The sequence below is a fragment of the Kosakonia sp. R1.Fl genome (genome assembly GCF_023516815.1).
Classification (GTDB): domain Bacteria; phylum Pseudomonadota; class Gammaproteobacteria; order Enterobacterales; family Enterobacteriaceae; genus Kosakonia.
In genome coordinates this window covers 1,714,492-2,637,237 of record NZ_JAMGSQ010000001.1, presented here as the reverse complement: position 1 = coordinate 2,637,237, position 922,746 = coordinate 1,714,492, and the positions used below count along the sequence as shown (strand labels likewise).

The 922,746-nt window shown below is 54.4% G+C and carries 865 protein-coding genes, 18 tRNA genes, 6 rRNA genes, 1 other RNA gene, 4 pseudogenes, 1 riboswitch and 2 other annotated features (1 of these 897 only partly in view); of the genes and pseudogenes, 386 read left to right on the top strand and 508 right to left on the bottom strand.

Going from position 1 to position 922,746, the window contains the following annotated elements; translation table 11 throughout:
- Both pssA and M8Q36_RS12410 read left to right on the top strand, forming a co-directional pair.
- A protein-coding gene (gene pssA, locus M8Q36_RS12415; RefSeq protein ID WP_249882769.1) for a CDP-diacylglycerol--serine O-phosphatidyltransferase crosses the window boundary here: on the top strand, positions 1-43 show its 3' portion. It extends 1,313 nt beyond the left edge of the window; only the last 43 of its 1,356 coding nucleotides appear in the window; the start codon falls outside the window, past its left edge; its stop codon occupies positions 41-43.
- 45 nt (positions 44-88) lie between these two features.
- Complete coding sequence (locus tag M8Q36_RS12410; protein WP_097407588.1) at positions 89-409, top strand: YfiM family lipoprotein; 321 nt, start codon at positions 89-91, stop codon at positions 407-409.
- Between the two features lie 3 nt (positions 410-412).
- Here M8Q36_RS12410 and M8Q36_RS12405 read toward each other — a convergent pair whose 3' ends face one another.
- The 8 genes from M8Q36_RS12405 to rluD form a co-directional block, all read right to left on the bottom strand.
- A complete protein-coding gene (locus M8Q36_RS12405; protein WP_249881093.1) occupies positions 413-1,711 on the bottom strand; it encodes an MFS transporter in 1,299 nt (432 codons plus the stop codon).
- Between the two features lie 430 nt (positions 1,712-2,141).
- Positions 2,142-2,257, bottom strand: a 5S ribosomal RNA gene (rrf, locus tag M8Q36_RS12400).
- A 95-nt stretch (positions 2,258-2,352) separates the two neighbouring features.
- Positions 2,353-5,258, bottom strand: a 23S ribosomal RNA gene (locus M8Q36_RS12395).
- Between the two features lie 192 nt (positions 5,259-5,450).
- Positions 5,451-5,526: transfer RNA gene (locus tag M8Q36_RS12390), tRNA-Glu, on the bottom strand.
- Between the two features lie 83 nt (positions 5,527-5,609).
- Positions 5,610-7,149 (bottom strand): 16S ribosomal RNA (locus M8Q36_RS12385).
- Together the 16S, 23S and 5S rRNA genes with 1 tRNA gene alongside form the textbook arrangement of a ribosomal RNA operon.
- A gap of 433 nt (positions 7,150-7,582) precedes the next feature.
- Entirely contained in the window at positions 7,583-10,156 is a 2,574-nt protein-coding gene (gene clpB / locus M8Q36_RS12380; protein WP_249881092.1) for an ATP-dependent chaperone ClpB, read from the bottom strand.
- A 129-nt stretch (positions 10,157-10,285) separates the two neighbouring features.
- Positions 10,286-11,017: a purine nucleoside phosphorylase YfiH gene (gene yfiH / locus M8Q36_RS12375; RefSeq protein WP_249881091.1), complete on the bottom strand. Its 732-nt coding sequence runs from the start codon at positions 11,015-11,017 to the stop codon at positions 10,286-10,288.
- A complete protein-coding gene (gene rluD, locus M8Q36_RS12370) occupies positions 11,014-11,994 on the bottom strand; it encodes a 23S rRNA pseudouridine(1911/1915/1917) synthase RluD (RefSeq protein WP_249881090.1) in 981 nt (326 codons plus the stop codon). The genes yfiH and rluD overlap by 4 nt, the downstream gene beginning before the upstream one ends.
- Before the next feature lie 130 nt (positions 11,995-12,124).
- Between rluD and bamD the strand changes: the two genes are divergently transcribed.
- From bamD to pheA, 4 genes are all read left to right on the top strand, one after another.
- Complete coding sequence (bamD, locus tag M8Q36_RS12365) at positions 12,125-12,862, top strand: outer membrane protein assembly factor BamD (RefSeq protein WP_020454767.1); 738 nt, start codon at positions 12,125-12,127, stop codon at positions 12,860-12,862.
- A gap of 266 nt (positions 12,863-13,128) precedes the next feature.
- Positions 13,129-13,467 carry a ribosome-associated translation inhibitor RaiA gene (gene raiA, locus M8Q36_RS12360; RefSeq protein ID WP_249881089.1) on the top strand — a complete coding sequence of 113 codons (339 nt, stop codon included), beginning with the start codon at positions 13,129-13,131 and terminating at the stop codon, positions 13,465-13,467.
- Positions 13,468-13,568: 101 nt separating this feature from the next.
- Positions 13,569-13,694 (top strand) — a sequence feature (Phe leader region).
- A complete protein-coding gene (gene pheL, locus M8Q36_RS12355; RefSeq protein WP_189660115.1) occupies positions 13,570-13,620 on the top strand; it encodes a pheA operon leader peptide PheL in 51 nt (16 codons plus the stop codon). Its footprint overlaps the feature before it by 51 nt.
- A gap of 30 nt (positions 13,695-13,724) precedes the next feature.
- Complete coding sequence (gene pheA / locus M8Q36_RS12350) at positions 13,725-14,885, top strand: bifunctional chorismate mutase/prephenate dehydratase (RefSeq protein WP_249881088.1); 1,161 nt, start codon at positions 13,725-13,727, stop codon at positions 14,883-14,885.
- Here pheA and M8Q36_RS12345 read toward each other — a convergent pair.
- From M8Q36_RS12345 to M8Q36_RS12320, 6 genes are all read right to left on the bottom strand, one after another.
- Positions 14,882-15,754 (bottom strand): SMP-30/gluconolactonase/LRE family protein, encoded by an 873-nt coding sequence (locus M8Q36_RS12345; protein WP_097408033.1) that lies wholly within the window; start codon positions 15,752-15,754, stop codon positions 14,882-14,884. The two genes, pheA and M8Q36_RS12345, sit on opposite strands and share 4 nt — an antisense overlap.
- Before the next feature lie 68 nt (positions 15,755-15,822).
- Complete coding sequence (gene tyrA / locus M8Q36_RS12340) at positions 15,823-16,944, bottom strand: bifunctional chorismate mutase/prephenate dehydrogenase (protein ID WP_249881087.1); 1,122 nt, start codon at positions 16,942-16,944, stop codon at positions 15,823-15,825.
- 9 nt (positions 16,945-16,953) lie between these two features.
- Complete coding sequence (aroF, locus tag M8Q36_RS12335; protein ID WP_249881086.1) at positions 16,954-18,024, bottom strand: 3-deoxy-7-phosphoheptulonate synthase AroF; 1,071 nt, start codon at positions 18,022-18,024, stop codon at positions 16,954-16,956.
- 183 nt (positions 18,025-18,207) lie between these two features.
- On the bottom strand, positions 18,208-19,569 hold the full coding sequence (locus tag M8Q36_RS12330; protein ID WP_249881085.1) for a PepSY-associated TM helix domain-containing protein: 1,362 nt from the start codon (positions 19,567-19,569) through the stop codon (positions 18,208-18,210).
- Positions 19,570-19,632: 63 nt separating this feature from the next.
- Positions 19,633-20,214: a DUF2946 family protein gene (locus M8Q36_RS12325; protein WP_502825471.1), complete on the bottom strand. Its 582-nt coding sequence runs from the start codon at positions 20,212-20,214 to the stop codon at positions 19,633-19,635.
- Between the two features lie 90 nt (positions 20,215-20,304).
- Positions 20,305-21,156 carry a phage repressor protein CI gene (locus M8Q36_RS12320; RefSeq protein WP_249881083.1) on the bottom strand — a complete coding sequence of 284 codons (852 nt, stop codon included), beginning with the start codon at positions 21,154-21,156 and terminating at the stop codon, positions 20,305-20,307.
- Positions 21,157-21,517: 361 nt separating this feature from the next.
- On the opposite strand from M8Q36_RS12320, the gene M8Q36_RS25470 reads away from it, so the two are divergent.
- The 30 genes from M8Q36_RS25470 (at position 21,518) to M8Q36_RS12175 (ending at position 40,991) form a co-directional block, all read left to right on the top strand.
- Positions 21,518-21,649 (top strand): hypothetical protein, encoded by a 132-nt coding sequence (locus tag M8Q36_RS25470; protein ID WP_017459952.1) that lies wholly within the window; start codon positions 21,518-21,520, stop codon positions 21,647-21,649.
- Positions 21,650-21,687: 38 nt separating this feature from the next.
- Positions 21,688-22,026, top strand: a complete 339-nt coding sequence (locus tag M8Q36_RS12315) for a DUF5347 family protein (protein ID WP_017459951.1) — start codon at positions 21,688-21,690, stop codon at positions 22,024-22,026.
- 67 nt (positions 22,027-22,093) lie between these two features.
- Positions 22,094-22,321, top strand: a complete 228-nt coding sequence (locus M8Q36_RS12310; protein WP_249881082.1) for a DUF2732 family protein — start codon at positions 22,094-22,096, stop codon at positions 22,319-22,321.
- Complete coding sequence (locus M8Q36_RS12305) at positions 22,321-22,542, top strand: TraR/DksA family transcriptional regulator (protein WP_020454778.1); 222 nt, start codon at positions 22,321-22,323, stop codon at positions 22,540-22,542. The genes M8Q36_RS12310 and M8Q36_RS12305 overlap by 1 nt, the downstream gene beginning before the upstream one ends.
- Positions 22,543-24,597 (top strand): replication endonuclease, encoded by a 2,055-nt coding sequence (locus tag M8Q36_RS12300; protein ID WP_249881081.1) that lies wholly within the window; start codon positions 22,543-22,545, stop codon positions 24,595-24,597.
- 74 nt (positions 24,598-24,671) lie between these two features.
- Positions 24,672-24,857 (top strand): hypothetical protein, encoded by a 186-nt coding sequence (locus tag M8Q36_RS12295; RefSeq protein ID WP_017459947.1) that lies wholly within the window; start codon positions 24,672-24,674, stop codon positions 24,855-24,857.
- Positions 24,858-25,067: 210 nt separating this feature from the next.
- The gene (locus M8Q36_RS12290) at positions 25,068-25,271 is read left to right on the top strand and encodes a tail protein X (protein ID WP_249881080.1); all 204 of its coding nucleotides are present in this window, start codon (positions 25,068-25,070) and stop codon (positions 25,269-25,271) included.
- Positions 25,262-25,492 carry an HP1 family phage holin gene (locus tag M8Q36_RS12285; protein ID WP_017459945.1) on the top strand — a complete coding sequence of 77 codons (231 nt, stop codon included), beginning with the start codon at positions 25,262-25,264 and terminating at the stop codon, positions 25,490-25,492. The genes M8Q36_RS12290 and M8Q36_RS12285 overlap by 10 nt, the downstream gene beginning before the upstream one ends.
- The gene (locus M8Q36_RS12280) at positions 25,467-25,976 is read left to right on the top strand and encodes a lysozyme (protein WP_249881079.1); all 510 of its coding nucleotides are present in this window, start codon (positions 25,467-25,469) and stop codon (positions 25,974-25,976) included. Before M8Q36_RS12285 ends, M8Q36_RS12280 begins: the two co-directional genes overlap by 26 nt.
- Positions 25,973-26,386, top strand: a complete 414-nt coding sequence (gene lysB, locus M8Q36_RS12275) for an Rz-like lysis system protein LysB (RefSeq protein ID WP_249881078.1) — start codon at positions 25,973-25,975, stop codon at positions 26,384-26,386. The genes M8Q36_RS12280 and lysB overlap by 4 nt, the downstream gene beginning before the upstream one ends.
- On the top strand, positions 26,286-26,531 hold the full coding sequence (gene lysC, locus M8Q36_RS12270) for an Rz1-like lysis system protein LysC (protein WP_249881077.1): 246 nt from the start codon (positions 26,286-26,288) through the stop codon (positions 26,529-26,531). Before lysB ends, lysC begins: the two co-directional genes overlap by 101 nt.
- Positions 26,494-26,961: a phage tail protein gene (locus M8Q36_RS12265; protein ID WP_249881076.1), complete on the top strand. Its 468-nt coding sequence runs from the start codon at positions 26,494-26,496 to the stop codon at positions 26,959-26,961. The genes lysC and M8Q36_RS12265 overlap by 38 nt, the downstream gene beginning before the upstream one ends.
- A gap of 77 nt (positions 26,962-27,038) precedes the next feature.
- The gene (locus tag M8Q36_RS12260) at positions 27,039-27,674 is read left to right on the top strand and encodes a phage baseplate assembly protein V (RefSeq protein WP_249881075.1); all 636 of its coding nucleotides are present in this window, start codon (positions 27,039-27,041) and stop codon (positions 27,672-27,674) included.
- On the top strand, positions 27,671-28,018 hold the full coding sequence (locus M8Q36_RS12255) for a GPW/gp25 family protein (RefSeq protein WP_249881074.1): 348 nt from the start codon (positions 27,671-27,673) through the stop codon (positions 28,016-28,018). Before M8Q36_RS12260 ends, M8Q36_RS12255 begins: the two co-directional genes overlap by 4 nt.
- A gap of 4 nt (positions 28,019-28,022) precedes the next feature.
- Positions 28,023-28,931, top strand: coding sequence for a baseplate assembly protein (locus M8Q36_RS12250; RefSeq protein ID WP_249881073.1), 909 nt, complete (start codon positions 28,023-28,025; stop codon positions 28,929-28,931).
- On the top strand, positions 28,924-29,532 hold the full coding sequence (locus M8Q36_RS12245) for a phage tail protein I (protein WP_020454787.1): 609 nt from the start codon (positions 28,924-28,926) through the stop codon (positions 29,530-29,532). Before M8Q36_RS12250 ends, M8Q36_RS12245 begins: the two co-directional genes overlap by 8 nt.
- A gap of 155 nt (positions 29,533-29,687) precedes the next feature.
- Positions 29,688-30,776 (top strand): phage tail protein, encoded by a 1,089-nt coding sequence (locus tag M8Q36_RS12240; protein ID WP_249881072.1) that lies wholly within the window; start codon positions 29,688-29,690, stop codon positions 30,774-30,776.
- A complete protein-coding gene (locus tag M8Q36_RS12235) occupies positions 30,776-31,372 on the top strand; it encodes a tail fiber assembly protein (protein WP_249881071.1) in 597 nt (198 codons plus the stop codon). Before M8Q36_RS12240 ends, M8Q36_RS12235 begins: the two co-directional genes overlap by 1 nt.
- Positions 31,373-31,503: 131 nt before the next feature.
- Complete coding sequence (locus M8Q36_RS12230) at positions 31,504-32,514, top strand: phage tail protein (protein ID WP_249881070.1); 1,011 nt, start codon at positions 31,504-31,506, stop codon at positions 32,512-32,514.
- Positions 32,514-33,110: a tail fiber assembly protein gene (locus tag M8Q36_RS12225; RefSeq protein ID WP_249881069.1), complete on the top strand. Its 597-nt coding sequence runs from the start codon at positions 32,514-32,516 to the stop codon at positions 33,108-33,110. The genes M8Q36_RS12230 and M8Q36_RS12225 overlap by 1 nt, the downstream gene beginning before the upstream one ends.
- 128 nt (positions 33,111-33,238) lie before the next feature.
- Positions 33,239-34,267, top strand: a complete 1,029-nt coding sequence (locus M8Q36_RS12220; RefSeq protein WP_249882768.1) for a phage tail protein — start codon at positions 33,239-33,241, stop codon at positions 34,265-34,267.
- A 2-nt stretch (positions 34,268-34,269) separates the two neighbouring features.
- Entirely contained in the window at positions 34,270-34,710 is a 441-nt protein-coding gene (locus M8Q36_RS12215; RefSeq protein ID WP_249881068.1) for a tail fiber assembly protein, read from the top strand.
- A gap of 322 nt (positions 34,711-35,032) precedes the next feature.
- The gene (locus M8Q36_RS12210; protein ID WP_249881067.1) at positions 35,033-36,214 is read left to right on the top strand and encodes a phage tail sheath protein; all 1,182 of its coding nucleotides are present in this window, start codon (positions 35,033-35,035) and stop codon (positions 36,212-36,214) included.
- A gap of 12 nt (positions 36,215-36,226) precedes the next feature.
- A complete protein-coding gene (locus tag M8Q36_RS12205; protein ID WP_020454793.1) occupies positions 36,227-36,745 on the top strand; it encodes a phage major tail tube protein in 519 nt (172 codons plus the stop codon).
- Between the two features lie 60 nt (positions 36,746-36,805).
- Entirely contained in the window at positions 36,806-37,087 is a 282-nt protein-coding gene (locus M8Q36_RS12200) for a phage tail assembly protein (RefSeq protein ID WP_249881066.1), read from the top strand.
- Between the two features lie 32 nt (positions 37,088-37,119).
- The gene (locus M8Q36_RS12195) at positions 37,120-37,239 is read left to right on the top strand and encodes a GpE family phage tail protein (protein WP_017459930.1); all 120 of its coding nucleotides are present in this window, start codon (positions 37,120-37,122) and stop codon (positions 37,237-37,239) included.
- Positions 37,232-39,109 carry a phage tail tape measure protein gene (locus M8Q36_RS12190; protein WP_249881065.1) on the top strand — a complete coding sequence of 626 codons (1,878 nt, stop codon included), beginning with the start codon at positions 37,232-37,234 and terminating at the stop codon, positions 39,107-39,109. The genes M8Q36_RS12195 and M8Q36_RS12190 overlap by 8 nt, the downstream gene beginning before the upstream one ends.
- Positions 39,110-39,123: 14 nt before the next feature.
- Positions 39,124-39,582 carry a phage tail protein gene (locus M8Q36_RS12185; protein WP_249881064.1) on the top strand — a complete coding sequence of 153 codons (459 nt, stop codon included), beginning with the start codon at positions 39,124-39,126 and terminating at the stop codon, positions 39,580-39,582.
- A complete protein-coding gene (locus tag M8Q36_RS12180; RefSeq protein WP_249881063.1) occupies positions 39,582-40,718 on the top strand; it encodes a phage late control D family protein in 1,137 nt (378 codons plus the stop codon). The genes M8Q36_RS12185 and M8Q36_RS12180 overlap by 1 nt, the downstream gene beginning before the upstream one ends.
- 78 nt (positions 40,719-40,796) lie before the next feature.
- Positions 40,797-40,991 carry an ogr/Delta-like zinc finger family protein gene (locus tag M8Q36_RS12175; RefSeq protein ID WP_020454798.1) on the top strand — a complete coding sequence of 65 codons (195 nt, stop codon included), beginning with the start codon at positions 40,797-40,799 and terminating at the stop codon, positions 40,989-40,991.
- A gap of 308 nt (positions 40,992-41,299) precedes the next feature.
- Here M8Q36_RS12175 and rplS read toward each other — a convergent pair whose 3' ends face one another.
- The 5 genes from rplS to ffh form a co-directional block, all read right to left on the bottom strand.
- The gene (rplS, locus tag M8Q36_RS12170; protein ID WP_004104634.1) at positions 41,300-41,647 is read right to left on the bottom strand and encodes a 50S ribosomal protein L19; all 348 of its coding nucleotides are present in this window, start codon (positions 41,645-41,647) and stop codon (positions 41,300-41,302) included.
- 41 nt (positions 41,648-41,688) lie between these two features.
- Positions 41,689-42,456: a tRNA (guanosine(37)-N1)-methyltransferase TrmD gene (gene trmD, locus M8Q36_RS12165; RefSeq protein WP_020454799.1), complete on the bottom strand. Its 768-nt coding sequence runs from the start codon at positions 42,454-42,456 to the stop codon at positions 41,689-41,691.
- Between the two features lie 30 nt (positions 42,457-42,486).
- On the bottom strand, positions 42,487-43,035 hold the full coding sequence (gene rimM / locus M8Q36_RS12160; RefSeq protein ID WP_017459924.1) for a ribosome maturation factor RimM: 549 nt from the start codon (positions 43,033-43,035) through the stop codon (positions 42,487-42,489).
- An 18-nt stretch (positions 43,036-43,053) separates the two neighbouring features.
- Positions 43,054-43,302: a 30S ribosomal protein S16 gene (rpsP, locus tag M8Q36_RS12155; RefSeq protein ID WP_017459923.1), complete on the bottom strand. Its 249-nt coding sequence runs from the start codon at positions 43,300-43,302 to the stop codon at positions 43,054-43,056.
- Positions 43,303-43,559: 257 nt separating this feature from the next.
- Positions 43,560-44,921, bottom strand: a complete 1,362-nt coding sequence (gene ffh / locus M8Q36_RS12150) for a signal recognition particle protein (protein ID WP_017459922.1) — start codon at positions 44,919-44,921, stop codon at positions 43,560-43,562.
- A gap of 166 nt (positions 44,922-45,087) precedes the next feature.
- Here ffh and M8Q36_RS12145 point away from each other — a divergent pair, with 166 nt between their 5' ends.
- Together M8Q36_RS12145 and M8Q36_RS12140 are read left to right on the top strand one after the other, a co-directional pair.
- A complete protein-coding gene (locus M8Q36_RS12145) occupies positions 45,088-45,876 on the top strand; it encodes a cytochrome C assembly family protein (RefSeq protein WP_249881062.1) in 789 nt (262 codons plus the stop codon).
- 17 nt (positions 45,877-45,893) lie between these two features.
- Positions 45,894-47,180, top strand: coding sequence for an HlyC/CorC family transporter (locus M8Q36_RS12140; protein ID WP_025263874.1), 1,287 nt, complete (start codon positions 45,894-45,896; stop codon positions 47,178-47,180).
- A 46-nt stretch (positions 47,181-47,226) separates the two neighbouring features.
- Here M8Q36_RS12140 and grpE read toward each other — a convergent pair whose 3' ends face one another.
- Entirely contained in the window at positions 47,227-47,823 is a 597-nt protein-coding gene (grpE, locus tag M8Q36_RS12135; protein ID WP_147271691.1) for a nucleotide exchange factor GrpE, read from the bottom strand.
- Between the two features lie 123 nt (positions 47,824-47,946).
- Between grpE and nadK the strand changes: the two genes are divergently transcribed.
- The 3 genes from nadK to bamE all read left to right on the top strand — a co-directional run bounded on the left by nadK (position 47,947) and on the right by bamE (position 51,063).
- Positions 47,947-48,825: an NAD(+) kinase gene (gene nadK / locus M8Q36_RS12130; protein ID WP_017459917.1), complete on the top strand. Its 879-nt coding sequence runs from the start codon at positions 47,947-47,949 to the stop codon at positions 48,823-48,825.
- 87 nt (positions 48,826-48,912) lie between these two features.
- Positions 48,913-50,574: a DNA repair protein RecN gene (recN, locus tag M8Q36_RS12125; RefSeq protein ID WP_249881061.1), complete on the top strand. Its 1,662-nt coding sequence runs from the start codon at positions 48,913-48,915 to the stop codon at positions 50,572-50,574.
- A 147-nt stretch (positions 50,575-50,721) separates the two neighbouring features.
- Positions 50,722-51,063, top strand: a complete 342-nt coding sequence (gene bamE, locus M8Q36_RS12120) for an outer membrane protein assembly factor BamE (protein ID WP_249881060.1) — start codon at positions 50,722-50,724, stop codon at positions 51,061-51,063.
- 136 nt (positions 51,064-51,199) lie between these two features.
- Here bamE and M8Q36_RS12115 read toward each other — a convergent pair whose 3' ends face one another.
- Together M8Q36_RS12115 and M8Q36_RS12110 are read right to left on the bottom strand one after the other, a co-directional pair.
- Positions 51,200-51,493 (bottom strand): RnfH family protein, encoded by a 294-nt coding sequence (locus M8Q36_RS12115; RefSeq protein WP_249881059.1) that lies wholly within the window; start codon positions 51,491-51,493, stop codon positions 51,200-51,202.
- Positions 51,483-51,920, bottom strand: coding sequence for a type II toxin-antitoxin system RatA family toxin (locus M8Q36_RS12110; protein ID WP_249881058.1), 438 nt, complete (start codon positions 51,918-51,920; stop codon positions 51,483-51,485). Before M8Q36_RS12110 ends, M8Q36_RS12115 begins: the two co-directional genes overlap by 11 nt.
- A gap of 158 nt (positions 51,921-52,078) precedes the next feature.
- Between M8Q36_RS12110 and smpB the strand changes: the two genes are divergently transcribed.
- The 4 genes from smpB to M8Q36_RS12090 all read left to right on the top strand — a co-directional run bounded on the left by smpB (position 52,079) and on the right by M8Q36_RS12090 (position 55,893).
- Positions 52,079-52,561 carry an SsrA-binding protein SmpB gene (smpB, locus tag M8Q36_RS12105; RefSeq protein ID WP_017459912.1) on the top strand — a complete coding sequence of 161 codons (483 nt, stop codon included), beginning with the start codon at positions 52,079-52,081 and terminating at the stop codon, positions 52,559-52,561.
- A gap of 407 nt (positions 52,562-52,968) precedes the next feature.
- Positions 52,969-53,333: a transfer-messenger RNA gene (gene ssrA / locus M8Q36_RS12100) on the top strand.
- An 847-nt stretch (positions 53,334-54,180) separates the two neighbouring features.
- The gene (locus tag M8Q36_RS12095; protein WP_249881057.1) at positions 54,181-55,233 is read left to right on the top strand and encodes a DUF262 domain-containing protein; all 1,053 of its coding nucleotides are present in this window, start codon (positions 54,181-54,183) and stop codon (positions 55,231-55,233) included.
- A 9-nt stretch (positions 55,234-55,242) separates the two neighbouring features.
- Positions 55,243-55,893: a hypothetical protein gene (locus tag M8Q36_RS12090; RefSeq protein ID WP_249881056.1), complete on the top strand. Its 651-nt coding sequence runs from the start codon at positions 55,243-55,245 to the stop codon at positions 55,891-55,893.
- A 162-nt stretch (positions 55,894-56,055) separates the two neighbouring features.
- Here the strand turns inward: M8Q36_RS12090 and M8Q36_RS12085 are convergent, their stop codons facing one another.
- The 42 genes and pseudogenes from M8Q36_RS12085 to M8Q36_RS11880 all read right to left on the bottom strand — a co-directional run bounded on the left by M8Q36_RS12085 (position 56,056) and on the right by M8Q36_RS11880 (position 89,039).
- Positions 56,056-57,321: a Y-family DNA polymerase gene (locus M8Q36_RS12085; RefSeq protein WP_249881055.1), complete on the bottom strand. Its 1,266-nt coding sequence runs from the start codon at positions 57,319-57,321 to the stop codon at positions 56,056-56,058.
- 2 nt (positions 57,322-57,323) lie between these two features.
- Positions 57,324-57,746, bottom strand: a complete 423-nt coding sequence (locus M8Q36_RS12080) for a translesion error-prone DNA polymerase V autoproteolytic subunit (protein WP_249881054.1) — start codon at positions 57,744-57,746, stop codon at positions 57,324-57,326.
- Between the two features lie 56 nt (positions 57,747-57,802).
- Positions 57,803-59,038, bottom strand: a complete 1,236-nt coding sequence (locus M8Q36_RS12075) for a tail fiber domain-containing protein (protein WP_249881053.1) — start codon at positions 59,036-59,038, stop codon at positions 57,803-57,805.
- A gap of 45 nt (positions 59,039-59,083) precedes the next feature.
- Positions 59,084-60,037 (bottom strand): DUF6453 family protein, encoded by a 954-nt coding sequence (locus tag M8Q36_RS12070; RefSeq protein WP_249881052.1) that lies wholly within the window; start codon positions 60,035-60,037, stop codon positions 59,084-59,086.
- On the bottom strand, positions 60,037-62,748 hold the full coding sequence (locus tag M8Q36_RS12065) for a phage tail tip fiber protein (RefSeq protein WP_249881051.1): 2,712 nt from the start codon (positions 62,746-62,748) through the stop codon (positions 60,037-60,039). Before M8Q36_RS12065 ends, M8Q36_RS12070 begins: the two co-directional genes overlap by 1 nt.
- A complete protein-coding gene (locus M8Q36_RS12060; RefSeq protein ID WP_249881050.1) occupies positions 62,748-63,146 on the bottom strand; it encodes a DUF6950 family protein in 399 nt (132 codons plus the stop codon). Before M8Q36_RS12060 ends, M8Q36_RS12065 begins: the two co-directional genes overlap by 1 nt.
- 6 nt (positions 63,147-63,152) lie before the next feature.
- On the bottom strand, positions 63,153-63,737 hold the full coding sequence (locus M8Q36_RS12055; RefSeq protein ID WP_249881049.1) for a hypothetical protein: 585 nt from the start codon (positions 63,735-63,737) through the stop codon (positions 63,153-63,155).
- Positions 63,737-64,327 carry a hypothetical protein gene (locus M8Q36_RS12050; protein ID WP_249881048.1) on the bottom strand — a complete coding sequence of 197 codons (591 nt, stop codon included), beginning with the start codon at positions 64,325-64,327 and terminating at the stop codon, positions 63,737-63,739. Before M8Q36_RS12050 ends, M8Q36_RS12055 begins: the two co-directional genes overlap by 1 nt.
- Positions 64,328-64,339: 12 nt before the next feature.
- Entirely contained in the window at positions 64,340-67,678 is a 3,339-nt protein-coding gene (locus tag M8Q36_RS12045; RefSeq protein ID WP_249881047.1) for a phage tail tape measure protein, read from the bottom strand.
- A gap of 59 nt (positions 67,679-67,737) precedes the next feature.
- Positions 67,738-68,151 (bottom strand): hypothetical protein, encoded by a 414-nt coding sequence (locus M8Q36_RS12040; protein WP_249881046.1) that lies wholly within the window; start codon positions 68,149-68,151, stop codon positions 67,738-67,740.
- 54 nt (positions 68,152-68,205) lie between these two features.
- Positions 68,206-68,484, bottom strand: coding sequence for a phage tail assembly protein T (locus tag M8Q36_RS12035; protein ID WP_249881045.1), 279 nt, complete (start codon positions 68,482-68,484; stop codon positions 68,206-68,208).
- Positions 68,485-68,492: 8 nt separating this feature from the next.
- On the bottom strand, positions 68,493-68,876 hold the full coding sequence (locus M8Q36_RS12030) for a phage tail assembly chaperone (protein ID WP_283945954.1): 384 nt from the start codon (positions 68,874-68,876) through the stop codon (positions 68,493-68,495).
- 32 nt (positions 68,877-68,908) lie between these two features.
- Positions 68,909-69,328, bottom strand: a pseudogene (locus M8Q36_RS12025) (phage tail protein); the annotation flags it as partial.
- Positions 69,329-69,389: 61 nt separating this feature from the next.
- Positions 69,390-69,737 (bottom strand): tail completion protein gp17, encoded by a 348-nt coding sequence (gene gp17 / locus M8Q36_RS12020; protein ID WP_249881044.1) that lies wholly within the window; start codon positions 69,735-69,737, stop codon positions 69,390-69,392.
- A complete protein-coding gene (locus M8Q36_RS12015; protein WP_249881043.1) occupies positions 69,734-70,180 on the bottom strand; it encodes an HK97-gp10 family putative phage morphogenesis protein in 447 nt (148 codons plus the stop codon). The genes gp17 and M8Q36_RS12015 overlap by 4 nt, the downstream gene beginning before the upstream one ends.
- Entirely contained in the window at positions 70,177-70,515 is a 339-nt protein-coding gene (locus tag M8Q36_RS12010) for a phage head closure protein (RefSeq protein WP_249881042.1), read from the bottom strand. The genes M8Q36_RS12015 and M8Q36_RS12010 overlap by 4 nt, the downstream gene beginning before the upstream one ends.
- Before the next feature lie 8 nt (positions 70,516-70,523).
- Complete coding sequence (locus M8Q36_RS12005) at positions 70,524-70,856, bottom strand: head-tail connector protein (protein WP_249881041.1); 333 nt, start codon at positions 70,854-70,856, stop codon at positions 70,524-70,526.
- Between the two features lie 46 nt (positions 70,857-70,902).
- Positions 70,903-72,114, bottom strand: a complete 1,212-nt coding sequence (locus M8Q36_RS12000; protein ID WP_249881040.1) for a phage major capsid protein — start codon at positions 72,112-72,114, stop codon at positions 70,903-70,905.
- A gap of 9 nt (positions 72,115-72,123) precedes the next feature.
- Positions 72,124-72,972, bottom strand: a complete 849-nt coding sequence (locus tag M8Q36_RS11995; protein WP_249881039.1) for a head maturation protease, ClpP-related — start codon at positions 72,970-72,972, stop codon at positions 72,124-72,126.
- A gap of 8 nt (positions 72,973-72,980) precedes the next feature.
- Positions 72,981-74,285: a phage portal protein gene (locus M8Q36_RS11990; protein WP_249881038.1), complete on the bottom strand. Its 1,305-nt coding sequence runs from the start codon at positions 74,283-74,285 to the stop codon at positions 72,981-72,983.
- Positions 74,285-76,015, bottom strand: coding sequence for a terminase large subunit (locus tag M8Q36_RS11985; RefSeq protein WP_249881037.1), 1,731 nt, complete (start codon positions 76,013-76,015; stop codon positions 74,285-74,287). Before M8Q36_RS11985 ends, M8Q36_RS11990 begins: the two co-directional genes overlap by 1 nt.
- The gene (locus M8Q36_RS11980; protein WP_249881036.1) at positions 76,012-76,482 is read right to left on the bottom strand and encodes a phage terminase small subunit P27 family; all 471 of its coding nucleotides are present in this window, start codon (positions 76,480-76,482) and stop codon (positions 76,012-76,014) included. Before M8Q36_RS11980 ends, M8Q36_RS11985 begins: the two co-directional genes overlap by 4 nt.
- A gap of 167 nt (positions 76,483-76,649) precedes the next feature.
- Positions 76,650-77,000 carry an HNH endonuclease gene (locus tag M8Q36_RS11975; protein WP_249881035.1) on the bottom strand — a complete coding sequence of 117 codons (351 nt, stop codon included), beginning with the start codon at positions 76,998-77,000 and terminating at the stop codon, positions 76,650-76,652.
- Positions 77,000-77,590, bottom strand: a complete 591-nt coding sequence (locus M8Q36_RS11970) for a hypothetical protein (protein ID WP_249882766.1) — start codon at positions 77,588-77,590, stop codon at positions 77,000-77,002. The genes M8Q36_RS11975 and M8Q36_RS11970 overlap by 1 nt, the downstream gene beginning before the upstream one ends.
- The gene (locus M8Q36_RS11965; protein WP_249881034.1) at positions 77,572-79,032 is read right to left on the bottom strand and encodes a glycosyltransferase family 2 protein; all 1,461 of its coding nucleotides are present in this window, start codon (positions 79,030-79,032) and stop codon (positions 77,572-77,574) included. The genes M8Q36_RS11970 and M8Q36_RS11965 overlap by 19 nt, the downstream gene beginning before the upstream one ends.
- Positions 79,033-79,259: 227 nt before the next feature.
- Positions 79,260-79,580, bottom strand: coding sequence for a GrlR family regulatory protein (locus tag M8Q36_RS11960; protein ID WP_249881033.1), 321 nt, complete (start codon positions 79,578-79,580; stop codon positions 79,260-79,262).
- A 126-nt stretch (positions 79,581-79,706) separates the two neighbouring features.
- Positions 79,707-80,051, bottom strand: coding sequence for a hypothetical protein (locus M8Q36_RS11955; protein WP_249881032.1), 345 nt, complete (start codon positions 80,049-80,051; stop codon positions 79,707-79,709).
- 382 nt (positions 80,052-80,433) lie between these two features.
- Entirely contained in the window at positions 80,434-80,961 is a 528-nt protein-coding gene (locus M8Q36_RS11950; RefSeq protein WP_249881031.1) for a hypothetical protein, read from the bottom strand.
- Positions 80,961-81,404 (bottom strand): lysozyme, encoded by a 444-nt coding sequence (locus M8Q36_RS11945; protein WP_249882765.1) that lies wholly within the window; start codon positions 81,402-81,404, stop codon positions 80,961-80,963. The genes M8Q36_RS11950 and M8Q36_RS11945 overlap by 1 nt, the downstream gene beginning before the upstream one ends.
- Entirely contained in the window at positions 81,401-81,685 is a 285-nt protein-coding gene (locus M8Q36_RS11940) for a phage holin family protein (RefSeq protein ID WP_061493547.1), read from the bottom strand. Before M8Q36_RS11940 ends, M8Q36_RS11945 begins: the two co-directional genes overlap by 4 nt.
- Complete coding sequence (locus M8Q36_RS11935; protein WP_045514774.1) at positions 81,672-82,052, bottom strand: phage holin family protein; 381 nt, start codon at positions 82,050-82,052, stop codon at positions 81,672-81,674. Before M8Q36_RS11935 ends, M8Q36_RS11940 begins: the two co-directional genes overlap by 14 nt.
- Before the next feature lie 127 nt (positions 82,053-82,179).
- Positions 82,180-82,728 (bottom strand): hypothetical protein, encoded by a 549-nt coding sequence (locus M8Q36_RS11930; protein ID WP_249881030.1) that lies wholly within the window; start codon positions 82,726-82,728, stop codon positions 82,180-82,182.
- A 205-nt stretch (positions 82,729-82,933) separates the two neighbouring features.
- Positions 82,934-83,692 (bottom strand): antitermination protein, encoded by a 759-nt coding sequence (locus tag M8Q36_RS11925; protein WP_249881029.1) that lies wholly within the window; start codon positions 83,690-83,692, stop codon positions 82,934-82,936.
- 12 nt (positions 83,693-83,704) lie between these two features.
- The gene (locus M8Q36_RS11920) at positions 83,705-84,697 is read right to left on the bottom strand and encodes a DUF968 domain-containing protein (RefSeq protein ID WP_249881028.1); all 993 of its coding nucleotides are present in this window, start codon (positions 84,695-84,697) and stop codon (positions 83,705-83,707) included.
- Positions 84,694-85,413 carry a phage antirepressor KilAC domain-containing protein gene (locus M8Q36_RS11915; RefSeq protein WP_249881027.1) on the bottom strand — a complete coding sequence of 240 codons (720 nt, stop codon included), beginning with the start codon at positions 85,411-85,413 and terminating at the stop codon, positions 84,694-84,696. Before M8Q36_RS11915 ends, M8Q36_RS11920 begins: the two co-directional genes overlap by 4 nt.
- An 11-nt stretch (positions 85,414-85,424) precedes the next feature.
- Positions 85,425-85,814, bottom strand: coding sequence for a RusA family crossover junction endodeoxyribonuclease (locus M8Q36_RS11910; RefSeq protein WP_249881026.1), 390 nt, complete (start codon positions 85,812-85,814; stop codon positions 85,425-85,427).
- Entirely contained in the window at positions 85,811-86,149 is a 339-nt protein-coding gene (locus tag M8Q36_RS11905) for a LexA family protein (RefSeq protein ID WP_349654602.1), read from the bottom strand. Before M8Q36_RS11905 ends, M8Q36_RS11910 begins: the two co-directional genes overlap by 4 nt.
- Before the next feature lie 9 nt (positions 86,150-86,158).
- Complete coding sequence (locus tag M8Q36_RS11900) at positions 86,159-86,977, bottom strand: DNA adenine methylase (RefSeq protein WP_249881025.1); 819 nt, start codon at positions 86,975-86,977, stop codon at positions 86,159-86,161.
- The gene (locus M8Q36_RS11895) at positions 86,974-87,921 is read right to left on the bottom strand and encodes a conserved phage C-terminal domain-containing protein (protein WP_249881024.1); all 948 of its coding nucleotides are present in this window, start codon (positions 87,919-87,921) and stop codon (positions 86,974-86,976) included. Before M8Q36_RS11895 ends, M8Q36_RS11900 begins: the two co-directional genes overlap by 4 nt.
- Positions 87,905-88,096: a DUF4222 domain-containing protein gene (locus M8Q36_RS11890; protein WP_249881023.1), complete on the bottom strand. Its 192-nt coding sequence runs from the start codon at positions 88,094-88,096 to the stop codon at positions 87,905-87,907. Before M8Q36_RS11890 ends, M8Q36_RS11895 begins: the two co-directional genes overlap by 17 nt.
- A 239-nt stretch (positions 88,097-88,335) precedes the next feature.
- Positions 88,336-88,797, bottom strand: coding sequence for a YmfL family putative regulatory protein (locus tag M8Q36_RS11885; protein WP_249881022.1), 462 nt, complete (start codon positions 88,795-88,797; stop codon positions 88,336-88,338).
- Positions 88,798-88,838: 41 nt separating this feature from the next.
- Positions 88,839-89,039 (bottom strand): transcriptional regulator, encoded by a 201-nt coding sequence (locus tag M8Q36_RS11880; protein ID WP_249881018.1) that lies wholly within the window; start codon positions 89,037-89,039, stop codon positions 88,839-88,841.
- 88 nt (positions 89,040-89,127) lie between these two features.
- Here M8Q36_RS11880 and M8Q36_RS11875 point away from each other — a divergent pair, with 88 nt between their 5' ends.
- Positions 89,128-89,802 (top strand): LexA family protein, encoded by a 675-nt coding sequence (locus tag M8Q36_RS11875; protein WP_249882763.1) that lies wholly within the window; start codon positions 89,128-89,130, stop codon positions 89,800-89,802.
- Positions 89,803-90,052: 250 nt separating this feature from the next.
- Here the strand turns inward: M8Q36_RS11875 and M8Q36_RS11870 are convergent, their stop codons facing one another.
- Entirely contained in the window at positions 90,053-90,337 is a 285-nt protein-coding gene (locus M8Q36_RS11870) for a hypothetical protein (protein WP_249881016.1), read from the bottom strand.
- Between the two features lie 408 nt (positions 90,338-90,745).
- On the opposite strand from M8Q36_RS11870, the gene M8Q36_RS11865 reads away from it, so the two are divergent.
- The 8 genes from M8Q36_RS11865 to M8Q36_RS11830 all read left to right on the top strand — a co-directional run bounded on the left by M8Q36_RS11865 (position 90,746) and on the right by M8Q36_RS11830 (position 94,635).
- Complete coding sequence (locus M8Q36_RS11865; protein ID WP_249881015.1) at positions 90,746-91,108, top strand: YfdP family phage-associated protein; 363 nt, start codon at positions 90,746-90,748, stop codon at positions 91,106-91,108.
- A gap of 38 nt (positions 91,109-91,146) precedes the next feature.
- Positions 91,147-91,971: a YfdQ family protein gene (locus M8Q36_RS11860; RefSeq protein ID WP_249881013.1), complete on the top strand. Its 825-nt coding sequence runs from the start codon at positions 91,147-91,149 to the stop codon at positions 91,969-91,971.
- 127 nt (positions 91,972-92,098) lie between these two features.
- Positions 92,099-92,494 carry a hypothetical protein gene (locus M8Q36_RS11855; protein ID WP_249881012.1) on the top strand — a complete coding sequence of 132 codons (396 nt, stop codon included), beginning with the start codon at positions 92,099-92,101 and terminating at the stop codon, positions 92,492-92,494.
- A complete protein-coding gene (locus M8Q36_RS11850; RefSeq protein ID WP_249882762.1) occupies positions 92,484-92,702 on the top strand; it encodes a TraR/DksA C4-type zinc finger protein in 219 nt (72 codons plus the stop codon). Before M8Q36_RS11855 ends, M8Q36_RS11850 begins: the two co-directional genes overlap by 11 nt.
- Positions 92,692-93,003 carry a hypothetical protein gene (locus M8Q36_RS11845; RefSeq protein ID WP_249881011.1) on the top strand — a complete coding sequence of 104 codons (312 nt, stop codon included), beginning with the start codon at positions 92,692-92,694 and terminating at the stop codon, positions 93,001-93,003. Before M8Q36_RS11850 ends, M8Q36_RS11845 begins: the two co-directional genes overlap by 11 nt.
- Complete coding sequence (locus tag M8Q36_RS11840; protein ID WP_249881010.1) at positions 93,003-93,272, top strand: hypothetical protein; 270 nt, start codon at positions 93,003-93,005, stop codon at positions 93,270-93,272. The genes M8Q36_RS11845 and M8Q36_RS11840 overlap by 1 nt, the downstream gene beginning before the upstream one ends.
- A 26-nt stretch (positions 93,273-93,298) precedes the next feature.
- Positions 93,299-93,505 carry an excisionase gene (locus M8Q36_RS11835; RefSeq protein ID WP_131409031.1) on the top strand — a complete coding sequence of 69 codons (207 nt, stop codon included), beginning with the start codon at positions 93,299-93,301 and terminating at the stop codon, positions 93,503-93,505.
- Entirely contained in the window at positions 93,466-94,635 is a 1,170-nt protein-coding gene (locus M8Q36_RS11830) for a site-specific integrase (protein WP_249881009.1), read from the top strand. The genes M8Q36_RS11835 and M8Q36_RS11830 overlap by 40 nt, the downstream gene beginning before the upstream one ends.
- A 46-nt stretch (positions 94,636-94,681) precedes the next feature.
- Here the strand turns inward: M8Q36_RS11830 and M8Q36_RS11825 are convergent, their stop codons facing one another.
- Together M8Q36_RS11825 and M8Q36_RS11820 are read right to left on the bottom strand one after the other, a co-directional pair.
- The gene (locus tag M8Q36_RS11825) at positions 94,682-95,449 is read right to left on the bottom strand and encodes a hypothetical protein (RefSeq protein WP_249881008.1); all 768 of its coding nucleotides are present in this window, start codon (positions 95,447-95,449) and stop codon (positions 94,682-94,684) included.
- A gap of 11 nt (positions 95,450-95,460) precedes the next feature.
- On the bottom strand, positions 95,461-95,799 hold the full coding sequence (locus M8Q36_RS11820; RefSeq protein WP_249881007.1) for a hypothetical protein: 339 nt from the start codon (positions 95,797-95,799) through the stop codon (positions 95,461-95,463).
- A 757-nt stretch (positions 95,800-96,556) separates the two neighbouring features.
- On the opposite strand from M8Q36_RS11820, the gene M8Q36_RS11815 reads away from it, so the two are divergent.
- The 3 genes from M8Q36_RS11815 to flhC (M8Q36_RS11805) all read left to right on the top strand — a co-directional run bounded on the left by M8Q36_RS11815 (position 96,557) and on the right by flhC (M8Q36_RS11805) (position 100,397).
- On the top strand, positions 96,557-98,791 hold the full coding sequence (locus M8Q36_RS11815; RefSeq protein ID WP_249881006.1) for a KAP family P-loop NTPase fold protein: 2,235 nt from the start codon (positions 96,557-96,559) through the stop codon (positions 98,789-98,791).
- A gap of 686 nt (positions 98,792-99,477) precedes the next feature.
- Positions 99,478-99,825 carry a flagellar transcriptional regulator FlhD gene (flhD, locus tag M8Q36_RS11810; RefSeq protein WP_131409015.1) on the top strand — a complete coding sequence of 116 codons (348 nt, stop codon included), beginning with the start codon at positions 99,478-99,480 and terminating at the stop codon, positions 99,823-99,825.
- Positions 99,826-99,839: 14 nt separating this feature from the next.
- Positions 99,840-100,397 carry a flagellar transcriptional regulator FlhC gene (flhC, locus tag M8Q36_RS11805; protein WP_052332815.1) on the top strand — a complete coding sequence of 186 codons (558 nt, stop codon included), beginning with the start codon at positions 99,840-99,842 and terminating at the stop codon, positions 100,395-100,397.
- A 116-nt stretch (positions 100,398-100,513) separates the two neighbouring features.
- On the opposite strand, the gene M8Q36_RS11800 is transcribed toward flhC (M8Q36_RS11805), so the two are convergent.
- From M8Q36_RS11800 to fliF, 14 genes are all read right to left on the bottom strand, one after another.
- Positions 100,514-101,113 carry a helix-turn-helix domain-containing protein gene (locus M8Q36_RS11800; protein WP_249881005.1) on the bottom strand — a complete coding sequence of 200 codons (600 nt, stop codon included), beginning with the start codon at positions 101,111-101,113 and terminating at the stop codon, positions 100,514-100,516.
- 67 nt (positions 101,114-101,180) lie between these two features.
- Positions 101,181-101,960, bottom strand: a complete 780-nt coding sequence (gene fliR, locus M8Q36_RS11795; protein WP_249881004.1) for a flagellar biosynthetic protein FliR — start codon at positions 101,958-101,960, stop codon at positions 101,181-101,183.
- 2 nt (positions 101,961-101,962) lie between these two features.
- Positions 101,963-102,232 (bottom strand): flagellar biosynthesis protein FliQ, encoded by a 270-nt coding sequence (gene fliQ, locus M8Q36_RS11790; RefSeq protein ID WP_249881003.1) that lies wholly within the window; start codon positions 102,230-102,232, stop codon positions 101,963-101,965.
- A gap of 10 nt (positions 102,233-102,242) precedes the next feature.
- A complete protein-coding gene (gene fliP / locus M8Q36_RS11785) occupies positions 102,243-103,004 on the bottom strand; it encodes a flagellar type III secretion system pore protein FliP (RefSeq protein ID WP_416211225.1) in 762 nt (253 codons plus the stop codon).
- The gene (gene fliO / locus M8Q36_RS11780; protein ID WP_249881002.1) at positions 103,001-103,405 is read right to left on the bottom strand and encodes a flagellar biosynthetic protein FliO; all 405 of its coding nucleotides are present in this window, start codon (positions 103,403-103,405) and stop codon (positions 103,001-103,003) included. Before fliO ends, fliP begins: the two co-directional genes overlap by 4 nt.
- Positions 103,405-103,806 (bottom strand): flagellar motor switch protein FliN, encoded by a 402-nt coding sequence (gene fliN / locus M8Q36_RS11775; protein WP_249881001.1) that lies wholly within the window; start codon positions 103,804-103,806, stop codon positions 103,405-103,407. The genes fliO and fliN overlap by 1 nt, the downstream gene beginning before the upstream one ends.
- A 7-nt stretch (positions 103,807-103,813) precedes the next feature.
- Positions 103,814-104,818: a flagellar motor switch protein FliM gene (gene fliM, locus M8Q36_RS11770; protein ID WP_249881000.1), complete on the bottom strand. Its 1,005-nt coding sequence runs from the start codon at positions 104,816-104,818 to the stop codon at positions 103,814-103,816.
- 5 nt (positions 104,819-104,823) lie between these two features.
- Positions 104,824-105,327, bottom strand: a complete 504-nt coding sequence (gene fliL / locus M8Q36_RS11765) for a flagellar basal body-associated protein FliL (RefSeq protein ID WP_249880999.1) — start codon at positions 105,325-105,327, stop codon at positions 104,824-104,826.
- A gap of 153 nt (positions 105,328-105,480) precedes the next feature.
- Positions 105,481-106,734, bottom strand: a complete 1,254-nt coding sequence (locus tag M8Q36_RS11760) for a flagellar hook-length control protein FliK (protein WP_249880998.1) — start codon at positions 106,732-106,734, stop codon at positions 105,481-105,483.
- A 1-nt stretch (position 106,735) separates the two neighbouring features.
- A complete protein-coding gene (fliJ, locus tag M8Q36_RS11755; RefSeq protein ID WP_020454831.1) occupies positions 106,736-107,179 on the bottom strand; it encodes a flagellar export protein FliJ in 444 nt (147 codons plus the stop codon).
- A gap of 15 nt (positions 107,180-107,194) precedes the next feature.
- A complete protein-coding gene (gene fliI / locus M8Q36_RS11750) occupies positions 107,195-108,562 on the bottom strand; it encodes a flagellar protein export ATPase FliI (protein WP_283945951.1) in 1,368 nt (455 codons plus the stop codon).
- Positions 108,559-109,272 (bottom strand): flagellar assembly protein FliH, encoded by a 714-nt coding sequence (locus M8Q36_RS11745; RefSeq protein WP_249880997.1) that lies wholly within the window; start codon positions 109,270-109,272, stop codon positions 108,559-108,561. Before M8Q36_RS11745 ends, fliI begins: the two co-directional genes overlap by 4 nt.
- Positions 109,259-110,245, bottom strand: a complete 987-nt coding sequence (gene fliG, locus M8Q36_RS11740) for a flagellar motor switch protein FliG (RefSeq protein WP_249880996.1) — start codon at positions 110,243-110,245, stop codon at positions 109,259-109,261. Before fliG ends, M8Q36_RS11745 begins: the two co-directional genes overlap by 14 nt.
- Complete coding sequence (gene fliF / locus M8Q36_RS11735) at positions 110,242-111,933, bottom strand: flagellar basal-body MS-ring/collar protein FliF (protein ID WP_249880994.1); 1,692 nt, start codon at positions 111,931-111,933, stop codon at positions 110,242-110,244. The genes fliG and fliF overlap by 4 nt, the downstream gene beginning before the upstream one ends.
- Positions 111,934-112,175: 242 nt before the next feature.
- Between fliF and fliE the strand changes: the two genes are divergently transcribed.
- The 8 genes from fliE to M8Q36_RS11695 all read left to right on the top strand — a co-directional run bounded on the left by fliE (position 112,176) and on the right by M8Q36_RS11695 (position 119,465).
- Positions 112,176-112,511 (top strand): flagellar hook-basal body complex protein FliE, encoded by a 336-nt coding sequence (fliE, locus tag M8Q36_RS11730; protein WP_249880993.1) that lies wholly within the window; start codon positions 112,176-112,178, stop codon positions 112,509-112,511.
- Between the two features lie 202 nt (positions 112,512-112,713).
- Positions 112,714-113,556 carry a CheR family methyltransferase gene (locus M8Q36_RS11725; RefSeq protein WP_249880992.1) on the top strand — a complete coding sequence of 281 codons (843 nt, stop codon included), beginning with the start codon at positions 112,714-112,716 and terminating at the stop codon, positions 113,554-113,556.
- Positions 113,556-114,602: a protein-glutamate methylesterase/protein-glutamine glutaminase gene (locus M8Q36_RS11720; protein ID WP_249880990.1), complete on the top strand. Its 1,047-nt coding sequence runs from the start codon at positions 113,556-113,558 to the stop codon at positions 114,600-114,602. Before M8Q36_RS11725 ends, M8Q36_RS11720 begins: the two co-directional genes overlap by 1 nt.
- A 36-nt stretch (positions 114,603-114,638) precedes the next feature.
- A complete protein-coding gene (gene cheY, locus M8Q36_RS11715; protein WP_020454839.1) occupies positions 114,639-115,028 on the top strand; it encodes a chemotaxis response regulator CheY in 390 nt (129 codons plus the stop codon).
- A gap of 3 nt (positions 115,029-115,031) precedes the next feature.
- Complete coding sequence (cheZ, locus tag M8Q36_RS11710) at positions 115,032-115,691, top strand: protein phosphatase CheZ (protein WP_249880989.1); 660 nt, start codon at positions 115,032-115,034, stop codon at positions 115,689-115,691.
- Between the two features lie 33 nt (positions 115,692-115,724).
- Positions 115,725-116,870 (top strand): flagellar biosynthesis protein FlhB, encoded by a 1,146-nt coding sequence (gene flhB / locus M8Q36_RS11705; RefSeq protein WP_249880988.1) that lies wholly within the window; start codon positions 115,725-115,727, stop codon positions 116,868-116,870.
- Positions 116,870-118,972: a flagellar biosynthesis protein FlhA gene (flhA, locus tag M8Q36_RS11700; RefSeq protein WP_249880987.1), complete on the top strand. Its 2,103-nt coding sequence runs from the start codon at positions 116,870-116,872 to the stop codon at positions 118,970-118,972. Before flhB ends, flhA (M8Q36_RS11700) begins: the two co-directional genes overlap by 1 nt.
- 85 nt (positions 118,973-119,057) lie before the next feature.
- Positions 119,058-119,465, top strand: coding sequence for a flagellar protein FlhE (locus tag M8Q36_RS11695; RefSeq protein ID WP_249880986.1), 408 nt, complete (start codon positions 119,058-119,060; stop codon positions 119,463-119,465).
- A gap of 58 nt (positions 119,466-119,523) precedes the next feature.
- Here M8Q36_RS11695 and fliT read toward each other — a convergent pair whose 3' ends face one another.
- The 3 genes from fliT to fliD are packed head-to-tail and all read right to left on the bottom strand — an operon-like array spanning position 119,524 to position 121,788.
- Positions 119,524-119,862 (bottom strand): flagellar protein FliT, encoded by a 339-nt coding sequence (gene fliT, locus M8Q36_RS11690; protein WP_249880985.1) that lies wholly within the window; start codon positions 119,860-119,862, stop codon positions 119,524-119,526.
- Entirely contained in the window at positions 119,855-120,262 is a 408-nt protein-coding gene (gene fliS / locus M8Q36_RS11685) for a flagellar export chaperone FliS (RefSeq protein WP_249880984.1), read from the bottom strand. Before fliS ends, fliT begins: the two co-directional genes overlap by 8 nt.
- A 47-nt stretch (positions 120,263-120,309) precedes the next feature.
- Entirely contained in the window at positions 120,310-121,788 is a 1,479-nt protein-coding gene (gene fliD / locus M8Q36_RS11680) for a flagellar filament capping protein FliD (RefSeq protein ID WP_249880983.1), read from the bottom strand.
- 538 nt (positions 121,789-122,326) lie between these two features.
- Between fliD and M8Q36_RS11675 the strand changes: the two genes are divergently transcribed.
- A complete protein-coding gene (locus M8Q36_RS11675) occupies positions 122,327-123,574 on the top strand; it encodes a FliC/FljB family flagellin (protein WP_249880982.1) in 1,248 nt (415 codons plus the stop codon).
- A 211-nt stretch (positions 123,575-123,785) separates the two neighbouring features.
- Positions 123,786-124,523, top strand: coding sequence for a Thoeris anti-defense Tad2 family protein (locus M8Q36_RS11670; RefSeq protein WP_249880981.1), 738 nt, complete (start codon positions 123,786-123,788; stop codon positions 124,521-124,523).
- Positions 124,524-124,605: 82 nt separating this feature from the next.
- Here the strand turns inward: M8Q36_RS11670 and cheW are convergent, their stop codons facing one another.
- The 19 genes from cheW to flgB form a co-directional block, all read right to left on the bottom strand.
- The gene (cheW, locus tag M8Q36_RS11665; protein WP_249880980.1) at positions 124,606-125,115 is read right to left on the bottom strand and encodes a chemotaxis protein CheW; all 510 of its coding nucleotides are present in this window, start codon (positions 125,113-125,115) and stop codon (positions 124,606-124,608) included.
- A gap of 37 nt (positions 125,116-125,152) precedes the next feature.
- Positions 125,153-127,156 (bottom strand): chemotaxis protein CheA, encoded by a 2,004-nt coding sequence (gene cheA / locus M8Q36_RS11660; protein ID WP_249880979.1) that lies wholly within the window; start codon positions 127,154-127,156, stop codon positions 125,153-125,155.
- Entirely contained in the window at positions 127,157-128,116 is a 960-nt protein-coding gene (gene motB, locus M8Q36_RS11655; protein ID WP_249880978.1) for a flagellar motor protein MotB, read from the bottom strand.
- Positions 128,113-129,003, bottom strand: coding sequence for a flagellar motor stator protein MotA (motA, locus tag M8Q36_RS11650; RefSeq protein WP_249880977.1), 891 nt, complete (start codon positions 129,001-129,003; stop codon positions 128,113-128,115). The genes motB and motA overlap by 4 nt, the downstream gene beginning before the upstream one ends.
- A gap of 76 nt (positions 129,004-129,079) precedes the next feature.
- Entirely contained in the window at positions 129,080-129,628 is a 549-nt protein-coding gene (gene flhC / locus M8Q36_RS11645; RefSeq protein ID WP_249880976.1) for a flagellar transcriptional regulator FlhC, read from the bottom strand.
- Between the two features lie 14 nt (positions 129,629-129,642).
- Positions 129,643-129,990, bottom strand: coding sequence for a flagellar transcriptional regulator FlhD (flhD, locus tag M8Q36_RS11640; protein ID WP_131408953.1), 348 nt, complete (start codon positions 129,988-129,990; stop codon positions 129,643-129,645).
- 185 nt (positions 129,991-130,175) lie between these two features.
- Complete coding sequence (locus M8Q36_RS11635; RefSeq protein ID WP_249880975.1) at positions 130,176-130,904, bottom strand: RNA polymerase sigma factor FliA; 729 nt, start codon at positions 130,902-130,904, stop codon at positions 130,176-130,178.
- Between the two features lie 129 nt (positions 130,905-131,033).
- On the bottom strand, positions 131,034-132,695 hold the full coding sequence (locus M8Q36_RS11630) for a methyl-accepting chemotaxis protein (protein WP_249880974.1): 1,662 nt from the start codon (positions 132,693-132,695) through the stop codon (positions 131,034-131,036).
- Positions 132,696-132,802: 107 nt separating this feature from the next.
- Positions 132,803-133,726, bottom strand: a complete 924-nt coding sequence (gene flgL / locus M8Q36_RS11625) for a flagellar hook-associated protein FlgL (RefSeq protein WP_249880973.1) — start codon at positions 133,724-133,726, stop codon at positions 132,803-132,805.
- 47 nt (positions 133,727-133,773) lie between these two features.
- Positions 133,774-135,414: a flagellar hook-associated protein FlgK gene (gene flgK, locus M8Q36_RS11620; protein WP_249880972.1), complete on the bottom strand. Its 1,641-nt coding sequence runs from the start codon at positions 135,412-135,414 to the stop codon at positions 133,774-133,776.
- A 101-nt stretch (positions 135,415-135,515) separates the two neighbouring features.
- Positions 135,516-136,478, bottom strand: coding sequence for a flagellar assembly peptidoglycan hydrolase FlgJ (gene flgJ / locus M8Q36_RS11615; protein WP_249880971.1), 963 nt, complete (start codon positions 136,476-136,478; stop codon positions 135,516-135,518).
- On the bottom strand, positions 136,478-137,596 hold the full coding sequence (locus tag M8Q36_RS11610; RefSeq protein WP_249880970.1) for a flagellar basal body P-ring protein FlgI: 1,119 nt from the start codon (positions 137,594-137,596) through the stop codon (positions 136,478-136,480). The genes flgJ and M8Q36_RS11610 overlap by 1 nt, the downstream gene beginning before the upstream one ends.
- A 3-nt stretch (positions 137,597-137,599) precedes the next feature.
- Positions 137,600-138,259, bottom strand: a complete 660-nt coding sequence (locus M8Q36_RS11605) for a flagellar basal body L-ring protein FlgH (RefSeq protein ID WP_249882760.1) — start codon at positions 138,257-138,259, stop codon at positions 137,600-137,602.
- A gap of 103 nt (positions 138,260-138,362) precedes the next feature.
- Positions 138,363-139,145, bottom strand: a complete 783-nt coding sequence (gene flgG / locus M8Q36_RS11600) for a flagellar basal-body rod protein FlgG (protein WP_017459383.1) — start codon at positions 139,143-139,145, stop codon at positions 138,363-138,365.
- 23 nt (positions 139,146-139,168) lie between these two features.
- The gene (locus tag M8Q36_RS11595) at positions 139,169-139,915 is read right to left on the bottom strand and encodes a flagellar basal body rod protein FlgF (RefSeq protein WP_249880969.1); all 747 of its coding nucleotides are present in this window, start codon (positions 139,913-139,915) and stop codon (positions 139,169-139,171) included.
- 12 nt (positions 139,916-139,927) lie between these two features.
- Positions 139,928-141,127 carry a flagellar hook protein FlgE gene (gene flgE, locus M8Q36_RS11590; RefSeq protein WP_249880968.1) on the bottom strand — a complete coding sequence of 400 codons (1,200 nt, stop codon included), beginning with the start codon at positions 141,125-141,127 and terminating at the stop codon, positions 139,928-139,930.
- A gap of 45 nt (positions 141,128-141,172) precedes the next feature.
- A complete protein-coding gene (locus M8Q36_RS11585; protein WP_249880967.1) occupies positions 141,173-141,895 on the bottom strand; it encodes a flagellar hook assembly protein FlgD in 723 nt (240 codons plus the stop codon).
- A 10-nt stretch (positions 141,896-141,905) separates the two neighbouring features.
- Positions 141,906-142,310 (bottom strand): flagellar basal body rod protein FlgC, encoded by a 405-nt coding sequence (flgC, locus tag M8Q36_RS11580; protein WP_017459379.1) that lies wholly within the window; start codon positions 142,308-142,310, stop codon positions 141,906-141,908.
- A 5-nt stretch (positions 142,311-142,315) separates the two neighbouring features.
- Positions 142,316-142,726 (bottom strand): flagellar basal body rod protein FlgB, encoded by a 411-nt coding sequence (gene flgB / locus M8Q36_RS11575; RefSeq protein ID WP_017459378.1) that lies wholly within the window; start codon positions 142,724-142,726, stop codon positions 142,316-142,318.
- 282 nt (positions 142,727-143,008) lie between these two features.
- Here flgB and flgA point away from each other — a divergent pair, with 282 nt between their 5' ends.
- The 3 genes from flgA (at position 143,009) to M8Q36_RS11560 (ending at position 144,542) form a co-directional block, all read left to right on the top strand.
- On the top strand, positions 143,009-143,710 hold the full coding sequence (gene flgA, locus M8Q36_RS11570; RefSeq protein ID WP_249880966.1) for a flagellar basal body P-ring formation chaperone FlgA: 702 nt from the start codon (positions 143,009-143,011) through the stop codon (positions 143,708-143,710).
- Between the two features lie 68 nt (positions 143,711-143,778).
- Positions 143,779-144,078, top strand: coding sequence for a flagellar biosynthesis anti-sigma factor FlgM (flgM, locus tag M8Q36_RS11565; RefSeq protein WP_175273702.1), 300 nt, complete (start codon positions 143,779-143,781; stop codon positions 144,076-144,078).
- 17 nt (positions 144,079-144,095) lie between these two features.
- Complete coding sequence (locus M8Q36_RS11560) at positions 144,096-144,542, top strand: flagella synthesis protein FlgN (RefSeq protein WP_249880965.1); 447 nt, start codon at positions 144,096-144,098, stop codon at positions 144,540-144,542.
- Positions 144,543-146,222: 1,680 nt separating this feature from the next.
- Here the strand turns inward: M8Q36_RS11560 and M8Q36_RS11555 are convergent.
- Entirely contained in the window at positions 146,223-147,869 is a 1,647-nt protein-coding gene (locus tag M8Q36_RS11555) for an SgrR family transcriptional regulator (protein ID WP_249880964.1), read from the bottom strand.
- A 393-nt stretch (positions 147,870-148,262) separates the two neighbouring features.
- On the opposite strand from M8Q36_RS11555, the gene M8Q36_RS11550 reads away from it, so the two are divergent.
- The 4 genes from M8Q36_RS11550 to M8Q36_RS11535 are packed head-to-tail and all read left to right on the top strand — an operon-like array spanning position 148,263 to position 151,261.
- Complete coding sequence (locus M8Q36_RS11550) at positions 148,263-148,814, top strand: peroxiredoxin (RefSeq protein ID WP_249880963.1); 552 nt, start codon at positions 148,263-148,265, stop codon at positions 148,812-148,814.
- A 40-nt stretch (positions 148,815-148,854) separates the two neighbouring features.
- Positions 148,855-150,078: a protein-disulfide reductase DsbD family protein gene (locus tag M8Q36_RS11545; protein ID WP_249880962.1), complete on the top strand. Its 1,224-nt coding sequence runs from the start codon at positions 148,855-148,857 to the stop codon at positions 150,076-150,078.
- 9 nt (positions 150,079-150,087) lie between these two features.
- Positions 150,088-150,639, top strand: a complete 552-nt coding sequence (locus M8Q36_RS11540; protein WP_249880961.1) for a sigma-70 family RNA polymerase sigma factor — start codon at positions 150,088-150,090, stop codon at positions 150,637-150,639.
- Positions 150,626-151,261 (top strand): DUF1109 domain-containing protein, encoded by a 636-nt coding sequence (locus M8Q36_RS11535; RefSeq protein WP_249880960.1) that lies wholly within the window; start codon positions 150,626-150,628, stop codon positions 151,259-151,261. The genes M8Q36_RS11540 and M8Q36_RS11535 overlap by 14 nt, the downstream gene beginning before the upstream one ends.
- Positions 151,262-151,301: 40 nt before the next feature.
- On the opposite strand, the gene M8Q36_RS11530 is transcribed toward M8Q36_RS11535, so the two are convergent.
- The 4 genes from M8Q36_RS11530 to M8Q36_RS11515 form a co-directional block, all read right to left on the bottom strand.
- Complete coding sequence (locus tag M8Q36_RS11530; protein ID WP_249880959.1) at positions 151,302-152,375, bottom strand: ABC transporter ATP-binding protein; 1,074 nt, start codon at positions 152,373-152,375, stop codon at positions 151,302-151,304.
- The gene (locus M8Q36_RS11525) at positions 152,368-154,137 is read right to left on the bottom strand and encodes an ABC transporter permease (protein ID WP_249880958.1); all 1,770 of its coding nucleotides are present in this window, start codon (positions 154,135-154,137) and stop codon (positions 152,368-152,370) included. The genes M8Q36_RS11530 and M8Q36_RS11525 overlap by 8 nt, the downstream gene beginning before the upstream one ends.
- An 88-nt stretch (positions 154,138-154,225) precedes the next feature.
- A complete protein-coding gene (locus M8Q36_RS11520; RefSeq protein WP_249880957.1) occupies positions 154,226-155,314 on the bottom strand; it encodes an ABC transporter substrate-binding protein in 1,089 nt (362 codons plus the stop codon).
- Positions 155,315-155,557: 243 nt separating this feature from the next.
- The gene (locus M8Q36_RS11515; RefSeq protein ID WP_249880956.1) at positions 155,558-155,917 is read right to left on the bottom strand and encodes a DUF3592 domain-containing protein; all 360 of its coding nucleotides are present in this window, start codon (positions 155,915-155,917) and stop codon (positions 155,558-155,560) included.
- A 213-nt stretch (positions 155,918-156,130) separates the two neighbouring features.
- Between M8Q36_RS11515 and phnC the strand changes: the two genes are divergently transcribed.
- The 4 genes from phnC (at position 156,131) to phnE (M8Q36_RS11495) (ending at position 159,783) form a co-directional block, all read left to right on the top strand.
- On the top strand, positions 156,131-156,973 hold the full coding sequence (gene phnC, locus M8Q36_RS11510; protein ID WP_249880955.1) for a phosphonate ABC transporter ATP-binding protein: 843 nt from the start codon (positions 156,131-156,133) through the stop codon (positions 156,971-156,973).
- A gap of 35 nt (positions 156,974-157,008) precedes the next feature.
- On the top strand, positions 157,009-157,950 hold the full coding sequence (phnD, locus tag M8Q36_RS11505) for a phosphonate ABC transporter substrate-binding protein (protein WP_249880954.1): 942 nt from the start codon (positions 157,009-157,011) through the stop codon (positions 157,948-157,950).
- 82 nt (positions 157,951-158,032) lie between these two features.
- Positions 158,033-158,905 (top strand): phosphonate ABC transporter, permease protein PhnE, encoded by an 873-nt coding sequence (gene phnE / locus M8Q36_RS11500; RefSeq protein ID WP_249880953.1) that lies wholly within the window; start codon positions 158,033-158,035, stop codon positions 158,903-158,905.
- Complete coding sequence (phnE, locus tag M8Q36_RS11495; protein WP_249880952.1) at positions 158,902-159,783, top strand: phosphonate ABC transporter, permease protein PhnE; 882 nt, start codon at positions 158,902-158,904, stop codon at positions 159,781-159,783. The genes phnE (M8Q36_RS11500) and phnE (M8Q36_RS11495) overlap by 4 nt, the downstream gene beginning before the upstream one ends.
- A gap of 51 nt (positions 159,784-159,834) precedes the next feature.
- Here the strand turns inward: phnE (M8Q36_RS11495) and hdeA are convergent, their stop codons facing one another.
- Genes hdeA through gad form a run of 3 tightly spaced genes read right to left on the bottom strand, consistent with a single transcriptional unit; the run spans position 159,835 to position 163,138 of the window.
- Complete coding sequence (gene hdeA, locus M8Q36_RS11490; protein ID WP_020454885.1) at positions 159,835-160,149, bottom strand: acid-activated periplasmic chaperone HdeA; 315 nt, start codon at positions 160,147-160,149, stop codon at positions 159,835-159,837.
- 41 nt (positions 160,150-160,190) lie between these two features.
- Complete coding sequence (gadC, locus tag M8Q36_RS11485; RefSeq protein ID WP_249880951.1) at positions 160,191-161,717, bottom strand: glutamate/gamma-aminobutyrate antiporter; 1,527 nt, start codon at positions 161,715-161,717, stop codon at positions 160,191-160,193.
- A 35-nt stretch (positions 161,718-161,752) separates the two neighbouring features.
- A complete protein-coding gene (gene gad / locus M8Q36_RS11480) occupies positions 161,753-163,138 on the bottom strand; it encodes a glutamate decarboxylase (RefSeq protein ID WP_249880950.1) in 1,386 nt (461 codons plus the stop codon).
- 443 nt (positions 163,139-163,581) lie between these two features.
- Between gad and cscK the strand changes: the two genes are divergently transcribed.
- From cscK to M8Q36_RS11450, 6 genes are all read left to right on the top strand, one after another.
- Positions 163,582-164,508, top strand: coding sequence for a fructokinase (gene cscK, locus M8Q36_RS11475; RefSeq protein ID WP_249880949.1), 927 nt, complete (start codon positions 163,582-163,584; stop codon positions 164,506-164,508).
- 163 nt (positions 164,509-164,671) lie between these two features.
- Positions 164,672-166,189 carry a carbohydrate porin gene (locus M8Q36_RS11470; RefSeq protein ID WP_249880948.1) on the top strand — a complete coding sequence of 506 codons (1,518 nt, stop codon included), beginning with the start codon at positions 164,672-164,674 and terminating at the stop codon, positions 166,187-166,189.
- Positions 166,190-166,256: 67 nt separating this feature from the next.
- On the top strand, positions 166,257-167,627 hold the full coding sequence (locus tag M8Q36_RS11465) for a sucrose-specific PTS transporter subunit IIBC (RefSeq protein WP_017459352.1): 1,371 nt from the start codon (positions 166,257-166,259) through the stop codon (positions 167,625-167,627).
- Positions 167,627-169,036 carry a sucrose-6-phosphate hydrolase gene (locus tag M8Q36_RS11460; RefSeq protein ID WP_249880947.1) on the top strand — a complete coding sequence of 470 codons (1,410 nt, stop codon included), beginning with the start codon at positions 167,627-167,629 and terminating at the stop codon, positions 169,034-169,036. Before M8Q36_RS11465 ends, M8Q36_RS11460 begins: the two co-directional genes overlap by 1 nt.
- Positions 169,037-169,065: 29 nt before the next feature.
- Positions 169,066-170,079 (top strand): substrate-binding domain-containing protein, encoded by a 1,014-nt coding sequence (locus M8Q36_RS11455; protein ID WP_175273717.1) that lies wholly within the window; start codon positions 169,066-169,068, stop codon positions 170,077-170,079.
- A gap of 76 nt (positions 170,080-170,155) precedes the next feature.
- Positions 170,156-172,978: an RHS repeat domain-containing protein gene (locus M8Q36_RS11450; protein WP_249880946.1), complete on the top strand. Its 2,823-nt coding sequence runs from the start codon at positions 170,156-170,158 to the stop codon at positions 172,976-172,978.
- 161 nt (positions 172,979-173,139) lie between these two features.
- On the opposite strand, the gene M8Q36_RS11445 is transcribed toward M8Q36_RS11450, so the two are convergent.
- Entirely contained in the window at positions 173,140-174,411 is a 1,272-nt protein-coding gene (locus tag M8Q36_RS11445) for a lipase family protein (RefSeq protein ID WP_249880945.1), read from the bottom strand.
- A 153-nt stretch (positions 174,412-174,564) separates the two neighbouring features.
- Here M8Q36_RS11445 and M8Q36_RS11440 point away from each other — a divergent pair, with 153 nt between their 5' ends.
- The 5 genes from M8Q36_RS11440 (at position 174,565) to tcp (ending at position 179,322) form a co-directional block, all read left to right on the top strand.
- Positions 174,565-174,876: an ArsR/SmtB family transcription factor gene (locus M8Q36_RS11440; protein ID WP_249880944.1), complete on the top strand. Its 312-nt coding sequence runs from the start codon at positions 174,565-174,567 to the stop codon at positions 174,874-174,876.
- Positions 174,877-174,878: 2 nt separating this feature from the next.
- Positions 174,879-175,403, top strand: a complete 525-nt coding sequence (locus M8Q36_RS11435) for a rhodanese-like domain-containing protein (protein ID WP_249880943.1) — start codon at positions 174,879-174,881, stop codon at positions 175,401-175,403.
- Between the two features lie 82 nt (positions 175,404-175,485).
- The gene (locus M8Q36_RS11430; protein WP_249880942.1) at positions 175,486-176,028 is read left to right on the top strand and encodes an RNA 2'-phosphotransferase; all 543 of its coding nucleotides are present in this window, start codon (positions 175,486-175,488) and stop codon (positions 176,026-176,028) included.
- A gap of 75 nt (positions 176,029-176,103) precedes the next feature.
- Positions 176,104-177,525, top strand: coding sequence for a DNA cytosine methyltransferase (locus tag M8Q36_RS11425; RefSeq protein ID WP_249880941.1), 1,422 nt, complete (start codon positions 176,104-176,106; stop codon positions 177,523-177,525).
- 132 nt (positions 177,526-177,657) lie between these two features.
- On the top strand, positions 177,658-179,322 hold the full coding sequence (gene tcp / locus M8Q36_RS11420; RefSeq protein WP_249880940.1) for a methyl-accepting chemotaxis citrate transducer: 1,665 nt from the start codon (positions 177,658-177,660) through the stop codon (positions 179,320-179,322).
- 80 nt (positions 179,323-179,402) lie between these two features.
- Here tcp and M8Q36_RS11415 read toward each other — a convergent pair whose 3' ends face one another.
- Both M8Q36_RS11415 and M8Q36_RS11410 read right to left on the bottom strand, forming a co-directional pair.
- Complete coding sequence (locus tag M8Q36_RS11415; RefSeq protein WP_249880939.1) at positions 179,403-180,284, bottom strand: hypothetical protein; 882 nt, start codon at positions 180,282-180,284, stop codon at positions 179,403-179,405.
- Positions 180,285-180,434: 150 nt separating this feature from the next.
- Positions 180,435-180,593, bottom strand: coding sequence for a YqaE/Pmp3 family membrane protein (locus tag M8Q36_RS11410; protein WP_017459341.1), 159 nt, complete (start codon positions 180,591-180,593; stop codon positions 180,435-180,437).
- Positions 180,594-180,772: 179 nt separating this feature from the next.
- On the opposite strand from M8Q36_RS11410, the gene M8Q36_RS11405 reads away from it, so the two are divergent.
- Complete coding sequence (locus tag M8Q36_RS11405) at positions 180,773-180,952, top strand: GDFGVC terminal motif YodC-like protein (RefSeq protein WP_020454900.1); 180 nt, start codon at positions 180,773-180,775, stop codon at positions 180,950-180,952.
- Between the two features lie 450 nt (positions 180,953-181,402).
- Positions 181,403-181,852: an L-alanine exporter AlaE gene (gene alaE / locus M8Q36_RS11400; RefSeq protein WP_249880938.1), complete on the top strand. Its 450-nt coding sequence runs from the start codon at positions 181,403-181,405 to the stop codon at positions 181,850-181,852.
- 31 nt (positions 181,853-181,883) lie between these two features.
- Here alaE (M8Q36_RS11400) and M8Q36_RS11395 read toward each other — a convergent pair whose 3' ends face one another.
- Positions 181,884-182,228 (bottom strand): DUF2002 family protein, encoded by a 345-nt coding sequence (locus M8Q36_RS11395; RefSeq protein ID WP_017459338.1) that lies wholly within the window; start codon positions 182,226-182,228, stop codon positions 181,884-181,886.
- A 162-nt stretch (positions 182,229-182,390) separates the two neighbouring features.
- On the opposite strand from M8Q36_RS11395, the gene M8Q36_RS11390 reads away from it, so the two are divergent.
- The 14 genes from M8Q36_RS11390 to emrB all read left to right on the top strand — a co-directional run bounded on the left by M8Q36_RS11390 (position 182,391) and on the right by emrB (position 196,531).
- The gene (locus M8Q36_RS11390; protein WP_200552563.1) at positions 182,391-182,717 is read left to right on the top strand and encodes an ElaB/YgaM/YqjD family protein; all 327 of its coding nucleotides are present in this window, start codon (positions 182,391-182,393) and stop codon (positions 182,715-182,717) included.
- 261 nt (positions 182,718-182,978) lie between these two features.
- Entirely contained in the window at positions 182,979-183,224 is a 246-nt protein-coding gene (gene nrdH / locus M8Q36_RS11385; protein WP_020454901.1) for a glutaredoxin-like protein NrdH, read from the top strand.
- A complete protein-coding gene (gene nrdI / locus M8Q36_RS11380) occupies positions 183,221-183,631 on the top strand; it encodes a class Ib ribonucleoside-diphosphate reductase assembly flavoprotein NrdI (RefSeq protein ID WP_065370252.1) in 411 nt (136 codons plus the stop codon). Before nrdH ends, nrdI begins: the two co-directional genes overlap by 4 nt.
- The gene (nrdE, locus tag M8Q36_RS11375; protein WP_249880937.1) at positions 183,604-185,748 is read left to right on the top strand and encodes a class 1b ribonucleoside-diphosphate reductase subunit alpha; all 2,145 of its coding nucleotides are present in this window, start codon (positions 183,604-183,606) and stop codon (positions 185,746-185,748) included. Before nrdI ends, nrdE begins: the two co-directional genes overlap by 28 nt.
- A gap of 10 nt (positions 185,749-185,758) precedes the next feature.
- Positions 185,759-186,721, top strand: coding sequence for a class 1b ribonucleoside-diphosphate reductase subunit beta (gene nrdF / locus M8Q36_RS11370; protein WP_249880936.1), 963 nt, complete (start codon positions 185,759-185,761; stop codon positions 186,719-186,721).
- A 388-nt stretch (positions 186,722-187,109) separates the two neighbouring features.
- Positions 187,110-188,312, top strand: a complete 1,203-nt coding sequence (proV, locus tag M8Q36_RS11365) for a glycine betaine/L-proline ABC transporter ATP-binding protein ProV (protein WP_249880935.1) — start codon at positions 187,110-187,112, stop codon at positions 188,310-188,312.
- Positions 188,305-189,369, top strand: coding sequence for a glycine betaine/L-proline ABC transporter permease ProW (gene proW, locus M8Q36_RS11360; protein ID WP_249880934.1), 1,065 nt, complete (start codon positions 188,305-188,307; stop codon positions 189,367-189,369). The genes proV and proW overlap by 8 nt, the downstream gene beginning before the upstream one ends.
- A 59-nt stretch (positions 189,370-189,428) precedes the next feature.
- Complete coding sequence (proX, locus tag M8Q36_RS11355) at positions 189,429-190,430, top strand: glycine betaine/L-proline ABC transporter substrate-binding protein ProX (protein ID WP_249880933.1); 1,002 nt, start codon at positions 189,429-189,431, stop codon at positions 190,428-190,430.
- Between the two features lie 248 nt (positions 190,431-190,678).
- Positions 190,679-191,863 carry an MFS transporter gene (locus tag M8Q36_RS11350; protein WP_249880932.1) on the top strand — a complete coding sequence of 395 codons (1,185 nt, stop codon included), beginning with the start codon at positions 190,679-190,681 and terminating at the stop codon, positions 191,861-191,863.
- A gap of 129 nt (positions 191,864-191,992) precedes the next feature.
- Positions 191,993-192,739 carry an AzlC family ABC transporter permease gene (locus M8Q36_RS11345; protein ID WP_249880931.1) on the top strand — a complete coding sequence of 249 codons (747 nt, stop codon included), beginning with the start codon at positions 191,993-191,995 and terminating at the stop codon, positions 192,737-192,739.
- On the top strand, positions 192,729-193,064 hold the full coding sequence (gene ygaH / locus M8Q36_RS11340) for an L-valine transporter subunit YgaH (RefSeq protein ID WP_020454910.1): 336 nt from the start codon (positions 192,729-192,731) through the stop codon (positions 193,062-193,064). The genes M8Q36_RS11345 and ygaH overlap by 11 nt, the downstream gene beginning before the upstream one ends.
- Positions 193,065-193,154: 90 nt before the next feature.
- Positions 193,155-193,685, top strand: a complete 531-nt coding sequence (gene mprA / locus M8Q36_RS11335) for a transcriptional repressor MprA (RefSeq protein ID WP_020454911.1) — start codon at positions 193,155-193,157, stop codon at positions 193,683-193,685.
- Positions 193,686-193,807: 122 nt separating this feature from the next.
- Entirely contained in the window at positions 193,808-194,980 is a 1,173-nt protein-coding gene (gene emrA / locus M8Q36_RS11330) for a multidrug efflux MFS transporter periplasmic adaptor subunit EmrA (RefSeq protein WP_045510926.1), read from the top strand.
- Between the two features lie 15 nt (positions 194,981-194,995).
- A complete protein-coding gene (gene emrB, locus M8Q36_RS11325) occupies positions 194,996-196,531 on the top strand; it encodes a multidrug efflux MFS transporter permease subunit EmrB (protein ID WP_020454913.1) in 1,536 nt (511 codons plus the stop codon).
- 51 nt (positions 196,532-196,582) lie between these two features.
- Here emrB and M8Q36_RS11320 read toward each other — a convergent pair whose 3' ends face one another.
- From M8Q36_RS11320 to mltB, 20 genes are all read right to left on the bottom strand, one after another.
- Positions 196,583-198,388, bottom strand: a complete 1,806-nt coding sequence (locus M8Q36_RS11320) for an FKBP-type peptidyl-prolyl cis-trans isomerase N-terminal domain-containing protein (protein ID WP_249880930.1) — start codon at positions 198,386-198,388, stop codon at positions 196,583-196,585.
- Positions 198,385-198,669 (bottom strand): YuaE family lipoprotein, encoded by a 285-nt coding sequence (locus M8Q36_RS11315; protein ID WP_249880929.1) that lies wholly within the window; start codon positions 198,667-198,669, stop codon positions 198,385-198,387. Before M8Q36_RS11315 ends, M8Q36_RS11320 begins: the two co-directional genes overlap by 4 nt.
- Positions 198,670-199,031: 362 nt before the next feature.
- Complete coding sequence (gene luxS, locus M8Q36_RS11310; protein WP_249880928.1) at positions 199,032-199,547, bottom strand: S-ribosylhomocysteine lyase; 516 nt, start codon at positions 199,545-199,547, stop codon at positions 199,032-199,034.
- A 152-nt stretch (positions 199,548-199,699) separates the two neighbouring features.
- On the bottom strand, positions 199,700-201,244 hold the full coding sequence (gshA, locus tag M8Q36_RS11305) for a glutamate--cysteine ligase (protein ID WP_249880927.1): 1,545 nt from the start codon (positions 201,242-201,244) through the stop codon (positions 199,700-199,702).
- Between the two features lie 80 nt (positions 201,245-201,324).
- Entirely contained in the window at positions 201,325-201,753 is a 429-nt protein-coding gene (locus tag M8Q36_RS11300) for a YqaA family protein (RefSeq protein WP_249880926.1), read from the bottom strand.
- The gene (yqaB, locus tag M8Q36_RS11295) at positions 201,750-202,316 is read right to left on the bottom strand and encodes a fructose-1-phosphate/6-phosphogluconate phosphatase (protein WP_249882759.1); all 567 of its coding nucleotides are present in this window, start codon (positions 202,314-202,316) and stop codon (positions 201,750-201,752) included. The genes M8Q36_RS11300 and yqaB overlap by 4 nt, the downstream gene beginning before the upstream one ends.
- A gap of 266 nt (positions 202,317-202,582) precedes the next feature.
- Positions 202,583-202,659: transfer RNA gene (locus tag M8Q36_RS11290), tRNA-Arg, on the bottom strand.
- 174 nt (positions 202,660-202,833) lie between these two features.
- Positions 202,834-202,910 (bottom strand) — tRNA-Arg (locus M8Q36_RS11285).
- Positions 202,911-202,973: 63 nt separating this feature from the next.
- Positions 202,974-203,050 (bottom strand) — tRNA-Arg (locus M8Q36_RS11280).
- 62 nt (positions 203,051-203,112) lie between these two features.
- Positions 203,113-203,189: transfer RNA gene (locus M8Q36_RS11275), tRNA-Arg, on the bottom strand.
- Positions 203,190-203,193: 4 nt separating this feature from the next.
- A tRNA-Ser gene (locus M8Q36_RS11270) sits at positions 203,194-203,286 on the bottom strand.
- 339 nt (positions 203,287-203,625) lie between these two features.
- The gene (gene csrA, locus M8Q36_RS11265; protein ID WP_007370562.1) at positions 203,626-203,811 is read right to left on the bottom strand and encodes a carbon storage regulator CsrA; all 186 of its coding nucleotides are present in this window, start codon (positions 203,809-203,811) and stop codon (positions 203,626-203,628) included.
- 238 nt (positions 203,812-204,049) lie between these two features.
- On the bottom strand, positions 204,050-206,680 hold the full coding sequence (gene alaS, locus M8Q36_RS11260; RefSeq protein WP_249880925.1) for an alanine--tRNA ligase: 2,631 nt from the start codon (positions 206,678-206,680) through the stop codon (positions 204,050-204,052).
- A gap of 129 nt (positions 206,681-206,809) precedes the next feature.
- On the bottom strand, positions 206,810-207,310 hold the full coding sequence (recX, locus tag M8Q36_RS11255; RefSeq protein WP_249880924.1) for a recombination regulator RecX: 501 nt from the start codon (positions 207,308-207,310) through the stop codon (positions 206,810-206,812).
- Positions 207,311-207,378: 68 nt separating this feature from the next.
- Positions 207,379-208,443, bottom strand: a complete 1,065-nt coding sequence (gene recA / locus M8Q36_RS11250) for a recombinase RecA (protein ID WP_017459314.1) — start codon at positions 208,441-208,443, stop codon at positions 207,379-207,381.
- A gap of 89 nt (positions 208,444-208,532) precedes the next feature.
- Positions 208,533-209,030, bottom strand: coding sequence for a nicotinamide-nucleotide amidase (gene pncC / locus M8Q36_RS11245; protein ID WP_200552544.1), 498 nt, complete (start codon positions 209,028-209,030; stop codon positions 208,533-208,535).
- 136 nt (positions 209,031-209,166) lie between these two features.
- The gene (locus M8Q36_RS11240; RefSeq protein ID WP_249882758.1) at positions 209,167-210,045 is read right to left on the bottom strand and encodes a metal ABC transporter substrate-binding protein; all 879 of its coding nucleotides are present in this window, start codon (positions 210,043-210,045) and stop codon (positions 209,167-209,169) included.
- Positions 210,046-210,057: 12 nt separating this feature from the next.
- The gene (locus tag M8Q36_RS11235; RefSeq protein WP_249880923.1) at positions 210,058-210,921 is read right to left on the bottom strand and encodes a metal ABC transporter permease; all 864 of its coding nucleotides are present in this window, start codon (positions 210,919-210,921) and stop codon (positions 210,058-210,060) included.
- Positions 210,918-211,592 (bottom strand): metal ABC transporter ATP-binding protein, encoded by a 675-nt coding sequence (locus M8Q36_RS11230; protein WP_249880922.1) that lies wholly within the window; start codon positions 211,590-211,592, stop codon positions 210,918-210,920. The genes M8Q36_RS11235 and M8Q36_RS11230 overlap by 4 nt, the downstream gene beginning before the upstream one ends.
- Positions 211,593-211,819: 227 nt before the next feature.
- Positions 211,820-212,902, bottom strand: a complete 1,083-nt coding sequence (gene mltB / locus M8Q36_RS11225) for a lytic murein transglycosylase B (protein WP_020454928.1) — start codon at positions 212,900-212,902, stop codon at positions 211,820-211,822.
- A 272-nt stretch (positions 212,903-213,174) separates the two neighbouring features.
- Between mltB and srlA the strand changes: the two genes are divergently transcribed.
- The 7 genes from srlA to gutQ all read left to right on the top strand — a co-directional run bounded on the left by srlA (position 213,175) and on the right by gutQ (position 218,073).
- Positions 213,175-213,735 carry a PTS glucitol/sorbitol transporter subunit IIC gene (gene srlA, locus M8Q36_RS11220; RefSeq protein ID WP_045510963.1) on the top strand — a complete coding sequence of 187 codons (561 nt, stop codon included), beginning with the start codon at positions 213,175-213,177 and terminating at the stop codon, positions 213,733-213,735.
- Positions 213,732-214,697: a PTS glucitol/sorbitol transporter subunit IIB gene (gene srlE / locus M8Q36_RS11215; RefSeq protein WP_020454930.1), complete on the top strand. Its 966-nt coding sequence runs from the start codon at positions 213,732-213,734 to the stop codon at positions 214,695-214,697. Before srlA ends, srlE begins: the two co-directional genes overlap by 4 nt.
- A 10-nt stretch (positions 214,698-214,707) precedes the next feature.
- The gene (srlB, locus tag M8Q36_RS11210; protein WP_160268937.1) at positions 214,708-215,070 is read left to right on the top strand and encodes a PTS glucitol/sorbitol transporter subunit IIA; all 363 of its coding nucleotides are present in this window, start codon (positions 214,708-214,710) and stop codon (positions 215,068-215,070) included.
- Positions 215,071-215,087: 17 nt separating this feature from the next.
- Positions 215,088-215,867 (top strand): sorbitol-6-phosphate dehydrogenase, encoded by a 780-nt coding sequence (gene srlD / locus M8Q36_RS11205; protein ID WP_017459304.1) that lies wholly within the window; start codon positions 215,088-215,090, stop codon positions 215,865-215,867.
- Between the two features lie 47 nt (positions 215,868-215,914).
- Entirely contained in the window at positions 215,915-216,271 is a 357-nt protein-coding gene (gene gutM, locus M8Q36_RS11200) for a transcriptional regulator GutM (protein WP_249880921.1), read from the top strand.
- Between the two features lie 70 nt (positions 216,272-216,341).
- Positions 216,342-217,115: a glucitol operon DNA-binding transcriptional repressor SrlR gene (gene srlR, locus M8Q36_RS11195; protein ID WP_065370234.1), complete on the top strand. Its 774-nt coding sequence runs from the start codon at positions 216,342-216,344 to the stop codon at positions 217,113-217,115.
- Complete coding sequence (gene gutQ / locus M8Q36_RS11190) at positions 217,108-218,073, top strand: arabinose-5-phosphate isomerase GutQ (RefSeq protein ID WP_097407345.1); 966 nt, start codon at positions 217,108-217,110, stop codon at positions 218,071-218,073. Before srlR ends, gutQ begins: the two co-directional genes overlap by 8 nt.
- A gap of 79 nt (positions 218,074-218,152) precedes the next feature.
- Here the strand turns inward: gutQ and norR are convergent, their stop codons facing one another.
- The gene (norR, locus tag M8Q36_RS11185; RefSeq protein ID WP_249880920.1) at positions 218,153-219,667 is read right to left on the bottom strand and encodes a nitric oxide reductase transcriptional regulator NorR; all 1,515 of its coding nucleotides are present in this window, start codon (positions 219,665-219,667) and stop codon (positions 218,153-218,155) included.
- 183 nt (positions 219,668-219,850) lie between these two features.
- Between norR and norV the strand changes: the two genes are divergently transcribed.
- The gene (norV, locus tag M8Q36_RS11180) at positions 219,851-221,302 is read left to right on the top strand and encodes an anaerobic nitric oxide reductase flavorubredoxin (RefSeq protein ID WP_249880919.1); all 1,452 of its coding nucleotides are present in this window, start codon (positions 219,851-219,853) and stop codon (positions 221,300-221,302) included.
- Positions 221,299-222,432: an NADH:flavorubredoxin reductase NorW gene (norW, locus tag M8Q36_RS11175; protein ID WP_249880918.1), complete on the top strand. Its 1,134-nt coding sequence runs from the start codon at positions 221,299-221,301 to the stop codon at positions 222,430-222,432. The genes norV and norW overlap by 4 nt, the downstream gene beginning before the upstream one ends.
- Here norW and hypF read toward each other — a convergent pair.
- The 4 genes from hypF to M8Q36_RS11155 form a co-directional block, all read right to left on the bottom strand.
- Entirely contained in the window at positions 222,413-224,671 is a 2,259-nt protein-coding gene (gene hypF / locus M8Q36_RS11170) for a carbamoyltransferase HypF (protein WP_249880917.1), read from the bottom strand. The two genes, norW and hypF, sit on opposite strands and share 20 nt — an antisense overlap.
- On the bottom strand, positions 224,655-226,805 hold the full coding sequence (fdhF, locus tag M8Q36_RS11165) for a formate dehydrogenase subunit alpha (protein WP_249880916.1): 2,151 nt from the start codon (positions 226,803-226,805) through the stop codon (positions 224,655-224,657). The genes hypF and fdhF overlap by 17 nt, the downstream gene beginning before the upstream one ends.
- Before the next feature lie 36 nt (positions 226,806-226,841).
- Positions 226,842-227,387: an electron transport protein HydN gene (gene hydN / locus M8Q36_RS11160; RefSeq protein ID WP_020454941.1), complete on the bottom strand. Its 546-nt coding sequence runs from the start codon at positions 227,385-227,387 to the stop codon at positions 226,842-226,844.
- A 136-nt stretch (positions 227,388-227,523) separates the two neighbouring features.
- Entirely contained in the window at positions 227,524-228,537 is a 1,014-nt protein-coding gene (locus M8Q36_RS11155) for a LacI family DNA-binding transcriptional regulator (protein ID WP_249880915.1), read from the bottom strand.
- Between the two features lie 265 nt (positions 228,538-228,802).
- On the opposite strand from M8Q36_RS11155, the gene ascF reads away from it, so the two are divergent.
- From ascF to M8Q36_RS11135, 4 genes are all read left to right on the top strand, one after another.
- Entirely contained in the window at positions 228,803-230,245 is a 1,443-nt protein-coding gene (gene ascF / locus M8Q36_RS11150; RefSeq protein WP_249880914.1) for a PTS cellobiose/arbutin/salicin transporter subunit IIBC, read from the top strand.
- A gap of 21 nt (positions 230,246-230,266) precedes the next feature.
- Positions 230,267-231,691, top strand: coding sequence for a 6-phospho-beta-glucosidase (locus tag M8Q36_RS11145; protein WP_249880913.1), 1,425 nt, complete (start codon positions 230,267-230,269; stop codon positions 231,689-231,691).
- A 167-nt stretch (positions 231,692-231,858) separates the two neighbouring features.
- Positions 231,859-232,752, top strand: a complete 894-nt coding sequence (locus tag M8Q36_RS11140; protein ID WP_020454945.1) for an SDR family oxidoreductase — start codon at positions 231,859-231,861, stop codon at positions 232,750-232,752.
- A 70-nt stretch (positions 232,753-232,822) separates the two neighbouring features.
- Positions 232,823-234,652, top strand: a complete 1,830-nt coding sequence (locus M8Q36_RS11135; protein WP_249880912.1) for a glycoside hydrolase family 15 protein — start codon at positions 232,823-232,825, stop codon at positions 234,650-234,652.
- Positions 234,653-234,718: 66 nt separating this feature from the next.
- Here the strand turns inward: M8Q36_RS11135 and M8Q36_RS11130 are convergent, their stop codons facing one another.
- The 7 genes from M8Q36_RS11130 to M8Q36_RS11100 all read right to left on the bottom strand — a co-directional run bounded on the left by M8Q36_RS11130 (position 234,719) and on the right by M8Q36_RS11100 (position 238,958).
- Positions 234,719-235,780, bottom strand: a complete 1,062-nt coding sequence (locus M8Q36_RS11130) for a bifunctional transcriptional activator/DNA repair enzyme AdaA (protein ID WP_249880911.1) — start codon at positions 235,778-235,780, stop codon at positions 234,719-234,721.
- Positions 235,764-236,531: an isocitrate lyase/PEP mutase family protein gene (locus M8Q36_RS11125; protein WP_249880910.1), complete on the bottom strand. Its 768-nt coding sequence runs from the start codon at positions 236,529-236,531 to the stop codon at positions 235,764-235,766. The genes M8Q36_RS11130 and M8Q36_RS11125 overlap by 17 nt, the downstream gene beginning before the upstream one ends.
- Before the next feature lie 258 nt (positions 236,532-236,789).
- Positions 236,790-237,089 (bottom strand): helix-turn-helix domain-containing protein, encoded by a 300-nt coding sequence (locus tag M8Q36_RS11120; protein WP_017459287.1) that lies wholly within the window; start codon positions 237,087-237,089, stop codon positions 236,790-236,792.
- Positions 237,077-237,439: a type II toxin-antitoxin system RelE/ParE family toxin gene (locus M8Q36_RS11115; protein ID WP_249880909.1), complete on the bottom strand. Its 363-nt coding sequence runs from the start codon at positions 237,437-237,439 to the stop codon at positions 237,077-237,079. Before M8Q36_RS11115 ends, M8Q36_RS11120 begins: the two co-directional genes overlap by 13 nt.
- 106 nt (positions 237,440-237,545) lie before the next feature.
- Positions 237,546-238,253 (bottom strand): ArsR/SmtB family transcription factor, encoded by a 708-nt coding sequence (locus M8Q36_RS11110; protein ID WP_249882757.1) that lies wholly within the window; start codon positions 238,251-238,253, stop codon positions 237,546-237,548.
- On the bottom strand, positions 238,250-238,642 hold the full coding sequence (locus M8Q36_RS11105; RefSeq protein ID WP_249880908.1) for an amino acid-binding protein: 393 nt from the start codon (positions 238,640-238,642) through the stop codon (positions 238,250-238,252). Before M8Q36_RS11105 ends, M8Q36_RS11110 begins: the two co-directional genes overlap by 4 nt.
- 1 nt (position 238,643) lies before the next feature.
- Positions 238,644-238,958 (bottom strand): antibiotic biosynthesis monooxygenase family protein, encoded by a 315-nt coding sequence (locus M8Q36_RS11100; RefSeq protein WP_249880907.1) that lies wholly within the window; start codon positions 238,956-238,958, stop codon positions 238,644-238,646.
- A gap of 231 nt (positions 238,959-239,189) precedes the next feature.
- Between M8Q36_RS11100 and M8Q36_RS11095 the strand changes: the two genes are divergently transcribed.
- Both M8Q36_RS11095 and M8Q36_RS11090 read left to right on the top strand, forming a co-directional pair.
- Positions 239,190-241,049, top strand: a complete 1,860-nt coding sequence (locus tag M8Q36_RS11095) for a beta-glucoside-specific PTS transporter subunit IIABC (RefSeq protein ID WP_249880906.1) — start codon at positions 239,190-239,192, stop codon at positions 241,047-241,049.
- 39 nt (positions 241,050-241,088) lie between these two features.
- A complete protein-coding gene (locus tag M8Q36_RS11090) occupies positions 241,089-242,093 on the top strand; it encodes a LacI family DNA-binding transcriptional regulator (protein ID WP_249880905.1) in 1,005 nt (334 codons plus the stop codon).
- 16 nt (positions 242,094-242,109) lie between these two features.
- Here the strand turns inward: M8Q36_RS11090 and M8Q36_RS11085 are convergent, their stop codons facing one another.
- Positions 242,110-242,973: an aldo/keto reductase family oxidoreductase gene (locus tag M8Q36_RS11085; RefSeq protein WP_249880904.1), complete on the bottom strand. Its 864-nt coding sequence runs from the start codon at positions 242,971-242,973 to the stop codon at positions 242,110-242,112.
- Positions 242,974-243,070: 97 nt separating this feature from the next.
- On the opposite strand from M8Q36_RS11085, the gene M8Q36_RS11080 reads away from it, so the two are divergent.
- Together M8Q36_RS11080 and M8Q36_RS11075 are read left to right on the top strand one after the other, a co-directional pair.
- Positions 243,071-243,991, top strand: coding sequence for a LysR family transcriptional regulator (locus M8Q36_RS11080; protein ID WP_249880903.1), 921 nt, complete (start codon positions 243,071-243,073; stop codon positions 243,989-243,991).
- 50 nt (positions 243,992-244,041) lie between these two features.
- On the top strand, positions 244,042-244,998 hold the full coding sequence (locus tag M8Q36_RS11075) for a sensor domain-containing diguanylate cyclase (protein WP_020454959.1): 957 nt from the start codon (positions 244,042-244,044) through the stop codon (positions 244,996-244,998).
- Positions 244,999-245,034: 36 nt separating this feature from the next.
- On the opposite strand, the gene hycI is transcribed toward M8Q36_RS11075, so the two are convergent.
- The 9 genes from hycI to hycA form a co-directional block, all read right to left on the bottom strand.
- The gene (gene hycI, locus M8Q36_RS11070; protein ID WP_249880902.1) at positions 245,035-245,490 is read right to left on the bottom strand and encodes a hydrogenase maturation peptidase HycI; all 456 of its coding nucleotides are present in this window, start codon (positions 245,488-245,490) and stop codon (positions 245,035-245,037) included.
- The gene (locus tag M8Q36_RS11065) at positions 245,483-245,893 is read right to left on the bottom strand and encodes a formate hydrogenlyase maturation HycH family protein (RefSeq protein ID WP_249880901.1); all 411 of its coding nucleotides are present in this window, start codon (positions 245,891-245,893) and stop codon (positions 245,483-245,485) included. The genes hycI and M8Q36_RS11065 overlap by 8 nt, the downstream gene beginning before the upstream one ends.
- Positions 245,893-246,657, bottom strand: a complete 765-nt coding sequence (locus tag M8Q36_RS11060) for an NADH-quinone oxidoreductase subunit B family protein (RefSeq protein ID WP_249880900.1) — start codon at positions 246,655-246,657, stop codon at positions 245,893-245,895. Before M8Q36_RS11060 ends, M8Q36_RS11065 begins: the two co-directional genes overlap by 1 nt.
- A complete protein-coding gene (locus tag M8Q36_RS11055; RefSeq protein WP_249880899.1) occupies positions 246,657-247,199 on the bottom strand; it encodes a formate hydrogenlyase complex iron-sulfur subunit in 543 nt (180 codons plus the stop codon). Before M8Q36_RS11055 ends, M8Q36_RS11060 begins: the two co-directional genes overlap by 1 nt.
- Before the next feature lie 16 nt (positions 247,200-247,215).
- Positions 247,216-248,928: a formate hydrogenlyase subunit HycE gene (gene hycE, locus M8Q36_RS11050; protein ID WP_020454964.1), complete on the bottom strand. Its 1,713-nt coding sequence runs from the start codon at positions 248,926-248,928 to the stop codon at positions 247,216-247,218.
- 12 nt (positions 248,929-248,940) lie between these two features.
- Entirely contained in the window at positions 248,941-249,867 is a 927-nt protein-coding gene (locus M8Q36_RS11045) for a respiratory chain complex I subunit 1 family protein (protein ID WP_249882756.1), read from the bottom strand.
- Positions 249,868-249,869: 2 nt separating this feature from the next.
- A complete protein-coding gene (hycC, locus tag M8Q36_RS11040) occupies positions 249,870-251,684 on the bottom strand; it encodes a formate hydrogenlyase subunit 3 (RefSeq protein ID WP_249880898.1) in 1,815 nt (604 codons plus the stop codon).
- Complete coding sequence (locus M8Q36_RS11035) at positions 251,681-252,289, bottom strand: 4Fe-4S dicluster domain-containing protein (protein ID WP_086873867.1); 609 nt, start codon at positions 252,287-252,289, stop codon at positions 251,681-251,683. Before M8Q36_RS11035 ends, hycC begins: the two co-directional genes overlap by 4 nt.
- Positions 252,290-252,386: 97 nt before the next feature.
- Positions 252,387-252,854, bottom strand: coding sequence for a formate hydrogenlyase regulator HycA (gene hycA / locus M8Q36_RS11030; protein ID WP_249880897.1), 468 nt, complete (start codon positions 252,852-252,854; stop codon positions 252,387-252,389).
- Between the two features lie 200 nt (positions 252,855-253,054).
- Between hycA and hypA the strand changes: the two genes are divergently transcribed.
- Genes hypA through flhA (M8Q36_RS11000) form a run of 6 tightly spaced genes read left to right on the top strand, consistent with a single transcriptional unit; the run spans position 253,055 to position 258,798 of the window.
- Positions 253,055-253,402 carry a hydrogenase maturation nickel metallochaperone HypA gene (gene hypA, locus M8Q36_RS11025; protein WP_045511032.1) on the top strand — a complete coding sequence of 116 codons (348 nt, stop codon included), beginning with the start codon at positions 253,055-253,057 and terminating at the stop codon, positions 253,400-253,402.
- A 3-nt stretch (positions 253,403-253,405) separates the two neighbouring features.
- Positions 253,406-254,278, top strand: coding sequence for a hydrogenase nickel incorporation protein HypB (gene hypB, locus M8Q36_RS11020; protein ID WP_020454970.1), 873 nt, complete (start codon positions 253,406-253,408; stop codon positions 254,276-254,278).
- The gene (locus M8Q36_RS11015) at positions 254,269-254,541 is read left to right on the top strand and encodes a HypC/HybG/HupF family hydrogenase formation chaperone (protein ID WP_249880896.1); all 273 of its coding nucleotides are present in this window, start codon (positions 254,269-254,271) and stop codon (positions 254,539-254,541) included. The genes hypB and M8Q36_RS11015 overlap by 10 nt, the downstream gene beginning before the upstream one ends.
- Entirely contained in the window at positions 254,541-255,662 is a 1,122-nt protein-coding gene (hypD, locus tag M8Q36_RS11010) for a hydrogenase formation protein HypD (RefSeq protein WP_249880895.1), read from the top strand. Before M8Q36_RS11015 ends, hypD begins: the two co-directional genes overlap by 1 nt.
- Entirely contained in the window at positions 255,659-256,669 is a 1,011-nt protein-coding gene (hypE, locus tag M8Q36_RS11005; protein WP_249880894.1) for a hydrogenase expression/formation protein HypE, read from the top strand. The genes hypD and hypE overlap by 4 nt, the downstream gene beginning before the upstream one ends.
- Before the next feature lie 56 nt (positions 256,670-256,725).
- Positions 256,726-258,798 carry a formate hydrogenlyase transcriptional activator FlhA gene (flhA, locus tag M8Q36_RS11000; protein ID WP_249880893.1) on the top strand — a complete coding sequence of 691 codons (2,073 nt, stop codon included), beginning with the start codon at positions 256,726-256,728 and terminating at the stop codon, positions 258,796-258,798.
- 131 nt (positions 258,799-258,929) lie between these two features.
- On the opposite strand, the gene M8Q36_RS10995 is transcribed toward flhA (M8Q36_RS11000), so the two are convergent.
- Positions 258,930-259,271 carry a nitrous oxide-stimulated promoter family protein gene (locus M8Q36_RS10995; protein ID WP_017459262.1) on the bottom strand — a complete coding sequence of 114 codons (342 nt, stop codon included), beginning with the start codon at positions 259,269-259,271 and terminating at the stop codon, positions 258,930-258,932.
- Positions 259,272-259,451: 180 nt separating this feature from the next.
- On the opposite strand from M8Q36_RS10995, the gene M8Q36_RS10990 reads away from it, so the two are divergent.
- The 3 genes from M8Q36_RS10990 (at position 259,452) to M8Q36_RS10980 (ending at position 261,709) form a co-directional block, all read left to right on the top strand.
- Positions 259,452-260,060 (top strand): hypothetical protein, encoded by a 609-nt coding sequence (locus M8Q36_RS10990; protein ID WP_249880892.1) that lies wholly within the window; start codon positions 259,452-259,454, stop codon positions 260,058-260,060.
- Positions 260,057-260,578: a surface-adhesin E family protein gene (locus M8Q36_RS10985; RefSeq protein WP_249880891.1), complete on the top strand. Its 522-nt coding sequence runs from the start codon at positions 260,057-260,059 to the stop codon at positions 260,576-260,578. Before M8Q36_RS10990 ends, M8Q36_RS10985 begins: the two co-directional genes overlap by 4 nt.
- A gap of 87 nt (positions 260,579-260,665) precedes the next feature.
- Positions 260,666-261,709, top strand: coding sequence for an alpha/beta fold hydrolase (locus tag M8Q36_RS10980; protein WP_249880890.1), 1,044 nt, complete (start codon positions 260,666-260,668; stop codon positions 261,707-261,709).
- A 42-nt stretch (positions 261,710-261,751) separates the two neighbouring features.
- Here the strand turns inward: M8Q36_RS10980 and M8Q36_RS10975 are convergent, their stop codons facing one another.
- The 10 genes from M8Q36_RS10975 to M8Q36_RS10930 all read right to left on the bottom strand — a co-directional run bounded on the left by M8Q36_RS10975 (position 261,752) and on the right by M8Q36_RS10930 (position 277,057).
- Complete coding sequence (locus M8Q36_RS10975; RefSeq protein WP_249880889.1) at positions 261,752-262,939, bottom strand: cytochrome c biogenesis protein DipZ; 1,188 nt, start codon at positions 262,937-262,939, stop codon at positions 261,752-261,754.
- 129 nt (positions 262,940-263,068) lie between these two features.
- On the bottom strand, positions 263,069-264,370 hold the full coding sequence (locus M8Q36_RS10970; protein ID WP_249880888.1) for an ATP-binding protein: 1,302 nt from the start codon (positions 264,368-264,370) through the stop codon (positions 263,069-263,071).
- On the bottom strand, positions 264,367-265,107 hold the full coding sequence (locus tag M8Q36_RS10965) for a response regulator (RefSeq protein ID WP_020454982.1): 741 nt from the start codon (positions 265,105-265,107) through the stop codon (positions 264,367-264,369). Before M8Q36_RS10965 ends, M8Q36_RS10970 begins: the two co-directional genes overlap by 4 nt.
- Before the next feature lie 91 nt (positions 265,108-265,198).
- On the bottom strand, positions 265,199-268,942 hold the full coding sequence (locus M8Q36_RS10960) for a bifunctional nitrate reductase/sulfite reductase flavoprotein subunit alpha (RefSeq protein ID WP_249880887.1): 3,744 nt from the start codon (positions 268,940-268,942) through the stop codon (positions 265,199-265,201).
- Positions 268,943-268,959: 17 nt separating this feature from the next.
- The gene (gene nirB, locus M8Q36_RS10955) at positions 268,960-271,872 is read right to left on the bottom strand and encodes a nitrite reductase large subunit NirB (protein ID WP_249880886.1); all 2,913 of its coding nucleotides are present in this window, start codon (positions 271,870-271,872) and stop codon (positions 268,960-268,962) included.
- Between the two features lie 34 nt (positions 271,873-271,906).
- Complete coding sequence (locus tag M8Q36_RS10950) at positions 271,907-272,701, bottom strand: ABC transporter ATP-binding protein (protein ID WP_020454985.1); 795 nt, start codon at positions 272,699-272,701, stop codon at positions 271,907-271,909.
- A 9-nt stretch (positions 272,702-272,710) separates the two neighbouring features.
- A complete protein-coding gene (gene ntrB, locus M8Q36_RS10945) occupies positions 272,711-273,598 on the bottom strand; it encodes a nitrate ABC transporter permease (protein WP_249880885.1) in 888 nt (295 codons plus the stop codon).
- A 10-nt stretch (positions 273,599-273,608) separates the two neighbouring features.
- Complete coding sequence (locus M8Q36_RS10940; RefSeq protein WP_249880884.1) at positions 273,609-274,868, bottom strand: CmpA/NrtA family ABC transporter substrate-binding protein; 1,260 nt, start codon at positions 274,866-274,868, stop codon at positions 273,609-273,611.
- 275 nt (positions 274,869-275,143) lie between these two features.
- Positions 275,144-276,400, bottom strand: coding sequence for a nitrate regulatory protein (locus M8Q36_RS10935; RefSeq protein WP_249880883.1), 1,257 nt, complete (start codon positions 276,398-276,400; stop codon positions 275,144-275,146).
- A gap of 60 nt (positions 276,401-276,460) precedes the next feature.
- The gene (locus tag M8Q36_RS10930) at positions 276,461-277,057 is read right to left on the bottom strand and encodes a TetR/AcrR family transcriptional regulator (RefSeq protein WP_249880882.1); all 597 of its coding nucleotides are present in this window, start codon (positions 277,055-277,057) and stop codon (positions 276,461-276,463) included.
- A 112-nt stretch (positions 277,058-277,169) separates the two neighbouring features.
- On the opposite strand from M8Q36_RS10930, the gene M8Q36_RS10925 reads away from it, so the two are divergent.
- Positions 277,170-277,766: an NAD(P)H-dependent oxidoreductase gene (locus M8Q36_RS10925; RefSeq protein ID WP_249880881.1), complete on the top strand. Its 597-nt coding sequence runs from the start codon at positions 277,170-277,172 to the stop codon at positions 277,764-277,766.
- A gap of 246 nt (positions 277,767-278,012) precedes the next feature.
- Here the strand turns inward: M8Q36_RS10925 and M8Q36_RS10920 are convergent, their stop codons facing one another.
- Positions 278,013-279,677, bottom strand: coding sequence for a phospholipase D-like domain-containing protein (locus M8Q36_RS10920; RefSeq protein ID WP_249880880.1), 1,665 nt, complete (start codon positions 279,675-279,677; stop codon positions 278,013-278,015).
- A gap of 186 nt (positions 279,678-279,863) precedes the next feature.
- Here M8Q36_RS10920 and M8Q36_RS10915 point away from each other — a divergent pair, with 186 nt between their 5' ends.
- The 3 genes from M8Q36_RS10915 to M8Q36_RS10905 are packed head-to-tail and all read left to right on the top strand — an operon-like array spanning position 279,864 to position 281,708.
- Entirely contained in the window at positions 279,864-280,385 is a 522-nt protein-coding gene (locus M8Q36_RS10915; RefSeq protein WP_249880879.1) for a tetratricopeptide repeat protein, read from the top strand.
- Entirely contained in the window at positions 280,366-280,923 is a 558-nt protein-coding gene (locus M8Q36_RS10910) for a sigma-70 family RNA polymerase sigma factor (protein ID WP_249880878.1), read from the top strand. Before M8Q36_RS10915 ends, M8Q36_RS10910 begins: the two co-directional genes overlap by 20 nt.
- Positions 280,920-281,708 carry an anti-sigma factor family protein gene (locus M8Q36_RS10905; protein ID WP_249880877.1) on the top strand — a complete coding sequence of 263 codons (789 nt, stop codon included), beginning with the start codon at positions 280,920-280,922 and terminating at the stop codon, positions 281,706-281,708. Before M8Q36_RS10910 ends, M8Q36_RS10905 begins: the two co-directional genes overlap by 4 nt.
- Before the next feature lie 17 nt (positions 281,709-281,725).
- Here M8Q36_RS10905 and M8Q36_RS10900 read toward each other — a convergent pair whose 3' ends face one another.
- Positions 281,726-282,349, bottom strand: a complete 624-nt coding sequence (locus M8Q36_RS10900; RefSeq protein WP_249880876.1) for a YceI family protein — start codon at positions 282,347-282,349, stop codon at positions 281,726-281,728.
- Between the two features lie 166 nt (positions 282,350-282,515).
- On the opposite strand from M8Q36_RS10900, the gene M8Q36_RS10895 reads away from it, so the two are divergent.
- The 3 genes from M8Q36_RS10895 to M8Q36_RS10885 all read left to right on the top strand — a co-directional run bounded on the left by M8Q36_RS10895 (position 282,516) and on the right by M8Q36_RS10885 (position 285,087).
- On the top strand, positions 282,516-283,223 hold the full coding sequence (locus M8Q36_RS10895) for a heavy metal response regulator transcription factor (protein WP_020454996.1): 708 nt from the start codon (positions 282,516-282,518) through the stop codon (positions 283,221-283,223).
- Positions 283,216-284,592 (top strand): heavy metal sensor histidine kinase, encoded by a 1,377-nt coding sequence (locus M8Q36_RS10890; protein WP_249880875.1) that lies wholly within the window; start codon positions 283,216-283,218, stop codon positions 284,590-284,592. The genes M8Q36_RS10895 and M8Q36_RS10890 overlap by 8 nt, the downstream gene beginning before the upstream one ends.
- A 111-nt stretch (positions 284,593-284,703) precedes the next feature.
- On the top strand, positions 284,704-285,087 hold the full coding sequence (locus M8Q36_RS10885) for a DoxX family membrane protein (RefSeq protein ID WP_249880874.1): 384 nt from the start codon (positions 284,704-284,706) through the stop codon (positions 285,085-285,087).
- A 94-nt stretch (positions 285,088-285,181) separates the two neighbouring features.
- Here M8Q36_RS10885 and M8Q36_RS10880 read toward each other — a convergent pair whose 3' ends face one another.
- Positions 285,182-285,439 (bottom strand): YdgH/BhsA/McbA-like domain containing protein, encoded by a 258-nt coding sequence (locus M8Q36_RS10880; protein WP_020454999.1) that lies wholly within the window; start codon positions 285,437-285,439, stop codon positions 285,182-285,184.
- 377 nt (positions 285,440-285,816) lie between these two features.
- On the opposite strand from M8Q36_RS10880, the gene M8Q36_RS10875 reads away from it, so the two are divergent.
- The 7 genes from M8Q36_RS10875 to chbG all read left to right on the top strand — a co-directional run bounded on the left by M8Q36_RS10875 (position 285,817) and on the right by chbG (position 292,010).
- A complete protein-coding gene (locus M8Q36_RS10875) occupies positions 285,817-286,494 on the top strand; it encodes a type 1 glutamine amidotransferase domain-containing protein (RefSeq protein ID WP_249880873.1) in 678 nt (225 codons plus the stop codon).
- Positions 286,495-286,823: 329 nt separating this feature from the next.
- Positions 286,824-287,144 (top strand): PTS sugar transporter subunit IIB, encoded by a 321-nt coding sequence (locus tag M8Q36_RS10870; RefSeq protein WP_017459242.1) that lies wholly within the window; start codon positions 286,824-286,826, stop codon positions 287,142-287,144.
- An 80-nt stretch (positions 287,145-287,224) separates the two neighbouring features.
- Positions 287,225-288,583 (top strand): PTS N,N'-diacetylchitobiose transporter subunit IIC, encoded by a 1,359-nt coding sequence (gene chbC, locus M8Q36_RS10865; RefSeq protein ID WP_249880872.1) that lies wholly within the window; start codon positions 287,225-287,227, stop codon positions 288,581-288,583.
- A gap of 45 nt (positions 288,584-288,628) precedes the next feature.
- The gene (gene chbA / locus M8Q36_RS10860) at positions 288,629-288,976 is read left to right on the top strand and encodes a PTS N,N'-diacetylchitobiose transporter subunit IIA (protein WP_249880871.1); all 348 of its coding nucleotides are present in this window, start codon (positions 288,629-288,631) and stop codon (positions 288,974-288,976) included.
- Between the two features lie 13 nt (positions 288,977-288,989).
- Complete coding sequence (gene chbR, locus M8Q36_RS10855; RefSeq protein ID WP_017459239.1) at positions 288,990-289,829, top strand: transcriptional regulator ChbR; 840 nt, start codon at positions 288,990-288,992, stop codon at positions 289,827-289,829.
- A 54-nt stretch (positions 289,830-289,883) separates the two neighbouring features.
- Entirely contained in the window at positions 289,884-291,239 is a 1,356-nt protein-coding gene (locus tag M8Q36_RS10850; RefSeq protein WP_200552485.1) for a 6-phospho-beta-glucosidase, read from the top strand.
- Positions 291,240-291,251: 12 nt separating this feature from the next.
- On the top strand, positions 291,252-292,010 hold the full coding sequence (gene chbG, locus M8Q36_RS10845) for a chitin disaccharide deacetylase (RefSeq protein WP_249880870.1): 759 nt from the start codon (positions 291,252-291,254) through the stop codon (positions 292,008-292,010).
- A 42-nt stretch (positions 292,011-292,052) separates the two neighbouring features.
- On the opposite strand, the gene M8Q36_RS10840 is transcribed toward chbG, so the two are convergent.
- Positions 292,053-293,591: a carbohydrate porin gene (locus M8Q36_RS10840; RefSeq protein ID WP_249880869.1), complete on the bottom strand. Its 1,539-nt coding sequence runs from the start codon at positions 293,589-293,591 to the stop codon at positions 292,053-292,055.
- A gap of 518 nt (positions 293,592-294,109) precedes the next feature.
- Positions 294,110-294,433, bottom strand: coding sequence for a hypothetical protein (locus tag M8Q36_RS10835; RefSeq protein ID WP_017459235.1), 324 nt, complete (start codon positions 294,431-294,433; stop codon positions 294,110-294,112).
- Positions 294,434-294,648: 215 nt separating this feature from the next.
- Here M8Q36_RS10835 and M8Q36_RS10830 point away from each other — a divergent pair, with 215 nt between their 5' ends.
- The 5 genes from M8Q36_RS10830 (at position 294,649) to M8Q36_RS10810 (ending at position 298,847) form a co-directional block, all read left to right on the top strand.
- Positions 294,649-295,464: an SDR family NAD(P)-dependent oxidoreductase gene (locus tag M8Q36_RS10830; RefSeq protein ID WP_249880868.1), complete on the top strand. Its 816-nt coding sequence runs from the start codon at positions 294,649-294,651 to the stop codon at positions 295,462-295,464.
- A 29-nt stretch (positions 295,465-295,493) separates the two neighbouring features.
- Entirely contained in the window at positions 295,494-296,255 is a 762-nt protein-coding gene (locus M8Q36_RS10825; RefSeq protein ID WP_249880867.1) for an SDR family oxidoreductase, read from the top strand.
- A gap of 39 nt (positions 296,256-296,294) precedes the next feature.
- Positions 296,295-297,494, top strand: a complete 1,200-nt coding sequence (locus tag M8Q36_RS10820) for an MFS transporter (protein WP_249882755.1) — start codon at positions 296,295-296,297, stop codon at positions 297,492-297,494.
- An 11-nt stretch (positions 297,495-297,505) separates the two neighbouring features.
- Positions 297,506-298,441 carry a GlxA family transcriptional regulator gene (locus tag M8Q36_RS10815; protein WP_020455009.1) on the top strand — a complete coding sequence of 312 codons (936 nt, stop codon included), beginning with the start codon at positions 297,506-297,508 and terminating at the stop codon, positions 298,439-298,441.
- A 115-nt stretch (positions 298,442-298,556) separates the two neighbouring features.
- Positions 298,557-298,847: a putative quinol monooxygenase gene (locus M8Q36_RS10810; protein ID WP_017459230.1), complete on the top strand. Its 291-nt coding sequence runs from the start codon at positions 298,557-298,559 to the stop codon at positions 298,845-298,847.
- Between the two features lie 77 nt (positions 298,848-298,924).
- On the opposite strand, the gene M8Q36_RS10805 is transcribed toward M8Q36_RS10810, so the two are convergent.
- Positions 298,925-299,857 (bottom strand): AraC family transcriptional regulator, encoded by a 933-nt coding sequence (locus M8Q36_RS10805; protein ID WP_249880866.1) that lies wholly within the window; start codon positions 299,855-299,857, stop codon positions 298,925-298,927.
- A gap of 122 nt (positions 299,858-299,979) precedes the next feature.
- Here M8Q36_RS10805 and M8Q36_RS10800 point away from each other — a divergent pair, with 122 nt between their 5' ends.
- Positions 299,980-300,519, top strand: a complete 540-nt coding sequence (locus M8Q36_RS10800; protein WP_249880865.1) for a carboxymuconolactone decarboxylase family protein — start codon at positions 299,980-299,982, stop codon at positions 300,517-300,519.
- 256 nt (positions 300,520-300,775) lie between these two features.
- On the opposite strand, the gene M8Q36_RS10795 is transcribed toward M8Q36_RS10800, so the two are convergent.
- Entirely contained in the window at positions 300,776-301,687 is a 912-nt protein-coding gene (locus M8Q36_RS10795; protein ID WP_249880864.1) for a LysR family transcriptional regulator, read from the bottom strand.
- A gap of 100 nt (positions 301,688-301,787) precedes the next feature.
- Here M8Q36_RS10795 and M8Q36_RS10790 point away from each other — a divergent pair, with 100 nt between their 5' ends.
- From M8Q36_RS10790 to M8Q36_RS10780, 3 genes are all read left to right on the top strand, one after another.
- Positions 301,788-302,897, top strand: coding sequence for an alkene reductase (locus M8Q36_RS10790; protein ID WP_249880863.1), 1,110 nt, complete (start codon positions 301,788-301,790; stop codon positions 302,895-302,897).
- A 4-nt stretch (positions 302,898-302,901) separates the two neighbouring features.
- Complete coding sequence (locus M8Q36_RS10785; RefSeq protein ID WP_020455015.1) at positions 302,902-303,621, top strand: SDR family oxidoreductase; 720 nt, start codon at positions 302,902-302,904, stop codon at positions 303,619-303,621.
- A 76-nt stretch (positions 303,622-303,697) separates the two neighbouring features.
- Positions 303,698-304,237 (top strand): ester cyclase, encoded by a 540-nt coding sequence (locus tag M8Q36_RS10780; protein ID WP_249880862.1) that lies wholly within the window; start codon positions 303,698-303,700, stop codon positions 304,235-304,237.
- Positions 304,238-304,457: 220 nt separating this feature from the next.
- Here M8Q36_RS10780 and M8Q36_RS10775 read toward each other — a convergent pair whose 3' ends face one another.
- Complete coding sequence (locus M8Q36_RS10775; protein WP_249882754.1) at positions 304,458-305,318, bottom strand: AraC family transcriptional regulator; 861 nt, start codon at positions 305,316-305,318, stop codon at positions 304,458-304,460.
- Positions 305,319-305,566: 248 nt separating this feature from the next.
- Here M8Q36_RS10775 and M8Q36_RS10770 point away from each other — a divergent pair, with 248 nt between their 5' ends.
- Positions 305,567-306,322 carry an SDR family NAD(P)-dependent oxidoreductase gene (locus M8Q36_RS10770; RefSeq protein WP_249880861.1) on the top strand — a complete coding sequence of 252 codons (756 nt, stop codon included), beginning with the start codon at positions 305,567-305,569 and terminating at the stop codon, positions 306,320-306,322.
- A gap of 1,163 nt (positions 306,323-307,485) precedes the next feature.
- Here M8Q36_RS10770 and M8Q36_RS10765 read toward each other — a convergent pair.
- Entirely contained in the window at positions 307,486-308,466 is a 981-nt protein-coding gene (locus tag M8Q36_RS10765) for a quinone oxidoreductase family protein (protein ID WP_047370561.1), read from the bottom strand.
- 107 nt (positions 308,467-308,573) lie between these two features.
- Here M8Q36_RS10765 and M8Q36_RS10760 point away from each other — a divergent pair, with 107 nt between their 5' ends.
- The 5 genes from M8Q36_RS10760 (at position 308,574) to M8Q36_RS10740 (ending at position 315,311) form a co-directional block, all read left to right on the top strand.
- Positions 308,574-309,440 carry a LysR family transcriptional regulator gene (locus M8Q36_RS10760; RefSeq protein WP_047370562.1) on the top strand — a complete coding sequence of 289 codons (867 nt, stop codon included), beginning with the start codon at positions 308,574-308,576 and terminating at the stop codon, positions 309,438-309,440.
- Positions 309,441-309,725: 285 nt separating this feature from the next.
- Entirely contained in the window at positions 309,726-310,979 is a 1,254-nt protein-coding gene (locus M8Q36_RS10755; RefSeq protein WP_249880860.1) for a hypothetical protein, read from the top strand.
- Positions 310,980-311,361: 382 nt separating this feature from the next.
- Positions 311,362-312,879, top strand: coding sequence for an AAA family ATPase (locus tag M8Q36_RS10750; RefSeq protein WP_249880859.1), 1,518 nt, complete (start codon positions 311,362-311,364; stop codon positions 312,877-312,879).
- Complete coding sequence (locus M8Q36_RS10745) at positions 312,879-313,736, top strand: HNH endonuclease (RefSeq protein ID WP_249882753.1); 858 nt, start codon at positions 312,879-312,881, stop codon at positions 313,734-313,736. The genes M8Q36_RS10750 and M8Q36_RS10745 overlap by 1 nt, the downstream gene beginning before the upstream one ends.
- 534 nt (positions 313,737-314,270) lie before the next feature.
- A complete protein-coding gene (locus M8Q36_RS10740) occupies positions 314,271-315,311 on the top strand; it encodes an Ntn hydrolase family protein (RefSeq protein WP_249880858.1) in 1,041 nt (346 codons plus the stop codon).
- 130 nt (positions 315,312-315,441) lie between these two features.
- On the opposite strand, the gene M8Q36_RS10735 is transcribed toward M8Q36_RS10740, so the two are convergent.
- The 5 genes from M8Q36_RS10735 to M8Q36_RS10715 form a co-directional block, all read right to left on the bottom strand.
- Positions 315,442-316,251: a chaperonin gene (locus M8Q36_RS10735; RefSeq protein WP_249880857.1), complete on the bottom strand. Its 810-nt coding sequence runs from the start codon at positions 316,249-316,251 to the stop codon at positions 315,442-315,444.
- 616 nt (positions 316,252-316,867) lie between these two features.
- On the bottom strand, positions 316,868-317,572 hold the full coding sequence (locus M8Q36_RS10730) for a hypothetical protein (protein ID WP_107223330.1): 705 nt from the start codon (positions 317,570-317,572) through the stop codon (positions 316,868-316,870).
- Positions 317,573-317,918: 346 nt separating this feature from the next.
- Positions 317,919-318,308, bottom strand: a complete 390-nt coding sequence (locus M8Q36_RS10725) for a hypothetical protein (RefSeq protein ID WP_249880856.1) — start codon at positions 318,306-318,308, stop codon at positions 317,919-317,921.
- Positions 318,309-318,814: 506 nt separating this feature from the next.
- Entirely contained in the window at positions 318,815-319,273 is a 459-nt protein-coding gene (locus tag M8Q36_RS10720) for a DUF1311 domain-containing protein (RefSeq protein ID WP_249880855.1), read from the bottom strand.
- Positions 319,270-320,193: a DUF8812 domain-containing protein gene (locus tag M8Q36_RS10715; protein ID WP_249880854.1), complete on the bottom strand. Its 924-nt coding sequence runs from the start codon at positions 320,191-320,193 to the stop codon at positions 319,270-319,272. The genes M8Q36_RS10720 and M8Q36_RS10715 overlap by 4 nt, the downstream gene beginning before the upstream one ends.
- Before the next feature lie 314 nt (positions 320,194-320,507).
- Here M8Q36_RS10715 and M8Q36_RS10710 point away from each other — a divergent pair, with 314 nt between their 5' ends.
- From M8Q36_RS10710 to M8Q36_RS10695, 4 genes are all read left to right on the top strand, one after another.
- On the top strand, positions 320,508-321,110 hold the full coding sequence (locus tag M8Q36_RS10710; RefSeq protein ID WP_249880853.1) for a tyrosine-type recombinase/integrase: 603 nt from the start codon (positions 320,508-320,510) through the stop codon (positions 321,108-321,110).
- 364 nt (positions 321,111-321,474) lie between these two features.
- Positions 321,475-321,705: a hypothetical protein gene (locus M8Q36_RS10705; protein WP_017459901.1), complete on the top strand. Its 231-nt coding sequence runs from the start codon at positions 321,475-321,477 to the stop codon at positions 321,703-321,705.
- 490 nt (positions 321,706-322,195) lie between these two features.
- Positions 322,196-322,369 (top strand): GnsA/GnsB family addiction module toxin, encoded by a 174-nt coding sequence (locus M8Q36_RS10700; RefSeq protein ID WP_041852351.1) that lies wholly within the window; start codon positions 322,196-322,198, stop codon positions 322,367-322,369.
- Positions 322,370-322,619: 250 nt separating this feature from the next.
- Positions 322,620-324,062, top strand: a complete 1,443-nt coding sequence (locus tag M8Q36_RS10695; protein ID WP_249879731.1) for an IS1182 family transposase — start codon at positions 322,620-322,622, stop codon at positions 324,060-324,062.
- A 386-nt stretch (positions 324,063-324,448) separates the two neighbouring features.
- Here M8Q36_RS10695 and M8Q36_RS10690 read toward each other — a convergent pair whose 3' ends face one another.
- Positions 324,449-325,318 (bottom strand): LysR family transcriptional regulator, encoded by an 870-nt coding sequence (locus tag M8Q36_RS10690; protein WP_249880852.1) that lies wholly within the window; start codon positions 325,316-325,318, stop codon positions 324,449-324,451.
- Between the two features lie 153 nt (positions 325,319-325,471).
- Between M8Q36_RS10690 and M8Q36_RS10685 the strand changes: the two genes are divergently transcribed.
- Entirely contained in the window at positions 325,472-326,161 is a 690-nt protein-coding gene (locus M8Q36_RS10685) for an aspartate/glutamate racemase family protein (protein ID WP_249880851.1), read from the top strand.
- 249 nt (positions 326,162-326,410) lie between these two features.
- Complete coding sequence (locus tag M8Q36_RS10680) at positions 326,411-327,853, top strand: IS1182 family transposase (RefSeq protein WP_249879731.1); 1,443 nt, start codon at positions 326,411-326,413, stop codon at positions 327,851-327,853.
- Between the two features lie 386 nt (positions 327,854-328,239).
- Here the strand turns inward: M8Q36_RS10680 and M8Q36_RS10675 are convergent, their stop codons facing one another.
- On the bottom strand, positions 328,240-329,109 hold the full coding sequence (locus M8Q36_RS10675; protein WP_249880852.1) for a LysR family transcriptional regulator: 870 nt from the start codon (positions 329,107-329,109) through the stop codon (positions 328,240-328,242).
- 153 nt (positions 329,110-329,262) lie between these two features.
- Here M8Q36_RS10675 and M8Q36_RS10670 point away from each other — a divergent pair, with 153 nt between their 5' ends.
- Both M8Q36_RS10670 and M8Q36_RS10665 read left to right on the top strand, forming a co-directional pair.
- On the top strand, positions 329,263-329,952 hold the full coding sequence (locus M8Q36_RS10670) for an aspartate/glutamate racemase family protein (protein WP_249880851.1): 690 nt from the start codon (positions 329,263-329,265) through the stop codon (positions 329,950-329,952).
- A gap of 249 nt (positions 329,953-330,201) precedes the next feature.
- Positions 330,202-331,644 (top strand): IS1182 family transposase, encoded by a 1,443-nt coding sequence (locus M8Q36_RS10665; protein ID WP_249879731.1) that lies wholly within the window; start codon positions 330,202-330,204, stop codon positions 331,642-331,644.
- Between the two features lie 408 nt (positions 331,645-332,052).
- Here the strand turns inward: M8Q36_RS10665 and M8Q36_RS10660 are convergent, their stop codons facing one another.
- From M8Q36_RS10660 to proB, 4 genes are all read right to left on the bottom strand, one after another.
- Entirely contained in the window at positions 332,053-333,258 is a 1,206-nt protein-coding gene (locus M8Q36_RS10660; RefSeq protein ID WP_249880850.1) for a tyrosine-type recombinase/integrase, read from the bottom strand.
- Positions 333,259-333,421: 163 nt separating this feature from the next.
- Positions 333,422-333,497 (bottom strand) — tRNA-Thr (locus M8Q36_RS10655).
- A gap of 111 nt (positions 333,498-333,608) precedes the next feature.
- Positions 333,609-334,862 carry a glutamate-5-semialdehyde dehydrogenase gene (gene proA / locus M8Q36_RS10650; protein WP_249880849.1) on the bottom strand — a complete coding sequence of 418 codons (1,254 nt, stop codon included), beginning with the start codon at positions 334,860-334,862 and terminating at the stop codon, positions 333,609-333,611.
- Positions 334,863-334,873: 11 nt separating this feature from the next.
- A complete protein-coding gene (gene proB / locus M8Q36_RS10645; protein ID WP_249880848.1) occupies positions 334,874-335,977 on the bottom strand; it encodes a glutamate 5-kinase in 1,104 nt (367 codons plus the stop codon).
- Positions 335,978-336,273: 296 nt separating this feature from the next.
- On the opposite strand from proB, the gene phoE reads away from it, so the two are divergent.
- Positions 336,274-337,374: a phosphoporin PhoE gene (phoE, locus tag M8Q36_RS10640; RefSeq protein ID WP_249880847.1), complete on the top strand. Its 1,101-nt coding sequence runs from the start codon at positions 336,274-336,276 to the stop codon at positions 337,372-337,374.
- Between the two features lie 140 nt (positions 337,375-337,514).
- On the opposite strand, the gene crl is transcribed toward phoE, so the two are convergent.
- From crl to gpt, 3 genes are all read right to left on the bottom strand, one after another.
- A complete protein-coding gene (gene crl / locus M8Q36_RS10635; RefSeq protein WP_017458780.1) occupies positions 337,515-337,913 on the bottom strand; it encodes a sigma factor-binding protein Crl in 399 nt (132 codons plus the stop codon).
- Between the two features lie 57 nt (positions 337,914-337,970).
- A complete protein-coding gene (gene frsA / locus M8Q36_RS10630) occupies positions 337,971-339,215 on the bottom strand; it encodes an esterase FrsA (protein ID WP_249880846.1) in 1,245 nt (414 codons plus the stop codon).
- Positions 339,216-339,323: 108 nt separating this feature from the next.
- Positions 339,324-339,782: a xanthine phosphoribosyltransferase gene (gene gpt / locus M8Q36_RS10625; RefSeq protein ID WP_010427903.1), complete on the bottom strand. Its 459-nt coding sequence runs from the start codon at positions 339,780-339,782 to the stop codon at positions 339,324-339,326.
- A 262-nt stretch (positions 339,783-340,044) separates the two neighbouring features.
- Here gpt and pepD point away from each other — a divergent pair, with 262 nt between their 5' ends.
- The gene (pepD, locus tag M8Q36_RS10620; protein ID WP_097406350.1) at positions 340,045-341,502 is read left to right on the top strand and encodes a cytosol nonspecific dipeptidase; all 1,458 of its coding nucleotides are present in this window, start codon (positions 340,045-340,047) and stop codon (positions 341,500-341,502) included.
- Positions 341,503-341,905: 403 nt separating this feature from the next.
- Here the strand turns inward: pepD and dinB are convergent, their stop codons facing one another.
- Positions 341,906-342,961: a DNA polymerase IV gene (dinB, locus tag M8Q36_RS10615; protein WP_249880845.1), complete on the bottom strand. Its 1,056-nt coding sequence runs from the start codon at positions 342,959-342,961 to the stop codon at positions 341,906-341,908.
- Between the two features lie 349 nt (positions 342,962-343,310).
- On the opposite strand from dinB, the gene dpaA reads away from it, so the two are divergent.
- Positions 343,311-344,048, top strand: coding sequence for a peptidoglycan meso-diaminopimelic acid protein amidase (gene dpaA, locus M8Q36_RS10610; protein WP_020456686.1), 738 nt, complete (start codon positions 343,311-343,313; stop codon positions 344,046-344,048).
- Here dpaA and M8Q36_RS10605 read toward each other — a convergent pair.
- Together M8Q36_RS10605 and lpcA are read right to left on the bottom strand one after the other, a co-directional pair.
- Positions 344,019-344,786 (bottom strand): class II glutamine amidotransferase, encoded by a 768-nt coding sequence (locus M8Q36_RS10605; protein ID WP_045513248.1) that lies wholly within the window; start codon positions 344,784-344,786, stop codon positions 344,019-344,021. The genes dpaA and M8Q36_RS10605 overlap by 30 nt on opposite strands.
- Positions 344,787-344,921: 135 nt before the next feature.
- A complete protein-coding gene (lpcA, locus tag M8Q36_RS10600) occupies positions 344,922-345,503 on the bottom strand; it encodes a D-sedoheptulose 7-phosphate isomerase (RefSeq protein WP_017458774.1) in 582 nt (193 codons plus the stop codon).
- Positions 345,504-345,739: 236 nt separating this feature from the next.
- On the opposite strand from lpcA, the gene fadE reads away from it, so the two are divergent.
- Both fadE and M8Q36_RS10590 read left to right on the top strand, forming a co-directional pair.
- Entirely contained in the window at positions 345,740-348,187 is a 2,448-nt protein-coding gene (gene fadE, locus M8Q36_RS10595) for an acyl-CoA dehydrogenase FadE (protein ID WP_249880844.1), read from the top strand.
- 112 nt (positions 348,188-348,299) lie between these two features.
- Positions 348,300-349,070: an amidohydrolase gene (locus M8Q36_RS10590; protein WP_249880843.1), complete on the top strand. Its 771-nt coding sequence runs from the start codon at positions 348,300-348,302 to the stop codon at positions 349,068-349,070.
- Positions 349,071-349,105: 35 nt separating this feature from the next.
- Here the strand turns inward: M8Q36_RS10590 and M8Q36_RS10585 are convergent, their stop codons facing one another.
- The 10 genes from M8Q36_RS10585 to M8Q36_RS10540 form a co-directional block, all read right to left on the bottom strand.
- A complete protein-coding gene (locus M8Q36_RS10585; RefSeq protein WP_249880842.1) occupies positions 349,106-350,707 on the bottom strand; it encodes a gamma-glutamyltransferase family protein in 1,602 nt (533 codons plus the stop codon).
- A 9-nt stretch (positions 350,708-350,716) separates the two neighbouring features.
- Entirely contained in the window at positions 350,717-351,592 is an 876-nt protein-coding gene (locus tag M8Q36_RS10580) for an ABC transporter permease (protein WP_020456681.1), read from the bottom strand.
- Entirely contained in the window at positions 351,592-352,536 is a 945-nt protein-coding gene (locus M8Q36_RS10575; RefSeq protein ID WP_249880841.1) for an ABC transporter permease, read from the bottom strand. Before M8Q36_RS10575 ends, M8Q36_RS10580 begins: the two co-directional genes overlap by 1 nt.
- A gap of 21 nt (positions 352,537-352,557) precedes the next feature.
- Positions 352,558-354,072 carry an ABC transporter substrate-binding protein gene (locus tag M8Q36_RS10570; protein WP_249880840.1) on the bottom strand — a complete coding sequence of 505 codons (1,515 nt, stop codon included), beginning with the start codon at positions 354,070-354,072 and terminating at the stop codon, positions 352,558-352,560.
- A gap of 11 nt (positions 354,073-354,083) precedes the next feature.
- Positions 354,084-355,151: an ABC transporter ATP-binding protein gene (locus M8Q36_RS10565; RefSeq protein ID WP_249880839.1), complete on the bottom strand. Its 1,068-nt coding sequence runs from the start codon at positions 355,149-355,151 to the stop codon at positions 354,084-354,086.
- Positions 355,148-356,161: an ABC transporter ATP-binding protein gene (locus M8Q36_RS10560; RefSeq protein WP_249880838.1), complete on the bottom strand. Its 1,014-nt coding sequence runs from the start codon at positions 356,159-356,161 to the stop codon at positions 355,148-355,150. The genes M8Q36_RS10565 and M8Q36_RS10560 overlap by 4 nt, the downstream gene beginning before the upstream one ends.
- Positions 356,158-356,874 carry a FadR/GntR family transcriptional regulator gene (locus M8Q36_RS10555; protein ID WP_017458765.1) on the bottom strand — a complete coding sequence of 239 codons (717 nt, stop codon included), beginning with the start codon at positions 356,872-356,874 and terminating at the stop codon, positions 356,158-356,160. Before M8Q36_RS10555 ends, M8Q36_RS10560 begins: the two co-directional genes overlap by 4 nt.
- A gap of 503 nt (positions 356,875-357,377) precedes the next feature.
- A complete protein-coding gene (gene hpxK, locus M8Q36_RS10550; protein ID WP_249880837.1) occupies positions 357,378-358,628 on the bottom strand; it encodes an allantoate amidohydrolase in 1,251 nt (416 codons plus the stop codon).
- Positions 358,628-359,866, bottom strand: coding sequence for a pyridoxal-phosphate-dependent aminotransferase family protein (locus M8Q36_RS10545; RefSeq protein WP_249880836.1), 1,239 nt, complete (start codon positions 359,864-359,866; stop codon positions 358,628-358,630). The genes hpxK and M8Q36_RS10545 overlap by 1 nt, the downstream gene beginning before the upstream one ends.
- Positions 359,867-360,068: 202 nt before the next feature.
- Entirely contained in the window at positions 360,069-360,908 is an 840-nt protein-coding gene (locus M8Q36_RS10540) for a MurR/RpiR family transcriptional regulator (protein WP_020456674.1), read from the bottom strand.
- Positions 360,909-361,025: 117 nt separating this feature from the next.
- Between M8Q36_RS10540 and ggt the strand changes: the two genes are divergently transcribed.
- Genes ggt through hpxZ form a run of 4 tightly spaced genes read left to right on the top strand, consistent with a single transcriptional unit; the run spans position 361,026 to position 364,557 of the window.
- Positions 361,026-362,609: a gamma-glutamyltransferase gene (ggt, locus tag M8Q36_RS10535; protein WP_249880835.1), complete on the top strand. Its 1,584-nt coding sequence runs from the start codon at positions 361,026-361,028 to the stop codon at positions 362,607-362,609.
- Between the two features lie 9 nt (positions 362,610-362,618).
- Complete coding sequence (hpxX, locus tag M8Q36_RS10530; RefSeq protein WP_020456672.1) at positions 362,619-362,804, top strand: oxalurate catabolism protein HpxX; 186 nt, start codon at positions 362,619-362,621, stop codon at positions 362,802-362,804.
- Complete coding sequence (locus tag M8Q36_RS10525) at positions 362,801-364,177, top strand: AtzE family amidohydrolase (protein WP_249880834.1); 1,377 nt, start codon at positions 362,801-362,803, stop codon at positions 364,175-364,177. The genes hpxX and M8Q36_RS10525 overlap by 4 nt, the downstream gene beginning before the upstream one ends.
- Positions 364,174-364,557, top strand: coding sequence for an oxalurate catabolism protein HpxZ (hpxZ, locus tag M8Q36_RS10520; protein ID WP_249880833.1), 384 nt, complete (start codon positions 364,174-364,176; stop codon positions 364,555-364,557). Before M8Q36_RS10525 ends, hpxZ begins: the two co-directional genes overlap by 4 nt.
- A 34-nt stretch (positions 364,558-364,591) precedes the next feature.
- Here hpxZ and cysH read toward each other — a convergent pair whose 3' ends face one another.
- The 3 genes from cysH to cysJ are packed head-to-tail and all read right to left on the bottom strand — an operon-like array spanning position 364,592 to position 368,898.
- Positions 364,592-365,326 carry a phosphoadenosine phosphosulfate reductase gene (gene cysH / locus M8Q36_RS10515; RefSeq protein WP_249880832.1) on the bottom strand — a complete coding sequence of 245 codons (735 nt, stop codon included), beginning with the start codon at positions 365,324-365,326 and terminating at the stop codon, positions 364,592-364,594.
- A 54-nt stretch (positions 365,327-365,380) separates the two neighbouring features.
- Positions 365,381-367,093: an assimilatory sulfite reductase (NADPH) hemoprotein subunit gene (cysI, locus tag M8Q36_RS10510; RefSeq protein WP_249880831.1), complete on the bottom strand. Its 1,713-nt coding sequence runs from the start codon at positions 367,091-367,093 to the stop codon at positions 365,381-365,383.
- Positions 367,093-368,898: an NADPH-dependent assimilatory sulfite reductase flavoprotein subunit gene (gene cysJ, locus M8Q36_RS10505; protein WP_249880830.1), complete on the bottom strand. Its 1,806-nt coding sequence runs from the start codon at positions 368,896-368,898 to the stop codon at positions 367,093-367,095. Before cysJ ends, cysI begins: the two co-directional genes overlap by 1 nt.
- Before the next feature lie 356 nt (positions 368,899-369,254).
- Between cysJ and queD the strand changes: the two genes are divergently transcribed.
- On the top strand, positions 369,255-369,617 hold the full coding sequence (queD, locus tag M8Q36_RS10500; RefSeq protein ID WP_017458754.1) for a 6-carboxytetrahydropterin synthase QueD: 363 nt from the start codon (positions 369,255-369,257) through the stop codon (positions 369,615-369,617).
- Positions 369,618-369,717: 100 nt separating this feature from the next.
- On the opposite strand, the gene M8Q36_RS10495 is transcribed toward queD, so the two are convergent.
- Both M8Q36_RS10495 and queE read right to left on the bottom strand, forming a co-directional pair.
- On the bottom strand, positions 369,718-370,503 hold the full coding sequence (locus tag M8Q36_RS10495) for an SDR family oxidoreductase (RefSeq protein ID WP_249880829.1): 786 nt from the start codon (positions 370,501-370,503) through the stop codon (positions 369,718-369,720).
- 220 nt (positions 370,504-370,723) lie between these two features.
- On the bottom strand, positions 370,724-371,395 hold the full coding sequence (queE, locus tag M8Q36_RS10490) for a 7-carboxy-7-deazaguanine synthase QueE (RefSeq protein WP_249880828.1): 672 nt from the start codon (positions 371,393-371,395) through the stop codon (positions 370,724-370,726).
- Between the two features lie 188 nt (positions 371,396-371,583).
- Here queE and M8Q36_RS25590 point away from each other — a divergent pair.
- Both M8Q36_RS25590 and M8Q36_RS10475 read left to right on the top strand, forming a co-directional pair.
- Positions 371,584-372,530, top strand: a pseudogene (locus M8Q36_RS25590) (TPM domain-containing protein).
- Between the two features lie 299 nt (positions 372,531-372,829).
- On the top strand, positions 372,830-373,939 hold the full coding sequence (locus M8Q36_RS10475) for an SDR family oxidoreductase (RefSeq protein WP_249880825.1): 1,110 nt from the start codon (positions 372,830-372,832) through the stop codon (positions 373,937-373,939).
- Between the two features lie 63 nt (positions 373,940-374,002).
- On the opposite strand, the gene eno is transcribed toward M8Q36_RS10475, so the two are convergent.
- The 5 genes from eno to rlmD form a co-directional block, all read right to left on the bottom strand.
- Positions 374,003-375,301 (bottom strand): phosphopyruvate hydratase, encoded by a 1,299-nt coding sequence (gene eno, locus M8Q36_RS10470; protein ID WP_065369248.1) that lies wholly within the window; start codon positions 375,299-375,301, stop codon positions 374,003-374,005.
- A gap of 81 nt (positions 375,302-375,382) precedes the next feature.
- The gene (gene pyrG, locus M8Q36_RS10465) at positions 375,383-377,020 is read right to left on the bottom strand and encodes a glutamine hydrolyzing CTP synthase (protein ID WP_017458748.1); all 1,638 of its coding nucleotides are present in this window, start codon (positions 377,018-377,020) and stop codon (positions 375,383-375,385) included.
- A gap of 352 nt (positions 377,021-377,372) precedes the next feature.
- The gene (gene mazG, locus M8Q36_RS10460) at positions 377,373-378,164 is read right to left on the bottom strand and encodes a nucleoside triphosphate pyrophosphohydrolase (protein ID WP_249880824.1); all 792 of its coding nucleotides are present in this window, start codon (positions 378,162-378,164) and stop codon (positions 377,373-377,375) included.
- Positions 378,165-378,228: 64 nt separating this feature from the next.
- On the bottom strand, positions 378,229-380,466 hold the full coding sequence (relA, locus tag M8Q36_RS10455) for a GTP diphosphokinase (RefSeq protein ID WP_017458746.1): 2,238 nt from the start codon (positions 380,464-380,466) through the stop codon (positions 378,229-378,231).
- Positions 380,467-380,518: 52 nt separating this feature from the next.
- A complete protein-coding gene (gene rlmD, locus M8Q36_RS10450) occupies positions 380,519-381,820 on the bottom strand; it encodes a 23S rRNA (uracil(1939)-C(5))-methyltransferase RlmD (RefSeq protein ID WP_249880823.1) in 1,302 nt (433 codons plus the stop codon).
- Positions 381,821-381,877: 57 nt separating this feature from the next.
- Here rlmD and barA point away from each other — a divergent pair, with 57 nt between their 5' ends.
- Positions 381,878-384,646, top strand: a complete 2,769-nt coding sequence (gene barA, locus M8Q36_RS10445) for a two-component sensor histidine kinase BarA (RefSeq protein WP_249880822.1) — start codon at positions 381,878-381,880, stop codon at positions 384,644-384,646.
- A 159-nt stretch (positions 384,647-384,805) separates the two neighbouring features.
- Here the strand turns inward: barA and M8Q36_RS10440 are convergent, their stop codons facing one another.
- From M8Q36_RS10440 to syd, 8 genes are all read right to left on the bottom strand, one after another.
- Positions 384,806-385,945, bottom strand: a complete 1,140-nt coding sequence (locus M8Q36_RS10440; protein ID WP_045513310.1) for a glycerate kinase — start codon at positions 385,943-385,945, stop codon at positions 384,806-384,808.
- A gap of 87 nt (positions 385,946-386,032) precedes the next feature.
- Positions 386,033-387,373 (bottom strand): glucarate dehydratase, encoded by a 1,341-nt coding sequence (gene gudD, locus M8Q36_RS10435; RefSeq protein ID WP_249880821.1) that lies wholly within the window; start codon positions 387,371-387,373, stop codon positions 386,033-386,035.
- 20 nt (positions 387,374-387,393) lie between these two features.
- A complete protein-coding gene (locus M8Q36_RS10430) occupies positions 387,394-388,734 on the bottom strand; it encodes an enolase C-terminal domain-like protein (protein ID WP_249882752.1) in 1,341 nt (446 codons plus the stop codon).
- Positions 388,734-390,089: an MFS transporter gene (locus tag M8Q36_RS10425; RefSeq protein ID WP_249880820.1), complete on the bottom strand. Its 1,356-nt coding sequence runs from the start codon at positions 390,087-390,089 to the stop codon at positions 388,734-388,736. Before M8Q36_RS10425 ends, M8Q36_RS10430 begins: the two co-directional genes overlap by 1 nt.
- Positions 390,090-390,468: 379 nt before the next feature.
- Positions 390,469-390,918 (bottom strand): flavodoxin, encoded by a 450-nt coding sequence (locus M8Q36_RS10420; RefSeq protein WP_249880819.1) that lies wholly within the window; start codon positions 390,916-390,918, stop codon positions 390,469-390,471.
- 5 nt (positions 390,919-390,923) lie between these two features.
- A complete protein-coding gene (gene truC, locus M8Q36_RS10415; RefSeq protein ID WP_249880818.1) occupies positions 390,924-391,718 on the bottom strand; it encodes a tRNA pseudouridine(65) synthase TruC in 795 nt (264 codons plus the stop codon).
- Positions 391,718-392,047, bottom strand: coding sequence for a YqcC family protein (locus M8Q36_RS10410; protein ID WP_025263719.1), 330 nt, complete (start codon positions 392,045-392,047; stop codon positions 391,718-391,720). Before M8Q36_RS10410 ends, truC begins: the two co-directional genes overlap by 1 nt.
- Positions 392,048-392,678: 631 nt before the next feature.
- On the bottom strand, positions 392,679-393,224 hold the full coding sequence (gene syd, locus M8Q36_RS10405; protein ID WP_249880817.1) for a SecY-interacting protein: 546 nt from the start codon (positions 393,222-393,224) through the stop codon (positions 392,679-392,681).
- A 69-nt stretch (positions 393,225-393,293) separates the two neighbouring features.
- On the opposite strand from syd, the gene queF reads away from it, so the two are divergent.
- From queF to xni, 5 genes are all read left to right on the top strand, one after another.
- Complete coding sequence (gene queF, locus M8Q36_RS10400) at positions 393,294-394,139, top strand: NADPH-dependent 7-cyano-7-deazaguanine reductase QueF (RefSeq protein WP_249880816.1); 846 nt, start codon at positions 393,294-393,296, stop codon at positions 394,137-394,139.
- 117 nt (positions 394,140-394,256) lie between these two features.
- Positions 394,257-395,621: a nucleotide 5'-monophosphate nucleosidase PpnN gene (gene ppnN, locus M8Q36_RS10395; protein WP_249880815.1), complete on the top strand. Its 1,365-nt coding sequence runs from the start codon at positions 394,257-394,259 to the stop codon at positions 395,619-395,621.
- A 451-nt stretch (positions 395,622-396,072) separates the two neighbouring features.
- On the top strand, positions 396,073-397,362 hold the full coding sequence (locus M8Q36_RS10390) for an HAAAP family serine/threonine permease (protein ID WP_020456649.1): 1,290 nt from the start codon (positions 396,073-396,075) through the stop codon (positions 397,360-397,362).
- A 58-nt stretch (positions 397,363-397,420) separates the two neighbouring features.
- Positions 397,421-398,788 carry an L-serine ammonia-lyase gene (locus M8Q36_RS10385; RefSeq protein WP_249880814.1) on the top strand — a complete coding sequence of 456 codons (1,368 nt, stop codon included), beginning with the start codon at positions 397,421-397,423 and terminating at the stop codon, positions 398,786-398,788.
- 109 nt (positions 398,789-398,897) lie between these two features.
- Positions 398,898-399,650 (top strand): flap endonuclease Xni, encoded by a 753-nt coding sequence (gene xni, locus M8Q36_RS10380; RefSeq protein ID WP_249880813.1) that lies wholly within the window; start codon positions 398,898-398,900, stop codon positions 399,648-399,650.
- Between the two features lie 35 nt (positions 399,651-399,685).
- On the opposite strand, the gene puuE is transcribed toward xni, so the two are convergent.
- From puuE to M8Q36_RS10365, 3 genes are read right to left on the bottom strand one after another with little or no spacing between them, the layout of a single operon-like run.
- Positions 399,686-400,627 (bottom strand): allantoinase PuuE, encoded by a 942-nt coding sequence (gene puuE / locus M8Q36_RS10375; protein ID WP_249880812.1) that lies wholly within the window; start codon positions 400,625-400,627, stop codon positions 399,686-399,688.
- Between the two features lie 29 nt (positions 400,628-400,656).
- Positions 400,657-401,394 (bottom strand): aspartate/glutamate racemase family protein, encoded by a 738-nt coding sequence (locus M8Q36_RS10370; RefSeq protein WP_249880811.1) that lies wholly within the window; start codon positions 401,392-401,394, stop codon positions 400,657-400,659.
- Positions 401,394-402,110, bottom strand: a complete 717-nt coding sequence (locus M8Q36_RS10365; protein ID WP_249880810.1) for a GntR family transcriptional regulator — start codon at positions 402,108-402,110, stop codon at positions 401,394-401,396. The genes M8Q36_RS10370 and M8Q36_RS10365 overlap by 1 nt, the downstream gene beginning before the upstream one ends.
- A 146-nt stretch (positions 402,111-402,256) precedes the next feature.
- On the opposite strand from M8Q36_RS10365, the gene M8Q36_RS10360 reads away from it, so the two are divergent.
- A complete protein-coding gene (locus M8Q36_RS10360) occupies positions 402,257-403,729 on the top strand; it encodes an NCS1 family nucleobase:cation symporter-1 (protein ID WP_249880809.1) in 1,473 nt (490 codons plus the stop codon).
- A gap of 46 nt (positions 403,730-403,775) precedes the next feature.
- On the opposite strand, the gene M8Q36_RS10355 is transcribed toward M8Q36_RS10360, so the two are convergent.
- Together M8Q36_RS10355 and dnaQ are read right to left on the bottom strand one after the other, a co-directional pair.
- Positions 403,776-403,852: transfer RNA gene (locus tag M8Q36_RS10355), tRNA-Asp, on the bottom strand.
- Positions 403,853-403,987: 135 nt separating this feature from the next.
- The gene (dnaQ, locus tag M8Q36_RS10350) at positions 403,988-404,719 is read right to left on the bottom strand and encodes a DNA polymerase III subunit epsilon (protein ID WP_249880808.1); all 732 of its coding nucleotides are present in this window, start codon (positions 404,717-404,719) and stop codon (positions 403,988-403,990) included.
- Positions 404,720-404,771: 52 nt separating this feature from the next.
- On the opposite strand from dnaQ, the gene rnhA reads away from it, so the two are divergent.
- Positions 404,772-405,239: a ribonuclease HI gene (gene rnhA, locus M8Q36_RS10345; RefSeq protein ID WP_017458724.1), complete on the top strand. Its 468-nt coding sequence runs from the start codon at positions 404,772-404,774 to the stop codon at positions 405,237-405,239.
- Here rnhA and M8Q36_RS10340 read toward each other — a convergent pair.
- Positions 405,236-405,943 (bottom strand): class I SAM-dependent methyltransferase, encoded by a 708-nt coding sequence (locus M8Q36_RS10340; RefSeq protein WP_249880806.1) that lies wholly within the window; start codon positions 405,941-405,943, stop codon positions 405,236-405,238. The genes rnhA and M8Q36_RS10340 overlap by 4 nt on opposite strands.
- Positions 405,944-405,976: 33 nt before the next feature.
- Here M8Q36_RS10340 and gloB point away from each other — a divergent pair, with 33 nt between their 5' ends.
- Both gloB and mltD read left to right on the top strand, forming a co-directional pair.
- Positions 405,977-406,732, top strand: coding sequence for a hydroxyacylglutathione hydrolase (gene gloB, locus M8Q36_RS10335; RefSeq protein WP_249880805.1), 756 nt, complete (start codon positions 405,977-405,979; stop codon positions 406,730-406,732).
- Positions 406,733-406,806: 74 nt separating this feature from the next.
- Positions 406,807-408,177 (top strand): murein transglycosylase D, encoded by a 1,371-nt coding sequence (gene mltD, locus M8Q36_RS10330; RefSeq protein WP_193821830.1) that lies wholly within the window; start codon positions 406,807-406,809, stop codon positions 408,175-408,177.
- A gap of 62 nt (positions 408,178-408,239) precedes the next feature.
- Here the strand turns inward: mltD and M8Q36_RS10325 are convergent, their stop codons facing one another.
- A complete protein-coding gene (locus M8Q36_RS10325; RefSeq protein ID WP_045513363.1) occupies positions 408,240-409,037 on the bottom strand; it encodes an endonuclease/exonuclease/phosphatase family protein in 798 nt (265 codons plus the stop codon).
- A gap of 230 nt (positions 409,038-409,267) precedes the next feature.
- Between M8Q36_RS10325 and yafC the strand changes: the two genes are divergently transcribed.
- On the top strand, positions 409,268-410,155 hold the full coding sequence (gene yafC, locus M8Q36_RS10320; protein WP_249880804.1) for a DNA-binding transcriptional regulator YafC: 888 nt from the start codon (positions 409,268-409,270) through the stop codon (positions 410,153-410,155).
- Positions 410,156-410,192: 37 nt separating this feature from the next.
- On the opposite strand, the gene dkgB is transcribed toward yafC, so the two are convergent.
- A complete protein-coding gene (gene dkgB, locus M8Q36_RS10315) occupies positions 410,193-410,996 on the bottom strand; it encodes a 2,5-didehydrogluconate reductase DkgB (protein WP_097401331.1) in 804 nt (267 codons plus the stop codon).
- Between the two features lie 202 nt (positions 410,997-411,198).
- Here dkgB and M8Q36_RS10310 point away from each other — a divergent pair, with 202 nt between their 5' ends.
- From M8Q36_RS10310 to fabF, 4 genes are read left to right on the top strand one after another with little or no spacing between them, the layout of a single operon-like run.
- A complete protein-coding gene (locus M8Q36_RS10310; protein ID WP_249880803.1) occupies positions 411,199-411,753 on the top strand; it encodes a winged helix-turn-helix transcriptional regulator in 555 nt (184 codons plus the stop codon).
- Positions 411,740-412,783: an HlyD family secretion protein gene (locus tag M8Q36_RS10305; protein WP_249882751.1), complete on the top strand. Its 1,044-nt coding sequence runs from the start codon at positions 411,740-411,742 to the stop codon at positions 412,781-412,783. The genes M8Q36_RS10310 and M8Q36_RS10305 overlap by 14 nt, the downstream gene beginning before the upstream one ends.
- Positions 412,780-414,342 carry a DHA2 family efflux MFS transporter permease subunit gene (locus tag M8Q36_RS10300; protein WP_249880802.1) on the top strand — a complete coding sequence of 521 codons (1,563 nt, stop codon included), beginning with the start codon at positions 412,780-412,782 and terminating at the stop codon, positions 414,340-414,342. Before M8Q36_RS10305 ends, M8Q36_RS10300 begins: the two co-directional genes overlap by 4 nt.
- Positions 414,343-414,361: 19 nt before the next feature.
- The gene (gene fabF, locus M8Q36_RS10295) at positions 414,362-415,636 is read left to right on the top strand and encodes a beta-ketoacyl-ACP synthase II (RefSeq protein WP_249882750.1); all 1,275 of its coding nucleotides are present in this window, start codon (positions 414,362-414,364) and stop codon (positions 415,634-415,636) included.
- A 91-nt stretch (positions 415,637-415,727) separates the two neighbouring features.
- Here the strand turns inward: fabF and M8Q36_RS10290 are convergent.
- From M8Q36_RS10290 to gmhB, 6 genes are all read right to left on the bottom strand, one after another.
- Positions 415,728-415,804: transfer RNA gene (locus tag M8Q36_RS10290), tRNA-Asp, on the bottom strand.
- 55 nt (positions 415,805-415,859) lie between these two features.
- A 5S ribosomal RNA gene (gene rrf / locus M8Q36_RS10285) occupies positions 415,860-415,975 on the bottom strand.
- Positions 415,976-416,066: 91 nt separating this feature from the next.
- Positions 416,067-418,972 (bottom strand): 23S ribosomal RNA (locus M8Q36_RS10280).
- Positions 418,973-419,164: 192 nt separating this feature from the next.
- Positions 419,165-419,240 (bottom strand) — tRNA-Glu (locus M8Q36_RS10275).
- An 83-nt stretch (positions 419,241-419,323) separates the two neighbouring features.
- Positions 419,324-420,863, bottom strand: a 16S ribosomal RNA gene (locus M8Q36_RS10270).
- Between the two features lie 373 nt (positions 420,864-421,236).
- Positions 421,237-421,803, bottom strand: coding sequence for a D-glycero-beta-D-manno-heptose 1,7-bisphosphate 7-phosphatase (gene gmhB / locus M8Q36_RS10265; RefSeq protein ID WP_249880801.1), 567 nt, complete (start codon positions 421,801-421,803; stop codon positions 421,237-421,239).
- Between the two features lie 189 nt (positions 421,804-421,992).
- Here gmhB and metN point away from each other — a divergent pair, with 189 nt between their 5' ends.
- The 6 genes from metN (at position 421,993) to proS (ending at position 427,576) form a co-directional block, all read left to right on the top strand.
- Positions 421,993-423,024: a methionine ABC transporter ATP-binding protein MetN gene (gene metN / locus M8Q36_RS10260; RefSeq protein WP_020456628.1), complete on the top strand. Its 1,032-nt coding sequence runs from the start codon at positions 421,993-421,995 to the stop codon at positions 423,022-423,024.
- Complete coding sequence (locus M8Q36_RS10255; RefSeq protein WP_017458024.1) at positions 423,017-423,670, top strand: methionine ABC transporter permease MetI; 654 nt, start codon at positions 423,017-423,019, stop codon at positions 423,668-423,670. Before metN ends, M8Q36_RS10255 begins: the two co-directional genes overlap by 8 nt.
- A gap of 42 nt (positions 423,671-423,712) precedes the next feature.
- A complete protein-coding gene (gene metQ, locus M8Q36_RS10250) occupies positions 423,713-424,528 on the top strand; it encodes a methionine ABC transporter substrate-binding lipoprotein MetQ (RefSeq protein WP_017458023.1) in 816 nt (271 codons plus the stop codon).
- A gap of 108 nt (positions 424,529-424,636) precedes the next feature.
- Positions 424,637-425,041: an envelope stress sensor lipoprotein RcsF gene (gene rcsF / locus M8Q36_RS10245; protein ID WP_249880800.1), complete on the top strand. Its 405-nt coding sequence runs from the start codon at positions 424,637-424,639 to the stop codon at positions 425,039-425,041.
- Complete coding sequence (gene tsaA / locus M8Q36_RS10240) at positions 425,038-425,745, top strand: tRNA (N6-threonylcarbamoyladenosine(37)-N6)-methyltransferase TrmO (RefSeq protein ID WP_249880799.1); 708 nt, start codon at positions 425,038-425,040, stop codon at positions 425,743-425,745. Before rcsF ends, tsaA begins: the two co-directional genes overlap by 4 nt.
- Before the next feature lie 112 nt (positions 425,746-425,857).
- Positions 425,858-427,576: a proline--tRNA ligase gene (gene proS / locus M8Q36_RS10235; protein ID WP_249880798.1), complete on the top strand. Its 1,719-nt coding sequence runs from the start codon at positions 425,858-425,860 to the stop codon at positions 427,574-427,576.
- Positions 427,577-427,784: 208 nt separating this feature from the next.
- Here proS and nlpE read toward each other — a convergent pair whose 3' ends face one another.
- Genes nlpE through M8Q36_RS10220 form a run of 3 tightly spaced genes read right to left on the bottom strand, consistent with a single transcriptional unit; the run spans position 427,785 to position 429,483 of the window.
- Positions 427,785-428,480: an envelope stress response activation lipoprotein NlpE gene (gene nlpE / locus M8Q36_RS10230; RefSeq protein WP_249880797.1), complete on the bottom strand. Its 696-nt coding sequence runs from the start codon at positions 428,478-428,480 to the stop codon at positions 427,785-427,787.
- A 35-nt stretch (positions 428,481-428,515) separates the two neighbouring features.
- Complete coding sequence (gene arfB / locus M8Q36_RS10225; RefSeq protein WP_249880796.1) at positions 428,516-428,938, bottom strand: alternative ribosome rescue aminoacyl-tRNA hydrolase ArfB; 423 nt, start codon at positions 428,936-428,938, stop codon at positions 428,516-428,518.
- Positions 428,935-429,483: a YaeQ family protein gene (locus M8Q36_RS10220; RefSeq protein WP_249880795.1), complete on the bottom strand. Its 549-nt coding sequence runs from the start codon at positions 429,481-429,483 to the stop codon at positions 428,935-428,937. Before M8Q36_RS10220 ends, arfB begins: the two co-directional genes overlap by 4 nt.
- Positions 429,484-429,678: 195 nt before the next feature.
- On the opposite strand from M8Q36_RS10220, the gene M8Q36_RS10215 reads away from it, so the two are divergent.
- On the top strand, positions 429,679-429,879 hold the full coding sequence (locus M8Q36_RS10215) for a YaeP family protein (protein WP_017458016.1): 201 nt from the start codon (positions 429,679-429,681) through the stop codon (positions 429,877-429,879).
- Positions 429,866-430,126: a Rho-binding antiterminator gene (gene rof / locus M8Q36_RS10210; protein WP_017458015.1), complete on the top strand. Its 261-nt coding sequence runs from the start codon at positions 429,866-429,868 to the stop codon at positions 430,124-430,126. The genes M8Q36_RS10215 and rof overlap by 14 nt, the downstream gene beginning before the upstream one ends.
- Positions 430,127-430,153: 27 nt before the next feature.
- Here rof and tilS read toward each other — a convergent pair whose 3' ends face one another.
- The 20 genes from tilS to rpsB all read right to left on the bottom strand — a co-directional run bounded on the left by tilS (position 430,154) and on the right by rpsB (position 453,700).
- Positions 430,154-431,449 carry a tRNA lysidine(34) synthetase TilS gene (gene tilS, locus M8Q36_RS10205; protein WP_249880794.1) on the bottom strand — a complete coding sequence of 432 codons (1,296 nt, stop codon included), beginning with the start codon at positions 431,447-431,449 and terminating at the stop codon, positions 430,154-430,156.
- Between the two features lie 62 nt (positions 431,450-431,511).
- The gene (locus M8Q36_RS10200; protein ID WP_020456619.1) at positions 431,512-431,901 is read right to left on the bottom strand and encodes a VOC family protein; all 390 of its coding nucleotides are present in this window, start codon (positions 431,899-431,901) and stop codon (positions 431,512-431,514) included.
- 58 nt (positions 431,902-431,959) lie between these two features.
- Complete coding sequence (locus M8Q36_RS10195) at positions 431,960-434,098, bottom strand: lysine decarboxylase LdcC (protein ID WP_249880793.1); 2,139 nt, start codon at positions 434,096-434,098, stop codon at positions 431,960-431,962.
- 99 nt (positions 434,099-434,197) lie between these two features.
- Positions 434,198-435,157, bottom strand: a complete 960-nt coding sequence (gene accA, locus M8Q36_RS10190) for an acetyl-CoA carboxylase carboxyl transferase subunit alpha (RefSeq protein ID WP_249880792.1) — start codon at positions 435,155-435,157, stop codon at positions 434,198-434,200.
- A 12-nt stretch (positions 435,158-435,169) separates the two neighbouring features.
- On the bottom strand, positions 435,170-438,652 hold the full coding sequence (dnaE, locus tag M8Q36_RS10185; RefSeq protein ID WP_249880791.1) for a DNA polymerase III subunit alpha: 3,483 nt from the start codon (positions 438,650-438,652) through the stop codon (positions 435,170-435,172).
- A gap of 39 nt (positions 438,653-438,691) precedes the next feature.
- Positions 438,692-439,288, bottom strand: a complete 597-nt coding sequence (rnhB, locus tag M8Q36_RS10180; protein ID WP_249880790.1) for a ribonuclease HII — start codon at positions 439,286-439,288, stop codon at positions 438,692-438,694.
- Complete coding sequence (lpxB, locus tag M8Q36_RS10175; RefSeq protein WP_249880789.1) at positions 439,285-440,433, bottom strand: lipid-A-disaccharide synthase; 1,149 nt, start codon at positions 440,431-440,433, stop codon at positions 439,285-439,287. Before lpxB ends, rnhB begins: the two co-directional genes overlap by 4 nt.
- Entirely contained in the window at positions 440,433-441,221 is a 789-nt protein-coding gene (gene lpxA / locus M8Q36_RS10170; RefSeq protein ID WP_065369271.1) for an acyl-ACP--UDP-N-acetylglucosamine O-acyltransferase, read from the bottom strand. The genes lpxB and lpxA overlap by 1 nt, the downstream gene beginning before the upstream one ends.
- Before the next feature lie 3 nt (positions 441,222-441,224).
- The gene (gene fabZ / locus M8Q36_RS10165; RefSeq protein WP_017458006.1) at positions 441,225-441,680 is read right to left on the bottom strand and encodes a 3-hydroxyacyl-ACP dehydratase FabZ; all 456 of its coding nucleotides are present in this window, start codon (positions 441,678-441,680) and stop codon (positions 441,225-441,227) included.
- Between the two features lie 161 nt (positions 441,681-441,841).
- Complete coding sequence (gene lpxD / locus M8Q36_RS10160; RefSeq protein ID WP_020456612.1) at positions 441,842-442,870, bottom strand: UDP-3-O-(3-hydroxymyristoyl)glucosamine N-acyltransferase; 1,029 nt, start codon at positions 442,868-442,870, stop codon at positions 441,842-441,844.
- Between the two features lie 3 nt (positions 442,871-442,873).
- Entirely contained in the window at positions 442,874-443,368 is a 495-nt protein-coding gene (skp, locus tag M8Q36_RS10155; RefSeq protein ID WP_020456611.1) for a molecular chaperone Skp, read from the bottom strand.
- A gap of 117 nt (positions 443,369-443,485) precedes the next feature.
- Complete coding sequence (gene bamA / locus M8Q36_RS10150) at positions 443,486-445,903, bottom strand: outer membrane protein assembly factor BamA (RefSeq protein ID WP_249880788.1); 2,418 nt, start codon at positions 445,901-445,903, stop codon at positions 443,486-443,488.
- Positions 445,904-445,934: 31 nt separating this feature from the next.
- Positions 445,935-447,284 carry a sigma E protease regulator RseP gene (rseP, locus tag M8Q36_RS10145; protein ID WP_249880787.1) on the bottom strand — a complete coding sequence of 450 codons (1,350 nt, stop codon included), beginning with the start codon at positions 447,282-447,284 and terminating at the stop codon, positions 445,935-445,937.
- Positions 447,285-447,295: 11 nt separating this feature from the next.
- Positions 447,296-448,153 carry a phosphatidate cytidylyltransferase gene (gene cdsA, locus M8Q36_RS10140; protein ID WP_249880786.1) on the bottom strand — a complete coding sequence of 286 codons (858 nt, stop codon included), beginning with the start codon at positions 448,151-448,153 and terminating at the stop codon, positions 447,296-447,298.
- 12 nt (positions 448,154-448,165) lie between these two features.
- Entirely contained in the window at positions 448,166-448,924 is a 759-nt protein-coding gene (gene ispU / locus M8Q36_RS10135; RefSeq protein ID WP_249880785.1) for a (2E,6E)-farnesyl-diphosphate-specific ditrans,polycis-undecaprenyl-diphosphate synthase, read from the bottom strand.
- A 183-nt stretch (positions 448,925-449,107) separates the two neighbouring features.
- On the bottom strand, positions 449,108-450,307 hold the full coding sequence (gene ispC, locus M8Q36_RS10130) for a 1-deoxy-D-xylulose-5-phosphate reductoisomerase (protein WP_249880784.1): 1,200 nt from the start codon (positions 450,305-450,307) through the stop codon (positions 449,108-449,110).
- A gap of 97 nt (positions 450,308-450,404) precedes the next feature.
- Entirely contained in the window at positions 450,405-450,962 is a 558-nt protein-coding gene (gene frr, locus M8Q36_RS10125; RefSeq protein ID WP_017457998.1) for a ribosome recycling factor, read from the bottom strand.
- A gap of 149 nt (positions 450,963-451,111) precedes the next feature.
- Complete coding sequence (gene pyrH, locus M8Q36_RS10120; protein ID WP_017457997.1) at positions 451,112-451,837, bottom strand: UMP kinase; 726 nt, start codon at positions 451,835-451,837, stop codon at positions 451,112-451,114.
- A 147-nt stretch (positions 451,838-451,984) separates the two neighbouring features.
- A complete protein-coding gene (gene tsf, locus M8Q36_RS10115; protein ID WP_017457996.1) occupies positions 451,985-452,836 on the bottom strand; it encodes a translation elongation factor Ts in 852 nt (283 codons plus the stop codon).
- Between the two features lie 138 nt (positions 452,837-452,974).
- Positions 452,975-453,700, bottom strand: a complete 726-nt coding sequence (rpsB, locus tag M8Q36_RS10110; RefSeq protein ID WP_017457995.1) for a 30S ribosomal protein S2 — start codon at positions 453,698-453,700, stop codon at positions 452,975-452,977.
- A 309-nt stretch (positions 453,701-454,009) separates the two neighbouring features.
- Between rpsB and map the strand changes: the two genes are divergently transcribed.
- The 4 genes from map to M8Q36_RS10090 all read left to right on the top strand — a co-directional run bounded on the left by map (position 454,010) and on the right by M8Q36_RS10090 (position 459,001).
- Positions 454,010-454,801: a type I methionyl aminopeptidase gene (gene map, locus M8Q36_RS10105; RefSeq protein ID WP_017457994.1), complete on the top strand. Its 792-nt coding sequence runs from the start codon at positions 454,010-454,012 to the stop codon at positions 454,799-454,801.
- A 156-nt stretch (positions 454,802-454,957) separates the two neighbouring features.
- Complete coding sequence (gene glnD / locus M8Q36_RS10100) at positions 454,958-457,633, top strand: bifunctional uridylyltransferase/uridylyl-removing protein GlnD (protein WP_249880783.1); 2,676 nt, start codon at positions 454,958-454,960, stop codon at positions 457,631-457,633.
- 32 nt (positions 457,634-457,665) lie between these two features.
- Positions 457,666-458,490 carry a 2,3,4,5-tetrahydropyridine-2,6-dicarboxylate N-succinyltransferase gene (gene dapD / locus M8Q36_RS10095; protein ID WP_017457992.1) on the top strand — a complete coding sequence of 275 codons (825 nt, stop codon included), beginning with the start codon at positions 457,666-457,668 and terminating at the stop codon, positions 458,488-458,490.
- 121 nt (positions 458,491-458,611) lie between these two features.
- Entirely contained in the window at positions 458,612-459,001 is a 390-nt protein-coding gene (locus M8Q36_RS10090) for a DUF3461 family protein (protein ID WP_017457991.1), read from the top strand.
- A 55-nt stretch (positions 459,002-459,056) separates the two neighbouring features.
- Here the strand turns inward: M8Q36_RS10090 and cdaR are convergent, their stop codons facing one another.
- The 3 genes from cdaR to dgt all read right to left on the bottom strand — a co-directional run bounded on the left by cdaR (position 459,057) and on the right by dgt (position 463,459).
- Positions 459,057-460,214, bottom strand: a complete 1,158-nt coding sequence (gene cdaR / locus M8Q36_RS10085) for a DNA-binding transcriptional regulator CdaR (RefSeq protein WP_020456602.1) — start codon at positions 460,212-460,214, stop codon at positions 459,057-459,059.
- Between the two features lie 160 nt (positions 460,215-460,374).
- Entirely contained in the window at positions 460,375-461,811 is a 1,437-nt protein-coding gene (gene degP, locus M8Q36_RS10080) for a serine endoprotease DegP (RefSeq protein ID WP_249880782.1), read from the bottom strand.
- A gap of 133 nt (positions 461,812-461,944) precedes the next feature.
- Positions 461,945-463,459 carry a dGTPase gene (dgt, locus tag M8Q36_RS10075; RefSeq protein ID WP_045512012.1) on the bottom strand — a complete coding sequence of 505 codons (1,515 nt, stop codon included), beginning with the start codon at positions 463,457-463,459 and terminating at the stop codon, positions 461,945-461,947.
- Positions 463,460-463,565: 106 nt separating this feature from the next.
- Between dgt and mtnN the strand changes: the two genes are divergently transcribed.
- Genes mtnN through M8Q36_RS10060 form a run of 3 tightly spaced genes read left to right on the top strand, consistent with a single transcriptional unit; the run spans position 463,566 to position 465,695 of the window.
- On the top strand, positions 463,566-464,264 hold the full coding sequence (gene mtnN / locus M8Q36_RS10070; protein WP_249880781.1) for a 5'-methylthioadenosine/S-adenosylhomocysteine nucleosidase: 699 nt from the start codon (positions 463,566-463,568) through the stop codon (positions 464,262-464,264).
- Positions 464,257-465,057 carry a vitamin B12 ABC transporter substrate-binding protein BtuF gene (gene btuF / locus M8Q36_RS10065; RefSeq protein ID WP_249880780.1) on the top strand — a complete coding sequence of 267 codons (801 nt, stop codon included), beginning with the start codon at positions 464,257-464,259 and terminating at the stop codon, positions 465,055-465,057. Before mtnN ends, btuF begins: the two co-directional genes overlap by 8 nt.
- Before the next feature lie 14 nt (positions 465,058-465,071).
- Positions 465,072-465,695: a TRIC cation channel family protein gene (locus M8Q36_RS10060; RefSeq protein ID WP_017457985.1), complete on the top strand. Its 624-nt coding sequence runs from the start codon at positions 465,072-465,074 to the stop codon at positions 465,693-465,695.
- 47 nt (positions 465,696-465,742) lie between these two features.
- Here M8Q36_RS10060 and erpA read toward each other — a convergent pair whose 3' ends face one another.
- A complete protein-coding gene (gene erpA, locus M8Q36_RS10055; RefSeq protein WP_017457984.1) occupies positions 465,743-466,087 on the bottom strand; it encodes an iron-sulfur cluster insertion protein ErpA in 345 nt (114 codons plus the stop codon).
- Between the two features lie 81 nt (positions 466,088-466,168).
- Complete coding sequence (clcA, locus tag M8Q36_RS10050) at positions 466,169-467,575, bottom strand: H(+)/Cl(-) exchange transporter ClcA (protein WP_249880779.1); 1,407 nt, start codon at positions 467,573-467,575, stop codon at positions 466,169-466,171.
- A gap of 170 nt (positions 467,576-467,745) precedes the next feature.
- Between clcA and hemL the strand changes: the two genes are divergently transcribed.
- Positions 467,746-469,026, top strand: coding sequence for a glutamate-1-semialdehyde 2,1-aminomutase (hemL, locus tag M8Q36_RS10045; RefSeq protein WP_249880778.1), 1,281 nt, complete (start codon positions 467,746-467,748; stop codon positions 469,024-469,026).
- 36 nt (positions 469,027-469,062) lie between these two features.
- On the opposite strand, the gene fhuB is transcribed toward hemL, so the two are convergent.
- The 6 genes from fhuB to hrpB all read right to left on the bottom strand — a co-directional run bounded on the left by fhuB (position 469,063) and on the right by hrpB (position 480,357).
- Complete coding sequence (gene fhuB, locus M8Q36_RS10040; RefSeq protein ID WP_249880777.1) at positions 469,063-471,045, bottom strand: Fe(3+)-hydroxamate ABC transporter permease FhuB; 1,983 nt, start codon at positions 471,043-471,045, stop codon at positions 469,063-469,065.
- Positions 471,042-471,932, bottom strand: a complete 891-nt coding sequence (gene fhuD / locus M8Q36_RS10035) for a Fe(3+)-hydroxamate ABC transporter substrate-binding protein FhuD (protein ID WP_249880776.1) — start codon at positions 471,930-471,932, stop codon at positions 471,042-471,044. The genes fhuB and fhuD overlap by 4 nt, the downstream gene beginning before the upstream one ends.
- Positions 471,932-472,729 carry a Fe3+-hydroxamate ABC transporter ATP-binding protein FhuC gene (gene fhuC, locus M8Q36_RS10030; protein ID WP_249880775.1) on the bottom strand — a complete coding sequence of 266 codons (798 nt, stop codon included), beginning with the start codon at positions 472,727-472,729 and terminating at the stop codon, positions 471,932-471,934. Before fhuC ends, fhuD begins: the two co-directional genes overlap by 1 nt.
- Before the next feature lie 47 nt (positions 472,730-472,776).
- Positions 472,777-475,029: a ferrichrome porin FhuA gene (gene fhuA / locus M8Q36_RS10025; RefSeq protein WP_249880774.1), complete on the bottom strand. Its 2,253-nt coding sequence runs from the start codon at positions 475,027-475,029 to the stop codon at positions 472,777-472,779.
- Positions 475,030-475,281: 252 nt separating this feature from the next.
- On the bottom strand, positions 475,282-477,810 hold the full coding sequence (gene mrcB, locus M8Q36_RS10020; protein ID WP_017457976.1) for a bifunctional glycosyl transferase/transpeptidase: 2,529 nt from the start codon (positions 477,808-477,810) through the stop codon (positions 475,282-475,284).
- A 117-nt stretch (positions 477,811-477,927) separates the two neighbouring features.
- Positions 477,928-480,357 (bottom strand): ATP-dependent helicase HrpB, encoded by a 2,430-nt coding sequence (gene hrpB, locus M8Q36_RS10015; protein ID WP_249880773.1) that lies wholly within the window; start codon positions 480,355-480,357, stop codon positions 477,928-477,930.
- 73 nt (positions 480,358-480,430) lie between these two features.
- Here hrpB and thpR point away from each other — a divergent pair, with 73 nt between their 5' ends.
- From thpR to panD, 9 genes are all read left to right on the top strand, one after another.
- The gene (gene thpR, locus M8Q36_RS10010; protein ID WP_017457974.1) at positions 480,431-480,961 is read left to right on the top strand and encodes an RNA 2',3'-cyclic phosphodiesterase; all 531 of its coding nucleotides are present in this window, start codon (positions 480,431-480,433) and stop codon (positions 480,959-480,961) included.
- Positions 480,962-480,970: 9 nt separating this feature from the next.
- The gene (sfsA, locus tag M8Q36_RS10005; protein WP_020456588.1) at positions 480,971-481,675 is read left to right on the top strand and encodes a DNA/RNA nuclease SfsA; all 705 of its coding nucleotides are present in this window, start codon (positions 480,971-480,973) and stop codon (positions 481,673-481,675) included.
- Positions 481,676-481,848: 173 nt separating this feature from the next.
- The gene (gene dksA / locus M8Q36_RS10000) at positions 481,849-482,304 is read left to right on the top strand and encodes an RNA polymerase-binding protein DksA (RefSeq protein ID WP_007373199.1); all 456 of its coding nucleotides are present in this window, start codon (positions 481,849-481,851) and stop codon (positions 482,302-482,304) included.
- Positions 482,305-482,390: 86 nt separating this feature from the next.
- A complete protein-coding gene (gluQRS, locus tag M8Q36_RS09995) occupies positions 482,391-483,287 on the top strand; it encodes a tRNA glutamyl-Q(34) synthetase GluQRS (RefSeq protein WP_249880772.1) in 897 nt (298 codons plus the stop codon).
- A 55-nt stretch (positions 483,288-483,342) separates the two neighbouring features.
- Positions 483,343-484,740 carry a polynucleotide adenylyltransferase PcnB gene (gene pcnB / locus M8Q36_RS09990; protein ID WP_206052453.1) on the top strand — a complete coding sequence of 466 codons (1,398 nt, stop codon included), beginning with the start codon at positions 483,343-483,345 and terminating at the stop codon, positions 484,738-484,740.
- Complete coding sequence (gene folK / locus M8Q36_RS09985) at positions 484,737-485,216, top strand: 2-amino-4-hydroxy-6-hydroxymethyldihydropteridine diphosphokinase (protein ID WP_249880771.1); 480 nt, start codon at positions 484,737-484,739, stop codon at positions 485,214-485,216. Before pcnB ends, folK begins: the two co-directional genes overlap by 4 nt.
- Positions 485,217-485,324: 108 nt before the next feature.
- Positions 485,325-486,116, top strand: a complete 792-nt coding sequence (gene panB, locus M8Q36_RS09980) for a 3-methyl-2-oxobutanoate hydroxymethyltransferase (protein ID WP_249880770.1) — start codon at positions 485,325-485,327, stop codon at positions 486,114-486,116.
- An 11-nt stretch (positions 486,117-486,127) separates the two neighbouring features.
- The gene (panC, locus tag M8Q36_RS09975) at positions 486,128-486,982 is read left to right on the top strand and encodes a pantoate--beta-alanine ligase (RefSeq protein WP_045511968.1); all 855 of its coding nucleotides are present in this window, start codon (positions 486,128-486,130) and stop codon (positions 486,980-486,982) included.
- Between the two features lie 137 nt (positions 486,983-487,119).
- Positions 487,120-487,500: an aspartate 1-decarboxylase gene (panD, locus tag M8Q36_RS09970; RefSeq protein WP_020456583.1), complete on the top strand. Its 381-nt coding sequence runs from the start codon at positions 487,120-487,122 to the stop codon at positions 487,498-487,500.
- A 4-nt stretch (positions 487,501-487,504) separates the two neighbouring features.
- On the opposite strand, the gene M8Q36_RS09965 is transcribed toward panD, so the two are convergent.
- The 3 genes from M8Q36_RS09965 to M8Q36_RS09955 form a co-directional block, all read right to left on the bottom strand.
- Positions 487,505-488,749 (bottom strand): polysaccharide deacetylase family protein, encoded by a 1,245-nt coding sequence (locus M8Q36_RS09965; protein ID WP_249880769.1) that lies wholly within the window; start codon positions 488,747-488,749, stop codon positions 487,505-487,507.
- Positions 488,750-488,884: 135 nt separating this feature from the next.
- A complete protein-coding gene (locus tag M8Q36_RS09960; protein WP_017457966.1) occupies positions 488,885-489,655 on the bottom strand; it encodes an ABC transporter permease in 771 nt (256 codons plus the stop codon).
- The gene (locus M8Q36_RS09955) at positions 489,652-490,578 is read right to left on the bottom strand and encodes an ABC transporter ATP-binding protein (protein WP_020456581.1); all 927 of its coding nucleotides are present in this window, start codon (positions 490,576-490,578) and stop codon (positions 489,652-489,654) included. The genes M8Q36_RS09960 and M8Q36_RS09955 overlap by 4 nt, the downstream gene beginning before the upstream one ends.
- Positions 490,579-490,685: 107 nt before the next feature.
- On the opposite strand from M8Q36_RS09955, the gene can reads away from it, so the two are divergent.
- Positions 490,686-491,348: a carbonate dehydratase gene (gene can / locus M8Q36_RS09950; protein ID WP_044489565.1), complete on the top strand. Its 663-nt coding sequence runs from the start codon at positions 490,686-490,688 to the stop codon at positions 491,346-491,348.
- A 29-nt stretch (positions 491,349-491,377) separates the two neighbouring features.
- Here the strand turns inward: can and hpt are convergent, their stop codons facing one another.
- Positions 491,378-491,914, bottom strand: a complete 537-nt coding sequence (gene hpt / locus M8Q36_RS09945) for a hypoxanthine phosphoribosyltransferase (RefSeq protein WP_017457963.1) — start codon at positions 491,912-491,914, stop codon at positions 491,378-491,380.
- Positions 491,915-492,116: 202 nt separating this feature from the next.
- Between hpt and M8Q36_RS09940 the strand changes: the two genes are divergently transcribed.
- Positions 492,117-494,507 carry a glucose/quinate/shikimate family membrane-bound PQQ-dependent dehydrogenase gene (locus tag M8Q36_RS09940; protein ID WP_249880768.1) on the top strand — a complete coding sequence of 797 codons (2,391 nt, stop codon included), beginning with the start codon at positions 492,117-492,119 and terminating at the stop codon, positions 494,505-494,507.
- 112 nt (positions 494,508-494,619) lie between these two features.
- On the opposite strand, the gene cueO is transcribed toward M8Q36_RS09940, so the two are convergent.
- On the bottom strand, positions 494,620-496,260 hold the full coding sequence (cueO, locus tag M8Q36_RS09935) for a multicopper oxidase CueO (protein ID WP_249880767.1): 1,641 nt from the start codon (positions 496,258-496,260) through the stop codon (positions 494,620-494,622).
- Positions 496,261-496,404: 144 nt separating this feature from the next.
- Between cueO and M8Q36_RS09930 the strand changes: the two genes are divergently transcribed.
- From M8Q36_RS09930 to speD, 3 genes are all read left to right on the top strand, one after another.
- A complete protein-coding gene (locus M8Q36_RS09930; RefSeq protein WP_020456577.1) occupies positions 496,405-496,752 on the top strand; it encodes a YacC family pilotin-like protein in 348 nt (115 codons plus the stop codon).
- Positions 496,753-496,838: 86 nt separating this feature from the next.
- A complete protein-coding gene (gene speE / locus M8Q36_RS09925) occupies positions 496,839-497,699 on the top strand; it encodes a polyamine aminopropyltransferase (protein ID WP_249880766.1) in 861 nt (286 codons plus the stop codon).
- A 20-nt stretch (positions 497,700-497,719) separates the two neighbouring features.
- Positions 497,720-498,514, top strand: coding sequence for an adenosylmethionine decarboxylase (gene speD / locus M8Q36_RS09920; RefSeq protein ID WP_020456575.1), 795 nt, complete (start codon positions 497,720-497,722; stop codon positions 498,512-498,514).
- A 29-nt stretch (positions 498,515-498,543) separates the two neighbouring features.
- Here the strand turns inward: speD and yacL are convergent, their stop codons facing one another.
- The 8 genes and pseudogenes from yacL to pdhR form a co-directional block, all read right to left on the bottom strand.
- Positions 498,544-498,906, bottom strand: coding sequence for a protein YacL (yacL, locus tag M8Q36_RS09915; protein WP_020456574.1), 363 nt, complete (start codon positions 498,904-498,906; stop codon positions 498,544-498,546).
- Between the two features lie 197 nt (positions 498,907-499,103).
- On the bottom strand, positions 499,104-501,701 hold the full coding sequence (gene acnB, locus M8Q36_RS09910; protein ID WP_020456573.1) for a bifunctional aconitate hydratase 2/2-methylisocitrate dehydratase: 2,598 nt from the start codon (positions 501,699-501,701) through the stop codon (positions 499,104-499,106).
- A 272-nt stretch (positions 501,702-501,973) separates the two neighbouring features.
- Positions 501,974-503,407, bottom strand: a complete 1,434-nt coding sequence (locus M8Q36_RS09905; protein ID WP_249880765.1) for a hypothetical protein — start codon at positions 503,405-503,407, stop codon at positions 501,974-501,976.
- Between the two features lie 188 nt (positions 503,408-503,595).
- Positions 503,596-503,853, bottom strand: a pseudogene (gene traT / locus M8Q36_RS09900) (complement resistance protein TraT); the annotation flags it as partial.
- A gap of 63 nt (positions 503,854-503,916) precedes the next feature.
- The gene (lpdA, locus tag M8Q36_RS09895) at positions 503,917-505,341 is read right to left on the bottom strand and encodes a dihydrolipoyl dehydrogenase (RefSeq protein WP_025263731.1); all 1,425 of its coding nucleotides are present in this window, start codon (positions 505,339-505,341) and stop codon (positions 503,917-503,919) included.
- Positions 505,342-505,545: 204 nt separating this feature from the next.
- Positions 505,546-507,459 (bottom strand): pyruvate dehydrogenase complex dihydrolipoyllysine-residue acetyltransferase, encoded by a 1,914-nt coding sequence (aceF, locus tag M8Q36_RS09890; RefSeq protein ID WP_249880764.1) that lies wholly within the window; start codon positions 507,457-507,459, stop codon positions 505,546-505,548.
- 14 nt (positions 507,460-507,473) lie between these two features.
- A complete protein-coding gene (gene aceE, locus M8Q36_RS09885; RefSeq protein ID WP_020456568.1) occupies positions 507,474-510,137 on the bottom strand; it encodes a pyruvate dehydrogenase (acetyl-transferring), homodimeric type in 2,664 nt (887 codons plus the stop codon).
- Positions 510,138-510,316: 179 nt separating this feature from the next.
- A complete protein-coding gene (pdhR, locus tag M8Q36_RS09880; RefSeq protein ID WP_017457950.1) occupies positions 510,317-511,081 on the bottom strand; it encodes a pyruvate dehydrogenase complex transcriptional repressor PdhR in 765 nt (254 codons plus the stop codon).
- A gap of 534 nt (positions 511,082-511,615) precedes the next feature.
- Here pdhR and aroP point away from each other — a divergent pair.
- From aroP to M8Q36_RS09865, 3 genes are all read left to right on the top strand, one after another.
- Positions 511,616-512,989, top strand: a complete 1,374-nt coding sequence (gene aroP / locus M8Q36_RS09875; protein ID WP_249882749.1) for an aromatic amino acid transporter AroP — start codon at positions 511,616-511,618, stop codon at positions 512,987-512,989.
- A 172-nt stretch (positions 512,990-513,161) separates the two neighbouring features.
- Entirely contained in the window at positions 513,162-514,568 is a 1,407-nt protein-coding gene (locus M8Q36_RS09870) for a glycoside-pentoside-hexuronide (GPH):cation symporter (protein ID WP_249880763.1), read from the top strand.
- Positions 514,568-515,518, top strand: a complete 951-nt coding sequence (locus tag M8Q36_RS09865) for a glycoside hydrolase family 43 protein (RefSeq protein WP_249880762.1) — start codon at positions 514,568-514,570, stop codon at positions 515,516-515,518. The genes M8Q36_RS09870 and M8Q36_RS09865 overlap by 1 nt, the downstream gene beginning before the upstream one ends.
- A 15-nt stretch (positions 515,519-515,533) precedes the next feature.
- Here M8Q36_RS09865 and ampE read toward each other — a convergent pair whose 3' ends face one another.
- Positions 515,534-516,388, bottom strand: a complete 855-nt coding sequence (gene ampE / locus M8Q36_RS09860) for a beta-lactamase regulator AmpE (protein ID WP_020456563.1) — start codon at positions 516,386-516,388, stop codon at positions 515,534-515,536.
- Positions 516,385-516,948 carry a 1,6-anhydro-N-acetylmuramyl-L-alanine amidase AmpD gene (ampD, locus tag M8Q36_RS09855; protein ID WP_020456562.1) on the bottom strand — a complete coding sequence of 188 codons (564 nt, stop codon included), beginning with the start codon at positions 516,946-516,948 and terminating at the stop codon, positions 516,385-516,387. Before ampD ends, ampE begins: the two co-directional genes overlap by 4 nt.
- A 129-nt stretch (positions 516,949-517,077) precedes the next feature.
- Here ampD and nadC point away from each other — a divergent pair, with 129 nt between their 5' ends.
- The 4 genes from nadC to hofC all read left to right on the top strand — a co-directional run bounded on the left by nadC (position 517,078) and on the right by hofC (position 521,178).
- On the top strand, positions 517,078-517,971 hold the full coding sequence (gene nadC, locus M8Q36_RS09850; protein ID WP_249880761.1) for a carboxylating nicotinate-nucleotide diphosphorylase: 894 nt from the start codon (positions 517,078-517,080) through the stop codon (positions 517,969-517,971).
- 176 nt (positions 517,972-518,147) lie between these two features.
- The gene (gene ppdD / locus M8Q36_RS09845; protein WP_020456560.1) at positions 518,148-518,582 is read left to right on the top strand and encodes a prepilin peptidase-dependent pilin; all 435 of its coding nucleotides are present in this window, start codon (positions 518,148-518,150) and stop codon (positions 518,580-518,582) included.
- 9 nt (positions 518,583-518,591) lie between these two features.
- Positions 518,592-519,986 (top strand): type II secretion system protein GspE, encoded by a 1,395-nt coding sequence (gene gspE, locus M8Q36_RS09840; protein WP_249880760.1) that lies wholly within the window; start codon positions 518,592-518,594, stop codon positions 519,984-519,986.
- Complete coding sequence (gene hofC / locus M8Q36_RS09835; protein WP_249880759.1) at positions 519,976-521,178, top strand: protein transport protein HofC; 1,203 nt, start codon at positions 519,976-519,978, stop codon at positions 521,176-521,178. Before gspE ends, hofC begins: the two co-directional genes overlap by 11 nt.
- A 39-nt stretch (positions 521,179-521,217) precedes the next feature.
- Here the strand turns inward: hofC and M8Q36_RS09830 are convergent, their stop codons facing one another.
- Positions 521,218-522,261, bottom strand: coding sequence for a GMP reductase (locus M8Q36_RS09830; RefSeq protein WP_249880758.1), 1,044 nt, complete (start codon positions 522,259-522,261; stop codon positions 521,218-521,220).
- Between the two features lie 319 nt (positions 522,262-522,580).
- Between M8Q36_RS09830 and coaE the strand changes: the two genes are divergently transcribed.
- Genes coaE through yacG form a run of 3 tightly spaced genes read left to right on the top strand, consistent with a single transcriptional unit; the run spans position 522,581 to position 524,150 of the window.
- The gene (gene coaE / locus M8Q36_RS09825) at positions 522,581-523,201 is read left to right on the top strand and encodes a dephospho-CoA kinase (RefSeq protein WP_249880757.1); all 621 of its coding nucleotides are present in this window, start codon (positions 522,581-522,583) and stop codon (positions 523,199-523,201) included.
- Positions 523,201-523,944 carry a cell division protein ZapD gene (gene zapD / locus M8Q36_RS09820; protein ID WP_249880756.1) on the top strand — a complete coding sequence of 248 codons (744 nt, stop codon included), beginning with the start codon at positions 523,201-523,203 and terminating at the stop codon, positions 523,942-523,944. The genes coaE and zapD overlap by 1 nt, the downstream gene beginning before the upstream one ends.
- 11 nt (positions 523,945-523,955) lie before the next feature.
- Positions 523,956-524,150, top strand: a complete 195-nt coding sequence (gene yacG / locus M8Q36_RS09815; protein ID WP_017457937.1) for a DNA gyrase inhibitor YacG — start codon at positions 523,956-523,958, stop codon at positions 524,148-524,150.
- Between the two features lie 27 nt (positions 524,151-524,177).
- Here yacG and mutT read toward each other — a convergent pair whose 3' ends face one another.
- From mutT to leuO, 23 genes are all read right to left on the bottom strand, one after another.
- The gene (gene mutT, locus M8Q36_RS09810) at positions 524,178-524,567 is read right to left on the bottom strand and encodes an 8-oxo-dGTP diphosphatase MutT (RefSeq protein WP_249880755.1); all 390 of its coding nucleotides are present in this window, start codon (positions 524,565-524,567) and stop codon (positions 524,178-524,180) included.
- A gap of 59 nt (positions 524,568-524,626) precedes the next feature.
- A complete protein-coding gene (gene secA, locus M8Q36_RS09805) occupies positions 524,627-527,332 on the bottom strand; it encodes a preprotein translocase subunit SecA (protein WP_249880754.1) in 2,706 nt (901 codons plus the stop codon).
- Between the two features lie 60 nt (positions 527,333-527,392).
- The gene (gene secM / locus M8Q36_RS09800; RefSeq protein WP_249880753.1) at positions 527,393-527,899 is read right to left on the bottom strand and encodes a secA translation cis-regulator SecM; all 507 of its coding nucleotides are present in this window, start codon (positions 527,897-527,899) and stop codon (positions 527,393-527,395) included.
- A gap of 280 nt (positions 527,900-528,179) precedes the next feature.
- Positions 528,180-529,097 (bottom strand): UDP-3-O-acyl-N-acetylglucosamine deacetylase, encoded by a 918-nt coding sequence (lpxC, locus tag M8Q36_RS09795; RefSeq protein ID WP_020456551.1) that lies wholly within the window; start codon positions 529,095-529,097, stop codon positions 528,180-528,182.
- A gap of 100 nt (positions 529,098-529,197) precedes the next feature.
- On the bottom strand, positions 529,198-530,346 hold the full coding sequence (gene ftsZ / locus M8Q36_RS09790; RefSeq protein WP_007373153.1) for a cell division protein FtsZ: 1,149 nt from the start codon (positions 530,344-530,346) through the stop codon (positions 529,198-529,200).
- 61 nt (positions 530,347-530,407) lie between these two features.
- The gene (gene ftsA, locus M8Q36_RS09785) at positions 530,408-531,664 is read right to left on the bottom strand and encodes a cell division protein FtsA (protein WP_017457932.1); all 1,257 of its coding nucleotides are present in this window, start codon (positions 531,662-531,664) and stop codon (positions 530,408-530,410) included.
- Positions 531,661-532,509: a cell division protein FtsQ gene (gene ftsQ, locus M8Q36_RS09780; RefSeq protein WP_065369301.1), complete on the bottom strand. Its 849-nt coding sequence runs from the start codon at positions 532,507-532,509 to the stop codon at positions 531,661-531,663. Before ftsQ ends, ftsA begins: the two co-directional genes overlap by 4 nt.
- Before the next feature lies 1 nt (position 532,510).
- Positions 532,511-533,431, bottom strand: coding sequence for a D-alanine--D-alanine ligase (locus M8Q36_RS09775; RefSeq protein WP_249880752.1), 921 nt, complete (start codon positions 533,429-533,431; stop codon positions 532,511-532,513).
- On the bottom strand, positions 533,424-534,899 hold the full coding sequence (gene murC / locus M8Q36_RS09770) for a UDP-N-acetylmuramate--L-alanine ligase (protein ID WP_249880751.1): 1,476 nt from the start codon (positions 534,897-534,899) through the stop codon (positions 533,424-533,426). The genes M8Q36_RS09775 and murC overlap by 8 nt, the downstream gene beginning before the upstream one ends.
- A gap of 56 nt (positions 534,900-534,955) precedes the next feature.
- Positions 534,956-536,023 carry an undecaprenyldiphospho-muramoylpentapeptide beta-N-acetylglucosaminyltransferase gene (murG, locus tag M8Q36_RS09765; protein WP_017457928.1) on the bottom strand — a complete coding sequence of 356 codons (1,068 nt, stop codon included), beginning with the start codon at positions 536,021-536,023 and terminating at the stop codon, positions 534,956-534,958.
- Complete coding sequence (ftsW, locus tag M8Q36_RS09760; protein WP_020456546.1) at positions 536,023-537,264, bottom strand: cell division protein FtsW; 1,242 nt, start codon at positions 537,262-537,264, stop codon at positions 536,023-536,025. The genes murG and ftsW overlap by 1 nt, the downstream gene beginning before the upstream one ends.
- Positions 537,264-538,580, bottom strand: a complete 1,317-nt coding sequence (gene murD, locus M8Q36_RS09755; protein ID WP_249880750.1) for a UDP-N-acetylmuramoyl-L-alanine--D-glutamate ligase — start codon at positions 538,578-538,580, stop codon at positions 537,264-537,266. The genes ftsW and murD overlap by 1 nt, the downstream gene beginning before the upstream one ends.
- 2 nt (positions 538,581-538,582) lie before the next feature.
- Entirely contained in the window at positions 538,583-539,665 is a 1,083-nt protein-coding gene (gene mraY, locus M8Q36_RS09750; RefSeq protein ID WP_020456544.1) for a phospho-N-acetylmuramoyl-pentapeptide-transferase, read from the bottom strand.
- Positions 539,659-541,017, bottom strand: a complete 1,359-nt coding sequence (gene murF / locus M8Q36_RS09745; protein WP_249880749.1) for a UDP-N-acetylmuramoyl-tripeptide--D-alanyl-D-alanine ligase — start codon at positions 541,015-541,017, stop codon at positions 539,659-539,661. The genes mraY and murF overlap by 7 nt, the downstream gene beginning before the upstream one ends.
- Entirely contained in the window at positions 541,014-542,501 is a 1,488-nt protein-coding gene (murE, locus tag M8Q36_RS09740) for a UDP-N-acetylmuramoyl-L-alanyl-D-glutamate--2,6-diaminopimelate ligase (protein ID WP_249880748.1), read from the bottom strand. The genes murF and murE overlap by 4 nt, the downstream gene beginning before the upstream one ends.
- The gene (gene ftsI / locus M8Q36_RS09735) at positions 542,488-544,254 is read right to left on the bottom strand and encodes a peptidoglycan DD-transpeptidase PBP3 (protein ID WP_200552665.1); all 1,767 of its coding nucleotides are present in this window, start codon (positions 544,252-544,254) and stop codon (positions 542,488-542,490) included. The genes murE and ftsI overlap by 14 nt, the downstream gene beginning before the upstream one ends.
- Positions 544,255-544,279: 25 nt before the next feature.
- A complete protein-coding gene (gene ftsL, locus M8Q36_RS09730) occupies positions 544,280-544,645 on the bottom strand; it encodes a cell division protein FtsL (protein ID WP_017457921.1) in 366 nt (121 codons plus the stop codon).
- Positions 544,642-545,583, bottom strand: coding sequence for a 16S rRNA (cytosine(1402)-N(4))-methyltransferase RsmH (rsmH, locus tag M8Q36_RS09725; protein WP_249882748.1), 942 nt, complete (start codon positions 545,581-545,583; stop codon positions 544,642-544,644). The genes ftsL and rsmH overlap by 4 nt, the downstream gene beginning before the upstream one ends.
- Positions 545,584-545,585: 2 nt before the next feature.
- The gene (gene mraZ, locus M8Q36_RS09720; protein WP_249880747.1) at positions 545,586-546,044 is read right to left on the bottom strand and encodes a division/cell wall cluster transcriptional repressor MraZ; all 459 of its coding nucleotides are present in this window, start codon (positions 546,042-546,044) and stop codon (positions 545,586-545,588) included.
- A 620-nt stretch (positions 546,045-546,664) separates the two neighbouring features.
- Positions 546,665-547,669 carry a catabolite repressor/activator gene (cra, locus tag M8Q36_RS09715; RefSeq protein WP_017457918.1) on the bottom strand — a complete coding sequence of 335 codons (1,005 nt, stop codon included), beginning with the start codon at positions 547,667-547,669 and terminating at the stop codon, positions 546,665-546,667.
- Positions 547,670-547,846: 177 nt separating this feature from the next.
- A complete protein-coding gene (gene ilvN, locus M8Q36_RS09710; protein WP_007373137.1) occupies positions 547,847-548,338 on the bottom strand; it encodes an acetolactate synthase small subunit in 492 nt (163 codons plus the stop codon).
- 2 nt (positions 548,339-548,340) lie between these two features.
- Positions 548,341-550,065 (bottom strand): acetolactate synthase 3 large subunit, encoded by a 1,725-nt coding sequence (gene ilvI / locus M8Q36_RS09705; RefSeq protein ID WP_065369306.1) that lies wholly within the window; start codon positions 550,063-550,065, stop codon positions 548,341-548,343.
- Between the two features lie 387 nt (positions 550,066-550,452).
- Positions 550,453-551,415: a transcriptional regulator LeuO gene (gene leuO, locus M8Q36_RS09700; protein ID WP_249882747.1), complete on the bottom strand. Its 963-nt coding sequence runs from the start codon at positions 551,413-551,415 to the stop codon at positions 550,453-550,455.
- A 473-nt stretch (positions 551,416-551,888) separates the two neighbouring features.
- Here leuO and leuL point away from each other — a divergent pair, with 473 nt between their 5' ends.
- The 5 genes from leuL to leuD all read left to right on the top strand — a co-directional run bounded on the left by leuL (position 551,889) and on the right by leuD (position 556,747).
- Complete coding sequence (gene leuL, locus M8Q36_RS25585) at positions 551,889-551,975, top strand: leu operon leader peptide (protein ID WP_110093646.1); 87 nt, start codon at positions 551,889-551,891, stop codon at positions 551,973-551,975.
- 92 nt (positions 551,976-552,067) lie between these two features.
- Positions 552,068-553,639 (top strand): 2-isopropylmalate synthase, encoded by a 1,572-nt coding sequence (gene leuA / locus M8Q36_RS09695; RefSeq protein WP_249880746.1) that lies wholly within the window; start codon positions 552,068-552,070, stop codon positions 553,637-553,639.
- Entirely contained in the window at positions 553,639-554,730 is a 1,092-nt protein-coding gene (gene leuB, locus M8Q36_RS09690) for a 3-isopropylmalate dehydrogenase (protein ID WP_249880745.1), read from the top strand. The genes leuA and leuB overlap by 1 nt, the downstream gene beginning before the upstream one ends.
- A gap of 2 nt (positions 554,731-554,732) precedes the next feature.
- Positions 554,733-556,130 (top strand): 3-isopropylmalate dehydratase large subunit, encoded by a 1,398-nt coding sequence (gene leuC, locus M8Q36_RS09685; protein WP_020456533.1) that lies wholly within the window; start codon positions 554,733-554,735, stop codon positions 556,128-556,130.
- Positions 556,131-556,141: 11 nt separating this feature from the next.
- Positions 556,142-556,747: a 3-isopropylmalate dehydratase small subunit gene (gene leuD / locus M8Q36_RS09680; protein WP_249880744.1), complete on the top strand. Its 606-nt coding sequence runs from the start codon at positions 556,142-556,144 to the stop codon at positions 556,745-556,747.
- A gap of 35 nt (positions 556,748-556,782) precedes the next feature.
- Here the strand turns inward: leuD and M8Q36_RS09675 are convergent, their stop codons facing one another.
- Together M8Q36_RS09675 and sgrT are read right to left on the bottom strand one after the other, a co-directional pair.
- Positions 556,783-557,961: a sugar efflux transporter gene (locus M8Q36_RS09675; RefSeq protein ID WP_249880743.1), complete on the bottom strand. Its 1,179-nt coding sequence runs from the start codon at positions 557,959-557,961 to the stop codon at positions 556,783-556,785.
- Between the two features lie 144 nt (positions 557,962-558,105).
- Positions 558,106-558,258 carry a glucose uptake inhibitor SgrT gene (gene sgrT / locus M8Q36_RS09670; RefSeq protein WP_200552670.1) on the bottom strand — a complete coding sequence of 51 codons (153 nt, stop codon included), beginning with the start codon at positions 558,256-558,258 and terminating at the stop codon, positions 558,106-558,108.
- 87 nt (positions 558,259-558,345) lie between these two features.
- On the opposite strand from sgrT, the gene sgrR reads away from it, so the two are divergent.
- The 4 genes from sgrR to thiQ all read left to right on the top strand — a co-directional run bounded on the left by sgrR (position 558,346) and on the right by thiQ (position 563,423).
- A complete protein-coding gene (gene sgrR / locus M8Q36_RS09665) occupies positions 558,346-560,001 on the top strand; it encodes an HTH-type transcriptional regulator SgrR (protein ID WP_249880742.1) in 1,656 nt (551 codons plus the stop codon).
- Between the two features lie 36 nt (positions 560,002-560,037).
- A riboswitch (TPP riboswitch) is annotated at positions 560,038-560,138 on the top strand.
- A 30-nt stretch (positions 560,139-560,168) separates the two neighbouring features.
- Complete coding sequence (gene thiB / locus M8Q36_RS09660; RefSeq protein WP_249880741.1) at positions 560,169-561,152, top strand: thiamine ABC transporter substrate binding subunit; 984 nt, start codon at positions 560,169-560,171, stop codon at positions 561,150-561,152.
- Complete coding sequence (gene thiP / locus M8Q36_RS09655; protein WP_249880740.1) at positions 561,128-562,738, top strand: thiamine/thiamine pyrophosphate ABC transporter permease ThiP; 1,611 nt, start codon at positions 561,128-561,130, stop codon at positions 562,736-562,738. The genes thiB and thiP overlap by 25 nt, the downstream gene beginning before the upstream one ends.
- Positions 562,722-563,423, top strand: coding sequence for a thiamine ABC transporter ATP-binding protein ThiQ (gene thiQ, locus M8Q36_RS09650; RefSeq protein WP_249880739.1), 702 nt, complete (start codon positions 562,722-562,724; stop codon positions 563,421-563,423). The genes thiP and thiQ overlap by 17 nt, the downstream gene beginning before the upstream one ends.
- Here the strand turns inward: thiQ and M8Q36_RS09645 are convergent.
- Together M8Q36_RS09645 and araC are read right to left on the bottom strand one after the other, a co-directional pair.
- Complete coding sequence (locus tag M8Q36_RS09645) at positions 563,417-564,187, bottom strand: DedA family protein (RefSeq protein WP_249880738.1); 771 nt, start codon at positions 564,185-564,187, stop codon at positions 563,417-563,419. The two genes, thiQ and M8Q36_RS09645, sit on opposite strands and share 7 nt — an antisense overlap.
- A gap of 127 nt (positions 564,188-564,314) precedes the next feature.
- Positions 564,315-565,160, bottom strand: coding sequence for an arabinose operon transcriptional regulator AraC (gene araC, locus M8Q36_RS09640; protein ID WP_017457904.1), 846 nt, complete (start codon positions 565,158-565,160; stop codon positions 564,315-564,317).
- Between the two features lie 337 nt (positions 565,161-565,497).
- Here araC and araB point away from each other — a divergent pair, with 337 nt between their 5' ends.
- The 6 genes from araB (at position 565,498) to rluA (ending at position 575,679) form a co-directional block, all read left to right on the top strand.
- Entirely contained in the window at positions 565,498-567,189 is a 1,692-nt protein-coding gene (gene araB / locus M8Q36_RS09635; RefSeq protein ID WP_249880737.1) for a ribulokinase, read from the top strand.
- A gap of 10 nt (positions 567,190-567,199) precedes the next feature.
- On the top strand, positions 567,200-568,702 hold the full coding sequence (gene araA, locus M8Q36_RS09630; RefSeq protein ID WP_020456522.1) for an L-arabinose isomerase: 1,503 nt from the start codon (positions 567,200-567,202) through the stop codon (positions 568,700-568,702).
- Between the two features lie 49 nt (positions 568,703-568,751).
- Positions 568,752-569,447: an L-ribulose-5-phosphate 4-epimerase gene (gene araD, locus M8Q36_RS09625; protein ID WP_249880736.1), complete on the top strand. Its 696-nt coding sequence runs from the start codon at positions 568,752-568,754 to the stop codon at positions 569,445-569,447.
- A 73-nt stretch (positions 569,448-569,520) separates the two neighbouring features.
- Positions 569,521-571,878 (top strand): DNA polymerase II, encoded by a 2,358-nt coding sequence (gene polB / locus M8Q36_RS09620; RefSeq protein ID WP_249880735.1) that lies wholly within the window; start codon positions 569,521-569,523, stop codon positions 571,876-571,878.
- Positions 571,879-572,103: 225 nt separating this feature from the next.
- Positions 572,104-575,010, top strand: a complete 2,907-nt coding sequence (gene rapA, locus M8Q36_RS09615; protein WP_249880734.1) for an RNA polymerase-associated protein RapA — start codon at positions 572,104-572,106, stop codon at positions 575,008-575,010.
- Positions 575,011-575,019: 9 nt separating this feature from the next.
- Entirely contained in the window at positions 575,020-575,679 is a 660-nt protein-coding gene (gene rluA, locus M8Q36_RS09610) for a bifunctional tRNA pseudouridine(32) synthase/23S rRNA pseudouridine(746) synthase RluA (RefSeq protein WP_200552680.1), read from the top strand.
- A 40-nt stretch (positions 575,680-575,719) separates the two neighbouring features.
- Here the strand turns inward: rluA and djlA are convergent, their stop codons facing one another.
- The gene (gene djlA, locus M8Q36_RS09605; protein ID WP_020456517.1) at positions 575,720-576,541 is read right to left on the bottom strand and encodes a co-chaperone DjlA; all 822 of its coding nucleotides are present in this window, start codon (positions 576,539-576,541) and stop codon (positions 575,720-575,722) included.
- A 196-nt stretch (positions 576,542-576,737) separates the two neighbouring features.
- Between djlA and lptD the strand changes: the two genes are divergently transcribed.
- Genes lptD through apaH form a run of 6 tightly spaced genes read left to right on the top strand, consistent with a single transcriptional unit; the run spans position 576,738 to position 583,440 of the window.
- Positions 576,738-579,062 (top strand): LPS assembly protein LptD, encoded by a 2,325-nt coding sequence (gene lptD / locus M8Q36_RS09600; protein WP_249880733.1) that lies wholly within the window; start codon positions 576,738-576,740, stop codon positions 579,060-579,062.
- Positions 579,063-579,115: 53 nt separating this feature from the next.
- The gene (gene surA, locus M8Q36_RS09595; RefSeq protein ID WP_065369319.1) at positions 579,116-580,402 is read left to right on the top strand and encodes a peptidylprolyl isomerase SurA; all 1,287 of its coding nucleotides are present in this window, start codon (positions 579,116-579,118) and stop codon (positions 580,400-580,402) included.
- Complete coding sequence (gene pdxA / locus M8Q36_RS09590) at positions 580,402-581,388, top strand: 4-hydroxythreonine-4-phosphate dehydrogenase PdxA (protein WP_249880732.1); 987 nt, start codon at positions 580,402-580,404, stop codon at positions 581,386-581,388. Before surA ends, pdxA begins: the two co-directional genes overlap by 1 nt.
- Positions 581,385-582,206 carry a 16S rRNA (adenine(1518)-N(6)/adenine(1519)-N(6))-dimethyltransferase RsmA gene (rsmA, locus tag M8Q36_RS09585; protein WP_017457893.1) on the top strand — a complete coding sequence of 274 codons (822 nt, stop codon included), beginning with the start codon at positions 581,385-581,387 and terminating at the stop codon, positions 582,204-582,206. Before pdxA ends, rsmA begins: the two co-directional genes overlap by 4 nt.
- A gap of 3 nt (positions 582,207-582,209) precedes the next feature.
- Positions 582,210-582,587 (top strand): Co2+/Mg2+ efflux facilitator ApaG/CorD, encoded by a 378-nt coding sequence (gene apaG / locus M8Q36_RS09580; protein WP_017457892.1) that lies wholly within the window; start codon positions 582,210-582,212, stop codon positions 582,585-582,587.
- Between the two features lie 4 nt (positions 582,588-582,591).
- The gene (gene apaH / locus M8Q36_RS09575; RefSeq protein ID WP_020456511.1) at positions 582,592-583,440 is read left to right on the top strand and encodes a bis(5'-nucleosyl)-tetraphosphatase (symmetrical) ApaH; all 849 of its coding nucleotides are present in this window, start codon (positions 582,592-582,594) and stop codon (positions 583,438-583,440) included.
- 77 nt (positions 583,441-583,517) lie between these two features.
- Here apaH and folA read toward each other — a convergent pair whose 3' ends face one another.
- From folA to ribF, 13 genes are all read right to left on the bottom strand, one after another.
- The gene (folA, locus tag M8Q36_RS09570) at positions 583,518-583,997 is read right to left on the bottom strand and encodes a type 3 dihydrofolate reductase (RefSeq protein WP_020456510.1); all 480 of its coding nucleotides are present in this window, start codon (positions 583,995-583,997) and stop codon (positions 583,518-583,520) included.
- Between the two features lie 179 nt (positions 583,998-584,176).
- Positions 584,177-586,039 carry a glutathione-regulated potassium-efflux system protein KefC gene (gene kefC, locus M8Q36_RS09565; protein WP_249880731.1) on the bottom strand — a complete coding sequence of 621 codons (1,863 nt, stop codon included), beginning with the start codon at positions 586,037-586,039 and terminating at the stop codon, positions 584,177-584,179.
- Positions 586,032-586,562, bottom strand: coding sequence for a glutathione-regulated potassium-efflux system oxidoreductase KefF (gene kefF, locus M8Q36_RS09560; RefSeq protein WP_249880730.1), 531 nt, complete (start codon positions 586,560-586,562; stop codon positions 586,032-586,034). The genes kefC and kefF overlap by 8 nt, the downstream gene beginning before the upstream one ends.
- A 132-nt stretch (positions 586,563-586,694) precedes the next feature.
- The gene (locus M8Q36_RS09555) at positions 586,695-586,928 is read right to left on the bottom strand and encodes a YgdI/YgdR family lipoprotein (RefSeq protein WP_020456507.1); all 234 of its coding nucleotides are present in this window, start codon (positions 586,926-586,928) and stop codon (positions 586,695-586,697) included.
- A 140-nt stretch (positions 586,929-587,068) separates the two neighbouring features.
- Complete coding sequence (gene carB / locus M8Q36_RS09550; RefSeq protein ID WP_020456506.1) at positions 587,069-590,293, bottom strand: carbamoyl-phosphate synthase large subunit; 3,225 nt, start codon at positions 590,291-590,293, stop codon at positions 587,069-587,071.
- 16 nt (positions 590,294-590,309) lie between these two features.
- Complete coding sequence (gene carA / locus M8Q36_RS09545) at positions 590,310-591,458, bottom strand: glutamine-hydrolyzing carbamoyl-phosphate synthase small subunit (RefSeq protein WP_044489559.1); 1,149 nt, start codon at positions 591,456-591,458, stop codon at positions 590,310-590,312.
- A gap of 454 nt (positions 591,459-591,912) precedes the next feature.
- Entirely contained in the window at positions 591,913-592,734 is an 822-nt protein-coding gene (gene dapB, locus M8Q36_RS09540) for a 4-hydroxy-tetrahydrodipicolinate reductase (protein ID WP_249880729.1), read from the bottom strand.
- A gap of 136 nt (positions 592,735-592,870) precedes the next feature.
- Positions 592,871-593,785 (bottom strand): ribonucleoside hydrolase RihC, encoded by a 915-nt coding sequence (gene rihC / locus M8Q36_RS09535; protein WP_249882746.1) that lies wholly within the window; start codon positions 593,783-593,785, stop codon positions 592,871-592,873.
- A 73-nt stretch (positions 593,786-593,858) separates the two neighbouring features.
- Positions 593,859-594,809 (bottom strand): 4-hydroxy-3-methylbut-2-enyl diphosphate reductase, encoded by a 951-nt coding sequence (gene ispH, locus M8Q36_RS09530; RefSeq protein WP_045509993.1) that lies wholly within the window; start codon positions 594,807-594,809, stop codon positions 593,859-593,861.
- Entirely contained in the window at positions 594,790-595,260 is a 471-nt protein-coding gene (fkpB, locus tag M8Q36_RS09525) for an FKBP-type peptidyl-prolyl cis-trans isomerase (protein WP_020456500.1), read from the bottom strand. Before fkpB ends, ispH begins: the two co-directional genes overlap by 20 nt.
- Positions 595,261-595,333: 73 nt before the next feature.
- Positions 595,334-595,834: a signal peptidase II gene (gene lspA, locus M8Q36_RS09520; protein ID WP_086870449.1), complete on the bottom strand. Its 501-nt coding sequence runs from the start codon at positions 595,832-595,834 to the stop codon at positions 595,334-595,336.
- Positions 595,834-598,650 (bottom strand): isoleucine--tRNA ligase, encoded by a 2,817-nt coding sequence (ileS, locus tag M8Q36_RS09515; RefSeq protein ID WP_249880728.1) that lies wholly within the window; start codon positions 598,648-598,650, stop codon positions 595,834-595,836. Before ileS ends, lspA begins: the two co-directional genes overlap by 1 nt.
- A 45-nt stretch (positions 598,651-598,695) precedes the next feature.
- A complete protein-coding gene (gene ribF, locus M8Q36_RS09510; protein ID WP_249880727.1) occupies positions 598,696-599,637 on the bottom strand; it encodes a bifunctional riboflavin kinase/FAD synthetase in 942 nt (313 codons plus the stop codon).
- A gap of 326 nt (positions 599,638-599,963) precedes the next feature.
- Here ribF and rpsT point away from each other — a divergent pair, with 326 nt between their 5' ends.
- A complete protein-coding gene (rpsT, locus tag M8Q36_RS09505) occupies positions 599,964-600,227 on the top strand; it encodes a 30S ribosomal protein S20 (RefSeq protein ID WP_003856458.1) in 264 nt (87 codons plus the stop codon).
- 47 nt (positions 600,228-600,274) lie between these two features.
- Here rpsT and nhaR read toward each other — a convergent pair whose 3' ends face one another.
- From nhaR to dnaK, 4 genes are all read right to left on the bottom strand, one after another.
- Positions 600,275-601,174: a transcriptional activator NhaR gene (gene nhaR / locus M8Q36_RS09500; RefSeq protein WP_249880726.1), complete on the bottom strand. Its 900-nt coding sequence runs from the start codon at positions 601,172-601,174 to the stop codon at positions 600,275-600,277.
- Between the two features lie 21 nt (positions 601,175-601,195).
- Positions 601,196-602,359, bottom strand: a complete 1,164-nt coding sequence (nhaA, locus tag M8Q36_RS09495) for a Na+/H+ antiporter NhaA (protein ID WP_249880725.1) — start codon at positions 602,357-602,359, stop codon at positions 601,196-601,198.
- Positions 602,360-602,524: 165 nt separating this feature from the next.
- A complete protein-coding gene (gene dnaJ, locus M8Q36_RS09490; RefSeq protein WP_017457872.1) occupies positions 602,525-603,670 on the bottom strand; it encodes a molecular chaperone DnaJ in 1,146 nt (381 codons plus the stop codon).
- An 85-nt stretch (positions 603,671-603,755) separates the two neighbouring features.
- On the bottom strand, positions 603,756-605,669 hold the full coding sequence (dnaK, locus tag M8Q36_RS09485; RefSeq protein WP_097406957.1) for a molecular chaperone DnaK: 1,914 nt from the start codon (positions 605,667-605,669) through the stop codon (positions 603,756-603,758).
- Between the two features lie 295 nt (positions 605,670-605,964).
- Here dnaK and satP point away from each other — a divergent pair, with 295 nt between their 5' ends.
- Positions 605,965-606,531: an acetate uptake transporter gene (gene satP, locus M8Q36_RS09480; RefSeq protein WP_249880724.1), complete on the top strand. Its 567-nt coding sequence runs from the start codon at positions 605,965-605,967 to the stop codon at positions 606,529-606,531.
- Positions 606,532-606,580: 49 nt separating this feature from the next.
- On the opposite strand, the gene M8Q36_RS09475 is transcribed toward satP, so the two are convergent.
- The 3 genes from M8Q36_RS09475 to tal form a co-directional block, all read right to left on the bottom strand.
- Complete coding sequence (locus M8Q36_RS09475; RefSeq protein ID WP_249880723.1) at positions 606,581-607,888, bottom strand: MFS transporter; 1,308 nt, start codon at positions 607,886-607,888, stop codon at positions 606,581-606,583.
- A gap of 126 nt (positions 607,889-608,014) precedes the next feature.
- Positions 608,015-608,602, bottom strand: a complete 588-nt coding sequence (mog, locus tag M8Q36_RS09470) for a molybdopterin adenylyltransferase (RefSeq protein ID WP_097406956.1) — start codon at positions 608,600-608,602, stop codon at positions 608,015-608,017.
- A 108-nt stretch (positions 608,603-608,710) separates the two neighbouring features.
- On the bottom strand, positions 608,711-609,664 hold the full coding sequence (tal, locus tag M8Q36_RS09465) for a transaldolase (protein WP_249880722.1): 954 nt from the start codon (positions 609,662-609,664) through the stop codon (positions 608,711-608,713).
- 297 nt (positions 609,665-609,961) lie between these two features.
- On the opposite strand from tal, the gene M8Q36_RS09460 reads away from it, so the two are divergent.
- Positions 609,962-611,392, top strand: a complete 1,431-nt coding sequence (locus tag M8Q36_RS09460) for an alanine/glycine:cation symporter family protein (RefSeq protein ID WP_249880721.1) — start codon at positions 609,962-609,964, stop codon at positions 611,390-611,392.
- A gap of 80 nt (positions 611,393-611,472) precedes the next feature.
- Entirely contained in the window at positions 611,473-612,246 is a 774-nt protein-coding gene (gene yaaA / locus M8Q36_RS09455; RefSeq protein ID WP_249880720.1) for a peroxide stress protein YaaA, read from the top strand.
- 42 nt (positions 612,247-612,288) lie between these two features.
- Here yaaA and thrC read toward each other — a convergent pair whose 3' ends face one another.
- The 6 genes from thrC to yjjY form a co-directional block, all read right to left on the bottom strand.
- Positions 612,289-613,575, bottom strand: coding sequence for a threonine synthase (gene thrC / locus M8Q36_RS09450; protein WP_249880719.1), 1,287 nt, complete (start codon positions 613,573-613,575; stop codon positions 612,289-612,291).
- 3 nt (positions 613,576-613,578) lie between these two features.
- Positions 613,579-614,508: a homoserine kinase gene (gene thrB / locus M8Q36_RS09445; RefSeq protein WP_249880718.1), complete on the bottom strand. Its 930-nt coding sequence runs from the start codon at positions 614,506-614,508 to the stop codon at positions 613,579-613,581.
- 1 nt (position 614,509) lies between these two features.
- Positions 614,510-616,972 (bottom strand): bifunctional aspartate kinase/homoserine dehydrogenase I, encoded by a 2,463-nt coding sequence (thrA, locus tag M8Q36_RS09440; RefSeq protein ID WP_249880717.1) that lies wholly within the window; start codon positions 616,970-616,972, stop codon positions 614,510-614,512.
- 23 nt (positions 616,973-616,995) lie between these two features.
- Positions 616,996-617,113, bottom strand: a sequence feature (Thr leader region).
- Complete coding sequence (thrL, locus tag M8Q36_RS09435) at positions 617,052-617,120, bottom strand: thr operon leader peptide (protein ID WP_110093700.1); 69 nt, start codon at positions 617,118-617,120, stop codon at positions 617,052-617,054. Its footprint overlaps the feature before it by 62 nt.
- Before the next feature lie 211 nt (positions 617,121-617,331).
- Positions 617,332-618,018 carry a tRNA/rRNA methyltransferase gene (locus M8Q36_RS09430; protein ID WP_249880716.1) on the bottom strand — a complete coding sequence of 229 codons (687 nt, stop codon included), beginning with the start codon at positions 618,016-618,018 and terminating at the stop codon, positions 617,332-617,334.
- A 398-nt stretch (positions 618,019-618,416) separates the two neighbouring features.
- Positions 618,417-618,557, bottom strand: coding sequence for a YjjY family protein (gene yjjY, locus M8Q36_RS09425; RefSeq protein WP_086870418.1), 141 nt, complete (start codon positions 618,555-618,557; stop codon positions 618,417-618,419).
- 94 nt (positions 618,558-618,651) lie between these two features.
- Here yjjY and arcA (M8Q36_RS09420) point away from each other — a divergent pair, with 94 nt between their 5' ends.
- Entirely contained in the window at positions 618,652-619,368 is a 717-nt protein-coding gene (arcA, locus tag M8Q36_RS09420; protein WP_003856501.1) for a two-component system response regulator ArcA, read from the top strand.
- Positions 619,369-619,410: 42 nt separating this feature from the next.
- Here arcA (M8Q36_RS09420) and creD read toward each other — a convergent pair whose 3' ends face one another.
- Genes creD through creA form a run of 4 tightly spaced genes read right to left on the bottom strand, consistent with a single transcriptional unit; the run spans position 619,411 to position 623,440 of the window.
- On the bottom strand, positions 619,411-620,784 hold the full coding sequence (creD, locus tag M8Q36_RS09415) for a cell envelope integrity protein CreD (RefSeq protein WP_249880715.1): 1,374 nt from the start codon (positions 620,782-620,784) through the stop codon (positions 619,411-619,413).
- A 57-nt stretch (positions 620,785-620,841) separates the two neighbouring features.
- On the bottom strand, positions 620,842-622,266 hold the full coding sequence (creC, locus tag M8Q36_RS09410) for a two-component system sensor histidine kinase CreC (protein WP_249880714.1): 1,425 nt from the start codon (positions 622,264-622,266) through the stop codon (positions 620,842-620,844).
- On the bottom strand, positions 622,266-622,961 hold the full coding sequence (gene creB / locus M8Q36_RS09405) for a two-component system response regulator CreB (RefSeq protein WP_249880713.1): 696 nt from the start codon (positions 622,959-622,961) through the stop codon (positions 622,266-622,268). Before creB ends, creC begins: the two co-directional genes overlap by 1 nt.
- Positions 622,962-622,966: 5 nt before the next feature.
- Positions 622,967-623,440: a protein CreA gene (creA, locus tag M8Q36_RS09400; RefSeq protein ID WP_249880712.1), complete on the bottom strand. Its 474-nt coding sequence runs from the start codon at positions 623,438-623,440 to the stop codon at positions 622,967-622,969.
- A gap of 214 nt (positions 623,441-623,654) precedes the next feature.
- Here creA and robA point away from each other — a divergent pair, with 214 nt between their 5' ends.
- Positions 623,655-624,530 (top strand): MDR efflux pump AcrAB transcriptional activator RobA, encoded by an 876-nt coding sequence (robA, locus tag M8Q36_RS09395; protein WP_249880711.1) that lies wholly within the window; start codon positions 623,655-623,657, stop codon positions 624,528-624,530.
- Here robA and gpmB read toward each other — a convergent pair.
- Positions 624,527-625,174 carry a 2,3-diphosphoglycerate-dependent phosphoglycerate mutase GpmB gene (gpmB, locus tag M8Q36_RS09390; RefSeq protein WP_020456479.1) on the bottom strand — a complete coding sequence of 216 codons (648 nt, stop codon included), beginning with the start codon at positions 625,172-625,174 and terminating at the stop codon, positions 624,527-624,529. The genes robA and gpmB overlap by 4 nt on opposite strands.
- Positions 625,175-625,273: 99 nt before the next feature.
- On the opposite strand from gpmB, the gene yjjX reads away from it, so the two are divergent.
- Positions 625,274-625,789, top strand: coding sequence for an inosine/xanthosine triphosphatase (gene yjjX / locus M8Q36_RS09385; RefSeq protein ID WP_017457854.1), 516 nt, complete (start codon positions 625,274-625,276; stop codon positions 625,787-625,789).
- On the opposite strand, the gene trpR is transcribed toward yjjX, so the two are convergent.
- Both trpR and sltY read right to left on the bottom strand, forming a co-directional pair.
- Positions 625,780-626,109, bottom strand: a complete 330-nt coding sequence (gene trpR / locus M8Q36_RS09380; protein ID WP_249880710.1) for a trp operon repressor — start codon at positions 626,107-626,109, stop codon at positions 625,780-625,782. The genes yjjX and trpR overlap by 10 nt on opposite strands.
- 74 nt (positions 626,110-626,183) lie before the next feature.
- A complete protein-coding gene (gene sltY, locus M8Q36_RS09375; protein WP_249880709.1) occupies positions 626,184-628,124 on the bottom strand; it encodes a murein transglycosylase in 1,941 nt (646 codons plus the stop codon).
- 214 nt (positions 628,125-628,338) lie between these two features.
- Here sltY and ettA point away from each other — a divergent pair, with 214 nt between their 5' ends.
- Together ettA and M8Q36_RS09365 are read left to right on the top strand one after the other, a co-directional pair.
- Positions 628,339-630,006: an energy-dependent translational throttle protein EttA gene (gene ettA, locus M8Q36_RS09370; RefSeq protein WP_249880708.1), complete on the top strand. Its 1,668-nt coding sequence runs from the start codon at positions 628,339-628,341 to the stop codon at positions 630,004-630,006.
- Between the two features lie 325 nt (positions 630,007-630,331).
- On the top strand, positions 630,332-630,826 hold the full coding sequence (locus M8Q36_RS09365; RefSeq protein ID WP_249880707.1) for a response regulator transcription factor: 495 nt from the start codon (positions 630,332-630,334) through the stop codon (positions 630,824-630,826).
- Positions 630,827-630,873: 47 nt separating this feature from the next.
- On the opposite strand, the gene nadR is transcribed toward M8Q36_RS09365, so the two are convergent.
- From nadR to serB, 3 genes are read right to left on the bottom strand one after another with little or no spacing between them, the layout of a single operon-like run.
- Positions 630,874-632,100: a multifunctional transcriptional regulator/nicotinamide-nucleotide adenylyltransferase/ribosylnicotinamide kinase NadR gene (gene nadR, locus M8Q36_RS09360; RefSeq protein ID WP_020456474.1), complete on the bottom strand. Its 1,227-nt coding sequence runs from the start codon at positions 632,098-632,100 to the stop codon at positions 630,874-630,876.
- A 29-nt stretch (positions 632,101-632,129) separates the two neighbouring features.
- A complete protein-coding gene (gene radA, locus M8Q36_RS09355; protein WP_249880706.1) occupies positions 632,130-633,512 on the bottom strand; it encodes a DNA repair protein RadA in 1,383 nt (460 codons plus the stop codon).
- An 8-nt stretch (positions 633,513-633,520) separates the two neighbouring features.
- Complete coding sequence (serB, locus tag M8Q36_RS09350) at positions 633,521-634,492, bottom strand: phosphoserine phosphatase (protein ID WP_249880705.1); 972 nt, start codon at positions 634,490-634,492, stop codon at positions 633,521-633,523.
- A gap of 118 nt (positions 634,493-634,610) precedes the next feature.
- Here serB and M8Q36_RS09345 point away from each other — a divergent pair, with 118 nt between their 5' ends.
- Positions 634,611-635,255: a YtjB family periplasmic protein gene (locus M8Q36_RS09345; protein ID WP_017457846.1), complete on the top strand. Its 645-nt coding sequence runs from the start codon at positions 634,611-634,613 to the stop codon at positions 635,253-635,255.
- Positions 635,256-635,304: 49 nt separating this feature from the next.
- Entirely contained in the window at positions 635,305-636,321 is a 1,017-nt protein-coding gene (gene lplA, locus M8Q36_RS09340; RefSeq protein WP_249880704.1) for a lipoate--protein ligase, read from the top strand.
- A gap of 90 nt (positions 636,322-636,411) precedes the next feature.
- Here lplA and deoD read toward each other — a convergent pair whose 3' ends face one another.
- The 4 genes from deoD to deoC form a co-directional block, all read right to left on the bottom strand.
- Complete coding sequence (gene deoD, locus M8Q36_RS09335; RefSeq protein ID WP_017457844.1) at positions 636,412-637,131, bottom strand: purine-nucleoside phosphorylase; 720 nt, start codon at positions 637,129-637,131, stop codon at positions 636,412-636,414.
- 63 nt (positions 637,132-637,194) lie between these two features.
- Positions 637,195-638,418: a phosphopentomutase gene (deoB, locus tag M8Q36_RS09330; protein WP_020456469.1), complete on the bottom strand. Its 1,224-nt coding sequence runs from the start codon at positions 638,416-638,418 to the stop codon at positions 637,195-637,197.
- A 51-nt stretch (positions 638,419-638,469) separates the two neighbouring features.
- Positions 638,470-639,792 (bottom strand): thymidine phosphorylase, encoded by a 1,323-nt coding sequence (deoA, locus tag M8Q36_RS09325; protein WP_249880703.1) that lies wholly within the window; start codon positions 639,790-639,792, stop codon positions 638,470-638,472.
- 73 nt (positions 639,793-639,865) lie between these two features.
- The gene (gene deoC / locus M8Q36_RS09320) at positions 639,866-640,645 is read right to left on the bottom strand and encodes a deoxyribose-phosphate aldolase (protein WP_020456467.1); all 780 of its coding nucleotides are present in this window, start codon (positions 640,643-640,645) and stop codon (positions 639,866-639,868) included.
- Positions 640,646-640,900: 255 nt separating this feature from the next.
- Here deoC and M8Q36_RS09315 point away from each other — a divergent pair, with 255 nt between their 5' ends.
- Positions 640,901-642,451 carry a YjjI family glycine radical enzyme gene (locus tag M8Q36_RS09315; RefSeq protein ID WP_249882745.1) on the top strand — a complete coding sequence of 517 codons (1,551 nt, stop codon included), beginning with the start codon at positions 640,901-640,903 and terminating at the stop codon, positions 642,449-642,451.
- Positions 642,423-643,286, top strand: a complete 864-nt coding sequence (locus M8Q36_RS09310) for a YjjW family glycine radical enzyme activase (protein WP_249880702.1) — start codon at positions 642,423-642,425, stop codon at positions 643,284-643,286. Before M8Q36_RS09315 ends, M8Q36_RS09310 begins: the two co-directional genes overlap by 29 nt.
- Here the strand turns inward: M8Q36_RS09310 and M8Q36_RS09305 are convergent.
- The 8 genes from M8Q36_RS09305 to M8Q36_RS09270 form a co-directional block, all read right to left on the bottom strand.
- Positions 643,275-644,057 carry a TatD family hydrolase gene (locus M8Q36_RS09305; RefSeq protein ID WP_249880701.1) on the bottom strand — a complete coding sequence of 261 codons (783 nt, stop codon included), beginning with the start codon at positions 644,055-644,057 and terminating at the stop codon, positions 643,275-643,277. The two genes, M8Q36_RS09310 and M8Q36_RS09305, sit on opposite strands and share 12 nt — an antisense overlap.
- Complete coding sequence (locus tag M8Q36_RS09300) at positions 644,054-645,124, bottom strand: patatin-like phospholipase family protein (protein WP_249880700.1); 1,071 nt, start codon at positions 645,122-645,124, stop codon at positions 644,054-644,056. Before M8Q36_RS09300 ends, M8Q36_RS09305 begins: the two co-directional genes overlap by 4 nt.
- A gap of 120 nt (positions 645,125-645,244) precedes the next feature.
- On the bottom strand, positions 645,245-645,406 hold the full coding sequence (locus M8Q36_RS09295) for a DUF1328 domain-containing protein (protein ID WP_007373037.1): 162 nt from the start codon (positions 645,404-645,406) through the stop codon (positions 645,245-645,247).
- Positions 645,407-645,536: 130 nt separating this feature from the next.
- A complete protein-coding gene (gene osmY, locus M8Q36_RS09290; protein WP_020456462.1) occupies positions 645,537-646,154 on the bottom strand; it encodes a molecular chaperone OsmY in 618 nt (205 codons plus the stop codon).
- A gap of 384 nt (positions 646,155-646,538) precedes the next feature.
- Positions 646,539-648,128: a peptide chain release factor 3 gene (prfC, locus tag M8Q36_RS09285; RefSeq protein WP_020456461.1), complete on the bottom strand. Its 1,590-nt coding sequence runs from the start codon at positions 648,126-648,128 to the stop codon at positions 646,539-646,541.
- A gap of 91 nt (positions 648,129-648,219) precedes the next feature.
- Entirely contained in the window at positions 648,220-648,897 is a 678-nt protein-coding gene (yjjG, locus tag M8Q36_RS09280; RefSeq protein WP_249880699.1) for a pyrimidine 5'-nucleotidase, read from the bottom strand.
- A gap of 12 nt (positions 648,898-648,909) precedes the next feature.
- Positions 648,910-649,350, bottom strand: coding sequence for a ribosomal protein S18-alanine N-acetyltransferase (gene rimI, locus M8Q36_RS09275; protein ID WP_020456459.1), 441 nt, complete (start codon positions 649,348-649,350; stop codon positions 648,910-648,912).
- Positions 649,319-649,732 (bottom strand): DNA polymerase III subunit psi, encoded by a 414-nt coding sequence (locus M8Q36_RS09270; RefSeq protein ID WP_249880698.1) that lies wholly within the window; start codon positions 649,730-649,732, stop codon positions 649,319-649,321. The genes rimI and M8Q36_RS09270 overlap by 32 nt, the downstream gene beginning before the upstream one ends.
- 245 nt (positions 649,733-649,977) lie before the next feature.
- Between M8Q36_RS09270 and rsmC the strand changes: the two genes are divergently transcribed.
- From rsmC to M8Q36_RS09250, 4 genes are all read left to right on the top strand, one after another.
- A complete protein-coding gene (gene rsmC / locus M8Q36_RS09265) occupies positions 649,978-651,006 on the top strand; it encodes a 16S rRNA (guanine(1207)-N(2))-methyltransferase RsmC (protein WP_097406935.1) in 1,029 nt (342 codons plus the stop codon).
- 168 nt (positions 651,007-651,174) lie between these two features.
- Positions 651,175-651,261: transfer RNA gene (locus tag M8Q36_RS09260), tRNA-Leu, on the top strand.
- A gap of 28 nt (positions 651,262-651,289) precedes the next feature.
- Positions 651,290-651,376: transfer RNA gene (locus M8Q36_RS09255), tRNA-Leu, on the top strand.
- A 31-nt stretch (positions 651,377-651,407) separates the two neighbouring features.
- A tRNA-Leu gene (locus tag M8Q36_RS09250) sits at positions 651,408-651,494 on the top strand.
- 32 nt (positions 651,495-651,526) lie between these two features.
- Here the strand turns inward: M8Q36_RS09250 and M8Q36_RS09245 are convergent.
- Positions 651,527-651,805, bottom strand: a complete 279-nt coding sequence (locus tag M8Q36_RS09245) for a DUF1435 domain-containing protein (RefSeq protein ID WP_249880697.1) — start codon at positions 651,803-651,805, stop codon at positions 651,527-651,529.
- A gap of 217 nt (positions 651,806-652,022) precedes the next feature.
- Between M8Q36_RS09245 and M8Q36_RS09240 the strand changes: the two genes are divergently transcribed.
- Positions 652,023-653,087 (top strand): GGDEF domain-containing protein, encoded by a 1,065-nt coding sequence (locus M8Q36_RS09240; RefSeq protein WP_249880696.1) that lies wholly within the window; start codon positions 652,023-652,025, stop codon positions 653,085-653,087.
- Between the two features lie 102 nt (positions 653,088-653,189).
- Entirely contained in the window at positions 653,190-653,978 is a 789-nt protein-coding gene (gene fhuF / locus M8Q36_RS09235) for a siderophore-iron reductase FhuF (protein ID WP_249880695.1), read from the top strand.
- 43 nt (positions 653,979-654,021) lie between these two features.
- On the opposite strand, the gene M8Q36_RS09230 is transcribed toward fhuF, so the two are convergent.
- A complete protein-coding gene (locus M8Q36_RS09230) occupies positions 654,022-655,362 on the bottom strand; it encodes a PTS sugar transporter subunit IIC (RefSeq protein ID WP_249880694.1) in 1,341 nt (446 codons plus the stop codon).
- Positions 655,363-655,701: 339 nt separating this feature from the next.
- Here M8Q36_RS09230 and M8Q36_RS09225 point away from each other — a divergent pair, with 339 nt between their 5' ends.
- Entirely contained in the window at positions 655,702-656,160 is a 459-nt protein-coding gene (locus M8Q36_RS09225) for a YbaK/EbsC family protein (protein ID WP_017457826.1), read from the top strand.
- Positions 656,161-656,211: 51 nt separating this feature from the next.
- Here M8Q36_RS09225 and bglJ read toward each other — a convergent pair whose 3' ends face one another.
- Positions 656,212-656,832 carry a DNA-binding transcriptional activator BglJ gene (bglJ, locus tag M8Q36_RS09220; protein WP_017457825.1) on the bottom strand — a complete coding sequence of 207 codons (621 nt, stop codon included), beginning with the start codon at positions 656,830-656,832 and terminating at the stop codon, positions 656,212-656,214.
- Positions 656,833-656,843: 11 nt separating this feature from the next.
- Positions 656,844-657,566, bottom strand: a complete 723-nt coding sequence (locus tag M8Q36_RS09215) for a response regulator transcription factor (protein WP_017457824.1) — start codon at positions 657,564-657,566, stop codon at positions 656,844-656,846.
- A gap of 533 nt (positions 657,567-658,099) precedes the next feature.
- Between M8Q36_RS09215 and M8Q36_RS09210 the strand changes: the two genes are divergently transcribed.
- The 8 genes from M8Q36_RS09210 to opgB all read left to right on the top strand — a co-directional run bounded on the left by M8Q36_RS09210 (position 658,100) and on the right by opgB (position 665,169).
- Positions 658,100-658,876, top strand: coding sequence for a threonine/serine exporter family protein (locus M8Q36_RS09210; protein ID WP_249880693.1), 777 nt, complete (start codon positions 658,100-658,102; stop codon positions 658,874-658,876).
- Positions 658,867-659,340 (top strand): threonine/serine exporter, encoded by a 474-nt coding sequence (locus tag M8Q36_RS09205; RefSeq protein WP_017457822.1) that lies wholly within the window; start codon positions 658,867-658,869, stop codon positions 659,338-659,340. Before M8Q36_RS09210 ends, M8Q36_RS09205 begins: the two co-directional genes overlap by 10 nt.
- A gap of 336 nt (positions 659,341-659,676) precedes the next feature.
- The gene (locus tag M8Q36_RS09200) at positions 659,677-660,132 is read left to right on the top strand and encodes a MarR family winged helix-turn-helix transcriptional regulator (RefSeq protein ID WP_249880692.1); all 456 of its coding nucleotides are present in this window, start codon (positions 659,677-659,679) and stop codon (positions 660,130-660,132) included.
- Between the two features lie 83 nt (positions 660,133-660,215).
- Positions 660,216-660,644, top strand: coding sequence for an organic hydroperoxide resistance protein (locus M8Q36_RS09195; protein ID WP_065369356.1), 429 nt, complete (start codon positions 660,216-660,218; stop codon positions 660,642-660,644).
- Positions 660,645-660,804: 160 nt separating this feature from the next.
- Positions 660,805-661,344, top strand: coding sequence for a primosomal protein DnaT (gene dnaT / locus M8Q36_RS09190; RefSeq protein WP_249880691.1), 540 nt, complete (start codon positions 660,805-660,807; stop codon positions 661,342-661,344).
- 2 nt (positions 661,345-661,346) lie between these two features.
- Positions 661,347-662,084, top strand: a complete 738-nt coding sequence (gene dnaC / locus M8Q36_RS09185) for a replicative helicase loader DnaC (RefSeq protein WP_020456444.1) — start codon at positions 661,347-661,349, stop codon at positions 662,082-662,084.
- Between the two features lie 75 nt (positions 662,085-662,159).
- Entirely contained in the window at positions 662,160-662,657 is a 498-nt protein-coding gene (locus tag M8Q36_RS09180; protein WP_249880690.1) for a YjjA family protein, read from the top strand.
- A 223-nt stretch (positions 662,658-662,880) separates the two neighbouring features.
- Positions 662,881-665,169, top strand: a complete 2,289-nt coding sequence (gene opgB, locus M8Q36_RS09175; RefSeq protein WP_249880689.1) for a phosphatidylglycerol--membrane-oligosaccharide glycerophosphotransferase — start codon at positions 662,881-662,883, stop codon at positions 665,167-665,169.
- Between the two features lie 3 nt (positions 665,170-665,172).
- On the opposite strand, the gene M8Q36_RS09170 is transcribed toward opgB, so the two are convergent.
- Both M8Q36_RS09170 and tsr read right to left on the bottom strand, forming a co-directional pair.
- Positions 665,173-665,985 carry a GNAT family N-acetyltransferase gene (locus M8Q36_RS09170; RefSeq protein ID WP_249880688.1) on the bottom strand — a complete coding sequence of 271 codons (813 nt, stop codon included), beginning with the start codon at positions 665,983-665,985 and terminating at the stop codon, positions 665,173-665,175.
- An 85-nt stretch (positions 665,986-666,070) separates the two neighbouring features.
- Positions 666,071-667,741 (bottom strand): methyl-accepting chemotaxis protein, encoded by a 1,671-nt coding sequence (gene tsr, locus M8Q36_RS09165; protein ID WP_249880687.1) that lies wholly within the window; start codon positions 667,739-667,741, stop codon positions 666,071-666,073.
- A 348-nt stretch (positions 667,742-668,089) separates the two neighbouring features.
- Here tsr and btsT point away from each other — a divergent pair, with 348 nt between their 5' ends.
- The 3 genes from btsT (at position 668,090) to yjiA (ending at position 671,594) form a co-directional block, all read left to right on the top strand.
- Positions 668,090-670,243 carry a pyruvate/proton symporter BtsT gene (gene btsT, locus M8Q36_RS09160; protein WP_249880686.1) on the top strand — a complete coding sequence of 718 codons (2,154 nt, stop codon included), beginning with the start codon at positions 668,090-668,092 and terminating at the stop codon, positions 670,241-670,243.
- A 180-nt stretch (positions 670,244-670,423) separates the two neighbouring features.
- Positions 670,424-670,627 carry a YbdD/YjiX family protein gene (locus M8Q36_RS09155; protein WP_007373011.1) on the top strand — a complete coding sequence of 68 codons (204 nt, stop codon included), beginning with the start codon at positions 670,424-670,426 and terminating at the stop codon, positions 670,625-670,627.
- A 10-nt stretch (positions 670,628-670,637) separates the two neighbouring features.
- Positions 670,638-671,594, top strand: a complete 957-nt coding sequence (gene yjiA / locus M8Q36_RS09150) for a GTPase (RefSeq protein ID WP_249880685.1) — start codon at positions 670,638-670,640, stop codon at positions 671,592-671,594.
- A gap of 28 nt (positions 671,595-671,622) precedes the next feature.
- On the opposite strand, the gene M8Q36_RS09145 is transcribed toward yjiA, so the two are convergent.
- The 3 genes from M8Q36_RS09145 to M8Q36_RS09135 all read right to left on the bottom strand — a co-directional run bounded on the left by M8Q36_RS09145 (position 671,623) and on the right by M8Q36_RS09135 (position 673,696).
- Complete coding sequence (locus tag M8Q36_RS09145; RefSeq protein ID WP_249880684.1) at positions 671,623-671,928, bottom strand: BrnA antitoxin family protein; 306 nt, start codon at positions 671,926-671,928, stop codon at positions 671,623-671,625.
- The gene (locus M8Q36_RS09140; protein ID WP_249880683.1) at positions 671,915-672,196 is read right to left on the bottom strand and encodes a BrnT family toxin; all 282 of its coding nucleotides are present in this window, start codon (positions 672,194-672,196) and stop codon (positions 671,915-671,917) included. The genes M8Q36_RS09145 and M8Q36_RS09140 overlap by 14 nt, the downstream gene beginning before the upstream one ends.
- Before the next feature lie 129 nt (positions 672,197-672,325).
- Positions 672,326-673,696, bottom strand: coding sequence for an NAD-dependent succinate-semialdehyde dehydrogenase (locus M8Q36_RS09135; protein WP_249880682.1), 1,371 nt, complete (start codon positions 673,694-673,696; stop codon positions 672,326-672,328).
- Positions 673,697-674,088: 392 nt separating this feature from the next.
- Between M8Q36_RS09135 and M8Q36_RS25580 the strand changes: the two genes are divergently transcribed.
- Together M8Q36_RS25580 and M8Q36_RS09130 are read left to right on the top strand one after the other, a co-directional pair.
- Complete coding sequence (locus tag M8Q36_RS25580) at positions 674,089-674,247, top strand: SymE family type I addiction module toxin (protein WP_502825470.1); 159 nt, start codon at positions 674,089-674,091, stop codon at positions 674,245-674,247.
- A 219-nt stretch (positions 674,248-674,466) separates the two neighbouring features.
- Complete coding sequence (locus M8Q36_RS09130; protein ID WP_249880681.1) at positions 674,467-674,982, top strand: VOC family protein; 516 nt, start codon at positions 674,467-674,469, stop codon at positions 674,980-674,982.
- A 1-nt stretch (position 674,983) separates the two neighbouring features.
- On the opposite strand, the gene M8Q36_RS09125 is transcribed toward M8Q36_RS09130, so the two are convergent.
- Genes M8Q36_RS09125 through M8Q36_RS09115 form a run of 3 tightly spaced genes read right to left on the bottom strand, consistent with a single transcriptional unit; the run spans position 674,984 to position 677,248 of the window.
- Positions 674,984-676,087 (bottom strand): M20 peptidase aminoacylase family protein, encoded by a 1,104-nt coding sequence (locus tag M8Q36_RS09125; protein ID WP_249880680.1) that lies wholly within the window; start codon positions 676,085-676,087, stop codon positions 674,984-674,986.
- Between the two features lie 17 nt (positions 676,088-676,104).
- Entirely contained in the window at positions 676,105-676,572 is a 468-nt protein-coding gene (locus tag M8Q36_RS09120; protein ID WP_020456432.1) for a YjiG family protein, read from the bottom strand.
- Entirely contained in the window at positions 676,565-677,248 is a 684-nt protein-coding gene (locus M8Q36_RS09115; RefSeq protein WP_249880679.1) for a nucleoside recognition domain-containing protein, read from the bottom strand. Before M8Q36_RS09115 ends, M8Q36_RS09120 begins: the two co-directional genes overlap by 8 nt.
- A gap of 377 nt (positions 677,249-677,625) precedes the next feature.
- On the opposite strand from M8Q36_RS09115, the gene M8Q36_RS09110 reads away from it, so the two are divergent.
- The 8 genes from M8Q36_RS09110 (at position 677,626) to M8Q36_RS09075 (ending at position 683,882) form a co-directional block, all read left to right on the top strand.
- On the top strand, positions 677,626-678,522 hold the full coding sequence (locus M8Q36_RS09110) for a LysR family transcriptional regulator (protein ID WP_249880678.1): 897 nt from the start codon (positions 677,626-677,628) through the stop codon (positions 678,520-678,522).
- Between the two features lie 42 nt (positions 678,523-678,564).
- Complete coding sequence (locus M8Q36_RS09105; protein ID WP_249880677.1) at positions 678,565-679,335, top strand: helix-turn-helix transcriptional regulator; 771 nt, start codon at positions 678,565-678,567, stop codon at positions 679,333-679,335.
- A 47-nt stretch (positions 679,336-679,382) separates the two neighbouring features.
- Positions 679,383-680,024: a LysE family translocator gene (locus tag M8Q36_RS09100; protein WP_249880676.1), complete on the top strand. Its 642-nt coding sequence runs from the start codon at positions 679,383-679,385 to the stop codon at positions 680,022-680,024.
- A gap of 40 nt (positions 680,025-680,064) precedes the next feature.
- A complete protein-coding gene (locus tag M8Q36_RS09095; protein WP_249880675.1) occupies positions 680,065-681,345 on the top strand; it encodes a DUF445 domain-containing protein in 1,281 nt (426 codons plus the stop codon).
- Positions 681,346-681,361: 16 nt separating this feature from the next.
- Positions 681,362-681,601, top strand: a complete 240-nt coding sequence (locus tag M8Q36_RS09090; protein WP_017457800.1) for a DUF2164 domain-containing protein — start codon at positions 681,362-681,364, stop codon at positions 681,599-681,601.
- A 119-nt stretch (positions 681,602-681,720) separates the two neighbouring features.
- Entirely contained in the window at positions 681,721-682,872 is a 1,152-nt protein-coding gene (locus M8Q36_RS09085) for a double-cubane-cluster-containing anaerobic reductase (protein WP_249880674.1), read from the top strand.
- 9 nt (positions 682,873-682,881) lie between these two features.
- Complete coding sequence (yjiL, locus tag M8Q36_RS09080; RefSeq protein WP_249880673.1) at positions 682,882-683,646, top strand: putative 2-hydroxyacyl-CoA dehydratase activator YjiL; 765 nt, start codon at positions 682,882-682,884, stop codon at positions 683,644-683,646.
- Positions 683,646-683,882 carry a putative Se/S carrier protein gene (locus M8Q36_RS09075; RefSeq protein WP_249880672.1) on the top strand — a complete coding sequence of 79 codons (237 nt, stop codon included), beginning with the start codon at positions 683,646-683,648 and terminating at the stop codon, positions 683,880-683,882. Before yjiL ends, M8Q36_RS09075 begins: the two co-directional genes overlap by 1 nt.
- A gap of 88 nt (positions 683,883-683,970) precedes the next feature.
- Here M8Q36_RS09075 and M8Q36_RS09070 read toward each other — a convergent pair whose 3' ends face one another.
- The 7 genes from M8Q36_RS09070 to M8Q36_RS09040 all read right to left on the bottom strand — a co-directional run bounded on the left by M8Q36_RS09070 (position 683,971) and on the right by M8Q36_RS09040 (position 689,189).
- Positions 683,971-685,038: a DUF2955 domain-containing protein gene (locus M8Q36_RS09070; RefSeq protein WP_249880671.1), complete on the bottom strand. Its 1,068-nt coding sequence runs from the start codon at positions 685,036-685,038 to the stop codon at positions 683,971-683,973.
- Complete coding sequence (locus M8Q36_RS09065) at positions 685,028-686,095, bottom strand: HlyD family secretion protein (protein ID WP_249882744.1); 1,068 nt, start codon at positions 686,093-686,095, stop codon at positions 685,028-685,030. The genes M8Q36_RS09070 and M8Q36_RS09065 overlap by 11 nt, the downstream gene beginning before the upstream one ends.
- Positions 686,096-686,099: 4 nt before the next feature.
- The gene (locus M8Q36_RS09060) at positions 686,100-686,567 is read right to left on the bottom strand and encodes a MarR family transcriptional regulator (RefSeq protein ID WP_249880670.1); all 468 of its coding nucleotides are present in this window, start codon (positions 686,565-686,567) and stop codon (positions 686,100-686,102) included.
- Positions 686,568-686,660: 93 nt separating this feature from the next.
- Positions 686,661-687,077, bottom strand: coding sequence for a FosA family fosfomycin resistance glutathione transferase (locus M8Q36_RS09055; protein ID WP_249880669.1), 417 nt, complete (start codon positions 687,075-687,077; stop codon positions 686,661-686,663).
- 77 nt (positions 687,078-687,154) lie between these two features.
- The gene (locus M8Q36_RS09050) at positions 687,155-688,204 is read right to left on the bottom strand and encodes a DUF1176 domain-containing protein (protein WP_249880668.1); all 1,050 of its coding nucleotides are present in this window, start codon (positions 688,202-688,204) and stop codon (positions 687,155-687,157) included.
- Positions 688,205-688,330: 126 nt separating this feature from the next.
- Entirely contained in the window at positions 688,331-688,924 is a 594-nt protein-coding gene (locus M8Q36_RS09045; RefSeq protein WP_502825490.1) for an ATP-dependent Clp protease proteolytic subunit, read from the bottom strand.
- Positions 688,925-689,027: 103 nt separating this feature from the next.
- Positions 689,028-689,189, bottom strand: coding sequence for a DUF1127 domain-containing protein (locus M8Q36_RS09040; RefSeq protein WP_249880666.1), 162 nt, complete (start codon positions 689,187-689,189; stop codon positions 689,028-689,030).
- 175 nt (positions 689,190-689,364) lie between these two features.
- Here M8Q36_RS09040 and M8Q36_RS09035 point away from each other — a divergent pair, with 175 nt between their 5' ends.
- Complete coding sequence (locus M8Q36_RS09035) at positions 689,365-690,780, top strand: aminotransferase-like domain-containing protein (RefSeq protein WP_017457789.1); 1,416 nt, start codon at positions 689,365-689,367, stop codon at positions 690,778-690,780.
- Positions 690,781-690,782: 2 nt separating this feature from the next.
- On the opposite strand, the gene M8Q36_RS09030 is transcribed toward M8Q36_RS09035, so the two are convergent.
- Positions 690,783-691,241 carry a C40 family peptidase gene (locus M8Q36_RS09030; RefSeq protein ID WP_249880665.1) on the bottom strand — a complete coding sequence of 153 codons (459 nt, stop codon included), beginning with the start codon at positions 691,239-691,241 and terminating at the stop codon, positions 690,783-690,785.
- Between the two features lie 223 nt (positions 691,242-691,464).
- Entirely contained in the window at positions 691,465-692,148 is a 684-nt protein-coding gene (locus M8Q36_RS09025; protein ID WP_249880664.1) for a FliA/WhiG family RNA polymerase sigma factor, read from the bottom strand.
- A 402-nt stretch (positions 692,149-692,550) separates the two neighbouring features.
- Between M8Q36_RS09025 and M8Q36_RS09020 the strand changes: the two genes are divergently transcribed.
- Together M8Q36_RS09020 and M8Q36_RS09015 are read left to right on the top strand one after the other, a co-directional pair.
- Positions 692,551-693,435, top strand: coding sequence for a winged helix-turn-helix domain-containing protein (locus tag M8Q36_RS09020; protein ID WP_249880663.1), 885 nt, complete (start codon positions 692,551-692,553; stop codon positions 693,433-693,435).
- Complete coding sequence (locus tag M8Q36_RS09015; RefSeq protein ID WP_249880662.1) at positions 693,407-693,877, top strand: hypothetical protein; 471 nt, start codon at positions 693,407-693,409, stop codon at positions 693,875-693,877. Before M8Q36_RS09020 ends, M8Q36_RS09015 begins: the two co-directional genes overlap by 29 nt.
- Here M8Q36_RS09015 and M8Q36_RS09010 read toward each other — a convergent pair.
- A complete protein-coding gene (locus tag M8Q36_RS09010) occupies positions 693,831-694,520 on the bottom strand; it encodes a hypothetical protein (protein WP_249880661.1) in 690 nt (229 codons plus the stop codon). The two genes, M8Q36_RS09015 and M8Q36_RS09010, sit on opposite strands and share 47 nt — an antisense overlap.
- Before the next feature lie 326 nt (positions 694,521-694,846).
- Here M8Q36_RS09010 and murQ point away from each other — a divergent pair, with 326 nt between their 5' ends.
- A complete protein-coding gene (murQ, locus tag M8Q36_RS09005) occupies positions 694,847-695,758 on the top strand; it encodes an N-acetylmuramic acid 6-phosphate etherase (RefSeq protein ID WP_249882743.1) in 912 nt (303 codons plus the stop codon).
- On the top strand, positions 695,758-697,197 hold the full coding sequence (gene murP, locus M8Q36_RS09000) for a PTS N-acetylmuramic acid transporter subunit IIBC (RefSeq protein WP_249880660.1): 1,440 nt from the start codon (positions 695,758-695,760) through the stop codon (positions 697,195-697,197). Before murQ ends, murP begins: the two co-directional genes overlap by 1 nt.
- 43 nt (positions 697,198-697,240) lie before the next feature.
- On the opposite strand, the gene foxA is transcribed toward murP, so the two are convergent.
- From foxA to M8Q36_RS08985, 3 genes are all read right to left on the bottom strand, one after another.
- Positions 697,241-699,334 (bottom strand): ferrioxamine B receptor FoxA, encoded by a 2,094-nt coding sequence (gene foxA, locus M8Q36_RS08995; RefSeq protein ID WP_249880659.1) that lies wholly within the window; start codon positions 699,332-699,334, stop codon positions 697,241-697,243.
- Positions 699,335-699,476: 142 nt separating this feature from the next.
- Positions 699,477-700,427, bottom strand: a complete 951-nt coding sequence (locus M8Q36_RS08990) for a helix-turn-helix domain-containing protein (protein ID WP_249880658.1) — start codon at positions 700,425-700,427, stop codon at positions 699,477-699,479.
- Positions 700,428-700,543: 116 nt separating this feature from the next.
- On the bottom strand, positions 700,544-701,464 hold the full coding sequence (locus M8Q36_RS08985) for a LysR family transcriptional regulator (protein WP_249880657.1): 921 nt from the start codon (positions 701,462-701,464) through the stop codon (positions 700,544-700,546).
- Positions 701,465-701,551: 87 nt separating this feature from the next.
- Here M8Q36_RS08985 and M8Q36_RS08980 point away from each other — a divergent pair, with 87 nt between their 5' ends.
- From M8Q36_RS08980 to M8Q36_RS08945, 8 genes are all read left to right on the top strand, one after another.
- Positions 701,552-702,337: an NAD(P)H-dependent oxidoreductase gene (locus tag M8Q36_RS08980; protein WP_249880656.1), complete on the top strand. Its 786-nt coding sequence runs from the start codon at positions 701,552-701,554 to the stop codon at positions 702,335-702,337.
- Between the two features lie 265 nt (positions 702,338-702,602).
- Positions 702,603-703,181: a TetR/AcrR family transcriptional regulator gene (locus tag M8Q36_RS08975; RefSeq protein ID WP_249880655.1), complete on the top strand. Its 579-nt coding sequence runs from the start codon at positions 702,603-702,605 to the stop codon at positions 703,179-703,181.
- 114 nt (positions 703,182-703,295) lie between these two features.
- A complete protein-coding gene (locus M8Q36_RS08970) occupies positions 703,296-704,417 on the top strand; it encodes an efflux RND transporter periplasmic adaptor subunit (protein WP_249880654.1) in 1,122 nt (373 codons plus the stop codon).
- Positions 704,417-707,524 carry an efflux RND transporter permease subunit gene (locus M8Q36_RS08965; RefSeq protein ID WP_249880653.1) on the top strand — a complete coding sequence of 1,036 codons (3,108 nt, stop codon included), beginning with the start codon at positions 704,417-704,419 and terminating at the stop codon, positions 707,522-707,524. Before M8Q36_RS08970 ends, M8Q36_RS08965 begins: the two co-directional genes overlap by 1 nt.
- Before the next feature lie 2 nt (positions 707,525-707,526).
- Positions 707,527-708,891, top strand: coding sequence for an efflux transporter outer membrane subunit (locus tag M8Q36_RS08960; protein WP_249880652.1), 1,365 nt, complete (start codon positions 707,527-707,529; stop codon positions 708,889-708,891).
- A 41-nt stretch (positions 708,892-708,932) separates the two neighbouring features.
- The gene (locus tag M8Q36_RS08955; RefSeq protein WP_249880651.1) at positions 708,933-710,093 is read left to right on the top strand and encodes a multidrug effflux MFS transporter; all 1,161 of its coding nucleotides are present in this window, start codon (positions 708,933-708,935) and stop codon (positions 710,091-710,093) included.
- Positions 710,094-710,172: 79 nt separating this feature from the next.
- A complete protein-coding gene (locus M8Q36_RS08950) occupies positions 710,173-710,490 on the top strand; it encodes a type II toxin-antitoxin system HigB family toxin (RefSeq protein WP_017457772.1) in 318 nt (105 codons plus the stop codon).
- Positions 710,487-710,903: a helix-turn-helix domain-containing protein gene (locus M8Q36_RS08945; RefSeq protein WP_249880650.1), complete on the top strand. Its 417-nt coding sequence runs from the start codon at positions 710,487-710,489 to the stop codon at positions 710,901-710,903. The genes M8Q36_RS08950 and M8Q36_RS08945 overlap by 4 nt, the downstream gene beginning before the upstream one ends.
- Here the strand turns inward: M8Q36_RS08945 and M8Q36_RS08940 are convergent.
- The 5 genes from M8Q36_RS08940 to M8Q36_RS08920 are packed head-to-tail and all read right to left on the bottom strand — an operon-like array spanning position 710,900 to position 715,665.
- Entirely contained in the window at positions 710,900-711,793 is an 894-nt protein-coding gene (locus M8Q36_RS08940; protein WP_249880649.1) for a MurR/RpiR family transcriptional regulator, read from the bottom strand. The two genes, M8Q36_RS08945 and M8Q36_RS08940, sit on opposite strands and share 4 nt — an antisense overlap.
- Before the next feature lie 9 nt (positions 711,794-711,802).
- The gene (locus tag M8Q36_RS08935; RefSeq protein ID WP_249880648.1) at positions 711,803-712,750 is read right to left on the bottom strand and encodes an iron-siderophore ABC transporter substrate-binding protein; all 948 of its coding nucleotides are present in this window, start codon (positions 712,748-712,750) and stop codon (positions 711,803-711,805) included.
- Positions 712,751-712,766: 16 nt separating this feature from the next.
- Entirely contained in the window at positions 712,767-713,819 is a 1,053-nt protein-coding gene (locus M8Q36_RS08930; RefSeq protein WP_249880647.1) for a FecCD family ABC transporter permease, read from the bottom strand.
- Positions 713,816-714,841, bottom strand: a complete 1,026-nt coding sequence (locus M8Q36_RS08925; protein WP_249880646.1) for a FecCD family ABC transporter permease — start codon at positions 714,839-714,841, stop codon at positions 713,816-713,818. Before M8Q36_RS08925 ends, M8Q36_RS08930 begins: the two co-directional genes overlap by 4 nt.
- Entirely contained in the window at positions 714,838-715,665 is an 828-nt protein-coding gene (locus M8Q36_RS08920; RefSeq protein WP_249880645.1) for an ABC transporter ATP-binding protein, read from the bottom strand. Before M8Q36_RS08920 ends, M8Q36_RS08925 begins: the two co-directional genes overlap by 4 nt.
- A gap of 433 nt (positions 715,666-716,098) precedes the next feature.
- Between M8Q36_RS08920 and M8Q36_RS08915 the strand changes: the two genes are divergently transcribed.
- From M8Q36_RS08915 to M8Q36_RS08885, 7 genes are all read left to right on the top strand, one after another.
- Positions 716,099-718,258 (top strand): TonB-dependent siderophore receptor, encoded by a 2,160-nt coding sequence (locus tag M8Q36_RS08915; RefSeq protein ID WP_249880644.1) that lies wholly within the window; start codon positions 716,099-716,101, stop codon positions 718,256-718,258.
- A 193-nt stretch (positions 718,259-718,451) separates the two neighbouring features.
- Positions 718,452-719,324, top strand: a complete 873-nt coding sequence (locus M8Q36_RS08910) for a carbohydrate ABC transporter permease (RefSeq protein WP_045510194.1) — start codon at positions 718,452-718,454, stop codon at positions 719,322-719,324.
- A complete protein-coding gene (locus M8Q36_RS08905; protein ID WP_020456390.1) occupies positions 719,314-720,201 on the top strand; it encodes a carbohydrate ABC transporter permease in 888 nt (295 codons plus the stop codon). Before M8Q36_RS08910 ends, M8Q36_RS08905 begins: the two co-directional genes overlap by 11 nt.
- Positions 720,202-720,212: 11 nt before the next feature.
- Entirely contained in the window at positions 720,213-721,037 is an 825-nt protein-coding gene (gpdQ, locus tag M8Q36_RS08900) for a glycerophosphodiester phosphodiesterase GpdQ (protein WP_249880643.1), read from the top strand.
- Between the two features lie 4 nt (positions 721,038-721,041).
- The gene (locus M8Q36_RS08895; RefSeq protein ID WP_249880642.1) at positions 721,042-722,115 is read left to right on the top strand and encodes an ABC transporter ATP-binding protein; all 1,074 of its coding nucleotides are present in this window, start codon (positions 721,042-721,044) and stop codon (positions 722,113-722,115) included.
- Complete coding sequence (locus tag M8Q36_RS08890) at positions 722,108-723,430, top strand: ABC transporter substrate-binding protein (protein WP_249880641.1); 1,323 nt, start codon at positions 722,108-722,110, stop codon at positions 723,428-723,430. Before M8Q36_RS08895 ends, M8Q36_RS08890 begins: the two co-directional genes overlap by 8 nt.
- Before the next feature lie 184 nt (positions 723,431-723,614).
- Positions 723,615-723,890 carry a hypothetical protein gene (locus tag M8Q36_RS08885; protein WP_249880640.1) on the top strand — a complete coding sequence of 92 codons (276 nt, stop codon included), beginning with the start codon at positions 723,615-723,617 and terminating at the stop codon, positions 723,888-723,890.
- Positions 723,891-723,968: 78 nt separating this feature from the next.
- Here M8Q36_RS08885 and M8Q36_RS08880 read toward each other — a convergent pair whose 3' ends face one another.
- The gene (locus M8Q36_RS08880) at positions 723,969-725,006 is read right to left on the bottom strand and encodes a hypothetical protein (RefSeq protein WP_249880639.1); all 1,038 of its coding nucleotides are present in this window, start codon (positions 725,004-725,006) and stop codon (positions 723,969-723,971) included.
- Positions 725,007-725,156: 150 nt separating this feature from the next.
- Here M8Q36_RS08880 and M8Q36_RS08875 point away from each other — a divergent pair, with 150 nt between their 5' ends.
- Entirely contained in the window at positions 725,157-725,402 is a 246-nt protein-coding gene (locus M8Q36_RS08875) for a zinc ribbon domain-containing protein (RefSeq protein WP_249880638.1), read from the top strand.
- A 10-nt stretch (positions 725,403-725,412) separates the two neighbouring features.
- Here M8Q36_RS08875 and M8Q36_RS08870 read toward each other — a convergent pair whose 3' ends face one another.
- The 3 genes from M8Q36_RS08870 to M8Q36_RS08860 are packed head-to-tail and all read right to left on the bottom strand — an operon-like array spanning position 725,413 to position 731,361.
- The gene (locus M8Q36_RS08870) at positions 725,413-728,124 is read right to left on the bottom strand and encodes a DEAD/DEAH box helicase (RefSeq protein ID WP_249880637.1); all 2,712 of its coding nucleotides are present in this window, start codon (positions 728,122-728,124) and stop codon (positions 725,413-725,415) included.
- Positions 728,114-730,003, bottom strand: a complete 1,890-nt coding sequence (locus M8Q36_RS08865; RefSeq protein WP_249880636.1) for a phospholipase D-like domain-containing protein — start codon at positions 730,001-730,003, stop codon at positions 728,114-728,116. The genes M8Q36_RS08870 and M8Q36_RS08865 overlap by 11 nt, the downstream gene beginning before the upstream one ends.
- Positions 730,000-731,361 carry a hypothetical protein gene (locus M8Q36_RS08860; RefSeq protein ID WP_249880635.1) on the bottom strand — a complete coding sequence of 454 codons (1,362 nt, stop codon included), beginning with the start codon at positions 731,359-731,361 and terminating at the stop codon, positions 730,000-730,002. Before M8Q36_RS08860 ends, M8Q36_RS08865 begins: the two co-directional genes overlap by 4 nt.
- A 292-nt stretch (positions 731,362-731,653) precedes the next feature.
- Here M8Q36_RS08860 and M8Q36_RS08855 point away from each other — a divergent pair, with 292 nt between their 5' ends.
- Positions 731,654-732,664: an alpha/beta hydrolase gene (locus M8Q36_RS08855; RefSeq protein ID WP_249880634.1), complete on the top strand. Its 1,011-nt coding sequence runs from the start codon at positions 731,654-731,656 to the stop codon at positions 732,662-732,664.
- A gap of 16 nt (positions 732,665-732,680) precedes the next feature.
- On the opposite strand, the gene M8Q36_RS08850 is transcribed toward M8Q36_RS08855, so the two are convergent.
- On the bottom strand, positions 732,681-733,079 hold the full coding sequence (locus M8Q36_RS08850; protein ID WP_249880633.1) for a winged helix-turn-helix transcriptional regulator: 399 nt from the start codon (positions 733,077-733,079) through the stop codon (positions 732,681-732,683).
- A gap of 167 nt (positions 733,080-733,246) precedes the next feature.
- On the opposite strand from M8Q36_RS08850, the gene M8Q36_RS08845 reads away from it, so the two are divergent.
- Entirely contained in the window at positions 733,247-733,678 is a 432-nt protein-coding gene (locus M8Q36_RS08845) for a DoxX family protein (protein WP_249880632.1), read from the top strand.
- 53 nt (positions 733,679-733,731) lie between these two features.
- The gene (locus tag M8Q36_RS08840) at positions 733,732-734,280 is read left to right on the top strand and encodes a flavodoxin family protein (RefSeq protein WP_283945944.1); all 549 of its coding nucleotides are present in this window, start codon (positions 733,732-733,734) and stop codon (positions 734,278-734,280) included.
- Between the two features lie 70 nt (positions 734,281-734,350).
- Here M8Q36_RS08840 and M8Q36_RS08835 read toward each other — a convergent pair whose 3' ends face one another.
- Positions 734,351-735,259 carry a LysR substrate-binding domain-containing protein gene (locus M8Q36_RS08835; RefSeq protein ID WP_249880631.1) on the bottom strand — a complete coding sequence of 303 codons (909 nt, stop codon included), beginning with the start codon at positions 735,257-735,259 and terminating at the stop codon, positions 734,351-734,353.
- A 129-nt stretch (positions 735,260-735,388) separates the two neighbouring features.
- Here M8Q36_RS08835 and M8Q36_RS08830 point away from each other — a divergent pair, with 129 nt between their 5' ends.
- Positions 735,389-736,741 (top strand): MFS transporter, encoded by a 1,353-nt coding sequence (locus M8Q36_RS08830; RefSeq protein WP_249880630.1) that lies wholly within the window; start codon positions 735,389-735,391, stop codon positions 736,739-736,741.
- Positions 736,742-736,746: 5 nt separating this feature from the next.
- On the opposite strand, the gene M8Q36_RS08825 is transcribed toward M8Q36_RS08830, so the two are convergent.
- From M8Q36_RS08825 to M8Q36_RS08815, 3 genes are all read right to left on the bottom strand, one after another.
- Entirely contained in the window at positions 736,747-737,367 is a 621-nt protein-coding gene (locus tag M8Q36_RS08825) for a DapH/DapD/GlmU-related protein (RefSeq protein WP_249880629.1), read from the bottom strand.
- A 122-nt stretch (positions 737,368-737,489) separates the two neighbouring features.
- Positions 737,490-737,711, bottom strand: a complete 222-nt coding sequence (locus M8Q36_RS08820; RefSeq protein ID WP_283946043.1) for a T6SS amidase immunity protein Tai4 family protein — start codon at positions 737,709-737,711, stop codon at positions 737,490-737,492.
- A gap of 70 nt (positions 737,712-737,781) precedes the next feature.
- Entirely contained in the window at positions 737,782-737,997 is a 216-nt protein-coding gene (locus M8Q36_RS08815) for a hypothetical protein (RefSeq protein ID WP_249880627.1), read from the bottom strand.
- A gap of 312 nt (positions 737,998-738,309) precedes the next feature.
- On the opposite strand from M8Q36_RS08815, the gene M8Q36_RS08810 reads away from it, so the two are divergent.
- Positions 738,310-738,996 carry a hypothetical protein gene (locus tag M8Q36_RS08810; RefSeq protein ID WP_249880626.1) on the top strand — a complete coding sequence of 229 codons (687 nt, stop codon included), beginning with the start codon at positions 738,310-738,312 and terminating at the stop codon, positions 738,994-738,996.
- Positions 738,997-739,202: 206 nt separating this feature from the next.
- On the opposite strand, the gene M8Q36_RS08805 is transcribed toward M8Q36_RS08810, so the two are convergent.
- From M8Q36_RS08805 to M8Q36_RS08780, 6 genes are all read right to left on the bottom strand, one after another.
- Positions 739,203-739,898, bottom strand: coding sequence for a hypothetical protein (locus M8Q36_RS08805; RefSeq protein ID WP_249880625.1), 696 nt, complete (start codon positions 739,896-739,898; stop codon positions 739,203-739,205).
- Positions 739,899-739,909: 11 nt separating this feature from the next.
- Positions 739,910-752,149 (bottom strand): hemagglutinin repeat-containing protein, encoded by a 12,240-nt coding sequence (locus M8Q36_RS08800; protein WP_249880624.1) that lies wholly within the window; start codon positions 752,147-752,149, stop codon positions 739,910-739,912.
- 12 nt (positions 752,150-752,161) lie between these two features.
- On the bottom strand, positions 752,162-753,817 hold the full coding sequence (locus M8Q36_RS08795) for a ShlB/FhaC/HecB family hemolysin secretion/activation protein (RefSeq protein WP_249880623.1): 1,656 nt from the start codon (positions 753,815-753,817) through the stop codon (positions 752,162-752,164).
- Positions 753,818-754,524: 707 nt separating this feature from the next.
- On the bottom strand, positions 754,525-754,986 hold the full coding sequence (alaE, locus tag M8Q36_RS08790) for an L-alanine exporter AlaE (RefSeq protein WP_249880622.1): 462 nt from the start codon (positions 754,984-754,986) through the stop codon (positions 754,525-754,527).
- A 510-nt stretch (positions 754,987-755,496) separates the two neighbouring features.
- The gene (locus M8Q36_RS08785) at positions 755,497-759,015 is read right to left on the bottom strand and encodes an AAA domain-containing protein (RefSeq protein ID WP_249880621.1); all 3,519 of its coding nucleotides are present in this window, start codon (positions 759,013-759,015) and stop codon (positions 755,497-755,499) included.
- Positions 759,016-759,313: 298 nt separating this feature from the next.
- A tRNA-Leu gene (locus tag M8Q36_RS08780) sits at positions 759,314-759,398 on the bottom strand.
- A gap of 609 nt (positions 759,399-760,007) precedes the next feature.
- Here M8Q36_RS08780 and M8Q36_RS08775 point away from each other — a divergent pair.
- Positions 760,008-760,607, top strand: coding sequence for a helix-turn-helix transcriptional regulator (locus M8Q36_RS08775; RefSeq protein ID WP_175273830.1), 600 nt, complete (start codon positions 760,008-760,010; stop codon positions 760,605-760,607).
- 96 nt (positions 760,608-760,703) lie between these two features.
- Here the strand turns inward: M8Q36_RS08775 and M8Q36_RS08770 are convergent, their stop codons facing one another.
- The 8 genes from M8Q36_RS08770 to M8Q36_RS08735 form a co-directional block, all read right to left on the bottom strand.
- Positions 760,704-761,231 (bottom strand): RNase A-like domain-containing protein, encoded by a 528-nt coding sequence (locus M8Q36_RS08770; protein ID WP_249880620.1) that lies wholly within the window; start codon positions 761,229-761,231, stop codon positions 760,704-760,706.
- Positions 761,232-761,390: 159 nt separating this feature from the next.
- Positions 761,391-761,807 carry a hypothetical protein gene (locus M8Q36_RS08765; RefSeq protein ID WP_249880619.1) on the bottom strand — a complete coding sequence of 139 codons (417 nt, stop codon included), beginning with the start codon at positions 761,805-761,807 and terminating at the stop codon, positions 761,391-761,393.
- On the bottom strand, positions 761,804-762,214 hold the full coding sequence (locus M8Q36_RS08760) for a hypothetical protein (protein ID WP_249882741.1): 411 nt from the start codon (positions 762,212-762,214) through the stop codon (positions 761,804-761,806). The genes M8Q36_RS08765 and M8Q36_RS08760 overlap by 4 nt, the downstream gene beginning before the upstream one ends.
- Before the next feature lie 56 nt (positions 762,215-762,270).
- Positions 762,271-762,744: a ribonuclease domain-containing protein gene (locus M8Q36_RS08755; protein WP_249880618.1), complete on the bottom strand. Its 474-nt coding sequence runs from the start codon at positions 762,742-762,744 to the stop codon at positions 762,271-762,273.
- A gap of 16 nt (positions 762,745-762,760) precedes the next feature.
- A complete protein-coding gene (locus M8Q36_RS08750) occupies positions 762,761-763,216 on the bottom strand; it encodes a lysozyme (RefSeq protein ID WP_020456325.1) in 456 nt (151 codons plus the stop codon).
- Positions 763,209-763,892, bottom strand: coding sequence for a DUF2589 domain-containing protein (locus M8Q36_RS08745; protein ID WP_249880617.1), 684 nt, complete (start codon positions 763,890-763,892; stop codon positions 763,209-763,211). The genes M8Q36_RS08750 and M8Q36_RS08745 overlap by 8 nt, the downstream gene beginning before the upstream one ends.
- 57 nt (positions 763,893-763,949) lie before the next feature.
- Positions 763,950-764,585, bottom strand: coding sequence for a DUF2589 domain-containing protein (locus M8Q36_RS08740; protein ID WP_017459065.1), 636 nt, complete (start codon positions 764,583-764,585; stop codon positions 763,950-763,952).
- Between the two features lie 135 nt (positions 764,586-764,720).
- Positions 764,721-765,173: a lysozyme gene (locus M8Q36_RS08735; RefSeq protein WP_249880616.1), complete on the bottom strand. Its 453-nt coding sequence runs from the start codon at positions 765,171-765,173 to the stop codon at positions 764,721-764,723.
- 238 nt (positions 765,174-765,411) lie between these two features.
- Here M8Q36_RS08735 and ahr point away from each other — a divergent pair, with 238 nt between their 5' ends.
- A complete protein-coding gene (ahr, locus tag M8Q36_RS08730; protein WP_017459067.1) occupies positions 765,412-766,431 on the top strand; it encodes an NADPH-dependent aldehyde reductase Ahr in 1,020 nt (339 codons plus the stop codon).
- A 34-nt stretch (positions 766,432-766,465) separates the two neighbouring features.
- On the opposite strand, the gene M8Q36_RS08725 is transcribed toward ahr, so the two are convergent.
- The 5 genes from M8Q36_RS08725 to M8Q36_RS08705 form a co-directional block, all read right to left on the bottom strand.
- Positions 766,466-768,103 (bottom strand): dihydroxyacetone kinase subunit DhaK, encoded by a 1,638-nt coding sequence (locus tag M8Q36_RS08725; RefSeq protein ID WP_249880615.1) that lies wholly within the window; start codon positions 768,101-768,103, stop codon positions 766,466-766,468.
- 85 nt (positions 768,104-768,188) lie between these two features.
- Positions 768,189-768,671 carry a hypothetical protein gene (locus M8Q36_RS08720; protein ID WP_249880614.1) on the bottom strand — a complete coding sequence of 161 codons (483 nt, stop codon included), beginning with the start codon at positions 768,669-768,671 and terminating at the stop codon, positions 768,189-768,191.
- 57 nt (positions 768,672-768,728) lie between these two features.
- Positions 768,729-769,811, bottom strand: coding sequence for an LPS export ABC transporter permease LptG (gene lptG / locus M8Q36_RS08715; RefSeq protein ID WP_200552181.1), 1,083 nt, complete (start codon positions 769,809-769,811; stop codon positions 768,729-768,731).
- Positions 769,811-770,911 (bottom strand): LPS export ABC transporter permease LptF, encoded by a 1,101-nt coding sequence (gene lptF / locus M8Q36_RS08710; protein WP_249880613.1) that lies wholly within the window; start codon positions 770,909-770,911, stop codon positions 769,811-769,813. Before lptF ends, lptG begins: the two co-directional genes overlap by 1 nt.
- Before the next feature lie 63 nt (positions 770,912-770,974).
- On the bottom strand, positions 770,975-771,025 hold the full coding sequence (locus M8Q36_RS08705) for a hypothetical protein (RefSeq protein ID WP_216848985.1): 51 nt from the start codon (positions 771,023-771,025) through the stop codon (positions 770,975-770,977).
- Between the two features lie 153 nt (positions 771,026-771,178).
- Between M8Q36_RS08705 and pepA the strand changes: the two genes are divergently transcribed.
- The 3 genes from pepA to M8Q36_RS08690 all read left to right on the top strand — a co-directional run bounded on the left by pepA (position 771,179) and on the right by M8Q36_RS08690 (position 776,155).
- Complete coding sequence (gene pepA / locus M8Q36_RS08700; protein WP_017459072.1) at positions 771,179-772,690, top strand: leucyl aminopeptidase; 1,512 nt, start codon at positions 771,179-771,181, stop codon at positions 772,688-772,690.
- A gap of 166 nt (positions 772,691-772,856) precedes the next feature.
- Positions 772,857-773,300 (top strand): DNA polymerase III subunit chi, encoded by a 444-nt coding sequence (gene holC, locus M8Q36_RS08695; protein WP_020456318.1) that lies wholly within the window; start codon positions 772,857-772,859, stop codon positions 773,298-773,300.
- Positions 773,300-776,155 (top strand): valine--tRNA ligase, encoded by a 2,856-nt coding sequence (locus M8Q36_RS08690; RefSeq protein WP_249880612.1) that lies wholly within the window; start codon positions 773,300-773,302, stop codon positions 776,153-776,155. The genes holC and M8Q36_RS08690 overlap by 1 nt, the downstream gene beginning before the upstream one ends.
- Before the next feature lie 95 nt (positions 776,156-776,250).
- Here the strand turns inward: M8Q36_RS08690 and M8Q36_RS08685 are convergent, their stop codons facing one another.
- Entirely contained in the window at positions 776,251-777,453 is a 1,203-nt protein-coding gene (locus M8Q36_RS08685) for a YjgN family protein (RefSeq protein WP_249880611.1), read from the bottom strand.
- 196 nt (positions 777,454-777,649) lie between these two features.
- Here M8Q36_RS08685 and M8Q36_RS08680 point away from each other — a divergent pair, with 196 nt between their 5' ends.
- The gene (locus tag M8Q36_RS08680; protein WP_249880610.1) at positions 777,650-778,153 is read left to right on the top strand and encodes a GNAT family N-acetyltransferase; all 504 of its coding nucleotides are present in this window, start codon (positions 777,650-777,652) and stop codon (positions 778,151-778,153) included.
- 20 nt (positions 778,154-778,173) lie between these two features.
- Here M8Q36_RS08680 and miaE read toward each other — a convergent pair whose 3' ends face one another.
- Positions 778,174-778,932 carry a tRNA isopentenyl-2-thiomethyl-A-37 hydroxylase MiaE gene (gene miaE / locus M8Q36_RS08675; RefSeq protein ID WP_249880609.1) on the bottom strand — a complete coding sequence of 253 codons (759 nt, stop codon included), beginning with the start codon at positions 778,930-778,932 and terminating at the stop codon, positions 778,174-778,176.
- A gap of 45 nt (positions 778,933-778,977) precedes the next feature.
- Positions 778,978-779,400, bottom strand: coding sequence for a ribonuclease E inhibitor RraB (rraB, locus tag M8Q36_RS08670; RefSeq protein ID WP_017459078.1), 423 nt, complete (start codon positions 779,398-779,400; stop codon positions 778,978-778,980).
- Between the two features lie 98 nt (positions 779,401-779,498).
- Here rraB and argL point away from each other — a divergent pair, with 98 nt between their 5' ends.
- Together argL and argF (M8Q36_RS08665) are read left to right on the top strand one after the other, a co-directional pair.
- Complete coding sequence (gene argL, locus M8Q36_RS25575) at positions 779,499-779,594, top strand: putative translational regulatory protein ArgL (RefSeq protein WP_502825469.1); 96 nt, start codon at positions 779,499-779,501, stop codon at positions 779,592-779,594.
- Complete coding sequence (argF, locus tag M8Q36_RS08665) at positions 779,564-780,568, top strand: ornithine carbamoyltransferase (protein ID WP_249880608.1); 1,005 nt, start codon at positions 779,564-779,566, stop codon at positions 780,566-780,568. Before argL ends, argF (M8Q36_RS08665) begins: the two co-directional genes overlap by 31 nt.
- A 40-nt stretch (positions 780,569-780,608) precedes the next feature.
- Here argF (M8Q36_RS08665) and M8Q36_RS08660 read toward each other — a convergent pair whose 3' ends face one another.
- Positions 780,609-781,061: a YhcH/YjgK/YiaL family protein gene (locus tag M8Q36_RS08660; protein ID WP_045513666.1), complete on the bottom strand. Its 453-nt coding sequence runs from the start codon at positions 781,059-781,061 to the stop codon at positions 780,609-780,611.
- 676 nt (positions 781,062-781,737) lie between these two features.
- On the opposite strand from M8Q36_RS08660, the gene arcA (M8Q36_RS08655) reads away from it, so the two are divergent.
- The 9 genes from arcA (M8Q36_RS08655) (at position 781,738) to ridA (ending at position 789,047) form a co-directional block, all read left to right on the top strand.
- Entirely contained in the window at positions 781,738-782,958 is a 1,221-nt protein-coding gene (gene arcA, locus M8Q36_RS08655) for an arginine deiminase (protein ID WP_020456312.1), read from the top strand.
- A 10-nt stretch (positions 782,959-782,968) separates the two neighbouring features.
- Complete coding sequence (gene arcC, locus M8Q36_RS08650) at positions 782,969-783,880, top strand: carbamate kinase (RefSeq protein ID WP_020456311.1); 912 nt, start codon at positions 782,969-782,971, stop codon at positions 783,878-783,880.
- An 18-nt stretch (positions 783,881-783,898) separates the two neighbouring features.
- Entirely contained in the window at positions 783,899-784,903 is a 1,005-nt protein-coding gene (gene argF, locus M8Q36_RS08645) for an ornithine carbamoyltransferase (RefSeq protein ID WP_249880607.1), read from the top strand.
- 47 nt (positions 784,904-784,950) lie between these two features.
- Positions 784,951-786,354 carry a YfcC family protein gene (locus M8Q36_RS08640; RefSeq protein WP_249880606.1) on the top strand — a complete coding sequence of 468 codons (1,404 nt, stop codon included), beginning with the start codon at positions 784,951-784,953 and terminating at the stop codon, positions 786,352-786,354.
- A 104-nt stretch (positions 786,355-786,458) separates the two neighbouring features.
- A complete protein-coding gene (locus tag M8Q36_RS08635; protein WP_020456308.1) occupies positions 786,459-786,938 on the top strand; it encodes an arginine repressor in 480 nt (159 codons plus the stop codon).
- 99 nt (positions 786,939-787,037) lie between these two features.
- The gene (locus M8Q36_RS08625) at positions 787,038-787,184 is read left to right on the top strand and encodes a pyrBI operon leader peptide (RefSeq protein WP_020456307.1); all 147 of its coding nucleotides are present in this window, start codon (positions 787,038-787,040) and stop codon (positions 787,182-787,184) included.
- A complete protein-coding gene (gene pyrB, locus M8Q36_RS08620) occupies positions 787,177-788,112 on the top strand; it encodes an aspartate carbamoyltransferase (RefSeq protein WP_249880605.1) in 936 nt (311 codons plus the stop codon). Before M8Q36_RS08625 ends, pyrB begins: the two co-directional genes overlap by 8 nt.
- Positions 788,113-788,124: 12 nt before the next feature.
- On the top strand, positions 788,125-788,586 hold the full coding sequence (gene pyrI, locus M8Q36_RS08615; protein WP_017459088.1) for an aspartate carbamoyltransferase regulatory subunit: 462 nt from the start codon (positions 788,125-788,127) through the stop codon (positions 788,584-788,586).
- Positions 788,587-788,660: 74 nt separating this feature from the next.
- Complete coding sequence (ridA, locus tag M8Q36_RS08610; protein ID WP_249880604.1) at positions 788,661-789,047, top strand: 2-iminobutanoate/2-iminopropanoate deaminase; 387 nt, start codon at positions 788,661-788,663, stop codon at positions 789,045-789,047.
- A 188-nt stretch (positions 789,048-789,235) separates the two neighbouring features.
- On the opposite strand, the gene M8Q36_RS08605 is transcribed toward ridA, so the two are convergent.
- The 3 genes from M8Q36_RS08605 to mgtL form a co-directional block, all read right to left on the bottom strand.
- A complete protein-coding gene (locus M8Q36_RS08605; RefSeq protein ID WP_249880603.1) occupies positions 789,236-791,620 on the bottom strand; it encodes a beta-N-acetylhexosaminidase in 2,385 nt (794 codons plus the stop codon).
- Between the two features lie 158 nt (positions 791,621-791,778).
- Positions 791,779-794,487 (bottom strand): magnesium-translocating P-type ATPase, encoded by a 2,709-nt coding sequence (gene mgtA / locus M8Q36_RS08600; RefSeq protein ID WP_249880602.1) that lies wholly within the window; start codon positions 794,485-794,487, stop codon positions 791,779-791,781.
- Positions 794,488-794,627: 140 nt separating this feature from the next.
- Positions 794,628-794,678 carry a mgtA regulatory leader peptide MgtL gene (gene mgtL / locus M8Q36_RS25570; RefSeq protein WP_228007843.1) on the bottom strand — a complete coding sequence of 17 codons (51 nt, stop codon included), beginning with the start codon at positions 794,676-794,678 and terminating at the stop codon, positions 794,628-794,630.
- A 195-nt stretch (positions 794,679-794,873) separates the two neighbouring features.
- Here mgtL and treR point away from each other — a divergent pair, with 195 nt between their 5' ends.
- The 5 genes from treR (at position 794,874) to nrdG (ending at position 802,314) form a co-directional block, all read left to right on the top strand.
- Positions 794,874-795,821, top strand: coding sequence for a trehalose operon repressor TreR (gene treR, locus M8Q36_RS08595; RefSeq protein WP_249880601.1), 948 nt, complete (start codon positions 794,874-794,876; stop codon positions 795,819-795,821).
- A 127-nt stretch (positions 795,822-795,948) separates the two neighbouring features.
- Positions 795,949-797,367, top strand: a complete 1,419-nt coding sequence (gene treB / locus M8Q36_RS08590; RefSeq protein ID WP_249880600.1) for a PTS trehalose transporter subunit IIBC — start codon at positions 795,949-795,951, stop codon at positions 797,365-797,367.
- Between the two features lie 45 nt (positions 797,368-797,412).
- Positions 797,413-799,068 carry an alpha,alpha-phosphotrehalase gene (gene treC, locus M8Q36_RS08585; protein WP_249882740.1) on the top strand — a complete coding sequence of 552 codons (1,656 nt, stop codon included), beginning with the start codon at positions 797,413-797,415 and terminating at the stop codon, positions 799,066-799,068.
- A gap of 384 nt (positions 799,069-799,452) precedes the next feature.
- On the top strand, positions 799,453-801,588 hold the full coding sequence (gene nrdD, locus M8Q36_RS08580) for an anaerobic ribonucleoside-triphosphate reductase (protein ID WP_249880599.1): 2,136 nt from the start codon (positions 799,453-799,455) through the stop codon (positions 801,586-801,588).
- Between the two features lie 261 nt (positions 801,589-801,849).
- Positions 801,850-802,314: an anaerobic ribonucleoside-triphosphate reductase-activating protein gene (gene nrdG, locus M8Q36_RS08575; protein ID WP_249880598.1), complete on the top strand. Its 465-nt coding sequence runs from the start codon at positions 801,850-801,852 to the stop codon at positions 802,312-802,314.
- 5 nt (positions 802,315-802,319) lie between these two features.
- On the opposite strand, the pseudogene M8Q36_RS08570 reads toward nrdG, so the two are convergent.
- The 3 genes and pseudogenes from M8Q36_RS08570 to M8Q36_RS08560 all read right to left on the bottom strand — a co-directional run bounded on the left by M8Q36_RS08570 (position 802,320) and on the right by M8Q36_RS08560 (position 803,884).
- Positions 802,320-802,639 (bottom strand): annotated as a pseudogene (locus tag M8Q36_RS08570) (type II toxin-antitoxin system RelE family toxin).
- A complete protein-coding gene (locus M8Q36_RS08565; RefSeq protein WP_017459099.1) occupies positions 802,629-802,871 on the bottom strand; it encodes a type II toxin-antitoxin system RelB/DinJ family antitoxin in 243 nt (80 codons plus the stop codon). Before M8Q36_RS08565 ends, M8Q36_RS08570 begins: the two are co-directional and overlap by 11 nt.
- Before the next feature lie 92 nt (positions 802,872-802,963).
- Entirely contained in the window at positions 802,964-803,884 is a 921-nt protein-coding gene (locus tag M8Q36_RS08560) for an AraC family transcriptional regulator (protein WP_249880597.1), read from the bottom strand.
- 104 nt (positions 803,885-803,988) lie between these two features.
- Between M8Q36_RS08560 and M8Q36_RS08555 the strand changes: the two genes are divergently transcribed.
- Positions 803,989-804,822: an oxidoreductase gene (locus M8Q36_RS08555; RefSeq protein ID WP_249880596.1), complete on the top strand. Its 834-nt coding sequence runs from the start codon at positions 803,989-803,991 to the stop codon at positions 804,820-804,822.
- A gap of 34 nt (positions 804,823-804,856) precedes the next feature.
- Here M8Q36_RS08555 and M8Q36_RS08550 read toward each other — a convergent pair whose 3' ends face one another.
- From M8Q36_RS08550 to M8Q36_RS08500, 11 genes are all read right to left on the bottom strand, one after another.
- Positions 804,857-806,767: a BglG family transcription antiterminator gene (locus M8Q36_RS08550; protein ID WP_249880595.1), complete on the bottom strand. Its 1,911-nt coding sequence runs from the start codon at positions 806,765-806,767 to the stop codon at positions 804,857-804,859.
- Between the two features lie 14 nt (positions 806,768-806,781).
- On the bottom strand, positions 806,782-807,930 hold the full coding sequence (locus tag M8Q36_RS08545; RefSeq protein ID WP_249880594.1) for a lactonase family protein: 1,149 nt from the start codon (positions 807,928-807,930) through the stop codon (positions 806,782-806,784).
- Positions 807,931-807,986: 56 nt separating this feature from the next.
- Complete coding sequence (dagF, locus tag M8Q36_RS08540; protein WP_249880593.1) at positions 807,987-808,727, bottom strand: 2-dehydro-3-deoxy-phosphogluconate aldolase; 741 nt, start codon at positions 808,725-808,727, stop codon at positions 807,987-807,989.
- Positions 808,724-809,842 (bottom strand): DgaE family pyridoxal phosphate-dependent ammonia lyase, encoded by a 1,119-nt coding sequence (locus M8Q36_RS08535; RefSeq protein WP_249880592.1) that lies wholly within the window; start codon positions 809,840-809,842, stop codon positions 808,724-808,726. Before M8Q36_RS08535 ends, dagF begins: the two co-directional genes overlap by 4 nt.
- On the bottom strand, positions 809,826-810,959 hold the full coding sequence (locus M8Q36_RS08530; protein ID WP_249880591.1) for an amidohydrolase/deacetylase family metallohydrolase: 1,134 nt from the start codon (positions 810,957-810,959) through the stop codon (positions 809,826-809,828). Before M8Q36_RS08530 ends, M8Q36_RS08535 begins: the two co-directional genes overlap by 17 nt.
- Positions 810,960-811,001: 42 nt before the next feature.
- Positions 811,002-811,643, bottom strand: a complete 642-nt coding sequence (locus M8Q36_RS08525) for a DUF4310 family protein (protein WP_249880590.1) — start codon at positions 811,641-811,643, stop codon at positions 811,002-811,004.
- A gap of 9 nt (positions 811,644-811,652) precedes the next feature.
- Positions 811,653-812,429 (bottom strand): DUF4311 domain-containing protein, encoded by a 777-nt coding sequence (locus M8Q36_RS08520; protein ID WP_017459108.1) that lies wholly within the window; start codon positions 812,427-812,429, stop codon positions 811,653-811,655.
- 51 nt (positions 812,430-812,480) lie between these two features.
- Positions 812,481-812,777, bottom strand: coding sequence for a DUF4312 family protein (locus M8Q36_RS08515; protein ID WP_020456289.1), 297 nt, complete (start codon positions 812,775-812,777; stop codon positions 812,481-812,483).
- A gap of 2 nt (positions 812,778-812,779) precedes the next feature.
- Positions 812,780-813,142, bottom strand: coding sequence for an SFCGS family glycine-rich protein (locus tag M8Q36_RS08510; protein ID WP_020456288.1), 363 nt, complete (start codon positions 813,140-813,142; stop codon positions 812,780-812,782).
- Between the two features lie 10 nt (positions 813,143-813,152).
- Positions 813,153-813,488 (bottom strand): glycine dehydrogenase, encoded by a 336-nt coding sequence (locus tag M8Q36_RS08505; RefSeq protein WP_020456287.1) that lies wholly within the window; start codon positions 813,486-813,488, stop codon positions 813,153-813,155.
- 250 nt (positions 813,489-813,738) lie between these two features.
- Positions 813,739-814,632, bottom strand: coding sequence for a LysR family transcriptional regulator (locus tag M8Q36_RS08500; protein WP_249880589.1), 894 nt, complete (start codon positions 814,630-814,632; stop codon positions 813,739-813,741).
- A gap of 109 nt (positions 814,633-814,741) precedes the next feature.
- On the opposite strand from M8Q36_RS08500, the gene M8Q36_RS08495 reads away from it, so the two are divergent.
- Positions 814,742-815,704, top strand: a complete 963-nt coding sequence (locus M8Q36_RS08495; RefSeq protein WP_249880588.1) for a quinone oxidoreductase family protein — start codon at positions 814,742-814,744, stop codon at positions 815,702-815,704.
- A gap of 129 nt (positions 815,705-815,833) precedes the next feature.
- Here M8Q36_RS08495 and cybC read toward each other — a convergent pair whose 3' ends face one another.
- The gene (cybC, locus tag M8Q36_RS08490; RefSeq protein ID WP_020456284.1) at positions 815,834-816,220 is read right to left on the bottom strand and encodes a cytochrome b562; all 387 of its coding nucleotides are present in this window, start codon (positions 816,218-816,220) and stop codon (positions 815,834-815,836) included.
- 56 nt (positions 816,221-816,276) lie between these two features.
- Positions 816,277-817,629 (bottom strand): metalloprotease PmbA, encoded by a 1,353-nt coding sequence (gene pmbA / locus M8Q36_RS08485; RefSeq protein WP_249880587.1) that lies wholly within the window; start codon positions 817,627-817,629, stop codon positions 816,277-816,279.
- A 95-nt stretch (positions 817,630-817,724) separates the two neighbouring features.
- Here pmbA and yjgA point away from each other — a divergent pair, with 95 nt between their 5' ends.
- Positions 817,725-818,279 (top strand): ribosome biogenesis factor YjgA, encoded by a 555-nt coding sequence (gene yjgA / locus M8Q36_RS08480; RefSeq protein ID WP_249880586.1) that lies wholly within the window; start codon positions 817,725-817,727, stop codon positions 818,277-818,279.
- A gap of 303 nt (positions 818,280-818,582) precedes the next feature.
- Complete coding sequence (locus tag M8Q36_RS08475) at positions 818,583-819,791, top strand: aldose 1-epimerase family protein (protein WP_249882739.1); 1,209 nt, start codon at positions 818,583-818,585, stop codon at positions 819,789-819,791.
- Between the two features lie 62 nt (positions 819,792-819,853).
- Here M8Q36_RS08475 and mpl read toward each other — a convergent pair whose 3' ends face one another.
- Positions 819,854-821,236: a UDP-N-acetylmuramate:L-alanyl-gamma-D-glutamyl-meso-diaminopimelate ligase gene (gene mpl / locus M8Q36_RS08470; protein ID WP_249880585.1), complete on the bottom strand. Its 1,383-nt coding sequence runs from the start codon at positions 821,234-821,236 to the stop codon at positions 819,854-819,856.
- 280 nt (positions 821,237-821,516) lie between these two features.
- Here mpl and fbp point away from each other — a divergent pair, with 280 nt between their 5' ends.
- Complete coding sequence (gene fbp / locus M8Q36_RS08465; RefSeq protein WP_249880584.1) at positions 821,517-822,515, top strand: class 1 fructose-bisphosphatase; 999 nt, start codon at positions 821,517-821,519, stop codon at positions 822,513-822,515.
- A 46-nt stretch (positions 822,516-822,561) separates the two neighbouring features.
- Here fbp and M8Q36_RS08460 read toward each other — a convergent pair whose 3' ends face one another.
- The 6 genes from M8Q36_RS08460 to ytfQ form a co-directional block, all read right to left on the bottom strand.
- A complete protein-coding gene (locus M8Q36_RS08460; protein WP_249880583.1) occupies positions 822,562-823,059 on the bottom strand; it encodes a DUF2569 domain-containing protein in 498 nt (165 codons plus the stop codon).
- 14 nt (positions 823,060-823,073) lie between these two features.
- On the bottom strand, positions 823,074-824,639 hold the full coding sequence (locus M8Q36_RS08455) for a methyl-accepting chemotaxis protein (RefSeq protein ID WP_249880582.1): 1,566 nt from the start codon (positions 824,637-824,639) through the stop codon (positions 823,074-823,076).
- Between the two features lie 110 nt (positions 824,640-824,749).
- Positions 824,750-825,748, bottom strand: a complete 999-nt coding sequence (gene yjfF, locus M8Q36_RS08450) for a galactofuranose ABC transporter, permease protein YjfF (RefSeq protein WP_017459122.1) — start codon at positions 825,746-825,748, stop codon at positions 824,750-824,752.
- Positions 825,735-826,760: a galactofuranose ABC transporter, ATP-binding protein YtfT gene (gene ytfT, locus M8Q36_RS08445; protein WP_249880581.1), complete on the bottom strand. Its 1,026-nt coding sequence runs from the start codon at positions 826,758-826,760 to the stop codon at positions 825,735-825,737. Before ytfT ends, yjfF begins: the two co-directional genes overlap by 14 nt.
- A gap of 10 nt (positions 826,761-826,770) precedes the next feature.
- A complete protein-coding gene (ytfR, locus tag M8Q36_RS08440) occupies positions 826,771-828,273 on the bottom strand; it encodes a galactofuranose ABC transporter, ATP-binding protein YtfR (protein WP_020456275.1) in 1,503 nt (500 codons plus the stop codon).
- A gap of 54 nt (positions 828,274-828,327) precedes the next feature.
- Positions 828,328-829,284: a galactofuranose ABC transporter substrate-binding protein YtfQ gene (ytfQ, locus tag M8Q36_RS08435; protein WP_017459125.1), complete on the bottom strand. Its 957-nt coding sequence runs from the start codon at positions 829,282-829,284 to the stop codon at positions 828,328-828,330.
- A 116-nt stretch (positions 829,285-829,400) separates the two neighbouring features.
- On the opposite strand from ytfQ, the gene M8Q36_RS08430 reads away from it, so the two are divergent.
- Both M8Q36_RS08430 and ppa read left to right on the top strand, forming a co-directional pair.
- Positions 829,401-829,598 (top strand): hypothetical protein, encoded by a 198-nt coding sequence (locus tag M8Q36_RS08430; RefSeq protein ID WP_249880580.1) that lies wholly within the window; start codon positions 829,401-829,403, stop codon positions 829,596-829,598.
- Between the two features lie 85 nt (positions 829,599-829,683).
- Complete coding sequence (ppa, locus tag M8Q36_RS08425) at positions 829,684-830,214, top strand: inorganic diphosphatase (RefSeq protein ID WP_023478348.1); 531 nt, start codon at positions 829,684-829,686, stop codon at positions 830,212-830,214.
- Positions 830,215-830,357: 143 nt separating this feature from the next.
- Here ppa and M8Q36_RS08420 read toward each other — a convergent pair whose 3' ends face one another.
- The 4 genes from M8Q36_RS08420 to tamA form a co-directional block, all read right to left on the bottom strand.
- The gene (locus M8Q36_RS08420; protein ID WP_249880579.1) at positions 830,358-830,810 is read right to left on the bottom strand and encodes a hypothetical protein; all 453 of its coding nucleotides are present in this window, start codon (positions 830,808-830,810) and stop codon (positions 830,358-830,360) included.
- A gap of 63 nt (positions 830,811-830,873) precedes the next feature.
- Entirely contained in the window at positions 830,874-831,224 is a 351-nt protein-coding gene (locus M8Q36_RS08415; RefSeq protein WP_020456270.1) for a gamma-glutamylcyclotransferase family protein, read from the bottom strand.
- Between the two features lie 2 nt (positions 831,225-831,226).
- Positions 831,227-835,003, bottom strand: coding sequence for an autotransporter assembly complex protein TamB (gene tamB / locus M8Q36_RS08410; protein WP_249880578.1), 3,777 nt, complete (start codon positions 835,001-835,003; stop codon positions 831,227-831,229).
- Complete coding sequence (gene tamA, locus M8Q36_RS08405) at positions 835,000-836,733, bottom strand: autotransporter assembly complex protein TamA (protein WP_200552143.1); 1,734 nt, start codon at positions 836,731-836,733, stop codon at positions 835,000-835,002. Before tamA ends, tamB begins: the two co-directional genes overlap by 4 nt.
- A gap of 245 nt (positions 836,734-836,978) precedes the next feature.
- Between tamA and msrA the strand changes: the two genes are divergently transcribed.
- Both msrA and paeA read left to right on the top strand, forming a co-directional pair.
- Positions 836,979-837,623: a peptide-methionine (S)-S-oxide reductase MsrA gene (msrA, locus tag M8Q36_RS08400; RefSeq protein ID WP_249880577.1), complete on the top strand. Its 645-nt coding sequence runs from the start codon at positions 836,979-836,981 to the stop codon at positions 837,621-837,623.
- A 182-nt stretch (positions 837,624-837,805) separates the two neighbouring features.
- Entirely contained in the window at positions 837,806-839,140 is a 1,335-nt protein-coding gene (gene paeA / locus M8Q36_RS08395) for a polyamine export protein PaeA (RefSeq protein WP_017459132.1), read from the top strand.
- 74 nt (positions 839,141-839,214) lie between these two features.
- Here the strand turns inward: paeA and M8Q36_RS08390 are convergent, their stop codons facing one another.
- Positions 839,215-839,421, bottom strand: a complete 207-nt coding sequence (locus M8Q36_RS08390; RefSeq protein ID WP_004857160.1) for a DUF1107 domain-containing protein — start codon at positions 839,419-839,421, stop codon at positions 839,215-839,217.
- A 335-nt stretch (positions 839,422-839,756) separates the two neighbouring features.
- Between M8Q36_RS08390 and M8Q36_RS08385 the strand changes: the two genes are divergently transcribed.
- Complete coding sequence (locus M8Q36_RS08385; protein WP_017459133.1) at positions 839,757-840,314, top strand: YtfJ family protein; 558 nt, start codon at positions 839,757-839,759, stop codon at positions 840,312-840,314.
- On the opposite strand, the gene cysQ is transcribed toward M8Q36_RS08385, so the two are convergent.
- Complete coding sequence (gene cysQ, locus M8Q36_RS08380; RefSeq protein WP_249880576.1) at positions 840,308-841,048, bottom strand: 3'(2'),5'-bisphosphate nucleotidase CysQ; 741 nt, start codon at positions 841,046-841,048, stop codon at positions 840,308-840,310. The genes M8Q36_RS08385 and cysQ overlap by 7 nt on opposite strands.
- Positions 841,049-841,237: 189 nt before the next feature.
- Here cysQ and M8Q36_RS08375 point away from each other — a divergent pair, with 189 nt between their 5' ends.
- Positions 841,238-843,181, top strand: a complete 1,944-nt coding sequence (locus M8Q36_RS08375; RefSeq protein ID WP_249880575.1) for a bifunctional 2',3'-cyclic-nucleotide 2'-phosphodiesterase/3'-nucleotidase — start codon at positions 841,238-841,240, stop codon at positions 843,179-843,181.
- On the opposite strand, the gene M8Q36_RS08370 is transcribed toward M8Q36_RS08375, so the two are convergent.
- Positions 843,182-843,592 carry a winged helix-turn-helix transcriptional regulator gene (locus M8Q36_RS08370; protein ID WP_249880574.1) on the bottom strand — a complete coding sequence of 137 codons (411 nt, stop codon included), beginning with the start codon at positions 843,590-843,592 and terminating at the stop codon, positions 843,182-843,184.
- An 85-nt stretch (positions 843,593-843,677) separates the two neighbouring features.
- Here M8Q36_RS08370 and M8Q36_RS08365 point away from each other — a divergent pair, with 85 nt between their 5' ends.
- The 3 genes from M8Q36_RS08365 (at position 843,678) to M8Q36_RS08355 (ending at position 846,473) form a co-directional block, all read left to right on the top strand.
- Complete coding sequence (locus M8Q36_RS08365) at positions 843,678-844,526, top strand: SDR family oxidoreductase (protein WP_249880573.1); 849 nt, start codon at positions 843,678-843,680, stop codon at positions 844,524-844,526.
- Positions 844,527-844,607: 81 nt separating this feature from the next.
- Positions 844,608-845,432, top strand: a complete 825-nt coding sequence (locus tag M8Q36_RS08360) for an AraC family transcriptional regulator (protein ID WP_249882738.1) — start codon at positions 844,608-844,610, stop codon at positions 845,430-845,432.
- Positions 845,433-845,507: 75 nt separating this feature from the next.
- The gene (locus tag M8Q36_RS08355) at positions 845,508-846,473 is read left to right on the top strand and encodes a DMT family transporter (protein WP_174240612.1); all 966 of its coding nucleotides are present in this window, start codon (positions 845,508-845,510) and stop codon (positions 846,471-846,473) included.
- Between the two features lie 182 nt (positions 846,474-846,655).
- Here the strand turns inward: M8Q36_RS08355 and M8Q36_RS08350 are convergent, their stop codons facing one another.
- Positions 846,656-848,311, bottom strand: a complete 1,656-nt coding sequence (locus M8Q36_RS08350) for a methyl-accepting chemotaxis protein (protein WP_249880572.1) — start codon at positions 848,309-848,311, stop codon at positions 846,656-846,658.
- Between the two features lie 274 nt (positions 848,312-848,585).
- Between M8Q36_RS08350 and ytfE the strand changes: the two genes are divergently transcribed.
- The gene (gene ytfE / locus M8Q36_RS08345; RefSeq protein WP_249880571.1) at positions 848,586-849,248 is read left to right on the top strand and encodes an iron-sulfur cluster repair protein YtfE; all 663 of its coding nucleotides are present in this window, start codon (positions 848,586-848,588) and stop codon (positions 849,246-849,248) included.
- Between the two features lie 61 nt (positions 849,249-849,309).
- Here ytfE and cycA read toward each other — a convergent pair whose 3' ends face one another.
- The gene (gene cycA / locus M8Q36_RS08340; RefSeq protein WP_020456256.1) at positions 849,310-850,722 is read right to left on the bottom strand and encodes a D-serine/D-alanine/glycine transporter; all 1,413 of its coding nucleotides are present in this window, start codon (positions 850,720-850,722) and stop codon (positions 849,310-849,312) included.
- A gap of 300 nt (positions 850,723-851,022) precedes the next feature.
- A complete protein-coding gene (gene bamJ, locus M8Q36_RS08335) occupies positions 851,023-851,643 on the bottom strand; it encodes a BamJ family beta-barrel-assembly machinery protein (RefSeq protein WP_020456255.1) in 621 nt (206 codons plus the stop codon).
- 263 nt (positions 851,644-851,906) lie between these two features.
- Between bamJ and M8Q36_RS08330 the strand changes: the two genes are divergently transcribed.
- The gene (locus M8Q36_RS08330; protein ID WP_249880570.1) at positions 851,907-852,557 is read left to right on the top strand and encodes a LysM-like peptidoglycan-binding domain-containing protein; all 651 of its coding nucleotides are present in this window, start codon (positions 851,907-851,909) and stop codon (positions 852,555-852,557) included.
- 20 nt (positions 852,558-852,577) lie between these two features.
- Here the strand turns inward: M8Q36_RS08330 and M8Q36_RS08325 are convergent, their stop codons facing one another.
- From M8Q36_RS08325 to rpsF, 5 genes are all read right to left on the bottom strand, one after another.
- A complete protein-coding gene (locus M8Q36_RS08325) occupies positions 852,578-853,507 on the bottom strand; it encodes a DMT family transporter (RefSeq protein WP_249880569.1) in 930 nt (309 codons plus the stop codon).
- A gap of 154 nt (positions 853,508-853,661) precedes the next feature.
- Positions 853,662-854,111: a 50S ribosomal protein L9 gene (gene rplI, locus M8Q36_RS08320; RefSeq protein WP_017459146.1), complete on the bottom strand. Its 450-nt coding sequence runs from the start codon at positions 854,109-854,111 to the stop codon at positions 853,662-853,664.
- Between the two features lie 41 nt (positions 854,112-854,152).
- The gene (gene rpsR / locus M8Q36_RS08315) at positions 854,153-854,380 is read right to left on the bottom strand and encodes a 30S ribosomal protein S18 (protein ID WP_000135199.1); all 228 of its coding nucleotides are present in this window, start codon (positions 854,378-854,380) and stop codon (positions 854,153-854,155) included.
- A 4-nt stretch (positions 854,381-854,384) separates the two neighbouring features.
- Positions 854,385-854,699 carry a primosomal replication protein N gene (priB, locus tag M8Q36_RS08310; protein ID WP_017459147.1) on the bottom strand — a complete coding sequence of 105 codons (315 nt, stop codon included), beginning with the start codon at positions 854,697-854,699 and terminating at the stop codon, positions 854,385-854,387.
- Positions 854,700-854,705: 6 nt separating this feature from the next.
- Entirely contained in the window at positions 854,706-855,101 is a 396-nt protein-coding gene (rpsF, locus tag M8Q36_RS08305; RefSeq protein ID WP_006686337.1) for a 30S ribosomal protein S6, read from the bottom strand.
- Positions 855,102-855,445: 344 nt separating this feature from the next.
- On the opposite strand from rpsF, the gene yjfY reads away from it, so the two are divergent.
- Positions 855,446-855,718, top strand: a complete 273-nt coding sequence (gene yjfY / locus M8Q36_RS08300) for a DUF1471 family protein YjfY (RefSeq protein ID WP_045513716.1) — start codon at positions 855,446-855,448, stop codon at positions 855,716-855,718.
- Positions 855,719-855,874: 156 nt separating this feature from the next.
- Positions 855,875-857,056, top strand: coding sequence for an MFS transporter (locus M8Q36_RS08295; RefSeq protein WP_249880568.1), 1,182 nt, complete (start codon positions 855,875-855,877; stop codon positions 857,054-857,056).
- Here M8Q36_RS08295 and yjfP read toward each other — a convergent pair.
- The gene (gene yjfP, locus M8Q36_RS08290) at positions 857,053-857,802 is read right to left on the bottom strand and encodes an esterase (protein ID WP_249880567.1); all 750 of its coding nucleotides are present in this window, start codon (positions 857,800-857,802) and stop codon (positions 857,053-857,055) included. The two genes, M8Q36_RS08295 and yjfP, sit on opposite strands and share 4 nt — an antisense overlap.
- A 187-nt stretch (positions 857,803-857,989) precedes the next feature.
- Between yjfP and bsmA the strand changes: the two genes are divergently transcribed.
- The 3 genes from bsmA to M8Q36_RS08275 all read left to right on the top strand — a co-directional run bounded on the left by bsmA (position 857,990) and on the right by M8Q36_RS08275 (position 860,834).
- Positions 857,990-858,319, top strand: a complete 330-nt coding sequence (gene bsmA / locus M8Q36_RS08285) for a biofilm peroxide resistance protein BsmA (RefSeq protein ID WP_044489546.1) — start codon at positions 857,990-857,992, stop codon at positions 858,317-858,319.
- Between the two features lie 123 nt (positions 858,320-858,442).
- Complete coding sequence (gene yjfN / locus M8Q36_RS08280; RefSeq protein WP_065369925.1) at positions 858,443-858,730, top strand: DUF1471 family protease activator YjfN; 288 nt, start codon at positions 858,443-858,445, stop codon at positions 858,728-858,730.
- Between the two features lie 169 nt (positions 858,731-858,899).
- Positions 858,900-860,834, top strand: a complete 1,935-nt coding sequence (locus M8Q36_RS08275; protein ID WP_249880566.1) for a methyl-accepting chemotaxis protein — start codon at positions 858,900-858,902, stop codon at positions 860,832-860,834.
- Here M8Q36_RS08275 and M8Q36_RS08270 read toward each other — a convergent pair.
- The gene (locus tag M8Q36_RS08270) at positions 860,831-862,450 is read right to left on the bottom strand and encodes an isovaleryl-CoA dehydrogenase (RefSeq protein WP_249880565.1); all 1,620 of its coding nucleotides are present in this window, start codon (positions 862,448-862,450) and stop codon (positions 860,831-860,833) included. The genes M8Q36_RS08275 and M8Q36_RS08270 overlap by 4 nt on opposite strands.
- A gap of 193 nt (positions 862,451-862,643) precedes the next feature.
- Here M8Q36_RS08270 and M8Q36_RS08265 point away from each other — a divergent pair, with 193 nt between their 5' ends.
- Positions 862,644-863,933 carry an MFS transporter gene (locus tag M8Q36_RS08265; protein ID WP_249880564.1) on the top strand — a complete coding sequence of 430 codons (1,290 nt, stop codon included), beginning with the start codon at positions 862,644-862,646 and terminating at the stop codon, positions 863,931-863,933.
- 40 nt (positions 863,934-863,973) lie between these two features.
- On the opposite strand, the gene M8Q36_RS08260 is transcribed toward M8Q36_RS08265, so the two are convergent.
- The 25 genes from M8Q36_RS08260 to nnr form a co-directional block, all read right to left on the bottom strand.
- Positions 863,974-865,137 carry a glutathionylspermidine synthase family protein gene (locus M8Q36_RS08260; RefSeq protein WP_249880563.1) on the bottom strand — a complete coding sequence of 388 codons (1,164 nt, stop codon included), beginning with the start codon at positions 865,135-865,137 and terminating at the stop codon, positions 863,974-863,976.
- 2 nt (positions 865,138-865,139) lie between these two features.
- Positions 865,140-865,766, bottom strand: a complete 627-nt coding sequence (locus M8Q36_RS08255; protein WP_249880562.1) for a DUF1190 domain-containing protein — start codon at positions 865,764-865,766, stop codon at positions 865,140-865,142.
- Between the two features lie 9 nt (positions 865,767-865,775).
- A complete protein-coding gene (locus tag M8Q36_RS08250; protein WP_020456240.1) occupies positions 865,776-866,174 on the bottom strand; it encodes a DUF350 domain-containing protein in 399 nt (132 codons plus the stop codon).
- A 14-nt stretch (positions 866,175-866,188) separates the two neighbouring features.
- Entirely contained in the window at positions 866,189-866,848 is a 660-nt protein-coding gene (locus tag M8Q36_RS08245; RefSeq protein ID WP_020456239.1) for a DUF2491 family protein, read from the bottom strand.
- A complete protein-coding gene (locus M8Q36_RS08240; protein ID WP_020456238.1) occupies positions 866,848-867,546 on the bottom strand; it encodes a PspA/IM30 family protein in 699 nt (232 codons plus the stop codon). The genes M8Q36_RS08245 and M8Q36_RS08240 overlap by 1 nt, the downstream gene beginning before the upstream one ends.
- Before the next feature lie 20 nt (positions 867,547-867,566).
- Positions 867,567-867,968, bottom strand: coding sequence for a YjfI family protein (locus M8Q36_RS08235; protein ID WP_249882737.1), 402 nt, complete (start codon positions 867,966-867,968; stop codon positions 867,567-867,569).
- 126 nt (positions 867,969-868,094) lie between these two features.
- Positions 868,095-868,829 carry a 23S rRNA (guanosine(2251)-2'-O)-methyltransferase RlmB gene (gene rlmB / locus M8Q36_RS08230; protein WP_045513728.1) on the bottom strand — a complete coding sequence of 245 codons (735 nt, stop codon included), beginning with the start codon at positions 868,827-868,829 and terminating at the stop codon, positions 868,095-868,097.
- Between the two features lie 100 nt (positions 868,830-868,929).
- Entirely contained in the window at positions 868,930-869,709 is a 780-nt protein-coding gene (locus M8Q36_RS08225) for an ABC transporter ATP-binding protein (RefSeq protein ID WP_200552120.1), read from the bottom strand.
- A complete protein-coding gene (locus M8Q36_RS08220; protein WP_249880561.1) occupies positions 869,709-870,479 on the bottom strand; it encodes an ABC transporter permease in 771 nt (256 codons plus the stop codon). Before M8Q36_RS08220 ends, M8Q36_RS08225 begins: the two co-directional genes overlap by 1 nt.
- Positions 870,476-871,483: a taurine ABC transporter substrate-binding protein gene (locus tag M8Q36_RS08215; protein WP_249880560.1), complete on the bottom strand. Its 1,008-nt coding sequence runs from the start codon at positions 871,481-871,483 to the stop codon at positions 870,476-870,478. Before M8Q36_RS08215 ends, M8Q36_RS08220 begins: the two co-directional genes overlap by 4 nt.
- Before the next feature lie 77 nt (positions 871,484-871,560).
- Positions 871,561-872,292, bottom strand: a complete 732-nt coding sequence (gene cuyB / locus M8Q36_RS08210) for a cysteate racemase (RefSeq protein WP_249880559.1) — start codon at positions 872,290-872,292, stop codon at positions 871,561-871,563.
- Positions 872,285-873,298 (bottom strand): D-cysteate sulfo-lyase, encoded by a 1,014-nt coding sequence (gene cuyA / locus M8Q36_RS08205; protein ID WP_249880558.1) that lies wholly within the window; start codon positions 873,296-873,298, stop codon positions 872,285-872,287. Before cuyA ends, cuyB begins: the two co-directional genes overlap by 8 nt.
- Positions 873,299-873,482: 184 nt before the next feature.
- Positions 873,483-875,918: a ribonuclease R gene (gene rnr / locus M8Q36_RS08200; RefSeq protein ID WP_249880557.1), complete on the bottom strand. Its 2,436-nt coding sequence runs from the start codon at positions 875,916-875,918 to the stop codon at positions 873,483-873,485.
- A gap of 38 nt (positions 875,919-875,956) precedes the next feature.
- Positions 875,957-876,382: a nitric oxide-sensing transcriptional repressor NsrR gene (gene nsrR / locus M8Q36_RS08195; protein WP_249880556.1), complete on the bottom strand. Its 426-nt coding sequence runs from the start codon at positions 876,380-876,382 to the stop codon at positions 875,957-875,959.
- A 151-nt stretch (positions 876,383-876,533) separates the two neighbouring features.
- Complete coding sequence (purA, locus tag M8Q36_RS08190) at positions 876,534-877,832, bottom strand: adenylosuccinate synthase (protein WP_017459166.1); 1,299 nt, start codon at positions 877,830-877,832, stop codon at positions 876,534-876,536.
- Positions 877,833-877,934: 102 nt separating this feature from the next.
- On the bottom strand, positions 877,935-878,132 hold the full coding sequence (locus tag M8Q36_RS08185) for a DUF2065 domain-containing protein (RefSeq protein WP_017459167.1): 198 nt from the start codon (positions 878,130-878,132) through the stop codon (positions 877,935-877,937).
- Positions 878,133-878,204: 72 nt separating this feature from the next.
- Positions 878,205-879,209 carry a protease modulator HflC gene (gene hflC, locus M8Q36_RS08180; RefSeq protein ID WP_017459168.1) on the bottom strand — a complete coding sequence of 335 codons (1,005 nt, stop codon included), beginning with the start codon at positions 879,207-879,209 and terminating at the stop codon, positions 878,205-878,207.
- A 2-nt stretch (positions 879,210-879,211) separates the two neighbouring features.
- Entirely contained in the window at positions 879,212-880,471 is a 1,260-nt protein-coding gene (hflK, locus tag M8Q36_RS08175) for an FtsH protease activity modulator HflK (protein WP_249880555.1), read from the bottom strand.
- A gap of 81 nt (positions 880,472-880,552) precedes the next feature.
- Complete coding sequence (gene hflX, locus M8Q36_RS08170) at positions 880,553-881,833, bottom strand: ribosome rescue GTPase HflX (RefSeq protein ID WP_249880554.1); 1,281 nt, start codon at positions 881,831-881,833, stop codon at positions 880,553-880,555.
- A 75-nt stretch (positions 881,834-881,908) separates the two neighbouring features.
- Positions 881,909-882,214 carry an RNA chaperone Hfq gene (hfq, locus tag M8Q36_RS08165; RefSeq protein ID WP_017459171.1) on the bottom strand — a complete coding sequence of 102 codons (306 nt, stop codon included), beginning with the start codon at positions 882,212-882,214 and terminating at the stop codon, positions 881,909-881,911.
- Between the two features lie 96 nt (positions 882,215-882,310).
- Entirely contained in the window at positions 882,311-883,261 is a 951-nt protein-coding gene (miaA, locus tag M8Q36_RS08160; protein WP_249880553.1) for a tRNA (adenosine(37)-N6)-dimethylallyltransferase MiaA, read from the bottom strand.
- Positions 883,254-885,110 (bottom strand): DNA mismatch repair endonuclease MutL, encoded by a 1,857-nt coding sequence (gene mutL / locus M8Q36_RS08155; protein ID WP_249880552.1) that lies wholly within the window; start codon positions 885,108-885,110, stop codon positions 883,254-883,256. Before mutL ends, miaA begins: the two co-directional genes overlap by 8 nt.
- 11 nt (positions 885,111-885,121) lie before the next feature.
- Complete coding sequence (gene amiB / locus M8Q36_RS08150; protein ID WP_249880551.1) at positions 885,122-886,447, bottom strand: N-acetylmuramoyl-L-alanine amidase AmiB; 1,326 nt, start codon at positions 886,445-886,447, stop codon at positions 885,122-885,124.
- A 16-nt stretch (positions 886,448-886,463) separates the two neighbouring features.
- A complete protein-coding gene (gene tsaE, locus M8Q36_RS08145; RefSeq protein ID WP_017459175.1) occupies positions 886,464-886,925 on the bottom strand; it encodes a tRNA (adenosine(37)-N6)-threonylcarbamoyltransferase complex ATPase subunit type 1 TsaE in 462 nt (153 codons plus the stop codon).
- On the bottom strand, positions 886,918-888,444 hold the full coding sequence (gene nnr, locus M8Q36_RS08140; RefSeq protein ID WP_249880550.1) for a bifunctional ADP-dependent NAD(P)H-hydrate dehydratase/NAD(P)H-hydrate epimerase: 1,527 nt from the start codon (positions 888,442-888,444) through the stop codon (positions 886,918-886,920). Before nnr ends, tsaE begins: the two co-directional genes overlap by 8 nt.
- On the opposite strand from nnr, the gene queG reads away from it, so the two are divergent.
- Positions 888,443-889,582: a tRNA epoxyqueuosine(34) reductase QueG gene (gene queG, locus M8Q36_RS08135; protein ID WP_249880549.1), complete on the top strand. Its 1,140-nt coding sequence runs from the start codon at positions 888,443-888,445 to the stop codon at positions 889,580-889,582. The two genes, nnr and queG, sit on opposite strands and share 2 nt — an antisense overlap.
- Positions 889,583-889,851: 269 nt before the next feature.
- On the opposite strand, the gene M8Q36_RS08130 is transcribed toward queG, so the two are convergent.
- The 4 genes from M8Q36_RS08130 to orn all read right to left on the bottom strand — a co-directional run bounded on the left by M8Q36_RS08130 (position 889,852) and on the right by orn (position 891,016).
- Positions 889,852-889,927, bottom strand: a tRNA-Gly gene (locus M8Q36_RS08130).
- Positions 889,928-890,000: 73 nt separating this feature from the next.
- A tRNA-Gly gene (locus M8Q36_RS08125) sits at positions 890,001-890,076 on the bottom strand.
- 63 nt (positions 890,077-890,139) lie between these two features.
- Positions 890,140-890,215, bottom strand: a tRNA-Gly gene (locus M8Q36_RS08120).
- 255 nt (positions 890,216-890,470) lie between these two features.
- Positions 890,471-891,016: an oligoribonuclease gene (orn, locus tag M8Q36_RS08115; protein ID WP_249880548.1), complete on the bottom strand. Its 546-nt coding sequence runs from the start codon at positions 891,014-891,016 to the stop codon at positions 890,471-890,473.
- Positions 891,017-891,110: 94 nt separating this feature from the next.
- Between orn and rsgA the strand changes: the two genes are divergently transcribed.
- The 3 genes from rsgA (at position 891,111) to mscM (ending at position 896,590) form a co-directional block, all read left to right on the top strand.
- Positions 891,111-892,166, top strand: a complete 1,056-nt coding sequence (gene rsgA, locus M8Q36_RS08110; protein ID WP_175273884.1) for a small ribosomal subunit biogenesis GTPase RsgA — start codon at positions 891,111-891,113, stop codon at positions 892,164-892,166.
- 98 nt (positions 892,167-892,264) lie between these two features.
- Complete coding sequence (gene asd / locus M8Q36_RS08105; RefSeq protein WP_020456222.1) at positions 892,265-893,233, top strand: archaetidylserine decarboxylase; 969 nt, start codon at positions 892,265-892,267, stop codon at positions 893,231-893,233.
- 24 nt (positions 893,234-893,257) lie between these two features.
- Positions 893,258-896,590, top strand: a complete 3,333-nt coding sequence (gene mscM / locus M8Q36_RS08100; protein ID WP_249880547.1) for a miniconductance mechanosensitive channel MscM — start codon at positions 893,258-893,260, stop codon at positions 896,588-896,590.
- A gap of 53 nt (positions 896,591-896,643) precedes the next feature.
- Here mscM and epmA read toward each other — a convergent pair whose 3' ends face one another.
- The gene (epmA, locus tag M8Q36_RS08095; RefSeq protein WP_017459182.1) at positions 896,644-897,621 is read right to left on the bottom strand and encodes an elongation factor P--(R)-beta-lysine ligase; all 978 of its coding nucleotides are present in this window, start codon (positions 897,619-897,621) and stop codon (positions 896,644-896,646) included.
- A gap of 307 nt (positions 897,622-897,928) precedes the next feature.
- On the opposite strand from epmA, the gene frdA reads away from it, so the two are divergent.
- The 5 genes from frdA (at position 897,929) to M8Q36_RS08070 (ending at position 901,838) form a co-directional block, all read left to right on the top strand.
- Entirely contained in the window at positions 897,929-899,719 is a 1,791-nt protein-coding gene (frdA, locus tag M8Q36_RS08090; protein ID WP_020456219.1) for a fumarate reductase (quinol) flavoprotein subunit, read from the top strand.
- Entirely contained in the window at positions 899,712-900,446 is a 735-nt protein-coding gene (locus M8Q36_RS08085; protein ID WP_249880546.1) for a succinate dehydrogenase/fumarate reductase iron-sulfur subunit, read from the top strand. Before frdA ends, M8Q36_RS08085 begins: the two co-directional genes overlap by 8 nt.
- A gap of 10 nt (positions 900,447-900,456) precedes the next feature.
- Complete coding sequence (frdC, locus tag M8Q36_RS08080) at positions 900,457-900,852, top strand: fumarate reductase subunit FrdC (protein WP_020456217.1); 396 nt, start codon at positions 900,457-900,459, stop codon at positions 900,850-900,852.
- A gap of 10 nt (positions 900,853-900,862) precedes the next feature.
- Positions 900,863-901,222, top strand: a complete 360-nt coding sequence (gene frdD, locus M8Q36_RS08075; RefSeq protein ID WP_017459187.1) for a fumarate reductase subunit FrdD — start codon at positions 900,863-900,865, stop codon at positions 901,220-901,222.
- A gap of 85 nt (positions 901,223-901,307) precedes the next feature.
- Positions 901,308-901,838, top strand: a complete 531-nt coding sequence (locus M8Q36_RS08070) for a lipocalin family protein (RefSeq protein ID WP_249880545.1) — start codon at positions 901,308-901,310, stop codon at positions 901,836-901,838.
- Here the strand turns inward: M8Q36_RS08070 and sugE are convergent.
- The gene (gene sugE / locus M8Q36_RS08065; RefSeq protein WP_249880544.1) at positions 901,835-902,152 is read right to left on the bottom strand and encodes a quaternary ammonium compound efflux SMR transporter SugE; all 318 of its coding nucleotides are present in this window, start codon (positions 902,150-902,152) and stop codon (positions 901,835-901,837) included. The genes M8Q36_RS08070 and sugE overlap by 4 nt on opposite strands.
- Before the next feature lie 265 nt (positions 902,153-902,417).
- Between sugE and M8Q36_RS08060 the strand changes: the two genes are divergently transcribed.
- Positions 902,418-903,020 carry a LuxR C-terminal-related transcriptional regulator gene (locus M8Q36_RS08060; protein WP_249880543.1) on the top strand — a complete coding sequence of 201 codons (603 nt, stop codon included), beginning with the start codon at positions 902,418-902,420 and terminating at the stop codon, positions 903,018-903,020.
- A gap of 29 nt (positions 903,021-903,049) precedes the next feature.
- Here the strand turns inward: M8Q36_RS08060 and ecnB are convergent, their stop codons facing one another.
- From ecnB to efp, 3 genes are all read right to left on the bottom strand, one after another.
- Positions 903,050-903,196 (bottom strand): lipoprotein toxin entericidin B, encoded by a 147-nt coding sequence (gene ecnB / locus M8Q36_RS08055; RefSeq protein ID WP_020456213.1) that lies wholly within the window; start codon positions 903,194-903,196, stop codon positions 903,050-903,052.
- A 106-nt stretch (positions 903,197-903,302) separates the two neighbouring features.
- Positions 903,303-903,434, bottom strand: coding sequence for an entericidin A/B family lipoprotein (locus tag M8Q36_RS08050; protein WP_071925253.1), 132 nt, complete (start codon positions 903,432-903,434; stop codon positions 903,303-903,305).
- Positions 903,435-903,493: 59 nt separating this feature from the next.
- The gene (gene efp / locus M8Q36_RS08045; protein ID WP_017459193.1) at positions 903,494-904,060 is read right to left on the bottom strand and encodes an elongation factor P; all 567 of its coding nucleotides are present in this window, start codon (positions 904,058-904,060) and stop codon (positions 903,494-903,496) included.
- A gap of 40 nt (positions 904,061-904,100) precedes the next feature.
- On the opposite strand from efp, the gene epmB reads away from it, so the two are divergent.
- Positions 904,101-905,129 (top strand): EF-P beta-lysylation protein EpmB, encoded by a 1,029-nt coding sequence (gene epmB, locus M8Q36_RS08040; RefSeq protein ID WP_249880542.1) that lies wholly within the window; start codon positions 904,101-904,103, stop codon positions 905,127-905,129.
- A 72-nt stretch (positions 905,130-905,201) separates the two neighbouring features.
- On the opposite strand, the gene M8Q36_RS08035 is transcribed toward epmB, so the two are convergent.
- From M8Q36_RS08035 to M8Q36_RS08020, 4 genes are all read right to left on the bottom strand, one after another.
- Positions 905,202-906,839 carry a methyl-accepting chemotaxis protein gene (locus tag M8Q36_RS08035; protein ID WP_249880541.1) on the bottom strand — a complete coding sequence of 546 codons (1,638 nt, stop codon included), beginning with the start codon at positions 906,837-906,839 and terminating at the stop codon, positions 905,202-905,204.
- A 334-nt stretch (positions 906,840-907,173) separates the two neighbouring features.
- On the bottom strand, positions 907,174-907,527 hold the full coding sequence (locus M8Q36_RS08030) for a DUF4156 domain-containing protein (protein WP_020456210.1): 354 nt from the start codon (positions 907,525-907,527) through the stop codon (positions 907,174-907,176).
- A gap of 378 nt (positions 907,528-907,905) precedes the next feature.
- The gene (groL, locus tag M8Q36_RS08025; protein ID WP_249880540.1) at positions 907,906-909,552 is read right to left on the bottom strand and encodes a chaperonin GroEL; all 1,647 of its coding nucleotides are present in this window, start codon (positions 909,550-909,552) and stop codon (positions 907,906-907,908) included.
- A 44-nt stretch (positions 909,553-909,596) separates the two neighbouring features.
- Positions 909,597-909,890 (bottom strand): co-chaperone GroES, encoded by a 294-nt coding sequence (locus M8Q36_RS08020; RefSeq protein WP_007372708.1) that lies wholly within the window; start codon positions 909,888-909,890, stop codon positions 909,597-909,599.
- A gap of 241 nt (positions 909,891-910,131) precedes the next feature.
- On the opposite strand from M8Q36_RS08020, the gene yjeH reads away from it, so the two are divergent.
- Complete coding sequence (gene yjeH / locus M8Q36_RS08015) at positions 910,132-911,388, top strand: L-methionine/branched-chain amino acid transporter (RefSeq protein WP_249880539.1); 1,257 nt, start codon at positions 910,132-910,134, stop codon at positions 911,386-911,388.
- A 31-nt stretch (positions 911,389-911,419) separates the two neighbouring features.
- Here yjeH and M8Q36_RS08010 read toward each other — a convergent pair whose 3' ends face one another.
- Positions 911,420-911,890, bottom strand: coding sequence for an FxsA family protein (locus M8Q36_RS08010; RefSeq protein ID WP_020456207.1), 471 nt, complete (start codon positions 911,888-911,890; stop codon positions 911,420-911,422).
- 337 nt (positions 911,891-912,227) lie between these two features.
- On the opposite strand from M8Q36_RS08010, the gene aspA reads away from it, so the two are divergent.
- The 5 genes from aspA (at position 912,228) to M8Q36_RS07985 (ending at position 917,785) form a co-directional block, all read left to right on the top strand.
- Entirely contained in the window at positions 912,228-913,664 is a 1,437-nt protein-coding gene (aspA, locus tag M8Q36_RS08005; RefSeq protein ID WP_020456206.1) for an aspartate ammonia-lyase, read from the top strand.
- 112 nt (positions 913,665-913,776) lie between these two features.
- Positions 913,777-915,078, top strand: a complete 1,302-nt coding sequence (locus tag M8Q36_RS08000) for an anaerobic C4-dicarboxylate transporter (RefSeq protein WP_249880538.1) — start codon at positions 913,777-913,779, stop codon at positions 915,076-915,078.
- A gap of 84 nt (positions 915,079-915,162) precedes the next feature.
- A complete protein-coding gene (gene cutA / locus M8Q36_RS07995) occupies positions 915,163-915,486 on the top strand; it encodes a divalent cation tolerance protein CutA (protein WP_017459202.1) in 324 nt (107 codons plus the stop codon).
- Positions 915,462-917,162, top strand: coding sequence for a protein-disulfide reductase DsbD (locus tag M8Q36_RS07990; RefSeq protein WP_249880537.1), 1,701 nt, complete (start codon positions 915,462-915,464; stop codon positions 917,160-917,162). Before cutA ends, M8Q36_RS07990 begins: the two co-directional genes overlap by 25 nt.
- Before the next feature lie 47 nt (positions 917,163-917,209).
- Positions 917,210-917,785 (top strand): transcriptional regulator, encoded by a 576-nt coding sequence (locus M8Q36_RS07985; protein WP_017459204.1) that lies wholly within the window; start codon positions 917,210-917,212, stop codon positions 917,783-917,785.
- On the opposite strand, the gene M8Q36_RS07980 is transcribed toward M8Q36_RS07985, so the two are convergent.
- Positions 917,782-918,387: a LysE family translocator gene (locus M8Q36_RS07980; protein ID WP_114413851.1), complete on the bottom strand. Its 606-nt coding sequence runs from the start codon at positions 918,385-918,387 to the stop codon at positions 917,782-917,784. The two genes, M8Q36_RS07985 and M8Q36_RS07980, sit on opposite strands and share 4 nt — an antisense overlap.
- A 37-nt stretch (positions 918,388-918,424) precedes the next feature.
- On the bottom strand, positions 918,425-919,270 hold the full coding sequence (locus M8Q36_RS07975; protein WP_249880536.1) for an AraC family transcriptional regulator: 846 nt from the start codon (positions 919,268-919,270) through the stop codon (positions 918,425-918,427).
- Between the two features lie 183 nt (positions 919,271-919,453).
- Between M8Q36_RS07975 and M8Q36_RS07970 the strand changes: the two genes are divergently transcribed.
- Together M8Q36_RS07970 and M8Q36_RS07965 are read left to right on the top strand one after the other, a co-directional pair.
- Positions 919,454-919,529, top strand: a tRNA-Phe gene (locus M8Q36_RS07970).
- Between the two features lie 492 nt (positions 919,530-920,021).
- Positions 920,022-922,733 carry an RHS repeat-associated core domain-containing protein gene (locus M8Q36_RS07965; RefSeq protein ID WP_249880535.1) on the top strand — a complete coding sequence of 904 codons (2,712 nt, stop codon included), beginning with the start codon at positions 920,022-920,024 and terminating at the stop codon, positions 922,731-922,733.
- Positions 922,734-922,746: the final 13 nt, after the last annotated feature.

The following is a 922,746-nucleotide window of genomic DNA, read 5'->3' as shown; positions in this document are numbered from 1 at the left end:
GCGCCGTATCCGCATTGATAAACTGATTAGCCGCATTCTTTAACCTTAAGCCCCGTCTCTGCGATGGGGCTTTTTTTCAGGTCTTCCAATGAAATACACCTTGCTGGCAACAACACTGCTGCTGACAGGCTGTAGCCATATGGCGAACGATAGCTGGAGCGGGCAGGATAAAGCACAACATTTTCTTGGTTCGGCCATGCTTTCCGCAGCCGGGAATGAATACGCACAACATCAGGGCATCAGCCGTGACCGAAGTGCGGTATACGGCCTGATGTTTTCTGTCAGCCTTGGCGCATCGAAAGAGTTATGGGATAGCCGCCCGGCAGGGAGCGGCTGGAGCTGGAAAGATTTCGCATGGGATGTTGCCGGTGCCACAACCGGTTTTGCCGTGTGGCAACTGGCAAGATAGACACTAAAGCCGGATGCCTTTCCCTTTACGATGCAGCATCAGGGAAACCAGAAATGCCAATGCGCCCATCACCGTAACGTACCAGAAAAAGCTGCTCTCAAAACCGGCTGATTTCAGCGACAGCGCAACATACTCTGCCGAACCACCAAACAGCGCATTCGCCACGGCATAAGATAACCCGACACCTAGCGCACGAACCTGCGCCGGGAACATCTCGGCTTTCAGGATCCCACTGATTGAGGTGTAGAAACTGACAATCACTAATGCCAGCATGACCAGCGCGAACGCGGCATAAGGCGAAGTGACGCTGTGCAGTGCGCTGAGAATCGGGACAGTACAAAGCGTGGCAAGACCGCCGAACAGCAACATTGAATTACGACGGCCTATCTTATCTGACAGCGCACCAATAACGGGTTGAATCAGCATAAAGACAAATAACGCAACTGTCATAATGACGCTGGCAACGTTGGCATGCATTCCGGCGGTATTAACCAGATATTTTTGCATATAGGTGGTAAAGGTGTAGAACGCCAGTGAGCCGCCAGCCGTAAAGCCAAGCACCATAATGAAAGCCTTGCGGTTACGCCACAGCCCTTTTAGTGATCCCGCCTCTTTCAGGGCCCGCACCTCTTGCCGCGAGGTTTCGTCAAGTTGTCGGCGTAGCCACAGCGCAACGATAGCCAGAGCAGCACCGAGCGCGAACGGAATACGCCAACCCCAGGCACGTAAATCTTCGTCGCTCAGAATCTGCTGCAATACAACCACCACCAACAGAGCCAGCAATTGCCCGCCGATCAACGTGACATACTGAAATGATGCGTAAAAGCCTTTACGCCCTTCCACTGCAACTTCGCTCATATAAGTCGCGCTTGTGCCATATTCACCGCCCACTGATAGCCCCTGGAACAGGCGCGCCAGCAGTAATAATGCTGGCGCCCAGGTGCCAATGGACTCATAACCGGGTAAGCAGGCGATGACCAGCGATCCCAGGCACATCATACACACCGAGATAAGCATTGATGCCTTACGTCCGCGCCTGTCAGCGATACGGCCAAATAACCAGCCGCCGATCGGTCGCATCAGGAAGCCTGCGGCAAAAACCCCCGCCGTTTGTAATAGCTGAGTCGTTGTGTTGCCGGCGGGGAAAAAGATGTGCGCGAAATAGAGGGAGCAAAAGGAGTAGACATAGAAGTCAAACCACTCCACCAGGTTACCTGATGAAGCGCCAATGATCGCCCATACCCTGCGTCGGGTATCGCTGCTGGTGAGCGAGTCTCGTGTCGTCACACTGCTTTCTGCCATTCTACTGATACTCCTGCTAGAGATTTGGGAGATATGAACCTCGTGAATATCCATATCCACTCAGCGCAAAATCAAAATGTTACACATTTGTTATATCACAGGAGTGATTTACATCACATTTCAACTTAGCAAGGTAAGTAATTCAGAATAGGGGCATATGTGAACTTGTACAAAAAAAAGCCCCGAGCTTTCGCATGAGGCTTTGTTCCGGGCAGGCAGTCATTCCTGTTGTGCGCTGGCTCAGGCAGGCGGGGTAGTTTTCCGGTACTTACTGTCTGTTCCACATGAGGCTTTCTGTCGGGCAGATGAAAGGTTAAAACCGCCATCACAGACATGTTTTGCCGCATCCGAAGGGGGAGCGCCTGTGCTGTTTCACAGCGTAAAAACGCAAAAAGGCCATCCGTCAGGATGGCCTCTTCACTTGTTTGATGCCTGGCAGTTCCCTACTCTCGCATGGGGAGACCCCACACTACCATCGGCGCTACGGCGTTTCACTTCTGAGTTCGGCATGGGGTCAGGTGGGACCACCGCGCTACTGCCGCCAGGCAAATTCTGTTGTCAGACCGTTCTCACGCCCTGACGTAATCTGTATCAAGCTGATTTGATGTCTTTCTCTCACGCCAAAACATCTTCGGCGTTGTAAGGTTAAGCCTCACGGTTCATTAGTACCGGTTAGCTCAACGCATCGCTGCGCTTACACACCCGGCCTATCAACGTCGTCGTCTTCAACGTTCCTTCAGGAGACCTAAAGTCTCAGGGAGAACTCATCTCGGGGCAAGTTTCGTGCTTAGATGCTTTCAGCACTTATCTCTTCCGCATTTAGCTACCGGGCAGTGCCATTGGCATGACAACCCGAACACCAGTGATGCGTCCACTCCGGTCCTCTCGTACTAGGAGCAGCCCCCCTCAATTCTCCAGCGCCCACGGCAGATAGGGACCGAACTGTCTCACGACGTTCTAAACCCAGCTCGCGTACCACTTTAAATGGCGAACAGCCATACCCTTGGGACCTACTTCAGCCCCAGGATGTGATGAGCCGACATCGAGGTGCCAAACACCGCCGTCGATATGAACTCTTGGGCGGTATCAGCCTGTTATCCCCGGAGTACCTTTTATCCGTTGAGCGATGGCCCTTCCATTCAGAACCACCGGATCACTATGACCTGCTTTCGCACCTGCTCGCGCCGTCACGCTCGCAGTCAAGCCAGCTTATGCCATTGCACTAACCTCCTGATGTCCGACCAGGATTAGCTGACCTTCGTGCTCCTCCGTTACGCTTTAGGAGGAGACCGCCCCAGTCAAACTACCCACCAGACACTGTCCGCAACCCGGATTACGGGTCCACGTTAGAACACCAGCCATTAAAGGGTGGTATTTCAAGGACGGCTCCACGCAGACTGGCGTCCACGCTTCAAAGCCTCCCACCTATCCTACACATCAAGGACCAGTGTTCAGTGTCAAGCTATAGTAAAGGTTCACGGGGTCTTTCCGTCTTGCCGCGGGTACACTGCATCTTCACAGCGAGTTCAATTTCACTGAGTCTCGGGTGGAGACAGCCTGGCCATCATTACGCCATTCGTGCAGGTCGGAACTTACCCGACAAGGAATTTCGCTACCTTAGGACCGTTATAGTTACGGCCGCCGTTTACCGGGGCTTCGATCAAGAGCTTCTCCTTACGGATGACCCCATCAATTAACCTTCCGGCACCGGGCAGGCGTCACACCGTATACGTCCACTTTCGTGTTTGCACAGTGCTGTGTTTTTAATAAACAGTTGCAGCCAGCTGGTATCTTCGACTGATTTCAGCTCCACGAGCAAGTCGCTTCACCTACATATCAGCGTGCCTTCTCCCGAAGTTACGGCACCATTTTGCCTAGTTCCTTCACCCGAGTTCTCTCAAGCGCCTTGGTATTCTCTACCTGACCACCTGTGTCGGTTTGGGGTACGATTTCGTGTTACCTGGAGCTTAGAGGCTTTTCCTGGAAGCAGGGCATTTGTTACTTCAGCACCGTAGTGCCTCGTCATCACGCCTCAGTGTTAAAGTGCTCCGGATTTGCCTGGAGCACACACCTTCACGCTTAAACCGGGACAACCGTCGCCCGGCTAACATAGCCTTCTCCGTCCCCCCTTCGCAGTAACACCAAGTACAGGAATATTAACCTGTTTCCCATCGACTACGCCTTTCGGCCTCGCCTTAGGGGTCGACTCACCCTGCCCCGATTAACGTTGGACAGGAACCCTTGGTCTTCCGGCGAGCGGGCTTTTCACCCGCTTTATCGTTACTTATGTCAGCATTCGCACTTCTGATACCTCCAGCATGCCTCACAGCACACCTTCGCAGGCTTACAGAACGCTCCCCTACCCAACAACACATAGTGTCGCTGCCGCAGCTTCGGTGCATGGTTTAGCCCCGTTACATCTTCCGCGCAGGCCGACTCGACCAGTGAGCTATTACGCTTTCTTTAAATGATGGCTGCTTCTAAGCCAACATCCTGGCTGTCTGGGCCTTCCCACATCGTTTCCCACTTAACCATGACTTTGGGACCTTAGCTGGCGGTCTGGGTTGTTTCCCTCTTCACGACGGACGTTAGCACCCGCCGTGTGTCTCCCGTGATAACATTCTCCGGTATTCGTAGTTTGCATCGGGTTGGTAAGCCGGGATGGCCCCCTAGCCGAAACAGTGCTCTACCCCCGGAGATGAATTCACGAGGCGCTACCTAAATAGCTTTCGGGGAGAACCAGCTATCTCCCGGTTTGATTGGCCTTTCACCCCCAGCCACAGGTCATCCGCTAATTTTTCAACATTAGTCGGTTCGGTCCTCCAGTTAGTGTTACCCAACCTTCAACCTGCCCATGGCTAGATCACCGGGTTTCGGGTCTATACCCTGCAACTTAACGCCCAGTTAAGACTCGGTTTCCCTTCGGCTCCCCTATGCGGTTAACCTTGCTACAGAATATAAGTCGCTGACCCATTATACAAAAGGTACGCAGTCACCCCATTAAGAGGCTCCCACTGCTTGTACGTACACGGTTTCAGGTTCTTTTTCACTCCCCTCGCCGGGGTTCTTTTCGCCTTTCCCTCACGGTACTGGTTCACTATCGGTCAGTCAGGAGTATTTAGCCTTGGAGGATGGTCCCCCCATATTCAGACAGGATACCACGTGTCCCGCCCTACTCATCGAGCTCACAGCCTGTGTGCTTTTGTGTACGGGGCTGTCACCCTGTATCGCGCGACTTTCCAGACGCTTCCACTAACACACAAGCTGATTCAGGCTCTGGGCTGCTCCCCGTTCGCTCGCCGCTACTGGGGGAATCTCGGTTGATTTCTTTTCCTCGGGGTACTTAGATGTTTCAGTTCCCCCGGTTCGCCTCATTAACCTATGGATTCAGTTAATGATAGTGTGACGAGTCACACTGGGTTTCCCCATTCGGACATCGCCGGCTATAACGGTTCATATCACCTTACCGGCGCTTTTCGCAGATTAGCACGTCCTTCATCGCCTCTGACTGCCAGGGCATCCACCGTGTACGCTTAGTCGCTTAACCTCACAACCCGAAGATGTTTCGTGAAACATCCGCGTGTCGCGAAAATTTGAGAGACTCACAGAACAGTTCGCACTGTTCAGTGTTTCAATTTTCAGCTTGATCCAGATTTTTAAAGAGCAAATATCTCAAACATGACTCGCAAGTCAGTTTTGAGATACGGTTGGCAACGCCTTTCACACATTACCGCGCAAGTGGCGTCCCCTAGGGGATTCGAACCCCTGTTACCGCCGTGAAAGGGCGGTGTCCTGGGCCTCTAGACGAAGGGGACGTAAAGTCTCGCTCGCAAGACGCCTTGCTTTTACTTTTCATCAGACAATCTGTGTGGACACTGCAGAGGCAGGTTCTTTAAGGTAAGGAGGTGATCCAACCGCAGGTTCCCCTACGGTTACCTTGTTACGACTTCACCCCAGTCATGAATCACAAAGTGGTAAGCGCCCTCCCGAAGGTTAAGCTACCTACTTCTTTTGCAACCCACTCCCATGGTGTGACGGGCGGTGTGTACAAGGCCCGGGAACGTATTCACCGTGGCATTCTGATCCACGATTACTAGCGATTCCGACTTCATGGAGTCGAGTTGCAGACTCCAATCCGGACTACGACGCACTTTATGAGGTCCGCTTACTCTCGCGAGGTCGCTTCTCTTTGTATGCGCCATTGTAGCACGTGTGTAGCCCTGGTCGTAAGGGCCATGATGACTTGACGTCATCCCCACCTTCCTCCAGTTTATCACTGGCAGTCTCCTTTGAGTTCCCGGCCTAACCGCTGGCAACAAAGGATAAGGGTTGCGCTCGTTGCGGGACTTAACCCAACATTTCACAACACGAGCTGACGACAGCCATGCAGCACCTGTCTCACAGTTCCCGAAGGCACCAAAGCATCTCTGCTAAGTTCTGTGGATGTCAAGACCAGGTAAGGTTCTTCGCGTTGCATCGAATTAAACCACATGCTCCACCGCTTGTGCGGGCCCCCGTCAATTCATTTGAGTTTTAACCTTGCGGCCGTACTCCCCAGGCGGTCTATTTAACGCGTTAGCTCCGGAAGCCACGCCTCAAGGGCACAACCTCCAAATAGACATCGTTTACGGCGTGGACTACCAGGGTATCTAATCCTGTTTGCTCCCCACGCTTTCGCACCTGAGCGTCAGTCTTCGTCCAGGAGGCCGCCTTCGCCACCGGTATTCCTCCAGATCTCTACGCATTTCACCGCTACACCTGGAATTCTACCTCCCTCTACGAGACTCAAGCCTGCCAGTTTCGGATGCAGTTCCCAGGTTGAGCCCGGGGATTTCACATCCGACTTGACAGACCGCCTGCGTGCGCTTTACGCCCAGTAATTCCGATTAACGCTTGCACCCTCCGTATTACCGCGGCTGCTGGCACGGAGTTAGCCGGTGCTTCTTCTGCGGGTAACGTCAATCAACACGGTTATTAACCGTATTGCCTTCCTCCCCGCTGAAAGTACTTTACAACCCGAAGGCCTTCTTCATACACGCGGCATGGCTGCATCAGGCTTGCGCCCATTGTGCAATATTCCCCACTGCTGCCTCCCGTAGGAGTCTGGACCGTGTCTCAGTTCCAGTGTGGCTGGTCATCCTCTCAGACCAGCTAGGGATCGTCGCCTAGGTGAGCCGTTACCCCACCTACTAGCTAATCCCATCTGGGCACATCTGATGGCAAGAGGCCCGAAGGTCCCCCTCTTTGGTCTTGCGACGTTATGCGGTATTAGCTACCGTTTCCAGTAGTTATCCCCCTCCATCAGGCAGTTTCCCAGACATTACTCACCCGTCCGCCACTCGTCACCCGAGAGCAAGCTCTCTGTGTTACCGTTCGACTTGCATGTGTTAGGCCTGCCGCCAGCGTTCAATCTGAGCCATGATCAAACTCTTCAATTTAAAAGTTTGATGCTCAATGAATTAAACTTCGTAATGAATTACGTGTTCACTCGTTGAGACTTGGTATTCATTTTTTCGTCTTGCGATGTCAAGAATCCAGTCACCCTGAGTGCCCACACAGATTGTCTGATAAATTGTTAAAGAGCAGTGCCGCTTCGCTTTTTTGCTGCGGCGCGGGTTGCGTATATTACGTTTTCCCGCCGTGAAGTCAACTGTTTATTTTCAGAATTCTTCACCTGACAGGCCGGTGTGTTTGCCGTTGTGCCGTGTCAGTGGAGGCGCATTATAGGGAGTTAATTCCCGCTGACAACCCTTAATTTGAAAAAAGTAACCGTTCGCTCATTTTTCAGGCGAAACACTCTGATAAGTTAAATTTTTGCTTGGTTTTCATACAAAAACGAGCCCGAAAGGGCTCGTTTTCTTCTTTTGTGACTTACTGCACTGCCACAATTCGCTCATCTTTCACCACGAGCTGCACCGGTTTGCCCGGAATCAGCTCGCCAGAAAGAATCTGCTGCGCTAGCGGGTTTTCAATCTGCTGTTGAATAGCGCGTTTCAATGGACGCGCACCATACACCGGATCGTACCCGTTTGCGCTGAGCAGTTTCAGCGCGTCGTCGGAAATGGTAACCGTATAGCCACGCTCTTCCAGACGATTATACAGACGCTGCAGTTGGATCTGCGCAATAGAAGCAATGTGTTTTTCACCCAACGGATGGAACACCACCACTTCATCAATACGGTTGATGAATTCCGGACGGAAATTCTGGCTAACCACACCTAACACCAGCTCTTTCATGTGGCCGTAATCCAGATCGCCAAAACGCTCCTGGATCAAATCAGAACCCAGGTTGGAAGTCATAATGACGACCGTATTGCGGAAATCTACCGTTCTGCCTTGTCCGTCGGTCAGACGACCATCGTCCAGCACCTGCAGCAAAATGTTGAACACATCCGGATGCGCTTTCTCTACTTCATCCAGCAGAATAACGGAATAAGGGCGACGGCGAACCGCTTCCGTCAGATAACCGCCCTCTTCATAACCAACATATCCCGGAGGCGCACCGACCAGACGCGAAACGGAATGTTTCTCCATAAATTCCGACATGTCGATACGCACCATTGCATCGTCGCTATCGAACATAAAGTTCGCAAGAGACTTACACAGTTCAGTTTTACCCACCCCGGTAGGACCGAGGAAGAGGAACGAACCGATCGGGCGATTCGGGTCCGATAATCCAGCACGGCTACGGCGAATAGCGTTAGAAACGGCTTCGACAGCTTCATCCTGGCCAATTACCCGATGATGGAGGTCATGCTCCATGCGCAGTAATTTTTCGCGCTCGCCTTCCATCATTCTCGCTACCGGGATGCCTGTCCAGCGCGCCAACACCTCTGCAATTTCCGCATCGGTCACGCGGTTACGTAGCAGACGCATGGTTTTGCCTTCGGCCTGAGTTGCGGCAGCCAGCTGTTTTTCAAGTTCCGGGATTTTCCCGTACTGAAGTTCCGACATGCGTCCCAAATCACCATTACGGCGCGCTTGCTCCATGGCGATTTTGGCCTGTTCCAGTTCCGACTTAATGGTTTGGGTTCCGGAAAGAGAGGCTTTTTCCGCTTTCCACTCTTCTTCTAATGATGAGTACTGGCGTTCTTTATCTTCCAGCTCTTCATTGAGCATTTCGAGCCGCTTGAGACTGGCCTCATCGGACTCTTTCATCAGCGCCCTCTGCTCCAGTTTGAGCTGAATAATACGGCGATCGAGCCGGTCGAGTTCTTCCGGTTTCGAGTCAATCTGCATACGAATGCTGGACGCAGCTTCATCAATTAAGTCGATAGCTTTATCCGGCAACTGACGATCGGCGATGTAGCGATGCGACAGTGTTGCTGCTGCAACAATTGCCGGGTCGGTAATTTGCACATGGTGATGCAGTTCGTACCGCTCTTTCAGCCCACGCAGAATCGCAATGGTATCTTCCACTGTCGGCTCGGCCACCAGCACTTTCTGGAAACGACGCTCCAGCGCCGCATCTTTTTCTATATACTGGCGATACTCATCCAGCGTGGTAGCGCCCACACAGTGCAATTCACCTCGCGCTAACGCCGGTTTAAGCATGTTGCCCGCATCCATTGCACCGTCGGCTTTACCGGCACCGACCATCGTATGCAGTTCGTCGATAAACAGAATGACGTTGCCTTCCTGTTTCGACAGATCGTTCAGCACACCTTTTAAACGCTCTTCAAACTCACCGCGATATTTTGCGCCGGCAACCAGCGCGCCCATATCCAGCGCCAGTACACGGCGGCCTTTCAGCCCTTCCGGCACTTCGCCGTTGACAATACGCTGCGCCAGCCCTTCAACAATCGCGGTTTTACCAACGCCCGGTTCACCAATCAGCACCGGGTTATTTTTGGTCCGCCGTTGCAGTACCTGGATTGTACGACGAATCTCTTCGTCACGACCGATCACCGGATCGAGCTTGCCTTGTTCGGCGCGCTCAGTCAGATCAACGGTAAATTTTTTCAAGGCCTGACGTTGGTCTTCGGCCCCCTGGTCGTTCACGTTCTCTCCCCCACGCATTTGTTCAATCGCCTGGGTCACATTGGCGGTTGTCGCGCCAGCAGATTTAAGCAAGTCCGTCAGCGTACCGCGTGATTCAAGCGCCGCCAGAACGAAAAGTTCCGACGAGATAAAGTTGTCACCTCGCTTTTGCGCCAGCTTGTCGCAAAGATTCAGTACACGCACCAGGTCCTGAGAAGGCTGTACGTCGCCACCGGTGCCTTCCACCTGCGGCAAGCGGCTTAGCGCTTGTTCAATCGCTGTGCGTAACTGACCGGCGTTCACGCCTGCAGAGGTTAATAAAGGATGAATCGAACCGCCTTCCTGATTGAGTAAGGCGCTCATTAAATGAAGAGGTTCGATAAATTGATTGTCGTGCCCGAGTGCGAGCGACTGGGCATCGGCGAGAGCAAGCTGGAATTTATTGGTAAGACGATCCAGACGCATAACTCCTCCCATAACAGGTCAAAATTGCTACTGGAGATTAAATGAGGTCATCCCTCAATTATTCAAGGTGAATGACCTGAATTATGCGAAAGAAAACCTACGCGTACTGGATCGTCTTGATTCTTTAGGTTATATCAGCCAAATGAAACTTGCCATACGCCCGGTCGTCTTGTCCCGGCGGTATGAGAAAAAATTATGCTTATCGCTGAAGGTACAGCGATCGCCGCCGAACACGTGCTGGATGCCTACGCTCGCCAGACGCTGGCGAGCGAGCTGATAGATATCAGCAAAATATTTTTCACCGTGGGGTCGAAAAGCGCTGTCGGCCTGCGGATCGTGCCCCATGAACGCTTCACGAACTTCTGCACCGACTTCAAACGCTTGCGGCCCAATTGCAGGCCCCAGCCACGCCAGCAGATTTTCCGGCTTATCGGCGAAACACGCAACTGTCTGTTCCAGCACGCCTGCACATACACCCCGCCAGCCGGCGTGAGCAGCAGCAACTTCAGTGCCAGCCTGGTTACAAAACAAGACCGGTAAACAGTCGGCGGTCATCACCGCACAGACCGTACCGGGTGTGTTGCTGTATGACGCATCCGCCCGTTTCGACGCATAAGGGCCACCGCTAAGTGTGAGCACGTCAGTGCCATGAACCTGTTCAAGCCATACCGGCTTCGAAGGCAAACCGCCCGCCGCGAATACGCGCGCGCGATTCTCTTCCACATGCTCAGCATTGTCTCCGCAGTGTGCGCCAAGATTCAGCGAATCGTAGGGCGGCAAGCTAACACCGCCGACACGCGTCGAGCTGCAGGCCGCTACACCTTTCGGCAGCGGCCAGTCCGGGAGGATCAGTTTGGTCATAACCAGGCAACATCGTCCTTATGGGTTTCAAAATCAGCGCGCATCGCATCAATCAAATCAACCATATCTTGCGGAATTGGCGCATGCCATTCCATTTCAATACCGCTGATAGGATGGTAAAGCCGCAGCATAGTGGCGTGCAGAGCCTGACGGTCAAACTTGCGCAGTGCATCAATAAACTCGTCCGATGCGCCTTTCGGCGGACGCGGGCGGCCGCCATAGAGCTGATCGCCCACCAGCGGGTGAGTGATATGCGCCATATGTACGCGAATCTGATGCGTACGGCCTGTTTCCAGGCGCAGACGCAGACGCGTATGCACACGGAAATGCTCCATAATGCGGTAGTGTGTCACCGCCGGCTTGCCCATCGGGTGCACCGACATATGGGTACGCTTCGTCGGATGGCGGCTGATCGGTTCTTCCACCGTGCCGCCAGAAGTCATATGCCCAATCGCTACCGCTTCGTATTCACGCGTGATTTCTCGCAATTGCAGCGACTCCACCAGCCGCGTCTGAGCGGGTACGGTTTTCGCCACTACCATCAAACCGGTAGTGTCTTTATCCAGGCGGTGAACGATACCTGCGCGCGGAACATCCACAATTGGCGGGTAATAATGCAGCAGAGCGTTAAGAACGGTGCCATCAGGGTTACCTGCGCCCGGGTGTACAACCAGGTCGCGCGGTTTGTTAATGACGATAATGTCATCGTCTTCATAGACGATGTTAAGTGGAATATCCTGCGGTTCAAAACGTGCTTCTTCTTCGATTTCCGCATTGATAGCAATGAGTTCGCCACCCAACACTTTCTCTTTCGGCTTGTCGCTAACAACGCCGTTGACCAGCACGCGCTGGTCGAGAATCCATTCTTTTATACGCGAACGTGAATAATCCGGGAACAATTCGGCCAAAGCTTGATCTAAGCGTTGACCGAGTTGGTTTTCGAATACCGTTGCGGTGAGTTGTACCAGTTGTGCCATATACAGCTTCTTCGTTAACGTTGGGTTTTACGGCTTCGCCGTTTAATATAGTGTGCTATTGTAGCTGGTCTTAGTCGGGAGCAGGAATAAAGAATCTCCCGCGTAACATTCTGAGGAAAGTCTAAACGTCATGACGCGCTTGAAATATCTGGTGGCAGCCGCCACGTTGAGTCTGGCTTTGACAGGTTGCTCCGGTTCAAAGGAAGAAGTACCTGATAATCCGCCAAACGAAATCTACGCGACAGCTCAGCAAAAGCTGCAAGACGGTAACTGGAAGGCGGCAATAACGCAACTGGAAGCACTGGATAATCGTTATCCGTTTGGTCCTTACTCACAACAAGTGCAGTTGGATCTGATTTACGCGTACTACAAAAATGCCGATCTGCCGCTGGCGCAAGCCGCGATTGACCGTTTTATTCGTCTGAACCCAACCCACCCGAACATTGATTATGTAATGTATATGCGTGGGCTAACCAACATGGCGCTGGATGACAGTGCTCTGCAAGGGTTCTTCGGCGTAGACCGTAGCGATCGCGATCCGGCGCATGCCCGCGACGCATTCAAAGACTTCTCCAAACTGGTGCGCGGTTACCCGAACAGCCAGTACGTCACCGACGCTACCAGGCGTCTGGTGTTCCTGAAAGATCGTCTGTCGAAATATGAACTGTCGGTTGCGGAATATTACACCGATCGCGGTGCGTGGGTTGCAGTAACCAACCGCGTAGAAGGGATGCTGCGTGACTTCCCGGATACAAAAGCGACCCATGACGCGCTGCCGCTGATGGAAAAAGCCTATCGCGAGCTGCAGCTCAACGCGCAGGCGGATAAGGTGGCGAAAATTATCGCGGCGAACAGTAATCGGACCTGATTGCCTGAAATGCAAAACGGCAGCCACCGGGCTGCCGTTTTTTTATTCATTTTATCTATCACTAAAGCGGTTTAGCCGCAATTCATCCTATCAACTATGACTGCTAATGATGGCGTAGACAAGGTAAATTTGCCCTCTTCCTGCCCTGCCTCACAAAACCCCTTTATTGACAAAAAGTGACAAAATAATGTGATTTAAATCACACATTTTGACATTGTGGACGGTATGCTGAAATCACCAAGACGGAAAGACAAGAGGTAAAATTTATGACAATGAACATTACCAGTAAACAAATGGAAATTACTCCGGCAATCCGCCAGCATGTCACAGACCGTCTCGCCAAACTGGATAAATGGCAAACTCAACTGATTAATCCGCATATCATCCTGTCGAAAGAACCACAGGGTTTTATCGCCGATGCAACCATCAACACACCGAACGGACAATTGGTTGCCAGCGCGAAACATGAAGATATGTATACCGCCATCAACGATTTGATTAACAAGCTGGAACGGCAGCTGAATAAAGTGCAACACAAAGGTGAAGCACGTCGCGCCACAACATCGGTGAAAGACACAAGCTTCGTTGAGGAAGAAGAAGAGTAGTCTCTACATTGAGCCCATCCCAACGCGCCCACGGGCGCGTTTTTTATTGACAGAGCGAAAACAGTACGGGTACTGTACTTCGGTCGCACAAAGGAAAACTCCATGAAACTTGTTCCGTTCTTCTTCGCATTCTTTTTTACCTTCCCCAATTAGGGAGGCGATTCGTTTTGTGATAAAGAATGCGAAGACGAACAATAAGGCCTCCCACACCGGGAGGCCTTTTTTATTGATAACAATTAAAGACGAAAGGCAACAACATGACGGCTGAAAACCCCTTACTGGATTTACGCGTAAAGATCAGCGCACTGGATGAACAGCTGCTGACGCTGCTGGCCGAACGCCGCCAGCTCTCTGTTGAAGTCGGCAAAGCCAAGCTGGATTCACACCGTCCGGTACGCGATATCGATCGCGAGCGTGATTTACTCGAACATCTAATAGAGCTCGGCAAAGCGCATCATCTGGATGCCCATTACATCACCCGCCTGTTTCAGTTGATCATCGAAGATTCCGTTCTCACCCAGCAAGCCCTGCTCCAGCAGCATCTGAATAAAATCAACCCGCACTCTGCCCGCATCGCCTTTTTGGGGCCAAAAGGATCCTATTCACACCTGGCCGCCCGTCAGTACGCGGCGCGCCATTTTGAACAGTTCATTGAAAGCGGTTGCCTGAAATTTCACGATATCTTCAGCCAGGTGGAAACGGGCCAGGCCGATTACGCGGTGGTGCCGCTGGAAAACACCAGCTCCGGCGCGATTAACGACGTTTATGACCTGCTCCAGCACACCAGTTTGTCTATCGTTGGTGAACTGACGGTGCCTATCGACCATTGCATTCTGGTTTCCGGCTCCACCGATTTAGAACACATCACCACGGTTTACAGCCATCCGCAGCCTTTCCAGCAGTGCAGCCAGTTCATTAACCGCTATCCACAGTGGAAAATTGAGTATTGCGAAAGCACTTCCGCCGCGATGGAAAAGGTCGCGCAGGCGAATTCGCCGCAGGTTGCGGCACTGGGTAGCGAAGCCGGTGGCGCGCTGTATGGTTTGCAGGTACTGCAACGTAATCTGGCGAACCAGACGCAGAACATCACACGCTTTGTGGTGCTGGCGCGTAAAGCCATTGATGTATCCGATCAGGTTCCGGCAAAAACTACGCTGCTGATGGCAACCGGCCAGCAAGCAGGCTCGCTGGTTGAAGCCCTGTTGGTGCTGCGTAACCACAATTTGATCATGACCAAACTGGAATCGCGGCCGATCCACGGCAACCCGTGGGAAGAGATGTTCTACATCGATGTGCAGGCCAATTTGCAATCCGGGCAGATGCAAAAAGCGCTGCGCGAACTCACCGACACCGCGCGTTCGCTGAAAGTCCTCGGTTGCTACCCCAGTGAAAATGTGGTGCCGGTCGACCCGGCTTAAACCTCTTTAAACAGCGGTTTCTTCATTCCTGCCACCGCCACGGGCAGGGTGAAGATCGCTCCCGACAGCGGATATTGCGCCACTTCGTCCGCCGTCATATTTTCCCGGGTGGTGGTGATAAACAGCGTTTTCATATCAGGCCCACCAAAACAGACCATCGTCGGGCAACGCACCGGCAAGCGATACTCTGCCAGTTGTTCACCCTGCGGCGAAAAACGCGCGATGCGCCAGCCATCAAACATTGCGCTCCAGTAGCAACCTTCCACATCCATCGCCGCCCCGTCCGGAATACCTTCCCCGGCGTTAAAGCGACGGAAAACCTCGCGTTTACCCGGCTCACCCTGCTCATCAAGCGGCGTGCGGTAAATCACCGCGTTCGGCGTGTCCGAGGTGAACATCCACTGCTTATCGTGGCTGAAGGCAAGACCATTGGCACCGTGAATGTCGCACTGCAACACTTTGGGCGTGAGGTCATGATTAATGCGCAACAGCAACGCGCCGTTATAATCGCCCGGCCCCCAGAAGGTGCCCGCATAAAAACGACCAAGATGATCGGTGCCGCCATCGTTAAAGCGCGCCAGTTGCGGGTTTGAAGGGTTATCGCACACTTTTTGTCGCAGCAAACCGCGCGCATCCGTCAGCCAGATGCCATTACGCATCGCCACGATAAAGCCGCCTTTCTCACGTAGCGCAAAGCAGCCCACTTCTTCGGCAAACGACAGCACCGTATGTTCGCCAGACGATAAGTGATAACGGTGGATCTCACCTTCAATAATATCTGCCCAGTAGAGCGCCTGCTCCGCGTCGCTCCAGGTGGGGCATTCCGGCAAATGCCCGGTGTAATCAAACAGCGTGTGCAGCTCAGCCATTGCGCATCCCTTAAATGAAAAAAGCCAGCGGGTAACCACTGGCTTTTCAGTATAAACGGCTTTTTTATTTACGGGCGGCTGTCGTTGGCCTGGCGTAACAACACGCGGCTTTCGCTCTGGAAACGTTGCGCATAGTCACCAAACCAGTGTTCAACTTTGCGGAAGCTGTCGATAAACGCCTGCTTATCGCCCTGCTCCAGCAGGCCAATCGCTTCGCCAAAACGCTGGTAGTAGCGTTTAATCAGCGCCAGGTTACTGGACGACGACATAATAATGTCGGCGTACAACTGTGGATCCTGGGCAAACAAGCGCCCGACCATCGCCAGTTCCAGGCGATAAATGGGTGATGAAAGCGCCAGCAACTGTTCGAGCTGAACATTCTCTTCCGCCAGATGCAAACCATACGCGAAGGTCGCGAAGTGTCGCAGCGCCTGGATAAAGGCCATGTTCTGATCGTGCTCAACGGCGCTAATGCGGTGCAAACGCGCGCCCCATACCTGAATCTGCTCCAGGAACCACTGGTACGCTTCCGGCTGTCGGCCATCACACCAGACCACCACCTGCTTAGCCAGACTGCCGCTGTCCGGGCCAAACATCGGGTGCAACCCGAGCACCGGTCCTTTGTGCGCGGTCAGCATCGCCTGTAACGGGCCGCTTTTCACCGACGCCAGATCGACCAGAATGCAGTCCTCCGGCAAGGTCGGCAGTTTGCCGATCACCTGTTCGGTAACGTGAATAGGCACGCTAACAATCACCATGCCCGCGTCAGCCAGCAGCGCATCGGCCTGCGCCCAGTCCTCTTTTTCAAGAATGCGCACCTGGTAGCCAGAAAGCGTCAGCATTTTGGCAAACAGTTGCCCCATCTGCCCGCCGCCGCCAACAATCACCACCGGACGCAGTTCCGGACACAGGGTTTTAAACCCTTTGTCATTTTCACTGGAGTAGGATTCTCGCATGACGCGGCGCAGCACATCTTCAATCAAATCCGGCGGCACCCCCAGAGATTCGGCCTCTTTGCGACGCGACGCCAGCATGGTCGCTTCGCGCTCCGGTACATAAATTGGCAAACCATATTTACTTTTGACTTCGCCAACTTCCGCCACCAGCTCCAGGCGGCGCGCCAGCAAATCCAGCAGCGCCTTGTCAACTTCATCAATTTGATCGCGCAGTGCGGTCAGTTCAGCAACCATAACACCCTCTTAAGCAAAACGCGCCGCCAGGCTGTTACGCAGATCATTATTGATTTCACGCAGCAGCGCTTCGGTCGCTTCCCAACTAATGCACGCATCGGTCACGGAAACGCCGTACTTCATCTCGCAGCGCGGCTGCTCAGAAGATTGATTGCCTTCATGAATATTGCTCTCAATCATCAGACCGGTAATCGAACGGTTGCCATCTTTGATCTGCGCCACCACCGATTCAGCAACGGCAGGCTGGCGACGGTAATCTTTATTGGAATTACCATGGCTGCAATCTACCATCAGCGACGGTCTCAGTCCCGCCTGTTCCATCTCTTTTTCACACTGCGCGACATCCGCCGGGCTGTAATTCGGCGCTTTACCGCCGCGCAGGATCACATGTCCATCCGGGTTGCCCTGGGTTTGCAGCAGGCAGACCTGGCCGGCCTGGTTGATCCCCACAAAGCGGTGCGGCATGGCTGCGGCGCGCATCGCGTTGATAGCGGTCGCCAGGCTGCCATCGGTGCCGTTTTTGAAGCCAACCGGCATTGACAAACCTGAAGCCATTTCGCGGTGCGTCTGCGATTCAGTGGTTCGCGCACCAATCGCCGACCAGCTAAACAGATCGCCAAGGAACTGCGGGCTGTTCGGATCCAGCGCTTCAGTTGCCAGCGGCAGCCCCATGCTGACCAGCTCAACCAGCAGACGACGCGCAATCTTCAGGCCAGCTTCCACATCAAACGAGCCATCCATGTGCGGATCGTTAATCAGCCCCTTCCAGCCAACGGTGGTCCGGGGTTTTTCAAAATAGACGCGCATCACCAGATAGAGGCTATCGCTGACCTCTGCGGCAAGGGCTTTAAATCGACGGGCATATTCAATCGCGGCTTCAGGATCGTGAATCGAGCAAGGGCCGCAGACCACCAGCAGACGCGGATCGCGCCCGGCAATGATGTTGGAAATGGTCTGGCGGGACTGGGCGATTTGCGCTTCCTGCTCGACAGTCAACGGGAAGGCCGCTTTCAACTGATCCGGGGTGATCAGCACCTGTTCATCGGTAATATGTACGTTGTTCAGCGCGTCTTTTTGCATGATCGAAAATCCTGTATGGCTCGTTTGCGATAGTTGTTCCTCAAGTGAGGATGACGTAACGATACCATAGCTGGTAAAGATTTCAATCCACATAACGTAACGATTATTTTACAATAGCAAATTAATTGCCATTTAATCGCCACCAAGTGTAATTATATTTTTACACTAAGTGGCATTTTACTACTACATCGTTACGACAGAACGTCTGGCATGTTGTTTCCAGCGCAGAGCATCAATGAGGATAAACAGCAGCAAGCTGGCACCCATGACGGGTAACGCCAGCCCCAGCAACAGCGCCAGTAATGCGCTTATTACCCTTCCTGACAGCGGTAAAGCCAGCCAACTGTGCAGCAGCGTACTTGCCGGGTTGGCGTTGGCACTGGCCGGGCGGCGGATCCACCACAGCCGGTAACCAACCACAATCATCACGCACAGCGCACTGCCAAAGGCGATCAACAGCAACTGGTTCGCCAGGCCAAACAGAATGCCCATATGGAAATCAACGCCCCAGCGCGTCAGCTTCGCCATTAGCGGAAAGTCCGCGAACCTTGTGCGATCCACCACCGTCATCGTGCTGCCATCAATCGCCACCGCATCCACACGCGTGGGCCAGCCGCGATCGATTTCGGTTACCGTCCAGGCTTTATCCGCACTGCGCGGCGGGCGGATCTCCAGCTTGCCGGCGGCGATCCCGGCCTGCCGCGCACTGTGTAACGCGTCGTCGAACTGCACCCGATCCAGTTGCATATCCGGCATGTTCATACCCTCGTGCATAATATGATGTTCCGCATGCGGATCGTGCATCTCCTGCACACCATGCAGTTGCGTATTGACCTGCGGCGTCATCCAGCCAAGCGCCGCACGCAGGCTATCAACATTGCCGCCCGCCCACTGCGACCAGGTCAGACCGGTGGCGGAAAACAGCAGCATCCCGATAAGCAGGAGCCAGCCTAAAGAGACATGCAGGCGACGATGATTTTGCACAGCGTTATTAATGCGCCGTTTCGGGCGAGTAAAAAACCACAGCGCAATACCGCCAAGCGCGGCAACCCACATCCAGGACGCCGCCAGTTCGCTGTACAGACGACCAACCTCGCCCAGCAGTAGCGAGCGGTGGAAATAGTCAATCCACTGGCGCAGCGGCAAAATTCCGCTGGTGCCGTAGACCGTCATATCCCCTTTCACTTGCAGCGTCACCGGGTCGATAAATATCGCGCGGTTCTCCGATGCGCCCAGTTGTGGGTCAGCAAACATCACGCGGCTGGTGTCACTCCCGGTAAGGCCAGGGCGCACCGCATGCAGACGTAAATGGCCGCCGGTTACCTGTTCAGCCACGGCAATCTGTTCGGCGAGCGGCTGCCGCGTTCCCCCTTCCACACCGTAAAGCGCATCGTGATAGAGCCAGTTTTCCAGCTGTGGCGTCGCCACGTATAACGTGCCGCTCAGGGCGGCGACAAAAATAAACGGGCCGACAAACAGGCCAATATAAAAATGCAGGCGTCGCAGCACGTTGAGCCACGCCGCACGCGGAGTGCAGGTTGTCATACTTTTCCTCAGAAATAGCAAAAGGTTGCCGTTTCGCACAGGCGAACGGACATTTTTTTAGGATCAGGAAAAGCAGACGCGCGGCGGGGCGCGGGTGTCAGGACAAAGCCAGGGAAAGAAGTGCCAGTGCTGAACAGGCTGACGGGCAGCGGCCAGACGGATGCGCAACACACGGCCGAGCAGCAGCAAAATAACAAGGAAGAGAAGACCAGGAACATGTGCCAGCAGCACGCAGTAGCCACAGGCTTCGGCGTGATCAAGCGGCATACTTTGCGGAGAAGGTTGATGATGCGACATCGACTGCGTTGCGACATCGAGATGCGCATGCATCGGCATGCTCATCTCGGTCGGCGGCGATGCGGCATCGTGATGCACATGCATCGGCATGCTCATCTCGTCCGGCGGCGATGCGACCTCGTGATGTGCGCGCATCGGCATGCTCATTTCATTCGGCGGCGATGCGGCATCGTGATGTGCATGCATCGGCATGTTCATCTCGTGGTGCATGCCGGGCATCGCGCTCATTGGATCTTGCTGCAGCGAGACCGAAATCAGCGGCGCGACGAGGATCAGCAAGATCGCAAACAGCGCCAGCCCTGCGGCTGTGCGTTGTGCTGCGTATTGATGAAAAACGTTCCTCACCACTTCCCCTCCCGGTCGAAGCGGCATTGTAAATTAAACATCACCAGAAAGTTAATTTACTTGTCGTTTTTCTGCTGACTCAGCACCAGCGGCTCAGACATGTTTCTCGAGCGTAAAGACCACCACGCCATACGGCACAATTTCCGCTACCGCACACTCAAAATCCACCGCACCGTTGGTAAGGCGCACTTTTCCGCCCGGCAGACGCACCACATCAAAAACATCCAGCGTATCGTCAATGCTGATAAACCAGCGGCCGTTGCCAATTTTTTGCACACGGGTATCCACCAGCCAGCCCGCATTCAGCCCTTCAATAAAATTCAAACCGTCGGTAGACGCTGGCGCGAGACTGCGATCCAGCGACCAGACGCCCGCCTCTTTCAGCTCGCCAGACTCATGGCGAAATTTCGGGATGCTCAGCGCCGCGTCATTTTGCGCGGCGCCCGCGGCCGCAGCGGGATACATTTCGCCTTTGCCCGTCGCCAGCCAGCCTAAAGAGACGCCGGTATCCAGCGCACAAGTCACCACTACATCGCCAGGGAAAAACTCACGTCGCACCCAGGTGCTGATGGTGCCGGAGGAGATATCCAGTAAATCCCCTAGCTCTTTTTGCATCTCGAACCCGTACGCATCAAGGATACGGCGCAGCACCGGACGCCCGCCGGTCGACAAAATTTCGTCGTACAGTGCTTTGCCCTTCGGCACCGGTTTATCCGTCAATTTCGCATTTGCAAATTCACCTGTCACCAGCCAGTGCAGGTCTGCGCCGGTGTCGAGTGCGCATTTGACCACCGCTTTATACGACACGCTATCGCGCTGGATCCAGCTGCTGATATTGTTCGCCGGCACATCCAGCGCCTCAGCGAGGGCTTTCTGGCTGGAGACGGAATAGGACGCGGCAATGCGCTCAATCACATCCTGAACACTCATCTTGTTTTCACTCATGGACACCAACATCGAAAAAGTGATTTACACAATCGCATTTGCGATTTATATTGCTATGCATTGACCAAAAAGCACAGCTTCGCAGTACATTTTAAACAACAGGAGATAATGCGATATGTCAGATGCAAAATCAACGCCGTCGCATCCGCAATCCGCTACTCAAATGCGATCCAAACGTGGCTGCCACAGCCGGGGGAGCACTGAGATAACAGCCCGTTTTCCGGCACGCTACGCCGCGATTCGCATAACGAAGTCCGCGCCAGCAAACCAGAAAACATCCTCGGCAATCCATAGCCAGCGCGAATGTCAGAGAGATCAGCAATACGCTGAGCTCATATCGCAGAACCGACTTAACCGCCACATGTCTGACCTTCACGACACCGCAACATGGCGCGACGCGCAGGTGAACGCCAGCGCCTGGCATTTTGCCTTTACGCAACAGGAAAAGTGCCGTCACAGCGTTAAACACTCGTTCGGCATGGCGTTACGCTGAATTTGCTTTTGCAAGCCAACACTATCGCAGGAGAGCTTATGGCTATCACATCCCCTGTCGTGCATGTTCCGCTTAGCACATCAGAGCGGCTAAGCGGGCTGAACCATATCGCCGAGCTTCGCGGTCGTTTATGGGGCGATAACTGGAGCGACGTAGCACGCTTTATCGACGATCTGCGTGATCCGCGAGACGAACACGCAGACGAGAACAACCGGGCGCTGGCGGCCATTTTCTTTCTCGCCAGAGTGCCCGCCGCGCGCCAGGCGCTCAACCCGCACGCATTAACGCTTGATGAGAAGCGGGCGGTGATCGCCGCCATGAACCATTTCCGCGCGGTAGTCAGCCAGTTTCCGAAACGGCTCACCATGCCGCTGTAAACCCTAAATCCACAACCATGACGTCAACCCGTCGGGCATCCCCTTGCCCAAATTCAGGAGCAACACAATGAGAAAACACCCCTTCAATTCACCGAACCACAGCCCGGACGCGCTCGCGCTCCAGCTTGCGCAAGCGCGCAACAATGAACGTCTGCGCTGCGCCGGCGTTATCTCCGCCCGTCTGGACGCACTGGCCGCATTCATCAGCTCGCAACGCCTTGAATGGCACGATGCCGCTGAATTGTTGCGCCAGGAAGCCAGCCACATCGACAACCAGGCGCAGGAGCTGCACTAATGGCCGACGAAATGGATCTCGCCCAGCAACGCGAGATGGAAGAGCGCGAGCGGCATATTCAGCATGCACGTAATCGCCTGCTGGCACCCTCAAGGCTGACCTGTGAAAGCTGCGATGCGCCTATCCCGCAAGCGCGGCGCATGGCGCTGCCCGGCGTAACCTGTTGCGTTTGTTGCCAGCAGATCGCCGAACTGAAAGACAAGCACTACAGGAGACGCTAATTGTCTGTCACCTGGGCTTATCCGTGGAATGCGCCGCGTTCAGCTATCTCCAGCCCTTTGCTCACTCACGCTGAGCTGCACCGCCGTAATCGCCATATTGCGGCGGTGTCGCAGGCGCGTCAGGCACTGGCGCTTCAGCCGGAGTGCGTGCGCGTTTCACTCACCCGAGCTGCGGATACGATAGAAAAAGAGCACGGTATGGCGCGGGCAGAGGCTTTTCTGCTGCATTTTTATCGCCGCACGCTGCCGAGGCTCAACGCGGTGGCGCAACGCTATCAACTGAATCATTTACAGCCGCGCCTCTCCAGAGCGGTGTTCAACGGCCATTTTGATACGGTTATCCAGCAGGGGCTGGCGCACCGCTTAGTCTCGCTGTTTACCCGCTACAACCAGTTACCGGATATGAACAAAGCCCCTGTCGACAGGCTGGCGGCGGACATCGCCAACTTTATTCGCGGTGAACTGGCAGAGCACGACGACACAAGCGCAACGGAGCTGAAAACGCTGCATCGCTGGTATCTGCACGCGGGCACCATCGCCTTGCAATTCAACGTCACTCCCCCGCACTGGCAGCGAGTGACGCAAAAAGTCGTCAGCGCGGAAGATCTCGCCCCGGCGATCATGCGCCTGTTCAGCGAGCAGTGGTGGCGCGGGCATCTGCGCAAAGCCGCCGGGCAGTGGCGCGAACATTTGCACATCGCCCTCGGCAATGTCAGCAAGAAAAAACAGCCCTACGCCAGCGCGCAGTGCGTAACCGCCTGGCGCGAGCAAAAACGGCGTAACCGCGAGTTTCTTAAAAGCATGGAGCTGGAAGACGAAGAGGGAAACCGCATCAGCCTTATTGATAAACACGACGGTTCGGTAGCCAACCCGGCAATCCGTCGCTGTGAGCTGATGACGCGCCTTCGCGGTTTCGAAACTATCTGCCAGAACCTTGGCTTCTCAGGCGAGTTTTACACCTTAACCGCTCCCTCGGCCTGGCACGCAACAACGCGCGCGGGCTACCGTAACCGGACATGGAACGGCGCCAGCCCGGCGCAAACCCAGGCGTATTTTACCGCGTTGTGGGCGCGTATCCGCGCGAAGCTGCACCGCAACGGCCTGCGCGTTTTCGGCATTCGCGTGGCAGAGCCGCATCACGACGGCACTCCGCACTGGCACCTGCTGCTGTTTATGCAGCCGCAGGAGGTTGCCCGTGTGCGCGAGATCCTCGGTGATTTCGCCTGCCAGCAAGACCGCCACGAGCTGTCCAGCGCGAAAGCGCAACGGGCACGCTTTCACGCCGAAACCATTGATGCACAAAAAGGCAGCGCGACCGGTTATCTGGCGAAATATATTGCCAAAAATATCGACGGCTATGCGCTGGACGGCGAAACCGACCTTGAGAGCGGCGCATTGCTGAAAGAGAGCGCCTGCGCGGTCTGCGCTTGGGCCGCACGCTGGCGCATCCGCCAGTTTCAGTTTATTGGCGGCGCGCCGGTCACCGTTTACCGCGAGCTACGCAAACTGGTCGATAACGATGCCGCGCGCGGGTTAAGCGTGGAATTTGCGCAGGTGCATGAAGCCGCCGATAGCGGCGACTGGGCAGGTTATGTCAACGCGCAAGGCGGGCCGTTCGTCAAACGCGATGCGGTGCAGGTGCGCACTCTTTATGAAGCAGACGGCGATATTAATCAGTATGGCGAAGAGACGCTGCGCGTACGCGGCGTGTACGACAGCGTAGTCGGGAGCGAGTCGCCGCTACTGACACGGCTGAAAAAGTGGAAGATCGTGCCAAAGCGCGCACAGGAAAACGTGCCGGAGACCGCCCTTTCTTGGAGTTCTGTCAATAACTGTACGCCCTTCGAGCCCGATCAGCGGTTAAACCGCCGCCAGCGTCGGCAACTTACCGCCTGGCTGCGCAGCGATATTCTGCAGGCGCGCAAACGGGCGCCAAAAAGCGCGCGCTGTACTGGCAGAAATAGCAGGGAAATAGTTGGAAACACCGGGTTTCCAGCGCGTCCAGAAAGCCATAATGGTTTTCTTTATCAGCAACATAGTGATGGGAACAAATAATTATCGCTTCCCATTAATAATCAGCCTATGATACTGTATAAACATACAGTACAAGAAATTCATGAGAGGGATTCATGGTCTCTGAGCGACTAAATCAGACTCAGCACAAGTGGGCATGCGTGCAATTCATTGCCGAGGTGTCTCTGCTGGCTAACTGCAAACCGTCCGATCTGAAACTGGCGCTGAGTCTGATTGCGGACCTGGCCAACAGCGAAAACGCCACCGATGAGGATGAAAACATTTTCTACAAGGCCGAATAGCGCCCCGCCACGTCCCTTCCCGGCAGTTAACGCTGCCCTTCCCTCGATGCGCCAGCGGCACTGCTGCCTGGTGCATTCGTGCTGTGCTTTTCTCCCTGCGCGCACCTGTTGTGCCAGCGCTTAACCAGCCCCGAAAGATAGCGTCCATCGCCTGCGGTCAGGAAACTTAACCATGGGGAAAAACCTTCCTGATGGAAAGAGACGCGAACGATGAATGTGAAAACACAACAAGGCGATACCCTCGACCTGCTTTGCCTGCGTTATTACGGACGCACCGCATCCGTGGTCGAAACGGTGCTCGCCGCCAACCCGGGGCTCGCCGATCTGGGCGTTATTTTGCCTTATGGCACCACGGTCAACCTGCCGGAAGTACAGACGCAATCCATTAAAGAGACGGTGAATCTATGGGGCTGACCATCGAAAAAGTCACCTCATCGCTGGCGTACTGGATAAGCGTGGCGCTGACCTTTTTTGGAGCCATGACCCCGCAAGACTTCGCCGCCTATTTTGGCGCGCTGGGTGTTGCCGTCACCGTGGCGGTGAACTGGTACTACCGCCGCAAAAGCTATCTGTTCCTCCAGTCCTGCGCGTCAACCCAGGAGGTGATGAATGGGATTACCCGTAAAACGCTGTAGCGCGGCAGCGGTGCTGGCGCTGGCAGTGCTGCTGCCGGATTTCCGCTTACTGAAAACCTCACCGCAGGGGCTGGCGTTGATTGCCGATCTTGAAGGTTGTCGCCTGCGTCCTTACCAGTGCAGCGCCGGGGTCTGGACATCCGGCATAGGTCACACCGCAGGCGTTATACCAACGCGCGATATCAGTGAAAAAGAGGCGGCGAGCAACCTTGTCGCCGACGTATTACAGGTTGAACGCAGACTGGCGCAGTGCGCACCGGTGGCGATGCCGCCGCAGGTGTATGACGCGGTGGTCAGCTTCGCCTTTAATGTTGGCAGCGGCGCGGCTTGCCGCTCGACACTGGTTTATTTCCTTAACCAAAAGCAGTGGCGCCTGGCCTGCAATCAGCTGCCGCGCTGGGTGTTTATCGACGGTGTACGTAACCAGGGCCTGGAAAACCGCCGCCAACGCGAACGCGGCTGGTGCCTGCAGGGGGCGCAATGAATGCTCGTCTGATCGCCCTGTTGATCGCCTCGCTCGGCCTGCTGTGGCTGGTGCAGCAAAACTACTCGCTGAACGCCTCGCTGGCGCAATCCCGCCAGCTTACGCGTGAGCAAAACAGCGCCATCACGCAATTGAAAGCGCAACTGAACGCCGCCGCCGCGTTGGCGGACAAAAACCAGCAGGCGCAGGTGGCACTGCGCCTGCAACTGGATGCCGCCAGCACGCAAGCGGTGCGGCGTGAACAATCGATAACGAGGTTACTCAATGAAAATGACGCGTTTCGCCGCTGGTACAGCGCTGAGTTGCCTGATGCTGTGCGCCGGGTGCACCAGCGCCCCGCCTGCCCTTCCGCCGGTCACTGTTTACAACAGTTGCCCGCTGGTCAGCCTGTGCCCGATGCCGGGAAGTAACCCGCAAACTAACGGCGATTTGAGCGCCGATATCCGCCGACTGGAACTTGCGCTGGCACAGTGTGCGCTCCAGGTCGAAACCCTTAAACATTGCCAGGATGAGATCAATGCTAAAACCCAATACGTTGCGCACCGCGCTGACTGACGCTGTTCCGGCGCTGCGCGATAACCCCTCAATGCTGCGCCTGTGGGTGGACAAAGGCAGTAACACCGCCACCCTCGCCAGCTCACTCTCATTTGAAAAACAGTTCAGCCTCAATGTCACCGTCAGCGGTTTTGCCGGTGATATCGATGCGCTGTTCGTACCGGTGATGGCGTGGCTGCGCGCTAACCAGCCCGACATCCTCACTACCGAAGCCGGTCGCAAAGGCAGCTTCAGTTGGTCGCTGGTGGCGAACACCGACAATACCCACGATCTGACGATGGTGCTGCAACTGACCGAGCGCACCAAAGTCACGGAAATCGACGGCGCGCTGCATGCCGAAACACTGCCGGAACCGCTGCCGCCCGCGTTCGTGACCCGTCCGACCGAGCTTTATATCAACGGTGAACTGGTGAGCCGCTGGCCGGCCTGAATCGCCCGGCGTTGTGCCAAAAACCGGACAGCCCTGTCCGTTTTTCAACGCCCGTCACGCATAGGATGATTTTCGTTATGAACAGACAACTCTCGCTTCAGGAACTGTCCCGCTTGCTGCGCAATATGATCCGCACCGGGGTCATCGTCGACATCGATCTGAACAGCGGGCGCTGCCGGGTGCAGACCGGCGGCCTCGTAACACAATGGTTGCAGTGGTTAAGCCACCGCGCCGGGCATTCACGGAGCTGGTGGGCACCTTCTATCGGCGAACAGGTGTTGCTGCTGGCGGTCGGCGGCGAGCTTGACACCGCGTTCGTGCTGCCGGGAATTTTTTCCGATGACAACCCTGCCCCTTCGGCATCCGCCGACGCCTTGCATGTCGCCTTTCCCGATGGCGCGGTCGTGGAATATGAACCGAAAACCAGCGCGTTAACGGTGAGCGGCATTAAAACCGCCACCATCAGCGCGTCGCAATCCCTAACCGCCACCGTGCCAGACGTGCGGGTGACCGCCACGACCCGCATCACGCTGAATACGCCGGAAGTGGTCTGCACCAACAAGCTCATCACCGGCACGCTGGAGGTACAAAAAGGCGGCACGATGAGCGGCAACATTGAGCACAGCGGCGGATCGCTCACTTCCAACGGCAAAGTGTTGCATACCCATAAACACCCCGGCGATAGCGGCGGCACAACAGGAGCGCCTTTATGACAGTTCGTTACAGCGGGTTAAACCGCACCACCGGCAAGCGTCTTACCGACACCGAGCATATTCGCCAGAGCATCAGCGACATTCTGCGCACGCCGTTGGGCTCCAGAGTGATGCGCCGCGATTACGGCTCATTGCTGTTTGAGATGATCGACCAGCCGCAAACCCCGGCGCTGACGCTGCAAATTCAGGCCGCCTGTTACATGGCGCTATTGAAATGGGAACCGCGCATTAGCGTAAGCGCGGTCACCACCGAGCGCCAGTTCGACGGCAAGTTGCTGGTCAACCTGACCGCGCAACTCGCCAGCACTGGCGAGTCCCTTTCGTTAACCCTTCCAGTGAGTTAAAACCATGCCGATTATCGATCTGAGCCAACTGCCGGCGCCGGATGTGGTCGAGGAGCTTGATTATGAGGCTATCCTCAACGACCGCAAAGCGACGCTGATTTCCCTGTTTCCCGCCGATGAACAAGAAGCGCTGGCGCGCACGCTGGCGCTGGAGTCCGAACCACTGACCAAATTTCTGCAAGAGAACGCCTACCGTGAAGTGATGTGGCGCAGCCGCGTTAACGAAGCGGCCCGCGCGGTGATGCTGGCCTACGCCGCCGGGAAGGATCTGGATGTGATGGCCGCCAACAGCAACACCGCGCGGCTGGTGGTTTCGCCCGCTGACGAGAGCACCATTCCGCCAACGCCGGCGGTGATGGAATCTGACAAAGATCTGCGTCTGCGCGCGCAGCAGGCGTTTGAAGGGCTAAGCGTCGCCGGGCCGGAAGGCGCTTACGAGTACCATGGTCGTAGCGCCGACGGACGGGTTGCCGATATTTCGGTCATCAGCCCGACCCCGGCGTATATCACCATTTCCGTGCTCTCCCGCGAGGGGGACGGCCGCGCCAGCGATGAGCTGATCGCCATCGTGGATAAAGCCCTGAACGCTGAAGATGTGCGCCCGGTGGGCGACCGTGTGACGGTGCAAAGCGCGGAGATCGTGCCCTACCAGATTAACGCCACGCTCTACTTCTACCCCGGGCCGGAATCGGAACCGATTCGCCAGGCCGCTGAACAGCAGTTAAAAGCCTATATCAACGCGCAACGGCGTTTAGGACGCGATATCCGCCAGTCGGCGATTTATGCCGCGCTGCATGTCGAGGGCGTGCAGCGGGTGGAACTGAGCGCACCGCAAAGCGATCTGGTGCTGGCGAAAAATCAGGCCTCTTACTGCACCGCCTGGAGCATTAATGCCGGAGGCACCGATGAGTGACGACCGTTTGTTGCCTGTTGGCTCATCCGTTCTTGAGGTGGCAGCGGCAAAAGCGGCGGCAGATATTGAGCGCGTGCCGGTGCCGCTGCGCACGTTGTGGGATCCGCAAACATGCCCGGCGGAGCTGCTGCCTTACCTGGCATGGGCGCTCTCCGTCGACCGCTGGGATTTTAACTGGCCGGAAGCGACCAAACGCAAAGTGATTGCTGCTTCATTCTTCGTTCATCAACACAAAGGCACGCGCAGCGCGCTACGCCGGGTGGTTGAGCCGCTCGGTTTTTTGATTGAGCTGCGCGAATGGTGGGAGGACAACGCCGAGCCGGGTACCTTTAAACTGGTGATTGGCGTGCAGGAGAATGGCATTACCGAGGAGATGTACCTTGAGCTGGAGCGGCTGATTAATGATGCCAAACCGGCGAGCCGCCACCTGACCGGGTTAAACATCAGCCTGAGCAGCAGCGGCGAGTTTTATGTCGGGGCCGGTTGCTATCTGGGTGAAGAGCTGACCGTTTACCCTTACATGCCGGAAGAGATTGTTGTTGGCGGTGAATATTATCCGGCTTCAGCGGTTCACCTGATTGATGATGTCATCATCACTTAACCACGTAACATCACACCTAACGGGCTGCGGCCCGTTTTTTTTACCCGCCTCGTTGTGCCAGCGGGCAGCCAACCCCGCCTGATAGCGTTCGCCTGTCGCTGAACGGAAAATGTCTTCTGTACTGATTCATCACCCAACAACCTGAGAGTTAACGCATGACTGCAAAATTCTTTGCCATTCTGACCAATCAGGGGGCCGCGAAGCTGGCGAACGCCGCGTCGCTTGGCACAAAGCTTAACCTTACGCAGATGGCGCTCGGCGATGCCAACGGCGTACTGCCCACGCCCGATGCGGCGCAAACTCAACTGATTAATCAGAAGCGAATTGCCCCGCTGAACCGCCTCTCCGTTGATCCGAATAACACCAATCAGATCATTGCCGAACAGGTGATCCCGGAGAACGAAGGCGGGTTCTGGATCCGCGAAATTGGCCTCTACGATGATGACGGCGTGCTGATTGCTATCGCCAACTGCCCGGAAACCTATAAACCGTTGTTGCAGGAAGGCAGCGGTCGCACGCAAACCATCCGCATGGCGCTGATTGTTTCATCGACCGCCGCCGTGACGCTGAAGATTGACCCGTCGGTGGTGCTGGCCACGCGCCAGTATGCGGATGACCTGATGAATAACCATGTCAAAGCCGCCAACCCGCATACGCAATATGCGCCACTTGCCAGCCCGGTATTTAGCGGTGTGCCTACCGCTCCGGATACGCACATCGGCAACTATGGACAGCAAATCGCCAACACAAAGTTTGTTCATGATGCGCTGATTGATGACAACTACATCCTGCCCGTAGGGGGTGTTGTTGCCTGGCCGCAGGCGACTCCGCCATTAGGGTGGTTTAAATGTAATGGCGCCACGTTTGATAAAGCCAAATATCCCAAACTGGCGCTGGCGTACCCAACCGGTGTTCTTCCCGATCTGCGCGGTGAGTTTATTCGTGGCTGGGATGATGGGCGAGGCGTGGATGCAGGGCGAGGTCTGCTGTTAGCTCAAGAGGACGCCATACAGAATATTGTTGGTACTTTTGGACGAACGCAGCTTTTTCAGGACTCCACATTGTCAGGCGCATTCAGGCAAACGGGTTCATCGTTATTATCTGTCGGCCTGGCACCAGCTCCTTCAAACGCAACAGGATATGGTGCATCAAATTGGTCGTTTGATGCATCTCGCGCGGTTCGTACCGCAACGGAAACTCGCCCGCATAACATCTCATTTAACTACATCGTGAGGGCTGCATAATGACGCAAGCGACACTGAACCAGAACCTGATTGCCACCGTTGCCGGAGAGCAAACCGTCTATAACTTCGCAGCCGGTACGCGCGAATATCGTTCGACCTCGGTGGAGTACCTGGCTGTCGGCGTTGGTATTCCGGCAAACGCAGCCATCGATGTGCCGCTCGCGGTGAAAAGTGGTTTTGCGATTTGCCGTAAGGCAGATTTAAGCGGCTGGGAATACATTGCCGATCACCGCGGCGAAACGGTTTATGAGATCGCCAGCGGCAAGCAGACGCAACTGGATAAGCTGGGTGATTACCCGGCAGACGTTACACCGCTTGCACCAGCGACCGCTTATGATCAATGGGACGGCAGCAAATGGGTAACCGATACAACCGCACAGCAGACAGCGCTTGTCACCGGGGCGGAACAGAAAAAAACGCAGTTACTGAGTGAGGCAAAAAACACCATCAGCCTGTGGCAAACCGAGTTGCAACTCGGCATCATCAGCGATGACGATAAAACCCGGCTGATTGCCTGGTTGCAGTACATCAAGCTGCTCCAGGCGGTGGATACCGCAGCGGCACCGGATATCAACTGGCCGCAACAGCCGCAATAATATCAGACGGGCTACGGCCCGTTTTTTTCATTCATAGTTGTCCTGCCCATAAACCAACCCCAACCGATAGCCCTGCCCGATGCGCTCACCGGAAAATAGTGCCCACGTTTCCGACAACTGAGAGTGAACGCATGACCGCGAAATATTATGCCATTCTGACCAATCAAGGTGCGGCGAAGCTGGCAGCAGCTACCGCGCTTGGCACGCAAATCCATATCACACAAATGGCCGTCGGCGACGGCAATGGTTCCCTGCCAACGCCCGACGCCACACAAACCCAACTGCTTAACCAGAAGCGCATCGGTGCGGTGAACACGCTCACTGTCGATGCGGCCAACACAAACCAGGTCATTGCCGAACAGGTGATCCCGGAAAATGAAGGGGGCTACTGGATCCGTGAAATGGGGCTTTTTGATGACGATGGCGTGTTGATTGCCATTGCCAACTGCCCGGAAACGTACAAGCCGTTGTTACAGGAAGGCAGCGGTCGCACACAAACCATTCGCATGGCGCTGATTGTCTCGTCAACGGCTGCGGTAACGCTGAAAATCGACCCGTCGGTGGTGCTGGCGACACGCAAATATGTCGACGATAACGTTATCGAGGTAAAAGCGTATGCCGATCACTTGCTGACCGCACATCTTGCCGCGGCCGATCCACACCCGCAATACCTGCAAATCGCCGATATTGCAAAGTTTACGCCTGTCGGCGTACCGCTACCTTTTCCTTCAGCGACGCCGCCGACGGGGTGGCTCAAATGTAATGGCGCCGAATTTGATAAGGCGAAATATCCGGGGCTCGCCGCGGTATTCCCGTCTGGATATTTGCCCGATTTGCGTGGCGAGTTTATTCGCGGCTGGGCGGACGATGGTTCCTTAGATGCCGGACGGTCACTATTAAGTATCCAGGGCGACGCGATTCGCAATATTACCGGCATGCTTCCTTGCACTGCACCTTATGGATATGAGCAAGATGGGAGAGGTGCATTATTTGGCGCCGCAAGTTTTGCTCACGGAGGAGGCTCGGTGGAATCTAAAGCGGGTGGGTACGGTATTGGATTTAACGCATCCATGGCAGTACCTACTGCTAATGAAAATCGCCCACATAACATCGCATTTAACTACATCGTGAGGGCTGCATAATGACGCAAGCGACACTGAATCAGAACCTGATTGCCACCGTTGCCGGAAAGCAAACCGTCTATAACTTCGCAGCCGACACGCGCGAATATCGTTCGACCTCGGTGGAGTACCTGGCTGTCGGCGTTGGTATTCCGGCAAACGCGGCCATCGATGCGCCGCCCGCGGTGAAAAGCGGCTTTGCGGTTTGCCGTAAGGCCGATTCGAGTGGCTGGGAATACGTTGCCGATCACCGCGGCGAAACGGTTTATGAGATCGCCAGCGGCAAGCAGACGCAACTGGACAAACTGGGTGATTACCCGGCAGACGTTACACCACTTGCACCAGCGACCGCTTATGATAAATGGGACGGCAGCAAATGGGTGACCGATACAACCGCACAGCAGACAGCGCTTATCACCGGGGCGGAACAGAAAAAAACGCAGTTACTGAGTGAGGCAAAAAACACCATCAGCCTGTGGCAGACCGAGTTACAGCTTGGCATCATCAGTGATGACGACAAAGCCCGGCTGATTGCCTGGTTGCAGTACATCAAGCTGCTCCAGGCGGTGGATACCGCAACGGCACCGAATATCAACTGGCCGCAACAACCGCAATAACATCAGACGGGCTACGGCTCGTTTTTTGGTGCCCGGTTGTACTGCCCGCAAGCCAACCACATACAATAGCTCTGCTTATGCGCTCACCGGAAAATAGTGCCTACCTTTCCGTAACTGAGAGTAAACGCATGACCGCGAGATATTACGCCATTCTGACCAACCAGGGCGCGGAGACACTGGCAGCAGCCACCGCCCGTGGCACGCAAATCCATATCACGCAAATGGCCGTCGGGGATGGCAATGGCGAGCTGCCAGTGCCGGACGCTACCCAGACCCAATTACTGAACCAGAAGCGTATCGGCGCAGTGAATACGCTCACTGTCGATGCCGACAACCCCAACCAGATTATTGCCCAGCAGGTGATCCCGGAAAATGAAGGGGGATTCTGGATCCGCGAGTTAGGGCTTTTTGATGACGAAGGCACGCTAATTGCCACCGCAAACTGCCCGGAAACCTATAAACCGCTTTTACAGGAGGGCAGCGGGCGTACGCAAACCATTCGCATGGCGCTGATTGTTTCTTCTGCCGCCGCCGTCACGCTGAAAATCGACCCCTCGGTGGTGCTGGCGACACGCAAATATGTCGATGATAAGGTTATCGAGGTAAAAGCCTATTCCGAAGGCCTGATGAAACAGCATCTTTCATCAGCGAACCCTCACGATCAATACCTGATGATTGGTAACGCCTTAAAAGAACTGCAATCGGCGGGGCTCGTTGCTGAGGCTCTCAAAAATCTTGGTTTGGGAGAGGCCGCAAAGCAGGGAGTAGCCACAAACGCCCAAATGGTGGCAGGAACGGCCACAAATCTTCTACCGAGTGTTGCAACAGTAATGAGCCTTTTCAGCAAGCGCTCATATTCAGCCAATGATTTTATCCGCATCCCTGATGTGCCAGGTGGATTAATTATTCAGTGGGGAACGGTTATATCTGGCAATTTTGGTGATACCCCATGGACATATCCAACACCTTTTCCTAATGCCCGTCTGGGAGTATGGGGAGCCTTCCACCGGATGGGAACGAGTGGTAGTGATTATCCGACGATATCTTTTAACAACATATCTGATCCAACACCAAAATCGCTGAGTAATTTTATGTTGCGCATTAGCGGTAATGGCGGCGCGGGTTACACGGCTTTCGTTTTCGCAATAGGATATTAATTATGACTAAAGCTTATTTTTCACCCTCATTAAAGTCATTTATTCCAATTACATGGAAAAATGACGGAACCTACAGCGATGAAGACTGGCCTGCTGATGCATTTATTGCAACCGATCAAGAAATCACTATGTACTGGAAACAAACTCCACCTCCCGGGAAATTAATGGGTGTGGCAAGTGGCAGACCTGCGTGGGTAGATGAACCAGCCCCGACTCGGGAACAAATTATTGAGCAGGCAAATTCCCACCAGGCATCACTCATACAGAAAGCGTCAAGCAAAATCAGCATACTCCAGGATGCCGTCGATCTCGGAATGGCTACCACAGAGGAAACCGATACATTGACCGCATTGAAAAAATATCGGGTGATATTGATGAGAATAGACACATCAAAAGCGCCCAATATTGAATGGCCTGTCCTGTCAGGCGCTCAGGCCAGTTGATATCAAACGCAGTGGAGGTTACAACGCCCTTCACCACTTTGATGCATTTTATCCAGGCAGTTACGGGGTGATTGTTATCGGGGTGTATACATGCAAGAAAATATTCGGTCGTGAATAGGATATGCAGGATATCCCCACCTTCTGCACCAATAACGAATGTCCCCTGGCCGGAAAAACCGCAATAACAAACAACATCCAACGGGCCCCGGCCCGTTTTTTTTGTCTACCGTGTTGTTTCATCCCCACGCCAACCCCGACAAATAGCGCGTTAGCGCTGCGGTCTGGAAAATAGCACTCACCCCAACACCACGGAGTTAATCGGATGAGTGACTACCATCATGGCGTTCAGGTCGTCGAAATCAACGACGGCACACGCGTCATTTCCACTGTCTCAACTGCTATCGTCGGCATGGTTTGTACGGCCAGCGACGCCGATGCGGCAACCTTTCCACTGAATGAACCGGTGCTTATCACCAACGTGCAAAGCGCCATCGCAAAAGCGGGCACCAAAGGTACGCTGGCATCGTCTTTACAGGCGATTGCCGATCAGGCGAAACCGGTGATTGTTGTGGTGCGCGTCGCGGAAGGCAGCGGCGATGATGCCCAGGCGCAGACGATTTCCAATATCATCGGCACCACCGATGCAAACGGGAAATACACCGGCCTGAAAGCACTGCTGACCGCCGAAGCGGTGACCGGCGTGAAACCGCGTATTCTTGGCGTGCCGGGTTACGACACCCTGGAAGTCGCAACCGCGCTGGCCCCCATCTGCCAGAAGCTGCGTGCCTTCGGTTACGTTAGCGCCTGGGGCTGCAAAACCATTTCGGAAGCTATTAAGTACCGCGAGAATTTCAGCCAGCGCGAGCTGATGGTGATTTGGCCGGACTTCCTCGCCTGGGATACCGTTGCTAACGCCAGCGCCACGGCGTACGCCACGGCGCGCGCACTCGGCCTGCGCGCTTATATCGACCAGTCTGTTGGCTGGCACAAAACCCTGTCTAACGTCGGCGTTAACGGCGTGACCGGCATCAGCACCCCGGTGTTCTGGGATCTGCAGGAATCCGGCACCGATGCGGATCTGCTGAACCAGGCTGGCGTCACCACGCTGATTCGTAAAGATGGCTTCCGTTTCTGGGGCAACCGCACCTGCTCGGATGATCCGCTGTTCCTGTTTGAAAACTATACCCGTACCGCGCAGGTAATTGCCGACACCATGGCCGACGCGCATATGTGGGCGGTGGACAAACCGATTACCGCGACGCTTATCCGCGACATCATCGATGGCATTAACGCGAAATTCCGCGAACTGAAAAGCAACGGTTACATCGTCGATGCGACCTGCTGGTTCGATGAATCCGCGAACGACGCCGAAACCCTGAAAGCCGGGAAACTGTATATCGATTATGACTATACGCCGGTCCCGCCACTGGAAAACCTGACCTTACGCCAGCGCATCACCGATAAGTACCTGGCGAACCTGGTCTCCTCGGTTAACAGCAATTAAGGAGCCTGATAAATGGCAATGCCGCGAAAACTGAAATACATGAACGTGTTCCTCAATGGCTACAGCTACCAGGGTGTCGCCAAATCCATCACGCTGCCAAAGCTGACCCGCAAACTGGAAAACTATCGAGGTGCAGGCATGAATGGCGTCGCGCCGATTGATATGGGTCTCGATGAAGAGGCGATGTCAATGGAGTGGTCGCTGGGCGGCTTCCCGGATGAAGCTATCTGGGAACTGTATGGCGCCACCAGCGCTGACGCGGTGCCAATCCGCTTCGCCGGTTCTTACCAGCGCGATGACACCGGGGAAACGGTGGCAGTGGAAGTGGTGATGCGTGGTCGCCAGAAAGAGATCGACACTGGCGAAAATAAGCCGGGTGAAGATACGGAATCCAAAATCTCCGTGGTTTGCACCTACTTCAAACTGACCATCGATGGCAAAGAGCTGGTGGAGATCGATACCGTCAACATGGTTGAAAAAGTGAACGGCGTCGATCGTCTCGAACAGCACCGCCGCAATATCGGCCTGTAATACCCCACCCGGTCAGCCTGGCTGGCCGGGTCTTCCCCCCGCAAAAGCAACGAGGATCGTATGAACCACGAAACAGATAACGTCATTACCCTGCAAAACCCGATTAAACGCGGCGAGCAGTCGATCAATTCCGTTACGCTGATGAAACCGAACGCCGGTACGCTGCGCGGCCTGAGCCTGGCGGCGGTGGCAAACGCCGAAGTAGACGCGCTGATTAAAGTGCTGCCGCGCATCACCTCCCCTTCACTTACCGAGCAGGAAGTGGGTGCGCTGGATCTGGCCGATATGGTGGCGCTGGCGGGCAAGGTGGTCGGTTTTTTGTCACCAGCTTCGGGACAGTAAATTTTCCGGCCAGGCTGTCGGTTGACGATCTGATGGCGGATATCGCGGTGATCTTCCACTGGCCGCCATCAGAGCTCTATCCCCTGAGTCTGAGCGAACTCATCACCTGGCGCGAAAAAGCGCTGCAGCGAAGCGGAAACACATATGAGTAACAGCGTAAATATCGAGGCCCTGCTCGCTGCTGTTGATCAGGCGAAGCGGCCCTTTCAAACCCTGCAGACGGCGAATGTGTCGCTGGCTGACGGTATCAAAGAGACGGAAAAAAACCTGCGTGGCCTGTATAGCCAGGCTGCGCAGATTGATGGATTTACCCGCACCCAGAGCGCGCTTAACGGCGTTAGCCAGCAGCTAAAGATCGCCAAAGCGAGCACGCAGGCGCTGGCCTTCGAACTGAAAAAAATCGATAACCCCAGTGCAGCGCAGTTAACCGCGCTGGATAAGGCGCGCGCCAACGTGAGCGCGCTCAAACAGCAGCACGACAGTTTGCAGTCGGTAAAAAACCAGCGGCAAACATTGCAACAAGCGGGGATCAGTACCCGTGCGCCTGCAACAGCGAAACAACGCCTGCAGCAGAACATCAGCAGCGCTACCGAGCAGCTGTCGAGCCAACAGCAAGCACTAAAGCAGGAGAACCGCCAGCAGCGACTGATGAAAATTAAAGAGAGCCAGCAGTCGATTCTGGGCGTGGCGGGGAAAGTATCCGCCGTTGGCAAGACCGGGATGTCGATAGCGACCACCGGATTTAACCTGGGCAAAAAATTGCTGCAGCCGGGATATGAAGCGTCACTGCAAACGCATCCAGCCGTGCCACCTGCAACACCGGGCAGCGATGCCGCTTCACTGCAAACTCGTACCGCCTTGCCGACGGCAACGCCGCGCAGCGCTGTTGCAACTCTGCAAACTCACACCGCAGCGCCGGGAACTGCCGCCGTAAGCCAGCAGCAGAGCGCGGGGAGCCTCGCACCGGCTGTCGCCGCCCGAAACAATAGTACCGGCGCTCCGGCGGCTGCGATGCAGAATAATGTCGGCAATCTTGGCACGGATTTAGCGGCGTTACAGGCGGCTTATCAATCCCTGAGTGTGGATATTTTCGCCACCCAGGAGTCGTCGCTACGCATGCTGGTACAGACTGCGACTGGTTATCTCGGGCAGCTTCAGCAGTGGGTGCAAAATAACCAGGGGCTGGTGCAAAGCTTTGGTCTGATAGCGACGGTGATCGTCGGCGTTGCAGGGGCAATCGGCACTGTCGCAAGCGTGATTGCGCCCGTCTTTACGGGGATCAGCACGCTTATCACCATTGCCACGACCTTCGGCAGCGTGTTTACCACGGTTTGTGGCGGGATCATGGCGGTTATCGGCGGACTCACCTGGCCAATTGTTGCCGTGGTGGCAGCCATCGCCGCTGGCGCTGCGCTGATTTATAAATACTGGGAGCCTATTAGCGCCTTTTTTAGCGGCGTGATTGAGGGGATCGTCGCGGCATTTGCCCCCATTGCAGAGATGTTTTCGCCATTACAGCCGGTTTTCGATGCCATCGGCGGTGCACTGCAAACGGTAAAAGAGACCTTTATCGCGCTGCTGACGCCAATCAAGGCCAGCGAGGAGACGCTCACTCAATTCGGCAACGTCGGGCAGATTATCGGTAAAGTTCTGGTTACTGCATTCACCTGGCCACTAACCCTTTTCCGTTCACTGAGCGAGAGCGCGACGGGGTTGCTGGAGACGCTGGGCATTATCGATAAGAAACCCGCACTGGCGCTCAAACCATCGATCGAGCAACCCGCCACAGGAGGGGTATCCAGCTATATCCAGCCCACAAGTTCGCAGCCGGGGTATAACGCTTACCAGGTGGCGCGCCCCTCAACCGGCAGCTCTTACCTCGACCAAAGCCGTACGGAATATAACGTCACGCTGCAGGGCGATGTCACGCCGGGCAGCAGCAACGAACGTTACCTGCAGGATCTGTTCCGCCAGGATGCCGATAACCGGCGCAACAACGCGTTATCCCAATTCAACCCGTAAGGAGAGTTCGCATTATGATGCTGGCATTGGGGCTTTTTGTTTTTATGCGGCAGACGCTGCCATTTCAGAATATGAGCCGGACCTCAGCGTTTAACTGGAAGAACAACGCGCGCGTGGGCAAGCGCGCGGCGTTTCAGTATATCGGTCCTGGGGAGGACACCATCGATATCACGGGTGCACTCTACCCGGAACTCACTGGCGGCGTGCTGTCACTTGCAGCGGTACGTCTGATGGCCGATCAGGGTCGCTCATGGCCGCTTATTGACGGAACCGGAATGATTTACGGCATGTATGTAATAAGCAGCGTCACCGAAAATGGTTCTGAGTATTACAGCGACGGTTCACCGCGCAAAATCACCTTCACGCTCAAACTTACGCGCGTTGATGAATCGCTGGAGGCTCTGGCGGGCGATCTTCAGGCCCAGGGGGAACAACTGTTCAGGGACCCGACGAAGATGCTGGGGAACATGTGATGATAGACGTACTCACCCAGGATTTGGGGCGAACAAGCGTCCCCCTGTTTACGCTTAAGCTAAAGCAGAAACAGCATGATCCGCAGAAAGCGCAAAAACAGCAAGTAAAAGACATAACCTACGATATTGCGCCTCGCCTGATAGCATTGACCGTCACCGATAATCGCGGGTTTGAAGCCGATACACTAACGCTAACGCTGGATGATGCCGACGGGAAAATCCAGATGCCGCAGCGCGGTAATGAGGTAAGTGTCGCTATTGGTCGACAAGGAGAACTGCTCACCAATATGGGCACGTTTACCATCGATCAGGTGACGCACCGGGGTACGCCGGATCAGGTGGTTGTTACCGGCCGCAGCGTCGATTTTCGCGGCAATATGAACAGCCCAAAAGAGTGGTCATGGCATGACACAACGCTTGGCGAAGTTGTCAAAGATATCGCCTGGCGTAATTCACTGAGCGCCAGTGTCGCGCCAGCGCTGGCAAATATAAAAATCGCCCATATCGACCAGTCTAATGAGTCCGACATTGGCTTTCTTACCCGGCTGGCAACTCGCAACGGTGCCGAAATCGCCGTGAAATCAGGTACGCTGATTTTCCTTGTTCCGGGCATGTGCGTTCGGGGCGGCAAGGTTGTTCCTTCGGTGACGATCACCCGCAGCGATGGCGACTCACACGAGTTTACCCTTGCCGATCGCGTAGCTTACAGCGGTGTGGTTGCCCACTGGCAAGATACCAGAACGCCAAAAGCGCAGACGAAGCAGGTAAAACTGACGCGCAAAACCGCGACAACCAGCAATGAAAAACAGGAAGCGACCGATTACGCCGCTGGATCAAAAGATAATATCTATACCCTACCGACGACGTACGCTTCTAAAGATGAAGCCATGCGGGCTGCAGAGGCGCAGTGGCAAGACATCCAGCGCAACGCGGCGAAATTTACGCTCACTCTTGCTCAGGGGCGCACCGATATCTCCGCAGAAAGCCCTGTGTATGTTTCAGGTTTTAAAGATGCGATCAACAACACGCCCTGGGTAATCAAAAAAGTGACACATGGTATTGATAGCAATGGTTTTATTAGCAAACTGGAGCTGGAGGTTCGGGTTGACGGCGTTGAATATGAAGTGCAGGAATAGCGTCAAATGCATTCTTTAACTTGCATTTGCAAGTTAAAGGGGTAATATAGCTGGCATATACACGAGGGAGAAACCACCATGATGCATTGCCCGGTATGCCAACAAGCGGCGCACGCGCGCTCCAGTCGCTATCTCAGTTCTGAAACCAAAGAGCGCTATCACCAGTGCCAGAATATTCACTGTGGTTGTACGTTCGTCACCCATGAGTCGCTGGCGCGTTACATTGTCCGCCCGCCAGCACTGCAAGTGAGCGCGTCCCCCGCCGGGAAGTAATCCGGCGAAGATACTCAAAAGCCTGCGCCAGCAGGTTTTTTATTTCTGTATCGATAGCGGGTAATGAGTAAATAGCTGCGTGGGCAATGTGTGGTCAAAAAGGGGATATGGGTTGCGCCCGGCAAGAGCGTGTCGGCATCTTCAAAAGAAGCGGCAGTTCTATGAAAGGTAAACCCAAAGGTAATAAAACAGAGCCAAAAGTGACGGGCGACTGCGCCAGACCGTGGTTTTCAGCGAACAAAAAAGGGGTTGGCATTACGCCAACCCCTTGTTTCATAACACGCTTTGGATGTAGCGTGTGCGCTATCTTAGTTAAGACGCTCTTTGATACGAGCAGACTTACCAGTACGCTCACGCAGGTAGTACAGTTTAGCTTTACGAACGGCACCACGACGTTTGACAGAGATGCTGTCAACTACCGGAGAGTGAGTCTGGAAGACACGCTCAACGCCTTCGCCGTTGGAAATTTTACGAACAGTGAATGCAGAGTGCAGACCGCGGTTACGAATAGCGATAACCACGCCCTCGAATGCCTGCAGACGTTTTTTGGAACCTTCAACAACCCATACTTTCACTTCCACGGTGTCACCCGGACGGAAGGAAGGTACGTCCTGCTTCATCTGCTCTTGTTCAAGTTGCTTAATAATGTTGCTCATAATTTAATCTCTTATCCTGGGTAAACTGATATTCGGGTGGCTTAAGCCATCCCATCATGTTTCTGTTGCTGTTGCGCGTGTTCCCGTTGGAACTCCGCCAGCAACCTTGCTTGCTCTTCAGTCAGAGCCAGGTTTTCCAGAAGTTCAGGTCTTCTAAGCCAGGTGCGGCCCAGCGACTGCTTCAAACGCCAGCGACGTATCTCGGCATGGTTCCCCGACAGTAATACCGCCGGTACTTCCATTCCTTCTAACACTTCAGGTCGGGTATAGTGTGGGCAGTCCAGCAACCCATCGGCAAAAGAATCTTCCGTTGCCGAAGCTTCATGCCCCAGTACCCCCGGAATAAACCGGGAAACCGAGTCAATCAGCGTCATCGCTGGTAACTCACCACCGCTGAGAACGTAATCGCCGATAGACCATTCTTCGTCAATCTCGGTTTGAATTACGCGCTCATCTATCCCTTCGTAGCGACCGCACACCAGAATCAGTTTCTGATTCGTTGCCAGTTCGCTGACGCCCGCTTGATCAAGCTTGCGCCCCTGAGGCGACAGATAAATCACTTTGGCGCCTTCGCCCGCCGCGGCTTTTGCTGCATGAATGGCGTCCCGTAACGGGTTCACCATCATTAACATCCCCGGTCCGCCGCCGTAAGGACGATCGTCCACGGTACGGTGCCGGTCGTGAGCGAAATCACGCGGACTCCAGCTCTGGATGCTCAGCAGGCCATTTTTTACTGCCCGGCCAGTTACCCCGTAGTCGGTAATCGCGCGGAACATTTCAGGAAACAGGCTAATTATGCCAATCCACATAGCGCCGTCTTTTACCGTATATCCGGAGGTTCAAAAACCAGGATCCCAATCTACTTCAATGGTTTGAGTAGTGAGATCGACTTTCTTGATAACCTGCCCATCGAGGAACGGAACCAACCGCTCCTTGATACCAAATGCATCTTTCAGGTTTGCCTTGATGACGAGAACGTCATTCGACCCGGTTTCCATCATATCGACGACTTTACCGAGGCTGTAACCTTCAGTAGTCACTACCTGGCAGCCCATCAGGTCTTTCCAGTAGTAGTCACCCTCTTCCAGTTCCGGCAACTGCGCGGAATCAACGACAATTTCACAATTGGTCAGCAGATTCGCGGCATCTCTGTCATCAACACCTTTCAGTTTGATGACGATGTCCTGATTGTGGTAGCGCCAGCTTTCCAGCTCAATGCTCTGCCACTGACCCGCCTTCTGGATAAACCAGGGCTGATAGTCAAAAATGCTTTCGGCGTCTTCGGTGGAGGAAAACACTCTGAGCCAACCACGAATTCCGTAAGAAGACCCCAGCTTGCCGACAATAATTGGCTCAACAGGGACCGGTGCGGCTTGTTGCTTGCTCATCATGACCACCGTGACAGATTAAGCTGCTTTCTGTGCTGCTTTGATCAGCGCGGAAACGCGATCGGAAACGGTAGCGCCCTGGCCAACCCAGTGCTGAATACGATCCAGATCCAGGCGGGTGCCTTCTTCTTTCTCGGAAGCGATCGGGTTGAAGAAACCAACGCGCTCAATGAAGCGACCGTTGCGTGCATTGCGGCTGTCAGTAACAACAACCTGGTAGAACGGACGCTTTTTAGCGCCGTGACGAGCTAAACGAATAGTTACCATAACATCCTCTTGTGTGAATAAAACACCAGGCCCCATCGAGGAACGGAGCCCGGTGTCATATTAAAAGCCCGAAAATTTTACTGATTTTGGGGGAAATTGCAATCAGGATAAAGTAAACAAGGGATATAAGGCGTATATCGGTGCAGCCAGTTTAGTTCCGGCGTGCGCACAGAAAGCGGAGCGTACACGTAGTACGTGAGCATTTCGAGCACACCCCGGGGCTAAAATGGCAAACAAGATAGCCTTATGCCCTTGTTTTAGCGACCCGGGAAACCAGGCGGCATCATCCCCTTCATCCCGCGCATCATCTTCGCCATCCCGCCCTTCTTCATTTTCTTCATCATGCGCTGCATGTCGTCGAATTGTTTGAGCAGACGGTTCACATCCTGCACCTGCATACCGCAGCCGGCGGCGATACGGCGTTTACGCGAACCTTTGATGATGTCCGGGTTGGCGCGCTCTTTCAGCGTCATGGAGTTAATGATCGCTTCCATACGCACCAGCACTTTGTCGTCCATTTGCGCTTTAACGTTGTCCGGGATTTGCCCCATGCCCGGCAGCTTGCCCATCAGGCTTGCCATACCGCCCATGTTTTTCATCTGGCGCAACTGCTCAAGGAAGTCGGTCAGATCGAAGCCGTCGCCCTTCTTCAGTTTATTCGCCAGTTTTTCAGCCTGCGCGCGGTCAACTTTGCTTTCGATATCTTCGATAAGCGACAACACGTCGCCCATGCCAAGGATGCGTGAGGCGATACGGTCCGGGTGGAACGGCTCCAGCGCTTCGGTTTTCTCGCCGACACCGAGGAATTTAATCGGCTTGCCGGTGATATGGCGAATGGAGAGCGCCGCGCCACCGCGCGCATCGCCGTCCACTTTGGTCAGCACCACGCCGGTCAGCGGCAGCGCTTCATTAAACGCTTTTGCGGTATTCGCGGCGTCCTGACCGGTCATGGCGTCGACGACAAACAGCGTTTCCACCGGCTTAATCGCCGCGTGAACCTGTTTGATCTCATCCATCATTGCTTCGTCGACATGCAGACGACCGGCGGTATCCACCAGCAGCACATCGTAGAATTTCAGCTTCGCTTCTTTCAGCGCGGCGTTAACAATGTCGACCGGTTTTTGCGCGACGTCAGAAGGGAAGAAATCGACGTCAACCTGCTGCGCCAGCGTCTCCAGCTGCTTGATCGCCGCCGGACGGTAAACGTCGGCAGAAACGACCATCACTTTTTTCTTGTGCTTTTCGCGCAGAAACTTACCGAGCTTACCGACGCTGGTGGTTTTACCCGCACCTTGCAGACCCGCCATCAGCACTACCGCAGGCGGCTGCGCGGCGAGGTTCAGGCTCTGGTTCTCTTCGCCCATCGCCGCAACCAGTTCATTGCGCACGATTTTGACGAATTCCTGGCCTGGCGTCAGGCTCTTGTTCACTTCATGACCAACCGCCTTCTCTTTTACGCGGTTGATAAAATCACGCACCACCGGCAGCGCAACGTCCGCTTCCAGCAGCGCCATACGCACTTCGCGCAGGGTGTCTTTGATGTTGTCTTCAGTGAGGCGTCCACGGCCACTGATATTGCGCAGGGTGCGCGACAAACGATCGGTTAAATTATCAAACATTGTCTCTCGCCTGAGGTGATACGATGGCCGCCAGCGCGACGCATAACAGAAATTTCCCGGAGTATAACATGAAGACATTGCTCCTGTATGTGATGCAACTGTTGGAGCCAACGTCACGTAACGTTATACTGCTTTCCTTTCTTCTTCAGTCAACTGCCGACATCCTATGCCCGTTTTTGCCCTGATCGCTCTTGTTGCCTACTCAATCAGCATTGCGCTGATCGTTCCCAGCCTGCTGCAAAAAAACAGCGGCTGGCGCAGAATGGCCATCCTTTCGGCGGTAATCGCACTTATTTGCCACGGTTTCGGCTTAAAAGAACGCCTGTTCCCGGGTGATGGCGGGCAGAACCTGAGCCTGCTGAATGTCGGTTCGCTGGTCAGCCTGATGATCTGTACGGTAATGACCATTGTGGCGTCGAAAAATCGCGGCTGGCTGCTGCTGCCGATTGTCTATACCTTCGCGTTAATCAACCTTGCTTTCGCCGTTTTTGTGCCCAATGAGTACATCACGCATCTGGAAGCCACGCCGGGCATGATGGTGCATATTGGCCTGTCGCTCTTTGCCTATGCCACACTGATCATTGCGGCAATGTACGCGCTGCAACTGGCCTGGATTGACTATCAACTGAAGAATAAACGGCTGGCGTTCAGCAACGAAATGCCGCCGCTGATGGTGATTGAGCGCAAAATGTTCCACATCACCCAGGTTGGCGTTGTGCTGCTGACGCTGACGCTATGCACCGGCCTGTTCTTTATGCAGAACCTGTTCAGCATGGAAAATATCGACAAAGCGGTGCTCTCAATCATCGCCTGGTTTGTCTACATTGTTCTGCTTTGGGGCCATTATCATGAGGGCTGGCGCGGCCGCAGGGTCGTCTGGTTCAACGTTGCAGGCGCGGGGATTTTAACGCTGGCCTATTTTGGCAGCCGCATTCTGCAACAGTTCACGAGCTAAACACAAAGGAGTTCCCCCTGGAACACATCTCCACCACGACGCTGATTATTACGCTAATCATCATGGTCGTGGTTTCGGCCTATTTTTCCGGTTCCGAAACCGGAATGATGACACTCAACCGCTACCGCTTGCGCCACTTAGCCAAGCAGGGTAACCGCGCGGCAAAACGCGTAGAAAAGCTGCTGCGTAAACCCGACCGCCTGATAAGCCTGGTGCTGATTGGTAACAACCTCGTCAATATTCTGGCGTCGGCAATTGGCACCATTGTTGGCATGCGCCTGTATGGCAATGCTGGCGTCGCTATCGCCACCGGCGTGCTGACCTTTGTGGTGCTGGTGTTCGCCGAAGTCCTGCCAAAAACTATCGCCGCGCTCTACCCGGAGAAAGTGGCCTTTCCCAGCAGTTTCCTGCTGGCGCCGCTGCAAGTCATCATGATGCCGCTGGTGTGGTTGCTGAACGGCGTGACGCGCGTGCTGATGCGCATGGTGGGTATTAAAGCGGATGTGGTGGTCAGCGGCGCGCTCAGCAAAGATGAGCTGCGCACCATTGTGAACGAGTCACGCTCGCAAATTTCCCGCCGCAACCAGGACATGTTGCTGTCGATTCTCGATCTGGAAAAAGTCAGCGTTAACGACATCATGGTGCCGCGCAACGAAATTGTCGGCATTGATATCAACGACGACTGGAAAGCCATTGTTCGCCAGCTCACGCACTCGCCGCACGGTCGCATTGTGCTCTACCGCGATTCGCTGGATGACGCCATCAGCATGCTGCGTGTGCGCGAAGCCTACCGGTTAATGACGGAGAAAAACGAGTTCACCAAAGAGGTGATGCTGCGCGCCGCCGATGAAATCTACTATGTCCCGGAAGGTACGCCGCTGAGCGTGCAACTGGTGAAATTCCAGCGCAATAAAAAGAAAGTCGGCCTGGTGGTCGATGAATATGGCGATATTCAGGGGCTGGTGACGGTCGAGGATATTCTGGAAGAGATTGTTGGCGACTTTACCACGTCCATGTCGCCTGCGCTGGCGGATGAAGCCACGCCGCAAAATGACGGCTCGGTGATCATCGACGGCAGCGCCAACGTGCGCGAACTGAATAAAGCCTTTAACTGGCGCTTACCGGAAGATGAAGCCCGCACCATTAACGGCATGCTGCTGGAAGCGCTGGAAGAGATCCCGGCGGTGGGTACGCGTGTCCGTATTGAGCAGTACGACATCGATATTCTCGACGTGCAGGACAATATGATTAAGCAGGTTCAGGTGATCCCGGTGAAAGCACTGCGGGAAAGCGTCGCCGAATAAGCGAAAAAAAACCCTCTCCGGACGGAGAGGGTTTATCTAAAAAAAGTTACGCCTTCGCTTTAGCAACGGTCACCATCGCTGCGCGAATAGTGCGGCCGTTTAAAGTGTAACCTTTTTGCATCACGCCCAGCACTTTACCCGCGGCAATCTCTTCAGATTCCACCATGGCAATCGCCTGATGCACGTTTGGATCCAGCGGAACGTCGGTTTCAGCAATCACTTCCACGCCGAATTTCTTCACCACATCCAGCATGTTTTTCAGCGTCAGTTCAATGCCTTCAACCATCGGTGCCATCTCGGCGTTGTTTTTGTCCGCCACTTCCAGTGCGCGATCCAGGCTATCGATAACCGGCAGCAGTTCATTGACGAACTTCTCCAGCGCGAATTTATGCGCTTTCTCGATATCCTGTTCGGTACGGCGACGCAGGTTTTCCATTTCCGCTTTAACGCGTAAAACAGTTTCGCGCTCGCGGCTTTCCGCTTCAGCTAACTGCGCTTCAAGGTTCGCAATTTTCTCATCGCGCGGATCCACCTGCCCAGCAGAATCGTCAGACTCAACAACTGCCTCAACTTCGTCGTGCTGTTCCATGATAATTTCTTCCGGGGCTTGCCCGTCAGGCGTTTTCTGTTCTTTACTACTCATGAATTTCTCCGCGTTTTTTTGCATTCATCTCGCTAACCTGCATTATTATGGGGATCAGTTTCCGGGATTCAAGGGAACGTGACAGATTGTCATCATTTCATTCGCCACAAGGACCTCCAGAAAATGACCCATCATTTCAAGTGTATTGGTATTGTCGGGCATCCACGGCACCCTACCGCACTGACCACACATGAAATGTTATATCGCTGGTTAAGCGCCAAAGGTTATGACGTCATTGTCGAACAACAGATTGCCCAGGAATTGCAGCTCAATCATGTGAAAACCGGTACGCTGGCAGAAATCGGTCAACAAGCCGATCTCGCGGTGGTTGTCGGCGGCGACGGTAATATGCTGGGCGCGGCGCGCACGCTGGCGCGCTATGATATCAAGGTTATTGGGATTAACCGCGGCAACCTCGGTTTTCTCACCGATCTCGATCCCGACAACGCGCAGCAACAGCTGGCAGACGTGCTGGAAGGTCATTATATCGCTGAAAAACGTTTTTTGCTGGAAGTGCAGGTCTGCCAGCAAGAGTGCCAGAAACGTATCAGCACCGCGATCAACGAAGTGGTACTCCACCCGGGCAAAGTTGCCCATATGATTGAATTTGAAGTCTATATCGACGAAGTTTTTGCCTTTTCCCAGCGTTCGGACGGGCTGATTATCTCAACCCCTACCGGTTCCACCGCCTATTCACTCTCCGCCGGCGGGCCGATTCTGACGCCATCGCTGGATGCTATCACGCTGGTACCGATGTTCCCGCACACGTTGTCTGCGCGCCCGCTGGTAATAAACAGCAGCAGCACTATTCGCCTGCGCTTTTCCCATCGTCGCAGCGATCTGGAAGTGAGCTGCGATAGTCAAATCGCGTTGCCGATTCAGGAAGGCGAAGATGTGTTAATCCGCCGCTGCGACTATCACCTCAACCTTATTCACCCTAAAGATTACAGCTATTTCAATACGTTAAGCTCTAAACTTGGCTGGTCGAAAAAATTGTTCTGAAAATCATCGCACAACGCTTTACTGTATATAAAACCAGTTTATACTGTACGAAAACACAGTTATGGTTTTTCATACAGGAAAGCAACCATGTTGGCACAACTGACCATCAGTAATTTTGCTATCGTTCGTGAGCTCGAGATTGATTTTCACAGCGGGATGACAGCTATTACCGGCGAAACCGGGGCGGGTAAATCGATTGCCATTGATGCGCTCGGGCTATGCCTTGGCGGCCGTGCGGAAGCCGACATGGTACGCGCTGGCGCGCCGCGCGCCGACCTGTGCGCCCGCTTCGCGCTGAAAGACACCCCAGCCGCCCAACGCTGGCTCGAAGAAAACCAGCTCGAAGATGGGCGTGAGTGTTTACTTCGCCGTGTGATCAGCAGCGACGGGCGCTCCCGTGGTTTTATCAACGGCACGGCGGTGCCGCTTTCCCAGTTGCGCGAGCTGGGTCAGTTACTCATTCAGATCCATGGTCAGCACGCGCATCAGCTTCTTATTAAGCCCGAGCAGCAGAAAAACCTGCTCGACGGCTACGCCGGTGAGTATGCGCTCACTCAGCAAATGACCGAACACTACCGTGCCTGGCATCAAAGCTGCCGCGAGCTGGCTCAGCATCAACAGCAAAGCCAGGAGCGCGCCGCCCGCGCAGAGCTTTTGCACTATCAATTGAAAGAGCTGAACGAATTTAACCCGCAGCCAGGTGAGTTCGAGCAGATTGATGAAGAGTACAAACGCCTCGCCAACAGCGGGCAGTTGCTGTCTACCAGCCAGCATGCCCTGAATGTGCTGGCAGACGGGGAAGAGGCCAATCTGCAAAGCCAGCTCTATACCGCACGTCAGTTGCTTGGCGAACTGGCAGGTATGGACACTCGTCTCTCTGGCGTGCTGGATATGCTCGAAGAAGCTGCTATTCAGATTAGCGAAGCCAGCGATGAGCTGCGCCACTACTGCGACCGCTTAGATCTTGATCCAAACCGTCTGTACGAACTGGAACAGCGTATCTCACGACAGATTTCGCTGGCGCGCAAACATCACATCAGTCCGGAAGAGTTGCCTCAATTCCACCAGTCGCTGCTTGATGAGCAGCAACTGCTCGACGATCAGGCTGATTCCCAGGAAACCCTGGCGCTGGCTGTCACGCATCACCACCAGCTCGCGCTGGCGACCGCCCAGCAGTTGCATGAGCAGCGAGTGAAATATGCGCAGGAACTCGGCGAATTGATTACCGAAAGCATGCATGCGCTCTCCATGCCGCATGGCGTGTTTACCATTGATGTGGCGTTTGATGCCCATTCGCTGACAGCTGAAGGTGCCGATCGCATCGAATTTCGTGTGACCACCAACCCCGGACAACCGTTGCAATCAATCGCTAAAGTCGCCTCCGGTGGTGAACTGTCGCGTATTGCGCTGGCTATCCAGGTGATCACCGCGCGGAAAATGGAAACGCCGGCGCTGATTTTCGATGAAGTCGACGTTGGCATCAGCGGCCCGACAGCCGTGGTTGTAGGCAAGCTGTTGCGCCAGTTGGGTGAATCCACGCAGGTAATGTGCGTAACGCACCTGCCGCAGGTTGCCGGTTGTGGCCATCATCACTTCTTTGTCAGCAAAGAAACGGATGGTGCAATGACCGAAACGCATATGCAGCCGCTGGATAAACGCGCCCGATTGCAGGAGCTGGCACGCCTGCTTGGCGGTAGTGAAGTGACCCGCAACGCGCTGGCGAACGCCAAAGAGCTGCTGGCAGCGTAAACTTTTTTGTAATATGACGGTCAGAGTTCTCGACAAAATCGACAACAGACCCGCCGGCAAAGGTTTTAAACTGGCGAAAGGTCTATTATCATCGGCATATTACATATGAGCCACGTATTGTTCGGGCCGAAAAGGAATCAAATCACTATGCGCTGTAAAATGCTGACTGCTGCCGCAGCGGTTCTTCTGATGTTGACCGCAGGTTGCTCTACCGTAGAACGCGTGGTTTACCGTCCTGATATCAATCAGGGGAACTACCTGACGCCAAACGATGTTTCTAAAATCCGCGTAGGTATGACGCAACAGCAGGTTGCTTATGCACTGGGTACGCCGATGATGACCGATCCGTTTGGCAGTAACACCTGGTTCTACGTGTTCCGCCAGCAGCCGGGTCATGAAGATGTTTCCCAGCAAACCCTGACGCTGACTTTCAGCAGCAATGGCGTATTGACCAATATGGATAACAAACCTGCGCTGACCAAAAGCTAAGGTTGCAGAAATGCAAAAAGGTGCTCAATGAGCACCTTTTTTGTTTGAGTTGGTTTGAGTCATTTATGTCGGCTCTTTTCCCGTCGTGTTCGGGCTGTTACTCACCGGCGCCGGGAACAAAACCCACGCTATCAGCTTACGCTTTCTTAGATGACTTCTCAGCGCGCTGGCGGCGCAACTCTTTCGGATCGGCAATCAACGGGCGGTAAATCTCTACGCGATCGCCGTCGTGCACAGCATCGTGCAATTTCACCGGGCGGCTGTAAATACCGACCTTATTCACCTTCAGATCAATATCATCACGCAGCTCGAGCAAACCGGAAGCAAGTATCGCCTGCTCAACGGTTGCGCCCTCTTCCAGCGTCACCCGCTGAAGATACTGTTTCTCCGGCAGTGCGTAAGCCACTTCTACAGCAATATTACCCGGCACGGTAAACCTCTTTCGCCCGGTGCGTAAACGCCTGCACCATGTTTGCCGCCAGCTCTTTAAAGATGCGGCCAAACGCCAGCTCAATCAGCTTATTGGTAAATTCAAAATCAAGCTGGAACTCAATCCGGCAAGCCTCGGCGCTCAGCGGGGTAAATTTCCACCCGCCAATCAGCGACTTGAAAGGACCATCGACCAGATGCATCAAAATGCTTTGATTAGTGTTCAGCGTATTACGCGTGGTAAACGTTTTACTGATCCCGGCTTTGGAAACATCCACCGCCGCAGTCATTTGCGTCGGCCCGGATTCCAGCACCCGGCTGCCAGTACAGCCAGGTAAAAACTGCGGGTAAGATTTTACATCATTCACTAACTTGTACATTTGTTCCGCGCTGTAAGGCACCAGCGCAGTACGGCTAATCTGAGGCATATCGTTTTCCGCGTTCACACAATCGTCAAATAATACCATTTCCCCAGGTTGAAAGGAAAACGCAATGCCCTAACTCATGCTAAGATAACCGGCTAAACCTCACAGGACGCAATGAGGTCAGTTTCAGATATCAGATTACCGGATGGCTTCACGACACTATGACGAAGAAAAAAGCATATAAACCAGGTTCAGCCACCATTGCGCTGAATAAGCGCGCCCGCCATGAATACTTTATCGAAGAGGAATTTGAGGCCGGGCTGGCACTGCAAGGCTGGGAAGTAAAATCCTTACGCGCCGGTAAAGCAAACATTGGCGACAGCTACGTTATTCTGAAAGACGGCGAAGCCTTTCTGTTTGGCGCAAACTTTACGCCGCTGACCGTAGCTTCCAGCCACTACGTTTGCGATCCGACTCGCACACGCAAGCTGCTGCTTAACCAGCGCGAACTCGATTCACTCTACGGTCGCATTAACCGCGAAGGTTATACCGTAGTGGCGCTGTCGCTGTACTGGAAAAACGCCTGGTGCAAAGTGAAAATCGGCGTGGCGAAAGGTAAGAAACAGCACGACAAGCGCACCGATCTGAAAGAGCGCGAATGGCAGTTGGATAAAGCTCGTATTATGAAAAACGCCGGGCGTTAGTCACGCCCGCTACGCCCTCTCATGCCGGGAGAGGGCCCCGAACGCCTCTCAATACCTCATTCAATGTTTTTATAGATAATCCAGCTCCGATTTTGATTTCCACATTGGCAAACATCCCCGCAGACCAGGAAAGATTTTCCAGTGCGGTTGGCCAGCTAAGTGCTCCTTGTGCGCGCGTAATCACCACCATAGAGCAATCAACCACAGACGATCGGATCAATTCCATACGGTCTAGTACGTTAGCCGTCTGGTGTGAACGCTTTGTTTGCATAGAGCAATAACAAATACGGTATGATCGTCTTCGATAGCTGCGGACAAATACTAACCAGATTTCCCTCCTCAAAAGTCATTGTGATATGGACTGGAATGGCACGTCATAAATCTGTTATACTCACCGTCACACTTTTGGGGCTGATTCTGGATTCGACGGGATTCGCGAAACCCAAGGTGCATGCCGAGGGGCGGTTGGCCTCGTAAAAAGCCGCAAAAAAAATAGTCGCAAACGACGAAAACTACGCTTTAGCAGCTTAATAACCTGCTTAGAGCCCTCTCTCCCTAGCCTCCGCTCTTAGGACGGGGATCAAGAGAGGTCAAACCCAAAAGAGATCGCGTGGATGCCCTGCCTGGGGTTGAAGCGTTAAAATTAATCAGGCTAGTTTGTTAGTGGCGTGTCCGTCCGCAGCCGGCAAGCGAAATTAAAGACTGGACTAAGCATGTAGTACCGAGGATGTAGGAATTTCGGACGCGGGTTCAACTCCCGCCAGCTCCACCAAATATACATGGACAGTGGCAGGACAGAGTTTAAAAAAACAGTAAGTTAGCCACTTATCCCGGACGGTGACCGGACACCAAAGGGACAAAAAAAGGATACGTAAAGGAGCCGCGGCTCCCGCGTAATAAAAAAGCCTGCTCGTGCAGGCTTTTTTGTACGTTGGAATTTATCTTCACCGAGCACTAATTTACTTTTATAGTGATAAAACATTAAGTATCCCTGCTATACAAACGATTGTAAATCAGACGCGTTATCTCACATAAGCAAAAAGTTAATTTAACTATTCAGAGTACTAATTTAAAAATCACTCATTTCCTTTCAATGGCTTATGGCTGACATAGTCGGTGGTTGGCTGCATTCAAGACAGCCTTTAATATAGCAAAGGAATTAATAAATACAGGAGCAGGACATTCTTAATAAGCAAAACATAACATCATTTCACAGTGTAATAGCGTTTTTTTAACATAATTATCCAGCAAGTACACCTTACAACCCATTCATTATCGATAAAACGCCACAGGTTTTAAGGTATATTTACCGTATATAGCCATTTTGATTTAAAATTACACCGTATTTTAATCAAAAATTATGTATATATAGTGGTATTTAATTAGTAAAGATCTTTACATTTACATTAAAGTTGTGACTATTAAATTATAATTAACTTACCCAGAATCCTAGGATGATCGCAACTGTCCTGATGCAAGGAATCTTTTATCAAAGTTTAATCTTTTACTTCTCGTTACTAAAGAACTCAGTAATTGCATAAAAATATTGCTTTTTGGAAAAAATGCGCGCATTATAGTAAACATTTATTATTTTTCTCTTTTAAATAAAAGGCTTTATAATGAACACCAATGTCGGCCAAATAACACTCATCGATTTAATATCTATGCTTGAAAGAAAAGAGCTTATAGTAAACAAAGATTATCAGCGAGGTAATGGTATTTGGCCTGATTTCGCGAAAAGCTATTTTATTGATACTATCCTTGAAAACTACCCGTTTCCGAAGATTTATTTATATCAAGCTTTTGATAAAACCAGCGATAGGCCAATAAAAGAAATTGTTGATGGCCAACAAAGGGTAACAACACTTATTGATTTCTATCGCAATAAATTCCCCCTAACATCGGCGTCCAAAAAATATAGCGGAATGAGATTTAGTGATTTACCAGAAGATGCCAAAAGAAATTTCATTAGTTTTCAGATTGAGACATCTACAATTTATTCTGCCAGCAGAGCTGAATTATTGGAAATGTTTCGCAGAATGAATGCTTATACGTCACCACTATCATCTGCAGAAAAGAGACATGCTACTTTTCAAGGTAAATTTAAATGGTTTATTGTCGAAAAGGCTGACGCTCATGCTGAACTATTAGAACTTTATGGGATTTTATCATCAAAAGTTTTAGCTCGTATGGGTGACGCAGAGTTTATTGCTGATCTTGCAGTCGTTTTGGATAGAGGCATTACCAGTAAAGGTGTAGCTGTAATTGAGAATATCTATAAAAAATATGATTCAGAATTCAACTCAGAAGCTGAATTCGATGAAAAAATAGACTACTTCTTTAATTTACTCCGGACTGATCTTAATGCTCTCCGTGAGTCCTTTATTATGAAATCATATGCAATACATTCATTGTTTTGTGCGCTTATGGCACTGAAGTTCGGTTTCCCTGGTAGTGAGGATTTTGAAGAAGAGCTTGGCTTTACTGCAGATGACAAGTTTAAGCCTGATTTTGACAGAGCCATTCCTATCTTAATGGCTATGGCCGATGCTCATGAAGTCCAAGACGAAGATGGAGAGTATGGTGAGTATGTTGGTGCATGTCTATCAACAACTACAAAACAACTTCAGCGAACAACTAGAACTAAAGAGCTGATTAAAGCTTTTTTATAAGGCTCTAACATGAACGAATTATATAAAAGCTTTATTAGTAGATGTAATGTTTACCAGCATAAAGTTGATTCGTTGCGTATTTCCAGACCTAGTATGGATGAATGGACGTTCAACCGCTTAACTGAAGGATTAATGTCAGATATTTGGCAGCATTGGTGTCATTTTTGCAGAAAACTGATTCATAATTCCTGCCGGGGATCTATATGCTTAGATCGTAAAATTGTATCTCCTAGACTTATATCTCTTGATAACTCATGGGAGCGGCTAGGTTACGAAGCGAAAAGAAGAAATCAGCATAAGACTATAAATGGGCATCACAGCTTTCTTGTTCGTAATGAGCCTACTTGGGGTGATATTGATAATATAGTCGATATCATTATCGCCCTAGATCCTACCAATAAAAATCAGCTTTTATCGGCCTTTGGCATGAGCCTAAAGGATATAAATCATTTACAGTTGGCTAGAAATGCTGCCGCTCATAAAAATGTTGAGACCATGAGTAACCTTTCTCATGATATGATATTATATTATAATTTCACTCAACTGAAAAACCCTAGTGATCTTGCTTGGTCAATTAGACAAGGAACAACAAGCCTAGCATTTTATGTTTGGATTTATCAAATGAAAACCATCGCATATCATGCTGTCAGGACATGTTAGATATATAAACCTAACCACCGATCATCAGCCCACTAATGGGCTGATAATTATAAAATTTTAAACTCATCATAACTTTGATAAGTAACTCATCGCTAATTTAATATATTTTTAAGAAAAATGATATTTGTGCATTACATAAGAAAATTTCGGATACGTTTATATTTATCTGACAAGTAATAAGTCTGAAAAACGCGTCGTATACCGGGGCGACAGCATATCGCGCTTCATCTGCCATTGCGGCTGTATGCCCTGCCCGGCAAAATACAGAGTTCCCCTGCCATCTTTCGCATTGAGCTGATCCAATACGGTCATCAGCTTTTCACTGTCCGCGCGCGGTGCGTTATCGTCAAATAGATTAAGCTGCGCGACGCCCTGGCTGAAAAAGTCGCCGAGAATGACACTTGCTTTCTGGTAGCGGTAGCCATCTTTCCATATTGCGTCCAGGCAGCGGGTTGCCGCTCCGATTATGTCCCTGCTGTCTTGTGTTGGCGTAAGTAGTTTTACCGACGCGCTGTTGCCGTAGTACGGCTCGTTTAATGCAAACGGGCTTGTCTTAACGAAAGCGGAGATAAACCGGCAATACTGATGCTCACCGCGTAGCTTCTCTGCCGCCCTGCTTGCGTAGCTGCATATCGCCTGGCGCATTTCATCGTAGTCGGTGATTCGTCCACCAAAAGAACGTGAGCAGACAATCTCCTGCTTTGCCGGCGCAAATTCCTCAAGATCGAGACACGGTTCACCGCGCAGCTCCCGCACCGTTCGCTCGAGCACGACATTAAAATGCTTGCGGATAATCCAGGTGCTTTGTTCCGATAGTTCAAGCGCGGTTTTAATGCCCAGAGCGTTCAGCTTCTTACTGATGCGCCTCCCGACGCCCCAGACATCCTCAACCGGAACAAGAGCCAGCAACCGGCGCTGGCGGTCGATGTTGGACAAATCAACCACGCCGCCGGTCTGCTGCTGCCACTTTTTCGCGGCGTGATTGGCCAGCTTCGCCAGGGTTTTGGTTTGCGCTATGCCGACGCCGACAGTCAGGTGAGTGCGCTTCAGCACGGTCGCGCGTATCTCGCGCCCAAAGTCAGTTAAATCACGACAATTACGGACGCCGGTCAGGTCGCAAAAGGCTTCATCGATTGAGTATATTTCCACGCGAGGGCTCATCTCTTCCAGGGTGGTCATCACCCTGTTTGACATGTCCGCGTACAACTCGTAATTGCTGCTGAATGCGACGATACCGTGGCGCCGGAACGCCTCTTTCTGTTTGAAGTAAGGCTCCCCCATCACCACGAAAGGTTTCGCTTCGGCACTGCGGGCGATCACGCAGCCATCGTTATTCGAAAGAACGACGACTGGACGCCCTTTCAAATCAGGACGAAAGACGGTTTCGCACGACGCGTAAAAGCTGTTCACATCGCACAGCGCAAACATGATCAGCTTGCCGGTTTGACGATAAAAGTCACGACACCGAAGATATCCAGGGTGTCTTCGCTTGTTACCCGGATCGGACTGTATGCCGAATTCATTGGGTTGAGCTGAATGGTTGGTCTGAGCTGGAGGCGCTTCACAGTGAATTCGCCATCGACCGCCGCGATCACAATATCGCCGTGCTGCGCGGTGCGCGAACTGTCAACCACCAGCAGATCTCCGTCGCCGATTCCGCCATCAATCATGGAATCCCCCGCAGCTTTGACGAAATACGTTGCGCTGGGGCGCTGCACAAGGAGTTCGTTAAGGTCAATTCGCTGCTCAACATAATCCGCTGCCGGGCTGGGAAACCCGCACTGAACAAGGTCGCTGAAGAGCGGGAGCGCGACAACTGCGCGCGGAAAATCTGCTGGTTTAATGAATTGCATAGTGTAGCCCTGCTTAATACTGTTTTTATATACAGTATATTTATTAATTGCAGGGATCAAGATCCTGACGGCAACTGTTTAACAACTCCCTCTAATTCTTCGATTTTTAATATCGCCACTTTCAGCGCCAGCAAGGCATCAAGCAGGAGGACATTGGTATCCAGTGCCAGCGTGCTGGTGTTGTCGAAGTAGTTCCGTACTTCTTTGACATACTCCTCATCGATTTCACGAACGTCCTGTGCAATGACGCCACGGCGGGCACGTTCTTCCTTATCATTGTTGTACACGAAAGAACACGGTTTGATTTTTTTTACGTTCTCATAGGACTGCAACCCGTCGTTATAGGTGATGTCGTGCTTCAGGGTGCGGTCAGATGTAGCCGCTTTTGTAAACGTATAAGAGCCGGGCTGGCTTCCTGAGCCGTTGCAAATAAGGTCACCGGAAGACATTGAAAAAATCCAGATACGAGCGCCGAAAGCGGAATCGTTAGCTGTCTGCATTAAAATCGATGCGGGCCAGGATGAATTTCCCGTACCAACAGCGCCAAAGCCTGTATTTAATTCATACCCAGAGCCGTTGTTATATTTGTATGAACTGCTGAATATTGCACTGGATCCAGATGAATCAATTATCAATGGTTGTTTGTACCCGGCACCGTTAAGTGCAACAAGATAACTACCGATAACACCAGCTGAACTGGCAAGACTTCCATTGATCGTCACAGTGCCAGATATAGTTCCACCTGATTTGCCGTTGACAGTTCCAAGCCGCGAATCATCACCGGCGGCGACCGTATTAGCCGTTGTGCCTACATTGAGAGCCGCCGCGTTCCCCAGTGAACTTTTATCAGCCTTGCCGTCCAGCGCTGTCTTATCGGCCTTGCTGGCTAAAGACGTTGCCAGGCTGTTCCATGTGGGGCCAGTAAAAGATGTGCCGTCGGGAATTTTTATCGTGGCAGTGCCACTGCCCGCAAAGATTTGCTGCCAGTTCTGTTTGTCGTAATTCAGGCCACGCAGCGCTTCAGCACTCTGCGCCACCAGCGCGGCGGTAACCAGGTTCATTGCGACGCGGGGCACGGCATACCAGGCGGCACCGGCCTGCGTTGGCCCGGTGTAATTGCTGACCAGCGTCAGGGCAGTTGTGCTGTCCACCGTTTTCACCGGCAGCGTGTAAGGGATACCACCTACCGTAACCACAATAAAATCGGCTGCAGCAAGCTCAGTGGTGAACGACGTGCCACTACCGGACACAGCGGCAGAATTATTCGTAAGGGTTAAGGTTCCTGCGGACATGTGAACTCCAGGCAATAAAAAACCCGGCGCGCTGGCCGGGTGCGGTTAATACATTGAGGGGATGCAGGGAATGCTGATAGTCGTCAGTCGCTGACCCACAACCGAATATCTGTCAGTCCATGTTGCGGTTGTGCGCCCGCGCCCGCACCTGACCGCGTTTCCTGAGCGTACAAGCCCCGCCCATTTCAGATAGTCCCAGCCTCCTGATGTTCTGCTGTCGTAACCGTACCGGCCAAGCATGATCATGCTGTCGCCGATATCCGTCCAGTTCCATGACGGCACAAACGAGGCGTTACGGTAAACAAACGGGCGCCGGGTGGTGGAAAAGACACAGGTACCGTTTTTGAAAATGTTGAAGCCTGTTCCCGGCGTGGGGATCATGCCACTGGCAAAAATTGCTATCTGAAGGGTTACCGTGGCTGCCACATCATCTCCGTTTCGCTCCTGGTATGCGGTGACGTTAGCCCCGTCGAATTCGACGGTAACGCCGTCAGCGCTCCACTTCGCGAACACAAGATACTGATCGCGGGAAACGCCTGTATCAGGAGTGGCCCAGCTTCCTGTAAACGTTACGGTTCCGCGCCATACACAGGAGCCCACCATCGTTGCATCCGTTATTGACAGAAAATCGGTGCTGTCCTGAATCAACAGCCCCTGCCCCTGCGATGCCGGAAGGATTTGCCACACAGCAGAATTGAACGATCTGGCCCGGTTCCAGTTGTCGCTCCACCAGGTGTTAAGGGTAATGACGTTGCCGGATACAGAATAACCGGACAGCATCCCTATGGTCGGGATCAGGTTTGTGCCACGGTACGTCATATAAACGGTGTTACGTGGCAACAGCACAACCTGACTACCGGCGACATAGTTGGGGAGCTGGTACTGATTAACGTCAAATTGTTCGGGGATAATCATGCTGAACGAAGGACAGCGCAGACCGGCTGTAATTTCCATGCGCGGCCCGCCATCATTCAGGTCGATAAGTAAACCTTCAGGCATCACCATTTCCCCACGCGAATCATGCCGCCACCGGTCAGGTTAACGGTAAGGCCATTGTCATCGAGCACAACGGTGTTATTCGTCCCGTTGAAGGAGAACTGACCGCTGGTCGCATAGACCCTGCCATGAAATTCTGCATCGCCGCCTTTACCGAGCCGCCAGCCGCTGACGCCTGCCACGTAGTTCGACGACTGGAGCGTATCCGTGATTTTGGCGAAATCAATGGATGCCTCCTGTATCAGCGCGCTCCTGATAAATACCTGGCCGTTGTAAACAAAGAACGCAGCCTGCCAGTTACCGGGATTATTCCCGTAATAAACACCGAACTGGTCAGCGGCGACAACGACCGTCGATTTGTAGGTGCTGCCGTCTGGCTCAATCGACATGCCAAACCCGGTGCTGTACTTCACGCCATTGCGGACAATGCCGAGGTTAGTGACGTAAGACGCTTTCGCTGTCCCGTCGATATTAACTTCAGCAGTCATTTTCTGATTAACGGCAGCAACAAGGCTTCCTGCCGGACCAATCTGCGCCTGAACATACGTTGACAGGTCTGCCAGTCCTTTTTCGTTATCGGCGACCGTCGTTTTCACAACCAGAATATCGGCTCGTACCTCACCATATTGCTGATACTGGTGCTCAACGGTGCCATGCACCGCCAGCGCATTCTGCATGGCGGCCTCAAGGTTGGTATCCACCCCGTTCTGGATAGTCTGGAACGCGCCAGAATTACGGATCCCATCATCGATGATTTCAATCAGGCTCCCGGTATCCATTGAGCATTCAGCAGCGACAGTCACAAACGCTGATGTGCCGAAGGCGTTTATGGTCCGGATGTACCAGTAATAGGTATGCCCGACTTTGAGATCGTGTTTCGTCCAGGTCGTGCCGATACCTTCCCGCGTGGCGCCATTTTCCACCGTTATATCGCTGGCGTTCGGCAGCGGTGTTTCTCCTGACGTCCAGAAATCAAACTGTGTGGAAACGTTTACCAGATCGGCCAGTCGCGGGATCAGTGTGATGGCAAAGAAGCCCTGTTCGATATCCACCCGCGACGGCGGCGGCGGCGCCTGAATATTAAATTCGAGGTATGCCTCCGGCGACTCCGCGCCCATCTGGTTAACGGCAATGACATGCGCGGTGTATGCATTTCTCGGCAGACCGGTCAGGCGGGTAAATGAACCGGGAACCTGCACAGACAGCACCGCCGTTCCGCCCTGGCGGATGATCACCTTGTTGTAGGCAAACTGCCCGACGTTCTGCCATGACAGCACACCCTGTACCACCTGCCCGATCTCCTCGACCGTATATTTCAGGTTTTGCGGCTGCGCCACGCCGCCGACGGGTAACTGAGTGAACGGCGGGCGCACGATGGGTTTACCAATGGCATCTCCCCACACGTCGGCGGTTTCCTGTTTGACCGTGAGTTGCACACCATTGCTGATGCCAAACTTCCAGTCTGTCACGCGCATTTCAACGCCGGTGATGCCAAGCGACGGGAGGCTGACTTTCACATACATGCCGGGACGATAGCGGTAGCCGCTCAGGTTTAGCGGGATATTCATCGTGCGGGAAATGCGTGTGCGCTTCAGCCGGATATCCGCCAGGCGCTGCGCCTGAAATTCGGAGGTCACAAAGCGAAGCGGCATATCCTGAGATATCTCAACCCCGTCCTCAGTCACCCATTCAGCAACCGATACCGACGGGAAATCAACTTCAGAATAGCCCTGCAGCGGATCAACGAAAGTACCTTTAACCGTGTTCACCCGGTCTGTCTGAGCCACCTCCGGCATGATTTCAATATCACCGGCGATCTGATCTTCCGTGATGGTTTCTGTCGCCGGGCCGTAATATGCCCCGACCAGAATGCCGTGTTTACCCGCCGTGTACGTGGGTTCTCCGGCGCAACATACCAGCATGGCTTCAAGGATACTGGCCTTGTTTTCGCTGAGGTCAAACTCACCATTGAGCATATAGCGGCGTTCTGAGGTACCGTCGCCGTTAGCGACAATCTCATCGCTGATGTTTGCCGCTTCCTGAAACTGATCCCAGTTGATATCGGTATCAGGCACTTTGAGATAGTTACGGTAATAGTCGAGAATGCACAGCGCGGCATTATTGCTGTAAGCCGTCTGCCCGGTGCGCGGGTCGTAAACCTTCCGCCCGAGTTTTTCGACCTTGATATTGGGGATACCTGCCGGGAACTTCTCGGCATTGAACTTCATGGAAATACGCAACCATGAAATGCCCTTACCGATCATGTCCGCTTTCCACGACGGGCAGTTAGCCAGCATAAACGGATCGGCGGTCTGCCGGTCGATATGTACCTCATGCGTGACGCTATCACCGAAGGTGCCAATATCATCATCGGAAAGATAGATCGCACCCGTTCCGGAAATGGGATGCCCGGCGAGCGTGATCGCCATGTGCAGCCACTCACCATCTGTCTGGGAGCCGGTCTGCTCTTCTGAAAAGAAAAGTGTACCGGCTGACATTGTGCGACCGTACACAACGGTTTTCGGGCTGGCGGCGGCACGCAGCACCTGCTTACGCTCTGAGGTATCGCGATACGCGTCAAGCGAGGGTTTCTTTGTCATCAGCTGGGTTGCCACCTGCGCGGCCACCGTAATGGCGATGCCAATGGCATAGTAGCCCTGAGCCGCTGCGGCACCTGCGGCAACGGTTGCGATGATAGGGATCGCAGCTGGCATTATCGTACCCTCCACACACTCAGGGGTTTCACCCGCAGGCTGACCAGCCCGGCACTGCCTGGTACCCACACTACACCGGAATAAACGACGCCGGCGCACCGTGTGCCGTTATTCTCCACGACGGCAATATCCCCGCGCTGCGCCAGTTTCACCGGCACTTCATCAAGGAATCTGGACAGCACCTTTTCCAGTGTTCCGCCGTTGCGCAGCAGCACTTTTTTCGCCCCTGTCGCCGTGTGGTAAGTGCCGCGCAGATCAGCTGCAAAATCCTCGCCGCACATCGCCCGGGCGCAGTCAGCCGAAAAAAGACAGCAGTCATTTTCTCCCCATGAAAAAGGCCGCTTTTCAGCGGCCTTCATCACGGCGATTAATCGGTTATGCCAGTCTGGATGCTTCATGCGTCCTCACGAATAAGTAAAGCCCGGAGCATCTTTCTTGCTGCCCCAGTAGATTGAACGCTCCGCCATCTGCGCCACGTAACGGAAAATACGGTCGCCCGGTTGTGTGGCCTGGTGGGATTCATCGGTGTAACGATCGGGAAACGGGCGCTGCCAGTCCTCAAAGATATTGCTGACGGTGTACTGCAGGGCGTTCGTTTCCCCGGCGGTGGCACCGGTACTTGATACCTTACCCTGAAAAATCATATCCGCCGCGCGCACCACGCCGCTGTCGTCCATGACGACGAGGTAGATATTCGCCTGCCTGCCAACACACCGCTCATTGAGCGTGGTGGCAAACAACGAAAGATCCAGTCCGGATAGCGTAAGCTTTAGCTGTGCGGGGCTGGTCGAATTGGTTTCACCCACATCATCAACCGCCCCCATTTTGCCCATGCCGTAATACACAAAACCGTTCAGGACAATCGTGCCGGTACCGGAATGTACATAGACGGTGCCCGATTCAAACTGGATATTCGCGGCGATCACCGCCGTCACCCGGTCGCGTGACAGCCAGTCCACCATCGCATCAGAAAACGGGGAATACAGCATTAAAACGCCTCCTCAAACTCAATGGTGTAACTGGTAAAGCCGCCGGGTATCCGGCTGCCTGCCCCCTGCTGATTGTCTTTCAGCTTGAAGATGCCGTAAGGGTTAGCCACTTCAATCACTGCGTTTGCCGGTGGCGAAATGCGGAGCATTGGCGCTATCGGGATAATTGCCGTCATATCCGCCGCGCTGGTCACATCTGCTGTAACCATTTTCAGTTCGTCATTAACAGTGATGTAATCCCCGGCCCGCAGCACAATCACGCCCGCCGTCCAGCCTTTGCTGTGTAACTCCGTGCCGGTCTGGTTTGCATCAGAAACGGTCGGGGTTCCCGCCGGCGTTCTTCCCGGCCTCCCCCAGTCACGGATTTTAACCCGGCCATACTCACCATCGAGGGACGCGATAAGCGCATCAATGCGCCGTGATTTCTCGTCGGTGAGATTGGTCAGCGTCAGGGAGCATACCCAGCGGGTACCGGGATAACGGACGGTCTGTGAAGCACCGTTGAAAGGGGATCGAAATGTTTTGGTGTTGCTCTCCGGGCGCCATGTCAGCGCTGCGGGACAGACATCAGCAGGCCATTCAACAGCCATAATCACTCCTTACTAAACGTTCAGCAAACGGCGCGCCTGCCCGCGGGTCTGGAAGTCCTGAAGGAGTTCCTGCCTTGCCTGTTTCGCGCCATCCTGTGCCCCCTGCCGTGCGGCTTCCTGCATGGCCTGTTTAAGCGCTGCGTCACCATTCCCGGAAATACTGAAATGCTGATGGATAATCGTGCTGCCACCGCCGGAGTTTGCCCCCTGAGCGCCAACCATTCTGACACCAAGGGAACCATCAGCAGATCGGGTGAGCGGCATGATGGCTTCCGGCCCGGCCTCGCCCATCAGTCCGGCGCCCTTTGCAAAGGCAAAATAGGTCGGGGTATTTACCACGCTGTTGCTGTACGCGCTCAGGCTTTCGGAAGCATAGACGCCGCCTTTCGCATTTGGCCGGAAAGATGGCACGGCAAAAGACTGGCCAGCACCGGCTGAAGAACCGGAACTGCCGCCACCAAATAAACTGCCGAACATTCCGCCAATCGACGAGAAGAGACCGCCGGAACTGGATGCGGATTTCAGGCTATCCACCAGCATGGCGTTAATCAGTATTTTTTGCATCGAGCGGAGCACAGAATTAGCCCAGTCATCCCAGCTGCTTTTGTTGCCAGATAGCGCATCGGAAATGCTGCCAACCAGCCCATCCATTGAGGAACTGACGAGGTTTGCCGTCTGAGATGCGTAATCAGAAGCCTCATCTGCCCAGTTCGAAAAACCTTCCCTCATCCCTGCGCCCCAGTCAGCGCGCTGTGCATCAGAGGCTTCATAGTAGGCCTGCTGATCACGAAGGCGCTGATCGAGATACTCTTTGTTCAGCGCGATCCCTTTTTCATAAAATTCCTGGCTGATTTCTTTCGCCTGATACTGCCGCAGCAGATCGGTGTTCTTATCCCCGAACTCTTGACGGATGCTGTACTCTTCCTGCATCCTCTCACGCAGGCGGGTTCCCTGCCCGTACCCTGCAAGTTGAGCCTGATTTGCGGCAAGCGCTGTTGCATTGGCATCGGCCAGTGAATTCTCGTATGCAATAAGCTGCTGTTTAATTTTGGTCTGATCAATCAGGGCGGCATTCTGCAGAAGCGTCTGTTTTTGCGCATCGCTCAGCGTGGACAGTTCCCCCTGGCTGACCTGATATTTCACCTTAGCCAGTTCGGTATTCTGCCCTTCTAATGCGATTTGCTCCTTCTGCTGCTTGATCAGCCTGTCATAGGTATCAACGGCCTTTTCTTCATCTGTTTTCGGCCCTTTAGGTTTCTTCTTGTTAGCCTCGTTATTACGCCACTCTTCCAGACCATTATTGATAAACTCTGCTCTGTTGGTCTGGAATTGAGGATCCGCAGTGAGCCCCAGATCATCAGCTGTGTATCCAAGCCGGGTTCGTTCTTTTTCCTCGCCTTTAAGGCGCGAGAGAGCAAGCTCACGGCGGCTTTTTTCAAGCGCATCTATCTGCTTTTGCGTGGCTGTAGCTTGAGGAACCCGCAGCGGTGTGACAGTCATTCCCTGTCTGGCCATCAGCAACTGGTTTCCCAGACCAAGAAGGCGATTAAATTCAGTATGCTGACCGTTCATTACAAGCATCGACTGATAAAGCGCATTTTGTCGCCCGGCCTGCTCACGAATTAAATCGTTATGCCGCCTTTCGTTCTCCTCCAGCGATTGTTGAATTAATTTTGCTCTTTCCTGAAGCTGATTTAACCTTTCTTGTTCAACAGCTAAATCCCCTGTGGCAATGGCAACAGCCCTAATAATGTCTTCCCTGTTTCTATTATTCAGTGATGGATCGGACTGTGATTTGTTGAGTTGATCTATTTGCCTTTTAAGTTCATCTATTTTTTTGCTCTGCTCGTCAATCAGTCTGTTCTGTTCAGCGAGTGCATCGACACTTTTTTTCCGATTATCTTCAGTATCCGTCAAAGACATCTTGGACGTCTTTTCTCTGATGATATCGATCTGACTGGCATATTCTTGTGCAGAACGACGAGCTTCCTCCTGATTCTGGTACATCGTGTACCAGGCACCAGCGCCAAGCATCAATGCACCGGGTATTCCACCAACCAGCGACAATAGCAGGCGAGCACCACCGCCTAATGTGCCTACGACACTCGTGGCACGGTTCAGCGCCTGATGAGACGCAGCTACTGCCATATTGGATTGCGTAGCTTTAGCATTTGCCGCAATCATCTCGCTACGCTTTTTAATCAGATTGTCGGTTGCCAGTGCTTCCGCATTCGAACCTTTCGCCACATTAGCCTCGGCGAGAGCGAGGTTATAGGCTGATTTTGCAGCTTCGGCATCTGCCACTGCTTTACGCTGAGCCTGAACAGCAGCGTAGTTCTGTGCGTCAGCCAGAGCGATGGCACCTCCTCTGGCCTCTATCAATTTAGCGGTCGCTGTAGTAGCTCCAGTGATCATGTTGCCGAACATGCGGCTACCACCAACAGCTGCCAGAACACCAGCCACAGCAGCTATCTCTCCGATATTATCCGCAAGACTGTCCAGACCACCAGCAAGGGCGGATGAGGCGCCAAGAGCATTATTAGCGCCGCCGACCCATGCCATAAAGGCATTTTCAACCTTCTGCGCGGAACCGCTTATGCTGGCAGGTAAGGTATCAAACTCCTTACGCAATTGATCGACATTGGTCAGTAATGGGATGATCTTGTCAGTAGTCAACTGACCATTGTTCGCCATGTTACGCAGACCACCGATTGTGGTCCCCAAGCCAGACGCCAGCAGTTTAGCCAGACGACCGCCATTTTCCATGATGGCGTTAAATTCTTCGCCGCGCAGTACTCCGGAGCCGAGCGCCTGGCTAAGTTGGGTGATCACCGAGCTGGCCTCTTCAGTGCTGGCACCGGACAGTTTCAGGGAAGTGGCGACCGTTTCGGTCACTTTTGCCACATCAGAAGATGCGTATCCGGCATCGCGCAGGGCCGAAGCGATACGGGAATACAGATTCGCGTTTGCCTCAAAGGATGTACCGGTGCGCTGGCTGATATCCATCAGAGCTCGCTGTGACTCTGTGAAGTCATCTGTGCCGGTAGATGCCAGACGCAGTCGCCCAGATAACTGATTCCAGGTGTCGGCATAATGAATAAGTTGACCAGTGGCAAAGGCACCTGCAAAAGCACCTGCAAGACCGGTTGCGGTCGCCTTTACAGATGCCAACTCACCATTTAGGGCGGCTATGGCTCTTTGTGATTCTCGCGTGGCCGCAGTTGCCTTTCTTCCACCACCTTCCATCGTTTTGTAATAGTCAGCCCCCATGCGCTGCGCGCGGGAAATTTCAGACTGAAACGAGCTGGAATTGGCTGAGATTTTAATGATGAGTTCGCGTAGTGTTGCCATATTTCACCCAATAAAAAACCCGCCAAAAAGTTTAGCGGGTTTATTGTGTTTAATTGAATTTAAAAAGCCGTTGGGGAAAATCGATAATCACCGTTGGCGCCATATCCAATTCTGTACATTAAAGTTTTACCAGCAACAACATCGGCTGCAACTTCCACCATACCACCAGCGCACCATCCGTGTGGAGTTGCGCTTAGCACGTGACGTCCTGTGTTGGCGTAAAGTGTGACCTTCTCTCTGGTGTTTAAATCCGCGACGGGATTTCCATCAAAATACACGCTGGTAAGACATGCGCTACCCATAAAACCGGAGTCACGCTTAACTATTATTATTCCAGCACCTTCAGTTTTATTAGTTATATTTTTATTCCAAACTCTTTCTGGAGGAATATTAGATGCCTGTTCTGTTCCAACGGGTTGAGTAGAACACCCGGATAATAAAAAGAAAGACGACAATAAAATTGTGTATTTCATATAACGATCCCTCTGTCAGAAACAGCAGAATCCTATTATTTTTTTATCGGGATGTCACTTAGTGGCTTCTGTTAATGCGTCCTCAAGTCCAGCAAAAGGATCGTTATCTTCCCCTTTAGCATCTCCCCCCCACTGCAAAATAGCATCGCTTAGCGGGACTTTCGCACCCTGCGATCCGTATATAGCAGAAACAATCTGTGCCGTCTGAATATCGCCGCGGATATCGCCGACAGGGCTTTTCCTGTCGTACTCAATCCACATCATTAACTCACTGGCTGTCATGCTCTGCCTGAGTTCTGAAAGCGTGCGCCCCATACGGAGCGCAAGCGACATCAGAAATTTTACGCCGGGGGTTGCGACTTTTCCTGCGCGTCTTCCGCTGACGTGATGAGATCAAGCGCCTGTTTAAGCAGACGGGAATGTACCGGTCCATAAATCTGGCGCACTTTCTCTTCATCATCTACAGAAAATACCGGCTGTTTATCTTCATCACAGAGAACATCAAGGAAAAGCGCGACGTCAGCTTTGAGATTACGATGAGCACGCTCTGAAACAGAAAGTTCCTCATCCTCATTGCCAGTCTTTGCGATCTCCTGCCAGCGCAACCATGCTTCGCCGGAAGGTTCTCGCAGTACCACTTTCGCGCCACTCCACTCCGGTACTTCGACAGTTTTATGGCGAAAACCTGACAGCTTAGCCAGAGCAAGCTCTTTAATAGATGACATGATAATCCTTACGAACCAGGTTCGATATTTTCAGGCTTGCCTTTCAGGCGAAGGGAGAATGTGGCCGCAACCACGCCGTTAGTACCGGATGACCACGTGTGCTGTCGAATTTCAGCCAGGAAAGTGAAACCTTTACCGGACGGGAAAATAACCTGAAAGGCATACGTCGTGTCATTGTCATATGCATCACGCAGTGCGTCCTGCGCCGGGTTTTTATAGAAGTTGCCGGAGAGAGAAATCTCCGACTGTGCGGGCAGGCCGTTGATATTTTCCTGCTCGGTTGAGCACAAGGTGGTCACGTCGATATCCTGCTTCTGACCACCGGTAAACTGAATTTCTTTGATCGTGCAGCTGAGGTCAAGAAAGACGGCGGTACCCATCGTTTCTTTCGTTGCCGGCAGCGAAGAAATCAGGATCTTCGTTAACTGCGATTTTTCGTAAAGTGAGGACATAGCTGTCTCCGGGCATAAAAAAACCGCCTTCCGGCGGTCATGGATTTAAGGGATTGGTGGGTTACTGAAGAACATGGACTTCAAGCGTTGCCCGGTGCAGGCCGGTATCTTGCTCGTAGCCGCCTGTTTTGCTCATCTGCGTGAATCCCAGCGGCATCAGCGCGGCAATAACCTGCTCACGCAGCGCTCTTGACTCATCAACGGTACGGGAATACACATCGACCTGAAGCGCGCTGTTCTCTTCAGCCGGGCCGCAAAAGGTATCGCCATAAACCTGATCCACCAGCGTGAAAGTGATCCACGGTGGTGAAATGGATGGCGCGCCCTGTGGGTTAAGTGGCGCAACGTAGGGGTAAACCTGCCCACCCGCCAGCGCACCAATGAGAGAATAAACATCAGCCTCGGTCATTTTGACAGCGCCTCATCAATCGCCTGATTCGCACGCGCAAAAGCGGCATTTGCCGCATCTTCCTGCCTGGCATCATAGGCCGGGCGAATAAACGGAACGGGCGCCATATACGACGTGCCAAGCTCCACAAACTTCCAGTAGAAGGCATTACGCGAATTGCTGGCTTTCATTGAATTATCACTGTTGCCGGTGCGCGGATTCGTACCGCGAACATGCACACCGGATGTGATGTTGCCATTGCGGTCACGCTGCGTGATCACCACGATGTTTTTCTTTAGCTTCCCGGTGCGCACCGGGGCACGCTTAACTGCTTCATCTTTAAAAATGGTGGCCGCTGCGCGCGTGGCATCGCGCATCACCTTGCGGTTTTCCGCTTTGCTGAGAGCGGCGAGATCGTCCGATAAATCAAGTAAGCCGGAAAAATCCAGTTTCGTATCGATCACGGTTTCACCCCCTGCTTACACAGAATTTCCAGTTGAGAGCCTTTTGAATCAGCAATAGGCGGCGCGGCAACATCGAGGATTTGACCTTTATAGGGGCCGGTCAGCACCTTCAGTTTTGAGGCAGCGGTGATATCGGTGCGGAACCGAACCCATACGCGGATCGTTGCTTCCGCCATTTCAGCACCCGCTGAGATTTGCTCTCGCCCCGTTACGCCTTTAATTTCTGCATAAATTTCGCTGCCATCATGCCAGACAATCTCTGGCTGGCCGGACGGGGTTTTGATGGTAGTGAAATTAAGAATACGCACACGCTGATTAAGTCTTCCCGCCTGCATGGCACCTCCTACAGACCATAAATCCGGTGCGGCTGTAACAAAGCCTCCACCGCCAGTGGAATTTCGGAAGTGATATTGCCGATATTTACCGCTTCACGGTTGGCGTACCAGTGTCCAATCAGGAGCAGCATCACTGTGCGGATATCGTCATCGAGCAGGAGACGATCGGCATCATCAGCGAAGCCCGGATCATCACTGGTTTTGTAGAGCTTGCGCCGTGTCCAGGTTTCAACGTAACGAGCCGCCGCGCCGGTGTAGATTTCAAGCAGGTTGTCATCACCAGTAAAATCATCATCGATTCGGCAATGCCCGCGCACCACGGACAATTCAAGGAATTCCATAGACTCATCGCCTTAAAGAAAGGCGGCCAGCAGGCCGCCGAATACCTTAGCTGCCGGAAGCGGCAGAAATAGAACCGTAGATGAACGATTCCGGGCGTTTCACCGCCAGTGCCAGACGTTCTTCACAACGAATCGAGATCATGTTTTTCTCGAAGTCGTCGGCGTTCTCGGTGGAAATCACCACGTTGGCATCTTCACGATCGAAGATCTGCGCGCCGGCATTAAATGCCCCTGTCAGGAATTTACCGATAAACTGCTGCGCTTCGGTCGCCACGACCGGAAGCCCCCACAGCGTCGGTCCGGTCAGTGCTGCCGGGTTAGCCAGGATATAGCGGCCCAGGCTGTCTTTGGTCAGTTCAATCTTCGCCCAGTCAATAAAGTGAAGGACATGGCCGGAAGCCGGGAAACGGGCAAGCTGCGCCTGCAGCATGGCAAGACGAAGAATATCAATCCCGTTCTGATGCTCAACCTGAAACGCCGGATCAAACGCTGATGCCTGCGGGACGATGCCATGCAGGTGAGCGCCGCTGCCGTCGCCGAAAAGGATTTCCTGCTCTTCGGCATATTTCAGGCCGTAACGCATTTCGGCATCAATGGTCGACTGCAACTGCGCGAAATCGTCCAGGATCTGTTTGGAGGCTTTGAACATATGCGCGATGGTAGTCACCGGCGTGATTTTGGTGGCGAATTCAATATCGCTGTACGGTTTGGCCGTATTCTCCGGAACAACCTTCGCCTTGTTGGTGAAACCCGTCTGTTGCACCCAGAAAATGGCCGGTGAGGTGGTACGCCCCGGTGCAATCAGATCGCGAATGAAAAGACGCTGTTTCGGCGCGGTATCAATCCCCGGCAGTCGCTGCGGCTCGACAACGCGATCCGGCAGGTCAGGGGAAGTGATCGCGGCCTTCACCGGAACGCTGACACGTTTGCCACCTTCCGCGCTGGCGGCAAAGGCTTTTAACGCCTCGGAAGAAATCACCTGTTTACCGACGGTTTCAATAACGGTTTTTGCATTTGCCAGCGGCATCTGCGCAACCTGCTGCTCCAGCTCACCCAGTGCGGCTTTCAGGGTTTTCTCAGCCTCTTTAAGGGCGTTAAATTCAGAAGCCATCTTATCGACGGTTTCTTTGGTTTCAGCAGACAACTGCCCGTTTTTCTTTGCTTCGGTCAGTGCTTCTTCTGCTTTGGCGTTGAATTTGCCGGTGGCCTCTTCAATGCTGGTAGTAACTTTTTTCAGAATTTCATTTACTTCAGACATAGCGGATCCTTATTTGACTAACGCAGACAGGGCGTTTTCAAGTGATGAGAGTGTTTCGGGTTTAATGTCGTCGGCAGCGCCCGGCGTACCGTCAGAAGTGGTGGCAGCGCCAGACATGCCACCGGCTAAGGCTTTAATGAGTTTCCGGCGCTCAGAGCGCGGGGTATTGGTTTTCGCCAGCAGGGCATCGAGCTTGCGCAGTGCCGCCGAGGGTGATTCATCATCGGCGGCTATTTCATCGGCAGAGAGAAGGCTGTCGGCAAACCCTTTATCAACGGCCTCGCTGCCGCCGATGTAGGTTTCGCCGTCCATCATGGCTTCGACTTCCGTCGTGTTCATGCCGCTGCGCGCCGAGTAGATGTCGGCCATTGCTTTATCGAACGGCTCCATTTCCGTCGCAATTTTTGCCAGGTCATGGCGATTACCCATCGCGACAACCCAGCAGTTGTGGATCATCAGGAAAGCGCCACGCCCGATTTGTACATCATCGCCAGCCATCGCAATGATGGACGCGGCGGACGCAGCCAGGCCCAGCACCTTCACGGTGACTTTGCCTTCGTATTCGCGCAGCAGGTTATAAATCGCCAGGCCTTCAAACATATCGCCGCCCGGTGAGTTGATGTTCACGGTTACCGCGGCACCATTCATTGACCGCAGCGCGCCAGCGATACGGCTGGCAGAAACACCGTCTCCCCAGTAATCCTTCCCAATCACGTCAAAAATCGAGATGCTGTTGTCATCACTGCCTGCAGCACGAATGCCGCCGTCCCAGCGCTCCAGTGCTGATGCCGGGAGATCCGGTTTTTCGCGCGCAAAAGGCCGCCCCTCCGGCGCCGCCGGAAGGCTTCTGATTGTCATGGGTTCTCCTAGGCCGCCTGTTTCAGCGGTGACTGTTCGAAAGGAATATCGGGAAAAATGTGGTTATGGAGACTGCGCAGTGCATAAGCCTGCGCCGCCGGGCCGTTCTGCCTGAGATCTTCCAGCGGCGTCAGGTTGAGCTGCACGGTGTAAATATCACCCCCCTCGATAGGCGGCATATTTTCCAGCCGGCGAACGTCGTTACGCGACATCCAGCCATTCTGCAGCGCACTGGTGTAGTACGCCGCGCGACCGGCACTGTCGGCACGCAACAGACCTTCCACACTGAACTCGGCAAAAAGGTCTTCTTCACCGCCCAGCAGACACCGTGAAATTTCCTGCTCAATATTCACGAGTAACGGGCGCAGCGTGTGGGTCAGGAACTGGAGGTTCATCCCCTCAAGGCTCGATGCCCAGCTGCTTTGTTTTGTGGTGTGCCCGACCATAAACGGCGGCACGCGAAACCAGCGGCATATCTCTTCGATGCTGAATGAGCGGGATTCAAGCATCTGCGCGGCTTCCGGGTTCATGGTGACATTCTGATATTTCAGGCCGCCCTCAAGCACCATGATTTTCCCGGCGTTTTTTGATCCGGTAAACGCCTGCATGTAACCCCGAAGGCGCTCACGCTGATCCTTGTCCAGTGCCTGTTCAGCGGAAAGAAAGCCGGAACTCTGGAGCCCGTTCTCGAAAATCTTGGCTGCGGACTCTTCCACCGCCATCGCGGCACCAATCACATCGCGACCGGCCATCATCGGCATCATGCCGCAGACGCCATCCAGGCCGAAGCCGCGGATATGCATCAGGTTCTTTTCCGGGATTACGCGCTGCTTGCCGTTTTCGGTGTAGGTGTATTCCAGTCGCCCGGTATCCAGACGTTTCACCACCATGTTCTGCGGAAGGAGCGGAACCAGTGAAACCAGCTTGTTGCCGATAAACAGCTTCTCAATGAAAGCGTTACCCCGCAGGCAAAGACTGGCCACCAGCATCAGCATAAAGCGCGACGGTGTCATTTCGAGATTGGGCTTCCGGCATAGAACCTGATAGACCTGATTGCCCTGCGCCAGCTTTCGCGATCCGTCTGCCTGCCGTTCGTATATCTTCAGCGGCAGGGTGGATATGGACTCGCTCAGCAGTCTGACACAGGCCCATACTGCTGACAGCTGGATGGCTTTGTCAGCTGTCACCACCTTGCCGCTGCTGCTTGTGCCGTACCATTCCTGCCAGAACGTCCCGGTGGTAAGGCTGATGGGGACGCCCAACCAGTTGAGCAGAGCGCTTTTCACCCTGCCCGGCTGCTTATTTTTATTCATCAGAAACCTACCATGATGGGATTTTCAAAGAAGCCGTTAAGATCCTGCCGGGTCTCCGGCAACATGGCGCGACCAATATCCATGATCAGCGCAGTGGCACCGTCAATTTTGTTTTCGTTGTGCTCCTTTATGGGGCGAACAACGTCATCGTTGCCCGGCAGGTGTTTACCCACCACGTTGGAAATACACCAGGTCAGAATGGGATGGCCATCATGGTGAAAACGCCCCGCCTCGATTGCCGCTTCCAGTTCCTTCATCGGATCTGACATGTTGGTGTAGTTCTGAATGATGGTGATCGGGCTTAAACCTTCATCAGCCAGGTGATGCGAAAGGTTGGTTGCTCCGTGGGGGTCAATAGCTGATTCCTCCACCGGGTTCTGTCGGTTAGCCGCCTTTGCCTCTTCCAGAATGACGCGGTAATCAATTTCAGCACCTTCGGTAATCTCAAGGTGCCCGCTGTTCACCCATTTCTGGAAACGTTCTGCGGTACGCTGCTGATCCGTATCCGTGCTGTAAACCGTGTCATACGGCACCCAGAAGCGTGGCGCCACGCAGTAGTAATGTCGTTTCCCGTCAATGTCGCGGGTAAAGATCCTCACCATGCTGTTCATATCCAGCTTGCGAGCAAGGTCAAAAGCCAGATAGCATGGCTGCCCCTCAAACTGCTCCAGCGTGAGAGTTTCATCCTCACAGTTGCGCCAGCTGACCAGGTTGAAATATGCCGCGCGGGCTGACACCCAGATATTCAGGTGTTTTGTTTTGAACACGTTGGCCTGGCGGGCGTTGTTCATCGCCCTTTTCTGCTGGCTGAGCAGGAAATCGCTGTAGACCGATACACCCATGTTTGGGTTTGCCTTGCGGAGCACCGCCGGATCCGTCCAGTCATCGCCCTCATCCACGGTGTAGATCACACCGAAAAGTTCATCGTTCGGCACCGTACCGTTAAGCATTTCTATCACTTCCCGGCGCTTGTCGTAACATGGTCCCTCGATGTTATAGCCCGCAGTAGTGATCGCCCACATCAGTGGCTGGCGCCGGGCACCCATGCCGGTCAGCATGGTGGTATAGAGCGCGTCGGTGTCATGCTCGTGGTATTCATCGACCACCGCGCAGCTGGGCGACGAGCCGTCGCCGGGGTTCCCGATCAGGGGTTCAAAGCGGGCGCCATCCTCCGGCCTGTTCATATTTGAAGCGTTCACCTCGACACCAAACGCATCGCACAGCGCCGGGGTGCGTTTGCACATCAGCCGGGCCGGGCGGAAAACCTCCCAGGCCTGTTTTTCTGTCGTGGCGCCGGAATACACCTCGGCGCCAAACTCGTCATCACAGGTAAAGCAATAAAGCGCCACCCCGGCAGATATCGCCGATTTGCCATTCTTGCGTGGGATCTCTGTATAAACCTCGCGGAAACGGCGCAGCTTAGTGCCTTTTATCACCCAGCCAAACGCCGAGCAGACGATAAAAAGTTGCCAGGGTTCGAGCGTTATTGGCATGCGTTTAAACGCCCATTCGCCCTTGGTATGCGGCAGAAGTTGAATAAACTTCGCCGCCTTTTCTGCCAGATCCTTATCAAAGCGATAACGGAATTTCCGGGTTTTCTCTTTTGCCAGATCATCAAGATGGCGCTGACAGGCGTCGATGACATACCGGCACGCCGTCACCCTGCCCCGCACGATGTCGCGGGCATACTGATTTGCGGCGTTCACGTTCGGGTAGGATTTACGGGTCATAAATTTTTGAATGGGTTATCAGACTGTTTTTTGTTTGCTCCGATAAGGCGCTGGCGGCTGCTCGGGTCGAGCCCCAGCATCCCGCCAAATGATGCCATCTGGCGCATCGCCTCATTGAGTACCGTCAGTGCCGGGTTTTTTATCGGGCCGCCCATTGAGCCAGCCATGACTATCCCATGCGCCTGAATATGCTCCTGAGCCTGACGGGAGTTCGAATAGGCGATACAGAACATTTCAAGGTTATGAAGATCGGTGGCGCAGAGAACCTGCTGAGCACAAAGCTCTTTTGAAACCATGCGCCACATCGTCGCGGCGTTATCGTCCAGCCACTCCGGCGGCTCAACGCCAGTGATCGGCGTGAATGAAGGTTCAGTTTTGTTGAGGGCGCGCTTCCCCGGATTGCCCGCCAGCAACTTCCTTGCAACAGGCTTTGCCCGGCGCCCGGATCGCCCCGTCGCTCCAGCCATAGACGCTCCGGTTAATTTTTATATTTCGCGGGTGGAAAAATCTGACTGAGGCGGCGGTCCTTAGCAGGCAGCCCTCTGAACTTTTTACCCGCCCTCCCCATTGATGAGAATCTATATCATTCACATCAATATAGTTGCAAATGCAATCAATTTGTTGATATCTGTTCTCATTTGAATCTTTCGTGCCCCGTCTTCGAACGGTGACATGACCAGCACAGGGCTTCGAGATTGGTCCGGTCGTCTGTGCCGCCGTTAGCTTTGGCAATGATATGGTCGACTGTCTTTGCCGGTGCTATCAGCCCGTTGCGTTTACAGTTCTGGCACAGATGTTTGTCGCGCTTCAGCACCTCAGCCCTGAGCACGTCCCACTTGCTTCCGTAGCCACGCTGGTGGCGGCTCTGCCCGCGCTGGTGCTGTTGCCAGCCTTCGTTGCGGTGCTGGTCACAGAAGCCTGAACGGTCTGTCGTTGTTCCTGAGCAGCCACGCTTGCGGCATGCTCGCGGTATCGCTGCTGGCATTATGCAACCCTCCATGCCCGGCGCCGTTCCGTCCGCGCCTCACCATCGGGATGGCGCTCGACGGGTTCTCCATCGGCATGATCAACCAGTGACCAGCAGGGATACACCACCGGCGCACCCCATGCATCACCCAGCGCAAAGTCAGCGGGCTTGCTGCTGTCCCAGCGTGCCAGCACCTTTGGTAGGTGCTGAGACGGCACGCTGTAACACACACCATGAATGAGCTGCGGCAGCGTGATGTAGTCGGCGCGCGTCCTGTCGGCGGCAATCAGCCGCTCGGCAATAAGCGCCTGATATTGAGGCGGGCGGCCAGTGCCGAGGTAAAAACTAATCAGGTCATCAGGCTTGTCATTGAGCCAGGGGATAACATTATTGGTAAACCAAGGCACCGGCTGTGCATCCTCCTCCAGCACCACCACACGGCAAGGTTGCTCAGCCGCCCATTCGAGAGCCCGGCGATGATTCCAGTTGGCGCCGTGATTCCCTTCATCAATAACCAGGTGCGCACCGATATGCGATGCCAGGCTATCAGCCTGCTGACGCCGGGAGTGGTGGCCGACAACAATAAACTTCACTTGTGTTTCCAATATGCACACTCACTTCCAACGCCATTGGACTTAAATACAGTATGGATTGCCGGACCTGTCACGATGCGATCGCCAAAGCGTTTCGCCACAATACCAAACGCCAGCATGTCACCAACGGCTGCCGGTGCTTTCTCTGTCTTCCAGAAGCGATGACACTCCAGCAGGTAATACAGCCGCACAATGCCATGAGCAAACGCCATCACGTCTTCACGCAGGCCGCCAAGCAGCCCGGCGTTAAGCATCACGTCGTTGCGGTGCTGGTCGATGAAGTCCTGATAGACGCGCTCCGGGTGATGCTGGCGCGCCCAGGCGTCAGCGTAGGTTTTCGGCTCGGACCCGACATAAACCATACCGGGCACCATATCTGCCCACGGTTCCCGCAGCATTTCGACGTCGGTACCATCGGTACACCACACGAAGTGATATTCAGGGTGATCGCGAAGGTGCTGCCAGATATGCAGCCAGCGCCGGAAATAAACGTTCATCGCGACTTCCGGCACCCTGACCAGACTGGCGCCGGGTGGCGCGCTGGTGAGCTGGTCTGCCAGCACCACCGCTTTGGCACCTTTAACTGATTCCGACCAGCGCGCGAGCATGCCGGGTTCTACCGTCATGCGCTCATTGCGTTGCGGGTCGGGCTGGCTGGTTAACAGGGTGGTGATCACCACATCATGCCGCGGTCGGTACTCTGCATAGCCTGTGTACCCGGTGTCGCGGCGCTCGTTGTGAATCCGCACGTTGCGCTTAACCTGCTCTTCGCGATCCGGGCGCGGTACCGAGCGTTCAACCTGTTCATGTTCGTCCAGCGAGTGAATGAGCTTTTCAGAGCCAACCACATCGGCGAACGCCCACGACGTCAGCCCGGCATTGTGGATGCGCAGAGCCAGATCGGAATGTTCATACATGCCGCGCCCGTAAATCGGGTCAAAGCCACCGACGCGCTCAATTACGCTGCGGTGGTAGTAAAGCATCACGCCGCGCTGGCCGGTATAAGCCACATGCTTATCGTCGCGGTACAGCACAGCGATATCGTTCAGCTTTCGCGCGCCAGCCAGATCGAGGAACTGATAAGCCAGATGAGGCTCGGGTGAGTCGATGTAAGGCAACCACCAGCCATCAGCAATAGGCCATGCGTCATCGTCCCACAGAAACAGATGCTCGCAGCCAGCAGCGGTCAGCACAGCCAGGCTGGCATTCTTCGTTGCCACAATGCCCAGCGATTTTTCGTGCCTGATCAGCTTAACGCCGTCGGGCACCGCTGCTGGTGGCTGTGAACCATCGTCAACGACAACCACCAGCGCGCCAGCGGGAAGATGCTGGAGGTGATGCTCCAGCGACTGGCTTAGAGCACCAGCGCGATTATGAGTGGAAATTACGATACCGATACGGCTAGTGGCCGTGTTGCAGACAGGCGCATACGGGACACCATTGATAGTGACCTGCATAAATCTTCCTTTTTGATGTGAGCGTGGTGCATGGGACAGCCACACGAGAAAACAGCTTTCCCCAGGCTAACGACTGAAAGACTCTCTCATCAATGATAATCAGTAGGCTTAAAATTCAGCCCCCTGAATTCTTTTGTGCGCGGGCGAGGCGCAATAAAAAAGCCACCCATGAAAACTAGGTGGCCTATGTTAAAAGCAAATGAATGATTTAAAAAATTCGGAGAGCTTTACACTAAATCACCGATAAATTTGGCGTGTACTTCCAAATTAGAATTTGGGATTCCAAGTATGCTTCCCTGGAGAAGGTAGCCGCTTGCTGATTGTGTTATCGCAAAAGTGGTTCTGTATTCATGCAAACCAGGTATTACGCACTGTGCCTGAGGATCATGCTGGAAAACTAGAAGGTCCAGACTATTAGCCTGGATTACTCCCTGATACGTAAATCCAAAATCGCCACCATTAACTGTATTATTTCTCACCACGACAGTCCCGGTACCAACATCATTTTGAGCGCTTTTGAATACAACAAAGTAAATGCCGTCTTTCATTTTGCTTCCTTGAGTGGTTAGCCTTATGGCTTTCAGATTATATACCTGCTGAGTTTGGCGGCAAAACATACATTCATTATCACAGGCACTCAGTGAATGCCTGCTGTAATGCCTTTGGCGTAATATTTATCTCAGGAAGAGGTTGGCTGCATGCTCGCCATCGACGAACACATCACACTCCCTTGAGTCACGCGAAAACTTACAGCGAGCCATAACTTTTTGCCCCTTATAGGTACCATTGTAAACGTTTGTATAGCTTTGGCTGAAAGCTGCAGCGAGACTTTTATCCTGGTTAAGGGATGTATCATCAACGACCAAAACCTCATTTACCCACAACTTAAACATACCATTGGGCATATTTGCACTAATGACCATACGCTCACCATTCTCGGAACGATAAGGTTGCTGCGCTGAGAAATTAGTACACCCTGCAAGAAAAAGCGCTACAAACAATACAATTATGTGCTTCATTGATGTCTTATCCATAAGTTAAATTATTGATTGAAGTGGTTTTACCCTCAACAATAATTAAACGATTAATGCATAAAAGTACACATAAAAGCTGTTGTTATTTACAGCCACTTCATGATCAAATGCATTGCACAATATCCGCTCGCAGCCCCGCAATCATTCTCCCGCTGCTATCGATTCGCTCCCGGTGGGCAAACCCAGGATTACTCTTATTGATTACCGCTTACGCTTGCGAATCTGGAGTTATGTGCAACGTTTAAAGAACCCTAACGTGGCTCCTACCCACACCAGGGAAGCGCTCAGGGATGAGCGTTAAGTCAATGCTTGAACCTATGAGATAAACGCAATATTTCTCCTATTAGCCCTCTTCGGAGGGCTGTTTTTATTGCTGCCGCTGGCTCTCAATATCTCTGATGCCGGCAAAGTTGTTATTACCCTGCTCGATGGTTGCGAGCAACGGCCTAATCCACAGCACGGCCTGACAATATGTCAGCCCGCTGGTGGCAGCGGCACCACCATCGGCTGTGTCAGGCTGGCCGGAATCGGCGTGCATTGCGCTGGCACGTAAACGGTACGTGTATTCGAGCAACCCGCGAGCAATATCAGCAGGAACAGGCAGATCACAGGTTTTCTCACGGTGAAGAATCTCCCGGTATTCAATAACGGTTTTTTCGGCATCACTGGCGACCACGGCATTAGCGCTGGCTGCCAGTTGCGCCACCTGGTTAAAACGGTTGACGTTGAATGCCTGAGTGGCGATCGCCTGCCCCTGTAATGCGTTGTCGCTCTTCAGGACGCGGTTATCGCTTTCTGCATTGGACAGGTCAGCTTTTGCAAACGCCAGCAGCGCTGCAAGAACGGCAATAACGACTACCGCCGCAATTGATGCAATAGCAGTTATGCGATTCATCACGACAGGAACAGAGCGCGCTCTGCCTCACGGCGGCGGGTAAGACCAGCCAGTACCTGCCCGCCCGCTTTATTCCAGCGAGGGAATTCATCGGCGGCGCCGCGGTAATCACCGGCATTAAGTTTTTTCAGCAGTGTCGATGTGGAAAGCGAGCGCACGCCGAGGTTGTAGGCGAAAGAAACCAGCGCATCGAACTGGCCCTGCGTCAGTTTCACTTTCACCAGCTTCGACACGTCGCTCTCGTAGCTCACCAGCCCGGTACGCAACAGGCGCTCTGCCGTTTCCTCTTTAATTGTCATCCCTGCGCGGATTGGTTTCCCGCCCACCGGCTGCGTCCAGCCAAAGCCGATGGTCCATACGCCCACGCTGTCCTGATACGCCGTCAGCCGCAGACCTTCAAACTGTTTGATGAGCGCAATACCCTTATCGCTGATCCGCATTATTCTGGCCTCAGTACGTGAAAAATCCGGGCTACGTTACCGCGCGCCGCGAATACAGCAGCGCAGATGATGAGATTCATCAGCACGGTCGCCCAGTGAACATGGAAATAGAAGTCGAACATGAAACGGAATGGCACCGAGGCATAAGCCAGGATGATCAGATAAGCCAGCCATGACGCCCACCAGTTGTGTCGCCCGCCTGGCTTACGAAACATCATCAGGCGCAAAACGATAGCGGTACTGGTCACCACGTTGGTAAGTACCAGCGGATCACTTGTTACCATTTGTCCCTCCCCGCCACCGTTGCAGCAGCGACAGGGGATCCTGCTCGCTGAAGAAGGTGAGCGTCTTAATCGCCAGCGCGGAAAGCAAAACCGCGCCAAGCGCATCAAGCGGTTTGTCGCTGTAATGGGTGATGCTTGCCAGCATTGAGCCCACCAGCCCGGAGCCGTACACACCAGCGAAGTAAGAAACGATGAAGTAGGCCGAACGGCGGAGAATCGTCAGGTCGGCAGCCGTGGCGACGTAGAACACTGCGCCAGCGAACGCACCGAACACGACACCGTAATCGGTGCCGGTTAACAAGCCATACAAACTGGCACCGGTTAAAGCGCTTGCCGCCGCAGCGGAACCGGAAACAGGTTCGGACATTTAGCCCCCTCGTATTTGCTGTGAGTCCTCTCAGGATGAGGGGAATAAAAAAGGCCGCCTATTGGTAGCCAGAAATAAAAATGGCCCGCAAGCGAGCCAAAAGAGCTATTTAACGCACTTAATAAAATTAATAGAATAAAAAACTATCCTCGTATTCACTTAACCTTATTACACGAATTTCACTCTGATCGAATTCAAGATCCACTTCTTTTGATGGGAAAAAACTATCTGAAGCAATATCCAGTTGTGGATTGCTACGTTGAACCATCTTAAATTTGTTTTCACCTACTCTTTTAAGTGAAACTTTGAAGCTAGGATCTTCTAAAAAAAGAATCTTTTCTTCGCCAGACACTCTTGGCGTAATATCTAAAATCTCACCTTCCGGGCTTTTGTATAAGCAATGAGCTTCGCCCTCAATCATGTTGGCGCTTTCCCAAAGAACCCACCCATAAATAGGTTCTCCGCCATGTAATTTAATCATCTTTGCAACGTTGTAATAACATTCCTGCTCAAATGGTGCGAAATCTGCTGGCTGTGTATAGCGATAATAATTCGCAGAAAATGCGCCTGCAGGGTTAATTTTTTTTGCGATCCTTGCAACGTTATTACTCATGACACTTGGTGTTGTTGCATCTGTCAAATGAAACAATCCATTCATCCCGTTAAGAAAATGCATTTTTATCCCCTATATAAGTGAAGGCTCATCAAGCCCACAGGGACAATTTACGCTTTCATTTAAGGAATAAACTTGATGAGAATAAAAAAACCCGCACAGTGGCGGGTTTTTAACGTTGAACATACAATGCCCATCGTTGGGAAAATCCTAACCAGTTTTTTTGAGTATTGCAAGCATCATGACGCTATAAGTCACGAAAGTGTGGCTAACGTGTCACTTTTCTCAAATACATCTCTGCGCTTGCCTCTTCAAGCCAGCATTTAGTCACCAGCGCGTTAATCACATCGGCATAACCGCTATACCATTCGTAATTGGTCAGGTCTGGCACAACCTTCTTTACCAGTGCGCGGGCAAGGGTTGTTGGTACGCGGCTGTAGCGATTGCCGTTACAGCGACCGCATACCTTATTGACCGGCACGCCGTGAAGCTTTGTGCGCTTTTCATCGAGCACTTCACCCTTTCCTTTGCAGCCACGGCACGCTGTTCTTACCTCTCCTTTACCGCCGCAGTGATGGCAGATCTCTTGCACCTCTTCATACCTGACCTTTGCCTCAACGCCTTTAACGCCGGGGTGCTTGACCACATCGCGCATGACATGCATTACACCAAGGCCATTACAGTGCGGGCACCGCGCCTTACTTGCCGCCGATCGGGAATAATCGGCATAGGCGAATTGCACCAGCACCGGCAGAATTTCGAGGCGGGCTTTCTCGCTGAGTTTCATCAGCACCGGATTTTTGAGCGCCAGCGCATAGTTCATCAGTCCTTCTAAAGCTGGTGCCGGATCCTGAATGCCCATCTTCGCCAGGAACAGGTTAAAGCCGAGCGGCGCTTTTGACTGCACCATGCCTTGTGCTGCCATTACATCGGTGATTGTCAGCGCTGCACCGCCAGTAGCAGGCGTCTCGTCGTTTAACTTTGGCGATTTAGGCGAATAGAATTTTGGTAATGATTCAAGGTTCATAGCGTCTCCACTTTACGCCAGCACGCCGATGGCAAGCGCGCGATCTAAAAAACGAAACAGCAGCACAAGCTGGCTGCCATATTTTTCTTCAAATGCCACGGTGTCAGCGTGCAACGCGTCGTGATGTGCTCTGCAAAGCGGGATCACAAACAGGTCGTGCGCCTTTGTACCCATTCCACCATTACCGTGGCCGATAAGGTGGTGGGGATCGTCTGCCGGGTTGTTGCAGCACATGCATTGCTGCGCTTTAACCCAGCGGGTGTACTTCTCATTTTCCCAGCGGCGGCGCTTAGGGCGCAGCATGAAGGATTCAGGCGTCTCCGGATCGATGCGCAGCGCCAGCACCTGCTTTGCAACCTTCTCAACAATTTCCCGCGCCTGCGGCATGCCGGGCACCAGATCAAGCTCGCGTGTTACCGATTTAATGACCGGCTTAGGCATAAGAAGAACCTGCCGGGCGGCTTCCTCCGGCAACACATCGGCAAGCCCGTTACGCGCCAGCCACATGAAGAACTCCGGCAGCGTCAGTGAATGGGAGTCGTCGAAGCCAAGCTCGCGGCGTGCGGTCGTGAGGATGTATGCGGCGCAATTTGCACGGGCAATACCCGCCAGTTGCCCGGTGCTGTGCTCGCGCAGAATGTTGTCGCAATGCCAGCACAGACGGATCGTGCCCGGCGCGTGGCGCATGGTAGTCATGTTCTCATCGTGCCAGTTTTCGTGTGGCCACTGGCATCCGGTACCGGATTCAAGCCAGCTTTCCAGGCCGTTAATGCCGCCAGCGCGGCGCAATACCGCTTCATTTTCGAATACGCGTGCCAGCGCAGGATCTTCCGCCAGCGGCTGATCTGCTGGTGGCAGTTCACCGTTCGGCATACCCGCCAGGCGCTCGGGTTCGTTCTCAATCAGCATGCGCCCGCGGCGAAAATGCGGCAGGAGGCTGGTGCCGGGACGGAACATGACGAGGCCAAGCTCAGTTACCACGACGGGATTTAACAGCGCCCTCACTCGGCTTCCCCCTGTGCTTTATAAGCCGTCCAGAGTCCACCAATCCACTGCACGCCCTTCGCGGTGAAGCGCGCCTGGCTGAAGGCGTAATTTGAGGTATTGGTGGTACCGGTTTTCACTTCAAATCGCTTTGCTTCGATGTGCTGATGGTGTGGCGTAAGCGCGCCGCCGAGGCGATACATTATCCCCCGCTCAATGAGGAACATGCGGAATTCAGGCTCTTTGGCGTTCAGCAGCTTGGCTACCTGCCGGAATGACATGGAGCCTTTCGCGGAGCAATAACGATCGACAAACTCAACCTTCGGCGCAGCGGCTGCCAGTTCCTGTTTAAGCTGTTGTTGCTGCTCAGCCAGATCAGCGGCGAGGCGCAGCGCTTCAGGTAATGACTTCGGCACCTGCATTGCCTGCTGGCTTTCCAGTTCCTGCCAGCGGTCGACAAGGCGCGCGGTAAATTCCGGAGAAAGCTGAGCTACGACGATATAGCTGTCGCGCTTACCAATCTGGTAAACCGCCACCGACTGTCCGAGGTGGTTTTTAACTTCCCCCAATGGAGGAAGTTGAATAACCCCGCGCTCTGCCAGTCTTTCGATGGAGCGCTTAACATGGTCGTGACGAGATTCAACCAGATCAGCAATATCCTGGCTGCTCATTGTCAATTCCTGCCCCGGCATAAATGGCACAGGGGTGAAAGCTGGTGTTGCGTTCATCTGCTGCATGCGTATCTCCTTTAAGCGGCTGCAACCGCTGTTGGTTCAAACCTGCTGATCGTGATCTCTACCATGCCGCCCTTTACTACCGGCCCCCACTCCACCAGAAGGCGTTTAACCTGGCTGTCGTCCTCCCACACTCCGGCATGCGTCAGCGCGTCAAACAGCGCCTTGTTGTAGTTGTCGATGTCGCGGCGGCGCACGTCCGGCGGGTAGAGAATGACCTCCACCGAGGCTGGTTCGCTGGATGGCTTCGGCAGACGGCGTAACTGCTCGATAATTGCCGCGCAGGCGTCGCTCTGGTACTTACGCCCGGCAGCGCTGATAAGGTGGCGGCCTTTAAGCGGCCCCTTATTCGGTGCGCGCCAGTAGGTATTTACGCTTGGCGGGAAAGGTAATTTCAGCTTCATGCCGCGGACCCTCTGCGTTTCAGCCATTCCTGAGCCAGAACAGACGAGCTTTCCTCACCCGCCAGGAGCGCACGGATAACTTGTTCGGCTTCATCGAGCGCCAGCGTGTCGTTTACGCCGTTCACTTTGATGCCGCGCGCGGTGCCGCTGGCGATCGTGATATAGCCTTTTTTCACCAGGGCGCGAAGGTGTTCAAAGGCAGCGTTGCCGGATGCGACGCCAATCAGCGCCGCAAGCTCGGTATAGGTCGGCGGGTAGCCGTGCATGTTGTGAAAATCCACCAGCGCATTAAGCACCTGCTGCTGCCGGTCAGTCAGTGGTTTACGTTCTTCCACGGTTCCCCCTCAGAGAATGGCCACGATGTCGGTGGCGGTTTCGCGCGTGCTGCCTTTGCTCGATATGGCGCGGCGGGCGCTGACGTGGTGCAGGTCGAAGCCATGCCCCTTGTAAAGCTCGATGATGCGGGGCGCAGTGGAATTGCTGATCACCACTCTGGCGCCACGCTGATGCGCAGCAACACAGCAGCGCGCTAACTCCTGCTGGTCGTCCCACGTAAAACCCCCGGCGGCATAGTTGGTAAAACCGGCGGTACCGGGCATCGGTTCATACGGAGGATCGCAGTACACAACATCTCCCTCACCTGCCAACGCCAGCGTGCGGCGGTACCCGGCGTTTATGAATACGCATTTTTTAGAGATAGCGGAAAAGGCAAGCAGCTCTTTCTCGGGGAAATACGGATTGGGTTTCTTCCCCCAGCCAACATTGAAATCGCCGTTGCTGTTGTAGCGGATCAGGCCATTAAAGCAGTGGCGGTTGATGTAGAGGAAAGCGGCGGCGCGCTCAGGTCCGAACATTTTCTGGTTGTTGAACTCTTCACGACAGGCGATATAGCTGTCTTCATCGTTCAGCTTTTCAAATAAGCCTTTAGCCCACTCGGTTACCAGATCGGGAACCACTGTCAGCATCTGGTACAGGTTGATCAGATCAGCGTTTACGTCCCCCAGCAGGAAGCTTTCATGCTTATCGGAGTTGAGAAACACCGAACCGCCGCCCACAAATGGCTCAATGAGTCGTTTGCCCACCGGGATAAGGCGATCCAGTTCCGGTAGTAGTGAATATTTCCCCCCAGCCCATTTGAGGAATGGTCTCTTCCATGTGCTCATGACCGGAACCCCGCGTTCTCCGGCAGCGAATAATCCACATTCTTGAAACTGGCGCGCGCTGCTGTGCTGCTTACCCATTCGCCGTTACGGCGCTCCGGTCGCCCTGCCTCAACCCACTTGTTCGCGGCCTGAAGGTAGCCAGGGAATTTTGACGGCAGGAAAAGCGTTGTCGGGCGCAGGTATTCAGCCATGCGCAGATCCTGACCCCATTTTGCGGTCGTGTAGTCCACAACAAGATCCAGCTCAGCAACGGTGAAACCGTCACCAAGGCGGGCACGGATGTTATCCAGCGAGGATTTACTGACCTGATACCGTGATCCGGTCTTCTGGTTCAGGTAAGTCAAAACCTGTTTAGCCTGATCGGTGATAACCACCGCAACGTCGGGTTGCGGCGCAACCTGACAAGAGGGTTTTGAGATCTGTTCGTGGTGATCTGTGTAATGATCTGTATAGAGAATAGGTTCCGCGACTTCGCGGTTAGGGTTCCGCGATTCTACGGTTTCGGTTCCGCGATTCTGCGTAATGGGTTCCGCAACTTCGCGTTTCCCGTTCCGCGATTTTGCGGAATCCACTGGAGTCGCAGGAAAGAGAGCATTTATCAGCGCGTCACCATCAATTCGGTAATGCGTTTTTTTGGTACCATTAACCTGACGCTGTGCTTTCTCTACCACGCCGGGCAGCCAGCGGGTACAAATCTTGTTTACGAGGCGTTGCACCTGGTCTTCGCTGACGCCACGGATTTCGGCAGCAAGCTCGCTGTGCTCTTTGTAAAACCAGCCATCATTCAGATCTGATTTACCTGACCAGAACACAAGCTGATTGAGTACCGCACCAAGTGCATGCGCCTGCTGATCGCCGGAAAAGAAGTCGAGGTAAGGAACAGGGATCGTGATGCTGTTCCTCTGCCCTGACAACGACTGGACGATTTCAAATATCTGGCTCATGGTCGTCCTTTATTTCTGTGAATTTTCGCTGGAACTGCTCAAACGGGCTGAAGCATTCATGCTCGTAGCCTTGCGCTTCACGAAGATAGATAACGCGCTGCTTTTCTGGCTCCCACCGGATGACGCGCACAGGGATCCCGTAGTGGTCTCTGAATTGCCGGTTAATTTCAGCCATTCTTTGCGCCCCTGCTCGTTCATAGCTGCAAACGCCTCTACCATTCCGGCGGCGCGCTGGTAGTTGTTGGCATCAGCGCTTCCGCGTACTATTTCCACATAGCCGAACGGTGCATTACTCCCCACCAGCGGTGGGCAGCGGAATTGCTTAGCTGGCCGAAATCGGTTTAAACTGTTCATGCGTAGGTATCTCCACCACGATCGACACGCCACGACGCCAGAGGCTGCAACCTGCTGGCGTCATTTCTTTTTGCGGCTGAATAATTCGATGATTGCCGCGACTTCTTCTTCACGCGCAGCCATATGACGGCGGTGATATTCGTGGATAAGTTCTGCTTCATGCTTTTCAATCACCCCGTCTTCCAGTGCATGCTGGATAATCTGATCAACCTGACCGCGTGCTGCGGCGGTGCGCATCGCCCGGCTAAACAGGTCAACCCGATCCAGTTCTTCAAATGTCGGAATATCCACCAGCAGACAACCGCGACGCTTCGCGTAGTAATCAGCCAGGAGTGAGGTATTTGATAAATCCTCCATCGCCTCCAGCTCTGTCACTTCGAAAAACCGGCAACCGTTTTTCTCGTAAAGGTTGTTATTGAACTGCGTGGCAGTCATGCCAAGTGCACCGGCCATCGCTTCACGTCCACCGGGATAGGCTTTACACATCGCCTTAACCACTTCTTTCAAGCTGTGCTCTACCATCTTGTTTTTCCTTTGGTAGTTACCGAACAGCGCAATCGCTGTTACTGTTTCGGATAAATATCCGGACGCAGATCCGACTTAGTAATAGAACCGCCCGTTTTCTCTTCCAGCTTTTTTGCCAATGAGAAACCAGCTTTTTTGTAGCCATTAAAAACAAGGCGCAGATAACCAGGAGTTGATCCGACACATTTGGCTAACTCGCCTTGCTGCCCTTTGGTTAGTGAATCCCAGTAGTCTTTCATGTTATGTACCTCCTGTGTACATATTACACGAAAATAATGAACCCTCAAGGTACTTGTACCCATAAGGTACACGATGTTTAATTTTGGGATGAAAACGATTAACGAAATTCGCCGGGATAACGCCCGGAAACTAAGAGATGGTGCGGGTGGCAATACTTCATTTGCCGCCATGATTGACCGCGACCCGACTCAAACAAGCCGTTTCATGGGGAATGGGGCAACAAAAAACATAGGCGATGATATGGCTCGCCACATCGAGAAATGTTTCAATCTGCCGACAGGCTGGCTGGATCAGGAACATCAAACCACTAATGTTTCCAAAGCGCTGGATGTGTCGAATACCAATAAGACATTCACATTAGTGCCGGTAATATCTTGGGTACAAGCAGGCGCATGGACAGAAGCAGGTTATACAGAGGTTGATTTAAGTGTGACGGAAAACTATCCATGCCCTGTAGCTTGTAGCCCTATGACCTACATTCTTCGAGTCATAGGGGATTCAATGATTACGGAATACAGTCCAGGCGATATGATTTTTGTAGACCCGGAAGTAGCCGCATCTCATGGTGATGATGTAATAGCTCTTATGCATGAAACCGGAGAAACAACTTTCAAAAGGCTTATTGAGGATGGCGGAAGTAAGTACCTAAAAGCGCTAAATCCAAACTGGCCTGAGCCTTACATAAAAATAAACGGGAACTGTTCAATCATAGGAACCGTCATTTTTTCAGGTAAGCCAAGAAGAAATAAGATAAAAAATTAAACCATTCATTAAACCTGCTTCGGCAGGTTTTTTTACGCTTGACAATGTATCCTTGCGGTACATAATGTACCTACAAGCAACAACGACGTATGGCACATGCGTCGCAGCGGTCCGGTGGGTTCCCTTGACAGTATCCCTAACCCAAGCGGGTAGCCGGAATGTGCAAGCCAGCCCCGTACTTCGGCCTGAGCGATTCACCATCGTGGCGATTCGGTGTGACCACCGGGAAGAGTCCGGTAAAACGCGGCGGCTAAAAGTGCGCTCTCGGATAGCTAAGGATTTCGATAACGGTGTGGCGGGCCTGCTCGACGCTCTCAGTGTAACCGGGAATTTCGACAGGAGCCTCCATGATGAAATCCACAGCATCATCGGTGCTGATGGTGCCGTCAGTGATAAGAGCCGAGAGAAGCGCAATGGTGAATTCAGAACGTGCGACGAGGTTTACAACGTTTTTCTCGGCTACTGCCTGAGCCTCTTTCAGGCGGGCAATTTCGAGAGTCAGTTGGTTGATTTGTTGCTGCAGCACCGTGTCCATATTCGAGCCCTTCTGGTTGGGTGAGAACACCAGGACACCACCGAACCTGATGTGGTTAAAAGCCAGGCACACAACATGAAAGCGCACTCCTTCTCTCATCAGTTATGGGTGGCAGGTGTGATTAAGCGGGAGTGCGCTTCCAGTTGTGGTGAATTGCAGCCGCTTCGACGGTAACCAGAAGATAAGCGTCTGGCACCACACAACAGTATAAATGCCAACTGGTAGTTTTTGGCGGCGTCGGATCTTTCCCGTGAGGGCGCCGCAATTTTTTACGCAACACAAGAGAGCATCACCGACGGGACGGCTCATTCCCCAATCCCGTCGGGCGGCTTCTCACCGCAGGTGCTCTCCTGTGTTGTGTGGAGATACTAACCGGCGGTGTCTGCCGCCATTCTGAGGGTAAGACCGATGGACAAAGAACGTTTGACCAATATCCCCGACTTCTTCGGGGAACTCGACGGCGGTGTGTTCGAAAACAAAGTGGCGGCAGCACTGAATGAAGTTGCCCTGGGCGTGCTGAACAACGGCAACAAAGGGAAAGTCACTCTGACCTTTGACTTGTCCCGCATCAGCAACTCTATGGAAGAAAAGCGCGTTGAAATCGTCCATAAGCTGGCGTTCGTTAAGCCTACACCGCGCGGCAAGACCTCCGAAGAGGACACCACCAAAACCCCGATGTATGTCAACCGCGGCGGTAAGCTCACCGTATTGCAGGAAGACCAGGGTCAACTGTTCACCCTTCAGGGCCAGCCGAACCAGGCACAGCGCTAACCGGCCCGGTTTCTTAATCATTCACGTAAGGAAAAACCATGTCTCAACAAGTCGACTCAACCGCCATCACTCAGATCCGTGATCTGGTTTTCAGTCAGTTGGTTGAAGAAAAGCTCGCTGGCGCTGACTGCCCGGCTGTCGCGCTGCCGAAAGATGTAAGCGTGGAAAGTCTGGAAAAGCTTTATACCACCCGTTTTCGGTTCCGCGGAAAGATGGAAACACAGAGTATCGAAGATTTCGTCCGCTACTCCAGCGACTATGCTGCTGACGGCACCCGCTGTTTTATCAATGCCGACAACATGGCAGCGGTATCGGTATTCAACCTGGGCACGCTGGAAAACCCCGGTCATGCAGATAACAAAGCTGTGCTGGCACTGAAACGCACCTCACCGTATACCGCACTGCTGAAAATCAACGGCGATCGCAACAGCCAGAAGCAACTGGCTGAGTGGCTGGAAGACTGGTCTGATTATGTCACCGGGTTCGATGCCGACGGGCAGGTTATCGAAGCCAAGCGCGCGGCGGCGGCAGTTCGCAAAATTACGATCGACGCTATCCGCAGCGCGGAATATGAAGATCAGGACTTCAGCGGCAAACGTTCTGTGATGGAAAGTGTTGAAGCCAAGAGCAAAGACATTATGCCGGCGGCGTTCGAATTTAAGTGCATCCCTTATGAAGGGCTCGGCGAGTACCGCATCAAGTTACGTATGAGCATTCTGGCCAGCGACAATCCGGTGCTGGTTCTGCGTATCACGCAACTGGAAAGCTACGAAGAAGAAATGGCCGCCGAATTCCGCGATCTGCTGGTCGAAAAATTCAAAGACAGCGCGGTGGAAACTTTTATCGGTACCTTCAACGCTTAATTTCTCTGCTGCAAATGCCCCTCCGGGGGCATTTATGGAAGCGAAATCAATTTAATTATCGCCACCTGGCGAGGGCTTCGTGCATCCAAAAATCGCGTGTTGCAGCGCGCAAAGGAGATACAACGCAATGAGACAACAACTGACATCAATGACCATTATCGAACTGGTGAGAACTGCCAACAGTTACGCCACCAGCATCAAGCAGACCAGTGTTTATTCGGATCTGATTAAAGAGCTGTCTTCTCGCCTCGAAGCTCTCAATCTTGCTTATATTGCCGCAGCGCGCCAGCCATCTCTTGCTGATGATGATGTTTTGATTAGAGCGCTAACTACAATTGCGAACGTTGAAGTGCTTAATGGCGACACGGTTGTTTGTGATTTCTCCACGCTGGTTTCTGTTGCTGCGGGCGCACTGTATCAATTTTATGGGACTCAGATCCGCAACCATCCAGAACCATCACCCGAAGCGGCAGCCATCGCCCGCCAGTTTGAGCGGGTGAAAGGGGTGCATGATGGCAACTGAAATCATTGACCAGGCCAACGAGCTGGTAGAGCTCAACATGGCGCACGCCTTACAACGCATTCGCATCGACCGTAATAGGGCGTCAGCCGAGCATTGCGAAGAGTGCGGCGAGGCTATACCGGAAGCGAGGCGCGCTGCTGTTGCTGGTTGCAAGACCTGTGTGGATTGCCAGCAGCTGATTGAATTGGGGGCAGGCCATGCTCGCTAAATTATTCGCACTACTGAAAGGTAACAGGGCTGAAAGCACCGAGTTCGACTACACCAAGCAAACTTGGGGCCACGCCCTGCGCTTCGTTCACGGCTTCAAGGAAAACGGAAAGATGGAGATCACCGGCCATTACTTTGGCGCCGGTCTGATTTACGAACCGATGCCTAAGAAAGGTGACACCTTCGCGATTTCATTTACCAACAACCGTATCGGCGTTCTCCGCGTTCACTCCATTAAGTTCTACCGCGATCCGAGTGACATGTTTAATGCCACTGTTTCATTCGAGGGGTTGAAGCGCTAATGGCCAGCAAACTGAAATTACGGCGACAACGGCGCTTGCGCAAAGACGTGATCTGGTGGCGCGCTGAAGCTATGGGTTGCAAGGCGCGGCTGCTGGAACTGGCAAAGCTAATGGAGGAAGCCAAGCGCCAGAGAGTTCCGATGCCGGTGCTCGTCCCTGCCCCGATCATGAAACTGGTGGAAAAACCCACCAGCGAACCTGCTATTTGTGTGAAATGTAACGACGGCGCCAGGGACGGGTGTTCGTCTTGCGCGTATAAAATCAGTTAGCCGGTTGCAGCCGGTGTGGAGAATCTATGCTGAACCTCGATTGTGTTCCCATCTCGACGTATTGCAAAGAAACCGGAGAAACAGCAGAGGCCATCAACAAACGATTACAGCGTGGCGTTTGGTTTGAGGGTGTTCAGGTTTTGAAAGTTGAAGGCGTAAAGGAAAGATGGATTGATCTTAGTGAGGTTGCTAAATGGGCAAGACAGAATCGCCAAAGCTCCCGCGCGGTGTGACCATAAGGAAACACAGCCAGGGCGAGACGATCAATATTACTTTCACCTATAAAGGGGTTAAATGCCGTGAGCCCCTTTCCAATCTGGAAGTGAATAATAAAAACCTGAAATACGCCGAGAGAACGCTCGGCGAAATTCATAATAAAATTGAACGTGGAACTTTTATTTATGCAGAATACTTCCCACGTTCAGCAAGACTGAAAATATTCGGTAATGCCGCCACTGGTAAAACAGTAAAAATGTACCTTGATGAGTACCTGTCAATATGTGAAACACGGAAGTTATCGCCATCAACTATTGGCGGTTATAAAAAATGCCGCAGTGCGTTGAGTGAGCTTCATTCATTTCCGGCAAGCGAGCTGACGCCGGCAGCAATGAAATCATGGATCCAGAACCGCACAACGACTTTGAAGACCATCAGAAACCAGCTTTCTTTTTTGCGATCTGCTCTTGATGAGGCAGTGACCGATGGAGTCTTGCAAATTAACCCGGTATCGCTGGTCACCGCTTCCCGGTACCAAAGCGATAAGGCCAGCTCTGACAGCGACTATATAGTCGATCCACTTTCACCTGCTGAAGTTGATGCCCTTCTCTTGTCTGCCGGTAACAAGCAGTGGGAAAACCTGTTTATGTTCGCCATTCAGACCGGTTTACGGAGTTCAGAGCTCTGCGCGCTGCGCTGGCGCGACATAGATTTTATCGGGAAAACCGCGCACGTTCAGAGCGCCAGTGTCGTAGGGGTGATCAAAGGGACAAAAACAAAGGCTGGGACACGTAAGGTTGAGCTTAATGATCAGGCTATGGCGGTGCTGGCATCACAGAAAGCTTTCACCTTCCTGAAGGACGCAACAGTATTTGAGGATCCGAAAACAAATAAACCATGGGCGAGCGCAGATGCTATCCGCAAAAAAGCCTGGGTACCGACGTTGCGGAAGGCCGGTATACGTTACCGAAATCCATACCAAACCCGGCATACATTCGCGACACGTCATATCAGCCAGGGCGCCAACCTTTTCTGGCTTGCTGGCCAGATGGGACATAAAGGACCGGAAATGTTATTTCGCCACTACGGTTCATACTTAGCTGAATACGACGGAAAAACCGCGATTGCAGTTGGTCTGAAGAAATAAGTCAGCAGAAACAATAAACCCGGGAAATACCGGGTTTGTTGGGTAGTTACTCTGTTGCCCCACCTATTGATACATACTCATGGAATTGGTCTTCTATGAGCCTGTCTTTACAAATCACATGCACAATATGACGGCAACAGTTTTTATCATCATACGCACGGCCCCAACGAACTATCTCGTCAACAGATAAATCGTTAGCGCTCCAGGGCAATGTACCTGACACGCCACGCGCACCCGGGCCTAGAATGTCCATAAACTTCTTCGTACGTGAATTATAGATCCTGACCTCTGCAATACGAATGATACTGCTTGCCCAAAGAGCACCACCTGCGATGCTTTGAATATTATCGCAAATTAGGAATTCATGTTTTTTGGCGAGCATTTTATAAACTTCTCGCGCAAGGCCCGCTGACTGGAAGTCAGGAGCGATAACGGCGCTTTTTATCTGTTTACCAGTCATCAGCTGGCCGTTTTCTTCTATGAAGTTAAAATCATTAAACTGGATACGACCAATTCTGATTGTTTTAGTGTCATCGACCATATCCAGTGCAAGTAGAGTGTTAACAATATCTTGCATCGGTATGTTCATATCAATCAGATCAAGCCCATGATCTAAAAAGAAATCATCGGTCGAACATCCCAACTGGTAAACGTCAAGATAATATTGATATTCACCAGAGGAAACTATGTATTCATCAGCCCTTAAAAGGCCTGCTTCGATTGTGAAAAAGTAGAAAGTTTCAATGAGAAGCTTTTCGCCAAAGGGCGTAATGCTCAAATCCTTGCTGTAAGACGGTATTAGCGCAGGAGCCATGCTGCAGCCTTCTAATGGTAGTGAATTTCCTTATGATTCTTCATGTACTGCGCAATCGCCGCTTCGATTCGCTCGAGCAGATTGCCATTGACGTACTGAGGGTATTGATCCACAGGCCTTACAACATATCGCAACTTTTGATGGTTCATGGCAATCTCTGCAAATGGGATCACATCGCCGTCACATACTTCATTATTAAGTGTCACGATAAACAACTGTCGCGCCGGTGATACACGATCGCTCAGCCTTCGCACGAAGAATTCTTTCTCTGTTTTTGAGTCAACAAAAGAACTGACGAGTTGAGTCCGACGCTCAATCGTCTGTATCGATCTTCTCGCTACTGTTCTCATGCTTACCTCCTCAACACTTCACTGGCAACGCAGTAAAGGTGCAAAAAGCCACTGATAACTGCGTCATCAGCGGCTCTTGATGTCGATAACTACAGTTATCGTCTTTGCAGTTTATTACCTTTAAGGTAATTGTTCAACAGATGAGCATATTACGAAAGAACCCAGCGTTGTGCTGAGTGTGAAAAGGCACCGTCATCGGCATTGTTAAAAGCTGAGAGGGATCTTACAAATACTGGACAAGGTGTGGACGTCAAGGATACGTCAGAGTGTACGTAAAATACACGCGTGGTATTTCATTGTAAATTTATACTTAATATTCAAACGCTTAATAAAACATGGGCGCGGGTTCAACTCCCGCCAGCTCCACCACTTCATGATCCGGATACGTCCGGTGAAATCCTGAAAGCCCGCACGGCACAAGCCCTGCGGGCTTTTTTGTATCTGTCATTGTCCGAGACGATCCGGCTGAATCCGGTGATTATTGGTATACGTTACGATGTATACCTAAAATCGTATACCAATTCACGCAGGAGCGACCACCGTGGCAAGGACAACACGCCCCCTTATTAACACCGAAGTCTCACATGCTAAAGCGACCGATAAGCCCCTCCTACATTTCATGGGTTGCGGCTTGTCTTTTTCCTCAAGACACTCACTTAATACACAATGCGATGGATAAATTGAAAACGCGCATGAGGCCCCCCCGGCACGCTTGTCTTCCTGTGCCGTTATCTGAATGAATGGAACAGGTATCAAAATGAAAACAGATGGAAGATATGGTCTGGTTGGTCCGGACGCACCGGTAAAAAATGCGGATGAAGATCGTTACGGGCTCACTGCGGTTGCCAAAGGGTTAGCGCAGGCAATCCAGGCAATGGACGATGAAGGCTCCGCCGTCATTGGTATCGAAGGTGTCTGGGGTTCAGGGAAGACGAGCCTCATCAACTTACTACTTCAGGAACTGGAGAAGACGAAGCCAGAAAAGACCCATGTGTTGCATATCTCTCCCTGGCTTAATGGCGACGGTATTAGTCCGGTCGCATCGCTTTTAATGCCCGTCGCGCTTATCCTGGATCGGGAACAAACTCGCACATTATCTGAACGAGAACAGAAGTTTAAGAGCACAAAAAAGACGCTAAATGAGACAAAAGATCGTGTGCTGCGTTATGTCCGCTCGACCGCCAGACTCGCCCAACCGCTGGCGGATATGGCGAGTATCATCCCGCTTCTGGGTGGTGCGGATAAGATTACCGAAGCGCTGACAAAGCTCGGCTCAGACAGTGAGAAAAGCGCCGCCGATCTGCGCTCGGAGATCGAAAGCAGCCTGGAAGAACTTCAACTGACATTTATTATTGTCCTCGACGATCTCGATCGGCTGGAACCGGCGCAGGCCGTCGAAATATTGCGAATGGTGCGTTCGGTCGCCGACTTTCCCCGCTTTCGTTACGTGATGTGTTACGACCGCGATGTGCTGGCCAAGGCCATCGAGCACGGCCTTGGCGTCACGGATGGGCGTTTATATCTGCAAAAAATCGTGCAGCTCTCATTCAGCTTACCGCGCCCGGAAGCGTTCGACCTGCACCGGGAATTCCTGGCCGGCGCACTTGAACTGTATAAAAAAATTCAGGGACGCGATTTAGATACAGAGGCGTTTGCAGTGTTGAACAAAGCAGTGGATGCCTATGGCAACGAGTTCTCCACGCCGCGCGAAGTCCGCCTGGCATTAAACGCATTACAGTTTCGCTACCCGGCCATGCGCGATTATGTCTATTTCCCCGATCTCTGTTTCCTGCAACTCATTCGCGTCGTTAACCCAGGCCTGCATGACTGGATCGAACACTATCTCACCGAGCGCTCTATTGTTGAGTCGGGTGACGGCGCCATTAACAGCGCCGACCAAAATGCGATGACCGACGATCTGGCGACCAAACTTGCTTTGTTCAAGTACTCCTCGGGGCGCAATGCCTGGACGCTCGGTAAGTGGGTTCCGGGTGTGCAGGGCGGTGGCGATAAAAACATAAGCGTGTTCAGTGAAATAGATGAAAACAAGCGAGACGAATTGACAACATTAAGGCGTCTCGGTAGCGCGGGTTACTGGCGCTATTATTTCTCCTTTTCCGCGCCGCAAAACGTATTATCGGAGTCTGCCATTCAGGAGATTTTGTCCATGGCGGGTAATGATGAAGAAAAACTCGCTCAGCGTCTGCTCGGCGAAATTCACAGCAAAGGCGTCTCATCGCAGACCTGGTTTGAGCATATTATTACCCGCCTTACCCCGCGCGTTATTGCTGAAGCAAAACCTAAGCAACTGTTTGGCTTGCTCAACTTCTTCTTTCAGCAAGGTGATGTCGTTGAAGCCAAATTCGAGGCGCGTGATCCTTTTTACCGCCCGCAGGAGTCCGGCACGCGTGCGCTGGCTTTACAACTTACGAAGCAGCTGTTAATCGAAGATCGAACTCCCTTATGCACTTTCCTTGAGGTAAAGATAAAAAAGGGTGAGGCTCTGCGATGGATTGCCCAGTTTGGCCAAAGCCTGCTCACTCCCCTTCAGCCAAAAAGTATGGAACCGCACGATGTACCCTCGTTTTCCGCCAGCGAGTTAAACACATTGCGTAGGCTCCTTGCCGAACGCATGGATAACGATGATGTGAAGAATCAACTTTTAAACATTCCGCATTTATTAAGTTACCTCTACGCGTGGCGAGATATTGCCAGTCTGGACGTAGTGAAAGCATGGGTTGCCAACGTCAGCAAAACCGATGCCGATTTTCTGCAACTGCTACTGGCAATACGTAACACCTTGATAACGGGTGATAGAGAAGCCTACCGAATTTTGGAAATAGAAAAAATCGCCGTGTTTTTTGACGAAGAAGCAGATCCTGCTCAGCGATTAGAGAAGCTCGCCGAAGCGAATATCCCATCACTATCCGGACCGCTCGCAGAAGTCAACGAAGCGATAAGGCTGGCGGCTCCATTTGGCGGCCCCTTTTAGATTTACTCACTAACCCTTTCATTTCCGGGTTCTTTCGGGTAAGCGGTGCCAACGTATTGCTTTTTACTCACCGCTTGCCCTTTTAATAAAAAGTGCATGAGAAAAGACTTATACAAAAAAATGTTATTTGCATCGACTTTGTTCAACTCTTTAAATAAGCGTTGTGATTTTTCCTATATGTGACATTTAGCGGCCTGCTTGTTAAAGCGATGTAATAAATTAACGTTAGAAAAAAACTATTATCATTCACGCAAATCGGCATTATTTATAGATAAAATTCAATAAGATAAATCCAGACTGCAAAAGATAATTTTTCTCAACAGGTTTTTCCTCATTTTGTAATTAAAGTTATCGATTTTCTTGAAAATTCTCTAACCACCTGTAATTCCTAAAGTTAAATTAGTAACAAAAACACAACTTTACAAACCGCCTATTTTTTCCGCATTATTTCCATTGTTCGTATGAATCCTTTTGTGTAAACTTATTTCCGTTGTCAGGAAAAGTCCTGGAAACAAAGATTTAAGCAGGAACATAATACAATCACCTGCACAACTATATTAAAGCTGTTAAAAGATTTACCTTTTAGTATTTTTAATTAATATCGAAATGAAGTGGTTGCTCGCATATTTAATTTTTAAATAACAGCGAAAGACAGCGCATCGTCTGTTTTTTGCGGGAGCAACTTTATGAACGAACAAAATTTTGACGAACAAATGCAATCTATCCAGGATCTGAACCTGTCCTATTTATTACTGGCACAGCGTCTGATCCGTGAAGATAAAATTGCAGCCGGTTTCCGCCTCGGTTTAAACGAAACCACGATGGAAACCTTACGCAGCTTGTCACTGCCGCAACTGATTAAACTGTCCACTTCAGGCCAGCTGATTAGCCGGTTGCGTATTGATGATGATGTGATGATCAACTGCCTGACCAAAGACTCGCGTATTGATGCGCTTCAGCGTTTGCATACCGGCATTATTTTGTCGAGCAATCTGCTTAATACGCTCAACCAAGATGGCAGCGAGGCGGCGTAATGGAAGACTCAATGTTGCACGAAAAAAGCATTATGTCGGAAATTAAAGATACGCATATTGCCATGCAGTTGATTAATTTCGGCGCCAGAATGCAGGTGCTGGAGAGTGAAACCAGCCTTAGCCGCAGAAAACTGTTAAAGCTCTATAAAGAGCTGAAAGGGGATTCACCGGCGAAAGGTATGCTGCCTTTCTCCGCCGACTGGTATATGGCGTGGGAGCAGAATATTCACTCCTCCATTTTTTATAATATTTATCTTTACCTGCAGAAGGTCGAGCCTGGCCGCTCTGTTGAAGTGATGCTGAAAGCCTACCGTCTCTATATGGAACACGGTTTGGCTGAAGAAAATGAAGAACCGGTGCTGGGGTTAACCCGTGCATGGACGCTGTTGCGCTTTATTGACGGCGGCATGCTTAAACAGACGCAGTGCGACTGTTGTGGCGGCAGTTTTATCACCACACCGGAGCACATGTTCAATGGCTTTACCTGCAGCCTCTGCGTGCCACCTTCACGCGCGCTGAAGCGTAGCCCGCTGCTCAACTTCGCGGCTGGCGCACCGACCACATTGCAGTGATGGCATGATTTGCCCCGACAGCGGGCAAAATCATCTTCACACCGCCAATAACAGCCTCGCCTGCTCAGCATAACGTTGAGCAGGCGAGGCTGTTGTCTTTCTGTTATTTGCGCCCGTTATGACAAGCGGCCGGTAAAGACACCACGATAATAACTCGGGCTAATGTTGAGCCGCATCAGGATATCGCGCCGGTGAACGTAAGCCGTTTTCAGGCTGATCCCAAGCTCAGTAGAAACATCCTGAGCGCTGGCACCGGAGGCCAGCAGACAAAGCACCTCGCGCTGGCGCTGTGTTAAAAGCGGTAGCGCAGAATATCGCGGCGATATCGTCCCTTTACGTGACAGCAAACGACTGATTGACTCATAAATGTGGCGAATAGGCGTATTCAGACACAGCGTCGGAATATCCGGCATCAGGGCGGGCAAAACAGGGTCAAGATCGTCGCTCAGCAACAGGCACGGCAAATCCGGCTTCGCTTCGCGCAAAAACTGCATGGTATTCATCAACGACATCAGATTGGTGGTCTGCGTGGCAACTGCAATCACAAAGCGCACTTTATTGCCGGACACGCCCTGCACGTCTTGTGGGCTTGCGATATGGCTGATGCGCAAGCTCGGACGATAGAACTTAATCAGCGTGGTTAATCCCAGTGTTGAAAACACATCTTCGCTGTAAATCAAAACGTTAGCGATACTGACTGCCTTTTTTTCACTCATAGTCCCTTACCTACTCAGTGTCACATCCCGTGACGAATTGCGATGATTAAAAACGTCCCTTCTGGCGTTATTTGAATCCCGTCAGGATCACAAAAAGATGGTCGAAAATGCCCGCCATCATGTTTTCAAAGAAGGGTGCAAGCGTGTACATCACCAGCGACATGGCCACCATGCCGACAGTTAAAGAAAGCGGAAAACCGACCACAAAAATGGACAACTGCGGCGTCAGGCGGTTGAGCAGCCCCATTGTCAGGTTGAGGCACAGCAATAAGGTGATAACCGGCAGGCCCAGCATTAAGCCGTAACGAAAGATCAGGCTGCCTGCTTTGACCATCGCCATAAACCCTTCATGACCGAGCGGCGCGGCGCTAATCGGGAAAGCCTCAAAGCTGTTCGCCACCACTTCCAGCATATAAAGATGACCATTGAAGGTCAGAAACAGCAGCGTGACAAAGAGGTTCAGCAGCCGCGAAACGACTGGCATACTCGGGCCGCCGCTGGGGTCATAAACCATGGCGAAAGAGAGACCCATCTGCATACCGATAATCTCGCCTGCGTGACGCACCGCCACGAAAATCAGCTGTACCGCAAGCCCGATAGCAATGCCGATAATCAGCTGCTGGCAGCATGCCCAGAAGCCGTCGAACGAGGCGATCGCGATGTTACTCTGCGGCAGTTGCGGGGCGATAAGAAAAGCAGTGATCAGAGCCAGCGCGACTTTTAACCGCGCACTCATCTGTTTTTCACTGAAGATCGGTGCCGCGCCGAACAGGGCGAGCATGCGCAGGCACGGCCAGAAATACTGGTTCACCTGGTCATAAAGCGTAACCAGCGAGAGCGTAAGCATCGTTAACGAATGATATAAGGCAGGCTACTGTACAGACCACGCATGTAGTCAACCAGCGTTGACAGCATCCACGGCCCGCAAGCGATCAGCACCACTACAATGGTGAGGATCTTCGGAATGAAAGAGAGGGTCATTTCATTGATCTGCGTCGATGCCTGCAAAATACTGATAATCAAACCCGCCGCCAGCGCGGCTAACAATAATGGTGTGGCAATAAACAGCCCGACTTTCGTCGCCTGGAAGCCAAGCGACATGACACTTTCAGGGGTCATCTTCTTCTCTCTAACTAAAAAAGCTCTGCGCCAGGGAACCGATAACCAGCTGCCAGCCATCCACCAGGACAAACAACATCAGCTTAAAAGGCAGGGAAATCGTTGCCGGAGGCACCATCATCATCCCCAGCGCCATCAGCACACTTGCCACTACCAGGTCGATAATCAAAAAAGGAATAAACATCGTAAAGCCGATCTGGAAACCGGTTTTCAGCTCGCTGGTCACAAACGCAGGAACCAGAATGCTCATCGGCACATCGTCGGCCGTATTAAACTGCTCCGCTTTGGCGATACGGGAAAAGAGCGCCAGATCCCCTTCGCGGGTCTGTTTAAGCATGAAGGCGCGCAAGGGTTGCGACCCTTTTTGCAACGCGACTTCCATCGAAATCTTGTCCTGCGAGAGCGGCACCCACGCTTCGTCGTAAACACGGTTTAACACCGGCGACATCACGAAAAACGTCAGAAACAGCGCCAGCCCCAGCAGCACCTGGTTAGGCGGCGTACTGGCGGTGCCAAGGGCGTTTCGCAGCAGCCCGAGCACAATCACAATGCGGGTAAAACCCGTCATCATCAGCAGTATCGCGGGCAAAAACGTCAGCGATGTCATCAAAACCAGCGTTTGTACCGGCAGTGACCAGCTCTCGCCATTCGCCGAATGGCTAAGCATGATGTCGGTGCTGGCCGCCCAGGTCAGCCCGGCGGGGAAGAAAATCCCGGCAAGCGTGATCCCAAAGCCAAACAGTCCCGGCAGCAGGCGAGTGTTGCGTCTCATTTTTTGCCCTCACCTTTATACCGGGTAATGCGATTCACTAACGCCGCCTGAAAACTGGCAGCAAACGGTGCAGTCTGAACCGGCTCAGCGTCCGCTTTTTTCTCCATCGTCATCAGGTTAGTAATACTTTCCTGCGTCACGCCCAGCAGCAGCCACTTGTCATCCACTTCGACAACCACCAAACGCTGTCTCGCGCCAAGGGACTGGGTGTGTTTTACCGACAGAATGCTATTTCCCTTTACCATTCGTGAAGCGACGCCAGTGCGACGGCAGATCCAGGCCATCGCCACAATCAGCAACAGCACCAGCGCCAGCGCGCCAACAACATTGCCAATAGAGACCGGGGCCACGGCAGGCCCGCCGGCAACGGGCTGAACAGTATTAATCGTTGGGGTATTCATTATCTGCTCAGGCGGTGCATACGCTCTGACGGCGTAATAATATCGGTAATACGAATACCGAATTTATCCGAAACGACGACCACTTCACCCTGGGCGATTAAGTAACCGTTAATCAAAATATCCAGCGGCTCACCGGCTAACCCTTCCAGGGAAACAATGGCACCTGGGCTGAGTCTTAATAACTCTTTGATCGTCATTTTTGTGCGCCCCAGTTCGACGGTCATTTTGACCGGAATATCGAGCACCAAATTTAAATCTTCAGAAAAATTAACCATCACATCGTCTTTCACCGCAGCTTGCAGCTCGGCACTATTTTCGTTCATTTGTTCGCTCATCGCGTCGCCCCAAAGGTCGTTAAGCGAGGATTTATTTGACCCCGATTCAAGTTCCATATCACTCATTCGTTGGTCACTCCTTCTTTAAGGCTAATAATGTTGAATTCATCAAATTTTCCACCTGGATAGCATACTGATTATTGGCGCTGCCATATTTACCGGACATCACCGGCACATCGTTAACAAACCCGCCAATGTCTTCAGGTTTTTCCAATGGAATAATATCGTCAGGTTTCAGGCTCATAATTCTGGACAACCGGGTAGAAATCTCAGCGAATTTCACCACCAGTTCCAGTTCGGTATCACGCATTTGCGAAGCGAGTGCGCTACGCCACTGGTTATTTTCGTGCTGCGAGTTTTCCAGCGGCGGGTTGGTCAACAACTCGCGAATCGGTTCGATAATGCTAAACGGAATACAAATTTGTAATTCGCCACTGTGCGAACCAATATCCACCTGAAACGGCGTGGTCACCACAATATCGTTCGGTGACGACGTAATATTGGTGAACTTCACCTGTAATTCAGAACGGACAAATTCTGTTTTGATCTTATAAATAGATGTCCAGGCGTAATCATATGCTTCGCGCGCCATGGCCAACATCCGCTGGATAATACGCTGTTCTGTGGGCGTAAATTCGCGACCATCGGCCTTTGTCGGGAAACGTCCGTCGCCACCAAAGAGGTTATCCACCGCGGTAAACACCAGGTTGGGCGAGAAGACGAACAGTGCCGTGCCGCGCAGCGGATGCATGTTAATCAGATTCAGACTCGTCATCACCGGCAGATTGCGGGCAAACTCATGGTACGGCTGAATTTTAATGTTTCCGGCGGTTACATCCGGGCTACGGCGCAGAATGTTAAACAAGCCGATACGAAACTGTCGCGCAAAACGTTCATTAATAATTTCCAGAGAATATAAACGTTCGCGAATAACCCGACGCTGCGTATTAGGATCATAAGGCTTGATATTATCTTCCGCTGACGACAGTGCCGTTTCCGCGCTCTTTTTCTCGTCGTCACCGGGGCCGCCATTCAAAAGATTATCGATCTCGTCCTGTGATAAAATGCTGTCCGACATAATAGTTACCGTAAAATGAATGCATTAAACAGGACGTTTGTCACCATCGGTTGAGGCTGGCCAGCAAGTGATGCGTTAACCGCGTCTTTTACTTTTAATGCCAACGTTTCTTTCGCCTTATCACCGACTAATTCAGCCGCTGTTTGTTGAGAAAAAAGCACTAACAAATTACTGCGAACTTCAGGGAGATGTTTTTCCAGCATCGCTTTCATTGCGGCATCTTTAACTTTCAATGTCAGCCCAATATACAGAATGCGATCATTTTCCTGGGCATCAGGTTTCAGGCTGACGGTAAAAGTATCCAGATCTAAATAAACCGGTTCTGCTTGCTCAACGACTGCGGCAGGGGTTTTACCGTTGTTCCCATTAGCAACTTGCGTTTTGAGTTTGTTAATTTCCATATAGGCATAAGCGCCACCAGCGCACATACCAATAAGAATTAACAAAATGAGTAAAACCAACAGCGGGCTTTTTTTCCCACTCTGGGCGGCTTGTTTCTTCTTCGGCATTTGATGAATAACTCTGTAATTAAAAATAAATCAGGAATCATACTTAAGACAGATAACCTGCTGGATGCCGTTATTTTAATACAGCACCCATGCAGGACAATTCCCTGATAAACTGAAATTACTGTCAGCACCTTGCCATTTAGCGCATTCGCATTAAGCGAACGTATTGATTCCGCGGGAATAATGCATGATGCGTGAGCGTGTTGGGCGCTCTTCTTCCAGTGAAATAGCCCCTTCACCTTGTTCTGGATCAGACTTTCCTTGCCCGGAGGTATTACCCGATGTTGTATCCCCCGCCGAAGAGGAAGTTTCAGCACCAACGCTGCTCTGTCCGAGCGAAATGCCGGACTCTTCCAGCATGGTGCGCAGGTTCGGTATCGCCGATTCCAGCGCCGAGCGCACCTGATGGCTCTCTGAAACGAAATGGACCTGGGCCTGATCGTTATTCACGCGCAGGCTGATTTGTAGCGCACCCAACTCCTCAGGATGCAGGCGCAGCTCCGCATGGTGAACGCCATTACGGGTGAACACCGCAATTTGCTGCCCCAGCGATTGCTGCCACGCAGGTGTGCCCACCTCCGCCTGTAAGGTGCCGGTGGCCATCGCCGGAGACGCTAACGCGGGCGTTGTTGACGGTGCCGTAACGGGTGCCGCGTGAGAAATCGCACTCAGTTGCGGTACTGGTTCGCCAGCTTTCACCGCATGCAACGCCGTCGCGAAACTCTCGCTCACGGGTGCGGCCTGGTGTTGTCCATTCCCCGCAAGCTGCGCGCTGTCTGTTACTGGCAAACGTGATTCGCTGCCCTCGACGGCTTTCTCCGCAAGTGGTGAAGGCGTGTGAAGCGCTGCCGTTATCCCCTGCCCTTTGCCGGTCGCGGGAGCGCGCTCCGTGGCGGCTGTTACCGGAGTTTGCACTTTCTCACCGAGAACGGCGGAAAAAGTCACTTGCGCTAACGGGTCAGCGGCTTGAACGTCGGTCGCCACTGCGGCTGGTGTAAGTGCGTTTGCCGGGGTTACAGCAACTGCAGGCTCAATCATGTTCTGCGGTAAAGCCGCCAGATCCGCCAGTGCCGGTTGCGCGGTCTGTTCGCCCTGGGCAAGCAGCGCATCTGCGGTGGTCACCTCCGCAGGCAACGCGATTGTCTTCGCCACTTGCGCCAGCGGATCGATAGCCAGCGTCGCAGGCTGTGCCGGACGGGCGTCGTCTGACGGCTCCTCTTTTTTGTCGGCAGGTTTTTTATTGCCTTCCTGCGCAGGGGCTGTTTTGTCGTTTTTTGCGGGTTGTTCTGCCGCCAGCTGTTTTTTCAGCGCGGAAGAAAACTCGCCCTCTTCCTGCGCGGCTGAGGTGGATGCCGTCTGGCGTCCGCTATCGCTTGCGGGAGTAGGGTTAGAAGGTCTGATAATCATCTTATATGTTCCTTTGGCTGGCGCGACGGGCAAACTCATCCATCAGCTTTTGTTCCAGCCGGTTCTCTTTTAACAATCGCTGGGCTTCAGCACGGTTTTTCAGCGCTTCAAACGCATTCAGCCGCTGCTTATCTTTTTTCCAGGCGTCCTGCACGTTATCCACGGCAAACTGGCTGGCGGAAACCCGCCTGACCTGTTGCTCAACCACCCCATCCAGAGAGGTTAAAAATCGTTGCTGTGTCTGTAGCGCCATAATTGAAACGCGGCTTTGCGTCAGCGTTGTTTGCATTTGCTGGCGGTATTCTTGCGAGTACGTGCGCAACTGCTCCAGTCGGGAGGTCTCCTGGACATGCGCCTGACGAGCGCTGCCGAGCCGTACCGTCGTGTCATTGAGCTTCTTTTCCGCCAGCTCACGCAGTACATCCATTGGGTTATGGCTGGCCATTACGCACTATCCGCATTAGTTCACCCCGGCATCCGGAAACAGCGCGGAAAGCTCCGCGCAGGAGGTCGGATAATCACAGGATTCATGAATTCCCTGGTGGAGATAACGCTCCATGTTGGGGTAAAGGCTAATGGCCTGATCCAGCAACGGATCGCTGCCTGCCGCATACGCGCCCACGCTCACCAGATCGCGGTTACGCTGATAAGACGAGAGCATCTGTTTGAAGCGCTGCACTTTTTTGTAATGCACCGGTTCGATAAGTTCGGTCATCGCACGGCTTATCGAGGCTTCGATATCAATCGCCGGGTAGTGGCCCGATTCCGCCAGCCTGCGCGAAAGCACTATATGGCCATCGAGGATCGCACGCGCCGAGTCGGCAATCGGATCCTGCTGGTCATCCCCTTCCGTCAATACGGTATAAAACGCGGTGATCGAGCCGCCGCCTTTGGTGCCGTTACCTGCACGTTCCACCAGCGCAGGCAGCTTGGCGAAAACCGAGGGCGGGTAGCCTTTGGTAGCGGGCGGTTCGCCAATGGCGAGCGCAATTTCGCGCTGCGCCATCGCGTAGCGGGTTAAGGAGTCCATAATCAGCAGCACGTCGAGGCCGCGATCGCGGAAATCCTCGGCGATACGCGTGCAATAAACCGCGCCCTGCATACGCAGAATCGGCGACACATCCGCTGGTGCGGCGATAACGACGGAACGTTTAAGCCCCTCTTTACCGAGAATGTTCTCGATAAAGTCCTTCACCTCACGACCACGCTCGCCAATCAACCCGACGACAATGACATCCGCTTTGGTGAAACGCGCCATCATGCCCAGCAGTACGCTTTTGCCGACGCCGGAACCGGCGAACAACCCCATACGCTGGCCGCGACCAACGGTCAGTAAGCCGTTGATCGCGCGAACACCCACGTCGAGCACGTTTTTAATCGGATCGCGCTGCAGCGGGTTAAACGGCGCGGTGAACAGCGGCCCGCGATCGGTCGACCCCGGCGGCGGCAGGCCATCGAGCGGACGCGCGCTGGCATCCAGCACGCGCCCCAGCAACTCCGGTCCCAGCGGCAGCAGTTTGCCTTTGACGTTGTTACCAAAGGCATACACTCTGGCGCCAGGCAGCACGCCTTCGACGTTTTCCAGCGGCATCAAATAGAGGGTTTCGGCATTGAATCCCACCACTTCACTCTCGACGCGCTGGATGCCCGTCTCGCTCTCGCGTTCGACAATGCACAGCGTGCCGATCGGCAATTTCAGACCAACCGCTTCCATCACCAGCCCGGTCGCGCGCGTCAGCCGACCATAGCGGCGAAACAGCGGCAGTTCCGCCATTTTGTGCTCGCGCAGGTCAATGCCATCAAGCCACTTTTTCAACCGGGCGGTCATAACGCGAAGTCCTCACGACTCAGGTTACACAGCTCGTTCCAGCGGGTTTCCGTGGTCGCGTCCAGCTCGCCGCCGTCGGTGGTTAACCGGCAACCGCCCGGCAACATTTGCGCATCGGTACGCAATTCCCAGCCACGGGTTTCCAGCACCGATCCCAACGTCTCCTGCACAGCGGCAGACTCCTCGGCGCTGACCCACAGCTGCACATTGCCTTGTTGCAACGTGTCTTCCTGCAGCAGTTGCTGAATGCGCGTCATCAGCCAGGCGTTGGTCGAGGTCGATACCACACTTTCGCCCAACAAGCTGCGCGCCGCCATCAGGGCGACCTGCACCAGACGCGCAGGCATCACGCTGTCGAGGCTGTCGAACGTTATTTTGACGTTATCAAGCAGTTGGGCGAAATCGTCCGTCTGCTTCTGCTGGTGCTGGCGGTACTCCGCCGCGCCCTGCGCTGCGCCCTCTTCCCGGCCTTGCGCAAAACCCTCTTCGTAGCCCTGTTTTTTTCCTGCTTCCAGCCCCTGCGCCTGCCCCTGGGCAAAGCCTTTTTGTTCGGCCTGTTTACGCAGACGCGACAACTCTACCTGCATCGCGGCTTCCGTCGCCGGATCGCTTGCCGGAATCGCCTCACGCAGTTCGCTCTCCTGGCCAAATGACTCCTGAAGTAAATTTTCCGGCTGCCACGACTGCCACTGTTTTTTAGACGTAGACATCGTCGCCTCCACCCAATACGATTTCGCCGGTTTCCGCCAGACGACGGACAATCAACAGGATCGCTTTCTGCTCGTTTTCGACTTGCGACATACGCACCGGGCCACGGGAGTTCAGATCGTCACGCATAATATCGGCCTGACGTTTGGACATATTGCGGAAGAACTTATCACGCAACGCGTCGTCCACGCCTTTGAGCGCCACCAGCAGCGATTCGTTATCCACTTCCTGCAAAATGCGCTGGATGCTGCGATCTTCCATTTCGACAAGGTTTTCGAACAGGAACATCTCGTCGATGATCTTCTGCGCCAGCTCCTGGTCGTATTCGCGCACCGCTTCGATAGCCGCGTCTTCCTGGTGGGATTTCATCATGTTGAGGATCTCCGCCGCAGGACGTACACCGCCCATCTTGTTGCGCTTGATGTTCTGACCGTGCAGCAAGTTGTTCAGCACTTCGGTCAGTTCCTGCAACGCCACCGGCTGCACGCCGCCGAAGGTGGCGATACGCAGCATGATGTCGTTACGTTCGCGCTCATCGAATTTCGCCAGCAGATCGGCTGCCTGGCTGCGTTTCAGATGCACAAGGATGGTGGCGATAATCTGCGGATGCTCATCGCGGATAAGGTCAAAGACCATCTGCGGTTCCATAAAGTTGAGCGTCTCAATACCGTTGCGCTCATCGTTGGCATCCAGCAAATCTTCAAGCAGCGCATTCGCCCGCTCTTCACCCAACGCTTTCACCAGCGCACTGCGCAGGTATTCGTTGGTATTCACATCCAGCACGGCAAACTCACCTGAATCACGGCGGAACTCTTTCATCACCGTGCCCAGTTGATCGTGGGTATAACTGCCGATGTGAACCATGGCGCTACTGATTAAGGTAACTTCATGGGTATTCAAATGTTTAAACACTTCGGCTGCACGCTCGTCACCGAGCGTCAGCATGACTATGGCGCTTTTCTGGGCGGCGTTCATGACGACTTCTGCTCCTTATTCAACCATTGACGAAGAACCAGCGCGATAACCTGCGGCTCCTGATCGGCCATTTCACGCAGCTGCTGTGCGCTTTGTTCCGCCTCAACGCGCTGCTGTGCTTTCGCCATTTCCGCGCTCTGACGCTTACGGATTTGCTCATCCAGCTCGGCCTGGCGCGCCTCTTTTTCCATCTCCATACGCTGCAACAGCATTTCCTGATGGCGCGTCCAGAACGGTTGCACCGCTTTACGCCACAGGATCCAGGCAATCAGCGCCACAAACAGATAACGGGCGCCAGACATCATCAGTTTGATGACTTCAGGCTGTTTCCACAGCGGAACCTGCGGTTCGTCATCTTCAACGTTGAACGGGGTGTTCACGACATTCAGCGTGTCGCCACGTTTGTCGGAGTAGCCCATCACTTCTTTCACCAGCGCGTTGATCTGGTCGAGCTTATCTTTGCTAAGCGCGGCAGTTTTACCGTCTGCGCCAGGCACATAGTTCACCACCACCGCAACAGAGAGACGTTCCACCGTACCGGTGCTGCGCTTGATGTGGGTGAGCGTTTTGTCCACTTCATAGTTGGTGGTTTCATCGCTCTGCTTGTTGTACGGCGTCGCCGGGGTGGCGGGCGTCGCTGTTGCGTTCGCATTGGCGTTGGTCGCACCTTGTCCATTGGCCTGCGGCGCTGGCGGCTGCTCAATCGGCGCGGAAACCGGTGCTGGCGGCTGGTTGCTTAACGCACCGGGTACGCCACCCGCCGCATTCTTACCGCCCTGCTCGGCATTGCTGCTCTGGCGGCTGCGGATCGCCATATCTTCCGGGCGGCTGTTAGGCTGATACTGCTCGGCAGTTTGTTCGTGCTGCGTGAAATCAACCTGCGCGGTGACCTGCGTTCTGACGTTTTGTGCACCGACAATCGGTGCCAGGATGGCCTGAATGCGATTCTGGTATTCCGCTTCTATTTTGCGCGTGTATTTCAGCTGCGTGGTCTGTGTCGCCTGCTCACCGCTCTGCGTCATCAGATGCCCGCTTTGATCGACAATCGTCACGCGGTCGGCACTCAGCCCCGGCACGGCGCTGGAGATCATGTAAGAAATCGCGCTCACCTGGCCGGCATCCAGCGTTCTGCCGCTGATTAACGTCAACGTCACCGACGCGGAAGGTTGCTTCTGATCGTGCAGAAACAGTGACGGCTTCGGCATTGCCAAATGAACTCGCGCGGCGCTGACCGGGCCAAGCGTTTCGATGGTGCGCGAAAGCTCACCCTCCAGCGCACGCTGGAAGTTCACCTGTTCGTTAAACTGGCTGATGCCAAATTTTTCCTGATCAAGCAGTTCAAAGCCCACGGCGCCACCTTTCGGCAGCCCCTGCTGGGCCAGCTTGAGACGCACTTCATACACCTGCTCAGCGGGTATCTGAATAGAACCGTCATGTTCCGCAAAGCGGTACGGTATCTGCATCTGTTTCAGTTGCGTGACAATCGCCCCGCCATCCTGCTCGCTAATATTGCTGTACAGGACACGGTAGTCTGGCTCTTTAGCCCAGAACAGCAGCGCAATGACAATTGAAATAGCAGCTGCGGCGGCAATGAAAAATATCATCCGGGGATTAAGCCGAATATTATCAAGCAGTGCCTTAATATCGACAATGCCTTTCTTGTTACTGCTTTGGGTTGTGGCAGTCATGCCAATATCCTGTAAAAGTGATCGCCGCAATAAAAATTAAAAAGCATTACGGCTCGCCTCATTTGGTATGAAATAAGTAAATGAAAAACTATTTCCCAAGGAAATTCCTGGTTGCGTATTATCTACAAAACAGGCCATTTTCTAAGTGGTAAAAAGGTGAAATTTGTGTCAGCTATTCAGGTTATGTCGTTTTTCGCGCCACATGATAAGCTTACGGCTAATTACTACTAAGGTTGTTTTCTATGTCTATGAATGCAATAGGCGGGGTACTGGATCAGATTCAGTCCCAGGCCAGAAAAGTCTCAGACGCGTCAGCGCTGAACCCCTTTACAACAAATCGTAATGTCGAGAATAAGTCACAATTCTCTGATATTTTATTTAACAGTATTAACAATATTAGCCAAATGCAGACCACCGCTAAAACCCAGTCGCAGGCTTATCTGGCCGGCGTGGAAGGCATTGGTTTAAACGATGTGATGGTTTCTATGCAGAAATCATCGCTGGCATTAAATCTTGGTATTCAGGTACGCAACAAATTAGTAAATGCTTATCAAGATATTATGAACATGCCGGTATAACCGCTAAGTATTATCTTAATGCCGATTACCCCGGAAATATGGTTGCTATTTTTCACACCCGAATCATCCTGGATATTTCTTATTAAGATTTAATAGCACACACGCTTTTGTCGGGTGATGAGTGGCTCATCATTTGCGAATGCGTGTGTGCGCAATAACCCAGTGAATTACCGTCAACATTATTATTGGTTGTCAGAAAAATATGCATTCCATTACTCCACACGCTCCACAAGCACCCATTGTGCTGACCGAGAGTGAATTAGAAAAAATCAGCAAATTGATATACCAGCGCGCCGGTATTGTCCTCACCGCGCAAAAACGCGACATGGTTTATAACCGCCTTTCCCGTCGTTTGCGGGAGCTGAATTTAAAAGGTTTTGAGGATTACACCGATCGGCTGGTGGCCAATCCAGGCAGTGACGAGTGGCAGGTATTTGTGAATGCCCTGACCACCAACCTGACCTCGTTCTTCCGCGAGGCGTATCACTTCCCGACGCTGGCCCGGCACGCCCAATCCAGAAACGGCATGTACAACGTCTGGTGCGCGGCGGCCTCAACCGGCGAAGAGCCGTGGTCAATCGCCATGACGCTGGAAGAGACGCTGGGGCGCAGCATTACCGGCCCGCGCGTGCTGGCCACCGATATTGATACCGATGTACTGGAGAAAGCCAGCCTCGGGGTTTACCGGTTAAGTGATATCGACAACCTGAGCGAACAGCAAAAACGCACCTGGTTTTTGCGCGGGACTGGCGAGCATCAAAGCAGAGTGAAAATCAAAAGCGAACTTCGCAGCACCGTACAGTTTCGCCAGCTCAATTTGATTGATGCGCAGTGGGATATTCCCGCGCCTTTCGATGCCATTTTTTGCCGTAACGTGATGATTTATTTCGATCAGAACACCCAGGAGAAGCTGCTGCAGCGCTTCGCGAAAATGCTGAAACCCGGCGGACTGCTGTTTGTTGGCCACTCGGAACATTTTCAAAATTTAACCAGCCCATTTCGTCTGCTCGGGCAGTCTGTCTACCGCCTTGGAGATCAAAAGTAATGAGAAAAATCAAGGTGTTGTGCATCGATGATTCGTCACTGATCCGCAAGATCATGACGCATATCGTTAACGAGCAGCCGGATATGGAAATGGTCGCCACGGCGCTGGACCCGATTGTCGCACGCGATCTGATTAAACAACACAACCCGGATGTACTAACGCTGGACGTAGAAATGCCGCGCATGGACGGGCTGGAGTTTCTGGAAAGGCTGATGCGCCTGCGCCCGATGCCGGTGGTGATGTTGTCATCGCTCACCAGCAAAGGCTCCGATATTACGCTCAGCGCGCTGGAGCTTGGGGCGGTGGATTTTATCACCAAACCGCAAATGGGCTTGCAGGAAGGCATGGATCAATACAGCGACATGATCGCCGACAAAATCCGCATGGCAGCCAAAGCGCGCATCCGTCGCAGCGAAACAAAAGTGGCACCGCCTCGTGTGATCAAAGCCCCATTGGTGGGCAGCGAAAAAATCATCGCCATTGGCTCCTCTACCGGGGGAACCGAAGCGCTGCGCCAGCTGCTGGAACCGATGCCGCCGACCAGCCCGGCCATTGTCATTGCGCAACATATGCCGCCTGGCTTTACCCGTTCGTTTGCCAACCGGCTGGATCATCTGTGCCAGATGTCGGTGAAAGAGGCGGAACACGGCGAACGCGTGCTTCCTGGTCACGTCTATATCGCGCCAGGTGCTTTTCATATGGAGCTGACGCGCAGCGGTGCGAACTATCACGTCGCGCTGAATGATGATTTGCCGATCAACCGGCACCGCCCTTCTGTCGATTCGCTGTTTCACTCTGTGGCGCGAAGCGCGGGGAAAAACGCCATCGGCGTGATTTTAACGGGGATGGGCAGTGACGGCGCCGCCGGGCTGCTGGCGATGCGCCAGGCGGGTGCGTGGACCATTGCGCAAAGCGAACGCAGCTGTGTGGTGTTCGGTATGCCGCGTGAAGCTATCGCGCTTAATGCCGCCTGCGAAACCGTCGATCTGGAGCAAATCAGCCAGCAAATTCTTCACCGTTCTGCCGGTCAGGCGCGCAGGATTTAATTTTTTATTTCATTCCCCTTTATTCAGGAAAAAACAATGGCAGACAAAAACTTACGTTTTCTCGTTGTCGATGACTTCGCCACAATGCGCCGCATTGTACGCAATCTGTTGAAAGACCTTGGTTTCAACCGTGTTGAAGAAGCCGAAGATGGCCTGGACGCGCTGAACAAGCTGCGCGCAGACGCTTTTGATTTCGTCATCAGCGACTGGAACATGCCAAACATGGATGGCTTACAGCTGCTGACGGAAATCCGCGCCGACGCGAATTTAAACAAAATGCCGGTGCTGATGGTTACCGCAGAGGCCAAGAAAGAGAACATCATCGCGGCTGCGCAAGCGGGTGCCAGCGGTTATGTCGTGAAACCTTTCACCGCCGCAACGCTGGAAGAAAAGCTGAACAAAATCTTTGAAAAAATCGGGTGGTAACCGATGAGCGGCTTAGAAAATACGCAGCCAGAAGACGATTTCAAAAGCATCTTCTCCCGGGTTGGGCAACTGACACGCTTGCTGCGCGACAGCCTGGTCGACTTAGGTCTGGACCGCACCATTGTTGAAGCGGCAGACGCGATCCCCGATACGCGTGAACGCCTGAACTATGTGGTCGCGAAAACCGCACAGGCGGCTGAACGCGTACTGACCTGCGTGGAAGAAGCCCGCCCGCAACAGGAGACGATCACGGCGCAGGCAGAAGCGTTAACCGCCCGCTGGGATGAGTGGTTCGCCGATCCGGTTGAATTACCGATCGCGAAAGCGCTGGTGACCGACACGCGTGAGTTTCTCCTGCAGGCACCGGTCATTGCTCGTCAGACCAACGATCAGCTGATGGAAATCATGATGGCGCAGGATTTTCAGGATCTTACCGGTCAGGTGATCCGCCGCATGATGTCGCTTATCGAACTGGTCGAGAAAGAGCTGATCCAGGTGCTGCTGGCTTACGTGCCGGAATCACTTCAGCAGGAGAAAGAGGCGGAAGCGGAAGCAAAAACAGCCGCCATGCTGGTCAACGGCCCGCAGATCGATAACAGCAAAGCCGGTGTGATGGCGTCGCAAGATCAGGTCGACGACCTGCTCGACAGCCTCGGTTTCTAACGGTGCGCGGTTCGCCGCGCCGCTGAGCAAATCATGTCAGAAGAGAGTGATGTAGAAAAAACAGAAGAACCCACACCCCAGCGAAAACAGAAAGCGCGTGAAGAGGGGCAGATCCCCCGCTCGAAAGAGCTGAGTTCGCTGCTGATGTTGCTGGCCGGGTGGGCGCTTCTGCTCTCTGGCGGTTCGCAGTTCGCCAGGCAGTTGCTGGAGCTGCTGCGAACCGGCCTGGTGCTCAACCGGCTGTCGGTGATGGATGAACAGTCGATGTTCCACCAGACCCGCTACTTGCTGGAGATGATGAGCAGCGCGCTGCTGCCCATTTTGCTGGGATTGTTTGTCACCGGGATCGTCTCGCCGATGTTGCTGGGCGGCGTCAATCTGAGCGGCAAATCGCTGAAGCTCGATCTGAAGCGGATCTCGCCGCTTTCGGGGTTCAAACGCCTGTTTTCCGCCCAGGTGTTATCAGAAATGCTCAAAGGGTGCCTGAAGGTTGTGCTGGTAGCGTGCGCCTTCGCGCTCTACATCTACAAAAATAAAGCGCATTTCATTCAGTTAGTTAACGAAGCACTGCCGATGGCTATCGCCCATGCCATGAGCATGACGCTGGATTGCCTGATGATGGTGATTTTTTTCCTGTTACCGGTGGTGGGTTATGACGTCTTTTATCAGATAACCAGCCACCTGAAAAAGCTGCGGATGAGCCGTCAGGAAATCCGCGACGAATTTAAACAGAGCGAAGGCGATCCGCATATTAAGAGCCGCATTAAACAGATGCAGCGTGCGGCGGCGCAAAACCGAATGATGAGCGATATCCCGCAAGCGGATGTCATCGTCAACAACCCGACGCACTACTCTGTCGCCCTCTCTTATAAAGAAGGCGGGATGAGCGCGCCGGTCGTGCTGGCCAAAGGCGCCGGCGATATTGCCTTAAAAATTCGCGAGCTGGGCGCGCAACACCGCATCCCAATGCTCGAAGCACCACCGCTTGCCCGTGCGCTCTATCGCCATTGCGAAATTGGCGAACAGATCCCAGGCGAGCTTTATAGCGCCGTCGCAGAAGTATTGGCCTGGGTTTATGGCCTGCGTCGGTGGCGCAACAACGGCGGCGTTCCGCCGAAGCAGCCCAGGGATCTCGCGGTTCCTGAGTCGATGGATTTTGTACATGAGAGTTCAAACTGATGGCTAATATCGCCAGCAAATTACGCTTACCCGCGTTTAAAGATACACAGTGGCAAATCATGGCAGGCCCGGTGCTGATCATGCTGATTCTGGCAATGATGGTACTGCCGCTGCCGGCATTTCTGCTGGATACCCTGTTCACCTTTAATATCGTGCTGTCGCTGATGATATTGATGGTGGCGATGTTTACGCAGAAAACCCTTGAGTTTTCCGCGTTCCCCACGGTGTTGCTGTTTTCGACCCTGCTGCGCCTCGCGCTGAACATTGCCTCCACGCGTATCATTCTGATGGAAGGCCACACCGGTGCCGCGGCAGCGGGCCGGGTGGTTGAAGCCTTCGGCCACTTCCTGGTCGGCGGCAACTTCGCTATCGGTATCGTGGTGTTCGCCATTCTTATCATCATCAACTTTATGGTTATCACCAAAGGTGCCGGACGTATCGCCGAAGTGGGCGCGCGTTTTGTACTGGACGGGATGCCAGGTAAGCAGATGGCGATTGATGCCGATCTTAACGCCGGGCTGATTGGTGAAGCGGAGGCAAAACGCCGCCGTAGCGAAGTGACCCAGGAGTCTGATTTCTACGGTTCGATGGACGGTGCCAGTAAATTCGTGCGCGGCGATGCCATCGCCGGTCTGCTGATCATGGCGATTAACGTCGTCGGCGGTTTGATCATCGGCGTTATGCAGCACGGCTTAAGCGTGGCGGAAGCGGGCGAAACCTACACTTTGCTGACCATCGGTGACGGTCTTGTCGCGCAGATCCCTGCACTGATCATCTCCACCGCTGCCGGTGTGATTGTGACCCGCGTTTCCAACGATGAAGACATCGGGGAACAGATGGTCGGCCAGCTGTTTAACAACCCGCGCGTGATGCTGCTTTCCGGCGGGGTTATTGGTCTGCTGGGGCTGATCCCGGGGATGCCGAACCTGGTGTTCCTGATGTTCACTGCCATCCTGCTGGGTCTTGCCTGGTGGCTGCGCGGTCGCGAAATGAAAAACCCTGGCCGTCGCAGCGCCGTGAGCGAAGATAAAGACAGCGCCAGCGCGCTGGCGGCTAACGATCAGGCTACTGCGGAAGCCTCGTGGGCTGATGTTGAAATGGAAGATGTGCTGGGTCTGGAAGTGGGCTATCGCCTGATCCCGCTGGTGGACAGCGACCAGGATGGACAACTGCTGGTGCGCGTACGCGGTATCCGTAAGAAATTCGCGCAGGAGATGGGCTTTTTGCCACCGGCGATCCATATTCGCGACAACCTCGATCTGGCGCCTGGCGATTACCGCATTCTGCTGAAAGGCGTGGAAATCGGCAGTGGCACCATGGAGCCGGAACGCTGGATGGCCATCAACCCGGGTTATGCTGAGGGTGAACTGCCCGGCACACCGTGTGTCGATCCGGCGTTTGGCCTGCCCGCCTGCTGGATTGATGAAGTATTACGTGAACAGGCGCAGATCCAGGGCTTTACCGTGGTTGACCCAAGTTCGGTTATCGCCACCCACCTGAACCATTTGATCACCCTGCATACGGATGAATTGTTCAGTCGTCAGGAGACGCAGCAGTTGCTCGACCGCATCACCAAAGAGATGCCGAAGCTGGTGGAAGATTTAATTCCTGGGGTGATTTCGGTGACGCTGTTCCACAAGGTGTTGCAGAACCTGCTCTCTGAACGCGTTTCTATCCGCGATATGCGAACCATCATCGATACGCTGGCGGAATATGCGCCGGTGCAAAACGATCCGGATGAGCTGACCTCGCAGGTGCGTATTCGCCTGGGCCGTGCGATCACCGCGCAGTGGTTCCGCAACGACGATGACATTAAAGTGATTGGCCTGGATACTTCGCTGGAAAAACTGCTGATCCAGTCCCTGCAAAGCGGTAGCGCGATTGAGCCGGGCATCGCCGAAAATCTGATGCGCCAGGCCGACCGCGCCATTACCGAACAGCAGTCGCTCGGCGTTTCGCCGGTGGTGCTGGTCAACCCGGCGCTGCGCACCATGGTGTCGCGTTTCCTGCGTCGTGCCTTCCCGCAGCTGGCGGTGTTGTCGACGCTGGAAATCAGCAACAACAAGACCGTGCAAATGACGGCGGTCATTGGCACCCATTAATGAAATCCCGGGTATCACTTCTTCTGACGCCGCAGGTAACCCCTGCGGCGTTCGCACACATAACGGCTGCAACTGGCACAAGCTCATGAAATCACTGGCATTACTTCTTCTGGCGCTGCAGGTTTCCCCTGCAGCGTCCGCACAAACTACTGGCGCCTGGAGCGCCTCGTCCGCTGGCGGCAGCGTTACCATCGGTAAGCAGTTACTGCGTGGACGCCCGCTTTTCTCTCCTGAATCCCTTTCCCCTTCGGCGCAAGCGGTGCGTATTTCATGGCGCATTACGCTGCTCTCCCCTCCCCCGCCAGGGCTGGTGATTAAGCTGTGCCGCATCGATAAATGCATTCCATTGCCCGCCCTTTCCGGCGAGCGTCGCATTGATGTTCCGCTGGCGGCGAACGGTGAGTTCCGCTTTATCTATTCCGTCAACAGCCTCGGCCAGCTACAGCCGGCGCTCAATGTCGTACGTAATCAGTTAACCGTAAATTATCGTTAAGCAGAAAAAACGAAAGGCTATGCGGACAAATGCTGTTCCGCTAGCCTTTAGGGGAAGATTAATGCAGTGAAGGGGCTTGATGTTGGGAGTAAAGCTGGCTGCACCGGGCACCACGATGTATAGAGGATAAATTCTGTTTGAGGGTGTTAAGACGCGCCTGCAAATTACGCGTTATTTCTGCTTCATTCGCCAGTAATGCTTTTAACAGCACCTTCAATTCTTCTTTGACCATCATCGAAAGCGCATCGGTACTATGGGTTAAAATATCCTGCTTTTTAATCACATAATCCGCTGCGACTTCAACGAAATCATCCCAGCGTTCCTGTTTCGTCATCTCCAGCATCGCTAAGTTCATATCAAATAATTCACGGTAATACTGCAAAATACTCTCAGCCATAACGCACTCGCTTTTGTACCGGCTCAATCTCTTTCCAGGTTGCGGCCAGTTTCATTAACAGGCTGTCGACATGTTTTAACGGCTCGGGTTCGTTACGTAAATTCGCTTCCAATAAGGTGCGCGACATATATTCGTACATCTGCTCAAGATCGGCGGCAATATCCTGGCCTTTCTCGTGATCGAGCGCGGCGCGCAATCCGTTATCGATAATATTAATCGCTTTGGAGATCATTTTGCCGCGCTGGGCGACATTGCCTTTTTCAAAATAGATTGAGGCCTGCAAAATAGCGCTGTGCGCGCCGTCAAACAGCATGGAAATTAATTGGTGCGGTGTCGCGCCAGATAATTTGCTTTGCAGCGATACCTGCGCATAGGCGTGAGTGCCCTGAGATGCATACATATGCGGCTCCTGAAAGCAGGCCCGCAAAGGCCTGCTGATAACAAAAATTAAAGGGTGGAAAGCAGAGACGTCAACTGGCTGCTCATGTTGTTCATGTTCGACATTACAGTATCCAGGTTCTGGAACTCGACACGGTAACGTTCAACCTGGGCATCAATCAGCTTCTGCGTTTTGTCGATCTGCGTTTGCGCGAGTTTAGATTGCGTTGTCAGGCTCTCGGTCGCGGTATCGATAATGCCGTCGGTCTTGGTTTTGCTGTCGCCGAGGTACTCTTTCAGAATCGAACCGAGCGACGTTGCCAGCCCTTCGCTGGTACCACGTCCGGCGAACATATTGGAAATTTGTTCCGGGCTATCGGCAATCGCTTCATCCAGCGTATCTTCATCCAGCGTCATCTGGCCGGTCTGGGCATCAATGGAGATACCGAGATCCGCCAGTGACGCGTAAGAGGCGTCCGCGTCGCCGTACACACCGTTCACGGTGGAACGGATTTCGCTCACCAGCCCGCGCAGGGTGGAATCGCCCATCAGCGCGCCGCTCTTCGTGCTCTGCGTGGCAACATCTTCATCGCCAAGACCGGAAGTATCGGCAGCAACATATTTACTGGCCGAGGTGGTTTTATCCAGCAATGCGTTGTATTGCTTAACAAAATCTTGCAGGCTGGTTTTGATTGCCGAGGTATCGTTGGTCAGCGTGAGCTGCTCAGCATCGCCGTTTTCCGACACTTTTTTCAGGTTCAGCGTCACGCCATCAATGATGTCATTGATGTTGTTGGTTGAACGCGTGTAGTCGGAACCGTCGACGCGCAGTTTCGCATCCTGCGCATCCGAAACGGAGATCATGTTGTCACTCATACCCGGATCGTTAACGACCTGACCCTGAGCATCAATATGCTGACCGCCATTTGAAGTATCCAGCACGCCGGCAAGCGAGGCGTCGCCATCAACCTTGACGCTCATCTGCCCGTCGGAGCCGGTGGTTTTCGAGCTCAGTACCAGTTGATAACCGTCATCGGTACGCTGAACGGATGCGCTGACATCGCCTTTCTCTTTATTGATCGCTTTTGCAATCTGGTTCAGCGAGGTTTCATCATCCTTCAGCTCAACTTCCATCGTTTTACCATCGTTCTGGGTGATGGTGATGGTGCGCGTACCGCCCGAGGTATCAGTACCGAGCGCGGCATTCGCATCGGCTTGTGGTTGCGTTTTCAGTTTATGCGCGGCGGCTAACTGCGAAATCGTCACCGAGTGGCTATCGGCCTGCGCGCCGCTACCCGCGACAGCGGAAAAGGCTTCGTTGGCGCTGACGGTCATTTTGCTAAACGCGTCGCCGCCCATGGTGGTAACGCTTTTTTGCAGGTTCGACAGCAGGCTGGAAATCTGGCCCCAGGCCGAAATTTGCGAGTCGTACTTGCTTTTCAGGCTGGTATACGGCGTCAGGCGCGTTTGTTCGCCCGCTTTCAGCTGATCCAGCATCGACGCCGTATCAATCCCGCCAGTACCAACCCCTAATGATGATATAGCCATTTCTTCTCCTGTCGGAAATGTATATTTGCGGTAATTCTCTATTAAGCTATCGGCGCGGGAAAATAAAAGATGAATTTTTTACCTTCACAACACTATAAAGGAAAGACGCACGTTTCATCGGCTATTTTCAACAATTCCCGTTGATTACAAAAGAGCAAACACCGCACATAAAGCAGCAAAAAGTCATTCCTGATAATTAGCAACAAAAGTGATAGCAATTTATCGCTTCGCGTTCAATAAAACCCCCTTCCTTATATAGCAAGAAAGCCGCATCAAAATTCAAAGGAAAAAGACAAAAAAGTAATTACGCAAAATACGCACGGTTTTGTTGGCAATTTAAAAGATAAACCACAAAGACGCATAAAATATCAACGATATAGCACCAAAAACCGGTTAAAAAACAAAAAACGACCAGCCAATAAAAAAGTTTTTCGCGCAAAAGATTTTAGTCATTTTTTATAAGGCCGATTTATTAAGTATGCGAACGAAATGACGCATAACCATACTCTGTATAGTAAATTGTGTATAAGGAAACCCCATGTCCCAGGTTATTAATACCAACGCCCTCAGCCTCGTCGCCCAAAACAACCTGAATAAATCTCAGGGCTCTCTGGGTACTGCAATTGAACGTCTGTCTTCTGGTCTGCGTATTAACAGCGCCAAAGACGATGCAGCAGGTCAGGCAATCTCTAACCGCTTCACCGCTAACATCAACGGCCTGAGCCAGGCTTCCCGTAACGCCAACGACGGTATCTCCATCGCGCAGACCACTGAAGGCGCGTTGAACGAAATCAACGACAACCTGCAGAACATCCGTCGTCTGTCTGTACAGGCGCAGAACGGCACCAACTCTGATTCTGACCGTCAGTCCATCCAGGACGAAATCGACGCGCGTCTGTCTGAAATCAACCGTATCTCTGAACAGACTGAGTTCAACGGCGTGAAAGTACTGAGCAAAGACCAGAGCCTGTCTATCCAGGTTGGTTCTAACGATGGCCAGACTATCGATATCCAGCTGAACAAAATGGATTCCAGCACTCTGGCGATGGACGGTTTCAACATTGCTGGTGGCGTTGATCCTAGCACTCTGACTGCGGCTACCGAGGTAAACGTAGATCTTAAAATTAAATCTGACGGCAGCAACGTCGTTGATACCACCGGTACTGCGACCGTTGACGCTGTTGTTAAAGGCGATGACGGCAAAGTATACGTTCAGTCTGGTTCTGACTACTACGAAGCAACCATGAACGCGACTGGTGATGGCCTGGAGTTCGACTCTACCGCTGGTGCTACAAACCCTGCCGGTGTGACCATGGGTAAAGACACTATGGGTTCCAGCGTTGAGATGGCAGTGACCGCTGACCTGACTACCAACGGTATTACTGATGCTCTGATGACCGACGGTGAAGGTAAATACTACCTGCAGAACGCCAACGGCAACCTGACTGAAGCAAAATTCGATAACCTGGGTGAAATCTCCCAGGGTAAATCAGTTTCCACTACTCCGGCAACTGACGATCCGCTGGGTAAAGTTGACGACGCGCTGGCTCAGGTTGATGAACTGCGTTCTGGTCTGGGTGCGGTACAGAACCGTTTCGCTTCTGTAATCAGCAACCTGAACAACACCGTTAACAACCTGTCTCAGTCTCGCTCTCGTATTCTGGATGCTGACTTCGCTTCTGAAGTTTCCGAAATGAGCCGCGCGAACATCCTGCAGTCTGCTGGTACTACCGTACTGGCTCAGGCTAACCAGGTTCCGCAGAACGTACTGTCTCTGCTGCGTTAATTTCTGGTGTTTCCGGCAGGCTCCGGCCTGCTTTTTACCCACCCGCCCATTCGCCTGGGCGGGTTTTTTATTGCCTGCGATTTAACACGCCTTTCTATCCGTAATTAACCGTTTTGCACCGCGATAACACAAACGCGTTATCAGAACCTTCATCTTTCTTTTATTTCCGCGCTGGCTCTCTTTTTTATATTCCGTTTAAAGGAGAGTAGTCATGGCAGATTTAACCGCACCAGAAGGTTCATTCGCATGGGCGATGCTACAGCTTCAGGCCGGTAACCAGGTCAGCAGAAGCCTGTGGCATGATGCAGGAATGTACCTCGTCAGAAACCCGGGCTTAACAGAGCAGGTGGTGGTTGAAAATGACTGGCGTGCGGTGGCAGGTATCGCCGTGGGTACGGCATTTAACGTCTTGCCTAATATCGAGTTATGCAATGCGCAACAGGATTTTGTTCCCTGGGTTGCGACGCAGGAAGATATGGAAGCGACGGACTGGGCTGGGGTTGGTGAGCCAGGCAACAACTGGAAATTGATATTTGATATGGTGGTTGGGGCCTTGCATCCTTCGGATGGTGAGGAATATGGAGCTACTGGTTATACATCTATTATTCAAGCACCTGAATTAATCAAAAATATTCTTACTTTTTATACATGGTATCTGCCAGGACTCACTCCCGCTCAATGCGATTTCAGCACATTCTTTACCACAGACAATCTGGAAAACGATGAACAATTAGCGGCTGAACTTAATGTTGCAGGAATACAGGTCTTACTTGCCGATATAGTTTATGACCTGTCTCATGACTTCAAGGCTTACACTTTTGCCGCGACGAGTGGAAACCAGGTTCGTTTTAACTTTGACGACGTTAAAACCAGCAAAGATGTCTACAAAATACACCAGTACCTGAAAAGCCAGTTGGGTAGAACGATTCGGGTTTATATCACCTGGTGATCACCTTGCTGAAAGCAAAAAAAAGCCTTTCCCGTAAAGGAAAGGCCTGTAAGGTACAGCGCGTATTAAAAGTAAAACAAAATTAGTTAAAAGAGGCCTCGGTCACGCGTTCAATCAGCTCCATCTCTTCGCTGTTCAGCAGCTTTTCAATATCCACCAGAATCAGCATGCGCTCATCGAGCGAGCCAAGACCCAGCAGATACTGCGTGGAGAGCGTAACGGTATATTCCGGCGCAGGTTTAATCTGCTCGGCATTGAGCGCCAGCACATCGGAAACACCATCAACCACAATCCCGACCACGCGACCGCTGTCGAGGCTCAGCACAATTACTACCGTGTTGTCGTCAAACTCGGCGGAAGCCAGTTCAAACTTCACGCGCAGATCGACAATCGGCACAATCACGCCGCGCAGGTTGGTCACACCGGCAATAAACGCAGGTGTGTTGGCAATGCGGGTGACGCGATCGTAACCCCGGATCTCCTGCACTTTGAGGATCTCAATGCCGTACTCTTCTTTGCCCAGGCGGAAGACCAGGAACTCATTCCCGGCGTTGTCACCGGTTAACTGCTTGTCTGTGTTCGATAAATTCATTTTTTAACCTTTCTAAAAACTGACGTCAGGCTGCGTTTCAGTGCGCCCTGGCGCTTTTTGCCAGCGTCGTTAACACCGCGACATCCAGAATCAACGCGACGCTGCCGTCGCCGAGGATGGTCGCCGCCGAAATACCCGGAATTTTGCGGTAGTTCTGCTCAAGATTTTTCACCACTACCTGGTGCTGACCGATCAGTTGATCCACCAGTAAGGCGTAGCGGCTACCGGCGCTCTGCACAATGACGGCAATCCCTTCGCTGATATCGTAATTTTCGTCGTGAATGCCAAACAGCGTGCCCAGCTCGACCAGCGGTAAATACTCTTCGCGCACCTGCAACATGCGCTCGCCGCCGGTCATCCGGTGCAGGATGTTTTCGGAAAGCATCAGCGATTCCATCATGCTACCGAGCGGCAGAACGTAGATTTCTGAACCCACTCGCACGGACATTCCATCAAGGATCGCCAGCGTCAACGGCAGAATAATGCGGATCTTCGAGCCGCGCCCCTGCTCGGAATGGATGGTCACATGCCCGCCCATTTCCTGAATGTTACGGCGCACCACGTCCATACCGACGCCGCGACCAGAGACATCGGTCACTTTTTCCGCTGTGGAGAAGCCCGGTGCGAAAATCAGCATCCAGACATCTTCATCACTCATGTTGTCGCTGATCGTCATGCCCTGCAGTTGCGCTCGCGCCAGGATCTTCTCGCGGTTCAGCCCGGCACCATCGTCGGTCACTTCGATAATGATATTGCCGCCGTGGTGTTCCGCCGAAAGCACCAGGTTCCCCTTGTCGGCTTTACCGTTGGCGCGGCGCACATCGACCGGTTCAATACCGTGATCGAGGCTGTTACGCACCAGGTGCGTCAGCGGATCGACGATCTGTTCGATAAGACGTTTATCCAGCTCAGCAGAACCGCCGACCAGCGTCAGTTCCACTTCTTTATTGAGTTTACCAGCCAGGTCATGCACCAGCCGCGGGAAGCGGCTAAAGACATATTCCATTGGCATCATGCGAATCGACATCACCGACTCCTGCAAGTCGCGCGCGTTACGTTCGAGCTGCGCAATGGTGCTAATCAGCGTGTCGTGGTTGGTTGAATCGAGCACACCGGAAAGCTGCGAAAGCATCGCCTGGGTGATGATCAACTCACCCACCTGGTTGATTATCTGATCGACCTTCTCGACCGCGACGCGAATACTGCTGGCTTCTGTCGCTTGCGGGCGCTGGCGATTACTTTCCGGACGTGTCGCACGTGCAACCGGTGCCGCCACGGCGTTAACCTGTGCAGGCGTGGATGCCGCAGGTTCGTCGGCGATGGCAACGGGTTCGTCTTCAGCCGGTGCGGGGGCAATGGAGATCTGCTCCGGTTCGAGCACAAAACACAATACCGCCAGAATATCGTCCGGGGATGCCGTGGTGTGCAGCGTCAGTTGCAGGCTCTCATTTTCGGCCTGCAAATGGCTCACGCGGCCTAAATTGCCCATTTCATCGATCAGCGGCTGGCGATCATCTTCTTTGATTTTGCTCAGCACAATGCGCAGTCGCTGACCGTCCACGGCAGGTTTCGCCACCGGTGCCGCAACTGCCTCTGCTATTACTGTTTCGGCAGCAACTGGCGCGGCAACGTCTGTGGAAACCGCAGCGGAAGCCGTGCCGTCGAGCGCTATCTGGCGCAGCGCTTCGCAGATATAGTGGAACGTCTCCTCGTCGGGCTCTGCGGAAGCTTTATAGGCATCCAGTTGATCCTGCATAATATCTTTGCTCTCCAAAAACAGATCGCGAATAGGGCCGGTAATCGTCAACGTACCGCTGCGTACATCATCCAGCAGGTTTTCCAGGATATGCATGGTTTGCTGTAACACAGTGAAACCAAAGGTGCCCGCGCCGCCTTTTATCGAGTGCGCAGCGCGAAAAATCGCATTCAGAACTTCTCTGTCCGGTGAGTCGAGATCCAGCTCCAGCAGATACTTTTCCATATCCGCCATCAGCTCATCCGCCTCGTCAAAAAAGGCCTGATAAAAATCGCTTATGTCCATTTACTTACTCTCCTCAGGACCGCTTTTTACCGTAGATTCAACTGCCACTGCGCTGCCGCTCGGTGTCGGTGCGTTGGTGTAAGACGTGCTCTGGCTCGCCGGTGTGGCAACCAGCGTGTCGCGCAAAAGCACATCTTCTTGCATGATCTGTTTCTCTTTTTGCTGGCTCAGCATCAGGATACTGATCCGGCGGTTAATGGGATCGGCCGCATCGGAACCGGCCTGCATCATGGTGTCCGCCGTACCGATAACGCGGATAAATTTATTGCTGGCAAGCCCGGCACCGGCCAGGATGCGCCGCGCCGCGTTGGCACGATCGGAAGAGAGCTCCCAGTTGCTGTAGCCCTGCTCACCGTTGGCGTAAGGCAGTGAATCCGTATGGCCGGTCACAATGATGCGGTTCGGCATGTCGTTTAACACCGGCACCAGCGCCTGCAGAATGTTCACCATGTAGCTTTCGGGCGTCGGTCGGCCGATTTTGAACATCGGACGATCCGCGCTATCGGTGATCTGAATCAGCAAACCGTCATCGGTCAGCGAAAGCCGCAGGTTGGAGGTGAAGTTGTTCAAACGCGGATCGATTTGGATCAGGCTTTCCAGCTTCTCCCTCGCCCGCTTCAGATTGGCTTCACTCTTCTTCGCATCCAGTTGCTGCAACGTCCGCTTAAAAACTTCGCCATCTTGTTTGATGACATCTTCGCCGCCGCCGGGGATCATGCTGTCGCTAAGGCTCGCTTTATCGCCCTGCGCCAGCGTGGTTTTAATCGGCATTTTGAAATATTCAGCGATCTGCTGGCGCTGCTCCGGGCTGGAAGAAGAGAGCAGCCACATCACCAGGAAAAACGCCATCATCGCGGTCATAAAGTCCGCATAGGCGATTTTCCAGGAACCGCCGTGTGAACCATGCTTTTTATTGATGGATCTGCGGACAACAATGGTAGTGGCAGACTTCTTACTCATGTCGACTCACCCGAAGAGGATGAAGAGCTTGAAGTACGCACTTCGCGAACGTGATCTTCCAGTTCCGCGAAGCTCGGACGTTCCGTGGAAAAGAGGGTTTTACGGCCAAATTCAACGGCGATCTGCGGCGCATAACCGTTCATGCTGGAAAGCAGCATGGTCTTGATGCACTCAAGCATTTTCAGATGTTCCGCGCTATGCTGACGCAGCAGCGTCGCCAGTGGCAACACCATGCCGTAAGCCAACAAAATACCGAGGAAAGTACCGACCATGGCGTGGGCAATCAGCGCGCCCAGTTCCGCTGCCGGGCGATCGGCGGCTGCCAGGGCGTTAACCACCCCCATTACCGCCGCCACGATACCGAATGCAGGCAACCCATCACCGACGGAATTAAGGCTATGCGCCGGCACTTCATGCTCGTGTTCGCAGGTCTCAATCTCTTCATCCATCAACGCTTCCATTTCAAACGCGTTGGTATTACCGCTCACCATCAGGCGCAGGTAATCGGTGATGAAATTCATGATTTCACTGTCGGCCATCAGCCGTGGATAGGCCGAGAAAATCGGGCTGTTTTGCGGATCTTCAATATCGTTTTCCAGCGATACCAGGCCATTCTGGCGGCCTTTCGCCAGCAACAGATACATCATCGCCAGCAGATCCATATATAACGCTTTGGTGAAATGGGAACCTTTAAACAGACCAGGAAATGCTTTTAAGGTGGCCCGGATCGCTTTACCGTTATTTCCGACAATAAAAGCCCCTACGCCTGCGCCGCCGATAATTAAAAATTCGGTAGGCTGAAACAGGGACGCAAGATTGCCACCACTGAGCGCAAAGCCGCCAAATACGGTCGCGAAAACGACGATATAGCCAATAATGACTAACACTTCAACTCCTTAATAATTCAGTAATCATTCCGCAACTCTGATATCAGACCGCGCGGTGAAAATGCCGCAGCATCTGTTACTGTCGCCGATGAGAATGCGCCAGATCAGGTGTCGCTTTTTTAATTGCCCGCGAAGGTGGAAAACACAAACAGCAAGTAAAATTGGTGTTGGTATTTTCCGGCGTGGTAATAAAACGCCCGCCACACGTGCTGCACTCAGTATGTTTAACCATGCCGCAATCAATAAACCGCAGCAGCGTCCAGGCGCGCGTTAAACCTAAAACAGGCTTTTTCTCTGTACCATTCAGACTATTTTCCAGATACAGGCGATAGCCTTTGAGCATAATCTCAACGGGACGACCCAATTCGGTCTTTTGCAGATAACAATAAATGTTATAAAACATTGACGAATGAATATTTTGTTCCCACGCCATATACCAGTCGGTGGAAAACGGTAACATGCCTTTCGGCGGCGAACAGCCTTTGAGTTCTTTATACAGTTTTAATAATCTTCTGCGGCTAAGATTGGTTTCACTTTCGAGAACCTGCATCCTTGCGCCAAAAGAAATCAATTCCATGGCAATTTGCGCATCCCTGATTTCTGACATTATGCTTTTTTCACACATTACAAACTCCGCTGTCAGGATCTCGAAGGCTCTTCCCCAGAAAGAGAATTAAGCAAATCAGTGGATAAAATGATTCCGGTATGGAGACTTTGCAAAGCATCAATACGGGAATCTTTGGTCAAACAGTCAATAACTGTTTCGTTATCTATGCGTAACCGGCAAATAAGCTGACCGGTTGACGAAAGTTTAATAAGCTGAGGAAACGTCAATCCTTTCACAATATCGATAGTGGACTCACTTAAGCCCAGGCGAAATTTTGCCGTAAAGCGGTCCTCGTGAATGAGACGTTGCGCCAATAACAAATAGGAAAGATTCAAGTCCCGAATACACTGTGTCGGCTCATTAAAGTTTGTTACGTTCATTACAATTCCCCCTGTACAAGGTAATTCAAACTGCAATTACCGTCCTTTATTGCGTAACCAAGATGTAACAAGTTTAATGCCAATTTTTTAGTATAAGAAATCAAGGTTAAACGGAAATAATGAACCTAATAAGGAAAGCCGGCCTGGTCGAAATTTAATCGGTGCAAGATTTTCCTGATGCCTTATTATTCCCAGCCTCTTCCTTCCAGACGTGCACGTAAACGTTTGATCGTTTGACTATGCAACTGGCTGACGCGCGTTTCGGTAATCCCCAACAGTGAACCGACCTCTTTCATATTCAACTCCTGTTGATAATATAAATTGAGTAGCATCTGCTCGCGCTCAGGAAGCTCTCTGATCTCCTTACTGATCTGCTTTGTCAAATCGCCCAGTAAAATATCGTTGAGCGGGTCAAGATGATCCTGTTCCATTTCTGACAGCTCAACACCATCTGCCAGTAATTCCTGTAGCTCGTCGAGTGAGCAGAGCATGCTGGTATTCGTATCGGATAATACTTGCTGATATTCCTGCAAGCTCATCCCTAATTCAGCAGCAATGTCCGACTCACTTGCCACGCCACCGGCACGTTGCTCAACGCGCATAATGGCAGAAGAAACTTCACGGGTTTTACGGCGAACGCGGCGAGGTACCCAATCGTGTTCGCGTAATTCATCCATAAACGCCCAACGTAAACGCTGTGCAATATATACTGTGAGTTTGACCCCTTTTTTGGGGTCAAACTGTTCGATTGCATCCAGAAGCGCAATGGCACCCGCCTGAATAAGATCGTCAATATCAACACTCGACGATAATTTAGACTGCATCTTTAACGCTTCGTAGCGAACTAAATAACCGTATTTGGTCCACAACTGGTCTTTCTGAATTGACCCATCAGGGCTATATAATCCATTCACTATTACAATTTCCGGGATGATAATAATTGACTAAAATTATTATCGATTATCGCCAATTCAAATAGCATGATAAGCAATCGGAAAGTGGAACATATCGTGACTTTATTTCCCCACGAGACCCACAGCTAATTAAAATGTTTCCCAGTCGCCTTCAGTTTTTTTGGCAGGAACATAATCTCGCTTGGCTGCGGTAATAACAGGACGCAATTTCTCGCTGTTATTTCGCTCACGGGTAACGGCAGACACATGGCTTTCATTCACGGTGAACTGGGCAACTATTTGTTCCAGATCGCTGGCGTGCTCTTCCACACTGGTTGCAGTTCGCGCGGCGTTCTCTACCATGCTGGCGTTCTGCTGCGTCACCAGGTCCATTTCATTAACGGCCTGCGCAATCTGGTTAATACCGGTGCTTTGTTCATCCGATGCGGAGGTAATTTCCGCCATAATGTCGGTTACCTGAATAACGGATTTCACAATTTCCTGCATCGAAGAACCAGCCAGTTCGACTTCCTGGGAACCGATATTCATATTGGCAACACAGGTGTTGATCAACTGGCGGATCTCTTTCGCCGCATCGGCACTGCGTTTCGCCAGGTTACGTACTTCACCGGCAACAACCGCAAAACCACGACCCTGCTCACCGGCACGCGCCGCTTCAACCGCCGCGTTAAGCGCCAGGATGTTGGTCTGGTTTGCAATGCTATCAATCACGCTGTTGATGTCGGCAATTTGACGGGAGTTCACCGTAATTTCCGTCATGATCTTATCAAGGTTGGTCATCACTTCGCCGCCTTTCTGCGCGCTGACGCTGGCGCTTTCTGCCAGTTGCTGCGCACTGTGGGCGTTGTCGGCGTTCTGACGAACGGTGATTTTCAGCTCTTCCATGCTGGCCGCGGTTTCCTGCAGTGCGGACGCCTGCTGCTCAGTACGCGAAGAGAGATCGTTGTTGCTGGTGGCGATTTCCTGGGCGTTGGAGTAAATCTGCTTCACGCCGCGACGAATGCCGTAAACCGTGTCGGTCAGCGACTGGCGCATGTGCTCAACTTCCTGCAACATTTTGCCGATTTCGTTCTGCGCACCCGCTTCAATTTTGCTGCTCAGGTTACCTTCAGCGATAGCCTGGAAGGAGACGATAGCTTGTTCCAGACGGCTAAAGATGGTGCGTTTCAGCCAGACACGGGAAGCCACCGCGCTAATCACCGCCAACGCCAGTGCAAAGAATGCGAAGAAGCTCATGCGCTGGGTATCACGGTGCGATGTGTCGCTAAAGCCCGTAATCAGTTGCTCAGCATGCGTCAAATATTCTTCAGCCGCTTCTTGTACGGCGACGCGGTTTTTCGCTTCGTCAATCACATCGCGGTCATACGTCGTTGGGTTTTTAATGAAGGTAGCTTTGCGCTGCCCACTCGCCAGAACCGTATCAAAACGCTTCTTAATATTGGCGGCGATGGTGCGTTCTTCTTCGGTCTGAAACGGCGTGGACATAAATTTGTCCATCTGCTTTTCGGCATTCGCGAGCATTTTTTTCGCTTTGTCGATATCGGCCTGCTCCACCGGCTGGTTAATCATGGTTGCTACCATTGCGCCGTTAACCTGAGCAATACCGCCGGTCAGGCCGACAATCGCGCTGTTCAACATATCGATATTGTTATTGGTCATTACCGCATCATCGAAGTTATCCGCCGTTGCGCGGCTGCTGACCAATGCATAGGTGGATACCATAACAATACAAGCAATTAACAACCCAAACAGGATATTAATCCCGGTGGATATTTTTAAGTCTTTAAACATAACGAAACCTAAATAATTGAGAACACGGTGAAATAACTTTTGCAGATATTTCAAGCACACATGCGAGATGAATAAAAACCCGTCAATAATGACGGGCCTGAATGGGGTTAACCCACGAAATTAAAAATCGACAGTTGCTGCATCGACTGAAATACAGTCATTGACGAATTGAGCGCGAACTCTGACATCTTTGATTGCGACAACAGCGTAATCATCGAATCCCAGTCCGAGCCTAATGTTTCCTGCAACCGGCTTTGCACATTGATATTTTGCGCTTCAGAGCTGAAGCCCAGGGCTTCAATCTGCTGCATATTGGTGCCGACGGTGGCGCGGACTTTACCGAGGTTATCAATGTTTTTCTTGATGCTGACGTTGGTGCTATCCAGCGTCGCCTGCAAAGCCTGACGATCGGCATCGTTAGTCACCGGCTGCTGCAGTTGCGTAATGGCCGCGTCCAGCGCTTTGAACAGATCGTCCGGCGAGCCGCTCAAAAAGACATCGTCGCCCGTATGACCGACCTGCATTTCGGTGCTGTCGGAAACCACCTGCGTCATCGCGGTGTCACCGCCGACATAAGTACCGTCTTTCTGGAAAGGCGCTGCCCCGGTTTTGTAACCGGCGAAAATGTAGCGCCCGTCGCTGTTTTTGGTGTTCGCCAGATCCAGCAAGTTATCGCGGATCCCTTGCAGCTCCTGCGCCAGCGCCGCGCGATCCTCATCGGAGTACGCGCCGTTACCACCGGCGACAATTTTCTGCGACAAATTTTCAGACAGCAGATTAGAGATTGAATCCAGCGTGTTATCTTCCTGGCCCAGCGCATCCTGCGCGTAGGTGCGCGCGGTGTCGTACTGGCTCATTCTGGATAACGCGTTCTGCAAAATAACCGCCTGTGACGCGCCCGACGGATCGTCGGAAGGCTTCAGCAGCGTTTGCCCGGCAGAAAGGCGCGTGGACAAATCGTTATAACCGGTCATCGCCTCTGACAGGCTATCAATACGGTTTTGAAACATATAACTGGTGCTAAGACGCATCGTTTATTCCTGACTTTTCATTGAGTGGCCCGGTAAACCGGGCGTACTTAGCGAATACTTAACAACGTGTCGAACAGGGTGTTCGCAGTCTGTAAAACCTGCGCGTTCGCCTGGTAATACTGAGAGAACATCTGCAAATTGACGTACTCTTCAGTGATATCAACACCCGAAACCGACTGCTGCTGAAGCGCCCACTGGTCATACACATTCGCCGAGGTGGTCATATCCGCTTTCAGCGCGCTCACCGAGGAACCGACGGAGCTGACAAGGCTGGCGTAAGCGCCAGACAGCGTCATGCCATCCACCACTTTTTCGTCCTTGATGCCAATCATCGCCAGGATGTTCTCGTTATCGCTCTGGTCGTCAGGATCGGGGGATTTCGCCGCCGCAATCTGATCGCCATCGGTGATCGCCACGGTGATGTTATCTGCCGCGCCGTCGGTCGGGTTCAGCGTGAAGCTGTCGCCCGGCTGCGGTGTGCCGCCAGGGGTAATGGAGATCCCTTCAAATTCCAGTTCGCCATTACTACCAATGGTCGGCGTGATAGCGCGGCCGTCAGCGGTGGTGATGGTCCAGTCGGTGCTGCCCGGGCCATTGAAGGTCAGTTCGTAGTCTTCCGATTTCACAGACGGAATATCGGTAAAGCTGACATCCAGTGAACCGGTGCCGGTGTTATTGATGTTGCCGACCGCTTGCGGTTTGCCGATGTTAAAAATATCGCCGCCCGCGTTGCCGTCGAGGTCGTAACCCTGGGCATTCGCTTCGTTGAACTTGTTGGCCATTTGCAGCGCCAGCTGGTTCAGTTGATCGCGCGCGGAGACCAGATCTTCATTGCGGAATTTGAACAGCCCGCCCAGCGCACCGGTGGTTTTCCCTTCGTCGAGCGGCAGGGCGTTGCCCGAAGCGTCAACATAGGCCACCACGGTTTTCGACGGGTCGCTTTCAGACGCGCTGGCCTGCAGTTCATAGGATTTGCCGCCGCTGACCAACGCCATGCCGTTTTGCATGGAGACGTTCACCGCGCCGGTATCGGTATTTTCTGTCACCTTAATACCGATCTTTTCGCTCAACTGGCTTAATAATTGGTCACGCTGATCGAGTAAATCCGCAGGCATACCGCCGGTCTGACCGTGGATCTTTTCAATTTGTTTATTCAGTGTCGCCAGCTGTTTGGTATAGGAGTTAATATCATCAACAGTCTGATTAATTTGCGTGTTGGTGCTCTGCTCCAGGCCATTTAATGTTTTGCTGTTGCTGCGATATTGGTTGGCAATGGCGTTAAATTCAGCCAGAACGCCCTGGCGAGCCGCCGGGTCAACCGGGTCTTTGCTTACCGATTCCATGGCTTCGAATAAATTATCCATGGTCACGGAAATATTATTGGTGCTATCGCCGAGCATGTTATCAATTTGGCTAACCTGCTCGTAACGGCTATTAAGGGAATAAAATTCCGTTGCCGCGCCGCGCACCTGGTTAGTCATAAAACCATTATAAGCACGCTGGACGTCGCCCACTTTTACGCCGTAGCCGAAGAAACCGTAATTGGTGGATTTACCACCCGCTTCGCCCAGAACAATATTCTGGCGGCTATATCCCGCCGTGGTGGCATTTGACAGGTTATTCCCCACCACATTCAATGCATTCTGCGCAGCGTTAAGCCCATTCTGGGCCAGATTGATTAAATTCATATGTTATCGATCCTAACCAGAGGAGGAGGTAAGACGCCCCTGATAAAAGTAGCGCTCTCTTATATTTATCGGCCTTGCAAAAATTCACTAAAGCCTGACGGTTAAAATAATGAAGAAAAATCTGAAGAATAGGCTTCAGCCGCCTGATTAACGTTATTCTTCACCTGCTGAATGATGCTGATCAATTTTTTCGCATATGCAGGATCGGTTGCATATCCGGCAGACTGCAACGCTTTTGCTGCTATTTCCGGCGATTCAGATTTCACAACATTTTTATAACGCGGACTACGACTAATTAACGACGTATAATCTTCCAGCGCCTCGGCATAGGAGGAATAGACTTTAAATTTGTCTTTTATTTTTTGCGCGACGCCACCTTCATATTCCGTGGTGGTAATTTCTGTGGTTTCACCATCCCAATCCGCCGTGGCTTTCACGCCAAATAAGTTATGGCTGGGTTTGCCATCGCTAGTCATAATTTCGCGTTTACCCCAACCGGATTCCAGCGCCGCCTGCGCAATAATTAATTGATGCGGAATACCGCTTAAACGCGCGACCGCCATCGCAGGTGCCATCATGCGGGAAATAAAGCTGCCGCCCGGAACCGACGGTATTTCCGGCTGCGCCGTGGCGGCTTTTTCCGCCTGCTGCTGTTCATCGGGGTCAACCGGCTGCAAACGCAGCGGCACGCTAATAAAGCGTGCCGGGCTGATATTAAGCGGCACTTCACGCGTCGCTGTGACATTCTCCGCCGTGGAAGCAGGTTTGCCGGTCAGTTGTTGCACCATCAGATCGGCAAAGCCCATTTTTCCTTTATCGGCGATGTTCTGCGACAGCTGCTGGTCATACATCGAGGTAAACATCTCGGACTGCTGCGTATTAAACAGGCCGTCTTTGAAGGAGGCCTGGCGCATGCTCTTGAGCATCATCTGCACGAACAGCCCTTCCATCTGTTTCGCCACCGCCTTTAACGCATCCGGAGAGTCGTTGCGGGCGGCCAGTTTCAGCTTGTCGAGGCTGTGCGCATCAAACGCCGCCCCCTGCGTCATTGCCGGGCCGATCATCAGTTAATCTCCAGACGAGCATGCAGGCAGCCTGCGGTTTTCATCGATTGCAGGATTGCCATCAAATCATTCGGCGTTGCGCCAAGGTTGTTTAACGCACGCACCACATTGTTCAGATCGGTGCTGGTGTTCACGCGTTGCAGGGAGCCGTTTTGCTCACGCACCGAAAGCTGCGTGTTCTGCGTGACCACCGTTTGCCCGCCCGCCAGCGGCGTATTCGGCTGATTCACCTGCGTGTTGTTGGCGACTTCTACCGTCAGATCGCCCTGCGCAACCGCACAGGAATCAAGGGAAACATGGCGGTTCATCACCACCGATCCGGTACGCGAGTTGATGATAATTCGGGCATCGCCCGCATCAACGCGCAGCGGAATATCCTGCACTGCCGCAAGGAAACGCACACGCGCGGCGCTGTCGGCAGGTGCGCGCAGGCTAATGCTGCGAGCATCTTCTGCAAACGCGGCACCCGCGAAACGGCGGTTGATGGCATCGCTTATCTGCTGTGCCACGGTGAAATCATCTTCATTAAGCTGGAGTTTGAGCGTGCTCTGCCCGGCAAAACTTGCTGGCACTTCACGTTCAACTGTTGCGCCGCCGCTAATGCGCGCGCCATTGAGCTGGTTGACCTGCACCCGGTTACCACCGGCCTGCGCGCCTGCGCCGGAAACCAACAAGTTCCCCTGCGCCAGCGCATAAATCTGGCTATCCGCGCCCTTCAGCGGGGTCATCAGCAGCGTACCGCCGCGCAGACTTTTCGCGTTACCCATAGAGGAAACCACCACGTCAATTTGCTGACCGGCGCGGGCAAACGGCGGCAGTTCCGCCGTCACCATTACCGCGGCGACGTTTTTGAGCTGCATATTCACGCCCGCCGGCACGGTGATACCGAGCTGCGAGAGCATATTGTTCAGGCTCTGGGTGGTGAACGGTGTCTGCATGGTCTGGTCACCGGTGCCATCAAGCCCGACCACCAGGCCATAGCCCATCAGGGAGTTACCGCGCACCCCTTGCAGAGTGGTTAAATCGCGGATCCGCTCCGCGCTGGCCTGCCCGGCCACCAGCGCAGACAGACAGCACACCAGCGCCAGGCAGCGGGTTAAGAAATTCGTTTTCATCATCAATCAAAAAGGAGAAAGGTTAAGGAACATGCGCTGCAGCCAGCCCATTTGCTGCGCTTCGTTGATATAGCCATTACCGACATACTCGATGCGCGCGTCCGCCACCTGGGTGGAGACAACAGTGTTGCTGGCGCTGATCGTGCGTGGGTTCACGATGCCGGAGAAGCGGATAAACTCAGTCCCTTGGTTAATCGCAATCTGTTTTTCACCGACAACCGCCAGGTTGCCGTTTTCCAGCACCTGTTTCACCGTCACGGTGATGGTGCCGCTAAAGGTATTTTTCGCCGCCGCGCCGCCTTTTCCGGCGAAGTCATTCGTTCCACTGATCGACGCATCGGCTTTGCCGTTGCCCACCAGACCAGCCATAAAACCAGGTACGCCAGCAACGCCGACATCGGTGGAGCCGTCACGCGAGGCACTCGCCGAGGAACTTTTGCTGGCGCTGACATTTTCCTGCAGCGCAATGGTCAGCGTATCGCCCACATTTCGTGGACGGCGGTCTTCAAACATCGGTTGATAACCATAATTCATCGCCTGCCCTGTCTGAAAAATCGAGCCATTCGCGGTAGCGGCAGCGACCGGTGCAGGCATGGCGGAGGTTTCGCCTCCAACCAACGGTTTTTGCGGAATATAGGCGCAGCCGGTAACCACGGAAATCAGCATTAAGGTCGTTGCAAAACGACAAAGCGTACGTACAGAGCAAGGGTGATTGGTCATCTCATTCACTACAGGTAAAGCAGCCGCGAGCAACGCCCGCGGCCAGGGATCAAAGTTGAGTCAGTCGTTGCAGCATCTGGTCGGACGTCGACACCGCTTTACTGTTAATTTCATAGGCGCGCTGCGTCTGGATCATGTTGACCAGCTCTTCTGCGACGTTAACGTTCGAGGTTTCGACGTAGCCCTGTTTCAGGGTGCCCGCGCCGTTTAAACCCGGTGTGGATTCATTCGGTGCACCAGACGATTGCGTTTCGCGATACAGGTTTTCACCAATGCTTTCGAGGCCAGAATCATTGATAAACGAGCTCAGCGTCAGCTGACCAACCTGCTGCGGCGCGGTCTGCCCCGGCACGGTCACGCTGACAATACCGTCGTTACCGATGGTCAGGCTTTGCGCGTCCTGCGGGATAGTGATCGCCGGTTGCACCTGGTAACCGCTGGAGGTCACCAGTTGTCCGTTCTGGTCAAACTGGAACGAACCGTCACGGGTATAGGCGGTGGTGCCATCCGGCAACTGTACCTGGAAGAAACCGCTGCCCTGAATAGCGACGTCTTTGCTGTTGTTGGTCTGCGTCAGGCTGCCCTGGCTGTGAATGCGCTCGGTCGCAACCGGGCGAACACCGGTACCCAGCTGTAAACCAGAAGGGATGGTGGTCTGCTCGGAAGACTGCGCGCCCGGCTGGCGTAAGGTCTGATAAATCAGATCTTCAAACACCGCACGCTGGCGTTTAAAGCCGTTGGTGCTGACGTTCGCCAGGTTGTTGGAAATCACATCCATATTGGTTTGCTGGGCTTCGAGGCCGGTTTTCGCAATCCATAAAGAACGGATCATGGTGTTTTTCTCCTTACCGGGACTTAACCGGCGCTCAGTAACTGGTTAGCTTTTTGTTCGTTATCATCAACGGTGGTGATGACTTTCATGTTCATGTCAAAACCGCGTGCGGTGGCGATCATGTCCACCATTGATTTCACCGGGCTGACGTTGCTGCCTTCCAGCATGCCGGGCATCAGGCGCAGATCCGCATCGGCGGGAAGTGCTTGTGCCGCAGCCGGATCGGCGACATGAAACAGACCATCGTCACCATGTTTCAGCGTGTTCGGTGTGGCGTTAACCATTTTCAGGCGCGCCACCTGCGCCAGCGCTGAAGGCTCATCGCCTGCGCCCAACGCGGTGATGGTGCCGTCCGCCGCGATAGTCAGTTCCGCCTGCGGCGGTACGGCTACCGAGCCGCCATCACCGAGCAGCGGCATACCGCGCACCCGCAACTGGCCTTCGGCATCCACTTCGATGTTGCCATCTTTGGTGTAGCCTTCACTGCCATCGGGCAGTTGCACTGCCAGCCAGCCGTTTTGCGGCATGGCCACATCCAGGCTGCGCCCGGTGGCCTGCATCGCGCCCATGGTGTTGTCGCTAAACGGCGTGGATTCCGCCACCATGGTGCGGGTTTCTATCGACGGCCCCTGCACAGGGATGGCGCGAAACGCCGCGATCTGCGCACGAAAACCGGTGGTAGAAGCATTCGCCAGGTTGTTAGAGGTCACCGCCTGGCGGTTAAGGGCCGCGTTCGCGGCCCCCATTGCGGTATAAATCGCGTGATCCATGAAGCGCTACTCTTAGCCCAGGTTAACCAGCGTTTGCAGAAGCTCAGACTGGGTCTTGATGGTCTGAGAGTTGGACTGGTAGTTACGCTGGTAAACAATCATGTTCACCATCTCTTTACTCAGATCCACGTTGGACGCTTCCAGCATGTTGCCGCGCAGCGAACCCAGGTTACCGGTGTCGGCAATACCAATGACCGGCTGACCTGATTCCGGGGTTTCCGTCCAGCAGTTGTTCCCCGCCGACTGGAGGCCGCCCGGGTTGGTGAAGTTGCTCAGTACTACCTGGCCCAGCAGCTGGTTTTCACCGTTGCTGTAGGAAGCGATGATCTGGCCGTTATCACCCACGGTGTAACCGTTCATCAGTCCCGGCGGGTAACCGGTGGTGCTCGGGCTGTCCATGGTGTTTTCCGACGCCTGCTGAGAAAGACCGGAAAGATCGAGGTTGAAATTCAGCGCCGCTCCGCCCTGGTAAGCCGCGCCCGCCACCGGCAAATCCGCCGGGTTGGTGGTGAGCTTGCCGGAGGTGTCAAACGTCAGGTTGACGGAGCTGGTGGTGCCCGGCGAGGTGGAGTCTACGGAGTATGCAGTCCACTGGTTGTCGGCCGTTTTCACGTAATAGACGTTAATCGCGTGCTCGTTGCCCAGGCTGTCATAAGCGTTGACCTGAGTGGAATAGGTGTAAGAGTCGCCATTAGCCGGATCGAAAGGTGTTACCGTGACAATCTCGTTGCCTGAATCCAGGTTACCGGAAATGGAACCGGCGTCAGACGCACGCGCAGGCATCTGCCCGGTCGGGATCTGAATCGGCCCTACCGGTGCGCCCTGCTGGATCGCCGGCGGTGTACCCGTTGCCATGTAACCGGTCAGGCGCATGCCCTGGTTATTGACGACGTAGCCATTTTCATCGGTCTGGAACTGGCCATTACGGCTATAAAATACGCGACCCGCTTCGGTCACCATGCGGAAGAAGCCATTGCCCTGGATACCCATATCCAGCGGGCTGCTGCCTGCGCCAAGTACGCCATCGATGAAGTTCTGGTTCACGCCAGCAACCTGTACGCCCATGCCGACCTGAGAACCGGCAAACACATCGGCGAAAGCAACAGAACCTGATTTAAAACCGACCGTTTGTGAGTTGGCGATGTTGTTACCTACAACATCCAGCGCCTGTGAAGAGGCGTTTAATCCACTAAGACCTTGAGAAAAACCCATGTGATAAATTCCTGTGCGCGGGGTGCGCAAAATCCAAACTAAAAATTACTCGATGAGGTAAACGTCACTCAGCGAGGCGGTACCATTAACACCCAGTTGCAGCACCGCGCCTGAGTTGGTGAAGGAGACGCTCTGCACTTTCGCCGGTTTCAACGCGGTAATGGTTGGCGTACTGCCGTCGGCGTTGGTGGCGGAGAACGACACTTTGAAGTTCGTGTCGGCCTGCAAGCGCGGATCGCTCGGCTGGAAATCTTCAAAATCATCCAGCGAGTACTGATGCACGCCCGCTTCGACATTTTTCAGCTTCGCGGTATAGGCGTTACCGGCCGGATCGGTCAGCGTGACGGTGACTTCATCCGCCGGACTGTTCAGGGAAAGCCCAACTTTCTGGTTTCCGTCCGTAGCCGTGGAAACTGAAGGTTCGCCTTCAACCATGATGTCGCGACCTACCCAGTCAGCGGAGTTCATCTGCTGCATACTGGCGACCAGCGTGCCCATGCTGTTCATGGTGCTGTTGAGCTGCTCGACGCCCGCCGCCGTGTTGAACTGCGCCAGCTGAGCAGTCAGCTGGTTGTTGTCCATTGGGCTGGTGGGATCCTGGTTTTGCATCTGTGCAACCAGCAGCGTCATAAAGTTATTCAGCAGATCGTCGGCGCTGGAGCCGGTACCGACGCTGGAAGAACTGGTGGTATTGGTGTTACTTGTGCCCGACGAGGAGGTAGTTTTCGTCGTCGTAGCGCTTTGCGTCATGACCGGTGAAATTGCCATTTTTTTATCCTTACTGGCCCAGAGTCAGCGTTTTCAGCATCAAGCTCTTCGCCGAGTTCATCACTTCGACGTTGGCCTGGTAGCTGCGGGATGCGGAAATGGTGTTGACCATTTCACCCACCACATCGACGTTCGGCATATGGACATAACCTTTGTCGTCCGCCAGTGGGTTTGCGGGTTCATAAACCAGTCTGTCCGGCGCGGTGGATTCCGTAACACCGCTCACTTTCACGCCGCCAATCTCCTGACCAGCGGAATTGTCGACATTGAACACCACCGAACGTGCGCGGTACGGTTTGCCATCCGGGCCGGCAATACTGTCGGCATTCGCCATATTGCTGGCACTGACGTTAAGTCTTTTTGATTGGGCAGCCATTGCCGACCCTGAAATATCGAAAACACTAAACAGCGACATGAAAATTATTGACCTTGGTTAAGGGCGCTCGTTAAACCTTTTATTTGAGCACCGAGAATCGTTAGACTCGTCTGATATTTGACATTGTTGTCAGCAAAATTAACGCGTTCACGATCCATATCGACAGTGTTTCCATCAGCTCTTGGCTGATCGGGAATACGATAAAGTAATTGTCGATTGTCCGTTTTCGGCGCTACGCCAGGAATATGTTTCCCGGCTGTTAAACTTAGTGTTAATGGATGACGCGTTTCCTGCTGCATTGCATTTTTCAATTCTTTTGAAAAATCAATATCTCGCGCCTTGTACCCCGGCGTATCGGCATTCGCGATATTGGACGCTAAAATATCCTGCCGCCGCGACATCAGGCTTAACGCCTGCTGCTGGAAACGCAATTCATTATCAAGTTTATCAAACATGAAATGACTCGCTTACTTCGAAAATTGATTACGGGGCATAGTCTAAGAGACAACCTAATAAATCTATACCTTAAAAATCCGACAGAAGTAGACGCATTTAGCCAATTCACTTCCGCTTAATTTGCCGAAAAGAAGCTTATATTTAAAAGTTGAAATAGCAATACAGTGAAATGCTGTCAAAACTGACGGCATTTAATAGATAAGAAAATAGCCATCCTGAATTACAATAAAAAAATATTAATCCTATTGTTCCTTTATATTATAAGGCAGGTTTATCTCATTATGCCGCAGTCCCTTATCAGGTTGCTTATCGTGATTTTCACGCTCTGCTGCCCGTTCTCACCGGCTTTTGCCAGCGCGTCGGAAAACAGCGATCTCGAAGCCCGGATCGCCACCCTGCTGGCTGCGGACAATAAAGAAGCAGAGAATCAGCCGCAGCTGCGCATTAACATTCTTACCCCTGCGGCCAAACTCGCCGCATTGTGCGCGCAGCCGGATTTGCGTCTTTCTGGCCGCTCCGTGCGCCTGACAGGCCGGCGCAGCATCATCGCCAAATGCGGTAAAAAGCAGCAGTTCATTCAGATTCAGATTAGTGCCACCGGCAGGTACTGGGTGGCAGCGCAGACGCTGAAACCGGGGCAGATTATTGGCGCAGAGGATATCCAGCCTGTAAGCGGCGAACTGGATCGTTTACCGGCCGGTTTATTGCTTGATCCGCAAAACATCATTGGCAGCACGCCCACGCGCATCATCCAGCCGGGGTCGCCGCTCGCGGAGAATCAGTTGCGCCACAGCTGGGCGGTGATTGCTAATCGCACCGTCGAGATCACCGCGCCGGGTGACGGTTTTCTGATCCACGCCAAAGGTAAAGCGCTGGATAACGCCGCACTCGATGAAAGCGTCAGAGTACAGACGCGCACCGGCCAGGTTGTGGTCGCCACCGCAACAGGACAAGGACAAGTGAGCATTAGCCTGTCGAACTGATTTCAGTTTTATTTTCCCCGTGCCGATATCTTTAATACAGAGCCACCGCATAGAAAACCAGGATCCGTATGAACATTGAACGCACCCGCCAGGCCACTCCCATTCAGGCAACCGGCACTCAACAACAGCCCGTTGAGACGAAAGTAATGAATGATGAATCCGCGCAATCGGGGAAAACAGACGCCCAGCAGGCCGGCACGCAGGTCAAACTCAGCCAGCTGACGCAGCAAATTAAAAATGACGGCAGCCGTGATGTTAATACGGAACGTCTTGCCGCCATTAAAGCGAAGATGGATGCAGGTGAACTCCACCTGGACAGCGATAAAATCGCCAGCGCGTTGGTACGCGACATCTTTCGATTCTCATAATCTCAACATGCACGTGAATGATGGAAAACTTACCCGTAATTCTGAACAAACTGTATAAGCTGCTGGGTGAACTTGAAGCGACCCTGGTAGAAGAAATTGGTCAGCTTAGCCGCGCCCAAATAAACCCTGTGTCGCTGCAAGTGATCTCCGACAACAAGAGCCGTTTGTTGTCGGCGATTAACTTTTATGATGAGCAGCGCAAGCAGGAAGAGAAACAGCACAAGCTGACGTTTCCCTACCCGCGCCACTCCGAACTGGCTACGCTTTGGGATCGTATTACCGTGGTGGTGCGAAAATCAGCTGAACTCAACCAGAAGAGCTATCAGTTGCTGAACATGCATATGAAGAAGATGAACGACTTCAAAAAGATTGTCAGCCAGACGACCACAACCGCGCAGCTTTATGGTGAAAGCGGAAACCGCAGCAATGATGCTTCGGGTAATGTTTACCGCATTTCCGTTTAATGCGGCCTCTTCTCTGTGCAGCATTCAGCATTAACACGATGTTATGGCGTTTTTCACGCCCGTGTTGTTCCCCGCGCCAGGTCCGGAAGCCATTCTCAGCTTCCGCGCCTGGTGTGTATATCCCGCCAGGGCTGCTCGCATTTCTTCTGACGCATATTCTCTGAACGCACTTTGCGTGTTTTTTCGCGCCTCCTTTACTGTATCCGTTCTGCATAGCGTACCGACGTCGTGACCGGCCTTTCTTGCAGGCTGATGTCTGCTGTTTAATTCCGGTGATTTGTTCTGCGTGGCGTTATGCGCATTGCCAATGGCTGAACCCGGATCTCTCCTTCTGTATTGTTAGCTGGCGTTTAGTTCCGGCGTTTTACTCCGCGTGGCATTCGGACGCTCAAACCCGCACTTTTCTTCTGTGCTGTTAGCTGGCGTTTAGTTTCGACGTTTTACTCCGCGTAGCGCTCAGACGCTTAAACCCGCACTTTTCTTCTGTGTTGTTAGCCGACATTTAGTTTCGGTGGTTTACTCTGTGTAGCGTCATGGCAACCATTTTTTGCCTTCAGCGATTGTCTGGACGACTAAGGGGTAACCGCCGCGCACTTCGGTTCTGTTTTATGGCCTTCACCCATAGCACAATCCTCTGTGCGATTTATTTGACCATCGGCGTTGCTTATCTTCGTACTAGTCTTAGCGATAAACCCGCGCAGAATGCCGTTCTCAGCGTTTCCCCTAACAAAAATGTTTCTAAATGTTTCTTATTTTTTGGCGGTAAGTGTGAGGTCAATCGCATTAAAAATCAAAAGCGCTGATTTTGATCCTTTTTTTCCGGTTAAAAATGCTGCCTGAGCGGAGAGCGGTCAGAGTAAATAATTGGCACATTTTTAACAGGGAATTTTTGATCTGTTTTTTCTCCCCCCGATAATTCAATCGGCAGAAAAAAGGCTATTTACGAACGCATCAAAAATAACGAAAATACATTCAAGCAATGCAACAGGACGTTTTACCGGTTCATTCTGATTGGTGCTTTGCTTAAATACCCTCTCGATGAAAGGCGTGTTCTTTAGTTGCCATATGTCGGGAAACCTGGTGACTAAACTATATTACTGTGGCAATTAAACAGTACATTAGTTGTCATATGTGATGTAAAACCACTATTTCGATTGCCACCCTGGGTGGCATTTTTTTTGCCTTTTTTTCATGAAGTTAAGAAAAAATGGCAAGCAAAAAAGCAAGAGATACAGGGAGGAATGAAAAGATTTGGATATTTTTTCAGTACTCAGGCTGAAAAATTAAAATACGTAAAGGAATTATAAAAAACGAGAAATATAAGGAATGGGAATCACTGTCATTCAATAATGCGCAATATAGCGCATCATAAAAATACCCATTTATTTTTTAACGGATATATTCTGACAGTTTTATCTGATTAGCGAAAAGAAATAGAAAACAGCTTGTTTTGCAATGGCTGTGAAGGCGTATTCTACCGTATCTTTTTTAATCGTCCAGTTTCTGCCGCTGGCGATGTCAAAACCTCAACCTACTGTTATTTTTAAGTTTTATGGCAAAAACCAGAAAAGACAGCGCAGCAAGGCAGCAGTAACTATCGCCAGCGTTAATTTTCCCCGCCAATTTCCGATTTTAAACACCACAAAAAACGAAAATAGCAACATTTTTAACCGGAAAAAGCTACTCCTGATGGGGTTGTGTGACCTGAGCAGGCTGCACTTCATCCGTCCACAGCCGTGTGAAATCGGGCCAGCTTTGTGGATAGCAAAACACCCCCTGTACGCTGGCGGGCGTCACCAGCCGGTAGCGCTGCGCAAACAACGGCACGATCCAGCGGCGGTCGCTGAGAAAGCGCATCAACCTTTTGACACGCTGGCTGTAGCGCTCCGCAGGCCCGGCGTTAATACGATCGAGAATACCAATCCCGCGCCGCCAGACCGCTTCTCCCCAAAACCAGGCCCACATCACGCTGTGGCGAAAGCGCTCTTCCATGCTGAATACATCATGCTGCTCAAAACGCAGAAACCCCATGCACAAATCATGCTCGGCCCAGTTTTTATCCTGCAACAGCCAGTGCGTTACGCTGATAGGCGTCAGTGTCACTTTACAGCCGCGATAGCGCAGGCTTTTCGCCAGCTCATCCACCAGCTTGCGCATTTCCGTTGAGCGGAAATAGACGAGATTCAGGCTATCCGGTAATAACGCCTGCACTTCCGGCTCGGCTGCGGGTCGCAGCCACTCCGGCAACGGTGCCAGCGTATCCTCCCGCTCAATCAATCCTGCGCTGAGCGAGAGCGCAATACGCCGGATAAACGACTGCTGCTGCGCGCTTAATCGCCCGCGCGCCTGGTTGAAAGTGACATAGTAGAACGCGTCGGCATTATCCCGCTCGGTCATAGCTTCCGGCGCAATCAATGAGTGCGGCGTATCCAGACGCACCAGCGCGGGCAACGGCGCGACACTGAGCGGCGTACTGTAAATAATCTCCGACGCCTGCGGCGTTTCACCATACCAGGAAGCTGAGCGGGTAAGCACCAGTTGGCTGCTTGAATGCTCGTTTACCTTAAATGGCCCCAGACCAATGGAGCCGTTGCGCGGATGCGGTAGCGCATAAACCGGGCTTGCCAGCCGGTAAAGCAGCATGTTGTCTCGTTGGCCCAGCTGCATCGTCAGGACATGATCCGTGCATTTCACCTCGATAACATGCGGCAGCCCCGGCCCACCGGCATAGCGTTCCAGCGTGGAGCGTAATTGTTCTGGCGCGACAGGCTCGCCGTTATGCCAGACCAGGCCGCGACGCAGAATAAAACGCCAGCGCAATCCATCTTCACTGCAAGTGATCGTATGGGCAAGGCCGGGGATCGGTGCAACTTGCTCAGGAATATGGCGCGCCAGACCGGCATGTACCATTTGCAAAATATGCCGCCCGGCGCGATCGGTGTGGATGGATGGAATAGGCGCCAACAGCGGACGGTAGAAAGAGATGAAATAGCGAAAACCATCGCTGGAATAGTGCGGTTGCGCCTGCACGGTCGCCATTTCGGTTTCCGACGCCGGGTACTCACCAGCGGCCAGCGTCTCCAGCGCCGCCGCATTCATGCGGCATTGCAGAACACCAAGTGCACCGCGCCCTGGACGGGAATTCCACACCAGCCAGCCCTCCTCCTGCATTTCGTGGAGCAAAGAGCGCGCATAGCGCGAGGTGCAGGCTAACGTATCGGCAATTTGCGCCAGCGACACTTCGTGGCGATGGGTGCTATAGCGAGAGAGCAACCGATTATAGCGGCGCAGCAAACTACCTTTTTTAACGGCAGAATTATAGAGCATTAAGATTTACCAGCGTAACGCAAGGCAGTTGAAATGTGGGCCACAGGGCCAGAGGCAAGCCTATTAAATGTAGCATATAGGATAATAAGCAGAATCGTTTCTACCCAATATCTCGCGCTTTCTACCCGCCAAAGAAAATAATAATACCATGATAAAAAAGGATAATTTACTCACTTTTGTTCGAAACCCACCCTTATTTCAGCATTTTTGCCAATTCAGATTAATCACTGATTTTAATTTCCCGGGTACGTTAAATCTGCCTGTGGTTAATAATTAATCTGCTTTACGGCTACAGAAAAAATGGCATTTTCTTTTTTTAATCAGGCGAAACTTTTGTCTGCCCGCGAACGAACTGTGTATGAGCATCAATAAACTTCCCTACAGGAGCGCAACATGATCCCAATGAAAAAATTCGTTCTCAGCCTCACCGCCGCTGCACTGTTGAACATCGCTACTGCCCACGCCGCCCTCCCCACCGGTTCGCAAGCACCGGACTTTAAATTACAAGGCGCGCTGGCCGGAAAACCGCTCACCTTCTCATTGCAGCAGGCACTGCAAAAAGGCCCGGTGGTGCTCTACTTCTTCCCGGCGGCATTCAGCAAGGGTTGTACCATTGAAGCGCACGCCTTCGCCGAAGCGACGGACGATTTCAAAAAACTGGGCGCGACAGTGGTTGGCGTTACCGCTGGCAACACTGACCAGGTCGATGAATTTTCAAAACTGGAGTGTCGCGATAAATTCACCGTCACCGCCGATCCTGGCGCAAAAGTGGCGGCGCAGTACGACACACTGATGAAGATGAACGGCAAAACCCTCTCGGATCGCACCTCGTATGTCATCGCCCCGGATGGCAAAATCCTGCTGAGCTACACTGACAGAAACCCGGAGACGCATATTCAGAAAACGATGGAAGCGGTGAAACAGTATGCGAACGCGCATTCGTAAACAGGCCCGTTAATCGTCTTTTATCTGTCAGAGAATCACTATGTTAACCGCCATGCTCGCCGCCTTCGCAGGCGGCATTATTCTCAACTTTATGCCCTGCGTTTTTCCGATTATTTCGCTGAAAGCGCTGGGGTTGTTGCGCCACACGCAAAGCCCGGCGCAAACCCGCAAAGAGGGGCTCGGCTTTTTGCTCGGCTGCGTGCTGACTATGCTGGCACTTGCGGCCGTGTTGCTGGCGTTACGCGCCGGGGGAACTGCCGTGGGCTGGGGCTTTCAGTTGCAATCGCCGCTGGTGATCGCCTTTCTGGCGCTGGTAATTCTTGGTGCGGCACTCAATTTGCTCGGCGTGTTTGAGGTCGGTCTGTCGGTACAACGCGCCGGCGAGTTGACCATCGAACGCGGGGCATTTCTGCGTGCGGCGCTGACCGGTGCGCTCTCAATCATTGTCGCCACCCCGTGTGCCGCTCCCTTTATGGCGGGCGCTATCGGCTACGCGCTGGTGCAACCGCCCGTCGTGGCGCTGGCGATATTCGTCGCACTGGCGCTCGGTTTTACCGCGCCGTTTACGTTGATTTCACTGTTTCCGGCGCTCGGCAAATGGCTGCCGCGCCCCGGCGCATGGATGAATACGCTAAAACGCGGGCTGGCCTTTCCGATGTTTGGCGCCTTCGGCTGGCTGGTGTGGGTACTGGCGCAGCAAGCAGGAACCACGGCGCTGGCGGCTATTCTGGCGGCTGCCGTGGTAGTGAGTTTCGCCGCCTGGCTTTACGGCATGGCGCAGCAGCGTCGGTTTGCCGGGCGCGGTCATAAAGTGCTGTTTGCACTGACCGCGGCGCTGTTACTTACTGCCATTGTTCCACTGCCGTCGATAGTGCAAAGCGGCGCGCCGCTTACGGCGAGCAATACGATTGAAGAGGTCAAATGGTCGCCGCAAACCGTGGCGGATAATCGCGGTCACGGCAAGGCTATCTTTGTCAATTTCACCGCCTCCTGGTGCATAACCTGCCAGGTAAATGAAAAGACATCGCTCTCGACACAAGCCGTGAAAGCGGCGCTGGCAAAAACCAACACGCTATATATGGTGGCAGATTCGACCAAATTTAATGCTGATATTGATGACGCGCTGAATGAACTCGGGCAAGGCAGCTTACCGCTGTATGTGGTCTACCCGGCGGACGGCAGCGCACCGCATATTTTACCGCAGGTGCTGACCCCCTCAATTGTCGTCAACGCGCTCACGCAGGCCAGCGGTAAAAAAAGCTGAAGGCGGGATATGGAAAAAAATGAGGCCGCTCGCGACGAATGGCCGCAACTGATGGCGCTGGCGCAGTCCGGCGACAGTCAGGCCTACACGCGGCTGCTTAAAGCGCTGGTGCCGGTTATCCGATCGCTTGCGCGCAAACACATCGCCGATGAGGTGCTGGTGGAAGATGTGATTCAGGATGTGCTGCTCACCGTGCACCGGGTGCGGCACACCTACGATCCGGGCGCACCTTTTCTGCCATGGCTGATGGCGATAGCCAACGCCCGCGCGGTGGATGCCCTGCGCAAACGCGGTCGCCACCAGCAGCGCGAAATCGCCAGCGAGACGGATATTCCCCTGCTTACCACCAGCATGGAAGCGCCATCACACGACGAGCTGGCAACGCTGCTGAATCAGCTTCCTGCGCGCCAGCGGGAGGTGGTTGAACATGTCCACCTGCGCGAAATGACGCTGGCAGAAACCGCGACGCAGCAAAATTTGACGGTCGCCGCCGTGAAATCGCTGTTGCATCGCGCCCTGAGCAACCTTCGTCGGTTAGGAGCACACCATGGCCGATCATGAACTGTTAATTGAACATTTGGGCCGCTCCATCGCCCCGGTAAAACGCCCCTTCCAGCCGGGCTGGCGGGCACTAAGCTGGGTGGCGCTCGCGCTGCCCTGCGGGGTTATAGCGGGTTTTATCCTCAATCGCACGCTCACCGACTGGTCGCAGTCTGGCGCGTGGTGGGTGCTGATGCAGTTGCTGCTGACGTTTATCGCCGGGACGCTGGCGGTGCGTAATGCGTTTCTGTTGAGTATCGCCGGGCGCAACGCGCTGGGCTGGAAATGGTTTACACCGCTGGCGGCACTGTGGCTTGCCGGTACGTTCAGTAATCTGCATCTGCACCGCGTGTTGCCGGTAAGTACGGCGGTCGAAGGGCCAAACTGTTATCTGTTTATGGTGACGGTCAGCACGCCGATGGTATTGATAGTGATTGCTTACCTGCGCCGCACACGCACGCTTTTCCCGGCGCGCAGCCTGGCGGCCGCAGGCGCGGGCGTCGCCTGCATGGCGCTGACGTTGCTTGCCCTTTGCCACCCGACGCACATCAGCCTGGCGGATTTGATGCTGCATATCGCCGCCTTCAGCACCATTGTGCTGGCGACGATAGCGCTGGGTTACAAATGGGTGTCACTGCCGTAATGCGCAGCACGTACTGAACAGTCAGTACGTGCTTACACACTTAGCTTTTTTGCGGGAAGATCCACAGCTGTTCAGCAGGCAGCACCACGCGGTAGTTTTGCTGGTTGCGCTGCTGGGTGCCGTAAACACGGATCGCGAAATCATCGCCGGAGGTGCGGAATAAGTACTCCCAGCGATCGCCCAGATACATGCTGGTCAACATCGGCAAATCGAGTGAGTTATCCTGCGGCGAGTCCGCCAGCCGCAGACTTTCGACGCGGATCACCGCCGTGCAATCCTGGCCTGCGCGTACGCCCGGCCCGGCAACGCCCCACAGCGCCCAGTTCGCCCCTTCGATCCTTGCTCTGCCGTTGCTGACTTCGCTCACCTTGCCGTGCAGCCGGTTGTTGCTGCCCATAAACTCGGCGGTAAACAGCGTCGACGGCGTGGCGTACATCTCCTGCGGCGTACCTTGCTGCTCAATCACCCCGTTGTTGAGCAACAAAATGCGGTCGGAAATCGCCATCGCTTCATTCTGATCGTGCGTCACCATCAGCGCCGACAGCCCCAGCTTAACAATCAGTTCGCGCAAAAAGACCCGCGCTTCTTCACGCAGCTTGGCATCGAGGTTCGAGAGCGGTTCATCGAGCAAAATCACCGGCGGGTTGTAGACCAGTGCCCGGCCAATCGCCACACGCTGCTGCTGGCCGCCGGAAAGCTGGTGCGGATGGCGCTTGCCAAGCGTACCCAGCCCAAGCTGATCCAGCACGGTTTGCACACGGGTGTTGATTTCCGCCGCGCCGACTTTGCGCAGCTTGAGCGGGTAAGCGACATTCTCGAACACCGTTTTATGCGGCCACAACGCGTAAGACTGGAACACCAGGCCAAGATTGCGTTCCTCTGCCGGAACTTCACTGCGCGGCGTACCGTCGTACACCACGTTATTACCAATGGTGATCCGCCCATGGGTTGGTTTTTCAAGGCCAGCGACAGCGCGCAACAGCGTGGTTTTGCCGCTGCCGGAAGGGCCAAGCAGCGACACCACTTCGCCGCGTTTCAGCTCCATCGAGACGCCTTTTAGCACCGCGTTGTCACCGTAGGTCAGATGCAGGTTTTCTACCGCCAGCTCAATCATGTAATTTCACTCCAAAGCGCAGGGCCACACCAAGACCAATGACCACCAGCAGAATATTGATAAACGACAGCGCGGCGACAATATCAATCGCCCCTGCCGCCCACAGCGATACCAGCATCGAGCCGATGGTTTCCGTCCCGGGTGAGAGCAGATAAACCCCGGTTGAGTATTCGCGCTCAAAAATCAGGAACATCAGCAGCCAGGAGCCAATCAGGCCATAACGCGACAGCGGCACCGTCACATGGCGCGTTACTTGCCCGCTGGTCGCTCCCGTGCTGCGCGCCGCCTCTTCCAGTTCCGGCCCGACCTGCAACAGCGTGGAGGAGATAAGCCGCAGGCCGTAAGCCATCCACACCACGGTGTAGGCCAGCCAGACGCTAAAGATGGTGTTACGCAGCGAGCGCAGCCAGACAATCAGGTTTTCGCGCAGCCACTCGGCCACAGGCAACCCGGAAAGCCAGCCGTTTTTCAGCGACTGATCGAGCCACATCGGTAAAAACAGGAACACCCACAAAAATGCCAGACCGGCCAGCAGCCCCGGCACGGCACGCGGAACCAGCACGCTGTAATCAAGAAACCGTGTCACGTTATCCTGCTTGCGGTGCATGGCAATGCCGACAAACAGATAACAGATCACCGCCAGCGCGCCGCCAAAAATGCCAATCGCCATCGAGTTGACAATGGCGCGCAGCAGGTTGGGTTGCTGCCAGATATTGCGGAAGGTATCGAGCGACACTTCATCCCACAGAGAAACGCCAACGCCCCAGTTGGAGATAAACGCCCGCAGCACGACGCCAATCAACGGCACGCCGATGGTGACCGTCAACCACGCCACCACCACCGTACCGGCGACCCAGCGCCATTTACCCAGCGGCAGCGCCCGCGCCTGCGAGGCTTTGCCTTTCATGGTGACAAAACGGTTGGCGGTGCGCATCAGGCGGCGTTGCAGCATCACCAGCGGAATAGTGATACAAATCAGCACTACCGCCACCGCTGCCATCAGGTGGTAAGAGGGCGTGCCCAGTTTGTTGGTTAATTTATACAGGTAGGTCGCCAGCACCATGTTGCCTTCCGGATCGCCCAGCACCAGCATCAGGCCGAACACCTCCAGCCCAAGGAAGAACAACAGAACGCAGGCGTACAAAATTGACGGGCGCACCATCGGCAGGCTGACGGCGGTCATCACCTGTAATGGCGACGCGCCAACGGTGCGCGCGGCCTCTTCCACATCGGAGCCGACGCTGCGAAGCGCCGAGGAGATATAGAGATAGGCGTGGGGAACATGCGTAAGCCCGGCAATCACCACAATGCTGAACATCGAATAGATGTTCCATGGCACAAAGCCGATTAACTCCTGCGCCCAGCGCGAGAAAAAGCCCACCGGCCCGGCGGCCACCACGTAGCCAAAGCCGAGCACCATCGGCGAGACAAAAATAGGCACGAGGATCAGCGGCTCAATAAAACGGCGGCCCGGTAAATCGGTGCGCACCATCAAAAACGCCAGAATGCCGCCCAGTGGAATAGCGATAAACACCAGGCCAAAAGCGAGGATAAAGCCGGACTTCAGCGCCAGATAAAAATCCGGATCGGTAAAGATAAACTCGAAGGCTTCGAGACTCGGTTCCTTAGAACGGACAAAAAAGGGCGCCGAGAGAAAACTCTGCACCACAATAAATAACAGCGGGATATAGATAACCAGCGCGGTAATTAACACAACGACGCCGCGCGGCAACCCCTGCCATTTTCTGCGCACACTATTCATACATCTTCCCTTTGATCAGGAACCTCACGCCAACCCGCTGGCTGAGAAAAGGGTTGTGCGCAAAACCGGCGCACAACCCGTCAGAGCGTTATTTAGCGGCAGCAGCGCGCCATTGTTTAATAAATTCCAGACGTTTCTTCGGCTCCAGATACTCCAGCAGCGACTCATCCACCGCAATCGGCTTCAGCGCGTCGCCCAGTTGTTTGGTCATGCCGTCGATGTCGTTTTTGCCTTCAATATCGTTACGCAGCGAGGGGATATCCGCCTGATTAGCGAGAATGCTCTGCCCTTTTTCCGACAGCACATAGTCAAACCACAGTTTCGCGGCGTTGCTGTGCTCTGCTTCAGCGCTGATAAACGACACGCGCGACAGCACCAGCACGTAATCTTTCGGGTAGGAGATGCCCAGCGAATTATCCCCCTTCGCGCGCGCTTCGGCGTAGGAGCCCAGAATGTTGTAGCCAATCAGATTTTCGCCCGAAGAGACGCGCTCCATCATCGTGCCGGTGGAGGATTGCACCGTTAAACCGCCCTTCGCCACATCCGCCAGATGGGTGAAATAGTCTTTGTCGTGCTTGCTGTCTTCAACCGCGAGCATAAAACCAAGCCCCGATTTTTCGATATCGTAGGTGGTGACTTTATTTTTGAATTTGTCGGTGTGGCTGGCGATAAGTTTGCCAAGCGCGGTGTGCGAATCCGGCACGTCGCCCGCCGGGATCAGGCGTTTGTTATAGATAAAGACCACTGGTTCGTAGGTGGTGCCGTAGGCTTTTTTCTCCCAGACCGCCCACTTGGGCAGTTTATCCAGCTCGGGCGACGCGTATTCAGCCGCATAGTCGGTGGCCAGCTTCAGCGCGGTGTCCATTGAGGAGCTCCAGACCACATCGCCACTGCCGCCGCCGGAAGCCTGTTCGCTAAGATAACGGTTGTACAGTTCGGTACTGTTCATATCGTTATATTCCACTTTTATGCCCGGATACTGCGCCTCAAATCCCTTGATCAGCGGGCCTGCGGCTTTGGTATCGGTGGTGGAATAAATAACAACTTTGCCTTCTTTGGTTCCGGCGTCTACGATTTTCTGGTAATCCGCCGGGTACCCCTGAGGCACGGCAGCCAGCGCAGCGCCGGAAAACAGCGCCGCCAGCGCCACGGCCAGAACAGTGAATTTCTTATCCATGAACAAACCCCTTTGGTATCATTTTTTTAAACACAAATTTAACATATAGCGTGCATTTCACCCGCTGCAACGCAGTGGCTTGTTTTTTCCAGGTTTTGTGACGCTGGCGGGATTAAAATTCATGCTGTTGCAGCGTGCGGGCATAACGCGGGTTAACGCGCTGGCTGGAAAGGGAAAATGGCGCGAATCTCAGGCGAAGAGTCGATGGAAGGACATGCCTTGCGGCGAAGGGAATGGCGGGGATTAATCCCCTAAAATTAACGGGCGGTCATATAAGATAATGTGCTGCGGATTTTGCGGATCGTACTTCACGGTCGTGCCGTTGCCCTCGGCGAACCGCACAATTTCACGGCTATCCAGGTGCTGAAACACGCTCGCCTGCACCAGTTGCCCCTCGCGCGTTCTGAAGCGCAACACCAGTTCACAATAGACAGAGCGCCTGTCCATCCAGTTGGTGCGTTTAAGGGCAATAATATCGGCATTCGCACCGATGCCGTGTTTCATCACATGGGCTTCGATAAAGAGCTGGCGAACCCAGCGCAGCGCGTAATAAAGCAGAAACGCCGCCAGGGCGACAATGAAGATAAAAACGAAATAAGACATTGTAAACGCCATTTATTTTCTCCGTCGCTATGTGTCCCACTGTCTAACGTAGCACCTGTGGTGCGGCGGGCAGGATAACGAAATCGACGCACGCTCGCACGCCCTTTCGAAAGCCAAACATCCACGTTCATTATTTGTTCGCTTTTTCGTCATAAAACGATCATCACCCGTGCTCTTAATGGTCGCCAGTTTAATGAAAAAACCGGAAGACTTATGAACAGCGCGTTGGCAGAAATCTCTGAAGACCACTTTTCGTCTCGGCATCAATTAAACACCGTGCCGAAGCAAAAGGTGCTGAGCGTGAAGAACTTACGCAAAGCCTATAACGCGCACCAGACCGTGCTGCATGACATCAGTTTTGATCTGCACAGCGGCGAGATGGTCGGCGTGATTGGACGCTCCGGCGCCGGGAAATCCACGTTGCTGCATGTACTAAACGGCACGCACAGCGCCACCTCTGGCGAAATTTTAAGTTTTCCGGAAGTGGGTACGCCGCGCAATGTCACGCATCTGAAAGGTCGTGCGCTTAATCAGTGGCGCAGCCAGTGCGGCATGATTTTCCAGGACTTCTGCCTGGTGCCGCGCCTCGACGTGCTGACCAATGTGCTGCTCGGCAGGCTGAGCCAGACGTCGACGCTGAAATCCCTGTTTAAAGTCTTTACCGATGAAGACCGCGCCAGAGCAATCGCTTTGCTGGAGTGGCTGAACATGCTGCCGCATGCCTTACAGCGGGCGGAAACGCTTTCCGGCGGCCAGATGCAGCGTGTCGCCATTTGCCGCGCGTTGATCCAAAACCCCTCTCTTTTACTGGCGGACGAACCTGTCGCTTCGCTGGATCCGAAAAATACCCAGCGCATCATGGGCGTATTACGCGAAGTGAGCGAACAAGGCATCAGCGTGATGGTGAACCTGCACTCCGTGGAGCTGGTGAAAGAGTATTGCACCCGCGTTATCGGCGTTTCCCAGGGACGGATAATTTTTGACGATCATCCCTCCCGGTTAACGCAGGACGTGCTGCAGGTGCTGTACGGTGATGAAATCAGTCAATTGCATTAATTATTCCTTCCAATGAGACGACACAGGCAATGACAATGAAAAAGCATATTTCTGGCGCATTACGTTTATCGGCATTGATGACAGGTTTTCTGCTGGCATGGCAGGCGGCTGCCGCCGAGCAGCCGAAGGAATTAAATCTGGGGATTTTGGGCGGCCAGAACGCAACCCAACAAATTGGTGATAACCAGTGCGTGAAAGAGTTTCTGGATAAAGAACTGAGCGTGGACACCAAACTGCGCAACTCGTCTGATTATTCGGGCGTGATTCAGGGCCTGTTGGGCGGAAAAGTCGATGTGGTGCTGAGCATGTCGCCCTCTTCTTACGCATCCGTGTATATCAATAATCCGAAAGCCGTGGATATCGTCGGGATCGCGGTGGATGATAAAGATCAATCGCGCGGTTATCACTCGGTGGTGATCGTCAAAGCCGACAGCCCGTACAAAAAACTGGAAGATCTGAAAGGCAAAGCGTTTGGCTTCGCCGATCCGGATTCCACTTCCGGTTACCTGATCCCGAACTACGCCTTCAAACAGAAGTTTGGCGGTAACGCGGACAATAAATACAACAACTACTTCTCCAGCGTCACCTTCTCCGGTGGTCACGAGCAGGACATCCTCGGCGTGCTGAACGGCCAGTTCGCGGGCGCTGTAACATGGACCTCGATGGTCGGCGATTACAACTCAGGCTACAGCGTCGGGGCGTTTAACCGTCTGATCCGCATGGATCACCCGAACCTGATGAAAGAGATCCGCATCATCTGGGAATCGCCGCTGATCCCGAACGGCCCGATTCTGGTGAGCAACAGCCTGCCAGCCGATTTCAAAGCCAAAGTGATTACTGCGGTTAAGAAACTGGATACCGACAATCACGCCTGCTTCGTGAAAGCGATGGGCGGCACGCAGCATATCGGCCCGGGCAGCGTGGATGACTTTAAACAGATTATCGAGATGAAACGCGAACTGGTTACCGCACGCTAATCCTTCGCCGCATCGATTCTCCGGCCCCTGCGTAAAAACCAGGGGCTTTTATTCGATGGTCATACAGGATCTCCCGCTACGCATGAAGATGTCGAATACGCAGTTTGAGCACTACTATCAGCAAGTCCGAATGCGCCAGAAGCGCGACACTGTCGCCTGGTCGCTGGTGCTACTGGCGCTCTATTTGGCCGCCGGTAACGCGGCAGAATTCAATCTCGCTACCATCTGGCACTCGCTGCCGAACTTTATGGATTACATACTGGAAACGGTGCCGACGCTGCACTGGCCAGTGCTGTTTGCCGACAGTCACACCAAAGGCTCGCTGGCGTACTGGGGCTACCGTTTGCCGATCCAGCTCCCGCTGATTTGGGAAACCCTGCAACTGGCGCTGGCCGCAACGCTGGTCTCATTCGCCATTGCCGCCGTGCTGGCTTTTCTGGCGGCGGGCAACACCTGGTCTCCGCCGCCGGTACGCTTTGCCGTGCGTACGCTGGTCGCATTTTTGCGTACCATGCCGGAACTGGCGTGGGCGGTGATCTTCGTAATGGCGTTTGGCATCGGGGCGATCCCTGGTTTTCTGGCGCTGGCGCTGCACACCGTTGGCAGCCTGACCAAGCTGTTTTATGAAGCGATCGAGAGCACGCATGACAGACCTGTGCGCGGGCTGGCCTCCTGCGGCGCGACACGTTTGCAACGCATTCGCTTCGCGCTGTGGCCGCAGGTGAAACCGATTTTTCTCTCTTATGGCTTTATGCGCCTCGAAATTAACTTTCGCTCCTCGACCATTCTTGGCCTGGTCGGCGCGGGCGGCATCGGCCAGGAGCTGATGACCAACATCAAACTCGACCGTTACGATCAGGTCAGCATCACACTGTTGCTGATTATTATCGTCGTTTTCGTGCTCGATACGCTCTCTGGCCACTTGCGCCAGTGGGTGCTGGAGGGGAAAAAATGACCAACTGGCAAGCCGTACCGAATGTGGAATTGAGCCGCAAATTAAACCGAAAACTGTTCCAGGCGCAGGGGCGTTATCTGCGCCGCCTCGGGCTTATCGCCCTTGCCGTGCTGCTCTATTACGTGTGGTTCTTTATGCAGTTCGGCATTCCTGTTGAACAGGCGCTGACCGGCATGCAGCAAATCGGCCGCTATATTTTGCGCATGTTCGTCTGGCATGATTTCCTCAACTGGCCGTTTGGTTACTACTTCACGCAGATTGGCATTACGCTGGCGATTGTCTTTGCCGGCACAACGACCGCCACACTATTCGCGCTATTGTTGTCGTTTTTTGCCGCGCGCAACATCATGAAAGGCGGCATTGCGGGCGTTATCGCTTTTTTCGTGCGCCGCCTGTTCGATATGTTGCGCGGCATTGATATGGCGATCTGGGGGCTGATTTTTGTGCGCGCCGTCGGGCTTGGTCCGCTTGCCGGGGTGCTGGCGATCATCATGCAGGACACCGGCTTGCTTGGCCGGCTGTACGCCGAAAGCCACGAAGCGGTGGATCGCTCGCCAGGGCGCGGCTTAACCGCCGTGGGCGCGGGCGGTTTGCAGAAACACCGCTTCAGCACTTTTACCCAATCCTTCCCGACATTTCTGGCGCTGAGCCTTTACCAGATTGAGTCCAACACCCGCTCGGCAGCAGTGCTCGGTTTTGTTGGCGCGGGCGGGATTGGTTTGATTTATGCCGAGAATATGCGGCTGTGGAACTGGGATGTGGTGATGTTTATCACCGTGATTCTGGTGATGGTAGTGATGCTAATGGATAGCGCGTCGGCCTGGCTGCGCCGACGCTATATTACCGGCAAGACAGTGCCGTTGTTTAAACCGGAGTAAGTTGCCGGGGCCTCAATGCCCCGGCAGGTTAGCCATAATAAATTTTCGCGTTCACATATCCTTTTTTAGTTTGTCCCACTCGCCCTCCACTTTGCTTTTGAACGTGGCTTGTTTGTCCTGTTTGCAGGCTTCAATCACGGCGGGTGTCACCGTTTCAATCCCCTGAACATCCACCACCGCTTCTTCAGGTTTGTCCTTGTTATTTAACGCTTCAGCAATGCCGATGGCAGTTGGCTGGAAAGAGGCTTTCAGCGCGAGGAAATCCTCACATGTCCAGCTATTCACGGGTTTACCTTTATCTGCTGCCTGTGTCGCAGCGGAAACCAGCAGCAAGCTGCCAACGATGATGCTAACGGTTGTTTTCATTCACTTCTCCTTATTAATGACTCATATCATTGAAAAAACAGTTATTCCTTAGGGGCTAAATGATGCGGTGAACGCGCGCGTGGATGGATAAAGAAATGTCCTTTCGGCGCATTATCAGCGGTGATGGCAACCAGGGTCACAGTGCCTTGTGTACCGCGCTTGTCATGCAGCGCGTAGACCAGAAAGGGGAGGATCAGCACAATCACAAAACAGATAACCAGCAGCGTGATGTACTTCTCGTCGGCGCTTTCGCCGCCAATTGAGGCCGGTGGATAAAAAGAGACGATAAAAGCCAGCAGCGACACCAAAAAGCCCAGCCCCGCCACCGCGAGCCGGAATCCCTTTGCGCCGGGAATACGAAAGGTGCGTTTAAGCTGTGGCTGTTTGCAAATTAACTGCATATAGCCGAGGAACAATAAAAAATAGCTACACAGATAAATCACCACCGTCAGCGTCAGGGCAATCAAAAAGGACATATTGCTCCCGCCACCTGAATTGGTGAGCACCACCAGCGCAACAGATGTCATCAACAGTTGGCTCACCACCAGCGTCACCGGCACACCGTTTTTATTAACCCGGGCGAATGGCGCAGGCAGTATGCCTCGCTGCGCAGTGACATACATGCCGCGAGACGGGCCAACAATCCATGAGGCGATCTCTGCCAGCACGCCCAGTACCAGCAGCGCCGCAATGACTTTTACGGCCCAGGCGAGTCCGGCACCGTAATGGGTGATTAACACGCTGAAAGTTTGAACGACCCCGGCAGAAAGGTTGATCTCGTTATGTGGGATCACGGCCGCGACAGACAAGCCGCCAATCGAACTGAGGAAAATCGCGGCGATCATCAGCAGTATCATTGCCAGTGGATAGTCACGGCCTGGGTTGTTCATTTCGTTAACATGCGTAGCCGACGCCTCAACTCCCATATAACTCAGAATGAACGCCACAAAGACCACCAGCGTGCCAAGCCGGGTGAAATCCGGGACAAATGTCGACATATCAAAAGTGATGGCCAGCGGCGCGCCGCTGAGAAGGTACGTGATGGCCAGCACTACGAGGATAGCGGCAGGCAGCAGGATGCCGCCGAAGAAGCCCAGTTTGGCGATTTGCGCGGTATATTTCGTGCCGCCAAATTGGGTAAACGCCAGCGCCCAAAGAATGATTAACGCGGCGATTGTTTTCGTCAGCGGGTCGCTGTTCAGCGCTGGCCAGTCAAGGATATAAGCCAGCGCGCCCAGCACGAAGTAGAGCATCGGGATAAAACCGATCGCGATTTGCAGGTAACCAAACGAAATTGCCGCAAACCCCCAGCGTTCTCCCAGCGTTTTTGATACCCAGGTAAAGATCCCGCCCTCTTCCCAGCCCTCAACCGTGGCCATTTCAGCCGCACACAGGCCAACCGGGATAAACCATAAAATACCGCCCAGTAATAAGAAAAAAACCAGGCTGAAACCCGATGTCGCAAACGTCGGGTATTCATACACCGCCATCACCATGGATGCGGTGATAGCAAAAAAACCAATCATGGATAATGACTTAGCCGGAACGCTTTTGTTCACCGCCTCCATGGCACTTCTCCTTTCATAACGAGACTTTCCGGGCCTCAGGCGTGATTAAAACCACTGGCTTCCTCAGCACTGAGCGGGCTACTGACCGGATGGCGGGAAAAGTAGTCAAGCGCGCGCTTAATATCGTCCACCAACAAGCTGGCGAGATCATGGCTTACGCCGTGGCGCACCAGCACCCTCTGGATGACCAAATCTTCGCGATGGGCTGGCATTGAATAGGCGGGCACTTGCCAGCCACGGCTGCGCAGGCGATCTGCAAGGTCATAAAGGGTGTATCCGCCAATGGCGCGCTCGGTGCGCAGCGTCCACGCCAGCGCGGGAATGCCTTGCTGGCTGTCGCCATCGAACAAGATTTTGAACGGCCCAAGTTTGTCGATTTCCCGCGCCAGATACTGCGCTGTCTGGTAACAGGCGTGATGTATTTTCGCGTAGCCTTCCCGCCCCAGACGCAGGAAATTGTAATACTGGGCAATAACCTGTCCGCCAGGTCGTGAAAAGTTGAGGGCGAACGTCGGCATGTTGCCGCCGAGGTAATTAACATTAAAAATCAGTTCTTCCGGCAAATCGGCGGCCTCGCGCCATACGACCCAACCGGCGCCCAGCGGCGCAAGACCGAATTTGTGGCCAGAGGCATTAATCGATTTCACCCGTGGCAGGCGAAAGTCCCACTGAATATCCGGCGCACAGAACGGCGCCAGAAACCCACCGCTGGCACCGTCAACATGGATGGGAATATCAAGACCGGTTTCCTGTTGCAGATTATCCAGCGCATCATGCACCGCTTTTACCGGCTCATACTGGCACGAGAAGGTGACGCCCATCGTCGGGACAACGCCAATGGTGTTTTCATCAACCCGCTTGATCACCTCTTCGGCGTTCATCACTAACCGCTGGCCTTGCAGAGGAATTTCGCGCAGCTCAACATCAAAATAGCGGGCAAATTTGTGCCAGCAGATTTGCACAGGCCCGCAGATCAGGTTCGGTTTGTCGGTAGGTTTGCCCGCAGCAGCTTGTTTTTTCCGCCAGCGCCATTTCAGCGCCAGGCCGCCGAGCATTGCCGCTTCAGAGGAACCAATCGTCGAGCAGCCGAGCGTGTTTTCCGCCTCCGGCGAGTGCCATAAATCGGCCAGCATATGTACGCAGCGAGACTCAATTTCAGCCGTTTGCGGGTATTCGTCTTTATCGATCATGTTCTTGTCGATGGACAAATCCATCAATATCCGAATTTCATCATCGACCCATGTCTGGCAAAACGTTGCCAGGTTTTGTCGTGAGTTACCGTCAAGCATTAATTCGTCGCGTACTGCGGCAAAAACATTGCGCGGGTCCCGTTCTTTCGCGGGGAATTGGTGTTTTTCCAGGGATGAAGATAATTCCAGTGAGGCATAAATATCATCTATGCCAGGGTATTGCTCATCCATGTGCTTTCTCCTTATGGGTGCAATCGGTAATTCGTTATGCCTGAGAAAGCTATAAACCCTGATTTTTATTTTTTCAAACGAATGGAATTTCCTTATCCAGTAATTAAATCAATGGAAATGGCGCGTCATTAGACTGAATTTTAAAGAAAAAAACCATTAAGAGGCGAAATGTATATTTATTAATAAGAGCAGCTAACCTGCTGATATAAATAACCACCCTCATTATCTTAATTTATATTTCATGAGAAGAATTCAGATCTTATATGGCCTGAAATCGTTATTTTCCGCCTGACTATATTCTTCTTTCTCTGATATATCTTTTACCTTGCGCATAAAATCCACCGCACAGCAGGGGTTAAAAAATCACAGGTCTTGCAAAACGTCATTGATTTGCTAAACCGTTTTAGTTAATTTTTAGCAATACTATTTGTCAGGAGAAAAGCATGTCAGCCAGAGTCTGGTGTCTGGGCGATGCCGTCGTGGATTTACTGCCGGAAGCACCGGGGCATTTAATGCAGTGTCCCGGCGGCGCACCGGCGAATGTTGCGGTCGGCGTTGCGCGATTACAGGGAAATAGTGGCTTTATTGGCCGCGTCGGTGACGATCCGTTTGGTCGTTTTATGCAACAAACACTGTCCGCAGAACAGGTCGACACGGCGTTCATGCGCGCCGATCCGGCGCAGCGCACCTCCACGGTAGTGGTGGCGCTGGACGATGACGGTGAACGTTCGTTCACCTTTATGGTACGCCCGAGCGCTGACCTGTTTCTTGCCGAAAGCGACCTGCCAGAATTCCAGCGTGGCGAATGGCTCCACTGCTGCTCGATTGCGCTGGCAGCAGAACCGTCGCGATCCACCACCTTCTCCGCCATGCAGCGGGTGCGCAGCGCGGGCGGCTTTGTCAGCTTCGATCCCAATATCCGCCAGGATCTCTGGTCGGACGCCACGCAGCTTCGCCAGTGCCTGAGCCAGGCGTTAACGCTGGCCGATGTGGTGAAACTGTCTGAAGAGGAGCTGGCGTTTTTTTCCGGTTCCACACAGCTTGAGGCCAGCATGCAAGCCATGGCAACGCGTTACGCCATCAGCCTACTGCTGGTGACACAAGGAAAAGCGGGCGTTACCGCCTGGCTCAGCGGTAAGATTTTCCACTACCCCACTTTACCGGTGGTGAGCATCGATACCACCGGTGCGGGCGACGCGTTTGTTGCCGGGCTGTTGTGGGGGCTGGCGGAACACGGCCTGCCGGACTGCGAAGCGCAGTTGTCCGCGAGACTTGCCAGCGCGCAGATCTGCGGCGCGCTGGCGACCACCGCCAAAGGTGCGATGACCGCCCTGCCGTATCACCACCAGCTTCTGGAACAATGCCGCTGATTTAGCGGGCCTGCGGCTTCGTTTTGCGAGCCGTCTCACAATCACTAAACCGGTTTAGCAAATTTCATTGCGTGGAGAAATTGGCCTTGATTATGATTCGAGGCCTAAACCGGTTTAGCAAAATAACTCTGTGATGATGGCTCTTCCTTAGGGATGCAAAAAGATGAAAAAAAGCACGCTCGCCGTAACCCTTGGTTTGATATTAAGCGCCGGGGCCGCTCACGCCGCCGACCCCAGCATGAGCAGCATTGAAGCGCGTCTCGCCGCACTGGAACAGCGCCTGCAAGCCGCAGAACAACGCGCTAATGCCGCCGAAAACCGTGCGCAGGCCGCCGAAAAACAGGCACAACAACTGGCTGCCGCCCAGCAAAAAAACCAGACTACCACCGCCCCGGTTGAGCAGCGCATCGCCAAACTGGAACAGAAAGCCGCTGACGAAGGCGGGTTTGAATTCCACGGCTACGCCCGCTCCGGCTTGCTGATGAACAACTCGGCCGCCAAAACGCAGGGTGGCCCAACGGTGACACCAGCCGGAGAAACCGGCGGTCACGTTGGTCGTCTGGGGAATGAGCCGGACACCTATGTTGAGATGAACCTCGAGCATAAACAGACGCTGGCGAACGGTGCGACCACGCGCTTTAAAGTGATGCTCGCCGACGGGCAGAAAACCTATAACGACTGGACGGCGTCCTCAAGCGATCTCAACCTGCGCCAGGCATTTACCGAAATCGGCCATCTGCCAAGTTTTAGCGGCGCGTTTAAAGATTCCACCGTCTGGGCCGGTAAACGCTTTGACCGCGACAACTTCGACATCCACTGGATCGACTCCGATGTGGTGTTCCTCGCCGGGACCGGCGCGGGCGTGTACGACATGAAATGGGGCGACAACGCGCGCAGCAACGTCTCGATTTACGGGCGCACTTTCGGTGATATCGAAAACAGCGAAAACACCGCGCAGAACTACATTCTCTCGCTGAATAACTTCTACGGTCCGGTGCAGTTGATGGTCAGCGGGATGCGCGCCAAAGACAACGATGACCGCCTCGATCTCGACGGCAACAAAGTGAAGAGCGATGCGGCGAACACCGGCGTACATGCTCTGCTCGGCCTGCATAACGACAGCTTCTACGGCCTGCGCGAAGGGTCAGCGAAAACCGCGCTGCTTTATGGTCATGGCCTGGGTGCGGAAGTGAAGTCGATCGGTTCAGACGGCGCGCTGCTGCCGGAAGCCAACACCTGGCGTCTTGCCAGCTACGGCATTACGCCGCTCGGCGGCGGCTGGCATATTGCCCCGGCACTGCTGGCGCAGACCAGTAAAGATCGCTATGTCAAAGGCGACAGCTATCAATGGGCAACCGCCAACGTGCGCCTGATTCAGGGCTTTACCGAAAACTTCGAAATGCAGTATGAAGGCAGCTACCAGTACATGGATTTGCGCCCGGAAGGTTACAACAGCCGCAACGCGGTTAGCGGTAACTTCTACAAACTCACCGTCGCCCCAACGCTGAAAGCCAGCGATGTGGGTGAATTCCTCAAACGCCCGGAAATCCGCCTGTTCGCCACCTGGATGGACTGGGATCATCGTCTGGATAAATATGCGAGCTCCGATGCCTTTGGCAGCGACGGCTTCAAGGCCGGCGGTGAATGGAACTTCGGCGTACAAATGGAAACCTGGTTCTGATGAAACGGCTCCTTCGGGAGCCCTTTTTGCCGGTTAGTCCCACAAAAACGATAAAACAGAGGTTTTTATGGATTTTGCACAAATTTCCCGGTCGCTACTGCCGCTGCTGGGAGGCAAGGACAATATTGCCAGCGCCGCGCACTGCGCGACACGCCTGCGCCTGGTGCTGGTGGAAGACGCTAAAGCAGACACTGCCGCGATTGGCAAAGTCGACGGCGTAAAAGGATGCTTTCGTAACGCTGGTCAGTTGCAGATTATCTTTGGCACAGGCGTAGTGAACAAAGTCTACGCCGCGTTTATTGCCGAAGCCGGGATCAGCGAAACCAGTAAATCGGAAGCGGCAGACATTGCCGCGCGTAAACTGAATCCGTTCCAGCGTATCGCCCGTTTGCTCTCCAACATTTTTGTGCCGATTATTCCGGCGATTGTCGCCTCCGGCCTGCTGATGGGCCTGCTGGGGATGGTGAAAACCTACGGCTGGGTCAACGCCGACAACGCGCTCTATATCATGCTCGACATGTTCAGCTCGGCGGCGTTCATCATTCTGCCGATCCTGATTGGCTTTACTGCTGCGCGCGAATTTGGCGGTAACCCGTACCTTGGCGCTACGCTTGGCGGCATTCTGACCCACCCGGCGCTGACCAACGCCTGGGGCGTGGCGGCAGGCTTCCACACCATGAATTTCTTCGGCATTGAAGTGGCGATGATCGGCTACCAGGGGACCGTCTTCCCGGTGCTGCTGGCGGTGTGGTTTATGAGCCTGCTGGAAAAACAGCTGCGCCGGGTGATCCCGGATGCGCTGGATCTGATCCTCACGCCGTTCCTGACGGTGATTATCTCCGGCTTTGTCGCGATGTTGATTATCGGCCCGGCGGGTCGCGCGCTCGGCGACGGCATCTCGTTTGTGCTCAGCACCCTTATCACCCATGCCGGATGGCTGGCCGGTTTGCTATTCGGCGGCTTGTATTCGGTGATAGTGATTACCGGTGTACACCACAGCTTCCATGCCATTGAAGCCGGGCTGTTGGGTAACCCGTCGATTGGCGTTAACTTCCTGCTGCCGATTTGGGCGATGGCAAACGTGGCGCAGGGCGGCGCGTGCCTGGCGGTATGGTTTAAAACCAAAGACGCGAAGATTAAAGCGATTACCCTGCCCTCGGCGTTCTCTGCCCTGCTCGGCATTACCGAGGCGGCAATTTTCGGTATCAACCTGCGCTTTGTAAAACCGTTTATCGCCGCACTGATTGGCGGCGCGGTTGGCGGCGCGTGGGTGGTGTCGGTGCATGTCTATATGACGGCGGTTGGCCTGACCGGCCTACCAGGGATGGCGATTGTGCAGGCCAGCTCGCTGCTGAATTATATTATCGGCATGGCTATCGCCTTTAGCGTCGCCTTTGTTATCTCTTACCTGCTGAAATACAAAACGGACTCTGAATAATGGCTTCACAACCGCTGCTACCCGCCATTTTACAGGCGGTGATGAAAGGTCAACCGAAGGCGCTGAAGGACAGCCACTACCCTGGCTGGCACCTGGCGCCGACCACCGGGCTACTCAACGATCCGAACGGGTTTATCCACTTTGCCGGGCGCTACCACCTGTTCTACCAGTGGAATGCGCTGGGCTGCCAGCATTTGCACAAGTGCTGGGCGCACTGGAGTTCAGAGGACTTAGTGCACTGGCAGCATGAACCTGTCGCCTTGATGCCTGATGAAGAGTACGACCGCAGCGGTTGTTATTCCGGCAGCGCCGTTGATAACAATGGCGTCCTGACGCTTTGTTATACCGGCAATGTCAAATTCGATGACGGCACGCGCACCGCGTGGCAGTGCCTGGCGGTGCAAAACAGCGCGGGCGGCTTCGACAAGCTCGGCCCGGCGATCCCCCAGCCGCACGGCTACACCGGTCACGTTCGCGACCCAAAAGTGTGGTGGCACGGCGATTATTGGTACATGGTGCTTGGCGCGCAGGATCTGCAATTGCAGGGCAAAGTTTTACTCCTGCGTTCCGAGAACCTGTGGAACTGGCAAAACCTTGGCGAAATCGCCGGTAGCGGGCTGGGTGGACTGGGTGACGCGGGCTATATGTGGGAGTGCCCGGACATGTTCACGCTTAACGGCAGTACGTTTTTAATCTGCTGCCCGCAAGGCGTGGCGCGTGAAGAAAAGCGTTATCTGAACACTTACCCAAGCGCTTATTTAAGCGGTCAGCTCGACTACGCCAGTGCAAGCTACCAGCACGGCGACTTTCACGAACTGGACGCCGGGTTTGAGTTTTATGCTCCGCAAACCACGCTCAGCGCCGACGGACGCCGCCTGCTGGTGGGCTGGATGGGCGTGCCGGACGGCGAAGAGATGCGCCAACCGACCGTTGCCAACGGTTGGATCCACCAGATGACCTGCCTGCGTGAGCTGTCCTCGCGCAACGGAAAACTCTATCAGCAACCGGTCAGGGAGTTGCAGGCACTGCGTGGTGATCAGCAACATTATTGCGGCACAGCGCACAAGATGCCCGTGCTGGATGCGCAGCGCCTGGAACTGGTACTGGAAAGTGCGGGTGGCGTAACGCTGAATTTCGCCGATACGCTGATCCTCGAATGGCATCACGATGAACTGCGCCTTTCACGCCGTAGCCTGGAGAACGGCGCATGGCTGTACCGGTACTGGAACGGATGCGCGCATAAGTTGCAGATCCTTTGCGACCACTCAAGCATAGAGATCTTTATCAATGATGGCGAAGGGGTGATGAGCAGCCGCTACTTCCCGGTTCATCCGGCGCAAATAACCCTGACGGGAGACGCAGAAGTGCAGGCCAGCTACTGGTCGTTACGTGCTTGCATGGTAGAATAAGTGCTTGTTTCCTTAACCGATGCACAACCGTGAGAAAAACAAAACGCGTTACCATCAGTGATATCGCCGCGCTGGCGGGGGTCTCAAAAGCCACCGCCAGCCTGGTGCTTAACGGCCGCGGTAAAGAGCTGCGTGTGGCGCAGGAGACGCGCGATCGCGTGCAGGCTATCGCCCAGCAGCATCATTACCAACCCAGCATTCACGCCCGTTTGCTGCGTGAAAACCGCAGCCACACGCTGGGGCTGGTGGTGCCGGAAATCACCAACTACGGTTTCGCTGTTTTTTCTCACGAGCTGGAAAATCTCTGCCGCGAAGCCGGTTTGCAGCTACTTATCTCCTGTACCGATGAAAACGCCAGCCAGGAAACGGTGGTGGTCAATAACCTGGTTGCGCGCCAGGTGGACGGGCTGATTGTCGCCTCCAGCATGCAAAACGACGCCGACTATGTGAAGCTCAGCGAGCAGTTGCCGGTGGTGCTGTTTGACCGTCATATCAATGACACGCAGTTGCCGTTGGTGATCACCGACTCGCTGACGCCGACCGCCGATCTGGTCGAACGGCTGGCGCGCGCCAACCCGGATGAAGTCTACTTTCTTGGCGGGCAACCGCGTCTGTCGCCCACCAAAGACCGCCTTGCCGGATTTATGCAAGGGCTGGAGCGCGCCGGTGTGACGCCGCGCCCGGAGTGGATTATTCACGGGAATTACCATCCGAGCAGCGGTTATGAGATGTTTGCCGCCCTGTGCGCGAAACTGGGTCGCCCGCCCAAAGCGCTGTTCACCGCCGCCTGCGGCCTGCTGGAAGGGGTTCTGCGTTATATGAGCCAGCACCATATGCTGGAGAGCGATATTCATATTGCCAGCTTCGACGATCACTATTTATATGATTCGCTGACGCTGCCGATTGATACGGTGGAGCAGAATGTTCCGCGCCTCGCGCAGGACTGCTTTGATATCATCACCCAGATGATAGAAGGCAATGAACCGGCTTCACCACAGCGCGTGCTGCCCGCAACGCTGCGCGTTCGCCACCCCGCTTCATAAGAATCATCCCTCTCCTGTTTGCTCTATTTTTAATCATGCAGCCTTACTGGCGGCATCACACAAACAGGAGAGAATAATGAGCACATCACTGTTCAGCAAAACCCCGTCGGTGTCGGTTATCGACAACCGGGGTCTGGCGGTGCGCGACATCGCGTATCACCGCCATCCCGACACGCCACAGAACACTGACGAACGCATCACCCGCCATCGATTTGATGCACGCGGCTTCCTGGCACGCAGCGCCGATCCGCGCCTGCACGATACCGGGCTGGCAAACTTTATCTGGCTAACGGATCTCAGCGGCGATGTACTACGTACTCAGAGCGTAGATGCAGGCATCACTATCAACCTGAACGATGCCAGCGGTCGCCTGTTTACCTCGGCCAGCAATATTCGCGCCGCTGACGATGGTGCTGAAGACCGACGCCTGCTGGTGATCCGCCGCTGGCAGTATGAAGACGTCTCGATGCCAGGACGCCCGCTGAGCGTGAGTGAGCAGATAGCTGGCGCAGCAGCACGTATTGCGGAGCGCTTTGTGTATGCGGGAAACACGGAAGCGGAGCAGGCGCTAAACCTCGCAGGGGTATGCATTAGCCATTACGACCCGGCAGGTTTGCTTTCGACAAACAGCGTTTCGCTGAGCGGCGTACCGCTTTCCGTCACCCGCCAGTTACTACCGGACGACGCGCAGGCAGACTGGCAGGGGGCGGACGTCTCGGCGTGGAATGACCTGCTGGCGGGCGAAACCTACACCACGCATAGCACGGTGGACGCCGCCGGAAATGTACTCACCACCACCGACGCGAAAGGCAATATTCAGCGCGTGGCCTATGACGTGGCGGGTCTGCTGAAGGGCAGCTGGCTGACGGTGAAGGGCGGTTCCGAGCAGATTATCGTGAAATCTCTCACATACTCCGCTGCCGGGCAGAAGCTGCGCGAGGAGCACGGCAACGGCGTGGTGACCACATATTCATATGAAGCGGAAACGCAGCGCCTTGTTGGCATTAAAACGGAACGAGTCTCCGCCACAAAAGTGCTGCAGGACCTGCGCTACGAGTACGACCCGGTGGGTAACGTGCTGGTGATTACTAACGATGCCGAGGAGACGCGTTTCTGGCGCAATCAGGAAGTCGTTCCCGAAAATACCTACACCTACGACAGCCTGTACCAGCTGGTCAGCGCCAGCGGGCGCGAAATGGCCAGTGCAGTACAGCAGAACAGCAATCTTCCTGCGTATTCCTCCTTTGATGACGCCACCTACACGAACTATTCCCGCACTTACACCTACGATAACGCCGGTAATCTGACGAAAATCCAGCACAGCGCGCCTGCATCCGGCAATAACTACACCGTGAACATGACAGTATCCGACCGCAGTAACCGCGCGGTACTCAGCACGTTTACGGAAAATCCGGCCGATGTTGAGGCGCTGTTCACTGCCGGTGGTCAGCAGCAACAGCTTTTACCGGGGCAGAACCTGCTGTGGACGGCGCGCCAGGAACTGCAGCAGGTCACGCCCGTCACCCGTGACGGAGAACCCGACGACAGCGAACGTTACCGTTACGACGCCAGCAGCCAGCGCGTGCTGAAAATCACATCACAACTGACCGGCAGCACCACACAGACAAAACGGGTGATTTATCTGCCGGGTCTGGAACTGCGCAGCAGCAGCGCGGAAACTCTGCAGGTGATAACCGTCGGTGTTGCCGGGCGCGCACAAGTGCGGGTGCTGCACTGGGAAAGCGGGCAACCTGCCGGTATCAGTAATGACCAGATTCGCTACAGCTACGACAGCCTCACCGGCAACAGCGGACTGGAAGTGGACAGCAGCGGCGAACTTATCAGTCAGGAAGAGTATTACCCGTATGGCGGCACGGCACTGTTTGCCGCGCGCAGCCAGCTGGAGGCGGATTACAAAACGATTCGTTATTCCGGCAAGGAGCAGGATGCAACCGGGCTCTATTACTACGGATATCGCTATTACCAGCCGTGGGCGGGACGGTGGCTGAGCGCGGATCCGGCGGACACGGTGGACGGACTTAATTTGTTCAGGATGGTGCAGAATAATCCTGTGACGCTGGAGGATGATAATGGCCTGGCTCCAGGGAATAGATATGTCTATTTTCCTTTTTTGGATGAAGCAAGAGTTTCACGTTTAGTAAAGGGAACTTACACCAGAACAGAAAAGAATAAATGGGGTTTAATAACAGTTCTCAAACCTGAGGACGAAGATAAATTTACCGATATTGTGGAAAAATTCTTCTCTCATTTGCCTAACAGCAGTGATGAGCTTAAAGAAAGCGTTTTATTCAACACAGTAAATGACCTGCAAGAAATGAGTGAAAACGATCAGTTAATTATTAATTCACACGGACTTCCTGCCAGCAGTTATTTTTATGGTGAGCGTATCGGAGAATCGCTTCCTCAAATTTCTGCCAGCCAGGTAGCGCAAACGCTAGTCACTGACTTTGAACTTCCCGCAACAGCAAAAATCAAGGTCAGTGCCTGTTACAGTGCACAAGGTAAAGGTGATCATATTGTTATTGACGACTCGATAAAATCGAGCCGAAAAACACTTAAATTCATTGCGAAAAATAGAGGTCCATTTTCTGCCTCTTTGGCTGGAAAACTAGAAGAGAGCTTACTTGAATTACAACCCAAAAGAGAGAGGGGTAACGTTTACGGATACTTAGGTTCATCAGTATTTTACCCATTCAAACAGAAAAAAATTATCATTTCAGAAAATGGAAAATTTGTAAAAAAAGAAGCTACAGCTAAACCCTCTTTTTTTGATAAGAAAACAGTAACTCCAGATGGCGATATTAAAATTAAACAGATACAGATAAAAAGGAGTCTGACGCGCACGAATGCATCAGGAACACATGCAGAGCAGATTTGAGTAATATTGATGTTGGCGGCTGGCAAAAAAAGGGAGTTACCGCTATCCGGCAATTTTTGCGGCTAAAGGGAGAAGTCTGTCACACAGACCTCTCCCTTTAATTTTTCTGCCGCTTTAGGCGGAGAGTGGGTTGTCGCTGCGTCTCCGGTTTGCCTGGCACACTACCGGTTAAACGGCACGCCCTTTAATGGCTGCTGCAATTTCCCCGGCGCTTGTAACGAACCACAACTGTCGGGCTGAGGGGTGTTTTCCATCACGCCGCGTACAAATTTCAGCTCATCGTCGAAAGCAACGTTAACCACACCGTTATGCGTAATGCCGGGGTAGGTCTTCCACTCCACTGCATTACCACCCGCGCAGAGTGCAGCGATAGCGGCGTACTGGTGATGTGGCGACAACGTGTGATCGGCAAGCCCGGTTGCGGTAAAGAGCGGTGCGGGAAAAATTTTCACCGGCATATCCGTTACCGCAAGCAATGTTGACTCCACCTGCTTTGTGCCACCGATAAACACCGTGTCACCCGTGAGTTTTTCCCGCCGCTCATAGCGCCCCAGTTCCGGCATACAGGATGTTCTGGCGAGCGCCAGCATCTTCGCGCCTTTCTCCGTCACCCATTTTTCCGCCGCCGGTGCGCCGTCCGGCAACGAACCGCCAATGATGCGCAGCAGCGTAAGGCGGGCAGGATCACGCGGCCCTGGCCGCGCAGGCCCCGGTTTTATCGGACCGTCCGGAAAAGTGGCAACCACACCGGTGGCTATTGTCGCGCGCAGCTTGAGTTCCGGCGCATAATCCGGCGCGAGCAGGCTGGCGCCGAGCGATGCGCCGGAGCCTTGCGACTGACCGCTGATCACCAGATTATTTGCCAGTTGCGGCGTGCTGCTGAGCACAGCGCGCGCGCTATCGAGCACCGAACGTCCTTCGGCTTCCCAGTTCATATATGGGTGCGGGCCTGGCCCGCCAAGCCCCTGGTAATCGGTGGCGACGACGGCAAAACCGTGCTTCAGCCACTGATTGATATAGTACGCATCCCGCGGGGTCGGGTTAGTCCAGGAAGGCGCACAGCTATCGGCAACGCCCAGCGTGCCGTGCGCCCAGGCAACAAGCGGCCAGCCGCCTTTTGGCGCGTGCCCTTTCGGCAACCACAGCGTACCGCTGACCGGCACGATGCCAGCATTCCAGCGTTTATCCTGCGAGGTATAAAGAATGCGCATGATCTGGCTGGCATCAGTAATGTCAGGCTGACCGGGAATCGGCTCTTCACGCAGCATCATGCCGGGTTTATCGGGTAACGCGCCATCCCAGATATAAAACAGCGAAAGCGTTTGATCACCTGCCGCAGGCCCAACCGGCAACGCGTTGCTCCAGGCGTTCGCGCCGTTGACCCACAGTGTAAGGGCGCAAATCGCACAGTTGAGATAGCGACAAACTTTCACGTTTTTCTCCATAGATAGCGGGATGTTAGCCGTCAGTAAACGGAGTTGGCGGCAAGAATTCAAACCGAAAGTGTGAGTAATTTATTCATACAGGTTGCTTTTTCCTCGCCACTTATTTTAGAGTTACCTAAATTTAGACAATACTAAAATACAATGACCAGTCCCGATATCACCTTACTGCAAGCGCAGGCAGAGAAAGCGTCTGCCCTGCTGAAAGCGATGAGTAACCCGCATCGTTTACTGATCCTCTGCATGCTGTGCGATGCGCCCGGTACATCCGCCGGGGAGTTAAGCGCGATTACAGGCCTGAGCCCTTCCGCCACGTCGCAGCATCTGGCACGGATGAAAGAGGAAGGGTTGATCGAAAGCCAGCGCCAGGCGCAGCGGGTGAACTACTTCATTAAAGCGCCTGCGATCCGAACGCTGGTTCATACGCTGAAAACCCTTTATTGCCCGGAGATATAACCATGCAGTACACCCTCGTCAGCCCACAAGAAGCCAGCGCGCAGCAGCAAAACGGCGCGCTGATTGTTGATATTCGCCAGGCGGATGAATTTCGTCGTGAACATTTGCCGGACGCGGTTTCCCTGCCGCTGGACGACGTGCTTGCCGGGCAAACTGTTACGCAAATTTCGCCGGACCAAACGGTTATTTTCCATTGTCAGTCTGGTATGCGCACGCAACAAAACGCCGACGCATTAATGCGCGCCGCAGGGTCAGCAAAGGTGATGATCCTCGACGGTGGGCTCAATAACTGGAAGCGCGAAAAGCTGCCGACGGTGCAGGATAAACGTCAGCCGCGCCCGCTGATGCAGCAGGTGCAGATTATGGCAGGCAGCCTGATCCTGCTCGGTGTGGTGCTTGGTTTTACGCTTCACCCTAATTTCTTTCTGCTGTCGGGTTTTGTTGGCGCGGGTTTGCTGTTCGCGGGTCTGAGCGGCTGGTGCGGCATGGCGCTTCTGCTGGCGAAAATGCCGTGGAACCGCAGTTAAGCAGGTTTGCGCTGCCAGAAGTGGGTAATTGCCCGCACAGAAAAGTCGCCAGATAATGGCGCTTTCAAACGGAGAGTCATTGATGGACAAAAAACAGAGTGAGATGAGCAAGTTTTTAAGCTACGTCTTACGCCATGAACCCCAGGCGATTGGGTTGACGCTGGATGCGGAAGGCTGGGCCAATATCGACGCGCTGATCGCGGGTGCAGCGCTGCAAGGTTATGCGTTTACCCACGAGCTGATCCGCCAGATTGTCGAGACCAGCGATAAAAAGCGCTTCACCTTATCTGCCGATGGTGTATCAATCCGCGCCGCGCAGGGGCATTCCACCGCGCAGGTCAATATTTCCTATCAACCTAAGGTGCCGCCAGAAACGCTTTATCACGGCACGGCTACCCGTTTCCTTGACGACATTCTGGCGCAGGGGCTTGAAGCAAAATCGCGCCAGTATGTGCACTTATCCGCCGATGAAGTCACAGCAACGGCAGTTGGCCAGCGCCATGGGAAACCGGTGGTATTGCGAGTTAACGCAGGCGAGATGCAGACGCAGGGCTTTGTTTTCTATCAAGCTGATAACGGCGTGTGGCTCACCGAATCAGTACCGCCTTCATTTATTACGCAGTAAAAAACCCCGCACCTGCCGATTATCCTCTGGGTCAAATGAGTGATATATTTCAGGGCCTAACCCCAAGGAGACGTCATGGCGGAATTTGATTCACTTGCGCAGGATCTGCTGGCGCAGGCAGATACTGACCAGCAGCGACAGCAGGAACGGGACCGGGTACTACTGGATCAGGTGCTGGAAATCTACGGCCAGAAATATGTGGCGGAGCAGTTAAAAAAAGCGGGTAAAGCCGAGTGGAGCCGCGAATCGCTCAACCGCTGGGTCAACGGCAAAGGCAATCCGAGAACATTCACCGCCGCCGAAGAAGCGCAGCTTCGCAGCTTGCTGCCCTCCCCGCCCGCCCATCACCCGAACTATCGTTTTCGCTTTATCGATCTCTTCGCCGGTATCGGCGGTATTCGCAGCGGGTTTGAAGCCATTGGCGGGCAGTGCGTGTTCACCAGTGAATGGAATAAAAACGCGGTGCGCACCTATAAAGCCAACTGGTACAACGATCACGCCACCCATACCTTCAATCAGGATATTCGCGAAGTGACGCTGAGCGGCAACCCGAACGTTTCCGAAGCCGACGCCTATGCGCATATCGCTGCAACGCTCCCCGACCATGATGTTCTGCTCGCCGGATTTCCCTGCCAGCCCTTTAGCCTCGCGGGCGTGAGTAAAAAGAACGCCATGGGTCGCGCGCACGGGTTTGAGTGCGAAGCGCAGGGCACGCTATTTTTCGATGTGGCGCGCATTATCAAAGCCCGTCGCCCGGCGATCTTCGTGCTGGAAAACGTTAAAAATTTAAAGAGCCACGACAAAGGCAAAACCTTCAGCGTGATCATGAATACGCTGGATGAACTAGGCTATGACGTTGCTGACGCCGCGCTGAACGGCAAAGATGACCCGAAAATCATCGATGGCAAACACTTCTTACCCCAGCACCGCGAGCGCATTGTGCTGGTGGGTTTTCGCCGCGATTTAGACCTCGCCGACGGCTTTACCTTGCGCGACATCGACCGTTTTTATCCGACAAAACGGCCCGCATTCGGTGAGTTACTGGAGCCAACCGTCGACAGCAAATATGTGTTGTCGCATAAGCTGTGGGATTACCTCTATCGCTACGCGAAAAAACACGCCGCGAAAGGCAATGGTTTTGGTTTCGGGCTGGTTGATCCAACCCGCGCGGATAGCGTGGCGCGCACGCTTTCGGCGCGTTATCACAAAGATGGTTCAGAAATTCTTATCGATCGCGGTTGGGATAAAGCGCTCGGCGAGGCCGATTTTGCCAACGCGGAAAACCAGGCGCGTCGCCCGCGACGTCTGACGCCGCATGAATGTGCGCGTTTGATGGGGTTTGAAAAAGTGGGCGAAAAACCGTTTCGCATTCCGGTTTCCGATACCCAAGCTTATCGCCAGTTTGGCAACTCGGTTGTCGTTCCCGTCTTCGCCGCCGTGGCAAAACTGCTGGAACCCCGTATTGCTCTCGCCGTAAAACGCCGCAAAAAAATCTAAAACATGTTCCCGGCGCGCAAGGCGCCGGCACTTATTTAAGTCTTATTTAAGTGTTTAAAAAGTGATCATAAAGTTAATGCTGGCCAGGTCGATATTAGTGGTGCAATCCCGACTCTCTCACGGACTATGGCCATGCTTAAAAATATACGGGTTATTACAGGCATCATTATTGCTCTTTCAGTATTTTGTCTTCTTCAACTGGTTACTGGGGGTCTTTTCTACTCTGCGGTCAATAACGACAGGGTCAACTTTCAGAACACTGGCGTTCTGAACGCGCAGCAAGAAAATCTTGGCGACAGCGTGAACACGCTTATCAAAACACGCGTTACCGTTACCCGCGTGGCAATCCGCTTTTTGAAAAACCAGCGCGATCCAGCGTCGCTGGCCAGCATTGAAAAACTACTCACTACAGCAGCAGATTCTCTGGGTAAGTCCGAAGGGTATTTCAATAACTACAAAAGCACACCGCGCGTTGCCGGTCAGGACGCTGCATTAGCCGACGAAGTAGCGCAGAACATCACCAAGATGCACGATGTGTTGCAGCAGTCGATCGCTTTCCTGCGCGCCAATAACTACGAGGCTTATGGCAACCTCGACGCGCAGCAAGCGCAGGATGATATGGATGCCAGCTACGCCAAATGGCGGGCGGAAAACAACACCTTCCTGCAAGCCGCCGCACAGCAAAACCAGAGCAGTTTTACCAGCATGCAGTGGACGCTGGGCGTGATTTTGTTGGTGGTCATTGCGGTGATGACCATCATCTGGCTCGGTCTGCAGCACTTGCTTCTGCGCCCGCTGCACAGCGTGATGGGGCATATTCGCGCTATCGCCGGGGGCGATTTGACGATGAGCATTTCGGCTGAAGGGCGTAACGAAATGAGCCAACTCGCCGCCGGTTTACATGAAATGCAAACGTCGCTGGTGAAAACCGTCAGCGCGGTGCGTAACAGCTCCGATTCGATTTACACCGGCGCCAGCGAAATCTCCACCGGCAACAACGATCTCTCGTCGCGTACCGAGCAACAAGCCGCCTCGCTGGAAGAGACCGCCGCCAGCATGGAACAGTTAACGGCAACGGTGAAACAGAACACCGATAACGCTCGTCAGGCATCGCATCTGGCGAAAAACGCCTCCGATACCGCCGCGCGCGGTGGCGAAGTGGTGAATAACGTGGTGCGCACGATGAGCGAAATTTCCGACAGTTCGCAGCAAATCGCCCATATCACCAGCGTGATCGACGGCATTGCCTTCCAGACCAATATTCTTGCGCTCAACGCTGCGGTAGAAGCGGCGCGCGCCGGTGAACAGGGCCGTGGTTTTGCGGTGGTGGCAGGTGAAGTCCGTACGCTGGCAAGCCGCAGCGCGCAGGCGGCTAAAGAGATCAAAACCCTGATTGATAACTCTGTGAACCGGGTGAACTCGGGTACCACGCAGGTTGCGGAAGCGGGCGATACGATGAAAGAGATCGTCAATGCCGTTACGCGTGTGACGGATATTATGGGCGAAATCGCCTCCGCCTCTGAAGAACAGAGCAAGGGAATTGAACAGGTGAGCCTTGCGGTATCGCAGATGGATAGCGTAACCCAGCAGAACGCCGCGCTGGTGCAGGAATCCGCCGCTGCTTCCGCTGCGCTGGAGCAGCAAGCCGAGCAGTTGCGCCAGGCAGTTGCCGTGTTCCGTGTTAACGGACACAACCCACTCCTGAGTGCAAAACCGGGCAAACCGCAAGCCACGCCGCTGCGCCCGGTCGCTACCGCAGCGCCATCAAGTAGTGACAACAACTGGGAAACGTTCTGACACCCGCAAAAAGCCAGCGCGGTATGCTTGTCGCGCTGGCTGTTCTTCCTTTCACGATGCCGTTTACATCGCTGTCGCGGTTACTGATTGCCACGCTCTTGTGCTGCATCACTCTGTTTTGCCGTCTGCAAAAAAACCGCGAACTGCTGCCATTGCTGCTGTAGCGCGCTGATGTGGTTTTTCTCGATATCACGCATAAACGGCAGCGTTCCGCTACTGTCCACTGACTGATTAAACTGCGTGAACCAGCTATCGCTGTCAGTACCGCTGGCGGTGATACTCAGCATTTGATTGCGTACCGTCTGGGAGGCATGAGTGCCCGCGCTCAGTTGATCAATCGCCTGCTGATGTTGCCTGGCTTGTGTCGTATTGCCCAGGCTTTGCGCCAGATTCGACGCCTGCGTCAGCACCACGCGGTTAATCTGATCGGCCTGATCGGCTTTATCAGCAATAAAACCGGCGACAAACGCGCTGGCCTGCTGCTGATAATCAGCAGAGATGTACTTTGACACCACCTCATTCAGCTTCGCCTGGGTCATCGACAGATCCATCGCGCTGGTCGTGTAATCACCGCTCGCTTGCGGTGAGACCAGCGCCTGATGCAGCGCGGCGGCCATGTCATCAGGGTTAACGGTTGAGTGCTGGAAAAAGTCGATAAATTTCACCGCGTCGCCCGCGCTTTGCGGATCGGAATAGAACTCGCTGGCGAGGCTTGGCCCACGGGCATAAGTGGACATGTTGGTATTGCGAACCACCGCCATTGCCTGAGCCCTCTTTTCAGCTTCTTCTTTGGTCGGCGCAGTGTGCCCTTCCATGCCCTTCGCCAGCGCTTCTGCTGAGATATTGACGGAAATTGAGCTTTCCGTGACGATCTCTTTTCCGGCAAACGTGATGGTTTTTGACTGACGTACTTCGGGCAACGTCTGTGACGCGGCAGCCGAACCGATATCCTGAATGCTCATATCTTCTCCGTAGAATTGACGTTCATCAGTCGGTTATCGTCGGCGCGGCAACGGTTCTTTACCTTTTTGCGCGAAATTCACGCAAAACCACCATAAATTGGGGTGTTATCAGGTGAGTTCTAATAATGGGCGGGGACCCGCCCGACGGAGTTAATTGCGGGTTTGCACCCAAAACGCGTGGATCAGGCCAGGGAAATATCCCAGCAGTGTAAGCAGGATGTTAATGATAAATGCCCAACCGAAGCCTTTGCCAAGCAGCACGCCCAGCGGCGGCAGAATAATGGTAAATACAACTCGCCAGAAACCCATATAAACCTCCTGTGCAACGTCATTCCAGTTGATTGAAAAGAAAGACAATCCCTTAAAGATTAGCCACTTTGCCTGCAGCTGCCACTTTCACGGGCCGTGTTTACCCTCTTTTACGCTGTACCCAGGCGGACGTTCAGGCTATGTTTATCTTCACAAACTCATTACAAAAGGAGCAAAGCATGTTTTCTGTCGGCGATATTGTGCAGCCACGTATTGGCGGGCCAAAACTGAAAGTACTGGAAGTCCATCAGGATCAAATTGTCGCGGTTCCGGCCCACGACGAGCAGGCAGCAAAAATCACGCTGAAAGCGGAAGATGTCTCTCTGTATAAAGAAGACGGTGATTTTGGCGTCTGCTGATCGGCGGCGGTGGGCGTTCACCCACCGCTTAAAACTTCATTTCCATTCAAAAAAACCGCATAAACAAGCAACCTCATTTTCAGCACTAAACACTGCCATTCACGCTTAGTTAGCATAAAAAATGCTGCCTAATGTTTTATTTTCTTCCGCAAAGCATAGCGCTCTAAAACCCGCCAATTTTGTCCCCAGCCAGTCAGTGCGCCACATCACATATAAAATATAACCACTTGATATTTAATACATTTAATAGCCAGCCCAACAAAAATAATGAAATGCGTAAAATTCACGCAAACGCAGAGCACTTTATCCAATAAAGAAAAGAAAATAAAAATTTATCGCTAGTTGTGAGTTTCAATGCAGACAGATAATCTACGAACATCAAACCAGTCGTTTCAAAACACTAACACGACCGTTCCTCAGCCTGTTTATTGATTATCAAGGAGCACCACCATGTTCTCTTCGCAGTCTCGCCTGCGTCACGCCGCTGCGGACACCTTTGCTATGGTTGTCTACTGTTCGGTAGTGAACATGTTGATTGAAATATTTCTCTCCGGAATGAGCTTTGAACAGTCACTTTCATCGCGGCTGGTGGCTATTCCGGTGAACATTATTATCGCCTGGCCTTATGGCATGTACCGCGATGTATTTATGCGTTACGCCCGCCGTATTAGCCCGTCTGGCTGGATGAAAAATCTCGCCGATGTGCTGGCTTATGTGACCTTCCAGTCACCGGTGTATGTCGCTATTTTGTGGGGAGTCGGTGCCGACTGGCACCAGATTGTCGCCGCAGTCAGCTCCAATATTGTGCTGTCGATGATGATGGGCGCAGTGTACGGTTACTTCCTCGATTATTGCCGCCGCCTGTTCCGGGTGAGCAACTACCATCAGGCCAAGGCCTGATGGCGGGCGGCAGGCTTTGGTCTGTCGCCTTTTAATGCGCTTCGCCAAATAACCCCGTAATAAACTTTTCCAGCGCCACGCGCGAACTAAAGCCGTGCGGAATGCCGTAGTGCTCCTGGGCATCGCCGCCGAAGTAGAGCGGGAAATTCTGGTAGTGATCGCATAATTTGATGTCCGAGGCGGGTTCCGCAAGCGACGAACTGCGTTCTTTCAACGTGGGGTGGATCACCAGCGCCGTGCGTCCCATACGCGCTTCGCGGTTAACATACACATAATTTTCGCCACGGCGATAACCATAGGTTTTCGGCGTGGCCACATCCATGGTAAATCCCACTTTTTCCAGCACGCGCGCCACTTCATCGGGTCTTAAATACATAGATTTTCCTCGTCATCTTTCCAAAGCCTCGCCACCTTACATGACTGAGCATGGACCGTGACTCAGAAAATTCCACAAACGAACCTGAAAGGCGTGATTGCCGTCTGGCCTTGAAAATTATGGTCTAAACTAAAATTCACATCGAAAACGAGGGAGGATCCTATGTTTAACAGACCGAATCGCCGTGACGTAGATGAAGGTGTTGAGGATATTAACCACGATGTTAACCAGCTCGCTGACAGCCTCGAAGCCGTGCTGAAATCCTGGGGCAGCGACGCGAAAGACGAAGCGGAAAGCGCGCGTCGTAAAGCACAGTCCCTATTGAAAGAGACCCGCGCACGCATGCATGGCCGCAGCCGTGTGCAACAAGCGGCGAGAGATGCCGTGGGTTGTGCCGATACGTTTGTGAAAGACAAACCCTGGTGCAGTGTTGGCGCTGCCGCCGCGGTCGGTATTTTTCTTGGCGCGCTGCTGAGCTTGCGCCGCTAACGAATTTCCGCACGACCCAACCCCTGCCGGTTTCCCCCGCAGGGGTTTTTATTTGTCTGCACATTGCCCTTTTCTGTACGAAACGCGTACACACCGCCCTTACCCATTGTTTCTATCCTCCGGGCAAAGCCTATGACAATTTCCTATATATTGTGTGGTTGCATCTTTAAATAACTACATCTAGTATTCAGATCAGTAACACAGACACTAACTGACGCGAACCTTCGCGCCGCCACTCCACTTTAGACGGAAATACGAATTATGCGCATTACCATTTACACTCGAAATGATTGTGTTCAGTGCCACGCCACCAAACGTGCGATGGAAAGCCGTGGCCTGGCGTTCGAAATGGTGAACGTTGACCATGTGCCGGAAGCGGCAGATGAGCTGCGTGCGATGGGCTTTCGTCAGTTACCGGTGGTTGTCGCCGGGGAAACAACATGGTCCGGTTTTCGCCCGGACATGATTAACCGCTTACATGCCGCGCCGAGCGTCGCCAGCGCATGAGCACTCTCGTCTACTTCTCCAGCAGCTCGGAAAACACGCAGCGTTTTATCGCGCGTCTCGGGCTGCCGGCCGTGCGCATTCCGCTTAATGAGCGTGAACGCATCCAGGTAGACGAACCCTATATCCTGGTGGTGCCCAGTTATGGCGGTGGCGGTACGGCAGGCGCGGTTCCGCGCCAGGTGATCCGCTTTTTAAACGATCCGCATAACCGCGCGTTGATTCGCGGCGTGATCGCCTCCGGGAACCGTAATTTCGGTGAAGCCTTTGGTCGCGCAGGCGATGTGATATCGCAAAAATGCGCCGTGCCGTATCTGTATCGTTTTGAGTTGATGGGCACCCAACAGGACATCGACAACGTGCGTAAAGGAGTGAGCGAATTTTGGCTACGACAACCGCAGAGCGCGTGATGCAATCCGCGCCCGATTTCCACGCGCTGAACGCGATGCTGAATCTTTATGATAAAGACGGCCGCATTCAGTTTGATAAAGACCGCGAGGCGGTGGACGCCTTTATGGCAACCCATGTGCGCCCGAATACCGTGACGTTTAACAGCCAGGATGAACGTCTGAACTGGCTGGTGGCGGAAGGTTATTATGACGACAGCGTGTTAGCCCGCTACGACCGCGCGTTCGTCGTCGACCTGATTGCCGATGCGCATGCCAGCGGTTTCCGCTTCCAGACCTTTCTCGGCGCATGGAAGTTTTACACCAGCTACACGCTGAAAACGTTTGATGGCAAACGCTATCTTGAACACTTCGAAGATCGCGCCTGCATGGTGGCGCTGACGCTGGCGCAGGGCGATAAAACGCTGGCGCGCCAGTTAACCACCGAGATCCTCTCAGGCCGTTTTCAGCCCGCGACGCCAACGTTCCTCAACTGCGGCAAACAGCAGCGCGGCGAGCTGGTCTCCTGTTTCCTGTTACGCATTGAAGACAATATGGAGTCGATTGGCCGCGCGGTGAATTCCGCGTTGCAGCTTTCCAAACGCGGCGGCGGCGTGGCATTTCTGCTCTCCAACCTGCGTGAAGCCGGCGCGCCGATCAAGCGCATTGAAAACCAGTCCTCCGGGGTGATCCCGGTGATGAAAATGCTGGAAGATGCCTTTTCCTATGCCAACCAGCTCGGTGCACGCCAGGGCGCGGGCGCGGTTTATCTGCACGCGCACCACCCGGATATTCTGCGTTTTCTCGATACCAAGCGCGAAAACGCCGACGAGAAAATCCGTATCAAAACCCTGTCGCTGGGCGTGGTGATCCCGGATATCACTTTCCGTCTGGCGAAAGAGAACGCTGAGATGGCGCTGTTCTCGCCCTATGATATCGAGCGTTTATACGGCAAACCGTTCGGCGACGTAGCTATCAGCGAGATGTACGAGCAGTTGCTGGCCGACGATCGCGTGCGTAAAAGCTACATTAATGCCCGCGATTTCTTCCAGACGCTGGCGGAAATCCAGTTTGAATCCGGCTACCCGTACATCATGTTTGAAGATACGGTCAACCGCGCCAATCCGATTGCCGGGCGCATTAACATGAGCAACCTGTGCTCGGAAATTTTGCAGGTCAACAGCGCCTCGACCTTCGATGAGAATCTTGATTACGCCAATACCGGGCGCGATATCTCCTGCAACCTTGGCTCGCTGAACATTGCGCACACCATGGATTCCCCGGACTTTGGCCGTACAGTGGAAACCGCCATTCGCGGTTTAACTGCGGTGTCTGACATGAGCCATATCCGCTCGGTGCCTTCGGTGGAAAACGGCAATGCCGCCTCGCACGCCATCGGGCTTGGGCAGATGAACCTGCACGGTTATCTGGCGCGCGAAGGCATCGCCTACGGCAGCCCGGAAGGGCTCGATTTTACCAATTTCTATTTCTACACCATCACCTGGCATGCGCTGCATACCTCAATGATGATCGCCCGCGAGCGCGGTCAGCATTTTGCCGGTTTCCCGGCCTCGCGCTACGCCAGCGGCGAGTATTTCAACCAGTACCTTGAGGGTGACTGGCAACCGAAAACGGAAAAAGTGCGGGCGCTGTTTGCACGTGCTGGCATCACCATCCCAACCCGTGAAATGTGGCAACAACTGCGTGACGATGTGATGCGCTACGGGATCTATAACCAGAACTTGCAGGCGGTACCGCCCACCGGATCGATCTCGTATATTAATCACGCGACATCAAGCATTCACCCGATTGTGTCGAAAATTGAGATCCGCAAAGAGGGCAAAACCGGGCGCGTTTACTACCCGGCGCCGTTTATGACCAACGACAACCTGGCGCTGTACGAAGACGCCTACGAAATCGGGCCGGAAAAGATCATTGATACCTACGCAGAAGCCACGCGCCATGTGGATCAGGGGCTCTCGCTAACGCTGTTCTTTAAAGACACCGCCACCACCCGCGATATCAACAAAGCGCAGATTTACGCCTGGAAAAAAGGCATTAAGTCGCTGTATTACATTCGCCTGCGCCAGCTTGCGCTGGAAGGCACCGAAATCCAGGGCTGCGTGTCCTGCGCGTTGTAAGGAGAAAAGGATGAGCCAACTATCACGCGTCAGCGCGGTGAACTGGAACAAAATCCAGGACGATAAAGACCTGGAAGTGTGGAATCGCCTGACCAGCAATTTCTGGCTGCCGGAAAAAGTGCCGCTGTCGAACGATATTCCCGCCTGGCAAACCCTAAGCCCGGCAGAACAGCAGCTTACTATCCGCGTGTTTACCGGTCTGACGTTACTCGACACCATTCAGAACACCGTCGGCGCACCCGTGTTGATGGCGGACGCGCTTACGCCGCACGAAGAGGCGGTGTTGTCGAATGTCAGCTTTATGGAAGCGGTGCACGCCCGCTCTTACAGCTCTATTTTCTCTACACTCTGCCAGACCAGAGATGTCGACGCCGCTTACAGCTGGAGCGAAGAGAACCCCGCATTGCAGCGCAAAGCGCAGCTGATCCTGCACTATTACCGCGCCGATGAACCGCTGAAAAAGAAGATCGCCAGCGTTTTTCTGGAATCGTTCCTCTTCTATTCCGGTTTCTGGCTGCCGATGTACTGGTCGAGCCGCGGTAAGCTCACTAATACCGCTGATTTGATTCGCCTGATCATTCGCGATGAAGCGGTGCACGGCTACTACATTGGTTATAAGTACCAGAAAGGCCTGGAAAAAGTGAGCGCAGAAAAACGCGAGGAGTTGAAAACGTTCGCGCTGGATCTGCTGATGGATCTCTACGAGAACGAACTCAGTTACACCGACGATCTGTACGCCGATAGCGGCTGGGCCGAGGATGTAAAAGCGTTTCTCTGTTACAACGCCAACAAAGCGCTGATGAACCTCGGTTATGAGCCGTTATTCCCGCCGGAAATGGCCGACGTGAACCCGGCAATTTTGTCCGCGCTCTCGCCAAATGCCGATGAAAACCACGACTTTTTCTCCGGCTCCGGCTCGTCCTATGTGATGGGTAAAGCCGTCGAAACCGAAGACGAAGACTGGAACTTCTGATCTTTCTTTCCTCTCCCCATCGGGAGAGGAATATTCCCGTAAATAGTGTATTTAAAATAACCCGCTGCGAAAAAAGGATATTATTATTTCAATAATGTCTTCACGATTTCCCGGCACAATATTCTTCTAGCTTCTACACTGTAATTGCCTCGTCATTTTCATCTGAATCAGCACTATTCAGGTGCGATTCCCCGATGAATTTCAAAAAAATTTCATCCGCCGCCAGCCCTTATTTCATGGGAAATGGCGTCAATTATCGCTTAAGCAAATTCTTAAATGCGGGAAATTCAGGGTTGTCTCAGATTCTGAGTATGCTAGGGTATATCCAGTCAATTATTCTCACCAGGTACGATATCAACACAATAAATAACAGGAACTCTATTATTGCATGGCAATTAAATTAGAAGTTAAAAACCTTTATAAGATATTTGGCGAGCATCCGCAGCGGGCTTTCAAATATATTGAAAAAGGACTTTCGAAAGAACAAATTCTGGAAAAAACGGGTCTGTCGCTTGGCGTGAAAGACGCCAGTCTGGCCATTGAAGAAGGCGAGATATTTGTCATCATGGGGTTATCCGGATCGGGTAAATCCACTATGGTACGCCTTCTCAATCGCCTGATTGAACCCACCCGCGGACAGGTGCTGATTGACGGCGTGGATATCGCCAAAATATCAGACGCCGAATTACGCGAGGTGCGCAGGAAAAAGATTGCGATGGTCTTCCAGTCATTTGCGCTAATGCCCCATATGACGGTGCTGGATAATGCTGCCTTTGGCATGGAATTAGCCGGTATTGCGGCGCACGAACGCCAGGAAAAAGCGCTGGATGCGCTGCGTCAGGTTGGGCTGGAGAATTATGCGCACAGTTATCCGGATGAACTTTCTGGCGGTATGCGCCAGCGTGTTGGTCTGGCGCGCGCATTAGCCATCAACCCCGATATCTTATTAATGGATGAAGCCTTCTCCGCGCTCGATCCATTAATTCGCACCGAAATGCAGGATGAACTGGTAAAACTGCAGGCCAAACACCAGCGCACCATTGTATTTATTTCCCACGATCTCGATGAAGCGATGCGTATTGGCGACAGGATTGCCATTATGCAAAACGGTGAAGTGGTACAGGTCGGCACACCGGATGAAATATTGAATAATCCGGCCAATGATTATGTGCGCACCTTCTTCCGTGGCGTGGATATTAGCCAGGTGTTCAGCGCCAAAGATATTGCGCGTCGAACGCCTGTCGGGCTAATTCGCAAAACGCCCGGCTTCGGCCCGCGTTCGGCGCTGAAACTGTTGCAGGATGAAGACCGTGAATTCGGTTATGTGATTGAACGCGGCAATAAATTTGTCGGCGTTGTTTCCATCGACTCCCTGAAAGAAGCGCTCGGTCAAAGCCAGGGGATCGAGGCGGCGTTAATCGACTCCCCGCTTGCGGTGGATGCCGAAACGCCGCTCAGCGAGTTGCTCTCCCACGTTGGGCAAGCGCCCTGTGCCGTACCGGTGGTCGGTGAAGAGCAACAGTATGTGGGCATCATCTCTAAACGGATGCTGCTGCAGGCTTTAGATCGCGAGGGGGCAAACAATGGCTGATCAAAATAACCCGTGGGATAGCGCACCGGCAAGCGACAACGCCGCGCAGTCTGCGGATGCCTGGGGCGGCGGCAGTAGCGCACCAGCCGATGGCGGCAGCGCTGACTGGCTGCACAGCGCGCCGGCACCCGCGCCGGAACACTTCAATATTATGGATCCGTTCCATAAAACGCTGATCCCGCTCGATAGCTGGGTGACGCAGGCGATCGACTGGGTGGTGATGCACTTTCGCCCGCTGTTTCAGGGCATTCGCGTGCCGGTGGATTACATCCTCAGCGCGTTCCAGCAGATGCTGCTGGGCATGCCCGCGCCGGTGGCGATTATTCTTTTCTCGCTGATCGCCTGGCAGATGAGCAGCGCCGGAATGGGCGTTGCCACGCTGGTATCACTGATTGCTATTGGTGCTATCGGTGCCTGGTCGCAGGCGATGGTGACATTAGCGCTGGTACTGACCGCCCTGCTGTTCTGCGTGGTGATCGGTTTGCCAATGGGCATCTGGCTGGCACGTAGCCAGCGCGCGGCGAAAATTGTTCGCCCGCTGCTGGATGCGATGCAGACCACCCCCGCGTTTGTCTACCTGGTGCCGATTGTGATGCTGTTTGGTATCGGCAACGTACCGGGCGTGGTGGTGACGATTATCTTCGCCCTGCCGCCGGTGGTGCGTCTGACTATTCTCGGCATCAACCAGGTGCCGGCCGATTTGATCGAAGCCTCGCGCTCATTTGGCGCAAGCCCGCGTCAGATGTTGTTTAAAGTACAGTTACCGCTGGCCATGCCCACCATTATGGCGGGAATTAACCAGACGTTGATGCTTGCCCTCTCCATGGTAGTGATCGCCTCGATGATCGCCGTTGGCGGGCTTGGCCAGATGGTACTGCGCGGTATTGGCCGCCTTGATATGGGGCTTGCCACCGTTGGCGGCGTAGGGATTGTTATCCTCGCCATCATTCTCGACCGCCTGACGCAGGCTGTCGGTCGCGACTCCCGCAGCCGCGGTAATCGTCGCTGGTATCAAACCGGCCCGCTGGGTCTGCTGACCCGCCCTTTCGCTAAATAATCTGTCGCCCGGCAATCTCGCCGGGCAGCAGTATCCCACCTGAACAATAAGGAACAACGATGCGACATAGCGTACTTTTTGCCACAGCGTTTGCCACCCTTGTCTCGACCAGTGCATTTGCTGCGGACGCAGAACTGCCAGGCAAAGGCATCACCGTCAAGCCATTTCAAAGCACTATCGCCGAAGAGAGCTTCCAGACATTGCTGGTGAGCCGCGCCCTTGAAAAACTCGGTTATACCGTGAATACCCCGGACGAAGTGGATTACAACGTGGGTTACACCTCAATGGCAGCGGGCGATGTGACTTTTACCGCCGTCAACTGGCAACCGCTGCATGGCGACATGTATGCCGCCGCCGGGGGCGACAAAAAATTCTACCGTGAAGGCACCTATGTGACCGGTGCGGCGCAAGGATATTTGATCGATAAGAAAACCGCCGAGAAATATCACATCACCAATATTGAGCAGCTAAAAGATCCGAAAATCGCCAGGCTGTTTGATGGTAACGGCGACGGCAAAGCCGATATGATGGGTTGCTCACCGGGCTGGGGCTGCGAAGCGGTGATTAACCACCAGCATCAGGCTTACGGTCTGGAAAACACCGTCACCGTTAGCCACGGGAACTACTCGGCGATGATGGCGGATACCATTACCCGCTTCAAAGAGGGCAAACCGGTGCTCTATTACACCTGGACGCCGTACTGGGTCAGCGACGTGCTGAAACCGGGTAAAGATGTGGTCTGGCTGCAGGTCCCGTTCTCTTCCCTGCCGGGTGAACAGAAAGATATCGACACCAAACTGCCAAACGGCATGAACTACGGGTTCCCGGTGAACACCATGCATATTGTTGCCAACAAAGCCTGGGCTGAGAAAAACCCGGCCGCAGCAAAACTTTTCGCCGTGATGAAACTGCCGCTGGCCGATATCAATGCCGAAAACGCCATGATGCATGCAGGCAAATCGTCTGAAGCGGATATTCAGGGTCACGTTGATGGCTGGATCAAAGCGCACCAGCAGCAGTTCGACGGCTGGATCAAAGAGGCGCTTGCCGCACAGAAATAACCTGTTGCGCTAAGCCTTCCCAAAGCGCCATCGGTTTTTTGCCGCATGGCGCTTTTGCTTATTCAGGCTCTGCCCGCCTGTTCGCCTGTTCGCCTGTTCGCCTGTTCGCCTGTTCGCCTGTTCGCCTGTTCGCCTGTTCGCCTGGCAGGGTACGTCACCGCACGTTCCGACACGCGATCTTCCTCACAAAATTCAATCTATTGGCTATGATGAGTGTCTGGAAAAAACATACCTGACTAACAACGCCAATGACCACACCGAACCAGGGCCTTAGCCCGGCGCTGATTGCGCTGATGTCCGTTGCCACCGGCCTCGCCGTTGCCAGCAACTACTACGCGCAACCGCTCCTCGATACCATCGCCCACGCCTTTTCGCTCACGCCCAATCAGGCCGGATTTATTGTTACCGCCGCCCAGCTTGGCTACGCCGCCGGGCTGTTATTTCTCGTGCCGCTTGGCGATATGTTCGAACGACGTTCGCTGATTGTGCTGATGACGCTGCTGTCGGCAGGCGGCATGTTGATCACCGCCAATAGTTCGTCGCTCGGGCTGATGATCCTCGGCACCGCGCTGACCGGGCTGTTTTCCGTGGTGGCGCAAATTCTCGTACCGCTGGCCGCCACGCTGGCAACCCCGGACAAACGCGGCAAAGTGGTGGGCACGATTATGAGCGGTCTGCTGCTCGGCATTTTGCTGGCGCGCACCGTTGCCGGATTGCTGGCAAGCCTGGGCGGCTGGCGCACGGTTTACTGGGTCGCCAGCGTATTAATGGTGCTAATGGCGCTGGCGCTGTGGCGCGGGCTGCCGAAAATCAAGCAAGATAATCACCTTAATTATCTGCAACTGCTTGGCTCGATATTTGGCCTGTTTGCCGGTGACAAACTGTTACGTACCCGGGCAATGCTTGGCTGCCTGAGCTTTGCGAACTTCAGCATTTTGTGGACGTCAATGGCGTTCCTGCTGGCCTCACCGCCGTTTCGGTTCTCCGAGGCGACGATCGGCCTGTTTGGCCTGGTAGGCGCCGCAGGTGCACTTGGCGCGCGGCAGGCCGGTGGGCTGGCGGATCGGGGTCACGCCCATCTCACCACCACTGGCGGCCTGATTCTGTTGCTGCTCTCCTGGGTGGCTATCTGGCTTGGACACAGCTCGGTTATCGCCTTGATTATTGGCATTATCGTGCTGGATCTCACCGTGCAGGGGGTGCATATCACCAACCAGACGGTTATCTATCGCGTGAAACCGGACGCACGAAACCGCCTGACCGCCGGGTATATGACCAGCTATTTTATTGGCGGCGCAGCGGGCTCGCTGATCTCCGCTTCCGCATGGCAACACGCCGGCTGGACAGGGGTTTGCCTCGCGGGTAGCGTTCTGGCACTGCTGAATCTGCTGGTTTGGTGGCGAGGATTTCACCACCAGGAGGCGGCAATGTAAACAACCACCCACGTTTGCACGTTTCGGAGGAACACCGGGGTGTTAACGAGTCCCTCAGTCTGTTAAGGTTATGGGACTTGTTTATCCCGGTTATATTAACGTGGGTGATATATAACAAACATTATGGATATGGATAGTTCAGTAACCGCAACACAGAGCACGTCTGACCAGAGCGCGACATTTCTGGAGGGTATCAAAGACAGCCTTCCCATCGTTTTGAGTTACGTCCCCGTCGCGTTTGCCTTTGGCATGAATGCCACCAAACTCGGTTTTACCCCACTCGAAAGCGTTTTCTTCTCCTGCATTATTTATGCAGGTGCCAGCCAGTTCGTCATCACCACCATGCTTGCCGCGGGTAGCGCATTATGGGTTGCCGCGCTGACTGTGATGGCCATGGATGTTCGCCACGTGCTGTATGGCCCGTCGCTACGCAGCCGTATCCTGCAACCGCTCAAAAACCGCAAAACGGCCGTCTGGGCTTTTGGCCTGACGGATGAGGTATTTGCCGCCGCCACCGCGAAGCTGGTGCGTGATAACCGCCGCTGGAGCGAAAACTGGATGATCGGCATCGCCTTATTTTCCTGGCTTTCCTGGGTGGCGGGCACGGTGCTGGGTGCGTTTTCCGGCGACGGACTGCTCGATGGTTACCCGGCGGTGGAATCGGCGTTAGGGTTTATGTTGCCCGCGCTGTTTATGAGTTTCCTGCTGGCCTCGTTCCAGCGTCGACAGATAAGTGCCGTGATGGCTGCACTGCTCGGCGCACTGGCGGGCGTCACGCTGTTTTCCATTCCTGCCGCGATTCTGGCGGGGATTTTCGCCGGTTGCCTGGCCGCGCTGGTACAGGCGTTTTATCAAGGAGCATCGGATGCGCAATGAGGTGCTGCTGCTCGGCCTGCTGGTGGGCTGCGTCAATTTTTTATTCCGTTATCTGCCGTTGCGTATCCGCGCCGGACAGTCGCGCCCGGCGAAACGCGGCGTGAGCGGTGTGTTTTTAGACACCATTGGTATTGCGTCTATCTGCGCGCTGCTGGTGGTTTCCTGCGTGCCGGAAATCGCCGCCGACAGCCGCCGCCTGCTGCCAACGCTTGCCGGTTTCGCGGTGCTCGGCGTGAGTTTCTGGAAAACACGCAGCATTATTCTCCCCACGCTACTGAGCGCTTTCGCGTACGGAATCGTCTGGAAACTCCTGGCAGATGCATAGATAAGGCAAATTTATTACTACAAATAATACATTTACTTTATTTGTCACTGTCGTTACTATATCGACTGCAATTAATGAGGTTATACCCAAATGGATAGTTCGTTTACGCCCATTGAACAAATGCTTAAGTTTCGCGCCAGCCGCTATGAAGATTTCCCGTTTCAGGAAATCCTGTTAACCCGCCTGTGTATGCATATGCAGGGCAAACTGCTGGAAAACCGCAATAAGATGCTGAAAGCGCAGGGCATTAACGAGACATTGTTTATGGCGCTGATTACCCTGGAATCCCAGGAAAATCACAGTATTCAGCCTTCTGAGCTGAGTAGCGCGCTGGGATCATCCCGTACCAATGCGACACGCATTGCCGATGAGCTGGAAAAGCGCGGCTGGATTGAGCGTCGCGAAAGCGATAACGATCGTCGCTGTCTGCACCTGCAACTGACCGAGAAAGGTCACGAGTTCCTGCGCCAGGTTCTGCCCCCGCAGCATAACTGCCTGCATCAACTCTGGTCTTCGCTGAGCGTTGGCGAGAAAGATCAGCTTGAGCATATCACCCGAAAACTCCTGACGCGTCTCGACCAGATGGAAGAGGACGACGTCATTCTCGAGGCGTTGCGCTAACGCGATAAGACGCTCGAATATCCAGGATATAAGAATACTGAAAAGCCAGTATCTACTGGCTTTTTTGGCAAAAACAGGCCGGCGTTTGCCGGGATGAAAATAAGAAGATCGTGGAGAAAAGCATGAGCGCAAATGCGGAGAGTCAAACCCCGCAGCAACCGGTCAAAAAGAAAGGCAAACGTAAAAACGCCCTTCTTCTGCTGACCTTGCTCTTTATTGTTATTGCCGTGGCATACGGGATTTATTGGTTTTTGGTACTGCGTCACTTCGAGGAGACCGATGACGCGTACGTGGCAGGGAACCAGGTACAAATCATGGCGCAGGTGTCCGGCAGCGTGACGAAAGTCTGGGCCGATAACACTGATTTCGTCAAACAGGGCGATGTGCTGGTAACGCTGGACGCAACTGACGCGCAGCAGGCGTTTGAAAAAGCGCAAACCGCGCTGGCGAGCAGCGTTCGCCAGACACGCCAGTCAATCATCAACAGCAAACAGTTGCAGGCGAGCATTGAGCTGAAAAAAACCGCCCTCGCCCAGGCGCAGAGCGATTTTAACCGCCGCGTGCCGCTCGGCAGTGCCAACCTGATTGGCCGCGAAGAGCTGCAACACGCCCGTGACGCCGTGGCCAGCGCGCAAGCAGAGCTGGATGTCGCCATTCAGCAGTACAACGCTAACCAGGCCATCGTGCTTGATACCCGTCTGGAAGATCAACCGGCGGTAAAACAAGCTGCGACCGAAGTTCGCAATAGCTGGCTGGCGCTGCAACGAACTAAAATCGTCAGCCCAATCACCGGCTACGTTTCCCGCCGCGCCGTGCAGCCTGGCGCACAGATCACAACGTCCACCGCGCTGATGGCTGTCGTTCCGGCCAGCAACCTGTGGGTGGATGCGAACTTTAAAGAGACGCAGCTTGCGCATATGCGTATTGGTCAGAGTGCGACCATCGTCAGTGACATTTACGGCGATGAAGTGAAGTACACCGGCAAAGTGGTTGGCCTGGATATGGGCACCGGCAGTGCGTTCTCGCTGCTGCCTGCGCAAAACGCCACCGGTAACTGGATCAAAGTGGTACAGCGTCTGCCGGTACGTATTGAGCTGGATGCAAAACAACTCGCCGACCATCCGCTGCGTATTGGTCTGTCCACGCTGGTGAAAGTGGATACCGCCGATCGTGAAGGTCAGGTGCTGGCAAGCCAGGTGCGCACCAGCCCGGCCTATGAAAGCAACGCCCGGGAAATCAGCCTTGAGCCGGTCAATACCTTGATCGAAAACATCGTGAAAGCCAACGCCGGTTAATCTGAGGTGAGTGCAATGCAACAGAAACCGCTGGAAGGCGCGCAGCTGGTCATTATGACCATTGCGTTGTCGCTTGCGACCTTCATGCAGGTGCTGGACTCGACCATCGCTAACGTTGCTATTCCGACTATTGCCGGTAACCTTGGCTCCTCGCTGAGCCAGGGTACCTGGGTGATCACCTCGTTCGGGGTGGCAAACGCCATCTCGATTCCGATCACCGGCTGGCTGGCGAAACGCGTTGGGGAAGTGAAGCTGTTTCTCTGGTCTACCGTCGCCTTCGCTATCGCCTCCTGGGCATGCGGCGTCTCCAGCAGTCTGGGGATGCTTATCTTCTTTCGCGTGATCCAGGGGATTGTCGCCGGGCCGCTGATCCCGCTGTCACAGAGTTTGTTGCTCAGCAACTATCCGCCTGCCAAGCGCTCTATCGCGCTGGCGCTGTGGTCAATGACGGTGATCGTCGCGCCGATTTGCGGGCCGATCCTCGGCGGCTATATCAGCGATAACTATCACTGGGGCTGGATCTTCTTTATCAACGTACCGATCGGTGCGCTGGTGGTATTACTGACGTTGCAAAGCCTGCGTGGGCGCGAAACGCGTACCGAGCAGCGGCGCATTGACGGTGTTGGGCTGGCGTTGCTGATCGTCGGTATCGGTAGCCTGCAGGTGATGCTCGACCAGGGTAAAGAGCTCGACTGGTTTAACTCGACGGAGATCATCGTGCTGACGATTGTCGCCGTGGTGTCGATAAGTTTCCTGGTGGTGTGGGAGTTGACCGACGATAACCCGATAGTCGATCTGTCGCTGTTTAAGTCGCGCAACTTTACCATCGGCTGTTTGTGTATCAGCCTTGCCTATATGCTCTACTTCGGCGCGATTGTCTTGTTACCGCAGCTGTTGCAGGAAGTGTATGGCTATACCGCGACCTGGGCGGGGCTGGCTTCCGCGCCGGTTGGCGTGATACCGGTGCTGCTGTCGCCAATTATTGGCCGCTTTGCGCATAAGCTGGATATGCGCCGTCTGGTGACATTCAGCTTTATTATGTATGCGGTGTGCTTCTACTGGCGCGCGTATACCTTCGAGCCGGGCATGGATTTCGGCGCTTCAGCGTGGCCTCAGTTCATTCAGGGTTTCGCGGTGGCGTGTTTCTTTATGCCGCTGACGACTATCACCCTTTCCGGTTTGCCACCAGAGCGACTGGCGGCGGCGTCGAGCCTGTCGAACTTCGCGCGTACGCTGGCGGGCTCGATCGGAACCTCGATCACCACGACGCTGTGGACGAACCGGGAATCGATGCACCATGCACAGCTTACAGAGTCGGTCAACCCGTACAATCCGAACTCGCAGGAAATCTATAACCAGCTGCAGGGGATGGGCATGTCGCAGCAACAGGCTTCCGGCTGGATAGCGCAGCAGATAACCAATCAGGGGCTAATTATCTCCGCCAACGAGATTTTCTGGTTCTCTGCGGGGGTATTCCTGATCTTGCTGGGGCTGGTGTGGTTTGCCAAACCGCCATTTGGTGCGGGCGGCGGCGGCGGCGGCGCGCATTAACCTGAAAAGCAAATCGCCTCCTGATGGAGGCGATTTTTTTAATGGCTTGTTTTACTTCTCAATGCCGAGAACTTCCAGCGTCATCACGGAAGTCACGCCGGGCGGTACAGCGCCAGGTATACCTTCCTCGCCGTAAGCCAGCTCGGTGGGAACATAAATCTTCACTCTGCCACCCACGACCAGTTTTTTTACGCCAGCACGCATCACCATCGGTAGTTCGCTCACGCGCGCGGTGTTGACTTCGTTCTGTGCGAGAACCTGCCCGGAGCTGACCTTTTCATCCACTTTGAAACGGATGACATCGGTATCGCCAATAGCGGCACCCGGCCCACGTTTTTCAACCAAATAGACCACGCCGTTATCCGCCCGTACTGCGCCCTTTAGCTTCGCCGCATCGGCCAGCAACTGCTGCCCTTGCTTCTTGTTGCGGGTTATTTCGCGTTGCCGCGCATCGTCTACCTGCTTGTTGAGCGTAGTGAGGACCTTTTCAAGATCGGCATTCGGCATTTGCAGACTGCCCGCAAATTTATCCTGCAAGCCTTGCAGAAAAGCCTGCGGCATAAATTGTTGACCAATATCTTTCAGCGTTTCGCTTTCAAGCTGAACTTTTGCCGCAAACCAGACGCCCCAGGCATAGTTAACGCGCGCAAGTTCAGACTTATCCGCCGCCAGCGAGAATGCCGGTGAATTCGCTTTACCCGCCCCATTTTCCGCCGCAGCTGGCGCACTCTTCACGGCAGCGAGTTGCTGTTCCATTTGCGCCTTCTCTTCGCTGCTCTGCTTTAATTTCGCTTCCAGCGCGGCGATGTGCGATGCCTGATCTGCCGTTTGTTTGGTGGCGGCAGTCAACTGGTCGGTTATCTCATCGCGTTTTTTATTCGCCCCGGCAAGCTGGCTTTGTTGATCTGCGGCTTGTTTGGTGGCGGCAGCGAGCTGGCTGGTTATCTCGTCGCGTTTTTTATTCGCCTCGGCAAGCTGCTTTTCTTGTTCTGCGGTTTTTGTGGCCGCCTGCTGCAGCTTCGCGCTGAGCTCTGCACCCTGATTTTTCGCTTCAGCCAGTTGCTGTTCCGCCTGCGATTTTTCTTCGCTGCGCTGTTTTAGCGTCGCTTCCAACGCGGCAAGTTGCGATGTCTGCCCGGCAGTTTGTTTCGTGGCAGCGGCGAGTTGACTGGTGACGTCGTCGCGCTTTTTATTCGCCTCGGCAAGCTGCTTTTCCTGTTCGGCGATTTTCGTGGCCGCCTGCTGCAGCTTCGCGCTGAGCTCTGCCCCCTGCTTTTTCGCTTCAGCCAGTTGCTGTTCCGCCTGTATTTTCTCTTCGCTGCCCTGCTGCAACGCATCTTTTAAGGTCGTAATACTTAGCGCCTGCTCACTCATCTTTTTCGCGGCGGCATCAAGGTTACTATTTGCCTCTTCACGTTTGTTATTCGCCGCGGCAAGTTGCTTCTCGCTGGCCTGCAACTGTTGTTGTAGCAGCTTGTTTTCACTGCTAATGATCGGCGACGGCTGTTTGTTATCGTCGCCTGCGTTATTTTTTGGCTGTATGGGCGTTGCTGCGGTCTGTTTTTTGCGCAGCGTTTCTGTTTCACGCCGCAGCTCCGCGAGTTTGCGTTTCAGTAACCTAATTTCTTGCTCACTCGATGCCTTTTTTGGCGCGGTCTGCTGTTTAACGGCAGACTGTGGCGAAGACGTAGCAACTGAGCCTGCACTGCTGTGGTCCGCCGTAAACGGAGACTGCGGCTCGGCTGATATTATGTGTTCCTCGTTTAGTCGGTCGAGTAATGAGGCAGGCTCAGCGCTGGTGGCTGATGATGATATAGCCGATAACAGCACAGCAGATGAATAAAATAGTTTTCTCATAACTGTTTCAGGGCATTTGCGCGACTGGACATATTAGTGAATACCGCGCTACGCACGCGCGAGCAAACCACTTCAATCTTACTATCAATTTCGGCTTTCATTATTTCCGCAGAATTCTTATCAATTATTGGTCGATTTCTCTTGTAGACTTCATAGCTTTTATTAATCGTATTAAATTGCTGTTTGTAAGTTTCAAATGCGGAATTATCCAGACCTTTTAAGGCAGTCAGAAGCTCGTAACATTGCTGTGTCTGCTGTTTCTGCGGCGCATCTTTCACCACGGAGGGCACCGTTGATTTAACACAACCCGCTAATGTAAAGGGTAAAACGAAGGAGAGACATAAAAGATAAGAGTGTGAACGCCGCATAATATCCTCATCATTCAGGCATATCATTTCACTGAATTACATTCAGTTAATAAATAAATTAAACGTGAAATATCCGTCAAATAACAACAGGGGTGAAAACTATCACGCCGGAATTTAAATAACAACAAGAAGCCACATAGCGGGAATGGATATTATTGACGCATCATAATTCCATTATAAATAACGAAATATAATATTTTCACTGAATGAAAAGAATATGAAAAGGTGCGAATAAAATAATGCCGCCTTCCAGGCAGAAAGGCGGCATGGGGAAACTAGATATGCAGTTCCTGCAATTTCTCTTTCGGCAGAGCGAGTTCTTCGTTGCTGTTAACGCGAACATCGCGATCGAGGATGTGACGCGCGATTTCTTGCGCTTCTTCCAGAGAGTGCATTTGGTATGTCCCGCACTGATAAATGTTCAGTTCCGGGATCTGATTCTGCTCTTTTACTTTCAGGACATCTGCCATCGCCGCTTTCCAGGCATCGGCGACACGCTGCTCGTCCGGCGTACCGATCAGGCTCATGTAGAAACCGGTGCGGCAACCCATCGGAGAGATGTCGATGATCTCAACGCCATTGCCGTTGAGGTGGTTACGCATAAAACCGGCGAACAGATGTTCCAGCGTATGGATACCTTTTTCCGGCATCACTTCTTTGTTCGGTACGCAGAAACGCAGGTCGAATACGGTAATGGTGTCGCCGTGCGGCGTGTCCATAGTCTTGGCAACACGGACTGCGGGCGCTTCCATACGGGTATGATCGACAGTGAAGCTATCCAATAATGGCATTTAGTCACCTCCGACAGTGATTTTTTAAAAATAAAATGAACTCTTTTTTCCCGTGCGAGTCTGAGTATATGAAAGACGCGCATTTGTTATCATCATCCCTGATCTTCAGAGATGAAATTTTGGCCACAGAGATGTGGCCTTTTTCTTTTGTATCAGGCGTGGCGCGCGAGTAACGCCTCGAATGACTCCGAATCTCCGGCTTCAACCTCTGCCTGACGCACCAGCGACGCTTTGCACTCGGCGATGAAATCTTCCTCAAGCAAAATTTCCAGTGGCTCTTCACGCAGCTGCGACCGGTACTGATCGCCCAGGGCTTTCCCCGTGCCGCCAATACCATTATCAATCATCGAGCGCAGAATGCGCGCAGAGAATGTCAATTCCGGATCGTCGAAGCTGGCAACCAACTGGTCGCACACTTTTTCGTACTCTTCGCCACCGTACACGCCATCCAGCGTTTGCGCTACTCGTTTCAGATCGCTAAACAGATCCTTACCGACCTGAGCGAGCGGGAACTGTGCGGTTTCACAGCCCATTCCGAGCGTCAAACCAGGTTTACGCCCTTCGAGAATCACGCGATTCCAGTTAGTACGGGTGCACAGCAATTCATCGCTGCTCATTTCCGGCGCATCAGCCAGCACGCACCAGACCATAAACAGATCGAGGAAACGCACCTGCTGCTCATCAACGCCAATGGCGGTGAACGGATTGATATCCAGAGAACGCACTTCGATGTATTCAATGCCGCCACGTAGCAACGCATCCGATGGTGTTTCGCCGCTACGGGTTACACGTTTCGGGCGAATGGGTGCATACAACTCGTTTTCAATCTGCAGAATATTGGTATTGATCTGTAAGTATTTGCCATCTTTTTTCAGACCAATTTTGGCGTATTCCTCAGAAGGCGTTTTGATTGCGCGCTTCAACGCCACCACATAGTCATGCAGGTTATTGAAGGTAATACCGAGATTGCTTTGCGATTTATTGGTGTACCCAAGATCGCTCAGGCGTAATGAGGTCGCATACGGCAAGTAGTACATACCGTTCGACGTTTTCTCAAACGGCAGCGTTGTCGGTTTCCCTTGCAGGAACGACGAGCAAATTGCTGGCGAAGCGCCAAACAGATACGGGATCACCCAGCCGAACCGGTAGTAATTGCGGATGAGGCGAAAATAACCTTCCGATACCGATTCTTTATCCGTACTGCCGCTTTTCGCTTCCCAGAAGGCCATCGGCAGCGAGAAATTGTAATGCACGCCGGAAATGGTTTGCATCAGTGCGCCATAGCGATTTTTCAGCCCTTCGCGATAGAGCGTTTTCAGGCGACCAATATTGGACGTGCCATACTGCGCCAGCTCAATATCCTGACCATCTTTGATATAACACGGCATGCTCAACGGCCACATGCGTTCATCGCCAATCTGGCGCGCAGTGTAGCGATGAATGTCGCGCATGATGGTCAGCATATGATCGATATCGCCATCTACCGGCGTGATAAATTCCAGCAGCGCTTCAGCAAAATCGGTGGTGATCCATTTATGGGTCAGTGCTGAGCCAAGCGCAGCCGCGTGACCCGTAGTTGCCAGAGAGCCATCCGCATTTACGCGCAGCGTTTCACGCTCAAGACCGCGTTGTATCCCCTTCAGAGCTTGAGGATGTTTTTCCAGCCAGGACAGCGCCTGTGATACGTCCGGGATCAAATTGACCTCCCGCCTGTCATAATCATTTTATTAAGCATAATTGTAATGGTTGACGATTAAAGGTCACTCACTCAGTCCAATTAGTGCCACCACGTCATACCCTGCAGCGTTACAAAGGCGATCGCCACATAGCGCAACGCTTTGCCAAGGCATAAAAATATTACTACTGGCCCCCACGACAAGCGCATCCATCCTGCCAGCAGGCACAGCAAGTCGCCTATAACAGGCACCCAGCTTAACAACAGCGCTGCCGCGCCGTATCGTTTAAGCCAGTCAGTCGCTTTTTCCTGCCAGCGCGATGTTTTACGCTGCGGAAAGAAACGCCCAAGAATAACGTTAGTCAGCCCTCCAAGGCTATTACCCATTGTTGCTATTACAACAAGCAGCCAGGGCTGGCTAACGTGAGAAATGAGCATGGCAACCAGCACAACCTCAGAATTGCCAGGCAACAGCGTGGCACTGAGAAAGCTGCTGGAAAACAGTGACAACAACGACAGCGTGTCACTCACAATAAGCGAACGTCTACGACGTCCATACCAGCTGCGCGCGCCGCCTGAAGCCCGAAATCTGCATCTTCGAAAACAATGCATTGCGTCGGTTCCACCCCCATGCTTTGTGCACAAAGCAGAAAAGTATCGGGCGCGGGTTTGTGATGCTTAACATGATCAGCTGCGATAACGGCGTCAAAGTATCCTCGCAATCCAAGATGTGCCAGTAGCGCCTCCGCAATCGCGCTTTCGCTACCCGTTCCCACAGACATCGGACGACGACCATGCCACGCTTTCACCACCTCAATAAGCGGTAATGGGCGAACAGAGTCCAGCAGCATCGCTTTTACCATCGCCGTTTTTTCCTGAGCCAACAGATGAGGATCGAGATCGCCCTGGTTGGCTTCAATAATGGATTGCGCGATATGCCAGGTTGGAGCGCCGTTAAGCCCAATCATCGCCTGTTCGTCAAAACGCATCCCATAACGCCCGAGCACTTCATGCCAGGCTTTACGGTGAGTTGGCTCTGTATCAAGAATAGTGCCATCCATATCGAAAATCAGACCAGCGTAACGTTCGTACATCATGTTCTCACAAAGCGGATAACAAACAGTTACTTTAACGTAAACAGTGATTTTTGTCGCTGCCAGCGAGTGAGAAGCATAGTGTTACGCATGATTTTGGCGGGGTACCGGTGAGACGAAGTTTTGTGTTTTACGCAGGCGATACGGTCTGAAGGATGTTTTTGTTTAGCTTGTAGGGTATTGCCTGAGCTGCGTTATTCTTGCTGGTATCAGCAGAAACATGCACTAAACCTGAGAGAATAAATCGACGGGGGTATTGCAGAAGATGGTGCATCCGGGAGGATTCGAACCTCCGACCGCTCGGTTCGTAGCCGAGTACTCTATCCAGCTGAGCTACGGATGCATCGGGAAATGTTTTTACGCTACAGATTCAGAACTTCATGCCCAAACAAATCCGGAAAGATGACCCGGCGTTGCCTCGCCTTCAGACCGCTGCTGAAACAGCGCTGTCCTTTCTGATTCCGGCAATAATGTTCGCCGAAAGTGAAAGAATAAATAGGCTGGTGTATCAATAAGATGGTGCATCCGGGAGGATTCGAACCTCCGACCGCTCGGTTCGTAGCCGAGTACTCTATCCAGCTGAGCTACGGATGCATCGGGAAATGCTATTTACAACACAGATTCATATCTGCATAACATCGGCGTACTGAGCAAGAATGGTGCATCCGGGAGGATTCGAACCTCCGACCGCTCGGTTCGTAGCCGAGTACTCTATCCAGCTGAGCTACGGATGCATCGGGAAACTTACTTTACAACGCTGATTCAGTGCTGCGTTACCTCGCCACACTGAGCAAGATGGTGCATCCGGGAGGATTCGAACCTCCGACCGCTCGGTTCGTAGCCGAGTACTCTATCCAGCTGAGCTACGGATGCAAAATGGCGGTGAGGCGGGGATTCGAACCCCGGATGCAGCTTTTGACCGCATACTCCCTTAGCAGGGGAGCGCCTTCAGCCTCTCGGCCACCTCACCACACGCGCCTCTTTCGAGTGCTTCGAAGAACTTGTTGAGGGCTCATCGTCGCTGCGTGGCGCACATATTACTTTCTGGGACTTATAAGTCAAACACTTTTTCCAGCCCCTGAATCGTTTGCACACTTCGCAGGCAATTAGCCTGTAAAAAGGCCAAAAAGGATGTTTTATCAGCAGAATTTCTGCCGTTCCGCTACAGAAAAGTAGCCAACGCATGTCGGACCAAAAAGCGCGTAACAGAGGAAAACAGCAAGTATGCAATAAAAAGGAAACGTAACGAGGGGAAAATCAGGAGGAGGTGTTGCGTCTCGCCGGGAAACAGCGAGACGCGATAATAGCATCAGTAGTTCGACTGCTGTGATTTTTCAGCCTGGATACGCTGGTAGATCTCTTCACGGTGAACGGAAACTTCTTTAGGGGCGTTAACGCCGATACGAACCTGGTTACCCTTAACCCCTAATACAGTCACAGTGACCTCATCCCCAATCATGAGGGTTTCACCAACTCGACGAGTCAGAATCAGCATTCTTTGCTCCTTGAAAGATTAAAAGAGTCGGGTCTCTCTGTATCCCGGCATTATCCATCATATAACGCCAAAAAGTAAGCGATGACAAACACCTAAGTGTAAGCAGTCACGGCATTACATTCTGTTAAACCTAAGTTTAGCCGATATACAAGACTTCAACCTGACTTTATCGTTATCAATAGCGTAGTGGCAACAACGCCATAACCGCAAGGTTATGGCGTCTGCTTTCGCTTTGTAATTATGACAGTTTAGCGCTTACCCAATCTTTTACACTGGCGAGAGCGGCAGGCAGTGCGGCTGCGTCAGTACCGCCGGCTTGCGCCATATCCGGACGTCCGCCACCTTTACCCCCAACCTGCTGGGCAACCATACCAATCAATTCCCCGGCCTTCACGCGGTCGGTCACATCCTTCGACACACCCGCAATCAGGGAAACTTTTCCTTCCGCCACGGTGGCAAGCACAATCACTGAAGCACCCAGTTGGTTTTTCAGATCGTCCACCATGGTACGCAGCATCTTCGGCTCGACGCCAGCCAGTTCGCTAACCAGCAGTTTTACGCCGTTAAGATCGATAGCTTTACCGGACAGGCTAGCGCTCTCCTGCGCTGCCGCCTGCTCTTTAAGCTGCTGCAACTCTTTTTCCAGCTGGCGAGTACGTTCGATAATAGTACGCACTTTATCGCCAAGGTTCTGGCTGTCGCCCTTCAGCAACTGCGCGACATCATGCAACTGGTCACTCTGCGCATGCAGGCTGGCAATCGCGCCTTCACCGGTTACCGCTTCAATACGGCGCACGCCCGCCGCTGTGCCAGACTCAGACACAATGCGGAACAGACCAATATCACCGGTGCGGGAAGCATGTGTACCGCCGCAGAGCTCAGTCGAGAAATCACCCATGCGCAGTACGCGCACGCGATCTTCGTATTTCTCGCCAAACAGCGCCATTGCGCCATTCGCTTTTGCCGCTTCCAGATCCATGATGTTGGTTTCGATTGGCAGGTTACGGCGAATTTGCGCATTCACCAGATCTTCTACCGCACGGATTTCCGATGGCTTCATGGCTTCAAAATGGGAGAAGTCAAAGCGCAGCGCTTTGTCGTTCACCAGCGAGCCTTTCTGCGCAACGTGCGTACCGAGCACATCGCGCAGCGCGGCATGCATCAGGTGTGTGGCAGAGTGGTTCAGACGAATACGCGCACGGCGCGCTTCATCGACTTCAGCTTTCACACCGTCGCCGACTTTCAGCGAACCGCTATTCAGCTTACCGAGATGACCAATCGCCTGACCGTATTTCTGCGTATCCTGTACGGCAAAGGCAAAGCCATTACCTTTCAGTTCGCCTTTGTCGCCCACCTGGCCGCCAGATTCGGCGTAGAACGGTGTCTCATCGAGAACCACCACCGCTTCCTGACCTGCGGCAATCGCATTCACCGACTTACCGTCGACAAACAGCGCAGTCACTTTGCCGTTCAGTTCCAGATGGTCATAGCCTTTAAATTCTGACGCGCCATCAACGCGGATCATCGCGTTGTAATCTGCGCCGAAACCGCTGGATTCGCGTGCGCGACGGCGTTGCTCTTCCATCGCGGCTTCAAAACCTGCTTCGTCAACTTTCAGGTTACGCTCACGGCAGACATCGGCGGTTAAATCCACCGGGAAGCCATACGTGTCGTACAGGCGGAAAGCGGTCTCGCCGTCCAGCGTATCGCCTTTCAGTTTTGCCAGCTCTTCGTCCAGCAGCGCCAGACCGCGCTCCAGCGTACGTGCAAACTGCTCTTCTTCGGTTTTCAGAACCTGCTCAACCTGAGCCTGCTGGCGTTGCAGATCTTCCCCGGCGGAACCCATCACCTCGATCAGCGGGCCAACCAGCTTATAGAAGAAGGTGTCCTTCGCGCCCAGCATGTTGCCATGACGAATCGCACGACGAATGATACGACGCAGCACATAGCCACGGTTTTCGTTCGACGGAATGACGCCATCGGCGATCAGGAAGGCACAGGAACGGATGTGGTCAGCGATTACGCGCAGGGATTTGTTACCCAAATCGGTCGCACCGGTCACGTTTGCCACCGCCTGAATCAGCTTCGCGAACAGGTCGATTTCATAGTTGGAATTCACATGTTGCAGCACTGCGGCAACGCGTTCCAGGCCCATACCGGTATCCACGGACGGCTTCGGCAGCGGTTCCATGGTGCCATCAGCCTGGCGGTTGAACTGCATAAAGACGATGTTCCAGATTTCGATATAGCGATCGCCGTCTTCTTCCGGGCTGCCCGGAGGGCCACCCCAGATATGGTCGCCGTGATCGTAGAAAATCTCGGTGCACGGGCCGCACGGACCAGTATCGCCCATCTGCCAGAAGTTGTCAGAAGCGTACGCGGCACCTTTGTTATCGCCGATGCGGATAATGCGCTCGCGCGGCACGCCCACTTCTTTTTCCCAGATTTCGTACGCTTCGTCGTCCGTCTCGTATACCGTCACCCACAGACGCTCTTTCGGCAGGTTGAACCAGTTCTCACCGGTCAACAGTTCCCATGCGTACTGAATAGCATCATGTTTGAAGTAGTCGCCGAAGCTAAAGTTGCCCAGCATTTCAAAGAATGTGTGATGGCGTGCGGTGTAACCGACGTTTTCCAGGTCGTTGTGTTTACCACCAGCACGAACGCAACGCTGTGCTGTGGTAGCGCGGGAATAATTACGCTTGTCGAGCCCAAGGAATACATCCTTGAACTGGTTCATCCCGGCGTTAGTAAACAGCAGAGTCGGGTCGTTATTCGGTACCAGGGAGCTGCTGGCAACTACCTGATGTCCCTTACTATGGAAAAAATCGAGAAACGCCTGACGGATCTCAGCGGTGCTCTTGCTCATAATTATCCTGAAATCAAGCTAACGAAATGTGGTAACCGGCCGTTGCCATACATGGAAAACGCGCCAGCTACTGGAAAAAGTGGGAATAAGATAAGTTTTCTTTACTGCGAAGTAAAATCCCGTATGCGCTCAGTCGGCAAAATTTCGCCATATTTCCTGAATATCTTCCTGCATAAAGCCGCGATAGAGCAAAAAACGCTGCACTTTTACTTTCGCCGCATATTCAGTCGGTAGCGGTTCGCCATATTTGCGCTGCGCCTGCGCACGGGCACTCTCCACCCAGTCGATATCGCATTCGCGTAGCGCGCTTTCGCTGTCTTCTCGCGAAATCCCTTTTTGATTTAACTCCTGCCGAATGCGTGCCGGACCATAACCTTTGCGCGCACGACTGGCGATAAACTGGCGCACAAAGCGCATGTCATCAAGAAAGTTATGCTCCAGACACCACGCAACGACCTCTTCGACCTCTTCCGGCGTGATATCCAGTTCTTCCGGGCCGTTTTTACTCATTACTGGCGCGGTTAATTTGCGACGAAACTCTTTTTCGCTGTGATCGCGCATCGCCAGAATCCGCATCGCCCGGTCACGCAGGCGGGCAACGGCGGAGCGTCGGGAAGGGTTCTCGGGCATGGCTTGATCCTGTGTGCGTAGAAAAGCAAAAGGGCTGCATCAGCAGCCCTTGATTACCATTCAAATTATCAGAAATCTTCGTTGGTTTCTTCAACGTCTTCGTCATTGCCATCGGCAGTGAATTCAGCGGAAGAATTCTGGTTGCTGAGCAGAATTTCGCGCAGCTTTTTCTCGATCTCTTTCGCCGCCGCCGGGTTTTCTTTCAGCCAGGTCGTTGCGTTCGCTTTACCCTGACCAATTTTGTCGCCGTTGTAGCTATACCAGGCGCCGGCTTTCTCAATCAGCTTCTCTTTCACACCAAGATCGACCAGCTCGCCGTAGAAGTTGATGCCTTCGCCGTAGAGGATCTGGAATTCAGCTTGTTTGAACGGCGCAGCGATTTTGTTTTTCACCACTTTTACGCGGGTTTCGCTGCCGACCACGTTATCACCCTCTTTCACCGCACCGATACGGCGAATATCCAGACGCACAGAGGCGTAGAATTTCAGCGCGTTACCGCCGGTGGTGGTTTCCGGGTTACCGAACATTACGCCAATTTTCATACGGATCTGGTTGATGAAGATCAGCAGTGTATTGGACTGTTTCAGGTTACCAGCCAGTTTACGCATCGCCTGGCTCATCATACGTGCCGCAAGGCCCATGTGAGAGTCGCCGATTTCGCCTTCGATTTCCGCTTTCGGCGTCAGCGCCGCAACGGAGTCGACCACCAGCACGTCAACCGCACCGGAGCGCGCCAGCGCGTCACAGATTTCCAGCGCCTGCTCACCGGTATCCGGCTGAGAGCAGAGCAGGTTGTCGATATCAACGCCCAGTTTGCGAGCGTAAACCGGATCCAGTGCGTGTTCCGCATCGATAAACGCACAGGTTTTACCTTCGCGCTGCGCAGCGGCAATCACTTGCAGGGTCAGCGTCGTTTTACCTGAAGATTCAGGCCCGTAAATTTCGACGATACGCCCCATCGGCAAACCGCCAGCGCCCAGCGCGATATCCAGCGAGAGCGAACCGGTAGAGATGGTTTCCACATCCATGGAACGGTCTTCACCCAGACGCATGATGGAGCCTTTACCGAATTGCTTTTCGATCTGACCCAGTGCGGCTGCAAGCGCCTTTTGTTTGTTTTCGTCGATAGCCATGATTACTCCTTCATGCAGAGTGAAGCGCGTTACGCTCCGCGGTGAATTACTGTTCTGTTGTCGCAATTATACTGTATGGTCATACAGTATCAAGCATTTTGTAGAAAATGTTGCCAAAGGGTTTGCAGGGCATAGGCGGTGGCCTGTCTGCGCACCGCTTCACGATCGCCGGAGAAGCATTCACGCCGCGTAATCCCTTCCCCGCTGACGCTGGCAATGCCAAACCAAACCGTGCCAACCGGCTTCTCATCGCTGCCGCCATCTGGCCCGGCGATGCCGCTAATGGAAATCGCATAATCGGCACGCGCCGCTTTCAGCGCACCAATCGCCATCTCGACCACCACCTGCTCGCTGACCGCGCCGTGCGCATCCAGCGTGGCGGGCTGCACGCCAATCATTTGGGCTTTCGCTTCATTACTGTAGGTAACAAACCCGCGTTCAAACCAGGCGGAACTGCCAGCGATATCGGTTACCACCTTCGCCACCCAGCCGCCGGTACAGGATTCTGCCGTCGTCAGCGTCGCGCCGCGCGCCTTCAGCGCCAGCCCGATGCGTTCGCTGAGCTGCATTAATTCATTGTCCGTCATGATGGCTCCCGTGCGTCTAAAAACTGTGGCGGAAAAGATACCACTTTCCGCGAAAAGATGGGGACGGGATAGCGAATTTACGAGGAGGCTTCCGAAAAAAGGCCAGCGAGCGCCGGCCTGCGTAGCTTATTGCCCGTTACTTCATGCTGTTATAGATAGTGTCGACGTTATGACGAAAGGCTTTCTGATAGGTATCTGCCACCCCGCCTTTGGCGCTTAACGCTTCCGGATAAAGCTCGCCACCCGGTTGCGCGCCGGTTGCGCTGGCGATCTGTTTCACCAGCCGTGGATCCAGTTGGTTTTCCATAAACCACACTTTCACGCCATCGGCTTTGATCTGTTTGATCAGCGAAGCAACCTGCGCAGCGCTGGCTTCACTTTCAGAAGAGATGCCTTGCGGCGCCATGAAATCAACGCCGTAAGCGCGAGCAAAGTAGCCAAACGCGTCGTGGCTGGTCAGCACTTTGCGTTTCGCCTGTGGCACCGCGCTGAAGCGCTCTTTCGCCCAGCTATCCAGTTTAGTTAACTGGTCGATATAACGCTGACCAGAGGCATTTAACGCGGCTTCGTCAGCCGGATCGGCTTTCACCAACGCGGCAAGAATATTTTTCGCATACAGCGCACCATTCGCCGCACTGTTCCAGGCGTGGGGATCGGTCACCGTTGCGCCATCTTCTTCCAGCGTATGCGTTGTAACGCCGGTTGATGCGACGACAAGCTGGCCTTTAAAGCCAGAGGCTTTCACCAGACGATCTAACCAGCCTTCCAGCCCCAGGCCGTTCACCACCACCACGTCAGCGCTGTTAAGCAGTGCGCTGTCTTTCGCCGACGGTTCAAAGGTGTGCGGATCGCCATCCGGTCCCACCAGCGTCGTCACCTTGACGTGATCGCCGCCGACTTGCCGGGTGATATCGCCCAGAATCGAGAAGCTGGCGACCACATTTACTGTTTTTGCCATTGCGCCCTGCGCCACCAGGCCGAGCGCCAGCGACAGAATAAGCCCTGTCCGTTTCATCATTTCCCCTTGCTACGTTAAAAGTGCGCGCAGGCTGTGAGCCAGCCCACTGCGCGTGCCGAATAAAATGGAAAAAAAGAAAATAATACTGGCGGTCAGCACAATCGCCGGTCCGGCGGGCAACCCCGCCATCCACGACAGGCTTAACCCAAGCCAGGCGCACAGCGCGCCAATGCTGGCCGCAAGCCATAATAATCCCGGTAATGTCCGCGCCCAGCAGCGCGCCGCCACGGCGGGGAGCATCATCACGCCTACGGCCATTAATGTGCCGAGCACCTGAAACCCGGCCACCAGGTTAAGCACCAGTAACGCCAGAAACACCCCGTGCAGCAAACCCGGCGCGCGCGGCGAGTTAACCTGCAAAAACGCGCTGTCGAACGCTTCACTGACCATGCCGCGATAGCAAAACGCCAGCACCAGCAGCGTCAGGCTGGCCACACCCGCGACAAACAGCGCCGAGTCGCGATCGACCGCAAGAATCGAGCCAAACAGCAGATGCAGCAGATCGACACTGGAGCCGCGCAGCGAAACCAGCGTGACGCCGAGCGCCAGCGACCCGAGGTAGAAACCGGCGAAGCTGGCGTCCTCTTTCAGCGGCGTGCGGCGGCTTACCCAGCCTGCCACCAGCGCGACGGTGATACCTGCGATAAAACCGCCGATACTCATCGCCAGCAGCGACATGCCGCTCAGCAAATAACCCACCGCCACGCCAGGCAGAATGGCGTGCGACAGCGCATCGCCCATCAGGCTCATGCGCCGCAGCAGCAAAAAAACGCCCAGCGCCGTGGTACTGATGGAGAGCGCCAGACACACCACCAGTGCGCGGCGCATAAAGCCAAACTCGATAAACGGCTGGAAAAAGAGATGCCAGATCATGCGCTGCACGCCTCATCTTTTGTCGCGAAATGCGCTGTCGTGCCCCACTGCGCCACGCGTTCGTCGAGGCGTAACGTTTGCGGGAAATAGCGAGACACGCGCTCGCTATCGTGCAGCACGGCAATAATGGTTTGCCCGCCACGATGCATGTCCACAATCTGCTCCATCAACAGTTGCGATGTGGCTTCATCAATACCGGTGAACGGCTCGTCGAGCATCACCAGCGGCGCGTTCTGCACCCAGACGCGGGCAAACAACATGCGCTGAAACTGCCCGCCGGAGAGCGTATCAATCGTCTCGCGCGCCATTGCTGTCAGCCCAACGCGCTCCAGCCCCTGAGCGATTCGGCTACGGGCATCGCGGTTCAACCCGCGAAACAACGAAACGCGCGGCCAGCAGCCCATACTCACCACGTCCTGCACGGTGAGCGGAAATTGAGATTCCAGCGCGTGGCGCTGCGCCAGCCAGCCGATGACGGGCCGCGCCGGTTGCCAGCGCAAAACGCCGCTCACCGGCGGTAAAAATCCGGCCAGCGTTTTTAACAGGGTCGATTTACCGCAGCCGTTCGCGCCAACAATCGCCGTCATACTGCCGCGCGCCAGCGTGCCGCACAGCGCCGGCGTGATCGCGAGGCGATCGTAGCCTGCGACCAGGTGGTCAAGTTCAATCATGGCAGCGCAACCGCCCAGCCAGTCAGGAGCCAAAGCACCGCTAATAGTGCGGCAGCCAGCACGAAACGGATCGTGCCGGAAAGGGAAAACAGCGTTACGGGAATCATTCACATACCTCATATGTTATAACGTAACAATAATCAGTATGAATGATTAAGTAAATCGCTATGCGTAACGGGAGTGCATCGAAATGTTTCAGATTCCCCTCCCGCAGGAGGGGAGAGGGATCAGCGAACGCGCGCCAGTGAAACCGCCTGGCCGAGCTGCCAGACCGCCATCGCGTAATGCGTGCTGTGGTTATAGCGGGTAATGGTGAAGAAGTTCGGTAGACCGTACCAGTACTCATAGCCGGTGCCCACATCAAGGCGCAGCAGGCTCGCCTGTTGGTGCGCGCCCAGCGGTTGTTGCGGTGTTAAACCCGCCGCCGCCAGTTGCCCGACGCTGTAATTGGTTTTAAAGCCATTTTCCAGCCCCGGTGCCTGGCCGTTGGCCGGAACCGCCACGATATCGCCCTTCACCCAGCCGTGCTGTTTGAAGTAGTTCGCCACGCTGCCAATGGCATCCACCGGATCCCACAGGTTGATATGCCCGTCGCCGTTGAAATCGACGGCGTACTGCTTGTACGAAGAGGGCATAAACTGACCATAACCCATTGCGCCAGCGAAAGAACCTTTCAGTTCGAGCGGATCATCACTTTCATCACGCGCCATCAGCAGGAAAGTTTCGAGTTCACTGGCGAAATACTCCGCGCGGCGCGGGTACGCGAAGGCCAGCGTCGCTAACCCGTCGAGAATACGCGTTTTGCCCATCACGCGGCCCCAGCGGGTTTCCACGCCGATGATGCCAACGATAATTTCCGGCGGCACACCGTAAACCATCCACGCGCGGTTAAGCGCGTCTTCATACTGATTCCAGAACGCCACGCCATTTTGCACGTTGTCCGGGGTGATGAACTGCTTGCGATAGCGCAGCCAGGCGCCGTTCGGCCCGGTGGGTCCCGCTGTCGTCGGCGCTTGCTTATCCATCAGGCGCAACACGTAGTCCAGGCGTTTGGCCTGCGAGAGAATTTCATGCAGTTGCTGGCGGTCAAAACCGTGCTTACTGACCATCATATTGATGAACTGCTCCGCCGCCGGGTTATTGGCAAAGTCACCGCCGGTCATCAGAACATTGTGCTGCGGCTCAAGCAGAAAACCGCCGGAAGGCGCGGGCGACGCGGTTTGCGGGGTTTCAGCGAGCGGGGGTTTACTGCTACAGGCACAGAGCACAACAAACGCAGGCAGCAATGCTGCGTAACAACGCTTCAACATGGGACTTCCATTTTAAACGAATCAGCCAGGAGCAAGTATGGTAAAGCATCTGGCTACCGACAAGGAAGCGCCGTAACGCCTGCGCACGCGATCTCACTTCACTTTTTCACCTTCCATTACGCGTTCATTTAATTCCGCTCACTCTCGCTAAAACTTTCACAATGATCATTTTTTCTTTCATAACGAGACCTAAATAACACATTTCAACCTTTCATAATGATTATGATAGTGCACGGTTAAACAACAAAACGACAACCCTACAGGAGAGAACAATGGAAACCATTACGCATGGTGCCGAATGGTTCATCGGGCTGTTTCAGAAAGGCGGCGAAGTGTTTACCGGCATGGTGACCGGTATTTTGCCTCTGCTGATAAGCCTGCTGGTTATCATGAACGCACTGATTAACTTTATTGGCCAACACCGGATCGAAAAATTTGCCCAGCGCTGCGCGGGCAATCCCCTTGCCCGCTATTTGCTGCTGCCCTGCATCGGCACGTTTGTCTTCTGCAACCCCATGACACTGAGTCTCGGTCGCTTTATGCCAGAAAAGTACAAACCCAGTTATTACGCTGCCGCGTCCTACAGTTGCCACTCAATGAATGGCCTGTTTCCGCATATCAACCCCGGCGAGCTGTTTGTCTATCTGGGGATCGCCAACGGTCTGACAACACTGGGCTTGCCGCTCGGCCCGCTGGCGGTGAGCTACCTGCTGGTCGGGCTGGTGACCAACTTCTTCCGCGGCTGGGTTACCGACCTGACTACTTCCATTTTCGAGAAGAAAATGGGCATTCAACTTGAACAAAAAGTCCAACTCGCTGGAGCAACATCATGACGCGCATAGTGATTGAAAAAGGCACCGGCGGCTGGGGCGGCCCGCTGGAAATCGACGCCAGCACTGAGAAGAAAATCGTCTATATCACCGCAGGCACCCGCCCGGCGATCGTCGATAAGCTGGCGCAACTCACCGGCTGGCAGGCGGTTGACGGCTTTAAAGAGGGCGAGCCGCCAGCAGAGGAGATTGGCGTTGCGGTGATCGACTGCGGCGGTACGCTGCGCTGTGGTATCTATCCGAAACGCCGCATCCCGACGGTGAATATCCACGCGACAGGGAAATCCGGCCCGCTGGCGCAGTACATCCTGGAAGATATCTACGTTTCCGGAGTGAAAGAGGACAATATCCATCTGCACGGTGACGCGCCAACCGCCGCACCCAAACGCCCGGTCGCGAAGGATTACGACACCAGCAAAAAAATCACCGAGCAGAGCGATGGCCTGCTGGCAAAAGTCGGCATGGGCATGGGTTCGGCGGTCGCGGTGCTGTTTCAGGCCGGGCGCGACACCATCGACACGGTGCTGAAAACTATTCTGCCGTTTATGGCCTTCGTCTCGGCGCTCATCGGCATCATCATGGCCTCCGGGCTTGGCGACTGGATTGCCCACGGCCTCGCGCCGCTTGCCAGCCATCCGCTCGGGCTGGTCACGCTGGCGCTTATCTGCTCCTTCCCGCTGCTGTCACCCTTCCTCGGCCCAGGGGCGGTGATTGCCCAGGTCATTGGCGTGCTGATTGGCGTACAGATCGGCCTCGGCAATATCCCGCCGCATCTCGCCCTGCCCGCGCTGTTCGCCATCAACGCCCAGGCGGCGTGCGACTTCATCCCGGTGGGCTTGTCGCTGGCGGAAGCGCGTCAGGATACCGTGCGCGTCGGTGTCCCCTCCGTACTGGTCAGCCGTTTTTTAACCGGTGCGCCAACGGTGCTGGTCGCCTGGTTTGTCTCCGGTTTCATTTATCAATAAGGGTTGTTTTATGAGTGTGATTTATCAAACCACCATTACCCACATCGGTGAAAGCGCCCCGGACGCGCTGAGCGACAACATGCTGATCACCTTCCGCGAAGGCGCGCCTGCGGATGTCGCCGAGTTCTGTTTTATCCATAACCACGGTGCGCTTTCGGGCGCGCTGTTACCCGGCGCGCAGTTTGAACTAGGCGATCGTCGCTACCCGGTCACCGCCGTCGGCGATGTCGCCGAGCAGAATCTGCGTGAACTGGGGCATATCACCCTGCGTTTCGATGGGCAAACGCAGGCGGAATACCCCGGAACGGTACACGTCGCAGGCCCGGTGCCGGACGATATCGCCCCCGGCTGCATTTTGAAATTTGTCGCTTAAGTCGTAAGGAGAAGAGTATGAAACAGGTTGCCGTTGTCATTGGTGGAGGACAAACCCTTGGGGCGTTCCTTAGCCGTGGGCTTGCCGCAGAAGGTTACCGCGTGGCGGTAGTGGATATTCAAAGTGATAAAGCGGCAAATGTCGCCCAGGAGATCAACAGCGAGTTTGGCGAAGGGATGGCCTACGGCTTTGGCGCGGACGCCACCAGCGAGCACAGCGTACTGGCGCTGGCGCGCGGCGTGGATGAGATTTTTGGTCGAGCGGATTTGCTGGTCTACAGCGCAGGCATTGCCAAAGCGGCGTTTATCAGCGACTTTGCGCTCGGTGATTTCGACCGTTCCTTGCAGGTGAACCTGGTGGGCTATTTCCTCTGCGCACGTGAGTTCGCGAAGTTGATGATTCGCGACGGCATTCAGGGGCGCATCATCCAGATCAACTCCAAATCCGGCAAAGTGGGCAGCAAGCACAACTCGGGCTATAGCGCAGCGAAGTTCGGCGGCGTGGGGCTGACCCAATCACTGGCGCTGGATCTAGCGGAGTACGGCATTACTGTGCATTCGCTGATGCTGGGTAACCTGCTGAAATCGCCGATGTTCCAGTCACTTATCCCGCAATATGCCAGCAAACTGGGCATTGCGGCGGATGAAGTTGAGCAATATTACATCGACAAAGTGCCGCTCAAGCGCGGCTGCGACTACCAGGATGTGCTGAACGTGCTGATGTTTTATGCCAGCCCTAAAGCCTCTTACTGCACCGGCCAGTCGATTAATGTCACCGGCGGCCAGGTGATGTTCTGATCTGCGTGGCCCTCCGCGCGGGGGGCCAGATTTAAAAGGAGATCGCTATGGTTTCAGCCTTGATCACCGTTGCCGCCATCGCCTGGCTTTGCCAGATGGCGCTTGGCGGCTGGCAAATCCGCCAGTTTAACAAAGCGTTTGATACGCTGTGCCAGCGCGGGCGCGTCGGCGTTGGGCGCTCCGGCGGGCGTTTCAAACCGCGCGTGGTGCTGGCCGTCGCGTTTGATCAACAAGACCGCGTGACCGACACCCTGTTAATGCGCGGCCTCACCGTTTTTGCCCGACCAACCAAAATCGACCACTTAATGGGGATAAAAAGAGAGGAATTAGAGCCCGATGTGATCTTTCCCCATGATCCTGGCTGTCAGAATGCTCTATCATTAGCGCTTAAAATGAAACATTGATAATTTCGTTGTGAACGCTAATAGCTTGCGAAATTATCATTTCGCAACGTAACGCAGGATATCAGCGCCTATGAAACCACGTCAGCGTCAGGCGGCTATTCTTGAGCATCTGCAAAAGCAGGGAAAGTGTTCTGTTGAAGAGCTGTCAGCTTACTTCGACACCACAGGGACAACCATACGTAAAGATCTCGTCGCGCTGGAACATTCCGGCGCGGTGATCCGCACTTATGGCGGCGTGGTGCTCAACAAAGATGAAGCCGATCCCCCGATTGATCACAAGACGCTTATCAACACCGTGCAAAAAGGGCTGATTGCCGAAACGGCAGTGACCTACATCCACGACGGCGATTCGATCATCCTTGATGCGGGCAGTACGGTGCTGCAAATGGTACCGCTGCTCAGCCACTTCAATAACATCACGGTGATGACCAACAGTTTGCATATCGTTAATGCCCTATCTGAGCTGGATAACGAGCAAACGATCCTGATGCCGGGCGGCACTTTCCGTAAGAAATCGGCCTCGTTCCACGGCCAACTGGCGGAAAACGCCTTTGAGCATTTCAGCTTCGATAAGCTGTTTATGGGCACCGACGGCATCGATCTGAATGCAGGCGTTACCACTTTTAACGAGGTATTCACCGTCAGCAAAGCGATGTGCAACGCCGCGCGGGAAGTGATCCTGATGGCAGACTCCTCCAAATTTGGCCGTAAAAGCCCGAACGTGGTTTGTAGCCTGGAGAGCGTGGATAAACTGATCACCGATTCGGGGATCGCCGCCGACGTGCGCGCCGCGCTGGAAGCCAAAGGTGTCGAAGTGATCATTGCCGGAGAAAAACATGAGTGAGTCATTAATTAACGCCGGACGGCAAACCCTGCTGCTGGAGCTTCAGGAAGCCAGCCGCCTGCCGGATCGTCTTGACGAGGCGTTTGTGCGCGCCGCTGAAACCGTGCTGAATTGCGAGGGAAAAATCATCGTCTCCGGCATCGGTAAATCCGGTCATATTGGCAAAAAGATTGCCGCGACGCTTGCCAGCACCGGCACACCGGCGTTTTTCGTCCATCCGGCGGAAGCGCTGCATGGCGATCTCGGCATGATTGAAAGCCGCGACGTGATGTTGTTTATCTCCTACTCCGGTTCGGCAAAAGAGCTGGATCTGATCCTGCCGCGCCTTGAAGAGAAATCCGTCGCGCTGCTGGCGATGACCGGCAAACCACGCTCCCCGCTAGCGCTCGCCGCGCGGGCGGTGCTGGATATCTCGGTTGAACGCGAAGCCTGCCCCATGCACCTGGCTCCTACTTCCAGCACCGTCAACACGCTGATGATGGGCGACGCGCTGGCGATGGCGGTGATGCAAGCGCGCGGGTTTGATGAAGAGGATTTTGCCCGCTCTCACCCGGCAGGCGCACTTGGCGCGCGGTTGCTCAATAAAGTGCACCATCTGATGCGCAAAGAGGAGCAGATCCCGCAGGTGCAGCTTACCACCAGCGTGATGGACGCGATGCTGGAACTGAGCCGCACCGGTTTGGGTCTGGTAGCGGTCTGCGACAACCAGCGCCATGTAAAAGGGGTATTTACCGATGGCGATCTTCGTCGCTGGCTGGTCTCAGGTGGGGCGCTAACCGCGCAGGTCGATAAAGCGATGACGCCCGGCGGCATCACGCTGGAGGCAGGCAGCCGCGCCGTGGACGCCAAAGAGCGCTTAATGCAGCGCAAAATTGCCGCCGCCCCGGTGGTGGATGACGCCGGTTTACTGGTCGGCGCCATCAACCTGCAAGATTTCTACCAGGCCGGCATTCTTTAACGCTTCAGCCTCAGACGTTTCGCCAGCCGGTGCAGGCTGGCGACGTCACGTTCCACCATCGCAGGCAGGCAGTCATCTTTTAACGCTTCAGCCCCAGGCGTTTCGCCAGCCGGTGCAGGTTGGCGACATCCATCTCCAGACAGCGCGCGCAGGCCGCCCAGTTACCGCCCTGCTCTTCCAGCGTGCGGGTAATAAATGCGCGCTGAAAATCCTCCGTCGCATCGCGCAGATTTTGCTCCACGGGCAGCGGCGTCACCGCAGCGGAGGGGGCCGCCGGTTCATCGCTAAGCGCAAAATGGCGCGCTTCCAGCACCACGTCATCACGGTTACGCGTACCGCGCGCCAGCACCACTGCGCGGTGAATGGCGTGCTCCAGCTCGCGCACATTGCCCGGCCAGCCATAACTCAGCAAATGCGCCCGCGCGCCGGGGCTTAGTGCCACTCTCCCCAGCCCCAGCCGCAAACGGCACTGCTCGCAGAAGTAGCCCGCCAGTAAAACAACATCTTCCCCGCGCTCACGCAGCGGCGGTACAGAAAGCGGAAACACGCTCAACCGATGGTAGAGATCGGCGCGAAAACGCCCGGCCAGCACCTCTTCGCGCAAGTCGCGGTTGGTGGCGGCCAACACGCGCACATTCACACGCAGGCTGCGGTCATCACCGACACGCTGAATATCGCCGTACTGCAGGACGCGCAGCAGCTTCGCCTGCAACGACAGCGACAACTCGCCAATCTCATCGAGAAACAGCGTGCCGTTATCCGCCATCTCGAACTTGCCACTGCGGTTGCTGATAGCGCCGGTAAACGCGCCTTTGACATGGCCGAACAGCTCGCTCTCCGCCACGCTTTCCGGCAGCGCGGCACAGTTGAGATAGACCAGCGGACTGATGGCGCGCGGTGAACCTTCATGAATCGCTTTCGCCACCAGCTCTTTGCCGGTGCCGGTTTCACCGCTGATCAACACGTTCAGATCGGAAGCGGCAACGATATCGATCTCTTTTTTTAGCTGCTCCATGCCCGCCGACAGACCAATCATTTCGCTGCGCGCCACCTGTTCGAACGCCGCCGGTGCGCCGGGCAGCATATTCTGGCTCTCCAGTTGCTCTATCAGCAGCGCGTTGTTCAGCGCGCCTGCCGCCAGCGCAGCAATCAACCGCAGCTCTTCATCGCTAAAGGTATCGAACTGATCCGGCGACATGCCATCAAGCGTCAGCGCGCCAATCAGGTTTTGCCCGGCGAACAGCGGCAGCCCAACGCAGGCGTGCACTTTCAGGCTCTCCTGACCGGGGATCAGCCCATCGTAGGGATCGGGCAAATCGCTGTCGGCGGGAAAACGCACGACATCGCCCGCGCGAGCGATCGCCTCCAGCCGTGGGTGGCCTTCCAGCGTAAAGCGCCTGCCCAGCACATCCTGCGCCAGCCCGTCGATGGCCAGTGGAATAAACTGCCGCGCGTCGTAGCGCAGCAGCGCCGAAGCATCACACTCCAGCACCTGGCGCAGGGTGGTGATCAGCCGCTGGAAACGGTCCGCATGACCGATACCGCTTTGCAGTTCTATGGCGATCCCCGCCAGGACATTCAGCGAAAAACTCATACCTACCTCACTGTCGTTTTGACAATGCATAGTGTCATATTGACTGTATTAGTCATAGTCATATTGACAATTTATTTTTTCGAAAGATCATTAAAATTCTTTTATATCAATCAAATAAAAACCTGGCACGCAACTTGATATTAGCCATATATCGAATTGAGAAAACTGCACAGGACAACTGATATGGCTATTCATGTAAAAAACAACATTCACTGGGTTGGACAGCGTGACTGGGAAGTTCGCGACTTTCACGGCACCGAATATAAAACCCTGCGCGGCAGCAGCTACAACAGCTATCTGATCCGCGAAGGCAAAAACGTGCTGATCGATACCGTCGATCATAAATTTAGCCGTGAGTTCGTGCAGAACCTGCGCAGCGAAATCGATCTGCAGATGATCGACTACATTGTTATCAACCATGCGGAGGAAGATCACGCCGGTGCGCTGACCGAGCTGATGTCGTATATCCCGAACACGCCGATTTACTGTACCAATAACGCCATCGACTCGATTAACGGCCATCATCACCACCCTGAATGGAATTTCAACGTGGTGAAAACCGGCGACACGCTGGATATCGGCAACGGCAAACAGCTTATTTTTGTCGAAACGCCGATGCTGCACTGGCCGGACAGCATGATGACCTACCTGACCGGCGATGCGGTGCTGTTCAGTAATGACGCTTTTGGTCAGCACTACTGCGATGAACGTCTGTTCAATGATGAAGTGGATCAAACGGAACTGTTTGAGCAGTGCCAGCGCTACTACGCCAACATCCTCACACCGTTCAGCCGCCTGGTGACGCCGAAAATTACCGAGATCCTCGGCTTCAACCTGCCAGTCGATATGATTGCCACTTCACACGGCGTGGTATGGCGCGATAACCCGACGCAAATTGTTGAGTTGTATCTGAAATGGGCGGCGGATTACCAGGAAGATCGCATCACCATTTTCTACGACACCATGTCCAACAACACCCGCATGATGGCTGACGCTATTGCGCAGGGCATTAACGAAGTCGACCCGCGCGTGGCGGTAAAAATCTTCAACGTCGCCCGCAGCGATAAAAACGACATTCTGACCAATGTGTTCCGCTCCAAAGGCGTGCTGGTCGGCACCTCGACGATGAACAACGTGATGATGCCGAAAATCGCCGGACTGGTCGAAGAGATAACCGGCCTGCGTTTTCGCAATAAACGCGCCAGCGCTTTTGGTTCCCACGGCTGGAGCGGCGGCGCGGTTGATCGTCTGTCGACCCGTTTACAGGATGCCGGATTTGAAATGTCGGTCAGCCTGAAAGCGAAGTGGCGACCGGATATCGACGCGCTGGAAGTCTGCCGCCAGCACGGGCGCGATATTGCCCGCCAGTGGGCGCTGTCGCCGTTGCCGGAGCCGGTAAACAGCCCAGCCGCCAGCGCACAAGAAACCTGCGCCTGCGCAGCGGCGGCAGCGGCCGATCTCGGCCCATCCATGCAGTGCAGTGTGTGCCAGTGGATTTATGATCCGGCAAAAGGTGAGCCGATGCAGGATGTCGAACCGGGTACGCCGTGGCGCGAAGTGCCGGACAATTTCCTCTGCCCGGAATGTTCCCTTGGCAAAGAGGTGTTTGACGAACTGGCAACGGAGGCAAAATGAGCGCAGGCATTGTGATTATCGGTTCGGGCTTCGCCGCCCGGACGCTGGTGAAAAACATCCGTAAACTGGACAGCGCCATACCGTTGACGCTGATTGCCGCCGACGGCATGGAAGAGTACAACAAGCCGGATCTCAGCCATGTGATTAGCCAGGCGCAGCGCGCCGAGGATCTGATTCGCCAGTCGGCGGGTGAGTTCGCCGAGCAATATAATCTGCGGCTGTTCCCGTACACGTTTGTCAGCGCCATCGATACGCAAGCGCGGGTGGTGAAAAGCGCCGACAAACAGTGGCAATACAACAAACTGGTGCTGGCGACCGGGGCAAAGGCCTTCGTCCCTCCGCTTCCTGGGCGCGAAAAAATGCTCACACTCAATAGTTTGCAGGAGTATCACGCCTGTGAAACCACCCTGCGCGATGCCAGCCGCGTGCTGATTGTGGGTGCCGGGCTGATTGGCTGCGAGCTGGCGATGGACTTTCGCCGCGCGGGCAAAACCGTGACCGTTCTTGATAACGCCGCCAGTATTCTGCCGTCGTTAATGCCGCCGGAAGTGAGTGGCCGCCTGCAACACTGCCTGACGGCGCTGGGCGTGCGCCTGCTGCTGCAATCGCGTTTAATGCAACTCGATGAGCATGAACAGGGGGTGCGTGCGCAACTGGATGACGATCGCTACATCGATGCGGATGTGGTCGTCGCCGCTACTGGTCTTGCGCCGCAGGTGTCGCTGGCGCAGAACGCCGGGCTGGAGGTTGGGCGCGGGATCGTGGTGAACGGCACGCTGCAAACCAGCAATCCGCACATCTTCGCACTCGGCGATTGCGCGCAGATCAACGGTCAGGTGCTGCCGTTCCTGCAACCGATCCAACTGAGCGCGATGACGCTGGCGAAAAACCTCACCGGCAACAGCACGCAACTGGTACTGCCCGCGATGCTGGTGAAGGTGAAAACGCTGCTGATGCCGCTGCATCTGGCCGGGGAAACGCACCGCACCGATCTGCGCTGGCACATTACCACCGGGGCCGACGGCATGGTGGCAAAAGGGCTGGACGCCGAGGATAAACTGCGCGCGTTCGTGGTCAGCGAAGACAGAATGAAAGAGGCGTTTGCCCTGCTTAAAGCGCTGGCGATATAGCCCGCGCTGCCGCTACCAGCCCCTGGCCGAAAGCAATGCCGCCATCACCGGCCGGGAGCTGGTGCGCAAACAGCAAAGTAAACTCCGCAAGATAGTGCTGTAAGCGTTTTTTCAGCAGGCGGTTATGCATTACGCCGCCGCTGAACGCCAGCACATGAATGCCACGCCGTGCCGCTTCCTGCCGCGCCAGTGCTGCCAGGCCCTGCGCCAGCGCATCATGGAATGCCCATGCGCGTTCGGCTGGTGTGGCCTGCCAGTTCAGCCAGCGTTGCCAGAACGCCGCCAAATCCAGCATGGTGCCACGCAGCGGCATCTGGACCGGATGTTCAACGGACGCAACGCTCGCCGCCAGTGCTTCCAGCTGGCAGGCCGCTTCACCTTCATAGCTCAGGTGCAGCGGCGCACAACCGAGTGCACAGGCAATGGCATCAAATAAGCGACCGCAGGATGAGGCTTTCGGCGCATTAACCCCGCGCTCAATTGCGCGCGCCAGCATCGGCCAGTTCTGCCGCTGGATATCGGCGGTTTCCGGGTAGCGCTGCCAGTCAGGAACAAACTCCAGCATCTGCGCCAGCAAGTTGCGCCACGGCTGCTGCGCGGCTAAATCCCCGCCGGCGAGCGCCACCGCCGGTAACCCGCCTACGTGCTCACACTCGCGGTAATTGACCCGCAGACATTCGCCGCCCCATAGCTCGCCGCCTTCGCCCATACCGATGCCATCAAGCGTTATTGCAATGACATCGCCGCCCTCCAGCGGCCAGCCGTGTTCACCAAGGCAGGCAGCGGCATGGGCGTGGTGATGGAGCACCGTCTGCACCGGCAGACCATAGCTGCTGGCCCACTGATGCGTGCGGTAACCCGGATGAGCGTCTACCACCACCTGCTCCGGGTGGAAGTCGTAAATATCCTGCATCAGGCGCAGCGCACTGCGCCACTGCGCTTCGACGCCTTCATCGGTGAGATCGCCAAAATGCTGACCCGGCACCGCGCTGTTACCGCGCAGCAGACAAAAGGTGTTTTTCAGATCCGCGCCCAGACAGAGCAGCGGCGGAAGATCGTTAAACCCTGGCGGCAGCGACATCGCATCCGGCACATAGCCGCGCGAACGGCGCAGCATCTCCCCGCTCGCGCGTACCACGGAATCATCCATGCGCTGGACAATATCGCGATTGTGCAGCAAAAAGCCGTCGGCGATCTCCGCCAGATCGCTTAACGCCTCGTCATTGCTGATTGCGGGCGGTTTGCCGCTGAAGTTGCCGGACGTCATCACCAGCGGGCGCTGTAATTCTTGCGCCAGCAGGTGTTGCAGCGGACTGGCAGGCAGCATGACGCCCACTTCATCAAGGCCGGGCGCAATGGCCTCGCACAGCCCGCTCAGGCACTCTTTTTCCACCAGCACAATCGGTGCGGCGGGTGTCGCAAGTAAACGCTGCGCCTGCGTCGTCACGCCGTCTGCGCCGGGTAACATCACCGCCAGCGGTTTTGCCGGGCGATGTTTTCGCGCGCGCAGGTGCATCACCGCCGCCAGGTTCGTTGCATCACAAGCGAGATGAAAACCACCAATGCCTTTTACCGCCACAACGCCGCCGCTTTTTAGCAGCGCGACAGCCGCCTGTAGCGCCGCTTCCCCATGTGCATGCTGTTCGCCGCTGCGCCATTCAAGCGCCGGGCCGCATTCATGGCATGCGACGGGCTGAGCGTGAAAACGCCGGTCCAGCGGATCGCGGTATTCGGCTTCGCAAACCGGGCACAACGGAAAACGTGCCATCGCGGTGTTAGGCCGGTCATAAGGCATAGCGTGAATAATGGTGAAGCGCGGCCCGCAGTGGGTGCAGTTAATAAATGGGTAGCGATAGCGGCGTTCAGAAGGGTCGTTCATCTCCGCCAGGCAAGCCGGACAGGTTGCCGCGTCGGGAACAATTTGGGTATTCATTGCGCCACCCGCGCTGTGGCGAATGGCGAAATCAAGCGGTAAAACGGACCAGCAAAACGGCGCGCTGGTTACCATATCAATGCGCGCCAGCGGCGGACACTGCTGCTGCAACAGGGCGAGAAATTCGCGCTCGTTACCGAGCAGGCGAATCTCCACACCCTGCGCATCATTACAGACATCGCCTTTCAGCCCGAGCTGTTGCGCCAGTTGCCAGACAAAGGGGCGGAAGCCCACCCCTTGTACTTTTCCGTACACGCGCAAACAGACACCGTTGCTGTTAGCCGTGTCATCATTGCATTGCTGCATTGAGCAATCGACTCTTCATCTGTTGATAAGTGCTCTGAGTGTACTCTTCGGCCCAGCGCTGATCGTTGATCGCACTCACCCGAACTGCGCAATATTTGGTCTCCGGCGTTTTTGAAATCGGATCCAGATTATCCTGCGTCAGTTCATTACACGCACCAATCCACCACTGATAAGTCATATACACGCTGCCGTGATTGACGCGCTCGCTGACATCCGCGCGGGTGATCACCTTGCCACGACGCGACTCAACCCACACCAGTTGACGATCCTGTACGCCCAGCGCCGCCGCATCGTCCGGGTTAATCTGCACAAATCCGGGTTCATCGGCGAGGGTTTGCAGCGCCGCACAGTTGCCGGTCATTGAACGACAAGAGTAGTGACCCACTTCGCGCACCGTGCAGAGCACCAGTGGGAACTCATCGTCCGGGCGTTCCGCTGGCGCACGCCACTGGGCAGCAAAAAGATGGCCTTTGCCGTCCGGCGTATCGAATTTGTTGTTCTGATACAGATATGGCGTGCCGGGGTGATCCAGCGTCGGGCAAGGCCACTGAACGTGCCCCATATCGCCCATTTTTTCGTAGGTCACACCGTAGAACAGCGGGCACAACTCGCGCAGCTCATCCCAGATTTGCTGGTTGTTGTCGTAGTGCATCGGGTAGCCCATTGCCGTGGCAATCAGGCTGATGATTTCCCAGTCGCGCTTGACGTTGTACTTCGGTTCGATGGCTTTTTCAAAACGCTGGAAACCGCGATCGGCGCAGGTAAACACGCCGCCATGCTCGCCCCAGGAGGTGGCGGGCAGCAGCACGTCGGCCTGCTCGGCGGTTTTGGTCATAAAGATGTCCTGCACCACTACGAAATCGAGCGCTTCAAAACCTTTACGCACCAGGCCTAAATCCGCTTCGGTCTGCAACGGATCTTCGCCCATGATGTAGTAGGCTTTCACTTTGCCTTCCAGCGCCAGGTGCGGCACTTCGGTAATGCGCACGCCCACTTTGTCGTCCATCACCTCGGGGTCGATGCCCCAGGCTTTGGCGAATTTAGCGCGTACTTCCGGGTTGACGACATCCTGATAACCAGGGAACTGGTTGGGGATCACGCCCATATCGCACGCGCCCTGCACGTTGTTTTGCCCGCGCACCGGGCCAACACCAACATGTTCACGACCAAGATTACCAGTGAGCAGCGCCAGGCTGGAGAGCCCTTTCACCACGTCCACCGCCTGGCCGAACTGCGTTACGCCCATGCCCCACATAATGGTGGCAGACGGCGCGGCGGCATAGGTGCGCATCGCCTGACGTACCTGTTTTGCCGGCACGCCGGTAATGTGTTCCACCGCTTCCGGCGCGTAATCTTTTACCGTTTCGCGGTACGCCTCAAGCCCGGTGGTAAAGCTGGCAACGTAATCTTTATCGTAGAGTTCTTCTTCGAGCAGCACATAACCAAAGGCGTTGACCAGCGCCATATTGCAGCCGTTATTCAGTTGCAGGTGCTGGTCGGCAATACGCGCGGTTTCGATGCGGCGCGGATCGCAAACAATGATTTTCGCCCCTTTCTGTTTAGCTTTGATCACCCGGCGCGCGACGATCGGGTGTGAATCAGCACAGTTATAACCAAATACCAGCAAACAACTGGAGTTTTCGATATCGCTGATGGAGTTACTCATCGCACCGTTGCCGAGCGTTTCCTGTAAACCCGCCACAGACGGGCCGTGGCAGACACGCGCGCAGCAGTCGACGTTGTTAGTGTTGAGCACGCCACGGGCAAATTTTTGCATAACATAGTTGGTTTCATTGCCGGTGCCGCGTGACGAGCCGGTAGTCATAATGGCGCGCGGGCCGTATTTCGCTTTGATGTCGCCAAGGCGTTTGGCGGTGTAGCGGATCGCTTCATCCCAGCTAACCGGCGTCAGTTTGCCGCCTTTTTCGTAGCGGATCATCGGCTGGGTCAGGCGCGGCGTCAGCAGTTTGGTGTCGTTGAGGAAATCCCAGCCGTAGTAACCTTTCAGGCACAGTTCGTTCTGGTTCGTGTGGCCGTTGGCCGCTTCCGCACGGATGATTTTTCCGTTATCGACGACCAGTTTCAGTTTGCAGCCAGCGCCGCAGTAAGGGCATACGCTCGTAATTTTTTTCATCAGTAACAGACCTGTTAAAAGTGAAATTCAGATTGTTTAGAACACCAGGGAAACGGCGCCATCCAGCGCGGCGCGACGACGTTTTTCCGCGCTCATCTGTTCCAGTAAGTTGCGATCGACACACACAAGCGCGTTGGTCGGGCAGGCCTGCATACAGGCGGGGCCGCTTTCGCGGTGGTGGCACAAATCACATTTGTTGGCTTCGGCTTTCTCGGCACGCACATTCAGGCCTGCGCCGCTGTGACGAATAACCGGGCGCACTACCACTTCCATCGCACCGTACGGGCATGCCACTACGCAGGTTTTGCAGCCAATGCAGCGCTCCTGCATCACATGCACAAACCCTTCGTCGCGGCTGATGGCGCCGTTCGGGCAAACATTCGCGCAGGGCGCATCTTCGCACTGACGGCATAATGTCGCCGTCGACACATTGACACCCTTGATGACATGAATACGCGGCAAAAACGTCTCCGGGGTGAGCGCCGCGCAATCCTGGTTTTCCTGATGAGATACCACGCAGGCGACCTCACAGGTGCGACAGCCGATGCATTTTGCAGCGTCAGCCATAATAAATCGGTTCATGAATTCCTCCGGTAAAAGGCGATATCCCGCCGGAGTATTCACAAAGTGTGCCAGAATTGTAATTAACTGTTATTAAAGGATATTTATAAAATCAGTGGGCTGTCATCGACAGAAGTGACGATGACAGCTGACGAGATCAGGCGTGCGGGCCATTAATAATGGAGTCGCGAGTGATGAGCTCGCCGGGAAAGGTTTGCTGGTAGTGAAAATCGCCGCCATCGAGCATAAAGATCAAGCGGTTAATTGTCTCTTTGATCATCTCCGTGACGGGAATTTTCACGCTGGAGAGCGCCGGCACGGTAAATGGCGCAATGGCGATATCATCAAACCCCACCACCGACACCTGCTGGGGTACCGCGAGCTGGCTTTGATGCAGCTGCTTTATCGCGCCGATAGCCATATCGTCATTGCTCGCCACCAGCGCGGTAAACGTCGCCTTGCGGGAAAGCAGCTCCGCCACGCCCTGCGCACCGCTGGCTGGCGTCCATTTCCCTTCGGCTATCAACTCATTACGCACATCGATCCCGTGCTGCACCAGCGCGTCTTTATAGCCCGATAAACGCTCAATACCGGTGGGCGAATCCAGCGAACCGGTAATAAACGCAATATCGCGGTGACCGCGGGAGATAAGCCGCGACACCACGCTCAGGCTGGAGGCTTTCTGATCAGAGTAAACGCAGTGGCTGGCGTGTTTACGCAACCGGCGGTTGAGCACCACGATGGGCTGCGAATGGTTGTCGATAATCTCATCGAGCTCATCCACGCTAAGAAAGCGCGGATAAATAATGATCGCGTCACAGCGCAAATCGAGCAGGTACTGGATCGCCTGGCGCTCCTCTTCGGCGCTGTGTTTGCCATCTGCCAGCAGTAATCGGCGGCCTTTATCTTCCGTCATGCGCGCGGCGTGGGAAAGCAGCTCGCTAAAGTAAACCCCGTGATAGAGGGTGTTGGTGACCACCAGCCCTAAGGTCTGGGTTTTGCTGGAAGCCAGGCTGCGCGCCAGCAAATTCGGACGATAACCGCTTTCGGTAATGGCCTGAAAGACGCGCGCTTTCGTCTCTTCGCCGACATACCCTTTGCCTGTCAGCACGCGGGAAACGGTGGCTTTCGACACGCCGGCCCGCTTTGCTACTTCCTGCATTGTCGCCATCGATCCTACCCCTGCAAAAATCGTGACCCGAAGTGTACTTCAGGCGTTGCGATGATGGGAACACCTAACCCCGACAGATGAACATTTCGCACCCACCCCATTAAGTGATCATCATCACGATTATAAAAATAACCCCTTTTTACGTATTGTTTCACACAATAAAACTCATCATGATTTTGTGGAACCGGTTACCTATTTCATGTTTCATGGCCGCAAAACTGCAGTGATGAAGCCGTACCTTATTGATAGAACAGGACAAATCTCCATGGCAAAGAATTATGCCGCGCTGGCCCACTCGGTGGTGAACGCGCTGGGCGGAGCCGATAATATCGCCGCCGTAACGCACTGCATGACGCGTCTGCGTTTTGTAGTGAAAGACGAAACCCGTATCGACGCGCCTACGCTTAAAAGCGTCAGCGGCGTTATGAGTGTGGTACGCAACGACAATCAGTGCCAGGTGATCATCGGCAACACGGTTTCCCAGGCGTTTCGCGAAGTGGTCAGCCTGCTGCCACAAGATATGCAGCCGGTTGAAGTACAGACGAAGCAAAAACTGACGTTGCGCCGCATCGGCGCGGGCATTCTGGATGCCTTAATCGGCACCATGTCGCCGCTAATCCCGGCGATCATCGGCGGGTCGATGGTTAAACTGTTGGCGATGGTGCTGGAGATGTCCGGCGCGCTGCCAAAAGGCTCCTCCACACTGACGATTTTGACGGTGATTGGCGATGGTGCTTTCTTCTTCCTGCCATTGATGGTGGCGGCCTCTGCGGCGGTGAAATTCAAAACCAATATGTCGCTGGCAATTGCCATCGCCGGGGTGCTGGTGCATCCGAGCTTTGTCGATCTGATGGCGAAAGCTGCACAGGGCGAGCACGTTGAGTTCGCGCTGATCCCGGTGACGGCAGTGAAATACACCTATACAGTGATCCCGGCGCTGGTGATGACCTGGTGCCTGTCGTATATCGAACGCTGGGTGGATCGTATTACACCGGCGGTGACGAAAAACTTCTTAAAACCAATGTTGATCGTGCTGATTGCCGCGCCGCTGGCGATTGTGCTGATTGGCCCGCTCGGTATCTGGATCGGTAGCGCGATTTCCGCGCTGGTCTACACCATTCACGGCTATCTCGGCTGGCTTTCCGTCGCCATTATGGGCGCTCTGTGGCCGCTGCTGGTAATGACCGGTATGCACCGTGTGTTCACCCCAACCATTATTCAAACCATCGCGGAAACCGGCAAAGAGGGCATGGTAATGCCGTCGGAAATCGGCGCGAACCTGTCGCTCGGCGGCTCTTCGCTGGCGGTAGCATGGAAAACCAAAAACCCGGAACTGCGTCAGACCGCCATGGCGGCAGCGGCTTCCGCGATCCTGGCCGGTATCTCTGAACCGGCGCTCTACGGTGTGGCGGTGCGCCTGAAACGCCCGCTGATTGCGAGTTTAATTAGTGGTTTTGTCTGCGGCGCGGTCGCCGGTATCGCCGGGCTTGCCAGCCACTCAATGGCGGCACCGGGGTTATTTACCAGCGTGCAGTTCTTCGATCCGGCTAACCCGATGTCCATTGTGTGGGTATTCGGCGTGATGGCGCTGGCGGTAGTGTTGTCATTTGTGTTGACGCTGCTGCTCGGGTTTGAAGATATTCCCGTAGAAACCAGTGACAAACCGCAAGCGGCCGAGCCGGCCACTGTAAAAGAAGTACGAGCCTGATTTAAGAAAGCGAGGTAACGCATGTCAGTATTTCCGCAAGGATTTTTATGGGGCGGCGCGCTTGCCGCAAACCAGTCGGAAGGGGGTTATCTGGAGGGCGGCAAAGGGCTGACCACCGTGGATATGATCCCGCACGGCGCAAACCGTCTGCCGGTGAAACTGGGACAGGAAAAACGCTTTACGCTGCGCGATGACGAATTCTACCCAAGCCACGAGGCGATCGATTTTTATCATCGCTATAAAGAAGATATCGCGCTGATGGCGGAGATGGGTTTTTCGGTGTTTCGTACCTCGATTGCCTGGAGCCGCCTGTATCCGAAAGGCGATGAGCTGACGCCGAACCCGGAAGGGATCGCCTTCTACCGCGCGGTGTTTGAAGAGTGCAAAAAGTACAATATCGAACCGCTGGTCACGCTGTGCCATTTCGATGTGCCGATGCATCTGGTCATCGAATATGGCTCATGGCGTAACCGCAAAATGGTGGAGTTTTTTACCCGTTACGCGCGCACCTGTTTTGAAGAATTTAACGGGCTGGTGAAATACTGGCTGACCTTCAACGAGATCAACATCATGTTGCACAGCCCGTTCTCCGGCGCGGGGCTGGTGTTCGAAGAGGGGGAAAATCAGGATCAGGTGAAATACCAGGCGGCGCACCATGAGCTGATTGCCAGCGCGCTGGCAACGAAAATCGCCCATGAAGTGAACCCGCAGAATCAGGTGGGCTGCATGCTGGCGGGCGGGAATTTCTACCCCTACTCCTGCAAACCGGCCGATGTGTGGACCGCACTGGAAAAAGATCGCGAAAACCTGTTCTTTATTGATGTGCAGGCGCGCGGCAGCTATCCGGCGTACTCCGCGCGCGTGTTCCGCGAAAAAGGCGTCACCATTGTCAAAGAAACCGGTGACGACGAAATCCTGAAGAACACCGTCGATTTTGTCTCCTTCAGTTATTACGCTTCGCGCTGTGCGTCGGCGGATATGAACGCCAACAACACCAGCGCCGCCAACATCGTGAAATCACTGCGCAACCCGCACATTGAGGTTAGCGAATGGGGCTGGGGTATCGATCCGCTGGGTCTGCGCATCACCATGAACATGATGTACGACCGCTACCAGAAACCACTGTTCCTGGTGGAAAACGGCCTGGGCGCGAAAGATGAACTGAAGGCCAATGGCGAAGTGGAAGATGATTACCGCATCAGCTACCTGCGCGAGCATATCCGCGCGATGGGCGACGCTATCGAAGATGGCATTCCGGTTATCGGTTACACCAGTTGGGGCTGTATCGATCTGGTGGCGGCATCAACCGGCGAAATGAGCAAACGCTACGGTTTTGTCTATGTTGACCGCGATGATGCCGGGAACGGCACGCTGGCACGCAGCCGTAAAAAATCGTTCTGGTGGTACAAGAAAGTGATCGCCAGTAACGGGGCCGATCTCGACTAAACCCTGCGCTACACAAGAGGGGCAACACCAACACATTTCGTCGTTGCCCCTCTTTTCCCCGCTGTTTACAGACTTTTCTCAATGCCGGTTTGCCGCATGATAGCGTGACAACGCTCACATCTATGCCAGGCTTAATGACGTGTACAACAACGTCTGAAGGAGAAAGCATGGCAGAGCAAAGCCCAAAAACCACGCTAGCACCGCACTATCCTACTCCTCCGTTTGTCGAACAACCGCAGCCCGCACCAGGTCTTGCCAGCAAAATGAAACCTGTGCCGGATCACGGTGAAACCAGTTACCGGGGTTCCGGGCGCTTAGCGGGCCGTAAGGCGCTGATTACCGGTGGCGACTCCGGCATTGGCCGGGCGGTCGCCATTGCTTATGCCCGCGAAGGCGCGGATGTGGCGATCAACTACTTGCCGGAAGAGGAATCCGACGCCGCCGAAGTGATCAAATTGATCGAAGCCGAAGGGCGAAAAGCCATCGCTATTCCGGGTGATATCCGTTCAGAGCAGTTTTGCCAGACGCTGGTTAAAGAGGCAGTCGCCAAACTTGGCGGGCTGGATATTCTGGTCAATAACGCCGGTCGTCAGCAGTTCAATGAGTCGATTCTGACCCTTTCGACCGAAGATTTTGACGCCACCTTTAAAACCAACGTCTATGCGATGTTCTGGATAACCAAAGCCGCAGTGGAGCATCTGCCGCGCGGTGCCAGCATTATCAACACCTCTTCGGTGCAGGCGTACCAGCCAAGCCCGATTTTGCTGGATTACGCGCAGACCAAAGCGGCGATTGTGGCATTCACCAAATCGCTGGCGCAGCAGCTTGGTGAAAAAGGCATCCGCGTCAATGCAGTGGCTCCAGGTCCATACTGGACACCGCTGCAGTCCAGCGGCGGTCAGCCACAAGAAAAAGTGCAGCAGTTCGGGGCCAGCGCGCCGCTGGGTCGCCCGGGTCAGCCCGTAGAAATTGCCCCGCTGTATGTCACCATGGCCTCGGCGGAAAGCAGCTACACCTCCGGGCAGGTTTGGTGTTCTGACGGGGGTACCGGCACGCTGTAATTCTCACTCCCGCTTCCACTCTTTATATGGCCGCCGTCTGGCGGCCATTTCTGGTAAGGATCGCAACACCGTGAAGAACACAATTTTTCACTCTCCTGTCCGGGAGGATGGCTTTGCCGAACCCGGCGATTACGCCGCGATTGGCGAAGGGCGCTCGGTCGCACTTATCGCCCCCGACGGGTCAATTGACTGGTGGTGCGCGCCGAACCTGGATTCCCCGCCGCTGTTTGATCGCCTGCTCGACCCGGAGATTGGCGGTTTTTTTCAGTTAGCGCCGCAGCACCCTTACACCGTAACGCGCTGCTACAGGCAGGACAGCAATGTGCTGGAAACCACCTTCACCACCGCCAGCGGCAAAGTATTACTCACCGAATCCATTAACAGTACGCTCGCCGGACGTTTGCCGTGGAGCGAGCTGGCGCGCCGGATTGAAGGTCTGGAAGGCGAAGTGGCTTTAACGCTGAAAGTGCGTTTCGGCACACGGGCAGAAACCTGTTCGCCGTGGATGAACAAAACAGCGCACGGCAACGTCTACCATATCGCCGATTTAATGGCGATGCTGCGCACCAGCGAAGAGGTCAACATCACCGATGCTGACGATGAGCAGGTTAATGGTCACATAACGGTTTCGGCGGGCCAGCGACGGTTAGTCGCCTTGCTGGTAACCGAGAAAGAGCCGCTGGCAGTACCGAGCCTCGAGGCAATCGACGCGCGTATTGAAACCAGCCATGCCGCCTGGTGCGACTGGAGTAAAAGCCTGAGCTATACAGGACGCTACGCAGAACATGTCGGGCGTTCCGCGCTGGCGCTGAAATTTCTCTGGTACTCGCCCACCGGCGCGCTTGCGGCGGCAGCGACCACCTCCATTCCTGAAGGTATTGGCGGTGAGAAAAACTACGACTATCGCTACGCGTGGATCCGCGATGCCTGCCTGATCATTAAAGCCTTTGCCTTTTTGGGCGCGCTGGAAGAGTGCAAAACCGCCTTCTCCTGGCTTTCAAAAACCATTATCCGCCACGGTGTCAGGCTGCAGGCCTGTTACACCCTCGAAGGGGATGAAGTGCCCTGTGAAACGTACCCGGCGCTGCGGGGCTACAAAAATTCACAGCCGGTGCGAGTGGGTAACAACGCGCGCGACCAGCTACAACTCAGCATGTACGGCGACATGCTGGCAACGGCTGAGCTGTTCGTAAAGGCGGGCCACGTGCTGGATCTCACCACCTCGCGGCTGCTGGGCGAGCTGGCAAACTGCTGCGCCGATCACTGGCGGCAAAAAGATTGCGGGATTTGGGAACTGCCCGAGCTGCAACATTATACTCACTCCAAGATGGCGTGCTGGCTGGCGCTGGATATGGCCGTGTTGATGGCGAAAGAGAAATACATTGAGCCAACGTGGGTCGGGCGCTGGCAGCGCGAGCGGGATCGCATCCGCGACTGGATCGAAACCCATTGCTGGTCAGAGCGCAAGCAGGCTTACCTCTTTTACCCCGATAGCGAAGAAAGGCTTGATGCCTCGCTGGCGCTGGTTTATCGCTATGGTCAACACGTTAACCCGCAGCGCATGCTTGCCACTTACCGGGCCATTGAAGAGGAGCTGGGTCACGGCGGCGCCCTGGTCTACCGCTACAGCGGCGTCGAAAAGGAAGAGAACACCTTTGTTGCCTGTTCGTTCTGGCTGGCGGCAGCCTGGGCGGCAATGGGCGAGATAACCAAAGCCGAAGCGGCAATGGAGGCGATCCTTAGCGCCCTTTGCGATAAAGGCAATGTCGAAACCTTTAATGAGATGTTCGATGTTCGCACCGGCAAGTGGAGCGGCAACCTGCCGCAGGGTTTAAGCCACCTGGCGCTGATTTGCGCCGCGCAGGCAATTACCGATCACGGCACATCATCCACACCATGAACCGGTATGAGCGCAAACGCGGCTGGCGATCTCTGCCCGCAACCCGATGAATTTCGGCCAAAGGGGTCAACAGCACGACCGCGTAAGGTGGTTTTTCTCATGGGCGATCAACCACGCTTTGCGCGCGATACCGCCACCGTAGCCGGTCATGGTGCCGTCTTTACCAATGATGCGGTGGCAAGGAATGACAATCGCCACCCGGTTCGCGCCATTGGCCGCCGCGACGGCACGTACCGCGGTGGGTTGTGCAAGGCATTCCGCCAGCGCCTGATAATGCGTGGTCTGGCCGTAAGGCACCGTTTGTAAGCCCTGCCAGACACGGCGTTGAAACGCGCTGCCGGGCAGATCCAGCGCCAGCGAAAACTGCTGGCGTTCGCCTGTGAAATATTCGCCAATCTCTTTTTCCGCCTGCCGGGTATGCGCGTTTTCCCCGGCGATAATGCGCGCTTTCAACAAGCGCTGTAAGTCGCTGAATTCGGTCTCCAGCATGCGTCTATCCACAAACTCCAGCAGGCAAACGCCCTGTTCCGTGGCGCAGACAAACATCGGGCCAATCGGTGTGGTGAAACGGTGGATCATGATCACCGGCTGCCCGACGCTCGGTGCCGCGCCAGTGAGTTTTTTACAGGTATAACCAAAGCCGCTGAGCGATTCATAACCGCTGTCAAAGGCAACATCGGTGGCGCTGCGCCCGCCTTTCAATTCCTGAAGTGCGACATTTACCCGCGACATGCGCTGAAAAGCCTGGAATGTGATGCCATGTTGCTGCAAAAACCAGCGTCGCACGCGCTCCGGGCTGATGCCCTGCTCACGCAGCAGCGTATCGCTGATGCGCATTTTCGGATTGGCGCGAACCAGCGCTAACGCCTGCTCAATAAAGGTCGGTGCCGAACAGGCATTTTCCGTTGGCCGACACACTTTACACGGGCGGAAACCGGCATCGAGCGCTGATTTTATTTCGCGGAAAAACACCACATTTTCCCGCTTTGGTTTACGCGCGCGACAGACGGAAATACAAAAAACCCCGGTGGTTTTGACGCCGACAAAAAAGAGGCCGGTGTATTCAGAAGCGCGATCGAGCAGCGCCTGATACCAGGTATCGCACTGCGCTTTATCCGTGATTTGCATGGTGGAAAACGCCCTCAAACGATTGCTGTGTCTGCACACTCAACAGTATGTTTTTCAGTGGCGTTTGTAACGCGGCATGAACAGCATTGCCCATCGAAATACGGCGCACGCCGAGCGTGGCCAGTTTGGCGAACCCCGCAAGCCCCGGTACACACATCACATTGAGCGGCAAAAGAATCTGTTGGGCGATGGCGGCAATATCCGCGTTTTGCATCACGCAGGGGACAAACAGACCGTCCGCGCCGTGTTGAGCATATAACTGCCCGCGATATAGCGTCTCTGCCAGCGCATTTTCCACGTTCAGTAAGAACGTATCGGTACGGATATTCAAAAACAACGGACACGGCAATTGCGCGCGGATTTCCCGTAACTGCCGGGCGAATTGCGTGGCGTCAACCAATTGCCGTTCGCCATTGACCACACGGCTATCTTTCAGATTGATGCCCACCACACCGAGCTTTATTAATTGTTGCAGGTTACCGGCAATGGCTTGCGCGGTTTGGCCATAACCGGCTTCCATATCCACGCTGAGCGGCAGGTCACAGGCGGCACGAATGCACTTCACCATAAACAGCAGTTCGGCAAACGGCATTTGTTCACCATCGTCATAACCGAGCATTGCAGCAATGGCGGCGCTGGAGGTACCCATCGCCTGATACCCGGCCTGCTTTGCCGCCCGCGCGCTGGCTGCGTCCCAGACATTGGCGAGCAGTAATGGTGTAGTTTGATGGTGAAAAGCGGTGAAATCCATGGTCGTCTCCAGGGCTGTTAAGTGGAGTCAGTGTGGCGTTTGCCGTCTACCCCTCACAACCGAAAATCGGACGACCATTTTTTATATATCGGGCAGGCGCTGTTTCACCGCTGGTAATCAATTTGCCCGATCCGGAGCGAAAATCATTGCCTCAGGCAGAGAGCGCATTTTTTCTCATAAAATCAGTGCGGTGTTGTGTGGGCCGGTTAAGGCACTAGCCGCCATCCGGCGGCGTATTCACGGTTTTTGGCATCAATATCAGATATGAAATGCAACGCGTTTGCCTGTCGGCAATGTAATGTCAATGCTTAGCTCACCGCCTAACGCAGAGACATAACGCTTGAGAGTAGAGAGACGGGGATCGTTGCCAGGCTGCTCTATCTTCGCCAGTGTCGGCTGTTTGACGCCCATGACTCCGGCAAGCTCGGTCTGGGAGATATTCAATTCTTCACGTAGCTGGCTCAATACAATGTTGCGGCGCAGCTCATCAACACGCTCTTCAATTCGCGCCTGGCTTTCAGGGCTGCGTTTCGCTAAAAGTTCATCTAAGGTTGCCACGTTAACTCCTTATTTCGCATATGATTTCTGAACTCTGCGTCGGCAATTTTTATCATCTCTTTATAAAACCGTTTCTCGTTAACGCCTGTCTTATCTCCGGCGCACAACACAATAGCCCGCCGCGTAGAATCGAACGCAAAAAAAGCGCGTACGGGAGAACCTGCATACTGGATCCTCAACTCTTTCATATTGCTATAGGTTAATCCTTTTATAGTATCGACATAAGGACGCCCAAGCTGCGGGCCAAACTCACTGAGGATCCTGAAAACCGCTAAAATCTCATCCTGCAATAGTTCTGGCTGGATGCTAAACCACACGTCAAAACGTTCCGTCGTAATCACTTGCCACATTGCCGTTCCCTCATAGCTTTTTTGCTATGAATGGAAATTATAGCCTGAAAGCTATGCAATCAACAAAAGTTTAACCATCCCTGAAGGCGTGTCGACAATTTTCTTTTCACCCTTTAATACCAAACACCCGAAAAAACGCAGTTTTTCCCTCTTCCGTTATCGTAACTTCGCGATAACCCGGGGTTCTGCGCAACCAGCCCTGTTGTTCAAAAGCAATCAGTAGCGCCGCGCCTGCATCGCCGCCGAGGTGAAAACGCCGTTCACTCCAGTCCAGACAGGCGCTACAGGGTTTGCGCCGGGTACGCGGATCGAGGGTAACGCCGATCTTCTCAAGGCTGCGTTTGCCTGAATCCGTAACCGCGCTGCCATCATCAGTGATCCAGCCTTCACGCTGCATAAACGCATACACATCAACGGCTATCTCACCGGCAAGATGGTCATAACAAGTGCGCGCCTGACGCAGCGCCAGCGGCGTGCGGGTGACAGGTGCCTGCACACCGCGCATGGATACGCTCATCATCGTTTCCAGCAGCGCGGCGACATCGCTGCCTGCCAGCCGGTAGTAGCGGTGCCGCCCCTGTGAAACGCAGACCAGCAGACCGCTGGCGAGCAGTTTTGCCAGATGTGCGCTGGCCGTTGACGCGGCAATATCCACCACCGCGCTCAACTCGGTCGCGGTCCACGCCCGCCCGTCCATCAGCGCGCAGAGCATTTTCGCCCGGGAAGGCTCCGCCATCGCGCTGGCAAGGCCAGAGAGCGTCTCCTCCAGCAGATGCGGTTGTTCCTGCGCTTTGCGTAGTTCATTGCCAGTCATAGCGGTTGTACGTCCCATCGTTGTGTTACCTCGCGCGCCAGCGGATCGTTATCGGTGAGCAGGATCAACCGGTTGTCATGATCGCTGTATTGCACAAGGATATTGATATTATGTTGCGCGATCGTGCGGGCAATTTCGCCCAACTCGCCAGGACGCTCCTGTTTAAGTTTGCGAATAACCGGCGGCGTCACGGCATGCACACATAAACCGGCAGCGGTTAACACTTCCCGGGCGCGCTCGCCGTCGGTCACCAGAAAGTGCGCATGACATTGATCGCCTGCGGTAAACCCACCGCCCCCTTCCAGCCCGACACCATGCTTACCGAGCGTTTCGCCAAGCCGTGCCAGTTCGCCCGGCGCATTATTCAGGATAACGTGAATATCGTACATATTATGGCTTCTCCGGGGTTGATGCGTAATCGCGAAAAACCGTGGCAACACGGATGCGGTAGGACGAAAAAATGGTTTCCCTCCCTTCGCGCTGCGCCGCCTGATGCAGAACGTTGCTTTTCCAGGCGTGCACTGATGCTTCATCGCGCCACCATGACAGTGACAATATCTTCCCCTCACGGCTCAGGCTCTGAAAACGTTCGATAGCGATAAACCCGTCGATGTCTGCCAGTATCGGCTTGAGTTCAGCGGCTAATTGCAGGTAACGCGCCTGCTTACCTGCGGCGATATCGGCTTCAAAAAGTACGGCGATCATAACGTGGCTCCTCATCAATAATGAGCCGCCAGTGTTGCGCAGATGCCGAGCCCACGCTTCGTCCCCTGACGAAATATGGCTGTTGATCTCCTCTCCCTAATACAAACCGAGAAGTGATTTGGCTCGCAGATCTCCATGAAACCGGTTGCGGGCGAAGTTGACCAGGTTAGCATGAAACCGGTTTCACGCAGTTACACAGACTCAGTTTCCGATAATAAAAGGTAAATAAAAATGGCCGTTATCAGGGATTACAATAAGTTAGCGAGTGATATCCTTCGCGAGGTCGGCGGTGAAGAGAACATCAGTAATTTCTCCCGCTGCGCCACGCGTCTGCGCCTGGTATTGAATCAAACGCCTGACACGGCTAAAGCCAACATCCAAAGCCTGCCGGGCGTAATAGCGGTAGTAGAAAGCGGCGGGCAATTTCAGGTGGTGATTGGCACCCATGTCGCCGATGTGTTTAATGCGTTGAGCGGCATGGTGAAAGAGAAAGACGGCAACGCAGCACAGCCGAAAACCCGCTGGCTGGATGCGGTGATCGCCACCATGTCGGCGGTGTTCGCGCCGATTGTCTATATTCTTGCCGCCGCCGGGATCTTACAGGGCATACTGATCCTGCTCGGCCTTGCCGATGCGCAGATCAAAACTTCCGGCACCTTTGCGGTGCTGAACTTTATGTCATGGACGCCGTTTGCTTTCCTGCCGGTGTTTATCGCCATCACGGCTGCTCGCCATTTTAAATGTAACCCTTTTATCGCCGTGCTCTGTTGCTGCGCGTTAATCAACCCGGAGTGGACGGCAATGGCCGGGAAAATCGCCAGCGGCAGTGAAGTGAAATTCCTCTTTTTCCCGCTGGCGGAAACGGTTTATACCTCGTCGGTGTTGCCGCCGTTGTTCCTCGTCTGGGCGCTGTCGTGGTTTGAACGTCGCGTTGAAAAATGGCTGCCTGAAGTGGTGAGCCCATTGTTTACCCCGCTGCTCTGCTTCGTAGTCATTGTGCCGCTGACGTTGATTGTGATTGGCCCGATCACCAGTTGGGCTGCGCTGGGCGTCGCGCACGGTTATAACACGCTGTTCCACGCCGCACCGGCACTGGCGGCAGCGATTATCGGCGGTGTCTGGCAGGTGATTGTAATTTTTGGCGTGCACTGGGGCATTACGCCGGTGATCATGGCCAACTTCGATACTCAGGGCTATGACTCTTTCCAGGCGTATCAAACCATTGCGGTAATTGGTCAGATGGCGGCGGTATTCGGCGTGTTTATTAAAAGCCGCAACAAACAGTTGAAGGCAACTTCGCTGTCGGCGGGCGTGACGGCGATTTTCGGCATTACCGAACCGGCGATTTATGGCGTGACGCTGCGCTTTAAAAAACCATTTATCTGCGGCTGTATTGGCGGCGCGATTGGCGCAGTCGTCGCCAGCATGTTTGGCAGCCTCTACTATGCTTATGCCGCACTGCCGGGTCTGTTCACGCTGGTCAACGCGATCAGCCCGGATGCGCCAATGTCGTTTATTGGCGAACTGGTGGGCGCGGGCACCGCGATTGTGCTAACCATTGTGATGGTGCAGTTTGTCGGGTTTGACGATCCGGTTGAAGCAGCGGTTTCTGATGAGAAAAACGCGGCGCTGACTGTCGGCTCCCTGCAAATGCTGAGCCCCATCAAAGGTGAAATTATTGCGCTGGAAAGCGTCGCGGATGAAGCCTTTGCCGGAAAAGTGCTGGGCGATGGCGTCGCCATCATCCCGCACGAAGGTAAAGTTGTCGCCCCTTGTGATGCACAGGTCGCAACATTGATCGACTCTCATCACGCCATTGGCCTGATATGTGATAATGGCGCGGAATTACTGATTCATGTTGGGCTTAACACCGTTAATCTTCAGGGACAATATTTTACGCCGCTGGTCAAAGAGGGCGACCGGGTTAGCGCCGGAACACCGCTGCTGGCCTTTGATAAAGAACACATTGAGCAGGCAGGTTATGATTTGACCACGCCGGTGCTGGTGGTCAACAGCGAGGAGTTTACGCTCACTCGCCATCAGTCGCGGGGCGCTGTCAGCGCGGGAGTTCCGCTGATGTCGCTGGCCTGAAACTAGCCGCCGCAATAATAACAACAGTGAGGTTGAACGATGGTAACGATACTGGATGTCGCCAGGCTGGCTGGCGTCTCCAAAGCGACAGTATCGCGCGCGCTAAACGGCAAAGTTTTTGTCCGTGAGGAAGTGAAAGCCCGCATTATGCAGGCGATTGCCGAAACGGGTTATCGCCCCAATCAGCTGGCGCGCAATCTTGCCAACAATAAAACCAACTCTGTCGGGCTGGTCATCACCAACGGGCTGTATAACGGCCCGTTTTTCTCCAGCATGATTTACCACGCGGCAACCAACAGCGAGCAGCACGGCCGCCAGTTGGTGCTGGCGGACGGAAAACACAGCGCGCAGGAAGAGCGCGACGCCATCGATCTGCTGCTGTCGCTGCGCTGTGAAGCGATCATGATCTACCCCAAATACCTGTCGGTCGCCGAACTCGATGAGATCATCGAACGCAACCCGACGCCAATCGTGGTGATCAACCGGGAACTTATCCGCCACCGCAACCAGTGCGTGTTTGTCGATCACCAGCAAAGCTGTGAAACAATGATGGAATACCTGTTAGCACAGGGGCATACGCGCATTGCATTTGTTGCCGGTTCTGACGCCTCCCCCACCGGCGAGAGCCGTTTAGCCGGTTATCGTCATGCACTACGCAACGCCGGGATCGAACCCGACCCGCAACTGCTGGTGCGCGGTAGCTGGAGCACCGACAGCGGTTATGAGGCGGGGCGCGAACTGCTGGCGCGCAATGTGCCGTTTACCTGCGTGCTGGCCGGGAACGACGATATGGCGATTGGCGTGGCGAAAGCCTGTTATGAAGCGGGTTTACGGCTGCCGCAGGATGTGTCGCTGGCCGGGTTTGACGATTCGGTTATCGGCAAATATTACAACCCGTCACTGACCACCATCCATGTTCCGATGGAGGAGATGATCCGTAACGCCATTGAGATGGTTCTGATGCCAGAGGCGACTGCCATTAGCGCTCATCGGGGCGAGCTGGTGTGCCGTGAGTCGGTGATTGCGCCTAAAGCTGCCCGGTAAACCGGGCAGTTTCTGATCACGCCTGCGCGATAGCGTCGAGTTTCGCCAGCGCATCCGGCGGCAAGGTGAGTTGCGCGCTGGCGAGATTTTCCTGTAAATGTTTCGGTGACGACGTGCCGGGGATCAGCAGGATATTCGGCGAGCGCTGCAACAGCCAGGCCAGCGCCACTTGCATCGGCGTGGCACCAAGCGTAGTCGCGACTTCATTCAACTCGCCTGACTGCAACGGCGTAAAGCCGCCGAGCGGGAAGAACGGCACATAAGCGATCCCCTGCGCATTCAACGCATCAATCAGCGCGTCGTCATGGCGGTTCGCCACGTTATAGAGGTTCTGCACGCAGACAATCGGCGTCATTTTCTGCGCATCCGCCACCTGTTTCGCCGTCACGTTGCTCAGGCCAATATGGCGAATCAGCCCACGCTCTTTCAGCTTAATCAGTGCCTCCAGCGGCGCTTCAAGCGGCCCCTCTTCCGGCCCATGCACGCCGAACATGGCGCGCAGGTTCACCACTTCCATCGCCTCAAGGCCGAGGTTTCGCAGGTTATCCTCAACGGCCTGCGTTAACTCTTCAGCGCTGAATGCGGGCAGCCAGTTGGCTTTATCATCACGGCGCGCGCCGACTTTGGTGACAATGCACAGATCATCCGGGTACGGATGCAGTGCCTGCTTAATCAATTTATTGGTGACATGCGGGCCGTAAAAATCGCTGGTGTCGATATGGTTCACGCCTGCGGCAATCACATCGCGTAGCACCTGCAACGCTTTCGCTTCATCAGCGGGCGGCCCAAAGACGCCGGGACCCGCCAGTTGCATGGCACCGTAACCCAGGCGACCAACCTGGCGGTCACCCAGGCGAAAGGTAAGTGAAGGTTGAGACATGGAGTACCTCCTGTGCATTAAGTAAACAGATTGTAGGAGTATCGTTGCTGTGCAACAATCCGCTGAAATTAATACACACTGTACGGTTAACCGAACAATGAAGCTGGACTTCGCCCTGCTGAACGCCATTGTGGCGGTCGCTAACGCCGGAGGCTTTCGCGAAGCCGCACGCGTGACCGGCACCAACCCTTCCCGCCTGAGTGATGCGGTGCGCCGCGCTGAACAGCAGCTCGGCGTGCGCCTGTTTAACCGCACCACCCGCACCGTGGCGCTAACCGATGCGGGTAAAGCGCTGATGGAGCGACTGCAACCGGCGATGAGCGAAGTGGACGCGGCGCTCGATGCCATTAACCGTTACCGCTCAACCCCCAGCGGTACGCTGCGCCTGAACGTGCCGGTCAGCGCTGCCCGGCTGGTGTTGCCCGCCATCGTACCCGCCTTTCTGACGCACTATCCGGATATCCAGCTGGAAATCGTTGCCGAAAGTAACGTGCAGGATGTCTTTCGCGATAGCTGTGACGCGGGCATCCGCTATGACGAATGTCTGGAGCAGGATATGGTCGCGCTGCCCATCGGCCCGCGTCGCCAGCGTTTTGTCGCCGCCGCCTCGCCCCATTACCTGCAACAACATGGCATACCGCAACATCCACGCGATCTGATTGCCCACAACTGCATTCGTGGCCGCTACGCCAGCGGCGTAATGCCGGAGTGGGAGTTTGAGCGCGACGGCGAAGCGTTGCGCGTTCAGGTCAACGGCGCTTTAGTGGTTAGCGTCGGCGCGGCAATGGATCTGGCCGTGCAAGCCGCTATTGCCGGAAGCGGCATTATTTATCTGTTTGAAGAGTGGCTGCGCTTGCCGATTGAACGCGGCGAGCTAATACCGGTGCTGGAACCCTGGTGGCTGTCGTTTAACGGCCCGTATCTCTATTACAACTCCCGGCGGCTAATTCCTGCGCCTTTACAGGCGTTTATCGATTTTGTGCGCGCACAGGCAACCTACGGATATATAACGCAATGATCAGAAGAACTGTCTACACTTGAGGAAACAGAACAGAGCGAGGATGAGCTATGATCTTTCCGGCCATGCCAGTCAATGAAATCGAGCGGCTGAAGTCGCTATATATGATGGATTTGCTTGATAAAAAGGATGATGAGCGCTTTGACCGGTTAACCCGTACAGCGAAGACCACCTTTGACGTACCCATCGCGGTCATCAGCCTGCTCGATCGCGATCGTCAGTGGTTACTGTCGCGCAGCGGTGTCGATACTCACGAAACGCCGCGCAATCTCTCCTTTTGCGCACACGCCATCCTCGAAGAGGGGACTTTCATTGTGAAAGATACCCTCGCCGATCCGCGTTTTGCCGATAACCCGTTTGTCATTGGTGAGCCCTGGGTGCGCTTTTACGCTGGCTGCCCGGTGCGCCTGCCGGACGGGGCAATTGCCGGGACGATTTGTATTATCGACACTTACCCGCGCCCGTTCTCCAGTGCAGAAATCAACACCCTGCTCGACTTCGCCGCCATCGTGGAAGATGAGTTTTTGATCCTCAGTATGGCGATGACCGACAGCCTGACCGGGATGCCAAACAGCCGTGGTTTTTACCGCACCGGCGAGAAGCGCTTTGCCTGGCTAAAAGAGCATAAAAAACCCTTCAGCCTGCTCTATTTCAGCATTGATAATCTGAAAGCCATCAATGAGTTGCTGGGCAGCAAAGAGGGCGATGAGGTGGTAAAAATCTTCGCCAGCAACCTGACAAAATGTATTAAAGAACAGGATATCGCCGCGCGTCTGGGCGGCGGGGAGTTTGCGGTGCTGCTGGGAAATCTCGCCGTGAATGACGTGGATGCGTTTTTGTTCGATCTGCAATCGCGGATGGACGCCATCGATCATCTGTCCGGTAAGAATTACCACATCAACTATTCGCACGGCATTATCGAAAACGGCGGCAGTCGATACGCCACGCTGCGCGATATGCTGGAAGACTGCGACAAAGTGATGTACGCGGAAAAGCGTCGTCGTTAGTCGTTAAATAACTGCGCCGGACAACCGGCGCACCGTTTACAAATTGTCGAACCCGCCGTTACCTTCCCAGCCCGCCAGCCGCTGGTAGATACATTCCACCGCCGCTTTTACCGGCGGCGTCATCGGGTAGTAAAACCCGACAATATCCGGCTGAATGCCAAGAAAAATCACCTCGCCGGTATCCTCTTTCAACTGATCAATCAGATAGTTGAGCGGCATATTGTGGGTGGTCATCAGGAACATTTCGGCAATGTCATCCGGGTCCACCACGCGGATATCGCCGGGGTTGAGCCCCATATCGGTCGCATCGACAATCAGCAGCCGCGAGGGTTTCAGTTCGCGAATCGCCACCACATCGTTTTCCGGCGCGCTGCCACCGTCAATCACCTGCCAGTTACCCTGCGGGTTTTCGGCGCACATTTGCGCCAGCAACGGGCCAGCGCCATCATCGCCCATCATACTGTTGCCGACACACAGCAATACGTCAGTCACGTAATCTCCTCACCATTAAATAGATGGCGCTTTCCTGATGGATATCATGCAGCATCGATAGCAGCGCTTTGCTCCAGGCAAGCTGCTGCGCATTTTGCCGTGCCTGCGCCCGATCAAAGGCGTTTGCCAGCAGCATCACGTGCGTGCTGCCGATAACAATTTCGCCGTAGCGCGGCACGCCTTCCATTTTGCGCCGCGCTTCGCTGCCTGCCTCCAGCGTGGCGATCCACGCCAGGTAATCCTCCCACGGGCAGGAGAGCGCCGTTTCCAGGCAGTCGATCACCCCCAAATGGTGGCCGATAGCCAGGCTGTAATAAACCACTTGCTGCGCCTGTGCGGGTGTAGCGTCGTTCTCGTCGATAAATTTACGCCGCAACTGGCTAAAGACCACCGATTCGCCCATCAGATTTTCGCCTCCTGCACCACCTGGTTCAGATGGCTGACAATCTCGGTCAGGCGCGGATCGTTTTCCTGTGCCAGCCAGTTCACCACTTCATGTTCACCGACACTGCGCAAACGCATATAGTCATCGGCAATCTGGCGGCCGTAGCGGTAACCCGCCAGCCGACGCGCGGTGCGATCCACTTTCACGCGCAGGGGTTGCACCATCGTCGGGTGCAAAATCTCGGCCGGCTGGTCGTCCTGTTCACCGGGCAGGCGAGCGTGGATTTTCTGCTCCAGCAAGCCCAGCGCCATGGCAAAACCATACAACGTGGCAGCGGGCGTTGGCGGACAGCCGGGAATATAGACATCCACCGGCACAATTTTGTCGGTGCCGCCCCACACGCAGTACAGGTCGTGGAAGATACCACCGCTGTTGCCGCACGCGCCGTAGGAGATACAGATTTTGGGATCCGGCGCAGATTGCCAGGCGCGCAGCGCAGGCGAGCGCATGGCGCGGGTTACCGCGCCGGTGAACAGCAGAATGTCGGCATGGCGCGGTGACGGAACCACTTTGATACCGAAGCGTTCTGCGTCAAACAGCGGTGAAAGTGTGGCAAAAATCTCGATTTCGCAGCCGTTGCAACCGCCACAATCCACGCGGTAGACATAGGCGGATCGTTTGATCTTATTCAGCAGCGAGGCTTTCATGCTGGCGATGGACTCCTCCACCGTCATCGGTACCGGAATACCGTCCGCATCGCGCGGACCTAACAGCTGGCTCATTAGCTGGCCTCTCTCATATGGCGGGTCAATTCAATCCGGTCGGACGGCACCAGACACTTCTGGCGCTTACACTCCGGGCAGGTTTCAAAACTTTCACGATGCAGTTCTGCCCGGCTATCGCCGTTATGCGCCAGCAGCGCAATGGCGTAGTCGATCTCTTTTTGCACCGCGAATGGTCGGGCACATTCGCGGCACTGGCACAGTTCAAAGCGCGACTGTTGCAGGAAATCGGCTTTGTTCCACACCGCCAGTTCATACTCCTGCGAAAGCGTGATGGCAGCCGTCGGGCACACTTCTTCGCAACGGGCGCAGAAGATGCAGCGCCCCAGGTTGAACTGCCATGCCAGCTCGCCGGTGGCCAGTTCGGTCTCCACCGATAGCGCATTCGACGGGCAGGCATTGACGCACGCCGCGCAGCCAATGCACTGCTGCGGGTTGTGCTGCGGTTTGCCGCGAAAGTTTTTGTCGACCGGCATTGGCGACAGCGGGTAATCGCTGGTTGCCGTGCCGGTTTTGATCACTTTTTTGATAAAGGTAAACATCGCTACCGTTCTCCCCTCACGATTTCAACGGCGAGTTCTTACGCTCAACCCCATAACGCTCCAGCTCTTTGTAAGCCACGACCTTGCTTTTCTTCTTGCGCACATCCACCACTGTCATGCGGTCGGTGCAGGAGTAGCAGGGGTCGAGGCTGCCGATGATCAGCGGGGCGTCGGAAACCGTGTTACCGCGCAGCATATAGCGCAGCGTCGGCCAGTTGGCGTACGTCGCCGCACGGCAGCGCCAGCGATAAAGTTTCTGGTTATCACCGGTCATGCTCCAGTGGATGTCATCCCCGCGCGGCGCTTCAGAGAAACCGAGCGCGAAGCGGTGCGGAATGTAGGTAAAGCCTTCCACCATCAGCGGACCGCCAGGCAGGTTGTCGAGACCGTAATCGATCATATTGAGCGCGGTCAGTACTTCATTGATGCGTACTTTCAGGCGTGAAATTACATCGCAGCCCTGTTCGGTGTGCACAGTCATCGGCAGCAGGCCGTAACCGACAAACGGGTGATCGGCGCGGGTATCGCGAGCGTGTCCGCTGGCGCGCACCATCGGGCCGACGTTACTGAAATCGCGGGCGATTTGCGGGTCAAGGCGACCAATGCCCACGGTGCGCTGTTCAATGTTCGGCGTGCTCATCAGCACATCGACCAGTTCAGTCACATCACGACGCATCTGCTGCGCTAACTGGCGAGTCTGGATCATGTCCTCTTTCAACATGTCGCGACGGATACCGCCAATCAGGTTCAGACCGTAGGTTTTACGCGCCCCGGTGAGGATTTCCGCCATCTTCATGGAGGCTTCGCGCACGCGGAAAAACTGCATAAACCCGGAATCAAAGCCGACAAAGTGACAGGCCAGCCCGAGGTTGAGCAAGTGCGAATGCAGGCGTTCCACTTCGAGCAAAATGGCACGGATCATCTGCGCGCGTTCCGGCACGACAATGCCCATCGCGTTTTCAACCGAAGTGGTATAGGCCGTGCTGTGGGCAAAGCCGCAGATGCCGCAGACGCGATCGGAAAGAAACGTGACTTCGTTGTAACCCATGCGGGTTTCCGCCAGTTTCTCCATGCCTCGATGGACGTAAAACATGCGGTAGTCGGCATCGACAATATTCTCGCCGTCAACAAACAGGCGGAAATGACCCGGTTCGTCGGAAGTCACATGCAGCGGGCCAATCGGCACCACATTGTTTTTCTTATCGCCCAGCTCATTAATAAACTCGTAGGTTTCCGCATCGGTAGTCGGTGCAGGACGCTGGCGATAGTCCATGCTGTCTTTACGCAGCGGGTAGAGTTCATCCGGCCAGTCATCCGGCAGCACCAGGCGGCGCTCATCTGGCAGACCCACCGGGATCAAGCCGTACATATCGCGCACTTCGCGCTCGCCCCACACCGCTGCCGGTACGCGCGGCGTTACGGACGGATATTCCGCTTTCAGCGCATCCACTTCCACGCGCACCGTGATCCAGCACTTCACGCCCTGCTCCATCGACAGCACGTAATAAACAGCAAAATGGCCGTTCAGCTTACGTTCATCGTTACCAAACAGGACAGAAAGCCAGCCGCCCTGCTGGTAGTAAAGGTACTCCACGACTTCCGGCAGGTAGTTCACTTTGACGGTAACCGTTATCTGGTCTTTGGTCTGCCACGCTTCATCCAGCACCACGCCAGGAAATTTCTCGTGCAGGGCGGCAAGATAGTGTTGACCGATTTTTTCTTCAGACATGCTCAAACTCTCTTAATACGTCGCCAGCAAGGAGACGAAGGCTAAAAAGGCGACGCCGAAACCGGCCCAGGTCACGCGCGATGTGGCGACAAAACGCAAACGCGCCATGCTGTTCTCAAACAGAGCGATAATCAGCACGCCAGCAACCAGTTTCACCACGGCGATCGCCAGCGCCAGCAGCAGACCAGCGGCGCTAAAAGTGGTCATTTGCCCCCAGGGCAGAAACACGCCAACAAACAGTTGCAGCACCACCAGTTGTTTCAGGCTGATGCCCCACTTCATCACGGCAAAACCGCTGCCGCTGTACTCAGACAGCGGCCCTTCCTGCAACTCCTGCTCCGCTTCCGCGAGATCAAACGGCAGTTTGCCCATTTCGATAAAGGTGGCGAACGCGCAGGCGCACAGCGCCAGGAACAGAGGAATGCTGCGCGAGAGCGGCCAGTGATAAACGGTATTGGTGATGTGGCTAATGTGTGTCGAGCCAGCAACCAGCGCCGCCACCCACAGACCAAGCAGCAAAATCGGCTCGACCAGCACGCCGAGCATCGCTTCGCGGCTCGCACCAAGGCCGGTAAACGGGCTGCCGGTATCAAGCCCGGCGATGGCAAAGAAAAAGCGGGCAATGGCGAACAGGTAAATCAGCGTGATCAGGTCGCCAAGTTCCGGCAGCGGCGAAGCAATCGTCACCACCGGTAACGCCATCGCAACGGTCAGCATGACGCCCACCATCACAAACGGCGTCAGGCGAAATACCCAGCCAGACGCCGCCGGAGCAATACTTTGCCGCCCCAGTAGTTTCAGCAGATCGCGGTATTCCTGCAGCACGCCCGGCCCGCGCCGGTTGTGCAACCGGGCACGCGCCACGCGGCTGATGCCGGAAAGCAGCGGCGCTGCGGCAAACAACACCAGCGCCTGTAGTAAAGCAAACAGAAAACTCATCATCAGGCTCCTCGTGAAATCACCACTACCACCAGCACCGCCAGCTCAATCAGCGCCAGCCGACGAAACAGCACCGGCGCGCTATCACCATGCCAGCCGGGAACAGGAAGCCGGGGCTCCAGCCATTTCCGCAGTTTCAGCACCGGGGCAAAAGCCGCTTTCACCGGCATGGCGAAACCATGCGCGGTAATCACCATTGAACCTTCGTGATCGTAACCGCACACCCAGGCGCTACCACGGCGGCGGGCAGGCAGGCGATCGCCTTTAAACAGCATCATCAGCAGTAACGGCAGCAGCGGCGTGGCAATCAGTAACAGCGCAATCATCGGCTGCGACACCACGGTGTTCGCCGTTTGCAGCGGCAACGGTACAGCGGCAAACAGGCGCGGCATCAGCCACGGCGCGGCAACACCGCCAATAACGCAACAAATGGCCAGCGCGGCGACCACGCCAGTCATTAACCAGGGAATAGAACGTGGATTTTCCGCCTGAGCGCTTCGCGGCGCGCCAAGAAAAGTGACGCCATAGACTTTCGCCATGCACATCACCGCCAGCGCGCCGGTAATCGCCAGGCCAACCGCCAGCAGCGGCCCCAGCAGTTGCAGCAGGAAATGACCACTGGCGCTTAAACCAAAGAAGGATTGATAAATCACCCACTCACCGGCAAAACCGTTGAGCGGCGGCAGCGCCGCCATCGCCATCAGCCCGACCAGCATTGCCAGCGAGATAACCGGCATCTTTTTACCGATGCCGCCGAGTTTTTCGATGTCGCGATAACCGGTGCCAAACCACAGCGTGCCCGCACCAAGGAACAGCGTGCTTTTAAACAGGCTATGGTTAAAAAGGTGATACAGGCCGCCGGTCAGCCCCAGCGCCAGCAGCACAGGTTGTTGCAGCGCAAGGCCGGTGATGCCAGCGCCCAGGCCGAGCAGAATAATGCCGATGTTCTCCAGCGTGTGGTATGCCAGCAGGCGCTGGATATTGTGTTCCATCAGTGCATACAGCCCGCCAATAAAGGCGGTAATCATGCCAAATACCAGCAGCGCAACGCCCCACCACAGCGGCGGTTGGCCGCCAAGCAGTGAAAGGCTCAGAATGCCGAACAAGCCGATTTTCATCACCACCGTGGAAAACAGCGCCGCCGCCGGTGCGGGTGCAGTGGCGTGCGCCTGCGGCACCCAGGCATGCAGCGGAATAATCCCGGCCAGCAGGCCAAAACCGATCACGCCGAGCAGCCAGATGTCGCTGCCGAGCGCATGTGTACCGAGCAGTGCAAAATCCAGCGTCTGGTAACGCTGCCACAGCAGCCAGCAGGCCACCGCCAGCAGGACCGTACCGCAGCGGCCCATGACAAACCAGAGCTTGCCGGATTTGCTACAGCCGGTCAGAAATACCGCGCTCAGCGCCATAATTTCCGCCATGATCACCAGCGCGCCGAAGTTTGCCGCGCTCACCGCGCACAGCGCGGCGACCAGCAGTAAGTTCATCAGCAGACCATTGGCTTTCACCGCTTCATGGCGATGCCAATAAATGGAGTACAGGCTAACAAAACCGCCGCAAACACCGAGCGTGATCAGCCATATAGCGCTCAGCGGAGTGACCAAAATGTGATACTGAATCAGCGGTATCATGCCGCTCACCGTCACGGCGTCTGTTAATGCCATCACGCCGCCGGCCGCCGCCATTGCACAGCCGATAGCGCCGCCAAGCCCGGAAAAGAGACCGCTTAACTCTTTGAACGGCATAAACAGATAGTCCAGCATGGCGGCGCAGGTAAGCACTGCGACAGCCGCGCTTAACAAAGAGAGGATAGTCATTTCGCGCTCCGGTTTAGCTGCGTATACAGCGATAAATCGCCGTAATCCGTGTTGAGGGTTTGCTCGCGTTTGCGACGGCTGGCTCTGGCGATATCCCGGTTATTGACCAGATGCAGCGCTTTGGTCGGGCACATCCGCACACAGGCCGGGCCTTCGGCATCGAAGTGGCAGAGATCGCACTTCACCGCAATTGCCCGCACACCGGGCACCCAATCCAGCAACGTGCTGACACGCGCCGGCGCAGGCGGCGCAGCGGGCGCTTTGGGCGAGTTAACATTGGCGGGAATATCCAGCGGGCGGCTACCGGAAAACTCAATCGCGCCGAAAGGACACGCAATCGCGCACAGCTTGCAGCTGACGCACAGGCTTTCATTTAACTGCACCGCTCCATCAACGCGGTTGATCGCGTTCACCGGACAAACGCCCGCACAGGGCGCGTCTTCACAGTGGTGGCACTGCTGCGGCGCGGACTCTTTTTCGCTGCGCATCACACGCAGCCGTGGCATCGCCTGCAGACCATGCGCACGGTGCGTTTCGGCGCAGGCAGCCTCGCAGGTATGGCATCCAATACATAACGCCGAATCGGCAATTACAAAACGGTTCACCAGCAAATCCTCAGGTGATTCACCCTGGTTACGGGCGGTCATTTATGACGAAACGTGTCGCGCTATGTGTCACTTCGACACATGTCGACACCCAAACTCAGGCCAGCGCAGGCGCGTGCGCGTGGCTGACAAGTGTGGTGAGATTGACCGGCGTATCCGCTTCCATTGCGGCATACAGGTTGTCGTAAACGGCGGCGATTTTGCCGAGATAATGCTCCAGCACTTTTTCACGATCGCGCACGCTGAACGCGCCATCGACCTTGCCATCGCTGGAGAGCTGCGCTTTGGCAATCACGCGTCGCTCGTCGCTCTCTTTATTGGCAATCGCATATTCAATGGTGTGACCGTTAAAGCCGCCGGTCAGGGTGATATAAACCGTGAAGTGTTCGAACAGCACAAAGCAGAGTTGCTGTTCCGGCGCACAGCCGATGGCGTGATGCAACCGCGCTTTGGAGAGCGTAACGCCCTGAACTAACGCGTTACAGTAGCTACGCCACTCTTCCTGCAGGCGGTGATGCCGCCCGGCAATGTAATCTGCCTTTTCGCTAATTTCCCATATCGTCATGTCTGCTTACCCGGTTAATGAAAAACAACGGCGGTAAAGCATCATCCATGCCAAAATTTAATTAATTGATTTTTATAACAATAAACAGAAAACCCTCACCCTTTCGACGTGTCATCTCGACATTGTCGACATCGTCACCGTGTCAAAAGGCGGAATGGCACTCTTATTGCATTAAGGGCGCAAAGTCATCAGGAGGCGTTATGCACGAAATCACCCTCTGCCAGCGTGCGCTGGAAATTATCGAACAACAGGCGTCAGCAAACGGCGCGCGTCGGGTCACCGGCGTGTGGCTGAAAGTCGGCGCATTTTCTTGTGTAGAAACGGAAGCTTTAACGTTTTGTTTTGATCTGGTTTGCCGTGGCAGCCTGGCGGAAGGTTGTACACTGCACATCGAACAACAACAGGCGGAATGCTGGTGCGAGTCCTGCCAACAGTATGTGACGTTACTTACCCAGCGAGTGCGCCGCTGCCCGCAGTGCCACAGCGACCAGTTGCAGATTGTCGCCGATGACGGCATGCAGATTCAGCGACTGGAAATTGAGGAGTAAACAATGTGTACAACATGTGGTTGTCAGGACGGTAACCTTTATATCGAGGGTGACGAACATAACCCGCACTCAGCGTTTCGCGGTGCACCGTTCTCTCCAGCCGCTCGCCCGGCGCTGAAAATCACCGGTATCAAAACCGACGATTTTCGCCCCACTCAACTGGAACACGGCGACCTGCATTATGGCCACGGTGAAGCCGGTACTCACGCTCCCGGCATGAGCCAGCGCCGGATGGTGGAAGTGGAAATTGACGTGCTGGAGAAAAACAACCAAATCGCCGCCCGTAACCGCGCCCGTTTCGCCGCTTCGCAACACCTGGTGCTCAACCTGGTCTCCAGCCCCGGCTCCGGCAAAACCACCCTGCTCACCGAAACCCTTAAACGTCTGAAAGCGCGCGTCCCTTGCGCGGTGATTGAGGGCGATCAGCAAACCGTTAACGATGCCGCACGCATTCGCGCGACCGGCACGCCGGCGATTCAGGTTAACACCGGCAAGGGCTGCCATCTTGATGCGCAGATGATTGCCGACGCCGCACCGCGACTGGCGCTGGAAAATCGCGGCATTTTGTTTATCGAAAACGTCGGCAACCTGGTGTGTCCGGCGGGTTTCGACCTTGGTGAGCGTCATAAAGTGGCGGTGCTGTCGGTGACAGAAGGCGAAGATAAGCCGCTGAAATACCCGCATATGTTCGCCGCCGCCTCGCTGATGCTGCTCAATAAAGTGGATTTGCTGCCCTACCTCGATTTTAACGTCGAGCAGTGCATCGCTTATGCCCGTGAAGTGAACCCGACCATTGAAATCATGCTGATTTCTGCCACCAAAGGCGACGGAATGGACGCCTGGCTTGACTGGCTGGAGACGCAACGATGTGTATAGGCGTACCGGGGCAAATTTGCGCTATTGATGGCCTGCAAGCCAAAGTGGATGTCAGCGGCATTCAGCGCGATGTCGATTTAACGCTGGTCGGCAGCACCGACAAAAACGGTCAGTCACGCCTCGGCCAGTGGGTGCTGGTGCATGTTGGTTTCGCCATGAGCGTGATTAACGAAGAAGAGGCGCTGGATACGCTGGCGGCGCTGCAAAACATGTTCGATGTCGAACCCGATGTCGGCGCGCTGCTTTACGGCGAGGAGAAATAATGCGTTTTGTCGATGAATATCGCGCCCCGGAACAGGTGATGCAACTGATTGATCACCTACGTGAACGGGCAGCGCACCTCTCTTACACCGCCGCGCGTCCGCTGCGCATTATGGAAGTGTGCGGCGGGCACACACACGCTATTTTCAAGTTTGGTCTCGACCAGCTACTGCCGGAAAACATTGAGTTTATTCACGGTCCCGGCTGCCCGGTCTGCGTGTTACCGATGGGGCGAATTGATACCTGCGTGGAGATCGCTCAACATCCGGAGGTGATTTTCTGCACCTTTGGCGACGCCATTCGCGTGCCGGGGAAAAACGGCTCGCTGCTGCAGGCAAAAGCGCGCGGCGCGGATGTGCGGATTGTCTATTCGCCAATGGATGCGCTGGTGCTGGCGGAAAAAAATCCGCAGCGCAAAGTGGTGTTTTTTGGCCTCGGGTTTGAAACCACCATGCCCGCCACCGCCATCACGTTGCAGCAGGCAAAAGCCCGTAACCTCGATAACTTCTGGTTTTTCTGCCAGCACATCACGCTGATTCCAACGTTGCGCAGCCTGCTGGAGCAGCCGGACAACGGCATCGACGCGTTTCTCGCGCCGGGCCATGTCAGCATGGTGATTGGCACCGACGCCTACACCTTTATCGCCGATACGTATCAGCGCCCGCTGGTGGTCGCCGGTTTTGAACCGCTCGATCTGTTACAAGGCGTGGTGATGCTGGTTGAGCAGAAAATTGCCGCCCACAGTAAGGTGGAAAACCAGTATCGCCGTGTGGTGCCGGACGAAGGCAACCGGCTGGCGCAGGCCGCCATCGCCGAGGTGTTTACCGTGCGCGGCAACAGCGAATGGCGCGGCCTGGGCATGATTGGCGAATCCGGCGTGCATCTGACGCCCGCATATCAGCGCTTTGACGCCGAAGCGCATTTTCGCCCGGCGGTACAGCAAGTGTATGACGATCCGCGCGCCCGCTGCGGTGATGTGCTGACCGGCCGCTGTAAACCGCACCAGTGCCCGTTGTTCGGTAACACCTGTAACCCACAAAGCGCGTTCGGCGCACTGATGGTTTCATCGGAAGGTGCCTGTGCGGCCTGGTATCAATATCGTGCTCAGGAGTGTGAAGCATGAATGAAGTGCAGATGGCGCACGGCAGCGGCGGCCAGGCTATGCAGCAACTCATCAGCCAGCTTTTTATGGAGGCGTTCGATAACCCATGGCTTGCAGAGCAGGAAGATCAGGCGCGTATCAATCTGGCCGAGCTTACGGCAGGCGGCGATCGGCTGGCATTTTCCACTGACAGCTACGTTATCGATCCGCTGTTCTTTCCCGGTGGCAATATTGGCAAGCTGGCAGTATGCGGCACGGCGAACGATATTGCCGTTAGCGGCGCAACACCGCGCTTCCTCTCCTGCGGTTTTATCCTTGAAGAGGGGCTGCCACTGGCAACGCTGAAAACCCTTGTTGAGAGCATGGCCGACACCGCCCGCAGCGCCGGTATCGCCATTGTTACTGGCGATACCAAAGTGGTGCAGCGCGGCGCAGCCGATAAGGTGTTTATCAATACCGCCGGCATTGGCGCTATCCCGGCATCGGTTCACTGGGCGGCAAATTCTCTGCAACCCGGTGATGTGCTGCTGGCAAGCGGCACACTGGGCGATCACGGCGCAACCATCCTTAACCTGCGCGAAGGCTTAGGGCTGGATGGCGAGCTGACCAGCGATTGCGCGGTGCTGACGCCGTTGATTAGCCAACTGCGCGAGCTTCCCGGCGTAAAAGCCCTGCGCGATGCCACGCGCGGCGGCGTTAACGCCGTGGTACATGAGTTTGCTGCCACCAGCGGTTACGGCATTGAGTTAAAGGAACGAGACTTACCGGTAAAACCGGCGGTGCGCGGAGTTTGTGAACTGCTGGGGCTGGATGCACTGAATTTTGCTAACGAAGGCAAACTGGTGATTGCCGTACAGCGCGAAGCCGCAGAGCAGGCGCTGGCACAATTACGCGCCCATCCTTTAGGGCGCGACGCCGCAATAATTGGCGAAGTGGTCGAACGCAAAGGTGTACGCCTGACAGGCCTTTATGGAGTGAAGCGCCTGCTGGATTTACCTCATGCCGAGCCCTTACCACGGATTTGTTAACCTTCTATTTTTATTAATTTTTTCACACCTTCTGCGTGTGTTCCTGGAAAAGCAAAATGTCGTATACACCGATGAGTGATCTCGGGCAACAAGGATTGTTTGATATAACGCGGATGTTATTACAGCAGCCCGATATGGCCGCGCTTTGTGAAACATTAACCCGGTTGACCCGCCAGGCGGGTCTCGCCGACAACGCCGCGATTGTACTGTGGCATGCCGACAGCCATCTCGCCAGCCGTTACGCCGTGCAAACCCCCGACAACAGTGCCAAATATAACGACCAGGCGCTGCTGGCGGGTGGCCCGGTGCGGCATATTCTCTCTCACCCGCAGGCGCTACGCTGCACCGCGCAACTCTTTAGCGAGACCTGGCCCGCAGTTGCCGAAAGCCGGATCTACCCGGCGTTCGCCCATTACAGCTTGCTGCCGCTCGCCGCCGAAGGGCAGATTTTTGGCGGCTGCGAATTTTTTCGCACCAGCGACAGGCCATGGAGCGACAAAGAGACCGAGCGCCTGCATACGCTGACGCAGATCGTCGCCGTCGTTGCCGAGCAGTTGCAAAGCCGCGAGCACCCCACACCGGACTACGAGCTTCTGTGCCAGGAGCGCGACGATTTTCGCATTCTGGTCGCCATCACCAACGCCGTGCTCTCCCGGCTGCATATGGATGAGCTGGTCAGCGAAGTGGCGAAAGAGATCCACTACTACTTCGGCATTGATGCCATTAGTCTGGTGCTGCGCGGCAGCCGCAAGGGCAAACTGACCATCTACTCGACGCACTACCTGGATGAAGCCGACCCCACCCATGAAACCCAGGAAGCAGACGAAGCAGGCACGCTGACCGAACGGGTATTTAGCAGCAAAGAGATGCTGCTGATTAATCTGCATGAGCGCGACAAACTCGCGCCCTACGAGCGGATGCTGTTTGAAACCTGGAGCAATAAAATTCAGACCCTGTGCCTGCTGCCGCTGATGTCGGGGAAAAATCTGCTGGGCGTGCTGAAACTGGCGCAGTGCCAGAAAGAGGTGTTTACCCCGGCGAACCTGAAGCTGCTGCGCCAGATTGCCGAGCGTATCGCCATTGCCGTGGATAACGCGCTGGCCTATCAGGAAATTCACCGTCTGAAAGAGCGGCTGGTGGATGAAAACCTCGCGCTTACCGAACAACTCAATAATGTCGACAGCGAATTTGGCGAGATTATCGGACGCAGCGATGCGATGTTCCGCGTCCTCAAGCAGGTCGAGATGGTGGCGCAGAGCAACAGCACGGTGCTGATCCTTGGTGAAACCGGCACCGGCAAAGAGCTTATCGCGCGCGCTATTCATAATCTGAGCGACCGTAACAGTCGCCGGATGGTGAAGATGAACTGCGCGGCAATGCCGGCCGGGCTGCTGGAAAGCGATCTGTTTGGCCACGAGCGCGGCGCGTTTACCGGCGCCAGCGCCCAGCGCATCGGGCGTTTTGAGCTGGCGGATAAAAGCTCGCTGTTTCTTGACGAAGTGGGTGATATGCCGCTTGAGCTGCAACCCAAGCTGCTGCGCGTGTTGCAGGAGCAGGAGTTTGAGCGCCTCGGCAGCAACAAGCTGATCCAGACCGATGTGCGGCTGATCGCCGCCACCAACCGCGATCTTAAACAGATGGTCGCCGACCGGGAATTTCGCAGCGATCTCTATTACCGCCTGAATGTGTTCCCGATCCACCTGCCGCCGCTGCGCGAGCGCCCGGAAGACATTCCGCTGCTGGTGAAAGCCTTCACCTTTAAAATCGCACGTAAAATGGGGCGCAATATCGACAGCATTCCGGCGGAAACCTTGCGTGTGCTGAGTGCGATGGAGTGGCCGGGGAATGTGCGTGAGCTGGAGAACGTGATCGAGCGTGCGGTGCTGCTCACGCGCGGCAACGTGCTGCAACTGTCGATGGCGGAAATCGCCGTGCCGTCCGTCGCGCCTGAAACGCCCGCCGAAGTGGCGCGCGAAGGGGAAGATGAGTATCAGCTGATTGTGCGCGTGCTGCGGGAAACCAACGGCGTGGTCGCCGGGCCAAAAGGCGCGGCGCAGCGTCTGGGGCTCAAACGCACTACGCTGCTCTCCCGAATGAAACGATTAGGTATTGATAAAGAGGCGTTATAGCCGCAGACCCGACGGGCGTTTTCGCGCGTCGGGCGTTTCTTTGCGCGTCAACAGCGCCGTAAAACCGCCAATCCGGCAAACGCGTAACCCGCCTTCACCGAATACGCATCCTGCTTTTTTACCTTTACCCGCTATTTGCGCCGGTACTTCTCCGGCAACTCCGGCACCGGGCGCTTGTCATCAAGCAAATGACGTACCGTCAGCACCGGGTGACGCCACAGCATGCGCGGCCCGGCCCAGCGCATAATCTGTTTCATCTCTTCGCGTTTCGCAGGCTGGTAACAGTGCACCGGACACTGCTTGCAGGCCGGTTTCTCTTCGCCGAACACGCATTTATCCAGCCGCTTTTCCGCATAGGCATACAAATCCGCGTAGTGCGCCGCGCTGCTTACCGCATCCGGGCAGGCGCGCTGATAAAGGGCAATCATTTTGCGGATAGTCAGTTTTTCTCGCAGGATCCGGGTGCCAGCCATACACGTCACCAATAGTTAAGATGTATAAATAATACACCTTAATAAATGCGCAAAAAACCTTGCCCGCCGCGTTTTCATGTAAAGGCCAGGCCTCTCATGCCGATACCTGTGTATCCACTTCTGCTGACGATGAAAAAATGGAGCCGTAATAACAAACGGCGCATACCCTTAAGGACAACTATGAAATCTTTATTTCTACACCTGGCGCTGCTCACGCTGGCAATAACCGGCAGCGCAAAGGCGCAAACGCTGACAGAAGGTTTGCTGCGTTGCGACAGCACTTTTTTCAATGAACTCTATAAGCAGCGGGCAACGCTGGCGCACACCGCGCCAGTGGTCACAGATAAGCAGCATCACGCCTGGTTTGCCGCGCCGAAAGACGGCTCCGATATCGTCTGGTTTAGCAAGCCTCTGCGCATCAATCAGCTCACCATTTCTGGCTTTGACAGGTCGCAGGAGTCACTGGGCAAATTGGGTGATTATTACTTCTGGGGATGGGTGATCGAAGAGCCCATGTCTGCGGTGATAGCTGCGTTGCCTGACATTCACTGGCAGAAAGTCACGGACGGGTATTACGCCAATCCGCTGATCAAACGCGCCGGTGAGACCACATGGCGGGTCAACAAAACCGCCGTCAGCGGTATTGCTCCGGCCGCGGATAGCGTGGAAAAACTCGCAATGCTGGAAGTAAGTGAAGGCAAAACCTTTTTGCGCTGCTCGATTCAGGGCAAGGTCAGCAAGGACGAGTTACTGGCGGTGCGCCCGGATCTGCAAGGAGAGCGAAAATGAAAAAATCCCTGTTTTTTGGCTCAGCACTGCTGCTGATGTCCGGCTGCACCAGCCATCCGGGTGCCAGCGTTACGCAAGAGGAAACCCCGCCCAAGCGGGTCGTTAAGTTCGTGACACTCAGTAGCGGCGTCAGCTATCTGGATTTTCGTGCCATTTCCCTTTATGACGGCAATCCCTATTTGCGCCGTATTGACGTGATTCATAACTACACCAAAGGCATGCCGGTGAAAAAGAATCCGCTGATGATGATCCGCAGCGAACGCCAAAGCCTGGTTGTGAACTGTGATACACACCAATACGCCCATGTACATAAGCTCTTCTTTTCAGAGCATTTTGCCACTGGCGACAAAATCGCCCGTATGAACACGCCAGGACAGTGGCAGGATTACCCGCCAACATCCTTGATCGGCCTGACGGCAGGCTTGCTGTGTAAGCTCCCGGAAGATCGCCTGGCCGCAGAGCCTGCACGCGATACGCAAACACCGCTGTTATACACGCTGATACAGAACGGCGCGTAGCTGCACACAATCGGGATACAGTGATCCCTTGCAATAGCGGGTGGATGGCGCAGGACGCCATCGCCCACTTTATTGCAGGAGTGACTTATGTCATCGATTGAAAATCCGCAACGCCGCCTGCTGTTGCAGGCCACCGCCGCAAGCCTGGCCGCACTGGAACTGGGGCTCAGCACCCTTCCCGCCCAGGCCAGCGCACCGCCCGCCGCCCTCACCACCACACCGCGCAACCTGACGCCGCTACCGCCCATTAAGCATATTGACGCAGGCGTGCTGAATATCGGGTATATCGACACCGGGCCGGTTAACGGCGAACCGATGCTGCTACTGCACGGCTGGCCGTATGACATCTACAGCTTTGCCGATGTGATCCCGCGCCTTACCCGTGCCGGGTTGCGCGTGCTGGTACCGTGGCTACGCGGCTATGGCAGCACCACATTTTTATCTGCCGACACGCCGCGCAACGGCCAGCAGGCGGCGCTCGCCGTCGATGCGATTGCCTTTCTTGACGCGCTCGACATTAAACAGGCGGTGATCGGCGGTTTTGACTGGGGCGCGCGTACCGCCAATATTCTTGCCGCACTGTGGCCGCAGCGCTGCAAAGGACTGGTCTCGGTAAGCGGTTATCTGATTGGCAGCCAGCAGGCAAATAAAAAACCGCTGCCGCCCGCGGCGGAACTCGCCTGGTGGTATCAATTTTACTTTGCGACCGAGCGCGGCGAAGCGGGCTATCGTGAACATACCGATGAGTTTGCGAAACTTATCTGGCGAACCGCCTCGCCGCAGTGGCACTTTAGCGAAGCGGAGTTTGCCCGCTCGGCGCAGGCATTGCACAACGCCGATCATGTCGCCATTACGCTGCATAATTATCGCTGGCGGTTGGGAATTGTCAGCGGTGAGCACCGTTTCGACGCGCTGGAGCAGCAACTGGCAAAGGCACCGGTAATTACGGTGCCGACCATTACGCTCGAGGGCGACGCAAACGGCGCGCCGCATCCGGATCCTGCCAGCTACGCCGCCAAATTCAGCGGCCGCTACCAGCACCGTACCGCCACCGGCGGCATTGGTCATAACCTGCCGCAAGAAGCGCCCGCGTTTTTTGCGCAGGCGCTTATCGACATTGCACGGCATTAAACAGCACGCGCCTTCGGCTGAATCAGCGAAGGCGCTTTTCCCTCATGAATGCGCTTCGGCCAGCAGTTTCTGAATAAGTTGCTCCTGCTGTTGATACTCCCCTTCCCCAAAGTACATCTGCCGCAGTTGCCCTTTGGCATCAAAGTAGTAATGCGCAGGCCAGTACTGGTTCCCAAACGCATTCCAGATGGCGTAGTTATTGTCCACCGCCACCGGGAAGCGGATATTCTCTTTGCGTACCACGTTTTGCAGCGACTGAATGTTCTTCTCGAACGGGTATTCCGGGGTGTGAACACCAATCACCACCAGCCCCTGGTCACGGTATTTTTCCGCCCACGCGTTGACATACGGTAGCGTGTGCTGGCAGTTGATACAGTCGAACGTCCAGAAATCCACCAGCACCACTTTGCCCTTCAGCGCTTGCGGAGTGAGCGGCGCAGAGTTAAGCCAGCTCACCGCTCCCTCCAGTGACGGCATGCTATTGCGCACCAGCGGCTCGCTGACCGGCTGCAGTGTGACGGCAGGTTGCGGTGATGTCCGCCAGCTCAGGAGCTGTTGTTCCAGCCGCGTTGTCCACGAGCCCGCCCCCTGCAACGCAGACGTCGCCCCGCTGCCAATCAGCACTACCGCGCCCAGCATGGCGACGCCCGCCCCCTGACGCAGCCGCTCGCTGAAGGGCAGACTGGCGCGCAGGCGGGAAAAAAGCCGATCGCCACACAACCAGAGCAGCGCCAGCATCGCCGCCGCGCCGCTGCCGTAAGCCGCCAGCACCAGCGCCGTCTGCCCGCTTGCGCCGTTAAGCATGGCGGCGCTCAGTACCGCGCCCAGGATCGGCCCGGCGCACGGCGCCCACAGTAGCCCGACGGATAACCCCGCCAGCATCGCCGAAAGAACACCGCCCGAACGGCGGCTGCGGTTATCGAGCCGTTCACCGGCGCGCACGGCAAAGTACATCACCGTGCTGGCAATGCGCGGCGAAATCAGCGCCAGCGCCATCACCGCCAGCAGACCGAGTGCCAGCCAGCGCCCCCAGGCGTTGGCCTGGATTATCCACTGCTGCGTGGCGCCCGCCAGCAGTGCCACCAGCGTAAACATCGCCACCATTCCCGCCAGCAGTGCGGCAAGATGACGTTTATCGCGGCCAAAACTTGCGAACAGTAGCGGAATAACCGGCAGCGTACAGGGGCTGAGCAGCGTCAAGCAGCCGCCTAAAAAAGCAATGATCACCATAACAAGCTCCTTGATTCGTTGAGGAAACAGGCGCATTACACCGCCGCGGTGTATCGCGGCGGTGTCGGTGATGGCGGGTTTTGTCAGCCGGTGTTGCAGGCCGGAGAGCAGATACGCAGAGATACAAACTTAGTGCGGCAATAGCACGCAGGCATCCAGCCCGCCCTGTGGGCGGTTGCTCAGGTGCAGTTGCCCACCGAGTTGCGACACCAGTTGCCGGGCAATCGCCAGCCCCAGACCGGTGCCACCGGTGCCGCGATTACGCGAGGTTTCCAGCCGGTAGAAAGGCTCCAGCACCGCTGCCAGCGCCTCTTCAGGAATGCCAGGGCCGTTATCAAGCACATGGATCGCGAGCGGCGCATCTGGCGTAAGTACAATTTCGATGTCTGCTTTGCCGGCGAATTTCAGCGCGTTATCCAGCAGATTAGTTAATATGCGCCGCAGCGCCTGCACATCAATGTGCAGCGTGAGATCCGGCGGGCAGCGCAGCAGCGTTACTCGCTTGCCAACGTCGACATAGTCACACACCAGGCTGTCGATAAACGGGTGCAGCGCCAGCCGCTGCGGTGCGAGCGGCGGCGCATCCTGCGTGCGGGCATAAGCGATCCCTTCACGAACCAGCCGGGACATCTCATCCAGATCCGCCAGCAGTTTGTCGCGCAGCGCTTCGTCGGCAGCCATTTCGCTGCGCAACCGCATCCGGGTGATCGGCGTTTGCAGGTCGTGCGAAATCGCGGCAAGGATCTGCGCGCGCGAACTCAGGTGATGAGCAATACGCGCCTGCATGGCGTTAAAAGCGCGCACCGCGTGCTGCACCTCCGTTGGGCCGCTTTCGATCATCACTGGCGGCGGTTCGGGCGACGGGGTGAGCGCATCAAGCGCACGGGTAAAGCGGGTCAGCGGCTTCACCGCCAGGCGTACCGCCAGCCAGCAGCAGATAAGCAACAGCAGCAGTTGTGCGACCAGCACCGCAGGCAGCCAACGGGCGATAGGCGTTGGACGCGGGGTGATATCAATGGTCAGCGGCGCGCCATCATGCAGGCGCAAATGCGCCTGCAAATGTTCCTGCGGGCCCGGGACCGCATTGATTTTCAGGGCATATTGGCTGCCCAGCGCCTGTTCGAGCGAGCGTGCGGTATCTTTCGAACGCCAGTTGGTGGGATAGTGCCCGTCTTCACCTGTGCTCAGCAAGTAGCGATAGTTACCGCGATCGATACGCGCCAGCCATGCAGGACGCTCGCTGGCGGGTAAACGGTCGAGGATCGACACGCTGGTCGCCACATCGTATTCCAGATTGCCCAGCATTACCGAACGCGCGGTGGTGATGCGTTCATACAGCAGCAGGCTAAGGGTTAACGCGTTCGCCAGCAGCAATCCCACCAGCACAATCACCACTAAACGTGACAGCAGCGAGCGCGGCCACAGCCTCATTCCCGCGCCTCTGTGATAACCACCGGCATTGAGAAAACGTAACCTTCGCTGCGCACGGTTTTGATATAAGCCGGTTCTCGCGCGTCGTCGTTCAGGCGCTGGCGCAGGCGGCTTACCAGCAGGTCAATAGATCGTTCGAAAAGCTCCGCGTCGCGCCCCTGCGTAAGGTTCAGAAGCTGGTCACGGTTGAGTACGCGCTGCGGGTGATCGAGAAACACGCGCATCAGGCGATACTCCGCGCCGCTCAGTGCCACCACGGTCCCCTGCGCATCCACCAGATGACGCGCCGAGGTGTCAAGCTGCCAGTCGCCAAACGCCAGGCAACGTCCCGCTTCGGTGATTTGCAGGTTCGGCGGCAACATGCGCGTGCGGCGCAAAATGGCTTTAATACGCGCCAGCAGTTCGCGGGCAACAAAGGGTTTCACCAGGTAGTCATCCGCGCCCATCTCCAGACCGACAATGCGATCGGTCTCTTCGCTACGCGCGGTCAGCATCAGCACCGGCACGTTTTTATGCGCGCTGCTGCGCAACTCGCGGCACAGCGTCAGTCCGTCCGTGCCTGGCATCATGATATCCAGCACAATCAAATCCACCGGCGTGGTTTCAAGTAACTGGCGCATCTGTTTGCCATTCGCGGCGACGCTTGCGCGCAGGCCTGAGCGGGTCAGGTAATCAGCAAGCAGCGTGCGAATTTCCCGGTCATCATCAACAACCAAAATGTGGTCAATATGTTCCATCCAAAAAGCCCTGGCGGCGGGTAACGGTAAAATGAGTGTATCCTGGTTACGCGCGCCCCGGGCGTTGGCTTTGTATCACACTGTACAACGCTTAATAGACATCGCGCTGATAGCGATTTTCCCGCGCCAGGGTCGCCAGCCAGGCGTCCGCCGCGTCAGCGCTCATGCTGCCAAAGGTTTGTGCCACCTGCTTTAAAGTATTTTCGACATCTTTCGCCATCTGGCTCGCATCGCCACAAACATAAAAGTGCGCCCCGGCGGCTAACCAGCGCCACAGCGCTTCGCCCTGCTCCAGCATGCGGTGCTGAACGTAGATTTTCTGCGCCTGATCGCGGGAAAACGCGGTGGTGAAGCGCGACAACACGCCGTCGCGCTGCCAGGCCTCCAGCTCCTCACGGTAATAAAAATCCGTGGCCGCATGCTGCTCGCCAAAAAACAGCCAGTTATCGCCTCTCGCCCCCGTGGCCTGGCGCTCCTGCAGAAAACCGCGAAACGGCGCAATGCCGGTGCCTGCGCCGACCATAATCACCGCCGTGTCCGGATCGGCTGGCAGGCGAAAATGCGGCGAGGGCTGAATAAAGATCGCCACGTGCTCTGCGCGATCCGCCAGAAAGGTCGAACAGACGCCGCCGCGTTGCTTGCTGTCGCCATAACGCACGGTGGAGACCGTCAGTTCAACGCGCTGCGGGGAAACTGTCGGGCTGGAGGAGATGGAATAGAGCCGTGGCTGCAAGCGACGCAGCGCCGAAAGCCACTGTTCAGCCGCCAGATGTACCGGGAAACACTGCAACAGGTCGATAATCTGCCGCCCCCACAGCCACTGCGTAAGTTCGGTACTGTTTTCACTGGCGAGCAGGCTATGCAGCGTTTCGTTTTGCACATGGTCAGCCACCAGGCGCAGCACCTCCGGGGTGATGCGCGTGATGTCAAAACAGTCACAGAGCGCAGCCTGCAGCGTCATTTCGCCCACGCCGCTAACCTGCACCCTGCTTTGCCCATCCAGCGCCAGCAGATCGAGGATGTCGGCGACCCGCTGCGGGCAGTTGCGCGGCCAGACACCGAGCGCGTCGCCCGCTTCGTAGTGCAAGCCGCTACCCTGCAGATCAAACGCGAACTGGCGGATCTCTTTTTCCGCCCCCGGCGCGCTCAGCAATTGGTTCGTGACCAGCGGCACGCTAACGGGATCGTGGCGGCTGAAACCAGGTTTTGCCGTGGGTTGCCCCGTGCTTTGCGGCGGCGCGCCGAGCCGCAAAACGTCAGTGTGGATCGCCGCCAGCCACTGCTGCGCCGCGTCAATATCGCCCGCATCGCACGCCTGGCACGCCAGCAGCCGCTGTGCGCCAAGGGCGGCCAGCCGGGCATCGAGCTTGCGGCCAAAACCGCAAAACTGCGCGTAACTGGCATCGCCAAACGCCAGCACCGAAAACGCCGTCCCGCTCAGCGCAGGCGCGTTTTCGGCGCTCAACGCCGCCCATAACGCCGCGCCATTAGCGGGCGGATCGCCATCGCCAAAGGTGCTGGCGAGCAGTAACACGCGCGGCGCGGCGGCAATATCGTTAATACCGACGCTATCCATGGCGCGCAGTTTTACCGCCAGCCCGGCATGCAGAAGTTGTTCGGCGCAGCGGCGGGCAAACGCCTGCGCATTGCCGGTGGTGGAGGCCCACAGCACCAGCACTAACCCGCTGTCTTCATCCGTTGCGGGTGCAGCGGCGGGCGCGGGTTGCTGTTGGCTGCGCACCAGCGCGATAGCACAGTGTTTCAGCTCGGGTTGCAGCGAAACGGGATCCAGCGCATCGCTGGTTAGGGCGTTGATTGCCAGCTTGTCGCCAAACAGATCGTTCCAGTGAAAAGGCGCAAAGCTGTTGCCGGGTCGCACACGGTCAGTCACCACCGCAGGCAGCCGTGCCATACCGCGCCGCGAGTGGATATCCACCCAGTCCCCCTCGTTTATCGCCAGCCGTTGTGCGTCTGTGGGGGAGATTTCGATAAACGGTCCGGGGTTGAGCGTATTAAGCAGCGGGATTTTGCCGGTCTTGGTCAGCGTATGCCACTGGTGCTGCACGCGCCCGGTGTTGAGCACCAGCGGATAGTCGTCATCCGGCATTTCGGCCGGCGCGAGATCCGGGCGGGCAAAAAATTGCCCCTTGCCGCTGGCGGTAGCAAAACGCACGCGCCCGTTATCCTGCAAATAGCGAATGGGATGACGGGGTTCATCATCCTCCGGCGCGCACGGCCACTGCAACGGCGTCTGGCGCAGCCGCGCGTAGCTCGCGCCGCGAATGTCGTAGCCGGTTGCCGGGTTGTGAGCGGCGCGGATTTCATCAAACACCGCGGCGGCGCTGGCGTAGCGAAAGCCCTCCGCGTACCCCATTTCACACGCCACGCTGGCGATAATTTGCCAGTCGGCAAGCGCATCGCCCGGCGGAGATACCGCCTGCTGCATCAACGTCATGGTGCGTTCGGAGTTAACCATTACCCCTTCGGCTTCTGCCCACAGTGCACCCGGCAACAGGATATCGGCATAGCGGTTGGTTTCGGTATCCAGAAACGCATCCTGCGCAATCACCAGCTCAGCGCGTTCCAGCCCGGCGATCACTTTTTCGCGGTTTGGCACGGTGGCGACCGGGTTGGTGCAGATTATCCAGCAGGCTTTGATCTCGCCTGCGCTCATCGCGTCAAACAGCGCGACCGTACCGCCGCCCACCTCGCCAGGCAGCGTGCCGGCAGGACGTTGCCATAGCTGTTCGACGAACGCGCAATCTTCATCCACCAGTACCGATCGCTGACCCGGCAAACCGCCGCCCATATAGCCCATTTCCCGCCCGCCCATCGCGTTCGGCTGGCCGGTAAGCGAAAACGGCCCGCTGCCGGGGCGGCAAATCGCGCCGGTCGCCAGGTGTAAATTGCATAACGCGTTGGTGCTCCAGGTGCCGTGCGTGCTCTGGTTTAGCCCCATCGTCCAGCAGCTCATCCATTCACTCGCTTCGCCAATCCACTGCGCCGCCTGGCGAATGTCGGCTTCACGCAGCCCGGTGCGCTCCGCTACCTGCTGCGGCGTATAGTCCAGCAGAAAATCCGGCATCGCCTGCCAGCCTTCGGTGTGCCGGGCGATAAAATCGTTATCCAGTTGGCCGTTTTGCACCAACAGTGCCAGCAAACCGTTCAGCAACGCGAGATCGGTGCCGGGTTTGATCTGCAAAAAGAGCGAGGCTTTCTCTGCCGTGGCAGTGCGGCGAGGATCAACGACAATCAGTTTCGCCCCGGCATTGACGCGCTCCATCATGCGCAGAAACAGGATTGGGTGGCAGTCGGCCATGTTGGCGCCAATCACCAAAAACAGATCGGCATGTTCAAAGTCGTCATAAGAGCCAGGTGGCCCATCCGCGCCGAGCGAGAGCTTATAACCGCTGGCGGCGCTGGCCATGCACAAACGTGAGTTGGACTCGATGTTGTTGGTGCCAATAAACCCTTTCGCCAGCTTGTTCGCCAGATATTGCGCTTCTAAAGACATCTGGCCGGAAACATACAGCGCCAGGGCATCCGGGCCGTGCTTATCGATAATGTCACGCAGCCGCCGGGCGGTTTCGCGGATGGCGTCATCGATTGCCGTGCGCACCGGCTCATGCTGGCGCGATGTGCGGAGATACGCGCTATCCAGCCGGCCAGTCGCCGTTATCGCCCCGGCACAGCTTTTACCTTTGGTGCACAACCGCCCCTGGTTGGTCGGGTGGGATTTATCGCCCACCACACTGATGATGCGCTGGTTTTCCACCTGCATCACCAGCCCGCAGCCCACCCCGCAGTAGGGGCATACGCTTTTGATCTGCTCCATTTCGCCCCCGGATTTGTTTAAGACGCTTCGGCAATTGCTGGCAAGGTGTTCTGCGCGGCAGGCGCGTGCTGCACCCAGATTTGCCCGTGCTGGATTTTCACCGGCCAGACGCGCAGACGCAGCCCGGCATCGTCCAGGCTCTGCCCGTCGCGCAGGCGAAAACGCTTTTTATACAGCGGGGAGATAACCATCGGCTCACCGCTTGCGTCGCCCACCAGCCCACGCGCCAGCACATTCGCCTGGCTGCCAGGTTCATGGTTTTCGAGCGCGAATACTTGCTCCTCGCAATCAGGCAGGTGAAACAGGGCAATCTGCTGCTGACCAAGACGCGCGGCCATGCCGGCGTTCGCCGGAATATCAGCCAGCGCGGCAATCTGCTGCCACTCGCCATCCCCCGTGTGCGGCTGGTTGTGCATAGGCGGTTTTTCCTGCGCTGTTGCCGGGCGGATCTGCCCGCGCTCCGGCACCATCACCACCGCTTCATCCGGTTGATCGCTATTGAGGAAGCCCCGGAACAGCAGACGGTTTTGCGGATTATCGAGGGTGGTTTTCCACTCGCACTGGTAGCTGTCGACCACCTGCTGCATTTCGCGCTCCAGTTCAGCGCCAATATTGAGACTGTCTTCGAGCACCACCTGTTTGAGGTAGTCCAGACCGCCTTCCATGTTGTCCAGCCAGGTGCTGGTGCGCTGTAGCCGGTCGGCGGTGCGGATGTAGAACATCAACACCCGGTCGATGGTGCGGATCAGCGCTTCGCTGTCGAGATCGCTGGCAAACAGATCGGCGTGGCGCGGCTTCATACCGCCGTTGCCGCAGATATACAGGTTCCAGCCTTTGTCGGTGGCAATCACGCCAATGTCTTTGCCCTGCGCTTCCGCGCATTCACGGGTACAGCCGGAGACCGCCATTTTGATTTTGTGCGGCGAGCGCAGCCCCTTGTAACGGTTCTCCAGCGCGATCGCCATGCCGGTGGAATCCTGCACGCCATAGCGGCACCAGGTGGAACCGACGCAGGATTTCACCGTGCGCAGGGATTTGCCGTAAGCGTGGCCGGTTTCAAACCCGGCGGCGATAAGTTCCTCCCAAATCGCGGGCAACTGCTCAAGCCGTGCGCCAAAGAGATCCACCCGCTGCCCGCCGGTGATTTTGGTGTAGAGGTTGTAGCGCTGCGCCACTTCGCCGATGGCGATAAGCCCCTGTGGAGTGATTTCGCCCGCCGGGATGCGCGGCACCACCGAGTAGGTGCCATCTTTTTGAATGTTGGCAAAAAAACGGTCGTTGGTATCCTGCAATGGCAGGTGCTGCGGTTTAAGCAGGTAGTCGTTCCAGCACGAAGCGAGCATGGAGCCGACCAGCGGTTTGCACACTTCGCAGCCGTGCCCCTGGCCGAACTGCGCAATCAGCGCGTCGAAAGTGCGGATATCGTGCAGGCGGATCAGGTGATACAGCTCCTGACGCGACCAGGCAAAGTGCTCGCAGATATCTTTTTTCACCTCCACGCCGAGCTGTTGCAGCTCGTGCTCCATCACCTGTTTCAGCAGCGGCACGCAGCCGCCGCAGCCGGTGCCCGCTTTGGTGCAGCTTTTCAGTGCTCCAAGCTCGCTGCAACCACCCGCCACGGCGGCGGCGATATCCCCCTTGCTGACGTTATGGCAGGAGCAGATTTGCGCGCTGGCGGCGAGCGCCGCCACGCCCAGCCCTTTTGGCGCATCGCCGGAAAGCGCAGGCAGGATCAGCGTTTGCGGCTGCGCGGGCAGCGGCATGTCGTTAAGCATCATTTGCAGCAGCAGGCTGTAATCGGCGCTATCGCCAATCAGCACCGCGCCGAGCAGCCGTTTGCCATCGGCGGAGACAACAATTTTCTTGTAGATTTCGCGCGGGCCATCGGTCCACTGGTAACTCTGGCTGCCGGCGGTTTTGCCGTGCGCGTCGCCAATAGAGGCCACCTCGACGCCCAGCAATTTCAGTTTGGTGCTCATATCCGCGCCGGTAAACGGCGTGTCGCGCGCCGCGAGCTTGTCCGCCACGCTGCGCGCCATCTGGTAGCCCGGTGCGACAAGACCAAAAATCTGCCCGTTCCACAACGCGCACTCGCCGATAGCGTAAATGGCTTCATCAGAGGTCTGACAGTGATCGTTGATAACAATGCCGCCGCGCGGCCCTTTTTGCAGCCCTGCGCTTTCCGCCAGCTCATCGCGCGGGCGGATGCCCGCCGAGAACAGCAGCAGATCGGTTTCCAGAAAACTGCCGTCGGCAAAGCAGAGGCGGTGGCGCGCCTGCTCGCCGTCGATGATTTCCCGCGTCTCTTTGCGGGTGTGAACCTGTACGCCAAGCGCTTCGATTTTGCGTTGCAGCATCATGGCGCCGCCCTCGTCGAGCTGCACTGCCATCAGGCGCGGCGCAAATTCAACAACGTGGGTTTCCAGCCCTAACTGACGCAGGGCGTTGGCGGCCTCAAGCCCCAGCAAACCGCCGCCAATCACCACGCCGCGTTTCGCGTTCTTCGCCTGTGCGGCAATGGCGTCCAGATCGTCGAGCGTGCGGTATACCAGGCAGCCAGGGCGCGTATTGCCGCTGATCGGCGGTACAAAAGCATACGAACCGGTGGCGAGCACCAGCGTGTCGTAATGGGTTTCCACACCCTGCGCATCGCGCACGCAGCGTTGCTGGCTGTCGATAGCGACAATTTTGCTCGCGCAGTGCAGCGTGATGCCATTGTCGGCAAAGAACCCCTCGCTTACCAGCGACAACGACTGCGCGCTGCGCCCGGCGAAGTATTCTGAAAGATGCACGCGGTCATAAGCGGGCAGCCGCTCTTCGCCAAACACCACGATGTCGTAATGCAGGTGCAGTTCGCGCTCCACGAGCTGTTGCAGAAAGTAGTGGCTCACCATGCCGTGGCCGATCACCGCTAAAACGGGCTTTTTCATAACCTGGATCCTTAATGCGCAAGAGAAAGAGAGGTCAGGCCGCTTTGGGCTGTTTCTCATACAGGAAATGCAGCACTTGCTGGCGGTAGCGCTGATACTGCGCGTCGTCGGCCAGCGAAACGCGCGAGCGCGGGCGCTCCAGCTCCACCGCCATAATTTCGCCAATGCTCGCCGCCGGGCCGTTGGTCATCATCAACACGCGGTCAGAGAGCAGCACCGCCTCATCCACGTCGTGGGTGATCAGCACAATGGTGGTGTGCAGGCGCTGTTGGATCTCCATCACCGCATCCTGTAAATGAGCGCGGGTTAAGGCGTCGAGCGCGCCGAAAGGCTCATCCATCAGCAGTACGCTCGGTTTCATCGCCAGCGCGCGGGCAATGCCGACACGCTGCTTCATGCCGCCGGAGATCTCGTGCGGGCGCTTATTCCACGCGTGGGACATATGCACCAGATCCAGGTTGTGCATGATCCATTCATGCATCTCCACTTTGCTCATTTCGCCGCGAAACACCTGGCGCACCGCCAGCCCGACGTTGTCGTACGCCGTCAGCCACGGCAACAGCGAGTGGTTCTGAAACACCACGCCGCGCTCCGGCCCCGGGCCGTCGATTTCGCGGTTGTTGCACAGCAGACCGCCGCTGGTGGGCAGCGTCAGCCCGGCAATCAAATTCAGCAGTGTGGATTTGCCGCAGCCGGAGTGGCCAATCAGGCTGAGGGTTTCGCCGGGGTGAATGTCAAAGCTAACGTTATCAAGCGCCAGAAACTCGCCGCTGCTGGTATTAAAACGCTGGCTCACCTGCTGAACCTGGATAATCGGATTGGTACGCATCAGAGCCCCCTAGCGGTTGGTGTAGTTAAAACGGTTAGCAATCCACATCAGCGCCTGTTCGAGCAGCAGGCCGACCACGCCAATCACCACAATGGCGATGATGATGTGTTCCACATTCAGGTTGTTCCACTCGTTCCAGATCCAGAAACCGATGCCGATACCGCCGGTCAGCATTTCTGCCGCCACGATCACCAGCCAGGCGATGCCAATCGATAACCGCATGCCGGTGAGGATGCCCGGCAGCGCGGCGGGCAGCAGGATTTTGCGCATGATGGCGAACTCGGAAAGTTTCAGAACCCGCGCGACATTCAGGTAATCCTGCGGGATCTGCCGCACGCCTTCGGCGGTGTTGAGGATCATCGGCCAGATGGAGCAGATGAAAATCGTCCAGCTTGAGGCCGGTTCCGCGCGCTGGAACAGCAGCAAACCTATCGGCAGCCAGGCGAGCGGGCTGACCGGGCGCAGCAGGGAGATGAGCGGGTTGAGCATGCTGGCGACAAAACGAAAGCGGCCAATCAAAAAACCGGTGGGAATACCGACCAGTGCGGCAAGGCCAAAACCGGTCGCCACGCGCTCTAACGAGGCCAGCACGTTCCAGCCAATGCCCTGATCGTTCGGCCCGGCGACATAAAACGGATCGGCGAAAATCTCCAGCGCCGCCAGCCACGTTTGCCACGGCGTGGGGAAGTTTTTGCTGTTCAGCGCCGCCACCTGCCACAGGCAGAGCAGCAGGCCGATGCCGAGCAGCGCAGGCACCACACGCTGCATCAGCGGGCGTAACAATGACGGGCGGCGACGTACGCGCACTTTGGCGGGCAGCGTAACGATCTCTGCCTGCTGGGGAATTTTCGCCGCTTCGTCCAGCGGGATCGGGATAACTTGCGCCTGGTTTTTCATCAGCGACCTCTCATTTTTTTACGCTAAAGCCGTTGGCGTAGGCGGCAGGGTTACTGCCATCCCAGCGAACGCCATCCATCAACACGCTGCTGCGCATATCGCTGTCCGGCAGCGAAACATTGCCCACGCTGGCGGCGGCCTGTTTGTAGATATCAATGCGGTTCACCTGGCGGGCGATGGCGAGGTAGTCCGGATCGTCTGTGAGCAGCCCCCAGCGCTTGTGCTGGGTGAGGAACCACATGCCATCGGAGAGCCACGGGTAGTTGACCGAGCCATCGTGGAAGAAGCGCATCGCGTGCTGATCTTTCCAGCTTTTGCCAATGCCGTTGTCGTACTGGCCGAGCATGCGGCCAACGATGGTCTCTTCTTTGGTGTTGAGATAAGCGCGCCCGGCAATCACCTTCGCCGTTTCGCGGCGGTTATCGTCCGAGGCGTCAATCCAGCGCGAGGCTTCCAGGATCGCGGCGGTCAGCGCGCGGGCGCTGTTGGGGTTCTTTTCGACCCAATCGGCGCGCGTACCGAGCACTTTTTCCGGGTGATCCGGCCAGATATCCTGGCTGGTCGCGGCGGTAAAACCGATGCCATCGCTGATCGCGCGCTGGTTCCAGGGTTCGCCAACGCAGTAGCCGACCATGTTGCCAATTTTCATGTTCATCACCATTTGCGGCGGTGGCACCACCACGCTGCGGATGTCGTTGAGCGGGTTAATACCCGCGCTCGCCAGCCAGTAGTTGAGCCACATGGCGTGGGTGCCGGTCGGGAAGGTTTGCGCAAAGGTGTAGGTTCCCGCCGGGCTGGCGGCGAGATGCTTCGCCAGCGCGGGCAAATCGGTGACACCCGCCTCGTGCAGCGCGTTGGCGAGCGTGATCCCCTGCCCGTTCTGGTTGAGGGTCATCAGCGCCGCCATATTGGTTTGCGGCCCGGAAAGCCCCATTTGCAGACCGTAAAGCTGACCGTAGAGAATGTGCGAAGCATTCAGCTCGCCAGAAAGAAGCTTGTCGCGCACCGACGCCCAGTTGGCTTCTTTGCTTGGCAAAATGGTGATGCCATATTTTTTGTCGAAGCCTTTCACCGCCGCCATCACCACTGAGGCGCAATCGGTGAGTGGAATAAAGCCCACGCGGATCTCTTTAAGCTCCGGTGCGTCAGAACCGGCGGCCCAGGCGCGATTAATGACGCCCGGCACCAGCAGGCTGCCGCCGAGCGCCGCGCTGCCCAGTAAAAACTGACGGCGGGAAACCGTCATACCTTTCGTGTTGTTATCACTCATGCCACCCTCGCGCTGCTCACCGTTGTGGGATGCAAAAAAAAACGGCGCCCATAAGCCTGTGCAAAGCTGCACGCTTATGGACGCCGTTGTCCGCTTAACGCTAAACCGACCGCCGTTGGCCGGGTGCGCGTTGTGATTTTTTTCTACCTGGGAAGGTTAAAGCAAAGGCTGTGCCAGAATTGAAAGCGGCGGATTTCGCGGCACATTACCGCTAACAACCCAGCGCGGCGCACTGCGGAAGGGCACTTTTCGCACTGGCAATGTGCAGCTACTCCTTAAGGGTTAGCCTGAAAAACATCGGCCACCGCCAGCATGGCGCTGGCGATTTCAATCAGCTTTTTGTTCTGGTTCATCGCCATACGCCGCAGGGTTTTGTAGGCCTCTTCTTCGCTGATTTGCCGGTGCTGCATCAACATGCTCTTCGCGCGCTCAATCTGCTTGCGCTCGTTGAGCGTTTCGCGCAGTGCCGCAAGCTCTGTGTCCAGCGCCTGCAAGCGTCGCGACTGCTGTTGCACCAGCACCAGCAGTGAACGGCCAAGCTGCGGGCGAACGCCGCCGCTCTCCAGCCAGCCGTGCGCGTCGCTAAAGACCGAGTAACTGCTCTCTTCGTTCTCGTATGCGGGCATCAGGCTTTCGATATCGGCGAGTTGCTCATTATTGGCCTGCTCGGTGGCGGCAATGCGCGCCCGGCAGTGCGCCATCAGCGTTTGCGCCAGCGCATCTTCCAGCGTTTTCATCTCGTCAATGCGCTGCGTGGCAAGGGCAAACCAGCGCAGGCAACTGTCGGCTTCATATAACTCACGCCCGGTGCAGGCGATGCGCCGCAGGCGTTCAAACTGGCTGTCGGTCGCCATCTGCTGCCAGCGCAGGCGGTGTTCATCGTCGGCGAAATCGGCGAAGGTGGCGAAACAGCGCTCCTGGCGTTCAATCAGGCTGAGCAATTTCTGCTGCGTCTCTTCGCTGAATGTACCAGCGGCAAAGGCCGCCGCGCCGGTCGCCCGCTCCTGGCCTGCGTACTCTTTACCCTGCATAAAGCTGAACATGGCGATTAAATGCCTGGAGATGGCCGGTTCGGCGGCGGTGTCAGAAAGCTCGAACACCAGCGACAACAAATGGCGAATGATGTCGTTAAAAAAGCTCATCGCCTGCGGTAAACGCAGCGTGCGCTGGCGGATTTGCTGGCGTAACGCAGGCAGCAAACTCAGGGCGTACACCACGCTTGCGACGTGGCTGAACAGACGGCTGGCCTGCGGCAGCGCGGCAATCTGCTGCTCCAGCGTGTCGAGTTGCGCCATCAGCGGTGCTTGTGCCTGCGCCACCTCTTGTTCGCGCAGGATCAACTCATCAGCAAATTGCCCCTTGCTTGCGCAGAGGAACATATTGGAGGTTCCGCGCTCGCGTTGCAGCATGTGCACAAGCTGGCTGATCTTGCCCACCAGCTCGCCGCTTTGCAGCAGATAACGCAGGCTGTTGAGTTCACACTGGCGCGAGGCGAGCAGGAAACGGATGGTGGTCGATGAATTGGCTATCATGCGTATGCTCCAGGGAAGTCCTGCTTCCCTGATGCAAGGCGCGCGCCAGGTAGAACGGCTTTAGCCGCGCGGCAGCGTCGCCCGAACCATGGCGATGATGACCGCACAAAGTTCCTCTTTCGCCTGCGACTCGCTAATCGCCCCCTGCACCGCCGCCCAGGCGAGCCCTTCGGCGGCTCCCAGCATGGCCCACAGCGGCGCATCGCGCAGCGGTTCACCACAAAATGGCGCAAACAGGATGCGGCACTTGCCGATGAAATCGACGGCATATTCGCGGCGGATAGTTTCCAGCTCCGGCGTCCCGGCGAGCGCCGCCAGTAAACTTGGCATTTCACGGCCCTGAAACAGCACGCACTCAATATAAGCGGTGGCGATAACCGACGCGCGCGCGGCAAGTTCCGGCGCGGTCTTTGCCAGCGCATCATCCATTTTGCGGTTCTGGCGTTGATCATATTCGCGATAGAGCGCCGCAAGCAGCCCGGAACGGCTGGTGAAATGATCGTACACCACTGGCTTTGTGACACTGGCTAGCTCCGCCAGATGGCCGAGCGTCAGCGCTTCGGTGCCCTCTTCACGAATAATGTGCCACGCGACATCCACAAGCTGCGAATAGCGATCTTCCCGCGACAAGCGCTGACGCACACGCGTTTCCGGCATGATGTTTCTCCCTTGACAGGCTTATATACTAAAAGTAACTTACTAATGGTAGGTTACTGTTCGTAAATAAGACTACGTCCGTTAACGGCGGATGGCAATCCAGGAGGTTCAGATGCATGCGTTAATCGTGGTTTCTCACCCTTTAGCAAGCTCGTTAACCCACAGCGTGGCGAAAGCTGTTGCACAGGGGATAACGGATAAAAACGGGGAAAATAGCGCAGAATTTGCCGATCTGACGCAAGAAGGCTTTAACCCGGTGTTTAATGCGGCAGATTACACTGCGTTTGCCGAAGGCGCGCCGCTGCCCGCCGATGTGCTTGCCGAGCAGGCGCGCATTGAGAAAGCCGATGCGCTGGTGCTGGTATTCCCCATTTACTGGTGGACCATGCCCGGCCAGTTAAAAGGCTGGATTGACCGGGTATTTTCCAACGGCTGGGCCTATGAAGAGGGCGTAAACGGCAAGGTTTCCGGCAAACTTGGGCATTTACCTGTCCACCTTATCGCCCTGGGCGGCGCAGACATGAAAACCTTTGAAAAGCATGGCTATGCACAATCCTGGAAGACGCAGATCGCCCACGGCATTTTTGATTATTGCGGCGCGCCGGTGCTCACCAATGCCACGCTGATGCTGCCTGATTTCGGCACGCCGGAAGCGTTATTACATGAGGCGCAAAAAATTGGCGAGCGGATATTTACTCACCAGCAGTAAATTTCTCACTTTACCCGCGAAAACCCGCCATCCAGGCGGGTTTAAAAGGGCACCGTTATCCACGCACTGAAGAACCAGCATTGCGTTACATTGCTTTTTATCGACCTTAAGCAAAATAGCCATGCCGGTGCGCTTTATTAACGGTTATTTCTCTTTTTATCCTGCCGAACAAAGGCGGAAAAAATGCCCGACGGCGAAACTATCGCCACCGGCAATTATTTGCTGCCACCGCCATTTTGCCGCAGTTTACTGGCCGGAAAAGTAGCGGCGACGCAGGGCGCGGTCGCTACCGGCGACAAAATACCCGGATGCGGCATCAATCCACTGCGTGGTTTCATACAGGTATTTTGGCGACACCGCGCCTGCAACGATGCGTTGTTGCGAGCGCGCCACCGATTCACGAAACGCATAGTGGGTGAACAGGCGCATAAACTCACCAAGATAAACATCTGCCACGGCAGCGTTGCCCTTGATCACCAGCATGTTTTCATCATTGGTGTCGGTGGACGCGGCGGAAAAATTCGCCGAACCGACAATCACAATCGGCTCCGGGCCAAGCGGGTCGATCAACAAATATTTGGTGTGAATGTACGTGACGTGCGTCTCTTCTACCGGGCTTTCGATCTCTTTCAGCCAGCGGTCAAAGGCGTTCAGCACCAGGTTCTGCCCAACGGCGATGGTGACATTTGGATGTTTGCGGATACGGTCAATTTCCGCCGCTTGTTGCTTGTACTGACTGCCGGAACCTTTTTTCTCCAGCAAGGCGAAGCGTAACACCTCGTCGGTGCGATCCCAGGCGGGGACAAACAGTTTGTTCATGCCGAAAGCGAAAGTGCCGAACAACGCGCGTTGCGCGCCCGCAGCCAGTTGGGCGTACCACTCCAGCGCGGTGAGCGAGGTGCGCGGCGAAAAGACGGTGCTCACTTCATCGCGCCACGGAACCGGCGGCGCGGCGGTGATCGTTTCGACTTTTTTCGCCGTTGGCGCGCGGGTTAAATCCTGCAACAGCAGTTGCCAGTAGGTTTCGTACTGCTCCGCCACGCGAGGATCGCGAACGATGTGCGCATTATTCGAGTGACCGAAAATGCCGTTTTCGCTGAGATTAGTGGAACCGGTCCAGACCTGCTGCGACACACCCTGGCGCCGCAAGACAAAGAACTTGTTATGCATATAGCGACCGGAGTGGATGCGCGGGTGCGTCAGCGCCTCGATGCCGCTGTGCGCCAGATGTTTTTCATTGGACTCACGCTGCGAGTCGCCGTCGTAAATCACGCTCACGGTCACGCCGCGCGCGGCAGCGCTTTTTAACGCGTCATAGATGCGGCTGTTTTTGAATTCAAAAATGGCACCGTGCAGCTCATCACCTTTATCAGCCTGGCCGATAAACCGCTCCAGCCCTTCCAGCAGGCCGCGCGACAGCCACTTCCAGGCCGCATCGCCAATCTCCGCCGGGCTGGCATTGTGAAAGCGCCGGGCATACTCCTGCGAGGCAATCGCTCCACGGTTGAAGAAAATCGCGTGTTCGCCGTTATCCACCGGCTCGGTTAGTACCGTCAGTTGCACCGCATCGCCCGGCGTTAACGCCCCGGCAGGCCCGCACATGGCGACAATGTCGTAGCGATATTCCGCGTTGGGCGCAACGCTGTAATCAGACCATTGAAAGGTCTGGAAAGGGTGTCTGAACGAGGAGACCGGCACGCCCGGCGCGGGCGTCGGCTCGACGCTGGCGAAGGTTTTCATACCGTTTAGCCAGATAACCTCCCCGTCGCTTTTTCGCGTGCGCTGAATGGCGAAACCGAGAATATTACCGGCGAGGATATGCTGCTCGGGCATATCCCAGCCCAGCAACACCACATAGCTGCCCGCCACCGCTAACGCCGTTAACTCACCTTGCTGCCCGCTAACACGCATGGTTTACCCTCCGCCGAATCAGAGACTCACACTCCCGCGACACGCCGTATCAAATTATAAACCGGATGTATGACGTAACGGTGATGTCGCCAGCATCAGCAGCGCTTTGCGGGAAACGTGATTTTTTCGAATAGAAATCGCCATTGCGGCGTTAACTCACTACTCACGCTACCGAAGGAACTCAAAATGAAAACGCTCGCCCCGCTGTTGCTGTCGCTATTTTTGCTGCCTGCCGCGCAGGTTTTCGCCGCCGGAGACGATAATACCAACAGTAAAACGCCAGACTGCCCGAGCGGGCAGGTTTATGACAGCACGCTCAAACAGTGTGTAGCGGAAAAAAGCAGCCGCCTCAGTGACGAAGATAAAACCCATTATGCTTATCATCTGGCGAAAAAAGGGGAGTATCAGGCGGCGCTGAATCTGCTGGATACGCTGAAAAACGCCAATACCGCCGAAGCCTGGAACTACCGGGGTTACGCCACGCGCAAACTGGGCCGCACCGATGAAGGCATTGGCTATTATCAGCGTTCGCTGGCGCTCAACCCGCAGTATGCGAAAGTGCGGGAATATCTCGGTGAAGCGTGGCTGGTGAAAGGCCGCCCGGATCTGGCAAAAGAGCAACTGAAAACCATCGCCACGCTTTGCGGTGTGCAATGCAAAGAGTATCGCGATTTGCAGGCGGCGATTAATGGTCACCCTGAGTCCTGACTACCGGTGCGAGGAGCGCAAAATCACCACCAGTGACGTTCGCCAGCAACTTGCTGCACACCTGACACGCCTGTGGCGCTATGGGCTGGTTCTGTCGCGCAACCGCGAGGTTGCCGAAGAACTGGTGCAGTCGACCTGCGTTCGCGCACTTGAAAAGAGTGCGCAATTTACCCCCGGCACGCGCATAGACAGCTGGCTGTTCGCCATTCTGCACTCGATCTGGATCTCCGATCTGCGCGCGCGTCGTGTGCGGATGGGGCAAGGTTTTGTGGAGAGTGATGAACTGCTGGCGGCGGATACCCACGCTCAGGATGACGCGCGGCGGCATTACGCGAAAGTTATGCAGCACGTCAGCGCGCTGCCGGAGGCGCAGCGCAATACCGTATTTCTGGTTTATGTCGAAGGGTTTACCTATCAGGAAGCGGCAGACACGCTCGCAGTGCCTGTCGGCACGATCATGAGCCGGCTGGCGAGCGCACGCGCGACGCTGGCGAAAAAAGCCACTACGCCGCCAAAACCCCAGGAGAAACGCTCGTGAAACCCAGCATGTTTACACCGCCCTACCAGGATGACGCGATTGTCGCCTGGCTCGATGGCGAGATGAGTGAAGCAGATGCGCAACAATTTGAGAGCCAGCTTGCACAAGACGAACAGCTCGCCAGCCGTACCGAGGCGTTAAAACAGGATCGTGCGGATTTCGCCGGGGCGTTTGCACAGCTGCTTGATGAGGCTCCCGAAGCGCGCATGCAGGCGCGGTTGAACGAGCTGCTGGCTTCTTCGCCCCGCTCATCCGCAGGCGTCAGCCGCCGTTCGCTGATTGCCGCGTCGCTCAGTTTTCTGGTCATTGGCGGCGGGCTTGGCTATTTCGCAAGGCCACTGACGCTGGCGCGTAATGAGAGCGAGAAAATCCGCGATCTTGAGGCACAATACATGTCGCTGTATAGCGCGGAAACGCTGCTGGATGCAGACAGCTCGCCCACGGCATTGCAACGCGGGCTGGCGCGCACAGCGCAGGATATTGGCTTAAACGTGAAGATGACGCAACTTGCCCTGACCGGCGCAGAACTGAAGATGGTGCGCATGCTGCGTTATGACAGCACCTCGATTGCGCAAATCGCGTGGATGGATGCGGAATATGGCCCGATGGCGCTGTGTATTTCGCCTGAACGACATGCCCAAACGCGCGCCTTAACGCCTGAACATCGCCACGATATGCACCTCGTCTGGTGGCAACAACGCGGCTATCAATTTGTGCTGATAGGCCGAACCCCACCGCCGCAATTGTCACAACACGCACAGGCGCTGCACGCTGCGCTGTCATAAGTCGCGCCCGCTGCGGTTTACGCTGGCTGGCGGGCATGAGCTTGAGCCTGGGCTTTGACTTGAGCCTGGACTTGAGCTTGAGCTTGGGCCTGCGCATGGATTTCAATATTTATCGTTACCGTGTCGTCCACCAGCATGGCGAACTTATCCATGTTAAATGCCGAACGGGAGATAGCGGTAGTGGCGTGGAGTGACAGTTGCCCTGAATTCGCCCTGCCCTGTTTTTGCAGCGTGGCGTCGAGGATCACCGGGCGGCGAACATTTTTTACCGCCAGGGAGCCAAAAACCCGGAAATGCCCATCGCCTAAATCCACCACCCGGCTACTGCTAAAGGCGATTGTCGGGTAGTGGTCAGCGTCAAAAAAGAGCCTGCTTTTCAACTGGTAAGTCAGCAGGCTGTTAGAGGCGATAAGTGTCGCAACGGGGATCGTCACGTTGATGCGATCCTCCCTCTCCTGCGCCGGATTCAGCGTTACGTCGCCACTTACGCCGTCAAGATGCGCCTGTGACACGCCGCCAAAGGCGTGCCAGGAGAGCGCAACCGTGGTTGCCGGCGTGGCGATACGGTAGCTGAGCGGCATCGCCTGTGCTCCCGGCGCGCTTAAAAGACCAATCATCATGGCTGGAATGATGCGTTTCATAAATGGACTCTCCGGATTGCAGATATCCCGTAAACGCACCAGGCGGGAATTTTATTCGTTATAACGTCTTTTGCTTACAAAATTGTCAGTTAACGGTCAGGCAATTGTTAGCGGCAACGCTTTATATTATTGACGTCAGTTATAGGTAATCATCAGGGCCTGGGTCATGAAACTCCTTTTAATCGAAGATGAAGAGAAAATTTCGTCTTACATCAACACCGCGCTTCGCGAGCAAGGTTACAACGTCGATGTCTGCGCCGACGGGCGCGAAGGGTTGTTCCTGGCAACGGAGATGGACTACGACGCCATTATCCTGGATGTCATGCTGCCGTCGATGGACGGATATGCCGTCATCACCAGCCTGCGCAAACTGAAACAGACGCCGGTGCTGATGCTTTCCGCGCGCGGTTCACTTGATGAGCGGGTTAAAGGGCTGCGACTGGGCGCGGATGATTACCTGACCAAACCGTTTTCGCTGATTGAGCTGGTGGCGCGCATTCAGGCGCTGCTGCGCCGCCGACCGACCGATGGGCTTGATATTTCACAGTTGCAGGTCCACAACCTGCAGCTCGATCTGCTCGCGCGCAAAGTGTACCGCAACGGTACGCGTATCGACCTGACGCAAAAGGAGTTTGCCCTGCTAAGTCTGCTCGCCAGGCACCAGGGGGAAGTGCTGTCGAAAATGATGATTGCCGAGCAGGTCTGGGATATGAACTTTGAAAGCGACGCCAATATTGTCGAAGTCGCGATCAAACGTTTACGCGCCAAAATCGACTCCCCGTTTGAAGAGAAGCTGCTGCACACCGTGCGCGGCATGGGTTACATCCTTGAGTATCGCGACGAAGATCCCGGCAAAATGAGTGCGTATGTTTAAACGTTCTATTTCCCGCAAGCTGGCGCTGACGTTTGCGGTGGTCACCTTATGTATTGCCCTCGCCTATGCGCTTTGCCTGCGGGAATCACTGCGCGAATCGCTGAATAAACAGATGCATAACGAATTGATGTTCCGCTATTCGCTGGTGGAGCCGTTGATCGTTTCCAAGTTTAATCACCATGAACTCGATGAACTCAAAACCAAGCTGATGAGCCTGAGTAACTCGGAAGGCGGGCGCGTTCACTACTGGATTTTAAGCAGCGATCCGGCGCTACAAGTGGGTGGCGAGCCGCCAAAAGAGATCGATCTCAACGCCCTTACCGATGGCTTCAGCCGCGTTAACCGGGAAAAAACCGACCAGTGTCCGCTGTTTATTCTGACGAAAACCATTCGCTACCGCGATGGCGTGACGCCGCTGCATTTTGTGGTTTCTATCGACTCCACGCCGTATATGGGCACGCTGAATGAATTTACCCAGGTGCTGATTTTTATCACCACCATGGGCGTGCTGTTCGTGACCTTTTTAGGCTTTGTTATCTCCCGCCAGGGGATGCAACCGGTGGAACTCCTCAGCCAGCAGGCGCGTGAACTTGCGCCAGGGATTGACGGCCAGCGGCTGGACGCCACTGCGCTCCCGCAGGAGTTGCAGGGCCTGGCAGAAGCCTTTAACGGCGTGCTCGCCCGCCAGCAAATTGCATGGCGACAACTGGAAAGTTTTAACGCCGATGTGGCGCACGAGTTGAGAACGCCGCTTTCAAGCATTCTCGGCCAGACGCAACTGGCTCTTTCACGCAAGCGCAGCCATGAGGAACTCGAAGCCTGCCTCGAATCAAATCTTGAGGAGGTAAACCGCATGACGTCGATCGTCAACGACATGCTGTTCCTGTCCCATGCACAAACCGGTAAACATCCGGCGCAGCTTGCGGAAGTGTCGCTGCGCGAGGAGGCGTTAAAAACGGCTGAATATACCGAACCGTCGTTCACCGATCGTCATTTGCAATTACTGATCGAAGGTGATGTGACGATCTGCGTCGACAGGCGCTTGTTTACCCGCTCGCTCGCCAATTTGCTGGAAAACAGCGCCCGCTACGCCTACGAAAACAGCCAGGTCACGGTCACCTTAAGTAGCAACGACCGGCATGCGACGGTGAGCGTTAAAAATTACGGCGATGCCATTGAAAGCCACCATCTGGAAAGATTGTTTGAGCGCTTTTACCGCGCCGATCACGCCAGAACGCAAAGCGATACCAACCACGGGCTTGGGCTGTCGATTGTCAAAGCGGTGGCGCAAATGCATGGCGGTGATGTCTTTGCCACCAGCCAGAACGGCGAAAATACTTTTGGCTTTACGCTGGCGCTAAATAAATAGCGCCAGCCATTATCCCTGACAGCTTTGACAGAGTGGCGTCATTCGCCCGTCAGGGTGCCGCCAATATACTGTTCATGCCCACTCATTGATTTTTTATTCAAGGAATCGCGCATGAACAATCACACGATTATTATCATTGCCCGTATTTTAATTACCCCGCTATTTTTATATAGCGGCAGCGGAAAAATAATTAACTTTACCGATAACGTATTAAAAACGCCGTTTGGCGATATGTTAATTGGCAAACTGATGATCATTTTTGCCATTGCCATTGAGCTGGGTGGCAGCATGGCATTTATTATTGGTTATCGGGTAAAAGAAATATCGCTGTTGTGGATCTTCTATATTTTTCTCACCAGTATTATGTTCCATCAGTTCTGGGCGGCAAGTGGCTCCCAGCAAGCCGGGCAAGTGATTCAATTCACCAAAAACATGAGTATTTGCGCCGGTCTGCTCTGTTTCTACCTGCTGGCGCGCGAACCACAAAAATCATAGCCAGCAAAAAGGCGCCTTGCACGGCGCCCTTTTCAATGTCTGAATAATTACCCCGGTCTTTAGTGAATGAAAGATCGGGGATAATTGCACGCGATTATTTATACAGAATCGCATTACCATAAATATACTCATCGCCACCGGCGGAGATGATTTTATAGTATTTCGCATTATCTTTTTCAGCGGCTTGCTGAACTTGCGCTTCGAGATCCGCAACCGTATCGGCTTTGGCAATTGAAATGGTGCCCATCGGCACCAGGCCGCTATCGTCGGTGACCGGCTGCGCGGCAAACGCGCCGAAAGAGATAGCACTAAACAGTGTTGCAGCAAGCACGGTGTTAATAATGGTTTTCATAATAAAGCTCCGCATAAAAGAGGGGGTAATAATCATGTTTCAACGTAAGCGATATTACGCAGCGCATGCTGACCAGCGGCTGACAGTTTTATAACAACTTTGTCAGACTGGCGTTATTTACAGGATTAGACATTTCTTTGAATAAAAGAAAAAACGGACCGCAATGCATAATTAAATATTCACCCGTATCGAAACGAATTAAAGAAAGTAATTAGTGGTGTAGCAACGTGTAATAAAGTGTGAATACTGTAACGCTTAGGCCTGGAGTTTTCCGACAATCCCGGTAAAGCCGATATTCATCGCTATGCTTACTGAACGACATTTCATTCAGTATGGCAACGGTAATGCCGCTAATAACGCATCACGACGGAGGTAACATGAAAATAGCAATGGTACTGACATCCCACAGCGAACTGGGTAATACCGGTAAAAAAACCGGCTTCTGGCTTGAAGAGTTCGCCGCCCCTTATTACGTATTCAAAGACGCGGGTGCCGAGGTTGTGCTCGCCTCGCCCGCCGGTGGTCAGCCACCGCTTGATCCGAAAAGCGATCTGCCGGATTTTCAGACCGAACTGACCCACCGTTTTAAAGCCGACCCGGCGGCCCAGCAGGCGCTGGCTAACACCGTTAAACTCGATAGCCTGCGCGCCGGGGATTTTGACGCTCTCTTTTACCCCGGCGGTCACGGCCCGCTGTGGGATCTGGCGGAATCCGACACCTCGATTGCGCTGATTGAAGCATTTGAACGTGCCGGTAAACCGGTGAGTTTTGTCTGCCACGCGCCGGGCGTGTTGCGCCATGTGAAAACCGCCGCCGGCGATCCGCTGGTGAAAGGCCGTAAAGTGACCGGCTTTACTAACGGCGAAGAAGCGGATGTTGAGCTGACCAACGTAGTGCCGTTTCTGGTGGAGGACGAATTGATAGCGCTCGGCGCGAAGTATGACAAAGGGCCGAACTGGGCACCGTTCGTCGTCGAAGACGGGAAACTGATCACCGGGCAAAACCCGGCCAGTTCCGAAGCCGTGGCGAAAGCGTTAGTCGCCATGCTGAGATAATGCGTGTTGCCGCCATTACCCGCAGCGTAATGGCGGCGCCTCGCAGCCCCTTTTTGCGCAGCTACGCAGTGCCATCCAGAAATAGTTGAGCCGTACTTATCCCCGCCTGACTCGCCCCTTTAACGATAAATTGCCCAAAATGTGAAGGCCCGCAAAGCACCAGGTCAACCAGAGACAATTTTGGAGCCTTATGAAATACCCGCACCGATAACCCTCCCGTATACTTGCTTCAACCCAAGAAAAAAGTCATTTAGGTTAGGCGCACCGCCAGCACGAAGAGAGAGAAACGAGTCCGGCTGGCGGATCATCGGACAATGAGGGTCGTTTTTATGGAAAAGAAACATATTTACCTGTTTTGTTCTGCGGGCATGTCGACGTCATTGCTGGTGTCGAAGATGCGCACCCAGGCGGAAAAATATGAAGTCCCGGTCATTATTGAAGCATTTCCCGAGACACTCGCCAGTGAAAAAGGCCCGCAGGCCGATGTTGTTTTATTAGGTCCACAAATCGCCTGGATGTTACCGGATATCCAGCGTCTGCTTCCCAATAAGCCTGTCGAAGTGATCGACGCCTCGCTGTACGGCAAAGTCGATGGTTTAGGTGTTCTGAAGGCCGCCGTGGCGGCAATAAAAAAAGCCGCCGCCAACTAAACGTTTTGCGTTCGCTTATCACACAGTGATCCCACACATTCACCGCAATGTTGCATTGCGGTATTTAAGGGTATTTTTCTATGAGTAATGCCATTGCTTCACTTGAAAAGATACTGGTGCCTTTTGCGGTAAAAATCGGCAAACAGCCACATGTTAACGCCATTAAAAACGGCTTTATCCGCTTAATGCCGTTGACCCTCGCCGGGGCGATGTTTGTCTTAATTAATAACGTGTTCCTGAGTTTTGGCGAAGGATCGTTCTTTTATTCGTTGGGCATTCGGCTGGATGCCTCGACCATTGAAACGCTGAACAGTTTTAAAGGCATCGGCGGCAACGTCTATAACGGCACGCTGGGCATTATGTCGTTGATGGCCCCCTTCTTTATCGGCATGGCGCTGGCGGAAGAGCGCAAAGTGGATGCGCTGGCCGCCGGGTTGTTATCGATTGCCGCGTTTATGACCGTCACGCCGTATAGCGTCGGTGAATCTTACGCCGTTGGCGCGAACTGGTTAGGCGGGGCGAATATTATTTCCGGGATTATCATTGGCCTGGCCGTTGCCGAAATGTTCACATTTATTGTGCGCCGCAACTGGGTGATCACCTTGCCAGACAGTGTACCGGCTTCGGTGGCGCGCTCGTTTTCCGCGCTGATCCCCGGTTTTATTATTCTGTCGATTACGGGGATTATCGCCTGGGCGCTGAATCACTACGGCACCAATTTCCATCAAATTATCATGGACACCATCTCCACGCCGCTGGCTTCGCTGGGCAGTGTGGTCGGCTGGGCATATGTACTGTTTGTGCCGCTGCTGTGGTTTTTCGGCATCCATGGTTCGCTGGCGTTGACCGCGCTGGACAGCGGCATCATGACGCCGTGGGCGCTGGAAAATATTTCTGTCTATCAACAATATGGCTCGGTTGAAGCGGCGCTGGCAGCGGGTAAAACATTCCATGTCTGGGCGAAACCGATGCTCGACTCCTATATATTCCTTGGCGGCAGCGGCGCAACGCTGGGGCTGATTATCGCCATCTTCCTCGCTTCGCGTCGCGCGGATTACCGCCAGGTGGCGAAGCTGGGTCTGCCTTCCGGCCTGTTCCAGATTAACGAACCGATTTTGTTCGGCCTGCCGATCATCATGAACCCGGTGATGTTTATCCCCTTCATTCTGGTGCAGCCGATACTTGCCGCCATTACGCTGCTGGCCTACTACACCGGCTTTATTCCACCGATCACCAACATTGCACCGTGGACAATGCCAACCGGGCTGGGCGCGTTCTTTAATACCAATGGCAGCATCGCCGCGCTGTTACTCGCGCTGTTCAACTTAGGCATTGCCACGCTGGTTTACCTGCCGTTCGTGATGGTCGCCAACAAAGCGCAGAACGCCATTGAGCAGGAAGAGAGCGAAGAAGATATCGCTAATGCACTGAAATTCTGACCGAACCCGGCGGGCCCCCCGCCGGAAACCACGCGAGGAGCAACGATGTTCGAATTCGATACCGTCCTGGAGAGCACCACCCCGGCCGATGAGCTGGAAGAAGTGGTGATGGGCTTAATCATTAACTCAGGGCACGCGCGCAGCCTGGCCTACACCGCACTGAAACAGGCTAAACAGGGTGATTTTGACGGCGCAAAAGCGCTGATGGAGCAATCAAGGCTGGCGCTCAACGAAGCACACCTGGTGCAGACTAAACTGATTGAGGGCGATCAGGGCGAAGGCCGGATGAAAGTGAGCCTGGTGCTGGTGCATGCGCAGGATCATCTGATGACATCAATGCTGGCGCGCGAGCTGATAACGGAACTGATTGAGCTTCACGAAAAACTGAAATAACAAGGAGTGAATAATGCAGCCTTCGATCAACACGCTGGGGATCAAAACCGTTCACGAACAGCAGTTGTTTAACGGTAAAAATTTCCATGTGTTTATCTACAACAAGACGGAGAGCGCCAGCGGGCTGCATCAGCACGACTACTACGAATTCACGCTGGTATTAACCGGCCGCTATTACCAGGAGATTAATGGTAAGCGCGTGCTGCTTGAACGCGGTGATTTCGTTTTTATCCCGCTGGGTTCGCACCACCAAAGTTTCTATGAATTTGGCGCGACGCGGATACTCAACGTGGGGATCAGCAAACGCTTCTTTGAACAGCATTATCTTGCCCTGCTGCCATTTTGTTTTGTCGCCTCGCAGGCCTACCGCGCCAGCAGCGCTTTTCTGAGCTATGTGGAAACCGTTATCGCCTCACTCAATTTCCGCGAAACCGGGCTGGACGAATTTATCGAGGCGGTGACCTTTTATGTCATTAACCGCCTGCGCCACTACCGTGAAGAGCAGGTGGTGGATGACACACCGCAGTGGTTAAAAACCACCATTGAGTCAATGCACGATAAAACGCAGTTTGGCGAAAACGCGATGGAAAATATGGTGCAACTGGCGGCGAAATCGCAGGAGTATCTGACCCGCGCCACCCGGCGTTATTACCGCAAAACGCCGATGCAGATCATCAATGAAATCCGCATTGATTTCGCGAAGAAGCAGCTGGAAATGACCAACTATTCGGTCACCGATATTGCTTATGAGTCGGGTTACAGCAGCCCAAGCCTGTTTATTAAAACATTCAAGAAAATGACCTCATTCACCCCCAATAGCTACCGAAAAAGGTTAACGGAAATCAACCAGTAACGGCGAGCGGGCTGAACGTTTTACACCACCGTGCCTGACACGAAGGGAGAAATCATGAAGCAGAAATTAAAAGTCGTCACCATCGGCGGCGGTAGCAGCTACACCCCGGAATTACTGGAAGGGTTTATTAAGCGCTATCACGAACTGCCGGTCACCGAATTATGGCTGGTCGATGTTGAGGACGGAAAAGAGAAGCTGGATATTATTTTCGATCTTTGCCAGCGCATGATTGATAAAGCCGGCATCCCGCTAAAACTCTTCAAGACGCTGGATCGTCGCGAAGCTCTGCACGAAGCGAACTTTGTCACCACGCAACTGCGCGTCGGCCAGCTTAAAGCCCGCGAGCTGGATGAGCGTATTCCGCTAAGTCACGGTTATCTGGGCCAGGAAACCAACGGTGCGGGCGGGCTGTTTAAAGGCTTGCGCACCATTCCGGTTATCTTCGACATCATCAAAGATGTCGAGGAGATCTGCCCGGATGCGTGGGTGATTAATTTCACCAACCCGGCGGGAATGGTCACAGAAGCGGTGTATCGCCACACCGGTTTTAAAAAATTTATCGGCGTGTGCAATATTCCGGTCGGCATGAAGATGTTTATTCATGACGTGCTGGGCCTTAGCAGCAGCGATGATGTTGCCATGGATCTGTTTGGCCTTAACCACATGGTGTTTATTAAAGATGTGCTGGTTAATGGTGAATCGCGTTTTGCGGAGCTGCTCGACGGTGTGGCCTCCGGCAGGCTGAAAGCCTCCTCGGTGAAGAACATTTTCGACCTGCCGTTTAGCGAAGGGTTGATCCGCTCACTCAACCTGCTGCCCTGCTCTTATCTGCTCTATTACGTTAAGCAAAAAGAGATGCTGGCGATTGAGATGGGCGAGTACTACAAAGGCGGCGCGCGGGCGCAGGTGGTACAGAAAGTCGAAAAACAACTGTTTGAGCTGTACAAAGATCCTGAGCTGAAGGTGAAACCGAAAGAGCTTGAGCAGCGCGGCGGCGCGTACTATTCCGATGCGGCCTGTGAAGTGATCAACGCTATCTATAACGATAAGCAAACCGAGCACTATGTAAATATTCCGCATCACGGGCATATCGACAATATCCCGGCGGACTGGGCGGTAGAGATGACCTGTACGCTGGGGCGCAACGGCGCAACACCGCACCCGCGCGTCACCCACTTTGATGAGAAAGTGTTGGGGCTTATCTACACCATTAAAGGTTTTGAAGTGGCGGCCAGCAAAGCGGCACTCAGCGGCGAACTGAACGATGTCTTGCTGGCGCTGAGCCTTAGCCCGCTGATCCACTCCGATCGCGACGCGGAAATTCTGGCGCGTGAAATGCTGCTCGCCCACGAAAAATGGCTGCCAAACTTTGCCAGTACCCTTGCGCAACTGAAAGCTGAACATCATTAAACGGGACGAGCTATGGAATGCTTACTGATTGTTAACGCGGATGATTTCGGTCTCAGCAAAGGGCAGAACTACGGCATTATCGACAGCTTTCGCCATGGTGTTGTCACCTCCACCACAGCGCTGGTCAACGGCGATGCGGTGGAGCATGCCGCCGGGCTGAGTCAGCGCGAACCTTTGCTCGGTGTCGGCATGCACTTTGCGCTGACGTTAGGCAAACCGCTGACGCCGATGCCCGGCCTTGCGCGTAACGGCCAACTGGGGAAATGGATCTGGCAAATGGCGCAGGAAGATGCGCTGCCGCTGGAAGAGATAGCCGGTGAACTGGAAGCACAGTATCAACGGTTTATCGCCCTGTTTGGCCGGGAACCGACGCATCTGGACAGCCATCACCACGTGCATATGATCCCGCAGATCCTGCCCATCGTCGCAGCGTTCGCCACACAGCGCGGCGTGCCACTGCGCATCGATCGCCCCGCGTTGCCGCCAGATTTCGGGCTACCCGCCACACTGCGCACGACCCAGGGTTTTAGCAGTGAGTTTTACGGTGAAGCGATTTCCGAAGCGCTCTTTTTACAGGCGCTGGATGCTTCTAACGCACGAGGAGAAAGCTCGCTGGAGATCATGTGCCACCCGGCGTTTATCGATAACACCGTGCGTCAGAGCAGCTACTGTTACCCGCGCTTAACGGAACTGGAGGTGCTGACCTCGGTGTCGTTGAAATATGCAATTGCCGAGCGCGGCTACCGGCTGGGGAGCTTTGTGGATATTTAACCGGCGCGTTGCGGCGCGCCTTTGCGCCGCAACCTTGAGCTGTTACCACCACACTTCGGCCTGAACGCCCACCGCCAGTTGATCCTTTTTCTGATCGCCAAACTGGAAATGGCTGATGCCGTTATCCTGCGCGCGAAGATACGTCGTATAAAAACGGATCTCCGGTCGCGAAGCCAGCAGGCTGGTGTCGACTTTCAGCGCGTGATAGAGCGTGGTTTTATAACCCTGCTCATGGTAGTTCACGCCCTGCTGCTTGTTGGTCTGCGTAAACCATCCCAGCTCCACCCCGGTCTGGTTATAGCTGTCCCAAATCCACGCCGGGCGCACCACCGCACGGAAGCTGTGATAATCCGTATGCGCGCCGGTATCGTAACTGTAAATATCGTTACCCGCCGAGTAGATCAGCGCATGCGCCATTACCACCTGTGAGAACGGGTACGCTTCGCCCTGCGAGATCAGGCGAAACGCTTTACCGTAGCTGTGCTCACCGTAGTAGTTGTCGCCATAACCATACGTTGGGCTGGGGCCAAATGGCTGAGCAAAGCCGCTGGCGAGCGAGTTATCCGCCGCCTGTAGGGTAAACTCCTCAAAACCGCCCGCGCTAAGCGCCTGACGAACAACCACACCGGCCAGCCACGCGTCTTTAATTCTGTAGTAACTGCCGTTATCCTCACGGTTTTTATAGGTGTCGGATTTGTTCGCCATTGAATAACGACCAAGCAGAGCCAGCGTCGCGTTATCCCACAGCGGGATGTTGTTGTAGCGCACATCGAGCGTATTGGTATTCACCTGCAGCGCCTCGCTGGCGGCAGGATAGTTCACCGCATGGGCATTCAAATCCTGACGCACCAGCGCGGCATTGATCTGCCCTGGGCCAAGTTGCCAGTTTTCAATGCCCACACCCGCGCCGCTCTCGGTGAGGTGGCTTTTCCAGTCCAGCATCTGGATTTCATATTTCGGTAAGTTGTGTTTACCGACCCAAAAGTCCGCTTCCGGCGCAAAAGGGAGAAACCCTTTGGTGGTCAGGTAAATATCAGAAAATTGCAGTCGGCTTTCAGCATCTTTATCAAACCAGGCGTCGCCATATTGCTCACCCACATTGCCGTCGAACAGCACCACCGCATGGGCTGTTTTTCCATTCTGGTCGTAGACGCGTTGTGTGAATTGCAGATCGAACCACGAGGAATATTCATTCCCAAATCGTCCGACGGATCCAACGGCATAAGGTTGTGGCGATCCATGGCTGGCAGCGCCCCAACCGGAACGAAGATAGCCGGAATAGGTAAAACCGATATCTTCTTTGACAAAATCGCTAATCTCTTTCAGCGTTGGCGCTGTTTTTTCCGCTGCGGCATTGTTTGTGATCTGTTTATTAACGACCTTCGTTACAGGTTCATTAATTTTATTTTTGGATTCAGTTTCCTGATACTGTTTTAATGCCGCTTTGGTCTGTGATAATTCAGCGGCATTTTCCTGTAACTGTTTTTCCAGCTGCGCCAGGCGCTGTTCAACCGTCAGGCTTTGCGACCAGGCATTACCGCATACGGCCGAGATAAACAGCACAAGCCATGTTTTCTTCATTGAAAGTTCCCTTTGTAAATAGAAAGCAAATAAGTTAGTGGCGTGCGTTACGTGAAGAAATCCGCTTCTTCACAAATAAAACCATGAAGAAGCGTGAGAACGCTTAATAAGCAAAATTCTAATTATTATCTCAATTATTCCCTGGGGATGACGCAGAGGCGCTACATCGACAACAATAGTCGTGCAGAGCGAATATTTGTGTCCACTGTGAATTCCATTCTATTTGATCTGTCTCGCAGAATTAATGCGAAAACAGATCGATATTACATTGCTCTGTAAGCGTCACTCCTAATAATAAGGCCATAAACTTTCATTTTATTATTAGCCTGTCATATAAAAGGCTCATCTAATAATATTGATAAATGGATTACGTAACGCGAAGTATTTATAGAGGCTTTATGAAACACCAGGAAAATATAATCGCCATACTGGAATAAAGAACAGGGATAACTAAGACGTAGCCAATATAACTATCCTAAAAAAATCCACGTGCCACCGTGGATTTGTTTTGTCCGCGCTTAAATCCAGTCCTCTACCGCGCCATCGAGCGGGCGCAGCGGCGGCGTAATCCGTTCAATCTCCTCTTCAATATCAAATTCCGTGAGATCCTCTGCCGTGGCTAACAAAAAAGTCTGGCCTTGAGGGGAGATCCATTCAGAGATGAAATATTGCTCCTTGCGTGACAGCTCGATTTTCTGCTGCCCTTCCCGGTCGAAAAATTGCCCATAACGCTCATCATGCTTTGATAAGTTCAGCCCCATGGCCGGGTAAACACCGCGCCACACCTCGCCATGATGCTTGCCGCCCAGTACCAGGTACTCCTGCATAATCTTCTTGCTCATCCGCGCTCCTCACCATGCTGTTTCTTTTAAGCGTAGACAACTCTCCGCTCACCCTATGAAAAGCGCACGCGACACGCCTCAGGCTTGCTGTGTAAACACTACGACGACACGCGTTACGGAATGTCCTGAATCACGCCTATAAACGTCATTTAAGACATGAGGGGTTTGCTTATGATGCTTCCATCGCATTCATTGCTGAACCCAAGGAGTCTCGCATGACCATCGCTACACAACCGCACAAAGGCACGGCTGTTATCACCGGCGCATCAACCGGTATTGGCGCGATTTACGCCAACCGCCTGGCCAGAATGGGCTATGACCTGATTATCGTCGCCCGTAACCAAAACCGCCTGAACCAGATGGCCAGCCACATCACGGCGGATACCGCCCGCAATGTGGAAGCCGTCGCCGCCGATTTAAACGATGCCCAACAACTGCGGGCGCTGGAAGCGAAGCTGCGTGAGGATGCCAGCGTTACGCTACTGGTGAACAACGCCGGCGTCGGGACACACACGCCGCTGTTATCCAGCGATGTTGATCAGATGGAAGCGATGATTAACCTCAACGTTACTGCCCTGACCCGCCTCACATACGCGGTCGTTCCCGGTTTTGTGGCACGCGGCGCGGGCGCCATTATCAATATCTCCTCGATTGTCGGCATCGCACCGGAACTGCTGAACGGGGTCTACGGCGGGACGAAAGCCTTTGTGCTGGCGTTTAGCCAGTCGCTGCATCATGAACTGGCGGAGAAAGGCATTCAGATCCAGGCCGTGTTACCCGGCGCAACAGCAACGCCTTTCTGGGACAACGGCGGTTTGCCGCTGGAACAGCTGGATAAATCCATTGTGATGAGTGCTTACGACCTGGTCGACGCCGCACTGGTTGGCTTTGCGCAGGGTGAGCTTGTCACCATCCCCTCACTGCACAACGACGCGGACTGGCAGGCAATGGAACAGCGCCGACAAGCCATGCTGCCCAATCTCTCCAGCAACGTACCGGCTGAGCGCTACCGCCCGGCTACCACGCACTGAACATCCATTTCAAACAGAGGGTTTTCTTTATGAAACTGACAGGCAATACGATTTTTATTACCGGCGGCACTTCAGGCATTGGCCGCGCGATGGCGGAAAAATTTCACCAGTTGGGCAATAAAGTGATCATCTCCGGGCGGCGAAAAGCGCTGCTGGATAACGTCACAGAAGCCAACCCAGGCATGGATTCCGTGGTGCTGGACGTCACGCAGGCCGCGAGCATCAAAGCGGCGGCACAAGAGGTGCTGTCACGCTACCCGGCGCTGAACGTGGTTATCAACAATGCGGGCATTATGCCGTTCGACAACCCCGCCGGGGAACTTGATGACGCGATGGCTACCACGCTGTTAGACACCAACTTGTTAGGCCCGGTGCGAGTAAGCGCGGCGTTTATTGAGCATCTGAAAAAGCAGCCGGACGCGGTACTTATCAATAACAGTTCGATTCTGGCGTTCTTACCTCTCGTCAGTAACGCACTCTATTCGGCGACCAAAGCCGCGATCCACTCCTACACCTTGTCCCAGCGCTTCCTGTTGAAGGATTTTGGCATCAAGGTTATCGAAATTTCGCCGCCGTGGGTGGATACCGACCTGATCTATAAAAGTGGCGACACCCGTGCGATGCCGCTGCCGGACTTTATCCAGCAGACCTTCGACAAGCTGGGCACCGATACCATTGAAGCCATTGTCGATAGTGTGCTGCCCGCGCGCGCCAACCCTGGTGCGAACGAACATGAAATGGTCAACGCCTTTAACCAGGCGATGGTAGACAACCCGATCCCTGTAGCGTAATCGAATTGCGGGGCCTGGGCCCCGCAGCGGGAGTGAATGATGAATAATCGGTTATCTCTGGCGCAACGACGCGCGCTGTGGGCGCTGAGCCTGGCGTATTTTATTCAGGCCACGGGGGCGCTATCGGTAGCGGGCAGCCTGGCCGCCATCTCCCGTGAATGGGGGTTAAGCGATGGTCAAAGCGCGCGTTTACTCGCTATTTTCGGCCTGACCTTTGCCATCAGCGCACCGCTGGCGCAGGTGTTTTTAGGTCATATGATGCGCAAATACCAGGTGCTGGCCGGGATGCTGGTGTTCGGCCTCGGGGCGTTTATTTTCGCCATCGCCCCCGATTACACCGCGCTGGTTATCTCCCGCGTGGTGATGGGGCTGGGCGCATCGCTGATTGGCCCGGTGCTGGTGGCGCTCGGCGCGGAACTCGTCACGCAACATGAACGCGGCAGCGCTATTGCCACGATCCTGCTCGGCGTCTCCATGGCGAGTATGGTTGGTATTCCGCTGGCGGCGTGGATCGCAAATGGTTGGGGGGCAAGAACGTTATTTGCCCTTGTCGCGCTGGTGAGTGTGCTGACCGCGCTGGCCGTCTGGTTCTCGGTGCCGAACATCGTTAAAGGGGTGGACATCCGTTTACGCCAGGTGGGACAGGTATTAATGGATGGCAAATCACTGGCGGCATTTTTGGTGGTCTTTTTCATTACCTCTGGCGTGTATGACATGTATGCCTTTATTTCGCCGATGATCCGCGATCGCTGGCAAGGCGATACCGCCAGTGTTTCGGTAGCGCTGACGGTGATTGGTGTTGCCGGGATTTTGGGGAACTTGTTTGTTGGCCGCGCCGCACGCCGTTATAGCGCCGAACGGTTACTGGTCACTGGCATCACTATGCTGGTGCTGGATATGCTGCTGCTTATGATCCTGCCCGGTAAGCTGGCGTTGCTCTATTTGTTACTGGTGCTGTGGGCGTTTTCTACCGATCTTCTGTGGCCAACCCAGCAGCGGCGGATTGTCGAGATCGCGTCGGCGGCGACACGCGGTATCTCGCTCGCCCTGACCAGCGCGTTTATGTTTTGCGGCATTGGTTTTGGCTCGGCGGTCGCTTCATGGCTCTATCCGCTGTTCGGCTTTTATGGTGTGATGCTAAGCGCAGTCCTGTTTTTACTGTTGGCGCTTATCAGTTTATGGATCTCTGAACGATTACGCGTTCGGAGCCAGGCTTTGCAGGCCGCCAGCGCATGTTAAAGGGTGTCGCGATGCACAAAATTGGATTACTTATTTCCGACCATTTTCAGATGCTGGCGCTGTCCACCTTGACGGTGTTTGAGTTCGCCAACATGGTTGCCGGTGAAGCATTTTATCAGCCAACGGTCTACTCAGAGTTTGGCGGCACGGTTTATTCCTCATCCGGTATTGGCGTCGAGTCCCGAGCGCTGGAAAGCGTCACGCAAATCGACACCTGGCTGGTCGCGGGTGTGCTGTCGCCCGTGGATGAACCGGCCAGCGCTGGCATTGTTCACTTTCTGCAAACCACCGCGTTACAGGCGCGCCGCATCGCGGGGATCTGCACCGGCGCATTTGTGCTGGCGCAGGCAGGTTTGCTGGAGAAAAAGCGCGCCACCACGCACTGGGCGCATGCCCGAAGCCTGGTGTTGCAACATCCGGACGTTCAGCTTGAAGACGATCGTATTTTTATCATTGATGATCGTATCTGGACGTCCGCCGGAATGACGGCCGGGCTGGATATGGCGCTCGGCATGGTGGAAAAAGATCTGGGTGCCGAGGCAGCCCGTGTCGTCGCGCACCGGCTGGTGATGAATCAACGCCGCTCCGGCGGGCAGACGCAACACTCTGAAATGCTGGCGCTGGCACCGCGCTCAGATCGGCTGCAAAGCGCGCTGGAGTACGCCCGCAATAATCTGAAAAAAGCGCTGACGGTGGAACTGCTGGCCGATGCGGTTCACGTGAGCGCCCGCCAGCTCAGCCGCCTGTTTCGCCAGGAGACGGGTAAATCGCCAGCGAAAGCGATTGAAGGATTACGGCTGGAAGCGGCGAGGCTGATGATTGAGCAAAGCCGGCTTTCGCTGGATACGATTGCCCGTGAAGCTGGTTTTCGCGATCGTCGCCATATGCGGGAAGTTTTCGTGCGTGGTTACGGTATCCCGCCGCAGTCGCTGCGCACCGGCCGCTGAGGTTTCATATCGATTTTCATTCCTGCGGTGAAAGAGCTAATGCCAGAAACGGGTTTTTTATGCTGGCAGGCGGCGTAGACTAACCTGAACTTTCTCATGAAATCAGGAGCATAAAATGAACGATACCGTAACGGTTGTTGCAACCATTACCGCCCATGCCGGAAGCCGTGAAAAGGTGGCCGGGGCGCTTAAAACCGTTGAACGCGATGTGCAGGGCGAACCGGGTTGTCTCTCTTATCAGCTACACGTCAACCGTGAAAACGACCACCAGTTCGTGATGATTGAGCGTTGGGCATCGGCAAAAATGCTGGAGCAACACAGCCAGGCCGCGCCATTCAGGGCGTTAGTCAGCGCCATTGACGGGCTCGCCGATCTTAACGTCATGACCCTGAGCAGTGGTGCTTAACTGTTGATTGTTTTCAGCGAACAAAAGCTTTAAACGGGTTGGCGATTTTTGCCAGCCCGTTTTTGCATGCACAGCTACTATGGCTGAGGCGTTTGCAGATGGGTTCGGCGTTTTCGGTATTGCGCGGGGCTCACACCATACAGCCGCTTAAACCCTTTCGAAAACGAGGACAGCGAAAGAAACCCGCATCGTTCGGCGATGGCGTCGATAGTTAAACCCGCGTGCGTAATGAGTAACTGCGAAGCCATCGCCATACGCAACTGGGAAAGCCACGCTTGCGGCGTAAGCGGATAGCTGCGGGCAAAATAGCGGGCAAATGTCGCGCGGGATAAAAAGCATCGTTCGGCCATGGTTTCCAGAGTCCACGGGTGCGCAGGATCGGCGATGACGGCCAGCAACGCGGGAGCAAGCCGTTTATTACTCATCAGCCTGAGCAGACCGGCGGGCGGCTCATGTAATGCGAGCAACAGGCGCAAGATCAGCGCCAGCAGCGTATCGGCCAGCCCTTTGGCAATCGTCGCATTCCCCGGCAACGAACCGAGGCTTTCCCGCACCAACATCATCAGCAACATTTCCAGTTCAGGGCACGCCTGCCAGTGGTTTGTTTGCAGATGAATAAGGTGGCTTTCATGGGCAAACAACCAGCCGCTGTGCGGGCCAAAATCAAATTCACCGCACAGCACTTCCACCACCGCGCCCTTCGCCGGGCTTCGGACTTCTGTCAGGATGCCGTTGTCATGCTTTAACGCCGGAACAATCTGCCCCCACTCGACCAGGCTCTGAAGCAGATGCGGCGAACCGTGGGGAAGCAGGAGCACATCGCCTGCGCACACATCCACATTTCTGCCTTCTACCACCAGCCTCGCTTCGCCGTGCAAAACCACATGCCAGGGCACCACGCCAGGCGCAAGCTGATCATGACCGGCTTCCCAGCGCCCGGCAAAGCGGCAGTGGAGGTTTACAGCGCATGTTGGCGCCAGCATCGCAAGCAGTTGGCTGAGGCTATCCACATTTTCCCCTGAGACGATAAGACAAAAAATAGAGACGATGTATAACAGTTACCCGCAAGCTATCTGCCTATTATGAGCACATCGCCAATACGGCGGAACCCATACACTGACAGGAGATCATCATGAGCCGTTTAACATCCATTCAACCCGAAAATGCCACCGATAAAACCGCCGATCTTTTCGGTGCCATTAAGAAAGCGATGGGTAAAGTACCTAATGCCTACCAGACCATTGGCATTGCCCCGGAGATGCTTGCTCAGGCGTTACAACATAATGCCGCACTGGCAAAAAGTTCGCTGAATAAAAAAGAGCTGGAAGCAATCAACTTACTGGTCAGTGAAATTTCCGGCTGTGACTACTGCCTGGCCGCGCATACATTAACGGGGAAAATGGCGGGTTATAGCGTGGAGCAAACGCAACAGCTGCGCCGTGGCGAATTCCCTGAAGATGCGCATATTGACGCGCTGTTGAAATTCGTTAAAACCGTGGTCACCACGCACGGCACGCTGCCGGCGGAAAAAGTTGAATCGCTGCGCAGCGCCGGTTTCGAGGATCGTCAGATTGTCGAGATAATCAGCGCTATCAGCGCCATTCTGTTTACCAATATGATTAACCGCGTCAACGACACGGTGGTGGATTTCCCGAAAGCCGCCGCTCTGTAACGCTCCGCCTGGCTTCCCGCATGATGGGAAGCCAGTTTTTCCTTCCTGTTTCCCAGCCCCTCAGACTTCGTTATCATGCTGCCCTGGCAGAGTGATCGCTAACCAGAACAACAAAAGATCCACTCATACATTTCACGATAATGGACATCACTGACCGATGAGTACGATGTACGTTATGCAATCATCTTCTGAGTGCAAAAAACGCCCATGACTAACGCAACGGCGAGTTAAAAAACCGGGAGCTGGTCGGCGAGTTTTACTCATTTTCCAGCCAGTCAATGAAGAACTGGGTAAAGGCGGTAACCGGCAGCGGCTGCAACCGTCGCTGCGGATAGACAAATTGCAGCCCGACATTTTTTTTATCAAAGCGGCTGAACCCAATAAAACTTTCAGCAAACAGCAGGTGCAGCCTCCCCTGTTCCACATCGCGCTTTACATCCCACCATGACTTGCTGGCAATCCCCGCATCCGCCAGCACCCACTGGCGGAGTAGCGCGCCATCGTCGCATACCATGGCTGGGGTAAAGCGTACTGCGCTCTGTTTACCGTCATGCTCAAAACGCCATTCGTTCATGACCATTCCGCGCAGTTCCAGCGCAAGGCATCGGTGGCTGTGCAAATCCTCAATGGTCGCTGGTGTGCCTGCCATCCGGAGATAGTTAGTGGAAGCGACCAGTACCCTGTGATTCGGGCGGATATTTCTGACGACCAGGCTGCTGTCTGGCAGGTTTCCGAAACGAATGCTCATGTCCAGACGATTGGCGACCAGATCGGCGACATTTTCGCCCAGGTATACCGAGCTTTTCACTGCCGGATGCAGCCGGGAAAAATCAAGCAGGGCCGGGCTGAGATACTGTCGGCCAAAATCGGAGGGGGCCGAAATGCGGATATTACCGCTGAGCACCCCTTCTTTTTGCGTAAGCAGCGACTCAGCATGGTTCATTTCATCCAGTACGCGCAGTGCAGCGTGATAGAACTCCTCACCCGCACGCGTCATGGTAATAGCGCGGGTGGAGCGGTGGAATAGCCGGGTCTGATAACGCTCTTCAATCGCCTTCAGCCTTGCGGTCATGGTTGCCGGCGAAAGCCCCATCCTGCGACCGGCGGCTGAAAGCCCGCCCGCCTCCACCACGGCAACCAGCAGTGCCATATCTTCAAGCTTTCCCATTATTCAGTAATCCTGAAAAGAGAATCATATTTTAATGCCATTATCAAAATATCTGACGCCGCGTAAAGTGCTTTTAAAGATTCATTACGGGGGACAGAAAATGGGAAATCGTACACTTTTTGAGAGCTACCACCTGAAGGCGCTCAGCCTGAAAAACCGGATCGTGATGGCGCCGATGACGCGGGCGCGGGCGTTACAGCCGGGAAACGTTCCTTCCGCATTAATGGCGGCTTACTACCAGCAGCGTGCCAGCGCGGGATTGATCATTACCGAAGCCACGCAGATTTCACCTCAGGGGCAGGGGTACTCCTGGACACCTGGTCTGCACTCCGCTGAGCAGGTTGAAGGATGGCGGCTCACCACCGAAGCCGTTCACCGTGCAGGCGGGATTATCTTCTCCCAGCTCTGGCACGTTGGGCGCATGTCATATGCGGTTTTCCATAAAGACGGCAAACCGGTCGCGCCGTCTGCGCTCGCGCCCGATGCCCAGGTATGGGTGGTGGATGAGCAGGGTGAAGGACATATGGTCAACTGTCCGGTGCCGCGGGCACTTGAGCATGCCGATATTCAGCAGATCATTGCTGATTACCGGCAGGCCGCAGTAAACGCCATTAACGCCGGTTTTGATGGTGTTGAGGTACACGGCGGTAATGGTTATCTGATCGATCAGTTTCTTCGCCGGACATCAAACAAACGTACCGATGAGTATGGCGGCAGCCTGGCTAACCGGATCCGTTTCGCACAGGAGGTGCTGGAAGCCATCAGCGACGCTATCGGCAATACGCGCACGGGCATACGCCTTTCCCCGTTCATCACCCAGCGCGGAATGAACGATCCGCAGGTGACTGACGCGATCCTCGCGCTGGCTGCATGGTGTGAAAAGAGAGGTATCGCCTATATCCACCTGGCAGAGGCTGACTGGGACGATGCCCCGCAGGTGCCTGATGATTTTCGTCAAACATTACGCGCCACCTTCAGCGGCACGCTTATCGTCGCCGGAAATTATACCCAGGACAAAGCGGACAAACTCTTTAAGGCGGGTCTGGCCGACCTAATTGCCTTTGGCCGCCCGTTCATTGCCAACCCTGACCTACCGTACCGGCTCAGAAATCACCTTTCCTTAGCGGTCGTAAACAATCCCGCCACGCTCTTTGGTGGAAGCAGCGCAGGCTATACCGATTATCCGTTCTACAAAACCGACGAGGCGTAAAGTGATGGCGAAAAAAACATTAATCATCGGCGGGGCTTCCGGTATTGGCTTTGCTGTGGCCCGTGCGCTGGCTGAACAGGGAGGAAGCCTGATCCTTGCCGGAAGGAACAGTGAAAAGCTGGCGCGAGCCAGAGAGTTGCTGAGCCAGAAAAGCGCATCTGTGGATACTGTCGTCCTTGATATCAGCAAAGAGGAGGAGGTGATCCAGCTTAGCCAGACGCTCGGAGAGGTAGATAACATTATTGTGACGGCGGGATCGCATGCACCAGGCGGGGTGCTCACGTCACTGAATCTGAACGAGGCCCGGCTGGCTTTCGACACCAAATTCTGGGGCAGCATCCATGTTGCCAGGCATCTGAGTAAAAATATCCACGCCCGGGGCACCCTGACGCTGACCAGTGGCTTTGTTTCCCGCCGCACTGTTGCGGGCGCTATCGTCAAAACCACCATGAACGCGGCTCTGGAGTCAGCCGTTAAGGTGCTGGCGAAAGAGCTTTCTCCGCTGCGCGTAAATGCGGTGAGCCCGGGGCTGACAGATACCGAGGCGCATGCGGGCATGGAGCCTGCTGCCCGCGAAAAAATGTTGCTGTCTGCCGCTGAAAATCTGCCGGCAAAAGCCTTCGGGCGGGCAGAGGACATCGCAAAAGGCTATCTGTTCGTGATGGACAATCCCTTTGTCACCGGAACCCTGCTGGATATCGAAGGCGGCGCGCTAATTAACTAAACCTCACGTTTATCTGCGGGCGGCTGAAATGCGCCCGGATCACCTGTTTCTCTGAGGCTAAATAAAGGATCTTTTTATGAATAAGTTAAGGTTTTACTCTTCCCGGCTGGCGACGCTTATGCTGCTTCCTGTGACCTGTGCTGTGTTTTCTGCACCGCTTGAGCTGGTCAAACCCCATGAATTGATTGCGGAAAGCCACATATCATCCGCCCACGTGGCCGCGCTTGAAACCGTCGCAAGGCGTTACGCAACATTCTGGGATACCGGCGATGAAGCCCTGGCCCGTGAGGCGCTGGCCGATAATTTTGTCGACAAGACACCGCCTGAAGGCCGCAAACAGGGGCCGGAAGGCGCGCTTCTGGCTTCCCGCGCCTTCCGCACCGCCGTCCCGGATCTGCGTTGCGAGGTTGAGCAGATGATCGTTGCAGGCGATCGAGTCGTATCGCACCTTCATTTCCGCGGACATTTCACGGGAACCTTCGGCAAACTGAAAGGTAAAGGCCAGCAGGTGGATTTTATCGCGACGGATATCTACCAGGTCAGGAACAATAAAATTATCGCGAACTGGCATCTTGAAGATAATCTGACTCTGATGAAACAACTGGGTGCGTTGTAAATGGCTGCCGGGGAAGGATGATGCTGTCAGGCAGTATGGCAAAGGCTGGAATATTTCATTAAACACCAGCTCTTATTTTAAGCCTGCCGGAAATGGCAGGCGAAGCCGGTTATTCCTGATGATGCCTGAATAAGCTGCGGGTGCAGAGGCGTGCCGTGAAAACGATGCCGCCTGTTAAAGCCAGGCTACTGTCACCCGTAGGTTCAACGGGCAGTGCCGACTACTCATTTTTGCGCGCTTCACGGATACTGCGAGCCGGTGGCTGACCGAACAAGCGCGAATATTCACGTGTAAACTGCGTCATGCTCTCATAGCCCACGCCGTGGGCAGCGGTGCTGATCGCAGCGCCTTGCGCAAGCATACGTCTGCGAGCTTCAACCAGACGCAACTGTTTTTGAAATTGCAGTGGAGTGAGCGTAGTGACGTTGCGAAAATGCGTGTGAAATACCGAAATACTCATCCCCGCTGCATCGGCCAGTGTTTTGATTCGCAACGGCTGATCATATTTAGTCCGGATAATCTCGATAGCCCGGGCGATCCGGCGGGCATGGCTATCAATATTTCCCAGGGCGCGCATAGATTTGCCATAGCGGCCGGACAGCAGCCAGTAATGCAACTCGCGCACTAACTGGCGACCCAGCATTTTCAACGCGTGCGGTCTGTCGAGCAATTTCAGCAGGTGTAACGCAGCGTCTGCAACGTCCTCTTCGATCTGGTCAACCCTTACAGGCAAATCCGGCATTACCTCCAGTTTTTCCATATCGCCAACCAGTTCGGTAATCACAGCGGCGTCAAGTTCCACGACCAGTGAATAATATGGGGCGGCAGCGCTGGCGGTGATAACCTGGCTGACTGTCGGCACATCCATAGTAACCAGCAAAGACTCCCCCGCGCCGAAATCGAACGTATGACTGCCCATCGTCACGCGCTTGCGCCCTTGCAGCACAAGTGCCACCAGCGGCTTAGTAATGGCGAACTGCAACAAGGAAGGTGCGGCTTCGCTTAAGATAAACACCCCCGGAATGGGGGTTGTTGCCACACCGTCTTTATTGAGGTGCGCGTCGGCATATTTCCGCGCCACCCGCAGGAGCGCCGCCGTCGTCTTTGCTCCGTCAGACTCATCTGTGCCAGAGACGCATTCTTCCGGTAATCGGGTCATCGCCGTCATATTTTTAGGCTAGTAAATGTAATTTGAGCGTGCGCTAATCTTAGTGCAGTTCTGACTGAAGAGAAAATTCAAAATTATCAGGCAAGTTTTCGCGATTATCGGGCAACCTAAAATGCGCTGTGATGGATAGTATTTTATCTCCACATATCAGGAGATATTTTATGACAACCATTTCTCTTGTGACCGGTGCCAGTCGGGGCCTTGGTCGTAATACTGCACTGAACATTGCACGCCATGGCGGCGATGTGATCATCACCTATCGTAATGGTAAAGAAGCTGCGGACGCCGTGGCGGCTGATATCCAGTCCCTTGGTCGTAAGGCGATTACCCTTCAACTGGACATGCGCGACGTGTCCTCCTTTCGCGATTTCGCGGCCGCCGTCAGCGCAGCATTGAAAGACACCTGGGGGCGCGATACGTTCGACCATCTGATCAATAACGCCGGGCATGGTGAAATGGCCGACTTCGTGAATACCACAGAAGAGCAGTTTGATGCGCTCTTTGACGTCCACGTGAAAGGCGTATTTTTCCTGACGCAGTCACTTCTGCCGATCCTGGCCGATGGCGGACGGATCATCAATTTCTCATCGGGTCTGACGAGGGTGTCATTCCCTGGGTTCTCGGCCTACTCGGCTGCCAAAGGCGCGGTGGAAGTGCTCACCGTTTATATGGCTAAAGAATTGGGCAGCCGCGGCATTACCGTCAATGCCATTGCGCCAGGTGCTATCGAAACGGACTTCCTGGGGGGCGCTGTACGTGACATTCCCGATTACAACAAAGCCTTTGCAGGCATGACTGCGCTTGGTCGCGTGGGACTGCCTGATGATATCGGTCCGATGATTGCCAGCCTGTTGGGTGAGGACAACCGATGGGTCACTGGGCAGCGCATTGAAGTTTCCGGCGGGCAGTCGATTTAATCTCACGGGGATAGATTCCACTCCGGGTGGGATCTATCGTTTCGCCTGTCTGCCATGAGCATTTTTTAATGCCTGAATCGATTATTGGTTCTCTTGCGGTGACGTTTGCGAATGCCTGGTTATCAAGCGTCACGCTATCTGAAAAACCATGCCCCAGAGCCCGTAAACACCGCAAGCGCCATAAGCCCCACCCACTGGCATAAAACAGGTTACCCAGCTTTGTAAATTGCTGAGAGCGGGTTTCGCTGCTGAGGATCAGTTCAGTCTTATGAAAATATGCGCGAATAGTCGCTTCCCGCTCATAGCATGCATGATGCTTTCCAGTCGATCGGCTATGCGCCGCGGATAGCGAAAAAGTTATGGCATGAACCGGACAGAGAGCTAAAAGCGCATGATTTGCCTGGGTGGGATACATAGCGTACGGCTGGCGACACGTGAATCACGATTTTCGCCAATATCCGCGTTATCTTTGTCACCCGCTTCATCATTTCTATCGCTTTAAACGACAGTGGCTTTGCCTCTTGTTTTCCTGCCATAAAGACTCCGTTATCATGCTCCCCACGCCTTTATGAAGCGAAATGCAGGATTTCATGAGATCCAATGAGACAAAGTGAAACTCAATGAGAACAACAAACATCACTAACTCATTAAAATTTAAGAAAATGGACATCATAAACTGATGAGTACACTAGAGAATTTCGACGCGCATACCCCAATGATGCATTGGTGTTTTATTATTGATTAACATAGATATTTATTGAAATTTAATTAAAACCTACAATTCAACCTATAGTATATGCAAACAGTGCATACGAATGCCCATAGTTTTCGGGATCTTTATTCATGGCGCATCGCCAGATACTTACAAGCCCTATAAGAACCCCCTTCCCACTTAATGCCCTACAAAAAATCTTTCTGTGTACAGCATGTAAGCTCTACGAACGTCTGCTGGGTGCCAGGAACGGATATTGTATGAACGTTAGTGATTTAGCAGGCTCATCCCCTTTATCTAATTCTTGGATATCTCCTTAGCAGTACCTGAAAGGGACGACAAGGGTTGAATGATTGCCCTTAAGGGACATAAATCCAGCCTGGTCGTCACGTCACTGATACGGCATTCCTTTAAAGATGCCTGCGTCGCTCGTTTCATTCACGTCAGAGTCTCAATACTGAACCGTGAGAATGACACTTCCTGTTGTATGCCCCGCCTCCAGAACCCGGTGTGCTTCTGCTGCGTCGGTAAGGGTAAATTCAGCGCCAATGTGATTTTCAAGTCCTGCCGACAGTGCTGACATAAGGTCGGCCGCTCCCTTTCTGTAAAGCGCAGCATCATCTGCATAGGCGAGTGAACTGGGTCGCATCAGTGCTATAGATCGGGCAAATCCCAGTTCTTCCACCCGCACAGGAGGTATAGGGCCGGCAGGCTGGCCAAGACTGGCGACAGTGCCAAAAGGGCGGACCACGCTGAGCGTTCTGGAGAGCATTGTTCCTCCGATACCGTCGATGGCCAGATGCACGCCATACCCTTCCGTGATGTCGCGGACTTTCTCCGGCCATGCGGCGTCTGTATGGAGCAAAACTTCACTCGCGCCAGCAAGGCGGGCCGTTGCCACTTTTTCCGGTGAGCCCGTTGTACCAATAACCCTGGCCCCCTTCATCGTTGCCCAGCGAGTCACTATCTGCCCCAGCCCCCCGGCAGCAGAATGAACCAGTATCCAGTCGCCAGCCCTGACTTCCCTTACTTTGTTGAGCAACATATGTGCGGTAAGGCCCCGAAGCATCGTACTACCGGCTGTACGTGTGTCCACACCATCCGGAATCCTGATGAGGCGGCTGGCAGGTATATTGCGGGATTCAGCATAAGCGCCCATCGGATTTCCCGTATAGGCAACGCGGTCACCTGCAGCAAAGGCGCTGACGTTACTGCCCGTTGCTGTGACTACGCCGGCCCCTTCAAAACCAGGCACCGCCTGGGGATATGGCTGGGGGTAGAGTCCTGAGCGAAAATAGATGTCAACGAAATTCACGCCGATTATTTCGTGTCTGATACGAACTTCATCGGGACCGGGACTGACTGACTCTCTTTCCACCGCTTTAAGAACCTCAGGGCCACCCGGCTGGCTGATAATCATTGCTAACGACATTATTTTTTCCTCACTTATGAAGTGAGAAAACTATAAATGAGTTTATTGCAGGAAGAATACAGGTATAAAAGCACCATACATGTGTAAAAATGCACAAGAGGTGAGATATGGACTGGCAGGATTTACATTTTTTTTTCGCCCTTGCCCGGTGTGGTTCCCTGTCTGCCGCGGCCAGGGAGCTTGGCGTGGACCACGCCACGGTGAGCCGCCGGATTACAGCCCTTGAAAGTTCGCTGGGCCTCAGGCTCACAGAGCGCCTGCCACGCCGTACCATGCTTACCGGGCATGGGCGGGTTATCGCCTCCAGCGCTGACGAAATGTACCGCATTGCAGACCGTATTCGAATCCAGGCGAGGTCATTGTGTGCCGAACCAGCCGTGCCTATAAATATCAGCGCGTCACCTGCCGTTGCAGCACACCTCATTGCGCCTGCTATAGCAGGCTTCACCCGGAAACATCCGGGTATCACGTTGTCATTATCCGGCGTTTCGCATCATGTTCTTCTGAATAAAAGTGAGGCTGACGTCGCGGTTCGCCTTGAAAGGCCTGACGATCCAGACCTGATGACAAGGCGTATAGGTACTATGCGCTTTGGTCTTTATGCTTCTCGGTTCTGGCAAGAAATTCCTCAGGAAGACTGGGTTTTTATTGCTTATGACAGCACGCTTGCACATGTCACGCAGCAGCAATGGCTTGAATCACTGCTGAACGGGCGGCGTGTTATCTTTCGGGCAAGCGATCTAATGGCGCAGCAACAGGCTGCCCGGAAAGGATTGGGCATCGTTACTTTACCCTGCTTTATGGGTGATAATGACAGCGAACTGGTAAGGCTGCAGGAAAATCTGCCTTCGCCCGTGAGGAACATTTGGCTGGTTGCCTACCCTGAAATTAAGCGTAATCACTCTGCTGTCGTGGTGATGGACTTCCTTGCTGAAATCATTGGCCGGTCCTGCCCGCCTGACAAGAATATCTGAGTTTTTTCTTGTTAATTTCTCATGTTATATGACTGACAGGGCTTCCCGTTAATTAATATCGGTACGATTTGAGTTTTATCTCCGCCAGGTATGATTCAAACTCACCTGTTCGCTTTTCACTCTTAGCGGGCATTATCTGATGCAACGTCTACTTTGTGCCAGGAGCGGACGTTGGGATACAATTTTGTGCACTCAAACGCCAAGATACTGTCCTTGAAAACTAAAATGCTATCGCCAGTATCGTTAAGGACAGCCGACAGCCCCCCTGAACCAAGAGAGATGTCAATGCAGTTAATTCCCATGATTGACCTAATCCCCTGTTTTTATAAAAGAATAACTAATCTTTATCCAGACAAGCCCTGGATTGAGATGGTCGAAAAGATTGAGCAAACACGCCATGCATTTCCCCATCGTGTAGGTCAGGCAATGATAGATAACTGGTTTTCGTTCGCCCTAACCCGATGGGATCGTAAGGAAATACAGTTATTTGAGGGCAATGATTGGGCCGATTTGGTTGGGGCAATGAATTTAGCCAACAGAGTCAGCGCTCTCTGTGAATCGATTCAGAATGGAGGTGAAGGGCCGCGAGAATTGTATAATCGATTCAGAGGAGCTATTCAAAACCCCTCAGATTTACGGGCAATTCATTTTGAACTTTTTGTAGTCGAACGTCTGAAATTGAGTGGCTGCAGAATCCATTGGCCTGTTGAAAACAAAGGAGAGGAAACCTTTGACTTGCTGGTAAAACCACCTAATGATCTTCCTGAATTCGAACTTGAATGTAAGTCTTTTGCTGGAGACAAAGGGGCATCAGCAACATTAGAAGATGGGCAGCGTCTACTTGAAGCCTGCATCAAGATTCTCGGAGTAGATGGATTATTCAAACTATTTCCAGCGCAACCTGGTGTTGCCAGTATTATGTCAATTAAAATAGAGAAAGAGATCCCAAGAGATGAGAGGAAATTAACAGCTTTCGCCAATAGCGTACTCTCAGTAATAAAATGTGAATACGGGGATGAGCATTATTCATTTAAAATTGAACACTCCTATTGTGAAATCAGCGGAAACACTGATGATCCTGATACCTGTTTCAATGCGTCATTGAAGCTCCCAGGAGCTACATTAGCTTTCGCTGCATCAGGTGCTGCTAGCGAAGGATGGCAAGGTATTAGGATCTCATATACAGGTAAAGTCACTCTTTTTGAAAAAGCGGAAGAAACAGCAAAAAAAGCATTTAAAAAACAGTTAACCGGAACTCGACCGGGAGCTATTGCTCTACAGTTTACAAACGAGACTGCAGAATTTATTCGCAATTCAAATTTGCCTGGAAACAGATATAGAGCCCTTGCCGATAAAATTTTCACCAAGGAGCATGCGGCACTAGTGATCATAGCTGGCGACATAGAACCTCGCCCAATTCGCCCATCCGTATCTCCATATTCTCCAAGCGCCTTCATGGCAGAACATTGTACATTTGCAGCGTTTGATAACCAGAAAGGAAATCACCCTAACTCTAAATTAAAAACTCTCTTTAAGTAAAATAAATTCGTATGTATATAAATTTCCCCTATGTGTTTCTATTGAAAATGGTAGGTAATTAGTCTTATTTTTGTATAGTCCGCCCCTCACTCATAGCAGACCACGCGACGCTTCAGGTGGTCTGCTTCGTGCCAGAAGCTGCCTTTGCTAGAATCTTATTGTGTAAAATTGTTGGGTACAGTCCAAACGCGGCTAATATGTAAATTATTTTAACTAACAATTAAAATTTCTGACGGTATTTCTTTAATTAGTAGCGTAACCGCAAACGGAATCTTTGAGTTTCCTTATGTATTTAAATTTTCCGCAGGATATATTTGCATTTCTGTTATTATTTTTGACATAATTAGGTGAATCTAAACAAAACAAGATTTTCGGAAATTATATGGATATCATTATTGTACCCCGAGACCAACGTATTCCTTCCTCAGGCATTAGTACGGTCTACCTGCATGTGGATCGTTGGAATGACTTTTCATTTATTACGATGTTTTACATGTATCTGTTCGATCAGAAAGGTGAACGCCATGAAATGGGAAATATCAAGATTGGCTTTCAAGGACAAACAACTGAAAAATCAACTTACTCCACGTTAGGGAGCAGGTTTAAAACTCTCCCAGAAGGATATTTTTCCGTTGGTCAGGATGTCGACTATTATCAGAAAATTTCGAATTTACCAGAATCTGTCAAAGTTTCGTTACTTGAGGCGCTCAAAGATATAGCTTATGCGCCAGAACTTATAGATCTTGTTAAGGATGAGGAGGTCTTTAAAACGTCCTTGCTTCGGGATGTTAGTTTGTCTGTTATCAAAGGGCAGTTTGCACGCGTGCTTGAGGGAAAGAATCCACTGACTAATTTTGAGTTTAAGTTCATTCGCCCTGCACAAGACAAAATTTCCGATATCGAATTATCATTTAAGGTGAAAGTAGGAGAAATACCAAGTACCAATATTCATGCGATCATAGGTCGTAATGGTGTGGGGAAAACGACAATTCTAAACGGAATGATTGAAGCTGTTACCAGTAAAGGTAAGTCGAATGCAAAATTTTATGATCTGGAGGGGTGGAGTGAAGACCCGATTGATATTGATTACTTTAGTAGTTTAGTCTCAGTGTCATTTAGCGCATTCGATCCATTCGAGCCACCAAGTGAACAGCCTGATCCATCAAAGGGAACTTGCTACTTCTATATAGGTTTGAAAAAAAAAGGAGAGTCGCTGAAAGGGCTAAATGATATTCATGAAGACTTTCTTCAAGCTTTGACGCTTTGCTTTAGCCAGATTCCTAAGCGTGAAAGATGGCTGCAGGCTATTGATACTTTGGAGTCTGATGAAAATTTCGCAAATATGAAGCTGAAAAATCTAGCGAGATATAATGGTGAGGTGCTTGTTAGTAATGCACGGAAACGTATAAAAAGAATGAGCTCCGGCCATGCGGTTGTATTATTAACACTCACGCGTTTAGTCGCAACGGTGGAAGAAAAAACGTTAGTACTAATTGATGAACCAGAGAGCCATCTTCATCCACCGTTGCTGTCTGCTTTTATTCGCGCGCTGTCTGATTTGCTACTTGATAGAAATGGTGTTTCTATTATTGCAACTCATTCACCTGTGGTACTTCAAGAGATCCCTAAACGATGTGTTTGGAAAATAAATCGTTCTAGATTGTCTACCGAATCTCGCAGGCCAGACATTGAAACATTTGGTGAGAATGTAGGAATCTTAACAAGAGAGGTATTTGGTCTTGAAGTCGTTAAATCCGGTTTTCACGATTTATTAATCCAATCAGTTAAGTCAGGTGGAACATATGAGGAGATTGTCGATGAGTATCGTAACCAACTTGGTATTGAAGCCCGAGCTCTATTAAAAGCGCTTGTCATACACAGAGATCGGAGTGTTAAGTGATGTTGAAACTTAAACAACCTGCTTACACATATGCCGATATGCTGACTCGCTGCCGCGAAGGCATAACTGGTAATCCGGGCTTATTGCTGAAAGTAAATGAAGCAATAGCTGATTTGCAAACACTGGCAGCTTCATATAGAGCATCGGTATCAACTGGTGAACTTTATACAATACAACCACTGCAAAAAAAAGATGAGGAAGACCCCATTGTCGTAGGTCGATTAACGAAATCTGACTTTGTTAAGCTTTATAGCAATTATGTTGTTGGGAAGAAAAAGCCTGCTCGAGATATTTATGATGCCCTGATGACTGCTGCTAATGAAAAATGCCCATTTTGTGGTGGGATCGGGCGACCTAGAAATTTAGATCATTATTTGCCTAAAGCTCACTATCCTCAGTTTTCTATATTACCTATTAATCTGGTGCCAGCTTGTCGAGATTGTAATATGGACGGTAAAGGGGAAGCTTTTGCAAAAAATGAAGCAGAACAGATCATACATCCCTATTTAGACGATAGCCGTTATTATGATGAACAGTGGATATCGGCTAGATACTTGGTTGGCACAAATGATGAGCCCGGAGTTATTGAGTATTTTGTTTCTCCACCTGCTGATTGGGATGATGCACATAAACAAAGAGTGGAAAAACATTTTAACGATTTTTATTTATCTTTAAGATACTCGAAAGAAGCTGGTGCGAGGTTAGTTGTGCTTTTAGCTCTATATAGCTCAGTACTACAACTCTCCGGAGATAAAAATGCTGCTAAAGACCTTATATTTCAAACAATAATCAACAAATCGCCTTTTGTGAATCACTGGGAACGGGTTATGTGTTTGGCTCTTATGTCAGACTTGTAGTAATGCTTGGTGTTGTTATTTTTATTCTAACTTCGTAGTTCGATTTTATTAAATAGATACTAGGTTCTATACATGAGTGCCTGGCATCTATTGAAATGAATTCCAATAACTGCCTTTCATATCTAATGAGCCCACATCCTGCTTGCTTTGCGCTGATATTGATCTTCCCCAATATAAAAATTAAACGCAGTAAAATCAAGTTGTTACAAATGGTCTATTAGCGATGGAAAAGTTTTAAAAAAACAATTTTTTTACTATGAATATCAGTAGGATACGGACTAGCATCTAATCTAATGCTACGTCATATGAATTGGTTCGAAGCTGCGGGTGAGAGGTCCGCAGTGTGCCAACAGCGGACGTTTCAACATCATGCCAAGTCTGTTTATGAGGAGCAGATCACTGTATCCCTAGAAAGAAAATTTAGCTTCCACATACTACAGTTGATATAGTTAAGCGGAGATAAATTGAAACATATCGATAATGTTTTGAACGATTATTCAGCTTCGAAAGACATGACATCTAAAGGATACTATTATGACGTGGGTAGTTGGAGGAAACTGCTTTAATGGATTCGTCTGCGTAGCTGACATTCAGGTAACAATAATATCTGCTAGCGGAAGAGTTCGTTATTTTAATTGCGTTCAAAAAATACACCAAATAGGAAATAATCTATGTGTAGCTTTCAGCGGTGATATTCGATCAGGTTTCAAAATTATCGAGTTGTTGAGAGAAAATATTGCTCAGAATTTCCATAAAGATGAGTACTTTGATATCGATGGTCAATCTAAAATTCTAATCGATTTTCTCAAGCACTGCTATAACCACATCAATCCGGTTCATAAGCCTTACCTGGAATTGATGTTCCTATGGAATTCACAAGAAGGAGATGGACTTCTATATCGCCCATTCTGCATGAAATTTAAATCGCCAAATTTCACTATGAATTCAACCGCATTGCCCGGGCTTGCTCAATCAGGCGGTGGAATCAAAAATAGCACTTTCCAAGCAATCACTTCTTTTTTAGAGGGGAAGGAAATTTCCACACCGGAGTACGAAAGATTATTTTCTAACGTTCAAGGTGCTCCACAAATTATCACTCTAAAGAATTTCAAAAATATTATTCTGAATGAAGCATCAAAAGTTGATCAGCCGGGCATAAGTAGAACGCTAATTTCTTTCGAATCAGAAATACCCTATAAAGATATTTTTGGTGAGCAACAAAGCAGGAATTTAAGTGAGGCTTTTATAACTTTGGGTTTAGGCTCTACCAAAATGAAAACGGAACATTACAGTTTATTTCTTTCTGTACTCTCAATTCCAGACATCCAAAAAAGGCTAGATTATATCAAACGATATAATCCATTTTTATATAATTCGACAAAAGAAATAATACAACAAGCGCAACAGTCAATAAATATACAACCGCTAACAGAACTTCCTCCAATTATTGTCGATCGTTATGTGAGTAATGAAGAGGAGATTCACTCATATAAACTAATAGCTACGTGGCCTGAGCTTAAAGCATTTTTGGGCGAAAAGGGTATTCGTGTATCAGCTATGCAGGCAACAGCTTGAATTATATATGTTATTTGTAAAGATCGTGACTAAGAGGCTCTCTATACTGATAGGCAGATCTCTGCCAGGAGCGGACATTATAGATGGTATATGTAGAAAGTGAACATGCGTCGATTGTATGATTTAGCAGTCACTTAATTATTGGATAACTAACACAAGTATGGCCGTTGCTTATAGCATACATTTGGTTTTCCTTAAGATTTACAAATGGAAATGTCGTATACTCATAATTTATAGAGGTCATATTAAATGTAAGGAATTTATCTTCAAGATCTAATTTTGTTGAGTGGGCAGGGTATGTTCCTTCATTTTTCATTGTGATAATAAAACCGATAGGGAAAAAATGTAACGCACAAATAAATGCTACATGTCCTTCGTTCATAAATGCTACACTTTGAGCAGATATGTGCATTCTGTGTGGGTAAAACCAGTAGTAAATATCATGAGTCTCCTCAAAACTTGGATTTTTACCCAGAACATAATCCTTTAAAGGTGTATAGAAGGGGCTATCTACGGGTTCTTTTTTACAATCCTCAACTGAAGTTGCTGATAGTACGTGTCCAATCATAGCCTTAGTGAAAGATATACTATCAAAAGGTATTCTAATGAATGGATATACATTCATACCATTCATATATTGACTCAACTGTTCTTTAAAGGAGTTTGCTACATGTTCAATTGCAACATCGAACCCACCTAAAACCTTATTGTTGCAGTGGCCGCAAATGGTTCTGAAATAAGATCCGTTTTTAGCATTTAATGGTTTAACCGGTTCCTGAGCATTAAAAAATTCGCTAACTGTTTTCTGAAGAACAGGACCTAAGGTTATGGCGCACTTTGGAGGGACATGATCTTTTGTGAGCAAGTCATGTTTTCCACAAATATTGCAATAACCTTTAGCAATACCATTATGCTTCCATCGCTCACTAATTTTTGTCATTTTTATTCCTTCAATAGCATAAGCTATGCTATACCTTTTTTAATCCTATCAAAGATACAACTTAACGTCAGGAAATGATAATGTTTACCTAAGTAATACAATTAACTTCAACGCGCAACAGTCTGCTTTTCGCTCACAGCGGACCTTCAGTTCAGGTAACTTGTCCGCTCCGTGCCAACATCAGACATTGATAACATTGAGATATGTTAATTTATGTGGCGCAGGTCAAGTCGGTTATCAGCGATAATTACGGCATATTTATTCTGGATGCTGCCAAAATCCCCTCCGGATTGACGACGGGCTGTCATTTCCTTATCGAAAGCCTGTGCTTCATCCCAGCTTAAATAGTTATTCTCAAGAGTCGTTTTCCCGGCCTGTGCCGCTGCAAAAGCATTTGCACCACTGTGTCACCTATCAGGGACCCGCAGCCCCGGTGATAGCGCCGAAACGGTTTGTTTCTGATTCTCATTCAAATGACTGATATCTTCTATACCCAGGCGTCGAGAGAAATTATTCCACTCCATTCATCGGTTCCGGTGCTTTGCACCAGGATTCAAGAAAAACAGTTTTGCACACGTTTAAATACTATTTTTTAATTACATAGCTCTCTTTCCAGTTACCCTTCTACATAATAATTTTTAATTGCTATATTATTATTTTCGCTATAATTAAAAAAGCGAGAAAGGTATGCGCGATCATGAAAAGGACTTTGCACACCATTTAAATGTAAAGCATTAAAATCTCTTTTTTTGAGATCTATAAATAACTCTTGTGTTTTATTCAATGCTTTCGCAGACTCAATGGATATGTTGTTTTTAAGTCCGGTGGACTGAGCTATTATATCAAATTCATCGAACTCTAGGAATAACTTCCCTGTTGCAATAATTCTTAACCATACCATGGTGTCATGGTAATCTGCACTTCTTCCAGCAATTAAAATGTATTTATCACCGACATCAAAACCACAATCATCAGAATGATAATGCTTTCCCCCTTCATTTTCCAATAACATAAAGACACTTCTTTTGTCCATAAGAATCCTTGCACGTTTTAATACCACGGTGAATATGCACTCCGGCTGACTAATATCCACTTCTTTTAACAGTGAAGCTATTATGCTATTTGGGTTGTGATTTATAATTGGAGAAAACCAAATATCTTCACACATATTTATTTCGATATTCTCAAGGGTTATAACAAATTTGTCATTCCCCCATGAAGATATTTCAGGAAAGGTAATGTAATGCCGTAATCCTACATCACTACTCATACAGATAAAACGTTCATAGCTATCGGTTATATCTAATAAATATCTCACCATTTTTCACTTCCTTTTAAAGATGTACTCTCTAATATTTTCTTTAGCTATTGGGCTGCCATCTGACTGTTCATAACCATCATTATCAATGATATTTGAATTGCGACTGTTTCTGTAGTCACTTTTGTGGGCGCAGACCACAAAAATGACTACTTCCGCTGTTCGCTCACAGCGGACCTTTAGCTCAATTATCTTGTCTACTCCGTGCCAGGATCGGACATTGATAACATTGAGTTATGTTAGCTGATGGGGAGCAGGTCACAGGATTTCCGGTCAGGGTCAGATGCAACCTCGGAGCAAATAGGTTGCAAAAAACCAGCACGAGACCGGCGTTGAGAATAAGTGATGATTAAGAAAACTCTATTTTGCAATCTGATAGCGGGATTGAGCGGCCATCGGAAATAACCAATTGATCACCTTTGATTTGGGCGAGTAATAGACCAAGGCCAATGGCCCCTGCCTCAATATCTTTTCTCCAACCGTCAAGATCACCATGATAGGAAATCGCGTGAAAAATAGGCCCCGAGGGCGGGGTGACTTTGCACCCGCGATCATTTACCCCTCCGCGAACAGCATTCGGAGGCTCAGAAAAGCACGTAATATTATTAAATTGTTTTCGGGGGTTGTTTTTCCCATCGTCCGAAAAATAAACAACTTGCTGCCCATCCACAATCGTAACACCAGGTATATTTCTGGCGTTCGACTGCTCGATTTTTCCACCCAGAATTTTTTCTAACATTTCTCGATCATTACTCATTTCACACGTCACTTTGTGACCGGGGTAAGTACAAACTTAAAGTTTGTGACGCCCGCATCGGTAAACACCTTCGAATAGTAACTAGCTAATTCTGGGCTGTTTGTATGATAGATAGCACCGCCATCGAAACCAGTGGAGTATTTTTTCGCCTGAACTACCATTTTGTCTATTCAGTTACTGACCATGGTTTTGAGCCAGCCGGGCTTTCTGGGTTCCGAATAGAACCAGCCCCGTCATCGACAAATTTGGCTTCAATAGCTGTGGGCTTCCCGCCGATCACTGCCACTTCATTTGACTTGCCCCGGTTAATTATCACATGCCAGTGTTAGTCCGGCATCTGATATATACTGGCTTAAAGGACCGCTTTCGCTCACTGCGGACCTTCAGCTCAGCAAGCTCGTCTGCTCATTGCCTGGAGCGGACGTTCAACATTTCTGCTTATGTGGCCAAAATCGTTATGCCACTACACAGCAGGCAACTAATCTCACTCACTCTTCATCGGCATGAAGCATTTTTATCTCTTCAGTATGCCGCTTATTAAGATTGATTTGGCACTGATAAATATAGGGCCAGTAATCATAGGTGTCCTCACCGATTTGCGACCCAACGCCTAAACAGAAGTTCTTGCGATACTCTTTCCATGAATTTTGCGATTCCAGGAAAAATTTACTGAAGACATCACCAATGGTCAGTTGAGGATCCTTACTTTTATATACGGGCCCAGTATTGTTCTCCTTTATTTGCGTGATTGTTTTGGCAATTAACTCATCCATGCTTTGATTGCTTTTGTCACTAAGAGCGTGTAAGCATTCAGAAGCTTTTCCACGGTCAGCATTATTATGCCAACAAGTATCAGTTTCTGATCCGGCGATAATATCTGCTTTTTCAGCACTGAAGGCTGACGGAGCTAAAGCCAAAAAAGTAATCGCTAATATTATTTTCTTCATTGTAAATACCTGATTCTGTGTCTTGTAGACTCATAACGCATAAGTGATGAATCTTCCCGGATGAAGTTAATAAGCGCTGTTCTGCCAGCAATTGCAGCCTCGATTAAGCTTGCTGGATGTCTTATACCCTGGTAAAAGATATCGACAACGACATCTTTTATTTTCTGGTCGAGTTGATCCCATGAGGGTGCGTTCGTTTTTTTTGCTGCTGTTTTTTCATAAAAAGGTTTGGCGTAATTCTTTTTCTCTAAATAAGAACGTTTGAATAATTCAATCTGTTGCACATAGCTTATCTCACCAAATAGCTGCCATGTGGTATCGACAAAAACCTTTGCCTGTCTTCCACTAAGATATGCTGCGTTTGATGCAATCACTGCGCGATATTCTTCTATACCAAGACTTCGCAGAGTTGAAAAAATCTCTCCGGCAGTTCGCATCTTCATGTCGTAACCGCGACCCAGTGTGACGCCTGATACATCGCCAGGCCAGTGCAGTATTCGGGAGAAATAGTCAGGTCTTTTGGGTGCCCTCTTGGGAGCATAATCCGGGAATATATAATCATTCCCTTCAGCATCAAAGGTAACCTGGCCTTCAGGCACCTTTAGCTGTGCCGCCCCGACAGTCTTACGCCATGGCTGTAAAACAATATTATTTATAGCTTCCTGAAGCCAGATATCTCCAGGATGAATCATTCCGGTAGGCTTCATAGAGAGCATATTCTGAAACCAGCGAATACCTTCAATCGTATCCCTGTCGCACTTGCCTGTAATCTTAACGTCTCGTCCGGTTAATTCTTGATAACCTGACTCACTGAGTGTTTGCTGAAACCACAAAACTTCTTCTGGCTTGTTGTTGCCACACTCCCCCAGAGTGGAATCTATCCGCATAATATGCGGTCTGTAGCTTTTTCTACTACTCATAAACGCTCCCCTATCCCTTGATGCGTCAACAAATTTTTTTACTATTATGCATTTTAAAAAGTGTGGGCGTCACTGGAGAAAACTGTAACGAAAAATGCCGTAAAAGTTTTACAACGGTCTAAACGGATGGCTAAGACAGATACATTTTTTGCGAATTGTCAGCATCGCCTCTTTAATGCCCGGCTTCCAGCACATCTCGAGTGCACTGATGACCAGCTCCTCGTTGATTCACACGGAATGCTGTTAGCAATGTCCTCTGTTCGCTCATAAAGGACAACCACACTCAAATCTCCCACATTGCAGGAGATTTGAGTATGAACACGTCACCGTGGAATAAAGACCGTATCATAGGCCAAAAAAGACCACTTCAGATATCTCATATCTGGGGGATTCGAATCCGGCTTGAACTGGAAGGTAAAACGCGTGATTTAGCTCTGTTCAATATGGCCTTAGACAGTAAGCTACGAGGCTGCGATCTGGTGAGCCTCAAAGTATCTGATGTTGCATATGGTAGCTCGGTTTCAAGCAGAGCTACGGTGCTGCAACAGAAAACCGGTAGCCCTGTGCAATTTGAGATAACCAAAGGGACAAGAGAAGCTGTTGCTGCATTGATAAAGCTTGGCAATTTGCACAGTAAAGACTTCTTGTTTCGGTCTCGGATCGGAACTAACCGGCACATATCAACCCGACAATACAGCCGAATTTTTCATGGGTGGGTAGAAAAGCTTGGTCTCGAAGCTTCGCTTTACAGCACACATTCCATGAGAAGAACAAAACCTTACTTGATATACAAGAAAACCAAGAATCTCCGGGTGATACAAATTCTGTTGGGCTATAAGAAACTGGAAAGCACAGTCCGTTATCTGGGCATCGAAGTCGATGATGCGTTAGAGATATCTGAATCGATTGAAGTCTAAGGTTGTCAGGGCTGCAACAGCAGCCCTGTGCCAGAAGCAGACGTTGATAACGTTGAGATATGTTAATTTATGGGGAGTAGGTCACACGACTTGCAGTGGTTAAAACTGCCGAAACAGTTTAATCGCAGATGAAAATCAAAAGTTGCAGCATAACTACCATCATCTTGCCCTTTACCATGTGAAAACATTAAAACTCTGTAGACTCAATTCACCGCCGCCTTGCCTACACCAGAAAGGCAGCGGTTATTGGTCGATCAGAAAACATGAATCGCCCGGGTGGCTCCTGCGAATCACTATTCTGACTTCAAGCTGATACTTATCAAAGGCCACTTATTGTGGCCTTTTCTCAACATTAGGGATGCCTATGAAAAATGTTCTGGTGTTCTTCAATCGGCAGCCGGTGGTGGTTGTCAGGGTTGTAGATGGCACTACCACAATACTCCGTGAATACCCGAATGGTGAGGAAACTAACCTTAAGATTATGTATGCGGGAGTTCATTCGCTTACTGGCGATCATACTGAGTTTTGTGTAGCCTCAGACAGAGAGGTTACATCACATGAAATCGTCGAAGCTGCAAACAAGCTTTTGAAATAGCTTGAGTTTGTTAATTTCTGAAAGTAAAAAAATGCCTTCTAAGCGAAGGCAATATTGAGGTACAGCATCGGTTCTTATTTTCAGTTCCCTCAGCTCCCGCTGAAGGTATGGACTCATCCATAAGTCATTCCCTGGGTCGGGGTGCGCATCCTTCAAGGGCCTCTCCAAGTGTGGTCTACAAACCATTTACAACAAGCGTAAGCGGAAGAATAAATTCGAAAAAAAGTTTTATTAACGGGGCAGAGGAAAGACTATTACGGCATTACATCAGGCATTCACTGTGTGTCTGTGATAATGCCAGGGAAAAATATGGCAAGTGTCGGTTGCGGCCCGACACCAGATGTCCTGCGAACGAGGCGACCGGCATCGGCGGTTTGGGCATTGCAACCCACTCCCGATTTACCGGTGGCGTGAGGGATGATTCCTGTGCGCCCTCATGGAAGATAACCTATGATTTATAAAAGGTTGGGTATGAAAAAGGAGTACATATATGAAACCTGAAGAACTGGAGCGTAAAGCTGAGCAAGAAATTTCTGCTCTTATTACTAAAAAAATCGCTGAGCTACGGAAAAAAACAGGCAAAGAAGTTTCCGAGATCGAGTTTATACCGAGTGAGACCATGTCCGGTCTTGAGGGGTATAAAGTAAAAATAAAGCTTATGTAAAATAAATAGGTCGCTTAGGCGGCCTTTTTTATTGCTCCCAATTGACCTGCTTCCCGTTTATTAACGCGCGTCATCAGCTGTGGGATAAATTACGAACTTCCGCTGTTCGCTCAGGCTGTGTGAAAACTCCTGATCACTTTTTGGTCTAAGCGATGGTTTCATATGATCAACCATTCTTGATAAACCCATGCGACGGAATGATTTTTTCATTAAAATTATAAACATACAAATGAATACTGCGGATACCGACATGGTCCATCACATTCAAGGACAAGGCAGGCATCAGGTGACATTGCTCCCTGATACACTGGATGATTTTGTCACTGAAGATAACCCCGTCAGAGTGGTTGATATATTTGTAGATGGATTAAAGCTTGATTCTCTTGGTTTCAGAAGAGTTGATGCAAAGCGAACTGGACGGCCTGGATATCACCCTGCCACCCTACTGAAGTTGTACATTTACGGATATCTCAACCGAATTCAGTCCTCCCGTAGACTGGAAAAAGAGGCCCATCGGAACGTTGAACTGATGTGGTTACTTGAACGATTAACGCCTGACTTTAAAACCATTGCAGACTTCAGAAAAGATAACGGTGAAGGTATCAGGAATGCCTGTCGGGCCTTTATTGGCCTGTGCCGGCAAATGCAAATGTTCACTGATGTCGTTGTTGCCATTGACGGCAGCAAATTCAAAGCAGTAAACAGCAAACCCAACAACTTCACATCCCAGAAAGCCAATGACCATATTGAGCGCGTTGAGCAAAGTATTACTTATTATTTAAACAAGCTGGATGAAGCCGACAAGAATACTGAGCCCGATGCAAACACAAAGTTAACAGCCACTAAACTGGCCTGGCTAAAAAAGCGCTTACGTGAGCTTCAGGAAATTCAACAAGCAGTCGCACAACAGCCAGATAAACAACTCTCTTTAACCGACCCTGACTCCCGGTTGATGAAAACAAATAATATGAACCGGCAAGTTTGCTACAACGTTCAGACAGCTGTGGATACGAAGAACCATTTGATTGTTGCGCATGAAGTCACCAACACAACAGATAATGGACAACTTGGTTCAATGGCAACACTGGCTCAGAAAGCTGTTGGCCGGAAAGACATAACAGTACTGGCCGACAAAGGGTATTACAGTCGCAGCGATATTAAAACAGTTCTGGATAGCGGAGCAGTGGCTTTGGTGCCAAAGGGAGATACCTCTGGTGCTGAACGTAAGGGGCTCTATAACCGCTCAATGTTCAGATATAACAGGGAAAAAGATGTTTATGTATGCCCAATGGGCAATGAGCTTCAGAATCGATTTACCTCAACAGAGGACGGACTGGAGCAACAGTTGTACTTTAACAATATTGCCTGTCGCGATTGCAGCCAGCGCTCCAGATGCACTACATCAAAACGCGATCCAAGGCGTATACGGCGTTGGGTTCATGAAGCTGAAATGGAAGAAATGCATGCGAGGCTTGAGTCATTTCCTCAGGCGGTAGTCATGCGAAAGCAAACGGTAGAACATCCGTTTGGGACAATTAAAATGTGGATGGGTGCAACGCACTTCCTGATGCGGAAATTTAAAAACGTCAGTACGGAAATCAGTCTACATATATTGGCTTATAACCTGAAAAGGATGCTATCGATATGGGGTACTTCAGGATTGATAATTCAGCTGCAGGAACAATACGGCTAACGGTTCCAGCCGTTTTATCCTCCAGTAACAACAGATATCAGGTTCTTCCCCGCAATAAAAACTTCTGAGTCATCCGAATAAAATCACAGATTACCTCGTCAACTTAAACGACATTCTTAAAACACAGATGAGAAATATTGTTTGGCTAATTGAAGCTATGAGTTTTCACACAGCCTGCGCTCACAGCAGACATGATGGTCACGAAGCCTGTCCGCTTTGTGCCAAAAGCGGAAGTTGCATCAACAAACGAAAACCGGATTAACGCCGGACATTGCGTTAGGCATTATGAAAAAGGCTAGTAGCATAATGTCACCCGATAGGGATTTCGACATTACAGACACCGCCAATCGGCTATAATCTCAAACCAGATTGCAGTATCTTTCTTGTCAGGTACTTCCAACGTTTGAGGACAAAATATCAATCAGGGCACATGTATTAGCCGTGAGCCCTCCCTTACGCCATATCAGTTCCGTTGTTATTTGGCTATTTTCACTTTCAAAAGGATGGATTGTGATGAGTTCCTGTGTCGGAAACGTATCGAGGATTGTTGTTGGTATTACGCCCGCCCCCATTCCTGCACTGACGCCGCCCAGAATGGCATGGTAGGAAGACATTTCTGCCAGCCTGTAAGGTCTGATCCCAGCCTCTCTGAACCAGGTTGTTAGCCGGTCGCGATAGGAGCAGCCGTCGCTGAATACCAGCAATGTTATGTGAGTTAAATCGGCAGCAGAACGTATCGGCGGGAAATTTGCTGCGGCGATAATAACCAGTTCTTCCTTGTAAACAGCCATGCGTTCCAGTCTGTCATCATCTGGTGCGTCAGCAATGAAGGCTGCATCAAGCTCGTGGCTAAGTACTGCATCGAGCAATGTGCGGCTTATCCCGGTAACCAGCTCCACCGACACTGATTGATGTTGCTGGTAAAGGTGCGCCAGTGGCCCTGGCAACCTTGTTGCTGCCATACTGTCGAGCGCACCCAATCGGAACCGACCACCAGGCACCGGCCTTACCATCTGCTGTTCTGCTAAAGTGACCAGCTCGATAATTTTCTGTGCATTGTCATAAAGCACCTGGCCTTCACTTGTCGGAAGAAACCGACGGCCAGACTTAACAAACAGTGTGGTGCCGAGCTGGCTCTCCAGGTTCTGAACTCGTGTAGTGATTGCTGAGGGGACTCGGCAGAGCACCTTTGCTGCTGCAGTAATGGTACCTGTTTCTACCAGTGCTATGATGGTTCGGAAGTCTGCTACATCCATAATTTCACCATAATTGAAAATAAGATTCTATTTTATTCAATTGAAATGAATCTGCATGTTTTTTAATTTATTTACTCTATTTAAACAACTACCAGCCCCGCAGTTAGTCTCAACCACTTGTTGATCCTGGCAACGGGAGCTACTGAGGGTAAAATGAAGAAACTTGGATTAATCGGCGGCACCGGACCTGAATCAACATTGCTCTACTATCGCAAATTTGTTTATGAAGCTAACAAAAGAGTTGGCGATACATTCTTCCCGTCGCTAACTATTGAAAGTATCAACGTATATGATGTCCTGGCCATGTGCGGACGGAAAGATTATGAAGCGCTGACGAAGTACCTGGCAAAGGCTGTCGGGAATCTGGTGGCCGCAGGGGCTGAAGTCGTCGCCTTGACCGGTAATACGCCACATATCGTCTTCAATGAACTCCAGTCATGTACAACGGTTCCGCTTGTCAGCATTATCGATTCCACTTGTGCAGAAGTTCAGACTCAGAGCCTGAAGAAAGTCGGGCTAGTGGGAACACGATTTACAATGGAGGCTGACTTCTTCAAACAGCCTTTCACTGAAGCTGGCATCCAGGTGGTTGTCCCGCATGGTGATGAGATAGATTACATCGCAGATAAAATCCACGATGAACTCGAAAGAGGCGTTATAAAGCCACAGACGCGAGACAAGTTTACCGCTGTAATTGAGCGGATGTATCAGGATGAAGGCATTGAGGCCATCATTCTGGGATGCACAGAGCTTCCCCTTTTGTTCGCGGGTACAGAGTTACCTGTTAAAGCACTGGATACGGTTGATATTCACATCGAGGCGTTGTTTAAAGCTCTTCAGTAGCATTTAACACGAATTTTTCGGAAAGAACCGGGAGCGACCTGTTCCCTGTTCTTTAACACGCCCCGATTTGAGTAATGCCTTTATCGTACAACGAACTTCCGCTCTTCGCTCAGGCTGTGTGAAAACTCCTGATCACTTTTTGGTCTAAGCGATGGTTTCATATGATCAACCATTCTTGATAAACCCATGCGACGGAATGATTTTTTCATTAAAATTATAAACATACAAATGAATACTGCGGATACCGACATGGTCCATCACATTCAAGGACAAGGCAGGCATCAGGTGACATTGCTCCCTGATACACTGGATGATTTTGTCACTGAAGATAACCCCGTCAGAGTGGTTGATATATTTGTAGATGGATTAAAGCTTGATTCTCTTGGTTTCAGAAGAGTTGATGCAAAGCGAACTGGACGGCCTGGATATCACCCTGCCACCCTACTGAAGTTGTACATTTACGGATATCTCAACCGAATTCAGTCCTCCCGTAGACTGGAAAAAGAGGCCCATCGGAACGTTGAACTGATGTGGTTACTTGAACGATTAACGCCTGACTTTAAAACCATTGCAGACTTCAGAAAAGATAACGGTGAAGGTATCAGGAATGCCTGTCGGGCCTTTATTGGCCTGTGCCGGCAAATGCAAATGTTCACTGATGTCGTTGTTGCCATTGACGGCAGCAAATTCAAAGCAGTAAACAGCAAACCCAACAACTTCACATCCCAGAAAGCCAATGACCATATTGAGCGCGTTGAGCAAAGTATTACTTATTATTTAAACAAGCTGGATGAAGCCGACAAGAATACTGAGCCCGATGCAAACACAAAGTTAACAGCCACTAAACTGGCCTGGCTAAAAAAGCGCTTACGTGAGCTTCAGGAAATTCAACAAGCAGTCGCACAACAGCCAGATAAACAACTCTCTTTAACCGACCCTGACTCCCGGTTGATGAAAACAAATAATATGAACCGGCAAGTTTGCTACAACGTTCAGACAGCTGTGGATACGAAGAACCATTTGATTGTTGCGCATGAAGTCACCAACACAACAGATAATGGACAACTTGGTTCAATGGCAACACTGGCTCAGAAAGCTGTTGGCCGGAAAGACATAACAGTACTGGCCGACAAAGGGTATTACAGTCGCAGCGATATTAAAACAGTTCTGGATAGCGGAGCAGTGGCTTTGGTGCCAAAGGGAGATACCTCTGGTGCTGAACGTAAGGGGCTCTATAACCGCTCAATGTTCAGATATAACAGGGAAAAAGATGTTTATGTATGCCCAATGGGCAATGAGCTTCAGAATCGATTTACCTCAACAGAGGACGGACTGGAGCAACAGTTGTACTTTAACAATATTGCCTGTCGCGATTGCAGCCAGCGCTCCAGATGCACTACATCAAAACGCGATCCAAGGCGTATACGGCGTTGGGTTCATGAAGCTGAAATGGAAGAAATGCATGCGAGGCTTGAGTCATTTCCTCAGGCGGTAGTCATGCGAAAGCAAACGGTAGAACATCCGTTTGGGACAATTAAAATGTGGATGGGTGCAACGCACTTCCTGATGCGGAAATTTAAAAACGTCAGTACGGAAATCAGTCTACATATATTGGCTTATAACCTGAAAAGGATGCTATCGATATGGGGTACTTCAGGATTGATAATTCAGCTGCAGGAACAATACGGCTAACGGTTCCAGCCGTTTTATCCTCCAGTAACAACAGATATCAGGTTCTTCCCCGCAATAAAAACTTCTGAGTCATCCGAATAAAATCACAGATTACCTCGTCAACTTAAACGACATTCTTAAAACACAGATGAGAAATATTGTTTGGCTAATTGAAGCTATGAGTTTTCACACAGCCTGCGCTCACAGCAGACATGATGGTCACGAAGCCTGTCCGCTTTGTGCCAAAAGCGGAAGTTGCATCAACAAACGAAAACCGGATTAACGCCGGACATTGCGTTAGGCATTATGAAAAAGGCTAGTAGCATAATGTCACCCGATAGGGATTTCGACATTACAGACACCGCCAATCGGCTATAATCTCAAACCAGATTGCAGTATCTTTCTTGTCAGGTACTTCCAACGTTTGAGGACAAAATATCAATCAGGGCACATGTATTAGCCGTGAGCCCTCCCTTACGCCATATCAGTTCCGTTGTTATTTGGCTATTTTCACTTTCAAAAGGATGGATTGTGATGAGTTCCTGTGTCGGAAACGTATCGAGGATTGTTGTTGGTATTACGCCCGCCCCCATTCCTGCACTGACGCCGCCCAGAATGGCATGGTAGGAAGACATTTCTGCCAGCCTGTAAGGTCTGATCCCAGCCTCTCTGAACCAGGTTGTTAGCCGGTCGCGATAGGAGCAGCCGTCGCTGAATACCAGCAATGTTATGTGAGTTAAATCGGCAGCAGAACGTATCGGCGGGAAATTTGCTGCGGCGATAATAACCAGTTCTTCCTTGTAAACAGCCATGCGTTCCAGTCTGTCATCATCTGGTGCGTCAGCAATGAAGGCTGCATCAAGCTCGTGGCTAAGTACTGCATCGAGCAATGTGCGGCTTATCCCGGTAACCAGCTCCACCGACACTGATTGATGTTGCTGGTAAAGGTGCGCCAGTGGCCCTGGCAACCTTGTTGCTGCCATACTGTCGAGCGCACCCAATCGGAACCGACCACCAGGCACCGGCCTTACCATCTGCTGTTCTGCTAAAGTGACCAGCTCGATAATTTTCTGTGCATTGTCATAAAGCACCTGGCCTTCACTTGTCGGAAGAAACCGACGGCCAGACTTAACAAACAGTGTGGTGCCGAGCTGGCTCTCCAGGTTCTGAACTCGTGTAGTGATTGCTGAGGGGACTCGGCAGAGCACCTTTGCTGCTGCAGTAATGGTACCTGTTTCTACCAGTGCTATGATGGTTCGGAAGTCTGCTACATCCATAATTTCACCATAATTGAAAATAAGATTCTATTTTATTCAATTGAAATGAATCTGCATGTTTTTTAATTTATTTACTCTATTTAAACAACTACCAGCCCCGCAGTTAGTCTCAACCACTTGTTGATCCTGGCAACGGGAGCTACTGAGGGTAAAATGAAGAAACTTGGATTAATCGGCGGCACCGGACCTGAATCAACATTGCTCTACTATCGCAAATTTGTTTATGAAGCTAACAAAAGAGTTGGCGATACATTCTTCCCGTCGCTAACTATTGAAAGTATCAACGTATATGATGTCCTGGCCATGTGCGGACGGAAAGATTATGAAGCGCTGACGAAGTACCTGGCAAAGGCTGTCGGGAATCTGGTGGCCGCAGGGGCTGAAGTCGTCGCCTTGACCGGTAATACGCCACATATCGTCTTCAATGAACTCCAGTCATGTACAACGGTTCCGCTTGTCAGCATTATCGATTCCACTTGTGCAGAAGTTCAGACTCAGAGCCTGAAGAAAGTCGGGCTAGTGGGAACACGATTTACAATGGAGGCTGACTTCTTCAAACAGCCTTTCACTGAAGCTGGCATCCAGGTGGTTGTCCCGCATGGTGATGAGATAGATTACATCGCAGATAAAATCCACGATGAACTCGAAAGAGGCGTTATAAAGCCACAGACGCGAGACAAGTTTACCGCTGTAATTGAGCGGATGTATCAGGATGAAGGCATTGAGGCCATCATTCTGGGATGCACAGAGCTTCCCCTTTTGTTCGCGGGTACAGAGTTACCTGTTAAAGCACTGGATACGGTTGATATTCACATCGAGGCGTTGTTTAAAGCTCTTCAGTAGCATTTAACACGAATTTTTCGGAAAGAACCGGGAGCGACCTGTTCCCTGTTCTTTAACACGCCCCGATTTGAGTAATGCCTTTATCGTACAACGAACTTCCGCTCTTCGCTCAGGCTGTGTGAAAACTCCTGATCACTTTTTGGTCTAAGCGATGGTTTCATATGATCAACCATTCTTGATAAACCCATGCGACGGAATGATTTTTTCATTAAAATTATAAACATACAAATGAATACTGCGGATACCGACATGGTCCATCACATTCAAGGACAAGGCAGGCATCAGGTGACATTGCTCCCTGATACACTGGATGATTTTGTCACTGAAGATAACCCCGTCAGAGTGGTTGATATATTTGTAGATGGATTAAAGCTTGATTCTCTTGGTTTCAGAAGAGTTGATGCAAAGCGAACTGGACGGCCTGGATATCACCCTGCCACCCTACTGAAGTTGTACATTTACGGATATCTCAACCGAATTCAGTCCTCCCGTAGACTGGAAAAAGAGGCCCATCGGAACGTTGAACTGATGTGGTTACTTGAACGATTAACGCCTGACTTTAAAACCATTGCAGACTTCAGAAAAGATAACGGTGAAGGTATCAGGAATGCCTGTCGGGCCTTTATTGGCCTGTGCCGGCAAATGCAAATGTTCACTGATGTCGTTGTTGCCATTGACGGCAGCAAATTCAAAGCAGTAAACAGCAAACCCAACAACTTCACATCCCAGAAAGCCAATGACCATATTGAGCGCGTTGAGCAAAGTATTACTTATTATTTAAACAAGCTGGATGAAGCCGACAAGAATACTGAGCCCGATGCAAACACAAAGTTAACAGCCACTAAACTGGCCTGGCTAAAAAAGCGCTTACGTGAGCTTCAGGAAATTCAACAAGCAGTCGCACAACAGCCAGATAAACAACTCTCTTTAACCGACCCTGACTCCCGGTTGATGAAAACAAATAATATGAACCGGCAAGTTTGCTACAACGTTCAGACAGCTGTGGATACGAAGAACCATTTGATTGTTGCGCATGAAGTCACCAACACAACAGATAATGGACAACTTGGTTCAATGGCAACACTGGCTCAGAAAGCTGTTGGCCGGAAAGACATAACAGTACTGGCCGACAAAGGGTATTACAGTCGCAGCGATATTAAAACAGTTCTGGATAGCGGAGCAGTGGCTTTGGTGCCAAAGGGAGATACCTCTGGTGCTGAACGTAAGGGGCTCTATAACCGCTCAATGTTCAGATATAACAGGGAAAAAGATGTTTATGTATGCCCAATGGGCAATGAGCTTCAGAATCGATTTACCTCAACAGAGGACGGACTGGAGCAACAGTTGTACTTTAACAATATTGCCTGTCGCGATTGCAGCCAGCGCTCCAGATGCACTACATCAAAACGCGATCCAAGGCGTATACGGCGTTGGGTTCATGAAGCTGAAATGGAAGAAATGCATGCGAGGCTTGAGTCATTTCCTCAGGCGGTAGTCATGCGAAAGCAAACGGTAGAACATCCGTTTGGGACAATTAAAATGTGGATGGGTGCAACGCACTTCCTGATGCGGAAATTTAAAAACGTCAGTACGGAAATCAGTCTACATATATTGGCTTATAACCTGAAAAGGATGCTATCGATATGGGGTACTTCAGGATTGATAATTCAGCTGCAGGAACAATACGGCTAACGGTTCCAGCCGTTTTATCCTCCAGTAACAACAGATATCAGGTTCTTCCCCGCAATAAAAACTTCTGAGTCATCCGAATAAAATCACAGATTACCTCGTCAACTTAAACGACATTCTTAAAACACAGATGAGAAATATTGTTTGGCTAATTGAAGCTATGAGTTTTCACACAGCCTGCGCTCACAGCGGACCTTCAACGACGATGGCTATATGAAACTAATCTAGCGCTAGTCAAATATCAGCATCAGTATTGGCAACAACTTGAAAATACCAGAATCATCCGTGTCAATTCAATTCGAGAATTGATGACTATAACGATATGTTTTTTAAATTAACCAGCAAGAAAGTAGCTTTTATTGCAAATAATATCAAAAAAAACCTGCACACTTATTCGTGCAGGTTTTTTTTCTACGCCTTTTTACTGAGAGGTAACAAAGAGCTATTTGCTAGTGATACTATATAATCAGCATACCACTGCATCATCTCCCTCCTCCCTTCCAGATACTGAGCATGATTATACGTTCCGCGAATCGCATTCTTATCCACATGCGCAAGCTGAGTCTCAATCCATGCCGTATTGAACCCTTCCTCGTGCAAAATCGTACTCATCGTGTGGCGGAAGCCATGCCCTGTTACTTTCCCAGTGTATCCAACCCGTTTGAATACCTGATTGATACTCGCTTCACTCATCGTTTTGCGAGGGTCATTGCGTCCAGGAAAAACTAAAGGATATTGTCCTGTCATGACTTTGATTTGTTTAACAACATCCAACGCATAAGTCGATAGAGGTACGAGGTGAGGACGCTTCATCTTCATCCGCTCGATTGGGATTTCCCATATCGCTTTATCCAAATCAAATTCACTCCAGAACGCCCCACGAAGTTCTCCAGTACGGACGCCAGTGAGAATCAGCAGTCGAGCTGCAAGGATGACCAATGGACTTCCCGTATAGCCTGATAAGGCCTTAAAGAAATCGGGTAACTCTTCCACTGTAAGAAAGGGATAATGATTTGACTCATGCCCAGCCATGGCGCTGGTAAGATCCGCTGCCGGATTATATTCCGCACGACCAGTCACTATGGCGTAACGAAAGACTTCACTGCATCGCTGGCGAACCTTCTTAGCCTTTTCTGTCGCACCACGAGATTCCATTCTCTTCAGCACATTCAATAGAACGAGGGGCTTAATCTCGTTAATTGGTTGTTGGCCTATGAAGGGAAAAATGTCTTTTTTGAAGGCCTCCAGAATGTCAGAGGCATATCCTTCAGACCATCGACCGGCTCTCGTCGCATGCCACTCAAGCGCCACGGACTGGAACGTGTTGTTGAGTTGTACATCGCGAACCAGCTTCTCTTCTTTCTTTGCTGTTGATGGATCGATCCCTTCGGCCAATTTTTTCTTGGCTTCATCACGCAATGCCCTCGCTTGTGCGAGGGTCACTGTAGGGTACACACCAAAGGCCATACGCTTCTCTTTCCCGTTGAAGCGATATTTCATGCGCCAGTATCTGGAACCAGAGGGAACAACCTCAAGATACAAACCAGCGCCATCCGACAGTTTGTAGGCTTTCTCTCTGGGTTTAGAGGTATCGACTTGTCGAGCATTAAGCTTCATTGGGGGCATCTCCCAAAACCGAACACAGAATGCCCCCACTTATGCCCCCAACTGTAACTTGATTCCGGTTGAGTCCAGTTGATAACAGGAGATAAGATACGGGCCAGAAACCGCAGTATACGGGCTTTTATTTGATTTCGGTAGACCTTGGGAGAGTTTGAAATGGTGCCGATAATAGGAGTCGAACCTACGACCTTCGCATTACGAATGCGCTGCTCTACCAACTGAGCTATATCGGCCCTGCGATATGTTCACGGGTGTGAATCACGGAGTAGAAGGTTAAAACTAAGCGGGTGATGCGTCAATGCCCTTGGGAATCAAACGGCTACTTTTGCATCACCCTTTTTCAATTAAGCACGAATCGTGTCGTCGCCGAAACCAATCCACTTATAAGTCGTCAACGCTTCCAGCCCCATCGGACCACGCGCGTGCAGCTTCTGCGTGCTAACAGCGACTTCCGCCCCCAGGCCAAACTGTCCACCGTCGGTAAAACGCGTAGACGCATTAACATACACCGCAGAGGAATCCACTTCGTTGATAAAGCGGTCTGCATTGCGCAGCGTACGCGTCAGGATGGCATCAGAGTGCTGAGTGCCATGCTGGCGAATATGATCGATGGCGTCATCCAGACCCGCCACGATTTTCACATTCAGATCCAGCGATAAAAACTCGTCGTCATAATGTTCCGCTTTCACTGCTTCCACTTTCGCCGGGCCATTTTGCAGCAGCGCCAACGCCTGTTCATCAGCATGCAACGTCACGCCACTTTCCGCCATCTGCTTACTCAGCGCAGGCAGGAATTGCTGCGCGATACCCTGATGCACCAGCAGTGTTTCCACCGTGTTGCAGGTACTGGGGCGTTGGGTTTTCGCGTTAACGATGATCTTTAACGCCGGATCAATTTCCGCAGAGTCATCAACCAGAATGTGACACACGCCAATACCACCGGTGATCACCGGGATGGTCGACTGCTCGCGGCACAGCTTATGTAAACCAGCGCCACCGCGCGGGATCAGCATGTCGATGTATTTATCCATGCGCAGCATTTCATTCACCAGCGCGCGATCCGGGCTTTCGATAGCCTGCACCGCACCGGCCGGTAAACCGCACTCTTCCAGCGCCTGCTGAATAACTTTTACCGTGGCAGCATTGGTGCGCCAGGTCTCTTTGCCACCGCGCAGGATCGCGGCGTTACCGGTTTTCAGGCACAAAGAGGCGACATCCACAGTGACGTTAGGACGCGCTTCATAAATCACACCAATCACGCCCAGCGGCACGCGACGGCGCTCAATGCGCAGGCCACTGTCCAGCAGCCCACCGTCAATCACCTGGCCTACCGGATCTGCCAGTTTGCAAACCTGGCGCACATCGTTGGCGATCGCGGTTAAGCGCGCCGGGTTGAGCGCCAGCCGGTCAAGCATCGCGTCACTCAGCCCGTTGCGGCGAGCTTCCAGCAGATCTTGTTCGTTCGCGAGCAGGATCTCTTGCGCCTGCGCTTCGAGATAATCAGCGATTTTTTCCAGCACGCGGTTTTTCTCGCGGCTGGAGAGCAATGCCAGCTTGTATGACGCTGCTTTGGCAGCGATGCCCATTTGTTCCAGCATACTTCTGCTCCTTAACGGGTAATCATGTCGTCGCGGTGCACCGCGACAGGGCCATATTCGTAGCCCAGAATGGCGTCAATCTGCTGCGAATGTTGCCCAGCAATGCGACGCAGCGCATCGCTGTTATAACGGCTTACACCGTGGGCGATATCGCGACCTTGCAGATTACGAATGCGGATCACTTCACCACGGGAAAAGTTGCCTGTCACGCTTTTAATCCCTTTGGGCAACAAGGAGCTGCCGCGTTCCAGAATGGCCGCTGTCGCACCTTCATCAACGGTGATTTCACCGGCAGGCGGCGCACCAAAGATCCAGCGTTTACGGCTCTCCAGCGGCGACTCCTGGGCGTGAAAGCGCGTGCCGACGGAAATCCCTTCCACAACATCGCCAATCACGCCTGGCTTGCTGCCCGCAGCGATAATGGTGTCGATCCCCGCACGGCAGGCAACGTCAGCCGCTTGCAGCTTGGTGCCCATCCCGCCCGTACCGAGGCCGGAAACGCTGTCCCCGGCAATCGCGCGCAGCGCATCGTCGATGCCGTAAACGTCTTTAATCAGTTCCGCATCCGGGTTGCTACGCGGATCGGCAGTAAACAGACCTTGCTGATCGGTCAGCAGCAGCAGTTTGTCGGCACCGGCAAGGATAGCGGCCAGTGCGGAGAGGTTATCGTTATCGCCGACTTTGATTTCCGTGGTGGCAACGGCGTCGTTTTCGTTAATTACCGGCACGATATTGTTATCGAGCAGTGCACACAACGTATCGCGCGCATTGAGGAAACGCTCACGATCTTCCATATCGGCGCGCGTCAGCAGCATCTGCCCAATATGAATCCCGTAAATGGAAAACAGTTGTTCCCACAGTTGAATCAAACGGCTCTGCCCTACCGCCGCCAGCAACTGTTTCGACGCGATAGTCGCGGGGAGTTCCGGGTAACCCAGATGCTCGCGTCCGGCGGCAATCGCGCCAGACGTCACAATTACAATTCGGTGCCCGGCGGCGTGTTGCTGCGCGCACTGGCGCACCAGTTCAACAATATGGGCGCGGTTCAGGCGACGGGAACCGCCCGTTAAAACACTGGTACCGAGTTTTACCACCAGCGTCTGGCTGTCACTCATGATTCTCTGCCGTTTTTTAAGGAAATATAAGGAAAGTAAATCGTCGTCAGACGTTGTAACAGGAGTCAGAGCGATTGCCAACTGCCAGAGCTGTCAGCTCACTTTTTTGTTGCGCGGGATCAGCAAGCGTAGCGGCAGGATTTGACACTTTTATGGCAAATACAAAAAAACATAACTTTTTAAAAATATTCTTAATTTGTCATAAATCTTTAATTTCGCAGCGTTAAAACCCTTCCTGTTTTTCACGGGGCGTATGCCCAGCGAATATTAGCGCGTTAGTCAAATCAGGAATCAAAATGAAAAAGAGCACTCTGGCATTAATGGTGATGAGCGTTGTCGCTTCTGCTTCTTCTGTTCACGCAGCGGAAGTTTATAACAAGAACGGCAACAAACTGGACGTGTACGGCAAAGTGAAAGCCATGCACTACTTCAGTGACGATACCACCAACGACGGTGACAAAACTTACGTGCGTTTCGGCTTCAAAGGCGAAACACAGATTAACGATCAGCTGACCGGTTTCGGCCGTTGGGAAGCTGAATTTGCTGGTAACAACGACGAAACCAACAACAACAACTCAGCGACCAGCCAGAAAACCCGTCTGGCGTTTGCGGGTTTGAAAATCAAAGATTTTGGTTCTATCGACTACGGTCGTAACCTGGGTGTGCTGTACGACGTGGCTTCCGTAACGGATATGTTCCCGGAATTCGGCGGCGACGGCATGACCCGTACCGACGACTTCATGACTAAACGTACCACTGGCGTTGCAACTTATCGCAATACCGACTTCTTTGGCATGATCGACGGTCTGAATATGACCCTGCAGTACCAGGGTAAAAACGAAAGCAACCGCGCTGTCAATAAACAGAACGGCGACGGCTGGGGTACTTCTCTCTCCTATAACTTCGGCGGTAGCGCATTCAGCCTGATTGGCGCGTATGCGAACTCTGATCGTACCAACGCACAGAACACCGCAGCGTTTGGTCGCGGCGAGAAAGCCGAAGCCTGGGCAACCGGCGCGAAATACGATGCTAACAACCTGTATATCGCCACCATGTACGGCGTCGCTTACAACATGACACCAGTATCTGCTGCAGCGAGCACCGGGCTGGGTTCAGGTTTTGCTAACAAAACCGAGAACTTCGAAGCGGTTGTCCAGTACCAGTTCGACTTCGGTCTGCGTCCGTCTCTGGGTTATGTCCTGACTAAAGGCAAGGACCTGGAAAAAGGTGTTGGCGACGAAGATCTGGTTAACTACATCGACGTTGGCGCAACTTACTACTTCAACAAGAACTTCTCGGCGATGGTTGACTATAAAATCAACCAGCTCAAAGACGACAACAAGCTGGGTCTGGCGAATGACGACGTTGTTGCCGTTGGCGTGACTTATCAGTTCTAAGTTGCAGTAACTGTAATACCCCTCGTTATATTGAATGCCCTCGCAAGAGGGCATTTATTTAACCTGATTCAGGTGAAAGGCCGGGAAACTGCGGCCAGGCCCGATAAGCGCAAGCTATCGGGCATTTTTTATGCGGGGAGTTACGCGGTGAGCTTCAATTGTTCTTTGAAGTTTTCGGCAGGTTCCAGCTTCAGCTCAAGTGAAGCCAGCAGGGTTTTCGCACGTTCGTGAAAATCGCGCAGCGTGTGCTCTAATCGATCGGTCACTTCCTGATCTTTTATCGCCGTAGGTTTCCATTGCCCTTCTTTATCAAAAAGGCCGAACTGATAACGGTAGGTAAAACGTGTCTCCTGCGCTTCCATTTCCATCCACCAGCCCCAGAACTCTCGTTTTTCCGGCGCGGGTTTAACATTCACGCAAACTGCCAGGCAATCAAAGAAAAAACGGTTCTCTTCGCATTGCTCTTCGCGGATATAAGGCCCCAGCGCAGTAAACTTTTTAATCAACCTGCTTCTCGGATGTCCACTCGGTAACGTCATTGCGATCTCCTTTTGTGAAGCAACTGTTTTACCAAACCGATAGAATTTATCAATCTATTAACGAAAATGATGGTTGATCCATCCGGTTATTTGTTGCAACGCCTTATCAAAATTTCGATAAACCGGGTTAAACGGGATTTCCAGCAGTTTGCCGTTGCCAGATGACGAGGTGATTAAACGCGACTCCTCCTCCGGGCTGAAGGGATCGTTTTGCCAGAAACCAGAAAGCATCGGCGTGGGGCAACGTCTGCCGAGTAAACCTTGCGTTTTCAGCGAGTAGCGATTCAGCTCTACGCGCAGCGCCTCGTCGGAAGCGTCGTGCATCCCCAGACGGCTGGCGAGCACATCCAGATACATCTCCGGCACGCGTCCCTGGCGTTGCGGGTCGCTCAGCAATGCATGCACCACCGGCCCAAGGCAAGCCACCGCTTTCAGGCGCGAAGATTCAAGGTATGCCAGGCGCACCGCCACATTCGCGCCAAAGCGAAAGCCAAACGCCGCCACCCGCGTGTGATCGACCCATGGAATGTTCGGCAGCGCTTGCAGTGCATGCTGGTGCAGCAGGCTGGAATCCTGTGTCAGTTTCCACTTCGAAGAGAAGCCAACCGACGGCATATCCAGCGTCAGCATTGCGATGCCTTGCGGCGCGAAATAGCGTTCAAACAGGGTGTAATAGTCGCTTTGCAGGCTATCCAGCCCGCCGCACATTAATACCGTCGGGAACGGGCCATTGCCAGGCGGCATGTGCAGAAATCCGGTGACCGGCGTGCCGCCGGGAATGGCGAACTGCAGCTCTTTGATCTCGCCCGGCAGACGCTGCACTGCCTCTTCATACGCGCGGTTCGCCAGCGCTTGCGCCTGCTCAGCGAGCGAATCACCTTTAATATGAGGATAAGCGGCAATGCTGAACAAACTGGACGCATGCAGCCAGTGTTTGCCACTGATTTCTGGCGCGGGTTCCTGCATCGCTTTTTGCTGCCACGACATAGCCTGCACGGACCATTCATAGATCCAGTTGCCGTTACGGTAACCCACCACCGTGTCATACAATTCCGGGTCAGTACGTTCAGCCTGGCTCATCACAATGCGCGCCTGTACTTCGAGGATCTCTCGCGGATCCACGCCGCGCCAAACCCACATCAGCCGGTTGAGCATGCGATACCAGTGCGGCACATTTTTGCCATCAAGGGTCGACAGGATCGGCGAGGGCGCGCCACGATTAAACCGGCGTACCAGCGTGGAAGTTTCAGGGTGCTTGAAGCGGGGTTTGAATAACGTTTCGCTAAGATTGGGCTGTGACATTGCGCGCAGGCTCCATGTATCTATCACTGGCGGTTATTGTAACCTGTTGCGCGCTAAAAAGAACAACGCCCGGCAAAACCGGGCGTGAGCAAATGTTTCGAAGCAGAATTATCGGCCGCTGATTGGCGGCACAAACACCACGCCCATATCCCACGGCTGCTCAATCCAGGTATCCTGCGGGATATCAATCACATAATCGTCAACCAGCGGGCGACCTGCCGGCTTGGCGAAAATAGTGACGAAATGCGCTTTGGGATACATTTCACGAATGGCGACAGCAGTACCGCCGGTGTCCACCAGATCGTCGATCACGATAAAACCTTCACCGTCACCTTCTGCGCGTTTCAGCACGGTCAGCTCACGCTGGTTGTCGTGGTCGTAGCTGGAGATACATACGGTATCAACATGACGAATGCCCAGCTCACGCGCCAGCAGTGCGCCTGGCACCAGACCACCACGGCTTACGGCAATAATGCCTTTCCATTGTTCTGAAGGCATCAATCGGGCGGCCAGTTTGCGTGCGTGAATCTGCAACATGTCCCAGGTGACGACGTATTTTTCGCTCATGTGAAGTGTCCCAGCCTGTGTTTTAACGGCTTAAAAATTATTCGAGGGGGAAATAGGTTGCGCGAGATTATAGAGATCTGAAGCGCTAAAAACCAGTATTACCCGGCATTACCGCCGCTTTTTCCGCGCACTGGTGCTCGCAGCGCGGCAATAAAGTGGTATTCTCAACGCCATCTCGCAAGCTGACGGCTTGCGATGTTCGTTTATTTAACCCTGTGACCTGCAAGGTACGTTGCGCAGGCTCTTCGTAAGGAGACTCATCGTGTCTGAACTGTCTCACCTATCACCACAGCCGCTGTGGGATATTTTTGCCAAAATTTGTTCTATTCCGCACCCGTCCTACCATGAAGAACAACTCGCCGGGCACATTATGGGCTGGGCGAAAGAAAAGGGGTTGCATGCGGAGCGCGACCAGGTTGGCAACATTCTGATCCGTAAACCAGCCACCGCTGGCATGGAAAACCGCAAGCCGGTAGTTCTGCAAGCGCACCTTGATATGGTGCCGCAGAAAAATAACGACACAGTACACGATTTCACCACCGATCCGATTCGCCCGTATGTAGACGGTGAATGGGTTAAAGCGCGCGGCACCACGCTCGGCGCGGATAACGGCATCGGCATGGCTTCCGCGCTGGCGGTGCTGGCAGATGACAGCGTTGAACACGGTCCGCTGGAAGTGCTGCTGACCATGACCGAAGAAGCGGGCATGGATGGCGCATTTGGTCTGCAAGCGAACTGGCTGCAGGCAGATATTCTGATTAACACCGACTCTGAAGAAGAAGGTGAAATCTACATGGGTTGCGCAGGCGGTATCGATTTTATCACCACCCTGCCGCTCACCCGCGAAGCCGTCCCCGCCGGGTATGAAACCTTTAAGCTGACGCTGAAAGGGCTGAAAGGCGGCCACTCTGGTGCCGAAATTCATGTCGGTTTAGGTAACGCCAACAAACTGCTGGCGCGCTTCCTGGCCGGTCACGCGGCGGAGCTGGATCTGCGTCTGCTGGATTTCACCGGCGGTACGTTGCGTAACGCGATTCCGCGCGAAGCGATTGCTGTTTTCGCCATTCCGGCAGATAAAGCCGCGCAGCTGAAAACGCTGGCCAGCGAATATCAGGCAATCCTGAAAAACGAGCTGGAAGCCAAAGAGAAGAATCTGGTGGTACTGCTGGACAGCGCAAGCAGCGATAAAGCGGCGCTGACCACCGCCTCGCGCGATACGTTTGTGCGCCTGCTGAACGCGACGCCGAACGGGGTTATTCGCAACTCTGACGTCGCTAAAGGTGTGGTAGAAACCTCGCTGAACGTGGGCGTGGTAACGCTGCAAGACGACAACGCCGAGATCATCTGCCTGATCCGCTCATTGGTAGATAGCGGGAAAGATTATGTGGTGAGCATGCTGGAGTCACTGGGTGCGCTGGCGGGAGCGAAAACCGCACCGAAAGGCGGCTACCCTGGCTGGCAGCCGGACGCGCGTTCACCGGTGATGGCGCTGGTGCGTGAAACTTACCAGCGTCTGTTCAACAAAACCCCGAACATTCAGGTGATCCACGCAGGTCTGGAGTGCGGTCTGTTCAAAAAACCGTACCCGGACATGGATATGGTATCGATTGGGCCAACCATCACCGGCCCGCACTCACCGGATGAGCAAGTGCATATTGAAAGCGTGGGCCATTACTGGACCCTGCTGACCGAATTGCTGAAAGCGATTCCAGCGAAATAAGCCTGTTGTCCGCGCCGCCCGGCGCGGACATTTTCCCCGACTCTACACTGCCTTAAATGCCATCCCTTTAAACGCGCGCAGCGGGTTTCTCCCCGTTCAATCTGCTAGTGAAACAATCGACCTTCCGATTTCAGCCTCGCGTATTCAGCATCCTTTATTTGTTGCAGATGATGAGCAATCAGCAAGGTTGCCAGCCGTTTATCAGAAATGTATTCCGAAGCGAGACGGCAAAGAGAATTGCTCGTATCTCCTTTTATAGGTGAGCAAATAAAAGGGATCGGCAGACGAAATCCGGGGCTATATGAAATACAAAGAGACTTCAGGGAATGGTGAAATGCTTTTACAGTAACGAGAAATAAACGTCGGGGATAAAGAAGTTTGAAATAGATCCGTAGCGTATTTTTTATAAACCTAATACCAGTTGGCGTTCCAGTTGAGGATCAAGCAGCGTGACATGCAACCCAACCAGCCGGACACCGCGCCCGCTGCGGCGGTCGTTCCAGGTTTTTTGCGCCGTCGCCAGTAAATCCTCTTTATTTAAACGCGGCCAGACATGCTCCTGAGTCGTAAGCTGGAAATCATTAAATTTCAGTTTTACCCCCTGGCGAGCAATTAACAGATCCGGTTTTACTTTTGCTAACCGCCGCTCAAGCTCAGGGTACAAATGTTCAATAATCGCTTCGCACTCTTCCCAGCTGTGAATATCTTCCGCCAGTGTCCGCTCCACGCCCACGGATTTACGCAGCCGTTCGCTGTTAATTTCCCGCTCGTCAATGCCCTGGCTACGCTCCCATAAAACACGGCCAAATTTGCCAAAGCGTTTAAGCAACATGGCCAGGTCGCTTTTTTGCACATCTTCACAGGTGCGCAGCCCGAGCGTTTCCAGCTTTGCCGCTGACACCTTCCCCACTCCGGGGATTTTGCCGAGCGGTAGCGTGCGCAGGAAAGCCGGAACATCAGCCGGAGTAATCACATATTGCCCGTTGGGTTTGTTGAGATCGGAGGCGATTTTGGCGAGAAACTTCACCGGCGCAACGCCCGCCGACGCAGTCAGTTGGGTTTCATTAAAAATGGTCTGGCGAATTTCCTGCGCCATCAGCGTCGCCGAACCGTGGCAGTGCGGGCTATCGGTCACATCAAGGTAGGCTTCATCCAGCGAGAGCGGTTCAATACGCGAGGTGTAGCGAGAGAAGATATCGCGGATCTGGTTAGATGCTTCTTTATAAGCGTCAAAACGGCCGGGCAATAGCGTGAGGTGCGGGCAGAGTTTAAGCGCCATCGCTGTTGGCATTGCGCTGCGTACGCCAAACTTGCGCGCCGGATAGTTCGCCGTGCTGATCACGCCGCGTTGTACCCGGCTACCGCCGATAGCGATGGGAATATCGCGCAGGGCTGGGTTATCGCGCATCTCTACCGCCGCGAAAAAGCAGTCCATATCAACATGTATGATTTTGCGCATGCGTACGCCCTCACAGAACACTGGATAAGTATACAGCACACTTGCAGCAATTGAGAAGCCAGTACGTAAATCCGGCGAAAAGAGGGGAATATAAGCGGCAATTCAGGCTTTTTACTCGCATAATAGTCGCCAGCTTTCGGCCAAGCGTTTGATACGTAATCCTCAATCTTCTTCGCGCGAGAGAAAAGCGAAGCCAATGAAAAGGCAGCGTGAAAGACGATGTAGATTGGGGCTTGCGAAAAAATGCCGTAATGCTAATGTGGGCGCTCCAAAACAGAATAGTCTGAATTTTGGGCTTCTTTTGCCGTCCTGGCAATGTGGTATTCGCTTTATCAAGGAAACAAGTAGTATGCGCAAAATCGCATTATTTATTGCGATGCTTCTGCTTCCGTGCGTCTCTTTTGCTGGCCTGGTGAGCAGCAACGGTTCAGTAACGCCGGTCAGCAAAGAATATAAGCAGCAGTTGATGGGGTCGCCGGTTTATATCCAGATCTTCAAAGAAGAGCGCACCCTTGATCTTTACGTCAAGATGGGCGAGCAATATCAGTTGCTCGACAGCTACAAGATTTGTAATTACTCCGGCGGGTTGGGTCCCAAGCAGCGCCAGGGTGATTTTAAAAGCCCGGAGGGTTTTTACTCCGTGCAGCGCAGCCAGTTGAAACCGGATAGCCGCTTCTATAAAGCCATTAATATTGGGTTTCCGAATAACTACGATCGCGCCCACGGCTATGAAGGCAAATACCTGATGATCCACGGCGCTTGCGTGTCGATTGGTTGCTACGCAATGACGGATTCCGGTATTGATGAGATCTTCCAGTTTGTTACCGCCGCGCTGGTTTTCGGGCAGCCGAACGTGCAGGTGAGTATCTATCCGTTCCGCATGACCGACGCCAATATGCAGCGCCATAAATATTCAACTTATGCGGATTTCTGGAAGCAATTGAAGCCGGGTTATGACTACTTCGCCACCACTCACCAGCCGCCGGTTGTCTCGGTCGTGGATGGTCGCTATGTGGTTAGTAAACCGCTGAACACCGCTGTTCAGCCGCAGCTGGCGTCAAACTACACGCTCCCCCAGGCAAAATAGTGCCCATTCGCCTGGCATAATCTTTTGCCAGGTTTCATTGCCGGTTAACGGCTGGGTGGCAATCACGGTAACCACATCGTTTGGTGTGGTTTCCCGCTGAAAATCAATTTCCACATCCTGATCCAGCAGCTTCGCCACGCCAAACGGCGCACGGCGGGTGATCCAGAACAGGTTGGTCGAACAAAACGCCATTACATAACGCCCGTCCGACAGCAGCATATTAAAAACGCCCTTCTCGCGCAGCTCCGTTGCCAGTGCCGCAATGTATTTAAACACCGCCGCCATATTGCCCGGTGTGCGCGGGTAGCGTTCGGTCAGCTTGTGCAACAGCCAGCAAAAGGCTTTCTCGCTGTCGGTTTCGCCAATCGGGCGGAAATTACCGGTCTCCAGCGACTTATAACCCGTAAGCTGCCCGTTGTGCGCGTAGGTCCAGTTGCGCCCCCACAATTCGCGGGTAAACGGATGGGTATTTTCCAGCGCCACTTCGCCACGGTTCGCCTGGCGAATATGGGCAATCACCGAACGGGATTTGATCGGATAGTCCTGCACTAATTTCGCAATAGGGGAATTAAAACTCGGTTGCGGATCTTTGAACGTGCGACAGCCTTTGCCTTCGTAAAAGGTGATACCCCAGCCATCTTTATGCGGCCCGGTTCCGCCGCCACGCTGGACGAGACCGGTAAAACTAAAGCAGATATCGGTTGGCACATTTGCGCTCATACCGAGCAGTTCGCACATACACACCCCCACACAGCGCCCTTATCAGAGAAGGCGTAATTGGTGCAGCCAGTTGGCATACGGACAGTGCGTCGATTAACTGTACCTAAACAGAATTTCGCGCACTGCCGGAGTCAAAAAGGCAAAAAGCCTTCCTTAAGCCTTAACCATCTCTTTTTCAATCAACTGAATCAGGATATGAATCACTTTAATGTGAATTTCCTGAATACGGTCAGCATAACCAAAATGCGGCACGCGAATTTCAACATCTGCGCTGCCCGCCATTTTGCCGCCGTCTTTACCGGTCAGGGTGATCACTTTCATCCCCTTCTCACGCGCTGCCGCAACCGCTTTGATCACGTTGCCGGAGTTACCAGAAGTGGAGATCCCCAGCAGTACGTCGCCTTCGCGGCCAACAGCTTCCACATAACGAGAGAAAACATAGTCGTAACCGAAGTCGTTGCTGACGCAGGAGAGATGGCTCACATCAGAGATGGCAATCGCCGGGTAACCCGGACGGTTTTCACGGTAGCGCCCGGTTAACTCTTCTGCGAAATGCATCGCATCACAATGCGAGCCGCCGTTACCACAGGACAACACTTTGCCGCCGGCTTTAAAGCTGTCGGCCAGCAATACCGCCGCGCGCTGAATAGCGTGAATATTGGCATCATCTTTCAAGAAGTTCGCCAGCGTTTCGGCCGCTTCGTTCAGTTCGTTACGAATAAGATCCTGGTACATGAGGATATCCTTCAGCATAAATGTAAATAACACTGCGCAGTGTACCGGATACTATTCCAGGCGAGAAGTTAAAGCCGTAGCGCCCCGTCGTTTTCATTTTCCGTGCGCGAAAAGCCCTCAACAATGTGAACCAGGTTGTAATTATTTTGTAAACACATTGCTAAAAGAAATCACATCCACTACAACCAATACATCACAAGTGGTCAGACCTCCTACAAGCAAGGGAGCTTTTCTTTATGATGATTTTGAGCATTATCGCAACGGTTGTTCTGCTCGGCGCGCTGTTTTACCACCGCGTTAACCTGCTGCTCAGCAGCGTGATCCTGCTGGCGTGGACCGCCGCGCTCGGCGTTGCGGGCCTGTGGTCTATCTGGGTGCTGCTGCCGCTCGCGATTATTCTGGTGCCGTTTAACCTGCCGCCGATGCGTAAAGCGTTGATTTCCGCACCGGCATTCCGTGGTTTCCGTAAAGTGATGCCGCCAATGTCGCGTACCGAAAAAGAGGCCATCGACGCCGGGACAACCTGGTGGGAAGGCGATCTGTTTCGCGGTAACCCGGACTGGAAAAAACTGCATAACTACCCGCAGCCGCGCCTGACCGCTGAAGAGCAGGCATTTATCGACGGCCCGGTGGAAGAAGCCTGTCGCATGGCGAATGACTTCCAGATCACCCATGAAATGGCCGATCTGCCGCCGGAACTGTGGGCGTTCTTAAAAGAGCACCGCTTCTTTGCGATGATCATCAAAAAAGAGTACGGCGGGCTGGAATTCTCTGCTTATGCCCAGTCCCGTGTGCTGCAAAAACTCGCGGGTGTCTCCGGTATTCTGGCGATCACCGTCGGCGTACCGAACTCCTTAGGCCCGGGTGAATTGCTGCAACACTACGGCACCGAGGAGCAAAAAGATCACTATCTGCCGCGCCTGGCGCGCGGTGTAGAAATCCCCTGCTTCGCATTGACCAGCCCGGAAGCTGGCTCCGATGCGGGCGCCATTCCGGATACCGGCATCGTTTGCATGGGTGACTGGCAGGGCGAACAGGTGCTCGGTATGCGCCTGACCTGGAACAAACGCTACATTACGCTCGCGCCAATCGCTACGGTTCTGGGGCTGGCGTTCAAACTCTCTGACCCGGATAAACTGCTGGGTGGCGAGGAAGAATTAGGCATTACCTGTGCGCTGATCCCCACCTCTACGCCGGGCGTGGAAATTGGTCGCCGTCACTTCCCGTTGAACGTGCCGTTCCAGAATGGCCCGACCCGCGGCGACGATATCTTTGTGCCGATTGATTACATTATTGGCGGGCCGAAAATGGCCGGTCAGGGCTGGCGTATGCTGGTGGAGTGTCTGTCGGTAGGTCGCGGTATTACGCTGCCGTCCAACTCCACTGGCGGTGTCAAATCCGTCGCGATGGGGATTGGCGCGTACGCGCATATCCGCCGCCAGTTCAAAGTGTCGATTGGTAAAATGGAAGGCATCGAAGAGCCGCTGGCGCGCATTGGCGGTAACGCCTACGCCATGGATGCAGCCGCATCGCTGGTGACCTACGGCATTATGCTCGGTGAAAAACCGGCGGTGCTTTCGGCAATCGTTAAGTATCACTGTACCCACCGTGGTCAGCAGTCAATCATTGATGCGATGGATATTGCCGGCGGTAAAGGCATCATGCTCGGCGAGGGCAACTTCCTGGCGCGTAGCTACCAGGGTGCGCCGATCGCCATTACCGTTGAAGGCGCGAATATCCTCACCCGTACCATGATGATCTTCGGCCAGGGCGCTATCCGCTGCCATCCGTATGTACTGGAAGAGATGGCCGCCGCGCAGAATAACGACGTGGACGCCTTCGATAAACTGCTGTTCAAACATATCGGTCATGTCGGCAGCAATATGATGCGCAGTTTCTGGCTCGGCCTGACACGCGGTTTAACCAGCGCCACGCCAACCCGTGACGCCACCAAACGTTACTACCAGCATCTGAACCGTGTGAGTGCCAACCTCGCGCTGCTCTCGGATGTGTCGATGGCGGTGCTTGGCGGCAGCCTGAAACGCCGCGAACGCATCTCGGCACGTCTCGGCGATGTGTTAAGCCAGCTCTATCTCGCCTCGGCGGTGCTGAAACGCTATGACGACGAAGGCCGTCAGGAAGCGGATCTGCCGCTGGTACACTGGGGCGTGCAGGATGCGCTCTACCAGGCGGAACAGGCAATGCATGATTTACTGGAGAACTTCCCGAACCGCTTTGTGGCGGGTGCCCTGAGCCTGGTGATTTTCCCGACCGGTCGTCACTACCGCGCGCCGTCCGACAAACTGGATCACAAAATAGCGAAGATCCTGCAAACCCCGAGCGCAACACGTTCACGTATTGGTCGTGGCCAGTACCTGACGCCGAGCGAGCATAACCCGGTCGGCTTGCTGGAAGAGGCGCTGGTTGATGTGATGGCAGCGGATCCGATTCATCAGCGCATCTGCAAAACGTTAGGCAAAAACCTGCCGTTCACCCGTCTGGACGTGCTGGCGCAGCAGGCGCTGGCAAGCGGGCTAATTAATCAGGAAGAGGCCGCGCTGTTGAACAAAGCCGAGGTCAGCCGCCTGCGCAGTATCAACGTTGACGACTTTGAACCGGAGGCACTGGCGACTCAGCCGGTGGTAAAAACGCCGGAGAAAGTGCGTAAACCGGAAGCTGCCTGACGCAGTAAGCGGCTGAAAACCCTCTCCTCTTATCGAAACCCGCATCATGCGGGTTTTTTTATTTATCCTCATGCTACAGTGTGCAGATGCTGTCTTACGGGGAGTTGCTATTGTGCCTGGTTTAAAAATTACGCTGTTACAACAACCGTTAGTCTGGATGGATGGACCCGCTAACCTGCGCCATTTCGATATCCAGTTAGAAGACGTCACCGGGCGTGATGTGATTGTGCTGCCGGAAATGTTCACCACCGGTTTTGCCATGGAGGCGGCGAAACAATCCATGCCGCAAGATGAGGTCATCGCCTGGATGCGGGATAAAGCCCAACAGACCAAGGCGCTGATCGCCGGTAGCGCCGCGCTGCAAACCGAACGCGGGCCGGTCAACCGCTTTCTGCTCGTCGAACCGGAAGGCAAAGTGCACTTCTACGATAAACGCCATCTGTTCCGCATGGCCGATGAGCACCACCATTACGAAGCGGGTAACGAGCGCGTGGTGTTTGAGTGGCGCGGCTGGCGCATTCTGCCGCTGGTCTGTTACGACCTGCGCTTTCCGGTGTGGTCGCGCAACCGCAATGATTACGATCTGCTGCTTTATGTTGCCAACTGGCCAGCGCCACGCTCGCTGCACTGGCAATCGCTGCTGGTGGCCCGCGCGATTGAGAACCTCGCCTGGGTGGCGGGCTGCAACCGCGTCGGCACCGATGGCAACGGTCATCACTATCGTGGCGACAGCCGGGTTATCAGCCCGCAGGGCGAAATCATCGCCACCGCCGAGCCGCACCAGGCGACGCGCATTGACGCCGAGCTGTCACTCAGTGCGTTACAGGAGTACCGCGAGAAGTTTCCCGCCTGGCAGGATGCCGATCCCTTTACGCTGGGGTAAGGCGATCCCCTCTCCCCGCCGGGAGAGGGGGCTCATCAACTCACTAACGCCTGTCCGTCTTTGCGGCTTTCGGTCGCTGCGACATAGTGGCCTTCCGGCATCCGGTAAATGACCTGCGCGCCGCCAAAGTTATAGCCAGCCAGCGGATCTTCTACCGTTATCACATGCCCGCGCTCACGCAGCGCCGCAATCACGTTGCGATCAAAGCTTGATTCCAGCGCCACTTCACGCCCCTGAATCACGCGCCAGCGCGGCGCATCAATCGCCGCCTGCGGGTTTTGCCCATGCAACATAATGCGCAGCGCCATCTGCACATGTCCCTGCGCCTGCATCGGCCCGCCCATCACGCCAAACGACATGAGCGGTTTACCGTCTGCCCCCATCGCAAAACCGGGAATAATGGTGTGGAACGGGCGCTTGCTGCCCGCCAGCGCATTCGGGTGTTTTGGATCAAGTACAAAACCGCAGCCCCGATTTTGCAGGCTGATGCCGGTATCCGGCACCACAACGCCGGAGCCAAAACCCATAAAGTTGGACTGAATAAACGACACCATCATGCCGCTGGCATCAGCGGTAGAAAGATAAACCGTGCCGCTTTGCGTCGGTGCGCCATAGACAAAATCAGACGCGTTATCGGGGTCGATCAGCGCCGCACGCGACTTCAGATAATCGTCACTGAGCAGCAGTTCGGCGGCAAACTCCAGGTGTGCGTCATCGGCAACATAGCGGTCAAGGTCGGCCAGAGCCAGCTTCATGGCTTCAATGGCAAGATGCAACGACTGCACCGAGTCCGGGTGATAACGACCTATATCGCACTGTTCGAGAATGCCGAGCGCAATCAGCGTGGCGATCCCCTGCCCGTTCGGCGGTAACTCCTGCACGGAACCGCCGGCGAACTCACGTGACAGCAACGTGACCCAATCGGCTTTGTGGTTCGCCAGGTCAGCCTCGCTCAGGTGCGCACCGTGTTCTTTGGCGAATGCGGCAATCTTCTGGGCTAGCTCACCGCGATAGAAGGCTTCACCGTTAGTCTGCGCAATCAACTCCAGCGTGCGCGCCTGCGCCGGATTACGGAAAATTTCACCGATCTTCGGTGCGCGCCCTTCAGGAGCGAAGCAAGCGCTAAAGCCCGGCTGATCTTTGAGTTTGTTATAGCCGCGCTGCCACAAGTGACCAATCAGCGGCGAGACGGGAAAACCGTGGCGCGCATACTCAATGGCCGGTTGCGCCAGCGTGGTCAGCGGCAGTGTGGCAAAACGTTCCGCCAGCGCCACCCAACCTGATACCGCGCCCGGCACGGTGACGGCATCCCAGCCCAGTTCTGGCACTGCCGTTTTCCCGGCGAACATATCCGCATGCCAGCTCGCGGGCGAACGCCCGGAAGCATTCAATCCGTGTAATTGTGTGCCGTCCCAGACAATGGCGAAGGCATCGCTGCCAATCCCGCAGCCGGTGGGTTCGACGACGGTGAGCGCCATCGCGGTGGCAATCGCCGCATCCACCGCGTTACCACCGAGTGCGAGCATACGCATCCCGGCCTGCGCCGCCAGCGGCTGTGAGGTGGCAACCGCGTTGCGGCCAATCATCGGCGCGCGATGTGAGGCGTAATTTACATTGAAATCAATAGCTTTTGTCATCAGAACTCCTTAGTCGTGGCGCGGATCGAGCGCGTCGCGCAGCCCGTCGCCGAGTAAATTAAATCCCTGCACGGTCAGAAAGATGGTTACGCCGGGGAAAATAGACATCCAGGGAGCCTGTTCCAGAAAGCCCTTCGCGGTGTTCAGCATTGCGCCCCACGACGGATAGGGCGGCTGCTGGCCAAGGCCGAGAAACGACAGGCTCGCTTCGGTAATGATCGCCGAAGCGATCGCCAGCGTGGCCTGCACGAGGATCGGCGACATCACATTCGGCAACACGTAGCGCAGGATGATCCAGCGATCCGGCAGACCAATCGCCCGCGCACCGTCGATATACTCTTCGTTGCGAATCGCGATCACCTGGCCGCGTGTCAGGCGGGCAAAGATGGGCATCGCCGACAAGCCAATGGCGATCATCGCATTGGTCAGGCTGGGGCCAAGAAACGCCCCCAGTGCAATCGCCATGATCAGAAACGGACAGGCGAGCAGCGCTTCGATAACACGGGAAATCACCCCATCCCATACGCCCTGGAAGTAACCCGCCAGCAAACCGAGTGGTACGCCAATCACCACGGCGATCACCACCGACACGCACCCCGCCAGCAGCGACGTGCGCGCCCCCCAGATCATGCGCGAGAGAATATCGCGCCCCAGCTCATCAGTGCCGAACCAGTAAAGCTCCGACGGCGGTTTACGTACTGCCAGGAAGTTCGCTTTGACCGGATCAAACGGCGCGATCCACGGCGCGAACAGCGCAATCAGCACAAACACGCCGACAATCACCGCGCCAATCACCGCGCTACGGTTAGCGAGGAATTTTTTCAGTACCCGGTTTTCCGTACGCGGCAGCGATGCCGCCACGCCGGTGGTGGACAGTTCGGCCATTATTCACTCCGCATTTTCGGGTTGATTAACACATACAGCACATCCGCCAGCAGGTTCAGCGCGAGAAAACCGATTGCCACCACCAGCACGACACCCTGCACCACCGCGTAGTCACGGTTGAACACCGAATCGACAATCATCTTGCCGAAACCGGGAATGGTAAACACCTGCTCAGTCAGCACCGCGCCACCCAGCAGCTCGCCAAACAGCAGCGTGGTCAGGGTGATCACCGGCACCAGCGCATTACGAAACGCATGCTTCATAATCACCGCTTTTGGCAGCAACCCCTTCGCGCGTGCGGTGCGAATATAATCCGCTTTCAGCACCGCAATCATCGACGCGCGCGTATGGCGCATTAACGTCGCCGCCAACCCCGTTCCCAGCACCAGCGCGGGCAAAAACAGCGTGCGCAAGTTCTGCACTGGATCTTCACTAAAGGGCACAAAACCAGACGCCGGCAGCCATTGCAGGTTGACGGAAAAGATGAGGATCAACAGGATCCCCAGCCAGAAATGCGGCACCGAAATGCCGGATATCGCCACAAAATTAGCGCCGTGATCGATCCAGCTATTCCTGTTCACCGCCGCCAGAATGCCCATGCTGATACCGAACAGCAGCGCAATAACCATTGCCAGCAGCGACATCTCAAGCGTCACCGGCAGCTTGGTGGCAATCAGGTGCGTGACCGGCTCCTGCGTACGCAACGAGACGCCAAGATCGCCCTGCAATGCGCGGGTTAGCCAGTGAAAATATTGCACCGGAATCGGCGCATCCAGGTTCAGCTCCGCGCGCAACTGGGCGATGACCGCCGGATCGCGCTCCTCGCCCAGCATCGCAGTGAGCGGATCGCCGGGTAGCAACTTTTGCAAACCGAACACCATCATGCTGACCAGCAGCAAGGTCGGAACGGCGAGCAGCAGGCGTTTGCAAATCAATTCCAGCATGGTTTCTCCAGGCGACGCCGTTTAGTTGGCAAGCGACAGACCCGCCAGACGCACAATGCCGTCCGGGTAAGGTTTAAAGCCCTGCACTTTTTTGTTCATACCAAACAGGCGCGGTTCAAAGTAGAGGTAGGCAATCGGCATATCGGTTTGCAACTGCTTCACGACCTTTTCATACAACGCCTGGCGGGTTGCCGGATCGTTGTGCAAACGCGCCTGCGTCAGCCACTCATCGACTTGCGGGTTGCTGTAGCGACCATCGTTGAGCGTGCCTTTGCTATTGATGAAGCCGAAGATGCTGCCATCGGGATCGGGGCGACCAGACCAGCCGGAATAGCTAAGCTGAAAATTGCCGCTTTGCTGCCTGTCCAGCAGGGTGGCGAATTCCGTCATCTGCAGATTGACGTTGAAGCCGGCTTCGGCGGTCATCGCCTGCAACACCTGGCCCACTTGTTGTGACGTCGGGTTGTTCGGCACCAGCAGCGAAACGGTGATCGGCGTCTTCACCCCTGCTGCTTGCAGCAGCGCTTTGGCTTTTTCCACATCGCGCGGGGGCACCGGCAATTTGACGTGATACGGGCTGACTGGCGAAAACGCCTGGTTCGCCGGGGCATATAACCCTTCGAATACCACCTGGTTGAGTGCATCGCGATCTATCGCCAGCGAGAACGCCTCACGCACGCGCGCATCTTTGAACGGATCGTTGACCGGGACGTTGCCGTTATTGATATTAAACGTGATGCCCTGATACCCCAGCCCTGTCACTTTCGCCAGCTGAAGTTTGTTGTCGGCCTGGACGGTTTTCACATCACTGGCGGCAATCCCTTCGGTCAGATCGAGATCGCCCGCACGCAGGTTCGCCAGTCGCACAGAAGCATCCGGGATCGGCAGGTAGATAACTTTGTCGAAGTGGTACGCGCCTTTGTTCCAGTAGTTGTCAAAACGCGACAACACAATGCGGTCTTGTGAGACGCGGCTGTCGAATTTATACGGGCCGGAACAGACCGGGTGGGCGGCAAAATCCGCTTTCTTCGCCGCCACGGGCGCCAGCATCGCGCCGGCGCGATCGGTTAACTGCATCAGCAACGCCGAGTCCGGCGTTTTCAAATGCAACTTAATTTGCAGCGGTCCGCTGACCTCCACCGACTCGATAGAGGAGATTTCACTTTTTCGCAGCGAACCGGGCAGCGTCAGCGCACGATCGAGACTGAATTTCGCCGCAGCGGCGTCAAACTTCTCGCCATCGTGGAAGGTCACGCCCTCGCGCAGATCCATGGTCAGGGTTTTGCCATCCTCGCTCCACGACCAGGCCTTCGCCAGCCCGGGCACCACTTTCAGGTTTTCATCCACGTCCACCAGCCGATCGCACAGTGAAGCGAAGACAAAACGGCCATAGTAAGTACGCGCCAGGTGCGGATCGAGCATATCCGGATCCGCGCCAAGACCCACGCGCAGCACACTTTCCGCCTGGGCAGGCAGTGCCGTGCCCAGCAACATGACACTTCCCAGAACGGTCAAAAGCGAATTTCGCATCATCATTATTGTTTCCTTTAAGGGGAGGAGTGAGAGGCCGCGTGTTCAAACAGCGCGCGACGGCGCAAGAACGCGGCTGAGGGGGGAGCAATCTGAATCACGCTGCGGTCGCGGTTAATCTCCTGCCAGCGATGACAAGAGACCTGGCGACCGCCTTCGAGTACCTGTGTGATGGGCTCACGTTGCTGGCACTCGTCTGTCGCAAACGGGCAGCGGGTATGAAAACGGCAGCCCTGCGGCGGGCTTGCGGGATTGGGTAAATCACCCTGCAACAGCGGTGTTTCGCGCACAATGCCGGGCTGCGGTTGCGGAGCAGACGCAATCAGCGCCTGGGTGTAGGGGTGCAACGGCGCATCGAAGATCTCATCCACCGTTGCCATTTCCACGATTTGCCCGAGGTACATCACCGCCACGCGGTCGCTCATATGGCGGATCACCGCCAGCCCGTGCGCGACGATGATCATGGTTAAACCAAGCTGCTGTTTCAGCGTCTCCAGCAGGTTGACCACCTGCGCTTGCACCGACACATCCAGTGCGGAAACGGGTTCATCGCCAAGCAGCAATTTCGGCCCGGAAGCCAGCGCGCGGGCAATGCCAATACGCTGGCGCTGGCCGCCGGAAAACTCATGCGGGTAGCGTCTGGCCCACGCCGCAGGCAGACCCACGGTGCCAAGCAGCCCGGCAACGCGTGCCTGTCGTTCCGCTTTACCGATTTTCTGGTGCAACCACAGCGGCTCACCCACAATCTGCTCTACCGTCATACGCGGGTTGAGCGAAGCAAACGGATCCTGAAAGATAATTTGCAGCTCGCGCCGAAGCTGGTTTAATCGCGCGCCGCTGGCATGGGTGATCTCTTCTCCCTGGTAGTAAACGCGCCCTTCGGACGCCGCCAGCAAACGCAATAGCAGGCGACCAAGCGTCGATTTTCCTGAACCGGACTCCCCCACAATCGCCAGCGTTTCGCCGGGGTAAACCGCCAGGGAAATACGATCCACCGCCGTGACATAACGTTTTGGCGCAAACAAGCGGGTTGGCCCGGCAAAGCGTTTGCTCAGGTCGAAAGCTTCGAGGATCGGCGTGCTCATGCGGTTTCTCCCAGCGCGATGTGCTGTTCAAGTGGCACACGGAAACAGGCCACCAGATGGCCTTTCCCTTGCGGTGTCAGTGGGGGTTTTTGCTGCTGGCAGCGTGCCTGGGCAAACGGGCAACGGGTGGCGAAACGGCAGCCTTGCGGCATCGCTTCCGGTAACGGCACCGCGCCGGGAATGGTCGACAGTTGCCCTTTGCGCGCCCCCAGCGAGGGAATCGATCCCATCAGACCAATGGTGTATGGGTGCTGTGGGTCGGCAAAAATCGCCTCCACGCTGCCCTGCTCCACCACTTGTCCGGCGTACATCACCGCCACCTGCTGCGCCACTTCCGCCACCACACCGAGATCGTGAGTGATCATCAATACCGCCGTGCCGGTTTCGGCTTTCAGGGTATTGAGCAGCGCGAGGATCTGCGCCTGAATTGTTACATCCAGTGCGGTTGTCGGTTCGTCGGCAATTAACAGGCGCGGCTTGTTGATGAGTGCCATCGCGATCATCACGCGCTGGCGCATACCGCCGGAAAGCTGGTGCGGATACGCTTTCAGGCGCATCTCCGCTGCCGGTATCTGCACTTTTTCCAGAATGTGGAGCGCCGCCTCGCGCGCCGCGTTCGCCGACACGTTCTGGTGGCGTATCACCGCTTCGCTGAGCTGGTCGCCGAGCGTAAACGCCGGGTTGAGCGAGGTCATCGGTTCCTGAAAAATCATCGCCAGTTCATTACCGCGCAGGTCGGCATAGTCGCGCGCAGTGAGCTGGCGCAAGTTACGCCCGCGAAACTGCATCTCACCGCCAAGGATCTGCGCACTGGCGGGTAGCAGCCCCATCAGTGCCAGCGAGGTAATGCTTTTGCCGCAGCCGGACTCACCGACCAGCGCCAGCGTTTCTCCACTTTTGACAGAGAGCGAAATCCTGTCCAGTACGCTCACCGGGCTGCCAGCAAACTGCACTTCCAGGTTATGCAGACGCAGCACCGGCGCAGCCTCTTTAAACGGGATCGTCGTCATGGGGTATCGTCCTCAAGATGAATGGCCTGGATCAGCGCATGTTGCAGGTCGAGCAGGTGTTCGCGCATCGCCGTCGCCGCCTCATGCGGCTGGCGCTGGCGAATGGCAATCATGATGCGGTGGTGGTGATCGTTGTAGCGATCCACTTTCGCTGGCGTTCGCGCCAGTTCCCGCAGATGGTGCCAGGCAGGTTCGCGCCGCACCGCGTCTAGCGTGTCAAAAAGACCGAGCATCAGACGGTTTCCTGCCGCCTCGGCGATAGCCCGGTGAAAAGCGCTGTCCCACAGCTCATTCAGATCCGGATCATCCGGGTTAACGTTGTCGATGCGTTCCAGCATGCGCTGCATCAGCGCCAGATTTTCCGGGCTGGCGCGAAGTGCCGCCAGCCGCGCAAGACCGGGCTCAATTTGCAGGCGGGCTTCCATCACTTCCAGCATATTGGTTTGTTGCACCAGTCCCTGTAGTGCAAGAGGTGCAACCGGTGCCGCAGGGCCAATAAAGGTGCCTTTGCCCTGTTTGCGCCAGATCCGCCCCTCCTCTTCCAGCACGTCCAGCGCGCGACGCACTTCGCGTCGCCCGACGCCTAAGTTTTCCGCCAGTTCACGTTCCGTGGGCAGAGGAGTCCCTGGTGTTGACTCATGCTGGTGAATTAGCCCACGAAGTTGTTCCAGCGCCGTACTGGAATTTGCCAGATAGCGTGACGGTTTTTCCATATTGGTTCATCCGCGTTTCGCGTTATCTTTTTATTTCATTACAGACAGTTAATGCTTATACCGTCTGTATGCCCCGCTATTTACTAAGCAATTCGCGAACCAATACGGCATTGGTTCGATAATTTTTTGTTAATACTTTGATTTATTAATGTTTATTTTTTGGCTAAGGCAGAGGGGGTAGCAGGCACCTGCGGATGCAGGCGATGAAATGCACAGTTAGCGTGCAAACCATGCACTAAAAGGGAAGAAAGGAACCTAAGAGGGAACGACCTGAATGCGCCAGGGGCGTAGTGATGAGGAGGCGAAATGACCCGTTCTCAATCACTACGTCGAAGACAGAAACCAACACAACCTGCCGCGCCTGCCAGCCCGGCCTGTTCTCAGCATGGCGAATTCACTTTTACAGCAGCCACGGTTCAGGTGTGCCCGAACAGAATGGCAGGCTGATCTTTTTACCGCGATACCCGATAACCGCACGCTGACACGGTGGTAACAGCCTGGCGCTACGCCGCGTGAATAAGCCTTCCTACCGCAAGGCTCAGGGCGCGCAGCGCCTGGGCGACATCGCTACAGGCCACGCTTTCCGCCGGATGATGGCTGATGCCTTTATAACAACGCACAAACAGCATGGCGGAAGGCCAGCGCTCCGCAATGGCGATAGCATCATGTCCTGCTCCACTTGGCAGAGATAAAACCTTCCCCTGCACGATGTGTACCGCATCGGCCAGCTCTTCACGCAGTGGCATATCGCACGGCGTGGCGGCAATGGTGTAAAAAATGTCGTGGCGGAACTCAAGCCTGCGTTGCCGGGCGATGCGGTTGGCTTCGTCCAGCAAGTGGTTGAGCAGCGCTTCGCGCTTATCATCCTGCGGGCTACGGATATCAAGCGTAAGCCCAACCGCACCTGGGATCACATTCACCGCACCGGGTTCGCATTGCAATGTGCCAACGGTGGCAACCATCTCCGGGCCAGCCTCGATCGTTGCCTGTTCGATAATCTGTATCCATTCGGCGGCGGCAGTCAGCGCATCACGGCGATGACGCATCGGCACCGTACCGGCGTGCCCGGCCTCACCGGTAAAACGGCAGCTAAGACGCCGCGCACCGTTGATGGCCGTGACCACGCCGAGCGCCAGATCCGCTTCTTCCAGCACCGGCCCCTGTTCAATATGCAGCTCCAGATAGGCGGAAAAATCCCCGACCGGGCGCTGCGCCGTAGCAATCTGCGCGGCATTCAACCCGGCCTGTTCCAGTGCCTGCGCCACGCTGACGCCCTGCGCATCTTCACAGGCCAGCCACGCTTGTGGCCAGTTGCCGGTCAGCCCACGGCTACCCAGCAGCGCGATGTTAAATCTTGTGCCCTCTTCGTCAGCAAAACCGACAATCTCGATCGCCTGCCTGCCGCGCAGGTTAGCCCGATTCAGGCCATCAACAACTTCAATCGCCGCCAGTACACCAAGCATGCCGTCGTAACGCCCGGCATCGCGCACGGTATCAAGATGCGAACCGAGCAGCAGCGCCTGGCTTCCCGCTTCGATACCTTCGTAACGGCCAAAAATGTTGCCGACCGCATCCTGCCAGGTGCGCATCCCTGCCTGCTGCATCCACCCGGCAACCAGCGCATTTGCCTGCAAATGCTGGGGCGAGAGATAAACACGGGTGAGTTGGCCCGGCGTTTCGCTAATTTGCGCCAGCGCGTCACAGCGTTGCATAACCCGGCTGGCGGCTTGTGCGGCATCGAAAGGTGTCATCATTAACTGACTCCTTCGTAAATGTCCCATGCCGCCTGCATACCCGCTCCCTGAACGGTGCGAAAACCCAGCCGGTTCAACACCGCTTCCAGCGCCGTCAGCGTTTGCAGCACACAATCTTTGCGCGCGTTATAGCCCATGGTGCCGATGCGCCAGATCTTGCCCTGCAGCGGGCCAAACGAGGTGCCAATCTCAATATGGAAATCATCCAGCAGCCGTTTACGCACCTCTTCGCCATGCACTTCCCGCGGGATTTGTACGCCGAGGACGTTGTTCATCTTGTGCCGGATATCGCCAAACACTTCCAGCCCCATTCCCTGGATGCCCGCAAGCATTGCGCGCCCGTGCAGTTCGTGGCGCGCAATCAGCTTATCCATCCCCTCTTCAAGCATAATGCGCGCGCATTCGCGGGCGGCGAACAGCATGCTGGTCGCTTCCGTGTGGTGATTCAGACGTTCCGGCCCCCAGTAATCCATCACCATGCCGAGATCGAAATAGTTGGAGTAGATCATCTCATCCGCGCCGTCCTGATGCGCCTCGGTGCGAATGCCCTGTTCTACGCATTTTCGCGCCCGCACGGCGGCTTCCATTCGTGGGCTGAGGGTAATGGGCGAACTCCCGGACGGGCCACCAAGGCACTTTTGCAACCCGGCGGAAACGGCATCCAGGCCCCACGCATCGCTTTCTAACCGGTTACCACCGAGCGAAGCGGTGGCGTCGGTATAAAACAGCACATCGTGGCGGCGGCAAATCTCACCTAATTGCTCCAGCGGTTGCAGCATGGTGGTCGAGGTATCGCCGTGTACCGTTAACAGCAGGCGCGGCTTGATGCGAACAATGGCATCTTCAATCCGATCCGGGCTAAACACCTCGCCCCACGGCACCTCAATGGTGTGGACTTCAGCGCGGCAGCGGCGGGCAATTTCACAGAGCAGATGACCAAAACGGCCAAACACCGGCACCAGCACCTTATCACCAGGGCGAATGGCGGAAACGAGGATCGCCTCAATACCCGCGCGCGAGGTACCATCCACCAGCATCGTCCAGCGGTTTTCCGTGCGAAACACCTCGCGGTAAAGCGCCATCACTTCGTTCATGTAGCCGGTCATCACCGGATCGTATTGCCCTATCAACTGGCTCGCCATCGCCCGCAGAACACGCGGGTCGGCGTTGATTGGCCCCGGCCCCATCAACAGGCGCGAAGGCGGATTAATTTGCGGGAACTGCTGGAAATCAAACATGGGCGCGTCCTTTAGTCTGCGACAGCGTGAAATGTGAAACAAAAGATTCGTTTAATTAAATTCTGCAACTAATGTGCCACAGACAAAAAAACGACACCAGCGCTGGCTAGCCGCTATTTCATAGGAAAATCCAAAATAAAACGGGGCGCTGAACGCCCCGTCATAACACATCAGGATGGTGCAGAAGCACCTTTATGGTGCATTAACGGTGTTCAAGCTCATCCAGTTCATCGTACAGCGAAGCGATGTGGTGAATGCGCTGACGCCCTTCGCTCAACGCGGTGTGCAGCACGGCATTGGACAGCAAATTCACCAGGCTCATGGCGCTGCTGTAGCTGTCGAACGCGGAGACGCTCTCCAGCGGCAAACCGATGTGCCAGCGGCACAGCGGCTTAATGCTGGCCGCCTGCGGCTCACTGATTGCCAGCAGCGGAATGCCCTGCTGATGCAACACCGCCAGCAGCGGGCGCACCACGCGCGGGCGGCGGCGAAAAGCCACCACCACCACCATATCCTGCGGGGTGATGTCGACCACTTCTTCCGCCAGCGTCTGCCCCGGCTGCGGCATCAATAGCACCTGGCCACGGCTTTGCAGCAGTTGCTGGCGCAGGTGCAACGCCACGGGGGCACTGTTACGCAGACCCAAAATAAAAACCCGCTTCGCGGTATTGAGCGCGGTGACGATTTCGGCGAATTGCCCGGCATCCAGCGTATTGACCCACAGCGTCAGGTTCGCCATCTCCTGCTTGTAATGGCGCGCCAGCAGTGTGTTGCCCTGCACCGCGTCGCGGTTCTCAGTCAGCGGCATACCGCTCTGTCGCAGCGTGCGCAGTTCATCGCGCATCTCTTTGAAACGATCGTAGCCCAGCCGCTTAAATAAGCGGCTGACGGTGGCTTTCGATACCCCGCTCAAGCGCGCCAGCTCGGCGCTGTTGTAGCTCACCAGATCGTCGAAATGATCGATGATAAACGAGGCAACCCGTTGTTCTTGCGGGGATAGCTCGTCAAAGCTCGCCCGTAAACGCTCATCCAGCTGCTGCATAGCTTCTCCTGCAACTTTTGTTTCAGGCTAAGCTGACACAGTGAAACGCCCGTCGTCAATCTGGAACAGCTCTTGCTTAGTGTTCTGCACTTACCCGCAAAAACAGGAAGCGTGACGATGCAAAGTAATATAGCCCCCTCCGGCATGGCGGTGACACCGCACCATCTCGCCAGCGAATCGGCGTTGTCAGTTTTACGCCACGGCGGCGACGCGATTGAAGCGATGGTGGCGGCAGCGGCAACCATTGCGGTGGCCTATCCGCACATGAACGGCATCGGCGGCGACGGCTTCTGGTTGATTGTGCCGCCTGACGGCGAACCGCTCGCCATCGATGCCAGCGGTGCGGCCGGGCAACACGCGACACGCGAATTTTACGCAGGTCACGCACATATTCCCCATCGCGGGACGCTTGCTGCGCTGACCGTACCCGGCACACTCAGCGGCTGGGATGAGGCGCTGAAGGTTTCTGCCGCGCTCGGTGGCGGGCAGCTTCCGCTCTCACGGTTACTGGCCGATGCGATCCGCTACGCCGCCGACGGTATTCCGGTCACCCAGTCGCAGGCCAGCGCCACGCAAAGTAAATATGCGGAACTGGTGGATATCCCCGGTTTTGCAGACACCTTTTTACCGCAAGGCAATGCCCCGCTGGCAGGCAGCCGCTTTTGCCAGCCGAAACTCGCCCGCACGCTGACCCAGCTTGCCACCGAAGGGCTGGAGAGCTTTTACCGTGGCTCGCTGGCGCAGGTGATCGCCCGTGAAATGCAGATGTTGGGTTTGCCCGTGACCGCCCAGGATCTGGCGAACCATCGCGCCCAGCGTCGCGTGCCGTTGAAGCTCAGCCATAGCCAGGGCGAAATTTTCAATATGACGCCGCCGACGCAGGGGCTGGTATCGCTCGCCATCCTCGGCATTACCGACCATCTGGAGATGGCGCAGGCCAGCGAAGTACAAACCATTCACCGCATTGTGGAAGCGACCAAGAAAGCCTTCGGCCTGCGCGATCGCTACATCACCGATCCGCGCCACGTCACGCTGCCAGTACAGAGCCTGCTGGAACAAGCGCCGCTGGAGCAACTGGCGGCCAGCATTGATGAGCAACGCGCCGCGCCCTGGGGCCAGGGGAAAGGGCCAGGCGATACCGTGTGGATGGGGGTTATCGATAAAAATGGGCTGGCGGTGTCGTTTATCCAGAGTATTTATCACGAATTTGGCAGCGGCGTGGTGCTGCCGGAAAGTGGCGTGCTGCTGCAAAACCGTGGCGCGGCCTTTAGCCTTGATCCGGCGCATCTGCTGGCGCTGATGCCTGGCAAACAGCCGTTGCACACCTTAAACCCCGCCGCCGCGCGGCTGAAAGACGGGCGCACGCTGGTTTACGGCACCATGGGCGGCGACGGGCAGCCGCAAACGCAGGCCGCCATTTTTACCCGCCATGTCATGCAGGGCATGCCGTTGCAGGAAGCAGTCTGCGCCCCGCGCTGGTTGCTGGGCCGCACGTGGGGGCAGCTTTCCGATAGCCTGAAACTGGAAGGACGCTTTAGCGAAGAGACCTTTCAGGCGCTGCGCGCGCTGGGGCATGACGTTGAGTGGTTGCCGGGAATGAGTGAAGCCACCGGGCACGCAGGGGCGATTGTGCGCCACCCCAGCGGCATGCTGGAAGGGGCTTACGATCCGCGCAGTAACGGCAGCGCAGCAGGGTTTTAAGGAGCAATGATGAATACACCCTTTGACTGGCCGACCTATATCCGGCTGATGGAACAACTGCTTGATGTCCCGCTGGATGACGCACGCCGCGCCGAGCTGGAAATTCAGCTCGCCAGAATCGCCGCGATGGCGCAACCGCTGATGGCCTTTACGCTGCCGCACCGCCAGGAAGGCGCGGGAGAGTACCGGTTATGATTTTATCGATTGCTGATATTCAGCGTGGCCTGCGGGAAAAAACCTTTAGCGCCAGCGAACTGGCGCAGCAGACGCTGGCGCGTATTGATCACGTCAATCCGCACCTCAACGCCTTTACTGACATCACAGCCACGCGGCTACTGGCGGAAGCGACGCAAATCGACCGGCAAATCGCGAAGGGCGAAGCATTGCCCGCGCTGGCAGGCGTACCCTATGCGGTGAAAAACCTGTTTGATATCGAAGGTGTCACCACGCTTGCCGGGGCGAAACTCTTCAGCCAGCAGTCACCAGCTACGGAAGATGCCTTCGCACTTCGCCAGTTGACGCGCGCGGGCGCGATGCTCGCCGGGGCGCTGAATATGGATGCCTACGCCTATGGTTTTACCACCGAAAACAGCCACTACGGCGCAACGCGCAACCCACGCGATCCCGAGCGTATCGCGGGCGGCTCGTCCGGCGGTTCGGCGGCGGCTGTCGCCGCGGGGATGGTCAATTTTTCGCTCGGTAGTGACACCAACGGATCAATCCGCGTACCCGCCTCCCTGTGCGGTATTAACGGGTTGAAACCGACATTTGGCCGTCTGTCGCGTAGCGGTAGCCATCCGTTTGTCGCCAGCCTCGATCATATCGGCCCGCTGGCGCGTAGCGTTGAGGATTTAACGCAGGTGTATGACGCTTTGCAGGGGCACGATCCCGACGATCGCTGGCAATCGGATCGCGCCAGTGATGCCGCCTTACCGCAGTTGTATGAGGAAAGCAGTCTGCGCTGCGCCGTGCTGGAGGGGTATTTCACAAGCTGGTGCGATGACGATGCGCGCCAGGCCGTTGGTCGTGTGGCGCGAGCGCTGAATGCTGACAATGCGATGACGCTGCCGGAAGCGGAGCTGGCGCGAACGGCGGCCTTTTTGCTGTCGGCGGCGGAAGGCGGTAACCACTATTTACCCGCCCTGCGCACCGACGCTGACGCGTTCGAACCCAATTCGCGCGAACGCCTGCTGGCGGGCGCGATGACCCCCTCGGCCTGGTACACGCAGGCACAGCGGTTTCGCGCCTGGTTTCGCGACAAAACACTGCCGCTTTTCGATGACGTTGATCTGCTGTTAGCCCCGGCAACGCCCTGCTGTGCCACGCCGATTGGCGCGCAGACCATGCATATCAATGGTGTCGATTTACCCATAAAAGCAAGCATGGGGATGCTGACGCAGCCAATCTCCTTTCTTGGTTTGCCGGTGGTCACCGTGGCGCTGAAAACCGCCTGCGGTTTACCGATAGGCGTACAAATTATTGGCGCGCCCTGGCAGGAAGCGCGCTGTTTACAGGCGGCATGGCGGCTGGAACAGGCCGGTCTTCTTTTTCCACAGGATGCAGCATGAACCGAGATAATGTTGATCGCCCGGCGATCCTCAATGAAGTGACCACCGCGTTTTACCGCTATGAGCAGGCGCTTATCAGCAATGATATTGATGTGCTGGACGAGCTGTTCTGGGATGACGCACGCACCGTGCGTTACGGCGCGACCGAAAACCTGTACGGCATTGCCGCGATCCGCGATTTTCGCAACGCGCGCCTCTCAAGCGGGCTTGAGCGCGTGCTACGCAATACCACTATCACCACGTTTGGCGATGATATGGCGGTGGCGAGCACCGAGTTTACGCGGGAAAACAGCGAGAAAATTGGCCGCCAGATGCAGACCTGGGTGAAGTTCCCGTGGGGCTGGCGCATTGTGGCGGCGCATGTGAGTGTGATGGGGTAACAACAGCCCTCTCCGGTAAAGGAGAGGGAGAAAATCAACCTTCGTGCAGCCCGCATTCGCGTTTCAGGCCGAAGAAGCGGGTCTCTTCTTCTGCCATGCCCGGTTCCCATTTGCGGGTGGTATGCGTGTCGCCCACCGAAAGGTAGCCCTGATCCCACAGCGGGTGGTAGTTCAGCCCGTGTTTTTGCAGGTACTGGTAGACCGTGCGGTTATCCCAGTCGATGATCGGCAGCACTTTGAACACGCCGCGCTGAATAGCCAGCACCGGCAATGTGGCGCGGCTGCCGGATTGCTCGCGGCGCAGCCCGGCGAACCAGGTTTTCGCGTTCAGTTCGGCCAGCGCGCGGTTCATCGGCTCAACTTTGTTGATGTGATTGTATTTTTCAATCCCTTCAACGCCCTGCTCCCACAGCTTGCCGTAGCGCGCCTCCTGCCAGGCCGGGCTGTGCTCGGCGCGGTAGATTTTCAGGTTCAGCTTGAGCTTGTCCGTGAGCTCGTCGATAAACTGGTAGGTTTCCGGAAACAGATAACCGGTATCGGTGAGGATCACCGGGATATCCGGGCGCACCTGGTTGACCAGATGCAGGCTCACCGCCGCCTGAATACCAAAACTTGAGGAGAGCACATATTCACCCGGCAGGTTTTCCAGCGCCCAGGCGACACGCGCTTCAGCGCTGAGTTTCTCAAGCTGCGCGTTGGTTTCAGAAAGCTGCAGTATGCGGTCTACTTTGGGCAGCTCGTTTAGCGCGTTCAGATCGAGTACGGACATATTGACCTCTCTTATCACCTCTTCCTCCCTGATCGGGGAGGAAAGAATCAGGCGTTATTCCCAGAAATCCCGCGCCGGATCGAGCACCGGGCGGATAATTCCAGCGCGGATGGTGAAGTCGCCAAAACCTTCGCCCTCTTCACGCTCGTGCGCCCAGCGTGCGACCAGTTCGTCGATAGCACCCAGGATTTCGGGTTCAGTAATGTTTTCGCGATACATGCGCGGAATGCGTGTACCACTGCGATTACCGCCGATATGCAAGTTATAGCGCCCCGGCGCTTTGCCGACCAGGCCGATTTCCGCCAGCATCGCACGACCGCAACCGTTCGGGCAGCCGGTCACACGCAGCACAATATGGTCATCGCCCACGCCGTGTTTTTCCATCAGCGCTTCGACTTTATCGACAAACGAAGGCAGGAAACGCTCGGCTTCCGCCATCGCCAGCGGGCAGGTCGGGAATGACACACAGGCCATGGAGTTTTCGCGCTGCGGTTTTACCGCGTCCATCAGCCCGTGGCTGCGCGCCAGTTTTTCGATCTTCGCTTTCTGGCTTTCCGGCACACCGGCGATGATCAGGTTCTGGTTAGCGGTAATGCGGAACTCGCCTTTGTGGATCTTCGCAATTTCCAGCAGGCCGGTTTTCAGCGGTCGTCCCGGGTAATCCAGAATACGGCCGTTTTCAATAAACAGCGTCAGGTGCCATTTATTGTCGATGCCTTTCACCCACCCGATGCGATCGCCACGACCGGTAAACTCATACGGACGGATCGGTTCAAATTTGATCCCGGCGCGGCGTTCAACTTCCGCTTTGAAGGTTTCAACGCCAACGCGCTCCAGCGTGTATTTGGTTTTGGCGTTTTTACGATCGGTACGGTTGCCCCAGTCGCGCTGCGTCGTAACCACCGCTTCCGCGACCGCCAGCGTGTGCTCCAGCGGCAGATAACCGAATTCGCTCGCCGTGCGGGCATATGTTTTCTTGTTACCATGCTCGATCGACAAACCGCCGCCAACCAGCAGGTTAAAGCCCACCAGCTTGCCGTTTTCCGCAATCGCCACGAAGTTCATATCGTTGGCGTGCAGATCGATGTCGTTCTGCGGTGGGATAACCACCGTGGTTTTAAACTTACGCGGCAAGTAAGTCTGGCCTAAGATCGGCTCTTCATCCGTGGTTGCCACTTTTTCCTGATCGAGCCAGATCTCGGCATAAGCCCGGGTGCGCGGCAGCAGATGTTCGGAGATCTTTTTCGCCCATTCGTAGGCTTCTGCGTGCAGTTCAGATTCGTACGGGTTCGAGGTACAGAGCACGTTACGGTTCATGTCGTTGGCGGTCGCCAGTGCGTCCAGCCCAACGGCGTGCAGCATCTGGTGCGCCGGTTTCACATTTTTCTTCAAAATGCCGTGAAACTGGAACGTCTGACGGTTGGTCAGGCGGATGCTGCCGTAAATGGTGTTGTCGTGGGCGAATTGATCAATCGCCTGCCACTGTTTGGTGGTGATAACGCCGCCCGGCAGGCGGCAACGCAGCATCATCGCGTGGCGCGGCTCCAGCTTTTGCTCAGCACGTTCGGCGCGGATATCGCGATCGTCTTGCTGATACATGCCGTGAAAACGGATCAGCAGAAAGTTGTCGCCTTTGAAGCCGCCGGTCAGACCGTCATGCAAATCTTCCGCAATCGTACCGCGCAGGTAGTTGCTTTCGCGTTTCATACGTTCGGCGTCGGTCAGTTTGCCTTCGACCACCAGTGGGCCGGGGTGTTTTTCGCTCATTAGTAGACATCTCGCTGATAACGGCGCTCAACGCGCAGCTCACTTAAAAATTCATCCGCCGCTTCGGTGTCCATGCCACCAAATTCGGCAATCACATCCAGTAAAGCCTGCTCAACGTCTTTCGCCATGCGATTGGCGTCGCCGCAGACATAAATGTGCGCGCCGTCGTTGATCCAGCGCCACAGTTCCGCGCCCTGTTCGCGCAGTTTGTCTTGTACGTAAACTTTTTCTTTTTGATCGCGGGACCAGGCCAAATCGATGCGGTTCAGCACGCCCTCTTTCACATAGCGCTGCCACTCAACCTGATAGAGGAAATCTTCGGTAAAGTGCGGGTTGCCAAAGAACAACCAGTTTTTGCCTGGCGCGTCATCGGCGGCGCGCTGCTGCATAAAGGCGCGGAACGGCGCAATACCGGTGCCCGGCCCAATCATGATCACCGGCGTTTGCGGGTTCGCCGGCAAACGGAAGTTATCGTTATGCTCGATAAATACGCGAACTTCACCCTCTTCTTCTACGCGATCGGCGAGGAAGCTGGAGGCACCGCCCGCACGGGCTCGGCCTTCGACGTCATAACGCACCACGCCAACTGTGATATGTACTTCACTCTCCACTTCTGCCTGCGAAGAAGCAATGGAGTAAAGGCGCGGCGTCAGCGGGCGCAGCAGGCCAATCAGCGCATCCGCATCCAGTTGCGCCGGAGAGAAACGCACCATATCGACAATCGGCGTGGTCGCGGCGTAGTGTTGCAACTGCGCTTTATCACCGACCAGCGGCAGGAGTGATTCGCTGCGCGTCAGGGTGGCGTAGTTTTCCACGATATTGGCAGTGTTGACCGTCAATTCGAAATGCCACTGCAACGCTTCGGCAAGCGGCAGGGTTTTACCATCGACCGTGACGGGCTCATCGCCTTTCAGCCACAGCAGCTCAACCAGCTCTTTGACTAACGCTGGATCGTTCTGATACCAGACGCCGAGGGCATCGCCCGGCTGGTAACGCAGACCGGAGTCGCCCAAATCGATTTCGATGTGACGCACATCTTTTTCTGAATTACGCCCGGTGATTTTCTGGTTAACCGACAGGCTTGCACTCAGCGGTGCTTCTTTGGTGTACGGGCTGGAGACGATTTCATTCACCGCACCACTGGCGGCGACAGCGGTTTGCGCAGGCGAAGAGGCTGGCGCACGGCCTTTCAGCACCTCAACCACACGGGCGCGCCACTCTGCGGCGGCGGCCTGGTACTCCACATCGGCATCAACGCGATCCAGCAGACGTTCAGCACCCAGTTCCGCCAGCTTGCTGTCGAAATCTTTCCCGGCCTGGCAGAAAAACTCATACGAGGTGTCACCCAGACCGAAGACCGCAAAAGCGGTGCCATCCAGTTTTGGCGCTTTTTTCGAGAACAGGAACTTATGCAGCGCAACAGCTTCTTCCGGCGCTTCCCCTTCACCCTGCGTTGAAGCAACTACGATCAGCAGTTTTTCATTGGCGATCTGTTTGAATTTATAGTCGCCCGCGTTGACCAGCGTGACATTGAGTTTCGCCGCCAATAAGTCATCGCGCAGCGCTTCGGCTACACGGCGGGCGTTACCGGTCTGCGAGGCGGAAATCAGCGTAATCGAGGACGCTTCTGCGACCGGCGTCGCAGCGACCGTTGCGCCAGTTGGCTGCTGATTCAGCACGCCCCAGAAATAGCCGGAAACCCAGGCGAGCTGGGTGGGTGTTAAATCAGTGGTGGCCGCCTGGAGGCGCGCCAGTTGCTCCGGGTTAAGCGGAAGCAACGCGGAAGGTGGGACCTGGGTCGTCATGCGTCGTATTGTTCCAGTAGCAATTCCCTTTCGTCTTTCGCGCAGCCTGTGAACGCGCCAACGCCGCGAAATCCATGGGGATATAATTTTAAAAAAGTGAAGTGAAACTAAGGTTAACGGTGGGGATAATAACAATTAAAGAAAGGTTGGAAATAATAAATAACCAAATGGACTAACCTGTTTTAGTTATAGTTGTTAACACTAAAACAGGTTAAATAACTTATTGAATTACATTGATAAAACGAATGTATTGCGGTTCGGCTTCTGCCGTAACCGCTTTTAGTGATTTTAATTAATGCTAAAAAAGGTCATTTCCGCTACCATGCGGCGGTTTTTTGTAAGCCTGAGAGTTCATTATGTCGACCACGTTGTTTAAAGATTTCACTTTCGAAGCCGCTCATCACCTGCCGCATGTCCCGCAGGGGCACAAATGCGGTCGTCTGCATGGCCACTCGTTTATGGTGCGCCTGGAGATCACCGGCGAGGTGGATCCTTATACCGGCTGGATAATGGACTTCGCTGAGCTGAAAGCTGCGTTTAAGCCGCTTTACGAGCGCCTGGATCACTACTATTTGAATGAGATCCCGGGGCTGGAAAACCCCACCAGCGAAGTGCTGGCGAAATGGATTTGGGATCAGATGAAACCGGTGGTGCCGCTGCTGAGCGCGGTGATGGTAAAAGAGACCTGCACGGCGGGCTGCGTTTATCGCGGCGAATAACAGACTTTCGTGCCGTCAACCTGCGAGCCGTTCTCGCTGGTCTGCGGGTTGACAGCACATTTGCCCACGCTTTATCGGCTCCGCTCACACACCAGTGTGTTTAACGCACCAGATAACCGCCATCGACGACTAATAAATGACCATTGACAAAATCCGAGGCGCGGCTGGCGAGAAATATGACTGCGCCCATTAAATCCTGCGTATCTCCCCAGCGCATAGCCGGTGTGTGATCAATTCCCCATTTATATTGCTTGCGATCGCTACGAATTATTTGCGTGATATCCGTGGAGAAATATCCCGGCGCAATACCGTTTACCTGAATATTAAATTGCGCTAATTCGTCACAATAGGCTTTTGTTAAACCGGCCAGCGCATGTTTTGTCGCGGAATAGGCCGGCGATCCCTGTTGACCTAAAAATGAGCGCACCGAGCAAATATTGATAATTTTTCCGCGAAGGTTTTTCGCCATCACTTTTGCCGCTTCATGACATAATTCAAAGGCGGCCGTCAGATTGACGTTAATCATCGGATCCCAATCAGCGCGATTAAACTGCCAGACATTATTCATTTTGCAGATACCCGCGTTATTCACCAAAATATCAACCGTACCGAAGCGTTCACAGCAGGCGCTGATTATCTTTTGCGGTGCGCCTTCGGCGGTAATATCAATTTCCATAAATTCAACATCTACGCCCTGCTGTTTAATGGCTTCTTCTGTTTCCCCACCGTCTGAGGTAATCGCCGGAATAAAAACATTTGCCCCGGCTTTTGCCAGCGCAACGGAAAATGCCTGTCCTAATCCACTATTACCGCCGGTGACAATAGCGGTTTTCCCCTGTAAGGAAAAAAAGTCCAGCGAAAAATTATTAATTGATCTCATTGACATTGCTTGTTCCAAAATCCTTTTAGAAAAATAAGGCAGCGCCCCATAATAATGAAGCGACCTTTTGCAATATTTAAATATCGTAACCGGACGTTTTCTAACACAGATAAATAAAATGGCACTTGATAAAGGTCAAAGTTAAATTATCACGAGAATTCACTTCGGAATAATCACTTTATTTTCCCTTTGCTGTATTAAAAAACCCGCCAGTGGCGGGTTTGTATTAAGCAATATTGAGATATTTGTGTGTCTGCATCGACAGTCGCCAGTTGCGGGCGATACAGGTTTCAATACACAAGCGCGTCGCATCCTCTTTCTGGCTTATCGGCTGCAAGGCGATGACCCGCTGCTTATCATCGTGCAGTTGCGCCAAAAGCTCGTCCAGCGCTTCAATATCGCGCAGGCGGCCAACAGGGTGCTTAATCTCATCGGCGCGTTCCAGCGCCTGCTGGAGGACATCATAACCGCCGCGCATATTCACTTTCGGCGATACGGTGACCCAGGTAGTGTGCGACGTACGAACCTCGTGCGTGCCGCTGGTTTCAATCTGACAGCTAAAGCCATTGTGCTCCAGCAACGTAGTCAACGGGGTGAGATCGTGAATGCAGGGCTCACCGCCGGTAATCACCACATGGCGCGCAGTCCAGCCCTGGCGCTGAATAATGGCGAGCAGATCTTCACTGCTTGCCGCGCCCCATTTGTCGCTCTCTTTGGTCTTCGCGAGAATGCTGTACAGCGACACCTCCCGATCCGCGAGCTTATCCCAGGTGTGTTTGGTATCGCACCAGGCGCAACCAACCGGGCATCCCTGTAAACGAATAAAAATGGCGGGAACGCCGGTGAAGTAACCCTCGCCTTGCAGGGTCTGGAACATCTCGTTAATCGGGTACTGCATCGTCGCTCTTATTAGCAGGGAAAAACGCCATTATTGCAGATAACCCGCAGGGGATCATGTGCCATTTGCGCCGCGCACGGCGGGCTATTTAACCTGCTGATAATGAAAACTATCAATTATGGCAAATTGTCATTACCGGCTTTCAGCCGCTATCCTATGGCGGTTCTTTCTCTGGTTTGCCCGCAAGGATGATGCAAATGGCGCGCATATTGGCACTGCTGCTGGTGCTGAGTTTGACCCTTCCGGCGCTGGCTGTGCCTGTTCCACCGATGAATGGCGTGGTTAACGATGCCGAAAATCAGTTAAGCCTCTGGCAGCGTAAGGCGCTTATCCAGCAGGTGAGCGATCTGAATGCCCGCACGGGTACACAAACCGCCGTACTGCTGATATCCACGACAAATGGCGAAACCATTGAACACTTTGCCAACGCGGTTTTTAACCGCTGGCGGCCTGGCGATGCCCGGCGTAATGATGGCGTGCTGGTGCTGGTCGCCTGGCAGGACAGAAAAGTACGTATCGAGGTAGGAAGCGCCTGGAGGGCATGTTAACCAACGCGCTGGCAAAGCAAATCATTGATGAATATATGATTCCAGCCTTCCGGCAGAATGACCTGAATACCGGAATTGTGCGCGGCGTTGAGGGGATCAGCACCGTGCTTGCCAGCCAGCCACTGCCCAAAGCTCAACCCCCGTCATTTTTCCAGCAAATGGCTGCCTGGTTTTCCCTGTGGAAGAGTTTAATTATATTGGCGGTGGTTATCATTGCCCTGACGGTCAAAGGCAAAATCCTCACGCTGACAGGACTGTTTCTTATCGCCTGCCCTCTGGCCGTGATTTTGTTCGCTTACAGTGAACAACACCCTTTGCTGCTGCCTTTTACGATATTCTGCGCTGCCGTGCCCGCCTTTATTTTGCTGATGATTTTGTGCGTATGGTTGCTCTACCCGCAGCGGCTTACCACCGCAGGCCGGCAAAAATATCGTGAGAGCAGGCAGCTCAATTATTCACGTGGAGGCGAGGCCAGTACCGACACAACTCATTACACCAGCAGCGAAAGTTCCAGCCATAGCAGTAGCGACAGTTCCAGCGGTGGTGGCGGTTCAAGTGACGGCGGCGGCGCTTCGGGGAACTGGTGAGCCATAAAGCGCAAAAGAAATGGTGTAACCAGATATTATTTATTTTACATTTTGAATTGAATTCACAAATAATTTGCAGGCTAACAAACTAAAAATAATCCATTAAATATCATCGATATAAATATTTTCCGAAACGTGGCGGAATCTTTTTATTTTATTGGTTGTCGTAGACAAATCCCCCGCGTTTTCTTCCTTAAAACCAGCTTAAGAAACCCCGTTTTTGTACGCCATTTTATTGATATGGCGTTTAGCTTTCTGTGCCTACAATCCGCCACAACAACCATGATGAGAAAGCGTTGATGAATACATTATTGATTACGGGTGTCACTGGGTTTCTTGGCGGGGCGGTATTAGAAAAAATTCTTCACGACAATCTACCGATGAATTTATTGCTGCTGGTTCGCGCCGAAGATAGCGAAGCCGGGCTTGCGCGCGTTAAAAGCAATATGCGCAAATTCAACCTCAGTGATGAGGTGCTGAACTCGCTTTCGACGACGCAGATCCTGCTCGGCGATTTGGGCGAACCAGAAGGTTTTATTGCCGATCCGCGTCTGGAAAATGTCACCCACGTGCTGAACTGCGCAGCGGTGGCCTCTTTTGGTAACAATCCGCTGGTGTGGAAAGTCAACGTGGAAGGCACGCTGACATTTGCGCGCCGGATGTCGCAGGTTGCCGGGTTACAGCGTTTTCTGCACGTTGGCACCGCGATGTCGTGTACCCCGGAGCCGGATTCACTGGTACCGGAAAGCAGTGAGTTTCGCGAGAATGCCGAGCACCTGGTGACCTATACGCACTCCAAATCCACTATCGAACAACTGATGCGCAAAGAGTGCCCGCAGTTGCCGCTGGTGATCGCACGGCCATCGATTGTCGTCGGCCACACCAGCCACGGTTGCACTCCGTCTACCAGTATCTTCTGGGTGTTCAGCATGGGGCTGATGCTGCAAAAATTTATGTGTTCGCTGGAAGATCGCGTGGATGTGATCCCGGTGGATTACTGCGCCGATGCGCTGCTGATGCTGCTTAGCGGAGAGATTGCACAGGGTGAAGTGGTGCATATCTCGGCTGGCGAAGAGAATAGCGTCCGCTTTGCCGATATCGACAGGGCAATGGCGAAAGCGCTGGAAAAAGCGCCGGTTGGCGATAAATACGCGCAGGTTAGCTATGAAACACTGGTGAAAATGCGCCGCGAGCTGAAGGATATCTTCGGGCCGTGCAACGAGCGCCTGATGTTGAAAGCGATGCGTCTTTACGGAGCGTTTGCCACGCTTAACGTGCGTTTCAGCAATGACAAGCTGCTCAGCATGGGTATGCCGAAGCCGCCGCGCTTTACCGATTATATCGCCCGCTGCGTGCAAACAACGCGCGGCCTGACGATACCGCAGCAGATGGAAGTCGATTTTAAATAGTCAAAAACCCAAAAAAAATGCCAGTCAACTGACTGGCATTTTTATTTGATCAACGCTTAGCGATTACGCCTGGCCTTTGATCTCTTTACGACCGTTGAACGGTGCTTGTTCACCCAGCGCTTCTTCGATACGAATCAGCTGGTTGTATTTAGCAACGCGGTCAGAACGGCTCATAGAACCGGTTTTGATCTGGCCTGCAGCGGTACCAACAGCCAGGTCAGCGATGGTAGCGTCTTCAGTTTCGCCAGAACGGTGAGAGATGACAGCGGTGTAGCCAGCGTCTTTCGCCATTTTGATCGCAGCCAGCGTTTCGGTCAGAGAACCGATCTGGTTGAATTTGATCAGGATGGAGTTAACGATGCCTTTTTCGATGCCTTCTTTCAGGATCTTGGTGTTGGTTACGAACAGATCGTCGCCCACCAGCTGGATTTTGTCGCCCAGCACTTTGGTCTGGTAAGCAAAGCCAGCCCAGTCAGATTCGTCCAGACCATCTTCGATGGAAACGATCGGATACTGTTTGGTCAGATCTTCCAGGAAGTGAGTGAACTCTTCAGAGGTGAACGCTTTGTTGCCTTCGCCAGCAAGAACGTATTTACCGTCTTTGTAGAACTCAGATGCTGCACAGTCCATCGCCAGAGTGATGTCTTTGCCCAGCTCGTAGCCCGCAGCTTTAACCGCTTCAGCGATAACAGCCAGTGCTTCTGCGTTGGAACCCAAGTTCGGCGCGTAGCCACCTTCGTCACCCACAGCGGTGTTCATGCCTTTGGATTTCAGTACTTTCGCCAAGTTATGGAACACTTCTGAACCCATACGTACAGCTTCTTTCAGGGTTTTCGCGCCAACCGGCTGAATCATGAATTCCTGAATGTCGACGTTGTTATCAGCGTGCTCACCACCGTTGATGATGTTCATCATCGGAACCGGCATGGAGTATTTACCCGGGGTGCCATTCAGTTCAGCGATGTGTGCGTACAGCGGCAGGCCTTTAGAAGCAGCAGCAGCTTTAGCGGTAGCCAGAGAAACAGCCAGGATTGCGTTCGCGCCGAAGTTGGATTTGTTTTCGGTACCATCCAGATCGATCATGATTTTGTCGATGCCGGCTTGGTCTTTCGCGTCTTTACCCAGGATTGCCTGAGCGATCGGGCCGTTAACCGCGCCAACCGCTTTCAGTACGCCTTTACCCATGAAGCGGGATTTGTCGCCATCGCGCAGTTCCAGCGCTTCGCGGGAACCAGTGGAAGCACCTGACGGCGCAGCAGCCAGACCTACGAAACCACCTTCCAGGTGTACTTCGGCTTCAACAGTCGGGTTACCACGGGAGTCGATGATTTCACGACCGATGACTTTAACGATTTTGGACATTAGGTTTTCCTCAGTACAAGTTAAACTAAAACTCCAGACAAACAACGCGTACCGATGGTACGCGTTGCTGTTGTAACTTTTTTACTTCGCCTGGCGCTTCTGATACTCGCTGGCGGCTTTCACAAAACCGGCAAACAGCGGATGTCCATCACGCGGCGTAGAAGTAAATTCCGGGTGGAACTGACAAGCGACGAACCACGGATGATTCGGCACTTCGATGATCTCGACCAACTGATCATCCCCGGAACGGCCCGCAACACGCAGACCCGCAGCTTCGATTTGTTTCAACAGCATGTTGTTGACTTCGTAACGATGGCGATGGCGTTCGATAATGGTTGGCGCGCCATACAGCTGGCGAACCAGGCTGTCATCACCAAGCTGGCACTGCTGTGCGCCGAGGCGCATGGTGCCACCGAGATCGCTCTTCTCCGAACGCTGCTCAACGTTGCCGTCTTCGTCACGCCATTCGGTAATAAGCGCCACAACCGGGTATTTACAGTCTGGCACAAATTCCGTGGAGTTGGCGTTCTCCATTCCGACTACGTTACGAGCGAATTCAATCAACGCAACCTGCATACCCAGGCAAATACCCAGGTAAGGAATATTGTTTTCACGCGCATAGCGTGCGGTGGCGATCTTGCCTTCCACACCGCGGTAGCCGAAGCCGCCAGGGATAAGAATGGCATCAAGACCTTTCAGGATCTCTACGCCGCGCGTTTCAACATCCTGCGAGTCAATCAGCTTGATGTTAACGGTTACGCGGTTTTTCAGGCCACCGTGTTTCAGTGCTTCAATAACCGATTTATATGCGTCCGGAAGTTCAATGTACTTACCGACCATACCAATGGTGACTTCGCCTGACGGATTCGCTTCTTCATAAATAACCTGTTCCCATTCGGCCAGGTTTGCTTCCGGACAGTTCAAGCTGAATCGTTTACAAATATAATCGTCCAGCCCCTGGGATTTCAACAGGCCCGGGATTTTATAAATGGAATCGACGTCTTTCAGAGAAATCACAGCTTTTTCTGGAACGTTACAGAACAAAGCAATTTTTGCGCGTTCATTAGCAGGAACCGCGCGATCGGAACGGCAAATCAGAATATCTGGCTGAATACCGATAGAGAGCAGCTCTTTCACAGAGTGCTGCGTCGGTTTGGTTTTCACTTCACCGGAAGCCGCCATATAAGGCACCAGCGTCAGGTGCATGTAGAGAGTGCGCTCACGGCCCACTTCTACCGCCATCTGACGGATAGCTTCAAGGAATGGCAGGGATTCGATGTCACCCACCGTACCGCCGATTTCAACCAGCGCAACGTCATGGCCTTCGCCACCGGCAATAATGCGCTCTTTAATCGCGTTGGTGATGTGCGGAATAACCTGTACGGTTGCGCCCAAATAGTCGCCACGACGCTCTTTACGCAGAACCTCAGAGTAGATACGACCAGTGGTGAAGTTGTTGCGACGGGTCATTTTGGTGCGGATAAAACGCTCGTAGTGACCCAAATCCAGATCGGTTTCAGCGCCGTCTTCGGTAACGAACACTTCACCATGCTGGATTGGACTCATGGTCCCTGGATCGACGTTAATGTACGGATCCAATTTCATCATGGTGACGTTGAGGCCACGGGCTTCAAGAATGGCTGCCAGGGAGGCTGCGGCAATGCCTTTACCCAGAGAGGATACGACCCCGCCGGTCACAAAAATATAGTTCGTTGTCATGCTGAACCTGAGAAGTTAGGTTTAAAAGACGATGGAATAACCAGGACGGGAAAGCAGTATACCCGATGATGGTCTACGCCACAAACTTTCATTGCCCCTCTCCTCTGTTCTTCAGGCCGCATCTGCATTGGCTTCTGTCGCTCACCCCAGACGCGGCACATTTTGCTGCGTCTGAAGATTCGCTCGGTTGCCGCCTTGCTGCGACCCGAATTACTCGAAGAGGCGATTCTCAAGGCATTTCAACAAACTTAAGGAGTGTGAAAATAGCCACTTTTGGGTAAATGTTTTTGACGCAAATCAAGCGCTTGTTATTTTAAAAATCACACAAATCGCGCTTACTGGAATAAATGCTTTAAAGATCATGTTCCTGGCGTTTTACTTGTTGCCAGACATTTTCCATTGTTTCCAGATCTACACCGGTCATTTCCAGACCGCGTTCGCGCACAATGCGTTCAACTTCACGAAAACGCCGCTCAAATTTCAGGTTGGCTTTTTGCAATGCCACTTCCGCTTTGACGCCAAGATGACGCGAAAGGTTGACTGTCGCGAACAACAAATCGCCGACCTCTTCTTCCAGTTTCGCTTCGTCTACCACCGCTTGTTTGGCTTCGTCCATGACTTCGTCGATCTCTTCGTACACTTTGTCGAGCACCGGGCCAAGCGACGTCCAGTCAAAGCCGACAGTCGAGCAGCGTTTCTGGATTTTGTGCGCGCGCATCAGCGCAGGCAGGCTGTGGGGAATATCGTCCAGCGCCGAGTGCTGAGATTTTTCCGCGCGCTCTTCGCTTTTAATTTGCTCCCAACGCACCAGCACTTCCGTGCTGTTTCCCGCATGCGCATCACCGAAAATATGCGGGTGACGACGCTCCAGTTTGTCGCTGATGGCAGCGCAAATGTCGTTGAAATCGAAACGCCCTTCTTCCTGCGCCATCTGCGCATAAAAAACCACCTGGAACAGCAGGTCACCCAGTTCGCCGCGTAAGTCGTCAAAATCTTCGCGCGAAATCGCGTCCAGCACTTCGTACGTCTCTTCCAGCGTGTAAGGCGCAATGGTGGCGTAAGTCTGCTCTTTGTCCCACGGGCAGCCGTTTTCCGGGTCGCGCAGGCGTTGCATAATCCCGAGCAGACGATCGATTTGAGTCATGAGAAATCCCTGGTAATAAGTGTTGAGCCTCGCCCATCAAGGCGAGGCTCGGATGAAGAGAAAATCAGCCACCGTGCAGGCGGCGAGCGTCGATGACGTCCGGCACCTGGTTGAGTTTGCCGAGCACGCGGCCCAGCACTTGCAGGTTGTAGATTTCGATATTCATATCGATGGTGGCCAGCTGTTCTTTGGTGTCGCTGCGACTGGCGACGCCGAGCACGTTCACCTTCTCATTGGCGAGAATGGTGGTGATGTCGCGCAGCAGACCGCTACGGTCGTTCGCCGTGACGCGCACCACCAGCGAGTAACCCGCCGAGTAGCTTTCGCCCCAGACGGCATCAACGATACGTTCCGGGGCCACGTTACGCAGCTCTTCCAGCTGATCACAGTCGGCGCGGTGAATGGAGATCCCACGCCCCTGAGTGATAAAACCGACTATCTCATCCCCCGGGATTGGTTGGCAGCACCGCGCGATATGGTGCATCAGATTACCTACGCCTTCGACAACAACGCGGCCATTGTCTTTGCTGCGGCTTTGCGGCGTGTACGTTTTCTGCTGCAGCTGCTTCAGCGCGGCGGCGTCCTGCTCCTCTGCGCTCGGCTTATTGAACTGCGATTGCAGGAAATTCACCATCTGATTGAGACGGATATCGCCGCCGCCAATCGCCGCCAGCAACTCGTCCAGCTCGTTGAAGTTGTAGCGCGGCAGCAGGAATTTTTCCGCCTCTTTCAGGCTGATGCCAAGATGCGCCAGCTCATCGTCGAGGATCTGACGCCCCGCCAGAATGTTTTTGTCGCGATCCTGTTTGCGGAACCAGGCGTGGATCTTTGAGCGCCCACGGCTGGTGGTCACATAGCCCAGGTTCGGGTTCAGCCAGTCACGGCTTGGGTTCGGTTGCTTCTGGGTGATAATTTCGATCTGATCGCCCATCTGCAACTGATAAGTGAACGGCACGATGCGCCCGCCAATCTTGGCGCCAATGCAGCGGTGCCCGACATCGCTGTGAATATGGTAAGCAAAATCCAACGGCGTCGAGCCGGCAGGCAAGTCCACCACATCACCTTTCGGGGTAAAGACATACACGCGGTCGTCGAACACCTGGCTGCGAACTTCATCGAGCATCTCGCCGGAATCGGCCATCTCTTCCTGCCAGGCGATCAGTTTACGTAGCCATGCAATGCGGTCTTCGTGCGCCGAACGCGGGCCGCCAACGGTAGCAGTGCCCTCTTTGTACTTCCAGTGCGCAGCGACGCCAAGCTCTGCATCTTCATGCATCTGGCGGGTACGAATCTGGATTTCAACGGTTTTACCGCCCGGCCCAAGTACCACCGTGTGGATAGACTGGTAACCGTTCGGCTTTGGGTTAGCGACGTAGTCGTCAAACTCATCCGGCAGATGGCGGTAATGGGTGTGTACGATCCCGAGCGCAGCGTAGCAGTCCTGTAAACGCTCAGCGACGATACGCACGGCGCGCACATCAAACAGCTCATCAAAGGCGAGGTGTTTTTTCTGCATTTTGCGCCAGATGCTGTAGATGTGTTTCGGGCGGCCATACACTTCCGCTTTGACGCCTTCGGTCTTCATTTCGGCACGCAAATGCCCAACAAATTCGTCAATGTAGTGTTCGCGATCGATACGGCGTTCGTGCAGCAGCTTGGCGATGCGTTTGTACTCCGCCGGATGCAGATAACGGAAGCAGTAATCTTCCAGTTCCCATTTGAGCTGCCCGATGCCCAGCCGGTTCGCCAGCGGCGCGTAGATATTAGTACACTCTTTCGCCGCCAGTACGCGCTCATCTTCCGGCGCATCTTTCACTTCGCGCAGATGGGCGATACGTTCCGCCAGCTTGATAACTACGCAGCGGAAATCATCCACCATCGCCAGCAGCATACGACGAACGTTATCGACTTGTTCGGAGGAGACGGAATCGGTGTGGGTGGCTTTCAACTGGCGGATAGCCGCCATATCGCGTACGCCATGGATCAGGTTGACCACCGACGTGCCGACGCTTTCGCGCAGCACCTCTTCGCTGACCACTTCCGCATCGGCCAGCGGGAACAGCAGCGCCGCACGCAGCGTGTCGGTATCCATGCTCAGCATGGAGAGGATCTCCACCATCTCGACACCGCGCCACAGCAGTAATTCCGCGTTCGGGTGTCCCTGTGTTTGTCGCAGACAATATGCCCAGGTTTCGGTTAAGCGTTCACACGACGGCTGACTGGTGATGCCCAGACTCGCGATCCATTTGGCCGGATCGAATTCACCCGCTTTGTTCAAATGCGCACTGCGTACCGCAACCATTGTCCTCTCCTTTCAGGGACCGGGCCTGTCGAACTCGACAAGCCGAAATTAATCATTTGTGATTCACAAACAACACCATCGATTCCAGGTGGCCAGTGTGCGGGAACATGTCCAGCATCGCCAGCCGCTGGATCTGGTAACCCGCATCCAATAGCGCTTCACTGTCGCGGGCAAGGGTGGCGGGGTTACAGGAAACGTACACCACTCTGTCCGGCGACAATTTTAGAATATGTTTCATCACTCCGGCAGCGCCTGCGCGTGCCGGGTCGAGTAAAACTTTGTCAAAACCACGGCTTGCCCAGGGCTGTTTCGTGACATCTTCCTCCAGATTTTCATGAAAGAATGTCACATTCTGCAAGCCATTCTGTTGCGCGTTATCCTTCGCTTTCGCCACCAAATCGGCGACGCCTTCCACGCCGACCACGCTGGCCGCGCGTTTTGCCAGCGGTAGCGTGAAATTGCCCATGCCGCAGAACAGATCCAGCACCCGGTCGCCGGGCTGCACATCAAGCCACTCCAGCGCTCGCGCCACCATCTGCTGGTTAACACCATCGTTAACCTGAATAAAGTCCCGCGGGCTGAACGTTAAGCGTAGCCCGTCAGAGCTGTACCAGGGAGATTCTCCGCTAACCTGTTCTAGTATCTCGCTTTGTGGCGCGAGATACAGAGAGAGTTCCTGAGAATGCGAAAACTGTTCCAGTTTTTCTCTGTCTGTTGCACTTAATGCAACAGTGTGACGCAAAACCATTAATGGGCCATTATCGGCTTCCACCAGCTCAACATGGCCAAGCTGACGCACGGCCTGCAACCCGCTCAGGCATTCGCGCAGCGGCGCCAGTAATGCCTCAAGACGGGGCACCAACACCGGGCAGCGGGTGACATTAATAATGTCGTTGCCGCCCGCTTTACGAAACCCCATATCCAGACACTGACTTTTGGGCTGCCAGCTCAGGCTGAGCCGCGCGCGGCGGCGATAGCCCCAGGGTTCGCCTGCAATCACTTCATCGACGTCCCGTTTCATCAAACGCGCCAGCGCCGCACTTTTGCTGCGCTGTTGCAGGGCAATACTGGCATGCTGCTGCTGGCAGCCACCGCAGACGCCAAAATGCGGGCACAGCGGCGTAACGCGCTCGTCGCTATCATTCAGGCGACGTTTCACCTCACCGCGTGAAAACTGCCGCTTCTCCTCTTTCAGCACAATGTCCGCCGTTTCGCCAGGTAACAGCCCGGGGATGAACAGCGCTTTCCCGTTATGGCGCGCAACCCCCTGCCCAAAGGGATCAAGATCAGTTACGGTTACGGTTACTTTTTGACTAGTCGTCACACGTCGTTTTGCAGAGTAGAATTGCGCCATTGCAGGGATTTATCTCATTTACAGATTAATGGCCTAATTCTCCCATAACGGAACTCCATGACCAACTACAGCTTGCGCGCACGCATGATGATCCTGATTCTGGCGCCCACCGTGCTTATCGGTGTGTTGCTCAGCATCTTCTTTGTCGTTCACCGCTATAACGATTTGCAGCGTCAACTGGAAGACGCCGGTGCCAGCATCATTGAGCCGCTGGCGGTCTCCAGCGAATACAGCATGACGTTGCAGGACAAAGATGCGATAGGCCAACTGGTGAGCGTTTTGCATCGCCGCCATTCCGATATTGTGCGGGCAATTTCCATTTACGATGGGCAGAATAACGTATTCGTTTCCTCTAATTTCCAGCTTGATGGCGATAATCTCCGGCTGGCGGAAGGGCAACCTTTTCCGCGCAGGCTCAGCGTCTCCCGGCGCGGCGATGTGATGATCCTGCGCACGCCCATTCTTTCCGAAGGATTTACGCAAACCAACACCGCGCTACCAGTGGATAAAATTACCGGCAACATGCTTGGTTATGTGGCGCTGGAGCTGGATCTCAAATCGGTACGTTTACAGCAGTACAAAGAGATTTTTATCTCCAGCCTGATGATTTTGTTCTGTATTGGTATTGCGCTGATTTTCGGCTGGCGCTTAATGCGCGACGTAACCAGCCCGATCCGTAATATGGTCAACACCGTTGATCGCATTCGTCGCGGGCAGCTCGACAGCCGCGTCGAAGGTTTTATGCTTGGTGAGCTGGATATGCTGAAAAACGGCATCAACTCAATGGCGATGTCGCTGGCGGCCTACCACGAAGAGATGCAGCACAACATTGACCAGTCCACTTCCGATCTGCGCGAAACGCTGGAGCAGATGGAGATCCAGAACGTCGAGTTGGATCTGGCGAAAAAACGCGCCCAGGAAGCGGCACGCATTAAGTCTGAGTTCCTCGCCAATATGTCCCATGAGCTGCGCACACCACTGAACGGCGTGATTGGCTTTACCCGCCTGACACTGAAATCTGAGCTTAACCCCACGCAGCGCGATCACCTGCTAACGATTGAACGTTCGGCGAACAACCTGCTGGCGATCATTAACGACGTGCTGGATTTCTCCAAGCTGGAGGCGGGCAAGTTAATTCTGGAAAGCATTCCGTTCCCGCTGCGTAATACGCTTGATGAAGTGGTTATCCTGCTGGCGCATTCGGCGCACGACAAGGGGCTGGAACTGACGCTGAACATCAAAAACGATGTGCCGGATAACGTGATTGGCGACCCGCTGCGTTTGCAACAGGTGATCACCAATCTTGTCGGTAACGCCATCAAATTCACCGAACATGGCAATATCGACATTGTGGTGGAGAAGCGCGCCATCAGTAACAACAAAGTGCAGGTTGAGATGCAGATCCGCGATACTGGCATCGGCATTCCCGAGCGCGATCAGTCGCGGTTGTTCCAGGCATTTCGTCAGGCCGATGCCAGCATCTCGCGCCGCCACGGCGGTACCGGGCTGGGGCTGGTGATAACCCAAAGGCTGGTCAATGAAATGGGCGGCGATATCTCCTTCCATAGCCAGCCGAATCGCGGCTCCACCTTCTGGTTCCACATTAATCTCGATCTCAATCCAAACGCCATCAGCGAAGCGCCAGCCACCGGCTGTCTGGCGGGCAAGCGCCTTGCCTATGTCGAGCCCAATGCGACAGCCGCGCAAAGCACGCTGGACGTGTTGCACGAAACGCCGCTGGAGGTGATTTACAGCCCGTCGTTCTCGGCGCTGCCGCAGGCGCATTACGACATTCTGCTGATGGCGATTCCGGTAACGGTACGTGAGCCGCTCAACATGCAGCACGACCGCCTCGCGCGAGCCGCCGCCATGACCGACTACCTGCTGTTAGCGCTGCCTTGCCATGCGCAGGTGAACGCCGAGGAGCTGAAACAAGACGGCGCGGCGGCCTGCCTGCTGAAACCCCTGACCACCACCCGCCTGCTGCCCGCGCTCACGGAATATTGCCGTGCGACCCGCATTACGCAGGCTCAGCCAGTGGACGAAACAAAACTGCCAATGGCGGTAATGGCGGTGGATGATAACCCGGCCAACCTGAAACTCATCGGCGCGTTGCTGGAAGATCAGGTGCAGCATGTCGAGCTGTGCGAAAGCGGTATACAGGCCATTGAGCGCGCCCGCCAGCTACAGTTCGATCTGATCCTGATGGATATTCAGATGCCGGACATGGATGGCATTCGCGCCTGCGAGCTGATTCGCCAGTTGCCGCACCAGCAGCAAACGCCGGTCATCGCCGTTACGGCCCATGCGATGGCCGGGCAAAAAGAGAAACTGCTCAGCGCCGGGATGAATGACTATCTGGCGAAGCCCATTGAAGAGGACAAGCTGCGCAGTCTGCTGCGCCGCTATAAGCCCGGCCCGGATATCGGCAGTTGGCTGACGCCACCGGAACAGGCAGTAGCACCTGCGGATATTGTGGTCGACGCCGATACCACGCTCGACTGGCAACTGGCGCTGCGCCAGGCTGCCGGGAAATCGGATCTGGCGCGCGAGATGCTGCATATGCTGGTCGAGTTCCTGCCGGAGATCCGCAATATGGTGGAAGAACAGCTGGTTGGCGAAGCGCCGCAAGGGCTTTCTGAAGGGATCCATAAGTTGCACGGCAGTTGCGGTTACAGCGGCGTACCGCGGCTAAAAAACCTCTGCCAGTTGATTGAACAGCAGTTACGCAGCGGCGTTGCGGCCGAAGAGCTGGAACCGGAGTTTCTGGAACTGCTCGATGAGATGGATAACGTCACCCGCGAAGCACACAAATTGCTGGGGTAGCCTGCCACCTGACCGCTGGCGGGAGTTGAGGTTAAACACATTATTTATCCGCGAGTGGATAAACAACACATTGATTATCCACTCAACACGCCGCCACTAGGCCAGTGAGAACGCGTTAGAACAAGCCCGATAAGCCAGCATGCTACCGGGCGGTTTACGTTACAGCTTCTGCCCTGCTTTCAGCACTGCCGCCACGTTGCGCGCGGTCATGCGGACATTTTCGCCGGCATTTTCCAGCGCGTCTTCCAGCGAACAGACCTTGTAGATCACACTGAACACCGCATCGATACCGTGATGGTGTACCACGCCAACATCGGCGGTCAGGCTGCCAGCAATGCCGATTACCGGAATATTATGGCGCTTCGCCACTTTCGCCACACCCACTGGCACTTTGCCGTGCACCGTCTGGCTATCGATACGCCCTTCGCCGGTGATCACCAGGTCAGCGCCAATCACGTACTCATCCAGCGCCAGCGCATCGGTGACAATCTCTATACCCTGGCGCAACTCTGCGCCGCAAAACGCATACAGCGCGGCACCCATCCCCCCTGCCGCACCGCCGCCCGCCAGGTGCAGCACGTCCAAATCCAGGTCGCGGGCAATGATCCGCGCATAATGCCCGAGCGCTTTATCGAGCCTGTCGATCATCTCCGGCGTCGCCCCTTTCTGCGGGCCAAACACCGCCGACGCGCCCTCTTTTCCGGTGAGTGGATTGGTCACATCGCAGGCCACTTCGATACGGCACCCGGCAAGGCGTTTATCCAGTTGCGCGGTATCAATTCGCGCCAGCGTTTCCAGCGCCGCACCACCCAGTGCAATCTGCTGGCCATTCTCATCCAGCAGCTTTGCGCCCAGCGCCTGCACCATGCCAGCACCACCGTCATTGGTCGCACTGCCGCCAATGCCAATGATGATATGTTTAACGCCCGCGTCCAGCGCATGGCGAATCAACTCGCCGGTGCCCCAGGACGTGGTGATGAGCGGGTCGCGTTTGGCCGGGGGCACCATTTCCAGCCCGCTGGCGGCAGCCATTTCGATAAAAGCGGATTGCTCGTCGCCAGAAATCCCATAGAACCCTTCCGCCTGCTCGCCGAGCGGGCCTTTTACCGCGACCTTAACGATACGCCCGTCGGTAGCGGCGACCATGGCTTCAACCGTCCCTTCGCCACCGTCCGCCACCGGTATTTTGACGTATTCCGCCGTGGGGAAAATTTCACGAAAACCGCTCTCAATCGCGGTCGCCACATCCAGGGCACTTAAACTTTCTTTGTAAGAGTCTGGTGCGATCACAATTTTCATAAGCCATCCTTACGCATATTCACGGCTTTAAGCATACACCCAGCAAAGATGAGGAAATGCCAGCCCCCGCAAGGACTGGCAATTTCATCAACGCACCATGCACGGACGTTTGTTATCAAATTTCCAGTCCGGGATCAGGTATTGCATTCCCATGGCATCGTCACGCGCGCCGAGGCCATGTTTTTGATACAGCTCGTTGGCTTTCATCACCTGGTCCATATCCAGCTCTACGCCAAGACCCGGTTTGTTTGGCACCTGCACCATCCCGCCTTTGATTTCGAACGGCTGTTTAGTCAGGCGCTGGTTGCCCTCCTGCCAGATCCAGTGCGTATCGATAGCGGTGATATTGCCCGGTGCCGCAGCGGCAACGTGGGTGAACATCGCCAGCGAAATATCAAAGTGGTTATTCGAGTGCGAGCCCCAGGTCAGACCGAACTCGTGGCACATCTGCGCCACACGTACCGAACCCTGCATGGTCCAGAAGTGCGGGTCCGCCAGCGGAATATCCACTGATTGCAGTGACAGCGTATGACCCATTTGACGCCAGTCGGTGGCGATCATATTGGTGGCAGTCGGCAGGCCGGTCGCGCGGCGGAACTCCGCCATCACTTCACGACCGGAGAAGCCCTGTTCCGCGCCGCACGGATCTTCCGCATACGCCAGCACGCCTTTCAGGTGCTTACCGATTTTGATCGCTTCATCCAGCGACCAGGCACCGTTCGGATCGAGCGTCACGCGCGCCTGCGGGAAGCGTTTTGCCAGCGCGGAAATCGCTTCGGCTTCTTCCATTCCCGCCAGCACGCCGCCTTTCAGTTTGAAATCGTTAAAACCATATTTCTCATACGCGGCTTCCGCCAGTCGCACCACGCGATCCGGCGTCATCGCCTCTTCGTGACGCACGCGATACCAGTCGCACTTGTCATCCGGCTGGCTCTGGTACGGCAGCGGCGTTTTTTTGCTGTCGCCAACGAAGAACAGGTAACCGAGCATCTCCACTTCGCTGCGCTGCTGGCCTTCGCCAAGCAGGGAAGCGACGTTCACACCGAGGTGCTGACCGAGCAGATCCAGCATCGCCGCTTCAATGCCGGTCACCACGTGGATCGTAGTACGCAGATCGAAAGTTTGCAGGCCACGGCCACCAGCGTCGCGGTCGGCAAAGTTATTGCGCACGGTGTTGAGGATATTTTTGTACTCACCCAGCGTCTTACCGACCACCAGCGGAATAGCGTCTTCCAGCGTTTGACGGATTTTCTCGCCGCCGGGGATTTCCCCCACACCGGTGTGGCCGGCGTTGTCTTTAATCACCACGATATTGCGGGTGAAGAACGGGGCGTGCGCGCCGCTCAGGTTCATCAACATGCTGTCGTGGCCCGCAACCGGGATAACCTGCATGGAGGAGACAACGGGTGTCGAACTGTATGTGCTCATTTTTTAATCCTTTTGGTCTATCAATGACGTCCAAAAACGGGGCGTTTTTTGTCAAACGTCCAGCCAGGGATGAGGTACTGCATCGGGCCTGCGTCATTGCGCGCGCCGCCGGGCAGCTTCTTGTATGCCGCGTGCGCTTTTTCGATTTGCGTCCAGTCGATCTCAACGCCAAGGCCTGGTGCATCGGGTACGGCGATTTTTCCCTGGCGGATCTCCAGCGGCTGTTTGGTCAGGCGCGCGTCGCCCTCCTGCCAGATCCAGTGCGTGTCGATGGCGGTTGGCGTTCCCGGTGCTGCCGCGCCAACGTGAGTGAACATCGCCAGCGAGATATCGAAATGGTTGTTGGAGTGGCAACCCCAGGTTAATCCCCAGTCGTCGCACAGTTGCGCCACGCGTACCGCGCCGGAAAGCGTCCAGAAGTGCGGATCCGCCAGCGGGATATCCACCGCGTTTAGCATCACCGCATGGCCCATTTCACGCCAGTTGGTGGCAATCATATTGGTCGCTACCGGCAAGCCGGTGGCGCGACGGAACTCCGCCATCACTTCACGCCCGGAAAAGCCCTGCTCTGCGCCGCACGGATCTTCCGCGTAGGTCAGCACATCATTAAGGCCTTTGCACAGGCTGATAGCTTCGTCGAGCAGCCAGGCGCCGTTGGGATCAACCGTGATGCGCGCGTCCGGGAAGCGTTTTTTCAGCGCCCGCACGGTGTCGATCTCTTTTTCGCCTGGCAGTACGCCGCCCTTGAGTTTGAAATCTTTAAAGCCGTAGCGATCCTGTGACGCTTCCGCCAGGCGCACGACCGCATCGCTGTTCATCGCTTCCTGATGACGCAGGTGATACCACTCATGGCTGCCAGGCGTCGCTTCCAGATAGGGCAGATCGGTTTTGGTGCGATCGCCAACATAAAACAGATAACCCAGCACCGTCACCGCATCACGCTGTTTACCAGGGCCAAGCAGTTCGCACACCGGAACATTCAGCGCTTTGCCTAACAGATCCAGCAGGGCGGCTTCCAGTGCCGCGACCGCGTTCACGCGCAGTTCAAAAGTCCAGGCGCCTTTACCGAAGGTGTCGAAATCCGCCGCCTGGTTGCCTTTATGTACGCGCTGCACCACTTTATTCAACCGCGCCACTTCCTGCCCCACCACCATCGGCGTGGCGTCGACCAGCGTGTTGTAGATCACCTCGCCGCCCGGCGCTTCACCGACGCCAGTGTTTCCGGCGTTATCGGTGAGCACCACGATGTTGCGGGTAAAGTAAGCGTTATGCGCGCCGCCGATGTTCATCAGCATGCTGTCATGCCCGGCCACGGGAATGACTTTCATCCCGGTGATAATCGGGCTTGCTTGTGTATTCATCATTCACGTCCTGTCACAGGTTTCAGCACGATACGCTTGATATCACCCACCAGCACCAGGTAACTCAGTACCGCCACCAGCGCATGGATACCGACATAGATCAGCGCGCCGTTAAACGAGCCGGTCGTACCGACGATGTAGCCAATGGCAATCGGCGTCACGATGCCGGAGATGTTACCGAACATGTTGAACAGACCGCCGCTCAGGCCGCTGATCTCTTTCGGCGCGGTATCTGCCATCACCGCCCAACCCAGCGCACCGATACCTTTACCGAAGAAAGCCAGCGCCATGAAAGCGATAATCAGCGTTTCGGAGTCGGTGTAGTTGCAGAACACCATGCTCATGGAGAGCAGCATCCCCAATACGATTGGCGTTTTACGCGCCACGTTCAGCGAGCCGTAGCGGCGCATTAACCAGTCGGAAATGATCCCGCCCAGTACGCCACCCACAAAGCCGCAGATCGCCGGTATCGAGGCAACAAAACCCGCTTTCAAAATCGACATGCCGCGCGCCTGCACCAGGTAAACCGGGAACCAGGTGATAAAGAAATAGGTCAGGGCGTTAATGCAGTACTGGCCCAGATAGACGCCGATCATCATGCGGGAACCCAGCAGCTGTTTGATCTGCCCCCATTTTTCTGAGAACGGAACATGCTCAGCATTTTTCGCCTGATCCATGTTGATCAGCGCGCCACCTTCAGCAATGTACTCCAGCTCTTTTTTGTTTACGCCCGGATGCTGGTTCGGCTCGTGGATCATTTTCTGCCACAGGAAGCTGATGAAAATGCCGAGACCACCCATAAAGAAGAACACATGCGACCAACCCACAGCGTGCGTCAGCCAGCCCATGATCGGCGCAAAGATCACCGTCGCGAAGTATTGCGCGGAGTTAAAAATCGCCACCGCCGTGCCTCTCTCCTGCGCCGGGAACCAGGCCGCAACGATGCGACTGTTGCCAGGGAAGGAAGGGGATTCGGCCAGACCGACCATAAAACGCAGGGTGAAGAGCGCCACGATGATGCCAAAGCCGCTAAAGATGTCGACGAAGCCTTGCAGCAAGGTAAACAGCGACCAGGTGAAGATAGACCAGAAATAGACGCGTTTTGATCCGAAGCGGTCAAGCAACCAGCCGCCCGGTATCTGGCCAATCACATAAGCCCAGGAAAACGCGGAGAAAACATAACCCATACCGACCGGATCCAAACCTATCGCTTTGGACATCTCCGAACCGGCAATCGACAACGTGGCGCGATCGCCATAGTTGAAGGATGTGACGATAAACAGCATCACCACTATCCAGTAGCGGGCGTTGGTACGCTTTTCAGCGCCGCTCGCCGCCTGGCTAAATGTACTCATGGTTGTACTCCCGAAGCATAAATGTTCTTTTGTCCATTCATCCTGTACGGCGCAACCTGTAGGGGAAGACAGGATGATGTCATTGTGTTTTTGCTGCTCCTGCCGGGTTTGCCATACCTGGCGGGCCGCGTTTTTTTAACTGGCAAGAAAAAGTATATGGAGCGCCTTTTGAACTCTCACCGTGCAACAACACAACATTCGCCGGGCGCGGCTATGCCCTTTAAGGCATTAGCCCAGGCGGATGGGGAGTACTTCACGGAAATGAAAATGGAGCAGACCGAAGGCGGTCAAAAGAGAGGCAGCGTTAAAGAGTGTGAAATGCGTCGCTTGACGCGGCAAAAAGAGAGGCTTCCTCCCCGCGTACGGAGAGGAAGACAGGTTATTTCAGCAAGGTCGCCCAGTGCTCAACCCACGGATTAGAGACGGTTTCCGGTTCCGGATCTTCGCTGGCGTCAATCAGCAACATTTCGCCGATACGCTGCGCACCTTGCTCTTGCAGCAAGGCATCGAACTGCTTACCCCCGCCGCAGAAATGGGCGTATGTGCTATCGCCCAGGGCAATGACGCCATAGTGTAGATCGGGCTGATAACCCACGGTGTCGCGCAGATAATGGAACAGCGGCGCAATGCTTTCCGGCAAATCGCCCTGACCGGTCGTGGAGGTGACTATCAGCGCGTAATTGCCTTTGTTGTTTTCCCAGTCGCTGGCTTCGGGATCTTCAATTACCGTCGCCTTGTGGCCCTGCGCCTGTAAGATCTCCTGCGCTTCTTCCGCCACCAGCAGCGAATTGCCGTACATGGTGCCAACAAAAATTCCGACCTTCGCCATGCTCATCACTCCTTGCGTGATTCCTGATTGCCCTCATCCTGGCGGCTCACTGGCAAGAACTCAACCCTTTCATTTTCAGGGAGAAGCCCGCGCCAGCCAAAGTGCGACAGCGCGCCCATCCAGGTTTCATCCAGCCCGGCGCAAATCGTTAACGGTTCGCCGGTAAACGGGTGCGTCAGCGTTAACTGGCTGGCATGCAGCATCAGGCGGTTGCAGCCAAAGTGCTCTGCCGCGCTACGGTTTTGCCGCAAATCGCCGTGTTTACTGTCGCCAATAATCGGATGGCGCAAATGCGCCAGATGGCGACGTAATTGGTGCTTGCGGCCCGTTTTCGGTTCCAGTTCGACCAGACCATAGCGCGTGGTGGGAAATTTGCTGGTTGCCACTGGCATTTCGCACGTTGCCAGCCCGCGATAGTGCGTTACGGCTGGCTGCGCCTCTTTATCGGCGCGGGCGAACTTGTCGGCCACTTTATCCAGCTCTTCGACCAGCGGATAATCAAGCAACGCCTCTTCCATCAGCCAGCCACGCACAATGGCGTGATAGCGTTTTTGAATCTGATGTTGCTCAAATTGCTGTGCTAAGCGGCGACCGACCTCGCTGGATAAGCCCATTAACAACACGCCGGAAGTGGGCCTGTCGAGACGATGGGCGGTAAAAACGTGCTGGCCGATTTGGTCGCGCACCGTTTGCATGACCACCACTTTTTCATCGCGATCTAACCAGCTGCGATGTACAAGCCAGCCGGACGGTTTATTCACCGCCACCAGCCACTCGTCCTGGTAAATAATCTCCAGCATCAGGCGTTTTCGTCGCTGAACAGCGCATCAAGTTGCTGTAAATGCACCAGCATCACATCACGGGACGGATGGGTCGCATCCAGGGCGATTTCATAGTACGGCGCGATGGCAAACGCCTGCGGTAATGGCTGCTGACCATCCAACAAAGCATGCATGCGAGGAATGAGCACCCATTGCAGCCATTCGAACGGCTCAAGGGTGTCCATGCAAAAAGGCTGTGTGCTTTCGAAGGCGCTTGCCGCTGGCGCGCTGGTTTGCCAAAGATTCTGTTCGCGCAGTTGCGCTTCGAGAAGATGAAGTTGCTCACGCACACGTTGATGTTGAGTCATATAAACCCCCGGAATAATCAGACTGGCGCGCAGCATACCAAAGAGCGGAACAAATAAAAAAAGGGAGCACTGTAAAAACAGTGCTCCCGGTTCGTTTCGCAGCAGTCCCGCTACTCGTGTGCTCCCTGCTCATCCATGAAAACTTTTCCTGCGGTCTCCTGACCCGTTCATCCTTAAACAGCGCATCTTGCTCACACCACCCCGATGTGACATGGCCTCATCCGTAAAGCGTGTCCTGGATCTTCCTGATCTGCCGGGTATCCTTACCGGCTCTCATTCTCCGTCCTGGAGGTGTCCGTTAACGCATTCCAGCGATGTCCCCTTGCTTCGTCCTGAAGCCTTTCCTTGCAGCACCGTCCTGGTGAGTCCTCGAAACAACATCATCCTGATGTACGCTTCGTTGTCAGACTCCGTGTCGACTCAAATAGAATTACCGATTACGTAGCGTCTTACAAGAATACTTAACGCAAATTCACCTTTGAATGAAGCCATAAAAGATGAAAGGTTTTAGATTAACCTCATGATTTATATTAATTATGAATGAGAAGGCGCATCAGAAGTATGGAAAAAGACCTGGCGATCTCTTACAGGTCGTGTAAGAGATCTCTCACACGATGAGTAGTATAGAGGATTACACAACGGGTTCGAGTTGGTCGAGGAATGCCGCGAGGCTTGGGGCGAGAACAGTGCGCTGACGCGTACCCAGTGTCTCTTTCACCACTTCGCCGCTGAGGTTACACAGCGAAATCACATCCAGTTCGCTGTCGAGCGTAGCAATAAAAAGTGTAGGCGATAACTTCAGTCTTTTCTGCGTAACCAGGTGACCAATCAGATTTTCCTGCATACGCACGAAGTCATCCTCACTCCACGTTTGCAGCAGCGTCAGCGTCAGTTCGCCAAAACGCGCGGTCATATCACCGGCAAATTGTGTGGTGTAAAAGGTATGGAGCGGCGTTTGTACCACAATTTCCATGGCCTGTTCAATTGGGTTTACATTTCGTTCTGGTACGAACGGTTTTGGCTGCCAGATAACGTATTTGTCGGTGGAAGAAATAATGCACGGCGAGGGAATACCGTAAAGTTCTTCGCTTTGCGGCCAGCTGTCTCGCTGTGCGTGCCACGCATTACAGTAACGTTCCGTAAAGGCTTTCAGGGCATGCGCCGTCTCTTTTTCCACCGATTTCTCTCTTCACATAAGCCAGGATAAACTCTGCGACATAGTTTACCTGCAAAATGGCGATGAAACATGTCCTCTTATGATAACCACCAGGCGCTGGCTGGCCTGACGCTTGGCAAAACCACCGATTACCGCGACACCTACGACGCCAGCTTGCTGCAGGGCGTTCCCCGTTCGTTAAACCGCGATCCGTTAGGCTTAAACGCTGAGAACTTGCCTTTTCGCGGTGCGGATATCTGGACGTTGTATGAACTCTCCTGGCTCAACGCGAAAGGTTTGCCGCAGGTGGCGGTTGGCCACGTTGAGCTGGATCACGCCAGCATCAATCTGGTGGAATCGAAAAGCTTCAAACTCTATCTCAACAGTTTTAACCAGACACGTTTTGCCACCTGGCAAGAGGTGCACGATACGTTGCAACGCGATTTAAGCGCCTGCGCCCAGGGTGATGTCAACGTGGTGCTGTACCGTATTGATGAACTGGAAGGGCAGCCTGTCGCCCATTTTCACGGCACCTGTATCGACGACCAGGATATTGCGATCGAGAGTTACGACTTTGACGCCGCGCTGTTAACCGATGCCGCCAGCGGAAAGGTTGTGGAAGAGACGCTGGTCAGCCATTTATTAAAATCGAACTGCCTGATCACCCACCAGCCGGATTGGGGCTCGGTGCAAATCCAGTATCGCGGCGCGCAAATCGACCGTGAAAAATTGCTGCGCTACCTGGTCTCTTTCCGCCATCACAATGAATTTCATGAACAATGTGTGGAGCGCATTTTCACGGACATTCAACGTTTCTGCCAGCCGGAAAAACTGAGCGTGTACGCGCGCTATACCCGACGCGGCGGGCTGGATATCAACCCATGGCGCACCAACACCGATTTTGTCCCTGCAACCGGTCGGTTAGTACGCCAGTAAAACCCAACATTTTACGACTCTGCGTGGAAGATCCCACGCGACAGGTTGTTAAACGTCATAAGCCAGGGCTATTGTAATCACGGGAAAGATAAAATTTTCGTCCCGTAAGGAGTTCACTTGATTACACATATTAGCCCGCTTGGCTCAATGGATATGCTGTCGCAGCTGGAAGTCGATATGCTTAAACGCACGGCCAGCAGCGACCTGTATCAACTGTTTCGCAACTGCTCGCTCGCTGTACTGAACTCAGGGAGCCAGACCGACAGCAGCAAAGAGCTGCTCTCCCGTAACGAAAGTTTTGATATCAACGTGTTACGCCGTGAACGCGGCGTAAAGCTGGAGTTGATCAACCCACCGGAAGAGGCCTTTGTCGACGGGCGCATTATTCGCTCGCTGCAGGCCAACCTGTTTGCTGTTCTGCGCGATATTCTCTTCGTTAATGGGCAGATTCATAACGCTGGACGCGTCCAGCATTTAAATCTGGAAAGCTCCATCCATATCACCAACCTGGTCTTTTCCATTTTGCGTAACGCCCGCGCGCTGCATGTCGGTGAAGCGCCGAGCATGGTGGTCTGCTGGGGCGGCCACTCGATTAACGAAACCGAGTACCTCTACGCGCGCCGCGTGGGAACGCAGCTTGGGCTGCGTGAGCTGAACATCTGCACGGGCTGCGGCCCAGGTGCGATGGAAGCGCCCATGAAAGGTGCCGCCGTCGGCCACGCGCAGCAACGCTATAAAGAGGGTCGTTTTATCGGCATGACCGAGCCGTCGATCATTGCCGCTGAGCCGCCAAATCCGCTGGTCAACGAACTTATCATCATGCCAGATATTGAAAAACGTCTGGAAGCGTTTGTCCGTATCGCGCACGGCATCATCATCTTCCCGGGTGGCGTAGGCACGGCGGAAGAGTTGTTGTATCTGCTGGGGATTTTGATGAACCCGGCCAACAAAAACCAGGTACTACCGCTGATTCTGACCGGGCCAAAAGAGAGTGCGGATTATTTCCGCGTGCTGGACGAATTTATCGTCAACACGCTGGGCGAAGCCGCGCGACAACACTACACCATCATCATTAATGATGCGGCTGAAGTGGCGCGGCAGATGAAAAAAGCGATGCCGCGCGTGAAAGAGAACCGTCGTGAAACCGGGGATGCCTATAGTTTCAACTGGTCTATCCGTATCGCGCCGGATCTGCAGGTGCCGTTTGAACCGACGCACGAAAATATGGCTAACCTGAAACTTTATCCGGATCAGCCGGTGGAAACGTTAGCGGCGGATCTGCGCCGGGCGTTCTCAGGCATCGTGGCGGGTAACGTGAAAGAGCACGGCATTCGGGCGATTGAGGAGTTCGGCTCGTATAAAATTCATGGCGATAGCGACATGATGCGCCGTATGGATGACCTGCTACAGGGCTTTGTCGCCCAGCATCGTATGAAACTGCCAGGCAGCGCGTACATTCCCTGCTACGAAATCTGCGCCTGATCTCCCAGGGCGACCTATAAGTCGCCCTTATACCTCGGATTTTTTCCCACACAGCTCACACCCATATCGCCAGCATATTCATACGTTTCAGTTGCCCTTAAACGTCGATAAATCACTACGATAGCGGTTTTTTACAGGGTATTTATCGTCTTTCAACGGTGTGCGTTTGATCGCAAATCTTGCTGGTGATAGCCTTCGCGCCCATAAATTTCATCTCTAGATCATTAAGCAGAGAGATGGTCTAAATATATCCACATAAAAAGTGATTTATTGCAATTGCGATCCTGATCACTGATAGAGTCATAACATAAATGTATCTTTCCGCCGCAAATAATTGCGGGAAGAAATTATAAAAAAACCGTGATTGACCGAATTTAATATTACCGCCAGCCTGTCAGGCATTGTATTCGCCCGTCATGCCAGCATTTTGCTTTTCCCAGGAGATTTATAAATGGAAACCACTCAAACCAGTACGCTGGCCACATCGGCTACACGAAGTTCATGGCGCAAAACGGATACCATGTGGATGCTGGGCCTGTACGGTACTGCCATCGGCGCTGGTGTACTGTTCCTGCCAATTAACGCCGGTGTTGGCGGTTTAATTCCGCTGATCATCATGGCCATCCTCGCTTTCCCAATGACTTACTTCGCACACCGCGGTCTGACTCGCTTTGTGCTGTCGGGTAAAAACCCGGGTGAAGACATCACCGAGGTGGTTGAAGAGCACTTCGGTATCGGCGCGGGTAAACTGATTACCCTGCTCTACTTCTTCGCTATCTACCCGATCCTGCTGGTCTACAGCGTGGCGATCACCAACACCGTTGACAGCTTCATGACCCACCAGTTGGGTATGACGCCGCCGCCGCGCGCCATTCTGTCGCTGATCCTGATTGTCGGCATGATGACCATCGTGCGTTTTGGCGAGCAGATGATTGTAAAAGCGATGAGTATTCTGGTGTTCCCGTTTGTTATCGCCCTGATGTTGCTGGCGGTTTACCTGATCCCGCAGTGGAACGGTGCAGCACTCGACACGCTGTCTTTGAACAGCACTTCCGCAACCGGTAACGGCCTGTGGATGACCTTGTGGCTGGCTATTCCGGTGATGGTGTTCTCCTTTAACCACTCGCCGATCATCTCCTCGTTTGCGGTGGCAAAACGTGAAGAGTACGGCAACGAAGCAGAGAGCAAATGTTCACGTATTCTGGCGTTCGCACACATCATGATGGTGCTGACGGTAATGTTCTTCGTGTTCAGCTGCGTACTGAGCCTTTCTCCGGCTGATCTGGCGTCGGCGAAACAGCAGAACATCTCGATTCTCTCTTACCTGGCAAACCACTTTAACGCACCGATCATCGCCTGGATGGCACCGATCATCGCGATGATCGCCATCACCAAATCTTTCCTCGGCCACTATCTGGGTGCGCGTGAAGGCTTCAACGGTATGGTGATCAAGTCCCTGCGTGGCAAAGGTAAAAGCATCGAAATCAACAAGCTGAACCGCATTACCGCGCTGTTTATGCTGCTGACCACCTGGGCTGTAGCAACCTGGAACCCGAGCATCCTCGGAATGATTGAAACTCTGGGCGGCCCGATTATCGCGATGATCCTGTTCCTGATGCCGATGTACGCCATCGCCAAAGTACCGGCAATGCGTAAATACAGCGGTAAAATCAGCAACATCTTCATTGTTATCATGGGCCTTATCGCTATCTCCGCGATCTTCTACTCTCTGTTCAGCTAATCTCTTTCGCGCCGCTCGCCATGGGCGGCGCGACTCTCATTGCAATGGATAATGCGTCATGATCAGCGTATTCGATATTTTCAAAATCGGCATTGGCCCTTCCAGCTCGCACACCGTTGGCCCAATGAAAGCCGGTAAACAATTCACTGACGATCTGATTGCTCGCAGCATGCTGCACGACGTGACCCGTGTGGTGGTAGACGTTTACGGTTCCCTCTCACTGACAGGTAAAGGGCACCACACCGATATCGCTATCATTATGGGTCTGGCGGGTAACCTGCCGGATAGCGTCGATATCGATGCTATTCCAGGATTTATTCAGGACGTAAACACGCACGGCCGCCTGCTGCTGGCTAACGGCGAGCACGAAGTCGAGTTTCCGGTCGATCAATGCATGAACTTCCATGCCGATAACCTCTCGCTGCATGAGAACGGCATGCGTATTACCGCGCTCGCGGGCAACAGGGTTCTCTATAGCCAGACCTATTACTCGATCGGCGGCGGTTTTATTGTCGACGAAGAACATTTTGGTCAGACCAACAACGCGCCTGTCGCCGTACCTTATCCGTACAAAAATGCGGCGGATCTGCAACGTCACTGTCAGGAAACCGGGCTTTCACTCTCTGGTCTGATGATGAAGAACGAACTGGCGCTGCACAGCAAAGAGGAGCTGGAACAGCACCTCGCGCGCGTCTGGGAAGTGATGCAGGGCGGTATTGAGCGCGGAATTACCACCGAAGGCGTGTTGCCGGGCAAATTACGCGTTCCGCGCCGCGCCGCTGCGCTGCGCCGTATGCTGGTCAGCAGTGATAACACCAGTAAAGATCCGATGCAGGTCGTCGACTGGATCAACATGTTTGCGCTGGCGGTTAACGAAGAGAACGCCGCCGGTGGTCGCGTGGTGACTGCGCCAACCAATGGCGCGTGCGGCATTGTGCCGGCAGTACTGGCTTATTACGACAAGTTTATTCGTCAGGTGAACGCGAATTCACTGGCTCGCTATCTGCTGGTCGCCAGCGCGATTGGCTCGCTCTATAAAATGAACGCCTCCATCTCCGGCGCGGAAGTAGGCTGCCAGGGCGAAGTGGGTGTTGCCTGTTCGATGGCCGCCGCAGGCCTTGCGGAACTGCTCGGCGCAAGCCCGGCGCAGGTCTGCATCGCGGCGGAAATCGGTATGGAACACAATCTCGGTCTGACTTGCGATCCGGTCGCAGGCCAGGTACAGGTGCCGTGCATCGAGCGCAACGCCATTGCGTCGGTAAAAGCGGTGAACGCTGCGCGTATGGCGTTGCGCCGTACCAGCGAGCCGCGCGTCTGCCTGGATAAAGTCATCGAAACCATGTACGAAACCGGGAAAGATATGAACGCCAAGTACCGCGAAACCTCACGCGGTGGGCTGGCGATGAAGATCGTGACCTGCGATTAAGCCCTGCCAGATGCCTCGTTTTGCGAGGCATCTTCCTGATTATCCCCCGCTTCATAGCCTCACGCCGCACGCGATGTTACCCTTAGGCACGATTTCAAGGAGGGTATCTGTGGCTCATCTGTTAATTGTCGACGCGCTTAATCTTATCCGCCGGATCCACGCGGTGCAGGGATCGCCCTGTGTAGACACCTGTCTTCACGCGCTGGAACAGCTTGTGGTTCACAGCCAGCCGACGCACGCCGTGGCGGTGTTTGATGATGAGGCTCGCAGCCAGGGCTGGCGTCACCAGTTATTACCCGACTATAAAGCCGGACGACCGCCCATGCCGGAGACGCTGCATGCCGAGATGCCCGCTTTGCGTAGCGCTTTTGAACAGCGCGGCATTCGTTGCTGGGCCACGCCGGGTAACGAAGCGGACGATCTTGCCGCGACGCTGGCGGTGAAAATGGCGCAGGCCGGACAGCAGGCGACAATTGTTTCCACGGACAAAGGCTATTGCCAGTTGCTTTCCCCGACCATTCGTATCCGCGATTATTTCCAGAAACGCTGGCTGGATGCGCCCTTTATCGCCCAGGAATATGGCGTCACGCCGGAACAATTGCCGGATTACTGGGGGCTGGCGGGGATCAGCAGCTCTAAGGTGCCAGGCGTTGCCGGTATTGGCCCGAAAAGCGCAACCCAACTGTTAAACACCTTCCCGACGCTGGAAGTGTTGTACGAGAATCTTGCGGACGTGCCGGAAAAGTGGCGGCAAAAACTGGAAGCGCATAAAGCAATGGCCTTTACCTGCCGCGATGTGGCGCGACTGCAAACGGATCTGCAACTGGATGGCAACTTACAGCAGCTCCGACTCACACGCTGAAAAAGCCCGCACGGTGGCGGGTCATTCGCCTTGCTTCAGCCCTTATAGGGATGGTGCTTTAGCCAATGCTCGGCGATATCCTGGCGACGGCAGATCCAGACATCATTGTGGCTTTGCACGTAATCAAGGAAACGCTGCAGTGCGCGAAAGCGCCCAGGCCGCCCGAGCAGGCGGCAGTGCATGCCAATCGACATCATCTTTGGCGCATGCTCACCTTCTTCATACAGCACATCGAAGCTATCTTTCAGGTAGGTATAAAACTGTTCAGCGGTGTTAAAACCCTGAGCCGTGGCAAAGCGCATATCGTTGGCATCAAGCGTATACGGCACAATCAAATGCGGCTTCCCTTCTACCGAGGTCCAGAAGGGTAAATCATCGCCGTAATAGTCGCTGTCGTAGAGAAAATCGCCCTGCTCGACCACCAGCTTACGGGTGTTTGGGCTGTCGCGTCCGGTGTACCAGCCAAGGGGCTTTTTGCCAAACAGCGTTTGCAGGATTTCGATCGCCTGCTGCATGTGCTGGCGTTCGGTTTGAATATCAAGATCCTGATAATGGATCCAGCGCCAGCCGTGGCTTACCACGTCGTAGTCTGCCGCTTTGATCGCCGCGACGATTTCAGGGTTACGCGCCAGCGCCATTGCCACGCCAAAAACCGTGAGCGGCAGGCCACGTTGCTGAAAAGCCTGATGAATACGCCAGAACCCTGCGCGCGATCCATACTCGTACAACGAGTCCATCGACATATGCCGCGCGGGATAACTGGCAGCGCCAATAATATCCGACAAAAATTGCTCTGAACCCGCGTCACCATGCAGCACATGGTTCTCGCCGCCCTCTTCAAAATTAAGGACAAACTGAACGGCAATGCGCGCGCCGCCCGGCCAGCGGGCATGCGGCGGTTTTCCCGCATAACCTGCCATATCGCGGGGGTAGTCGGCGGTGAAATGCCAGAAAGGTTTGTCCGTTGCTGATTGCATGCTGATTCGACCTCTTTACGGGGCCGCTTTCAGCAAAGCTGTTCGAAACATCCTGAAAGCGGCTTTTTATTGGGATACGCGAGATCGCCGTATTTGCTGGTGCCAAGCCCCAGCGCGAGAAGGGATTCCACCATCTTCACCGCGGCCGTAACGCCGTCGATCACCGGCATGCCCAGCTCTTGCGTCAACTCGCTGGCAAGGTTCGCCATACCGCCGCAGCCCAGCACAATGGCGCCGCTGTGATCTTCCCGTTTGGCTTGTATACAACGTTCGCGTACCTTTTGCTGAGCAAGACCCGTGCCATCTTCCAGCGCCAGCACCGGTAAATCGATGGCATGCAGCGCGGCGCAGTGATGTTCGAAGCCATACTGGTGCAGTAAATGACGGGCGATAATTACCGTACGCGGCAGCGTGGTAACAATTGAGAACCGCGTCGCCACAAGCGTTGCCACGTGCATAGCCGCTTCGGCAATACCGATGACCGGCCCGCTCGCCAGCTCGCGCGCTGCCAGTAATCCGGGGTCACCAAAACAGGCAATCACGTGTCCTTGTGCGCCCTGGGTTTTACCCTGTTTGATTTGCTCCAGCACACCAATCGCCGCAATGGCTTCATCAAAATGTCCTTCGATTGATTCCACTCCCTGCGAGGGGCAACTGGCGAGAATGGTGGTGCCGGGCGACGCCACGCTGCGCGCCGCGCTGGCGATGGTGGCGGTCATTTCCGCGCTGGTATTGGGATTGATAACTTGTATACAAAACTGGCTCATCAGTGTTCTCCTGGCGCACCAAACAGGCGGGCAAAATCCGGTAATGTCTCGCCGCTGCGCTCAAAGCGAAGACTGGAAACAATATGATCAAAGTGGTGGGCCATAGCATCACTAAGCCCTGATAGATCCTTTTTACGCAGCAGCGTAATCAGTTGGTCATGATCGTCGCAGCGGCAGCCGCGCTGCCAGGGCGCGCCCCAGGCAGCTATCACCAGCGACGAACGCTGCGCCAGCGTGGTAATAATGTCAGTCACCACCGCATTACCGGAAATGGCCTGCAGCTGGATATGGAAAGCCGCAGAGTGGCGAATAGCCGCCGCGCCATCATGGTTTTGATGCGCCTCTTCTTCCTGCGCGATGATGTTTTCCAGCCCCGCAAGGTGCGGCGGCTGCAGATGTTCCAGCACCAGCGGCAGATTGGCGCATTCGATCATTTTCCGGGTAGTGAAGATTGCTTTTGACTCTTCAACGCCGGGGTTGGCGACAAATGCACCACGTCTGGGCGTCATGGTGATCATTTGCACCGTCGCAAGGCGGGTTAAGACTTTGCGGATCCCGGTACGGCTGACGCCAAAAACTTCCGCCAGCGCCTCTTCCGGCAGTTTACTTCCCGGCGGCAATTGATGTTCAACGATGGCGGTCATTAAAGATTGCCAAATGAGATGCTCTTTATCTTCCAGATCTGCAGGGGTTCGCAGCCCTATTTGCTGGTTCATAACGCCGTTCCTTTGTTACTCAATTCATCTATTTTTGTATACACTGTTAATTTATTTTGTATACAAAAAATTAAAACCTGGCCTGGTTAATGCAACGAGAGATAGCAGACAACACGTCACTATCTGTATTCAGAGGAGCAGAATCCATGCCAAACCTTGAACCAAATTACGATGCTCGCTATAGCCCACGCCTGACCAATGAAGATTTGGCGCCGACCCGCCATCAGACCTGGAGCTGGTACAATATTTTCTCTTTCTGGATGTCCGATGTGCATAGCATGGGCGGCTATGTGGTTGCCGCCAGCTTCTTCGCCTTAGGGCTTGCCAGCTGGCAGGTGCTACTTTGCCTGCTGTTGGGGATCTGTATTGTGCAGCTGTGCGCAAACCTGGTGGCGAAACCAAGCCAAATGGCCGGTGTGCCGTATGCCGTGATCTGCCGTCAGGCATTTGGCGTGTTCGGCGCGAATATCCCGGCGGTGATCCGCGGGCTGATTGCGTTTGCGTGGTACGGTATTCAGACCTATCTGGCCGCCAACGCGTTGATGCTGGTGATCCTGAAGTTTTGGCCTGCCCTTACCCCCCTGACCAACGGTCACTTTCTGGGCCTGTCGCATTTGGGCTGGCTCTGTTTCGGCATTATGTGGGTGTTGCAGGCGCTGGTGTTCTGGCACGGGATGAGCGCGATTAAACGTTTTATCGATATCGCCGGCCCGGCGGTATACGTGGTGATGATGGCGCTGGCGGGATGGATCCTCTGGCAAACGGGTTTCGATGGCATCTCTTTTACCCTCGCCAGCAAACAACTGACGGCAGGTGAACAAACCTGGCAGATGATCACCGCAACGGCATTAGTAGTTTCTTACTTCTCCGGCCCGCTGCTCAATTTTGGCGATTTTTCCCGCTACGGTAAAAGCATGCAGGAGATCCGCCGCGGCAACCGCTGGGGGCTGCCGTTTAACTTCCTGCTGTTTTCCATTGTCACAGTGGTGATTGTTTCCGGGACCCAATCGCTGTTTGGCAAGATGATCACCGATCCTATCGAAACAGTGAGCCATGTTGGTAGTAGCCTGGCGATGGCGATTGGCCTGCTGACGATGATCACCGCCACCATCGGCATCAATATTGTGGCGAACTTCGTCTCCCCGGCCTTCGATTTTTCTAACTGTTCCCCGCAAAAAATCAGTTTCCGTACCGGCGGGATGATCGCGGCGGTCGGATCGGTACTGCTGACGCCGTGGAATTTGTTCCAGTCTCCGGAGTTGATCCACTACACGCTGGATGTGCTCGGCGCGTTTATTGGCCCGTTGTTCGGTATTTTACTGACCGATTTTTATCTGATTAAACGCGGAAACGTGTTTGTCGACGATCTGTTTACCGATTCACCAAACGGGCGTTACTGGTACAAAAACGGCTTTAACCCGAAAGCAATTGCTGCGCTGGTGCCGTCGGTGGCGGTTGGGCTGATTATTAGCTTTATTCCGGCGCTGCATGAAGTGGCCAACTTTAGCTGGTTCATTGGCGCGTTCCTCGGGGCGGGATGCTACCGCTTTCTGGCGCGTAACGAACGCGAAGGTGTGAGCAGCACATTTACCGCCCAGCGCGTGGCGGCAAAGGAGTAGAAACGACGAAGGCCTGAATCATTGCTGATTCAGGCCTTCTGAATAGTGGCGGAACGGACGGGACTCGAACCCGCGACCCCCTGCGTGACAGGCAGGTATTCTAACCGACTGAACTACCGCTCCGCGTTGTGTTCCTGTTAGGGAACGAGGCGCATATTACGGATTGCACCTGGTGCCGTCAACGCTTTTTCCATCGTTTTGAATTGTTTGCTGCAAAAATCACCCGTGCGGCGATTTTCCTGCGTTAACAAAACGATTTTACCCGCGCCACAGGCAGCTTCCGCCCTTCTTCTGCACTAAATCGAGCCGTGATTCGTGGGCCATCAGCTCCTCATCACTGGCTAAAACCACGCGCAAGCGGCTTGCCTGGCGAACAACACGCTGGATCTCCGCATCGCCGGTTTGCGTTTGCCCTTCGCCTTCCATCGAAAATTTCATCGATGTCTGGCCGCCGGTCATCATCAGATAGACATCAGCAAGGATTTGGGAGTCGAGTAATGCGCCGTGCAGCGTACGTTTGCTGTTATCTATTTCATAACGCGAGCAGAGCGCATCGAGGCTGTTGCGCTTGCCGGGGAACATTTTACGCGCCAACGCCAGGCTGTCGGTGATTTTGCAAAACGTTTCGGTTTTTGGAATGCCACGGTTCAGCTTGCTGAACTCATAATCCATAAAGCCGATATCAAACGACGCGTTGTGAATGACCAGCTCCGCACCGCGGATATACTCAATAAACTCATCGGCGATGTCGGCGAACGTCGGCTTATCAAGCAGGAATTCGTCGGCGATACCGTGAACGCCAAACGCTTCCGGATCCACCAGCCGGTCAGGCTTGAGATAAATATGGTAGTTGTTACCGGTCAGGCGGCGGTTGATCACCTCCACCGCACCGATCTCAATAATCTTGTGCCCTTCATAGTGGGCGCCAATCTGGTTCATACCGGTGGTTTCGGTATCGAGGACGATCTGTCGTGTAATTGCTGTGCTCATAGCGGTCATTTATGTCAGACTTGTCGTTTTAAACACAGGAAGTCTACCAGAGATGCTTAAACAGGTAGAAATTTTCACCGACGGATCTTGTCTTGGCAACCCAGGTCCGGGCGGTTACGGGGCGATTTTACGCTATCGTCAGCATGAAAGATTGTTTAGCGAAGGCTACCGTCTTACCACTAATAACCGTATGGAACTGATGGCGGCTATTGTCGCACTGGAAGCGTTAAAAGAGCATTGCGAAGTGGTGCTCAGCACCGACAGCCAGTATGTACGCCAGGGGATCACGCAGTGGATCCACAACTGGAAAAAACGCGGCTGGAAAACAGCGGAAAAAAAACCGGTTAAAAATGTCGATCTCTGGAAGCGGCTCGATGCGGCGCTCAGCCAACATCAAATCCGCTGGGAATGGGTAAAAGGCCACGCAGGCCACCCGGAAAACGAACGCTGCGATGAACTGGCGCGCGCCGCCGCGATGAACCCAACGCAGGAAGATGTGGGCTATCAGCCGGAAAGTTAAGACTGGCGGGTCGCGCCAACGGTCTGGCGAACGCGGGGCTTGCTGCGGCTCTGCTTCATCGGATTGAGCGTCAACGGAATGGTGCGTTTGCGCGCGACGATGAGTTGCATACACCCCAGCGCAGGTAAATGCGTGCTAAGCAGTTTCCCGCCCTGTTTCGTCCAGGGAAGCACGCGAAAGCGGCTATAATGTAACACCTCGAAATTGAGCAACGATAGCCAGTCAAACTGGCGCATCAGGGTGAACATCCGGCTTTTTACCGCGGGTGATCGGCGCGCAAAAGGGACTGCTTTGCAAAGCCCAAGCAGGCTAATCGGGTTGAAACCGCTCATTACCAGCCAGCCGTCGTCAATTAACACACGATCCACTTCCTGCAATAACCGATGCGGATCGGTACACCAGGGAAGCGTATGCGCCAGCAAGCAGGCATCCACCGATTTCTCTGCGAACGGTAAATGCAGCGGATCGGCTCTCACCTGCGCCGGTTCGCCGCTGAGAGAAACATTGACCTGGTGGGAAATAGCGCAGCTTTCGGCATTGATTTCCGCGCTTAGATTGCCGATTTTAAGCAAATGAAAACCATACATTTTTGCAAACCACGGCTTAAGTTCTCCTTCCAGCGCTTCGCGATAATACGCGCCTTTAGGTAAATCGCTCCAGCTTGCAGGGGCGACCAATGTCTTAGGAGTCCTTGCCGGTTTCATCACAACCTTCCGCTACGCTTTGAGAGGTAATTTATGAATCTTAACAGTATTCCGGCGTTCCAGGATAACTACATCTGGGTGCTGAACAATGATGACGGCCGCTGCCTGATTGTCGATCCGGGCGAAGCCGCACCGGTATTACGCGCATTAGAAGAAAACCAGTGGCAACCGGAAGCTATCTTGCTCACTCACCATCACAACGACCACGTTGGCGGTGTGAAAGCGTTGCGTCAACATTTCCCTGATGTGGTGGTTTATGGGCCGGAGGAAACGCAAGATAAAGGAACCACACAGATCGTTAAAGAGGGGGACGTGATCTCCGTTTTGGGACATGATTTTTCCGTCTTTGCCACGCCAGGTCACACTTTAGGACATATCTGTTTCTTCAGTTCTCCTTATCTATTTTGCGGCGACACACTCTTTTCGGGTGGCTGTGGGAGATTATTTGAAGGGACGGCAAGCCAGATGTATCAATCCTTTTGTAAGATTAATGCGCTTCCGGATGATACGGTGATTTGCTGTGCACACGAATATACTTTAGGGAATATGAAGTTTGCGATCAGCATCTTACCGCAGGATCCTGCACTTAACGAATATTATCGAAAAGTTAATGAGTTACGTGCGAAAAATCAAAAAACACTCCCCGTAATTCTGAAAAATGAACGACGAATTAATTTATTTTTACGCACGGAAGACACTGATTTAATTGATGTAATTAACCAAGAAACAAAGTTGCAACACCCAGAGGAGCGTTTCGCATGGTTAAGGTCAAAGAAAGATAACTTCTGATATTTCCGGGTTGCCTTTTAAAGACGACGCCGTTATCATCGCTCGTCTTTTAAGCAACTACTATTGACACACACATGAAGGCAAAAGCGATCTTATTCGCCTCTGTCTTGCTTGCTGGGTGCCAGGCGTCTAACCATGACGGTACGGTACAACAGCACGCACAGAGCCTTTCTGCAGCTGGTCAAGGGGAAGCAGGGAAGTTTACTAGTCAGGCGCGGTGGATGGACGATGGAACATTCGCCGCCCAGAATAACAGTGACTTGTGGACCTCCATTAGCGACGAGCTAAAGATGGGAATTCCGGAAAATACCCGGATTCGCGAACAAAAACTCAAGTATTTAAGCAATAAGAGCTATCTCCACGATGTAACTTTACGGGCAGAGCCGTATATGTACTGGATAGCAGGGCAAGTTAAAAAACGTAACATGCCCATGGAACTGGTACTACTACCCATAGTGGAGAGCGCTTTTGACCCACACGCGACGTCTGGCGCCAATGCCGCAGGCATTTGGCAGATCATACCGAGCACCGGGCGAAATTATGGTTTAAAGCAGACTCGCAGCTACGATGCGCGTCGTGACATTGTGGCCTCTACCACGGCCGCGCTTGACATGATGCAGCGTCTTAACCGCATGTTTGACGGCGACTGGTTACTGACAGTCGCTGCTTATAACAGCGGTGAAGGTCGCGTGTTGAAAGCGATGAAAGCCAATAAATCGCGGGGTAAACCCACCGATTTCTGGTCACTTTCACTGCCGCAGGAAACCAAAATTTACGTGCCTAAAATGCTGGCTTTGAGCGATATTCTCAAAAACAGTAAGCGTTATGGCGTGAGTCTGCCAACACCAGACGAAAGCCGTGCGCTGGCGCGAGTCAGGCTGAGCAGCCCGGTTGAGGTCGATCAGTTGGCGGAAATGGCCGGGATTTCGGTGAACAAACTGAAAACGTTTAACGCAGGTGTTAAAGGTTCGACGTTAGGTTCAGCGGGTCCGCAGTACGTGATGGTGCCGAAGAAACACGCCGATCAACTGCGTGAATCGTTGGCATCCGGCGAAATCGCCGCCGTACAACCGACCCAGCTTGCGGATAACACCCCGCTGCAAGGCCGAAGCTACAAGGTTCGCTCAGGCGATACGCTTTCCGCCATCGCGGCGCGTCTCGGCGTGAGCGCAAAGGATATCCAGCAGTGGAATAACCTGCGCGGTTCGAACCTGAAAGTGGGCCAGAGTCTGACGGTAGGCGCAGGTAGCAGCGCGCAGCGTCTCGCCAGCAACAGCGATAGCATTACCTACCGCGTTCGCAAAGGTGATTCGTTATCGAGTATTGCGAAACGTCACGGCGTGAACATCCAGGATGTGATGCGCTGGAATAACGATACCGATAATCTGCAGCCAGGCGATCAGCTGACACTGTTTGTTAAGAACAGCGCCACACCGGATTCCTGATACAAACCGATAAAAAAGCACCGTTTCCCCCACGGTGCTTTTTTTTGCCCGTTTGTCCCCCCTCAAGCCGGTTTGCCTGGGGTAAACTCCACCAGCAGCGGGTTGTGATCCGATGCGCGCGTCACCAGCACTGACGCTTCCTGCACATTCAAACCCCGATAGAAAACAAAATCCAGCGGACGACCAAAGGCGCGGCGGCGATTGTCATCGGTAAAACGAACTTGTCGCAACGACATATCGCGCGTAAAGCGATAGAGCGCATTCATCCTCGGCCGGCTCCAGGCGTTGAAATCCCCTGCCATAATCACAGGTCCTGCGTGGCGCATAATCTGATCGCCAATTGGCAACAACTGCTTGCTGTAGACATCCACGCCCAGACTGAAATTCACCGCATGGACATTCACTACCATCAGGTTACGTAAATCAGGCAGCGGGTACACGGTGACCAACGCTGATTTCGCCAGCCGTAGAATCGGTTCCCGTTCACGTAGCGGGCAGCAATAGACCGGGTGCGCGGACGAAAGCGTCATGACGCCAGAGGGATGTTGCGGCAGTACAAACGCGGGAACCTGATCGGCAGCAAGATAGTTAGTAGTCGCAAACCTGACCAGTTCCGGTGTGGTTTGCGCTTCCTGTAACAGCACGAGATGCGCGTCTTTGCCAAAACTCTGCAGCACCGATAACCACTCAGCACGCTGCTGCTTAAAGATATTCCATACCAGCACGCGGATTTTTTCGTCGCTGCTTAAAGGCACACCTGCAGGCAACGCTTTGCCGATGCTCGCGAAAGACCCCGGCGGTAAAATTCGCTCCGCTGGCTGTCCGGCAACATATCGCATGGCATAGGTATTTTTTGGCACTTTCGGCTTCAAACCTCATTGATTTCCACACCCGGTTCCCGGGTGGTCATTCAGTTATAGGGATTTTAGCGCACACTTTCAACGCACAATCGGCAGAAAAACCACCGGTTATGGTTAGTGAGCGCTTATTAATGCCGCCAGCGCCGCGCGTGCGTGGCATCGCAGGCTTCAACATGGTTAAATAGCGTATGGATGAATAATATCGTTGCAGTGTTGCTACAGAGGCAATAATGAAAACCACCTCAGAAGAACTCGCGATTTTTGTGGCTGTTGTCGAAAGCGGCAGCTTCAGCCGGGCAGCGGAACGCCTGGGACAGGCGAACTCGGCGATCAGCCGTGCAGTAAAAAAGCTGGAGAACAAGCTGGGCGTCAATTTGCTTAATCGCACCACGCGCCAGCTCAGTTTAACCGAAGAAGGCGAACGCTATTTCCGCCGCGTACAAAGCGTATTGCAGGAGATGGCGGCCGCAGAAACAGAGGTGATGGAAACGAAATCCACGCCGCGCGGTACGCTGCGCATTGATGCGGCAACGCCGGTCGTACTGCATTTCCTTATGCCGCTGATTAAACCGTTTCGTGAACGCTACCCGGAAATCAACCTTTCTCTGGTCTCAAGCGAGACGTTTATCAATTTGATTGAGCGTAAAGTGGATGTGGCTATCCGCGTGGGGAAACTGACTGACTCCAGCCTGCGAGCCCGTCCGCTGTTCAAGAGCTATCGAAAAATTATCGCCTCACCGGATTACATCGCTCGCCATGGCAAGCCTGAAACAGTCGAAGAGTTGCGTAATCATGTGTTACTCGGGTTTACCGAACCGGTCTCCCTTAACACCTGGCCGATTGCTTCTGCCGATGGTCAACTGTTTGAAGCGACGCCGGATATCTCCTCAAATAGCGGAGAAACGCTTAAACATTTGTGTCTGAGCGGCAACGGTATCGCCAGTTTATCGGACTATATGATTGATAAGGAGCTGGCAAGTGGGGAACTGGTAGATTTACTGGCGGATCAGCGCCTGCCGGTAGAGATGCCTTTCAGTGCGGTCTATTACAGTGACCGGGCGGTGAGTACGCGTATTCGCGCCTTTATTGATTTTATCAGCGAACATCTGCCGCAATAACAACAACGGGAGCATTACGCTCCCGTTGAATTCTCGATTAATCCCACTTCGGCGCCAGGCCTTCCGGGCTGACCAGACGGTCATTGCAATCAAGCTTCGCGATTTCCGCTTTATCTTCCGCATCCAGTTTCAGCGACTGTGCCAGCAGGTTGCTTGCCAGGTTCTCACGCTTGGTTGAAGACGGGATCACCGCATAACCTTCGCCCATCGCCCATGCCAGAATTACCTGCGCCGGCGTAGCGTTATGTTTCTGTGCGATACGACCAATCACTTCGTCTTTCAGCGCCTTACCGTAGGCCAGCGTCATGTAAGAGGTGATATGGATACCGTGCTGTTTCGCCCAGTCAACGACTTTGCGGTTTTGCAGATACGGTGACAATTCAATCTGGTTAGTGGCGATGTTTTCCGCACCCACGGCGGCAATGGCCTGCTCCATCAGCGGAATGGTGAAGTTCGACACCCCAATCTGGCGCGTCAGCCCTTGTGCTTTTGCTTTCATTAGCTCCTGCATAGAGACATCAACCGCCACAGCTGCGCCCGGAGATGGCCAGTGAATCAGGGTCAGATCAACATAATCCGTGCCTAATTTTTTCAGGCTCTCTTTCAGGCTGGGGATCAGTTTGTCTGCGCCCAGATTTTCGGTCCAGATTTTGGTGGTGATAAACAGCTCTTCGCGCGCAACGCCGCTCTGAGCCAGCGCTTCGCCAATGGCAGCTTCGTTACCGTAGATCTGCGCGGTATCGATCACGCGATAGCCCAGCTCAAGAGCGTTTTTTACAGAAGCGATAACCGCTTCGTCAGTTAAACGGAAGGTGCCAAGACCAAATGCAGGGATAGCCATAAGAATTCCTCTTTCTGATTTCGTATTGTTTCGTTGCGCTGATTATTCCCCGCTTCAGTGAGGGGAAAAAGAGGCGAAAACGCAGAGGTTTTTTGCCGGAGAAGCAAAAGTAAGGGATTCAGGGCGCAAAGATAGTCACTTGCATTTTGAAAGTCACTATGTCACCGTAAGCGCAGAATCTAACTAGTAACCGGGTCAGACCATGAAAAATGAACCGCTTTGCAACGCTCCCTGCCCCATCGCCCGTAGCTTAGGCCGCATTGGTGACAGCTGGAGCATAATAATCCTGCGTGACGCTTTAGCCGGTTTCACACGTTTTGATGAGTTCCAGAAAAGCGCCAATGTCGCCCCCAACATTCTCTCTCGTCGTCTGAAAGAGTTGGTTGATGACGGGCTGCTGGAAAAAGTGAGCTACAGCACAACACCGCCGCGCTATGAATATCACCTGACGGCTCTCGGACGCGATTTTCGCCCGGTGATCCTCGCTCTGGTGGAATGGGGGAACCGCCACTTCTCGCCAGAAGGCGCGCAAATAGAGTTAGTCGAGCGTGAAACACAACGCCCGGTCGAAACCATTCTCATTGATAAAGCAACCGGCGAACCCATTACACCGGAGAAATATGCCCTGGTACCTGGTCCTGCGGCTGCACCGGTTATCCATTACCGCCACGATTATTTGCAACGCAAACGCACGGGCGATAACACGCAAAAATTCGCCCCGCTTCAGCATGTGAGCCGCAATGATGACGCTCAGTAAAAAGAAAAAGGCACTCACCCTGCTGCTGATAGCCGCAGCGCTGCTAGCCGTTGCGGGTTACGGCGTGTACTGGTGGCAAAGCGGACGATTTATACAGTCCACCGACGATGCCTACGTGGGCGGTGATATCAGCGCCATCTCCAGTAAAGTGTCCGGTTATGTCCAGCAGATTGCCGTTCAGGACAATATGCTGGTCAAAAAAGGCGACCTTTTAGTCCGCCTTGATGACCGGGATTACCAGGCTGCACTGGCGAAAGCCGTCGGTGAAGTCGCCGCGCAGCAGGCGGCGCTGGCTGATATCGCCGCGACACGCCAGTTGCAACTGGCGACCATTGAAGGCGCAACAGCATCGCTGGCTGCGGCCAAAGCGGTAAGTGATAAGTCAGCCAATGACAACCGCCGTTACGGCGCGCTGGTCATGTCCAGTGCCGTCTCTGCGCAGGTGCGGGAAAACGCGGCTGCGGATTATCGCCAGGCACGTGCGCAGGAGAGCAAAGCGCAGGCGGATAACGCTGTCGCCACGCGCCAGCTGGCCGTGCTTGATGCACGGGAAAAACAGACGCAAGCCGCGCTGCAACAAGCCCAGGCGAATCTTGAAATCGCGAAATTAAACCTGAACTATACCGAGATCCGCGCCCCGTTCGATGGCGTTATAGGCAATCGCCGGGCCTGGTCCGGCTCCTTCGTCGGCGGCGGCACGCAGCTGCTTTCACTGGTTCCCGCGGAAGGCTTGTGGGTCGACGCCAATTTCAAAGAGAGCCAGCTGGCTCATATGCGTCCAGGGCAACGCGCGACCATTGTGGCGGATGTCATGCCGGGTCGAACGTTCTACGGCCATGTTCTCAGCGTTTCCCCCGCGACCGGTTCCCGATTTAGTCTTCTCCCGGCAGAAAATGCCACCGGAAATTTCACCAAGATTGTCCAGCGTGTGCCCGTGCGTATCGCGCTGGAGGGCGAAGCGGCAAAACTCGGCATATTGCGCCCCGGTTTTTCTGTCATCGTTACCGTTGACGAAAAGAGCGCGCAATGAGCACCACCGATGCGGTACCGCTGCAACCGGGCGTTTCAATGCCGGTGAGTCAGAAAGTGTTTGCCTTCGCGACGATGTGTGTGGGGATGTTTATCGCCCTGATTGATATCCAGATTGTGTCGGCGTCGCTACGTGATATCGGCGGAGGGCTTTCTGCCGGCGATGATGAAACAGTCTGGGTACAAACCAGTTATCTGATTGCCGAAATCATCATTATTCCCCTCTCCGGCTGGCTGGCGAGGGTGATGTCCACGCGCTGGCTGTTTGCCGCCTCCGCCGCCGGGTTTACGGTGATGAGCCTGCTCTGCGGCTGGGCGTGGAATATCCAAAGTATGATCGCTTTTCGCGCATTACAAGGGCTGGCGGGTGGCTCGATGATCCCGCTGGTTTTCACCACCGCCTTTGCTTTTTTCCAGGGAAAACAACGCGTCATCGCTGCTGCGACGATTGGCGGGCTGGCATCGCTGGCACCAACGCTCGGCCCCACCGTCGGTGGCTGGATAACCGAGAACTTCAGCTGGCACTGGCTGTTTTATATCAACATCGTACCGGGGATTTATATCACCCTCGCCGTGCCACTGCTGGTAAAAATTGATACGCCAAATCCGTCGCTATTGCGCGGCGCGGACTATCTGAGCATCCTCTTGCTCGCGGTATCGCTGGGATGTCTGGAATATACCCTCGAAGAAGGCCCACGCTGGGGCTGGTTTGACGACAATACATTAGCGATGACTGGCTGGATGGCGTTGCTGTGCGGCATCTTTTTTGTTATTCGCACGCTACGCCATACGCAGCCGGTGATGGATCTTCGTGCGCTTAAGGACAGAACGTTCACGCTGGGCTGCTACTTCTCGTTTATGGCAGGGGTTGGCATCTTTGCTACGATCTATCTAACGCCATTATTTCTTGGCACCGTGCGCGGCTTTAGCGCACTGGAAATTGGTCTGGCGGTATTTTCCACTGGCCTTTTTCAGGTGCTGTCGATCCCGTTCTATGCGTGGCTTGCGAATCGGGTCGATCTACGCTGGCTGCTGATGGCAGGGCTGCTTGGATTTGCGTTGTCGATGTACAGTTTTATTCCGCTCACCCATGAATGGGGAGCGCAAGAACTACTGTTACCGCAAGCATTTCGCGGCCTGGCGCAACAATTTGCGGTTGCCCCGACGGTCACGCTGACGCTTGGCAGCCTGCCGCCGGCGCGGCTAAAACTGGCATCAGGTCTGTTCAATTTAATGCGCAATCTGGGCGGCGCGATTGGCATCGCCTTGTGCGGTACCGTAATTAATGACCGAACCAATTTGCACTACAGCCGCCTCGCGGATCATCTCAATAACGCCTCTCTTTCCGTAACGGAATTCGTTCAGAGCAACGTCAGCAGATTGGTTAGTCAGGGAATTTCACCCGATATCGCCAGCAGTGCTGCGCTAAAGAATCTTTCGGCCATCACGTTGCGTGAGGCCCGGACACAAGCGTTTTCAGATGCTTTTTATCTGATCATGTTAGGTTTTTTAATCGCTGCGCTGCTGGTTCCCTTAATGAAAAAACCGCAAACGGCATGAAATTTCAGGAGAATTGATGATGAGCGTTTCAACAAAACGCATCGTGGTAACAGGTATGGGAATTGTCAGCCCGCTGGGTTGTGGTGTCTCGCACGTATGGCAATCGCTATTACAGGGAAAATCCGGGATTTCCCGGCTTGCAGATAAGGTTGTCGATGATATTCCCTGCAAAGTGGCAGGTCAGGTTCCGTCTATTGAAGAGGATCCGCAGTACGGTTTTGATCCACTGGTGGCTATTCCCGCCAAAGAACGCAAAAAGATGGATCGTTTTATTGAATTTGCGCTGGTGGCAGCAAAAGAAGCCCTGACGCAGGCGAACTGGTTTCCACAGGATCAAGCGAAAAAAGATCGTACTGCCACGGTAATTGCGACCGGGATCGGTGGGTTTAACGAAATCGCCAATGCTGTGCGCACAACGGACGATCGCGGGCCTCGTCGACTCTCCCCTTTTACCATCCCCTCTTTCCTCGCCAATCTTGCTGCCGGGCATGTTTCCATTGCGCATGGCTTTCGCGGTCCCATTGGCGCACCGGTAACCGCCTGTGCCGCAGGAGCGCAGGCAATCGGTGACGCCGCGCGCATGATCCGTAGCGGTGAAGCGGATATTGCGCTGTGTGGTGGCAGTGAGGCGGCAATACACCGGGTGAGTCTTGCCGGTTTTGCGGCTGCACGAGCACTATCAAGCAGTTTTAACGACGATCCAGCGACAGCATCGCGGCCATTTGATCGCGATCGTGATGGTTTTGTGATGGGTGAAGGCGCCGGATTGCTGGTTATCGAATCGCTGGAACATGCCCTGGCACGCGGTGCTACACCGCTGGCAGAACTGGTGGGATACGGAACCAGCGCGGATGCGTACCATCTGACGGCAGGCCCGGAAGATGGTAACGGTGCGCGTCGCGCCATGGAAGCAGCTATTCGTCAGGCAGATATTACCACTACGGACATTCAGCATATTAATGCACATGCGACCTCAACACAGGTGGGGGATAAAGGAGAACTGGCGGCGATTAAGGGGCTTTTTGGTGACACTCCGGTTGCTATTACCTCTACAAAATCAGCAACGGGTCACTTACTGGGCGCGGCAGGGGGTATAGAAGCTATTTTCACTATCCTGGCTTTACGTGATCAGGTTGTACCGCCAACGCTGAATTTGCATCACCCTGACGCCGAGGCTGAAGGATTGCATTTAGTTGCGCTGACTGCGCAGCCGCTGGAGATGCGTTATGCCTTATCAAATGGCTTTGGATTTGGTGGCGTGAACGCCAGCCTGCTGCTGAAACGCTGGGAGTGATATACAGCAAAAAGGGCGCGATTGCCCTTTTTTATAGAAATAACAGACGAAAAAAAACCGCATCTCGTTAGAGATGCGGCTCTTAAATAAGTGGCGGAACGGACGGGACTCGAACCCGCGACCCCCTGCGTGACAGGCAGGTATTCTAACCGACTGAACTACCGCTCCACCGAATTTCTTTACAACCACCGGTTTAATGTCCCGGTTTCACTGCTAATTTGATGCCTGGCAGTTCCCTACTCTCGCATGGGGAGACCCCACACTACCATCGGCGCTACGGCGTTTCACTTCTGAGTTCGGCATGGGGTCAGGTGGGACCACCGCGCTAGTGCCGCCAGGCAAATTCTGTTGTCAGACCGTTCTCACGCCCTGACATAATCTGTATCAAGCTGATTTCATGTCTCTCACGCCAAAACATCTTCGGCGTTGTAAGGTTAAGCCTCACGGTTCATTAGTACCGGTTAGCTCAACGCATCGCTGCGCTTACACACCCGGCCTATCAACGTCGTCGTCTTCAACGTTCCTTCAGGAGACCTAAAGTCTCAGGGAGAACTCATCTCGGGGCAAGTTTCGTGCTTAGATGCTTTCAGCACTTATCTCTTCCGCATTTAGCTACCGGGCAGTGCCATTGGCATGACAACCCGAACACCAGTGATGCGTCCACTCCGGTCCTCTCGTACTAGGAGCAGCCCCCCTCAATTCTCCAGCGCCCACGGCAGATAGGGACCGAACTGTCTCACGACGTTCTAAACCCAGCTCGCGTACCACTTTAAATGGCGAACAGCCATACCCTTGGGACCTACTTCAGCCCCAGGATGTGATGAGCCGACATCGAGGTGCCAAACACCGCCGTCGATATGAACTCTTGGGCGGTATCAGCCTGTTATCCCCGGAGTACCTTTTATCCGTTGAGCGATGGCCCTTCCATTCAGAACCACCGGATCACTATGACCTGCTTTCGCACCTGCTCGCGCCGTCACGCTCGCAGTCAAGCCAGCTTATGCCATTGCACTAACCTCCTGATGTCCGACCAGGATTAGCTGACCTTCGTGCTCCTCCGTTACGCTTTAGGAGGAGACCGCCCCAGTCAAACTACCCACCAGACACTGTCCGCAACCCGGGTAACGGGTCCACGTTAGAACACCAGCCATTAAAGGGTGGTATTTCAAGGGCGGCTCCACGCAGACTGGCGTCCACGCTTCAAAGCCTCCCACCTATCCTACACATCAAGGACCAGTGTTCAGTGTCAAGCTATAGTAAAGGTTCACGGGGTCTTTCCGTCTTGCCGCGGGTACACTGCATCTTCACAGCGAGTTCAATTTCACTGAGTCTCGGGTGGAGACAGCCTGGCCATCATTACGCCATTCGTGCAGGTCGGAACTTACCCGACAAGGAATTTCGCTACCTTAGGACCGTTATAGTTACGGCCGCCGTTTACCGGGGCTTCGATCAAGAGCTTCTCCTTACGGATGACCCCATCAATTAACCTTCCGGCACCGGGCAGGCGTCACACCGTATACGTCCACTTTCGTGTTTGCACAGTGCTGTGTTTTTAATAAACAGTTGCAGCCAGCTGGTATCTTCGACTGATTTCAGCTCCACGAGCAAGTCGCTTCACCTACATATCAGCGTGCCTTCTCCCGAAGTTACGGCACCATTTTGCCTAGTTCCTTCACCCGAGTTCTCTCAAGCGCCTTGGTATTCTCTACCTGACCACCTGTGTCGGTTTGGGGTACGATTTCGTGTTACCTGGAGCTTAGAGGCTTTTCCTGGAAGCAGGGCATTTGTTACTTCAGCACCGTAGTGCCTCGTCATCACGCCTCAGTGTTAAAGTCCTCCGGATTTGCCTGGAGCACACACCTTCACGCTTAAACCGGGACAACCGTCGCCCGGCTAACATAGCCTTCTCCGTCCCCCCTTCGCAGTAACACCAAGTACAGGAATATTAACCTGTTTCCCATCGACTACGCCTTTCGGCCTCGCCTTAGGGGTCGACTCACCCTGCCCCGATTAACGTTGGACAGGAACCCTTGGTCTTCCGGCGAGCGGGCTTTTCACCCGCTTTATCGTTACTTATGTCAGCATTCGCACTTCTGATACCTCCAGCAACCCTCACAGGCCACCTTCGCAGGCTTACAGAACGCTCCCCTACCCAACAACACACAGTGTCGCTGCCGCAGCTTCGGTGCATGGTTTAGCCCCGTTACATCTTCCGCGCAGGCCGACTCGACCAGTGAGCTATTACGCTTTCTTTAAATGATGGCTGCTTCTAAGCCAACATCCTGGCTGTCTGGGCCTTCCCACATCGTTTCCCACTTAACCATGACTTTGGGACCTTAGCTGGCGGTCTGGGTTGTTTCCCTCTTCACGACGGACGTTAGCACCCGCCGTGTGTCTCCCGTGATAACATTCTCCGGTATTCGTAGTTTGCATCGGGTTGGTAAGCCGGGATGGCCCCCTAGCCGAAACAGTGCTCTACCCCCGGAGATGAATTCACGAGGCGCTACCTAAATAGCTTTCGGGGAGAACCAGCTATCTCCCGGTTTGATTGGCCTTTCACCCCCAGCCACAGGTCATCCGCTAATTTTTCAACATTAGTCGGTTCGGTCCTCCAGTTAGTGTTACCCAACCTTCAACCTGCCCATGGCTAGATCACCGGGTTTCGGGTCTATACCCTGCAACTTAACGCCCAGTTAAGACTCGGTTTCCCTTCGGCTCCCCTATGCGGTTAACCTTGCTACAGAATATAAGTCGCTGACCCATTATACAAAAGGTACGCAGTCACCCCATTAAGAGGCTCCCACTGCTTGTACGTACACGGTTTCAGGTTCTTTTTCACTCCCCTCGCCGGGGTTCTTTTCGCCTTTCCCTCACGGTACTGGTTCACTATCGGTCAGTCAGGAGTATTTAGCCTTGGAGGATGGTCCCCCCATATTCAGACAGGATACCACGTGTCCCGCCCTACTCATCGAGCTCACAACCTGTGCATTTTTGTGTACGGGGCTGTCACCCTGTATCGCGCGACTTTCCAGACGCTTCCACTAACACACAAGCTGATTCAGGCTCTGGGCTGCTCCCCGTTCGCTCGCCGCTACTGGGGGAATCTCGGTTGATTTCTTTTCCTCGGGGTACTTAGATGTTTCAGTTCCCCCGGTTCGCCTCATTAACCTATGGATTCAGTTAATGATAGTGTGACGAGTCACACTGGGTTTCCCCATTCGGATATCGCCGGCTATAACGGTTCATATCACCTTACCGGCGCTTTTCGCAGATTAGCACGTCCTTCATCGCCTCTGACTGCCAGGGCATCCACCGTGTACGCTTAGTCGCTTAACCTCACAACCCGAAGATGTTTCGTGAAACATCCGCGTGTCGCGAAAATTTGAGAGACTCACAGAACAGTTCGCACTGTTCAGTGTTTCAATTTTCAGCTTGATCCAGATTTTTAAAGAGCAAATATCTCAAACATGACTCGCAAGTCAGTTTTGAGATACGGTTGGCAACGCCTTTCACACATTACCGCGCAAGTGGCGTCCCCTAGGGGATTCGAACCCCTGTTACCGCCGTGAAAGGGCGGTGTCCTGGGCCTCTAGACGAAGGGGACGTAAAGTCTCGCTCGCAAGACGCCTTGCTTTTACTTTTCATCAGACAATCTGTGTGGACACTGCAGAGGCAGGTTCTTTAAGGTAAGGAGGTGATCCAACCGCAGGTTCCCCTACGGTTACCTTGTTACGACTTCACCCCAGTCATGAATCACAAAGTGGTAAGCGCCCTCCCGAAGGTTAAGCTACCTACTTCTTTTGCAACCCACTCCCATGGTGTGACGGGCGGTGTGTACAAGGCCCGGGAACGTATTCACCGTGGCATTCTGATCCACGATTACTAGCGATTCCGACTTCATGGAGTCGAGTTGCAGACTCCAATCCGGACTACGACGCACTTTATGAGGTCCGCTTACTCTCGCGAGGTCGCTTCTCTTTGTATGCGCCATTGTAGCACGTGTGTAGCCCTGGTCGTAAGGGCCATGATGACTTGACGTCATCCCCACCTTCCTCCAGTTTATCACTGGCAGTCTCCTTTGAGTTCCCGGCCTAACCGCTGGCAACAAAGGATAAGGGTTGCGCTCGTTGCGGGACTTAACCCAACATTTCACAACACGAGCTGACGACAGCCATGCAGCACCTGTCTCACAGTTCCCGAAGGCACCAAAGCATCTCTGCTAAGTTCTGTGGATGTCAAGACCAGGTAAGGTTCTTCGCGTTGCATCGAATTAAACCACATGCTCCACCGCTTGTGCGGGCCCCCGTCAATTCATTTGAGTTTTAACCTTGCGGCCGTACTCCCCAGGCGGTCTATTTAACGCGTTAGCTCCGGAAGCCACGCCTCAAGGGCACAACCTCCAAATAGACATCGTTTACGGCGTGGACTACCAGGGTATCTAATCCTGTTTGCTCCCCACGCTTTCGCACCTGAGCGTCAGTCTTCGTCCAGGAGGCCGCCTTCGCCACCGGTATTCCTCCAGATCTCTACGCATTTCACCGCTACACCTGGAATTCTACCTCCCTCTACGAGACTCAAGCCTGCCAGTTTCGGATGCAGTTCCCAGGTTGAGCCCGGGGATTTCACATCCGACTTGACAGACCGCCTGCGTGCGCTTTACGCCCAGTAATTCCGATTAACGCTTGCACCCTCCGTATTACCGCGGCTGCTGGCACGGAGTTAGCCGGTGCTTCTTCTGCGGGTAACGTCAATCAACACGGTTATTAACCGTATTGCCTTCCTCCCCGCTGAAAGTACTTTACAACCCGAAGGCCTTCTTCATACACGCGGCATGGCTGCATCAGGCTTGCGCCCATTGTGCAATATTCCCCACTGCTGCCTCCCGTAGGAGTCTGGACCGTGTCTCAGTTCCAGTGTGGCTGGTCATCCTCTCAGACCAGCTAGGGATCGTCGCCTAGGTGAGCCGTTACCCCACCTACTAGCTAATCCCATCTGGGCACATCTGATGGCAAGAGGCCCGAAGGTCCCCCTCTTTGGTCTTGCGACGTTATGCGGTATTAGCTACCGTTTCCAGTAGTTATCCCCCTCCATCAGGCAGTTTCCCAGACATTACTCACCCGTCCGCCACTCGTCACCCGAGAGCAAGCTCTCTGTGCTACCGTTCGACTTGCATGTGTTAGGCCTGCCGCCAGCGTTCAATCTGAGCCATGATCAAACTCTTCAATTTAAAAGTTTGATGCTCAATGAATTAAACTTCGTAATGAATTACGTGTTCACTCGTTGAGACTTGGTATTCATTTTTCGTCCGAGGACGTTCAAGAATCCAGTCACCCTGAGTGCCCACACAGATTGTCTGATAAATTGTTAAAGAGCAGGTGCGACGCGCTTTAGCGCTCTGTCGCGAGGTGGCGTATATTACGCTTTCCTCTTTCAGAGTCAACCCTGAATTTCAGGATTTTTTCTCTTCAACCGAACCGGTTGTTTGTGTGAAGTGATTCACATCCGCCGTGTCGATGGAGGCGCATTATAGGGAGCCCGAGCTGAATGACAAGCGGAAAAACACATTTTTATTTCAACCGCTCATCTTTTCGTCATAAAGGCTATTTTTGGTGCTTTTTAATGGTTGCAGGCAGCTCCGCGAGGCTATTAATCACCCAATCGGCGCTATTTTCAGCTTCCGGCGTGACGGGTTTACCGGTGCGTACCAGTACTTTTGTTCCTACCTGTGCGGCAGATGCCGCCTGCATATCTTCCAGCTTATCGCCAACCATATAAGAAGCGGCCATATCAATGTGCAGAAAATCGCGCGCCGAGATGAGCATGCCCGGGTGCGGTTTACGGCAGTCACAAACCTGGCGGAACTCTTCTACTGTTCCCTGCGGGTGATGTGGACAATAGTAGATACCATCCAAATCAACACCACGATCGGCTAAAGACCAATCCATCCACTCGGTTAACGTTTCAAACTGCGCTTCGGTGAATTTGCCGCGCGCAATACCAGACTGGTTAGTCACCAGCACCAACGCATAACCCATTTCTTTCAGTTCGCGCATGGCATCAATAACGCCATCAATAAATTCAAATTCGTCGATCTCATGGACATAGCCGTGATCAACATTAATAGTGCCATCACGATCGAGAAAAATAGCGGGTACAGACTTTGCCACGGGTTTGCTCCTGAAAAAGGCATATGTTCTTAGTATCTCATGTTTCGCTACACAGGAAAGTGCTCATCGTTGATGAGTGACATTGATTTAGACGTCTGGATGCCTTACCATCCGCTCTGTTTACGGCTGAAAGTCGTAACCGGCAGAAGAAAATGCCACGGCTAACTCTCATACGATAAAAATAATCTAATGATTAAACTTTCGAATATCACCAAAGTGTTCCAGCAAGGGAACCGTACGATTCAGGCGCTGAACAACGTAAGCCTGCACGTTCCTGCTGGCCAGATTTATGGCGTTATTGGCGCGTCAGGGGCGGGGAAAAGTACGCTTATCCGCTGCGTGAACTTGCTTGAACGCCCATCGCAGGGCAGCGTTCTGGTTGACGGTCAGGATCTGACACAGCTGTCAGAAGCGGAATTAACCAAAGCCCGCCGCCAAATTGGCATGATCTTCCAGCACTTCAACCTGCTCTCTTCGCGAACCGTTTTCGGTAACGTTGCTTTACCGCTGGAGCTGGATAATACCTCGCGCGACGAGATCAATCGCCGGGTAACAGAACTTCTCGATCTGGTGGGTCTGGCAGATAAGCACGACAGCTACCCGGCCAATCTTTCCGGCGGGCAAAAACAGCGCGTCGCCATTGCTCGTGCGCTGGCCAGCAACCCGAAAGTGTTGTTATGTGATGAAGCCACCAGCGCACTGGATCCGGCAACCACACGTTCTATTCTTGAATTGCTCAAAGACATTAACCGTCGCCTCGGGCTAACTATCCTGCTCATTACGCATGAAATGGATGTGGTAAAACGCATTTGTGATTGCGTGGCGGTAATCAGCAACGGCGAACTGATTGAGCAGGATACGGTGAGCGAAGTGTTCTCCCATCCGAAAACACCGCTGGCGCAGCAGTTTATCCAGTCCACACTGCACCTCGATATTCCGGAAGATTACCTGCAACGCTTACAGGCGCAGCCGCAAACGGACAGTGTACCGATGCTGCGGATGGAGTTTACCGGTCAATCCGTCGATGCCCCGCTGCTGTCGGAAACGGCGCGTCGTTTTAACGTGAATAACAATATTATCAGCGCGCAGATGGATTACGCGGGCGGCGTGAAGTTCGGCATTATGCTGACTGAAATGCACGGCACCCCGGAGGATACGCAGGCGGCGATCGCCTGGCTGCAAGAACACCATGTAAAAGTAGAGGTACTCGGTTATGTCTGAGGCAATGATGTGGCTTTTTGCCCGCAGCATCTGGGAAACATTATTTATGACCTTTGCTTCAGGCTTGCTGGGTTTTATCGTCGGGCTGCCGTTCGGCGTACTGCTATATGTGACGCGTCCGGGTCAGATCATGCAAAACCCGGGGTTGTATCGCGTGATTTCCGCACTGGTGAATATTTTCCGCTCCATCCCGTTTATCATTTTGCTGGTGTGGATGATTCCTTTCACCCGTGTGATTGTTGGCACATCTATTGGTCTGTATGCGGTTATCGTTCCACTGACCGTAGGCGCCGCACCGTTTATTGCCCGCATGGTAGAAAATACTCTGCTGGAGCTTCCTGCGGGTCTGATTGAAGCATCACGCGCCATGGGCGCAACGCCAATGCAGATCATCCGCAAAGTTCTGCTGCCGGAAGCGCTGCCGGGGCTGATTAACGCGGCGACCATTACGCTGATTACCCTGGTGGGTTACTCAGCGATGGGCGGTGCCGTTGGTGCGGGTGGTTTAGGTCAGTTGGGTATCCAATACGGCTATGTGACCTACAATCCATTAGTGATGAATACCGTACTGATATTGCTCGTGGTTCTGGTTTACTTAATTCAGTTCGCTGGCGATCGTATCGTCCGGGCTGTGACGCATAAATAACGTTACACACAACATAACGACTCAGATAGAAAGGAAAATATCATGGCTTTTAAATTCAAGACCTTTGCAGCAGTTGGTGCTCTGCTGGGTTCTCTGGCACTGGCAGGTTGCGGCCAGGACGAAAAAGATCCGAATCACATCAAAGTCGGTGTGATTGTGGGTGCCGAACAGCAAGTTGCTGAAGTCGCGCAGAAAGTCGCAAAAGAGAAATATGGCCTGGATGTTGAGCTGGTTACCTTTAACGACTACGTGCTGCCGAACGAAGCGCTGAGTAAAGGCGACATTGACGCGAACGCTTTCCAGCATAAACCGTATCTGGATCAGCAGATTAAAGACCGTGGTTTCAAACTGGTTCCGGTCGGCAACACCTTCGTTTACCCGATCGCCGGTTACTCCAAAAAAATCAAAGCCCTGTCTGAGCTGCAGGATGGTTCTCAGGTAGCCGTTCCGAACGACCCAACCAACCTCGGTCGTTCCCTGCTGTTGCTGCAAAAACAGGGCCTTATCAAACTGAAAGATGGCGTGGGTCTGCTGCCAACCGTGCTGGATATCACCGAAAACCCGAAAAACCTGAAAATTGTTGAACTGGAAGCCCCGCAACTGCCGCGTTCCCTGGACGATGCGCAGATTGCGCTGGCGGTCATCAATACCACTTACGCCAGCCAGATTGGCCTGACGCCGGAAAAAGACGGCATCTTCGTTGAAGATAAAGACTCCCCGTACGTCAACCTGATCGTCGCGCGCGAAGATAACAAAGACGCGGAAAACGTGAAGAAATTCGTCCAGGCTTACCAGTCTGACGAAGTCAGCGAAGCGGCAAATAAAGTCTTCAACGGCGGTGCAGTGAAAGGCTGGTAATCTCCTCAGTCTGTAATATCATTCAAGGCGGGCGCAAGCCCGCCTTGTCATTTGTGCACGCGCCTGATTCAATAAGCGGCGTTAAGAAAATTACTTCGAGGATATATTATGCGTGCTTTACCGATCTGTTTATTGGCACTCATGTTAAGTGGCTGCTCCTTGCTAAGCAGATCTCCTGTCGAACCTGTAAAAAGCACCGCTGCGGCGCCAAAAGTAGAACCGGAGAAACCGAAAGTCACGCGTCTTGCCCCTGTACGGGTTATTACGGATGCCACTGAACTGGTGGGTAAACCATTCCGCGATCTGGGCGAAGTCACCGGTGAATCCTGCCAGGCTACTAACCAGGACTCTCCGCCGAATATCCCTACCGCGCGTAAACGCATGCAAATCAATGCATCTAAGTTGAAAGCTAACGCAGTTCTGCAGCACAGCTGCGAAGTGACCAGCGGCACGCCGGGTTGCTACCGTCAGGCGGTTTGCGTAGGTTCTGCACTGAATATCTCATCCAAATGAGTACATTTGCTTTCGAGCAAATCGGCGTTATCCGCTCACCGTATAAAGAGAAGTTTGCCGTACCGCGCCAGCCAGGCCTGGTGAAACACGGCGGCGGCGAACTTCACTTGCTTTCTCCTTATAACCAGCCCGATGCCGTGCGTGGCCTTGAAGAGTTCAGCCACCTGTGGGTGCTTTTCATTTTTCATCAAACGATGGAAGGTGGCTGGCGACCAACCGTGCGCCCGCCCCGGCTGGGAGGAAACGCGAGAATGGGAGTTTTCGCCACGCGTTCAACCTTCCGGCCTAACCCGATCGGCATGTCGCTGGTTGAGTTGCACGGCATCCGCTGTCAGAAAGATCAGGTGATTCTACAACTTGGCAGTCTTGATCTGGTCGATGGCACGCCGGTGGTGGATATCAAGCCCTATTTGCCGTTTGCTGAAGCCTTGCCACACGCGCAAGCCAGCTACGCGCAACAGGCGCCTCCTGCTGATGTCGCCGTCACCTTTACGCCGGATGTCGAAGCGCAGCTTAGTGGGCTTGAAAAGCGCTACCCGCATTTCAAAACCTTTCTGTGCGAAGTGCTGGCTCAGGATCCGCGCCCGGCTTATAAAAAAGGGGAAGAGCAGGGAAAAACCTACGCCGTCTGGCTGTTGGATTTTAACGTGCGCTGGCGCGTAACCGATGGCGGCTTTGAAGTGTTTGCGCTCGAAGCGCGCTAATTTTATCCCCCTCTCTTTTGGCATCTCTGCCAGGCTGATAAACTAAACCACTTTTTTCTGTGTCAGGCCTGTCTTAGGCCTGTTCCGATTGTCCAAATGGAACCGTAACAACATGCGTACTAGCCAATACTTGCTCTCCACTCTGAAGGAGACGCCTGCCGACGCCGAAGTCATCAGCCACCAGCTGATGCTGCGCGCCGGGATGATCCGCAAACTGGCCTCCGGGTTATACACCTGGCTGCCAACCGGTTTGCGCGTTCTGAAAAAAGTCGAAAACATCGTGCGTGAAGAGATGAATAACGCCGGTGCGATTGAGGTGTCCATGCCAGTAGTGCAGCCCGCCGACCTGTGGCAGGAAAGCGGCCGCTGGGAGCAATATGGCCCGGAACTGCTGCGTTTTGTCGATCGCGGCGATCGTCCGTTTGTCCTCGGCCCAACGCATGAAGAAGTGATCACCGACCTGATTCGTAACGAGCTGAACTCGTACAAGCAGTTGCCGCTGAACTTCTTCCAGATCCAGACCAAGTTTCGTGATGAAGTGCGCCCGCGTTTTGGCGTCATGCGCTCACGCGAATTCCTGATGAAAGATGCCTACTCTTTCCATACTTCACAGGAATCGTTGCAGGAGACGTACGATGCAATGTACGCCGCCTACAGCAAAATCTTCAGCCGTATGGGTCTGGATTTCCGCGCCGTACAGGCAGATACCGGCTCGATCGGCGGTAGCGCCTCGCACGAATTCCAGGTGCTGGCGCAGAGCGGTGAAGACGATGTGATCTTCTCTGACTCATCCGAATTTGCCGCCAACATTGAGTTTGCCGAAGCGCTGGCACCAAAAGAGCCGCGCGCTGCAGCAACGCAGGAAATGACGCTGGTTGACACGCCGAACGCCAAAACCATCGCTGAGCTGGTTGAGCAGTTCAACCTGCCGATTGAAAAAACCGTGAAAACCCTGCTGGTTAAAGCCGTTGAAGGCAGCAGCTATCCGCTGGTTGCGCTGCTGGTGCGCGGCGATCATGAGCTGAACGAAGTTAAAGCGGAAAAACTGCCGCAGGTTGCCGCGCCGTTGACCTTCGCCACCGAAGCGGAAATCCGCGCGGTAGTGAATGCAGGCCCAGGCTCGCTCGGCCCGGTGAATATGCCGGTTCCGGTTGTGATTGACCGTACCGTTGCGGCGATGAGCGATTTTTCTGCTGGCGCGAATATCGATGGCAAACACTACTTCGGCATCAACTGGGATCGTGATGTGGCGACCCCGGAAGTGGCAGATATTCGTAATGTTGTTGCTGGCGATCCGAGCCCGGATGGCAAAGGTACGCTGCTTATCAAGCGCGGTATCGAAGTCGGTCACATCTTCCAACTGGGCACCAAGTACTCCCAGGCGCTGAACGCCGCCGTGCAGGGTGAAGATGGGCGTAACCAGATCCTGACCATGGGTTGCTACGGTATTGGTGTAACGCGCGTAGTGGCTGCAGCCATTGAGCAGAACAACGACGAGCGCGGGATCATCTGGCCTGACGCCATTGCCCCGTTCCAGGTCGCGCTGCTGCCAATGAACATGCACAAATCTTATCGCGTGCAGGAACTAGCGGAGAAACTCTACGCCGAGCTGCGTGCGCAGGGTATTGAAGTGCTGATGGACGATCGTAAAGAGCGCCCGGGTGTGATGTTTGCCGATATGGAACTGATCGGTATCCCGCATACGGTGGTAATTGGCGATCGTAACCTCGACAACGACGATATCGAATATAAATACCGTCGCAATGGCGAGAAACAACTGATCAAAACCGGGGATATCCTCGATTATCTGGTCAAAGCCATCAAAGGCTAAGCGCCCCAACAAAAAGCCCCGCAATGCGGGGCTTTTTTATAACGACCGTAAAACCATATAACGGGTATCTGGTTTTGGCTCGGCCTTATTATCGCTGCGTTTAAATCAAGCATGACCAACAGAGGTTTCATCGTAAACGCAGGTTTCGCATGCCCTTCACGATAAAGCATGCCGCCTTCTGTTAAGGCGGGCTTTGCGCTGCTAATGCTTAATCATCACAGCCTTTATTGGGGCTAAACTTACCGCGTTTATTCGTCACCAGCACTTTCTGCGCCGCACCGGTGTCGGGGTTTGGCTCAACGGTAAAATGCCCTTCGACCACCAGCAGAATCGGTTTGGTTTCTGTTCCGCGCGCTGCCGCATAGTCGCGCTCAAGCTGCGCATTGCTGGCAACGGTTACCTTCTTGCCGGTTGCACAATCGGTAAATACCGCCGCATCAGCCATGTACATATACATGCCGCGCATCGCCATTGGCGTTGCCGGTAGCGCGGCTTTTACTGGCTGTAACGTGTAATTGAACTGAGAAGTGATGGGATTGCCTTGCTGGTCCAGCATCTCCAGCGCATCGCCTTTGGCGCGGAAAAAGGTTTTATCACCGTGCGTATCAGTGAGGATCAGTTTATCCGCCGTGCGCGCCCAGTTCCCATAGGTGGCAAACACCGCGGGCGCTTTTCCTCCCTGATAGCGTTGGTTCATCACCCAGCTACCGTCTTTATCCAGAAACAGAGAGGTTTCAATCCCTTCGCAATCCGCACAGGGCAATACACCGCGCCAGCTTTGCTGCATCGGTTTCAATTCTTCAACGTGTGTTGGCTGCACCGTCTCAACATCGCCACGGTTGTTACATCCGAAAAGCGCAAAGAGCGTACACCCCGCCAGCACCGCTAAAATCGCTTTTTTCACACCCGATTCCTTATGCTCAATTCTGTTAGTACCCGTCAGCCTTCATGGCCACGAACTTTACCGCGTAACGCCTTTACCGACGACTTTTGCGCCTTGCCCGATAACCGGCGCTCTTTTGATGCGCGGGTTGGGCGCGTTGCCCGACGGCTCTTTTGCACAACGGTTAATTCTTTAATTAACGCTACCAGACGAGCGATTGCCGCTTCGCGGTTCATCTCCTGGCTGCGATATTCCTGTGCTTTTATCACCACCCAGCCTTCGCTGCTAATCAGATGGTGCGACGCCTCCAGTAAACGCGCTTTGTAATACTCTGGCAGGCTTGAAGCCCGGATGTCAAAACGCAGGTGGATCGCCGTTGAGCTCTTATTGACATGCTGCCCGCCCGCGCCCTGCGACCGCACTGCCGTGATTTCCAGCTCTTCGTCAGCAATCGAAACTGAACGGGAGATCTCAATCATTGCGGCTGCTGCCAGGCTTCAAGGTGGATCTCCAGATTCTGGCTCTCATCCGATAACCAGATAGCGCCATCCTGCAACGTCGCTTGCAGCGTCATGGTACGATCGCTGGCAAACGAGCTCAACCCGGCCAGTTGCACATCATCCAGATACCAGATGCTCAGATTGCTAAATGCCGCGCAGCGCGACTGGTTCTGCTGCCACCAGATCTGCGCCGCGCGTGAATTATAGGTAAAAAGCGCCACCTCTTTCGCCTGTGAGCAGGCTTTCTTCAGCCGTTTTTCCTCCGGCAGCCCCAGCTCAATCCACAGATCGATACCCAGATAATCATTGCGTAGCCACAGTTCCGGTTCATCGTCGGCACTGAGACCGCGGGTAAATTGCAGGCGTTCATCCGCATATTTCATCCACGCCAGCAGGCGCAGCATCATGCGTTCTTGCGTCTCAGAAGGATGGCGAGCCAGCGTCAGCGTTGCATCTAAAAACTGATTACGATCCAAATCGGCAACGTTCACCGTCGCTTTATAAATTGTCGCTTTTAATGCCATGTCACCGCTCCTTCATAAAATGGTCGCTATTGTAGCGAATATAAGCATAAAGCGCTGTTATCTCTTGTCGCAGTGGATATTCATCGCCCTGATAATGACGAATAAGCTGTGGTATAGTCACCTTGCTAAACAGAGTTTAACTTCGTAGGCTTAGTGTTATCTCACAGTAAAGTCAGGTTGCTGACAGGAGGTGATGTGAACAATTATTGTGAGTTAGTACGCAGACGTTATGCGGAAATCGCCAGCGGAGATTTAGGGTATATCCCGGATGCGCTGGGGTGCGTGTTGAAAGTGCTGAATGAAATGGCGTCGGATGACACCCTTTCAGAGTCGGTCAGGGAAAAGGCGGCGTACGCTGCCGCGAACTTACTGGTGAGCGATTATGTCAATGAATGATGCCTATCAACCCATCAACTGTGATGACTATGACAACCTTGAACTCGCCTGCCAGCATCATCTTTTATTGAAGCTGGAAATGAAAGACGGCGAGGTGCTCAGCGCCAAAGCCAACGATTTAGTCTCACGTAAAAATGTGGAGTATCTGGTGGTTGATGTCGCAGGCGCCGCGCGCGAACTGCGTCTCGATAAAATTGCCAGCTTCAGCCATCCTGAAATCGGCACCGTTGTGGTGAGCGAGTCCTGACATTTTGCGGGCAGCGCCTGTTGCCCGTTATCTTCGCCACGCCAGCCGTACGCCTTTTTGCTCCGCGCTTTTCGCCCCTTCTCGCGTAACGAATAACCCCGCCGCCGCCATCAACGTTTCACCATAAAACAGCAGCGGCGTGGTATCGCGCTGCCAGGGCGCCACGCCAAGTTCCTGCCAGATTTTCTTCAGCTTGCGCCCGCCGCTGCGCCCGACGATATGCAACATACCGGGTGCCTGAAAACGGATCGAAACCGCCTCATCAGCGTTGGGGGGGCGAATGTCCCCACCCGTCACTAGCGACAACTCACCCAGACCCGCCGGTAATGTTAGCGGCTCGAAAGGTGCCAGCCACGGCAGTTGCGTATCACGCTGGCTTTCAATGGCGCGGATCCACCACAAGCACGACTGATAACGACGCACCTCGAACTCACCAAGTCGCAGACACGGTGAGGCATCTTCTCGCGCCAGCGCCACTTCCTGCCACAAGCGATCAAGCATGGCGCGTGACGGCATGACCGCGCCGCGCTGCGCCAGCCAGCGACGCAGCAGCGCCCGACGGCGCACATCGCTTAGCGCATAAAGAGGGACAAGCTCCAGCGCCCCTTCAGCCGTCGTCGCAGCAATAAGTTCCGCCGCCAGCAGCTCATCAAGTAACTGCTCTTGCTCGCCACACAGCGCGGCACTTCGCGCAACAGCGTCAGCGAAATGTGGCCAGCGTGCCGCCAGCACCGGTAAAACCTGCAAGCGTAAAAAATTGCGATCGAAGCTGGCGTCGGCGTTACTTTCATCCTCAATCCATGACAGCGCATGGTGAAGCGCCCACTGGTGCAGCTCATCGCGAGTTTGTGTCAGTAACGGACGAATAAGCTGGGTTCCGGCAAAAGGCATACTTTCGGGCATGGCCGCCAGCCCGGCAGGCCCGCTGCCACGTTTTAACGCCAGCAGGAACGTCTCGCATTGATCGTCCAGATGCTGAGCCGTCACCAGCACTTCACCAGGCATCAATGCATCCGCAAACGCCTGATAACGCGCATTTCGCGCCTGCGCTTCGATTCCTTCCCCGTTATTCACCACTTGAACACGAACGACGCTAAGCGGGATCTGCCAGCGCGCGCAAATATCCTCACAATGCTCCGCCCAGGCGTCGGCGTGCGGGCTAAGCCCGTGGTGAATATGAATGGCGCGCAGCCTGAGTTCGGGTAATTGCTGACGCCAAAGCATCAATTTATGCAGCAGGACGGTTGAATCCAGCCCACCACTAAACGCCACCAGAAACTGGCGCGAAGTGGTCGGCATTGATGCAAAAAAGGGCGTGGTCATAGCGATTATCAAAACGGAGTAATGCCCGGCACGTTACCGGGCATTAGCGGAAGTGGCAAGTATTACTGCTGGTAAAGCTCCAGCGGCAGGCCATCAGGATCGGTAAAGAAAGTGAAGCGTTTATCAGTGTAGGGATCGATACGGATTTCCTCGCACTGCACACCGTGAGCCGCCAGGTGCGCGACTGCCTTATCTATATCATCCACACTAAATGCCAGATGACGTAACCCGCAGGCTTCTGGCCGGCTGGGGCGCGCAGGCGGGAACGGGAAAGAAAACAGCTCAATCACATACTGGCCGTTCAGCGCCAGGTCGCCTTTCCATGAATCACGTGCTTCGCGATAGACCTCGCTTTGCAGCGTAAACCCGAGGATATCGCAGTAAAACGCTTTACTCTTCGCGTAGTCCGTAGCAATGATGGCAATATGATGAACCTGTTTTAAACCCAGCATAGTCTCTCCTTTTCTGAATGCCAGAACGTTACGCCTGCCGGTGTTTGCCCGCAATAGCTCAGCGGTTTTTTAGGACTCGTACCCGGTAAACGCCCTCTTCGTCCCGCTTCGCGCCATGAATATCCGTCTCAAAACCGGGATAGTGGCGGCCAATAGCGCAAAGCATCAGCAGGAAATCCAGCACGGCTCTGCTCGCTTCGGTGATCATTTCGCCGGGCATCACCAGCGGCACGCCTGGCGGATAAGGCAGGATCATATTCGCCGAAATCCGCCCGATCAGCCGTTCCAGCTCAATAGTTTCCACTTCGCCCTGAATTTGCCGCTGCCAGGCCTGATGCGGCGTCAGTTTCATTTCCGGTAATACATCAAACGCTTGCAGCATTAAACGTGGAAGATCGTGCTGGCGGATGAGCTTATGGATCCCCTGCGCCAGATCCTGAATGCGCATATTGCGGTAGAAATCCGGATCTTCGGCGTAGAGATCCGGCAGCATATTCTTCACGCGCAGATTCAGATCGTAAGCGCGTTTAAACTCCATCAACCCACGCAGCAAACCCATCGCGCGGGTTTTATCAATGCCAATACTGAATAAAAACAGCAGGTTATATGGCCCGGTTTTCTCAACCACCACACCGCGCTCATCGAGGAACTTCGCCACCAGCGCCGCCGGGATCCCGTCGTCACTCATGTTCCCCAGCTCGTCCATGCCCGGCGTCAGAATGGTCACTTTAACCGGATCGAGAAACATATGGTCGGCATCCGCATCGCGAAAACCGTGCCATGCTTCCCCGGGCGCAACCGGCCAGCAGTCCGCCTCTTCAATCTCTTCTGGCTGCCAGATATCAAAGAACCAGCCATCGGCTTCATCTTTCAGCCGCTGAACTTCTTTACGGAAATGCAGCGCACGCTCGACGGAACGGTTAATCAGACGTTTGCCGGGATTGCCACGCAGCATCGCAGCCGCCGTTTCGATAGAGGCCACCAGCGGATAACTCGGCGAGGTGGTGGTGTGCATCATAAATGCTTCGTTAAAGGTGTCTTCATCATATTCACCTTTAATATGAATCAGCGATGCCTGTGAAAATGCCGCCAGCATTTTGTGCGTCGACTGGGTTTCAAAGAACACTTTTCCCGGCACCCGCTCGCCGCTCATGCCGCTTTTCCCGGCGTAAATCGGGTGGAAATTGGTATAAGGAACCCAGGCAGAATCGAAGTGGATCGACGGCACATCAAGCGTCTTTTTGATCCAGTCAGTGTTATACAACAGTCCGTCATAAGTGGAGTTGGTGATCACCGCATGTACCGGCCAGCGCGCGCCCGCCGTTTTTGCCACCTTCTGTTCGATGCTGGCATGGGTAAATTCGCGTCGTGGAATACCTCCCAAAATTCCCAATGCATTGCGCTCGGGTTTCAGCCATAGCGGCGTAACGTCGCTCATCATCAGCAGATGTGCCAGTGACTTATGGCAGTTACGATCAATCAACAATGTGCTGCCGGCCGGTGCGGCATACATGCCGACGATTTTATTCGAGGTCGAGGTGCCGTTGGTCACCATGTAGCTCTGCTCCGCGCCAAAGGTGCGGGCGATATACTCTTCGGCTTCCAGATGCGGGCCTGTGTGATCCAGTAACGAGCCCAATTCCGTGACCGAAATAGAGACATCTGCTTTTAACGTATTGCCACCGAAAAAATCGTAAAAAAGACAGCCAACCGGGCTTTTCTGATAAGCCGTGCCCGCCATATGCCCCGGCGTACAAAAGGTATATTTGCCTTCTTTAACGTAGGTAAACAGCGCGCGGGTAAACGGCGGCGTGATGGTTTCGAGATACTCGCGGGTGTACTGACCGATACGCGTAGCAATATCCTCGGACACACCCAGCGCATACTCGAAAAACCACAGCGCCATGCGCATATCCTGGATGCTGATATCCATCGTCGAGTGGGTGTTGATAAAGGCGTACAGCGGGAGATATTCATTAAGCTGATTGATTTCGCTGCACAGATCGAGGGAGTACTCATCCCAGTCAAAGATAACGCCGCAGATACGCGGGTTGTGTTCGATAAATTTCAGTAAGTCGGTGCTGTTTTGCGGCCAGATAAGTTGAAAGCCCTGGGCCTGTAATGCCTGCTCCAGCTCCTTAATTGGCTCATCTTTATAGAAAACGCCATGTGGTCCCATGATGGCAATAATATTCACGGCTACCTCCGTTAAAAACCTTAGCTAAGCATAGTTGAGGTAAACGGCAGGTATAAAAAAAGCCGCACAGCGGTGCGGCTTTTCAGAGTGGGATGAGGATCAGGCGTACCCGTAGCTCATCAGACGCTGGTAACGGCGGTTACGCAGATCGTCTTTGCTCAGCACATCCAGATCGGCCAGATCGGCCAGCAGTTGCGCTTTCAGCGACGCCGCCATCGCTTCCTGGTTACGGTGAGCGCCGCCCAGCGGTTCCGGGATGATCGAGTCGATCAATTTCAGCTCTTTCAGACGCGGAGCGATAATCCCCATCGCTTCGGCAGCCAGCGGCGCTTTGTCGGCGCTTTTCCACAGAATTGATGCGCAGCCTTCCGGAGAGATAACAGAATAGGTGCTGTATTGCAGCATATTCACTTTATCGCCCACGCCAATTGCCAGTGCGCCGCCGGAGCCGCCTTCGCCAATCACGGTGCAGATAACCGGCACGCTCAGGCGGGACATTTCACGCAGGTTACGCGCGATCGCTTCAGACTGACCACGCTCTTCCGCGCCCACGCCCGGATAAGCACCCGGCGTGTCGATAAAGGTAATGATCGGCATGTTGAAGCGTTCTGCCATTTCCATCAGGCGCAGCGCTTTGCGATACCCTTCCGGTGCCGGCATACCGAAATTACGGCGGATTTTCTCTTTGGTTTCGCGGCCTTTCTGGTGGCCGATGATCATCACCGGACGCCCATCCAGACGCGCGATACCGCCAACAATGGCTTTATCGTCAGCGTAAGCACGATCGCCAGCCAGTTCGTCGAACTCGTCGAAAGCCAGGCGGACATAATCCAGGGTGTATGGACGCAGCGGATGGCGAGCCAACTGCGCGACCTGCCATGCGCCAAGATCGGCGAAAATTTTACGTGTCAGCTCAACGCTTTTCTCACGCAGACGATGCACTTCTTCGTCGATGTTAATATCCAGTTTTTCATCCTGACGGCCAACGGCGGTCAGAGAATCGATTTTCGCTTCCAGCTCAGCAATCGGCTGTTCGAAATCAAGGAAATTCAGACTCATAGTATTCCTGTATTAGTCAAACTCCAGTTCCACCTGCTCCGAACCTATGAGGCCACGCAGATCGTTGAGTAAACGATCGCTCGGAGAGACACGCCACGTTGCGCCGAAGCGTAATCGCGCGCGCGCATCCGTCCTCTGATAGTAGAGATGTACTGGAATGGTTCCCGAACGGTGGGGTTCCAGAGACTGACGGAGTCGGTTTAAAAGCTGGTCATCAATTTGCCTGTCCGTCAGCGAGATAGCAAGCCCACGGGCATATTTTTCCCGGGCTTCGTCAATGTCCATCACTTCGCGGGCGGTCATTTTAAGCCCCCCACTGAAGTCATCAAAGCTGACCTGTCCGCTGACGATAAGTATGCGGTCTTTTTCCAGCAGTTGCTGGTATTTATCCAGGGCGTCAGTGAACAACATCACTTCAAGACGCCCGGAACGGTCATCCAGGGTACAGATGCCGATACGATTGCCGCGCTTGGTGACCATAACCCGCGCGGCAATGACGAGCCCCGCCGCCGTGGTCACTTTCCCACGTTCGGTCGGATGCATGTCTTTCAGCCGGTAGCCTCCGACATAGCGCTCAATTTCTTTTAAATACTGGTTAATCGGGTGACCTGTCAGGTACAACCCTAACGTTTCACGCTCACCATCCAGCACAACCTGTTCCGGCCACGGCTGGCAGCTGGCGTAGGACTGCTCAATCTGCTCCGGCTCTTCTGCCAGCACACCAAACATATCCGCTTGCCCAATCGCCTCGGCTTTCGAGTGCTGATCGGCGGCTTTCAGCGCATCGCCCAGCGCGTTCATTAGCGCAGCGCGATGCGGGCCAAGGCGATCAAACGCCCCGGACATAATTAGCTTTTCCAGTACCCGACGATTGAGTTTTTTGATGTCGGTACGAGCGCAAAGATCGAACAGTTCACGGAAATAGCCGCCGTTGTTACGCGCTTCAATGATCGCCTCGATCGGGCCTTCACCCACGCCTTTGATCGCGCCAATGCCGTAAACAATTTCGCCATCGTCATTGACGTGGAAATGGTACAGACCTGAGTTGATATCCGGCGGCAGAATTTTCAGCCCCATGCGCCAGCACTCATCGACCAGGCCAACCACTTTCTCGGTGTTGTCCATATCGGCAGTCATTACCGCCGCCATAAACTCGGCCGGATAGTGCGCCTTCAGCCACAGCGTCTGGTACGACACCAAAGCATAGGCGGCAGAGTGCGATTTGTTAAATCCGTAACCTGCGAATTTTTCCACCAGGTCGAAGATTTTCATCGCCAGTTCGCCGTCGATACCGTTTTTCTTCGCGCCATCTTCAAAAATCGAGCGCTGCTTGGCCATCTCTTCCGGCTTTTTCTTACCCATCGCACGGCGCAGCATATCCGCGCCGCCAAGCGTGTAACCCGAAAGCACCTGCGCAATCTGCATCACCTGTTCCTGATACAAGATGATGCCATAGGTTGGCTCCAGCACCGGCTTCAGGCTCTCATGCTGCCATTGAACATCAGGGTAAGAGATCTCTTCCCGCCCGTGTTTACGGTCGATAAAGTTATCCACCATGCCCGATTGCAGCGGCCCCGGACGGAACAGCGCCACCAGTGCGATCATATCTTCGAAGCAGTCAGGCTGCAGGCGTTTGATCAGGTCTTTCATGCCGCGGGATTCAAGCTGGAAAACCGCCGTGGTTTCCGAGCGTTGCAGCATGTCGAAACTTTTCTTGTCATCCAGCGGAATAGCGGCGATGTCCAGCGGCGGCTCGCCGTTCTTCTCGCGCCGGGCGTTAATCATCTCCAGCGCCCAGTTAATGATGGTCAGCGTACGCAGCCCAAGGAAGTCGAACTTCACCAGACCCGCATATTCCACGTCGTTTTTATCGAACTGGGTAACCGGGTGCTGACCGGCTTCATCACAATATAACGGTGCAAAGTCGGTGATTTTGGTTGGCGCGATAACCACACCACCGGCGTGTTTCCCGGCGTTTCGCGTCACCCCTTCCAGCTTGCGCGCCATATCGATCAGCGCTTTGACCTCTTCGTCGGCCTCGTAAATTTCCGGCAGTTGCGGTTCGGCTTCAAACGCTTTGGCCAGCGTCATACCCGGATCGGGTGGCACCAGTTTTGAAATTCGGTCGACAAAGCCATACGGGTGACCCAGCACACGACCAACGTCACGGATAACCGCTTTCGCCGCCATGGTACCAAAGGTGATGATCTGCGATACCGCATCGCGCCCGTACATATCCGCCACGTGCTCGATAACCTGGTCGCGTTTTTCCATGCAGAAATCGACGTCGAAGTCAGGCATTGACACACGTTCCGGGTTAAGGAAACGTTCGAACAGCAGGTCAAATTCCAGCGGATCGAGGTCGGTAATTTTCAGCGCATACGCCACCAGCGAACCCGCACCAGAACCACGTCCCGGCCCTACCGGCACACCGTTGTCTTTCGACCACTGGATAAACTCCATCACGATGAGGAAGTAGCCCGGGAACCCCATCTGGTTGATAACCTGGAGTTCAATATCGAGACGTTCATCGTAAGGCGGGCGCTTTTCAGCACGCACGTTCTCATCCGGGAAGAGGAATGCCAGTCGTTCTTCCAGCCCCTCTTTGGATTTCGCCACGAGGAAATCCTCGGTAGTCATATCCCCCGTCGGGAACTTCGGCAGGAAGTATTCGCCCAGACGCACGGTGACATTACAGCGTTTGGCGATTTCGACCGTGTTCTCCAGCGCTTCCGGGATATCCGAGAAGAGCTCGCACATCTCCTCTTCGCTGCGCATGTATTGCTGCGGCGAATAGTTACGCGGGCGTTTGGGATCGTCGAGGGTAAAACCGTCGTGGATCGCGACGCGGATCTCATGGGCGTCGAAGTCGCCGGCATCAATAAACCGCACATCGTTGGTCGCAACAACCGGCAAGTCATGCTCTTCTGCCAGTGCGACAGCGGCATGCAGGTAAGACTCTTCGTCCGCTCGCCCGGTACGGATCAGCTCCAGGTAGTAGCGATCGTGAAAATGGGTTTTATAGAACTCAAGACACTGTTCAACCAGTGCGCTATTGCCGCGCAGCACGCTTTTACCCACGTCGCCCATGCGCCCGCCGGAAAGCAGAATCAGCCCTTCATTGAGCTCCAGCAGCCAGTCGCGGTCAATCCATGGGCCGAGCGCGCCATAACCACGCTGGTAGGCGCGCGAAATAAGCAGCGTCAGGTTTTGATAACCGGTGTTGTTGATAGCGAGAACGGTAAGCTGCGTCAGTTCGTCACCAAGCAGATCGCTTTGCACATGAAAATCAGCACCGACGATAGGCTTCATCCCGGCACCGTGCGCCGTTCCGTAAAACTTCACCAGACCACACAGGTTGGTAAAATCGGTGATCGCCAGCGCAGGCATGCCGAGCGCGGCCGCCTTTTTCACCAGCGGTCCGGTTTTCGCCAGCCCGTCAATCATGGAATAGTCGCTATGCACCCGCAGGTGTACGAAACGTGGTTCAGCCATTTTTAGATCCCAGCCTGGTTTATTTCACGTTCACAAGAATCAGGACGCAAGACCCAACGCGCGTTTGACCGGCGCAAAGCTGCGTCGGTGATGCTCGGTTGCGCCGTGCTCCGCCAGTCTCTCCAGATGGAAAGCCGTAGGATAGCCTTTATGCTGCGCAAAGCCATATTGCGGAAAAATGATATCGAGTTCGGCCATCTCCGCATCGCGGGTCACTTTGGCGAGAATCGACGCGGCGCTGATTTCTGCGACACGGCTATCGCCTTTTACCACCGCCAGCGAAGGCATCGGCAAAACCGGACAACGGTTACCGTCGATCAGCACGAACTCGGGCGCGATCGCCAGCCCGGCAACAGCGCGCTGCATCGCCAGCATGGTGGCATGCAAAATGTTCAACGCGTCGATTTCATGCGGCTCCGCGCGGCCAAGGCTCCAGGCCAGCGCCTTCTCTTTGATCTCATCGCAGAGCGACAAACGGCGTTTTTCGGATAATTTTTTAGAATCGTTCAGACCGACAATAGGACGCTTGGGATCGAGGATCACCGCTGCTGTTACTACCGCGCCCACCAGCGGGCCGCGACCGACTTCATCCACACCCGCGACCAAATGCGTATGCGGATAAACAAACTCTATCATTGTGCTAACTCCAGTACGGCGTCAGCCGCCTGTTCATCGGCATTGCAGCGAATCTGCAAATGCAATTCGCGGAAAATGTCGTGCATCTCGTGGCTGGTTTTGCCGTTGGCCAGTAAGGGTTCCAGCGCGGCAGCAAGCGCCCGGGGATTGCATTCATCCTGGAGCAACTCTTTAACCAGCTCACGCCCGGCAAGCAGGTTTGGCAGCGACACATAGGGCGTTTTTACCAGACGTTTTGCCAGCCAGAAAGTGAATGGCTTCATACGATAGCCAACTACCATCGGGCATTTCGCCAGCATGCACTCCAACGCAGCGGTTCCCGAGGCCAGCAGCGCGGCGTCTGCGGCGATCATCGCTTCCCGCGCCTGGCCATCAAGCATATGCACTGGCAGCTCGGGTGCGACTTCCGCTTTAATGCGCTCAAACTGTTCACGCCGTTTCGCATTGACCAACGGCACAATCACTTCAAGATCGGGGTAGCGCTCACGCAGCAACTGGGCGGTACGCAGGAAGCCCGCACTCAGCATTTCGACTTCCGCCCCGCGGCTGCCCGGCAGTAAAGCCAGACAATGCACGTTATCGGCAATCCCCAGGTGCGCCCGCGCCGCGTTCTTATCGGGATCCAGCGGCATGGCATCCGCCATGGTATGGCCGATAAAACGACACGGTACGTTAAATTTATCGTAAAACGCTTTTTCGAAAGGCAGAAACGCGAGCACCAGGTTGGTGGCTCTGCCGATTTTGAAAACGCGTTTTTGTCGCCACGCCCAGACGGACGGACTGACATAGTGGATGGTTTTAATACCCTGCTTTTTCAGATTGCCTTCGAGGGTAATATTGAAATCCGGCGCGTCGATGCCGACAAAGACATCCGGTTTCAGTTCGCTAAAACGACGGGTTAAATCGGCGCGGATATGCAGCAGACGGCGCAAACGCCCCAGCACCTCAACGATGCCCATTACCGCCAGCTCTTCCATTTCATACCAGGCTTCGCAGCCTTCGGCCTGCATACGCGGCCCTGCGACGCCGACAAAACGAGCATTCGGCAGGCGAGCTCGCAGCGCGCGAATAAGACCGGCACCAAGAATATCGCCGGAGGTTTCTCCGGCGACGAGGGCTATCGTAAGAGGACGCGCGTCGATCATTAACGGATCAAACCACGAGTTGAGCGCTCAAAGAACTGCATAAATGCGTCAACTTCCGGGTGCTTCGCAGCAAGCTCAGCAATTTCCGGTTTCGCCTCTTCCAGCGTTTTACCGCTGCGGTACAGCAATTTGTACGCATTACGAATAGCCACTAACGCTTCTCTGCTAAAGCCGCGACGTTTCAGACCTTCAATGTTCACACCAAACGGTGTGGCATGGTTGCCCTGAGCGATCACGTAAGGCGGTACGTCCTGGGCAACGCCAGAACAGCCGCCAACCATCACGTGTGCACCGATAATGCAGAACTGATGCACTGCGGTCATGCCGCCGATGATTGCAAAGTCGTCGACGGAAACATGCCCCGCCAGCGTTGCGTTATTTGCGAGGATACAGCGATTTCCAACGGTGCAATCGTGCGCAACGTGCGCGTTGATCATCAGCAGGTTATCGCTGCCCACCTTCGTCAATCCACCACCCTGTACTGTGCCACGGTGGATGGTGACGCTTTCGCGGATGCGGTTGCGATCGCCAATTTCCACACGAGTCGGTTCACCAGCATATTTCAAATCCTGGTTCACCTCGCCGATGGAGGCGAACTGATAAATCTCGTTGTCACGACCAATAGTCGTATGACCATTCACCACGACATGAGATTTCAGTACGGTACCCTCACCAATTTCAACGTGAGGTCCCACAATACAAAATGGGCCAATGTGAGCGTTAGCACCAATAACGGCACCGTCTTCAACAATGGCAGTAGGATGAATAAAGGCGGTTTTATCAATCACGTATCAGGCCTCCCGGCTACGTGCACACATCATAGTAGCTTCACAAACAATTTTACCGTCTACCAGCGCAACCCCTTTAAAACGGGTCAGGCCACGGCGGGTTTTTTCGAAAGTGACTTCCATGATCATCTGATCGCCTGGCACAACAGGACGCTTAAAGCGCGCTTCGTCGATACCGGCGAAGTAATACAGCTCACCCGGCTCCAGTTTACCAACGCTTTTAAACGCCAGAATGCCGGTTGCCTGCGCCATGGCTTCAAGGATCAGCACGCCCGGGAAAATCGGTTTGCCAGGGAAGTGCCCCTGGAAAAACGGCTCGTTTACCGAAACATTTTTGACTGCGCGCAGAAAACGACCTTCTTCAAAATCCAGCACGCGATCAACCAGTAAGAACGGGTAGCGGTGCGGCAGAAGCTCCAGGATCTCTTCAATGTGCAGAGTATGAGTGTCAGTAGTCAAAATACTCTTCCTGTCCAAATATACTAAAAGGCAATAATAACACGGCCCGCGGCAATCATAAGAATGCCAACAGGCCGGGAAGTATATACACTTTATTCTTCGAGGTGCAGAGGCTTTTCTGTCCCGCGAATTCTTCTGTGTACAAGCGTTATGCGGATGAATTATTCGTCTTGTTGATTAACCTTGCGCTCGATAGCTTTCAGGCGCTTGCTCATATCATCAATATTCATCACCAGGGCTGCGGTTTTTCGCCACACTTTGTTCGGTTGCAGCGGGATACCTGAGGAGTAAATACCCGGCTCAGTGATAGGACGCATGACCATCCCCATCCCCGTTACGGTAACCTTGTCGCAAATTTCCATGTGCCCGTTGATTACGCTGGCGCCGCCAATCATGCAATAGCGACCAATTTTTAAACTACCCGCCATGATGACGCCACCGGCAACCGCAGTATTGTCGCCAATCACAACGTTATGTGCAATCTGACACTGGTTATCAATGATGACGCCGTTCCCAATGCAGGTATCATCCAGCGCACCACGATCGATGGTCGTACATGCACCGATCTCAACGTTGTTGCCGATAATGACGCGACCAAGCTGTGGGATTTTAACCCAGTTGCCACGATCGTTGGCATAGCCAAAGCCATCGGAACCTATCACCGTGCCGGATTGGATCAGGCAATTTTCACCGATCTCAATCTCATGGTAAATGGATACATTGGCCCACAGACGCGAACCCGCGCCAATTTTCGTATTTTTCCCAACGAAGCAACCCGGGCCGATGACCACGTTATCGCCCAGGCTAACGCCAGATTCGATCACGGCGTTCGCGCCAATTGCTACGTTGCTACCCAGCTGAGCCGTAGGATCAATCACTGCTCCTGGCGCGATGTTCTGCGCAGGCTGCGGCGTGGTATCAAGAATTTGCGCCATACGTGCGTAGGTCAGGTACGGATTTTTTACGACCAGCGCAGCGCTGTTGGCAAAGGGAAGATCGTCCTGCGTCATTACAACGGCAGAGGCCTGACATGCGGTCAGGTGTTCACGGTACTTAGGATTGACCATGAAAGTGATGTGGCCCGCTACGGCAGATTGCATGGACGCAACGCCGGTGATGACGATATCGCCATCACCGTGTAGTTCTGCATCCAACTGCTGAGCTAAATCAGCCAGTCGAATTGAAGGCATTACTTATTTAACCTGTTTCAGTACATCAGCGGTGATGTCTTTTACATCGTTGCTGTTGTAAATAACGGCGTTGGAAGGAATAACCAGATCAACACCCTGATCAGAAGCCACTTTTTTCACTGCGGTCTGGATACGAGTCACCAGCTTGCCGCGTTCTTCATTAGAGCGACGAGCCTGATCCTGCTCGAAAGCCTGCGCTTTTTGAGCGAATGCCTGGCGACCAGAAGTGATGTCTTTTTCCAGCTTGCTGCGATCGCTTGCCTTCATCGTGGAACCATCGCGCTGCAAACGCTGTGCTTTTGCTTGCAGGTCGGATTCCATGCTTTGCAGTTCGCTCGCGCGACCGCCGAATTCGTTTTTCATGGTCTGAGAAACGCCGGAAGTCTGCGCAACCTGCTGCAGCAGGCTACCCATATCAACAATCGCAATTTTGTCAGCGGCCTGAGCTGACGCAGCCATTGCCAAACCGAAACCTGCAGCTAATAACAACTTTTTCACAATTAACTCCTTACCATCCCGTTTGTACCCGGAGGTACAGTTCTTTGCGTGGCCGGGCTTTCCATTGAAAGCCTCAGCCATCACTACACTGCTGGTGCATTCCATTGCAGTACGGCGTTACCAGGTTTTACCGATGTTAAACTGGAACTGTTCCGCTTTGTCTCCATCGTACTTTTTAAACGGCTGGGCGTAGGAGAAAACCAACGGCCCCAATGGGGACATCCATTGTAATGCGATACCGGCAGACATGCGGATATTGCTCGGATCGCTATAATCCGGTATACCCAGCGCTTTCATCTGCGCGGTATTTTGCCAGTTTGTATCCCACACGCTACCCGCATCCCAGAAGAATGAGGTCCGCACAGAGTTGGCGTATTTATCACTGATAAACGGCGTCGGTGTAATCAGCTCAGCACTAACAACGCCCATTGCGTTACCGCCCACCGCATCATCAGACTTACAGAGTGAGCCTGCAACAGTGTTCTTACAGTTGCTCTGGTTGTTTCCGCCGTAGTAAACCGCTTTCGGACCAATGTTGTTGGACTGGAAGCCACGCACGGTGCTGGAGCCACCTGCGTAGAAGTTCTCATAGAACGGCATCTCTTTGCCACCTAAACCATCACCGTATCCCCAACGTGTACGACCTAAGACCACCCATTTGTGATCGTCGTCAATCGGGAAGTAGGAAGCGGTGTCGACAGTAACTTTGTAGAACTCATTATCTGAGCCCGGAACCGTCACTTTACCGTTCAGGTTGACGCGCGAACCTTTCGTCGGGAAATAACCACGGTCAAGGTTGTTGTAAGTCCAGCCGTAGTTAAAGGTGAAATCATCCGCCGAATAACCGTTGCTGTCGTTCTGCGTGCTGGCATTCTGCCCCACGGAATCCAGATAACGCCACATTGCCACCTGCGGTTCCATCTTCGACAGGCTGTTATGAACATAGCCTAAGCCAGCTCGCAGCGTGTTGTATTCGTTGATCGGGAAACCGAGCGTACCATCAAGGCCGTAGCTCTTGTTGGTATACGACGACAGATCCGCATCGTCAGCTTTAAAGTCGTTATAGAAGATACGACCGCCGAGGCTCACGCCATCAACCGTAAAGTACGGGTTGGTGACAGAGAACTCAGAGTAAGTCTGGTAGTCGTTTTTAGTTCCGCTGATACCAACGGAATAACCGGTACCTAACCAGTTATCCTGCTGAACGCCAACCTGGAAGCTGACGCCGCTTTCGGTACCGTAGCCAACGCCGAAGTTGAAGCTACCGGTGTTACGCTCTTTCACCTTATAGACGACATCAACCTGGTCCGGGCTACCCGGGATACGCTGGGTTTCCGTATCAACAGTTTCAAAATAGCCCAAACGGTTCAGACGCTCTTTACCCTGATCAACCAGATCGCTGCCCAGCCACGCCCCTTCCATCTGGCGCATTTCGCGACGCAGTACGGAATCTTTAGAAGTGTCGTTACCTTCAAAGCGGATCTTACGCACGTAGAAGCGGTTGCCAGCATCAACGTTGATATGCAGTTTAACCGTTTTGTCCGTGTCGTTGATTTCAGGCTGCGATTGAACGCGCGGGTAGGCATAACCATAGCGACCAAGAAGCTTTTTAATGTCATCTTCCATTTTGGTTACTTTAGCGCCGTTATACAGCTCGCCCGGCTCGATTTTGGTCAGGCTTTCAATTTCCGCAGAGTGTCCTGCGAGATTACCGCTAACCTGCACACCAGAGAGTTTGTACTGATCTCCCTCGGTCACGTTAACCGTAATGTAAATGCCTTTTTTGTCCGGCGTCAGGCTAACCTGCGTCGAATCAATGTTGAAACGTGCGTAACCGCGATCCAGATAGTAGCTACGCAGCGTTTCCAGGTCGCCCGCCAGTTTCTGTTTCTGGTATTTACGATCGCCGACAACGTTCCACCACGGCACTTCATCACGCAGCTGGAATGTGGAGATCAGCTGTTCCGTCGTGAAGGCATGGTTGCCGACAATATTGATCTGTTGGATTTGCGCGGAAACGCCTTCCTGGAAGACCAGCTTCAGGTCAACGCGGTTACGCGGCAATGGGGTGACGACAGCTTTGACGCTGGCGCTGTACTTACCCACGCTGTAGTAGAAGTCTTCCAGCCCTTTTTCGATATCGGAGAGGGTGGTGCGATCCAGTGATTCACCCACACGGACGCCAGAAGCTTCAAGGTTCTGTTTCAGCATGTCATCTTTTACCGACTTGTTGCCGGAGAAGGTGATGCTGGCGATTGTCGGGCGTTCTTTCACCTGAACGAGGAGCGTATCACCATCACGCAGGACACGAACATCCTCGAAGTTGCCGGTGGCAAACAACGCGCGAATGGTGTTACTGATATCTTCATCATTCACCGTATCGCCAGGACGAACTGGCATACTGAGGAGGGCCGCACCAACGGCGACACGCTGTAGGCCTTCGAAATGAATATCCTTCACTACGAATCCATCAGCACCGTATACGGTGGCGCTGCTAAACAGCAGCGACGCTATGAGCAACTTTTTCATCGCCATCGTTATTATGCGTTCTTCCTAACAAACTCTCTTACAAGCGAGAGAAATCATTGAAAAGTGCAAGCCCCATTAACAGCACCAGCAAGATAGAGCCAATGCGATAACTAAAGTCTTGAACTCGCTCGGATACCGGTCCGCCCTTCAGCTTCTCAATCGCCAAAAACAGCAGATGCCCGCCATCAAGAACAGGCAGAGGGAACAGGTTAATGATGCCTAAGTTCACGCTGATTAAAGCGAGGAACATCAGGTAGTAAATCAACCCGAACTCCGCTGACATCCCAGCCCCCTGAGCGATAGAAATCGGCCCACTGAGGTTGTTCAGTTTTACATCACCGGTGATCAATTTCCCCAACATACTGACCGTTAGCTTCATCAACTGCCAGGTTTTATCCGTGGCTTCAACGATGGCGCTAAATGGCCCGTACTGGCGTACTGTCTTGTATTCATCTGGCAGAGGAATGACTTTGGGCACAACGCCCGCAAACCCTTCTGCCTTACTACCGGGCTTTGTATCCGGTATCAACGTCAAAGACAAGGGAGCCCCTTGTCTTTCTACTTCCAGCGCTAACGACGTACCTGGGTTATCCCGTACCAGCGTAACGAACGTCATCCACTGCATTAACTGCTGACCATCGACTTTAACGATCCTGTCGCCAGCTTGCAAACCCGCTTTGCTGGCAGCGGAACCGGGTTGCACCTCCGCAAGCACCGGTTCAAGCTGCGCCGCACGGGGACGAATCCCCAGCGACATAACCGGATCGTCTTTATCAGGCGCAAAGGCCCAGTGACGTAAATCCAGCACCTTATCCTGACGATTGTTACTGCCGAATGGCGCTACGCTGACGGTCGTCTGGCTATCGCCGATTTTAGACACCAACTGTAAGCGCACAGCATCCCAATCAGGCGTTTCGATGCCATCAATCGCTTTAAGTTCCGTGCCAGGTGCAATTTGCGCGTTTGCAGCGATAGAGTTGGGCGTTATTTCACCAACAACCGGACGAACGCCAGGGACACCGATGATAAACACCAGCCAGTAAGCGAAGATGGCAAAGATAAAGTTAGCGATGGGACCGGCAGCAATAACGGCGGCGCGCTGGCCAACCGTTTTATTATTGAAAGCGTAGTGGCGCATTTCCGGCGTAACCGCCTCAACGCGCTCATCCAGCATTTTGACATAACCGCCTAAGGGGATCAGAGCGATGACAAATTCGGTACCGTGTTTGTCGGTGCGACGCCAGAGCGCTTTACCAAAACCGATGGAAAAACGCTCAACCCGCACGCCACAGCGGCGAGCAACCCAGAAATGGCCAAATTCATGCACGGTGATCAATACACCAAGCGCAACAATGAACGCCGCCAGATTCCAGAGAATGCTCAGCATAAAACCTTCCGTCAAATCGTCCTGAAAACCAGCAATAACAGGCAGGCAAATACAGGAACTGCCGCTGTCAGGCTGTCAATGCGATCCAGTATACCGCCATGGCCCGGAATTAGATGCCCACTATCTTTAATTCCGGCTTCACGCTTGAACATACTTTCCGTGAGATCGCCCAATACAGAGGCTAACGCCGCGACCACCGAGCAAATAAAGAGCGTAGATGAAGTCACATCCAGGTTCGCCCATGCGCCATAACCCCAGGAGATAATACCCGCAGTCAGCAGGCCCCCCAGGAAACCTTGCCAGGTTTTCCCCGGCGAGACTTTCGGTGCAAGCTTATGTTTGCCAAACAGTTTGCCGAACATATAAGCGCCTGAATCTGCTCCCCAGACGAGGATCATCACGTACAACAACCACAGCGCGCCGCTATAGTGATTTACATCGTAATGCCATACGCGCAGCGCCAGCATGCCCCAGAAAAAAGGGATAATCGTCAAGATACCGAAAATCAGGCGCAAAATTTTAGAATGGCGCCACGCCGCGGCGGATGCCGGGTAACTTAGCACCAGCACCAACGCCACCAGCCACCAGGCCAGAGAAGCCCAGAGCGAGAACGTCACCAGCGGATGATGGGTATTATGGTGATATTCCGGCAACGTAAATAGCATAAGGGCGAGTAAAAACCCGCATAATACGGCCAACCAAACCCGCTGAGTCCGGGACGTAAAGCCGCTCAGTTGCCCCCACTCCCACGCAGCGAGCATGCAAACAGCGAGCGTAACGATCGCAAATCCCACCGGCGGCAGCAAAAAAAGCGCTGCAATAACAATGGGTATCAATACAAAAGCAGAAATCAGGCGATACTTCAGCAAAAGCAACCCCCATCAGGCTTTGTCGCCACCTGGCTCGGTACCGCCGAAACGACGCTCTCGATTGGCAAAGGCATGCAGCGCACCTTCAAAGTCTTGTTCATCAAAATCGGGCCAAAGAACATCTGTAAAGTAAAGTTCGGCATAGGCAATTTGCCAAAGTAAAAAATTACTTATGCGATGTTCCCCACCAGTCCTAATCACTAAATCCACGGGAGCCAGTTCATGCATGCAGACTTGCTTATTGAGCGCTTCTTCATCAATTTGATCCGGGCGCAACAGCCCTTCCTGCACCTGCTCGGCAAGCTGCCGGACTCCCTGTACGATATCCCAGCGCCCACCATAGTTCGCTGCGATATTCAGCGTCAGCCCGGTGTTCTGGGCGGTTAACGCTTCCGCTTTGCGGATTCTCTCCTGCAAACGCGTATTAAAACGACTGGTATCGCCAATAATGCGTAAACGCACATTATGACGGTGCAGGCTTTTTACTTCGCTATCCAGAGCCCACACAAACAACTCCATCAGCGCACTCACTTCCTGCGCCGGGCGATTCCAGTTCTCGCTACTAAAAGCATAAAGCGTCAGCGCATCAATACCATTATTGGCGGCAAAAGAGACCGCACGGCGTACAGACTTCGCTCCGGCCCGATGACCAAAAGCCCGGAGTTTCCCTTGTCTTTTCGCCCAGCGACCATTGCCATCCATAATTATCGCTACATGGCGGCAGCCATGCGTTGGCAAACTTTCGCTTATCGGTTGGTTAGCAGACAACATAACGCGTTTTAGTCCCTGAAAAGGATTTAGCGGTACTCAGGAATACAAAAGCCTTTACGCAAAAAAGCCGTGTAAACCACGGCTTACACCAAACGCCATAATACCAACTGGCAATTTTGTGGCGCAGACTATATCACCGAAGCCCAACGCTAACAAATAGCACCGTCACTCATCGCTGTAATATCACTGGCTTGCGAGACGCATCACTTGTTTTTGCGCAACATCGCGTGCCTGTGCATCCACAGCCAGCACGTCATCAATGCTCTGCGGTTCGCGCAAATCCATCTGTTCAAGCACAGAAAGATTCAGGGCGGCAATATCTGTGAAACGGATAGCAGATGCCAGGAATGCCGAAACAGTGACCTCATTCGCCGCGTTGAGCGCGGTTGTTGCCGCCTGCCCTTCATCAGACGCATCAATGGCCAGCTTCAGGCAAGGATAGCGGTCAAAATCGGGCTGCACGAAACTTAACGAACTTAGTTTGCAAAAATCGAGGGCATTAACACCTGACGGCACTCGTTCCGGCCAGGCCATCGTATGAGCGATGGGCGTACGCATATCCGGCTCACCCAGTTGTGCCAATACACTGCCATCCTGGTAACGCACCATGGAGTGGATCACCGATTGCGGGTGAATCAACACTTCCATCTGGCGGGCAGAGGCATTAAACAACCAGCGCGCTTCAATGTATTCCAGACCTTTATTCATCATAGTGGCGGAGTCAACGGAGATCTTGCGCCCCATTGACCAGTTCGGGTGCCGGCACGCCTGATCCGGCGTCATTGCGGCCAGATCGGAAAGCGGTGTCTCCCGGAACGGGCCACCAGACCCGGTAAGCAGAATAGACGAAACGCCATTCTGCTCCAGATCAGCGTACCCCAGGTTATGTTGAATTGTTTCCGGTAAACTCTGAAAAATAGCGTTATGCTCGCTGTCCACCGGCAAAAGCTGCGCCCCGCTCTCCTTCACCGCCTCCATAAACAAGCGACCGCACGTCACCAGAGCCTCTTTATTCGCCAGTAGCACCGTTTTCCCGGCACGAATAGCAGCAAGCGTTGGCACCAGGCCCGCAGCGCCCACAATGGCCGCCATCACCTGATCGACGCCGCTCAGCGCCGCCATTTCACAGGCTGCCTGCTGGCCGCTTAGCACTTCTGTTCGGCTACCATGTTCCCGCAAAGAGCGCTTTAACTGTTGCGCGCTTTCGTCATCGTCCATCACCGCGAATTTGGGAGAAAACTCAAGGCACTGCTCAACCATGCGGGTAACATTTTTACCGGCAACCAGCGCAGTAACGGAGAAACGATCGGGATTGTGGCGAACCACGGCCAGCGTGCTGCAACCAATAGAACCCGTTGAGCCCAGAAGAGTTAAATGCTTCATGAAACGCTCGCAACGTTGCAAGGATAAAAAGCAAAACGCCGCCAGCAAAGCCACTCTCGCGGCTCTCTGTACGGCGTTTTAGTCGGTTTGTTTCGAATCAGAACTGCATCAGTTCCGCTTCTTTGTCCGCCAGCGCCGCATCCACTTTTTTGATTGCAGCATCGGTCAGCTTCTGTACGTCATCCTGAGAACGACGATCGTCGTCTTCACTGATTTCTTTGTCTTTCAGCAGTGCTTTCACTTTATCGTTCGCATCACGACGAACGTTACGTACTGCAACGCGCGCTTGTTCAGCTTCGCCGCGTACGACTTTGATCAGATCTTTACGACGTTCTTCCGTCAGTGCCGGTAGCGGAACGCGAATATCGCTACCCGCAGAGCTCGGGTTTAAACCGAGATCAGAGGTCAAAATCGCTTTTTCAACAGCCGGACTCATTGAGCGGTCAAACACGTTGATTTTCAGCGTACGGGAGTCTTCGACGGTAACGCTAGCCAGTTGGCGCAGCGGAGTCGGCGTACCGTAGTATTCCACAACGATGCCATCCAGCAGGCTCGGAGAAGCGCGGCCAGTGCGCACTTTGCTGATTTGAGTTTTGAACGCTTCGACGCATTTATCCATGCGTACTTCAGCATCTTTTCTGATATCGCTAATCACGTTACGGATCCTTGAAATCTTGTCGCAGGCAGGCCATACGGCGGGTGTGCTAAGTATAGCCTGTTCAATTTTTGGCACCCTGAAGATGCCAGAAAGAACTGCTCAATAAATTAAAGCGGAATCTTACCTTTATTTATTGCTTACGGGAATTATTCCGTAATCAATGTGCCTTCTTTTTCGCCCATGACAACGCGACGCAGCGCGCCAGGTTTGTTCATGTTGAACACGCGAATCGGCAGTTTATGGTCGCGAGCCAGCGTAAAGGCCGCCAGATCCATCACTTTCAGTTCTTTATCCAGCACTTCGCTGTAGCTCAGCTGTTCGCACAGCGTGGCGGTCGGATCGAGCACCGGATCGGCAGTAAATACGCCGTCTACTTTGGTCGCCTTCAGCACCACATCCGCTTCAATCTCAATACCGCGCAGGCATGCTGCAGAATCGGTAGTAAAGAACGGGTTACCTGTACCGGCGCTGAAAATGACCACGCGGTTGTTACGCAGCAGGCTAATCGCCTCTGCCCAGCTGTAGTTGTCGCAAACGCCATTTAACGGGAACGCGGACATCAGACGTGCGTTCACATAGGCACGATGCAGCGCATCACGCATTGCCAGGCCGTTCATCACGGTCGCCAGCATACCCATGTGGTCGCCCACTACGCGGTTCATCCCCGCTTTCGCCAGACCCGCCCCACGGAACAGGTTGCCGCCACCAATCACCACGCCAACCTGAACCCCAAGTTCGACCAGCTCTTTAATTTCCTGCGCCATACGGTCAAGAATGCTTGCGTCAATACCGAAGCCTTCGGATCCCTGGAGCGCTTCGCCGCTCAGCTTAAGCAGAATGCGTTTGTAGACGGGTTTTGCATTGGTAGCCATGTTTCTTTCCTGAGACTGTCAACAATTGGACGGGGTTAATACCGGCGCTTATGATACGTCGCCTGCCAGCGCAAACACTAGTGTGCTGGCTGATTTTCAGATGAAGGGCATAAAAAGAAGCCGCCCTCAGGCGGCTCCTTTTATTGATTAAGACTGCTTGGACATGGCAGCAACTTCTGCTGCGAAGTCAGTCTCAACTTTCTCGATGCCTTCGCCCACTTCGAAGCGGATGAAGCCAGTTACGTCAGCGTTGTGCTCTTTCAGCAGCTGAGCAACAGATTTGCTCGGATCCATAACGAAAGGCTGGCCAGTCAGAGAAACTTCGCCGGTGAATTTCTTCATGCGGCCTTCAACCATTTTCTCTGCGATTTCTTTCGGTTTGCCAGACTGCATGGCGATGTCCAGCTGAACCTGGTACTCTTTTTCTACGACTTCAGCAGATACGTCTTCCGGTTTAACGAATTCCGGCTTGCTTGCAGCGATGTGCATTGCCAGCTGTTTAACCAGCTCGTCATCAGCGCCTTTAGCCGCAACCAGAACACCGATACGTGCGCCATGCTGGTAAGAACCCAGCACTTCGCCTTCCAGCGCAGAAACGCGACGGATGTTGATGTTCTCACCGATTTTAGCAACCAGTGCAACGCGCTCTTCTTCGAACTGCGCTTTCAGAACTTCAACGTCAGTGATTTTGCCAGCAACCGCTGCGTCCAGAACTTTGTTAGCAAATGCCTGGAAACCACCGTCTTTTGCCACGAAGTCAGTCTGGCAGTTAACTTCCAGAATGATGCCGTAGGTGCCGTCGATTTTGGTGATGATCACGCCGTCAGCAGCAACGTTGCCTGCTTTTTTCGCCGCTTTGATCGCACCAGACTTACGCATGTTCTCGATCGCCAGCTCGATGTCGCCGTTCGCTTCAGTCAGCGCTTTTTTGCAATCCATCATGCCTGCGCCAGTACGTTCACGCAGCTCTTTTACCAGGGATGCGGTAATTTCAGCCATTCTTTATTCCTCGGGAGAGATATGACCTGCACGGTTTGCAACCAAACAGGCTTAAAAGTGAAAAAGGGGGCCATTAACAGGCCCCCTAACCAAACTCGGTACTACCTGCTCAATAAGGGGCTCAACGAGCGTGCCTTATTACTCAGCTTCTACGAAGCTTTCTTCCGCCTGAGTAGCCAGATCCGAAGAACGGCCTTCACGAACGGTAGCAGCAACGGCATTCAGGTACAGGCTAACAGCACGGATTGCGTCATCGTTACCCGGGATAACGAAGTCAACGCCGTCCGGATCGGAGTTGGTATCAACGATAGCAAATACCGGGATGCCCAGGTTGTTTGCTTCTTTGATTGCGATGTGCTCGTGGTCAGCGTCGATAACAAACAGTGCGTCCGGCAGGCCGCCCATGTCTTTGATACCGCCCAGGCTGTTTTCCAGCTTGTCCAGCTCACGAGTGCGCATCAGCGCTTCTTTCTTGGTCAGCTTGTCGAAGGTACCGTCTTGAGACTGAGTTTCCAGGTCTTTCAGACGTTTGATGGACTGACGAACGGTTTTCCAGTTAGTCAGCATACCGCCCAGCCAGCGATGGTTCACGAAGAACTGGTCGCAGTTCTGTGCAGCTTCTTTCACCGCTTCGCTTGCAGCGCGTTTAGTACCAACGATCAGGATTTTGCCTTTACGAGCAGCAATTTTGTTCAGCTCAGCCAGCGCTTCGTTGAACATCGGTACAGTTTTCTCAAGGTTGATGATGTGAACTTTGTTACGCGCACCGAAGATGAACGGCTTCATTTTCGGGTTCCAGTAACGGGTCTGGTGACCAAAGTGAACACCAGCCTTGAGCATGTCGCGCATGGAAACAGTTGCCATGTTTAAAACCTCTATATAAAAGTTGGGGTTATGCCTCCACGTATCCCATATTACCGACCCCGAAGGGCACCCCGGAATATGTGCCGATACGTGTGTGTTATTACACAAAGTGAGATTTGTGGCTTCCATCCCAAAACAGGAACGGAAGTCCGGCGCGCTTTATACCATAAAACACCGCCGGAAACCAATAGTTGTTGACGCAGGGTGCTGTTAATGATTCTCGATTTGGCACAACACTTGCCTGACTGTTACCATTGACAGCACTAATCCTGGTATAGTCGAAAAAATCGACACTGATGGACACATTCCATGGCTATCTCTATTAAGACACCTGAAGAAATCGAAAAAATGCGCGTCGCGGGCCGACTCGCCGCCGAAGTGCTGGAAATGATTGAACCGTACATTAAGCCGGGCGTCAGCACGGGTGAACTCGATCGCATCTGCAACGACTACATCGTTAAAGAGCAGCATGCCATCTCCGCCTGTCTGGGTTATCACGGCTTCCCGAAATCGGTTTGCATCTCTATTAACGAAGTGGTGTGCCACGGTATTCCGGATGACGAAAAACTGCTGAAAGATGGCGATATCGTCAACATCGATGTGACTGTGATTAAAGACGAGTACCACGGCGACACCTCCAAAATGTTTATCGTTGGTAAGCCGACCATTCTCGGTGAGCGTCTGTGCCATATCACGCAGGAGAGTCTCTATCTGGCGCTGCGCATGGTCAAACCGGGTATCCGCCTGCGCACCCTTGGCGCAGCAATTCAGAAATATGTTGAAGCTCAGGGCTTCTCTGTCGTGCGCGAATATTGTGGTCACGGTATTGGCCGCGGCTTCCATGAAGAGCCGCAGGTGCTGCACTATGATGCTGACGATGGCGGTGTGGTGCTGCAAGCGGGCATGACGTTTACCGTCGAGCCGATGGTAAACGCGGGCGATTACCGTATTCGCACCATGAAAGACGGCTGGACGGTGAAAACCAAAGACCGCAGCCTGTCTGCGCAGTATGAGCACACAATTGTCGTTACCGAAACCGGCTGCGAGATCCTGACGCTGCGCAAGGATGACACCATCGATGCCGTGCTAACCGCCGCCTGATTCTGACATTGGCAAACGCGATAAACGGTCCGCTCTGCGGGCCGTTTTTTTTACCGCTCTCCCCTGCAGCGTCATACATATAAACGACTTTTCATTTTTCATTATCTCTTTTAAGTTGTTTTGCTATGCATATGCACTCCAGACGGGTGGCCCATAATGAGCAACATCACTTCAGAACAATTTGTCAGCGCGGTACAACCCACCCTTCCCGGCCAGCCTGAATATCCAGGCGTTTGGTCACAAGACGAATTCCAGTGCGCCAATATCAAAGCGCATATTGAAGCTTTTCAGCAATGGCTGGGGCATGTCTTTGACGCCGGTATTTCAGCCGAGCAATTAATCGAGGCGCGCACCGAATTTATTGATCAACTTTTGCAACGCTTATGGCTGGAGTACGGTTTTGGCGACGTCAGCGATACTGCGCTGGTAGCGGTCGGCGGTTACGGTCGCGGTGAGCTGCATCCGTTATCGGATATTGATTTACTGATCCTCAGCCGCAGCAAACTTTCCGACGAACAAGCGCAGAAAATTGGCGAACTGCTCACGCTGCTGTGGGATGTCAAACTCGAAGTGGGACACAGCGTTCGTACGCTGGATGAGTGCTTACAGGAAGGGTTATCGGATCTCACTGTCGCGACCAACTTAATTGAATCACGTCTGCTGATTGGCGACGTCGCGCTATTTCTGGAACTGCAAAAGCATATTTTTAGCGACAGCTTCTGGCCGTCGGAAACTTTTTTCCCGGCAAAAGTGGCGGAACAAAACGAGCGCCACCAGCGTTATCACGGCACCAGTTACAACCTGGAGCCCGACATAAAAAGCAGCCCTGGCGGTCTGCGCGATATTCACACCCTGCAATGGGTGGCTCGCCGTCACTTTGGTGCCACATCGCTGGATGAAATGGTGGGTTTTGGCTTTCTGACCGAAGCCGAGCGCAATGAGCTGAACGAGTGCCTGCACCTACTTTGGCGTATCCGCTTCGCGCTGCATCTGGAAGTGAGTCGCTACGACAACCGCCTACTGTTTGACCGCCAACTGAGCGTAGCGCAGCGTCTGAATTATATTGGCGAAGGCAACCAGCCTGTCGAACATATGATGAAGGATTTCTTCCGCGTCACCCGCCGCGTCGCGGAACTGAATCAGATGCTGTTACAGCTTTTCGATGAAGCGATTCTGGCGCTGACCACCGACGAGAAACCGCGCCCGATTGACGATGAATTTCAACTGCGCGGTTCGCTTATCGATCTGCGTGACGAAACGCTGTTTATCCGTGAGCCGCAGGCCATCCTGCGCATGTTCTATATTATGGTGCGCAACAGCACCATTACCGGCATCTACTCCACCACGCTGCGCCACTTGCGCCATGCCCGCCGTCATCTGACACAGCCGCTGTGCTATATCGCCGAAGCGCGCTCAATTTTCCTCAGCATGTTGCGCCATCCAGGCGCCGTCAGCCGTGGTTTGTTGCCAATGCACCGCCACAGCGTGTTGTGGGCCTATATGCCGCAGTGGTCGCACATCGTCGGTCAGATGCAGTTTGACCTGTTCCACGCCTATACCGTGGATGAGCACACCATTCGCGTATTGCTGAAGCTGGAAAGTTTTGCCAAAGAAGAGACGCGAAATAAGCACCCTCTATGCGTGGAACTGTGGCCGCGTTTAACCCACCCGGAGCTGATCCTGATTGCGGCGTTGTTCCATGATATCGCCAAAGGCCGCGGCGGCGACCACTCGGTGCTGGGTGCGCAGGATGTTCTGAAATTCGCTGAATTACATGGACTTAACTCACGTGAAACCCAGCTTGTCGCCTGGCTGGTGCGTCATCACCTGTTGATGTCGGTCACCGCCCAGCGCCGTGATATTCAGGATCCGGAAGTCATCAAGCAGTTTGCCGAAGAAGTGCAAACGGAGAACCGTCTGCGCTTCCTTGTCTGCCTGACCGTGGCGGATATCTGTGCCACCAACGAAACCCTGTGGAACAGCTGGAAGCAGAGCTTGCTGCGCGAACTCTATTTCGCCACTGAAAAACAGTTGCGTCGCGGCATGCAAAATACGCCGGATATGCGCGAACGCGTGCGCCATCACCAGCTTCAGGCGCTGGCTCTGCTGCGTATGGACAATATTGATGAAGAGCAATTGCATCAGATTTGGGCGCGCTGTCGGGCGAACTATTTTGTTCGCCATAGCCCAAACCAGCTTGCCTGGCATGCGCGCCACCTGCTGCAACATGATCTGAGCAAGCCGATGATTTTGCTCAGCCCACAGGCTACGCGCGGCGGCACCGAGATCTTTATCTGGAGCCCGGATCGCCCGTATCTGTTTGCAGCGGTGTGCGCCGAACTCGATCGTCGCAACCTGAGCGTTCACGACGCGCAGATTTTTACCACCCGCGACGGTATGGCAATGGACACCTTTATTGTGCTGGAACCGGACGGCAGCCCGCTCTCCGCCGATCGCCACGACGCGATTTGTTTTGGGCTGGAACAGGCCATTACGCAGCACACCTGGCAACCGCCGCAACCGCGCCGTCAGCCTGCCAAACTGCGCCACTTTACCGTCGATACCGAAGTGAATTTCCTGCCGACACATACCGACAGAAAATCGTTTCTTGAATTGATTGCCCTTGACCAGCCAGGGCTACTTGCCCGCGTCGGGCAGGTGTTTGCGGATCTGGGAATTTCGCTGCACGGGGCGAGAATTACAACCATTGGTGAGCGAGTAGAAGATTTATTTATAATCGCGACTGCCGACCGGCGTGGCCTTAATAATGCGCTGCAAAAGGAGGTACAACAACGGTTGACAGAGGCCCTCAATCCAAACGATAAAGGGTGATTATTTTTTTACACAGATGGAAAGAGTAAACAATGCAGCAGTTACAGAACGTTATTGAAGCCGCTTTCGAGCGTCGCGCAGAGATCACCCCGGCAAATGCCGATACCGTTACCCGTGAAGCGGTGAATCAGGTTATTGCCCTGCTCGATTCCGGCGCGCTTCGCGTCGCAGAGAAAATCGATGGTCAGTGGGTCACCCACCAGTGGCTGAAAAAAGCGGTTCTGCTCTCTTTCCGCATTAACGATAACCAGGTTATCGACGGTGCGGAAAGCCGCTACTTCGACAAAGTCCCGATGAAATTCGCCGACTACGATGAAGCGCGTTTCCAGAAAGAAGGCTTCCGCGTAGTGCCGCCAGCAGCGGTGCGCCAGGGCGCGTTTATCGCCCGCAATACCGTGCTGATGCCGTCTTATGTCAATATCGGCGCCTATGTTGATGAAGGCACCATGGTTGATACCTGGGCGACCGTAGGCTCTTGCGCGCAGATCGGTAAAAACGTTCACCTCTCCGGCGGCGTAGGTATTGGCGGCGTTCTCGAACCGCTGCAGGCAAACCCGACTATCATTGAAGATAACTGCTTTATTGGTGCACGTTCTGAAGTAGTCGAAGGTGTTATCGTAGAAGAAGGTTCTGTCATCTCGATGGGTGTGTACATCGGTCAGAGTACGCGTATTTACGATCGTGAAACCGGCGAAGTGCATTATGGCCGCGTACCGGCGGGCTCAGTGGTTGTTTCCGGCAACCTGCCGTCTAAAGATGGCAAATACAGCCTGTATTGCGCAGTAATCGTGAAAAAAGTGGATGCGAAAACGCGCGGTAAAGTCGGTATTAACGAACTGCTGCGCACTATCGACTAAGTCTGTCCCTCTTCCTGTCCGGAAGAGGGTGATATATCCCGCCTTTTTTGCATTCACAGGTGGCAAAAATAGATTTTTTCGTTAATTATTCATAGGTTATGTTGAGCTTAAGGGTACCGCTATGTACGATAATCTGAAAAGTTTAGGCATCACCAATCCCGATGAAATCGACCGCTATAGCCTCCGCCAGGAAGCCAATAACGATATTCTGAAAATCTATTTTCATAAGGATAAAGGCGAGTTTTTTGCCAAGAGCGTCAAATTCAAATACCCGCGCCAGCGTAAAACCGTTGTCGCCGATGGTGTCGGCCAGGGGTACAAAGAAGTGCAGGAAATCAGTCCTAACCTGCGCTATGTAATTGATGAATTGGATCAAATCTGCCAGCGCGATCGCACGGAAGTGGATCTGAAACGTAAGATCCTGGACGATCTGCGCCACCTGGAAAGCGTTGTTACTAACAAGATCAACGAAATCGAATCCGATCTTGAAAAGCTGACGCGCGGGAAATAAATCGCGGGTTCTAACGCATTGTGCCGGGCTCACTACCCGGCACAACATCATTTTTTTAATGTTGTTCGTCTAATTGCAGCGCCACATACAGCAGCAGCCTGTCATCGAAGTTCCCCAAATCCAGCCCGGTCAGTTCCGAGATTCGGTTCAAACGATATTCCAGCGTATTGCGATGAATAAACAGCGCCTTAGATGTTGCCAGCGGCTGTACATTGTGGCGAAACCATGCCGCCAGCGTGCGACGCAGCAGGCCGTTATTATCCATCGCTTTTAGCCGCGACAACGGGCGTGCCAGCTCGTTGGCCTGCCAACCACCGCGTAAGCTGTCGAGCAATACCGGCAGCATCAAATCCTGGTAAAAATAGCTACGGCTTTCCGGCATACGCTGTTTACCCACCATCATGGTGGTGCGCGCCGTTCGGTAAGAACGGGCAATGCTGCCAGGGCCGGTGAAGTAATTACCCAGTGCGACACGAAAACGCAACTGGCCGTTCTCTTTCATGCGCGTGATCAGCTGTTCCACCCGCTTGCGGTGATCTTCGGCATCCCAGCGACCAAACTGGTTAAGCGCTGGTTTCAGCACCACCATTTCGGTCAGCGAAACAATAGCAATCAGGTTGTTGCGCTCAGGGGTGGTGAGGGCATTTTGCAGTTGCTGCAACTCGGCCATGGCGCTATCCACGCCCAACTGGCCGCTATCCACTTCCACCACCGCCACCACGCGCGGCTGGTTTAAATCAATGCCTAAACGCTGCGCCCATTCGGTCAGAGCGGGCGTGTGCTCTTCCGCCTGAATCAGGTTCATGACCAGCTCTTCGCGCAGACGGCTATCCTGTGCCAATAGATGCATCAGACGGGATTGTTCCAGCATCATCTCGGCGGTCATGCAGACTAATTCGCCGTATTTGCGCAACGTTTCCGGTTCACCCGTCAGGCCAATAACACCCACGATTTCCCCTTCAAGACGTAACGGCAGGTTGATACCCTGACGCACACCATGCAGATGGCGGGCAACCGCATCGTCGATATCCACCACACGGCCTTGCGAGAGCACCAGTAACGCGCCTTCGTGCAATTCACCAATACGTTCGCGGTCACCACTACCAATGATGCGACCCCGTGCATCCATCACGTTAATGTTCGTATCAATGATGCGCATCGTGCGCGCCACGATATCCTGTGCCATTTTGGTATCAAGATGCCAGCCAGCCATGTAACCCTCCCGTGTGCAGAGCCCAAGCATAGGGAAGAAAATTCCCGTACGCACTGTGCAAATGCACAAAGCGGCATTCAGAAGTATGGAGTTGTGGAAGGCTTCACAAAACAGAGGAGAGGCCCTCTTCCCATGGTTCGGGAAGAGGGTTTACAGCGGATTACTGCATCAGCAGATAGATAGAGGTGTCACCGCGTTGAATGTTCAACGCCAGCACCGAAGGTTTACTGTCGAGGATTTTGCGCAGCTCAGCGATATTTTTCACCGGTTGCTGGTTCGCTCCGACAATCACATCGCCTTTTTTCAGGCCAATCTGCGCGGCCGGGGTATTGGCTTTCACCGAATTAACCACCACGCCGCCGTCTTTGCCTTTGTTGCTCATTTCCGCACCTTCAATACCGCTGAAGATGGTGCTGGAATCAACCTGGTTCTGGCTGCTCTGTTGCAACTCAAGCGTAATATTCACCGCTTTGCCATCGCGCAGCAGGCCCAGAGCGACTTTGCTGCCGATCGGCATTGAACCAACTTCCGCACGCAGCGCGGCAAAGCTGCTAATCGGTTTACCGTTCAGAGAGGTAATCACATCCCCTGCTTTCACACCGGCTTTCGCGGCGGCAGAATTCGGCATCACCTGGCTGACAAACGCCCCGCGCTGCGCATCGACTTTCATCGCTTTCGCCAGCTCGGAATTGAGTTCGGTACCCATAATGCCCAGCTCACCACGGCGAACCTGACCGAACTCGACCATCTGGCCGGTGAGGTTTTTCACCATGTTACTTGGGATCGCAAAACCGATACCGATGTTGCCGCCATCCGGTGCGAGGATCGCGGTGTTAATACCGATCAGTTCGCCGTTCAGGTTCACCAGCGCGCCGCCGGAGTTACCGCGGTTGATCGCGGCATCCGTCTGGATAAAGTTTTCATAGTTTTCCGCATTCAGGCCGCTGCGACCCAGTGCGGAGACAATCCCGGAAGTCACCGTTTCACCGAGACCAAACGGGTTACCAATCGCCACGGTGTAATCCCCCACGCGAAGCGCATCGGAGTCCGCCAGCTTAATCGCGGTCAGATTTTTCGGATCCTGAATTTGAATCAGCGCAATGTCGGAACGCGGGTCTTTACCCACCACTTTGGCGTCAAATTTACGCCCGTCACTTAATTGCACTTTGATGGTGTTGGCGTTATCGACCACATGGTTGTTGGTCACCACATAGCCTTTCGCCGCATCAATGATCACGCCGGAACCCAGCGCCATAAATTTCTGCTGCTGGCTATCGCCCTGCCCGCCCGGTGCGCCGCCGCCCTGACAGAACGGCGAGCTCTGGAACGGAGAGCCTTCCTGGCAGAACGGTGAATTATCACCAAAGAACTGCTGGAAGTTGCGCGGCATACGCGGCGTGTTTACCGTGGTGCTGCCTTCAACATTGATACTCACCACCGACGGCATCACTTTTTCCAGCATCGGCGCGAGGCTAGGCATTTGTTGTGATGTCGCAGCTGTAGACGATGCCGTTTCCGCTGCCATAGCCGACAGAGGAGACAGCGCTAAACTTAAACTCAAAGCCAGTGCACTCATTGCTAACGTGGTTTTTTTCATGTCTCTCACTCTTTACCGATTAACGCAAACTGCTGTGTATGTGTCACTCAGAGTCGATTTATAGCGTGAAGTTCCGGCATTAAGTGTCTGGAAAAAGTAAAAATTTATTGTCGTTCTTTACAATTCAACGGCATTATTCCACCGCCATCAAACGACGATATTCATCCCATGAATATAGATCCGTCATCCCGCTAATATAATCCTGAATTAATCGACAACGGTGATAATACTCCAGCACCGGGTACTCTGCCGCGTCGGGCGATAATTTGCTCACCGCCTCAACGTAGGCTAGCCGGTGGCGCGTCGAAAGTTTTTGAAACAGGCGCGATTCAATCGGGAAACGACGCAAACGCTCTTTTTCCACCAGCTCGGCAAAATCCGCCGTCGATAATTGTAACAGCGGACGGTAAATATCCAGCAAACCACTGATAACGCGATAGCCCTGTAATTCGAGCTGCTCAACGTCGGGATGGCTGAACACCTGTTTTATGGCGACATTTTTATATAATTCAAGTAGCTGACTAAAGCTGCTTTCATCTTCCAGTAACGCGTGATTGAATTCACCGTTGAAAATCTGCGGCAAGTTATCAATAAAACGCTGTGCCGCGTACGGCACCAGTTTATTTAGCGTATTGACGCGTAGATACATGAAAAATTGATCTTCCGCGCTGCGGCTCATCGAATTAGCGCGTGATTTATCCCACGCGTTTTCGACAACCTGCGCAAACAACGATCCTTTTTCATGCTCCCCCCAGGCGTCATAAAGATGTTGATAAAGTTGTTCCGCGCTAAATATCCGTTTTTCTACCGCATCTTCTAAATCCGCCACGCAATAGGAAATATCATCCGCCGCTTCCATTATCCACGTCAGCGGAAAGCGACTGTAAGTATCGAGATTTAATTCTTTACGCAGCCGTTCTACATAGGCTTCTTCAGAAAAATAGTAACCCGGTTTTTTCATTAAATAACTGTGTGAGGCTGGCGGCTCGCCAATCCACCACGCCGGGCGCGTATATTTTAAAATACAGCCGACCTGCGCCCAGGTCAGGTTCATACGCATTAATGTATGAACCAGGCGGATCCCCTGCGCGTTACCTTCAAAATGGCTTAAATCATGGCGCACTTTCCGGCGTAATGCGTTCAGCGTGTCTTCGCCTTCACGCAATTTAAGCGCCACCACTTCGCAGCGATCGTCCGACAGCGGTTGGCTCACCGCATCATCCGGCGCCAGGCGCTGGCGGAACCAGTCATTGATTGCCGCCTCGCCGAAATGGCCAAACGGCGGGTTGCCAATATCATGCATCAGGCACGCCATCTCAACGATGCTTTCAAACGGCCCGGTCAGTTCATCCAGACCGTAGGTTTCCAGCAGGCGCTGCTCTTTCAGGCGGCTCAAAATCTCTTTGGCGATATAACGCCCCACTTGCTGAACTTCCAGCGAATGCGTCAAACGCGTGCGCACCGCCGCGTTACGCTCCAGCGGGAAAACCTGTGTTTTTTGCTGTAAACGTCGGATGGCAGCAGAGTTGATAATGCGCCCACGATCGCTTTCAAAGATGCGCAGTATTTCACGTTCGGTTTTTACACCCTGCGGCGAACGGTAGCGGCGGCGCCAGTTTATCTTGTTGCGAAAGTCGATCTCTGCCATTTCCTCTCCTGTGCTTAGCGTCACGGGATATCATGCAATTGTGTATGCCATGATAGACTATGCCCTGAAAACGTAATCCTGTCTTATCACATTAGCGAGTATCTCCATGAAAATTGGCATTATTGGTGCAATGGAAGAAGAAGTTACGCTGCTGCGTGACAAAATCGAGAACCGTCAGACGCTGAACGTCGGCGGGAGCGAAATCTACACCGGTACGCTGAATGGTACAGAGGTTGCGCTACTGAAATCCGGCATTGGTAAAGTGGCTGCCGCCATGGGCGCGACGCTGCTGCTGGAGCGCTGCCAGCCGGATGTGATTATCAACACCGGTTCCGCCGGTGGCCTTGCAGCAACGCTGAAAGTGGGCGATATCGTGGTTTCCGACGAAGCGCGTTATCACGATGCTGACGTGACCGCTTTTGGCTATGAGATTGGTCAATTACCCGGTTGCCCAGCGGGTTTCAAAGCGGACGACAAACTGATTGCCGCAGCCGAAGACTGCATTGGTGAGCTGAACCTGCACGCCGTACGCGGCCTTATTGTGAGCGGCGATGCCTTTATTAACGGTGCCGAAGGCCTGGCGAAAATCCGCCATAACTTCCCGCAGGCGATCGCCGTTGAGATGGAAGCGACCGCCATCGCGCACGTTTGCCATAACTACAGCGTACCGTTTGTGGTGGTTCGCGCTATTTCCGATGTGGCGGATCAGGAATCCCACCTGAGCTTTGACGAATTCCTGGTTGTGGCTGCGAAGCAATCCAGCCTGATGGTTGAAACCCTGGTACAGAAACTGGCGCGTGGTTAACTCTCTTTTCAGGGCGCTTGCCGCCCTGCTTATTCTGCTTCCGGCGTGGCTTTTCGCCGCGCCGCGTGTTATCTCACTGTCGCCCGCCAATACCGAACTGCTTTTCGCTGCAGGCATTACACCTGTCGGCGTCAGTAGCTATTCCGATTACCCGCAGGAAGCCAGGCAGATTGAGCAGGTGGCTAGCTGGCAAGGGATGAATCTGGAACGTATTGTCGCGCTGAAACCGGATCTGGTGCTGGCATGGCGCGGCGGCAACACCGAACGTCAGGTGAATCAGCTCAAGCAATTCGGTATCACCGTGATGTGGGTGGATGCGATCACCATTGAGCAGGTCATCGAGACGCTGCGTAAGCTCAAAGCATATAGCCCGCATCCGCAGCAGGCGGAACAGGCCGCGCAAAAGCTGTTTTCTCAATACCACGAATTGAAAACCCATTACGCCAGCCTGCCGAAAAAGCGTGTGTTCCTGCAATTTGGCGCGCAGCCGCTGTTTACCAGCGGAAAAGGCTCGATTCAAAACCAGGTGCTGGAGCTGTGCGGCGGGGAAAATATCTTTGCCGCCAGCCGCGTACCGTGGCCACAAGTAAGCCGTGAACAGGTACTGGCGCGCCAGCCGCAGGCGATCGTGGTGACAGGCGATGAAAAAGAGATCCCGCGAATCGAACAGTTCTGGCGAAATCAGCTCAATGTACCGATTATTTCTCTGCACGGTGACTGGTTTGAACGGGCAAGCCCGCGTATTATCCTCGCCGCTCAACAACTCTGCACTGCCCTTGCGCAGGTGAAATAACCGGGGAATTCACCATGCTGGTTTACTGGCTGGATATTATCGGCACCGCCGTATTTGCTATCTCAGGCGTTCTGCTGGCGGGAAAACTGCGAATGGATCCGTTTGGTGTGCTGGTACTCGGCGTCGTCACCGCCGTTGGTGGCGGGACGATCCGCGATATGGCGCTGGCGCACGGCCCGGTATTCTGGGTTAAAGATCCAACGGATTTAGTGGTGGCGATGGTGACCTGCATGTTGACCATTGTGCTGGTACGCCAGCCGCGCCGCTTGCCGAAATGGGTATTACCGGTACTGGATGCCGTCGGGCTGGCGGTGTTTGTCGGTATTGGCGTAAATAAAGCCTTTCTCGCCGAAACCGGCCCGCTGGTGGCAATTTGTATGGGCGTGGTCACTGGTGTTGGTGGCGGTATCATTCGTGACGTGCTGGCGCGCGAAGTGCCGATGATCCTGCGTACCGAAATCTACGCCACCGCCTGTATTGCGGGTGGCATTGTGCATGCAACGGCGTATCACTTCTTTGCAATGCCGCTTGAAACAGCAAGTATGCTGGGCATGGTGGTCACGCTGGTTATCAGGCTGGCAGCGATTCGCTGGCACCTGAAGTTACCCACGTTTGCGCTGGATGAATCAGGCAGATAACAAAAAAGCCGTGTCACTGACACGGCTTTTTATATATGAAGGATTCATTAAATACTGAATGAAGAGCCGCAACCACAAGTGCTGGTCGCATTCGGGTTAGTCACCACAAAGCGGGAACCTTCCAGACCTTCGGTGTAATCGACTGAACCGCCAACCAGATATTGCAGGCTCATCGGGTCAACCACCAGGCCAACGCCCTGCTTCTCAATGGTCATATCACCATCGTTGATTTGATCGTCAAAGGTAAAACCATACTGGAAGCCGCTGCAACCACCACCGGTGATGTAGACACGCAGCTTCAGATTTGGGTTATCTTCGTCCGCAATCAGGTTTTTTACTTTGTTGGCTGCTGCGTCGGTAAACTGCAGCGGCAACGCTACGTCATCACTCATGTCTTGCTCCCGTTGATACTGCGATCTGGTCAAATAGTAACCCGACCTTTTCAGCTATTATCCAATACGCTACTAAATCGTTCAAGTATTCTCCCGCGGCAACTCGCGTTCGCGAGCCGCATCCTGCCTGGCAAGCGTACGTGCCAGGATCGCGGAATAGAGCGGTTTTCCGCCCAAAAACTGTGCTAACAGTGTCGCACCAAGACAGGTAATGATCATTGGCAAAATAAGCTGATAATTGTCAGTCATTTCCAGAACTAGCACGATGCCGGTCAGCGGCGCACGCAGCGACGCGGCCAGTAATGCGCCCATTCCGGCAATGGCGAATGTCCCCGCATCGAGCTGATAATGCGGAAAAATCGCGGCACTCGCGCTGCCAAACGCCATGCCTAATACCGTGCCAAGCGCCAGCATTGGCGCAAATATGCCGCCCGGCGCGCCAGAGCTAAAACAGAGTAACGTGGTTGCCACACGAATCAGGAAAATAAACAGCAGTGCGCCAACGGTATAGTTTCCGGCGGTCGCAATCGGGATAAGCGCAAAACCCCCGCCGGAAAGCGCAGGTGCAATCAACCCAAGCACGCCGCAACAACCGCCGATGACACCGCCAATCAGCACCCATTTCCCGGTATGCCCGCCGTGGATACGCTGAAACAGATCCTGGGTGCGCAACACCAGCGTGTTAAATAGCGGTCCGATGCCGCCAAAAATCATCCCCAACACCAGATAGAGCCACAGTGTATTAACCGGCGCATTGCTGAGCTTACCGACGTCAATTACCGCCGCCTCGCCGTTAAACACGCGAAAGACAATGCTCGACATAATCACGCCGGTGAACACGGCTTTAATTGAGATCAGGTTGTAGTGAAACTGCGAACGCATCTCTTCAATGATGAAAAGAATACCTGCCAGCGGCGCATTAAACGCGGCAGAAAGCCCGGCTGCCGCGCCGGTCGCCAGCAACGTATGACGTGCTTCACCGCTGCGCAGGCGAAACAGATCGCTCATCATGCGCCCGATATTGCCGCCGATCTGCACGGTTGGCCCTTCCCGACCCAGCACCATGCCCGCGCCAAGTGTTCCCATCCCGCCGAAAAACTTAACCGGTAAGACTCGCCACCAGCGCACCGGACGCAGTTCCTCCAGCGCACCTTCAATTTCCGGGATCCCCGAACCACCTGCTTCGGGCGCGAATCGCCGCACCAGAAAATAGCCAATCATCGCCAGCACTGCCGAGCCAATAAATGCCAGCGGCCATACCCGCGCGCTGTCCGCCATCTGCGCCAGCGCGCCAATGCGTGCATTCAGCACCGCGTTGACGGCTTTTTCAAAAAAGACGCCGACCAATCCTGTGACTGCGCCCACGACGGCGGCAACCAGCAAAATCGCCAGCGGCGTTTTATCGCGTTGCAGCATCTGGCGCATGATGTTGCGGCGTCGCCGTTGTTCAACCTGCTGCTGTTCAAATGAAGGGATTTGCGCTGACATTGATTTTCGATAAGTAATACAAAAGGGGCATTTTACCCGGCAAGCCTCGGCGCGTCGCGGGTAAAATCCCTGCAAAATATGTCGTTTCACCGGGGCAAAACTTTCATAACATTCCCGTAATCACATAGAATGACCGGCATTGATTTTTCCACGAACCAGGAATGAAAAGCATGAGTAAGTCTGAAAACCTCTATAACGCAGCGCGTGAGCTTATCCCGGGCGGTGTGAACTCACCGGTACGCGCCTTTACCGGCGTGGGCGGTACGCCGCTGTTTATCGAGCGTGCTGACGGTGCTTATTTGTATGATGTCGACGGCAAAGCCTATATCGATTACGTCGGATCCTGGGGACCCATGGTGCTCGGTCACAACCACCCGGCGATTCGCAACGCGGTGATCGAAGCGGCCAGCCGCGGTCTGAGCTTTGGCGCACCTACCGAAATGGAAGTCAAAATGGCGCAACTGGTCACCGAACTGGTGCCGACCATGGATATGGTGCGCATGGTGAACTCCGGTACCGAAGCGACGATGAGTGCCATTCGTCTGGCGCGCGGGTTTACCGGCCGCGATAAAATTATCAAATTCGAAGGCTGCTACCACGGCCACGCCGACTGCCTGCTGGTGAAAGCCGGTTCCGGTGCGCTGACGCTCGGTCAGCCGAACTCACCGGGTGTACCGGCTGACTTCGCCAAACACACGCTGACCTGCACGTATAACGATCTCAGCTCGGTACGCGCGGCGTTTGAGCAATATCCGCAGGATATTGCCTGTATCATCGTCGAACCGGTCGCCGGAAACATGAACTGCGTGCCGCCGCTGCCGGAATTCCTGCCGGGCCTGCGCGCGTTGTGCGATGAGTTCGGTGCGCTGCTGATTATCGATGAAGTGATGACCGGTTTTCGCGTCGCGCTGGCGGGTGCACAGGATTATTACGGTGTGACACCGGATCTGACTTGCCTTGGCAAAATTATCGGTGGCGGCATGCCGGTCGGCGCATTTGGCGGGCGTCGCGAGGTGATGGACGCGCTGGCACCTACTGGCCCGGTCTACCAGGCGGGTACGCTCTCCGGCAACCCGATTGCCATGGCAGCAGGCTATGCCTGTTTAACCGAAGTCGCCCAGCCGGGCATTCACGCCACGCTGACCGAACTGACCACGCAACTGGCCAACGGTCTGCTGGACGCCGCGCAGGAAGCCGGCATTCCACTGGTAGTCAACCATGTCGGTGGGATGTTTGGTCTGTTCTTTACCGATGCCGAAAGCGTGACCCGCTATCAGGATGTGGTGAAGTGCGACGTCGAGCGTTTTAAACGCTTCTTCCATCTGATGCTGGAAGAAGGCGTATACCTTGCGCCGTCAGCGTTTGAAGCGGGCTTTATGTCTGTCGCGCACAGTGAAGAGGACATTGACAACACTATCGATGCCGCGCGTCGCGTGTTCGCCAAATTATAATCCGCAGGGCCTCTCCCCGGCGGGAGAGGCGCTCTTTTAGCGGCTCTGCTTTCTCAGCAAATAGATAAAGTATGGCGCGCCGATAAAGGTCGACAGCAACCCGGCGGGGATCTGAAACGGAAACAGCAGCATCCGCCCGCACCAGTCGGCAAACACCAGCAGTACTCCTCCCACCAGCGCTGAAATCACCATATGCGGCATCGTGCGACGAAAACCCATCATCCGCGCGATATGCGGTGCCATCAGACCAACAAAACTGAGCGGGCCAATGGTCATGGTCGCCGTTGCCGTGAGCGCTGCTGCCAGTAACAGCAGGCCGACGCGCGACGGTGTCAGCGCCATCCCGACTGAACGCGCGGTATCACCACCGAGCGGTAAGATCATTAACCAGCGGCGACACAGCGGTGTCAGCGCCAGCAAAATCACCATCATCACGCCAGTATGTAAAACCTGCTCGCCGGACGCGTGGTAAGTGCTACCGGAAATCCACGTCAGGATCGTCGCCATACGCGGATCGCCGCTTGCCTGCAGCATCATCAGCAGCATGGTAAACGCCGTGCTCAGCGCCATCCCTGCCAGCAGCATGCGGTGCGGCGAAAAGCCACCGCGCCCGGCGGCAACCATAATAATCAGCAAGGTGACTGCGGCTCCCACACTCCCGGCGGGCATCAGCCAGCCAAACGCGTTACCCGGTACGAAAAACAGCATCAATACCACGCCAAACGCCGCGCCTGAGCTTATCCCCAGCACTTCCGGGCTGGCCATCGGGTTGCCGGTCAGGCGCTGAATAATACACCCCGCCACCGCCAGCATCACGCCAGCGGTGAGCGCAGCGACAATGCGCGGCCAGCGCCAAGGCATCAGTTCGTCAAGCAACTGACCGCTGGCAAACTGCCAGCCTGTCGCGTCACGCCCGAACGTCAGCGCTAACCCCATCGCCAGCAACAGAAGCACGAAACCGCCCAGCGCAAACCACTGAACGTGCTGGCGCTCAACAGCCACGTTATCTCCGGCGTCCATTGCCGGGGCGCTCATACTGCGCAGGCGCGGCAGCAGCCACAGCAGCAGCGGCGCACCAATCAGCGCGGTGATCGAACCGGTGGAAACTTCCATCCACACGCGTGTCAGCCACCAGATAACTTGATCGGAGAGCCAGAGGATCAGCGCGCCAATCAGCGGTGCCAGCAGCAAGCGCGACAACAGGCGACGCGCGCCGAGCATTTTCGCCAGCAGCGGCGCAAACAGGCCGATAAAACCGATAATGCCGACCGCATTGACCAGCAACGCACTCAGCGCAATCGCCAGCATCAGCGCCGCCAGGCGCGCCAGCGACAGCGCCAGGCCAAGATTACGCGCAACGCCGTCATCCAGCCCCATCAGCGTTAGCGGGCGCAACAGCAGCAGCGTTAACACCGCACAACCAAGCAGCTGCGGCCACAAGCGCTGCACGATGCTCCAGTCGGTTTGCGTTAGCGTCCCGGTGCTCCATAAAAACATGCTTTGCAGTTGATCGTGATGGAACAGCGCCAGCAGTTGGTTAATCGCCCCGCAATAGAGGCTCACCACCAGACCGGCGAGGATCAGCGTTACCGGCGATAAACGTTTTCCCCAGGCTACGCCAAACACCAGCGCACCGACTGCACATGCCCCGGCCAGCGCGGCAAACTGTGAAGCCAGCACGCCAGGAATCGACCACAGCGTGGTAATGGTGATGCCCAGTTGCGCCCCGGTTGCCACACCAAGCGTTGTCGGTTCGGCAAGCGGGTTCCGCAGCACCTGCTGAAACAACACGCCGACCAGACCAAGCCCGGCGCCGACCAGCAGAGAAATCACCAAACGCGGCAACAGGCTGTAGTGAAACAGCATCTGATCGATAAGGTTAATGTCCGGCGCGACGAAGGCCTGCGCCCACTGCGCGCGCGGCAAAGCGACGGTTAAATTGTTCCAGCTAAGCACGGCAGCGGCGATAAATAGCACCGTCAGCAGCAACGCAGGGAAAGGCGAAACACGTCGGTTCATGCCCGGCCTCCCAGCGCATTATCCAGCACGCGGGTAAAATGCATCGCCGACAGCGTTGCGCCATAAAACCAGACCGCCGGCACCCGCTGGAAACGCCCGGAACGCACGAAGGGCATCGCCTGCCACAACGGCGTCGCCATCAGTTTTTGCATATCCTGCTCGTTACCGTGATCGAAACAGATGACATCAACGTCTTTGTATTCCGCCAGCCGGTCGATACCCACCGCCACGCTGCCCCAGAAAGAGGTTTCGCCGTGCCAGGCGTTACGAATGCCCATGCTATCGAGCACTTCCTGGAACAGGCAGTTCGGTCCGAACGCCAGCACATGGCGCGGATCGAGCAAAGTGATCATCAATAAAGGGCGATCGCCGCGACGCGCAAAATGCGGTTTTCGCGCTTCGATCAGGGCATCAAATTCGTCGAGATGTTTTTTCGCTGCCGCTTCCAGATTGAGGATTTGCGCCATCTCGTTTAACGAGTGCTTCGCCATGGCGAGCGGCTTTTTGCCATCGCTAAACGTGAAGCCGCGCCCCGGCGCGATTTGCGCCAGCTTCGCTTCTGAAGGGCCATAACCTGCCGACCATACTAACCAGGAGGGTTTCATTTGCGTCAGCAATTCGAGATTCGGCTCGGTACGCAGCCCAACGTCAATCACCGAAGCGGGCAGCGCAGGCTCGTTGACCCACAAGTTGTAACTCTGCACATCCGCAACGCCATAAGGCGCGATGCCGAGCGCCAGCAGCAATTCAACCGGCAACCACTCCAGCGCGACAATACGCGTCGGATCGATCGCCGCGGCGTGCGCGCTGCGCATGTTCCACAACAGGGGAGAGAGCGCCATCGCCGTCAGTAAGCGACGACGGCTAATGTGATGTAATCCAGCCATCAGTAGACAAAACTCACCGGTGCTGCCCCCGCAGGATGCGGCAGGATCCCCATCGGGATGCCGTAAATGTGTTCCAGCGTTTCGGCGCGCATTAATACGTCCGGCGTGCCTTCGGCGATCATCTCACCACCGCGCAGCGCCACCAGATAATCGCAATACCGCGCCGCCATATTGATATCGTGCAGTACGGCAATCACCGTCAGCCCGCGCTGCTGGCTCAAGCGGTGCACCAACGTCAGCACATCCACCTGATGGGCGATGTCCAGCGCCGAGGTAGGTTCATCCAGCAGCAGGCAGCGGCTGTCCTGCGCTACCAGCATGGCGATCCACGCGCGCTGGCGTTCGCCGCCGGAGAGGCTATCGACCAGGCGGTGCGCCAGCGGTTTTAAGCCCACCAGCGCAATCGCTTCTTCCACTTTTTCTCTGTCGGCAATGCCAAAGCGCCCCAACGCCCCGTGCCACGGGTAGCGGCCAATCGCCACCAGTTCACGAACCGTCATCCCTTCCGCCTGCGGCAACTGCTGCGGCAAGTAGGCCACTTTGCGGGCAAAGGCTTTGCTGCTCCAGCTAGCGAGCGGCTGCCCATCCAGCAAAATATCACCGCCCGAGGGCGGCTGGTGGCGGCCAAGCATTTTCAGCAATGTGGATTTTCCGGAGCCGTTGTGACCAATCAAGCCTGTAACTTTTCCTACCGGAAAGGTCAGCGACAGCGGGTGCAGCAGCGTGCGAGCGGGCACACGAAAAGTGACATCGCTGAGTTGAAAGGTGGTATCGGGAAGCGCGTTGTTTTCCTGCATGATTGCCAACTTATAAATGGGCACGGCGAACCGTGCCCGAAGAGAGATTAGAAGCGGAAGGTTGCCGTCGCCACCACCTGGCGTTCTGCGCCCCAGAAGCAGCCGTAGGTGTTAAAGCAGCTTGCGACGTATTCACGATCGAGCAGGTTGTTGACGTGAACCGCCACGTTGGAGCCAGCCATACCGAAGCGAGCCAGATCGTAACGAACCAGCGCATCGACAACCGTGTAGCTACCCACCTTGAAGGAGTTCGCCGGATCGCCATAGCTGGAACCCGTCAGGCGAGCGCCGGTACCTAATGTCAGGCCAGAGAGCGCGCCGTCATAGAAGGTGTAGTCGCCCCACAGCGATGCCATGTGTTTTGGCACCTGCGCCGGGGTGTTGCCTTTGTAATTGGTGTCGGTGGTGTATTCCGCCTGCGTATAGGTGTAAGAACCGACCATATTCAGGTTGGCTGACAGCGCCGCTTTGGCTTCGATTTCAACGCCGCGCGCGCGAATTTCACCGCCTTCAACCGACCAGAAAGAACCTGCTGGATCGGCCATCAGGTTGTTGCTCTTGGTGAGCTGATAGACCGCGCCGGTCAACACAATCGGACGATCTTTCGGGCTGTATTTCACACCGGCTTCGTATTGCTTGCCTTTCGACGGCGCGAAGATCGCACCGCTCGCCCCTGAAGTGGACGCCGGTTCGAACGATTCGCTGTAGCTGAAATACGGTGTTACACCGTTATCGAACAGGTAGTTAACGCCACCGCGCCAGGTGAACTGGTTATCGTCGCGTTTCGTTGTGGTGTCGGAGGTGCGGTTGTACGCGCTCTGTTTAGCCCAATCGTAACGTCCGCCCAGCGTCACCAGCACTTTATCCCACTGCGCCTGATCCTGCGCATAAAGCCCCGTTTGCTGCTGGCGGTTCAGGATCTGGTACGCACCGGAAGGCGTGGAATGGGCGTCGAAGTCGAAATCGCTGCGATCCAGATTATAAATATCCGACGGTGCAACAGAACCGGCATAGCCAAACCATGAATTGATGTCATTGCGCATACGCATGTAGTCGACACCGGTCAGCAGGATATGATCGATATCACCGGTGGAGAAGGTGCTTTGCAGTTGCGTATCAACAGAGAAGTTCTGCAATTTCTCGCTATCAATCACGTACTGGCGCGTCAGGTAGTGTCCCCATTCAGACTGGGCGATACCTGCACACGGGCTGGTTGATGGATTGCCGGAATAGAGCGGATCCGAGCACATGCCATAACCGTACACGCTGTTTTGCGAGGTTTTGTTTTGTGCGTAACGCAGATTCTGGCGCACGGTAAAGGTGTCGTCGAACGCGTGTTCGAAGCTGTAACCCACCATTTTCTCATTACGGGAATAGGTGTTGTTCTTCGCACCTTCGTTGAAATCGGTCGATAAACGCTTGCCGTTTGGCAGCGGCTCAACGGTTCCCTCTTTCGGCAACCAACCGTAATAACCGGTATCCGGCTCGTTCTGGAAATAGGACAAGAAAGTGAAGTTAGTCTTGTCATCAGGACGCCAGCTAAACGATGGCGCAATGGTGTAACGCTGTTCTTTTGCCCCTTCCTGTTGCGCGTTAGCAGAACGCGCCAGCCCGGTTAAGCGGTAGGAGAAAACACCGTCGTCATCAAGCGCGTCGCTAAAATCAAAGCCGGTCTGGAACAGGTTATTGGTGCCGGCTTTAAACTGTACTTCATACAGCGGCGTGGTGGTCGGGCGCTTGCTGACCATATTCAACAGGCCGCCCGGGCTGCTTTTTCCGTACAGCACGGAAGTGGGGCCGCGCAGAATTTCCGCACGCTCAACCATGTAAGGATCAATTACCGCGTCGTTATAGAAGTTGCCCTGCATCTTCAAACCGTCGAGGTAGTTGTTCTGGCTCTGTCCGTCGGCGGCAAAACCACGAATAATCAGGTAGTCATAGGTATTGGAGGCGCCACGCGTACCGACAGCGACACCCGGCGTATAACTGAGGGCTTCTTTCACGGATTTCGGCTGATGCAGCGCGATCTCCTCGCTGGTCACCACCGAGATGGATTGCGGCGTTTTCTCCAGCGGCATATCGGTTTTTGTTGCCGTCGCCGTGTGTTTCGCGGCGATGGTCGCCGCCGGTCCCCATGCGCTTTCCTGCGGAGCAGCGCTGGTGGTAACGGTGATGGTTTCTTCTTTTTGGGTTGTTGCAGCCTGTGCGTAAACAGACATGCCGCTAACCGCTGTGGCTACTACAACCGCGATTTTACGCAGCGTAGTGTTGACTGGCTGAGCAGTGTTAGGACGCGCCATTAGTTTATCTCTGATTCAAATGAGTGAATGATAACGTAAACGAGAATTATTATTATGACCGCAGCATAATATGCGAAGCGCTGTGCGCATAGCAAGCAGTAAGCCGCCTGAAACGGCCTGAAGGATGAAGAAATAACCAGACGAAAAGCAGGTGGTTAACAGGGGTTTAATACAACGTTATTTGCATGTTTCGGACATTAAAAAACCCCCGATGTTGCCATCGGAGGTTTCAGGTTTTGTCACGGCAGAAAGTTAGTTACCGCCGAACATCTCTTTGATCCAGCCGGCGACACCATCGCTTTTCTGCTCCTGCTGCGGCGGCTGTTGAGGCTGCTGCTGCGCCGGTTGCTGCGGCTGCTGGGACTGATCAAACGGGTTACCGGTTTGCGGCTGCACTTGGTTTTGCTGGCACAGCGTTTCCGGGCTGGTCGTCCAGACTGGAAGCTGGCGCACACCGCCACCGCCGCAAACGAAATTCCCCATGTCATCAACACCCATATTGGTGATGTCTTCCGGCGGCGTCAGATCCAGCGGGATCGGCGACTGGTTTTCCAGATAACGCTGGTAAATCGCCATCGCGCCGCTGGCACCATACAGCTTCGTCGGCTGGTTATTATCGCGGCCAACCCAGGTAATGGTCACTTCACGCCCGTCGATACCCGCAAACCAGGTATCGACGTTGTTGTTGGTAGTACCGGTTTTACCCGCCAGATGCAGGCCCGGATACTTCGCGCCAAGCTGACGACCAGTGCCGCGCTGGACAACCTGCTGCATCGTCCACAGCGTCATGTACGCCGCCTGCGCCGGTACGGCACGTTCGGCCTGCGGGAAGCTCTGATACAGCACCGTGCCATCTTCAGCAATCACCGAACGCAGCGCGGAAAGCGGTGCGCGGTTACCGCCGCTGGCGATGGTCTGGAAAGCCTGCGCCACTTCAATTGGCGTCAGGTTCAGCGCACCAAGCAGCATAGACGGCATGCCGGTCAGCTGATCTTTCGGCGCGCCGAGTTTCTGCCAGGTGTCCGTCACCGCAGGCAACCCAACCGCCATCCCGAGGTTCACCGTCGGTACGTTCATCGACCGGGTCAGCGCATCGACCAGCATCACCTGGCCACTAAAACGACGGTCATCGTTCTGCGGTGCCCACACCTGGCCGTTAGACAAGCGCAGTGAAATCGGCGCATCGGCAATCCAGGTATTCAGGCGATAGATGTTCGGCTGGCTCAGCGCTGTCAGATAGGTTGCTGGTTTCGCCAGCGAACCAATGGAGCGGCGCGCCTGCATCGCACGGTTATAACCTGCGAATTGCGGCGTCGCACCGCCGACCATCGCGCGCACTTCACCGGTGTAGCGGTCGACCACCACCATTGCCGTTTCAAGATCGGTCAGCTTGCGCTGTTTGATCAGCAGCGGAATACCTTCCACGGCGGCTTTTTCGGCGGCGTCCTGCGCCACGGAATCAAAAGTGGTGAAGATCTTCACGCCGGAGAGATCTTTCACTTTATCACCGAGCTTCGCTTGCAACTCCTGACGCACCATCTGCATAAACGCTGGCTGCGGTGAAATCACCCCGCCGCGCGGCTGCACGCCGAGCGGACGCGCGCTCAGCATGTCATACAGCTCCTGGTCGATAACGTTCTGCTGTTGCAGCAAGCGCAGCACCAGGTTACGACGCTCCAGCGCCAGTTTCGGGTTACGCCACGGGTTATAGATTGACGCACCTTTAACCATCCCCACCAGCAATGCCTGCTGATCAAGGCTCAGCTCTTCCACCGGGCGGCCAAAATAGTAGAGGCTCGCCAGCGGGAAACCGCGGATCTCGTTGTCGCCGCTCTGACCGAGGTACACCTCGTTCATATACAGCTCAAGAATACGATCTTTGCTGTAGCGGGCATCCATAATCAGCGCCATATAGGCTTCGTTGGCTTTACGCCAGTAGGAGCGCTCGCTGCTGAGGAACAGGTTTTTCACCAGTTGCTGCGTCAGCGTACTCGCCCCCTGCACGGTGCGTCCGGCGGTCAGGTTTGCCAGCACCGCACGACCAATGGAGTAAAAGCTGATGCCATCGTGCTCGTAAAAGTGACGGTCTTCGGTCGCTAGCAGCGTATCCACCAGCAGATCCGGGAAACCGTTACGCGGCACAAACAGGCGCTGCTCGCCATTAGGCGAAGAGAGCATGGTGATCAGGCGTGGATCGAGGCGGAAGAAACCGAACTGGCGGTTGCTGTCCATATTCTCGATGGTTTCCAGACGAGAGCCGTCAAAAGTCAGACGCGCACGCACCTGCCCTTCTTTACTGTCCGGGAAATCAAACGGACGGCGGATCATCTCAATGCTTTTCGCCTGCACAGTAAATTCGCCGGGACGCGTCATCTTCGTCACCTGGCGGTACTGCGTGGCTTCCAGCAGTTTCACCATCTCGTTTTTACTGATTGCCATATCCGGTTCGAGGTTGACCATACGGCCATACACCGCGGCAGGCAGTTGCCAGACTTTTCCGTCGATACGGGCACGGATTTTTTGATCCAGATAAACGCCATAAATGGCGCACAGCACGGCCAGAACGATGGCAATTTTTAACAGCAGCCAGAACCAGCCGCGTTTGCCGCGTGGCTTCTTGCCTTTGCCTCTTCCTTTTTTCGGCATCGGTTCCTCGTCTTCATCGTCATCTTCATACTCGTCGTACTCCTCTTCCCGAAGTCGACGACGGCTGATTTTCTCTTTCGCCGGACGCGCTGGTTTACCCTTGCGTCCAATTGGCTCGCGGTCATTCCCCGCCATGCTTTACTCTCCGCAACTTTCAGGCGCAAGGGCCTGATTCTCAACTCTTCCGCACCAGGGCAGAAGAAGAAATCTCTCAATTTATCGCACCGCTCGCTGGCAAGAAGCCCATCAAGGTTACGAATACTTTTTGGTGCGCCGCGTCGGTGCCGTATTAGCCGGATCGTCCGGCCAGACATGCTTCGGGTAGCGCCCTTTCATCTCTTTTTGCACTTCGCGATACGCGCCCGCCCAAAACGCGCTTAAATCACGGGTGATTTGCAGCGGACGTTGCGCAGGGGAAAGCAGCTCCAGCACCAGCGCCACGCGCCCTTGCGCGATGACAGGCGTTGTCGCTTCGCCAAACATCTCTTGCATGCGCACCGCCAGCGCTGGCGGGTTATCTTCGTGATAACGAATCGCTATCCGGCTTCCCGTCGGCACAGTGTAATGCGCAGGCAGCTCACTATCCAGACGTTGACGTAATGACCACGGCATCGCATTTTGTAACGCTTGAGTAACATCAAGCGCTTTCAGCTCACGCAGCGAACGGATGCCGCTCATTTGCGGCAATAACCACTGCTCAAGGTTTTCCAGCAACGAAGCCTCATCGACCGCTGGCCAGTCTACTTCCGGCAGCCACTTCGCCGCACAATGCAGACGCAAACGCAGTTGCTCGGCGTCCGGCGTCCAGTTCAGTACCCGTAAGCCCTTATCACGAATGCCGTTCAGCATCGCCTGATGCAACTCCTCTTCAGAGGGTTTCGCCAGCGGTTGTACTTTTAATGTCAATTGGCCTATCTGGCTGCGGCGAAAGGCTTTTAACGTGCCCTGCGCCTCGTCCCACTCAACCGTGTCGGACTGCTGCAATAAATGTGGGCAGCGGGTGACAAGCGCGTCGATATCCAGCGGCAGCGCCAGCAAAATCCGCGCATCCGGTGATGCGCTACCCTGCAACAGCAGAGGTGCTATCAGCCATTCGTGACGGTTGAGCGCATCATCGGCGTCCAGCGTTGCGCCCATGCCGTTCGCCAGTTGATAGCGACCTTCCTGTCCGCGCCGGCGGGCAATGCGATCGGCAAAGGCGCTTGCCAGCAACGGCGCAAGTACGGTGTTGTCCGGCTCGCCATCGCTGCTTTTCAGGCGGCGAGCCAGCTGTCGCGCGCGCTGCTGCCAGTTCGGCTGATTGCGTGAAAACGCCGCGCTCAAGTCACTGTTTGCGCCGCGTGGTGGCTCTTCCAGAATCGCCGCCAGCTTCGCCGCCGTGGCAATTTCATCACGACCGTTTGCCGCTGCCAGCATCGCAGCCAGTCGCGGCTCGTTACCGAGCGCCGCCATGCGCTGCCCAAACGGCGTCAGTCGCCCGTCCTCAAGCGCCTGCAACTGGCTGAGCAGCTTGCGCGCCGCCGCGAGATTTACCGCTGGCGGCAGATCCAGCCATTTGAGCTGGGCAGGATCCTGGCATCCCCACTGGATTAATTCCATTAACAGTCCGGATAAATCACTACTCACTATTTCAGGGCTGCTCTGCGCCGCCGCGCGTTCCGCCTGCTCTTTACTCAGTAAATGCACGCAAATGCCAGGCTCAAGACGACCGGCACGTCCGGCACGCTGCGTCATCGAAGCAACACTAATGCGCTGCGTCACCAACCGGGTTAAACCGCTGCGGGCATCAAACCGCGCGACGCGCTCCTGGGCGCTATCCACCACCAGGCGAATGCCTTCAATGGTCAAACTGGTTTCGGCGATATTGGTGGCAAGCACCACTTTTCGCTGCCCGACGGGCGCGGGCAAAATGGCTTTGCGCTGCTCACTGAGCGGCAGCGCACCATAGAGCGGGCAGAGGAGAACATCGCTGCCAACGCGGGAAGCCAGTTGCTCCTGCACACGCTGGATTTCCCCGACGCCCGGTAAAAACAGCAGCAGCGAACCGGGTTCATTACGCAGTAATTCAGCGGTCGCTTGGGCGACGGCTTCATCAAAACGAAGATGAGAAGGCAACGGTTGATAACGCTGCTCAACGGGGTACGCCCGCCCTTCAGACACAATGGTCGGGGCCTCTGGCAACAACGCCTGCAAACGGGCATTATCAAGCGTTGCCGACATCACCAGCAGTTTGAGGTCATCGCGCAGCCCTTGCTGCACGTCTAACAGCAATGCCAGGGCAAGATCCGCTTGCAGGCTGCGCTCATGAAATTCATCGAGGATCACCAGCCCAACGCCGCTGAGTTCCGGATCTTGCTGAACCAGCCGCGTTAAAATGCCTTCCGTCACGACTTCGAGCCGGGTATTTGGCCCCACGCAGGTTTCCGCACGCATCCGGTAACCCACGGTTTCGCCTGGCTTTTCATCCAGCAGCTCCGCCAGCCGCTGTGCCACATTGCGCGCCGCCAGCCGACGCGGCTCAAGCAGCAAAATACGACCAGTAATGTCGCCTTGTTGCAGCAGCTGCAACGGCAACCAGGTCGATTTCCCTGCGCCGGTGGGTGCGCTTAACAGCACCTGTGGCGCGGTGCGCAGGGCAGAAAGAATGTCGGGCAGAACGGCGGCGACTGGCAGTGAGGACACAAAAGCTCCGGAGGGTTAACATAAGCCGGCCAGCAGTATAACATCGCCGTAAACCTTTGACCTCGAGCCCGCCATGTCTGAACCAAAAAGGCTGTTTTTCGCCCTTGAACTCCCTGCAGATATTCAGACGCAGGTGGTGCAATGGCGCGCACAGCAGTTCCCGCCGGATGCGGGGCGGCCGATTGCAGCGGCGAATCTGCATCTGACGCTGGCGTTTCTCGGTGAAATCAGCGCGGAAAAACAGCGCGCACTGGAAGCGCTGGCCGGACGGATACGCCAGCCCGGTTTCACGCTCACACTGGATGATGCCGGGCAATGGCTGCGTTCGCGCGTCGTCTGGCTCGGTTCACGTCAGCCGCCGCGTGGGCTGCTGCAACTGGCGGATATGCTCCGCGCCCAGGCGTCCCGCAGCGGATGTTACCAAAGCCCGCAGCCGTTTCACCCGCACATTACGCTACTGCGCGACGCCAGCCACGCTGTCACGATCCCACCGCCGGGTTTTCGCTGGTCGTTTCCAGTGACGGCGTTCGCATTGTATGAGTCACAATTTATCCAGGGTCGAACCCGCTACACGCCGTTGCATCGCTGGACGCTTAAAAAATAAGGATTTTCCATGGATTTTTCCCCGCCGCTTAAATCCGCCACGCTGATTCAGCGTTATAAACGCTTTCTTGCGGATGTGATCACGCCTGAAGGGGAAACCCTCACGCTGCATTGCCCGAATACCGGTGCGATGACCGGTTGCGCGACGCCAGGCGATACGGTCTGGTATTCCACGTCGAATAATCCTAAGCGCAAATATGCCCATACGTGGGAATTATCCCAAACCCAACAGGGGGCATTTATTTGCGTCAATACTCAGCGGGCAAATATGCTGACAAAAGAAGCAATACTTGCTGACCAGGTGCCTGAACTCAGCGGATATAGCGCGCTGAAAAGCGAAGTAAAATATGGTGCGGAAGGTAGCAGAATTGATTTTCTGTTACAGGCGGATGACCGGCGCAACTGCTATATTGAAGTGAAATCGGTCACGCTCGCCGAGCAGCAGTCAGGCTACTTCCCGGATGCCGTCACCCTGCGTGGGCAGAAGCATTTACGGGAATTAATGAGCGTCGCGGCCAACGGCGATCGCGCGGTAATTCTGTTTGCCGTTCTGCACTCCGCCGTTGAACATTTTTCTCCGGCACGCCATATTGACGAGGAATACGCACGATTATTGAATGAGGCACAACACCGGGGGGTAGAAGTTATCGCTTATAAAGCGGAACTTTCTGCCGATAATATCACTCTTAAGTTGCCACTACCTTTTACGGTATAAAGGCAAGCTTTTGACGAGTAAGTGATTTGGTCGCGTGCGCAAATACGCTTTTCTTCACAGGGTTGTCAAGTGTTACGTTTAGATATTTGCCATCCGTAAAAGCATCTGCTATTTATAGCGGCCTGATTTTTCCCCCACACGGGGATCGATAGTGCGTGTTAAGGAGAAGCAACATGCAAGAAGGGCAAAACCGTAAAACATCGTCCCTGAGTATTCTCGCCATCGCTGGGGTGGAGCCGTATCAAGAGAAACCGGGCGAAGAGTATATGAACGAAGCCCAGCTGGCGCACTTCAAGCGTATTCTTGAAGCATGGCGTAATCAACTTAGGGATGAAGTCGATCGCACCGTCACGCACATGCAGGACGAAGCAGCTAACTTCCCCGATCCGGTCGACCGTGCCGCGCAGGAAGAAGAGTTCAGCCTCGAACTGCGTAACCGTGATCGCGAGCGCAAGTTGATTAAAAAGATCGAAAAGACGCTGAAAAAAGTGGAAGACGAAGATTTCGGCTTCTGCGAATCCTGTGGCGTTGAAATTGGTATCCGTCGTCTGGAAGCACGTCCGACTGCCGATCTGTGCATCGACTGCAAAACCCTGGCGGAAATCCGCGAAAAACAGATGGCGGGTTAATCCCCTGACGTCTTCAACGGCGCACCGCTAAGGCGTGGTGCGCCCTATACGGCGGGATCGATTCCCGCCTATATTTTGCCAGCGACATGCCTGAATCACACTATATTGGGCGCTTTGCGCCATCCCCGTCCGGTGAACTGCATTTTGGTTCGTTAATTGCGGCTCTCGGCAGCTATCTGCAAGCCCGCGCCAGCCAAGGCACCTGGCTTGTTCGCATCGAAGATATCGATCCCCCCAGAGAAGTTCCCGGCGCGGCAAACACCATTCTTCGCCAGCTTGAGCATTATGGTCTGCACTGGGACGGCGATGTGCTATGGCAATCCCGTCGCCATGACGCCTACCGCGAGGCGCTCGCCACCCTGCAACGCAAAGGGCTGAGCTATTTTTGTACCTGCACGCGCGCCCGTATCCAAAACATCGGTGGCACCTACGACGGGCATTGCCGGACATTACAAAATGGCCCGCAAAACGCCGCCGTACGGCTGGTACAGCAGCATCCGGTGCTGCACTTCGACGATAAATTACGCGGGCGCATCACCGCCGACGAAAAACTGGCGCGGGAAGATTTTATTATTCACCGCCGCGACGGGCTATTTGCCTACAATCTCGCGGTGGTGGTCGATGACCATTTTCAGGGCGTCACAGAAATTGTGCGCGGCGCGGATCTGATAGAACCCACGGTGCGGCAAATCTCCCTTTATAACCAGTTTGGCTGGCCGGTGCCGACATACATTCATTTGCCGCTGGCGCGCAATGAGCAGGGAAATAAGCTTTCCAAGCAAAACCACGCCCCCGCGTTGCCGGAAGGCGATCCGCGCCCGGTAATAATCAGGGCTTTACAATTTTTGAACCAGGATGTAACAAATGAGTGGCAGGATCTGCGCATCGACGCGCTGCTGCAAAAAGCGGTGGAAAACTGGACGCTTTGCCGTGTGCCAGATGCCGTGGATGCGAATACAGCATTCTCAAACGGCTCGCGCTGAGCTATGATTAGCCGCTATTTTTTTGTCCTGACGTTTGACACTACCGAGGTGTACTATTTTTACCCGAGTCGCTAATTTTTGCCGCAAGGTGCTAAGCCGCGAAGAGAGCATGGTCGTTGAGGCTATGGCCCAACCGCAGATGACGGTTATTCCGCGTGAGCAGCACGCTATTTCCCGCAAAGATATCAGTGAAAATGCGCTCAAGGTGCTCTATCGTCTGAATAAAGCGGGCTACGACGCTTACCTGGTAGGCGGCGGCGTGCGCGATTTATTGCTGGGCAAAAAACCAAAAGATTTTGATGTGACCACCAGCGCAACGCCGGATCAGGTGCGTAAACTATTCCGCAACTGCCGCCTGGTCGGCCGCCGTTTCCGCCTTGCACATGTGATGTTCGGGCCGGAAATTATCGAAGTCGCCACCTTCCGTGGTCATCACGACGAACAACAAACCGATCGCACCATCTCCCAGCGCGGGCAGAATGGCATGCTGCTGCGTGACAACATTTTCGGTTCCATCGAAGAAGATGCCCAACGCCGCGACTTCACCATCAACAGCCTTTATTACAGCGTTGCTGATTTCACCGTGCGTGATTACGTCGGCGGTATGCGTGACCTGGAAGAGGGTGTGATTCGCCTGATTGGTAACCCGGAAACCCGCTATCGCGAAGATCCGGTGCGCATGCTGCGCGCGGTGCGCTTTGCCGCCAAGCTCAATATGCGTATCAGCGAAGAGACCGCCGAGCCGATCCCGCGCCTGGCAACGCTGATTAACGATGTTCCTCCTGCGCGCCTGTTTGAGGAATCGCTGAAACTGCTGCAGGCCGGTTACGGTTACGAAACCTACCGTTTACTGCGTGAATATGGTCTGTTCCAGCCGCTGTTCCCCAGCATCACCCGCTACTTCACCGAAAAAGGCGACAGCCCGATGGAGCGGATTATTGACCAGGTGCTGAAGAATACCGACAACCGCATTCGCAACGACATGCGCGTCAACCCGGCGTTTTTGTTTGCTGCGATGTTCTGGTATCCGCTGCTGGAAAACGCCCAGCGCATTACCCAGGAAGGCGGTCTGGCCTATTATGACGCTTTCGCGCTGGCGATGAACGACGTGCTGGATGAAGCGTGCCGTTCACTGGCGATCCCAAAACGCATCACCACGCTGATCCGTGATATCTGGCAGTTGCAATTGCGGATGTCCCGTCGCCAGGGCAAGCGCTCATGGAAACTGATGGAACACCCGAAATTCCGCGCGGCCTATGATTTACTGGCGCTGCGCGCCGAAGCCGAAAATAACGGCGAGCTGCAACGTCTGGCGAAATGGTGGGGTGAATTCCAGGTTTCCGCACCGCCAGCCCAGAAAGACATGCTCAATGATTTAGGCGATGAACCGGCAGAACGCCGTCGCCACCGCCGCCCGCGCAAACGCGCGCCGCGCCGCGAAGGTAGCGCATGACCCTCGCGTATATCGCGCTCGGTAGCAACCTGGCGTCACCGCTCGACCAGGTTAACGCCGCGATGAAAGCCCTCGGAGAGATCCCACAAAGCCGCATCGTGGCGGTCTCTTCGTTATATCGCACTCCCCCGCTTGGCCCGCCGGATCAACCGGACTATCTCAACGCCGCCGTGGCGCTGGAAACCGACCTTACGCCAGAAACGCTGCTCGATCACACGCAACGCATTGAACTCCAGCAAGGCCGAGTACGTAAAGCAGAACGCTGGGGACCGCGCACGCTCGATCTCGATATCATGCTGTTTGGCAATCTTACCCTGAATACCGAACGTCTGACGGTGCCGCACTACGACATGAAAAACCGTGGCTTTATGTTGTGGCCACTGTTTGAAATTGCGCCCGATCTGCACTTCCCGGACGGCACATCGTTGCAGGAAATTCTTGCGAACCTGAACGCGCCCAAACCCGACGCCTGGTAATTTCCCGCTTTCGTCACGCCCCGCGCTCACCGCTTGCCTAAAATCATTGCCCACCTGATGGTTGCTGCTAGAATGCGCCAGAATCGCTTTCGACTATCAGGAAACGCTATGAAACCCACCACCATCTCCTGGCTGCACAAGTGCAAGCAGGAAAAAAGACGCTTCGCCACTATCACCGCATACGACTACAGCTTCGCGAAACTGTTTGCCGAAGAAGGGATTAACGTGATGCTGGTTGGTGATTCGTTAGGGATGACGGTACAAGGTCACGACTCCACCCTGCCGGTAACGGTTGCCGATATCGCTTATCACACCCAGGCGGTTCGCCGTGGCGCACCGGCCTGCCTGCTGCTCGCCGATCTGCCGTTTATGGCCTACGCTACGCCGGAGCAGGCGTTTGAAAACGCCGCCGTGGTCATGCGCGCAGGTGCCAATATGGTGAAAATAGAAGGTGGCTGCTGGCTGGCACCGACGGTGAAAATGCTGACCGAGCGCGCCGTGCCGGTGTGCGGCCACCTGGGTTTGACGCCGCAGTCTGTTAATATTTTCGGCGGTTATAAAGTTCAGGGGCGCGGCGACGCGGCACAAGGGCTGCTAGACGATGCGCTGGCGCTGGAAGCCGCTGGCGCGCAACTGCTGGTGCTGGAGTGTATTCCGGTCGAGCTGGCGCAGCGCATCACAGCGGCGTTAACCATTCCCGTAATTGGTATTGGCGCAGGCAATGTCACCGACGGACAGATTCTGGTGATGCATGACGCGTTCGGCATTACCGGCGGACATATCCCGAAATTCGCGAAAAATTTCCTCAGTGAAGCAGGCGACATGCGCGCAGCGGTCAGGCAGTATGTTGCTGACGTCGAATCCGGAGTCTATCCGGGTGAAGAACACAGTTTCCATTAAGGAGCTTAGTTGTGTTGATTATTGAAACCCTCCCGCTGCTGCGCCAGCACATCCGCAGACTGCGTCAGGAAGGCAAGCGTATTGCGCTGGTGCCAACGATGGGCAACCTGCACGATGGCCATATGAAGCTGGTCGACGAAGCGAAAGCCCGCGCCGATGTGGTGGTTGTGAGTATTTTCGTTAACCCAATGCAGTTCGACCGCCCGGATGATTTAGTGCGCTACCCGCGCACCTTGCAGGAAGATTGCGAAAAGCTGAACAAGCGCAAAGTCGATCTGGTTTTCGCCCCCGCACCGGCGGACATCTACCCGCAGGGCACCGACACCCAAACCTATGTTGATGTGCCGGGTATCTCCACCATGCTGGAAGGTGCAAGCCGTCCTGGCCATTTCCGCGGCGTGTCGACCATCGTCAGTAAACTGTTCAACCTGGTACAACCGGATATCGCCTGTTTTGGCGAGAAGGATTACCAGCAGTTGCAGTTGATCCGCAAAATGGTGGCCGACATGGGCTACGACATTGAGATTGTCGGCGTGCCGACCGTGCGCGCAAAAGATGGCCTCGCGCTGAGTTCGCGTAATGGCTATCTCACCGCCGAACAGCGTAAAATCGCCCCGGCGCTCAGCAAAGTGATGAATTCGATTGCCGATAAACTGCTGGCGGGCGAGCGCAATGAAGAAGAGCTGATTGCCATTGCCGGACAGGAGATCAACGACGCGGGTCTGCGCGCCGATGATATTCAGATCCGCGATGCAGATACGCTGCTGGCGCTGTCTGAGGACAGTAAACGCGCGGTGATTTTGATGGCGGCATGGCTTGGTCAGGCGCGGCTTATCGACAACAAAGTGGTTGAGTTAGCCCGCTAGACAGGGCGAAAAAATCGGGCAATACTCCACTCCTGGCTTGCCCTTACGCCCGCCAGGACGTGGCGCGAGCACACGAGGGATTCGCAGGGAGCCGCCCTCCATTTTCAGGTTAATTATCAGTAATGAAGGTTTAACTTATGATTCGCACGATGCTGCAAGGCAAGCTCCACCGCGTCAAAGTGACGCAGGCCGACCTGCACTACGAAGGTTCCTGCGCGATTGACCAGGATTTCCTTGAGGCGGCCGGTATTCTGGAATACGAAGCCATCGACATTTATAACGTGACCAACGGCAAACGCTTTTCCACCTACGCGATTGCCGGCGAGCGCGGCTCACGCATTATCTCTGTTAACGGCGCGGCCGCGCACTGCGCGGACGTCGGCGATATCCTGATTATCGCCAGCTACGTCACCGTGCCGGATGAAGTTGCCCGTAGCTGGCAGCCGAAAGTGGCCTATTTTGATGGCGACAACGAGATGAAACGCACCGCGAAAGCCGTGCCGGTTCAGGTTGCCTGATGCCCTACCCCTGCGGCTGATTACTGATCAGCCGCGACATAGTCTCCAGCGAATCCGTTCTCAGCACGTACAGCCTTTTCAGTAAAAACGGGTTATCTCCCGGTTTCACCTTGCCACGCACCGTGGTCACCGCCAGATGAAAACCGGCGTCATTCGCCGCTTTCACCGCTTTATCGTCATAGACGCCAAAAGGATAGGCCAGATAGAGCACATGCGGGTTGAACTGCGCCAGCGCGCGGCGTGAGCGTTTAAAATCGAACAGAATGTTGTGGTAGTTGCGGCTAAGCAAAATCGGGTGCATCGCTTCATCAACCCGGTGCAGGAAATGGGTATGTGACTGCACATCGAACACATCCTGAATCTGATTAAGCTCCGACACGCTCATAAACTGCAGGAATTTCGGATCCCACGGCTGCGGCTTGAGCTTAATACGTGACGAAATGATAAACGCCGTCGCTTTAAAACCATACTCGTGCAGGATCGGATAAGCGTAACGGCTGACCGATTTCAGCCCATCATCAAAGGTGATCACCACCGAACGCGCAGGCAAATTCATGCGGTTACGCACATAACCTTCCAACTGGTACATCGACAAGGTGGTGTAACCCTGATCGCGCAGCCAGGTCATCTGGTTGGTAAAAGCACGCACCGAGGTGGTGGTCGAGGTGTGTCGAAAGCGGGTATTTTCTTCATCGCGCAAGATGTGGTGATAAGTCAGCACCGGAATGCCGCTGTCTTCTTGTGCATCCAGGCTGCTGATCCACGCCAGCCGGTTGCCGATGCGGATCTGAAACCAGGTCTGGTTCAGGCGGTCTTTTAGCTTATCGATTATCGGGTAACGCAGGTTTTCCGCCAGCGTACCAACCTGTTTACTGGTGATATCCGGCGACGTATAGAGCGGCGTATCCTGCCAGGTGATCAGGTTTTGATTACTGAGCGGCTTATTCAGATCGCCCAGCGTATCTTCTACCCGCTCATTACCTGACACCGTGCCAAGATGGCCTCTGTCGATAAACCCGCTGCCGAAACCAAAGCGAAACGCGTAATAATCTTCCGCCCCCGGCACCACCGCCAGGATCTGTCCGGCGCGAATATTGCCGACGGTAACGACTCTGTCCCCCACCTGCGCCCAGATATTGGCATCTTCGGTGGTTTGCATATATCGCGCGGGAATGCGTTGTTCACTGACAATACTGGCAGATGCGTTCAAGGCAACCAGCAACAGTAAAAGGGTAATCAAACGAGACATGAGACGGACCGAATAGAAAAACTGCACCTATTGTAGCAACAGAACGGGAGAAACCAACGGCAATGAGCAGGCTAAAAAACAGCCTAATCCTGAGGATTGGCTCTCTTCCAGAGAAGAGAGCCGTTGCGGTCTGGCTTAGCTACGCAGCCCGCGTCCGCGGTTGATCAGATACCAGCACAGCAGGTAAAAGACGATGATAAACACCACTAAAACCCCCACGGTGGTAAACAGCGGCACATCGGAAATGCCGAGGAAACCAAAGCGGAAGCCGCTAATCATGTACACGATCGGGTTGAGGTGCGACAGCGCCTGCCAGAACGGCGGCAGCAGCGTCAGGGAGTAAAACACCCCGCCCAGATACGTCAGCGGCGTCAGCACAAAGGTCGGGATCAGGCTGATGTCATCAAAGGTTTTGGCAAATACCGCATTCAACAGCCCGGCCAGTGAAAACAACACCGCCGTCAGCAGCAGCGTCAGGCCAACAAACAGCCATGAATGTACCTGAAACGGCACGAAAAACAGCGAAACCGCCGTGACCAGGATGCCCACACACAGCCCGCGAGCCACGCCGCCGCCGACATATCCGGCGATAATGACATGCGTCGGCACCGGTGCCACCAGCAGCTCCTCGATATTGCGCTGGAACTTGGCGCTAAAGAATGACGACGCCACGTTGGCATACGCGTTGGTGATCACCGCCATCATGATTAAGCCCGGCACGATAAACTGCATGTAGGTAAAGCCGTGCATTTCACCGATACGCGAACCGATCAGGTTGCCGAAAATAATAAAGTAGAGCGTCATGGTGATCACCGGCGGCACCAGTGTTTGCACCCAAATGCGCATAAAACGCTGGATCTCTTTGTACCAGATACTCTTCAGCGCCACCCAGAACAGCTGCATCATGCGCTTTCTCCTTTTCTGTCATGAACCAGCGTGACAAACAGCTCTTCGAGACGGTTGGCTTTGTTACGCATACTCAATACCTGCACACCCTGCGCGCTAAGCTGGCTGAACACGCTGTTCACGCCCTGCTCACGCAGCACTTCCACCTCAAGCGTGGACGTATCCACCAGCCGGTATTGATACCCTTCCAGCTTCGGCAGCGGGCTTTTCGGCGCTAAATCGAGAATAAAAGTTTCCGATTTCAACTTCGACAGCAGCGCTTTCATCGAGGTGTTTTCAATCAGATCGCCACGCTGAATGATACCGATGTTGCGACACAGCATCTCGGCTTCTTCCAGGTAGTGCGTCGTCAGAATGATGGTGGTGCCTTTGTCATTGAGATCTTTCAAAAAGCCCCACATTGAGCGGCGCAATTCGATATCGACACCCGCGGTTGGCTCGTCGAGGATCAGCAGTTTTGGCTCGTGCATCAGCGCGCGGGCAATCATCAGACGGCGCTTCATACCACCGGAAAGCATCCGCGCACGTTCGTTGCGTTTTTCCCACAGATCAAGCTGAGTCAGGTACTTTTCGCTACGTACGAGGGCTTCTTTACGATCGACGCCGTAGTAACCTGCCTGGTTAACGACTATCTGTTGCACGGTTTCAAACGGGTTAAAGTTGAACTCCTGCGGCACCAGCCCCAGTTGGCGCTTCGCGTTCACCACGTCTTTTTCGAGGTCGTAACCAAAGACGCTAACGCGCCCGGAAGATTTATTTACCAGCGAACTGATAATGCCAATGGTGGTGGATTTGCCGGCACCATTTGGTCCGAGAAGCGCATAGAAATCGCCCGCTTCTACTTGTAAATCAATGCCGCGCAGCGCCTGAACGCCGCCCGGATAGGTTTTTTTAAGCTGCTCAAGCTCCAGTGCAATGGTCATGAATTATCACTTACCTGTTTTCTCACACTCGATGTGTGGTTTAAAAAGACGGAGAGTTCACCTATATTAGCGCAACGCACTTATCTGGTTACAGGTCGTTAACCTCCATGAAAGACATAGATACACTCATCAGCAACAATGCACTATGGTCAAAAATGCTGGTGGAAGAAGATCCTGGATTTTTCGAAACACTGGCGCAAGCACAGAAGCCGCGCTTTCTCTGGATTGGATGCTCCGACTCACGCGTACCCGCAGAACGTCTTACCGGGCTCGAACCGGGTGAACTGTTTGTACACCGTAATGTTGCAAACCTGGTTATCCATACCGATCTGAACTGCCTCTCCGTAGTGCAGTACGCGGTGGATGTGCTGGAAGTTGAGCACATTATCATCTGCGGTCACTACGGTTGCGGCGGCGTGCAAGCGGCGGTTGAAAACCCGGAACTGGGCCTCATCAACAACTGGCTGCTGCACATTCGCGATATCTGGTTTAAACATAGCTCGCTGCTGGGCGAAATGCCGCCGGAGCGTCGTCTCGACACGCTGTGCGAGCTGAACGTGATGGAACAGGTCTACAACCTGGGCCATTCAACCATCATGCAATCCGCGTGGAAACGTGGCCAGAAAGTGACCATTCACGGCTGGGCCTACGGCATTCACGATGGTCTGCTGCGCGATCTGGACGTCACCGCCACTAACCGCGAGTCGCTGGAACAGCGCTATCGCCAGGGCGTGTCAAACCTGAGTCAGAAGCACAGCAACCACAAATAACAATCGGGGCCATTATTGGCCCCGTTTTTTTACTCGTCCAGCATCACCACTTTGCCGACATACGGCAAATGGCGATAACGCTGCGCGTAATCAATACCGTAACCCACCACAAACTCGTCCGGGATAGCAAAACCGACGAATTCGACCGGCACATCCACTTCACGACGCGACGGTTTATCCAGCAGGGTACAAATCGCCAGCGATTTTGGCTCGCGCAGGCGCAGGATCTCGCGCACTTTCGACAGCGTGTTACCCGAATCGATAATGTCTTCCACGATCAGCACATCTTTGCCACGAATATCTTCGTCGAGATCTTTGAGGATTTTCACATCGCGGGTGGTGGACATGCCGCTGCCGTAGCTGGAGGCGGTCATAAAGTCGACTTCGTGCGACACCTGCACTTCACGGCACAGGTCAGCCATAAACATAAACGAGCCGCGCAGCAACCCAACCAGCACCATTTCGCTGCCGCTATCTTTATAACGCTCAGTGATTTGACGACCCAGCTCCGCGATACGCGCTTTGATCTCCGCTTCCGGGATCATCACTTCAACAGTGTGTTTCATTTTACTAACCATATGATTTAAAGAGTAAATCACTCAATACCGGCACTTAAACCAGTGATTGAAACGCAAGGTGCGCAGTATACCAGCAAAAAGATTGTTACGTGTTATTCCGCGACAAAGCTCATTTTGTGATGACGGTCACACTTGTTAACTCCTATAATTACTTGCTATCAAAATATTAACAAATCAACGGATGTGTTTTATGGCGGAAACAAAAACTCAACAGTCGCGGCTGCTTGTCACGCTGACGACGCTCTTTGCAGCCTTCTGCGGGCTGTATCTTTTAATCGGTGGGGTCTGGCTCGTCAGCATTGGCGGTTCCTGGTACTACCCCATCGCCGGTCTGGTCATGCTCGGCGTGACATGGCTGTTGTGGAAAGGGAAGCGCGCCGCGCTGTGGCTGTATGCCGCCCTGCTGCTGGCAACCATGATTTGGGGCGTGTGGGAAGTCGGTTTCGACTTCTGGGCGCTGACGCCGCGTAGCGATATCCTCGTCTTCTTCGGCATCTGGCTGATTCTGCCGTTCGTCTGGCGGCGGTTGATTGTGCCTTCCAGCGGTGCGGTAGCCGCGCTGGTGGTGGCACTGTTAATTAGCGGTGGCATTCTCACCTGGGCGGGTTTCAATGATCCGCAAGAAGTTCACGGCACCCTGAGCGCCGATGCCACACCGGCAGCGCCGATTTCACAGGTGGCCGATGGCGACTGGCCGGCCTATGGCCGTAACCAGGAAGGCCAGCGTTACTCGCCGCTGAAACAGATCAATGCCGATAACGTGAAAAACCTGAAGGAAGCCTGGGTGTTCCGCACCGGCGACCTGAAAATGCCAAACGATCCCGGTGAAATCACCAACGAAGTGACGCCAATCAAAGTGGGCGACACGCTGTTCCTGTGTACCGCACACCAGCGTTTGTTTGCGATTGATGCCGCCACCGGTAAAGAGAAGTGGCACTTCGATCCGCAGCTGAACACCAATCCTTCGTTCCAGCACGTCACCTGCCGCGGTGTTTCTTACCATGAAGCGCGCGCCGATAACGCCAGCCCGGATGTCGTTGCTGACTGCCCGCGCCGCATTATTCTGCCGGTGAACGATGGCCGTCTGTTTGCGCTGAATGCGGATAACGGCAAGCTGTGCGAAACCTTTGCCAACAAAGGGATCCTGAATCTGCAGACCAATATGCCGGATACCACGCCGGGTCTGTATGAGCCGACGTCTCCGCCGATCATCACCGATAAAACTATCGTGATTGCCGGTTCGGTAACGGATAACTTCTCCACCCGTGAAACCTCTGGCGTTATCCGTGGTTTCGACGTGAACACCGGTAAATTGCTGTGGGCCTTCGATCCGGGCGCGAAAGATCCGAACGCGATCCCGTCGGATGAACACACCTTCACCTTTAACTCGCCGAACTCGTGGGCACCTGCGGCCTATGACGCGAAACTGGATTTAGTCTATCTGCCGATGGGCGTGACCACCCCGGATATCTGGGGCGGCAACCGTACACCGGAGCAGGAGCGCTACGCCAGCTCGATCGTCGCGCTGAACGCCACCACCGGTAAGCTCGCCTGGAGCTATCAGACCGTACACCACGATCTGTGGGATATGGATATGCCATCCCAGCCGACGCTGGCGGACATTACCGTGAACGGCAAAACCGTACCGGTTATTTACGCGCCGGCGAAAACCGGTAACATTTTCGTCCTCGATCGTACCAACGGTAAGCTGGTGGTTCCGGCACCGGAAAAACCGGTTCCGCAAGGCGCGGCAAAAGGCGACTACGTAGCCAAAACCCAGCCCTTCTCCGAGCTGAGTTTCCGCCCGACGAAAAACCTGAGCGGCGCGGATATGTGGGGCGCCACCATGTTCGACCAACTGGTGTGCCGCGTGATGTTCCACCAGATGCGCTATGAAGGTATCTTCACGCCGCCATCTGAGCAGGGCACGCTGGTATTCCCGGGTAACCTGGGGATGTTCGAATGGGGCGGTATCTCCGTTGATCCAAACCGTCAGGTGGCGATTGCCAACCCAATGGCGCTGCCGTTTGTGTCAAAACTGATCCCGCGCGGTCCAGGCAACCCGATGGAGCCGCCGAAAGATGCGAAAGGTACCGGTTCGGAATCCGGTATTCAGCCGCAGTATGGCGTGCCGTTTGGCGTGACGCTGAACCCGTTCCTCTCGCCGTTCGGTCTGCCTTGTAAACAACCGGCCTGGGGCTACATTTCCGCACTGGATCTGAAAACCAACCAGGTGGTATGGAAAAAACGTATTGGTACACCGCAAGACAGCATGCCGTTCCCGATGCCGGTTCCGGTGCCGTTCAATATGGGGATGCCGATGCTCGGCGGCCCAATTTCCACCGCCGGTAATGTGCTGTTTATCGCCGCGACCGCAGATAACTACCTGCGCGCTTATAACATGAGCAACGGTGAGAAACTGTGGCAGGGCCGTTTGCCGGCTGGTGGCCAGGCGACACCGATGACTTATGAGGTTAATGGCAAGCAGTACGTGGTCATTTCCGCAGGCGGTCACGGTTCGTTCGGTACCAAAATGGGCGATTACATCGTCGCTTATGCACTACCGGATGACGCGAAGTAATCTCTCTTATCCCTGACCGGAAGTCGTTATAAAAAATCCCCTCTGCCATCTGGCATGAGGGGATTTTCTTTTCTGCGACCACCTGCCGTCGGAGAAAGCGAAAAGTGAAGCGCTAAACCGTAAAGCCTAACATCATCCCGGTATCTTCATGCTCCAGCAAATGGCAGTGCGCCATATAGGCAAATTCTTTCGGCGCGTCATGCTGGAAACGCACTAACACTGCGCTGCGCGCGCCATACACTTCAACCGTATCTTTCCAGCCTGCGCGATGCGCCGCTGGCGGTTTGCCATTTTCCGACAGAATGCGGAACTGCGTGCCGTGAATATGGAACGGGTGCAACATCATGTCGCCCTCGCCGGAGATCACCCAGCGCTCATATTGCCCTTTCCGCGCGGCAAATTGTGGTGTCGCCATATCAAAGGCCTTGCCGTTGATGCGGTTGGCGTTATGGAAATCAAAGCCATTGCCGCCATGGTTCATCTGGCCGCTATCCATTTGCATGTTACCCATTTGGCTATGGTCCATCTGACCATTATCCATTTGCATCTTGCCCATCTGGCTATGGTTCATCTGACCATGACCCATTTGCATATTCCCCATCTGCCCGTGGCCCATCATCCCGGCCATCGCGCTATCGCCATACTTCTGCTGTAGCGCCTGCATACCCATCATGTCGAGCATCGGATCCATCGACAGTTGCAAGGTGCGCTGCGTTAATCCTTCAAGCGCGGGTAAACCCGGCAGTGTCGCCAGCGTATCCGGTAACGTGCCGGAAGCGGTCACCTGTAATGGCTGGATGCGCAGCACCGGTTGCGGCTGGTCAAACGGCGCAACGGTCATTCCCATCTGCTGAACCGGTAAGGTGAGCAGATCAAACGGCTTACCATTGCTGGTATCAACCAATACTTCAAAGCGCTCGCCCATCAGCATCGGTAGCTCGCTCACTTTCACCGGCTCACTGAGCAAACCGCCGTCGCTTGCTACCACATACAACGGCCGTTGATCGCTGGTGGCAAACTTCAGTGAACGCGCATTGCAGCCGTTCAACAATCGCAAGCGCAGCCAGCCGCGCGGGGCGGAATGTTGCGGGTAAATGGCACCGTTGGTGAGCAGCGTATCGCCAAACCAGCCAACGGCTGCGCTCATCACATCCAGTTGGTAATCAATCTGGCCGTTGGCGGCGAATTTTTTGTCCTGCACGATGACCGGTACGTCATCAATGCCCCACTGTTGCGGCAGTCGCAATTTACGGCTGTTTTCATCCTCAATCAGCACCAGCCCTGCTAACCCCATCGCAACTTGTCGACCGGTTTTGCCGTGTTGATGCGGATGGAACCAACATGTCGCCGCCTGCTGTGTCGGGGTAAAGGTCACGGTTCGGCTACCACCGGGTTTAATAATGCCTTGCGGCCCGCCATCGACCTCGCCCGGCACCTCAACGCCATGCCAGTGCACGGTGGTCTCTTCGGCCAGCGTATTGCGGATCTCAACGGTGACCTCACGCCCCTGACGGAGCTGAAGCGTCGGGCCTAACAGCGCACCGTTGTATCCCCAGGTAGTGGCGCGTTTATTGCCAAACAGGGTTTCACCTGCCTGCACCGTTAACGCAATACGGTTTTGCGCGTCGGCGACAAGTAACGGTGGTACAGGCAATGCGGGGCGCTCAGCGGCGAACAGCGAACGGCTCCATAACGGCAGCGCGCTCATCACCCCCAGCGCAGCGGAATATTTCAAGAAATCTCGGCGTTGCATGGGCATTTCCTTATCGATTGCAGGTCATCTTTTGAGCTTAAACCCTCCCCCTGCCGGAAGGTCAAGAAAAGAGGCAATAATAAATATCGTCGCCATATCCGGACTGTGCTAACGTTTAAATTCCGTTACGCCGTGGTAGAAATAATGAAGACGTTTTTCAGAACAATTGTCCTGGGCAGCTTGCTGGCTGTCTCCGCCAACAGTTATGCACTGAGTGAATCCGAAGCTGAAGACATGGCCGATCTCACGGCAGTGTTTGTATTTTTGAAAAACGACTGCGGTTATAACAACTTACCGAATGGGCAGATCCGCCGCGCACTGGTTTTTTTCGCCCAGCAAAACCAGTGGGATCTCAGCAACTACGACACGTGGGACATGAAATCGCTTGGTGAAGAGAGTTACCGCGATCTCAGCGGTATTGGCATTCCGACCGCGAAAAAATGTAAAGCCCTCGCCCGCGACTCCCTGAGCCTGCTTGCCTACGTCAAATAACGGTGAACTTTTGACCGTGCATCGCTAATCAGAGTTAGCTATGATGTTGCGCCCGTTTTTAGCGGGTGTTAACAGAGGAGCTACCGATGGCCGATAACAACGTATGGCAAGAGACGCTGCACGACCATTTTGGTCAATACTTTGCCGTTGATAAGGTGCTGTATCACGAAAAGACCGATCATCAGGATCTGATTATTTTCGAGAACGCCGCTTTTGGCCGCGTTATGGCGCTGGATGGCGTGGTGCAAACCACCGAACGTGACGAATTTATCTATCACGAAATGATGACCCATGTTCCGCTGCTGGCACACGGCCACGCGAAACACGTGCTGATCATTGGCGGCGGCGACGGCGCGATGCTGCGCGAAGTCACCCGCCATAAAAATATTGAAACCATCACCATGGTAGAAATCGACGCTGGCGTCGTCTCTTTCTGCCGCCAGTATCTGCCAAAGCACAATGCAGGCGCCTATGATGATCCGCGTTTTACGCTGGTGATCGACGACGGCGTGAATTTTGTTACTCACACTGACCAGACGTTTGACGTGATTATCTCGGACTGTACCGATCCTATCGGGCCAGGCGAGAGCTTGTTTACCTCTGCGTTTTATGAAGGCTGCAAACGCTGCCTGACCCCTGGCGGGATCTTCGTCGCGCAGAACGGCGTCAGCTTCTTACAGCAAGATGAGGCGGTCGACAGCTACCGCAAGCTCGGCCACTATTTCAGCGATGTCGGCTTCTATCAGGCGGCGGTGCCAACCTATTACGGCGGCATTATGACGTTCGCCTGGGCCACGGATAACGAGGCACTGCGCCATCTCTCCACCGAGATTATTGCCGCTCGTTTCCGCAACGCCAATCTCACCTGCCGCTACTACAACCCGGCGATTCATACGGCAGCCTTTGCCCTGCCGCAATATTTACATGATGCACTGGCTGCACAGTAACACTAAGGGGGTGATAAAAATTGAAAAAGCTTAAACTACATGGCTTTAACAACCTGACCAAAAGCCTGAGTTTTTGTATCTACGACATTTGCTACGCCAAAACCGCAGAAGAGCGTGATGGCTATATTGCCTATATCGATGAACTTTACAACGCCAACCGTTTGACGGAGATCCTCACGGAAACCTGTAACATCATTGGCGCGAATATTTTGAACATTGCCCGCCAGGATTACGAGCCGCAGGGCGCGAGCGTAACCATTTTGGTAAGTGAAGAGCCTGTCGACCCGCAGCTTATCGACAAAACCGAGCACCCGGGCCCGCTGCCGGAAGCGGTCGTCGCGCATCTGGATAAAAGCCATATCTGCGTACACACCTATCCGGAAAGCCATCCGGAAGGTGGTTTGTGCACCTTCCGCGCGGATATTGAAGTCTCAACCTGCGGTGTGATTTCACCGCTAAAAGCGCTGAATTACCTGATCCACCAGCTCGAATCCGATATCGTCACCGTCGATTATCGCGTGCGCGGCTTTACCCGCGATATCAACGGTATGAAACACTTTATCGATCATGAGATTAATTCGATTCAGAACTTTATGTCGGATGATATGAAATCGCTGTATGACATGGTGGACGTCAACGTGTATCAGGAAAATATCTTCCATACCAAGATGTTGCTTAAAGAGTTCGACCTTAAGCACTACATGTTTCATACCAGACCGGAAGATTTGACGCCGCAAGAACGTAAAGAGATCACCGAAGCGCTGTGGAAAGAGATGCGCGAGATCTACTACGGCCGCAATATTCCGGCCGTGTAACGCACCAGGGGCGCAAGGACGCGCCCTGATTAACGCTGCTGGAGGAACTGCCGGTAAGCCGCCACCACCTGAAGAAAATCCTCAACGCCACACAGCGACAGGCTCTCTTCGTCGTAGTAACTCATTCCCTCTTCCATTTCATCGCCGGAAAATTCCAGCTGGTTCGCGCGGATCATCACCTCTTCGCCATCCAGCCACAGCGTGTATTCATGGCCCGCGCGTTGCCAGGTACGTTCGCTGCCTTTCACCGTTTTCGCCGCCTGCTCCACTTCATCGAGTAGCGCCAGGTTCTCTTTCACTTCTTCATTGAACCAGTGCCCCACCACTTCGTGGCCCATCGACATGCGCACCTTTACCACTCCGGTGATATCACGCAAAAATTCGTAATCCATATTCGCTTCCTCATGCAGGCCAGATAGCCGCCTATGCTGTAATTATCGCAGCACAATACAAGAAAAAAAGCGCAGCGGCCGGAAGCGAGGAAAAATAACCACTCAGGCGTGGAGAAAATAAGCGCGGCGGGCGTTTTAGCGACGGGAATAACAACAGGCGGGCAAAAAAAAGCCACCCCGCAGGGTGGCCTTCGTTATCAGACGGCAGTCTGGAAAATCACGCCGTCCGCTTTTTCGGTGTACTGGTTCAACTGGTCAAAGTTGAGGTAACGGTAAGTATCGACAGCGGTTTTATCCACCTGCGCCATAAAGTTGAGATACTCTTCCGGCGTTGGCAGTTTACCGATCAGCGCCGAAACCGCCGCCAGCTCCGCAGAAGCCAGGTAGACGTTCGCACCGGTACCTAAACGGTTCGGGAAGTTACGAGTTGAGGTGGACACCACCGTCGCGCCGTCTGCGACACGCGCCTGGTTACCCATGCACAGGGAACAACCCGGGATCTCAATACGCGCCCCGCTCTTACCAAACACGCTGTAGTAACCCTCTTCGGTTAACTGCGCGGCGTCCATACGGGTCGGCGGCGCTACCCACAAGCGGGTCGGCAACTGGCCTTTATGGCTGTCCAGCAGTTTACCAGCAGCGCGGAAGTGACCGATGTTGGTCATGCAGGAACCGATGAACACTTCGTCGATGCTTGCGCCCTGAACGTCAGAGAGCAGACGCGCATCGTCCGGATCGTTCGGTGCACAGAGAATCGGCTCTTTGATTTCCGCCAGATCGATCTCGATCACCGCCGCGTATTCCGCGTCGGCATCCGCTTCCAGCAGTTGCGGATCGGCCAGCCATTTCTCCATGCCCTGGATGCGGCGCTCCAGCGTACGGCGGTCGCCGTAGCCTTCGGCAATCATCCACTTCAGCAGCACGATGTTGGAGTTCAGATACTCAATAATCGGCTCTTTGTTCAGCTTAATGGTACAACCAGCAGCGGAACGCTCAGCAGAAGCATCGGTCAGCTCAAACGCCTGCTCGACTTTCAGATCCGGCAGACCTTCGATCTCCAGAATGCGGCCGGAGAAGATGTTTTTCTTACCTTTCTTCTCAACGGTCAGCAGACCCTGTTTGATCGCGTACAGCGGGATCGCATGCACCAGATCGCGCAGCGTAATACCCGGCTGCATTTTGCCTTTAAAGCGCACCAGCACTGATTCCGGCATATCCAGCGGCATCACGCCGGTCGCAGCGGCAAACGCCACCAGACCTGAACCCGCCGGGAAGGAGATACCAATCGGGAAACGGGTATGCGAATCGCCACCGGTACCGACGGTATCCGGCAGCAGCATACGGTTCAGCCACGAGTGGATAACGCCGTCGCCCGGACGCAGCGAAACACCGCCACGATTCATAATGAAGTCCGGCAGCGTGTGGTGTGTGGTCACGTCAACCGGCTTCGGATACGCCGCCGTGTGACAGAAGGATTGCATCACCAGGTCAGAAGAGAAGCCCAGGCACGCCAGGTCTTTCAGCTCATCACGCGTCATCGGCCCGGTGGTATCCTGAGAACCCACAGAAGTCATTTTCGGTTCGCAGTAAGCGCCAGGGCGGACACCGGCCACACCGCAGGCACGGCCAACCATTTTTTGCGCCAGCGAATAACCACGGTTGCTTTCCGCCACGTCTTTCGCCTGACGGAAAACGTCGCTGTGCGGCAGGCCCAGCGCTTCACGCGCTTTGGTGGTCAAGCCACGACCGATAATCAGCGGAATACGGCCACCGGCGCGCACTTCGTCAATCAGCACTTCGGTTTTCAGCTCAAAGCTCGCCAGCAGTTCGCCGGTTTCGTGATTACGGACTTCGCCTTTGAACGGGTAAACGTCAATCACGTCGCCCATGTTCAGGCTGTTAACATCCACTTCGATCGGCAGCGCGCCGGCATCTTCCATGGTGTTAAAGAAAATTGGCGCGATTTTGCCGCCGAGCACCAGGCCGCCGCCGCGTTTGTTCGGCACAAACGGAATGTCGTCGCCCATAAACCACAGCACCGAGTTGGTGGCGGATTTACGCGAAGAACCGGTGCCCACAACGTCGCCCACATAGGCCAGCGGGAAGCCCTTTTTCGCCAATGCTTCAATTTGCTTGATCGGGCCAACGCTACCTGGCTGATCCGGCTCAATGCCTTCACGGGCGTTTTTCAGCATCGCCAGCGCGTGCAGCGGGATATCCGGGCGTGACCAGGCATCCGGTGCCGGGGAAAGGTCATCAGTGTTGGTTTCACCCGTGACTTTGAACACGGTAACGGTGATTTTCTCAGCCAGCGCCGGGCGGCTCAGGAACCATTCGGCATCGGCCCAGGACTGCATCACCTGTTTGGCGTACACGTTGCCCGCTTTCGCTTTCTCTTCCACATCGTAGAAGTTATCGAACATCAGCAGCGTGTGGGACAGGGCTTTGGCGGCGATCGGCGCGAGCTTTTCGTTGTCCAGCGCGTCAATCAGCGGATGAATGTTATAGCCGCCCTGCATGGTGCCCAGCAGTTCGATCGCTTTTTCAGGGGTAACCAGTGGGGAGGTGGCATCGCCTTTGGCGATAGCGGCAAGGAAACCCGCTTTTACATAGGCAGCTTCATCAACGCCCGGTGGGACACGGTTAGCCAGCAGGTCAATCAGAAATTCTTCTTCGCCAGCAGGCGGGTTCTTCAGCAGCTCGACAAGCCCTGCCATTTGGGTTGCATCTAATGGTTTTGGCGCAATCCCCTCAGCGGCACGTTCAGCTACGTGCTTACGGTATTCTTCTAGCACGACGGTTCTCCTCGCTCTCATTGTCATAATGCGGCAGGCGTTTCTCTTCACGCTCCTGTGAGACAGCAGTTTGTAGGGTAAATCCGCGAACCGCGTCGGGCAGCATAGCAGGATTTTCAGGGGGTGTTAATCTGTTTACAAAAAAGCAACATTAAATACTTGCTGAATCGTTAAGGACGGAATAAAGCAGGCGGGAGAAGGTTTTAACGACAGAGAATCCTCGCCCACTGGAATGAAAAACGGCCCCGCAGGGCCGTTTGGTTACATAGCTGTTACGCCGAACCTAACAACGAACGCACATTGCTGTTGGAATACTTTTCCGGGGTGACGGTTTGATCCACCAGCTTACCCAGCACGTATTTTTGCACCGTTGAGCGGTTGTTCACCTGCTCGTTATGACCGACGCTTGCCAGTTGCCCGCGACCGTTATAGTTGAGCGTGGTGGTGTTCTCTTCATCGTTTTCCACCAGATGGTAGAAGTAGTTTTGCGACGACTTCATTTTGTTCAGCGCCAGCGGAATCGACGGGTCGATAGCCTCATGCCAGGCGGCGCTCAGATGGCTGCGTGCCGTCTGCTTCACGGTTTTTGAGCCGTCATCGCGGGTCTGCTCTTCGGAAGACTGCGAGGCGGTGTAAGCGAAGCGATCTTTCTCTTCTTCATGCAGCGGATTAGGTGATTTCTCGGTTTGCACCAGCGACAGCGAAAAATCATTCAGCCCGCTTAATTGCGAAACGCCACTCGTATCAAGGGTGAGGTTTTGGCCTGTGGTGACGTTGGCGCTTTCCGCATCGCGAGTGGTGTTCAGCGCGCGGAATACAGATTTCATCGCTTCCATCTGACCACGATCGCCATTTCCGGCAATACGCGCTTTATCGAATTTATCGTCATACGCCTTCAGCGCCAGCTGCTGTTGGCCGTAGCTGCCGGAGAGCGCAGGTTTGGACATATCGCTGCTCATCTTCAGCGAATAGTCGCCATCCTGGTAGGCAACGGAGCGCGCTTTGTCATCGGCATGGAAATTAAGCGACTGCAGCGAATCATCGCCATTGCGGATATCGGTTTTCAGATCGACGGATTTCAAGCGATTGCTATCAAAATTGGTTAAACCGGCGATATCGAGTTTTGGCGGTTGTTGCCCCAAGCCGCTGAGCGCTTTGCTTAACGCGTTGCCGAGGTTCGCCACTGCCGTCGCATCATCATCATTTAACGCGTCGCCCTCCGTTTTCACCTCAACCGCGATGCCGTTGTCCTGCTGGGTCATCGTCAGGTGAACAGTCGAGCCGGATTTGGTGGCGATACTGAGCGTCACCGCTGATTTGTTCGCACCGGCGCTGGCACCCAATTCAGCGCTCACCCCGGTCAGTGCCTGGGTGAAATCGCCACGGTTCTCTTTAAGGTTGTCAAGCAGCGCACTGCCAAGGCCAGCCATCGAGGAAACCGAAGCACCGCCCAGGGCCGATTGCATCAGCCCCTCAATAATGGGGTTGGACTGCTGTGCAACATTGGTGCTCATTTTTTTCGGTGACAGGCTATAAACCGCCGAAATCTCTGAAGTCTGGCTACCGAACATCACTTTCGCCGAGGTGTTATTGTTGGCGACGGCATTATTACTGCTGGCGGCACGTGCAGCAGCGCCAACCTGTGTTGTCGCGTTCACGCGCGTCACAGAAGGCAGCTGTAAGGCAAAACTAAGTCCGCGGATCATGACGATGAAACTCCCTCTCTCACCGATACTGGTAGTCATCTACCATCGGCAGTTTTTGCACAATCTTTATACTTTGCGGATGAAAACCCTGAATTCATCACGAAACGCAATAAAAATAGGCGAGTCAGTTATCTGACTCGCCTATTTCAGGCTACCCATGCATTCATCATATTGAATGCAAAGGCGGCTTACATAATGTTAGCGACAGATTTCGCCAGCTGCGCTTCGAGAGCCGGTTTGGCTTCTTCGAATTTCAGGTTCACTTTGTTCGCGTTAGACACAACACGCGTCTGGTATTTCGCGCGGTTGCCTTCTTCGGTGCTGGTTTGCAGTTTGATACCGGAAGTGCCCTGACGCAGCGCGGCACCTTCGTAACCACTTTTCCGGTATCCCTGGGTTTCACGCAGATCCATTTTGTCGACTTTCAGCATGCTGGCCTGGCTCCAGTCAACGGGAAAAGAGGCAAAAAAAAGCAGCCCGCAGGCTGCCTTATCGTAAACTGGCGAAACTTACTTTTTCTTCGCTTTCGGGTTCGGCAGGTCGGTAATGCTACCTTCGAACACTTCAGCCGCCAGACCGACGGATTCATGCAGTGTCGGGTGCGCGTGAATGGTCAGCGCGATATCTTCCGCATCGCAGCCCATTTCGATAGCCAGACCGATTTCACCCAGCAGCTCGCCGCCGTTGGTGCCGACAATCGCGCCACCGATAACACGGTGCGTCTCTTTGTCGAAAATCAGTTTGGTCATACCGTCAGCGCAGTCAGAAGCGATAGCACGGCCGGAAGCAGCCCACGGGAAGGTGGCGGTTTCGTAGCTGATGCCTTTCTCTTTCGCTTCTTTCTCGGTCAGACCCACCCACGCAACTTCCGGCTCGGTGTAGGCGATAGACGGGATAACTTTCGGATCGAAGTAGTGTTTCTTACCGGCGATAACTTCAGCGGCCACGTGGCCTTCATGCACGCCTTTGTGCGCCAGCATCGGCTGACCGACGATATCGCCGATAGCGAAGATGTGCGGCACGTTGGTGCGCAGCTGTTTATCAACACGGATAAAGCCACGGTCGTCCACTTCCACGCCTGCTTTGCCAGCGTCGAGGTTTTTACCGTTCGGCACACGGCCGATAGCCACCAGCACGGCGTCATAACGCTGCGCTTCAGCAGGGGCTTTTTTGCCTTCCATGGAAACGTAAATGCCGTCTTCTTTCGCTTCAACGGCGGTCACTTTGGTTTCCAGCATCAGGTTGAATTTCTTACCGATGCGTTTGGTGAAGACTTTAACGATGTCTTTGTCTGCGGCCGGGATAACCTGATCGAACATTTCAACCACGTCAATTTCTGAACCCAGCGCATGGTATACAGTACCCATTTCCAGACCGATGATACCGCCCCCCATAACCAGCAGGCGTTTTGGTACAGATTTCAGTTCCAGGGCGTCGGTAGAATCCCATACGCGCGGATCTTCATGTGGAATGAACGGCAACTGGATCGGACGGGAACCCGCCGCGATGATAGCGTTGTCGAAGTTGATCACGGTTTTGCCGTTTTCGCCTTCCACTTCCAGGGTGTTCGCCCCGGTGAATTTACCCAGACCGTTAACCACTTTCACTTTACGGCCTTTGGCCATACCCGCCAGACCGCCGGTCAGCTGAGTGATAACTTTCTCTTTCCAGGTACGAATCTTGTCGATATCGGTTTTCGGCTCGCCGAAGACGATACCGTGTTCAGCCAGCGCTTTGGCTTCTTCGATAACTTTTGCAACGTGCAGCAGCGCTTTAGAAGGGATACAACCCACGTTCAGACAAACACCGCCGAGAGTGTTGTAACGTTCAACGATGACGGTTTCCAGACCTAAATCAGCGCAACGGAAGGCAGCAGAGTAACCTGCCGGGCCTGCCCCAAGTACCACGACCTGAGTTTTGATTTCAGTACTCATCATGACCTCTTATTGATTTCCGGCGGTCAGGGGTACTTCATGTCGCCCTTCATCCACCGGGACGTTCTATCCGCCCGCAGTTTACAAAATTGTTAACAATTTTGAAACAACAAACGGCAAACGATTTGTCCTTTTGCCCCTGATAACCCCAACAGCCTTATGAGATTACCAGAAAAAAGCCGGCCGTCAGGCCGGCTTCTTCGATTACATCACCAGACGGCGAATGTCAGACAGCATGTTGTTGATGATGGTGATAAAGCGCGCACCATCAGCACCGTCAATCACACGGTGGTCGAAGGAGAGCGAAATCGGCATCATCAGACGCGGTACGAACTCTTTACCGTTCCAGACCGGCTCCATTGCAGATTTGGAGACGCCCAGGATAGCCACTTCCGGCGCGTTAACAATCGGTGCGAAGTGGGTAGTCCCCAGGCCGCCGATGCTGGAGATGGTGAAGCAACCGCCCTGCATTTCGCCAGCGGTCAGCTTACCGTCACGCGCTTTCTTGGAAATCACCGTCAGTTCGCGGGACAGCTCGGTAACGCTCTTCTTGTTCACGTCTTTAAAGACCGGAACAACCAGGCCGTTCGGGGTATCCACCGCAACACCGATGTTGATGTATTTCTTCAGTGTCAGGCGCTGACCGTCTTCAGACAGCGAGCTGTTGAAGCGAGGCATTTGCTCAAGCGCGGCAGCAACGGCTTTCATGATGAAGACAACCGGGGTGAATTTCACATCCAGTTTGCGCTTCTCAGCTTCGGCGTTCTGCTGTTTACGGAACGCTTCCAGATCGGTGATATCGGTTTTGTCGAAGTGCGTAACGTGCGGGATCATCACCCAGTTACGGCTCAGGTTAGCACCAGAGATTTTCTGGATACGGCCCAGTTCCACTTCTTCGATTTCGCCGAACTTGCTGAAGTCCACTTTCGGCCACGGCAGCAGACCCGGCAGAGAACCGCCAGTTGCGCCAGCGGCAGGTGCAGATTCAGCACGTTTCACCGCGTCTTTCACGTAAGCCTGAACGTCTTCGCGCAGGATACGGCCTTTACGACCGGTGCCTTTCACTTTCGCCAGGTTAACGCCGAATTCGCGCGCCAGGCGGCGGATCAGCGGAGTAGCGTGGACGTAAGCGTCGTTTTCTGCGAAGTCAGATTTACCTTCTGCTTTCGCAGCCGGTGCCGCAGCAGGTTTAGCAGCCTGCGCCGGGGCAGCAGCAGATGCCGGAGCGGCAGCGGCAGCCGGAGCCGCGGCAGGCGCAGCGCCTTCCACTTCGAATACCATGATCAGCGAGCCAGTGGAGACTTTGTCGCCCACGTTCACTTTCAGCTCTTTAACAACACCGGCGAACGGTGCCGGGACTTCCATAGAGGCTTTGTCGCCCTCTACGGTGATCAGAGACTGTTCAGCGGAGACTTTGTCGCCCACTTTCACCAGCACTTCGGTCACTTCAACTTCGTCGCCGCCGATATCCGGTACGTTGACCTCTTTCGCGCCAGCCGCAGTTGCCGGTGCGCTCGCCGCAGCCGGAGCGGCTGCCTGAGCCGGAGCCGCAGCAGGTGCAGCAGGTGCAGCACCCGCCACTTCGAAGATCATGATAAGCGAGCCGGTAGAGACTTTGTCGCCGGTGTTGATTTTGATCTCTTTCACGGTGCCAGCGAACGGCGCCGGAACTTCCATAGAGGCTTTGTCGCCCTCTACGGTGATCAGAGACTGTTCTGCCGCAACGGTGTCGCCCACTTTCACCAGAATTTCGGTGACTTCAACTTCGTCACCGCCGATGTCAGGGACGTTCACTTCTTTCGCTGCCGCGGTTGCTGACGCAGCAGCGGCCGGAGCGGCCTCTTTCTTCTCTTCTGCCGGAGCAGGTGCAGCGGCTGCTGCACCATCGGCGGAATCGAAAATCATGATCAGTTTGCCCGTCTCGGTTTTGTCGCCAACAGAGACTTTGATCTCTTTAACAACGCCAGCCTGCGGAGACGGAACTTCCATAGAAGCTTTGTCGCCTTCTACAGTGATCAGCGACTGTTCAGCTTCAACTTTGTCGCCCACTTTGACCAGAATCTCGGTGATTTCAACTTCATCAGACCCGATGTCCGGTACTTTGATTTCGATAGCCATTATCTCTTTACCTCTTACGCCAGACGCGGGTTAACTTTTTCTGCATCGATGTTGAATTTGGTGATTGCTTCCGCCACCACTTTCTTGTCGATTTCGCCACGTTTAGCCAGTTCGCCCAATGCTGCAACCACCACGTAAGAAGCATCAACTTCGAAGTGGTGACGCAGGTTCTCACGGCTGTCGGAGCGACCGAAGCCATCAGTACCCAGTACGCGGTAGTCATCAGCCGGTACGTAAGTACGAACCTGCTCGGCGAACAGTTTCATATAGTCAGTTGATGCCACAGCCGGTGCGTCGTTCATCACCTGAGCGATGTACGGAACGCGCGGCGTTTCCAGCGGGTGCAGCATGTTCCAGCGCTCACAATCCTGGCCATCACGCGCCAGTTCAGTGAAGGAGGTGACGCTGTACACGTCAGAGCCCACGCCGTAGTCATTCGCCAGGATCTGCGCTGCTTCACGCACGTGACGCAGGATAGAACCGGAGCCCAGCAGCTGAACTTTACCTTTGCTACCGGCAACGGTTTCGAGTTTGTAGATACCTTTACGGATACCTTCCTCGGCACCTTCCGGCATCGCCGGCATGTGGTAGTTTTCGTTCAGCGTGGTGATGTAGTAGTAAATGTTCTCTTGCGCTTCACCGTACATACGTTGCAGACCGTCATGCATGATGACTGCCACTTCGTACGCGTAAGACGGGTCGTAAGAGATACAGTTCGGGATAGTCAGCGACTGAATATGGCTGTGACCATCTTCGTGCTGCAGACCTTCGCCGTTCAGGGTCGTACGACCCGAAGTACCACCGATCAGGAAGCCGCGAGCCTGCTGGTCGCCAGCCTGCCAGCACAGGTCACCGATACGCTGGAACCCGAACATGGAGTAGTAGATGTAGAACGGGATCATCGGCAGGTTGTTGGTGCTGTAAGAAGTCGCAGCAGCCAGCCAGGATGCGCCAGCACCCAGTTCGTTGATGCCTTCCTGCAGGATCTGACCTTTCTCGTCTTCTTTGTAGTAAGCAACCTGCTCACGGTCCTGCGGGGTGTACTGCTGGCCGTTCGGGCTGTAAATACCAATCTGACGGAACAGACCTTCCATACCGAAGGTACGCGCTTCGTCGGCGATGATCGGCACCAGACGATCTTTGATCGACTTGTTCTTCAGCATCACGTTCAGGGCACGTACGAAAGCGATAGTGGTGGAGATCTCTTTATTCTGCTCTTCCAGCAGCTGGGAGAAGTCTTCGAGCGCAGGCAGATCCAGTTTTTCGGTGAAGTTCGGCTGACGAGACGGCAGGTAGCCTTTCAGCGCCTGACGACGTTCGTGCAGGTATTTGTGCTCTTCAGAACCTTCCGGGAAGGTGATGTAAGAGAGGTTTTCAACCTGCTCATCGGTAACCGGAACATTGAAACGATCGCGGATATAACGCACGCCGTCCATGTTCATTTTCTTAACCTGGTGAGCGATGTTTTTACCTTCTGCGGTATCGCCCATGCCGTAACCTTTGATGGTATGGGCCAGGATAACAGTCGCTTTACCTTTGGTTTCACGCGCTTTTTTCAGTGCCGCGTAAACTTTCTTCGGATCGTGGCCGCCACGGTTCAGGGCCCAGATCTGCTCATCAGTCCAGTCTGCAACCAGCGCTGCGGTTTCCGGGTATTTACCGAAGAAGTGCTCACGCACATACGCGCCATCTTTGGATTTGAAGGTCTGGTAATCGCCGTCGACGGTTTCGTTCATCAGCTGGATCAGTTTACCGCTGGTATCTTTACGCAGCAGCTCATCCCAACGACCGCCCCACATCACCTTGATAACGTTCCAGCCAGCACCGGCGAAGATGCCTTCCAGTTCGTTGATGATTTTGCCGTTACCGGTTACCGGGCCATCCAGACGCTGCAGGTTACAGTTGATGATGAAGCACAGGTTATCCAGTTTTTCACGGGTGGCGATGGTGATAGCGCCTTTGGATTCCGGCTCATCCATCTCACCGTCGCCGAGGAAGGCGTAAACGGTTTGCTCAGAGGTATCTTTCAGACCACGGTGTTCCAGATATTTCAGGAACTTCGCCTGATAGATCGCGCCAATCGGGCCCAGGCCCATGGATACGGTCGGGAACTGCCAGAATTCCGGCATCAGTTTCGGGTGCGGGTAAGAGGAGAGGCCTTTACCGTGAACTTCCTGACGGAAGTTGTTCATCTGCTCTTCAGTCAGACGACCTTCCAGGAATGCACGTGCGTAGATGCCCGGAGAGATGTGGCCCTGGAAGTACACCAGGTCGCCGCCGTCTTTCTCGTTACGCGCGCGGAAGAAGTGGTTGAAGCAAACTTCATAAACGGTCGCGGAAGACTGGAAGGACGCCATGTGGCCGCCCAGCTCAAGGTCTTTTTTGGACGCGCGCAGCACCGTCATGATGGCGTTCCAGCGGATAGCTGAACGAATGCGGCGTTCCAGTTCCAGATTGCCCGGGTATTCCGGTTCATCTTCAACGGCAATAGTGTTTACATAGTTGCTCGCCCCTGTGCCAGCTGCCACTTTCACACCGCCTTTGCGGGCTTCAGAAAGGAGCTGGTCAATCAGATACTGAGCACGCTCAACACCTTCTTCACGGATGACCGATTCGATCGCCTGTTGCCAGTCGCGAGTTTCGATCGGATCCACGTCATTTTGGAAACGTTCTGACATGGGGGGTATTCCTTATCTATCTAATACGTTGATTTGTCTGGAACCTGTCCCATTGCATTCTCATGCCTTTTCGTTCAAACCACAAAAGTGCAATAAGACAGGTTCTGCGTTTAGTTGCCGCGCTCTAAAGTTTGGCGCTGGTGTTACAACTCTTCCGGTACAACCTGCACCAGAAAATCTTAATTCTTTCTCTGCTCTAACCGGCGAAGCGAGCGTTCACGACGGCTCTGCTCACGGCTACGATCCAGCAAAATCTCTTCAATAAACGCCAGATGGCGGTGCGACGCTTCACGCGCCTCTTCCGGCTTCCCGGCCATGATCGCCGCGAAAATACTCGAGCGATGGTTGCTGACAAGCGGCAGCATTTCGCGGCGCGCGTACAGCAATTCAAAGTTCTGACGAACGTTTTGCGCCAACATGGGCTCCATGCAGCGTAGCAGATGAAGCAGCACCACATTATGTGCCGCCTCGGTTACGGCTATTTGATACTGCACGACGGCACTGGATTCCGCGTCCAAATCCCCGGACTGCTGCGCCCGCTCAATGGCCTGGTGCAGCTCGCTGATCCGCGCTTTGTCTTCATCGGTGCTGCGCAGCGCCGCGTAATATGCAGCAATGCCTTCCAGCGCGTGGCGGGTTTCAAGCAGGTCAAACTGGGATTCGGGATGATCGGCCAGAAGCTCAACCAGCGGATCGCTGAAGCTTTGCCACAGACTGCTTTGGACAAAAGTACCGCCACCCTGGCGACGAAGGAGCAGGCCTTTCGCTTCGAGGCGCTGAATGGCCTCGCGCAGTGAAGGACGAGAAACATCGAACTGTTTGGCCAGTTCGCGCTCTGGAGGCAGTTTCTCGCCGGGACGCAACGTACCTTCGAGAATCAAAAACTCCAGTTGCTGCTCAATCACATCGGAAAGTTTTGGTTGGCGGATTTTGCTGTAGGCCATTGTTCCCTGTCTCTACCACTCGCCCGGAGTAAATTGGTCTTACCAATTTCATGTTCTTGACGCTAAAGTAACAAAGTATTCACCTTCTGTCCATACAGGTTTTGATTGAAATCAGGAAACCACGCACATTTTAACAATGTTACAGAAATGGCGTTTCAAAGCTGTAACCTTGCACAAATGCCTCGTTTACCACGAAAGAGGCAGTTTTAACTTTCATGAAACGCAAATTAAGGCATATGAACCGATTCAGTTGATGAATATATGAATGGTTATTCCTTTAATATGCATAAAACAAAGAAATAAGTTCATTGAGGGGGTAGATGGGGTACGCAGAAACGGTTTCTTTTTTATCCGCTCGTCATCAGAGTTTCATAAAGCAGATGCATTCCCGCGCACTTATCACTATTCTGAGCCCTATGAAAGGGATTGACGAAAAATCACGTCAGCATTTCGTAAACTAAAAAATACAAAAAACGGAATTTATTCCTTACACGCAAACGACAGCGTACCTATAACAACCACACACGAGGTTTCATAATGGAAGGTCAACAGCACGGCGATCAGCTAAAGCGCGGCCTTAAAAACCGCCATATTCAGCTTATCGCGCTGGGGGGCGCTATTGGGACTGGCCTGTTTCTGGGCAGCGCATCCGTCATTCAATCTGCCGGCCCGGGGATAATTCTGGGTTATGCCATTGCCGGTTTTATCGCTTTTCTGATCATGCGCCAGCTTGGTGAAATGGTCGTTGAAGAGCCGGTGGCTGGCTCATTCAGTCACTTTGCTTACAAATACTGGGGCAGCTTTGCTGGCTTTGCTTCTGGCTGGAACTACTGGGTGCTGTATGTGCTGGTAGCGATGGCGGAACTCACCGCCGTGGGGAAATATATCCAGTTCTGGTGGCCGGAAATCCCAACCTGGGTCTCCGCTGCCGCCTTCTTTGTCATCATCAACGCCATCAACCTGACCAACGTTAAAGTATTTGGTGAGATGGAGTTCTGGTTCGCCATTATTAAGGTTTTCGCCGTGGTTGCGATGATCGTCTTTGGCGGCTGGCTGCTGTTTAGCGGTAGCGCTGGCCCACAGGCCACCGTGCGTAACCTGTGGGAACAGGGTGGCTTCCTGCCGCACGGCATCGGTGGGCTGGTGATGATGATGGCGATCATCATGTTCTCCTTCGGTGGTCTGGAACTGGTAGGGATCACCGCCGCAGAAGCCGATAACCCGGAACAAAGCATTCCGAAAGCCACCAACCAGGTTATCTACCGCATTCTGATTTTCTATGTGGGTTCGCTGGCCGTGCTGCTCTCTTTGATGCCGTGGACGCGCGTCACTGCCGATACCAGCCCGTTTGTGCTGATTTTCCATGAACTGGGCGATTCGTTTGTAGCCAATGCGTTGAACATCGTGGTGCTGACCGCCGCACTCTCTGTTTACAACAGTTGCGTTTACTGTAACAGCCGCATGCTGTTCGGCCTGGCGAAACAGGGCAACGCGCCGAAAATGCTGCAACAAGTGGATAAACGCGGTGTGCCGGTGAATACCATCCTCACCTCTGCGCTGTTTACCGCACTGTGTGTACTGATCAACTACTTCGCACCGGAATCTGCATTTGGTCTGCTGATGGCGCTGGTGGTTTCCGCGCTGGTCATCAACTGGGCGATGATTAGCCTGGCGCATATGCGTTTTCGTCGCGCCAAACAGCAACAAGGGGTTACGCCGCGCTTCCCGGCGCTGTTCTACCCGCTGGGGAACTGGATCTGTCTGGTCTTTATGGCGGCAGTGCTGGTGATCATGCTGATGACAGACGGTATGGCTATCTCGGTCTACCTGATCCCGGTGTGGATTGCCATTCTCGGCGTCGGCTACCTGCTGAAGCAGAAAAACGCCAGTGCCGTAAAAGCTCATTAATCCTTATCCGTTCTGCCCTCTCCCGCCCGGGAGAGGGTTATTATCACAGTGTTACCTTCCTCACACTTTCCTTTACATAGCCGTTTTGTCCATCTCTGTGGCCTGATCCTGCTACGCAAACAAAAATTTACAGGCGAATACTTCATCCCATATCTCAAAGGGAGAACCGGCAATGGACAACAACAAACTGTCTGTTAAAGAAAAGATTGGCTATGGCATGGGCGACGCCGGATGCAACATCATCTTTGGCGCTATCATGCTGTTTGTTAACTATTTCTATACTGATATCTTCGGCCTCGCACCTGCGCTGGTCGGGGTATTACTGCTGTCGATTCGCGTGATTGATGCGGTGACCGACCCGCTAATGGGAGCGCTCGCTGACCGTACACAAAGCAAATATGGCCGTTTTCGCCCGTGGCTGTTGTGGATAGCCGTGCCTTACGCCGTGTTCAGCGTGCTGATGTTCACCACGCCGGACTGGACCTATAACAGCAAAGTTATCTATGCCTTTGTCACCTATTTCCTGTTATCGCTGACCTACACCGCCATCAACATCCCCTACTGCTCGCTGGGCGGTGTTATCACTAACGATCCGAAAGAACGTGTCGCCTGCCAGTCGTATCGCTTTGTGATGGTCGGTATCGCCACCCTGCTGTTGTCGCTCACGTTGCTGCCGATGGCCGAGTGGTTCGGCGGTGCGGATAAAGCCAAAGGCTATCAGATGGCGATGACGGTGCTGGCGTTTATCGGCATGTGTATGTTCCTGTTCTGTTTTGCCACCGTGCGCGAACGTATCCGCCCGGCGGTGCCAACCAATGATGATCTGAAGAAAGATTTCAAAGATGTGTGGAAAAACGATCAGTGGGTGCGCATTCTGCTGCTGACGCTCTGCAACGTTTGCCCGGGTTTTATCCGCATGGCGGCCACCATGTATTACGTTACCTGGGTGATGGGGGAAAGCACCCATTTTGCGACGATGTTTATTAGCCTTGGCGTTGTCGGCATGATGCTCGGCAGTATGCTGGCAAAAGTGCTGACCGACCGCTGGTGTAAGCTAAAAGTGTTCTTCTGGACCAATATCGTGCTGGCGTTCTTCTCCTGCGCCTTTTACTTCTTTGACCCGCACGCCACGGTGTTGATTGTGGTGCTCTACTTCCTGCTGAACATTCTGCATCAGATCCCTTCCCCGCTGCACTGGTCGCTGATGGCCGATGTTGATGATTACGGCGAGTGGAAAACCGGCAAACGCATCACCGGTATTAGCTTCTCCGGCAACTTGTTCTTCCTGAAAGTGGGGCTGGCAGTTGCCGGGGCGATGGTCGGTTTCCTGCTCTCCTGGTATGGCTATGACGCCGGAGCTAAACAGCAAAGCGCCAGCGCCATTAACGGCATCATGCTGCTGTTTACCATTATTCCGGGCGTCGGCTACCTGATCACCGCAGGCGTGGTGCGCTTGCTGAAAGTCGACCGTGAACTGATGAAACAGATCCAGGCGGATCTGGAAAAACGCCGCGTCAACTACCATGAACTGACCGAAAATCAGCATCTACCGGCGGGCGATAACGTAAGGAATGCATAATGAAAAACTGGCCGAACCCGTTTATTGAACAGCGCGCTGACCCGTTTATCCTGCGCCATCAAGGCGAGTATTACTTCGTTGCCTCGGTGCCGGAATATGACCGGCTGGAGATCCGCCGTGCCAGTACGCTGGAAGGCCTGCGGGATGCCGAGGGCGTGGTAGTCTGGCGCAAACCGCAAAGCGGCCCGATGAGCGAGCTTATCTGGGCACCGGAGCTGCATCATATTGATGGCAAATGGTATCTCTACTTTGCCGCGACCTGGACCAAAGCGCTGGATGCGCTGAATATGTTCCAGCACCGCATGTTCGTACTGGAGTGCGCGGATGCCGATCCGCTCAGTGGTCGCTGGGTCGAAAAAGGCCAGGTAAAAACGCTTTTCGATACCTTTGCGCTCGATGCCACCACCTTTGAGCATCAGGGGAAACGCTGGTATTTATGGGCGCAAAAAGCGCCGCATATTGCCGGGAACTCCAACCTCTACCTGGCGGAAATGGAAAACCCGTGGACGCTCAAAGGCGAACCGGTAATGTTAAGCAAACCGGAATTTGACTGGGAGTGTCGTGGTTTTCTGGTCAATGAAGGCCCGGCGGTATTGTTCCACGGCGATAAACTCTTTGTGAGTTATTCCGCCAGCGCCACCGACGAAAATTACTGTATGGGTTTGTTGTGGATCGATATCACCGCCAACCCGCAGGATCCCAAAAACTGGCATAAATCGCCGCAGCCGGTGTTTAAAACCAGTTATGAAAACCGCCAGTACGGCCCGGGGCACAACAGTTTTACGCAAACGCCGGAAGGGGAAGATGTGCTGGTCTATCACGCACGGAATTACACCGAAATTGAAGGCGATCCGCTTTACGATCCCAATCGCCATACCCGCCTGAAAACAATCCGCTGGCAAGAAAACGGGATGCCCGATTTCGGCATCCCGGAGGAGGATAATCAGTGATACTGTGGCACGCGGTTAAATCAGCGTGCCGTAAATCGTTAACAGCGCCACCACGACCACCAGCACCAGCGACGTTTTTTTCGCCATCGAGACAGCGGCTTTCGGCGTTTCGACTTTATCGGTGTGCGGCTCGCGCGCCAGCGAGAACTGCGCAAGACGCGTCAGCACCTGGTATTGCGAAGTATGGCGATCGCCCAACGAGGCAAACCAGGCCGGGAGCGCTTTTTCACCGTGCCCAACCAGTGCGTAGACCACACCCGCGAGGCGCACCGGTATCCAATCCAGCAGATGCAAAATGGCGTCAATGCCAGACTGCTGACGCTCGTTTGGCGTTTTGTAACGCGCCAGCCAGTATTGCCACGCACGCAATGAGGCGTAACCGACCAGCAACACGGGTCCCCACGACGCACCGACGATAAACCAGAACATTGGCGCGAGATAAAAACGGAAGTTGATCCACACCAGCGCGTTTTGCAGCTCGCGCAGAAACTCGCGCTCGTCGCAGCCTGGCGGCACGCCGTGGATCAGCGTCAGCTCATTCGCCATTGCCGTGTGGGCATGTGCATCATTGCGCGCTGCCGCTTTCAGATAGGCGTGATAATGCAGCCGCACTTTACCCGCACCGATACACAACACGCCGAGCAAAATCCACACTACCAGCAGCGGAACATTGAAAAACAGCCCATACAATGCGCGCAAAATCAGGAAGGTGACCAGCATCGCCAGAGCGGTCATCAGCAACGTCCTGAACATGGAGTAGTGTTTTACCCGCCGGAACAGCACTTCCATCCGATGATCCAGTTGCCAGTGCTCGCCCAGTTTAAACAGCCGTTCTGCTGCTAACACCAGCAACAGGGTGAATAACGTCATGGCATCTCCTTTTCTGACATACCGGCAACCAGCGCACGGAATCTTGCCCAATCAAAAGCCGGCCCGGGATCGGTCTTGCGTTCAGGGGCGATATCGCTATGCCCGGTCATATTGTCGGCAATCGACGGGTAAAGCTCAATCACCGTTCGTGTCACTGCTGCCAGTTGGCGGTATTGCGCATCGGTATAAGGCAGATGATCGGTGCCTTCAAGCTCGATACCAATGGAAAAATCGTTACAGCGTTCCCGCCCATGATACGAAGAGACGCCCGCATGCCAGGCGCGTTTATCAAAGGGTACATACTGCACAATCTCGCCATCACGGCGAATCAGGCAGTGTGCGGAAACGCGCAGATGAACAATCTCTTCGAAGAACGGATCGGCGCTGGCATCCAGCGTGCCGGTGAACAGCGCGTCTATCCACGGGCCGCCAAATTTACCGGGGGGCAAGCTAATATTATGTACCACCAGTAATGAAGGCTGTTCATCGTCCGGGCGGCAATCAAAATGGGGAGACGGCACATGCCGCGCCTCGACCAGCCAGCCCTTGCGTAACTGCATAAGGAACTCCTTATAGAGGATGGTGCTGAAACACGCTTCAGAGTAGCATGTTTGCACTGTGTCCCGTAATGGCGTTGCCAGCAGGACATCACCTAACTTTGTGATTCGTTACCCTTTTTGGAGTTTATCATGCCGCCTCGCCGCTATAACCCCGATCACCGACGTGACGCGCTGCTCGAACGCATCGAGCTGGATATCCCCGCCGCCGTGGCTCAGGCCCTGCGTGAAGACCTGGGTGGAGAAGTCGATGCAAATAACGACATTACCGCGCAATTGTTACCGCCAGAGAACCGCTCTCATGCGGTAATCATCACCCGTGAAGACGGCGTATTCTGCGGCAAACGCTGGGTTGAAGAGGTCTTTATTCAACTGGCGGGCGATGATGTCGCCATCACCTGGCATGTCGCGGATGGCGACGTGATTCACGCTAACCAGCCGCTATTTGAGCTTGAAGGTTCTTCGCGCGTGTTGTTGACCGGCGAGCGTACCGCGCTCAATTTTGTCCAGACACTTTCCGGTGTCGCCAGCGAAGTACGCCGCTATGTGGATCTACTCAGCGGTACCAAAACACAGCTGCTGGATACCCGCAAAACGCTGCCGGGGCTGCGCACCGCCCTGAAATACGCGGTGCTGTGCGGTGGCGGTGCGAACCATCGGCTGGGTCTATCCGATGCATTCCTCATCAAAGAGAACCACATTATCGCTGCGGGTTCTGTTCGTAAGGCTGTTGAGCAAGCCTTCTGGATGCATCCGGATGTGCCGGTTGAAGTCGAGGTGGAATCGCTGGAAGAGCTGGATGACGCCCTGAAAGCCGGCGCGGACATCATCATGCTGGATAACTTCGCCACTGAACAAATGCGCGAAGCCGTGAAGCGTACCCATGGTCAGGCGCGGCTGGAAGTTTCCGGCAACGTGACGCAGGAAACCCTGCGCGAATACGCCGAAACCGGTGTTGATTACATCTCGGTCGGGGCACTCACCAAACATGTTCGCGCGCTCGATCTGTCAATGCGCTTTCGTTAGTCCTCACTTTTGAACGGGCCACAGGCCCGTTTTTTTTGCGTGCTAACTCGCACCTTTTTTGTTGTGTACTGCAATTTCATCAACAACGCTGGAAGCCTCTTTCCCACTCCTCTTTTTGCGTCTCGCCAGCCAGTCCAGGGGCTGACAGAGTAGCGGCTCAAAACAAGGAGCCGTTTATGAACAGACAGCAAGGATTCACCTTAATTGAGCTGATGGTGGTTATTGGCATCATTGCCATTTTGAGCGCTATCGGTATTCCTGCCTACCAAAACTACCTGCGTAAAGCCGCGCTAACCGACATGCTGCAAGCTTATGTTCCCTATCGCACCGCAATCGAGTTATGCGCACTGGAGCGCGGTGGCTTAGATACCTGCGATGCCAGCAGTAATGGCATTCCCGCGCCGACAACCACGCGATATGTTTCTGCCATGAGCGTTGCAAAAGGCATCGTCACGCTGACCGGGCAAGAGAGCCTGAACGGGCTGAGTGTGGTCATGACGCCACAGTGGAACAGCGCCGAGGGTATGCAGGGTTGGACGCGCACATGCAATACGCAGGCGGATAGCGCACTGCAACAGGCTTGCGAAGATGTTTTCCGTACCGGACGCTAAGGAGCAGCAATGAAAGAGGACAAACTTATCGCGCTCTGCCAGCGCCACAATGCGGTTGTGCTCAATAACGAAATCGATGTGCTCACTATTGCCGTTGTGGATAGCCCCAGCACAGAGCTGATGGAATCGCTGCAATTCGCGGTGCAAAAACGCATCGATATCCGCTGCTGGACACCGGAACAGATGGATAAGCACCAGCAGGTAACCGCGCAGCCCCCAGTACCGGTAATACAAGAGCCCAAAGAAGAGAGCGGCTCTGCGGTAGAAATTTTAAACCATACGCTGCAACAGGCACTGATGCTGCGCGCTTCCAACATCCATTTTGAGCCCGGCGAAACCCAATATGTCATTCGCCTGCGTGTTGACGGGGTACTGCATGCTTTAACGCCGCTCCCCGGCTCACTTGCCAGCACCCTGACGGCAAGGCTAAAAGTACTCGGTAATCTTGATATTGCCGAACGACGCCTTCCTCAGGATGGACAGTTCAATGTCGAGTTGTCGGGGCAGTCTGTTTCGTTTCGTATCGCAACCCTGCCCTGCCGCCACGGCGAAAAAGTCGTCTTACGGCTTTTGCACCAGGTTAACCAGGCGCTGGAGATCGCCGCCCTTGGTATGACGGAAACGCAAATGGCGCTCTTTAATAACGCGCTGGCGCAACCACAAGGGCTGTTGCTGGTCACCGGACCTACCGGAAGTGGCAAAACAGTGACGCTATACAGCGCACTTCAGGCGCGTAACAAGCAGGAAGTTAACATTTGTAGCGTTGAAGATCCGGTCGAGATCCCACTGAACGGTTTGAATCAGACGCAGATAAACCCGCGTGCTGGGTTGACCTTTCAAAACGTACTGCGCGCCTTACTACGCCAGGATCCCGATATCATCATGGTCGGTGAAATCCGCGATGGCGAAACGGCGGAAATCGCCATTAAAGCCGCACAAACCGGCCACCTGGTGCTGTCGACATTACACACCAACTCCACCAGCGAAACGCTGGTGCGCATCCAGCAAATGGGGGTTGCGCGCTGGATGATCTCTTCCGCGCTTTCGTTGGTTGTCGCCCAACGGCTGGTGAGAAAACTGTGCCCGCATTGCCGCAAGCTAGGAGTGGAAAACAATCATTTGCCCGGCAATCTGTGGCCACGCCCGCTGCCGCGCTGGCGCGCCGAAGGTTGTGAGCAGTGCTATCACGGTTTCTATGGACGCGTCGCATTATTCGAAGTATTCGCCATCACCCCGGACGTTCGCCAGGCCATCGCCAGCGATCTCAGTGCGGATGAGATCGAACAGCGGGCACGCGCAGGTGGGATGACTACGCTTTTTCAGCATGGATGCCTCGCCGTTGAACAAGGGCTGACCACGTTCGAGGAGCTGGTGCGCATATTGGGTTTCCCTGATGGCAAGTAAACAACTCTGGCAATGGTCCGGGCTCGAAAAAAGCGGCGAACTGCAAAGTGGGTTGTTCTGGAGCGAAAACCGCACCAGCACATTGTTGCTGTTGTACCAACAGCAAATTCATCCGCTTGCGATAAAGCGCTGCGTCATACGGCGCGCACTCTGGAAGCCGGAACACAGCAGCCAGTTACTTCATCAACTGGCAACCTTACTGCGGGCAGGACTCACGCTGCCGGAAGGGTTACAACTTCTGGCTGAACAGCACCCTGCAAAGCAGTGGCGCGCATTGTTAAATCATCTGGCACAAGCGCTGGAACAGGGTGAAACCTTCTCCGCTGCGTTGCGCCAATGGCCAGAAGTGTTTCCACCGCTCTGGCTGGCAATGATTCGCACCGGTGAATTAACCGGCAAGCTGGATGAGTGCTGCTTTAAACTCGCCAGCCAGCAAAAAGCGCAGCGAGAGTTAACACTGAAAGTGAAAAAAGCGCTGCGCTATCCGTTAATCATCCTCGCACTGACTGCCGTCGTGGTGCTGGCCATGATCTATCTGGTACTACCGGAATTCACCGCCATTTACCGGACATTCAATACCCCGCTGCCGATGCTGACGCGAGGTATCATTGCGGGTGCGGCGATCATGCAGCAAGCGGCACTGCCCTTAATGGTGTGCGCATTATTAACTGGTGGTGTTTTACGGATGCTGCGCAACCATACAGGCTGGCAACGCCATCGGCAGCGGTTACTACTGGCAAGCCCGATCATTGGCCCGCTGGTTCGTGGCCAGCGCCTGAGCCAGATATTTACCGTCCTGGCACTGACGCAGCGTGCGGGGATCGCGTTTTTGCAAGGGCTGGAGAGCGTACGGGAAACTCTCTCCTGCCCTTACTGGCAGGCGGTGCTGCAACGCGCACATCAGGAAATTACTCAGGGTGCGGCTATTTCGGCAGCGTTACAACAGAGTGGTGAATTCCCACCATTGTGCATTCAATTGGTTCGCACAGGGGAAGTTTCTGGCGCGCTGGACAGCATGCTGGAAAATCTGGCCCGGCATCATAGCGAACAAACCCAGCGTCAGGCGGATGGTCTGGCCGCAGTGCTGGAACCGCTATTACTGGTGATGACAGGGCTGATTATCGGGGTATTAGTTGTGGCAATGTATTTGCCCATCTTTCATCTGGGAGATGCGATGAGTGGTGGCGGATAATGCAGGCGCAACGCTGTGCGCCTGCAAAACTATCAGAGGTCAGAGGCTATTGAAAACGCGGTTTTCCTGCTCCTGAACACGGATAAAGGTGGTGCGTTTGGTCAGCTCTTTCAGGCGGGAAGCGCCAACATAAGTACAGGCTGAACGCAAACCACCGAGGATATCGCGTGCGGTATTTTCCACCGGGCCACGCAGCGTCAGCTTCACGGTTTTGCCTTCCGCCGCGCGGTAACCTGCAACACCACCAACGTGGCGATTCATGGCGGATTCGGAGCTCATACCATAGAAAAGCATGAATTTCTCACCGTTTTCTTCAACGATGGTGCCACCGCTCTCTTCATGGCCCGCCAGCATTCCGCCGAGCATGACGAAATCCGCGCCGCCGCCGAAAGCTTTCGCCACATCGCCAGGTACGGTACAGCCACCGTCACTGACAATCTGGCCCCCGAGGCCGTGAGCCGCATCGGCACACTCGATAACCGCAGACAACTGAGGGTAACCAACGCCAGTTTTCACACGTGTGGTACATACGGAACCCGGGCCGATACCCACTTTCACGATGTCGGCGCCGGAAAGAATGAGCTCCTCACACATTTCACCCGTGACGACGTTACCGGCACAGATAGTTTTATTCGGCCAGGCTTCACGCGCTTTCGCAACGAACTGCACGAAATGTTCTGAGTAACCGTTCGCCACATCGATGCAGACAAAATTCAGATCTGCATGTAACGCGAGGATCTGTTTGGTTTTTTCGAAATCGGCATCGGATGTGCCAGTAGAAACCATCACATGACGCAGCACATCTGCAGACTCACGCTGAATAAAGGCTTTCCAGTCTTCAACAGAGTAGTGTTTGTGTACAGCGGTAAGAATATCGAAGGACGCCAACGCTTTCGCCATCGCGAACGTGCCAACGGTATCCATATTGGCAGCGATAACGGGTACGCCGGACCAGTTCATCCCGGAATGTTTAAATGTGAATTTGCGCTCCAGTTCAACATCGGAACGGCTTTTGAGGGTAGAACGTTTAGGGCGGATAAGAACGTCTTTAAAACCTAACTTCAGATCTTCTTCAATACGCATGAGTGCAGATTCCTGGGGTTAATGGCGACATGACAAACTCACAACTCCAGTGACGCTATCATACGCGCTAATAAGGACCGTGCAAGACTGCGAAATTCTCTTTTTTTACGCTACAATCCTATAAATTTACCTGGTGAACAGGCAAGTTTGGGTTAATTGATTTCATTGTCGCTTGCTTTAATCGCAACTAACTGAATAATTTAATAATTATGTTAGCACTTTTGCGTTTTTCTCTTATCAGAGACGGCAAAATACCGTTACGAAAGCAGGAAAAAAGGCGCAGAGTGGTGAATGGCAGGCTATTTTAGGACTAAGCGTTATGGGGTATACGGTCGCGTTAACTGGCGGCATCGGCAGCGGTAAAAGCACCGTGGCAAATGCCTTTGCTGCATTGGGTGTTAATGTTATCGACGCGGATATTATCGCACGTCAGGTTGTGGAACCCGGAACCGAAGCATTACGCGCCATCGTCGGACATTTCGGCGCTGAAATGCTGCTCAAGGACGGATCACTGAATCGTCGTTTGTTGCGCGAACATATTTTTGCATCCCCAGCCGATAAAGCATGGCTAAACGGTTTGCTCCACCCGCTTATTCAAAAACTGACCCGGCACCAGATTGCGCAAGCGACGTCACCTTATGTACTGTGGGTTGTTCCGTTGCTGGTGGAAAACCAGCTTTATGATAAAGCCGATCGCGTTTTAGTCATCGACGTCCCGGTTGAGACACAAATTTTACGCACCATGCAGCGCGATGGCGTCAGCCGGGAACATGCAGAAAGAATTCTCACGGCCCAGGCCACGCGTGAAGCGCGACTTGCCATCGCGGATGATGTTATTGACAATAATGGCGCACCAGATGCGATAGCATCGGATGTTGCCCGCCTGCATGCAGCCTATCTACGTTATGCTTCGCAGGCCGTATCACAGGAAAAACCGTAATGCACACCCACATCCTTTTTGAACATCCGCTTAACGAAAAGATGCGTACCTGGCTGCGCGTTGAGTTTTTACTGCAACAACTTTCGGTTCATTTACCGGTGAGCGATCACGCTGGCGCGCTGCATTTTTTCCGCAACGTAGGTGAATTGCTGGATGTGTTTGAGCGGGGCGATACCCGCACTGAATTACTGAAAGAGCTGGAACGCCAGCAGCGTAAACTGCGCGCCTGGAGCGAAGTGCCCGGCGTTGATCTCAATCGTATTGAGGCTATCCGCCAGCAGTTGAAAGAGAGCGGCGCTGTACTGATGACCGCACCACGCATCGGTCAGTTATTACGTGAAGATCGCCTGATTGGGCTGGTGCGCCAGCGCCTGAGTATCCCCGGCGGATGTTGTAGTTTCGATTTACCCACGTTGCATATGTGGCTGCATTTACCGCAAGAACAGCGAGATGCGCAAATCGAATTATGGCTTGCAAGCCTTGAACCGCTGCGCGCAACGTTGTCTCTGATCCTTGATCTTATTCGCAATGCTGCACCATTTCGGCGCCAGACCAGCCTGAATGGTTTTTACCAGGATAATGGCGAAGATGCAGATTTGTTGCGCCTGCAATTGCCTTTGAAAGAACGTTTATATCCACAAATTTCCGGCCATAAGAGCCGCTTTGCTATACGTTTTATGCCCCTCGACAGCGAAAACGGCCTGGTACCGGAGCGGCTGGATTTTGAACTGGCCTGCTGTTAAGGAGTTCCGTAATGACTGAAGCTACGATGGTTAACTGCCCAACCTGCGGCAAATCTGTGGTCTGGGGTGAAGAAAGCCCGTTTCGCCCCTTCTGCTCCAAACGCTGCCAGCTTATTGACTTAGGCGAATGGGCTGCAGAAGAGAAGCGAATTCCGAGCTCAGGCGATCTCTCTGACAGCGATGACTGGAGTGAAGAGCAGCCGTAGTCGCCAGCGAACCTGCTGGCGCGTTGCTTAGCGCTGCGCCAGCCTGGTTATAACGGGTTCATTCGCCGGCGGGAAATCGTCCGCATTCAGCTTATCCTGCGCTATCCACTCGCCTGGCTGTCCCTCTTTACCCCAGGGCTGCCCTTCCCAGCGCTCTACCAGCCAAAACCACAACGTGATATGGCGATCCGGGAACTGATATTCCAGCTTATCAAACAGTACCGCTTCAACAGGCGTTATCCCTACTTCTTCCTGTAATTCGCGGATCATAGCTTGCTCCGGTGTTTCACCGGCTTCAATCTTTCCGCCCGGGAATTCCAGTTTATTTGCCATATGCGCATCGGCGGCTCGGCGGGTAATAAAAATTTCTCCTTGTGGATTACGGATGATCCCTACGGCGATGTTGAGTATTTTCATTCTGCAGATCCCATAAAAAAGGCGCAGATATCTGCGCCTTAGTAATTATTATCAACGAGTTATGCCAGACGACCGTGGCACTGTTTGTATTTCTTACCGGAACCACATGGGCATGGATCGTTGCGTCCTACTTTACGTTCTCCAGTTTGTGCGGCAAGTTCTGCCGCAGCGGCAGAGTCGTCATCCTGGTGGCTAAGTTGCTGCATCTGCGCCAGACGCTCAGCTTCCTGACGGCGCTGCTGCTCCATCTCTTCCACTTCTTCCGGCATACGCACCTGAACCTTACTCAGCGTGCTGATGACTTCGTATTTCAGCGACTCCAGCATCGCAGCAAACATGGCGAAAGATTCACGCTTATATTCCTGCTTCGGATCTTTTTGCGCATAACCACGCAGGTGGATACCCTGACGCAGATAATCCATCGCTGCCAGGTGCTCTTTCCACAGAGAATCGAGCGTTTGCAGCATTACGCCTTTTTCGAAGTGACGCATCATCTCCGCGCCAACAACTTCCTCTTTGCGCTGATAGGTTTCTACCGCACTTTGCAGAATACGTTCACGCAACGTTTCTTCATGCAGATCCGGCTCTTTGTCCAGCCATTCTGCAATCGGCAAGTCGAGGTCGAAGTCGTTTTTCAGGCGTTCCTGTAGACCCGGGACATCCCACATCTCTTCCAGCGACTGCGGCGGAATATGGCCGTCAATAGTCGCTTTAAAGACATCTTCACGAATGCTGGTAATCGTTTCGCTAACATCAGATACGTCCAGCAATTCGTTACGCTGGGTGTAAATCGCGCGGCGCTGATCGTTGGCCACATCATCGTATTCCAGCAGTTGCTTACGAATATCAAAGTTGCGGCTTTCCACTTTACGCTGGGCGTTGGCGATAGCTTTGGTGACCCACGGGTGTTCAATTGCTTCGCCCGGTTTCATCCCCAGCTTACGCATCATGCCGGAAACGCGGTCGGAGGCGAAAATACGCATCAGCGCATCTTCCATGGAGAGGTAGAAACGGGAGGAACCCGCATCACCCTGACGACCGGAACGACCACGCAACTGGTTATCGATGCGGCGTGATTCATGACGCTCAGTACCGATAATGTGCAGGCCGCCTGCCGCCAGTACTGCGTCGTGACGCACCTGCCAGTCGGCTTTCACTTTGGCGATCTGCTCAGGCGTTGGATCTTCGATCTCAGCCAGTTCAGCCTGCCAGCTACCGCCCAGCACGATATCCGTACCACGACCCGCCATGTTCGTCGCAATGGTCACCGCACCGGTGTAACCCGCTTGCGCCACGATGTCGGCTTCTTTGGCGTGGAATTTGGCGTTCAGAACATTGTGCTTAATGCCCGCTTTTGTCAGCTCATTGGACACAACTTCTGATTTTTCGATAGAGATCGTCCCCACCAGCACTGGCTGACCTTTAGCCGTACGCTCTTTAATGTCTTCGATAATCGCCTGAATTTTTTCCGCTTCGGTCATATAGACCAGATCCGGCATATCTTTACGGATCATTGGGCGGTTAGTCGGAACGACAACGGTATCCAGTTTATAGATTGAACTGAATTCGAACGCTTCGGTATCCGCAGTACCGGTCATCCCGGCGAGTTTTTCATACAGGCGGAAATAGTTCTGGAAGGTAATGGAGGCCAGAGTCTGGTTTTCATTCTGGATTTCCACGCCTTCTTTGGCTTCAACGGCCTGATGCAGACCATCGGACCAGCGACGTCCCTGCATGGTACGCCCGGTATGTTCGTCAACGATGATGACTTCGCCATCTTTCACGATGTAGTCCACATCGCGGGTAAACAGCACGTGCGCACGCAGAGCGGCAGTGACGTGGTGCATCAGCATGATATTCGCTGGAGAGTAGAGCGACTCGCCCTCTTCCATAATGCCTTCTTTCACCAGCAGCTCTTCAATCAGCACCAGACCACGCTCGGTCAGGGTAACCTGACGCGCTTTCTCGTCTACCGAGAAGTGGCCTTCACCCTGGAAAGTGTCAGAATCTTCTTTCTCCTGACGAATCAGATGCGGGATGATTTTGTTCACTTTTTTATACAAATCGGAGCTGTCTTCCGCCGGACCAGAGATAATCAGCGGAGTACGCGCTTCATCGATCAGGATGGAGTCGACCTCATCCACCAGTGCGTAGTGCAGTTTACGTTGCACGCGCTCTTCAGGGCTGAACGCCATGTTATCGCGCAGGTAATCGAAGCCGTATTCGTTGTTTGTACCGTAAGTAATGTCAGCGGCGTAGGCTTCGCGCTTAGCGACAGACGGCATGCCCGGCAGGTTGATGCCAACGCTCAGACCGAGGAATTCAAATAGCGGACGGTTGTTTTCGGCGTCACGTTGCGCCAGATAATCGTTCACCGTTACGACGTGCACACCTTTACCGCTCAGGGCGTTCAGGTAGGCTGGCAATGTTGCGGTTAACGTTTTCCCTTCACCGGTACGCATCTCTGCGATACAGCGATCGTTAAGCACCATACCGCCCAGCAGTTGCACGTCGAAATGGCGCATGCCAAACACACGTTTACTCGCTTCTCGCACGACGGCGAACGCTTCTGGCAGCAGGCTATCTACGCTTTCGCCTTTTTCCAGACGCGCGCGAAACTCAGCAGTTTTACCTTTCAGCTCGTCATCGCTGAGCTGCTCCATGGCCGGTTCCATGGCGTTAATCTGGGCAACAGTTTTACGCATGCGACGCAGCGTACGATCGTTACGACTACCGAATACTTTAGTTAACAAATTGGTAAGCATAATAAAAATCTCAAGCGCCCCGTTTTACGGAGCTAAAAAATGGATAAAAAGACTCGTTTTTTAGCTGAGACGCTGAGGCCCGGCGCGGATACCTTGTACCTGGCTTATCCAGGTGGAAACGCGAAACGCGGTATGCGGTACGAAGGTGGTTTGGGCAGCAAGACGAACAATTGCTGGCGGCTTGCTTTCCAGCGTCAGCAGCGCGCTGAGCGTGTCCAGCAAAGCAAGATGGTGTGCCTGAATCGGCAACGGCTCTTCCGTTGCCACCGGCAGCGCTTGCGGTGCCATGGCGAACGAAAGGTGGCGAATAACGGTGCGAATGGCATGTTGATGCCAGTAGTCGACGGTGAAGTTCGGGCGGCGTTTGGCTTCCAGCAAGGCAAAGCTGCTGAAATTGACCGCGCTGGCGTTATCGTGATTGCGGGTCGTTTCGCGTGCTGGCTGAGCGGTTTCTGTATTGCAGGCAAGCGCAGGCAAACCAAAACTCGCCGCGACCATCCCTAATAAGAGATGCGGCCAGAAATAGCGTCTGCCAAATTGTCGCCAGCGCGTCAGTATTCCGCTCACTTGCTCCACCCTAAAATAACGCCTGTCTCAAAATGCGTCAGTGTATGTCGTTTTGCGCCCCAAATCTTACCACTAAAGCCACTACGCCACAGCAGTATTCGGGCGTTGCAAGGTAGAAAACTGGACAGGAAAGCAGCAGTCGCACTAGAAAAAGCGGGAAGATAGGGTTTTGAATTGGATCTGCACACTGGCGTTTTTGATGAAATGCACAAATAAAAACGACTGGTTTCCCTGACCGGAGAGAGTGCCAGGTTAACCAGTCGATTTAGAGGTTATGGCGTTATGCCAGAACCATTGACGGGGCTTTGAATGCCAGCGGCAGTTCTGCTTCGTCTTCGAAAGTCACATATTCCCAGGCTTCCTGTTTCGCCAGAACAGCCTGCAACAATTTATTATTCAACGCATGACCGGATTTATAAGCGGTAAATGCACCAATAATATTGTGACCACACATGAACAGATCGCCAATTGCATCCAGCATTTTGTGACGAACAAATTCATCTTCGAAACGCAGGCCGTCTTCGTTCAGTACGCGATAATCATCAACAACGATGGCACAATCGAAGCTACCGCCCAGGCACAGTCCGCGAGACTGGAGGTATTCGATATCACGCATGAAACCGAAGGTACGCGCACGACTAATCTGGCGCATAAACGCATCGGCAGAGAAGTTCATTGCATAACGTTGCGTACTGGCATCAATTGCCGGGTGGTTAAAATCGATGGTGAAGTCGAGTGTAAAACCGTTATGCGGTTTGAACTCAGCCCATTTGTCACCGTCTTCAACGCGCACCGTTTCTTTGATGCGAACAAATTTTTTGGCGCTGTTCAGCTCTTCGAGCCCTGCATCCAGCAACAGGTAAACGAATGGTGCTGCACTGCCATCCATAATCGGAATTTCCGGTGCGTCAACTTCGACAATGATATTGTCGATGCCTAAGCCCGCCAGAGCAGCATTTAAATGCTCAACGGTTGAAATCCGCACGTCATGCTCGTTGACCAGACAAGTACAGAGCATTGTATCACGCACAGATTTAGCATCAGCCGGGAAGTCTACCGGTGGATTTAAGTCAGTGCGACGATAGATGACCCCGGTATTTGCCGGCGCAGGGCGCAACGTCAGTGTGACTTTCTTGCCGGTATGTAAACCGACACCAGTCGCCTGAACGATACGTTTAAGTGTCCTTTGTTTGATCATCGTATAATCTCGCCTAATTACCAATCCATCCAGATTGTATAACACAATCGGACGGCCAGTTTAGCACAAAGAGCGACGAAGCCCAACTTCCAGCAAATTCTTAATCTGCTTGTTTACGCAGAAACGCTGGAATATCAAGATAATCAGGCTCTTTAGTGGTCTGCGGCGTATTGTCGTTAACCACTTTCGCTGGTTTCTGCTCCTGCTGCATCGGCTGCATGCCGTGCTGCTGATAGCGATCCATTACCGGTTGCTGCGCTTGTTTATTGGTGACCAGGGTAATTTCCGGACGTTTATCCATACCGATACCGGTCGCAACAACAGTGACACGCAGTTCGTCGTTCATATCCGGGTCAAGGGAAGTACCGATAACCACGGTTGCGTTATCCGATGCAAACGCACGGATAGTGTTACCCACAGTCTCGAACTCATCCAGACGCAGGTCAAAGCCCGCCGTAATGTTAACCAGCACGCCACGCGCACCAGACAGATCGATATCTTCCAGCAGCGGGCTGGAAATAGCCATTTCGGCCGCTTCTTCCGCGCGATCTTCGCCGCTGGCAACGCCAGAACCCATCATCGCGTAGCCCATTTCGGACATCACGGTGCGCACGTCAGCAAAGTCGACGTTCATCAGACCCGGGCGGGTAATCAGTTCGGCAATACCCTGCACTGCGCCTTTCAGCACATCGTTCGCCGCGCCAAATGCATCCAGCAGCGAAATACCACGACCCAGCACTTTCAGCAGCTTGTCGTTAGGGATGGTGATCAGCGAGTCCACATGCTTGGACAGCTCAGTAATCCCCTGCTCCGCAAATGCCATACGCTTCTTGCCTTCAAAATTGAAAGGCTTAGTCACGACAGCAACGGTCAGGATACCCAGATCTTTTGCAACTTCAGCCACTACAGGTGCCGCACCGGTACCTGTACCGCCGCCCATTCCCGCTGCGATAAAGACCATGTCAGCACCTTCCAGCGCAGCGCGCAGCGCTTCACGATCCTCTTCCGCCGCGTTACGGCCAACTTCAGGGTTTGCTCCAGCGCCCAGACCTTTGGTGATACCACCACCGATCTGAATGGTTTGCCCCACCGCTGTTTTACGCAACGCCTGAGCGTCGGTATTCACCGCGAAGAACTCAACCCCTTCAATGCGCTCGCGCACCATATGCTCTACGGCGTTACCGCCGCCGCCACCGACGCCGATGACTTTAATCACCGCGTCGTTGGTTAATTCCATCGGTTCAAACATAATCTCTCTCCGTTGTGCCTGTCGCCTGAAACCGCTAATTCTCTACGGTCTCTGAAAAAAATTAAAACTCTTTTCGCAGCCAGCTGTTGATTCTTTTGAACCACGAACCTACTGACACGCGTTTTTCAACTTCTGCTTCACCACTTAAATGGGTCTCTTTCCCGTAGTGCAGCAGCCCCACCGCCGTTGAATAATACGGCTCCTGGGCGTAATCCGTTAAGCCAGTAATATTGAGCGGCGCACCAATACGCACCTGCGTATGGAACACGCGCTGCGCGCAGGCCGCCAGGCCTTCCATTTGCGCAGCACCGCCAGTCAACACAATCCCCGCCGCCAGATGATGCTTCACACCTTGTTGGCGAAGCTGTTCCTGTAACTGCAAAATTTCGTCGTTCACCAAGTTGAGCAGCTCGGTGTAGCGCGGCTCTATTACGTCTGCCAGCGTCTGGCGCTGCAGGCTACGTGGCGGACGGCCGCCGACACTCGGCACCTCAACGCTCTCGTCTTTGCCAACCAGCGAACCCAGTGCACAACCGTGGCGAACTTTAATGGCCTCTGCATCGCTCGGCGGTGTACCAAAGGCATAGGCAATATCGCTGGTTACTACGTTCCCGGCATAAGGGATAACTTTGGTATGACGCAGCGCACCGCCGGTATAAACCGCCATATCCATTGTACCACCGCCGATGTCGACAACGCAGACACCCAGCTCACGTTCATCTTCAGTCAGTACAGAGTAGCTGGAAGCCAGTCCGGCAAAAATAAGTTGGTCAACTTTCAAACCACATCGTTCAACGGCTTTAACGATGTTTTTCGCCATGTCGTTATGGCAAGTAATCAAATGCACTTTCGCCTGCATGCGTACGCCAGACAGACCTACCGGATTTTTGATCCCTTCCTGGTAGTCGATAGCGTACTCCTGCGGAATCACATGTAAAACACGGTGTTCATCGCGCACACGTACCGATTTAGCCGTATGCACCACGTTTTCCACATCTTCCTGCGTAACCTCTTCTTCCGAAATTGGCACCATACCAATCTCGTTCTGACAGCTAATATGCTTCCCCGAGAGCGCAAGGTAGACCGATGAAATCTGGCAATCGGCCATTAATTCGGCCTGATCGATAGCGCGCTGAACGCATTTCACCACCGATTCCAGATCGTTCACTCCGCCTTTATCCATCCCACGAGACGGACAACTGCCTACGCCAATGATATTCACAATACCGTCGGGCAGAACTTCCCCTACTAAAGCGGCGACCTTCGCGGTGCCAATCTCCAGTCCTACTACCAGTTTTCTGTCCGTCGCCTTGATCATTGTTGCTCTGCCTGTGCCTGATTCTGTTGTGCCTGATTTTGCTGCTGATTCGGTTCCTGAACAGGGGCCGCTTTCCAGCCTACGGCCGCACCTGAGTCATAGCGTAAATCCACGTAGCTAATCTCTTTGCCATCCGTTTGCGCCTGCTGCTGGAGAACCGGGTAGAGTTCTACAAAGCGCGCCAGACGTTTCATCGTATCGCCACGGCCCAGATTAAGCTTGATATCATTGCTGAGCGTCACTTGCCACGAACGCCGCGCGGTCATCGCCGCCTCTTTTAACGTGAATTTATCCTTTGCCAGCACTTGCCCCATATCACGGTAGCCTTGTAATACTTCGCTTTCGCTCCCTTCAGGGCCGTACAACATCGGTAAAATCTGTTTACTGGTTCGTTCGGCCGGCACGCTAAATGCGTTACCGTCCACATCGACCATATGCTGATCATTCCACCGCGCAATGGGCACATATTCAACCAGATGAATCTTCAATTCGTCTGGCCACTGTTTTCTGACGCTCGCCTGCTTGATCCAGGGCAGACGTTCTATCTGGCTTTGAATGATGTTAACGTCCTGCGTCATAAACGTGCCGGGCGCGCCCAACGCCAAAATAGACTGGCGAATATCATCGTTGCGGGTGTAATGACGATCGCCTGTCAACACCAGCTTTGATAACGGCAAACGCTGTGCGTCGTCCATCCAACCCAGTACCACCCAGCCACTCACCAACACAGTGCACAGCACCGTCAGCAGGAATACGATACCTGCAAGACGCGTTCCATTGTTGCGGCGGGAGATTTTGACAGCCTCCGCTTCGCGGTTTCGCGTGTTCAGCGCAGCCTGTGACATATCACTCCGCCAATTCCAGGATACGAACAACTAACTGGGAAAAGCTCAACCCTGCCTGACGTGCCGCCATCGGCACCAGGCTGTGGCTGGTCATTCCTGGCGAGGTATTCGCTTCCAGCAAATAAAATTGTCCATCGCTGTCCAGCATGACATCAATACGGCCCCAACCACGGCAGCCTAAAACTTGCCAGGCTTCACGCGCCAGGACATGTAATGCTGCTTCATCGTCGACTTCCAGACCTGATGGGCAAAAATACTTCGTCTCATCAGAGAGATATTTCGCCTCATAATCATAGAAGATTCCCGCCGGTTGAATACGAATCGACGGTAAAATTTCATTTCCAAGCAGGGCGACGGTAAATTCAGGCCCACTGAGCCATTTTTCAATCAGAACTTCATCATCATGTTGAAATGCAAGCGCTAATGCAGCATGCAATTCTTCACTTTTATCGACCTTTGACATCCCGACGCTTGAGCCTTCGCGGCTGGGCTTGACAATAACAGGTAACCCCAGCACCTCAATGCGTTGAATATCAATAGTTTTCAGGCCTGATTCAAATTCGCTGCGCGTCAGTGCCACCCAAGGCGCAACGGGCAACCCTGCTCCCTGCCACAGCAGCTTGCTGCGCCCTTTATCCATCGAAATCGCCGAGGCCATCACACCGCTTCCGGTATAAGGAATATCGATTAATTCCAGCAGCCCCTGCAGGGTGCCATCTTCACCACCGCGACCATGCAAGGCGATAAACGCTTTACTGAAACCCATCTCTTTCAGGCGGGTGACATCCACATCGCGCGGATCCACACCATGCGCATCAACGCCGCCTTCACGCAAACCTGCCAGCACCGCTGCACCGGAATTAAGCGAAACGTCACGCTCGGCGGAGGTTCCGCCCAGCAGAACCGCTACTTTCTCAGCCACGGCGCTCCTCCTCCACAGTCTGCGGTTTCAGTTTGCTCTCGGCCAGGCTGCGCGCAATCTTACCGACGTTACCGGCCCCCTGGATCAGGATCAGATCGTTGCCGGTCAGCACCGGTGCCAGCATCGCGGCAACCTGCGCCGGATCGGACACCAGAATCGGATCGATCTTGCCGCGCCCGCGAATAGTGCGGCACAGAGAACGGCTATCTGCGCCCGGGATCGCCGCTTCACCCGCCGGATAAACTTCCAGCATCAGCAGTGAATCCACCTGGGTCAGCACATTGGCGAAATCGTCATACAGATCACGAGTACGCGTGTAACGGTGCGGCTGAAACAACATCACCAGGTTTTTATCCGGCCAGCCCGCACGCGCCGCTTTGATAGTGGCATCCACTTCTGTCGGGTGGTGACCATAATCGTCAACGAGCATCGCGGTACCGGTTTTACCGTTTACCTCTTGCAACGGATATTCACCGAGGAAGTCGAAACGGCGGCCTGTACCCTGGAAGCTTTCCAGCGCGCGCAGGATCGCGTCATCTTCGATCCCCTCTTCCGTCGCGACCGCAACAGCCGCCGCCGCGTTTAACGCGTTATGGCGACCTGGCGCATTCAGCGTCACGCGCAGTTCCGGTTTATCCTGACGCACCAGCGTAAAGTGCCCCTGCGGCCCAACCTGACGGTAGTTTTCCACGCGAACATCCGCATCATCACTAAAACCGTAGGTGGTAATCTGGCGACCTACGCGCGGCAACAGCTCACGAATCACCGGATCGTCGACGCACATCACCGCACGGCCATAGAACGGCAAGTTGTGCAGGAAGTTGATAAAAGTCGTTTTTAAATTTTCGAAGTCGCCCTGGTAAGTATCCATATGGTCAGCTTCGATATTGGTGACAATCGCCACCATTGGCTGCAGATGCAGGAACGAGGCATCGCTCTCGTCCGCTTCAGCAATCAGGTAACGGCTGTGCCCCAGGCGCGCATGCACTCCAGCGGCTTTAACCAGGCCACCATTAACAAAAGTCGGATCCAGCCCGGCTTCTGCATAAATACTTGCCACCATCGCGGTGGTGGTCGTTTTGCCGTGCGTACCGGCAATGGCAATGCCGTGGCGAAAACGCATTAATTCCGCCAGCATCTCTGCACGGCGGATCACCGGAATGCGCGCTTCATGCGCCGCTACGATTTCCGGGTTATCGGCAGAGATCGCGCTGGAAACCACCACAACGCTCGCATCGCTTACGTTTTCCGGGCGGTGGTTGAAATAAATCGTGGCGCCAAGCGACGTCAATTGCTGCGTAACCGGATTAGGCGCCAAATCGGAGCCGCTAATCTGGTAGCCTTCGTTGGCCAGCACTTCGGCAATACCGCCCATGCCAGCACCGCCAATGCCGACAAAGTGAATGTGCCGGACGCGACGCATCTCGGGCACGATTGAACGCAGTTTCGCCAGTTCTTGTGTATTCATTCTCTAAACGCCATCGACTACTTAAATTTGCGCGACGCAAAAGGCGTCGCCAGTATTTATGCCTGAGCTGCCAGGCTCACTTCGTTTGCCACCCGTTCGGTAGCATCGGGGATGGCTGCCGCGCGCGCGCGTTCGGCCATCTCCAGTAATGCTTCGCGGTTCCAGCCCGCGAGCGTTGCAGCCACCGCATCTACGGTAAATTGCGGTTGCTCCAGAATCTTTGCCGCGCCCGCTTTTTCCAGCGGCAAGGCATTCCAGTACTGCTGCCGGTCTTTGTGCTGGAACGGTACAAACAGCGCCGGTAAACCTGCTGCGGCGATCTCACTAACCGTCAACGCCCCAGAGCGGCACACCACCACATCCGCCCACGCATAGGCTTGTGCCATATCGTCAATAAACTCAGTAACTTTATGCTGAGGTTCGCCAGCGCTTGCATAGGCTCGCTCAACCTCCTGCTGGGCACCCTTCCCGCTCTGATGCCAGATAGTGACCGCCGCCCCTAACTTTGCCGCAACCTGCGGCATCGTCTGGTTAAGTACGCGCGCGCCTTGCGAACCACCAACAACCAGCACCCGCACCGGGCCTTCACGACCGGGCAAACGTTGCTGCGGCAGCGGCAGAGCCAACACATCGACACGCACCGGGTTCCCCACCACTTCCGCTGTCGGGAAAGCACCCGGAAACGCCTGCATCACTTTGGTGGCGATTTTCGCCAGCCATTTGTTGGTCAAACCGGCAATGCCGTTTTGCTCATGCAGCACCACCGGAATGCCGAGCGACCAGGCTGCAAGCCCACCGGGGCCGGAAACATAGCCGCCCATCCCCAGAACCACATCAGGCTTAAAGCGCTGCATAATCGCACGCGCCTGACGCCAGGCATTGAAGATACGCACCGGTGCCAGCAGCTGCGCCTTAATACCTTTGCCGCGCAGACCAGAGATGCGGATGAAATCGATCTCAATGCCGTGTTTCGGCACCAGGTCAGCCTCCATGCGATCGGCGGTTCCGAGCCAGCGTACTTGCCAGCCCTGATCCATCAAATGGTGCGCGACCGCAAGACCGGGGAATACATGCCCGCCGGTACCGCCCGCCATCACCATTAACCGCTTTGGTTGACCACTCATCACACACCTCGTGTAAACGCCTGGGCTTTCTCCAGACGCGTTTCATAATCTATGCGTAGCAGCAGCGTAATCGCCACTGACATAATTAATAAACTGGAACCACCGTAACTGATAAGCGGCAGCGTTAACCCTTTGGTCGGCAACATACCCGCCGCCGCACCAACGTTAACCAGCGCCTGAAAGCTAAACCAGATACCTATTGAGCAGGCCAGAAAACCAGAAAAACGATGATCGATTTCCAGCGCTTTACGCCCGATAGACATGGCGCGGAAAGCGACGAAGAATACCATTAAAAGTGCCACTACCACACCGATATAACCGAGTTCTTCGCCGATAATGGAGAAGATAAAGTCGGTGTGCGCTTCCGGCAGATACTCCAGTTTCTGAATCGAATTACCTAAACCCTGTCCCCACAATTCACCGCGGCCAAACGCCATTAACGACTGGGTAAGCTGATAACCGCTACCAAAGGGATCTTCCCACGGGTTCCAGAACGACGTTACGCGGCGAATACGATAGGGTTCGGCAAGGATCAGCAGTACTACCGCTGAAATCCCCATCCCGATAATGGCGATGAACTGCCACAATTTCGCCCCCGCCAGGAACAGCATCGCCAGCGTGGTGATAAACAGTACAACCACCGTACCCAGGTCCGGCTGCGCCAGCAGCAACACCGCCAGCACCAGGATCACACCCATCGGTTTTAAGAAGCCGCGCAGGTTGTTTCGTACTTCGTCTACTTTGCGCACCAGGTAGTTCGCCAGATAGCAGAACAGCGACAGCTTGGTGAACTCCGCTGGCTGGAAACGCATCAGCCCGAGATCAATCCAGCGCGATGCCCCGTTGATCGAACTCCCCACAACCAGCACCACCAGCAGCATGATGATCGCGGCGATCAGCATTGCTGAGCTGTATTTTTGCCAGAAATCCATTGGCAGCCGCAATGTCACCATCGACATACAAAACGCCAGGAACAGATACAGCGCGTGACGCTTGGCAAAGAAGAACGGATCGTCCGTCAGGCGCTGCCCAACAGGCATCGACGCCGACGTCACCATGATGAAGCCGATTGCCGCAAGGCCCAGCGTCAGCCACAGCAGCGTACGGTCATACATGACCAGGCTATCAGTGTCCTTCTGTCGCGAGCCCATGACCCAGCCTTTTAACGCCGTAAACAACCAGGCCAGGATACTCAATCCTGGCAGGCGCGGCATTCTTGGGCGGGGGAGCGTTAAACGCATCAGCCTAACTCCTGCGCCAGACGGGTAAAGACATCGCCCCGTTGTTCGAAATTCTTAAACTGATCAAGGCTCGCGCAAGCGGGTGACAACAGCACCATATCGCCCGGCTGTACACGTGGCGCGATGAGCCGCATGGCCTGATCCATTGTCTCGGTTTGATCCGCGATTTCCGGGCGCAGCGCCGCCAGCTCCGCGCCGTCACGGCCGAAGCAGTAAAGACGGATACGATCGCCGCTCAGATAACGCTTCAACGGGGAGAAATCTGCCGATTTCCCGTCACCGCCGAGCAGCAAATGCAGCGTACCGTCGACATGCAGGCCGTTCAGCGCCGCTTCGGTACTACCGACATTCGTTGCTTTCGAATCGTTGATCCAGCGCACGCCGTTATGCTCCAGCGCCAGCTGGAAGCGGTGCGCCAGTCCGGTAAACGTCGTCAGCGCTTTCAGACTGCTGGCGCGCGGTAAACCGACGGCATCCGCCAACGCCAGCGCTGCCAGCGCGTTGGTGTAGTTGTGCTGGCCGCTCAGTTTCATCTCAGCCACATTCAGCACTTTCTCACCTTTCACGCGCAGCCAGGTTTCACCCTGTTGGCGGTTTAAGTGGTAATCGCCGACATCAACGCCAAAACTGACACAACGTTCATCCGCGCCGCGTACCGGCATCGTCAACGCATCATCAGCATTCACGACACACACTTTCGCGTTTTCATAGACGCGCAGCTTGGCAGCACGATATTGCTGCAACCCAAACGGATAGCGATCCATATGATCTTCCGTGACGTTCAGGATGGTAGCCGCCGCCGCATGCAGGTTGGAGGTCGTTTCCAGCTGGAAGCTGGAAAGCTCCAGCACATAAAGTTCGCGCGCATCGTCGAGGAGCATCAACGCTGGCAGACCGATATTTCCGCCGACCCCGACGTTCACTCCGGCAGCTTCAGCCATCTCCCCGACCAGCTTGGTCACGGTACTTTTGCCGTTGGAACCAGTAATCGCGATAACCGGTACCTGCGCTTCACGGCAAAACAGCTCGATATCGCCAACAATCTCAACGCCAGCATCTGCCGCCGCGCTCAAAGAAGGATGCGCCAGCGCGATGCCTGGGCTTGCAACAACCAGATCGGCGGCCAGCAACCAGTCATCGTTAAGACTACCAAGATGGCGCTCCACCGCCTCCGGCAGCTTGTCCAGCCCCGGCGGAGAAACGCGCGTATCCATCACTCGCGGTGTGACGCCGCGTGCGAGGAAAAAGTCCACGCAGGAAAGGCCTGTGAGACCCAAACCGATGATGACGACTTTTTTACCCTGGTAATCAGCCATGATTAACGTACCTTCAGCGTTGCCAGGCCAATCAGCACCAGCATCAGCGAAATAATCCAGAAGCGCACGATCACGCGCGGTTCCGGCCAGCCTTTCAGTTCATAGTGGTGATGAATCGGCGCCATACGGAAAATACGTTGGCCGCGCAGTTTGAATGAACCAACCTGCAAAATGACCGACAGTGTTTCCACCACAAACACCCCGCCCATGATCACCAGCAGGAACTCCTGGCGCAGCAGCACGGCGATAATGCCCAGCGCGCCGCCCAGCGCCAGTGAACCGACATCGCCCATAAAAACCTGTGCCGGATAGGTGTTAAACCACAAGAACCCTAACCCAGCGCCGACAATCGCCGTACAGACAATCACCAGTTCCCCTGCATGACGCAGATACGGAATGTGCAGATAGTTAGCAAAGTTCATGTTGCCGGTCGCCCACGCCACCAGCGCAAAACCGCCGGCAACGAAAACCGTCGGCATAATCGCCAGACCATCCAGGCCATCTGTCAGGTTGACCGCGTTACCGGTGCCAACAATCACAAAATAAGCCAGCAGAATGTAAAACATGCCCAGTTGCGGCATCACATCTTTAAAGAACGGCACCACCAGCTCGGTCGCGGGGGTATCTTTGCCCGCTAGATAGAGCGCAAACGCTACGCCCAGCGCGATAACCGACATCCAGAAATACTTCCAGCGTGCAATCAAGCCTTTGGTGTCTTTGCGCACCACTTTGCGGTAGTCATCGACAAAGCCAATCGCACCGTAACCCACCAACACGACAAGAACACACCAGACGTAGGGGTTGGATGGGTAGGCCCACAGCACAACGGAAACCACAATCGCGGTCAGGATCATGATCCCGCCCATCGTCGGCGTACCGCGTTTACTGAAGTGCGATTCCGGGCCGTCGTTACGTACAACCTGACCAAAAGATAGTTTTTGCAAGCGGGCAATCATGCGCGGCCCCATCCACAAGGAGATGAAGAGCGCGGTCAGCAGGCTGACAATGGCGCGAAACGTCAAATAGGAAAAGACGTTAAAGCCGGAATAATATTTGACCAAATGTTCGGCCAGCCACACTAACATGTCCCGTTCTCCTGTAATTCGCGTACCACCTCTTCCATGGCGGAGCTACGTGAACCTTTCACCAAAATAGTAATAATTTTCTGCTCAGCGATGAGCGCCTTTAAGCGCGCTGTCACTGCCGCTTTATCGTTAAAATGCTCGCCTACGCCGCTGGCTTTGCTCAACGCTTTGCTCAACGTGCCGACGCTCAGAACTTTATCAATGCCGACGGCTTTCGCCGCTTCACCGACCTGGATATGACACGCTTCGCTCTCATCACCCAGTTCGGCCATATCGCCAACTACCATCACCCGGTAACCCGGCATTTCAGATAACACATGCGCAGCGGCGGTCATAGAACCGACGTTGGCGTTATAGGTGTCATCCAGCAGCAGTTGGTTTTCACCCAACTGCACCGGGAATAAGCGCCCCGGTACAGCTTTCAGGTTTGCCAGCCCGCGTTTTACAGCGTCCAGGCTTGCGCCAACCGCCATCGCCAGCGCCGTTGCTGCCAGCGAATTGGCGATATTGTGGCGACCCGGCAGTGGCAGAGTGACATCCACATTGCCGGTTGGGGTTTGCAGCGTGAACTCAGTGCCATGTGAAGTCACATGCACATTCGTCGCGGTAAAATCGCTGTTCGCTGCGTTGGGGGAGAAGCGCCAGACTTTGCGATCGCCAATAATGCTCTGCCAGTTCAGCCAGTCATTATTGTCAGCATTCATAATGGCGATACCGTTAGCGGGCAGACCGGTGTAAATTTCACCTTTCGCTTTCGCCACACCGGCAAGCGAGCCAAAGCCTTCCAGATGCGCTGCCGCCAGGTTATTGACCAGCGCCGCTTCCGGGCGCGTCAAGCTAACAGTCCAGGCGATTTCACCCTGGTGGTTCGCCCCCAGTTCAATCACCGCAAACTGGTGCTCTTTAGTCAGGCGCAACAAGGTCATTGGCACGCCAATATCATTGTTGAGGTTGCCTGCGGTGTAGAGCGTATTGCCGCATTCGCTGAGAATGGCGGCGGTCATCTCTTTCACTGACGTCTTGCCGGAAGAACCGGTCAGCGCCACCACGCGCGTTGGCACTTGCTGGCGAACCCAGGCAGCCAGCTCACCAAAGGCCTGGCGGGTGTCCTGCACCACTAACTGCGGCAGGTCGATATCCAGTTTTCGGCTCACCAGCAGCGCGCCCGCGCCACCTTCTTTCGCTTTGTCTGCGAAGTCGTGAGCATCAAAACGCTCGCCTTTCAAAGCAACAAACAGGCAGCCCGGCGTCAGTTTACGTGTGTCGCTGGTTACCGCCTCAATCAGCACATCCTGGCCATGCAGTTCCGCATGCAGCGTGCGGGTAAGTTGACTCAGCGTTACGCTAATCATGCTACTACCCCCAGCAAACGCGCCGCGGTGACGCGGTCGGAGTAATCCAGACGGCGTGTACCCACAATCTGATAATCTTCATGGCCTTTACCGGCCAGCAGCACGACATCATTCTCTTTGGCTTGCATGATGGCATTGGTCACCGCTTCCGCCCGGCCTTCCACCACGCGCGCCTGGCCCGCATCCAGCATGCCCGCAAGGATGTCGTTAATAATGGCGCGCGGCTCTTCGGTACGCGGATTGTCATCCGTCACCACCGGTACATCAGAGAACTGCTCAGCAATCGCGCCCATTAATGGACGTTTACCTTTATCGCGATCGCCGCCGCAGCCAAACACGCACCACAGCTTGCCAGTGCAGTGCAGGCGCGCCGCCTGCAACGCTTTTTCCAGCGCATCCGGCGTATGGGCATAATCCACCACCACGGTCGGTTTACCCGGCGCGCTGAACACTTCCATACGACCGCAAACCGGTTGCAGACGTGATGCGGTTTTCAGCAGTTCACTCAGCGGGTAACCCAGCGCCAGCAGCGTCGCCAGCGCCAGCAGCAGGTTACTGACGTTAAACGCGCCCATCAGGCGGCTTTCAATTTCACCTTCGCCCCATGAGGAGTCGAAATGGATCGTCGCACCGCTGTCGTGGTAATCAACGCTCACGGCTTTCAACCAGCGACCATGACAGTCCGGATTGATATTGTCTTCCATCGATACCGCAACGGCGTCCGGTAATTTGGCCAGCCAGCGACGGCCAACTTCGTCGTCGGCATTAATGATCGCCTGACCATAATGGTGAGAAGAGAACAGTAGCCATTTCGCCGCTTCGTAGTTCGCCATATCACCGTGATAATCCAGGTGATCGCGGCTTAAATTAGTGAACACGCTGGCGGCAAATTTCAGTGCCGCCACGCGATGCTGAACCAGGCCATGTGAAGAGACTTCCATCGCGGCAAAGGTCGCGTTTTGCGCCGCCAGCCCGGCAATGACATGCTGAACGTCGACAGCAGATCCGGTGGTATTTTCCGTCGGCACGACGTTACCCAACAAACCGTTACCCACCGTGCCCATCACTGCGCTGGTTTCGCCAAGCAGTTGGCTCCACTGCGCCAGTAACTGCGTAGTGGTGGTTTTACCGTTAGTCCCGGTTACGCCGATAAGGCGCAGTTGCTCAGAAGGCTCGCCGTAAAAACGACCTGCCAGCGCGGAAAGGCGCTCATTTAACTGGCTGAGGTAAATGACCGGAACACCGTGCATTTCACGAATTTCACCGTCATTTGCTTCATCTTTCGCTTCAGCAATAATGGCAGCAACACCTTGCGCAATCGCCTGCGGGATATATCGACGCCCGTCCGCCTGATGACCGACCACTGCCACAAAAAGATCGCCCGAGGCAGCCACACGGCTGTCGAGTGTCATCTCTCGTAGCGCTCGCGCAGGTAGCATTGGCACCCACGGAGCGAGAAGGTCGCGCAAATTACGATCTGCCACCTGATCCCTCGCCTTGATTAATTACAAATTCACTTTTTTCGCCCGTGGTTAGCGCATCCGGTTCAATGTTCATGGTGCGCAGAACGCCACCCATGATGGCACCAAAGACCGGCGCGGACACGGCGCCACCGTAGTATTTACCCGCTTGCGGATCGTTGATGACCACCACCAGCGCAAAGCGCGGGCGGCTGGCAGGCGCGACGCCAGCGGTGTATGCAATGTATTTATTGATATAGCGGCCATCGGGGCCGACTTTTTTCGCCGTACCGGTTTTAATCGCAATGCGATAACCCTTGATGGCAGCTTTCACTCCGCCGCCGCCTGGCAGCGCCACGCTCTCCATCATGTGCACCACGGTACGGACAATGGATTCGTTGAAGATGCGCTCGCCCGGAACTGGTGGATCAACTTTGGTGATCGACAGCGGGCGATAGATGCCGTAGCTGCCAATGGTTGCGTAGACTCGCGCTAACTGTAACGGCGTTACCATTAGCCCGTAGCCGAAAGAGAAGGTGGCCCTCTCTATGTCAGACCACCGTTGTTTTTGAGGAAATAAGCCACTGCGTTCCCCGACCATCCCCAAATTGGTCGTTTTTCCCAGGCCAAAACGTGAGTAAGTATCTACTAACGCTGAGGAGGGCATCGCTAACGCCAGCTTAGAAACGCCGACGTTACTCGACTTCTGTAAGACCCCGGTAAGAGTTAATTCGCTGTATCGCGCCACATCTTTGATTTCGTGACCATTAATACGATAAGGCACCGTATTCAGCACCGTATTTGGCGTCACCACACCGCGCTGTAATGCGGTCATGACTACCATTGGTTTCACGGTGGAACCCGGTTCAAATACGTCGGTAATAGCGCGGTTACGCATCGCGTCTTTCGACGTGCCGGAGAAGTTGTTTGGGTTGTATGAAGGGCTGTTGGCCATGGCCAGCACTTCCCCGGTGTTCACATCCACCAGCACGGCGCTGCCCGACTCCGCTTTGTTAAACGCCACAGCGTTATTCAGCTCACGATAGACCAGCGCCTGCAAACGTTCATCAATACTTAATGCGAGGTTGTGCGCCGCCTGGCTGTCGGTAGATGAAATATCTTCAATCACGCGCCCGTAGCGGTCTTTACGCACAATGCGTTCGCCCGGCTGACCGGTGAGCCATTTATCAAAGCTCTTCTCAACGCCTTCAATGCCCTGGCTGTCGACGTTGGTAAAACCGATGAGGTGAGCGGTCACTTCTCCGGATGGATAGTAACGGCGAGACTCTTCACGCAGGTGAATCCCGGGTAATTTCAGCTTCTTAATGTAATCACCGAGATCTGGGTTAACCTGACGCGCAAGATAAATAAAGCGCATCTTCGGGTTGGCATTGATGCGCGAAGCAAGCTGGTCGAGCGGCATATTCAGCGCGTCAGAGAGCGCCTTCCAGCGATTATCGAGCGTCACACCACCCGCATCGTGCAGCTCTTTCGGATCCGCCCAGATGGCTTTCACCGGCACACTCACCGCCAGCGGGCGACCAGAACGGTCGGTTATCATCCCGCGCGACGTCGCAACTTCTTGTACACGCAGGGAACGCATATCCCCTTCACGCACCAGCATGTCCGGATTGACGACTTGCAGATAGGCAACGCGCCCGAGCAGGAACATCAATGCCAGCAGAATACAACCGCAAAGCAACGCAAAACGCCAACTGACAAAGTTGGCCTGTTCTTCCTGGCGTTTCGGTTTAAGCGTTTTCGCCGCTGCTTTCATGCGTTACGTGATCCCTTATTCATCTCTATTTCTGCACCACAATATTTTCCTGTGAGGGATCGACATGCTGCATTTGCAGCTTTTCTGTGGCGATCCGTTCAACCCGGCTATGATCGCCGAGCGCGTTCTCTTCAAGGATCAGGTTGCGCCATTCGATATCCAGCGCGTCGCGCTCAATAACCAGTTGTTCACGCTGTGCGGTTAATAAACGCGTGTGATGTGCGGTGGTGACCACCGTCACTGCCGTCATAATGATGCAAATGAACAAGCAGAGTGGCAGTTTCCCAAATCGCAAAAGATCGTCGCCGATCACGCCAGGCAAAGCATGGCGCTCGTTGCTTCCTAACGATCCCTTCACTTTGCTCAGGGTCTCTGTCACTCTGCCGATCATGCGTTCGTCCTCTCTGCAATACGCAGAACTGAACTACGGGCACGTGGGTTTTCAGCCACTTCTTCTTCGCCCGGCATCAACTTTCCTAAGGCTCGCAGCTGACGGCCCCCCAGTTTACTGAGTTGCTCTTCGGTCATCGGCAACCCGGCAGGAACCTGCGGGCCACGGCTTTGCTCACGCATAAAGCGTTTCACAATGCGGTCTTCCAGTGAATGGAAGCTGATAATCGAAAGCCGCCCTCCCGGGGCAAGCACGCCGAGCGAGTTTTTTAGCGCCAGCTCTATCTCCTCCAGTTCACTGTTCACCCAAATGCGCACCGCCTGGAAGGTACGGGTCGCGGGATGTTTGAATTTGTCCTTCACCGGCGTTGCCGCCGCCACCACTTCCGCCAGCTCTTTGGTGCGGGTCATGGGATCGAGACGGTTGCGCTCGACAATGGCGCGGGCAATGCGTTTGGCAAAGCGCTCCTCACCAAAGGTTTTTAAAACCCAGGCGATATCGGCTTCATCAGCGGTTTGCAACCATTCGGCGGCAGACTGACCGCGAGTGGGATCCATACGCATGTCTAACGGGCCATCACGCATAAAGGAAAAGCCGCGTTCCGGATCGTCAAGCTGCGGTGAAGAGACGCCAAGATCGAGGAGAATGCCGTCGATCTTGCCAATAAGGTCGCGCTCGCTGACATAATCAGCAAGCGCGGAAAAGGGACCATGAATGATGGAGAAGCGGGGATCATCAATGGTTTGTGCTACAGCAATCGCCTGCGGATCGCGATCGATCGCCAGCAAGCGTCCTTCCGCTCCCAGTTGGGAGAGGATCAAGCGCGAGTGGCCACCGCGACCAAAAGTGCCATCGATGTAAATGCCATCCGGACGAATGTTCAGGCCGTTAACGGCCTCATCCAGCAGCACCGTCGTGTGTTTAAAATTTTCCATCATCATTACAGAGACAAATCCTGCAACCGATCCGAAAGCGCTTCGGAACCCGATTGCTCAGCGTCGATATCTTCCTTGACCTGTTGATACCAGGTCGTTTCGTCCCACAGCTCAAATTTATTGAACTGCCCGACCAGCATCACTTCTTTCGTTAATCCGGCGTGTTGCCGTAAAACAGGCGCAATCAAAATGCGCCCGGCGCTATCCATCTGGCACTCGCTGGCATGCCCCAGCAACAAACGTTGTACGCGCCGTTCGAGCGGGTTCATGCTCGACAAACGCGACAGTTTTTGCTCGATAATTTCCCATTCGGACAAAGGGTAAAGCAGCAGGCATGAGTGACGGATGTCAATGGTGCAAACCATTTGACCGGAGGCATTCTCCTGCAGCAAATCCCGATATCGGGTGGGAACGGATAACCGCCCTTTGCTGTCGAGATTGACTAACGTCGCTCCACGGAACATTTCCGATTCACCCCCAGGTGACCCTTTTACACCACTTTATCCCACAAATCCCCACTGAGGGAGTTTACGGAGCGGAGGAAAAGCTTGTCAAGCCAGCGCAATGGCTAACCAGAACAAAAGATCCCTTATTCGCAGCGAATATCTGCGTCGGTGAAATAGTGCTCAGCTTACGAGGCAAATTAACGTCATGAATATTTGCAAGAAAAAAAACAGAATATGCGCACGCGCGTTTAAAACCATTCAATTTCTGCGCGCGAAATATAAAGTGTCAGTTTGCGACGCGGGCGGCATTTTAAGACATATTGAAGAGAGTTAACAGCACCAGTTACATCAACGCACGCACAGCGCGGCGGCACTTCCACAGTGATAAAACCTTAACGCGATAAATGGACGTTAATTCAATGCACGTGGCCTTTTTTAGATGTAACAATTCAATACAAAAACCGGGATAAGTTACTTCTCAATTACTCTTTAAAAATGTTTTTTAAGAAATGGGCAAAATAAATAAACAGCAGCCATTGGGAAATTAAGGATTTATCTTAGGAGAGTCTTAACAATAATTTGATTAAAGGTGAGAGATGAATAGTAAAAAGGCAGCTGTCGCTGCCTTTCATCCGAAACTATACCCGACTAAGTATGCCGCGACGGTAAAGATTACGGCGAATACGACTAAGCCCCGCTTTCGGTTTGCGTGGCTCATCAAGGCTTGCCAGCACAATCTCCAGCACGCGTTCGGCCACATCGCGATGACGCTGCGCCACCGCGAGCACCGGGCATTGCAGGAAATCCAGCAATTCATGATCGCCGAAGGTGGCAATCGCCAAATCAGATGGCAGCTTGCCGTCGCGACGTAACGTCACATCCAGCACCCCCTGCAATAAGGCAAACGAGGTGATAAACATCGCTTGCGGCATCGGGTTGGTTTCCAGCCATTTTTCAAACAGCTGCGCAGCGGCTTCCCGCTCATAACTGTTGGCGTAGAGATACTGAACCTCACGCGGATCGTCTTTCCACGCGGTGCGAAAGCCCTGCTCACGCAGGAAACTCACCGACAGTTCCGGTAAAGCGCCAAGGTAAAGCACACGCTCCGCCGGGAATTTACGCAGCTCTTCCGCTAACATTTCCGAATCATCCTGATCGGCACCGACGACGCTGGTGAAGTGTTCACGATCCAGCGCGCGATCGAGTGCGACGATCGGGAAGGAGTCATTCGCCCACCGTTGGTAGAACGGATGCTCCGGCGGCAACGAAGTAGACACGATGATCGCGTCCACTTGCCGTTGCAGCAAATGTTCAATACAACGCATTTCGTTGTCAGGCTGATCTTCAGAGCAGGCAATCAGAAGCTGATAGCCGCGCTGACGCGCCTGGCGCTCCAGATAGTTGGCAATACGCGTGTAGCTCGTGTTTTCAAGATCGGGGATAACCAACCCAATCGAGCGAGTTCGTCCTGCTCGCAGCCCAGCCGCCACCGCGTTCGGGTGGTAGTTATGCTCACGAACAACCGCCATCACTTTCTCGACGGTTTTGTCGCTGACACGATACTGCTTCGCCTTACCATTTATGACGTAGCTGGCCGTGGTTCGTGAGACGCCGGCTAGCCGGGCGATTTCATCCAGTTTCACAATTGCCCCTTAAAATAGTGCACTCCATAACCTTTTTAGGGATATAGGCTAATTTCCATAACATCTAAGCGCAGAATACTCACTGCGGCAACCGCTTTCGTATCGGGTTCCGTATGATTTCGCAAAAAAAAGCCCGGCGTAAGAGGCCGGGCGGATAAATGGAGAGAACGATCACGATCAACGCATGATTTTGTCACCACGCGACAATCCCACCACGCCAGACCGCGCGACTTCAACGATTTTTGCGACATCGCGGATCGTCGCCAGAAACGCATCCAGTTTGTCGCTGGTGCCGGCAAGCTGAACCGTATAAATAGAAGGGGTAACGTCGATGATCTGCCCACGGAAAATTTCCGCGTTGCGTTTCACCTCTTCGCGCCCGTAGCCGCTAGCCTGGATCTTCACCAGCATAATCTCGCGCTCAACATACGCGCCTTGCCCCAATTCATTGACGCGCAGAACATCGACCAGTTTGTGCAGTTGCTTTTCGATCTGCTCGAGCACCTTCTGATCGCCAACGGTCTGAATAGTCATTCTTGATAACGTCGGATCATCGGTTGGCGCAACCGTCAGGCTTTCAATGTTGTAACCGCGCTGAGAGAACAGACCAATCACGCGCGATAACGCGCCCGATTCATTTTCCAGTAATACAGACAATATCCGGCGCATAATCAGGTTCTCTCCGTTTTGCTTAACCACATCTCATCCATACCGCCACCGCGGATCTGCATCGGATAAACGTGTTCACTACCGTCAACGGTAACGTCAACAAACACCAGGCGATTGTTCTTCACCTGCTCCAGTGCTTCAGCGAGCTTCGCTTCCAGCTCATCCGGGCGCGTAATGCGGATCCCAACGTGCCCATAAGCTTCCGCCAGGCGGGCGAAATCAGGCAACGATTCCATATACGATTGCGAATGGCGACCAGAATAAATCATGTCCTGCCACTGCTTCACCATGCCCAGGTAACGGTTGTTCAGATTGAGCACCAGCACCGGCAATTCATACTGTAATGCGGTAGAAAGCTCCTGAATGTTCATCTGGATACTGCCATCGCCGGTCACGCAAATCACCGTCTCATCCGGCAACGCCATCTTCACGCCGAGCGCCGCAGGCAAACCGAATCCCATCGTGCCGAGCCCCCCGGAGTTGATCCAGCGGCGCGGCTTATCAAAACGGTAGTAGAGCGCAGCGAACATCTGGTGCTGGCCGACATCAGATGTCACGTAAGCCTCGCCTTTCGTCAGGCGCCAGGCCGCTTCAATCACCGCCTGCGGTTTAATGCTCTCACTTTGGGTATCGTATTTCAGGCACTGGCGGGCGCGCCATTGATCGATACGCAGCCACCAGTCGCGAATCTCATCTAACGGCTGCGGATACGCTTCCTGCTCCAGCAATTCCAGCATCTGTTCCAGCACCAGCCGCGCATCGCCCACAATTGGAATATCTGCCTGCACGGTTTTGGAAATGGACGTGGGATCGATATCAATATGCAGCACCGTCGCATCCGGGCAATATTTCGCCAGATTGTTGGTGGTGCGATCGTCAAAACGCACGCCAACGGCAAAGATGACGTCTGAATGGTGCATCGTCATATTGGCTTCGTAAGTCCCGTGCATACCCAGCATGCCGAGCGCCTGACGGTGGGAAGCAGGAAATGCGCCCAGCCCCATCAATGAAGAGACCACCGGTAAATTCAGTTTTTCAGCAAGCTGGCGTAGCTGCGCTTCGCAGGCAGAATTGATCGCGCCACCGCCCACATAGACCACCGGCTTTTTCGCCGCCGCCAGCGTTTGTAAGGCGCGCTTAATCTGACCTTTATGTCCCTGCGTTGTCGGGTTATAGGAACGCATGCTGACGGATTCCGGCCAGACGTAAGGCAGCTTATTGGCCGGGTTCATAATGTCTTTCGGCAAATCCACCACTACCGGTCCAGGGCGACCGCTGGCGGCAAGCCAGAACGCTTTCTTTAATACACCGGGAATATCTTCCGTTTGCTTGACTAAAAAACTGTGCTTAACCACCGGGCGGGAGATCCCCACCATGTCGCACTCCTGGAAGGCATCATAGCCAATCAGCGACGTTGCAACCTGACCGGAGAGCACCACCAGCGGAATAGAATCCATATACGCCGTGGCGATGCCGGTGATGGCGTTGGTCGCGCCGGGGCCCGAAGTTACCAGCACCACGCCCACTTCACCCGTCGCGCGTGCCAGACCATCGGCCATATGTACTGCCGCCTGTTCGTGGCGAACCAGCACGTGTTCAATACCGCCGACGGTATGCAGGGCATCGTAGATATCAAGAACCGCGCCTCCGGGATAGCCGAATACTTTCTTTACGCCTTGATCGATAAGCGATCGGACGACCATCTCGGCTCCAGACAACATCTCCATGCTTTGCCTCCAGGCTTACGTTTGTCGACTGACGGCGAAAATCATTTCCGCGCTGTCGCTCTGTTCAGAACAGGAAATCCCTGCACTCTGATTATGAATGGCAGTTACCATAACCGCTCAAAATCTGGCAGGCAATTAGCAAGCCCTGACGGCGAACCCTGTACAAAAGTGAAAAAACGACGTCAAAAACTGAGAATTGGTAGAAACATCTGTGATAAGTAAAGACGATGACAATTCATCATCCGAATACGAAGTTGTCCAGTAATTGATCCATTTTTGCAACATCGTCTGTCATTGCGACAGACGTAAATCAGGACAAAATACTGCCAGAAAAAAGCGGAGCAGAATAACCAGGCATTTTCACCGCTGGATGATTCTGCCCTATGGTTAATGGCTACATACCGATACCAGAAGCTCTTCCATCCATTGATGGCCCTTATCTCTGCCCGCGGCTTCGTGCCAGGAGAGATAACATGTTCGACTCTTGAGATCTAACGGTAGCGGCAGCATCTCTAAATCCAGCCCTTCCGCAAATGTCTTCACTAACCAGCGCGGTGCAATCGCCACCAGATGTGTTTGCGAGACCACGCTTAATACGCTGGTCAGCGCCATTCCCTGGTAAGCGATACAACTGCGTTTATCTACGCTGTCATACCATGGCTGGCTAAATGACGCATATCGGTCCAGCGAAACCACCGCATGCTGTTCTCTGAAGACGGCGTTTTCTGTGGTGAGCGTATTAAGGCGGGGATGCTGATGGCTGACGACCAGCACCATTTCATCATTAAATAGCGGGATACATGAAAATTCCGGTCGGCGAAACTCTTCGTAACCAATCACAAACTCAATTTCCTGATAACGCAACTGGTGCTCGGTGCTGTGATTAAGATCGGATTTAAACACCAAATTAATACCGGGGGCGATTTTCTCCACGCTGTTGTAAATTGCTGAGGTTAAAAGATTATCCAGCGGGCTACAAACACAAAGATTAAATACGCGTTCACTACTAAGCGGATCGAATCCGGAACCGGGCAGTTCATTTTGCACTAGTTGCAGCGCCTGGCGGATAGAACCAAAAAGTTGATACGAACGCGCCGTTGGCTGGATCCCACGACCATAGCGAACAAAAAGTTCGTCATTAAACATGACTTTAAGGCGCGCAACAGCATTACTCACTGCGGGCTGGGACATTCCCAGAGCATGTGCCGCGCGGGTGATATTTTGCTCCTGCATTACTGCATCAAAAACAGTCAGTAAATTGAGATCGACAGAACGTAACTGTGGTTTCCCCTCTTCATTAATGTGCTGATTATAAACGTCTTCGCCAGGTATTTTGCAATCCGTCGTCATCATGAGCTCCCTCGACCTGCGTAATAATAATATTCAGGAAGATGATTTATCACGCATATAGCATTATTAGAAGTACGGTTTGACAAATTAGGAATATATAAAGCTCCTGTTTTATTTTCATGGCGAATGAAATTTACTATTTCATCGTAAATCAATGGAGCGCTTCATATATTTTTACGCTGGCAAACATTCTGTAATCTCAATAAAAATATATCCCTATCGCTTTTTTTCTTAACAAATCAATCGACGATTCACTTCGCTTTTACGCAAGACGTTAAATAATGCATTACGCCAGATACACACGGTCATTCGTAAGCATGAAAAACGCATTTTCGTTACACAGGCAGAATTATTAACTAAAGCGCAACAAAATAATCAGCGCTCTTCAGACGCGCTTTTCAGACGAGGGGTTGACATTAACTTACGTATCCAGTACCACTAAAAGCATATCGCATTCACCTGGAGCATGATTCATGATTCGCAACGTCGGTTTCGCTGGTCTACTACTACTAAACGCATCTCTCGTGCGCGGTAGACCGGTGGGCGACATTCTGAGTTGAATCGTCCTTCCAGTTAAGACTAAGAACCCGCGCCTTGGCGCGGGTTTTTTTATGCTCGTAGCGAGGCGACCTAAGAGACAAGGACCTAAACCATGAGCCAGCAAGTCGTTATTTTCGATACCACATTACGTGATGGTGAACAGGCGTTACAGGCGAGCCTGAGCGTAAAAGAGAAGCTGCAAATCGCCCTGGCGCTGGAGCGTATGGGCGTTGATGTGATGGAAGTGGGTTTTCCGGTCTCTTCCCCGGGCGATTTTGAATCCGTACAAACCATTGCGCGCCAGGTGAAAAACAGCCGCGTTTGCGCCCTCGCCCGCTGCGTCGAAAAAGATATCGACGTTGCCGCGGAATCATTAAAAGTTGCCGAAGCGTTTCGTATCCACACCTTCATCGCCACCTCGCCGATGCATATCGCCACTAAACTGCGCAGCACGCTGGATGAAGTGATCGAACGTGCAATCTATATGGTTAAACGCGCCCGTAACTATACCGACGACGTGGAATTTTCCTGTGAAGATGCTGGCCGCACGCCGATCGACGATTTGGCGCGCGTCGTTGAAGCCGCCATCAATGCCGGTGCGAAAACCATCAACATCCCGGATACCGTCGGCTACACCATGCCGTTCGAGTTCGCCAATATCATCTCCGGGCTGTACGAGCGCGTCCCGAACATCGATAAAGCCATTATCTCTGTTCATACCCATGACGACTTAGGCTTAGCCGTGGGCAACGCCATCGCCGCAGTACACGCCGGTGCGCGCCAGGTAGAAGGCGCAATGAACGGTATCGGCGAACGCGCCGGTAACTGCTCGCTGGAAGAGGTGATCATGGCAATCAAAGTGCGCAAAGACATCATGAACGTGCACACGCAAATTAATCACCATGAAATCTGGCGCACCAGCCAGACCGTCAGCCAGATTTGCAATATGCCGATTCCGGCGAACAAAGCGATTGTTGGCACCGGCGCATTCGCCCACTCCTCCGGTATTCACCAGGATGGTGTGCTGAAAAACCGCGAAAACTACGAAATCATGACCCCGGAATCTATCGGTCTGAATCAGGTTCAGTTGAACCTGACCTCCCGCTCCGGGCGCGCGGCGGTGAAACACCGCATGGAAGAGATGGGCTACAAAGAAGCCGACTACAACCTGGATAATCTGTACGACGCTTTCCTGAAGCTGGCGGATAAAAAAGGCCAGGTCTTTGATTACGATCTGGAAGCGTTGGCATTCATTAATAAACAACAGGAAGAGCCAGAACACTTCCGCCTGGACTACTTCAGCGTGCAGTCCGGCTCCAACGATATCGCCACCGCGTCTGTGAAGCTGGCCTGTGGCGAAGAGATCAAAGCCGAAGCCGCCAACGGCAACGGCCCGGTCGATGCGGTCTACCAGGCCATTAACCGCGTGACGGCCTATGACATCGAACTGGTGAAATACGATTTGAGCGCCAAAGGCCAGGGCAAAGACGCGCTGGGTCAGGTTGATATCGTGGTGAACTACAACGGTCGCCGCTTCCACGGTGTCGGTCTGGCGACCGATATTGTGGAGTCTTCCGCCAAAGCCATGGTGCACGTGCTGAACAACATCTGGCGCGCCGCCGAAGTCGAAAAAGAGTTGCAACGCCAGGCTCAGAACAAAGAAAACAACAAGGAAACCGTGTGATGTCGAAGAATTACCATATTGCTGTGTTGCCGGGTGACGGTATCGGTCCGGAAGTAATGGCACAAGCGCTGAAAGTTCTGGAAGCCGTACGTAACCGTTTTGGTATGCGTATTTCAACCAGCCATTATGATGTCGGCGGCATCGCCATCGATCGTCACGGTAATCCGCTGCCACAGGCCACGGTTGAAGGCTGTGAACAAGCCGATGCGATTCTGTTCGGCTCCGTCGGCGGCCCGAAATGGGAAAACCTGCCCCCGGCGCAACAGCCGGAGCGCGGCGCGCTGCTGCCGCTGCGTAAACACTTCAAACTGTTCAGTAATTTGCGTCCGGCAAAACTGTATCAGGGGCTGGAAGCATTTTGTCCGCTGCGCGAAGACATCGCCGCCAACGGTTTCGACATTCTGTGCGTGCGTGAACTGACCGGCGGCATCTACTTCGGTCAACCGAAAGGCCGCGAAGGTAGCGGCCAGTATGAAAAAGCATTTGATACCGAGATCTATCACCGTTTTGAAATCGAGCGCATTGCGCGTATCGCCTTTGAATCAGCGCGCAAACGCCGCAAAAAAGTGCACTCGATTGATAAAGCCAACGTGCTGCAAACCTCGCTGCTGTGGCGCGAAATCGTCAATGAAATCGCGGGGGAATACCCGGACGTTGAACTGGCGCATATGTATATCGACAACGCCACCATGCAGCTGATTAAAGATCCGTCCCAGTTTGACGTGCTGCTGTGCTCCAACCTGTTCGGCGACATTCTTTCCGACGAGTGCGCCATGATCACCGGTTCGATGGGCATGCTGCCTTCCGCCAGCCTGAACGAACAAGGTTTTGGTCTGTATGAACCGGCAGGTGGCTCCGCGCCGGATATTGCCGGGAAAAATATCGCCAACCCGATTGCGCAGATCCTGTCGCTGGCGCTGCTGCTGCGTTACAGCCTGAATGCAGGCGACGCGGCGGACGCTATCGAAGGCGCTATCAATCGTGCATTAGAAGAAGGTGTGCGTACCGGTGACTTAGCCCGTGGCGCCGCCGCTGTCAGTACCGATGAGATGGGCGACATCATCGCTCGTTATGTCGCCGAAGGGGTGTAATCATGGCTAAGAGTTTGTACGAAAAGTTGTTTGACGCCCATGTGGTCTATGAAGCACCGAACGAAACACCACTGTTGTATATCGACCGCCATCTGGTGCATGAAGTGACATCACCGCAGGCGTTCGATGGGCTGCGCGCGCACCACCGTCCGGTGCGCCAGCCGGGTAAAACCTTCGCGACGATGGATCACAACGTCTCGACACAAACCAAAGATATCAACGCTTCCGGCGAGATGGCGCGCATTCAGATGCAGGAGTTGATCAAAAACTGCAACGAATTCGGCGTTGAGCTGTATGACCTGAACCATCCGTATCAGGGCATCGTCCACGTAATGGGGCCGGAACAGGGTATCACCCTGCCGGGCATGACCATCGTTTGCGGCGATTCCCACACCGCCACCCACGGCGCATTTGGCGCGCTGGCTTTCGGTATCGGGACATCGGAAGTGGAACACGTTCTGGCGACGCAAACCCTGAAGCAGGGTCGCGCCAAAACTATGAAGATCGAAGTTAAAGGCACGGCCGCACCAGGGATCACCGCGAAAGATATCGTGCTGGCGATCATTGGTAAAACCGGCAGCGCCGGCGGCACCGGGCACGTGGTTGAGTTCTGCGGTGACGCCATCCGTGCGCTGAGCATGGAAGGCCGTATGACGCTGTGCAATATGGCGATTGAGATGGGTGCCAAAGCCGGTCTGGTCGCCCCGGATGAAACCACCTTTAACTACGTGAAAGGTCGTTTGCATGCGCCGAAGGGCAAAGACTTCGATGATGCGGTGGCCTACTGGAAAACCCTGCATACCGACGAAGGTGCGGTTTTCGACACCGTAGTTACGTTGCAGGCCGAAGAGATCGCCCCGCAGGTAACCTGGGGCACCAACCCGGGTCAGGTTATTTCAGTGACCGATATCATTCCCGATCCGGCCTCGTTCGCCGATCCGGTTGAGCGCGCTTCCGCAGAAAAAGCGCTGGCCTACATGGGGCTGAAACCTGGTGTACCGTTAACGGAAGTGGCTATCGATAAAGTCTTTATCGGCTCCTGCACCAACTCGCGCATTGAAGATCTGCGCGCAGCGGCGGAAATCGCCAAAGGGCGCAAAGTCGCGCCGGGCGTACAGGCGCTGGTTGTGCCAGGCTCCGGTCCGGTGAAAGCGCAGGCGGAAGCCGAAGGTCTGGACAAAATTTTTATTGAAGCCGGTTTTGAGTGGCGCTTGCCGGGCTGCTCCATGTGCCTGGCCATGAATAACGATCGCCTGAATCCGGGTGAACGTTGCGCATCGACCAGTAACCGTAACTTTGAAGGCCGCCAGGGTCGCGGCGGGCGCACGCATCTGGTCAGCCCGGCGATGGCTGCTGCCGCCGCCGTGACCGGCCATTTCGCTGATATTCGCAGCTTGTAAGGAGAACAACCATGGCAGAGAAATTTACCCAACATACCGGCCTGGTCGTTCCGCTGGATGCCGCGAATGTGGATACCGACGCCATTATCCCGAAGCAGTTTTTGCAGAAGGTAACGCGCACCGGTTTTGGTGCCCATCTGTTTAACGACTGGCGTTTTCTGGATGACAAAGGCCAACAGCCGAACCCGGAGTTCGTGCTGAACTTCCCGCAATACAAAGGCGCATCGATTTTGCTGGCGCGGGAAAACTTTGGCTGCGGTTCGTCACGTGAACACGCGCCGTGGGCGTTGACCGATTACGGTTTCAAAGTGGTGATTGCGCCAAGTTTCGCCGACATCTTTTACGGCAACAGCTTTAACAACCAGCTGCTGCCGGTAACATTGAGCGATCACGAAGTGGATGAGCTCTTTACGCTGGTGCAGAGCAATCCGGGCATTACCTTTGAGGTGGATCTGCAAGCGCAAGTGGTGAAAGCGGGCGGGAAGTCTTACAGCTTCTCGATTGACGCCTTCCGCCGCCACTGCATGCTGAACGGTCTGGACAGCATCGGTCTGACGTTACAACACGACGATGCCATCGCCGCTTACGAAAACAAACAGCCCGCGTTTATGCGCTAACCAACAACAGGCCCGGTTTCCGGGCCTTTTTACGTTTATACGTCTTTAACGCGGCTGGTCAGCCACAGCGTCACCACCGAAATCACCGCAATGCCGATATAAACCGCGCCGTGACCATAGCTTTGCGCCAGCGCGCCCTGGATCACCCCGGCCAGGATCACGCCGGTCGAAATACTGTTGGTAAATAGCGTTGTCGCCGAACCAGCCCGCCCTGGCATCAGATCCTGAAACCACAACATGCCAATCCCGGCGATAATGCCGATAAACACCGCATTAAACAGTTGCAGGGAAAGTAACGCCGCCTGGCTGTGGAAAAAAATCAGGCCGATGTAGAACAGCACACCCGCGGCAACCGCGGTGACCATCATGCGCCTTTTACCGATGCGTTTGACCAAAAAGCCCGCCAGGATCATCGCCGGGATCTCCAGCCCTGCCGCCGTGCCCATTAAAATCCCGGCCAGTTTGTCGGGTAGCCCTAATTCCAGGCTAATCCACAGCGGCATATCAATGATGTACATGGTGTTGCAGGTCCACATCAGCGTGGAAGCAATAAACAGCATGCGTACATTTTTATCGCTCCAACCGCTGACCTGCGTCACCGCCACGTCGGCAGGTTGTTCAACACGCGCTACCGAAGGCAGCCAGAACGCCACCAGCACCAGGCTGATAACGAAAATCCCGGCGGCGATGGAAAACATGGCGGTAAAGCCATAATTAAGCGCCAGCATAAACGCCAGCGGCGGGCCAATCACCCACGCCAGCGAGAGTTGCGCGCGCATGACAGAACTGAACATCACCACTTCACGTGCAGAACTGTCCGCATACTCACGCGCCAGCGCGAAAAGCTGCGGCATGGCGGTATTTGCCAGCGACGCCAGCAGCACACCGCAGGTGATAAGCGTCAGATAGTGGCGGTTAAAGGCGAATAACAGCGCATTGCCCACCGCCATCAGGCAACAAAAGAGGATCAACTTGCGCCTGTCGCCCTGGTTGTCGGATCGTTTTGCCAGCCCAAGGCTGACAGCGATCCCGGCAATGGCGTTGACGGTATAAAACAGCCCGACCCAGAACGGCTCAGCGCCCACTTCCCGGCTCAGAAACAGGCTGAGCGTCGGTGCCTGTAGCGCTCCGGCGACTCCCATCATAAAGGCGACGATCATAAAAGCGACGTAAACGCCATTCAGGCGGCGTCCCATCGTCATTAACCAGAGCATGAATGTTTCCTTGTTAAAACGGGAAAAAGTGAAAGTGTAAAGCGTAAAAGGCGGCTGCCAGCATAAACGAAAAAAGCCAGCAAAAAACGTTTTGCTGGCGGGTGCATTCGCACTGAATACTCAGTCACACATGATGTCGGCGATTCAGTCCTTCGAGACCGGCGTTGTCACTTCCCACTGCATCAGCTCTTCCAGCATTTTCAGGCGCTGCCGTGCGCTCAGGCGGGCGAGCCAGCCCGCATCCTGCGTGGCATGAAAATAGTCCAGATAAAACCGTCGTATGGATGATCCCAGCATATGACCTCCTCGCTTTCATCGCAGAGAAGTATTGGCTTAATATAGGGATAAATAAATTGCTGAGTTTTCATCAGGAGTTCCCCTTTTATGTCGTCCGGCCGCCTGCAACAACAGTTCATCCGTCTGTGGCAATGCTGCGATGGGAAGTCACAAGAAACCACGCTCAACGAGCTGGCGGAGCTGCTTAGCTGCTCGCGCCGCCATATGCGTACCTTGCTTAACACCATGCAGGCGCGCGGCTGGCTGACATGGGATGCGGAAGCCGGCCGCGGCAAACGTTCACGCCTCACCTTCCTTTATACCGGCCTTGCGCTCCAGCAACAGCGCGCCGAAGACCTGCTGGAGCAGGATCGCATCGATCAACTGGTGCAACTGGTCGGCGATAAAAAGGCCGTACGCCAGATGCTGGTTTCGCATCTCGGCCGCAGTTTTCGCCAGGGGCGACATATTCTGCGGGTGCTTTACTACCGGCCACTGCGTAACCTGCTGCCAGGAAGCGCATTGCGTCGTTCCGAAACCCATATAGCGCGACAAATCTTCAGTGCCCTGACGCGCATAAATGAGGAAAACGGGGAACTGGAAGCGGATATCGCCCACCACTGGAAGCTGATTTCCCCTTTGCACTGGCGATTTTATTTACGCCCCGGCATTCATTTTCACCATGGCCGCGAGCTGGAAATGAGCGATGTAATTGCATCGCTGGAGCGCGCTACGGTCCTGCCGCTCTACTCGCATATCCGCGAAGTGCTCTCGCCGACGCCCTGGACGCTGGATATTCATCTCAGCCAGCCGGATAACTGGCTGCCGTGGTTGATGGGTCATGTGCCAGCAATGATTTTGCCGCGTGAATGGAACACGATAAGCAACTTCGCCAGCCAGCCGATTGGTACCGGCCCTTACGCCGTGACGCGCAATACCACTAACCAGCTAAAAATCCACGCCTTTGATGACTACTTCGGCTTTCGCGCCTTGATCGATGAAGTCAACGTCTGGGTGTTGCCGGATCTGAGCGATGAACCGACCAGCGGCCTGACGCTTGAGGGGCCAACAGACGGCGAAAAAGCGGTGGAAAGCCGCCTCGAAGAGGGCTGTTATTACCTGCTGTTTGATGCACGATCCAGCCGCGGCGCGAATCCGGCGGTCAGGGAGTGGGTCAGCCATGTGCTCTCCCCCACTAATCTGCTGTGGCACGCCAATGAGCAGTACCAACGCTACTGGTTCCCGGCTTACGGTCTGCTGCCGCGCTGGCACCATGCGCGCCCCGGCGGCGGTGAGAAACCGGCCGGTCTGGAAACGCTCACCATCACCTTCTACCGTGAACACAATGAACACGAGGCGCTTTCACGCACCATGAGCACGCTGCTGGCCGAACACGGCGTGAAGCTCATCGTGCAGGAAGTGGATTACGAGGAGTGGCATCGGGGCGAAGCTGAAAGCGATATCTGGCTCAACAGCGCCAATTTCACGCTGCCGCTGGATTTCTCGGTGTTCGCTAACCTCTACGAAGTGCCGCTGCTACAGCACTGTATTCCGCTCGACTGGCAGGCAGATGCCGCAAAATGGCGCAACGGGGAGATGAATCTTGCCGTCTGGTCGCAGCAGTTGCTCGCCAGTAAAGCCATCGTACCGTTGATCCACCACTGGCTGAGGATTCAGGGACAGCGCACCATGCGCGGGCTGCGCATGAACACGCTGGGCTGGTTCGACTTTAAATCCGCCTGGTTTGCGCCACCGGATCCATAAGGCTTTCGCATTTTTTACCAAATCATTACAATAGCGGCGTTCTCAACGGGGTGCTGCGCCATGCGCGTGTGCTGAGAAAATACCCGTCGAACCTGATCCGGATAACGCCGGCGAAGGGATTTGAGGCTGACTCTCAAAATCCTTTGCCACCCATTTTGAGGTGCAAAGTGTTAAAAAAATCACTGCCGTTCCTGCTGCTGATCGCAGCGCCTGTTTTTGCAAAACCCGTTCTGACCGTTTACACCTACGACTCCTTCTCTGCCGACTGGGGGCCAGGACCTGCGGTAAAAAAAGCCTTTGAAAGCGACTGCAACTGCGAGCTGAAATTCGTGGCGCTGGAAGATGGCGTTTCGCTGCTTAACCGCCTGCGCATGGAAGGCAAAAACAGCAAAGCCGACGTGGTGCTGGGGCTGGATAACAACCTGCTGGAAGCCGCGACACAAACCAAACTGTTCGCCAAAAGCGGCGTCGCTACCGAGGCGGTTAACGTGCCTGGCGGCTGGAAGAACGATACTTTTGTACCGTTCGACTACGGCTGGTTCGCGTTTGTCTACGATAAAAACAAACTGAAAAACCCGCCAAAAAGCCTGAAAGAGCTGGTCGAAAGCGATCAGAAATGGCGCGTTATTTACGAAGATCCGCGCACCAGCACGCCAGGCCTCGGCCTGCTACTGTGGATGCAGAAAGTCTATGGCGACAACGCCCCGCAAGCGTGGCAGAAACTGGCGGCCAAAACGGTCACCGTCACCAAAGGCTGGAGCGAAGCCTACGGCCTGTTCCTGAAAGGGGAAAGCGACCTGGTACTGAGCTATACCACTTCTCCGGCTTACCACATTATTGCCGAGAAGAAAGATAACTACGCGGCGGCGAATTTCAGCGAAGGCCACTATTTGCAGGTAGAAGTTGCCGCCCGCACCGCTGCCAGTAAACAGCCGGAACTGGCGGAAAAATTCCTCAAGTTTATGGTTTCGCCCGCGTTCCAGAACACTATCCCGGGCGGTAACTGGATGTACCCGGTCACCAATGTGACGCTGCCCGCGGGCTTCGACCAACTGGTGAAACCGCAAACCTCGCTGGAATACGCTTCGCAGGAGGTCGCGTCCCAGCGTGCAACCTGGATTAATGCATGGCAACGCGCCGTCAGCCGCTGATTGCTGGCTGGCTGCTGCCCGGTCTCACCGCCGCCACGTTGATGGTGGCGGTGGCGCTGGCAGCCTTTCTTGCGCTGTGGCAAAACGCCCCGTTCAGCGGGCTGGCTGATTTTTTCCAGGACAGCTACCTGTGGCATGTGGTGCGCTTCTCCTTCTGGCAAGCGTTTCTCTCCGCGCTGCTCTCGGTCGTACCGGCGATATTTCTTGCCCGCGCGCTCTACCGGCGGCGTTTTCCTGGCCGTCTCGCCTTGCTGCGCCTGTGCGCCATGACGCTGATCCTGCCGGTGCTGGTCGCCGTGTTCGGCATTCTCAGTGTGTATGGCCGCCAGGGCTGGCTGGCAACGCTCTGGCACACGCTTGGTCTGGAGTGGACATTCTCGCCATATGGCTTACAGGGAATTTTGCTGGCACACGTCTTTTTTAATTTGCCGATGGCCTCGCGCCTGCTGCTGCAAACGCTGGAGCAGATCCCCGGCGAGCAGCGCCAGCTTGCCGCACAACTGGGTATGCGCGGCTGGGCATTCTTCCGTTTTGTCGAATGGCCGTGGTTACGCCGCCAGATCCCGCCGGTCGCCGCGCTGATTTTTATGCTCTGCTTCGCCAGTTTCGCCACCGTGCTGTCGCTGGGCGGCGGGCCGCAGGCCACCACCATTGAACTGGCCATCTACCAGGCGCTCAGCTTCGATTTTGATCCCGCCCGCGCGGCCATGCTGGCGCTGATCCAGATGATCTGCTGCCTCGGGCTGGTGCTGCTCAGCCAGCGGATGAGCAAAGCGATCGCCGTGGGCAGCCATCAGATTACTGGCTGGCGCAACCCGGAGGATCGGCTGTTCAGCAAGGTCGCGGATATCACATTGATTGTGCTGGCTCTGTTATTACTGCTGCCGCCGCTGCTGGCAGTGATTGTCGATGGCCTCAATCTGAGCCTGATGAAAGTGCTGGCGGAGCCAGTCCTGTGGCAAGCGGTGTGGACATCACTGCGCATCGCACTGGGCGCAGGGCTATTGTGCGTTGTGCTGACCATGATGTTGTTGTGGAGCAGCCGGGAATTACGCGCGCGCCAGCAAATTATGGCCGGGCAAGTGCTGGAAATCAGCGGTATGTTGATCCTCGCGATGCCTGGGATCGTGCTGGCGACCGGCTTCTTTCTGCTGCTCAATAACAGCGTTGGCCTGCCCGCTTCCGCCGATGGCATCGTCATTTTCACCAATGCGCTGATGGCCATTCCTTATGCGCTGAAAGTGCTGGAAAACCCGATGCGCGATCTGGCTTCCCGCTACAGCATGCTGTGCCAGTCGCTGGGAATGCGGGGTTTTCAGCGCCTGCGCGTGGTCGAATTACGCGCGCTGAAACGCCCGCTGGCCCAGGCGCTGGCGTTTGCCTGTGTGCTGTCGATTGGCGATTTCGGCGTGGTGGCGTTATTTGGTAATGACGACTTTCGCACGCTGCCGTTTTATCTCTATCAGCAGATTGGGTCGTACCGCAGCCAGGACGGCGCGGTGACCGCGCTCATCTTGCTGCTGCTGTGCTTTTTCTTATTCACCGTGATTGAAAAACTTCCGGGCCGCCATGCTAAGACTGACTGATGTCACCTGGCTTTATCACCATCTGCCAATGCGCTTTTCCCTCTCAGTTACCCAGGGCGAGCAGATTGCCGTTCTCGGCCCAAGCGGCGCGGGAAAAAGCACGCTGCTGAACCTGGTAGCCGGGTTTCTTACTCCCGCCAGCGGCACAATCACCATCGCGGGCGAAGATCACACACACACGACGCCCTCGCAGCGCCCGGTATCGATGCTGTTTCAGGAAAATAACCTCTTTACTCATCTTACTGTGCGGCAAAACATCGGGCTGGGCTTAAACCCGGGCCTGAAGCTAAATAGCGACCAGCAGCATAAACTTGAGCAGATCGCCGAAACGATGGGGCTGGAATCACTGCTGGCGCGCCTGCCGGAGCAGCTTTCCGGTGGTCAGCGTCAGCGCGTGGCGCTGGCGCGCTGCCTGGTGCGTGAGCAGCCGGTGTTATTGCTTGATGAACCCTTTTCCGCACTCGACCCGGCGCTGCGCCAGGAGATGCTCGCGCTGGTACAGTCAGTATGTCAACGACAGCGGTTAACGCTGCTGATGGTGTCGCACAGTGTGGAGGATGCAGCGCGGATTGCCGAACGTTCGCTGGTGATTGCTGACGGGCGCATTGCGTGGGATGGTGACACGGACGCGCTGCTCAGCGGCAAATCGTCCGCGTCTGGTTTGCTGGGGATTCGCGGTCAGTGACCGCGAACAACGTCGCCTAAAATGTTGAGGTAAATCGGCATCAGCGGGTGCTGCGCCAGCGCGATCGCCGCAGCGACAGCGACCACCAGCGTGCCCGGTGCCAGCCATAACAGGCGGCGACGTGGCAGGTAGTTTGTCAAACGATCGACGCCAGCTTTTCCCGCACGCCACAACCGCCAGCACAACCAGCAGGCCAGCCACAGCAGCAGCGCGGTCAGCAACAACAGCCATTTGAAGTTGCCGCTTTGCATATCGGCGGGGATATCAATTACCGCACCGGCCAGAATACCGGGCAGGAAGTAGAACGGCGGCCACAGCAGGCAGCCAACAATATTCGGCGGCAAAAACTTGCGGATGGGCAGATCCAACATGCCGGCAACCATTGGGATCAGTGGGCGCGTCGGCCCGACAAAACGGCCAACCAGAATGGTAAATACGCTGTGCTGATGCAGCGCGTGTTCGGTTTTATCGAGCAGCGCTTTGTTCTTTTTCATAAACGACCAGCGGTGCAGCGGCCCCTTAAAACGCCAGCCCAGCCAGAAAGAGATCCAGTCGCCGAGCAGGCAGCCAACAATCCCCGCCAGCCACGCATGCCAGAAGTTCACTTCACCGCTGCCGATCAGCGCGCCGAGCGCCGCCATCATTACCGTGCCGGGTAAAATCAGCCCGACTAACGCCAGCGACTCAAAAAACGCCACCAGCATGATCGCCGCCAGCGAATACATGGCGGATTGGGTAATAAAGTGTTCCAGCAACGCTTCCATGAGGTGTCCTGTTCAGAATGAACGCTGGATTCTCCGGAGGTCATCCGCGAGCGTCAAGCTTTCAATTATCTGAAAATTTTACCGGTTATGTCACATTGCAGAACCTTTCATTGCCATTCTTTACCTTTTATTCACATCCGGCGCGGAATTCACTGGGGCTGGCACCAGTGCATTTTTTAAAAACCCGCGAGAAATAGAGCTGATCGTCAAAGCCGACATTGCGCCCTACGCTGGCAATTGGCATTCGTGTGGTGCTAAGCAGTAATTTTGCCTGGCTGATACGCTGATCTTCGCGCCAGCTCAGCACACTCACGCCCAGTTGCTGACGAAAAAGGTGTGACAGGCGCGAAGGTGACAAGCAAACATGCTGAGCAACGCTTGCGATATCAAAATGGTTATCCGCCAGGTGATCGCTAATGTACTGGCAAGCGTCGCGCACGCGGTTATCCAGCGGCGGGTGCAGCGATTCGTTAATCGCTTCCATGCGCCGCAGGAGCAGTTGTTCTAGCAGATTTATCGCCAGATGTTCCGCATAGCGCCCAACGCTTTGCCCGGCATCGATAATTTGCGCGAAAAGCTCGCGAAAACGCTCCATATGCGCATCATCAGGGCGGTAAAAACCGGTTTGCGCGAACAGTGTCGGCCAGTTCAGCCACTCGTGCCAGTAAGCGCGCGGACGGAAGTAAACCCACTGGTGATACCACTCGGTGGCGTCAGGATGACGCCCGTAGTGGTGAATTTCACCCGGCGGGAAAAGCAGAATATCGCCAGGGCGGCAAACAAACTGCTTGCCATGGTTCATCACCACACCCTCGCCGCGCACGGTGAGATTCAGGATATAGCCCTTCATGCCCAGCGGCCTGTCGATAAAAAAATCGAGATAACCGTCGGCTTCAATGGGGGTCAGCCCCGCCACCAGGTGCGCATTAAACGAGTACCCTGGCAGCAGTGGATCGTTCTGTGATTCAGCCATAAACGCAATACTCCCGTGCCTGGTAAAGAAACCAATTGTCCATATTGAGAATCCCGTCATTCCTCCGCCGTCCGCAGGCAAGGGGCATAAACACGCCAATTGTCTAATCCCGCCAGACAAAAGCGATTACGCCTTTTAAACGCCGTTGAACAGGGCAAAAAGGGATAACGGAAGTGTCTATAAAGGCGGCAGAAATGTCCACATCGAATTTTTGCACGGCGTCACACTTTGCGATGCCATAGCATTTTAATCCATAAGATTAGCGGATCCTGCCTGACGTTTTTTTCCGCCGCTCACTATCGTTTTTCTAACGGTTATTCTTCATGGAGCAAGATACATGGCAATCACAATTGGCCTCGATTTCGGCAGCGATTCAGTACGTGCGCTGGCGGTAGACTGCACATCCGGGGCGGAGATCGCCACCAGCGTCGAGTGGTATCCACGCTGGCAGGAGGGACGTTATTGCGATGCGCCGCATAACCAATTTCGCCACCACCCGCGCGATTACATCGAGTCGATGGAAGCGGCGCTGAAAAATGTGCTGGCAGAACTGAGCGACGCACAGCGCGCCGGGATCAAAGGCATTGGCGTCGATAGTACCGGTTCAACCCCCGCGCCGATTGATGCCGAAGGCCGCGTGCTGGCGCTGCGCCCGGAGTTTGCCGACAACCCGAACGCGATGTTTGTGTTGTGGAAAGATCACACCGCCGTCGAAGAGGCGGAAGCCATAACCCGCTTGTGCCATACCCCCGGCAAAACTGACTACTCGCGCTACATCGGCGGCATTTACTCCAGCGAATGGTTCTGGGCAAAAATCCTGCACGTTACCCGCGCGGATAGCGCCGTCGCGCAGGCTGCTGCGTCGTGGATCGAACTGTGTGACTGGGTTCCCGCCCTGCTCTCCGGCACCACGCGCCCGGAAGCCATTCGTCGCGGACGTTGCAGTGCCGGGCATAAATCTCTGTGGCACGAAAGCTGGGGTGGCCTGCCGCCCGCCGCATTCTTTGATGAACTCGATCCCATCATTAATAAACACCTGAACTGGCCGCTGTTTACCGACACGTATACCGCCGATATTCCCGTCGGCACGTTGACGGCCGAGTGGGCGCAGCGCCTTGGTTTGCCTGAATCCGTAGTGATTTCCGGCGGCGCGTTCGACTGCCATATGGGCGCAGTCGGCGCGGGCGCACAACCGAATACGCTGGTGAAAGTCATCGGTACGTCTACCTGCGACATTCTGATTGCCGACAAACAGAGCGTTGGTGAACGGGCGGTAAAAGGCATTTGTGGCCAGGTCGATGGCAGCGTAGTGCCGGACTTTATCGGCCTCGAAGCCGGGCAGTCCGCTTTTGGCGATATCTATGCCTGGTTTGGCCGCGTGCTTGGCTGGCCGCTGGAGCAGCTCGCGCAGCAACATCCTGAGCTGAAAGCGCAGATCAAAGCCAGCCAGAAACAACTCTTACCTGCCCTGACCGATGCGTGGGTAAAAAATCCATCGCTCGATCACCTGCCGGTGGTGCTGGACTGGTTTAACGGTCGCCGTACGCCAAATGCCAACCAGCGTCTGAAAGGGGTGATCACCGATTTGAATCTCGGCACCGACGCCCCGGCGCTGTTTGGCGGGTTGATTGCCGCAACCGCATTCGGCGCGCGCGCCATTATGGAGTGCTTCACCGAACAGGGTATTGCCGTCGACAACGTGATGGCGCTCGGCGGTATCGCACGTAAAAACCTCGGCGTAATGCAGGCCTGCTGCGATGTGCTGAACCGCCCATTACAGGTGGTTGAATCTGAACAGTGCTGCGCACTGGGTGCGGCGATTTTCGCCGCCGTCGCCGCGCAAGTGCATGCCGATATCCCGGCGGCGCAGCTGAAAATGGCCAGCGCCATCGAAAAAACCCTGCAACCGACCGCGCAGGCGCAACAGTTTGAACGCCTCTATCGCCGCTATCAGCAGTGGGCGAAGAGCGCCGAGCAACACTATCTCCCTTCAGCCGCGACAGTCTCGCAGGCCGCGTTAACTCATTAAGGACAAGATCATGACTATTTTCGACAATTATGAAGTGTGGTTCGTCATTGGCAGCCAGCACCTGTACGGGCCGGAAGCCCTGAAACAGGTGACGAAGCACGCCGAACAGGTGGTCAACGCCCTCAATGCGGAAGCGAAACTCCCCTGCAAACTGGTGCTGAAACCGCTGGGTACCACGCCGGATGAGATTACCCACATCTGCCGCGATGCTAACTACGACGATAAATGTGCCGGGATGGTGGTGTGGCTGCATACCTTCTCACCGGCGAAAATGTGGATTAACGGCCTCGCTATCCTCAATAAGCCGCTGCTGCAGTTCCACACCCAGTTCAATGCGTCCCTGCCGTGGGACAGCATCGACATGGACTTTATGAACCTCAACCAGACCGCGCACGGCGGCCGCGAGTTCGGCTTTATCGGCGCGCGTATGCGCCAGCAGCACAGTGTGGTGACCGGTCACTGGCAGGATAAACACGCCCATCAACGCATCGGCGCGTGGATGCGCCAGGCGGTATCAAAACAAGATACTCGCCAGCTGAAAGTGGTGCGTTTCGGCGACAACATGCGTGAAGTGGCGGTGACGGACGGCGATAAAGTGGCGGCACAAATCAAGTTCGGTTTCTCGGTCAATACCTGGGGCGTGGGCGATCTGGTGCAAGTAGTGAACGCCGTGAGCGATGGCGATGTCAACGCGCTGGTGGATGAGTATGAAAGCAGCTATCGCCTGACGGCTGCCGCGCAGGTTCATGGTGACAAACGCCAGAACGTGCTTGACGCCGCCCGTATCGAACTGGGCCTGAAACGCTTCCTCGAAGAGGGCGGTTTCCATGCCTTCACTACCACCTTTGAAGATCTGCACGGCCTGAAACAGCTACCGGGCCTGGCGGTACAGCGTTTGATGCAGCAAGGCTACGGCTTCGCCGGTGAAGGCGACTGGAAGACCGCCGCGCTGCTGCGCATCATGAAAGTGATGTCCGGCGGGCTGAACGGCGGCACCTCCTTTATGGAGGATTACACCTATCACTTTGAGCACGGCAACGATCTGGTGCTCGGCTCGCACATGCTGGAAGTCTGCCCTTCTATCGCCATCGACGAAAAACCGACGCTGGATGTGCAGTACCTCGGTATTGGCGGCAAAGCCGATCCGGCACGTCTGATTTTCTCCACCAAAACCGGCCCGGCGATTAACGCCAGCCTGATCGACTTAGGCGATCGTTTCCGCCTGTTGGTGAACTGCGTTGAGGCGGTGAAAACCCCGCACGATCTGCCGAAACTGCCGGTCGCCAACGCCCTGTGGAAAGCGCAGCCGGATCTGCCAACCGCCTCTGAAGCGTGGATCCTCGCCGGTGGCGCGCACCACACCGTCTTCAGCCAGGCACTGACGCTCGACGATATGCGCCAGTTCAGCGAGCTGCACGATCTTGAGCTGACGGTTATCGACAACGACACCCGCCTGCCTGCGTTTAAAGACGCGCTGCGCTGGAACGAAGTGTATTACGGTTCAAAACGTTAACAGGGAACACCCGGCCTGCTGCGGCAGGCCATCTTTCCTGGAGGAACGCATGTTAGAAGCATTGAAACAGCAGGTGCTGGAAGCCAACCTGGCGCTGCCGAAACATAACCTGGTCACGCTGACATGGGGCAACGTCAGTGCCGTTGATCGTACAAGCGGCTTGATGGTGATTAAACCTTCTGGCGTCGATTACAGCGTCATGACCGCTAACGATATGGTGGTCGTCAACATCACCACCGGCGAAGTAGTTGAAGGCACGAAAAAACCCTCTTCCGATACGCCGACTCACCGACTGCTGTACCAGGCGTTTCCGACCATCGGCGGCATTGTGCATACCCACTCTCGCCATGCCACCATCTGGTCGCAGGCTGGTCAGCCGATCCCGGCAACGGGCACCACCCATGCCGACTATTTTTATGGCGAGATCCCCTGTACCCGTAAGATGACCGACGAGGAGATCAACGGCGAATACGAGTGGGAAACCGGCAATGTGATCGTCGAAACCTTTGAGAAAAAAGGCATCGATCCGGCGCAAATGCCCGGCGTGCTGGTGCATTCTCACGGCCCGTTCGCGTGGGGCAAAAGCGCAGATGACGCGGTACATAACGCCATCGTGCTCGAAGAAGTGGCCTATATGGGTATTTTCTGCCGTCAGCTCGCGCCTGAATTACCCGCCATGCAACAAACGCTGCTGGATAAACACTATTTACGCAAGCACGGCGCAAAGGCTTACTACGGCCAATAGCTGTATAAAACCACAGCACTCAACAACAAACCAGGCTATAATCTCGCCTGGTTTTGTTTTATGAGAGACGGCTGTGGCGCAGGCGCAAGAAGGTTTTATTTTAACCCGACACTGGCGGGATACCCCCGGCGGAACCGAGGTCGAGTTCTGGCTGGCGACGGATAATGGCCCGCTGCGCCTCGTGCTGCCACCGCAAGAGTCGGTCGCCTTTATTCCCGCCGCGCAGGTGGAAAAGGTTAAGTTGCTGCTGCGAACCGAAAAGCAGTGGCGCTTAACGCCGCTGAACCTGAACGACTTTCACCGCCAGCCGGTATATGGCCTTTACTGCCGCGCCCATCGCCAACTGATGCGCATTGAAAAAATGCTGCGCGAGGACGGCATCACCATTTACGAAGCCGATATCCGCCCGCCGGAACGCTTTCTGATGGAGCGCTTTATCACCGCGCCGGTGTGGGTTGACGGCACGCCACAAGGTGCCGCGTTGGTTGACGCGCGGCTGAAACCCAGCCCGCACTATCGCCCACCGCTGAAATGGGTGTCGCTGGATATCGAAACCAGCCGCCATGGCGAGCTTTATTGCATCGGCCTGGAAGGCTGCGGGCAGCGCACGGTCTATATGCTCGGCCCGGAAAACGGCAGCGCGCAGGGGCTGGATTTTGAGCTGGAGTATGTTGCCAGCCGCCCACAACTGCTGGAAAAACTCAACGCCTGGTTTGCCACGCACGATCCGGATGTGATCATTGGCTGGAACGTCGTGCAATTCGATTTGCGCGTGCTGCAAAAAAGCGCCGAGCGCTACCGCGTACCGCTGACGCTCGGGCGTAACGGCAGCGAGCTGGAGTGGCGCGAACACGGTTTTAAGAATGGCGTCTTCTTCGCACAGGCCACCGGCAGGCTGATTATTGACGGGATTGAAGCGCTGAAATCCGCGTTCTGGAACTTCTCGTCGTTCTCGCTGGAAGCGGTCTCCCGAGAGTTGCTTGGCGAAGGCAAAGCGATTGATAACCCGTGGGATCGCATGGATGAGATCGACCGGCGTTTCGCAGAAGATAAACCCGCGCTCGCCACCTATAACCTGAAAGATTGTGAACTGGTGACGCGCATCTTTCACAAGACGGAGATCATGCCGTTTTTGCTGGAGCGCGCCACGGTAAACGGTTTGCCCGTCGATCGCCACGGCGGTTCGGTGGCGGCCTTCAGCCACCTCTATTTTCCGCGCATGCACCGCGCAGGCTATGTCGCGCCGAATCTCGGTGGCGTGCCGCCGCAGGCCAGCCCCGGCGGTTATGTGATGGATTCGCGCCCCGGCCTGTACGACTCGGTGCTGGTACTGGATTACAAAAGCCTCTACCCCTCTATTATCCGCACTTTCCTGATCGACCCCGTCGGACTGGTTGAAGGCATGGCGCAGCCGGATAACACGCACAGCACCGAGGGGTTTCTGGGCGCATGGTTTTCGCGTGAAAAACACTGCCTGCCGGGGATTGTCGGGCAGATCTGGCACGGGCGTGATGAGGCCAAACGTCACGGCAACAAGCCGCTATCGCAAGCGCTGAAGATCATTATGAATGCGTTTTACGGCGTGCTCGGCACCAGCGCCTGCCGCTTTTTCGATCCGCGGCTGGCATCATCGATCACTATGCGTGGCCACGAGATCATGCGCCAGACCAAAGCGCTGATTGAAGCGCAGGGTTACGACGTTATCTATGGCGACACGGACTCCACCTTCGTCTGGCTAAAGAAAGCCCACAGCGAAGAGGATGCCGCGCGTATTGGCCGCGCGCTGGTTGAACACGTCAACGGCTGGTGGTCGACGCATCTTAAAAGCCAGCAACTGGAAAGCGCGCTGGAACTGGAGTTTGAAACCCATTTCTGCCGGTTTCTGATGCCCACCATTCGCGGCACTGAACAGGGTAGCAAAAAGCGTTACGCCGGGATGATTCAGGAAGGCGAGAACCAGCGCATGGTGTTTAAGGGGCTGGAAACCGTGCGTACCGACTGGACACCGCTGGCGCAGCAGTTCCAGCAAACGCTCTACCTGCGCGTGTTTCGCAATGAGCCTTATCAGGACTATGTGCGCGAAACCATTGCCAGCCTGATGGCGGGCGAACTCGACGATCAGCTTATTTATCGCAAGCGCCTGCGCAGAGCGCTTTCCGAATATGAACGTAATGTGCCGCCGCACGTGCGCGCTGCACGGCTGGCGGATGAAGAGAACCGCAAACGGGGCCGCCCGGCGCAGTATCAGAACCGCGGCACCATCAAGTATGTCTGGACCACCAGCGGGCCGGAACCGGTGGATTACCAACACTCGCCGCTCGATTACGATCACTACCTGAGTAAACAGTTACAGCCGGTTGCCGAGGGAATTCTGCCTTTCATTGACGACGACTTTGCTACACTACTTACAGGGCAGCTGGGACTCTTTTGAGTTTTATCTATCGCGTTTCCCGGCTTGCAACACTACCGCTATACCCTGGCTATTTCAGGTTTGTGCCGCCATGCGGCGCGAAAGACGGCAGGTATAGGTAGTGACGAAAGGGATTGCTTCCTTTACCATAGCGCCCTTCCTTTTTCTGGCCCCAAATTTTATACGCCCGCCTGCCTTCAGGCGGTGACGAACTATTGCCTGCAATTTGAGATATAGAGTTCATTTATGCCCTTTACACTTGGTCAACGCTGGATTAGCGACACGGAAAGCGAACTCGGACTTGGCACAGTCGTCGCAATGGATGCGCGCACGGTCACCCTCCTTTTTCCGGCCACGGGTGAAAACCGTCTGTACGCTCGCAGCGACTCTCCGGTTACCCGCGTGATGTTCAACCCCGGTGATACGGTGACCAGCCATGATGGCTGGCAGCTCACAATTGAAGACGTAAAAGAGGAAAACGGGCTGCTCGCTTACACCGGCACACGCCTGGATACGCAGGAAAGCAATGTCACCCTGCGCGAAGTGTTGCTCGACAGCAAACTGGTGTTCAGCAAACCGCAAGACCGCTTATTCGCCGGGCAGATCGACCGTATGGATCGCTTCGCGCTGCGTTTTCGCGCACGTAAATACCAAAGTGAGCAGTACCGTATGCCGTGGAGCGGCTTGCGTGGCCAGCGCACCAACCTGATCCCGCACCAGTTGCACATCGCTCACGATGTGGGCCGTCGCCATGCGCCGCGCGTGCTGCTGGCAGATGAAGTGGGTCTTGGCAAAACCATCGAAGCCGGGATGATCCTGCATCAACAACTGCTTGCTGGCGCGGCTGAACGCGTGCTGATCGTGGTGCCGGAAACCCTGCAACATCAGTGGCTGGTTGAAATGCTGCGCCGCTTCAACCTGCGTTTTGCCCTGTTTGACGATGAACGTTACGCCGAAGCGCAGCACGATGCCGACAACCCGTTCGACACTGAGCAACTGGTGATTTGCTCGCTCGACTTCGTGCGCCGCAACAAGCAGCGCCTGGAGCACCTGTGCGATGCCGAATGGGATCTGCTGGTGGTCGACGAAGCGCATCACCTGGTGTGGAGCGAAAACGAAGCCAGCCGTGAATATCAGGCAATTGAGCAACTGGCCGAGCGCGTACCGGGCATTCTGCTGCTGACCGCCACCCCGGAACAACTGGGGATGGAGAGCCACTTTGCCCGCCTGCGCTTGCTGGATCCGAACCGTTTCCATGATTTCGCCCGGTTCGTTGAAAAGCAGCAAAACTACCGTCCGGTCGCCGACGCCGTGGCCCTGCTGCTGGCGGGTGAACGCCTGAGCAACGATGAACTCAATATGTTGAGCGATCTAGTGGGCGAGCAAGATATCGAACCGCTGCTGCAAACCGCCAACAGCGATCGCGAAGGCGCGACTGCCGCGCGTCAGGAACTGATTTCCATGCTGATGGATCGACACGGCACCAGCCGTGTGCTGTTCCGCAACACCCGTAACGGTGTAAAAGGGTTCCCGAAACGCGAATTGCACACCGTTAAGCTGCCGCTGCCAACGCAGTATCAGACGGCGATTAAAGTCTCCGGCATTATGGGTGCACGTAAAAGCCAGGAAGAGCGTGCCCGCGACATGCTCTACCCGGAGCAAATTTATCAGGAATTCGAAGGCGATACCGGAACATGGTGGAACTTCGACCCGCGCGTTGAGTGGCTGATGGGCTACCTCACCAGCCACCGTTCACAAAAAGTGCTGGTGATCTGCGCCAAAGCCGCCACCGCGCTGCAACTGGAGCAGGTGCTGCGCGAACGCGAAGGCATCCGTGCGGCGGTGTTCCATGAAGGTATGTCGATCATTGAACGCGATCGCGCAGCGGCATGGTTCGGCGAAGAGGACAGTGGCGCGCAGGTTCTGCTGTGCTCGGAAATTGGTTCTGAAGGGCGTAACTTCCAGTTCGCCAGCCATCTGGTGATGTTCGATCTGCCGTTCAACCCGGATCTGCTGGAGCAGCGCATCGGTCGTCTGGATCGTATTGGTCAGGCGCACGATATTCAGATCCATGTGCCTTATCTGGAGAAAACCGCGCAGTCCGTGCTGGTGCGCTGGTATCACGAAGGGCTGGACGCCTTCGAGCACACCTGCCCGACCGGGCGCACTATTTACGATAGCGTTCACAATGAGCTGATTAATTACCTGGCGGCACCGGAAAATACTGATGGTTTTGATCAGTTGATCAAAACCTGCCGTGAGCAGCACGACGCGCTGAAAGCACAGCTGGAACAAGGCCGCGACCGCTTGCTGGAGATCCACTCTAACGGCGGTGAGAAAGCACAGGCGCTGGCGGAAAGTATTGCCGAGCAGGACGACGACACGGCACTTATCGCCTTCGCCATGAACCTGTTCGATATCATAGGTATTAACCAGGACGATCGCGGTGAAAACATGATCGTGCTGACGCCATCGGATCACATGCTGGTGCCGGACTTCCCGGGCCTGCCGGAAGATGGCTGCACCATCACTTTCGATCGCGATGTCGCGCTTTCGCGCGAAGACGCGCAGTTTGTCACCTGGGAACATCCGATCATTCGTAACGGTCTGGATCTGATCCTTTCTGGCGATACCGGCAGCAGCACGATTTCGCTGCTGAAAAACAAAGCGCTGCCGGTCGGTACGCTGCTGCTGGAGCTGATCTACGTGGTGGAAGCGCAGGCACCGAAACAGCTGCAACTTAATCGCTTCCTGCCGTCGACGCCGATCCGCTTGCTGGTGGATAAAAACGGCACCAACCTCGCCGGTCAGGTGGAGTTCGAAAGCTTCAACCGCCAGCTCAGCGCGGTGAACCGCCATACCGGCAGCAAGCTGGTGAACGCAGTACAGCAGGAGGTTCACACTATTTTGCAAAAAGGCGAAACGCAGGTGGAAGCCGCCGCGCGCGAGCTGATTGACGCCGCGCGCAGCGAAGCGGATGAAAAACTGTCGGCGGAACTGGCGCGCCTGGAAGCGTTAAAAGCGGTTAACCCCAATATCCGCGACGACGAACTGGCCGCTATTGAGAGCAACCGCCAGCAAGTGCTGGAAAGCCTGGCGCAGGCGAGCTGGCGGCTTGATGCGCTGCGTTTGATTGTTGTGACGCACCAATAACGGAGCCCCATGGTGATGGAACCCTACAATCCACCGCAGGATCCCTGGCTGGTTATTCTTTATCAGGATCAACACATTATGGTCGTCAACAAGCCCAGCGGCTTGTTGTCGGTGCCAGGGCGTCTGGATGAGCACAAAGACAGCGTGATGACGCGCATTCAGCGCGACTTCCCGCAGGCGGAATCCGTACATCGCCTGGATATGGCGACCAGCGGTGTGATTGTGGTGGCGCTTACTAAAGATGCCGAGCGTGAGTTAAAACGCCAGTTCCGCGAACGTGAGCCGAAAAAGCAATATCTGGCACGCGTTTGGGGTCACCCGGAAAAAGCCGAAGGGCTGGTGGATTTACCGCTGATTTGCGACTGGCCGAACAGACCAAAGCAGAAAGTGTGTTTTGAAACCGGCAAAGCGGCGCAGACCGAGTATGAAGTGCTGGCGTTTGATGAGGATGGCACCGCTCGCGTACGTCTGAAGCCGATTACCGGGCGCTCACATCAGCTTCGCGTACATATGTTAGCGTTAGGTCACCCGATTCTCGGTGACCGTTTTTACGCCACACCAGAAGCGCTGGCAATGGCTCCGCGTTTGCAACTGCATGCTGAGACGCTAACCATCACCCATCCGGCGTTTGGCAACAGCATGACGTTTAAAGCGCCGGTGGATTTTTAAATCACTCTCCCGGTCTGACGACCGGGAGAGTTCAATGGCGTTAGCGAAAACCCTTCTGCTCGCGAATCAACTCGTAAGCTTTCTGAATTTCCTGCGCTTTTTGTTTCGCCATCTCCATCATCTCTGGCGGCAGACCTTTCGCCACCAGTTTGTCCGGATGATGCTCGCCCATCAGCTTACGGTAGGCGCGCTTGATGGTGGTTGCATCGTCTGACGGCTTCACGCCCAGAACATTACAGGCATCTTCCAGCGTCGGGCCGCGTTGCGCCTGCTGCCAGCCACCACCGCCCGCTTGCTGCTGATGCTGGTAACCACCGCCAAACTGCGCCCCGCCCTGCATCATGCGCAGAAACTGATCGAATTGCAGACGCGAAATCCCAAGCTCCTCAGCGATCACGTACAGCACTTCACGTTCGCTGGGGTGCAAAGAGCCATCGGCGAAGGCCGCCTGGATTTGTATTTCCAGAAACATCCTAATCAAGTCGAAACGTCCGAAGCAGACGCTGCGAAACTGACGCATCTTGTCGCGTAACGGGTAATTATCCGTTTTGCCGACGCGAAACGCCTGCTGCGCTGCGCTGCGCGACTCGCCGTGCAGGTTCATGCGATCCATAAACAGGCTGGCGACCTGGATATCCGCTTCGGTTACCCGGCCTTTCGATTTGGTTAGATGCCCCATCACCTCGAAGGTGGTGGCGAAAAAGAGCGTCTGGCGTTCGCGCTGGTTGGCAAACCACGCCATTTTCCGGCTGCGCGCCTTGTCAAAAAAGTGCCCGATTAACAACCCAAGAACCGCGCCCCAAAAGCCGCCGCCCATGAAAAGAGCGATGACAACCCCAACCACTTTCCCCCAATACTGCATATACTCCCCAAATCGTCATGCCGTCGGCTAAAATTTGCTTTATCATACCCGTCATTCTATGCCATGCACAGGCGCAGTCTTCTCCCCCTGGCTCGAACGCGGGCAGGATTAAAACTAGCGTTGCAAAGGCGAGTAAGTTAGTCTCAGACCGTTTGCCAGCGTAAAGCCACAGATGACGGAACAACAAATACAACGTATGAAAAAACGTATCCCCACCCTCCTGGCCACCATGATTGGCTCCGCCCTTTACAGCCAGCAGGGGATGGCAGCCGATCTTGCCTCGCAGTGTATGCTTGGCGTTCCCAGCTACAACCGCCCCCTGGTACAGGGCGACACCAATAATTTGCCGGTGACGATCAATGCCGATCACGCAAAAGGCAACTACCCTGACGATGCCGTTTTTACCGGCAATGTCGACATTAATCAGGGAAATAGCCGTTTGCAGGCCGATGAGGTGCAGCTTCATCAGCAGCAGCCGGAAGGTCAGACGGACCCGGTTCGCACAGTGGATGCACTCGGTAATGTGCACTATGACGATAACCAGGTCATCCTGAAAGGTCCTAAAGGTTGGTCAAACCTGAATACCAAAGACACCAACGTCTGGCAAGGTGATTACCAGATGGTGGGTCGTCAGGGTCGCGGTACCGCCGATCTGATGAAACAGCGTGGACAAAACCGCTACACCATTCTGGACAATGGGATGTTTACCTCCTGCCTGCCTGGGTCAAACACCTGGAGCGTTGTCGGCAGCGAAGTTATTCAGGATCGCCAGGAACAGGTTGCGGAAATCTGGAATGCGCGCTTTAAGCTCGGCCCGGTGCCGGTGTTCTATAGCCCTTATCTGCAGTTACCTATCGGCGACAAACGCCGTTCAGGTTTCCTGATCCCCAATGCCAAGTACAGCACGACGAACTATTTCGAGTTCTATCTGCCGTACTACTGGAACATTGCGCCGAATATGGATGCGACGATCACGCCGCACTACATCCATAAACGGGGCAATATACAGTGGGAAAACGAATTCCGTTATCTGACGCAGGCTGGTGCTGGTCTTATTGAGTTCGATTACCTGCCGTCAGACAAAGTGTTTCAGAATGAATACCCTAGCGAAGGGGAGCGTCACCGCTGGCTGTTTTACTGGCAACATGCCGGGGTAATGGATCAAGTGTGGAGGTTTAACGCCAATTACACGAAGGTCAGCGATCCACACTACTTTAACGATTTTTCGTCGAAATATGGTTCCAGTACAGACGGCTATGCCACGCAGATTTTCAGTGCGGGTTATGGAGTAGAGAACTTCAATGCCACAGTGACAACCAAACAGTTCCAGGTATTTAATCGCCAGAACAGTAACTCGTACGCTGCGCTCCCGCAGGTGGATGTTAACTGGTATCACAACGATCTGGGTCCGTTTGATTTCCGTATGTACGGCCAGGCCGTGAAATTTACCAATACAAATTCGAGTTTACCTGAAGCGACGCGTGTGCATCTGGAACCAACGCTCAGTCTGCCAGTGTCCAATGAATGGAGCAGCCTGAACACCGAAGTGAAAATGCTGGCAACCCACTACCAGCAGAGCAATATCGATAATACAAACTATAAAGAGTCCGTTAGCCGCGTTATGCCGCAATTTAAAACGGACGGGAAATTGGTGTTTGAGCGCGATATGAACTGGGCGGAGGGCTACACCCAGACGCTGGAACCGCGCGCTCAATACTTGTATGTGCCGTATCGCGATCAGAGCCACATCAACAACTACGACTCCTCACTGCTGCAATCCGACTACAGCGGGCTATTCCGCGACCGTACTTATGGCGGTCTGGATCGTATCGCCTCCGCGAACCAGGTTACTACCGGCGTCACAACCCGCATTTATGATGAAGCGGCGGTTGAACGTTTTAACGTTTCTGTTGGTCAAATCTACTATTTCACCGAGTCCCGTACCGGTGATGACAACATTAACTGGGAGAAAGACAACAAAACAGGTTCGCTGGTCTGGGCAGGCGATACGTACTGGCGTATCTCCGATCGTTGGGGCCTACGCGGCGGGGTACAGTATGACACCCGTCTGAATAATATCGCTAACAGCAGCTCGTCGCTGGAGTATCGCCGCGATGAAGACCGTATGCTGCAATTGAGCTACCGTTACGCCAGCCCGGAATACATTCAGGCTACGCTGCCAAACTATGCAACCGCAGCGCAGTATAAAGAGGGTATTTCGCAGGTAGGTGCGGCAGGAAGCTGGCCAATTGCGGACCGCTGGTCCATCGTCGGTGCGTACTATTTCGATACCAATACCAGTAAACCTGCCGATCAGATGGTGGGTCTGCAATATAACTCCTGCTGTTATGCGATTCGCGTTGGCTATGAGCGCAAAATCAACGGCTGGGAAAATGAACAAAGCAAATATGACAAAGTCATCGGTTTCAACATTGAGCTGCGCGGCTTGAGCTCCAACTACGGTCTGGGAACGCAACAAATGCTGCGTTCGAACATTCTGCCGTACCGTAGCTCTCTGTGATCTATTTGATTTGCAACATAATCCGCATTGCGGTTAATTGAAATGGAAAAGGTATGAAGAACTGGAAAACGCTGCTTCTGGGTATCGCTATGGTTGCGAATACCAGTTTCGCCGCGCCTCAGGTTGTTGATAAAGTCGCCGCCGTGGTCAATAACGGCGTGGTGCTGGAAAGTGACGTTGATGGTTTGATGCAATCCGTGAAGGCCAATGCAGGCCAGGCGGGGCAGCAGTTACCGGACGACGCAACACTGCGCCATCAGATCCTTGAACGTCTGATCATGGATCAAATCATTTTGCAGATGGGCACGAAAATGGGCGTCAAAGTCACTGACGAACAGCTCGACGCCGCCATCGCCGACATTGCCAAACAAAACAATATGACGATGGATCAGATGCGTAGCCGTTTGGCCTATGACGGAGTGAATTTCAGCACCTACCGTAACCAGATCCGCAAAGAGATGATTATCTCCGAAGTACGTAACAGCGAAGTGCGCCGTCGCGTTACGGTGCTGCCACAGGAAGTCGAAGCCCTGGCGCAGCAGGTGGGCAACCAGAATGATGCCAGCACCGAGCTGAATCTGAGCCACATTCTGGTTCCACTGCCGGAAAACCCAACTTCCGATCAAGTTAACGAAGCCGAAAGCCAGGCGCGTTCAATTGTGGAACAAGCTCGCAATGGCGGCGATTTTGGCAAACTGGCCATCACTTACTCTGCCGATCAGCAAGCGCTGAAAGGCGGCCAGATGGGCTGGGGCCGAATCCAGGAGCTGCCGAGTATCTTTGCTCAGGCACTGAGCACGGCGAAAAAAGGCGATGTGATTGGCCCAATCCGCTCGGGTGTTGGCTTCCATATCCTGAAAGTGAATGATCTGCGCGGCCAGACGCAGAGCATCTCTGTGACAGAAGTTCATGCCCGCCATATCCTGCTGAAACCGTCGCCGATCATGAGCGACGATCAAGCACGTGTGAAACTGGAACAGATCGCAGCCGATATTAAGAGTGGCAAAACTACTTTTGCTAACGCGGCGAAAGAGTTCTCTCAGGATCCGGGTTCTGCAAACCAGGGCGGCGATCTCGGCTGGGCATCAGCAGATATTTATGATCCGGCCTTCCGCGATGCGCTGATGAAGCTGAAACGCGGCCAGATGAGCGGCCCGGTTCACTCCTCCTTTGGCTGGCACCTGATCGAAATGCTGGACAGCCGTAACGTCGACAAAACCGACGCGGCGCAAAAAGACAGAGCCTATCGCATGCTGATGAACCGTAAGTTCTCTGAAGAAGCGGCAACCTGGATGCAGGAACAGCGCGCCAGCGCCTATGTCAAAATTCTGAGCAACTAATGAAAACACAGCGTGTCGTTATCACTCCCGGCGAACCCGCCGGGATTGGCCCGGATCTGGTAGTGCAACTCGCCCAGCGCGACTGGCCGGTTGAACTGGTTATCTGTGCAGACGCAACGCTGATGACCGACCGGGCCTCGCTGCTCGGTCTACCGCTTCAGCTGCGCGGTTACGATCCAACTGCCGCCGCAGTACCGCAACAAGCAGGCACATTAACGCTGTTGCCTGTTCCTCTGCACACGCCCGTCACCGCAGGCGTACTTAATACGCTTAACGGTTCTTACGTTGTAGAAACGCTTGCCCGCGCCTGCGACGGCTGCCTGAGTGGCGAATTTGCCGCGCTGATTACCGGCCCGGTGCATAAAGGGGTGATTAACGATTCAGGGACGCCGTTTACCGGACACACGGAGTTTTTCGAGGAACGCTCTCACGCCGCCAAAGTGGTGATGATGCTGGCAACCGAAGAGCTACGCGTGGCGCTGGCGACCACACACTTGCCCATCAAAGCCGTGGCCGACGCTATTACGCCTGATTTGCTGCGGGAAGTGATTGGCATTCTGCACACGGATCTGCAACAGAAGTTCGGTATCCCCCAACCGCATATTCTGGTCTGCGGTCTGAATCCGCATGCTGGTGAAGGCGGTCACATGGGGACGGAAGAGATTGATACCATCATTCCGGTGCTCAATGAAATGCGCGCGCAGGGTATGAATTTAAGCGGTCCGCTGCCTGCCGACACGCTTTTCCAGCCCAAATACCTTGATAATGCCGACGCCGTACTGGCGATGTACCACGATCAAGGTCTGCCCGTGCTAAAATACCAGGGCTTTGGCCGCGGCGTGAACATCACCCTCGGTTTACCCTTTATTCGTACATCCGTCGACCACGGTACCGCGCTTGAACTCGCGGGCAAAGGCACAGCGGATGTCGGCAGTTTTATTACGGCGCTTAATCTCGCCATCAAAATGATTGTTAATACTCAATGAATACTCGCGTCCATCAGGGCCACTTAGCCCGCAAACGCTTCGGGCAAAACTTTCTCCACGACCAGTTCGTGATCGACAGCATTGTCTCGGCCATCAACCCGCAAAAGGGTCAGGCTATGGTCGAAATCGGCCCAGGCCTTGGCGCGCTCACCGAACCGGTGGGCGAACGTCTGGATAAATTAACGGTCATCGAGCTTGACCGCGATCTGGCTGCCCGCCTGCAAACCCATCCGTTCCTTGCACCAAAACTGACTATTTATCAGCAAGATGCAATGACCATGGATTTTGGCGAACTCTCAAAAACGATTGGTCAGCCGCTGCGTGTTTTCGGCAACCTGCCGTATAACATCTCCACGCCGTTGATGTTCCATCTGTTTAGCTATACTGATGCCATTGCCGATATGCACTTTATGCTGCAGAAAGAGGTGGTGAATCGCCTGGTTGCAGGGCCAAACAGTAAGGCGTATGGTCGATTAAGCGTGATGGCGCAGTACTACTGCCAGATTATTCCGGTGCTGGAAGTGCCGCCCACCGCGTTTGCGCCGCCGCCAAAGGTGGATTCTGCTGTGGTTCGTCTGGTGCCGCACGCTCAATTACCGCATCCGGTAAAAGAGATCCGCACGCTGAGCCGCATTACCACTGAAGCGTTTAACCAGCGTCGTAAAACCATTCGCAACAGCCTCGGCAACGTTTTTACCGTTGAAGTGCTGGCGTCGTTAGGTATCGATCCGGCGATGCGCGCGGAAAATATTTCTGTTGCGCAATATTGCCAGTTAGCGAACTACCTGACTGAGAATGCGCCGCCGAAGGAGAGTTAACGTATGATCAATTCGCCCCGAGTTTGTGTTCAGGTACAAAGCATCTACATCGAGTCTCAGTCCGCTCCAGACGATGAACGCTATGTTTTCGCTTACACCATTACCATCCGGAACCTGGGGCGAACCCCTGTCCAGTTGCTCAAGCGTTACTGGCTTATCACCAATGGAAATGGCCGCGCAACGGAAGTTCAGGGCGAAGGTGTGGTTGGCGTACAGCCGCACATTGAGCCAGGCGGCGAATATCAATATACCAGCGGCGCGGTGATTGAAACGCCGCTGGGCACCATGCAAGGCCACTACGAAATGATCGATGCGCAGGGCGAAACCTTCCGTATCGCTATCCCGGTCTTCCGACTCGCCGTCCCAACATTGATCCATTAATACAATGTCTACATACCTTATTGGTGACGTTCATGGTTGCTACGATGAACTCGTCGCGCTGTTAAAACAGGTTGAATTTTCACCTGGGCAGGACACTTTATGGCTGACGGGCGATCTGGTCGCGCGCGGCCCTGGCTCGCTTGAGGTATTGCGCTTCGTCAAATCACTCGGTGACAGCGTTCGTCTGGTACTGGGTAACCACGATTTGCACCTGCTCGCCGTTTACGCTGGCATCAGCCGCAACAAGCCCAAAGACCGGCTTAATCCGCTACTGGAAGCGCACGACGCTGATGAGCTGATTAACTGGCTGCGCCGCCAGCCGCTGCTGCAAATCGATGAAGAGAAAAAACTGGTGATGGCGCACGCCGGGATCACCCCGCAGTGGGATATGGAAACCACTCGCCACTGTGCGCGCGATATTGAAGCGGTGCTGGCGAGCGACTCTTATCCGCTCTTTCTCGACGCTATGTACGGCGATCTGCCGAACCACTGGACGCCTGAGCTCAGCGGTCTTGCCCGCCTGCGCTTTATTACCAATGCGTTTACGCGCATGCGCTACTGCTTCCCGAACGGGCAACTCGATATGTACTGCAAAGATATTCCCGAGCATGCACCCGCGCCGCTAAAACCGTGGTTTTCGATTCCGGGACCGGTGGCGCAAGAATACAGCATTGCCTTTGGTCACTGGGCATCACTGGAAGGCGCAGGGACGCCTGAAGGCATCTACGCGCTGGATACAGGCTGTTGCTGGGGTGGCGTGCTGACCTGCCTGCGCTGGGAAGATAAACAGTACTTCACCCAGGCGTCAAATCGCCAGATGGATTTGGGCGATGGCGAGGCGATTGCCTCCTGAAAATAATTTCCCCGGCCTGGGCCGGGGAAAGAGAAGAAACATACGTTGCCGTGCAACCACGGCCGTAGCGCAGTGAATTAACGGCGCTCGAGGATCTCGAAACAGTAACTGTGGGAGTTCTGCGCGTCCGCGTCATGGAACTCACTGAACACGGAATCCCAGTCGTCCGGATCGTAATCCGGGAAATGGGTATCCCCTTCCACTTCCGCATCAATGTGTGTCAGGTACAAACGCTGCGCTTTCGGCAGAAACTGCTCGTAAACACGACCACCGCCAATCACCATGATCTCTTCAGCACCATCGCATTGTGCAATCGCTTCATCAACGGATTTCACCCACTGCACGCGATCGTCAGTGCCCGGCTGGCTACTGATCACGATATTCTTACGACCCGGCAGCGGACGACCGATGGATTCCCACGTCAGGCGACCCATCACTACCGGTTTGTTTAACGTATTGCGTTTAAACCAGGCGAGATCGGCAGGTAAGTTCCACGGCATCGCATTCTCCATGCCGATGACGCGATCCACTGCCAACGCCGCAATCAGACTGATCATTTATTCATTCCTGGAAGCCAAAAAATTGTCGCCACTATACGGAAAGCGCAATCTTTCGTCGACGGGGCGCGAGGTAAAGAATAAGAAAATTTTCTATTCTGCTGGCGGCACCGCACCCCGAATCTGCACCGCCAGCTTGCCAGCCGTGTTGAATCAGCAAGTTATCCGTAAGCGGTAATTTACGCTTGCGGTTTAACCGCTGGTTCGTCTGCGGGATCGCCAGTATGACGCCCCTCCTCCGTACCCTGCCAGCCGTGGCGCTGGGTTAATGACAGATGCGCTCTGTCTTCCGAAATGATTTCCGTCAGCATCGCACTGGTGCGTTTAAACACCGCCGCACGCGCCTGCGTATCGTTTTCCACCTGCGCCATCTCTTCCACCATCGAGGTGTTAAAACGACGGAAATGATCGGCGCGTTCACGCGCTTCATATGAACCCAGTCCCAAACCTTCCAGCGCCAGCCTTCCCGTTTTCAGCGCCGCTTCGAAGGTTTCACGCTCCGGTTTCTCGACACCGGCCTGGCGCAAACGAATGTAGTGATCGACATCGCGGGCACGGGCAATAATGCGCAGATCCGGGAAGTGCTCTTTCGCCAGCTCCGTTAATTGTAGGCTGGCCTGTGGATCGTCGATGGCATTAATTAATACTTCTGCCCGCCCGGCGCCGGCAGATTCCAGCAAATCAACGCGTGTCGCATCGCCATAAAACACCTTCATGCCAAATTTACGCAGCGTTTCAATATGATCGGGATCGTGATCCAGAACCACCATCTTCACGCCGCTGGAGAGCAACAAACGCCCGGCGATCTGCCCGAAACGTCCGAACCCGGCAATAATGACCCGCGCGTCTTCCTCGTCGATTTGATCCGCTTCGCGCTCCTGCTGACTACCGGATGCTTCAAGACGGGCCAACAGCACCAGTAACAGCGGCGTTGCGGCCATCGACAGCGCGACCGTCAGGGTTAGCGCTTTCGCCCATTCGCTATCCAGCACCTGTGCGGTTTGCGCGGTGCCAAATACCACAAAAGCGAACTCGCTCCCTTGCCCCAGCAGGGCGGCAAACCACAACCGCTGCTTGCCGGGAACGCGTAACGGACGAGCAATCAGCCACAGCACCGCGCTTTTGATCACCAAAAAACCGACCAGCAGCAGTAAGATGCGCAGCGGATGCGTCACCAGCGTGCCGAAGTCGATCGACATTCCCACGCCGATAAAAAACAGCCCGAGCAGCAAGCCTTTAAAGGGCTCAATATCGCTTTCCAGCGCATGCCGATACTCGGAGCTGGCAAGCAACACACCGGCAAGAAACGCGCCCATCGCCATCGACAACCCCGCCTCTTCCAGCAATAAGCCGAAACCAAAAACCAGGAACAGCGCCACGGCGCAGAACACTTCCCGCAAACCGGATCGCGCAACAAAACGCAGCGCCGGGCGAGCAACATAGCGCCCGATCAGCACCACCAGTGTCAGCGCGGCAACAACTTTCAGCGCCGAAAGCGCGAAGGCGCTGAGCGTCATCGCTCCGCCGCTGGCAGCCAGCAAGGGGATCATCGCCACCAGCGGGATAGCGGCAATATCCTGGAACAACAGCACAGAAAATGCGCTGCGCCCCATTTGCGATACCGTCAGGTTGCGTTCATTCATCGCCTGCATGGCAATTGCCGTGGATGACAACGCCAGCGTTAGACCGATTAACACCGCGACAGGCCACGGGAGCCCGAGCAGCGCGCAAAAACCGCCGAGCAACAACCCGCAACTGGCCATTTGCAGCGCACCGCCGCCAAATACCGACGCACGCAGTTTCCATAAACGCTGCGGATCCAACTCAAGGCCAATCACAAACAGCATCAGTACGACGCCGATTTCCGCAAAATGGAGGATAGATTCCGCGTCCGTTACCAGCCGCAATCCCCACGGACCAATAATGCCTCCGGCAATCAGATAGCCAAGCACCGACCCGAGCCCCAGGCGCATGGCGATCGGCACGATCAGCGCCGCCGATCCGAGATAAATCAGTGCCTGAATTAACGAATGGCTATCCATGCGGCACCTCCTGCCACTCCAGTAAACGTTGTTTGTAATGACGAGCCTGCGCCTGCAGCGTTTCATCGTCGCAGATAAACGTACAGTGCACGGCAAAAGGCGGCAGCCAGTTCATCCCGCAATAAAGCGCTGTCGCCTGCAGCGGCTGAGAAAGTACATCAAAACCGGGATGCGAGCCGATATCAAAATGGTTGTCGCCACCACCCGTCGTCACCGCCCACAGCACGCTTTTACCACGTAGCGCGGTTCCACCGTGGCCATACGCCCAGCCGTGCGCCAGCACTTTATCCAGCCAGAGTTTGAGTAATGGCGGCACGCTGTACCACTGCATCGGATGTTGCCAGATAACCAAATCGGCACGGGAAATCGCCTCCTGCTCGGCGGCGACGTCAATATTGAAGTCAGGATAGAGTTCGTACAGAGAACGTATTTCAACGTTTTCCAGCGTCCCTGCCTGCTCAATCATGCGCTTATTCGCATGCGAATGCTGCGGATAAGGATGGGCATAAATTATGAGGATCATTGATTAACCTGATTTCACTACACGCTTTTTCTTGAAAGTGTAGTCAGTTAATCGTCTGGCTAAAAGCGGCAATCTGTGCGGGAATGAGGGAAAGGCATGCGGCAGCCGGAGCCACCGCCAATGAGGAAGGGATTAATTATCCAGCTCGCTCATGTTTTTCACCTGATCGCGGTTAATCTGCTCGGTTTTTCCGGTTTCTGCATTTTTATAAGAAACCAGCCCGGTGTCTTTATCCACCTGCGGTTTGCCGTCGGTCACAATGGTGCGGCCATCAGTGGTGCGTACCGCCTGGTTGGAGGAACACCCTGCAACGGTAAACAGTGCTGCTGCAGTAAAAATCGAAGTCATCAGAAGTTTAGTTCGCATGGTTATCTCCCTGCTTTCCAGTGAATTTCATTCGTCTGTTTAGCCATTTTAGGCTAACTCACTGAACGTTGGGAAAAATGCAGAACACTCTGAAGGGGGAGTAGAGAACCCTCTCTCCACAAGGGAGAGAGGGGAGCGGATTATTTGCTAATCTGCGCGTGCATTTCCTGCACGGAAATCACTTTTTCTGTGGCATCGGCATTCAGCGCCATCGCGGTAGCAAAGCCGCCGTTCAGCGTGGTGTCGTAATGCACTTTATACTGCAGCGCGCTGCGGCGAATCAGCTTGGAATCCTCAATCGCCTGACGCCCCGCCGTGGTGTTGATGATGTAGGTATATTCGCCATTCTTGATACGATCCTGAATGTGTGGACGACCTTCATGCACCTTATTCACCAGACGTGGGTTAATGCCCGCTTCACCCAGCACAATCGCCGTGCCGTGGGTCGCATCCAGTTCAAAGCCCTGTTTCAGCAGCTTCGCGGCGAGATCCACCACGCGCTCTTTATCCCCTTCGCGTACTGACAGCAGCGCGCGACCCTGTTTTTTCATGGTCGAGTTACTGCCCAGTTGCGCTTTGGCGAAGGCTTCGGCAAAGGTACGTCCCACACCCATCACCTCACCGGTAGAGCGCATTTCCGGCCCTAACAGTGGGTCAACGCCCGGGAATTTGTTAAACGGCAACACCACTTCTTTTACCGAGTAGTACGGCGGGATAATCTCTTTAGTGTGACCTTGCTGAGCCAGCGTTTTGCCAGTCATTACGCGCGCCGCCACTTTTGCCAGCGGCAAGCCGGTGGCTTTGGAGACGAACGGCACGGTACGCGCGGCACGCGGGTTAACCTCAATCAGATAAACTTCGTTATCTTTCACCGCAAATTGCACGTTCATCAGACCGCGAACCTGCAATTCAAACGCCAGTTTCTGCACTTGCTGGCGCATCACATCCTGGATTTCCTGGCTCAGGGTGTAAGCAGGCAGTGAACATGCGGAGTCGCCGGAGTGCACGCCCGCCTGTTCGATATGCTCCATGATGCCGCCAATCAGCACGCTTTCGCCGTCGCAAATCGCATCGACATCCACTTCCACCGCGTCGTCGAGGAACTTGTCCAGCAGCACCGGCGCGTCGTTGGAAACGCTGACCGCGGTCATAAAGTAGCGGCGCAGGTCGATTTCGTCGTAGACGATTTCCATGGCGCGACCGCCGAGGACGTAAGAAGGACGCACCACCAGCGGGTAAGTAATCTCTTTCGCTTTTTCAACCGCCTGCTCCAGCGCGGTAACCGTGGCGTTAGCTGGCTGTTTCAGTTTCAGGCGTTCAACGGCGTGCTGGAAGCGCTCGCGGTCTTCAGCACGGTCGATAGCGTCCGGGCTGGTGCCAATCACTGGCACACCGGCGGCTTCCAGCGCGCGCGCCAGTTTCAGCGGCGTCTGGCCGCCGTACTGCACGATAACGCCTTTCGGTTTTTCGATACGCACAATTTCCAGCACGTCTTCGAAAGTAACCGGTTCGAAGTAGAGACGGTCAGAGGTGTCGTAATCGGTCGACACGGTTTCCGGGTTGCAGTTGACCATGATGGTCTCGTAACCATCTTCGCGCAGCGCCAGCGACGCGTGTACGCAGCAGTAGTCGAACTCAATGCCCTGGCCGATACGGTTTGGCCCGCCGCCGAGCACCATGATTTTTTCGCGATCATGGTTCGGATTGGCTTCGCACTCTTCTTCGTACGTGGAGTACATGTAAGCGGTATCGGTCGCAAATTCCGCCGCACAGGTATCCACACGTTTATAGACCGGGTGCAGATTGTACTGATCGCGCAGCTTACGGATTTCCGCTTCGCGCACGCCAACCAGTTTTGCCAGACGCGCATCGGCAAAACCTTTACGCTTCAGAGTACGCAGGAAGTCAGCGTCGAGACCGTTGATCCCCACGCTTGCCACCTGCTCTTCCAGGCGCACCAGCTCTTCGATTTGCACCAGGAACCAGCGGTCGATGTTGGTCAGGTTGAATACGCCATCCACAGACAAGCCCGCACGGAACGCATCGGCGATGTACCAGATACGCTCAGCGCCCGCGTCTTTCAGCTCGCGGCGGATTTTCGTCAGGGCTTCCGGGTCCTCAAGGCTCACTTTCGGGTCGAAACCGGTCGCGCCCACTTCCAGGCCGCGCAGCGCTTTCTGCATTGATTCTTGTTGGGTACGACCAATAGCCATCACTTCACCAACAGATTTCATCTGCGTGGTCAGACGGTCATTCGCGCCCACAAATTTCTCGAAGTTGAAGCGCGGAATTTTGGTCACAACATAGTCGATAGACGGTTCGAACGAGGCCGGGGTACGCCCGCCGGTGATATCGTTCATCAGCTCATCCAGCGTGTAGCCCACCGCCAGTTTCGCCGCGACTTTCGCAATCGGGAAACCGGTCGCTTTCGACGCCAGCGCCGAAGAACGCGATACACGCGGGTTCATTTCGATAACAATCAGACGACCATTTTTCGGGTTTACCGCGAACTGTACGTTAGAGCCGCCGGTTTCAACGCCGATTTCACGCAGTACCGCCATTGAGGCGTTACGCATGATTTGGTACTCTTTGTCGGTCAGCGTTTGCGCGGGAGCCACGGTGATAGAGTCACCGGTGTGGATGCCCATGGCGTCGAAGTTTTCAATCGAGCAGACAATGATGCAGTTGTCATTCTTATCGCGCACCACTTCCATCTCGTACTCTTTCCAGCCAATCAGCGACTCATCAATCAGCAGCTCATTAGTCGGTGAGAGATCCAGCCCGCGGGCGCAAATCTCTTCGAACTCTTCGCGGTTATACGCGATACCGCCACCGGTGCCGCCCATGGTAAAGGAAGGGCGAATAATGCACGGATAGCCGACATCCGCCGCCACCGCCAGCGCTTCATCCATGGTATGCGCGATACCGGAACGCGCCGTGTCGAGGCCGATTTTTTTCATCGCAATGTCGAAGCGACGGCGGTCTTCCGCTTTATCAATCGCATCGGCAGTCGCGCCAATCATGGTGACGCCGAACTCTTCCAGCACGCCCTGACGTTCCAGTTCCAGCGCGCAGTTCAGCGCGGTCTGGCCGCCCATGGTCGGCAGAACGGCATCCGGGCGCTCTTTTTCGATAATTTTGCGTACCACTTCCCAGTGGATCGGCTCGATATAGGTCGCATCGGCCATCTCCGGGTCGGTCATAATGGTCGCCGGGTTGGAGTTCACCAGAATGACGCGGTAACCCTCTTCACGCAGCGCTTTACACGCTTGTGCGCCAGAGTAGTCAAATTCACATGCCTGGCCGATAACAATCGGACCAGCGCCAAGGATCAGGATGCTTTTTAGGTCTGTACGTTTTGGCATTGCTCTTTTCTCCTGATTATTTGGCGGTATTACGATACTGCTCGATTAACTCAATAAAGTGGTCAAACAGCGGCGCGGCGTCGTGCGGGCCAGGACTTGCTTCCGGGTGTCCCTGGAAACTAAACGCCGGTTTATCGGTGCGATGAATGCCTTGCAGCGTGCCATCGAACAGGGATTTGTGCGTTACGCGCAGATTTGCAGGCATTGACGCTTCATCAACCGCGAAACCGTGGTTCTGCGCAGTGATCATCACGGTATTGTTATCGATATCTTTTACCGGATGGTTACCGCCGTGGTGGCCAAACTTCATTTTCACCGTTTTCGCACCGCTCGCCAGCGCCAGCAGTTGATGGCCCAGGCAGATACCGAACACTGGAATATCCGTTTCAAGGAAGGTTTTAATCGCCTCGATGGCATAATCGCACGGTGCCGGGTCGCCAGGGCCGTTGGACAGGAAAATGCCGTCCGGATTGAGTTTCAGAACATCCGCCGCCGGGGTTTTCGCCGGAACAACCGTCAGTCGGCAACCTCTGTCCACCAGCATGCGCAGAATGTTGCGTTTTGCGCCGTAATCGTATGCCACAACGTGGTACGGCAACTCACTCTCGCTCTTCGCCGGCGGCAGGTCACCCGCCAGTGTCCAGCTGCCTTGCGTCCAACTGTAGGTTTCCGCCGTTGTGACTTCTTTCGCCAGGTCCATACCGTTCAGACCCGGGAAGGCTTTCGCTTTTTCCAGCGCCAGCGCGGCATCAACATTATCACCAGCGATGATGCAGCCGTTCTGCGCGCCCTTTTCACGCAGCAGACGAGTCAACTTACGGGTATCAATATCAGCAATCGCCACAATATTATGGCGCTTCAGATAAGAAGAGAGGTCCTCGGTACTGCGGAAGTTGCTGGCGATCAGCGGCAGGTCGCGAATGACCAGGCCTTGCGCATGTACCTGAGAGGACTCTTCGTCAGCGGAGTTGGTGCCGACATTGCCGATATGAGGATAAGTAAGAGTAACGATTTGGCGGGAATAGGAAGGATCAGTGAGGATTTCTTGATAACCGGTCATTGAAGTATTGAAAACGACTTCCCCAACCGCCGTGCCCGTTGCCCCTATGGCCCGACCGTGAAACTGGGTTCCGTCTTCCAGAACCAATAGCGCTGACTTAATCAAAACACCCTCCAGAGAATATTCACTCACTTTATTTGCATATTAATTCATATTGAGAGCCTGAATCAATGCAAATTTGCTTGCCGTGGATTTTTGGCAAACGGCGGCATTCTGGAGAGATGTCGGTTAAAAGTCAACTTTTCTCCGGTATTTTTCTTATTGTTTTACGCCACTGCCCCTTTTTACTGGATTTAATCGATAAAAAGATCAGACAAACTCACCAGGAAAACGCTTGCGCGCTGAGAAAATTGCATTTTCTTACGGCAGATAGCAAAAAAGTAGACCAGATGGTCAAAATTTACAATTGAGAAACATAAAACAGAGAGATAAACAGAGATTATGGCAGGTTTGGATAAAATGAAGGATGAAAAAGGAAAAATAAAAGGGCAATAAAATATTGCCCTTTGCAATCAATCGATTATGACTGCAACAACCACATCACGATGGGTAATAAATCTTATAAATTGTTAAGATCAAGCACGTCTCGCATGTCAAAAAGTCCATTACTCTTTCCTTTCAGCCACAAAGCAGAACGAACCGCGCCATTGGCAAACGTCATGCGACTGGAGGCTTTATGTGTGATTTCAACACGTTCGCCAATATCGGCGAACATCGCTGTATGTTCGCCGACGATGTCGCCTGCTCGCACCGTGGCAAAACCAATCGTGCCGGGAACACGCTCGCCGGTGTGCCCTTCACGCGCATAAACGGCACACGTTTTTAAATCTTTATTCAGTGCACCGGCAATCGCCTCGCCCATCGCCAGCGCCGTTCCCGACGGCGCATCGACTTTGTAGCGATGGTGCGCTTCGATAATTTCGATATCGGTATAATCACCCATGACTTTCGCCGCTTTCTCCAGCAGCTTCAGCATGACATTGACGCCAACGCTAAAGTTGGCAGCAAAAACAATGGCGATATATTGTGCCGCTTCGGTAATGGCCTGCTTGTCTGCATCATCAAAACCGGTAGTGCCAATTACCATCCCTTTACGGTGCTGGCGACAGAAAGCCAGGTGCGTCAGCGTGCCTTCCGGGCGGGTGAAATCGATAAAGACATCGAAATCCTCTTTCACCGCCTCAAGGCTGCTCTGCACGGTCACACCGGTTTTCGCCGCGCCCGCCAGTTCACCTGCGTCGCTTCCCAGCAGAGAAGAACCTTCGCGCTCCAGCGCCGCGCCAAGTTCGACGCCATCCATTGCCAGTGCCGCCTGAATCAGCTGGCGGCCCATACGCCCGCCAGCGCCCGCGATGGCTACGCGGATTGGTGCATCATGCATAGTTGTGCTCTTTTGTTAAAAAAATGCGTAAGAATCGTTTCCAGATTAACCAGCCCGTGTCGGAGCCACCAGCCGAAAACGCCGATAATAAGAAATTAATGATATACAGCCGGAAATATCAGTAAAAGGCATGACGTTAAGGTGCCAGCGCCAGCACCTCGGCTACCCAATGACGAAAACCCTCTACGTCGATGTCCAGCGCCACCTGTGCATTGGGTTGTCGCCCCAGTTTGCCTTCAATATCCACCACCGTCGTTCCTGCGGTGTATTGCCCCTGCGTCTCCACAGCGACAAAACAGGGTTTCAGCGTAAACAGTTCCGGACGAGCCAGCCAGGCGATAGCGCAGAGATCGTGCATCCGCAGCCCGGTCGCCATACTGCCGCTGCGATAGTGACTAAAGAGCGCATGTAACATTTTGCCGGTGTTGTTGAGCGCCGGCAGTGCCGCCAGATATTCCGGTGTCAACGTTGCGCGGTTGGTCACATCCAGCCCGCACATCACGATCTCCAGCCCGCTATTGAACACGCGCGCAGCGGCCTCGGGATCGATGGCGATATTAAATTCGGCATTGGGCGTAAAATTGCCGCGCCCGGCAGAGCCCCCCATCATCACCAGACGGCGAATGTTGAACTGACACTCCGGGTAGTGCGTCAACAGTAGCGCAATATTAGTTAACGGGCCGATAGTGACCAGCGTTACCGGTTCCGGCGAAGCCAGCAGTACGTCGCGGATTGCCTGAAAAGCAGGGACAGCCAATGGCTGGCGCTGATGCTCAATAAAATCGTAGCCATCCATGCCGGATTCGCCGTGTACGTCGGCGGCGCTGTACAACGGCCGCAGCAGAGGTGTTGCCGCGCCCTGCGCCAGCGGGATATCCGCATGCCAGAAATTCAGTAGTTGCAGCGCGTTACGGGTGGTTTTTTCCAGCGAAACATTACCGGCTACGGTGGTGATAAGTTTGAGATCGCACTGCGGCGCGAACAGCGCGGCGGCAAGGGCAACGGCATCATCGATACCGGGATCGGTGTCGAGAATCATGGGAAAACGCATCACGCCTCCAGAATTATCCATAAAAAATGCCAGACTCAGTCTGGCATCTTCGCATAAAGCTTCGCGTAAAACGTTATTCGACTTCGCGAACATCCACCCGCAGCTCTTTCGGCACTTCGAAGACAATATTCTCTTCGCGCCCTTCCAGCGGGATCGCTTCGCCGCCGCCCAGTTCCTGCAAGCGGACAATAACATTTTGCACCAGGATATCCGGCGCGGAAGCCCCGGCGGTGACACCCACGCAGTTAATGCCTTTTACCCATGCCTCCTGAATATCCGAGGCGTCGTCGATGAGATACGCCGCTTTCCCCATCCGCTGTGCCAGTTCGGCCAGACGGTTAGAGTTAGAGGAGTTTTTCGAACCGACCACCAGCACCACTTCCGCCTGCTCCGCCAGCGCACGCACAGCTTCCTGCCGGTTGGTAGTGGCGTAGCAAATATCGTCTTTGCGCGGGCCGACAATTTGCGGGAAGCGCGCGCGCAGCGCGTCAATCACATCTGACGTATCATCCACGGAGAGCGTAGTTTGCGTCATAAACGACAGTTTACCCGCGTCTTTGATATCCAGCGTGTCGACATCTTCCGGCGATTCGACCAGGTACATTCCCCCTTTCGGGTTGCTGTACTGGCCCATGGTGCCTTCCACTTCCGGATGACCAGCATGACCAATCAGAATCGCTTCTTCGCCACGACGGCTGGCGCGTGCCACTTCCATATGCACTTTGGTGACCAGCGGGCAGGTGGCGTCAAAGACGGTCAAATCGCGGCTTTTCGCTTCGTTACGCACCGCCTGAGAGACGCCGTGGGCGGAGAAAATCAGGATCGCGCCATCCGGCACTTCGCTGATTTGCTCAATAAAGATTGCGCCACGTTCACGCAGGCTATCGACAACATAGCGGTTATGCACCACTTCATGGCGCACATAAATCGGTGCGCCGTAGAGAGCCAGCGCGTTTTCAACAATGCTGATAGCGCGGTCAACGCCGGCGCAAAAACCGCGCGGGTTAGCCAACAGGATCTGCATTTGTTTCCTCCAGTGCCGGATCAACTTCCAGCACGTCGATATCAAAATGAACGGTTCTGCCCGCCAGCGGATGGTTGAAATCGACGGTAATCGAATCGCCGTTGACTTCACGGATCACGCCCGGCATTTCGCTGCCGTCCATTGCGGTAAAGAGCATAATCGCACCGACTTCCGGCTCCCCGGCATCCATAAATTCACGGCGCGAGAAGTACTGAATCAGATCCGGGCTCGGCGTGCCGAATGCGGCGTCTGGCTCCAGAGAAAAGACTTTTTTCTCCCCGGCTTTCAGGCCAAGCAGATGTTGTTCCAGTCCTTCGGAGAGTGAACCGTCGCCAAGGCGAAACAGCGCCGGTTTGCCATTGTTGCGGGTTGACTCGGCAAGAGAGCCATCTTCGAGCTTAAGCGTGAAGTGCACCAGCACCGCGCTATCGCTCTGTACGGATTTAGACATGCAGGTTGCTCTTTATGTTTTCGTGTTGTATTGCCCGGCAGCCTTAGCTTACCGGGCCTACAAAGCGGTTGGCTTATGCTTGTTTCTTGGCGGCCGTTGAGGGAAGGAAACCTTCCAGCACAATCAGTGCCGCGCCAATACAAATTGCAGTATCGGCAAGGTTAAAGGTAGCAAAATGCCAGTCGCCCATATAAAAATCGATCATATCGACGACAAAGCCATGCCACAGACGATCAAACAGATTACCCAGCGCGCCGCCAATAATCAGCGCATAGGCGATATTGTTCAGTTTTTGCGAGGCCTTAGCGCGATACATCAGCACCGCCAGCACCACGCAGATACCGATAGCGATACCCGCGAAGAACCAGCGTTGCCAGCCGCCGCTGTCCGCCAGAAAACTGAATGCCGCGCCATAATTACGCGCGTAGTGCAAATTAAGCGACGGGAACAGCGACACCGTATCCCCCAGAGCAAAGTTCTGGAGGATCAGGTATTTGCTGCCCAGATCGATAATCAGCACGACCACCACCAGCCACAGCCAGCGCAGCCCTGTTGAAGAGATCGATTTACTCATCAGGCAAACTTACGTTTTTCGCCGTCACCGGCGACGTTGCTTACACAGCGTCCGCAAATATCTGCGTGTTCCGCCACCTGACCGACATCGGTGGTGTAATGCCAGCAGCGCGGGCATTTCTCACCTTCGGCTTTGCTCAATGCGACTTTCAGCCCTTTGAGCAGCTCGCTCTGCTGTGCATCCGCAGAAGCGCTGGCATAATCCGCAACTTTCGCGCCGGAGGTCAACAGGACAAATCGCAATTCCGTGCCCAGCGCCGTCAGCTTCGCGGCCAGTTCCTGCTCGGCAAACAGCGTCACCGCCGCCTCCAGCGACCCACCAACTTTCTTGTCGGCGCGCGCCTGCTCGATAACTTTGTTCACTTCGCCACGCACTTTCAGCAGCTCGTCCCAGAACGCATCGTTCATCGCTTCGCTGTCAGCCAGGCCAAACAGACCTTCATACCATTCGCCGGTGAACACATATTTCTCGCGGGAACCTGGCAGATAACCCCAGATCTCATCGGCGGTGAAAGACATGATCGGCGCCATCCAGCGCACCAGTGCTTCACAGATGTGATACAGCGCGGTCTGGCAGCTACGGCGCGCCACGCTGTCCGCTTTCGCGGTGTACTGGCGGTCTTTAATGATGTCGAGATAGAACGACCCCATTTCGATAGAGCAGAAGCGCATCAGACGCTGTACCACTTCATGGAAGTCATAGGATTCGTAGGCTTTAACAATGTCTTCTTGTGCTGCTTTCGCGCAGCCGACAGCCCAGCGATCCAGCACCACCATCTCTTCCGGTTTCACCATGTCTTTTGCCGGATCGAAACCGTTCAGGTTCGCCAGCAGGAAGCGCGCGGTGTTACGGATACGGCGATAGCTGTCGGCAGCACGTTTCAGGATCTCATCGGAAACCGCCATCTCACCGGTGTAGTCGGTAGAGGCCACCCACAGACGCAGAATATCCGCGCCGAGTTTGTTCATCACTTCCTGCGGTGAAACGGTGTTACCGATGGATTTGGACATTTTGCGTCCCTGACCATCAACGGTGAAGCCGTGCGTTAACACCTGGCGGTACGGCGCTTTGCCTTTCATCGCTGTGGAGATCATCAGCGAGGACATAAACCAGCCGCGATGCTGATCCGAACCTTCCAGATACATATCTGCTGCATGACCGGCGAACTCCGGGCGCACATCGACAACAGAGGCGTGGGTTGAGCCGGAGTCAAACCAGACGTCCAGCGTATCCGGCACTTTCACATAGTTGTCGGCATCGTCACCCATGATGTCGCGCGGGTCGAGATCCCACCATGCCTGAATGCCGTCAACTTCAACGCGTTTGGCGACGGCTTCAATCAATTCCAGCGTGCGCGGGTGCAGCTCTTCGGTGTCTTTATGCACGAACAGCGACATCGGCACACCCCAGGTGCGCTGACGGGAAATACACCAGTCCGGGCGGTTAGCAACCATCGATTCGATACGCGCCTGGCCCCAGTCCGGGATCCACTGCACACCTTTGATTTCACTCAGCGACTGCGCACGCAGCCCTTTCTGATCCATGCTAACGAACCACTGCGGCGTCGCACGGAAGATGATCGGCGACTTGTGACGCCAGCAGCACGGGTAGCTGTGCTGCATTTTTTCAACGTGCAGTAGCGCGCCTTTTTCAGTCAGCAGCGCCACGATGAGATCGTTCGCTTTAAAGACGTTAACGCCATCCAGCGTCGGATAAGTCCCCGGCAGATATGTACCATCCGGGCCAACCGGGTTGGCGATTTCCAGACCGTATTTCAGGCTAATGGTATAGTCATCCGGGCCGTGACCACCCGCGGTATGCACCGCGCCGGTACCGGCTTCCAGCGTAACGTGATCGCCGAGGATCGCCGGAACATCGAAGTCGAGGAACGGGTGCTTAAAGCGCATCAGTTCCAGTTCGGAACCTTTTACCGTACCCAGCACCGAATAATCACCAACGCCGATGCGTTTCATCACGCTATCGACCAGATCTTTCGCCAGGATCAGCGCCTGACCGTCAATCTGCACCAGCGCATAGTCAAACTCCGGAGAGAGAGAAATGGCGCGGTTCGCAGGCAGCGTCCATGGCGTGGTGGTCCAGATAACCAGCGAGATTGGACCATTAACGGTTGCGGCACCAAACTTCGCTTTCACTGCGTCCTGGTCGACGGCGTGGAACGCGACATCAATAGACGGAGAGGTTTTGTCGTAGTACTCCACTTCCGCTTCCGCCAGTGCGGAACGGCAGTCGACGCACCAGTGCACCGGTTTGGCACCTTTCAGCAGATGCCCGTTGCCAATGATTTTACCGAGCGCGCGAATGATATTGGCTTCGGTTTTGAAATCCATGGTCAGGTAAGGGTGCGACCAGTCGCCCAATACGCCAAGACGGATAAAGTCTTTACGCTGACCATCAACCTGCGTGGCGGCGTATTCGCGGCATTTGGCGCGGAATTCGGCGGCGGTAAACTTCTCACCCGGTTTGCCATATTCCTGCTCTACTTTCAGCTCGATCGGCAAACCATGGCAATCCCAACCCGGAACATAAGGCGAGTCAAATCCTGCGAGTCCTTTGGACTTCACAATAATGTCTTTGAGAATTTTGTTAACCGAGTGACCAATATGAATGCTGCCATTCGCATATGGAGGGCCATCATGCAGAATGAAGGTTTTTTTGCCTTTTTTCGCCGCACGGATGATGCCGTACAGGTCATCATCAGTCCAACGCGCCAGCATTCCCGGTTCGCGCTTGGCGAGATCGCCGCGCATCGGGAACCCTGTTTCCGGCAAATTCAGGGTAGATTTATAGTCACTCATCAGATTCTCGGTTCCGTATTTCGGTTTGATTAATACCACCAGGCCTTAAGAAGCCGGTTTAGATAGCCCAAAAAAGTCGCGGGCCGCTACCTCATCTCGGGCGATTTGCGCTTTTAGCTCGTCAAGCGAGGCAAATCGCTGTTCGTTGCGTAATTTTTTACGCAGTACTACATCTATATGGCGCCCGTAGAGGTCCATTACAACGTCAAGCAAATGCACTTCCAGTTGCTGGCGCACACCCGCGACTGTTGGGCGAGTGCCAATGTTGGCAACGCCGGGAAGGACAGCATCGCCCAGTCCAGCCACTTCGACCGCATACACCCCTTTGACCGGGGAGACCTGACGGCGCAGCGGTAAGTTCGCCGTCGGGAAACCAATGGTGCGCCCCAGCTCATCACCGTGCACAACGCGCCCGGAAATGGTAAAGGGGTGACCCAGTAAATTTGCAGCCAGTTCCAGGTTATCTTCCGCCAGCGCTTGCCGCACTGCCGTGCTGCTAACGCGCACGCCGCCCTGGCAGAAGGTTTGCGTGCTGGTGACGCTGAAACCGTACTTTTCACCGGCCTTCTGTAATAACAAGAAATCCCCCTGGCGACCAGCGCCAAAACGGAAATCATCGCCGACTGCGAGGAATTTCACTCCAAGGCGTTCCACCAGCAAATCGCTGACAAACGTTTGTGCAGTGAGCGCCGCAAAACGGCGAGCGAAGCGCACGCAGAGTACGTAGTCCACACCGCAATCGGCCAGCAAGCGCAGCTTTTCGCGCAGGCGGGTCAGCCGCGCAGGGGCTTTTTCCCCGGCGAACAATTCCAGCGGCTGCGGCTCAAAAATCATCACGACCACCGGCAGGCCACGGGCACGCCCTTCAGCGCCAAGCCCTTGTAATAGCGCCTGATGGCCACGATGCACACCATCGAAATTACCAATAGTCAGCACACACCCATGCGGTGCCTGGCTGAGATTATGTATGCCGCGTATCAGCTTCATGTCTGGCTCAAAACAGTGAAAATCGTCGGATTATACCTTGTACAGCGGGCGACGTTAACCGACGATTGCCTTAACAGCGCAGAAAGGAGAAGGATTTCATCGGGCTGCCTGCCTGTGCCATGAAAATCTGCCTTAGATAACGATTTTTCTGGCGGAAAAGCTGTATTCGCGACACGCAAGCTGTTAGAATCCTGCGCCATCAATACGTAACGAGCGTTGTACTTTAACGGCGCTTATTTGCACAAATCCATTGACAAAAGAAGGCGAAAAGGGCATATTCCCCGGCCTTTGAATTGTCCATATAGATCATATTTGGGAGTTGGACCTTGGCTAATATCAAATCAGCTAAGAAGCGCGCCGTTCAGTCTGAAAAGGCTCGCAAGCACAACGCTAGCCGCCGTTCAATGATGCGTACTTTCATCAAGAAAGTATACGCAGCAATTGAAGCTGGCGACAAAGCCGCTGCGCAGAATGCATTTAACGAAATGCAACCGATCGTGGATCGTCAGGCCGCTAAAGGTCTGATCCACAAAAACAAAGCAGCGCGTCATAAGGCTAACCTGACCGCGCAGATCAACAAACTGGCTTAATCGCTACATTGTTGGCTTTGTGAAAAAACCCGCTTCGGCGGGTTTTTTTATTTCTGCACTGGCGTAAAAAGCGCGGAGTAATCCCGATTGCAGATGCGCTGTACCGCCGGATGCTGGATCATTCGTTCTGCGAAAATGGCGTGGTACTCCTCCATCACGTTTTCCACCCGACCAATTTCTACCATGCGATCGTCCGCATAGAAGTCATCCGCATATGACGTCGGTGCAACAAAGATGGCGTTATGCGCCGCGCCAAAGGCTTTCATCAGCGCCGCATCGTCAAACTCACCCAATATTTCTACCTGCAATCCCTGGGCGTTAAACCAGTTCAGCAACTTACGTCCGAGCATTGAACGTCGACCAGGTATTAACAAGCGTCTTTCTTCCAGGCAAGCCGGAAACGGTTTTTTGAGCGATGAATCGCTGCACCAGAAACTGACGTTGCACTCGCCAATTTTTACCGAAAACAGCCCTTCCTGCTGCGTAGAGTCGATAGGGCAATCGGAGATAATCATATCAAGTTGATGCTGGCTCAACTGTTCCAGCAGCAGTTCATGGGTGGACTCAAAGCAGCGCAAGTGAATCTGCTCCCCTTCCTGCACAACCGCATCAAGAATACCGCTTACCAGCCTTTTCGAGAGCGCATCGGCGATGCCGACATCAAACAGCAGGTTCGACTCTTTGCGGTAATTAATGATGTCGAGCATCTCCTGGCTCAGGGTGAACATTTTGTCGGCGTAACGGAAAACCAGCGCGCCCAGCTCGGTGGGTTCCAGCCCTCTTCCTTTACGCTTGAAAAGCTTGCCCTGTAAACGATCTTCGAGCGCTTTGATCTGCCCGGTGATGGTTTGTGGCGTCAGAAAGAGCGCCTCCGCCGCACCAACGACGGAGCCTTCCCGATAGACATGCCAGAAGTAATAGAGATGATTGTAATTTATGTACGACATCGTCCTTTGTCCTGTTCGCCATCAGGCACGGATAATACGCGTACGCAGCAGACAATAACCTGTTATCGCCGAGATAATAGAACCCGTCAGGATCCCAAGCTTGCTCCAGGCAACCATCTCTGCATGCGCGTCGCCAAAGGCCAGTGAGGAGATAAATATCGACATGGTAAAGCCGATACCGCACAGCACGCCGACCGCCATAATTTGTTTGAACACCGCGCCCTGCGGCAATCTTGCCAGTTTCAAACGCAGCGCCAGCCAGCAAAACAGCGAGATCCCAAGCGGCTTGCCGATAACCAAACCGGCGATAATACCCAATGGCAAAATATCTCCCAGCCCGGACAACGACATTCCATGTAATGAGACACCCGCGTTAGCGAATGCGAACAACGGCAGGATCAGCCAGCCAACCCACGGGTTAATCGCGTCCACCAATTGGTGTAACGGTGAAACACCCTTTTCTTCGCGTAGTGGGACAAAGAAACCGACAACCACACCCGCGAGTGTCGCATGCACACCGGATTTCAGCACCGCTGTCCACAAGACAACGCCGACCAACATGTAAAGACCAATGCGTCGAATATTCAACGCATTCATGATAGCAAGGACAACAATCGCGCCGGCGGCTACGCCCAGCGCCAGCGTTGAGAGGTCGCTGGTATAGAACAACGCGATAATAATAATCGCGCCCAGATCATCAATGATTGCCAACGCCATCAAAAACACTTTCAACACAGGCGGAACCCGGTTGCCCAACAAGGCCAGCACCCCGAGAGCGAAGGCGATATCGGTAGCGGTGGGAATGGCCCAACCGTGGCTCGCCAGGGGGTTATCGTGGTTAAACAGCAAAAAGATCAGCGCCGGAGCCACCATGCCGCCGAGTGCAGCAATTACCGGGAATACAGCCTGCTGGCGGCTGGCGAGCGTGCCCTGAACCAGTTCATATTTCACCTCCAGACCGACCATCAGGAAAAAGATTGCCATCAACGCATCGTTGATCCACAGCAGCATATCTTTTTTGATCTCCAGCGAGCCGACTTTCAGCTCAACAGGTGTTTGCAGAAAAGAGCTGTATAAATCCTGCGTAGCACCGAGGTTGGCGCACAGCATCGCCAGCGCCGCCGCAATGATCAGCACAATGCCACCCGAGGCATCGCTGCTAAAGAAGCGTTGCAATAATTTCATCTTGTTCTCCGATCCCTGTAACGTCGTGGCGGCTATCTTACTCCGCTCTAATCCTCGACAAAATCAGATTATTGTTGCTGATAAACTCTCTTTTTCCGAGCAATTGAAAAGCGGATAAAAAAAGCCCGGCAGAAGCCGGGCCTGATAACGCATCATGAAGAAGACTTAACGGGTTAAATCGTCAAAGAATTTCTTCACGCCGTCGAAGAAGCTTTTGGAACGCGGGCTATTATTTTCGCCTGTCGGGCCGCCAAAGCTATCCTGCAGATCTTTCAGCAGCTGTTTCTGCTTGTCGTTCAGGCCGACCGGCGTTTCTACAACCACGCGACACAGCAAATCGCCCTGTGCGCCGCCGCGAACGGATTTCACCCCTTTGCCGCGCATACGGAACAGTTTGCCCGTCTGGGTTTCGGTCGGTACTTTCAGCTTCACGCGACCATCCAGCGTCGGCACTTCGATTTCACCGCCCAGCGCCGCCATGGCAAAGTTGATCGGCACTTCGCAGTACAAGTTGTTGCCTTCACGTTCAAAGATCGGGTGCTGTTTTACTTGCACCTGAACGTACAGATCGCCTGCCGGTGCACCGTGTTCACCCGCTTCACCTTCACCACTCAGACGAATGCGATCGCCAGTATCCACGCCTGCCGGGATTTTAACGGACAGGGTTTTGGATTTTTCGACGCGGCCATGACCATGACATTTGTTGCATGGATCTTTAATCAGCGTACCCCGACCCTGACAGTGCGGACAGGTCTGCTGCACGGCAAAAAAGCCCTGGCGCATCTGCACCTGGCCGGAACCGTGACAGGTCGGACAGGTCTGCGGCTGCGTACCCGCTTTCGCGCCACTGCCGTGGCACACGTCGCACTCTTCAAGCGTAGGAATGCGGATCTCTTTCGTGACGCCACGAACCGCTTCTTCCAGCGTCAAATCCATGTTGTAGCGCAAATCCGCGCCGCGCGCCGCGCGCTGACGACCACGGCCACCGCCGAAGATATCGCCAAACACGTCGCCGAAAATATCGCTGAAGTCCGCGCCGCCGCCAAAACCGCCGCCGCCGAACCCACCCCCGCCCATGCCACCTTGTTCAAACGCCGCATGACCGTACTGATCGTAAGCCGCACGTTTTTGGGCATCGGTCAGGACTTCGTAGGCTTCTTTAATTTCTTTGAATTTGGCTTCGGCCTCTTTATCGCCCTGATTGCGGTCCGGGTGATATTTCATGGCCAGGCGTTTATACGCCTTTTTGATTTCACGCTCTTCCGCTGTTTTCGGAACGCCTAAAATCTCGTAATAGTCTTGCTTCGCCATCGGTTTATCTGCCCCTTAACATACGAGCACGGGCGTGGAGAAAACCCCGACGCCCGTGCTGGTTATCTACCCTGCATCAGGGCGATTATTTTTTGTCTTTTACTTCTTCAAACTCGGCGTCAACAACATCGTCGTCTTTCGCGTTGTTCGCAGAAGCATCAGCGCCCGCCTGCTGCTGCGCGTGCTGTTGCTGTGCGATTTCCAGCAGTTTCTGGGAAGCCTGCGCCAGCGCCTGCATTTTCGCTTCGATGTCAGCCTTGTCTTCGCCTTTCAGCGCCGTTTCCAGCTCGCTCAGCGCAGCGTCGATAGCAGTTTTGTCTTCAGCTGGCAGCTTATCGCCTGCTTCTTCAACCTGCTTACGGGTGCTGTGCAGCAGATGGTCTGCCTGGTTACGGGTCTGCACCAGTTCTTCAAATTTACGGTCAGCTTCAGCGTTTGCTTCAGCATCGCGTACCATTTTCTGGATTTCATCTTCGTTCAGACCAGAAGAAGCCTTGATGGTGATCTTCTGCTCGCGGTTGGTATTTTTGTCTTTCGCAGACACGTGCAAAATACCATCAGCGTCGATATCGAAGGTAACTTCAATCTGCGGCATACCGCGCGGTGCCGGGTTGATACCATCGAGGTTGAACTGACCCAGCGATTTGTTATCAGACGCACGTTTACGCTCACCCTGCAGCACATGGATGGTTACCGCAGACTGGTTGTCTTCCGCAGTAGAGAACACCTGGCTGTGCTTGGTCGGGATAGTGGTGTTTTTGTTGATCAGCGCAGTCATTACGCCGCCCATGGTTTCGATACCCAGCGACAGCGGGGTAACGTCCAGCAGCAGAACGTCTTTCACTTCACCAGTCAGAACACCGCCCTGCACCGCAGCACCGATAGCAACGGCTTCGTCCGGGTTAACGTCTTTACGCGGCTCTTTACCGAAGAACTCAGCCACTTTTTTCTGCACCATCGGCATACGCGTCTGGCCACCGACCAGGATCACGTCGTTGATGTCAGATACGGACAGACCCGCATCCTGCAGCGCAACTTTCAGCGGCTCGATGGAACGGTTAACCAGGTCTTCAACCAGGCTTTCCAGTTTCGCGCGAGTCACTTTGATATTCATGTGTTTCGGACCGGTCGCATCTGCAGTGATATACGGCAGGTTCACGTCAGTCTGCTGCGCGGAAGAGAGCTCAATTTTCGCTTTTTCTGCCGCTTCTTTCAGACGCTGCATCGCCAGCGGATCGTTACGCAGATCGATACCCTGATCTTTCTTGAACTCTTCTACCAGGTAGTTGATCAGACGGCTGTCGAAGTCTTCACCACCCAAGTGGGTATCACCGTTGGTTGCCAGAACTTCGAAGGTTTTTTCGCCATCAACTTCATCGATTTCGATGATAGAGATATCGAAAGTACCGCCACCCAAGTCATATACCGCAATAGTACGGTTGCCGGTTTCTTTATCCAGACCGTACGCCAGCGCTGCCGCTGTCGGTTCGTTGATAATACGTTTAACTTCCAGGCCTGCGATACGGCCGGCATCTTTAGTTGCCTGACGCTGCGCATCGTTAAAGTAAGCCGGAACGGTGATAACAGCTTCAGTTACCGGTTCACCCAGGTAATCTTCAGCGGTTTTCTTCATTTTTTTCAGCACTTCCGCAGAGATCTGCGGCGGCGCCATTTTGGTGCCTTTTACATCAATCCACGCATCGCCGTTGTCGGCTGCGATGATTTTGTACGGCATGATAGATTCGTCACGCTGGACTTCCTCGTCCTGGAAGCGACGGCCAATCAGGCGTTTGATCGCAAACAAGGTGTTTTGCGGGTTCGTCACTGCCTGACGTTTAGCCGGCTGACCTACCAGAGTTTCGCCATCCTGTGTGTAAGCGATAATAGAAGGCGTGGTGCGATCGCCCTCGGCGTTCTCCAGCACACGAGCCTGAGCGCCATCCATAATGGCTACACAAGAGTTGGTTGTCCCAAGGTCGATACCAATAATTTTACCCATCTAAACGTCTCCACTAAAAATTCGTCATCATGTGGTTGTGAACCTGTAATAAGGGCGAAACGTGCGGTTTCAACTACCCTGTATTGTTTTTTTTCAGGCTCACACACTGCGGTTGACTACAAGATGGGGTCGCAAGCTCGCGCATCAAGGGGGAGCGGTAAAAAATTTTTTAATTTACACCTGTTCAGATCATAGACAGGTTCAATGGCGCTATTTATGATGCCGCGCCCCGCCTCCTCAATACCGACGCGGGGCTTTCATTTTCCCTTTTCATATTGATTTATTTTGAGGAATTATGGGCAACACTAAGTTGGCTAATCCGGCTCCGCTGGGCTTAATGGGCTTCGGCATGACCACTATTCTGCTTAACCTGCACAATATTGGTTTGTTCCCGATGGATGTCATTATCCTGGCGATGGGCATTTTCTATGGTGGTATCGCACAAATTTTTGCCGGCCTGCTTGAGTATAAAAAAGGCAACACATTCGGTTTGACCGCGTTCACCTCCTACGGCTCTTTCTGGTTGACGCTGGTAGCGATTCTGCTGTTCCCGAAAATGGGGCTGGCAGATGCAACAAACGGCCACTTCCTGGGCGTTTATTTAGGCATCTGGGGCGTATTCACACTGTTTATGTTCTTCGGCACCCTGAAAGGTGTACGCGCGCTGCAATTCGTCTTCCTGAGCCTGACGGTGCTGTTCGCGCTGCTGGCAATTGGCCACCTGGCTGATAACGAAGGCATTGTTCACGTTGCAGGCTGGATCGGTCTGGTATGTGGTGCCAGCGCAATCTATCTGGCGATGGGCGAAGTGCTGAACGAACAGTTCGAACGCACCGTACTGCCAATTGGCGAGAAGCACTAATTTCTCCGCGCATGGATAAAACAAAACGGAGCCATTTGGCTCCGTTTTTTTATGATTGCTGTACCGCCCCTTCAGTCACGTTATCCTGGTGATGAAGATCCTGACGCAGCAAAATCCCCAATCCCAGGCCAAGCAGCGACAGCGCCAGCACATACCATGCGGGAGCCATCGGCGAAACGCCCATCAGCATCGTAACGGCAATAGGCGTCAGCCCGCCGAAAATGGCGTACGAAACATTATAAGAGAATGAAATACCGGTGAAACGCACTTCTGCCGGGAAGGCACGCACCATGACGTAGGGCACCGCGCCCACCACACCAACGCATAAACCCACCACGCCATACAAAATAAACAGTTGTTCAGGATGGCTACCGACCAGGTGATAGAAAAACCAGCTGGAACAGGCCAGCAGAATGCTGCCAACGATGAAGGTACGGCTGGCACCAAATTTGTCCACCAGCAGCCCGGCCGCAAGGCAACCAAAACAGAGCATCACGGTGGCGATACTGTTCGCCTGCAGCGTCAGCGCTGGTGCGATGCCATACTGTTTTTGTAGCCAAACCGGCGACATTAGGATCACTACCACAATCCCGGCGGACAATAGCCAGGTCAGCAGCATCGAAACCACCACCGCTTTTTTATGTTTCATTACCACGGATTTGACCGGCAACTCCTGCGCCAGCGCTTTTCGCTGCTGGAGCTCAAGGAAAATCGGCGTTTCCTGTAACCAGCGACGCAAGTACATAGCCACCAGACCAAACGCCCCGCCCAACAGGAACGGAATACGCCAGCCGCCATCGTGAATAGCCTGCTGCGTCATGCTGGTATTCACCAGCGTAGCGACCACGGAACCGAGCAAAATGCCTACCGTCAGCCCCGCTGTCAGTGTCCCGCAGGCAATACCAATACGGCGAGCCGGAACATGTTCGGCCACAAAAACCCAGGCACCAGGCACTTCACCACCAATCGCCGCGCCTTGCAGCACACGCATGAACAGCAGCAGCAACGGCGCAACAATGCCTATCGAGGCATAGGTCGGCAGCAAACCAATCGCCAGCGTCGGCAGCGCCATTAGCAGGATACTGAGCGTAAACATCTTCTTGCGCCCGACCAAATCGCCAAAGTGCGCCATCACAATGCCGCCAAGCGGACGAGCCAAGTAACCTGCGGCAAAAATGCCAAAAGTCTGCACCTGGCGCAGCCATTCCGGGATATCAGCAGGGAAAAAGAGTTCACCGACGACGGCGGCAAAGAAGACGAAAATGATGAAATCGTAGAACTCCAGCGCACCACCCAGCGCAGCCAGCGTCAGCGTTTTATAGTCTTGTCTGTTCAGAGGGCGTGTATAAGTTGACATAGCAAACCGTTTGTAAAGAGGAAGTGTTAATTTAATTATTACGGATTCTGTAAATTAAAAATTACTATACCGTAAATAAATCAACACTCCATACACGGCACTGCTTATCTCAGAAAAGAATTTTTTTTAGGATAATATTTCACGCCTTGCGCTTTTAGGCCTAAATGATGCTACTACTTGCGGATCCGTTTCGACGTATGGCCCATCCAGCAACTGTACACAATACGGTACACTGGCAAAAATACCTGGCACTTTCACTGTACCATCTTCATCTTTAAGCCCTTCCAGCGTTTCTTTTATCGATTTCGGCTGACCGGGCAAATTGAGGATCAGCGCCTGCTTGCGGATCACGCCGACCTGGCGGGAAAGGATCGCGGTCGGCACAAAATTGAGGCTGATTTGCCGCATCTGTTCGCCAAACCCGGGCATTTCGCGATCGGCTACCGCCAGCGTCGCATCCGGTGTTACATCGCGGCGCGCAGGCCCGGTTCCGCCAGTGGTCAGCACCAGATGGCAACTCATTTCATCCACCAGCTCGCACAGGGTTTGTTCGATGATGCTTTGCTCATCGGGGATCAGGCGGGTTTCAATCTGAAAAGGGGTTGTCAGGGCACTTGCCAGCCACGCTTCCAGTGCGGGCAAACCTTTGTCCTGATAAACGCCGCTGGAGGCGCGATCGGAAACCGAAACTAAACCAATGCGTAGTGTGTCCATATTCATTCCGTGCAAAAAAAACAATTTAACGAAATGATACACGCTGAGGGGAAAGGCAAACAGAGCAGAGAGAAGAAGCGTGACCGGGAACCCGGCCACGCCTGATGATTACAGCAGATCGCCGATCATTTTTTCCAGTTTTTCCTGGTCAACGGCAAACTTACGGATACCGTCCGCCAGTTTATCAACTGCCATCGGATCCTGGTTGTGCTGCCACAGGAATTCCGCTTCGGTGATGCGCTCAGGACGCGCTTTCACTTCGCCGGTGTAAGCGAGTTTACGTTCAATAGTGCCCGCGCTTTCAGACAGTTCTTTCAGCAGTGCTGGCGCGATGGTCAAACGGTCACAGCCCGCCAGCTCAATGATTTCGCCGGTGTTACGGAAGCTTGCGCCCATCACCACGGTTTCATAGCCGTGCTGTTTGTAGTACTGGTAGATTTCCGTGACGGAAACCACGCCCGGATCTTCTGCCGGTGCGTACTCTTTCTTGTCGGTATTGGCTTTGTACCAGTCGAGAATACGACCAACGAACGGAGAGATCAGGAACACGCCAGCTTCTGCACATGCGCGCGCCTGGGCAAAGGAGAACAGCAGCGTCAGGTTACAGTTGATACCCTCTTTTTCCAGCTGTTCTGCAGCGCGGATGCCCTGCCAGGTGGACGCCAGTTTGATCAGGATACGATCGTTGCTGATACCCGCATCGTTGTACATTTTGATCAGGCGTTTTGCTTTCGCGATAGACGCGTCGGTGTCGTAAGAGAGACGCGCATCCACTTCGGTGGAGATACGGCCAGGGATCAGTTTGAGGATTTCCAGACCGATATTCACTGCCAGTCGGTCTGTTGCATCCACAACCTGCTGCGTACGATCGCTGCTCTGGCTGCGCGCCCAGGTTACGGCGTCGTCAATCAGTTTGCGGTATTCCGGGATTTGGGCAGCCCCAAGAATCAGAGAAGGGTTGGTTGTTGCATCCTGCGGCTGGTACAGCTTCATTGCCGCGATATCTCCGGTATCAGCCACGACTGTGGTGTACTGACGCAGAGAGGTCAATTTATCCGTCATGATAATATTTCTCTTTAAACGATACCCTAATACTCCACGCTAAGACCGACGACGCGTTGCTGCGCCTGGCGCATTAACGCAGCCAGCGCACCTGAACGAGAAGTATGACGAGTATACTTGTTAGGGGGATGTAACCGGTCTGCCCATGATGATAACACGACGCCTTGCCAGCGCAACCGCAGACAATGCTCTGAAAATTGTATGGTAAACTCACTCAATTAATTGCCTGCGAAGTGATGAGAACACTCCTGAAGTCACGCCCCAGGCCAACCCCCGGCATCAACAAGAGGAATGTTAATGCCTGAATTTTTCTCCTTCATCAGTGAAATCCTTTGGGGTTCATTGATGGTTTACCTGCTGGCGGCGGCAGGTATCTGGTTTGCGTTCCGCAGCCGGTTTGTCCCCTTCCGTTTCATTCGCGATTTTGGCCAAAGTCTGAAAAGCAGCCGTGTTGCACAGCCTGGTGCGCTCTCATCGTATCAGGCGTTATGTCTGAGCCTTGCGACAAGGCTCGGCAGCGGTAACCTGGCGGGCGTGGCGTTTGCACTGACCACCGGCGGCCCGGGGGCGATTTTCTGGATGTGGGTTTCCGCCGTCATCGGCATGATCATTAGCTTTGCCGAATGTTCGCTGGCGCAATTGTACAAAGAGCGAGATGCCAACCAGCAGCTGCGCGGTGGCCCCGCCTGGTATATGGAACGTGGGCTGGGCATGCGCTGGATGGGCGTGCTGTTCGCCCTCTTTTTGCTGCTCACCTACGGACTGGTGTTTAACACTATTCAGTCAACGGCGGTGGCACAGGCCATGCGTTATGCGTGGAACGTTCCTGGGTTTATCAGTGGGATCGTGCTTGCTGCGTGTGCTTTTCTGTTCATGCTCAAAGGGCTTAACAATGTTGCGCGCTTGATGCAGTGGCTGGTGCCGGTAATGGCGCTGGCCTGGATTGTCGTGAGTTTTGGCGTCAGCCTGTGGCATGCCAATCTGCTGCCCACGGTTCTTGTGAACATTGTCAAAAGCGCTTTTGGCTGGCAGGAAGCAGCAACCGGAACCATGGCTTACACCCTGAGCCAAGCCATCACCAGCGGTTTTCAACGTAGCATGCTCGCGAATGAAGCGGGTATGGGATCGTCCCCCAACGCCGCCGCCACTGCGGCATCATGGCCTCCACATCCTGTCGCACAAGGTTTTGTGCAGATGATCGGCGTCGTAACCGATACCTTTCTGGTCTGTACCGCCAGCGCGTTTATTCTGTTGCTCGCGGGAAATGCGCCAGCTACAGGCGCGATCGGCGGAACACAATTGATGCAGCAGGCGATGGTGTCACTGACAGGAAGCTGGGGCGCGGGGTTCGTTGCCGCCATCGTGGCGCTGTTTGCGTTTACGTCGATTGTGGCGAACTACACCTACGCGGAAAACAACTTGATCTTTTTGCGCCGTAATAGCGCAAGGAATATCTGGTTACTGCGCACGGCTGTTTTGCTGATGGTGCTGATGGGTTCGTTTTTCAGCCTGCCGCTAATCTGGCATATCGCCGATGTGATGATGGCGTTGATGGCTATTACCAACCTGACCGCGATCCTGCTGCTTTCGCCAGTGGTGAGACTGCTGGCACGTGATTACCAGCGCCAGCGTAAACTTGGCGTCATGCCGGTCTTTGATCCGAAGCGCTACCCGGAGATCAAACGCCAGCTGGCGCCGGGGAGCTGGGATGACATTACCCGTTCGTAGCGCTAATCGCAACTATCGATCAAGTCTGTTGGTTTTTTTGCTAAAGTCAGCGGAAATTTCTCGCACAGCAAGGACTGAGTATGCTGATTTTGATTTCACCTGCTAAAACGCTCGATTACCAAAGCCCGCTGGCGACCACGCGCTTTACCCAGCCGGAACTGCTGGATCACGCCCAGCAATTAATTAAGACCGCCCGCAAGCTCTCTGCGCCGCAAATCAAAGCGCTGATGGGCATCAGCGATAAACTCGCCGATCTTAACGCGACCCGCTTTCACGACTGGCAGCCTGATTTCACCCCGGAAAATGCGCGCCAGGCGATTCTGGCGTTCAAAGGCGATGTCTACACCGGTCTGCAGGCGGAAACCTTCAGCGAGGCGGATTTCGACTTTGCCCAACAGCATCTGCGCATGCTTTCCGGGTTATACGGCGTGCTGCGCCCGCTGGATCTGATGCAGCCCTATCGTCTGGAGATGGGCATCCGGCTGGAGAACGCCAAAGGTAAGGATCTGTATCAATTCTGGGGCGAGACCATTACCCACAAACTCAACGACGCCATTGCCGCCCAGGGCGACGATATTGTCATCAATCTGGCCTCTGACGAATATTTCCGCTCGGTCAAAACCCAGAAACTGAAAGCCAGGGTAATCAAACCTGTGTTCCTTGATGAGAAGAATGGCAAGTTTAAGGTCATCAGCTTCTACGCCAAAAAAGCACGCGGGTTGATGAGCCGCTACATCATTGAGCAGCGTTTGACGAAACCGGAGCAGTTAACCGGGTTTGATAGCGAAGGGTATTTCTTTGATGAAGAAGCGTCCGCGCAGGACGAAATGGTGTTTAAGCGTCACGAGCAGTAAGCGTTATGTTTCCCCTGCCAGCAGGCAGGGGAAACAGAGACATTACGCTTTGCTCATCATCAACTGACGCAGGGCGGAGAAATCCGCAGGCAACTGATGCGAAAGCAGTGGTAAGTTGGCGCGATCGGCCAGCTCTTTCGGCAGCGGCAGGGTTTCTCCCAGAATCTCCTCAACACTCTCTTTGAACTTCGCCGGATGCGCGGTGCCGAGGAACAGGCCGTACTCGCCCGGTTGCAGCTGATCGCGCAGCGCACGGTAAGCGATGGCAGCATGCGGTTCAGAAATATAGCCCTTGCCTTTCAGCTCGCGGATCGTGGCTTTCGTGGTTTCGTCATCCACCGCTGCATAACCCAGCTCGTTTAAGCGCCAGATCTTACGACGGAACAACTCTTCGACACGCGGCCAGTTATTCGGCTGGCTCACATCCATCGCATTCGACAATGTCGCCTGCGTCGCTTTAGGCTGCCATTGCCCCTCTTTCAGGAAGCGCGGAACCGTGTCATTGGCGTTGGTGGCGGCGATAAAACGCTTGATCGGCAGCCCCAGAGATTTCGCCAGCAAACCGGCGGTCAGATCACCGAAGTTACCGCTCGGCACGGAAACCACCAGTTGATTGCGTGCTTCCTGCGGCAGTTGTGCAACCGCTTCAAAGTAATAACAAATCTGTGCCAGCAGACGGCTGATGTTGATCGAGTTTGCCGAGTTCAAGCCCAGTGCCGTTTTCAGCTCTTCATCATCGAATGCCTGTTTAACCAGTGCCTGGCAGGCATCGAAATCCGCATCGATAGCGACAGTTTCGATATTACCGCCCAATGTACAGAACAGTTTTTCCTGCAGCGGGCTGATTTTGCCCTGCGGATAGAGGATCACCACACGCACGTTCTTCATTCCGTAGAAGGCATGTGCCACCGCAGCGCCCGTATCGCCAGACGTCGCCGTCAGAATGGTCACCGGTTTGTCGCCGCTGATAGCACTCAGCATCTGCGCCATAAAACGCCCGCCGAAATCTTTAAACGCCAGCGTAGGTCCGTGGAAAAGCTCCAGGCAGCCAACGTCGCTCTCCACCGGTTTTACCGGCGCAGGGAAAGCAAACGCGGCACGCACGCGGGCTTCCAGCGCATCCTCAGGAATTTCATCGCCAATAAACGCCGCAAGGATTTTCGCACTGCGGGTGACGAAATCCTGCGCCAGCATCTCATCGACCTCGGTCAGGTTAAATTCCGGCAGATCGTGCGGGAAGAACAGCCCCTGATTTTTGCCAAGCCCCTGGGTGACGGCCTGCGCAAAGCTGACCTGTTCGTTATGATCTTTTAAGTTGTAAAGTTTCATTGGTTATCCCACTACGCGAGCGCCCGCCGTGTCCAGCCGGCAAATATGAACGAAGCCTTCCTGATTTTGCAGATAGTGTTTGCCGAGCCAGTCGGCAACGCGCTGAGCGGTATCCGCCTTGTCGCACAAAGCAAACAGCGTTGGTCCGGAACCCGAGATCCCGCAGGCCAGTGCGCCAATATCCGCCACTGCTTTACGTGCTTCCCCAAACCCCGGCAGCAACTTCATGCGGTACGGTTCGGCAATCACATCTTTCATTAATTTTGCTGCCAGCGCAGGTTGACGGCTGTAGCAAGCATGGATAAAGCCCGCCAGGTGGCGACCATGAGCAATGCAATCCTGACGGCGATATTGCGCTGGCAGAATAGCGCGCGCTTCGGCTGTCGAGACTTTAATGCCTGGATACGCCAAAACCCACAGCCACTCATCAAAGCCTGGCACCTGCTGGCTGATAATGCCGCTTTCCTCGATCATCAATTGCATGCCGCCGAGGTAGCAAGGCGCGACGTTATCGTAATGCACGCTACCGGAGATACGCCCTTCCAGCTCGCCCATCAGCGCCAGCATACGTGTTTCGTTCAGCGGCTTACCGCAGAACTCATTCATGGCGACCAGCGCCGCGACCACCGAACAGGCGCTGGAGCCGAGCCCGGAACCGATCGGCATGTTTTTTTCCAGCGTCATCGCGACGGGTACCTGCTTGCCGATCTCCTGGCAGAACAGTTCCCAGCACTGATAAACGATATTTTCTTTCGGCTCAGTCGGTAATTTACTGGCGAAGCGGCCCACATTCATCAGGCTGAAATGATCGGCCGCTTCCACACTGACATTATCACCCAACAATGTGCCATCCACAGGCGTAACCGCCGCGCCAAGCACATCAAAACCTACGCTCATATTGGCACTGGAGGCCGGAGCATACACCTTCACCATCTCAGACTCCTAACTTCCAGGACAGGGTGCGCAGCAGGTCGGCGAACACGCCCGCTGCTGTCACATCGTTACCCGCGCCATAGCCGCGCAGTACCAGCGGTAACGGCTGGTAATAGTGGCTGTAGAACGCCAGCGCGTTCTCGCCGTTTTTCACTTTGAATAGCGGATCGTTGCCATCAACTGCCGCGATTTTCACCCGGCAAGTGCCATCTTCTTCAATGTTGCCAACATAACGCAGCACCTTACCTTCATCGCGCGCTTTTGCGACTCGCGCGGCAAAATCATCATCCAGTTCCGGCAGACGCGCCATAAAACTCTCAACATCGCCTGAATCGTCAAAACTCGCCGGCAGCACCGGTTCGATGACAATATCCGACAACTCCAGTTCACGACCGGTTTCGCGCGCCAGAATCAGCAGCTTACGCGCTACATCCATACCGGAGAGATCATCTCGAGGATCCGGCTCGGTGTAGCCCATTTCACGGGCAAGATTCGTTGCCGCCGACAGGCTCACGCCTTCATCCAGCTTGCCGAAAATAAACGACAAGGAACCGGAAAGAATACCGGAGAAATGCTGCAGCTCGTCCCCGGCGTTCAGCAGGTTTTGCAGGTTTTCAATCACCGGCAAGCCCGCACCAACGTTAGTGTCGTACAGGAATTTACGCCGCGATTTTTCCGCCGCGCGACGCAGTTGATGGTAATAATTCAGCGATGAGGTATTGGCTTTTTTGTTCGGCGTCACAACGTGGAAACCTTCTCGCAGGAAATCTGCATACTGGTCGGCCACCGCCTGGCTGGAAGTACAATCAACAATCACCGGGTTCAGCAAGTGATACTCTTTCACCAGACGAATCAGGCGGCCCAGGTTAAACGGCTCTTTGGCTTGCGCCATTTCCGCTTGCCAGTTATCCAGATTCAGGCCATGAACATTGGTCAGCAGCGCTTTCGAGTTCGCCACACCGCAAACACGCAGATCAATATGTTTGTTTTTCAGCCATGTTTGCTGGCGCTTTAGCTGTTCCAGCAGCGCGCCACCGACACCGCCGACGCCAATCACAAACACCTCGATCACCTGGTCGGTGTTAAACAGCATCTGGTGCGTGACGCGCACGCCGGTGGTGGCATCGTCGTTGCTAACGACCACGGAGATCGAGCGTTCGGAGGAGCCCTGAGCAATCGCCACAATATTAATATTCGCGCGCGCCAGCGCCGCAAAAAACTTCGCTGAAATCCCGCGCAAAGTGCGCATACCGTCGCCGACGACAGAGATGATCGCCAGACGCTCCATCACCGCCAGCGGCTCCAGCAGGCCCTCTTTCAATTCGAGATAAAACTCTTCGTTCATGGCGCGCTGGGCCCGGGCGCAATCGGATTGCGGCACACAGAAGCTGATGCTGTACTCCGAGGACGACTGGGTGATCAACACGACGGAAATGCCGTTGCGCGACATCGCGGCAAACACACGAGCCGCCATGCCGACCATGCCCTTCATCCCCGGACCGGAGACGCTGAACATCGCCATGTTATTCAGATTCGAAATGCCTTTGACCGGCAGACCATCTTCATCAGAGGTCGCGCCAATCAGCGTACCCGGTGCTTGCGGGTTTCCGGTGTTTTTGATCAGGCAAGGAATTTGAAACTGTGCGATGGGGGTGATGGTACGGGGGTGAAGAACTTTGGCGCCGAAGTAGGAAAGCTCCATGGCTTCCTGGTACGACATCGACTTGAGCAACCTGGCGTCTGGCACCTGGCGCGGGTCGCAGGTATAAACGCCGTCGACATCGGTCCAGATTTCACAACAATCTGCGCGCAGACAGGCCGCGAGTACGGCAGCAGAATAGTCGGAACCGTTACGCCCAAGCACCACCAGTTCACCCTTTTCATTCCCGGCGGTGAAACCAGCCATCAGCACCATATGATCCGCAGGAATGCGACTGGCGGCGATACGGCGAGTAGATTCAGCGATATCGACCGTTGATTCAAGGTAATGGCCGACCGCGAGCAATTTCTCAACCGGATCGATAACGCTGACTTTGTGACCGCGCGCTTCCAGTAACCCCGCCATGATGGCGATGGAGAGTTTCTCACCACGGCAAATTAACGCGGCGTTAATGCTGTCCGGACACTGGCCGAGCAGGCTGATGCCATGCAAAACATGTTTGATCTGCGCGAACTCTTGTTCAACAAAAGCTTTTAATTGTGCGAGGGGAAAGCCCGGTTGCGCATCCGCCAGCCCTTGCAGCAGGTCGGCGAAGATACGCTCGGCGTCGCTAATGTTCGGAATCGCATCCTGGCCGCCAATCGTTTTTTCGATCATTGCCACCAGATGGTTAGTAATTTTCGCCGGGGCAGAAAGCACGGTGGCCACCTGCCCCTGCCTGGCATTACTTTCCAGGATATCGGCAACACGCAGAAAACGCTCCGCATTTGCCACTGATGTACCGCCGAACTTCAACACTCGCATGGTTTACCCCTTAATCTCCGGTCGAAAAAAAAGCCCGCACTGTTCAGGTGCGGGCTTTTTTCTGTGTTTCCTGTACGCGTCAGCCCGCACCGTTACCTGTGGTAATGGTGATGGTTGTAATTGTGGTAATGGTGCTGATGCGTTTCATGGATGTTGTGTGCTCTGTAATCATTATCTGTCTGTGCTGTATGCCTATATTGGTTAAAGTATCTGCCTGCTCAAGTCAATTTATTTTTATTTTTCGCCCTCTTGCAGTTGTTGCTGGCTGCGCTGGAACAGACGTCACTTTCAATCAATTAGGATCATTCCCACCATGTATAACAGTGACTTTAACTATAAAAAAACGTTATGTCAGCGATTTACTCGGCGAGTTTTTTTTCGATATCGTGCAGCAAACGATGCAACATTGCAGTGTCGCGCTGTTCGAGCAGACCAAGACGCTGATCGAGCCAGTCGGCCATTTTAATGTCATCCGCCACGCCTAATTTTTCCAGTAATCCGCGAGTTCGCAAACGCAACGCCTGCAACTGATTACCGTCAACCGAGGCTGCCTCTTTCGGAGTATGTTGCATTAAAGATGCTAATTGATAGCAGAACACCATCACCGCCTGGCCGAGATTAAGTGAAGGATAATCCGCCACCATCGGAACACCCGTTAAAATATCTGCCAGTGCCAGTTCTTCATTGGTAAGCCCGGAATCCTCACGGCCAAACACCAGCGCAGCACTACTCAACCACGTGCTTTTCTCTTGTAACAAGGGAACCAGTTCCGCTGGTGTCGCGTAGTAATGGAATTTCGCCCGGCTGCGCGCCGTGGTGGCGATGGTAAAGGGAATATCCACCAGCGCATCGGCAAGGGTTGCATAAGTTTTAATATTATCAAGGAGATCGCCCGAGCCGTGCGCCACGCGGCGCGCGCCTTCTTGCAAGTGCGCCTCGCTATCAACGATACGCAAATCACTAAACCCCATGGTCTTCATAGCGCGGGCAGCGGCACCGACATTTTCCGCTCTCGCGGGGGAGACAAGAACAACAGCCAATTGCATTTTACTTTCTCTTCTTCCTGAGACCACGGGGAAATGTGACCTTTGTCATCATACTACGCGGTGCGAATTTACAATTATGTAACACAAATCACTGATTTAGCCCTTGCCTACGGTTAAAAAAAGCTAAACTATTTATCAGTGATATTACCTGCTAAGATGTTAACAGAAGGGACTTATCCCTATGTTTATTCATGGCATTTTAATACAGAATTTCCCACTTGTATTGGATTCGCCCTGTTTATCAATTAATATGCGCAACTAGTTGGTTTATTGAAAAATTGTAAGAAACGCTAGCATTTGGCTATCAAGATTTCTCCAAACTGTTAACGTGCTACAATTGAACTTGATATATGTCAACGAAGCGTAGTTTTATTGGGTGTCATTTACGTCTTAGCCTGTTATGTTGCTGTTAAAATGGTTAGGATGACAGCCGTTTTTGACACTGTCGGGTTCAGAGGGAAAGTGCCCACGACCAAGCTAATGATGTTGTTGACGTTGATGGAAAGTGCATCAAGAACGCAATTACGTACTTTAGTCATGTTACGCCGTCATGTTAATTTTCGACATGCACCAGGCTGGTCAGGGACTTTTGTACTTCCTGTTTCGATTTAGTTGGCAATTTAGGTAGCAAACATGCAGACCCCGCACATTCTTATTGTTGAAGACGAGTTGGTAACACGCAACACGTTAAAAAGCATTTTCGAAGCAGAAGGCTACGATGTCTTTGAAGCGACAGATGGCGCTGAAATGCATCAGATCCTTTCTGAAAATGATATCAACCTGGTGATCATGGATATCAATCTGCCGGGTAAGAACGGTCTTTTGCTGGCGCGTGAATTACGTGAGCAGGCGAATGTCGCGCTGATGTTTCTGACAGGCCGTGATAACGAAGTCGATAAGATTCTGGGCCTTGAAATTGGTGCCGACGACTACATCACCAAACCGTTTAACCCACGTGAACTGACTATCCGCGCACGCAACCTGCTTTCCCGTACCATGAATCTGGGCACGGTCAGCGAAGAACGCCGCAGCGTTGACAGCTACAAATTCAACGGCTGGGAACTGGATATTAATAGCCGTTCACTGATTAGCCCGAACGGCGAGCAGTATAAGCTGCCGCGCAGCGAATTCCGCGCGATGCTGCACTTCTGCGAAAACCCGGGCAAAATTCAGTCTCGTGCTGAGTTGCTGAAAAAAATGACCGGTCGTGAACTGAAGCCACACGATCGTACGGTCGACGTGACTATCCGTCGTATTCGTAAACATTTCGAATCGACGCCGGATACTCCGGAAATCATCGCCACCATTCACGGTGAAGGTTACCGTTTCTGCGGTGATTTGCAGGAATAAGCCAGAATAATGATGGAAAAGCGGCGCAAAGCGCCGCTTTTTTTATTTCCAGATGCGTAATTCTTCGTCACGCACGGGTTGCGGTATTTTCTTCACCGAACCAGAAAGCGCATACCAGTCGATCCTGCGCGTTAACACCATCACAGCGCTTAAGGCGATAAACAGAACACCGGTGCCGAGCAACAGCGCATTATCTTCGGAGTTCAGCAGGCTCCACATCACCGCATCAAGCACTAACAGCGCGATACTAAACGACAACCCCGCACGCCAGCTTTTCAATACGCCCTGCAAATAGACACCGTTTAGCAATGCGCCCAGCACACTGGCAACACCCCATGCAATGGTGAATCCGGTATGTTCAGCAAGCGCCAGTAACACCAGGTAGAACATCACCAGCGATAACCCCACCAGCAGATATTGCATCGGATGCATCTGTCGCGCGGTTAAACTCTCAAAAACGAAAAACGCGAGATAAGTCAGCACGATCAGCAAAATCGCGTATTTAACCGCTCTGTCGGTCAACTGGTACTGATCGGCAGGTGTGGCGATGTTAACGCTGAAAGCAGGCAATTCCCAACTTTTGCTGGCAGACAGCACCCCGGCAGTACGCATTTTGCTGTCCAGATTGTTGGCAAACCAGCTACTTTGCCAGTGCGCCTGAAAACCACTGGCGCTCACCGTGCGTTTTTCCGGCAGAAAATCGCCCATAAAACCCGGATGCGGCCAGTCGCCATTCAGTGTCATCTCGCTATTTCGCCCCAGCGGCACCACGGAAAAATCACCAGTTCCGCTCAAACTAAACGCCATAGTCAGCTTCAGCGATTGCTGCAAATTCGCCGTCGACAACGGCATATGCACGCCCTGCAGATCGCTTGCCAGCCCGGTTCCTGGTTCAACGCTGAGTGTCTCGCCATTCAACCTGGTGGTACGCAACTGGCCAATACCGCGCGAATCACTCAACGCTAAAACAAGAAATGGCTCGCCGAGGGAGATATTTTCATCGGCTTTGATATCCAGCCGCTTTGGGTCGAATTCAGCATTGATCTCGATGTCGTTGTGCCAGATTTGTCCATCATAAATGCCGATCTTGCGGGTTTCGATCTGCTGTTTGCCGTTAACCATCAGTGATTCTGGTAACCAAAAACGAAGATAACTTTGTTTACGCCGCACCTCTTTGGGGGCCTCGCTGTCGTTGGCTTTTTCCAGGGAAACCACCGTTTCAGTCACCGGGATGGCGATCAACGGCCCGACCAATTTTTGACTGCCAGAGCTGCTCTGGCGCAGCGTATCCGTCACATCGTTACGATAATTCGCGCGTTCGCCAATTAAGCCGCTCAGCAGCGTCAGCGGGATAAGCAGAACACAAAGACAACCTGGCAGCGTTACCATTTTCCAGAACAGGGGGGATTTCAACATAGCCTTCTCCTTAGTGATTCGCGCAGAGTAGTGAGGCTATGTGTGAAGGATTTGAAGTTATGTGAAGTGTGGGTGAAGTGTCAGCCGGGCTTCGCAACCCCCTTGCGGGCGGTTCAGAACGCGAATATCACCATGATGCAGCCGCGCGACTTCCTGGACAAACGCCAGCCCCAGCCCACTGCTTTTTTGCCCGTCGGCACGCGGCAGCGAATAAAAGCGTTCAAAAACGCGCTGCAATGCATAATCCGGGATACCTGAACCGCTGTCGCTGACCGTTAACACCAGCGCGTCAGCTTCCCGGCTGGCGCGTAACACCACCTCACCGCCTGGCGGCGTAAAATCAATGGCGTTATCGAGTAAATTACCCAACGCCTGAGCCAGTAATTCACTATCCCCTGCTGCCACCGCATCAGCAGCGTCAATCTGCAGAGTTAACCCTTTCGCCGATAACATAACACTGCGTTGCTCCTGCAACTGGCGAAAAAGCATACCGACATCCACTGCCGCAAACGCAATTTCCAGCCGGTTTTCCAGTTTCGCCTGGTGTAACAACTTCTCCACCAGATTCTGCATGCGGCTATTTTGCGTAAGAATATTGTCGGTAAAACGTGTCACAACGTCTGGCGGCGGCCCTTCGCGCAGGATCTCCGCCGCGCCGCGAATGGCTGCCAGCGGGCTTTTCAGTTCATGCGTCAGGGCGTAAACATACTGTTCGATATAATTTTTGCCTTCCAGTTTCACACGCATACTTTCCAGCGCCTGCGCCAGTTTACGCAGCTCGCTGCTGCCTAAATCGGGTAAAGGAACCGGACGGTTTTCTGTAACGGAATCAGCGTAGCGCGCCAGCTTGCCAATTGAGCGATTGATCCACCAGACCATGACTGCACCAATGAGCAACGCAATGCCCAGCAGCGCGCCGCCGGCCCATAAGATGCGCCGCTCGCTGCGTTTAATCACCGGTTCCATCGCGCTGTTTGGCTTACCCACGCTGATTACGCCGATAATGCGGCCTTGATCGGTCACCGGGGCGGCAACATACATCACCGTACTCTGCGGGTTACTGGCATCCGCCAGCGAGCTACGCGCGCCGTAATTCCCGCGCAGCGTCAGCCAGACATCATTCCAGCGTGAGTAATCCTGACCCTGCGCCTTTCCTGACGAATCAAACACCACGCGCCCGGTGCTGTCGGTCATGTAGACGTGATACTCATTGCGCACTTTATGGATCCCGCTGATATGCGCATTGATTGGCTGATGATTTAACGTTGAGAAAGCCTGCGCCAGGCGCCCATCCTGCGCGTGACCAGAGCGTAAATCTTCGCGAGCCAGCTCCGCCAGCAGCGTCGCGGTATCAATAAGTGTCCCTTCGGTGGCGCGTCGTACACCGGGTTTGATCTCCTGAACAAAGATCGACAGCACGAACCATGCGGCAACTGCCACGATCAGGAAATACCCCAGCAACAGGCGCATGCCAATGCGCATCAGCGGATCCCCAGGCTGTAGCCCATACCGCGATGCGTATTGATAGGAGTAAGTTCAGCATTGATGGCGCGTAGCTTAGCGCGCAAGGTCTTGATATGAGTATCGACGGTGCGGTCGAAACTCTCCTGAGCATCGCTCCAGACTTGATCCATCAATTGCTGGCGAGAAAAAACACGTCCTGGTGCCAACAGTAACGTTTTCAACAACAGAAATTCGTAGCGGGTCAGCAGCAGCGTTTCGCCGCACCAGCGAATAATCGCGGCATCCTCGTCCAACTCAAACTGGCCGATTCGCCGCATTTCGCTGTGAAGAGATGCCTTTTGCAATCTTCGCAACACCGTGCGCACTCTGGCGCATACTTCACGCGGTGAGAAGGGCTTGGCAATGTAATCATCCGCGCCCATCTCCAGCCCCAGCAGCTTATCGACTTCATCACTGCGCGCGGTAAGAAACAGCACCGGCAACGCGGGCGCACGCGCCAGTAGTCGACGACAAAGTTCAAAACCGCTAATATCCGGCAGGCCGACGTCCAGAATCGCCAGCTCAGGCAGACGATGCTGCGCCGCATCCAGCACCGGCAAACCCCGCTCAAACGCGGTGACGGCAAAGCCGTCCTGTTGCAACATGTAAATCAACGTTTCAGCGATGCTGGTTTCATCCTCTACCAGCCAAATCAGCGGTTGCGGCGTAGACATTGGGCTTATTTACTCCAGGGAATGATGGGTACCGCGCTTAAGGCGTTTTTCGGCGATCCTTCGACCACTTTATCGGAATAAGCTAAATATGCCAGTGTGTTACGTTTCGCGTCATAGAAACGCACCACCTGCAATTTCTTGAAGACTAACGATGTTCGTTTCTGGAAAACCACATCGCCCTGCGCCTTACCGTTTTTGATCTTATCGCTCAACTCAACCGGACCAACCTGCTGGCAAGAGATAGCGGCATCGGACGTATCCTCCGCCAGCCCCAGCCCGCCCTTGATACCGCCGGTTTTCGCCCGGCTGATGTAACAGGTGACATTTTTCACATCAGGATCATCAAACGCTTCGACCACAATTTTGTGATCCGGCCCAAACATTTTAAACACCGTATCCACGGAACCAATTTGTTCTGCCTGGGCAGAGCCCAGCGCGGCCAACATCACGACAGGAAGGATTAACTTTGTATATTTCATATTGTTACCATTTTTGAATATTACGTTGAGCAACTATTCAGCTTTCAAATGAGAAACTGTTTGCAGATCACTAATTTACAAAATTTATGATGAAAATCAGTCACAATGCGCATTTGTGCACAAAAAAAACACCGAATGCTAAACACCTAAAAACCCGTTATTATCCGTTGCCTGGTATCAGGCGTTAATGCTGTTTTAAGGAAGAGGATATTGTATGGATCAGGCTGGGATCATTCGCGACTTACTTTCCTGGCTGGAAAGCCATCTGGATCAGCCGCTCGCTTTGGATAATGTGGCGGCAAAAGCGGGCTATTCCAAGTGGCACCTGCAAAGGATGTTCAAAGACGTGACCGGTCATGCCATCGGCGCTTATATTCGTGCGCGTCGTCTGTCAAAATCCGCTGTTGCTCTGCGCCTTACTGCCCGGCCCATTCTGGATATTGCCCTGCAATACCGCTTTGATTCGCAACAAACCTTCACCCGCGCTTTCAAAAAACAGTTTGCTGTCACCCCTGCGCTCTATCGCCGTTCACCAGACTGGAGCGCGTTTGGCATTCGCCCGCCGATGCGTCTTGGCGAATTTACCATGCCAAAACATGACTTTGTCACCCTGCCGCCAATGCAACTTATTGGCACCACCCAGAGCTACACCTGTGCGCTGGAGGAGATCTCCGATTTTCGTAATCAAATGCGCATTCAGTTCTGGCGGGAATTCTTGAGCAATTCACCGAAAATTCCACCGGAAATGTTTGGCCTGCATGAGCCGCGCCCAAGCCTGGAAAAGGATGACGAACAGGAAGTGTTTTACACCACAGCGCTAACGCCGGAGATGGCGAACGGCTATCTGAGCAACGCGCAGCCGGTGTTGCTGGAAGGCGGCGACTACATCTCCTTCGCTTATGAAGGTTCACCGCACGGTTTTCAGGATTTCATCCTGACCGTTTACGGAACGTGCATGCCGATGCTTAACCTCACGCGCCGTAAAGGCCAGGATATTGAGCATTTTTATCCGCAGCATGAAGAGCCGCGCGAAGACGGCGAGCCGCCAGCGCACATCCGCTGCGAGTATCTGGTGCCTATTCGCCGTTAACGCTGCAACTCATCCAGCGCTGGGGCGTCCAGATGCGAGACGTCTCCTGCGGTTTCCACCACCCAGCCGGAAGCCAGCCACGGACTCTGTTGATAATCAATACGGGAAATGGAGCAGTTGCGCAGGCGCAGGCGGCGTTCAGCATAAGCCGGCAGCCCAAGGATCGTGCTCACCAGGCAGCCCAGCGCCATACCGTGACTGACCAGCAACGGGCGGCTCCCTTCGGGAAGCTCCAGGCAGGTTGCCAGCGCCGCGTGCATACGATCGCTTAACTCCTGCATCGATTCGCCATCAGGAATACGGCCATCGGCCGTGCCATTCACCAGTTGGCGACGCCAGCTCTCTTCTTCTTCGGTCAGGGAATCGATATGACGGCGTTCAAGCACGCCCATGTCCAGTTCGCGTAAACGCGGCTCAAAGGTGATATCGCAACCACAGACTTCAGCGATGATCTCAGCCGTCCGGCGGGTTCGGCCAAGGTCGCTGGCAATAACGTGGGTAATGCCCAGCGCTTTTGCGCGCTCAGCCACCTGCCACGCCTGCTTCTCCCCTTTTTCGGTTAACGGACTGTCTGACTGGCCTTGAATACGACGCTCGGCGTTCCACTGCGTTTCACCGTGGCGAACAAGGTATACCTGTAACATGCTTTTTTATCCATTATACTGCGATGAATTTATTATCTGAGGAAGGTCTCTGTCCGGGGTAAAAGAACGCGTCTCATTCCGAACATGCCGTTATTAATTATGCACCATGTTGTCTCAGCTACCACCAATCCCGCGAAAATTCGGGCGATTCTGCACGCTTTTAACGAGATCTTCGGCGAAGGATCCTGCCATATAGACGCCGTTTCCGTCGATAGCGGCGTACCGGAACAGCCGTTTGGCAGTGAAGAAACGCGTACTGGCGCACGAAATCGCGTGGCCAATGCCCGCCATGCGCGCCCCGAAGCGGATTTCTGGGTGGCTATCGAAGCCGGGATCGACGAAGGCAGTACGTTTAGTTGGGTGGTGATAGAAAGCAATCATCAGCAAGGTGAAGCCCGCTCGGCAACGCTGCCGCTACCGGAGATCATTTTGCAGAAAGTGCGCGCCGGTGAAGCGCTCGGGCCAGTAATGTCGCGGTATAGCGGAATTGATGAGATCGGCCGCAAAGAGGGTGCCATCGGCGTTTTTACCGCAGGTAAACTTACTCGCGAAAGCGTTTACCACCAGGCGGTGATTCTGGCGCTCAGCCCCTTTCACAACGCGATTTATCGCTGAGTATTCAGCAGCGTCTGCTCCAGCCATAAACGTAAATCAGCAGGCGCGGCTTTCAGGCTGTTTGAACCACGAGTAATGGTCGCGATACCTGCCCCCAGCTCGCTTTTCAGTTCACGCTGGCTCATCTCGCCGCGCAGCAGTTCTTCAATGATTCGCACTCTTGTACCTAACGACTCGCGCTCATCTGGCGTAAGCATCAGATTAAGCAATGGAATGTGTAGATCCTTTTCGTAAGATTGCCGGACCAGATCAACGAAGCGTTGCCACTCATGATCGCGCTGTTCGGCCATCGCCGCGGAATAGGGTGATTGCTGAGTCATAATTTGCCGCCCTGTTAAAGGTTTACTGATGTGTACTCTTTAGCGAGTACACATCATAGCATAAACCACAGAAATCAATAACGGCGCTGCCATTCAGCATCATTAAAGACAACCGGCTTATCTCCGCTCAGGAAATAGCGGTAATAAGCATCGTAAGCCAGCACGTTTTTCACATAGCTGCGCGTTTCCGAGAACGGGATGCTCTCAATAAACGCCACCGCATCCAGTTTGCCGCCGCTGTTGTTCAGCCAGCTGCGCACTCTTCCCGGCCCGGCGTTATAGGCTGCCGACGAGAAAATACGGTTATTGCCAAACTGCTGATAAACATATTGCAGGTAGCTGGTGCCGATATTGATATTCGTTTCCGGATCAAACAGTTGGCCAGAGTTGCTGTAGCCGGGAATGTTAAACATCTTCACTGTGTGCGTGGCGGTACCCGGCATAATCTGCATTAAACCTGCCGCGCCAACCGGGGAGCGCGCCGTTGGGTTCCAGGCACTCTCCTGGCGAGATATCGCCATCGCATAGCTTTGTGAAATCCCTTTGCCACTGGTGTAGCGGGCATAAAGATCGCTATACGCCAGCGGGAAACGCTCTTCAAGTTGATCCCACAACTTGCCGGCAATCGTGGCCTGCACACTCAGATCCCACCAGTGCTGATTAAAGGCATAACGCGCCAGCTGCGCCTGCTCTTGCTGGGTTCGGCTGGTCACCAGATTCGCCCACTCACTGCGCGCGGTGTTATCCAGCCCCCAGTACATCAGCTCACGAACGCGCGCCATTTCTGCACCCTGCGTTAGCGTTGCGGAGACATTTCCCTGCGCTTTGTCTATCTGCATCGAGTAATCTTCACCCAGCCGCTGCGCAGCCGCCATCGGGTAAAAACCACGCTGCTTCATCAGGGCGTGGAGGATCTCTTTGGCTTCATCCTCGCGTCCGCGCTCCAGCAACAAATCCGCCTGCCAGTAGCGCCACTCGTCTTTCTCTTTGGCGTCCATCGGCAAACGCGAAAGCCAGGTATTCAGCCCACGACGATCGCCGTTACCAATCGCCATACGCACGCGGCGCTCCAGCAAAGAGACTGATTGCGAGCGCATGATTGCATCATCACGCCAGCGCGCCTGATCGCTGGTGACGTCATTGCCCATCAACCGCCATGCGACAATATCACGCAGCGTCTGGGTTTGTTCCTCATTCAACTGCTGCGCCTGCACCAGCGACGGGATCATTAAGCGAGCATTTTCGACATCCTGACGCGCAACGCTTTCAAAGGCTTCCGCGGCCATCTGACGGGTAAAATCCGTTGCGCCGGTGGTGGTGGCGAAGGACATTACGCTCAATGGATTATTGGCAAGGTTGATGATAGCCGCCGAAATGGTTTGATAATCAGGCGGCATCTGCCCGGCCAGCAGTGTCACCAGTTTGGTATTACCCGCTTTCATCGCCAGGCGAATACGCTCCAGAAACGCCAACGGATCCTGTTTCCCGGAAGCGCGCCATGCGCCAAACAGCTGATCGCACGCGTTGGGCTGGCTTTTACCGCTTAACCACAGCTCTTTCGCACCTGCCCAGGCTTCGTCTGCCTGACCGGTATTCCATTTCGCAAAGTAGTAGTTACATTGTGCTTCGGTAGTCGCAGGTTTCTCCGGGCTGAACGCCAGCAACCCGCGCCAGTCTTGCCGCCGGGCCAGTTCATTAACAAAGCGAGATTTCAGCGTGCGCGCCGCCGGTAGCGTCGGGTTGGCCTGCACAAAGTTGGTCACCGTAATTGCGGGTTGATTCATCAGATCGTCGGTAATCTGACGATATTGCAGATACGGGTAAAGCGGATACGTTTGTAGCGTGGGCAGCAATTGCTGCACCACATCCATCTGTTTGTTGTCCCACGCGGTTTTAATCTGCGCGTAACGGTTACGTTGTTCATCCAGTGAATCTGCTCGCGCCACATTGCTGAGGGACAGCAAACAAACGCAGGCCGCCGCGAATCGCCAGGCGACATGTTTAGCTCTCTGCACAGCTCTTTCCTCTTATCTGTCACGTTTTTGCAGCGTCATGCCGCGTAATGCGTTAATGCTAACCGCGCAACTCGTAACGCGCCACGTTGCGCACACTTTTTTACCTTTCTGGCGTGATTTAACACACCTGGCGCGGCTGGCTGGGATTAAGCAACGAAAACGGCTACACTCCGCTGTTGAATACCACTCTCATTACAAAGAGGCGAAGTCCAACGTGGCTCAATTCGTATATACCATGCATCGTGTCGGCAAAGTTGTCCCGCCGAAACGTCATATTCTGAAAAATATCTCGCTAAGCTTCTTCCCGGGCGCAAAAATTGGCGTGCTGGGTCTTAACGGTGCCGGTAAGTCTACCCTGCTGCGCATCATGGCCGGCATCGATACAGACATCGAAGGTGAAGCCCGCCCGCAGCCTGGCATTAAGATCGGTTACCTGCCGCAGGAACCGCAGTTGAACCCGGAGCAGACCGTACGTGAATCGGTTGAAGAAGCCGTATCCGAAGTGGTCGGGGCTCTGAAACGTCTGGATGAAGTGTATGCGCTGTATGCCGATCCAGAAGCGGATTTCGACAAACTGGCGGCAGAACAAGGCAAGCTGGAAGAGATTATCCAGGCGCATGACGGTCATAACCTGAATGTGCAACTGGAACGCGCCGCCGACGCGCTGCGCCTGCCGGACTGGGACGCAAAGATTGCCAATCTTTCTGGTGGTGAACGCCGCCGCGTCGCGCTGTGCCGTCTGCTGCTGGAAAAGCCGGACATGCTGCTGCTCGACGAACCGACCAACCACCTGGACGCCGAGTCCGTTGCCTGGCTGGAACGCTTCCTGCACGATTTCGAAGGCACCGTGGTGGCGATTACCCACGACCGTTACTTCCTCGATAACGTCGCCGGTTGGATCCTCGAACTTGACCGTGGTGAAGGTATTCCATGGGAAGGCAACTACTCTTCCTGGCTGGAGCAGAAAGATCAGCGCCTGGCACAGGAAGCCTCTCAGGAAGCGGCTCGTCGTAAATCCATTGAGAAAGAGCTGGAGTGGGTGCGTCAGGGCGCGAAAGGCCGTCAATCTAAGGGCAAAGCCCGTCTGGCGCGCTTTGAAGAGCTCAACAGCACTGAATACCAGAAACGTAACGAAACCAACGAACTGTTTATTCCACCGGGACCTCGCCTGGGCGATAAAGTGGTTGAAGTCAGCAACCTCAGCAAGGCTTACGGCGATCGCCAGCTGATTGATGGCCTGTCGTTCTCCGTGCCGAAAGGCGCAATTGTCGGCATTATCGGCCCGAACGGCGCGGGTAAATCCACGCTGTTCCGCATGATGTCCGGCCAGGAGCAGCCAGATGGCGGCACCATTACGCTGGGTGAAACCGTCAAACTGGCCTCGGTTGATCAGTTCCGCGACGCGATGGATAACAGCAAAACCGTGTGGGAAGAAGTTTCCGGTGGACTGGACATTATGCGTATCGGTAACACCGAAATGCCGAGCCGCGCATACGTTGGTCGCTTCAACTTTAAAGGCACCGACCAGGGTAAACGCGTGGGCGAATTGTCCGGCGGTGAGCGCGGTCGTCTGCACCTGGCAAAACTGTTACAGGTTGGCGGCAACATGTTGCTGCTTGATGAACCGACCAACGACCTGGATATCGAAACCCTGCGTGCGCTGGAAAACGCCCTGCTTGAATTCCCGGGCTGCGCGATGGTTATCTCGCACGACCGTTGGTTCCTTGACCGTATCGCCACCCACATTCTGGATTACCAGGACGAAGGCAAAGTGGAGTTCTTCGAAGGTAACTTCACCGAATACGAAGAGTATAAGAAACGCACGCTGGGCGCGGATGCGCTGGAGCCGAAGCGTATTAAGTACAAACGTATCGCTAAATAAGCCGACACAAAAGCGAATGGGGAAACCCATTCGCTTCACACCCAAATGCTCAGTGAATTCCTCTGCAATAAGCACATAAATAAGTTTTTTTGTTTTCATACTATCTTCGCCGCGATCCAGAGACAGATGCATTCATTGCAGAAATAATCTAAAACTAAAATCCCGAATAAAACTCTTACCACAGAATAAACATCCATCAATCTCATTTTCATAGACCAATGCTTTTAGCATTCGCCTTTTTGTCCCTGGATTGCTTAACGCAAAGACCAGACGCTAACATGATACTCATTACCTCAGTTAATAAATGAACGTATGGTTATAATTAATGCATATCATTACGGAAGATGTTTTTCTTAAAAACGGATTACAGACATTTATTAAGCAGAAAAAAATAACACTGGATAATAACGACGTCATTTTAGATTTTGATAATAACTTTATTATTATCACAACATTAACGACACTAAACAGAATAATACAAAACGACAATGCGTTTGAATGTTATTTATTACATTCATTTTTAAAAATTAAGAAAGACACAAGGTTAACTGACATATCCCGCACGTTAAAATATAAATCATGGCGAAATAAACAAGGCCAGGAGTGCAGAATAGCGCTAACGAGGAAAGAGAGAATGCTGCTTAGCCATATCATTAGCGCGGGGAAAAAGAAAAGCATGTTAACTCACAGCGGGCTGGATATCAAAACGGTCAGTACACACAAATATAATATGTTGAGAAAGGTGAATCAGCCGTCAATCGCCGCACTGACGCAGGTCCATAACCGCTGGGAAAATTTTCGTAATCAACCGGCAAATTAACCGAAATACAGGCCATGGAATATACCAGACCGGCCTGTTATTCCAGCCTACGGCCCCATTAACTGTTTAACCAGTTCGACGCACTGTAAAAATCGCGAGTCATAATCCGCGGCTTCAACGCGCACATATTCGATATTATTTTCCCGTAGCATTGATACCAGCAAATCCTGAAATTCCTTACGATCGACAGAACTGCCAAGACTTCTCAGTCCATCATTCACCCACGGGGTATTATTTTCCAGCAGGATCACCAGATCAAATCGATATTCATCAATCAATGCCTGAACGAAAGGATGTTCGCGACCTTCATATTTTTTGCAGAACGCCTGCGTGGTAACAAAATCCGTATCGATAAACGCCACTTTATTGGCGTACTTCACGGCAAAATCGATGTACTGCGCATGCCCGAGGGCGATTTTGTCATAGTCAGAATATTGCAGCGCGATTTCGTCACCGCCAAGATGCGAAAAGACGTAATCGCGGCCATATTCCCATGCGCTGGTGGTATTGAAAATATTGGCGAGTTTATTAACCAGCGTCGACTTACCACTGGATTCTCCGCCCAGAATCGCCACCGTGCGCACAAAAAAGGGCTTCACCTCCGTCGGAATATAATCCCAGTAACGGAAGGGGTTCTCGCGGATTTGCGAACCGCTGATATTCATAAAGGTGCGCTTTGGATCGACCAGCACCGCTTCAATTCCCAGATGTTGCCGATACTGCGGCGCGTCTGCCTCTTCGGAGGTATAAATCCAGTTTGGCGTGATGCCTTTTTCGGTCATAAACGCTTTGATGCCTTTACTCCAGACATCCCAGCCGTGCGGATACGGCTCCATCCCCTCTTCGTTAAAGGCATGAATACGGATATTTTTCTGGTACTTAAAGGTCTGTAGCAGCCAACGCAAGCGATCACTTACCGTCGGCTGTTGGGACATCGCGCTGTCTTCAAACAGCTCACGATCGCGCGTTTCGTCATAACCAAGGATGATATGCAGCTCATCCACCTGGCTACAGGCGCGCTGGATCAAATAGATATGGCCGGTGTGCAGCGGGTAAAACTTGCCGAAAACCACGCCAATGCTTTTCTGCCGACGGGGAAACTCAAGATCGAGAAAGCGATGCAGCGCCTCCAGTTTTTGCGCACTGGGGCTCTTAATTTTGGCATTCAGCAGCTGGCTCAAATAGCCTTTGGTCATACCGCTGGCATCGGCTACCTGCTGTAACGTGCAGCCTTTCTGGCGAATCGCGGTTTTTAAGTAGTCGAATGACGACATTGTTGCCTCCTGCAAAAAAGATTAGCCAATTATAAGTCGTCAAAAACGTTTAGCGCATCCGCGAGCTTCTTCACGCCAAATATTTGCATCCCTTCTGGCACTTTTTTCGGCACATTCGCTGCCGGGACGATAGCGCGACGGAAACCATGCTTCGCAGCCTCCGAAATGCGCTCCTGGCCGCTGGGCACCGGGCGAATTTCCCCCGCCAGCCCGACTTCGCCAAACACCACTAAATCCTGCGGTAACGGACGGTCGCGCAGGCTGGAAACCATCGCCAGCAACAGCGCTAAGTCGGCGCTGGTTTCGGTCACTTTGACCCCGCCGACCACGTTGACGAACACATCCTGATCCGCCATCTGCAAGCCGCCATGGCGATGCAGCACCGCCAACAGAATCGCCAGACGGTTTTGCTCCAGTCCCACCGCCACGCGGCGCGGGTTGGACATCATCGAGTGATCAACTAACGCCTGAATTTCGACTAACAGCGGTCGCGTCCCTTCCCATACCACCATCACCGAACTGCCGGAGGTCACTTCATCGCCGCGGCTTAAGAAAATCGCCGACGGATTGCTGACTTCACGCAACCCCTGCTCGGTCATGGCGAACACGCCGAGTTCGTTGACCGCGCCGAAACGGTTTTTATGGCTGCGCAAGGTGCGAAAACGCGAATCCGCATCGCCATCAAGCAACACCGAGCAGTCAATACAGTGTTCAAGCACCTTTGGTCCCGCCAGTGAGCCGTCTTTGGTGACGTGGCCGACCATCACAATCGCCACACCACGCGTTTTCGCAAAACGTGTCAGATAAGCCGCTGTTTCACGCACCTGCGCCACACTGCCGGGCGACGACTGAATGTCGGCCATGTGCATGACCTGAATCGAGTCGATCACCATCAGCTTCGGTTGTTCCTCTTCGGCGATCATGCAGATTTGTTCGATGCTGGTTTCCGACAGCATATTGAGATTGCCGGTCGGCAGCCCCAGACGGTGCGCGCGCATCGCCACCTGCTGCAATGACTCTTCGCCGGTGACATACAACGTTTTCATCTGCTCGGCGAGCTTACACAACGTCTGCAACAACAACGTGGATTTCCCCGCACCGGGGTTGCCGCCAATCAGAATCGCGCTACCGGGCACAACACCGCCGCCGAGCACGCGATCAAACTCTTTAAAACCGGTAGAAAAACGCGGCAGCTCTTCGAGGCTGATATCCGCCAGCTTCTGCACTTTTGATACGCCAGCGCTCCCCGCATAACCGGAAAGACGCTCATTACGCGCCACGGTGGGCGAAGCGGCAACGCGCACTTCCGTAATGGTGTTCCATGCGTGACAGGCGCTGCACTGCCCCTGCCAGCGCGGGTAATCCGCACCGCATTCATTACAGACAAACGCGCGTTTGGGAGCTTTCGCCACAATAACCTCTACTTCTTATTAATACTGCCGGAAAGAATACAAAATACGCCCATCAGATCGGCGTGGCGAATGGTGACTTCCGCCTTCTCATTCACTTTGGGTTTGGCATGAAACGCGATGCCAAGCCCGGCGGCTTTGATCATCGGCAAATCGTTCGCGCCATCGCCAATCGCCACCGTTTGCTCCGGCACGATTTCATATTTTTCAGCCAGTTGCTTCAGCGTATTGGCTTTGAACTGCGCATCCACGATTTCGCCCAATACCTGGCCGGTGAATTTACCGTCCATGATCTCAAGTTCGTTGGCAACTGCCGCCGTCAAATGCAGCTTGTCGCGCAGGTAATCGGCAAAGAAAGTAAAGCCGCCCGAGGCGATGGCTACTTTCCAGCCCAATGTTTCCAGCTTCAACACTAGTTGCACAAGACCAGGCATTAACGGCAGTTTTTCCCGTACTTGCAGCAAAATATTGGCGTCTGCGCCTTTCAGCGTCGCCACACGGCTGCGCAGGCTGGCGGCAAAATCGAGTTCGCCGCGCATCGCCCGTTCGGTCACTTCCGCCACCATTTCGCCGGTGCCGGCAAGTTTAGCGATTTCATCAATGCACTCGATTTGAATGGCGGTGGAGTCCATATCCATCACCAGCAGCCCTGGCGAGCGCAGATGCGGGATTTTCCCCAGCGGGGCGACGTCCATACCTTCGTCGTGCGCCAAGCGCGTCGCGCGCGGCGTCAACGAACCCGCCAGGCGAAGAACCTGATAATCGTCAACGCTCCACGCGGCAACAATCACCATTGCTGCACCCAATTTGCGCTGATAGGTCGTCAGACGTTGCTTATCCAGATTACGTGCGTACAGTAGCCAGCCGCTGCGACCAGCGTGATAGTCCAGAGGCATTACCTCATCACCACTTAAAGAGAGCGGCAATCCCGGCCACTGAGAAACATCATCGGGCAGATCGCACCAGGTCAAACTATTAGGCATTAAAGCTCCTGTAAAAACGTTCGCGCCAGAAAGCATCGGAGGGGAAAATAACGCATGAGGCTACCTTGTAACCAGCGCTTCTGGCAACATTAAGCCTCAAATTTTCAACAGGTGGAATATGGCTCGCGCAAAACTTAAATTTCGGCTGCATCGCGCCGTAATCGTCCTCATCTGTCTGGCACTGCTGGTCGCACTGATGCAGGGCGCATCCTGGTTCAGCCAAAACCATCAGCGCCAGCGCAATCCGCAGTTTGAGGAGCTGGCGAGAACGCTGGCGCGCCAGGTGACGCTGAATCTCACGCCGCTGATGCGCACAGAAACCCCGGACGAAAAGCGGATCAACGTCGTGCTGCGCCAGCTCACCGAAGAGAGCCGCATTCTGGATGCCGGGGTGTACGATGCGCAGGGCGATCTGATCGCGCGCTCCGGCGAAAGTATTGATGTGCGCGACAGGCTGGCGCTGGACGGCAAAAAAGCAGGCGGCTATTTCAACCAGCAAATTGTTGAGCCGATTCAGGGAAAGAGCGGCCCGCTGGGCTACCTGCGCCTGACGCTGGATACGCACACGCTGGCGACAGAAGCCAGACAGGTGGATAACACCACCAATATTTTGCGTCTGATGTTGCTGCTGTCGCTGGCCATTGGCGTCGTGCTGACGCGCACCCTGTTGCAGGGCAAACGCACGCGCTGGCAGCAGTCGCCGTTTTTGCTGACGGCCAACAAATCCGTACCGGAAGAAGAAGAGCAGCAAAAGAAAGAGTAGCTCTGGCCACTACCGGTAAAAATTACAGGTTATAGAAAGGAAATCTGCTATGTCGACGCTTCGTCTGCTTATCTCTGACTCGTACGATCCCTGGTTCAACCTGGCGGTGGAAGAGTGCATTTTCCGCCAGATGCCCGCCACGCAACGCGTGCTGTTCTTATGGCGCAACGCGGATACGGTGGTAATTGGGCGGGCGCAAAACCCGTGGAAAGAGTGCAATACCCGCCGTATGGAAGAAGATAACGTGCGGCTGGCAAGGCGCAGCAGCGGCGGCGGCGCGGTGTTTCACGACCTCGGTAATACCTGTTTCACTTTCATGGCGGGAAAGCCGGAATACGACAAAACCATCTCCACGGCGATTGTGCTTAATGCACTGAATTCACTAGGCGTTACCGCAGAAGCTTCCGGGCGCAACGACCTGGTGGTGAAAACGGCGGAAGGCGATCGCAAAGTATCGGGTTCAGCCTACCGGGAAACCAAAGATCGTGGCTTCCACCATGGCACGTTGCTGCTGAATGCCGATCTCAGCCGCCTGGCCAATTACCTCAATCCGGACAAGAAAAAGCTGCAAGCCAAAGGCATTACGTCTGTGCGTGGGCGCGTGGCGAACCTGGTGGAGCTGCTGCCGGGCATTACCCATCAGCAAATCTGTGAAGCGATCACCGAAGCCTTCTTCGCCCACTATGGCGAGCGGGTCACAGCGGAAGTTATCTCGCCGGATAAAACCCCGGACTTGCCCAATTTTGCCGAAACCTTTGCCCGCCAGAGCAGTTGGGAGTGGAATTTCGGCCAGGCACCGGCATTCAGCCATCTGTTGGATGAGCGGTTTACCTGGGGCGGCGTGGAGCTCCATTTTGATGTGGAAAAAGGGCATATCACCCGCACACAGGTGTTTACCGACAGCCTGAACCCCGCGCCGTTAGAAGCACTGGCCGCACGTTTGCAGGGCTGCCTTTACCGTGCAGATATGCTGGCGCAGGAGTGTGATGCGCTATTAGTCGATTTTCCGGAACAGGAACAAGAGCTTCGCGAACTTTCCGCATGGATTGCCAGCGCGGTGCGGTGAATAGATCAAAGTGATCAATGCAGCTATCTGATTGAGTTGATCAAGTTGATTGAAAATAAAGGGCAGAGAACCTGCCCTTAGAAAAGATACTTACGCTTTATCGCCCAGCAGGACAGATTCCAGCGCAATTTTGATCATGTCGTTGAACGTGGTCTGACGCTCTGCGGAAGTGGTCTGCTCGTGCGTACGAATATGGTCGGAAACGGTGCAGATGGTCAACGCTTTCGCTCCGAATTCCGCCGCTACGCCGTAAATGCCTGCCGCTTCCATTTCCACGCCCAGGATGCCGTATTTTTCCATCACATCGAACATTTCACCGTCCGGGGAGTAGAACAGATCGGCGGAGAACAGGTTACCCACGCGCGCGTCTACGCCCAGTGCTTTTGCCGCATCAACCGCGTTACGCACCATATCGAAATCCGCAATCGCTGCGAAATCGTGATCTTTGAAACGCATACGGTTCACTTTGGAATCGGTGCAGGCACCCATGCCAATAACGATGTCACGCAGTTGCACGTCCATACGCACCGCGCCGCAGGAGCCGACACGAATGATTTTTTTCACGCCGAAATCGGTGATCAGCTCTTTGGTGTAGATGGAGCAGGACGGGATCCCCATACCGTGACCCATAACAGAAATTTTGCGGCCTTTGTAGGTGCCGGTGTAACCCAGCATGCCGCGCACGTTGTTCACTTCGCGGTAGTCTTCGAGGAAAGTTTCCGCAATATGTTTTGCACGCAGCGGGTCGCCCGGCATCAACACTACGTCAGCGAAATCGCCCATTTCTGCATTAATATGTGGGGTAGCCATCGTCAATTCCTTTATGTCGTTGTCGTTGAAACAGAAAGGGCGGGAAGCTCCCGCCCAAAATCATCAGAACATGGCCTTGCCATATTCCATATCAGAGACGCCGAAGTACTTCGCAATCGTCTGACCAATATCCGCAAAGGTGTCACGGTGACCCAGCGAGCCCGGTTTCACTTTCGGGCCGTAGACCAGCACCGGAATATGCTCACGGGTGTGGTCAGTGCCTTTCCAGGTCGGATCGCAGCCGTGATCGGCGGTAAGGATCAGAATGTCGTCTTCGCCAACCAATTCCATCAGTTCCGGCAGGCGACGGTCAAACAACTCAAGCCCGGCCGCATAACCCGCCACGTCGCGACGATGGCCCCATGATGAGTCAAAATCGACGAAGTTGGTAAAGACGATTGTCTTATCACCGGCTTCTTTCATCTCTTTGATGGTGGCGTCAAACAGCGCATCCAGGCCGGTGGCTTTCACTTTTTTGGTGATGCCGCAGTTGGCATAGATATCGGCGATTTTACCGACCGAAACCACGTGACCATCTTTCTCTTCGACCAGTTTTTGCAGCACGGTGGCTGACGGTGGTTCCACGGCCAGATCATGGCGATTACCGGTGCGCTGGAAGTTACCAGCTTTGTCGCCAACAAACGGACGCGCAATCACGCGGCCAATGTTGTAGCCGCCTTCGGTCAGCTCTTCACGTGCGATTTCGCACAGCTCATACAGCTTGTCCAGACCAAAAGTTTCTTCGTGGCAGGCAATCTGGAACACCGAGTCGGCAGAGGTGTAGAAAATCGGCTTGCCGGTTTTCATGTGCTCTTCGCCGAGCTGGTCAAGGATCACCGTACCGGACGAGTGGCAGTTGCCAAGATAACCCGGCAGATTAGCGCGTTTCACCAGCTTATCCAGCAGTTCCTGCGGGAAGCTATTCTCGGTGTCGCTAAAGTAGCCCCAGTCGAACAGCACCGGCACACCGGCGATTTCCCAGTGGCCTGACGGCGTATCTTTCCCGGAAGATAGCTCATGCGCCCATGCGTAAGCACCAGTGATTTCCGCGTTGGCGTCCATCCCGGCAGGAATAAAACCTGTTGCGCCTTCGTGCGCCTTCGCCAGACCCAGACGGGTCAGATTGGGTAAATTCAGCGGGCCTTTGCGCCCGGTGTCGGCTTCACCTTTCGCGCAAACTTCAGCGATGTGACCGAGGGTATCGGAACCCACGTCGCCAAAGCGCTCCGCGTCTTCGGTCGCGCCGATGCCGAAAGAGTCCAGCACCATAATAAATGCACGTTTCATATGTTCTCCGTACCTTGTGCTTTGTAAAAAAGCGATCAGATCAGTATACCGCTATTCAGTAATGCGGCGATAGACCGTCGGTGTCTCTTTTGGTGCGCTGTCGCCCATCGAAATAGCCGCTTTCACCGCCTGCGCAGCCTCTTGCCAGCTGGCTTCGTCTTTGGCGTGGATGACCGCCAGCGGGCGCTGACCATCAACGCGTTCGCCCAGACGCACCATATCGGTAAAGCCGACGCTGTAATCAATAGTGTCCGACGCCTGGCGACGACCACCGCCCATCGACACCACCGCCATGCCCAGCGCGCGCGTATCCATCGCCGTGATAAACCCTTCATCATCGGCATATACCGCTTTGCTGAGCGTCGCGGTAGGCAGGTATTTGGCGTAGTTTTCCACGAAATCGTGCGGCCCTTTTTGCGCCGCAACCATACGACCAAACACCTCAGCCGCTTTACCGTTATCCAGCACCGCTTGCAGCTTCGCCCGTGCGTCAGCGTCATCTTTCGCCAGTTTGCCGGAGAGAAGCATCTCCACGCACAGCGCCATGGTGACGTCAAACAAGCGCGGATTGCGGTATTCGCCGGTCAGGAACTGCACCGCTTCGCGTACTTCTACCGCGTTGCCCGCACTGGAAGCCAGCACCTGATTCATATCGGTCAGCAGCGCGGTAGTCCGTACGCCAGCGCCGTTGGCAACGCCAACAATCGCTTCCGCCAGTTGTTCAGACAAGGCGTAAGTCGGCATAAATGCGCCGCTACCCACTTTGACGTCCATCACCAGCGCATCGAGGCCTTCCGCCAGTTTTTTGGCGAGGATAGAAGCGGTGATTAACGGAATAGAGTCCACCGTCGCGGTGATATCGCGGGTGGCATAGAAACGTTTATCCGCCGGTGCCAGCGAATTGGTCTGGCCGATAATCGCCACACCGACATCCTTAATAATCTCACGAAAGCGGTTATCTTCCGGGAAGATATCAAACCCCGGGATCGCTTCCAGTTTGTCGAGCGTGCCGCCAGTGTGACCAAGACCGCGCCCGGAAATCATCGGAATATAGCCGCCGCAGGCCGCCACCATCGGGCCAAGCATCAATGAGGTAACATCGCCCACGCCGCCGGTCGAGTGTTTATCCACCACCGGGCCGTTAAGATCGAGCGGTTTCCAGTCCAGAACGGTGCCTGAATCCCGCATCGCCATGGTCAGCGAAACGCGCTCCGGCATCGTCATGTCGTGGAAGAAAATGGTCATTGCCAGAGCAGCAATCTGCCCTTCAGAAACGGTGTTATCGCGTATTCCGTTGATAAAGAAACGGATTTCTTCATCACTCAGCGCGAGACCATCGCGTTTTTTTCGAATAATTTCTTGAGCGAGAAACAAGGTAACCCCCTGAGGAATAAAGCCGGAAAATCCATTGAGGCCGGGTAACAATACGCTACCCGGCAATGACAAATTAATAGCTGCTTGCGCTCTTACCGTCGCCGTGGCCCAACGCTTTCAGCAGGCTTGCCAGCAGGCTGGAGGCACCAAATCGGTAATGACGGGCATCGGCCCAATCGGCGCCAAACAGGTCGTCAGCAATGGCGAGATACTGCTGCGCATCTTCCGCGCTACGTACGCCACCAGCCGGTTTAAAACCAACGGTTTTCTCAACGCCCATATCGCGAATCACTTCCATCATGATGCGCGCGCTTTCCGGGGTCGCGTTTACCGGCACTTTACCGGTCGACGTTTTAATGAAATCAGCACCGGCTTTAATGGCGATTTCAGACGCTTTACGGATCAATGCTTCCGTTTTCAGCTCACCGGTTTCAATAATCACTTTCAGCAGCACGTTCGCCGCCGCGCAAGCCTCTTTACAGGCTTTCACCAGATCGAAACCTACCTGCTCGTTACCGGCGATCAGCGCACGGTACGGGAACACCACATCAACTTCATCCGCGCCGTAAGCAATGGCCGCGCGCGTTTCGGCCAGCGCGATGTCGATATCGTCATTACCATGCGGGAAGTTGGTTACTGTTGCGATACGCACATCCGGCGTACCTTGCGCGTTCAGGGTTTTGCGCGCAATCGGGATAAAACGCGGGTAGATACAGATGGCGGCGGTGTTGCCCACCGGGGTTTTTGCCTGATGACACAGGGCGATGACTTTCTCGTTGGTGTCATCATCATTCAGGGTGGTCAGATCCATCAGTTTCAACGCACGCAGGCTGCTTGCCGTTAAATCACTCATAATTCTCTCCGACGGCGTAATGCCGGTTTTCTGTTCGGGTTTGTTAGTATTTTAACATCAACCCACATTCACACTTCGACACCCATCACAGTTAATGAAAGTTAAATTCACGTTTGCAAAACCATAATGGGACATTGATCAAACTTTTAAATTCACATCACTAATGATTGCGCTGACAGGGGACGGGATCAAAAGCGACCAACAGCTGGCTCCGTACACTCATCGCCATCACTCAAGGAAATAAGAGGAACGATGATGTCCCCGTCTGTTGATCCTTTATTGCTGTCACGCTGCCAGCAAATTGTTACCAGCCCAACACTCACACCGGAACAAAAACGCCACTTCCTGGCGCTGGAAGCGGAAAACGCCCTGCCCTATCCGGCGTTGCCGCAAGCGGCACGCGCAGCACTTGATGTGGGCGCCATCTGCGATATGTTTGAAGGGCACGCCCCTTACAAACCGCGTTATGTGCTGCCGGATTACGCTAAATTTCTCGCTAACGGTTCCGCCTGGCTGGAGCTGGAAGGGGCAAAAGATCTTGATGACGCCCTCTCATTGCTGACGATCCTCTACCACCATGTTCCATCAGTGACATCAATGCCTGTTTATCTCGGCCAGCTTGATGTCCTGCTACAACCATATGTGAGAATTCTAACACAACAGGAGATCGATATCCGCATAAAACGTTTCTGGCGCTACCTCGACAGAACGCTGCCAGACGCCTTTATGCATGCCAATATTGGCCCATTCGACACTCCGGTTACGCGTGCTATTTTACGCGCTGATGCAGAACTGAAGCAGGTTGCGCCAAACTTAACCTTTATCTATGACCCGGATATTACGCCGGATGATCTGCTACTGGAGGTGGCGCGTAATATCTGCGAGTGCAGCAAACCGCACATCGCCAACGGCCCGGTGCATGATAATATTTTCACAAAAGGCGGTTATGGCATTGTGAGTTGCTATAACTCTCTGCCGCTGGGCGGCGGCGGCACTACGCTGGTACGCCTCAATCTGAAAGCGATCGCGGAACGCAGCGCGTCGCTGGAGGATTTTTTCACCCATCAATTGCCACACTATTGCCAGCAGCAAATGGCAATTATCGATGCCCGTTGCGATTTTCTGTATCAGCAATCCGGCTTCTTTGAGCATAGCTTCCTGGTGCAGGAAGGGCTGATTTCTGCCGACCGTTTTGTGCCCATGTTTGGTATGTATGGGCTGGCCGAAGCGGTCAATACGCTTTGTGAAAAAGCCGGTCTCGCCGCACGCTACGGCAAAGATGAACAAGCCAACGCACTTGGTTATCGCATCAGTGAACAACTGGCGAGCTTTGTGGCAAACACGCCGGTAAAACACGGCTGGCGGCAGCGCGCCATGCTCCATGCGCAATCGGGTATTAGCTCCGACACCGACACCACGCCAGGCGCGCGGCTGCCTTATGGCGACGAGCCGGATCCGATTACCCATCTGCTCGCCGTCGCACCGCATCATGCGTGGTATCAGGCCGGGATCAGCGATATTTTGACCCTCGATGAAACGGTGAAACGCAACCCGCAAGCCGTTGTCCAGCTCTGCCTTGGTGCGTTTAAAGCTGGCATGCGCGAGTTCACCGCTAACGTAGCCGGTAACGATCTGGTTCGCGTCACCGGTTACATGGTGCGCCTGTCAGATCTCAGGAAATTCCGTGCCGAAGGCTCACGCACCAATACTACCTGGCTGGGTGAAGAGGCAGCGCGTAACACGCATATTCTGGAACGACAACCCCGCGTGGTCAGCCATGAACAGCAGATGCGCTTTCGTCAGTAAAATCCTCCCTTTCTCCTGCGTGGACGGGCCAGGCAGCCGGCTGGCACTGTTTTTACAGGGCTGCAATATGCGCTGTAAAAACTGCCATAACCCGTGGACCATTGGCCGCTGCAACCACTGCGCCGATTGTGTCGCAGGTTGCCCACAACACGCGCTCTCCATTAATGGAGGGCAAGTGGAATGGAACGCTGCGCGTTGCGAGCAGTGCGACACTTGCCTGCGCATGTGCCCGCAGCACGCCACGCCGATGGCGCAGAGCATGACGGTTGAACAGGTTGTGGCGCAGATTCGTAAAGTGGCGCTGTTTATTGAAGGCATCACCGTCAGCGGCGGCGAAGCAACGCTGCAACTGCCCTTTTTGCATGCATTGTTCTGCGCATTACGCCATGACGCGCAACTGCGCCATCTGAATTGCCTGGTGGACAGTAACGGGTTACTCAGCGAAACCGGCTGGCGCAAGCTGTTGCCGGTCTGCGACGGCGCGATAATCGATCTCAAAGCCTGGGGCAATGCGCGGCACCGTTTTCTCACCGGACGGGATAACGTGCAGGTGAAAGCCAGCCTGCGGCTACTGGCGGCAGAGAAGAAGTTAGCGGAGTTGCGCCTGCTGGTGATCCCGGAACAGAGCGATTATCTGGTACAGATCGATGCGCTGGCCGCCTTTATTCATCAACTCGGCGAGGTGCCAGTGCGTCTAAACGCTTTTCATTCCCATGGCGTGTATGGAGAGGCGCAGACATGGCGCAGCGCCACGCCAGAAGATGTGGAACCGCTGGCGCAGGCGCTACAGGATCGGGGCGTGAAAACCGTGCTGCGCCCGGCGCTATATCTGTAGCGCAAAGAGCCGCTGCGTGTTTTCCAGCAGCGCGTGCGCGATGGCATCCGGCGCTTCGCGGCGTAGCTCGCACAATGAATCGAACACCTGTGCGGCACGCTCTGGCCGATTGGGCTGGCCCTGAAAACCATTGAGCGGCATGTCCGGCGCATCCGTTTCCAGCAGTAATGCAGAAAGCGGCAACTGCGCCATTACGTCACGAGTTTTACTGGCGCGCGGGTAGGTAATGGTGCCGCCCACGCCGATGCAATAGCCCAGTTCAACAAAGCGCTGCGCCTGTTGCAGGCTACCGGCGAAACCATGTACCACGCCACGGCGAGGTAAATCATGTTTTTTTAAATGCATCGCCAACTTGTCATGCGTGCGGCGTGAATGGAGGATCACCGGCAGATCAAAGCGTTTTGCCAATTTTAGTTGCGCGTCTAACACCTGCTGCTGGCGCTCAAACTGCGGATCGTCGCGGTAAAGATCGAGGCCAATTTCCCCTATCGCCACCACTTTCTCGGGCTTTGCCGCGAGCATCTGTTCAAGCCGTTGCAGGCTTTCCTCGCTGTGCTCTTCAATCACAATCGGGTGTAGCCCCAGCGCGGCATACAGCGCGGTATGCTGGCGTGCTAAGTGGCAAACGCGATCAAAATAACGGGCGGCGATCGCCGGAACAATAATGCGCTCCACGCCGGCGTCGCCCGCACGGGCGATACTCGCTGCTTCATCGCCAGCAAACGGCGGGAAATCGAAATGACAGTGGGTATCGGTAAAGCGGAAACTCACGCCGTATCCTCTTTATTGATGGGTAAATCGTTGGCCTGCACGACGCTGACCAGCGGCGTATCCAGCGCGTCGTTGGCCACCGCAGCCGGTGGAACAACACGCGTCGCAGGTGCGATAACTGGCGAGTGGCGCACCAGCGGCGGGGTTTCCGCCAGCAATTTGCCCACTGTCGCCAGGAAATAGCGCCCGCACAAACGCCCGATTTTATAATCCTCGCGCAGCGCCGGTAAACGGCTGCCCAGCGCCATGCTCTTCAACAACTTAGGCGGATAGATTTCAAAAATACGCAGTTTACCCGGCGGTGCTTCGATAAAGCGTTGGATCGCCAGGTAACTTTTCTCATGGTGCTGCACCAGATTGATTAAGGATTGCAGGCTGCTCTCTCCCAGCCAGCGTTCCATCCGTTTGAACCACTGGGGTGTGTAGTACATTTGTGACGGTACGGTACGGATCACCACAATCGTGTTCGCGCCGCGTTTTGCCGCCTCCTGCACCGGAATGGCATCACTGACACCGCCGTCGAGATAATTAATGCCATCAAGCATCACGCCCGGACGATAAAAGCCGGGGATCGCGCTGGAAGCACGAATCAAATCGAGCCAGGTCTGATGAGTAGGGGAGAAATAGGCTGCGGAGTAATCATCCTGCCGACAGGCGCACATATAAAACGCTTTCCCGGCATCGAAAGTCCGCGCGGCGTAGTCCATTGCCAGCGGCATCTGGCTTGAGGTCGATTCAACCAGCCAGTCAAGATCGATAAGATTGCCGCCGCGCACAAAACGCACCGGATTGAAAAATTCCCGCGACGTGGTATAGCGCATTATCACTTTACGTGCGTAGCCAGGTTGATTGCAGACATAAGCGGAAAGGTTTTGCGCACCGGCTGAGCTGCCGAAATAGAGATCGAAAGGATTAAATTCTGCACGCATAAATTCGTCCAGAACCCCGGCGGTAAAAATGCCTCGCTGCCCACCGCCCTCGCATACGAGTGCAAGCCGGCCCGGACGAAAGGGTTTTAACGCCAGCGGCGCGATGTTGCCGAGCGTAACGGGAATATGCTGGCCCACTCTGCTTTCCTTATTGATGCGCTGAATATCTCAAAGTAGCGCACTTTTCCCGCAGCCGAAACAGCAAAGCCAGTCACAAGGACTGGCTTTAATGTAACCGAAATTTAAGCGTGTAATACGCTATGGACGCCGACGACCCATAAACAGGCTGACGAGGAACAGGATAATACCGACGATAAAGACAATTTTCGCGGCTCCTGCTGCCGTACCCGCAAGACCACCAAAGCCCAGTGCGGCGGCAATTAACGCGATAACCAGAAATATAATGCCCCAACGAAACATAAAACTCTCCTTTACCATAGTTAATTTCAACCGCTTAAGGTGAGCGCTCAGGATGCCCACCGGCGATGTTTTTCCTGGTACGTACTTGTCATACCCGGCTTACACCGGGTAGTGACGTTTTCAGGATTAGTTACTTCACTTTGAGATCGTTCTTCACGCTTTTAACGCCGTCGATTGCTTTGGCGATACTTTCAGCGCGTTCACTTTGTGCCTGTGAATCTACGGTACCGGACAACTGCACCACGCCATCGGTGGTTTCAACCTTCACCTTACGGGAAGGGACAACATCGTCGGCCAGCAGTTTTGCTTTGATTTCACTGGTTGTTGCGGTATCGCCCGCATAACCTTTCATGGTCTTGTTTTTGCCGTCACGCACATGCAGCTTATCGCTCACAGAAGCCACGCCCTCGACGCCTTTTGCTACGGAGACGGCTTTTTCTGCCTGCGCCTGGCTTTCAACGAAGCCGCTCAGCGTGACCACTTTTTTGTCCGTTTTAACGGAGATGTCCGTACTTTTAATGTCTTCATGATCCACCAGCGCCGCTTTGACTTTCGCGGTGATGGTGCTGTCATCCATGAAACCACCGACTTTATTCATTGAGCTATCGATTGATTCCCCTGCACTGGAAGCAGCATTTTGCGCTTTGTCGGTGGTAGTCTCCGCAGCGAATGCGGAACCACTTGCCAGAACAGAGCCCAGCATTACGGCCAGCAGAGTTTTAGAAATAGTCAGTTTTTTCATAGTCATCGATGTTCTTCCTGTTGGTTTGCCCACTATTTGGGCCACAAGCAGCAACGTGTGCCGCTCTACTGCTGTGGTGAAAACCACCCAATTCAGCAACTAATGGCGCGTTTACAATCCTGTCGCACATCGTGCTAAAGCAGTTGTTAATATTCCTTTGTGAAGAAACGAGTGGATAAAAGACTCTACTTCACGCATTGAACAGGACTTTTATCCACCCGATTTGTCATCACTTTGTTAAATATAGATCACAATCGACAAAAATCATGGCCGGGTGGGTAAAAAACGAACAAATGGAGGCGAAATGACGGGTTTTAAGAACAATCCGCAAGGGGCTAATTAGACAGGAGAAGTGACAGAGCACGGCGTAAACCGTGCTCTGCAGAAGGATTAATGCTCGCGAGTTTTGTGGAAAGTCACTTCCGGATAGCGTTCCTGTGTCAGATTCAGGTTTACCATCGTTGGGGCGATGTAGGTCAGGTTATCACCGCCATCGAGCGCAAGCTGGATTTCGTTCTTGCGTTTGAATTCCTCAAATTTCTTCACGTCAGTGCTTTCAACCCAGCGCGCTGTCGCCACGTTCACAGACTCGTACACCGCTTCCACGTTGTATTCGCTCTTCAGACGGGAAACCACCACGTCAAACTGCAGCACACCCACCGCGCCGACAATCAGATCGTTGTTGGCGATAGGACGGAACACCTGCACCGCGCCCTCTTCTGAAAGCTGAACCAGGCCTTTAAGTAGCTGTTTCTGCTTCAGCGGGTCACGCAGGCGAATACGGCGGAACAGCTCAGGTGCGAAGTTCGGAATACCGGTGAACTTCATCATTTCGCCCTGGGTGAAGGTGTCACCAATCTGGATCGTCCCGTGGTTATGCAGACCAATAATGTCACCCGGGTAGGCTTCTTCTACATGCGAGCGATCGCCAGCCATAAAGGTCAGGGCATCAGAGATAATCACATCTTTGCCGGTGCGCACCTGGCGCAGCTTCATGCCCTTTTCATAACGGCCAGAAACCACGCGCATAAACGCCACGCGGTCGCGGTGTTTCGGGTCCATGTTGGCCTGAATTTTAAAGACAAAGCCGGTGAATTTATCATCATCTGCTTTCACTTCGCGGGTATCGGTTTTACGCGGCATTGGCGCAGGCGCCCATTCCACCAGACCATCCAGCATATGATCGACGCCGAAGTTACCCAGTGCGGTACCAAAGAAGACCGGCGTGATTTCGCCGCTCAGGAACAGCTCTTTATCGAACTCGTTCGATGCGCCCTGCACCAGCTCCAGCTCATCGCGGAGCTGCTGTGCCAGATCTTCGCCCACGGCTTTATCCAGATCCGGGTTGTTCAGACCTTTAACGATGCGCACTTCCTGAATGGTGTGCCCCTGCCCTGTCTGATACAGGTAGGTTTCATCTTTATAAAGGTGATAAACGCCCTTGAACAACTTACCGCAGCCAATCGGCCAGGTAATCGGCGCACAGGCGATCTTCAGCTCGTTTTCCACTTCATCCAGAAGCTCCATCGGATCGCGGATGTCACGGTCGAGTTTGTTCATAAAGGTCAGGATCGGCGTATCGCGCAGACGGGTGACTTCCATCAGCTTACGGGTCCGATCTTCAACCCCTTTTGCCGCATCGATAACCATCAGGCAGCAGTCCACCGCCGTCAGAGTGCGGTAGGTATCTTCGGAGAAGTCTTCGTGCCCCGGGGTATCCAGCAAATTGACCAGGCTGGTTTTATACGGGAACTGCATCACGGAGGTGGTAATAGAGATACCACGCTGCTTTTCCATCTCCATCCAGTCGGATTTTGCGTGCTGGCTGGAGCCGCGGCCTTTTACCGTACCGGCGGTTTGAATCGCCTGTCCGAACAGCAGCACCTTTTCAGTGATGGTGGTTTTACCGGCATCAGGGTGCGAGATGATAGCGAACGTGCGGCGCTTTGCTACCTCTTGTAAATAAGGAGACAACGTCATAATGAAATCTTCTGTGTAATTGCGCGGCCTGAGGCCTCGCGATGAAATACGAAAAATGCGGCTATTGTACTCAACGGCGGAGTGCAGACAATCAATGTTTACACAGGAGTTGCTCCAGTTCATTCAGGGACGTGACGGTCCAGGTCGGGTTGATACCTTCAGGCAGCGCGCGATCGTGCGCATTCAACCAGCAGGTCGAAAGCCCAGCGTTAATGCCGCCGAGGATGTCGGATTCCGCCGTATCGCCAACCATCAGCACGCGCGAGCGATCCGGGTTACCCGCTTTTTGCAGCGCGTAATCAAAAATCTTCGCATCGGGCTTCGCCACACCGACTTCTTCGGAAATCACTAATAAATCAAAATAGTCGCGAAGACCGGTACGTTCCAGGCGAATTTGCTGCAAGGCGGTGAAACCGTTAGTGATGATGCCGAGTTTCGCTTTGCCTTTCAGGCTGTTCAGTAATGATACTGCGCCTGGCAGTGGTGCGCAGATTTCGGCCATCGCATTCAGAAATGCGTCGTTAAGCGAACCAGCAGGGACGTTCAGGCGTTCAGACCAGCTCTGAAAGCGCTGGGTCTGCAACTGCAATGCGCTGATAGCACCGTTCTGGTAATCCACCCATAGCGGTTTGTTAACAGCTTGATATTCTGCAAAATCCTGATCGGTGAATGTCACGCTATAGTCAAGAAACATCCGTTGTAAGCCGCCAAACGCATCAAAGGTAAACAGCGTTTCGTCAGCATCAAAGAGTATCCAGTCCCATTTCATTACATCACCTTTTTAAATTGCTAAAGCCATCACTATCGCGTCTTCACGCCCATTGGCAGTGGGGTAATAGTTACGGCGAATGGTCGCTTCGTTAAAACCTAAACTTTCGTACAGTGCGATAGCGCCAACGTTAGAGGCGCGGACTTCCAGCCACAGCGTCAGCACGTCGCGAGCTTCCAGTTCATGAATCAGATGTTCCAGCAACTGACGCCCCAACCCTTTACGCTGCCAGGCCGGATCAACGGCGATGTTAAACAGCGTGGCTTCATCAAGCACCACCTGGGTAATGGCAAATGCGGCCATTTCATTCCCGACCATCAACCGGTAGTTGAGATAGCGTTCGCCCTGATTACTGGCCAGCGTTTTTTCGCTCCAGGGGAAGGCATGCGCCCGTGTTTCTATTTGGTATGCGCGGGCTAAATCAGCCGTGCTGAGGGAAGAAATCGTGTTCATGTTCGCAGATTTGTTGCCATAACGCGGCGCGAGCCGCAGGATTTGTGCGTAGCTCATCAACCGACGGCGTCGCAACCTGAGCACCCGCCAGCGCCTGCTGCGCTTCAACACCCAACCACCAGCTGTTGCACTGGCTTTCGGGCGGTAGCATGGCGACACGATCGGGCGTCAACTGGAGGACTTGATCCTCTGTCACGGTTAGCGCGCGCAGCACGTCGCTGACCAACGGATCGCTCAGCGTCGGCAAAGTTGGTGAAACCATCACCAACCGGATATGCGCAGGCAGCGAAATAGCAATTTCTCCCTGCAGCGCCGCCGGGCGTCGCAAGGCCCACTGGGTAATGCCCAGTTGCTGTAATTGCCAGTCGCGTCGGGAAGTCATGGTGAAACACTCCTGTATCAGGCGCGCAAATATAACAAACTCGACGAAATTGCGCCATCAACACACTGTCAGTAAAGACGCAACGCGTAAGATAACGGGCATACATAAAATCATTCACACTGCATCGCGGCGGCAAGAATGAGGCTCCCGTGGAGATTAACCGGGGGATGAAGACGCAGCCAACAAAGAGGCAGTTTGAAGGATAACGTGTATAATCGCCGCCTGAATTTAAAGAGGAACCATTCATGTCTGCTTATACCCCGGCAAGTGAAGTCTTGCTGCGCCACAGTGATGATTTCGAACCAAGCCGTATTTTATTTGCCGGCGATTTGCAGGATGACCTGCCCGCTCGCCTGGACACCGCTGAAAGCCGTGCCTGGACGCAACAATTCCATCAGTGGCAGACCTTAAGCCCGCAGATGGGTGAACACGCCCGTTATAGCCTGGTCGCCGATAGCGAGACCGTCGGTAACAGCGACACGCTTATTTACTACTGGCCGAAAAATAAACCGGAAGCCCTGTTTCAGTTGATGAACCTGCTGTCGCTACTGCCAGTGGGCAGCGACATTTTTGTGGTGGGCGAAAACCGTAGCGGTGTGCGCAGTGCCGAACAGATGCTGGCTGAGTTTTGTCCGCTGAATAAAGTCGATAGCGCCCGTCGCTGTGGGCTGTATCACGGTCGTCTTGAGAAGCAGCCGCAGTTCGATGCGAACAGTTTCTGGGGCGAATACATGCTGGATAACCTGACGATTAAAACCCTGCCGGGTGTATTCAGTCGCGACGGTCTGGATGTCGGTAGCCAGCTTCTGCTGTCGACGCTTACGCCGCATACCAAGGGGAAAGTGTTGGATGTGGGCTGTGGCGCGGGTGTGCTCGCAACGGTCCTGGCCAGCCACTCGCCGAAAGTGCGCCTGACGCTGTGCGATGTTTCCGCCCCGGCAGTAGAAGCCAGCCGCGCAACGCTTGCGGCGAACGGTTTTGAAGGTGACGTTTTCGCCAGCAATGTCTTCTCCGAAGTCACGGGTCGCTTTGACATGATCATTTCCAATCCACCATTCCATGATGGTTTGCAAACCAGCCAGGAAGCCGCGCAAACGCTGATTCGCGGTGCGGTACGCCATCTGAACAGCGGTGGCGAGCTGCGCATTGTGGCGAACGCCTTCCTGCCTTACCCGGATGTGCTGGATCAAACGTTTGGTTTCCATGAAGTCATTGCGCAGACCGGCCGATTCAAAGTGTACCGTACGGTAATGACGCGCCAGGCATTAAAGTAACCTGCAGGCCCGGTGGAATCATTCATCGGGCAAATTTCACCACCTCGTCATGACGCGCCCATTTTTACAGCGATCAGCCTCAGTCTGTGCAATTAACTATTGACGAAAAGTTGAAAACATCTAGAATGCGCCTCCGTGGTAACGATACTTCAAGAGTATCGATGGTATGCGAAGGTGGCGGAATTGGTAGACGCGCTAGCTTCAGGTGTTAGTGTCCTTACGGACGTGGGGGTTCAAGTCCCCCCCCTCGCACCATAAACCACGTTGATATTGCTCGCACTGTGCGAAGGTGGCGGAATTGGTAGACGCGCTAGCTTCAGGTGTTAGTGTTCTTACGGACGTGGGGGTTCAAGTCCCCCCCCTCGCACCAACGAGGCGATATCAGAAAGTAAGATGACTGTGCGAAGGTGGCGGAATTGGTAGACGCGCTAGCTTCAGGTGTTAGTGTCCTTACGGACGTGGGGGTTCAAGTCCCCCCCCTCGCACCAGATATCTTATTCTCTCCCTGAATCACTCCCTGCTACACCATCATCTTTAAATTCAACAGCATCAGCATCATTGCGCCAACCAGAGCAACGCCTGAAGGCAATAAAATAAAATGGCGTAAACGCTTATGGTAAAGCATGGCGGGTGTCAGTAATAAGCCCAGAACAATCACCATTCGCCACGCATTGGCTGATAAATCCGCTAGCATCAGCACAGCAACAATCACTCCAGGCACCACAATTCCCCAGCCACTTCCCAATGCTCGCTGCAACATGGTTTCATCTCTCAAAGCGATAATGATAACCAATATCATATGATATCTTTTCTCAATTGTCAGCCAGTGGTCATACGGTCGTATGAAGATTACTCATCATCTAATGACAGTCATTCAGGAAGGTGATAAATTAAGCGCTGCTTAAATCTAAATCCAAATCACTAATTTTTCGCAATGACAGTTTCATTGCGTTACTTCTTTTTTCCTTTGACTCATAGCGCAGTAGTATATTGCGGATAAATAACGATTTTTAGGTATGACATTACAAACCTGGCAATCTCTATGTAATAAGAGATATCGATTGTCCCTACGACTCTTTTTACTGCTCAACGCAATCTCAGCTTTGTTCTCTATTGCTCTGCCGCTCTACAATCAGCGCGCGTTCACGTTTCCCGTGTGCGCTATCTTTGCTGCGAGCATTGTGCTGCCCGTCTGGCAAAAGTGTTATCCAAAAACAAAAATCAATATCACATTCATCTCACTTATATTTGGCTGCCTGTGGGCATGGCATGTGATAACCAAAGTCAGGTTACTTAATGACAACGCCTCTACCTACCTGCTTATAGCCTTGCTAAGCGTGCTTTTTATCGGCTCGATCGCTTTTTCAAATAACATTGTCGCCTTTTTGCTGCACTCTTTGCCGGTCTTCGTGACATGTCTGTGGTTTAGCGAAGGGGAAAGCGCAATCAGGCTTATTTACACCTTTGCGCTGCCAGTGTTGGGGATCTCTATCCAGCATGCGATCCAAAAACGTAATGATAGTTTTGCCCTTGCGCTGATGAACCGCCTGATGCAGGAGCGTAAAACGCTAAATGATCTGAGCATGCTTGACCCGTTAACCGGCCTGTACAACCGTCGAGGTTTGCAACACAAACTCAATAATTTGCTGGCCGTCGATGAGAGCTCGCGTTTCGTCCTGCTGCTCGATATTGACCACTTCAAAGCCTACAACGACCACTACGGCCATATGATGGGCGATCAGGCGCTTATCCGCGTTTCTGCCGCTTTACGCGACGCTGTACGCTCCCGTGATATCGTCGCGCGCTTTGGCGGCGAAGAATTTATGATCCTGCTAAATAATGTCGATGTCGAACAGGCGCGCCTTACCGGAGAGCGCATTCGGCAGAAAGTGTACGATTTAAAAATCCCACATATGTTTAACGAAAGCGTCGCCACGAACGTCACGATCAGCATCGGGATTGCGCCACTTGTCGACCACGATATTGATGCGGCGCTTTCGCTCGCCGATAAAGCGTTATATGAAGCCAAACATTTAGGTCGTAACAACATTCTGGTGAGTGGCGAGCTGCAAGTCGCTTGAGGCGTGTTTGACGCTAACTTTACGATAAAAATGTTGCTATCGATTTTACCTCTGGCTAGGATTGGCAATCATTATCATTTAGATTTCCTATCGGCTGGCGCTATGACTTATCGCACCGCATCGATCACAGAAAACATTATCTGGCGAAGCCGACTCACTGATGAGCGCGATTCGCTGGCAAATGCCATGCGGGAAACTATCGCCAGCACCCGCGAATATTTGCTCGATTTTATTCGTCTGAATGAACCCGCGCCGTATACGGCAATGACGCTGGCTGAGTGGTCACGTCCTGCGGCATTGCAGTCACTTATCGCCACCTACTCCGATCATATTTACCGCAACCAATTAACGCAGCCGCGTGAAAACAAACCGTTGCTGTCGCTATGGGCGCAGTGGTATCTCGGGTTGCTGGTGCCGCCACTATTATTGACGTTGCTGACGCAAAAAAACGCCATTGACCTCTCCCCGGAACATTTTCATGTCGAGTTCCACGAAACCGGTCGCGCCGCGTGTTTCTGGATTGATGTGCAACGGGATAATAAGTTGTCGTCATATAACGATGCGCAGCGGATTTGTGCATTAACGACACAGGCGATGCTCCCGGTTGTGCAGGCGCTGGAAACCACCGGCAATATCAACGGTAAACTTATCTGGAGCAATACCGGTTATCTGATTAACTGGTGCCTGGGGGAACTCATCCCAAAACTAAGTGAAACGCGTGTCGCCGCACTTCGCCAGCTTTGCTTTTTCGAAAAGCAGCTCGCTGACGGCAGTGATAACCCTTTGTGGCGCACAGTTGTCCTGCGCGACGGCGCTCTGGTGCGTCGTACTTGCTGCCAGCGCTATCGCCTGCCGGATGTTCAGCAGTGCGGTGACTGTACGCTGAAATAAGCAGAGGGCGATAAATCGCCCTCTTCGTTTTTATTCGACACTATCACGCAACCTGCTTATCTTCCTCTGCGCGTTGTGCCTCTTCTGCTTCCTGTTCCAGCAACTGTTTCTCGTACACTTTGAAGAACGGGTAATAAATCACCGCTGAAACACAGGCCAGCAGAACGACAAGAATCGCCGCGCGGAAATCCCAACCTAACGCCCATGCCCCGCCAATCGGCGCTGGCGCTGTCCAGGGTACGACCGAAATGACCCGACCAATCAGATCCAGTTTCATTGCCGCCCAGGCAATAATTGCATTAATAGTCGGAGCCAGCAGGAATGGGATAAAGAACACAGGGTTCATTACAATGGGAGTACCGAAAATAACCGGCTCGTTGATGTTGAACAAACTCGGTACCACGCTCAAACGCCCGATCGAACGCAAATGCACCGAGCGGCTACGCAAGTAGCAGAACACCAGCCCCATGGTCGCCCCGGATCCGCCAATCACAATAAAGAATGTCCAGAACGCTTCCATAAAGATATGCGGTAACGGCGCACCTTGCGCTAGCGCACTCTGGTTAAGCCCGAGGTTCGTTAACCAGAACATCTGCAGCATCCCGGAAACAATCGCCGCACCATGAATACCCGCAAACCACAATAAATGGCCGATGATCACCGCCAGCAAAATCGCAGGTAGCGAGTCCGCCGCCGCCACCAGTGGTTTGAACAGCGCCATAATGGCTTGCGGAATTAATATGTTGAACTGCGTCTGGATAAGCAGGCTCAGCGGATAAAGGGTAAGCACCACGACCAAAACCGGGATCAGCAAATCAAAAGAGTTTTTGATCATTGGCGGCACCTGGTCTGGCAAGCGGATACCTATATTGTGCGCTTTCAGGAAACGCATCATTTCAACGCAGTAAACAGCCGCCAGGATCGCGGTAAAAATACCGGTACCGCCCAGGCTATCCACCGGCAATGTGCCGTTGGTTTTCGGCGCTGCGACCAGTAAAAACGCCATCAATGACAGCATCGCGCACATAAACGGATCCAGCTGATGCGACTTCACATAATGTTTACCGAGGTTGTAAGCAATCGCCGCACAGATATAGATAGACATAATGCCCATCGTCATATCGAAAGGCGTGAGGATCCGCCCTTCATACTGCTTCGCCAGATCCAGCCATGTACGGGCAAAACCCCAGGTCGTGTCCGGCGAAAATGGAGGGTAAGCAAACACCAGCAAGAATGAGCCCACTATCATAAACGGCATCGCGGAGATAAAACCGTCGCGAATCGCCATAACATGACGCTGGGAAGAGATGCGTCCGGCTACCGGACTGACATAATTTTCTATAAACCGGAAAATAAGATTAAACGCAGCATGGTTGGCAGACATAGTAGATCTCCTATCAGGCTAACAAAGTAAGCGCATCAGCAACCGTTCTGCCGTGCAGCGATCCATGTTTTTGACGTGAAACCATGCAGGTTTTCGAACCAGCATTACAGCAACGTTGAGTAGGTTTCATAGACGGCTCTTTTTTAATTTTATGAACAGAGGGAAATGACAAAATGAGTATTAACCCGGCTTGTTAACACTGCAACCGGTTACTGTAACCGGTTTCCGCGATTGTGAAGAGGATCGAGAATCTGGCAGTAAGATGTTTGTTATGCCCGGTTATTTACACACATAACAGGCTTGTGACAGATTAATGGCGGTCATTTGCTGGAGAACATCATGAGTTTGCAGTCCGTGCGGCAGTTCTTTGCCGATAACGCCCCCGACATCGATATTATTGAACTTAACCAAAGCACAGCGACTGTGGCACTGGCCGCCGCCGCGCATAATGTCGAACCAGGGCAAATCGCAAAGACGCTGTCGTTAAAAGTGAAAAACGAAGTGATATTGGTCGTCGCGAAAGGTGATGCTCGCCTTGATAATAAAAAACTAAAAAATACCTTTGGCGCGAAAGCCCGGATGCTAAGCAGTGACGAAGTCGTCACCATTACCGGTCATCCAGTTGGTGGTGTCTGCCCGTTTGGTCTGGAAAACCCATTACAGGTGTATTGTGACGTGTCGTTAAAACGCTATCAGGAGGTGTTACCGGCGGCGGGAGCGATTCACAGCGCGATTCGTATTTCTCCCGACAGAATGGCAGAGTTAACCCGTGCGAAATGGATTGATGTGTGTCTGTAGTTACGTAACAAAGCGCCAGGCTGAACCTGGCGCCAGTACCCAAAACCCCTTTTACATTAATTCAGACGCAGCGCGCGCGCAGGGCGGCTTCCATGTCAGAATATCCGCCGCATCAAGCAAACCGACATCTGATGTGACCCCCAGCTTTGCCATCGCATTGAATTTATGGGCCCGAATCGTTTTCACATTACGATCCAGCTGCGATGCAATCTCGGCAACAGAAAAACCCCGCGTCATATAGTTCAGAATTTCCCTTTCTGTCGGGCTGAGCATACGACACTGGCTCACATACCAATGATTAATCATGTTTTCGTTAATGCGCCGCGTTTCACCAAACAACGTAACCAGCTCCTCCAGTAGCACAGCAAGTGGCGATGATTTACTCAATATCCCATGCAACCGTGAGGGTGAAAGATGCCCAACCAGCCGTGCTTCACGGTTATCTCCCGCTAATACTATGCGTTGCATTCCTGGATGAGAAAGGGAGAGTAAATGCAGACACATCAGGCATTCCAGCCGCTCTTTCCGCTGACCAAAAAGGGAATAGATAACGGAAAAAAACGAAGTCTGTTTCAGCGCCTGCCGAAACGCCGAATGGTCTTTAAAAAAATAAAATCGGTAGTGATTAATAGCAGATTCATCAAATAAATGTCGTAGGCCCTCCCCACTCATTATGCATTTTTCTATGATGGCAATATTTCCTTTCTTCCTGGTATTTTCCATTCATTATGTTCTCCGTCCGCTGTACCAAAATCCAGCTGTTTCATTCCCTGGCTGCTATTAATCCATGTATACAAATCTGCGTTACTACGTAGTGATAACCGCCGCATTGCGCTATTCTTTTGCGCACTGACTGTCTTATTACTTTTTTTAAGCAGAGTGGCGATTTGATTAATCCCCCACCCTTTTCCGAGGAGACGTAACACTTTTCGCTCAGACAACGTTAACATTGCGTTCGAAAAAGAATTGTCGTTGTGTTTATGCCATCCTGAAGTCAATAAGGTTTGACTAATATTCTCAACATCTTTATGCCCATTACGAATGGCATCAATTACACCCTCGATCGGCTCCACATCCGCAAGCAATGTCGTTTTGGGCTGCATAAGAAGCTCAGCGGCCACAGGGTAGAGGCTGCGCGAGACGAAGAATAACCAGCGTGCGTTATCGCATTGAGGGAACAGTGAATAATATTGCTGGCAGCTTTTTCTTGCATAACGCTGTTCCCCCGATAAATCAGTGATTATCAATCTGGCACATTTTAATTTAAGCGGTGCAACCTCTTCCACTGATGAATAATAATTGAGTGCATATTCTGGGAAATGTCGCTCAAGAATGCCACCAATCCCAACCCTAAGCACCGGCGTTTTGCTGATGATAATCCCCTGATTGCCGTCTTTCGATAGCATAAACCCTCCGCTTCCATTTGCGCGTTCTATTAACCTTATTTATAAGTATTTACTCAGTTAATACTCATATTGCATAAAGTAGCAACACCGTTTTGGTGCAGCCACTATAAAATTGGCACAATTTATGAATGGCAATAAATATAATGTACTGAATTATAATATCCACAAGTAGCGTGTCAACATTACACAATGCGCATTAAAACATCCGATACATTATTAATAATAAAATAAGAAATTTAAAATAGTCCGAACATATAGAGATAAGGGAAAAGCAATTATCTTAAATAATATATAAGATCTTATTAACGCTAACTTCATCATTATTCTCAGCTAAGCAGAAAAAAATCTGCTGTTTCTTTTCCGCTATTACCTCATTCTTAACACGCGATAAGATCTCCTTTTGAACACGAACAAGCGTGATTTAATGCACAATTCTTGATCTTTCTTAGCGCCATCCAGCCCTTGTCCTGTGCTAAAAATAGGCTTTCCGCTCCACCCTTTGTGAGCGCCAGTGCAACAATACCAAGGTAATCATGCAAACAGACCAGTCATCACAGCGGGCCATTACGCGGCTGTGCATTCAGTGTGGCCTTTTTTTGTTACAGCACGGCGCAGAGAGCGCGCTGGTTGAGGAGCTTTCAACGCGTCTGGGACTGGCGCTGGGCATGGACAGTGTTGAAAGCTCGATTTCTTCCAATGCTATTGTCCTTACAACGATTAAAGATGGAATGTGCCTGACATCGACCCGCAAAAATAGCGATCGCGGCATCAATATGCACGTGGTGACGGAAGTTCAGCATATTGTCATTCTCGCTGAACATAAGTTATTGGATTACAAAGACATCGAGAAGCGTTTCGCTCAAGTCAAACCCTTACGCTACCCGCGCTGGCTGGTCACGCTGATGGTGGGTCTCTCTTGCGCCTGCTTTTGCAAGCTCAATAATGGTGGCTGGGATGGTGCTTTTATCACTTTTTGCGCCAGTAGTGTCGCGATGTACGTCCGCCTGGTTCTGGCGAGTCACCACTTACATCCGCAAATCAACTTTTGTATCACCGCCTTTGTCGCCACGACAGTTTCCGGCCTGATGCTGACGCTGCCCGTTTTTCTGCAATCATCCACCGTCGCTATGGCCGCCAGCGTTTTGCTTTTAGTACCGGGGTTTCCGCTGATTAACTCGGTTGCCGATATGTTTAAAGGGCATATCAATACGGGGCTTGCACGCTGGGCTATCGCCAGTTTACTAACGCTTGCTACCTGTATCGGTGTGGTAATGGCAATGACACTGTGGGGGTTACGCGGATGGATGTGATTTTGTTCATCCTGGCGCTGGCGCAGGATATGTTACTGGCGGCCATCCCTGCCGTTGGCTTTGCCATGGTATTTAACGTGCCGCACCGCGCCCTCCCCTGGTGCGCGCTGCTTGGCGCGATTGGCCATGGTTCACGCTTCGCCATGGTGCACTGGGGATTCAACATCGAATGGTCAACCTTTGCCGCCTCCATGCTGGTCGGCTCAATTGGCATTCACTGGTCACGCTGGTATCTGGCGCACCCGAAAGTCTTTACGGTAGCAGCGGTGATCCCGATGTTTCCGGGCATTTCCGCCTATACCGCGATGATTTCGGCGGTCAAGATCGGCCATTTTGGCTACAGCGAAGAGCTGATGATTTTGCTGTTAACGAATTTCCTGAAAGCATCGTCGATTGTCGGCGCACTCTCTATTGGCCTGTCAATTCCTGGGCTGTGGATTTACCGCAAACGCCCCCGCGTATAAGGTCAGTTCTTCCGCCACGGAACTCCACCTCTAATGAAGCGCGAATTCCGTGGTGGCAATGTTGCCACAGAGGCTTACTGCTATTGCGTAACGTGCTGCGTAATTCCATGACGCTGCTAGAATTCTTCCTCAAAACAGCGATTTACCAAACACAGTAAACAATGTTTATTTTCACGTGATCGACAACATTTGCGCCTTCGCAATTTTTTGCAAAAGCCCCGGTTCTGGTTGCGAAGCGCCGCTACCATGCCGAAACGGTAGGCAAATTCTCGCGCACATGCCTTTTCGCAAAAAAATAACTTGCAATAAAATCGCGCGCTATCTATATTCAATCCCATGAAGAAGACATCGACTCCAACCGCGAATGCGCAGCTCGCGTTAGATAACCAGTTTTGTTTTGCACTTTACTCAACAAATCTGGCGCTGCATAAGCTCTATCGGCAGCTACTGGCACCGATGAATCTCACCTACCCGCAATATCTGGTGATGCTGGTGCTGTGGGAGAAAGATGACGTCACGGTGTCGGAAATTGGCGAGCGCCTGTTTCTCGACTCCGCCACGCTGACGCCGCTGCTGAAGCGTCTGGAAAGCGCAGGCCTGATTCGTCGTCAACGTTCACGCCAGGATGAACGTCAGGTGGTGATTACCCTAAGCGAAAGCGGGCGTGAACTGCAGCAGCAAGCGACATCGATTCCGGAAGCAATCGGCTGTGCAATGGCTTGTGATAGCGCAACGCTTGCCGATATCAAGCAGCAACTGGAACGGCTTCGCCAACAGTTTCAACGGGCATAAGCTCCCTTTGCAGGGAGTTTATTTCCAGCAAAAAAATAGCACACTACTTTATAGCAAACACTCTAGATAATAAGGAACCTGCCATGTCTTTAGAAAAAGTTGTTTATACAGCCAAAGCCAAAGCAACCGGAGGCCGCGATGGCCGCGCAACCTCTTCCGACGGCGTACTGGATGTCAAACTGGGCGTGCCGAAAGAGATGGGCGGCGCTGGTGGCGAAGTCACTAACCCGGAACAGCTGTTTGCTGCGGGTTACTCCGCGTGCTTCCTCGGTGCGATGAAATTTGTCGCCGGTCGCGACAAAATCAGCATGCCAAAAGAGGCTTTTATTGAAGGCGAAGTGGGTATCGGCCCTTTGCCGACCGGCTTTGGTATTGAAGCAAAACTGAACATCAACCTGCCGGGAATGGACGCTGCTGAAGCCAAAAAACTGGTCGATGCCGCGCATATTGTTTGCCCTTACTCCAACGCCACTCGCGGCAACATCGACGTTACGCTGAATATCATTGCGTAACGCCAAAAAGCCAACGTTTTGGGAAAGTAACAAGCCGGGGAAACCCGGCTTTTTCATGCTGTACTGCCCTTTGTGCTCACTGTGTTACTATGTGTGATTATGCCTGTGTGAAAAAACCGCAGTGCACCGTATCCGTAGTAATCCTGTTTGAGAACGCGTTATGTCTTCCAAAATCCTGACGCCGAATGTCATTGGCATTGATGAATTTGTGCGCGATCCTGCCTGCGTGCTGGCACGCACGGAAGGCGGCGCTATCGCCGTTTTTGCCAATAATAGCCCTGCGTTTTACGCTATTACGCCGCAGCGCCTTGAACAGCTTCTGGCGCTTGAAGCACAGCTTGCGCGCCCGATGAGCGATATTTCGCTCGATGCACAATTTTATGAAGAACCAGCCGCTACGCCGGTAAATGTGCCAATGGGCAAATTCGCCATGTACGCGGGCTGGCAACCGGATGCTGACTTTCAGCGCCTGGCGGCAATGTGGGGCATTGCGCTGGCGCATCCCGCCACGCCGGAAGAGCTGGCCTCGTTCGTGGCTTACTGGCAGGCCGAAGGCAAAGTTTTCCATCACGTCCAGTGGCAGCAAAAGCTGGCGCGCAGCCTGCAAATGGGCCGTAGCAGCCAGAACGGCGCGGCAAAGCGCGATATTAACGCCCTGTCCGAACCGGATAATCAAATCCCACCAGGTTTTAGAGGATAACGATGAAAAACGTCGGCGAATTGATGAAGCGACTGCAAAAAATGATGCCAGCCAACACCAAGCCTGCTTTTAAAACTGGCGAAGAGTTGATGGCGTGGCAGAAGCAACAAGGCGAAATCCGTTCGGCGGCGCTGGAGCGCGAAAACCGCGCCATGAAAATGCAGCGCACCTTCAACCGTTCCGGCATTCGTCCCCTGCACCAGAACTGCTCTTTCGATAACTATCGTGTTGAGACGGAAGGCCAGATGCGGGCTCTGAGCCAGGCACGGCAATATGTAGAAGAGTTCGACGGTAACATCGCCAGTTTTATCTTTTCAGGCAAACCCGGAACCGGCAAAAACCATCTGGCAGCAGCTATCTGTAATGAACTGCTGTTGCGGGGTAAATCGGTACTGATTATTACCGTTGCCGACATTATGTCGGCCATGAAAGAGACTTTTGGCAACAAGGAAAACAGCGAAGAGCAGTTGCTCAATGATTTAAGCAGCGTTGACCTGCTGGTGATTGATGAAATCGGTATGCAGACGGAATCCCGCTACGAAAAAGTGATTATCAACCAGATTGTAGATCGCCGCTCTTCGTCCAAACGCCCGACAGGCATGCTGACCAACAGCAACCTGGAAGAGATGAATAAGCTGTTGGGCGAACGCGTGATGGACAGGATGCGCCTCGGCAACAGCCTGTGGGTGATCTTCAACTGGGAGAGTTACCGCAGCCGCGTCACCGGTAAAGAGTATTGAGAATTTTCCCATCCGTGGCGCGCCCGCGCCCGGGTGTATACTGGCCGCCTTTGTTGACATCAGGATCCGCACGACATGAAATTCACCCAACGCCTGCTTTGCAGCGCCGCTCTCGGTAGCGCACTGCTCACCGGCTTCGCGCAAGCCGCCTCCTGGCAGGACACGCTTTCCAGCGCCGCCAGCGAACTCAGCCAGAAATCGACTACATCTCAATCCCAGCAAGGAGGCCTTTCACTCTCCTCCCTGACGGGTCTGCTTAATGGTGGTAACCAGGCGCTCAGCGCTGACACCATGAACAATGCGGCGGGCGTGATGAGCTGGTGTGCAAAAAACAAGCTCTCCAGCCTGACCAACACCGAAAATGTGAAAAACCAGGTACTGGATAAACTGGGTCTGGGTGCCGCTCAGCAGAAACAGGACACCAATTATCTGAACGGTATTCAGGGCATGCTGAACACCAAAAACGGTGAACAGCTGAATTTGAGCAACATCGGTAGTACGCCGCTGGCGGAAAAAGTGAAATCCAAAGCCTGCGATATCGTCCTCAAGCAGGGCGTTAACTTCCTCTCCTGATATCCCGCCGCGTTCAGTCAGAGCGCGGCTTTATCCTTCCCCGCTTTACCGAAACGCCGCCAGTGCGACGGCTATCACTATTACGCCTTTCTAAACCAATTCTGAATAAGCCAGCTAAAAAGTGACACTACAATTGCAGATATGTGACATGAACATTAAATTATACGCCCTGTTACAAAAATTCATGGCCAGCAATATGTCTGGCGTTGATGAGGAATAACGGTTGTCCGAGTTGCTCTCTATCGCGCTGTTTCTTGCCTCTGTGGCTATCTATGCCTGGAAAGCGGGCCGTAATACCTGGTGGTTTAGCGCCACCCTGCTGGTGCTGGGTCTTTTTGTCATCCTGAATATCACGCTTTATGCCAGCAACTATTTTACCGGCGACGGCATCAACGACGCGGTGTTATACACCCTGACCAACAGCCTAACAGGCGCGGGGGTCGGCAAATATATGCTTCCCGGCGCGGGGTTAGTATTAGCGCTGGTAGCGGTATTTTGCGCGCTCGGCTGGGTGCTGCGCCGTCGTCGCCATCTGCCACACCATTTCGGCTATAGCTTACTGGCACTCGCACTGGCGCTCGGTTCGGTGGACGCCAGCCCGGCGTTCCGCCAGATAACCGAGCTGGTAAAATCCCAGACGCGCGAAGGCGATCCTGACTTCGCCACTTTTTATAAAGTACCGGCAAAGCAGATCCCCAACCCCAAACTGAACCTCGTCTACATCTACGGTGAAAGCCTTGAGCGAACCTATTTTAACGAGGAGGCGTTCCCCGGCCTGACGCCGGAACTGGGCGCGCTAAAAGAAGAAGGTATTGATTTTAGCCATACCGAACAGCTACCCGGCACCGATTACACCATCGCCGGCATGGTCTCTTCGCAGTGCGGCATTCCACTGTTCGCGCCGTTCGAAGGCAACGCGTCGGCCTCCGTTTCCAGCTTCTTTCCGCAGAATCTTTGCCTTGGCGACATCCTGAAAAACTCCGGCTACGAAAACCATTTCGTACAGGGCGCTAACCTGCGTTTCGCCGGGAAAGATGTGTTTTTAAAATCCCACGGCTTTGATTATCTGACCGGTGCTGAAGAGCTGAAAAACGAGGTCACGGACCCGCATTACCGTAACGACTGGGGTTTTTATGACGATACGGTGCTGGATACCGTATGGAAACAGTACGAGGAACTCTCCCGTTCCGGTAAACGCTTTTCGCTGTTTGCGCTGACGGTGGATACCCACCACCCGGACGGTTTTATCTCGCGCGGCTGCGACCGTAAAAGTTATGCCTACGATGGCAAGCCGAACCAGTCCTTTAGCGCGGTAACCTGCAGCCAGCAAAATATCGCCGCGCTTATCAACAAAATCAAAGCGTCGCCGTGGTTTAAAGACACGGTGATCGTGGTGTCATCTGATCATCTGGCGATGAATAACACCGCGTGGAAATACCTCAACAAGCACGATCGCAGCAACCTGTTCTTTGTGCTGCGCGGCGATGAACCGCAACAGGATATCTCCGGTATTAAGCGCAGCACCCTTGATAACGGCGCAACCGTGCTGGATATTCTCGGCGGCGATAATTTCCTCGGCCTTGGTCGCAGCAGTCTCTCCGGGCAGTCGCTTTCGGGTATTTTCCTCAATATGAAAGCGAAAATGCTGGCGTGGAAACCGGATATTATCCGGCTGTGGAATTTCCCGAAAGAGATGAAAGAGTTCACCATCGACACGAATAAACAGATGGTGGCGTTCTCCGGTAGCCAGTTCCGTTTGCCGCTGCTGGTGCGGGTATCGGATAAAGTTGAACCGCTACCGGAAAGTGAGTATTCCGCACCGCTGCGCTTCCAGCTGGCGGATTTCGCCCCGCGCGATAACTTCGTCTGGATCGACCAATGCTACAAAATGGCGCGTTTATGGTCGCCGGAACTGGCGCTTTCTACCGACTGGTGCGTCTCGCAGGGGCAACTGGGTGGCGAACAGCAGGTCCAGCGTGTCGACAACGCGCAGTGGAAAGGGAAAACCGCGTTTAAACAAACGGTGATCAGTAGCGATCGCTACCAGAAAAACGTCGATACTCTGAAGATCCTCGACGATAGCATTCGTTACAAGGCCGACAGTTTTGTCTTTAACGTGGCGGGCGCGCCGGAGGAGATAAAACAGTTCAGCGGCCTCTCTCGTCCCGAAAGCTGGGGGCGCTGGTCGAATGCCAATCTGGGCGAAGAAGTGGCGATCGAATATAACCAACCGCTACCGGAACAGTTCGAGCTGGTGATCACCGCCAAAGCCTTTGGCCCGAATGCCAACCGGCCGATTCCGGTGCGCGTTGGCGATCAACAACAAACGCTGACGCTGGGTAATGAGCTCAGCACCACCACGCTGCACTTTAGCAATCCGTCGCACAGCAACCGGCTGGTCATCGTGCCACCGGAACCGCAATCGACCAACGAAGGCAATATCCTTGGTCATTCGCCACGCAAACTGGGTGTCGGTCTGGTGGAAATCAAAGTGGTGAGCCGTGAAGGCTGACCGCTACAGTTCCGCTTTCATTTCGTACTGGCTGATGGCCATGGTGGCGTAGCCCGCACGCTGGAACAGAGATGAAAAACGCTCTGGCACCGCCACGGTGGTGCCAAGCGCCGGAAAACGCTGATTCAACGCCTGCAGCAACTCGCAGGCAAACCCTTTGCGCCGGTATTCTGACTCCACATACATAAACCGCAGCAGGGGCTTGTCGCCGAGGGTGGAAACCAGTGCATAAGCATGTTTGCGGTACTCGAACGCCCGCGCGGGCAGCGATACCGCAGTGAGCGGATCTACCTGCCACGGCAGCCGGTCATGGCATTCACTTATCGCGCTGCGCACGACTTCCAGCGGATCGCGCTCCTGTAACGTGCAGTTCTCTTCAGCCACATCGGCACGTCCCTGGTAGCCAAACAGTGGCTGAATGGTGGCAAACCCCAGCGCATGATAAAGGGCGATACCGGCATGATTATCGCTCATGACTTCCAGCCACATCTGGCGAACACCTTTGGTTCGCAGTGCCACCATCAACGGCGGCAATATTTGTCTGCCCACACCCTGGCCGCGAAATGGCGGGCAAATCGCAAAGGCCGCCAGTCGGGCGCAATCGCCACGCCGGGCAATCAAAGCCACAGCGGCAGGCGTGTCGCCCGCCAGCCAGACGCAGGAATCGACAAGGCTTAACCCTTCGGCAAGAAAGCGTTGTGCAAAAACATCGGGCGGCAGGGAAAACGGTACGCGATAGCCTTCAAAGCAGGCACCGGTGATAGTGGTCAGCGCTTCGCAACTATAGTGGATGGCAGGAACAGCGACGAGGTTCATAAGGCTTCTCCGCGACATGATGCAATGAGCATAGCACGGAGAAGCGGGTGAAAATGCGCCCCGACGGGCAGGGCGCGAATATCGATTAGAAGGTTTCCCAGTTCTCGCCCGCGTCGGTCGCAGCTTTACGCGGCAGCGCGGTTGCAGGTTCCGCTTTAACGAAACTGGTTGGCGTTGCGCCAGCGTTTTTACGCTGATCCTGCATGATGCGGAACACGGAAACGGCCTGCGTCAGGCGGCTGGCTTGTTCTTCCAGCGCGGCTGCAGCGGCGGCTGACTCTTCCACCAGCGAGGCGTTCTGCTGGGTAACGCGGTCCATTTCAGAAACCGCCAGGCCAACCTGGTCAATGCCGCGGCTCTGCTCATCAGAGGCAGAAGCAATTTCGCCCATGATGTCGGTAACGCGGGTAACGGCGTTGACGATCTCATCCATGGTTTCACCGGCGCTTTCCACCAGTGTGGAACCCACTTCAACGCGGCCAACAGAGTCTTCAATCAGGCTCTTGATTTCGCGGGCTGCCTGAGCGCTGCGCTGCGCAAGGTTACGCACTTCACCGGCAACCACGGCAAAACCGCGACCCTGTTCACCCGCACGTGCTGCTTCGACCGCAGCGTTAAGCGCCAGGATGTTAGTCTGGAAAGCAATGCCGTCGATCACGCTGATAATGTCAGCGATTTTCTGCGAACTGGCGGTAATATCGCGCATTGTCTGCACCACGTTATCAACCACTTTACCGCCTTTCTGCGCGGTTTCAGACGCGCTCAGCGCCAGGTGGCTTGCCTGGCGGGCGTTTTCGGCGTTCTGTTTCACCGTGGCGGTCAGCTCTTCCATGCTGGCGGCAGTCTCTTCCAGAGAAGCGGCCTGCTGTTCCGTACGGGAAGAAAGGTCGTTGTTACCTACGGAAATTTCGCTGGCACCGCTGTAAATGGCGTTGGCGCCGTTACGAACATCGCTAACAGTACGCACCAGTTCACTTTGCATATGGCGCAGACTCTCAGCCAGCACGCCCATTTCATTGGAACCCTGCACTTCAATGCGCTGCACCAGATCGCCACCAGCAATATGGCGAATGTTGTCGATCAAATGGTTGAGCGGCTTAATCAGCGCCCCTTTGATCCCTACCCAGACACAGACGATCACCGCCAATACCACGATCAATACGGTGATAATCACCCACACCGCAGAACCGTAGGAGCTTTCGCTGTCGCGAACCGCTTGTTCATACAGGCTATCGTTCTGCTTCAAGTAGTTAACATATTGCTTCTCAAAACCATCCTGATAGCTCTGAGTCGGCTGGTCAAAGAAGTCATTAATTTTGCCAGCGCCCAGCAACTGGATCAGCTCCGCCAGCGCGTTGTGGTAGATATCGTAGTTACGTTTGATCTCTGCTGCGGCTTCTTCGCTCTGGCGCGGATCGCGCGGCAGTGCCTGGTAAGCGTTCCAGTTCGCTTCCGCCTGTTTCAGCGAGGTGCTGGCAATCTGCATCAGATCCGACACGGTCGCGCCGCTGCCGATATTGCTCTGATCCATCATGTAGCGGATACCCGCGCGGTTAAGGGTGTTACGGGTTTGCAGCAGCGCAACCCAGCTACCGTTCAGCGTGGATTGCTGCTGACGAATGGTTTGTAAAACGGTGAAGTTTTCTTTGTCCTGTTTCAGCGCGTTGAAGAACAAGCCGCCGGAAGTGAGTTGTAACAAGCCAAATAATGCCAATACCAGCAACAAACTGGTCACAAGTTTAATACGAGTCAACATGTTTTCTCTTTCCCTATAAACAGATACCAGGTTTTCGGCCTGGCATAGGAAAACTTTATGGTTTAACGTGCTATTTTTTCGCCAGTTATACATGAATTACAACCCGGCAGAATTCTCTCCCTTCCTTGTAAGACAACGACTTAACGTGACATACATCACAATTCAGCCAGCGTTTTCCTGCCCTCAAAACCGCTTATGACGCATCCGTTACCGCTCACCACCTTTTTCTAACCACTCAGTCAAATCACTGCCGATTCGCGCGCGTAATTTGCCATCATAAATGCCAGCATTTCAGCCAATTCAACATTTCAAATCCCATTCACTATTTCTGCTAAAACCAGGTCTGATATGGATACTAAAAAACTACTCAAGCACATACCCTGGGTTATCCTCGGGATAATCGGTGCTTTTTGTTTATCCGTTGTCGCATTACGCCGGGGCGAGCATGTCAGCGCGCTGTGGATCGTGGTTGCGTCCGTTTCCGTTTACCTTGTGGCCTACCGCTACTACAGCCTTTACATCGCCCAGAAGGTGATGAAACTCGATCCAACTCGTTCCACACCAGCGGTGATCAATAACGACGGCCTTAACTATGTGCCGACCAACCGCTACGTGCTGTTTGGTCACCACTTTGCCGCTATCGCTGGCGCTGGTCCGCTGGTTGGCCCGGTATTGGCCGCACAAATGGGTTATCTGCCGGGCACGCTGTGGCTGCTGGCGGGCGTGGTGCTGGCCGGTGCGGTGCAGGACTTTATGGTGCTGTTTATCTCTTCACGCCGTAACGGCGCGTCTCTTGGTGAGATGGTGAAAGAAGAGATGGGCCGCGTGCCGGGTACCATCGCGCTGTTTGGCTGCTTCCTGATTATGATCATCATCCTCGCGGTGCTGGCGCTGATTGTGGTGAAAGCGCTGGCGGAAAGCCCGTGGGGCGTGTTCACTGTCTGCTCAACCGTGCCGATTGCCCTGTTTATGGGTATTTATATGCGCTTCCTGCGCCCGGGACGCGTTGGTGAAGTCTCGGTTATCGGTATTGTGCTGCTGGTGGCCTCCATCTGGTTTGGCGGCGTTATCGCGCACGATCCTTACTGGGGACCAGCGCTGACCTTTAAAGACACCACCATTACCTTTGCACTGGTGGGTTACGCCTTTGTCTCCGCGCTGCTGCCGGTGTGGCTGATCCTTGCCCCGCGCGACTACCTGGCGACCTTCCTGAAAATCGGCGTGATCGTCGGTCTGGCGCTGGGCATCGTGATCCTCAACCCGGAACTGAAAATGCCTGCGGTGACGCAGTACATCGATGGTACTGGGCCACTGTGGAAAGGTGCGCTGTTCCCGTTCCTGTTTATTACCATCGCCTGCGGCGCGGTATCTGGCTTCCATGCCCTGATCGCGTCCGGTACCACGCCGAAACTGCTGGCTAACGAAACCGACGCGCGCTTTATCGGTTACGGCGCAATGCTGATGGAATCCTTTGTGGCGGTAATGGCGCTGGTTGCCGCGTCCATTATCGAACCGGGTCTCTACTTCGCCATGAACACGCCGCCAGCAGGGCTGGGCATTACCATGCCGAACCTGCATGAGTTGGGCGGTGATAACGCGCCGATGATTCTGGCGCAGCTGAAAGATGTCACCGCGCACGCAGCGGCGACCGTCAGCTCGTGGGGCTTTGTGATTTCGCCGGAGCAGATCCTGCAAACCGCGAAAGATATCGGCGAGCCGTCCGTACTGAACCGCGCTGGTGGCGCACCGACGCTGGCCGTTGGTATCGCGCACGTGTTCCACAAAATCATCCCGATGGCGGACATGGGCTTCTGGTACCACTTCGGTATTCTGTTTGAAGCGCTGTTTATCCTTACCGCGCTGGATGCCGGTACGCGTGCGGGCCGCTTTATGCTGCAAGACTTGCTGGGTAACTTTGTGCCGTTCCTGAAGAAAACCGACTCGCTGGTTGCCGGCGTCATTGGTACAGCGGGCTGCGTGGGTCTGTGGGGTTATCTGTTGTACCAGGGCGTGGTTGATCCGCTGGGCGGCGTGAAAAGCCTGTGGCCGCTGTTCGGTATCTCTAACCAGATGCTCGCAGCCGTCGCGCTGATGCTGGGCACCGTGGTACTGGTGAAAATGCAGCGTACCAAATACATCTGGGTCACCGTGGTTCCTGCCCTGTGGCTGCTGCTGTGTACCACCTGGGCGCTGGGTCTGAAACTGTTCAGCACCAATCCTCAGCTGGAAGGTTTCCTGTATATGGCGAACCAGTACAAAGAGAAGATTGCCGCCGGTGGCGGTGATCTGACCGCGCAGCAGATTGCCAACATGAACCATATCGTGGTGAACAACTACACCAACGCCGGGTTGAGCATTCTGTTCCTGGTGGTGGTGTACAGCATCATCTTCTACGGCATCAAAACCTGGCTGCAGGTGCGCAACAACACCGTGCGTACCGACAAAGAAACGCCGTATGTGCCGGTGCCGGAAGGCGGCGTGAAAACGTCATCTCACCATTAAACCTGATGCCGGATAGCGCTACGCAATCCGGCATATAACGCGTGATGATGTAACCACCCTTGAGGGTGGTTACATCCGTTTCGCAGCCGTCATTGGCGCAGCCAGGTTGAACACTGCCCGTTCAAAATGGCAAGCAAAATAGCCTGCCTCTGCGGGCTTCACATATATCTGAGAAGAATGATGTTTGGTAACTTAGGCGAAGCCAAAAAATACCTCGGTCAGGCGGCAAAGATGCTGATTGGCATCCCGGACTATGACAACTACGTTGATCATATGAAAACCAACCATCCGGATAAGCCGTACATGACTTACGAAGAATTCTTCCGCGAACGCCAGCAGGCGCGTTACGGCGGAGACGGCAAGGGCGGTGTCCGCTGTTGCTAAAGGAGAATGTATGACCCCGATTGCAGTAACGTTGTTGACCGGCTTTCTCGGTGCCGGCAAAACCACCCTCTTACGCCATATCCTCAATGAGCAACACGGCTACAAAATTGCCGTTATCGAAAATGAATTCGGCGAAGTTTCTGTTGACGATCAACTGATTGGCGATCGCGCCACGCAAATCAAAACCCTGACCAATGGCTGTATCTGCTGTAGCCGATCTAATGAGCTGGAAGATGCTTTGCTGGATCTGCTCGACAGCCTCGATCGCGGTGACATCGCCTTTGATCGGCTGGTGATTGAGTGTACCGGCATGGCCGATCCGGGACCGATCATTCAGACCTTTTTCTCCCATGAGATCCTCTGCCAGCGCTATCTGCTGGATGGCGTCATCGCGCTGGTTGATGCGGTACATGCCGATGAGCAGATGAATCAGTTCACGCTGGCACAGTCGCAAGTGGGCTATGCCGACCGCATTCTGCTGACCAAAACGGATGTCGCAGGCGAGTGTGAAAAACTGCGCGAACGCTTAAGCCGCATCAACGCCCGCGCGCCGATTTACACCGTGACGCATGGCGATATTGAGCTGGCGCAGTTGTTTAATACCAATGGTTTTATGCTGGAAGAGAACGTGGTAGCGACAAAACCGCGCTTCCATTTTATCGCCGACAAACAGAACGACATTAATTCGCTTGTGGTCGAGCTGGATTACCCGGTAGATATCAGCGACGTCTCCCGCGTGATGGAAAACCTGTTGCTGAGCTTTGCCGACAAACTGCTGCGCTACAAAGGCATGTTGTGGATCGACGGCGAACCAAATCGCCTGCTGTTTCAGGGCGTGCAGCGCCTTTACAGTGCAGATTGGGATCGCCCGTGGGGCGACGAAACGCCGCACAGCACGCTGGTGTTTATTGGCGTACAGCTACCGGAAGACGAGATCAGAGCAGCATTTGCGGGTTTGAAGAAATAACAAAGGCCACCCACAGGTGGCCTGCTCATCATTTTTTGTTTTGCAAATCGCGCAGCATTGCTTCACGTAAAATTGCGTTAAGCCGGGTCTGATACCCTTTTCCCGGCCGCTTCAGCCATTCCATAACGTCCGCATCAATACGCACCGATGCCTGCGTTTTTAAAGGGCGGAAAAATTTACCGCGAATCGCATCCGCCCAAAGCGCCTCTTCCGTCGCAGGAATATCGCTGTAATCAATCTCATCGTCGGGTTTATCTGCCAGTGCTTTGAGTTCAGCTTCACGCTGCTTATTGCGCGCAGGCATCTCGCCCTGCTTATGTTTAACCATGCTCATAACGGCTCCTCTCCTTTCTGTCAGCCTTACGCGCGCTGATAATACGAACGACTTCGTGCCCACTTTCAAAACGGATGGTATGCGCGACCAAAATAACGATCACACCATGAACCAGCCCGATGGTTTGCCATCGATATTCGCCGTTTTCAAACCTGTCTTGTATCGACAGATGTTGCGGGTCATCAAAAACAAATACGGCATCTTCAAAGCGAATACCATGCTTGCGCAGATTGCTGGTCGCTTTTGTTGCGTCCCATTCGAACTCCATGTCACGTTTCTCATCCTTGAGTGTATATACAGTAAAGTATATACAAAGTTGTCATTCAATGCTTGTTTTATTCACTGACGGGAAGGGTTTCCTCTCCCTTGTGGGAGAGGAAAAAGGGAAAGGAGACAATTACTGGCGCACTACCACCAGCTTCTGATTCACAAACTCTTTGATGCCTAAATCAGACAGCTCGCGACCAAACCCGGAGCGTTTCACCCCGCCGAATGGCAACTCTGCGGCGGTATCCGTCAGCCAGTTGATATAGACCATGCCGGTTTCAATGCGCGAAGCCATCTGTTTAGCGCGCTGAATGTTGCGGCTGAAGATCGCCCCGCCAAGGCCGTAGTGTGAATCGTTGGCCAGACGTACCGCTTCGTCATCATTATTCACCACATAAATTTGCGCTACCGGGCCAAAGAACTCGTCAAAATAGGCCGGATTGTCGCGCGTAATGTGCGTCAAAATAGTGGGTTCGAAGAAGTTGCCTTCGCTGTTCGCCGGTTTGCCGCCAAAGTGCAGTTTTGCTCCGTTTTGTACCGCTTCACTCACCTGTTGGCTCAGCGTATTGAGCGCTTCTTTCGAGGAGAGCGGGCCAAGCGTGGTGCTTTCATCCAGCGGATCGCCCAGCTTCACTTGCCTGAAGGCGTCGGTGAACTTACGCAGGAACTGATCGGCAATATCCTGATGGATAATAAAACGTTTCGCGGCAGTACAAACCTGCCCGGCGTTCGCCAGACGCGCTTGCACACCAGTCTCAACCGCTTTTTCCAGATCCGCATCGTCCAGCACGATAAATACGTCATTACCGCCAAGTTCCAGCGTCGATTTCTTGATGTGTTTCGCCGCTTGAGCCGCCACCGCGCTACCGGCTTTTTCCGATCCGGTCAACGCTGCCCCCTGTACGCGCGGATCGGCAATGATCGCGGAAACCTGATCGGACGAGATAAACAGATTCGTCCACGCACCTTCCGGCGCGCCCGCTTCGCGCACCAGCTGCGCAAAGGTTTCGGCGCACTGAGGCACAATGCTGGCATGTTTACAGATAACCGGGTTACCGGCTGCGAGATTCGGGGCCAGTACACGCATCAACTGGTAATAAGGGAAATTCCACGGTTCCACCGCCATGATCACGCCGATCGGATGATGCTCAACCCACGCCTCTCCCAGCTCCGTTTCATATTTCACGGGTGCAAGAAATTGTTTTGCGTTATCCGCGTAATAGCGGGCGATCTGCGCGCAGATCTTCACTTCGCTGCGGCTCTGCTCAATCAACTTCCCCATCTCCCGGCTGGCGATTTTCGCCAGGTCTTCCTGCTGGTTTTCCAGCAAGTCGGCAAGTCTGTGCAGTATCGGCAACCGCTGTTCGATATCTCCCTTTGACCAGGAAGAGTGATACAGCGCATCCGCCTGGCGCAGCGCCACTTCGATATCGGCATCGCTATGATTGGGATACTCTTTAATGAGCTGGTTGTTAAAAGGATTCACTGTCTGGTAAGCCATATTTGCCTCCTTATTTACCGCTTAGGCTAATAAGGGTAGTAAAAATGACCGGGTCTGAAAGTAAAGTTGGGTATATACAGACGTTTCTGATGCAGAAAATAAAAATAAATACCGTTTTTATAAAGGGCACTAACATTAAAGCTGCAGAAGCATTAGTTATAATAAAAATGAACATCCTCATTTTATTTTTTCGTACTTAATCGCTTTACTTTTCAGTCTGGTTATATGTGATTTTGACGTTATTCTCTGGTATTTGGCACCTGTTTTGAGTGTGAATGCGTTGGCGCACATCCGCACCGCTAATCATAATCTCTATTGACAAGGAATAGTGGCCATGACTGTTTTTTGCACTCTATGTGTTTTATGTTGAATCAGAAGCGCTTTCTTTTAAAATGCGCAATTTAACAGTAAGTTATGCGACCCACCGCCCAAAAAACGAGCCCCCGGCAATTCGTTTAGTGGATGACTGGCTGGCGACAGCGGGTTTTAAAATCGATGCGAAGGTAGGTATTAAAGTTACGAACGGCTGTATTACTATCGCCGCAAAATAACTCCCCCCCGAGCATCTAATCGGTGCCCTGATTATATTGAGCAATATTATGCAAACAATCCAGTATCAGTGCCGATATCGGTAAATACCGCGACTCTCTATCTATATTGATGCAATAAATTAAAAAAAACTATAACCGAAATGTTTTTCACGACTAACCAGCAAAAACACTCCACGCATCTGTTCTATGCTTTAAAAAGAGCCATTAACAGGAGGAAACATGAGCATTCGCGGCATCGATCATATTGGTATTACCGTCCCGGATATTGAAGAGGCAACCCGTTTTCTGATTGACGCGTTGGGTGCAGAGCTGATTTATCAGGCCGTCTCGCCAGAAGATGAAGATCTTGATAACGAGGCGCAGCAAAAAACGTTGCGCTTCGTGCCGGGTACGACGATCACATCCATACGCATGCTCAAACTTCAGCACGGCCCCGGTATCGAACTCTTCGAAATGCACGGGCCAGAACAGCGCGAGCCGCTGCGGGCCAGCGATTTTGGTCTGCAACATTTTGCGGTCTACACCGCTGATATCGATACTGCGCTGCAACGCTTTGCGGATGCGGGCGGCGAAGTGTTTACCACGCCGCAGCCGCTAGGTTTTCCCACCGAGAAAGGCGCAGGAAACTGCTTTTGCTATGGCCGCACGCCGTGGGGCAGCATCGTCGAGTTTATTACCTGGCCCACGCCGATGCCCTATGAACAGGAGACCACGCTGCGCCGCTGGAAGCCATGACTCAGCCCAGCACATCCTGCACGCAGGCTTTAAACACTTTCACGCCGAGCGCCAGCGCGTCGCGATCAAAGTGCATGTCCGGGTGATGCAGACCCGGCGACAAATTCGCGCCCAGCCCCCAGAAACCGCCTTTCACCTGCGGGCGCAGGCGCAGGTAGTGGAAAAAGTCCTCGCTGCCGGGTGTCGATTTTGGCGCGGTCAGCCCGGTATCGCCAAACACGCTGCGGATGGCGCGGGAAACCACCCCGGTTGCCTCGTCATCAATGATCGCCGCAGGCATCTCTTTCAGAATGCGGATCTCAGCCCGTGCGCCGTATGCCGCCGCACTGCTTTCAATCGCGCGCAATACCTGCGGTTTTAACGCAGTCATGGCTTCATTTTCCGCCGCACGCAAATCCCAGCACACCAGTGCCTTATCAGGAATTGAGTTGGTCACCCCGGCGTCACAGAGAAAGCGCGTCGCTTTCGCGCTCCAGGTGAGCGATGGCGCAAGATGAATGCCGTTTACCGCCTGCACTGCGTGGGCGGCGGCGTCCAGCGCGTTCACACCTAAGTGGGGCCGCGCCGCGTGCGCCGCTTTGCCGTGGAATATCACTTCCACCGTGGCAGACGCCGAGTAATACATGGCCGGCACCGCCTGACCCATCGGGCACTCTTCCAGCGGGCGCAGGTGGAAACCAAGCAGCATGTCAACATCGTCCAGCACGCCAGCCTCCGTCAGCGCAATCGCCCCGGTACCCAGTTCCTCCGCGGGCTGGAAGATAAACTTCAGCTTGCCTTTTTTCACTACTCCTTCGGCGATCACTTCCTGCGCCGTGGTCAGCACCACCGTGGAGTGTCCATCATGACCACAGGTGTGACGCGCGACATGCTCACCGTCAATGATATGCCCAAGCGCATCCATATCGGCGCGCAGCGCCAGCACTGGCCCCGGTTTACCGCTGTCCAGCACCGCGACAATGCCGGTCGTGTTATTGACCTGGCGCGTAACCTGGTAGCCCGCCGCCTCCAGTACTCCGGCGATATAAGCGGAGGTTTTATACTCTTCGAACCCGAGTTCCGGGATCTGATGCAGGTAATTAAAATGCTCAAGTGTACGTGACACGTCTTACTCCTTGGTACTCAGGCAATAACGCGCATAATCAGCATGGCGATTACGGCATTGAGAATGCTGACCGCCATCAGTAACGGCCAGTACTTCTTCGGCACATCGGCTACGCCCAACAGGCGGCCCATATACTGTAGCTGCGAACCCATTAAAAAGATGGCGGGCGCGAGAATAGTGATTTGCCCCATATCAAGCTGGCCTTTGCTCAGCAGGCTGACCGCCACGCCGGTTCCCGCAGAAGACGAAAGCCAGGCGGTGAGCAACACGGTAATCGCTTCCCCCGGCAGGCCGAACAGCCCCATTAACGGCGCGCAAAGATGGCCAATAATCTGCATCACACCGAGTAAATTGAGCATTTCGGCGATCACGTAGGCCATTAATACATTCGGCATCAGATTATTAATGGCGATATTAAAACCTTTACGCGCACCAATAACGAAAATATCGAACGGATTACCAGAGACTTTTGCGGAATTATTCATTGTCAAAATCTCGCTTATAAACAGTATTTAATGCCAGACGAACCACGGCTGCGCCCACGAATTTAAGGACAAACATTAAAACCAGCGGAACAATAATTGGGATGGTTAATGACGCGAACATCGCTGAGCCAATCGAAAAATAGTTATTGATTAAGCCCGCACCGGAATATTGCCACGACCCCATAATCACCACGTCTTTACGGGTAATTTTATCGCTGTCGTATAACTCTTTGGTTAATGCCGCCCCGGCATCGGTGCTTTGCAGGTCGGTAATCAGCGCCAGCCCCGTATAACCTGGAATACCCAGCAGCGGTTTAAGCAAGGGGGTCAGCAATTTATGCGCCGCGCGGATCGCGCCGTAATGGGTAAAAATCTCCAGCAACCCCAGCGCCAGCATGACCGTTGGCACCAGCGACAGCGCGAACAGAAAACCAGCCTTCGCGCTGATGCCACCGCTGCCAATAAAAGTATTGGTTTCCGGTGTCTTCATCGTGCCGAACGCGCCACCCAGCGTGGTAAAATCAAACGCGCCCAGCCACGCCATCCCCTCGACTTTGAAAAAGAAGCCGGAAAAAACCAGCAGAACAATCACTAACGAAATCCAGGCGCCAGGCCCGACTTTCCACTCTTCCGCGTGCTCTTTCGCGGGTTGCTCCAGCGTTTTCGATTCACTCATAACATCTCTCTTTGAAATAATCAGATGACAATGACTTATTACTAAGCAGGATCCGTGCCTGAATAGCCCGACGCTAAAATAAAAACCTTTTACCGCGAATTATTACGCAACAAAAAACCTTCCCGTGAAATACCGAGAATTAAAAGCAAAGTAACTAAAAAATTATTTAATTAAGCATTAAGAACATCCTAATAAAATAATTTATCACCGTTATCGGGCACCCTTTTGGTGCAAAAATGCAGATTCAGTTTTTCATTTTCTTTCACTCACATAACAGGGCGGTTAATTTGATTATCACTATTCAATCTGGATGATAAATATCCGCTTATTGATGTTATTGTTGCTTTCAGGTCAACAGTTGAGAAGGAATGTGGCGAATGTTCCAGGACAAGCAGGTGGGTTATTTATATGAAGTGGGTAACCAGGGTGGGATCCGTCGCGCGGCGGATATCCTTGGTGTTAACCCCTCCGTGGTCAGCCGCCAGATCGCGCAACTGGAGCGTGCACTGCAACTCCCGCTGCTGGAGCGGCGCGGGCGTAACGTGGTATTAACCGAAGCGGGACGCCTGCTGGCGGAAGACTATTTTGCCAGCCGCCAGCGACGCGAAAAGCTGGAAAGCCAGTTAAAAGATCTGCGCCATATGCGCGGCGGGACAATCTCAGTGCGCATTGGCGGTGGGCTGATCACCGCCTTTATCGAAGGGGTAATGCGTGAGTTTGCCAAGTCGTACCCGCAGGTTTTTGTCGATATTGTGGTGGGCAGCATGCAGGAGATGCTCAATGACATCGTCAGCGGCGAAGCGGATATGGCGCTGGCCTTTGGCCCAATCGGTACGCCGGAACTCAAGCGCCACAGCTTTCAATGGGGGCCAATCTGTGCCGTCGTCTCGCCACAGCACCCCATCGCGCAGCGGCAAAGCATCACCATTGAAGAGCTGGTCGACTATCCATTGATAGCCCTGACAGAAAACTTCGGCCTGCAACGCCATATGAATGCCATGTTCAAAAGCCAGGGTTTACAATTCCACCCGGCGTATCGCTGCAACCAGTTCTCTACCGCGATGGGGCTAAGCCAGGCGGGGCTGGGCATCTCGTTTATGACCGCTTATGCTGCCGCCGATCCTATTCGCCTTGGCGCGCTGGCGGCTGTACCGCTCGATCATCCCATCGCCAGTAGCGCTCAGTGCCACCTGCTGCGCAACTCCGATCGGCGATTTACGCCAGCCGCCCACCATATGTGGCGGCTTCTGCATAATGCCTTTCGCGACAAATAAAGGGGTGTGGTATACCAGAAAGCCAACCAAATGAGGCAAAGCATGTCGATAACGCGCGATATACAGCAATCATTTTGCCGCCCGCAGGCATTACCCGGCGTTGAGCTGCGCAGCACCTGGCGTAGCCAGCAAGCCTATAAGCGCCATCGCCATGCCGAGCTTTCAATCGGCGCGATTGTTGAGGGGCAAACCCGCTGCCTCTGCAACGGGCAGGAATACCTGCTCCAGCCGGGCGATCTGATGGTCATTCCACCGCACGCGCCCCACAGTTGTAACCCACTCTCCGGGCAGCCACGCAGCTACCATATGCTGTATCTGCCGCATGAAAACAGCCAGCAGCAGGTCATTCGCGACCCTGTGTTATTCCAGTTGTACTTGCGTATTGTGGCGTTGATTGAGCGGGACGACTCGCCGCAATTACCAGCGGCACTAGATGCCCTTCTCAGCGCTTTACCTCCCGGTGCGGATCGCTGCGCGCCGCTGCGACCCGTAAGCCAGCAGGTGCTGGCAGCGTTAACCCACGATTTGCAGCAACCGCCCACGCTTGATGCGCTGGCCAGCGCTTTTTCCCTGCGCAAAGAGACGCTCATCCGTACCTTCAGGCAGGACACCGGCCTGACGCCGGGCAGCTTTTTGAATATCGCGCGCGTTGAGTTTGCCAAAAGCCGCCTGCGTGCGGGCGATACGCTGGCGGATGTCGGCTACCAGAGCGGGTTTGCCGATCAGAGCCATTTCCACCGAACCTTTGTGAACTACACCGCTGCCACGCCGCGCCAGTACGCGTTTGGCCGATCAATATCCGACAATAAATAGCGCCGACGCGCCGCTAAAGTGAACTTCACTTTTTTGTGGAGGTCACTATGGCGTTGTTTCCCACCGCGTTTTCCGCGCTGGCGCTGGCACATTTTGTCGCCCTGCTCAGCCCCGGCCCGGATTTCTTTCTGTTAATGGGCTTTGCGATCCGCTATCGCCTGCGCGGCAGCGCCGGGCTGTGCGCGGGCATCGCCGCAGGCAACGCCTTTTATATCCTGATAGTGATTATCGGGGCGAGCGCGCTGCGCCAGTTCACGGTGCTCTTTAGCGCCATTGAACTGCTGGGCGCTGTCTATTTGCTGTGGATTGGCTGGCACCTGCTGCGCAGCCGCGCGCAGACGCTTAGCGTCAATGAAACCCGTCAGCCGTGCCCGAGCCTGCGGAAACAGTTTTTACTCGGGCTTGGCTCCGCGCTGCTCAATCCCAAAAACGCGCTGTTTTACCTTGCGCTGATGACCGCCCTGCTCGGCCCGGACGTCACGCTGCTCCAGCAATCGGTGAGCGGCGTGTGGATGGTGATGGTCGTTCTGGTGTGGGATCTGGTCGTGGTATCGCTGATTGGTCAACCCGCCGTACAACAGCGGCTGAGGCAAAGCGTGTGGTGGATCGAGCGCGTCGCAGGCGCGGTGTTAATGGTGTTCGGGACGTCGATTTGGTGGAGCATGCTGCGTAATCTGCTTAGGATTTAACCTTTTGCAAGAACCCGGCGTTGGGTTATATGCTTAAACCATGAATAAATTCGCAGAACTTAAGCGCGCCAAGCGTCTGGCGCTGTCGTTGTTGCTGGTTGCGGCCGCGACGTTTATCACCACACTGTTCCTGCCGCCCAACTTCTGGGTAAGCGGGGTGAAAGCCATTGCCGAAGCGGCGATGGTCGGCGCGCTGGCGGACTGGTTCGCGGTGGTCGCGCTGTTTCACCGCGTGCCGTTCCCGTTTATTGCCCGCCATACGGCGATTATCCCGCGTAATAAAGAGCGGATCGGCGACAATCTCGGCCAGTTCGTGCAGGAAAAGTTTCTTGATACCCAATCGCTGGTCGCGTTAATTCATCGCCACCAGCCTGCGCAGATGATTGGCGTCTGGTTCAGCCAGCCCGAAAACGCCCAGCGCGTGGGCGTGCATCTGTTGCAGGTGATGAGCGGCTTTCTGGAGATGGCTGACGACAGCCGCATCCAGCGTCTGTTACGCCGCGCGGTGCACAAAGCCATCGACAAAGTGGATCTCACCGAAACCAGCGCGCTGCTACTGGAAAGCCTGACCCGCAATAATCGTCACCAGAAATTGCTGGATACCGTCATTGCGCAATTGATCGCCCTGCTGCAACGGCAAAGTAGCCGCGATTTTATTGCCCGCCAGATTGTGCGCTGGCTGAAAACCGAGCACCCGATGAAAGCGAAGATCCTGCCTACTGAATGGCTGGGCGAGCAGAGTGCCGACTGGGTTTCCGAGGCGGTCAATTCGCTGCTCGATGATGTCAATGCCGACAGCACGCATCAGATCCGCCAAGCTTTCGATCGCGCGACGATGAAGCTGATCGCCAGTCTGAAAAGCGATCCGGAAATGGCCGAGCGCGCAGAAAATATCAAAGAGTATTTGAAAAACGATGAGACGTTTAACCACTATGTCGGCGAAATGTGGGCGGATCTGCGTAACTGGATGAAAGCGGATATGCAGTCTGACGATTCGCGGATGCAAAAACGCATTACCGACGCGGGCCTGTGGTTCGGCGAAACGCTGCTGGCGGATGGCGCGCTGCGCGCCTCGTTAAATGAGCATCTGGAACAAGCCGCGCACCGCGTGGCACCGGAGTTCGCCGCGTTTCTTACCCGCCATATCAGCGACACGGTGAAAAGCTGGGACGCGCGGGATATGTCGCAGCAAATCGAGCTGAATATCGGCAAAGATCTGCAATTTATCCGCATCAACGGCACGCTCGTCGGCGGAACGATCGGCTTGATCCTTTATTTACTGTCGCAGTTGCCCGCGCTGCTGCACGTTAGCGCTTTCTAATTTGCCAGGAGAAACGATGGCCGACATTACCCTCACCACCAGCGAACGCGAGCAGTTACGCAAAAAATTGCAGGCCTACTGTGAGCAGAATTTTGAGCTGGAACTGGAGCAGTTTGACGCCGAGTTCTTTATCGACTTCATTGCCGAACAGATTGGCCCGGCTTTTTATAACGCAGGCATCGACGAAGCGATTCGCACACACGCGCTCTACAGCGAGCGCATTCAGGAAGAGATGGATCTCAAAAAAATAATCTGACCGGACTGAAAACGGTTTTTTCCCCTTTTCATCCGCCGGAGATCAATATCTCCACACTTTTTGCATGACTATAATGCGGCCTCTTTTCAATCTCTCCCGTGTCACGGGGAAGGAAAATTATGTCGCTTATCACCGCCCTGCCAGATGTTTTTGAACAGTTTTCTGAAGCCCGCCAGAAAGGTTTTCTCACCGTGATGGATCTCAAAGAGCAAGGGATCCCGCTGGTTGGCACCTACTGCACGTTTATGCCGCAAGAGATTGCCATGGCCGCCGGTGCGGTGGTGGTTTCCCTCTGTTCCACCAATGATGAAACCATTGAAGAGGCGGAAAAAGACCTGCCGCGCAACCTCTGTCCGCTGATCAAAAGCAGCTACGGCTTTGGCAAAACCGACAAATGCCCCTACTTCTATTTTTCCGATCTGGTGGTGGGTGAAACCACCTGCGACGGCAAAAAGAAAATGTATGAATACATGGCGGAGTTCAAAGCGGTCCATGTCATGCAGTTGCCGAACAGCGCGGCAGACGCCGCTTCCCGCGCATTATGGAAAGCAGAAATCCTGCGTTTACAGCAGGCGATCGAGCAACGTTTTGGTCAGCCGATTAGCGAAGCAGCACTGCGCGAGGCCATCGCGGTGAAAAACCGCGAGCGCCAGGCGCTGGCGAATTTCTACCACGTCGGGCAGCTCAACCCGCCTGCGCTTAGCGGCGCGGATATCCTGAAAGTGGTGTACGGCGCGACCTTCCGTTTTGATAAAGAAGCGCTGATCGACGAACTTAACACCATGGCCGCACGGATCCGCGACGAGTGGCAAGCGGGTAAACGGCTGGATCCTCGCCCGCGTATTTTAATCACCGGTTGCCCGATTGGCGGCGCAGCGGAAAAAGTGGTGCGCGCCATCGAGGAGAACGGCGGCTGGGTGGTGGGCTATGAAAACTGTACCGGCGCAAAAGCGACCGAGCGCTGCGTTGACGAGAGCGGCGATGTTTACGACGCGCTGACCGACAAATATCTGGCAATCGGCTGCTCCTGTATCTCCCCTAATGATGAGCGCCTGAAACTGCTCAGCCAGATGGTCGACGAATACCAGGCCGATGGCGTTATCGATGTGATTTTGCAGGCCTGCCACACCTACGCGGTGGAGTCGCTGGCGATCAAACGCCATGTCCGTCAGCAGCACAACATTCCCTATATGGCGATTGAAACGGATTATTCGACAGCGGATATCGGACAGCTCAGCACCCGCGTCGCCGCGTTTATCGAGATGTTATAAGGAGCGGGCGTGACGTTTACCGTGGGTATTGATTCCGGCTCGACCACCACCAAAGGCATTTTGCTCCAGGGCGAGACGATTGTGCGGCGCTTCCTGTGCCCGACCTCGTTTCGCCCGGCGACATCGATTGTCGAGGCATGGGAAACTCTGTGCGAAGGGCTGGGTGAAAAACCCTTTCTGACGCTGACCGGTTACGGGCGGCAACTGGTCAATTTCGCCGATAAACAGGTCACCGAAATCTCCTGCCACGGCCTCGGCGCACGTTTGTTGCTCGCGCAAACACGTACGGTGATCGACATCGGCGGGCAGGACAGCAAAGTGATCGCGCTGGATGAACAGGGCAATCTCACCGATTTTCTGATGAATGACAAATGCGCCGCCGGAACCGGGCGTTTTCTGGACGTTATCTCGCGCACGCTGGGTACGCAGGTGGAGCACCTGGACGCCATCACCGACGGCGTGGAGCCGCATCCACTAACCAGCATGTGTACGGTGTTTGCCGAATCCGAAGTGATCAGCCTGCGTTCGGCAGGTATCGCACCGGAAGCGATTCTCGCCGGGGTGATCAATGCCATGGCGCGCCGCAGTGCGCACTTTATCTCGCGGCTTTCCACGCAAGGGCCGTTGCTGTTTACCGGCGGCGTCAGCCACTGCGCCACCTTCCGCCGCATGCTGGCCGGGCATCTTGCCAGCGACGTTTTTACCCATGAAGACGCCCAGTACGCGGGCGCGCTGGGGGCGGCGTTAATCGGCCAGCGGCAGAGGAAACGCTAATGGCGGAATACCTATTGCTGTTCCACACCACACCCGGCGTGCTGCAAACGCGCAAAGCGATGCAGTCGGCGGGGATCGTTTTTCGCGTGCAGGATATTCCGCGCCAGCTCAAAGGCGGCTGCGGATTATGCATCCGTTTTTACAGCGAAGCGGAAGCGGTCAATCAGTGGCTGATACCCAATATCACAGAGGCAATTTACCGCTGTGACGTTGACGAATTCACGCGAGTGGGATAACAGGCAGGCGCTGTAGACGGCCTGTAAAATCACTGCGGCGCAATGACTTAGCGCCCGAAAGACATTGAGTTTTCGGGCGCATTCCCGCTTACTGTTCCTCAATCACAAACCGTGTGGCGTCGAAGCGATTCAGGATCAGGTGTACCAGATAGATCATCGTTAGCGTCGCCAGCAGCGCCACCGTCACGGAAACGATGCGATAGAGATCGCTGAACACTAAATCCGTGTCCGGGTGCAGGTTCTGCCCAAACATAATGCCGATGGTGGTCACACTGGCAAAACCGACGCCAGCGCCAACTTTCTCCATCACATGCAGCCGCGCGCTGAACGCCAGCCCGAGGCCAATCAGCGGCATCATCAGCAGCATATGGCTACTGTGGTTGTAGAGGATCAACTGCACCAGCAGGATATAGAGGCAGGCGAGCACCACGCCGACCACGCGCCACACAGAGCTCATCACCGCGCCGCGATAATGCATCGGGAACAGGATCAAGATCCCGGCCATCAGCGCGGATAACGAATCGCTGAGATCGCTCAGTTGAAAAACCACAAAGATCATCGTCGCCACAGTGCCGGAGAGCAGCGATTCGTGGCGCACTCGCGCGGCGTTTTTCTCGATCATCGGCGGACGGGTGCGCGGCTCGACATCCGGGATCAGATAGTTCATCAACGCACTCAGCGCCACCGCCATGACGCTGGCTTCGATATTGGAAAACAGCAGCGTGTGCCAGTCGCTTGAGGGGTAGCTCATAAAGTTGAGCATCGTACTCTGACAAACCACACCCGCCGAGCCAAACAGAAACAGCGCGCCTTTGCTCATAAAGCGAAAACGCATCACGTACAGAGCAAACACCACCAGCGTCATGATCACCGGCCAACGCGACAAATAGCCGATGATAAATACCATTTCGATGCAGTTAATCACTGCGCTGAAGATGAACTGTTTCGCCACATGGCGGTTGAATACCGGTACCAGCGATAACAGCATCACCGGGTAGACCACGTAAAACACGCCGTACTGGGTGTTATAAAAACTCGATACGCTGAGCGCGATCATCCCGGCAAAAACGATGCGCAGCGTCTGGCGAAAGTCATTCGCCGTGTAAACGATATTGCCGTGAGGGGTGAAAACCCGCGCCAGCGTATTAATAGACATAGTGCAACAGGCTCACGAGATGGATTTGCAGGCCCGAGAAGAAGCGCGCAAACACCCCTTCGCTGTTATACAACTGCACTGTGGCGCGCGCACCGGTCGGGAGTTCTTTCGGCAACGATTCATCCAGCGCGACGTGGATGCGCATACGCTGTGCGTCACGCACCCAGCGGTTAGAGGTTTGCGGCTCTGAAAGCTCGCCGTTCACCGCCTGTTGTCCGGCCAGTACCCCGGCATCGCTGCTGGTGACATGCGCTTTGAACACATGACCCGGCAGCGCATCAAACACCACCGCTGCATCGGTGCCAACGCGCGTATGACGCAGGCTCTTCTCACGAAAATCCGCCACGATATCGGTTTTATCATGCACCAGCGCCAGCGCGGCTGTACCGGTCGCGGCATAAAATCCGGGGCTTAATTGCAGGTTACTTACGGTGCCATCGGCTTCGGCGCGAACCTGCGTCCAGCCCTGATTCAGTTGTGCCTGTTGCAGGGCATTGCGGTATTTTTGCAGCGTCACGTTGCGGGCGTCATCGCGATCGCCGCGTTCAATATTCAGTGCATTAATCGAGGCATTCAGATTGTTCACCGACTGCACGCTGCTCTGCCAGGTGGTGCGCACTTTATCAAGGTCAGACTGCGAAACATTGTGTGTAGCACTCAGGTTCTGATAGCGCTCAAAGGTCACCCGATCGTTTTGCGCGGTAAGCTGCGCCGTCTTCAGGCTGGCCTGCGCGGCAACGATTTGCGCATCCAGGTGTTGATTGGTGAGCTTTGCTTGTGCCAGTGCGATTTGCGCGGCTTCCACCTGGTTGTTAAACGGCGTGGCATCCAGTTCGAACAGCAGATCGCCCTTCTTCACCTGGCTGTTATTTTGTACGTACACTTGCGCGACATAACCGGAAACGCGGGCGGAAACCGGCGTGACCACGCGCATCACGGTGGAGTCCGGGGTCAGCGGGATCCAGATATCGGCAACGATAAAATAGACAAACATCAGCAGGAAAGAGGCAATACTCACCCTTACCCAGCGGGCAAACTTTTGTTCTGGCGTCATGATGTTCTTATTCGGTTTGGTTGTCTTCTTCGCGCATCACACGCAAATTACAGGCGATTTGATTCAATGTGTCGCTAAAGGCGAGCAGCTCTGCTGGCGGAATATTTTCCGCAGCCCGCGCCTGGCAGGCTTCGATCACTTGCGTGATTTTGCCCAGCATATGCGTCCCCTCCGCGGTGAGCGCCAGCAGGCGTATGCGCTTGTCGTACGGCGATGTCGTACGCACAATCAGCCCCTGTTTTTCCAGCTGTGTCAACGTGCGCATCAGCGGCGGCAGCTCAATGCCCTGCACTTCCGCCAGTTCGCTAACGGAGACGTTATCCCCTAACTGGTGAAGCTGCATCAGTACCGTCCAGCCCGACTGCGTGATGCCCGTGTCGCTCAATGCATGATCGATAGTGGCGCGCCACTGACGCACAACCATCGCCATGCGCATACCCAGCGGTCGGCGGGCGAACAGTTCATCTTCAGTCATCGCGATCCCCTCGTTTCACAGGCGGGGTACAATAATAGTTATCATGGTAAGTATCAAGAAACGAGGAGGGCAAAGAGCATAGATTGCGAAAGCCTAATCAAAAAACACCATCCCCTTGTACGGTTTCTCGCGGCACGCCCTCAGGCGCTGGGCAAGGTTGCCGACATGCGCTTCGAGCTTGTGTCCGTCGGGGTCGAGGAAATACCAGGAGTCGCCTTCGCTTTTGTTCGCTTTCCAGCTCACCACGCCAGCCTGCTCAAGGCGGGTGACAAAGCGGGCGAAATCGCGCTCATCAACGCTGAACGCATAATGGGTGTAGTCACTGTGTGTTGGCAGTACATACTGACGCTGCGCATCGAGCGATAAGCAAAGCCACAACTCGCCACAGGTGAGATAAGCGCCATTATCCCAGCGCGCATGGAGTTTCATATCAAGAAGTTGATGATAAAAATCGACGCTGCGGGCAAGGTCGCTAACCGCCAGGGTCAGATGGTTGAGGCTGTTTAACATGCTTTGCACTCCGGCCTGAAAAAGAAAAACGCTGCACCTGGCAAAAGTGCGGAATGCAGCGTTTATCGGGCTGCGAATTACTTCGCCTCTTTCACTTCCGAAACGAATTCCGGCAGATCCCATGTGCCGCCCGCACGCACATAGCGGCACATGCCGGAAGTGGATTCGCTGCTCTTGCGGAAAGTTTTCCCGTCCCAGACCCACTCCGCCGAAGCCCAGCAGTCGCCAATGCCGCGACCACGCTGGCCCAACGAGATCACGCCATCGCTGTAGTCAGACGCGGAGTTAGTTATAAATTGCGGCGTTCCCTTCAGCGCTTTATCCACCACCCAGTAGCCATAACCTTCGTTGTACGCCCCGCGCCAGCAAAGGGTGGAGATCAGCACCTGTTTGCCATCCAGCGGTGTCAGGGTAATGTCGTTATCACCGTCGATAACCGGTTCCTGCGGGGAGACAAGGCGGTCACACTCGTTACCGCTGGTGAGCGCCGCCAGCAAACGCGGTTTCAGCGCTGCGGTTTCGGCTTTGGTGAGCGTGCGATCTTCGCCGCCTTTCACTTCCACCGCCTGGATCACCGGTGCGGCAACCGCTGGTGTCACCGAGCTTTCCGCTTTATCGCCCTTTTTACTCAGCGCGCCAGGCGTGCCCACGCGCCCTTGCACGTCATCAAATTTCAGTAACACGGCGTATGCGCCATCGCCGGAGAGCACAAACGGTTTCGCGCCGCCTTTGAATTCGACTTTACCGCTACCTTTCACGGCATCGATCATGCTGCGCGCCTGCGCATCGGATAAGCGCCAGCTATCGTTATCTTCGGTAGCGATCTCGCCCTGTGATTTACCCTCGATCCACAGGCTGAGCGTTGCCTGTTGCGTGGTTTCATCGGCGTCCATTTCTGCCAGCACCACATCAACGGTCACCGGCGTGTCTGGCCCGGCTTTTCGCGTAATCAACACCGAACCGCTGGACTCTTCTTCCGCGCTGTAACCTGCGGCGCGGCAGGTCAGGGTGTTATCGCAAACCACTTCCCAGTCTTTATGGTCAAACGAGACGCCGCTTTGCTCCGCCAGCACGGGCGCACTTAGCGTTGCTGTCATCACCAGCACCGCTTTGATACTGCTTTTCATGCCATCACTCCGTAATGAGAAATGCGCACAGTGTGCAGAAATTATGTGTCAGGGAGAAGTGTATTTTGGCGGGCGTGAAGTGAAAAAAGGCGAGAAAAAATTCTCGCCTCAAGGTCGCTAACAAACTTAATCCAGATTCAGTTCGCCGTAGGATTTCACCACGCTGGAAACGATGCCGTAATCAATGGCCTCTTTGGTGTTCATCCAGTAGTTGCGGTCGGTATCCTGCTTCACTTTGTCCACCGGCTGACCGGTCGCGTCAGCGATCATGCGGTTAACGCGCTCCAGCGTGCGGATAATCTCTTTCGCTTCGATTTCAATGTCGCTTGCCTGGCCGCGAACGCCGCCCAGAGGTTGATGGATCATAAAGCGGGTGTTCGGCAGCGAATAACGGTGCTCTTTCTTAGCCGCCAGCAGGATGGTGATCCCGGCGCTTGCCACCCAACCGGTGCCAATGATGTGCACTTCCGGGGTGATGAATTTAATCATGTCATGAATGGTATCTGCCGCTTCAACATGACCGCCCTGGCTGTTGAGATAGATTTTAATCGGCGCATCGCTGATGCCCTGCAACAGCAGTAGCTGGGTGACTACTTTTTCTGTCAGCGCCTGGTTGATCTCGCCAGAGATAATGATCGAGCGGGCATCCAGCAGTTTTTGCTGCATCAGCTGTGAGACATTACCGGTCTCTTTCTCTTTTTTCTCGTCGTCTTCGTTCATAAAGTGCATGCGCTTTCTCCCCTTCAGGTTGTGGAGCTAAGCATAGCCCAACGCCGGTTGGGCGGAAATAACAAGATGTTATCTCCGCGCGTTATCGCACTTATCACAGTTCACTGCGGCGTAACCCCAGGTCTTTTAGCTGCTCGTCGCTTAATGCGCGCAGCAGCCGCCGCGTTTTTACGCGCTCACGCAGCCGTTGCAGTTTGCGCCAGAATAAAACAAACCCGAAAAACGGGCGGTTGGGTCGATTTTCAAAAAATTCCATGATGCTCTCCTCGCCTGAAAAGAGCTCTATCTTCGCCGTTCTCGCCCATTACAATACAGATTCAGAAATCACTTTTCTTTAACATACAGATCGCTTAAAACAACGTCTGAATCGCCAATTTCACGCCAATCTGTACTGGTTCTTAAATCTGTATGGTGAATTTTAAGGATACAGCATGACACGCTACCAACATCTGGCCACGCTGCTGGCAGAACGCATTGAACAGGGATTGTATCGCCACGGCGAAAAACTGCCGTCAGTGCGCAGCCTGAGTCAGGAGCACGGTGTGAGTATCAGCACCGTGCAACAGGCTTACCAGGTGCTGGAAAACCTGCAACTGATAACGCCCCAGCCGCGTTCCGGCTACTTTGTCGCGCCGCGCAAGGCAAAACCGCCCGTGCCCGCGATGTCGCGCCCGGTACAGCGTCCGGTGGAAGTCACGCAGTGGGATGAAGTGCTGACGCTGCTGGACGCGCGCACCGATAAAGCGATTGCTGCGTTTGGCGGCGGCGCGCCGGACATCACCCAGCCCACGCTTAAACCGCTGTGGCGTGAGATGAGCCGTATCGCCCAACACCAGGTGATGGATGCCTTAAGCTACGACACACTGCCGGGCCGCCGTGAACTGCGTGAGCAAATCGCCCGACTGATGCTGGACGGCGGCGCATCGGTCAGCGCCGACGATATTGTCATCGCCAGCGGTTGCCACCCGGCGCTGGCGCTCGCCTTGTTGGCGGTGTGCCAGCCGGGGGATATTGTCGCCGTTGAATCCCCCTCGTATTACGGCACGATGCAGTTATTGCGTGGTTTGGATATTAAAGCTATCGAAATTCCGACCGATCCCGAAACCGGCATCAGCGTAGAAGCTCTGGAGCTGGCACTGGAACAGTGGCCCATTAAGGGCGTGATTCTGGTGCCAAACTGCAACAACCCGCTCGGGTTTATCATGCCGGACGCACGGAAAAAAGCCGTGCTGGCGCTGGCGCAGCGCCATGACATTGTGATTTTTGAAGACGATATTTACGGCGAGCTGGCAGCCGAATATCCGCGCCCCACGACCATAAAATCCTATGATATTGATGGCCGCGTGCTGCTGTGCAGTTCCATCACCAAAACCGTGGCACCAGGTTTGCGTGTCGGCTGGATTGCGCCGGGACGTTATCTGGATCGGGTGCTGCATAAAAAGTATGCCGCCATCGGCACCAATGTACCGGGAACACAATTAGCCGTTGCGGCGTTTATTCGCGACGGTCACTACCATCGACATGTGCGGCGTATGCGCCAGGTTTATCAGCAGCAACTGGAAACTTACACCTGCTGGGTGCGCCAGTATTTTCCCTGCGGTATCTGCGTGACGCGCCCGCAAGGCGGTTATCTACTGTGGGTTGAGTTGCCAGAAACCGTCGATATGGTCTGTGTTTCCCGCGCGCTGTGTCGTCTGAAAATCCAGATTGCACCCGGCTCGTTATTCTCCGCGTCCGGCAAGTACCGTAACTGCCTGCGCCTGAATTGCGCCCTACCGCTAACCGACGCTAATCGTGAGGTGATCAAGCAGTTGGGCGAAGCAATTCATAACGCGCTGGAAGCGTAAGTTCAGATCACGCGTTTGCCTGTCAGAATACGGCGCGCGCCAAGGTAGTGATCCTGCCAGTAGTCATCAAGAAAATGGCTGATACGGATATTCAACCCGCGGCGCGGCGCCTCGATAAAGCGGTTATGCCCCAGATAGACACCGACATGATCGACCGGACCGCGTAATTTGCTGCGAAAGAACAGCAAATCCCCCTGGCGCAAGTTTGCGGTTTTTACCCGCATCAAGCGTTTGTCATGAAACATGGCTTTGGTGGTGCGGGGTAATTTATTACTCAGCACTTTGTTGTAGGCATAGAACACCAGCCCACTACAGTCGAAACCGCGCGCTGGTGAGACGCCGCCAAAGACGTAAGGTTTACCCAACTGTTTTTTAAGGTGCTGAACAACCTTGTCAACTTTAGACTTACGCGTCGCCGCGAGCGTCTCTTCACGGGTGGGCTTGCGCTGTTCGGCAAGCATTGTTGGCGCCTGTGTACGGCTAACCGGTTTAGACTGCGTACAACCGGTCAGGAACACAGAAAGCAAAATAAGAAAAAAAAGCCCCAAAAACCCGCGGAGCACGCTCTGCCTGGGGGCAACGATGGATGATACAGTCAAATATTTCACAACATTAATACTAATAAAAATAAAGGGTTAAAATTTTAAATACATTTTTCATTCCTTAGCGGAAGGAGAAACGTACTCACTCGTCAAAAAATGCCCGTAACTTTTGCACTATCACTTTATTAAGCTGACAAATACGGGCTTCTGTCAGTCCAAGCATTGAGGCAATCTCTTTCAGGCTTAATTCATGGTGGTAATACAACCCCAGAATCGTCTGTTCGCGCTGTGTCAGGCTTGCTATCGCGCTTTTTAGCGCGTGGCTGTTCAATACTTCAGTTTCAAGCGGGCGGCTTTCCAGCGCGTGGGCATGGAGATCGTTATCCAGACTCTCCAGTTCACTGGCGGAGTCGAGCAATAAATAGTGCTGATACTCCTCTGGCGTAATAGAAAGCCGCTCGCTTAATTCATTAAAATTAGGCACATAGCCAAGTTCACGCGCCAGATCACGAATGGCGTCGTTGAGCTTGTACATTTTTTGGCGCAGCCGACGTGGCCGCCAATCCTGCTGGCGTAGCTCGTCAAGAATTGCCCCACGAATGCGCTGGACGGCGTAACCGGCAAATTGCGCATCCGGTTGTCCATAGCGACGCAATGAAAAGAGCAAACCCGTCAGGGCGACTTGCCGCATATCGTCTTTATCCATTACGCTGCTGGCCTGCCAGGCAAATTGTTTCACCACTTTATGCACCAGCGGCAAATAATCGCAGACATAGCGCGCTTCATCGGGAAACGTTATCGTTTCAGAGGTAATTACACTCATCATTATTTAACGGTGCAGACTAGATTTATTAAATAAAAACAGAAGCATGCTGTTTTTACATTTTTAAGGCTGACCTTTCTCATTAGTTCAATGGATAAAAAGATTAATTAAATAAACAACAACAAATTAACAACAAGCAGTTACAACAAGCGGTAATGCACGTCCCCCCGCCTTAACTGGTGTAAAAAGATACACTACATTCCCTATTCTTAATCCCCCGAAAAGCGGCAATTAATGAATTTGCGTATAATTCATCTACCGCACAGTAGTATTATTAATATCTCATATGGAATGATTGCTGAGGCCAGAAGATTTGCTCACGCGCCTTCACGTTAATTAATTCTCAATTACTGTTAACAACCTTAATAATCGCTTGTTCCAGGATGGAGCTTCTCGAAATTTGTCATGAAAAAATATTGTTGTGCTATTAACAATTGGTTAATTGATTTGCCTTCCGGCTCAATTATTCATTTAGTCACCGGAGAACATAAGCGGCTGGGCGCGTACCAGCTCAAATTACTGGATCTGCTACAACAGAACCCAGGTAAGGTTTTTACGCGCGAAGAGCTGACAAACCAGGTCTGGGAGGGGCGGGTTATTGGCAATAACAGCCTGCCAAACGCCATTCACGCCCTGCGCGCAGCGCTGGAAGATGACGGCAAACAGCAACGCATTATTCGCACCGTGCCTAAACGGGGCTATGTGCTGGATGCAGAATATTGCCAGCAGATTGAAAGCCCGCAGGAAGATATTTCATTAGATAATGAGAAATCTCTCACAGAGGCGGACGCAGCCAATACACCGCCGCACTCTTCTGACGTGATTTATGAAACGTCTGAGCAACCAACGCGCTATCGCCGTGGCGTCGTCATATCGCTATTACTTGTTGTCGCGCTTTTTATCGCCTTTATCAGTTATTTGAAAATCGATCACGGCCAGACGATGAAACCTGAAGAGCTGGCGAAAAACGAGTACAGCAATATTCGTCTGTATACGCTCGTTGAACCTGGCGAGCGTCTGCAAGATCAAGCCACGGTCTACAACCGGCTCAAAGATACCTATCACCTTTTAAATGCACAGATAAAAAAGGAATCCATCAACCTGAGCATCTATTCGCGAAGTGATAACCAAACGTTGAACTTTACTCTGCGCTTACACAGCACCTGTGGGCAGAATATTCTGGCGATGCAGATCTATCACTGGCGGGCCAATTTGGCTTCGCTTAATGAATTGATACTTGAAGAAACGCGGAGAAAACTCGATGAAATGGCGCCTTGCAAGACCGCATAAGTACGGAGCGATGCTGATGGTCACGGCGCTGATTATCGCTGCCTGCGGTTATTTTTGGCATCGTTCGCAGCCCGCATTAAAACCGGGCAGTAACATGACGCAGCAATTCGGTTTCTACGATTTGCCACAGCAGCAAAAAGAGCTTTATGACGTCCGGCTGTCCACCGTTGGAGAGACGATCGTAAGCCATGTCAGCAGTCCGAATAACCCTCAGTTCAGACTCGAAGGGAGCTTCGTGCAGAAAAAACAGGCGGGTGAGAAACGCATTTTTACCTATACCCCCATGCATTTCGTCCCCTCGCCAGACACCCCGCTGCTTGCCAGCAACATTGATTTACTGATGCATTCGCAAGTGCGTATGCAGCAACTTTGGCCAGATGGCGTACCGCTGGTCACTATGCAAAACGGAATGATCTTTCTCTACCCGCTGGACGACAGGTAGGAACCGGCGTGAGGTTGTTATCACGCCAGCTAACCAGGCCTGGATTCACCGCCAGCCAGCAATGTTTCCCCATTAATAATGGCCAAATCTCATTAAGGCTGGCGGCATGCTCTATCGCACGATGGTAAGCATTTAATAACACAGGGTAATAGCTGGCGTTAACGGCATAGGCTGCAGCGCGATCAGCGTGATGCACACGCGCAATGCCAGGCAGCGCCAGCAACGGCGAGAAATGCTGATAATGCCCGCCCAGCAGCAACGCATGCCAGTCCAGCCGATTAAGGCTCGTAAAGATGCGATTCGCCTGGGTGAATACCCTCTCATCCTGCGTCAACTGAAAGCCGGCATCGAACAGCAGGACATTGCGCCACCCTTGTCGTTGCGCTTCGCTCAATACCATGCACTGTGTCTGTAATTCAGCCAGTCTGCTATCGCCACCCGACGCTCTGGCTACGGGCCAGAGTTGTTCAGCGCTTATACCCGCCAGGCTTAGCACTTCACATTGCGCACCGAGCAATGCCTCCTCCTGCATATCAAAGAGCACCGCTACCTTCGCAAAACTGCGCCACTGTAAATTGCAACGCAGCGACAGCTGCGGGCTCTGCCAGTGAGGGAAAGTAACGGCGTAATTCAACTTATGCATTGCATCATCCTTGCAGATAACAGGCGTCATAATGGTGTTTGTGACTGACCACGGAGTGATAAAGCCGGTGGGTCTTTTAACGCAGACAGGAAGAAAAGTCCCATCAATCAATGACATTAAATTATTAAGTCTTAGAAAACATGCCGGTAAGTAAAATCTGTGGGCAATATTGCCGTATGAACGGCATCACATTTCTGGCGTAATAAGCAAATAAGAATAAATTATTCTTATTAAACATTTCATGAGTAATATATTATTCCTTACCGGGTGCCTGAGCCGCAGTGCAGCAGGCAAAGAACAGTGAAACCGAGTTGAGCGAAACGTTGATGAACATTGATCTCTCCAGACTGACTACCGAAGGCCGCAATACCGCCAGCGCTGACATTGACATGCTTGATACCGAAGCGATGTTGAGAGTTATCAACCGTGAAGATCAAAAAGTGGCGTTGGCGGTAGAAAAAACGATCCCTGCGATCGCCCAGGCGGTGGATGCCATTGTGGCGGCTTTTCAAAAAGGTGGGCGCTTGATTTACTGCGGCGCCGGTACATCCGGGCGGCTTGGGATCCTTGATGCCAGCGAATGCCCGCCAACGTATGGCACGCCGCGCGAGCAGGTGGTTGGTCTGATAGCCGGCGGTCATCGTGCCATTTTGCAGGCAGTAGAAAACGCCGAAGATAGCCTGACGCTCGGCGTTGACGATCTTAAAGCGCTCAATTTTAACGCTAGCGACATCCTGGTCGGCATCGCCGCCAGCGGCCGCACGCCGTATGTCATTGCCGCTATGCAGTATGCCCAGAAACTCGGTGCGACCACCGTCGCGCTGACCTGTAACGCAGGCAGTGAAATGGCGCAAATCGCCGATATCGCCATCGTGCCAGTGGTGGGTGCGGAAGTTGTTACCGGCTCGTCGCGAATGAAAGCCGGAACGGCGCAAAAACTGGTGCTGAACATGCTGACCACCGGCGCGATGATCCGCAGCGGCAAAGTGTACGGCAACTTAATGGTCGATGTGGAAGCCACTAACCAGAAGCTGGTGCAGCGGCAAATCAATATCGTGAAGGAAGCGACTGATTGCGACAGCGAAACCGCAACTCAGGCGCTGCAAGCCTGCGACGGGCATTGTAAAACCGCCATCGTGATGGTGTTAGGCGGGCTGAACGCTGAACAGGCAGCTCGTCTGTTAGCCGATAACGGTGGGTTTATTCGCCAGGCGCTGGCTCACGCGGGAGTTAACTAATGGCCAAAATCAGCGAGCAGTTTATTGCCGCTATCCTGCAATTGGTGGGTGGCAAAGAGAATATTAAAACCTGCGGCAACTGCATGACGCGGCTGCGCCTGACGTTAAACAACGATGCGCTGGTTGATAACGCCGGGCTCAAAGCGCTGCCCGGGGTTCTTGGCGTGGTCAATAGCGAGGATCAGTTGCAAATCATCGTTGGCCCCGGCAAAGCGCAAACGGCGGCAGAAATGATGAGCGCAATGACCGGCGGCGTCAGTGCGCCTGCGGAAGCGGCGTCGCTAAAAAGTATCGCCAGCGATACCAAACAGCAGATGAAAGCGAAACAGACCAGCGGCGTGCATCAGTTTCTGGCGAAGTTTTCGACCATTTTCACCCCGTTAATCCCTGGCTTTATCGCCGCCGGGATGCTGCTCGGCTTCGCAACCCTGATTGAGCAAAGCCTGATTATCAATGCCGCCGAAAAAAATGCCACGCTCGTCCATATCGTTGGTTATATGAAAGTTTTCGGCAAAGCGCTGTTCACTTTCCTGCCGATTTTGATTGGCTACAACGCACAGAAAGCCTTTGGCGGCAGCGGCGTGAATGGCGCAATTATCGCCGCGCTCTTTGTGCTCGGTTACGATCCGAAAGCGACAGTGGGCTATTTTTCCGGCATCGATAACTTTTTCGGTATGGGTATTGATCCGCGCGGCAACATTATTGGCGTGCTGATCGCAGCGATCATGGGTGCCTGGATCGAGCGGCAGATCCGTAAATTCATGCCGGATAACCTCGACATGATCCTCACCTCGTTGCTGACGCTTCTGATTACCGGCGCGTTAACCTTCACGGTGATCATGCCGATCGGCGTTGAGCTGTTTAAAGGCATGTCGTGGCTATTCCTGCACCTTAACGGCAACCCGTTCGGCTGCGCGGTGCTGGCCGGGCTGTTCCTGATTGCCGTCGTGTTTGGCGTGCATCAGGGTTTTATTCCGGTCTATTTCGCGCTGATGGATGCGCAGGGCTTTAACTCGCTGTTCCCGATCCTGGCGATGGCGGGCGGTGGCCAGGTGGGCGCGGCGCTCGCGCTTTATTTCCGCTCGGCGCGCGAGTCGATTCTGCGCAATCAGATTCGTGGCGCGATCATTCCCGGACTGCTCGGGGTGGGCGAACCGTTGATTTACGCCGTCACGCTGCCGCGCGTAAAACCGTTTGTCACGGCCTGTATCGGCGGCGCCTGCGGTGGTTTCTTTATTGGCACTTTCGCCTGGTTCGGTTTGCCGGTTGGGCTCAACACCGTGTTTGGCCCTTCAGGCCTGGTGGCGCTGCCGTTGATGACTTCCGGTCAGGGGATCTACACGGGAATGGCGGTCTACGCCGCCGGTGTGGTTGTCGCCTACGTGTGCGGTTTTCTCGCCACCTGGTTCTTTGGTCACAAAAACGTGGATTTGAGCTAATACCAGGCTTTCACCCGGCGCAAAGCCGGGTGAAATCTCTGCATCAGAAGCGGTACGAGAGGCTGCCGACGATGCTGCGTTCCGCACCGAAGTAGCAGTAAGAGAGGGAGTTACACGCTGCGACATAGCGTTTGTCAGTCAGGTTGTTGACGTTAACCTGCGCGCTCAACCCTTTCAGACCCACATGGCTCAGGTCATAACCCACCGCCAGATCAACCAGCGTGTAAGACGGCAGCGTGTGCGTGTTCTGGCGATCGGAGGTGATGCCATTGACATAGCGCACGCCGGAACCGACGGTCAGCCCGTTCAGCGCCCCCTCTTTCACGTCATAACTGAGCCACGCACTTGCCTGGTTACGCGGCGCGTATACCGCGCGGTTGCCCTGCTCCTGCGCGCTGCTCTTCTTGTAGCGAATGTCGTTGTAGGTGTAGGCCGCCTGCAAACGCAGGTTATCCGTCAGTTGCCCCACCGCTTCCAGTTCCACACCTTCGGATTCGATCTCGCCAATGGAACGGTAGGGATCGGTCGGCTCCACTTTGGTGGCGATGTTCTCCTGATTGATGCGATACACCGACGCGCTGTACATGGTTTGCGAGCCTTCCGGCTGGAACTTCAGCCCCGCTTCCCACTGTTTGCCCTTCATCGGTTGCAGGATCTTGCCGTACTCGTCGGTAAAGCTGGTCGGCGTGAACGCGGTTGAGTAGCTGACATAGGGCGCAAAACCGCTATCAAACAGGTACATCAGCGCTGCACGGCTGCTGAAGTGGTTCTTATCCAGCGTATCGCTGGTGTCGTTGATCTTATTGACGTTAGTGATCTTCACCTGATCGTGACGACCGCCGAGCGTCAGACGCCATCTGTCGAGTGACATCTGATCCTGCGCGTAGATCCCGGTCTGCTCAAGTTTGTGCTTTTCGCGGCTATAAACGCTGATCGACAGTGGATCGGCACCATAAACCGGGTGGAAAGCATCGATCGCCGGGAAGTCGCCCGTAGAGGCGGTGACATTATTGCTGCGACGCTGATAATCCACGCCAAACAGCAAGCGATGGTTGATAACGCCAGTATCAATGCTGCCATCGATCTGGTTATCCAGCGTCACCGCCGAGAGCGATTCATCCGAGCCGGAGTAACCCCGCTTCAGCTCGCTATCGTTCAGCCAGCCTGAGGCATACACCTGGTTCAGATCGACAGTGGTGTGCAGGTAGCGCAATTTCTGGCGCACCGACCAGCCGCTGTCAAAGGCGTGTACAACGTTATAACCGACCATATTTTCGCGGCGATCATAATTGTCGTAATCGTCTTCGCCTTCAAAGAAGGTATTGGAAATTTTCTTGCCCGCGTGTGGTACCACGGTGCCTTCATACGGCAAACCGGAGTGGCTGCCACCTTCGGGATCGCGATGCAGGTAAGCCATCAGCTCCAGGCGCGTGTGATCGGTAATGCGCCAGGTCAGGCTCGGCGCGATGGCGTAACGCTGTTCTTTCAGGTGGTCAAACTGCGAATCCGCATAGCGTGTCATACCGGTTAAACGCACCGCCACACGGTCGTTATCATCCACCGGGCCGGTGACATCAAATGCCGCGCCGCGCTGGTTGTTATTTCCGGCGAACAGCTTCACTTCACCACCAGGATCAAACGATGGCTTGCGCGAATTCAGCGCCACAATACCGCCTGGCGATGAACGGCCATACAGCACCGATGCCGGGCCGCGCACCACTTCCACGCTATCCAGGAACCACGGATCGATAACCAGCGAGCTGTGGGAGTTGGTGTCGCCCATCATTTTCAGCCCGTCGAGATAGACGTTATCCAGGCTACCGTCAGAAAAACCGCGCAGCACGATATAGTCAAAACGGTTGGATGCGCCAATCTGGTTGCTGTAGACACCCGGCGTGTAGCTCACCGCCTGACGCACGCTGATTGCCCCCTGCTCTTCATACTGCTGACGGGTGACAATCGATACCGCCTGCGGCGTTTCAATATCCGGGGTCTCCAGCTTGGTCGCGCCGCTTTGCATTTGTGAAGTCACTACCACGGTATCGTTGCCGGGGGTTGTCTCTTGTGCCAGCACCGTTACGCTCATCCCGCCGGTTATGCAGCCAATCATCAGCGCCAGTCGCGTTTTTGCGAACATGAAAATCTCCAGAAGCCATTATTATTGTAAATAAGAATTATTACCTTTTTGAATTCGCCGATAGCTATGCGCAGTGATGATTCACGTATGCGCGATGATAAAACCGCGCACGCATCAGCAAAGCTGGTCTACACAGGGGAAATCAGGACGCGCGGATTTCGCTGGGCGCCATACCGTAGCGACGGCGAAACGCGGTGGAAAAGTTGGTGGCGTGTTGATAACCGGACATCCACGCGGCCTGCTGTACGCTGTAGCCTTCCGCCAGATAGCGACGCGCCAGTTCAAGACGGCAGTCGCGCAGGTAATCAAACATAGAGTGGCCGTACGCCTGGCGGAACTTCACACGCAGGCTGCTGGCGCTCATCGCCGCCAGTTGCGCCAGTGCTGCCAGGGTGTACTCTTTTTCGGGATGCTGTTCCAGCAAACGGCGTACGTTTTCCAGCCGCTGCTGCGCGCCACATGGGATTGTGCGGCGTTTCTCCTGCCCTTGCATGCGCTGCGACAGCGCGTTGCCCAGCAGTTGCAGCATCACGCCTTCCAGCATCAGTTGGCGGGAGAGCGCAGGCAGCGAGGTTTGCTGCGTTTGCTGTAAACCAGACAGTAAAAAGCCCGGCACCTGCCATAAAAAGGTCGGTGCGCCGTGCGCTTCCCACTGTTGTAAAAGTGCGCTGAGGAGCGGCGATTGCCAGCAGCTTGCCGGATCGACGCCCAGTGATAACGTACGCAGATGGCAATCCGCCAGATGGCTGGCGTTCATCACCTGATGCTCGCTCAGGCGCGAGGTAAACGCCATACCGGCGCGCACGACAAACTCTTCCCCGTTCAGGCGCAGCATCACGCTGCCTTCCAGCACCACCAGCATGTAGAGCGGGCAACTATGCAGCGAGGTGGTTTCATAAGGTTGCAGAACGCGAATGTCAGAACGGGTAAGGTTGATACCAGAAGAGAGCGTCATCTCTTCAACGTCGCCTTGAATCACAATGCGCTGCGCCTGACTGACAAGACCGGTTGTCAGCGACGGAAAGCGGTAATCAATCCCATAACGCTCGCCAAACCCGATAAAGTCTTCAATTGAAAAGTGTCTTTTTTGCATAGACGGCAGCCATCGCTATCTGTCGAACCCTCACCCACGCGCGGGCGAAACGGCCTACACCTTATCATTCGCCCTGATGCGCTTCAATAATGTTGAGAATTATTCTCACATACGCATTAACGAGGGTTAATACTGTCGGCGTTTGCCAACGCAGCGAGAACCTGCTGGCGCAGCCATTTATGTCCGGGATCGCGGTGCAGCCGCTCATGCCAGAGCATCAGCATGTCGAAGCCCGGCAGATCAAGAGGTGGATCAACCACTTGCAACGCGCCAGTGGTGGCGACAAGCCGCTCCGGCAGCACGGCGACCAAATCCGTGCGCGCCAGCGCATCCAGCATAAACAGGAAGTGCGGCACCGAAAGCACCACATTACGCGTTAACCCGCGAGCCGCCAGCGCATCGTCCGTTGCCGCCTGAAAACCACCGCCCTCCGGCGAGACAATCACATGCTCCAGCTTGCAGAACTGTTTGAGCGACGGGCGACGTTTAAGCGCCGGATGGCCTACACGACCGGCCAGCACATAGCGCTCAGTAAACAATAACCGCTGATGCAGCGACGCTGGTGCGCCTTCACGCAAATGGAAGAACAGATCGATATCGCCCTGCTCGGCCTGGCGCTTAATCTGACCGGGGTTAAGCTCAAACACCGCGAGGCGGCTGGCGGGCGCGTCGCGACGCAAAGTGCCAAGCAGCGGCAGCAGCACCACCGATTCAGTGTAATCCGTCGCCGCAATACGCCAGGTGACACTGGCGCGGGCGGGATCAAACGCGTTGACTGGCGACACCGCGCGCTCCAGCGCTTCCAGCGCCTGGCGTAGCGGTTCGCGCAACTCGTCCGCCCGCACTGTTGGCTGCATACCGCGCGGGCCGGGCAGCAGCAGTGGATCGTCAAAGATCTCCCGCAACCGCGCCAGTTGCACACTCACCGAAGGCTGGGACAGGTTCAGCCGCTGCGCCGCGCGCGTGACATTGTGCTCACGGAGCAGTACATCAAGCGTCAGCAGCAAGTTCAGATCCAGGCGATTGAGATTAATCATGGCTATACCTGTGATATCAGCAATTAATTTCTACTATATCTGCGCTTCACCTACCCTGCAGCTTCAATCTTATTGCCGGGAGTTGTTATGAATGTCTTGATTGTTTATGCCCATCCGCAGCCGCATTCACTGAATGGCGCGCTGAAAGAATTCGCCGTGCAGCATCTTGAAAAAGCAGGTCACCACGTCGAGGTTTCCGACCTGTACGCCATGCAGTGGAAAGCGCAGCTCGATGCGAACGACAGCCTTGATGCGCCCGTTAACGATGTTTTCAACCCGTCGGCGGATTCGAAACACGCCTTCGAGCAGGGCCGACAAGCTGCGGATATCGCCGCCGAACAGGCCAAACTGCGCTGGGCCGACGCGGTGATTTTCCAGTTTCCACTGTGGTGGTTTTCCATGCCCGCCATCATGAAAGGCTGGTTCGACCGCGTTTATGCCTGCGGTTTTGCCTACGGCGTCGGCGAGCACAGCGACACGCACTGGGGCGATCGCTACGGTGAAGGCAGCCTGGCCGGTAAGCGCGCCATGCTGCTGGTCACCGCAGGCGGTTGGGAATCGCACTACAGCCCGCGCGGTATCAACGGCCCTATCAACGACATTCTGTTTCCGATCCAGCACGGCATGCTGTTTTACCCCGGTTTTGAGGTGCTGCCGCCGCTGGTAATTTATCGCACCAGCCGTGTTGATAACGCGCGATTCGCCACCCACCGTGAAGAACTGGCACAGCGGCTGGATACGTTATGGCAGACGCCACCGCTGCCGTTTCGCCAGCAAAACGGCGGGGATTACACCATTCCGGCGTTAACTTTGCGCGCGGAGATTGCGCCGGGCGAAAGTGGGCTGGCCATTCATCAGCAAAGAAAAGAATAAACGCACAAAAATAACCGGTGCCGATAAATGGCACCGGTTTACTCTATTTGCAATCCCTCACAATCTCTTCAAATTAATATCAACTCTCTTCGCTATTATTTTCTGGCGCATTTCTCCATTGTTTTTCATTATTTCTTCACAATAGTAAGTTTTGTAAATTCCAATAATTTGCGCAGGAAATGTTTACGCGAAAAATATAAATTCGTTTAATCTATCCGAAGTTGAGAACGATCACTCTCAAAAAGCAATCAACCGAGGGTTACCGATGCCGCCGAAAACCACGCAGGAACAACGCCATCAGCAGCGTAAAGATGAGATTATCGCCGCCGCCCGTCGGCGTTTTCGCGTGAGCGGCTTTCACGCCGCCAGCATGTCGCAAATCGCCCTGGAAGCCCAGCTGAGCGTCGGGCAGATCTACCGCTACTTCAGCAGCAAAGATGCCATTATTGAGGAGATTGTTCGGCGAATCATCGACTACCGCATCGCCGAAATGGAAAACAAAGCCGAAACCACGCACCTGCCGGAGGTGCTGGCCTGGCGGCAAACGCTTAGCCCGGATGACGACGCGTTAATGCTGGAGATGTCCGCCGAAGCGACGCGCAACCCACAAGTTCAGGCAATGATGGTCGAAGCCGACGCCCGCATGTTTAACAATGCCTGCAACCATATGCAGAGCCGACATCCACATTTAAGCGCCGAGCAGGTGCGCTGCTGCGTTGAGCTGCTGGCTGGCCTGATGGAAGGTGCGACATTGCGCCGTTTAACGCCACAAAAATGCGACCCGGCACAATTAAAAGAGCTGTATCAGGAAATTATCACAATGATATTTCTGCCAAAGAAATAACCCGACAAATATAAACCCACGCTTATTTCTAGCCCTGCGGAAATAAGCGTTAACTCGCCTGCTTATTATCCTGTTTTAAAAACGGGCAGGCTTCGCTTATGCCAGGAAATACTCATGAAGTTAATAACTACAACGTTGATGGCCGCATTCGCGCTGGTTGGATGTGATAACGCCACACCACCTGCACAACACCCCACTCAGGAAGTCGGCGTCGTCACCCTGAAAAGCCAGCCGCTCGCCGTGACCAGCCTGTTAACCGGACGTACCGCCGCGTCACTCTCCGCAGAAGTGCGACCACAAGTGGGTGGCATTATTCAAAAACGCCTGTTTACGGAAGGCGATACGGTAAAGGCCGGACAGGCGCTTTACCAGATCGATCCTTCCAGCTACCGCGCCACGTTTGATGAAGCCGACGCCGCGCTGAAACAAGCGCAGGCGCTGGTGACGTCCGATTGCCAGAAAGCCACCCGCTACGCGCAACTGGTGAAAGAGGATGGCGTCTCGCGCCAGGACGCTGACGATGCGCAGTCCACCTGCGCGCAGGACAAAGCCAGCGTGAGCGCGAAAAAAGCGGCGCTGGAAAGCGCGCGCATCAACCTGAACTGGACCACCGTCACTTCACCGATCAGCGGGCGCATTGGCATCTCGTCCGTCACACCTGGTGCGCTGGTCACGGCGGAACAAACCACGGCGCTGGCAACCGTGCGCGGGCTCGACACCATGTATGTCGATCTCACCCGCTCAAGCGTCGATCTGCTGCGCCTGCGCCAGCAAGCGCTGGCCAGCGACAGCAACACGCTCGCCGTCACGCTGACGCTGGAAGATGGCAGCACTTACAGCGAAAAAGGCCGCCTGGCGCTAACCGAAGTCGCCGTCGATGAATCCACCGGCTCCGTCACGCTGCGCGCGGTGTTCCCAAACCCACATCAGCAACTGCTGCCGGGGATGTTTGTGCGCGCCCGTGTGGAAGAAGGGGTGATGGCAAACGCGATCCTCGCGCCGCAGCAAGGCGTCACGCGTGATGCGAAAGGTAATGCCACTGCGCTGGTGGTCAATGCGCAGAATCAGGTTGAGCAGCGCAACATCGAAACCGGCGATACCTATGGCGATAAATGGTTAGTCCTGAAAGGTCTGGAAAATGGCGACAAGCTGATTGTTGAAGGCACCGACAAAGTCGCTGCGGGATCGACTGTGAAAGCCGTTGAGATCCCGCAAGACAATGGAGGAAAAGCCTGATGTTCTCCAGCTTCTTTGTGCGCCGCCCGGTTTTCGCCTGGGTGATCGCCATCCTTATCATGATGGCCGGTATTCTGGCGATCCGCTCCTTGCCGATCGCGCAGTATCCGGATGTTGCGCCACCTGCGATAAAGATCAGCGCCACCTATACCGGCGCCTCGGCGCAGACGCTGGAAAACAGCGTCACCCAGGTAATCGAACAGCAACTTACCGGGCTGGATAACCTGCTCTATTTCACCTCTACCAGCAGCTCCGATGGCCAGGTGGATATTACTGTCACCTTTGAGCAGGGCACCGACCCGGATACCGCGCAGGTGCAGGTGCAAAACAAAGTGCAGCAGGCGGAGTCCCGCTTACCAACGGAAGTCACCCAATCCGGCGTGACGGTGGTGAAATCCCAGAGCAACTTCCTGCTGATCATGGGGCTGTACGACAAAACCGACCGCGCCACCAGTTCCGATATTGCCGACTGGCTGGTCAGTAACATGCAGGATCCACTGGCGCGCGTGAACGGTGTCGGTAGCTTGCAGGTGTTCGGCGCGGAATACGCGATGCGAATCTGGCTGGATCCTGACAAACTCGCCTCGTACTCGCTGATGCCGTCCGATGTGCAATCGGCGATTGAAGCGCAAAACGTACAGGTTTCTGCCGGTAAAATCGGTGCATTACCCTCTTCCGGTCAACAACAGCTCACCGCCACGGTGCGCGCCCAGTCGCGCCTGCAAACTGTGGCGCAGTTCCAGGACATTATCATCAAAAGCGAGAGCAGCGGCGCTGTCGTGCGGGTGAAAGATGTCGCGCGTGTTGAAATGGGCAGCGAAGATTATGTCGCTTCAGCGAAGCTGAACGGCCACCCGGCTGCCGGTCTGGCGGTGATGCTGGCGCCCGGCGCGAACGCGCTGGATACCGCGACACGCGTGAAAGATAAAATCGCCGAATACCGCCACAGTATGCCGCAGGGTTACGACGTGGCATACCCGAAAGACAGCACCGAATTTATTAAGATCTCGATTGAAGACGTGGTGCAAACGCTGATTGAAGCCATCATTTTGGTGGTCTGCGTGATGTACCTGTTTTTGCAAAATATCCGCGCCACGCTTATCCCGGCGCTGGCGGTGCCGGTGGTGTTGCTGGGGACATTTGGCGTGCTGGCGCTGTTTGGTTATTCGATCAACACCCTGACGCTGTTCGCCATGGTGCTGGCAATCGGTCTGCTGGTGGATGACGCCATTGTGGTGGTGGAGAACGTCGAGCGCATCATGCGCGACGAAGGCCTGCCCGCCCGCGAAGCGACCATCAAATCGATGGGCGAAATCTCCGGGGCGTTGATCGCTATCGCACTGGTGCTCTCCGCCGTCTTCCTGCCGATGGCTTTCTTTGGGGGTTCCACCGGGGTTATTTACCGCCAGTTCTCCGTCACCATTATCTCGGCAATGACGCTGTCGGTCATCGTTGCGCTGACCTTAACGCCAGCGCTCTGCGGCTCGGTAATGCAACACAGCACGCCGCATAAAAAAGGATTCTTCGGCACGTTTAACCGCTTTTACAACAACACCGAGCACAAGTATCAACACGGTGTGTTACGCGTGCTGCGCCGCACGGTTACCGTGGTCGGCACGTACGCCGTGCTTTGCGCAGCCATGGCGTTTGTGATGTGGCGTCTGCCTGGCAGTTTCCTGCCGACAGAAGACCAGGGCGAGATCATGGTGCAGTTCACCCTGCCCGCCGGGGCGACTGCCACGCGTACCGACGCGGTGGCCAGCAAAGTGACCGACTGGTTCCTCAACACCGAAAAAGCCAACACCGAGGCTATCTTCACCGTGACCGGTTTTAGCTTTAGCGGCAGCGGACAGAACGCCGGGATGGCCTTCGTTTCACTGAAAAACTGGTCGCAACGTAAAGGCGCGGAAAATACCGCACAGGCGATTGCCCAGCGCGCCAGCCGCGAGTTAAGCAGCATCCGCGATGCCAGCATCTTCGCCATGACGCCGCCTTCAGTGGACGGGCTCGGTCAAAGCAACGGCTTCACCTTTGAGTTGCTCGCCAGCGGCAGCACCGATCGCGACCAGTTATTGAAGCTGCGCAATCAGTTGCTGGCGAATGCTAATCAGAGCAGCGAACTCACCGCCGTGCGCGCCAACGCGCTGCCGGAAACGCCGCAGTTACAGGTCGATATCGACAGCAACAAAGCGGTGGCTCTGGGGCTTTCACTGAGCGATGTCAGCAATACGCTCTCCAGCGCCTGGGGCGGTACCTACGTGAATGACTTTATCGATCGCGGACGCGTGAAAAAGGTCTATATCCAGGGCGAAAGCGATTCCCGCGCCTCACCTTCGGATCTGAATAAATGGTTTGTGCGCGGCAGCAATAACGACATGACCCCGTTTTCGGCCTTCGCCACCACGCACTGGGAATATGGCCCGGAAACGCTGGTGCGATACAACGGTTCCGCCGCGTATGAGATTCAGGGCGAGAATGCCAGCGGCTTCAGTTCCGGCGTGGCGATGACCAAAATGGAAAACCTCGCCAACACCTTACCGGCCGGGACAACCTGGGCGTGGAGCGGCTTGTCATTGCAGGAAAAACTCGCCAGCGGCCAGGCCATGAGCCTGTACGCCATCTCCATCATGGTGGTGTTCCTGTGCCTTGCGGCGCTGTATGAGAGCTGGTCCGTACCGCTTTCGGTGATCCTGGTTATCCCGCTGGGCTTGCTGGGCGCGGCGCTGGCGGCGTGGATGCGCGGGTTGAGTAACGACGTTTACTTCCAGGTCGCGCTGCTGACCACCATTGGCCTGTCGTCGAAAAACGCCATCCTGATTGTCGAGTTCGCCGAAGCGGCAGTTCACCAGGGCAGCTCTTTATCACGTGCGGCGCTGCGGGCGGCGCGGACTCGCCTGCGCCCGATCATGATGACCTCACTGGCGTTTATCGCCGGGGTTACACCGCTGGCTGTCGCTACTGGTGCAGGCGCGAACAGCCGCGTCGCTATCGGCACCGGGATCATCGGCGGGACGCTCACCGCGACGCTGCTGGCAATCTTCTTTGTCCCTCTGTTCTTTGTGCTGGTGAAAAAATTGTTCACCGGTAAACGCGCACGTCAGGAGTAATCATGTTGCGTATCAGTGTTCTTTTCCTCGCCCTGCTGAGTGCCGGTTGTGTCTCTCTCGACCCGACTTACCAGCGCCCGCAGGCCCCCGTTCCCGCGACGTTACCGGGCGCACAAGGCCAGGCGAAAGCCGTGGCCGCCGACTGGCAGCAGATCGTTAACGACAGCCGCCTGAAACAAGTGGTCAGCAGTGCGCTGACCCATAACCGCGATGTGCAAAAAGCGATTGCCGACATCGATGCCGCGCGCGCGTTGTATGCCGAAGACCGCGCCTCGCTGTTCCCGACGCTGAATGCCGAACTCAGCAGCACACGCAGCCGCACCGTTGCCACAGGCTTAAGCAGCAGCGCCGAAGCCGATGGCGCGGTTTCCAGCTTCGAGCTGGATCTGTTTGGCCGTAACCAGAGCCTGACCCGCGCAGAGCGTGAAACCTGGCTTGCCAGCGAGTACACCGCGCAAAACACGCGCCTGAGCATGGTGGCGGAAATCACCACCGCCTGGGTGACGCTGGCGGCGGATAACAGCAATCTTGAACTTGCGAAGCAGACGATGGAGAGCGCGCAAAACTCGCTGAACATTGTCAAACGCAAACAGCAGATCGGCGTGGCCGCCGCCGGTGATACCGCCGATGCCATGGCGGTGTTCCAGCAGGCACGCGCCAGCGTCGCCAGCTACCAAACGCAGGTGGCACAGGATAAAAACGCGCTCAATTTACTGGCGGGCGACACGGTACCGGAGTCGCTGCTGCCGGGTACGCTGGAGAGTCTTGCCGACAACAGCATTACGCTGACGCCAGCGGGCGTGTCTTCTTCCGTGCTGCTGCGTCGCCCGGATATTCAGGAAGCGGAACATAACCTGAAAAGCGCGAACGCTAACATCGGCGCAGCGCGGGCGAACTTCTTCCCGACTATTTCGCTGACAGCCAGCGCCGGGGTGGGCAGCGATTCGCTCTCCTCCTTATTTAGCCACGGCCTGCAAGTGTGGTCTTTCGCGCCGTCCATTTCGCTGCCGCTGTTTGCCGGGGGGAAAAATGTCGCGCAGTTGCGTTACGCCGAAGCACAGAAAAAAGGGCTGATCGCGACCTACGAAAAAACCATTCAGAGCGCGTTTAAAGATGTTGCCGATGCGCTGGCGCGGCGCGAAACGCTCAACGAACAACTCGACGCGCAGCGTGAATATGTCGCCGCAGAACAGAAAGCGCTGGATATCGCCCAGCGCCAGTACAGCGCCGGAACCGGCGATTACTTGTCGGTGCTGACCGCGCAGCGCGCGCTGTGGACGGCAAAAGAGTCGCTGATTTCGCTGCAACAAACCGATCTGCAAAACCGCGTAACGCTCTGGCAATCGCTGGGCGGTGGCGTCAGTTAATCCCTTTGCGCCGGGCTGACCGGCGCGTTTTCGGAGCAGTTATGTCACGGATTTCTCCCGCCTTTGCCATCGTGCTGGGCATGCTCACGGCCATGGGGCCGATTTGTACCGATCTTTACCTGCCCGCGTTGCCGGATATCAGCCAACAGTTGGGCACATCAAACACGCTGATCCAGCTTTCGCTGAGCGCTTCGCTTATCGGCTTAGGGCTGGGGCAGCTTTTTTTCGGGCCACTCAGCGACCGGATGGGTCGCAAACGCCCGCTGCTGCTGTCGCTGCTGCTATTTATCGTCTCCTCAGTACTGTGCGCCACTACGCAGAGTATCTACTGGCTGATTTTCTGGCGTTTTATTCAGGGCATTGCCGGAGCGGGCGGTTCCGTGCTGTCACGCGCCATCGCGCGCGATAAATATCACGGCACGCTGCTGACGCAATTTTTCGCCCTGCTGATGACCATTAACGGCATTGCGCCGATTGTTTCCCCGGTGCTCGGCGGGTATATCACCTCAACCCTGCACTGGCGGGCGCTGTTCTGGACCATGGCGGTCATCGGTGTGGTACTGCTGCTTTCTGCCATGCTGGTGTTGAAAGAGACTCTGCAGGAGAAAAACCACGGCGGCTCGCTGTTAAAAACCTCTGTCAATGTGCTGAAGAACAAGCCATTTTCCATGTACTGCTTTATCCAGGCCTTTATGCTGGCCGGGCTGTTTTCGTATATCGGTTCATCCTCGTTCGTGCTGCAAAACGAATATGGCCTTACAGCAATGCAATTCAGCCTGCTGTTTGGCTTCAACGGGATTGGCTTGATTATTTCAGCACTGATTTTTGCCCGCCTGGCGCGGCGTATTGACGGGCAGAAACTGCTCGGCATCGGGCTGGTACTGGCGGTGATCACCGCGCTGCTGACTGCTTTTTTTGCATGGCGCGGCATGGCAATGCTGGCGCTGGCAGGACTGTTTTTCACCGTCGCGCTAAACAGCGGGATTTCCACCATCGCCGGTTCGGCAGCGATGAACAGCGTGGAAGCACGCGATTCCGGCACCGCCTCGGCGCTGCTGGGGATGCTGATGTTTATCTTCGGCGGCATTGCCACGCCACTTTCCGGCATCGGCGGTGAAGCGATGTGGAAAATGAGCCTCGCGATTGTGATGGCTTACAGCGCCGCGCTGGTAGTTTATCGGTGTGGGCGGCGTCATCGCTAGAAGCACACAAAATCGTTGACTAAATGGCAACCAATACCGTATTGTTGACTTATTGGCAACGGACGCACAAGGTAAAGGAATGCATTTAATATCATTGAAGGCGATTCAGGAAGCAGTCTTACGCTTCCCTCAACACAAAGTTGCGCTACTCACTCTGGCGAAAACCATCGAAAAAGCGCACTGCCCAACGCCAGAGGATCTCAAGAAGTTGTATCCCACACTGGATAACTTCAAATATCTGAGTAAGCATTACATTATTGATATTGCGAATAATAATTTAAGGGTTGTGGCACTGATCTTTTTCGAAAGCCAAAAGTTTTATGTGCGCCATATCTTCACACATAAGGAATACGACCGTTTTACCGAACAGCATCGTACTAAGGGGAAGAAAAAATGATCGTCGCTGATGCATTAAAAGCCACCCATGCGCTCATCGCTGCGGTCCCGCTGCTGGGAGAACATCCGACGGAGAAAGACTATCAGGATGCGCTGGAACTGGTAGAACAACTGTTAATAGACAATCCCGATAGCCCGCTGGTAGATATCGTTTGTGCGAAAATTAGTGCTTACGAAAATAACCAACCGGAAATTATCGCCTTGCGTGAAGAGATGGCGGCAATGCCGACAGGACTTGCGGTGCTCAGAACACTGATGGATCAGCACCAACTGACGACGTCTGATTTTCAGGAGGAAATTGGCAGCAAATCGATGGTATCGAGAGTGCTCAACGGCGAGCGCCAGCTTAACCTTAAACATATTAAGAAGTTAGCCAAACGTTTTGACGTATCACCGCTGATGTTTATTTCTTAACCCTTCTTCCCGCCCGGTTTTAACCCACGGTGAAACTCATTAATGCGTTTCACCGTTTTAATTGCCCGCTGCGACGTCGCTGACGCCACCGACAAGATGATCATCTCCAGGCACAGCAACACGGTGCCGTGCAGCGGGATTTTGCCCTTCTCGCCGCCGCGCGGAACGTGGATCACCACATCGGCTTGCTGGCTAAAGCGCGAATCGACAGCGTTGGTCAATAAAATCACCGGGATCCCCAATCGCCGCGTCTCTTTCAGCGTGGTCAGCCCTTCCCGATGCGCCGATTTCTGCGCCATCATGATCAGCACATCGCCGCGCTGTAAATTGATAAGCTGCTCCGACAGGGCAATGCCGGTGCGGTTGAGGGGGGATGCGGGTAACCCAATGCGGCTGAACAATCGCGCGGCGTACTCGGCGAGGATCCCCGATGCGCCAATGCCGAAAATCGCCACCTGCCGCGCCTCAACCAGCAGCGCCACCGCCTGGGCAATCGCGTAGCGGTTATCCGGCGCGGAAAGAATTTCGCAGGTGTGCTGGTGACCTTCGAGCACGAAATCGATGCCGGAATTGACATCGCACGAGAGCGCACTCACCGTGGTGCTCATCTTTTCCGCCGAGGAGACCGGCGGGCCGAACCAGTGTTCCAGCGTCTGCTTCAAATCGCGAAGCCCGGCGAAACCCAGCGCCTGAATCGCGCGCACCACCGTGGCGTCGGAGGTTTGCGTCGCCCTGGCAATCTCAATTGCCGTATGCTCCAGCACCCCTTCGCGGTTTTCATTGATATAACGCGCCACCGCCTGCAAACGCGGCGACAGCGTATGCGCCCGCGCCCGAAAGCGTTCCCCATACACATCCACGCGCGTTTTCGCTTTTTTGCTGTTCAGCATCGTGCGCCCTTATTTGGCCGCCGGTAACGGTCGACCGGCAATTTGCGACTGCACCTGCGCCACCATCAGGCTCAGTGAGGCAAACGAGTTGGAGATCGCCTCTTCACGAGAAATCAGCACGTAATGCCCGCGGCGACAGGCAGTGAGGAAATCACACCAGCCCGGCATCACCGCATCCATGGCCGCCATTTCATCCTGTGGTTTACCACCGGTATCGCCGCGCCAGGTGGCAAAAACGAAATCGGCATCCAGTTCCGGCAACCGCTCGGCGCTGACGTCGATGCGCCCGCCGTCAGGGATGCTGTCGATAAGCGGCGGAAAACGAAAACCGGCATCGCGCAGCACGCGACCCAGCGAGTGATAACTGTGCAGTGCGTTGATTTTCCCGTTGTTAGCCTGAATAACCGACACGGTTATCTTGCTGGTATCAATGGTTTTTTTCAGCGCAGCGATCTGCTCATGATAACGGCGCTCAAGGATCGCAAAGCGCGCCTGCGTGCCGGTCAACTGCGCCAGCTTGCGATAGATCTCCGGTGCACCGCCCTCCAGATGATCGATGCTGACGGTGGGCGCAATTTTCGCTAACTGCTCAACCGGCGTGTTGCGACTGGGCTCGGTGATGATCAAATCCGGTTTTGCCGCCGCCACCGCTTCAATGTCGATATCTGCTGAACCAATAAATGTCATCGCCGAATTGTCAAAATCGACACCGGTCAACATGCCGCTGGAGCGCAGCACATGCGTGCCGTCCGGGCGCGTACGCCCGTGGCTGGCGACCGGCGGTACGCCAAGTTCAATCAACGGAATAGTGATATCGAGATCGTGTAACGACACAATGCGTTTCGGGTGCAATGGCACCGTCACCACGCGCCCGAGATCGTCGGTGAAAACCTGTGTCGGTTCCGCGGCGCTGGCACTCAGACCAACCAGCACTAGCAGCGAAAAAAGTAAGCGCATACAAGACCTTTAAGCGTTATAAACGATCGCGCCGCTGCCACAGCAGCAGCAAGAAAAACGGCCCGCCAATCAGCGAGATAACAATCCCGGCGGGGATTTGCAGCGGCGCAAAAGCCAGCCGCCCGAGCGAATCCGCCAGCAGCACCAGTAACCCACCCAGCATTGCGCTGCCCCACAGCAGCGCACGTTGGCCGCCGCGCAGCAGAAAGCGCGCCATATGCGGGGCAATCAGGCCAACAAAACCGATACTGCCCACGCAAGAAACGCTGGCGGCGGTGAGCAACACCGGCGCGATAAAGCGCAGCAGTTGAAGGTGCGCAAGGCGCACGCCCAGACCGGTCGCCGCCTGATTACCGAGCAATGCCACATCCGCCGCGCGCGCAGTTACCAGTAAAATCAATGTTGCCGGAACCGCCCAGCACAGCGCCACCCTCAACAACGGCCAGGTGGCAGCGTGCAGGCTGCCCGCCAGCCACATCATCGCGGTTTGCACATCGCGCACATCGGCGGTGGTCATAAACGCGCCAATCCCGGCGGCAAAGGTCCAGGAAACACCAATGCCGAGCAGCACAAAGCGCGGGCGGGAAACATCGCGCGCCAGCGCCATCACCAGCCCGGCAGCAAACAGCCCACCTGCCATACCGGCCAGCGGTCGCCAGACTAAACCAACGGCTGGAAAGCACAGCACCAGCGTCAGCACGACTACGCTCGCCCCTTCTTTCACGCCAATCAAGCCAGGATCCGCCAGCCCGTTACGGGTGATCGACTGCATCGACGCGCCCGCCATGCCGAGCATCGCCCCGCACATTAGCGCCATCAGCACGCGCGGCAGGCGAATGTCCCACACCACGTACTGCTGCTCGCTGCTCAGCGCCTGAGGGAAAAATAACGCGCGGCCAATAGAAGATGCCGGAACCGGCAACGAACCCTGTGTCACGCCCGTCAGCAGTAACGCCAGCGCCACAATGGCGAGGCCCAAAATCCACATCAGCGCATGCGGGCGCAGCAGACGGGAAAAACCACCCACCCGCAAACGGCGTAATCCGGCGCGCGGCAACAGGCCGCTCATTTGAAAAACCTCGCCGCCAGCGCGATAAACAGCGGCGCTCCCACCAGCGCGGTCATCACGCCGGTTGCCAGTTCCTGCGGCGCCAGCAGCGTACGGGCGGCAATATCTGCCACCAGCAACAACAGCGCGCCGCCAAGCGCCGAGAGTGGCACGACAACACGTAAATCATCCCCGGCAAGACGGCGCACCATATGCGGCACCACCAGACCAATAAAACCAATCGGTCCGGCCACCGACACCGCCGCACCACACAGCAGCGCAATCGCCACCAGCGCCAATGCACGCGTGCGCATCAGCGACACACCTAACCCCCGCGCCATGCTGTCGCCCAGCGCCAGCATGTTCAGTGCCGGAGCCAGCCATAACGCCATCGCAAAACCGATAACGGCAGCTATTGCCGCATGCTGGATCTGCGCCCAGTTCAGCCCGGCGAGATCGCCCGCCAGCCAGGTGCGCATACTGAGCAGCGTTTGCTCATCAAGGATCAGGATCGCGGCGGTAATTGAGGAGGCAAACGCCGAGATGGCCACGCCGCACAGCGTCACTTTCATCGGCGTAAACCCCGAACGCCCCGCAGATGAAAGCGCCATCACCAGCGAAAAGAGCAGTGCAGCGCCACCTGCGGCAATCAACGGGCGGCTGAATGCGGCGTCGCCGGAGCTAATGCCGAGCGCCGTGCACGCAACTACCGCCAGCGCGGCACCGGAATTCAGCCCCAGAATATGCGGCTCGCCTAAGGGGTTGCGGATAACCGATTGCAGCAGCGCCCCGGCCACGCCAAGCGCGGCACCGGTGAACAGTGCCGCCACCAGCCGCAGCAAACGCAGGCTGATAATGACGCGATGATCAAAGTTGCGCGGATCGAAATCCAGCAGCGCCTGGATGACGGTTGGCGGCGCGATATAGCGCGCGCCAAGGCCAAGATGCGCGACCGATGCCGCCAGCACTAACAGTGCCAGCAGCAGAGAGGCCACGCCCACGCGCCCTGCACGACGGCGGGCAGAAAACGCGACGCTACTCATGCGCCCGTTCCGTCCGGTTTACGAAACGGCATAAAAAAGGGCTTACCGGTCAGCTGGTTAATCGACATTTGCACATCAACATCAAATACGCGTTTGATCAGCTCAGGGGTACAGGCATCGCCTTCGTGAATCACCCCTTGTAATCGCCCCTGTTTCAGGAACACCAGCGTGTCGGCGTAGTTGACCGCGAAATTGAGATCGTGCAACACCGCCACCACGGTGCGTCCATGATCGCGGGTCAGGGAATGCAGCAGTTCGAGGATCTCCACCTGGTAGCGCAGATCGAGAAACGTTGTCGGCTCATCGAGCAGGATCACCGGCGTTTGCTGCGCCAGCGCCATTGCTATCCAGCAGCGCTGACGCTGACCGCCGGAGAGGCTGTCTACCGTTTGATGGGCGAATTCCGCAGTGCCGGTCAGATTTAGCGCGTCAACGACTGCCTGTTCGTCTTCTTCAGACCACTGGCGCATAAAGCTCTGCCACGGAAAACGCCCGCGCGACACCAGTTCAAAGACGGTGAGCCCTTCCGGCACAATCGGCGATTGCGGCAAAATACCTAACTGGCGGGAAACGGCTTTAGTGGGTTGGTGATGAATGGCTTTGCCATCAAGCAGCACGCTGCCGCCGAGCGGTTTGAGCATTCGGGCGATGGTGCCGAGCAGTGTGGATTTGCCGGAGCCGTTCGCGCCGACCAGCACGGTCATTTTCCCTGTAGGGATCGAAAGCGTAATGTCGTTGACAATCACCTTGGTGTGGTAGCCCGCCGACAGGCTTTCCAGCACGATCCCTTGCCCTGCGGCTTGATTTTCCACTTGCTGTGGCATGTTGACTCCTGCGCCGCACGCTCATGAAAATAGCCGCGCACTAAACCATCAAACAAAAATAAATCTCATTCTCTTTTCGATATTGCCGTTTGCCGCTGTAGTAGTCAAGTGCCATCGCAAGTGAAACCAACACCCCTTTATTTTGTGTTTCTACAAAAAAACAGCATCGCGGCGATTAAAAATAATTACTTTATATTCAAAAATATAACCAGAATCTATCACAGTTTTTCAAATCGCATTTCACACCTGAACCCGCTGTAGCAAATTTCTTTCATTTTACGTTTACTACTACAAAGCCCCATGATTGAATGATTCTCAATTACATATCCGACGCTGTGGATCACAGCAAACGGGTAGAGTCGCGCAATCGGGCAATAAAGATAAAAACGTTCACTCCTGCGTTGTTCAGGGTTTTTCGGGAAAAGTAGATTAAATGGCTGAGTTAACTCGTTGTATTTCCGGGCTGAAAGGGCGCGCGCTGTTTTCCGCGCTCTTTTTAGGGTCGGCTTTCACACCGTTCACACACGCGGCAGACAAGCCGGAACAAAGCAAAGACGGCGACACCATCACCGTGCGGGCGGGCGCATCTTCCGCCGATAAACAGGCGACTTCCGGCTACCAGCCGCTCAGCTCGTCCACCGCCACGCTGACGTCCATGCCGCTGCTGGATATTCCGCAGGTGGTCAACACCGTGAGCGATAAAGTGCTGGAAGATCAACACGCCACCAGCCTTGACGAAGCGCTGTACAACGTCAGCAATGTGGTACAAACCAACACGCTCGGCGGCACGCAGGATGCGTTTGTGCGCCGGGGATTTGGCGCCAACCGCGACGGCTCAATCATGACCAACGGCCTGCGCACCGTGGTGCCGCGCAGCTTTAATGCCGACGTGTCGCGCGTTGAAGTGCTGAAAGGCCCGGCGTCCACGTTGTACGGGATTCTCGATCCCGGCGGGCTTATCAATGTGGTCACGAAACGCCCGGAAAGCCAATTCGGCGGCTCCGTTTCCGCCACCTCTTCGAGCTTTGGCGGTGGAACCGGCCAGTTTGATGTCACCGGGCCGATTGAGGGAACGCAGCTGGCGTACCGCCTGATTGGCGAGTATCAAAACGAAGATTACTGGCGCAATTTTGGTAAAGAGAAAAGCACCTTTATTTCGCCCTCGCTGACGTGGTTTGGCGATAACGCCACCGTCAACGTGCTCTACTCGCACCGCGATTACCAGACACCGTTTGATCGCGGCACAATCTTCGATCTCACCACCAAACAGGCGGTGAACGTCGACAGAAAAACCCGTTTCGATGAGCCGTTTAACATCACCGACGGTGAATCCGACATCGCACAGTTGAACGCCGAGTACCGCTTTAACAGCGAATGGACCGGGAAAGTGGAGTACGGCTTCAGCCAGGATAAATACAGCGATAATCAGTCGCGCGTGATGGCTTACGATGCCGCCACCGGTAATCTGACGCGCCGTGTGGATGCCACCCAAGGATCCACGCAGCGTATGCACACCACGCGGGCTGACCTGCAGGGTAATGTGAACATTGGCGGTTTTTATAATGAGATCCTCACCGGCGTTTCGTATGAATATTACGATCTGCTGCGTACCGACATGATCCGCTGTAAAAACGTCAAAGATTTCAATATTTACAACCCAGGCTATGGCAATGCCCGCAAGTGTACGTCCGTTTCCGCGTCCGACAGCGATCAAACTATCAAGCAGGAGAGCTACTCGGTTTATGCGCAGGATGCGTTATACCTGACCGACAAATGGATCGCCGTCGCCGGAATGCGCTACCAGTATTACACCCAGTACGCCGGGAAAGGCCGTCCGTTTAACGTCAATACCGACAGCAGCGACGAAAAATGGACGCCGAAATTTGGCCTGGTCTACAAACTCACGCCATCGGTTTCGCTGTTCGGTAACGTAGCGAAAGCCTTTATGCCGCAGTCGTCCATCGCCAGCTATATCGGCGACTTACCGCCAGAAACCTCCACCTCTTACGAAGTGGGTGCAAAATTCGATCTGTTCGACGGCGTTACCGCCAATATTACGGCGTTTGACATCCATAAGCGTAACGTGCTGTACAACGAGATCATCGCCGGTGATACCGTGGCGAAAACCGCCGGTCGCGTGCGCTCGCAAGGTGTGGAAATGGATCTCGCCGGTGCGTTGACGCCGAACATGAACGTCATTGCCAGCTACAGCTACACGGCGGCGAAAGTGCTGGAAGATCCCGATTACGCCGGTAAACCGTTGCCGAACGTGCCGCGCCACACCGGTTCACTGTTCCTGACCTATGACATTCATAATGTCTTTGCCGGAAATACGCTGACTCTCGGCGGCGGCGGTCATGGCGTTAGCCGCCGCTCTGCTACCAACGGCGCGGATTACTATCTGCCGGGCTACGCGGTTGCCGATGCGTTTGCCGCATACAAAATGAAACTGCAATACCCGGTAACGTTGCAGGTCAACCTGAAAAATATCTTCGACAAGACGTACTACACCTCGTCAATTGCCACCAACAACCTGGGCAACCAGATTGGCGATCCACGCGAAGTGCAGTTCACCGTCAAAATGGATTTCTGATCTCCTCCCGTGAACCGGTGAGAAAGGTGCCCCGCAGGATGCGGGGCTTTTTTGCCCATAACACTCACCTTCCCGCCAGCGCCTCACAGTGAACACCTGTTCACTAAACAGTCATTTGCGCGCCATCCTATTGCAGCATTTTTTTCACAGACTCTCTGGCTTTCGAACCCCGTAAATTCGTTTTCAGAAACTTATGAGAAAATACTGGCTTCCCTGGCTGATTCTGTCGCCGTCACTACTATTCCTGGCGCTGTTTACCTACTTTCCGCTCTTTCGCTCGGTGTACGACAGCCTGTTCGATACCCGCATGGCAACGCAGGATGCGCCGTATGTCGGGCTGGGAAATTTCGCCCGCCTGCTGGATGACAGTGTGTTCTGGCAATCGCTGTTCAATAACCTGATTTATCTGCTGCTGACGGTGATCCCGGGCGTCGCTCTGGCGCTATTACTGGCAGTGGCGTTATGGGAAAACCACCGCATCAACCGCTGGCTGCGCACCGCCTTCTTCTTCCCGATGATTATCCCGATGGTCAGCGCCGCCGCGCTGTGGCTGTTTATCTTTATGCCCGGCCTCGGCATGCTCGATCATTACCTGGCGCAACTGTTTGGCCCGATGAACAACAACTGGCTGGGGCGCAGCAACAGCGCGCTGTTTGCGCTGGCGCTGATTGGTGTCTGGAAGTTTGCCGGTTATTACATGCTGTTCTTTCTGGCCGGGTTACAGGGCATTCCCGCGTCCACGCGTGAAGCGGCAGTTATGGAAGGGGCAACCTCAACGCAGGTGTTCTTCAGGGTGACGCTACCGCTGCTGCGCCCGACCATCAGCTTTGTTGTTACCACCGCACTCATCTACTCGATTACTCAGATCGATCACGTCGCGGTGATGACGCGCGGCGGCCCGGACAACGCCACCACCGTGCTGCTCTATTACATTCAAAACCTCGCCTGGGATACCCACGATCTGGGCAAAGCCTCCGCCGCCACGTTTTTGACGCTGGTCGGGCTGTTTATCTTCTCGCTGGTTAACCTGAAACTGCTGGAAAGAGGAGCGCATTATGAGCGTTGAAATCACGCCTGCCATCAATCGCAGCACGACCGTAGCGCGCCCGTTGTGGCTGCGCCTGCGCTACTCCCGTCCGGTAACGCTTGCGGTGCTGATGGTGTGCCTGGCGCTGTTGTGGGTGAGCCCCTTTATCTGGATGCTTTCGTCTGCTTTCAGCGCCACCACCTTTGGTGAAGGAATGGCGTCGATTCTGCCGCGCTTTCCGCTCACGCTGGATAACTTCCGCGACGCGTGGAACAGCGCCAACTGGCTGAGCCTCTACGCCAACACGCTGATTTTCGCCTTTGGCACCTTCTTCGTGCAGCTATTCACCATCACCACCGCCGGTTACGTCTTTGCCTGCCACGAATTTCGCGGCAAGAAAACACTGTTCATTCTGTTTCTGGTGCAACTGATGATCATGCCGGTGGTGATGATGATCCCCAACATGCTGACACTCAAAACCTTCGGCCTGCTCAACACCCTGACCGGCGTGATGATGCCCTATTTCACCTCGGCGTTTGGCGTGTTCCTGATGCGCCAGGCGTTTCTCGCTATCCCGAAAGAGATCGAAGAAGCGGCACTGATGGAGGGCTGCCGCTGGTGGCAGGTGCTGTTCCGCGTGATGTTGCCAATGTCGTGGCCGTCGGTGCTGGCCTTCGCCACCGTCAGCATTACCTACCACTGGAACGAGTATTTATGGCCGCTGATGATGCTCAACGATCCTGACAAACAGGTGCTGACGGTCGGCCTGGTGTCATTCGCCATGGGCGCGGAGTCCGGCGGCCAGTGGGGGATGATCAGCGCCGGGACGCTGATGGTCTGCCTGCCGCTGATGGTCGCGTTTATCGCTTTTCAAAAGCAGTTTCTCCGGAGCTTTGGCTTTTCCGGGATTAAATAAGGAGTTGAGTGATGTTTTTAGCGCAAATTTCAGATACCCATTTCCGCAGCCAGAACGAGAAGCTGTACGGCTTTATTGATATCAACGCCGGAAATGCCGATGTGGTATGCCAGCTTAACGCGCTGCGCGAACGCCCGGATGCGGTCGTGGTCAGCGGCGATATTGTTAACTGCGGCCGTCCGGAAGAGTACCGCGTGGCGCGCCAGATCCTCGGTAGCCTCGACTACCCGCTGTTTGTTATTCCTGGCAACCACGATGACAAAGCCCACTTTCTCGAATACCTGCATCCGCTGTGCCCGCATCTGGGCAGCGATCCGCAGAACATGCGCTATGCGATTGATGATTTCGCCACCCGCCTGCTGTTTATTGATTCAAGCCTCGCCGGGCAATCGAAAGGCTGGCTGACCAACGACACGCTGAACTGGCTGGAAGCGCAGCTTAGCGACAGCAAAGACAAACCGACCGCCATCTTTATGCACCACCCGCCGTTGCCGCTCGGTAACGCGCAGATGGATCGCATCGCCTGCGAAAATGGTCATCAGTTATTGAAACTGGTGGAGCGCTTCCCGGCGCTGACGCGCATTTTCTGCGGTCACAACCACAGCCTGACCATGACGCAGTATCGCCAGGCGACGATTGCCACCATCCCGGCGACGGTGCACCAGGTGCCGTACTACCACGAAGACACGCGCCCGTATTACGACATGTCACCGCCGTCATGCCTGATGCACCGCCAGATTGGCGAACAGTGGGTCAGTTACCTGCATCCGCTGTCGCATTACGCTGGCCCGTGGTTATACAACGAAAACATCAGTTGCCCGGTGGATGAGCGTTAAACCCATGTTAAGACTGCAAAACATCAGTAAACAGTTCGATGGCAAAGCAGCGCTCAGCGCGCTGACGCTGGATATCCACGACGGTGAATTCGTGGTGCTGGTTGGCCCTTCCGGCTGTGGTAAAAGTACGCTGCTGCGGCTGATTGCCGGGCTGGAGAGCGTCAGCGACGGCGCGATCCTGCTCGACAATGACGACATCACCACGCGTTCACCGCGCGAGCGCAACTTCGCGATGATCTTCCAGAACTATGCGCTGTTTCCGCACCTTTCCGTGCGCGACAACATCACCTTCGGCATGAAAGTGCGCAAGGAAGAGAAAGCCAGCTGGCAACCGCGTCTCGACCGCGTGGCGCAAATGCTGCAGCTCGACACGCTGCTGGACAGAAAACCGGCCAAACTTTCCGGCGGCCAGCGCCAGCGCGTGGCGATGGCGCGCGCAATTGTGCGTAACCCGAAACTGTTTTTAATGGACGAGCCGCTCTCCAACCTTGATGCGCGCCTGCGCACCGAAGTGCGCGACAGCATTATGGCGATGCACCAGCAGCTCAAAACCAGCACCATTTATGTCACGCACGATCAGACCGAAGCCATGTCGATGGCCGACCGCATTGTGGTAATGAATGGCGGCCACGTGCAGCAAGTGGGTCGCCCGGAGCACTTGTATGTGCACCCGGCAAACCTGTTTGTCGCCGGGTTTATCGGCTCACCGGCGATGAATCTGCTCTCGCTGCCGTGCGCCAGTGGCTACGTGCTGCTGGACGAGCAACACCTGCCGTTACCGGCTCACGCGCGCGATGCCGCCGATGTGTGGCTGGGCATTCGCCCGGAACACATTACCGATACGCCGGAAGCGGGCCAGTTGGTACTGCCCGCCACGGTGATTCAGCGGGAACTGATGGGAGCCGATTATCAGCTCCACGTCAGCACGCCAATTGGCACCCTGCGCTACATCCGCCGTCACAGAGGCGATGTGCCCAATAAAGGGGACACACTCCGCGTCGGTTTTTCACCCCTTGATAGCCATCTTTTTGATGCGCAAACCTTGCTTAACTTACACCAGGAGAAAGACCATGCCTAAGCCTCTGCCAAAGACGCTGCGAGTGCTTACTTACGCCATTACCCTTGCCATTAGCGGCACTGCTATCGCGCAGGAGAAGATTGATTTCATGTTTCCGGCCCCGGTGGACGGCAAACTGACGATGGAGATGACGCGCGTTATCAAAGCGTTTAACGACTCGCAAAAAGACGTGGAAGTGCGCGGGATTTTCACCGGCAATTACGACACCACCAAAATGAAAGCCGAATCCGCGCAGAAAGCGGGCCAGCCCCCTGCGCTGGTGATCATGTCCGCCAATTTCACCACCGATCTGGCGCTGAAAGATGAAATCCTGCCGATGGACGAACTGTTCAAATACGGCGACAAAAAAGCGGGTGATTTCCTGCAAAATGCGTTCTGGCCTGCCATGCGCAAAAACGCGCAGGTGATGGGCGTGACCTACGCCATTCCGTTCCACAACTCGACGCCGATTCTGTACTACAACAAAACGATGTTTGACCAGGCGGGCATCAAACAGCCGCCGCAGAACTGGAAGGAGCTGCTGGACGACGCGAAAAAACTCACCGACCAGAGCAAAGGTCAGTGGGGCATTATGCTGCCCTCGACCAACGACGATTACGGCGGCTGGATTTTCTCGTCGCTGGTGCGCGCCAACGGCGGCAACTACTTCAACGAAAACTATCCCGGCGAAGTTTATTACAACGCGCCAACTACCATCGGCGCGCTGCGCTTCTGGCAGGATCTGATCTACAAAGACAAAGTGATGCCCTCCGGCGTGCTGAACTCCAAGCAGATCAGCGCCGCGTTTTTCTCCGGCAAGCTGGGTATGGCGATGCTGAGCACCGGTGCGCTGGGCTTTATGCGTGAGAACACTAAAGATTTCGAGCTGGGTGTGGCGATGATGCCCGCTCAGGAGCAGCGCGCCGTGCCGATTGGCGGTGCCAGCCTGGTGAGCTTTAAGGGCATCAACGATGCACAGAAAAAAGCGGCTTATCAGTTCCTGACCTATCTCGTCAGCCCGGAGGTCAACGGCGCCTGGAGCCGCTTTACCGGCTACTTCTCACCGCTGAAAGCCGCTTACGACACCGCCGAGATGAAGGAGTATCTGAAGCAGGACCCACGTGCGGCGATTGCGCTGGAGCAGTTGCAATATGCCCACCCGTGGTACTCCACTTACGAAACGGTCGCGGTACGTAAAGCGATGGAAAACCAGCTCGCTGCGGTAGTGAACGACGAGAAAGTTACCCCGGAAGCCGCCGCCGAAGCCGCGCAGAAAGAAGCCGATACTTTGATGAAACCCTACGTCGAGAAAACGGCACTGCAAGCCGTGAAATAAGCCATTCAGCCCCGCAAGGATGCGGGGTAGTTCTCCTTTTTCCTCGATGATTTTCTCTGTCTTTCCCGTATCATTTGAACACCAGCCAAAAGGTTCACGCGTTTGCGGTATCGGCCTGTTGCAAACACGCGTCGCGTGAAAAGTGTTGTTCAATTCGCTTTACCGGTAAGGGCGTTATCCAGCCATGATTGATGAGAAAGCAGCTATTGAATCCGCGAAAGCGTTCGCGTTAAAAAATTTCATCAACTCCTGGGACTATGATATGCACCTTGCGGCTCTTGTAGAGCTCGACGGTGTTCAGTATTGGGAAATCAAAACCAACCTGGCTTCACCGCCCGGCACGCCATTCTATGAGCAAATCTTGCCTTCGCCGATTCGGTATTACGTCAATCCACACACCGGGGAGTGCGTCGGGTATAAAACCCATCGGGATAAACAGATTAGCCAGTGCAATCGGTGATAAGTATTGAGCAAGCCCCAGTAAGCATTTACTCACACGCCAGTACTTGTGAACACTAAAACGGCTGGCGTTCTTACCTTACTCTTCCCGCGCCAAAATTTTGTCTAAATATGCCGCTAACTGGTGGCGCTGCAAATAGCTGGTGACGTCGCGTTCCCAGCCTTTGCCATCGCCGAGTACCGCGCGGCTGTGTGTCGGGGCGTAAAGATAACGGGTGTCATACAGGTTCAGCAGCGACTGGTTCATTGCATCAATGTTGGCACCCGTTTTTTTGCACTTCGCCTGCTGGAGAGCCAGCGAATGCAGCACCCGCTCCCGCGTCTCTTCATTTGGCGTATAACTCTGTTCGCTGAGCTCACTGAGCACCAGAAACTGCGGTTGAATGCCTTCTGCCAGCGCAGCCTGCAAACGATCGTGCCCGTCGAGGATCACGAACGATGCCAGCCCGGCGATAAACCACACCAGAATCGGCGGCAATTCACCTTCGCGGCATTTCTTGCGCCACCACTTCACGCGCCCGCTGTTTGGTTCCACCGGATAACGCGCCAGCAGCAGATGACCGTTCCACCACCAGTCAACAAACGTCACCTTTTCCGGGTTTTGCAGATCGGGAAAATCCTCACTCCACAACGACCAGTTGACGCTGATTTGCGCGCTGCTGGCAGGCGTATGAAACCGCCACTGCTCAAACGGCAGCGGTTTATTCAGCACATACGGCGCAGTAGGTTTGACTTGTTCCATTGGGCGCAGCAACCAGCGGCGCGGTGCCAGCAGCGGCGTAGGCGCTTCCATCAACTGGCGGGCAAAATAACGACACCAGTGGCTTGTCCAGTTCGCTTCGCCTGCGCGCTTAGCGCTTTCCACATCGGCAGAAGAGATGGCAGGCAACAGCAGTTGCTGAGCCGGATGATCGGCATTAAACACCAGCCAGACACCGGAGTGATCGTTGAGCATGGTAGCCCAGAATAGCGTCTGGCCGTTAACCTGTAACGCCATGCGCCCGTTGTGCCCGCTGAGCATTTCCATTGCCTGACCATCGCCTTCACGCACCATCAGTTCCAGCCCCTGCCAGCTCTCATTGCGATCGCGAAGATCCTTCCACCAGTAATCTGTCATGCCATTCTCCCTGCGAAGTGAACGAAAAGTGTAAAACAACACGCCGCCCACAATAACCCTAAAAATAATCTGCCTTTATGAGCAGATGAACAGTTTCCCGCTCCTCGAATCTGTATATTTATCGCTCAACTCACTGACAAGGAGCACACCATGTCTCACGCCGAACCTCACTGCCACTCCTGCGGAATGCCGCTATCCGCACCGGAAGCCCGTGGCCCCAGCGATAAATATTGCGTCTGGTGTACCGACAGCGAAGGCCAGCTGAAATCCTGGGAAGAGGCCGTTTCCGGCCTTGCGCAGTACCTGGATTCCTGGCAGCACGTCGGCAACGAAGAAGCGCGTAAACGCGCCGTTCGCTACCTGACCTCCATGCCCGCCTGGGCTGACAGGGCCTGATAACTCCCCCTTACTTTGCCGGGTCAGTTGCCCCGGCAAATGCCGCCGGATAAGGATCGACCGGTTTCAGATCGGCCTGCGGTTTGCGCAGCGCCGCCTCCCAACCGCCGGTTTCGTCGTTGAGATTGATCTCCCTGCTGAACTGATCAAAGTCGCAAGCATCGAGCTTCGCTTCAAAATTTCGTTTGTGCTGGATGAATGCGGCGAGCTGATCCTGATCCAGCGACTGCGCGAGGTAAGGATAGTGAATGCGCAGTTCCGTCGTTCCATGCGCTTTTAACAGATGGTTGACGCGACCAAACAGCCGATCAACGCGCCCCACGCGCTGCTCGTTGTCGCCGGGTGTCCAGGCAATCCCGTAGTGATGCACCTGGTTGCACTGCAAATGCAGGTTCACCCCCTCCTGGAACACAGACGTTGCCACCAGCACGTTGGGATAAAAAGGGCTGTTGAACCCGAGGATCAAGCGTTGCCGGTTATCGGTTTGGCCGCTGGCGTACCACGCCGGGCTTGAGAGGCTGGTCAGTTCCCGCCACGGTGTTTTCCAGTCAGCCAGCGGGTGATCGGTGATTTTTTCACACATTGCCTCAAAGGTTTCAATGCCATTGATGAAATAGCGCAGCAGTAACGATTCCGGCAATTTATCGGCAATGCTGGCGGTAAAATCGCGGTAGCGCTTTTGCACATCCGACGTGGTGCTCTGGCGGCTAAAGCGGATAAACCAGCAGTAGAGTTCAATCATCACCGGGCTGGCGAAGAGGTAGCCCGTTTTCAGGTAGTTGGCGAGGTTTTCCACAATCGCCGGGTTGCTTGCCTGCCAGTCACGGAGTTGCTGCCGGCAATGCACGGGCAACAGCGGAAACATCATCCCCCAGGCCGTTTGCAGCGGCTGCTCATAACGGTTTTCTTGCACCTTTTCGCTACGCGCAAGAGGCTGCACGGTGGGCCATGTTTGCAGGCGAACATCGCGCGCCGCATCGCCAAAGTTATCGCGCTGGCGATCGGTAAGCCGGTAATAGGTGGCATATTGCGCACAGCAATAATCCGCCGCAGGCTCCAGAAACAACGAGAACAGGCTTTCGGCCCGGCGAAAACGCTGGCTGACGTTGGTGCAATCGGTTCGCTTCTCACCGCTTTTTTTCACGACAAACAGATCGGCGATTTTCGATGACAGCTTCAGCTCATTTTGCTTGCGCTCGTTGCTCTCCTCGTCGTCGCTACTCTCGGCGTCGTCATCCAGGAATTCTGACGCCTCCTGCAACACCTGCGCCGCCTGCGTAAGGCGGTTGAAATATTTACGTGACCAGCCACTTTTGCGCCACGCTTTTAGCGTCTCATCCGGCGATTCAACGCCCCACGCAGCGATTATCTCCTGCGCCATCAGCTCGTCATATTCGGCGTTGATGCGCTGAGTAATTTCACGCACCGAGGGGATACGGCGTACAAACACCAGGTGTTTATCGCAATACAGCGGGCGTGGCGCAGTAAACAACTGTTCAGGCACGCACTGTTTAACCAGCGCGCCATATTTCGGGTGATCCGGAAAACGGTGGTAGATATCCTGAAACGCTTGCGTCAGCTCTGCCAGCAAGCGGGTATCCGGTGCCTGATGAAAGGCGTCTTTCGCCATATCGTCCGAATTCTCTTCACCGCTTTCGCTGTCCTCTTTTGCCACAATGCCCGTCGACTCAAACCCTTCGAGATAGCCATACTGGAACTGGCGGCGCTCACCTTTTGCGCCCAGCGTCTTTACCAGTTCGCGCTGGTAGAGAGCGAAAAAGAGCTCCGCATCCGGGTTGTCGGTAAAATCCGCCGCCGTCGCCTGTTCATGGCGATAGTTATATTTGTTGTTGGTTACGCCCTTTCCCTGCATTTGTCGCAGGCGGCGAATGGCAAAGGTTTTTAACAGCGTTTTGGCGTCGCCGTCGGGGCTGATCGCGCCCGGATCGACGAAGTAACGCAAAATATCGGCGACATTGCGCGATGAAGAGTGATTCGGCGTCGCGGTGAGTAACAATGTTCGCTGCCCTAAGCGGTTATCGTCCTCGCCAAAAAAGCGCTTCGCCGCCGCCGCGCGCTGGGATTTGCCATCGCGGTTACGAAAGTAGTGCGCCTCATCAATGATGATGAGATCAAATCCCTGCTCGCCCAGCGTGGCTTTAATCTGCGTATGGATTTTCCCGGCCTGGCGCGCGGCGCGCTCCTGCATGTTCTGCTCTTTTTTCTCCCACTCCGGCACCAGCCCGCTGAGCGAGTGAATGGTGGTCAGGTAAAAATTGCCTCGTGATTCGCGGATATCCTGCTCCAGTTCGCTCAGCCGGGTGAAAATGCGCGCCTCGTGCACCGGCTCCCTTTGGGCATTGCAAATCTTCGAATTTTTAACGCGATAGTGATGCAGCAAGAAGGTTTTGTATTCCCGTTTCCAGTGCAGGCAAATGTCTTTATTGGGCGCGAGGATAAGGATTTTCGCATCGGGCTTTTTATGCCAGAGCTGGAGCATCACACCAATCGCCTGAAAGGTTTTGCCCATCCCCACTTCATCTGCCAGCAACGCCAGCCGACGTTTCGCCAGAATGTTCCACAGCCCGGCGACACCTTCGGCCTGACGCGCGGCCATTGAAGACTCCTGCGCATCGTATTGCCAGTTGTCCTGCGAGGCGTCAAAACTCATCTTTTCCGCCACCGCCTGTGGCGTGATGGCTTTCCAGTTATCAGGCTTCATATCCACACCTTTGCTTTATTGCGTCGAGGTACTGCTGGCGCTGTTTTCCTTTCACCGGTAATGGCGGAATGTCGATGACAAGCTTTGGCCACGCCTGGGCGGCGAGGCTCTTTTTGCGGTAGCGCTTTTTCGCCAGCTGACAGAGGCTTTGCACCTCGTTGGCCATAAACCAACCAAACAGCGTTCCCGGTTGCGCGGCGAGATGTTCGCGGACTTTCTCCACCAGCTCGAGCAAACAGCCAGGACAGGTAAACAGCCAGTAGTGCAGCGAGGCATCATCGTTCAGGGTTTCGAGTTGTTCGCGGCGTTTTTCCAGCGCATAGAAAAGGCGGAAATAGCTGGTGGCGCTGGTCTGTACCAGCGGCTTTTCCTCCGGCGGCGCATCCTCTGCCGAATCACCATCGCGCAGCGATTCCCGCAGGTGCACCGCGTCGTTGTCCTGCGGATCGACATCGCTGATATAGCTGTTCAGAAGATCGTGCAGCGTGTCAAAACCGTTCACCCGGCGAAACGCCTGCCCCACTTCATGAATAATGCCCTGCCAGTCCGCCTCGCCGGGGAGGATGACGGTATAAAAATGCTGGGTTAACACCTCATCCGGCTGATCGGCGACAAGATCGCGCAGCGCAATCAGCGATTTACCGCGCCAGCCCAGCGGAATCACCTGCGCGATACCCGGCAAGCGAAGCGCATACTGCGCGATGGGTTTGCCGTCAAACCATGCGCCGGATACGGTGTACTTGCCCGATCGCCAGTCAAATTGCACCTGCAAATCAAAGGGTAACTGATCGGGAACGTGCAAACCCTCGGCTTCCAGCAACTCGGCGCTGGCGTAAGCGAAAGCCTTTTCGTCCAGCGCCGCGCCGACGATTTTTGTTTTCGGCGAAACGCGATGCACAATGCCCGCTTCGATGTTCCGGTGCGCCTCGTCTGTGCTGATGCTGCTACAGCCCGGCGCGGTGAAATTCCACGAGCCGATCGCCAGCGTTGCGGCGCTTTTCCCCGTCGCCAGCCAGACTTTGGCATGGGTGAGTTCCGAGCGCTCGTCACGCGCAATCGGGTTTTTACACAGGCGTAACTGACCGGATTGGCGCAAGGCGTCCACCTCCTCCCCGCCTGACGTGCGCAAAAACCGCCCGTGCGCCAGGTCAGGCACCAGATCGACGCGCAGCGCCGGGTTACCAAAAGCATGGGATAAAGAGCCGATAAAACCCGCTAAATCTGCGGCCAGGTAAGGTGACCAGACGGAGAGCTTTTTGATGGTGTCGCCGTTTGCCAGCGCTTTCAGCAGCGTTTTACCGGAAAGAGAATGAATAAAATCCCAGTCAGGATCGTCATGGGAAAATTTCCGCCGCACCGGAAATGCGTCATCGACAACAATATTCGGGTCTACCAGCGTAAAAAAGGACTTAATCTGCTGATACTGCTTGTTGGTGCTGACGCGGCGAAAATCCACCGCTTCCTGGTTGCGCCCCCAGCCGCTGAGCGTCAGGTTCGCGCTCCCCGCACCCAGGATCATGTCGCCATGCACATCTTCGAGATACATTACTTTGGGGTGAAAAAGGCTGTTTTGGGCATCCAGATGTGGGGCAATTTGCCGCACGGAAACCGGCAGAATGGTGATCGATGTGCGCTTGTGCTGCTCCTGGGTTATCAGACGCTTATCGCAGTAAATGCGAAAATCGATCTGTTTGCGGGTGAGTTCGAATTGCAGGCGTTCAAACTCGCTGCGGTTTTTCGGCGGCTCTTCCAGACCCAGCACCGCCGGCAGCAGGTGCGTTTCGATAAAACCAATATTGATATTAAAGCTGGTCAGCCAAACCCGTTTTATCTCGCCAAGCGTGGCCAGTTGTGCTTTAAATTCGCTGATGAGTTTCACTGTTCCACTCCCCACAATCCTCGCAGCATATGGCGGAACTGCGGGATGTAATAATCGTTAACCCAGCCGTCATTCTGGCGATCGGCGCGCAGTGTGCGCACAGGAACCTGCAACGTTAGCGTTTCGCCAGTAAGCATTATCCACGGTAACTGACCGCGGCTTTGCATCACGTACTCATGATATTTGAGCAATTCAATCACTTGTTCAGCAACAGAAGACGCTTGCGCGACATTCAGCAAACGTTCAAGACGGGTATGCGCCGTGCCGGAAAGCGCGGGCAGCAGCGTCTTATCGTTTATCACCTGTTCAGCTCGTTTCGGCAGCGTGTTATCGTCCAGCCCGCGCTGCGCCCAGAACTGGCGAATGTCCTCTAGCGTCTGTTTTTTACGCTGTAACATTCCGGCAAATAACAGATCAATCGCCGCCAGGTAAGGTTCAACATGCACGATATGACGCAGCAACTGGCGGTCGGCTTCGTTATGGCTAAGACGCAGCGCCTGGTGATAAATATCTGCCGCAGGCAGTTTTTCCGGCGCCTGTTCAAGGGCGGTATACAGCGCGCCGGAAGCGCCTTCGCGTAAACGGGTCATCGCCAGCCAGAAATCTTTGGCGTAACGGCCAACATATTCCGACGAGCGAAACGCCTGCACATACGCGCGGGTAATGTTGTTATCAATATCAGTAAAGCGCAGCGTGAGCCCTTGCTGAAGCCGCACGCCAAGCTGCGTTTTCAGACAGGCGCATAACAGGCGAAACAGCGTTTTTAGCTGCGGTGTTTGTAAAATAAAGTGCCCGGCCTGTTGCCATGCGGATATGCCTTCTGCCAACTGATAATGATATTTTTGATCGAAGAAATGCATATTCATCATCGGCGTTTTATAACGCCCGTTGGTGCCGAGAAATAATTGCTGGGTCAGCAGTTGGCTGTCCGATCCGTGGCCGAAAATAAGCCGCGGGTTATTATCGGATTTCGCGAATTTGTCGCGGGCTTTAACGATGCCCAGCACGCCGGTGGTGACAACACCCTTTTTGCTCTGGCTATCGCACATCGACAAGGTGTAAATATTCTCCAAGAAAATCAAACAGGCATGCGTCAGTTTTACATCATTTTTGCCGCCATAGATTTTTTGTAATGCGTCGCCGAGGTGTGTTTTATCATCACTGAGAACGCTGCGAATAACATAATGGTGAAGCAGATTGAGTGTGTAGTGACGAACATCATTGGCGACTGAACTAATACGGTTGCGAAAAATCTGCTGCCCGAAAGAGGACCAGACAATCAATTGACCAAGAGGATCAATATTCAATTCACCGCAGAGTGATTCGTCATATTCCGTAATAAAACGCTGAAGATTCATTAAAATTTTATTTAAGGAAAAACAGGCCGTTATTATCCTCTTTTTATCTGCTCCATAACATCCTCATCTTTGGTACTTTACTGGCAGGCGGGCGATCTTCCGCGTCTTACACCACGCGTCCTGCAAATTTAATCTTTTAAAAATCAATCAGTAAAACGTTATCGTGCATTAATTTTATAAATTTAGCTTGCAATCAAATAGCGCACTACTTAAATTGCACTCCACAGCCGGACACAACGGCACTTAACACAACCAACTAAATAGCGCGCGATACAATCGCAAGGGAGATAAGATGTCACGTTCATTACTGATTGCCATGAGTTTAGTTGCCTCCAGCGTTTCCACTGCCTGGGCCGCCGATGCGCCAACACCGACAGCGGGTGTAGCAAAATTTCTCTCCGCGCTGAACAGCAGCGGCGGCAAACCGATTGAACAACTTTCCCCGCAAGATGCCCGCCAGGTGCTGATCGGCGCCCAGCAGGGCGCGAAACTGCCACCGGCCGATGTCTCGGAAAAAACCATCACTGTTAACGGCCAGCCGCTGAAACTGACCATCGTTAAACCACAAGGCGCAACCGGAACCTTGCCGGTGTTTATGTTCTTCCACGGCGGTGGCTGGGTGCTGGGCGACTATCCAACTCATGAACGTTTGGTTCGCGATCTGGTGACTGAATCCGGCGCGGCGGCAGTGTTTGTTAACTACACGCCGTCACCGGAATCGCACTTCCCGGTAGCGATTAATCAGGCGTATGAAGCGACCCGCTGGGTTGCCGAGCACGGTAAAGAGATTGGCGTCGATGGTTCACGCCTGGCGCTGGCCGGTAACAGCGTGGGCGGCAATATGGTCGCTGCCGTTGCCTTGCAGGCCAAAGAACATCACACACCAGCGATTCGTTACCAGGTGATGTTCTGGCCGGTTACCGATGCGCGCTTTGAAACCGGCTCCTATAACCAGTTTTCCAACGGCTATTTCCTCAGCAAAAACATGATGAAATGGTTCTGGGATAACTACACCACTAAAGAGAGCGACCGCCGAAACATCCTCGCTTCCCCGCTGGAAGCCAGCAGCGCGCAGTTGAAAGGCCTGCCGCCGACGCTGATTCAGACCGCCGAGCTTGACGTGCTGCGTGATGAAGGTGAAGCGTTTGGTCGTAAGCTGGATGCCGCAGGCGTGCCAGTGACGGTCACCCGCTATAACGGCATGATCCACGACTACGGTCTGCTGAATGCACTCAGCGAAGAGCCAACCGTGCGCACCGCCTTATCGCAGGCCGCACACGAACTGCGCACCCACCTGCAATAAACCCCACGAACCCACCCTACGCGGTGGGTTCTTTTATTTTGACCGGGTTCGCCTCGTCATACGCCGCCTGCGCGGCCAGCACCGCATCCATATTGTGCTCTACCCAGTGCGCCAGCACGGAGACGGTTTCCGTCAGCGTGCGGCCCAGTGGCGTCAGGCTGTATTCCACCGACACCGGCACGGTGTAAAACACCTGGCGGGCGATAATGCCGTCGCGCTCAAGTTTGCGCAGCGTCTGGGTTAGCACCTTTTGCGTGATCATGCGGATATCCCGCTTCAGGCCGTTAAAACGCATCGGGCCATTTTCCAGCCGCGCCAGCACCAGTAGCGCCCATTTATCCGCCAGGCGTGCCAGCATATCGCGCGTCGGGCAGCGGTTATCGTAGATATCGTAAGGAATGGACGGCTTAATCATAACGACAAACTCTCGTAGTAGGTTTCCTCGAGGAAACGTAGTGCCCTTGGGGTGCCTTCTTCCGCAACCGGAACGGGATGTGTATAACTAAAAGCCTTAGTTTCTATTTGATACTAAGGTGCCAGAAATGGCAAAAGTTCTCCTGCGCAATAGTGAGGAATAAAAGGATGATTACCCGGCTGAACAATGTGTTTCTCAGTCTCACCACGCACCCGGAATTTGGCAAGCTGCTGTTGCGCCTGACATTTGGTGTGTTGATGCTGTTCCACGGCGTGGCCAAAGTGCAACATGGCATCGGCTGGATTTCCGACATGCTGGTGGCGCAGGGCTTGCCGGGTTTTATTGCTTACGGCGTATTTATTGGCGAAATCATTACGCCACTGCTGATTATTATTGGTCTGTTTACTCGTCAGGCGGCGTTTATTTACGCCTTCAATATTCTGGTCGCCACATTACTGGTCGGCATGGGGAAATTCTTTACCCTGACCAATGTTGGCGCATGGGGTCTGGAAAGCGAGGCGCTCTATTTCCTGGGTGGTTTAAGCATTATGTTTTTGGGCGCGGGGAAATACACCCTGTTTGCCGGGAAAGAAAAATGATGGTGGTCGTGCAAACTGGTTTGTACGACATCTCTCTTCGATAGGGGAAAATTATGTCTACGGTTGTGATCTATTATTCCGGCTACGGCCACACCAAAGCAGTGGCGGAGAAAGTGGCAGAAGGCGCCAACGCACAGCTTATTGTTATTGATAATAATGGCGATATTCAGGAGAGCGACTGGCAGTTATTGAATGACGCAAAAGCGATCATTTTCGGCGCACCAACCTATATGGGCGGCGTACCGTGGCAGTTTAAAAAATTCGCCGACGCCAGCTCAAAAGCCTGGTTCACCCGCGCCTGGCAGGACAAAATTTTCGCCGGTTTTAGCAACAGCGCCAGCCTGAACGGCGACAAACAAGTATCGCTGCAATACCTGCAAACACTGGCCTCGCAGCACGGCGGCATCTGGGTAAGCCTCGGTCTGCTGCCCGCGAATACGCTGGCAGCAACGCGTCAGGACATCAACAACCTCGGCGGCTCCGTTGGCTTGCTGGTGCAGTCTCCCTCTGATGCCGGCGCAGACCAAATCGCCTCCGGCGATCTGGATACCGCAGTGAAATTCGGTCAACGCGTCGCGGATATCGCTCGCCGGTTTAACTGAGTTTTCTGGTAATTAAATAAGAGAAAGCCAGGGAAACCTGGCTTTTTTTATAAGTTCTTACAGCATCTTTTTAACGTTCCGTCGAAATGCTCAAGGCAGCAAACTCCCCCTGCAACCACTGTTTAAACCGCTGCACATCTTGCCGTTGCGCTTTCTCGCGGCTGGTCACGAAGTAATAATTCCCGCCGGGTAATTTGCCGGGCAACGCGATGCGCAGCAGCTTTTGTGTCAGCGCATTCTGGATCAATAACTCGCTGGCGAGCAGCACGCCCTGCCCGGCGATCGCCGCCTGAATCGCGTGCGTCTCATCATCAAAACGAATGCCGGACTGCACCGGTAAATCTGCCGGGCCAAACACCGCTTGCCAGTGCTGCCAGTCCGGTTCCGGCGTCGGGACATGGCGGTTTTCGATATGAAACAGCGTTAAGCCCACCAGGTCTTGCGGGCGCTTGAGCGCCAGTTGTGGGCTGGCGACCAACACAAAGCGATCGCGATACAACAATGTGTTATCCAGCGTCTCGTCGGCCTGCATACTGTAACGGATCGCGCAGTCTGCCATTGCACCACGCACATCCACCAGATCGGTGCTGCTGTGCAGACGCAACTCCAATTCAGGATGCTGTTGATGCAGCGAAGGAAGGCGCGGCACCAGCCAGTTGGTCAGGAAGTTGGAGGTGGTGCTTAGCGTCAACGCCCCCGGCAGACTGGCACTATCAATGGTATCAACCGCTTCACGCAGCGTGGCAAACATATTCCCTGATGCACGAAACAGGATCTCCCCGGCAGGCGTTAACGTGACGCCGCGCGCCGAACGGTTAAACAAGCGTTGATTCAAAGACGCTTCCAGCACACGGATCTGATGACTGATTGCCGTTGGCGTCACGCCAATCTCTTCAGCTGCCGCTTTAAAACTGGCATGGCGGGCAACGGCATCAAAAGCGCGAATAGCGGAAAGCGGTGGTAAACGACGCGTGCGCATAGCTGAATTTAACTCATCTTTTGCTGAAAAATATGACTTTGCCTGACCTGCCAAGCAAGGCGTAGCCTGTTGTACATCTGGAGTAATCATGAAAATTACTCACCCTTTGCAGATTAACAGGAAAAACCCATGACGCAACTCAACGCACTGGCTGCGCCCACTTCAACACGCTATTTCGCGCTAATAGCGCCATGCATCGCCCAGGCGCTGATCGCGCTGGATTACGCTATTGTCTACGTTGCGCTACCGACGCTGGCGCACGATTTACAGCTCTCGCTTAGCGCGATGCAGTGGGTGGTGTCGCTCTACGGCCTGACCTTCGCCGCGCTGCTGTTGCTTGGCGGAAATTTGTGCGATCGCGTTGGCGCTCGGCGCATTTACAGCGCCGGCATGGCGCTGTTTTTACTGGCGTCCGCCCTCGGTGGGCTGGCACACAGTGGCGAACTGTTGCTGATTGCCCGCGCCGGGCAAGGCATCGCCGCCGCGCTGTTGCAACCAGCGGTGCTGGCGCTGATCGGGCAACGCTTTCACGGAGAGCCGCACCGCCGCGCGCTGGCAATCTGGAGTGCGATTGGCGCACTCGGGCTGGTGGCGGGCGTGGTGCTCGGCGGCGTACTGACAACGCTAAGCTGGCGGGCCATTTTTTTTATCAACCTGCCACCAGGCTTGCTGGCGCTGTGGCGGGTGAAGCGCGATTTTCAACATCTGATCCCGCAAAGTGAAGCGCCACGAACTGGCGTGGGTGCGCTGGTTGGCTGCGCGGCTGCTGGCGCGCTGGTGTGGGCGTTAATGCGCTATGGCGATACGGGCGCGGCAGATTTTTTCGCCAACCGGCTGGCGGCAGCGATGTTGTTGCTGTTTATTTTGCATGAACGCTTTGCCCCGCAACCGCTGTTATCACGCGCCTTGCGCAGCCTGCCTGGCTTGCAAAGTGGCTGGCTGAGCAGCGCCTGTTATATGGCGAGCGTCGGCAGCCAGTTCTACGCCATGACACTGTTGTGGCAACAGACATTACGACTCGATGCCGTCGCCACCGGGCTGCTGTTCACGCCGCTGGCGCTGCTGATTGTGGCAGGCAACGCGCTCTATACCCGGCTAGCGGCGCATTATGCCAGCGCAAAAGTGCTAATGGCAGGGTTTGCCAGCGCTGCGCTCGGCCTGTGGCTGCTTGCCATGTCGCTGGAAACCCTGCTCTCGCCCGCGTTTATACTCGGCATTGCGCTGAGTGGTATTGGCCACGGGCTGATTTACCCGGCAATGTTTGCCGTGGGGTTAACGGCAGTGCCAGCGCACCAGCAGGGTCGCGCCAGCGCACTGATGATTACCAGCCAGTACATCGCCGGAGCGATGATGCTCGCAGTCATTTCCGTGCTGCTGGGCGCGAAGCCGGACTTAACAGCGTGGTCAACCGTGTTTCATCTGCTGTGTGGCGCAGCAGTGGCAGGAATGGTGATCGCACTCTGCGCACGAGAGCACCAATAGCGCGGTTACGACTTACTCCACTTCTCGCAAAACGCGTCGATGCACTCATCCTGAAAATCAGCCAGCCGCTCGATGATGGTCTCCAGCGGCCAGTTCCACCAGGCAATTTGCTGCAGCTGATGGCCGATGTGCGGCGCGAAGCGCAAGCGGATCGTTTTTGCCGGGACACCGCCGACGATGGTGTAAGGCGCGACATTTTTACTCACCACCGCACCGGCGGCGATCACCGCGCCATCGCCCACGGTGACGCCAGGCAACACAATGGCCGCGTGGCCTATCCAAACATCATTGCCAATGATGACGCTGTCGCCACGGCGACGCGCAAAAAAGTCGTGATCGCGCGTGGCGCTGGCCGAGTAGTACTCCGGGCAGTAGGTGATGCGATGCTGCGACGGGCGTTCCATCGGATGATTGGGCGCGCCGATACGCACGTTGTTGGCAATCGCCACAAATTTACCGATCTGCGCATCGGCGACGGTGCAGTATTCCCCCAGGTAGGAGAAATCCCCCAGCGTGGCGTACTCCATCAGGCTGTTGGCCAGCACTTCACACTGCTGACCAATTTTGCATTCGCGTATGCGCACGCTGGGGTCTATCCAGGTTTCGGCGAGTTTTACGAGCTTCATCGGTGGTTTCCCCTCATGACAGATCGCGCTACTGTATGCCGGTTCTGTGTAGGGAAAATGACGGGTATGGCGGGGAAAACAAAGCTACATCAAAGCGGCTTAATATCATTGAGCGATTAGTGTTACTTCGCGTTGTCCTGCATCCAGCTACGTTTCAGATGCAGAACATAATCCCGCACCTGCTGCTCCAGCTCGTTGCTGTGATACATCTCGATGCATTTCATCGGATTAAGTTTGATGTTATTCCCCAGGTGAGAGAAATACTGACGCGCCAGAAACTGATCGGCCAGTTCCCGCATCTTGCCCGCGTCGTTTTCCGCAGCGTACTCGCTCCAATTATTCAGGCCGTTGGGCTGGCAGAAGCACCTTTACTGGCAGCCGGTTCACTGACGTACGCTTTTGCCACACAAAGTGTCAACGCAGCCTCCTTGTCATTTTGCGCATAAGTACGGCGCGCAGCAGCAGAACGTTCAGCGGCAGTGCTAAACGATATGTAATCAATAAAACAACAAACATTTTTTCATGGTAAAGCCGGAAGTTGGTATGCCCAGTTTTATTATTAAAGCCGGGTTCGTTGAAATAATAGTGTTCATCGCAATGAGCAATATTGTGTTGCGTAGCCAGTGGCATTGCTCCAGCCAGATAATTTAAAGCGTGTTGACTATTTTCCCCAGCAGTTCATCGATCGCATAAGGAAAAGGGATAGCAAAGTCAGGCGCCACTAACGTTACTGAAAAAAACGAACAGCGCCAGTCACATAACGCGGCGTCCCCGCCCATATTTGCACCGCCTCCCTACTATTTGTAATGGGCTGCGCATAAACACTGAGACGTTACACCTGGCAGCGCCTATATTTACCCGCGATAAGTCATGCGATTGCCGCATTATTCTTAATCTTATAAGATATTACTCAAAGACAAAGCATTATGAATACAGGGAAAAATGATGATTAGGATAAAATGGCTATTCCTGCTGGTTGCGTTATTTATTGTCGTTAAGGTTATTTTCTTCATTGCGAATGATGACAATAAAATAAAAGAAGATGTAACCCCGCCAGTAAAAGCTGTTGATACGCCTCATGAAGGCTACAAACGCTATCAGGCAGGTTATGGACTGAGCCTTGAACTGCCTGAAGCGTGGGTGTTGATGTCAGCAGAACAAGCCAAAGAAATTGAAAAAGTTAGCGCGTCTGTAACCGGCATTCCGCAGAGTGCAAAAAACCTGTCACTTTCAGCGAATGCAAACAGAGAAGGCAAGCTAAACACCGCGACAGTCAAAGTGGTTTTTACCGATAACATGATCGAACGTGATGACTTGATCCACTTCAGCCGAAATGATGTCGATGATGTGTGTGAGGTGATCTCCTCATCAATAGCGCCAGCTTTGAAAAAGATCAACAGCGAGCTAACCAGCGCTGTTAACTGCTCTCTGTCCAGTGTGAATGGCGCTCCCGCTTTTCTTGCTGAGTTTCATCGCAAAGGTATCCTCGACAATGACGACTGGGAAATAAAGAACTATCAAATCCCGCTTGATGAGAAAACAGCAGTACTGACCGTCTCCTATAACACCACGAGCCAGGCCAGCAAAGATGAAATTGATAAGGTTTTGCACAGTGTGAGGTTTCGCTGACATAGGCTTAGCATGTTCAGCTTTTGTGATAGTGGTCAACGTTGCGCAATGCTGGCCACTATCAGCATGTTAGGCTTCCGTTTGCCGATTCAATTCGGCATCCTTAACTACATATTATGCAGAATAGTTATTTAAAAATTGCAGTCTTATATTATTTTTATTTCTAATAGTAAAAACCAGTGATTGTGCATATATAGAAGCCTTAACTAATTAAGGTCGCCATGAAAATCTCTCAATGCTATATTAACATATTCTGTATGCTCAAAATATCTCATAAGGAAATCGAAATTAAAGAAAGGCGACTTTGTATTATTAAAGACATCATGTTTAATGGACGTATCCCTTTGCTTATTGAATATCTCTTGTGATTTGTTAATTATTTTAACCTCATCCATATTGAAAGTGCTTTTAAAATCCTGCATCTGCAATAGAACATCTCGGTCATCAAACTGAAGACTTAAACGACCCGAGAAAAATATATACAATCCTATATTGGAATCCGTGTAATCCAAACTCTTTCCAGATAGCCAGACATATTTACTCCCAGTAGAAAAAGATACGGGAAGAGTGTGATAAATTTTTTCTATCCCATTATCGAGACATACACAATATGTGACATCCCCTTCGGCAACTATTTTTGCTCTTCTCAATAAGAATGATGCTACTGAATCCTCGCCATCATACCTGTCAGCAAATTTAGCAATTACTCCTTTAGGATTTTCAGCAATGGCATGACTACACCAAAGGTCTTTATCAGCGTTTATTTCAAGGTTTTCTACACTCACAACGATTTTGTTAGTCTCACCACAGGGATCTATCGCAAAGTAAGAATACAACCCAGAAGTATTATCCAGGTTAAGCAAAGCCGGATACCCGTCAGTGATATTGATATTGTAATTCATTACTGCCCCTCTCATTTACGTTTAAAACTATATTCAGTTACAGTTTTATTATTAATTGGTGTTATGCCATCAGACTGAGTATAACCTGAATTTTGCAAAATTTTTTTCTCGGTTAATATAAATCCATTTTTTGTGGCTATTTTTTCAATATTTCTTATTTCCGGATTACTCCAGGTTCCCGTCACCAAAACCACCCCATCAGAAGCTAATACTCGTTGAATTTCAGAACCAAAAGGCTCGAAACCATACGGATTCTCCATAACGATCTTACTTTGCGAGCCTGAAGCTATCTGTGACAGGTCATTCGCATCTCCGGCATGAACACCATTTGCCATAGGATAGTCCGGACTCGATATGTTGTATGCACCTGAGATCGGTCTATTTCCTGCGCCTATATTTAACGTTCCCCCAGTCTGCGGAGCAGATAAGAATCCTGCCTTTTCGGCATCTTTCGCTAGCTGCTGGTTATATACAGTATTAGGTTCTTTGTTATTTAAATTAACCGTGCTTTGGCCATTCTGTTTAATCCGTTCTAGTGCCGCTGTTTCGGATTCGATCAAAGATGGCGATTTTATATCAACCCCAGCAGGTGCTTTCATGCCAACCGCAGTAGCTGCAAGAGTCAGCGCCGAGTTAGCTCCATGTTCCAGAAGAACCAACATCCTGGCGGCTTCTATACTTATAGACAGACCTGTCGCTAAATTTTGAGCCTTAAATTCCTCAAAGGCTTTCGCATCTTTTACTGCCAGCTCAAACTGTAGAGAGATAACTTCCTTCTGACCATCATACTGATCTTTATACTTATTCAGCAGGTAATTGTAATAAGGGTCATCCTTTTTCAGAGTGCCTTCATAGGACTGTCCTGCTAAGGCAAGCTCTTTTCTCATGAAGCCACATTGCTCTGATGTAAGTTGGTGGCAAGCGGCATCAATAGCTTTATTACGCGCCTCGCTAAGCTCCTTCCAGCGATCAATCTCAGCTTGCGCCTTCTCCTTTTCCTCCCCTTTCAAGTAAGGAAGTTTGCGTTCTAAATCCGTCTTCGCTTTATCTTCATCTGCATATAAATAATTATTCTCAACCGTCGTTTTCCCGGCCTTAGCCGCTGCAGTTGCCGTTTCTGTGCTGTCGCCTATCAATCCGCCCGCGAGACCCGATGCCAGCGTCGACAATGCTGCAATGGTCTGCTTCTCTGTTTCAGTCAACTGCGAAGGATCTTTACCGTACACCTGCTTTGCAAGAAGTATCCCCGTCGCTTCACCTACTACCGCGCCAGATGCACCTACCAGAGCATCCTGCCCCTGCACTTTTGCCAGCACGGCGTTGACCACAGCATGGGCCATAATCCCTGCCATTGTGTTGTTTTCGGTGATATTTTTACCGATTTCACTGGCAATATATGGCGCAGCGGCTCCCGCGAGTGCAGCATTGATATTGCCGCCCGCAAGCCCACTGACAGCGGCGGTAGCTGCGGTGATCGCGCGCTGCACATCGCTGCCGGTACCGGTGTTTTCGGCAATGTGTTTGTACTCTGGCGTATTACGTAATTCCGCCAGTTTTTGCAGACGCTCTTTCTCAGGCAGCCCCTCAAGCGACGTGCCGGTTTTGGCCATCGCCGCTTTCAGTCCATCGATGTCGCTCTGCGTGCGCACAATATCGGCCACCTGATTACCGATATCGCTGACCATCTGCACGGCCTGCAGGCGATTCTGCTCTTTCTCTTTATTGAAGATGGGACTAATGGCGTCGTTGGCTTTCGTCACATCTCTTTGCAGCCCGCTGACATCCTGATGCTGGTTCGCCGTGTCGCGAACCGTAATTGAGCCCTCTGAAACCGCAGCCTCGGTAGTACCGCTTGCATGTCCGGAACTTCCGACACTGGACATAAGCGTACTGGCAGCGTTGATCGCACCCTGACCCATCAGGTTACCTGAAGAGCTGAAGCCACCGCCGGAGTGCGAAACTTTGTAATCTGCTTTATTGATAATGTTGCCGTAGCCAAGCGTACCGGTATCAAGGCTGTTTTTATCTGCTGTAGCCGTGCTGCCAATTGCCCCGCCATTGAGCTGGGTATGGTTGCCGACCGTGACATCAAAGCCACCTTTACCGGCAAAAATCCCACTCTGCTCTGCAACGCTGTCGAAGGTGCTGTGCATTTTGTCCTGGCTAAAATTGATATAGCCGGAACCCGTCATGCTGCCGAAGGTGAAACTGCCGCCCGCGCTGACACTGCTCTGTTTCGAGTCGTAGTTATTGCTGTCCTGCAGGCTGGTGACCGTCAGGTTGCGCCCGATATCCGCCGTCACCTGATCACCACTGACCTGCGCGCCGATTAATGATGCATCCTGCCCGCTGCGTAAGGACACCTTGCCACCGCTGTCCAGCGTGGTTTCAGTCCAGTTCGTGCCGTCACCCTTCTCGTTGCCCTTCGCCGCATTCACATTGGCAAAGACGCTCAGACCCGCGCCACCCTGGCCAACCCCAAAGCTGACGCCAACTCCACCGCCGCTGCTGCTGTTGCTCCCGGTAGTTTTCTGCGTGTTGGCGGCGCCTGTCAGAAGGATATCCCGCGCTGCATCCAGGCTGGTGTCGCCACCTGCTTTCATACTGCTGCCGGCAATCACGATATCGCCGCTGTTTGCCTCGTGGTTTTTCCCGTTAGCTTTAATTGTCAGGTCATTGCCGGCATTCAGCGTCGAGCCGCTGACCTGGTCTGATACCTGGTGCTGTTCAGATTTTGATTTTTGCGTGGTCAGCGAGATGCTGACGTGGATACCGGAATCGGGTTCACCCGTCGTATCCGCCATCTCTTTACCCTGAACCGCCTGGTAACCTGAAAGCACCGATTTAGTGGCCTGCAATGCAGCCAGCCGGGAATCACTTTGCTTTGATGCAGCCTGCGCTGTCGTCACTGCGTTGTTGACGGCGTCCACCACAGCACCCGTGAGTGCAACAGTCAGCCCGCTGCTTTTCTGCTCGAATTTCTGATCGGTGGTGCGTTTGTCGTGACCGGGGTCGATAACCACGCTGTCGCCGCTCAGGGCGAGATCGTTTTTGGCGATAAGGTCTGAGCCGCCAACATGCAGTTGATTACCCGCAGTGACCGTCACATCGCCACCGTTGCTGCCCACGGTGCTCATGCTCTGGCTCTGGGTGGTGCCTTTCTCTTTCAGATCCTGTTTGGTTTTGCTGGAACCGATGGTGAAACCGATGCCGCCGGAGCCCATCAGGCCACTCTTTTTCTTCTCTTTAAACTGCCAGTTCGAGTCGGTATTGGTGGCGGCGGTGATATCAACATTGTGGCCCGCACTGAGCGCCACATCGCCGTCACCCACCACGGATGAACCTTTCACCAGCAGGTCATGGCCGGATTTCACCGTCACGTTATCGCCGCTCAGCAGCGTTCCGGCTTCGCGCGTGGCGCTCTGCTCGGAAATGGTGTGCGTTTTGGTTTTACTGAGGAAACCGCTTTTGGTTTTGGTCTCTTCTTTGTAGTGATAATCGCTTTCGGTGGCGGTGGTCAGGTTGACGTTGCGTCCGGCCTGCACGCCGATATCGCCTTTCGCATTGACCTGCGCGGCTTCGGCGTTCATATCGCGTCCGGCGAGGATCGTGGTTCCCGTGCCGCTGGCGATTTCGGTGCCCTGCTGGCGCACCTGCTCGTTGATCACCGTTTTCTTGCTGGCTTTGTAGCTGTCGCCCTGAGTGGTGGCTTCCGCCAGCAGATTGATATCGCGCCCCGCCTGCATGCCGACCTGTTGTTCAGCCGCCAGCCCGGCGGCGTGTGAATTGATGTCCTGGCCTGCGGTGAGTATCAGGTTATTGCCCGCGCTGACGGTGGTGCGATCAAGCCCGGTGCTGTGGCTTTCGCTTTTGCCGTTGCGGGTGTTATTACTGGTCTGCTGCGCGTTGAGGTTCAGATCGTGGCCCGCTGACAGCTTCGCGTCTTTCCCGGCGCTGACATCGCTGGCGCTGAGCGTCAGGTCGTTACCCGCCTGCATGCCAAGGTTGCCGCCGGCAGTGATACCGCTTCCCTGATACGACACCTGCTCGCGGCCCGTTGCCGTCTGGCGGAGATAACCCGCGTTAAAACCCGACTGGCTGTACGCGTCATTTTTCTGAATCGCGTTAACGGCGATATTGCCACCGGCATCCATCAGCAGATCGCCGCCCGCTTTCAGCGTGGCACCGGTCAGGGTGATATCTTTACCCGCTGCCAGCGACAGGCCATCGCTGGCGGTAATGCTGGCGATAGTGCCAAGCGTGGTGTTTTTGAGGCTGACCGAGCCATATTTGCTTTTCGCATCCAGCACGAACTGATCGGTCAGCGTGACGTTATTAATGCTGCCGTCGAGACTCTCCAGCGCCACGGTTTTGCCGCTGATGGTGGAACTGAGGTTGCTGATATCGCCAATGGCGCTGAGACTGACATTGCCGCCCGCTTTCATCAGCGCATCGTTGCTGTTGGTGATGGCCCCGTCGCTCTCCACGCTGAGGTTGTTGCGCGCCAGCAGCGTGCCGCCGGTGTTGGTGACACTGCCCCCTTCGAGGCTGACATTGTTCCCGGCAATCACACTGCCGTTATTGACCGTGACATCTTTCGGCGACAGGTAGACTTTCGGGATCAGTACCGTTTCGCCATTGATGGTGGCGCTTTCCCACCACAGGATGCTGTGATCGAGCGCGGCGATTTGATCGGCATTGAGCGCCACACCAAACTGCAGCCCCAGCGGCTGCTGTGCGTTAGCGGCGTTGTCCATCAGATACTGCATCTGCGCGAGATCGGAGCCAATACCGTTCAGATAGCGGTTACCGGTCTGGTTCAGCACGACATTGCTGACATAGCGCGTGTCAAACGCCGCATCACCGAGGAAGCGGTAGTCATGATCCGGGTTGAGTTTGATGCGATCCAGCATGTAGGCGGAACCGAGGAACTGCTTCTCATCGGTGTAAGTGCTGCTGGTTTCGCGCGGGGCGGCAGATGGCGTCACGCCGAGCAGTTTGTTCAGATCGCCAAACAGGTTCGGGTCAAGCTGACCAAGGCCGTCGAGTTTCGGGTTAACGGTGATGAGGTACGGGCTTTTCGGGTTAGCCGACACCACAAAGTAGCCGTTATTACCGGAAGGCAGCGGGTACGCGCTGGTATCAACGGATTTCCCCTGATGCGCGTCGAGCGCGCCAGTGCTGGTGTTTTTCAGCGCCGCACTGGTGACACCCGCGTTTGTCAGACTGCCCGCACTGCCAAGGCTGGCGCTGCCTTTCTGCTGGCTGCCGATGTTTGCCAGCGCGGCACCATTTGCGCTGGCATTATCCAGCGCGCCGCCGCCGTTAATCTGCTGCAGGGCGTTGTGCAGTTGATCCTGCCACTGCGGGGAATTCACCGGCACCGATCCAGCGGCGAGCGTCTGTTTTGCCACGCTACCGCCAATACTCTGATTGCTCAGGGTATTCAGTGATGGAGCGGTAATGGTGCCGCTGACGCCACCGGCATTGGCGGTTGTGCTGGTGTTACTGATATTGCTGCTGAAGTTTGCGCTGACATTGCCACCGGCCTGGATAACGGCGCGGTAAAGCTGGCCCTGGGTGGTCTCAATTTCATGTCCAATCAAGGTATAAGCAATATTCTGCACATACTGATCATATCTATCGCTTTTATTTCTTAAACCGCCCGCAGGAATCGCAAACTCAGCATAGGTTACGTCCTTGCCTGTTCCATATTTATAAACCAGAACGTCTGAGGCAACGCTGTTTTGCCAGCTCTGGTTGTTAAGCTGCGCCCCCTGCAATAACAGATTATTAGCGCTGACTATGTCGCTGGCTTTGTTATCAAGCACACTGGCTGAAATAACGGCATTACGGCCAGATGCGATTCGTGCGCTTCCGCCACTACTGCTGACATCCGTCCGAGTTTCACTTAAAACAAATTTTTGGGTGTCATATCCTTCGAACGGCGCATAGTGATAAGTCGTTTCTGTCCATGAATCACACCCACCATCAGCTCCTGCACAGCTGTTGCCTTCCACATAGGCTTTAACCGTGTAGTAACCATAACTTCCCGTAGGGAGCAGCGAATAATGTACGCTCAGGGTAGGCTTACCCACGCCCGTAACACTTTGAGCGGTTGTTGACGTTGTCGTGTTAGTGACCAGTCCATCCCTTGTATTCAGCAGGTGCCCGGTATTAATGGTGATATCGCCGTTGCGGGTTTCAATATTACCGGAGGTGTTCACCACCTCGCTGTTGGCATTGCCCGCCGCGTCGCGCTGCAGCCTCAGGTTGTTGCCCGCCAGCATATCGCCGCGCTGGTTGGTGATGCTGCCGGCGTACAGCGCCAGGTTATTCGCCGCGTACAGCAGCGCGGTGTTCACAATACTGCCCGACGCACTGAGCGTCAGGCTGCCGAGTGTGCCGGCAAAGCCGTTCGCCGTGATGTTGCCCCGGCTCGCCAGCGTCACATCGCCGCCGCCCTGCAGCGAACTGTTGCCGTTGAGCACAATGGCGCTGCCGCTTAACGTACTCGCGCCGCTGCCGGTGGTGATTTGCCCGTTGTTGGTCAGTTGCCCGCCTGCACTCAGGTTCACCGCCTGGCCCTGCATCACGCTCTGGTTATCTATCGCCCCGTTACTGGTGACACTCAGGGTTTTTCCCGCCGCCAGCGCAGTTTTACCGGTAAACGCATCGGCCAGTTGCAGCGTCAGGTTGCCGAGCGCCACGATTTGCCCCAGCGCGTTGAGCCCGGTCGCCCCCACAAACAGGTCTCCGCCGCTGAAGAGCCTGCCGGCGGCGGACTGGTTCACCTGCGCGGCGTTCACCGTCAGCTGGCGGCTGCCCAGCAGCGTGCCGTTGTTGGTAAGCTGGCGGTAATTCAGCGTCAGGTCATTCGCCTGGGTGGTGCCCTGGTTCGTGAAGGTGTCGCCGGTAAGCGTCATCCGGTCGGCAAGCAGCGTACCGGTCGCGGCATTGTTCGCCGCATTCAGAATCAGGTCCGTCGCCTGCAGCCAGCCTGCGCCGCTGTACTGCGGGGCAGTCAGCGTCAGCATCCCGCCGGAGAGCAGTTTCCCCTCGTTGCGCGCCTGCGTGGCGGCAGTAATCCGGGTGTCACCCGCGCCCTGAATCAGCCCGTAGTTGAGCAGCTGCGGCGTGGTGAGCGTCAGCCCCTGCCCGCTGACCAGCTGCGCGCCGGCATTGTTGGTCAGCATGTCTGCGCTGACGGTCACGCCGCCGCCCTGGATGTTACCGGCGTTATCGACACGCTGCGCCGTCAGGTTCAGCGCCCCGTTGCCGGCAAGCTGCCCGCCCGCCAGCTGGGTGAACGCGCCGGAGAGCGTCGCGGTCAGCCCGTCGCTGCCGCTGATAACACCGCCGTTGCTTAGCGAACCGGCACTGAGAGTCAGGTTTTTCGCCGCCCACTGGCCGCTGTTCGTCAGCGACAGCGCCTTCAGTGCCGCCGTGCCCATGGCGGTGATTTTGCTGCCTGCTGCGGACGTCAGATTGCCCGCCAGTTGCAGGGTCAGCGCCCCGGCGCTCTGAATGGCACCGCGGTTATCCAGCGACTGCGCCGCCAGCAGAATGTTATTGCCCTGCCAGGTGCCGGTGTTGTTCACACTCCCGGCGGTGATATCCAGCGTGCCCTGCGTCAGCAGCGAACCGGCGTTAATCAGCTCCAGTTGCGGGGCAGCCATCGCCATCCGCGCCATCAGGGTCGCCGTGGCCTGGCTGTTATCCAGCGCCAGACTGTCGAGGCCGGTCAGCGTGCCGTTGTTAGTGATACGACCTTCATGTGCCGACAGCGTTTTGCCCTGCACGCTGCCGTTGTTGGTGAGTTGTTGCCCGCGCAGGGTGATGTCCCCGGCGCTGAGCAGTTGTCCGTCGTTGTGCAACGTCTGCGCACGGAGCGTCATCGCTCCCTGGCTGGTAAGCGCGCCCGGCAGTGCCAGCGTGCCCGCCACATCCGCGTTCAGACTGCCCTGGCTCAGCAGCGAACCGCCGAGCGTCCAGTCATCCGCCGTCACACTGACCCGCCCGCCCTGCAGGGTGCCTCCGGTATTCAGTTGCCCGGCGTTCAGCGTAAAATCGCCGCCGCTCAGCGTGCGCGAGTTCGCCCCGGTGACCAGCGTGGCAGCATCCGCACGCAGGCCGTTCGTCCCCTGCAACAGCCCGTTGCTGGTGAGTGTGGTGGCTGTAAGTGTCAGCGTGTCGCCGGTAATGCGCCCGGCGCTGGTAATGGCGTCTGCCCGCAGGTCTGTTACACCGCCGCTGACCATCTGTCCGTCACTGGTGAGTGCGCCGCTGTAGACACCGCTCAAACCGTGCAGCCCGTTGATGATGTTGCTGTTGTCGAGCGTGGTGCCGGTGAGCGAAACCGTCTCGCCCTGCAGCGTGCCGGCGTTACGCAGGCTGCCGCCGTCAAACGTCAGCGCACCACCGGAAAGCCAGTTACCGGAGGCGGTGTTGATGATACTGCCTGCGTGCGCCTGTGCCTGCTGCGCGCCCTGAATCAGGCCACTGTTGGTCAGCGTGTTGCCGGTCAGGGAAACGGCGTTGCCGGCAATCTGTCCGCTGTTGCCGAGCGCATCCGCGCGAAGCAAAGCCGCATGGTGCGCCAGCAGCGTGCCGCTGTTGTCCAGTGTGCTGTCAGAGGTGATATCCAGCGCGTCCGCTTCCAGGCTGCCGCTGTTCACCAGTTTGCCGGCATGAAGCGTCAGGGCATCCTGCACATACAGCAGCCCCTGGTTCTCCAGCGTACCGAGGTTTAACGCAAGCAGTCCGCCGCTTGCCAGCTGGCCGTTGCGGCCATTAAACAGGCTCTGCGTGGCGAAGGTCAGGCTGTGATTGCCCTGCAGAATGCCGTTGCTGGTTATCACTGGTGCCGTCACGGCGAGGTCGTTTGCCGCCAGCGTGCCGTCGTTGTTCAGTTGTGCCGCGCGGATATCCGCCTGGCCCTGGCTCAGCATCTGCCCCTGGTTAGCGAGTGTGCCGGTAACCTGTACGTTCAGGGCGTCCTGCGCCTGCACCATGCCGCTGTTGTGCAGGCTGTCCGCCGTTGCGGTCAGGGTTTTCCCCTGCATCCGGCCCGCGTTGTCCAGGGTTTTACCCTGCAGTGCCAGACTGCCACCGCTGACAAGCTGCCCGTCCGCGGTAGTGGTCAGCGTGCTGCCATCCCACGTCAGCCCGTCCGTCCCCTGAATCAGACCGCTGCTTTGCAAATCGCCGTGCAGGGCGAGCACTTTCGCCATCAGCGCGCCGCTGTTCGTACTGTTCTCTGCTGTCAGCGTCATCCCCTGCCGGCTGACCACCTGGCCCTGGTTATCCAGCGTGCCGCTGACCGTGGCAGTCAGGCCGCTCTGCCCGAGAACCGTGCCGGTGTTCATCCACTGCCCGGTCGCGAGATTCAGCGTGTCGCCCTGTATCTGCCCGGCGTTGTCCAGCCGGTCATTTTTCAGCGACACCGCGCCGTTACTGAGCAGCAGGCCGCCCTGCTGGTTAGTCAGCGTGGTACCGGAAGCGGTCAGCAGCGCCGTGCCCTGCAGCGTGCCGCTGCTGGTGATGTCAGCGCTGTTCAGCGTCAGGTTTTTCGCGGCAATCAGGCCGCTGTTGTTCAGTTGCGGGGCATTCAGCGTGGCGACGTCGTCCGCGACAATGCGCCCGTGCGCCGCGTTATTCACCTGTTGCGCCAGCGTCAGCAGCAGCGTGGTGGCACTCAGGTTGCCCTGGTTATCGAGGGTCTGCCCGCTGAGGTTCAGCGTGCCCGCCGTCGCCAGTGCCCCGCTGTTGGTGGTGGACTGTGCCGCCAGCGTCAGCGCGTCGTCGCCCTGCACGCTGCCCGTATTACTGAGCGTGTTCGCGGTGATGCCGGTGTTTTTTGCCGCCAGCACGCCACGGTTGCTGATGTCATCCGCCGTCAGGCTGAGCGTGTTATCCGCCAGCAGCCGTCCGCTGTTCTCCAGGCGGGCGTAGTCGCTGAACAGGCTAATACCATTGATTTCGCCGCTGCTGGTCAGGCTGTTGCCATGCAGATGCAGGTCACCATCGGTGGTGATTAACCCGCTGTTGTTCAGCTGCGGGATGGCAAGCGTCAGGTCTTTTGCAGAATAGAGCGTGCCGCCGGTAAGGTTTTCCAGCCAGTCCGTCTGCAGGTTCAGAGCCTGTGTGCCCTGCAGCAGCCCGCTGCTGGTGATATGTGTGCTGCCGAGGCTGAGCGTATCCGCGACCAGCGTACCGCTGTTGTTCAGCGCACCGGGGGCGGTCAGGGTGATGGCTGACGCATTCGACTTCCCGCCGTGACTGACGGATTTTGCCGTCACGCTGAGCGTGCCTTTCGCCGCGTGAGTGCCGTTCAGCGTGGCGTTGTCAGCGGCCGTCAGGGCCAGGTCACTGCCGCTCTGCAGCTGTGCCTGCTGGCGGGTCTGCAGGTCAGCCGCTTTCACGCTCAGGGCCTTACCGGCATTCACCTGCCCGCCGATATCAGCGGTGGTCTGCGCAGTCAGCGTCACATCGCCTTTCGCGGTAACAGTGGAGCCGGTGCCGGTAGTCAGCGCGCCGGCCTTCACGTTCAGGGAATCGTCTGCGGCCAGGGTACCGTTGTTCTGTACCCCATCGCCGGAGGCAGTAAGCGTCTGCCCCTGCAGTGTGCCGCCGTTATTCAGTGTGGAGGTGGTGGCCGTAAGCTGGCCTTTTGCCGCTACCGTCCCCTGGTTATCCAGCCGGGTGACCGTAAGCCGTGTATCGTCTTCGGATAGCAGCGAGCCGCTGTTGTGCAGCGCATCGCCGGTCACACCCAGCGACTGGCCCTGCAGTGTTCCGCTGTTGTTCAGCGTGGACGCCGAGGCGGTGAGCTGATTTTTCGCGGCGATGGTGCCCTGGTTATCCAGTTGTCCGGCGGTAATGCGGGTATCCCCCGCCGCCATCAGTGTGCCGCTGTTGTGCGCCGTCTGGCTGTTAATCTCCAGCGCCTGCCCCTGCAGGGTGCCGCTGTTGTTCAGGTTGCCTGCGGTGGCCGTCAGTTGCCCTTTCGCCGTTATCGTGCCGGCATTATCCAGCTTATCCGCCGTTATCCGGCTGTTGCCGCCGGCGGTCAGTTCACCCTGCCAGCTGATACCCTGCGCATCCAGGGTGACGTTACCCGCCGCACTGAGCTGGCTGGCTGCATCACCGTTAATCTGTTTTGCGCTGAGCGCCGTCTGCCCGGCAGCGATTTTGCTGGCCGTCAGCGTGGTGTTACCCGCTCCAGCCAGCGTCAGTTTGCCGTCCGCCGCCAGCGTGGCGGTGTTCAGTGCCATATCCTGCGTGCTGTTAACCGCGATATCACCACCCGCTTTATGGCTGCCGGTGAGCGTCACGCCGTCGCCCTTCGCCGTCAGCGACCCGCTGGTGACACTCTCCCGGACGGTCATTTTCCCGTTCGCATCAAGCGTGATATCGCCCTGGCGCGCCGCCAGATTGCCGAGGTTCACCCCCACGCCTTTTTCCGTGGAGACCAGGTGAATACGGTTGGCATACATGCCGCCGAGCGCGCCGGTATCCACCGCCACCACCGGTGCCGCGCCCTCGCCGTTGATAGCGGTCGCCTTACCGCTGGCATCCACCCGGTTCGCCCCGGTGGTGACCGTTAAATTCTTCGCATGTATAGCAGCGTTGACTTCGGTGGCACGGGAAATCAGTGACAGCGCGTCGCTGCCGCTGGCATTCAGCCCCTGGCCTTCGACGGTGATGGTGCCTTTTGTCACCTCGAGAGCCGAGAGGTTGCCCGACGCGTCAAACTGCGGTTTGCCGGTGGTCAGCGTCGCATTCGGCGTGTTGATAAAACCGCAGCCGTTACAGGTGATGCCGTACGGGTTGGCGACCATCACGTTGGCGGCTTTCCCCGCCACTTCGGTGTAGCCCTGCAGCTGTGAGCGGCTGCCGCCGGTCACTTCGTTGATAATGCCCTTCGCTTCCTGCCCGGCCTTCAGGTTCGGGTTGTTCTGGATAAGCCCGCCGAGTTGGGTCTGGTTCAGCTGTCCGGTGGCGTTGTTGAGGATGAGCCCCTGCTGGCCGACGTTGTATTCGTTAAACTGGTTGTGCGAGATGCCCGCGCCGTTCGGCGTGGCAATGTTCACCACCGGCACGCCGTTGCCGGCTTTGTCCATGCTGGCCGGGCCGGTCGGCGTGATGGCCGCCGCGAAGGAAGGTGCCACGGGCTGCCAGACCAGCAGGCCGATAATCAGCCAGCTGAGTGCGCGCTGCGAGAAACGAACCGGTTTATCGGTATTCATCCTTGTCTTCCTTTAAAAAGTGACAGCCACACGCCAGTTAAATGTCAGGTGGTCCGGGCCGAGCCAGTCCGGGTAACGCAGCGGTGTGCCGACAGAGACCTGGCTTGCGAACCAGCGCCCGGCGCTGCCCAGTCCTGCCGCGGCGCCCCAGAGCGTGCCGGCGGCATACCGGTCAAGCCGGTCTTTCTCCAGCCAGCCGCCATCCAGCGCCGCGGTGGCGCTTATCTGCCCGAGCACCGGCAGCGTGAACAGGGTGTAATTCACTTCGTTGCGCCAGTAACCGCCGTTGTCGCCGGAGATGTACTGCTCTTTGAAACCACGCACCGAGCTTTCACCGCCAAGCGTCAGGCGCTCGCTGCCGTAAAGCCGGTCCGGCGACCACTGCCCGTACAGGCTGGTCAGCCACAGCAGGTCGCTGGTGAGCGGGCGCTGAAAACTGGCGCTGAGGCTCCCCTTGCGGAACTGCGCGCGCGGCACATCGCCGGTTTTACCTTCATCAGTTTCGGCGTTAAACCACGGCATGCCGTGGCTGTAGGTCGGGTTGAAGGTCGCCACGCCGCCCAGCAGTTTCTGCGTGTGGCTGATGCCAAGCTGCAGGCTGGAAAGATTGCGCGTGCTGCTCACCAGCGGGGCGTCGTTAAGCCAGTTGCGCGATGCGCGCTGCGTGATGCCGGCGCTGAGTGCGGTTTTGATGTCGCCGTTGCGAAAAATAACGCGGGATAGGTTCAGGCGGTGGGTTTTCGTATCGCCGGTGGAAACCCACGGAAACCCCTGATTGAGGATAGTGGTACGGTAATTGCTCCAGGCGTAGCTGTAATCCAGCAGGCTGTAGCCGTAGGAAATACTGACCCCGGCCTGAAAACTCTGCGCGTCGTACCCGGTGGCGAAATCGCTGCTGCGTCCGCCGCTGACAAACCATTTATCCGCCAGCCCCAGTAAATTGTTGCCGGTCAGTGAACCGTTCAGCTGATTTTCACCGGTGCTTTTCTGCCCGCTGTTATCCAGCGACACGGAGGCACTTAACGGAAATTCCGGTGTGGCGGTTAAATTCACGGTGGAATAACCGGGTTCGCTGTCCGGCACTATTTCAATCTGTACCGGCTGACTGCGCAGGCGGTTAATCTGCTCCATGCCCTGCTCTATATCCCGCAGGTTGAGAACTTTCCCCTCCAGCCCCGGAAATACCATTTTCAGTATGCGCGGCGATTCACCTTCCAGGCGGATATGACGTAATTTTCCCTCCAGCACCACAATGCGTAATTCGCCGTGGGATAAATCCTGCTCGGTAAGAAACGCGCGGCTGGTAATATAGCCCCGGCTGATATACCAGTCGGAAATGGCGGCGGTGAGTCCGGTTATTTTCGCCATATTCAGGCACTGGTTCTGCCAGGGCGCGAGCAGCTTCTGCTGCGCTTTTGCGTTAATAAGGGTGACGCCGGAAAGGGTGATGGTGTGAATATCAAAACAGGGGCCGCCGGCCTGCGTGTCAGACGGGGTGCGGCCTGCGCGCGGCAGCGGTGTGGCACGTTCCAGCTCATCGCGCTGCTGCTGGTTCTGGCGCAGCAGTTGTTCCTGCTGCTGACGGACAGCATCACGATCCGCCGGTGATAATGGCGCAGCCTGCAATGCCGCCGTGACAAAAAATAACAACACCACTAAATAGCGCACGTTAGCCCATCCCTGACCAGAATAAATGACACCCTCACCAGTAAATTTTGGTTAGGTTAGTTTTAATCATCATTTTTAAGTATTTTCTTATGGGCTTAATGAAAAAACAATATTCAGGAGGTAAATAGACAATTCCTATCTAAATTTAGGTTTAGCGTCGGATATATTCCGGATTCATTATTTAGAGTAACCTAACTGATTGGAGAAACATAAACTGAGCAGGATTTACAGCAATCCAACTGTTCACATCGCTATTTAAAACTATTTTCCATGACCTTTCGTTATACATAAACCGAAAAATGTAAAACTCACGAAAAGTTCATGAGCGATGATTTAATAAGTTCAAAGGTAAAAATTAAACACACGGTATGGGAACGCATTCTTTCATGGCTCATAAGCCATGAAAGAATAAAATGATTAACTGCTGTGAGAAAATAGCAGGGATTAAACTCAAAATATATTATGTATCGTTACATTATTCTCAACAGGATTTTATGAAATTGAGCATTGACCACAATAAATAAGATCCCCTGCTTATCTCCAGTTAAAAAACTCGCCTTAACAGGATTGCCACAAGCCAGCATGATTTTCTCAAGCGGTGCCTGATGCGCTTCACTTGCCCTCCGTCAACACCGCTAATTCCTCATCTCCGGAATGGTGACTGATTAACACGCCGGGGAAGCGTTCGCGTCGGCACATAAGAAGGTTTAAGTGTTCAACGACATCGGTTTGTCGCCGCCTGGTGGTAAGCCAAACAGCTTACGCACCGCGTTAAGAAAGGCACCGTAAGGGCGCCCCAACAAGAGCATCATCAACGCTGCACCTAAAGTCCCTTTTATCAGCCCGCTTCCCGAGGCGCCACTGACCGCAATGATCACGGCATAGATAGGTACCTGAAAACTCACAAGCGCAGCACTGTCCCACAGCAATTTTGAAAAGCGGCTCGAGCCGGCACGCTTCATTAACCAGTCCCGCCACACGCCATATGGCCTTGCCACCGGAACCATTAGGGCGGCGCCGAGAAGCCGGGCATGAAACACTTGTTCCCACGTCATGCCCGCGAGAATGCGTTCATTAATGATGCCTGTGATGGTGAAAAAAACGATTAACGCGGTGGTATCTGCAATAAACGCAGTTCGACGTTTCGTCTGATCCGGGCGCTGAGGCAAATTTTATTTCCTGTCGTGGTGTGGTGTTAAAACACGTATTCATTAAAAACAGATGACTCGTAATAGTAGTACAAAGGCGGTGGTAAGCCGCTCAGGTTGCTATTGATTAGATACCGGCAAAACTCGGTCCGCGAACTGCGTTTGCTAATTTCTTATCGTTTTGCAACCGCAGAGACCTGAACGTCATCGCTACGATGCCTCGCGCCACGATGAAACACTTCTCCAGGCTTCTGATACCAGAGCTCAGGCGCAGACAGGAACCGCCCGTTCAGCTGTGGCTGTATGCAGGGCGCCAGGCGGCGACTGGCAATCCTCGTTACGCTCGTTTTTACAGGCTTCATTGAAACCTAAATCATGAGGTCCTGGGAGCACGTAAAAAAGAAGAGATATATACGATGCAACCCAATACCGCCCTGACACTGGCAAGGAAAAGCTATTGGCAACATCATTAAATATGATGCTGCCAGATAGTTTTCATGAAAACACAATCAGCAAAATGATTCCCCAGAATTACAACTCACGTTTTTCCAGGCTGGAATAAATCGTTTTTATTTCACCTTTTAAACTTTCGCCACGGTAGACCATCGATGTATCGTATCGTTGATATTTCTCATCTCGTGTGGCACTAAACCAGTTGAACGACCCTATGCACAGTAGCCCTTCGTCACCAATTACAATTTTACTGTGAACACGATTAACTAGCTTCGTCACGATCCCCATCTCGTTTAGTTTTTCCACTGCATCATTAAGGCGCTGCTGTTTCTCTTTGCGCTTTTCATAATCGGCATGCTCAGTATTGAAACTTTTATCTGTCACCACGGTGATATCGATGCCCCGAGCACGTGCCTGAGCCATTGACGCCAGAAAGCCCGTTTGTTCCAGCTTTTGCCATGTCAGCCAGGGGGAAACGATAGTCATACTCTTACCGATAACATTAAAAGTCTGGTTCAGAAACGCATCATGTTGTTCAACCCCGTGCAAGGTAGAAATCTGCGTTTGCGCTGTGCTTAAATCCTTGCGTTCCTTGTATTCAAACTGCAAAGCATTGCCAGCTGAAGCAAACAGGTATTTTGCCAGCAACCCCCTCGGCGAGGAGCCAGGCTGGATCTCAAACAGGTCCATATCACCAAAGACAAGAAAGCTATCTTTAGCACGCGAAACGGCGACGTTCAGCATGCTGCTGTCACTATCGATAAAACCGCCATCTTCATGCTTCGAATAGACCGGAGAGAAAAGGACAATCGTCCTTTCCGCCCCCTGCAATGAATGAACAGTACCCACTGTCAGGGAATTTTCATCGCCATTACAATTTATATCCAGTTTGCGTAATGACGATTTAATCGTACTGACTTGTGCCGAAAATGGAGTAACAACGCCGACTAACTCATGTAAAGGCTTATCGTAATGGCATTCAATGTCTTCTTTGTGAGCCGCAAGCCACGCTGCTATTGTCTCAGCTTCAAAGGTGTTATAGCGGCTTCCACCGCTGGCCTGCATACCTTTACCATCAATATGCAAATAACCCATTGCAGGAAAAATCGTCCCTTTTTCTTCCCCTCGTTTGGGCTGCAACTTGCCGTGATAACAGAGCGTATTACAGTAACCAATGATGTTATCGAAGCAGCGACGGTGTTCGTACAGATACATCCCCCGCGCAAGGTCCGGGTCATATTGGTAGCGCGAGTTAAACTGTGCGACCTTCATGACACTGCCAGATGCAGCACTCTTTCCTGAGTCACACACTCGCGCATAAGCATCCATGAGTTCTTCTTGAGTACCGCCGGGGAGAAGTTTCTCCTCCACCATATTGCCGATATCAATGCTGGGTAAACTGTTCCAGATAGGCGCAATCTGCTCCGTATCACCAATCACTAGCGCTTTCTTCGCTAATGCGAAGGAGGCTGCAGCCACTTCGGGGAGTACCTGCCCCGCTTCATCTACGATCAACAGATCGGCAAGATTATAAAAATAGCTTTTATCATATGGCTTGCCCTTTCCTGCAAATTCCTTGGTTTTCATATGATGAGGCAGCATGTAGCAGGTCATCACGACACAAGGTGTGAGTTTCATTCTGCGCTGCCAGCGAGCTTTAACGCTTTTCGCTCCGTTACGGCCTTTTTCCTTTTGGAGACCATCAATGGCGGCCATATCCATCAGCCACCGACCTTCCCAGTAATGCGTCGCCAGCAGAAACGCCGGGAAACGGATCTGTGTATCGGCAAGCTCATCGGCTTCGCTCAGACAAAGCTCCGCCTCGCCTTGATACCCCAGCGAATGAATAATCTCGCGCCAACATAAGGCTGCTTCGTTTTCTCGTCGGAAAACATCCTCAGCAAGATCGATTTGTTGCTGGAACTCTGCCTGCTCTTTAAGCGCTTGTGTAATCAGGCCATTGATGAATGCATCAATTCCATCAGGCAGAGATCCCTGGAATGCTGTCACTCTTTCACCAAATGTAGCTTCCAAAAACAGCTTCATTTGATAGTGACGCTTAGTACGAACGGCGGGAAGCCAGGAGAAGAGAGCGAATATGATCGACTCACCGGCTCGATATTGCTGCCACTGTTTTTTGCCCTGTGTTAATAGCGAGATTTCATTTGTTGTCTTGAGCAGTAACGTACTCTTGTCCTGAATATACTGTTCAAGATCATCGCTAATGGCGCGCCTCTCCTGACGGATTGTGTTCAACCTGTCCCACGCGGGCTGGATTTGCTCAAGTTTTTCAGAGAGTTTAACTAAACGCTTATGCAAGAGATCCACAACGTACTCAGGGGAACGACACTCCTCGGACGGAAAAGCCACTCTTGCCTTTTCAAGGAAGAAGACCTGTGCATCTTCTACATATTCAAGAGATTCAACACGGTTAAAAAAATCTTCCGTCTGGTATTTTTTTGCTGCCTCGGCCTTCCGGCCAGAGGATGGGAAGTAAGCGCCAAAGCTTGTCACTTCTGGCAGCCAGCGCCCAGCCATGGGGCCGGTACCGGTAGAAAAATCTTTACCGAAGGCCTCTATGATATTGGTTACGGCCTGATTGTTGGTTGAGGTAGCAATCACTACCGGCGGCTCGGTTTTATTAAGCGCCGCCTTCGCCCATTCAGTAGCAATGATTGAGAGAACCAACGTGGTTTTCCCGGTTCCCGGAGGACCATTAACGGCAAGAATATCACCCGGTTGTTGAGTGAGATAATGGCTCAGGGCATCGCGCTGCGCGACAGCCAGCGGAAACTTATCGCCGGAGTACCCCAGACGCTCACTGAACATGGCATTGCTGGCCAGGAGCGGCTCAACAGGAGACTTCTCTTTCGAAGCAAAGCGAGCCAGTAATGGAACCTCTTTTTTGCACGACAGCAAATCATCGTACATAGGCAGAATATGGATGCTGGCCCCACCGGGCTGGTTGGCTTTAATAATGTAGCCATATCCAGCTTGTTCATATTGCTCAGGCGACGCGAGCCATTTGCCAGCAACATGTTTTAAAAGTTCATCTGTATCTTTTAGATACTTCTGCCACAACTGCTGATAACGAGCATGTCGTTCCGCTCGTTGTTCGTCTGTTTCCTCACGCAGCTCATCCTCATTACCGGGACCAAAAGTGATTGAATGATGGGTAGTTTTATACTTGTCATACTGCTCCATCTCACCAATTGAAAAAGTGCCTTTGGGAAGCGGCTCTAGCAGGTCACGGGGAATGGTGGCAGGAGATGTGGGGAACAAAAAGCCTTCGCGATTCAACAGTGCGGAAATAACCAGGGGTGTAATAAAACCAGGTGCTCCCGCCGCTCGTTCTTTGCCATGCTTTATCAGGCGGATCCATACCTGTGGCCGTAACAGCACCTCTACGGTCTTAACCTGTTCATCCTCATCATCGAAGAACGATTGAACAAGCTCCTCATTTAACCTTTCAGTCGTGACATCCATCCATCGTGTGAATACATCTTCATCTTTACGCTCAAATGCCCCTTTTCCAGACTCGGCATCAGCTAAGGTGTTACGCCAGTATGAAGTGAATCCATGAGTATTGCTGTCCATTTCCCATCCCGTGACTTAAATAATGCCGTTGATTTCGTTCATATAAATTTTGCTCATGGTTAAACATTGTCCACGATGCAAGTGCGAGCGCAAGAGTTTGTTTAGCTCGAAGAGAAAATTGGATTTCAAAAATAACTTTTTGATTAATAAGTATTTAGGCATATACAAGAGTCACACACCAAACATCAATAATTTAATGTAAATTGAATCAGGTTGTGTGAAAAAGCGAGGAAAGCCTTGCGGATACTGGATTTCAGGCACAAAAAAAGACGTCCATTGACGTCTGTTGATGTTCCGATGGTGCCGAAGGCCGGACTCGAACCGGCACGTATTTCTACGGTTGATTTTGAATCAACTGCGTCTACCGATTTCGCCACTTCGGCACTGAAGGGGATGCGGAAACGTGTTGGATTATACCTGCCGCGGGCGGCTATGCAAGTCACGATGTTGTCATACGCCGCTAAGTGCTGAAAAAATCAACGTTCTACAAGCTGTCACCTCTTTCTTTATAAATTCTTTCCTCTTTAACTCCTTATTAACCTCTTACTCCCTTACCCGCGTCACCCCTTCGATCCAGTACGCTCCCCTTCCGGCTACCATCTTTGAACATTCCATATCAGCCCCTGCCCTTCCAGGGTCACAATCCGCTAGCACTCCAGGCTTCTCCCTTCTCCCTTCTCCCTTCTCCCTTCTCCCTTCTCCCTTCTCCCTTCTATAGTCAGTCTCGCAAATAACCTGACTAACGAAATATACGTTCGTGCCGCTCTCCCGATATTTGTAAAAACAGAGCCTGCTAATAATCCGTAAAATAGCGAAGCGACCATTCTTCATATATAATATTTTCTCAATCACTTTATCCCATCCAATAATGTTTTATCTGTCATATCGGTTAAAAGACCTATGACAATTAGCCTGTTTCTTTTTTTGCATTTCATTGAATACTTTGATGATTACCAGTCTCAATGGCGAACGCTATTACGTGGAGATAACGTATGCATGTACTCATGATTGACAAGCAGTCAATATTTATTGAAGGAATGGCATCAGTACTGTCGCAATATATTCCGGAGGTAAAAGTTCGTGGACTGAATAATCAAAACGACATTGATGATACGCTTAATGAATTTCCAGCATCATTAATTCTTCTCGATGGTGATGGTAATAAAACCTCGAGCCTCGAATTGCTGGATATTTTAGCCTGTCGTCATCCGAATATCCCCGTAGTGATGCTGATGAATAAATGTCAGCCGACGTTATTACGGTTATTTTTAAATCATCACGCGATTGCGTTTGTCCGGCGCGATTCCCCCCCGGAAACCATCGCTCAGACACTGCGTAGCGCATCGCTGGGGATGTTCTGTCTGCCGCAGGAGAGCATTACGTTGCTGGACAATGGGCACAGCGCCCTTGCCCGCCTGAGCGAACGCCAGCGTGAGATCCTGAAGCTGCTGGCCGCCGGGGAGTCAAATAAACAAATTAGCCGCCATTTAAATATCAGCGCGGGCACGGTGAAAGCGCATCTGGAATCGATTTTTCGCCGTCTGAATGTAAATAACCGTACTCAGGCCGCGATGATGTATTCGGAAGAGTAGTCCTGATTATCTTTATTTGATTCGCGTTAACTTATTTTCTTTTTCCTGAGCATAAAAGGAGCATTATGCGTGGGCATAATGCTCCTGTCGTTTAACTTAATTTCTTGGATAACTTGTTTGTACGCGCCACTGTCCACCGTTATTCACTAAGCGGATAAACGCCTGGCGATCGTTGGCGATATTATAAAAAGCGCCATTGCCATACGCCCTGCCCACGTTCACAGTGCCATTCCCACCCAGCGCAATGGTGAAATTAACCGCTGCGGTATTGTTGGTCGCGCCAGCACAGAACGCCTGAATAGTATTACCGATAGAATTCCACGCCGCATCCGCATCCGTCCATGTCGAGGCGGTATTCGTTTGCGGGCAGCTCGGTTGGTTAGCGACAGTGCGCTGCTGCAGCCATGCATCGGCTTTACCGACATGACAAACTGTCATATGCCCACCGGCGTTATCCTGATTCTGCGCCCACTGCGCGGCCGTCAGGCCAGCACCAGGCAGGTTACAGGCCGGGCCAACATTTACAGCCATGGCCCCGGTTGAGAATAAAAACAGCGATACCGCAGCCAAAGAAATAATGCTGCGCGTTTTAACCTTACGTGAAAAAACAGAGTTTACAGACATAATCATCTCCTGCGAGTGGAATAAAGAAAGTGCGAATTCGCAGAATTAAATTACCGCCCGAGTGAATTTCAGAATATTTGACAAGTGACCAGTGCAGGAATGATAAATGGCCTGGGCCATTTCACGGAGCAGTAAAATAAATTTACCACTCCGCGTTAATTATTGTGCGGGTGTTTTCTTATGTGGTGTGCGTGGGGTTGGCGTTTTTTTAGCCTCAGTAGTTTTTTTAGCGACAGGCGTCTTTTTCACCGCCACCGTTTTTTTACGTGTCGGTGTTTTGCCGGGTTTATCCTCTTTGTGCATGGTGTGCCAAAAATAATAAATTGAGATTATCCCAATACCAATATCTTTTAATATCCAGAAAGGTAACTCATGCGCCATTAATGTCACGTTAAACAGCAGGTAGGGTAAATTCAAACAACCCTGCCCGGTAAAACCAAATGCCGTGATTAAAAGCCCAAGGCGATACCACAGCGGAATATCAAGCATGCGGCTGCTGAGCGCGCTCACAAAAATGATCACCGCAATCGCCACATCCACCAGCGTGATGGCCCAAAAAAGGAGTTTAAGCGTCATGATGGTTCCTCTGGTTTGCGGCGCGGCACACGGCGACGCGGTGCGGCTTTCACGCCGCGAGCCGCGCGTTTTAACTCTCCGGCCACCTGCAAAATGTCATGTCCTTCGCGGCGGTTAAAGAAATTGGCCAGCCAAGCAATCATGCCGACGCTTATCGCGCCAACAAAATAGCCAATGCCCATGGCGATATCGCTGTCTTTAAAGTTCATTCCCAGCCAGCGGGCAATAAACCCGCCGAGCGTGAAAGTGGTGCTCACGCTAATCGCGCCAATGATGATCCCGGCGGCCAGGCGCCCGTGTTGATGCAGTTTTTTCGGCTGCCAGAAAAACGACACGCTCAGCCCGCCGAACAATCCGGCGAGCGCGGCCAGCCCCTGGCTTAGCAATTGCAGCCCATCTGCGGCCATCATATTTCCCTCCTGAACAGGCGGCCTCAACGAATGGGATGAGGCCGCAATAGCGACTACTGGCAAGGAGGAAGCGTGACGGTCGTGGCGTCGTTATCTGTAGTGAGATAACGCGTCGCGCTGTCCGGGCTGTAAATCAGGTGCTTGTTACTGCGCAGACCGCGTACGCTATCAATATCCGCGCTATACCATTTACCTTTGCCCGGCAACGGTTTACCGCTCCACGGGTCGCCGCCCAACTGCTTCTTGTTCAGCGCCCACACGCTCCATAGCGAGTCCTCCGCCTTGCCGCTCCAGCCCAGTTTGATGGCCTGATCGCGCGTGACGTAATCGGCTGGCAGCACGTCATCGCGGTTCAGGGTTTTGAGCAGAGCCGTCAGTTTCTTGTCGTCCTGAACGGTTTTCTTATTCAGTTTTGCTAACTCTTGATTAGCCGCCTGCACCACCGCGCTGCATTGCGGCAACTCGGCCCAGGCGGGCTGAGTTAACAGCAGACCGACAAAGGTGACTATCGGGAGATATCGTTTCATCAGTTTGCTCCATGAGTCAGTTAATCGGTGCCAGAAACAGCGCACGTTCGGCATCACGTCGGCGCGTCAGTCCCGCCAGAATCTTGCCGCCGGCCTTGTTCCAGCGCGGCAGTTGATCCGCCGCCTCCTGATACTGGCCCTGGTTGAGCAGGCGCAGCAGCGTTGAGTTCTGCAGGTTGCCAAGTCCGACGTTAAAGGCGAAAGCGACCAGCGCGTCGAACTGGTTCTGGTTAAGATCCACCGTCACATACTTGTGGATGCCGCGTTCGGTCATCCCGAGATCGGCGCGCAGCAGATCTTCCGCCTCCACTTTGCTCAGCGCCTGGGGGAAGTTTTCATTGGGCAAAATCAAATGCCCGTAGCCGATGGTCCATTTGCCTACCGCGTCGCGGTACTTCTCAAGGCTTAGCCCTTCGAAAGATTTAATCAGCGTCAGCCCGGCAGCGCCGGTGCTCAGGGGTTGATTAGCCATTGTCATCACTCCTGTCGTTTACTTGAGGAAGAACTTGTCGGGTGTACTCTTCGATAAGCCGCAACACGCTCTCCGGCGGCTCCAGTACGGTGAACTGCATTTCGATATCCACATGCCCGCTGTCGCGCCCGTTGCTTCCATGGCTCGGCGGCGACATGCTGACGTGAAAACGGCTGACCGCGTCGTCAGGCGTGCCGGACATTGCGCTTTGCTGTTCCACCGCGTCGGTGCGCACGGTGAGAAACACTTTCATCTTCTCCAGCATCAGCCCACGCGGTGTGGAGAGCGCCACCAGCGGCAATTTGAAGTGGTGTCGATCATCCAGCTCCATTTCGACGATTTTCGGCACCAGCCGCCCGTCGTCGCTGTGTTCAAAAAAGGGATCCAGCGCCTGCATGTACTGATGCGCGATCAGCTGGTTTGCCGCCGAGGCCGCATGCTGCATGCCGCGCGTGATATCGGCCAGCGTCACGCCTGAAGTAGAGGGTGGCGTGCCGTCGCCCGGTGGCGGTGGCGGATCCTGCGGTGGATCGGCGGGCGGTAATCCGGCGACATCTTCGGGTGGCGGATCGGCAGGTGGCAGCCCGGCACTCTCCTCCGGCGGTGGCGGCGGCGCAGGTGAGTCCGCCTTCGGTTCCGCGCCACGGTTGCCGCGAAGCCAGTCTTTCATTGACATAATGCGCTCCGTGAGAAATGAGGCTGCCAGGCAGCCTCAGGGGGAAGATAGTGAGAATTACGCCGGCGCTTTTTCCGCTGTGGCAGGCGTTTCGGGGTAGGCATCAAGCTGTTTCGATTCCAGCTTTTTCGCCTCTGACGGCAGGACAGCCGGGCGTGTTGCGGCATCCGTCAGGAAATCAATCACGCGCATCAGAGCTTCCGGCGGTGGCTGACGTTTAACCTGGGTATGGATGCTGTACTTCGCGCGGGTATCGCTGGAGCGGGTTTGCTGGGCTTTGTGCGAGACGCGACCGGTGATTTTCACGCTGAACGGCCCCCAGCCAACAGAGGCTTCCAGCGAGGCTTCCGCTTCAGTCTGGCTGCTGCTGGCTTCGCTCTGGGAGACTTCCAGCTCGAAGTCGATGGTGCCCTCTTCGATACTGATGTTAGGGTGGGAAATGGCCGCCAGCAGCGGGATGCGCATGGTCTTTTTCACCACGCCCTGGATAACGCCCTTGTCATCCACCACGGTTTCGTCGTAATCAAACTGCACCGACTCCGCCTTACCATCCTTGATACACACCGAGAGCAGGAAGTCGGCGTACGCTTTACTCGCCTGCACCTGCGCTTTGATCATTGCCTGCAGTGGGCCGCCAATCATGTGCTCCAGCGGCAGTGCATTAATGACCGATCCAATAAATTGTGAATCCATAATGCATACTCCTGTGGGTTATACGAAAACATCGCGTTGCGAATTCGCAAACCCACAGTAATAGAGCGAAGAGGCTGAAAATATTGGCTGGATGGCGGTAAAAAACGGGGAAAATGGCCTAAGACACGTGCCCGGTTAAACAGGTTTTAAAAACAGCGCGCGTTCGGCTTCACGCCGTCTTGTCAGCCCTGCCAGCACTTTGCCGCCGGCTTTATTCCAGCGCAGAAACTGATCTGCCGCCTGCGCGTACTCCCCCTGGTTGAGCAGTTTAAGCAGCGTCGAGCTCTGCAAATTGCCAGCGCCAAGGTTAAAGGTGAACGCTACCAGCGCATCAAACTGGTTCTGATTAAGCGCAACTGTCACCGCTTTGTGTACCCCGCGCTCGGTCATCACCAGATCGGTGCGCAGGAGCGCTTCGGCCTCAGCTTCGGTAATCGGGTGGGAGAAGTTTTCATTCGGTAAGATCAAATGTCCGTAGCCAATGGTCCACTTACCCACGGCATCTTTGTATTTTTCCAGCCTAAGCCCTTCAAAAGATTTAATTAGCGCCAGGCCGCCAGCGCCTGTACTTTGCGGTTGATTCGCCATGGTGGTTGCTCCGGGTTTGTGGGTGGGTATAGCACCTTTTGAGGATGGTTCGGACACATCGTGTTGCAAAGTCACCGCGCCAAAATAGCCGTATGGAAAATCCGAAAATAGCGGCCTGCGGCGTGCTATACACCGCCATACATTAACGAAACGGGCGGTATGCACATGCACAGGCTGCCGCAGAGCGGGCAGATGCCCTACACTTCATGCGTCTCCCTCTAAATCAAAGGAATCCGTGATGAGCATCATTAAAAGTTATGCCGCACCGCAGGCTGGTGCCGCACTGGAGCTGCAGGAGTATGACGCTGGCCCGCTGGCGGCGGAAGATGTGGAAGTGCAGGTGGATTACTGCGGGATCTGCCATTCGGATCTCTCGATGATCGATAACGAATGGGGTTTCTCCCAGTATCCGCTGGTCGCCGGGCATGAAGTGATTGGTCGCGTGGTGGATCTTGGCAGTGCGGCACAAAACAAAGGGCTGAAAATCGGCCAACGCGTGGGTATCGGCTGGACGGCGCGCAGCTGTGGTCACTGCGATGCCTGTATTGATGGCAATCAGATCAACTGCCAGCAAGGCGCGGTGCCAACCATTCTTAATCGCGGTGGCTTTGCCGATAAACTGCGCGCCGACTGGCAATGGGTGATCCCGCTGCCGGACAGTATTGATATCGAAACCGCCGGCCCGCTGTTATGCGGCGGCATTACCGTGTTTAAACCGTTGCTGATGCACAACATCACCGCCACCAGCCGCGTTGGCGTGATCGGTATCGGCGGGCTGGGCCATATCGCTATTAAACTGCTGCACGCGATGGGCTGCGAAGTGACGGCGTTTAGCTCGAACCCGGCAAAAGAGGCAGAAGTGCGCATTATGGGTGCCGATTACGTGGTGAACAGCCGCGATGCGGATGCGCTGAAAGCCCTGGCGGGTCAGTACGATCTGATCATCAACACGGTAAATGTTGATCTGAACTGGCAGCCCTACTTTGAGGCGCTGACTCACGGCGGGCATTTCCACACCGTTGGCGCAGTGCTGAAGCCGCTCGAAGTCCCGGCCTTTACGCTGATCGCAGGCGATCGCAGCGTTTCCGGCTCCGCAACCGGCACACCGTATGAACTGCGTAAGCTGATGAAATTCGCCGGACGCGCGAAAGTGGCACCGACCACCGAAATGTTCCCGATGTCGCAGATTAACGAAGCGCTGCAGCATGTGCGCGACGGCAAAGCCCGTTACCGCGTGGTGTTAAAAGCGGATTTCTGATGTGAAAAAGCCCGGCACTATGGCCGGGCTTTTTTTATTTCGCAATAGCAGCAAACACTTCCGCAATTGCGACAGCCCCCGGATCGGTTACTCCGTCGAGATTTTCACTGTTCACATACGATGAACGCCCGGCACCTGCCTTTTGCATTGTCGCCGTGCTGTCTGCACCAGCTTTAGCCGCAGCTACCGCGGCATCCAGCCCGCTATCGCGCAGCGCTTCAAGCGCCGGTTGCAGTGCGTCGATCAGTGTGCGATCGCCGAGATCCGCACCGCCGTAATGTTTCATCTGCTTCAGCCCCAGCAACAGCGCTTCCGGCAACGGCGTACCGTTATGTACGGCCTGGCCTGCGGCGGTGAAGAAAATCGACATCAGCACACCGCTGGAGCCGCCCATCACCGTCGCCAGCCGCTCGCCAACCAGTTGTAGCAGTTGCGCGGTGTTGTTCAACGGCAGGGCATTCTGCTCCAGCAGACGTTTGATTTCCCGCGCCCCTTCGGCAAACGTTGAGCCGGTATCGCCGTCGCCCACTTTCGCATCCAGCGCGTTAAGCCGATTTTCAAGGTCAATCAATGTATTAACCGCCGTGTTGACCAACGCTTTCACCTGCGGATTGTCGGAAGGTTCAATCTCCAGCCCGTCATACACCGCGCTGTGCGGCTGGGTTTTCATCGGCGCGAATGGCACCGGTTTCTGCCAGCCTACGGTCTGCACATCGGCGCAAATCGCCTGCTCGAAAGTGTCATTCAGGCGCAAGACGGATAGCGAAAACCCTTTCATATCCAGCGAACTAACAATTGATGCGGGACCAATCAGATAGGCAATTTGCTCTTTTAAGGCTGAATGCGCCAGTTCTTTGGTCAGCAGCGCCATTTCCAGCGCTGAGACGCCGCCGAGATTGTTAATCAGCACCGCCACCCGATCGTCACCTACCGCCGCTTTTAGCGGTTTAACCAGCGTATCGATAAGCTCCTTGCTGTTGTGCGTATCAACGGTGGTCGCGCCAGGTTCGCCGTGGATCCCCAGCCCCAGCTCGACTTTCCCGTGCTGAATGCGCCCCTCTTCGCTATCGCCGCCCGGCAGGTTGCAGGTCTCCATCGCCAGCCCGAGGCTGAAAACGTTGTCGCAGGCCTGCTGAGCGATATCGCGCACTTCGCTCAGCGACTTACCATGTTCCGCAGCATAACCCGCAATCTTATGCACCAGTGCTGTACCGGCGATGCCGCGCGGCTGCTTGTTGTCCGGCAGGGCGATGTCATCTGCAACGATCACCATTTCCACCTTCAGCCCGTAGCGCTTGGCTTTCTCTGCCGCGAGGCCGAAGTTCAGCCGGTCGCCGGTGTAGTTCTTCACGATCAGCAGACAGCCGCGATCGCCGGTGACTGCCACAATCGCGTTCAGCACCGCATCCACGCTTGGCGAGGCGAAGACATCACCGCAAACGGCGGCGGTGAGCATGCCTTTGCCAACGAACCCGGCGTGTGCCGGTTCATGCCCGGAACCGCCCCCGGAAATCACCGCTACGCGGCTTTTATCCCAGTCGGCGCGGGCCACAATGCGAATAGCGGGATCGATATCGAGTCGAACGAGGTTGCCGTGTGGTGCAGAAATTACCAAACCTTCAATGGCATCATTGACCAGCTGTTTGCGGTCATTGAAAAAGAATCTGGACATAATATTCCAAAAAGTTGTGAATCGTTCCTCAAGCATAGCCCGCGCGGTGCGGGACGGGGTAAAGAACAGATTTTACTGAATGGATTTACGGCGCTTTGCGGCCAAAGTCCGTCGCGTAACCGCGCAGGTTGCGCAGCGTGTCGAGACGGTTGCCCAGCACAATAGCCCCGCTAATCGCCAGCACCAGCAACGCAGCGTGCAAATACATGGCGGTATGCGAATCCACGAGGAAGAACCCGGCGATGGCCGGAAGTGAAAAAACGACCCACAGGCTGCTCAACGTGTTGTCCGCTACGCGAAAACGGGCGAGTACCCGGTCTGCCTGTGACTCTTGCGGCGAACCGCGTCGCACGGTACCAACCAACTGCGCCAGAGCATCCGCTCGCTGGATCAACCAGCGTACCAGGCTCAGCGCAATAACGGCCACCAGCAGTTCGAGTACCAGCACCGCGCTATCACTGAGCATGGAAAGCGCCCACTGCGCGCTCAGCATCGCTACGGTAACTAGCGCACTCAACAAACAAGAGACGATCATGGCAGAGAGATGCGTTGCTGCGCGTATCAACATACGGTGCTCCTTGCAGAAAAAAGAAGAGAGGCCTCAGCCTCTCTTTTCAGGTATCAACTAGCTTTTTCGCGTCATCAGCCACAGGCTAATCAGGAAAAAGCTGGCGCTCGGCAACAGCGCGCCGACGACTGGCGGGATGCCGTACACCAGCGTCAACGGGCCGAAAATCTGATCCAGCACGTAAAAAACAAAGCCGAAACTGATGCCGGTGACAACACGTACGCCCATCGCCACACTACGCAGCGGCCCGAAGATAAACGACAGCGCCATCAGCATCATCACCGCCACGGACAGCGGCTGGAAGATTTTGCTCCACATATTGAGCTGGTAGCGCCCGGAATCCTGGCCGCTCGATTTGAGGTATTTCACGTAATTGTGCAAACCGCTGATCGAGAGCGCGTCCGGATCCAGCGCCACCACGCCAAGTTTGTCCGGCGTCAGGTTCGTTTTCCAGGTGCCGCTCACAGTTTGCGCGCCGGTAACTTGTTTCGGGTCCGTCAGGTTAGATTCATCAACCTGCGACAGCCGCCAGGTTTTCTCCTGCGGATCGAACTTCGCCGACGCGGCATAGCGCACCGACTGCAAACGACGCTCTTTATTGAAGGCATAAATGCTCACGCCGCCGAGTTCATCGTCGCCCTTTACGCGCTCAATATAGATAAAGTTGTTGCCGTCTTTCGCCCACAAACCTGACTGCGTGGAGAGCAGAGAGCCGCCATACATCGACTGCGCACGCTGGTTACGCGCCATTTGCTCACCCTGCGGCGCGACCCACTCGCCAATCGCCATGGTCAGCAGCACCAGCGGGATGGCCGTTTTCATTACCGACAGCGCCACCTGCATGCGGGTGTAGCCGGAAGCCTGCATGACCACCAGCTCACTGCGCTGCGCCAGCATGCCCAGCCCTAGCAGCGCGCCAAGCAGCGCCGCCATCGGGAAGAAGATCTGAATATCTTTCGGGATGCTGAGAATGGTGTACATCCCGGCGCCCAGCGCGTCATAGCTCCCCTGGCCTGCTTTTTTCAGCTGATCGACAAACTTGATAATGCCGGAGAGCGACACCAGCATGAACAGCGTCATCATGATGGTGGTGAAAATGGTTTTACCGATATAGCGGTCAAGTACGCCAAAAGCCTGCATTATACCGCTCCTTTACGCGTAAAACGGGCGCGAACCCGGCGCATTGGCACCGTATCCCACAAGTTCAGCACCACAGCCAGCGCTAAATAGGCCAGGTTTACCAGCCACATCCACACCAACGGATCGAGTTTGCCTTTCGCACCGTTCGAGCGCAGCGTGGTTTGCAGCAGGAAGAAGACCAGATAAAGCAGCATGGCGGGGAGCATCGACAGTACACGGCCCTGGCGCGGGTTGACCACACTCAGCGGCACCACCATCAGCGCCATCATCACCACCGTAAACACCAGCGTTAAGCGCCAGTGTAGTTCGGCGCTCGCGCGCGGCGTATCGGTTTTGAACAGCGTGCGCATGTCCATCTGCTCGGTATCCGACGGATCGAGCGCCACCGCCTGGTGACCAATAATTGCCTGATAGTTCTGGAAATCGGTGATGCGGAAATCACGCAGCATCGCGGTGCCTTCAAAGCGGGTACCGGTATTGAGCGTCACCACCTGAGAGCCATCTTTGTGCTGCGAGAGATGCCCGGAATCCGCTACGACGACTGATGGACGGGCGGAACCTTTGGTGCGAATCTGCGCGAGGAAGACATTCTTGAAGTTTTTGCCCTCGACGCCTTCGATAAACAGCACCGAGTTGCCATCCGTCGCCTGCTGGAATTGTCCCTGCGCCAGCGCCGCCATGCCAGGGTTCGCTTTCGCGTCTGCGAGCACTTGATCTTGATGACGGGAAGACCACGGGCCAGCCCACATAACATTGACCGCAGCGACAATGCCGGTGAACAACGCGAGGATCATCGCCGCTTTCACCAATACCGCGCGGCTCAGGCCGCAGGCGTGCATTACGGTGATTTCACTTTCTGTATAAAGTTTGCCCAGCGTCATCAACAGACCGAGGAACAGACTCAACGGCAGGATAAGCTGCGCCATTTCCGGCACGCCCAGCCCCAGCAGTGAGAGCACGAGGTTCGTAGGGATTTCGCCATCAGCGGCTGCGCCTAAAATCCTGACCAGTTTCTGACAAAAGAAAATCAGAAGCAGGATGAATAGGATCGCAAGCTGGCTTTTTAGCGTCTCCCGTACCAGATATCTTATGATTATCACTTTAAATACGCCCGTAAAAACCAGTATTTTTGCTGGAAAATAGCTTGTTTCATGGCTTAAACGTCATTTATTCTCTTGAGTCGTCGAAATGATCGCTAAGATTAATATACTCAGCGGATACGTGCGTAAGACCCGATTCTGACGTGCCGAAACCGAAGTAACATTAAGATTAACACGAAGTCACCGCAACAGCGGACACGAGTTACGAAAGCTTGCAATTCTATCCGTAGCCGCCGCCGTTGTCTTTAAGATTCAGGAGCGTAGTGCATGGAGTTCAGTGTAAAAAGCGGTAGCCCGGAGAAACAGCGGAGTGCCTGCATCGTTGTCGGCGTCTTTGAACCGCGCCGGCTCTCTCCGATCGCCGAGCAACTCGATAAAATCAGTGACGGCTACATCAGTGCGCTGCTGCGTCGCGGGGAACTGGAAGGCAAGCCGGGGCAGACTTTACTGCTGCACCACGTACCGAATGTCCTCTCCGAACGTATTTTGCTGATTGGCTGCGGTAAAGAGCGTGAACTGGACGAGCGCCAGTACAAGCAGGTGATTCAAAAAACCATTAACACGCTGAATGATACCGGCTCAATGGAAGCCGTCTGCTTCCTGACCGAACTGCATGTAAAAGGGCGCAATACTTACTGGAAAGTACGCCAGGCCGTTGAGACCGCGAAAGAGACCCTTTACAGCTTCGACCAACTGAAAACCAACAAAAGCGAGCCGCGCCGCCCGCTGCGTAAAATGGTGTTCAATGTGCCGACCCGCCGCGAGCTGACCAGCGGCGAGCGCGCCATTCAACACGGTCTGGCCATTGCCGCCGGTATCAAAGCGGCGAAAGATCTCGGCAATATGCCGCCAAATATCTGTAACGCGGGCTACCTCGCGTCTCAGGCGCGCCAGTTAGCTGATACCTACAGCAAAAACGTGGTGACCCGCGTGATTGGCGAGCAGCAGATGCGCGAGCTGGGCATGCACTCATATCTCGCGGTCGGCCAGGGTTCGCAGAACGAATCGCTGATGTCGGTGATTGAATACAAAGGCAACCCGGCAGAAGACGCGCGTCCAATCGTGCTGGTCGGTAAAGGCCTGACTTTTGACTCCGGCGGTATCTCCATCAAGCCTGCCGAAGGCATGGATGAGATGAAGTACGACATGTGCGGCGCTGCTGCGGTGTATGGCGTGATGCGCATGGTTGCTGAACTGCAACTGCCGATCAACGTCATTGGCGTGCTTGCTGGCTGTGAAAACATGCCAGGCGGGCGCGCTTATCGTCCGGGCGACGTGCTGACCACTATGTCCGGCCAGACGGTAGAAGTGCTGAACACCGACGCCGAAGGCCGTCTGGTACTGTGCGACGTGCTGACTTACGTTGAGCGTTTCGAGCCGGAAGCGGTAATCGATGTCGCGACGCTGACCGGTGCGTGTGTGATTGCGCTCGGCCACCACATCACCGGACTGCTGTCGAACCACAACCCGCTGGCGCACGAGCTAATTGGCGCGTCCGAGCAGGCGGGCGATCGCGCATGGCGTTTGCCGATGGCTGATGAGTACCAGGAACAGCTGGAATCTAACTTCGCGGATATGGCGAACATCGGCGGCCGTCCTGGCGGGGCAATCACCGCCGGTTGCTTCCTTTCTCGCTTTGCCCGTAAGTACAACTGGGCGCACCTGGATATCGCCGGTACTGCATGGCGTTCCGGTAAAGCCAAAGGCGCAACCGGTCGTCCGGTGGCGCTGCTGTCGCAGTTCCTGCTGAACCGCGCCGGGTTTAACGGCGAAGAGTAAGCGTCGTCAAGGCCGGATAGCACTGCGCTTATCCGGCCTGCAACCTCGCGCAATATGAACGCTATCTCCGGTGGATTTCGCGTTGCATCGCGGCGGCAGCCCAACAAAGAGGCAGCGTGAAAGACGACGGCTATAGCGTTTAAATCCTCAACCAAAAGCCCCATATATGAAAAATGCGACGTTCTACCTTCTGGATAATGATACCCAACAGGATGGCTTAAGCGCCGTCGAACAACTGGTGTGTGAAATTGCCGCAGAACGTTGGCGTAACGGTAAACGCGTGCTGATTGCCTGTGCCGATGAGCAACAAGCTATTCGTCTGGATGAAGCGCTGTGGGCGCGCCCGGCGGAGAGCTTTGTCCCGCACAATCTGGCAGGTGAAGGACCACGCGGCGGTGCGCCGGTGGAGCTGGCCTGGCCCCAAAAACGCAACAGCAGCCCGCGCGATATTTTGATCAGCCTGCGCGCGGAATTTGCAGATTTTGCCACCGCTTTCACAGAAGTGATAGACTTCGTTCCTCACGAAGATTCTCTGAAACAACTGGCGCGCGAACGCTATAAAGCGTACCGCATGGCTGGTTTCAACCTGAACACGGCAACCTGGAAATAATGGAAAAGACATACAACCCCAAAGATATCGAACAGCCGCTGTACGAGCAGTGGGAAAAGCAGGGCTATTTCAAACCGAACGGTGATGAAAGCCAGGAAAGCTTCTGCATCATGATCCCGCCGCCGAACGTCACCGGCAGTTTGCATATGGGCCACGCCTTCCAGCAGACCATCATGGACACCATGATCCGCTACCAGCGCATGCAGGGCAAAAACACCCTGTGGCAAGCGGGGACTGACCACGCGGGTATCGCCACCCAAATGGTGGTTGAGCGTAAAATTGCCGCCGAAGAGGGTAAAACCCGCCACGACTACGGTCGCGACGCCTTTATCGACAAAATCTGGCAGTGGAAAGCGGAATCGGGCGGCACGATCACCCGCCAGATGCGCCGTCTCGGTAACTCCGTAGACTGGGATCGCGAGCGCTTCACCATGGACGAAGGCCTTTCTAACGCCGTAAAAGAAGTGTTCGTCCGCCTGTATAAAGAAGACCTGATTTACCGTGGCAAACGCCTGGTGAACTGGGACCCGAAACTGCGCACGGCGATTTCCGATCTGGAAGTGGAAAACCGCGAGTCGAAAGGCTCAATGTGGCATATCCGCTACCCGCTGGCCGACGGCGCGAAAACCGCCGACGGTAAAGATTACCTGGTGGTTGCCACCACGCGCCCGGAAACCCTGCTCGGTGATACTGGCGTGGCGGTGAACCCGGAAGATCCGCGCTACAAAGATCTGATTGGCAAATTCGTGGTGCTGCCGCTGGTCAACCGCCGTATTCCGATTGTCGGCGACGAACACGCCGACATGGAAAAAGGCACCGGTTGCGTGAAAATCACCCCGGCGCACGACTTTAATGACTACGAAGTGGGTCGTCGCCACAAGCTGCCGATGATCAACATTCTGACCTTTGACGGCGATATCCGTGAAAGCGCGCAAGTCTACGACACCAACGGCAACGAATCCGATGTTTACCCGGCGGATATCCCGGCAGAGTTTCAGAAGCTGGAACGTTTTGCCGCGCGTAAAGCGATTGTCGCGGCGGTGGACGCGCTTGGCCTGCTGGAAGAGATCAAACCGCACGACCTGACCGTTCCGTACGGCGATCGCGGCGGCGTGGTTATCGAACCGATGCTCACCGACCAGTGGTACGTTCGCGCCGATGTGCTGGCGAAACCGGCGGTGGAAGCCGTGGAAAACGGTGACATCCAGTTCGTGCCGAAACAGTACGAAAACATGTATTTCTCCTGGATGCGCGACATTCAGGACTGGTGTATCTCCCGCCAGCTGTGGTGGGGCCACCGCATTCCAGCGTGGTACGACAACGACGGCAACGTTTATGTTGGTCGTAACGAAGAGGAAGTGCGCCAGGAAAACAATCTGGCCGCCGATGTCGCTCTGCGCCAGGACGATGACGTGCTGGATACCTGGTTCTCCTCCGCGCTGTGGACCTTCTCGACCCTCGGCTGGCCGGAAAACACCGACGCGCTGCGCCAGTTCCACCCGACCAGCGTGATGGTTTCTGGCTTCGACATTATCTTCTTCTGGATTGCGCGCATGATCATGATGACCATGCACTTCATCAAAGATGAAAATGGCAAGCCGCAGGTGCCGTTTAAAACCGTCTACATGACCGGTCTTATCCGTGATGACGAAGGCCAGAAAATGTCCAAATCCAAGGGCAACGTGATTGACCCGCTGGATATGGTTGACGGTATTTCGCTGGCGGATCTGCTGGAAAAACGCACCGGCAACATGATGCAGCCGCAGCTGGCAGAGAAAATCCGCAAGCGCACCGAGAAACAGTTCCCGGACGGCATTGAACCGCACGGCACCGACGCCCTGCGCTTCACCCTCGCGGCGCTGGCTTCAACTGGTCGCGACATCAACTGGGATATGAAACGCCTGGAAGGTTACCGTAACTTCTGTAACAAGCTGTGGAACGCCAGCCGCTTTGTACTGATGAACACCGAAGATCAGGATTGCGGCTTTAACGGCGGCGACATGGTGCTGTCGCTGGCAGACCGCTGGATCCTCGCGGAATTCAACCAGACCATCAAAGCCTACCGTGATGCGCTGGATAATTTCCGCTTCGATATCGCCGCAGGCATTCTGTATGAGTTCACCTGGAACCAGTTCTGCGACTGGTATCTGGAACTGACCAAACCGGTCATGAACGGGGGTTCTGAAGCGGAACTGCGCGGTACCCGCAACACGCTGGTGACCGTGCTGGAAGGTCTGCTGCGCCTTGCGCATCCGATCATTCCATTTATCACCGAAACCATCTGGCAGCGCGTGAAAGTGCTGAAAGGCATTACCGCCGACACTATCATGTTGCAGCCGTTCCCGCAGTACGACGCAGCGCAGGTGGATGAGAAAGCGCTGGCAGATACCGAGTGGCTGAAACAGGCGATCATCGCGGTACGTAACATTCGCGCCGAAATGAACATCGCGCCGGGTAAACCGCTGGAGCTGCTGCTGCGTAGCGCGAGCGAGGACGCGAAGCGCCGTGTGAACGACAACCTGAGCTTCCTGCAAACGCTGGCACGTCTGGAAAGCATCACCATTCTGCCTGCTGACGATAAAGGCCCGGTTTCGGTAACCAAAATCGTTGATGGCGCAGAGCTGCTGATCCCGATGCTGGGTCTTATCGACAAAGATGCCGAGCTGGCGCGTCTGGCGAAAGAAGTGGCGAAAGTTGAGCAGGAAATTGGCCGCATCGAAAGCAAACTGGGCAACGAAGGCTTTGTGGCGCGCGCGCCGGAAGCGGTAATTGCCAAAGAGCGCGAGAAGCTGGATGGCTACGCGGAAGCGAAAGCGAAGTTGATTGAGCAGCAGGCGGTTATCGCCGCGCTGTAATCACCGCGCAGAAGAAAAAGCCGGGCATCGCTGCCCGGCTTTTTTATTTTGCAGGCCAGATAAGGTGTCACCACCATCCGGCAAGTTTTCCCGAATTACAGTACCGCCGGGTAGAACGACAAACCGCGAGCCAGCAGGTTCGCCGGATCTTTTGCGGGCTGCACACCATGGTCTTCCAGCGTCAGCGCTTCCAGGTCACCATGAACATGGGTATTTTCCAGCAAATAACGGGTCATACGCACTTTCGCCCACGGCCATGCCAGGAACAGCGTGACGCCACACACCAGCATATTGGTAATGGAAATCCAGAACATACGCCCCATCGCCACCGTCGAGGAGAAACGAATGTTCCCTTCCAGCGTCAGTTGCCCGTAAATATAGGCGCGCAGTTTCACAAACGCGAAAAGGAAGCAGACAATCGCCCCGGCAATATAGATCAAATAGCTCAGCACCAATTTGCCGTAAATCGGCCCCATCATCATCGCTAATTGTTCCGGATCGCCACCTGCTGCGTAGGCATTCTCTTGCAGAGTCATCAGTGACGGCATAACCAGTACCATTACCAGCAAAATAAACGGTACAAACAGCAGCATCGATAGCACCACAATGGTGATGCATTTTTTCATTGAAATTTCAGCGGAGAATTTCAGTTTGCCGTACTGCAAATTATTAATCAGCATGCTAAACCATTGCGCAACATATACGCCCTGCATAATGGCAATCCCCAGCAGCAATACCAATGTACCGATACCAATCATCACCGAAATAGCACCATATGAGCCGCTACTTAATGCAGACGTCACAAAGAGGGAGAACACCACCACCGAGGCAATAATAACCAGCAACGGGCATCCCATCATCACCCACCAGGCGCGCAACGGGCTGGCGTAGAAATTAAAACGCACACCGTTAATCTCGGTCATCAGCATTTGATAACGCAGACCCTGAGTAATCAACCACGGGAAGAAAATCAGGAACAGCCCCATCATACAGAGCTGTAAAAGCACGTTCTGGTAGGCCACGTTAATAAAGAAAATCACATACAGCACCAGCAGGCAGAGCCAGCCGACAAAAATAGAACGCCCGGTCGCGTGATAAGAAAAACGCGCACCGCTAAGTTCAGTATTCTCATAAAAATAACGACGCGCGCGCACTAACGCCCACGGCAAATATAACCCCAGCGTTATTAAGGTCAGTAAAATATTAACCAGCCAAACCACGAAATAGCCTTTCCCGCTGCCCTGAAAGAGAAAACGGCGCACGGGAACCGCCACGGAACCATGAGTTTCGGGAGTCATAACAATCCTTATCGTAAAAAAGAAGCCAGGAAAAAGGCAGTCAACCATAACAATATTGCGAAATGGTTATCTCCACTATTAAGTCTAAATAGCTGCCGGTCAAAAAAATAGCGCCCAATATTCCTGGTCTTGCCAGAACGCCCCTGTAGTGGTATTAAGCAGGATCAGCTTATAACCCCGAAAACAGAGTGCAGAGATGAATGTGACCGCGCCGGTAGAGGTAAAAATGCGCCGGATTGCTGCCGCCGACAACGCAGCAATCGCATCTGTGATCCGCCAGGTATCTGCGGAATATGGCCTCACTGCCGATAAAGGCTACACCGTTGCCGACCCCGAACTGGATGAGCTGTATCAGTTATATAGCCGACCGGGTTGCGCCTATTGGGTAGTGGAGCAAAATGGCGAAGTCGTGGGCGGCGGCGGCGTCGCGCCGCTGAAATGTAGCGAACCGGATATCTGCGAACTGCAAAAGATGTATTTCCTGCCCAGTGCGCGTGGGCAGGGGCTGGCGAAGAAACTGGCGCAGATGGCGCTGGAACATGCCCGCGAGCAGGGCTTTAGCCGCTGTTATCTGGAAACCACCGCGTTTCTGACTGACGCCATTGGGCTTTATGAACGCCTTGGCTTTGAGCATATCGATGGGCCGCTCGGCTGCACCGGTCACGTAGACTGCGAAGTGCGGATGCTGAAAACACTGTAGCCCGAAAGCGTACCGATGCTTTACACCGGTACGCCGCTGTGAAAACGGAACTCCGCATCCGGTGTTGAGATAAGCCCCGCTTCCACTTCACCGAAATGGCGCACGCGCGGGCTGATATCCGTGGTCGAAATCTGCTGCGCCAGCGCCAGGTAATCCTGATAATGGCGCGCTTCTGAACGCAGCAACGACAGGTAAAATTTCTGCAAGTCATCGTCAAGCCACGGCGCCAGTGCAGCAAAACGCTCGCAGGAGCGCGCTTCGATATAGGCGCCGCAGATTAACTTATCGACCAATGTCAGCGGTTCATGCGTGCGAACCTCTTTGAGCATCCCTTTCGCATAACGGCTGGCGGTAATTTTCACATAGGGAATGTTACGGGCGAGCATCGCTTCCCGCACCTGCCAGAAGTGGTGCAGCTCCTCTTTGATCAACAGCACCATGCTGTCAATCAGCGCCTGGCCCCAGGCATCGTCAGTTTGCGGCATCACACTTTTGCCAATCTGCTTATGCAGCGCGACAAAATCCGGCTCCGGCCCTTCGCGAAAGGTAAATTCTTCATACGGTTTCAGCCACGCCAGTAGCGCGTCCGACCCGCTTTTATCCGCCACATAACGGCGCACTAGCAGCATGGCGGTTTGCGCCGCTTTCAGTTCACACACCATATGATCGGTAAGCAGCAGCGGCAGCATTGATGGATCGCGTGCTTTGTCCAGCCAGGATTGCGGTGTCGGGCAGTGCAGGAAGTTTAAAACCGGGGAGAGTATTTGCGGGTAATCCATTGTGGTTCCTTGCATTGCGGCAGCGAGCGCTGCCGCAATATTTACTCAGTGACGAACACCATCATCTTCTTCGTCGACGTAATCCTCGTCGTCATCGTCACCCTCTTCGCCGTTCGGGTCTTCGTAGTAGGTTCCCCAACCGTCGTATTCCACGTCGAATTTCTCAGCCAGGTTAAGCAGTTGCTCAACTTGCGCGTCGATCAAATCGGCATTCAGCGCGCTTTCGCTCAGCACGTCGCAGCAGATAACCACTTCGCCTTCGTCCAGTTCCAGCTCTTCCGGCTCTGTCACTTCGTAGCCCAGTTTAAAGGCTTCAACAGCGGCTTTTTCCAGCGTTTCGAAATCATCTGCCGACAGGTGATGCTCAATGGTATACAGCGCATCAGGATCGCTGCCGTCTTCGAGCAATTCTTCAATAATCAAACGCGTCTCTTCGCGCTGTTCTTCCAGGTGTTCCGGGTTCGCCATGGCTCGTTCCTCATCAATGTGGCAGATACACTTATTGTCACACACCGCTGGCATTGCCTCCACTCCTCGCCGAAAAGATTTATATCCCGGGGTTGCAAATGCATATTCATACATATAAATTGAATTTTAATTCAATGAGTGGCCTTCGCCATGTGAGGGAAATATGTCCGCGTTTTATCAAAAGCATTTTTTGAAACTGCTCGATTTTACACCTGCTGAAATCAATACCCTGCTGCAACTCGCCGCTCAGCTGAAAGCGGATAAGAAAAAAGGTCAGGAAGTCCAGAAACTTACCGGGAAAAATATCGCGCTCATCTTCGAAAAAGACTCAACCCGCACACGATGCTCTTTCGAAGTTGCCGCATATGATCAGGGTGCTCGCGTGACTTATCTTGCCCCAAGCGGCAGCCAAATCGGGCATAAAGAGTCAATTAAAGACACCGCGCGCGTGCTGGGGCGCATGTATGACGGCATTCAGTATCGCGGTTATGGCCAGGAGATTGTCGAAACGCTGGCGCAATACGCCGGTGTGCCGGTGTGGAACGGCTTAACCAATGAATTTCACCCGACCCAGTTGCTGGCCGATCTGCTGACCATGCGCGAGCACTTGCCGGGCAAAGCTTTTAACCAGATGAAACTGGTTTATGCCGGTGACGCGCGTAACAACATGGGCAACTCGATGCTTGAAGCCGCCGCGCTGGTGGGTTTGGATCTGCGCCTTGTCGCGCCAAAAGCCTGCTGGCCGGACGCGAGCCTGGTCGCCGAATGCAAAGCGCTGGCGGTGAAAAACGGCGGCAACATTCTGCTGACGGAAGATATCGCGAGCGGAGTGAAAGATGCCGATTTTATTTACACCGATGTGTGGGTATCGATGGGCGAAGCGAAAGAGAAATGGGCTGAGCGTATCGCGCTGCTGCGGCCTTACCAGGTCAACAGCAAAATGTTGTCGCTCACCGGCAACCCGCAGGTGAAATTCCTGCACTGCCTGCCCGCGTTTCATGACGATAAGACCACGCTCGGCAAAAAAATGGCAGAAGAGTTTGGACTGCACGGCGGCATGGAAGTGACTGACGAGGTGTTTGAATCACCGGAGAGTATTGTGTTTGATCAGGCGGAAAACCGGATGCACACCATCAAAGCGGTGATGGTCGCCACCCTCAGTAAATAACGCAATATGCCCGGTTGTGCAGCGCGACCGGGCATTACGCTTACGCCATCAGCAGTTTCACCACCACTTTGCGCACCTGGGCTGGCGCGTTTACCGCACACAGCGGTTTGTGCACTTCACCCGGATAGAACACCACAAAATCCCCTTCGTTCAGTACCACGGTTTTTTCCTGCGCGCCTTCCGGCAAAAAGGCGATGTCTTTATCCGCCAGCCAGTCGGTGTCCGGCGCGCCCGCAGGCTGGGTGCTAAAAGTCATCCCTTCCTGGCCTTTCAGCACAATCTGGATATCCAGATAACGGGCGTGATACTCGGCGCGGCGTTCTGCAAACGGCTGGGTCATATCTTCAGAAACTAGGAAAAACAGGCGGTTGCCGTCGATATCATGTTTGCCAACAGGCGTGGCATCGGTAACGTGCTGCTTAACGTGCTCAATGGCCTGGCGCAGCTCTTCCGGCAGCCAGGATTGTAAATTGTGAATATTGCCAACGATCATGGTGTAGCCCTCAACATAAAACATCGTTTCATTTTCAGCTTTTATACGAAAATTCACACTGCCATACCACCACTTTCTGCCAGAGATTTGTCACAACGCATGTTTATCGGAAAATATGTTATATGCCTGTTAAGGTCGATTACGCTTTTATGCAGCATCGATGCATAAAGCCCACAGCCGCTCGCTGACATAAAGTTGTTATCCACTGATTAAAAAGCGTTTATTTAAATAAACCTTTCCCGATCACACTTCAGCAGCCTGTTAATTTGCGCATTCATTCACTGGTTATTTCCCTTTTTTGCGCCCGGCAGCACCGCTCTATTCATTTTTATGCATATCTATTCCATTCACTGTTGAAAAAACTTAGCAATCAACGGGTTACATATTCACGAAAATAGGTGTATAGCTACAAAACAATAACAACCATGAATAAGTTCAGCCGTTAATGCGTAAGCATTCATCCTGATAATTAGGCTAATTGTCTATTCTCTGATGCGAATCATGCATTTGAACGGCGGCGATTTAATTCCCTATTCGACGTGAGCACAATCACACTATTAATTCTTACGGCTTCTACTATGAGCCATGAAATTAATCGTTATTAACGCGCGATGAAATTAATCACATTTCATTGCCGCCCCCTTTTTATTCTGAAAAAACAGTTAAAGGAATAATTATGGAAAAGCACTACGTCGGTTCTGAAATAGGTCAATTGCGTAGCGTTATGCTGCACCGCCCCAATTTAAGCCTGAAACGGTTAACACCGTCGAATTGTCAGGAGCTGTTATTCGATGACGTGTTATCGGTTGAGCGCGCCGGGGAAGAGCATGACGCCTTCGCAAACACACTGCGCGAGCAGGGTGTGGAAGTCCTGCTGTTGACCGACCTTCTGACACAAACGCTTGATATTGCAGAGGCAAAAGCCTGGCTGCTGGAAATGCAGATCTCCGATTATCGCCTTGGCCCGACCTTCGCCGCAGATGTGCGCAGCTGGCTGGCGGATATGCCGCACCGCGAACTGGCGCGGCGGCTCAGCGGTGGATTAACCTACGGCGAGATCCCGGCCTTTATTAAAAATATGGTTGTCGACACTCACACGGCGAATGATTTTATTATGAAGCCGCTGCCCAACCATTTATTTACCCGTGACACATCGTGCTGGATTTATAACGGCGTGTCGATTAATCCGATGGCTAAACCGGCCCGCCAGCGTGAAACGAATAATCTGCGCGCTATTTATCGCTGGCACCCCGCATTCGCCGATGGCAATTTTATTAAATATTTTGGCGACGAGAATATTAATTACGACCACGCCACGCTTGAGGGCGGCGATGTATTAGTCATTGGTCGCGGCGCGGTATTAATTGGCCTCTCTGAACGAACCACACCGCAGGGCGTGGAATTTCTTGCCAATAGCCTGTTCAAACACCGCCAGGCCGAACGCGTTATCGTCGTTGAACTGCCAAAACACCGTTCCTGTATGCACCTCGACACGGTGATGACCCATATCGATATCGACACTTTTTCTGTTTACCCCGAAGTAGTGCGCAAAGACGCCCAGTGCTGGACGCTCACCCCGGACGGGCGCGGCGGTCTGCAACGCACGCAGGAAAGCGACCTGCTGCACGCCATCGAAAAAGCGCTCGGTATTGACCAGATCCGGCTTATCACCACCGGCGGCGACGCTTTTGAAGCCGAACGCGAACAGTGGAATGACGCCAACAACGTCCTCACGCTGCGCCCCGGCGTGGTCGTCGGCTACGAGCGCAATATCTGGACCAATGAGAAATATGACAAAGCCGGGATCACCGTGCTGCCCATTCCCGGAGATGAGCTGGGACGTGGGCGCGGCGGTGCACGCTGCATGAGCTGCCCACTGGAACGCGACGGCATTTAAAGGAGCCATTATGGAAAGAAAACCTACCCTGGTTGTCGCGCTGGGCGGCAACGCGCTGCTAAAACGCGGCGAACCGCTGGAAGCGAACATCCAGCGCCAGAACATTGATCTTGCCGCGCGTACCATCGCCGGGCTGACCGCGCAGTGGCGCGTGGTGCTGGTACACGGCAACGGGCCGCAGGTCGGCCTGCTGGCGCTGCAAAACAGCGCTTACGACAAAGTTACCCCCTACCCGCTCGATATTCTCGGCGCGGAAAGCCAGGGGATGATTGGCTACATGCTGCAACAGTCGCTGAAAAACAGCCTGCCACAGCGCGAAGTGAGCGTACTGCTCACCCAGGTGGAAGTCGACGCCAGTGACCCGGCGTTCAGCAACCCGAGCAAATACATCGGCCCGGTTTACAGCGAGGCGCAAGCCCAGACGCTGCAGCAGGAGAAAGGCTGGGTATTTAAGGCCGATGGTCGCTATTTCCGCCGCGTTGTGCCCTCCCCGCAACCCAAACGCATTGTCGAAAGCGACGCCATTAGCGCGCTGATAAACCGCGATCACCTGGTGATTTGCAACGGCGGCGGCGGCGTGCCGGTGGTGGAAAACGCCAACGGCTACCACGGCATCGAAGCGGTGATCGACAAAGATCTCTCGGCGGCACTGCTGGCGCGGCAAATCGAAGCCGACGCGCTGTTGATTCTTACCGACGCCGACGCGGTGTACCTCGACTGGGGCAAACCCACGCAGCGCCCGCTGGCGCAAGTCACCCCGGACATGCTGCAGGGCATGCAGTTTGACGCAGGCTCGATGGGGCCGAAAGTCGCCGCATGCCGCCAGTTTGTTGAGCAGTGTCACGGCATCGCGGGTATCGGCGCGCTGGCGGATGGTCCGGCCATTCTCGCCGGGGACAAAGGCACATTGATTCGTTACTGATTTAAAAAAGGAAATCTCATGAGCATCAACCTGAAAAACCGCAACTTTCTCAAACTGCTCGACTACACCCCGGCGGAGATCCAGTACCTGATCGATCTGGCTATTCAGCTCAAAGCAGACAAAAAAGCAGGTCGTGAAAAGAAAACGCTGGTCGGCAAAAACATCGCGCTGATTTTTGAAAAAACCTCCACCCGCACCCGCTGCGCGTTTGAAGTCGGCGCATTCGATCAGGGCGCGCAGGTCACTTATCTCGGCCCAAGCGGATCGCAGATTGGCCACAAAGAGTCGATGAAAGACACCGCCCGCGTGCTGGGGCGCATGTATGACGGCATCGAATATCGCGGTTACGGCCAGCAGATTGTGGAAGAACTGGGTCAATACGCAGGCGTGCCGGTGTGGAACGGGCTGACCAACGAATTTCACCCCACGCAGATCCTCGCCGATCTGATGACCATGCTGGAACATGCGCCGGGCAAACGCTTGTCGGAATTGCGTTTTGCTTATCTGGGCGATGCGCGCAACAACATGGGCAACTCGCTGATGGTCGGCGCGGCGAAAATGGGCATGGATATTCGCCTGGTGGCACCGAAATCCTTCTGGCCAGAGGCTGCACTGGTGGAACAGTGTCGCGCCATCGCCCGTGAAACCGGCGCGCGCATCATGCTCACCGAGGATGTGGAAGAAGGCGTGCAGGGCGTTGATTTCCTCTACACCGATGTGTGGGTGTCGATGGGCGAGCCGAAAGAAGCGTGGTCTGAGCGCGTCAGCCTGATGAAACCCTACCAGGTAAACGCTGCGGTGGTGAAAGCCACCGGTAATCCGCAGGTGAAATTTATGCACTGCCTGCCCGCGTTTCATAACGAGCACACCAAAGTGGGCGGCGAGATCGAAATGGCGTATGGCCTGAAAGGGCTGGAAGTCACCGAAGAGGTTTTCGAATCGCCTAACTCTATCGTTTTTGATGAAGCAGAAAACCGGATGCACACCATCAAAGCGGTGATGGTGGCAACCCTCGGCGACTAACCACTCCCCCGGCGCGCCGCGGGTGCGCCGGGGTTAAGGAGCACATCATGGGCAAGTTCAAGTTCCCTTCCGCTTACACCATCCTCTTTTTGTTGATTGCCATTGTCGCCGCGCTCAGTTGGGTGATCCCCGCCGGGCAATACCAGATGGCAATGAACCCAGCCCTCGGTAAAGAAGTACCGATTGCCGATACTTACGCACATGTCGCCGCGCATCCTCAGGGGGTAATTGCGGTGATCATGGCGCCAATAAGCGGCCTTTACGATCCTGATACCGGCCAGGCCGGCGCAATTGATGTGGCGCTGTTCATTCTGATCATCGGCGGGTTTCTGGGCATCGTCACCAAAACCGGTGCCATCGACGCCGGGATCGAGCGCGTCACCACCCGTTTGCGTGGCCGTGAAGAGTGGATGATCCCGATCCTGATGGCGCTGTTCGCCGCAGGCGGCACCATCTACGGTATGGCCGAAGAGTCGCTGCCGTTTTATACGCTGCTGGTTCCCGTGATGCTCGCCGCCCGTTTTGATCCGGTTGTCGCCGCCTCCACCGTGCTGCTCGGCGCGGGGATCGGCACACTCGGATCGACCATCAACCCGTTCGCCACGGTGATCGCCGCCAACGCCGCCGGGATCCCGTTTACCCACGGCATTCTCCTGCGCGTTGCACTGCTGGTGATTGGCTGGGTGATTTGCGTTGCGTGGGTGATGCGCTACGCCCGCAACGTGCGCGCCAACCCGGCGCGGTCGATCGTCGCCGACAAGCAAGACGAAGATCGGGCGTTTTTCCTCGGCAATAAATCGCCGGAGATGCTCGAATTCACGCCGGTGCGCAAACTGATCCTGCTTATTTTCGCGCTGGCCTTTGTGGTGATGATTTACGGCGTGGCGGTGCTCGGCTGGTGGATGGCGCAGATTTCGGCGGTGTTTCTGGCAAGCGCCATCATCGTGGGTTTGATCGCCCGCATGAGCGAAGAGGAGTTGACCTCAACATTTATCAACGGCGCGCGGGATCTGCTGGGCGTAGCGCTGATTATCGGTATTGCCCGCGGTATCGTAGTGATCATGGATAAAGGTATGATTACTCATACTATTTTGCACAGTGCCGAAGGCATGGTCAGCGGGTTATCCACCGTCGCGTTTATCAACGTTATGTACTGGCTGGAAGTGGTGCTGTCGTTCCTCGTGCCCTCGTCCTCTGGCCTTGCCGTGCTGACCATGCCGATTATGGCGCCGCTGGCCGATTTCGCTAACGTCAACCGCGATCTGGTCGTTACCGCGTACCAATCGGCGTCCGGCATCGTCAACCTGGTGACGCCTACGTCGGCGGTGGTGATGGGCGGGCTGGCTATCGCCCATGTCCCCTATGTGCGCTACCTGAAGTGGGTCGCGCCACTGCTGGCGATATTGACAGTGGTGATCATGGCGGCGCTCAGCCTTGGCGCTCTGCTGTAGCGCGCCGGGTGGCGCTTTGCTTACCCGGTCTGCGGCTAATATACAGGCCCGGTAAGCATGGCGTTGCCGGGCGTTTTGTTTCGGCAACCAATACGGGAAAAGAGATGATGGAATATGGAGATTATTCACCGAAAGAGCAGCTACAACTGGCGGTCTGCCAGCGCCTGATTAGCGAAAAAAGTTATCTTTCACAGGAGGAGATCCGGCGCGATTTGCAGCGCCACGGCTTCGACAGTATCAGCCAGTCCACCGTTTCCCGCCTGCTGAAGCTGCTCGGTGTAATCAAAATTCGCAACGCCAAAGGACAAAAAATTTATTCGCTGAATCCGCAGTCACGCCCGGTGCCGGACGCCGCCCGCTCCGTCTCCGAAATGGTGGTTAGCGTTGAGCACAATAGCGAATTTATCCTTATTCACACCGTGGCGGGATATGGCCGCGCAGTGGCACGTATTCTGGATTACCACCAGTTGCCGGAGATCCTCGGTGTGGTGGCAGGAAGCAGTATCGTCTGGGTCGCGCCAAGAATCGTGAAGCACACAGCGCTGGTGCATAAGCAAATTAATTATTTACTTAGAACGCATTAATATTCAAAGAGAACCGTTTGCATTGCGTAAAATGTGCATCAATCGCTTGATCCGCGAAAACAGCTGCGTATAATCCGGGACAATTTGCCGGGAGGAAGCATGAATCAGTGTGTACGACAAACTGTCTTACCGCGTCTGAAAAAAGGCGCTGGCCTGCCGTTTTCCTTCCCGTTGATCACCGAATTCCACAGCCCCTCTATTGAGGGGCTTTTTTTTGCGCAGTCGTCAGGAGATAACCATGGCTAACCCGCTATATCAGAAACATATCATTTCCATAAACGATCTCAGCCGCGAAGAACTCGAACTGGTGCTACACACCGCCGCACGACTGAAGGCCAGCCCGCAGCCGGAGTTGCTCAAGCATAAAGTGATCGCCAGTTGCTTCTTTGAAGCCTCCACCCGCACGCGTTTATCGTTTGAAACCTCCATGCACCGCCTCGGCGCGAGCGTGGTCGGCTTCTCCGACAGCAGCAACACGTCGCTGGGTAAAAAAGGCGAAACGCTGGCCGACACCATTTCGGTAATCAGCACCTATGTGGACGCCATTGTGATGCGCCATCCGCAGGAGGGCGCGGCGCGTCTGGCAACCGAGTTCTCCGGCGGCATTCCGGTGCTCAACGCCGGTGACGGGGCTAACCAGCACCCGACGCAAACGCTGCTCGATCTGTTCACGATTCAGGAAACACAAGGCCGCCTTGAGAACCTCAACATCGCGATGGTCGGCGACCTGAAATATGGCCGCACCGTGCATTCGCTGGCGCAGGCGCTGGCGAAATTCAGCGGCAACCGCTTTTACTTTATCGCCCCGGACGCGCTGGCGATGCCGCAGTACATTCTCGATATGCTGGACGAAAAAGGCATGGCCTGGAGCGTACACGCCAGCATAGAAGAGGTGATGGCAGAGGTGGATATTCTCTATATGACGCGCGTGCAAAAAGAGCGTCTGGATCCGTCGGAATACGCCAACGTCAAAGCGCAATTTGTCCTGCGCGCCAGCGACTTAACCCACGCGCGCAGCAATATGAAGGTGTTGCACCCGCTGCCGCGCGTGGATGAAATCACCACCGACGTGGATAAAACGCCGCACGCCTGGTATTTCCAGCAGGCCGGTAACGGCATCTTCGCTCGCCAGGCTCTGCTGGCGCTGGTTCTCAATCGCGATTTGGCGCTGTAAGGAGAAACGACAATGACACACGATAACAAACTGCAGGTCGAAGCCATCAAACGCGGCACCGTGATTGACCACATCCCGGCGCGCGTCGGATTTAAACTGCTGACGCTGTTTAAGCTGACGGAAACCGATCAGCGCATCACCATTGGCCTGAACTTGCCGTCCGGCGAGATGGGGCGCAAAGATTTGATCAAGATCGAGAACACATTTCTGACCGACGAGCAGGTAAACCAGCTGGCGCTGTACGCACCCCAGGCCACCGTTAACCGCATTGATGAGTATGAAGTGGTGGGTAAATCGCGCCCGAGTCTGCCGGAGCGCATTACTGGCGTGCTGGTGTGCCCGAACAGCAACTGCATCAGCCATGCTGAACCGGTCGCTTCCAGCTTTGCGGTGAAAAAACGCGAAAGCGACATCGCGCTGAAGTGCAAATATTGTGAGAAAGAGTTCTCGCACCATGTGGTGCTGGCTAACTAATTGCGGTTGGTATTGCGTTTTTCCCTCCCTATAATGGGGCGGAACCTCAATACCGCTGTCATTCAGGAGTTATTATGACCAAAGTTATCGCCACGGAAAACGCGCCAGCAGCGATTGGCCCTTATGTTCAAGCTGTTGATCTTGGCAACATGATCCTGACCTCGGGTCAGATCCCGGTTGATCCGAAAACCGGTAGCGTACCGGAAGATGTGGCGGCGCAAGCGCGTCAGTCGCTGGACAACGTGAAAGCGATTGTTGAAGCGGCGGGTCTGAAAGTGGACGACATCGTGAAAACCACCGTTTTCGTGAAAGATCTCAACGATTTCGCTACCGTTAACGCCACGTATGAAGCCTTTTTCAACGAACATAATGCCAGCTTCCCGGCGCGTTCCTGCGTGGAAGTCGCCCGTCTGCCAAAAGACGTGAAAATCGAGATTGAAGCGATCGCTGTTCGCCGTTAATGGCGGCTAAGCGAGAGATAAAAGGCAGCTTACGCTGCCTTTTTTATTGCCCACTTAAAACGCGACCGGTTTTTGGCTCTGCCCGCTTACCTTTAAATTTAAATCTCACAGGCTGCCAGAGGTTTCTTTTGAAGAAGTGGGTACACCCTTCAAGGGAATCAATTTATGTACGCTAATCACCCAGGCGTTCACCGGTTGCGCGTAGCGCGCAGCAGTTTTTCCAGCGGATAGACCGCCGCTATCACCACTTCGTCCTGAATTTGTGCCGCGTTATCCAGTTCTCCCTGAATGGACGCTATCTCGCCATCGTCCAGCGTCCCCTGACGCGCCACCAAATCCGTCAACCGCAACCCAATGGTGGCGAGCTTATCCACCTGTAAAATCACCGGGCGCATCGCTTTTAGCTGATAGTTGCTGTCGCTGAGCGCCAGCGCATCGCTGGTGTTACCCTGCCAGCGGCTAAAGAAATGGCGCAGCGACACGGCGCTGGTGCTGTCTTCCGCATCGCTCACCAGTCTGTCGACCCACTGGTTCATCTGGCGAACGGTGCTGCTCTCCGGTGCCAGCGCATCGGCAAAGCGGTTCAGCGGCTCGAACTGATGATAGTGACCGGCCTGGAATTTCAGATGCTGGCGCGTGTAGTAGTGCGCCGGTTCGACAGCCTGGGCGAGGATCTGCAGCGGCAATGTATCGGCGCTGTTCGCAAGGCGCGTGAACTGCGCCTGTTGCTGGCTGTGCTGTTGCAGGCCGACCGATACCGTCGACCAGCTATCCATCGCCTGCAAACGGCTGTACATGTTGTCGGTGTCATTTACATCCTGCGCCGACCATAACCGTTCCGCCACGGCAAACGCACGCGGCCACAGTTTGATATCCAGCACCGGCGCGACCACATTTTCCGCCCACAGCGCGGCTTCGCCTCCCAGTAAATTCGCCTGCTGGCTGGCGTCCGGCACCGCGGGAGCTATCCCTTTCGGCACCTCGTTTAGCCGCGCGCCGGTAACCGGGTAGCGCGCGTTGCCCAGCAGGAAGTAACCGCCAAGTTTATCGTCGGTGAGAGTGATGACCGGGCGGGTTTCGCCCATCCACGTATCGACGACAAAACTCACCTGGCGATCGCTGCGCCAGTCGATATGCTGCACGGCGCGACGGGATTTGCCTTTGAAATCAATAAATCCGCGCCATCCACTTTCGCCTTTCACCAGCGTAAACGTCCCTTCCACCGGGCTGCCTTTCAGACGCGGCATCGAAAACGACCAGCTTTGCGCGCTGTCGTTATCGGCAATCACATCCACGCCATTTAAGCCCTGCGGCACAATCTCATTGCGATAGTGATAGGCGGTGTACTGCGGCTGATCGAGGTAAAAACCGGTAGAGAGAATGCCTTTGTAACCCTGTTTTGCCACCTCGCCCAGCGCGTCCTGTCCCTGCCAGGACTGGATGACAATACTTTTGGGCAGATCCGGGTGGAAGATCTCATCCCAGCCCACCATCTGGCGCTGATGTTTTTCGAGGATCGCCTCCAGTTTGCGGTTGAAATAGGCCTGCAACGCGTGGCTGTCGGCCAGTTTGTTGTCGCGCATAAATTGCTGGATCGCCGGGTTGTTTTTCCACTGCGTATCGTCCACCTCATCGCCACCAATGTGCAAATACGCATCCGGAAAGATCGCCGCCAGTTCGCTGACTATCGCCTCCGCAAAGGCGTAAGTCGCCGCTTTTGTCGGATCCAGCACCGGTTTCAGCACGCCCCAGTGTCGCTCCATCTGATACGGCCCCGGCGCGCTCATCAGTTCCGGGTAGGCGACGGCAATCGCCGACGCGTGTCCCGGCATGTCGATTTCCGGCACCACGCGAACGCCACGCGCCGTGGCGTAGCGCACCACATCGCGCATTTGTTCTTCGCTGTAAAAGAGACCATCGCTGGCAAGCTGCGTCAGTTTGGGGTAGCGCTTCGAGCTAAAACGCCAGCCCTGGTCGTCGGTTAAATGCCAGTGCAGCACGTTCAGTTTCGCCGCCGCCATGCCATCGATCTGCCGTTTGATGTCCTCGACCGGCACAAAATGACGGGCAGAATCGAGCAGCAAACCGCGCCACGGGAAGCGCGGCGAATCGTCAATGGTCACCCACGGCAAGGTGGTATTTTCCGTGCCGTTTTGTATCAGCTGGAGCAAGGTTTCCATGGCGCGCAGCGCGCCAAAGCGGGTATTTGCGGCGATCTGCACGCTATTCGCATCAATGGTCAGCGTGTAATGCTCATCGCTATCCAGCTTCGGCAGCGGCGCCACTTTTTTGGCGATGGTTATCGAAATGGTGGGATGTTGCGGTTTTTCGGCCTGCGGTTGCAGCGTCCAGCCGGTTTGCCGGGCGATGCGCTGGCGCAATCGCATAACGGCGTCGCCCAGATCGTCACCGCTGACGCTGACAGAGAGCGTATCCGTCAGGACCAGCGAGCCCTGTGATGCCGGACGTTCAACCTTTGTCGGCCACGGCATCAGTGGCAAGTCACCTGCGGGTGCAGCAAAAGCGGAAGAACCGAGCAGCAACCCGGCAGTTAACAGGCTGTAACGCAACATAAATGTTCCTTCAGACGACGTCAGGCGAGGGAAAACATTTTGTTAACATGCGCCCTCAGGAGCGTCAAGCGCGCCGGGCGACGGGGATCACAGCTTGCGGGAATTGAGAGAAATACCCGGCCTGCACAGAGTGCGCAGACCGGGTTTAAGACAAAAGTTTATTGCCAGCCGTAGCGACGGCTATAGAAGCCTTTCATCCACTGCGTGAGCGTCATATAACCTGCGAGGATCGCCACCAGCCACGGGAAGTACGCCAGCGGCAGCGCCTGTAATTGCAGGTATTGCGCCAGCGGCGAGAATGGCAGCGCGATGCCGACACAAATCACCATCAGCGTCATCGCCACCAGCGGCCAGGCGGCGCGGCTCTGGATAAACGGCACGCGGCGGGTGCGGATCATATGCACAATCAGCGTTTGCGACAGCAAACCGACCACAAACCAGCCGGACTGGAACAGGGTTTGCGCTTCCGGCACGTTAGCTTTAAACACCCACCACATCACGCAAAACGTCACAATGTCGAAGATCGAACTGATCGGGCCAAAGAAAATCATAAAACGGCCCAGATCCGCCGGGTTCCAGCGCTGCGGTTTGGCGATCTGTTCTTCGTCGACGTTATCAAACGGGATCGCCACCTGCGAGACGTCATACACCAGATTCTGGATCAGCAAGTGCAGCGGCAACATGGGCAAAAACGGCAGAAACGCGCTCGCCACCAGCACACTGAAGACGTTACCGAAGTTGGAACTGGCGGTGATTTTAATGTATTTCAGCATGTTGGCAAAAGTACGGCGCCCTTCGATCACCCCCTCTTCCAGCACCATCAGGCTCTTTTCCAGCAAAATAATATCGGCCGCTTCGCGGGCGATATCGACGGCGCCATCGACGGAAATCCCGATGTCCGCCGCGCGCAGCGCCGGGGCGTCGTTTATGCCATCGCCCATAAAACCGACCACGTGACCTTCGCGTTTCAGCAAACGGACAATGCGCTCTTTATGCATCGGCGTCAGGCGGGCGAACAGCGTGATGTGTTTCGCCATTTGTGCCAGTTCATCATCGCTCATGCGCTCAATTTCGCTGCCGGTCAGCGCATCGCCCACTTCCAGCCCCACTTCGTGGCACACTTTCGCCGCCACCAGTTCGCTGTCGCCGGTGAGGATTTTGACGGTGATCCCGCTCGCTTTTAGCGCTTTGAGCGCTGGTGCGGTGGTCTCTTTCGGCGGATCGAGGAAGGCGATGTAGCCTTCGAGGATCAGATCCGACTCGTCAATGCGCTGGTAGTCACCGCTACGCGCTGGCAGATATTTGGTGGCAACCGCAACCACGCGCAGCCCCTGGCGGTTCAGCGTGCTGGTCACGCGCTCAATGCGACGCAGCATGGTGTCATCCAGCGGGAAGATTTCGCCGTTGAAACGCACCTGCGAGCAGACGCTGAGTATCTCCGTTAACGCACCTTTGCAAATCAGTTGATGAACATCCGCCTGCTGCGCCACCACTACCGACATGCGGCGGCGCTCGAAATCAAAGGGGATCTCATCCACTTTGCGCCAGCTCGCCGCCAGCGTCTGCGCCGCTTCCGCGTCCACACCTTCCAGTACGGCGGTATCGAGCAGGTTTTTCAGTCCGGTCTGGTAGTGGCTGTTCAGCCAGGCGCTGTGCAGCACCAGTTCGCTGACTTTACCGCTGATATCCGTATGATTTTCCAGCACGATTTTGTCCTGCGTCAGGGTGCCGGTTTTATCGGTACAGAGGATATCCATCGCGCCAAAGTTCTGAATGGCGTCCAGATGTTTAACGATCACTTTCTGTTTCGACAGTTTCACCGCACCGCGCGCCAGCGTGGAGGTGACAATCATCGGCAACATTTCCGGCGTCAAACCCACGGCAACCGACAGCGCAAACAGCGCCGCTTCCCACCAGTCGCCTTTGGTAAAGCCGTTGATCAGCAACACAATCGGCGTCATCACCAGCATAAAACGGATCAACAACATGCTGACGCGGCTGATGCCTTTCTGAAAGGCGTTCTGCTCGGTTTCTTGCTCACTGACACGCCCGGCCAGTTGGCCAAACCAGGTATTGCCGCCGGTGGCGATGACTATCGCCTGCGCCGTGCCGCTCACCACATTGGTGCCCATAAAGCACAGGGTATCGGCTTCCAGCGGGTTGCGCTGCGCGGCCTGGCGCGTCGTCGCCACTTTCTCTACTGGTAAGGATTCGCCAGTCAGCGAAGCCTGGGCGACAAACAGATCCCGCGCCTGCAACACGCGCAGATCCGCCGGGATCATATCGCCTGCGGCCAGCTTGACGATATCGCCCGGCACTAGTTGGTCGATAGGCAATTCGCACCAGCCATTCTCACCCTTCTCATTCACCACGCGCAGCACCGTCGCGGTATTGCTGACCATCGCTTTCAGCGCATCGGCCGCTTTGGTCGAGCGCGCCTCTTGCAGGAAGTTGAGCAGCGTCGAAATCGCTACCATCAACGCAATCACGCAGGCGGCGAAGAGATCTTCCGAGGCATAGGAAATAATGCCTAAGCAGGTCAGCAGCAGATTAAACGGGTTTCGATAGCACACCCACAGATGCACCCACCAGGGAGCGGGTTTCTGCGCCGGGATCAGGTTTTCGCCGTGGATTTCCCGCGCCAGTTCCACTTCTTGCGGGTTCAGCCCTTCCGGGTGGCTGGCGAAAGTGTGCCAGAGCTTATCGTGTTCCATCGCAGCAATCTGCAGGCAGCGTTCACCCATCGAGGCGGGGATAGCGCCCTGCGCGATATGTTGTACGCCGGGAAGCGGATCGCGCTGCACCAGACGACGCGGTAAATGGCGGTTGAGGCGAGCGAAAAGCTGCCGGGTAATGTTTTTCAGCATGATAGTGTCCTTGCCCCCGCATCACGCGGGTGCGATTGACAACTGGCGTAACAAAGCCGCGCCAGCTGGCGTTTTTTAATCGGGCAGGGACGAAAACGACGTCGCTGCCTTACGCATCCGGTAAGGCAGCAACAGCAGGCTTACCGGAAAAAGTATCTCCGTCGCGGGAGAGGGGTGGGATCGGGATCCATCTGGCCTCCGGTAAGGTGTGAAGGGCGAATCATAACGTAGCGGTATCATAGCTCCGCTGAATTAAACCAAACGTATACACGCCATCAATCGGTAGCACAAAGTGCATAAACCAGACTTTGCTCATTGCTGGCGCTTGGAAGGGATGCAAAACTCCTTTATCCTGCAACCCGCCCCTATCAGGAAAGGATTGAAGTATGCAAAACCGGCTGACAATCAAAGACATCGCACGCTTAAGCGGCGTGGGCAAATCCACTGTTTCCCGTGTGCTGAATAACGAAAGCGGCGTAAGCCAGCGTACACGCGAACGGGTGGAAGCGGTGGTCAATCAGCACGGTTTCTCCCCTTCCCGCTCCGCGCGCGCCATGCGCGGACAGAGCGATAAAGTGGTGGCGATTATCGTCTCGCGTCTGGATTCTCTCTCGGAAAACCTTGCCGTACAGACCATGCTTCCGGCGTTTTACGAACAGGGTTATGACCCGATTATGATGGAAAGCCAGTTTTCGCCGCAGTTGGTCGAAGAGCATTTGCAGATGCTGAGCCACCGTAATATTGATGGTGTTGTGCTGTTTGGCTTTACCGGCGTCACCGAAAGCCTGCTCACGGCCTGGCAGTCGTCGCTGGTGCTGCTGGCGCGCGATGCCAGTGGTTTCGCCTCGGTCTGTTACGATGATGACGGCGCAATTCAGCTGTTAATGGAAAATCTTTATGCCCGCGGGCATCGCCATATCAGTTTTATTGGCGTACCGCATAACGATGCCACCACCGGCAAACGCCGCCACGACGCCTATATGGCGTTTTGTCAACAACACCAGCTCGAACCCACGTTCGCCTTACCGGGCCTTGCCATGAAGCAGGGTTATGAACATGTCGCCAACGTTTTAACCCCTGACACCACCGCGCTGCTCTGCGCGACCGATACGCTGGCGCTCGGTGCCAGTAAATATTTGCAGGAACAGCGCATTGATAATCTGCAACTGGCCAGCGTCGGCAATACGCCGCTGATGAAGTTTCTGCACCCGGAAATTGTCACCGTTGATCCGGGTTACGCCGAAGCGGGTCGCCAGGCCGCCGCGCAATTAATAGAACAGGTCAATGGCCGCGCCACGCCTCGCCAAATCGTGATCCCTGCCCGCCTCGTTTAAGCCGCTTTATCGTTTATTGTGATCCTCGCCAAGTTTCGGGAACGTTCCCATTTTTAATTTTTTTGCCTGCGGTTACGCTTTGCCACGGTCAAGTTACGCATCATTTCTCCCCCCGAGAGGCACCAGGATGAGCAAAGTAAATCCGTCAGATATTGAACAACTTATTACGCTGGTTGGCGGGCGCGAAAACATCGCGACGGTCAGTCACTGTATTACCCGTTTGCGTTTTGTATTAAACAACCCGGCCGCCGCCGACCCAAAAGCGATTGATCAGCTACCGATGGTCAAAGGCTGTTTTACCAACGCCGGGCAGTTCCAGGTGGTGATTGGCACCAACGTCGGCGACTACTATCAGGCGCTGCGCGCCGCCACCGGTCTGGCTCATGCGGATAAAGAGCAGGCCAAACAGGCAGCGCGACAAAATATGAAATGGCACGAGCGCTTAATCTCCCACTTCGCGGAAATCTTCTTCCCGCTGCTGCCCGCACTGATTAGCGGCGGTTTGATCCTCGGTTTTCGCAACATTGTCGGCGATGTGCCGATGAGCAACGGCCAGACGCTGGTGCAGATATTTCCGCCATTGAAAACTGTGTATGACTTTCTCTGGCTGATTGGTGAAGCGGTGTTCTTCTATCTGCCGGTCGGCGTTTGCTGGTCTGCGGTGCGCAAAATGGGCGGAACGCCAATCCTCGGCATCATCCTCGGCGTGACGCTGGTTTCTCCTCAATTGATGAATGCGTATTTACTGGGTACGCAAGTGCCGGAAGTGTGGAACTTTGGTCTGTTCAGCATCGCGAAAGTGGGCTATCAGGCGCAGGTGATCCCGGCGCTGCTGGCGGGGCTGGCGCTCGGCATCATTGAAACGCGGCTTAAAAAGCTGATACCGGACTCCCTCTATCTGGTGATTGTCCCGGTGTGCTCGCTGATCCTGGCGGTATTCCTGGCACATGCGCTAATCGGCCCGTTCGGTCGCATGATTGGTGACGGCGTGGCGTGGGCGGTTCGCCATCTGATGACAGGCAGCTTCGCCCCGATTGGTGCGACACTGTTTGGTTTCCTCTACGCGCCGCTGGTGATTACTGGTGTGCATCAGACCACGCTGGCTATCGACATGCAGATGATTCAGAACATGGGCGGGACGCCGGTGTGGCCGTTGATTGCGCTGTCAAACGTTGCACAGGCATCTGCGGTGGTGGGCATCATTATCTCCAGCCGTAAAGAGAATGAACGTGAAATCTCGGTTCCGGCGGCTATCTCCGCGTTTCTCGGCGTAACCGAGCCGGCCATGTACGGCATCAACCTGAAATACCGCTTCCCGATGCTGTGCGCGATGATCGGCTCCGGACTTGCCGGGTTGTTGTGCGGTCTTAACGGTGTGCTGGCGAACGGGATTGGCGTGGCGGGCCTGCCGGGTTTTCTCTCGATTCAACCCGCTTTCTGGCAGGTCTTCGCACTGGCTACAGCGGTGGCGGTTGTCATCCCGCTGGTGCTGACCTCCTTTGTTTATCAGCGTAAGTTCCGTCACGGCACATTGCAGATTGTGTAATTTTTGGGGCGCGTTTGCGCCCCTTCGTTTTCGCAGGAAATCATGATGAATACCCTTCCCCACTGGTGGCAAAACGGCGTTATCTACCAGATTTACCCAAAGAGTTTTCAGGACACGACCGGCACTGGCACCGGTGATTTACGCGGCGTGATTACGCGCCTCGACTACTTGCAAACCCTCGGCGTCGATGCCATCTGGCTGACGCCATTTTATATTTCCCCGCAGGTGGATAACGGCTACGACGTGGCGAATTACACCGCTATCGATCCGCTTTACGGCACCCTGGCAGACTTTGATGAACTGGTCGCCCAGGCGCACCAGCGCGGTATCCGCCTGGTGCTGGATATGGTGTTCAACCACACCTCGACCCAGCATGCCTGGTTCCAGGCATCTCAGGATCCGGCAAGCCCATACCGTTCTTTCTATATCTGGCGCGACGGCGAACCAGAAACGCCACCGAATAACTGGCGTTCGAAATTCGGCGGCAGCGCATGGCGCTGGCACAGCCAGAGCGGCCAGTACTATTTGCATCTGTTCGCGCCGGAGCAGGCAGATCTCAACTGGGAAAACCCGGCAGTGCGCGACGAGCTGAAAAAAGTCTGCACCTTCTGGGCCGATCGCGGTGTCGACGGTTTGCGTCTCGATGTAGTGAATTTAATCTCCAAACAGCAGGATTTCCCCGACGATCAAAGCGGCGACGGGCGACGTTTTTATACCGATGGCCCGCGCGCCCATGAGTTTTTGCAGGAGATGAGCCGCGAGGTTTTTCGCCCGCGCGAGTTGATGACGGTCGGTGAGATGTCATCCACCACGCTGGAACATTGCCAGCGCTACGGCGCACTCGACGGCAGCGAGCTGTCGATGACGTTTAACTTCCACCATCTGAAAGTTGACTATCCCGACGGTGAAAAATGGTCGCTGGCGAAACCGGATTTTGTGGCGTTGAAATCGCTGTTCCGCCACTGGCAGCAAGGGATGCACAATGTGGCGTGGAACGCGCTGTTCTGGTGTAACCACGATCAACCGCGCATTGTGTCGCGCTTTGGCGAAGAAGGCGCGCTGCGCGTGCCCGCCGCCAAAATGCTGGCGCTGGTGCTGCACGGCATGCAGGGCACGCCGTACATTTATCAGGGCGAAGAGATCGGTATGACCAACCCGCATTTTGCACGCATTACCGACTACCGCGATGTGGAAAGCCAGAATATGTTTGCCGAACTGCGTGCCGCCGGGCGCGAGCCGGAAGCGCTGTTGGCGATCCTCGCCAGTAAATCGCGCGATAACAGCCGCACGCCGATGCAGTGGACCGCGCGTAAAAACGCCGGTTTCACCACTGCCGATCCGTGGATTGGTCTGTGCGATAACTATCGGGAAATCAACGTCGAAAACGCGGTCAACGATCGCGATTCGGTGTTCTATACCTACCAGTCGTTGATTCGCCTGCGGAAAAACTTGCCGATACTCACCTGGGGCGATTATCAGGATCTGCTTCCTGCCCATCCACATTTATGGTGCTACCGCCGCCAGTGGCAGGGAGAAACGTTGTTGGTTATCGCTAACCTCAGCAATCAGTTCCAGCCGTGGCGGCCAGAAACCTCGCCGGGCGACTGGCAGGTTATTATCAACAACTATGCGGAAGTTTCCCCTGTTCCGGGTGAAATGACCCTGCGACCGTTCGAAGCCGTGTGGTGGCATCAAAAATAAGCGTTTTTCACTTCCCTGGCGCAAAAAAACAGCAGGCATAAACCTGCTGTTTTTGTTGAATTTTTAGTCAAAATGAGAATGGCTAAATTTACATTTCCTCTGAGTGCCCGTCCTCTGCGCTATCCGGTTTTTACTTTGTCCTGAGTCAATAAAAACGCAAACATGTTTGATGCAAATCACTATATATAGAAATTAGAATGCACCCCAGCCCTATATGTTGTATTAATCGACTATTATTCGAACAAGCTGACCACCGCGAAAGCGATACACGCTGTGGATAACAAGGGCCTGGATGGGACGAACTTATTGGTTTTAGTAATGAATAACCAACCAGTCTGCGCGTCCTCCTATTGTGGATAACCTGTTTTCTAAAATGGAGTGATCATGACACCGCATGTGATGAAACGAGATGGCTGTAAAGTGCCTTTCAACTCAGAGCGCATACAAGAAGCCATTTTGCGTGCAGCTAAAGCAGCGGGAGTCGATGACGCAGACTATTGCGCCACCGTCGCAGAGGTAATTAGTCGTCAGATGCAGGGCCGATCGCAAGTCGATATTAGCGAAATCCAGACTGCCGTCGAAAACCAGTTGATGTCCGGGCCGTACAAGCAACTGGCGCGCGCCTACATTGAGTATCGCCACGATCGCGATATCGCCCGTGAAAAACGCGGCCGTCTGAACCAGGATATTCGCGGTCTTGTTGAGCAAACCAACTCGGCGTTGCTCAATGAGAACGCCAACAAAGACAGTAAAGTGATCCCGACCCAGCGCGATCTGCTGGCGGGAATTGTCGCCAAACACTACGCTCGCCAGCACTTGCTGCCGCGCGATGTGGTACTGGCGCACGAACGCGGTGAGATCCACTACCACGATCTCGACTACTCCCCATTCTTCCCGATGTTCAACTGCATGCTGATCGATCTGAAAGGCATGCTGACCCACGGCTTTAAAATGGGCAACGCGGAGATTGAACCGCCAAAATCGATCTCGACCGCCACGGCGGTTACCGCGCAGATCATCGCCCAGGTCGCCAGCCATATTTATGGCGGCACCACCATCAACCGGATCGATGAAGTGCTGGCACCGTTCGTCAGCGCCAGCTTCGAAAAACACCGCAAAGTCGCCAGCGAGTGGAACATTCCGGATGCCGACGGCTATGCGCGCAGCCGCACCGAGAAAGAGTGTTACGACGCGTTCCAGTCGCTGGAATATGAAGTTAACACCCTGCATACCGCGAACGGCCAGACACCGTTTGTCACCTTTGGTTTCGGGCTGGGTACCAGCTGGGAATCCCGCTTGATCCAGCAATCGATCCTGCGTAACCGCATTGCGGGTCTGGGTAAAAACCGTAAAACCGCCGTGTTCCCGAAACTGGTGTTCGCCATCCGCGATGGTCTGAATCACAAGTTCAACGATCCGAATTACGACATCAAACAACTGGCGCTGGAGTGCGCGAGCAAGCGCATGTACCCGGATATCCTCAATTACGATCAGGTCGTGAAAGTGACCGGCTCGTTTAAAACGCCGATGGGCTGCCGCAGCTTCCTTGGCGTGTATGAAGAGAATGGCGAACAAATTCATGACGGGCGTAACAACCTCGGCGTCATCAGCCTTAACCTGCCGCGCATCGCGCTGGAAGCGAAAGGTGATGAAGCGGCGTTCTGGAAATTGCTGGACAGCCGACTGCAACTGGCGAAAAAAGCGCTGATGACCCGCATCGCGCGCCTCGAAGGGGTGAAAGCCCGCGTTGCGCCAATCCTCTATATGGAAGGGGCTTGCGGCGTGCGTCTGAAAGCGGACGACGATATCGCGCCGATCTTTAAAAACAGCCGCGCGTCGATTTCGCTGGGTTATATCGGCATACACGAAACGATCAACGCACTGTCTGGCAATAAACACATCTACGACAACGAAGCCCTGCGCGCCAAAGGTGTGGCGATCGTTGAGCGTCTGCGCCAGGCGGTTGATCAGTGGAAAGAAGAGACTGGCTACGGTTTTAGCCTTTACAGCACGCCGAGCGAAAACCTGTGCGACCGCTTCTGCCGTATAGATACCGCTGATTTCGGCGTGGTGGAAGGGGTAACCGATAAAGGTTACTACACCAACAGTTTCCACCTTGATGTCGAGAAAAAGGTAAACCCGTACGACAAAATCGATTTCGAAGCGCCGTACCCGCCGTTAGCCAGCGGTGGCTTTATCTGCTACGGCGAGTACCCGAACATTCAGCACAACCTGCGCGCACTGGAAGATGTCTGGGATTACAGCTACCAGCACGTGCCGTATTACGGCACCAACACGCCAATTGATGAGTGTTACGAGTGCGGTTTTACCGGCGAGTTCGAATGCACCAGCAAAGGCTTTACCTGCCCGAAATGCGGTAACCATGACGCGTCCCGCGTCTCCGTTACCCGCCGCGTGTGCGGCTACCTCGGCAGCCCGGACGCGCGTCCGTTCAACGCTGGCAAGCAGGAAGAAGTGAAACGCCGCGTGAAACACCTCGGCAACGGGCAAATCGGTTAACACCTCCGTCGCCCGGTGGGTGGCGTTGACCCGCGCCGGGCACACGGTCAGTGATTTCACCATACCTGATTGCCCGATGGCGCTACGCTTATCGGGCCTACGTTTTCTGCCGCTACAATTTCTGTCTGATACGTTTCCTCTAAGCAGTTGACGTTGTAGCAAGGCGGCAAACGAGTAAATCCCGGGGAGCTTACATAAGTAAGTGACCCGGGTGCGCGAGTGTAGCCAACGCAGCTACAGCGCCAAATGCGACGAGGAAATATGAATTACCATCAATACTACCCAGTCGACATCGTCAACGGCCCCGGCACCCGCTGCACACTATTCGTCTCCGGCTGCGTACATGAATGCCCTGGCTGCTACAACAAAAGCACCTGGCGGCTGAATTCCGGCGCGCCGTTTACCAAAGAAATGGAAGATCGGATCATTGCCGATCTCAACGATACGCGCATCAAGCGCCAGGGGATTTCGCTCTCCGGCGGCGATCCACTGCACCCGCAAAACGTGCCGGATATTTTAAAGCTGGTGACCCGCATCCGCGCCGAGTGCCCCGGTAAAGATATCTGGGTGTGGACCGGTTACAAAATGGACGAACTGAACGCCCTGCAGCGGGAGGTGGTCGGGTTGATCAACGTGCTGATCGACGGCAAATTTGTTCAGGATCTGAAAGACCCGATGCTTATCTGGCGCGGCAGCAGCAACCAGGTTGTGCATCACTTGCGTTGACCATATTAGAGCCGCTTACTGGCATCCTGATAAGCGGCGGCTTTTTCGCGTTTACCGATAGACACAACGAATACCGTCACCACATGGTCTCTGACCTGATAGACCCACCTGTAACCCGTAGCCTGTAGCCTGTAGCCTGTAGCCTGTAGCCTGACGATCGTAATTTTATCTTGTAGCAATCCGGAAATTGATGCAGTCGGGCCTTTTCAATTCTCGGTTGAATCAGCACATCTGCCAGTTTCTTTTTGAACTGTGTTTTTACCGTGGCACCGAGTTTTTTCCATTCTTTGTATGCGCGGGGATCAAACACCAGCTCATAATTCATCCAGATTAACCTTGATACCTTTTTGCGGGTTCGCCAGCCGCTCCCGGACAATTTCCAGCAACGCCGATTCGTCCTCGCTCACCGTCACTGTTTTGATCGGCATACGCCCGTTTTCAGCGACATACTGGAACAGTAAGCGAACGGCTTCGGTTGGGGTGATATTGAGTTTTTCCAGCACGCGCCAGGCCTCTTCTTTGAGTTTGTCATCCAGTCGAACATTTAGCGTCGCCATTATGCCTCCGGTAAAAAGAGAATGTGTAATGCAATATAGCATTACATGCGCATTACACGCATTTGTGGAAAGCCGCTCTCATTCTTTCTCTTTCAGTGCGACGAGATATATTCCGACGCTGAATGCACCGGAGGAACGGCAAAACTGTTTTGCATACGTCTGACCTCCTCCGCGGGCGGTAAACCGAAGAGCCGTTTGAACTCGCGGTTAAACTGTGACGGGCTTTCGTAACCGACGGCGTAACAGGCTGCTGCGGCAGTGAGTCTCTGGCGAACCATTAATATCCGCGCCTGGTGCAGCCGCACCGATTTTACATACTGCATCGGCGGCATCCGGGTTATCGCTTTGAAATGGCTATGGAATGTTGGCACGCTCATCCCGGCTTGCTGAGCCAGTTGCGACAGCGTTAAGGGTTGAGCATAGGTCGCATGAATGTAACGCAGCGTTTTACCGATTTTACCGAACTGCCCCTGCAAGGCTAACGCGGCGCGCATCGCATTGCCTTGTGCGCCAGTCAACACACGAAAATAGAGTTCCCGCACCCGCGCGGGACCAAGGATCGCCGCCTCAAGCGGGTTACCGAGCGTCTCCAGTAAACGCAGCACCGCTGTTTTCAGCGTCTCGTCCATCGGGCTGGAGATCATGCTTTGCGGCGAAGCGGATAACAGCGGAAAGCCGTGCTGTTCAATTTGCAGCATCACATCTGCGGCGACCTGAAAATCCAGATGCATGTAAATCGCCAGCAACGGGTGGTCTGCCGATGCATCCGTTTCCATCACAAAAGGCACAGGAACCGCTACCGCCAGGTAGTGCTGTTCATCGTAAAGATAGATCTGCTGACCGAAATACCCCCGCTTGCTGCCCTGGCAGACAATCACGATCCCTGGATCGTAGAGCACTGGCGTGCGGGCCAGCGGGCGATCGGAACGCAAAATGCGCACATCCGCCAGCGCGGTCAGGTTGTACCCCTCCTGCGGGGCAAGTTCCATTAACCTCGCGATCATGTCAGACATCGCGCACCTCATAAGATCAGGCAATAAAAAGAGAAAATATGGCCTAAAAAGCCAGCAGGCCAGAGAATACTATGCAGCTTCCATTTTTCATGGGAGTAGGCGTTATGTCATCTGTAAAAACACTTTTTATCACTGGCGTCAGCAGCGGCTTTGGTCGTGCGCTGGCTCAGGAAGCACTGGCTGCGGGCCACAACGTTATTGGCACGGTGCGCAACCACGACGCGCAGCAGGCATTTGAAGCCCTGCATCCGCATCGGGCATTTGCCCGCCTGCTTGACGTCACCGATTTCGTGCAAATTAATGACGTGGTCGCTGAGGTTGAATCACACATCGGGGCCATCGACGTGCTGGTAAACAACGCCGGTTACGGCCATGAAGGGATCATGGAAGAGTCCTCGCTTGCAGAGATGCGCCACCAATTCGACGTCAATGTATTTGGCGCCGCAGCCATGATGAAAGCCGTGCTACCCGGCATGCGCCAGCGCCGCAGCGGGCACATTATCAATATCACTTCGATGGGCGGTTATATCACCATGCCGGGGATCGCCTGGTACTGTGGGAGCAAATTCGCGCTGGAAGGGATCAGCGAAACGCTGGGCAAAGAGGTGAAGCCTTTTGGTATCCACGTCACGGCAGTTGCGCCGGGATCGTTTCGTACCGAGTGGGCCGGACGCTCGATGATCCGCACGCCTCGGGCCATTGCCGATTACGATGCGCTTTTTGATCCGATTCGCCAGGCGCGCGAGGAAAAGAGCGGAAAACAGCCCGGCGATGCCGTCAAAGCGGCTCGCGCCATGCTGGCGATAATAGACAGCGACACACCGCCCGCGCACCTGCTGCTGGGTAGCGATGCGCTCAGTCTGGTGCGCGAGAAACTGGCGGCACTGACTGCGGAGATTGACGCATGGGAGGCGCTTACCCGCTCTACCGATGGTTAACGGGCACGGGGCGTGCAAGCGCCCCGGTATGGGCTCAAAAGCGGCTCAGCGACTCCATCGCCACGCTTTTAAACGACGCGAAATCCGCGCAGGCACAGAGCCTCGCCGTTACGCGCTCGCGCAGGAAGGTGACGAAAATATCGTAGATAGCCATCGCTTCTTCATACTCGCTCTTGCTGATCGCCAGCAAGAAAATGACATGCGCGGTTTCATCGCCCCACGCGATCCCCTGCGGAGCCAGCACGGTGTAGACCACCGTTTTTTTCGCCAGCAGCCCGAGGGCGTGCGGCAACGCAATACCTTCGCCGAGCAGGGTGCTGACAATCGCTTCGCGCTCGACCACCGAATCGAGAAACTCCGCATCGACAAAGCCTTCATCCTGCAATTGATGGCATAAGGTGTTGAACAGCGTTTGTTGATCCATCGCGCCGTGAATGATGCGGAAATGCGCGGCATCAAAATACTTTTCCAGCATCCACGGCCGCGTTCTGTCTACCAGCACCAGCTTGCCGATTTGCTCCAGTTGATACTCGCTGGGAAACGGCGCGATGGTGACGACCGGCTTATCTTTTTCATTTACCCGCGCGGTAGAGATGACAAAATCTTCCGCGATGCCGTCGCACTGCTCGTACTCACGCAGCGTCACGGTGCGTGTTACCACAATCTGCGGATATTTACGCGACAGCACCGCTTCAATCATCCGCACCATCGCATTTCCGACATCGCACACCAGCAACACCCGCGGCTGGCGCTGATAACCCACGTTGTAATGGCGCTCAAGACCAACGCCGATATGCAGCACCAGAAAACCGATCTCGTTTTCGCTGATCACATACGGGGTATATTTCCCCCAACTGGAGACCGCCGCCAGCGTCATATCCCACGCCATGGGATAGTGCTGTTTAATGTTATCCAGCAACGGGTTAGGGATCATTATCTGGTAGCGCACGCGGGTGATCATGGTTTTGATATGGGTGAGCAGATCCGCATGCAACTGATCATCGTTTTGCAGGTTGTAGTTATAGTGCGTGTTGATGTAGCCAAGGATGTAGTTGACCAGCGCTTCGTCGTCATCGGCGCTGATGGCGCTGGGCGCGATCTCCTGCACGCGTCGCCCGGCGATATGCACCCGCAGCCAGTGCTCTTCCGCAGCCGCCAGCGGTTTTCCCGCCAGATGTTGCAGCGCAGCAGAGATATCCCGCGCCGCCTCTTTGACATTTTCGTCCCCATCTTCGGCGCTGAATTCAGAGAGCGGATAGCCCTCGCTGATGCGGCGAACCGCCACCGCGCAGTAGAGGCGGATAAACAGATCGCCCTCATCCGTGAGACGAATATGGTGGCGATTAAAACAGTCATGCAGAATGGCAGCCAGCGCCTCTGGCACACCCGGATTGAGCGCTTCTTCGGTGATCAGTGGGTTATCCGCATTTTGCTGCGCCAGTTCCCACAACAGATCCGTCAGACAGGCGCGCAGCGCCATTTCGCTGCCAAACAGTTTCATGCCGTGGCGCGGGCGCGTTTCCAGCGTCAGACGGTAGCGGGAAAACCACTCCCGCACCTCGGTCATATCATTTTGCAGCGTGGCGCGGCTGACAAACCACTCATCCGCCAGATCTTCCAGCTTGAGCGAGAAGGCGGAGGTGAGAAAACGCACCACCAGATAATGCACGCGCTCCGGCCCGCTACGCGGAATGCGCAGCGCGCGCGGGCGCGACGCCTGCAAGCTCTGGTAACGCGTGGCGTCATCAATTTTCAGTTGATAGCCGCTGCCGCGCGTCAAAATAAACTGCGCGCCGTGGTGCAGCAGCAGAGCGTTCAGTGCGGTGATATCGGCCCGAACGGTACGCGTCGAGACCGACAAGCGCTGTGCCAGCTCATCCTGCGGTAGCGTCTCGTTTTGCAACATCATAAACAGTTGCGCCAAACGTTGGTTCGGGAATCGCACGTCGCTCTCCAGACTTAGGGGTGAGATGAAATAACCATCTGAGATGGGCTGCCTACCGGCGTGTAGTCCGGCTCAAACTGCAATTTACCGTCGCGTTCCACGCGAAAGCGGGTGATGTTATCGCTGCGCTGGTTCATCACGTATAACCAGCGGCCATTCTGCGCCAGCGTTAGCGTGCGCGGGTAATCGCCGCGCGTCCAGACATCGTCCTGATGAGTTAGCGAACCATCGGCTTTCACCGTAAAGTGCGCAATGCTGTTATGCAACCGGTTGGCGACATACAACTGTTTACCGTCACTACTTAATACCAGCCCGGCGGCAAAACTGGTGCCTTTATACTCTTTCGGCAGCGCCGAAAAGGTTTTCCCCGGCTGTAACGTACCGGTGGTTTTGTTCAGCGCATAGTGTGTAAGCGTCGAGGCTTCTTCATTGATCAGCCACAGGCCATCGCCCTTTGGCGTGAACACAAAGTGACGCGGCCCGGCACCTTGCGAAGAGGCGCTAATAAAGGGTGGATCATTCGGCGTTAACGCGCCCGTTTTGCCATCAAACTGATACTGATAAATGCGATCCAGCCCAAGATCGGTGGAAAAGACGAATTTCCCGCTCGGATCGGCGGCGATCATATGCGCATGCGGGCCATTGTGATCGCTAATCGCAAAACTGCCTTCCACCGCCGCAGCCGGTTTCGCGGCTCCCGGTTCGCCCTGATCCTGACGCGTATCCACCGCTTCGCCGAGGCTACCATCCGCTTTAACCGGCAGCACAGCAATCGATCCGCTGACATAGTTCGCCACCAGCAGAAAACGGCCATCCGGCGTCAGCGACAGATAGACCGGTCCGGCACCGCCGGACGCCACCTGGTTCAGCACACTTAACTCGCCGTTAGCGCCAATACGCAGCGCCTGCACCGCGCCCTTTTCCACTTCGCTGGCGAGATAGAGCGTTTTACCATCCCGCGCCACCGTTAGCTGTGCCGCATTCGGCAACGGGCTGACCAGCGTTTTATTGCCAAGCGCACCGGATTGCGGATCAACGGTAAAGCGATAAAGCCCTTCGCCGTTCGGGTTGTAGGTTCCGACCCAGGCGTACTGCGTTTGTGCCATAACGCTGGTTGCCAGCAGAGAAAGTGAAACGGTGAGCAGATGACGAGCGGTAAGCATGGTGGCTCCTTACGTGACGAGGGGGTTTTCCCTCCCGTATCGGGAGGGAAGATCGTTTACTTCACCAGTGCTTTGGTCATATCCAGCAACTGGCGAACATCCGCCGGGCGCGTGTCGCCACTCGCCTTATCAATGATCGAACTGTAAATATGCGGGATTACCTTGCGGACACCCGCATCCAGCGCGATTTGCAGGATTTCACTGAAGTTGTCCAGATCAATGCCGCCGGTCGGCTCCAGCCAGAAATCATGGCGCGCACAGGCTTGCGCCACGGCGATAAATTCGTCGCGGCATCTCAGCCCGCCCATCGGGAAGTATTTAATAGAGCTGCCGCCCATATCTTTTAGCAGTGCAATGGCGGTTTCCACCGGTACAATGCCGTCTGGCGCCTGGCTGCTCAGCGGCCCGGTGGAAATTTTTACCCTTCCCGGCGTGCCGGTTGGCGAGACCAGGCCATTAACCACCGTGTCGTTCTGCCCGAGCAGCGCGCGGCTGGTCGCCACGCCGGTGAACACCTGGTTAACGTGCTGCGGTTGAACTTCACGGGAGATGGCGCTCACCATGGCCGACTGGTTTGGATCGCCTGCGCCAAGACCAACGGAAAGTGCATTATCGATACGCGCCGCGTAGTCGCGCATATCCGCTACGGCAGTAGCGACATCGGGGTAGTTTTTCGACAGCACGCCGACCAGCACATGGCCTTCCGCAGCCTCGTAAATCGCGCTGGCGTTCTCTTTGCTGCCCGCCAGCACATTCAGGCATACGCGGTCGCGGTAAAAATTCGGCGTCAGTTTCATGCATTTGTTTCCTTGTTCAGTTCTTCGGCGATGCGGCGATAAATGATCGTCAGTTGATCGGCGGTGACGCTGCGCACATCGGCTTCGATAATCCCTTCGTTGGCTTTATAACCACGGAAGTAAATGGCGTATTCCCCCTGTTTGAGGGCGCTGACCAGCTCGCCGGTGGCGATACCGGTAACGGCTTCATCAAATTTGATTTCGCTGCGGGCAATATCGCGCCCGGCGCTATCCCACACCACGCGCGCACTCACGCCTTTCAGGGTGTTTAGCTGCTCAATAAACGGTGTCATTTTGGCGACCATCTCCGCCCCGCTCTCTTTGCTGGCAGAAAGATAGTGTTCAATGGCGCAGGTCAGGCCGAGAATGCCCTCCTTGCCCACTTTCATTGCGCGGCCAATGCCCGCCGTCTGGCGTTTTACCCACTCCACATACTGCGTTTTGCCGATCACCAGCCCGCTGGTTGGCCCTTCAATCGCTTTTGCGCCACTGTAGATAACGAGGTCGGCTCCGGCGCGGTAGTAGCACTGCAAATCCTCTTCGGCTGCGGCATCGACAATCAGCGGCAGATTGTGCTTGCGTGCCACCACGGCGGCCTGCTCCACGCTGAGCATGCTTTTTTGTACGCAGTGATGAGATTTGATAAAGAGGATCGCTGCCGTGCGCGGCGAGATTGCCGCCGCCAGTTGATCGGCAGAGCATTCATTGGCGTAACCGGCTTCTACCACTTTGCCGCCGCCCAGCGCCACCATGGTGCCTACCGGCGCGCCAAAGTTAACGTTGTGCCCGCGCGGCAGCACGATTTCGTTGTTCTCAATCGGCGTGCTGTGCAGGTTTTCCAGCAGCCAGTCACTGTCGCGCACCAGCACGGCAGCGACGGACTGGGCAATGCCGGCGGAAGCGCACGACACCACGGTCGCGCCTTCGACATCCAGCAGTTTTGCAATGTACTCGCCGGTTTTATTCACCAGGTCTTTCATTTCGAAGTAGTGATTCATGCCGCTGACTACAGCGTCGACCACTTCCGGCCGCGGCGTGGAAACGCCGAGCGCCGTCATGCGCCCGGAGGCATTAATCACCTGTTTTAAATTGTACTTATCATAAATCGAAGGCATGTTCTGCACTCCCTTGTTCGGTCATATAGCCCTTGCCCGCGCGAATGGCGGCAAGCGGCGTGAGGATCTGTTCGGCCTGTAACGTCTCGTTTTCCGCATCGGTGAACAGCACCGGCTGGCGTTTCAGGTCGAAAATGGTCAGGTCGGCGTCGAAACCCACGGCAAGACGCCCTTTATGCTGCAGGCGCAAGCCATCAGCGGCGTGGTCGGTCACACAGGCGATCACCTGCGGCAGCGACATGCCGATGGCGAGGAATTTCGCCATCACATTCGCCAGTGAGTGCACCGGGCCATCGATGCGGTTGCGGCAGTAAATGTCGGAGCTGATGGTCTGCGGCAAAATACCCAGCGCGATGGCCTGCTGTGCCACCGCAAAGCTGAAACTGGCGCTGCCGTGCCCGACATCAAGCCGCACCCCGCGCGCAATGGCGCGCGTCACCGAGGCGCGCAGCTCGCCGGAAGGCGTCAAAATGCGGTTCGGTTTGCCGTTATAGCAGTGGGTAATGATGTCGCCGGAGGTCAGCAGCTCGGCAATCTCATCGAGATTTGGCGGGTTGTTGCCAATATGCACCATCAATGGCAAATCGCCGTTTTCCTGCTGGATGACTTTGGCGCGTTGCAGCGGCGTGATGCCGTTGTCGCCGACCACGCTGCTGCTCATGCGTGCTTTCAGGCCGACAATAAAATCCGGGTGGCGTTTTATGGCCTCACGCGCAGCATTGGCGTCGATATTATTCAGGTTCGCCAGCTCGTTTTGCGCAATCAGCCCGACGCGCGAGATATTCAGCAGCGCATAGACGTCCGTAGACGCCTTACGGGTAATGGCATAGAAATCATCGATGTCATCCGCGCCGGTGCTACCGGCATCAATCACCGTGGTAACACCGGTCTGAATGCCGACGCTATCGGGCTCGTCGTGATAAATGGGTGAGTTCGGGTAACAGTGGACATGGGAGTCGATCCACCCGGCGCTGACATAGTGTTCGCCGCGTAAATCCACGCTTTTCGCCGCCGGGCCGTCGATATCGCCAAGCGCCGCGATTTTGCCCGCCGCGATGGCGATATCCGTCACCGTGTCGTCAACCAGACGCGCCCGGCGCAGGAGTAAATCAAACATGCGTATCTCCAGGAGTAACGGGCGCCGCAGCGCCCGTGGGTGTCAGAGGGCTACCGGGAAGATGGAGCCCAGCAGCATCGCGCCGAGGATCGCGCCCCCGGTGATCGGCTTCTGCCAGAGGTAAAACAGCAGCGCGCCAATCAGCGAACCAATACCAATCGGAATGGAAGCAGTCATCGCGCTGAGGATAATCAACGGGCCGAGGAAGCGGCCGGACGCATTACCCGCGCCCATCATCACGTCTGCGCCGTAGGTGGAGTCGCTCTGGTTGATGGTGAACTTACGCGCCAGGATAATCAGGTAGCCAATCGCCAGGCCGATGATCAGCCCGGTAGCCAGCGAAGCCGCAAAGTTCGCCACCGGGAAGACAAAGCCAGCGCCGAGCAGCAGCGCCGGCACGCCAAGCCCCACCCCGGTCTGGATAGCGCCGCCGATATCCAAAATCCCTACCAGCGAACCTTCGATAATGCGGGCAAACAGGAAGCTCGCGCCAAACGCCGCCACCGCGCCGTAAACGCCGGTATCCATGCCGGAACGCAGCATCGAAACAAACGCCACTTCGTTAAACGCGCCAATGCCGTACAGGTAGTACATGTGTGTCCCGGCGAACACGCCGGAAGAGAGCAGGCCGACGAAAATCGGGAATGACCAGTCGGCGTACCAAAAGCCTTTATTCTGTTCCATCTCGGTTCCTTATTTGCCGCTGAGCGAGTTGTGGATAAGCGACAGCCAGTCCGGCGCGCTCAGGTGGAAGGACTCGATCATTTTCAGATCAAAGCCGCGGAAGAACGCACTCAGCACAAACAGAGCGACAATCGCTGTCATCATCACTTTGGTGACGCGGTTCCAGCCGCTCTCTTCCACACCTTTACCAATCAGAATGCCCAACACCAGGCCCGGTACGGCGTTACCCATAATGAGCTGCGCCGCGCCGCCAAAAACGGTCGCCCAGAAACCGGATTTCTTGCCTGCATCAATTGCCGCCAGCCAGAAAATCACCGGCATCACGGTGTTGACCAGCAGGTTCGCGGCCGGAACCAGCACTTTCACCGCCGTCACCTGCAACGCCGCCGGAACGGAGGAAGCAGTCAGGTTGAGGAAGGTGACGACCACCATGCCGATCAAGCCGCAGGCGATAGCCATCTTTTTCGGATCGTGCAGGGTTTCGCCCACGTTGCGGTTTTTCACCATCAACGCAGCAGCGCCCCAGTTCGGAATAATGCGGTGATCAACGTCCTGGGTGAACGACCCCGCCGCAACGGATGACGCCCAGGCGTTAAAGAAGAAACCCAGACCAAAAGAGAAGTGCGAAGCCGGGTCCCCTTCGCAGGAGTTCAGTTCGCCCAGTGTACGAAACGCGCCCATCCCTTGCGTGGTCGGCGCATGGAACATGCGTGCAGCCCCTGCGCCCACGCCGACGCCCACCAGGCCGCCGATAATGAGCGATTTTATTAGTATGATTAAGAACATCAGTCTGCCCTCTTCTACCCTGTGATAGTGATTTCTGGGGTATGCGGTGAGTTATTGCGTGACGAAATCCACTTTATCGAGATTGATGGCGGTCACGTTGACGGTGACGTCCAGCTCCACGCTGTACGTGCGTCTTATACGGCGCAGAAAGAGGAACAAAAACGCCTCTTTGCGCGTCGTTTCCTGCGCCTGAACAACCTGCACGTCCTGTGGCTCAATGCGCAGTAAAATGTGCGGCGACGTTTTCATCACCGCGGCCTGAACATGGTTCAGCGCATCGGCGAAGGCGCGCGCTTTCGCATCGCCCTTGCCCTTTACCCTGACCGTGGTGGTGAACTGTTCTTTCATGGTTATGCGCCGTATTTTTTCTGCCACGCCTGCACCAGACGCTCGCCTAACTCTTCTTTGTCCATAAAGCCAAAGCCCAGCACGTTGCAGCCTTCGTTAATCGCCGTCACGCCCTCTTCCACAGAACGCATGCCATATTTGGCTTTGTAGCCATGTTTGTTTTGCGCGGTGATTGCGCCCGCGCCGCCGCTGCCGCAAAAGGAGATGCCAAAAGTGGCGTTTTCCGCTTTCATCACGTCGCCAAGTTTCATATCCGCCGCCACGCCCGGCACGACCACCGCGCGGCCGCCCGCTTTTTCTACACCGGCCGCCACTTTCTGGCCTTTCCCCAGACGGTCGCCAATCACTACGGTAATCTGTTCCATTGTTCGCTCCTTAAAGGTTGTCTTTCGCCACTTCGAAATGCACCGACAGCAGCCAGGCTTCTTCTTCCGGAAGGTTGCCAAAAGCCGCCACGACGTCGCGGGCAAGGTTCATGGAATCCGCCGAGATCTCATCAAACAGGCTGGCATCCACTTCCGGTAGCGGTTCGCCGGTTACCGACCGGTGCGCCATCGCGCGGACATGAGAGGTCAGCATCTGTTGCTGCACCGCGTTCGGCGTAATGTTCTGAGAACTGAGTAAGGCATACACCTGCTTCAGCATGCGTTCAGCGAGGGTTGCCGTTTGCGCAGCCTGCTCCGCGTCGTTTATTACCGCTCCGTTATTCACTCGTCGTACCCCGTTAATGGCTTCGGAATAAAACTAACGTTGCAGGTTAAGAGTTTGTAGCGAGGAGTTTTCCACTTCGAAGTGGAAACGCGGAAGGCTTTAGTGATCTGCGCCGCAAAATGAGGCCGTTGAGGGATTTTTCACTGTATTGCGGTCACAATTTTGACCAAAAGCGGCGGAAAAACGGCAGCCCAAAAGCACAAAAAAACGGCGGGCGGGAGAGGAAAAGTGTGAGGTGAATAAGGTTTACTTATTCCTGCCCGTGGTTCAGCGCCCGCAACAGATAATCTGTGAATGACGACACCAGCGGCAGCAACGGCCTGCCGGGTAAATGTAATAAGTGCATCGGGCGCGGCGGCGGTAAATAGCCCGGCAGTACGGCACACAGGCGACCTGCGTCGATATCCCGCTGCAACATGATGTCGGCGTGCTGCACAATCCCCAGCCCGGCCAGCGCCGCCTGGCGAATCGCCTCGCCGGAATCCACCATCAGCCGCGGGGTAATCGCCACCTCTTGCTTACCGTCCGGCCCTTGCAGCTGCCAGCTGTGATCGGATCGCCACTGGCTAAAACTGATGCAGTGATGCTGTTTCAACTCTTCCGGGGTTTCGGGCGAGCCGTGGCGCGCTAAATAGTCTGGCGATGCGGCGAGGATCATCTGGTACGGCGCCAGCGGAATGGCAATCATCCCTTCATCTTGGACAGCACCGACGCGCACAGCGAGCTGGAAACGCTCCTCAATCAGCGAGACTTTGCGATCGCTCAGCACCATTTCCGCATTCACGCCGGGATATTGCTGTAAAAAACGCGACAGAATGGGGGTTAAAACATGGTTGCCCCAGGCCACCGGCGCGCTGATGCGCAGCAGGCCAGAGACATTTTCATAAAGATGACTGGCTAACCCGTCTGCTTCGCGAACGGTGGCGAGGATTTGCAGACCATACTGGTAAAAACGCTGGCCCGCTTCGGTGAGACCCTGGCGGCGCGTGGTGCGGTGCAGCAGCTTGCAACCGGTGCGACGCTCAAGTTCGCGCACATGTTTACCGACCATTGCCGGCGTGATGCCTAACGAGTCGGCGGCGGCGGTAAAACTGCCGAACTTGATGGTGCTGACAAACGACTCAACGCATTTGAGATAATCCATTTTCCACCCGCATTCTAAACCCACTGTATCAAATGAAGATAACAACGCCCCATTTATCCGCAACAGGACGCGGGAAATAATAGCGCCATTATCGTTTATTGGGCTCTTAATGATGCAATCGCTGGTTTTCAATGAATTTGGCGCTTCAGACGTGCTCTACCTGCACAATCACGCGACGCCGCAGCCCGGCGCGGGTGAGTTGCTGGTGGGCGTTTCTGCCGCCGGGCTGAATTTTGCGGATATTTATCGCCGCCAGGGGCGCTACCCGCTGGCAGGAAGCGCCCCCTGGGTTGCCGGATATGAAGGCGCCGGCCAGGTGATTGCCGTGGGGAGTGGTGTAAGCGGCTGGCAGCCGGGGGATCGCGTGGGTTTTGCCGATGTGCCACTGGCGCACGCCAGCCATATTGTGGTGGCGCAGGAACACGCCATCCGCCTTCCCGACTGGCTTTCTGAAACGCAAGCCGCGTCGATTCTGTTGCAAGGCTTAACCGCAGATTATCTGGTGCATGATGTGTTACCGGTGCTACCCGGCATGCGTGTCGCCGTGCTGGCCGCCGCTGGCGGCGTGGGCAGCCTGCTGACGCAAATGCTGGTACACCGGGGCGCACAGGTGTTCGCTGTGGCTTCTAACCAGATCAAGCAGCGCCTCTGCCTGCGTAACGGCGCAGACGCCGCCGCCGATTACGACTCATGGCCTGAACAGGTTCGCGCCTGGCATACGCCGGGTTGCGATATCGTGTTTGATTCGGTTGGCAGCACGCTGCAACAAAGCCTGGACAGCCTGAAAGATGGCGGGCGCGTTGTGCTATTCGGTATGTCCGGCGGCACGATCCCCACGCTGGATCCGGCGCAGTTTTTGTTGCGTTCCACCGGCGTTATCGGTGCCGATCTGTGGACTTATCTGACATCGCAACAAGAGCGGCAGCGTCGCGCCGACCGCCTGTTGGCTCTGCTGGAAGCAGGGCATATCAAATTGCCGGAGGTGACATCTTTTCCGCTCTACCGGGGTAAAGAGGCGCATGATTTGCTGGAAAACAGAGAGTTTAGCGGGAAGGTGATTTTGATCCCCTGACATAACGCGTTTTAAAAATGAAACAGCACCAGGGAAGCACATAATAAAAAGCGGACACCGGACATTCCGGCCGAGAAGCTGAAGTAAAAAGCGGGGCGATTGCCCCGCTTCGTTTAACCTGATACCGAATTAACGATATTTCTTGTGATACGTATTGCGGGTATCAATGAACCCTTTGGCAGCATCCTGCGCCTCTTTCACTTTGCCTTCGTTAGCCAGTTTCAGCGCGCCGTCAATCTGCCCGACCAGCACATCAAAGCCGTGACGATAATCTTTCATCTCCGCGCTATCTGCCGCTTTACCTTCCAGTTTCGGCGGCGTCGCTTTTTGTGCATCCAGCGCAGCGGTACGCATTTTGGTTAATGCATCTTTCATCTCGCCAGCGTCGCTGGTTTTCTGCACCACTTTCAGATTGTCATTCAGGGTGCCCATATCATCTTCGAGATCGGCGGCGAACACCGACGATCCAACAAACAACGATGACACAGCAAGGATCGCTAACAGGTTTTTACGCATTGCTCACTTCCTTTTTTATTATTCACGCTAAAGGCGCAGCTCTGTACGCCACGGAGTTATTGTCCGGCGATTTTCATCTCCGGGAGTAACACTGAACCACACTGAATATTGCTACGGTGTTCGATATCGTCACCAACGGTAACGATATTACGCCACATATCTTTCAAATTTCCTGCAATGGTAATTTCGCTCACCGGGTACTGGATTTCACCATTTTCTACCCAAAAACCGGACGCACCGCGCGAATAATCACCGGTAATGCCGCTTACGCCCTGGCCCATAAGCTCGGTGACCACAAGCCCGGTCCCCATCTCTTTTAGCATCTGTTCGAAGCTCAAACCGCGTCCGGCAATGCGCCAGTTATGAATGCCGCCCGCATGTCCGGTGCTTTTCAGCCCCAGCTTACGCGCGGAATAATTGGTCAGCAGCCACTGCATCAGCACGCCATCTTTCACGATATCGCGGCGTTCGGTACGCACGCCTTCGCTGTCGAACGGTGAAGATGCCAGCCCTTTAAGCAGGTGCGGATGTTCTTCAATAGTCAGCCATTCCGGCAGGATCTGCTTGCCGAGATAGTCCAGCAGGAACGTCGATTTGCGGTAGACAGAACCACCGGCAATCGCCCCCACCAGGTGACCAAACAGGCCGGTCGCTACTTCATGGCCGAAAATGACCGGCGCTTTCATGGTCGGCAGCTTGCGCGGCGACAGGCGGGACAACGTGCGACGCGCACACTCTTCGCCCACCCACTCCGGCGTTTGCAGTTCGTTAATATCACGGCTGATGGTGTAGGCGTAATCGCGCTCCATGTCGCCATTCTCTTCGGCAATCACGCAGCTCGACAGCGAGTGGCGCGTGGAGCAGTAGCTTTGCAGCATGCCGTGGCTGTTACCGAAGACTTTAATGTCGTAATGGCTGTTGAAGCTGCCGCCTTCGGTATTATTAATGCGTTTATCCGCTTTCAGCGCCGCCTGTTCGGCGCGCGCGGCCCATTCGATGGCTTCATCCGGCGTCACTTCCGCCGGGTGGAACAGGTCAAGATCGGGTGCCTCAAACGCCAGCAGCTCTTTATCTGCCACGCCCGCGTAAGGGTCAGGCGAAGTGTAACGCGCGATATCGAGCGCCGCCTGTACGGTGCGGGCAATCGCGTCCGGGCTGAGATCGGTTGACGAGGCGCTGCCTTTACGGTTCTGGTGATAAACGGTTATCCCCAGAGCCCCATCGCTGTTAAATTCGACATTCTCCACTTCGCCGTAGCGCGTGCTCACGCCGATCCCGGTGGTTTTGCTGACAGCCACTTCCGCACCGTCCGCTTTTCCGGCAGCTAATTCCAGCGCTGTGGAAACCGCCTCTTCCAGCGTTTTGCGTTGTTGTGCAACTTGTGTGATTACTTTCATTGCCAATGCCATAATTGAGGGAGAGATTCTTTGAAGTCTAACAGAGAACCGTTTTTCAGTGCGCGCCTTAACTGGTAACATTAGCCTCTTTTTTTAAGGAGCCTGAGATGACAAAGCAGCCCGACGACTGGCTCGACGACGTGCCCGGTAATGATATTGAAGACGAAGATGACGAGATCATCTGGGTCAGTAAGAGTGAAATTAAGCGCGATGCTGAAGAGTTAAAGCAGCTCGGCGCGGAAATGGTCGATCTTGGCAAAAACGCGCTGGATAAACTCCCGCTCGACCAGGATCTGCGCGACGCTATTGAGCTGGCGCAGCGCATTAAGAAAGAGGGTCGCCGCCGTCAGTTGCAGTTGATCGGTAAAATGCTGCGTCAGCGCGATGTCGATCCGATTCGCCAGGCGCTGGATAAGCTGAAAAACCGCCACAACCAGCAAGTTGCCTTTTTCCACAAGCTGGAGCAGATCCGCGATCGCCTGATTGAAGAGGGTGATGATGCGGTGCCAGAGGTGCTGAACCTGTGGCCGGATGCTGACCGCCAGCAGTTACGTTCGCTGATCCGTAATGCGAAAAAAGAGAAAGAAGGGAACAAACCGCCGAAATCCGCGCGTTTAATCTTCCAGTATCTGCGTGAACTGGCTGAAACCAGCGAGCAATAACCTTTCTGCATTATCCCTCTCCTGCGGGAGAGGGCTTTTCCCGCTTCCCTTTTCCTGTTTCATTTATTCCCTTCTGAACGCGATCAAAATTTAGCTGAATCGTTAAAGCTAAAAACGTTCTCTATCACATATTTATCGCACATATGTCTTTCATTTCATAAATAAATGCGATCAATACCAGCTATTTTCATTCTCATCCTCGCTCATTTTCACCAAATGAAACGGATCACATTTTCTCCCCTGCGCAAAACGTAGATTTCAGCCGTGGTGCAAATAATCGATTCAGCTAAAAAGGACGAAATGATGAAAAAAACTGTAATGCTTTCCGCACTTGCCCTGCTTGTATCCGCTCCGGTAATGGCGAAAACCTGGGTGCTGACAAGTGCTGAAGGCGGCGTTGAGCAGGGAAACTGGCGCATCAGCAGCGATCAGCTGAATATCAAAGATCAGCAGTTCAGCATTGAGCAGGTGGTACTGCATGGTGGCAAACAAGAGGGCAGCAAAGTTATCAAACTGAGCAGTAAAAACGGCCTGACTATCGCGCTGAGCCCGACGCGCGGGATGAATTTACTCTATGCAGACGGTTTTGGCGTGCATATGGGCTGGAATTCACCGGTAAAAGAGGTCGTTAACCCGGCATTCATCAATCTGGAAAGTCGCAATGGCCTCGGTTGGCTGGAAGGTTTCAACGAGATGGTGGTGCGCTGCGGTTACGAGTGGACCGGCCATCCAGTAACGGCGGACGGACAGATTTACACCCTGCATGGCAAAGTCGGTAACACGCCCGCTTCGCAGGTTTCTGTCGATGTTAGCGAAACGGTGCCATATGAAATTCGCATTCGCGGATTGGTGAAAGAGAGCACCTTCAAAAAAGCGGATCTGCAAACGGAAATGGAGTTGCGCTACATTCCGGGCAGCAACAGTTTCAGCCTGCATGACGTGCTGACCAACCATGCTGACTATCCGCACGATTACCAAATCATCTACCACAGCAACTTCAGCAAACCGATCCTTGAACAGGGCGCGCGCTTTATTACGCCGTATGAAAACGTCAGCCCGTTCAATGATTACGCTAAAAAAGGGCTGAAAGAGTGGCAAACCTACGCCGGGCCAACCAAGGGCTTCGACGAAATGGTGTTTAATATCAAGCCGCTGGCCGACGCCAGTAAACAGACTGTCGCGGCACTGCTCAACAAGGCCGGAGATAAAGGCGTGGCGATTAGCTACAACACTGAACAGTTGCCGGTGCTGACGCTGTGGAAAAATACCGACACGGAAAAACAGGGCTACGTCACCGGTATCGAGCCGGGCACCAGCTACGCCTACCCGGTGACCATTGAGCGTGAACAAAAACGCGTGAAACAGTTGCAACCAGGCCAGAGCACCCGCTTCGATTTAACCTATACGTTGCTGCACAACAGCGGTCAGGTGGCTGAAGTAGAAAAACGCGTGCAGGAAATTCAGGGCAGCAAAACCCCGCAGTCGATTGAAACGCCGATGGCGAAAGAGTAACGCGCAGGCATAAAAAAACCGCGCCAGGTTGTGGGCGCGGTTTTTTATTTTACTCAAGGCAATCAGGCGTTTTCAGCAGCGAGTTGCGCTTTTTTCGCCAGCCCGTCGAGCAGTTTCTGGTGGATACCGCCAAAGCCGCCGTTGCTCATCACCAGAATGTGATCGCCCGGCTGGGCGCTTTTGACAATCATCTCCGCCAGCGTATCTACATCCGCACTCCAGTACGCAGGCTGTACGCAGGCATCCGCCACTTCCGCCACCTGCCAGGGAATATGCGGCGGCTGCAGCAGGTACACTTCGTCGGCACGTCCCAGCGACGGAGCCAGATCGGCTTTGCAGATGCCCATTTTCATAGTGTTCGAGCGAGGCTCCAGCACGGCGATAATTTTCGCCGTGCCGCCCACTTTCCCGCGCAGCGCCGCGAGGGTTGCCAGGATTGCCGTCGGGTGATGGGCAAAATCGTCATACACGGTCACGCCATTGGCTTCGCCACGCAGCTCCAGACGACGACGCGCATTGATGAAAGAGCCCAGCGCGTTCGCCGCATCTGCCGGGGCAACGCCAACATGACGCGCGGCGGCAATCGCCATCAGGCCGTTATGCATGTTGTGCTCGCCCACCAGACCCCAGTTCACCTGGCCTACGCATTCATTATCCAGCCACACTTCCCAACTGGAGGCGTCAGTATTCAGTTTTTTCGCCTGCCAGTGGCCCTGCTCGCCCACCAGTTCCTGCTCGCTCCAGCAACCCATCGCCATCGTCTGTTTCAGGTTGATGTCGTTTTCCGGCCAGATGATTTTCCCCTGCCCCGGAACGATGCGCACCAGGTGGTGGAACTGTTTCTGAATCGCTTTCAGGTCATCGAAAATATCCGCGTGGTCAAACTCAAGGTTATTGAGCACCAGCGTGCGCGGGCAGTAATGGACAAATTTGGAGCGTTTGTCGAAGAAGGCGCAGTCATACTCATCGGCTTCAATCACGAAGAACGGGCTATCGCCCAGACGCGCAGAGACATCGAAATTGCCCGGTACGCCGCCAATGACAAACCCCGGTTTGTAACCGCAGGCTTCCAGAATCCACGTCGCCATCCCGGCAGTGGTGGTTTTGCCGTGCGTACCGGCAATGGCGACAACCCAACGGTCGCGCAGCACAAAGTCATGGAGCCATTGCGGGCCCGACATAAACGGAATGTTCTTTTCCAGCACCGCTTCCACACAGGGATTACCGCGCTTCATCACGTTGCCGATGATGACCAAATCCGGCGCCGGATCGAGCTGGCTGGCGTCATAACCTTCAATCAGTTCAATCCCTTGATTCTCAAGCAGCGTGCTCATCGGCGGATAGACACTGTCGTCCGAGCCCGTTACCTGGTGTCCCAGCGAGCGCGCCAGCATTGCCAGCCCGCCCATGAAAGTGCCACAAATCCCCAATATATGAATGCGCATACGTCGTTATCCTTTCTTAAACTGGCGCACATTTTACTCATATGTTTACGCCCAGAGAAATGCATTTCAGGATAATCCGTAGGTAGCTGGCGCGATTCACCTGTGCGCGGACTTTTGAATGTTTGTTAGTATTGTTGCATGACCTTCGCGTTTTCGTTTGCGAAAGCTCTGGCTGTTACGGCGTTAGCTGTTTACTATCCGGAACTTGCTGTGAGCAGCAACCTGAAAACCACAGGCTACAATCGCTTTACTCCATCATGAAAAATGCAGGGAAAGTGTTATGAAAACGTTAGGTGAATTTATTGTCGAAAAGCAGCATGAGTTCTCGCATGCAACGGGTGAACTGACTGCTTTGCTGTCGGCGATAAAACTGGGCGCCAAGATCATTCATCGCGATATCAACAAGGCCGGTCTGGTCGATATCCTGGGTGCAAGCGGTGCTGAAAACGTGCAGGGCGAGCAGCAGCAAAAACTCGACCTGTTCGCGAACGAAAAACTGAAAGCCGCACTCCGCGCCCGCGATATCGTGGCTGGCATCGCCTCTGAAGAAGAAGATGAGATCGTCGTTTTCGAAGGCTGCGAACACGCAAAATATGTGGTGCTGATGGATCCTCTGGATGGTTCCTCCAACATCGACGTTAACGTCTCCGTTGGGACAATTTTCTCCATCTATCGCCGCGTAACGCCAGTCGGCACGCCGGTCACCATGGAAGATTTCCTGCAACCGGGCAACAAGCAAGTCGCCGCTGGTTATGTCGTTTACGGTTCGTCCACCATGCTGGTTTACACCACCGGCTGCGGCGTACACGCCTTCACTTACGATCCGTCACTTGGCGTGTTCTGCCTGTGTCAGGAGCGTATGCGCTTCCCGGAGCGTGGCAACACGTACTCTATTAACGAAGGCAACTACATCAAATTCCCGCAGGGCGTGAAGAAATACCTGAAGTTCTGCCAGGAAGAAGATAAAGCGACCAACCGCCCTTACACCACGCGCTACATCGGTTCGCTGGTGGCGGATTTCCACCGTAACCTGCTGAAAGGTGGGATCTACCTCTACCCAAGCACCGCCAGCCACCCGGAAGGGAAACTGCGTCTGCTGTACGAATGCAACCCGATGGCGTTCCTCGCGGAACAAGCGGGCGGCAAAGCCAGCGACGGCAAAAACCGTATTCTGGATATCCAGCCAGAAAGCCTGCATCAGCGTCGTCCGTTCTTTGTCGGCAACGAGCACATGGTGGATGACGTAGAACGCTATATGCGTGAGTTCCCGGACGCGTAATCAGCCGGGCAAAACGAGAAAAGCGCCACGATTGTGGCGCTTTTTTTTAGCGTACGAAGGTGCGTTTGACGCGCTCGGACACCACAAAATAGGGGATCCAAATCGCCGCGCTTATTACGCTACGAAGCAGTGAGCTTACGGTATCGTAGACATACGGCACATCAAACACCTGATGCGCCAGCCATACATCTACGCCATGAAAGGCAATCCATAACAGCAGAAAACCAATGTAAAAACGCGGAAGCAGACGTTTCTTGCGAAAGAACAGGCTCCCGACGAAGACCGTGTAGGCGAACATTACCCCGTAGAATACCAGTTCGAAAACGAGCATCCCTTTTTGTCCACCAACGAGCACGCTGTAATGCTCCATCACCACTTTGAGCGTCGCGCTGAAAGAGACAATCACGCTGAGCAGCGACAGCACCAGCCCAATAGCAGGAACAAACAGCCAGCCGCGAATTTTTTTAAACTCGCGCGCCTCGCACTCCGCGCAGAAATCACTCTCTTTCAGCGCATCCTTATCGCATTGAATACAGGTTCCCATGTCGTTGCCTTTCGTTATCCCTGTGTCTGTAAACGGAATGATGCCATTGCCTGCAACAATTCGCGCGACTGCTCTTCCAGCGAACGGGTTGCCGCAGAAGATTGCTGTACCAGCGCCGCGTTTTGCTGCGCGGTTTCATCCATCTGGCTGACGGCGATATTCACCTGCTCAATACCGCGGCTCTGCTCCTGCGACGCATTGGCGATTTCGCGCATCAGTTTGGTCATGCGCAACACTTCTTCGGCGATTTCGTCCATCGTTTCACCGGCCTGCATCGCCAGATCGCTGCCTTCAGAGACCTGCGCCTGCGAGCTGCTGATCAGCGCCCGGATCTCTTTCGCCGACTCGGCGCTGCGGCTGGCAAGGTTACGCACTTCACCGGCGACCACCGCAAAACCACGCCCCTGCTCACCCGCGCGTGCGGCTTCAACGGCGGCGTTCAGCGCCAGAATATTGGTCTGGAAAGCAATGGCGTCAATCACGCTAAGAATGTCGGCGATGCGATCGGAACTGGCGGAGATATCGCGCATTTTTTCAATTACATAGCAGACCATTTCGCTGCCGCGATCGGCGGTATCGGAAACGGTCTTCGCCAGTTTATGCGCCTGCTCGGCGTTGTCGGCGTTCAGTTTCACCGTGGCGGTGATCTGCTCCATGCTGGCCGCGGTTTGCTCCAGCGATGTGGCGGTAGATTCCGTACGCTGCGACAAATCGATGTTGCCCGCCGCCAGTTCACGGCTGCCGGTATCAATTTGCGAGCTGGCATCACGCACGCGGGTGACCGAACCCACCAGCGACTGGCGCATCTCTTCAATGGCCGCATTCAGCCGGTTAAATTCTTTGCTACTGACGTCGGTTTTCAGGTAGGTCAAATCCCCTGCCGCCACCTGTTCCAGTTGCTGAATAGACGTATCCAGCGGCTTGAGCAGTAAATGGCGCAGCGCCAGCCAGGCCAGCACGATGATCCCGGCCACTAGCAACGCCACCACCAGAATCAGCAGCATAACGCCGTTTTTGCTGCTCTGAACGGCGCTCACTTCCGCTTTGCCGCGCACTTCGCCCCATTTCTGGAAGGCCTGCATGTCGTTGTCGAACTGGCGGGAGATAGGGATAAGTTTGTTTTCCAGCAGATCGTAATAGGCATCGGCGCTCTGTTGGTTGAGCGCATCCTGCATTGGTTTAATGCCCTGATTGACATAATCGCCGTAGCTTTTCGCTAACGCCGCCAGCAGTGCAGAACCTTGTTCGTCATCAACGCCCGCCTTAATCACACCAGCAAGCGATTGCTCACCCTGTTCAATTTCGCCATTGATCATCTTTACCGATTTGGCGGCATCGTCCAGCAAACCAACTTCCATCATGCGCACGGCCTGACCCGCTTCATTACGCGCACGCAGGATCAGCGTGTAGCCTTCGCTCAGGCGCGCCATCTTTTCACCCTGAAGCTGGCTAATTCGCTCCAGCGATGAGGAACTTTTATTGAGTGCATAAACTCCGATGCCGCTAACCAGCAGCAGGAGAAACGTCATAACAGCCAGCAAAGAAAGTAAACCAGTACGGATCGAAAGCGTTTTAAGCATGATGTGAATCCCGGTAGCAGCGATACTTTTTGGCGTAAATTAAGCCGATTCGTCAGTTATCGACCGCCACCGGAATTACTTTAGGGAAAAATAGTCATTTCAATATGTTATTACTTTGTTGCCGTTGTGCTAACGCGTGTAACAGGTGAGCTTTGGCGATTCTCCCACAGCACCGTTAAGCCACGTTGCAACGCGATAAAAATAAACAACAGGATGCCGATGGCAATCTTGGTCCACCAGGAACTGAGCGTGCCATCGAAGTTAATATAGGTCTGGATAAGCCCCTGAATACCCACGCCAAACAGCGTGCCGAGCACTGTGCCGACGCCGCCACTCAGCAATGTGCCGCCAATCACCACCGAGGCAATGGCATCCAGCTCAACCCCCACCCCCGCCAGCGCGTAACCGGCCTGGGTGTAAATGGAGAAGACAATCCCCGCCAGCGTGGCCAGCCCGGTCGAGAGCATATAGATACGAATGGTGGTACTGCGCGTTGAGATACCCATCAGGTTCGCGGAAGTGGCGTTACCGCCAATCGCGTAGACTTCGTTGCCAAAACGAGTGCGGTGTGCGAGGAAAATACCGATTACCACCACGAACAGCATCAGCAGCCCCATTGCGCTCAAACGTCCGCCGCCGGGGATCATCCATGCCATGCTGGAGAGCGAATCATAAATCGGGTGATTAATTGGAATTGACTCTTCCGACAGCAGGTAGCTGACGCCGCGCAGGAAAAACATCCCCGCGAGGGTGATGATAAACGCCGGGATTTTTAACGCGTCGATCAGAAGCCCCATAAACGCGCCAAACGCGGTGCCCATCAGCAAAATTAACGGGAATGCCAGCAGCGGCGAGATGCCCCAGTCACCAATGGCTTTCGCCAGAAAAACGCCGGTGAAAGCGATCACCGAGCCGACGGACAAATCAATGCCGCCAGAGAGGATCACGAAGGTCATACCAACGGCGATAATCCCCAAAAAGGCGTTATCCGTCAGAATGTTGCAAATCACGCGCGTCGACGCAAAACCGGGAAACTGCGTCAGGCAGTAGAGGTAGCCGAGCACAAACACGCCCAGCGTTATCATCAGCGGTAAATTACGTTTTATCATGACCGCGAGCTCCTTTAATCAGCGCGATAAAGCGCGGCGACTGAACAATCAGCACGCACATCACCACCACCGCTTTCACCACCTGGTTGAGTTCCGGCTGGAAGCCGGAGAGCAAAATGCCGGTGTTCATACCCTGAATAATCAGCGCACCCACCACCGACAGCACAAGGTTGAAGCGCCCGCCCATCAGCGACCCGCCGCCGATCACCACCGCCAGAATCGCGTCTAATTCTAGCCACAGCCCGGCGTTGTTGGCATCCGCCCCGCGAATGTCCGCCGCGACAATCACCCCGGCTATCGCCGCGCACACGCCGCTCAACACATAGGTCAGCATCACCACAACACGGGTATTCACACCGGCGTTTTTCGCCGCGCGAATGTTAATGCCCACCGCTTCAATGAACATGCCGAGCGCGGTTTTGCGCGTGAACACCCAGAACAGCACCAGCGTAACCAGCGCGATAATCACCGGGGTTGGGAATAGCAGCAGCGAACCGCTGCCCAACCAGGCCAGCGACGGGGCGTTAAAGGTGACAATCTGCCCGGAGGTGATCAACTGTGCGACGCCGCGCCCGGCGACCATCAAAATCAGCGTGGCGACAAACGGCTGGATCTTCAAAATCGCCACCAGAATGCCATTCCATAAACCGGCCAGCACACCGGTGCCAATCGCCGCCAGAAGCACCACCGTCAGGCTGTATCCGGCAACCGTTAACGACGCGGCCGTCGCCCCGGCAATCGCCATCACCGCCCCGACCGACAGATCAATACCGCCGGTGGCAATCACCAGCGTCATACCAATGGCCAGCAGCGCCACCGGCGCGGCGCGGTTAAGAATGTCTATCGGGCTACCGAACAGGCGACCATCCTGTAATACCACCTGATAAAAATGCGGCGCGACCAGGCTATCCACCACCAACACCAGCAGCAGCGCTATCAACTGCGGCGTTCCGGTCGGCCAGTTAAAACGGCGCGTTGGCGGCGTCGTTTGGCCAAGTGATTGAGGCATCACACTCTACTCCTTACGCCGCAATGGCATTCATGATCGCCGGAACGGACAACTCAGCGAGCGGGATCTCCGCCACCTGTTTACGATCGCGCATGATAATCACCCGATCCGCATAGCCGACCAGCTCTTCCAGTTCGGACGAAATAACCAGCAGCGCGAGACCATCGGCGCAGAGGGTTTCGATCAGGCGAATGATCTCCGCATGCGCCCCCACATCGATACCGCGCGTTGGCTCATCGAGGATCAGGAATTGCGGGCGCGTCAGCAGCCAGCGTGAAAGCAGCACTTTCTGCTGGTTGCCGCCGGAAAGAAACTCGATCGGCTGCTCGGCGCTCGGTGTGCGAATGCCAAGCTGGCGAATGAAACGCTCGGCAATCGCGTTCTGCTCTTTGCGTGGGATTGGCCGCAGCCAGCCGCGCTGCGCCTGTAACGCCAGCACAATGTTTTCCCGCACCGACGCGGCGGCAATAATGCCGTCAGTTTTACGGTCTTCCGGGCAAAAACCGATGCCCAGACACGAAGCCTGGTGTGGCGAACGTAAAGATTGCGACTTGCCTTTGATGGTCGCGCTGCCGCTGTCGGCGGGTTTAATGCCAAAAATCACTTCGGCGGTTTCGGTACGCCCCGATCCTAACAACCCGGCCAGACCGACAATCTCACCGGGGCGCACTTCCAGATCGAACGGCGCGATCACCCCTTTTTTGCCGTAACCATTGAACGCCGCCACCGGTTTTTCACTCAGTAGCGTGCGCCCGGCACGTTGCAGGGCGTTGCTTTCCAGCTCGCGGCCCAGCATCATTTTAACCAGCTCGATTTGCGGCAACTCACTGGTCGGTTTGCAACCGACAAAACCTCCGTTACGCAGCACGGTGATGCGGTCACTGACTTCATACACCTGATCGAGAAAGTGGGTGACGAAGATCAGGCTGACGCCCTGATCGCGCAACTGGCGCATCAGGGTAAACAGCATCTCCACTTCCTGGGTATCGAGGCTGGCGGTGGGTTCATCAAGGATCAGCACTTTGGCAGAGAGATCGATAGCGCGACAGATTGCCACAATCTGCTGCATCGCCACCGAATAGCGGTTAAGTGGCTCGCGCACATCCAGTGAAAAGCCGTAGGATTCCATCAGTTCAGTCGCGCGCTTTTCCATCTCTTTACGACGCAATAAACCAAAACGCCGGGGTTCGCGACCAATGAATAAATTATCCGCCACCGACATATTCGGCAGCAGGTTGACTTCCTGGTACACCGTCCCGATGCCAAGCTGCTGGGCGTGGGCGGTATTTTTCGGGTTGATTTGCTGGCCTTCCAGCCATATAGCGCCTTTATCGGCGTGGTAAACGCCGGTTAACGCTTTGATTAGTGTCGATTTTCCCGCGCCGTTTTCCCCGAGCAGGGCCATGATTTCGCCGCGGCGCAGGCTGAAATCCACGTTATCGAGCGCTTTTACGCCGGGAAAGAATTTACTTAAGCCTTCGGTACGCAGGATTTCCTGGTGTGCTTCCGCGTTCATTGTTGACCCCTTACACATTTACCCTCTCCCCGGCGGGGAGAGGGTTTTTGCGACTCAGTAACCCATGTTTTTCTTTTTCTCTAACTCCTCTTTCGCCGTATCCGGCAGATAGAGCGTCGATTTGGTAATGGTCAACTTCGGCGGCATGGTGCCATCTTTTTTGTATTTCTCCAGCGCGTCGAACGCCGGGCCTGCCATATTTGGCGTCAGCTCAACGCTGGCATTCGCTTCGCCGTCGATCATCGCTTTGTAGATATCCGGTACACCGTCAATAGAACCAGTGAGAATGTCTTTACCCGGTTTCAGACCCGCTTCTTTGATGGCCTGAATAGCGCCGATCGCCATGTCATCGTTGTGGGCGTAAACCATGCAGATGTTTTTGCCGTTGTTTTCCGCCTTGATAAAGCTCTCCATCACCTCTTTACCTTTACTGCGGGTAAAGTCGCCAGACTGAGAACGGATAATTTTGATGTTAGAGGCTTTCGAAATGGCTTCAGCAAACCCTTTCTTACGGTCGATCGCCACGCTCGCACCCACGGTGCCTTGCAGCTCAACAACGTTACACGGTTTGCCATCGACCGTTTTCACCAGCCAGTCACCAATCAGCTTGCCTTCAAGAATGTTGTCGGCGGTCACCGTGGTCATGTAGAGCGATTTGTCTTTGACATCGATGGAGCGGTCGAGCAAGAACACCGGGATTTTGGCGTCTTTGGCTTCTTTCAACACCGGCTCCCAGCCTGTTGCCACCACCGGCGCGATAAAGATGGCGTCAACACCCTGGGCGATGAACGAGCGTACCGCTTTGATTTGGTTTTCCTGCTTCTGCTGGGCGTCAGCAATCTTCAGCGTAATGCCGCGCTTGCTGGCTTCGCTTTTAGCGACGTTGGTTTCAGCGGCTCGCCAGCCGGATTCAGATCCGACCTGCGAAAATCCTACGGTTAACGGGGCGGCCATTGCCATAGACGACATGGCTGCCGAAACTGCTGTGACAAGAAGTAAGCGCTTCCACATAAGAGCATCCTCGAGGGTTATTGTTGGCTACAACTTCACCTGCGGGAAAACTATAGACAATCGAGGATGTAACAGAATGCGTTACATCACAAATCGGAAAAGTGAATGAATTGTTGATGACCAGTTGCGATCTGGCGCGCGAAAAGCGCGGTTTTAATTCACCTCATTTATCCATTGAAATTGCAGAAATTTACTACGTATGGATTAGAACGAAATTTCGCTGTAATCGGTTACACAAATTTATTGATGATGCTGCTATGGTTATGGATAAAACGGTCAAAAATGGGTGTCAGAAAGCGTCTGAAAAAGTGTGAGGAAGTTAAAACAGCCCAAGACATTCACCGCCAGTTGGCTATAATACCCGGCACTTGTTTGCCACACATTTTAAAGGAAACAAACATGAGCTTACTGAACGTCCCGGCGGGTAAAGATCTGCCAGAAGATATCTACGTTGTTATCGAAATTCCGGCTAACGCTGACCCGATCAAATACGAAGTCGACAAAGAGAGCGGCGCGCTGTTCGTAGACCGTTTCATGTCCACCGCGATGTTCTATCCGTGCAACTACGGTTATATCAACCACACCCTTTCGCTGGATGGTGACCCGGTAGACGTACTGGTGCCGACGCCGTACCCGCTGGAGCCAGGCTCTGTGATCCGCTGCCGTCCGGTTGGCGTGCTGAAAATGACCGACGAGTCTGGTGAAGATGCCAAACTGGTTGCCGTACCGCACACCAAACTGAGCAAAGAGTACGATCACATTAAAGATGTGAACGACCTGCCGGAACTGCTGAAAGCGCAGATCACTCACTTCTTCGAGCACTACAAAGATCTCGAAAAAGGCAAATGGGTGAAAGTAGACGGCTGGGACAACGCTGAAGCTGCTAAAGCAGAAATCGTTGCCTCTTTCGAGCGCGCAGCGAAGAAGTAATCCTTTTAGTGAAAAAAGCCCCGGTGCGCGTAATGCGACCGGGGCTTTTTTTCGCCCTGGTTTTGTGAGCTGTCGGGTTAGTGACTCCTGATCCAGGCGACGAAATGGCAGAGAGCGGATAAGCAGAGCGCGCGTTGGCACTTTTACGCTGGCCGTGCTTTATGCCGCCAGGCAGAGAACGCCAGCACAATAACCGTGCTCAGCACCCGCTCCGGGTGGAAATAGTCATGAGTGATATTCACGCTCACACCTGGCGGTATTTGCGGTGCCAGCAGGAATTTATGCCCGGCGACAAGCAGGCTAAACAGCGCCACGTTACCCAGAGCCGCCCCCAGGCTTCTTACCACAATCCGCTGCGCGGAAAAACGCTGCCGGGCATTTTGTCGTAGCATCAAAACCAGTATCAGCAAGCCAGAAAAAGCGAACAGCAGACCGTTAATCAGCGTCGCCAGCATAGCGGCGGAAACAGAGGTCGTTACCAGCCCGGCACGCCCCCAGAAAAAGTGGAGGAAAGGGTAATAAGTGAGGTAGCCAAAACTAAACAGACCCGCCAGCAGCAGCGCTGCGGCAACTACCCAGGCTGTCTTACGTAACATGTTTCTCGTCCTTATTCTGCTGCAAAGAAAAACCGCGCCAGCGGCGCGGTTCTCTAAGCGTGATTACTTCTGGTACTGCTCGCGGTCGAGCCAGTTACCGCTCTCGATCAAGGTTTTTCCCTCAACCGAACGCTGGTAAACATACATCCAGGCGCTGCCATAAGGCGTCTGGATCAACTGGCGTTTATACTCACCGCCCGCGGTGCGCAGAGCGTCCAGCTCACCGAGCGTTGCTGCGTCGATGCGATAAACTTCGCCCTTGACGCTTCCTTCACCGGCTACTGCGCCGGGATAGTGCCCCAGACTATACAGCTGATGATTTTCGACACAAAAGTCCCCCAGCCACTGAGCATTGGTCATCCAGTGGCTGTTGCCCTGCTTGCGTCGTAAACTGCCGTAGACAAATATTCGCATTGCTAAAACTCAAACTGATAGAGCAAATCTAGTGCCTGATCTACGCCAGACACCGCTTCAAGATACAGCTTAGGCATCAGGCGATAACGTAACGTGAGAGTCGCCAGTGAGTCAAAAATTCCTACACCATATTTTACTTGTAGACCCGGTAGCACATAGCCGCTGACCACCACCTGCGAGGAGTCGCCGACGCCCTGGGTGTCCAGCGCCAGATTGCTGACGCCAAAAGTCTCGCCGATTTTACCCACAACCTGACCACTTTGTGCAACCCCTAAGCCAATCAGCATCGATGTCATCGCCGCACTGTCGCTCTGTTCGCTCTCCAGCCCCTGGCCACGAAGCAGGTACGAGAGCGCTTCTTGTTGCGACATCGCCGGATCGGAGAAGATCTCCGCTTTCGGCTCATCGGCGGTGCCGGTGACGCGAACCCCGGCAATCACATCGTTTTCTGTCGATTCCGGGTTACGAATCGCTTCGATATTCAGCATCGGTTGATCCGGCGGCCCGGAGAACAGCAGCTCGCCTTTGCGCACCAGCAAATCCTGGCCGTAAGCATGGAAACGCCCTTCCGGGATGTTGATCTGCCCGTTCAGGCCCAGCCCCTGCTTATCCTGCGCCACTTTCAGATCGCCCGTCAGCCGCGCTTTCAGGCCGAATGCATCGAGCCGCACGTTGTTGCCGACATGCACCGTCAGGTTGCTGTTGATCGGAATCGACGCGCTTTTTGGCTGCTCAGGCTGCAAGTCGTTATTCAGCATCACTTCATCACTGGAGACGCCGACCGCGCTTTCCGGTAAGTCATGCACCACAATGCGCGCCCACGGCACATCCACGTTGCCATCCAGCGTAAACAGGCTTGGCGTCGCTTCGAATACCACATCCGGCGAGACATCCAGGCGCACCATCGGCGGCACGGTAATGCGCACTTTGCTGCCTTTCGCCGCCACGCGCGCGCGCCAGTTATCAATCTGGCTCCAGTCGGCATCGCCGCTCAGGTTGATCTGCCCCTGCCCGGTACGCACCACGCCCTGCAAGGTCGAACTCATGCCGTTGAAATTCATCGCCAGCTGGCTGGGTTGCATATCAAACGGCATAAAGTTGCCGTCAATGTCCAGCCCGTTCAGCCCCAGTTGCCCGAAGAGCTGCGGGCTTTGCACGTTGCCGCCAAGACGTAAACTGGCATTCAACGTACCTGCCGCTTTCTCGCCCCGGCTGAAAATGGCATTCGCCATCGCCAGCGAGAAGTTGCGAATATTCACGTTGCCGCCCAGATTACGCCGCCCTTGCGGATCGGTTACCTGCACCTGGCCATCGAACTGGCCGTTATTGGTCAGGCGGATCAACCAGCCGAGATCGGCCCGGTTATCGCGCAGTTTTGCGTTGAGATTGAGGGTATCAAACGCGAGCGGCAGCGGCGCGTCGTTCACCACCTGCGTCACTTTCACGCCGCGCCCGGAGAGCGTCACTTCCCCCTGTGGTAGCCCCGCTTTGGTGGTGTCCCAGCTGACATCCGCTTTACCGCTGAACACGCCGCTTGCTTGCGTGGTTTCCGGCATAAAGGGCTTCAGCATCGCCAGGTCGAAGCGGTTCAGGTTCACGACCGCGCGCCCTTCTGCGCCTGCATCGATGGTTTGCGGAATGCAGAGTTCGGCGTTCGGGTTCAGCCAGCAGTGCGGGCCGATAGCGATTTTCTGCTCCTGATTGCGGTAATCCAGCGTTACCGGGCGGTTAATCGACCACGGCCCAACCGGCGTGGCAAAGCGCGTATCGCTCAGTGTCCCTTTCCAGTGCTGTTGCTCGCGGTCAAAACTGCCTGCCAGATTAAGCTGGCCGGAAACCGGCTCGCCCTGCACGCGCAACTGGAGTTTATGCTGTTGCTCATTGCCCTCCGCCGCCAGGGTCACCAGGCTCAGGTTCACGCCAGGCTGGGCAATGCGTTCCACGCGCACGTTCAGTTTGCCGCCAATCTGGTCGCTGGATTTCACATCGCCTTCCACGCGCACGCGAGCTACAGAAAGTTCCTGCCAGCGCAGGTTATTGGCGGTAATATCCGCCAGCGCCTGCGGCGCATCCACCGTACCGCGAATTTTCACCAGCCCTTTCGCCGTGCCGCCTAGCCCTGGCAGTGCATTATTCAGCCCCGGCGCATCAATCGTGGCATCAAGGTTGAGATCTTTAACCCCCAGCTCGCCTTTAATATCGGCGCTGTTTTTTCCCAGTTCCAGGTGCAGGCCGGGGATCGTCCACTGCAAATAGCTGTTGCCTTTTAGCTGCCCGTCAACGTTGACCTTGTTCTGCTTCACGTTGCCGCTCAGTTTCAGCTCCGGCACCTCCATTTGCCAGCTGCCGCCATACAGGCTGCCGCGCGTTTTGATCAGGCCATTCAGTTTTGACGGCCACTCCGGGAAGGCTTTTGCGGTATCGATATCTTTCAGCGTTAATTCACCGCGCCAGCTAATCGCTTGTTGCCAGTCGAGCAGCGCTTTTAATTCGGTTTTGCCTTCCAGCGCCGCAATCACCAGTTTATCGAGGTTTAGTTGCTGTTCGTTGCCCTTACCATCAAGCGTAATGGTCGCAGGCGGTAGATCCTGGCCTTTCACCGCCGTGCGAAACGCCAGCGTATAGTCGGTCATTTTGCCGGTGAGTTTCAGATTCAGGTCATCGGCCTGGTACTGTTTTTCCCCGCTAAACGGCCAGTAAAGCTGCTTGCTGGTTATCTGCAGATCCAGCGGCAAACCGGCTTCGGCCAGTTGCGTTTGCGCCCGCAGATCCATGTCGACCGGCCCGGAGAGATTGACGCCAACCTCGAGTTGCTTACGCATTTCGCCGCCGACTTTCAGTTTCACTTTCTCGCCTTTCAGCGGATCGATATTCAGCGTGGTATTGAGCGTAATATCCACCGGCAAGGTATCGCGCAACTGGGCGCTACCGGTGGCGCGCACCTGGCCCTGATTAGAATCCACATCCAGCGCGTCGAGCTTCATCTGCCCGTCGATACTGCTCACTTTCAGCAACAGGCTGCGCACCAGAATGTCGGTATCGCCGGTAAGACGCAGTTGTTCGCCGCGAAACGCTTCAATGTTGAGATTGAGCGGCAGGTGAACATCGGTCATTTCCGGCAGCAGCGGCTTTTCAAACAGCGCTTTTAGGGTTTCGCCGAGCGGTTTTTCCTGCGGCTGCGGGTTCTGGATTTTCGGTTCAACGACCTCTTTTTGCGCCACATCGGCCACTTTCGGCAGCGCAATCAGCAGCCCTTGTAGCGATGTCGGTTTCAACGTCAGGTTTTTCTCCTGCCAGTTCAGACCGGTGGTGAAATCCATTACCGAGACGGTAGTGTCGTCGATCTTGATATTTACATTGTTGAGCGCCACCCGGCTAAGCGTTATCGGGTATGGCGTAGAAAGGTTCAGCGGCCCGCTCTCTTCCTCTTTTACCGGTGCGGCGGGCGGCATTTTTTTGCTGTCGATAACGACATTGATATCTTTCAACGACAGATAGTTCACGCACAGGCTGCTGTCACGCAGGCAGCCGAGCTTCACCGCCAGGTGTACTTCGCCCGCGTTCACCGCCACGCCCGGCTGGGTAAAACGGATATTTTTTAACGTCAGATCGCGCCAGCCGCCGGTCACCTGGCTAATTTCCAGCCCCGGCACCCAGCGGTTGGCCGCGTTAAATAACAGATGCAGCCCGCTGGTAGTGCCCACCAGAAAGACCACGGTGCCCAGCACCAGCAGGATAAACACCAGGACGCCGAGGCTGATTTTCTTCCATAAACTCATAATTCCGGCCCCAACCCGATGTAAAACTGTAATCCGTGTTCTTCTTTATCGCCGACCGGTACGGCGAAATCGAGCTTGATAGGCCCGACCGGCGACTCCCAGCGCACGCCAACACCCGCGCCGGTTTTCACATTACTGCGGCGGATATCGCTCACCGCTTCGCCGCTATCGACAAACGCCGCGCCCCACCATTTACCGGTGACGTTGTACTGATACTCCAGTGAACCGGTCGCCAGTTTGGAGGCACCAATCAGCTTGCCGCTGTCATTTTTAGGCGCGATAGATTTGTATTTGTAGCCGCGAATACTGCGATCGCCCCCGGCGAAGAAGCGCAGATCCGGCGGTACGCGATCAAAATCGCCGGTTTCGATCCAACCCAGATTGCCGCGCGCCACAAAACGGTGGCGATCGTAAAGGGTGCGGATCCAGACGTTTTGCGCCTGCAATACCAGGAAGTCGACATCCGATCCCCAGGCGGTATTCGAATAGTCTACCGAGTAGCGCTGCGAATCCCCCCAGGTTGGCATCAGGCCGCCGCGCGAGCGGGTACGGCTGATCATCACGCCAGGGTAAAGCAGCATAGTGGTGTTGGTCACGTTCGCCTGGGTAAAGTGATCGAGGCTCCAGCGCAGGTTAATAGCGCGCTGCCAGCCGCTGGAGAGATCCCAGTAGCGCGACAGCGCGAGCGTGGTGGAATCCGCTTCGGTATCGTTCAGATCGGTACGCTTAAAGCCGCCCTGCACCAGGTAATATTGTTCAAGCGGGTTTTTCAGCAGCGGCATCTTGTAACTGAAATCGAGCTGCTGTTCCGGCGCGGAGATACTGGTGCTGGTGGTCAGGCTGTGACCGTAGGAGTTCATCCACGGCTTTTTCCATGTTGCTTTGACGCGCGGCCCGACGTCGGTCGAGTAGCCCACCCCGGTTTCAATGGTATTTTCCGTGCGCGGTGACACCACACCTTTAAGCGGCAACACTTTGGTTTTACGCGCTTTATCAAACTCTGGCGCGACAACGACCGAATTAAACCAGCCGGTGGCTGACAGGCGGCGGTTTAGCTCTGCCAGATCCTGCGTCTGGTAATAATCCCCTTCGTGGAAGGGCACCAGGTTTTGCAGGTATTCGTCGCGGATTTGCGAGCCTTCAAACGTCACCGTACCAAAGCGGTAACGCTGACCGCTGTCATAATCGATATCCCAGAACGCCTGGCGGCGCTCAAGGGCAATGCCAAGCTGGCTTTTAAGGAACTGACTGTCGAAGTAGCCTTTACGCAGCGCCACGCTGGTGAGCGATTTTTTGAAATTGTCGTAATCGTTATGGTGCAACACCGTGCCGATAGCGGGGCGTTTTTTGAGTAAGTCGAGGTAATCACTGTCCGTACGCGCGCCACCACGCAGGATCACGCTATTGCCGCCAATGCGCACCGGTTCACCGGCCTGCACGCGCGCAATCAGCACCTGACGCCCTTTCGCCGGCGGCGGCCGCAGTTCGAAATCAATGGTGGGTTCGTAGTAGCCTAAGGCTTTTAACCCTTCGCGGATGGCGTCATCCACGCGCGCCTGAAAACGGCGGTCCGGGGTCACTTCATCACTTTCAATGGTGGACAACTGGGCGCGCACGTTTTTTTGCAGCTCCCCGGTTAGCCCCTCCAGCTGCAATCGCACATTGGCGGCGAAAGCCGTTTCGCCCACCAGCAGTAAAGCGGCAAAACATAACAGACGGATCTTTGGCACGTTCTCTCCTGAATATCCTTGTTCCCACCCCTGGAAGGAAACGTAAGCGCAGCTCCGCGCTGAGCCAGGTTTTGCCTTACGACAGAACACAAGTCGATAAAAACCCGTTAACACAGGTTGAAAAACAGACGACTACCCCAAAATTTCTTATGTTTAAATCTAGTCTGATTTATGGCGTTTATTGTGTTAAAACACAGGCCGCAACACAACCCTAACCGCAATTAGCCCCTCCGGGAGGTATCACCGTGAGTCTGTTCGATAAAAAAGAGCTTGTTTCCCAATCAGATGCATTGCCCGGACGCAATACACCAATGCCCGTTGCCAGTTTACATGCTGTTAACGAGCATTCAATGAGTCATGTTCCGGAAGGGATGGAGATCGCCCTGTTCGCCATGGGCTGTTTCTGGGGCGTGGAACGCCTGTTCTGGCAGTTAGACGGAGTTTATAGCACGGCTGCTGGCTATACCGGCGGCTACACGCCGAACCCGACCTACCGCGAAGTCTGCTCCGGTCTGACCGGCCACGCGGAAGCGGTGCGTGTGGTATACGACCCGAACGTGGTGAGTTATGAAAAACTGCTGCAGGTTTTCTGGGAAAACCACGATCCGGCGCAGGGCATGCGCCAGGGCAATGATTCTGGCACCCAGTATCGTTCCGGGATTTACCCGCTGACGCCAGAGCAAAGCGACGCCGCACAAGCCAGCCTTGCGCGCTTCCAGCAAGCGATGCGCAGCGCAGGCGACGCGCGCCAGGTGACCACGGAAATTAAACCTGCGACACCGTTCTATTACGCGGAAGATGAGCATCAGCAATATTTGTATAAAAACCCGCACGGCTACTGCGGTATCGGTGGCATTGGCGTTTGTTTGCCACCGCAGCTTAACCCTTAAAAAATCACGGGTTTTATCGCCGAAAAACGGCGCAAATTAAGCCTCTGGCAGCCTGCGACAGGCTTACGCTATACTACCCCTCGAAATTGCCGGTCCACCGCTTCGGGCCGGCTTTCATTAGTGTTTACCACATGGATATTCAAAAACCCCTTCCGAGGATCCGGTTAATAGCTGGATAAATTATGTTAAACAGTATCTTAGTCATACTCTGTCTGATCGCGGTAAGTGCGTTTTTCTCGTTGTCCGAGATCTCACTCGCCGCATCGCGAAAAATTAAGCTCAAACTGCTGGCCGATGAAGGCAATATCAACGCGCAACGCATTTTAAAAATGCAGGAAACGCCTGGTATGTTCTTTACGGTGGTGCAAATCGGTCTTAACGCCGTTGCCATTCTTGGCGGTATCGTCGGCGACGCGGCATTTTCCCCCGTTTTTCACGGCCTGCTGATCAATGTCGTTTCACCGGAGCTTGCCGAACAACTTAGCTTTATTATCTCTTTCTCGCTGGTGACCGGGTTGTTCATCCTGTTTGCCGATCTCACCCCGAAACGCATCGGTATGATTGCGCCTGAAGCCGTGGCTTTGCGTATCATCAACCCGATGCGCTTCTGCTTATTTGTTTTCCGCCCGCTGGTCTGGTTTTTCAACGGCCTGGCCAACGTCATTTTCCGCATTTTCAAACTGCCGATGGCGCGTAAAGATGACATCACTTCTGACGATATTTACGCGGTGGTGGAAGCCGGTGCGTTAGCCGGGGTGTTGCGTAAGCAGGAGCACGAACTGATTGAGAACGTGTTTGAACTGGAATCGCGCACCGTGCCGTCATCCATGACCTCGCGCGAAAACGTCATTTGGTTTGATCTACATGAAGATGAACAGAGCCTGAAAAAGAAAGTGTCGGAACATCCGCACTCGAAGTTTCTGGTCTGTAACGATGATATCGACCACATTGTCGGCTATGTCGATTCCAAAGATCTGCTCAACCGCGTACTGGCAAACCAGAGCATGGCGCTGAATAGCGGCGTGCAGATCCGCAATACGTTGATTGTTCCGGATACGTTAACGCTCTCTGAAGCGCTGGAAAGTTTCAAAACCGCGGGCGAAGACTTCGCGGTGATCATGAACGAATACGCGCTGGTGGTGGGCGTTATCACCCTTAACGATGTAATGACGACGTTGATGGGCGATCTGGTCGGTCAGGTGGAAGAGATGATCGTCGCACGTGATGAAAACTCGTGGCTGATTGACGGCGGCACACCGATTGATGACGTGATGCGCGTACTGGATATCGATGAATTCCCGCAGTCCGGTAACTACGAAACCATCGGCGGCTTTATGATGTTTATGCTGCGTAAAATCCCGAAACGCACCGATGCGGTGAAGTTTTCCGGCTACAAATTCGAAGTGGTGGACATTGATAACTACCGCATCGATCAGTTGCTGGTGACCCGTATCGACACCCGCGCTGCGGTGTTGACGCCGAAGCTGCCGGACGCCGAAGGTAAAGGCGCGGCGTAATCTGTCGCAGAAATGTCAACGGCCCCTTTGGGGCCGTTTTTTTATCGTATTTAAACTACTGCATAGCACAGCTGTTAAGCCATCTCGGTCTGCAAACGCAGCACCTGACGGTTAACTTCAGACATAACAGACAAATGCTGTTTGTCTTTCACTTTCGGGATCAGGATTTTGCCCTTATCGAACTCGAAAGCGCCAACGTCCTTGATATACAACCGTCCACGAAACAGGATTTTTACGTACTTAGCCACCTGAAGTGGGTTGTAACGCTGGAAAATTTTCATTCTTGTATCTCCTGTGAAACATTACGCTCTTGCGGTTCCACAATCGGACCAACGTAGGTGAGCGCAAATTTTAATGCTCAATGACTATAGTTCAGAACCTAACCCATACATAGTGTGAATAACTTTATTTACCTTTTGATGACAATTATTCAGAATATTCTTTTCAACACCTTACTCTGCGCAGTATAAGCCCACATTTTTTCACGGTTATGTGCGTTCACCCGCAAACTGGCATCCAGATTGCGGGAAAAACGCATTGATCGCATTTATGATTAAAACGCGAGCCCAAGTGGTCGGATCACCTGCACAAACACAAGAGATAATAAGGAAACGCCATGACCCTACGTAACATCCTGGCAGCGACATGCCTGTTACTGCCGCTGGTTGCTTCAGCCCACAACTTTGAAAACAACCAACGCGTGCCGCCTGTGGGCATAGCCGACAGAGGGGAGTTGATACTGGATAACGATAAGTTTAGCTATAAAAAATGGAATAGCGCTCAACTTCCAGGCAAAGTGCGAGTGGTGCAGCATATTGCTGGTCGAACCTCGGCAAAAGAGAAGAATGCCGCGCTGATTGAAGCGATCAAATCCGCAAAGCTGCCGCACGATAAATACCAAACCACCACCATCGTTAACACCGATGACGCCATTCCCGGTAGCGCGATGTTTGTGCGCAGCAGTATCGAAAGCAATAAGAAGCTCTATCCGTGGTCACAATTTATTGTGGATAGCGAAGGCGTGACGCGCAAAGCCTGGAAGCTGGACGAGGAGAGCTCGGCGATTGTGGTGCTGGATAAAGACGGGCGCGTACAGTACGCAAAAGATGGCGGGCTGAGCCAGCAAGAGGTGCAGCAAGTCATTGACCTGCTACACAAGTTGCTTAATCAGTAGAGCGAAACCCGAAAGCCGGGATTAAGGAAGGATTCACGCGGGGTGTAATCCAGTGTGCGCCCCTGCCAGTCGTGAACATGTGCCCCGGCGGCGACCGCCACAGCATGGCCTGCCGCCGTGTCCCAGACGCTGGTTGGCCCAAAGCGCGGGTAAAGCTGCGCTTTGCCTTCTGCCACCAGGCAAAACTTCAGCGAAGAGCCAATGGCGGTGGTCTGGTGTTCACCAAGATGCTGTAAATACTCTTTCAGTTCATCGTCCGCATGTGAGCGGCTCACCACTACCAGCGGCGGACGCGCATCGCGTACCTGAATCTGTTGATGATGCCCCGCTTCGTCTTTCCACGCTTTCCCTTCTGCGGCGGAATACATCACTTTCAGTACCGGTGCGTAAACCACGCCAAGCACCGGTTTTCCGTTCTCAATCAGGGCGATATTGACGGTAAACTCGCCGTTACGCTTGATGAACTCTTTGGTGCCGTCCAGCGGATCCACCAGCCAGTAACGTCCCCATGTCTGGCGAACTTCCCAGGAGGGCGGATCTTCTTCTGACAGCACCGGAATGTCCGGCGTCAACGCCTGTAAACCGCGCACAATCACCCCGTGTGCGGCAATATCGGCAGCCGTCACCGGTGAGTCATCCACTTTACTGGTGACCTCCATCGGCTTATGCCCATCGTAAACCTGCATAATGGCATCGCCCGCTTCGCGCGCGAGCTGGCAAATTGCATCTAACATTTTCCACCTCTTCTGTTCAGTGGTTTGTAACTCATTGTTTTACTTATATCGTATTGCGGCGGAATCTGCCATCTGTGATAGCGATTGCGTTTTCTTTGCGCGCTTTTATGGCAGTATTCACAATTCTGTAAGCAACAAAATGTACATAACACTTTCTTTTGTGGCTTAGATCGAAAAAGGATGCCTCTGATGATTAAGTTTAGTGCAACGCTTCTGGCCACGCTGATTGCGGCCAGCGTGCAGGCTGCAACGGTGGATTTACGTATTCTGGAAACCACTGATTTGCATAGCAACATGATGGATTTTGATTACTACAAAGACACGGCGACGGAAAAATTCGGCCTGGTGCGCACCGCAAGCCTGATTAACGCCGCGCGAAATGAAGTCAAAAACAGCGTGCTGGTGGATAATGGCGACTTAATCCAGGGCAGCCCGTTGGGCGATTATATGGCGGCGAAAGGGCTGAAAGCTGGGGAGGTTCACCCGGTGTATAAAGCGATGAACACCCTTGATTACGCCATCGGCAACCTGGGCAACCACGAATTTAACTACGGTCTGGATTACCTGCACAAGGCGCTGGCTGGCGCAAAATTCCCGTATGTGAACGCCAATATCATCGACGCGAAAAGCAAAAAGCCGCTGTTCACGCCTTACTTAATCAAAGAGACGCCGGTCACCGACAGCGAAGGCAAAACGCACACGCTGCGCATCGGTTATATCGGCTTTGTGCCGCCGCAAATCATGGTCTGGGATAAAGCCAACCTGAGCGGCAAAGTGACGGTGAACGACATCACCGAAACCGCGCGTAAATATGTGCCGGAAATGCGCGACAAAGGGGCCGATCTGGTGGTCGTGGTCGCACACTCCGGGCTGTCGGCCGAGCCGTACCAGGCGATGGCGGAAAACTCCGTTTATTACCTCAGCGAAGTGCCAGGCGTTGATGCGATCCTGTTTGGTCACGCTCACGCTGTTTTCCCGGGTAAAGATTTCGCGGCGATAAAAGGCGCGGATATCCAGAAAGGAACGTTGAACGGTATTCCGTCCGTGATGCCGGGCATGTGGGGCGATCATCTTGGCGTGGTCGATCTGGTGCTGAACAATGATTCTGGCAAATGGCAGGTGCGCGAATCCAAAGCCGAAGCGCGCCCGATTTATGACGCGGCGGCGAAAAAAGCCCTCGTTGGCGAGGACAGCAAGCTGGTGCAGATCCTGAAACACGATCACGACGCCACCCGCGAGTTTGTCAGCAAACCGATCGGCAAATCTGCCGACAACATGTACAGCTACCTGGCGCTGGTGCAGGACGATCCGACCGTGCAGGTGGTGAACAATGCGCAGAAAGCCTATGTCGAACACTTTATTCAGGGCGATCCGGATCTGGCGAAACTGCCGGTGCTTTCCGCTGCCGCGCCGTTTAAAGTGGGTGGTCGCAAAAACGATCCCGCCAGTTATGTCGAAGTGGAAAAAGGCCAGTTAACCTTCCGCAATGCCGCCGATTTGTACCTCTACCCGAACACGCTGGTGGTAGTGAAAGCGACCGGTAAAGAGGTAAAAGAGTGGCTGGAGTGCTCCGCCGGTCAGTTTAACCAGATCGATCCGCACAGCGACAAGCCACAAAGCCTGATCAACTGGGACGGTTTCCGCACCTATAACTTCGATGTGATCGATGGTGTGAACTACCAGATTGATGTCACGCAACCGGCGCGCTACGACGGCGAATGCCAGAGCGTTAACCCGCAGGCGGAACGCATTAAGAATCTGACCTTTAACGGCAAGCCGATTGATCCGAACGCCGTGTTCCTTGTGGCGACCAATAACTACCGCGCCTACGGCGGCAAGTTTGCCGGTACGGGCGACAGCCATATCGCTTTTGCCTCGCCGGATGAAAACCGCGCGGTGCTGGCGAAATGGATAAGCGATGAAACCAAACAGAAAGGGGAAATCCATCCGGCTGCCGACAACAACTGGCAACTGGCACCGATCCACAGCGACGCGAAGCTGGATATTCGTTTTGAAACCGCACCCACGGACAAAGCCGCCGCGTTTATCAAAGAGAAAGCTCGCTACCCGATGGCGAAAGTCGCCAATGACGATATCGGCTTTGCTATCTATAACATCCAGCTAAACAAATAATTATTCAACCAACGCCTGCTGGCCTTCCCGTTCATCGCGGAAGGCCAGTACCTGCTCGATATTCAGCTCGATCCAGTCGGCAAGCGCCGCGACCTTCTCGCTGACCTGCTCACCCAGCGGGGTCAGGCTATATTCAACATGCGGCGGAACGACGGGATACGACACGCGGTTAATAAAACCATCCTGCTCCAGCCATTGCAGACTCTGCGCCAGCATCTTTTCACTGACGCCGCCCATTTTGCGGCGCAAATCGCTAAAACGGTGAGTGCCCTCGCGTAGCGCCACCAGAATCAGCACGCCCCAGCGGCTGGTGACGTGTTTCAGAACATCCCGCGAGGGACACTGCTCGGCGAACAGATTGCCGTCGCGCATTTGTTCACTCAATGTTTGCGGTCGGGATTGCGTTTTCATACTTACCTTTTTGTACGTACTTACTAAAAGTTAGTGAAGGTGTTAGCGTACCACAACACTCACCGAACACCGAAGGAGAATACTCATGATCGCACTCACCGGCGCGACCGGCCAACTGGGCCAGTTTGTGGTAGAAGCACTGCTGAAAACCGTGGCGGCAAAAGAAATTGTCGCTATCGTTCGTAACCCGGCGAAAGCCGAAGCGCTCAGCAAACAAGGCGTACTGGTGCGCCAGGCCGATTATGGCGACCAGGCCGCGTTAACCCAGGCGTTAGCAGGCGTGAACAAGCTGCTGCTGATCTCCAGTAGCGAAGTCGGCCAGCGCGCCGCGCAACACCGCAATGTGATAAACGCCGCCAAAGCCGCCGGGGTGAAATTCATTGCTTACACCAGCCTGCTGCACGCGGATAAATCCCCGCTTGGCCTGCACGTTGAACACGTTGAAACCGAGAACATGCTCGCCGATTCCGGTATTCCTTACACCCTGCTGCGTAACGGCTGGTATAGCGAAAACTACCTGGCAAGCGCACCAGCGGCGCTGGCGCACGGGGTATTTATTGGCGCCGCCGGTGACGGCAAAATCGCCTCTGCTACCCGCGCTGATTACGCAGCCGCCGCCGCGCGCGTAATAAGCGAAGAAGGGCATGCGGGCAAAGTGTATGAACTGGCCGGTGATCACGGCTGGACGCTCACTGAACTGGCCGCGCTGCTCAGCAAAGCCAGCGGTAAAAACGTGGTCTACCAGAACCTGAGCGAAGCCGATTTCGCCGCCGCGCTGAAAGGTGCTGGCCTGCCGGACTGGCTCGCCACCATGCTGGCGGATTCCGATGCGGGTGCCGCCAAAGGTGGCCTGTTTGATGACAGTAAAACGCTCAGCAAATTGATTGGACGCCCGACCACGTCGATTGAAAAGAGCGTCAACGACCTCCTGTAAAGGTTACAAAGTGGTTAATTTTTGTAGCCTCCCGCCGGGTCATCCCTAATAATGAAGGGATGACCCGTGTGGAGAGAGACCGTGGAAGGCGTACCCGAACAGTTTACTGACGAGCGAGATTGCGCGCGCTTTCGCCACCTGGCGTTACTGCCGGGGGTGGAGCTGTACCACGCGCATATTTCGCGTTACGCCTTTGAGCCGCACACTCATGAAGCGTTTGGTATTGGCGCTATCGAAGCCGGTGCCGAACGCTTTCGTTATCGCGGTACGCAGTATGTCGCGCCGATGCATTCCGTGGTCACCATGAACCCTGACGAGCTGCACACCGGCGAGGCGGAAACCGCCGACGGCTGGCGCTATCGCATGGTTTACCTTGAGCCAGATCTGCTGGAAGAAGTGACCGGGATCCGCCACTGGTGGTTTCGCGATGTCATGCGTCACGATCCGCTGCGCACCCGGCAGATCTGCGCACAGATCCATGGCTTGTGGCACACCGACGATCCGCTGGCGCAACAGGGGATTTTGCTGGATCTCATCGATACCTTCCGCCCGCTGGCGCACCACGCGCCGCAGCGTCCGGAAGGCGCGCACCGGTTTGCGCGCGTGCGCGATTACCTGCATGACAACTATATGCACAGCCTGACGCTCGACGAGCTGGCGAAAGTCGCGGCGCTCAGCCCGTACCATTTTCAACGCCAGTTCAAGGCGCATTTTCATGTCACTCCGCACCAGATGCTGATGGCGATCCGCCTGTGGCGCGCCAAATCGTTTCTGACTCAGGGCATGCCCGCCGCCGATGTCGCCGCCGTTACCGGCCTCACCGATCAATCACACCTCACCCGCGCGTTTACACACCGCTACGGCATCACGCCGGTGCGTTACCAAAAGCAGGTTACGCGCCGTTAATGCGCAATCTCATACAATATTCCCGCCCGTCGCTCTCCTACACTGTCCGCTGCCGATGTAAACGCAGGTGGAATAATGATTAGTGGTGTGTTGTATGCCCTGCTCGCCGGGCTATTTTGGGGGCTTATTTTTGTCGGGCCGTTGATCGTGCCGGATTATCCGGCAGCGCTGCAATCCACCGGGCGCTATCTGGCGCTGGGGATTATTGCCCTGCCACTGGCGTGGCTCGGTCGCGCGCGTTTGCGCCAACTTACGCGCAGCGATTGGTTCACAGCCTTATGGCTGACGATCATGGGCAACCTTGTCTATTACGTCTGCCTGGCAAGCGCCATTCAGCGTACGGGCGCGCCGGTGTCGACGATGATTATCGCCACGCTGCCGGTGGTGATCCCGGTGTGCGCTAACCTGCTCTATAGCCAGCGTGACGGCAAACTCGCATGGCGGCGGCTGGCTCCCGCGCTACTCTGCATTGCGCTTGGGTTAGGCTGCGTCAATATCGCCGAGCTGCGCCACGGGCTGCCGAATTTCAGCGGCTGGCGCTACGGTTCCGGTATTGTGCTGGCTTTCACCTCGGTCGCCTGTTGGGCCTGGTATGCGCTGCGCAATGCCCGCTGGCTGCGGGAAAACCCGGACAAAAACCCGATGATGTGGGCCACGGCACAAGCGCTGGTGACGCTACCGGTGTCACTGGTGGGCTATATTGCGGCGTGCCTGTGGCTTGGTGTTCAGCAACCGGATTTCACCCTGCCCTTCGGCCCGCGTCCGCTGGTGTTTATTACGCTGATGTTCACCATTGCGGTGCTCTGCTCGTGGGTGGGCGCGTTGTGCTGGAACATTGCCAGCCAGCGCTTACCGACGGTGATTGTCGGCCCGTTGATTGTCTTTGAAACCCTGGCCGGACTGCTCTATACCTTTGTGCTGCGCCAAAGCCTGCCGCCGCTGCTCACCGTCTGCGGTATTGTCTTGCTGGTCGGCGGCGTGTTGATGGCGGTACTGTCGAAGCCGGAAAAAGCCAGCATCACCGCACTGAGGACCGAATAAACAGCCGCATTCGTAGTGCTTTCTCGCCGACATGCGGCGTGAAAATCAGGCGTCGGCCCGTTCGGTAAGAGTGAATGCCACACAATCAGGCATAGCCACTCTGTGCCTCCCCCGCTTGTGATTTTCAATGGGCATAAAAAACCCGGCATATGCCGGGTTTCGGGAGAGCGACGCAACCGTTATCAGAACGTTTCCCAGTTGGCTTCGCTGAAGCTTTCCGTCGCTTTGGCCTGCGGTTTGCTGACTGGCGTGACTAACGCCGGACGGCGTGCGCTGCGCGTACGGTTGACCTTGAATACCGCCACGGTTTCAGTCAAGCGCGCGGCCTGCTCTTCCAGTGCTGCAGCGGCAGCCGCAGACTCTTCTACCAGCGAGGCGTTCTGCTGGGTAACGCGGTCCATCTCGGCAACGGCCTGGCCTACCTGATCGATACCACGACTCTGCTCGTCAGACGCAGACGAGATTTCGCCCATGATGTCGGTCACGCGCGTGACGGCGCTGACGATTTCAGCCATGGTTTCCCCGGCTTCATGCACCAGGGCGGCACCCGCATTGACACGATTACCGGAGTCTTCAATCAGCCCTTTAATCTCTTTTGCTGCCTGCGCACTGCGCTGCGCCAGGGTACGCACTTCACCCGCCACCACGGCAAAGCCTCGGCCCTGTTCGCCCGCGCGCGCCGCTTCAACGGCGGCGTTCAGCGCCAGGATGTTGGTCTGGAAGGCGATACCGTCAATCACGTTGGTGATCTGCGCAATTTTGCTGGAACTGGTGGCAATCTCATCCATGGTGCGCACCACGCCATCTACCACTTCCCCACCTTTCTTCGCGGTACCGGACGCGTTCAGCGCCAGTTGCGTTGCCTGACGGGCGTTGTCGGCATTCTGTTTCACCGTGGCGGTGAGCTGCTCCATGCTGGCGGCGGTCTCTTCCAGCGACGCGGCTTGCTGCTCGGTGCGTGAAGAGAGATCGTTACTGCCGGCGGAAATTTCACCCGCGCCGGTGTAAATGGTATCGGCGCCGTCGCGCACTACGCTGACGGTTTTCACCAGCGACTGCTGCATTTCCTGCACATTCTGCGCCAGCAGCGCCATTTCGTTTTTGCCTTCGGCATCAATGTCATGCGTCAAATCGCCGCTTGCGATGTGGCGGATATGGCTCATCACCTCATGCAACGGCTTCAGCAGAACGCGCTGCATCGCAACCCAGCTCATAACGATCACCGCCAGCACGACCAGCATCACGGTGCCGAGGATCCACAGAATACGCTGGTAATCGCGTTCATTCTGGACGATCCCTTCACTCGCCAGTACGGTTTGCGCATCGCGCCACGCGCGATAGCTCTTCTGCATGGCAACCTGTTTCGCTTCGGCGTTCTGGCGGAACATATCTTCCAGATTCCCGGCGAGCAGCAGGCGGTTCATCTCTGTCAGTGTCGCATGGTAGATGCCGTATTGCGTTTCCAGATCTTTCGACAGCGCTTTATCCAGCCCTGGCGTGTCCGGAATGGTTTTGTACTTCTCGAAATGCTGTTGCGCCTGGTTCAGCAAGTTGGTGGCCGTTTGCGCCAGTTCATTAAGCTGACCGCCATTAATCTGGCTGGCAGTGCTGCTTTGTAGACGCAGCATGCCGCGGTTCAGCGTCACACGCGCCTGGTTGAGGCTGATCCAGGCATCGGTAAATTCGGAAACGTTCTGGCTGGAAACCTGGGAAACGTTGAAGTTGTTTTTATCGTTATTAAGCGCACTGATGAACACGCCAGCGGAGATCAGCTGCATTGCACCAAGCACCAGTAAAACCATGATTAATAAAGTAATAACTTTTATTCTTTTAAACATTGTAAGCCTTTATAGCGTGCAGGATATTGTCTGGAGTCTTGGTATCGGCAGCGAAGCGGAGTTGTTTAATTGTGATGCAGGTCGCAATCCAGTAATTTCCAATAAAAACACCGGTATTCAACATGTTAAATTCGTAAGATTTTTTGTGATGGATATCACAGTTTTTTCGTGTAAGAAAGGAATAAGGCGATTTGCGCCACCCCAAAAGGGGTATATCATCGGCTTAAAGATGCATTTAATATACAACTTATAAATTACACATGAGGTAACTGCTATGGCTTTCCGCGATCAACCCCTGGGTGAGCTGGCGCTCTCTATCCCCCGCGCCTCCGCACTGTTCCGTAAATATGATATGGATTACTGCTGCGGCGGTAAGCAGACGCTGGGACGTTCTGCGGCCCGCAAAGAGCTGGATATTGACGTCATCGAAGCCGAGCTGGCGACGCTTGCCGGGCAGCCGATTGAGAAAGACTGGCGAGTGGCGGGGCTGGCGGAAATCATTGACCACATTATCGTGCGTTACCATGACCGTCACCGCGAACAACTGCCGGAACTGATCCTGCAGGCCACCAAAGTCGAGCGCGTCCACGCCGATAAACCGAACGTGCCGCACGGCTTAACCAAATACCTGACCATGCTGCATGAAGAGCTTTCCAGCCACATGATGAAAGAGGAGCAGATCCTGTTCCCGATGATCAAACAGGGCATGGGTTCACAGGCAATGGGGCCGATAAGCGTAATGGAGAGCGAGCATGATGAAGCGGGCGAACTGCTGGAAGTGATCAAACACATTACCAATAACGTCACCCCGCCGCCGGAAGCCTGCACCACCTGGAAAGCGATGTATAACGGCATCAATACCTTGATTGACGATCTGATGGAACACATCAGCCTGGAAAACAATAATCTGTTCCCGCGTGCCCTCGCTGGCGAATAAATAAAGGCGCCCGAGAGCGCCCTGATTCATGGAAGTTTAGAGCCGCCGCGCGGCTCTTTTTTTATGGCTGGCGGTTAGCCAGACGCTTTTTGCCCGCGTACAGCCAGCCCGCGCCCAGCACCACAAACCACAACGGCGTCACGATCAGCGCCTGGCGGGTATCCGCTTCCAGCGTCAGCAGCACCAGTACAAAGACGAAGAACGCCATGCACACCCAGCACATCAGTTTGCCCAGCGGCATTTTGTAGTTCGACTTTTCATGCAACTGCGGGCGCTGCTTACGGTACACCAGATACGAGCAGAGGATGATCGTCCAGACGAACATAAACAGGATCGCTGATACGGTAGTGATCATGGTGAACGCAGCAATCGCGCTTGGGTTCACGTACAACATCACCACACCGCCCAGCAGGCAGATACAGGAGAAGGTCAGCCCTTTCGCCGGTACCGCGCGTTTAGAGAGCTTAGCGAACGCTTTCGGCGCCACGCCATCCTGCGCCAGGCCGAACAGCATCCGGCTGGTGGAGAAGACGCCGCTGTTGGCAGAAGACGCCGCCGATGTCAGCACTACGAAGTTGATAATGCTCGCCGCCGCCGGAATCCCTACCAGCACGAACAACTCAACAAACGGGCTCTTATCCGCCACCACGGAACTCCACGGTGTCACCGACATGATCACAATCAGCGCGAAAACGTAGAACATAATGATGCGCACCGGGATCGAGTTGATGGCGCGCGGCAGGGATTTCTCCGGATCTTTAGTTTCTGCAGCGGTCGTACCGACCAGTTCAATGCCGACAAAGGCAAATACCGCAATCTGGAAACCGGCAAAGAACCCGCTGATACCTTTCGGGAACCAGCCGCCATCATTCCACAGATGCGAGAAGGAGGCTTCAACGCCGGTCGGGGATTTAAAGTGCATCAGCACCATCACTACCCCCACGATGATCAGCGCGACAATGGCGACGATTTTGATCATCGCAAACCAGAATTCCATCTCGCCGAACATTTTTACCGTCGCGAGATTGAGGCTCAGCAGCACGACGACAACGGCCAGCGCCGCTACCCAATCGGCAAGACCGGGGAACCAGAACTGCGCGTAAGCCGTGATGGCGACGACATCGGCCATACCGGTCACTACCCAGCAAAACCAGTATGTCCAGCCGGTAAAATACCCCGCCCATGGCCCTAACAGGTCGGCGGCGAAGTCGCTAAAGGATTTGTATTCGAGATTCGACAGCAGTAATTCACCCATGGCGCGCATGACGAAAAACAGCATAAAGCCGATGATCATATAGACAAAAATGATCGACGGACCGGCGAGGCTGATGGTTTTCCCGGAGCCCATAAACAGCCCGGTCCCGATGGCGCCGCCAATGGCGATGAGTTGAATATGCCGGTTTGTGAGATTTCGCCGTAGCGACTGTTCAGTCGACGCCTGTTCGTCGGCCACGACTTTAACCTGATCTACCATGTTGTATTCCTGTCTGTGTTGTTGGGGCTCTACTGGCCTTTTTTAGTTGCGTGTTCCACCCTTGTATGGACGCAAAGATATTAGGTAAGAATCGGCGGGATGAATACTCGGAATTAAAAACAATGTTAAATATTTGTTTAAAGTGAGTGTCATATCACTCAGGTAACGCGAAATAGCTCACAAAAATACACCTGATTGCGCCATTTGCAAGATAATCTGTTGGCATTGGTTTTATTAACAAACGATCAGCGCAGTAGGTGTAGCCCCTTCCCTGACGGGAAGAGGCATTCATGCGGGGAATTACAGAATTTCCAGCAGTTCCACTTCAAATACCAGCGTGCTGAACGGCGGAATAGACGCGCCAGCGCCGCGCTCGCCGTATGCGAGGTTGTGCGGAATCGTCAGTTCCCATTTGGAACCCACCGGCATCAGTGTCAGGGCTTCGATCCAGCCAGCAATCACGCCGTTAACCGGGAATTCAGCCGGTTCGCCGCGTGCAACGGAGCTGTCGAACACGCTGCCGTCAATCAGTTTACCGGTGTAGTGCACACGTACGCGGTCAGTACGCGCCGGGATAGCGCCTTCGCCCTGGGTGATAACGCGGAATTGCAGACCGGATTCGGTGCTGTTCACGCCTTCACGCTCGCGGTTTTCTTCCAGATATTTCACGCCTTCCGCCGCCATCTCTTCGAAACGGGAACGACGCACAGCGTCGGCACGCTCGTGGATTTCACGCAGCGCGCGGTGAACAACATCTACCGGAACAGCGGGTTGTTTGCCTTCCAGTGCATCAGCGATGCCTGCGACCAGCGCTTCCGGTAACAGCCCCTCTAACCCGGATTCGCTCAGCTGCTGTCCTACCTGCAAACCAATGCCGTAGCTGGCTTGCGCTTCGATCGTGTCAAAAGTTGGGGTTGTCATGGATTTTCCTTTCATCGCTTTTTAAGGTAGCGCGCAGCATAACAGCCGCGCTGCACCGGGTAAAACTTTGTCGCAGGAAAGATGACAAATCGCAGGGAAAGGGAAAGAATACAGCAAGTAAGATTTATCCCGAATTGCGCTCACAAAATGCAGCTTTTTGTCGACTTTCAGGCAGTTAAAAACGGCGTACGCCGCGGTGGCGGGATAAAGTGTATATACTCAACGAGACAGGACACTAAATGACGCGGAGCAGGAGGAAAGCCATGCCCGGGCGATTTGAACTGAAACCTACCCTGGTGAAAATCTGGCAAGCCCCGGACCATTTTCGCCTGATGGATCCGCTCCCGCCATTGCACCGTCGCGGCCTGATCCTCGCGGCTTTGCTGGTGGTTATCGGTTTTCTGTTACCGTCAACGGACGACAGCAACCGTTCCACAGCGCCAACCGGTGCTCGCGAAGCGCAACTCAATCTTCCCACCGCTTCACAGTCGCAACCTTCCACAACGGAACCCACACCGCCGCAGGTGGTGAGCGAGCCGCAGCAGACCGCGCCGAGTGCGGAAGCGTCCATGCAACAGCAAGAACCCGTCGAGCAACAGCAACCGCGCCAGCATGTAGCGCAGAACACGCTGCCCTCTTCCAGCGGTATCGAGCAGCAGTGGCGCGCTTACCGCGTTGAAGAGGGGAAAACGCTGGCGCAACTGTTTCGCGATCACAATCTGCCGCCAACCGATGTCTATGCGATGGCCAAAGTGGAAGGTGACGGTAAACCGCTGAGCACCCTGCAAAGCGGCCAGATGGTGAAAATTCGCCAGAACGCCAACGGCGTAGTAACAGGGCTGACCATCGAGACCGGCGGCCAGCCGGTGTTGTTTACCCGCCAGCCGGACGGCAGCTTTATCCGCGCGCGTTAATCTACTGTGCCGGGTACACGTTACCCGGCTCGTTTATTGACCCACCAGATCCCTGAGCAGACCAGCACCAGTGCGACCGCGTATTTGATATCAAGAATATTTTCACCGAGGAAAATGGCGGAGAGCACCGTACCGGCAACCGGTATCACGAAATTGAACGGCGCAATCATACTCACGCGATTCACTTTCAACAGCATGCTCCACAGAGCGAACGCCACCGACGACAAAAGCGTAAGATAGCCGAGAATTGCCACTGCGCTGAGGCTATGCACCTCCAGCGTTCCCCCCGACAGATAGCCGCCAATCAGCAGCGCAACGCCGCCGATAGCCAACTGCCAGCCGGTCATCACCGTGGGATCTACTGTCTGGGAAATGCGTTTGCCATACAGCGTGGCGGCAGAAAGGATAAACGCCGCCAGCACAATGAAACCGTCGCCGTTCCAGACAAAAACAAAGTCACGCATACCGCTGTGGAAGTTCACCAGCATGACGCCGGCAAAGCCCAGAATGCAGCCGAGGCTTTTGTTGTAGCTGAGCTTGTCGTTTTGATAGATGAAATGCGCCAACAGCACGCTAAAGAAGGTGCCGGTCGCATTCATGATCGACCCGTTTACGCCAGTGGTATAAGCAAGACCGATATAGAAGAAGGTGTATTGCAGAGTCGTTTGCGTTAACCCGAGCACCGTCAGTTGCCCAAACTGCGTAGCCGATAACCTGCCAATCGGTTTACGCTGCGCCAGGGCGAACAGCAGCAGCAATACGCCTGCAAACAGGAAACGGTAACCGGCAAATACCACCTTTGACGGGATATCGTCGGTGGCGATGTGAAAGAGTTCGTAGCCATTTTTAATGGCCGGGTAGGAACTACCCCAGAGCAGACAACAGAGCGTGGCGCAGGCGTAAGCCACCTTTCGGCGGGCAAAAACGGACGCGTGCAGAGCGGTTTCCATGACAAATCTCAAAGATAAAATTGCGTTTCAATTATTACCTGAGGATGCGTCAGAATGCGAGATTAAACAAGCCACAATGGGCTGTTCTGCGAGGCCTGAAAAGCAAAACGCCGGCACAAGGCCGGCGTTTTACACATTGTTTTAGAGTAACGAATTACTCAGCAACAACGTTTACAGTCAGTTTAGCGAATACTTCGCTGTGAACCTGGAAGTCCACTTCGTGCTCACCAACAGTACGCAGAACGCCGTTCGGCAGGCGAACTTCGCTCTTCGCAACTTTCACGCCAGCTGCAGTTACAGCGTCAGCGATGTCGCGAGTACCGATGGAACCGAACAGTTTACCTTCGTCGCCAGATTTAGACGCGATGGTAACAGAGCCCAGTGCGTTGATGCTTTCAGCGCGAGCGTTAGCAGCCGCCAGAACGTCAGCCAGTTTGGCTTCCAGTTCAGCGCGACGTGCTTCGAAATATTCAACGTTTTTCTTGGTAGCCGGAACAGCTTTACCCTGCGGTACCAGGAAGTTACGAGCGTAGCCCGCTTTAACGTTAACCTGATCACCCAGGCTACCCAGGTTTGCTACTTTATCAAGCAGAATAACTTGCATTACCTTATCCTCTCAAAGTCGTATTAATGGACCGTGACCGATTACTGATGACGATCAGTGTACGGCAGCAGGGACAGGTAGCGAGCGCGTTTGATAGCGCGTGCCAGCTGGCGCTGATATTTTGCACGGGTACCGGTGATACGGCTCGGGACAATCTTACCGCTTTCGGTGATGTAGTTTTTCAGCGTAGCGATATCTTTATAGTCGATCTCTTGAACGCCTTCCGCGGTGAAACGGCAGAACTTGCGACGACGGAAATAACGTGCCATTTGGCTAGTCTCCAGAATCTATCAATTCAATCTGCTCGGCATGCAGAACCATTTTGCTCAAGCCGTTCTTTGCCTTGTGGCAACTGATGAACCCCTGAACAGTTACTGCGCTGCCGACCGTTATACTGTGAGTAATGGCCTGGTTTTCCTGCCCGCTGATTATTACAGGCATTTGGCACCACGCCTGCCGGTGGAAACCGGCTTCCTCCTGCACAGAACGGTGCTCAAGCACGAACTGGCAGTGAGGAATTCCTGACGGGCTGACCTTACGAAGCGGCGCCCTGCACACTGTGCCGGACAACACCAGGCGGTTGGCCATCAGTAATTACTCTTCAGAATCCCCAGCATCTGCATCATCTGCGGTTTCGTTAGCGAAATCATCGCGACGCTCACGGCGCTCGTCTTTCGCTTTAACCATCGGAGATGCTTCGGTAACAGCGTGTTTAGTACGCATAACCATGCTGCGAATAACGGCATCGTTGAAGCGGAAGTTTGTTTCCAGCTCATCGATCACTTCCTGCGGCGCTTCAACGTTCAGCAGAACGTAGTGTGCTTTGTGCAGTTTGTTGATCGGGTAAGCCAGCTGACGGCGGCCCCAGTCTTCCAGACGGTGGATCGTACCTTCTGCTGCAGTGATTGCACCAGTGTAACGTTCGATCATGCCCGGAACCTGTTCGCTCTGGTCAGGATGGACCATAAAAACGATTTCGTAATGACGCATCGAATTGCTCCTTACGGATTATTCAGCCTCCTGTCTGGGTCAGCCGAATCCCGGGGAGGCAAGGAACGTGTTAAAGGTCGGCTGAAAAATTGACGCGTCATAATACTGATGTCCCCTGCCAAACTCAAGGCAATTGCACAAATAATTCGCACTAAGCGCAAAGAGAAGCGCGCCTGGCGAATTAAAATTAAGCACAACGCATTACGGCAATTTTTTGAACGACAGCATCAGAAATGGTCGCGATACCTTTTTGGGCTAACGCGTACACTTTAAACAGGCCTCAAACATAAGGAGGAGAGATGGTGAAAAACTAAAAAAACGGCGTTTTATCGGAGCATAACATCATGAAATACATCGCAATATTATTAACAACCTTGCTGCTTAGCGCCAATGCCGCAGCGGCAATTAAACTCAACAACCAGCAAGCCCGCAACATGGATGATGTGCACAGCTTAGGCGTTATCTATATCAATCATAACTTCGCTACTGAGCATGAAGCTGACGAGGCACTCAATGACGAGGCCGACGCCCACAGCGCCAAATATTACCGTGCAGAGCTCACTCATGAGCCGGGGAGCAACGGCAACCTGCACGCCAGCGCGTTTATCTACCGCTAATCACACGTTTTACAGGCCAGTCCCTCTTGCATTTGCGGCCCCGCATTGGGGCCGCACACCGACGCGAGAATTCTTTTCTTTCCCCCCTTATCAAACCCCTTTCCGGCAGGTTTAATAGCGCTCTGGCTGCGGTGATGGAAAGTTACGAGGAAAATCATGCTCAAGCGGTTTTCAACGTTAGGTCGCATACCTGCGGGGGTCTGGGTATTAGGCGGCGTCAGTATGTTGATGGATATCTCCTCGGAGATGATCCACAGCTTGCTGCCGCTGTTTATGGCCACGACGCTCGGCACAAGCGTCGTGATTATTGGCCTGATTGAAGGGCTGGCGGAAGCCACCGCGCTGATGATTAAAGTCTTTTCCGGCATGCTCAGCGACTACATCGGCAAACGCAAAGGGCTGGCGCTGCTGGGTTATGGCATGGGCGCATTAAGCAAGCCGCTGTTTGCGCTGGCCTCGACATCCGGCCTGGTGTTCGGCGCACGCATGATGGACCGGCTTGGCAAAGGCATTCGCGGGGCGCCGCGCGATGCGCTGGTTGCCGATGTCACCCCGACGGAAATCCGCGGCGCAGCGTTTGGGTTGCGCCAGTCGCTGGACACCGTTGGCGCGTTCCTCGGGCCATTGCTGGCGGTCGCATTGATGCTGCTGTGGAATGACAACTTCCAGGCCGTGTTCTGGATTGCGGTGATCCCCGGTGTACTGGCAGTCGCGCTGCTGTTCTTTGGCCTGCACGAACCGAAAACCCCTATCACCCATAAGCGCACCAATCCCATTCGTCGCGAAAATCTCAAACGGTTAAGCCGTGCTTACTGGTGGGTGGTGGCGCTCGGTTTTGTTTTTACCCTCGCCCGCTTTAGCGAAGCATTTTTGGTGCTGCGCGCTCAACAGATGGAGATCCCGCTGGCGGCCATTCCGCTGGTGATGGTCGCCATGAACCTGGTCTACTCGGTCACCGCCTATCCGTTTGGCAAACTGTCAGACCGCATCAGCCACAACCGGTTACTACAGCTGGGTCTGGTGGTGTTGATCCTCGCGGATATGGCGCTGGCGCTCAGCCAGCACTGGAGCACGCTGCTGCTCGGTGTCGCGCTGTGGGGCGTACATATGGGCATGACGCAAGGCTTGCTCGCGACCATGGTTGCCGATACCGCGCCAGCGGAACTGCGCGGCACGGCGTTCGGCATGTTCAATTTACTCAGCGGTGTTGCGCTGCTGCTGGCAAGCCTCGGTGCCGGAGTTTTGTGGGAAACCCGCGGCGCAGCGTCAACCTTCTGGGCGGGTGCCATCATCTGTGTGCTCGCGCTGGTGGTTATGCGCTTGCGCCGAACGGCTTAAAGATAACGGCTAAAAAAGTCCGTTGTCGCACTCAGCGCTTGCGGGGTAATGCGGTGCGTTACCCCGGCTTCCCACTGGTAAGTGAGATTGGTGTCCAGCCCCTGTTCCTGCAACGCTTGCTGTAAACGGAAAGATTCCGCTGCTGGCACCACATCATCCTGCTCACCGTGCCACAGCAGCAGCGGGCGATCGGCAATGCGCGGCAGTTGCGTACTGACGTCCCACTGTGAGAGTGGATCAATAATCGCGTCGAATTCATATTGCTGTTCCGGCGTGGTCACGACCAGCGGCGGGAAAAGCGTACGCGCAAGCGTGGTGAAATAGCCGGACCCCATCAGGCTTGCGACGCAGCGCACTTCCGGGTGTTGGGTCATAATGCCCAGCGCAGTCATACCTCCCATCGATGCACCACCGATCGCCAGCCGCCGGTTATCAATCAAGTCAAGGCGCTCCAGCGCGTCGCGCAGCGCGGCGAACTCTTCAATATTGCCCTGTAAGATTTGCCAGAACTGATGCAAGCGCCGCTCAACATTGCCGCTAAAGCGCGCGCCATGCTCCGGAGCGTCTGGCATCACCACGCGGAAACCGGCTTGCGCCAGCGCCACGGCAAAGTAGCTGTAGACCAGCTTTGATGAGGTGAAACCGTGATAAAACACGACACAAGGCAGCGGTTCGGCGCGTTTTCCCGCCGGGAAGGCATGCAGCGTTTCGACACCCGCAAATTGTTCAACCTGAAGTTCAATCATTACTCCCTCCTTGATCTATAGTGCTGGTATGCCACTGGCGACAGGGTGGTGCAAGTCAGATTTCGCATGAGCATCTGACGACGTTGAGAGATAGATTACGCTTTCAAAATACTTTCATTCGAAATTAGTGCTCGGGATAACATTTCGGGAACATTCCCCCAAACGGAAATTCACCAGGAACTACACTATGGCAATCAGGAGAGATGAGAAAACCATGCGTGCTTTACCGTGCTTACTGTTCGCCTTGTTATTAAGCGGCTGCGCAGTGCTGGAAGGTAAGCCGCAATCTGCACCGCCGGTTAGCGACCATCCGCAGGAAATCCGCCGTAATCAGACGCAGGATCTTCGCGAGATTGGCGCCGTTAGCGTAACGGTACTGGGTTCTCCCATGGACGTGGAAGACGCAATCAAAGCCAAAGCCGTGGCCGCCGGCGCCAATTATTACGTCATCATCATGATGGATGACACCATAATTCCCGGTCGTTGGTTCGGACGCGCCCTGCTGTATAAACAGTAGCGAGGCGTTGATTTTCAGGACATTTACATTGCTTTGCGTCCATTGATGTTCTCCTGTGCACAATAGGATTTTTCGAATCCGTTGCGCGAAAGGAAGCCCTGCAAACAATCGGGGTAACGTAAAATGGAGCTGACTATGAAACGATCTCTTGCCTTAAACTCACTGTTGCTTTCTACCGGTTTGCTAAATACAACAGCGCAGCCTGCAGAGTTCGCCAGCGCTGACTGCGTGACGGGATTAAACGAAATCGGTCTTATCTCCGTCAATAATGTCTCAGGGAGCCTACAGGACGTTGAGCGGGTTATCGCGTTAAAAGCAGATGAACAAGGAGCCTCCTGGTATCGCATTGTGCGAATGCAGGAAGATCAACACATTGACAACTGGCGCGTGCAGGCCATTTTGTACGCCTGAGCCGCTGAAAAAAGCCACCTAAATATGGTGGCTTTTTTATGCCCCTACAATCATTAAGATTATGTTATTGTAAGGATGCACCAATGTAACATTTTGTTACATTGACAAACTAAATGTTATCGCAATTGTGCCGTTGAAGGAGCCTCATACACAGAACAACGGACAAATTATGAGCGCCTTTTTTCGTCGCACCGGCCTGGGTGCAAAATTGTCACTTCTGACTGGCGCAAGCGTTGCAACGCTTTTCCTCTTATTCACTTTTCTGATGAGCAATAAAGCCAGCCAACAGCTGGAAACGCTGGCCATGGAAGACCTGCACAGCCAGTCTACCGGGGTGGTAGATATGGTTGAAATGTTCAACAGTAGTCTCAGTGATGAGGTGGAGAGCTACACGCGCTTGTTCAGCAGTTTTCTGCCGCAGCCGCTCGCGGTGGATCCACAGCAGCGTCGCGAGATTAACGGTATCGATGTGCCGCTCTTCAAAGGCGGCGATACTGAACTGCATAACAACAATGCTATCCCGGACGATTTCCTCAACCGAACCAGCGCTATCGCGACGCTATTCGTGCGCAGCGGTGATGACTTTGTGCGTGTCGCAACATCGCTACGCAAAGAGAACGGCGATCGCGCCATCGGCACTAAGCTGGATAAAGCCAGCCCGGCTTTTGCGCCGGTAATGAAAGGTGAAGTCTATCGCGGGTTGGCACAGCTGTTTGGCAAACGCTATATCACCCAATACCAACCGGTGAAAGACGCCAGCGGCAACACCATTGCCATTCTGTTTGTTGGCGTTGATATCTCCCGTTCGTGGGAGGTGATGCGCAATAAGATCCTCGGTCGTAAGCTGGGTGAAAGCGGCCATTTCTTCGTGCTTGATCGCAACCAGGGCAAGAATTACGGCAACTATCTGTTCCACGATACCGACGAAGGCAAACGCCCGCAGTGGGATGAAAAAGATCTGCAAACCTTGCTGACAAACAGCAGCGGTACGCTGGCGCGCCAGAGCGCAGACGGCCGCACATTGCTGATGTCCTACACCGTGCTGCCCGGCTGGAACTGGACAGTCGTTGGCGAAGTCGACAAAGCCGTACTGCTGCGCGATGTTACCACCATGCGTAACCAGTTCCTGCTGGCTGGCGTGGTGGTTTCCCTGCTGTTCGCCGCGCTGTTTGTCGTCATCATTCGCCGCTGGCTCAGCCGCCCGCTGCGTAACGTTATCGAACTCGCCCAGCAGTACTCGGCAGGCGATCTGCGCGCCACTCTGGTGGTGGATCGTCACGATGAAGTCGGGCAGTTGATCGAAGCGATTAACGGTATTGGCGACGGGCTGCACAAGATTGTGTTGCAGGTGCGCGAATCCGCCGCCGAAATTAACCTCGGCACCAACGCGCTGGCCGCCGACAGCGGCGAAATCAGCGAGCAGATCAACAAGCAAGCCAGCAGCGTGGAGGAAACCTCCGCCAGCATGGAGCAGCTTGCCGCCACCGTGCAGCAAAACGCCGCCAACATGGAACAAACGCAAAGCCTGGTGAATGAAACCACCGACGCGGTGCAAAAAGGCGGGAAAACCGTCGATCACTCCGTGGCGACTATGGAAGACATTCGCGCAGCATCACAGCGCATTGCCGACATTACCCATGTGATTGAATCCATCGCTTTCCAGACCAATATCCTGGCGCTCAACGCCGCGGTAGAAGCCGCGCGCGCGGGCGAACATGGTAAAGGCTTCGCCGTGGTTGCCCAGGAAGTTCGCGCCCTGGCGGCGCGCAGCGCCAACGCGGTGAAAGAGATTGAAGCGCTGATTGGTGACACGCTGAAAAAGGTGAGCGAAGGACATTCCCAGTCAGAAGCCACACGTGTTGCCATGCAATCGATCATCAGCCACATGGATCAGATCAACCAACTGGTGCATGAAATTAACCATGCCTCCCACGAGCAATCAGCGGGCATCAACCAGGTTAACCTGGCGATGACGCACATCGGCGACGCCACGCACGTCAACGCCGGGCGCGTTTCGCAAAGCGAGGAGACGGCCCGTACGTTGCGGGAAAAAGGCGCACACCTGAGCGAGCTGGTAAGCCTGTTCCGCCTGAAGATGGATTAATTTGCTGCCCCCGTGGCGCGTAGCAGCAGGTCATTTTGCACCTGCTCGCCAATCGGCGACGTGCCACGGGTATCCAGCATCATCTGGCACCACGCCTGCGCGATCGGCGGCGATGCATGGCGCAGCATTTGCGCTCCTGTTCCCAGCCGCCAAAGCAGTTGCGTTATCTCCCTTCCCTGCGCTTCATCCGGTCTGCGTAGCCGCTGCTGAAGCTGTCGCCATGCGCGATCAAAATGGCGATCCTGTCCTTTCACCGCCGCAAAATCATCACTGAGCAAATCCACTATCCCCGGCTGTTTACCCAGCACGCGCAGCACATCCAGGCACATGACGTTGCCGGAACCTTCCCAGATGCTATTGACCGGCATTTCGCGATACAAGCGCGGTAACTCGCTCTCCTCGCAATAGCCGATACCGCCAAGTACTTCCATCGCTTCGGCGACAAACGGGATCCCACCCTTACAGACCGCAAATTTCGCCACCGGAGTAAACAGACGCGCAAAGAGCGCGTCTTGCTCATTGCGGCGGCTGTCCCATGCGCGGGCGAGGCGAAACAGCATGGTGGTTTGCCCCTCCAGTTCCAGCGCCATTCTGCTCAGCACGTGACGCATCAGCGGCTGATCGACCAGGTTTTTACCAAACGCCTGACGCCGGTGTGCGTGATAGAGCGCCACCGAAAAGGCACGGCGCATCAGCCCATGGCTTCCCAGCGCGCAATCAAAGCGCGTCAGCCCCCCCATTTTGAGGATCTGCCGCACGCCGTCGCCCTCTTCGCCAAGCAGCCAGCCGCTGGCATCGCAAAACTCCGCTTCGCTACTGGCATTAGAACGGTTGCCGAGTTTCTCTTTCAGACGCTCAAGCCGCACGCCGTTACGCTGACCGCCAGGCAGAAAGCGCGGTACAAAAAAGCAGGAGAGCCCGCCTTTGGTCTGTGCCAGCACCAGATGCGCATCACTTTGCGGTACGGAAAAGAACCATTTATGTCCCACCAGCCGGTATTCATCCCCGCTTTTTTCCGCTCGGGTTGTATTGCTCAGTACATCCGTTCCGCCCTGTTTTTCGGTCATTCCCATACCAATCAGCAGGCCGCGTTTCTGATTACCCGGCGCTAAATGAGGATCGTAACGGTCACTCAACAGCGGTTTTAACCAGTCATGAAAAGACATCGGCAAGGCCTGTTGCAACAGCGGCGTGGCCGCGAAGGTCATGGTGATGGGGCACAAGGTGCCGGATTCAACCTGCGCGTGCAGCACAAACCGCGCCGCCCGCGCGACAAAAGAACCGACGCGCGCCTCCTCTTCCCAGGCCAGGTTATGCACCCGGTTGGCGCACAGCCCCTGCATCAGCAGATGCCACGCCGGGTGAAAACGGACATCATCCAGCCGCTCGCCGGTGGTGTCATAACGCAGCAGCTCCGGGGGATTGGCGTTCGCTAATCTTCCCAGCTCCAGCGATTCCGCCGCGCCCAATTGTTGGCCAATGCTGGCGAGCAGCTCGGCGTCCCACGCCGCGCCTTCGCGTATCACCGCCTCGCACAACGGGCGATCGGAAAGAAAAAGGTTGCTGTTTTTTAACGGAATGGGTTGGTTAAAAACGGTGTGTGTCTGCCAGTGCATCGTGTGTCCCTCCTTCAATGGCAATGAAGATAAGTATGGACAGCCCGCGCTAACGCTGCATGGGAGTAGGCTCACAAGGCCGCAATTTGACGGTAATCATTCGTGAAACGGCTCACACAATATAAGAATAATATATTTCATGAATGCGATTACTGATGAATAATTTATTCTCACCCTACCAAAGAGAATCCTGATGCCAGCTTCCCAACACGCACCGAATGCGCACAAACGCGCTTTGATTGCCGGCTCGATCGGTAACTTTATCGAGTGGTACGAATTCGCGGTTTACGGCTTTCTCGCCACCGTGATTGCGAAAAACTTCTTTCAGCTCGCGGGCGAAACCGGGCTCACCAGCCTGATCCTGACTTATGCCTCCTTTGCCGTCGCCTTTTTCTTTCGTCCCCTGGGCGCAATGGTGTTCGGGCGTATCGGTGACCGGATTGGTCGTAAGCCGACGCTGATTATCGTGCTGGTGATGATGACACTCGCGACCGCCGCGATTGGTCTGGTCCCGGTGTATGCCAGCATTGGCATCGCCGCACCGCTCATCATTACCGGCTTGCGCATTTTGCAGGGGCTGTTTGCCGGGGGCGAATACGGTGGCGCGGTATCGCTAATGACGGAGTTCGCGCCGCGCGGCAAACGCGGGCTGTATGGCGCATGGCAATCTTTTACCGTGGCGCTGGGGTTGCTGGCAGGTGCCGGTATTGTGGCGCTGCTTTCCGTGTTGCTGACGCCAGAAGCACTGCATGACTGGGGCTGGCGCATCCCCTTCTTCCTTGCGCTGCCGATGGGCGTTGTCGCGCTGTGGTTGCGGGTGAGCATGGAGGAGACGCCAAGTTTTGTGCAACAGCAGGCGCAACCGGCTACCGAACGCGCCCGGCTGAGCGACACGTACAAAGCCATCATCATGGGGATCGGCCGGGTGATGGTGTGGTCCGCCGCCGGTTATACCTACCTTGTGATCATGCCTGCGTATTTACAGTCGGCGCTGCATACCGGCTTTAACCAGGCGCTGCTAATTGCGGTGATATCCAATATTGGCTTTGCGGTGACGATCATTCCCTCCGGCATCCTGAGCGATCGCATCGGGCGTCGTACGGTGATGGTGATTGCCACCGCGCTGCTGCTGATCCTGGCGCTGCCGCTGCTGAAAATCCTGCAGGCGGAATCAAGCACGCTGGCGATAAAAGCCGTGGTGGTACTGGTAGCGGGCGGTCTGGTCGGTATGCTGGCAGGACCTGGCCCGGCGATGCTTGCGGAGATGTTTCCAACCCGCGTGCGTTATACCGGGCTGGGTCTGGCGTATTCGTTGTCGAACGCGCTGTTTTCCGGCTGCGCGGGGTTAATCATCACCGGTCTTATCAAAGAGACAGGCAATGTCGATATCCCGGCCTATTACGTGATGGCAACGGCGTTAGTCAGCATTGTGGCGCTGATGACGCTCAAAAAAGATGACCATTTGCGCTCGCTTGAGGAGTAACGTTCGTTGCCCGGCCGCGTTGCGCTTGCCGGGCGGTGCATTACCCGGCGATGTAATGCGGTACAAACCGCGAGGTATCTTTGGTAATCAAGGTGCAATCTTCGCGGATACCCATACCGACCGCTTCATCGTCTACCACCCAACTGCCAATCAGCGTGTAGCTGTCGCCAAAGCGCGGCAGCGGCTGAAAAGCCTGGTAGATCATCGGTTCTTCACCATAGTCGCCCTCTTCATGGTCAATCACGTTGTGCGCCCCATCGAAAAGGGTGACATTGCCCCCTTCGCGGGAAAACAGCGGCTTGCGCACATAGCTGGCACCCGCCGCGATTTGCGGTTTTTCCCCGTCAAACCAGGCGGGCAGCAGGTTCGGATGATGGGGGAAGAAACGCCACAGCAGCGGCAGTAGCCCCTTATTGCTGAGCACGCTTTTCCACAACGGTTCCAGCCACTGCTCGCGGCGTTTACACAACAACGGGCCGTTTTCGTCGCGCATCATCCATTCAAGCGGGTAGAGCTTAAACGCCTGGCGAATGACGTTATCATCCAGATCCGTCAATACACCACCCAGCCCCAGCCCAACGTCTTCGATATAAATAAACCGCGTATCGAGTCCGGCCTGGCGGGCGCAATCCTCCAGGTAGAGCACCGTGCCGCGATCTTCCTCGGTTCCTTTGCAGCAGCAAAAATAGAGCGGATGACGGCTCTGGATCTCGGCGAAACGGGCAATCAACTTGTCCTGAATCGCGTTGTACTGATCGGCGTCGCGCGGGAGCGTACCGTTACGCCGCGCATCCTCCATCCACAACCACTGGAAGTAGGCCGATTCGTACAGCGAGGTCGGCGTATCGGCGTTGTATTCGAGCAACTTCACCGGGTCTTTGCCGCACCAGACAAAATCCATCCGCCCGTAGAGCGATGGATCGCGGTTGCGCCAGCTTGCGGCAATCGCATCCCAGTACAACGGCGGGATCGCCAGCTGGCGAAGGATCGCCTCGTCCGCCACGGCACGATCCACTACCTCAAGGCACATTTGATGCAGTTCAGCGGTCGGCTTTTCGATCTGCTCTTCTATCTGGCGCAGCGTAAAGCGGTAGGCCCGGCTTTCATCCCAGTAAATTTCGTTATCAATGATATGGAAGTCGAAACCGTGGTCGCGGGCGATGCGCTCAAGATCCGGGCGCACAGCAACATCATGACGCAGCATCGTTAGCCCCCCCAGCTTCCGCGCGCGCTGGAAGAGCGCCCGAAGCCGCCACGTGATGAGGTGGTCGCCTTTTTGGTGGTGTAACCGTAATGGTTGCTCGCGCTGCTGCTTCCGCCAGAGCGCCAGCTGTAATCTCCGTCGCGGTTGCGCCACACCGGGCGGGAAGCGTAGTAACTGCCGCCGCTGCTGTAGCTGTATTGCTCATCCCGGTCTTTACGCAAGGCTTTGCTGAGCAGAAAACCGCTGAGCACTGGCATCCAGCGCTGGCCAATATTGTCGTAGTAGCAATTATCGTATTGCTGCACGCAATACGGCTGCGACATATTGCGCGGGATCTCTTGCTCGAAGTTCATGCGAGCATTGTTCCACGCATCGTTACACACCTGCGCGGTGTTACCGTCGTCAACGCAATCCTGCTGCGAGGTGTAATAAACCCCGTCACCGTCGTTATCGTCTTTATGATCGTTACAGCCTTTTAAAGCAAAAAAGGCGGCGCCGCCCATAATCGCCAGCGTCAGGTATTGCCCGCTTTTACGCTCTTTCGGCTGGGTGAAAATGGGCCGCTGGGTGCGGCTCTGCGCAGGCGAAAGAATAGGATTTCTTTGCCGATTTGCTCTCTTTCTGGCCATGATGTTCCATTACCACGTCATGCAGGCGGCATTAAAAATCCCGCCCGCCAGTGCCGCCGCACCCATAAATAACCCGGCGGCAGTATTGCTGTTAATTATCTTGTCACTCAATTTCGGCATATACAGACGCACACCGCCGTAAACAAGTAACTGCACCACCAGCGCAATAACACCCCAGATTAAATAATCCGGAATACTCACTGAATTAATGGCCGCGCTGGAGAGCGGAATAATATAGCCCAGCAGCGAACCACTAAATGCTAACGATGCGGCGACATTATTCTCTTTAATTAATCGCCATTCATCGTGCGGGGTAATGCGCGTATAAACGAAAAGAAAACAGAGCACCATCGCAATGCCAATAAAAAAATAAGAGCAAAACGCCAGTAGCGATCCGAGAATATGCATGTCTACTCCCATAATTAACCAATGACCTTTAATGATGTCAGCGGAATATCCACGCCGAGCGCGCGCGAGTAGATCCACTCCGGCTGGTTTTGCGCATTAAAGGTTTCTTCGCCGTTTAACAGCAAATATTCGAACACGTCAGCGGTGACTTCGCGCTGGTACGCCATCATAAAGTTGTGCACTTCCCAGCTTGCGCCAGCGTGGTTGTTGACGGTTTCCAGCGTATAGACCGGTTCGATATCGCCCCGCTCTTCCGCGTTAAACACGCGCTGCCACTGGCAATCCCGCCAGCGGAGCACGGGTTTGCCCATCGCGTTTGCGCTCAGCATATCGCGCCAGGCTTTTTCGCCGGAAACCCCCGCGCTCTCTTCATACACAAACAGTTTGATGTCATCGATATTGTGCGTTTCCAGACCGCCCGAGGTGCTGATTTGCAGGAACTCATCGCCCGTTGTGTAGTAGCGATGAATCATGCATCCGGCGCCGAGATCGAACGACCCGCACGCGCCAATGGTGTACTCTTCGCCGGGAAGTTGAACCAGCAAATCCTCTTCGCACAGGCGAAACAGCAGCGTATCAATGGTGAAACCCGCGTGCAGATGCAACCCAAGCGGACCTCTTACCGGGGCCGCCGCATCAGGCCGCCCCAGCAGGTTTTTCAGAAAAGAGAGCATCACGGTTTCTGTTGCTGTTGCAGACGCGCCAGCACATCCTGCGCCGAGGTTTTATCGCTGCCGCCAATACCGGCCTGCGCCAGTTTTTCGTCGAGATCGCGTCCGTCAGCCACTTTTTCAAGCTGCGTTGCCGCATCCAGTCGGGCCTGGCGTTCAGCCTGACGTGCCTGCAGGCGTTTCAGGGACTCTGCCGCCGTCGCCACGTTGTTGGACGCGCCCACGGTGGAGGTAGTGACAGCCTGTTGCGCGCGCTGCATCGCATCGGTGGCTTTAATCACTTCCAGCTGCTGCTCAAACTGCTCAATACGTTGCGCCGTGGCGGTTACCGCTTTTTCAACGGCATCGCGCGACGTTTCAAGATTCGCCAGCACTTGTTCTTCCGCCGCAATGGTATTTTCCAGACGGGCGATTTCGCTGGCGACTTCATTCAGCAAACCGGCATCCACATTTTTCGCCATCGCTTCCAGCGCACGGGCTTCAAGGCTGGCTTTGCGCTCACGCAAATCGTTGAGTTTATCGTTGCTCAACTTAACGCGCGCCAGCAGGTCGACGCGGGATTTCCCCGCTTTATCCAGCTCAGCGCGCGCGTCGCGAATATGTTGCTCCAGCATGCGCACACCCTGCGTCTCTTCAATCGACTCTTCCGCCTGAGCAATAAAGGATTTACCCAGCGTAAACAGGCTTTTTAAAATTCCCATACCACCACTCCCTGACAATGTTATTGGGTAAAATCATCGGTTAGTTCAGCAAGATCCAGCGCGTTTTGCGCAAGCGTGGAGATTTCCAGCAGGATATCGTCGAGCGAGGAGTTAAGCGACAGCGCGCCGAAGGCGACATAATACTCTTCCCCGCCGACAGGCGAGATGCCAACAGACGATAAAGGTAAAAGTTTTTGATTGCGCAGCAGAAAGGCGTTAAAAGCGTCCTGTTGTTTAATTTCACTTAAAGGACAAATATAGGTTTCAATAATTATCTGCCGGGAAGTGAGCAACAGATTTAATTGCAAATCGCCGTAGTCATCCAGTTTAATAATTAACGCATCAGCTTCATGTTGGATATTTAACGTAAGCGTCGATGATTGCAATAATGCCGTGCCAAGTGTCTCTACAGTCCATGCCATCATTTATACCCTGATTATTCCATCGCAATAAAAGTAAAAAGAGAAAATATCTGCCGGCAAATTCTACCAGTGTTCAGGGCAAAAAAAACCACCCGAATAAGGGTGGTTTTACCGTGCGCTGGCAGTTTAAAGCGCGCGCTGGCGCACCGCTTCAAACAAGCAAATGCCGGTGGCGACCGAGACGTTGAGCGACGATACACTGCCCGCCATCGGAATGCTGATCAGCTCATCACAGTGCTCACGCGTCAGGCGGCGCATACCTTCACCTTCCGCGCCCATTACCAGCGCCATGCGCCCGGTCATTTTGCTCTGGAACAGGGTGTGATCGGCTTCGCCCGCTGTGCCGACAATCCAGATATTCTCTTCCTGCAACAGGCGCATGGTGCGCGCCAGGTTGGTCACGCGGATCAACGGTACGCTCTCTGCCGCGCCGCAGGCGACTTTTTTTGCCGTGGCATTCAGCTGCGCGGATTTGTCCTTCGGCACGATCACCGCATGCACACCCGCCGCGTCTGCGCTACGCAAACAGGCCCCCAGGTTGTGCGGATCGGTGACGCCATCGAGGATCAAAAAGAAGGGTTGCTCGAGGCTGGCGATCAGATCCGGCAGATCGTTTTCCTGGTACTGACGCCCCGGTTTCACGCGTGCAATGATCCCCTGATGCACCGCGCCTTCGCTTTTTTCATCCAGATACTGGCGGTTCGCCACCTGGATCACCACGCCCTGCGCTTCCAGCGCGTGGATCAGCGGCAGCAGACGTTTGTCCTCGCGGCCTTTCAGAATAAATACTTCCTGAAAACGCTCCGGGGCGCGCTCCAGCAGGGCCTGCACCGCATGGATGCCGTAAATCATTTCACTCATTGATGGTACTCATTTGGGGCGGTTTCGCCGCGTTATGTGGGTCGTGACACGCATCACTTGCGCTCATTATAACCGACACGCGCCGCAGAAAGTACCTCCGCTAGCTCAGGTGCCGCTTTGCCTCCAGCCGGACGCGGTGCAGCACGTGTTGCTTGATCTCGCTGTATTGCGGATGACCCGCAATCGTTTCGATATCGCGTTCGCGACCAAACGGCAGCGTAATCTCTTCAACTATTTTGCCTGGGCGCGCCGACATAATCAGAATGCGATCGGCAAGAAACAGCGCCTCTTCCACATCATGCGTGACGAAAAGCAGCGTGGTGCGGGTTTCCAGCCAGGCGTCGCGCAGTAACTCCTGCATCATCAGGCGCGTTTGGGCATCAAGCGCGCCAAACGGTTCATCCAACAGCAGCACGTCCGGCCCTGGCAGCCATGCGCGCGCCAGTGCCACACGCTGTTTCATGCCGCCGGAAAGCTGCCACGGCGCGTGGTGTTCAAACCCTTTCAGGCCAACTCGCGCCAGCCAGTCCAGCGCCTGAGCATTGACCTCTTCTTTGCGATATTTGCCAAGCCGTGGGCCGAAGGTGACGTTATCCAGCACCGATAACCACGGAAACAAATTCGGTTGCTGGAAAATCATCCCCCGTGATGGTCCGGGTTGCTGCACCGCTTTGCCGCCCGCCAGCACCTGCCCGCTATCCGGGCGAGTAAAACCAGCCACCAGGTTAAGAATGGTGGATTTACCGCAGCCCGACGGGCCAAGCAGTACGACAAATTCCCCCGGCGACAGCGCCAGCGAGATATCCTCCAGCACGGTAAACGGCTGCGGTTTTGCCGCGAAGGTTAGCGACACGTTTTCCAGTGCGATATGCGCAGTCATCACTCTTTTCCCGCCCAGGGCACCAACCAGCGTTGCAGCCCCAATAGTAGTAAATCCAGTAGATAGCCAATGCCGCCCAGCAGCAGAATGCCGAGCATGACGATATCCGTACGTAAGTAAGAACTGGCGTTTATTACCATCCAGCCCAGACCTGAACTGGCGGCGACCATTTCGGCGGCAATCAACGACGTCCAGCCAATGCCGATAGAAAGCCGCACAGTGGTAAACAGTTCCGGCAGCGCATCCGGCAGCACCACACGCAGGAAGATCTGCCCTTTTGATGCGCCGAGCGTTTGCGCCACACGAATTCGCGCGCGACCAATGCGTTCCACCGCCGCGCTCGCGCCAACCACCACACTCAAAAACGTGGCGATGAAAATCAGAAAGAATTTCGACGCTTCACCAATCCCCAGCCAGACTACCGCCAGCGGGATAAGGGCGATTTTCGGCAGTGGGCGTAGAAACTGCACAAACGGGTTAAGCACGGCGGAGAGACCCTCGGCTAAGCCCATCAGCAAGCCCAGCGGAATGCCGATGATAATGGCGACCGAAAAAGCGCCAAGCGCGCGCGCCAGGCTAACCGCGATATGTTGCCACAGCGGCACCTGGCGATAGCCATCGGCCAGTAACTCTTCGGCGGTCAACCCAATGTCCGTTAGCGATGGCAGCAGGAGCGGATCGACCCACTGCCGGGTGGCCGCTATCTGCCAGAGCGCAAAGAAAATCGCCACCGACAGCACGCTGATGGCGATATGTTGACGCAATTTCATTTTGCCGTTGCCGCCGCATCACGAATGTAACGGGAGTCGATAGCACTGTCCCAGTTAGCTGGAATATCACGTTTGCGGATCTCGCCGATCCCGGCAAGGAAGTCAGAGGTTTTGCTCAGTGCTTTGCCGATACCGCTGTCGCTGGTTTGCGTCCCGTTACCCAACCAGGTCGCCGTACCCTGCTCGCTCAGCGTCGGGTACTCCAGCCCGCCAAGCGTATTCGCTGCGGTTGTGACCGGCGCGCCAACCTCTTTCGCCACAATGGCGGCGGCACGTTCCGGATCCTTTTTAAATTCATCCACTTTCTGCTGATGAACGCGCAGGAAGGCGGTCACCGCTTCTGGATACTGTTCAGCAAAGGCTTTACGCACGACGTAGTTGTTGTAAATCAGGTAGCCGTCTTTCTGCAGATCTTTGGTGGCGAACACTTGATGCCCACCGGATGATTCCAGCTCTTGCGCAAACGGCGCCCAGACATAACCCGCATCGATGTCGCCACGTTTCCAGGCCGCCACCATTTCTGCCGGGCGCAGCGGCAGCAGTGTGATTTTGCTGCGGTCGAGTTTATTGACGCTGATCGCCGCTTCCAGCGCATACTGTGCCGTGGAATTCGGCGGGTAGGCCACGCGTTTGCCTTCGATATCGCGAAGTTGATGAATACCCTCTTTGCCAATTAAGCGTTCGTAACTGGCAATCACACCGGAAACGCCAATAATTTCGACGGGTAATTTCCGCACAATACCGGCGGTCGCCGGGCTGGAACCGAAATTGGCAATATCGATGGCGTTGCTGGCGAAATAACTTAATGCATCCGCGCCAGAGGCGAATTGCACCCACTGCACTTTGCTGTTTAATGCTTTATCCAGCGAGCCGTCGGCTTTCGCCAGCATTAATACCTGCGAACCGCCGCTGTATGCGACGCGGACTTCTGTTGGTGTTGCTGCGAAGCTGGCATTGGCCCATAAGCTACCCGCTGCCAGTAATAAGCAGAGACTTTTTTTCATTTTATTTAACCTTTGATTTAATTAGCGCTGAAACACTATATAGGGCGGTTGTCGTTTTATTTATTCAAATTATTGCATTAGGTATGCGTGAAATAAGAATCACGATACTCCAGCCAATAATGGGCACAGCGTTGCGCCAGCAATTGTGCCGGATCGTGGGAAACGTCAAGCACAGGAGAATTCACCGCACGCAGAGCCACCGGCACTTCAGTACAGGCCAACAGCAGTTGCTCAGCACCGCGCGTCAGCAATGCCTCGGCCAGAAGCGCAAGTCGTTCCCCGCCTTCGCTTACCGCTCCGCGTTTTACCGCGTAACAGCCTGGAACAAACCACTGCTGTAGTTCCTCTGTGGAAGGCTGCAGCACATCAATACCCTGTGCAGCCAGCCCGCGCTGATACCAGCCGGCATCCAGCGTGCCCTGCGTGGCAATCAGCCCTACTCGCTGCGGCTTTTGCGGCAGGCTCAGCAGATGCTCAACGGTGGCATCGACAATATGCAGTAACGGCGCGGCGCTGGCGCGGCTCAACGCTTCAAACCAGTGATGCGCCGTATTACACGGGATGGCAATGTGGCTGGCTCCGGCCTGATTCAGCTTTTCGATGCCGTGCAATAACTGCGGCAGTGGCGAAGGACCAAGCCCGGCAAGGGCTTTTTGCCGATCGGCAACTTGTGGCACATTCCATACCACCGAAGGCAATTGCTGCTGGTCGCTCTGCGCCGGGGTTGCCACCAGCAACTGATGCTGAAAATCGAGCGTGGCGAGCGGCCCCATGCCGCCCAGCACACCGAGCAAAAAGGGTTTAGCCACGATGATGCGCTTCCAGCACCTGACGATAGCCAAACAGCCCGGCAGAACCGCCAGTATGAACAAAGACCACGTTTTCATCACGACCAAAGTGGCCTTTACGGATCAGGTCGATAAGCCCGGCGGCGCCTTTACCGGAGTAAACCGGATCAAGCAATATGCCTTCATGACGCGCAAACAATGTCAGTGCTTCCAGCATATTTTCCGTCGGCAGGCCGTAGCCGTCGCCAACGTAATCGCTGTTCGCCACTACCGCGTCACGCGGTAATTCACCGCTAATCCCCAGCAGTTCACGGGTGCGCGATGCCAGATTCCATACGTTCTCTTCCTGCTTCGCTTTTGGCGCGCGCACGCTGATACCGAGTACGGGGATCTGGCTGTTGGTTGCCGTTAAACCAGCAACAAGCCCTGCTTGCGTGCCGGTGCTGCCGGTGGCATGCACCACGTGATCAATGCGTAAACGCAGTTGCGAGGACTGGAACAGCAGCTCTTCGGCGCAGGCGACATAACCGAGCGCGCCGATAGGGTTGGAACCGCCGCCGGGAATGACATACGGGTTGTGCCCCTGTTCGCGCAGCTGTTGCGCCAGCTCTTCCATCGCGTTCTGCATATCGGTGCCGCCCGGCAGATGGGCGACAATCTCACCGCCCAGCAGGTCATCCAGCAAAATATTGCCGGAGCGCTGGTAATCTTCCCCAAAATCGGTAACGCGTTTTTCCAACAGCACTTTGGTTGGCAAACCGAGCTTTGCCGCCCCGGCGATGGTCTGGCGTACATGGTTCGATTGTGTTGCGCCCTGGGTGATGATCACATCGGCTTTTTTCGCCAACGCATCCGCCAGTAAAAATTCCAGTTTGCGCGTTTTATTTCCACCGGTAGCAAGCCCGGTTGCATCATCGCGTTTAATCCATAATTTGGGGCCGCCGAGTAAAGCGGTTAAATTTTCCAGCGGTTCTAATGGCGTGGGGAAATGCCCTAAAGACAGACGAGGGAAACGGGCCAGATGCATAATCGCTCCTTGCAAAATAGGCAGATACCGAAGCGATAATGCTCCGGTTTTAATTGGGTGAATTAAGGATGGATATTCACTATATAGATCTGCGTGCTCGGGCTAACGATAAATACCAAATATCAATGTGCAGGAAATAACTAAGACATATAAAAAGCCCTTCACAAGGAAGGGCTTCGCAATATTACTGGTCGGTTTTCTTTTTCGCCGCGCGTTTTGCTTTGGTAGCGGCGGCGATTTTCTGCGTTTTCGCCGACGGTTTTTTGGCTTTTTTCGCTTTGCCTTTTCCACCTTCACCGCGGAAGGCGCTGTCTGGCTCGAAATTCACTTTTTTGCCCATCTGGCGGCGCGGCGGCTTTTTCGCAGCGCCGTTTTTGCCTGCCGAACCTTTTTTCGCTCTTTCACGCTCGGTTTTCCCCACATTACGCGGGCTGCGCTCACTGGAGATCAGCGAGAAGTCGATTTTGCGCTCATCCATGTTGACCGCTTCGACTTTTACCTGCACCCGATCGCCGAGGCGATACGTCTGTCCGCCGGATTCGCCAATCAGGCGCTGACCGATCTGATCGAAGCGGTAGTAGTCGTTGTCCAGCGAAGAGACATGCACCAGCCCATCGATAAACAGATCGTCGAGCCGCACGAAGAAACCGAAGCCGGTGACGCTGGCAATAACGCCCGGGAAGGTATTGCCGACCTGATCCTGCATAAAGTCGCATTTCAGCCAGTCCGAAACATCACGAGTGGCTTCATCAGCGCGGCGTTCGGTCATCGAACAGTGCTGACCCAGTTGCAGCACCTCTTCCATGCTGTAGTGCCAGCCGCCAGTTTCGGTGCTGTTGCCCTTCAGCCCCTGCTCTTTCGCCAGTAAATATTTAATGGCGCGGTGCAGAGATAAATCCGGGTAGCGGCGAATCGGTGAAGTGAAGTGCGCATAAGATTGCAGCGCCAGGCCGAAGTGACCGCGGTTTTCCGGATCGTAGATCGCCTGTTTCATCGAGCGCAGCAGCATGGTTTGCAGCATTTCGTGATCCGGGCGATCGGCAATCGATTCCAGCAGCTCGGCGTAATCGCGCGGCTCCGGTTTATTGCCGCCCGGCAACTCCAGCCCCAGCTCGGCAAGCACGGAGCGGAACGCGGTGATCGCATCATTGGTCGGTTTATCGTGAATACGGAACAGCGCCGGCTCGTCGGCTTTCTCCACAAAACGCGCCGCCGAGATGTTGGCGAGGATCATGCACTCTTCAATCAGCTTGTGCGCATCGTTACGCTGAGTCTGCTCAATACGCTCAATGCGGCGCTCGGCGTTGAAGATAAACTTCGCTTCTTCGCTTTCAAACGAGATACCGCCGCGCTCAGCGCGCGCCTGATCGAGCACTTTATACAGGTTATGCAGCTCTTCGATGTGTTTCACCAGCGGCGCGTACTGCTCACGCAGTTCCTGATCGCCTTGCAGCATATGCCACACTTTGGTGTAGGTCAGACGTGCGTGGGAGCTCATCACCGCTTCGTAGAATTTAAAACCGGTTAAGCGCCCTTTTGAGGAGACAGTCATTTCACAGACCATACACAGGCGATCCACTTGCGGGTTCAGCGAGCACAGACCGTTTGACAGCACTTCCGGCAGCATCGGCACCACTTGCGACGGGAAGTAAACTGATGTGCCACGGTTACGGGCTTCGTTATCAAGCGCGGTGCCATGACGCACGTAGTAGCTCACATCGGCAATCGCCACCCACAAGCGCCAGCCGCCGCCACGTTTCTTCTCGCAGAAAACGGCATCGTCGAAGTCGCGCGCGTCTTCGCCATCAATGGTCACCAGCGGCAGATCGCGCAGATCCACGCGTCCGACTTTGGCCTCTTCCGGCACTTGCTCTTTCAGCCCGGCGACCTGTTTTTCCACTTCTGGCGGCCACTGGTAAGGAATTTCATGAGTACGCAGCGCCATGTCGACCGCCATGCCGGTACCCATATTGTCGCCGAGCACCTCGACGATTTTACCAATCGCTTTTGTGCGGCGAGTTGGACGCTGCGTCAGCTCAACGACCACCACAAAGCCCATGCGCGCGCCCATAATCTCTTCAGGCGGGATCAGGATGTCGAAACTCATGCGGCTATCATCCGGCACGACAAAACCGACACCTGCGTCGGTAAAGTAGCGGCCAACGATCTGCCCGGTTTTCGGCACCAGCACGCGTACAATACGCGCTTCGCGGCGGCCTTTACGATCGGCACCCAGCGGTTGCGCCAGCACCTGATCGCCGTGAATACACATTTTCATCTGCTCGCTGGAGAGATAAAGATCGTCTTTGCGGCCTTCAACGCGCAGAAAACCATAGCCGTCGCGGTGACCAATCACTACGCCTTTGAGCAGATCGAGACGTTCCGGTAAGGCGTAGCACTGACGGCGGGTAAAGACTAATTGCCCGTCGCGCTCCATAGCGCGCAGACGGCGGCGCAGCGCTTCTTGTTGCTCTTCACCTTCGATATTGAGTTCGATGGCCAGTTCATCCCGGCTGGCTGGTTTTTCGCGTTTGGCTAAGTGATCGAGGATGAATTCGCGGCTGGGAATGGGGTTGGTATATTTTTCAGATTCGCGTTCGAGGAAAGGATCTTGTGACATTGCGGTTCCTCCGTTGTCAGCTCTGGTGGAAATTTTCGTCATTCCACCAGCAATAATTTGTAAAGCGGTTGATTCTCTTCAACCAAATCGGCCAGCGTGTAGTTATCCAGCTCCTTAAGAAAACTTTGCACAGCTTTGGCAAGCGCCTTTTTCAGGCGACAGGCATTGGTAATATGGCAAAACTCGCTGCTGCAATTGACCAGCGCCAGCGGCTCCAGCGAGCGGACAACATCACCAATACGAATATCCTGCGCGGGTTTCCCCAGCCGGATCCCACCGTTTTTCCCACGGACGGCCGCGACGTAGCCTTCACGGCTCAGCTGATTGATTATCTTGACCATATGATTACGGGACACGCCATACGTTTCTGTAACTTCAGTAATGCTGGTCATTTGTCCTGCCGGCAGCGACGCCATGTAAATCAGGGCGCGCAAACCGTAATCGGTAAAGCTTGTTAACTGCACATCAACCTCATAAAAGGGAAAAAGATGAGATACCCGCAGGTATTGACACTATTGATGATAAACCAGCCACCTGTCAGGTCGCTAATTTATTTGAACGGAAGGGTGAAAAAAGCGAAGAAAAAGGGCGCGATTTACGCGCCCTTAAACCACATTATGCGTCGAACGGATCGCGCAGGATCATGGTTTCAGTACGATCCGGACCGGTGGAGATGATGTCGATCGGCACGCCGGTAAGTTCTTCAATGCGTTTGATGTAATTCAGCGCCGCCTGCGGCAGACCGCTGCGATCTTTGACACCAAAGGTCGATTCAGACCAGCCAGGCATGGTTTCGTAAATCGGCTCGATACCTTCCCAGTTGTCAGCCGCCAGCGGCGTGGTGGTGACTTCGCGGCCATCCGGCATGCGGTAAGCAACGCAGATTTTCACTTCCTTCAGGCCGTCCAGCACGTCCAGCTTGGTCAGGCAGAAACCAGACAGGGAGTTGATCTGCACTGCGCGACGTACAGCAACCGCGTCCAGCCAGCCGGTACGACGACGGCGACCCGTAGTGGCGCCATATTCGTTACCCTGCTTGCAGAGGAACTCGCCGATATCGTCGAACAGCTCGGTCGGGAACGGACCCGCGCCTACACGCGTGGAGTAAGCTTTAATGATGCCGAGCACGTAATCCACGTAACGCGGGCCAAGGCCGGAACCCGTCGCTACACCGCCAGCGGTGGTGTTGGAGGAGGTCACGTACGGATAAGTACCGTGATCGATATCCAGCAGCGTACCCTGCGCGCCTTCGAACATCACGAAATCGCCGCGTTTACGCGCTTGATCCAGCAGATCGGAAACGTCTACCACCATTGCCGTCAGGATGTCGGCAATCGCCATCACATCATCCAGCACTTTCTGGTAGTCCACCGCTTCCACTTTGTAGAAGTTCACCAGCTGGAAGTTGTGATATTCCATCACTTCTTTCAGTTTGTCGGCGAAAGTCGCTTTATCGAACAGATCGCCAACGCGCAGACCGCGACGAGCGACTTTATCTTCGTACGCCGGGCCGATACCGCGACCGGTAGTACCGATAGCTTTCGCGCCGCGCGCTTTTTCACGCGCCACGTCCAGCGCCACATGATAATCAAGGATTAACGGACATGCTTCAGAGAGCAGCAGACGTTCGCGAACCGGGATACCACGGTCTTCCAGTTCTTTCATCTCTTTCATCAGCGCAGCGGGAGACAGCACAACGCCGTTACCGATGATGCTGGTGACGTTTTCGCGAAGAATGCCTGATGGAATAAGATGGAGGACGGTTTTTTCACCGTTGATTACGAGAGTATGGCCTGCGTTGTGACCGCCCTGGTAGCGTACAACATATTTAGCCCGTTCAGTCAGAAGATCAACAATCTTCCCTTTACCTTCGTCACCCCATTGGGTGCCCAGTACGACGACGTTGTTACCCATTTTTCAAAATCACCGTTTGCTTAAAAATGGATTCTACCACCGCTTTTTTTCAGATTCAGCACTTTTTCTGTGCAAAAATGCCCAAAGAACGCCTGATTTCCCTCAGCCAATCGTTTTCCTCAACATGTAGTAGATAACCACACCCGCGACCACAAGCCCACCGCCAAATCGACGCAAAAGATGATCCGGCAACAGGCTCAGAGAGGCGATCATACGCCGCCAGGCGCGCGGATAAAGCATCGGTCCAAGCCCTTCCAGTACCAAAACCAGCGCCAGAGCGAGCCAGATTGTCGAATTCATTGCTGATCCTTATAAACACAAAACCACCGCCGGAAAAGGCGGTGGTTTTTATGATGAAAACTGCAGGTTATCTTAACGAGTCGCGGAAGTCGGCGTCTTCATATAACGGAAGAAATCGCTATCCGGGCTAAGCACCATCACATCCTGGTTGCTCTGGAAGCTGCTTTCATAGGCACGCAGGCTACGGATAAAGGCATAGAAGTCCGGATCCTGACTGAATGCATCAGCAAACAGCTTCGCCGCTTCAGCATCACCCTCACCGCGCAGGATACGCCCCTGACGCTCAGATTCTGCCAGCGTTTTGGTCACTTCGTAATCCGCTGCGGCACGCAGTTTTTCCGCTTCTTCCTGACCCTGTGAACGGTGGCGACGGGCAACCGCTTCACGCTCGGCGCGCATACGGTTGTAAATCGCATCCGACACTTCAGTCGGCAGGTTGATCTGCTTAATACGCACATCAACCACTTCAATACCTAACGCCGCCATACTGTTCGGGTTGATAACCGGCACTTTACCGTTGGTTTCAGCCTGAACGCGCTCCGCTGCTTTTGCGATGGCGTCATCGGCAGCAGGCGTCGACACTTCGTCTTCTGTACCCGCAGAACCCGAATTCAGCGCATCGCGCACTTCGAGCGTCAAACGACCGCGAGAATCGGTAACGATGTCTTTTACGTCCAGACGACCAATTTCAGAACGCAGACGGTCAGAGAACTTACGTTTCAGCAGCACTTCCGCCTGGGAGACGTCACCGCCGCCGGTCGCCAGATAGTAACGGCTGAAATCGCTGATACGCCACTTGATGTAAGAGTCGACGATCAGATCTTTTTTCTCTTTGGTCACAAAGCGATCCGCCTGGTTATCCATGGTCTGGATACGTGCATCAAGCAGCTTAACCGACTCAATAAACGGCAGTTTGAAATGCAGGCCCGGCGCATATACCAACGGCTTGTTTTCATCATCACGCAGCACTTTACCAAAGCGCAGCGAGATACCGCGCTCGCCTTCTTTCACTACAAAGATAGAGGTGTAGAGCACTACCAGCGCGATGATGATGATTGCGATAACTGACTTACGCATCGTTATTCCCCCTGACGCTGGTAATCGTTACGCTGCGCGTTAACGCGGCGTTGGTCCATGATATCTCCCGCAGAGGTTGCGGGGGCGCTGTTTGCGCTGCTGCTGGAGCTTGACGCTGGCGGCAGACGCAGCAAGTTATTCGCGCCACTGTTGTCACTCTTTGCCGCAGGAGCAGTGTTACCGCCTTTCAGCATCTGATCCAGCGGCAGAACCATCAGGTTGCCGCCTTTATCGTTAACCAGCACTTTGCGGGTATGGCTCAGCACTTTTTCCATGGTTTCGATATACAGACGCTCACGGGTAATTTCCGGCGCGGCTTTATATTCCGGCAGGATCTTAGCGAAGCGCGCCACTTCACCCTGTGCTTCCAGGATAGTTTGCGTTTTGTACGCGCGCGCCTCTTCGAGGATACGCTGCGCCTGACCGTTCGCACGCGGCTGAACTTCGTTGGTGTAGGCTTCGGCTTCACGGATGTACTGTTGCTCGTTTTCACGGGCGGCAATCGCATCATCAAACGCGGCTTTCACCTCTTCCGGCGGACGAGCGGCCTGGAAGTTAACGTCCAGCAGGGTAATCCCCATGTTATACGGGCGAATGGTCTCTTCCAGCTCGCGCTGGGTATCGCTACGAATAACGGTACGGCCTTCGGTCAGAATACGATCCATGGTGTATTTACCGATAACGCCGCGCAGCGCGCTGTCCGTTGCCTGACGCAAGCTGTCGTCGGCGCTGGTAACGCTAAACAGATAGCGCTCAGGATCGGTAACGCGATACTGTACGTTCATTTCAACGCGCACGACGTTTTCATCAGACGTTAGCATCACGCCGGAAGCCGCCAGTTCACGAACAGATTCTACGTTTACTGCAGTTACGTTATCGATAAAGGTCGGTTTCCAGTTGAGGCCCGGTTCAACCAAATGACTGAACTTGCCAAAACGAGTCACAACGCCACGTTCCGCTTCTTTAATGGTGTAGAACCCGGTTGCAGCCCAGATAATAACGACCGCTGCGGCAACGATGCCCACAATACGCCCGCTCGCCTGGCCGCGCGGGCCAGAGGAACCCGGATTACCGCCGCCGGTGCTTTTACCACCGCCCAGGCCACCGAGTTTTTTACTCAGTTTGCGGAAAATATCATCCAGATCAGGTGGTCCCTGATCGCGACCGCCTTTGTTTCCATTTCCCTCAGAGTTGCCGCCTGGTTTGCTGCTTCCCCACGGGTCGCGGTCTTGTCCGTTGTTACCGGGCTGATTCCACGCCATGTATGTGCTCCATATTTATTTGCGGTGTATACCCGGCCTTTGGCGGGCACCCCCAAAGGGGAAAAATCTTCAGGCTGCCGGTCAAACGACGTACTCTTCGAGTGCCGGTTCTTGTTTACAGAGTCGACGCCAGTCGACGATCGGCATACGCACCTGCATACCTACGCTGCCATCGTCTTCCATCCACTCTTTTTCTATTGCCTGAAGCTGGTAAAACCGACTTCTCAGACGCCCTTCCTGCGGCGGTAATCGCAGCGTGTGCTGCGCCACTTCACCCGCAAGACGCTCAGTCAAAGCCTGGAATAACAGTGGTACGCCAACCCCTGTCTGCGCGGAGAGCCAGACACGGATCGGTTTGTTCTCTTCATCCCGATCAATACGCGGTTCGAAATCGTCCAGCATATCGATTTTGTTCATCACCAGCAGCGTTGAGATTTCGTGCGCCTCAATCTCTTCCAGCACGGTGTTCACTGCATCAATGTTTTCCTGCACTCGCACATCGGCGGCGTCAATCACATGCAGCAACAACGTCGCCTGGCGCGTCTCCTGCAAGGTTGCTTTAAACGCGGCAACCAAATCGTGCGGCAAGTGGCGAATAAACCCTACCGTATCTGCCAGCACCGTTTCACCGACATCCGCGACATCAATACGACGCAGGGTCGGATCGAGGGTGGCGAATAGCTGATCGGCTGCATAGACCTGCGCTTCCGTTATCTGATTAAACAGCGTGGATTTACCGGCGTTGGTATACCCCACCAGCGAGACCGTTGGAATATCGGCTTTCGTGCGGGAACGACGCCCTTGTTCACGCTGCTTTTCAACCTTTTCGAGGCGCGAGAGGATCTGAGTAATACGATTACGCAACAAACGACGGTCGGTTTCGAGCTGGGTTTCACCCGGACCGCGCAAACCAATGCCGCCCTTTTGTCGTTCAAGGTGGGTCCAGCCACGCACAAGGCGTGTCGCCAGATGGCGCAACTGCGCCAGCTCAACTTGCAATTTCCCCTCATGCGTACGCGCACGCTGGGCAAAAATATCTAATATCAGACCGGTGCGATCGATGACTCGACATTCGCACAGTCTCTCCAGGTTACGTTCCTGGGCTGGGGTTAGCGCATGATCAAAGAGCACAACAGAAGCGCCCGCAGATTTTACGGCATCCGCAATTTCAACTGCTTTACCTTCACCAACAAAATACTTTGGATGCGGTGCTTTACGGCTACCGGTAATCACCTGCATTGCTTCGACACCGGCGGAAGAGACCAGAGATTCAAACTCCTGGAGGTCTTCCATATCTTTGTCTTGCGAAAAATAGATGTGTACCAGTACCGCCTGCTCACCGGCGTCATAACGGTCAAACAAGCGTAAACCCTCATAAAATACCAGCGGGGAACACAGCTTTACTGGCTCCCCGATCTGGAAAATCAGCCGTCAACCTTATTCGGTCTCTTCGCCTTCCTGCTGTGCAGAGCCCTGCGCGTTGCTACCGTGATGGTAGTTACTGCTGGTACCGCCGCCGGCATTGTTGCTGTGATGAGAAACCGGACGAGATGGAACAACAGTTGAAATCGCGTGCTTATAGACCATCTGACTGACCGTGTTTTTCAACAGGATCACGAACTGATCGAAAGACTCAATTTGCCCTTGCAGCTTAATACCATTCACCAAATAAATTGAAACTGGAACACGTTCCCGACGCAGTGCGTTCAGGAACGGATCTTGTAAAGATTGCCCCTTAGCCATTCTATCTTTTCCTTATATGCTTGTTTTGTACTTAGAACCCGTAAGTTCTGAAAACTGCGTAAAAATTTGCGCGCCATACGACTTAATTGTACACATTCACCCTGCGATAGCACTAACAACCTGTAGCACGTCACGGTAAGACTTTTCTGGCTTTTCACTCTCTAACCAGTGAACGCCATCCCAGCCCCGTAACCAGGTTATCTGCCGCTTGGCTAACTGCCTCGTCGCGCAAATACCTCGATAAACCATTTCATCGTATGAAATTTCGCCTTCAATGTATGACCACATCTGGCGGTATCCCACACAACGAACGGAAGGCATATCCGTATGCAAATCACCGCGAGCAAAAAGCGCCCGCACTTCTGCTTCAAAACCTGAAGCCAACATCTGATGAAAACGCTGCTCGATTCGTTGATGGAGCAGTTCACGGCTCGCCGGGGCGATGGCGAACTGATGCACCTGGTAAGGCAGAGCGTCTCCTGACGTTTGCGTCAGATCCGTTAAAGTTTTACCCGAAATGAAAAAAACTTCCAGTGCCCGGGAAAGCCTTTGCGGATCATTTGGATGAATCCGCGCTGCCGCAACGGGATCGATCTCCCGCAACTGCTGATGCAACGCTTCCCATCCACGCTCTGCCGCCTGTTTTTCAATGTCTGCTCGCACTTGCGGGTCTGCTGACGGAAGAGGCGATAAACCTTCCAGCAGCGCCTTAAAGTAGAGCATCGTACCGCCCACTAGCAGAGGAATGCGCCCTGCATCGGTTATCTCTTTCATCTCCACCAGCGCATCGCGGCGAAAATCAGCGGCGGAATAAGCTAACGCCGGATCGAGAATATCCAACAACCGGTGCGGCGCAGCCTGTAATTCTTCCGCGCTCGGCTTGGCGGTACCAATATCCATTCCCCGATAAATAAGGGCTGAATCTACGCTTATCAACTCTACTGGCAAAACTTTACGAAGCTCAATGGCTAATGCGGTTTTGCCGGAGGCCGTGGGCCCCATCAAAAAAATAGCCTTCGGCAGGCCAGCCTTACTCACTTCACTCATTTTTCAGGGCGTTCATCGCCTTTTGTAAATCAACAGGTTGTAATAAACCATCCGGCGGGGTCTTCACCAGATGCGGACAAAGCCGTTCAACGTCGGCAAGCAGGGTTATCGCCTGCGCCACACTCCATTGTGGATGTTCACTCGCCAGCTGGCGCGCCAGCCAGTGAGCAATATTCACCGCATCAATGCTTGTCTGCTGCGCCAGGTAGCCTATCAGAGCGGGAATCAAGATTTGTAAATTTTGTTGGCGCAAGGGTAAAGGCACTGCGCGAATGGTCACGTGCTGTCCATCGGGAACAAATTCGATGCCCATTTCCGCCAGCACCGCCTGAGCACGCTTCAATACGGCGCTCTCTTGCGCAGAGATTTTTAAACGCACCGGAATCAATAACGGCTGACCGCAAGCAGGCGCGTGGTCTGGCGACAGTTGCGCATGGCGCAGCCAACGTTCAGCCACCGGCAGCGCCAGTAGTGCCAGTTTTCCGTCCCGCTCAAGTAGCGCAAAATGCGGCGCTATAAGCGTCAATACGCGACCAAAACTCTGGCTGTGCCCGTCCAGTGCCGGAGCGGCAGACTCCACTTTTTCATTTTTACGATCGGTAACTGGAGTTTCCAGCAATTGTCGATAGAGCGCCCCCTGCTGTTTCTGATAACCCGGCTGAGCGTTAGGCCACGGTTGAGCACCTGCGGTATTGCTACGCGCTCCACCGGAAGAAGGTGGGGAAACACGCGGCGCTTGCGGCTCGCGAGCGACCAGCGGTTCGGCAAACTGGTTACGCCCTGCCGCCACGCGGTTTTCCGGCAGCGCTCTTGGCGCGGGCTCTTCAGAAAGCGGTAACGGTGTTTCTATCTGCTGTTGCAGCACACTTAACACGCCCTGGTAGATAAAATCATGTACCAGGCGCGACTGATGAAAGCGCACTTCATGTTTTGCCGGATGGACATTCACATCCACTTGATGCGGATCGATTTCCAGATAAAGCACAAACGCAGGCTGCTGATCCGCGCCCAGCTTATCTTCACATGCCTGGCGAATGGCGTGGTTTATCAGCCGGTCGCGCATCATGCGGCCATTTACATAGCAATACTGGATCTCAGCGAAAGCGCTGGAGGTACTTTTGGGATCGGCCACCCAGCCGCGCAGGGCTAGGTCACCATGCTGCCATTCAATGGCCAGCGCCTGCTCTAAAAATGCCGTGCCGCAAATCGCGCCAAGGCGGCGCTCTTTCTGCCCCCCTTCAGCAACCGCGCGGTACTGACGCACCAGTTTACCGTTGTGATTGAGGTTAATGGTGACATCAAAACGCGCCAGTGCGATACGGCGGATAACTTCATCGATATGGCCGAACTCGGTTTTTTCCGTGCGCATAAATTTGCGCCGCGCCGGCGTGTTATAAAACAGATCCAGCACTTCAAGCGTTGTGCCCACCGGGTGCGCAGCGGGTTTCACCGTCACCGCCATCTCGCGCCCTTCGGCGTAAGCCTGCCAGGCTTCTTGCTGTTCGGCAGTACGGGAAGTCAACGTTAAACGGGAAACCGAGCTGATACTCGCCAGCGCTTCGCCGCGAAAACCAAGACTGATAATCGCTTCCAGGTCATCCAGAGAGGCAATTTTACTGGTGGCATGACGCGCCAGCGCCAGCGCCAGTTCCTCTTTTTTGATGCCGACACCGTTATCACGGATACGAATTAACTTCGCGCCGCCGCGCTCGATATCAATATCAATGCGCGTTGCGCCAGCATCAAGGCTGTTTTCCACTAACTCTTTCACCACCGACGCAGGGCGTTCAACCACTTCGCCCGCGGCGATCTGGTTCGCAAGCTGTGGCGGTAGAACCTGTATCGGCATGAAATAAATCCTTAGTTGAGCAGCCCGTTAGCAGATGAGCCCGCACTGGCGGTTTGCCCGCCGCTCTGCGGCGAGGATTGCAACGGATGTGCGAGGAAATAGTTACGCAGCCCGCCGTAAATCGCTTCGGCAATTTGTTGCTGGTAGGCATCGCTTCCCAGTAGCCGCTCTTCGCTGCTGTTACTGATAAAGCCTGTTTCGACCAGCACCGACGGAATATCCGGTGAGCGCAGAACGCCAAGGCTGGCGTGTTCCGGGCGGCGTTTATGTAATGCACCGATACGCTGAAGCTGGCTGAGCATACTGGTGGCGACATCATAGCCTACGCGCTGCGAATGGCCGAACTGTAAATCCAGCACCGCCTGGCTCAGATAAGGGTCAGACTGGCTATTTGCCAGCACATCGCCCGCGCCGCCAAGCAGCTCGGACTGTTTCTCATGCTGCTCCAGCCAGCCCGCCATTTCACTGTTTGCACGGCGGTTAGACAGCACCCATACCGAAGCGCCGGTGGCGTCGCGGTTAGGCGCAGCATCGGCATGAATCGAAACCAGAAAGTTTGCGTTCTGCTTACGCGCCACGTCGGAGCGGCCCATCACCGAAATAAAGTAATCGCCATCGCGAGTCATGACCGGTTTGAACATGGGGTCACCATTCAGTAACGTCCGCAGTTTCCGCGCGATGGAGATAGTGACATTTTTCTCCTGCGTTCCCCCTGCGCCAATCGCGCCGGGGTCCTGACCCCCGTGCCCGGCATCGATGGCAATCACCACTTTATCGCCAGAAGCCGCGCGCGACTGCATCGCAGGCCGCGTGATGGTATTACTACTGGTGACGCTGGTGATACGATCGTTTTCGCCTTTAAACGGATTACGTCCCGGTGCCGTTTGTTGCGGCATAACCGCCGGGGTTTCCGCGCGTTTCACTACCACTTTTGGCGGCGGTGGCGGAGGAACATCAGCATCAATGGTAAAGACGACAGTGTAGCCCGCTCCGCTTTGCTGTTTCACCGCGCGGGTTTTGCCGTTCTGCGTCAGATCCACCACCAGCCGAATCGACTGGTTGTCCTGTGCGGTACCGGCACGAATGCTTCTCACCAGATTATTGCCACTGAACTGCAGCGGCAGACCCTGAATCACGCCGGTCTGCTTGATGTCCAGCGCAACGCTGCGCTTGCCCTGCTGCGAAAACGAATAGTCAGGATCGCCCATAAAACTGAAGGTAATACGCGCCTGGCTATCGCCATTCGACACCTGAATATCCGCTAAACTCGCCGCACTCACCTGCGTACACAGCAGTAACAACGCGAGCGCCAACCAACTTTTCACGCGACAGATCATTCCGTCATCCTTCCGGTTAACCGGCCATACGTGCCAGTAACGAATCGCCAGATGAGGATACAGCGCTAATGCGCGCCTCACGCCCCTGCGCCTGGTAATCTAAATGGATTTCGACATCCGGGTCAGGCAGTACACCCGCACCTTGTTGCGGCCACTCGACCAGGCAAATCGCATCGTTGGCAAAATAATCACGGATCCCCATAAATTCCAGTTCCTCCGGGTCCGCAAGGCGGTACAAATCGAAGTGATACACCATTAATTTATCGAGGGTGTAAGGTTCAACCAGTGTGTAAGTCGGGCTTTTGACATTGCCGTTATGGCCTAAAGCCTGCAGAAATCCCCGGCTAAAGGTGGTTTTACCTGCACCAAGATCGCCATATAAATAAATCACTGTCGCGCCGTCGCAGGCCTGCGCCACACGCTTGCCGAGATCGAGTGTTGATTGCTCGTCAGGTAAAGGAATAACTCGATTAATCATCTTCTGTTTCAACTACATCCGGGTTAACAACACGCAACAGCGTGCTAAAAAGATCGGTTGCCAGCATGCCTCGCTGGCCGTGCTGCACCGCCAGGCGATCCGCCGCCGCGCCGTGCGCGACACACCCGGCGCAGGCCGCGTCATACAGGCTCAATTTTTGCCCCAGTAGCGAACCGATAATGCCCGACAGCACATCGCCCATTCCACCACTTGCCATCCCGGCGTTACCGGCATCAATAATGCCCGTTTCGCCTTCGTCGCTGGCGATAACCGTACCCGCACCTTTCAGCACGACAACACCTGCGTAACGTTTTACCAGACGCCGGGCGGAAAGTAAGCGGTCGCTTTCAATTTCTGCCACGCTACAGTTAAGCAGGCGAGCGGCTTCGCCGGGGTGCGGGGTCAGAACGCGATTGTGACGTTTATCGGGATTGATTGCCAGAAGGTTCAGCGCATCCGCATCCCATAACATCGGTTTGCGAAAATTTTCCACTTTCTGGAGCGCCTTTTTACCCCACTCCTGTTGTCCAAGACCGGGGCCAATGACCACCACATCTGCCCATTCAAGGCTCTCATCCAGCGACTCGGCGGTGAGTTCGTGCACCATCAATTCCGGGCGCGCGGTAATAATGGGCGCAATATTCTCGCTACGCGTCAGTACCCGCACCAGGCCAGCGCCTGTGCGCAACGCAGCTTCTCCCGCCATGCGCACCGCGCCAGCCGTTCCGTGATCGCCACCGATAATCACCAGCCGCCCGAAATCACCTTTATGTGAAGTGGGTCGCCGTGGCGTAAACCACTGGGTAAGCAGGGTGGCATCAAAACGGGAAATTGATATTTGCTGGCCTGAAAGCCAGGCGTCAAGCCCCAGCGCATGGTGATGTAATTGACCAACCACATCACGCGCTTTGCCCGTTAGCAAACCGGGTTTAAGGGCGATAAACGTTACCGTATGACACGCCTGCATCACCGCACCAGCGGCCGCGCCGGTTTGCGCATTCAGGCCAGAGGGAATATCCAGCGCCAGCACGGGAGCCGGGTGCGCATTGGCATGATCAATCAGCGCTGCCACATCATCGCGCGGCGCACTGGTCAGGCCGGTGCCAAGCAGCCCATCAATAATGAGATCAACCTGTTCCGGCCACAAAACGTCAGCCGCATGGATCTCGCCGCCCGCGTTGAGCCACGCCTCGCGCGCCTGCGCGGCCTCTTCCGGCAGCGGTTTGTTGCTCTCCAGCGCCAGCAGCGTCACGGAAAGCCCCGCCGCTGCGGCTAAACGCGCCACCACATAGCCGTCGCCACCGTTATTGCCGTGACCGCATAGCACGAGCCAGCAGCGCGCAGCAGGAAACTGTTTCCGCGCAATGTTGAATGCCGCTTCTCCCGCGCGCTGCATCAGTTCATAAAGCGTAATGCCAAGGCTATCCGCCGCCTCTTTTTCAGCGCGTCTGAGGTCCTCAGCAGGCCAGACAGAGTGTGGTATACTTGCTGCGATTTTCTTCATTGTATGGTCCGTCATGTCAGAACCCCTCGATCTCAATCACTTAGCGCAACAAATCAAACAGTGGGGCACTGAACTGGGTTTTCAGCAGGTCGGTATTACCGATACCGATCTCAGCGCCAGCGAACCTGCGTTACAGGCATGGCTGGATAAACAATATCACGGCGAGATGGAGTGGATGGCGCGTCACGGTATGATGCGCGCCCGCCCCCATGAGCTTCTCCCCGGCACGCTGCGCGTTATCAGCGTGCGAATGAACTACCTTCCCGCACAAGCGGCCTTCGCCAGCACGTTGAAAAACCCGACGCTCGGCTATGTCAGCCGTTATGCGCTGGGCCGCGATTACCATAAGCTGCTGCGCAACCGGTTAAAAAAGCTCGGCGAGCTGATCCAGCAGCAATGTGCTTCGCTGAATTTTAGACCTTTTGTCGATTCTGCGCCCATTCTCGAGCGCCCGCTGGCGGAAAAAGCCGGGCTTGGCTGGACAGGTAAGCACTCACTTATCTTAAGCCGCGACGCAGGCTCGTTCTTTTTCCTTGGCGAGTTATTGATCGATTTACCGCTGCCCGTCGACCAACCGGTTGAAGAAGGCTGCGGTCGCTGTGTGGCCTGCATGACCATCTGCCCGACCGGCGCAATTGTCGAACCTTACACGGTCGATGCCCGACGCTGCATTTCTTACCTCACCATTGAGCTGGAAGGCGCTATCCCTGAAGAGCTTAGGCCGCTGATAGGCAACCGCATCTACGGCTGCGACGATTGTCAGTTGATCTGCCCGTGGAACCGTTTCTCTCAACTGACCGACGAAGAAGATTTCAGCCCACGTAAAGCGCTGCACGCCCCAGCGTTGATTGAACTGTTCGGCTGGACCGAGGCGTATTTTTTGAAAATCACTGAGGGCTCGGCCATACGCCGTATTGGTCATCTGCGCTGGCTACGGAATATTGCCGTCGCGCTGGGAAATGCACCGTGGGACGTTGCCAATATTCAGGCGCTGGAACAACGTCTGGGTGAGCACCCACTTCTCGACGAACACATACAGTGGGCGATTGCGCAGCAAATTGAGAAGCGTAACGCCTGCGTGGTGGAAGTCCAGACGTCGAAAAAACAACGGCTGGTTCGGGTGGTTGAAAAAGGGTTACCACGCGATGCCTGAGCCATCCACAGCTTGTGAATAAAATTAAAAACACATTACGATTCAACGTTCACAAAATCGTCAAGCGATCGTGTTAACAGTTTGAAATGTTATTTTCTTATTTATTTTCAACGCATTAAAAGAAAATCGTTTGCTTATCGAAGTAATCGTTGTGTTGCGAATGAAAGGCTCGCCTGTGGATAAGTCTGTTCACAAACGTTTAGCGAAGACAATAAAAAACGTCCCCAACGAGGAAACGCGCTGTGGATAATTTATTGGATTTGAAAATTTGGAGCGGGAAACGAGACTCGAACTCGCGACCCCGACCTTGGCAAGGTCGTGCTCTACCAACTGAGCTATTCCCGCATACTTATCTGGTTTGGCTTGCTTGCCGTCACCAGTAAATCTGGATGGTGCGTGCCTTTCGGCATTTCAAATTTGGAGCGGGAAACGAGACTCGAACTCGCGACCCCGACCTTGGCAAGGTCGTGCTCTACCAACTGAGCTATTCCCGCATATTTATCTGGATTCAACGTCAATGCCGAAGCCAGTAAATCTGGATGGTGCATTTCAAATTTTGGAGCGGGAAACGAGACTCGAACTCGCGACCCCGACCTTGGCAAGGTCGTGCTCTACCAACTGAGCTATTCCCGCTTATCATCGATTTTTCAGTAACTTGCTTACGCTTTTCACCAAAATTTCGTGATACCGTGTTGCACATTTCTGTGTCTTCACGGGAGGCGCATTATACGAGAAATCCTTCCTGCTGCAAGCCCCCGAAAGCAAATTTTCGCTTTTTTTGTTCAAGTGCCGATTTAATCGACAAAACGCGCATTTTTCCAGCAAAACCGCATCACTACTGGCCTACAGGGCCGACGATAAAATTTTCGACCCTGCGCCGTTACCGTATTACAACTTAATAAAATGCTCGCGATAGTAAGCAAGTTCCGCCACTGATTCGCGAATATCATCCAGCGCCTGATGGGTGTTCTGCTTTTTCAGACCGTCCAGTACTTCCGGTTTCCAGCGGCGCGCCAGCTCTTTCAGCGTGCTGACATCCAGGTAACGATAGTGGAAATAGGCTTCGAGCTCCGGCATGTACTTAAACAGAAAGCGGCGATCCTGGCCGATACTGTTACCGCAAATCGGCGATTTCCCCGCGGGTACCCACTCTTTCAGGAACGCTATAGTCGCCAGTTCTGCCGCACGGTCATCCAGTTGGCTGGCCTTGACGCGATCCACCAGGCCGCTACCGGTGTGCGTACGTACGTTCCAGTCATCCATCAGCGCTAACTGCGCGTCGGATTGGTGAACGGCAATTACAGGACCTTCCGCCAGAATGTTGAGGTTTGCATCGGTCACTAGCGTCGCGATTTCAATAATGCGATCGCGCTCGGGATCTAACCCCGTCATTTCAAGATCGATCCAAATGAGGTTGTTTTCATTTGCGCTCATGCTATTTTCCACCCTTCTCGCGTAACTATATTCATCTAAAATTGCGTGTATCATAGTCGTTTTGCCCATCCGGGGCGACCAGGAGCCAGCACGATTGAGTAAAAATAAACTCTCCAAAGGGCAGCAGCGCCGCGTCAATGCGAACCACCAGCGCCGACTGAAAACGTCTGCGGAGAAAGCTGACTACGATGACAACCTGTTCGGCGATCCGTCCGAAGGGGTGGTGATCAGCCGCTTTGGCATGCATGCCGATGTGGAATCTGCCGATGGCGAAGTGCATCGCTGCAACATACGTCGCACTATCCGCTCGCTGGTGACCGGCGATCGCGTGGTGTGGCGTCCGGGTAAAGCGGCGGCTGAAGGCGTCACCGTGAAAGGCATCGTAGAAGCGGTCCATGAACGCACCTCGGTGCTGACCCGCCCTGACTTTTACGATGGCGTCAAACCGATCGCGGCAAACATCGACCAGATCGTCGTGGTTTCCGCCATCCTGCCGGAGTTATCGCTCAATATCATCGACCGCTATCTGGTGGCGTGCGAAGCCTTGCAGGTCGAGCCGTTAATTGTGCTGAACAAAATTGATCTGCTGGATGACGACAGCTTGCGCTTCGTTAACGAGCAGATGGATATCTATCGTGGGATTGGCTACAAGGTGCTGATGGTTTCAAGCCATACGCAAGACGGGCTGGCACCGCTTGTTGAAGCCTTGACCGACCGCATAAGCATCTTCGCGGGTCAATCCGGGGTGGGTAAATCGAGTCTGCTCAATGCGTTGCTCGATTTTCAGGAAGATCAAATCCTCACCAACGACGTTTCCGACGTCTCTGGTCTTGGCCAGCACACCACGACTGCGGCGCGGCTTTATCATTTCCCGCATGGCGGCGATGTGATTGATTCACCGGGTGTTCGCGAGTTTGGCCTCTGGCATCTCGAACCGGAACAAATCACCAACGGCTTTGTCGAATTCCATGACTATCTTGGTCATTGCAAATACCGCGACTGCAAACACGATACCGACCCAGGTTGCGCCATCCGCGAAGCGGTAGAGAAAGGCGAAATCGCCGAAAGTCGGTTTGAAAACTACCACCGCATTCTTGAGAGCATGTCGCAAGTAAAAACGCGTAAAAGCTTTTCTGAATCTGATGACTGACAACTACGCTTAGCGTCGCTAAAATCGTCCCCTTTTTAAAGGCTTCGGCGCTTACGCGCCGGGTCAGGAACGACAAAAACAATAGCCTGGAGGCTACCTTGTTAAACTCATTTAAACTTTCGCTTCAATACATTCTGCCTAAACTGTGGCTCACTCGCCTGGCGGGCTGGGGCGCGAGCAAACGTGCAGGCTGGCTGACCAAACTGGTTATCGATCTGTTCGTAAAATACTACAAGGTCGATATGAAAGAAGCGCAGAAGCCGGACACCGCCAGCTACCGCACTTTTAACGACTTTTTCGTCCGCCCACTGCGTGACGAAGTGCGCCCGCTCGATACTGACCCGAACGTGCTGGTGATGCCTGCGGACGGTGTGATTAGCCAACTTGGCGCTATCGACAACGACAAAATTCTGCAGGCCAAAGGGCACAACTACACCCTGGAAGCGCTGCTGGCGGGCAACTACCTGATGGCGGATCTGTTCCGTAACGGTAGCTTTGTCACCACCTATCTCTCGCCGCGCGACTATCACCGCGTGCACATGCCGTGCAACGGCATCCTGCGCGAGATGATTTACGTGCCGGGCGATCTTTTCTCCGTGAACCATTTGACGGCGCAGAACGTGCCGAACCTGTTTGCCCGTAACGAACGCGTGATCTGCCTGTTTGATACCGAGTTTGGTCCGATGGCGCAAATCCTTGTCGGCGCGACGATTGTCGGCAGCATCGAAACCGTATGGGCGGGCACCATCACTCCACCGCGCGAAGGCATCATCAAACGCTGGACCTGGCCTGCCGGTGAAAGCGAAGGCGCGGTTGCCCTGCTGAAAGGCCAGGAGATGGGCCGTTTCAAACTCGGTTCTACCGTAATTAACCTGTTTGCGCCGGGCAAAGTGAATTTAGTCGAGCAGTTACAGAGCCTGTCAGTGACCAAAATTGGCCAGCCGCTGGCGATTTCCGCCGAAACCTTCGCGCCTGTTGATGCACAACCGGCACCGCTTCCGGAAGCGGAAATCAAAGCAGAGCATGACGCCAGCCCGCTGGTAGACGACAAGCAAGACGAAAGCTAAGCCTTAACCATTCTGGAGACTGATGTGCGCCTGATTATCGTTTTTCTGATGGCCTGGTGCCTCAGCCTGGGGGCTATCGCCGCAACGGCCCCCGATGCCCGGCAAATCGCCCAGGAGCTGGAGCAAGCCAAAGCGGCGAAAAACACGCCGGATCAGGCCGAAACCGTCGAGGTGCTCCAGGCCGCGCTAAACGCGCTCGAAGAACGTAAAGGTTCACTCGAGCGCGCCAAACAATATCAAGAAGTCATTGATAACTTCCCCAAACTCTCCAGAACGTTGCGCGCGCAGCTCGATAACCTGCGTGATGAACCGAAACCTGTTCCGGCGGGCATGAGCAGCGATGCGCTGAATCAAGAGATCCTGCAAGTCAGCAGCCAGTTGCTGGAGAAAACCCGTTTAGCTCAGCAGGAGCAGGAGCGCGCACGGGAAATTAGCGATTCGCTAAGCCAGCTACCACAGCAGCAAACCGATGCGCGCCGACAGGTCACTGAAGTTGAACGCCGCCTCGGCGCGCAAAACAGCAATACTCCGCTGGCACAAGCACAAAACTTTGGCGCGCAGGCGGAATCCGCGAAGCTGAAAGCGCTGGTTGACGAACTGGAGCTGGCGCAGCTATCAGCCAATAACCGCCAGGAGCTGGCGCGCATGCGCTCCGAGCTGGCGCAAAAACAGAGCCAGCAATTAGACGCGTATTTACAAGCGTTGCGTAATCAACTCAATAGCCAGCGCCAGCGCGAAGCGGAACAGGCACTGGAAAGCACCGAATTACTGGCCGAAAACAGTGCCAACTTGCCAGCGGGAATTGTCGAGCAGTTTCGCATTAACCGCGAGCTGTCACAGGCGCTGAACCAGCAGGCGCAGCGTATGGATCTGGTGGCCTCACAGCAGCGCCAGGCCACCGGGCAGACATTACAGGTTCGTCAGGCGCTGAATACCCTGCGTGAACAATCGCAATGGCTTGGCGCCTCCAATATGCTCGGTGAAGCGTTGCGCGCGCAGGTCGCTCGTCTGCCAGAGATGCCAAAACCGCAGCAGCTTGATACCGAAATGGCGCAGTTGCGTGTGCATCGCATGCGCTATGAAGATCTGCTGAATAAGCAGCCGCAACTGCGACAAATCCGCCAGGCGGATGGCCAGGCGCTGACGGCTGAGCAAAACCGCATTCTGGAAGCACAACTGCGCACCCAGCGCGAACTGCTGAATTCGCTATTGCAGGGCGGCGATACGCTAATCCTTGAACTCACCAAGCTCAAAGTTTCCAATAGCCAATTGGAAGACGCGCTAAAAGAAGTGAATGAAGCCACTCACCGCTATCTGTTCTGGACGGCGGACGTCAGCCCTATCTCCTTCGCCTGGCCGATTGAGATTGTGCAGGATCTGCGTCGCTTGCTTTCGCTCGATACCATCAGCCAGTTGGGCAAAGCCAGCGCCATGATGCTCACCAGCAAAGAGACGCTATTCCCGCTGTTTGGCGCGTTGCTGCTGGTGGGTTTTAGCATTTACTCCCGTCGTCACTTTACGCGCTTTCTGGAGCGTTCCAGCGCGCGCGTGGGCAAAGTGACGCAGGATCACTTCTGGCTCACCATGCGGACGGTGTTCTGGTCAATTCTGGTCGCCTCGCCGTTGCCGGTATTATGGAAAACGCTCGGCTACGGCTTGCAGGAAGCCTGGCCCTACCCGCTGGCAGTGGCGATTGGCGACGGCGTAACCGCCACCGTGCCGCTGCTGTGGGTGGTGATGATCTGCGCCACATTCGCCCGCCCGACCGGCTTATTTGTCGCCCACTTCGGCTGGCCGCGTAACCGTGTGGCAAGAGGGATGCGTTATTACCTGATGAGCATCGGTTTTATTGTGCCGCTGATCATGGCGCTGATCATGTTTGATAACCTTAACGATCGTGAGTTCTCGGCGTCGCTGGGGCGGCTCTGTTTTATTCTGATTTGCGGGGCGCTGGCGATTGTGACGCTAAGCCTGAAGCGTGCCGGGATCCCGTTGTATGTTGATAAAGCTGGCAGCAGTGAAAATATGCCCAACCACCTGTTGTGGAACCTGCTGCTCAGTGCGCCTCTGGCGGCGATTCTGGCTGCCTGCGTGGGTTATCTGGCTACGGCGCAGGCGCTGCTGGCGCGTCTGGAAACCTCGGTCGCCATCTGGTTCCTGCTGCTGGTGGTGTATCACATCATCCGCCGCTGGATGCTGATCCAGCGCCGCCGTCTGGCCTTTGAACGCGCCCGCCACCGCCGCGCGGAGATCCTCGCCCAACGCGCCCGTGGTGAAGAAGATGTTCCCCATCACACCAGTACCGAAGGCACTGCCGAGGTGGATGAGCCGGAAGTCGATCTTGATGCCATCAGCGTACAGTCATTGCGCCTGGTGCGTTCGATCCTGATGCTGATCGCCCTGCTGTCGGTGATTGTGCTGTGGTCCGAAATCCATTCCGCCTTTGGCTTTCTGGAAAATATCCCGCTATGGGATGTCACCTCAACGGTACAAGGCGTGGAAAGCCTGGAGCCCATCACCCTCGGCGCGGTGCTGATCGCCATCCTGGTGTTTATTATCACCACCCAACTGGTGCGCAACCTCCCCGCCTTGCTGGAGCTGGCGTTGCTGCAACATCTGGATCTGGCACCCGGCACGGGTTATGCCATCACCACGATCACCAAATATCTGTTAATGCTGTTTGGCGGGCTGGTAGGCTTCTCGATGATCGGTATTGAGTGGGCCAAATTACAGTGGCTGGTCGCGGCACTCGGCGTTGGGCTGGGTTTTGGCTTGCAGGAGATTTTCGCCAACTTTATCTCTGGCCTGATTATCCTGTTTGAAAAACCAATCCGCATTGGCGATACGGTGACGATCCGCGATCTGACCGGTAGCGTCACCAAGATCAATACGCGCGCGACGACCATCAGCGACTGGGATCGCAAAGAGATCATCGTGCCGAACAAGGCGTTTATCACCGAACAGTTTATTAACTGGTCGTTGTCGGATTCGGTCACGCGCGTGGTGCTGACGGTACCGGCACCCGCCGATGCCAACAGCGAAGAGGTGACGCAAATTCTTTACACTGCGGCCGAACGCTGTTCGCTGGTGATTGATAACCCGGCGCCGGAAGTGTTCCTCGTCGATTTGCAGCAAGGTTTGCAACTGTTTGAGCTGCGAATTTATGCGGCGGAAATGGGGCATCGCATGCCGCTGCGCCACGAAATCCATCAGTTGATTCTGGCTGGCTTCCGCGAACACGGTATCGATTTGCCTTTCCCGCCGTTCCAGATGCGTCTGGAGAGTCTCGACGGCAAACGCACGGCAAGAACGCTGACGTCCTCCGGCAAAAGCAGCCGCCCGGCGGGCAGTTTGTAAGCCAACAAAAAAGGCGCCTCAGGCGCCTTTTTTACTGTGTACTCAATGGGTCATCAGGCCCGGTCGACGGTAAACGCAATCACATCCGCCAGGCTTTCAGCCTGCAACGCCAGCATCACCAGACGGTCAACGCCCAGCGCAACACCGGAGCAATCCGGCAGACCGGCTTTCAACGCTTCGAGCAGGTTTACATCTACCGGTTGCTGCGGCAAACCGCGCGCGGCACGTTTGCGGTTATCCTGCTCGAACCGCTGCTGCTGTTCGCGGGCATCGGTCAGCTCATGGAAACCGTTCGCCAGCTCAATGCCTTTGAAATAAACCTCAAAACGCTCAGCAACGCGGTGATCTTCGGTGCTGATCTGCGCCAGCGCCGCCTGGCTTGCCGGGAAGTGATACACGAAAGCCGGACGATCTTTGCCGATCTGCGGCTCCACGCCCATGGTGAACAGCAGTTGCAGCAGCGTGTCCCGATCTTCTTCTGTATCGGCGATATTGCTCAGATCAAGCTTCGCCGCCGCTTCACGCAGCTGGGTTTTATCAGCAGAAAGTGGGTCGATTTCCAGATAACGCTGGAAAGCCTGCTGGTAAGAGAGCGACTCTGCCGCCTGGCACTCCAGCACCTGTTGCAGCAAATCATCCACTTCATTCATCAGGCGATACATGTCGTAGTGCGGGCGATACCACTCGAGCATGGTGAATTCAGGGTTGTGATGACGGCCCATCTCTTCGTTACGAAAACTTCTGCACAACTGGAAAACCGGACCACAACCCGCAGCCAGCAGGCGTTTCATGTGATATTCCGGGCTGGTCATCAGATAGAGATTTAGCCCCTGAGAGTGGCCTGGGCCAACAAAACGGGTTTCGAACGGGAACAGGTGAATATCTGTCACCGTCGCCTGGCTCATACAGGGCGTTTCCACCTCAAGCACACCGCGATCGGCAAAGAAACGGCGAATTTCCGCCATAATTGCCGCGCGTTTCAATAGGTTGGGGATGGATGCGCTCGGCTGCCAGGTTGCCGTCTCGCTCATGGTACTTTCTCCGATTTCAGACAAGGGCACGAAGTCTACCCGCATCGATCCGCAGAGACAAATTTTGCGCAAAATAATTTCATTAATGTCGTCTATAACTAGATGGGTAAACATTTAATGGTGATATCAATCAAGATCGATGACATATCACCGCATAGAACAGCAAAAAAATCGAACGCATCAAATTTCCCCCGAATCTCTACGGTTATACTGCCCGTACCCAAAAAGGAGCAGTGGAACATATCCGCAACTACCTTGAGCGCTTCAGGCTTATCGTTGCGGAACAACAATAATCTGGAGGAATGTCGTGCATACCTTTCAAGCCGATATCGCTGTGATTGGCGCAGGCGGAGCGGGATTACGCACCGCGATCGCTGCGGCGCAAGCCCATCCCAACGCCAAAATCGCACTGATTTCAAAAGTCTATCCCATGCGCAGCCACACCGTTGCTGCGGAAGGCGGCTCTGCCGCCGTCGCCCAGGATCATGACAGCTTCGAGTACCATTTCCACGATACCGTTGCTGGCGGTGACTGGCTCTGCGAACAGGATGTCGTTGACTATTTTGTGCATCATTGCCCGACAGAGATGACCCAGCTTGAACAGTGGGGCTGTCCGTGGAGCCGCCGTCCTGATGGAACGGTCAATGTGCGCCGCTTCGGCGGGATGAAAATCGAACGTACCTGGTTCGCCGCCGATAAAACCGGCTTCCACATGCTGCATACCCTGTTCCAGACATCCCTTCAGTTCCCACAAATTCAACGTTTCGACGAGCATTTCGTACTGGATATCCTGGTCGATGACAACCATGCCCGCGGGCTGGTGGCCATGAATATGATGGAAGGTACGCTGGTGCAGATCCGCGCCAATGCGGTGGTGATGGCAACGGGCGGCGCGGGTCGCGTTTACCGTTACAACACCAACGGCGGCATTGTCACCGGCGACGGTATGGGCATGGCGCTGGCACACGGCGTGCCGCTGCGCGACATGGAGTTTGTGCAGTACCACCCGACCGGCCTGCCCGGCTCCGGCATTCTGATGACCGAAGGTTGCCGCGGTGAAGGTGGGATCCTCGTCAACAAGAACGGCTACCGTTATTTGCAGGATTACGGCATGGGCCCGGAAACCCCGCTCGGCGAGCCGAAAAACAAATATATGGAGCTTGGCCCGCGCGACAAAGTGTCGCAGGCGTTCTGGCACGAGTGGCGCAAAGGCAACACCATCTCCACACCGCGTGGCGATGTGGTGCATCTCGATTTGCGTCATCTCGGCGCGAAGAAAATCAACGAACGTTTGCCGTTTATCTGCGAGCTGGCGAAAGCCTATGTTGGCGTCGATCCGGTCAAAGAGCCGATTCCGGTACGCCCAACCGCGCACTACACCATGGGCGGTATCGAAACCGATCAAAACTGCGAATCCCGCATCAAGGGTCTGTTTGCCGTAGGCGAGTGCTCTTCTGTCGGCCTGCACGGCGCAAACCGTCTAGGCTCGAACTCGCTGGCGGAGCTGGTGGTGTTTGGTCGCCTTGCCGGTGAACGCGCTATGGAACGCGCCGCAACCGCAACCGAGGCCAATGACAGTGCGCTGAACGCACAAGCCGCCGACGTGGAAAAACGCCTGAAAGCGCTGGTGAACCAGGACGGCACTGAAAGCTGGGCGAAAATCCGCGATGAAATGGGTGAATCCATGGAAGAAGGTTGCGGCATCTACCGTACGCCGGAACTGATGCAGAAAACCGTGGATAAGCTGGCGGAGTTGCAGGAACGCTTTAAACGTGTGCGCATCACCGACACATCCAGCGTCTTTAATACCGATGTCCTTTACACTATTGAACTGGGTCACGGTCTGAATGTCGCCGAATGTATGGCGCACTCCGCGCTGGCTCGTAAAGAGTCTCGCGGTGCGCATCAGCGTCTGGATGAAGGCTGTACCGAGCGCGATGACGTTAACTTCCTCAAGCACACGCTGGCTTTCCGTGATGCCGATGGCGCTACCCGTCTGGAGTACAGCGACGTGAAGATCACCACGCTGCCGCCAGCAAAACGCGTCTACGGTGCTGAAGCTGAAGCGACCGAGAAGAAGGAGACGAACAATGGCTGAGATGAAGAATCTGAAAATCGAGATTGTCCGTTACAACCCGGAAGTAGACAACGCGCCGCACAGTGTTTTTTACGATGTGCCTTACGATGAAGCCACTTCGCTGCTCGATGCGCTGAACTATATCAAAGACAACCTCGCGCCGGACCTGAGCTATCGCTGGTCGTGCCGTATGGCGATTTGCGGCTCCTGCGGCATGATGGTTAACAAAGTGCCGAAACTCGCCTGCAAAACCTTTCTGCGCGATTACGAGAAAGGGCTGAAAGTCGAAGCGCTGGCTAACTTCCCGATCGAGCGCGATTTGGTGGTCGATATGACCCACTTTATCGAAAGCCTTGAAGCGATTAAGCCCTACATTATTGGTAACGCGCGCACGCCGGATCAGGGGCCTAACAAGCAAACCCCGGCGCAGATGGCGAAGTATCACCAGTTCTCCGGCTGTATCAACTGTGGTTTGTGTTATGCCGCTTGCCCGCAATTCGGTCTGAACCCGGAATTTATCGGCCCGGCAGCGATCACGCTGGCGCATCGCTATAACCTCGACAGCCGCGACAACGGTAAGAAAGAGCGCATGGGGCAACTCAACAGCCAGAACGGCGTGTGGAGCTGTACGTTTGTCGGTTACTGCTCGGAAGTCTGTCCGAAGCATGTCGATCCGGCCGCCGCTATTCAGCAGGGCAAGGTGGAAAGTTCGAAAGACTTTCTTATCGCCACCCTGAAACCACGCTAAGGAGTGCATTATGACGACTAAACGCAAAGCCTGGGTTCGTCCCATGCCATCAACCTGGTGGAAAACCCTGCCGTTTTATCGCTTCTATATGCTGCGTGAAGGAACGGCGGTCGCGGCGGTCTGGTTCAGCCTCGAACTGATCTTCGGCCTTTTTTCTCTGAAACATGGGCCGGAAAGCTGGGCAGGGTTTGTACATTTTCTGCAAAACCCGATTGTGCTGATCCTCAACCTGATCGCGCTGGCGGCAGCGCTGCTGCACACCAAAACCTGGTTTGATCTGGCACCGAAAGCCCAGCTCATTATTGTGAAGGGCGAAAAAATGGGTCCAGAGCCGGTTATTAAAGGGCTTTGGGTGGTAACGGCAGTGGTCACCGTGGTGATCCTGTTTGTCGCACTGTTCTGGTAAGGAGGCCAACGTGATTAACCCGAATCCAAAACGTTCTGACGAACCCGTTTTCTGGGGATTATTTGGCGCTGGCGGTATGTGGGGCGCGATCGTCACACCGGTTATCGTGCTGTTGATTGGCGTGCTGTTGCCGCTGGGATTCTATCCCGGCGACGCGCTCGGCTACGATCGCGTGCTGGCGTTTGCGCAAAGCTTTATTGGCCGCGTCTTTATCTTTTTAATGATTGTATTGCCGGTGTGGTGCGGTCTGCATCGTATCCACCACATGATGCATGATTTAAAAATCCATGTGCCCAGTGGTAAATGGGTGTTTTATGGCCTTGCCGCCATTCTCACCGTCGTTACCCTGATCGGTGTTTTATTTCTTTGATAGCAGTCGCTCTCCTGCGTAAGCAGGAGAGCAAATTTCCCGCCAGCGTCTATACCCTAAAGAAAAGATCTGGAAGGAAAATCTCATGCGCCTGATGCTTCTCATCGTGACGGTTATCGCTGCGCTGTTCATCTCCGGCTGTAGTTCTCCCACACCTCCTGACGGCGTGACCGTCGTACAAGACTTCAATACGCAACGCTATCTGGGTAAATGGTACGAAATTGCCCGCTTTGACCACGCATTTGAACGCGGACTGGAAAGGGTCACCGCCACGTATAGCCTGCGCGACGATGGCGGTTTGACGGTAGTGAATCGCGGTTACAACACACAACGCGGTATGTGGCAGCAAGCCACCGGCACCGCGTATTTTACCGGTGACCCACGCACCGCTGCGCTGAAAGTCTCCTTCTTTGGCCCCTTCTACGGCGGCTATAACATCCTCGCATTGGACAAAGATTACCGCTATGCGCTGGTTTGCGGGCCGGACCGCGACTATCTGTGGATATTGTCCCGCACGCCCACCCTGCCGGCAGACGTAAAACAGCAGATGCTCGACATCGCGGCCCGACAGGGGTTTGCCGTGGAAAAACTGCTCTGGATTAACCAGCCCCATTAATGGGCGCTCAGTTTCAACCCGATAATCCCGGCCACGATCAGACAAAGGCTAAGGATACGCGCCAGACTTGCCGATTCGCCGAGCAGCACAATGCCGGCGACGGCGGCACCGACTGCGCCAATACCGGTCCAGATGGCATATGCCGTTCCCACCGGCAACGTTTTCATTGCCCATGACAGCAGCACGACGCTTGCGACCATTGCCGTAACGGTAATGATGCTTGGCGTAATCCGTGTAAAACCGTGGGTATATTTCAGGCCGATAGCCCAAACCACTTCAAGAAGACCTGCAATAAGAAGAATTAACCAGGACATTTTTGGCTCCAGTGCGGGGCCGTCCCCATTGTGAATGAGCGCAAACGGGTCGTCCCGTTTGGCGTGTTAGAGAGGCAAATTTTGCCGATTTAGGCTCATTATTTCAATATTTTTGTTCTTGCTCAATTTTAGACGTTTTAAAGCGAGAAATAGCCACTGTTCGCAGCGGAATTCCGGCATTTATTCACCATATCTACCCCCTATGATGAATCCGCTCTCCTGAATTCAGGACGTTGTGCGCCACTCTCTGACTGCGAAGAAAAATATGTTCAAGATTCTCGTGATTGACCGCTGTTACTTCACCCGCACAGGGATGGAATCCTGGCTCAATCAACCCGATTTGTTCCCCGCTTCCTTCCTGGTAACCGCGTTGCATAACTTAATGCTCGCCAAAGAACATATTGTGCAGTGGCAGCCGGATCTGGTGATTGCCGATCTTCACGGATTCAAGAATGAAATACATCATATTCAACAGCTTGCATCATTTTTTTCTGTTTGTAACGACCCCACGCAAGTGATGTTGTTAGAGTCTGGCGAAGATGCGCAACTGTCAGAATTTTGCGCGCAGTTTGCTGTTCAGGCGACACTGTTGAAAACAGAACCGCTGGAAAAACTGGCGAAAATTATCGACGCAATGGTGCTGGCGCGCCCGATCCGTGCGATACCGAAAATCGCCACTCCGCTGCTGACAAAGCAGGAAGAGAAAGTACTGACGCTATGGATGGAAGGGAATAATAACCAGGCGATTGCCAGGAATCTCAGCATTAACGGTAAGACCGTTTACACCTACAAGCGCAATATCAGAATGAAGCTGGGGATGGGAAACCGTTTTACACCGTTCTTATCACTGCCGGAAAACTCAAATTAACGGTACGGCAAGCGCCGTACCGACAGTGATTACTGTTGCGCTTTTGACGCTGCGCCAGAAATCGCGTTACCGCCATCGGAGATATCTTCTCCCACACCACGTGTGGTGTTACAGGCCGTCAGGACTGAGGAAAGAACCAGAACAGAAAAGATCGCAGCAATTGTCTTCTTAACCATAATATCTTCCTTTTGTAGCCAATATTGTTTGTGTATAGCCACTTAAGCATAGACAAAATCCGGGAAGGTTACCGGAATGGAAGCATTTTTAGGAAGAGAGGAAGTTTTAGTTCGCTGCGCGGGAAATGACATGGCCCAGACTTTGGATGTCTTCGCCAACGCCGCGGGCGGTATTGCAACCGGAAAGCAGTGCGCAACTGATAAGAAGTAGAGAGAAGAATTTCGTCAGACGTTTCATATCATCCCTGCCTGCAAAGTTCGACGGCGTAGCACGGCGCTACGCCGACGTCGTGAGGATTATTTCACGCGAGATACGTATTCGCCAGAGCGAGTATCTACTTTAATCACTTCACCAATCTGCACAAACAGCGGAACTTTAACCACTGCGCCAGTGCTCAGGGTAGCCGGTTTGCCGCCGGTACCTGCGGTGTCACCTTTCAGTCCTGGATCGGTTTCAATAACTTCCAGCTCAACGAAGTTCGGCGGGGTAACGGCGATCGGTTGGCCGTTCCACAGCGTTACGATGCACTCAGCCTGATCCAGCAGCCATTTTTCGCTGTCGCCAATCGCTTTTGCGTCAGCAGAGAGCTGTTCGAAGGTTTCGTTGTTCATGAAGTGCCAGAACTCACCGTCGTTGTACAGGTAAGTCAGGTTCATATCGACAACGTCCGCGCCTTCTGCGGAATCAGTAGATTTGAAGGTTTTTTCTACACGCGTACCGGTCAGCAGACGACGCAATTTAACGCGTGCGAAAGCCTGGCCTTTGCCTGGTTTAACGAATTCGCTGGCTTCAACCGCATAAGGTTCGCCGTCCATCATGATTTTAAGACCGGCACGAAAATCGTTGCTATAGTAAGTCGCCATAAGGCCCTCTGAAATTGTTAACTGGTAGCTAAGCCACAAAATGGCGCATATTGTAACCCTAAAAACCCCATCCAGAGAAGATTGGTTAATACAACTTGCCGATGTAATCACCGATCCGGATGAACTGTTACGTCTTCTAAAGATAGACACTGATGAAAATTTAATCGCTGGCGGTGAGGCAAAGCGCTTGTTCCCGCTACGCGTTCCCCGCGCATTTGCAGCGCGCATGCAGCAGGGAAATCCGCATGATCCGCTTCTGCGTCAGGTACTTACTTCACAGGAAGAGTTCATTGCCGCGCCAGGTTTCAGCACCGATCCGCTGGACGAACAGAGCAGCGTGGTACCCGGTTTACTGCACAAATATCGCAATCGTGCGCTGCTGCTGGTTAAAGGCGGCTGCGCGGTAAATTGTCGTTATTGCTTCCGTCGCCACTTTCCTTATGCCGATAACCAGGGCAACAAACGCAACTGGCAAGGCGCGCTGGACTATATTGCAGAGCACCCGGAACTGGATGAGATCATTTTTTCCGGCGGCGATCCGCTGATGGCAAAAGATCATGAGCTGGACTGGCTGCTTGCCCAACTGGAAGCAATCCCGCATATCAAACGCCTGCGCATTCACAGCCGTCTGCCGATTGTGATTCCGGCGCGGATCACCGATACGCTAAGCGCGCGTTTTGCCCGCTCATCGCTGCAAATTTTGCTGGTGAACCACATCAACCACGCCCAGGAAATCGGTGATGATTTTCGTCATGCCATGGCGCAACTGCGGCAGGCCAATGTCACGCTGCTGAACCAGAGCGTGCTGCTGCGCGGCGTGAATGATAATGCGCAAACGCTGGCGGATTTAAGTAATGCGTTATTCGATGCGGGTGTAATGCCTTATTACCTGCATGTGCTGGATAAAGTGCAGGGTGCGGCGCACTTTATGGTCAGTGATGACGAGGCGCGCACGATTATGCGCGAACTGCTGACGCTGGTGTCGGGTTATATGGTGCCGAAACTGGCGCGTGAGATTGGTGGTGAACCCAGTAAAACGCCGCTGGATTTGCAGCTTCGTCAGAGTTAAAAAAAACGGCTACGCGATGAGAGCAAACGTAGCCGCGAAACAGACGAGCCTACAGCGGCTCGTCGCTAAAACTTAAAAGGTTTCCCATCCATCATCTCCACCACCCGCCACAGCCGGGCGCGGCTGTCTGACTGGCAACACGGAAGACCTCACGACAGCCGGTTGTTGACCGGGCAAACGGAAGACATCAACCAGCTGTTGCAGTTTGGTGGCTTGATCTTCGAGGCTACCGGCTGCCGCAGACGATTCCTGAACTAACGCGGCGTTCTGCTGAGTGGTGGTATCCATCTCGGACATCGCCTGGGCAATCTGCGAAATGCCACGGTTTTGTTCGTCGGATGCAGCGGCAATTTCCTGCATCAAATCTTTCACCTGCAGCACCGAGTTGACGATACCGCTCATGGTTTCACCCGCCAGGTCAACCTGCCGCGAACCCTCTTCAACAAACGTGACCGATTCGCTGATAAGCGCTTCAATCTCTTTTGCTGCCTGAGCACTACGCTGGGCTAATGAGCGCACCTCACCGGCCACCACGGCGAAACCTCGCCCTTGATCCCCGGCTCTTGCCGCTTCAACGGCCGCGTTGAGCGCCAGAATGTTGGTCTGAAAAGCGATGCCGTTGATGACCGAGGTAATTTCCGAAATACGTTTGGAACTATCCATAATATCTTTCATGCGGCTGATGGCAGTCCCAACGACGCTCCCCCCTTGAGAAGCGGTATCAGAGGCGGTAAGAGCAAGCTGGCTGGCCTGATGCGCGTTCTCAGCGTTCTGTTTTACCGTGGAGCTTAGCTCTTCCATACTGGCGGCGGTTTCAACCACAGCGGCGGATTGCTGCTCGGTACGGGCAGAGAGTTCGTTGTTGCCCAGCGCTATCTCATTCGCGGCGGTGTTAACCGAACCGGAAGCGGCGCGCACCATGGCCAGCGATTCAGCCACTCGCTCAACAAGATTATTAAATGCGCTTACTGCCTGGCCGATTTCGTCCAGACGCCCTGTCGGTAACGCATGGCTGAGATCCAGTTTTTCGCTAATAGTGACCATGCCGTCTTTCATGCCGTTCAGGCGACGTTTGATATTCAGCACGGTGAACAATCCGAACAAACCCAGAATGAGGGTTGCGGCGATCGTCGCCGTTAAGGAGAGAATCATTGCCCGGGAAATTAAATTGTCGCTGTCCTGAACAGCTTTAGTCACTAATGATGAGTTGTAGGTCACTTGCTCAGAGAAATCATTAATTAACAGCGCAATATTATCGGCGACAAACCCACCTTTCTGCATTGACTTAATAATGGCAGCACGGTCATTACTTTCGGATATTTTAAAATACTGATCCATTACCGGACGGAACTTATCTAAATCACTTAATGTTTTATTCGATAAATCCTGATCATGTTGGTCGGAGATGAGATCTTTAAGGTAACCCTGGTGCATGGCGTAGAGTTCGTCATACAATTTTGTTGCATTCTGTTTTATTTCGGCCATCCCGGCGGGATCGTCCGTCAGACCATGTAAAAAGAGCTGCCCGCGAACCTTTAAGATTTGCATTGTCTCTTTATTCATTGCATCCAGGCTGGGTAAGATATTTTCCTGAAAGTAATTTTGTGACTCACCAATTTTAGAAAGAGAAACTATAGCGATAACATTAGTGCCGATGAGGCTTAAGATCAGTAATGAGAAAGCAAGTAACAATCTCTTTGTAATATTCATTAGTAACTCCCGACACCATCATGCATAAAATATATTGTTAAATTATACAGTCCCTCGTTTTTTGTCCTAAGGGGAGTATCGGCAAGTCGTAATATTACTTTAGTCACAAATGCATTTTTGGATGAAGAATATATCCAAACCTGTGAATATAATCACATTAGATAATTCTTAAGAAAACTTAATATTCAGCCGTTTGGTAAGAGTTAATTAGCAGAGGAATTATATTCACGCTTATTCATACTTAAATAACCAGAAGCAAGATATTGAGAATGCAAGAGAGATTATTTTAGATAGTCGCGCACCCGCCATCACTGGCGGGGCGCTATTAAATATCTCAGTTCGGGCATTTATACACTTGCGCATTCATTTCGCTGGCGGTCGGCACGAAGCTGGATAAGAAGCCTTGCGTCGGGCTTGAGACGCTGTACAACACGTTACCGCCCATGGCTGCAGCCTGGTTACGCAATGCATTCGCTGCGCCGCGCAGCGAGCCGCCTTCTTCACCATGCTGACCTGAGAGCCAGTTGCTCTGCGAACCCGTGGCGGTGCCGAGGTACTGGCAGGTTGCCGCCGGTTTCTCCTCGACAAAGCGAACGTTCTGCCCGCCGGCGGTCAATTCATTATTGCTGCTACACCCTGCCAGCAACAGCGAGGCGCCAATAATCCCTGCTAAATGTTTTACGTACATGTTATTCCCCATAATCAATGAGCTGGACGCATGTCGCCCGTGTGTAAACCTTATACTAAAAAGATGACCAAAAGAAAAATGCCGCCATCTCAGGCCGCACAAATTGGGGAAAATAATGAAAAAAGACACGGTGAGAAGTATAAAAATCCGACGTCATAGAAAGCGGCAGTGATTACGCTGCGAAAAGGCGTACCAACGTCTTAAAAAGGTGCCGCCGCCAGCCGCGTTTAACGCCAAAACAATAAGACAGAGCCACGACCTGATAATGAGCGCACCCGCAGAACATGGTTTTCAGTTAACAAAAAAAAGAGCGGGCCGAAGCCCGCTCTTTTTCGTTGAACTCGCGCCAGGTCGCCCTGAACACGCGTCCGGCAGCGATTACATCATGCCGCCCATACCGCCCATGCCGCCCATACCACCAGCAGCACCTAAGTCCGGCGCATCGCCTTTCGGCAGGTCAGTCACCATGCACTCGGTGGTGATCATCAGGCCAGCTACAGAGGCCGCGTACTGCAGAGCAGAACGGGTCACTTTAGTCGGATCCAGGATACCCATGTCGATCATGTTGCCGTACTCTTCGGTAGCCGCGTTGTAACCGTAGTTACCGTCGCCTGCTTTCACAGAGTTAGCCACAACAGACGGCTCTTCACCGCAGTTCAGCACGATCTGACGCAGCGGAGCTTCCATTGCGCGCAGCGCAACTTTGATACCCACGTTCTGATCTTCGTTCTGACCTTTCAGGTCAGCGATTTTGCTGGCTACGCGAATCAGCGCCACGCCACCACCGGCAACCACGCCTTCTTCAACGGCAGCACGGGTTGCGTGCAGCGCATCTTCAACGCGGGCTTTTTTCTCTTTCATTTCAACTTCAGTTGCTGCGCCAACTTTGATAACGGCAACGCCGCCAGCCAGTTTCGCTACGCGCTCTTGCAGTTTTTCACGGTCGTAATCGGAAGTGGCTTCTTCGATCTGCTGACGAATCTGAGTCACACGACCCTGAATTGCCGCTTCTTCGCCCACGCCATCGATGATGGTGGTGGTGTCTTTGTTGATCACAACACGTTTAGCCTGGCCCAGATCTTCCAGGGTCGCTTTTTCCAGTTCCATACCGATTTCTTCAGAAATCACGGTACCACCGGTCAGAGTTGCAATGTCCTGCAGCATCGCTTTACGACGATCGCCGAAGCCCGGCGCTTTAACCGCAGCCACTTTCACGATGCCGCGCATGGTGTTCACCACCAGCGTTGCCAGTGCTTCGCCTTCAACGTCTTCAGCGATGATCAGCAGCGGTTTGCCTGCTTTCGCAACGGCTTCCAGAACCGGCAGCATTTCGCGGATGTTGGAGATTTTTTTATCAGCCAGCAGGATGAACGGGCTTTCCAGTTCTACAGCCCCAGTTTCCGGCTTGTTGATGAAGTAAGGAGAGAGGTAACCGCGGTCAAACTGCATACCTTCAACCACGTCCAGTTCGTCCTGCAGACCGGTACCGTCTTCAACGGTGATCACGCCTTCTTTACCGACTTTGTCCATCGCTTCAGCGATCAGTTTACCTACGGTTTCGTCGGAGTTAGCGGAGATAGTACCAACCTGTGCAATGGCTTTAGAATCAGAGCACGGTACAGACAGGGCTTTCAGTTCATCAACAGCAGCAGCGACAGCTTTGTCGATACCACGTTTCAGATCCATCGGGTTCATGCCCGCAGCAACAGCTTTCAGGCCTTCAGTGATGATGGACTGCGCCAGTACGGTTGCAGTGGTGGTACCGTCGCCCGCAGCGTCGTTCGCTTTGGAAGCCACTTCTTTCACCATCTGCGCGCCCATGTTTTCGAACTTATCTTCCAGTTCGATTTCACGTGCTACAGAAACACCATCTTTGGTGATGGTCGGTGCACCGAAAGATTTATCCAGAACCACATTACGGCCTTTCGGACCGAGGGTAACTTTCACTGCATCTGCCAGAACATTCACGCCGCGCAGCATTTTTACACGAGCGTCATTACCGAATTTTACGTCTTTAGCTGCCATTTTCTTTATTCCTTAAATTCGTTCAGGTTCGTTCGCGCGCGCTGTTACGCTTCCACAATTGCCAGAATGTCGCTTTCGGACATGATCAGCACTTCTTCGTTGTCGATCTTCTCAGCTTTCACACCGTAACCATCGTTGAAAATCACGATATCACCCACTTTCACGTCCAGCGGTTGCACAGTACCGTTTTCCAGGATGCGGCCCTTACCGACAGCGATGATTTCGCCACGAGTTGATTTGCCTGCCGCAGAACCGGTCAGAACGATACCGCCAGCAGATTTAGACTCAACTTCTTTACGTTTGACGATCACACGATCATGTAACGGACGAATACTCATTGATAGCTCTCCTTTGAGAAAGTCTTTATCAGTTATGGATGACGCCGGGCCACAAACGGTTGTCCGGCTGGTGACCTGAGAGATGGGGTTGGCTGTTTCCCCCTTCAAGGGGGAACAGCAAAAAAAATTTGCGAAAGTCTATCTGCACATAAGCCACCATTCCTGACAGGGGCTTCCGCAGCCATCAGCAAAACTGATTGTGCTAACATCGACGCTCCTGACGATAAGCAGACAAAAGACAATGAGCGGATTAAAACAAGAGCTGGGGTTGGCTCAGGGCATCGGGTTACTTTCCACCTCCTTATTGGGCACCGGCGTGTTCGCAGTTCCGGCGCTGGCCGCGCTGGCCGCGGGCAACAGCAGCCTGTGGGCATGGCCATTACTGATCGTGCTCGTCTTCCCGGTCGCCATTGTTTTTGCCGCGCTGGGTCGCCACTTTCCCAGCGCGGGTGGCGTGGCGTATTTCGTCGGGATGGCCTTTGGCCCGCGTCTTGAACGCGTAACCGGCTGGTTGTTTCTCTCTGTTATCCCGGTCGGATTGCCCGCTGCGCTGCACATTGCCGCCGGTTTCTGGCAAGGCATGTTTGGCTGGCAGGGGCCGCAATTGTTGATGACGGAGCTGGGTACGCTGGCGCTGATTTGGCTGCTGGGCACACGAGGCGCAGGTTCCAGCGCGAACCTGCAATCGATTATCGCCGGGCTTATTGTGGCGTTAATTGTGGCGATCTGGTGGCGCGGCGGCATAAGTTTCAGCGATATCCCCTTTCCGCCGATCTCACAGGTACAAGTGTCGGCGATGTCGGCTTCGCTTGCGGTGATGTTCTGGTGTTTCGTCGGGCTTGAAGCCTTCGCCCATCTGGCCTCTGAATTCAAAAACCCCGAGCGGGATTTCCCCCGCGCGCTGATGATTGGCCTGCTGTTGGCGGGCTCGGTTTACTGGGCCTGTACCGTTGCGGTGCTGCATTTCGATATCTGGCGTACTCAGGGCGCAGCGGCGTCGCTACCGGTGATTGTCGTTGAGCTGTTTGGTAAACACGCGCTGTGGATTGCCTGCATTATTGGTTATCTGGCCTGTTTCGCCAGCCTGAATATCTATATCCAGAGTTTTGCCCGGCTGGTGTGGTCGCAGGCGGCATATAAACCGGATAGCGCGCTGGCGAAGCTCTCCGGACGCCAGTTGCCATTAAATGCGCTGAACGCGGTAATTATCTGCTGCATGTTCTGCACCCTCGCGATTTACGCCTTCAGCGTGAATCTTGATACGCTGATCATCTACGCGAACGGCATTTTCATCATGATTTATCTGCTGTGCATGCTGGCGGGCTGTCGCTTGTTGAAAGGGCGATTTAAAGCACTGGCGGTACTCGGAAGTGCGCTATGTTTGCTGCTGTTGGTGATCCCCGGCTGGAAGAGCCTTTACGCGGTGTTCATGCTGTTCGCATTGTGGTTGCTGCTGCCAAAGCGCCGCACAACCTCCATTCATTCCACTCAGTCATAAAAAGAAGCCCGGCATTGCCGGGCGTCAGTAATCAGCGATCGTCTTTGTTATCCAGACGATCGCGCGGATTGTCTTTGCGCTGATATTCGCCCTCAAATGTCTGCCCGTCAGCACCGCCCGCGCCAAACCCGCCGCCCGGCATCCGCGAAAAACGTAAATGCGGCATCAGTTTCAGCGTCAGGTGTTTTTGCACCGGCGGCAACAGCAACAGCAGGCCAAGGAAGTCGGTAAAGAACCCCGGCAGCACCAGCAACAAGCCGGCGATAATCAGCGAAACGCTTTTGATCATCTCCGCCGCAGGGCTTTCGCCCGCCGCCATTTTCTGCTGCATCAGCAAAAAGTTCTTAAATCCCTGATTGCGCACCAGCGACATGCCAATCACCGAAGTGAAGATCACCAGAATCAGTGTCATCAGCACGCCAAAAACATGCGCGACCTGAATAAAGATCGAGATCTCGATGTAAACGTATAAAAAGACTGCAATAAACGGTATCCAGCGCACTGGCTTCTCCTGTCAATGAACAGCCGCGTCAGAGCGTCTGTCGAAATGGGTTTGCAAATCGCATCCTGATCAGATGGTGGCAAATGCGGAAAATTCAATTTCGCGGCGGTTGTAAATTTTTGTCTGTTACGAAGCGGTGACTTATTTCACATATTATTAATTATGATGCATTGACGGGGATAATAAGTGATCCCGATTACGGCATTTCCTTTCCTTCAGCATATAATTTCAGTCATCCGGCCGATTAAGGGGATAATCGTCGGTCGAAAAAGACACATAACCACATTAATTTTGTGTGTTTGGTGTATTCATTCGTAGCTTGAAAAAGAAGGTTCACATGTTAAACAACATTCGTATCGAAGAAGACTTGTTAGGTACCAGGGAAGTGCCAGCGGATGCCTACTACGGCGTGCATACTCTGAGAGCGATTGAAAACTTTTATATCAGCAACAGCAAAATCAGCGACATTCCTGAGTTTGTCCGTGGCATGGTGATGGTGAAAAAGGCGGCAGCGCTGGCGAACAAAGAGCTGCAAACCATCCCGAAAAGTATCGCCAACGCTATCGTTGCCGCATGTGATGAGGTCCTCAACAATGGCAAATGCATGGACCAGTTCCCGGTAGACGTCTATCAGGGCGGCGCGGGCACCTCTGTGAACATGAATACCAACGAAGTGCTGGCGAACATCGGTCTTGAGCTGATGGGCCATCAGAAAGGTGAATACCAGTTCCTCAACCCGAACGATCATGTTAACAAATGCCAGTCCACCAACGACGCCTACCCAACCGGGTTCCGCATCGCGGTGTACGCCTCCATCGTTAAACTGGTTGATGCCATCAAACAGCTCGGCGAAGGCTTCGAAAACAAAGCCGTGGAGTTCAAGGATATCCTGAAAATGGGCCGCACCCAGTTGCAGGACGCGGTGCCGATGACCCTCGGTCAGGAGTTCCACGCTTTCAACGTGCTGCTGAATGAAGAAACCAAAAACCTGCTGCGTACCGCCGAACTGCTGCTGGAAGTGAACCTTGGCGCAACGGCAATCGGTACGCGCCTCAACACCCCGGACGGCTATCAACAACTGGCCGTGCAAAAACTGGCGGAAGTGAGCAACCTGCCAGTCGTTCCGGCGGAAGACCTGATTGAAGCGACCTCCGACTGCGGCGCCTACGTGATGGTGCACAGCTCGCTGAAACGCCTGGCGGTGAAACTTTCTAAAATCTGTAACGACTTGCGCCTGCTCTCCTCCGGGCCGCGCGCCGGGCTGAATGAGATCAACCTGCCGGAATTGCAGGCGGGTTCGTCCATCATGCCGGCGAAAGTGAACCCGGTGGTGCCGGAAGTAGTGAACCAGGTGTGCTTTAAAGTGATCGGCAACGACACCACCGTCACCATGGCGTCCGAAGCGGGCCAGTTGCAGTTGAACGTGATGGAACCGGTGATTGGCCAGGCCATGTTTGAGTCGGTGCATATTCTGACCAACGCCTGCTACAACCTGCTGGAAAAATGCATCAACGGCATTACCGCCAACAAAGCAGTGTGCGAAGGCTATGTCTATAACTCCATCGGCATCGTCACCTACCTCAACCCGTTCATCGGCCACCACAACGGCGACATCGTTGGCAAGATTTGCGCCGAAACCGGTAAGAGCGTGCGTGAAGTGGTGCTGGAGCGCGGCCTGCTGACGGAAGCGGAGCTGGACGACATCTTCTCGGCGCAAAACCTGATGCATCCGGCTTATAAAGCGAAGCGTTATACCGATGAAAGCGAACAGTAATTCCGACGGTTAGAAAGACAAAAGGCACGTCCTGAGCGACGTGCCTTTTTCTTTTGGATGGTTACTAAACTATAACAATTCGATATCACTTAGTTAAACAAGGAAGCCAACTATGTTTGCTGCAGAGCTTGTCCTCGTCCTGATTGCTATCTACCTTGGCGCCAGATTAGGCAGCATCGGCATTGGTTTTGCCGGTGGCCTTGGTGTACTGGTTCTCACCCTGTTCTTTCAAATCAAACCCGGGGCAATTCCCTTTGATGTCATAGAAATTATTATGGCGGTCATCGCCGCTATCGCCGCCATGCAGGTAGCGGGCGGGATGGATTATCTGGTGAGCCTGGCGGAAAAAATGCTGCGCCGCCATCCGAAGTACATCACCTTTCTCGCGCCGCTGGTCACCTGGTTTATGACCATTCTCGCCGGTACCGGGCACACCGCGTTTTCCACGCTGCCGGTAATTACCGAAGTGGCGAAAGAGCAAGGTATTCGCCCGTCGCGTCCGCTGTCGATTGCTGTCGTCGCCTCGCAAATTGCGATTACAGCGTCGCCCATCTCTGCGGCGGTGGTCTTTTTTGCTGGCATCCTTGAACCGCTTGGCGTGAGCTATCTGAAGCTGTTGGCAATTTGTATTCCGGTGACGCTGATTGCGGTCATGTTGACGGCGGTGGTCTGTAACTTCCTCGGTTGCGAGCTGAAAGATGATCCGGTCTATCAGGAACGCCTGGCGAAAGGCGAAGTGAAGCTGCGCGGCAGCCAGGTTTTTGCCATGAAGCCGCATGCCAAACGCTCGGTATTGCTGTTCCTGATTGGTATTGTCGCCGTGATGCTCTACGCCACCGCCATCAGCCCGACCGTTGGCTTAATCACCAACCCGGTGCTGCCGCGTAACGAAGCGATCGTGGTGTTTATGTTGACCATCGCCACGCTGATTTGCCTGACCTGCAAAATCGACACCGGCGAAATCCTGAATGCCAGCACTTTTAAATCCGGTATGAGCGCCTGTATTTGTGTGCTCGGCGTGGCGTGGCTCGGCGATACCTTCGTGAAACACCATATTGAAGATATCCAGACGGTGGCGGGCGATCTGCTGCACAGCTACCCGTGGCTGCTGGCGGTGGTGCTGTTCTTCGCCGCAACGCTGCTCTATTCGCAAGCCGCGACCACCAAAGCGCTGATGCCTGCTGCGCTGCTGCTCGGCGTCACCCCGCTGACGGCAATTGCGTCGTTTGCCGCCGTTTCCGCGCTGTTTGTGCTGCCAACGTACCCAACTCTGCTGGCGGCGGTCGAAATGGATGACACCGGCTCAACGCGCATCGGCAAGTTTGTTTTTAACCACGCGTTCCTCGTTCCCGGCGTGATCGCCATTGCCCTGTGCGTCATGCTGGGCTTTATCTTCGGCGGTATCTTGTTGTAAAGGTCTTAAAATCGGGTCGCCCGGCGGCCCGATCCTCTCACTTCGCGTGGTATAGTCGTGGCTTTCGCGCTTACGAGGTTGACGATGAACACGCCTGACGCCGTTGTTGTACTCTGCACCGCCCCGGATGAAGCCACCGCCCAGGATCTGGCGGCCAAAGTGCTGGCAGATAAGCTCGCTGCCTGTGTCACCATTTTGCCGGGTGCGACCTCGCTCTATTACTGGGAAGGCAAACTCGAACAAGAGTATGAAGTGCAACTGCTGCTCAAAACCGATGTCGCACATCTCGAAGACCTCTTCGCCAGCATCAAAGCGCACCATCCGTACCAAACCCCGGAATTACTGGCTTTACCCGTCACCCACGGAGATTACGATTACCTCTCATGGCTCAACGCATCTTTACGCTGATCCTGCTGCTGTGCAGCACCACCGCTTTTGCGGGCTTATTTGACGCGCCCGGTCGCTCCAGTTTTGTGCCCGCCGACCAGGCGTTTATCTTTGATTTTCAGCAGCATCAGCATGACTTAACGCTCAACTGGCAGGTTAAAGAGGGTTACTACCTCTATCGCCAGCAAATTCACGTCACCCCGGCGCAAGCAACTATTGGCGCGTTAACGCTGCCAAAAGGGGAGATGCATGAAGATGAGTTCTACGGCAAAACGGAAATCTACCGCCAGCGCCTGAACCTGCCGCTCGATATCAACGCGGCGGCAAAAGGCGCAACGCTGACCGTCACTTATCAGGGCTGCGCCGATGCCGGGTTCTGTTATCCGCCGGAAACCAAAGTGGTGCCGCTGATGGAAGTCGCGGCGGCAACGACACAGGCACCGGTAAATGCACCGCCAGCCGCAACGCAGGGCACCACGGAAAATCAGCTTCCCTTCTCTGCACTGTGGGCGCTGTTGATCGGTATTGGTATCGCCTTTACGCCCTGTGTGCTGCCAATGTACCCGCTGATTTCCGGCATTGTGCTTGGCGGGAAACAGCGTCTTGCCACACCGCGCGCGCTGCTGCTGGCGTTTATCTACGTGCAAGGAATGGCGCTCACCTATACGGCGCTGGGGCTGGTGGTCGCAGCGGCAGGGTTATCATTCCAGGCGGCGCTGCAACACCCGTATGTGCTGATTGGCTTGTCGGTGCTGTTCACGCTGCTGGCGCTGTCGATGTTCGGCCTGTTTACCTTACAGCTTCCTTCTGCGCTGCAAACCCGCTTAACCCTGTGGAGCAACCGCCAGCAGGGCGGCTCCGTGGGCGGGGTGTTTGCCATGGGCGCGATAGCCGGGCTGATTTGTTCGCCCTGCACTACCGCGCCGTTAAGCGCCATCCTGCTCTATATTGCGCAAAGCGGTAACCTGTGGCTCGGCGGCGGTACGCTCTATCTTTACGCGCTGGGCATGGGCCTGCCGCTGATCCTCGTGACGGTGTTCGGTAACCGGCTGCTGCCCAAAAGCGGGCCGTGGATGGAGCAGGTCAAAACCGCTTTTGGCTTTGTGATCCTCGCCCTGCCGGTCTTTCTGCTGGAGCGCGTGCTCGGTGAAACCTGGGGGCTGCGGCTGTGGTCGCTGCTCGGCGTGGCGTTTTTCGGCTGGGCATTTATCACCAGTCTGGGTGCGAAGCGTGCGTTTGTCCGCGTGCTGCAAATCGCCCTGCTCGGCGCGGCGCTGGTCTGCGCGCGTCCGTTACAGGATTGGGCGTTTGGCACCCCCGCCGCGCAAACACACTCGCCGCTGGCCTTCACGTCCATTTCCACCGTCGACGATCTGAACCAGGCGCTGGCGCAGGCCAACGGCCGCCCGGTGATGCTGGATCTCTATGCCGACTGGTGCGTGGCGTGTAAAGAATTTGAGAAGTACACCTTTAGCGACGCCCGCGTACAGGCTGCGCTGAAAGATACCGTGTTATTGCAGGCCAACGTAACGGCCAACAACGCGCAGGACGCCGCGCTGCTGCGCCAGCTCAATGTGCTGGGTCTGCCAACGATTCTGTTTTTCGACGCGCAAGGCCATGAGCAACCGGCAGCCCGGGTGACGGGGTTTATGGACGCCGCCGCGTTCGCCGCGCATTTGCGCAATCGCGCCCCGTAAACAACACTGTGTGGGGGAATGAGCTTCAGATAACGGAGGATATCACCGTGCAACGCGAAGACGTTTTGAGTCAAACTTTGCAATTACTTGAATTAAGAGGGATTGCGGACACCACTCTTGAAATGGTTGCCGAGCGCATCGACTATCCCATCGATGAGTTCCGCCGTTTCTGGCCAGACAAAGAGGCGCTGCTGTATGACGCGTTGCGTTATCTCAGCCAGCAGGTAGATGTCTGGCGCAGGCAACTGCTGCTGGACGAAACGCTCAGCAATGAGCAAAAACTGCTGGCGCGCTACGGGGCGCTCACCGAATGTGTGAGCAATAACCGCTATCCGGGTTGCTTGTTTATTGCCGCCTGCACCTTCTTCCCGGATCCGGCGCACCCGATCCACCAGCTTGCGGATCAGCAAAAGCGCGACGCGCATGATTTCACCCATCAGCTGCTGACGCAGTTAGAAGTGGACGATCCGGCGATGGTGGCGAAGCAGATGGAGCTGGTGCTGGAGGGCTGTCTGAGCCGGATGCTGGTTAACCGCAGCCAGGCCGATGTCGATACGGCCCAGCGGCTGGCGGAAGATATTCTGCGTTTTGCCCGCTGCCGCCAGGGCGGCGCGCTGACCTAAGCGCCCAGAAATCCCGCCCAGGCAGAAAGCAACAGGCACAGTGCCATCACACGCTGAAACCAGAGTAGCGATGTGGTGGTGCGAAACAGCCGGTTGACCGCCTTGCCGAGCAGCGTCCACGCGCTCAGGCACAGCAGTGAGATCAACAAAAACCACAGTGACAGTAACGACACCTCGCGCAAAGGATGCGCGCCGTGCGGGGCAAACAGGCTTACCACCGCCAGCGCCATCATCCAGGTTTTCGGGTTAATCAGTTGCAGCATCGCCGCCGCACGGCCGCTAAACGGTCGCTGCGCTTCGCCCTGCAAATCGGCCGCGGGCGCGGTAAATAATTGCCAGCTCAGCCAGCTTAACCACAACGCCCCCGCCCAGCTCATCACCTCACGCACCAGCGGATAGCTGCGCAACACTTCACCCGCGCCCGCTCCGGAAATAAACACAATCAGGCTGGCCGCCACGCAGGCGCTCACCACCGCAGGCAACGTCGCTTTGATGCCAAAGCGCTGGCTGCTGGTCAGGATCAAAATGTTGGTTGGGCCAGGCGTAATCGACGCCACAAACGCGAAGAGTAAAAACGGCAGATAGCTATAAAACAGGTTCACAGGCAGGCTCCTTATTAATGAGCCTTAGACTGTCGCGTTATTTGCCGTCGTCGTCTGGAAGATTTGTGCACAGCCTGCGGTAGTGCGCGGGCGAGAGGCGATACGCACGCTGGAACCAGCGCCCAAGATGGCTTTGATCGGCAAATCCCAGCGCGGCAGCAACGTCTGCTGGCGTCTCCCCTTTCGCCAGCTGCGAACGTGCGGTGGCGAGCCGCAGTTGGATCAGCCAGGCGTGCGGGCTTAAGTGGAACTCGCGTTTAAAGCAGCGTGTCAGCGTAAAGCGATCGGTTCCCGTTTCGCGCGCCAGATCCGAAAGGCCAACGTTGTCGCCAATGTGCGCATGCAGATAATCACGCGCACGGTGTGCAATGGCTGTGCTTTGCAACTGCGACGGCAGCCGTTTGCGCCACTGGCAATGGTGCGTAAGCTGGCTGAGCAACCCATCCATGGCGCTTTGCTGGACGATGCGCATCTCTTCGCTGTGCAGGGCGTAAAAGGTATGCGCAATCGCGCGGATCAGTTGCGGTTCCCTGGCGATAGTGTGGGAAAAATGCAGTGAATAGCTGGACGGTACCGATTCATACAGGCCACGTAACGTGTCGCTGAGCCAGCGATCATCAAGGTAAAAGGTCAGATAGGTAAATCCGCCTTCTACCGGGGCGTCACCATCGTGGATCTCGCCCGGCTCCAGCAAAAAGGCATCGCCCGGCGTACTACGGTGGCGCTCCCGCCGACAGTGAAACTGCTGCGTCCCGGACAGCGTAATGCCGACCAGGTAGCTGTCGTGCCAGTGCGGATCGTAGGCGTGCCCTTCAAAATGCGCGCGGATGGTTTCAATTCCCGTGTCCGCATGTTGCCGCAGTTCCAGCCAGTCTTTCGCCATATCGCCTCCAAAGTGCCACCGGAAAGTAGCATTCATCTCCTTAAGGTAAAAGTCTGGAAGATTTGTGCAATGGTCGATTTGTGCCGCGCAATTGCGCAGATTGCCGCAAAGTTGAGCAACTGAATAGAATTGAAGGAAATAAAGTTGACGCCTTAATACGATTAAGGTTTAATGCGCCCCGTTGCCCGGATAGCTCAGTCGGTAGAGCAGGGGATTGAAAATCCCCGTGTCCTTGGTTCGATTCCGAGTCCGGGCACCACTTATTCAGAGAACCCGCCCAAAAGGCGGGTTTTTGCTTTTCTGCTCCCGGACTCTTCATCGAACTACGTTCGATTATTCGCCGCAAGCGACTCCGTTTGTGCTTGTTGAACGGTCACGTCTGATTCGCCCAACAAAACCACATGAAAAATCCTGGAAACATATTGATGCGCTCTGCGTATATCTGCTGATCACTCTCCTTGTTTAGAAGTGAGTCATCTCTCCGAGGCAGCATGAAAGGGGCATGTAACTCTCTCGACCCTATGCGGAATATCACCGGACCGGCACAGAGAGGACAGCGTTCTACGCCTGGTAATTTCCCCAAAATTGCTTATGTTTTATACAGCGAACACCGATCCAATTAAAAGGTGATGCCCTCACTCGCTAATCCCTTTAAACCACTGCCGCTCAGGCGCTCGCTGTTTGTTGGGCGAGGATAAACGTATAACTTTTGACAACGGCTGGCATTGATATCCTTAACGGGAGTCTGAAAATGAACGCGCAGGTACAGTACGAGCTTTTTCGCAAAACACCTACCGTTAATGTCCGGAATAACCGTGGGCAGACAGTCCGGGAGATCCAGTATTATCGCCATCCGGAAAACCTGGAGTCCACGGACGAGCGTGTTACCCGCCATCAATATAATGCCCGGAACTTTCTGGTGCAGAGCACCGACCCACGGCTATATGAATTACAGCAGAGCGACCCTTCAATCCGTCCCAATTTTACTTACCTTACTTCCCTCTTCGGAACGGTGCTGCGTACGGAGAGCGTTGACGCCGGCACGACGATATCCCTGAGTGACGCTACCGGACGCCCATTTCTGGACGTCACCGCAGAAGGCGCTGTCTTCACCTGGCAATATGAAGAGAGCACTCTCCCCGGCAGGCCGTTATCCATAACAGAGCAGAATTTCCGGAATACCCCGTCCCGGATTACAGAACGCTTTGTCTACGCCGGAGCAACGCCAACGGAGCAAGCCTGGAACCTGGCCGGATCATGTGTACGTCACTACGATACGGCGGGTCTGGCTCAGACCAATAGTATAGCTATAACGGGCATTAATCTGTCAGTCACCCGCCAGTTGCTGAAAGACGCGGATAACCCAGGCAACTCCCCCGACTGGACAGGAGAGGACGCATCAGCCTGGAATGATCAATTAGCGCCGGAATCGTATACAACCCTCAATACATCCGATGCCACGGGCGCTGTATTAACTGCCACAGATGCCGCCGGCAATATACAACGCGTCGCATATAATGTGGCAGGAATGCTTTCTGGCTCATGGCTGAGAGTGGCGGGGGAAGTTGAGCAGGTCATTGTCAAATCCCGGGCTTATTCGGCTGCGGGTCAGATACTACGCGAAGAACACGGTAATGGCGTGATCACTACTTATATTCGCGAGCCACAAACACAGCGCCTCTCAACAATAAAAACAGAACGCCTTGCAGGCCACCCCTCAGGTGAGAAGGTATTGCGAGATCTGCAATACCTCTACGACCCGGTAGGTAATGTCCTACGCGTCACCAATAATGCAGAAGAGACCTTGTTCTGGCGAAATCAGAGGGTCGTGCCGGAAAATACCTACACTTACGACAGCTTGTACCAGTTGGTCAACGCTACCGGGCGGGAAATGGCCGGGATTGGTGACCAAAATCTCACCGGGCCTTCTCCCGCAGTCCCTCTGGTGTCGGATAGCAACGCCTACACAGCGTGGCTTCGTTCTTACCGCTATGATTCCGGGGGCAACTTGACGCAAATCCAGCACAGCGCCCCAGCAACCGGTAACCGGTATACCACTGAGATCACCGTTTCCAATAGCAGTAACCGGGGAGTACTGCGTTCACTGGCAGACACAGCGGATAAAGTGGAGAGCCTGTTTATGGCGGGGGGAAACCAGAAACAACTCGTTCCCGGACAATCTCTGACATGGACCTCCAGAGGCGAACTCATGGGGGTGACGCCAGTGACTCGCGACGGGCAGCCATCTGACTATGAAATGTACCGATATGATGCGAAGAGCCAGCGCATCCTCAAAATCAGTCAGCAAAAGGCAGGGAGCAATATACTGGGCCAGCGCACACTTTATTTACCGGGGCTGGAGATAAGGACGACACTGAATGACGGCGTTGAAAACGATGTTCTGCAGAGCATCGTTATGGACGGCGTACGGATACTACACCGGACCACCGGAGCTATTGATGACCAGATACATTACAGCTACGGTAACCTGACAGGCAGCAGCGAATTAGAAGTGGATGGCACTGGCAAAGTCATCAGTCGAGAAGAGTACTACCCCTACGGAGGCACCGCGGTGTGGACATCGCGCAGCCAGGCAGAAGCAGATGACAAAACCATTCGCTACATGAGCAAGGAGCGGGATGCGACAGGGTTGTACTACTACGGTTTTCGCTACTACCAACCCTGGGCAGGCAGATGGCTGAATGCAGACCCGGCGGGGACGGTGGACGGCGTAAATTTATATACCTTTGTAAAAAATAATCCTGTTAAAAATATTGATGCTGACGGCCGAATGCTCAAACGCGAACGCACTCAAGTCACAGCGACTTCTGATGAAGAAAGAGGAATCGTCGTCGAAACGAATATCCTTACACTATACAGAGCAGACACTCGCTCTCCAGAAGACATTATTAAAGCCGGTGGTTTTTCAGCATCAGGAGGAATCAACGATGCAGGAACACTAGGACGATATAACAATGGAAAGGCGGAGGAACCTATTCTGTATACAGCAGAAACTGAATTAGGAATGAAAGATTTTGCTTTTGATATGCCTAACGAACGGCATTTTTATGCCATTGATGCGGAAGGTTTAACGGTTGCCAGATATACGACGAATTTCGATGGTTTAAAAAACAGAAAGAACTTAACTGCGCATTTAAAGAAACAAGAACTTTTGATGGCCAAGGTCATTGGCGAAGACTGGAAAAACAAAACAGAAGCTGAATTAAGAAGAGAGCTCTATGCTGTCGAAGGTAAAACGTCCTGGTTTGATCTGACTACTGGCGTTAAAGAGGCACATATTATTGGTAAGCCAGAACAAATGTGGTCTCCTGAAGATTTACATTCTGGCACTCCCCTTCCCGTTTTAGTGCCTCTGGAGCGGTTAAGTTATATCGGTTCAAAAATGAAAGGGATTAAAAAATCGGTTCGACTGACGCAATATGTCAGCGAGTTACAGGGGTAAGCCTCTGCATTCT

Excerpts from the sequence above, each read along its gene's own strand:
- M8Q36_RS12410 (WP_097407588.1), top strand. The coding sequence starts at position 89 with ATGAAATACACCTTGCTGGCAACAACACTGCTGCTGACAGGCTGTAGC.
- M8Q36_RS12405 (WP_249881093.1), bottom strand. The coding sequence starts at position 1,711 with ATGGCAGAAAGCAGTGTGACGACACGAGACTCGCTCACCAGCAGCGAT.
- clpB (WP_249881092.1), bottom strand. The coding sequence starts at position 10,156 with ATGCGTCTGGATCGTCTTACCAATAAATTCCAGCTTGCTCTCGCCGAT.
- yfiH (WP_249881091.1), bottom strand. The coding sequence starts at position 11,017 with ATGACCAAACTGATCCTCCCGGACTGGCCGCTGCCGAAAGGTGTAGCG.
- rluD (WP_249881090.1), bottom strand. The coding sequence starts at position 11,994 with ATGGCACAACTGGTACAACTCACCGCAACGGTATTCGAAAACCAACTC.
- bamD (WP_020454767.1), top strand. The coding sequence starts at position 12,125 with ATGACGCGCTTGAAATATCTGGTGGCAGCCGCCACGTTGAGTCTGGCT.
- raiA (WP_249881089.1), top strand. The coding sequence starts at position 13,129 with ATGACAATGAACATTACCAGTAAACAAATGGAAATTACTCCGGCAATC.
- pheA (WP_249881088.1), top strand. The coding sequence starts at position 13,725 with ATGACGGCTGAAAACCCCTTACTGGATTTACGCGTAAAGATCAGCGCA.
- M8Q36_RS12345 (WP_097408033.1), bottom strand. The coding sequence starts at position 15,754 with ATGGCTGAGCTGCACACGCTGTTTGATTACACCGGGCATTTGCCGGAA.
- tyrA (WP_249881087.1), bottom strand. The coding sequence starts at position 16,944 with ATGGTTGCTGAACTGACCGCACTGCGCGATCAAATTGATGAAGTTGAC.
- aroF (WP_249881086.1), bottom strand. The coding sequence starts at position 18,024 with ATGCAAAAAGACGCGCTGAACAACGTACATATTACCGATGAACAGGTG.
- M8Q36_RS12330 (WP_249881085.1), bottom strand. The coding sequence starts at position 19,569 with ATGACAACCTGCACTCCGCGTGCGGCGTGGCTCAACGTGCTGCGACGC.
- M8Q36_RS12320 (WP_249881083.1), bottom strand. The coding sequence starts at position 21,156 with ATGAGTGAAAACAAGATGAGTGTTCAGGATGTGATTGAGCGCATTGCC.
- M8Q36_RS25470 (WP_017459952.1), top strand. The coding sequence starts at position 21,518 with ATGTCTGACCTTCACGACACCGCAACATGGCGCGACGCGCAGGTGAAC.
- M8Q36_RS12315 (WP_017459951.1), top strand. The coding sequence starts at position 21,688 with ATGGCTATCACATCCCCTGTCGTGCATGTTCCGCTTAGCACATCAGAG.
- M8Q36_RS12310 (WP_249881082.1), top strand. The coding sequence starts at position 22,094 with ATGAGAAAACACCCCTTCAATTCACCGAACCACAGCCCGGACGCGCTC.
- M8Q36_RS12305 (WP_020454778.1), top strand. The coding sequence starts at position 22,321 with ATGGCCGACGAAATGGATCTCGCCCAGCAACGCGAGATGGAAGAGCGC.
- M8Q36_RS12295 (WP_017459947.1), top strand. The coding sequence starts at position 24,672 with ATGGTCTCTGAGCGACTAAATCAGACTCAGCACAAGTGGGCATGCGTG.
- M8Q36_RS12290 (WP_249881080.1), top strand. The coding sequence starts at position 25,068 with ATGAATGTGAAAACACAACAAGGCGATACCCTCGACCTGCTTTGCCTG.
- M8Q36_RS12285 (WP_017459945.1), top strand. The coding sequence starts at position 25,262 with ATGGGGCTGACCATCGAAAAAGTCACCTCATCGCTGGCGTACTGGATA.
- M8Q36_RS12280 (WP_249881079.1), top strand. The coding sequence starts at position 25,467 with ATGGGATTACCCGTAAAACGCTGTAGCGCGGCAGCGGTGCTGGCGCTG.
- lysB (WP_249881078.1), top strand. The coding sequence starts at position 25,973 with ATGAATGCTCGTCTGATCGCCCTGTTGATCGCCTCGCTCGGCCTGCTG.
- lysC (WP_249881077.1), top strand. The coding sequence starts at position 26,286 with ATGCTGTGCGCCGGGTGCACCAGCGCCCCGCCTGCCCTTCCGCCGGTC.
- M8Q36_RS12265 (WP_249881076.1), top strand. The coding sequence starts at position 26,494 with ATGCTAAAACCCAATACGTTGCGCACCGCGCTGACTGACGCTGTTCCG.
- M8Q36_RS12260 (WP_249881075.1), top strand. The coding sequence starts at position 27,039 with ATGAACAGACAACTCTCGCTTCAGGAACTGTCCCGCTTGCTGCGCAAT.
- M8Q36_RS12255 (WP_249881074.1), top strand. The coding sequence starts at position 27,671 with ATGACAGTTCGTTACAGCGGGTTAAACCGCACCACCGGCAAGCGTCTT.
- M8Q36_RS12250 (WP_249881073.1), top strand. The coding sequence starts at position 28,023 with ATGCCGATTATCGATCTGAGCCAACTGCCGGCGCCGGATGTGGTCGAG.
- M8Q36_RS12245 (WP_020454787.1), top strand. The coding sequence starts at position 28,924 with ATGAGTGACGACCGTTTGTTGCCTGTTGGCTCATCCGTTCTTGAGGTG.
- M8Q36_RS12240 (WP_249881072.1), top strand. The coding sequence starts at position 29,688 with ATGACTGCAAAATTCTTTGCCATTCTGACCAATCAGGGGGCCGCGAAG.
- M8Q36_RS12235 (WP_249881071.1), top strand. The coding sequence starts at position 30,776 with ATGACGCAAGCGACACTGAACCAGAACCTGATTGCCACCGTTGCCGGA.
- M8Q36_RS12230 (WP_249881070.1), top strand. The coding sequence starts at position 31,504 with ATGACCGCGAAATATTATGCCATTCTGACCAATCAAGGTGCGGCGAAG.
- M8Q36_RS12225 (WP_249881069.1), top strand. The coding sequence starts at position 32,514 with ATGACGCAAGCGACACTGAATCAGAACCTGATTGCCACCGTTGCCGGA.
- M8Q36_RS12220 (WP_249882768.1), top strand. The coding sequence starts at position 33,239 with ATGACCGCGAGATATTACGCCATTCTGACCAACCAGGGCGCGGAGACA.
- M8Q36_RS12215 (WP_249881068.1), top strand. The coding sequence starts at position 34,270 with ATGACTAAAGCTTATTTTTCACCCTCATTAAAGTCATTTATTCCAATT.
- M8Q36_RS12210 (WP_249881067.1), top strand. The coding sequence starts at position 35,033 with ATGAGTGACTACCATCATGGCGTTCAGGTCGTCGAAATCAACGACGGC.
- M8Q36_RS12205 (WP_020454793.1), top strand. The coding sequence starts at position 36,227 with ATGGCAATGCCGCGAAAACTGAAATACATGAACGTGTTCCTCAATGGC.
- M8Q36_RS12200 (WP_249881066.1), top strand. The coding sequence starts at position 36,806 with ATGAACCACGAAACAGATAACGTCATTACCCTGCAAAACCCGATTAAA.
- M8Q36_RS12195 (WP_017459930.1), top strand. The coding sequence starts at position 37,120 with ATGGCGGATATCGCGGTGATCTTCCACTGGCCGCCATCAGAGCTCTAT.
- M8Q36_RS12190 (WP_249881065.1), top strand. The coding sequence starts at position 37,232 with ATGAGTAACAGCGTAAATATCGAGGCCCTGCTCGCTGCTGTTGATCAG.
- M8Q36_RS12185 (WP_249881064.1), top strand. The coding sequence starts at position 39,124 with ATGATGCTGGCATTGGGGCTTTTTGTTTTTATGCGGCAGACGCTGCCA.
- M8Q36_RS12180 (WP_249881063.1), top strand. The coding sequence starts at position 39,582 with ATGATAGACGTACTCACCCAGGATTTGGGGCGAACAAGCGTCCCCCTG.
- M8Q36_RS12175 (WP_020454798.1), top strand. The coding sequence starts at position 40,797 with ATGATGCATTGCCCGGTATGCCAACAAGCGGCGCACGCGCGCTCCAGT.
- rplS (WP_004104634.1), bottom strand. The coding sequence starts at position 41,647 with ATGAGCAACATTATTAAGCAACTTGAACAAGAGCAGATGAAGCAGGAC.
- trmD (WP_020454799.1), bottom strand. The coding sequence starts at position 42,456 with ATGTGGATTGGCATAATTAGCCTGTTTCCTGAAATGTTCCGCGCGATT.
- rimM (WP_017459924.1), bottom strand. The coding sequence starts at position 43,035 with ATGAGCAAGCAACAAGCCGCACCGGTCCCTGTTGAGCCAATTATTGTC.
- rpsP (WP_017459923.1), bottom strand. The coding sequence starts at position 43,302 with ATGGTAACTATTCGTTTAGCTCGTCACGGCGCTAAAAAGCGTCCGTTC.
- ffh (WP_017459922.1), bottom strand. The coding sequence starts at position 44,921 with ATGTTTGATAATTTAACCGATCGTTTGTCGCGCACCCTGCGCAATATC.
- M8Q36_RS12145 (WP_249881062.1), top strand. The coding sequence starts at position 45,088 with ATGCCCGTTTTTGCCCTGATCGCTCTTGTTGCCTACTCAATCAGCATT.
- grpE (WP_147271691.1), bottom strand. The coding sequence starts at position 47,823 with ATGAGTAGTAAAGAACAGAAAACGCCTGACGGGCAAGCCCCGGAAGAA.
- nadK (WP_017459917.1), top strand. The coding sequence starts at position 47,947 with ATGACCCATCATTTCAAGTGTATTGGTATTGTCGGGCATCCACGGCAC.
- recN (WP_249881061.1), top strand. The coding sequence starts at position 48,913 with ATGTTGGCACAACTGACCATCAGTAATTTTGCTATCGTTCGTGAGCTC.
- bamE (WP_249881060.1), top strand. The coding sequence starts at position 50,722 with ATGCGCTGTAAAATGCTGACTGCTGCCGCAGCGGTTCTTCTGATGTTG.
- M8Q36_RS12110 (WP_249881058.1), bottom strand. The coding sequence starts at position 51,920 with ATGCCTCAGATTAGCCGTACTGCGCTGGTGCCTTACAGCGCGGAACAA.
- smpB (WP_017459912.1), top strand. The coding sequence starts at position 52,079 with ATGACGAAGAAAAAAGCATATAAACCAGGTTCAGCCACCATTGCGCTG.
- M8Q36_RS12095 (WP_249881057.1), top strand. The coding sequence starts at position 54,181 with ATGAACACCAATGTCGGCCAAATAACACTCATCGATTTAATATCTATG.
- M8Q36_RS12090 (WP_249881056.1), top strand. The coding sequence starts at position 55,243 with ATGAACGAATTATATAAAAGCTTTATTAGTAGATGTAATGTTTACCAG.
- M8Q36_RS12085 (WP_249881055.1), bottom strand. The coding sequence starts at position 57,321 with ATGTTTGCGCTGTGCGATGTGAACAGCTTTTACGCGTCGTGCGAAACC.
- M8Q36_RS12080 (WP_249881054.1), bottom strand. The coding sequence starts at position 57,746 with ATGCAATTCATTAAACCAGCAGATTTTCCGCGCGCAGTTGTCGCGCTC.
- M8Q36_RS12075 (WP_249881053.1), bottom strand. The coding sequence starts at position 59,038 with ATGTCCGCAGGAACCTTAACCCTTACGAATAATTCTGCCGCTGTGTCC.
- M8Q36_RS12070 (WP_249881052.1), bottom strand. The coding sequence starts at position 60,037 with ATGCCTGAAGGTTTACTTATCGACCTGAATGATGGCGGGCCGCGCATG.
- M8Q36_RS12065 (WP_249881051.1), bottom strand. The coding sequence starts at position 62,748 with ATGCCAGCTGCGATCCCTATCATCGCAACCGTTGCCGCAGGTGCCGCA.
- M8Q36_RS12060 (WP_249881050.1), bottom strand. The coding sequence starts at position 63,146 with ATGAAGCATCCAGACTGGCATAACCGATTAATCGCCGTGATGAAGGCC.
- M8Q36_RS12055 (WP_249881049.1), bottom strand. The coding sequence starts at position 63,737 with ATGCTGTATTCCCCGTTTTCTGATGCGATGGTGGACTGGCTGTCACGC.
- M8Q36_RS12050 (WP_249881048.1), bottom strand. The coding sequence starts at position 64,327 with ATGGCTGTTGAATGGCCTGCTGATGTCTGTCCCGCAGCGCTGACATGG.
- M8Q36_RS12045 (WP_249881047.1), bottom strand. The coding sequence starts at position 67,678 with ATGGCAACACTACGCGAACTCATCATTAAAATCTCAGCCAATTCCAGC.
- M8Q36_RS12040 (WP_249881046.1), bottom strand. The coding sequence starts at position 68,151 with ATGAAATACACAATTTTATTGTCGTCTTTCTTTTTATTATCCGGGTGT.
- M8Q36_RS12035 (WP_249881045.1), bottom strand. The coding sequence starts at position 68,484 with ATGTCGCTTGCGCTCCGTATGGGGCGCACGCTTTCAGAACTCAGGCAG.
- M8Q36_RS12030 (WP_283945954.1), bottom strand. The coding sequence starts at position 68,876 with ATGTCATCTATTAAAGAGCTTGCTCTGGCTAAGCTGTCAGGTTTTCGC.
- gp17 (WP_249881044.1), bottom strand. The coding sequence starts at position 69,737 with ATGACCGAGGCTGATGTTTATTCTCTCATTGGTGCGCTGGCGGGTGGG.
- M8Q36_RS12010 (WP_249881042.1), bottom strand. The coding sequence starts at position 70,515 with ATGCAGGCGGGAAGACTTAATCAGCGTGTGCGTATTCTTAATTTCACT.
- M8Q36_RS12005 (WP_249881041.1), bottom strand. The coding sequence starts at position 70,856 with ATGGAATTCCTTGAATTGTCCGTGGTGCGCGGGCATTGCCGAATCGAT.
- M8Q36_RS12000 (WP_249881040.1), bottom strand. The coding sequence starts at position 72,114 with ATGTCTGAAGTAAATGAAATTCTGAAAAAAGTTACTACCAGCATTGAA.
- M8Q36_RS11995 (WP_249881039.1), bottom strand. The coding sequence starts at position 72,972 with ATGACAATCAGAAGCCTTCCGGCGGCGCCGGAGGGGCGGCCTTTTGCG.
- M8Q36_RS11990 (WP_249881038.1), bottom strand. The coding sequence starts at position 74,285 with ATGAATAAAAATAAGCAGCCGGGCAGGGTGAAAAGCGCTCTGCTCAAC.
- M8Q36_RS11985 (WP_249881037.1), bottom strand. The coding sequence starts at position 76,015 with ATGACCCGTAAATCCTACCCGAACGTGAACGCCGCAAATCAGTATGCC.
- M8Q36_RS11980 (WP_249881036.1), bottom strand. The coding sequence starts at position 76,482 with ATGGCTGGAGCGACGGGGCGATCCGGGCGCCGGGCAAAGCCTGTTGCA.
- M8Q36_RS11975 (WP_249881035.1), bottom strand. The coding sequence starts at position 77,000 with ATGCCAGCAGCGATACCGCGAGCATGCCGCAAGCGTGGCTGCTCAGGA.
- M8Q36_RS11965 (WP_249881034.1), bottom strand. The coding sequence starts at position 79,032 with ATGCAGGTCACTATCAATGGTGTCCCGTATGCGCCTGTCTGCAACACG.
- M8Q36_RS11960 (WP_249881033.1), bottom strand. The coding sequence starts at position 79,580 with ATGAAAGACGGCATTTACTTTGTTGTATTCAAAAGCGCTCAAAATGAT.
- M8Q36_RS11955 (WP_249881032.1), bottom strand. The coding sequence starts at position 80,051 with ATGAAGCACATAATTGTATTGTTTGTAGCGCTTTTTCTTGCAGGGTGT.
- M8Q36_RS11950 (WP_249881031.1), bottom strand. The coding sequence starts at position 80,961 with ATGAATCGCATAACTGCTATTGCATCAATTGCGGCGGTAGTCGTTATT.
- M8Q36_RS11940 (WP_061493547.1), bottom strand. The coding sequence starts at position 81,685 with ATGGTAACAAGTGATCCGCTGGTACTTACCAACGTGGTGACCAGTACC.
- M8Q36_RS11935 (WP_045514774.1), bottom strand. The coding sequence starts at position 82,052 with ATGTCCGAACCTGTTTCCGGTTCCGCTGCGGCGGCAAGCGCTTTAACC.
- M8Q36_RS11930 (WP_249881030.1), bottom strand. The coding sequence starts at position 82,728 with ATGCATTTTCTTAACGGGATGAATGGATTGTTTCATTTGACAGATGCA.
- M8Q36_RS11925 (WP_249881029.1), bottom strand. The coding sequence starts at position 83,692 with ATGAACCTTGAATCATTACCAAAATTCTATTCGCCTAAATCGCCAAAG.
- M8Q36_RS11915 (WP_249881027.1), bottom strand. The coding sequence starts at position 85,413 with ATGCAGCAGATGAACGCAACACCAGCTTTCACCCCTGTGCCATTTATG.
- M8Q36_RS11910 (WP_249881026.1), bottom strand. The coding sequence starts at position 85,814 with ATGAAGCTGAAATTACCTTTCCCGCCAAGCGTAAATACCTACTGGCGC.
- M8Q36_RS11900 (WP_249881025.1), bottom strand. The coding sequence starts at position 86,977 with ATGAGCACATGGAAGAGACCATTCCTCAAATGGGCTGGGGGGAAATAT.
- M8Q36_RS11895 (WP_249881024.1), bottom strand. The coding sequence starts at position 87,921 with ATGAGCCAGATATTTGAAATCGTCCAGTCGTTGTCAGGGCAGAGGAAC.
- M8Q36_RS11890 (WP_249881023.1), bottom strand. The coding sequence starts at position 88,096 with ATGGCTGAAATTAACCGGCAATTCAGAGACCACTACGGGATCCCTGTG.
- M8Q36_RS11885 (WP_249881022.1), bottom strand. The coding sequence starts at position 88,797 with ATGGTAGAGCACAGCTTGAAAGAAGTGGTTAAGGCGATGTGTAAAGCC.
- M8Q36_RS11880 (WP_249881018.1), bottom strand. The coding sequence starts at position 89,039 with ATGAAAGACTACTGGGATTCACTAACCAAAGGGCAGCAAGGCGAGTTA.
- M8Q36_RS11875 (WP_249882763.1), top strand. The coding sequence starts at position 89,128 with ATGAAAACGATTAACGAAATTCGCCGGGATAACGCCCGGAAACTAAGA.
- M8Q36_RS11870 (WP_249881016.1), bottom strand. The coding sequence starts at position 90,337 with ATGGACACGGTGCTGCAGCAACAAATCAACCAACTGACTCTCGAAATT.
- M8Q36_RS11865 (WP_249881015.1), top strand. The coding sequence starts at position 90,746 with ATGGACAAAGAACGTTTGACCAATATCCCCGACTTCTTCGGGGAACTC.
- M8Q36_RS11860 (WP_249881013.1), top strand. The coding sequence starts at position 91,147 with ATGTCTCAACAAGTCGACTCAACCGCCATCACTCAGATCCGTGATCTG.
- M8Q36_RS11855 (WP_249881012.1), top strand. The coding sequence starts at position 92,099 with ATGAGACAACAACTGACATCAATGACCATTATCGAACTGGTGAGAACT.
- M8Q36_RS11850 (WP_249882762.1), top strand. The coding sequence starts at position 92,484 with ATGGCAACTGAAATCATTGACCAGGCCAACGAGCTGGTAGAGCTCAAC.
- M8Q36_RS11845 (WP_249881011.1), top strand. The coding sequence starts at position 92,692 with ATGCTCGCTAAATTATTCGCACTACTGAAAGGTAACAGGGCTGAAAGC.
- M8Q36_RS11840 (WP_249881010.1), top strand. The coding sequence starts at position 93,003 with ATGGCCAGCAAACTGAAATTACGGCGACAACGGCGCTTGCGCAAAGAC.
- M8Q36_RS11835 (WP_131409031.1), top strand. The coding sequence starts at position 93,299 with ATGCTGAACCTCGATTGTGTTCCCATCTCGACGTATTGCAAAGAAACC.
- M8Q36_RS11830 (WP_249881009.1), top strand. The coding sequence starts at position 93,466 with ATGGGCAAGACAGAATCGCCAAAGCTCCCGCGCGGTGTGACCATAAGG.
- M8Q36_RS11825 (WP_249881008.1), bottom strand. The coding sequence starts at position 95,449 with ATGGCTCCTGCGCTAATACCGTCTTACAGCAAGGATTTGAGCATTACG.
- M8Q36_RS11820 (WP_249881007.1), bottom strand. The coding sequence starts at position 95,799 with ATGAGAACAGTAGCGAGAAGATCGATACAGACGATTGAGCGTCGGACT.
- M8Q36_RS11815 (WP_249881006.1), top strand. The coding sequence starts at position 96,557 with ATGAAAACAGATGGAAGATATGGTCTGGTTGGTCCGGACGCACCGGTA.
- flhD (WP_131409015.1), top strand. The coding sequence starts at position 99,478 with ATGAACGAACAAAATTTTGACGAACAAATGCAATCTATCCAGGATCTG.
- M8Q36_RS11800 (WP_249881005.1), bottom strand. The coding sequence starts at position 101,113 with ATGAGTGAAAAAAAGGCAGTCAGTATCGCTAACGTTTTGATTTACAGC.
- fliR (WP_249881004.1), bottom strand. The coding sequence starts at position 101,960 with ATGCTTACGCTCTCGCTGGTTACGCTTTATGACCAGGTGAACCAGTAT.
- fliQ (WP_249881003.1), bottom strand. The coding sequence starts at position 102,232 with ATGACCCCTGAAAGTGTCATGTCGCTTGGCTTCCAGGCGACGAAAGTC.
- fliP (WP_416211225.1), bottom strand. The coding sequence starts at position 103,004 with ATGAGACGCAACACTCGCCTGCTGCCGGGACTGTTTGGCTTTGGGATC.
- fliO (WP_249881002.1), bottom strand. The coding sequence starts at position 103,405 with ATGAATACCCCAACGATTAATACTGTTCAGCCCGTTGCCGGCGGGCCT.
- fliN (WP_249881001.1), bottom strand. The coding sequence starts at position 103,806 with ATGAGTGATATGGAACTTGAATCGGGGTCAAATAAATCCTCGCTTAAC.
- fliM (WP_249881000.1), bottom strand. The coding sequence starts at position 104,818 with ATGTCGGACAGCATTTTATCACAGGACGAGATCGATAATCTTTTGAAT.
- fliL (WP_249880999.1), bottom strand. The coding sequence starts at position 105,327 with ATGCCGAAGAAGAAACAAGCCGCCCAGAGTGGGAAAAAAAGCCCGCTG.
- M8Q36_RS11760 (WP_249880998.1), bottom strand. The coding sequence starts at position 106,734 with ATGATTATCAGACCTTCTAACCCTACTCCCGCAAGCGATAGCGGACGC.
- fliJ (WP_020454831.1), bottom strand. The coding sequence starts at position 107,179 with ATGGCCAGCCATAACCCAATGGATGTACTGCGTGAGCTGGCGGAAAAG.
- fliI (WP_283945951.1), bottom strand. The coding sequence starts at position 108,562 with ATGACCGCCCGGTTGAAAAAGTGGCTTGATGGCATTGACCTGCGCGAG.
- M8Q36_RS11745 (WP_249880997.1), bottom strand. The coding sequence starts at position 109,272 with ATGTCTACGTCTAAAAAACAGTGGCAGTCGTGGCAGCCGGAAAATTTA.
- fliG (WP_249880996.1), bottom strand. The coding sequence starts at position 110,245 with ATGAACGCCGCCCAGAAAAGCGCCATAGTCATGCTGACGCTCGGTGAC.
- fliF (WP_249880994.1), bottom strand. The coding sequence starts at position 111,933 with ATGACTGCCACAACCCAAAGCAGTAACAAGAAAGGCATTGTCGATATT.
- fliE (WP_249880993.1), top strand. The coding sequence starts at position 112,176 with ATGTCTATGAATGCAATAGGCGGGGTACTGGATCAGATTCAGTCCCAG.
- M8Q36_RS11725 (WP_249880992.1), top strand. The coding sequence starts at position 112,714 with ATGCATTCCATTACTCCACACGCTCCACAAGCACCCATTGTGCTGACC.
- M8Q36_RS11720 (WP_249880990.1), top strand. The coding sequence starts at position 113,556 with ATGAGAAAAATCAAGGTGTTGTGCATCGATGATTCGTCACTGATCCGC.
- cheY (WP_020454839.1), top strand. The coding sequence starts at position 114,639 with ATGGCAGACAAAAACTTACGTTTTCTCGTTGTCGATGACTTCGCCACA.
- cheZ (WP_249880989.1), top strand. The coding sequence starts at position 115,032 with ATGAGCGGCTTAGAAAATACGCAGCCAGAAGACGATTTCAAAAGCATC.
- flhB (WP_249880988.1), top strand. The coding sequence starts at position 115,725 with ATGTCAGAAGAGAGTGATGTAGAAAAAACAGAAGAACCCACACCCCAG.
- flhA (WP_249880987.1), top strand. The coding sequence starts at position 116,870 with ATGGCTAATATCGCCAGCAAATTACGCTTACCCGCGTTTAAAGATACA.
- M8Q36_RS11695 (WP_249880986.1), top strand. The coding sequence starts at position 119,058 with ATGAAATCACTGGCATTACTTCTTCTGGCGCTGCAGGTTTCCCCTGCA.
- fliT (WP_249880985.1), bottom strand. The coding sequence starts at position 119,862 with ATGGCTGAGAGTATTTTGCAGTATTACCGTGAATTATTTGATATGAAC.
- fliS (WP_249880984.1), bottom strand. The coding sequence starts at position 120,262 with ATGTATGCATCTCAGGGCACTCACGCCTATGCGCAGGTATCGCTGCAA.
- fliD (WP_249880983.1), bottom strand. The coding sequence starts at position 121,788 with ATGGCTATATCATCATTAGGGGTTGGTACTGGCGGGATTGATACGGCG.
- M8Q36_RS11675 (WP_249880982.1), top strand. The coding sequence starts at position 122,327 with ATGTCCCAGGTTATTAATACCAACGCCCTCAGCCTCGTCGCCCAAAAC.
- M8Q36_RS11670 (WP_249880981.1), top strand. The coding sequence starts at position 123,786 with ATGGCAGATTTAACCGCACCAGAAGGTTCATTCGCATGGGCGATGCTA.
- cheW (WP_249880980.1), bottom strand. The coding sequence starts at position 125,115 with ATGAATTTATCGAACACAGACAAGCAGTTAACCGGTGACAACGCCGGG.
- cheA (WP_249880979.1), bottom strand. The coding sequence starts at position 127,156 with ATGGACATAAGCGATTTTTATCAGGCCTTTTTTGACGAGGCGGATGAG.
- motB (WP_249880978.1), bottom strand. The coding sequence starts at position 128,116 with ATGAGTAAGAAGTCTGCCACTACCATTGTTGTCCGCAGATCCATCAAT.
- flhC (WP_249880976.1), bottom strand. The coding sequence starts at position 129,628 with ATGTGTGAAAAAAGCATAATGTCAGAAATCAGGGATGCGCAAATTGCC.
- flhD (WP_131408953.1), bottom strand. The coding sequence starts at position 129,990 with ATGAACGTAACAAACTTTAATGAGCCGACACAGTGTATTCGGGACTTG.
- M8Q36_RS11630 (WP_249880974.1), bottom strand. The coding sequence starts at position 132,695 with ATGTTTAAAGACTTAAAAATATCCACCGGGATTAATATCCTGTTTGGG.
- flgL (WP_249880973.1), bottom strand. The coding sequence starts at position 133,726 with ATGCGTCTTAGCACCAGTTATATGTTTCAAAACCGTATTGATAGCCTG.
- flgK (WP_249880972.1), bottom strand. The coding sequence starts at position 135,414 with ATGAATTTAATCAATCTGGCCCAGAATGGGCTTAACGCTGCGCAGAAT.
- flgJ (WP_249880971.1), bottom strand. The coding sequence starts at position 136,478 with ATGATCGGCCCGGCAATGACGCAGGGGGCGGCGTTTGATGCGCACAGC.
- M8Q36_RS11610 (WP_249880970.1), bottom strand. The coding sequence starts at position 137,596 with ATGATGAAAACGAATTTCTTAACCCGCTGCCTGGCGCTGGTGTGCTGT.
- M8Q36_RS11605 (WP_249882760.1), bottom strand. The coding sequence starts at position 138,259 with ATGCTGATTTCCGTGGTTACCGGCTGCGCCTATATTCCGCAAAAACCG.
- flgG (WP_017459383.1), bottom strand. The coding sequence starts at position 139,145 with ATGATCCGTTCTTTATGGATTGCGAAAACCGGCCTCGAAGCCCAGCAA.
- M8Q36_RS11595 (WP_249880969.1), bottom strand. The coding sequence starts at position 139,915 with ATGGATCACGCGATTTATACCGCAATGGGGGCCGCGAACGCGGCCCTT.
- flgE (WP_249880968.1), bottom strand. The coding sequence starts at position 141,127 with ATGGGTTTTTCTCAAGGTCTTAGTGGATTAAACGCCTCTTCACAGGCG.
- M8Q36_RS11585 (WP_249880967.1), bottom strand. The coding sequence starts at position 141,895 with ATGGCAATTTCACCGGTCATGACGCAAAGCGCTACGACGACGAAAACT.
- flgC (WP_017459379.1), bottom strand. The coding sequence starts at position 142,310 with ATGTCGCTGTTTAGTGTTTTCGATATTTCAGGGTCGGCAATGGCTGCC.
- flgB (WP_017459378.1), bottom strand. The coding sequence starts at position 142,726 with ATGTTTGATAAACTTGATAATGAATTGCGTTTCCAGCAGCAGGCGTTA.
- flgA (WP_249880966.1), top strand. The coding sequence starts at position 143,009 with ATGCCGCAGTCCCTTATCAGGTTGCTTATCGTGATTTTCACGCTCTGC.
- flgM (WP_175273702.1), top strand. The coding sequence starts at position 143,779 with ATGAACATTGAACGCACCCGCCAGGCCACTCCCATTCAGGCAACCGGC.
- M8Q36_RS11560 (WP_249880965.1), top strand. The coding sequence starts at position 144,096 with ATGATGGAAAACTTACCCGTAATTCTGAACAAACTGTATAAGCTGCTG.
- M8Q36_RS11555 (WP_249880964.1), bottom strand. The coding sequence starts at position 147,869 with ATGCTCTATAATTCTGCCGTTAAAAAAGGTAGTTTGCTGCGCCGCTAT.
- M8Q36_RS11550 (WP_249880963.1), top strand. The coding sequence starts at position 148,263 with ATGATCCCAATGAAAAAATTCGTTCTCAGCCTCACCGCCGCTGCACTG.
- M8Q36_RS11545 (WP_249880962.1), top strand. The coding sequence starts at position 148,855 with ATGTTAACCGCCATGCTCGCCGCCTTCGCAGGCGGCATTATTCTCAAC.
- M8Q36_RS11540 (WP_249880961.1), top strand. The coding sequence starts at position 150,088 with ATGGAAAAAAATGAGGCCGCTCGCGACGAATGGCCGCAACTGATGGCG.
- M8Q36_RS11535 (WP_249880960.1), top strand. The coding sequence starts at position 150,626 with ATGGCCGATCATGAACTGTTAATTGAACATTTGGGCCGCTCCATCGCC.
- M8Q36_RS11530 (WP_249880959.1), bottom strand. The coding sequence starts at position 152,375 with ATGATTGAGCTGGCGGTAGAAAACCTGCATCTGACCTACGGTGACAAC.
- M8Q36_RS11525 (WP_249880958.1), bottom strand. The coding sequence starts at position 154,137 with ATGAATAGTGTGCGCAGAAAATGGCAGGGGTTGCCGCGCGGCGTCGTT.
- M8Q36_RS11520 (WP_249880957.1), bottom strand. The coding sequence starts at position 155,314 with ATGGATAAGAAATTCACTGTTCTGGCCGTGGCGCTGGCGGCGCTGTTT.
- M8Q36_RS11515 (WP_249880956.1), bottom strand. The coding sequence starts at position 155,917 with ATGTCTTATTTCGTTTTTATCTTCATTGTCGCCCTGGCGGCGTTTCTG.
- phnC (WP_249880955.1), top strand. The coding sequence starts at position 156,131 with ATGAACAGCGCGTTGGCAGAAATCTCTGAAGACCACTTTTCGTCTCGG.
- phnD (WP_249880954.1), top strand. The coding sequence starts at position 157,009 with ATGAAAAAGCATATTTCTGGCGCATTACGTTTATCGGCATTGATGACA.
- phnE (WP_249880953.1), top strand. The coding sequence starts at position 158,033 with ATGAAGATGTCGAATACGCAGTTTGAGCACTACTATCAGCAAGTCCGA.
- phnE (WP_249880952.1), top strand. The coding sequence starts at position 158,902 with ATGACCAACTGGCAAGCCGTACCGAATGTGGAATTGAGCCGCAAATTA.
- hdeA (WP_020454885.1), bottom strand. The coding sequence starts at position 160,149 with ATGAAAACAACCGTTAGCATCATCGTTGGCAGCTTGCTGCTGGTTTCC.
- gadC (WP_249880951.1), bottom strand. The coding sequence starts at position 161,717 with ATGGAGGCGGTGAACAAAAGCGTTCCGGCTAAGTCATTATCCATGATT.
- gad (WP_249880950.1), bottom strand. The coding sequence starts at position 163,138 with ATGGATGAGCAATACCCTGGCATAGATGATATTTATGCCTCACTGGAA.
- cscK (WP_249880949.1), top strand. The coding sequence starts at position 163,582 with ATGTCAGCCAGAGTCTGGTGTCTGGGCGATGCCGTCGTGGATTTACTG.
- M8Q36_RS11470 (WP_249880948.1), top strand. The coding sequence starts at position 164,672 with ATGAAAAAAAGCACGCTCGCCGTAACCCTTGGTTTGATATTAAGCGCC.
- M8Q36_RS11465 (WP_017459352.1), top strand. The coding sequence starts at position 166,257 with ATGGATTTTGCACAAATTTCCCGGTCGCTACTGCCGCTGCTGGGAGGC.
- M8Q36_RS11460 (WP_249880947.1), top strand. The coding sequence starts at position 167,627 with ATGGCTTCACAACCGCTGCTACCCGCCATTTTACAGGCGGTGATGAAA.
- M8Q36_RS11450 (WP_249880946.1), top strand. The coding sequence starts at position 170,156 with ATGAGCACATCACTGTTCAGCAAAACCCCGTCGGTGTCGGTTATCGAC.
- M8Q36_RS11440 (WP_249880944.1), top strand. The coding sequence starts at position 174,565 with ATGACCAGTCCCGATATCACCTTACTGCAAGCGCAGGCAGAGAAAGCG.
- M8Q36_RS11435 (WP_249880943.1), top strand. The coding sequence starts at position 174,879 with ATGCAGTACACCCTCGTCAGCCCACAAGAAGCCAGCGCGCAGCAGCAA.
- M8Q36_RS11430 (WP_249880942.1), top strand. The coding sequence starts at position 175,486 with ATGGACAAAAAACAGAGTGAGATGAGCAAGTTTTTAAGCTACGTCTTA.
- M8Q36_RS11425 (WP_249880941.1), top strand. The coding sequence starts at position 176,104 with ATGGCGGAATTTGATTCACTTGCGCAGGATCTGCTGGCGCAGGCAGAT.
- tcp (WP_249880940.1), top strand. The coding sequence starts at position 177,658 with ATGCTTAAAAATATACGGGTTATTACAGGCATCATTATTGCTCTTTCA.
- M8Q36_RS11415 (WP_249880939.1), bottom strand. The coding sequence starts at position 180,284 with ATGAGCATTCAGGATATCGGTTCGGCTGCCGCGTCACAGACGTTGCCC.
- M8Q36_RS11410 (WP_017459341.1), bottom strand. The coding sequence starts at position 180,593 with ATGGGTTTCTGGCGAGTTGTATTTACCATTATTCTGCCGCCGCTGGGC.
- M8Q36_RS11405 (WP_020454900.1), top strand. The coding sequence starts at position 180,773 with ATGTTTTCTGTCGGCGATATTGTGCAGCCACGTATTGGCGGGCCAAAA.
- alaE (WP_249880938.1), top strand. The coding sequence starts at position 181,403 with ATGTTCTCTTCGCAGTCTCGCCTGCGTCACGCCGCTGCGGACACCTTT.
- M8Q36_RS11395 (WP_017459338.1), bottom strand. The coding sequence starts at position 182,228 with ATGTATTTAAGACCCGATGAAGTGGCGCGCGTGCTGGAAAAAGTGGGA.
- M8Q36_RS11390 (WP_200552563.1), top strand. The coding sequence starts at position 182,391 with ATGTTTAACAGACCGAATCGCCGTGACGTAGATGAAGGTGTTGAGGAT.
- nrdH (WP_020454901.1), top strand. The coding sequence starts at position 182,979 with ATGCGCATTACCATTTACACTCGAAATGATTGTGTTCAGTGCCACGCC.
- nrdI (WP_065370252.1), top strand. The coding sequence starts at position 183,221 with ATGAGCACTCTCGTCTACTTCTCCAGCAGCTCGGAAAACACGCAGCGT.
- nrdF (WP_249880936.1), top strand. The coding sequence starts at position 185,759 with ATGAGCCAACTATCACGCGTCAGCGCGGTGAACTGGAACAAAATCCAG.
- proV (WP_249880935.1), top strand. The coding sequence starts at position 187,110 with ATGGCAATTAAATTAGAAGTTAAAAACCTTTATAAGATATTTGGCGAG.
- proW (WP_249880934.1), top strand. The coding sequence starts at position 188,305 with ATGGCTGATCAAAATAACCCGTGGGATAGCGCACCGGCAAGCGACAAC.
- proX (WP_249880933.1), top strand. The coding sequence starts at position 189,429 with ATGCGACATAGCGTACTTTTTGCCACAGCGTTTGCCACCCTTGTCTCG.
- M8Q36_RS11350 (WP_249880932.1), top strand. The coding sequence starts at position 190,679 with ATGACCACACCGAACCAGGGCCTTAGCCCGGCGCTGATTGCGCTGATG.
- M8Q36_RS11345 (WP_249880931.1), top strand. The coding sequence starts at position 191,993 with ATGGATAGTTCAGTAACCGCAACACAGAGCACGTCTGACCAGAGCGCG.
- ygaH (WP_020454910.1), top strand. The coding sequence starts at position 192,729 with ATGCGCAATGAGGTGCTGCTGCTCGGCCTGCTGGTGGGCTGCGTCAAT.
- mprA (WP_020454911.1), top strand. The coding sequence starts at position 193,155 with ATGGATAGTTCGTTTACGCCCATTGAACAAATGCTTAAGTTTCGCGCC.
- emrA (WP_045510926.1), top strand. The coding sequence starts at position 193,808 with ATGAGCGCAAATGCGGAGAGTCAAACCCCGCAGCAACCGGTCAAAAAG.
- emrB (WP_020454913.1), top strand. The coding sequence starts at position 194,996 with ATGCAACAGAAACCGCTGGAAGGCGCGCAGCTGGTCATTATGACCATT.
- M8Q36_RS11320 (WP_249880930.1), bottom strand. The coding sequence starts at position 198,388 with ATGAGAAAACTATTTTATTCATCTGCTGTGCTGTTATCGGCTATATCA.
- luxS (WP_249880928.1), bottom strand. The coding sequence starts at position 199,547 with ATGCCATTATTGGATAGCTTCACTGTCGATCATACCCGTATGGAAGCG.
- yqaB (WP_249882759.1), bottom strand. The coding sequence starts at position 202,316 with ATGTACGAACGTTACGCTGGTCTGATTTTCGATATGGATGGCACTATT.
- csrA (WP_007370562.1), bottom strand. The coding sequence starts at position 203,811 with ATGCTGATTCTGACTCGTCGAGTTGGTGAAACCCTCATGATTGGGGAT.
- alaS (WP_249880925.1), bottom strand. The coding sequence starts at position 206,680 with ATGAGCAAGAGCACCGCTGAGATCCGTCAGGCGTTTCTCGATTTTTTC.
- recX (WP_249880924.1), bottom strand. The coding sequence starts at position 207,310 with ATGCCCGAGAACCCTTCCCGACGCTCCGCCGTTGCCCGCCTGCGTGAC.
- recA (WP_017459314.1), bottom strand. The coding sequence starts at position 208,443 with ATGGCTATCGACGAAAACAAACAAAAGGCGCTTGCAGCCGCACTGGGT.
- pncC (WP_200552544.1), bottom strand. The coding sequence starts at position 209,030 with ATGACGGACAATGAATTAATGCAGCTCAGCGAACGCATCGGGCTGGCG.
- M8Q36_RS11240 (WP_249882758.1), bottom strand. The coding sequence starts at position 210,045 with ATGAAACGGACAGGGCTTATTCTGTCGCTGGCGCTCGGCCTGGTGGCG.
- M8Q36_RS11235 (WP_249880923.1), bottom strand. The coding sequence starts at position 210,921 with ATGATCTGGCATCTCTTTTTCCAGCCGTTTATCGAGTTTGGCTTTATG.
- M8Q36_RS11230 (WP_249880922.1), bottom strand. The coding sequence starts at position 211,592 with ATGATTGAACTTGACCACCTGGTCGCAGGCTACGATCGCCTCGCGATC.
- mltB (WP_020454928.1), bottom strand. The coding sequence starts at position 212,902 with ATGTTGAAGCGTTGTTACGCAGCATTGCTGCCTGCGTTTGTTGTGCTC.
- srlA (WP_045510963.1), top strand. The coding sequence starts at position 213,175 with ATGGAAACCATTACGCATGGTGCCGAATGGTTCATCGGGCTGTTTCAG.
- srlE (WP_020454930.1), top strand. The coding sequence starts at position 213,732 with ATGACGCGCATAGTGATTGAAAAAGGCACCGGCGGCTGGGGCGGCCCG.
- srlB (WP_160268937.1), top strand. The coding sequence starts at position 214,708 with ATGAGTGTGATTTATCAAACCACCATTACCCACATCGGTGAAAGCGCC.
- srlD (WP_017459304.1), top strand. The coding sequence starts at position 215,088 with ATGAAACAGGTTGCCGTTGTCATTGGTGGAGGACAAACCCTTGGGGCG.
- gutM (WP_249880921.1), top strand. The coding sequence starts at position 215,915 with ATGGTTTCAGCCTTGATCACCGTTGCCGCCATCGCCTGGCTTTGCCAG.
- srlR (WP_065370234.1), top strand. The coding sequence starts at position 216,342 with ATGAAACCACGTCAGCGTCAGGCGGCTATTCTTGAGCATCTGCAAAAG.
- gutQ (WP_097407345.1), top strand. The coding sequence starts at position 217,108 with ATGAGTGAGTCATTAATTAACGCCGGACGGCAAACCCTGCTGCTGGAG.
- norR (WP_249880920.1), bottom strand. The coding sequence starts at position 219,667 with ATGAGTTTTTCGCTGAATGTCCTGGCGGGGATCGCCATAGAACTGCAA.
- norV (WP_249880919.1), top strand. The coding sequence starts at position 219,851 with ATGGCTATTCATGTAAAAAACAACATTCACTGGGTTGGACAGCGTGAC.
- norW (WP_249880918.1), top strand. The coding sequence starts at position 221,299 with ATGAGCGCAGGCATTGTGATTATCGGTTCGGGCTTCGCCGCCCGGACG.
- hypF (WP_249880917.1), bottom strand. The coding sequence starts at position 224,671 with ATGCAGCAATGCAATGATGACACGGCTAACAGCAACGGTGTCTGTTTG.
- fdhF (WP_249880916.1), bottom strand. The coding sequence starts at position 226,805 with ATGAAAAAAATTACGAGCGTATGCCCTTACTGCGGCGCTGGCTGCAAA.
- hydN (WP_020454941.1), bottom strand. The coding sequence starts at position 227,387 with ATGAACCGATTTATTATGGCTGACGCTGCAAAATGCATCGGCTGTCGC.
- M8Q36_RS11155 (WP_249880915.1), bottom strand. The coding sequence starts at position 228,537 with ATGGCGACAATGCAGGAAGTAGCAAAGCGGGCCGGCGTGTCGAAAGCC.
- ascF (WP_249880914.1), top strand. The coding sequence starts at position 228,803 with ATGGCAAAGAATTATGCCGCGCTGGCCCACTCGGTGGTGAACGCGCTG.
- M8Q36_RS11145 (WP_249880913.1), top strand. The coding sequence starts at position 230,267 with ATGTCAGTATTTCCGCAAGGATTTTTATGGGGCGGCGCGCTTGCCGCA.
- M8Q36_RS11140 (WP_020454945.1), top strand. The coding sequence starts at position 231,859 with ATGGCAGAGCAAAGCCCAAAAACCACGCTAGCACCGCACTATCCTACT.
- M8Q36_RS11130 (WP_249880911.1), bottom strand. The coding sequence starts at position 235,780 with ATGCAAATCACGGATAAAGCGCAGTGCGATACCTGGTATCAGGCGCTG.
- M8Q36_RS11125 (WP_249880910.1), bottom strand. The coding sequence starts at position 236,531 with ATGGATTTCACCGCTTTTCACCATCAAACTACACCATTACTGCTCGCC.
- M8Q36_RS11115 (WP_249880909.1), bottom strand. The coding sequence starts at position 237,439 with ATGTGGCAAGTGATTACGACGGAACGTTTTGACGTGTGGTTTAGCATC.
- M8Q36_RS11110 (WP_249882757.1), bottom strand. The coding sequence starts at position 238,253 with ATGACTGGCAATGAACTACGCAAAGCGCAGGAACAACCGCATCTGCTG.
- M8Q36_RS11105 (WP_249880908.1), bottom strand. The coding sequence starts at position 238,642 with ATGTACGATATTCACGTTATCCTGAATAATGCGCCGGGCGAACTGGCA.
- M8Q36_RS11100 (WP_249880907.1), bottom strand. The coding sequence starts at position 238,958 with ATGATCGCCGTACTTTTTGAAGCCGATATCGCCGCAGGTAAGCAGGCG.
- M8Q36_RS11095 (WP_249880906.1), top strand. The coding sequence starts at position 239,190 with ATGGCCGTTATCAGGGATTACAATAAGTTAGCGAGTGATATCCTTCGC.
- M8Q36_RS11090 (WP_249880905.1), top strand. The coding sequence starts at position 241,089 with ATGGTAACGATACTGGATGTCGCCAGGCTGGCTGGCGTCTCCAAAGCG.
- M8Q36_RS11085 (WP_249880904.1), bottom strand. The coding sequence starts at position 242,973 with ATGTCTCAACCTTCACTTACCTTTCGCCTGGGTGACCGCCAGGTTGGT.
- M8Q36_RS11080 (WP_249880903.1), top strand. The coding sequence starts at position 243,071 with ATGAAGCTGGACTTCGCCCTGCTGAACGCCATTGTGGCGGTCGCTAAC.
- M8Q36_RS11075 (WP_020454959.1), top strand. The coding sequence starts at position 244,042 with ATGATCTTTCCGGCCATGCCAGTCAATGAAATCGAGCGGCTGAAGTCG.
- M8Q36_RS11065 (WP_249880901.1), bottom strand. The coding sequence starts at position 245,893 with ATGGGCGAATCGGTGGTCTTTAGCCAGTTGCGGCGTAAATTTATCGAC.
- M8Q36_RS11060 (WP_249880900.1), bottom strand. The coding sequence starts at position 246,657 with ATGAGCCAGCTGTTAGGTCCGCGCGATGCGGACGGTATTCCGGTACCG.
- M8Q36_RS11055 (WP_249880899.1), bottom strand. The coding sequence starts at position 247,199 with ATGTTTACCTTTATCAAAAAAGTGATCAAAACCGGCACGGCAACCAGC.
- hycE (WP_020454964.1), bottom strand. The coding sequence starts at position 248,928 with ATGTCTGAAGAAAAAATCGGTCAACACTATCTTGCCGCCCTGCACGAG.
- M8Q36_RS11045 (WP_249882756.1), bottom strand. The coding sequence starts at position 249,867 with ATGAGTTTTCTGTTTGCTTTACTACAGGCGCTGGTGTTGTTTGCCGCA.
- hycC (WP_249880898.1), bottom strand. The coding sequence starts at position 251,684 with ATGACTATCCTCTCTTTGTTAAGCGCGGCTGTCGCAGTGCTTACCTGC.
- hycA (WP_249880897.1), bottom strand. The coding sequence starts at position 252,854 with ATGACGATATGGGAAATTAGCGAAAAGGCAGATTACATTGCCGGGCGG.
- hypA (WP_045511032.1), top strand. The coding sequence starts at position 253,055 with ATGCACGAAATCACCCTCTGCCAGCGTGCGCTGGAAATTATCGAACAA.
- hypB (WP_020454970.1), top strand. The coding sequence starts at position 253,406 with ATGTGTACAACATGTGGTTGTCAGGACGGTAACCTTTATATCGAGGGT.
- M8Q36_RS11015 (WP_249880896.1), top strand. The coding sequence starts at position 254,269 with ATGTGTATAGGCGTACCGGGGCAAATTTGCGCTATTGATGGCCTGCAA.
- hypD (WP_249880895.1), top strand. The coding sequence starts at position 254,541 with ATGCGTTTTGTCGATGAATATCGCGCCCCGGAACAGGTGATGCAACTG.
- hypE (WP_249880894.1), top strand. The coding sequence starts at position 255,659 with ATGAATGAAGTGCAGATGGCGCACGGCAGCGGCGGCCAGGCTATGCAG.
- flhA (WP_249880893.1), top strand. The coding sequence starts at position 256,726 with ATGTCGTATACACCGATGAGTGATCTCGGGCAACAAGGATTGTTTGAT.
- M8Q36_RS10995 (WP_017459262.1), bottom strand. The coding sequence starts at position 259,271 with ATGGCTGGCACCCGGATCCTGCGAGAAAAACTGACTATCCGCAAAATG.
- M8Q36_RS10990 (WP_249880892.1), top strand. The coding sequence starts at position 259,452 with ATGAAATCTTTATTTCTACACCTGGCGCTGCTCACGCTGGCAATAACC.
- M8Q36_RS10985 (WP_249880891.1), top strand. The coding sequence starts at position 260,057 with ATGAAAAAATCCCTGTTTTTTGGCTCAGCACTGCTGCTGATGTCCGGC.
- M8Q36_RS10980 (WP_249880890.1), top strand. The coding sequence starts at position 260,666 with ATGTCATCGATTGAAAATCCGCAACGCCGCCTGCTGTTGCAGGCCACC.
- M8Q36_RS10975 (WP_249880889.1), bottom strand. The coding sequence starts at position 262,939 with ATGGTGATCATTGCTTTTTTAGGCGGCTGCTTGACGCTGCTCAGCCCC.
- M8Q36_RS10970 (WP_249880888.1), bottom strand. The coding sequence starts at position 264,370 with ATGAGGCTGTGGCCGCGCTCGCTGCTGTCACGTTTAGTGGTGATTGTG.
- M8Q36_RS10965 (WP_020454982.1), bottom strand. The coding sequence starts at position 265,107 with ATGGAACATATTGACCACATTTTGGTTGTTGATGATGACCGGGAAATT.
- M8Q36_RS10960 (WP_249880887.1), bottom strand. The coding sequence starts at position 268,942 with ATGGAGCAGATCAAAAGCGTATGCCCCTACTGCGGGGTGGGCTGCGGG.
- nirB (WP_249880886.1), bottom strand. The coding sequence starts at position 271,872 with ATGAAAAAGCCCGTTTTAGCGGTGATCGGCCACGGCATGGTGAGCCAC.
- M8Q36_RS10950 (WP_020454985.1), bottom strand. The coding sequence starts at position 272,701 with ATGCGTACCAATCCGATTATCCAGGTTCAGCAGGTGAGCCAGCGTTTT.
- ntrB (WP_249880885.1), bottom strand. The coding sequence starts at position 273,598 with ATGAAAAACCAGGCGCAAGTTATCCCGATCCCGCTGGACGAAGCGGCG.
- M8Q36_RS10940 (WP_249880884.1), bottom strand. The coding sequence starts at position 274,868 with ATGAGTGATAACAACACGAAAGGTATGACGGTTTCCCGCCGTCAGTTT.
- M8Q36_RS10935 (WP_249880883.1), bottom strand. The coding sequence starts at position 276,400 with ATGATAGCCAATTCATCGACCACCATCCGTTTCCTGCTCGCCTCGCGC.
- M8Q36_RS10930 (WP_249880882.1), bottom strand. The coding sequence starts at position 277,057 with ATGCCGGAAACGCGTGTGCGTCAGCGCTTGTCGCGGGAAGATCGCTAT.
- M8Q36_RS10925 (WP_249880881.1), top strand. The coding sequence starts at position 277,170 with ATGCATGCGTTAATCGTGGTTTCTCACCCTTTAGCAAGCTCGTTAACC.
- M8Q36_RS10920 (WP_249880880.1), bottom strand. The coding sequence starts at position 279,677 with ATGCGTGTTAGCGGGCAGCAAGGTGAGTTAACGGCGTTAGCGGTGGCG.
- M8Q36_RS10915 (WP_249880879.1), top strand. The coding sequence starts at position 279,864 with ATGAAAACGCTCGCCCCGCTGTTGCTGTCGCTATTTTTGCTGCCTGCC.
- M8Q36_RS10910 (WP_249880878.1), top strand. The coding sequence starts at position 280,366 with ATGGTCACCCTGAGTCCTGACTACCGGTGCGAGGAGCGCAAAATCACC.
- M8Q36_RS10900 (WP_249880876.1), bottom strand. The coding sequence starts at position 282,349 with ATGAAACGCATCATTCCAGCCATGATGATTGGTCTTTTAAGCGCGCCG.
- M8Q36_RS10895 (WP_020454996.1), top strand. The coding sequence starts at position 282,516 with ATGAAACTCCTTTTAATCGAAGATGAAGAGAAAATTTCGTCTTACATC.
- M8Q36_RS10890 (WP_249880875.1), top strand. The coding sequence starts at position 283,216 with ATGTTTAAACGTTCTATTTCCCGCAAGCTGGCGCTGACGTTTGCGGTG.
- M8Q36_RS10885 (WP_249880874.1), top strand. The coding sequence starts at position 284,704 with ATGAACAATCACACGATTATTATCATTGCCCGTATTTTAATTACCCCG.
- M8Q36_RS10880 (WP_020454999.1), bottom strand. The coding sequence starts at position 285,439 with ATGAAAACCATTATTAACACCGTGCTTGCTGCAACACTGTTTAGTGCT.
- M8Q36_RS10875 (WP_249880873.1), top strand. The coding sequence starts at position 285,817 with ATGAAAATAGCAATGGTACTGACATCCCACAGCGAACTGGGTAATACC.
- M8Q36_RS10870 (WP_017459242.1), top strand. The coding sequence starts at position 286,824 with ATGGAAAAGAAACATATTTACCTGTTTTGTTCTGCGGGCATGTCGACG.
- chbC (WP_249880872.1), top strand. The coding sequence starts at position 287,225 with ATGAGTAATGCCATTGCTTCACTTGAAAAGATACTGGTGCCTTTTGCG.
- chbA (WP_249880871.1), top strand. The coding sequence starts at position 288,629 with ATGTTCGAATTCGATACCGTCCTGGAGAGCACCACCCCGGCCGATGAG.
- chbR (WP_017459239.1), top strand. The coding sequence starts at position 288,990 with ATGCAGCCTTCGATCAACACGCTGGGGATCAAAACCGTTCACGAACAG.
- M8Q36_RS10850 (WP_200552485.1), top strand. The coding sequence starts at position 289,884 with ATGAAGCAGAAATTAAAAGTCGTCACCATCGGCGGCGGTAGCAGCTAC.
- chbG (WP_249880870.1), top strand. The coding sequence starts at position 291,252 with ATGGAATGCTTACTGATTGTTAACGCGGATGATTTCGGTCTCAGCAAA.
- M8Q36_RS10840 (WP_249880869.1), bottom strand. The coding sequence starts at position 293,591 with ATGAAGAAAACATGGCTTGTGCTGTTTATCTCGGCCGTATGCGGTAAT.
- M8Q36_RS10835 (WP_017459235.1), bottom strand. The coding sequence starts at position 294,433 with ATGAGCAAGAAGATTATGCAGGAGTACCTGGTACTGGGCGGCAAGCAT.
- M8Q36_RS10830 (WP_249880868.1), top strand. The coding sequence starts at position 294,649 with ATGACCATCGCTACACAACCGCACAAAGGCACGGCTGTTATCACCGGC.
- M8Q36_RS10825 (WP_249880867.1), top strand. The coding sequence starts at position 295,494 with ATGAAACTGACAGGCAATACGATTTTTATTACCGGCGGCACTTCAGGC.
- M8Q36_RS10820 (WP_249882755.1), top strand. The coding sequence starts at position 296,295 with ATGAATAATCGGTTATCTCTGGCGCAACGACGCGCGCTGTGGGCGCTG.
- M8Q36_RS10815 (WP_020455009.1), top strand. The coding sequence starts at position 297,506 with ATGCACAAAATTGGATTACTTATTTCCGACCATTTTCAGATGCTGGCG.
- M8Q36_RS10810 (WP_017459230.1), top strand. The coding sequence starts at position 298,557 with ATGAACGATACCGTAACGGTTGTTGCAACCATTACCGCCCATGCCGGA.
- M8Q36_RS10800 (WP_249880865.1), top strand. The coding sequence starts at position 299,980 with ATGAGCCGTTTAACATCCATTCAACCCGAAAATGCCACCGATAAAACC.
- M8Q36_RS10795 (WP_249880864.1), bottom strand. The coding sequence starts at position 301,687 with ATGGGAAAGCTTGAAGATATGGCACTGCTGGTTGCCGTGGTGGAGGCG.
- M8Q36_RS10790 (WP_249880863.1), top strand. The coding sequence starts at position 301,788 with ATGGGAAATCGTACACTTTTTGAGAGCTACCACCTGAAGGCGCTCAGC.
- M8Q36_RS10785 (WP_020455015.1), top strand. The coding sequence starts at position 302,902 with ATGGCGAAAAAAACATTAATCATCGGCGGGGCTTCCGGTATTGGCTTT.
- M8Q36_RS10780 (WP_249880862.1), top strand. The coding sequence starts at position 303,698 with ATGAATAAGTTAAGGTTTTACTCTTCCCGGCTGGCGACGCTTATGCTG.
- M8Q36_RS10770 (WP_249880861.1), top strand. The coding sequence starts at position 305,567 with ATGACAACCATTTCTCTTGTGACCGGTGCCAGTCGGGGCCTTGGTCGT.
- M8Q36_RS10765 (WP_047370561.1), bottom strand. The coding sequence starts at position 308,466 with ATGTCGTTAGCAATGATTATCAGCCAGCCGGGTGGCCCTGAGGTTCTT.
- M8Q36_RS10760 (WP_047370562.1), top strand. The coding sequence starts at position 308,574 with ATGGACTGGCAGGATTTACATTTTTTTTTCGCCCTTGCCCGGTGTGGT.
- M8Q36_RS10755 (WP_249880860.1), top strand. The coding sequence starts at position 309,726 with ATGCAGTTAATTCCCATGATTGACCTAATCCCCTGTTTTTATAAAAGA.
- M8Q36_RS10750 (WP_249880859.1), top strand. The coding sequence starts at position 311,362 with ATGGATATCATTATTGTACCCCGAGACCAACGTATTCCTTCCTCAGGC.
- M8Q36_RS10745 (WP_249882753.1), top strand. The coding sequence starts at position 312,879 with ATGTTGAAACTTAAACAACCTGCTTACACATATGCCGATATGCTGACT.
- M8Q36_RS10740 (WP_249880858.1), top strand. The coding sequence starts at position 314,271 with ATGACGTGGGTAGTTGGAGGAAACTGCTTTAATGGATTCGTCTGCGTA.
- M8Q36_RS10735 (WP_249880857.1), bottom strand. The coding sequence starts at position 316,251 with ATGACAAAAATTAGTGAGCGATGGAAGCATAATGGTATTGCTAAAGGT.
- M8Q36_RS10730 (WP_107223330.1), bottom strand. The coding sequence starts at position 317,572 with ATGGTGAGATATTTATTAGATATAACCGATAGCTATGAACGTTTTATC.
- M8Q36_RS10725 (WP_249880856.1), bottom strand. The coding sequence starts at position 318,308 with ATGTTAGAAAAAATTCTGGGTGGAAAAATCGAGCAGTCGAACGCCAGA.
- M8Q36_RS10720 (WP_249880855.1), bottom strand. The coding sequence starts at position 319,273 with ATGAAGAAAATAATATTAGCGATTACTTTTTTGGCTTTAGCTCCGTCA.
- M8Q36_RS10715 (WP_249880854.1), bottom strand. The coding sequence starts at position 320,193 with ATGAGTAGTAGAAAAAGCTACAGACCGCATATTATGCGGATAGATTCC.
- M8Q36_RS10710 (WP_249880853.1), top strand. The coding sequence starts at position 320,508 with ATGAACACGTCACCGTGGAATAAAGACCGTATCATAGGCCAAAAAAGA.
- M8Q36_RS10705 (WP_017459901.1), top strand. The coding sequence starts at position 321,475 with ATGAAAAATGTTCTGGTGTTCTTCAATCGGCAGCCGGTGGTGGTTGTC.
- M8Q36_RS10700 (WP_041852351.1), top strand. The coding sequence starts at position 322,196 with ATGAAACCTGAAGAACTGGAGCGTAAAGCTGAGCAAGAAATTTCTGCT.
- M8Q36_RS10695 (WP_249879731.1), top strand. The coding sequence starts at position 322,620 with ATGGTCCATCACATTCAAGGACAAGGCAGGCATCAGGTGACATTGCTC.
- M8Q36_RS10690 (WP_249880852.1), bottom strand. The coding sequence starts at position 325,318 with ATGGATGTAGCAGACTTCCGAACCATCATAGCACTGGTAGAAACAGGT.
- M8Q36_RS10685 (WP_249880851.1), top strand. The coding sequence starts at position 325,472 with ATGAAGAAACTTGGATTAATCGGCGGCACCGGACCTGAATCAACATTG.
- M8Q36_RS10680 (WP_249879731.1), top strand. The coding sequence starts at position 326,411 with ATGGTCCATCACATTCAAGGACAAGGCAGGCATCAGGTGACATTGCTC.
- M8Q36_RS10675 (WP_249880852.1), bottom strand. The coding sequence starts at position 329,109 with ATGGATGTAGCAGACTTCCGAACCATCATAGCACTGGTAGAAACAGGT.
- M8Q36_RS10670 (WP_249880851.1), top strand. The coding sequence starts at position 329,263 with ATGAAGAAACTTGGATTAATCGGCGGCACCGGACCTGAATCAACATTG.
- M8Q36_RS10665 (WP_249879731.1), top strand. The coding sequence starts at position 330,202 with ATGGTCCATCACATTCAAGGACAAGGCAGGCATCAGGTGACATTGCTC.
- M8Q36_RS10660 (WP_249880850.1), bottom strand. The coding sequence starts at position 333,258 with ATGAAGCTTAATGCTCGACAAGTCGATACCTCTAAACCCAGAGAGAAA.
- proA (WP_249880849.1), bottom strand. The coding sequence starts at position 334,862 with ATGCTGGAACAAATGGGCATCGCTGCCAAAGCAGCGTCATACAAGCTG.
- proB (WP_249880848.1), bottom strand. The coding sequence starts at position 335,977 with ATGAGTGACAGCCAGACGCTGGTGGTAAAACTCGGTACCAGTGTTTTA.
- phoE (WP_249880847.1), top strand. The coding sequence starts at position 336,274 with ATGAAAAAGAGCACTCTGGCATTAATGGTGATGAGCGTTGTCGCTTCT.
- crl (WP_017458780.1), bottom strand. The coding sequence starts at position 337,913 with ATGACGTTACCGAGTGGACATCCGAGAAGCAGGTTGATTAAAAAGTTT.
- frsA (WP_249880846.1), bottom strand. The coding sequence starts at position 339,215 with ATGTCACAGCCCAATCTTAGCGAAACGTTATTCAAACCCCGCTTCAAG.
- gpt (WP_010427903.1), bottom strand. The coding sequence starts at position 339,782 with ATGAGCGAAAAATACGTCGTCACCTGGGACATGTTGCAGATTCACGCA.
- dinB (WP_249880845.1), bottom strand. The coding sequence starts at position 342,961 with ATGCGCAAAATCATACATGTTGATATGGACTGCTTTTTCGCGGCGGTA.
- dpaA (WP_020456686.1), top strand. The coding sequence starts at position 343,311 with ATGCGCAAAATCGCATTATTTATTGCGATGCTTCTGCTTCCGTGCGTC.
- M8Q36_RS10605 (WP_045513248.1), bottom strand. The coding sequence starts at position 344,786 with ATGTGCGAACTGCTCGGTATGAGCGCAAATGTGCCAACCGATATCTGC.
- lpcA (WP_017458774.1), bottom strand. The coding sequence starts at position 345,503 with ATGTACCAGGATCTTATTCGTAACGAACTGAACGAAGCGGCCGAAACG.
- fadE (WP_249880844.1), top strand. The coding sequence starts at position 345,740 with ATGATGATTTTGAGCATTATCGCAACGGTTGTTCTGCTCGGCGCGCTG.
- M8Q36_RS10585 (WP_249880842.1), bottom strand. The coding sequence starts at position 350,707 with ATGACAAAAGCTATTGATTTCAATGTAAATTACGCCTCACATCGCGCG.
- M8Q36_RS10580 (WP_020456681.1), bottom strand. The coding sequence starts at position 351,592 with ATGGCCGAACTGTCCACCACCGGCGTGGCGGCATCGCTGCCGCGTACG.
- M8Q36_RS10575 (WP_249880841.1), bottom strand. The coding sequence starts at position 352,536 with ATGCTGGAATTGATTTGCAAACGCCTGCTGCTCGCCGTTCCGACCTTG.
- M8Q36_RS10570 (WP_249880840.1), bottom strand. The coding sequence starts at position 354,072 with ATGATGATGCGAAATTCGCTTTTGACCGTTCTGGGAAGTGTCATGTTG.
- M8Q36_RS10565 (WP_249880839.1), bottom strand. The coding sequence starts at position 355,151 with ATGAGCACGCCGATCCTCGAAGCTTTCGACCTGAGCAAACGCTTTGCC.
- M8Q36_RS10560 (WP_249880838.1), bottom strand. The coding sequence starts at position 356,161 with ATGACGACGATCCCGTTTAAAGAGGCTGCGCCGGTGCTGCGTCTGCAT.
- M8Q36_RS10555 (WP_017458765.1), bottom strand. The coding sequence starts at position 356,874 with ATGGAAAAACCGTCACGCTATCTGGCAAATTCCAGTACGGCGCTGGAA.
- hpxK (WP_249880837.1), bottom strand. The coding sequence starts at position 358,628 with ATGATGACACCTTTCGATGCCGCACAAGCCGCCAGCCGGGTTATGCAA.
- M8Q36_RS10545 (WP_249880836.1), bottom strand. The coding sequence starts at position 359,866 with ATGTTTGATTTCCAGCAGTTCCCGCAAATTAATCCGCCTTCGCGCCTG.
- M8Q36_RS10540 (WP_020456674.1), bottom strand. The coding sequence starts at position 360,908 with ATGCAGCAGCTGGATGAGCGTTTACGGGCGAGCTTTGACGAGCTATCC.
- ggt (WP_249880835.1), top strand. The coding sequence starts at position 361,026 with ATGCAAAGTAATATAGCCCCCTCCGGCATGGCGGTGACACCGCACCAT.
- hpxX (WP_020456672.1), top strand. The coding sequence starts at position 362,619 with ATGAATACACCCTTTGACTGGCCGACCTATATCCGGCTGATGGAACAA.
- M8Q36_RS10525 (WP_249880834.1), top strand. The coding sequence starts at position 362,801 with ATGATTTTATCGATTGCTGATATTCAGCGTGGCCTGCGGGAAAAAACC.
- hpxZ (WP_249880833.1), top strand. The coding sequence starts at position 364,174 with ATGAACCGAGATAATGTTGATCGCCCGGCGATCCTCAATGAAGTGACC.
- cysH (WP_249880832.1), bottom strand. The coding sequence starts at position 365,326 with ATGTCCGTACTCGATCTGAACGCGCTAAACGAGCTGCCCAAAGTAGAC.
- cysI (WP_249880831.1), bottom strand. The coding sequence starts at position 367,093 with ATGAGCGAAAAACACCCCGGCCCACTGGTGGTCGAAGGCAAACTGACC.
- cysJ (WP_249880830.1), bottom strand. The coding sequence starts at position 368,898 with ATGACGACCCAGGTCCCACCTTCCGCGTTGCTTCCGCTTAACCCGGAG.
- queD (WP_017458754.1), top strand. The coding sequence starts at position 369,255 with ATGTCGACCACGTTGTTTAAAGATTTCACTTTCGAAGCCGCTCATCAC.
- M8Q36_RS10495 (WP_249880829.1), bottom strand. The coding sequence starts at position 370,503 with ATGTCAATGAGATCAATTAATAATTTTTCGCTGGACTTTTTTTCCTTA.
- queE (WP_249880828.1), bottom strand. The coding sequence starts at position 371,395 with ATGCAGTACCCGATTAACGAGATGTTCCAGACCCTGCAAGGCGAGGGT.
- M8Q36_RS10475 (WP_249880825.1), top strand. The coding sequence starts at position 372,830 with ATGAATACATTATTGATTACGGGTGTCACTGGGTTTCTTGGCGGGGCG.
- eno (WP_065369248.1), bottom strand. The coding sequence starts at position 375,301 with ATGTCCAAAATCGTTAAAGTCATCGGTCGTGAAATCATCGACTCCCGT.
- pyrG (WP_017458748.1), bottom strand. The coding sequence starts at position 377,020 with ATGACAACGAACTATATTTTTGTGACCGGCGGGGTCGTATCCTCTCTG.
- mazG (WP_249880824.1), bottom strand. The coding sequence starts at position 378,164 with ATGACTCAAATCGATCGTCTGCTCGGGATTATGCAACGCCTGCGCGAC.
- relA (WP_017458746.1), bottom strand. The coding sequence starts at position 380,466 with ATGGTTGCGGTACGCAGTGCGCATTTGAACAAAGCGGGTGAATTCGAT.
- rlmD (WP_249880823.1), bottom strand. The coding sequence starts at position 381,820 with ATGGCGCAATTCTACTCTGCAAAACGACGTGTGACGACTAGTCAAAAA.
- barA (WP_249880822.1), top strand. The coding sequence starts at position 381,878 with ATGACCAACTACAGCTTGCGCGCACGCATGATGATCCTGATTCTGGCG.
- M8Q36_RS10440 (WP_045513310.1), bottom strand. The coding sequence starts at position 385,945 with ATGAAAATTGTGATCGCACCAGACTCTTACAAAGAAAGTTTAAGTGCC.
- gudD (WP_249880821.1), bottom strand. The coding sequence starts at position 387,373 with ATGAGCACATACAGTTCGACACCCGTTGTCTCCTCCATGCAGGTTATC.
- M8Q36_RS10430 (WP_249882752.1), bottom strand. The coding sequence starts at position 388,734 with ATGAATACACAAGCAAGCCCGATTATCACCGGGATGAAAGTCATTCCC.
- M8Q36_RS10425 (WP_249880820.1), bottom strand. The coding sequence starts at position 390,089 with ATGAGTACATTTAGCCAGGCGGCGAGCGGCGCTGAAAAGCGTACCAAC.
- M8Q36_RS10420 (WP_249880819.1), bottom strand. The coding sequence starts at position 390,918 with ATGGCGAAGGTCGGAATTTTTGTTGGCACCATGTACGGCAATTCGCTG.
- truC (WP_249880818.1), bottom strand. The coding sequence starts at position 391,718 with ATGCTGGAGATTATTTACCAGGACGAGTGGCTGGTGGCGGTGAATAAA.
- M8Q36_RS10410 (WP_025263719.1), bottom strand. The coding sequence starts at position 392,047 with ATGACTCAACATCAACGTGTGCGTGAGCAACTTCATCTTCTCGAAGCG.
- queF (WP_249880816.1), top strand. The coding sequence starts at position 393,294 with ATGTCCTCTTATGATAACCACCAGGCGCTGGCTGGCCTGACGCTTGGC.
- M8Q36_RS10390 (WP_020456649.1), top strand. The coding sequence starts at position 396,073 with ATGGAAACCACTCAAACCAGTACGCTGGCCACATCGGCTACACGAAGT.
- M8Q36_RS10385 (WP_249880814.1), top strand. The coding sequence starts at position 397,421 with ATGATCAGCGTATTCGATATTTTCAAAATCGGCATTGGCCCTTCCAGC.
- puuE (WP_249880812.1), bottom strand. The coding sequence starts at position 400,627 with ATGCAATCAGCAACGGACAAACCTTTCTGGCATTTCACCGCCGACTAC.
- M8Q36_RS10370 (WP_249880811.1), bottom strand. The coding sequence starts at position 401,394 with ATGAGCCAGTTTTGTATACAAGTTATCAATCCCAATACCAGCGCGGAA.
- M8Q36_RS10365 (WP_249880810.1), bottom strand. The coding sequence starts at position 402,110 with ATGAACCAGCAAATAGGGCTGCGAACCCCTGCAGATCTGGAAGATAAA.
- M8Q36_RS10360 (WP_249880809.1), top strand. The coding sequence starts at position 402,257 with ATGCCAAACCTTGAACCAAATTACGATGCTCGCTATAGCCCACGCCTG.
- dnaQ (WP_249880808.1), bottom strand. The coding sequence starts at position 404,719 with ATGAGCACAGCAATTACACGACAGATCGTCCTCGATACCGAAACCACC.
- rnhA (WP_017458724.1), top strand. The coding sequence starts at position 404,772 with ATGCTTAAACAGGTAGAAATTTTCACCGACGGATCTTGTCTTGGCAAC.
- M8Q36_RS10340 (WP_249880806.1), bottom strand. The coding sequence starts at position 405,943 with ATGAAACCGGCAAGGACTCCTAAGACATTGGTCGCCCCTGCAAGCTGG.
- gloB (WP_249880805.1), top strand. The coding sequence starts at position 405,977 with ATGAATCTTAACAGTATTCCGGCGTTCCAGGATAACTACATCTGGGTG.
- mltD (WP_193821830.1), top strand. The coding sequence starts at position 406,807 with ATGAAGGCAAAAGCGATCTTATTCGCCTCTGTCTTGCTTGCTGGGTGC.
- yafC (WP_249880804.1), top strand. The coding sequence starts at position 409,268 with ATGAAAACCACCTCAGAAGAACTCGCGATTTTTGTGGCTGTTGTCGAA.
- dkgB (WP_097401331.1), bottom strand. The coding sequence starts at position 410,996 with ATGGCTATCCCTGCATTTGGTCTTGGCACCTTCCGTTTAACTGACGAA.
- M8Q36_RS10310 (WP_249880803.1), top strand. The coding sequence starts at position 411,199 with ATGAAAAATGAACCGCTTTGCAACGCTCCCTGCCCCATCGCCCGTAGC.
- M8Q36_RS10305 (WP_249882751.1), top strand. The coding sequence starts at position 411,740 with ATGACGCTCAGTAAAAAGAAAAAGGCACTCACCCTGCTGCTGATAGCC.
- M8Q36_RS10300 (WP_249880802.1), top strand. The coding sequence starts at position 412,780 with ATGAGCACCACCGATGCGGTACCGCTGCAACCGGGCGTTTCAATGCCG.
- fabF (WP_249882750.1), top strand. The coding sequence starts at position 414,362 with ATGAGCGTTTCAACAAAACGCATCGTGGTAACAGGTATGGGAATTGTC.
- metN (WP_020456628.1), top strand. The coding sequence starts at position 421,993 with ATGATTAAACTTTCGAATATCACCAAAGTGTTCCAGCAAGGGAACCGT.
- M8Q36_RS10255 (WP_017458024.1), top strand. The coding sequence starts at position 423,017 with ATGTCTGAGGCAATGATGTGGCTTTTTGCCCGCAGCATCTGGGAAACA.
- metQ (WP_017458023.1), top strand. The coding sequence starts at position 423,713 with ATGGCTTTTAAATTCAAGACCTTTGCAGCAGTTGGTGCTCTGCTGGGT.
- rcsF (WP_249880800.1), top strand. The coding sequence starts at position 424,637 with ATGCGTGCTTTACCGATCTGTTTATTGGCACTCATGTTAAGTGGCTGC.
- tsaA (WP_249880799.1), top strand. The coding sequence starts at position 425,038 with ATGAGTACATTTGCTTTCGAGCAAATCGGCGTTATCCGCTCACCGTAT.
- proS (WP_249880798.1), top strand. The coding sequence starts at position 425,858 with ATGCGTACTAGCCAATACTTGCTCTCCACTCTGAAGGAGACGCCTGCC.
- arfB (WP_249880796.1), bottom strand. The coding sequence starts at position 428,938 with ATGATTGAGATCTCCCGTTCAGTTTCGATTGCTGACGAAGAGCTGGAA.
- M8Q36_RS10220 (WP_249880795.1), bottom strand. The coding sequence starts at position 429,483 with ATGGCATTAAAAGCGACAATTTATAAAGCGACGGTGAACGTTGCCGAT.
- rof (WP_017458015.1), top strand. The coding sequence starts at position 429,866 with ATGTCAATGAATGATGCCTATCAACCCATCAACTGTGATGACTATGAC.
- tilS (WP_249880794.1), bottom strand. The coding sequence starts at position 431,449 with ATGACCACGCCCTTTTTTGCATCAATGCCGACCACTTCGCGCCAGTTT.
- M8Q36_RS10200 (WP_020456619.1), bottom strand. The coding sequence starts at position 431,901 with ATGCTGGGTTTAAAACAGGTTCATCATATTGCCATCATTGCTACGGAC.
- accA (WP_249880792.1), bottom strand. The coding sequence starts at position 435,157 with ATGAGTCTGAATTTCCTTGATTTCGAACAGCCGATTGCTGAGCTGGAA.
- dnaE (WP_249880791.1), bottom strand. The coding sequence starts at position 438,652 with ATGGCTGAACCACGTTTCGTACACCTGCGGGTGCATAGCGACTATTCC.
- rnhB (WP_249880790.1), bottom strand. The coding sequence starts at position 439,288 with ATGATAGAGTTTGTTTATCCGCATACGCATTTGGTCGCGGGTGTGGAT.
- lpxB (WP_249880789.1), bottom strand. The coding sequence starts at position 440,433 with ATGATCGACGCGCGTCCTCTTACGATAGCCCTCGTCGCCGGAGAAACC.
- lpxD (WP_020456612.1), bottom strand. The coding sequence starts at position 442,870 with ATGCCTTCAATTCGACTGGCTGATTTAGCTCAGCAGTTGGATGCAGAA.
- bamA (WP_249880788.1), bottom strand. The coding sequence starts at position 445,903 with ATGGCGATGAAAAAGTTGCTCATAGCGTCGCTGCTGTTTAGCAGCGCC.
- rseP (WP_249880787.1), bottom strand. The coding sequence starts at position 447,284 with ATGCTGAGCATTCTCTGGAATCTGGCGGCGTTCATTGTTGCGCTTGGT.
- ispU (WP_249880785.1), bottom strand. The coding sequence starts at position 448,924 with ATGTTGTCTGCTAACCAACCGATAAGCGAAAGTTTGCCAACGCATGGC.
- ispC (WP_249880784.1), bottom strand. The coding sequence starts at position 450,307 with ATGAAGCATTTAACTCTTCTGGGCTCAACGGGTTCTATTGGTTGCAGC.
- pyrH (WP_017457997.1), bottom strand. The coding sequence starts at position 451,837 with ATGGCTACCAATGCAAAACCCGTCTACAAACGCATTCTGCTTAAGCTG.
- tsf (WP_017457996.1), bottom strand. The coding sequence starts at position 452,836 with ATGGCTGAAATTACCGCATCCCTGGTAAAAGAGCTGCGTGAACGTACT.
- rpsB (WP_017457995.1), bottom strand. The coding sequence starts at position 453,700 with ATGGCAACTGTTTCCATGCGCGACATGCTCAAGGCTGGTGTTCACTTT.
- map (WP_017457994.1), top strand. The coding sequence starts at position 454,010 with ATGGCTATCTCTATTAAGACACCTGAAGAAATCGAAAAAATGCGCGTC.
- glnD (WP_249880783.1), top strand. The coding sequence starts at position 454,958 with ATGAGCAACATCACTTCAGAACAATTTGTCAGCGCGGTACAACCCACC.
- dapD (WP_017457992.1), top strand. The coding sequence starts at position 457,666 with ATGCAGCAGTTACAGAACGTTATTGAAGCCGCTTTCGAGCGTCGCGCA.
- M8Q36_RS10090 (WP_017457991.1), top strand. The coding sequence starts at position 458,612 with ATGTACGATAATCTGAAAAGTTTAGGCATCACCAATCCCGATGAAATC.
- cdaR (WP_020456602.1), bottom strand. The coding sequence starts at position 460,214 with ATGGCTGGCTGGCATCTTGATACCAAAATGGCACAGGATATCGTGGCG.
- degP (WP_249880782.1), bottom strand. The coding sequence starts at position 461,811 with ATGAAAAAAACCACGTTAGCAATGAGTGCACTGGCTTTGAGTTTAAGT.
- dgt (WP_045512012.1), bottom strand. The coding sequence starts at position 463,459 with ATGGCAGAGATCGACTTTCGCAACAAGATAAACTGGCGCCGCCGCTAC.
- mtnN (WP_249880781.1), top strand. The coding sequence starts at position 463,566 with ATGAAAATTGGCATTATTGGTGCAATGGAAGAAGAAGTTACGCTGCTG.
- M8Q36_RS10060 (WP_017457985.1), top strand. The coding sequence starts at position 465,072 with ATGCTGGTTTACTGGCTGGATATTATCGGCACCGCCGTATTTGCTATC.
- erpA (WP_017457984.1), bottom strand. The coding sequence starts at position 466,087 with ATGAGTGATGACGTAGCGTTGCCGCTGCAGTTTACCGACGCAGCAGCC.
- clcA (WP_249880779.1), bottom strand. The coding sequence starts at position 467,575 with ATGTCAGCGCAAATCCCTTCATTTGAACAGCAGCAGGTTGAACAACGG.
- hemL (WP_249880778.1), top strand. The coding sequence starts at position 467,746 with ATGAGTAAGTCTGAAAACCTCTATAACGCAGCGCGTGAGCTTATCCCG.
- fhuB (WP_249880777.1), bottom strand. The coding sequence starts at position 471,045 with ATGAACCGACGTGTTTCGCCTTTCCCTGCGTTGCTGCTGACGGTGCTA.
- fhuD (WP_249880776.1), bottom strand. The coding sequence starts at position 471,932 with ATGGCTGGATTACATCACATTAGCCGTCGTCGCTTACTGACGGCGATG.
- fhuC (WP_249880775.1), bottom strand. The coding sequence starts at position 472,729 with ATGCAGGAAAACAACGCGCTTCCCGATACCACCTTTCAACTCAGCGAT.
- fhuA (WP_249880774.1), bottom strand. The coding sequence starts at position 475,029 with ATGGCGCGTCCTAACACTGCTCAGCCAGTCAACACTACGCTGCGTAAA.
- mrcB (WP_017457976.1), bottom strand. The coding sequence starts at position 477,810 with ATGGCGGGGAATGACCGCGAGCCAATTGGACGCAAGGGTAAACCAGCG.
- thpR (WP_017457974.1), top strand. The coding sequence starts at position 480,431 with ATGTCTGAACCAAAAAGGCTGTTTTTCGCCCTTGAACTCCCTGCAGAT.
- sfsA (WP_020456588.1), top strand. The coding sequence starts at position 480,971 with ATGGATTTTTCCCCGCCGCTTAAATCCGCCACGCTGATTCAGCGTTAT.
- dksA (WP_007373199.1), top strand. The coding sequence starts at position 481,849 with ATGCAAGAAGGGCAAAACCGTAAAACATCGTCCCTGAGTATTCTCGCC.
- gluQRS (WP_249880772.1), top strand. The coding sequence starts at position 482,391 with ATGCCTGAATCACACTATATTGGGCGCTTTGCGCCATCCCCGTCCGGT.
- folK (WP_249880771.1), top strand. The coding sequence starts at position 484,737 with ATGACCCTCGCGTATATCGCGCTCGGTAGCAACCTGGCGTCACCGCTC.
- panB (WP_249880770.1), top strand. The coding sequence starts at position 485,325 with ATGAAACCCACCACCATCTCCTGGCTGCACAAGTGCAAGCAGGAAAAA.
- panD (WP_020456583.1), top strand. The coding sequence starts at position 487,120 with ATGATTCGCACGATGCTGCAAGGCAAGCTCCACCGCGTCAAAGTGACG.
- M8Q36_RS09965 (WP_249880769.1), bottom strand. The coding sequence starts at position 488,749 with ATGTCTCGTTTGATTACCCTTTTACTGTTGCTGGTTGCCTTGAACGCA.
- M8Q36_RS09960 (WP_017457966.1), bottom strand. The coding sequence starts at position 489,655 with ATGATGCAGCTGTTCTGGGTGGCGCTGAAGAGTATCTGGTACAAAGAG.
- M8Q36_RS09955 (WP_020456581.1), bottom strand. The coding sequence starts at position 490,578 with ATGACCATTGCACTGGAGCTTGAGCAGCTTAAAAAAACCTATCCGGGC.
- can (WP_044489565.1), top strand. The coding sequence starts at position 490,686 with ATGAAAGACATAGATACACTCATCAGCAACAATGCACTATGGTCAAAA.
- hpt (WP_017457963.1), bottom strand. The coding sequence starts at position 491,914 with ATGAAACACACTGTTGAAGTGATGATCCCGGAAGCGGAGATCAAAGCG.
- M8Q36_RS09940 (WP_249880768.1), top strand. The coding sequence starts at position 492,117 with ATGGCGGAAACAAAAACTCAACAGTCGCGGCTGCTTGTCACGCTGACG.
- cueO (WP_249880767.1), bottom strand. The coding sequence starts at position 496,260 with ATGCAACGCCGAGATTTCTTGAAATATTCCGCTGCGCTGGGGGTGATG.
- M8Q36_RS09930 (WP_020456577.1), top strand. The coding sequence starts at position 496,405 with ATGAAGACGTTTTTCAGAACAATTGTCCTGGGCAGCTTGCTGGCTGTC.
- speE (WP_249880766.1), top strand. The coding sequence starts at position 496,839 with ATGGCCGATAACAACGTATGGCAAGAGACGCTGCACGACCATTTTGGT.
- yacL (WP_020456574.1), bottom strand. The coding sequence starts at position 498,906 with ATGGATTACGAATTTTTGCGTGATATCACCGGAGTGGTAAAGGTGCGC.
- M8Q36_RS09905 (WP_249880765.1), bottom strand. The coding sequence starts at position 503,407 with ATGATCCGCGGACTTAGTTTTGCCTTACAGCTGCCTTCTGTGACGCGC.
- lpdA (WP_025263731.1), bottom strand. The coding sequence starts at position 505,341 with ATGAGTACTGAAATCAAAACTCAGGTCGTGGTACTTGGGGCAGGCCCG.
- aceF (WP_249880764.1), bottom strand. The coding sequence starts at position 507,459 with ATGGCTATCGAAATCAAAGTACCGGACATCGGGTCTGATGAAGTTGAA.
- aceE (WP_020456568.1), bottom strand. The coding sequence starts at position 510,137 with ATGTCAGAACGTTTCCAAAATGACGTGGATCCGATCGAAACTCGCGAC.
- pdhR (WP_017457950.1), bottom strand. The coding sequence starts at position 511,081 with ATGGCCTACAGCAAAATCCGCCAACCAAAACTTTCCGATGTGATTGAG.
- M8Q36_RS09870 (WP_249880763.1), top strand. The coding sequence starts at position 513,162 with ATGGACAACAACAAACTGTCTGTTAAAGAAAAGATTGGCTATGGCATG.
- M8Q36_RS09865 (WP_249880762.1), top strand. The coding sequence starts at position 514,568 with ATGAAAAACTGGCCGAACCCGTTTATTGAACAGCGCGCTGACCCGTTT.
- ampE (WP_020456563.1), bottom strand. The coding sequence starts at position 516,388 with ATGACGTTATTCACCCTGTTGCTGGTGTTAGCAGCAGAACGGCTGTTT.
- ampD (WP_020456562.1), bottom strand. The coding sequence starts at position 516,948 with ATGCAGTTACGCAAGGGCTGGCTGGTCGAGGCGCGGCATGTGCCGTCT.
- nadC (WP_249880761.1), top strand. The coding sequence starts at position 517,078 with ATGCCGCCTCGCCGCTATAACCCCGATCACCGACGTGACGCGCTGCTC.
- ppdD (WP_020456560.1), top strand. The coding sequence starts at position 518,148 with ATGAACAGACAGCAAGGATTCACCTTAATTGAGCTGATGGTGGTTATT.
- gspE (WP_249880760.1), top strand. The coding sequence starts at position 518,592 with ATGAAAGAGGACAAACTTATCGCGCTCTGCCAGCGCCACAATGCGGTT.
- hofC (WP_249880759.1), top strand. The coding sequence starts at position 519,976 with ATGGCAAGTAAACAACTCTGGCAATGGTCCGGGCTCGAAAAAAGCGGC.
- M8Q36_RS09830 (WP_249880758.1), bottom strand. The coding sequence starts at position 522,261 with ATGCGTATTGAAGAAGATCTGAAGTTAGGTTTTAAAGACGTTCTTATC.
- coaE (WP_249880757.1), top strand. The coding sequence starts at position 522,581 with ATGGGGTATACGGTCGCGTTAACTGGCGGCATCGGCAGCGGTAAAAGC.
- zapD (WP_249880756.1), top strand. The coding sequence starts at position 523,201 with ATGCACACCCACATCCTTTTTGAACATCCGCTTAACGAAAAGATGCGT.
- yacG (WP_017457937.1), top strand. The coding sequence starts at position 523,956 with ATGACTGAAGCTACGATGGTTAACTGCCCAACCTGCGGCAAATCTGTG.
- mutT (WP_249880755.1), bottom strand. The coding sequence starts at position 524,567 with ATGAAAATACTCAACATCGCCGTAGGGATCATCCGTAATCCACAAGGA.
- secA (WP_249880754.1), bottom strand. The coding sequence starts at position 527,332 with ATGCTTACCAATTTGTTAACTAAAGTATTCGGTAGTCGTAACGATCGT.
- lpxC (WP_020456551.1), bottom strand. The coding sequence starts at position 529,097 with ATGATCAAACAAAGGACACTTAAACGTATCGTTCAGGCGACTGGTGTC.
- ftsZ (WP_007373153.1), bottom strand. The coding sequence starts at position 530,346 with ATGTTTGAACCGATGGAATTAACCAACGACGCGGTGATTAAAGTCATC.
- ftsA (WP_017457932.1), bottom strand. The coding sequence starts at position 531,664 with ATGATCAAGGCGACGGACAGAAAACTGGTAGTAGGACTGGAGATTGGC.
- ftsQ (WP_065369301.1), bottom strand. The coding sequence starts at position 532,509 with ATGTCACAGGCTGCGCTGAACACGCGAAACCGCGAAGCGGAGGCTGTC.
- murC (WP_249880751.1), bottom strand. The coding sequence starts at position 534,899 with ATGAATACACAAGAACTGGCGAAACTGCGTTCAATCGTGCCCGAGATG.
- murG (WP_017457928.1), bottom strand. The coding sequence starts at position 536,023 with ATGAGTGGTCAACCAAAGCGGTTAATGGTGATGGCGGGCGGTACCGGC.
- ftsW (WP_020456546.1), bottom strand. The coding sequence starts at position 537,264 with ATGCGTTTAACGCTCCCCCGCCCAAGAATGCCGCGCCTGCCAGGATTG.
- murD (WP_249880750.1), bottom strand. The coding sequence starts at position 538,580 with ATGGCTGATTACCAGGGTAAAAAAGTCGTCATCATCGGTTTGGGTCTC.
- mraY (WP_020456544.1), bottom strand. The coding sequence starts at position 539,665 with ATGTTAGTGTGGCTGGCCGAACATTTGGTCAAATATTATTCCGGCTTT.
- murF (WP_249880749.1), bottom strand. The coding sequence starts at position 541,017 with ATGATTAGCGTAACGCTGAGTCAACTTACCCGCACGCTGCATGCGGAA.
- ftsI (WP_200552665.1), bottom strand. The coding sequence starts at position 544,254 with ATGAAAGCAGCGGCGAAAACGCTTAAACCGAAACGCCAGGAAGAACAG.
- ftsL (WP_017457921.1), bottom strand. The coding sequence starts at position 544,645 with ATGATCGGCAGAGTGACAGAGACCCTGAGCAAAGTGAAGGGATCGTTA.
- rsmH (WP_249882748.1), bottom strand. The coding sequence starts at position 545,583 with ATGATGGAAAATTTTAAACACACGACGGTGCTGCTGGATGAGGCCGTT.
- mraZ (WP_249880747.1), bottom strand. The coding sequence starts at position 546,044 with ATGTTCCGTGGAGCGACGTTAGTCAATCTCGACAGCAAAGGGCGGTTA.
- ilvN (WP_007373137.1), bottom strand. The coding sequence starts at position 548,338 with ATGCGCCGGATATTGTCTGTATTACTGGAAAATGAATCGGGCGCGTTA.
- ilvI (WP_065369306.1), bottom strand. The coding sequence starts at position 550,065 with ATGGAGATGTTGTCTGGAGCCGAGATGGTCGTCCGATCGCTTATCGAT.
- leuO (WP_249882747.1), bottom strand. The coding sequence starts at position 551,415 with ATGACGACGGATTGCAAAATACCTGGCGAAGACGTTTATAATCAGCAC.
- leuL (WP_110093646.1), top strand. The coding sequence starts at position 551,889 with ATGATTCGCAACGTCGGTTTCGCTGGTCTACTACTACTAAACGCATCT.
- leuA (WP_249880746.1), top strand. The coding sequence starts at position 552,068 with ATGAGCCAGCAAGTCGTTATTTTCGATACCACATTACGTGATGGTGAA.
- leuB (WP_249880745.1), top strand. The coding sequence starts at position 553,639 with ATGTCGAAGAATTACCATATTGCTGTGTTGCCGGGTGACGGTATCGGT.
- leuC (WP_020456533.1), top strand. The coding sequence starts at position 554,733 with ATGGCTAAGAGTTTGTACGAAAAGTTGTTTGACGCCCATGTGGTCTAT.
- leuD (WP_249880744.1), top strand. The coding sequence starts at position 556,142 with ATGGCAGAGAAATTTACCCAACATACCGGCCTGGTCGTTCCGCTGGAT.
- M8Q36_RS09675 (WP_249880743.1), bottom strand. The coding sequence starts at position 557,961 with ATGCTCTGGTTAATGACGATGGGACGCCGCCTGAATGGCGTTTACGTC.
- sgrT (WP_200552670.1), bottom strand. The coding sequence starts at position 558,258 with ATGCTGGGATCATCCATACGACGGTTTTATCTGGACTATTTTCATGCC.
- sgrR (WP_249880742.1), top strand. The coding sequence starts at position 558,346 with ATGTCGTCCGGCCGCCTGCAACAACAGTTCATCCGTCTGTGGCAATGC.
- thiP (WP_249880740.1), top strand. The coding sequence starts at position 561,128 with ATGGCAACGCGCCGTCAGCCGCTGATTGCTGGCTGGCTGCTGCCCGGT.
- thiQ (WP_249880739.1), top strand. The coding sequence starts at position 562,722 with ATGCTAAGACTGACTGATGTCACCTGGCTTTATCACCATCTGCCAATG.
- M8Q36_RS09645 (WP_249880738.1), bottom strand. The coding sequence starts at position 564,187 with ATGGAAGCGTTGCTGGAACACTTTATTACCCAATCCGCCATGTATTCG.
- araC (WP_017457904.1), bottom strand. The coding sequence starts at position 565,160 with ATGGCTGAATCACAGAACGATCCACTGCTGCCAGGGTACTCGTTTAAT.
- araB (WP_249880737.1), top strand. The coding sequence starts at position 565,498 with ATGGCAATCACAATTGGCCTCGATTTCGGCAGCGATTCAGTACGTGCG.
- araA (WP_020456522.1), top strand. The coding sequence starts at position 567,200 with ATGACTATTTTCGACAATTATGAAGTGTGGTTCGTCATTGGCAGCCAG.
- araD (WP_249880736.1), top strand. The coding sequence starts at position 568,752 with ATGTTAGAAGCATTGAAACAGCAGGTGCTGGAAGCCAACCTGGCGCTG.
- rapA (WP_249880734.1), top strand. The coding sequence starts at position 572,104 with ATGCCCTTTACACTTGGTCAACGCTGGATTAGCGACACGGAAAGCGAA.
- rluA (WP_200552680.1), top strand. The coding sequence starts at position 575,020 with ATGGTGATGGAACCCTACAATCCACCGCAGGATCCCTGGCTGGTTATT.
- djlA (WP_020456517.1), bottom strand. The coding sequence starts at position 576,541 with ATGCAGTATTGGGGGAAAGTGGTTGGGGTTGTCATCGCTCTTTTCATG.
- lptD (WP_249880733.1), top strand. The coding sequence starts at position 576,738 with ATGAAAAAACGTATCCCCACCCTCCTGGCCACCATGATTGGCTCCGCC.
- surA (WP_065369319.1), top strand. The coding sequence starts at position 579,116 with ATGAAGAACTGGAAAACGCTGCTTCTGGGTATCGCTATGGTTGCGAAT.
- pdxA (WP_249880732.1), top strand. The coding sequence starts at position 580,402 with ATGAAAACACAGCGTGTCGTTATCACTCCCGGCGAACCCGCCGGGATT.
- rsmA (WP_017457893.1), top strand. The coding sequence starts at position 581,385 with ATGAATACTCGCGTCCATCAGGGCCACTTAGCCCGCAAACGCTTCGGG.
- apaG (WP_017457892.1), top strand. The coding sequence starts at position 582,210 with ATGATCAATTCGCCCCGAGTTTGTGTTCAGGTACAAAGCATCTACATC.
- apaH (WP_020456511.1), top strand. The coding sequence starts at position 582,592 with ATGTCTACATACCTTATTGGTGACGTTCATGGTTGCTACGATGAACTC.
- folA (WP_020456510.1), bottom strand. The coding sequence starts at position 583,997 with ATGATCAGTCTGATTGCGGCGTTGGCAGTGGATCGCGTCATCGGCATG.
- kefC (WP_249880731.1), bottom strand. The coding sequence starts at position 586,039 with ATGGATAGCCATTCGTTAATTCAGGCACTGATTTATCTCGGATCGGCG.
- kefF (WP_249880730.1), bottom strand. The coding sequence starts at position 586,562 with ATGATCCTCATAATTTATGCCCATCCTTATCCGCAGCATTCGCATGCG.
- M8Q36_RS09555 (WP_020456507.1), bottom strand. The coding sequence starts at position 586,928 with ATGCGAACTAAACTTCTGATGACTTCGATTTTTACTGCAGCAGCACTG.
- carB (WP_020456506.1), bottom strand. The coding sequence starts at position 590,293 with ATGCCAAAACGTACAGACCTAAAAAGCATCCTGATCCTTGGCGCTGGT.
- dapB (WP_249880729.1), bottom strand. The coding sequence starts at position 592,734 with ATGCATGATGCACCAATCCGCGTAGCCATCGCGGGCGCTGGCGGGCGT.
- rihC (WP_249882746.1), bottom strand. The coding sequence starts at position 593,785 with ATGCGTTTTCCCATGATTCTCGACACCGATCCCGGTATCGATGATGCC.
- ispH (WP_045509993.1), bottom strand. The coding sequence starts at position 594,809 with ATGCAGATCCTGTTGGCTAACCCGCGCGGTTTTTGCGCCGGCGTTGAC.
- fkpB (WP_020456500.1), bottom strand. The coding sequence starts at position 595,260 with ATGTCTAAATCCGTACAGAGCGATAGCGCGGTGCTGGTGCACTTCACG.
- lspA (WP_086870449.1), bottom strand. The coding sequence starts at position 595,834 with ATGAGTAAATCGATCTCTTCAACAGGGCTGCGCTGGCTGTGGCTGGTG.
- ileS (WP_249880728.1), bottom strand. The coding sequence starts at position 598,650 with ATGAGTGACTATAAATCTACCCTGAATTTGCCGGAAACAGGGTTCCCG.
- ribF (WP_249880727.1), bottom strand. The coding sequence starts at position 599,637 with ATGAAGCTGATACGCGGCATACATAATCTCAGCCAGGCACCGCATGGG.
- nhaR (WP_249880726.1), bottom strand. The coding sequence starts at position 601,174 with ATGTCGTACATAAATTACAATCATCTCTATTACTTCTGGCATGTCTAT.
- nhaA (WP_249880725.1), bottom strand. The coding sequence starts at position 602,359 with ATGAAATTATTGCAACGCTTCTTTAGCAGCGATGCCTCGGGTGGCATT.
- dnaJ (WP_017457872.1), bottom strand. The coding sequence starts at position 603,670 with ATGGCGAAGCAAGACTATTACGAGATTTTAGGCGTTCCGAAAACAGCG.
- dnaK (WP_097406957.1), bottom strand. The coding sequence starts at position 605,669 with ATGGGTAAAATTATTGGTATCGACCTTGGGACAACCAACTCTTGTGTA.
- satP (WP_249880724.1), top strand. The coding sequence starts at position 605,965 with ATGGGCAACACTAAGTTGGCTAATCCGGCTCCGCTGGGCTTAATGGGC.
- M8Q36_RS09475 (WP_249880723.1), bottom strand. The coding sequence starts at position 607,888 with ATGTCAACTTATACACGCCCTCTGAACAGACAAGACTATAAAACGCTG.
- mog (WP_097406956.1), bottom strand. The coding sequence starts at position 608,602 with ATGGACACACTACGCATTGGTTTAGTTTCGGTTTCCGATCGCGCCTCC.
- tal (WP_249880722.1), bottom strand. The coding sequence starts at position 609,664 with ATGACGGATAAATTGACCTCTCTGCGTCAGTACACCACAGTCGTGGCT.
- M8Q36_RS09460 (WP_249880721.1), top strand. The coding sequence starts at position 609,962 with ATGCCTGAATTTTTCTCCTTCATCAGTGAAATCCTTTGGGGTTCATTG.
- yaaA (WP_249880720.1), top strand. The coding sequence starts at position 611,473 with ATGCTGATTTTGATTTCACCTGCTAAAACGCTCGATTACCAAAGCCCG.
- thrC (WP_249880719.1), bottom strand. The coding sequence starts at position 613,575 with ATGAAACTTTACAACTTAAAAGATCATAACGAACAGGTCAGCTTTGCG.
- thrB (WP_249880718.1), bottom strand. The coding sequence starts at position 614,508 with ATGGTGAAGGTGTATGCTCCGGCCTCCAGTGCCAATATGAGCGTAGGT.
- thrA (WP_249880717.1), bottom strand. The coding sequence starts at position 616,972 with ATGCGAGTGTTGAAGTTCGGCGGTACATCAGTGGCAAATGCGGAGCGT.
- M8Q36_RS09430 (WP_249880716.1), bottom strand. The coding sequence starts at position 618,018 with ATGCAATTGGCTGTTGTTCTTGTCTCCCCCGCGAGAGCGGAAAATGTC.
- yjjY (WP_086870418.1), bottom strand. The coding sequence starts at position 618,557 with ATGACTAAAGTACGTAATTGCGTTCTTGATGCACTTTCCATCAACGTC.
- arcA (WP_003856501.1), top strand. The coding sequence starts at position 618,652 with ATGCAGACCCCGCACATTCTTATTGTTGAAGACGAGTTGGTAACACGC.
- creD (WP_249880715.1), bottom strand. The coding sequence starts at position 620,784 with ATGTTGAAATCCCCCCTGTTCTGGAAAATGGTAACGCTGCCAGGTTGT.
- creC (WP_249880714.1), bottom strand. The coding sequence starts at position 622,266 with ATGCGCATTGGCATGCGCCTGTTGCTGGGGTATTTCCTGATCGTGGCA.
- creB (WP_249880713.1), bottom strand. The coding sequence starts at position 622,961 with ATGTCTACGCCGCAACCGCTGATTTGGCTGGTAGAGGATGAAACCAGC.
- creA (WP_249880712.1), bottom strand. The coding sequence starts at position 623,440 with ATGAAATATACAAAGTTAATCCTTCCTGTCGTGATGTTGGCCGCGCTG.
- robA (WP_249880711.1), top strand. The coding sequence starts at position 623,655 with ATGGATCAGGCTGGGATCATTCGCGACTTACTTTCCTGGCTGGAAAGC.
- gpmB (WP_020456479.1), bottom strand. The coding sequence starts at position 625,174 with ATGTTACAGGTATACCTTGTTCGCCACGGTGAAACGCAGTGGAACGCC.
- yjjX (WP_017457854.1), top strand. The coding sequence starts at position 625,274 with ATGCACCATGTTGTCTCAGCTACCACCAATCCCGCGAAAATTCGGGCG.
- trpR (WP_249880710.1), bottom strand. The coding sequence starts at position 626,109 with ATGACTCAGCAATCACCCTATTCCGCGGCGATGGCCGAACAGCGCGAT.
- M8Q36_RS09365 (WP_249880707.1), top strand. The coding sequence starts at position 630,332 with ATGCATATCATTACGGAAGATGTTTTTCTTAAAAACGGATTACAGACA.
- nadR (WP_020456474.1), bottom strand. The coding sequence starts at position 632,100 with ATGTCGTCATTCGACTACTTAAAAACCGCGATTCGCCAGAAAGGCTGC.
- serB (WP_249880705.1), bottom strand. The coding sequence starts at position 634,492 with ATGCCTAATAGTTTGACCTGGTGCGATCTGCCCGATGATGTTTCTCAG.
- M8Q36_RS09345 (WP_017457846.1), top strand. The coding sequence starts at position 634,611 with ATGGCTCGCGCAAAACTTAAATTTCGGCTGCATCGCGCCGTAATCGTC.
- lplA (WP_249880704.1), top strand. The coding sequence starts at position 635,305 with ATGTCGACGCTTCGTCTGCTTATCTCTGACTCGTACGATCCCTGGTTC.
- deoD (WP_017457844.1), bottom strand. The coding sequence starts at position 637,131 with ATGGCTACCCCACATATTAATGCAGAAATGGGCGATTTCGCTGACGTA.
- deoB (WP_020456469.1), bottom strand. The coding sequence starts at position 638,418 with ATGAAACGTGCATTTATTATGGTGCTGGACTCTTTCGGCATCGGCGCG.
- deoC (WP_020456467.1), bottom strand. The coding sequence starts at position 640,645 with ATGAGTGATTTAACGGCAAGCAGCCTGCGTGCGTTGAAACTGATGGAT.
- M8Q36_RS09315 (WP_249882745.1), top strand. The coding sequence starts at position 640,901 with ATGTCCCCGTCTGTTGATCCTTTATTGCTGTCACGCTGCCAGCAAATT.
- M8Q36_RS09310 (WP_249880702.1), top strand. The coding sequence starts at position 642,423 with ATGAACAGCAGATGCGCTTTCGTCAGTAAAATCCTCCCTTTCTCCTGC.
- M8Q36_RS09295 (WP_007373037.1), bottom strand. The coding sequence starts at position 645,406 with ATGTTTCGTTGGGGCATTATATTTCTGGTTATCGCGTTAATTGCCGCC.
- osmY (WP_020456462.1), bottom strand. The coding sequence starts at position 646,154 with ATGACTATGAAAAAACTGACTATTTCTAAAACTCTGCTGGCCGTAATG.
- prfC (WP_020456461.1), bottom strand. The coding sequence starts at position 648,128 with ATGACGTTGTCTCCTTATTTACAAGAGGTAGCAAAGCGCCGCACGTTC.
- yjjG (WP_249880699.1), bottom strand. The coding sequence starts at position 648,897 with ATGAAATGGGACTGGATACTCTTTGATGCTGACGAAACGCTGTTTACC.
- rimI (WP_020456459.1), bottom strand. The coding sequence starts at position 649,350 with ATGAACACGATTTCTTCCCTCAGCACGGCTGATTTAGCCCGCGCATAC.
- M8Q36_RS09270 (WP_249880698.1), bottom strand. The coding sequence starts at position 649,732 with ATGACTTCCCGACGCGACTGGCAATTACAGCAACTGGGCATTACCCAG.
- rsmC (WP_097406935.1), top strand. The coding sequence starts at position 649,978 with ATGTCTGCTTATACCCCGGCAAGTGAAGTCTTGCTGCGCCACAGTGAT.
- M8Q36_RS09245 (WP_249880697.1), bottom strand. The coding sequence starts at position 651,805 with ATGATATTGGTTATCATTATCGCTTTGAGAGATGAAACCATGTTGCAG.
- M8Q36_RS09240 (WP_249880696.1), top strand. The coding sequence starts at position 652,023 with ATGACATTACAAACCTGGCAATCTCTATGTAATAAGAGATATCGATTG.
- fhuF (WP_249880695.1), top strand. The coding sequence starts at position 653,190 with ATGACTTATCGCACCGCATCGATCACAGAAAACATTATCTGGCGAAGC.
- M8Q36_RS09230 (WP_249880694.1), bottom strand. The coding sequence starts at position 655,362 with ATGTCTGCCAACCATGCTGCGTTTAATCTTATTTTCCGGTTTATAGAA.
- M8Q36_RS09225 (WP_017457826.1), top strand. The coding sequence starts at position 655,702 with ATGAGTTTGCAGTCCGTGCGGCAGTTCTTTGCCGATAACGCCCCCGAC.
- bglJ (WP_017457825.1), bottom strand. The coding sequence starts at position 656,832 with ATGAGTGGGGAGGGCCTACGACATTTATTTGATGAATCTGCTATTAAT.
- M8Q36_RS09215 (WP_017457824.1), bottom strand. The coding sequence starts at position 657,566 with ATGCTATCGAAAGACGGCAATCAGGGGATTATCATCAGCAAAACGCCG.
- M8Q36_RS09210 (WP_249880693.1), top strand. The coding sequence starts at position 658,100 with ATGCAAACAGACCAGTCATCACAGCGGGCCATTACGCGGCTGTGCATT.
- M8Q36_RS09205 (WP_017457822.1), top strand. The coding sequence starts at position 658,867 with ATGGATGTGATTTTGTTCATCCTGGCGCTGGCGCAGGATATGTTACTG.
- M8Q36_RS09200 (WP_249880692.1), top strand. The coding sequence starts at position 659,677 with ATGAAGAAGACATCGACTCCAACCGCGAATGCGCAGCTCGCGTTAGAT.
- M8Q36_RS09195 (WP_065369356.1), top strand. The coding sequence starts at position 660,216 with ATGTCTTTAGAAAAAGTTGTTTATACAGCCAAAGCCAAAGCAACCGGA.
- dnaT (WP_249880691.1), top strand. The coding sequence starts at position 660,805 with ATGTCTTCCAAAATCCTGACGCCGAATGTCATTGGCATTGATGAATTT.
- dnaC (WP_020456444.1), top strand. The coding sequence starts at position 661,347 with ATGAAAAACGTCGGCGAATTGATGAAGCGACTGCAAAAAATGATGCCA.
- M8Q36_RS09180 (WP_249880690.1), top strand. The coding sequence starts at position 662,160 with ATGAAATTCACCCAACGCCTGCTTTGCAGCGCCGCTCTCGGTAGCGCA.
- M8Q36_RS09170 (WP_249880688.1), bottom strand. The coding sequence starts at position 665,985 with ATGAACCTCGTCGCTGTTCCTGCCATCCACTATAGTTGCGAAGCGCTG.
- tsr (WP_249880687.1), bottom strand. The coding sequence starts at position 667,741 with ATGTTGACTCGTATTAAACTTGTGACCAGTTTGTTGCTGGTATTGGCA.
- btsT (WP_249880686.1), top strand. The coding sequence starts at position 668,090 with ATGGATACTAAAAAACTACTCAAGCACATACCCTGGGTTATCCTCGGG.
- M8Q36_RS09155 (WP_007373011.1), top strand. The coding sequence starts at position 670,424 with ATGTTTGGTAACTTAGGCGAAGCCAAAAAATACCTCGGTCAGGCGGCA.
- yjiA (WP_249880685.1), top strand. The coding sequence starts at position 670,638 with ATGACCCCGATTGCAGTAACGTTGTTGACCGGCTTTCTCGGTGCCGGC.
- M8Q36_RS09145 (WP_249880684.1), bottom strand. The coding sequence starts at position 671,928 with ATGAGCATGGTTAAACATAAGCAGGGCGAGATGCCTGCGCGCAATAAG.
- M8Q36_RS09140 (WP_249880683.1), bottom strand. The coding sequence starts at position 672,196 with ATGGAGTTCGAATGGGACGCAACAAAAGCGACCAGCAATCTGCGCAAG.
- M8Q36_RS09135 (WP_249880682.1), bottom strand. The coding sequence starts at position 673,696 with ATGGCTTACCAGACAGTGAATCCTTTTAACAACCAGCTCATTAAAGAG.
- M8Q36_RS25580 (WP_502825470.1), top strand. The coding sequence starts at position 674,089 with ATGCGCAATTTAACAGTAAGTTATGCGACCCACCGCCCAAAAAACGAG.
- M8Q36_RS09130 (WP_249880681.1), top strand. The coding sequence starts at position 674,467 with ATGAGCATTCGCGGCATCGATCATATTGGTATTACCGTCCCGGATATT.
- M8Q36_RS09120 (WP_020456432.1), bottom strand. The coding sequence starts at position 676,572 with ATGAATAATTCCGCAAAAGTCTCTGGTAATCCGTTCGATATTTTCGTT.
- M8Q36_RS09115 (WP_249880679.1), bottom strand. The coding sequence starts at position 677,248 with ATGAGTGAATCGAAAACGCTGGAGCAACCCGCGAAAGAGCACGCGGAA.
- M8Q36_RS09110 (WP_249880678.1), top strand. The coding sequence starts at position 677,626 with ATGTTCCAGGACAAGCAGGTGGGTTATTTATATGAAGTGGGTAACCAG.
- M8Q36_RS09105 (WP_249880677.1), top strand. The coding sequence starts at position 678,565 with ATGTCGATAACGCGCGATATACAGCAATCATTTTGCCGCCCGCAGGCA.
- M8Q36_RS09100 (WP_249880676.1), top strand. The coding sequence starts at position 679,383 with ATGGCGTTGTTTCCCACCGCGTTTTCCGCGCTGGCGCTGGCACATTTT.
- M8Q36_RS09095 (WP_249880675.1), top strand. The coding sequence starts at position 680,065 with ATGAATAAATTCGCAGAACTTAAGCGCGCCAAGCGTCTGGCGCTGTCG.
- M8Q36_RS09090 (WP_017457800.1), top strand. The coding sequence starts at position 681,362 with ATGGCCGACATTACCCTCACCACCAGCGAACGCGAGCAGTTACGCAAA.
- M8Q36_RS09085 (WP_249880674.1), top strand. The coding sequence starts at position 681,721 with ATGTCGCTTATCACCGCCCTGCCAGATGTTTTTGAACAGTTTTCTGAA.
- M8Q36_RS09075 (WP_249880672.1), top strand. The coding sequence starts at position 683,646 with ATGGCGGAATACCTATTGCTGTTCCACACCACACCCGGCGTGCTGCAA.
- M8Q36_RS09070 (WP_249880671.1), bottom strand. The coding sequence starts at position 685,038 with ATGTCTATTAATACGCTGGCGCGGGTTTTCACCCCTCACGGCAATATC.
- M8Q36_RS09060 (WP_249880670.1), bottom strand. The coding sequence starts at position 686,567 with ATGACTGAAGATGAACTGTTCGCCCGCCGACCGCTGGGTATGCGCATG.
- M8Q36_RS09055 (WP_249880669.1), bottom strand. The coding sequence starts at position 687,077 with ATGTTAAACAGCCTCAACCATCTGACCCTGGCGGTTAGCGACCTTGCC.
- M8Q36_RS09050 (WP_249880668.1), bottom strand. The coding sequence starts at position 688,204 with ATGAAAAGCAGTATCAAAGCGGTGCTGGTGATGACAGCAACGCTAAGT.
- M8Q36_RS09045 (WP_502825490.1), bottom strand. The coding sequence starts at position 688,924 with ATGAACGAAGACGACGAGAAAAAAGAGAAAGAGACCGGTAATGTCTCA.
- M8Q36_RS09040 (WP_249880666.1), bottom strand. The coding sequence starts at position 689,189 with ATGGAATTTTTTGAAAATCGACCCAACCGCCCGTTTTTCGGGTTTGTT.
- M8Q36_RS09035 (WP_017457789.1), top strand. The coding sequence starts at position 689,365 with ATGACACGCTACCAACATCTGGCCACGCTGCTGGCAGAACGCATTGAA.
- M8Q36_RS09030 (WP_249880665.1), bottom strand. The coding sequence starts at position 691,241 with ATGCTTGCCGAACAGCGCAAGCCCACCCGTGAAGAGACGCTCGCGGCG.
- M8Q36_RS09025 (WP_249880664.1), bottom strand. The coding sequence starts at position 692,148 with ATGATGAGTGTAATTACCTCTGAAACGATAACGTTTCCCGATGAAGCG.
- M8Q36_RS09020 (WP_249880663.1), top strand. The coding sequence starts at position 692,551 with ATGAAAAAATATTGTTGTGCTATTAACAATTGGTTAATTGATTTGCCT.
- M8Q36_RS09015 (WP_249880662.1), top strand. The coding sequence starts at position 693,407 with ATGAAATGGCGCCTTGCAAGACCGCATAAGTACGGAGCGATGCTGATG.
- M8Q36_RS09010 (WP_249880661.1), bottom strand. The coding sequence starts at position 694,520 with ATGCATAAGTTGAATTACGCCGTTACTTTCCCTCACTGGCAGAGCCCG.
- murQ (WP_249882743.1), top strand. The coding sequence starts at position 694,847 with ATGAACATTGATCTCTCCAGACTGACTACCGAAGGCCGCAATACCGCC.
- murP (WP_249880660.1), top strand. The coding sequence starts at position 695,758 with ATGGCCAAAATCAGCGAGCAGTTTATTGCCGCTATCCTGCAATTGGTG.
- foxA (WP_249880659.1), bottom strand. The coding sequence starts at position 699,334 with ATGTTCGCAAAAACGCGACTGGCGCTGATGATTGGCTGCATAACCGGC.
- M8Q36_RS08990 (WP_249880658.1), bottom strand. The coding sequence starts at position 700,427 with ATGCAAAAAAGACACTTTTCAATTGAAGACTTTATCGGGTTTGGCGAG.
- M8Q36_RS08985 (WP_249880657.1), bottom strand. The coding sequence starts at position 701,464 with ATGATTAATCTCAATCGCCTGGATCTGAACTTGCTGCTGACGCTTGAT.
- M8Q36_RS08980 (WP_249880656.1), top strand. The coding sequence starts at position 701,552 with ATGAATGTCTTGATTGTTTATGCCCATCCGCAGCCGCATTCACTGAAT.
- M8Q36_RS08975 (WP_249880655.1), top strand. The coding sequence starts at position 702,603 with ATGCCGCCGAAAACCACGCAGGAACAACGCCATCAGCAGCGTAAAGAT.
- M8Q36_RS08970 (WP_249880654.1), top strand. The coding sequence starts at position 703,296 with ATGAAGTTAATAACTACAACGTTGATGGCCGCATTCGCGCTGGTTGGA.
- M8Q36_RS08965 (WP_249880653.1), top strand. The coding sequence starts at position 704,417 with ATGTTCTCCAGCTTCTTTGTGCGCCGCCCGGTTTTCGCCTGGGTGATC.
- M8Q36_RS08960 (WP_249880652.1), top strand. The coding sequence starts at position 707,527 with ATGTTGCGTATCAGTGTTCTTTTCCTCGCCCTGCTGAGTGCCGGTTGT.
- M8Q36_RS08955 (WP_249880651.1), top strand. The coding sequence starts at position 708,933 with ATGTCACGGATTTCTCCCGCCTTTGCCATCGTGCTGGGCATGCTCACG.
- M8Q36_RS08950 (WP_017457772.1), top strand. The coding sequence starts at position 710,173 with ATGCATTTAATATCATTGAAGGCGATTCAGGAAGCAGTCTTACGCTTC.
- M8Q36_RS08945 (WP_249880650.1), top strand. The coding sequence starts at position 710,487 with ATGATCGTCGCTGATGCATTAAAAGCCACCCATGCGCTCATCGCTGCG.
- M8Q36_RS08940 (WP_249880649.1), bottom strand. The coding sequence starts at position 711,793 with ATGCTGAACAGCAAAAAAGCGAAAACGCGCGTGGATGTGTATGGGGAA.
- M8Q36_RS08935 (WP_249880648.1), bottom strand. The coding sequence starts at position 712,750 with ATGCGCTTACTTTTTTCGCTGCTAGTGCTGGTTGGTCTGAGTGCCAGC.
- M8Q36_RS08930 (WP_249880647.1), bottom strand. The coding sequence starts at position 713,819 with ATGAGCGGCCTGTTGCCGCGCGCCGGATTACGCCGTTTGCGGGTGGGT.
- M8Q36_RS08925 (WP_249880646.1), bottom strand. The coding sequence starts at position 714,841 with ATGAGTAGCGTCGCGTTTTCTGCCCGCCGTCGTGCAGGGCGCGTGGGC.
- M8Q36_RS08920 (WP_249880645.1), bottom strand. The coding sequence starts at position 715,665 with ATGCCACAGCAAGTGGAAAATCAAGCCGCAGGGCAAGGGATCGTGCTG.
- M8Q36_RS08915 (WP_249880644.1), top strand. The coding sequence starts at position 716,099 with ATGGCTGAGTTAACTCGTTGTATTTCCGGGCTGAAAGGGCGCGCGCTG.
- M8Q36_RS08910 (WP_045510194.1), top strand. The coding sequence starts at position 718,452 with ATGAGAAAATACTGGCTTCCCTGGCTGATTCTGTCGCCGTCACTACTA.
- M8Q36_RS08905 (WP_020456390.1), top strand. The coding sequence starts at position 719,314 with ATGAGCGTTGAAATCACGCCTGCCATCAATCGCAGCACGACCGTAGCG.
- gpdQ (WP_249880643.1), top strand. The coding sequence starts at position 720,213 with ATGTTTTTAGCGCAAATTTCAGATACCCATTTCCGCAGCCAGAACGAG.
- M8Q36_RS08895 (WP_249880642.1), top strand. The coding sequence starts at position 721,042 with ATGTTAAGACTGCAAAACATCAGTAAACAGTTCGATGGCAAAGCAGCG.
- M8Q36_RS08890 (WP_249880641.1), top strand. The coding sequence starts at position 722,108 with ATGCCTAAGCCTCTGCCAAAGACGCTGCGAGTGCTTACTTACGCCATT.
- M8Q36_RS08885 (WP_249880640.1), top strand. The coding sequence starts at position 723,615 with ATGATTGATGAGAAAGCAGCTATTGAATCCGCGAAAGCGTTCGCGTTA.
- M8Q36_RS08880 (WP_249880639.1), bottom strand. The coding sequence starts at position 725,006 with ATGACAGATTACTGGTGGAAGGATCTTCGCGATCGCAATGAGAGCTGG.
- M8Q36_RS08875 (WP_249880638.1), top strand. The coding sequence starts at position 725,157 with ATGTCTCACGCCGAACCTCACTGCCACTCCTGCGGAATGCCGCTATCC.
- M8Q36_RS08870 (WP_249880637.1), bottom strand. The coding sequence starts at position 728,124 with ATGAAGCCTGATAACTGGAAAGCCATCACGCCACAGGCGGTGGCGGAA.
- M8Q36_RS08860 (WP_249880635.1), bottom strand. The coding sequence starts at position 731,361 with ATGAATCTTCAGCGTTTTATTACGGAATATGACGAATCACTCTGCGGT.
- M8Q36_RS08855 (WP_249880634.1), top strand. The coding sequence starts at position 731,654 with ATGTCACGTTCATTACTGATTGCCATGAGTTTAGTTGCCTCCAGCGTT.
- M8Q36_RS08850 (WP_249880633.1), bottom strand. The coding sequence starts at position 733,079 with ATGATTAAGCCGTCCATTCCTTACGATATCTACGATAACCGCTGCCCG.
- M8Q36_RS08845 (WP_249880632.1), top strand. The coding sequence starts at position 733,247 with ATGATTACCCGGCTGAACAATGTGTTTCTCAGTCTCACCACGCACCCG.
- M8Q36_RS08840 (WP_283945944.1), top strand. The coding sequence starts at position 733,732 with ATGTCTACGGTTGTGATCTATTATTCCGGCTACGGCCACACCAAAGCA.
- M8Q36_RS08835 (WP_249880631.1), bottom strand. The coding sequence starts at position 735,259 with ATGCGCACGCGTCGTTTACCACCGCTTTCCGCTATTCGCGCTTTTGAT.
- M8Q36_RS08830 (WP_249880630.1), top strand. The coding sequence starts at position 735,389 with ATGACGCAACTCAACGCACTGGCTGCGCCCACTTCAACACGCTATTTC.
- M8Q36_RS08825 (WP_249880629.1), bottom strand. The coding sequence starts at position 737,367 with ATGAAGCTCGTAAAACTCGCCGAAACCTGGATAGACCCCAGCGTGCGC.
- M8Q36_RS08815 (WP_249880627.1), bottom strand. The coding sequence starts at position 737,997 with ATGCCACTGGCTACGCAACACAATATTGCTCATTGCGATGAACACTAT.
- M8Q36_RS08810 (WP_249880626.1), top strand. The coding sequence starts at position 738,310 with ATGATGATTAGGATAAAATGGCTATTCCTGCTGGTTGCGTTATTTATT.
- M8Q36_RS08805 (WP_249880625.1), bottom strand. The coding sequence starts at position 739,898 with ATGAATTACAATATCAATATCACTGACGGGTATCCGGCTTTGCTTAAC.
- M8Q36_RS08800 (WP_249880624.1), bottom strand. The coding sequence starts at position 752,149 with ATGAATACCGATAAACCGGTTCGTTTCTCGCAGCGCGCACTCAGCTGG.
- M8Q36_RS08785 (WP_249880621.1), bottom strand. The coding sequence starts at position 759,015 with ATGGACAGCAATACTCATGGATTCACTTCATACTGGCGTAACACCTTA.
- M8Q36_RS08775 (WP_175273830.1), top strand. The coding sequence starts at position 760,008 with ATGCATGTACTCATGATTGACAAGCAGTCAATATTTATTGAAGGAATG.
- M8Q36_RS08770 (WP_249880620.1), bottom strand. The coding sequence starts at position 761,231 with ATGTCTGTAAACTCTGTTTTTTCACGTAAGGTTAAAACGCGCAGCATT.
- M8Q36_RS08765 (WP_249880619.1), bottom strand. The coding sequence starts at position 761,807 with ATGACGCTTAAACTCCTTTTTTGGGCCATCACGCTGGTGGATGTGGCG.
- M8Q36_RS08760 (WP_249882741.1), bottom strand. The coding sequence starts at position 762,214 with ATGGCCGCAGATGGGCTGCAATTGCTAAGCCAGGGGCTGGCCGCGCTC.
- M8Q36_RS08755 (WP_249880618.1), bottom strand. The coding sequence starts at position 762,744 with ATGAAACGATATCTCCCGATAGTCACCTTTGTCGGTCTGCTGTTAACT.
- M8Q36_RS08750 (WP_020456325.1), bottom strand. The coding sequence starts at position 763,216 with ATGGCTAATCAACCCCTGAGCACCGGCGCTGCCGGGCTGACGCTGATT.
- M8Q36_RS08745 (WP_249880617.1), bottom strand. The coding sequence starts at position 763,892 with ATGTCAATGAAAGACTGGCTTCGCGGCAACCGTGGCGCGGAACCGAAG.
- M8Q36_RS08740 (WP_017459065.1), bottom strand. The coding sequence starts at position 764,585 with ATGGATTCACAATTTATTGGATCGGTCATTAATGCACTGCCGCTGGAG.
- M8Q36_RS08735 (WP_249880616.1), bottom strand. The coding sequence starts at position 765,173 with ATGGCGAATCAACCGCAAAGTACAGGCGCTGGCGGCCTGGCGCTAATT.
- ahr (WP_017459067.1), top strand. The coding sequence starts at position 765,412 with ATGAGCATCATTAAAAGTTATGCCGCACCGCAGGCTGGTGCCGCACTG.
- M8Q36_RS08725 (WP_249880615.1), bottom strand. The coding sequence starts at position 768,103 with ATGTCCAGATTCTTTTTCAATGACCGCAAACAGCTGGTCAATGATGCC.
- M8Q36_RS08720 (WP_249880614.1), bottom strand. The coding sequence starts at position 768,671 with ATGTTGATACGCGCAGCAACGCATCTCTCTGCCATGATCGTCTCTTGT.
- lptG (WP_200552181.1), bottom strand. The coding sequence starts at position 769,811 with ATGCAGGCTTTTGGCGTACTTGACCGCTATATCGGTAAAACCATTTTC.
- pepA (WP_017459072.1), top strand. The coding sequence starts at position 771,179 with ATGGAGTTCAGTGTAAAAAGCGGTAGCCCGGAGAAACAGCGGAGTGCC.
- holC (WP_020456318.1), top strand. The coding sequence starts at position 772,857 with ATGAAAAATGCGACGTTCTACCTTCTGGATAATGATACCCAACAGGAT.
- M8Q36_RS08690 (WP_249880612.1), top strand. The coding sequence starts at position 773,300 with ATGGAAAAGACATACAACCCCAAAGATATCGAACAGCCGCTGTACGAG.
- M8Q36_RS08685 (WP_249880611.1), bottom strand. The coding sequence starts at position 777,453 with ATGACTCCCGAAACTCATGGTTCCGTGGCGGTTCCCGTGCGCCGTTTT.
- M8Q36_RS08680 (WP_249880610.1), top strand. The coding sequence starts at position 777,650 with ATGAATGTGACCGCGCCGGTAGAGGTAAAAATGCGCCGGATTGCTGCC.
- miaE (WP_249880609.1), bottom strand. The coding sequence starts at position 778,932 with ATGGATTACCCGCAAATACTCTCCCCGGTTTTAAACTTCCTGCACTGC.
- rraB (WP_017459078.1), bottom strand. The coding sequence starts at position 779,400 with ATGGCGAACCCGGAACACCTGGAAGAACAGCGCGAAGAGACGCGTTTG.
- argL (WP_502825469.1), top strand. The coding sequence starts at position 779,499 with ATGCATATTCATACATATAAATTGAATTTTAATTCAATGAGTGGCCTT.
- argF (WP_249880608.1), top strand. The coding sequence starts at position 779,564 with ATGTCCGCGTTTTATCAAAAGCATTTTTTGAAACTGCTCGATTTTACA.
- M8Q36_RS08660 (WP_045513666.1), bottom strand. The coding sequence starts at position 781,061 with ATGATCGTTGGCAATATTCACAATTTACAATCCTGGCTGCCGGAAGAG.
- arcA (WP_020456312.1), top strand. The coding sequence starts at position 781,738 with ATGGAAAAGCACTACGTCGGTTCTGAAATAGGTCAATTGCGTAGCGTT.
- arcC (WP_020456311.1), top strand. The coding sequence starts at position 782,969 with ATGGAAAGAAAACCTACCCTGGTTGTCGCGCTGGGCGGCAACGCGCTG.
- argF (WP_249880607.1), top strand. The coding sequence starts at position 783,899 with ATGAGCATCAACCTGAAAAACCGCAACTTTCTCAAACTGCTCGACTAC.
- M8Q36_RS08640 (WP_249880606.1), top strand. The coding sequence starts at position 784,951 with ATGGGCAAGTTCAAGTTCCCTTCCGCTTACACCATCCTCTTTTTGTTG.
- M8Q36_RS08635 (WP_020456308.1), top strand. The coding sequence starts at position 786,459 with ATGATGGAATATGGAGATTATTCACCGAAAGAGCAGCTACAACTGGCG.
- M8Q36_RS08625 (WP_020456307.1), top strand. The coding sequence starts at position 787,038 with ATGAATCAGTGTGTACGACAAACTGTCTTACCGCGTCTGAAAAAAGGC.
- pyrB (WP_249880605.1), top strand. The coding sequence starts at position 787,177 with ATGGCTAACCCGCTATATCAGAAACATATCATTTCCATAAACGATCTC.
- pyrI (WP_017459088.1), top strand. The coding sequence starts at position 788,125 with ATGACACACGATAACAAACTGCAGGTCGAAGCCATCAAACGCGGCACC.
- ridA (WP_249880604.1), top strand. The coding sequence starts at position 788,661 with ATGACCAAAGTTATCGCCACGGAAAACGCGCCAGCAGCGATTGGCCCT.
- M8Q36_RS08605 (WP_249880603.1), bottom strand. The coding sequence starts at position 791,620 with ATGTTGCGTTACAGCCTGTTAACTGCCGGGTTGCTGCTCGGTTCTTCC.
- mgtA (WP_249880602.1), bottom strand. The coding sequence starts at position 794,487 with ATGCTGAAAAACATTACCCGGCAGCTTTTCGCTCGCCTCAACCGCCAT.
- treR (WP_249880601.1), top strand. The coding sequence starts at position 794,874 with ATGCAAAACCGGCTGACAATCAAAGACATCGCACGCTTAAGCGGCGTG.
- treB (WP_249880600.1), top strand. The coding sequence starts at position 795,949 with ATGAGCAAAGTAAATCCGTCAGATATTGAACAACTTATTACGCTGGTT.
- treC (WP_249882740.1), top strand. The coding sequence starts at position 797,413 with ATGAATACCCTTCCCCACTGGTGGCAAAACGGCGTTATCTACCAGATT.
- nrdD (WP_249880599.1), top strand. The coding sequence starts at position 799,453 with ATGACACCGCATGTGATGAAACGAGATGGCTGTAAAGTGCCTTTCAAC.
- nrdG (WP_249880598.1), top strand. The coding sequence starts at position 801,850 with ATGAATTACCATCAATACTACCCAGTCGACATCGTCAACGGCCCCGGC.
- M8Q36_RS08565 (WP_017459099.1), bottom strand. The coding sequence starts at position 802,871 with ATGGCGACGCTAAATGTTCGACTGGATGACAAACTCAAAGAAGAGGCC.
- M8Q36_RS08560 (WP_249880597.1), bottom strand. The coding sequence starts at position 803,884 with ATGTCTGACATGATCGCGAGGTTAATGGAACTTGCCCCGCAGGAGGGG.
- M8Q36_RS08555 (WP_249880596.1), top strand. The coding sequence starts at position 803,989 with ATGTCATCTGTAAAAACACTTTTTATCACTGGCGTCAGCAGCGGCTTT.
- M8Q36_RS08545 (WP_249880594.1), bottom strand. The coding sequence starts at position 807,930 with ATGCTTACCGCTCGTCATCTGCTCACCGTTTCACTTTCTCTGCTGGCA.
- dagF (WP_249880593.1), bottom strand. The coding sequence starts at position 808,727 with ATGAAACTGACGCCGAATTTTTACCGCGACCGCGTATGCCTGAATGTG.
- M8Q36_RS08535 (WP_249880592.1), bottom strand. The coding sequence starts at position 809,842 with ATGCCTTCGATTTATGATAAGTACAATTTAAAACAGGTGATTAATGCC.
- M8Q36_RS08530 (WP_249880591.1), bottom strand. The coding sequence starts at position 810,959 with ATGTTTGATTTACTCCTGCGCCGGGCGCGTCTGGTTGACGACACGGTG.
- M8Q36_RS08525 (WP_249880590.1), bottom strand. The coding sequence starts at position 811,643 with ATGGAACAGAATAAAGGCTTTTGGTACGCCGACTGGTCATTCCCGATT.
- M8Q36_RS08520 (WP_017459108.1), bottom strand. The coding sequence starts at position 812,429 with ATGTTCTTAATCATACTAATAAAATCGCTCATTATCGGCGGCCTGGTG.
- M8Q36_RS08515 (WP_020456289.1), bottom strand. The coding sequence starts at position 812,777 with ATGAAAGAACAGTTCACCACCACGGTCAGGGTAAAGGGCAAGGGCGAT.
- M8Q36_RS08510 (WP_020456288.1), bottom strand. The coding sequence starts at position 813,142 with ATGGAACAGATTACCGTAGTGATTGGCGACCGTCTGGGGAAAGGCCAG.
- M8Q36_RS08500 (WP_249880589.1), bottom strand. The coding sequence starts at position 814,632 with ATGGATTATCTCAAATGCGTTGAGTCGTTTGTCAGCACCATCAAGTTC.
- M8Q36_RS08495 (WP_249880588.1), top strand. The coding sequence starts at position 814,742 with ATGATGCAATCGCTGGTTTTCAATGAATTTGGCGCTTCAGACGTGCTC.
- cybC (WP_020456284.1), bottom strand. The coding sequence starts at position 816,220 with ATGCGTAAAAACCTGTTAGCGATCCTTGCTGTGTCATCGTTGTTTGTT.
- pmbA (WP_249880587.1), bottom strand. The coding sequence starts at position 817,629 with ATGGCATTGGCAATGAAAGTAATCACACAAGTTGCACAACAACGCAAA.
- yjgA (WP_249880586.1), top strand. The coding sequence starts at position 817,725 with ATGACAAAGCAGCCCGACGACTGGCTCGACGACGTGCCCGGTAATGAT.
- M8Q36_RS08475 (WP_249882739.1), top strand. The coding sequence starts at position 818,583 with ATGAAAAAAACTGTAATGCTTTCCGCACTTGCCCTGCTTGTATCCGCT.
- mpl (WP_249880585.1), bottom strand. The coding sequence starts at position 821,236 with ATGCGCATTCATATATTGGGGATTTGTGGCACTTTCATGGGCGGGCTG.
- fbp (WP_249880584.1), top strand. The coding sequence starts at position 821,517 with ATGAAAACGTTAGGTGAATTTATTGTCGAAAAGCAGCATGAGTTCTCG.
- M8Q36_RS08460 (WP_249880583.1), bottom strand. The coding sequence starts at position 823,059 with ATGGGAACCTGTATTCAATGCGATAAGGATGCGCTGAAAGAGAGTGAT.
- M8Q36_RS08455 (WP_249880582.1), bottom strand. The coding sequence starts at position 824,639 with ATGCTTAAAACGCTTTCGATCCGTACTGGTTTACTTTCTTTGCTGGCT.
- yjfF (WP_017459122.1), bottom strand. The coding sequence starts at position 825,748 with ATGATAAAACGTAATTTACCGCTGATGATAACGCTGGGCGTGTTTGTG.
- ytfR (WP_020456275.1), bottom strand. The coding sequence starts at position 828,273 with ATGAACGCGGAAGCACACCAGGAAATCCTGCGTACCGAAGGCTTAAGT.
- ytfQ (WP_017459125.1), bottom strand. The coding sequence starts at position 829,284 with ATGTGGAAGCGCTTACTTCTTGTCACAGCAGTTTCGGCAGCCATGTCG.
- M8Q36_RS08430 (WP_249880580.1), top strand. The coding sequence starts at position 829,401 with ATGACCAGTTGCGATCTGGCGCGCGAAAAGCGCGGTTTTAATTCACCT.
- ppa (WP_023478348.1), top strand. The coding sequence starts at position 829,684 with ATGAGCTTACTGAACGTCCCGGCGGGTAAAGATCTGCCAGAAGATATC.
- M8Q36_RS08420 (WP_249880579.1), bottom strand. The coding sequence starts at position 830,810 with ATGTTACGTAAGACAGCCTGGGTAGTTGCCGCAGCGCTGCTGCTGGCG.
- M8Q36_RS08415 (WP_020456270.1), bottom strand. The coding sequence starts at position 831,224 with ATGCGAATATTTGTCTACGGCAGTTTACGACGCAAGCAGGGCAACAGC.
- tamB (WP_249880578.1), bottom strand. The coding sequence starts at position 835,003 with ATGAGTTTATGGAAGAAAATCAGCCTCGGCGTCCTGGTGTTTATCCTG.
- paeA (WP_017459132.1), top strand. The coding sequence starts at position 837,806 with ATGTTAAACAGTATCTTAGTCATACTCTGTCTGATCGCGGTAAGTGCG.
- M8Q36_RS08390 (WP_004857160.1), bottom strand. The coding sequence starts at position 839,421 with ATGAAAATTTTCCAGCGTTACAACCCACTTCAGGTGGCTAAGTACGTA.
- M8Q36_RS08385 (WP_017459133.1), top strand. The coding sequence starts at position 839,757 with ATGACCCTACGTAACATCCTGGCAGCGACATGCCTGTTACTGCCGCTG.
- cysQ (WP_249880576.1), bottom strand. The coding sequence starts at position 841,048 with ATGTTAGATGCAATTTGCCAGCTCGCGCGCGAAGCGGGCGATGCCATT.
- M8Q36_RS08375 (WP_249880575.1), top strand. The coding sequence starts at position 841,238 with ATGATTAAGTTTAGTGCAACGCTTCTGGCCACGCTGATTGCGGCCAGC.
- M8Q36_RS08370 (WP_249880574.1), bottom strand. The coding sequence starts at position 843,592 with ATGAAAACGCAATCCCGACCGCAAACATTGAGTGAACAAATGCGCGAC.
- M8Q36_RS08365 (WP_249880573.1), top strand. The coding sequence starts at position 843,678 with ATGATCGCACTCACCGGCGCGACCGGCCAACTGGGCCAGTTTGTGGTA.
- M8Q36_RS08355 (WP_174240612.1), top strand. The coding sequence starts at position 845,508 with ATGATTAGTGGTGTGTTGTATGCCCTGCTCGCCGGGCTATTTTGGGGG.
- M8Q36_RS08350 (WP_249880572.1), bottom strand. The coding sequence starts at position 848,311 with ATGTTTAAAAGAATAAAAGTTATTACTTTATTAATCATGGTTTTACTG.
- ytfE (WP_249880571.1), top strand. The coding sequence starts at position 848,586 with ATGGCTTTCCGCGATCAACCCCTGGGTGAGCTGGCGCTCTCTATCCCC.
- cycA (WP_020456256.1), bottom strand. The coding sequence starts at position 850,722 with ATGGTAGATCAGGTTAAAGTCGTGGCCGACGAACAGGCGTCGACTGAA.
- bamJ (WP_020456255.1), bottom strand. The coding sequence starts at position 851,643 with ATGACAACCCCAACTTTTGACACGATCGAAGCGCAAGCCAGCTACGGC.
- M8Q36_RS08330 (WP_249880570.1), top strand. The coding sequence starts at position 851,907 with ATGCCCGGGCGATTTGAACTGAAACCTACCCTGGTGAAAATCTGGCAA.
- M8Q36_RS08325 (WP_249880569.1), bottom strand. The coding sequence starts at position 853,507 with ATGGAAACCGCTCTGCACGCGTCCGTTTTTGCCCGCCGAAAGGTGGCT.
- rplI (WP_017459146.1), bottom strand. The coding sequence starts at position 854,111 with ATGCAAGTTATTCTGCTTGATAAAGTAGCAAACCTGGGTAGCCTGGGT.
- rpsR (WP_000135199.1), bottom strand. The coding sequence starts at position 854,380 with ATGGCACGTTATTTCCGTCGTCGCAAGTTCTGCCGTTTCACCGCGGAA.
- priB (WP_017459147.1), bottom strand. The coding sequence starts at position 854,699 with ATGGCCAACCGCCTGGTGTTGTCCGGCACAGTGTGCAGGGCGCCGCTT.
- rpsF (WP_006686337.1), bottom strand. The coding sequence starts at position 855,101 with ATGCGTCATTACGAAATCGTTTTTATGGTCCATCCTGACCAGAGCGAA.
- yjfY (WP_045513716.1), top strand. The coding sequence starts at position 855,446 with ATGAAATACATCGCAATATTATTAACAACCTTGCTGCTTAGCGCCAAT.
- M8Q36_RS08295 (WP_249880568.1), top strand. The coding sequence starts at position 855,875 with ATGCTCAAGCGGTTTTCAACGTTAGGTCGCATACCTGCGGGGGTCTGG.
- yjfP (WP_249880567.1), bottom strand. The coding sequence starts at position 857,802 with ATGATTGAACTTCAGGTTGAACAATTTGCGGGTGTCGAAACGCTGCAT.
- bsmA (WP_044489546.1), top strand. The coding sequence starts at position 857,990 with ATGGCAATCAGGAGAGATGAGAAAACCATGCGTGCTTTACCGTGCTTA.
- yjfN (WP_065369925.1), top strand. The coding sequence starts at position 858,443 with ATGGAGCTGACTATGAAACGATCTCTTGCCTTAAACTCACTGTTGCTT.
- M8Q36_RS08275 (WP_249880566.1), top strand. The coding sequence starts at position 858,900 with ATGAGCGCCTTTTTTCGTCGCACCGGCCTGGGTGCAAAATTGTCACTT.
- M8Q36_RS08270 (WP_249880565.1), bottom strand. The coding sequence starts at position 862,450 with ATGCACTGGCAGACACACACCGTTTTTAACCAACCCATTCCGTTAAAA.
- M8Q36_RS08265 (WP_249880564.1), top strand. The coding sequence starts at position 862,644 with ATGCCAGCTTCCCAACACGCACCGAATGCGCACAAACGCGCTTTGATT.
- M8Q36_RS08260 (WP_249880563.1), bottom strand. The coding sequence starts at position 865,137 with ATGCTGCGTCATGATGTTGCTGTGCGCCCGGATCTTGAGCGCATCGCC.
- M8Q36_RS08255 (WP_249880562.1), bottom strand. The coding sequence starts at position 865,766 with ATGGCCAGAAAGAGAGCAAATCGGCAAAGAAATCCTATTCTTTCGCCT.
- M8Q36_RS08250 (WP_020456240.1), bottom strand. The coding sequence starts at position 866,174 with ATGCATATTCTCGGATCGCTACTGGCGTTTTGCTCTTATTTTTTTATT.
- M8Q36_RS08245 (WP_020456239.1), bottom strand. The coding sequence starts at position 866,848 with ATGCTCTCTTTTCTGAAAAACCTGCTGGGGCGGCCTGATGCGGCGGCC.
- M8Q36_RS08240 (WP_020456238.1), bottom strand. The coding sequence starts at position 867,546 with ATGGGAATTTTAAAAAGCCTGTTTACGCTGGGTAAATCCTTTATTGCT.
- M8Q36_RS08235 (WP_249882737.1), bottom strand. The coding sequence starts at position 867,968 with ATGGCATGGACTGTAGAGACACTTGGCACGGCATTATTGCAATCATCG.
- rlmB (WP_045513728.1), bottom strand. The coding sequence starts at position 868,829 with ATGAGTGAAATGATTTACGGCATCCATGCGGTGCAGGCCCTGCTGGAG.
- M8Q36_RS08225 (WP_200552120.1), bottom strand. The coding sequence starts at position 869,709 with ATGACTGCGCATATCGCACTGGAAAACGTGTCGCTAACCTTCGCGGCA.
- M8Q36_RS08220 (WP_249880561.1), bottom strand. The coding sequence starts at position 870,479 with ATGAAATTGCGTCAACATATCGCCATCAGCGTGCTGTCGGTGGCGATT.
- M8Q36_RS08215 (WP_249880560.1), bottom strand. The coding sequence starts at position 871,483 with ATGAAAAAAAGTCTCTGCTTATTACTGGCAGCGGGTAGCTTATGGGCC.
- cuyA (WP_249880558.1), bottom strand. The coding sequence starts at position 873,298 with ATGCATCTGGCCCGTTTCCCTCGTCTGTCTTTAGGGCATTTCCCCACG.
- rnr (WP_249880557.1), bottom strand. The coding sequence starts at position 875,918 with ATGTCACAAGATCCTTTCCTCGAACGCGAATCTGAAAAATATACCAAC.
- purA (WP_017459166.1), bottom strand. The coding sequence starts at position 877,832 with ATGGGTAACAACGTCGTCGTACTGGGCACCCAATGGGGTGACGAAGGT.
- M8Q36_RS08185 (WP_017459167.1), bottom strand. The coding sequence starts at position 878,132 with ATGAATTCGACAATCTGGCTCGCTCTGGCGCTGGTTTTGGTACTGGAA.
- hflC (WP_017459168.1), bottom strand. The coding sequence starts at position 879,209 with ATGCGTAAGTCAGTTATCGCAATCATCATCATCGCGCTGGTAGTGCTC.
- hflK (WP_249880555.1), bottom strand. The coding sequence starts at position 880,471 with ATGGCGTGGAATCAGCCCGGTAACAACGGACAAGACCGCGACCCGTGG.
- hfq (WP_017459171.1), bottom strand. The coding sequence starts at position 882,214 with ATGGCTAAGGGGCAATCTTTACAAGATCCGTTCCTGAACGCACTGCGT.
- miaA (WP_249880553.1), bottom strand. The coding sequence starts at position 883,261 with ATGAGTGAAGTGAGTAAGGCTGGCCTGCCGAAGGCTATTTTTTTGATG.
- mutL (WP_249880552.1), bottom strand. The coding sequence starts at position 885,110 with ATGCCGATACAGGTTCTACCGCCACAGCTTGCGAACCAGATCGCCGCG.
- amiB (WP_249880551.1), bottom strand. The coding sequence starts at position 886,447 with ATGATCTGTCGCGTGAAAAGTTGGTTGGCGCTCGCGTTGTTACTGCTG.
- tsaE (WP_017459175.1), bottom strand. The coding sequence starts at position 886,925 with ATGATTAATCGAGTTATTCCTTTACCTGACGAGCAATCAACACTCGAT.
- queG (WP_249880549.1), top strand. The coding sequence starts at position 888,443 with ATGTCAGAACCCCTCGATCTCAATCACTTAGCGCAACAAATCAAACAG.
- nnr (WP_249880550.1), bottom strand. The coding sequence starts at position 888,444 with ATGACGGACCATACAATGAAGAAAATCGCAGCAAGTATACCACACTCT.
- orn (WP_249880548.1), bottom strand. The coding sequence starts at position 891,016 with ATGAGCGCAAATGAAAACAACCTCATTTGGATCGATCTTGAAATGACG.
- epmA (WP_017459182.1), bottom strand. The coding sequence starts at position 897,621 with ATGAGCGAGACGGCAACCTGGCAGCCGAGCGCATCCATCCCCAACCTA.
- M8Q36_RS08085 (WP_249880546.1), top strand. The coding sequence starts at position 899,712 with ATGGCTGAGATGAAGAATCTGAAAATCGAGATTGTCCGTTACAACCCG.
- frdC (WP_020456217.1), top strand. The coding sequence starts at position 900,457 with ATGACGACTAAACGCAAAGCCTGGGTTCGTCCCATGCCATCAACCTGG.
- M8Q36_RS08070 (WP_249880545.1), top strand. The coding sequence starts at position 901,308 with ATGCGCCTGATGCTTCTCATCGTGACGGTTATCGCTGCGCTGTTCATC.
- sugE (WP_249880544.1), bottom strand. The coding sequence starts at position 902,152 with ATGTCCTGGTTAATTCTTCTTATTGCAGGTCTTCTTGAAGTGGTTTGG.
- M8Q36_RS08060 (WP_249880543.1), top strand. The coding sequence starts at position 902,418 with ATGTTCAAGATTCTCGTGATTGACCGCTGTTACTTCACCCGCACAGGG.
- ecnB (WP_020456213.1), bottom strand. The coding sequence starts at position 903,196 with ATGGTTAAGAAGACAATTGCTGCGATCTTTTCTGTTCTGGTTCTTTCC.
- M8Q36_RS08050 (WP_071925253.1), bottom strand. The coding sequence starts at position 903,434 with ATGAAACGTCTGACGAAATTCTTCTCTCTACTTCTTATCAGTTGCGCA.
- efp (WP_017459193.1), bottom strand. The coding sequence starts at position 904,060 with ATGGCGACTTACTATAGCAACGATTTTCGTGCCGGTCTTAAAATCATG.
- epmB (WP_249880542.1), top strand. The coding sequence starts at position 904,101 with ATGGCGCATATTGTAACCCTAAAAACCCCATCCAGAGAAGATTGGTTA.
- M8Q36_RS08035 (WP_249880541.1), bottom strand. The coding sequence starts at position 906,839 with ATGAATATTACAAAGAGATTGTTACTTGCTTTCTCATTACTGATCTTA.
- M8Q36_RS08030 (WP_020456210.1), bottom strand. The coding sequence starts at position 907,527 with ATGTACGTAAAACATTTAGCAGGGATTATTGGCGCCTCGCTGTTGCTG.
- groL (WP_249880540.1), bottom strand. The coding sequence starts at position 909,552 with ATGGCAGCTAAAGACGTAAAATTCGGTAATGACGCTCGTGTAAAAATG.
- M8Q36_RS08020 (WP_007372708.1), bottom strand. The coding sequence starts at position 909,890 with ATGAGTATTCGTCCGTTACATGATCGTGTGATCGTCAAACGTAAAGAA.
- yjeH (WP_249880539.1), top strand. The coding sequence starts at position 910,132 with ATGAGCGGATTAAAACAAGAGCTGGGGTTGGCTCAGGGCATCGGGTTA.
- aspA (WP_020456206.1), top strand. The coding sequence starts at position 912,228 with ATGTTAAACAACATTCGTATCGAAGAAGACTTGTTAGGTACCAGGGAA.
- M8Q36_RS08000 (WP_249880538.1), top strand. The coding sequence starts at position 913,777 with ATGTTTGCTGCAGAGCTTGTCCTCGTCCTGATTGCTATCTACCTTGGC.
- cutA (WP_017459202.1), top strand. The coding sequence starts at position 915,163 with ATGAACACGCCTGACGCCGTTGTTGTACTCTGCACCGCCCCGGATGAA.
- M8Q36_RS07990 (WP_249880537.1), top strand. The coding sequence starts at position 915,462 with ATGGCTCAACGCATCTTTACGCTGATCCTGCTGCTGTGCAGCACCACC.
- M8Q36_RS07975 (WP_249880536.1), bottom strand. The coding sequence starts at position 919,270 with ATGGCGAAAGACTGGCTGGAACTGCGGCAACATGCGGACACGGGAATT.
- M8Q36_RS07965 (WP_249880535.1), top strand. The coding sequence starts at position 920,022 with ATGAACGCGCAGGTACAGTACGAGCTTTTTCGCAAAACACCTACCGTT.